The sequence below is a fragment of the Klebsiella sp. P1927 genome (assembly GCF_018204675.1).
Lineage (GTDB): Bacteria > Pseudomonadota > Gammaproteobacteria > Enterobacterales > Enterobacteriaceae > Klebsiella > Klebsiella pneumoniae.
Genome location: NZ_CP073377.1, coordinates 57672 through 947914 on the forward strand (window position 1 = coordinate 57672; position 890243 = coordinate 947914).

Here is an 890243-nt window from a genome sequence, read left to right on the forward strand (position 1 = left end):
CCCGCACGTTTGGCCTCGAGGATTACGGCATTGTCAGCGGCAACCCGGCTAACCTGATCATTCTCCCGGCGGAGAATGGCTTTGAGGCCGTCCGCTGCCAGGTGCCGGTGCGCTGGTCAATTCGCCAGGGAAGGGTGATCGCGACCACCCAGCCGGCGCAAAGCTGGATCCAAACTGACCGCGGTGGCGAGGAGCTTTCTTTTATGAGGAACAGCCCCCTTGCGGATGCAAAGGGGCCGAAGGCTTAGTGAGACGCCGCCTGAGCGTTGTTCTGGCGATGACGGGAGACGAAGCCGAGGATAAAGCACATTACGAATACCACGGCATAGAGGCCGTTAGCGGTGTGTAGCGCGGCCAGGGGACCGCTGGCCGCCACAATCGGGCCGGTGACCACGAAAGTGAGCATGGTGCCGATGGTGCCGCAGGTGAGGATAAAGTTCACCAGCTTCGGCGAAGCGACCCGCGTCTGCTGCGAACCGAGCGTAATGATCGAGGTGTAAATGGCGCTGGAGAAGAAGCCCAGGGTCAGAATAAACCACGGCATATGCTCCGGCGAACCATTGATAAACAGGTACATCAGCACCGTCGCGAGCCCGGCGAGGACGGTTAAGATACGCTGCAGGTCGAAGAAGCGCAGGATGAAGCTGAATGACCACATGCCGATCATGTAGGACATCCAGAAATCGCTCACCAGTTTACCGGCGTCGCCGAGGCTCATGCCCAGGCTCTTTGCATATTCCGGTACCCAGGAGATAAAGCCCAGCTGACCGAGGATGTAGCACAGCGCCGCAACGGAGAGGAACAGTACGCCAATGCCCCACTTCTCTTTCACCACCGGCTGGCTGTTTTCACTCTGGGCTTTTTTGCCCAGCACCGGGAAATCACAGCCGAAAGTCAGGACGAAAATAGCGACATACACCAGACCAATACAGGCGTAGACCCAGTACCACTCGATGCTGCGCGCCAGCAGGACGGCGGCGACCATCGGGAAAATCATGCCCGCCATGCTAAAGAAGGAGTCGGTAAACAGCAGACGCGCCCCGCGCTGACGGCCTTCATACATATGGGTGATCAGGAAGGTCCCGATCGACATGGTGATCCCGCTCACCAGGCCAAGAACGAACATTGACGCGGAGAACAGCGCCAGGCTGTGGCTGAGCATCAGGCCGGCCACCGCCAGCACCATCAAAATAAAGCCAAAGCGCAGCTGAGTTTTCAGCGGCACGATTTCCATCAGCCAGGCATTGAGGAAGATAGAGATAAGAATACCGGCGTTCAGAAAGGTAAAGGTGTTGCTCATACTGGAAACGGGCAGATGGAAATAATCCGCAATGTTACCCATCACCATCCCGGTGACGATCACCAACGCGCCGGTCAGGGCGTAGGAGAAGAAGCTGATCCATGTGAGCTTAATACGGTTGCTGTTAGTCATGACTGGCCTGTGAATAGAAAGGTAAAGCGCGTTGACGCTGCGCCGGGCGGACAGATTTTATTCATTCAGGTGATGTAATTAAATGTTTATTGTGAAATGGGTTATCTTTTGCATGTTTTAATGTGATCTGCATCACGCTTGTTCGCTACAAAGGAGATCGTTTGCGCGGTTACAATTATTACAGCTAAGTAAAATTTGGTAAAAGGCTGGCCCAGGATGCAAAGGCTCTTTAGAATCAAGGCACTCGCTTTTATTCTGCTCCGTTAAGGAATTTCCATGCTCAAATCAACACTGGCGGCGATGGCTGCCGTTTTCGCTATTTCAGCGTTCTCCCCGGCCATGGCGGCAAAGGGCGATCCGCATGTGCTGCTGACCACTTCGGCAGGTAACATTGAGCTTGAGTTAAACAGCCAGAAAGCCCCGATTTCCGTGGATAACTTCCTGAAGTACGTCAACAGCGGCTTCTACAACAACACCACCTTTCACCGCGTGATCCCGGGATTCATGGTGCAGGGCGGCGGCTTTAACGAACAGATGCAGCAGAAGCAGCCTAACCCGCCGATCAAGAATGAAGCAGACAACGGCCTGCGCAACACCCGCGGCACCATCGCGATGGCGCGTACCGCCGATCAGGATAGCGCCACCAGTCAGTTCTTCATCAACGTGGCGGATAACGCCTTCCTCGACCATGGCCAGCGCGACTTTGGCTATGCGGTATTCGGCAAAGTGGTGAAGGGGATGGATGTTGCGGATAAGATCTCTCAGGTCCAGACCCATAACGTTGGTCCGTACCAGAATGTGCCGACCAAACCGGTCGTTATCCTCTCTGCGAAAGTGCTGCCCTAATCCTCCCGCGGCGCGGTGGTCTATCGCCGCGCCCGGTCACCTCCCGGCATAACCTGAAATTGCTGCTTATACTTGTGGCACACAGGGGACGATAAGGGGGGCGACGATGCGTCCACTCACCGATAAGCAAAAATCCCGACTCTGGGAACAGACACGCAATACCAATTTTCAGGCCAGCCGTCGCCTTGAAGGCGTGACGGTGCCGCTGGTTACGCTGACTGCCGAAGAGGCGCTGGCGCGTCTGGCGACGTTGCGGAGGGAGTATGAGCGATAAATTCGGCGATGAACGCGATCCTTATCTCTATCCGGCGCTGAACGTGTTGCGCAACCGTCTCGGCATCCGCCAGGCTAAAAATCTGCAGCAGGCCGCCTTTGAGATGACAGCGCTGCGGGCGGCCACTCTGCCGCTGGGCCCGCGGGTACGCGGCTTACCCTATCTGTGCGCTATTCATCACCAGTTGTATCAGGATCTGTTTGACTGGGCGGGCCGCTTGCGTGAAGTGAACCTCTACCTGGGCGATACGCCATTCTGCCACTTTGCCCGGATCGAGGAGGAGGGGAATGCCCTGATGCAGGCCCTTGAGCAGGAGGATTATCTCAGTGGCCTGCCGCGCGATACCTTCATCGAACGCCTGAGCTGGTTCTATGGTGAAATTAATGTGCTGCACCCTTTTCGTCTTGGCAATGGCCTGACCCAGCGTATTTTCTTTGAACAGCTGGCGATACATGCCGGCTACCTTCTTAACTGGCGTGACGTTGACCCCGCCGGCTGGAGTGCGGCCTGCCAGCAGAGCGCGATGGGCGATCTGGCCCCGCTGGTGGCGATCTTTCGCAAAGTGGTAAGCGAAGCGCGGGAATCTGAGTAGAATAGCCCGGTTTTGATTGTTCCGGAGCCGCTATGATCCTGCTTATCGATAACTATGACTCTTTCACCTGGAATCTGTATCAGTACTTCTGCGAACTGGGGGCGGAAGTACTGGTCAGGCGCAACGATGCGTTGACGCTGGAGGAGATAGCGGCGCTGGCGCCGGAGAAAATCGTGATCTCGCCAGGCCCCTGCACGCCGGATGAGGCGGGGATTTCCCTCGCGGTTATCCGCCACTATGCCGGAAAAACGCCGCTGCTGGGCGTCTGTCTCGGGCATCAGGCGATCGCCCAGGCGTTTGGCGCGACTATCGTGCGGGCGGCCCAGGTGATGCATGGCAAAACCTCGCTTATCGAGCATAACGGCGAAGGGGTGTTTCAGGGGCTGAATAATCCCCTGACGGTGACCCGCTATCACTCGCTGGTGATTGACCCGCCGACGCTCCCGTCCGAGTTTAACGTCACTGCCCGCAGCGCCAGCGGTGAGATTATGGGGATCCGTCACCGCGAATGGGATCTCGAGGGCGTGCAGTTTCATCCGGAAAGCATCCTCAGCGAGCAGGGCCATCAATTGCTGGCCAACTTTTTGAAACGGTGATTTTCAGTTGCTATTGACTGATTTTTTATGCATATTTTGTGATTAGATTATCATAATCGCATCTGCGTAACGAAGAGGGATGGGCAAGACATGGCAACTGAACAACCGGCAATCACCCGCGCCACATTCGATGAAGTTATTTTGCCAATTTATGCACCGGCAGAATTCATCCCGGTGAAGGGGAAAGGCAGCCGCGTCTGGGATCAGCAGGGGAAAGAGTATATCGATTTCGCCGGCGGTATCGCGGTGACGGCGCTTGGCCATTGCCATCCGGCGCTGGTGGCGGCGCTGCATCAGCAGGGCGAAACGCTGTGGCACACCAGCAACGTCTTTACCAATGAGCCGGCGCTGCGTCTGGGACGTAAACTTGTCGAGGCTACCTTCGCCGAGCGCGTGGTGTTTATGAACTCCGGCACCGAAGCCAATGAAACGGCCTTTAAGCTGGCGCGTCACTATGCGGTGACCCGCCATAGCCCGTATAAAACCAAAATCATCGCCTTCCATAATGCCTTTCATGGCCGCTCCCTGTTTACCGTTTCCGTCGGCGGTCAGCCGAAGTATTCCGATGGTTTCGGCCCAAAACCGGCGGATATTGTCCATGTTCCCTTCAACGATCTGCAGGCGGTAAAAGCGGTGATGGATGACCACACCTGCGCGGTGGTGGTGGAGCCGATTCAGGGCGAAGGCGGCGTGACGGCGGCCACGCCGGCTTTCCTGCAGGGACTGCGCGAGCTGTGCGATCAGCACCAGGCGCTGCTCGTCTTTGATGAAGTACAGTGTGGTATGGGGCGTACCGGATCGCTGTTCGCCTATATGCACTACGGCGTGACCCCGGATATTCTGACCAGCGCCAAAGCGCTGGGCGGCGGCTTCCCGGTCAGCGCCATGCTGACCACCCACGAGATCGCCAGCGCCTTCCATGCGGGCTCCCATGGCTCAACCTACGGCGGCAACCCGCTGGCCTGCGCGGTCGCCAACGCCGCCTTCGATCTGATCAATACCCCGGCGGTGCTGGATGGCGTGAGCGCGAAGCGCGAACTGTTCGTCAAACACCTGCAGCGGCTGGATGCCGAGTTTGATCTGTTCAGTGATATACGCGGGATGGGCCTGCTGATCGGCGCGGAACTCAAGCCGCAGCACAAAGGCCGCGCGCGTGATTTCCTATATGCCGCGGCCGACGCCGGCGTCATGGTGCTCAACGCCGGGCCGGACGTGATGCGTTTTGTTCCCTCGCTGATCATCGACGAGCAGGATATTGCCGAGGGGATGGCGCGCTTTGCTCAGGCCGTGGCAAAGGTGATTAACGGCTGATCTTCCGCAGCCAGATGCCATGGTGCGGCCGCTGACGCCATGCCACTGATGAAATGGTGTGCATGGTATTCAGATGGCCCAGAATGCGTTGCAGATGCTGCTCCAGGGTGCTTAACGGACCGATCGGCGCCTCGCTTTCCGGCGACTCCATAATATTGGCATCCCCTGCGCTGCCGGGACCATCGCTGTCCAGCCGCTGCTGGCAGCGCTGCAGCGCAATCTCACAGGATTCGAGATAGCGCTGGGCAAGATCCGGGGTCAGCATCGTATGCTCCCGGGCCAGGGTGGTCATAGCGTTGATGTGTTCGACGATAAACTGGCTGTGCGTCACCCACAGCTTCATATCTTCCAGATAGTGGGTATTAAACCCGGGTTCCTGCATCGCCTGATTCAGGGAGTTGTAGAGCGCGTTGTGCGCCTGGTTGACGCGCATGCGTTGATAGGCCAGCGCGGGGGCTTTTGGATCGGCGCTGAGGATCAGGCGAATCGCCTGCTGGTCGGCCTCCAGCGCATCGTGGGCATTTTTTTTCAGCAGGCCGCTCTGCCACTGCGGCCACAGCCAGACCATCCCGCCGAAGGCGATCAGGCAGCCGATAAGGGTGTCGATCAGCCGGGCGATAATAAACTGTTCCCCGTTGAGCGTCAGCAGCTGCAGGGTATACACCGCCGTCACCGTAAAGCCTACCATCGCCCAGCCATAGTGTTTGCGAATGATCAGATAGCTGAGCAGGGTAATCAGCAGCATCCCGCTCAGGGTGTAGCTCTCCGGAACGTGAAAATGCAAGGTAAGCCCGGCGATCGTCAGGCCGGCGAGCGTTCCCGCCGCCCGGTGAACAATACGCACCCGGGTGGCGCCATAGCCGTTCTGGGTGACGAAAAGCACCGTCATCAGGATCCAGTAGGGCTTAGGCAAGTGCAGGGCGTTGCCCATCAGGCTGGCGACGCTCAGCATCACGCTGATGCGGGCGGCATTGCGCAGCGCGGGAGATTTTAGCGACAGGTAGTTCTTTAGCGCGGGAAATAGCGGTAAACGACGCTCTTTGTCGGCCATCAGGTCCCGGGCATACAGCGGGCGCTGGGTATGCAGCACCCGGGCGATGCGGCTGAAGTGCCAGGCGCAGAAGTGGCCGACCGGGTTATCCGGATGTTGTCTGGCGATCTTTTCCAGAGCCTCGATCTGTTTATCCATCTGAAAGCGCTTTGGAAAGCGATGATAGAGCATGTCATCCGCCAGCACGCGCAGGCGGGCGGCGACGGTCTGCGCGTTCCAGCGGATCACCGCTTCGGCATGGCTGCGTTCCACCAGCTTTTGCACCTCTTCCGGCTGATGCAGGCTGACCGAAATATGCTCCTGCAGATCCAGCCCCATCTGAAACGCCCGCAGCAGGCGCTTATGATCGTTGCGTTGGTTAGCGGCCAGCATATGCATCTGCTGATAGCACTGAGTAATCAGATCGACCACTTTCTGCTGGCGGGTGAGCAGCGGCGGCAGGGCGGTCGAGGGATCGGTATGCTGGGTCAGCAGGCTGTATTTGGCTTCACAGTAGTCCGCCAGCTCCCGGTAAAGCAGGCTAAGCGACTCCCGTAGCGGCTGTTCGCGCCACAGCCAGAACCAGAACCAGTTAAACACGCCGTACCACAGCGTGCCGAAGGCGTAGATCAGCAGCGGCTCCCAGATGGGCATATTGCCCGCCAGGCTCAGGGTAAAGATGGCGGCGATCAGCGACGCGGGCAGCAGCCGCGCGTGCAGCGAACTGATCTCCGCGGTAACGCCGAGCAAGAGCGCCAGGCCGCTGAGAATAAACGGCAGGGGTATCGCCTGGGCAAGCAGCAACTGCACCACCAGACTGCATCCGGCAAACAGGCAGCCGCCGATAATCAGGCGTTTGAAAAAGCGCTTATGCGGGGTATCAAGACCGGCAATGTTGCAGCAGGCGGGGACTAAGGAAAATAACAGCCCCTGCTGGAGATGGCCGAGCAGAAGACCGATGGCCACGGGCAGACACAGCACCAGCGTTTGCCGCAGTGCATAGTTGACTTCCGGGTGGTAAATCAGCCTGCGCCACATGAGGGAAAAACAAAAACGGCGTACTGCGGGAGCAATACGCCGCTTAGCAACTTAACGGGTGCCGTAGACGACGATGGTTTTACCGTGCGCGGAAATCAGGTTCTGATCTTCCAGCATTTTCAAAATACGACCAACGGTTTCACGAGAGCAGCCGACGATCTGACCAATTTCCTGGCGGGTAATTTTAATTTGCATACCGTCCGGGTGGGTCATGGCATCCGGTTGCTTCGCCAGGTTCAGCAGCGTCTGGGCGATACGGCCCGTCACGTCGAGGAAGGCCAGGTTGCCCACTTTCTCAGACGTGACCTGCAGACGGCGAGCCATTTGCGAAGAGAGACGCATCAGAATGTCCGGGTTCACCTGGATCAGCTGACGGAATTTCTTATAAGAGATTTCGGCCACTTCACATGCGGTTTTCGCCCGTACCCAGGCGCTACGTTCCTGACCCTCTTCAAACAGGCCTAATTCACCGATGAAATCGCCCTGGTTGAGGTAGGAGAGGATCATCTCTTTACCTTCTTCATCCTTGATGAGTACAGCCACGGAGCCTTTAACGATGTAGTACAGCGTTTCTGCTTTTTCACCCTGGTGGATCAGCGTGCTCTTTGATGGGTACTTATGAATGTGGCAATGAGACAAGAACCATTCAAGGGTAGGGTCTGTTTGCGGTTTGCCAAGCACCATGCGCGGTTATCCTCTGTTATAAGCTATCTCCGGGCGCCGACACTACACGGCGTCCGGGCATGCAATCGTATTGTTTCCCTATACCTGGGAAGCTGGCTGATGATTTTTCGACAGCCCGTAATGTGAACTCCTCTGCATACATGCAGTACATCAATGTATTACTGTAGCATCCAGACTGTTTTAGCATAGCTTTCGCCGCATGTCTCCTGGTGTCTCGCTTCAGCATGACGCAGGTCGCCTTCCGTTGCGAGAATTGTTATGTGCGCGTAATCTGACAGGAATATTGCGATACTGGAGTTAAATTTTATGCAAGCGCGTGTGAAATGGGTAGAAGGGTTAACCTTTATCGGGGAGTCCGCATCGGGACACCAGATTCTGATGGATGGCAACTCCGGGGATAAGGCTCCCAGCCCGATGGAGATGGTGCTGATGGCGGCGGGCGGTTGCAGTGCGATCGATGTGGTCTCCATTCTGCAAAAAGGTCGTCACGACGTGACCAATTGCGAAGTGAAGCTGACCTCCGAGCGTCGCGAAGAGGCTCCGCGTCTGTTCACGCATATTAATCTGCATTTTATCGTCACCGGCAAGGCGCTGAAAGATGCCGCGGTCTCCCGGGCGGTGGACCTGTCGGCAGAGAAATACTGCTCGGTGGCGCTGATGCTGGAAAAAGCGGTGAACATCACCCACTCCTATGAAGTGATCGAGGCGTAGTCTTCGCCTGCCGTTGTATCGAATCTCAACCCCGGCCAGGCCGGGGTTTTTTGGTTAGCCTATCTTACGGCCTTCCATCAGGCGCTCGACCAGCGGCGTCATGATAAGCTCCATCGCCAGCCCCATTTTACCGCCCGGCACCACCAGGGTGTTCATGTGCGAGATAAACGAGCCCTGCAGCATCGCCAACAGCCAGGGGAAATCGATATTCTGCAGATTGCGGAAATGGATCACTACAAAGCTCTCGTCCAGCGAGGGGATCGCTTTGGCGGCAAACGGGTTGGAGGTGTCCACCGTCGGCACGCGCTGAAAGTTGATATGGGTGCGGGAAAATTGCGGGGTAATGAAGTTGATGTAATCTTCCATCGAGCGGACGACCGAGTCCATCACCGCCTCCCGGGAGTGGCCGCGTTCGCTGGTGTCGCGAATAAGCTTTTGGATCCACTCGAGGTTAACGATAGGCACCACCCCGACCAGCAGGTCGACATGGCTGGCGACATCATGCTGCGGCGTGACAACCCCGCCGTGCAGCCCCTCATAGAACAGCACGTCTGTCGGCTCCGGCAGCGGCTGCCAGGGGGTAAAGGTCCCCGGCACCTGATTCCACGGCACGGCTTCGTCATAGGTGTGGAGATATTTCCGCGACTGACCTTTGCCGTGGCGACCATAGTCGACAAAGGTCTGCTCCAGCAGGCCGAAGTCGTTCGCCTCCGGGCCAAAGTAGCTGATATGTTTACCCTGATCCCGCGCCTTACGGATCGCCATGTCCATTTCCGGGCGGGTGTAGCGATGAAAGCTATCGCCTTCCACCTCCGCGGCGTGCAGGTTTAGCTGCGCGAAGATTTTGCGAAAGGCAAGGCTGGTGGTGGTAGTGCCCGCGCCGCTGGAGCCCGTGACGGCGATCACCGGATGTTTGGCAGACATAACAACTCCCTGGTTAAACGATGTAGTGGCGTCGCCTTAGCCGTTAAACAGCGCGCGCGGCATAATATTGACCGTCTCATGCAGTTCCGACCACACAAGGACCGCCTCTCCGCGTTTCAGCTGCTGTTTTACATCGGCGACTTTATCGGCAAGTGAACGTTCATGTTCACCATAATCGGTGCCTTCACGTAACACAAAGCTTTCAATCAGGTTATCCAGCGTTTCGGGATCCAGATCCTGCCAGGGAATAATCATGCGGGAACCTCCTGCCAGCGGTTTAACCAGTCGGGAATGCGTCTTTCCAGCCACATCTCCGGTTTACGCAGAGTGCCGCTGACAAAGCCAACGTGGCCGCCTTGCTCGGTCAATTGATACTCTACGTTCGCGGGCAGTTGCTCCTGCGGCGGAATAGAGTGGTGATCCATAAACGGATCGTCTTTCGCGTGAATGATGAGCGTCGGCTTAGTGATATCGCTGAGCCGCGGCATGGCGCTGCATTGCCGGTAATAATCCAGCGCATCGGCAAAGCCATGGATTTTGGCGGTGATCATATCGTCAAATTCCCGGATGCGGCGCATCCCTTTGAGCTGGCGTAAATCGACGGGCAGCGAGCCCGGGTACGCTTTCAGCTTGCGTGAAGCGTTGGCTTTTAACAGATTGAGCAGATAGCGCTGATAAACCCGCGAGAAGCCCTTATCCATATGATAGCTGCAGGCTTCGAGCATGAAAGGCGCGGAGACGATCACCGCCGCATCCAGCGGGCAGCGGTCGCCTTCCTCTGCCAGCAGGCAGCCCAGCATATTGCCGCCCAGCGAATAGCCGACGGCCGCGGTCGGCGCGGGACCAAACTCGCGCTTCAGCCAGTGCAAAAACCAGGTGCCATCTTCCGTTTCGCCGGAGTGATAGATGCGGTGATTGCGGTTAGGTTCGCCGCTGCAGCCGCGGAAATGCATCACCACGCCCAGCCAGCCGCGCTGCATCGCCGCGTGGATCAGACCATGGGCGTACGGGCTGTGCAGACTGCCTTCCAGGCCGTGAAAAACGACGAGGCGCGGCTTATGGCGCGCCTGGTGCGGGTCTTCGCTCCAGGCCAGATCGACAAAATCGCCGTCCGGCAGCTCAAGGCGCTGCCAGTGCGGGGTAAAGCGCAATTTACGGCGAATCAGCCGCGGCAGCATGGTTTGCAGATGACGATTGCCCACGCCGCGCATCGGATGGAACTCACGCGAATCGTTTTCGGGGGGCGTCATGTCTGTGGGGATGATTTCAACCATAGCACCAGAACAATTAATAAACGTGATGATGACTATACCGCGCAGGGCATGCAGGGGGTTAGCCAATATGTGGTCTTGCGGCCAGTGACGCCAGCTTACAGCAAAAACAAATCATTGATGTCGCTGATGGCCAGACCATGAAGAGGGCAGAAACCCACCCTGCCAGCGGCAGCGTACGCGCAGGCAGGATGAAGAGGAAGAGTTTAGCCTTCCTGAAGCATGCGCTCCAGCTGCTCCTGGGCCTCCAGCCAGGCCATCTCGCACTCCTCCAGCCCGGTCTTCGCGCTGGCCTGCTGCTGCAGGCATTCGGTCAGCTCGGCTTTACGTGAGGCGTCATAAAGCTCACTGTCGCCAAGTTTTTCTTCCGCACTGGCCAACTGCGCGTTGAGCTTGTCCATCTCTTTTTCCAGACGGGCGATCTCTTTGCGCAGCGGTTGGGTCTGGCTGCGCAGCTCCGCTTCCCGACGCTTCTGATCTTTGCGCGCCTGGGCGCTGTTGCCGCTCTCTTTTGGCGGCTCGCCGCTCTGGGACTCCTGTTTTTGCGAGTCGCTGAGCCACTGCTGATAATCTTCCAGATCGCCGTCGAACGGCTCGACTTTACCATCGTGGACGAGGTACAGATCGTCAGTGGTGGAACGGATCAGGTGCCGATCGTGCGATACGACCACCAGCGCCCCTTCAAAGTCGATCAGCGCTTCGGTTAAGGCCTGACGCATATCGAGGTCAAGGTGGTTGGTCGGTTCATCGAGCAGCAGCAGGTTAGGGCGCTGCCAGACGATCAGGGCCAGTACCAGGCGCGCCTTTTCTCCACCGGAGAAGCGGCGGGTTTCTTCGCTCACCTTATCGCCCTGGAAACCAAAGCCGCCGAGATAATCACGCAGCTTCTGCTCCAGCTCCTGCGGCGCCAGACGCGCCAGGTGCTGCAGCGGCGACTCATCGGCGCGCAGGAATTCCAGCTGATGCTGGGCGAAGTAGCCGAGCTTGATGCCTTTCGCGAGGCCGATCTCGCCGCTTACGGGCTGGAGCTCGCCTGCCAGGAGCTTAATCAGCGTCGACTTCCCGGCGCCGTTGCGGCCCAGCAGGCCGATACGCGAGCCCGGCACCAGGTTAAGCTTGATGGAGTCGAGAATAATACGCTCGCCGTAGCCGGCGCTGACTTTCTCCATCTTCAGCAGCGGGTTAGGCAAGCTCTCCGGCTGGCGGAAGCTGAAGTGGAACGGGTTATCCACGTGCGCCGGAGCGATAAGCTCCATCCGCTCCAGCATTTTGATCCGGCTTTGCGCCTGCTTGGCCTTGGTGGCTTTGGCACGGAAGCGATCGATATAGCTTTGCAGGTGCGCGACGCGCTGCTGCTGGCTTTCGTACATCGCCTGCTGCTGAGCGAGGCGGGTGGCGCGCTGCACTTCAAACGAACTGTAGTTGCCGGTGTACTCAAACATTGTCTGCTGTTCGATATGGATAATTTTGTCGACGATAGGATCGAGAAAATCGCGATCGTGGGAGATGAGGATCAGCGTTCCCGTATAGCCCTTCAGCCACTTCTCCAGCCAAATCACCGCATCGAGATCGAGGTGGTTAGTCGGTTCATCGAGCAGCAGCAGATCGGAGCGGCAGATCAGCGCCTGGGCGAGGTTAAGGCGCATACGCCAGCCGCCGGAAAAATCGCTGACCGGCCGCTCAAGCTGTTCATTGCTGAAACCCAGACCGTGCAGCAGGCTGGCGGCGCGCGAACGGATCGTCCAGGCGTCGATGGCGTCCAGCTTACCGTGGACGGTGGCGATAGCATGACCGTCGTTGCGTTCGTTAGCCTGCTGGAGCGCGGCCTCCAGCTGGCGATACTCTCGATCGCCGTCAATGACATAATCGATTGCCGGCTGCGGTAGCGCCGGGGTTTCCTGATTCACCCAAGCCAGCTGCCAGTTGCCGGGAAAGGTCATACTGCCGCCGTCAGCGCTTATCTCGTTTTTCAAAAGCGATAGCAGCGTCGATTTCCCGCAGCCGTTTTTCCCCACCAGACCGACCTTTTGGCCAGGATTGATGGTAGCGGTGGCGTTGTCCAGCAGGACGCGTACGCCGCGACGAATTTGTAACGAGGAGAAAACAATCATAAGGCGCCGTATGTTCAGACTATGTTAATTTGTCATTATGATAATGTAGTGTGGAAGCGAATCGCTTCACCGGGCCGCCATGGTAGCCCAAAACGAAGACGATACACAAAGTCATTCTGGCTGTGTCAAAACGCCGGGGCTGTGCAGGCCGCCAGAAGACCTACGGGAGGGGAATGATGTCTCAGACAGCGAAAGTGTTGCTGCTGTATGCCCACCCAGAATCTCAGGATTCCGTGGCCAACCGGGTTTTATTAGAGCCGGCCTTACAGTTGCCGAACGTCACCGTGCACGATCTCTACGCGCACTATCCGGATTTTTTTATCGATATTGCTTACGAACAGGACCTGCTGCGCCAGCATGAGGTGATTGTTTTCCAGCACCCTTTATATACCTGGAGCTGTCCGGCGCTGCTTAAGGAGTGGCTGGATCGTGTGTTAAGCCGCGGCTTCGCCAGCGGCGCCGGAGGGAACGAACTGGCGGGAAAGTACTGGCGCAGCGTGATCACTACCGGCGAGCCTGAGAGCGCCTACCGTCGCGATGCTAATCGCTATCCGATGAACGATATTTTACGTCCTTTTGAACTGACCGCCGGCATGTGCCGTATGCACTGGATGAGCCCCATTATCGTCTACTGGGCCCGGAGGCAGCAGCCAGAGGAGCTGCGCAGCCGCGCCCTGGCCTACCGGGACTGGTTGGCCAACCCCATCGCCGCCGGAGGTGTCCATGGCGGGATCTGATTTGCTGCTGGCGGGGGTGTTGTTTTTGTTCGCGGCCGTCATCGCCGTCCCTCTGGCTTCAAGACTGGGGATTGGCGCGGTGCTGGGCTATCTGCTGGCCGGGATCGCCATTGGTCCGTGGGGGCTCGGGTTTATCAGCGATGTGGATGAAATTCTCCATTTCTCTGAGCTCGGCGTAGTGTTTCTGATGTTTATCATCGGCCTGGAGCTCAATCCCGCCAAGCTATGGCGACTGCGGAGCTCCATCTTCGGCGTTGGCGCGGCGCAGGTGATGCTCAGCGCGGCGATCCTCGGTGGGTTGCTGATGACGACCGGGTTTTCATGGCAGGCGGCGGTGGTCGGCGGGATCGGCCTGGCGATGTCTTCCACCGCCATGGCGCTGCAGCTGATGCGTGAGAAGGGAATGAGCCGCAGCGAAGCGGGACAGCTAGGCTTTTCGGTGCTGCTGTTTCAGGATCTGGCGGTGATCCCGGCGCTGGCGCTGGTGCCCCTGCTGGCCGGTTCAGCGGATGAGCATGTGAACTGGTTGACGGTCGGCATGAAGGTCCTGGCCTTTGCCGGGATGCTGATTGGCGGACGCTATCTGCTGCGGCCGGTGTTCCGTTTTATCGCCAGCTCGGGGGTCAGGGAGGTGTTCACTGCCGCCACGCTGCTGTTGGTCCTCGGATCTGCCCTGTTTATGGAGGCGCTGGGGCTGTCGATGGCGCTGGGCACCTTTATTGCCGGCGTGCTGCTGGCGGAAAGTGAGTATCGCCACGAACTGGAGATCGCTATCGATCCGTTCAAGGGGCTGCTGCTCGGGTTGTTCTTTATTTCCGTCGGCATGGCGCTGAACCTTGGCGTACTGTATACCCATCTGCTGTGGGTGGCGGTGAGCGTGGCGGTGCTGGTGGCGGTAAAAATGCTGGTGCTCTATCTGCTGGCCCGTCTCTATGGCCTGCGAAGTTCCGAGCGGATGCAGTTCGCGGGCGTATTAAGCCAGGGCGGCGAGTTCGCGTTTGTCCTCTTTTCGCTGCCCGCCTCTCAGCGGTTGTTTCAGCACGACCAGATGGCGCTGCTGCTGGTGGCGGTAACGTTGTCGATGATGACGACGCCGCTGCTGATGAAGGGGATAGATAAGCTATTGTCGCGACGGCTGAACCCGGCGGACGATACCGGTGAGGCGCCGTGGGTGGAGGATGACAAGCCGCAGGTGATTATTGTCGGGTTTGGTCGCTTTGGTCAGGTCATTGGTCGCCTGCTGATGGCCAATAAGATGCGTATTACGGTACTGGAGCGGGACATCAGCGCGGTAAATCTGATGCGCAACTATGGCTATAAAGTCTATTTTGGCGATGCCACCCAGCTGGAGCTGCTGCGCTCGGCGGGAGCGGAAGAGGCGCAGTCGATCGTCATCACCTGTAATGAGCCAGAAGATACCATGCGGCTGGTGGAAATGTGTCAACAACACTTTCCACATCTGCATATTCTGGCCCGCGCTCGCGGGCGCGTTGAGGCGCATGAGCTGCTGCAGGCCGGCGTGACGCAGTTTTCTCGTGAAACTTTCTCCAGTGCGTTGGAGCTGGGGCGCAAAGCGCTCATCACCCTCGGGATGCATCCTCACCAGGCCCAGCGCGCGCAGCTGCACTTCCGACGCCTCGATATGCGAATGCTGCGCGAGCTAATGCCAGTGCATACTGATACGGTACAGATATCACGCGTGCGGGAGGCCCGGCGCGAACTGGAAGAGATTTTCCAGCGCGAAATGCAGAAAGAGAGCCGGCAGCTGGACGGCTGGGACGAGTTTGAATAAAGGTAAATCTTATGGCAGTGCGTAAACGTTTTATTGCCGGGGCGAAATGTCCGGCGTGCCAGGCGCAGGATTCGCTGGCAATGTGGCGTGAGAATAATGTCGATGTTGTTGAGTGCGTTAAGTGCGGTCATCAGATGCGTGAGGCAGATAAAGAGGCCCGTGAGCATGTACGCAAAGAGGAGCAGGTGATTGGCATTTTTCATCCCGACTAGCGTTATCCGTCGGCTTTTTTTAAGCTAAAGGGTACACGGCAGCAGAATTCCGCTACAATCTGCGCCACTATTCTTCCCATCTCAGGAGATATCATGAAAGTAGCAAAAGACCTGGTGGTCAGCCTGGCCTATCAGGTACGTACAGAAGACGGTGTGTTGGTTGATGAGTCTCCGGTAAGCGCGCCGCTGGATTACCTGCACGGTCACGGCTCCCTGATTTCCGGCCTGGAAAACGCGCTGGATGGCCACGAAGTGGGCGACAAATTTGACGTTGCCGTCGGCGCTAACGACGCTTACGGTCAGTATGACGAAAACCTGGTGCAGCGTGTACCGAAAGACGTCTTCATGGGCGTTGATGAACTGCAGGTTGGCATGCGCTTCCTGGCGGAAACCGATCAGGGTCCGGTACCAGTAGAAATTACTGAAGTTGAAGACGACCACGTTGTGGTTGATGGCAACCACATGCTGGCTGGCCAGAACCTGAAGTTTAATGTGGAAGTCGTCGCCATCCGCGAAGCGACTGCGGAAGAGCTGGAGCACGGTCACGTGCACGGCGCGCATGGCCACGATCACGATCATGACCATGGTCATGACGGTTGCTGCGGCGGCCACGGCCACGATCATGGTCACGACCATGGTAAAGGCGGCTGCGGCGGCCACGGTGGCTGCGGCTGCCACTAATCTTTGCGCTTCGGCACGAAGACGACAAAAAAGCGGGGAAACCCGCTTTTTTTACGCCTCAATAGTGCGGCGGTGGCGTTTCTTCCGCCTGGGAGGCGATATGGGAGGGTTGGGTCGCCTTCAGCTTCTCGATCATCAGACGCATATGCTCCCGCATCTTCGCCATCTCGATCTCGTGGGCGGTCACGGTTTTGTTGAGGTCTTCGATGGTGATTTCCTGAAACGCCAGCCGGCTTTCCAGCTCCGCAAGGCGCGTTTCTAATGTGCTATCGTGCATGGGTAACCTCTTTAGTCTGATCCTGCGGGCGGATTCTACTTAAGTTTCCCCTGGCGCGCAGCATCGCTGCGCCGTACAGGAAACTTATTCATACAAAAATAGTCCTAAAAGAGGCGATATTCAGGAACGTCCGTATGTAGATTTTAACGGCAACGTTCTATAGTACGTTTTTTGCTTTTTACGATAACCCTGGGGTGAGAGGCCCCGGCCCTGGAGAAATGGATGAAATCACTGTTTAAAGTAACGCTGCTGGCGGCCACAATGGCCGTCGCCCTGAATGCACCGTTGACCTTCGCTGCAGATACGGCAACGAAGGCAGCCCCGGCGGCTGAGAGTAAATCGGCATTTAAAAATGACGATCAGAAATCGGCCTATGCGCTGGGCGCGTCCCTGGGGCGTTACATGGAAAACTCCCTGAAAGAACAAGAGAAACTGGGCATTAAGCTGGATAAAGCCCAGCTGATCGCCGGCGTACAGGACGCGTTTGCCGATAAGAGCAAACTGTCCGACCAGGAGATCGAACAGACTCTGCAGGCCTTTGAAACGCGCGTGAAGACCGCGGCTCAGCAGAAAATGGAAAAAGACGCCACTGAGAACGAAGCCAAAGGCAAAGCGTTCCGTGACAGCTTTGCCAAAGAGAAGGGCGTGAAAACCTCAAAAACTGGCCTGCTGTATAAAGTCGAGAAAGAAGGCGCTGGCGATGCGCCGAAAGACAGCGATACCGTGGTGGTAAACTACAAAGGTACCCTGATCGACGGTAAAGAGTTTGATAACTCTTATACTCGCGGCGAGCCGCTCTCTTTCCGTCTCGACGGCGTGATCCCGGGCTGGACTGAAGGCCTGAAGAACATCAAGAAAGGCGGCAAAATCAAGCTGGTTATTCCGCCGGACCTGGCCTACGGTAAAACTGGCGTCCCGGGCATCCCGGCCAACTCTACGCTGGTCTTTGATGTAGAACTGCTGGATATCAAACCGGCGCCGAAGGCAGATGCACAGCCGGAAGCCGCAGGCGATGCGAAAGCCGCGGACGCGAAAGCTGACGCTAAGAAGTAATCAGGTTCAGGCCGCCGTCTCGTCAGAGGCGGCGGCTTTTTTATTGAGCGCAGATATAATTAAAACTGGAAAGATCCTCAGGCGCTGTATTACTTTAGATAGCTTAATAATGATGATGAGCCTGCCCTGACAATAACGACAGGCTCCTGAAAAGGAGTGCTTTTTTTCATGTCCAGGTCGCTTTTAACCAATGAAACCAGCGAGCTTGACCTGCTGGATCAACGTCCCTTTGACCAGACCGATTTCGATATTCTCAAATCTTATGAAGCGGTAGTGGACGGGTTGGCGATGCTCATCGGTTCGCACTGTGAAATCGTGCTGCATTCTTTGCAGGATCTGAAATGCTCTGCCATCCGTATCGCCAATGGTGAACATACCGGCCGCCAAATCGGTTCACCGATTACCGATCTTGCGCTGCGCATGCTGCACGATATGACGGGCGCCGATAGCAGCGTTTCCAAATGCTACTTTACCCGTGCTAAAAGCGGCGTACTGATGAAGTCGGTGACGATTGCCATTCGCAACCGCGATCACCGGGTGATTGGTCTGCTGTGTATCAACATGAATCTGGATGTGCCGTTTTCCCAGATCATGAGCACCTTTATTCCGCCAGAAACGCCTGAAGTGAACTCGCCGGTGAACTTTGCTTCTTCGGTAGACGATCTGGTCGCCCAGACGCTGGAGTTCACCATTGAAGAGGTGAATGCCGATCGCAGCGTGTCTAACAATGCGAAAAACCGTCAAATCGTGCTGAATCTCTACGAGAAAGGGATCTTCGATATTAAAGACGCTATTAACCAGGTAGCCGATCGTCTGAACATCTCCAAGCACACCGTCTACCTCTATATTCGCCAGTTCAAAAGCGGCGATTTCCAGGGGCTGGATAAGTAATGCGTTTTGCCCTCACGGTGACCGGCCCAGCCTATGGCACGCAGCAGGCGAGCAGCGCCTGGCAATTTGCCCAGGCCGTGCTGCAGGAAGGCCATGAGCTGGCGTGCGTTTTTTTCTATCGCGAAGGCGTGCTTAACGCTAACCAGTTGACGGCGCCCGCCAGCGATGAGTTCGATCTGGTGCGCGGGTGGCAATCCCTCCACGATGAGCACGGCGTCGCGCTGCATATCTGCGTGGCGGCCGCCCTGCGTCGTGGCGTAACGGACGAACGCGAAGCGCAACAGCTCGCTCTGCCTGGCCACAATTTGCAGCCGGGTTTTACCTTGAGCGGGCTCGGCGCGCTAGCGGAAGCGGCGCTTACTTGCGATCGGATGGTGCAGTTCTGATGAAACGTGTGGCTTTTGTACTTTCCTCTGCGCCGCACGGCAGCGCCGCCGGCAGGGAAGGCCTCGATGCCTTATTAGCAACCTCCGCGCTCACCGACGATATTGGCGTGTTTTTTGTGGGCGACGGCGTGTTTCAGCTGTTACCCGAACAGCGGCCTGGCGCTGTGCTGGCCCGCGACTACATCGCTACCTTTAAATTGCTGTCGCTATATGATATCGACCAGTGCTGGCTGTGCGCCGACTCAGCGCGAGAGCGCGGCCTGGATCCCGCGACCCCGTGGGTGGTGGATGTCGAATGCCTGGCGCCGGATGCCCTGCGCGCCCGTCTGCATGAATTTGATGTGATTTTGCGTTTCTGAGGCCCCCATGCTCCATACGCTCAGTGTTTCCCCCTGGCATGCCGACATCGCAGCGATGCTTCGTTTGATGGAGCACGGCGACGATCTGGTACTACTGTCTGACGGCGTCACCGCGGCCATCGCCGATGGTCGCTTCCTTGAGATCCTGCAATCCGCCCCCATAACCCTATACGTGCTGCAAGACGACGTTGACGCCCGCGGGCTGGCTGGTCAAATTGCGGACAGTGTCGGCAGGGTTAGCTATACTGATTTCGTCAGACTCACAGTCAAACATGCCGGTCAGTTGGCCTGGTGATGGCGGGATCGTTGTATATTTCTTGACACCTTTTCGGCACCGCCCTAAAATTCTGCGTCCTCATAATATATGAGGCGATTTATTACGTGTTTACGAAGCAAAAGCTAAAACCAGGAGCTATTTAATGGCAACAATTAACCAGCTGGTACGCAAACCACGCGCGCGCAAAGTTGCAAAGAGCAACGTGCCAGCGCTGGAAGCCTGCCCGCAGAAACGTGGCGTATGTACTCGCGTATATACCACCACTCCTAAGAAACCGAACTCCGCACTGCGTAAAGTTTGCCGTGTGCGTCTGACTAACGGTTTCGAAGTCACCTCCTACATCGGTGGTGAAGGTCACAACCTGCAGGAGCACTCCGTGATCCTGATCCGTGGCGGTCGTGTTAAAGACCTTCCGGGTGTTCGTTACCACACCGTTCGTGGTGCGCTTGACTGCTCCGGCGTTAAAGACCGTAAGCAGGCTCGCTCCAAGTACGGCGTGAAGCGTCCTAAGGCTTAATGGTTCTCCGTTAAGTAAGGCCAAACTGATTTATCTTAATGTCATACTAAACTCTTAGAGTTTTGGACAATCCTGAATTAACAACGGAGTATTTCCATGCCACGTCGTCGCGTCATTGGTCAGCGTAAAATTCTGCCGGATCCGAAGTTCGGATCAGAACTGCTGGCTAAATTTGTCAATATCCTGATGGTAGATGGTAAAAAATCTACTGCAGAAACTATCGTATACAGCGCGCTGGAGACCCTGGCTCAGCGTTCTGGTAAATCTGAACTGGAAGCCTTCGAAGTTGCGCTCGAAAACGTGCGCCCGACTGTCGAAGTTAAGTCCCGCCGCGTAGGTGGTTCTACTTATCAGGTTCCAGTTGAAGTTCGTCCGGTCCGTCGTAATGCCCTGGCAATGCGTTGGATCGTTGAAGCTGCTCGTAAACGCGGTGATAAATCCATGGCTCTGCGCCTGGCGAACGAACTCACTGATGCTGCAGACAACAAAGGTACTGCAGTTAAGAAACGTGAAGACGTTCACCGTATGGCCGAAGCCAACAAGGCGTTCGCTCACTACCGTTGGTAATCCCTTCGGAGTCATAGTCACCAGGCGGGCGCTTCAGATGAGTCGCCCGCTCTGGATAACTTAACTGAACGCCTAAAGAAATAAACGAGGAATCAAATGGCTCGTACAACACCCATCGCACGCTACCGTAACATCGGTATCAGTGCGCACATCGACGCCGGTAAAACCACTACTACCGAACGTATTCTGTTCTACACCGGTGTAAACCACAAAATCGGTGAAGTTCATGACGGCGCCGCTACCATGGACTGGATGGAGCAGGAGCAGGAACGTGGTATCACCATCACTTCCGCTGCGACTACTGCATTCTGGTCTGGTATGGCCAAACAGTATGAACCGCACCGCGTAAACATCATCGACACCCCGGGGCACGTTGACTTCACTATCGAAGTAGAACGTTCCATGCGTGTTCTTGATGGTGCGGTAATGGTTTACTGCGCAGTTGGTGGTGTTCAGCCGCAGTCTGAAACCGTATGGCGTCAGGCAAACAAATATAAAGTTCCGCGCATCGCGTTCGTTAACAAAATGGACCGCATGGGCGCTAACTTCCTGAAAGTTGTTGGTCAGATCAAAACCCGTCTGGGCGCGAACCCGGTTCCGCTGCAGCTGGCAATTGGTGCTGAAGAAGGTTTCACCGGCGTTGTTGACCTGGTGAAAATGAAAGCCATCAACTGGAACGATGCAGACCAGGGCGTAACCTTCGAATACGAAGATATCCCGGCTGACATGCAGGACCTGGCTGATGAATGGCACCAGAACCTGATCGAATCCGCAGCTGAAGCTTCTGAAGAGCTGATGGAAAAATACCTGGGTGGTGAAGAACTGACTGAAGAAGAGATCAAAAAAGCTCTGCGTCAGCGCGTTCTGAACAACGAAATCATCCTGGTAACCTGTGGTTCTGCGTTCAAGAACAAAGGCGTTCAGGCGATGCTGGATGCGGTAATTGATTACCTGCCATCCCCGGTTGACGTACCTGCGATCAACGGTATCCTGGACGACGGTAAAGATACCCCGGCTGAGCGTCACGCAAGCGACGACGAGCCGTTCTCTGCACTGGCGTTCAAAATCGCTACCGACCCGTTCGTGGGTAACCTGACCTTCTTCCGCGTGTACTCCGGTGTGGTTAACTCTGGTGATACCGTACTGAACTCCGTGAAAGCTGCACGTGAGCGTTTCGGTCGTATCGTTCAGATGCACGCTAACAAACGTGAAGAGATCAAAGAAGTTCGCGCGGGCGACATCGCTGCTGCTATCGGTCTGAAAGACGTAACTACTGGTGACACCCTGTGTGACCCGGATGCGCCGATCATTCTGGAGCGTATGGAATTCCCTGAGCCGGTAATCTCCATCGCCGTTGAGCCGAAAACCAAAGCTGACCAGGAAAAAATGGGTCTGGCTCTGGGTCGTCTGGCTAAAGAAGACCCGTCTTTCCGCGTATGGACTGACGAAGAGTCTAACCAGACCATTATCGCCGGTATGGGTGAGCTGCACCTCGACATCATCGTTGACCGTATGAAGCGTGAATTCAACGTTGAAGCGAACGTCGGTAAACCTCAGGTTGCTTACCGTGAAGCGATTCGCGCGAAAGTTACCGATATCGAAGGTAAACACGCCAAGCAGTCTGGTGGTCGTGGTCAGTACGGTCACGTTGTGATCGACATGTACCCGCTGGAGCCGGGCTCTAACCCGAAAGGTTACGAGTTCATCAACGACATCAAAGGTGGTGTAATTCCTGGCGAATACATCCCGGCCGTTGATAAAGGCATCCAGGAACAGCTGAAAGCTGGTCCGCTGGCAGGTTACCCGGTAGTTGATATGGGTATCCGTCTGCACTTCGGTTCTTACCACGACGTTGACTCCTCTGAGCTGGCGTTTAAACTGGCTGCGTCTATTGCCTTTAAAGAAGGCTTTAAGAAAGCAAAACCAGTTCTGCTTGAGCCGATCATGAAGGTTGAAGTAGAAACTCCGGAAGAGAACACTGGTGACGTTATCGGTGACTTGAGCCGTCGTCGCGGTATGCTGCGCGGTCAGGAATCCGAAGTAACCGGCGTTAAGATCCACGCTGAAGTACCGCTGTCCGAAATGTTCGGTTATGCAACTCAGCTGCGTTCTCTGACCAAAGGTCGTGCATCATACACCATGGAATTCCTGAAGTATGATGATGCGCCGAACAACGTTGCTCAGGCCGTTATTGAAGCCCGTGGTAAATAATCCACAGGATTAAAACCTAAGTCCCGTGCTCTCTCCGAAGGGGAGAGCACTATAGTAAGGAATATAGCCGTGTCTAAAGAAAAATTTGAACGTACAAAACCGCACGTCAACGTTGGTACTATCGGCCACGTTGACCATGGTAAAACTACCCTGACTGCTGCCATCACTACCGTTCTGGCTAAAACCTACGGTGGTTCTGCTCGCGCATTCGACCAGATCGATAACGCGCCGGAAGAAAAAGCTCGTGGTATCACCATCAACACCTCTCACGTTGAATATGACACCCCGACTCGCCACTACGCGCACGTAGACTGCCCGGGCCACGCCGACTATGTTAAAAACATGATCACCGGTGCTGCGCAGATGGACGGCGCGATCCTGGTTGTTGCTGCGACTGACGGCCCGATGCCGCAGACTCGTGAGCACATCCTGCTGGGTCGTCAGGTAGGCGTTCCGTACATCATCGTGTTCCTGAACAAATGCGACATGGTTGATGACGAAGAGCTGCTGGAACTGGTTGAGATGGAAGTTCGTGAACTGCTGTCTCAGTACGATTTCCCGGGCGACGACACCCCGATCGTTCGTGGTTCTGCTCTGAAAGCGCTGGAAGGCGACGCAGAGTGGGAAGCGAAAATCATCGAACTGGCTGGCCACCTGGATACCTATATCCCGGAACCAGAGCGTGCGATTGACAAGCCGTTCCTGCTGCCGATCGAAGACGTATTCTCCATCTCCGGTCGTGGTACCGTTGTTACCGGTCGTGTAGAGCGCGGTATCATCAAAGTAGGTGAAGAAGTTGAAATCGTTGGTATCAAAGAAACCGCGAAAACCACCTGTACTGGCGTTGAAATGTTCCGCAAACTGCTGGACGAAGGCCGTGCTGGTGAGAACGTAGGTGTTCTGCTGCGTGGTATCAAACGTGAAGAAATCGAACGTGGTCAGGTACTGGCTAAGCCGGGCACCATCAACCCGCACACCAAGTTCGAATCTGAAGTGTACATCCTGTCCAAAGATGAAGGCGGCCGTCACACTCCGTTCTTCAAAGGCTACCGTCCGCAGTTCTACTTCCGTACTACTGACGTGACTGGCACCATCGAACTGCCGGAAGGCGTAGAGATGGTAATGCCGGGCGACAACATCAAAATGGTTGTTACCCTGATCCACCCGATCGCGATGGACGACGGTCTGCGTTTCGCAATCCGTGAAGGCGGCCGTACCGTTGGCGCGGGCGTTGTAGCTAAAGTTCTGGGCTAATTCGTTAGCTTTGAATTAAAAAGGGCGCTTCGGCGCCCTTTTTGCTGTCTGTCATTCAGCGAAAAACGGATTTTTGCTGGCTATTCATATCGTGCGTTGCGGCGGATAATGAGCAAATGGTCTATTGTAATCATAACCATTCTCATTTAATATTTGTGCATAAATTGAACGGGAGTTTCTATGTACGTTTGTTTGTGCAATGGCGTCAGCGATAAAAAAATTCGTCAGGTTGTGCGCCAGTTTCAACCGCAATCTTTTCAGCAATTACGTAAGTTTGTTCCCGTGGGAAATCAATGCGGTAAGTGTGTTCGTGCCGCGCGTGAAGTGATGGAAGATGAATTAACCACCATGCCGGAATTCAAAGAAATCGCCTGAAGTCCACGCTTCTCTTTTGACATCCCTATAGGCCGGACTACGCTTCAATGAGTGGAAGCGGAGGGACTATATAATGAAAGGTGATGTCAAAATCATAAGTTATCTCAATAAATTATTGGGAAATGAGCTAGTCGCAATTAATCAGTACTTTCTTCATGCGAGAATGTTTAAAAATTGGGGCCTGATGCGCCTCAACGATATTGAGTACCACGAATCCATCGACGAAATGAAGCACGCCGATAAGTATATCGAGCGTATTCTTTTTCTCGAAGGTATCCCTAATCTGCAGGATCTCGGCAAACTTGGCATCGGTGAAGATGTGGAAGAGATGCTGCGGTCCGATTTGAGGCTGGAGCTGGAAGGGGCGCAAAATTTGCGTGAGGCTATTGCCTATGCCGACAGCGTCCATGACTACGTCAGCCGCGATATGATGATTGAGATCCTGGCGGATGAAGAAGGCCATATCGACTGGCTGGAAACCGAACTCGATTTGATTGGCAAAATCGGTCTGCAAAATTACCTGCAGTCGCAGATCAAAGTGTCAGACTAGCCAGCGTCTGCCACCCGCACCAAAAACCCGCGGCCGCCAGGAATGGCCCAAACGGCAGCGGGTTGCTTCTTCCCCATTTGCTCTTCCTGCCGCAACTGGCGTATAAACCTGCTCCTGCCCACGCTATGCCGGCGAGTAGCGAGGCAACCAGGACCAACTGCGGCAGCAATCGCCAGCCATGCCAGGCGCCGAGGGCGGCAAGATATTTTATATCTCCATAACCCAACCCTTCATAGCCGCGGATACCGCGGTATAGCCAGTAAATCGCAGCCAAAGAGAGATAGCCCGTTATCGCCCCCCAGACGGCATCATGCAGCTGGTGCGGCGCCAGACAGAGATAAAAAAGTAAACCACTCCACAGCAGGGGACAGGTGTAACGGTCGGGCAACAGACCGTGGCGCAGATCCTGGTGGCATAATGCCACGGTCAAACCGCTATAGCACAGCAAGAAGGGGAGGGCGGCGAGCATAGTTGACCCCGCAATGATCGATGAACATTGCGTCACTATGCTCATCCTCTCCCGTTCAGCACAAAAGGCATTTTCCGGGAATGGATCCCACAATCCGCACTCTTACTCCGCATTGCAGCCCCGTACAGCGCGCTAACGCGAAGGCGCGCAAATCCTGGTGATGATTTTCTAAACAGCACTTGCGTCGCGCCAGAATTTGCGTATAATGCGCGGGCCTGTCAAAGTTGACGGCCGGTTCAATATGAACCCTGGTAATCGCATTTGGGTTATCAAACAATGTCCCCAATCGGGGGACTATGTAAGAACGGTTACACTCTCCCATCAATCGTAATGGGTATGAGGAGTAATCATTTCGTCTATAAAATAATTGGAGCTCTGGTCTCATGCAGAACCAAAGAATCCGTATCCGCCTGAAAGCGTTTGATCATCGTCTGATCGATCAATCAACCGCGGAAATCGTCGAGACTGCTAAGCGCACTGGTGCGCAAGTCCGTGGTCCGATCCCGCTGCCGACCCGCAAAGAGCGCTTTACCGTTCTGATCTCCCCGCACGTCAACAAAGACGCGCGTGACCAGTACGAAATTCGCACTCACAAGCGTCTGGTTGACATCGTTGAGCCAACTGAAAAAACCGTTGATGCTCTGATGCGTCTGGATCTGGCTGCCGGTGTAGACGTGCAGATCAGCCTGGGTTAATCAGGTCATCGAGCGATTGAGAGGTTGAAACAATGATTGGTTTAGTCGGTAAAAAAGTGGGCATGACCCGCATCTTCACTGAAGATGGCGTTTCTATCCCAGTAACCGTAATCGAAGTTGAAGCAAACCGTGTTACTCAGGTTAAAGACCTGGCTAACGATGGCTACCGCGCAATCCAGGTTACCACCGGTGCTAAAAAAGCTAACCGTGTAACCAAGCCGGAAGCGGGTCACTTCGCTAAAGCTGGCGTTGAAGCTGGCCGTGGTCTGTGGGAATTCCGTCTGGCTGACGGCGAAGAATTCACCGTAGGTCAGAACATTAGCGTTGAACTGTTTGCTGACGTTAAAAAAGTTGACGTAACCGGTACCTCTAAAGGTAAAGGTTTTGCTGGTACCGTTAAGCGCTGGAACTTCCGTACCCAGGACGCTACTCACGGTAACTCCTTGTCCCACCGCGTTCCGGGTTCTATCGGTCAGAACCAGACTCCGGGCAAAGTGTTCAAAGGCAAGAAAATGGCAGGTCAGCTGGGTAATGAGCGTGTAACCGTTCAGAGCCTGGACGTAGTACGTGTTGACGCTGAGCGCAACCTGCTGCTGGTTAAAGGTGCTGTCCCGGGTGCGACCGGTAGCGACCTGATCGTTAAACCAGCTGTGAAGGCGTGAGGAGATAGCAATGGAATTAGTATTGAAAGACGCGCAGAGCGCGCTGACTGTTTCCGAAACTACCTTCGGTCGTGATTTCAACGAAGCGCTGGTTCACCAGGTTGTTGTTGCTTATGCAGCCGGTGCGCGTCAGGGCACTCGTGCTCAGAAGACTCGTGCTGAAATCACTGGCTCCGGTAAAAAACCGTGGCGCCAGAAAGGTACCGGCCGTGCGCGTTCTGGTTCTATCAAGAGCCCGATCTGGCGTTCCGGTGGCGTGACCTTCGCTGCTCGTCCGCAGGACCACAGTCAAAAAGTTAACAAGAAGATGTACCGCGGCGCGCTGAAAAGCATTCTGTCCGAACTGGTACGTCAGGATCGTCTGATCGTTGTCGAGAAGTTCTCTGTTGAAGCGCCGAAAACTAAGCTGCTGGCACAGAAACTGAAAGACATGGCTCTGGAAGATGTGCTGATCATCACCGGTGAGCTGGACGAGAACCTGTTCCTGGCCGCACGTAACCTGCATAAGGTTGACGTACGTGATGCGAACGGTATCGACCCGGTTAGCCTGATCGCCTTCGACAAAGTCGTAATGACTGCTGATGCTGTTAAGCAAGTTGAGGAGATGCTGGCATGATTCGTGAAGAACGTCTGCTGAAGGTGCTGCGCGCACCGCACGTTTCTGAAAAAGCGTCTACTGCGATGGAAAAAACAAACACCATCGTTCTCAAAGTTGCTAAAGACGCGACCAAAGCAGAAATCAAAGCTGCTGTGCAGAAACTGTTTGAAGTCGAAGTCGAAGTCGTTAACACCCTGGTTGTTAAAGGGAAAGTTAAACGTCACGGACAGCGTATCGGTCGTCGTAGCGACTGGAAAAAAGCTTACGTCACCCTGAAAGAAGGCCAGAATCTGGACTTCGTTGGCGGCGCTGAGTAAGTCGGAGGAGTAATACAATGGCAGTTGTTAAATGTAAACCGACATCTCCGGGTCGTCGCCACGTCGTTAAAGTGGTTAACCCAGAGCTGCACAAGGGCAAACCTTTTGCTCCGTTGCTGGAAAAAAACAGCAAATCCGGTGGTCGTAACAACAATGGCCGTATCACCACCCGTCATATCGGTGGTGGCCACAAGCAGGCTTACCGTATTGTTGACTTCAAACGCAACAAAGATGGTATCCCGGCAGTTGTTGAACGTCTTGAGTACGATCCGAACCGCTCCGCGAACATCGCGCTGGTTCTGTACAAAGACGGCGAGCGCCGTTACATCCTGGCCCCGAAAGGCCTGAAAGCTGGCGACCAGATTCAGTCTGGCGTTGATGCTGCAATCAAAGCAGGCAACACCCTGCCGATGCGCAATATCCCGGTTGGTTCTACCGTTCATAACGTAGAAATGAAACCAGGTAAAGGCGGTCAGCTGGCTCGTTCCGCTGGTACTTACGTTCAGATCGTTGCTCGTGACGGTGCTTATGTCACCCTGCGTCTGCGTTCTGGTGAAATGCGTAAAGTCGAAGCAGACTGCCGCGCGACTCTGGGCGAAGTTGGCAATGCTGAGCATATGCTGCGCGTTCTGGGTAAAGCAGGTGCTGCACGCTGGCGTGGTGTTCGTCCTACCGTTCGCGGTACTGCGATGAACCCAGTAGACCACCCACATGGTGGTGGTGAAGGTCGTAACTTTGGTAAGCACCCGGTATCCCCGTGGGGCCTGCAGACCAAAGGTAAGAAGACCCGCAGCAACAAGCGTACTGATAAATTCATCGTACGTCGCCGTAGCAAATAATTTTAGAGGATAAGCCATGCCACGTTCTCTCAAGAAAGGTCCTTTTATTGACCTGCACTTGCTGAAGAAGGTAGAGAAAGCGGTGGAAAGCGGAGACAAGAAGCCCCTGCGCACTTGGTCCCGTCGTTCAACGATCTTTCCTAACATGATCGGTTTGACCATCGCTGTCCATAATGGTCGTCAGCACGTTCCAGTATTTGTTTCCGACGAAATGGTCGGTCACAAACTGGGTGAATTCGCACCGACTCGTACTTATCGCGGCCACGCTGCTGATAAAAAAGCGAAGAAGAAATAAGGTAGGAGGAAGAGATGGAAACTTTAGCTCAACATCGCCATGCTCGTTCTTCTGCTCAGAAGGTTCGCCTTGTAGCTGACCTGATTCGCGGTAAGAAAGTGTCGCAGGCCCTGGATATTCTGACCTACACCAACAAAAAAGCTGCTGTACTGGTCAAGAAGGTACTGGAATCTGCCATTGCTAACGCTGAACACAACGATGGCGCTGACATTGATGATCTGAAAGTTGCGAAAATTTTCGTAGACGAAGGCCCGAGCATGAAGCGCATTATGCCGCGTGCTAAAGGTCGTGCAGATCGCATCCTGAAGCGCACCAGCCACATCACTGTGGTTGTGTCCGATCGCTGAGACTCTGGAGACTAGCAATGGGTCAGAAAGTACATCCTAATGGTATTCGCCTGGGTATTGTCAAACCATGGAACTCTACCTGGTTCGCGAACACCAAAGAATTCGCTGACAACCTGGACAGCGATTTTAAAGTACGTCAGTTCCTGACTAAAGAACTGGCTAAAGCGTCTGTATCTCGCATCGTTATCGAGCGTCCGGCTAAGAGCATCCGTGTGACCATTCACACCGCTCGCCCGGGTATCGTTATCGGTAAGAAAGGCGAAGACGTAGAAAAACTGCGCAAGGTCGTAGCGGATATCGCTGGCGTACCTGCACAGATCAATATCGCCGAAGTTCGTAAACCTGAACTGGACGCAAAACTGGTTGCTGACAGCATCACTTCTCAGCTGGAACGTCGCGTTATGTTCCGTCGTGCGATGAAGCGTGCTGTACAGAACGCAATGCGTCTGGGCGCTAAAGGTATCAAAGTTGAAGTTAGCGGCCGTCTGGGCGGCGCGGAAATCGCACGTACCGAATGGTACCGTGAAGGTCGCGTACCGCTGCACACTCTGCGTGCTGACATCGACTACAACACCTCTGAAGCGCACACCACTTACGGTGTAATCGGCGTTAAGGTATGGATCTTCAAAGGTGAGATCCTGGGTGGTATGGCTGCTGTTGAACAACCGGAACCGGCTGCTCAACCTAAAAAGCAGCAGCGTAAAGGCCGTAAATAAGGAGCGTCGCTGATGTTACAACCAAAGCGTACAAAATTCCGTAAAGTGCACAAAGGCCGCAACCGTGGTCTGGCGCAGGGTACGGATGTTAGCTTCGGCACTTTCGGTCTGAAAGCTGTTGGCCGTGGTCGTCTGACTGCACGTCAGATCGAAGCAGCACGTCGTGCTATGACCCGTGCAGTTAAGCGTCAAGGTAAGATCTGGATCCGTGTATTCCCGGACAAACCGATCACCGAGAAGCCGCTGGAAGTTCGTATGGGTAAAGGTAAAGGTAACGTGGAGTACTGGGTTGCCTTGATTCAGCCGGGTAAAGTCCTGTATGAAATGGACGGTGTACCGGAAGAGCTGGCCCGTGAAGCATTCGGCCTGGCAGCAGCGAAACTGCCGATCAAAACCACCTTTGTAACTAAGACGGTGATGTAATGAAAGCAAAAGAGCTGCGTGAAAAAAGCGTTGAAGAGCTGAACGCTGAGCTGCTGAACCTGCTGCGTGAGCAGTTCAACCTGCGCATGCAGGCTGCAAGTGGCCAGCTGCAACAGACTCATCTGCTGAAGCAAGTGCGTCGTGATGTTGCACGCGTTAAGACTTTACTGACTCAGAAGGCGGGTGCGTAATGACCGATAAAATCCGTACTCTGCAAGGTCGCGTAGTTAGCGACAAAATGGAGAAATCCATTGTTGTTGCTATCGAACGTATGGTGAAACACCCGGTTTACGGTAAATTCATCAAACGTACGACCAAACTGCACGTACATGACGAGAACAACGAATGCGGTATCGGCGACAAGGTTGAAATCCGCGAATGCCGTCCGCTGTCCAAGACTAAGTCCTGGACGCTGGTTCGCGTTGTAGAGAAAGCGGTTCTGTAATAGAGTACGCATTCTCGATACGGATAAACGGCTCAGCGATGAGCCGTTTATTTTTTCTACCCATATCTGGTTTGTGGTGTTATAATGCCGCGCCCTCGATATGGGGCTTTTTAACGACCCTAATTTTCGGGTCTCAGTAGTAGTTGACATTAGCGGAGCACTAAAATGATCCAAGAACAGACTATGCTGAACGTCGCCGACAACTCCGGTGCACGTCGCGTAATGTGTATCAAGGTTCTGGGTGGCTCGCACCGTCGCTACGCAGGCGTAGGCGACATCATCAAGATCACCATCAAAGAAGCAATTCCGCGTGGTAAGGTCAAAAAAGGTGATGTGCTGAAGGCGGTAGTGGTGCGCACCAAGAAGGGTGTTCGTCGCCCGGACGGTTCTGTCATTCGCTTCGATGGTAATGCATGCGTTATTCTGAACAATAACAGCGAGCAGCCTATCGGTACGCGTATTTTTGGGCCGGTAACTCGTGAACTTCGTACCGAGAAGTTCATGAAAATTATCTCTCTGGCACCAGAAGTACTCTAAGGAGCGAATCATGGCAGCGAAAATCCGTCGTGATGACGAAGTTATCGTGTTAACCGGTAAAGATAAAGGTAAGCGCGGTAAAGTTAAGAATGTCCTGTCTTCCGGCAAGGTCATTGTTGAAGGTATCAACCTGGTTAAGAAACACCAGAAGCCGGTTCCGGCTCTGAACCAACCAGGCGGCATCGTTGAAAAAGAAGCTGCAATTCAGGTTTCTAACGTTGCAATCTTCAATGCGGCAACCGGCAAGGCTGACCGTGTAGGCTTTAGATTCGAAGACGGTAAAAAAGTCCGTTTCTTCAAGTCTAACAGCGAAACTATCAAGTAATTTGGAGTAGTACGATGGCGAAACTGCATGATTACTACAAAGACGAAGTAGTTAAGAAACTCATGACTGAGTTTAACTACAATTCTGTCATGCAAGTCCCTCGGGTCGAGAAGATCACCCTGAACATGGGTGTTGGTGAAGCGATCGCTGACAAGAAACTGCTGGATAACGCAGCAGCTGACCTGGCAGCAATCTCCGGTCAAAAACCGCTGATCACCAAAGCACGCAAATCAGTTGCAGGCTTCAAAATCCGTCAGGGCTATCCGATCGGCTGTAAAGTAACTCTGCGTGGCGAACGCATGTGGGAGTTCTTTGAGCGCCTGATCACTATTGCTGTACCGCGTATTCGTGACTTCCGCGGCCTGTCCGCTAAGTCTTTCGACGGTCGTGGCAACTACAGCATGGGTGTCCGTGAGCAGATCATCTTCCCAGAAATCGACTACGATAAAGTCGACCGCGTTCGTGGTTTGGATATTACCATTACCACTACTGCGAAATCTGACGAAGAAGGCCGTGCTCTGCTGGCTGCCTTTGACTTCCCGTTCCGCAAGTAAGGTAGGGTTACTTAATGGCTAAGCAATCAATGAAAGCACGCGAAGTAAAGCGCGTGGCTTTAGCTGATAAATTCTTCGCTAAACGCGCTGAACTGAAAGCTATCATCTCTGATGTGAACGCAACCGACGAAGATCGTTGGAATGCCGTTCTCAAGCTGCAGACTCTGCCGCGTGATTCCAGCCCGTCTCGTCAGCGTAACCGCTGCCGTCAAACAGGTCGTCCGCATGGTTTCCTGCGGAAGTTCGGGTTGAGCCGTATTAAGGTCCGTGAAGCCGCTATGCGCGGTGAAATCCCGGGTCTGAAAAAGGCTAGCTGGTAATTGTCACCAATTGAATCACGGGAGTAAAGACAGATGAGCATGCAAGATCCGATCGCGGATATGCTGACCCGTATCCGTAACGGTCAGGCCGCGAACAAAGCTGCGGTCACCATGCCTTCCTCCAAGCTGAAAGTGGCAATCGCCAACGTGCTGAAGGAAGAAGGTTTTATCGAAGATTTTAAAGTTGAAGGCGACACCAAGCCTGAACTGGAACTTACTCTCAAGTATTTCCAGGGCAAAGCTGTTGTAGAAAGCATTCAGCGTGTCAGCCGCCCAGGTCTGCGCATCTATAAGAAAAAAGATGAGCTGCCGAAAGTTATGGCCGGTCTGGGTATCGCAGTTGTTTCTACCTCTAAAGGTGTTATGACTGATCGTGCAGCGCGCCAGGCTGGTCTTGGTGGCGAAATTATCTGCTACGTAGCCTAATCGGAGGAAAAAATGTCTCGTGTTGCTAAAGCACCGGTCGTTGTTCCTGCCGGCGTTGATGTAAAAATCAACGGTCAGGTTATTACGATCAAAGGTAAAAACGGCGAGCTGACTCGTACTCTCAACGATGCTGTTGAAGTTAAACATGCAGATAATGCACTGACCTTCGGTCCGCGTGATGGTTACGCAGACGGTTGGGCTCAGGCTGGTACCGCGCGTGCCCTGCTGAACTCAATGGTTATCGGTGTTACCGAAGGCTTCACTAAGAAGCTGCAGCTGGTTGGTGTAGGTTATCGTGCAGCGGTCAAAGGGAATGTAGTAAACCTGGCTTTAGGTTTCTCTCACCCGGTTGATCATCAGCTGCCTGCGGGTATCACTGCAGAATGTCCGACTCAGACTGAAATCGTGCTGAAAGGCGCTGATAAGCAGGTGATCGGCCAGGTTGCAGCAGATCTGCGCGCCTACCGTCGTCCTGAGCCTTACAAAGGCAAGGGTGTTCGTTACGCCGACGAAGTCGTGCGTACCAAAGAGGCTAAGAAGAAGTAAGGTAACACTATGGATAAGAAATCTGCTCGTATCCGTCGTGCGACCCGCGCACGCCGCAAGCTCCAGGAGCTGGGCGCAACTCGCCTGGTGGTACATCGTACCCCGCGTCACATTTACGCACAGGTAATTGCACCGAATGGTTCTGAAGTTCTGGTAGCTGCTTCTACTGTAGAAAAAGCTATCGCTGAACAACTGAAGTACACCGGTAACAAAGACGCTGCAGCAGCTGTGGGTAAAGCTGTCGCTGAACGCGCTCTGGAAAAAGGCATCAAAGATGTTTCCTTTGACCGTTCCGGGTTCCAATATCATGGTCGTGTCCAGGCACTGGCAGATGCTGCCCGTGAAGCTGGCCTTCAGTTCTAAGGTAGAGGTGTAAGATGGCTCACATCGAAAAACAAGCTGGCGAACTGCAGGAAAAGCTGATCGCGGTAAACCGCGTATCTAAAACCGTTAAAGGTGGTCGTATTTTCTCCTTCACAGCTCTGACTGTAGTAGGCGATGGTAACGGTCGCGTTGGTTTTGGTTACGGTAAAGCGCGTGAAGTTCCAGCAGCGATCCAGAAAGCGATGGAAAAAGCCCGTCGCAATATGATTAACGTCGCGCTGAACCACGGCACCCTGCAGCACCCGGTTAAGGGTACTCACACGGGTTCTCGTGTATTCATGCAGCCGGCTTCCGAAGGTACCGGTATCATCGCCGGTGGTGCAATGCGCGCCGTTCTGGAAGTCGCTGGGGTTCGTAACGTTCTGGCTAAAGCGTATGGTTCCACTAACCCGATTAACGTGGTTCGTGCAACTATCGACGGTCTGGAAAACATGAAGTCCCCGGATATGGTCGCTGCCAAGCGTGGTAAATCCGTTGAAGAAATTCTGGGGAAATAAACCATGGCAAAGACTATTAAAATTACTCAAACCCGCAGTGCAATCGGTCGTCTGCCGAAACACAAGGCAACGCTGCTTGGCCTGGGTCTGCGTCGTATTGGTCACACCGTAGAGCGCGAGGATACTCCTGCTGTTCGTGGTATGGTCAACGCGGTTTCCTTCATGGTTAAAGTTGAGGAGTAAGAGATGCGTTTAAATACTCTGTCTCCGGCCGAAGGCTCCAAAAAGGCGGGTAAACGCCTGGGTCGTGGTATCGGTTCTGGCCTCGGTAAAACCGGTGGTCGTGGTCACAAAGGTCAGAAATCTCGTTCTGGCGGTGGCGTACGTCGCGGTTTCGAGGGTGGTCAGATGCCTCTGTACCGTCGTCTGCCGAAATTCGGCTTCACTTCTCGTAAAGCGATGATCACCGCAGAGATCCGTCTCTCCGATCTGGCTCACGTAGAAGGCGATGTAGTAGACCTGAACGCGCTGAAAGCGGCTAACATTATCGGTGTCCAGATCGAGTTCGCGAAAGTGATCCTGTCTGGTGAGGTAACTCGTCCGGTAACTGTTCGTGGCCTGCGTGTGACTAAAGGTGCTCGTGCTGCTATCGAAGCTGCTGGCGGTAAAATTGAGGAATAAGTAGCAGATGGCTAAACAACCGGGATTAGATTTTCAAAGTGCCAAAGGTGGCCTTGGCGAACTGAAACGCAGACTTCTGTTTGTGGTCGGTGCGCTGATAGTGTTCCGTATTGGCTCTTTTATTCCGATCCCTGGTATTGATGCCGCTGTACTTGCCAAACTGCTTGAGCAACAGCGAGGCACCATCATTGAAATGTTCAACATGTTCTCTGGTGGTGCTCTCAGCCGTGCTTCTATCTTTGCGCTGGGGATTATGCCGTACATTTCGGCATCGATCATCGTGCAGCTGCTGACGGTGGTTTATCAACCGCTGGCGGAACTGAAGAAAGAAGGGGAGTCTGGTCGTCGTAAGATCAGCCAGTACACCCGCTACGGTACTCTGGTGCTGGCGATATTCCAGTCGATCGGTATTGCTACCGGTCTGCCGAATATGCCTGGTATGCAAGGCCTGGTGATTAATCCAGGCTTTGCATTCTATTTCACCGCTGTTGTCAGTCTGGTCACAGGGACTATGTTCCTGATGTGGCTCGGCGAACAGATCACTGAACGTGGTATCGGTAACGGTATCTCGATCATTATCTTCGCCGGTATCGTTGCGGGACTCCCGCCGGCCATCGCCCATACTATCGAGCAAGCGCGTCAAGGCGACCTGCACTTCCTCCTGTTGCTGTTGGTTGCAGTATTAGTATTTGCAGTGACCTTCTTTGTTGTATTCGTTGAGCGTGGTCAACGCCGCATTGTGGTAAACTACGCGAAACGTCAACAGGGTCGTCGTGTCTATGCTGCACAGAGCACACATTTACCGCTGAAAGTGAATATGGCGGGGGTAATCCCGGCAATCTTCGCTTCCAGTATTATACTGTTCCCGGCAACCATCACGTCATGGTTCGGGGGTGGTACTGGTTGGAACTGGCTGACAACAATTTCGCTGTATTTGCAGCCTGGGCAACCGCTTTATGTGTTACTCTATGCGTCTGCAATCATCTTCTTCTGTTTCTTCTACACGGCGTTGGTTTTCAACCCGCGTGAAACAGCAGATAACCTGAAGAAGTCCGGTGCATTTGTACCAGGAATTCGTCCGGGAGAGCAAACGGCGAAGTATATCGATAAAGTGATGACTCGCCTGACTCTGGTTGGTGCGTTGTACATTACTTTTATCTGCCTGATCCCGGAGTTCATGCGTGACGCGATGAAAGTGCCGTTCTACTTCGGTGGGACCTCGCTGCTTATCGTTGTTGTCGTGATTATGGACTTTATGGCTCAAGTGCAAACTCTGATGATGTCCAGTCAGTATGAGTCTGCATTGAAGAAGGCGAACCTGAAAGGCTACGGCCGTTAAAACTGGTCGCCCGAGAAGTTACGGAGAGTAAAAATGAAAGTTCGTGCTTCCGTCAAGAAATTATGCCGTAACTGCAAAATCGTTAAGCGTGATGGTGTCATCCGTGTGATTTGCAGTGCCGAGCCGAAGCATAAACAGCGCCAAGGCTGATTTTTTCGCATATTTTTCTTGCAAAGTTGGATTGAGCTGGCTAGATTAGCCAGCCAATCTTTTGTATGTCTGTACGTTTCCATTTGAGTATCCTGAAAACGGGCTTTTCAGCATGGTGCGTACATATTAAATAGTAGGAGTGCATAGTGGCCCGTATAGCAGGCATTAACATTCCTGATCACAAACATACCGTTATCGCTTTAACCGCTATTTTCGGTATCGGCAAAACCCGTTCTAAAGCCATCTGCGCTGAAACGGGCATCGCTGAAAATGTTAAGATCAGTGAGCTGTCTGAAGAACAAATTGATATTCTGCGTGAAGCAGTAGGTAAATTTGTCGTTGAAGGTGATCTGCGCCGTGAAATCACCCTGAGCATCAAGCGTCTGATGGACCTTGGTTGCTACCGTGGTTTGCGTCATCGTCGTGGTCTCCCGGTTCGCGGTCAGCGTACCAAGACCAACGCACGTACCCGTAAGGGTCCGCGTAAACCGATCAAGAAATAATCGGGGTGATTGAATAATGGCAAAGGCACCAATTCGTGCACGTAAGCGTGTAAGAAAACAAGTCTCTGACGGCGTGGCTCATATCCATGCTTCTTTTAACAACACCATCGTTACCATCACTGATCGTCAGGGTAACGCACTGGGTTGGGCAACAGCCGGTGGTTCCGGTTTCCGTGGTTCTCGCAAATCCACTCCGTTCGCAGCTCAGGTTGCAGCAGAGCGTTGCGCAGAAGCCGTAAAAGAATACGGCATCAAGAATCTGGAAGTTATGGTCAAAGGTCCGGGTCCGGGTCGCGAATCTACCATTCGTGCACTGAACGCCGCTGGTTTCCGCATCACTAATATTACTGATGTGACTCCGATCCCTCATAACGGTTGTCGTCCGCCGAAAAAACGTCGCGTATAACGCTGCGTTTTCCAGGTTAGTTGGAGAAAGAAAATGGCAAGATATTTGGGTCCTAAGCTCAAGCTGAGCCGTCGTGAGGGCACCGACTTATTCCTTAAGTCTGGCGTTCGCGCGATCGATACCAAGTGTAAAATTGAACAAGCTCCTGGCCAGCACGGTGCGCGTAAGCCGCGTCTGTCTGACTATGGTGTGCAGTTGCGTGAAAAGCAAAAAGTTCGCCGTATGTACGGTGTGCTGGAGCGTCAGTTCCGTAACTACTATAAAGAAGCAGCACGTCTGAAAGGCAACACCGGTGAAAACCTGTTGGCTCTGCTGGAAGGTCGTCTGGACAACGTTGTATACCGTATGGGCTTCGGCGCCACTCGTGCTGAAGCACGCCAGCTGGTTAGCCACAAAGCGATTATGGTAAACGGTCGTGTTGTTAACATCGCTTCTTATCAGGTTAAAGCGAATGACGTTGTCAGCATTCGTGAGAAAGCGAAAAAGCAATCTCGCGTGAAAGCCGCTCTGGAGCTGGCTGAGCAGCGTGAAAAGCCAACCTGGCTGGAAGTTGATGCTGGCAAGATGGAAGGTACGTTCAAGCGTCAGCCGGAGCGTTCTGATCTGTCTGCGGACATTAACGAACACCTGATCGTCGAGCTTTACTCCAAGTAAAGCTTAGTACCAAAGAGAGGACACAATGCAGGGTTCTGTGACAGAGTTTCTAAAACCGCGCCTGGTCGATATCGAGCAAGTGAGTTCGACGCACGCCAAGGTGACCCTTGAGCCTTTAGAGCGTGGCTTCGGCCATACTCTGGGTAACGCACTGCGCCGTATTCTGCTCTCATCGATGCCGGGTTGCGCGGTGACCGAGGTTGAGATTGATGGTGTACTGCACGAGTACAGCACCAAAGAAGGCGTTCAGGAAGACATCCTTGAAATCCTGCTCAACCTGAAAGGGCTGGCGGTGAGAGTTCAGGGTAAAGATGAAGTCATCCTTACTTTGAATAAATCTGGCATTGGCCCTGTGACCGCAGCCGACATTACCCACGACGGTGATGTCGAAATCGTCAAGCCGCAGCACGTGATTTGCCACCTGACTGATGAGAACGCTGCTATTAGCATGCGTATCAAAGTTCAGCGCGGTCGCGGTTATGTGCCGGCTTCTGCCCGAATTCATTCGGAAGAAGATGAGCGCCCAATCGGCCGTCTGCTGGTCGACGCCTGCTACAGCCCTGTAGAGCGTATTGCCTACAATGTTGAAGCTGCGCGTGTAGAACAGCGTACCGACCTGGACAAGCTGGTCATCGAAATGGAAACCAACGGCACAATCGATCCTGAAGAGGCGATTCGTCGTGCGGCAACCATCCTGGCTGAACAACTGGAAGCTTTTGTTGACCTACGTGATGTACGTCAGCCAGAAGTGAAAGAAGAGAAACCAGAATTCGATCCGATCCTGCTGCGCCCTGTTGACGATCTGGAATTGACTGTCCGCTCTGCTAACTGCCTCAAGGCAGAAGCTATCCACTATATCGGTGATCTGGTACAGCGTACCGAGGTTGAGTTGCTGAAAACGCCGAACCTGGGTAAAAAATCTCTTACTGAGATTAAAGACGTGCTGGCTTCCCGTGGACTGTCTCTGGGCATGCGCCTGGAAAACTGGCCACCAGCAAGCATTGCTGACGAGTAACCGGATCACAGGTTAAGGTTTTACTGAGAAGGATAAGGTCATGCGCCATCGTAAGAGTGGTCGTCAACTGAACCGCAACAGCAGCCATCGCCAGGCTATGTTCCGTAACATGGCAGGTTCGCTGGTTCGTCATGAAATCATCAAGACGACCCTGCCGAAAGCGAAAGAACTGCGTCGCGTAGTTGAGCCGCTGATTACTCTTGCCAAGACTGATAGCGTTGCTAATCGTCGTCTGGCATTCGCCCGCACTCGTGATAACGAGATCGTGGCAAAACTGTTTAACGAGCTGGGCCCGCGTTTCGCGAGCCGCGCCGGTGGTTACACTCGCATTCTGAAGTGTGGCTTCCGTGCAGGCGACAACGCGCCGATGGCATACATCGAGCTGGTTGATCGTGCTGAGCCGAAAGCAGAAGCTGCTGCAGAGTAATCTGTAGTAACGTAAAAAAACCCGCCCTGGCGGGTTTTTTTATATCTACCCCATCCCCATTTCACTACACTATCTGTACTCTTTTTGTTCATCCCCTGGAGCCGTAGAATGTGGTTGCTGGATCAGTGGGCGGAACGTCATATCCTCGATGCCCAAACCAAAGGTGAGTTCGATAATTTACCCGGCAGCGGAGAACCGCTGACTCTCGATGACGATTCACATGTGCCGGCGGAGTTGCGGGCAGGCTATCGCCTTCTGAAAAATGCAGGATGTCTTCCTCCGGAACTGGAGCAACGCAAAGAAGCGTTGGCTCTGGCAGACTTACTGAACGGCGTCCGTCAGGACGATCCGCGTCATGCCGAACTTAGCAAACGCCTTGCCCTGCTCGAGCTGAAGTTACGTCAGGCAGGTCTGAACACCGACTTTTTACGCGGTGAGTACGCCGATGCGTTGCTGCAAAAAATAAATCAGGAGTAAATATGTATCGTATTGGTGAACTGGCAAAACTGGCCGACGTGACGCCTGATACCATCCGCTACTATGAAAAGCAGCAGATGATGGATCATGACATACGCACCGAGGGAGGATTTCGTCTGTACTCGGATAACGATCTTCAACGGCTGCGCTTTATTCGTTATGCCCGACAACTGGGTTTCAGCCTGGAAGCGATCCGCGAATTATTGTCGATCCGCATCGATCCGGAGCATCATACCTGTCAGGAGTCGAAAGGGATCGTTCAGGCGCGATTAAGTGAAGTTGAGGCGCGGATTAAAGAGCTACAGACGATGCGCCGCTCTCTGCAGCGGCTCAACGATGCCTGTTGCGGCACTGCCCACAGCAGCGTTTACTGTTCTATCCTTGAGGCCCTTGAACAAGGGGCCAGCAACGGCAATGGCGGACGTTGATTTTTTAAACGCGCGGATCTACACTCGCGCCGAGTTTATACATATACCGGAGTAACTATGAGTCGCTATCAGCATACTAAAGGACAAATTAAAGATAACGCCATTGAGGCACTTCTCCACGATCCGTTATTCAGGCAGCGCGTAGAGAAAAACAAGAAAGGGAAAGGAAGCTATCAACGTAAAGATAAACATGCAGGAAGGATTGATCGGGAGGCCAGTGGCAAGCAAGCGAATCGCTTTTTTACCACTGGCCTTCTGCTTTCTCTGCTGATTAAGAACGGTTGTTTTGTTCTTTCAGCAGATCGCGAATTTCGCTCAGCAGAACTTCTTCTTTAGAGGGAGCTGGCGGTGCCGCCGGAGCCTCTTCTTTCTTACGATTTAACTTATTCATCAATTTAATCGCCATGAAGATGGCAAACGCGACGATGATGAAATCGAAAACGTTTTGAATGAATACCCCATAATGCATCACCACAGCCGGGACATCGCCTTGGGCATCACGTAGCGTGACGGCAAACTGTTTAAAATCGATCCCGCCAATCAACAGGCCGAGTGGCGGCATAATAATATCCGCGACCAGTGATGAAACAATTTTACCGAATGCTGCACCGATGATCACACCCACTGCCAAATCGACAACGTTCCCGCGCATCGCGAATTCGCGAAACTCTTTTAAAAAACTCATTTTATTCTCCTTGTGCCAGCTGACGTTGTAAGTTTAACAAATGTATTTTCATTTGCCATTCCCAGCAGATAGTTACTGCAAAATATTAACCTTTGAATAATAAGGGATAATAAAAAGGCGCCTGTTCGGCGCCCTGGGAATTACAGGAAGAAAGGACTTGGCTGGAACAGCCTTTCGACATCGGAAATAAACTTCTTATCGGTCAAAAACATGATCACATGGTCGCCCTGCTCGATCCGTAGATTATTATTGGCGATCATCACGTCATTGCCCCGCACGACGGCGCCGATGATCGTGCCCGGTGGAAGTTTGATCTCATCGATCGAACGCCCGACTACCCGGGAGGTGCTCTCATCGCCGTGCGCGACTGCCTCGATCGCTTCTGCAACGCCGCGGCGCAAGGAGGAGACGCCGACAATATCAGCTTTACGGACATGACTGAGGAGTGCGGAAATTGTGGCCTGCTGAGGCGAAATCGCAATATCGATGACGCTACCCTGGACCAGATCCACGTAGGCTCTGCGCTGGATTAGCACCATCACTTTTTTCGCGCCCATTCGCTTGGCCAACATAGCCGACATAATATTGGCTTCGTCGTCGTTAGTGACGGCAATAAACAGGTCCACCTGGTCAATATGCTCTTCAGCCAACAGCTCCTGGTCCGATGCATCCCCGTAGAAGACGATAGTATGCTGCAGCTTTTCCGCCAGCTCAGCGGCTCGCTGCTGATTACGTTCGATAAGCTTAACGCTGTAATCTTTTTCCAGCTTATGGGCCAGACCCGCGCCAATATTGCCCCCGCCGACCAGCATAATACGCTTATACGGCTTTTCCAGTCGCTGCAGTTCGCTCATGACCGCGCGAATATGCTGCGAGGCGGCAATAAAGAAGACTTCATCTCCGGCCTCGACAATCGTCGAACCCTGCGGGCGGATGGGGCGATCGTGGCGGAAAATGGCGGCCACGCGCGTATCGATATGCGGCATATGCTCCCGCATAGTGGATAAGGCATTCCCCACCAGCGGGCCACCATAATAGGCTTTTACTACCGCGAGACTGACTTTTCCTTCTGCGAAGTTCACGACCTGCAGCGCGCCGGGATATTCGATCAGACGGTGGATGTTGTCGATGACCAGTTGTTCCGGAGCGATTAAGTGATCGATGGGTACCGCTTCAGAGTTGAAGAGCTTTTCCGCATCACGAACGTAATCAGGCGCACGAATACGCGCTATGCGGTTTGGCGTATTGAACAATGAATAAGCGACCTGGCAGGCCACCATGTTGGTTTCGTCCGAACTAGTGACCGCTACCAGCATATCGGCATCATCGGCCCCCGCCTCACGCAGTACGCGAGGGTGAGAGCCATGCCCCTGGACGACACGCAGGTCGAACTTATCCTGCAGGCTGCGCAGACGGTCGCCATTGGTATCAACCAGCGTAATATCATTGTTCTCGCCGACGAGGTTTTCCGCCAGCGTGCCGCCGACCTGGCCGGCGCCCAGAATAATAATCTTCATCTGCAGTGACCCATTAGTTCCGACGTTTGATTAGCTTAGCGTAAAAGAAGCCATCACCTTCTTCCACGCCCGGCAGATTTTGCTGCCCGGGGCTCGCCGGCGTGCCGGTTGCGTGAAGTTCTGCATCCGGAGTTCGCGCGAGGAAGGCGGCAATTTGCTGACCGTTCTCTTCCGGCAGAATAGAACAGGTTGCGTAAACCAGCGTGCCGCCTGGCTTCAGGTGCGCCCAGGTGGCATTGAGGATCTCGGCCTGCAGCTGGGCTAACTCGGCGATATCCCGATCCCGGCGCAGCCATTTGATATCCGGATGGCGGCGAATAACGCCGGTTGCGGAGCAGGGGGCATCCAGCAGAATACGATCGAACTGCTCATTGCCACACCACTGCTCAGGGAAGCGGCCATCGCCCTGCTTGACTTCGGCTTTCATGCCCAGCCGTTTCAGGTTGTCATAGACGCGGGACAGACGCTGTTCATCAATATCCACCGCCATGACCTGAGACTGGGGGGCGACTTCCAGAATATGCGTCGTTTTCCCGCCCGGTGCCGCGCAGAGATCGAGGATGCGTTCGCCATTTTTCGGCTGCAGGTAGCGCATACAGCCCTGGGCCGAGGCGTCCTGAACGGTTACCCAACCTTCATCAAATCCTGGTAACGCGTGGACCGGGGCAGGGGTGGCCAGGCGTACGGCGTCCGGATAATCAGGGTGGGTAAAGCCCTCTAAACCGGCCTCGTTAAGCAGGGCAAGCCACTCATCCCGGGAATGATGGTTGCGGTTAACGCGCAGCCACATCGGCGGGCGCTGGTTGTTCGCCTCGACGATCTCCTGCCACTGCTCCGGCCAGGCCTGCTGCAGGCGTTTCAGCAGCCATTTGGGATGAAGATAGCGGTTTTCATGCTCAGCAAATTCGGCTAACAACGCTTCCTGCTGGCGCTGGAACTGGCGTAGCACGCCGTTGATTAGCCCTTTAAGCTGCGGGCGTTTAATGGCCACCGCGCCTTCTACCGTTTCCGCCAGCGCGGCATGCGGGGGAATGCGGGTGTAGAGTAACTGATAGAGACCAACCATGATCAGAAAGTGCACGGTGCGCTGTTTGCCGGTCATCGGACGCGCCATTAGCTTGCTGATGAGCCACTCCAGCTGGCTTAGAGTACGTAGTACACCAAAGCACAACTCCTGCAGTAGCGCTTTATCTTTATCGCTGACTTTCTGCTGTAGAGGGGGCAGTACGTTGCTTAAAGACTGCCCTTTTTCAACAACTTGTTCGATAGCCTGGGCGGCCAGGCTGCGTAAATTTATATTCTTTTTCATAAGCGCAAAAATAAAAATGCCCGGCGAACCCGGGCTTCAGAAGAGACGACCGTCAGGCGAGACGGGTGCCAGGGATAAACCACTCCCGGCGGGAATTGAGTAAGTCCTGGGCGCTCATCGCTTTTTTACCCGCAGGCTGTAGCGACTCCAGGCTGAGGATCCCATCCCCCGTGGCGACCTGAATACCCTGTTTGGTTGCTGCCACGATAGTACCCGGTTCGGCGTGAGCGGCTTCGGCGATGACCGATGCCCGCCACACTTTTACCGGTTGTCCGTCAATTTCCAGCCAGCTCATTGGCCACGGATTAAACGCGCGGATGCAGCGTTCCAACTGCGCAGCGGAAAGCGACCAATCGATACGAGCCTCTTCTTTACTCAGCTTTTCGGCATGGCACACCAGCGATTCATCTTGTACTTCAGGCCGTGCGGTGCCGTTGACCAGCTGGGCTAACGTTGCCAGCAGCCCCTGCGGGCCGAGCTCGGCCAGCTTATCGTACAGGCTGCCGCTGGTATCCTCTGCGGTAATGGGGCAGGAAAGCTTATACAGCATATCCCCCGTATCAAGGCCGACGTCCATCTGCATGATGGTTACGCCAGTTTCGCTATCCCCCGCCCACAGTGAACGCTGAATTGGCGCTGCGCCACGCCAGCGCGGTAGCAGCGAGCCGTGAACGTTGATACAGCCCAGACGGGGCATCTCCAGCACCGCTTTAGGCAGAATCAGACCGTACGCCACTACCACCATAATATCGGCGCCGAGATCGGCGACTAACCGCTGGTTATCCTGCGGACGCAGGGAGGATGGCTGGAACACAGGTAAGTTATGGGCTTCTGCCAGCACTTTTACCGGGCTTGGCATCAATTTTTTGCCGCGACCAGCAGGGCGATCAGGCTGAGTGAATACGCCAACAACCTGATGTTCAGACGACAGCAGCGCATCAAGATGACGCGCTGCAAAATCAGGGGTGCCGGCGAAAATGATACGTAGTGATTGTGACACGGTATTCCTTGTTATCAGGCACGGGAACGTAAACGATCCAGTTTCTCTACCTTCTGACGAATGCGCTGTTGTTTGAGTGGTGACAGATAGTCAATAAACAGTTTGCCGACCAGGTGATCCATCTCATGCTGGATACAGATAGCCAGCAGGCCATCGGCCTCCAGTTCAAACGGCTTACCATCGCGCTCCAGTGCCCGGATCTTCACTTTTTCCGCACGCGGGACCAGGGCGCGCTGTTCAGGAATAGACAAGCAGCCTTCTTCAATACCGGTTTCGCCATCTTTCTCCAGCATTTCCGGATTAATTAATACCAGCTGCTCTTCACGATTTTCCGACACATCAATAACGATAATGCGCTGATGGATATCGACCTGGGTTGCGGCCAGACCGATGCCTTCCTCGGCGTACATGGTGTCGAACATATCATCGACGATACGCTGAATTTCCGCATTCACTTCTTTGACCGGCTCGGCGACTTTGCGAAGGCGCTCGTCCGGAATATGTAACACTTGCAAAACTGCCATAAAGTTCCAGAGTCGTATTCAGGAGTTGATAAGATTATTAGCTCTATTCTAGACAAAACCCCCTGCAATTGACAGTCTCACTGTCCAATCGCAAAGATTGTCAATACCGCTTATGGCAGGGGGTAAGGATGACGCCCGACGAGATTTGGCTGCGGCTGATGAAGGTCAGTAGCTTGTATGGCGACAGGATGGTAGAGATCGCTCAGCGCTTATGCGCAGCCGCCAGCGTTGATCGTGAAGCGCTGCATGCCGTCGGGATGACCGCGGCGCAGGCAAAGTTATTTTTCCGGCTTGACGAGCATGAGCTTGACGAGACGCGGCGCTGGCTGGGACAACCGGATCATCATCTGTTACGGGGTGACGATCCGCGCTATCCATTGCGGTTAAAGGCTATCGCTGATTATCCCGGCGCGTTGCTGGTCAGCGGCGGCCTCGCCCTGCTTCACAGCGCGCAGCTTGCCGTTATTGGCAGTCGCTCGCACTCCTGGTATGGCGCCCGCTGGGGGAAACTGTTCAGCGAAACGCTGGCGCAGAAAGGGATTACCATCACCAGTGGGCTGGCGTTAGGCATTGACGGGGTCGCGCACCGCGGCGCGCTGGCGGCGGAGGGTAAAACTATCGCGGTACTGGGCAATGGGCTGAGTCAGGTTTATCCGCGGCGCCATGCAACCCTCGCCCGGCAGATCATCGACAATGGCGGTACGCTGGTATCTGAATTTCCACTCATTACGCCGCCGCTTCCCGCACATTTCCCCAGGCGCAACCGGATTATCAGCGGCTTAAGCCTGGGCGTGCTGGTGATTGAGGCGGCGTTGCGAAGCGGATCGCTGGTCACCGTCCGCTGCGCCCTGGAGCAGGGAAGGGATGTGTTCGCCCTGCCTGGCCCGATAGGCAATCCGGGATCGGAAGGCCCGCACTGGTTAATTAAGCAAGGCGCGGTGCCAGTGACCTCGCCAGAGGATATTGTGGAATACTGGCATAACGAGCTGGCCTGGCTGACTGATACGTCTGATTCGATAAATATTTGCGTCGATCAGCCGTCTGTAGCATTGCCATTTCCGGAGCTCCTGGCTAACGTAGGAGATGAGGTAACACCTGTTGACGTTGTCGCTGAACGTGCCGGCCAATCTGTGCCAGTAACCGTAGCTCAGCTACTTGAACTGGAGTTAGCAGGCTGGATCGCAGCTGTACCCGGCGGCTATGTCCGATTAAGGAGGGCAAGCCATGTTCGACGTACTCATGTATTTGTTTGAAACTTACATCCATAGCGAAGCAGAAATGCGCGTGGATCAGGACAAACTGACGCGGGATCTTACCGATGCGGGTTTTGAGCGGGAAGACATCTATAACGCGTTAATGTGGCTCGAGAAACTGGCTGATTATCAGGAGGGTCTCGTTGAACCCATGCAGCTCGCTTCCGACCCGCTCTCTCTTCGGGTATATACCGAAGAGGAGTGCCAGCGTCTGGATGCCAGTTGCCGGGGGTTTTTACTCTTCCTCGAGCAGATTCAGGTGTTGAACCTCGAAACGCGAGAAATGGTGATAGAGCGCGTACTGGCGCTGGATACGGCAGAATTTGAGCTGGAAGACCTGAAATGGGTCATCCTGATGGTACTGTTCAATATCCCGGGCTGTGAAAACGCCTATCAGCAAATGGAAGAATTACTCTTCGAAGTAAATGAAGGTATGCTGCATTAATCTTTTGCAGCAACATCGAGTTGTTATGACCAAATCAGCACTGTTTTCGGTGCGTAAAAATGAGCCCTGCCCGCAGTGCGGGGCCGAACTGGTGATCCGTTCCGGGAAACATGGCCCGTTTCTCGGCTGTTCGCATTATCCGGACTGTGACTATATTCGTCCCCTGAAAAGCCAGGCGGACGGGCATATCGTTAAGGTGCTGGAGGGGCAAGAGTGCCCATCGTGCGGTGCGGTTATGGTGTTACGCCAGGGGCGTTTTGGGATGTTCATTGGCTGTAGCCGCTATCCGGAATGTGAACATACCGAGCTGATTGATAAACCCGATGAGACGGCTATCGCTTGCCCGCAGTGCGGACAAGGCCATCTGGTCCAGCGTCGTTCCCGTTTCGGTAAAACCTTTCACTCCTGCGATCGCTATCCTGATTGCCAGTTCGTTATCAATTTTAAACCGGTGGCGGGCGAATGCCCTGAATGCCATTACCCGCTGTTAATAGAAAAGAAGACGGCGCAGGGGCTCAGACGCTTCTGTGCCAGTAAACAATGTGGAAAGCCGATCCCGGCGGAATAAATCAGTGAACAATAACCTGCCCTCAGAAGCCGTCGCCCATGCCGTGGCGGTCCTGAAAAATGAACATGTCATCGCCTATCCCACCGAAGCCGTGTTTGGCGTCGGCTGCGACCCTGACAGCGAAACGGCCGTTATGCGCCTGCTGGAGCTGAAGCAGCGTCCTGTTGAGAAAGGATTGATCCTTATCGCCGCCAGCTTTGAGCAACTGAAGCCCTATATTGATGATTCACGGTTAAGTGACTCACAGCGGGAAGCCATCTTCTCTTGCTGGCCGGGACCGGTGACGTTTGTATTCCCGGCGCGTCCTGAAACGCCGCGCTGGCTGACTGGACGTTTTGATTCACTGGCCGTACGCGTGACTAACCATCCGCTGGTAATCGAATTGTGCGAAGCCTACGGAAAACCACTGGTTTCGACCAGCGCCAATCTCACCGGGCAACCACCGTGCCGTACTACCGCAGAGGTCCATGCTCAGTTTGGCGACAGCTTCCCGGTGGTGGATGGCGCCACGGGCGGCCGGCAAAACCCATCTGAAATCCGTGATGCCCTGACGGGTGAACTGTTCCGCCAGGGGTGAACCATGGAAACCTATGCCGTTTTTGGTAATCCGATCGCGCACAGCAAGTCGCCTGCTATTCATCAGCTGTTTGCCCGCCAGTTAGGAATTACTCATCCTTATGGACGTGTACTGGCGCCGCTGGACGATTTTGTCTCTTCTCTGAATCAGTTCTTTGCAGAAGGAGGAAAGGGGGCCAACGTCACCGTTCCTTTTAAAGAGGAAGCCTTTGCGCGTGCCGACGAACTGACAGAACGCGCAGCGCTGGCGGGAGCAGTAAACACCCTGAAACGCCTGGAAGATGGCCGTTTACTGGGGGACAACACCGACGGTATTGGTCTTCTGAGCGATCTGGAACGCCTGGGATTCATTAAGCCACGCCAACGGATCCTGCTTGTTGGTGCTGGTGGGGCATCTCGCGGTGTTCTTTTGCCGCTTCTGTCGCTGGGATGCGCCGTCACGATCGTGAATCGCACCTATTCTCGTGCCCGTGAGTTAGCCACTCTCTTCGCCCATACCGGGAGCGTTAGCGCAAGGGAGATGGATACCTTATCCGGGGAAACATTCGATCTGATCGTCAATGCGACGTCCAGTGGAATAGACGGTGATGTACCAGCTATCCCGGCATCTATTGTCAACGCTGACGTATATTGCTATGACATGTTTTACCAGAAAGGGCCGACACCGTTTCTTCACTGGTGCCAGCAATATGGCGCAGTTCACTGTGCCGATGGGCTGGGAATGCTGGTGGCGCAAGCCGCCCATGCTGTTCTGCTATGGCACGGCGTTCTGCCGGCTATCGCTCCGGTCATTGAAACGCTGCAGCAGGAACTGAATGCATGAATCAGGCGATTCAGTTTCCTGACCGGGAATCATGGGATGCCGAACGGCAGGGCGTGGTTTTTCCCGCGCTGGTGAATGGGATGCAATTAACCTGCGCAATTTCAGGGCAAATCCTGCAGCAGCGTTTCGGTGCAGAGGGGCCAGCGCAGTGGCTGGCCGCCTTCCAGGAACATCGTTGGGATCTAGAGGAAGAGGCAGAAGCATTGATCCGCGATGGTCAGGAAGATGCTCAGGGCTGGATCTGGTTATCCTGATCCAGGTACTCATTTTTCCATTTCACATAGTTATTTGCTGAATACTTGAGTCCTTCCCGTTCCGCCTCTGTCAGGGGGCGGATCTGTTTGACCGGATTGCCAAAGTAAAGGTAGCCGCTTTCCAGCTGTTTGTTCTGCGGTACCAGACTTCCCGCACCTATCATGACGTCGTCGCCAACGACGACACCATCTAATAAGATCGAACCCATGCCAACCAGTACGCGGTTGCCGATAGTGCAGCCGTGCAGCATCACTTTATGACCAACAGTTACATCCTCACCAATGATCAGCGGATTTCCCTCCGGCTTATAAGAGGACTTATGGGTCACATGGAGAACGCTACCGTCCTGAATATTGCTGCGTTGACCTATCGATACATAGTTGACGTCGCCGCGAATGGCCACCAGAGGCCAGACGCTGACGTCATCGGCAATTCTGACATCGCCGATGACGACGCTGGATGCGTCAATCATGACGCGAAGACCGATTTGTGGGAAAAATGCTTTGTAGGGGCGCAGCTGAGCAGACATATAGACCTCAAAAATACGGGAGCATAAGAAGACTTTGGTGGCTTTTATCTCCCTGTGCAACCCCTGAAAACGGTGAAAATTGAGCAAATCGTGCAATTACACGGCGAAAAGGGTGAAAAATCACCATTCAGAAAAAAAGATCGAAAAAAGGCTTGTGCAAAAAAATGGGATCCCTATAATGCGCTCCCACTGACACGGCGGATGTGAATCACTTCACACAAACAGCCGGTTCGGTTGCAGAGAAAAATCCTGAAAAACGGGTTGACTCTGAAAGAGGAAAGCGTAATATACGCCACCTCGCGACAGAGCGCTAAAGCGCGTCGCAACTGCTCTTTAACAATTTATCAGACAATCTGTGTGGGCACTCAAAGTGACATGGATTCTTAACGTCCTCGGACGAAAAATGAATACCAAGTCTCAAGAGTGAACACGTAATTCATTACGAAGTTTAATTCTTTGAGCATCAAACTTAAATTGAAGAGTTTGATCATGGCTCAGATTGAACGCTGGCGGCAGGCCTAACACATGCAAGTCGAGCGGTAGCACAGAGAGCTTGCTCTCGGGTGACGAGCGGCGGACGGGTGAGTAATGTCTGGGAAACTGCCTGATGGAGGGGGATAACTACTGGAAACGGTAGCTAATACCGCATAATGTCGCAAGACCAAAGTGGGGGACCTTCGGGCCTCATGCCATCAGATGTGCCCAGATGGGATTAGCTAGTAGGTGGGGTAACGGCTCACCTAGGCGACGATCCCTAGCTGGTCTGAGAGGATGACCAGCCACACTGGAACTGAGACACGGTCCAGACTCCTACGGGAGGCAGCAGTGGGGAATATTGCACAATGGGCGCAAGCCTGATGCAGCCATGCCGCGTGTGTGAAGAAGGCCTTCGGGTTGTAAAGCACTTTCAGCGGGGAGGAAGGCGTTAAGGTTAATAACCTTGGCGATTGACGTTACCCGCAGAAGAAGCACCGGCTAACTCCGTGCCAGCAGCCGCGGTAATACGGAGGGTGCAAGCGTTAATCGGAATTACTGGGCGTAAAGCGCACGCAGGCGGTCTGTCAAGTCGGATGTGAAATCCCCGGGCTCAACCTGGGAACTGCATTCGAAACTGGCAGGCTAGAGTCTTGTAGAGGGGGGTAGAATTCCAGGTGTAGCGGTGAAATGCGTAGAGATCTGGAGGAATACCGGTGGCGAAGGCGGCCCCCTGGACAAAGACTGACGCTCAGGTGCGAAAGCGTGGGGAGCAAACAGGATTAGATACCCTGGTAGTCCACGCCGTAAACGATGTCGATTTGGAGGTTGTGCCCTTGAGGCGTGGCTTCCGGAGCTAACGCGTTAAATCGACCGCCTGGGGAGTACGGCCGCAAGGTTAAAACTCAAATGAATTGACGGGGGCCCGCACAAGCGGTGGAGCATGTGGTTTAATTCGATGCAACGCGAAGAACCTTACCTGGTCTTGACATCCACAGAACTTTCCAGAGATGGATTGGTGCCTTCGGGAACTGTGAGACAGGTGCTGCATGGCTGTCGTCAGCTCGTGTTGTGAAATGTTGGGTTAAGTCCCGCAACGAGCGCAACCCTTATCCTTTGTTGCCAGCGGTCCGGCCGGGAACTCAAAGGAGACTGCCAGTGATAAACTGGAGGAAGGTGGGGATGACGTCAAGTCATCATGGCCCTTACGACCAGGGCTACACACGTGCTACAATGGCATATACAAAGAGAAGCGACCTCGCGAGAGCAAGCGGACCTCATAAAGTATGTCGTAGTCCGGATTGGAGTCTGCAACTCGACTCCATGAAGTCGGAATCGCTAGTAATCGTAGATCAGAATGCTACGGTGAATACGTTCCCGGGCCTTGTACACACCGCCCGTCACACCATGGGAGTGGGTTGCAAAAGAAGTAGGTAGCTTAACCTTCGGGAGGGCGCTTACCACTTTGTGATTCATGACTGGGGTGAAGTCGTAACAAGGTAACCGTAGGGGAACCTGCGGTTGGATCACCTCCTTACCTTAAAGAACCTGCCTTTGTAGTGCTCACACAGATTGTTTGATAAATAATAAATTTCAAAATGTACTGCGAAGTGCATTGTGAAATTTTGCTCTTTAAAAATCTGGATCAAGCTGAAAATTGAAACGACACACAGTTAATGTGTGTTCGAGTCTCTCAAATTTTCGCAATCAGAAGTGAAACATCTTCGGGTTGTGAGGTTAAGCGACTAAGCGTACACGGTGGATGCCCTGGCAGTCAGAGGCGATGAAGGACGTGCTAATCTGCGAAAAGCGTCGGTAAGGTGATATGAACCGTTATAACCGGCGATGTCCGAATGGGGAAACCCAGTGCAATTCGTTGCACTATCGTTAACTGAATACATAGGTTAACGAGGCGAACCGGGGGAACTGAAACATCTAAGTACCCCGAGGAAAAGAAATCAACCGAGATTCCCCCAGTAGCGGCGAGCGAACGGGGAGCAGCCCAGAGTCTGAATCAGCTTGTGTGTTAGTGGAACGGTCTGGAAAGTCCGACGGTACAGGGTGATAGTCCCGTACACCAAAATGCACAGGTTGTGAACTCGAAGAGTAGGGCGGGACACGTGGTATCCTGTCTGAATATGGGGGGACCATCCTCCAAGGCTAAATACTCCTGACTGACCGATAGTGAACCAGTACCGTGAGGGAAAGGCGAAAAGAACCCCGGCGAGGGGAGTGAAAAAGAACCTGAAACCGTGTACGTACAAGCAGTGGGAGCACCTTCGGGTGTGACTGCGTACCTTTTGTATAATGGGTCAGCGACTTATATTCTGTAGCAAGGTTAACCGTATAGGGGAGCCGCAGGGAAACCGAGTCTTAACTGGGCGTTAAGTTGCAGGGTATAGACCCGAAACCCGGTGATCTAGCCATGGGCAGGTTGAAGGTTGGGTAACACTAACTGGAGGACCGAACCGACTAATGTTGAAAAATTAGCGGATGACTTGTGGCTGGGGGTGAAAGGCCAATCAAACCGGGAGATAGCTGGTTCTCCCCGAAAGCTATTTAGGTAGCGCCTCGTGAACTCATCTTCGGGGGTAGAGCACTGTTTCGGCTAGGGGGTCATCCCGACTTACCAACCCGATGCAAACTACGAATACCGAAGAATGTTATCACGGGAGACACACGGCGGGTGCTAACGTCCGTCGTGAAGAGGGAAACAACCCAGACCGCCAGCTAAGGTCCCAAAGTCATGGTTAAGTGGGAAACGATGTGGGAAGGCACAGACAGCCAGGATGTTGGCTTAGAAGCAGCCATCATTTAAAGAAAGCGTAATAGCTCACTGGTCGAGTCGGCCTGCGCGGAAGATGTAACGGGGCTAAACCATGCACCGAAGCTGCGGCAGCGACACTATGTGTTGTTGGGTAGGGGAGCGTTCTGTAAGCCTGCGAAGGTGTGCTGTGAGGCATGCTGGAGGTATCAGAAGTGCGAATGCTGACATAAGTAACGATAAAGCGGGTGAAAAGCCCGCTCGCCGGAAGACCAAGGGTTCCTGTCCAACGTTAATCGGGGCAGGGTGAGTCGACCCCTAAGGCGAGGCCGAAAGGCGTAGTCGATGGGAAACAGGTTAATATTCCTGTACTTGGTGTTACTGCGAAGGGGGGACGGAGAAGGCTATGTTAGCCGGGCGACGGTTGTCCCGGTTTAAGCATGTAGGCTGGTTATCCAGGCAAATCCGGATAATCAAGGCTGAGGTGTGATGACGAGGCACTACGGTGCTGAAGTAACAAATGCCCTGCTTCCAGGAAAAGCCTCTAAGCATCAGGTAACATCAAATCGTACCCCAAACCGACACAGGTGGTCAGGTAGAGAATACCAAGGCGCTTGAGAGAACTCGGGTGAAGGAACTAGGCAAAATGGTGCCGTAACTTCGGGAGAAGGCACGCTGGTGTGTAGGTGAAGTCCCTGCGGATGGAGCTGAGACCAGTCGAAGATACCAGCTGGCTGCAACTGTTTATTAAAAACACAGCACTGTGCAAACACGAAAGTGGACGTATACGGTGTGACGCCTGCCCGGTGCCGGAAGGTTAATTGATGGGGTTATCCGTAAGGAGAAGCTCTTGATCGAAGCCCCGGTAAACGGCGGCCGTAACTATAACGGTCCTAAGGTAGCGAAATTCCTTGTCGGGTAAGTTCCGACCTGCACGAATGGCGTAATGATGGCCAGGCTGTCTCCACCCGAGACTCAGTGAAATTGAACTCGCTGTGAAGATGCAGTGTACCCGCGGCAAGACGGAAAGACCCCGTGAACCTTTACTATAGCTTGACACTGAACATTGAGCCTTGATGTGTAGGATAGGTGGGAGGCTTTGAAGCGTGGACGCCAGTCTGCGTGGAGCCAACCTTGAAATACCACCCTTTAATGTTTGATGTTCTAACGTTGGCCCCTGACCGGGGTTGCGGACAGTGTCTGGTGGGTAGTTTGACTGGGGCGGTCTCCTCCCAAAGCGTAACGGAGGAGCACGAAGGTTAGCTAATCCTGGTCGGACATCAGGAGGTTAGTGCAATGGCATAAGCTAGCTTGACTGCGAGCGTGACGGCGCGAGCAGGTGCGAAAGCAGGTCATAGTGATCCGGTGGTTCTGAATGGAAGGGCCATCGCTCAACGGATAAAAGGTACTCCGGGGATAACAGGCTGATACCGCCCAAGAGTTCATATCGACGGCGGTGTTTGGCACCTCGATGTCGGCTCATCACATCCTGGGGCTGAAGTAGGTCCCAAGGGTATGGCTGTTCGCCATTTAAAGTGGTACGCGAGCTGGGTTTAGAACGTCGTGAGACAGTTCGGTCCCTATCTGCCGTGGGCGCTGGAGAATTGAGGGGGGCTGCTCCTAGTACGAGAGGACCGGAGTGGACGCATCACTGGTGTTCGGGTTGTCATGCCAATGGCACTGCCCGGTAGCTAAATGCGGAAGAGATAAGTGCTGAAAGCATCTAAGCACGAAACTTGCCCCGAGATGAGTTCTCCCTGAGACTATAAGTCTCCTGAAGGAACGTTAAAGACGATGACGTTGATAGGCCGGGTGTGTAAGCGCAGCGATGCGTTGAGCTAACCGGTACTAATGAACCGTGAGGCTTAACCTTACAACGCCGAAGATGTTTTGGCGGATTTGAGAGAATTTTCAGCTCTGATTCAGATTAATCGATACGTTGGTGAAACGTGTTGATAAAACAGAATTTGCCTGGCGGCACTAGCGCGGTGGTCCCACCTGACCCCATGCCGAACTCAGAAGTGAAACGCCGTAGCGCCGATGGTAGTGTGGGGTCTCCCCATGTGAGAGTAGGGAACTGCCAGGCATCAAATTTAGCGTGCTGATATGGCTCAGTTGGTAGAGCGCACCCTTGGTAAGGGTGAGGTCCCCAGTTCGACTCTGGGTATCAGCACCACTTTTTAGGTTAAAGTTCGGCACGTTGTAAAGAATTTGCCTGGCGACAATAGCGCGGCGGTCCCACCTGACCCCATGCCGAACTCAGAAGTGAAACGTCGTAGCGCCGATGGTAGTGTGGGGTCTCCCCATGTGAGAGTAGGGAATCGCCAGGCATCAAATAAAGCAGAAGGCCCAGTCGAAAGACTGGGCCTTCTGCTTTTGTGTTATCTGTTATCTGTTGATAAACAGTCCTGCCACCAGGGGGAAACCCGTCAAAGTCGATTTGCTCGTAATGCAGCAAGGGACAGAGAGTTTATTTGCCCGGTTGTCATGTGGATGATGCGCAGAAGAGCAGATACAGGTTCGACGCTAGCCCCAGTATCTGCTGGTCGGGGGTGAATTAGCGGGTCAGAGCAACGATCCCTAACGTGAGGCCGGCTACCGCGGCCGCACCCCCGGCGATTGCGCCTGCGGTTTCCCAGTTGTCTTCTGTTGTGCCTTTCATACAGGTATTGGTATGGACTAAGCGGCCTTGCGAGTCATAAACCGGTACGCAGGGAGAGTCATGGGCACAGCCTGCCAGTAGAGAGGCCAGCAGCGCCACGATTAAATACTTTTTCATGATATTACCTCTGGATAATCCGCAGGGTTGTACTGAGAGCCAGTGCAGAACGGAATGGCTTATTTTATCACCGCGGATTGTCCGGGCCGGAGGCCGAAATCATCTCAATATATGAGCCACGTAAATATCGTGAAGATAAGCAGGGGAATATGCAGAAAAGATGGAGAGAAAGATCGTCTCCCCGCGCTGCCGCATGCGATAGAGGTTGTCAGATAGCGGGAAGCTGAGCGGGTTGCTAATATGCCAGGCGAAAAAAAAGCGCCCGCAGGGGGCGCCTTTAAAACCAGGCCGCGTTATTCAGCGTGCCGGGTAAAACGTCGTCTGACGACCACAAAGAAGACCGGAACAAAGAAGATCGCCAGCAGCGTCGCGGTCAGCATCCCGCCCATCACGCCGGTGCCAACCGCATTCTGCGCCCCGCTGCCGGCACCATGGCTAATCACCAGCGGCATGACCCCGAGAATAAAGGCCAGAGAGGTCATCAGAATAGGCCGCAGGCGCATCCGCGATGCCTCCAGCGTGGCCTCAATGATCCCTTTCCCTTCTTTCTCCATCAGATCCTTGGCGAACTCGACGATCAGGATCGCATTCTTGGCCGACAAACCGATCGTGGTCAAGAGTCCGACCTGGAAGTAAACGTCATTATTCAGCCCACGCAGCGTGGCGGCTAACAGCGCGCCAATGACCCCCAGCGGAACCACTAACATGACTGAGAAGGGGATCGACCAGCTCTCATACAGCGCCGCCAGACACAGGAAGACGACGATCAGCGAGATGGCATAGAGCGCAGGCGCCTGGTTGCCGGAGAGCCGTTCCTGGTAAGACATCCCGGTCCAGTCATAACCGATGCCGCTCGGCAGTTTACTGGCCAGCGTTTCCATCAGCGCCATGGCTTCCCCGGTACTTTTGCCTGGCGAAGCTTCACCGAGGATCTCCATAGATGGCAACCCATTGTAGCGCTCCAGGCGCGGCGAGCCATATATCCAGCGTGAAGTGACAAAGGCGGAGAACGGCACCATTTCGCCGTTGGCGCTACGAACATACATGTTGTTAATGTCGCTCGGCAGCATACGGAAGTGGGCATCAGCCTGAACGTACACTTTTTTCACGCGGCCGCGGTCAATAAAGTCATTGACGTAGTATCCGCCCAGCGCGGCTGATATCGTTTCATTGATATCGGAGAGCGATACGCCCAGCGCCTGCGCTTTTTCCTGATCGACATCCAGTTTGAACTGAGGGGTATCTTCCAGCCCATTAGGGCGTACCCGAACCAGCTGATCCGGATGCTGTTTCACCATGCCCAGCAGTTGATTGCGCGCCTGGGTCAGAGCGGTATGACCGAGTCCGCCCTGGTCGATCAGTTCAAAGTCGAAGCCGGTGGCGGTACCCAGCTCAATAATGGCTGGCATGTTGAACGGGAAAACCATGGCGTCTTTGATCTGGCTAAAGGCTACGGTGGCCCGCTTGATGATGGACTCCACGCTGTTTTCATCGCCGCTGCGCGCTTCCCAGGGCTTCAGGCTGACAAACGCCATACCGGAGTTTTGTCCCTGGCCGCTGAAGCTGAAGCCGTTAACGGTAAAGACGCTTTCAACGTTGGCCTTCTCGTTATGCAGGTAGTAATCAGTCACCGTATCCAGGACCTTCTGCGTGCGCTCCTGGGTAGCACCGGACGGCAGCTGGATCATGGTCAGGAAGACGCCCTGGTCTTCGTCGGGCAGAAAGGACGTGTGCAAGCGCATGAACAGCACGGCCATCCCCACGACGATCAGCAGGTAGATCACCAGATAACGGCCAGTTCCACGTAAAATACCGCTGACGCTGTTGGTATAGTGGTTAACGCTCTGGTCGAAGCGGGCGTTAAACCAGCCGAAAAATCCTTTTTTCTCATGGTGTTCAGCTGAGGCTGGCTTCAACAACGTGGCGCAGAGCGCCGGCGTCAGTACCAGCGCAACCAGCACGGAGAGCGCCATGGCGGAGACGATGGTGATTGAAAACTGACGATAAATCGCGCCGGTTGAGCCGCCGAAAAAGGCCATCGGGACAAATACTGCGGAGAGCACCATGGCGATACCCACCAGCGCTCCCTGGATCTGAGACATAGATTTTTCCGTCGCTTCTTTTGGCGAGAGCTTCTCCTCAACCATCACACGTTCGACGTTTTCCACTACTACGATAGCGTCATCGACCAGCAGACCTATCGCCAACACCATGCCAAACATTGTCAGCGTGTTGATGGAGTAGCCAAACATCGACAATACCGCGAAGGTTCCCAACAGCACCACGGGTACGGCAATGGTTGGAATGAGTGTTGCGCGCATGTTCTGCAGGAACAGATACATGACAAGAAAGACGAGAATAATTGCTTCAAAAAGCGTTTTGACCACTTCGTGAATGGAGATTTTGACGAAAGGGGTCGTATCATACGGATAGACCACCTTCATCCCCTGAGGGAAGTAGGGCTGCAGCTCGGCCAGCTTCGCTTTAATCGCGGTGGCGGTATCCAGGGCGTTGGCGCCGGTCGCAAGCTTAATACCCAGACCAGAGGCAGGTTTACCGTTAATTCTGGCGACAACGTTATAGTTCTCTCCCCCCAGCTCAATGCGGGCGACGTCTTTCAGATGGACGACAGAGCCATCGGCATTGACCCGCAGCGTGACCTTGCCAAACTCCTGCGGATCTTTGAGCCGCGTCTGAGCGATGATTGACGCGTTCAACTGCTGGCCTTTCAGCGCTGGCGTGCCGCCGAGCTGACCCGCGGCGATCTGATCGTTCTGGACCTGCAGCGCATTGATGACGTCCACCGGCGTCAGGTTGTATTTATTCAGCAGGTTGCCATCCAGCCAGACGCGCATGGCGTATTGCGCGCCGAACAGCTGCACATCGCCCACGCCGTTGAGGCGGCTAATAGGATCTTTGACATTGGAGGCGACATAGTCAGAAATATCGTCCTGGGTGGTGGTCGGGTTATCAGAGATAAAGCCGGCGACCAACAGGAAGCTGCTACTGGATTTCTCGACGCTAATCCCCTGCTGCTGTACTTCCTGGGGCAGCAGCGGCGTGGCCAGCTGCAGTTTGTTTTGCACCTGTACCTGGGCAATATCGGGATCGGTACCCGATTTAAAGGTGAGCGTAATGGTTACCGAACCGGCAGAGTCGCTGGTCGACGACATATACATCAGATTGTCGATGCCGTTCATATTCTGCTCGATAACCTGAGTGACCGTATCCTGTACGGTCTGGGCATCTGCACCGGGGTAGGTGGCGGAGATCGCTACCGCAGGAGGGGCGATTGTCGGGTACTGAGCTATCGGCAGCTGCAGGATGGCCAGGCCGCCGGCAATCATCATAATGATAGCCAGCACCCAGGCGAAGACCGGTCGATGAATAAAAAACTTAGACATGGCTGGGTATCCTTATTGCACGGCCGGCGCCGCACGCTCCGCTTCCGCTTTGACAGTGACGCCTGGACGGACTTTCTGTAAGCCGCTGACAATCACTTTATCGCCCGGCTTCAGCCCACTGGTGATAAGCCACTTATCGCCAACGGCCTGAGTCGCGACCACTTCCCGGGTTTCAACCTGGTTTTTGTCATTCACCAGCATCACGGAGGCATCACCACGCGGCGTGCGGGTCACCCCTTGCTGCGGTACCAGGATAGCCTGCGGATCGACGCCTTCGTCTATGCGGGCGCGGACGAACATCCCTGGCAGCAGGACATGCTGCGGGTTAGGGAAGATAGCGCGCAGAGTAATTGAGCCCGTACTTTCATCAACAGTGACGTCAGAAAACTGCAGTGAACCTTTGAGCGGATAGGCCTGGCCGTTCTCCATGACCAGCTCAACGCTTTTGGTATCACCGCCGCGCTGCAGGCTTTCCTGCTTAAGGCGCATGAAGTCATTACTGGACTCCGTCACGTCAACATAGATGGGATCGAGCTGCTGGACGGTAGCCAGGGCATCCGACTGGCCGTTGGTGACCAGCGCCCCTTCGGTGACGCTCGATTTACCGATGCGCCCGCTAATGGGGGAGGTTACTTTGGTGTAGGCCAGGTTGATACGGGCCGTTTCTACGGCAGCTTTGGTGGCGATGACATCGGCATCGGCCTGGCGGGCGGTGGCCACTGCCTGATCGTATTCCTGCTGGCTGATATATTTAGTACCCAGCAGTGGAACGTAGCGTTTCACCGTCAAATGGGCGATAGCGGCCGCGGCTTCGGCTTTGGCCTCATCGCCTTTGGCGCTGTTCCACGCCGCCTGGTAGGTCGCCGGATCGATCTGATAGAGCGACTGGCCTGCTTCGACATCACTTCCTTCAACAAAGTTACGCTTCAGAATGATACCGCTCACCTGGGGGCGGACTTCCGCTACGCGAAAAGCAGAGGTTCGGCCCGGCAGTTCGGTGGTGACTGATAGCGGCGCGCTGTTCACGACATGGACCGTCACCTGCGGCGCCTGCGCATGGGGTTGCTGGTTGTCAGAATTATCGCAACCGGTTAGCAATAAGGCCGAGATAATTAAACCGGATAAAAGTGTCACTCTGGCGTGAGTCGTCATGGCGGTTCCTTATAGATTACGTACCCAATCAGGCGGCGAATCTGTGAAAGAAAGAGGGAATCAAAAAGCAGTTTGCCATCCTACAAATAAACGCCGTTGGATGTAAGAGATACTTATTTTTAAGCAATCAGCAAGGCACGCAAAAACAAAAAAATGGTCACTGTAGTATTGCGATTTATCGCAATTGTAAAAGTTGATAAATAGACATTATTTCAGTGAATGTATTTTCCGGTGATATTCACTTGAATAATTAATTCTCTTTTCGCATCAGGATTAACTTGTCTGCATTTTTGCTAAATAATACTTCATGGCAAATGCTAGATTAATTCTAATTAAGAATATCCTATATTATCTGCTTATCGGGAAGTGGGGCCTTGTATGGCAAGAAAAACAAAAGAAGAGGCGCAGCGCACGCGGCAGCTCCTGATTGAGTCCGCAATCCAGCAGTTCGCCCTGCGCGGAGTAACCAACACCACCCTGACGGATATCGCCGATGCGGCGGGAGTGACTCGCGGCGCGGTGTACTGGCATTTTGCCAGTAAGACGGAGCTGTTTAATGAAATGTGGCAGCAGCAGCCGCCGCTTAGAGATTTGATTCAGCCCAGTCAGGCCATAGAGTACGAACATGAGCCGCTAAATGCTTTACGCGAGCGGTTTATTGCAGGCCTGCGCTATATTGCTGCGAATCCTCGACAGCGCGCTCTGATGCAAATTCTTTATCAGCGCTGTGAGTTTTCCAGTGATATGCTTTCGGAATACGAAATTCGCCAACGTATTGGTTTTAATTATTCACTCATTGGCGGCATCCTGCAGTGCTGCGTGCGTAACAATATATTGCCAGCCGAAACAAACATTGAGATGATATTAATTGTTTTACACAGTGCTTTTTCCGGGCTGATTAAAAACTGGCTGCTCGATCCGCAACGCTTCGATCTTTATCAGCAGGCGCCTGCGCTGGTGGATAATATAATGGCGGTGGTCTGTGCTGCGCGTTTATCGGGAGGGCCTGCGCTACGGCTGGTGAATTAGTAATGAGTTCTGTTGGCGCAGATAATAAAAAAGGCGCTTCCCCATGCCGAAGAGCGCCTTTTATATCAAGCAAGCAACTGACTAGTATCAGTTCATGCCGTACTGTCAGATTAGCTGTTTTCATGCTTTGGAGTGGGTTTTGTATTTTATTTAAAATCAATTGGTTATGTGAAATTGTGACTGTATATTGTTCCAGTGCTTTTTGTTGTTTATGCTATTATGCAAGCAATTCTGTATAAACATTTGTATAAACACTTTGGGCTGGGTGGTGGTCTATGGCTGGCGAACTTAACAAACTGAGCGACAGGAAGTTAAAGGGATTACATGGCATCCCGGCCAGTAAGATTGAGTTTTATGCTGATGGTGCCGGGTTGAGCGCTAAGGTAACGAAAGCTGGTGGTATTAGCTGGGTGTTTACTTACCGGCTCGACGGGCAGAAGCTGCATCGGCTAACTCTGGGGCGATACCCTGATATGAGTCTCAAAGAGGCCCGTTCCTCGCGTGATAAATGTCGCCAGTGGCTGGCCTCAGGTAAAGACCCAAAGCACCAGTTGGCGCTAACTACTCAGGAAACGCTTAAACCGGTCACGGTGCAGGAAGCTATCGAATACTGGATACGCGAATATGCGGAAGAAAACCGTGCGAACGTTGAGCGGCATAAAGCGGAGCTACGCAAGCATATTTACCCTTACATTGGAAAAATGGCGCTCGCTGACTGCGAAACCCGATACTGGCTTGACTGCTTTGACAGGATGAAAAAGAAAACGCCAGTTGCTGCGGGTTATGTATTTCAGATGTGTAAGCAGGCTCTGAAATTCTGCCGCGTTCGCCGTTACGCCGTCAGTACCGCCCTTGAAGATTTGAGTATTCCCGATGTTGGTAAAAAGCAGGCGAAAAAAGATCGGGTACTGAAAGATAAAGAGGTTGGGGGATTATGGGCTGCTATATCGTCCGGCGATACTTTTCTGCCTTACTACACAAACTTGCTCAGGATCACCACTTTGTTTGGTTGCCGCACCCAGGAGGCCAGATTGTCAGAGTGGGCCGAATGGGATATGGAGGCATGGGTGTGGACAGTACCAAAAGCGCATAGTAAAGGCGGTGAAAAGATTGTGCGTCCAGTTCCAGAGGCGATGCGTTCATTTATTGAAATGCTCCACGATGAAACAAAATCATCCGGCTACCTTCTTGGGGTTGTGAAGAATAGCGAAGCGGTTAGCCAGTGGGGCCGTAGTGTTTATAAAAAACTGAGGCATTCTGAACCCTGGACATTGCATGATCTACGGCGAACGCTTGCAACGCATATGAATAATATGGGTATAGCTCCGCACGTTGTTGAACAGTTGCTGGGCCACTCAATGCCAGGGGTTATGGCGATTTATAACCGTAGTCTGTATCTGCCGGAGAAACTGGACGCGCTGAATAAGTGGTATGATCGCTTAGAACTTCTTGCGGGTAATCATCAAAATGTGGTTCTGTTAACTGTAGCGAATAGAGATTAAACTGGTCTTGCGAGTCTAGGTCGGCCAACCGAAAAGCGGGAAACCCTACCCGCCTGGCTCGCAAGTTAATTAGGGGCGTTGAGGGTAGCGTTATGGCAGAAAAAGAAATAAAGATTCCATTTTCATATTGTAGATTGTCCAGAGGTGCATCATTTCTGGGGGTTGAACCGTCAGATTTGATCAACCTTGCTATTGAAAATAAAATCGAAATAAGCATGATGCTGAAAAGGTTTCACTGCCGAATCCTTCTTCGTGAAGATTTTAGTGATGTAAAGGATTGGTATTCATCACTATATTTTCCTCGTACTTTTAATTCTATGTCAGGGCAAACCCGCGCGATAACGAATCACTCTTTTATTGAATTTACTAATGGCCGTTATTTTGAACCTGATAAACTATTATCTGGTTCAGACATCTTTACGGAACAAGAAAGTAAAGGGTTCCTTGTCGGATATGGCTTTGCATTAGGTCTGTGGCGGGTAATGCCCGATCAGTTTGAGTCATCTTTACCTGTGAAGGATTTTTTCCCCGGATTTTTCCCGTGCCTCACGGGCGGTGAAACTCCAGTAATTCAGATTCTGCCAGCCCAACCTTTTATCGATCAGGCTAATGGCAAGAGGTTTAATTTCGACCCTTATGAGTTTGAAGCCGGGTATGATGATTTATGGGTTACTAATTATGATATTAAACGGCTTATGGAAAGCGGCCTTGATTTCGATAAGCTGCCAATGCTCAATGATATTGAACGACCTGATTTAGACTCTGATTCAAAAAATAGTATTAATAAACGCTCAGAAAGTGCAAAAGAAAAACATGCACGAAATGAACTATTAATTTTAAGTGCTGCAATAAAATTCAAAGAAACAAGTTCTGATATTTTCAATGAAAAGTGCTTGAAAAAAGATGGGAGCTACAATTTCTCAGCATGGGCCAGAGAACTTTCCGACAGAGTGCACTTATTTCCTGACGGACAATGCCCGGTCAAGAGCGTTGACACAATTACCTCATACATTAGTAGGCACTTTAAGTTTTAATTGTAGTAGCTTCTAAACGTTAGAAAGGGTGTTCTAATCATTAGATTACCCTTTTTAGAATTAAACACGCCTTTTTAAATTTTAGAAGCCATTTTTATTAATTTACTTTAGACAAATACTTCCCCCACAACGCAAGAACAGACAGGAAAGGCTCCTTCTGATTGCGTTAAGTGGAGGAAGCATGTCAAATACTCGTTTTACCCCGCCAACACCAGAACAACGCCGCACCATTCTCGCAGAATATGGCATTAAGTTTGATCGCCGTATTCGTGAAAGTGAATGCTTCGAAATAACCAGCCTTTCCCGTTCCACCCGCTGGTATATGGAGAACGAAGGTAAATTCCCGCCACGCTGCCACTTTGGCCGTAATAGTTGCGCATGGCTTCTGTCAGATGTTCTTTGGTGGGTTCGCAATCCACCTGCTGTTGAGAACGTCAACACCCCTTACAACCGTAAATCCGCGTAAGGGGGGCGCTATGCAAAAATTAAATGAGTTGGTTCCGGTTAACCCCGGAAATATTGGCGGCGTGACGGTATCGCTGGTCAGTGCAAAAAAACTCCATGAGTTTCTCGGCGTTGGGCGTGATTTCACCACATGGATTAAGGGGCGTATCAGCCAGTATGGTTTTACTGCTGGTGTAGATTTTACGGTGGTTGAAAATTTGAGCGCCCCCGTTTCGGGGAGCGCAAAATATCGCCAACAAATTGCACATGATTACCTGATCACCATCGACATGGGTAAAGAGCTGGCAATGGTTGAGCGCAACGAAAAAGGGCGGGAGGTGCGCCGCTATTTCATCAACTGCGAACGCCAGGCAAAAGCCGCCGCTAATATCCCCCAGACGTTACCGGAAGCCCTGCGCCTTGCTGCTGATCTGGCCGAAAAGGCAAGCGAACTTGAAAACCGGCTGGTGGCCGCTGCGCCAAAAGTTGATTTCGCTGATCGCGTGGCGGAGATCAGTAAGGGGATTTCCATTCCAAACTATGCCAAAGCCGTAGGGCTTGGCCCCATCAAATTATTCGGCTGGATGAGGCAACAGGGGATTCTCATCAATGGTGGCCAGCGCCACAACCTGCCTATGCAGCGTTATATCGATAGCGGTTATTTTGCCGTTCGCCAGGGAACGTATGAAACGAATGGCGAGGTAAGAGCCTCATTCACAACGATGCTGACGGGGAAGGGTGAGCAGTGGTTAACGAAAAGACTGATCGCTGGTGGTGTATTGCCGGAGGTGCCGAATGCTGACGCTGAATAAAACAAAGGCAGCTTTGCAGAGCTGCCAATGTCACTACGAAAAACCGAAACAGATTAAGCATACCAGGGTTAATGCTGGTGGTCAAAGAATGAGCCAGCGCAATTCTGCGCCCGCTGATTTTATTCAGCCTTTTGGCTCAATACCTTTCTTTCGGAGGGCTTCCCGGCCTAATTCCTTCATCCAATTTGCGAGGCTAACACTCTCTGCTTGGGCTTCTTTTTCAAATTGCTCTTTAAGTTCGGGGGGGATTCGAATCTGGAACGCTGGTGCTTTCCCCGCTCCTTTTGGTTGCCGATCTCGTTTAATGGGTGTTGACATGTGCGTACCTATTGGCGTACTGTTTTCTTTAATAGGTACACACCTTAACACGGTGCTATCTAAAAAAACAACGCCCCGGACTGTTCGAGCAGTACCGAGGCGTCTCACCAAACCGTTAAGTGAGGTAACAGTTATGGCTGACAATCAGTCTACCCAAACTCGCCCGGAATTTACATGGTTATTCCTGGCAACCCCAGATCACACTCCTGAATGCACCCCAGTAGTGCTTCGCTTTGATGCTGACACGGAAGCTAAAGCCCGCGCCGCTTTCCCCGGCTGGGATTTAGTTTTTGCCGCCAAAATCCGCGCTCAGGCTCCTTGCCGCGTTGCGTTCTTCGATTACACCACCCGCCGCGGGTGGGAGTTCGACAGCGCCGCGATTCAGGAGGTGCGTCATGCGTAAGGTCAAATGGTCGGAAATTGACATTGAAGATGAACTGCGCCGCCTGGAAGCGTTGCTCTCAACATCGCTGTATATGAATTTTGATGATGAAACCGAGTACAGCGTTGCGATGGATCTGATCAGCATGTCGTTGTCCCGCGTTCGTGAACTAAAAGCGGCAAGTGAGGTGACCCATGCGTGATATTTACCATCAGCTTGTTAAGAGCACTCCTGATTTTAAAAACTTCACTGATGAGGCTTTGGCTGAATCCAGCGATTTATATTCTGCTGGCGCATTTGCCATCAATAGTGCGCTCACACTGATCGGCAATCTGGCGTTTGATGCAACCAATGCAGAGGACTATTCCGATGAAGATGCCCGGCGTGATTTGATCCTTGTAAGCCATGCATTGCGTCACCTTCCCAGAATGGCGCAAGCACTCAATCAGAGTAGTGATGCTGCGGATTATGTGCGTACCCAGCGTAATAACGCGGGGGAGCAATCATGATCAGTCTCTTGAAATTTAACGAGCTGGAAAACCGTGTCGATTTGCTGGTTAACCGCGTCCTGGAGTTAGAACAGCAGGTGCGCACACTCACCGAAAGCCAGGGGGGAGATATTCCTCCCGGTATGGCTCCGGTCGCCACGCTGGCGGCTGAGTTCGGCATATCGACGAAAAAAGCCGAAGAGCTGGCAAAAAACACGGGCGTGATGCTGGTCAGAATGAAAGCTGGTGGCTTTATCGCGCCGGATAACAAGTTCAGAGAGGTGGCGAGGCAGGTTCTGCGCAGCGCGAAGCGCAAATATGGATCGGCGTACTGGTATCACCCATTACTTGGCAAATTTCAGATGAGCGGAGGTATCCCGCAATGACCGATATTTTTGAAGTGATAGGCCCATTGTTCCGCAAACTGACCGAAACCTGTATTGCTCACCAGATAGCGGAAACCGGTTCGGCAACCTTGCTGGTGGAAAGCGATAAGTATATGGCCCGCTATCGCTTCACGCTGGAGCCGCGCGTAACTGAAAACGTATTGATGAAATATATGATTTTTGGCTGCTTTGAAGAATTCGGGCGCGATGAGGGGTTAAGGCGTTTGCGGGATATTCTGCTGACCTGCTTTACCGACGATGGCGATATTAACGAAATGGGGTTGCAGATAGTGAAAAGCTGCCACCTTGAGTACCTGCATGAAGACCTGGGCGCGGATATGTCCAATAAGGTGTTGCACTGATGAAGATGAAGAATGCCCCGAATATCAAATTTCTGCCGAAAGATAAATTTACTGAGGCGATTATCTTTGCGGGTGAAGATGCCTATTCACATGTGCAGCACTGGATCGAGAGCGAAGGTAAAAGGGCGTGGGATGATGTACCGCCTGTTTATCTGGGCAAAAGGCAACTGGCAGAACTGGAACGATTAAACATCGTTGATAACGGCCGTCGCAGTGTTCGTGTGATCCGAGCTGGCGAGCTTTCCGAAATGCAGATAAGCACTATCGCAACCAAATTGGCGCTGGCGGATGTGAAAGAGGCCCGGCTGTTTAATGGCATGTTTGAGCCTCAGCCGAAGGAGGACTGGACGGGCAGGCTTCCACGTCTCAAAGAAGAGGCCGAACGCGGGGAAAGTATTGTGGTGAACCTGCCTGTGAAAAAACGGGAGCCAAAGCCTGAACCGGGCGATGAACTCAAACCCCGCGTGGAAAGCCGCAGCGATGGCCTGTACTGGATCACGCCAAAGGTGGACAAGGATAGTGGCGAGATCATCAATAACGAAACGTGGCTGTGCTCGCCTCTTGAGGTGGTCGGCTCCGGTAGTGACGGGGCAGAGCGCTATCTTGTTTTGCGCTGGCGTTCGCCGCGTGGCCATGAAGATATTACCAGGGCGATCCCCTGTGCTGATATCGGTGAGCGCGACGGCTGGCGCTCACTTAAAGCTGGTGGGGTGAATGTGACCACTAAAAGCACCTTCCGGGCGATTCTGGCCGACTGGTTGCAGCAAAGCGGCACTGATCGGGAATGGATTATCACCCATACCACTGGCTGGCATCATGGCGCATATATCATGCCTGATGGTGAAGTGATTGGTGATCCAGAGACGCCCATTCTCTTTAACGGTCGCAGCGCTGCATCTTCCGGGTATGCCATTGCTGGTACTGCTGCTACCTGGCGGGATTCCGTCGCCCGTCTGGCCGGGGGCAATCCGTCCATGATGCTGGGCGTGGCAGCGGCATTATCCGCGCCGCTTATTGGCCTGGTGGGTGCTGATGGTTTCGGCGTCCATTTGTTCGAGCAGTCGAGCGCCGGTAAGACCACTACCGCCAATATTGCGAGCAGCCTGTGGGGTGAGCCTGATGCGTTGCGGCTTACCTGGTACGGTACTGCGCTTGGCATAGCAAACGAAGCGGAGGCGCATAACGACAGCCTGTTACCGCTTGATGAGGTAGGACAGGGCAGCAGTGCCAAAGATGTTGCCACGTCTGCTTACACCCTGTTTAACGGCGCCGGAAAGTTGCAGGGAGCCAAAGAGGGCGGCAATCGGGAGCTTAAACGCTGGCGCACTGTGGCGATCAGTACCGGGGAAATGGATATTGAAACCTTCCTGGCTGCTGGTGGGCTGAAAGTGAAAGCGGGCCAACTGGTGCGCTTGCTCAACATCCCTATGGAGAAATCGACGGCCTTTAACGGTCTGCCAAACGGCAAGGCTCATGCTGACGCATTGAAAGAAGCCTGGATTGATAACCACGGGGCGGCGGGGCGTGAGTGGGTTAAATGGCTGGCAGCTAACCAGCAGGAGGCTAAACAGGCGGTACGTGACGCGCAAACGCGCTGGCGCGGCCTCATCCCGGCGGATTACGGTGAGCAGGTACACCGCGTGGCCGAACGCTTTGCAATCCTCGAAGCCGCGCTGGTAACTGGTGCATCAATCACCGGATGGAGTGAACAGGCCAGCCGTGACGCTATCCAGCATAGCTTTAACGCCTGGGTGAAAGAGTTCGGCACTGGTAACAAAGAGCACCAGCAGATCATCGAGCAGTGCGAGGCGTTCCTGAATGCCTACGGTTTAAGCCGCTTTGCACCGTTGCCCTATGATCCCTCCAGTATGCCGATTCGCGATCTGGCCGGGTATCGAAAGCGCAAAAGCAGCCATGATGATGCGCCGCTGGTGTTCTATACGTTCCCCGCAACGTTTGAGAAGGAGATAGCTCAGGGCTTTAACGCCAGGCAGTTTGCCCGCGTGCTTGCCGCTGCTGGCTTGCTTTCTGAGCCGTCCAGCGGGCGTGGATACCAGCAGAAATCCCCGCGTATTGATGGGCGTCAAATCAACGTTTATGTGCTTCACCAGGTTGCGGAAGGTGGAGAAGAATAAATTACACATGTGAGGGTTGTTAATGTTGGTTCAGTTGGTTCAGTGTCTATTGGTTATGTTCATATGGCTGTTTTATATGGGTTTAATGTCAAAAAAATGAACCAACACTGAACCAACAAATAGCAGTTTTGAACCAACAAACGGGCAGTTTGAACCAACATTTTAGAACCTCATGGACTGAACCAACATGAAAATACCCAATGTTGGTTCAAATCGGGGCTTTGTTGGTTCACTCATCGAAAAATAATCCTTATAAAACAATAATCTTTACAAATTGAACCAACTGAACTGACTGAACCAACATAGTTTTGTATATATACGTGAAAAATAAAGAGGTCATTAATGAAACTGATTGGCAAAGATAACGGGCATATGAGCGATCTCAAGTTTCTCTACAGCGCCGTTGATGAGCTTTCAAATAAAGATGAGATTACGGTGACGGATTTTCTGGCTCTGAGCGCTTTTGTCACTTCTGAAAAACTTGATCTGGAATCGTACCAGTCTGGGCTGGAAGAAGGGGGGCAAGAGTTGTCGAAAGACGCCAGCGCTTACCTCGATCTTCTACAGAGGATTGCGGCTGATTTGTCGTACCCAACCTCTGGCCTTGAGAACGCTATCCATAGCGCACAATCAACAGCAAGCTGGGCTTTCTATCAGTGGGGGCTGGATAAAGAATAATCATCCAGCCATATAAGCTAAAGGCCTGGTTTTTTCCCAGGCCATATTTTAAAGCAGACCTAACAGCGCAGAAGCGCCAGCGCCAACGATACTGGCAACGGTGCTATTTTCCAGTAACTGTTTCAACATTGATTTAGCCTGTGGATCGCCAGATTTAGCTACTTTCTCGACAAGTTCAGTAATACTGATATTCACCAGCATATGATTACTTTCACCTATTTGAACTTGCTCACCACTGACGGAGCCAATATTAAAAGTATTCATGCTCTTTGCTGTCCTGTGTGCGTCGGAAGAAAGATTCTCTACGGATAACGTAAGTAAGTGAGGATGCGTTGTACCTGCGTTCAGCGTTCCGTTCTTTGATATTGAAAGATCGACAACTTTAAGACTTAACTCGCGGCTTCCAATCTTCTGAATCAGAATATCACCCAATTCAATTTGCGGTTCGTCAGTAAACGGGATATCTACCTGATTTTTTCCTGTGTTCCTGCTTCCTTTAAACTCCTCGCCGGAAATTAAAAAAATATCCGGGTATGCCATATCGTCAAAATCGAAGTCCATAAAATCCCCCAGAAGTGGTGTTTTTCCCGTTCATATTATCAAACCTTGTAAATTATTTGTTCTCCTGTTTTCGCTGCTGTTTGCGACAACATAGAGGTGTTTACTCATTGATTATTATGTATATCTTGAAGAGTGGCACTCAGACGTGAGCCGCCACTGTCCACCTGGTTTTTTTCCCGTTCTGCGACGGTTTCCTTTCCAGGTGGACATCCCTCCAAGCGCTGGTTTCACGTCTCAACGTTAATTGTTACGGAAACCACTCCATGAAGAAATTACTTGAATTACGCCAGCAGAAAGCCGCACTCAAAACCCAGATGCGTTCCATGCTGGAAAAAGCTGACAGCGAAAAGCGAAGCCTGAACGATGAAGAGGGCAAGCAGTTCGATGAACTCCGCGCCCAGGCTGATGCGCTTGAAGTTGAAATTACCCGCCTTGAGGCCGTCGCCGACGATCAGCGCAATCTGCCTGGTACTTCTGTTGAAGGTAAAGGTGTAAGCAACGATGAGCTGCGCCACTACATCATGACCGGCGATACCCGCTCTCTCTCCACGTTGGTGCAGGCTGACGGCGGCTATACCGTTATCCCTGAGCTGGACAAAGAGATCATGCGCCAGTTGCAGGATGACAGCGTGATGCGCTCCATCGCTACGGTGAAGACCACCAAAACCAACGAATACCAGAAGCTGGTATCAGTGGGTGGCACTACCGTTAAGCGCGGCACCGAAGGCGAAGCGCGTACCGAAACCAGCACACCTAAGATGGAGCGCGTTGATATCAAACTCAACCCGATCTACGCCTACCCGAAAACCACTCAGGAAATTCTCGACTTCTCCGAAGTTGATATTCTGGGTTGGCTGTCTTCCGAAATCACCGACACCTTCACTGCTACCGAAGAAACCGACTTTGTGAACGGCGACGGTGATAAAAAATCCAAAGGGTTCCTGTCCTATCCGCGTGCGGCCACCAGCGATAAAACCCGTCCGTTCGGAACGCTGGAGAAAATGGAAGCTGCTGCCGTTTCCTCTGATGGCTTGATCGACCTGCTGTATAAGCTGAAAGCCAAATACCGTAAAAATGCCGTATGGGTGATGAACTCCAATACTGCCGCTACGCTGCAAAAGCTGAAAAACGGCAACGGGGATTACATCTGGCGTGATCGTCTCGTCGCTGACTCTCCCGATACCCTCCTTGGCCGTCCGGTTCAATATCTGGAAACCATGCCTGATGCGGCTGCGGGTGAAGCGTTCCTGGCAGTCGGGGACTTTAAGCGCGGTTACTTTATCGTGGATCACACTACTGGCGTGCGTACCCGCCCCGACAACATCACCGAACCTGGTTTCTACAAGGTGCATACCGATAAATACCTGGGCGGTGGTGTGGTGGACTCCAACGCCATCAAGGTGCTTGAGCTTTCCGGTTCAGGTTCCTGATCTGACGTTTAAGGGGCTTCGGCCCCTTTTTGCCCTTTGTGGAGTCCAACAATGAAAACAATCGATTTTGAAATCCGTACCTCCGAACTGAGCGCCAGCAACAAAAAGCTGGTGGGCTATGCCGTGCGCTGGAACAGCCTGTCAGAGGTGATCTGGGATGAGTTCCGCGAGCAGTTTGCGCCGGGGGCGTTTAAAGACAGCCTGGCATCCGGTAGCGATGTGCGTGCACTGTACGAGCATAACTATACCCAACTGCTGGGGCGTACCAAATCCGGCACGCTGGTGTTGTCCGAAGATGATACCGGGCTGCGTTTCGAGCTGACCCCGCCAAACACCCAACTTGGCAATGATGTGCTGGAGCTGGTGGAGCGTGGAGACATTTCCGGCATGAGCTTCGGGTTCCGTGCGCTGAAAGAGTCCTGGGATATTACTCCTACACCGTATATTCGCACTGTTACCGCTGCCGAGCTGCGGGAGATCACCGTTACTTCTATGCCTGCTTACCCTGAGTCCGGCGTGGAAATTGCGCACCGTTCTCTGTTCTCCCAACATCCTGAACTGCGCCGTGCTGGTGATAACCGCCGACGCTGGGCTGACTTAGCGGGGCTGTGATATGTGGAATATCTGGCCTTTTGGCCGTAAATCTGAGCCATCCGAACAGCGCAGCATGACGATTGATGAGTTTCTGGCGATGGCAGGGATTCCAAATACCGGATCAGGCGAATATGTGTCTGCCGGTACTGCGGAATCCCTGCCGGCGGTGATGAATGCCGTGTCAGTTATCAGTGAGGCAGTGGCAACAATGCCCTGCTATCTCTACCGCGTGCACAACGATAACGGGCGAGAAGCGCGAGAGTGGTTGAGTAATCATCCGGTAGATTTTCTCCTGAATGAGCAACCTAACGATTGCCAGACGCCTTACCAGTTCAAGCGCACGATGATGCGCCATTGTCTGCTGAACGGTAACGCCTATGCGGTGATCCAGTGGGGCCGCGACGGTCAGCCGGAATCCCTGCATCCGTATGCGCCGGGGGAGGTTGTTCCTGAGCGTATCGGCCAGCATAAGTACAAATACACTGTTACTGAGCCGTTTACCGGGGCAGTGCGCACCTACTTGCAGGAAGAGATTCTGCACCTGCGTTACTCGACCGATGATGGTTTTCTGGGGCGCTCGCCGATCACCATCTGCCGTGAAGCGCTGGGGTTAGGTCTGGCCCAGCAGCGCCACGGTGCCAGCATTATGAAAGATGGCATGATGGCGGCGGGCGTAGTCACTACTGCTGAATGGCTCGATAGTGTGAAGGGTAAGCAGGCGCTGGACGCGCTTGAGCGCTACAAAGGTGCCAGAAATGCCGGTAAAACACCGATCCTTGAAGGTGGCATGGACTATAAGCAGCTTGGCATGAGCAATCAGGATGCTGAGTGGCTGGCCTCCCGGCGCTTCACCATCGAAGATATTGCCCGCATGTTTAACGTTTCTCCCATCTTCCTGCAGGAATACAGCAACAGCACCTACAGCAATTTTAGTGAGGCGAGCCGCGCCTTTCTTACCATGACAATGCGCCCGTGGCTGGCGAACTTTGAGCAGCAGATTAAATCCGCGTTGCTGGTGGCATCGCCTGTACCCGGAATTCGTTATCAGGTGGAGTTCGACTCTGCCGATCTTCTTCGAGCCACTCCAACCGAACGTTACGCAACTTATGAGCGCGGTATCAAGAACGGGATCATGAACCCGAACGAAGCCCGCGAACGCGAAGGGATGCCGCCGCGTGAAGGGGGCGACGAATACAGCCAGGCATGGAAGCAGGAAGTGAAGGTCAGTACCGGTTCTGAGAATAAGGAGGATGCGTCATGAGGCCGGGAGGATTAAGGCAACGCGTTACGATTCAGAATTTTACTACCAGCCGAACCCCTTCTGGTGGCGTCATTCAGGAATGGTACGACGTTGCGACAGTCTGGGCAGAAGTTAAGGGGATCAGTGGCCGTGAGCTGATTGCTGCGGGTGCTGAAATGTCCGAGGTTACATTTCGTATGTGGGTACGTTACCGCTCTGACGTAACCAGCGCCAGCCGGATCATCTGGAAACAGAAAGGACATGATGCAAAAGCATTTGATATTCAGTCGGCAATTCCTGATGAAAAGGCTACCAGGCTGGAGTTGCTTTGTAAGGGAGGGCTTAAGCCGTGAGTGAACTAATTGGGCTTGATGAGGCAAAACTTCACTGTCGCATCGATAACGATGATTCCTATGAAGATGCAATGATTCAGGCATACATCGAAGCGTCACTGGAAGTCTGCCAGAAGCATATCGGTAAACGGTTCGGTGCTGGCCTGGAATTTACTCCTGCCATCAAGATCGGATGCCTTATGTACGTTTCCCAACTGTACGAATACCGCACGATGATTAGTGATGTGGAGGCGAAAGAGATCCCCCTTGCTATCTCTGCATTGTGGTCTGTGTATCGCGATGTGGGGGTGTACTGATGCCGTGGCAACCAATGCGCCGGTGCACTGAGCCGGGATGCAATAAGCGGGTGAAGTCTGGTAAGTGCTATGAGCACAAGCGCGAAGCCTGGCGGGCGGAAGATGCCAGACGCGGCCACCGTCGCGCCCGTGGTTACTCAGCATCATGGGAGAAGTACCGCGCTCAGTATCTGAAACGTCAGCCGCTATGTGTCGAGTGCCAGAAGTTGGGCCTCTACGTTCCTGCAAAGATTGTCGATCACATCATCCCTATCGACGGCGGTGATGATGTTCTGTTCTGGCCTGAGTGGAATCACCAGCCGTTATGCCAGACGCATCATAACCAGAAGACCACACAGCAAGACCCTATCACCAAAGCCAACCGCAAAGCGGGGATGTACCACGAGCAGGAAGAGCGGGCAGCACAGCGCAATAACTGGATGTATGAGGTTGATCATGAATGAGAAAGACGTGGTGAATCTGTATCAGTCGCTGGCCCGATGCCGTGATGGCTTCATGCAGACCCGCACCAGACGCGATGAGCGCCAGCCTGTGCAGCGCATGAGTGAGCGTGACCGGGAGTTGCGGGAATGCTTCCGCAACCGCTGACAGGCCGCACCGATGGGGTGGGGGAGGTTTTCAGGACGAACACGAGGGCGCCAGGCACCACCCGCCCCCTCAAATTTTTACGCACGGTGATTTTTTTGAAAATAAAACGCGATGGAAACGAGAAATTTTTATGGCAAGACCACCAAAACCGCCAGCTTACCTTGATGAGTTAGCCGCGCAGCAGTGGAAAGCGAAAGCGAAGCAACTGGCCGAGCGTGGCGATCTGACACCCGCCGACTGGAACAACCTTGAGCTTTTTTGCGTCAACTATTCGATGTACCGCAAAGCCGTGGAAGACCTTGCCAGCCGTGGGTTCAGCATTGTTAACAGCCAGGGTGGCGAGAGCCGAAATCCGGCACTGAGTGCAAAGGCCGATGCTGAAAAAATCATGATTAAAATGTCGTCGCTGCTGGGCTTTGATCCGGTAAGCCGTCGCCGTAACCCGGTGGAAACGGAAGAGGAGGACGAGCTTGACCGTCTGGAATGAGTACGCAAATGCGATAAAAAAGGGCGAAATTCCGGCCTGTAAGCGCGTAAAACAGGCCGTGGAAAGGTACTTTTCCGACCTGAATGACCCTCGTTATGAGTTCGATACGGCGACCGTAGAGCGGTTTATTGCGTTCTCCCGGCTCTGTCCTCACGTCAAAGGCCCGCTTCGGGGCCAGCCAATTGATCTGGAACCGTGGCAGCAGTTCGCCTTTGCTAACCTGCTGGGCTTTAAAGTCAGAGAGACAGGCCGCCGTAAGTACAGCAGCGCTTTTATTGAGGTGCCGCGCAAGAACGCCAAATCCACCGTAGCCGCCATGCTGGCTAACTGGTTTCTGGTAATGGAGAAGGGCCAGCAGGATATCTACACGGCGGCGGTGAGCCGGGATCAGGCCCGAATCGTGTTCGACGATGCCCGCCAGATGTGCCTGCTGTCAAAACCGCTGAAAAAGCGCGTAAATATTCAGGCGCATAAAGTCATTTTCCCGAAGAGCAACAGCCTGCTAAAGCCGCTGGCGGCGAAAGCGGCCACCATTGAAGGGACTAACCCCAGCCTGGCGATTGTCGATGAATACCACCTTCACCCGGATAACGGCGTTTATTCCGCCCTTGAGCTGGGTATGGGCGCACGTCCTGAGGCGATTTTGTTCGCCATCACGACAGCCGGGAGTAACGTTGTCTCCGCCTGTAAACAGCATTATGACTACTGCTGTCAGATTCTGGCCGGGGAAGAGAGCAATGACTCGCTGTTTGTCCTGATCTACGAACTGGACGACGAAAGCGAGGTTGAGCAGCCGGAAATGTGGATCAAGGCTAACCCTAACCTGCATGTGTCCGTTGACGCGGCGAAACTGGAATCCACCATCCAGAAAGCGCGCGGCATTCCGTCGCAGTGGGTGGAGATGCTGACCAAGCGTTTCAATATCTGGTGCCAGGGCTCCACGCCGTGGATGGGGGCCGGCGCATGGGATGCCTGTGCGCTCGACTATACCGAAGACGATCTGGCCGGAATGGAGTGCTACGCCGGGTTTGACCTGTCCTCAACCAGCGATATTACCAGCGTGAGTTACGCTTTCCCGTTTGAACGCGAGATCAGGCTTCTTACCCGGCACTATCTGCCCGAAGCGCAGCTACTTAACGTTGCTAACAAAAACCGCGCCATCTATCGCCAGTGGGTAAAAGCGGGATGGATACGCACCACCCCCGGCGACTGTATCGACTATGACCGCATCCGTGACGATATCCTGCGCGACGCTGAAACATTCAATATCCGGCTGGTGGGCTTTGATACGTGGAACGCCACACACCTGCGCACCCAGCTACAGGGGGCGGGGCTTGATGTGGAGCCGTTCCCGCAAACCTATCTCAAGTTCAGTCCGGTAGCGAAATCCTTTGAGGTTTTTGTTAACCGCAAGGTGGTGCGCCATCGTGGCGATCCGGTTCTGGCCTGGGCGATTGGAAACGTGGTGATGGAGTCCGACGCCAACGCCAATATCAAGCCCAACAAAAAGAAATCCTCTAACAAGATAGACCCTGCGGTTTCTGCGCTTATGGCGTTCGGCACATTCCAGGCAGAGCACGAGGATTTTGCATTCGATATGAGCGATAGCCATAAGCAGCGACTTGCCGAATTTACCGGGATTTGAATATGCTCAAACACAAGAAAATTGAATCTGTGATCGACGAAATGGCACGTCAATTGGGCCATGAACTTAACGGGCAGGATAAGCTGGTAATCCGCACTAAAACAGCTATGGTTTTGGCCGCTAAACAGCGGCACCGCCAGCGGATGGAAGCGCCACCCTATCAGTGGAAAAAGCCCGATAAATTAAGGCGTTGAAAGAGGTTCATCCCCCATAAAGCACCAGTATTGTTCTGGTGCTTTTTTGTTTGTTCAGACAAAGCTGTATAAACATCTGTATAAACATTAATAAAAAAGGCGCTATCCCATGCCGAGTAGCGCCTTTTTATTCAATAACATAGCTGAAATGTATCAGTTCATGCCGTATTTTTTCAGTTTTTTACGCAGCGTACCGCGGTTGATGCCCATCATCAGAGCAGCGCGGGTCTGGTTACCACGGGTGTATTGCATCACCATGTCCAACAGGGGCTGTTCAACTTCAGCCAGTACCAGCTCATACAGGTCATTCACATCCTGACCGTTCAGTTGAGCAAAATAGTTCTTCAGTGCCTGTTTAACCGAGTCACGCAGGGGCTTTTGAGTTACCTGATCCTGAGAGTTAACGGTAGAAACGGTCAGTACGTCAGAATTTACGCGTTGTTCGAACATAGTTCTGTCAGCTCTTTATTTCTATTACGCAAAATTTTCGAAGTATGCCTCCAACGCCTCCAGCTGTTCGCTGGCATCCTCAATGGCGTTGAATGTGCGCCGAAACTGGTCATCTGGAGCATGTTCCTGAAGATACCAGGAGACGTGTTTACGCGCGATTCGGTACCCTTTTGCCTGACCATAAAAGTCATGCAACTCCCGAACGTGCGCACAAAGCAAGCGCTTCACCTCTGCCAGCGGCAGCGGGGGCAGCAGCTCTCCAGTGTCCAGATAATGCTGGATTTCCCGAAAGATCCAGGGTCTTCCCTGAGCTGCACGGCCTATCATCAGGGCATCAGCCCCTGTATAGTCGAGCACAGCTCTGGCTTTAAGCGGGTCAGTAATGTCGCCATTCGCGATAATCGGAATGGAAACTTTCTGCTTAACTGCCCGAATACTGTCGTACTCAGCGTCTCCGTTAAACAAACAGGCGCGGGTGCGTCCGTGAATAGTCAGAGCCTGAATGCCACACTCTTCGGCCAGTTGGGCAATCTCTACGCAGTTACGGTGTTCCGGTTCCCAACCGGTGCGAATCTTGAGAGTCACAGGAACGTCCACCGCGTTAACGACCGCCGTCAGGATCGACTTCACCTGGTCGGGGTACTGCAAGAGGGCTGAACCTGCAAGCTTGCGATTCACCTTTTTCGCCGGGCATCCCATATTGATATCAATAATCTGGGCGCCGCTTTCCACGTTAATCCGCGCGGCGGCAGCCATCTCTTCCGGCACGCTACCGGCGATTTGCACGGTACGAATACCGGGCTCATCGATATGCACCATCCGTAAACGGGACTTGTCGCTCTCCCACACCTGTGGGTTAGAAGACATCATCTCGGAAACGGTTAAACCCGCTCCCATCTCGTAGCACAGCGTCCGGAATGGTCTGTCAGTAATGCCAGCCATGGGCGCTGCGATCAGGCGATTTCTGAGCTGGTGGTGTCCGATGCGCATGAGTTAAGAAATGACCATACTGTGACTGCAAGGCGGCGTATATTACGCATTTTTTGCACGAGATGAAAGGCCAAACTTTGAGCAATCCTCTGTTGCAGATCAATGAATCCGGGACTAGCGTAAAAGGGATGAATAAATACTTATATTAATCATTGATTTAATGGATGATGGATAATTTGTGTCCATTTATAAAATCATAAAACTTCTCGATTTTTCTTGGATAAACTGGCCGCATGGCGATATAAAACGCTGTTTTTGTAGCCAAAAAAGTGCTCTGTAGTGCGATCTGCCTCTCATTTCCTGGCATTATTTGGTGGCTACTGGAAACAAAAATGCGGCCCGTAGGCCGCATCGCGCTTAGTTTTTCCGGCCGGTAATCCGGCACCACTCTTCCTTCTCGACCACCGGGTCAAGGGCGAAGAGATCGGCATAGGCTTCACAGACGCTCTCCGCCTGGCTGGCAAGGATGCCGGAAAGCCCCAGCAAACCGCCTGAAACGGGCAGGACGCTGATTAACGGCGCCAGCTCACGTAACGGGCCTGCCAGGATATTCGCGACCACCACGTCGGCTTTCATCGACTCCGGTTGGTCCTGAGGAAGATAGAGCTCCAGGCGTTCAGAAACGCCGTTACGCTGCGCGTTATCACGACTGGCCTGAATAGCCTGCGGGTCGATATCAATCCCGATTGCTTTTGCCGCCCCCAGCTTCAGTGCGGCAATCGCCAGGATGCCGGAGCCGCAGCCGAAATCAATCACCGTTTTTCCGTTGAGGTCGAGTCCATCCAGCCACTGCAGACACAAGGATGTCGTCGGATGCGTACCGGTGCCAAAGGCCAGACCCGGATCGAGCATCACGTTGACGGCATTTTCATCCGGAACATCGCGCCAGCTTGGGCAGATCCATAGCCGCTCCCCGAAGCGCATGGGGTGGAAGTTATCCATCCATTCCCGTTCCCAGTCTTTATCTTCCAGCTGCTCGATCTTATGCGCGAACCCGGCGCCCAGCAGCGGATGCTGCTCCAGTTGGGCAACGACCGCTTTCATATCGGTTTCAGCATCGAACAGGCCGATTACGTCGGTATCCCCCCACAGGCGGGTTTCCCCGGGCAATGGCTCAAATACCGGCGTATCGTGCGTATCCTGGAAGGTGATCGAGACCGATCCGGCCTCCATCAGCGCATCGCTAAGATCTTCAGCGTTCGCGCCGGTGGTATTTAGTTTCAGTTGGATCCATGGCATAGCAAAACTCTTTATTTATCAGTAGTCAAAATGGGGGACTGTGGGGCGGGACGACCGAAACTGTTCCCCGTCACAAACGCCAGCAAACTCAGCAGCAGCGCGGGAACGATCGGGTGAAAGCCCAGAAACTGCACTTTCAGCGTGGCCAGTACGGCATACAGGACGCCGCCTACGATCATCGCGCTCAGCGCGCCAGCCGCGTTGGCGCGTTCCCAGTAAAGGCCCAGCACCAGCGGCCACAGGAAGACGGCTTCCAGGCCGCCGAAGGCCAGCAGGTTCAGCCAGATTATCATCTCCGGCGGCCGCCAGGCCGCGAGCAGCAACAAGACCCCCAGCAGGAGCGTGATGCCGGCGGACATGCGTTTAAGCCGCTTTTCGTTAGTCGCCTGATCCGGCCGCCAGTTCAGGTACAGATCTTTGATGATCGTAGCGGAACTTTGCAGAAGTTGGGCATTGATCGTCGACATAATCGCCGCCATCGGCGCGGCAAGGAAGATCCCGGCGGCAAAGGGCGGAAGCACTTTAACCATCAGCGTCGGGATCACCAGATCCGGCACGGTTAAATCGGGGATCACCGCCCGGCCTAATGCCCCAGCCAGATGCATGCCAAACATCAGGATCGCCACCACGATGGTGCCGATAATGATGCCGCGATGCACGGCTTTGCTGTCTTTGTAGGAGATACAGCGCACTGCGGTATGTGGCAGACCAATAACGCCGAAGCAGACCAGCACCCAAAACGAGGCCATAAAGGTTGGCGAGAGGATATCCTCCGCGCCCTGCGGGGACACCAGCTTGACGTCGATCGACTGCAGCGTCTCTACCGCATGGCCAACCCCCCCGGCGGCGTGGATCACGCCCACCAGCAGCACGATCGTGCCGATCAGCATTACCATGCCCTGCATCGTGTCGTTGAGCACGCTGGCGCGAAAGCCGCCATAGGCGGTATACAGCGCGATGCTGACCCCGAAGATCAGCAGGCCGGTATCGTAAGGAATACCGGCAGCCGTCTCCAGCAGGCGGGCGCCGCCGATAAACTGGACGGTCATGGCGCCGACAAAGGCCACCAGCAGACTCAGGCTGGCCAGCCAGACCAGCAGGCGACTCTGATAGCGAGCAAACAGCATGTCATTGAGGGTGACAGCATTATAGCGACGCGCAAGGATGGCGAATTTTTTCCCCAGCACGCCCAGCGACAGCCAGATGGCGGGGAGCTGGATCATCGCCAGCAGCACCCAGCCCAGGCCGTATTTATAGGCGGCGCCGGGTCCGCCGATAAATGAGCTGGCGCTGATATAGGTGGCGGTTAGCGTCATGGCCAGCACGAAGCCGCCCATCGAGCGGCTGCCGAGAAAGTACTCATTAAGAAAGCTACCTGAGGCGCGTTTTCTCATGGCGTAGAGGGATAAACCGAACACCACCACCAGGTAGGCGATCAGGGGAATAATGACCTCAAACTGCATCATCGTCCTCCAGAGAAATATCGCGGAAAATCAGTTTGACCATCGCCCAGCACAGCAGAATGAACAGCAGCGGTACCAGCAGGCAGGCCATTTCAAACCAGTGTGGCAGGCCGGTAAAGCCAATAGCCACCCCCGGCAGATAGGCGGCGGCCAGCCAGGCGGCAAGGTAGAGAAGGGTCAGCCACAGCGCCCAGCGCGCTTCTTTGTGGGCCTGAACAAAGCGTTTGTCCATTTTTTGTCCCTTGAGGATGAAGAAAGCGGGGATTGTACCGCATGGTATAGATGAGGAGAGAGAAAAAGAAAAAAGGCCGGTTTACCCGGCCTTTTGCTGAGAGAGCAGAATTATTTTTCCTGCAAGCCGAGTTTTTTCTCCAGATAGTGGATATTGGTGCCACCATGCTGGAAATTCTCGTCGCTCATAATGCGCATCTGCAGATCGACGTTGGTTTTGATGCCATCGATGATCAGCTCCTGCAGCGCATTCTTCATGCGGGCAATCGCCACGTCACGGCTTTCGCCGTAGCAGATCAGTTTACCGATCATGGAGTCATAGTACGGCGGTACGGTGTAACCGGCGTAAATATGTGACTCCCAGCGCACGCCAAAGCCACCCGGCGCGTGGAAACGGGTGATTTTGCCCGGGCTCGGCAGGAAGGTGTTCGGGTCTTCGGCGTTGATACGGCATTCCACCGCATGGCCGCGAACTACCACTTCATCCTGCTTGATGGACAGCGGCTGGCCGGCTGCGATACGCAGCTGCTCTTTGATCAGGTCAACGCCGGTGATCATTTCAGTTACCGGATGCTCTACCTGGATACGGGTGTTCATTTCAATGAAGTAGAACTCGCCGTTTTCGAACAGGAACTCAAAGGTACCCGCCCCGCGGTAGCCGATATCCACACAGGCTTTCGCGCAACGCTCGCCGATGTAGCGACGCAGTTCCGGGGTGATGCCCGGCGCCGGCGCTTCTTCGACCACTTTCTGATGACGGCGCTGCATGGAGCAGTCGCGTTCAGCCAGATAGATCGCGTTACCCTGACCATCCGCCAGCACCTGAATTTCAATGTGGCGTGGGTTTTCCAGGTATTTCTCCATGTAGACCATGTCGTTGTTGAAAGCCGCTTTGGCTTCCGCTTTGGTCATGGAGATGGATTGCGCCAGTTCAGCGTCGCTACGTACAACGCGCATACCGCGACCGCCGCCGCCGCCGGAGGCTTTGATGATCACCGGATAGCCGATGCGTTTGGCATGGGCGCGGTTAGCGTCCATGTCGTCGCCCAGCGGGCCATCAGAACCTGGAACGGTCGGAACGCCAGCTTTCTTCATGGCGGTGATGGCGGACACTTTGTCGCCCATCAGGCGGATAGTGTCGGCTTTCGGGCCGATGAAGATGAAACCGGAACGCTCAACCTGCTCAGCAAAATTAGCGTTCTCAGAGAGGAAGCCATAACCCGGGTGAATCGCTACCGCGCCAGTGATCTCAGCGGCGCTGATAATGGCCGGAATGTTCAGATAGCTTTTTACGGACGGAGCCGGACCGATGCAGACCGTCTCATCCGCTAACAATACGTGTTTTAGATCGCGATCCGCAGTGGAGTGCACAGCGACAGTCTTGATGCCCAGTTCTTTACAGGCACGCAGGATGCGCAGTGCGATCTCGCCACGGTTAGCGATGACAATTTTATCCAGCATGTTCGCCTCGTTACTCGATAACTACCAGCGGCTCGTCGAATTCTACCGGTTGGCCGCTTTCGATCAGAATGGCTTTCACCACGCCGGCTTTGTCGGCTTCGATCTGGTTCATCATTTTCATCGCTTCGACGATGCACAGGGTGTCGCCCACGTTAACTTTCTGGCCAACTTCCACAAACGCTTTCGCGTCCGGGCTCGGCGTACGATAGAAAGTACCAACCATCGGGGAACGTACGATGTGACCACTGATTTCCGCTTTCGCCGGCGCTTCAGCCGCAGCAGCTGGTGCGGCAGTCGCGGCGGCAGGCGCCTGAGGCTGCATCATCGGCGCAGCATAAGCCTGCTGCATAACCGGATAGCTTGCGGCCGGTGCAGAGCGGCTGATGCGAACAGACTCTTCGCCTTCAGAAATTTCCAGTTCGGAGATACCTGATTCTTCAACCAGCTCGATCAGTTTTTTAATCTTACGAATATCCATGAGTGGGTTCCGTACTCTTTGTTTAGTGTGATTGTGACAGGCGTTTTACCGCCGTCTGTAAAGCGTATGAATAACCATCCGCCCCCAGCCCGCAAATGACGCCAGCGGCGACATCTGACAGATACGAGTGCTGGCGGAAGGGTTCGCGTGCATACACATTGCTCAGGTGAATCTCGATAAACGGGATGTTCACGGCGAGCAAAGCGTCACGGATTGCTACGCTGGTATGCGTGAACGCGGCCGGATTAATCAGGATATAGTCCACGTTGTCTTTAGCCTGATGAATTCGGTCGATTAACGCATGCTCCGCGTTGGACTGCAGGTGATCCAGACTCACATTCAGCGCCGCCGCTTCAGATGTTAAACGGTTAACAATTTCAGCCAGCGTGAGAGGGCCATACTTCTCAGGCTCGCGGGTACCGAGCATGTTAATGTTTGGACCATTCAAAAGCAAAATGTGAAACTTCACTGCCATTGTGTGGCGATCTCCTGCCATTTTCGGGTAAAAAACAACATATACCTTCAATGCGCCCTTGTCACCTTTTCAGGGTCAGAAAACCCCGTCAGGAAAACCAAAGTCGCACATTATAACGATTTCGTAGCAATTGGCAGCTAAATACTGGTCTTATCAGGGAAGATTATCAACCGCTATCTGAAAAAGAGTCGCGGTTGATAAAGGATCTGCGGGAAACTGCACATTACCGGATTGCGCGCCACCACTGGCGGAACTTCTTGTAACGCCATGTCAATAGCCCCGCTGCCAGCAGGGCATATATAACGGGCTGCGGCGAGACGATCTTCACTGACCACAGGTAGTGTATCGGCGCGAGGATCACCACCAGATAGACGAAGTTGTGTAAAAGTTGCCAGCGACGCCCCAGTTTTCGCTGCATCGCTTGCGTGGAGGTCACCGCCAGCGCCAGCAGAATCGCCCAGCTGATCATGCCCAATGTCAGATAGGGGCGGGTGATAATCTCCGAGCCCAGCAGCGCCAGATTGTTAATGCCCAGCTCCAGTAGGGTATAGCTGGTCAGGTGCAGCGTCGCCCAGGCAAAACACCATAAACCTAACAGCCGACGAACGCGAATCAATAATGGCTGCTTCGCATAGCGCGCCAGCGGAGAGACCAGCAGCGTCGCCAGCAGAAACTTAAGCGCCATTCTGCCGGTAAAGTGCTGGATATCCTTGGCTGGATCGGCGCTAAAGTAGCCCTGGTGCCCGGCCCAGAATAACCAGACCAGCGGCAAAAACCCCGCAAGGTGAAGTAAAACCTTCAGCCAGACGATCTGTTTGACGGTGAAACGCACTAGAAGTTCTCCCGCAGATTCATGCCGCGATACAGCGACGCCACTTCGTCGGCATAGCCATTAAACAGCAACGTCGGTTGACGCTTCACATCGAGCACGCCGCCGGCGCCGATAAACCGCTCGCTAGCCTGCGACCAGCGGGGGTGATCGACGTGCGGATTGACGTTGGCGAAGAAGCCGTATTCGTCCGGCGCCGCCAGGTTCCAGGTGGTTGGCGGCCGCTCGCGGGTCAGCTCGATACTAACAATGGATTTTATGCCTTTAAAACCGTACTTCCACGGCACGGTCAGGCGGACCGGCGCGCCGTTTTGCGGCGGCAGCGCTTTGCCATACACCCCGACGGTGAGTAGCGTCAGCGGGTGCATCGCTTCATCCAGCCGTAGCCCCTCCACGTAAGGGTAAGCGAGCCCCCCGCCGATAAACCGGTCTTTCTGGCCGGGCATTTGATCCGGAGCATAGAGGGTTTTGAAGGCCACATAGCGCGCGCTGCTGGTGGGCTCCACCAGCGCCAGCAGTTTATGCAGCGGGAAGCCGACCCAGGGGACCACCATCGACCAGGCTTCCACACAGCGCATACGATAAATGCGCTCTTCCAGCGGGAAGCGTTTGGTCAGATCGTCATGGTCAAGGGTCAGAGGTTTCGCCACTTCGCCACCGATGGTGAGCGTCCAGGGATCGGTGCGCAGGCTACCCGCGTTCGCCGCCGGATCGGCTTTATCGAGGCCGAATTCATAAAAATTATTGTAACCGGCGACCTTATCTTCCGGGGTAAGCGTCAAATTAGCCTGCCACTCGGCGGGTTTAGCAAACTCCAGGGCCTTGCCCGCTGGCGCTGGTGGGCGGTCGTGGCCTTTAAACCAGTCCAGCAGGTCGGCCTGCGCGGCGGCGGGAAGGGAAAGCGCGGTCGCGCTGATGCCCAGCATTTTCAGCATCTGGCGCCGCTTGAGCATAAAAACGGATTCGGCCGTGACGTCGGCTTCCGTCAGTTTTTTTCTTTTCATGGTGTCCTCCGTCATGCGTTTTCCTAAGCATGACGGAGACGGCGATGAATGGCGAATATGTCACGAAAAATTGCACATTAGGATGAGGAGCCGCCGCCGAAGCAGAGGCGCGGTCGTCCAGGAATCATCGGAAAGTGGCGCAAGGCGTTTCCTTTGCCGCGCATGACCCGGCATCTTTAGCAGGGAAAAGGGGGCGGTAAGCTGGCCAGACGGTATAGCGGTAATAATTTGCGTCGTTGGCGCGGGTTTGCCATCCTGCGTCTAAAATTAAAGCGCTTCTGGCGCAGGCCGCAGGCTGGCGACGATTGGCAAATTTTTTCTGCAAACTATACTCGCTATCGGCATACTTTTACCGATAATACGCATTCCATTGCCAGACTCGCCATCTTTGATAGTATGCGTCGCGCTTTAAAAGGTTAATGCTTGCGGCAAGGCGCGCGCCGGCACGGGAGCCTGATGGTTCATCGGGTAGTCATTCACTCGCGGAGTTAACACAGGGATGCGATTAACGACGAAGTTCTCAGCCTTTATTACGCTGCTAACTAGCCTGACCATCTTTGTCACGCTGATTGGCGCTTCGCTGAGTTTTTATAACGGCATTGAGAACAAGGTCGAAAACCGCGTTCAGGCGGTGGCGACCATGCTGGATAACCGGCTCATCACCACCTCTTTCGATAAGCTTGAACCGCAGTTGGATGAGCTGATGACGCCGATCGAGATCGTGCATATCGATTTCATGCTCAACGGCAAACCGCTCTACAGCCATTCCCGACCCGATAGCTATCGCCCGCTCGGCAGCCATGAGCAATTCCGTGAGATCACGGTTCAGTCGCTTAAACATCCTGGTATTACGCTGCATCTGGTCTACGTTGACCCGATGGTGAACTATTTCCGTTCGCTGTCGATCACTGCCCCGCTGTCGATCTCCATTGGCTTCATGGTGGTGATTATTTTCTTCGCCGTCCGCTGGATCCGCCGCCAGCTGGCCGGCCAGGAGCTGCTGGAGCTGCGTTCCACGCGTATCCTGAGCGGCGAGCGCGGGCCGCAGGTGCGCGGGTCGGTCTATGAATGGCCGGCCAGCACCAGTAGCGCGCTGGATATGCTGCTGTCGGAGCTGCAGTTCGCCAGCGATCAGCGCAGCCGGATGGATACGCTTATTCGCTCCTACGCGGCGCAGGATTCGAAAACCGGACTGAATAACCGCCTGTTTTTTGACAATCAGCTGGCCACGCTGCTGGAAGACCAGGAGAAGGTGGGAGCCTACGGCATCGTGATGATGATCCGTCTGCCGGAGTTTGATCTGCTACGGGACAACTGGGGACGGGCGGCGGCCGAAGAACATTACTTTACGCTTATCAACCTGCTCTCTACCTTTATTATGCGTTACCCCGGCGCGCTGTTAGCGCGCTATCACCGTAGCGACTTCGCCGTGCTGCTGCCGCACCGTACGTTGAAAGAGGCGGATAGTATCGCCGGCCTGTTGCTGAAGGCGATGGATGCGCTGCCTCCAACGCGTATCCTCGATCGCGACGATATGATGCATATCGGCATCTGTTCTTTCCGCAGCGGGCAATCGGCGGCGCAGGTGATGGAACATGCGGAAGCGGCGACGCGCAACGCGGTGCTGCAGGGCAGCAACAGCTGGTCGGTCTATGATGACACCCTTCCGGAGAAAGGTCGCGGCAACGTTCGCTGGCGAACGCTGATCGAACAGATGCTGAGCCGCGGCGGGCCGCGGTTGTACCAAAAACCTGCTGTCACCCGCGACGGGCGGGTACATCATCGTGAACTGATGTCGCGGATGTACGACGGTAAAGAAGAGGTGATTGCAGCGGAATACATGCCGATGGTGCTGCAGTTTGGCCTGGCGGAGGAGTATGACCGCCTGCAGGTAACGCGCCTGCTGCCGTTTTTAGGCTTCTGGCCCGAGGAGAATTTGGCGCTCCAGCTGTCGGTGGAGTCGCTGATCCGTCCGCGTTTCCAGCGCTGGCTGCGCGATGCCTTGATGCAGTGTGAAAAATCGCAGCGTCAGCGGATTATTTTTGAACTTGCAGAGGCAGATGTTTGTCAATATATCGGCCGTCTGCAGCCGGTTATGCGATTGGTTAACGCTCTGGGCGTTCGGGTGGCAGTGGTTCAGGCGGGGTTAACCCTGGTTGGAACCAGCTGGATCAAGCAGCTGGATGCGGAGCTGATCAAACTGCATCCGGGTCTGGCGCGCAACATCGAAAAGCGCAGCGAGAACCAACTGCTGGTGCAAAGCCTGGTGGAAGCCTGTAAAGGCATGCCTATGCAAGTTTTTGCGACGGGCGTACGCAGCCGCAGCGAGTGGTTGGTACTGTCCCAATGCGGTGTCACGGGCGGGCAGGGGGAATTTTTTGCCGCCTCACAGCCACTTGACACAAATGTGAAAAAATATTCGCAAAGATACTCGGTTTGATCTGCCGTTTAGCGTGATTTCACGTAGAATAACGCGCGCCATCGTGAAGGGGGTGTGCTTGTCTACCTGCCGGATCATCGCAATGTAAATGCCAGTGACCCTCCTTTGACAGGTTACAAATTCAGGCGTGGAGCGCTGCTGAAGATTTCAGCAATGAACGGAGTCGGGAAAATTTGTAACAAAGGAAATGAACTGCACTAATTTTCACCGCAGCAGGTGATTTTTGCGCCTTGTCGCTGCTGCGTGTGGTTGGTAAAGTAAGCGGATTTTGTTTTCCGCCCCAGCTTTCAGGATTATCCCTTAGTATGTTAAAAAAATTTCGTGGCATGTTTTCCAATGACCTGTCCATTGACCTGGGTACCGCGAATACCCTTATTTACGTAAAAGGACAAGGCATCGTATTGAATGAGCCTTCCGTGGTGGCCATTCGTCAGGATCGTGCCGGATCGCCGAAAAGCGTCGCCGCCGTGGGTCATGAAGCGAAGCAGATGCTCGGCCGTACCCCGGGTAATATCGCGGCGATTCGCCCGATGAAGGACGGCGTTATCGCTGACTTCTTCGTGACGGAAAAGATGCTGCAGCACTTTATCAAACAAGTGCACAGCAACAGCTTTATGCGCCCGAGCCCGCGCGTGCTGGTGTGTGTACCGGTTGGCGCAACCCAGGTCGAACGTCGCGCTATTCGTGAATCCGCGCAGGGCGCAGGCGCCCGTGAAGTCTTCCTGATCGAAGAGCCGATGGCGGCAGCGATTGGCGCAGGCTTACCGGTTTCTGAAGCGACCGGCTCCATGGTGGTGGATATCGGTGGCGGTACCACTGAGGTGGCGGTTATCTCCCTGAACGGCGTGGTCTATTCCTCTTCTGTACGTATCGGCGGTGACCGCTTCGACGAAGCCGTTATCAATTACGTGCGTCGTAACTACGGCTCCCTGATCGGTGAAGCGACCGCTGAACGTATCAAGCATGAAATCGGTTCGGCTTACCCGGGCGATGAAGTGCGCGAAATTGAAGTGCGCGGTCGTAACCTGGCGGAAGGCGTGCCACGCGGCTTCACCCTGAACTCAAACGAAATTCTTGAAGCGCTGCAGGAGCCTCTGACCGGCATCGTGAGCGCGGTCATGGTTGCCCTTGAGCAGTGCCCGCCGGAACTGGCGTCTGATATCTCTGAACGCGGGATGGTTCTCACCGGCGGTGGTGCGCTGCTGCGCAACCTGGACCGTCTGTTAATGGAAGAAACCGGTATTCCAGTCGTGGTTGCTGAAGATCCGCTGACCTGCGTAGCGCGTGGCGGCGGCAAGGCGCTGGAGATGATCGACATGCACGGCGGCGACCTGTTTAGCGAAGAGTAGTCAGCCTGAAGGTCCGGGGCGGCATACGAGCTGCCCCTGGTCTTTACTGACACGAGAATACGCATAGCCTATGAAGCCAATTTTTAGCCGTGGCCCCTCGCTACAGATTCGCCTTATTCTGGCGGTGCTGGTGGCGCTTGGCGTGATTATCGCCGACAGCCGCCTGGGTACGTTCAGTCAAATCAGAACGTACATGGATACAGCCGTCAGCCCTTTCTACTTTGTCTCTAATGGTCCCCGGGAACTGCTCGACAGCGTATCGCAGACGCTAGCTACCCGCGACCAGCTCGAACTGGAAAACCGCGCGCTGCGCCAGGAGCTGTTGCTGAAAAACAGCGATCTGCTGATGCTGGGCCAGTACAAGCAGGAGAACGCGCGCCTGCGTGAACTGCTTGGCTCGCCGCTGCGCCAGGACGAGCAAAAAATGGTGACGCAGGTCATCTCAACGGTCAACGACCCTTACAGCGATCAGGTGGTTATTGACAAAGGCAGCGTGAACGGCGTCTATGAAGGCCAGCCGGTTATCAGCGATAAAGGCGTCGTGGGGCAGGTCGTGGCCGTGGCGAAAATGACCAGCCGGGTGCTGCTGATCTGCGATGCCACTCATGCGCTGCCGATCCAGGTTCTGCGTAACGACATTCGCGTCATTGCCGCCGGTAACGGCTGCACGGACGATCTCCAGCTTGAGCATCTGCCGGCGAATACCGATATTCGCGTCGGCGACGTGCTGGTGACCTCCGGTCTCGGCGGTCGTTTCCCTGAAGGGTATCCGGTTGGGGTAGTCTCCTCGGTGAAACTGGACACCCAGCGCGCCTATACCGTGATTCAGGCGCGTCCGACGGCCGGGCTGCAGCGCTTGCGCTATCTGTTGCTGCTGTGGGGCGCCGATCGTAATGGCGCTAACCCGATGACCCCGGAAGAGGTTCATCGGGTGGCTAACGAACGTCTGATGCAGATGATGCCGCAGGTACTGCCTGCGCCGGATGCGATGGGGCCGCAGATGCCGGCGCCCGCCACCGGGTTGACGCCGCCTCAGCCGTCGCAGCCTGCAGGGGGGCAATAGTGGCAAGTTACCGTAGCCAGGGACGCTGGGTTATCTGGCTCTCGTTTCTTATCGCGCTATTGCTGCAAATTATGCCCTGGCCGGCGGACATCAGCGTTTTCCGGCCCAACTGGGTATTATTGATCCTGCTGTACTGGATCCTCGCGTTGCCGCACCGGGTAAACGTGGGGACGGGTTTCGTGATGGGGGCTATTCTTGATCTCATCAGCGGTTCAACGCTCGGCGTTCGCGCGCTGTCTTTAAGCATCGTCGCCTATCTGGTCGCGCTGAAGTATCAGCTGTTCCGTAACCTGGCGCTGTGGCAACAGGCGCTGGTGGTAATGCTGTTATCCCTGGCCGTGGATATCATTGTTTTCTGGGCAGAGTTTTTAGTGATCAACGTCTCTTTCCGTCCGGAAGTATTCTGGAGTAGTGTAGTAAACGGCATCCTCTGGCCATGGCTCTTCCTGCTGATGCGTAAAGTGCGTCAGCAATTTGCAGTGCAATAAGGTTGATATGACAACTCTGTATCTCGCTTCTGGTTCCCCGCGTCGGCAGGAACTGCTGACTCAGCTTGGTCTCGCTTTCGAGCGTCTGGTTCCTGGTATTGAGGAGCAGCGCCAGCCGCAGGAGAGCGCCCAGCACTATGTCGTCCGCCTGGCGCGCGAAAAAGCGCAGGCCGGGGTGGCGATGGCCACCCGCGATTTGCCGGTGCTGGGAGCGGATACGATTGTCATTTTGAACGGCGAAGTGCTGGAAAAACCGCGCGACGCCGAACACGCTGCAGCGATGCTGCGTTTGCTTTCCGGCCACACCCATCAGGTCATGACCGCGGTGGCGCTGGCGGATAAGCAGCAAACGCTGGACTGTCTGGTGGTCACGGAAGTGACCTTCCGGCGGCTCAGCGAGCAGGATATCGCCGATTATGTGGCCAGCGGCGAGCCTTTAGATAAAGCAGGTGCATACGGTATTCAAGGGTTGGGTGGTTGCTTCGTCAGGAAGATTAATGGCAGCTATCACGCCGTAGTCGGCTTACCGCTGGTGGAAACGTATGAGTTGCTCAGTAACTTTAACTCACTGCGTAAAGGAAAGGGATAAAGATGACGGCTGAATTATTAGTTAACGTAACGCCATCCGAAACGCGCGTTGCGTATATTGATGGCGGTATTCTGCAGGAAATCCATATTGAGCGTGAAGCGCGACGCGGAATAGTAGGCAATATCTACAAAGGTCGTGTTAGCCGAGTGCTGCCGGGAATGCAGGCGGCTTTTGTAGATATTGGTCTGGATAAGGCGGCGTTCCTTCACGCCTCCGATATCATGCCGCATACCGAGTGCGTCGCCGGTGAGGAGCAAAAGCAGTTTACCGTGCGCGATATTTCGGAGCTGGTGCGCCAGGGCCAGGACCTGATGGTCCAGGTGGTTAAAGATCCGCTGGGTACCAAAGGCGCGCGTCTGACCACCGATATTACCCTGCCTTCCCGCTATCTGGTCTTTATGCCAGGCGCCTCCCACGTGGGGGTCTCTCAGCGGATTGAAAGCGAAGCCGAGCGCGAGCGCCTAAAAAAGGTCGTCGCAGAATATTGCGATGAGCAGGGCGGGTTTATCATTCGCACCGCTGCGGAAGGCGTTCACGAGCAGGAGATGGCCGCCGATGCCGCTTATCTTAAGCGCGTATGGACCAAGGTGATGGAGCGCAAAAAGCGCAACCAGACCCGCTATCAGCTGTATGGCGAGCTGGCTCTGGCCCAGCGCGTGCTGCGTGATTTTGCCGATGCGCAACTGGATCGCATTCGCGTCGACTCGCGCCTGACCTATGAGGCGTTGCTCGAATTCACCGCCGAATATATCCCGGAAATGACCAGCAAGCTGGAACACTACAGCGGCCGTCAGCCGATATTCGATCTCTTTGACGTTGAGAACGAAATTCAGCGCGCGCTGGAGCGTAAAGTCGAGCTCAAATCCGGGGGCTATCTGATCATCGACCAGACCGAGGCGATGACCACCATCGATATCAACACCGGGGCCTTTGTCGGGCACCGCAATCTTGACGATACGATCTTCAATACCAACATCGAAGCCACCCAGGCGATAGCCCGCCAGCTACGTTTGCGTAATCTCGGCGGCATTATCATCATTGATTTCATAGACATGAACAATGAAGATCACCGTCGACGGGTGTTGCACTCTTTAGAGCAGGCGCTGAGTAAAGATCGGGTGAAGACCAGCATTAACGGCTTCTCCCAGCTGGGCCTGGTGGAGATGACCCGTAAACGCACCCGTGAAAGCGTGGAGCATGTGCTGTGCAACGAGTGCCCAACCTGCCACGGACGTGGAACGGTAAAGTCGGTGGAAACGGTGTGCTATGAGATTATGCGTGAGATCGTCCGCGTACATCATGCTTATGATTCCGATCGCTTCCTGGTCTATGCTTCCCCTGCGGTGGCGGAAACCCTGAAAGGGGAAGAGTCGCATGCGCTGGCGGAAGTGGAAATCTTTGTCGGCAAGCAGGTGAAGGTACAAATTGAGCCGCTCTATAATCAAGAGCAGTTCGATGTGGTTATGATGTAAGACACCGCGTCATTGTGCGGCTGACAAGGAGAGAGGCGTGAGGCGACTGCCCGGGATTTTATTGCTCACCGTGGCAACATTGATTGTTATCGTCGCGCTGCTGGTGAGTGGCTTGCGTCTCGTGTTGCCACAGCTCGACGCCTGGCGTCCGCAGCTGCTGGAGAAGATCTCCACCCTCACCGGTACGCCGGTGGACGCCTCGCAGATCACCGCCAGCTGGCAGACTTTTGGTCCGACGTTAGACGCCCGCGATATCCATGTCGGGCTGAAAGATGGCGGCACAATGGCGGTCAAGCGCGTAACCCTGGCGCTGGATGTCTGGCAGAGCCTGCTGCATATGCGCTGGCAGTTCCGCGACCTCACCTTCTGGCAGCTGCAGGCCCATACCAATACCCCTATTCAGACCAATGACGGTGGCGAAAGCCTGAAAACCGACCGCATCAGCGATCTCTTTTTACGTCAGTTCGATCACTTTACTCTGCGCGACAGCCATTTGAGCTTCCTGACCCTTTCCGGTCAGCGGGCGGAGCTGGCGGTTCCGCAGCTGACATGGCTTAACGGCAGGAACCGTCATCGCGCCGAGGGGCAGCTCAGCCTCTCCAGCCTCACCGGCCAGCATGGCGTCATGCAGGTGCGGATGGATCTTCGCGATGAGGATGGCCTGCTGAATAAAGGCCGGGTCTGGCTGCAGGCGGATGATATCGACGTCAAACCGTGGCTGGGACGCTGGATGCAGGACAATATCGCCCTGAAAAGCGCCCGCTTCAGCCTCGAAGGCTGGATGACCATTGAAAAAGGCGATGTGGCCAGCGGCGACGTATGGCTGAAAAAAGGGGGCGCCAGCTGGCAGGGCGATAACGAAGTCCATCATTTGTCGGTGGATAACCTGACGGCGCATCTCTCCCATGATAAGCAAAGCTGGGCCTTTTATATTCCCGATACGCGGATCGCTATCGATGATAAACCCTGGCCAAGCGGAGCCCTGGCGATGGCATGGATCCCGGCGCAGGACGTTGGTGGCGACGATCGTCAGCGTAGCGATGAGTTACGTATTCGCGCCAGCAATTTGGCCCTCAGCGGCCTGAGCGGGTTACAGCCGTTTGCTGATAAGCTGGCGCCTTCTCTGGGCGAACTCTGGCGTACCACGCAGCCTGGCGGCAAAATCAATTTGCTGGCTCTCGATATCCCCCTGCAGGCGACGGAGAAAACGCGTTTTCAGGCGCAGTGGAGCGATCTGGCGTGGAAGCAGTGGAAACTCCTGCCGGGGGCAGAGCACTTCTCCGGCAGTCTGAATGGCAGCGTTGAGCACGGGGAATTACGCGCCCATATGGCGAAGGCGCTGATGCCGTATGCCGGCGTCTTCCGCGCGCCGCTGGAGATAGCCGCTGGCGAAGCCACGCTCAGTTGGGTGAAAAACGACAAAGGGTTTATGCTTGATGGCCGCGATATAGACGTGCAGGCGACAGGCGTACGCGCCCGCGGCGGCTTCCGCTATCTGCAACCGCAGGGGGACGATCCCTGGCTGGGCATTCTGGCGGGCATCAGCACCAATGACGGTGGCCAGGCATGGCGTTATTTCCCGGAAAATCTGATGGGCAAAGCGCTGGTGGACTATCTCAGCGGCGCGATTAAAGCGGGGCAAGCCAGCGATGCGACGCTGGTGTATGGCGGCAATCCGCATCTATTTCCTTATCCGCATAATGAAGGCCAGTTCCAGGTTTATGTTCCGCTGAAGAACGCCACTTTTGCCTTCCAACCGGACTGGCCGGCGCTAACCGGGCTGAACATCGACCTCAATTTTATCAACAACGGCCTGTGGATGCGGGCGGATAAAGCGATGCTTGGCAACGTGACCGCCAGCAATCTCGATGCCGCAATCCCGGACTATGCGCAGGAAAAACTGCTGATTGATGCCGATATCAAAGGCCCGGGCAAAGAGGTTGGACCTTACTTTAATACTACGCCGCTGAAAGAGTCGCTCGGGGCGGCGCTGGATTCCCTGCAGCTGGATGGGGATGTGAGCGCTCGCTTACATCTGAATATCCCCCTCGACGGCGAGATGACCACCGCGAAAGGCGATGTGCGCCTGCAGAATAATAGCCTGTTTATCAAACCGTTAGATACTACGCTGCAGAACCTGAGCGGTAATTTCAGCTTTGTGAATGGCGATCTCAATAGTCAAACGTTGAGCGCGACCTGGTTTAATCAGCCGCTGAACCTCAATTTTTCCACCCGCGAAGGTGAAAAAGCGTTTCTGGTGGATGTCGGGATGAATGCCAACTGGCAGCCGTCGCGCACCGGGCTGCTGCCGAAAGCCGTGAGTGAGGCGTTGAGCGGTAGCGTCCCGTGGGATGGCAAGGTCGCCATCGAACTGCCGTACCATGGCAATGCCAGCTATAAGGTCGATATCAACGGCGATCTGAAGAATGTGAGCAGTCGCTTACCTTCGCCAGTCAGTAAGCCCGCCGGCGAACCCCTTCCGGTCAAAATTAACGTCGCCGGCGGCCTGAGCAGCTTCGACCTGACCGGCTCCGTCGGGGCGAAGAATCATATTAACAGCCGCTGGTTGCTCAATCATAAGCTGACGCTGGATAGAGCGATCCTTACCACTGACAGCAAAGGGCACTCTCCGCTGCCCGATCAGCCCGGTATCGAGCTTAATCTGCCGCCGATGGATGGCGCGCAGTGGCTGGCGCTCTTCGAGAACGGCGCGGCAAATGAAGTGAGCAGCAGCGTGCTCTTTCCACCGCGCATTGTGCTGCGTACGCCGTCGCTGGCCCTTGCGGGGCAACAGTGGAACAACGTCAGTCTGATGTCCCAGCCGGTCGCCGGCGGCTCGCAGGTTGAGGCGCAGGGGCGTGAGATCAATGCCACATTGACGATGCGCGACAATGCTCCGTGGCTGGCAAATGTGCGTTATCTCTATTTCAATCCGGCCAGCGCCAGCGGCCAGAACGCAACAGAGAATGTGGCCCCCCAGACGGCGACGCGGCTGGATTTCCATGGCTGGCCCGATCTGCAGCTACGCTGCGCGGAATGCTGGCTGTGGGGACAAAAATATGGCCGCATCGATGGGGATGTGGCGATCAAAGGGGATACCTTAACGCTCTCCAACGGCCTGGTGGATACCGGGTTTGGCCGGCTGACGACCAACGGCGTGTGGGTGAACGCCCCTTCAGGGGTTCGAACCTCGCTGAAAGGCAGACTGCACGGCAATAAGACGGATGCATTTGCGGATTTCTTTGGCGTCTCCACGCCGGTGAAGGATTCGCCGTTTGATATCGACTACGATCTGCACTGGCGCGCGCCGCCCTGGTCACCCGATGTCGCGTCGCTCAATGGCATCATTAAAAGCCACCTGGGCAAGGGGCAGTTTACCGACCTGAGTACCGGGCACGCTGGCCAGCTGCTGCGTCTGCTGAGTGTGGATGCCCTGCTGCGTAAACTGCGTTTCGATTTCAGCGATACCTTCAGCGAAGGCTTTTACTTCGATTCGATTAACAGTACGGCATGGATTAAGGATGGCGTACTGCATACCGATGATACGCTGGTAGATGGCCTTGAAGCGGATATTGCTATGAAAGGGTCGGTCGATCTGGTGCGTCGCCAGCTGGATCTGCAGGCGGTGGTGGCGCCGGAGATCTCCGCGACCGTCGGCGTGGCGGCGGCCTTTGCCGTCAACCCCATCGTCGGCGCGGCGGTATTTGCCGCCAGCAAAGTGCTGGGTCCGCTGTGGAATAAAGTTTCGATTCTGCGCTACCGCATCACCGGCCCGATTGACCAGCCGCAGATCAATGAAGTGCTGCGCCAGGCGCGCAGCAATAAAAAGCAATGATTTGACGATTGCCGGGAATTGCCGCAATCTCAATAGATAGCCTTCTGTATTTCCGCCTGTCAGGCGGCAACAAACGAGTAGCATAACGATGAGTCTGAACCTGGTAAGTGAACAATTACTGTCGGCAAATGGCCTGAATCATCAGGACCTGTTTGCCATTCTTGGTCAACTGACCGAGCGCCGCCTCGATTACGGCGATCTCTATTTTCAGTCGAGCTATCACGAATCCTGGGTTCTGGAAGACAGCATCATTAAAGATGGGTCGTACAATATCGATCAGGGCGTAGGCGTGCGCGCCGTCAGCGGCGAAAAAACGGGCTTTGCCTACGCCGATCAGATCAGCAAACTGGCGCTGGAGCAGAGCGCCCAGGCGGCGCGGACCATTGTGCGCGACACCGGCAATGGCAAAGTGCAGACCCTCGGCGCCGTAGAGCATCGTGCCCTGTACACCAGCATCGACCCGCTGCAGAGTATGACCCGGGAAGAGAAGCTGGATATTCTGCGCCGGGTAGACAAAGTCGCCCGGGCGGCGGACCAGCGGGTGCAGGAGGTTTCAGCCAGCCTGAGCGGGGTGTATGAGCTGATCCTGATCGCCGCCACCGATGGCACTCTGGCCGCCGACGTTCGTCCGCTGGTTCGTCTTTCCGTCAGCGTGCTGGTGGAAGAGGATGGCAAGCGTGAGCGCGGCAGCAGCGGCGGTGGCGGGCGTTTTGGTTATGACTATTTCCTCGCCTCCCAGGAGGGCGACGTGCGGGCCGATGCCTGGGCGAAAGAAGCGGTGCGCATGGCGCTGGTCAACCTCTCGGCGGTCGCCGCCCCTGCGGGGATGCTGCCGGTGGTGCTCGGCGCCGGCTGGCCTGGCGTCCTGCTGCATGAAGCGGTCGGCCATGGGCTGGAAGGCGATTTCAACCGGCGTGGCACCTCGGTCTTTAGCGGCCATATGGGGGAATTAGTCGCCTCTGAACTGTGCACCGTAGTGGATGACGGCACCATCGCCGATCGCCGTGGCTCGGTGGCCATTGATGACGAAGGGACGCCGGGGCAATACAACGTGCTAATCGAAAACGGCATTCTGAAAGGCTATATGCAGGATAAACTCAACGCGCGCCTGATGGGCGTCGCACCGACCGGCAATGGCCGACGTGAGTCGTATGCCCATCTGCCGATGCCGCGTATGACCAACACCTATATGCTGGCGGGCCAGTCGACGCCACAGGAGATTATCGAATCGGTCGACTACGGTATCTTTGCGCCTAACTTCGGCGGCGGGCAGGTGGATATCACCTCCGGTAAATTCGTCTTTTCCACTTCCGAGGCCTATCTGATCGAAAAAGGGAAGGTCACGAAGGCGGTGAAAGGGGCCACGCTGATTGGCTCCGGCATTGAGACCATGCAGCAGATTTCGATGGTGGGCAACGACCTGCGCCTGGATAACGGCGTCGGCGTCTGTGGCAAAGAGGGCCAGAGCGTGCCGGTGGGCGTCGGCCAGCCGACCCTGAAGGTCGATAACCTTACCGTCGGCGGCACCGCCTGATCCTGACCTGGTTCCCGGCGCTGCCGGGAACCGCTTCACCGGGCGATCCCGCGCCCGTGCATGCCCTGATAGATCTTCGCCACGTCGACAAAATACTCCGTCAGATAGTTGATACAGACCTGCACTTTCAGCGGCAGTTTATCCTTTTCCGTATACAGGGCGTAGACCGGTCGCGGATCGGACTGATAGCTGGGCAGCAGGATCTCAAGCTCACCGCGGTTGATCTCTTCGATCGCCCACATTAAGGGTACATAGGCGATACCCACCCCGGCGGTCAGCCAGCGCACCAGCGTCATAGGGTCGTTGGTCACGAAGCGCCCCTGCGGGGTCAGGCGGGTCGAGATCCCTTCCGGCGCGATAATGACAAACTCATTGTCCGGCCGCACGCTATATTCCAGCCAGGCATGTCCGGCAAGGTCGGCCGGTTTCTCTGGATTGCCAGCCTGCGCCAGATAGCTTTTAGCGGCGCATAATACCATCGGCATTGAGCCCAGGCGGCGGGAAAAAAGGCTGGAATCCTGCAGGGCGCCCACGCGGATCACCACGTCAAGGCCGTCGGCGATCAGGTCTGGCGCAGGTATGCCTGTGACCAGATTAACAGAGAGCCCGGGGTATTCTTTGAGCATTTTCGCCGTTATGCGCGCCAGAACATTCTGTGCCATAGTTGAAGAGCAGCCGATGCGCAGCGTCCCGATGGGGGTATTGTTAAATGCGTATAATTGCTCATGGACATCCTGCGCTTCAAACAGCATCCTACGGCAGCCCTGGTAATAGATTTTACCTGCTTCAGTTAAGCCAAGGCTGCGGGTGCTGCGGTTGAGTAGCTTTACCTGCAGTTCATCTTCCAGTTTGGCGACGGTCTGACTGATCGAGGAAACGCTCATCTGAAGCTGGCGGGCCGCTGCGGTGAATGAACCTAATTCGACCACTTTGGCGAAAACGGACATGCGTTTTAATCGTTCCATTATTCACTCTGGCTTAAAAGTGATTTAGATCACACATTGTAGATAATGCGGCAATCGTTACGTTAATATATTGTTAGCTACATAATAAACGCATCTGCTCACTACCTGTACGCTTCTTATTCAAGGTCATCATGAGTCTGTTTCCTGTCATCGTGATTTTCGGCTTATCGTTTCCGCCGATCTTCTTCGAGTTGCTTTTGTCGCTGGCTATCTTTTGGCTGGTGCACCGACTGCTGGTTCCGACCGGCATTTACGATTTTGTCTGGCACCCAGCACTGTTTAATACGGCGCTCTATTGCTGCCTTTTTTATTTGATATCGCGCTTGTTCGTTTGAGGTTGATGTGAAAACACTAACAAGAAATATCCTCCGTACTGCCATTACCGTGATACTGGTCATTCTGGCCTTCGTGGCGATTTTCCGCGCCTGGGTTTATTACACCGCCTCGCCGTGGACGCGTGATGCGCGCTTTAGCGCCGACATTGTGGCGATTGCCCCCGACGTCTCCGGGCTGATTTCTCAGGTAAACGTCAAGGATAACCAACTGGTTAAGAAAGACCAGGTATTGTTCGTTATTGACCAACCTCGTTACCAAAAAGCGCTGGCGCAGGCGGAAGCTGATGTCGCCTATTATCAGACGTTAGCTCAGGAAAAACGCGTCGAAGCCGGTCGGCGTAATAAGCTTGGCGTACAGGCGATGTCGCGGGAAGAGATTGATCAGGCGAACAACGTACTGCAAACCGTTGAACATCAGCTGGCGAAAGCGGTGGCTAGTCGCGACCTGGCCAGGCTAGATCTGGAGCGGACGGTCATTCGCGCCCCTGCGGATGGCTGGGTGACTAACCTTAACGTCTACACTGGGGAATTTATCACCCGTGGCTCCACGGCGGTGGCGCTGGTGAAAGAGAATACGTTTTACGTCATGGCCTATCTGGAAGAGACCAAACTGGAGGGCGTCCGTCCAGGCTATCGTGCGGAGATTACCCCGCTGGGCAGCAGCAAAACCATTAAAGGGACGGTGGACAGTATCGCTGCGGGGGTGACCAACGCCAGCAGCAGCAGCGACTCGAAAGGGATGGCCTCGGTCGACTCCAACCTTGAGTGGGTGCGTCTGGCGCAGCGTGTGCCGGTGCGTATTCGCCTCGATCACCAGCAGGGGAATCTGTGGCCATCGGGCACCACGGCGACGGTAGTGATCACCGGTCAAGAAGATCGTGATACCAGCCAGGCCAACTTCTTCCAGAAACTGGCTATGCGCCTGCGCGAATTTGGTTAATCGCTATGGGGACATATACCATTGCTCCCCGGCATCTCCGCTTTGCCATTAAGCTTGCATGCGCGGTGGTGCTGGCGCTGTTTGTCGGTTTCCATTTTCAGCTCGAAACGCCGCGCTGGGCGGTACTGACGGCAGCGATCGTCGCCGCCGGGCCGGCCTTTGCTGCTGGCGGCGAACCGTACTCCGGCGCGATCCGCTATCGCGGTATGTTGCGTATTGCCGGGACCTTTATTGGCTGTATTGCGGCGCTGGTTATCATCATCCTGATGATCCGCGCGCCTCTGTTGATGATGCTGGTCTGCTGTCTGTGGGCCGGGTTTTGTACCTGGGTTTCGTCGCTGGTCAAGGTCGAAAACTCCTATGCCTGGGGGCTGGCCGGGTACACCGCGCTGATTATCATTATTACCATCCATACCAATCCGATGCTGGCGCCGCAGTTTGCTGTCGAACGCTGCAGCGAAATTGTCATCGGTATTGTCAGCGCCATCGTCGCCGATCTCCTGTTTTCGCCGCGTTCGATTAAAAAAGAGATCGACCTCGAGCTCGATAATCTGCTAATTGCACAGTATAAGCTGATGCAGTTATGCGTCGCGCACGGTGAAAAAGAGGAAGTGGATCAAGCCTGGGGAGCGCTGGTACGCCGCACTACGGCGCTGGAAGGTATGCGTAGTAACCTGATTATGGAATCCTCACGCTGGGCAAAGGCCAATCAGCGCCTGAAGGCGATCAACACCCTTTCGCTAACCCTTATCACCCAGGCTTGCGAAACCTATCTGATTCAGAACTCACGCCCGGAAATGGTCACGGACGACTATCGCGAGCTGTTCGCCGAGCCGGTTGAGACGGTGCAGGATGTTCACCAGCAGCTGAAGCGCATGCGCCGCTTCCTGACCTGGAAAGGCGAGCATAATACCCCGGTCACGATTTATAGCTGGGTGGGCGCCGCCACGCGTTACCTGCTGCTTAAGCGCGGCGTGGTGGGGAATACTAAAATCAGCCGTATCGAGGATGGCGTGTTGCGCGGCGAAACGGTGGTTAAAGTGGAATCCGCCGAACGTCATCACGCGATGGTGAACTTCTGGCGCACCTCTGTCTCCTGTATTCTCGGAACGCTATTCTGGCTGTGGACGGGCTGGACCTCAGGCAGCGGCGCGATGGTAATGATCGCCGTGGTTACCGCGCTGGCGATGCGCCTGCCAAACCCGCGTATGGTGGCGATAGACTTCCTCTATGGCACCCTGGCGGCGTTACCGTTGGGCACCTTGTACTTCCTGGTGATCATGCCGGCGACGCAGCAGAGCATGCTGTTGCTCTGCATCAGCCTGGCGGCGATGGCGTTCTTTATCGGGATCGAAGTGCAGAAAAGGCGTCTCGGATCGCTGGGGGCGCTGGCGAGCACCATCAACATTCTTGTGCTGGATAACCCGATGCAGTTCCAGTTCAGCCAGTTCCTCGATAGCGCGCTGGGGCAGATCGTCGGCTGTTTCCTCGCTCTGATGGTTATTCTTATTGTCAGGGATAACTCCCGGGCCAGAACCGGTCGGGTGCTGCTGAACCAGTTTGTCTCCGCGGCGGTCTCTTCGCTGACCACCAACTCGGCGCGTCGCAAAGAGAATCATCTGCCCGCGCTCTATCAGCAGCTGTTTTTATTACTCAATAAATTCCCAGGTGACGTCGCCCGTTTCCGTCTGGCCTTGACGTTAATCATCGCCCATCAGCGCTTGCGCGATGCGCCCGTGCCGGTGAACGACGATCTCTCCGCCTTCCATCGTCAGCTGCGACGTACCGCGGACCATGTGATCTCCGCCGGCAGCGATGATAAGCGTCGGCGCTATTTTACCCAGCTGCTGGCGGAGCTTGATGTCTATCAGGAGAAGCTGCGGGTCTGGGAGGCCTCGCCGCAGGTCACCGAGCCGGTACGGCGACTGGTTGAGATGTTGCATAAGTACCAGCATGTGCTGACCAGCAGCTAACCCATAAACCGACGCCCAGGCGTCGGTTTTTTTATCGCTATACTTAACGGCGACAGAAAGAGAAGCGGGAGGGGCTGTCATGACCACCTATACGTTTGATTTTGACGAAATCGCCGAACAACAGGATTTCTACCGGGAGTTTTCCCGAACCTTCGAGCTGGCTCAGGATAAGGTCAACAACCTGGATTCGCTATGGGACGCAGTGACCGGTGGCCTGCTACCGCTGCCGCTGGATATTGAGTTCATCCATTTAAATGACAAGCAGCGCCGGCGCTTTGGCGCATTGATTTTATTGTTTGATGAAGCAGAGGAAGAGCTGGAGGGGGAGTTGCGTTTTAATGCCCGACAAGCATAAAAAAGCCCCCGGCAGGCGGGGGCAAGTCGTCGAAATAAGACGACGAGGGTTTATTTGTACAGCTCAGCGGTGGCGTGCCAGCTATCGCCGGTACGTGCTTCAATAATACGGTAGCTGCTGGCGCCTTCTTTCTCGGCTTTAGCCGCCAGTTCCTGACGCATGTCCATTGGCGCACTACCTACCTGGGATACGGAGATGGTGCCCATGGATTGCAGATTTTGGGCTTGTTCTGCGTTCACTTGCTGGACAGCCGCGCTGGCACCGAAAGAGAGAAGGGAAGCCAGGCCAAGGGATGCGATGATCATTGCGCGTTTCATAATCTTTACTCCAGTCTTTGTTTTGCCGCGGCGGGGCGATGTATGTCGCCGGGCCGCGGTAGAGAATTTTTGTCAGGTTAATCGTTGACGTCTAAAACTTATTTATACAGCTCAGCAGTGGCATGCCAGTGGTCGCCAGTGCGGGCTTCAATAATGCGGTAAGAAGAAGCCCCTTCTTCCTGCGCTTTTTTGTTCAGCATTTCATGCATATCCATCGGGGAAGATGCTACCGCGCCGACGGAAACCGTGCCGATGGCCTCGCGGCCCTGGGCCTGCTCGCTGTTGATAATATCAGCGGCGAAAGCGCCAAACGACACGACGGACAGGATGCTGATAGCAGCTACAGTGGTTTTGATTTTCATGATGTTCACCTCGTCGAATCTTTTTGTTGGGGGGCTTTGTTTCGTGACCCTCATCACAAAACCAAGTATACACTAATCACCAAAAATATTAATACCATGCTAATTGTTTTGTGCGTTAATAGTTACAATGGATTGCGCTTTTTATAACGGATAAGAATTAAAAATGACACGTTAGCGACAGCGATAAGATTTATTTCTAATAAATTCATAAAGGTATACGAATTTGATCTTTTGTGCGTTTTACGATTTTCGCGTTAGTAAAAGAACGTATAGACGGCGTAAATGACACTAAGTGTTAAATAGTTGTTGTGCCGGAAGGGGGGAGAGGCAAAAGAAAAGGGAGTCGCCCTCTGACGGTAGCCAGAGGGGAATTACTCAGAGTTCCTGCTCAAACAGAACCAGAATGGCGTCGTGCAGATCTTTCACCGTAAAACCGCGCGCAGGCGTGGTAAAGATGGTGTCATCCCCGGCGATACTGCCAAGAATGCCTTCCGCTTTGCCCAGCGAGTCGAGAAGACGGGCGATCAGCTGCGCGGCGCCGGGGCTGGTATGAATCACCACTACGGCATCGTTATAGTCGATATCCAGCACCAAATTCTTCAGCGGGCTGGAGGTGGTCGGTACCCCAAGCTCGGCAGGCAAGCAATAGACCATTTCCATTTTGGCGTTACGGGTACGCACCGCGCCAAATTTGGTGAGCATGCGGGAAACCTTCGATTGGTTGATATTCTCGAAGCCCTCTTCCTGCAGCGCCTGGACGATCTCTCCCTGCGAGCTGAATTTCTCTTCTTTAAGCAGCGCTTTAAACGCTTTAACCAGTTCTTCTTGTTTTGCCGAACTTCGCATAAGTCACCCAGATTATGGTGGTAAAATCAACATCATTATGCATAACCATGAATTTTTATGCAAATAATCCGCGAAAGGATAGGTCAATAATGTTATGAAGGGGGCATATTTTAGCAAAAAAACCGTATAAGGAACATGTTCTCATCACAACGCTTAAAGCCATGTAAAAGTAAATGAAATGTTATTGAGTTGGTGTTGTTTTGCGCAACTGGCTGGGTGTATTGTAACCAATAGTCGATCCGGTACTTCGCTTTGCTGGATGGTCAGTCAGGAAGCATAAAGTGCGCCGCTGTTCTATTGCTACGCACAATAATGCATTCTTCAGCCATAATCATTGTAATTGTTCATCTTGTGAATTAAGGTCCAGGCGACGGAATAACGAAAGACTAAATTAACCATAATAAGGAGTTTAGGATGAAAGTTGCAGTCCTTGGCGCTGCCGGTGGTATCGGCCAGGCGCTTGCCCTACTACTTAAGACCCAACTGCCTTCAGGTTCAGAGCTCTCGTTGTACGACATCGCTCCGGTTACGCCGGGCGTGGCGGTAGATCTAAGTCATATCCCCACAGATGTAAAAATTAAAGGATTTTCCGGTGAAGACGCTACTCCGGCGCTGGAAGGCGCGGATGTAGTGCTGATCTCCGCGGGCGTGGCGCGTAAGCCCGGCATGGATCGTTCCGACCTGTTTAATGTGAATGCGGGTATCGTGAAGAACCTCGTGCAGCAGATTGCCAAAACCTGCCCGCAGGCCTGCATCGGCATTATCACCAACCCGGTGAATACCACCGTGGCTATCGCCGCCGAAGTACTGAAAAAAGCCGGCGTGTACGATAAAAACAAACTGTTCGGCGTTACCACGCTGGACATCATCCGTTCCAATACCTTTGTGGCGGAGCTGAAAGGTAAATCGGCAACCGAGGTGGAAGTCCCGGTCATTGGTGGTCACTCCGGGGTCACCATTCTGCCTTTACTGTCGCAGATCCCCGGCGTCAGCTTTAGCGATCAGGAAATTGCCGACCTGACTAAACGTATTCAGAACGCCGGTACCGAAGTCGTGGAAGCGAAAGCGGGCGGCGGGTCGGCGACCTTGTCGATGGGCCAGGCGGCTGCCCGTTTTGGTCTCTCTCTGGTTCGCGCCATGCAGGGGGAAAAAGGCGTGGTGGAGTGCGCCTACGTGGAAGGCGACGGCCACTATGCGCGTTTCTTCTCCCAGCCGCTGCTGCTGGGGAAAAACGGCGTGGAAGAGCGACAGTCTATCGGCAAACTCAGCGCCTTTGAACAGCAGGCGCTGGAGGGCATGCTGGACACCCTGAAGAAAGATATCGCGCTCGGCGAAGACTTCGTCAACAAGTAATCTCGCCCTAACAGAAGAGCCGGAACCGCTGTTCCGGCTTTTTATTGTCCAGCATTCATGGAAACCGGGTTTCTGGTCAGATTCCCGGCCGGTCCGGTATTTAGCGATTAACGTGGCTCCCCAAACGGGGAGCCGTTTAGTTGGTGGCCGGGTATTCCTGGACGGCGATATGGAGCGTGATTTTCTTATCATCACGCATGATGACCACCGGAATTTCCGATCCCGGGCGGATCTCGGCCACCTGATCCATCGTCTCCAGTGCCGAGACGGCGGGTTTGTCATTCACGGAGATGATTACGTCGTTGGCGCGGATCCCGGCTTGCGCCGCTGGACCGTCCGGGGCGACATCGTTAACGACGATCCCCTGAATCTGATCGATCCCTCCGCCCTGCGCGTGCAGCGGGGCGATCTCCCGGCCGCTAATGCCGATATAGCCGCGGATCACCCGGCCATCGCGGATCAGTTTATCCATAATTTTGGTCGCTAACTGGAACGGGATCGCAAAGCCAATGCCTTCCGGCGTTTCGCCGTCATTGCTCTTGTCAAAGGAGAGGGTGTTAATCCCCATCAGCTCGCCGAGGGAGTTCACCAGCGCCCCGCCGGAGTTACCGTGGTTGATCGAGGCGTCAGTCTGCAGGAAGTTCTGGCGGCCGGTCGGATTGAGGCCAATGCGCCCTGTGGCGCTGATAATCCCCTGGGTGATGGTCTGCCCCAGGTTATAAGGGTTGCCAATCGCCAGCACCACGTCGCCGATGTGCGGCGTGCGTTTCGGATTGATCGGGATCACCGGCAGCCCGCCGGTAGCATTGATTTTGAGCACGGCGAGATCGGTGAGGGAATCGGATCCTACCAGCAGCGCTTCGAAGACGCGGCCGTCCTGCAGGGCGACGATAATCTGATCGGCATCGTTGATAACATGCTTGTTGGTCAGGATATAGCCGCGCTGATCCATAATCACCCCTGAGCCAAGCGTCAGCTGATTATGGCTGGTGCTGTTAAGGGCGCGGTTATAGACGTTCACCACGGCGGGCGCCGCGCGGCGCACCGCGGCGTTATAGCTCGCCGGGGAGTCGTCTGCCGTATCGTTCTGGGTAGTCGGCGCCAACTGCCACTGGCGCAGCGAGGGCATCAGGGCCAGCAGCAGACCCCCGACAAGCAAACCGATGAGTACTGAACGTAATAACTTTCCAGGCATGATGCAGATATCGTTAATGAATGGTCAGGCGCAGCATAGCACGAGTTGTCCGGACATCGCACATGGCGGCGATGCCCGGAGAGACAATCAGCGCAGCAGCAGATAGATGCTTTCGTTGCCGCGGATCACGTTCAGGGCGATGACCGGCGGTTTGCCTTCGAGCACTTTGCGCAGTTCGGCAATTGAGTGAATATGCTGCCGGTTAAGGCCAATGATAATGTCATCCTTATGCAGACCGACCTGGGCGGCGGCGCTGCCTTTATCCACATTACCGATCACCACTCCTTTGGTGCCATCTTTCATCTGGCCGTCGCTGAACGAGGCCCCCTGCAGCGCCGGGATAATCAGTTCCGCGCTGGCGGTTGAGGAGGTGCTCTTATCCAGGGTCACTTCGACATCGACCGGCTTTCCATCGCGCAGCAGGCCCAGTTTGACCTTGGTACCCGGCTCGGTGGTGGCGATCCGCGAACGCAGTTCGGCGAAACTGTTCAGCGGTTTGCCGTTCAGACTCACGATGACGTCCCCGGATTTAATCCCCGCTTTGGCGGAGCCGGAGTTTGGCAGGACTTCACTGACGAAGGCGCCGCGCTGAACGTTGAGATTCATCGCTTTGGCGATGTCGGCGCTCATTTCCATGCCTTTAATGCCCAACAGGCCGCGCTTGATTTCGCCAAACTGAATAAGCTGGTCGGCGAGGGTTTTCGCCATATTGCTTGGAATGGCAAAGCCGATGCCGATGCTGCCGCCGCCCGGCGCGAGGATCGCGGTGTTGATCCCGATAAGCTCGCCGTTGAGGTTCAGCAGCGCGCCGCCGGAATTGCCGCGGTTAATCGAGGCGTCGGTCTGAATGAAATTCTCCAGCCCTTCAAGGTTCAAGCCGCTGCGGCCAAGGGCAGAGATAATGCCGGATGTGGCGGTCTGGCCAAGGCCGAACGGGTTGCCGACGGCGACGGCGAAGTCGCCGACGCGAAGTTTATCAGAGTCAGCAATGGCGATTTGCGTCAGGTGGTCTGGCTTAATCAGCTGCAGCAGAGCGATATCGCTCTGTTCATCGCTCCCGACCAGTTTGGCATCGAACTCACGGCCATCGTTCAGCTGGACGCTGATCTTCTGCGCCTGATTGATGACGTGGTTATTGGTCAGCACATAGCCTTTCGCCGCGTCGATGATAACGCCGGAGCCGAGCCCTTCAAACGGCTGCGCCTGCTCCTGCGGGGCGTTATCGCCAAAATATTTTTTCAGCTCTTCCGGCATATTGAGCGTCGGCGAGGCAGTGCCTTCCACCTGTACGCTAACCACCGCCGGCAGAACCTTTTCCAGCATCGGCGCCAGGCTTGGTAACGCGCCCTGGCCGGGCACCTGAGTCGGTAAGGATGCCGCTGCCGGAGGCAGGACCGACAACGATAACCCAATGCTTAACGCTAACGCACTCAACAGCAAAGTCTGTTTCTTCATTAGATGCTGGCTCTCGTAACCTGAGGTGTATGGAAAAATGTCCTGAATAACCTGATGTTATTGAATTTTTGCACAGGTAACAACGTGGGGACTGGTTTAAATTGTAGCCGGGAAGTGGGGGAAGGAGCGGGCGCGACGGGCGCGCCCGGAGAATATTTTAATCGCAGCGAGGCTTAATCGCGTTTTGCGCCTCCGCGCAGTAAACCGGATGCGCCCTCGGAGTAGTCGCGCGGCATCTGGACCGGCGCCTGATCGTTACTGGCTTCAGACTCTTCCAGACGGTTGCGGAACGGGTTGGCGTCTGCCATCGAGTCCGGCAGCAGGTTGTTAGAGCTTTTCGCCATATGCTGATATAGCTGACGATAGTCGTGCGCCATGTTATCCAGCAGTTCGGCGCTACGCGCAAAGTGGCTCACCAGCTCTTCACGGTACTCTTCAAGCTCGGCTTTATTCTTTTCCAGTTCGTACTGCAGCGCCTGCTGTTGGCGCAGTTTGCGGTTGCCGAAACGCATGGCGACGGCACCAATGATGATACCGACGACTAACCCAATTAGCGCGTATTCCCAGGTCATGAACATCTCCCGTTGTATTGTGGTTCCGTAGGGTGGCTCTTAGGCTCTCCGCCTGCGCCCGATAGTGCCACTATAACCGCTAATTCCACAGAAGTGGAATCCTGGCGTATCATCGCGTAGTGTAGAACGGCCTTTTTTTCGTCAATCGTGAGCTTCGGCATTACGGTTTTCAAGGAATAACAATTAGATCATGCAAAGCCTGTCTCCAACATCGCGTTACCTTTTAGCCCTGAAAGAGGGCAGCCATCAACCCGACGACGTCCAGCAAGAAGCGGTGAGCCGCCTTGATACCATTTACCAGGAACTGCAGACGCAGCCCGCGCCGGTCGCGTCAGGCGGCGGTTTGCGCGCGAAATTCGGCAAACTGCTGGGTAAGCGCGAGCCGGCTGCCGGGACGGCACCTGTCCGCGGCCTGTATATGTGGGGCGGCGTGGGGCGAGGCAAAACCTGGCTGATGGACCTGTTTTACCAGAGCCTGCCGGGCGAGCGTAAACAGCGCCTGCATTTCCATCGTTTCATGCTGCGCGTACACGAAGAGCTGACCACCCTGCAGGGACATAGCGACCCGCTGGAGATCGTCGCCGACCGCTTTAAAGCGGAAACCGACGTGCTCTGTTTCGACGAGTTTTTTGTCTCCGATATTACCGACGCCATGCTGTTGGGCGGGCTGATGAAAGCCCTGTTCGCCCGCGGCATCACCCTGGTGGCGACCTCCAATATTCCGCCGGATGAACTCTATCGTAATGGCCTGCAGCGGGCCCGTTTTCTGCCGGCGATCGATGCCATCAAGCAGCATTGCGATATTATGAACGTCGATGCCGGCATCGATTATCGACTGCGTACCCTGACGCAGGCGCACCTGTGGCTGTCGCCGCTGAATAACGACACCCGCGAACAGATGGATAAATTGTGGCTCGCGCTGGCGGGTGCGCCGCGCGCTGCCGGGCCGACGCTGGAGATTAACCATCGCGAGCTGCCTACCCTCGGCGTAGAAAACCAGACGCTGGCGGCGTCATTCGCCACGCTATGCGTGGATGCGCGCAGCCAGCATGACTATATCGCGCTCTCCCGACTGTTCCATACGGTGATGCTGTTCGACGTGCCGGTGATGACCGCGCAGCTGGAGAGCGAGGCCCGCCGCTTTATCGCTCTGGTGGATGAGTTTTACGAGCGCCATGTAAAGCTGGTGGTCAGCGCGGCAGTACCGCTGTACGACATTTACCAGGGCGAGCGGCTGAAGTTTGAGTTCCAGCGCTGTCTCTCTCGTCTGCAGGAGATGCAGAGCGAAGAGTACCTCAAACGTCCGCATATGCCCTGACAGGGGACTTTTTCAGGCGGATTCAGGGCCGCAAGGCCGCCCCGGGCGCGGCCTGAAAAATCTCATAAAGGGGTCGATCTTTGACCCCGACTTCTCTATAATCTTGCGACCCCACGTTACGAGAAGGTTTTTTTCCCGAAACTTTCTATGCGCCGGCATAGGCTATTCGAAGGGGTAGGTTTGCTGGACAATGTCGTGTGAACCTCAACTGACTAAACGTTTGGGTGTTCACCAACGTGTAACTTATTATTTGGGTAAGCTTTTAATGAAAACTTTTACAGCTAAACCAGAAACCGTAAAACGCGACTGGTATGTTGTTGACGCGACCGGTAAAACTCTGGGCCGTCTGGCTACTGAACTGGCTCGTCGCCTGCGCGGTAAGCACAAAGCGGAATACACTCCGCACGTTGATACCGGTGATTACATCATCGTTCTGAACGCAGAAAAAGTTGCTGTTACCGGCAACAAGCGCGAAGACAAAATGTACTACCACCACACCGGCCACATCGGTGGTATCAAAGAAGCGACCTTTGAAGAGATGATTGCCCGCCGTCCTGAGCGTGTGATTGAAATCGCGGTTAAAGGCATGCTGCCAAAAGGCCCGCTGGGTCGTGCTATGTACCGTAAACTGAAAGTTTACGCGGGTAACGAGCACAACCACGCGGCACAGCAACCGCAAGTTCTTGACATCTAATCGGGATTATAGGCAATGGCTGAAAATCAATACTACGGCACTGGTCGCCGCAAAAGTTCCGCAGCTCGCGTTTTCATCAAACCGGGCAACGGTAAAATCGTTATCAACCAGCGTTCTCTGGAACAGTACTTCGGTCGTGAAACTGCCCGCATGGTAGTTCGTCAGCCGCTGGAACTGGTCGACATGGTTGAGAAACTGGATCTGTACATCACTGTTAAAGGTGGTGGTATCTCTGGTCAGGCTGGTGCGATCCGTCACGGTATCACCCGCGCTCTGATGGAGTACGACGAGTCCCTGCGTTCCGAACTGCGTAAAGCTGGCTTCGTTACTCGTGACGCTCGTCAGGTTGAACGTAAGAAAGTCGGTCTGCGTAAAGCACGTCGTCGTCCGCAGTTCTCCAAACGTTAATTGTTTTCTGCTCACGCAGAACAATTTGCGAAAAAACCCGCTTCGGCGGGTTTTTTTATGGATAAAACGGCTGTTATCCACAAGCATAGCGCCGGTTCTCGCCACTTTTTCAGCATTTCCAGAATCCCCTCACCACAACGTCTTCAAAATCTGGTAAACTATCATCCAATTTTCTGCCCAAATGCTGGTGATTGTTCATTTTTTGTTTTATTCGTGAACGAAGGTGACATCGCGCTAATGGGGTTTTTACATCTGGCTGGTCATGAGTGGCCGGCAGCAGTACAAAATTCTGAATATACCTGGAGGTTTTCATGGCTGTCGCTGCCAACAAACGTTCGGTAATGACGCTGTTTTCTGGTCCTACTGACATCTATAGCCATCAGGTCCGCATTGTGCTGGCCGAGAAGGGTGTCAGTTTTGAGATAGAGCACGTGGAGAAGGATAACCCGCCTCAGGATCTGATTGACCTCAACCCGAATCAAAGCGTACCGACGCTGGTGGATCGTGAGCTCACTCTGTGGGAATCCCGCATCATTATGGAGTATCTGGATGAGCGTTTCCCGCACCCGCCGTTAATGCCGGTTTATCCGGTGGCGCGTGGTGAAAGCCGCCTGTATATGCAACGTATCGAGAAGGACTGGTATTCGCTGATGAACACCATCCAGAGCGGTACCGCAGCGCAAGCTGATGCTGCGCGTAAGCAGCTGCGTGAAGAATTGCTGGCCATCGCGCCGGTCTTCACCCAGAAACCTTACTTCCTGAGCGATGAGTTCAGCCTGGTGGACTGCTACCTGGCGCCGCTGCTGTGGCGTCTGCCGGTTCTTGGTGTGGAGCTGGTTGGCGCTGGTGCGAAAGAGCTCAAAGGCTATATGACTCGCGTATTTGAGCGTGATTCCTTCCTCGCTTCTTTAACTGAAGCCGAGCGTGAAATGCGCCTCGGTCGGGGCTAAATAATGGATGTATCACAGCTGACGCCGCGTCGCCCGTATCTGTTACGGGCGTTTTATGACTGGCTGCTGGATAACCAGCTGACGCCGCACCTGGTGGTGGATGTGACGCTGCCGGGCGTGCTCGTGCCGATGGAGTACGCGCGCGATGGGCAAATCGTTCTCAATATTGCCCCGCGTGCGGTAGGCAATCTCGAGCTGGCGAACGACGAAGTGCGCTTCAACGCGCGCTTTGGCGGGGTACCACGCAACGTGTCTGTCCCGCTGGCTGCGGTACTCGCCATCTACGCCCGTGAGAACGGCGCTGGTACGATGTTCGAACCGGAAGCGGCCTATGACGAAGACGTCAGCAGCCTCAACGATGATGACGTCGCGCCGGAGAGTGAAAGCGAAACGGTGATGTCGGTGATCGATGGCGATAAGCCGGATAATCACGACGACGATCCTGACGACACGCCGCCGCCGCGCGGTGGTCGCCCGGCGCTGCGCGTGGTGAAGTGAATCCCTTCTCTGACAGGCCCTGCGGGGCCTGTTTTTTTGTCTGTCCGCTTTGTTAACTCTGCCACAAACGAGGCGTCCCATGGCTGGTATCGTCATCGCCACAGGTAGTTTTTAGGGAGCAGACATGTCTTTACTCGCACAACTGGACCAGCGTATCCGTCATCATGGCGGATTAATTGTCTCCTGCCAGCCGGTGCCGGGCAGTCCGCTGGATAATCCCGCTATCGTCGCGGCAATGGCGCTGGCGGCTGAGCAGGCGGGAGCGGTAGCGCTGCGCATCGAAGGCCTGGCCAACCTGCAGGCCGTTCGTCCGTTAGTGACGGTGCCCGTTATTGGGTTGATAAAACGCGATTTGCCCGATAGCCCGGTGCGTATTACGCCATGGCTGGAAGATATCGACGCGCTGGCGCAGGGCGGAGCGGATATTATTGCTATTGACGGCACCCAGCGTCAGCGTCCGGCGTCAGTGTCGGCGCTATTAGCAGAAATTCATCAGCTGGGAAAAGTGGCGATGGCCGATTGCTCATCTCTCGACGATGCTCTCGAGTGCTGGCAGTTGGGGGCTGAGATTGTCGGGACGACTCTCTCCGGCTATACCGCAGAGGAGACGCCGGATGAGCCGGATCTGGCGCTGGTGCAATGCCTGAGCGCGGCGGGCTGCAGAGTGATTGCCGAAGGGCGCTATAACACGCCTGCCCAGGCGGCGGAGGCGATGCGCTGCGGCGCGTGGGCGGTGACCGTCGGCTCGGCGATTACCCGCCTGGAGCATATCTGCGGCTGGTATAATACGGCGCTGAAAGCGGCGGTTTGCCCGGCGAATGAGCAATAAAAAAGCCCGATGACGTTAACCATCGGGCTTTTATGCGTGAGGCTCCGGACCTAATCAGACTTCAAGGTAGTTGAGGATCCCGTCCGCCGCTTTACGGCCTTCGGCAATCGCGGTGACCACCAGATCGGAACCGCGAACGATATCGCCACCGGCGAAGATTTTCGGGTTGCTGGTCTGGAAGGCGTTTTCGCTGCCTTCCGGGGCGATAATACGGCCCTGGGAGTCCAGCTCGACGCTGTGCTTCGCCAGCCACTCCATGCTGTGCGGACGGAAGCCAAACGCCATGACTACGGCGTCAGCCGGCACCACGTGCTCAGAGCCGGGGACGATCTCCGCGCGGCGGCGGCCCTTCGCATCCGGCTGGCCCATTTCGGTGCGCGCCATCTTCACGCCGCAAACCTTACCGTTGGCATTCACTTCCACGCCCAGCGGCTGGACGTTAAACTGGAACTCAACGCCTTCTTCGCGCGCGTTTTTCACTTCGCGTTTTGAGCCGGGCATGTTCTCTTCGTCACGGCGATAGGCGCAGATCACGTGCGCCGCATTCTGACGGACGGAGGTGCGTACGCAGTCCATCGCGGTGTCGCCACCGCCGAGCACCACCACGCGTTTGCCTTCCATGCTGACATAGGGCTCATCGGCGGTTTCACCAAAGCCCATGATCTGCTTAGTGTTAGCGATCAGGAACGGCAGCGCGTCGTAAACACCCGGGGCGTCTTCGTTGTCCAGTCCACCGCGCATCGACTGATAGGTCCCGACGCCGAGGAACACCGCATCGTACTCCTTCAGCAGGTCATCGAGCTGCACGTCGCGGCCCACTTCGGTATTGAGTTTGAACTCAATGCCCATGCCGGTGAAGATCTCCCGGCGGCGGGTCATCACCTCTTTTTCCAGCTTGAACGCCGGGATACCGAAGGTCAGCAGGCCGCCGATTTCCGGATGGCGGTCAAATACCACCGCCTTGACGCCGTTACGGGTCAGCACGTCGGCGCAGGCGAGGCCCGCCGGGCCAGCGCCGATGATCGCGACGGTTTTACCGGTCGGCTTCACGTCGGAGAGATCCGGACGCCAGCCCATCTCGAATGCCTTATCGTTGATATAGCGTTCGATGTTGCCGATGGTCACCGCGCCGAACTCATCGTTCAGCGTACAGGAGCCTTCACACAGGCGGTCCTGCGGGCAGACGCGCCCGCAGACTTCCGGCAGAGTGTTGGTTTGATGCGACAGCTCGGCCGCTTCAAAAATACGCCCCTCGTTGGCCAGCTTCAGCCAGTTCGGGATGTAGTTATGCACCGGGCACTTCCATTCGCAGTACGGGTTGCCACAGGAGAGGCAGCGATCCGCCTGCGCCTTGGCCTGGCCTTCTGAAAACGGCTCGTAAATTTCCACAAACTCAATTTTACGGATCTTCAGCGGTTTCTTTGGCGGATCAACGCGCTGCAGGTCGATAAATTGATAAACGTTCTGACTCATCTTAACCCCTTACTGCGCCTGCACCCGCAGCTCAGCTGCGGAACGACTACGGTGACCCAACAGTGCTTTAACATCGCTGGACTTTGGTTTAACCAGCGCAAACTTCGCGGAGAAGGCCGGCCAGTTGGCGAGGATCTCTTCGCCGCGTTGCGAACCGGTAAGCTGTACGTGCTCGGTGATTAAACCGCGCAGGTGCTCTTCATGGATGGCCAGAGAATCAACGTCCAGCACTTCCACCAGCTCCGGGTTCACGCGTTTGCGGAAGTCGCCATCTTCATCCAGGACATAGGCAAAGCCGCCGGTCATCCCTGCGCCAAAGTTGACGCCGGTTTTTCCGAGCACGCAGACGATGCCGCCGGTCATATATTCGCAGCCGTTGTCGCCGATGCCTTCCACCACGGTGATGGCGCCGGAGTTACGCACGGCGAAACGCTCGCCCGCGCGGCCTGCGGCGTACAGACGACCACCGGTCGCTCCGTACAGGCAGGTGTTGCCGATAATACTGGCTTCATGGCTGCGGAACGCAGAGCCCACCGGCGGACGAATGGCCAGCAGACCGCCCGCCATGCCTTTCCCGACGTAGTCGTTGGCGTCGCCAGTCAGATGCAGTTCCACGCCGCCGGCGTTCCACACGCCGAAGCTCTGGCCCGCGGTGCCGCTAAAGTGAGCGACGATCGGGTCGCCCGCCAGTCCCTGGTCGCCATGGGTCTGGGCGATATACCCGGACAGCGAGGCCCCCACGGAGCGGTCGGTGTTACGGATATCAAACCAGAACGTCTTGCTCTGCTTTTCATCCACGTACGGTTTCGCCTGCTGCAGCAGCTGGGCGTTGAGCACGCCGTTATCGAACGGTGGGTTGTTCTCGGTGCAGTACAGCGCTTTGCCCGGATGCGGCTCTGCGGTCTCCAGCAGTTTACCCAGATCTAGTTTCTGCTGCTTGGCGGTGAACCCATCCAGCTCTTTGAGCAGATCGGTGCGGCCAATCAGATCCACCAGACGCTTGACGCCCAGCTGGGCCATCAGCTCGCGGGTCTCACGGGCGATAAATTCAAAGTAGTTGGTCACTTTGAACGGCAGACCGTGATAGTGATTCTTACGCAGTTTGTCATCCTGGGTCGCCACGCCGGTAGCGCAGTTGTTCAGGTGGCAAATACGCAGGTATTTACAGCCCAGCGCGACCATCGGGCCGGTACCGAAACCGAAGCTCTCCGCGCCGAGGATCGCCGCTTTGATGATATCGAGGCCGGTTTTCAGGCCGCCATCCACCTGCAGACGGATCTTATGACGCAGACCGTTGGCAACCAGCGCCTGCTGGGTTTCCACCAGGCCGAGCTCCCACGGGCAGCCGGCATATTTCACCGAAGAGAGCGGGCTCGCCCCGGTGCCGCCGTCGTAGCCGGCGATGGTGATCAGGTCGGCATAGGCTTTGGCCACGCCGGTGGCGATGGTGCCAACGCCCGGCTCAGAAACCAGTTTGACCGAAATCATCGCTTTCGGATTGACCTGCTTGAGGTCGAAAATCAGCTGCGCCAGATCCTCGATAGAGTAGATATCGTGGTGCGGCGGCGGGGAAATCAGCGTGACGCCCGGTACCGAATAGCGCAGTTTGGCGATGTACGGGGTGACTTTATCACCCGGCAGCTGGCCACCTTCACCCGGTTTCGCCCCCTGGGCGACTTTGATCTGGATGACGTCGGCATTGACCAGGTAGGCTGGCGTGACGCCGAAGCGGCCGGAAGCGACCTGCTTGATGCGCGACACTTTATTAGTGCCGTAGCGCGCCGGGTCTTCACCGCCTTCACCGGAGTTGGAGAAGCCGCCGATGCTGTTCATCGCTTCCGCCAGCGACTCGTGCGCTTCCGGGCTCAGGGCGCCGATCGACATCGCCGCGGTATCGAAGCGTTTAAACAGCTCCTTCGCCGGCTCTACTTCGTCGATGCTGATAGCGTCTTCGCCTGGGTTGAGCGCCAGCAGGTCGCGCAGCGTGGCCGCTGGACGTTCGTTAACCAATTTCGCGTATTGTTGATAATCGCTGTATTCGCCGCTCTGCACGGCCTGCTGCAGGGTGCGCACCACGTCCGGGTTGTAGGCATGATATTCGCCGCCGTGCACATATTTCAGCAAACCGCCCTGGGCCAGTGGCTTACGCGCCAGCCAGGCGCGTTTCGACAGATTCAGCAGATCCTGCTGGAAGTCGTCGAAGCTGGCGCCGCCGATGCGGCTGACCACGCCCTGGAAGCAGAGCTCGGAGACATCGCGATGCAGACCGACCGCTTCGAACAGCTTCGAGCAGCGGTAGGAGGCGATGGTCGAGATCCCCATCTTGGACATGATCTTATACAGACCTTTATTGATACCGTTGCGATAGTTCAGCATCACCGCACGGTACGGTTTATCGATGGCTTTGCTGTCGACCAGCTTCGCCAGCGTTTCGTAGGCGAGGTATGGATAGATAGCCGTCGCCCCAAAGCCGAGCAGCACGGCGAAGTGGTGCGGATCGCGGGCGCTGGCGGTTTCAACGATGATGTTGGCATCGCAGCGCAGGCTTTTATCGACCAGACGGGTCTGGATCGCGCCAACGGCCATCGGCGCCGGTACCGGCAGACGGTCTTTGGCGATGTTGCGGTCAGAGAGCACCAGCAGCACGGTGCCGTCGCGCACCATTTGCTCCGCTTTATCGCACAGCGCTTTCACCGTCTCGCTGAGGGAGGCCTCTGCCGGGTTGAACGTGATATCGAGGACGTCGGCGCGATAGTGCTCTTCTTCCATCGTCGTCAGCTGTTTAAAATCGGAGTACAGCAGGATCGGCGATTTGAAGCTCAGACGATGCGCCTGGCCTTCCGCTTCGCAGAAGACGTTCATTTCGCGACCGATGCTGGTAGCCAGCGACATGACGTGCGCTTCGCGCAGCGGGTCGATCGGCGGGTTAGTCACCTGGGCGAACTGCTGACGGAAGTAATCGTAGATAATGCGCGGCTGGCTGGAGAGCACGGCGAAAGGCGTGTCATCGCCCATCGAACCGACTGCTTCCTGGCCATTTTCGCCGAGCACGCGCAGGACGGAGTCCAGCTCTTCCGCGCTGTAGTTAAACTGTTTCTGGTAGCTGGCGAGCGTGTCGTCATCCAGCTGGCGGCTGCCAACCTCTTCGTCCGGCAGATCTTCGAACGGCACCAGGCGACGAACGTTTTTCTCCATCCACTCTTTATACGGATGGCGGCTCTTCAGATCGTCATCGGTTTCCGCTGAGTGCAGAATGCGTCCGGCACGGGTATCGATAACCATCAGCTCGCCCGGGCCCACGCGGCCTTTCTCGACCACTTCGTCAGGCTGGTAATCCCAGATGCCGACTTCGGAGGCGCAGGTGATGAGCTTATCTTTGGTAATGACGTAGCGCGCCGGGCGCAGACCGTTACGGTCGAGGTTACAGGCCGCGTAGCGGCCATCGGACATGACGATGCCCGCCGGGCCGTCCCACGGCTCCATATGCATGGAGTTAAAGTCGAAGAACGAACGCAGCTCCGGATCCATATCCGGGTTGTTCTGCCAGGCTGGCGGCACCAGCAGACGCATGGCGCGCACGATGTCCATCCCGCCGGCCAGCAGCAGCTCCAGCATGTTGTCCATAGAACTGGAGTCGGAGCCGGTTTCGTTAACGAACGGCGCGGCGTCGTGCAGGTCTGGGATCAGCGGGGTCTGGAACTTATAGGTACGGGCGCGGGCCCACTGGCGGTTGCCGGTAATGGTGTTAATTTCACCGTTGTGCGCCAGGTAGCGGAACGGCTGCGCCAACGGCCAGCGTGGTACGGTGTTGGTGGAGAAGCGCTGGTGGAACAGGCAGATAGCCGACTCCAGGCGCAGGTCCGCGAGGTCCAGGTAGAAGCGCGGCAAATCCGCCGGCATACACAGACCTTTATAGATGTTGACCAGATTGGACAAGCTACAAACGTAGAAATCTTTGTCTTCCTGCAGACGTTTTTCAATGCGACGACGCGCAATAAACAGACGGCGCTCCATATCGCGCGGGCGCCAGCCAGCCGGGGCGTTGACAAAGATTTGCTCAATACGGGGCAGCGAGGAGAGGGCGATTTCACCGAGCACGCCTTCGTTGGTCGGCACATCGCGCCAGCCGACAATCGACAGGGTCTCAAGCTGAAGTTCTTCTTCAACGATGCGGCGCGCCGCTTTAGCCAGCTCAGGATCTTTATTCAGGAACAGCATCCCAACGGCGTAGTTTTTGGCTAAACGCCAGCCGCGCTCTTCGGCAACGATGCGGAAGAAACGATCGGGTTTTTGCAGCAGCAGACCGCAACCGTCGCCGGTTTTACCATCGGCAAGGATTGCGCCACGGTGCTGCATGCGGGCCAGTGCGTGTATTGCGGTTCGCACTACCTTGTGGCTAGGTTCGCCTTCTATGTGGGCGATCAGGCCGAAACCACAGTTATCCCTCTCAAGGGATTTGTCGTACAACATATCAGTGAACCTCCCCAGGCTCTACGGACACCCTCCGATACCGATTGCGCACAGGCACAGAAAGAGCATGGCGACGGGGTTTACACCTCGCATTCGCCCTCTTTAAATCCTTTTCGCATCGGTACACAAGTTTGAGGACTTGCTGTTAAGAGGGAATCTCAATTACTGCATAAATATGATGAGCAGAGTGCTCATCCAGAAAGCTTCCAGCGGATTCCCAACTTATCGGGAATCCACACTTACGTCAAATGGCAATCTTATTAATACAAAAATGTGCTATACCCAAGTTAACTAATTGTTATTAAAGAAAATAATGGCAATTTTTATGCTTTGAATACGCCTGCTGGTGGTGCGGCTAGTGTGATCTGTCTCACTGTGCACGCGGCTTTGCATTACCAATATGCGCTGAAATATATTTCATTATTAGCATATTTGACTGCAATATTTTTAACTACTGGACATTAATACCGTTTTTTACCAGAAAGCAGATTAGGGCAATGCGAAGATAAAATATAAGGAAAACTCATCACCTGGTGGTTGAATGAAATTGCAGTAATCTTGATTGTTTATGCAATAGGGTTGGTCGCCGCGCTGACGATTGATCCAGGTCATCGCCGTCGGTGACGAAAAGTGGCAGGCTTGGCCCCCTTTGTTGAGGGCGGTCTATCAGATTATGCAGTTACAGAAATTAGTCAATATGTTTGGTGGGGATCTTATGCGTCGCTATGGCGAAAAGGTCCATAAGCTAACGCTGCACGGCGGTTTTAGCTGCCCAAACCGCGACGGCACGCTGGGCCGCGGCGGTTGCACTTTCTGTAACGTGGCATCGTTTGCCGATGAGGCGCAGCAGCATCGCTCTATCGCCGAACAGCTCGCTCATCAGGCGCAGCTCGTCAACCGGGCGAAGCGCTATCTGGCCTATTTTCAGGCCTACACCAGCACCTTCGCTGAAGTGCAGGTGCTCCGTTCAATGTATCGTCAGGCCGTCAGTGCCGCAAATATCGTTGGCCTGTGCGTCGGCACCCGCCCGGACTGCGTTCCGCAGGCGGTCCTTGACCTGCTGAGTGAATACCATCAGCAAGGGTATGAGGTATGGCTGGAGCTGGGGCTGCAAACTGCTCATGACAAGACCCTGCATCGCATTAACCGTGGACACGATTTCGCCTGTTATCAGCGTACCGCGCGCCTGGCGCGAGAGCGGGGGCTGAAAGTCTGTGCGCATCTGATCGTCGGTCTGCCCGGAGAGAGCCAGGGGCATTGTCTGCAGACGCTGGAGCAGGTAGTGGCGACCGGCGTGGATGGGATCAAATTGCATCCACTGCATATTGTGAAAGGCAGCATTATGGCCAAAGCGTGGCAGGCCGGGCGTCTCGATGGCATTGAGCTGGAGGCGTATACCGTCACCGCTGGAGAGATGATCCGCCATACGCCGCCGGAGGTGATCTACCACCGTATTTCCGCCAGCGCCCGTCGGCCCACGCTGTTGGCGCCGCTGTGGTGTGAAAATCGCTGGACCGGCATGGTTGAACTGGATCGTTATCTGAATCAGCAGGGCGCTCAGGGCTCGGCGCTGGGCCGTAGCTGGGTTGCTCCCCAGGCTGAGTGAGAAGTACGAGCGCGATGTCGGGAACAATGCCGGACATCGCGCTCCTGCCATTTATGCCTGGCTGGCTTTCATCGTCACACGCGGAGTTTTGATCACGAACAGCACCAGCAGGGCGCCAAGCGCGGCGATAGTGCCGGCGAGAACGAAAGCGCTGTCAAATTTACCAGTAGACTGCACGATATAGCCGGTAACAATCGGCCCCACGATGCCGGAGACGCTGCCGATAAGATGGATAAAGCCGCTGGCGCCGCCGACGCGGGATTTATGCACCACGTCCTGGATAATCGCCCAGTAGATCGCCCCGGTTACATAGAGGAAAAAGATGGAGACCGACATCAGCAGAACGGCAGGCACGACGCTGCTGACGGTACCCGCCAGTCCCACGCAGATAGCGGCCATCAGCAGGCATACCACCAGCACAATTTTGCGCGACAGCAGCAGGCGCCCGGTGAGTTTAAAAATTTTATCGGAAATATAGCCCCCAAGCGCCAGACCGACAAAGCCGACTATCCATGGGATCATAGTGGTAAGGCTCATCTGTTTAATATCCAGATGGTGCTGTTGTACCAGATAGGACGGGAACCAGCTGAGAAAGAAAAACAGAATATAGTTGTAGCAGAAGAAGGCAAAGGCCGTTACCAGAATAATTGGCTGTTTCAAATAATAACCCAGCGAGTGAGCTGTTTGATTTTCTATTGTTTCCAGCGCGACTTCTTCTTCTTTCATTTTATTAATCAGCTTAAGTTCTTCCTGGCTGACTTTTTTGTGCTTTTCGGGCGAATTAGCGGCAATGAAAAACCACGCTATCATCCATACAATACCGATAGCGAAAATAATCATAAAAGCCGGGCGCCAGCCGAATGCCAGGGCCAGGTAACCGACGATGGGGCCGGCGACCGCGCCGCCCAGCGGAGAGCCTGCGCTGAGAAAGCCGACGGCGGTAGCCGCTTGCTTTTTAGGAAACCAGCCGTTGATCATCTTGTTCGCCGATGCGCAGATCGGGCCTTCCGCCATCCCGAAAAGCACCCGCAGCACCAGCATGGAATAAAAGCCGGTGGCTACCGCGGTTAAGCCGCAAAACAGCGACCACAGACCGACCGCCAGGCCCATTACCAGCGTTGCGCCAAACTTATCCACGGCCAAACCGCCAATAAAATTAAATACCGCGTAGCCGAAGAAAAAGCTGCCGAAAATAATGCCGAATTGTTCAGCGTTAAGTGCAAGGTCCTTTTCAATCATCGGGACCGTAATGGATAATGCCACCCGGTCCAGATAATTTATCATATATACTAAAAATAATAACAGGACGATAATCCAGCGGATATTTTTTCCCATGATAACACCATGCTCATTATATTATTTATATCAGGCGCGGCGGATATGCAGATATCCGTCGGCCGTTATTCTATACGATGCCGGTTTAACCCAGCTGCAGCAGCACTTTGCAGCAGGTCTTACGGTCGTTAGCAAAAATCTCCATGGCCTCTTTCACCTGCTCCAGCGGCATACAATGGGTGATTAACGCCTCCGGACGAATAAGGCCTTTCTCCATCCAGTCGATGACCAGCGGAAAACGCCCGCTGTTCAGCCGGGAGGAGAAAATAGAAATTTCTTTACTGGTGATGCTTTGCTGAGTGAGGGTCGAGGCCTCGCCGGAGAAACCGAGTATACCGATGCGGGCGGCGGGGGAGGCGAGGAGAATGGCTTCCTGCAGGATCGCCGGGTGGCAGGCGGCATCAATGACCAGCGTGGGGGCAAGCTGCCGCTGCGCCAGCTGTTCCGCGAGCGGCTGGTCAGTGTTATCGAGCGTCAGATCGGCGCCGTTTTCCCGGGCCATCTGCAGACGTTCGGCAATGCGATCCACGACGATCACCTGCTTAACGCCATATACCCCCTTTAGCGCCTGAATGATCGTCAGCCCCATCGGGCCAGCGCCGTAAACCAGGGCAATATCTTGCGCCGTGGGCTGCAGCTGGGCGGTAATATTTGCCGCGATGGTAAAAGGCTCAACCATCGTTGCCTGACGGTCGCTGATAGCCTCGGGGATGCGCCAGGCATTTTTCGCCGGCACGCAGGCATAGTCGCTAAATCCCCCGTCGCGGTGAACTCCTATGACCTGGAGCTGCGTACAGACATTCGGCCTTCCTACCGAGCAAGGATAACAATGGCCGCAGCTGACAACGGGGTCCACCGCGACACGCTCGCCGATGCGTGCCGGAGATACCTGCTCGCCGACGGCGTCGATGATGCCATAGAATTCATGGCCGATGACGCGGGGATATTTCGCGAAAGGGTTGTGGCCGTGATAGATGTGTACATCGGAACCACAGATCCCGGCAAAAGCAATTTTCACCCGTACTTCATGGGCGCCCGGAACTGGAACCGGACGTGATTCAATGTTCAGTTGGCCTGGCTCTTTGACGACGACGCTTCTCATTTTGATTCCTTCCATTGTCTTTTTTCTGAACAAATTACGCTACTTTTATTACCATACAAGTATGCAAAAGATCATAATCAGGCCTGGATCACATTTGAGAAAGCTCGGCAGAAAAAGCCATGGCATGATTAATCTATTGAAATAAATTGAAAAAAATTATGAATGCGCCGACGCATTCGCCGCTTGCGAGCCGGTCGGCAGGAATGTGATCGCTATCACGACAGCCAACGCTCAATCATCTATGATTACTGGTATGGTAGTAGGGTAAATTAAACTAAGTTGAGCAGGTGAAGACAATGCAGATGACAATGCGCTGGTTTGGACCAGAGGAAGACAAGATTTCATTAGAACATATTCGCCAGGTGCCTGGCGTTGAGGGGGTGGTCGGCGCGCTCTACGACGTCGCGGTGGGCGAAGTATGGCCGGTGGATAAAATTGAGCGTCTGGTCGGTCAGGCCCATGCCGCAGGCCTGAAAATGGAGGTGATAGAGAGCGTCAACATCCATGACGACATCAAAATCGGCCTACCTACCCGTGAGCGCTATATTGCCAACTACCAGCAGACCATCCGCAACCTTGCCCGCTTTGGCGTTAAAGTCATCTGCTATAACTTCATGCCGGTTTTCGACTGGATGAAGACGGATATGAACTACGTCCTGCCGGATGGCTCGCTGACGATGGCGTTTGAGAAGAAAGATATCGATAAGCGGCTGGAAGACGTGGTGAAGGAGGTGCTTGAGAATTCAAACGGCTTCGCCTTGCCGGGCTGGGAGCCGGAACGGCTGGCGGAGGTGCAGACCCTGTTTGCCAAATATAGCGCGGTGGATGATCAGAAGCTGCGGGAGAACCTGGTTTATTTTCTGCAGGCGGTGATCCCGGTTTGCGAAGAGGTTGGGGTGAAAATGGCGATCCACCCGGACGACCCGCCGTACTCCATTTTTGGCCTGCCGCGGGTGGTCAAAAACCGCGACGATCTGGACTGGATCTGCCGGGCCGTCGATTCACCCGCCAACGGCATTACGCTCTGCACCGGCTCGATTGCCGAAGATCCTGATAATGACGTGTACGCCATCCTGGCCGAATTTACGCGGCGTAAGCGAATTCATTTTGCCCACGTCCGCAATATAAAGCTGATGCAGGATAAAGACTTTTACGAGTGCGCCCATCCGTCAGAGTACGGCTCCCTGGATATGTACAAAGTGATGCAAGCGCTGTATGACAACGGATTCGACGGCTATATTCGCCCGGATCATGGTCGCTTTATCTGGGGAGAGACCGGACGGCCGGGCTATGGCCTGTTCGACCGCGCCCTTGGCGTGACCTACCTGAAAGGACTCTGGGAGGCGTTAAGCAAGCGTTAATCCCTCTCCTGATCCCCCTCTTTTGCGGCTGGTTCGCCTCAGCGGCCGGCCGCCGTATCGACTCCTGCCCGCATTTTTTGCACAACTTACAGCGCATTGCTCAGAATTGAGTATTATTGTGCGGAGTTGTCGTGAAGGAATCCCCTATGAAGCAAATTCGTATGCTGGCGCAGTATTATGTCGACCTGATGATGAAGCTGGGTCTGGTCCGCTTTTCGATGCTGTTGGCTCTTGCGCTGGTGGTGCTGGCCATCGTGGTACAGATGGCGGTTACCATGGTGCTGCATGGCCAGGTTGAAAGTATCGACGTTATCCGCTCTATCTTCTTTGGCCTGCTGATCACGCCTTGGGCGGTCTACTTTCTCTCGGTGGTGGTGGAGCAGCTCGAAGAGTCCCGTCAGCGTCTTTCGCGGCTGGTGGACAAGCTGGAGGAGATGCGTGAGCGCGATCTAAAGCTGAACGTCCAACTGAAAGATAACATCGCGCAGTTGAATCAGGAGATTGGCGAACGTGAAAAAGCGGAAGCCGAGCGCGAGACCACCCTCGAGCAGTTGAAGATTGAGATGAAAGAGCGTGAAGAGACGCAGATCCAGCTCGAACAGCAATCCTCCTTTCTGCGCTCTTTCCTTGATGCTTCCCCGGACCTGGTCTTCTATCGCAATGAGGATAAGGAGTTTTCAGGCTGTAACCGGGCGATGGAGCTGCTGACCGGCAAAAGCGAGAAACAGCTGATCCACCTCAAACCGCAGGACGTCTATAGCGAAGAGGCGGCGGAAAAGGTACTGGAGACCGACGAGAAGGTGTTCCGCCATAATGTATCGCTGACCTATGAGCAGTGGCTGGACTATCCCGATGGCCGCAAAGCGTGCTTTGAAATCCGCAAGGTCCCCTACTACGATCGCGTCGGTAAGCGTCGCGGCCTGATGGGCTTCGGCCGCGATATCACCGAACGTAAACGCTATCAGGACGCTCTTGAGCGCGCCAGCCGGGATAAAACCACCTTTATTTCCACCATCAGTCATGAGCTGCGTACCCCGCTAAACGGGATCGTCGGGCTGAGCCGAATTTTGCTGGATACCGAACTGACCAGCGAGCAGGAAAAATACCTGAAAACTATCCATGTCTCGGCGGTGACGCTGGGGAATATCTTCAATGATATTATCGACATGGACAAAATGGAGCGCCGCAAGGTGCAGCTCGATAACCAGCCGGTGGACTTCACCAGCTTCCTTGCCGACCTTGAAAACCTATCCGGCTTGCAGGCACAGCAGAAGGGGCTGCGCTTTGTGCTGGAGCCGAGCCTGCCGCTGCCGCATAAGGTAATCACGGATGGGACCCGCCTGCGGCAGATCCTGTGGAATCTTATCAGTAACGCCGTGAAGTTTACCCCGCAGGGCGGAGGGGTGAACGTCCGCGTGCGCTATGACGAAGGCGATATCCTGCACTTCGAAGTGGAAGACTCCGGAATTGGTATTCCTGAAGCGGAACAGGACAAAATTTTCGCCATGTATTACCAGGTCAAAGACAGCCACGGCGGCAAACCGGCCACCGGAACCGGGATTGGTCTCGCCGTCTCGCGTCGCCTGGCGCGTAATATGGGCGGTGATATCAGCGTTACCAGCCAGCCGGGTAAAGGGGCGACCTTTACGCTTACCGTCCATGCGCCTGCCATTGCGGAAGAAGTGGAAGATACGCTGGCGGAAGACGACATGCCATTACCGGCGCTCAACGTGCTGCTGGTTGAGGACATTGAGCTCAACGTTATTGTGGCCCGTTCAGTGCTGGAAAAACTGGGTAACAGCGTTGATGTGGCGATGACCGGGAAAGCCGCGCTGGAGATGTTTGAGCCAGGCGAATATGACCTTGTGCTGTTGGATATTCAGTTACCGGACATGACCGGACTGGATATTTCCCGGGAACTGAAACAGCGCTTTGCCGCTGACGAGCTACCGCCGCTGGTCGCCCTCACCGCCAACGTGCTGAAGAATAAAAAAGAGTATCTCGACGCCGGGATGGACGATGTGTTGAGTAAGCCGCTATCGGTGCCAGCGCTAACGGCCATGATCAAGAAATTCTGGGATGCACCGGATGAGGAAGCGCAGGAAGCGCCGGCGGCCGATCTGCATAAAGCCGACGCGGTGCTGGATACCGATATGCTGGAGCAATATATCGAGCTGGTGGGACCGAAGCTTATCAACGATGGTCTCGCGGTGTTTGAGAAGATGATGCCGGGCTACATGTCCGTTCTGGAGTCTAATCTGACCGCCCGCGACCAAAAAGGGATTGTCGAAGAGGGGCATAAGATCAAAGGGGCGGCCGGTTCTATCGGACTGCGCCACATCCAGCAGCTGGGCCAGCAGATCCAGACTCCGGATCTGCCTGCCTGGTCTGATAATGTCGCTGAATGGGTTGAAGAGATGAAATCCGAGTGGCAAAACGATGTAGCGGTACTGAAGGCGTGGGTGGCGAAAGCCAGCAAAAAATGACCCCGGACAGACCGGGGTGCGCGAATACTGCGCCAACACCAGGGAACTGGTGGTTGAGCCAGTGTTGTTTGAGTGATGTTGTTACGTGGCGCAACCGAAGAAGTGGATTGCTCGCTCATTAAGATAGCAAAGCTTAACTAATTTGTTACATGAATCAGTAAAATATGTGAAGCATAGCGAGTTAATCGACATTTTTGACTGGTTTCAGCGAGTTGCATGGAGGAGCGAAAGCGATGAAAAAAATTGGTGTGGTACTGGGCGGCTGCGGCGTGTACGACGGCAGTGAAATCCATGAGGCGGTGATTACCCTGCTGGCGATCGCGCGCAACGGCGCGCAGGCAGTGTGCTTTGCGCCCGATAAACCGCAGCGCGATGTCATCAACCATCTGACCGGGGAGGCGATGCCAGAGCAGCGCAATGTGCTGGTGGAAGCAGCGCGTATCGCCCGCGGCGACATCCTGCCGCTGGCGCAGGCGCGTGCGGAGACGCTGGACGCGCTGATCGTCCCTGGCGGCTTCGGCGCGGCGAAAAATCTAAGCAGCTTCGCCGCCGAGGGCAGCGAATGCCAGGTGGATCCCGATCTGCGGGCCCTGGCGCTGGCGATGCATCAGGCCGGCAAGCCGCTGGGCTTTATGTGCATTGCCCCGGCGATGCTGCCGAAGATCTTTGCGTTTCCGCTGCGGATGACCATTGGGACCGATCTTGATACCGCCGATGTGGTGGAAGAGATGGGGGCAGAGCACGTGCCTTGCCCGGTCGACGACATCGTGGTGGATGAAGACAACAAAGTGGTCACCACTCCGGCGTATATGCTGGCGGAGGACATTGCGCAAGCCGCCACCGGAATTGAGAAGCTGGTGGCCCGCGTGCTGGCGCTGAGCGCATGAGGCTCCGCGTTGCGCCCTTTGCGCTGCTGAAACGTCTGGCATTGCGTCTGCTGCTGATCGCCGCCGTCCTCTGGGGCGGGGGGATCGCGCTGTTTAGCGTGCTGCCGGTGCCGTTTTCGGCGGTGATGCTTGAGCGGCAGGTGAGCGCCTGGCTGTCCGGTGATTTCCATTATCTGGCGCATTCCGACTGGGTTGCCATGGATAAGATCTCCCCATGGATGGGGCTGGCGGTGATTGCCGCCGAAGATCAGAAGTTCCCGGAACACTGGGGGTTCGACGTGTCGGCGATTGAGAAAGCGCTGGCGCACAATGAGCGGCATGATACCCGGATTCGCGGCGCGTCAACGCTGTCGCAGCAGACGGCGAAAAACCTGTTTTTATGGGATGGCCGCAGCTGGCTGCGTAAGGGGCTGGAAGCCGGGCTGACTGTCGGGATCGAAACCGTGTGGAGTAAAAAGCGGATCCTGACCGTCTACCTGAATATTGCCGAGTTCGGCGATGGGATATTTGGTGTGGAAGCGGCCGCCCAGCGCTATTTTCATAAACCCGCCAGTCAGCTGACGCCGGGGGAAGCGGCTCTGCTGGCCGCGGTGCTGCCGAACCCGATCCGCTATCGCGCCGATGCGCCGTCAGGCTATGTGCGCAGTCGTCAGGCCTGGATCTTACGCCAGATGCGACAGCTGGGCGGGGAAGGGTTCATGCGCGAGCATAAGCTCTATTAGCGGGTTACTCCGGCGCCGGGGCTGGTACAATCGCCAGTCGTCCGTCGCCGGGAAGCGTCACGTTTAGTCTTCGTCAAAGCCAGCGTTAAACAGGGCAATCACCGCGGCGAGGGCTTCAACTTCCTGCGGACCGCTGGCCTCCACCTCTATCTGTCGCCCTTTCGCCGAGTCCAGCATCAGCAGGGCAATCACGCTGTTGGCTTCCGCCTCCGTGCCTTCATCGTTGCGCAGCAGTACTTCGGCATCGAAATTCTGCATCAGTTCGAACAGCTTCATCGCCGGGCGGGCGTGCATGCCCAGCTTATTGGTGATTTCAACGGTCTGCTTTACGGTCATGATTTACGTTTTTCCAGCGTCCGATGACGAGACTGCACGTTCTTGCCGCGCGAGCGGAAGTAGTCAGCCAGTTGTTCAGCAATATAAACCGAACGATGTTTACCGCCGGTACAGCCAATGGCCACCGTCAGATAGCTGCGATTGTTGGTCTCCAGCATCGGTAACCATAGCTCAAGATAGCTTCGGGTCTGATAAATAAAGTTGTGCACTTCAGTGTGCCGATCGAGGAAGGCGGCCACTGGTTTATCCAGACCGGTCATTGGACGCAGTTTCGGATCCCAGTGCGGGTTGGGCAGAAAGCGCACGTCAAAGACGTAATCGGCATCGATCGGAATACCGTGCTTGAAGCCGAAGGATTCGAAGACCATCGTCAGTTCACGCTCGCGTTTACCCAGCAGTCGGGTACGCAGCATCTCGGCCAGCTCATGCACCGACATTTCCGACGTATCGACGATCAGATCGGCGCGGGAGCGCAGGGGCTCCAGCAGATCGCTCTCTTCGTCGATGGCGCTTTCCAGCGACAGATTCTTGCTGGAGAGCGGGTGCAGGCGACGGGTATCGCTGTACCGGCGGATCAGGGTATTGCGGTCGGCATCAAGGAACAGCAGCTGCGGAGAAAAACATTCCGGCAGATTCTGCATCGCCTGCTCGAAGATCTCCGGGGATTCCGGCATGTTACGCACGTCGATGCTGACGGCCGCGGAGATATTACGGTCAGCCAGCGACCGCGCCAGGTCGGGCAGCAGCACGACCGGCAGGTTATCCACGCAGTAAAAGCCCATATCTTCCAGCGCTCGCAGAGCGACGGATTTCCCCGAGCCCGAGCGGCCGCTGACGATCATCAGTACCATGTACCGTTTCTCCTCAGTACGATAAAGGATAAGGTGCGACTGCCGTTATGCGTCATCGCTGCTTCCTGCTTCGGTGATGATCTCATACAACTCTTCATCGCTCTGCGCCGTGCGCAGGCGACGACAAATCGCTTTGTCCGCCAGCCGTTTGGCCACCAGGGAGAGCGTATGCAGGTGAGTTTTTGTCTGGTCGGCCGGCACCAGCAGCGCGAACAGCAGGTCGACAGGTTGATTGTCGATCGCGTCGAAGGCGATGGGGGTTTCCAGCTGGACAAAAACGCCGACAGCACGCAGCGTATCCTCTTCCAGTTTTCCGTGGGGAATGGCGATACCATTGCCGATCCCGGTACTGCCCATTTTTTCGCGGGTGAGGATCGCTTCGAACACCACCTGCGGCGGCAAACTTAACTGTTTGGCGGCCAGTTCGCTGATGATTTCCAGAGCACGCTTCTTGCTCTGGCAGTGCACCTGGCTACGGGTACATTCCTGGTTCAGGACGTTGCTCAGTTGTAGAGCCGAATCGTTGTTCATCATAATTTCACCTGAGCGCCCCCGCGCCCGTCGCCGATGATATCCAGCGGCGGGCGCAAGGGGGCCCGGACAATTAGTGTTGTTTTAGTTTATCTTTGTGCTTCGTTAACTGTCTTGCCAGCTTGTCGATAAGACCATCGACAGCCGCATACATATCCTGCCCTTCCGCACTGGCATGGATTTCGCCACCGTTGACATGCAGATTCGCGTCCGCAATTTGCGTCACTTTCTCTACTTTTAACACAATATAGACCTGATTGATCCGGTCGAAAAATTGCTCCAGCTTGCTGAACTTCGCCGTAACGAATTCGCGCATCGCAGGCGTAATTTCGACGTTGTGTCCTGTAATGTTGAGCTGCATAGTGTCTTCCTTATCGGTTATGTCAGACCAGTTGTTTACGCTGGTTTGACGGCGGGATGGATAAAGACTCTCTGTACTTCGCGACAGTGCGGCGCGCCACCATAATACCCTGCTCGGACAGCATGGAGGTGAGCTTACTGTCGCTCAACGGCTTCGCGGGGTTTTCCGCGGCGATGAGCTTCTTCACCAGCGCGCGAATCGCCGTCGACGAGGCTTCGCCTCCGCCTTCGGTATTCACATGGCTGGAGAAGAAATACTTCAGTTCAAAAATACCGCGCGGACTGTGCAGATATTTTTGCGTGGTGACACGGGAAATCGTCGATTCATGCATCTCGACGGCCTGGGCGATATCAGCCAGCACCATCGGCTTCATATACTCTTCACCCTGTTCGAAAAAAGCCTGCTGCTGCTCTACGATGCAGCGGCTGACGCGCAGCAGGGTATCGTTGCGGCTTTCCAGACTTTTAATCAGCCAGCGGGCTTCCTGCAGATTGCTGCGAATGAACTGGCCGTCGGCGTCATTGCGGGCGCTGTTGCCCATTGCCGCATACTGCTGATTTATTTTCAACCGTGGAATGCTGTCGGCGTTGAGCTCGACGGTCCAGCGGCCGCTCACCTTGCGCACCAGCACATCCGGGATGACATATTCCGGTTCGCTGGTCTGAATGGACTGGCCAGGGCGAGGATCCAGGGACTGGATTAGGTTGACCGCCTCTTTAAGCACCTCTTCTTTCAGGCGGGTGACTCGCATTAGAGTGCGGAAATCATGGTTGGCCAGCAGATCAAGATGGTCGCTGATAATCAGCCGCGCCTCTTCCAGCCACGGCGTCTCTTTAGCAAATTGCGACAGCTGGATCAGCAGGCAGTCGCGCAGATCTTTCGCTGCGACGCCAACCGGATCAAAACGCTGGATTCGCTTGAGGACCGCTTCCACCTCCTCCAGGCCGATCTCGTCATCGCCGATGCTGTCGACAATATCTTCAATCTGAATCGTGAGGTAGCCCGTATCGTCGACGGCGTCGACGATAGAGGTGGCAATAGCGCGGTCGGTGTCGGTGAAAGGCGTCAGCTCAACCTGCCACATCAGATAGTCCTGCAGCGTCTGGGTGGTCTCGCCTTGATAGACTGGAAGCTCGTCGTCCTGATAGTCGACGCCGTTACCCGACGGCGTGCCAGCGGTATAGATTTCATCCCAGCTGGCATCGAGAGGCAGTTCGTCGGGCATCTCTTTTTGCTCAAGCGCATCGACGGTATCGAGGGACTCGCGGTCCTCCACCTCTTTTGCCTCTACCTCGTCGTGAAGATCGGTTTGCTCAAGCAACGGGTTACTTTCCAGCGCTTGCTGGAGCTCTTGCTGGAGTTCTAACGTGGACAACTGCAGCAAACGAATCGCCTGCTGCAGCTGCGGCGTCATGGCAAGCTGTTGGCTAAGCCTTAATTGCAAACCTTGCTTCATGTTCAGGGTAAATATCTCCGGCTAAAACGTCTGTAACCTCTACCCTATCAGAGTCTGAAGTCTTCCCCAAGATACACGCGCTTAACCTGCTCATCTTCGAGGATCTGCTGCGGTGTACCATGAGCGATAAGGTGTCCCTGACTGACAATATACGCGCGTTCGCAGACCGCGAGGGTCTCACGGACGTTATGGTCGGTAATCAGAACGCCGAGACCGCTGTCGCGCAGGTGCTCAATGATGCGTTTAATATCGATAACGGAGATCGGATCCACGCCGGCAAAGGGTTCATCTAGAAGAATAAATTTCGGATTCGCCGCCAGCGCGCGGGCGATTTCGACGCGGCGGCGTTCACCACCGGAGAGCGCCTGACCGAGGCTGTCGCGCAGGTGCTCAATATGAAACTCTTCCATCAGCTCTTTAGCGCGATCTTCCCGTTGTTCGCTGGTTAGATCGTCACGGATCTGCAGGACCGCCATCAGGTTGTCATAGACGCTGAGGCGACGGAAAATCGACGCTTCCTGCGGCAGGTAGCCGATGCCCCGTCGCGCGCGCGCGTGCAGCGGTAGCAGGCTGATGTCTTCGTCATCGATGATGATATTGCCTGCGTCGCGGGGCACAATCCCGACCACCATGTAGAAGGTGGTCGTTTTACCGGCGCCGTTCGGGCCGAGCAAGCCGACAATCTCGCCCGAGTTAACGGTGAGACTGACATCTTCCACCACGCGGCGGCCTTTATACGCTTTAGCGAGATTCTTCGCAGTTAAGGTTGCCATAACGGATTAGTTACTCTTCTTTTGCTGGTTGCCGCTTTTGTCCTGCAGCTCGGACGGCACCAGAACGGTGGTGACGCGTCGACCTTTGTCGCTGAAGGCCTGCATTTTTTGCTCTTTCACCAGATAGGTGATCTTGTCGCCCTTGATGTTGCTGTCGAGCTGTTCCAGATAAGCGTTGCCCGTCAGCACGACGTAATCGTTCTGCAGCTCGTAGCGCATTTTCGACGCCCGGCCTTTTACCGGCTTGCCGTTATCCTGCATCTGATAGAAAGTAGCCGGGTTACCGAAACCTTCGATCACCTCTTTGCCTTTCTCGTTGCCCGGACGGGTGACCACCACTTTATCAGCGTTAATCTTGATCGTCCCCTGGGTCACGACCACGTTACCGGTGAAGGTGACGACATTGCCCTGCATGTCCAGCGACTGCTGATCGGACTCGATATGGATCGGCTGATCGGTATCGCCCGTCTTGGCGAGGGCCGGCAGGCTGGCGGCCAGTAACGCGCCGGCGAGCGCAATCTTAAGGCTGAGTTTGTTTGTTCTGAATTTCATAAGAGGTTCTCACCTTTTCAATCAGCTCGGCATTTTTGCTGCGAAGGTTTCCACGCATTTTCAGGCCGCTGGAATTAAATGTGGTGCCGTATAACGTCACCATGTCATCGGAGGTAACGTCCTGCGTTACCAGATTTATCTGGGCGTTATCCGTCGTAATTTTGCGCAGTTGAGAATCTGGAGCGAGCGCATTCACCTCAACGTGCCCGTAAAGATAGAGCATCCGGTCATTCGTCAGCTTCGCTTTGTCTGCTCTGACCGACCAGGTAGGCACCTTGTTAGTATCAAAGGTGGTCATCACCGGTTTGGTAAACCAGGAGACCTCCTGATCGGAAAAATATTCCACGTGCTCGGCAATCAGCCGATAGCTCAGGGCGCCTTCCGGACTGTATACCACGGTGTCGGTATGTTCGCTTTTATACGTAGGGTCGTTAGGATTGACCTCCGGCTGGGCCGTGTCGTCCGTATTCGCCAGATTCAGGCCGATAAGGATCAGCGCGAGCAGCGACAGTAAAATGATAACCCAACGTCTGGTTTTACTCATATTGATTGCCCTTTGGCCTCATCCAGCTTGCCCTGCGCCAATAGTAACAAATCGCAGACTTCGCGTACCGCGCCGCGTCCGCCGTTAATTCGCGTGACATAATTCGCCCGCGGTAGCAGCAGCGGATGCGCATCGGCGACGGCGACGCTAAGGCCCACTTCGGCCATCACCGGCCAGTCAATAAGATCGTCGCCGATGTAGGCGACTTCTTCCGGCCGCACGTGCAGTTTGTCCGTCAGATCGCGGAACGCCAGCAGCTTGTCCGACTGCCCCTGGTACAAATGCGTAATGCCCAGCGTCTGACAGCGATCTTCTACCAGTTTAGCTTTTCGCCCGGTAATAATCGCCACTTCAATACCCGAGGTCAGCGCGCAGCGGATACCATAGCCATCGCGGACGTTAAACGCTTTCAGCTCCTCGCCGTGATTACCCATATAGATAAGCCCGTCGGATAATACACCGTCGACATCAAGGATCAGTAGACGGATCTTCGCCGCGCGATCGACAAACGCCTGGCTTACCGGCCCGTAGCAGGTCGCTAACTGAGCATCAGCATTATTCATTATTTTTTCCTTACTTACACTACGCCCGCGCGCAGCAGATCGTGCATATGTACCACACCCAGCAGATGGTCGCCATCGGCAACCAGCACGCAGGTGATATGACGGGATTGCATCAGGTTTAACGCATCCACCGCCAGAGTGCCGGGGCGGATGCGGATACCTCCCCGGGTCATGACGTCGGCAATGCTGGCATCGCGCATATCAACGCCGGTATCGAAGACCCGGCGCAGGTCACCGTCGGTAAAAATACCGATGATGTTCATATCGTCATCGCAGATAGCGGTCATGCCTAAATTTTTACGCGTGATTTCCAGCAGCGCATCGCGCAGGGTCGCCTGCAGGCCGACGTGCGGGATTTCATCACCGGTATGCATAATATCATTGACCCGCAGCAACAGCTTACGGCCGAGTGCGCCGCCCGGATGCGACAGGGCGAAATCCTCAGCGGTAAAGCCGCGGGCTTCCAGCAGGGCGACGGCGAGGGCATCACCCATCACCAGCGCGGCGGTGGTGCTCGACGTGGGCGCCAGTCCTAACGGGCAGGCCTCCTTCGGCACTTTCACGCACAGATGGATATCCGCCGCGCGCGCCATGCTGCTCTCCGGCCGGCTGGTGATACAGATAAGCTTCACCTGCTGGCGCTTGAGGACCGGGATCAGCGCGAGGATTTCATTCGATTCGCCGGAGTTCGACAGCGCAATTACCACATCCTGCGGCGTGACCATACCTAAATCACCGTGCGCCGCTTCGCCGGGGTGGACAAAAAATGCCGAGGTGCCGGTACTGGCGAAGGTTGCCGCCATTTTGCGGCCGATGTGGCCGGATTTGCCCATCCCCATCACCACGACTTTCCCGCCGCAGCGGAAAATCGTTTCGCAGGCATGGGTAAAGTCTTCATTTATGTATTGATCGAGCTGGGCCAGACCTTCACGTTCAATTTCCAGCACCTGACGGCCTGCCTGTTGAAAGTCAAAATCCGTGGGCAAATCTATTTGCGACATGATGTTATCCCGAATCATTCAACGAAGAGCGGTGCTGTCCAAAACAGCATCGCCAACCAAACCACAAAGCCGCCGACCAGCAGCGCGCCAACCAGTCGTCCCGGCTGCTGCTGACGGCGCCAGCACAGCACTGCGAAGATCAGGCTGACCAGCAGCATCACGCCATAATCGCGAGTGAAGGCTTCGGTCGCAAAGCTCCCCGGCGCGATCAGCGCCGGTAAACCCAGCACCAGTGCGATATTAAGGATATTGGCGCCGATGATATTGCCGATGGCAATATCATCTTCCCCTTTCCGCGCCCCGGCGATGGCGGTGGCCAGCTCCGGCAGGCTGGTGCCTATCGCCACCACCGTCAGGCCGACGGTCAGTTCGCTGATGGCGAAATAGTTTGCCAGCACTGTACTGTTATCCACCACCATGCGGGTCGCCATCGGCATGACGATCATCGCTACCCCTAACCAGAGCAGGGCGACCGGCAGCGACCCTTCGCGTGGCAGCTCCGCCAGCTGTTCGCGGGTCAGGCTATCGCTTCCCTGGCGCTCCGCCAGGCGAGCGATTTTGATGGTGAACAGCAGCCACAGAAGCGCTAACGCCAGTAAAAATAGCCCGTCGAGACGGGTCAGTTGTCCATCGTAGAGCACCAGTCCCGCCAGCACGCTGACCAGCAACATTAGCGGTAATTCGCGGCGCAGAATATCAGAATGCACGGTAAATGGCCTGAGTAAGGCGGCGAGACCGAGGATCAATAAGATATTGGTGATATTAGATCCGAGCGCGGTGCCGACCGCCAGATCGGTCTGCCCGTGCAGCGAGGCCGCGGTGGCGACCATGATCTCAGGCAGGCTGGTGCCGATACTGACCACTGTCATGCCGATGATCAGCGGCGGGATCCCCAACATACGACACAGGATGGAGGCGGCATAGACCAGACGATCGGCGCTGTAGACAACCAGCAATAAACCAATAATTAACAGAGCCGTCGCTAAGAGCATCTAAAGTCCTTTCTTCAGGTATAATCGTCGCCTCGCTGGGTTATCCCTACGCAGCGTAACGAATTCTTAATTTTGACTTTATGTGTGCCAAAAGTAAAACAAATGCCAGCTTTCGCTAACCTGTGCAGGTAAGATTCTGTAAAAATGTTGTGATTGTGGCGCAAGAAAGGGCCATGCTTGCCCGTCAGGTGTTTAGTAAGGATGATTTTATGAGCCAAACTCAGGCGAATTTAGTTGAAGTGCGCGGTATCCGCTTTTCACGCGGCGATCGTGTGATCTTCGACGACATCTCGCTGTCGGTGCCGCGCGGTAAAATTACTGCGATCATGGGACCTTCGGGGATCGGCAAGACTACCCTGTTACGCCTGATCGGCGGCCAGATCCCGCCGGACAGGGGAGAGATCCTGTTTGATGGCGAGAACGTGCCGCAGATGACGCGTTCGCGTCTTTATACGGTGCGTAAGCGGATGAGCATGCTGTTCCAGTCCGGCGCGCTGTTCACCGATCTCAATGTCTTTGACAACGTTGCCTATCCGCTGCGCGAACATACGCATTTGCCGCCTGCGCTGCTGCATACGACGGTGATGATGAAGCTGGAAGCGGTGGGGCTACGCGGTGCGGCGAAGTTAATGCCTTCTGAGCTTTCCGGTGGGATGGCGCGCCGCGCCGCCCTGGCGAGAGCCATTGCCCTGGAGCCGGATCTGATTATGTTCGACGAACCGTTCGTCGGGCAGGATCCCATCACTATGGGCGTGCTGGTGAAGCTGATTTCTGAACTCAACAGCACGCTGGGTGTCACTTGCATCGTGGTTTCGCACGATGTGCCCGAGGTGCTTAGCATCGCGGACTACGCGTATATCGTGGCGGATAAAAAGATTGTCGCCCACGGTAGCGCCCAGTCGCTACGGGAGAATACCGATCCTCGGGTTCGTCAGTTCATTGATGGTATTGCCGACGGTCCGGTGCCGTTCCGTTATCCTGCTGGCGACTATCACCATGATTTATTAGGCATAGGGAGTTGAGCGACTCATGCTGTTTAATGCGCTGGCCGCGCTAGGTCATCGCGGTATTAAAACCACCGCGACGTTTGGACGCGCCGGATTAATGCTTTTCAACGCCGTTGTCGGCAAACCAGAGTTTCGCAAGCACGCGCCGCTGCTGGTTCGTCAACTCTATAACGTCGGCGTCCTGTCGATGCTGATTATCATTGTATCGGGCTTGTTTATCGGTATGGTGCTCGGGCTGCAGGGGTATCTGGTGTTAACCACCTACAGCGCAGAGACCAGTCTTGGCATGCTGGTGGCGCTGTCGCTGCTGCGTGAGCTGGGGCCGGTGGTCGCCGCGCTGCTGTTTGCCGGCCGCGCCGGGTCGGCGCTGACCGCCGAGATTGGCCTGATGCGGGCCACGGAACAGCTCTCCAGTATGGAGATGATGGCGGTGGATCCGCTGCGTCGCGTCATTTCCCCACGCTTCTGGGCCGGTGTCATTTCGCTGCCGCTGCTGACGATTATCTTCGTCGCGGTAGGGATCTGGGGCGGTGCGCTGGTGGGGGTGAGCTGGAAAGGCATTGACGGTGGTTTTTTCTGGACCGCGATGCAAAATGCCGTCGACTGGCGAATGGATCTGGTGAACTGCCTGATTAAGAGTCTGGTGTTCGCTATTACGGTAACCTGGATTGCGTTATTTAATGGTTATGACGCTATCCCCACTTCCGCCGGGATTAGCCGGGCGACAACGCGTACCGTGGTGCATGCGTCGCTGGCGGTTCTGGGGCTGGATTTTGTGCTGACTGCGCTGATGTTTGGGAATTGAGTTCATGCAAACGAAAAAAACTGAAATCTGGGTAGGGGTGTTCTTACTGGTGGCGCTGCTGGCGGCGCTGTTTGTCTGCCTGAAGGCGGCGAACGTCACCTCGCTACGCACCGAGCCGACTTATCGCCTTTATGCGACTTTCGATAACATCGGCGGCCTGAAGGCGCGCTCGCCGGTGCGCATCGGCGGCGTGGTAGTGGGGCGGGTAGCGGACATTACGCTCGATCCGAAAACCTATCTGCCACGCGTGGAGCTCGATATCGATGAGCGCTACAACCATATCCCGGATACCAGTTCGTTGGCGATCCGCACCTCTGGCCTGCTGGGCGAGCAGTACCTGGCGCTGAACGTCGGTTTTGAAGACCCGGACCTCGGGACGACTATCCTTAAAGACGGCGGCACTATCCAGGACACCAAGTCCGCCATGGTGCTGGAAGATCTGATTGGTCAGTTCCTTTATAACAGTAAGGGCGGCGACAATCAGAATTCTGGCAATGATAAGGCCGAGGCAGAAGGTCATACTGACGCGACGCCGGCAGCCGGCACGACGCATTAATTTCAGGAGAAATACGATATGTTTAAACGCTTACTCATGGTCGCCATGCTGGTGATTGCCCCGCTGACCGCCGTCCAGGCCGCAGATCAGTCCAATCCGTATAAGCTGATGAATGAAGCGGCGCAGAAAACCTTCGATCGCCTGAAGAATGAACAGCCGAAGATTAAAGCTAATCCTAACTATCTGCGCGACATCGTCGACCAGGAGTTATTGCCGTATGTACAGGTGAAATATGCCGGCGCGCTGGTGCTGGGCCGCTATTACAAAGAAGCGACCCCTGCGCAGCGTGAGGCCTATTTTGCCGCCTTCCGTGAATACCTGAAGCAGGCCTACGGTCAGGCGCTGGCGATGTACCATGGGCAGACTTACCAGATTGCTCCGGAGCAGCCGCTGGGCAGCGCAACCATCGTTCCGATCCGCGTCACTATCATCGACCCGAACGGTCGTCCGCCGGTACGTCTTGACTTCCAGTGGCGTAAAAATACCCAGACCGGCAACTGGCAGGCCTACGATATGATCGCGGAAGGGGTGAGCATGATCACCACCAAACAGAATGAGTGGAGCGATCTGCTGCGCACCAAGGGCGTTGATGGCCTGACCGCGCAGCTGAAAGCGATCTCTGCGCAGCCGATCACCCTGGAACAGAAAAAATAATGAGCGGGCAGCTGAGCTGGACTAGCGAGGGCGAGACGCTGGCGCTGCACGGGGAGCTGGATCAGGATCTGCTGGTCCCGCTCTGGGAGGCGCGCGCCCAGGCGACGGCGGGAACGGCGATCATCGATCTCAGTCAGACCACGCGCGTGGACACTGCGGGCCTGGCGCTGTTAGTGCATTTTGTGGCGCTGATTCGCCGTCAGGGCCGGGAAGCGCAGCTGGTCGGCAAGAGCGAAAACCTGCAAACGCTGATCGGTCTTTACAACCTGCCTGCCGATCTGATCTCATAATCTTTTCAGTGCCTTAGCACTGAAGCTATTCCGAAAGCCCTGGCAATCTTTTCGCCGGGGCTTTTTGCTTGTTTAAGACCGCGCCACTTTCCTCTAAGATGTTGGGCTGTTTTCACTATCAGATAAATTTGAGCCCATGGAAAATCATGAAATTCAGACCGTGCTGATGAACGCACTCCCCCTCCAGGAAGTCCACGTCTCTGGCGATGGCAGCCACTTTCAGGTTATTGCTGTGGGTGAGATGTTCGATGGCATGAGTCGGGTGAAAAAGCAGCAGAGCATCTACGCGCCGCTGATGGAATATATTGCCGACAACCGCATCCATGCGCTGTCGATCAAGGCCTTTACTCCGCAGGAGTGGGCGCGAGACCGCAAACTCAATGGCTTCTAAGCTGTGGGGGATCCCCTGCAGCGTATGTGAATTTTTAATAGAGAACAGAATCAATGGATAAATTCCGTGTTCAGGGGCCGACTCGCCTTCAGGGTGAAGTCACCATCTCCGGGGCAAAAAACGCCGCCCTGCCAATCCTCTTTTCCGCGCTGCTTGCCGAAGAGCCGGTAGAGATCCAAAACGTACCTAAGCTGAAAGACATCGATACCACCATGAAGCTGCTGAGCCAGCTGGGCGCGAAGGTCGAGCGCAATGGTTCGGTATGGATTGACGCCGGCCCGGTCGATGTATTCTGTGCTCCGTACGATCTGGTGAAAACCATGCGCGCCTCTATCTGGGCGCTGGGCCCGTTGGTGGCGCGTTTCGGTCAGGGTCAAGTTTCTCTGCCTGGCGGCTGCGCTATCGGCGCGCGTCCGGTCGATCTGCATATTAGTGGTCTGGAGCAGCTAGGCGCCGAGATCAAACTGGAAGAAGGTTATGTCAAAGCCTCGGTCAGCGGTCGCCTGAAAGGCGCGCATATTGTGATGGATAAGGTGAGCGTCGGCGCCACCGTAACCATCATGAGCGCAGCGACGCTTGCGGAGGGAACGACGATTATTGAAAACGCCGCTCGCGAGCCGGAGATTGTCGATACCGCCAACTTCCTGAACGCGCTGGGCGCAAAAATCACAGGCCAGGGTAGCGATCGCATTACCATCGAAGGCGTGCAGCGCCTGGGCGGCGGCGTCTACCGTGTGCTGCCTGACCGTATTGAAACCGGGACTTTCCTGGTGGCCGCGGCGATTTCCGGCGGCAAGATCCTCTGCCGTAACGCGCAGCCGGATACCCTGGATGCCGTACTGGCGAAGCTGCGCGACGCCGGGGCTGACATCGAAACGGGCGAAGACTGGATCAGCCTCGATATGCACGGCAACCGTCCGAAAGCGGTCAACGTGCGTACCGCGCCGCACCCGGGCTTCCCGACCGATATGCAGGCCCAGTTCACGCTGCTTAACCTGGTAGCGGAAGGGACCGGCGTGATCACCGAAACGATCTTTGAAAACCGCTTCATGCACATTCCGGAGCTGATCCGTATGGGCGCGCACGCGGAGATCGAGAGCAATACCGCTATCTGTCACGGCGTTAAGCAGCTTTCTGGCGCGCAGGTGATGGCGACCGATTTGCGCGCGTCGGCGAGCCTGGTGCTGGCCGGCTGTATCGCTGAAGGGACCACCATCGTCGATCGCATCTATCATATCGATCGCGGCTATGAGCGTATCGAAGATAAACTGCAGGCCCTGGGCGCCAATATTCAACGCGTGAAGGGCGAGTAACCGCGTCCTGACAGCGCCCCGGGACGTTGTTCCGGGGCGCTGTCGAGCAATCACATCACTTGTCGATCTTCTTCTGACGCATCATCTGCGTTCTGTCGATAAACTCATGAGTCACCGGGTCGTGGTAGCGTGACGGCCAGATGACCCACGGCTGCGTTTCCAGCGCTGTGGCGATAATCAATTCGCCTTTCGGCCAGGGGCGGGTCAGGGCGTTCGCCAGCGTTGAAGAACTTAGTCCGTGCCGTCGCGACTCTGCCGCCAGCGATGTTCCCCGTTTACGTAATCCCGCAACAATATCTGCGGGATGCCAGTCGATGAACTTATCCATAAATTCTCCTGGTGTTAAAGGTCCAGATCGTCCCACATGGGCGATAGAGACACTATACCCGCGTACTATGTAGGGTTCTAACAAGTTCTGTTAAAGCGCCGGAATATTCAGAATCTATCAAGATATTCGGAAGTTTAGGGAGAGAAATGGCATTTTACTGGAACTTTCCCGCGCGTCGCGCGGGAAAGGAGGGGGGATTAATGATCGCGCTGGACTGCAATATGCGCCAGCCCAATCAAGGCTTCGCGCCAGGGCGTGTCCGGGAGGATCTGCAGCGCGGCAATGGCTTTGTCAGCTTCGTCTTCGGCACGCTTCTGCGTCCATTCCAGCGAACCGCAGGTCGCCATCGTTTCCAGCACAGCATCCAGTAGATGGCGGCCGTTGCCTTGCTCGATCGCACCGCGGATCATCGCTGATTGATCGGGTGTGCCATGGTGCATGGCGTGCAGCAGCGGTAGCGTGGGTTTACCTTCGTTCAGGTCGTCACCGACGTTTTTACCGAGCCGCTCGCCGTCAGAGCTATAATCGAGTAAATCGTCGATTAGCTGGAAAGCGGTGCCGAGATAGCGGCCATAATCCTGCAACGCGCGCTCTTCTTCCGCAGTGCAGTCGGCCAGCAGTCCCGCACACTGCGAGGCAGCTTCAAACAGGCGCGCCGTCTTACTGTAGATAACGCGCATGTAGTTCTCTTCGGTGATATCCGGGTCATTGACGTTCATCAGCTGCAGCACTTCGCCTTCGGCAATGACGTTCACCGCTTCCGACATGACCTCAAGGATCTTCAGCGAGCCCAGCTGGGTCATCATCTGAAAGGCGCGGGTATAGATAAAATCGCCGACCAGCACGCTGGCGGCATTGCCAAACGCCGCATTGGCCGTGGCTTTGCCGCGACGCATATCAGACTCATCGACGACGTCGTCATGCAGCAGGGTGGCGGTATGAATAAATTCAATCAGCGCGGCAATGGTGACATGCGCGCTCCCCTGATAGCCCACCGCGCGTGCGGCGAGCACAGCAATCATCGGGCGAATGCGTTTGCCGCCGCCGCTGACGATGTAATAGCCTAACTGATTGATAAGCTGAACATCGGAGTTGAGTTGCTCAAGAATCGTCGCATTGACACCCGCCATATCTTGCGCGGTTAACTCATTGATTTTTTCTAAATTCATCGCAAAAGCCGGGCCAAATGTCCTGTTACCATGAATCCAGGTGGGATCACAGAAGGATTAAGACAGAATTAAAAGAAGATATGATTGTACTGAAAAATTGCCGTAGATAAACGTTGTCGTGAAAGTTGTGTTTTTTTTCTGCATTGATCGCTAATCGCTCTTGTCAAAGGCTCGCGTTTTGCGTAATATTCGCGCCCTATTGTGAATATTTATAGCGCACTCTGAATCACATAAAGAGGTGCGCGGAAGCGGAGTTTTATATGTACGCGGTTTTCCAAAGTGGTGGTAAACAACACCGAGTAAGCGAAGGTCAGACCGTTCGCCTGGAAAAGCTGGACATCGCAACTGGCGAAGCTGTTGAATTCGCTGAAGTGCTGATGATCGCAAACGGTGAAGAAATCAAGATCGGCGTTCCTTTCGTTGAGGGCGGCGTAATCAAAGCTGAAGTTGTTGCTCACGGTCGTGGCGAGAAAGTTAAAATCGTTAAGTTTCGTCGTCGTAAACACTATCGTAAGCAGCAGGGCCATCGTCAGTGGTTCACTGATGTGAAAATCACTGGCATCAGCGCCTAAGACCTGAGGAGTAGATTTAAATGGCACATAAAAAGGCTGGCGGCTCGACTCGTAACGGTCGCGATTCAGAAGCTAAACGTCTGGGCGTAAAACGTTTCGGCGGTGAAGCAGTTCTGGCAGGTAGCATCATCGTTCGTCAACGTGGTACTAAATTCCACGCTGGTACCAACGTTGGTTGCGGCCGTGACCACACTCTGTTCGCTTTGACTGACGGTAAAGTCAAGTTCGAAGTTAAAGGCCCGAAAAACCGTAAATTCATCAGCATCGTTGCTGAATAAGTTTTTCGCGTCCCGGTAACGGATGAAAGCCCCGCAACACGTTGCGGGGCTTTTTACATTCGTCTACCGGAAAATTTTTGCAGGGAAACAGGCATGAAGCAGCAGGCTGGGATTGGCATTATTCTGGCGCTTACCACCGCAATGTGTTGGGGAGCGTTGCCGATTGCAATGAAACAGGTTCTCGAGGTGATGGCGCCGCCTACGGTGGTCTTTTATCGCTTCCTGATGGCCAGCATTGGGCTTGGCGCGATCCTCGCGATCAAAGGCAAACTGCCGCCGATGCGAATTTTTCGCAAGCCGCGCTGGCTGGTGTTATTAGCGATTGCCACCGGCGGTCTGTTCGGTAACTTCATCCTGTTTAGTTCTTCCCTGCAATACCTCAGCCCCACGGCTTCTCAGGTCATCGGCCAGCTATCGCCGGTGGGGATGATGGTGGCTAGCGTCGTAATTCTGAAAGAGCGCATGCGCGGCACCCAGGTGGTGGGCGCGTTGATGCTGCTCTGCGGGCTGGTGATGTTCTTCAATACCAGTCTGATTGAAATCTTTACCCGCCTGACGGACTACACGTGGGGGGTAATTTTCGGCGTTGCTGCCGCTACGGTGTGGGTAAGCTACGGCGTCGCGCAAAAGGTGTTATTGCGCCGTCTGGCATCACAGCAGATACTATTTTTGCTGTACACTTTGTGTACGATTGCATTACTGCCGCTTGCTGAGCCCGGAGTGATTTCCCGGTTAAGCAGTTGGCAATTGGCATGCCTGATTTTTTGCGGGCTGAATACCCTGGTCGGCTACGGGGCGCTGGCGGAAGCCATGGCGCGCTGGCAGGCGGCGCAGGTCAGCGCGTTAATCACCTTGACGCCACTGTTTACGCTACTGTTTTCTGATTTATTATCAATGGCCTGGCCCGATGTTTTCGCCAGACCGATGTTAAACCTGATTGGTTATCTCGGTGCGTTTGTCGTGGTTGCGGGCGCGATGTATTCCGCCATCGGTCATCGTCTTTGGGGACGTTGGCGTAAGCGAGAGGCGGTAGTACCGCTGCCCCGCTCAGGCGAATGATTTACGGAGAGTAAAATGAAGTTTGTAGATGAAGCAACGATCCTGGTCGTAGCAGGTGACGGCGGCAATGGTTGCGTAAGCTTCCGCCGCGAAAAGTATATTCCGAAAGGCGGTCCGGACGGCGGCGATGGCGGTGATGGCGGCGATGTCTGGCTGGAAGCGGACGAGAACCTGAACACCCTGATCGACTACCGTTTTGAAAAATCGTTCCGCGCCGAACGTGGGCAGAATGGTCAAAGCCGCGACTGTACCGGTAAGCGCGGTAAAGACGTGACGGTAAAAGTGCCGGTCGGCACCCGGGTTATCGATCAGGGCACCGGCGAGACCATGGGCGATATGACCAAACACGGTCAGCGTCTGATGGTGGCGAAAGGCGGCTGGCACGGTTTGGGCAACACCCGTTTCAAATCGTCCGTTAACCGTACGCCGCGTCAGAAAACCATGGGTACCCCGGGTGATAAACGCGACCTGCAGCTGGAGCTGATGCTGTTGGCCGATGTCGGGATGCTGGGCATGCCGAACGCCGGCAAATCCACCTTCATCCGTGCGGTCTCCGCCGCCAAGCCGAAAGTGGCTGACTATCCGTTTACCACCCTGGTGCCAAGCCTGGGCGTGGTGCGTATGGACAATGAAAAGAGCTTCGTAGTTGCCGATATCCCGGGGCTGATTGAAGGCGCAGCGGAAGGGGCAGGCCTCGGTATCCGCTTCCTCAAGCACCTCGAGCGCTGCCGCGTACTGCTGCACCTCATCGATATCGATCCGATCGACGGCTCCGATCCGGTTGAGAATGCGCGCATTATCATCGGCGAGCTGGAGAAATACAGCGAGAAGCTAGCCTCCAAACCACGCTGGTTAGTTTTCAACAAGATTGACCTGATGGACAAGGCCGAAGCCGAAGCCAAAGCCAAAGCGATTGCCGAAGCGCTGGGTTGGGAAGAGAAATTCTACCTGATCTCCGCGGCCAGCCAGCAGGGCGTGAAAGAGCTATGCTGGGACGTGATGACCTTCATCATCGAAAACCCGATCGTGCAGGCGGAAGAAGAGCAGAAGCCGGAGAAAGTCGAGTTTATGTGGGACGACTATCACCGTCAGCAGCTTGAAGAGGCCGAAGCCGAAGCAGAAGATGACGAAGACTGGGATGACGACTGGGATGAGGACGACGAAGAAGGCGTCGAATTCATCTACAAACGCTAATCCTGACTTCTCTGGATCAAAAAGGGCCGCATCTGATGCGGCCCTTTTGTTTTAATTGTTCTGGTACAAATCTTTATACAAGCGGCTTTCAAAGCGGACCAGTGGGATGCGGCGATTGCGCTGATCAGCTGGCTCCACGGCGTATCCGGAGAGATATTGCACGAAGGCCATCTTTTGTCCGCTGGCGGTAGTGATGAAGCCTGCGAGGTTATAAACCCCCTGGAGCGACCCGGTTTTCGCCGAAACTTTACCATCGACGCCCGCCTGATGAAGACCGGCGCGATACTGCAGCGATCCGTCATGGCCCGCCAGCGGCAGCATGGAGATGAAGTTGAGCTCGGTATCGTGCTGGGCGATATACTGCAGCACCTGCATCATGGTCGCCGGGGCGATCAGGTTGTGGCGCGACAGGCCAGAGCCGTCGGCGATGATAGTGTTGCCGAGATCGACCCCAGCCTGTTGACGCAGGATCTGCCGTACGGCATCGGAGCCCGCCCGCCAGGTGCCAGGTACGCCGAACCGGGCGTGGCCGATGGTGCGAAAGACGGTGTCGGCAATCATGTTGTCTGACTTCTTCAGCATGATCCGCAGCAGATCGTGCAGCGGAGCCGACTGGCTGGTTGCCAGCACGGTGCCGGGCTCATTGGCCAGCGTCTGGCGGAGCAGCGTGCCGCTGTAGGTGATTCCCGCCTGGGCCAGCTCCGCTTTGAGGATCGCTCCGGCATAGCTGGCGCCATCCTGAATGGCGAAGGCCAGAGGCAGCGGCTCGCTACGCTGCGGCAGGCAGCCGGTGAGAGTATAGCGATTGAGATCGCCCGGCACCACGTCGAGCTCGCAATACTGGGCTTCCGATGAGCCACGCGCTAGCGTTCGCACCTGGCTGAACATGGTGACCGGATAATAGGATGCAACGCGAATGAAGGCGACATCGCCCGGTTTCTGCGCGCTATACAGCGAGACAGAGAAGCAGTTACGGTCGACAATCGCCGCCGCCGGCGGGGCGCTGAAGCACTGCGTCAGGTCGTTCCACGGCCAGCCGGGCGCTTTGTCATGGCTGGCGAAGACCGAGGTATCGATGAGCACATTGCCTTCGATACGCTGCACGCCGGCTTTTTTCAGCGTCGCCACCATATTGCGAATATCCTGCCGTTTAAGCGTCGGATCGCCGCCGAAGCGCGCAATCAGGTCGCCTTTCAGCACGCCGCCGTCAAGGGAACCTTTGGTTTCCAGCGTGGTGGTAAAGCGAAAATCGGGCCCCAGTTGCAGCAGTGCCGCCAGCGCGGTGATGACCTTTTGCGTACTGGCCGGGAGCGCCATTTGCTGGCTGTGATAGTCGATTTCCGGCGTCGATGCGCCGACCTTTTGCGCCATAAAGGCAAGGTTCGCACCGGCGGGAAGCTGGTTGATGTACTCGTCAATATTCGCCGCCTGAGCGCTAAGCGCTATACCGGCGGTCAATCCGATGATAAATCTGGGAAATCGCATAATCTCGCGCTAACAACCTGAAGCCAGGCCGTCATACTACGGTGCAACGCCCAGTAAAGTAAACGATGACCCATAATGAACTTCGGGGTAAAATACCCATCAAATGAAAAATTGCTGCTGACCTGGGGAGTGTTTCCCGGGTCGGTTTCTTTTTGCTCGTGTCCTGCCCGTGGGCAGGACAGGTGGCGGAGCGGAGCTATCCGTTCCCTGAAGGAATGATAAAGAGGTATAACTAATGCAAGCGATTCCGATGACCTTACGTGGCGCTGAAAAACTGCGCGAAGAACTGGATTATCTGAAGTCTGTGCGTCGTCCTGAAATCATTGCCGCTATTGCTGAGGCCCGTGAACACGGCGATCTGAAAGAGAATGCCGAGTATCACGCCGCGCGTGAGCAGCAGGGTTTCTGCGAAGGGCGTATCAAGGATATCGAAGCGAAGCTGTCTAATGCGCAGGTTATCGATATCACCAAAATGCCGAACAACGGCCGGGTGATTTTTGGTTCTACCGTCAGCGTGCTGAACCTCGATACCGACGAGGAACAGACCTACCGCATCGTGGGCGATGACGAAGCTGATTTTAAGCAGAATCTGATCTCCGTGAACTCGCCGATCGCCCGCGGTCTGATCGGCAAAGAGCAGGATGACGTCGTGACTATCCGTACCCCGGGTGGGGAAGTGGAATACGAAATTACCAAGGTTGAATACCTGTAAGGCGTATTTCCCGCTACGATGTTTATAGATTGTAAAGAAAGGAAAAAGGCCGCATAGCGGCCTTTTATCAACGTCAGGAGCATGGCATTTTGCTCGCCTGGCCGCAGAAATCCCTCGTTTTACACAAAGTTGTGTCGAGATTCAGGATATTCTTAGCGTGGCAGCGAGATTTTACGCTCTGGTGTTGGGCGGTACAGAACCAGCGTTTTACCGATGACCTGTACGTTACAGGCGCCGGTTTCGCGTACGATGGCTTCCACGATCAAGGCTTTTGTTTCGCGATCTTCTGAGGCGATCTTCACCTTGATGAGTTCATGGTGCCCTAACGCTTGTTCGATCTCGGCCAGTACCCCTTCGGTCAAACCATTGTTGCCAAGCATAACTACCGGCTTGAGCGGATGTGCCAGACCTTTCAGGTGCTGTTTTTGTTTAGTACTCAGATTCATCGTATTTTTTTGCTTACGTTGGGATTGAAAACGGGTCATTCTACCGCCATCTCCCATATATCGCCAAACTACCGCGTCGATTTTTACGCAGTAAAGTACGATGAACCCGAACGGGAATGTTAAATGACAGGTAAAAAGCGTTCTGCCAGCTCAAGCCGCTGGCTTCAGGAACACTTTAGCGATAAATATGTTCAACAGGCACAGAAAAAGGGGTTACGTTCCCGTGCCTGGTTTAAACTTGATGAAATACAGCAAAGTGACAAAATTTTTAAGCCGGGGATGACGGTAGTCGACCTCGGTGCTGCTCCCGGTGGCTGGTCGCAGTATGCGGTCACGCAGATCGGCAACAGCGGCCGCATCATCGCTTGCGATCTTTTACCAATGGATCCAATCGTTGGTGTGGACTTCCTTCAGGGCGATTTTCGTGATGAATTAGTCCTGAAAGCGTTACTTGAGCGAGTGGGCGACAGTAAAGTCCAAGTTGTCATGTCCGATATGGCGCCGAATATGTGCGGAACACCGGCGGTGGATATTCCCCGGGCTATGTATCTGGTAGAACTGGCGCTTGAAATGTCTCGTGATGTATTAGCGCCAGGTGGTAGTTTTGTAGTGAAGGTGTTCCAGGGCGAAGGCTTCGATGAGTATCTTCGAGAAATTCGCTCCCTGTTTACGAAGGTCAAAGTTCGTAAGCCGGACTCTTCCCGCGCTCGTTCGCGTGAAGTGTATATTGTAGCGACCGGGCGTAAACCATAACCGGCAGATTTCAAACGAAAGTTTGAAAGAAACTGGATATAGAGTATCCTGACGCTGTTTTTAACACAGTTGTAATAAGAGGTTAATCCCTTGAGTGACATGGCGAAAAACCTAATACTCTGGCTGGTCATTGCCGTTGTGCTGATGTCAGTATTCCAGAGCTTTGGGCCCAGCGAGTCGAATGGCCGCAAGGTGGATTATTCTACCTTCCTGCAAGAGGTCAATCAGGACCAGGTTCGCGAAGCGCGTATCAACGGACGTGAGATCAACGTTACCAAGAAAGATAGTAACCGTTACACGACTTACATTCCGGTTAACGATCCGAAGCTGCTCGATAACCTGTTGACTAAAAACGTCAAAGTTGTTGGCGAACCACCAGAAGAGCCGAGCCTGCTGGCTTCCATCTTCATCTCCTGGTTCCCAATGCTGCTGCTGATCGGCGTCTGGATCTTCTTTATGCGGCAAATGCAGGGCGGCGGCGGGAAGGGCGCGATGTCCTTCGGCAAAAGCAAAGCCCGTATGTTGACGGAAGACCAGATCAAAACCACTTTTGCAGACGTTGCCGGGTGTGACGAAGCGAAAGAGGAAGTCGGCGAGCTGGTAGAATACCTGCGTGAGCCGAGCCGCTTCCAGAAACTGGGCGGTAAAATCCCGAAAGGCGTCCTGATGGTCGGCCCTCCGGGTACCGGTAAAACGCTGCTGGCGAAAGCGATCGCTGGTGAAGCGAAGGTACCGTTCTTTACCATTTCCGGTTCTGACTTCGTCGAAATGTTCGTCGGTGTGGGCGCTTCTCGTGTGCGTGACATGTTCGAACAGGCTAAGAAAGCCGCGCCTTGCATCATCTTCATCGATGAAATCGACGCCGTCGGCCGCCAGCGTGGCGCAGGCCTGGGCGGTGGTCACGATGAACGTGAGCAGACCCTGAACCAGATGCTGGTTGAGATGGACGGCTTCGAAGGTAACGAAGGTATCATCGTTATCGCGGCGACTAACCGTCCGGACGTTCTTGACCCCGCGCTGTTGCGTCCGGGCCGTTTTGACCGCCAGGTGGTGGTTGGCCTGCCGGATGTTCGCGGTCGTGAGCAGATCCTGAAAGTGCATATGCGTCGCGTTCCGCTGGCGCCGGATATCGATGCGGCAATCATTGCGCGCGGTACCCCGGGCTTCTCCGGTGCGGATCTGGCCAACCTGGTCAACGAAGCGGCGCTGTTTGCTGCCCGCGGTAACAAACGCGTTGTGTCGATGGTTGAGTTCGAGAAAGCGAAAGACAAAATCATGATGGGTGCGGAACGTCGCTCCATGGTGATGACGGAAGCGCAGAAAGAGTCTACTGCTTATCATGAAGCGGGCCACGCGATTATTGGTCGCCTGGTGCCGGAGCACGATCCGGTGCACAAAGTGACGATTATCCCGCGCGGTCGTGCGCTGGGTGTGACCTTCTTCCTGCCGGAAGGCGATGCAATCAGCGCCAGCCGTCAGAAACTGGAAAGCCAGATCTCCACCCTGTACGGCGGTCGTCTGGCGGAAGAGATTATCTACGGTCCGGAACATGTTTCTACCGGTGCGTCCAACGATATTAAAGTGGCGACGAACCTGGCGCGTAACATGGTGACCCAGTGGGGCTTCTCCGACAAACTCGGTCCGCTGCTGTATGCGGAAGAAGAGGGTGAAGTCTTCCTCGGCCGTAGCGTCGCGAAAGCGAAGCATATGTCCGATGAAACCGCGCGTATCATCGACCAGGAAGTGAAATCGCTGATTGAGCGTAACTACGGTCGTGCTCGCCAGCTGCTGAACGACAACATGGACATTCTGCACGCGATGAAAGATGCGCTCATGAAGTATGAGACCATCGATGCGCCGCAGATTGACGACCTGATGGCTCGTCGCGAAGTTCGTCCGCCAGCGGGTTGGGAAGAACCAGGTTCTTCTAACAACTCTGACAACAATGGCACGCCTCGTGCGCCGCGTCCGGTTGATGAACCGCGTACGCCGAACCCGGGCAACACCATGTCAGAGCAGCTGGGCGACAAGTAAGCTACCGCTGTTGATGCTTGTTTAACCTTAAAACCCCGGGCGTCCGCTCCGGGGTTTTTCTTTTTTAACCTCTTCAGTCTCAGGGATTTTGTGATGAAACTTGTAGCCCAGGGCTCAACCCTCGATCTCTCTCACCCTCACGTGATGGGTATTCTAAATGTGACGCCTGACTCCTTCTCCGATGGCGGCGCCCATAATTCGCTGATTGAGGCGGTGAAGCATGCCAATCTGATGATCAACGCCGGCGCGACCATCATTGATATCGGCGGTGAATCGACGCGGCCAGGGGCGGCTGAGGTTAGTGTGGAAGAGGAGCTTGCGCGGGTGATACCGGTGGTTGAAGCCATTGCCCAGCGCTTTGAGGTATGGATCTCAGTGGATACCTCCAAGGCGGAGGTTATTCGCCAATCGGCCAGGGCCGGGGCGCATATCATCAACGATATTCGTTCGCTGACCGAGCCCGGCGCGCTGCAGGCCGCCGCGGAAACCGGACTGCCGGTGTGTCTGATGCATATGCAGGGACAACCAAAAACCATGCAGGAGGCGCCGAAGTATGAGGACGTCTTCGCCGATGTTGAGCGTTTTTTTAATGAGCACATTGTGCGCTGCGAACAGGCAGGGATCGCAAAAGAAAAATTGCTGCTCGACCCGGGATTCGGTTTCGGTAAAAATCTCTCCCACAATTACCAACTGTTGGCCAGGCTTGGGGAGTTTCATCACTTTGGTCTGCCGCTGCTGGTCGGTATGTCACGTAAGTCGATGGTAGGTCAGTTGCTGAACGTCGGGCCGTCGGAGCGGCTGAACGGCAGCCTGGCGTGTGCCGTCATTGCAGCAATGCAGGGCGCGCAGATTATCCGCGTCCATGATGTCAAAGAAACGGTAGAAGCGCTGCGCGTGGTGGAAGCCACCCTCGCCGCTAAGGGAAAAAAACGTTATGAGTAACCGCAAGTATTTTGGCACCGATGGTATTCGTGGCCGCGTCGGCGATGCGCCGATCACTCCGGAGTTTGTGCTCAAGCTGGGCTGGGCGGCGGGCAAAGTGTTAGCGCGTCACGGTTCGCGTAAAATTATCATCGGCAAGGATACCCGTATTTCGGGCTATATGCTGGAATCGGCGCTGGAAGCTGGACTGGCGGCAGCGGGGCTCTCTGCGTCGTTCACCGGGCCTATGCCGACACCGGCCATCGCCTACCTGACGCGCGCCTTCCGCGCCGAGGCGGGGATTGTTATCTCTGCTTCACATAACCCTTTCTACGACAACGGCATTAAATTCTTCTCCATTGAGGGCACCAAACTGCCGGATGATGTCGAAGAGGCGATTGAAGCCGAAATGGAGAAAGAGCTCACCTGCGTGGATTCGGCTGAGCTGGGCAAAGCCAGCCGTATCGTCGATGCGGCGGGGCGCTACATTGAATTTTGTAAGGGTACCTTTCCCAACGAACTGAGCCTGGGAACGCTGAAAGTGGTGGTGGATTGCGCGCACGGCGCGACCTATCACATCGCCCCTAATGTCTTCCGCGAGCTGGGAGCCCAGGTTATCGCGATGGGCTGCGAGCCAGACGGTCTCAACATCAACGAAGAGGTCGGCGCCACTGACGTGCGGGCGCTGCAGGCGCGCGTGCTGGCGGAAAAAGCCGATCTGGGTATTGCCTACGACGGCGATGGCGATCGGGTGATTATGGTTGACCACGAAGGCAATAAAGTCGATGGCGACCAGATCCTCTATATCATAGCCCGGGAAGGATTGCGTCAGGGGCAGCTGCGCGGCGGCGCCGTCGGCACGCTGATGAGTAATATGGGGCTGGAGCTGGCGCTCAAGCAGTTAGGCATCCCGTTTGCCCGCGCGAAGGTCGGTGACCGCTATGTACTGGAGATGCTCCAGGAAAAAGGCTGGCGCATCGGTGCGGAAAACTCCGGCCATGTGATCCTGCTGGATAAAACCACCACCGGCGATGGCATTGTCGCCAGCCTGCAGGTGGTCGCGGCGATGGTCCGCAACCACATGAGCCTGCATGACCTGTGCAGCGGGATGAAAATGTTCCCTCAGCTGCTGGTGAATGTCCGCTTTACCGAGGGCAGCGGTAACCCGCTGGAGAATGAGCATGTCAAAGCGGTGACCGCGGAAGTGGAGGCGGCGTTAGGAAAACGCGGCCGTGTCCTGCTGCGTAAATCGGGTACGGAGCCGCTGATCCGCGTGATGGTGGAAGGCGAGCATGAAGATCAGGTGCACGAGTTTGCGCACCGCATCGCTGAGGCGGTAAAAAGCGTTTAGCTTTGCCGGCTAAGTGGTTAAAAAGGCGGCGCTTGCCGCCTTTTTTATGATCGAAAATTGGCTTTTTGCTGTTTTTTTCTGCAGTTGATACAATGTGTCGAAATTGCCCTTGCGAAGGTCATTCGCTTTGGTTAGTATTCACACCCGCTTCAGTGGGAAACGTTAAAACGTCCCGCTTTATTGGTCGGAGCACTTGGTATGCGGCGAATCCGCAAGGAACAGGTTGATTATGTACGAAGCTCTTTTGGTTGTTTTCCTTATTGTAGCGATTGGCCTTGTAGGTCTGGTTATGCTGCAGCAAGGTAAAGGCGCTGATATGGGAGCCTCCTTCGGTGCAGGCGCTTCCGGCACACTGTTTGGGTCCAGCGGTTCTGGCAACTTTATGACCCGTATGACCGGCATCCTGGCTGCGCTGTTCTTCATCATCAGTCTGGCGCTGGGTAATATCAACAGCAACAAGACCAGTAAAGGAAGTGAGTGGGATAATCTGAGCGCGCCGAAAACGGAGCAAACTCAGCCAACTGCGCCGGCTCAGCCGACCAGCGATATCCCGCACTAAGTATTCTGTACCGAGGTGGTGGAATTGGTAGACACGCTACCTTGAGGTGGTAGTGCCCTAACGGGCTTGTGGGTTCGAGTCCCATCCTCGGTACCAATATTCCAGAAAAAAGACGCTGAAAAGCGTCTTTTTTTGTTTTTGTCCCCGCTGGACATTTATTTATAAACATCTCTTCGCTGGTTGCCTCCTTTTACTGTCGTTAAAGTCGCCTCGTCAAATTAACAGAGGTGAAGTGACACAATGAACAAGATCGGGTTGCTTATCGTCGCCGGCGTGCTCGGTTTAGCTGGGTGCAGTTCAACATCGCCCTCCCAAACGGTGGAGACGATTAATGCGCTAACCGTACCGGTATCGCCCAGTGAGTCTGGGACTACAGCGAATCATGCCCAGGCGGTGAGGCGCTATTTCCAGGACAATACGGCACTGATTAGTCGCCTTAACCATTCGTTGAAAAGTCATTATCTGCAGGACGTGGAGCGCCGCGATGTGTTCGACAGACACAGCGAGGCGTATAAGGTGTATGGCGCCCTGACCCGCCTGGAGCAGATGGCGTCCATGAATGAGGTTTACCGCAAAGAGAATAATATTGCAGGCCTACAAGAGATCAACCGCGTACTGAAAAGCGTGCCGCTGACCAGCTGAGAATGAAACAGGGACTGCCGACCGGCAATCCCTGTGAAGAGTTAAAAGCGGAAGTTAACCCCGGCGTAAGCGCCGTCGGCCAGCGTGTTATCGCGATTGCCATCTTTCCCTGCCATATCAATATAGCGATAGCCAGCTTCGATATTCAGAGAGGGGAGCACGTTAAGGCGTACCCCGGCATTGGCCTCCACATAATCCTCAACGCCGCTGGACATTGAGTCCGGTGAGTAATAGCCCTCGCCGAAAAGCGTGAAATACTGACCAAGGGGGAGTTCAGCGCCACCACCGGCGGCGATGGCGTAACCTTCATCACCATCTTTTGGGTTCAGATAGACCGCCTTACCGCCCAGGGTCATCAGAAAAGGGCCAAGGTTAAAGTTATAACCCATTCCCAGTCCTACACTATCTCCGTCGTTGTCGCTATGAGCCCACTGAGAACTGAACGTCATACCCGGTTCCCCGGCGCCAAAGCTGGCGGACAGATTGGTAAACTCGGCGCCAGCTTCTCCATGCAGGTTAACGGCTGCGCAGGCAGCGCTGCTGGCTCCCAAAGCGATCGTTACGGCAACCATTTTTGCAGCAATAGACTTCATTATTAAATTCCTTCAGATAAAAAAAAGCCCGATATGGGCGTTCGGGCATAATTAACGGGTTCGTGCATCTCATTGTTATGGTCGCGGCAGGCGAGGGGGCAACTCTCGCTACCGCCGCACACGTCTGGCCGATTTCCGCTGGCATATCCTGAGCCGGTGCAGGCCCGGCGGTTAACGCCGTTTGTGGTCGTCTGCTGGCGAACTCAGGAATAGATTGTCTTCCGGGAAACCCAGGCGCTTAGCATAAAATTTTTGTTCTTTTAGCGGTAACGGTTATTGGTTTAAATTTAAACATCTTCCCCGCTGCAGCAAATAACAATAAATGATAGGAGGAGTGCAGGTCAGAATTTTTCAGGAAGTGAGACGATATTTTGTAAATAACCGCCGCGGGCAAAGGCAATATAACCGCCTTTCTTTAATGCTGACAATACATTGAGAATACTGCTACGCGACAGAAGGGTCCTGTCCTGAATATACTCAAGAATAGATACTCGCTGTCGGGTCTCTTCGCTTAATAGCATCATCTCCAGCAGCTGGTTACGGATGACCGAATAGGTACGCTGCTGCAGGACCAGATCGTCACGATACACCATATACGAGGTATGATAAGCCAACAGGCTGGTCACCTCTTCCCACAGGTTATGCTGACGAAAAAGCGCCGAAGCCAGGTCGTGGTCGATCCGTAGCAGTTCGCATGATACCTCGGCTCGCAGGCTGTGGCTGCGGCTGGGCTGCAGCATTTCCGCCACGCCGAAAAGATGCGGCTCATAGACGGTCACCATCAGTAGCCTGTCGGAATTACGAATAATCGACAGCTCGCCTTTTTTAAAAATAAAGAGCTGGGTTTTGCCTTTATATTCCCATGTCAGTCTTTTTCTGGCGATCGCGTTAACGGGGGTCGCGTGTGGCTCAAGTACATCGATCAGCCGGTCAATGGTCTTTTGCGGCCTGATCGGCGGTTTAATATTCATGATGTGTATCACCAGATATGAATTAATCAATTGAGGCTATTATAGTCAACAGTTTTGCTGGTCTGGCGATAAGGAAAAAATGCGTCATGGCATTTTTTTTACGTTGGTGGGTCATTCAAAATAAAAAGCCGGCGGTGAGCCGCCGGCGGAAAGCAACATTGTCAGGCGATTATTTACCTTTGTTTTCCAGATTTTCAACCTGCGGTAAACCGGTTGCCGAGGAGGCGCTCAGCAGGCCAGACTGGGCATAGCCGAACAGCTTCTCGCGGGTATCGGTGATGTCCAGATTACGCATGGTCAGCTGGCCGATACGGTCTTCGGCAGTAAACATGGAATCGCCTTTTTCCATGGTCAGACGCTCCGCTTTATAGGTCAGGTTGTCTGATACCGTATTAAGGATCGAGTAGTCGTTACCGCGACGCAGTTCGAGGGTGACTTCGCCGGTGATCTGGCTGGCGACCCAGCGCTGCAGCGAATCACGCAGCATCAGCGCCTGGGAATCAAACCAGCGGCCCTGATACAGCAGGCGGCCCAACTGGCGACCGTGGGCGTGATATTGCTCAATCGTATCTTCGTTATGGATACCGGTCAGCAAACGCTCGTAGGCAATATGCAGCAGCGCCATCCCCGGAGCTTCATAAATGCCGCGGCTTTTCGCTTCGATAATCCGGTTTTCAATCTGGTCGCTCATGCCCAGGCCGTGACGACCGCCGATGCGGTTGGCTTCCAGCATCATCTCGACGTCATCGGCAAAGGTTTTACCATTCAGCGCCACCGGATGGCCCTGCTCAAAGCGTACGGTGACCTCTTCCGCAGGGATCTTCACGTTTTCGTCCCAGAACTTCACGCCCATAATCGGGTTGACGATCTTGACGCTGGAGTTCAGGAATTCGAGATCTTTCGCTTCATGGGTCGCGCCGAGCATATTGGAGTCGGTGGAGTAGGCTTTCTCGACCGACATCTTGTAATCAAAGCCGCAGGCGATCATAAATTCGGACATTTCGTGACGACCGCCGAGCTCATTGATAAAGTCGCTGTCCAGCCACGGTTTGTAAATCTGCAGTTCAGCGTTGGTCAGCAGGCCGTAACGATAGAAACGTTCAATATCGTTGCCTTTATAGGTGCTGCCATCGCCCCAAATGTTAACGCCGTCTTCTTTCATCGCCGCCACCAGCATGGTGCCGGTGACCGCGCGGCCTAGCGGCGTGGTGTTGAAGTAGGTCAACCCACCGGTGGTGTTATGGAAAGCGCCACACTGAATCGCGGCGATCCCTTCTGCGACCAGCTGTTTGCGGCAGTCGATCAGACGGGCGCCTTCAGCGCCGTACTCTTTCGCGCGGCGCGGGATAGCATCGTAGTCGTCTTCGTCCGGTTGACCCAGGTTAGCGGTATATGCATAAGGCACGGCGCCTTTTTTGCGCATCCATAACAGCGCGGCGCTGGTATCCAGTCCACCAGAGAAAGCGATACCAATACGTTGACCAACCGGGAGATGCTTGAGAATCGTCGTCATAAAATAAAACCCTGCTCGATAGACTGTGGTGAGTTCGACCCAACAACCTTAACTGCATTTTTATGCATTAATTGTGAGTATTCATTTAACCATCTTTTACTGGCGACAGGAAGTGCTTCATCATCTTTTTGCTAAAAAAGCCTGAAATACCAGCACAAACGGCAATCGGGGGCGCTAAAAAGCATGTTGACAAAATATACTAATCGCCGTTACAATTCATCCCGATTTTATGTCCCGTCTTCGGTACCAAATCCCAGCAGTATTTGCGTCTTTTGCTCAAAAAGAGTAAAATATGCCACGTTTCAGGCGCGGGGTGGAGCAGCCTGGTAGCTCGTCGGGCTCATAACCCGAAGGTCGTCGGTTCAAATCCGGCCCCCGCAACCACTTTCCCATTAAGTACTTTTTCAAATATACTGTGAGGACTAGGTGTCCTTCGTAGCCGAATTTGAAAGAATTCTTGCGGAAGGTGTTCCAGATCGCCATGGCGATCTCAGGGTTCAGTTATCTAAAGCCCCGATTTATCGGGGTTTTTTGTTATCTGACTTCAGAATAACTGGGCTATACGCCCTTTTTTTATGTCTTGGGGGTGGGTTTGTCCACATTAGAGCAAAAATTGACAGAGATGCTCACTGCGCCGGTTGAAGCGCTTGGCTTTGAGCTGGTCGGCATCGAATTTATTCGCGGTCGCACATCCACACTGCGCATCTATATTGATAGTGAAGATGGCATCAACGTTGATGATTGTGCTGATGTGAGCCACCAGGTAAGCGCCGTCATGGATGTCGAAGACCCGATCACTGTCGCTTACAACCTGGAAGTCTCTTCGCCTGGTCTTGACCGTCCGATGTTCACCGCCGAACACTATCAACGTTTCACCGGCGAAGAAGTTGCGCTGGTGCTGCGCATGGCGGTTCAGAACCGCCGCAAATGGCAGGGCATTATCAAAGCGGTAGACGGTGAGATGATCACGGTAACCGTCGAAGGCAAAGATGAAGTGTTCGCGCTGAGTAACATCCAGAAGGCGAACCTGGTTCCCCACTTTTAACAGTCTGGATTGAGGTGAAAGGCCCCGATGAACAAAGAAATTTTGGCTGTTGTTGAAGCCGTTTCCAACGAAAAAGCGCTGCCGCGTGAGAAAATTTTCGAAGCGCTGGAAAGCGCGCTGGCAACGGCCACCAAGAAAAAATACGAACAAGAGATCGACGTTCGCGTTGAAATCGACCGCAAGAGCGGCGATTTCGATACCTTCCGTCGTTGGCTGGTTGTAGAAGAAGTCACCCAGCCGACGCGCGAGATCACGCTGGAAGCAGCGCGTTTCGAAGATGAAAGCATGAACGTCGGCGACTATGTCGAAGATCAGATCGAATCTGTTACCTTCGACCGTATCACCACCCAGACCGCTAAGCAGGTTATCGTGCAGAAAGTCCGCGAAGCCGAGCGCGCGATGGTGGTCGATCAGTTCCGCGAGCACGAAGGTGAGATCATCACCGGCGTGGTGAAAAAAGTGAACCGCGACAATATCACACTGGATCTGGGTAACAACGCTGAAGCCGTGATCCTGCGTGAAGATATGCTGCCGCGTGAAAACTTCCGTCCGGGCGACCGCATTCGCGGCGTACTGTACGCTGTCCGTCCGGAAGCGCGTGGCGCCCAGCTGTTCGTCACCCGTTCCAAACCTGAGATGCTGATCGAACTGTTCCGCATCGAAGTGCCGGAAATCGGTGAAGAAGTGCTGGAGATCAAAGCGGCGGCTCGCGATCCGGGCTCTCGTGCCAAAATCGCGGTGAAAACCAACGACAAGCGCATCGACCCGGTTGGCGCTTGCGTCGGTATGCGCGGTGCGCGTGTGCAGGCCGTGTCGACTGAGCTGGGTGGTGAACGCATCGATATCGTCCTGTGGGATGATAACCCGGCGCAGTTCGTGATTAACGCTATGGCGCCGGCAGACGTCGCGTCCATCGTGGTGGATGAAGATAAACACACCATGGATATCGCGGTAGAAGCGGGCAACCTGGCGCAGGCGATCGGCCGTAACGGTCAGAACGTCCGCCTGGCTTCACAGCTCAGCGGCTGGGAACTCAACGTCATGACCGTTGACGATCTGCAGGCTAAGCACCAGGCGGAAGCGCATGCCGCTATCGATACCTTCACCAAATATCTTGATATTGATGAAGATTTCGCGACAGTGCTGGTTGAAGAAGGCTTCTCCTCGCTGGAAGAGCTGGCCTATGTGCCGATGAAAGAACTGCTGGAAATCGACGGTCTGGATGAAGCCACCGTTGAAGCACTTCGTGAGCGTGCGAAAAACGCACTGACTACGCTGGCGCTGGCTCAGGAAGAAAGCCTGGGAGATAACAAACCTGCCGATGATCTGTTGAATCTCGAAGGTCTGGATCGTGCCCTGGCATTCAAACTGGCTGCCCGTGGTGTTTGTACGCTGGAAGATCTCGCCGAGCAGGGCGTTGATGACCTGGCTGATATCGAAGGGATGACCGACGAGAAAGCTGGCGAGCTCATCATGGCCGCTCGCAACATTTGTTGGTTCGGCGACGAAGCGTAATAAACTGTAGCAGGAAGGAACAGCATGACAGATGTGACTATTAAAGCGCTGGCCTCAGAGATTCAGACCTCTGTGGATCGCCTGATACAGCAATTTGCTGACGCAGGCATCCGCAAATCGGCTGATGATTCTGTGACCTCGCAAGAGAAACAAACTTTGTTGACGCACCTGAACCGTGAACACGGCTCGGCGCCAGACAAGCTGACGTTACAGCGTAAGACGCGCAGTACGTTGAATATTCCAGGTACCGGTGGAAAGAGTAAATCGGTACAAATCGAAGTCCGCAAGAAACGCACCTTTGTGAAACGCGATCCGCAAGAGGCTGAACGCCTGGCCGCGGAAGAGCAGGCGCAGCGTGAAGCGGAAGAGCAGGCCCGTCGTGAAGCTGAAGAAGCAGCGAAACGCGAGGCGCAATTAAAAGCTGAACGTGAGGCCGCAGAACAAGCTAAACGTGAAGTCGCTGATAAAGCGAAACGTGAAGCTGCGGAAAAAGACAAAGTGAGCAATCAACATACCGACGAAATGACCAAAACCGCCCAGGCTGAAAAGATCCGTCGCGAGAACGAAGCCGCGGAATTGAAGCGCAAATCGGAAGAAGAAGCACGCCGCAAACTTGAAGAAGAAGCGCGCCGTGTAGCGGAAGAAGCACGCCGTATGGCTGAAGAAAACGAAAAAAATTGGTCTGAAACCTCAGACAGCCCGGAAGATAGCAGCGACTATCACGTCACCACATCACAGCATGCTCGTCAGGCTGAAGATGATAACGATCGTGAAGTCGAAGGCGGTCGCGGCCGTAGCCGTAGCAGCAAAGCGGCTCGTCCGGCGAAGAAAGGCAACAAACACGCTGAATCGAAAGCTGATCGTGAAGAAGCCCGCGCGGCCGTGCGCGGCGGTAAAGGCGGTAAGCACCGTAAAGGTTCCGCTCTGCAGCAGGGCTTCCAGAAGCCAGCGCAGGCCGTTAACCGTGACGTCGTAATCGGCGAAACCATCACCGTTGGCGAACTGGCTAACAAGATGGCGGTGAAAGGTTCTCAGGTCATCAAAGCGATGATGAAGCTGGGCGCCATGGCGACCATCAACCAGGTCATCGACCAGGAAACCGCACAGCTGGTTGCCGAAGAGATGGGCCACAAAGTTATCCTGCGTCGTGAAAACGAACTGGAAGAAGCCGTAATGAGCGACCGTGACACCGGCGCGGCGGCTGAACCGCGCGCACCGGTCGTGACCATTATGGGTCACGTTGACCACGGTAAAACCTCGCTGCTGGACTACATTCGTTCTACCAAGGTTGCCTCCGGCGAAGCGGGTGGTATTACCCAGCACATCGGTGCTTACCACGTCGAAACCGACAACGGCATGATCACCTTCCTGGATACCCCGGGCCACGCCGCGTTTACCTCCATGCGTGCTCGTGGCGCGCAGGCGACGGATATCGTGGTTCTGGTGGTGGCGGCAGACGACGGCGTGATGCCGCAGACTATCGAAGCTATCCAGCACGCTAAAGCGGCGCAGGTACCGGTGGTAGTGGCGGTGAACAAGATCGATAAGCCAGAAGCCGATCCGGATCGCGTGAAGAACGAACTGTCCCAGTACGGCATCCTGCCGGAAGAGTGGGGCGGCGAGAGCCAGTTTGTCCACGTTTCCGCGAAAGCGGGTACCGGCATCGACGACCTGCTGGACGCGATCCTGCTGCAGGCTGAAGTTCTTGAGCTGAAAGCGGTCCGCAACGGTATGGCGAGCGGCGCGGTCATCGAATCCTTCCTTGATAAAGGTCGTGGTCCGGTAGCTACCGTTCTGGTTCGCGAAGGTACTCTGCACAAGGGCGACATTGTTCTGTGCGGCTTCGAATATGGCCGTGTGCGCGCGATGCGTGACGAACTGGGTCGCGAAGTGCTGGAAGCGGGTCCGTCCATTCCGGTGGAAATCCTCGGCCTGTCCGGTGTGCCGGCTGCCGGTGATGAAGTGACCGTAGTGCGTGACGAGAAAAAAGCGCGTGAAGTGGCGCTGTATCGTCAGGGCAAATTCCGTGAAGTTAAGCTGGCGCGTCAGCAGAAATCTAAACTGGAAAACATGTTCGCTAACATGACCGAAGGCGAAGTTCACGAAGTGAACATCGTACTGAAGGCGGACGTACAGGGTTCTGTCGAAGCGATTTCCGATTCCTTACTGAAACTGTCTACCGACGAAGTGAAAGTGAAGATCATCGGTTCCGGCGTAGGTGGTATCACCGAAACCGACGCTACCCTGGCAGCAGCATCCAACGCGATTCTGGTTGGCTTCAACGTTCGTGCCGATGCCTCTGCGCGTAAAGTTATCGAAGCGGAAAGCCTGGATCTGCGTTACTACTCCGTCATCTATAACCTGATCGACGAAGTGAAAGCGGCGATGAGCGGCATGCTGTCTCCGGAACTGAAACAGCAGATCATCGGTCTGGCTGAAGTGCGTGATGTCTTCAAATCGCCGAAATTCGGCGCCATCGCGGGCTGTATGGTTACCGAAGGGACGATCAAACGTCACAACCCAATCCGCGTTCTGCGTGACAACGTGGTTATCTATGAAGGCGAGCTGGAATCCCTGCGCCGCTTCAAAGATGACGTTAACGAAGTCCGTAACGGCATGGAATGTGGTATCGGCGTGAAGAACTACAACGACGTTCGCGTTGGCGATATGATCGAAGTGTTCGAAATCATCGAAATCCAGCGTAGCATCGATTAATCATTTGATGGCTAAGCAGCCGGGGAAGCGAAGCGCCACCCGGCAATCATTTTAAAAAGGGGCTTTTGGCCCCTTTTTTGTCTTTATTCTGGAGAACTTATTATGGCGAAAGAATTTGGTCGCCCGCAGCGTGTGGCCCAGGAGATGCAAAAAGAGATTGCCATCATCCTGCAGCGTGAAATTAAAGATCCGCGTCTGGGCATGATGACCACCGTTTCCGGTGTGGAAATGTCCCGTGACCTGGCCTATGCCAAGGTGTATGTCACCTTCCTTAACGACAAAGATGAAGCCGCGGTGAAAGCGGGCATCAAAGCGCTGCAGGAAGCTTCTGGCTTTATCCGCTCTCTGCTGGGGAAAGCGATGCGTCTGCGCATCGTACCGGAACTGACTTTCTTCTACGACAACTCACTGGTCGAAGGGATGCGTATGTCCAACCTGGTCACCAGCGTGGTGAAACACGACGATGAGCGTCGTGTGAACCCGGACGACAGCAAGGAGGACTGATGAGTCGTCCTCGTCGTCGCGGCCGCGACGTGCATGGCGTATTGTTGCTGGACAAGCCTCAGGGCGCCTCCAGTAACGATGTGCTGCAAAAAGTAAAACGTATTTATAACGCCAACCGCGCCGGGCATACCGGCGCGCTGGATCCGCTGGCGACCGGTATGCTGCCGATCTGCCTTGGCGAAGCGACCAAGTTTTCCCAGTATCTGCTGGACTCCGATAAGCGTTACCGCGTGATCGCCAAACTTGGCCAGCGCACGGATACCTCCGATGCCGACGGTCAGGTGGTGGAAGAGCGCCCGCTGACTTTTTGCGACGAACAGCTGGCGGCGGCGCTGGACAGCTTCCGCGGCGAGACGCAGCAGGTGCCGTCGATGTATTCGGCGCTGAAATATCAGGGCAAGAAGCTATACGAATATGCTCGCCAGGGTATTGAAGTTCCGCGGGAAGCCCGGCCGATAACCGTCTATGAGCTGCTGTTTATTCGCCGCGAAGGCGATGAGCTGGAGCTGGAGATCCACTGCTCGAAAGGCACCTACATCCGGACGATTATCGATGATTTAGGTGAGAAGCTCGGCTGCGGCGCGCACGTGATTTTCCTGCGTCGCCTGGCGGTAAGCAAATACCCGGTCGAGCGGATGGTGACCCTCGAGCAGCTGCAGGCGCTGGTCGATGAGGCGGCGGCGCAGGATATTCCTGCCGCTCAGTTGCTTGATCCGCTGCTGATGCCGATGGACAGCCCGGCCTCGGATTACCCGCTGGTTAATATTCCAGAAACCTCCGCAGTCTACTTTAAGAACGGCAACCCGGTACGTCAGTCAGGCGCGCCGCTTAACGGGCTGGTGCGGGTGATGGAGAGCGAGTCCGGCAAGTTTCTCGGCATGGGCGAAATTGACGATGAAGGCCGCGTGGCCCCGCGTCGTCTGGTGGTGGAATACCCGGCGTAAGCGCTTTTCTTGCGATAAAAGCCTGCTACGAGTAGAATATCGCCGCTTAACGTCCGCTAACGTGTTTTAACATTTTCGGGCGTTGCATCAGGGGTCGCTGAATTAGAGATCGGCACCCTTTCTTTCTTTTAATTTTTGGAGTTATAAAATGTCTCTAAGCGTTGAAGCTAAAGCAAAAATCGTTTCTGAGTTTGGTCGTGGCGAAAACGACAGCGGTTCTACCGAAGTTCAGGTTGCACTGCTGACCGCACAGATCAACCACCTGCAGGGCCACTTTGCAGAGCACAAAAAAGATCACCACAGCCGTCGTGGTCTGCTGCGCATGGTTTCTCAGCGTCGTAAACTGCTCGACTACCTGAAACGTAAAGATGTTGCCCGTTACTCTGCGCTGATTGAGCGTCTGGGTCTGCGTCGCTAATTCTGCGAGTTTCAGAAAAAGGGGCCTGACGGCCCCTTTTTTCGACCGGGCGGCAGCAATTCATTCAAAACTCATGTATTGTTGCTAGTAATGATCTTCATGCAGAGGTTCGCGCGGCTAATGAGAGGCTTCATCCGCAGGGGCGGGTAAAGGTTGTCATTAGTCGCGAGGATGCAGAAGATCGGGTCAATAGACGCTATGTCGTGGATATGGCGTGATTTATAGATAAAAAGGATAGAATTTTGCTTAATCCGATCGTTCGTAAATTCCAGTACGGCCAGCATACCGTGACCCTGGAAACCGGCATGATGGCGCGCCAGGCAACGGCCGCTGTGATGGTTAGCATGGATGACACTGCGGTATTCGTTACCGTTGTGGGTCAGAAAAAAGCGAAGCCAGGCCAGGACTTTTTCCCGCTGACCGTTAACTACCAGGAGCGTACCTACGCTGCCGGTAAAATCCCGGGTGGTTTCTTCCGTCGTGAAGGCCGTCCAAGCGAAGGCGAAACCCTGATCGCGCGTCTGATTGACCGCCCGGTTCGCCCGCTGTTCCCGGAAGGCTTCGTTAACGAAGTTCAGGTTATCGCCACCGTCGTTTCCGTTAACCCGCAGGTTAACCCAGACATCGTCGCGATGATCGGTGCTTCCGCTGCGCTGTCGCTGTCTGGTATTCCGTTCAATGGCCCAATCGGCGCTGCGCGCGTGGGTTACATCAACGACCAGTACGTACTGAACCCAACCCAGGAAGAACTGAAGTCCAGCAAACTGGACCTGGTGGTTGCCGGTACCGAAGCGGCCGTGCTGATGGTGGAATCCGAAGCGGAACTGCTGAGCGAAGACCAGATGCTGGGCGCGGTGGTCTTCGGCCACGAGCAGCAGCAGATTGTTATTCAGAACATCAACGACCTGGTGAAAGAAGCCGGTAAACCGCGTTGGGACTGGCAGCCGGAAGCGGTCAACGAAGCGCTGAACGCGCGCGTGGCTGCGCTGGCTGAATCCCGTCTGAGCGATGCTTACCGTATCACCGACAAACAAGAGCGTTACGCTCAGGTTGACGTGATCAAATCTGAAACCATCGCCACGCTGGTTGCTGAAGATGAAACCCTGGACGCTAACGAGCTGGGTGAAATCCTGCACGCCATCGAGAAAAATGTGGTTCGTAGCCGCGTACTGGCCGGCGAGCCGCGTATCGATGGCCGTGAAAAAGATATGATCCGTGGTCTGGACGTTCGTACCGGCGTTCTGCCGCGTACTCACGGTTCCGCGCTGTTCACCCGTGGCGAAACGCAGGCGCTGGTTACCGCGACTCTGGGTACCGCACGCGATGCGCAGAACATCGACGAACTGATGGGCGAGCGCACCGACTCCTTCCTGTTCCACTACAACTTCCCTCCGTACTCCGTAGGCGAAACTGGCATGGTGGGGTCTCCGAAGCGTCGTGAAATCGGTCACGGTCGTCTGGCGAAGCGCGGCGTACTGGCCGTGATGCCGACTATTGAAGAATTCCCGTACACCGTGCGCGTGGTATCGGAAATCACCGAATCTAACGGTTCCTCTTCCATGGCTTCCGTCTGCGGCGCCTCTCTGGCGCTGATGGACGCCGGCGTGCCGGTAAAAGCCGCTGTGGCGGGTATCGCAATGGGTCTGGTGAAAGAAGGCGACAACTTCGTCGTGCTGTCTGACATCCTCGGTGACGAAGATCACCTCGGCGATATGGACTTCAAAGTTGCGGGTTCCCGCGACGGTATCTCTGCGCTGCAGATGGATATCAAAATTGAAGGTATCACCAAAGAAATCATGCAGGTTGCATTGAACCAGGCTAAAGGTGCGCGTCTGCACATCCTGGGCGTGATGGAGCAGGCGATTAACGCGCCGCGCGGCGATATCTCTGAATTCGCACCGCGTATCCACACCATCAAGATCAACCCGGACAAGATCAAAGACGTTATCGGTAAAGGCGGTTCTGTTATCCGTGCCCTGACCGAAGAGACCGGTACTACCATCGAGATCGAAGATGACGGTACCGTGAAGATCGCAGCGACCGACGGCGACAAAGCGCAGCATGCTATCCGTCGTATCGAAGAGATCACCGCTGAGATCGAAGTTGGCCGCATCTACAATGGTAAAGTGACCCGTATCGTTGACTTTGGCGCATTCGTTGCCATCGGCGGCGGTAAAGAAGGTCTGGTTCACATCTCGCAGATCGCTGACAAGCGCGTTGAGAAAGTGACTGACTACCTGCAGATGGGTCAGGAAGTACCGGTTAAGGTTCTGGAAGTTGACCGCCAGGGCCGTGTCCGTCTGAGCATTAAAGAAGCAACTGAACAGACTCCGTCTGCCGCAGCGCCGGAAGCTCCGGCTGCCGAGCAGGGCGAGTAAGGTTGCCGTTAGCCCTCCGCTTTTGCGGAGGGCGTTTTACGGGCAGGACGCCTCGTTTGCAGCCGGGGAACAGGACGTTCATCCAATCGTTGTCTTCGGGAGTGGGAAATGAAGCCTTTTTTGCGCTGGTGTTTCGTGGCGACAGCTCTCACGCTGGCAGGATGCAGTAGCACCGCCTGGCGTAAGGACGCCGTCCTCGCAGTACCATTGCAACCGACTTTACAGCAAGAAGTGATTCTGGCACGCATGGAACAAATTCTTGCCAGTCGGGCTTTATCCGATGACGAACGCGCACAGCTTTTATATGAGCGCGGAGTGTTGTATGATAGTCTCGGTCTGAGGGCACTTGCGCGAAATGATTTTTCACAAGCGCTGGCAATCCGACCCGATATGCCGGAAGTATTCAATTACTTAGGCATTTACTTAACGCAGGCAGGCAATTTTGATGCTGCCTATGAAGCGTTTGATTCTGTACTTGAGCTTGATCCAACTTACAACTACGCGCACTTGAACCGCGGTATCGCCCTGTATTACGGCGGCCGGGCTAAGTTAGCGCAAGATGATCTGCTGGCGTTTTATCAAGACGATCCCAATGATCCTTTCCGTAGCCTGTGGCTTTATATCGCCGAGCGTAAACTCGACGAGAAGCGGGCGCTTGAAGCACTCAGAGAGCGCTTAAACAAGTCGGATAAAGAGCAATGGGGATGGAACATTGTCGAGTTCTACCTTGGCGACATTAGCGAAAAAGAGCTGATGACTCGTCTGAAGGCAGACGCAACGGATAACACCTCGCTCGCTGAGCATCTCAGTGAAACCAACTTCTATTTAGGTAAGTACTACCTAAGTCTGGGGGACAAGGACAGCGCTACGGCACTGTTCAAACTGGCGGTCGCCAACAACGTACACAACTACGTTGAGCACCGATACGCATTGTTGGAATTATCGCTCTTGGGCCAGGAGCAAGATGACCTGGCAGAATCGGACCAGCAATAGCTGACGAACACATCAGCCCATAGTTTTTTGCTTGCCATCACCTTCGCGGGTGAGGGCGTTGTTGTTCGTTAATACACCTACTTTGAGCCGGTTCACACTTTTCAATGAAAATTACCGTAAATTTTCACGATGAGTTATGTAGACTGGCCGCCATTAATTTTGAGGCACACGTACTACATGGCTGAATTCGAAACCACTTTTGCAGATCTGGGCCTGAAGGCTCCTATCCTTGAAGCGCTCACCGATCTGGGTTACGAAAAACCATCTCCGATCCAGGCTGAGTGCATTCCGCATCTGCTGGACGGCCGCGACGTTCTGGGTATGGCCCAGACCGGTAGCGGTAAAACCGCAGCATTCTCTTTACCGCTGCTGAACAACATCGATCCTGAGCTGAGAGCACCGCAGATTCTGGTGCTGGCGCCGACCCGCGAGCTGGCGGTACAGGTTGCTGAAGCAATGACGGAATTCTCTAAACATATGCGCGGCGTGAACGTGGTTGCCCTGTACGGCGGCCAGCGTTATGACGTGCAGCTGCGCGCCCTGCGTCAGGGTCCGCAGATCGTCGTCGGTACCCCGGGTCGTCTGCTGGACCACCTGAAGCGCGGCACCCTGGACCTCTCCAAACTGAGCGGCCTGGTACTGGATGAAGCAGATGAAATGCTGCGCATGGGCTTTATCGAAGACGTAGAAACCATTATGGCGCAGATCCCTGAAGGGCATCAGACCGCGCTGTTCTCCGCCACCATGCCGGAAGCTATCCGTCGCATTACCCGTCGCTTTATGAAAGAGCCGCAGGAAGTGCGCATTCAGTCCAGCGTGACGACTCGCCCGGATATCAGCCAGAGCTACTGGACTGCCTACGGCATGCGTAAAAACGAAGCGCTGGTGCGTTTCCTGGAAGCGGAAGACTTTGATGCGGCGATTATCTTCGTCCGTACCAAAAACGCGACCCTGGAAGTAGCTGAAGCGCTGGAGCGTAATGGCTACAACAGCGCGGCGCTGAACGGCGACATGAACCAGGCGCTGCGTGAGCAGACTCTGGAACGCCTGAAAGATGGTCGTCTGGATATCCTGATTGCGACTGACGTTGCGGCCCGTGGCCTGGACGTTGAGCGTATCAGCCTGGTGGTGAACTACGACATCCCAATGGATTCTGAATCCTACGTTCACCGTATCGGCCGTACTGGTCGTGCCGGTCGTGCTGGCCGCGCGCTGCTGTTCGTTGAGAACCGCGAGCGTCGTCTGCTGCGCAACATCGAACGCACCATGAAGCTGACCATTCCTGAAGTGGAACTGCCTAACGCGGAGCTGCTGAGCAAGCGTCGTCTGGAAAAATTCGCCGCGAAAGTTCAGCAGCAGCTGGAAAGCAGCGATCTGGATCAGTACCGTGCACTGCTGGCGAAAATCCAGCCGACGGCGGAAGGTGAAGAGCTGGACGTGGAAACGCTGGCTGCTGCGCTGCTGAAGATGGCTCAGGGCGAACGTTCGCTGATCGTTCCGCCGGACGCGCCGATGCGTCCACGTCGTGAATTCCGCGATCGTGACGATCGTTTCGACCGTCGTGGCGACCGTAATGATCGCGGCCCGCGCGGCGATCGCGAAGATCGTCCGAAGCGTGAGCGTCGTGACGTGGGTGACATGGAGCTGTATCGCATTGAAGTGGGTCGCGATGACGGCGTTGAAGTGCGTCATATCGTTGGCGCGATCGCCAATGAAGGCGATATCAGCAGCCGTTACATCGGTAACATCAAGCTGTTCGCTTCTCACTCCACCATTGAGCTGCCGAAAGGGATGCCGGGCGAAGTGCTGCAGCACTTTACTCGTACCCGTATCCTGAACAAGCCGATGAACATGCAGCTGCTGGGCGATGCGCAGCCGCGCACCGAACGTCGTGGCGGCGGTGAGCGTCGCGAAGGCGGCCGTGGCTTTGGCGGCGAGCGTCGTGAAGGCGGCCGTGGCTTCGGTGGCGAACGTCGTGAAGGCGGTCGTGGTGAAGGACGTCGTTTCAGCGGCGAACGTCGTGAAGGCCGTGCGCCGCGTCGTGACGATGCATCCGCGCCGCGCCGCGATGACTCAGCCGGCCGCCGTCGCTTCGGTGGCGATGCGTAATCAACGCCGCCCGCTAGCGTAAACTAAATAATACAGCCCCGATCGTCATGATTGGGGCTTTTTTTATTCCCTTTGTACTCGTGTACTGGTACAGTGCGTCATGCTCAACGTGAGCGAAGTATTTTCGACTGGAGAAATCGGTAAATGGCGACACTAACCACTACGGCAACCCGTCCGTCTCTGTTTGGCGGCGTGGTGATTATCGGCGGCACGATTATCGGCGCGGGCATGTTCTCGCTGCCGGTGGTGATGTCCGGCGCGTGGTTTTTCTGGTCGCTGGCGGCGCTGGTCTTCACCTGGTTCTGCATGCTGCACTCCGGTTTGATGATCCTCGAGGCCAATCTTAACTACCGCATCGGCTCCAGCTTCGACACCATTACCAAAGACCTGCTCGGCAAGGGCTGGAACCTGGTGAACGGTGTATCAATCGCCTTTGTGCTCTATATCCTGACCTACGCCTATATTTCGGCGAGCGGTTCGATCCTCCACCACACCTTCAGTGAACTGTCGCTGAAGGTGCCGGCGCGCGCGGCGGGCTTCGGCTTTGCGCTGCTGGTGGCGTTTATCGTCTGGATGAGCACCAAAGCGGTGAGCCGCATGACGGCTATCGTACTGGGCGCTAAGGTGATCACCTTCTTCCTGACCTTCGGTAGCCTGCTCGGGCACGTCGAGCCGACGACGTTATTTAACGTTGCGGAGAAGAATGCCTCCTATGCGCCATACCTGCTGATGACGCTCCCGTTCTGCCTGGCCTCGTTTGGCTATCACGGCAACGTGCCGAGCCTGATGAAATACTACGGAAAAGATCCGCGCACCATCATCCGCTGCTTAACCTACGGTACGCTGCTGGCGCTGGGTCTGTATGTCGTTTGGCTGCTGGTGACGATGGGTAACATCCCTCGTCCGCAGTTTATCGACATCGCGCAGAAGGGCGGCAACATTGATGTGCTGGTGCAGGCGCTGAGCGGCGTGCTGAATAGTCGGAGTCTGGATCTGCTGCTGGTGGTGTTCTCGAACTTTGCTGTCGCCAGTTCGTTCCTCGGCGTAACGCTGGGGCTGTTCGACTACCTGGCGGATCTGTTTGGCTTTGACGATAGCGCGATGGGACGCTTTAAAACCGCGCTGCTGACCTTTATCCCGCCGATGATTGGCGGACTGGTCAAACCCGATGGTTTCCTCTACGCCATCGGCTATGCTGGCCTGGCGGCGACGATCTGGGCGGCGATTGTACCGGCGCTGCTGGCTCACGCCTCACGCAAACGCTTCGGCAGCCCACAGTTCCGCGTTTGGGGCGGAACGCCAATGATTGTGCTGATCCTGCTCTTTGGCCTCGGCAATGCGGTTGTACATATCCTGTCGAGCGTCAATCTGCTGCCGGTTTATCAGTAAAGCTATTGCCCGGTGGCGCGACGTCCACCGGGCTGACGTGTGTGTTACCCCAACAGCTCCTCTTTCACCTGCATCGCTAAATCGAAAGAATGCAGACGCGCCTGGTGGTCGAAGATCTGGCCATTGACCATGATTTCGTCCGCCTCGGTTTCACGCAGAATCGACTCTAGCCCATGGCGGACTTTAGTTTTATCGCCGACCAACGACATGCTCAGTGCCTGCTGCACACCATACTGCTCGGACGCTGACCACAGCTGATGCATATTTTCCACCGGCGGCGGCAACTGACCGGTCTCGCCGCGACGCAGCTTCACAAACGCCTGTTGCATGGAGGTGAAGAGAAACTCCGCATCGCGGTTGCTGTCGGCGGCGATGATATTGATACACACCATCGCGTACGGTTTTTCCAGCCGCGCCGAAGGTTTGAAATTGCTGCGATACAGATGCAGGGCCTGGAACAACATATCCGGCGCGAAGTGCGAGGCGAAGGCAAACGGCAGGCCGAGCTGCGCCGCCAGTTGCGCGCTATAGAGGCTTGAGCCCAGCAGCCATACTGGAATGCGCTCCCCGTAGCCGGGAACCGGGCGCACGTGCGGGTTCGGATCGCGGGCGTCAAACCAGTCCACCAGTTCCGCTACATCGCGCGGGAAATTATCGACATCGCCGCTCATATGGCGACGCAGGGCGCGCATGGTCGGCTGATCGCTGCCCGGCGCGCGGCCAAGGCCGAGGTCGATCCGCCCGGGGTAAAGGGTGTTCAGGGTGCCGAACTGCTCAGCTATCACCAGTGGAGAGTGGTTAGGCAGCATCACGCCGCCGGACCCGAGATGCAGGGTGGTGGTGTTGGCGGCGAGATAGCCAATCAGCACCGAGGTCGCTGCGCTGGCAATGCCGACCATATTATGATGCTCCGCCAGCCAGTAGCGATGATAGCCGCGCGATTCGGCCAGCCGGGCGAGATCCAGAGAGTGGGTAAAGGCTTCTTTGGCAGAAGATCCTTGCGGGATCGGCGCCAGATCGAGCACCGAGAATGGAACAGATTTGTCAGTCATAAAGGCTCACTTTGCTACAGCATCGTCATCAGATTGAAGGTCTTCTTCCAGCCTGGCGCATCCTGGACGCGCCAGCCAGAAAAGCTGCATCTTTAATAATGCATTAAAATCTGAGCACTGTTTTAACAAAGTGAGCGGTTTATCAGGCCTGAAGCACCAGTCCTGGCAATCGTTTCCAGTAGCCGTTGCAATCGCTATTGCTGGTGAGATCCAGCGGCGCAGCGCCGTTTTCGTTGGCGCGGAAGGCCTCGAGCATGGCGAAGGTCTCGTTGCCCATCGGCGACAGGCGCACCATATCCACCAGGCCGTGCATGGAGGTCAGCTCATTGCCCAGGTTATAGACGTAGCCGCTCATGGTCTGAATACCATTGAGCACGAACACCTGCTGGTTCTCCTGCGACAGCATGCTGCGCCCGGTTGGGTACTTGATGCAGCAGGTTTCGCACTCGTCCTTTGGCCGGTCTTCCGAGCGGGCGGTAAAGCAGCGCGCGGAATAAGCCAGCGGCAGATGGCCGTAGCTCAGCACTTCGACTTCAAACTGGTTGCGGATACCCAGCTCTTCGCACTGGGTCAGTAAATTAGCCAGCCAGTCGCGGGAGAGTTCCACCGGCATGCACCAGCGCACCATGCCCTGTTTCCGCAGCAGGCGCAGGGTGACGGCGTTGTAGCAGTTCAGCGCATGCCCGGCGACGAACGGTAGCTTGCGTTCGGCGCAGAGATTTACCACGCCCAAATCACTAGCCTCAATCAGAAATTCGCCGTTATCGACATAGCGCTTCAGCTCGCCCAGTTCAGAAGAGGCCTGCACCAGCGCGAGGGTGGAGAGCACCACCTGCTTGCCGCTAGCGGCCAGCGTTTTCGCCATTTCGATCCAGTCGCCAACTTTGGTGGCGCGGCGTTTGCTGCATACCGCTTCGCCGAGATAAATGGTGTCGGCGCTGCAGTTTGCCGCCTGCTGGTAAAAATCTTCCAGCGTCTCTTTTGGCCAGTAGTACAGCACCGGCCCTAATGAATATTTCATGTTTCTCACTGCCATTTACGGTGATAAGCGCCAAGGGTAGTTTGTGTCCCCTCGGACATGGCGCCCAGGGTCTCCATCCAGGCGGACTGCGGTACGAAATTCTGCGGATCGGCTTTGCAGCGATCGATCGCCTGGCGCCAGACTTTCGCCACCTGGGTCACGTAAGCCGGGCTGCGCTGACGGCCTTCGATTTTCACCGAGGCGATATTGGCGGCCATCAATTCCGGCAACAGTTCCAGGGTGTTGAGGCTGGTGGGCTCCTCCAGCGCGTGATAGCGCTCGCCATCAACCAGGTAGCGGCCTTTGCACAGCGTCGGATAACCGGCATTTTCGCCATCCTGATAACGGTCAATCAGCACTTCATTGAGACGCGATTCCAGCCCCTGCGGCGTTTGCTGCCAGCGTACGAAGCGGGCAGGCGAACAGGCGCCGACGGTGTTGGGCGATTCGCCGGTCAGGTAGGAAGAGAGATAGCAGCGGCCTTCCGCCATGATGCACAGGCTGCCGAAGGCGAAGACTTCCAGCGGCACCGGCGTGGCGCGGGCCAACTGTTTCACCTGATGAATAGACAACACGCGCGGCAGTACGACGCGCGCGACGTCGAAGTTGCGATGATAGAAGCGAATGGCCTCTTCATTGGTGGCGGAAGCCTGCACCGAAACGTGACGCTCAATGTGTGGGTAACGCTCCGCAGCGTACTCCAGCATGGCGATATCGGCCAGAATGAGCGCATCGGCGCCCAGTTGAGCGGCCATATCCACTGCTCGCTGCCAGCGGGCGTAGCCGTCGGGATGAGCGAAGGTATTGATGGCGATATGCAGCTTACGACGGTGCTGATGCACAAAGCTGACGGCTTCCTGCAGTTTCTTTTCGGTGAAATTAAGGCCGGCAAAGTGGCGGGCGTTGGTGTCATCTTTCAGCCCGATATAGACGGCATCGGCGCCGTTTTCGATGGCCGCCTTAAGCGCCGGAAGGTTACCGGCTGGGCAGAGCAGCTCCATAATTTTTCCTGAAAAATGCGGCCCGTCAGGGACGCTGAATGGTTAACGAGCAGGGATTTTAGTTAACCTTCTGGTGACAATTTTTGATTTGAGGCAGTTAAAAGTGTATTGGCGGCGCCAATAACTGGCGGCCGTCATCGCGTTTTTGTTGATTTACGCCGCTATGTTGTTTATGTGATATGGCACAATAGCGGAACTATTGCATTCATGGAGTAAAGCTTGTGTTGGATAAACTGCGTTCCCGGCTGGTCCACTTTGGCCCGTCTTTAATGAGCGTGCCGGTTAAGCTGGCGCCTTTTGCCCTCAAGCGCCAGGTGCTGGAGCAAGTGCTGAGCTGGCAGTTTCGCCAGGCGCTGGCGGAGGGGGAGCTGGAGTTTCTTGAGGGGCGTTGGTTAAGTATTCATGTGCGTGACATCGGTCTGCTGTGGTATACCTCGGTAGTCGATGGTCGACTGGTGGTCAGCCAGCAGGCCGACGCCGACGTCAGCTTCAGCGCCGACGCCAGCGATCTGTTAATGATCGCCGCGCGCAAGCAGGATCCGGATACGCTATTCTTCCAGCGTCGTCTGGTCATTGAAGGCGATACGGAGCTGGGGCTGTATGTAAAAAATTTGATGGACGCCATTGAGCTCGAGCAGATGCCAAAAGCGCTGCGCGTGATGTTGCTGCAACTGGCGGATTTTGTCGAAGCTGGACTGAAGAGCCCGCAGAAACCTGAACAGACATCGGTAGGTGAGGCATGCTGATTCGAGTGGAGATTGGGATTGATGCACCGGGAATCGACGCGCTGCTGCGTCGTACCTTCGGCCGCGATGCCGAAGCGCAGCTGGTGCACGATCTGCGTGAAGATGGACTGATCACGCTGGGGGTAGTGGCGACGGATGATGAAGGCCAGGTGATCGGCTACGTTGCCTTCAGCCCGGTGGCGGTGGAAGGTGAGGAGCTGCAGTGGGTCGGCCTGGCGCCGCTGGCGGTAGATGAACGCTACCGCGGACAGGGCATTGGCCGGCAGCTGGTTTATGAAGGGCTGGACTCGCTGAATGAGTTTGGCTACGCCGCGGTGGTGACGCTGGGCGACCCGGATTTATACCGTCGCTTCGGCTTTGAACCGGCCGCGCGCTTCGATCTCCGCTGCCGCTGGCCGGACAGCGCCGAGGCGTTCCAGGTTCACCGTCTGGCGGATGACGCCCTCGACGGCGTCCATGGCCAGGTAGAATACAGCGAGCACTTTAATCGTCTTTAAGCCTTGCCAGCAGGGTTTCGAAGGCATCCTCTCCGGCAACGAGGCGCTCTTTTTCGCGCTTCGTTAGCTGCTTGACGCGATATTCCAGTCGCAATGCAAGTGAGTGTTCACCAACTTCGTGGCTAAAGGCCAGCTGCAGGTCGCCTTTGCCGCGCAACGCCTTTGCGCCTTTTCCCGCCTGATGCTGGCGAAAGCGGCGTGGCACGTCGGTGGTGATGCCGGTATAAAGGCGATTATCCGCGGTTCGAATGAGATACAGAAACCAGCACACGGTCACAAAGTCACTATGGTAAGGTGTGTGCACCATAGCATAATGGAGAAGAAAGATGGATACGCTTGCCGCCATTGGTCGCTGGCTGAGTAAACAGCACGTCGTCACCTGGTGCGTCTCCCGTGAAGACGAGCTGTGGTGCGCGAATGCCTTTTACGTCTATGACCCGGATACCGTGGCCTTTTATCTGCTCAGCGAGGAGCACACCCGCCATGGCCAGATGACCGGACAGAGGGCGAAGGTGGCCGGCACGGTTAACGGCCAGCCAAAAACCGTGGCCCTGATCCGCGGCGTGCAGTTCAAAGGCGAGATCCGTCGTCTGAGCGGTGACGAAGAGGCGCGAATGCGCCAGCGCTACGTCAAGCGCTTCCCGGTGGCCCGCATGCTGTCGGCGCCGGTATGGGAGATTCGTCCGGACGAAATCAAATTTACCGACAACACGCTGGGTTTCGGGAAAAAATTACACTGGCGGCGTGATGCCGGCGCCGAGCAGGCGTAGCGCTTCGCGATTGAAGGCCGGCAGATCGTCCGGCGTTCTGCTGGTGACCAGCTGTTCGTTATCGACCACCACCTCCTGGTCGTAAAACTCGCCCCCGGCGTTTTTCACATCCACCACAATCGGTTTCACCGCCGTGAGCTTACGTCCGCGGATCACATCGGCGCTGATCAGCAGCTGCGGACCGTGGCAGATGGCAAACACCGGCTTACCGCCGTTGACAAAATCGCGGGTAAAGGTGACGAAGCGTTCATCACCACGCAGCTGGTCGGGAGAGTAGCCCCCGGGCAGCAATAAGGCATCAAATTCACCCGGTGTGACGTCATCGATGGCTCTGTCGATGGCGACCTCGGCTTCTCCCTGCTTACCCTTCACCGTTTTGCCAGCCTGCTTTTCGATCGTGATGACCTGATGCCCGGCGAGCTTAAAGGCTTCGGCGGGAGAGGTAAATTCAGAATCTTCAAAGTCGTCGGTAATGAGGACGGCTATCTTTTTACTCATGCTTCCTCCACTGTCTGGATGGTCAATGAGGTAATTCCATGATGATGGTGGATACTTACCTTGTAAGGTATTAAGCCTGGAACATGAGCCTGAAAGTGCAAGGCGGAGAATTCTGTAAAGGAGAACCAATGAGTCAGGTATTATTAACCGGCGCGACCGGGTTAGTTGGCGGTCACTTACTCCGGCTGCTGCAGAATGAGCCCCGTATAAGCACCATCGCCGCGCCGACGCGTCGCCCGCTGGCGCCAGCGGAAGGTGTCTTTAATCCTCACGATCCCCAGCTGACCGATGCCCTGGCGCAGGTGGTTGACCCGGTGGATATCGTCTTCTGTTGCCTGGGAACGACGCGCCGGGAGGCCGGGAGCAAAGAGGCCTTCGTCCATGCTGACTACACGCTGGTGGTTGATACCGCGCTGACCGGCAAACGACTGGGTGCGCAACATATGCTGGTGGTTAGCGCGATGGGCGCCAACGCCCACTCGCCGTTTTTCTACAATCGGGTGAAGGGAGAAATGGAGGCGGCGCTGATTGAGCAAGACTGGCCGCGGCTGACCATCGCCAGGCCGTCGATGCTGTCAGGCGAGCGGGAAAAAAAGCGGGCCAATGAGACCTTCCTCGCACCATTGTTCCGGCTCTTGCCGGGGAACTGGAAATCCATTGCGGCCCGCGATGTGGCGATCGCCCTGCTGGCGGAGGCGCTGTCGCCCACCCACGAAGGGGTGCGAATTCTGACATCATCGGAACTACGGGAGCGCGCCGCGCGGCAGGCTGAATAGCGGTTTGCAAACGCAGGCTTCCGGCGTAGTATTCACGGCTTCAATTCATATCCACATTTCTTGCTGGGGAATGCTATGGCTGGTCAGTCTTCATCTCAGGCGGCGTCACCATTTCAATGGTGGAAACCCGCGCTTTTCTTTCTCGTCGTGATTGTTGGTCTGTGGTACGTCAAATGGCAGCCGTACTACGGGAAAGCCTTCACCGCTGCGGAAACCCACAGTATCGGTAAATCTATTCTCGCCCAGGCCGACGCTAACCCGCTGATGGCGGCGTGGGACTATGCGATGGTTTACTTCCTTGCCGTCTGGAAAGCGGCGGTGCTCGGCGTGCTGCTCGGGTCATTGATTCAGGTTCTCATTCCGCGCGACTGGCTGCTACGCACCCTTGGACAATCGCGGTTTCAGGGCACGCTGCTGGGAGCGATTTTCTCGCTGCCCGGCATGATGTGCACCTGCTGCGCCGCGCCGGTCACGGCCGGGATGCGCAAACAGCAGGTGTCGATGGGGGGGGCGCTGGCGTTCTGGATGGGGAACCCGCTGCTCAATCCGGCGACGCTGGTGTTTATGGGTTTTGTTCTGGGCTGGCAGTTTGCGCTGGTTCGCCTGGTGGCGGGTCTGGCGACAGTATTAACTGTGGCGACGCTGGTGCAGAAATGGGTGAAAGAGGCGGCGACGCAGCCGGTAGCGGTGCCAGATGTACAGGCGGAGGCGAGCCAGGGCGGCTTCTTTAGTCGCTGGCTGCGGGCGCTGTGGACGCTGTTCTGGAACACGATCCCGGTTTATATCCTCGCGGTGCTGGTGCTGGGAGCGGCGCGCGTCTGGCTGTTCCCGCACGCCGATGGCGTGGTGGATAATACGTTGTTCTGGGTTATCGCGATGGCGATCGCCGGCTGCCTGTTTGTGATCCCTACCGCGGCGGAAATTCCGATTGTGCAGACAATGATGCTGGCGGGTATGGGGACGGCGCCCGCGCTGGCGCTGCTCATCACACTGCCGGCAGTGAGCGTGCCGTCGCTGATTATGCTGCGTAAAGCCTTCCCAGCCAAAGCGCTGTGGCTGACGGGCGGACTGGTGGCGCTGTGCGGGGCGATTGTCGGTGCGCTGGCGCTGGTGTAGTTTGCCGTAAACGTACGCATAGCCGGATTGGATGCCGGGTGGCGGCTACGCCTTACCCGGCACACAACGTACAGGGGGCGGTAGCCCGGCTAAGCGCAGCGCCAGCCGGGAAACTGCAGCTTTATTTAATGTAGGTAAAGGCGGTGGTCACCCGGGATACGCCGCTTACCCGGCTGGCAATATCCGCCGCCGCCCGGCCTTCGCGGTCGGTCACCAGCCCCATCAGGAAGACTTCGCTGTTTTCCGTGGTTACTTTCACGTTCGAGGATTTGACCTGATCGGTGCTCAGGAGCTGCGAACGCACCTTGGTGGTAATCCAGGTATCAGACGAGGCGGTGCCTAAACCAATCGGCTGGCCCTGGCGCACTTCATTAAACACTTCCGTGGTCCCTTCCACGCCCATGGCGATTTGCTTGGCGCGCGCGGAGAGGTCCGGCGTCGGCGACTGGCCGGTCAGCAGGACTTTGCCCTGATAAGCGGTGACGTTGATACGGGCCTGTTTCTTAATCTGTTCATCTTTCGACAAGGCGCTATTGACGCGCAGTTCCAGGGTACTGTCATCGACCTGGGTTCCCACCGTACGCGGGTCCGTTGCGGCTTTGGTGCCGACTGCTGCCGTTCCGACTACCGCGGCGGCAACGCAGCCCTGCAGCAGTAGTGCAGAAAGCAGGATGGCGAGGGGCGAGAGAGCCTTCATGTGTTCTCCTTAATCGTCCTGGTGTGGAAAAAGAGTGTTATCTATCAAATCGCACAGACAGTTGACGGTCAGCATGTGCATCTCCTGGATACGCGCGCTGCGATGGGAGGGGATGCGGATTTCGACATCCTGTTGACCTAACAGGCCCGCCAGCTCACCGCCGTCATAGCCGGTTAACGCGACGATGGTCATGTCGCGGGTCACGGCGGCTTCCACCGCCTTGACGATGTCCCGACTGTTTCCGCGCGTAGAGATCGCCAGCAGCACATCGCCGGCGTGTCCCAGGGCGCGCACCTGCTTGGCGTAGATCTCGTCATGCAAGCGATCGTTAGCGATGGCGGTTAAGACCACATTATCGGTATTTAGTGCAATGGCAGGTAAACCAGGGCGTTCCGTTTCAAAGCGATTAATCATGCTGGCAGCAAAATGCTGTGCGTTGGCGGCGGAGGTGCCATTACCACAACAGAGGATTTTGTTGCCGTTAAGCAGGGACTGGACGAGCGTCATCGCCGCCCGGGAGATGGCGTCCGGGAGTGCTTCCGCTGCGGCAATTTGGGTTTGAATGCTTTCGGTAAAGCAGGCTTTGATTCTGTCGAGCACGGGATCCCTTACTTCTGGTATTACGCTATTCGCCAAAGGCGTTTTTTAGCCATTGGATGTCGTTTCCGGTGAAGGCTACCACATCGAAACGGCAATCCACAGTCTCAAAGCTCCCATTCTGTCGGCAGAGCCACAAACGGGCGGCTTTAAGCAGTCGTTGTTGTTTTTGCGGAGTGACGCTGGCTGCCGCATCACCGTACCGGGCGCTACGGCGGTAGCGCACTTCGATAAAAACGGTGACCGTGCCGTCGCGCATGATAAGGTCAATTTCGCCGCCACGCTCGCGGGCATTGGCGGCGATAAAACGCAGGCCCTGGCCTTCCAGCCAGCGGCGAGCCTGGTTTTCCCAGGCATCACCGGTCTGTTTGCTTAGCTGGCCGGAACGATTTTTCCCTGCTGGTACTTGAGCCATGACAGTTTCCTGTTAATCACGCAATCCTGGTTGGCCGTCAGATCGCCGGTATTGCCGTTCAGCTCGAAGCCAGGCGTCTGGCTCATTTGCGTGAAGTGATTTGCCAGTGACCAGGCGTCAGCGCCCATGGCATACAGGCGCGCCAGCGAGTAGTCATTACGCACCGCGGACAGCGCTTGCTGCATTAGCGACGGATTGCTGCCGGCCAGCATTGGGATCTCACTATACTGCAAGCCTTCCATCTCCAGACGGAAATCCGGCCCCGCGGTGCCCTGGGCGCTGCGCGAGCTGGCGTACAGGGTGACATTGCTCTGGCTGCCGTTGCGCATGGCGATCATCGGTTTGATATAGGCAATCTGTTCCGGGGTGGCGAGGATATAGGCCGCATCGACGCTGCCGCCGCTGCTTACCGGCATCTCATCCGCACTGCCGAGGATGCTATTCTGCGCTGATGGCAGGGTGGAGACCGGGGTGCCGCTCAGCGCAATGCCCCCGCCGCCGTTCACACCGGCGCGCAGCTCGGCCGTGGATCCAAAACGCTGCTGCAGGACGCTGGCGCCGCCCAGCTTCAGCCACTCGTCGGCAAAAGCGCTAACCACACGATCGCCCAGCGCGCCGCGCGGAACCAGCAGCAGCGGGGTCTGTTTCCCCTGTTGGTGGATATGTCGGGCGGCGTCACGCGCTTCGTCTTCCGGAGAAAGCGCGAAATAGCAGAGGTTAGCGCGGCTTTCGACTTTTTCCGGCTGGTTGAGGGCCAGCACATTGAGCGGCGTGTTGCTCTTGATAACCTCTTCAACGTTTTCTTTCAGCAACGGCCCAACCACCAGGGTGGCGCCATCCTGCTGCGCCTGGGCGAGCAGCTGGCTTATCGGCTGGCTGGTGGTGTCGTAAATTTTCAGTTCCGCAGAAGGGTTGGCGGCGGTTGCGACCACGGGCTGCGGCTGTGCGGCCGGCGCGGTAACCGGCTGGGTGGCCGGGGAAGCGGTAGTCTGCGGCGTGGCGGATGTTGCCGGCGCCTGGGCTGCCGGTTCCGCAGCAGGCGCTGCCTGGTCCTGCGTCGGGGCCTGAACCGGATCAGCGCGGCTTCCGGCGGCGGTAAGATCGCTGATTTCTGCCTGCGACGGACTCACCACATCATCATTACCGGACACATTCGCCGCCTGGGCGACCTGGGCGACCTGGGCGGGAACCGCGCTGCCCGTCACCGACGGCGCGCCGTTTTTGGCGGCTTCAAAGCCCTGCTGGATAGTGCGGCCGAAGATCGACGCCTGACCGTTTAGCGGCAGAAAAAGCGCAATCTTGTTGATGGACGCGGGCTTATAGTTTTGCATATTCACAAGCGCCGTCGGCAGCATTTTAGCGCCCGGGTTTTGCGGATAGCGCGTCTGCCAGTCTTTAACGCCCGCTTTCAGTAGCGTCGGATCGTTGCGGTTGTCAAACCACATCCGCTGCAGATCCAGCCAGCCCTGGAGGATATTTTCATCGGCGTTGATCACCAGCGCATTGGCCTGGTCCTGGGGCATCGAGGTGAGCGCTTGCCAGGTCGCATCAATATTTTTCTGACGCTGTTTGGCGTCACTCAGCAGCGGCTGCTGGGCGATTAAGGCGCGCAGCAGGGTCAGCGATGGTTTACCCTGGCTGGCATCGATTTGCGCCTGCCAGTAGCGCGCCTGCTGAGGCTGCTCAAGGTTTGTCGGATCGATCTTAGCCAGCAGATTACGGGCGGCCTGATAATCGTTCTGCGCCAGCTTCACTTCCACCGCCAGCAGCGACTGTTCACGGGCCTGAGTGCTGTTCAGGTTCGCCGGCAGCTGGTTAAACAGGTCGATAGCCTGCTGCTTCTTCCCTTCCTGCAGTAGTGCACGAATGGCGAGTAATTGCCAGTTGGTCTTGCTATCATTCGTGCTTTGCTGCATCTGCTGTAAGTAGAAACTGGAGTTGGCCTGCGACGTACCCTGCATAAACGCCGCGCTTTGATCCTGCGTGTGGGTGCCGCAGCCAGCAAAAATAAGAGTCGCCAGCAATATGGGCAGGCAGCGCGCGGGCTTAGAACGAAGAAATGTTGACGGTACCATAAGTGTCCAGTGATATTTTTTTGGCTCAATGCTCAATATTAAATCGGCAATACGGACGAGACAATGAAACAACACGAATCAGCGGATAATTCTCAGGGGCAGCTCTATATTGTGCCCACTCCGATAGGAAATCTGTCTGATATCACGCAGCGTGCACTGGAAGTGCTGCAAGCTGTTGATTTAATTGCAGCGGAAGATACCCGTCATACCGGTTTGCTGCTGCAACATTTTGCGATAAACGCCCGTTTGTTTGCGCTTCACGACCATAATGAGCAGCAAAAGGCGGAAACCCTGCTTGCCAAACTGAAAGAAGGGCAAAACATCGCGCTGGTTTCCGATGCCGGCACGCCGCTGATTAACGATCCTGGTTACCATCTGGTGCGCACCTGTCGCGAAGCGAATATTCGCGTGGTGCCGCTGCCGGGCCCCTGTGCGGCTATCGCCGCCCTGAGCGCCGCCGGCCTGCCTTCCGACCGTTTCTGTTATGAAGGCTTCCTGCCGGCGAAATCGAAAGGCCGCCGCGATACCCTGAAAGCGCTGGAAGAAGAGCCGTGTTGTGGTCAAGTTTTTTTGGACACGCCGATCAGATGGTAGGGTTATGCACAGGCGGGCAACTGGGCGGCAGGGCTGGCCAGCGTTTCGTACTGTGCGGGTGATCGGTAGCCAAGTTTTGAATGCAATCGGGTACTGTTATAAAAGTTAACGATGTAGTCGGTGATGTCTTGTTTGGCTTCTGTATGGTTGGCATACCGAGTCTGCCAGACACGCTCCATTTTCAAATTCAGAAAGAACCGCTCCATCACGGCATTGTCCCAGCAATTACCCTTGCGGCTCATGCTGAGTACCAGACCATGGTTTTCAAGTAATTGCCGGTGTTCAGCACTGGCATATTGACTGCCCCGGTCCGAATGAACCAATAAACCCGGTGCCGGTTGGCGAACCGAAATAGCCATGCTCAACGCATCGCACACCAGCTGTGCAGGCATGGTCGGTGCCATGGACCAACCCACGATGCGACGTGAATACAGATCCAGCACAGCGGCCAGATATAGCCAACCGCTGTCGGTCCGAATGTACGTCACATCGCACACCCAGGCCGTATTGGGTGCTTCAGGCTCAAACTGACGGTTGAGCACGTTCTCTGCCACCGGCAAATGGTGTTTGCTATCGGTGGTATGAGCGAACTTGCGACGCCAACAGGCCTTGAGTCCACAGGCTTTCATCAAGGTACGACAGCGATGACGTCCAACATCATGGCCCTGGGCACGCAGGGCTGCACTCAAACGACGACTGCCATAGGTGCGACCACTGGCAAGAAAAACCGCCTGAGCATGCACGCTGTCCTGGCAAATAGGTTTGGGTGTATTGACTCTGCGACGCGCTGCGTAGTAACCAGAGCGACTGATGTCCAACGCCTGACAGACCTGCTTGATCGGGGCCTGCTTCGCTAACTCAGTGACAACATCGTGGATCACTTTATTTCCCGTGCGAAGAAGGCCGAAGCTTTTTTTAATAATTCATTGTCTGATTTTAGTCGCCTGACTTCGGCTTCCAGTTCTCGAATACGTTGCTGCTCAGCCGTTAACGGTTTACCAATCCCCGGCCTGCCGGCTGACTCGTCATCCAGTTGGTGTACCCAGCGTCGGACCACACTTTCGGTCAGCTTCATTTCGCGGCAGACTTGGCTGACGCTGACGCCTTGCTCGCGCACCATGCGCGCCACCTGTAACTTGAACGCTGGATCAAAGGTTCGGCGATTCTTGGTTGTGTCGGTTGTCTTGTCGGTCATCTCTTCATGTTCCTTGTCGGGGGGAAAACACCCGATCAAAGTGTCCATTTAAATTTGACCACAACACCGCGCACCCTTATCTTCTATGAGTCGACCCACCGTCTGGTGGAGAGTCTGGAGGATATCTGCGCGGTACTGGGAGAATCCCGCTATGTGGTGCTGGCTCGTGAGCTGACCAAAACCTGGGAGTCGATCCATGGCGCGCCGATTGGTGAGCTGGTGGCGTGGGTGAAGGAAGATGAAAACCGTCGTAAAGGCGAGATGGTGCTGATCGTCGAAGGTTTCAAGGCTCAGGAAGAGGCGCTGCCGGCGGCCGCGCTGCGTACTCTGGCGCTGCTGCAGGCGGAGCTGCCGCTGAAGAAAGCCGCCGCGCTGGCCGCGGAAATCCACGGCGTGAAGAAAAATGCGTTGTATAAGTACGCCCTGGAGCAGCAGGGGGAGTAAACGATGAGTCGTTACCAACCGCCGTTTAGCATCACACCCTCGGTCCTCAACCTTGTCGTTGAGATTGGGGAATTGCTTGGGCATTGGTCGGCGAAACGTGGAGAAGCATCGCCGTTGCTGCGTAAAGAAAACCGCATTCGTACTATTCAGGCGTCACTCGCGATTGAACATAATAGCCTGAGCATGGAACAGGTAACGGCGCTGCTGGAAGGCAAACGGGTTCTGGCGCCGGCTAAGGATATTCAGGAAGTGAGAAATGCCATTCGTGCTTATGAATTAATGCCCGGATGGCATGCGGCAAACATTAGCGATCTTCTGACGGCGCATAAAACGCTGATGACCGGGCTGGTTGATCGTCCAGGCGCTTTACGTGGCGGAAACGTCGGCATTTATCGCGGTACGCAGGTGATACATATGGCTCCGCCTGCTGCCCAGGTCCCAAGATTGATCGCTGATTTACTCAGTTGGCTGGAACACACCGAGCTACATCCTTTAATTGCCAGTTCAGTTTTTCACTACGAGTTTGAGTTCATTCACCCTTTCGCTGATGGCAATGGTCGGATGGGGCGTTTATGGCAGACGTTGATTCTAAGCCAGTGGCGTCAGGAATTGGCCTGGCTGCCGGTTGAAACGCTGATCCACCATCAGCAAGAACGTTATTACGACATTTTAGGTGCTTGTGATAAAACCAGTGATTGCACGCTATTCGTGACCTGGATGTTGCAAAATATCCTGGCGGCGCTGAAAGAAGGTCTGGAAACTTCATTCATCGTGTCGGAAGAAATGTCGGAAGAAATGTCGGAAGAAATCGACGTCAAATTAGCCCCACCGGAAAACGCAATTTTGCGTTTGCTAACCGAAAAGCCGGAATTAACGGCGAGAGCGCTGGCGGAGATCTTGGGGATATCAGCACGTACGGTTGAGCGTCATCTGCAAGGGCTACAGGCGAAAGGGAGATTGATTCGCATAGGCGCCAAAAAAGGTGGAAGCTGGCTGGTTAAGTAGAACCAGCCGCCATGATGTTCCACTCAGCGTGCAATTACACTATCTTCAGTTCCACCTTTTTGCTGCTTAACGCTGCACGGTCATTTTCACTAATGCCGTCGTCGGTGATCACGCAGTCTATCTTTTCCATCGGCAGTACCTGGTTAAAGCCCCGGCGATTGAATTTGCTGGCGTCGAGCACGGCGATCACCTGATGCGCGGCGGCGGCCATCACGCTGCTGATGGAGTAGCCTTCGTTAAAGGTGGTGATGCCATTGGTGGCGTCGATACCGTCGGCGCCGACAAACATCAAATCGGCGCAAATACCTTGCAGCGAACGTTCGGCAATCGTGCCGTGCATCGAATGCGTTTTGTGCCGCACGGTACCGCCGCACACCACCAGGGTGATATCTTTATTTTCTGCCAGAGTAAACGCGGCGGGCAGGCTGTTGGTGATGACGGTGATATTGGTCATCCGTACTAATGCTTCGGCGATAAGAAGAGTGGTGCTACCGCTATCGAGGATCACCGTCATACCTTCACGGATCATCGCTGCCGCGGCATGGGCGATGCGCTTTTTGGGATCGCTGGCAAGCTGATAGCGGTCTTCAAGCACCACTTCCTGATTCTCGGCGTCGGTCAGGTCGCTACCCGCACGGGCGGCGCCGCCGTGAAAACGGGTTAACAGTCCTTTTTCTTCCAGTAAGCGGAGATCGGCGCGGATCGTTACCTCAGAGATGCCAAAGAGATTCGAAAGGTCTAGAACCAATACGCTACCCTGCGTATTCACCATATCGACAATTTTGTTCCTTCGTTCAAATGAGTTCATCTTGATTTGCCTGATAATTAACTCATCTCAGTGTAATCGAAGGGTAACGAAAGGTGAACGATAATTTTCGAAAGGTTGGATGAGCCAGCGCTGATGGCTGGCTCGGGCGGTCAAGAGAGTTTGAGCAGGATTTTGCCTTGCATTGGCGCGCCGTTGAGCGCCTGCACTGCACGAGCGAAGCTTTCTGCGTCGCCACGATGGGCGATCAGCGGCGCCAGCTGCAGGCGTTTTTCAGTCAGCAGACGGGTGGCCGTTTGCCACTCTTCTCCCGGCCACGGGCCAGAGTAGTTCATCCAGCTACCCACAATATTCAACTCCTTACGCAGAATCTGCCCGAAGGTGGCTGCCAGGAGGGTTAAATCGTGATGAAGCGTGCCAACCAACGCCAGCTGCGCCCGCGGACCGGCGGCCTCAATCGCCAGCGCGACGGTCTGCGGCGTACCGGCGGTCTCGAGGACTAACTGGTCGAACTGAATGGATTCCAGCGCCTGCTGAATCGCCTGGCCGCTCATCTCGCGACTGTTGAACACATGGGTTGCGCCGAGGGTTTTGGCCAGCTCCAGCTTCTGCGGATTGATATCGATCGCCGTGACGCTGTTGGCGCCCAGTTCGCGGGCGCACTGTAGCGCCAGCAGGCCGATGGTGCCGGCGCCGATAATAATCACGTTTTTACCTTCACAGCCCTGCGCCAGATGAAAAGCGTGCAGGCCAACGGTTATCGGTTCGATAAACGCGCCATCATCAATTGGCATCTGGTCCGGCAGGCGGAACAGGTTGGCGCGCTTTACCACCACATATTCGGCGTTGCCGCCTTCGCTGCGTGAGCCGACGAACTGATACTGTTTACATAAAGAGAAATACTCGCGCTGGCATTGCGGGCACTGGAAGCAAGGCAGCAGCGGCACGCAGGCGACGGCATCGCCGGGCTGCAGGTCGGTTACCGCCGCGCCGTAGGATTCCACATAACCGCTGAATTCGTGCCCCAGCGTAATAGGGTAGTAATGCGCCCCTTTGGCGAAAATGCGCGGGATATCGGAGCCGCATAACCCGGAACTGACCACTTTGACCAGGACATCGTTTTCCGTTTGCAGCGTGGGGATAGGGCGTTCTTCAACGCAGACGTTCCCCTCAGCATGGATTACCACTGATTTCATAACATTCTCCAGCTATAAGATTCAGGGGAGCGAACGCTCCCCTTTTAGATCAAGACATGCCTGTACTTTGTTGCGGGGCAGCGCTTTTTTCTGCTTTTTCCGCGGCGATGAAGCCGCGAGCGCGACGCCAGGTCAGTAGAACGCCGGCCAGATAGATGATGCCGATGACCGCGAAGCCAACCACATTTTGCCAGGTAAAGAGCTGGATCAGCAGCCAGGTAATCGGCGAACCACCCTGGTCCATTGAGGCCACCATGCCGCCGGCTTTCAGGGCCCCGGCGTTTGCCGCCAGCTGGGTGTGCAGGCCAATGGTCTGGGTGGCGATCCACAGGGTGATTCCCATAATGATGACCCCGGAAATCAACGTGCGGAACAGATTGCCCTGATGTACAGCCACTGCCATCGCTACGAAGAAGCCGATGGTGGCCAGGTCACCAAATGGCAGAACCTGGTTGCCAGGGACCACGACGGCGATAAGAATGGTCAGCGGGATGAAAATCAGGCTGGCCGAGACTACCGAGGTATGACCGAGCAGCAGCGCCGGATCGAGACCAATCAGGAATTCCTGGCCGCCGAATTTAGCCTGCAGACGTTTACGCGCCTGTTTGGCTATCGGGGTGAGGCCATCCATAATCGGTTTGATCACCCGGGGCATCAGCAGCATCACCGCTGCGGTTTTCACCGCCAGCTGAAGAATGCCCTTCAGGTCGTAACCCGCCAGCGCGCCAATCACCAGCCCCATGACGAAGCCAACGGTAACCGGTTCACCGAAGGGGCCGAAGCGTTTCTGAATGTCATCGGCGCTAAAGTGAATACGGTTAAGACCGGGGATCTTGTCGATGATGGTATCCACGAGGACGGCAACCGGCCCTAAATACGCCGAACTGCCGTGCGGGATCGCAATACCCTCGAGGCCGAAGAAATCGCGGGTATCTTTGGCAAACCAATCGCCCAGCTTATACACAAAAGCAGCATGCACCACCACGCCGAGAATACCTATCCAGTACGACCCGGTCGCGATATGCAGCATTGCGCCGGTAAAGGTCATATGCCAGATGTTCCAGATATCAACATTCACCACGCGGGTCATACGGGTAACCAGCATCACGATATTGACCGCGATGGCCACCGGGATCGCCACCAGGGCGATTTGCGACGCCCAGGTCATCGGTGATGAACCCGGCCAACCAATGTCTATCACGTGAAGATTAATCTGGAAATGCTCCGCCATCGCCTTTGCCGCCGGGCCGATGGAGTCGAGCATCAGGCCAATGACCAGCCCGATGCCGACAAACCCGATCCCGATATGTAGACCTGATTTAAAACAATCCCCGAGCTTCATCCCCAGTAATTTGGAGAAGATAATGATCACGATCGGCAGCATCACCGTCGGACCGAGATCGAGGATATAACGCATGATTTCGCTAAACATGGCATTTACTCCGCGAGGATGCCGAGGATTTTCTGTTGTAAGGCTTCAATGCCGACGCCCGAGACGAATGGCATGCCGTGCACCACCGGAATGTCGCCGAAGGTCCGCTCCACGCGCGCGGTGGTGCAGATCAGGTCCGCCCCGTCCATGTAGGTTTCGATTTCATTGACCCGGCACTGCACCAAATCCAGTTCAATATTGTGGTCTGCACACAGCTCTTTAATCTCTTCTGCCGCCATCGTGGAGGTGGCGACGGCACCGCCGCAGGCGACGATAACTTTACGTTTCATAGGGTACCCCTTTTATTATCAGTATCTTATGAAGCCACGGCGCTAAGCTCGGGCTCAAGGATTAATTGCTGGAACCGCACCGGCAGCCGATCGTCGGAAGCGGCGAGCAGTGCCTCCAGCGTGTGCGGATTTTGTAGCTCACTAAATAACCGGCGCAGCAGCTTCAGCTGTGCCGCCGGGTTTTCAACAATCAGCGCGATGATGAGCGAAACGTCGATTTCGCCGTCGTCGTCAGCGCGCTGAAAAGAGACCGGCATGTCCGGACGTATCAGGTAAATGGCCGGTGATTTCGCGTGGATCGCTTCGCAGTGCGGGATAGCGACAGCATGCTTCTCCAGGGCGATGCCGGTGGGAAAAGTCGCTTCGCGTTCGAGCAGGGCGGCGGGATAGCTGTCATGTACGACGCCTCGCGCCAGCATCTCTGCGCCAATGTGTTCCAGTGCCTGCTGACTGGAACTGAAATGAATGCCGGTACGAACAAACAGTTGACTCATATATCCTCTTAACTTCACGCGGTTTCAGAAGAACAGCCGTAGCGATAGGCACGCAGGACATCCTGGATTTTGTCGAGGATCAGCGCGTGCGGCTCGGCGTTCAGTTCATTCAGCGACAGTCGTTCAAACTGCACCGGCATATACTGGCTGATAAGCCCCAGCGGTAGCTTAGCGTCGGTCAGATTAGCGATAAGTTTCTCAACGCTTTGGCGAATACGCGGATGCGGCCAGTAATAACGGATACGGTCGGAAAGGCTGAAGTGGATATCGACCATCGCCTGGCTCCAGGTGGGGCGATAGTATTTTTTCCAGTAGCCGGGTTCGTTAAGCATCACTTCGTCGATCACCTCCATCACGCGACTGCGAGACTCCGGGGCGATCAGCTCATTTTCCATTTGGGCGAGGGCAAAGATGGCTTCACGCAGGGCAAAGGTGAGCGCCGGGCCGACTTTCAGAATGGCGAAGTGGTCGCGGACCAGCGCACGATAAGCCTGGCGGGTTTGGTAGTCGGTAGAGTGCGCTTCGTAGACCATCGGGGTGCTTTCGATCCAGGCGGAGAGCGCTTTCGCTTCCTGCGGCTGGTAATGAATGATTTGCGTATGGTCGAACTCCACGCCGGGCTGCACGACGATGGCGATAACTCGCTCCAGCGCGGCGTCGAGCCCCAGCTTACGGAAGGCGGCTTCATGGGTTTCGAGCGTCGCGGCGGCATCCTGCGCCCGGGTGACATGTACGCTGCCGATGGTGCTGGCCTCGCCGCCGGGAACCGGAACTTCGGTCCCGATGACGTAGGTCAGGTGGCGCTTTTGCTCATCGCTGGCGGTCTCCTCGGCAGCCTGACACAGGCGAGCGGCGCGCTCAGCAACCACACCAGGATCCAGCGGCACCGGATCGTCAGCACAGGACATTGATGCATCGAGATGGATTTTACTAAAGCCGGCGGCGACGTAGGCTTTGATCAGGTCGATTGATTTTTCCATCGCCACGGCGGCCGGTTCGTCTTGCCAGCAGTTCGGTCCAAGATGGTCGCCGCCAAGAATAATGCGCTCCGCCGGAAAACCGACGGTACGCGCGATGTTGTAGACGAAGTCGCGGAAATCGGCCGGCTGCATGCCGGTGTAGCCACCAAACTGATTCACCTGGTTGGACGTCGCTTCGATCAGCACCTTATTGTTGGTCGACAGGTCGAAACGTAACGCCGCTTCGATAACCAGCGGATGCGCCGAACATACTGAACAGATGCCGATATGTTCGCCTGACTTATGGCGAGTGATAATGTCTTTCATTTACAACCTCCGTTTTCTTTCGAATATATTCGTTATGTTTTGTTTTGGTCGCAAATGGCTTTGTTTTGATTTGTGATCTGCATCGATAAATAGTGTTGTAACGCAGTGAAAGGTATCGTCTTTCGAGACAAAAACGCCCTGACCAGGAAGACAGGGCGTTTTTAATTGATTGAAAATTAACTAAATATTCGGGATAGCCAGCTGCGTTTCGTTTTGACGGCTTCCTGGGAGACCTGCTGCGGCTGGGCGGCAATTTCGCCGAGACCGGCGTTAAAAGCGTCACCAATGGCTTTTAACGCCTGCTGCGCATCGTTGCCGCTGGCCATAAAGTGCAGACGATGACCCTGTTTGGCGCCCAGCGATACGACGCGCATCAGATTCTTGGCATCAACAATGGCGGAGCGCGTATCAAGGTTTTCGACCCGGATTTGCGATCGCCACTGCTTGACGGCTTTCACCAGCACCGCGCTGGGACGGGCATGTAGCCCGTGCGGATTACGCAGGGTAAAGGTGGCCTCTTCGTCAAATTGCGGCGCGGGTTGTGGTTCTTCGCCTGCTGGCAGAGGAATGTCGCCGGCGAGAATTTCCAGCACCGCCTGGGGGGTATCAGCGCGCGTCAGCGCCTCAGGTACTCGATCATCGCCCAGAGCATGGGTGAGCTGGCGCAAAATATCGAGATGCTCATTGTCCTGAGCCGCGATACCGACAATCAGATAGGCGGTTTGCTCCTCACCCCAGTCAACCCCCTGCGGACAAGCCAGCACCTTAACGCCCGTTTTAAGCACTGCGTCGCGACTGTGCGGCGTACCGTGGGGAATGGCAATGCCGTTGCCCAGATAGGTGCTGATTTGCCCCTCGCGCTCGCGCATGCCTTGTAGATAGTCTGCCCGCGTATGTCCGGCATGGGTCAGGGCTGCAACGACACGCTGTAGCGCCTCGTCTTTCGTTTTGACCTGACGATCGAAACAAATATCGGCAGAAGTTAGTTGCATAGCTTGCTCCTTATTTCATGGCGCCAGCAAGAGCTGTCGCTTTGTCAGTGCGTTTTTGCCACAGCCGCCAGCATCCCAGCATAAGTGCCCCGCAGGCGGAACCGGCGAGAATGCACAGCACCCACATCAACGGTTTACTGACCAGCGGCAGGATTAAGAAGCCGCCGTGCGGTGCCGGAACCTGAATATGCAGGCTGTAGCTGAGTACCGCAGAAATTGAGGAGGCGATCATCATCATCGGGATCACCCGCAGCGGATCCTTGGCGGCAAAGGGAATCGCACCTTCGGTAATGTGCGTACAGCCGAGGATATAGTTGACCATCCCGGCGGCGCGTTCCTCCTCGCTAAAGCCTTTCGGAAAGAACGTGGTCGCCAGAGCGATGACCAGCGGCGGCGTGATGCAGGCGGCAGATACACCGGCCATAAAAAAGTAGTTACCTTGACCCAGCAGCAACGTACCGGTGACATAGGCCGCTTTGTTGACCGGCCCGCCGAAGTCGAAGGAGCACATTGCGCCTACCACGATCCCCAGCAGGATCGGGTTGGCTTCCTGTAAAGAGCTGAGCCAGTTCATCATGCCATTGTTGATCGCTGCCACCGGCTGGCCGAGCAGGACCATCATCACGCCGATCACCAGGACGCCTATCAGCGGCATAATAAAGATCGACTTCAGCCCTTCGTACTGGCGCGGCAGACCGTCGAGCAGATGACGGATCAGCAGCATAAAATACCCGGCGGCAAAACCGGCGATGATCCCACCGAGGAATCCGGCGCCGGTGGCGTTCGCCAGCAGACCGCCGACAAAACCGGCAACCATGCCAGGGCGGCCAGATATCGACCAGGCAATGTAGGCGGTAAACACCGGCACCATGATCGAGAACGCCTGCTGACCGACTTTCATCAGCGTGGCGGCAATCACGTTATACTGCGGTGAATTCGGGTCGGCGGAGTAGATGCCCCATAAGAAAGAAACAGCGATTAAGATCCCGCCGGCGACAACGAACGGTAGCATGTTGGAAACGCCGCTCATCAGATGTTTGTAAATCTGTCGGCCGAACGATTCTCGCTCATATTTCTCGTCTGGATCCGTTGCCGCGGAGAATCCCTGACGACGCGGCGCCTGACCGTTAACGACTTTATTAATTAATTCCGCCGGATGGTGAATGGCTTCTTTAACCGGCACCTCAATAACCGGTAAACCATTAAAACGTTCGGCATTAACATCTTTATCGGCAGCAATAATCACGCCATAAATATCCTTCAGGTCTTCCGGCGTAATGGCGTTTTCTACGCCGGAAGCGCCATTGGTTTCGACTTTTATTTCAACGTTTAATTTTTTCGCTGCGGTTTTTAAGGCCTCTTCAGCCATAAATGTATGAGCAATACCTGTAGGGCAGCCGGTCACGGCAATAATCTTTTTCATAATCGGACCTTTATAATTGGACGATCTGAAGTTGTTGTAATAATTCTTGCGTACGGTTTAATTTACCCAGCCCGGCGGAGGCGGCCACATCAGCGCCGGTGGCGCTGGCCAGCGCCAGGGCCTGGGGAATATCGTCTGTGTTAAGCCAATGGCTGAGGAATGCACCCAGCGCGGCATCGCCGGCGCAGGCCGAGCTGACCAGTTCGATTTTCGGTGCCGAGCAGAACCACAGTTGCGCGCCGTTCGAAAAATAGAGCCCTTGCGCGCCAAGGGTCAGCAGAACATTGCGAGCCCCGAGCTGGTGGAGCGTTTGCATTGCTTCGCGTACCCGCCGGGGGCTGCTGACATCCAGACCAAAGATCTCTTTCAGCTCGTCGTCATTGGGTTTAATCAATAGTGGACGCCACTCTAACAGCTGGCGCAGCACCGGGTGGCTGATATCTAAGATGACTTCACACCCTTTCTGCTGGCACAGCACCAGAATCTCGCTATAGAACCGGCTCTCTATTCCCGGTGGCAGACTGCCGCTGATAACTAAATAATCACCGGGCGCGACGCACTGTAAATGGTGAAGAATTTGTTCTTTTCCTTCATCGTCAATCCGCGCGCCGGGATTTACCAGTTTGTATTCATCGCTGCCGTCGTTAATAAATATATTTATACGGGTCGGTTCAGCGACCCATGCCGGTGTGACATTAATATGCTGTTTGCGTAGTTCCTCAACGATATAGCGGCCGGTAAAACCGCCGAATATGCCCATGACATGGGTTGGCTGCTGGTAATGATGTAATACCAGCGAGACGTTAACCCCTTTACCATTCGGGCAATATTCCGTTTGCCGGGTGCGGTTGACTGCCGCCGGCTGGAGCGGATCGCAAAAGATATTCATATCGATCGCGGTATTCAGTGTCAGGGTGTGGATCACAACAAGGCTCCTTCGATCCGCTGATTACAGTTGTCCTTCGCAGCCACAAACGTGAATGACTTTGCGAACGACCTCTTTCATTGCCGCTTTCGCCGGTTTCATATAGTGACGAGGATCGTTGGCGCCCGGATTTTCCAGGAAGTAGGCTTTCAGCGCATCCGAGAAAGCGATTTTTAGTTCGGTGGCGACGTTGACTTTGCATACGCCCAGAGAAATGGCGCGACGAATATCACTATCCGGCAGGCCGGAAGCACCATGCAGAACCAGCGGAACGTCAACGCAGTCGCGAATAGCCGCCAGGCGCTCAAAATCAAGCTTCGGTTCGGCGGTGTAAAGGCCGTGCGCGGTACCGATGGCGACGGCCAGCGAATCAATACCGGTACGAGCGACAAATTCGCGGGCCTGTTCGGGGTTGGTATAGAGCGCATCTTTAGCATCGACCACCAGATCGTCTTCAACTCCGCCCAGACGGCCTAGCTCGGCTTCAACGCTGGCATCATAGCGGTGGCTCAACTCCACCACGCTTTTTACCAGTGCCACATTCTCCTCGAACGGTGAGTGAGAGCCATCGATCATGACCGAGCGGATCCCTGCCTGCACTTTGCGCGTGATATCAGCCAGATCCTCGTGATGATCGAGGTGCAGGGCGAGCGGGAGATCCCACTTTTTTGCCAGATCGCGGGCGATCGCCACTACGTTGCCGGTGCCGGCATAGCTGTAGGTACCGGGGGTGCCGGCAAGGATCAAGGGGGAGCGCAACTCAGCCGCCGTTTCAACAACGACCTGCATGGTTTCGAGGTTATGGATATTGAAAGCCGGCACGGCATAACTCTGTCGCTGAGCTTTTAATAGCATGTTTTTACTGGAAATGATGTACATTTTAGTCCTCTGTTTTCATCTTGTAAGTTATTTCTGTTTAATAACCTTCAGTTTGAAAGTAATGTAACGATCGTCTCGCCTTTAGGTGTGATCCACCGCACACAATGATGAATTGCTTTTTAAAATGAAAGTTAATAGTATTTCTAAGGTTTCTTTTTTAAAGTTTAAGTTGGTAAGGTGCCAATTTGTAACTACATGATTAATATCGATTTGCTGATTGATGGCGGGATAGGGCTACAGCCGCGGTTTGACATTGCAAGAGGGAAATTTAAAAATGAAAGTTATTCCAGGAGAAAATAATAAGGCATAAACCGTGGCAAAACCGTCAACCAGCTTGCTGAAAAGGCGCTTGGACATCGCAGAGATCGTTCGTAAGAACGGCGAGATCAAAGTCGACGATCTGGCAGAAATGCTGGCTGTTTCCGGGGTGACAATCCGTAACGATCTCAACTACCTCGAGCAGCAGGGCTACTTGAAACGCTCTTTTGGCGGGGCGATTTATACCGCCCAGGCTGGCGCGCCGGTTGCGATGACCCGAGAAGCGCCTGCCGTCAGAGATAAAGCGCTGGAGACGGAAATGGCTCGCCAGGTGGCGGCGCAGATAGAAAATGGCGAAACGCTGTTTCTAGGCCAGGGTTCCATTTTGCGTAAAGTGATCCCCTTTCTGGCCAACAGAGAAGAGCTTTGCCTGCTATTAAATGATCTGGGCCACGTCGCGCTGGCGCAGGAGTTTTTAAATGGGGAAACCGTTCTGCTTGGCGGGGTGTTGTCCGGTCAGGGGCGGATTGTGGAGGGCGAACTGGCGCTGAAGGCGTTGGGTCATTACCGCCCTTCACGTGCGCTGATAGCGGTGGATCACATTGCTGAAGACGGCACGCTAAGCGTGCGTAACGAGGTTACGGCACATTTGTTAAGCGAAGCGGTGGCCCAGAGTAAACGAGTCATTGCGATTGTCGCTTCCCGGCCGGTATATGGCGAGAAACGTTATGCTGTGGGTGAATTACAGCAGATCAGCAGCGTCGTGACCCCTCAGGTCGTCGCGGCAGAGTACCATGCCTGCTTCCTCGCCGCGGGTTTGACCAACAGCTATACCAACAATGAATGCCTGACATGGCTCAACACGGCTTTGCATAAGACAAACCAGGAGCGGTGATGAACGTAACCATTTGCACCATCGGCGAGCTGCTGGTGGAGTTTCTCGCCAAGGAAGAGAATCAGGGGTTTTCCCGTCCCGGTGAATTTTGGGGGCCCTATCCCAGCGGGGCGCCGGCAATATTTGCCGATCAGGTGGCAAAGCTGGGTTTCGGCTCCGTGTTGTTTAGCTGTGTGGGCAACGACGCATTTGGCGAGATGAATATTGCGCGGCTGGAGAAAGACGGCGTCAACGTCAACGGCATCGCTATGCTGCAGAAAGCGACTACCGGTAGCGCCTTCGTCAGCTATCGTAGCCAGGCGCAGCGCGATTTTATTTTTAATATGCCTAACAGCGCCTGCGGTCTGCTGACTGCCGACCACATTGACGAAGCGTTGCTAAATCAGTGTCAGCATTTTCATATTATGGGGTCATCGCTATTCTCGTTCCGTATTATCGATGCGATGCGTAAAGCGATTGAAAACATTAAAGGCCGCAGCGGCACAGTATCGTTCGACCCAAATATTCGCAAAGAGATGCTGAACATCCCGGAGATGTCGCAGGCCTTTGAATATATTCTCGACTACACCGATATCTTCCTGCCGAGCGATGGCGAGCTGGATTACTTTGGTCTCAATCCGGAACGCAATGAGCAGGTCCTGGTTGATAAGCTACTGAAACGCGGCGTGAAGCATGTGGTGATTAAACGCGGGCCGCGTGGCGCAAGCTACTTTAGCGCCAACGAGACGCACCATGTCGCCGGCTTCAGCGTGCCGGTGGTGGATCCGACTGGTGCCGGGGATTGCTTTGGCGCCACCTTTGTTAGTCTGTTCCTCAATGGCGCCACGCCCCGGGAGGCGCTGAGATGGGCAAACGCCAGCGGCTCGCTGGCGATTAGCCAACGCGGCCCCATGGAAGGCACCTCGACGCAGGCGGAGATCAGCGCTTTTCTTGCCGCCCAGCATCCCTAACCAACAAGCCCGGATAGATCCGGGCTAAAAGTGGTTAAATCCTTACGCTCTCGATCAGGTTACCGGCGCCGGGTTAAATACCGCCAGCTGGTTGTGCAGGCCCCATTGATCGGAGAAGGTTTTTTTGCGTCCGCTGGCGACGTCGAGAATAAATTCGAACAGCTTCCGCCCGACATCCTCAATCGTCTCTTCGCCAGTGGCGATGGTCCCGGCGTTAATGTCCATTAAGTCATACCAGCGGTTGGCCAGCTCGGTACGGGTCGCCATTTTTATCACCGGTACCGCCATCAGTCCGTACGGCGTACCGCGACCGGTGGTGAATACCTGCACCGTGATGCCAGAGGCTACCTGCTGGGTGCCGCAGACAAAATCGCTGGCGGGGGTTGCGGCGTAAATGAGGCCGCGTTTGGTCGGACGCTGCCCCGGAGAGAGCACCTCAACGATGGCGCTTTTCCCTGATTTGGCAATCGACCCCAGCGCTTTTTCCACCACGTTGGCCAGACCGCCTTTCTTGTTGCCGGGGGAGGGGTTAGCGCTGCGGTCGGTTTTGCCCATATCAAGATAGTTATCGTACCAGGCCATCTCTTCCAGCAGACGTTTACCGACCTCTTCGTTAATCGCCCGCGGGGTCAACAGATGAATGGCGTCGCGTACTTCGGTCACTTCCGAGAACATCACCGTCGCCCCGCAGCGCACCAGCAGGTCGGACGCGTAACCTACCGCCGGGTTGGCGGTCACGCCTGAAAAGGCGTCGCTGCCGCCGCACTGCATCCCGACCACCAGCTCAGAGGCCGGGCAGGTTTCCCGCTGGCGCTGGTTCAGTTTCGCCAGGTGGCGCTCGGCGACCTGCAGAATGTCATCGACCATCGATTTAAAACCAACATGCTTTTCATCCTGCAGGCTGACGATGCTGGCGCTGTCCACCGGGATACTTTTGACGTCTTCCGTGCCCTGCAGCAGGCGTTCCGGCTGCAGCTTCTCACAGCCGAGGCCAATGACCATCACCTCGCCGCCGAAGTTTGGGTTGAGGGCGATATTATGAATGGTGCGAATCGGCACTACCGCCGCCGGCGCATTAATTGCCACGCCGCAGCCGTAGAGATGATTCAGGCCCACCACGCCATCGACGTTGGGATAGTTTGGCAGCAGGTCGCGTTCAATGATTTTCACCACGTAATCGACCACGCCAGCGACGCAGTGCACGCTGGTGGTAATACCCAGCAGATTCTTGGTACCCACGCTGCCGTCAGCATTGCGGTAGCCTTCGAAGGTGTAACCTTCCAGCGGCGGTAGCGGTTCAGGCACTTTAGTGGCCAGCGGCAGGGTATTCAGCGGCGGGGCGGTGGGCAGCTCCACCAGCGACTCGTCAATCCAGCTTCCCTGCGGGATATCGCGTACGGCATAGCCAATGACTTCGCCGTAGCGGATGATTTCACCATGGGCGGGGATATCCACCAGGGCAACTTTGTGACCCTGCGGGATATGCTCGACGAGCGTCAGGCCGTCCGGGAAACGCGTTCCGGCGGTTAAGCCGCGATCGTTGACAATAATCGCCACATTATCTGTCGGGTCAACTTTAATATAAAACGCGGTCGGCGATTGTTGTCGAATTGCAATGTCAGCCATTGTCCAGTCATCTCCAAACAGGTGCTAATAATAAAATAAAACGCTAATTCATTTGCTACGTATCAGTATGATGGAATAAAGGATGTCAGCTGAGTTGATTTTAAAATGTGATCGGCATCACTCCTTTTTATGACGCTAACCTCTGCAGGGCAGGCAATCGTAAGAAGTGTGGATTAGCGCCCATGACTTATGGCATAAGCACAATTATGGATTTAAATAATAACTTTATATTGTGGGTATGCATAGTGTCTGGCGGGGGCGTGCTGATTATACTGAGTCATGTTTTTGAGGTGATCGATATGCGAATAGACAATTTCAATATCGTCTTTTAAATAAATCAGAAACCACTTAAAACAATTATAAAAGGTGTTCTGTGCCCGAGGAATGTCTAAATGATTTTGGATTCTACATTAGATGAAAAAAAAGGAATACCGACCCGCTATTTAATTCTGTTGATGATATTTGTGGTGACGGCAGTGAACTATGGCGACCGCGCGACCTTGTCTATCGCCGGTACTGAAGTCGCGAAAGAGCTGGGGCTCAGCGCGGTGTCGATGGGATACATTTTTTCCGCCTTCGGCTGGGCTTATCTGCTGATGCAGATCCCTGGCGGCTGGCTGCTGGATAAATTTGGCTCGAAAAAGGTTTATTCATACAGTCTGTTTTTCTGGTCACTGTTTACCTTCCTGCAAGGCTTTATTGATGTGTTCCCGCTCGCCTGGGCCGGGGTCTCCATGTTCTTCATGCGTTTTATGCTGGGCTTTTCCGAAGCGCCCTCGTTTCCCGCCAACGCCCGCATTGTGGCGGCCTGGTTTCCGGCCAAAGAGCGGGGTACGGCTTCAGCTATCTTTAATGCCGCTCAGTACTTCTCGCTGGCTCTGTTCTCGCCGCTGCTCGGCTGGCTGACCTTCGCGCTGGGCTGGGAACATGTCTTTACCGTGATGGGGATAATAGGGTTTGTGCTCACCATCATCTGGGTGAAGTTTGTGCATAACCCCACCGATCATCCGCGAATGTCCGCCGCGGAGCTGAAATATATCTCAGAAGGCGGCGCAGTGGTCGATATGGACCATAAAAAAGAGGCCACCCCGGCGGCCGGGCCGAAGATGGACTATATCCGCCAGTTGCTGACTAACCGAATGATGTTAGGCGTATTTTTCGGTCAGTATTTCCTGAATACCATTACATGGTTCTTCCTGACGTGGTTTCCGATCTACCTCGTGCAGGACAAGGGAATGTCGATTCTGAAAGTGGGGTTTGTGGCTTCGATTCCGGCGCTGTTTGGCTTTGCTGGCGGCGTACTGGGCGGGCTGTTTTCGGATTATCTGATTGGCCGCGGCTGCACGCTGACTTTTGCGCGTAAGCTGCCCATTGTGCTGGGAATGCTGCTGGCGTCGTCCATCATCCTGTGTAACTACACGGCCAGCACGCCGCTGGTCATTACGCTGATGGCGCTGGCGTTCTTTGGCAAAGGCTTTGGCGCGCTGGGCTGGCCGGTTATCTCGGATGTCGCGCCGAAGGAGATTGTTGGCCTGTGCGGCGGGGTATTCAACGTCTTTGGCAATGTGGCCTCGATCGCCACGCCGCTGGTTATTGGCTATATCGTGAGCGAACTGCACTCATTTAATGGCGCACTGATTTTTGTTGGCGGCTCCGCGCTGATGATGATGGTCTGCTACCTGTTTGTGGTTGGCGATATCAAACGTATGGAATTGCAGAAGTAAGCAACGATTAACGCAAGGTAAAAATCATGGATAACGCAATTTTTCCGAACAAATTTAAGGCCGCGCTGGCGGCGCATCAGGTGCAGATTGGCTGCTGGTGCGCTTTGGCTAACCCGATTAGCACCGAGGTGCTGGGTCTGGCGGGGTTCGACTGGCTGGTGCTGGACGCGGAACACGCGCCAAACGACGTCACCACGCTCATTCCGCAGCTGATGGCCCTGAAAGGTAGCTCCAGCGCGCAGGTAGTCCGTGTGCCGACCAATGAACCCATCATCATCAAGCGCATGCTGGACATCGGCTTCTATAACTTCCTGGTGCCGTTTGTCGAGACGGCTGAACAGGCGGCGCAGGCGGTGGCTTCGACCCGTTATCCGCCGGAAGGGATCCGCGGGGTCTCCGTTTCCCACCGCGGCAATATGTTTGGCACCGTGCCGGACTACTTCGCCCAGTCCAACAAGAACATTTCCATTCTGGTGCAGATTGAGAGCCAGACCGGAGTGGACAACGTCGAGGCGATTGCCGCGACCGAGGGCGTGGACGGTGTGTTTGTCGGCCCGAGCGACCTGGCCGCCGCCTTAGGCCATTTGGGCAATGCCGCCCATCCTGAGGTGCAGCGCGCTATCCAGCATATCTTCGCCAGCGCGAAGAAGCACGGTAAGCCAAGCGGCATTCTGGCGCCAGTGGAAGCCGATGCGCGCCGCTATCTGGAATGGGGCGCGACCTTCGTCGCCGTTGGCAGCGATCTGGGCGTCTTCCGTTCTGCAACCCAGAAACTTGCCGACGCGTTTAAAAAATAATCACCAGGATGAAGAGAGAGAACATTATGACAATCAAAGTAGGTTTTATCGGTCTTGGCATTATGGGCAAACCGATGAGCAAAAATTTGCTGAAAGCGGGTTACTCGCTGGTGGTGTCTGACCGTAACCCGGAAGCGATTGCCGACGTGATCGCCGCTGGCGCTGAGACCGCGACGACGCCGAAAGCGATTGCCGAACAGTGCGAGGTGATCATCACCATGCTGCCGAACTCTCCGCATGTTAAAGAGGTGGCGCTGGGTGAAAACGGCATTATTGAAGGGGCGAAACCGGGCACCGTGGTGATCGATATGAGCTCCATTGCGCCGCTGGCGAGTCGGGAAATCAGCGAAGCGCTGAAAGCCAAAGGTATTGATATGCTGGATGCGCCGGTGAGCGGCGGCGAACCGAAAGCCATCGACGGCACGCTGTCGGTCATGGTCGGCGGCGATAAAGCGATCTTCGATAAATACTACGATCTGATGAAAGCGATGGCCGGCTCCGTAGTGCATACCGGCGATATTGGCGCGGGCAACGTCACCAAACTGGCTAACCAGGTAATTGTCGCGCTGAACATCGCGGCGATGTCTGAAGCGCTGACCCTGGCGACTAAAGCCGGCGTCAATCCGGATCTGGTTTATCAGGCTATTCGCGGCGGTCTGGCGGGCAGTACCGTGCTGGATGCGAAAGCCCCGATGGTGATGGACCGTAACTTCAAACCGGGTTTCCGTATCGACCTGCATATTAAAGATCTGGCCAATGCGTTGGATACCTCACACGGCGTGGGCGCCCAACTGCCGCTGACGGCGGCGGTGATGGAGATGATGCAGGCGCTGCGCGCGGACGGTCTCGGTACTGCAGACCATAGCGCGCTGGCGTGCTATTACGAAAAACTGGCGAAAGTGGAAGTCACTCGCTAACAAGAAGGGCGCCCTGCGCGCCCTGTTATGCTTGCCTTGCGCGGCGCTGTCAGGCTACAAAATTATGAAAATCGTCATTGCCCCAGACTCTTACAAAGAAAGCCTTTCTGCCAGCGAGGTAGCTCAGGCGATAGAAAAAGGATTTCGGGAAATTTTCCCTGATGCACAGTATGTTTCCCTGCCCGTCGCCGACGGCGGCGAGGGGACGGTGGAAGCCATGATTGCCGCCACGCAGGGAAAGGAACATTTCGCGTGGGTAACGGGTCCGCTGGGTGAGAGAGTGAAGGCCTGCTGGGGCATGTCCGGCGACGGCGTCACCGCGTTTATTGAGATGGCGGCAGCCAGCGGTCTGGGGCTCGTTCCGCCCGACAAACGTAACCCGCTCATCACCACTTCACGGGGTACCGGGGAGCTAATATTACAGGCGCTGGAGCATGGTGCGGAACGGATCATTATCGGCATCGGCGGTAGTGCGACCAACGACGGTGGGGCGGGTATGATGCAGGCGCTAGGCGCCCGCCTCTGTGACGCCGAGGGACAAGAGATCGGCCATGGCGGGGGCAACCTCGGCAGTCTGAGCCGGATCGATCTTTCCGCCATCGATCCGCGCTTACGTGACAGGATGATTCACGTGGCCTGCGATGTTACCAACCCGCTGGTGGGCGAGCGTGGGGCGTCGCGGATCTTTGGCCCACAGAAAGGGGCGACCGAGGCGATGATCGTCGAGCTGGATCGTAATCTGGCGCATTATGCCGACGTCATTAAGGCGTCGCTGCAGGTGGACGTGAAGTCGATCCCTGGCGCGGGAGCGGCCGGCGGCATGGGCGCGGCGCTGATGGCCTTTCTCAATGCGGAGCTGCGCAGCGGGATTGAGATCGTTACCGAGGCGCTGAAGCTGGAAGAACAAATCCATGACTGCTCACTGGTGGTCACCGGGGAAGGGCGGCTCGATAGCCAGTCTGTTCACGGTAAGGTGCCGGTGGGGGTGGCACGGGTGGCGAAGAAATACCGTAAGCCGGTGATCGGTATTGCTGGCAGCCTGACTCACGATGTCGGCGTGGTTCACCAGCACGGTATCGATGCCGTATTCAGCGTGTTAACTTCCGTTTCGACGCTGGAAGAGGCATTTCGCGGGGCGTTTGATAATATTTACCGCGCGTCGCGTAATATTGCTGCCACCCTGCAGGTTGGGATGACCACTGAGGGATGACAACGGGCGGTAAACCCTCTATACTGCGCGCCGAAGCTGACCAGACAGTCGCCGCTTCGTCGTCGTCCTCCTTCGGGGGGAGACGGGCGGAGGGGAGGAAAGTCCGGGCTCCATAGGGCAAGGTGCCAGGTAACGCCTGGGGGGTGTCACAGCCCACGACCAGTGCAACAGAGAGCAAACCGCCGATGGCCCGCGCAAGCGGGATCAGGTAAGGGTGAAAGGGTGCGGTAAGAGCGCACCGCGCGGCTGGTAACAGTCCGCGGCACGGTAAACTCCACCCGGAGCAAGGCCAAATAGGGGTTCATAAGGTACGGCCCGTACTGAACCCGGGTAGGCTGCTTGAGCCAGTGAGCGATTGCTGGCCTAGATGAATGACTGTCCACGACAGAACCCGGCTTATCGGTCAGTTTCACCTTTTTATGTCAAAACCCCGCTCCGGCGGGGTTTTTGCTATTCGAATAGCGGAGAAAGGATGAATGACTGTCCACGACGCTATACCAAAAGAACGCGGCTTATCGGTCAGTTTCACCTTTTTATGTCAAAACCCCGCTTCGGCGGGGTTTTTGCTATTCGAATAAGCGGGGACAGGATGAATGACTGTCCACGACGCTATACCAAAAGAAGGCGGCTTATCGGTCAGTTTCACCTTTTTATGTCAAAACCCCGCTCCGGCGGGGTCTTTGCTATTCGAATAGCGGGGACAGGATGAATGACTGTCCACGACGCTATACCAAAAGAACGCGGCTTATCGGTCAGCTACCGTTATTTAACCACCTTAGGATTCTGTAGCGTCGGGATCGTGGAATCTTGCACCTGATGAACCTGGCCGACGATCGTAGCGACGCTGCCGTTGCTTAAAGCCTCTACGTCTGCGCTGTTATGCGAGCCAAAATTAAAGGTAAGACGTTTATCCGTTTTATTCTGTTCATCTCGCATGGTCACGATAAAATAGTAGCTGCCGGCGATACCGCTCTTCCGACGAATGTCGACAATCACCCCGCGTACCTTGACCCATTTACCCAGATAATCGCTGCTGGCCTTCGCCGGGTTGAGAGTAAACGGCTGCAGGAACTGAGCCACTGAATACGTCTGCATCGAAGCGACGGCGTCATCTCCGGGTTGAAATAATTTGTCTCCCGCGGAATAAAAGGCTTTAGAAGCCAGGCCGCAGCCGCTTAACAGCGAGATGACAAAAACCAGCGGTAATACGCGAAAACGTAATAACATCTCAATCTCCTTATCTATTTTTAAATGATATCCTTGATGCGCTGGATAACGTAATATGCGCTAATTAAATTAAAGGAAAAGTCACCGCTGTCAAATATTTTGCCTGCTGTTGAAATTAAAATAAAAACTGGTGATGTTAGGGCGTCAAATATATAAATTAACACAGCATTCATATTTTATATGTTTTAGTGAAGTATATTAGTGCTGTGGATATATAATGTTTGGCTATCATTTTTTACATTTATTCACTGCGCCCTGGGAAATAATAATCCGCTATTTCTGCCACCTTTACTTCAGGAAAAAAAATGAAATTGATAACCCGTATTGCCTTTGCCACGCTGTTGACCACCGGTTTCTCTATCACGGCTCAGGCCGCAGACGTTAAGGCGGCGCCAGCACCGGCGCAGGATCCTATTGTTCAGCACTTAAAACTTACCAACGATCAGGTCGCGAAAATTAAAAGCCTGCATCAGCAGTTGGAGAGTAATGTCCAGCAGATTTCCCAACAGGAAATTAAAGACGGGGCTCTGATAAACGTAATTCATTCCGGTAAATGGGATGAAAAAGCGGTCAACGATCAGCTGGCGGCCTTCAGCAAGATTGATCAGCAGGTGCGTTATTACCGCGTGAAGTACTATTTTGAGGTGAATAAGGTACTGACGCCGGAGCAGCGCACGCAGGTGAAAAAAGATCTTGCCGACGCGCTGAGTGAATAATGCCATCGGCCCCTCGCGGGGCCGATATCTTCTTCAGGCCATTAATGAAAATCAACCCAGCCATTTTGCCGTTTCAGGCGAGACTTTCTTCATCCCGCAGGCGGATCTCCGCTTCGGCAACAATGGCTTCCAGTTCGCTAAGCATCTCATCATAACCAAAGCTGGCGGCCCCGGCGACTTGCGGTTGCACCGGGGCTAACGGCGTTGGTGACGCCTTTTTTCTGTTTTTCTTCTTACTCACTGACAGACTCCATCACTTCCGTTGTTACACCGGTAAATCTATCAGCAAAGCGCGCAGCGGCGTATCGGCGACGAGGGTAATGTTAGCTTCGTCACGAATAAATGCGCCGTCACCGCAGGTGAGAGCCTGCTTTTGCTGTTCCTGTGCGACGGCATGGACGGAGCCGTGAATCGACTGCAGGTAGGCGCGTGGACCATGTAATTGCACGTTGATCTGCTCACCTTTCTCCAGCGCGATATGGTAGACCCAGGCCTGTTGGCGAAGCTGGAGGCTGTTATCCCCGCCCTCCGGAGAGGCCAGCAGCTGCAGCGTCGCGTCTGCGACATTGATTTTCTGCTGCAGCGGGTTTTCCCGCTGCGGGCAGGCATCAAGCCAAAGTTGCATTCGCGTTAACGACTGCTCTTTACTCAGATTATGCTCGCTATAGCTCACGCCAGGCTGGGTGGCGATCAGCAGCGCTTCACCGGCTTTGGCCTGCACGTGGTTGCCGTCGCTGTCGCGATACTCCGCTTCGCCTTCCAGAATCAGGTTCAGGATATCGACTTTTGGGTACGTTCTGGCCTGGAAGGAAGCGCCGGGCGCCAGCACTTCCTGGTTGAGGACGCGCAAGGATGCGAAGCCCAGTAATTTCGGGTCGAAGTAGTGGCCAAAGGAGAAGGTGTAGCGGGCCTGCAGCCAGCCGAAGTCTGCTTGTCCGCATTGTTTGGCTGTTCGGGTAGTAATCATGTTCTTGACCTCTCTTTACACTAAATCAATGGTAAAGGTATGGACGCTGTATTGTTAGCCAGATATTCTGCCCGGTATGTTCAAATTTCCTGAATGAGAAAGCGATGGCCAAAGAGAGAGCATTAACGCTGGAAGCGTTACGCGTGATGGATGCGATCGACCGGCGCGGAAGCTTCGCTGCCGCAGCTGATGAGCTGGGACGCGTGCCTTCCGCCCTGAGCTACACCATGCAAAAACTGGAGGAGGAACTGGACGTGGTGCTGTTTGACCGCTCAGGTCATCGCACGAAGTTCACTAACGTTGGAAGAATGCTGCTGGAGCGCGGGCGCGTGCTGCTTGAAGCGGCGGATAAACTCACCACCGATGCTGAAGCCCTGTCGCGCGGTTGGGAAACCCACCTGACGATCGTTACCGAAGCGCTGGTGCCCACCCCGGATCTGTTTCCGCTAATTGAAAAACTGGCGACCAAATCTAATACGCAGTTATCGATTATCACCGAGGTGCTGGCCGGCGCCTGGGAGCGGCTGGAGCAGGGGCGGGCGGATATCGTTGTCGCGCCGGATATGCATTTTCGTTCCTCCTCGGAGATTAACTCGCGCAAACTCTATTCGGTGCTCAATGTGTACGTCGCGGCGCCGGATCACCCAATCCACCAGGAGCCGGAACCGCTCTCGGAAGTGACCCGCGTGAAATACCGCGGCGTCGCGGTGGCGGATACCGCGCGCGAGCGGCCCGTCCTCACCGTCCAGTTGTTGGATAAACAGCCGCGCTTAACGGTGAGCACCATTGAAGACAAGCGCCAGGCCCTGTTGGCCGGGCTAGGTGTGGCGACCATGCCCTATCCGCTGGTGGAGAAGGATATTGCCGAAGGACGTTTGCGGGTTGTCAGCCCGGAATACACCAATGAAATTGACATAATTATGGCCTGGCGACGGGACAGTATGGGCGAAGCGAAGTCTTGGTGTCTGCGTGAGATCCCCAAGCTGTTTGCCGGCAGATAGTGATGAAGACGCTCCTCCCGTTAACGGGAGGAGCGGGAAGATTAATAGGAGAAGGGTTTCGGATCGGGTCCGAAGCGATTGTTGCCTTCGGTGCCGCGCTGGCAGTTAAAGATCAGGATCACCAGCCAGCCGATGACCGGGATCAACAGCAGCAATAGCCACCAGGCCGAACGATCGGTGTCATGCAGACGGCGAAATTGCACCGCCCACCACGGTAAAAAGACCAGTACGCCATAGATAGTGGTCAGAATGCCTTCGCCGCCAGCCCGCTGCCAGCCCAGCATTTTATCGATGATGCTCAATACGCCGGTCAGGATGAGGTTGACCAGAATAAACATCCAGTACTCTTTGCGCCGCGCACGGCCGCCAAATCCTATATAGTTTTTTAATACCTTGAGATACCAGTCCATTTCTACGCCTCAATTAACCGTCAATCACTTGTTTTTTAAGCGATCGCAATAAGAATAGACGTGAATGAATGGTGGGTAAATATCTGTTTTCTGAATTATTGGGCGCCATCACTGGCGCCCGACAGATCAACGGAAGCGCTGATCGCGACCGTGCGGTTCGTTGAGATCCTGCTGCGGCCCAATGGAAATAATACCGGTAGGGTTAATGGTTTTATGGCTGCGGTAATAGTGGTGACGGATATGCGGAAAACTCACCGTCTCGGCGATACCCGGCATCTGGTAGATGTCGCGCAGGAAACCGTACAGATTGAGGTAATCACTGATGCGCCGTTTATCGCATTTAAAATGGGTCACATATACCGGGTCGAAGCGTACCAGAGTGGTCCAGAGGCGAATGTCGGCTTCCGTTAGCTGATTGCCCGTCAGATAGCGATGCTGGCCGAGGATCTGCTCCAGCCGCTCCAGCGAGGTAAAGACCGCATCCACCGCTTCGTCGTAAGCTTGCTGGCTGGTGGCAAAGCCGGCTTTATACACGCCGTTGTTGACGTTGTCATAGATCCAGCCGTTCAGCTCATCGATTTGTTCCCGCAGCGCTGGCGGGTAGTAATCCCCGGCCCGGGCGCCAAGGCCATCGAAGGCGGTATTGAACATGCGGATGATTTCTGCCGACTCATTGCTGACGATGGTCTGCTGTTTTTTATCCCACAGCACCGGCACGGTCACGCGTCCGGTGTAGTGCGGGTCGGCGTGCAGATACAGCTGATAGAGAAAGTCATGCTGGTAGAGAGTATCGCCGGTGGCTTCCGGGAAGCTATCGTCAAAGGTCCAGCCGTTTTCCAGCATCAGCGGATTGACCACGGATACGGGGAGAAAAGGCTCCAGACCTTTTAATTTACGCATAATTAACGTGCGATGCGCCCACGGGCAGGCGAGAGAAACATACAAATGATAGCGATCCTTTTCCGCTGCAAAACCGCCTTCACCGCTGGGGCCAGCCGCGCCGTCGGCGGTCAGCCAGTTACGGAAGGCGGAAACGGAACGTTTAAAACGCCCACCGGTGGATTTTGTGTCATACCAGGTATCCTGCCAGACGCCGTCGACTAATTGTCCCATCTTTGCTCCTCCTTCAGACTACAGATAGCAAAAGCGAGGAGTGGTCTCCTCGCTTTTTTCATTCATTCAGTATAGTGCGCTTACCATTTCTTATTCAGTACACGGTCAATACTGAAGGCGCCCGGTCCGGTAATGGCCAGCAGCAGGTAACCGCCCGCAATGGTCAGGTTTTTCATGAACATCAGGGAGTTCACGCCTTCCGCAAAGTTGCTATGGAACAGGAACGCGGTCAGCAGCGTAAAGCCCGCAGTGAACAGCGCGGTGGTCCGGGTCAGGAAACCGAACAGAATCGCCAGACCGCCGCCGAACTCAAGGAGGATGGTCAGCGGCAGCAGCGCGCCCGGGACGCCCATGGCTTCCATATACTGCTGGGTTCCCGCATAACCGGTGATTTTGCCCCATCCTGCAGTGATAAACAGAATCGGCATCAGAATACGCGCTACCAATACACCAACATCTTCTAATTTTTTCATTTGTTACTCCAGAAAACCCAAAGGGCGGCGGTTTTGTTTTTTAGTGCAATCCCGCGTAGTTACGCGGTGTTGCTGTCGATGGAGAGGATAGTAGCGAGGCGGAGAGGGAATTGTTAGCAAGGAAAACTGTAGATCTATTTCAAAGTTTCTGAGCAATCAGTACGCGGAGGCGAAAGAGTACCGAACGCGATGGGCCACCACCGGACCTGGTATGGCGTAAGGTAAAGGGCGTCGTAGAGAAGGGCGCGCTACGGAAAAGGCGCATGTTGCTGCGAACAGCGTGCAGTAAGGGACAGGGAAATGGCAGAGCGTGGGCGCCAGGGAAAGCGCCCACGCTCAGGGCCGTTAGCGAACTGCCGACTGGCGCAGGATCCCGCGCACCAGGCGCCAGGTGCTCCACAGTCCGAGTCCGCGTTTGGTCCAGCGCATTAAAAAATGCGGATGTCGTACGGACCATACGGCCATCAGACCGCTGCCAACCATCAGCCACGAACGTAAACTCAGCAGCGTATGCCAGCCGCGGTCGAGGGGCGCAGTCGCCTCGTGCCAGTGACGGCGGCAGGCGCTGAGCTCCAGCCGTTGCTGCTGGATCTGGCGCAGCAGCTGCGTCTTTTGCCGTTCACGCTCCTGTCGGCCATTCACGATTTATCCTCCTCCAGAAGGGCACGGTCGTTCTCCAGCTCTTTACGCGTTAGACGCAGCAGCGTGGAGCGGCGCGCCTTACGTAGGGTTAGGATACCCACGATCGCGGCGGCGAGGAGCAGCACAACGGTGGTGGCGATCATCACGTGCAGGCGGTACTGAGCGTCAACGGCCCAGATAACCAGCACCAGCAGACTCATGAGGCCAAACGCGGCAAACAGCAGCGTCAGTCCGGTCATGATCAGCAGCTGGAAGAGGTTGGCTTTCTCCTCCTCCAGCTCCACGACGACCAGACGCAGCCGCGTTTCCACCATTTCGACCAGCAGCGTGACGATGCGCTGACCAATGGAGAAAACGCGCTGACCCGGTCCCTGCGTGTGTTGAGTATTCGCCATAATCAGCGACGCGACAGCAGGACACCCAGCACCAGCCCGACGGCGGCGCCAATTCCTACCCCAGTCCACGGATTTTCGCGAACATAATCATCCGCTCGCGCGGCGGTCTCACGAGTTTGACGAAGAATCGCTTCGCTGGTTTCACCCAAACGAGCGCGGCTCTCTTTCAGCGCGCTCTCGGCTTTACTGCGCAGTTTACCCATCTCTTCTTTCGACTTGTCCGCCGAGGAATTTAGTACTTCCTCCAGGGTATCCGCCAGCGTTTTCAGTTCTGCACGAAGGTCGTCAGTCACATTCTCTTTAGCCATGTCGTTCTCCTGTAGCGTGGTCCGTGTTGCGAAAGTTAATGGTGATTAGTAATCCCGAGACTCCAGCGTTTTTAACTCCTGTTGCGCTTCATTGAGTTTATGCTGGCGTTTGTTAATTTTGTCCGCATCGCCTTTCTTCCGGGCTTCCTGCAGATCGCGCTGACGTTCAGCGATCTCTTCCCGCTGTTTGGCAATTTTTTGCTTATGATCGGCTTTGAGTTTACTGTCGCTACAGTTTTCCCGAACCTGACGTAGCGCGGTATTTAGCCCATCAATGCGACTTTGATTATGATGCTTTTCGGCGTAGCTGATCTCTCGTTGAATATCCTGCTCTTTTTCCTGGCAGGGAGAGGCGGCTAGGGCGCTGGCGCTAAGTGAAGTCAGGACCAGAAGCAGAGCGATGCGGTGTTTCATGGATAGTACCTTCCATTGTCTGAGGGGATACCCGGAGGATATACCCGTTCCCGTTGGTGAACGTGAATGCGTTGATTCCCGCAGGTTTAAGCATAGTAACAAATGCGGGAAACCACCAGACTGGGTTAAAAACGCAGTCTGGCGGCAGCTTACCCGAGGCGATGCGGCGCGTCGCGCAGGCGGGATAGCCAGGCGGTGGGCGAGTTATCGTCCTCCAGAAGGGCAATAATATAACCATGTGGCAGAGCGCGGCCGAGAACTTCTTTCGCCGCCGCGCCCTGGGCGGTGGAATCGAACTTAATCAGCAGACCATCCTTCTGTGGCGTGATGCTTTTAAAGCGGATGCCGTTGGCATCGAGATGATGCCAGACGGAGAAACCGTCCGGCATTCCGATACCCTGGCCAACCGGGCGTATCGCCAGCGTGGCCTCCTGCTGCTGCACCGCCAGCCAAAGCCAGAACAGGGCGCCGAGCAGAAGAGAACCACCCAGCAGCCAGCTGAACTGGCGCAGGGAAGGGCGTTTCATGACCATCATTAGCCCCGGCTTCTGTATTTTTTCTTCCACAGCACCACCAGCGAGCCGATCAGTCCGAAGACCAACAGGGCAACCGGCAGGAGCATCAGGCAGGACATCAGCTGATCTTCATACTTGAGGAATACCGGGGTTTTACCCAGCAGATAGCCAAGCGAGGTCAGGATGAGCACCCACAGCAGGCCGCTCATCCAGTTGAAAAACTGAAAACGGGCGTTATTAAGGCCGGAAAGCCCGGCGATGGTGGGCAGCAGCGTGCGTACGAAGGCGATAAAGCGGCCGATCAGCAGCGCGGAGAGCCCATGCTTATGAAACAAGTGATGCGCACGCTGGTGATAGTGCGAAGGCAGGTGTGACAGCCAGTTTTGCACGATCCGCGTATTACCCAGCCAACGCCCCTGAATATAGCTTAGCCAGCAGCCGAGGCTGGCGGCGGCGGTGAGCAGCAGCAAAGTTTCCGGAAAACCCATCGCCCCTTTGGCGATCAGCACGCCCACGAGCACGAGCAGACTATCCCCCGGTAAAAACGCGGCAGGCAATAACCCGTTCTCAAGGAACAAAATCATAAACAAGACAAAATACAGCATGCCTATCATGGAGGGATTCGCGAGCGTTTCGTAATCCTGAGCCCACAAGGCATTCAATAACTGGGTAAATAGTTCCATTCACGATTCCTGGTACATCGGTTAACGGCACGTCTGAGCGCGTGGCATATAGGGCGACAAGATTTTTATGAGATTATGGTCGCTGCTTAGGCGCTCTGAACGCTTCCCTGTATAAGACTGAAGTAAGTAAATACCTACCCCCCAGAACGACAAAATGCATCTAATTGTAACAAATCACCTGACTTTCCGTCAGAGAAATTGCAAGGTGTTGCTCGTTGATTTTGCTGATTGCGGAGATGGGAGGCGAGAGGATTTACACAGGCTGACACTATATATGACTTGCTTACTCCAGCCTCACTGTCAGACAGGCGCGCAGGGGGGCGCGCCGGAGGGATAAGGCCTTATTTCGCGCCGTTGACTGCGGTATCGAGATGAACGACTGGGTTTTCGGCAAATAAGTAGCGATCGGCATTAAATTCAAAGTCATCGCTGGTTTCGTTGAACAACATTTGCTTGGTATTTTCCAGATGCTGCCACATCGCCAGCTTGGCGGCGTTGGGATCTTTTCGCAGCAGAGCTTTCAGGATTTGATCGTGGTCGTCGCACCAGTTATCGACCGTACGCAGGTCGATATGCTCATGCAGCTTTTTCCAGTAGGGGTTATGCACGCGCTGGGTCCACATCTTTTCCACGATCGCCGCCAGCGCGCTGTTCTGCGTCGCCAGCGCCACCTGGACGTGAAACTGCAGGTCCCACTCGGAGTCGCGGAAACATTTCTCGTTACGCGCTTTCTCCTGAATCTCCATCAGCTTCATGATGTCCTGTTTGGTCACCTGAGTCGCCGCGAATTCGGCAATATTGCTTTCAATTAGCTGCCGCGCCTGCAGCAGTTCAAAGGGGCCATAGTTGGCGAACTCAAGGCTTTCATCGGCCACCTGCTGGTATTTCGGATGGTTGGAGATAACGTGGATACCCGACCCTTTGCGGACTTCGACATACCCTTCCACTTCCAGCATGATAATGGCTTCACGAACCACGGTGCGGCTGACGTTTTTTTCATCGGCGATGAAGCGCTCGGCGGGCAGCTTATCCCCTACAAGGTAGACACCTTGTTCGATGCGCGTCTTCAGCTCAGCGGCAAGCTGCTGATATAGACGGCGTGGTTCAATGATTTCCATATTCGCTCCCGGAAGATGGCGACAATATTCGATTTGTTATACCACTTTTACGCGCTTTCCACCACTGGCAGGCATGAAAAAGCCGCCTGAGAAGGCGGCTTGATCGGCGATTACCTTGCCATTCGATCTAACTCTGCGTGACCGGTTTGCGGCTGCTAAGCGGCGTCGAGTCATCGTCAGCCGGTTTGTTTTTCAGCACCGTCCAGATAACCAGCGCGCCCAGCAGGTCAAAGACGGCCAGTACCGCAAACAGCGGGCTAAAGCCGATGGTGTCAGCCAGCGCGCCGACGACCAGGGCGAACATGGTGCTCGCCAGCCAGGCGGCCATCCCGGTCAGACCGTTGGCGGTAGCGACTTCGTTACGGCCAAAGACATCGGAAGAGAGGGTAATCAGCGCCCCGGACAGCGCCTGGTGAGCGAACCCGCCGATGCACAGCAGGGCAATCGCCACGTACGGGCTGGTGAACAGGCCGATCATCCCCGGGCCAATCATCAGCAGGGCGCCCATGGTGACCACCATTTTACGCGACACGATCAGGTTGACGCCAAACCAGCGCTGGAACAGCGGCGGCAGATATCCGCCGACGATACAGCCGAGGTCGGCGAACAGCATCGGCATCCAGGCGAACATGGCGATCTCTTTCAGGTTAAAACCGTAAACTTTGAACATGAACAGCGGGATCCAGGCGTTAAAGGTCCCCCAGGCCGGCTCGGCGAGGAAGCGCGGCAGGGCGATACCCCAGAACTGACGGTTGCGCAGGATTTGCCACGGCGACATTTTCTTCGCGTTATTGGTCTGATGCTGAGACTCCTGACCGCCAATGATGTAGTCACGTTCTTCGTCAGATAATTTTTTCTGGTCGCGCGGGTGTTTGTAGAAGATAAGCCAGGCGATGGCCCAGGCGAAGCTCAATACCCCGGAGATGATGAACGCCATCTGCCAGCTGTGCATGACAATCGCCCACACCACCAACGGCGGCGCGATCATGGCGCCAATAGAGGAACCCACGTTGAAGTAGCCCACTGCGATAGAGCGCTCTTTTGCCGGGAACCACTCTGAGCTGGCCTTCAGGCCGGCGGGGATCATTGCGGCCTCCGCTGCGCCGACTGCGCCACGGGCCAGCGCCAGTCCACCCCAGCTGCCGGCCAGCGCCGTTGAGCCGCAGAATACCGCCCAGGCGATGGCGAAGAAGGCATAGCCAATTTTGGTCCCCAGAATATCAAGGACATACCCCGCGACGGGCTGCATAACGGTATAGGCAGCGGAATAGGCTGCAATGATATAGGAGTACTGTTGGGTCGAAATGTGTAACTCTTCCATCAGCGTCGGCGCGGCCGCCGCTACGGTGTTACGGGTCAGGTAGCCCAGCACGGTGCCCAGCGTCACCAGCGCGATCATGTACCAACGTAACCCTTTAATTTTACGCATGTAAACCTCATCGTCTGTTATCTTTCCGCATCAGGTGCGGCCTTTACCGAGCGCAATAAGCGGCCGGGAAAGCGAAACGGAGGATTCAGGAGGGTAGTCCCCTCTGGCCTGAACCTTACCATCAGTTGTTATGTTGAAAGTCGGTATCCATTCCGTATAAGCCGATGCCATAAGCACCGGTAATGCATTCCGTCGGTTTATATGTTGCGACGGCAGAAAGATAACTTGTCATACAACTTTAAAAGTTGAGAGCTGTCACAAAAGTGGGAAAGTTAGTGTGGTCTTTATCCCTTGCCTGGAAAGCCAGAGATGGCGCGCTCTGGCGAGGTGTTTTGCTCCAGGGCGGTCATTTTTTTATCGACGTTTATTGATCTAACTCACGAAAAACAGTTCGGTCTGTAGAAATTGGTGTGATAACTTTGTCAGCATTGTAGTCAATCATCTGAAAGGCTCCCGCACTGGAGCGAAGAGGACACGCGAATGACATCGTTTATGACTGAAGATTTTCTACTTGATACCGAGTTTGCCCGCCGTCTGTACCATGATTACGCCAAAGATCAGCCGATTTTCGACTACCACTGCCACCTTCCGCCGCAGCAGGTTGCCGAAAACTATCGCTTTAAAAACCTGTATGACATCTGGCTGAAAGGCGATCACTATAAATGGCGCGCAATGCGCACTAACGGCGTGCCGGAGCGTCTGTGTACCGGTGATGCGTCCGATCGCGAGAAATTTGACGCCTGGGCGGCCACGGTTCCACACACTATTGGCAACCCGTTATACCACTGGACCCATTTAGAGCTGCGTCGACCTTTTGGTATTACAGGTAAGCTGTTGTCGCCATCCACCGCCGATGAGATCTGGGACCAGTGTAATGATTTGCTGGCTCAGGATGCCTTCTCCGCCCGCGGAATCATGAAGCAGATGAATGTGAAGATGGTCGGTACCACCGACGATCCGATTGATTCTCTTGAGCACCACGCGGCTGTCGCCAAAGACAACTCCTTTGACATCAAAGTGCTGCCGAGCTGGCGCCCGGATAAAGCCTTCAACATCGAGTTGGCGACCTTCAATGATTATATGGCTAAGCTGGGCGAGGTATCCGATACCGATATTCGCCGCTTCGCTGACCTGCAAAGCGCCCTGACCAAACGTCTGGATCATTTTGCCGCACACGGCTGCAAAGTCTCCGATCATGCGCTGGACGTGGTGCTGTTTGCCGAAGCGACCGACGCCGAGCTGGATGACATTCTGGCGCGCCGCCTGGCTGGCGAGACCCTTAGCGAACACGAAGTGGCGCAGTTCAAAACCGCGGTGCTGGTGTTCCTCGGCGCAGAGTATGCCCGTCGCGGCTGGGTCCAGCAGTACCACATTGGCGCGCTGCGTAACAACAACCTCCGTCAGTTCAAACTGTTAGGGCCAGACGTCGGCTTCGACTCGATCAACGATCGTCCGATGGCGGAAGAGCTGTCTAAGCTGCTGAGCAAGCAGAACGAAGAAAACCTGCTGCCGAAAACGATTCTCTACTGCCTGAACCCGCGTGATAACGAAGTGCTGGGCACCATGATCGGTAACTTCCAGGGTGAAGGCATGCCAGGCAAGATGCAGTTCGGCTCCGGCTGGTGGTTCAACGATCAGAAAGACGGTATGGAGCGGCAGATGACCCAGCTGGCGCAGCTCGGGCTGCTGAGCCGCTTCGTCGGGATGTTGACCGACAGTCGCAGCTTCCTCTCCTACACGCGCCACGAATACTTCCGCCGCATTCTGTGCCAGATGATCGGCCGTTGGGTGGCTGCCGGCGAAGCGCCTGCGGATATCGCGCTGCTGGGCGAGATGGTGAAAAACATTTGCTTTAACAATGCGCGTGACTATTTCGCCATTGAACTGAACTAAGGCCAGAGGTCGGTTGATATGCAATACATCAAAATCCATTCGCAGGATAACGTCGCGGTCGCGCTGACGGATATCGCTGCCGGTAGCGTGGTGACGATTGATAATGACTCGGTCACCCTCGGCCAGGATATCGTTCGCGGCCACAAGTTTGCACTGCGCGCTATCGCGAAAGGGGAAAACGTCGTTAAGTACGGGTTGCCGATTGGCCATGCGCTGGCGGATATCGCGCCGGGCGAGCATGTTCATGCGCACAATACGCGCACCAATCTCAGCGACCTTGACGCGTATCGCTATCAACCGGACCTGGTTGCCCAACCGCCACAGCCTGCGGATCGCGAAGTACAGATTTATCGTCGCGCCAACGGTGACGTCGGCGTGCGCAATGAGCTGTGGATCCTGCCGACCGTCGGCTGCGTCAACGCGATGGCCAGACAAATGCAGAACCGTTTCCTGAAAGAGACGTATGGCGCTGAGGATATCGATGGGGTACATCTCTTCAGCCACACCTATGGCTGCTCGCAGCTTGGGGACGATCACATCAACACTCGCACCATGCTGCAAAATATGGTTCGTCACCCGAACGCCGGGGCGGTGCTGGTGGTTGGCCTTGGCTGTGAAAACAACCAGGTGGAGGCCTTTCGCGAGACGCTGGGCGAGTTTGACCCGCAGCGCGTGCACTTTATGGTTTGCCAGCATCAGGACGATGAAGTGGAGGCGGGGGTTGAGCATCTGCATCAGCTGTATGAAGTGATGCGTCAGGATAAACGCCAGCCGGGCAAGCTCAGCGAGCTGAAGTTTGGCCTCGAGTGCGGGGGATCGGACGGCCTGTCGGGCATTACCGCTAATCCGATGCTGGGCCGCTTCTCAGACTATGTGATCGCCAACGGCGGCACTACCGTGCTGACCGAAGTGCCGGAGATGTTCGGCGCTGAACAGTTGTTGATGAGCCACTGCCGCGACGAAGCGACCTTCGACAAGCTGGTGACCATGGTCAATGACTTTAAGCAGTACTTTATTGCTCACGACCAGCCTATTTACGAAAACCCCTCGCCGGGTAATAAGGCCGGAGGGATCACTACCCTCGAAGATAAGTCGCTGGGCTGTACTCAGAAAGCGGGCTCCAGCCAGGTGGTGGATGTTCTGCGCTACGGCGAGCGCCTGAAGGTTCATGGTCTGAATTTACTGAGCGCGCCGGGCAACGACGCGGTCGCCACCAGCGCGCTGGCCGGCGCCGGCTGCCATATGGTGCTGTTCAGCACCGGTCGCGGCACGCCGTACGGCGGCTTTGTGCCAACGGTGAAGATCGCCACCAACAGCGAGCTGGCGGCGAAGAAAAAGCACTGGATCGACTTTGATGCCGGGCAGCTGCTCCACGGCAAAACGATGCCGCAGCTGCTGGAAGAGTTTGTGGATGCCATTGTAGCCTTCGCCAACGGTAAACCGACCTGTAATGAGCAGAATGACTTCCGCGAGCTGGCCATCTTTAAAAGCGGTGTTACCCTGTAAAGGCGTATTTGCGTTGGCGCCCAGAGGCTTGGTTTGTGTATCGGCCTGATAGCGTAGCGCCATCGGGCTCGTAACAGCGGCGTTTCAGCCAGTGAAGCGCCGTTTGTTTTTTTCAGTCAGGGAGCTTACATGACCGCGTATTGGCTGGCCCAGGGGGTCGGCGTCATCGCCTTTCTTATCGGCATTACCACCTTTATCAACCGCGATGAACGCCGTTTCAGGCTACAGCTGGCGGTCTATAGCGCTATTATCGGCGTTCATTTTTTCCTGATGGGCGCCGGGCCGGCTGGAATGAGCGCCGGGCTCAATGCGCTTCGCACGGTCATTTCCTTACGCACCCGTAGCCTGTGGGTGATGACAGTCTTTATCCTCCTGACGTTGATTCTCGGCCTGGGTAAACTGCAGCATGCCATGGAGCTGCTGCCGATCATTGGCACCGTCGCCAGCACCTGGGCGCTGTTTCGCTGCAAAGGGCTAACCGTCCGCTGCGTGATGTGGTGCTCCACCGCCTGCTGGGTCACGCATAATCTGTGGTTGGGTTCCATTGGCGGGACGCTGATAGAAGGCAGTTTCCTGATCGTCAACGGGCTGAACATCATTCGCTTCCGCCGGATGCAAAAGCGCGGTATCGATCCGTTTAAGGTTGAAAACGCAGTACAGGAAGAGAGCCCCTCCGCCCGATAGCGGAGGGGAAAGGCGTTATCCGCGCAGGGCGTTTTTCGCCAGCTGGTCGTCTTCCGCCATGCAGGCCGCGGCGGTAAACAGGGCGTCGGTGGAGGAGTTCAGCGCGGTTTCGCAGGAGTCCTGCAGCACGCCGATAATAAAGCCAACGGCAACCACTTGCATCGCCACATCGTTCGGGATCCCAAACATATTACAGGCCAGCGGGATCAGCAGCAGCGAGCCGCCCGCCACGCCGGAGGCGCCGCAGGCGCACAGCGAAGCGACCACGCTCAGCAGCAGCGCCGTCGGCAGATCCACCGGAATATTCAGCGTATGCACCGCCGCCAGCGTCAGCACGGTGATGGTGATTGCCGCGCCTGCCATATTGATGGTCGCCCCCAGTGGAATAGAGACCGAATAGGTGTCGCGATCCAGATTCAGCTTCTCGCACAGCGCCATATTCACTGGAATGTTGGCGGCGGAACTGCGGGTGAAGAACGCGTAAACGCCGCTTTCGCGCAGGCAGGTGAGCACCAGCGGATAGGGGTTGCGGCGGATCTTCCAGAACACCAGCAGCGGGTTAATCACCAGCGCTACCAGCAGCATACAGCCCACCAGCACCAGCAGCAGCTGGGCATAGCCCCACAGGGTCTCGAAACCGGTGGTCGCCAGGGTGGAAGATACCAGGCCGAAGATCCCCAGCGGCGCAAAGCGGATCACCACTTTAACGATAAAGGTCACCGCGTGGGAGACGTCGTTGATCAGGTTTTTGGTGGTGTCGTTACCATGACGCAGGGCGAAGCCAAGCCCCACCGCCCACACCAGAATGCCGATATAGTTGGCGTTCAGCAGAGCGTCGATCGGGTTGGACACCATGCTCATCAGCAGGCCGCGCAGCACCTCAACAATCCCCGACGGCGGCGTGATGCTGTCGGCGGCGGTGGTTAAGTGCAGGGTCGAGGGAAAGAGAAAGCTGAACAACACCGCGGTCAGCGCCGCGCTAAAGGTGCCCAGCAGATAGAGAAACAGAATGGGGCGTATACTGGTTTTTTGTCCGTGCTGATGGTTGGCGATCGAGGCCATGACAAGCATCAATACCAGCACCGGCGCTACCGCTTTTAACGCGCCGACGAACAGGGTCCCCAGCAGACCGACGGCGATAGCCGCAGGCTTAGAGACCAGCGCCAACAGTACGCCAAGCACCAGGCCGATTAAAATTTGTTTCACCAGGCTGCCTTGCGCCAGGCGGGAGAGCCACCCTGATGAGGGAGTGCGTGTTGTCATAATTCATTCCTTCCAGTGATGTAGCAAGCCATCCCAGCCACGTATTATTTTTTACGTTTATGTCAGGATGTAAGTAGATGTTTGCATAGTCGAGTATACGGAAAGAAAGACTGGCGGGAAGCGTAAAATACTGTGATTTTAATATGGATCTTATTTTTTAACTGCGTAGTAACATAATTGTGACATGAGCAGGTATTCTCGTTACGAGAACGTCTGCTATAGCTGATTACCGCGCCGCCAGCGAGGGCCGACGGCGCGGTAGCAGATTACTCTGGCAGTTTGCGCTGCTTGTCGTGCTGCCTGTTGACCCAGGCGTTAATCAGCAGCGTGGCGGCCAGGATGCCGCCCACCACGCCCAGCGAGATGGCAACCGGGATATGGTAGAAGTCGACGATCAGCATCTTCACGCCAATAAACACCAGAATCACCGACAGACCGTATTTGAGCATCGAGAAGCGCTCAGCGACCCCCGCCAGCAGGAAGTACATGGCGCGCAGGCCGAGGATGGCGAACAGGTTCGAGGTCAGCACGATAAACGGATCGGTGGTGACCGCGAAGATTGCCGGGATACTGTCGACGGCGAAAATCACGTCGCTCAGTTCCACCAGAATCAGCACCAGCAGCAGCGGGGTGGCGAACAGCACCCCGTTTTTACGGGTGAAGAAGCGCTCGCTCTCGATTTTATCGGTCATCCGCAGATGGCTGCGGATCCAGCGCACCAGCGGTTTATCGCCGATGCCGGAGTCGTCCTCTTTCGCCAGCGCCATCTTCACGCCGGTAAACAGCAGGAAGGCGCCAAAGACGTACAGCAGCCAGTCGAACTGCGAAATCAGCCAGCTGCCGGCGAAGATCATAATGGTACGCAGAACGATCGCGCCCAGTACGCCATACACCAACACCCGGCGCTGCAGAGCAGGCGGTACGGCGAAATAGCTGAACAGCATCAACCAGACGAAGACGTTATCGACCGCCAGCGCTTTTTCAATCAGATAACCGGTGAGGAAGGCTAAGGCCTGCGGATCGGCGACGGCCCGGCCCTGGGTTTGCACCAGATACCACCAGAAGGCGGCGTTGAACAGCAGAGAAAGCGTGACCCAGAGGATTGACCAGCCAGCGGCCTGCTTCATGGTCATGCTATGCGAACCGCGTCGTCCCTGAAGCAGCAGGTCGATTGCCAACATGATCGCGACAACGACAGCGAATCCACCCCATAGCAACGGCGTGCCGACAGTATTCATTTGATATTCCTTACATAAAAACAAAACGGCTGACGTCGGAAGACGGCAGCCGCTGCGCTTTTATGCATAGACCTCGCCTTCCGGCAAGGTCTCACTTACAACAACCAAAGTACATCGCGATGGGCTTTGGTTATTGCCCGGCGACCGGATGCGGTATTGCACGCATCGTAATGACGATCAACCGGCAAGGAAGTTACTCCCCTTTGCACGTAACAAAATATGTCACAGGGCGGTTTTCGTCAATGGCGGCCGGTCAGGCCTTTACACTCTTTTACGCCAGCGGCTGCGTATCGGCCGGGAAGATCACCCCGGTCTGGCGACGAATTTCGCTGGACAGTTTGGCGGTGATCCGGCTCACCGCCAGGCCCGGGTGATCCACATCCTGTGTCTCCACCAGGCGCGCAAAGGTCTCCGCTTCATACAGCATGGTATTAATGTGCTGGGGCTGCGTCAGGTCCTGGGCTTTACCGCCGCGCGGCACAAACGCCAGCTTCTGACATTCGGAGATTTTTTCGATCACTAACGCGCCGTCTTCGCCCTGAATTTCACTGGGGATCGCGGAATCGCTAACTTTGGAGTGATGCAGCGTCACGTCGAAGTCGCCATAGCTCAGCACCACGGTGCCCTGGGCGTCTACGCCGCTGTCCAGCAGGCTGGCGGTGGCAAGAACGGCCCGCGGCTCGCCCCACAGCGCCACAGCGGACGCCAGGCAATAGAAGCCGATATCCATAATCGAACCGTTAGAGAACGCCGGGTTAAAGGTGTTGGGGTTTTCGCCGTCAAGGTAGCGCTGATAGCGTGAGGAGTACTGACAGTAGTTGATGAAGGCTTTGCGTAGTTTGCCCACTTTAGCGAGCGTTTCTTTCAGTAGGAGAAAGTTAGGCAGACTGGCGGTTTTAAAGGCTTCAAACAGCACCACGTTATTTTCTTTCGCCAGCGCTATCGCCGCCTCGACTTCCTGCAGGTTCGACGCCAGCGGCTTTTCGCAAATGACGTGCTTCTTATGGCTCAGGAACAGCCGGGTCTGCGGAAAGTGCAGCGAGTTCGGGCTGGCAATATAGACCGCGTCAACGTCAGGGCTCTGTGCCAGTTCATCGAGCGAGGTAAACAGATGCTCGACCGGATAGTCTTTGGCGAAGGCTTGCGCCTGTTCGAGGCTGCGGGAGTAGATGGCGGTAAGTTTATATTTGCCGGTTTCATGGGCGGCATCGACAAACTGCTTGGTGATCCAGTTTGTGCCAACAACTGCGAAACGTATCATAAACGTTGACGAACTCCGTTAAAGGGAACCTGCCGCCACTCTATCATGCCGTCATGACAAAACCAGTGCGTCACTACGCAGAACGATTTAACGAAAGGTGCGTCAGCCACAGGCGGGTGTCGAACTCCAGCTGGTGGTACTGCGGCTCCATATGGCAGCACAGCTGATAAAAAGCCTTGTTGTGATCCTTCTCTTTCAGATGCGCCAGTTCATGAACCACGATCATCCGCAGAAAGGCTTCCGGCGCGTCGCGAAATACCGTCGCCACGCGAATTTCCGCTTTAGCTTTCAGCTTACCGCCCTGCACGCGGGAAATGGCGGTATGCAGGCCGAGCGCATTGTTCAGCACGTGGATCTTACTGTCATACATCACTTTGTTGATCGGCGCCGCGCCGCGCAGAAAGCGGTTTTTCAAGTCCTGGGTGTACTGATACAGCGCTTTATCGCTGTTAACGTCGTGCCCTTGCGGATAGCGCTTTTGCAGCACCTCGCCGAGGCGGTCTTGCTCGATTAACGTGGTCACCTGCGCCAGCAGCGATTCAGGATAGCCCTGTAAATAAATGAGTTTTGTCATCGTCTTATCATTATGTCTGTCAGGAGGGCAGTTCAGCCACGGTCATGGTAAAGACCAGCGGCGCGGTACCCTCATTGCGGTAACCGTGCTCTATTTCGGTGCGGGCCACCGCCGATTCCCCGGCCGCCACCGTGCGGCAGGTCTCGCCAAGCGTCAGCGTCAGCGCGCCGGCTTCCACGTGCAGCAGCTCGAAGGTTGTTGCCGGGTGGCCAGGCGAGGCAAAGGCTTCGCCGGGCTGCATCTCCCAGCGCCACAGCTCAATCATATTCGGCCCGGCGGTGCCGGCGAGGAGCCTGGCGCTGCCCCCCAGCGGGCCTTGCCAGAGGGTGGGGATCTGCTCGGCGGGAATAATATGCAACGCGGGTTCGCTTGACACATTGACAATATCCGCCACCGAGACGCCCAGCGCGGCGGCGAGTTTGCAGAGGATCGCAATGCTGGGATTGGCGGCCTCTTTTTCCATCTCGACCAGCATACCTTTGCTGATGCTGGCCCGGCGCGACAGCTCGTCCAGCGACATTTTTTTCGCTTTACGGTAGGCCTTCAGCCGCGTGGCGACGGCGCGACTTACCTGGTCGACATCAGATCCTGAATCGGTCGTTATATTGACTTTTACGTTCATTGGTCACTATGATGAAACAAATTGGTCATTACAGGATTATCGAATGCGTAGCGTAACGCCGTCAATCGAATCTGCGGTCAGCCGCCTGGCGCCGGGCTTTCGGGCATTAAGTATTGTGGTGGAGAGCGCGCCGGTGGCCGATCCCGCCGTCGCGGAGCAGGCGCTGGCCGAGGCCTGCCTGGCGGTGCAGCAGGATGATGTGCCCTGGGCGCAAGCGCACCTGGCGGCATGGGATGAAGCGTTCAGCGCCTTCGGCGCGAAGGCGAAACGTACCCCCTGTTCGGCGCAGGCGCTGCGCAAGCGGGTGCTGAAAGAGGGGAGCCTGCCGGCCATCGATCCGGTGGTGGATATCTACAACGCGATCAGCATTCGCTATGCCGTCCCGGTCGGTGGGGAAAATCTGGCCGCCTACCGTGGCGAACCGCGGCTGGCCATTGCCCGCGGCGATGAGCCATTCGATACGCTAAAATCGGCAGAGCCGGTAGTGGAATATCCGGAGCCGGGCGAAGTCATCTGGCGGGATGATATAGGCGTAACCTGCCGACGCTGGAACTGGCGACAGGGCGTGCGCACCCGGCTGGACAGCGGCGCGCAGACGATGTGGTTTATTCTCGAAAGCCTGCCGGCGATGCCGTTGTCGGCCCTGCATGAGGCGGGAGAGCGGCTGGTAGGTTATCTGCAGCAGCTGATGCCCGGCGCTCGCGCGTCGATAACGCTGCTGCGAGCCGATGACGAGGGCGATCTACGCTGAGCGGCGATGATCAGCGATCTCTCTTCAACTGGACAGGATTTGCGTATAAACTCGCGGGTTTTACTATTCCGGAGGCGGAGAGGCGATGAGCCAGGCAGAGTTAAACGGTGAGTTATTCACATTAGAGCGGTTCCCACCTAACGCTGAAGAAGAAGCGCTTCAGGCATGGGAAGCGGCGGATGAATATCTGCTGCAACAGGTGAATGACGTCGACGGCCTGACGCTCATCTTCAACGACGGCTTCGGCGCGCTCGCCTGCGCGCTGGCGGAGCGCAACCCGGTCAGTATCAACGACTCCTTTATTTCCGAGCTGGCGACCCGCCACAACCTGCGGATGAACGGTATCGATGAAGAGAGCGTGCGCTTTCAGGATAGCCTGAGCCCGCTACCGGCCGCGCCGGCGCTGGTGCTGATTAAGGTGCCAAAACAGCTGGCGCTGCTGGAACAGCAGCTGCGCGCCCTGCGCGAAGTAGTTACGCCGGAAACCCGCATCATCGCCGCGGCGAAAGCCCGTGATGTGCACAACTCGACGCTGGCGCTGTTTGAAAAAATCCTCGGCACCACCACCACCTCGCTGGCGTGGAAAAAAGCGCGTCTGATCCACTGCGTTTTCACCGCTCCTGAGCTTGCCGATGCGCCGCAAACCTACAGCTGGAAGCTGGACGGCACGCCGTGGACCATCCATAACCACGCCAACGTTTTTGCCCGCAGCGGGCTGGATATCGGCGCGCGTTTCTTCCTGCAGCATTTACCGTCTGATCTAGAAGGCGAGATCGCCGATCTCGGCTGCGGCAATGGGGTGATTGGCCTGCAGGCGCTGGCGCAGAACCCGAACGCGCGGGTCATGTTTACCGATGAGTCGCACATGGCGGTGGCTTCCAGCCGGTTGAACGTCGAGCGCAATCTGCCGGACGATATCGCACGCTGTGAATTCATGGTCAACAACTCGCTCTCCGGCATTGAGCCTGACCGCTTTACGGCGATTCTGTGTAATCCGCCGTTCCATCAGCAACACGCTATTACCGACCATATCGCCTGGCAGATGTTTAACGATGCCCGCCGCAGCCTGAAATACGGCGGCGAGCTGTACGTCGTCGGCAACCGCCACCTCGATTACTTCCGTAAGCTGAAGCGCGCGTTTGGTAATTGCACGACGATTGCGACGAACAATAAGTTTGTCATTTTGAAAGCAACCAAGGTGCGTAAGCAGCGCTGATTCTTGTCGCGGTTTCCCCCGGCTCGCGGCTGTCGCCTTAGCCGGGCTAGCGTGCGGGATTATCGTGGTAGCCCGGGGAAGGCGCATCGCGCCGCCCCCGGGACAGGGCTAAATCGCCAGCGCCAGTTTAGTGCCCTGGGCAATCGCCCGACGCGCATCCAGCTCCGCCGCCACGTCGCAACCGCCGATGAGATGCACCGTTTTCCCCGCCGCGCGCAGCGGATCCGCCAGCTCGCGGCGCGGCTCCTGACCGGCGCAGATCACCACCTGATCGACCGCCAACAGCTGGCGCTCGCCGCCGATAGTGACATGTAACCCTTCATCATCGATCTTTTCATAGCTGACCGCCGGGATCATTTTCACCCCGCGCGCCAGCAGCGTCGCGCGGTGGATCCAGCCGGTGGTTTTGCCGAGCCCTTCGCCCGGTTTGCTGGCTTTGCGCTGCAGCATCACAATCTGTCGCGGGCTTTTACTCAGTTGCGGGCCTTCAGCACTCAGCCCTCCCGCCGTTTGCAGGCTGGTATCGATACCCCATTCGCGGCAGAACTCGCCGATATCCTGGCTGGTGGCCGCGCCCGACTGGCTTAAAAACATCGCGGTGTCGAAGCCGATGCCGCCGCAGCCGATAATCGCCACCTTCGCGCCAACCGGCGCTTTATCGCGCAAGACATCAAGGTAGCTCAGCACTTTTGGATGATCGATCCCATCGATCGCCGGCAGGCGCGGGGCGATACCGGTGGCGAGGATCGTCTCATCGAACGCCAGCAGATCGTCTGTCGTGACGCGGGTGTTCAGGCGTAGATCGACACCATGAAGATCGAGCATGGTGCGGTAGTAACGCAGCGTCTCGTGAAACTCCTCTTTGCCGGGGATCTGTTTGGCGATATTAAACTGACCGCCGATCTCCGGGAGCGCATCAAACAACGTGACGTGATGACCGCGGGCGGCAGCGTTTACGGCGAAGGCCAGACCGGCAGGCCCGGCGCCGACCACCGCCAGCCGTTTAGGCGCGTTGGCAGGCAGGACCGGCATCAGGGTTTCATGACACGCGCGCGGGTTGACCAGACAGGAGGTGACTTTGCCGACGAAGATCCGATCGAGACACGCCTGATTGCAGCCGATGCAGGTGTTGATCTGATCGGCGCGATCGTCCTGCGCTTTTGATATAAATTCGGCGTCGGCAAGGAACGGGCGGGCCATCGATACCATATCGGCATCGCCGCGGGCGAGAATATCCTCCGCGACCTGCGGATCGTTAATGCGGTTGGTGGTGATCAACGGGATCGACACCGCGCCCTTCAGCTTGCGGGTGACCCAGCTGAAAGCTCCGCGCGGTACCGGCGTGGCGATGGTCGGAATGCGCGCTTCGTGCCAGCCAATCCCGGTGTTGATGATGGTCGCTCCCGCCGCTTCAATCGCTTTGGCCAGTTCGGTGACTTCCGCCAGCGTGCTGCCGTCGTTGACCAGATCGAGCATCGACAGACGGTAAATGATAATGAAATCGTGGCCGGCGCGCTGGCGCACCGCCTTAACCACCTCTACGGCGAAACGCATGCGCCTGGCATAATCGCCGCCCCATTGGTCGTCGCGCTGGTTGGTGCGCGCGGCGAGAAATTCGTTAATCAGATAGCCCTCAGAGCCCATCACCTCGACGCCGTCATAGCCCGCTTCGCGCGCCAGCTGGGCGCAGTGGGCAAAATCATCGATCAGCGTCAGGATCTCATCGTGGCTCAGTTCATGGGGGGTAAAACGGTTGATCGGCGCCTGTAGCGCCGAGGGGGCCACCAGCGCGGGCTGGTAGCTGTAACGGCCGGTGTGCAGGATCTGCAGAGCGATTTTGCCGCCTTCCTGATGTACCGCGTCGGTAATATGGCGATGATGCGCCAGATGGCTGGCGTCGTTGAGTACCGCGCCGCCGGCCATGGTGACGCCAGAGGGCGCCGGAGCGATGCCGCCGGTGACGATCAGCGCCACGCCGTGACGGGCGCGCTCGGCGTAAAAGGCCGCCAGCCGCTGCGCGCCGTCCGGCAGCTCTTCCAGCCCGGTGTGCATTGAGCCCATCAACACGCGGTTTTTGAGCGTTGTGAAGCCCAGCTCAAGCGGGGCGAAAAGCGACGGATAGCGGCTCATAGTGGCTTCCAATGTAAAATTATTGTTATGTGGTCGGATGAGTTACTAATTTAGCCATCGTGGAGAAAAAGGGAAAAGGGGAGTGCGGTGATTGTGATGGGATTCAAAGAACGGCGAAGCGTTGCCCCACACCCCGGCCCTCTCCCAAAGGGAGAGGGGGGAAAGGCGGAGCGGCACCGGTAGTTAGGGTGAGGGGGAGGACACAACGCGCTGGCGGCGTTCCAGACCCGGCGCCTGCCACATCGACGTTGTCAGCCCGCTATCGACAAGGCCAAGCTGATCGGCGTACACCGTCTGCCACTTGCTCATCATCTCCTGATACAGCTCGCGATGCTGCGGATTTGGGGTGAACTCGCGGTGCCAGCTCACTAACCGTTCTCCGGTGCTGGCCATATCGCCATACAATCCGGCGCCGGTTCCGGCGGCGATGGCGCAGCCCAGAGCGGTGGCTTCGCGGACGACCGGCACCCGCACCGGCAGGCCGGTGACGTCGCTGAGGATCTGGCTCCACAGCGCGCCTTTAGAGCCGCCGCCGGCAAACACCAGGCTCTCGAATGTTACCCCGGAGAACTGCGAAATCTGGGCCAGGTTGCAGGCGGAGACAATCGCCGCGTTCTCCTCCAGCGCGCGGAACAGGGTCGCTTTGTTGCACTTCTCCGGATCGATGGAGAGGTTAATAAACGACGGCGCGGCGTGGTACCACTGCTTAAAGTGCATGGCGTCGGAAAAAATAGGCATCACGCCGTGGGAACCGGCGGGCACGCGGCTGGCCATCTCCTCCAGCAGCGAATAGGCATCGACGCCGAGACGCTCGGCAATCAGTTTTTCTTCAGCGCAGAAGGCGTCGCGAAACCAGCGCATGGTCAGGCCGGTAAAGAAGCTGATCGATTCCGCCTGCGCCATGCCGGGAATGACATGAGGATTAACGCGAATATTCATCTGCGGATCGGTACGCACCTGCGGCAGGTTGACCACCTGCTGCCAGAAAGTGCCGCCGAGTACCGCGGTTTGCCCGGCGTGCACCACCCCAAGGCCCAGGCAGCCGAGCTGGACGTCGCCGCCGCCCATCACCACCGGCGTCCCGGCGCGCAGGCCGCTCTGCTGCGCCGCCGCTTCGGTGACGGCGCCCAGCAGGGTGCCGGTCTCTTTGACCGGCGACAGCATATCGGCGCGCAGCCCGGCCATATCCAGCAGCGCCGGACGCCAGTCGCGGCTGAACAGATCGAGCATGCCGGTGGTGCCGGCGTTTGACGGGTCGACCGCCAGCTCGCCGGATAGCTTCGCCGCCAGCCAGTCGCTGATCATGGTGATGGTTGCCGCTTTGCGGTAGATATCGGGGCGGTGGTGCGCCAGCCACAGCAGGCGCGGCATGGCGCTAAGCGCCAGGGTTTGTCCCGAGACCTCGTACACCTCGGATTCAAAACGATAGTCGTGGATCTCCTTAAGCTCCGCCACTTCGCGGCTGGCGCGGGCATCGACGTTGGCGCAGGCCCAGATGGCTTCGCCGTCGCGGTCATAGAGGACGATCCCTTCGCGCATCGAACAGCAGGCGACGGACTGAATATCGGCGGCAGAGAGCCGGGCGGCATCGAGCGCCTGGCGAATGCACTGGCAGGCCAGCTGCCAGTTGGTGGTAAGGTCGAACTCCATCGAGCCGGGGACGTTATCAACGCTCAGGTGTTTCCATTCGGCCTGGCCTACCGCCAGCTGGCGGCCATTAAGATCGAAAATGACCGCCCGAATGCTGCCGGTCCCGGCATCTAACGCTAACAGGTAACTCATGACATGCGCCTCGCTGTGGTCGCGCGGCGCCTGGCCGTCAGGAGGCCAGCGCGAGTACCGCGCGTGCTGTTGTCTCTTCCGTTACCAGGCCATTAATGCGCTTGCCAATCAGAGCGGCATAAATCGCCTGCGCTTTTTCTTCTCCCCCGGCGACGCCAACGATGGTCGGCAGCTGCGCCAGCTCATCAAGGGTCACGCCGAGCAGTTCCCGATGGATCTCCAGTCCTTCTACCGGCCTGCCGTCGGCCTGCAGGAAATAACCTAAAATGTCGCCGACCGCGCCTTTGCGGGCGTACATCAGCTGTTCGCCCTCGCTGATATAGCCGGAGCGCAGAATGGTCGCGTCGCGCCGCTGATCGATGGCGCCAATGCCGACTACCGCCGCGTCCGCCGCCGTCGCCGCGAGGATCACGTCGCGCACGCTCGACTCGCGGCGCAGGATCTCGGCGACCTCCGCCGAAGAGACCCGCAGCGGCGCCGGGATAATGCTGACGCTGCAGGCGGCATCAAGCTGGCCGATACCGGTCATATACGGGCCGACGCCGCCGGAGAGGGTCACCAGCCGCACCTGCTGCGAGCCGATAAAGCCGCTGAGATGCTGCAGGCAGCTCATGGTGGCTTCGCCGAAGCCGACCGCCAGCAGCTGTCCCGGCTGCAGAATGCCCATCAGCGATTGCGCCGCGCCGATCCCCAGCCGGGTATTCATCGGCGGGGTGTTGAGCGCCGGCAGCACACGGGCAATCTTGAGGCCAAAGCGCTGCTGGAGTTCACTTTCCAGCGCCAGACAGCCCTCATAGCGCGAGTTGATCTGCACGCGGATCACCCCGGACTGGCGGCCTTTCTCCAGCAGACGGGAAATCTTCAGCCGCGGCAGCCCCAAACGCTCGCCGATGTCATTTTGCGTCAGGCCGTCGTGGTAGTAGCACCACGCCACCCGCGCCACCAGCTCTTCCTCGGCTAACGCCAGCCCGGCGTAGCGGTTCTCTTCCGTAATGCGTTTTTCGCTCATAAATTGAACTCTTATAAAAATTTAGATCATATGTTCGCTATTGCGCGGTCGGAAAGTGTGAGCCGACTGGCAAAACGGATCTTTCATCGCTGGCCTATTTTTTCCTGACGATCTAAAGCACCAAAGTGTGATCTTCGCACGGTTGTAAATATAGTTCACCGTCTACGCTTTTGAACATTATTAAATTTAAAAATCATTTGTTCAATCGAGGCGCGATGATGAAGCCACTGCTTGAAGCTCGCCAGATCCGCAAACAGTTCTCCGGCGTTGCCGTGCTGAAGGGCATCGACTTTACGCTATGCGCGGGCCAGGTGCATGCCCTGATGGGAGGCAATGGCGCGGGTAAATCGACGCTGATGAAGATCATCGCCGGCGTCGAAACCCCGGATAACGGTGAACTGACGATCGGCGACCGCGCGTTTGCGCGCCTCAATCCGGCGCTGGCTCATCAGTTAGGCATCTATCTGGTGCCGCAGGAGCCGATGCTGTTTCCCAACCTCAGCGTGCGCGAGAACATTCTCTTTCGTTTGCCGAAGCGGGCGGATACCGTCGCGCGGTTGCAGGACAAACTGCAGAAGTTGAACTGCCAGATCAACCTCGACGCCAGCGCCAGCACGCTCGAGGTAGCCGATCAACAGATGGTCGAGATCCTGCGCGGGCTGATGCGCGAGGCCAGGATCCTGATCCTGGATGAACCCACCGCCTCTTTAACGCCGGGTGAAACCGAGAGGCTCTTTAGCCAGATCCGTGCGTTACAGGCGCTGGACGTTGGGATCGTCTTTATCTCACACAAATTGCCCGAAATCCGCCAGCTTGCCAGCCATATTTCGGTGATGCGCGACGGCGCGGTGGTGCTGAGCGGCGAGACCGCGGCATACCGCGACGAACAACTGATTAACGCGATGACGCCGGTCAGCCGCGACCATGCGCTGAGCGACACGCAAAAGCTGTGGCTGTCGCTACCGGGCAACCGCCGTACGCAACCGCAGGACTTTCCCGTGCTGCGGGTGGAAGATCTTACCGGCGAAGGCTTTATCGATCTCAATCTGGAGATCCGCGCCGGAGAGATCGTCGGTCTGGCCGGGCTGGTGGGATCCGGGCGCACCGAATTTGCCGAAACCTTATACGGCCTGCGTCCACCGCGCGCCGGGCGAATCTGGCTGGAGAACCGCGAGATTAGCTGCGACAGCACCCGCGCCAGGTTGGCCAGCGGGCTGGTCTATCTGCCGGAAGACCGCCAGGTCTCGGGGCTGTTTCTCGATGCGCCGGTGCGCTGGAACACGGTGATGTTCAATCAGCCGTCGTGGTGGCAGCAGGGGAAACGGGAGGCGGCGGTGGTTGAACGCTATCACCGGGCACTGGGGATCAAGCTGGCCGATGGCGATCAGCCGGTGCGCACTCTCTCTGGCGGTAACCAGCAGAAGGTGCTGCTGGCGCGCTGTCTGGAAGCTAATCCGTTACTGCTGATTGTCGATGAGCCGACGCGCGGCGTGGATGTCTCCGCCCGCGCCGATATCTATCAGCTGCTGAAAAGCGTTGCCGCGCAAAACGTGGCGGTGCTGATGATCTCCAGCGATCTGGATGAGTTCGTTGGCCTTGCCGACCGGGTGCTGGTGATGCATCAGGGCCGCTACAGCGGCGAGCTGGCGCGGCAGGCGGTGACCGTCGATCGCATGATGACCCTGGCCTTTGGAGGGCAGGCATGAAAACGTTACTCAAGAATCGCGAACTGAGCGCCTTCTTTGCCATCGTGGCGCTCTTTGTTGTGCTGGTGGCGCTCAATCCAGCCTATTTCAGCCTGCAGACCCTGGCGATGATTTTCTCCAGCTCGCAAATCCTCTGCCTGCTGGCATTGGGCGCGACCCTGGTGATGCTGACCCGCAATATTGACGTGTCGGTAGGTTCGACCGTTGGGCTATGCGCCATCGCCGTCGGCGTGGCGCTGAACAACGGCTATGGGTTGGCGACGGCTATCGCCTTCGCGCTGGCGATTGGCGCGCTGGCCGGAGCTTTTAACGGCCTGCTGGTCGTGGGGCTGCGCATCCCGGCGATCGTCGCGACGCTCGGTACGCTGGGGTTGTATCGCGGGGTGATGTTGCTGTGGACCGGCGGGAAATGGATCGAAGGCTTGCCCGACAGCCTGAAATCGCTCTCGGAGCCCGCGTTTATCGGCGTGTCGCCGCTGGGCTGGCTGGTGCTGGCGCTGCTGCTGGCGGGCGGCTGGCTGCTGTCGCGCACCGCCTTTGGTCGTGATTTTTACGCCGCTGGCGATAACCTCGCCGCCGCGCGCCAACTGGGCGTGGCGGTCAACCGCACGCGGATGCTGGCCTTTACCCTCAACGGTATGCTGGCGGCCTGCGCCGGGATCGTCTTCGCCGCGCAGATTGGTTTTGTGCCTAATCAGACCGGCAGCGGCCTGGAGATGAAAGCCATCGCCGCCTGCGTGCTGGGCGGGATCTCGCTGCTCGGCGGTACCGGCACGCTGCTTGGCGCGTTTCTCGGCGCCTTTTTCCTCACCCAAATCGACACCGTACTGGTGCTGTTCCGCCTTCCCGCCTGGTGGAACGACTTTATCGCCGGCCTGGTGCTGCTCGGCGTGCTGGTGCTCGATGGCCGTCTGCGTCAGGCGCTGGCCCGCCATCAGCGGGCGCTAAAGTACAGCCGTTTCCAGCCCGGTAACAAAGGGGGGAAACAGGTTGCCCGCTTTCCCGAACGCAAAAGCAAAGAGGTGGCTTAAATGAAGCTGAAGCTTAACTGGGAAAGCGCGCTGCTGGCGTTGCTGATCGTGGAGATCCTGCTGTTCGGCGCGCTGAATCCGCGCATGCTGGATCTCAATATGCTGCTCTTTAGCACCAGCGACTTTATCTGCATCGGCATCGTCGCGCTGCCGCTGACGCTGGTGATCATCAGCGGCGGGATCGATATTTCGCTGGGCTCGACCATCGGCCTGTGCGCCATCGCCCTCGGGGTGATGACCCAGGCGGGCTGGCCGCTGTGGCTCGCGGTATCGCTGACGTTGCTCTTGGGACTGCTGTGCGGGTTATTCAACGCCGCGCTGATCCACTACACCGGCATCAGCCCGCTGGTGATCACGCTTGGTACGCTGTATCTGTACGGCGGCGGCGCGCTGCTGCTTTCCGGGATGGCCGGCGCGACCGGTTACGAGGGGATTGGCGGTTTTCCCGATAGCTTCACCGCCTTCGCCAATTTAACCCTCGCCGGACTGCCGCTGCCGCTGGTGCTGTTCGCGATTATCACCTTTTTCTTCTGGCTGCTGACCCATCGCGGGCGCTTTGGCCGCCACCTCTTTTTACTCGGGCAAAACCCGCGCGCCGCGCGCTATGCCGCGCTGTCGGTGAACGGCATCCCGTACGTGCTGTATGGCCTGGTGGGCGTCGCCTCGGCGGTCGCGGCGCTGGTGATGGTCTCCTATTTCGGCTCGGCACGTTCGGATTTAGGCCGCGACCTGCTGATGCCGGCGCTGACCGCGGCGGTGCTCGGCGGGGCCAATATTTACGGCGGCTCGGGATCGATACTGGGTACCGCGCTGGCGGCATTGCTGGTGGGGTATCTGCAACAGGGTTTACAGATGGTCGGCATCCCCAACCAGGTGTCGAGCGCGCTGTCAGGGGCGCTGTTGGTTGTGGTGGTGATGGGGCGTTCGCTGAGCCTGCACCGTGAATGGGTGCGCGCGACCTGGCGGCGTCTTTTCTCGCATAAAACAATCGGAGCATAAAATGAAATTAAAACTGATCGTGCTGGCGCTGGCGATGAGCGTGGTTACCGCGCAGGCGGCGGACCGCATCGCCTTTATTCCTAAGCTGGTCGGCGTCGGCTTCTTTACCAGCGGCGGCAACGGCGCGAAAGAGGCGGGGAAAGCGCTGGGCGTGGATGTCACCTATGACGGCCCCACCGAGCCCAGCGTCTCCGGCCAGGTGCAGCTTATCAACAACTTCGTCAACCAGGGCTACAACGCGATTATCGTTTCCGCCGTCTCGCCGGACGGCCTGTGTCCGGCGCTGAAGCGGGCGATGCAGCGCGGGGTGAAAGTCCTGACCTGGGATTCCGATACCAGGCCGGAGTGCCGCAGCATCTATATCAATCAGGGCACGCCGCAGCAGCTTGGCGGCCTGCTGGTCGAGATGGCGGAAAAGCAGGTGACGAAGCCTACTGCCAAGGTAGCGTTTTTCTACTCCAGCCCGACGGTGACCGACCAGAACCAGTGGGTGAAGGAAGCCAAAGCCAAAATCGAAAAAGAGCATCCGCAGTGGCAAATCGTCACCACTCAGTTCGGCTATAACGATGCCACCAAATCGCTGCAAACCGCCGAGGGGATCTTAAAAGCCTATCCGGATCTCGACGCCATTATCGCGCCGGATGCCAATGCGCTGCCGGCGGCGGCGCAGGCGGCGGAGAACCTCAAGCGTCAGGGCGTGGCGATCGTCGGCTTTAGTACGCCGAACGTGATGCGCCCGTACGTTGAGCGCGGCACGGTGAAAGCGTTCGGCCTGTGGGATGTGGTTCAGCAGGGCAAAATTGCGGTTAACGTCGCCGATCGATTGCTGAAAAAGGGCGATCTTAACGTAGGCGACAGCGTTGAGGTGAAAGATATCGGCTCGCTGAAGGTCGAACCGAATAGCGTGCAGGGCTACCAGTATGAGGCGAAGGGCAACGGTATCGTGCTGCTGCCGGAGCGCGTGGTGTTCAGCAAAGAGAACATCAACAACTACGACTTCTGACGGAGGATGAGATGGCAGATTTAGACGATATCAAAGAGGGGAAAGACTTCGGTATTGACCGCCCGCAGCAGAATACGCTGTATACCCTGAAAGGCTGCGGCTCGCTGGACTGGGGCATGCAGTCGCGGCTGGCGCGCATTTTTAATCCGCACAGCAACCGCACGGTGATGCTGGCCTTCGATCACGGTTACTTCCAGGGGCCAACCACCGGGCTGGAGCGTATCGACCTGTCGATTGCGCCGCTGTTTGCCGACACCGACGTGCTGATGTGTACCCGCGGCGTACTGCGCAGCCAGGTACCGGCGGCCACCAATAAGCCGGTGGTGCTCCGCGCCTCCGGCGGCAATTCGATTTTAAGCGAACTCTCCAACGAATGTGTGGCGGTGGCGATGGAAGACGCGCTGCGGCTCAACGTATGCGCGGTGGCGGCGCAGGTCTATATCGGCAGCGAATACGAACATCAGTCGATCAATAACATCATCAAACTGGTGGACGCCGGCAATCGCTACGGTATGCCGGTCCTGGCGGTTACCGGCGTCGGCAAAGAGATGACCCGCGACGCGCGCTACTTCTCGCTGGCCAGCCGGATTGCCGCCGAAATGGGGGCGCAGTTTGTGAAGACCTATTTCGTTGAGGAAGGCTTTGAAAAAGTGACCGCCAGCTGTCCGGTGCCGATCGTTATCGCCGGCGGTAAAAAACTGCCGGAGCATGAGGCGCTGGAGATGTGCTGGCGGGCGATCGACCAGGGCGCGTCCGGGGTGGATATGGGGCGCAACATCTTCCAGTCCAGCGCCCCGCGCGCGATGCTTAAGGCGGTGAAAAAGGTGGTGCATGAGAATCTGAACGCGCGCGAAGCGTATCAGTTCTGGCAGGAAGAAAAACAGGGAGAGCTGAAATGAACGTCACGCTAGTGGAGATCAATATTAAACCCGAGCGGGTGGATGAGTTTCTCGAGGTGTTTCGCGCCAACCACGAGGGCGCGCTGCAGGAGCCAGGCAACCTGCGCTTTGATGTCCTGCAGGATCCCGAGGTGAAAACCCGCTTTTTTATCTACGAAGCCTATAAAGACGATGAGGCGGTGCTGGCGCATAAGAAGACGCCGCACTATTTAGCCTGCGTCGAAAAGCTGGAGGAGATGATGTCGCAGCCGCGGCAGAAGCGCAGCTTTATCGGCCTGTTACCGCAGGTGTGAGGGTTATCCTTCACCCTCTCAGAGGGAGAGGGTGAAGGACACTTTATTACGCTTCTTCGACCGAAACGCGCAGGGCCGCCAGCGCCTTGCGCGCCGCCTTCAGCACCTGTTCGCACTGCTCAAGGGTGAGGGTCAGCGGCGGTTCAATGCGGATCGTCTTGGCGTTGTTTAACGTCCCGGCGACCAGCACCCGCTGTCTGAACATCTCGCTGGCAAAGTCGTAGCCAATCTCGTTATCAACAAACTCGATAGCCATCAGCATGCCTTTCCCGCGCACTTCATTCACCAGGTCCGGATACTCCTGCGCCAGCAGGCGGAAACCGTCCAGCAGCATATCGCCTTTCTGCGCCGCCTGCGCCGGCAGGTTTTGCGTCAGCAGCACGTTGATCGTCGCCAGCGCCGCCGCACAGGCCAACGGGTTGCCGCCGAAGGTGGTGGTGTGCAGGAACGGGTTATCGAAGAGCACCGAGAAGACCTCTTCCGTCGCCACCGTCGCGCCGATCGGCATCACACCGCCGCCGAGCGCTTTCGCCAGACACAGAATGTCCGGCTGGACGTTCTCATGCTCGCAGGCGAACATCTTGCCGGTGCGGCCCATGCCGGTCTGCACTTCGTCGAGGATCAGCAATGCGCCAAACTCGTCGCACAGTTTACGCACCGCCGGCAAATACCCCGTTGGCGGGAGGATCACGCCCCCTTCGCCCTGAATCGGCTCAAGGATCACCGCCGCGACGTCGTCGCCGGTTTTCTTGCACTCGCTCAGCATGGTGCGCATGGCGTTGATATCGCCGAACGGCACGTGGCGGAAGCCCGGCAGCAGCGGCATAAAGGGTTTGCGGAAGGTCGACTTGGCGGTGGCCGACAGCGCGCCCAGCGATTTACCGTGGAAGGCGCCGCTGGTGGCGATGAAGGTAAATTTACCGCGCGGCGACTGATAGGCTTTCGCCAGCTTGATGGCCGCCTCTACCGATTCGGTACCGCTGTTGCAGAAGAAACTGTACTTTAGTTTCCCGGGCGTTAAGGCTGCCAGCGTTTTCGCCAGCATCGCGCGTAGCGGGTCCAGCAGCTCCTGACTGTGAAGCGGTTGTTTCGCGAGTTGATTCTCGACGGCGGATACCACAACTGGATTACGGTGCCCTACATTGAAGATGCCAAACCCACCAAGGCAGTCGATAAACTCCTGTCCCTGGGTGTCGACAAGCGTATTTAACCCTCCCGCTTGCCACTCTACGGCTCCGTAATCCCCGCCGGCTGTGACCGATTTTCGATACTCTAAAAACCCCGGATTCACATGCTCTTTAAAGTATTCCCTGACCTCCTGGTTAAGTGCTTTCATTTCCTCATGATCAAGCGTGCGCTTTTCAATGAGATTCAGTGCGTGTGCGCTGCAGGCCAGAGCCGATGCGCTGGAAGGTAACCTGTTCAAAATGTGCTCCTGGGGCGGACGTATCACACGATACTGGATTAAGTATTGCAGGGATTACGCCAGTTCGGCAGAAGCGGTGAAAATCGGGATAAATGCAAAGCAAAAGACGAATTGTGTAAAATTTAATCTCATTGCGCCACTATTGGCACGTTTTATTCCTGAGCTGACGAGATTTTCTGCCTGGCGGCAATAGACGGGGCGATCCGCCGTGGTGCGGGCTGCCCCAGCGCGGGGCAGCCGGTGGTGAAAAAAGAGGCTTAGTCGAGCTGAGAGATCTCCATCGCCGCCCGGTCAATAATGCCGATGATCTGCTTGAGCTGGGCGGCACTGCTGGCCTGCTGGTTCACTTTCAGGTCGAGGACCGCTTTGAAGTTTTCCAGCGCGCGCTTCATCTGCGGATCCCGGCGCAGCTCGCAGCCGACCATCCGCGCCTGCAGGCGCTCCTGGATATGGGCCAGGTGCTCCTGGTTCTCGGCGTGCAGCTGTTTTCCTTCCTCGCTGATAAGGATTTTCTTGCGTCCGTTGTCGTCTTCCACGCTGATAAGGCCCTGGTCCTGGAGCAGATCCAGCGTCGGATAGATCACCCCCGGGCTGGGGCTGTAGTTCCCCTGGGTAAGCGTTTCGATCTCTTTGATCAGCTCATAGCCATGGCTGGCGCTGCGGCTGAGGATATCCAGAATGATCAGCCGCAGTTCGCCGTGGCCAAAGAAACGCTGGCGACGTCCGCCGCCGCGGCGGCCATGGTCGCCGTGTTCGCTGGGATCACCGTGGCGCCCGCGTGGCCCACGCCCTTCTTCATGATGATGTCGCATGGTTACCTCCTGCTGTTTTTGATATATCTAATTTATATCTAAAAAATGAATGTTCGCAATGCTGGTTGCTATTTATTTTTTAAGGTGTTGATATATATGTGATTGTTTTCTGGATGTGGATTTTGATGCGGTTTGTTTTGACTATATCAAAAAAAGACTTGCATTCTTTTTAGTTGGCAATCATTATCATTTGCATCAAGTTTAGATATATCTATTTACCGTTCACGAAGGCAATCGATGATGACAAAAACCAAAGCAGACAAGTACCCGCAGCGTGTCCGCAATGAGCTGCGTTTCCGTGAGCTGACGGTGCTGCGCGTGGAGCGCGCAGGCGCGGCGTTCCAGCGTATCGTGCTGGGAGGCGAGGCGCTGGAAGGCTTCGCCTCTCACGGCTTTGACGACCATACCAAGCTTTTTTTCCCCGAGCCGGGCGCGGCATTTACCCCGCCGCAGGTGACCGAGGAGGGGATTGACTGGGGGGAAGGCGTGCGGCCTGCCACCCGCGACTATACGCCGCTGTACGATGCCGAACGTCACGAGCTGGCTTACGATTTCTATATCCACGATGGCGGTATCGCCAGCCGTTGGGCGCTGGAAGCAAAAGTGGGCGATAAGCTGGTGATCGGCGGCCCGCGCGGCTCGCTGGTGGTGCCGGAAGATTATGCCTGGCAGCTGTATGTTTGCGATGAGTCCGGCATGCCGGCGCTGCGCCGTCGTCTGCTGGGATTACGCCAGCTGCCGGCGAGGCCGCAGGTGACGGCCATCGTTACTATCGCCGATGCGTCGTATAAAGATTATCTGGCGGATCTCGACGGCTTTAACATCGAGTGGGTGGTGGGCCACAATCCGGCCTTCGTCGCCGAGCGTCTGGCGCAGGTGAAGGTGCCGGCGGAGGATTATTTTATCTGGCTGACCGGCGAAGGCGCGGTGGTGAAATCGCTGCTGGCGCGCTTTGAAGACGAGAGCATCGATCAGCAGCTGGTGCGTTCCCAGGCGTACTGGCACAGCAAGTAAAAAGCCATCGTGGTAAAACCCGGATAGCGGCGCGTCGCGCCTTATCCGGGCTACCGGCGGTGCCGTTTTTTGTCGGGTGGCGGCTTACGCCTTACCCGACCTGCTATTCGGCGGTGTTACATCGCCCCGGTAAGCGCAGCGCCACCGGGGAAGGCTTAGCGTTCCGCCAGCGCCTTAAACACCATCGCCACCGCGTGGGCGCCGGGGTCCATGTTGCCGAGCAGGCTATCGCTGTTGAGATAGGACGCGCGTCCGGCGCCGGCTTTGCTTGACTGGCAGGTGCGATCCGCCCCGGCCTGCGCCGCGGCGAAAGCGGCCTGCAGATTCTCCGGTTCGGCCAGCAGCGCCGCCAGGGCCGGCTGCAGAGCGTCGATCATCGTCCGGTCTCCCTCATCGGCGCCGCCGTAAAACTTCATCTGTTCCAGACCGGCGTTCAGCGCCTCGGCCACGCTGGCGCCTTGCCCCAGCTTCTGCCCGGCAGCGGTGAAGAAGATAGACATCAATACCCCGCTGGAGCCGCCCATCACCACCGTCAGGCGTTCGCCGATCAGCGCGAAGAGCGTTGGCAGATCGTTCAGGGGCAGCTGCTGACGCTCGAGCCGCTCGGCAATTTCGCGCGCCCCGGCGGCGAAGGTGGAGCCGGTATCGCCGTCGCCTACTTTGGCATCCAGCGCGTTGAGATGTTCTTCAAGATCGATGAGGGCGCCGGTCACCTGCGCCACGTAATCGCCCACCTGTGGGTTGGCCGAGGGCGTAAAATCCACCCGGGCGCTGTCGAGGGTGGACGGCACGACGTTGATAGTCCGCGGCTGCACCGGCTTCTGCCAGCTGGCGGTTTCCACATCCGAAAGCAGCGCTTTCTCAATACTCTCCTCCAGCACGATGGTGGTCAGCGAGAAGCCTTTCATATCCAGCGCCGTCACCAGCGAGGCCGGGCCTATTAACCAGTCAATGCGCGCCTGCAGCGGGGTGTTGGCCAGCTCGCGGGTCAGAATCGCCATCTCAGCCACCGACACGCCGCCGAGGTTATTGAGCATCACCGCCAGGCGGCCGGTTTCCGGTAGGGCGGCGGTCAGTTTTTCCACCATCAGGTTAACGATTTCTGCACTGTTTTGCGTGGCGATCGTCGAGGCGCCCGGCTCACCGTGGATGCCCATTCCCAGCTCGGCGTGACCGGCCTGATGGCGCGGCGCGCTGTCGGCTTCCTGCGGCAGGTGGCAGCTGGCCAGCGCCACCCCGATGCTGGCGGTATGGCTGGCGGCGTATTGCGCTTCACGCAGGACGGTGGCGAGGTTGAAGCCGCGCTCGGCGAAATAGCCCGCCACTTTATGCACCAGAATGGTCCCGGCGATGCCGCGCGGCTGTTTGTTATCCGGCAGCGAAATATCGTCGCCGACGATCAGCATCTCCACGTTGTAGCCGAGTCGGCGCGCTTTCTCCGCCGCCAGACCGAAGTTAAGCCGATCGCCGGTGTAGTTTTTGACGATCAGCAGGCAGCCCGCCTCGCCGGTCACTGCCTGAATGGCGGTGAGCACCGCGTCGACGCTCGGCGAGGCGAACAGATCGCCGCAGACCGCGGCGGTCAGCATGCCTTTACCAATAAAGCCGACGTGCGCCGGTTCATGGCCGGCGCCGCCGCCGGAGATCACCGCCACGTTGTTTTTATTCAGATCGCGACGGACCACCACCCGGATCGCCGGGTCGCTCTCCAGACGGGCGAGGTTATTCCACGGGCTGGCGATAATGGTACCCTCAATCACATCGTTGACGAGGCTGGCGCGCTGGTTAAAAAAGAATTGAGACATAGTGGTTCCTGAAGAGTAAGCGAAAACTCACCCTCCGGAGGCAGGCCCCCGGAGCGGTAACGGTCAACGTGAATTTTAGTCACGGATAAGGCGCTGGTGGCGCATATCGAGCACGATAGTCTCGCCGGGCTGCACGCTGTTCAGCGCCTCGCCCTGCTGGCTCAGCCAGGCGATCCCCGCCGCGCGGGCGATAATCGCGCCGTGAGCCTGTTCGCTGCCATCGCGCAGGCACAGGCCTTTAACGAAGCTGGCATCCAGCTGTAAGACGGTTGAGGGATAAATGTTGTCGGCAATAATAATTGTTGGCTCGCCGGGCGTCGGCACTCTCTCCTGAACGCCCTGCAGATGGCGCAGGGTGCGCTGCAAAATATCTTCGATATCGATATAGCGCGCCTGCAGGTAGGGGTCATCCAGCTGGCGATACTGCTGGCTGAGCTCCATCAACACCTGATGCCATGCCCATTCCGCCGTGCATTGTTCGGTGAGCAGGCGATCGTTGGCGGCATCAAACAGATCGTCATCGTCGAGCAGGGTGTGGTGCCCGGCGAAGATCGCCGCGATATCGGCGTGAAATTTATTTTCCGCCAGCTCGGTCAGGGCGATAAGATCCGCCAGCGTCTGGTCAATGGCCTGGCGCAGGCGCTGCTGCTCGCGGGCGGCATCGGCGGCAGCCGGGCGGAGCGGCTGGATCAGGGCCAGCGGATAGCGCAGGGCAGCGCCTTCGACGCGCTCGGGCGTTGCCGGAGCCGCTGCCGGTTGCGCCGCAGGCGATTCACCGAAGTTATCGGCGGCCAGCGCCTGAAACGCCGCCAGCGCCGCGTCGGCATCCGGACCGCGGGCCAGCAGGCGCAGCTTATCGTTGCGGCGGACCTGCAATAGCGCGATTTGGTTGAGGCTGTCCGGTTTGACGCACTTCCCGTTTTTCTCCAGCAGCAGATCGGCGTTAAAGCCCGCCAGCGCGGCGACCAGCTTCGACGCCGGACGCACGTGCAGGCCGTTGTGATTGTTAATAATGACTGACACCGATTTTGTGTCGCCGTCGTCGGCAAGCATCGGCTCCGGCGCGGCGTCAGAAGTTGGCGAAGGTAAACCCAGCTGAACCCGCTTGGCCTCCAGGGCGCTCATGGCGTCGGCGATCACCTTGTCGATCCCGGCGCCGGAGGCAGCGCTGACGGTGGCCGCCAGCGTCCCTTCCACCAGCGGCGCGGCGCACAGTCGCACCTTCGCGGCAATCGCCGGATCGAGCAGATCGAGGGCGGTTTCGGCGCTGAGCAACGCGCTGCCGATATCCATCATCACCAGCACGTGATCGGTATCGGCCACGGATTCGATCGCCTCCATGACTTTAAGCGGATCGGTGCCGATCGGGCTGTCGGGATCGTCGATCCCGGCGGCGATCGCCAGTTTGCAGCCATCGTTGATTAACATCTGCCGGGCCAGTTCTCCGACACCTTCGCCCAGCCGGGCGCTATGAGAAACAATAACCAGGTTTACCATCGCGATTTCCTTACTCTTTGGCGGCGGCGGCCAGCATCTGAACCATAAACAGCACCGAGGTCGCGCCGGGATCCTGATGTCCGATGCTGCGCTCGCCGAGATAGCTGGCGCGGCCTTTACGCGCCTGCATAGTGATGGTGGCGTGGGCCGCACGCTCGGCCACTTCGCAGGCGGCATCCATCGCGGCGGCGATCGACAGGTGCTGCTCGCTGGACTGGCGCAGGGAGTCCACCACCGGCAGCCAGACGTCGCACATGGTTTTATCCCCTGGCTCCGCTTTGCCGCGATTGACGACACCGTCCGCACCTTCGCGGATCATCAGGTACAGCTCGTCGAGCGTCAGGCTCTGGTGGGCCTGGGTCACCTGCGCGGCGCGAATGAAGAAGGTGCCGAACAGCGGGCCGCTGGCGCCGCCGACGTTGGAGAGCAGCGTCATGCCGGTGTTTTTGAGGATAAAGCCAATATCTTTATCGGCAATCGACGGCAGCTTTTCGACCACTTTACTGAAACCGCGGTGCATATTGAGACCGTGGTCGGCGTCGCCAATCTCTTTATCGAGGCCGGTGAGAAAATCGCTCTCTTTGGTGAAAATATCGCCGCAGCGGTACAGCCAGTCGACGATTTGCGTTCTGTTCAGTGACATGTCGTGCTCCTTAGTTTCCCCAGTTCAGCGCCGGGGTGTGAACCGGGGCGTCCCATAGCGTCAGCGTCTCGTCATCCACTTTCAGCAGAGTGATGGAGAAGCCCGCCATATCCAGCGAAGTACAGTAGCTGCCGATGAGGTTGCGTTCGATGATGATGCCGGACGCTTCGCAGCGCTGGGCAAGGCGGTTATACACGCCATACAGTTCGGAAAGCGGAGTGGCGCCGAGGTTATTAACCAGCGCGATAACCCGGTCGCCGTTTTGCAGCGCGGTTTTGCTCTGCTGCACTTCCTGCCACGCGCCCTTGACGGTATCCCACTGGCGCAGCGTGCGGCTGTAAGCGCCGTTTTCCAGCAGGGTATCGAACATCTCATCGACGGTTTGGTCCAGCGAGCTGAAGCGGCGGCGGTCGATGCCCGGCTCGCCGTGAATGCCGACGCCGAACTCCATCTCGTCATCTTTCAGCGTAAAGGAGGGCTGCCCGGCAGCCGGTACGGTGCAGGCGCCGAGGGCGATACCAATCGAGTGGCCGAGATTGTTCAGGCGGCGGCCCAGTTCAGCGCAGGCTTCCAGCGAGTCGCCGCGCTCGGCGGCGGCGCCGACCAGTTTTTCGATCAGTACGGTGTTGGCGACGCCGCGACGACCGGCGGTATAGAGGCTGTCTTTCACCGCCACGTCGTCGTCGACCACCACGGTGGTGACTTTAATGCCGCTCTCATGCAGCAGCTCGGTGGCGGTCTCAAAATTCAGGATGTCGCCGGTATAGTTTTTGATAATTAGCAAGACGCCTTCGCCGCCGTCAATTTGCATCGCGCATTCAAACATTTTGTCCGGCGTCGGCGAGGTGAAGATTTCTCCCGGACAGGCGCCGGAGAGCATGCCCTGGCCGATATAGCCGCAGTGCATCGGTTCATGTCCGCTGCCGCCGCCGGAGAGCAGGGCCACCTTGCCAGCCACCGGCGCGTCGGTGCGGGTCACATACAGCGGGTCCTGATGCAGGGTCAGCTGCGGATGGGCTTTAGCCAGCCCCTGTAATTGTTCATTCAGTACATCTTCAACACGGTTAATCAGCTTTTTCATTATTCAGTGCTCCGTTGGAGAAGGTTCGATGCCGCCTCTCTGCTGGCGGAGGCAGTCATCGCGTAGGGGTATCGTCTGACGGTGGAGCGTGCCTGGCGATATGATGATTCTGGCTGAGCGGACGAAAAAAAGAATGCCCCGACGATCGGGTTTCATTACGAAACATTGCTTCCTGATTTTGTTTCTTTATGGAACGTTTTTGCCGAGGATATGGTGAAAATGCGAGCTGGCGCGCTTTTTTTCTTCTGCCATAAGCGGCGGTCAGGATAGCTGGCGAAGCGGGTGGGAAAAAATTTTTTGCTGATTTTCTGCCGACTGCGGGAGAAAAGGCGGTCAAACACGGAGGATTGCAAGGGCATTATGCGGCAAAGGAGCGGATCGGGATCGCAATCCTGACAGAGACTAGGGTTTTTTGTTCCAATATGGAACGTAAAAAATTAACCTGTGTTTCATATCAGAACAAAAAGGCGAAAGATTTTTTTGTTCCCTGCCGGCCCTACAGTGATCGCACTGCTCCGGTACGCTCCGTTCAGGCCGCGCTTCACTGGCCGGCGCGGATAACGCCAGGGCTCATCATGTCTACATGCGCACTTATTTGAGGGTGAAAGGAATGCTAAAAGTTATTCAATCTCCAGCCAAATATCTTCAGGGTCCTGATGCTGCTGTTCTGTTCGGTCAATATGCCAAAAACCTGGCGGAGAGCTTCTTCGTCATCGCCGACGATTTCGTAATGAAGCTGGCGGGAGAGAAAGTGGTGAATGGCCTGCAGAGCCACGATATTCGCTGCCATGCGGAACGGTTTAACGGTGAATGCAGCCATGCGGAAATCAACCGTCTGATGGCGATTTTGCAAAAACAGGGCTGCCGCGGCGTGGTCGGGATCGGCGGTGGTAAAACCCTCGATACCGCGAAGGCGATCGGTTACTACCAGAAGCTGCCGGTGGTGGTGATCCCGACCATCGCCTCGACCGATGCGCCGACCAGCGCGCTGTCGGTGATCTACACCGAAGCGGGCGAGTTTGAAGAGTATCTGATCTATCCGAAAAACCCGGATATGGTGGTGATGGACACGGCGATTATCGCCAAAGCGCCGGTACGCCTGCTGGTCTCCGGCATGGGCGATGCGCTCTCCACCTGGTTCGAGGCCAAAGCTTGCTACGATGCGCGCGCCACCAGCATGGCCGGAGGACAGTCCACCGAGGCGGCGCTGAGCCTCGCCCGCCTGTGCTATGATACGCTGCTGGCGGAGGGCGAAAAGGCCCGTCTGGCGGCGCAGGCCGGGGTAGTGACCGAAGCGCTGGAGCGCATCATCGAGGCGAACACTTACCTCAGCGGCATTGGCTTTGAAAGCAGTGGCCTGGCCGCTGCCCATGCAATCCACAACGGTTTCACCATTCTTGAAGAGTGCCATCACCTGTATCACGGTGAGAAAGTGGCCTTCGGTACCCTGGCGCAGCTGGTGCTGCAGAACAGCCCGATGGACGAGATTGAAACGGTGCTGGGCTTCTGCCAGCGCGTCGGCCTGCCGGTGACGCTCGCGCAGATGGGCGTCAAAGAGGGGATCGACGAGAAAATCGCCGCGGTGGCGAAAGCTACCTGCGCGGAAGGGGAAACCATCCATAATATGCCGTTTGCGGTGACCCCGGAGAGCGTCCATGCCGCTATCCTCACCGCCGATCTGTTAGGCCAGCAGTGGCTGGCGCGTTAATTCGCGGTGGCTAAACCGCTGGCCCAGGTCAGCGGTTTTTCTTTCTCCCCTCCGGCAGTCGCTGCCGGAGGGGTTCTCTATGGTACAACGCGGAAAAGGATATGACTGTTCAGACTCAGGATACCGGGAAGGCGGTCTCTTCCGTCATTGCCCAGTCATGGCACCGCTGCAGCAAGTTTATGCAGCGCGAAACCTGGCAAACGCCGCACCAGGCCCAGGGCCTGACCTTCGACTCCATCTGTCGGCGTAAAACCGCGCTGCTGACCATCGGCCAGGCGGCGCTGGAAGACGCCTGGGAGTTTATGGACGGTCGCCCCTGCGCGCTGTTTATTCTTGATGAGTCCGCCTGCATCCTGAGCCGTTGCGGCGAGCCGCAAACCCTGGCCCAGCTGGCTGCCCTGGGATTTCGCGACGGCAGCTATTGTGCGGAGAGCATTATCGGCACCTGCGCGCTGTCGCTGGCCGCGATGCAGGGCCAGCCGATCAACACCGCCGGCGATCGGCATTTTAAGCAGGCGCTACAGCCATGGAGTTTTTGCTCGACGCCGGTGTTTGATAACCACGGGCGGCTGTTCGGCTCTATCTCGCTTTGCTGTCTGGTCGAGCACCAGTCCAGCGCCGACCTCTCCCTGACGCTGGCCATCGCCCGCGAGGTGGGTAACTCCCTGCTTACCGACAGCCTGCTGGCGGAATCCAACCGCCACCTCAATCAGATGTACGGCCTGCTGGAGAGCATGGACGATGGGGTGATGGCGTGGAACGAACAGGGCGTGCTGCAGTTTCTCAATGTTCAGGCGGCGAGACTGCTGCATCTTGATGCTCAGGCCAGCCAGGGGAAAAATATCGCCGATCTGGTGACCCTCCCGGCGCTGCTGCGCCGCGCCATCAAACACGCCCGCGGCCTGAATCACGTCGAAGTCACCTTTGAAAGTCAGCATCAGTTTGTCGACGCGGTGATCACCTTAAAACCGATTGTCGAGGCGCAAGGCAACAGTTTTATTCTGCTGCTGCACCCGGTGGAGCAGATGCGGCAGCTGATGACCAGCCAGCTCGGTAAAGTTAGCCACACCTTTGAGCAGATGTCTGCCGACGATCCGGAAACCCGACGCCTGATCCACTTTGGCCGCCAGGCGGCGCGCGGCGGCTTCCCGGTGCTACTGTGCGGCGAAGAGGGGGTCGGGAAAGAGCTGCTGAGCCAGGCTATTCACAATGAAAGCGAACGGGCGGGCGGCCCCTACATCGCCGTCAACTGCCAGCTATATGCCGACAGCGTGCTTGGCCAGGACTTTATGGGCAGCGCCCCTACCGACGATGAAAATGGTCGCCTGAGCCGCCTTGAGCTGGCCAACGGCGGCACCCTGTTTCTGGAAAAGATCGAGTATCTGGCGCCGGAGCTGCAGTCGGCCCTGCTGCAGGTAATTAAGCAGGGCGTGCTCACCCGCCTCGACGCCCGGCGCCTGATCCCGGTGGATGTGAAGGTGATTGCCACCACCACCGTCGATCTGGCCAATCTGGTGGAACAGAACCGCTTTAGCCGCCAGCTGTACTATGCGCTGCACTCCTTTGAGATCGTCATCCCGCCGCTGCGCGCCCGACGCAACAGTATTCCGTCGCTGGTGCATAACCGGTTGAAGAGCCTGGAGAAGCGTTTCTCTTCGCGACTGAAAGTGGACGATGACGCGCTGGCGCAGCTGGTGGCCTACTCGTGGCCGGGGAATGATTTTGAGCTCAATAGCGTCATTGAGAATATCGCCATCAGCAGCGACAACGGCCACATTCGCCTGAGTAATCTGCCGGAATATCTCTTTTCCGAGCGGCCGGGCGGGGATAGCGCGTCATCGCTGCTGCCGGCCAGCCTGACCTTTAGCGCCATCGAAAAGGAAGCTATTATTCACGCCGCCCGGGTGACCAGCGGGCGGGTGCAGGAGATGTCGCAGCTGCTCAATATCGGCCGCACCACCCTGTGGCGCAAAATGAAGCAGTACGATATTGACGCCAGCCAGTTCAAGCGCAAGCATCAGGCCTAGTCTCTTCGATTCGCGCCATGGAGAACAGGGCATCCGACAGGCGATTGCTGTAGCGTTTGAGCGCGTCGCGCAGCGGATGCGCGCGGTCCATGGCCGTCAGCAGGCGTTCGAGCCGACGGGACTGGGTGCGCGCCACGTGCAGCTGGGCAGAGGCGAGATTCCTCCCCGGGATCACGAACTGTTTTAACGGGCCGCTCTCGGCCATATTGCGGTCGATAAGCCGCTCCAGGGCGGTGATCTCCTCTTCGCCGATCGTCTGGCTCAGGCGGGTCAGGCCCCGCGCATCGCTGGCCAGTTCAGCCCCCAGCACGAACAGCGTCTGCTGAATATGGTGCAGGCTTTCCCGCAGCCCGGCGTCGCGGGTCGTGGCGTAGCAGACGCCCAGCTGGGATATCAGTTCATCGACGGTGCCGTAGGCCTCGACGCGAATATGGTCTTTCTCGATGCGGCTGCCGCCGTACAGGGCGGTGGTGCCTTTATCCCCGGTGCGGGTATAGATACGATACATTCAGTTTCTCTCACTTAACGGCAGGACTTTAACCAGCTGCCCGGCGTTGGCGCCGAGCGTACGCAGATGATCGTCGCTATCGGTGACGTGTCCGGTAGCCAGCGGCGCGTCCGCCGGCAGCTGGGCATGAGTGAGGGCTATCTCGCCGGACGCGCTGAGCCCGATACCCACCCGCAGGGGCGAGCTTCTGGCCGCCAGGGCGCCCAGCGCAGCGGCGTCACCGCCTCCGTCATAGGTTATGGTCTGGCAGGGGACCCCCTGCTCCTCCAGCCCCCAGCACAGCTCATTGATGGCGCCGGCATGGTGCCCGCGCGGATCGTAAAACAGGCGTACGCCTGGCGGTGAAAGCGACATGACGGCCCCCTCGTTAACACTCAGAATGCCTGGCGGAAAATCGCGGCAATCTCCTGCTCGTTGCCTTTACGCGGGTTCGAGAACGCATTGCCGTCTTTCAGAGCCATCTCCGCCATGTAGGGGAAGTCGGCCTCTTTTACCCCCAGATCGCGCAGATGCTGCGGAATACCGATATCCATCGACAGACGCGTGATAGCGGCGATGGCTTTTTCCGCCGCGTCGAGAGTGGACAGTCCGGTGATATTTTCGCCCATCAGTTCAGCAATATCGGCGAATTTCTCCGGGTTGGCGATCAGGTTGTAGCGGGCCACATGCGGCAGCAGGACAGCGTTGGCCACGCCGTGCGGCATGTCGTACAGGCCGCCCAGCTGGTGCGCCATGGCGTGCACGTAGCCGAGGTTGGCGTTATTGAAAGCCATCCCGGCCAGCAGAGAAGCATAGGCCATGTTTTCCCGCGCCTGCAGATTGCTGCCGAGGGCCACGGCCTGGCGCAGGTTGCGGGCGATGAGGCGGATCGCCTGCATGGCGGCGGCGTCCGTCACCGGGTTAGCGTCTTTGGAGATATAGGCCTCTACGGCGTGGGTCAGGGCATCCATCCCGGTCGCCGCGGTCAGGGCGGCCGGTTTACCGATCATCAGCAGCGGATCGTTGATAGAGACCGACGGCAGGTTGCGCCAGCTGACGATCACAAACTTCACTTTGGTTTCGGTGTTGGTCAGGACGCAGTGGCGGGTGACCTCGCTGGCGGTGCCGGCGGTGGTGTTGACCGCGACGATAGGCGGCAGCGGGTTGGTCAGGGTCTCGATTCCGGCATACTGGTACAGATCGCCCTCATGGGTGGCGGCGATGCCGATGCCTTTGCCGCAATCGTGCGGGCTGCCGCCGCCCACGGTGACGATGATGTCGCACTGTTCGCGGCGAAACACGGCGAGGCCGTCGCGCACGTTGGTGTCTTTCGGGTTCGGCTCGACGCCGTCAAAGATCGCCACCTCGATCCCGGCCTCCCGCAGATAATGCAGGGTTTTGTCCACCGCGCCATCTTTAATTGCCCGCAGGCCTTTGTCGGTGACCAGCAGGGCTTTTTTCCCCCCCAGCAGCTGGCAGCGTTCGCCGACTACGGAAATGGCGTTGGGGCCAAAAAAGTTAACGTTTGGCACCAGATAATCAAACATACGATAGCTCATAATATACCTTCTCGCTTCAGGTTATAATGCGGAAAAACAATCCAGGGCGCACTGGGCTAATAATTGATCCTGCTCGACCGTACCGCCGCTAACGCCGACGGCGCCAATTACCTGCTCATTAAAAATAACTGGCAGGCCGCCGCCAAAAATAATAATTCGCTGTTGGTTGGTTAGCTGCAGACCGTACAGAGATTGTCCTGGCTGGACCGCTGAAGTAATTTCATGGGTACCTTGCTTCAGGCTGCAGGCGCTCCAGGCTTTATTCAGGGAAATATCGCAGCTGGAGACGAAGGCCTCGTCCATCCGCTGAATAAGCAGCGTGTTGCCTCCGTGGTCAACCACGGAAAACACCACCGCCACGTTGATCTCAGCGGCTTTTTTTTCCACCGCCGCCGCCATTTGCTGGGCGGCAGCCAGGGTGATTGTCTGAACTTGTTGGCTCTTGTTCATCATTCTCTCCCGCACCAGGATAACGCTGGCGCGAATAGTCAGTAGGGGGCGATAGTAAAAAACTATTACCATTCGGTTGGCTTGCTTTATTTTTGTCAGCGTTATTTTGTCGCCCGCCATGATTTAGTCAATAGGGTTAAAATAGCGTCGGCAAAACGTAATTAAGGGCGTTTTTTATTAATTGATTTATATCATTGCGGGCGATCACATTTTTTATTTTTGCCGGCGGAGTAAAGTTTCATAGTGAAACTGTCGGTAGATTTCGTGTGCCAAATTGAAACGAAATTAAATTTATTTTTTTCACCACTGGCTCATTTAAAGTTCCGCTATTGCCGGTAATGGCCGGGCGGCAACGACGCTGGCCCGGCGTATTCGCTACCGTCTGCGGATTTCACCTTTTGAGCCGATGAACAATGAAAAGATCAAAACGATTTGCAGTACTGGCCCAGCGCCCCGTCAATCAGGACGGGCTGATTGGCGAGTGGCCTGAAGAGGGGCTGATCGCCATGGACAGCCCCTTTGACCCGGTCTCTTCAGTAAAAGTGGACAACGGTCTGATCGTCGAACTGGACGGCAAACGCCGGGACCAGTTTGACATGATCGACCGGTTTATCGCCGATTACGCGATCAACGTTGAGCGCACAGAGCAGGCAATGCGCCTGGAGGCGGTGGAAATAGCCCGCATGCTGGTGGATATTCACGTCAGCCGGGAGGAGATCATTGCCATCACTACCGCCATCACGCCGGCCAAAGCGGTCGAGGTGATGGCGCAGATGAACGTGGTGGAGATGATGATGGCGCTGCAGAAGATGCGTGCCCGCCGGACCCCCTCCAACCAGTGCCACGTCACCAATCTCAAAGATAATCCGGTGCAGATTGCCGCTGACGCCGCCGAGGCCGGGATCCGCGGCTTCTCAGAACAGGAGACCACGGTCGGTATCGCGCGCTATGCGCCGTTTAACGCCCTGGCGCTGTTGGTCGGTTCGCAGTGCGGCCGTCCCGGCGTGTTGACGCAGTGCTCGGTGGAAGAGGCCACCGAGCTGGAGCTGGGCATGCGTGGCTTAACCAGCTACGCCGAGACGGTGTCGGTCTACGGCACGGAAGCGGTATTTACCGACGGCGATGATACTCCGTGGTCAAAGGCGTTCCTCGCTTCGGCCTACGCCTCCCGCGGGTTGAAAATGCGCTACACCTCCGGCACCGGATCCGAAGCGCTGATGGGCTATTCGGAGAGCAAGTCGATGCTCTACCTCGAATCGCGCTGCATCTTCATTACCAAAGGCGCCGGGGTTCAGGGGCTGCAAAACGGCGCGGTGAGCTGTATCGGCATGACCGGCGCTGTGCCGTCGGGCATTCGGGCGGTGCTGGCGGAAAACCTGATCGCCTCTATGCTCGACCTCGAAGTGGCGTCCGCCAACGACCAGACTTTCTCCCACTCGGATATTCGCCGCACCGCGCGCACCCTGATGCAGATGCTGCCGGGCACCGACTTTATTTTCTCCGGCTACAGCGCGGTGCCGAACTACGACAACATGTTCGCCGGCTCGAACTTCGATGCGGAAGATTTTGATGATTACAACATCCTGCAGCGTGACCTGATGGTTGACGGCGGCCTGCGTCCGGTGACCGAGGCGGAAACCATTGCCATTCGCCAGAAAGCGGCGCGGGCGATCCAGGCGGTTTTCCGCGAGCTGGGGCTGCCGCCAATCGCCGACGAGGAGGTGGAGGCCGCCACCTACGCGCACGGCAGCAACGAGATGCCGCCGCGTAACGTGGTGGAGGATCTGAGTGCGGTGGAAGAGATGATGAAGCGCAACATCACCGGCCTCGATATTGTCGGCGCGCTGAGCCGCAGCGGCTTTGAGGATATCGCCAGCAATATTCTCAATATGCTGCGCCAGCGGGTCACCGGCGATTACCTGCAGACCTCGGCCATTCTCGATCGGCAGTTCGAGGTGGTGAGTGCGGTCAACGACATCAATGACTATCAGGGGCCGGGCACCGGCTATCGCATCTCTGCCGAACGCTGGGCGGAGATCAAAAATATTCCGGGCGTGGTTCAGCCCGACACCATTGAATAAGGCGGTATTCCTGTGCAACAGACAACCCAAATTCAGCCCTCTTTTACCCTGAAAACCCGCGAGGGCGGGGTAGCTTCTGCCGATGAACGCGCCGATGAAGTGGTGATCGGCGTCGGCCCTGCCTTCGATAAACACCAGCATCACACTCTGATCGATATGCCCCATGGCGCGATCCTCAAAGAGCTGATTGCCGGGGTGGAAGAAGAGGGGCTTCACGCCCGGGTGGTGCGCATTCTGCGCACGTCCGACGTCTCCTTTATGGCCTGGGATGCGGCCAACCTGAGCGGCTCGGGGATCGGCATCGGTATCCAGTCGAAGGGGACCACGGTCATCCATCAGCGCGATCTGCTGCCGCTCAGCAACCTGGAGCTGTTCTCCCAGGCGCCGCTGCTGACGCTGGAGACCTACCGGCAGATTGGCAAAAACGCCGCGCGCTATGCGCGCAAAGAGTCACCTTCGCCGGTGCCGGTGGTGAACGATCAGATGGTGCGGCCGAAATTTATGGCCAAAGCCGCGCTATTTCATATCAAAGAGACCAAACATGTGGTGCAGGACGCCGAGCCCGTCACCCTGCACGTCGACTTAGTAAGGGAGTGACCATGAGCGAGAAAACCATGCGCGTGCAGGATTATCCGTTAGCCACCCGCTGCCCGGAGCATATCCTGACGCCTACCGGCAAACCATTGACCGATATTACCCTCGAGAAGGTGCTCTCTGGCGAGGTGGGCCCGCAGGATGTGCGGATCTCCCGTCAGACCCTTGAGTACCAGGCGCAGATTGCCGAGCAGATGCAGCGCCATGCGGTGGCGCGCAATTTCCGCCGCGCGGCGGAGCTTATCGCCATTCCTGACGAGCGCATTCTGGCTATCTATAACGCGCTGCGCCCGTTCCGCTCCTCGCAGGCGGAGCTGCTGGCGATCGCCGACGAGCTGGAGCACACCTGGCATGCGACAGTGAATGCCGCCTTTGTCCGGGAGTCGGCGGAAGTGTATCAGCAGCGGCATAAGCTGCGTAAAGGAAACTAAGCGGAGGTCAGCATGCCGTTAATAGCCGGGATTGATATCGGCAACGCCACCACCGAGGTGGCGCTGGCGTCCGACGACCCGCAGGCGAGGGCGTTTGTTGCCAGCGGGATCGTCGCGACGACGGGCATGAAAGGGACGCGGGACAATATCGCCGGGACCCTCGCCGCGCTGGAGCAGGCCCTGGCGAAAACACCGTGGTCGATGAGCGATGTCTCTCGCATCTATCTTAACGAAGCCGCGCCGGTGATTGGCGATGTGGCGATGGAGACCATCACCGAGACCATTATCACCGAATCGACCATGATCGGTCATAACCCGCAGACGCCGGGCGGGGTGGGCGTTGGCGTGGGGACGACTATCGCCCTCGGGCGGCTGGCGACGCTGCCGGCGGCGCAATATGCCGAGGGGTGGATCGTACTGATTGACGACGCCGTCGATTTCCTTGACGCCGTGTGGTGGCTCAATGAGGCGCTCGACCGGGGGATCAACGTGGTGGCGGCGATCCTCAAAAAGGACGACGGCGTGCTGGTGAACAACCGCCTGCGTAAAACCCTGCCGGTGGTAGATGAAGTGACGCTGCTGGAGCAGGTCCCCGAGGGGGTGATGGCGGCGGTGGAAGTGGCCGCGCCGGGCCAGGTGGTGCGGATCCTGTCGAATCCCTACGGGATCGCCACCTTCTTCGGGCTAAGCCCGGAAGAGACCCAGGCCATCGTCCCCATCGCCCGCGCCCTGATTGGCAACCGTTCAGCGGTGGTGCTCAAGACCCCGCAGGGGGACGTGCAGTCGCGGGTGATCCCGGCGGGCAACCTCTACATTAGCGGCGAAAAGCGCCGCGGAGAGGCCGATGTCGCCGAGGGCGCGGAAGCCATCATGCAGGCGATGAGCGCCTGCGCTCCGGTACGCGACATCCGCGGCGAACCGGGCACTCACGCCGGCGGCATGCTTGAGCGGGTGCGCAAGGTAATGGCGTCCCTGACCGGCCATGAGATGAGCGCGATATACATCCAGGATCTGCTGGCGGTGGATACGTTTATTCCGCGCAAGGTGCAGGGCGGGATGGCCGGCGAGTGCGCCATGGAGAATGCCGTCGGGATGGCGGCGATGGTGAAAGCGGACCGTCTGCAAATGCAGGTTATCGCCCGCGAACTGAGCGCCCGACTGCAGACCGAGGTGGTGGTGGGCGGCGTGGAGGCCAACATGGCCATCGCCGGGGCGTTAACCACTCCCGGCTGTGCGGCGCCGCTGGCGATCCTCGATCTCGGCGCCGGCTCGACGGATGCGGCGATCGTCAACGCGGAGGGGCAGATAACGGCGGTCCATCTCGCCGGGGCGGGGAATATGGTCAGCCTGTTGATTAAAACCGAGCTGGGTCTCGAGGATCTTTCGCTGGCGGAAGCGATAAAAAAGTACCCGCTGGCCAAAGTGGAAAGCCTGTTCAGTATTCGTCACGAGAATGGCGCGGTGGAGTTCTTTCGGGAAGCCCTCAGCCCGGCGGTGTTCGCCAAAGTGGTGTACATCAAGGAGGGCGAACTGGTGCCGATCGATAACGCCAGCCCGCTGGAAAAAATTCGTCTCGTGCGCCGGCAGGCGAAAGAGAAAGTGTTTGTCACCAACTGCCTGCGCGCGCTGCGCCAGGTCTCACCCGGCGGTTCCATTCGCGATATCGCCTTTGTGGTGCTGGTGGGCGGCTCATCGCTGGACTTTGAGATCCCGCAGCTTATCACGGAAGCCTTGTCGCACTATGGCGTGGTCGCCGGGCAGGGCAATATTCGGGGAACAGAAGGGCCGCGCAATGCGGTCGCCACCGGGCTGCTACTGGCCGGTCAGGCGAATTAAACGGGCGCTCGCGCCAGCCTCTCTCTTTAACGTGCTATTTCAGGATGCCGATAATGAACCAGACTTCTACCTTAACCGGGCAGTGCGTGGCCGAGTTTCTTGGCACCGGATTGCTCATTTTCTTCGGCGCGGGCTGCGTCGCTGCGCTGCGGGTCGCCGGGGCCAGCTTTGGTCAGTGGGAGATCAGTATTATCTGGGGCCTTGGCGTCGCCATGGCCATCTACCTGACGGCCGGTGTCTCCGGCGCGCACCTAAATCCGGCGGTGACCATTGCCCTGTGGCTGTTCGCCTGTTTTGAACGCCGCAAGGTGCTGCCGTTTATTGTTGCCCAGACGGCCGGGGCCTTCTGCGCCGCCGCGCTGGTGTATGGGCTCTATCGCCAGCTGTTTCTCGATCTTGAACAGAGTCAGCATATCGTGCGCGGCACTGCCGCCAGTCTTAACCTGGCCGGGGTCTTTTCCACGTACCCGCATCCACATATCACTTTTATACAAGCGTTTGCCGTGGAGACCACCATCACGGCAATCCTGATGGCGATGATCATGGCCCTGACCGACGACGGCAACGGAATTCCGCGCGGGCCGCTGGCGCCGTTGCTGATTGGCTTGCTGATCGCCGTGATCGGCGCGTCGATGGGGCCGCTAACCGGCTTTGCGCTGAATCCGGCGCGCGACTTCGGTCCAAAACTGTTTACCAGTCTGGCCGGGTGGGGCTCGATCGCCTTTACCGGTGGGCTGGCGATCCCTTACTTTCTGGTGCCGCTGCTGGCGCCGGTGGTGGGGGCGATTATCGGGGCGTTTTTGTATCGCAAGCTTATCGGCCGCCATCTGCCGTGCGAATGCGGTATCGATGAGTAAAGCGGGACCCGCCGCAGCGCGGCGGGTTTCCCCGGCCTGATGCCGGGGGGGTTATTTTTTGATGACCGCGCTGAGATCGCCAAGTTTAGCGGCGGGGTTCTTGTGGCACTCCTGCAGCATTTTCGGTACCGAAACGGTCTCGACTTCATGCCAGTCAACATAGTCGCCGCCGCTAAAGTCGGTGTTGCGATTCACTACCCAGAAGGCCACCGGGGTCATGCTTTTTGGGTTCATATCCATAAATTCCTGACAGGTCATATTCTGCGGCGTGGTTTCCTCAACCGCGAACGCCGGGCTGGTCATCAGACAGAATGTGGTAGCCGCCACGGTCAATACGAGTGCTTTAGGTAAATTCATTTTCTTCTCCAGTGACAAAATAGGGCTTAAGCCTGAGCGTGCTTCATTTTATTGCGCAGGACCAACAAGCCGATGGCGCTAAATATCATTTCAACGCCGATAAAGGCGGTAATAAATAACCAGCTTTGCTGCGGGTTCATGGCCAGCCACAGGCAGGCGATAAGTAAATCCAACAGGCCGATAAAAATATTCCAGCCAGCGCCGCTTTGTTTGCGGGTTTGACATCCGTTAACGATGCGGGAAATACCGCCGAGAACAAATAAAAAGCCAAATAAAATGGCCAGACTGCTCATACCGTTGAGAGGATTGACGACAAAGCTCAGGCCGAGCACGATCCAGGCGATGGCGAAGATCAGCGCCACCAGGCGTGATTTCCAGTGCTGCTGGCGGAAGACAATCAGGCTGTACAGCGAATAGAAGCCGCAGATCATCAATAACATGCCGGTTACTGTGGCGAGATACCAGCCGGCGACCAACGGCCAGGCCAGACAACAGGCTCCGCAGATAAACAGCAATACCGCCATCAGGCAGGCATGCCGTTTATATCGAATGAAGACGCGTGGGCTAAACGCATTTAAGGTGTAATGGCTAAACATAAACATAATTGCTCCGCAGATCCCGGTTGGCGGCCTGACGCTGAATAAAAAGCGTGAGGGTTTATTCAGCGGGCCAAAAGAAAGGTCTGAGGAAAATAGTAGGCCGCGCGATCGGCAGGCGTAAATAAGAGCGCCGAGGCCACTTTATACGCCTGGTCTGACAGCTGTCAGACCAGGCCCGCAATATTACTTCCGGGCTCTGATTCTCAATGCCCGCGATATTTTTTAAGCTGGCTGCGTTTGGTGATGCTTACCGATTTTAATCAGGAGTCAACGATGAAAAAAGTCATTCTGGCGAGCCTGCTGGCAACCATGATGAGTACCTCTCCGGTATGGGCAACAGATAGCGCGACGGCAGCGCCAGCCGCGCCAGCCGCGGCAGCCACGACGCAGGTACAGAAAGAAGCCGCCGATGTGCTGCAGGTGGCGGTGCAGGGCGCGAATGCGATGCGCGACATCCAGTTCGCCCGTCTGGCGCTGTTCCATGGCCAGCCGGATAGCGCCAAAAAACTGACAGACGACGCCGCCGCGCTGCTGGCCGCCGATGATGCCAGCTGGGCGAAGTTTGTGAAAACTGATGCTAAAGCCAAAATGATCGCCGATCGCTATGTGATCATTAACGCCTCTATCGCCCTGTCTGAAGACTATGTGGCCACGCCGGAAAAAGAGAGCGCTATCCAATCCGCCAACGAAAAGCTGGCGAAAGGCGATCAGAAAGGGGCTATCGATACCCTGCGTCTGGCCGGTATTGGCGTGATTGAGAACCAGTATCTGATGCCGCTTAACCAGACCCGTAAGGCGGTAGCGCAGGCGCAAGAACTGCTGAAAGCCGGTAAATATTACGAAGCGAATCTGGTGCTGAAGGGCGCTGAAGAGGGCATTGTGGTGGATAGCGAGATGCTGGTGGCAGGCAACTGATACTTGTTCCACCCTGAGAGAGCGCAGAGGAAAAAACTGACAAGGATGTCCCCTTAACGCTCGGGCAGGCGGACTGCCCGAGCGGAACGGCTAGCGGCCGATCAGGGCGTCGATTTCGCCATCGATCTCGCGCATGACGCCGGTGATGCGCTGTACCACCTCCAGACAGCTTGCCGGCGTCAGCGAATCAGGCCGCTTTGCCTCAAAAGGGGCGCACAGTTGTTGTAGCGCAGTAATCCCCAGAATTTGTGCTGAACCGTGCAGACGGTGCAGCGCCCGCAGAAAAATCTGCGGCTCATGCCGGGCGATTGCCTGTCCGGCAGCCTGTAAATCCGCGGCCGACGCATCGCGGAACGTCTCCAGCATCTCATTCATCAGCGCCTGGTCTCCCCCCGTATTCTCGCTCAGCACGCTGAGCTTCAGGTGCCGGGTAGCGTGAGGTGATGCGCGGCCCACCGCTAAACGGCTGAGCTCATGACTCAGCGTCTGGACCGACACCGGCTTAAACAGACACATATTCATGCCGCTGGCCAGACACGCCTCCCGCGACTGCGGCAGCGCGCTGGCAGTCACGCCCCAAATTACCAGGCCCGGATAGCGACGGCGTAGCGAGGCCGCCAGCGCCAGGCCATCTTTCTTCGGCATATTGAGGTCTGTTATCAGCAGATCGTAATGTTTGCTGGCGAGCTTATTCTCTGCCTCTTCACCGTCGCAGGCTTCATCGACGCTATAGCCGATAGTGCTGAGCTGGCGCTTGAGCAGTAGCCGGTTGGTGGGGTGATCGTCCGCTATCAGTATCGCCAGCCCGGGTAGAGCCTGCGGTCTGGCGGGCGACGCCTGCGGCGCGTGGATCGCGCAGCGGCTCGCCTTGACCGGCAGCGTGATGGTGAAAGTGGTCCCCACGCCCGGACGGCTGACCATCTCCAGGCGACCCTGCATCAGCGCAACCAGCTCTTTGCAAATGACCAGCCCCAGTCCGGAGCCGGTCTGCTGGCGTCCCTGGCGCGCCTGGGCATAGCGGTGGAAGAGGGTGGCCTGCTCTGCTTCACTGATCCCGCAGCCGCTGTCGCTAACCATGAGGGCCAACTCTCCCTGTGTCTCATTCGCCGGCGTCAGCCGGCAGGAGACCTGAATTGCGCCTTCGACGGTAAACTTCAGCGCATTGCCAATGAGATTATTGAGGATTTGCCGTAGCGCCTGCGGGTCGACCCACAGCATGGTCCCTTCCTGCAGCGCGTTATGGTAGTGCAGATCGATGCCCTTTTGCTGCGCCAGCGCGTCGAAGGTATGACACTGCTGCGACACTAACTGTGCGACATCGCTCCACTGCGGGGTAACCTGGTATTTTCCCGATTCAATCTTGTCGATATCAAGAATATTGCCGATAAGTCCCAGCAGGGTTTGCGCCGTCGACCCCGCCAGCTCGATCGCCTCTTTACGCTGGCCGCCGTTCAGCTCCGGTTTCGCCAGCAGCTCCAGAAAGCCGACGATGGCGCTCACCGGCGTGCGCAGCTCGTGGCTCATGCTGGCCAGAAAGCGGCTCTTGGCTTTTGTCGCCTGAATCGCTTTGTCTTTTTCGCGCTCCAGCGCACAGGAGAGGGCCTCCTTCTGCGCCAGCTCCTCCTCGAGCCGCTGCTGGGAGTCTTTACGTTTGCGCACTTCCCGACACAGGGAGAGTCCCCAGCCGAGGCTGATGGCGATCAGCACCAGCGCAAAGGCGATCAGCTGGTAAAACTGGCGGCTGTACTGGCTCCAGTTCTCTATTTGCTGACTGGAGATTTTCGACCACTTCTCGGTCATCTGCAGAATATCCCGTGGCGGAATAACCTGCAGCGCTTTGTTAAGAATGGCGGCCAGCACCGGTTCATCGCGCGGGATGGCCAGCCGAATGGCCGCGACGGGGAGTCCATCAATGCGGGTGTAGTGCAGACCCTGTGGATAGTAGTGGTCGATCATATAGCGGGCGGAAAGCTCCGAGGCTACGGCGGCATCCACTTCGCCTTCCTCTACCATCTTCATGGCGACGCCAACGTTATCCGTTTCCACCCAGTTAATCAGCGGAAAACGCGCTTTCAGATCATGGGCGGCGATAGGCCCGACCGGCAGGGCGATCCGTGCCGAGCGCGTCAGCAGATGCTGGTCGGGGGCGCTGCCGCGGGCGACCAGCACAAAGGCCACGTTAATAAGCGGATCGCTGAGGGTGACGTAGGCCTGCGGCTGTGGGGTCAGGGTGGCGGCGGGCATGATCGCCCAGTCCTCTTTTTCCATGCGCTTTGCCAGAGCCTGACGGTTGCGCACCAGAATAGGGTCAAACTGCAGGCCGGTCTGGAGTGAGACAATATTCAGCATATCGGCCATGATGCCGCGCAGTTCATCCTCGTTATCCACCAGGGTAAATGGCGGAAAATAGGGGTTCACCAGCAGGCGGACGCGACGATGCTTCTGCACCCAGCGCTGTTCTTCGGGGCTAAAGGTAAGCGGGGTATTGAGAAACGACAGATCGCCACGGTTGAGCCAGTTTTGCATGATCCGCATCGCGGTGTCGCTGTCGACGGCATGGATAAAACGGTCGAAGAGTTGATGCAGCTCTGGCCGATCGTCACGGGTGACAAAGCGGTTGTGTTGCTCCTGCTGACGAAAATAGTGCGCGATAACCAGCGATTGCGAGAAATATTTCGAGATGCAGTGGCCAGTGGTGATGTTGTTGCCGATAAAATACTGATTCTCGCCGCTGACCACCGAGGCGAGAGCCTGATAGTCGCTATCATAAAGGGTGATTTTGGCGTTGGGAAACGCCTGCTGAATAATATCGAAAAAAGCGCAATCGCGGGTGCAGGCCAGCGTGACGCGGCGGTCAGTGGTCAGCGGCGGCAGAGGGGATTTCAGCGAGGTGACCAGCGTCGGCCAGGTTTTAAGCAGCGGCGCGGATTGATCCAGGCCCGGGGCGAGCGCATCCCGGTGCGCCACCTGAGTGAGCAGGGTATCCACCTGGCGGTCGGCCAGGGCGGTGAGCGCCTGCTGCTCGGTGTCATACTGGCGGATAATCACCTTCAGTCCGAGGCTGTGCGCCATCAGCGCCAGATAGTCGGCGTTAATGCCCTGATAACTTTTCTCGTCGCCGTCATAGACGATGGGCGTCCTCTCGGGAAGCCAGGTCCCGACGGTCAGCGTCGGCTGCGCCGCCAGCCATGCTTTCTCCTTACCGCTAAGCGGGATATCGATCGCCGCGATATGAGAATGGCTCTTCAGCTCCAGCTGTTTCATGGCATACGCGGCAGGCGAGAGGCTCAGCGCCAGCCCGACAACGACGGATAAAATAAGACGAACCGCCATGCCATCACCCTATTTTATTGCGTTGCGCAAAGTCATATAGCTCAAGCAGGGTGCTGCAGCCTAATTTATCCATCAGACGGACCTTATAGGTACTTACCGTTTTATTGCTGATATTCATTTTGCTGCCGATGGTGGTGTAGTCGACGCCGCTGAGAATATAGCGGAACACCTTCATCTCCTGCGTTGACAGCGTATCCAGCCGGTTCTGATCGGTGATGCCGTGGGTGCAGAAGCGTTCCAGTGAAAAGGGGAAATAGCTGTAGCCATTATTGGCTGCGTCGATTGCGGCGAGGATATTATTCATTCCCTCTTTTTTACTCACAAAACCATTTGCTCCGCAGTCGGCGCTGCGTTTGCCGTAGAACAGTTCATTCTTAGCGGAAATGATGATGATTGTTCCCTGGTAGCGGCGTTTGCGCAGCTGCTCCAGCACCTCGATACCGCTGAGCTCTGGAATATCGACGTCGACGATGAGCAGGTCAGGCTGCATGCTTTCCGCGGTCTGCACGGCATGAGCGCCGCTGTCGAGCTCTGCCGCGACGGTAATACCGTTGCTGTCGAGAAGGTTGCGAATGGCGATACGTGCCAATGGATGATCGTCAATGATTATCGCATTCATGGGGGCGTAAATCCTGATATGAAAAAAGAAGGGCGATGCCTGGTGCAGGTGCGGCGGGGGTTATTTTTATCGATGCCGTTATAAGGCGTAATTGTAACACAAATCGTTTTGGGCCAGGGGAATATTGTGGAGCTGAGCCAGACGAATATATTTGCATAGCTGGATGACAGCTGTAGGAACGGGCGTTCACTTGCTTCAGCGCGGTCTGCTGTTAAAAAAAATGCAAACGATTAATCTGCTCTTATTAAGGTGAGTTCTCGGGAATATCGTCCGGCGACAACTGGCAGGTAAAATAATAACAATGGCGAAAGAAAAACGCGCCTTCTGGCGAAAATGGGTTTGGAAACATCTGATGGCAGGAATAACAGTACTGGCAATGAGTAGCGCCGCGGTGGGAAAGGATGTCGTCCCCGATGAGGCGCGGACCCGAGATATGATGCGCTGTCAGGATTATCTGCAACTGGATCCGCGCGCCTGGACGCCGATGGTGATTTGGCTGATGAACGATCCTTTTTCACTGGAGCCGCCGGAGTGGACCGACTTCCATGAAGCCGAGCTGGTGCTGACGCCGATCCTCACCGAAATCTGCCGTCAGGAGCCGGATGTCTGGCTCACCTCGCTGCGGGAACGGCTCAATTCTTATCAGCAGGTGCGGTCGCTGAACTAAGCGACCGCGGTAAAACGGCAGAAAAAGTGACTAAATGCGCAGTTAGCGGCCTTCTTCTGCGCAAAGGCTCAGCAGCGGCCCGCTTTTTGCGACAGGGCGTCGCAGGTTTTGCTCGCTAGCGTCGGGTTGGCGCCGGCGCAGATGGCATCCGAGACGGTGCTACCGCCGCCCAGCGGGATCAGCCTGTAAAGCTTCGGCTCGGCGGCCTTCGTCACATAGCAGCGATGGCTGGTTTTGCCGATGGTGACTACAAAGTTGGTTTTCACATCCTGCTGCCTCGCATCGGAAATTGACACCTGCGAAGCATCGACATTAAAAGCAAACGCGGCGGCCTCTTTCATTTTCCGTCGTCATGGGTGGTTTAGCTACGCAATTCATTAATAACAGTGCCAGACAGGTACTGATTGATATATCCCGTATTTTCATCATTTCATCCTTTTTGTAAGTCAGCGGGTTATATATAAGAGCGGGGGGAGGAACGCGTTGATTTCGATCAGCTGGCGCAGGCTATGGTTATTTTTCGGAAATTGACCTGTGTTGTTACATTTATCGTGAGTAGTATGAATTCCAGCATTGCAGGAATGAAAGATATTTCAAGACTACGTTGCGTAGTTAGACAGAAGTCAACAGGAGTGCGGCGGTTATGGGCTGCCCGAGATGCTCTGAGCAATATTTTGCTAAGGCAGAATGCTATCTGTTTTAGCGTAAGCGCAAATTTTCCCTGCGTTATAACGGACTTTTTATCCTCTTAATGGGATAGCGACAACACGCTAAGCCATGCGCGCTGCTCAGCGGTTTGTGGTGCCATTTTAAAATTCAGGAACAAAAAAGCCACTCTTTCGAGTGGCTTAATTATATGATTTTAAAGCTAAAATTTGGTGGCCCCTGTTGGGTTTGAACCAACGACCAAGCGATTATGAGTCGCCTGCTCTAACCACTGAGCTAAGGGGCCGTGGCGAGGGATTATAAAGTAACTGGCGATTGCAATCCAGCGTAAAGCGCGCAGCTGCTGTTTTTATAAACAATGCATTTTCAATCCTTTATAATCATGTTTTAGCCATACAGCCGGAGAAAACATGATTAGCGATATCCTTGCGCCGGGCCTGCGCGTTGTCTTTTGCGGTATCAACCCGGGGAAGTCCTCCGCCCATACCGGCTTTCATTTTGCCCATCCTGGCAATCGCTTCTGGAAGGTCATCCATCAGGCCGGGTTCACCGATCGGCAGCTCAGGCCGGAAGAGGAGCTGCAGCTGCTGGATACGCGCTGCGGCATCACCATGCTGGTAGAGCGTCCGACGGTGCAGGCCAGCGAGGTCGCCTTGCAGGAGCTGCGCAGCGGCGGCCGTGAGCTGGTGCGGAAAATTGAGGAGTATCAGCCGCAGGCCCTGGCGGTGCTCGGCAAGCAGGCCTTCGAGCTGGCCTTTAACCAGCGCGGCGCGAAGTGGGGGAAACAGGCCATGACCATCGGGACGACCCAGGTGTGGGTGCTGCCTAATCCCAGCGGCTTAAACCGGGCGACGCTCGATAAGCTGGTGGCGGCCTATCGTGAACTGGACGATGCCCTGGCAACCCGCGGCCAGTAGCGGAGAGAGGCGACTTTCCCCGGATGGCCACCTGAACGCCATAAAAAAAGCTCCCCGTAGGGAGCTTTTTAACAGGCTGTAGACGATGCCCCGCGACGATTAATCGTCGAGGAAGCTACGCAGCACTTCAGAACGGCTCGGGTGGCGCAGTTTACGCAGCGCCTTCGCTTCGATCTGACGGATACGTTCGCGGGTAACGTCGAACTGTTTACCCACTTCTTCCAGCGTGTGGTCGGTGTTCATGTCGATACCGAAACGCATACGCAGCACTTTCGCTTCACGAGCGGTGAGGCCGGCCAGCACGTCATGCGTTGCCGCGCGCAGGCTCTCGGTGGTCGCAGAATCCAGCGGCAGCTCGAGGGTGGTATCCTCGATGAAATCCCCCAGATGCGAATCTTCATCGTCGCCGATCGGCGTTTCCATGGAGATAGGCTCTTTGGCGATCTTCAGCACTTTACGGATTTTGTCTTCCGGCATCAGCATACGCTCAGCCAGCTCTTCCGGGGTCGGTTCACGGCCCATCTCCTGCAGCATCTGACGGGAGATACGGTTGAGCTTGTTAATGGTCTCAATCATATGCACCGGAATACGGATGGTGCGCGCCTGGTCCGCGATAGAGCGGGTGATGGCCTGACGGATCCACCAGGTGGCGTAGGTCGAGAACTTGTAGCCGCGACGGTATTCGAACTTATCGACCGCTTTCATCAGACCGATGTTGCCTTCCTGAATCAGGTCGAGGAACTGCAGACCGCGGTTGGTGTATTTCTTGGCGATAGAGATAACCAGACGCAGGTTCGCTTCAACCATCTCTTTCTTCGCACGACGGGCTTTCGCTTCGCCGATGGACATGCGACGGTTGATATCTTTAACCTGCTCGATGGTCAGGCCGGTCTCTTCTTCAATCTGCTGCAGCTTCTGCAGGCCGCGCTGCACATCTTCTTTCACTTCCAGCAGCTTCTCAGACCACGGCTTGTTCATTGCCACCGCGGCGTTGAACCAGGTTTCGCTGGTTTCGTTGCCGGTGAACAGGGTGATGAAGTTTTTCTTCGGCATTTTGCACTGCTCAACGCACAGCTTCATGATGATACGTTCCTGAGTACGAACGCGATCCATCATGCTGCGCATGCTGTTGACCAGGTAATCGAACTGCTTCGGCACCAGGCGGAACTGCTTGAAGACTTCAGACAGCTTCAGGATCTCTTCCTGGGCGGCGGCATGGCTACGACCTTTGGCTTTGATGGTGTCGCGCGTCAGCTCGTACTGGGTACGCAGCTCGGCGAATTTCTCACGGGCCAGCTCTGGGTCGATGCTGTTGTCGTCATCGCTGTTGTCGTCGGCGTCTTCATCTTCGTCTTCGTCTTCGTCGTCATCCATCTCTTCCTGAGACAGCTCGGAGCCAACGTGGGTGGCGGTTGGCGCCATATCTTCTTCGGCGTTCGGATCGACGAAACCGGTGATCAGATCGGACAGACGGGCTTCTTCCGCTTCAACGCGGTCGTACTGCTCAAGCAGGTAGGTGATCGCTTCCGGATATTCGGCAACGGAGCACTGCACCTGATTGATGCCGTCTTCGATGCGTTTGGCGATGTCAATTTCGCCTTCACGGGTCAGCAGCTCTACGGTACCCATTTCACGCATGTACATACGCACCGGGTCGGTCGTGCGCCCGATTTCGGATTCCACGCTGGAGAGCACCTGCGCGGCGGCTTCGGCAGCATCTTCATCCGCGGTGTTTTCGGCAAGCATCAGATCATCGGCATCCGGTGCTTCTTCCATCACCTGAATACCCATGTCGTTGATCATTTGGATGATGTCTTCGATCTGATCGGAATCGACGATATCTTCCGGCAGATGGTCATTGACCTCGGCATAGGTCAGATAGCCTTGCTCCTTACCACGTTGGACAAGAAGCTTCAGCTGTGACTGCGGGTTTTGCTCCATAAGACGGTATCCACACTTAATTCGTTTGATTGGTGTCGGCAGACGGGCTGTCGACATTTAAAGCGAGGGCGTACTTATATTATTGCCGCTGCGCCTCTGCGCGGCTGTCGGGGGCTTCCCGATCGATACTCGGCACTTAAGCCGTTAAATACTTTTCCTTCACGTTGTTCTGCGTTTTCTTACTGCTTTGATACAACGTGAAGGATATTGTCTGTCATTTATTTTTTCGCCAGCTCCTGGCTGATGGTCCAGAGCTCCCGGCGTTCTTCACTGCTTAAACCGTGTGTGCGATCGCGAGCTATCAACTCTTCCTGTCGCAGTTCCAGCAGTGAATCAAACATATGGTTGAGCGAGTCGGTGAAGGTTTGTTCAGCGATGTCTTTATCTGCTATATCGTCCCACATCGACAGTTTTTCAAGGGTTGCCGCCTCTTTTGTGCCGCGATATTGCTCTAAAAGTTGCCCGGTTGTCAGACCAGGCTGCGCCAGACAGCTCTTCACCAGTTCGTTGAACAGGCTCAGTCCCGGCATTTTGCGCGAGTCCAGTCCCTCCAGCGGCGGGACTAACGGCGCCAGATCCGGGTTTTGCACCAGCAGTCCTATCAGTATACGCATGGTCGTGCGTTTTAGCTGCGGTGCGGGACGCGGCGCGCCATTTTCCGCCTGTTTTGGCATTAATCGTTCAAGCTGCGCGTCATCTAAAATGCCCAGCTTATTGCCCAACTCCTGACGCAAATAGATGCGCAGCGTTTCGCCCGGGACCTGGGTTATCAGCGGCAGCGCCAGCGTGCTCAGCTGCGCGCGCCCGTCCGGAGTACTCAGATCGACCTGCGGCAGCAGGCTGTTAAACAAGAACGTGGAGAGCGGCTGAGCCTGCTCCATCCGCGCCTCGAACGCCGCTTTGCCCTCTTTACGCACCAGCGTATCCGGGTCTTCGCCGTCAGGCAGAAACATAAAGCGTAGCTGGCGACCATCGGTCATGTACGGCAGCGCCGTCTCCAGCGCGCGCCAGGCGGCATCGCGGCCGGCCCGGTCGCCGTCGTAGCAGCAGATGACGTTATTCGTCACCCGGAACAGCAGCTGGATATGGTCGGCCGTGGTCGAGGTACCCAGCGAGGCCACGGCATAATTAATGTCGTACTGCGCCAGCGCCACGACGTCCATATACCCTTCGACAACCAGCAAACGCGGTGGTTCGGGGTTATCCTGCTGCGCTTCATACAGGCCATACAGCTGGCGGCCTTTATGGAATATGTCGGTTTCCGGGGAGTTCAGATACTTCGGCAGGGCATCGCCCAGCACCCGTCCGCCAAACCCAATCACCCGGCCTCGCTTATCGCGGATGGGGAACATCACCCGTTCGCGGAAGCGGTCGTAACTGCGTCCCTGATCGTTGGTGACCAGCATGCCGGCATCAATAAGCGACTGGCGGTTTTCCTGATTGCCGCCAAACCGTTTTAAAACGTTATCCCAACCTGGGGGAGCATAGCCGATGGCAAAGCGCGTAATCACCTCGCTGCTTAACCCCCGTTTCGCCAGGTACTGGCGCGCAGGATCGGCGGCGGGCTGCATCAGAGACTGTTGATAAAACGCATTCAGACCATCCAGTAACTGGTAGAGGTTCTGCCGTTGATGGCGCTCTATCTGGCTGGGTCCGTTGCCTGCTTCATAAGGCACTTCGAGGTTGTGCATGGCGGCCAGCTCTTCGACCGTTTCCACGAACTCGAGCTTGTCGTAGTTCATCAGGAAGTCGATAGCATTGCCGTGCGCCCCGCAGCCGAAGCAGTGGTAAAACTGTTTTTCACCGTTGACGGTGAAAGAGGGGGTTTTTTCGTTATGGAACGGACAGCACGCGTGAAAATTTTTGCCCTGCTTTTTCAGCTTTACCCGCGCATCGATCAGATCGACGATGTCGGTTCTGGCAAGCAGATCGCTAATAAATACACGTGGAATTCGTCCAGCCATAAGCCCCGTTATTTCTGATGACTATAAACGAAAATAAGCCGCGCATTCCTTTCGGAAGCACGGCCTTACAACTACAACTCGGTCTGAATTGAGAGCGTCGCTCTCAACAGATTAGTACAGACGAGTACGGCGTGCGTTTTCGCGAGCCAGTTTCTTCGCGTGACGTTTCACTGCAGAAGCTTTAGCGCGCTTACGTTCGGTAGTCGGTTTTTCATAGAACTCACGACGACGAACTTCCGCCAGAACACCTGCTTTTTCGCAGGAACGCTTGAAGCGACGCAGAGCTACGTCGAACGGCTCGTTTTCACGTACTTTAATTACCGGCATGTGCCTCTCACCTTTGATTAATTCGGTTTGCCGCTGGCCGCAATGCCAGCTTATTTCAAAATGGTGCGGAATTTTACTGCAACTACTGCTGCTTTGTAAAGCACCGGCGCCTTTTTTGAAAGGGACTTTTATAAGGGTGAGGAGTATACACGAAGAGAGCACCAGGGGTGAGCAAAGTTTTACATCGCCGGTCATTGGACCTACACTGCGCGGTATTGAAGCGAGGTAAAACAACTCATGCGTGTACTGGGCATTGAAACATCCTGCGATGAAACCGGCATCGCGATTTATGACGACCAGCAAGGTCTGTTAGCCAACCAATTGTATAGTCAGGTGAAACTGCATGCGGATTACGGCGGCGTGGTGCCGGAGCTGGCATCGCGCGACCACGTGCGCAAAACGGTGCCGCTGATCCAGGCGGCGCTGAAAGAAGCCGGTCTGACGGCGAAAGATATCGACGCCGTCGCCTATACGGCGGGTCCAGGCCTGGTCGGCGCGCTGCTGGTCGGGGCGACCGTTGGCCGGTCGCTAGCCTTCGCCTGGAACGTGCCGGCGATCCCGGTACACCATATGGAAGGGCATCTGCTGGCGCCGATGTTGGAAGATAATCCGCCGGCGTTCCCGTTCGTCGCGCTGCTGGTTTCCGGCGGCCACACCCAGTTGATTAGCGTCACCGGTATTGGTCAGTATGAACTGTTGGGCGAGTCGATTGACGATGCGGCGGGCGAAGCCTTTGATAAGACGGCGAAGCTGCTGGGACTGGATTATCCCGGCGGGCCGATGCTGTCGAAAATGGCGTCCCAGGGCACCGAAGGCCGCTTTGTCTTCCCGCGGCCGATGACCGACCGTCCGGGGCTGGACTTCAGCTTCTCCGGCCTGAAGACCTTCGCCGCCAACACCATTCGCAGCAACGGCGACGATGAGCAAACCCGCGCCGACATCGCCCGGGCGTTTGAGGATGCGGTCGTCGATACACTAATGATTAAATGTCGCCGCGCGCTGGAGCAAACCGGCTTTAAGCGTCTGGTGATGGCGGGAGGCGTGAGCGCCAACCGTACCCTGCGGGCGAAGCTGGCGGAGATGATGCAAAAACGCGGCGGCGAGGTGTTCTACGCCCGCCCTGAGTTCTGTACTGACAACGGCGCGATGATCGCCTACGCCGGCATGGTGCGTCTGCAAACCGGCGCCAAAGCCGAGCTCGGCGTGACGGTTCGCCCGCGCTGGCCGCTGGCCGAGCTGCCTGCCGCCTAACGCATCCTGAAACAGGCCGACGTCACGTCGGCCTGCCTTCCTGACTACTCCATACTTTTACACAGCGAGCAGATGGCTCCCTGATGCTTGTGCGAGTGCATCACGTCCGGGCGCTCGTACTCTTCCTCACAGCTAACGCATTGATACACGGTGGTGGAGGCGTTCCCCGCCGCGTCATAGCGCGGCTCGGCGATGCCGTCATCCACCTGCTTAATATAGTAGCGCCCGCGGGTAAGGAGCCCCATCAGCGGGGTCATGACAAAGGCAACGACCAGCGCAATCAGCGGCGAGAACGGCGCCAGCGTCGCCCCCAGCAGACCGAAGAAGGCGCAGATCGACAGCCCGGCGGCCAGACCAAAGGAGACCACGCCCACCGGGTTAACGTTGTAGATCATGCCGCGGCGATACTCCGGCTGCGCCGGCGCCAGCTTGAGCAAGCCTTTATTAAAGGAGATGTCGGTCGCCACCACCACGACCCAGGCGATAGCGAAGTTGGAGTAAAAGCCGAGGATCCACGACAGGGCGCTGAACATATCGCCTTCCATCAGCGCCAGGGCAATCGCCAGGTTGACCACCACAAAAATAATCCGTCCCGGATAGCGTTTGGTGGTGCGGGTCCAGGCGCTGGTCCACGCCAGCGAGCCGGAGTAGGCATTGGTGACGTTAATTTTGATCTGCGAGATCACCACCAGCACCACCGCCAGCGTCAGGGCCAGCCAGCCGGGCACCAGGTTATCGAAGACGCTGACGAACTGCTGCACCGGTTCGGTATTGTGCACCGCCGGGAAACGGGTCAACAGATAGAAGCCGAGGAAGGCGCCGATGATCTGTTTGATCGCCCCTAACACCACCCAGCCCGGACCGGCGGAAAAGACCGCCAGCCACCAGCTTTTACGATTCTCCGCGGTCTTAGGCGGCATAAAGCGCAGGTAATCAATTTGCTCGCCAATCTGCATGATCAGCGACAGGCATACCCCAGCGCCGAGCATGATGGCGGTAATATCCACCGTCGACGCGCTGTTTTTACCGGCGAAATGCAGGAAGCCGTCCACCAGCTGCGGATCTTTGACAATCAGCCACACCACCGGCACCACCATCAGCACCAGCCACAGCGGCGTGGTCCACACCTGCAGGCGGGTCAGGGCTTTCATGCCATAGACCACCAGCGGGAGCACCATCAGGGTGGCGATCAGATATCCCATCCACAGCGGGATCCCGAGGCCCACCAGCAGGCCCTGGGCCATGATCGAGCCTTCGAGGGCGAAGAAGATAAAGGTGAAGCCGGCAAAAATAATGCTGGTGATCACCGAGCCGAAATAGCCGAAGCCAGCGCTGCGGGTGATCAGGTCAAGGTCAATGTTGTAGCGCGCGGCGGTGATCGCCAGCGGAATGCCGGTGAGGAAGATCACCAGCGCCGCCACCAGGATCGAATAGATGGCGTTGCTGGTGCCCCAGGCCATACCGATGCTGGCGCCGATGGAAAAGTCGGCCAGATAGGCGATGCCGCCCAGCGCGGTGACCGCGACGACGCCCGGACCCCAGCGGCGGAAGCTCAGCGGGGCGTAACGTAAGGTGTAATCTTCTAAGGTTTCCCGGGTACCGGAAGTCCGCGTTGTCGCGGGTAATTCAGGGTTAAGATCCAGTGATGACATAGTCATTCCTTAATGGTTAGGCATGACTTGAATTAGCAAACCTTATGCCATATTGCAGGGCAGGCGTGGCGCGGAGGTGGAGGCAGGATGATATAAAGAGAGAGCAGAGGCTGCACCATCCGGACGCGCTTGCGCCCGGCTGGTGCAACAGGCCTATTTGCCAAGCATGCCTTTGTCTTCGAGGAAGGCGATAATGGTGCTCAGGCCGTCGCCCTGCTTCAGATTGGTGAAGGTCCATGGGCGATCGCCGCGCATACGCTGGGTATCGCTCGCCATCACCTCCAGCGACGCGCCCACATAGGGGGCAAGGTCGGTTTTATTGATCACCAGGAAATCGGATTTGGTGATCCCCGGTCCGCCTTTGCGCGGGATCTTCTCCCCTTCGGCCACATCGATGACGTAGATGGTCAGATCCGCCAGCTCCGGGCTGAAGGTGGCGCTCAGGTTATCGCCGCCGCTTTCCACGAAGATAAGGTCGAGGTTACCGAACTTTTCACTCAGCGCTTCCACGGCGGCGAGGTTCATTGAGGCATCTTCGCGGATCGCCGTATGCGGGCAGCCGCCGGTTTCCACACCGACGATGCGTTCAGGCGCCAGCGCGCCCGCTTCGGTGAGGATGCGCTGATCTTCTTTGGTATAGATGTCGTTAGTGACCACCGCCAGCTGCCAGGTATCGCGCATCGCTTTACACAGCGCTTCCAGCAGAGCGGTTTTACCGGAGCCGACCGGGCCGCCGACGCCGACGCGCAGCGGGTGTTTATAAGAGTTCATGGCTTCTCCTAGGAACGGAATAATCGAGAGTATTGGGTTTCATGCCGGGCAGAGGCGATGGCGGCGAGCGGGGTGGCCGATCCGATATCGCCGTCCGGCGCGGCCAGCGCGCGGGGCATCTCGGCCGCGTAGTGGTCACAAAGACGTAAAATCAGCTGCTGGGCGGCCTGCTGGCCGAAGGGGACCAGCTTGACGCCGGCCATCACGGCGCTCTCAATCCAGCTATAGCCCAGGCTGAGGGCCATCTCGGGCAGGGCGATACGCCAGCGCACGCCGAGCCAGGCCATCCCGGCGAGCTGGCTTTGCTGGCACAGGGAGCGCCACGGCGGCGGACAGTCCGGCTGCCAGTCGCTCAGCAGACGGGCAAACGCCGCGCCGCGGTTGCGCTCTTCCTCCCGCAGTTCACGAGTTTCCCGGCAGGCCAGCAGATAGGCGGTCCAGCGCTGGGCCGCAGCGATATCGCCTTGTTCGCAGGCGCGGTACAGGCGGGCGAACAGCGGCAGGTCAACGGTAAAAAAGCCTTCCGTCATCTGGCGTCGCTGCCAGCGCTCGAAGGCCGCGACGTCCAGCACCCAGCCGGCTTCCACAGCCCACTCCAGCCCCTGGGACCAGCTGTAACCCCCTACCGGCAGGTTGCTGCTGGCCAGCTGCATCAGCCGCAGGCGTTGTTCCGCTGTCGACATGCTAGTGGCTGTGAGCGTGGTGGTCATGATGAGCATGATGATGACCGTGGCTCTCGCTGGCGTAAGCGCCGGCTTCCGGCTCGAACGGCAGCTGGCCAAAGGTCACCGTCAGGCCGAACTGGCGCAGCATATCGTCCAGCACGTGATCGTGATGGTAGCGCAGCTCGCCCGGCATAATCTGCAGCGGCACGTGACGGTTGCCGAGGTGGTAGCAGGCCTTCGCCAGCATAAAAGGATCGTCGCAGCGCACTACCGACACCCCTTCATCAGCGGCAATCACCTGCACAAACTCGGTGCCTTCTTCGTTGCTGAGCACATCGCCGCCGCGCAGCAGCAGGCCGCGGGGCAGCAGCAGGCCGGCTTCCCGGCCATCGTTGAGGGTGACCTTAACCCGGCTTTTGACGCGAACATCAATCGGCAGCGTAACGCTGGCGGTCGCGGCGGCGGGGATCTCCAGACGTTGAGTTAAATAAAGCATCCGCTCTCCTTAAAACAGAATCTATGGTCACTCCCGTTTTTGCAACACCGATTTTGACGACAAGTTGGCTTGCTTGAATCTATCCGGCGTCTGAATGGGATTTTATTCCCGCGCCTCGATGAGTTCCGCGCCTGATGAACCTCCAGAAAATATACGGCTTCAATGAGCCTTTCCGTTTTACAGGTTCCTCAACAGGCCGGTGGGCCGTTAGTATCATCAATATCAGTATTCGCAAAACCAGATGAATGATTGTTTAAACTGGTGTATTTCTGCCTTTATGCTTCGTAAGTTTGCTGTCGCGCCGTCAGTGCCCAGGCTATTCTGGCCAGCTTGTTTGCCAGAGCACAGGTGACGACAAAGTTGCTTTTCCGACACAACAACTCCCTGACCCAGTCGGCCAACTTGCCAGACTGGTGTTCCAGTTTTTGTATGAATACCCTGGCACACTGAACCAACAAAGTTCGGATCTTTTTGTTGCCCCGCTTGCTAATCCCTAACAATGTCGTCCGACCTCCCGTGCTGTACTGTCGGGGTACCAGCCCTGTTGCCGCCGCAAAGTCACGGCTGCTGGCGTACTGCTTCCCGTCGCCAATCTCAGTTGAAATAGTACTGGCAGTCAGCGTTCCAACGCAGGGAATACTCAGCAAGCGCTGTCCAACCTCATCTTCGTCCAACTTTCGTTTCAACTGAGATTCCAGATCTTTAATCTGCTCAACAAGATAGTGATAATGCTGTTGTAATTTCAGCAGTAACTGGCTGAGATAAAGAGGCAAACTACTGTCCTCAAGAAGGGTACTCAGTCGACTAATAACGGCAGCACCTCGCGGAACGCTGATACCAAATTCCAGCAGAAAAGCATGCATCTGATTAGTTGTTTTCACCTTATCCTGAACCAGGGATTCACGGACACGATGCAGAGCTCGCATTGCCTGCTGAGATTCGGTTCTGGGCTGCACGAAACGCATAGATGGACGTGATGCTGCTTCACAGATAGCTTCAGCATCAACGAAGTCATTTTTGTTGCTTTTAACGAATGGGCGGACAAATTGCGGTGATATCAGCTTTGGAAAATGCCCTAACTCTTCCAGCTTGCGTGCCATAAAGTGAGAACCGCCACAGGCTTCCATCGCGATGGTTGTTGCCGGGCATGTCGCCAGAAATTCGATTAGCTTTGGTCGGGTGAATTTTTTACGGTAAACGGCCTTCCCACGATGATCCTGACAATGAATATGGAAAGAGTTCTTACCCAGATCGATACCAATAAGCGCAATGTTTTCCATGATGGTTCTCCGAATGAAAGCCTGTCCTCAGCATAGTACTGGGAAGGAGGGAGTGACCATCTCATTAAATATCGTTGCGCCATCGGCAGAACGTCTGCCGGCTCGCTGGTGATAAGTTCGCCATCCACCCGCACCTCATAGGTCTGGGCGTCGACGGTGATGTTAGGCTGCAGGCTGTTGTGCACCATGTCGGCTTTCTGCACCGTACGGCAGCCTTTCACCACGGCGATCGCGCTGCGCAGGTTCAGCCGCTCGGCAACGCCATTGGCTGCCGCCGCCTGCGACAGGAAGGTGAGGCGGCAGTGATGGCGGGCGCTGCCCAGCGCGCCAAACATCGGGCGGTAGTGCACCGGCTGCGGGGTCGGAATAGAGGCATTGATATCGCCCATCGGCGCGATGGCGATCATGCCGCCTTTGATCACGGTGGCCGGTTTCACGCCGAAGAAGGCTGGTGACCAGACCACGAGGTCAGCCAGCTTACCCACCTCAATGGATCCGACTTCGTGTGCGATGCCGTGGGTCAGCGCCGGGTTGATGGTGTATTTGGCGATGTAGCGCTTCACGCGGAAGTTGTCGTTATCCCCGGTCTCCTCCGCCAGCGCTCCGCGCTGCACCTTCATGCGATGCGCCACCTGCCAGGTGCGGAGAATCACTTCCCCGACGCGGCCCATGGCCTGCGAATCGGAGGAGGTGAGCGAGAAGGCGCCGAGATCGTGCAGCACGTCTTCCGCAGCGATGGTTTCCCGGCGAATGCGCGACTCGGCAAAGGCCACGTCCTCAGCGATGTCCGGGTCCAGATGGTGGCAGACCATCAGCATATCGAGATGTTCATCGATGGTGTTGAGGGTGTAGGGCAGCGTTGGGTTGGTGGACGACGGCAAAATGTTCGGGTGGGCGCAGGCGGTGATGATGTCTGGCGCATGGCCGCCGCCGGCCCCTTCGGTATGGAAGGTGTGGATGGTGCGCCCGCCGATGGCGGCGAGGGTGTCTTCCACAAAACCGGATTCATTCAGGGTGTCGCTGTGCAGGGCGACCTGGATGTCCATTTCATCGGCGACGGTTAACGCACAATCGATCGCCGCCGGGGTGGCGCCCCAGTCCTCATGGATCTTCAGGCCAATAACGCCCGCCGCCACCTGCTCGCGCAGGGCATCCGGCTGAGAAACGTTGCCCTTGCCCAGCAGGCCGATATTGACCGGCAGGCTGTCGGCCGCCTGCAGCATGCGTGAGATATACCACGGGCCCGGGGTGCAGGTGGTGGCATGGGTGCCCGCGGCCGGGCCGGTGCCGCCGCCGACCATGGTGGTCACGCCGGAGACCAGCGCCTCTTCCGCCTGCTGCGGACAGATCCAGTGAATATGGGTATCGATCCCGCCGGCGGTGACAATTTTTCCTTCGGCGGCAATCACTTCCGTCGAGGCACCGATGGGGATGGTGACGTTGGGCTGGATGTCGGGGTTACCGGCTTTGCCGATGGCGAAGATCCGGCCGTCCTTCACGCCGATATCGGCCTTAACGATCCCCCAGTGATCGACGATCAACGCGTTGGTGAGCACCAGGTCGACACAGTCGGCGGCCAGCATCTGCCCCTGGCCCATGCCGTCGCGGATCACTTTGCCGCCGCCGAATTTGACCTCTTCCCCGTAGGTGGTCAGATCGTCCTCCACCTCGATCCACAGCTCGGTATCCGCCAGGCGCACCTTGTCGCCGACGGTGGGGCCGAACATATCGGCATAGGCCTGGCGTGAAATATTACTCATCGTTTACCTCCAGAGGGCCCATGACCTCGCCGCGGAAGCCGAAGACGGCGCGGTGACCGGCGAAGGCCACCAGCTCGACCTCGCGTTTCTGGCCGGGTTCAAAGCGTACCGCCGTGCCCGCCGGGATATTCAGGCGATAGCCGGCGGCCTGCTGACGGTCGAACTTCAGCGCCGGGTTAACCTCGGCGAAATGGTAGTGCGAACCGACCTGAATCGGCCGATCGCCGTGGTTCTCAACGACCACGCGACAGGTTGCCCGGCCGGTATTCAGGGCTATCTGACCGGGCTTAACGTGATATTCACCGGGGATCATGGCGCTACCTCAGATAATCGGGTTGTGAACGGTGACCAGCTTCGAGCCGTCCGGGAAGGTGGCTTCGACCTGGATATCCGGGATCATTTCCGGGACGCCCTCCATCACCTGCTCGCGGGTCAGGACATGACGGCCTTCCTCCATCAGCGAGGCCACGCTTTTGCCGTCCCGAGCGCCTTCCATAATAAAGGCGCTGATCAGGGCCACGGACTCCGGATAGTTGAGCTTCAGGCCGCGGGCCAGGCGACGCTCCGCCACCAGCGCGGCGGTAAACAGCAACAGCTTGTCTTTTTCTCGGGGGGTCAGTTCCATAACGTTCTCTTAAGTCAGCCAGATTCGGGGAAGTACGGGAGATTTACCGGTGAGATGAGGGCGCAGAAACTGCCATACGTCGCGCATCACCCGCTGGCAAATCAGATTATCGTCACTGAGGAAACGCACCGTCAGCAGGCGGTCGGTCAGGCTGGCGCCGGCGTAGAGGCCGAGCGGCGCCAGCGCGTCGCGCACCCCGTCGAGCAGGGCATCGGTAGCCGGATAGCACAGCAAAGTGCCGACCCAGGGACGTTCGGCGACGCTGGAGAGCTCTCCCTCCTGCAGCTGCAGGCGCTCGACCAGCAGCGGCTCATCGTCCACCCATACCTCCAGCCGGTTGCTGAGGGTGCCGTGGCTGAAGGTTTCGCCAATCACCGGGCGGCCAAGGCAGAGCAGATCCCAGGCCAGCAGCCTGCTGGAGGCGCAAAGATGAAAGGTAGTAAACAGCCGGGCATTCGCCCCGGGAAAGAAGATGGCATCCTGCGGGAGCCACTCCAGGGTCGCCTGCGGGGCAAGGGTCAACTGCTGGCGAACTAGCGCTTGCGCGCCGCTGCTGCGGTAAAACTTGCTGGCGCCAGGCATGGTTATCAGCGTATGGCAGCCGGGGGCAAGGTGCGCGCTAATTGTCAGCTCATCACCGCCGACGATGCCGCCGGGCGGGTGAAGCAGATAGAGGTGACAGGTCTCTTCTTCCGGGTAAAACGGGCGCTGGACGGTCAGCGGGCCGACGTGTTGGGCGCTGGCGAGAACGGTCTTGCCGCCGGCCTGGTGAAAGCGGAGATCCAGCGTAGCCTGCCAGCCTTTTTTGAGTGGTGGTAACACGGTGCCGTGCAATGTTGCGCCCCTGCAAAATCAAGATAAAACAGCAGCAATGAGTATTGATCGGCGGGAGTTTATCCCGGTCATACGAAACGCTTATGTCATCCGTAACCCGGAGCGTCGCGACGGGCGCGAGGGGAAAGCGGCATAACCGCTCCGGATTATTCACCCGGATAATCTTTGCCGTCAATATCCTGATCCGCAGCCTGGGCGCGGCGGAAAAGGCGGCGGATCGGGTTGCGCTGCGCCGCCAGCCGCCAGCGCAACTTTTGCCTTTCCATGCTGCTAACGTATTGTTACAAAAGGGGGAGGCGGCGATGATCGCCTTTGATGGCGAGGAGGCGTAAAAGGGCGGATGAAAGGCGCGATTAGCGCAGGGGAGTTCCCCGGCTGGCGGAGCCGGGAGGGGAGATTACTTCTGCTCTGGCGTTTTTTTCTTCTTCACGCGGGTCCAGATTTTGCTCTCCTGGCGGCGCCACAGACGCTGAATGTTGTCGTGATGGCGCAGGAGGATCAGGCAGGAGAGCATCGACACCGGAAAGGTGTACTGCGGTTTGAACCACCAGACGTAGAACGGGGCGATCAGCGCGCTGACGATAGCGCCCAGGGAAGAGTAACCGCTGAGCAGGATGGTCAGCAGCCAGGTCCCGGCCATCACCCCGGTCAGATCGAGCCCGATGGGGGCGATAGCGCCGAAGGCCGTGGCGACGCCTTTACCGCCGCGGAAATGAAAGAAGACTGGCCAGATATGGCCCACGCAGGCGGCAATCGCCACTAACCCCAGCCAGAACGACGTAAGGCCCAGCGCCCAGGCGCCCCACACCGGGAGCATGCCCTTCAGCACATCAAAAATAAGTACCGCTACGGCCGCCCCTTTTCCGCCAATTCGTAGTACGTTAGTGGCCCCGGGGTTGCCTGAGCCGCTGTCGCGTGGGTCGGGCAGGCCAGCAAGGCGACATACCAGAATGGCGCTGGAAATGGAGCCGCAGAGGTAGGCGAGGAGTACCAGTCCAGGCGCGATTGCACTCATAACGCTGTTCCGTTTTGAAAATGTCGTTGTATTCTCTGCATCTGTGGATAATACGCATAATTCGCCGGAAGTGGTATCCGGTTTAGCTAAAAAGCAGGCAGGGCGTGATGGATATTGTATTTATAGAGCAACTTTCGGTAATCACCACCATCGGTGTTTATGACTGGGAACAAACCATTGAGCAGAAGCTGGTGTTCGATATCGAAATTGCATGGGATAACCGCAAGGCGGCCGCCAGCGATGATGTCAGCGATTGCCTCAGCTATGCTGATATCAGCGAGCGCGTGATCGCGCATGTGGAGGGGGGGAAATTTGCGTTAGTGGAGCGGGTGGCGGAAGAGGTGGCCGACCTGCTGCTGGAAACATTCCAGTCGCCATGGGTGCGCATAAAAGTCAGCAAACCTGGCGCCGTGGCTCGCGCGGCAAACGTCGGGGTGATTATTGAACGTGGCCTTAATCTGAAACAAAACTTTTCAGGTCATACTTGTTAAACAAATTGCGTTTATACCGGTCATAGCATCCGGTCATCAGGCAATTTTACTGGCGATGTCCTTCCAGAACGGTGGACGAATCCGTGTGTACTTACTGTACGCTGCGGATTACGCGCGCTCTGGCAGCCGGGTTGTGCCTGTTGAACGATACCGTGTTCCTGGTTTTTTTCATTTTACTTTTTTAAAGGGTTTAATTGGATGAGCGATATACACTCGCTGCTGGTGGCGGCAATATTGGGTGTGGTTGAGGGTTTGACAGAGTTTTTACCTGTTTCCAGTACCGGTCATATGATTATTGTTGGTCACCTGCTGGGGTTTGAAGGTGATACCGCAAATACCTTTGAAGTGGTGATTCAGTTAGGTTCGATACTCGCCGTGGTGGTGATGTTCTGGCGTCGCCTGTTCGGCCTGATCGGCATCCATTTCGGGAAACCGCCGGCGCATGAAGGCCAGGGCAGCGGCCGTTTGTCGCTTATCCATATCCTTCTCGGCATGATCCCCGCGGTGGTGATGGGGCTGATTTTCCATGACACCATTAAATCCTTGTTTAACCCGGTGAACGTGATGTACGCCCTGATTGTCGGCGGCGTATTGCTGATTGCAGCGGAAGTGCTGAAGCCGAAACAGCCGCGCGCGGTCGGGATTGACGATATGACCTACCGTCAGGCGTTCGTCATCGGCTGCTTTCAGTGCCTGGCGCTGTGGCCAGGTTTCTCCCGCTCGGGGGCGACTATCTCCGGCGGCATGCTGATGGGCGTCAGCCGCTATGCGGCCTCGGAGTTCTCTTTCCTGCTGGCGGTACCGATGATGATGGGCGCCACCGTGCTGGACGTCTACAAGAGCATCGGCTTCCTGAACATGGGCGATGTCCCGATGTTCGCCGTCGGCTTCGTGATGGCGTTTATCGTGGCGCTGATTGCGATTAAAACCTTCCTGCAGCTGATCAAACGGATCTCGTTCATTCCGTTCGCTATCTACCGCTTTATCGTCGCGGCAGCGGTGTACGTGGTCTTCTTCTAAGGCCTGCGCCCTCAGCCTTGCGGCTGGGGGCAACGCTGTTCCTTCCACTGCGCTACCGCCGCAATTCTCCGCCGCGTCAGCTCCTCGCGAATTTCCGCCCCTTTAAAGCCCGCCGCCACGACCTCTTTAGTGGAGACCGACTGCGCCACTTCCCAGGCCTCCAGCAGCAGGCGCCCCTGCGGGTAATCGCTGGCCTCGAAACCGGTGCGTCCGCGGACGTCGGCTTCGCTGGTGAGCGCGATCTGCTGCACGCGCTGCGGTTTGCGCCACGCGTCAATGCTGTCGAAGAGTTTGACAAGGGTTTTCGGCTGCAGAATTGGCAGGGTGTGGATTAGGTCATGGTACTCCGCCACCAGTTTCGCGAGATCGCGGATATCGTTCGGCACCCGCAGACGCGCGCAGAGCTGCTCCACCAGCTTGACTCCCGCCGGACCATGGCCGTGGTGACGCGGCCAGAGCGCCTTCGGCGTCAGCCCTTTGCCGAGGTCATGGCACAGGGTGGCGAAACGTACGTCGACATCCGGCGACAGCATCGCGGCCATCGTGACGGTCATCAGGGTGTGCAGGCCGGTGTCGATTTCCGGATGCCATTTCGCCGGGGCCGGCACGCCGTACAGGGCGTCAATCTCCGGGAACAGCACCTTGAGGGCCTGACAGTCGCGCAGCGTCTGGAAAAAGACCTGCGGGTTGCGAGTAGTTAATGCGCTTTCCGTCTCTTTCCACACCCGCTCCGGCGTTAAATGCGCCAGCTCGCCGGCCTCAACCATCGCGGCCATCAGGGCCTGAGTCTCTTCGGCAATGCGAAAACCGAGGTGGGCGTAGCGGGCGGCAAAGCGCGCGACGCGCAGCACGCGCAGCGGATCTTCACTAAACGCGGGAGAGACATGGCGCAGCAGGCGCTGACGGAGATCGTTCTGTCCGCCGTAGGGGTCGATAATTGCGCCGTCGGCATCCTGGGCGAGGGCGTTGACCGTCAGGTCGCGGCGCAGCAGATCGGCTTCGAGGGTGACGTCCGGGGCGGCATAGCAGGTAAAACCGGTATAGCCCGCGCCGGATTTGCGCTCGGTGCGGGCCAGGGCATACTCTTCCCGGCTTTGCGGATGGAGGAACACGGGAAAATCGCGGCCTACCTGTTGATAGCCCGCGTCTAGCATCTGTTGCGGGGTGGCGCCCACCACCACCCAGTCTCGGTCTTTGACCGGCAGCCCTAGCAGCGCGTCACGCACCGCGCCACCGACCAGATAACTCTTCACGCCTGATTCTCCCGTATCCGTTTTTCGCAAGATGATACGTAAGTCTGGCAGAGAAGACGAATTAGTTCATCCACCGGTCTTTACGTTTGCGGCTTGGCACCAGATGCGGCAGCACCAGACCGAGCAGCAGACCGACGCCCAGCACACCGCCGCCGTACATAAACCACTGCATGATAATGGTGCGCTGTTTATCATCAAGCTGCAGATTTGCCGCATTCACCTTCTTCTGCGCGACAACCAGCTCGTTTTTCAACTTTTGGTTCTCGTCCTTCAACGCGTTAATCACGCTGTCGCTGCCGGCGACTTTCTTCTGCATATCCGCCGTGCGCTGGTTCCAGGTGGCATCGATGTTATTCAGCTTATCGGTCAGCGTCTTGACCTGGTTTTCCAGATCCGGGACGCGGGTGCGCAGGCTGGGCTCGTTGCTCAGCTCTTTCAGCGGGATCCAGGCGGTACGGCCGTTGCTATCGCGAATTTGCGCGTAACTGGTGCTGTCGTTCGTTTGCAGTACCGACACTTCTTCCCCGGCGTTGATGGTGCCGACCAGACGATAATTATCGCCCGGGCCGCTGCGAACCCAGGTGTTCAGCTCATCGGAAACGTAGCGCTTTTCTTCTGCGTGAACCGCCGTGGCGGCGCTAAGCGCGAGCAAAGTAAAAGTAATCAGGCGTAATTTTGGCATCAGGTCATCGTTTGGTCATAAAAAGTGGAACGATAGTAGAGGCATCGCCAGAGCGACGCAAAGTTTTCCGCCACAATCGGAATCATCCAAGAGGTGGCCCGGCAAAAAGCGCGTTGCATGGCGATTCACCGCAAAATACTATCTACTGACAAAAAATATCGTCGTAAGTTCGCCGCAATTTGTCGGCGCAGCACAGAAGCGGAAGAATTCAGTCATGGCTCAAGAAATCGAACTCAAGTTTATCGTCGCTCAGGATGGGGTAGAGACGCTGCGCGAGCAGCTCAATGCGCTCGAGGCGAAACATACGCCCGCGGGCCAGTTGCTGAACATTTATTACGAAACCGCCGATAACTGGCTGCGTCGTCACGATATGGGCCTGCGCATCCGCGGCGATCAGGGGCGTTATGAGATGACGCTGAAAATCGCCGGTCGGGTGGTCGGCGGCCTGCACCAGCGCCCGGAATATAATATTCCACTGGATAAACCGGAGCTGGCGCTTGAGCGCCTGCCGGCGGAGGTCTGGCCGCAAGGGGAACTTCCGGCCGCGCTGGCGGAGCATGTCCAGCCGCTGTTCAGCACCGATTTTGCCCGTGAACGCTGGGTGATCCAGGAAGGAAAGAGTGAGATTGAGATTGCCCTCGATCGCGGCGAAGTAAAGGCGGGCGAACATCAGGAGCCGATCTGCGAACTGGAGCTGGAGCTGCTCGCCGGGGAGACCGCCGATCTGCTGCGCCTCGCGCATCGTTTGCTGGAGAGCGGCGTCCTGCGTCAGGGGAGCCTGAGCAAAGCCGCGCGCGGGTATCATCTGGCGCAAGGTAACAATGAGCGTCCGGTGACCCGGCTGGCGGTGCTGCCGGTGGCAGCGAAGGCCAGCGTGGAGCAAGGGCTGGAGGCGGCGCTGGAGAGCGCCCTGGCGCATTGGCTGTATCACGACGAGATCTGGCTGCGCGGCAACGCAAAAGCCAAAGCGGAAATTCTGCTGGCGATAGCCCGCGTGCGCCATGCCCTCGTGCTGTTCGGCGGCATCGTGCCGCGTAAGGCGACCACCCACCTCCGCGCGTTGCTGAACGACGCCGACGCCGTTCTGCTGGCTGCGGACACCGCCGACGAAGCGTTATTCCGCACCGAGGTCGTTGGCGCCAAACTGGCCCTGACCGAATGGCTGGTCCAGCGCGGCTGGCGTCCGTTCCTCAACGAGGCGGGAGAGAAAAAAATAGCCGGCTCGTTCAAACGGTTTGCCGATATTCACCTCTCGCGGGTGGCGGCCGAGCTGCGCAGCGCCGTGCAGCATCTGGCGGTAGAAGATGCCGCTGACCAGTTGCCGAAGCTGTCCCGCGACATCGACAGCGTCCAGCTGCTGGCGGGCGCCTATGGCGACGCCGTCGCGCCGTGGCTGGAGAACTGGCAGGAACTTCAGCGTGCGATAGAGCATGACGACCGCAGCGTGTTTGAATATTTCCGTCGCCAGGCGCTGGCTGCCGAGCCGTTCTGGCTGCATAGTGGAAAACGATAATTACAGGCCAGGGAGCCCTTATGATGCCGCTTTCTCCGCAGTTACAGCAGCACTGGCAGACGGTCGCTGACCGTCTGCCAACGGATTTTCCCGTTGCCGAACTGAGCCCACAGGCCAGGTCGGTGATGGCATTCAGCGATTTTGTCGAACAGAGTGTGATCGCTCAGCCGGGCTGGCTGAATGAGCTTGCGGACTCCGCGCCGGCGGCGGAAGAGTGGCGGCATTACGAAGCCTGGCTGCAGGAGCGCCTGCAGGCCGTCACTGACGAAGCGGGGTTGATGCGAGAGCTGCGTCTCTTCCGCCGCCAGATGATGGTCCGCATCGCCTGGGCGCAGGCGCTGTCGCTGGTGCGCGAAGAAGAGACGCTGCAGCAGCTGAGCGTCCTGGCGGAGACCCTGATTGTCGCCGCCCGCGACTGGCTGTACGCCGCCTGCTGTAAAGAGTGGGGAACGCCATGCAACGCCGAGGGTCAGCCGCAGCCGCTGCTGATCCTCGGGATGGGAAAGCTGGGCGGCGGCGAGCTGAACTTCTCTTCCGATATCGATCTGATCTTTGCCTGGCCGGAGCATGGCGCCACCCGCGGCGGCCGCCGCGAGCTGGATAACGCCCAGTTCTTTACCCGCCTGGGGCAGCGGCTTATCAAGGCGCTCGACCAGCCGACGCAGGACGGCTTTGTTTATCGGGTGGACATGCGCCTGCGGCCGTTTGGCGACAGCGGGCCGCTGGTGCTCAGCTTTGCGGCGCTGGAAGATTATTACCAGGAGCAGGGGCGGGACTGGGAACGCTACGCGATGGTGAAAGCGCGGATCATGGGCGATAACGACGGCGCCTACGCCAGCGAACTGCGCGCGATGCTTCGCCCCTTCGTCTTCCGCCGCTATATCGACTTCAGCGTGATCCAGTCGCTGCGTAACATGAAAGGCATGATCGCCCGTGAAGTGCGGCGTCGCGGGCTGAAAGACAACATCAAGCTCGGCGCCGGCGGCATTCGTGAAATTGAATTTATCGTTCAGGTCTTTCAGCTGATCCGCGGCGGTCGCGAACCTGCGCTGCAGCAGCGCGCGCTATTGCCGACACTGGCGGCGATTGATGAGCTGCATCTGCTGCCGGAAGGCGACGCGACGCTGCTGCGCGCGGCCTATCTGTTCCTGCGCCGGCTGGAAAACCTGCTGCAAAGTATCAACGATGAACAGACCCAGACCCTGCCACAGGATGAACTGAACCGCGCCAGACTGGCGTGGGGGATGCATACCGATGACTGGGAGACGCTGAGCGCGCAGCTGGCGAACCATATGGCCAACGTACGGCGGGTGTTTAATGAACTGATCGGCGATGACGAGGCTCAGTCGCCAGATGAGCAGCTGGCCGAGTACTGGCGCGAGCTGTGGCAGGATGCGCTGGAAGAAGATGACGCCAGTCCGGCGCTGGCGCATTTAAACGACGCCGACCGCCGCAGCGTGCTGGCGCTGATTGCCGATTTCCGCAAAGAGCTGGATCGGCGCACCATCGGCCCGCGCGGCCGCCAGGTGCTGGATCAGCTGATGCCGCATCTGCTGAGCGAAATCTGCTCGCGCGCCGATGCGCCGCTGCCTCTGGCGCGGATCACGCCGCTGTTGACCGGCATCGTCACCCGCACCACCTATCTTGAACTGCTGAGCGAATTCCCCGGCGCGCTGAAACACCTGATTACGCTCTGCGCGGCATCGCCGATGGTCGCCAGCCAGCTGGCGCGCCACCCGCTGCTGCTGGATGAGCTGCTGGATCCCAACACCCTCTATCAGCCGACGGCGACCGATGCCTATCGCGACGAGCTGCGTCAGTATCTGCTGCGGGTGCCGGAAGAGGATGAAGAGCAGCAGCTGGAGGCGTTGCGCCAGTTCAAGCAGGCGCAGCAGCTGCATATCGCGGCGGCGGATATCGCCGGCACCCTGCCGGTGATGAAGGTCAGCGACCATTTAACCTGGCTTGCCGAAGCGATCCTCGATGCGGTGGTGCAGCAGGCATGGGGGCAGATGGTGGCTCGCTACGGCCTGCCGACCCACCTGCACGATCGCCAGGGGCGCGGCTTCGCCGTCGTCGGCTACGGTAAGCTCGGCGGTTGGGAGCTGGGCTACAGCTCCGATCTCGACCTGGTGTTCCTCCATGACTGCCCGGCGGAGGTGATGACCGACGGCGAGCGGGAGATTGACGGCCGTCAGTTCTACCTGCGGCTGGCCCAGCGGATCATGCATCTGTTCAGCACCCGCACCTCGTCCGGTATTCTCTACGAAGTGGACGCCCGGCTGCGCCCTTCCGGCGCGGCGGGGATGCTGGTTACCACCGCTGACGCGTTTGCCGACTATCAGCAGAACGAGGCCTGGACGTGGGAGCATCAGGCGCTGGTGCGCGCCCGCGTGGTCTATGGCGACCCGGCGTTGCAGGCGCGCTTTGACGCCATTCGTCGCGATATCCTGACCACCCCGCGGGAGGGCGCAACCCTGCAGACCGAGGTTCGCGAGATGCGCGAGAAGATGCGCGCCCACCTCGGCAACAAGCATCCCAATCGTTTTGATATCAAAGCCGATGCCGGCGGGATCACGGATATTGAATTTATTACCCAGTATCTGGTCCTACGCTATGCCAGCGACAAGCCGAAGCTGACCCGCTGGTCTGATAATGTGCGTATTCTCGAGCTGCTGGCGCAGAACGACATCATGGACGAAGAGGAAGCGCGCGCCTTAACGCACGCGTACACCACCTTGCGTGACGCGCTCCATCACCTGGCCCTGCAGGAGCTGCCGGGACACGTGGCGCCAGAGGCCTTCAGCCGGGAGCGCGAGCAGGTCAGCGCCAGCTGGCAGAAATGGCTGATGGCTTAACTATAAAATCGGGTGTGCTATTATCGCGCGCAAAGTTTGCGTCTCGCAGGAGAGAGTCATGAAAGTAACGCTGCCGGAGTTTGAACGTGCAGGAGTGTTGGTGGTGGGTGATGTGATGCTGGACCGCTACTGGTACGGCCCCACCAGTCGTATTTCCCCGGAAGCCCCGGTGCCGGTGGTGAAGGTGGAAAATATCGAAGAACGTCCTGGCGGCGCGGCAAACGTAGCGATGAACATTGCCTCGCTGGGGGCAACCTCGCGCCTGGTGGGATTGACCGGGATTGATGACGCCGCCCGCGCGCTGAGCCAGGCGCTGGCCAACGTCAATGTGAAGTGCGACTTCGTCTCCGTCCCGACTCACCCGACTATCACCAAGCTGCGGGTGCTGTCGCGCAATCAACAGCTGATCCGCCTCGACTTTGAAGAGGGCTTCTCCGGCGTCGATCCGCAGCCGATGCACGAGCGCATTCAGCAGGCGCTGGGCTCTATTGGCGCGCTGGTCCTTTCGGACTATGCCAAAGGGGCGCTGACCAGCGTCCAGACCATGATCCGACTCGCACGCGAAGCGGGCGTGCCGGTGCTGATCGATCCGAAAGGCACCGATTTCGAACGCTATCGCGGCGCGACGTTGCTCACCCCGAACCTCTCTGAGTTTGAAGCGGTGGTGGGCAAGTGCCAGGATGAAGCGCAGATCGTTGAGCGCGGCATGAAGCTCATCGCCGAATTCGAACTGTCGGCGCTGCTGGTGACGCGCTCTGAGCAGGGGATGACGCTGCTGCAGCCGGGGCGTCCGCCGCTGCATATGCCGACCCAGGCCCAGGAAGTGTACGACGTGACCGGCGCCGGCGACACGGTGATTGGCGTACTGGCGGCGACCCTGGCGTCCGGCAACACCCTGGAAGAGGCCTGCTATTTCGCTAACGCCGCGGCGGGCGTGGTGGTCGGTAAGCTGGGTACATCCACCGTTTCCCCTGTCGAGCTGGAAAACGCGGTCCGCGGCCGGGCTGAGACCGGCTTTGGCGTGATGAGCGAAGAGGAGCTCAAACAGGCGGTTGCGGCGGCGCGCAAGCGCGGCGAGAAAGTGGTGATGACCAACGGCGTCTTCGACATTCTGCATGCCGGTCATGTCTCCTATCTGGCGAATGCGCGCAAGCTGGGCGACCGTCTGATCGTGGCGGTCAACAGCGATGCCTCCACCAAACGTCTGAAAGGCGAAACCCGCCCGGTGAACCCGCTGGAACAGCGGATGATCGTGCTGGGGGCGCTGGAAGCCGTCGACTGGGTGGTCTCCTTCGAAGAAGATACTCCGCAGCGCCTGATCGCTGGCATCCTGCCGGATCTGCTGGTCAAGGGCGGCGACTACAAACCGGAGCAGATCGCCGGCAGTGAAGAGGTCTGGGCGAACGGTGGCGAAGTGCTGGTGCTCAACTTTGAAGATGGCTGCTCAACTACCAATATTATTAAGAAAATACAAAAAGATAGCGACAAATAAGCTTTTCGCTATTCACCGGTTTGTACGGTGAAGCATCACGGCCTGCGATAGACGTATCGCGGGCCGTTTTTATTTAATCATGTGGAAAATGATTTAGCGCAATAAATAATCATGTTAAGCGCATTTTTCGTACAAATCGCGTTAAGGTAAGCGTAAATACTGAAGTGAGTAAAAGGCATATGACTGATCAGAACATCCACCGCTGAAGGAGTATGCGCATGAACCATAACGATATGTATTCAATGAAGAATTTTGATTTTTTGGCGCGGAGTTTCGCCAGAATGCACGCCCAGGGCCAGCCAGTTGATCTTCAGGCCATTGTCGGCAATATGGATGAAGAACATCGTGAATGGTTTTGCCAGCGCTATGAACTGTACTGTCGCCAGGTGAGTAGTCAGGCGGAAGCCGCCCATTAAGCCAAACGCAAAACGGGCCCCAAGGGGCCCGTTTTTTACTGCTGCTCTTCGCTGCCCGGCGTCGCCGCCGGGCGGTTTTCGAGGTCATTCAGGCGCTGCTCCAGCAGCGCCAGTTTTTCCCGGGTCCGCAGCAGCACCTGAGTCTGCACGTCAAACTCTTCGCGGCTAACCAGATCCAGACGGGTCAGCTGCGACTGTAGCGCCTGGCGGATTTTCTTCTCAACATCCTCACCCAGATCGCGAAGTCCTTTTGGCATCGACTCATGGACCTGGCGGGCGATTTGTTCAATTTTTTTCGGGTCAATCATGGTGGTTTCCTGCTCGGGTCGGATGATTGATCATTGTAGTGCGAACCAGGCCGCCTATAAACCAGAAATGTTTGAAGCTTATGCATTGCCGAGGATAGTCAATAGCGTTATAGTTATCTCGCTTATTCTCAGGGCGGGGCGAAATTCCCCACCGGCGGTAAATCAACCATGGCGTTGAAAGCCCGCGAGCGCTTCCCGTGACTACGGGAAGGTCAGCAGATCCGGTGTAATTCCGGGGCCGACGGTTAAAGTCCGGATGGGAGAGAGTAACGGCACAGTCGGGCCCAGGCCCGCTCGCGTTGACTTTTGCCGCTAAACCGGCGCTCCTAAGACTGCCCTGATTCTGGTAACCATAATTTTAATGAGGTTTTTTTACCATGAATCAGACGCTCCTTTCTTCTTTTGGTACCGCTTTTGAACGTGTGGAACACGCTTTGAACGCCCTGCGCGAAGGCCGCGGCGTGATGGTGCTTGATGATGAAGACCGTGAAAACGAAGGCGATATGATCTTCGCCGCTGAAACCATGACCGTTGAGCAGATGGCGCTGACCATTCGTCACGGCAGCGGCATTGTGTGCCTGTGCCTGACCGAAGAACGCCGCAAACAGCTGGATCTGCCGATGATGGTAGAGAACAACACCAGCGCCTACGGCACTGGCTTCACCGTGACCATCGAAGCGGCCGAAGGTGTGACCACCGGCGTCTCCGCTGCCGACCGCGTGACCACCGTCCGCGCGGCCATCGCCGACGGCGCGAAACCTTCCGATCTTAACCGTCCAGGTCACGTCTTCCCGCTGCGTGCGCAGCCGGGCGGCGTACTGACCCGCGGCGGCCACACCGAAGCCACTATCGACCTCGTGACCCTGGCTGGCTTTAAACCAGCAGGCGTGCTGTGCGAGCTGACCAATGACGATGGCACCATGGCCCGCGCGCCGGAGTGCATCAAGTTCGCTCAGCAGCACAATATGGCGGTAGTCACGATTGAAGATCTGGTGGCCTATCGTCGCGAACATGAGCGTAAAGCCAGCTAAATAGCGGTTCGCTACGCCCGAGCACAGCCCACTTGTTAGTGGGCTGTGTTGTTTCTGCGCTTTAACCGATGCCCATCGTCTGGAGTACCACCAGGCTCAGCCCCATGACCGACATCCCGCACAGGACGCCGTAGCTTGGATTGCTTTGCGGATCGATCTCTTTCGCCAGCGGCATCAGTTCATCGACCGACAGCGCCACCATAATTCCGGCGACGGCAGCCATGATCGCGCCCATCACCAGCGGCGAGACCAGGCTCCCCAGAATCAACCACGCCAGCACGCCGCCCAAAATTTCCGCCATGCCGGAAAGCCCGGCCCAGAGCACCGCTTTGCTGCGCGAGCCGGTGGCGGCATACACCGGTCCGGCAACCGCCAGTCCTTCCGGAATATTGTGCAGGGCGACGGCAAGGGCGACGCCCATGCCAAGCTCGAGGTTGTTGCTGGCCGTGACATAGGTGGCGATCCCTTCCGGAAAGTTATGCAGGCTGATCCCCAGCGTCAGAAGAATAGCGGTGCGGCGTAAGTTGCGCGGGCGCGGCATGGCGGGAGTCATCAGATCCTGCGGGTGGGCGTGCGGCAGCAGGCGGTCAAGGCCAAAGTAGCCCAGCAGGCCGACAACAAACATTCCGTAGCCGAGCAGCGGCGACATGCCCTCGGCGGCCAGCGCGGCAGGCAGCATTTCCATCAACGAAATCAATAGCATAATCCCGGCGGCAAAGCCGAGGGAGAAGCCAAGCAGGCGGTTAGAGGGTTTCTGGCCAATCACGCCGAATATGGCGCCAATGAAGGTTGCGCTACCGGCTAACAGCGTCAATATTAAGGGTGATGACATCGCTTCTCTCCCTGTGAAAATAATTACATACGAGTATATTGCCTGAGGATGCGCGTACGGGACACGTCCCTTTACCGCGAATTACATTCAAATTTTCTGACGATCATCATCATGGTTATCTGAGTTTATCCTGGCGCAAAAGCGCGTAATGTGAGCACATCACATTGACACCCTAAGGATATCATCATGTCCCGTACCCGAATGCCCGCGTTGTTTCTCGGCCATGGCAGCCCAATGAACGTGCTGGAAGACAACCGTTATACCCGCGCCTGGGCTCAACTGGGCGAAACCCTGCCGCGTCCGAAAGCGATCGTGGTGGTCTCTGCGCACTGGTTTACGCGCGGTACGGGCGTAACGGCGATGGAGACGCCGAAGACCATTCATGACTTCGGCGGTTTTCCGCAGGCGCTGTATGACACGCATTATCCGGCGCCGGGCTCTCCGGCGCTGGCGCAACGGCTGGTGGAGCTGCTCTCGCCGGTGCCGGTCACCCTCGATACAGAAGCCTGGGGATTTGACCATGGATCGTGGGGCGTGCTGATTAAAATGTATCCGCAGGCGGATATCCCGATGGTTCAGTTGAGCATCGACAGCACCAAACCGCCGGCCTGGCATCTCGAAATGGGGCGGAAGCTGGCCTCGCTGCGTGATGAAGGCATTATGCTGGTGGCCAGCGGCAACGTGGTGCATAACCTGCGCACCGCCCGCTGGCATGGCGAGAACACGCCGTACCCTTGGGCAGAGTCCTTCAATAACTACGTGAAAGCGAATCTGCAATGGCAGGGGCTGGACGAGCAACACCCGCTGGTTAACTACCTGGCACACGAAGGGGGCTCGCTCTCCAATCCGACGGCGGAGCATTTCCTGCCGCTGCTGTATGTCCTGGGGACGTGGGATGGCGTTGAGGCGATGACGATCCCGGTCGATGGCATCGAGATGGGCTCGCTGAGCATGCTGTCGGTGTTGGTTGGCGCCTGATGATAGCGCGCTCCGGCGGCATTTACCGTCGCCGGAGCGCGGCATTATTCGACGAAAATGTGCGGATAGAAGCGCGACAGATCCTGGGTGATCAGCGCCCGGTCTTCGCGAATACCGATCCCTGCAGGCTGGTCGTTGATGAGCCAGCTGCCAATCAGCGTATAGCTATCGCCAAACTTCGGCAGCGGGTAAAACGCCTGCACGATGGTGCCTTCTTCCCCGTACGGGCCTTCTACTGCCTCCACCACTTTGCCATTTTCAACGATCGACACGTTAGCGCCTTCGCGGGAGAAGATTGGCTTAATGACGTACTTCTCCATCTCCGGGTGAGCATCTTCGCTGAAGTAGGCCGCCAGCAGATTAGGGTGATTGGGGAACATCTCCCACAGCATCGGCAGCAGCGCCTTGTTGGAGATAATGCTTTTCCACGCCGGCTCCAGCCAGCGTACGCCAGCGTCTTCCAGCTTGGTGGAGAACATCTCCCGCAGCATAAACTCCCACGGATAGAGCTTGAACAGATTGCCAATCACCTGATCCTGCAGATCGGTAAACTGGCCTTTTTCGCCCAGGCCGATATCTTCAACGTAGAGGAATTCCGTCGCCAGCCCCGCTTCAGCGGCGCAGTCCTGCAGATACTGCACGGTACCGCGATCTTCAACGGTATCGCGGCAGCAGGCCATATGCAGCAGCTGAAAGCCAAACTGCTCGCGCAGCTCGCCGAAGCGATCGATCAGCTTTTCCTGCAAACTGTTGAACTGGTCGCTGCCCGCCGGCAGCTTGCCGGCGTTGAGCTGATCTTCCAGCCAGATCCACTGGAAGAAGGCCGCTTCATACAGCGAGGTCGGGGTGTCGGCATTGTTCTCCAGCAGCTTCGGTTCGCCGATGCCATCCCAGGCCAGGTCGAGACGTGAGTAGAGCGACGGCTGGTTGGTTTTCCACGACTGGCGCACAAAACCCCAGGTGTGTTTAGGGATGCGGAATTTGGTCATCAGCTCATCGCTGGCGATCACTTTTTCCACCACCTGGAGGCACATCTGATGTAGCTCAGCGGTGACCGCTTCCAGCTTTTCCACCTGCGCGAGGGTCAGCTTGTAATACGCCTCTTCGCTCCAGTAGGGCTCGCCGTACATGGTATGGAAGTTGAAACCGTACTCGGTCGCTTTCTCGCGCCAGTCCGGGCGCTCGGTAATACTGACTCTTTCCATGTTGCTTAGCCGCCCATTGAGCGAGAAGAGGACGTTGAGCCTGCGGCGCTACGCTGCATGGTCGACTGTTTCGCTACCGACTCGCCAAAGCCGCCGCGGGTGACGGTGGTGGTTGTGGCTGGCTTCGGCGCCATCGCAGTTTTCGGCACGTTCATGGTGCGGCCCGGCTGGGCGGCACCATAGCTCTTGCCGCTGGCGTCAGTGTACTGACCGTAGGCCGGGCTGGCCGGATTTTTCGAGCTGAACAGCGGCTGCTGTTGCGCCATGCCGCCGCCCATCAGGCGGCCCATCATGTAGCCGGCCATCAGCGGCATCCAGAAGCTGCCGCTGCTTTGCGCCTGCGCCTGGTTTTCCGGGGCGACGCCCGCCTGGGCTGGCGTCTGCTGGCACTGGCCTTCGCCAAACTCGGCGACGCAGTCTTCGCGGGTGGCATACTTCGGCGCAGTGCGCTCTGCCTCTTTTACCGCGTTGGTGTAGGCCGTGGTGCATTCGGCTGCTTTGCCAGGGTTGGCGGCGGAGCAGTCATCGGCGTTCTGGTACAGCGACACCGTTTCGTCGCTTTTTTCACAACCGGCGAGCATAAAGACCGCGGTAACGGCCAGCGCGACCGGCGTCAGATGGCGTGCGCTCCAGCTTTTGCGGAACGACGAATGATTAATATTTTTTGTCCGTTTCATATTTGTCTTCCAGGACCCAGTGGTATGGCGTGTGTTAACGCTCAGGATAGAGGATGAGTGGTGGAAAATGAAGCGAAGAGGGGCGCTAAGCGGGGGATCTTTACGTTGCCTTACGTTTAACGCATCGCCTGTCCGACGGACAGGCGATGCGCATCACAGTATGAGAATTACTGACGGAACGGATTGCTGCCGCTGCTCTGGGTGGTCCGTGCGGACGCCGGCTTCACCGCCGCGGTAGTGTTGCCGTAGCCATCAGCGGTGGCATCCTGTTGCGGATTTTCCGGCGCGACGCTATCTGCGGAGGTGGAGATGGGTTTACCCAGCGTGTTGTTCAGGGCGACCAGATCCTGCTCGTTCAGGGTACCTAACGCCGACTTAATGTTCAGCTCGTTGATCAGGTAGTTGTAGCGCGCATTCGAGAGCTGCTGCTTAGCGTTATACAGCGTAGTGGTGGCGTCGAGGACGTCAACGATAGTACGCGTACCCACCGAGTAGCCAGCTTCCATGGCATCCAGGGAGCTTTGCGCAGAGACCACCGCCTGTTTGTAGGCGTTGATGCTGCTGATGGAGGCATTCACGTTGTTAAACGATGAACGCACAGTCTGCACGACGCTGCGGTGGGCGCTTTCCAGCTGCTCGCTGGCGCCAACGAAGTTGTATTGTGCCTGCTTGACCTGCGAGGTCACCGCGCCGCCCTGATACAGTGGCAGAGAGAAGTTCAGGCCGATTTGGTTCTGCCCGTTATCACTGTCGTTGTAGGCGAGCGGGGTATTGGTTTTCGAACCGTTGTAACGCGTATTCGAGACCCCGGTAGAGGCGGAAAGGTTCAGGGTCGGCAAATGGCCGTCCTGCGCCTGACGAATCTGCTCGCGGGCCAGGTCCTGGCTCAGACGCGCCTGCAGCAGTGACAGGTTGCGGTTCTCCGCTTCCTTCAGCAGGGCGTTGACCGCCTGCGGCTTGTTGGTTTTGAAGCCGTTCACGTTCAGGGAGGCCAGCTCCGGATAGTAATTACCGGTGACTTGACGCAGTCCTTCGACGGCGTTGTCGAGATCGTTACGCGCGGTGACTTCGTTCGCCAGCACGGCATCGTATTGTGAACGGGCGTTCTGTACGTCGGTGATCGCCACCAGGCCTACGTTAAAGCGCTGCGTGGTTTGATCCAACTGGCGGTAAATAGCCTGTTTCTGCGCTTCGGTATAGGAGAGCGTGTCGATGGCGGCCAGCACTTTAAAATAGGCCGTCGCGGTATTCAGAATCAGTGTTTGCTGATCGGTCTGATACGTGACATCCTGAATCCCTGCCGTTTTTTCCTGCAGCGTCAGGGCGCGCCATTTCGACATATCAAACAGAACCTGCGTTAACTGCAGCGAACCGCTGGTGACGTTAGAGTTGACGCCGTTGCTGTCGCGATAGCCATTGGTATAGGTATAATCCGCTCCCAGCCCAAGCTGAGGCAGTAATGGACTGCGCGCTTCGTTGATCTTTTCGAACGCGGCGTCACGATCGGCTGCCGATTTACGCAGATCGGGGTTGCTGATGCGTGCCTGCTGGTAAACCTGAAGCAGGTTTTCCGCCTGGCTCATGGCGCTGAACCCGGTCAGGCTCAGGCCGATAAGAATGGGGAGCAATTTCTTCATTTGCATTCCTTGTTGTGAAGCATTTAGCGCTGGTCTAATTCTAAGAAAAATTCCGCTGATTGTATCGATTCTGCCGCCGTAAAAAGTTGGCGTTACGTGCCATCCGGCGGTAATTTGCACCAATCTAACATACGGGCCGTAAAACGGTAGCCAAACGGTTTGGAAATCCCTAATTTCAGATTCGCAGGACATGACAATGAGCAAACCCACGCAGCAGGGAATTACCTTCTCCAAAAATGATGTAGAAATTATTGCACGCGAAACGCTATATCGTGGTTTTTTTTCGCTCGATTTATACCGTTTTCGCCACCGCCTGTTTAACGGCGGCATGAGTGGCGAAATCACCCGTGAAATTTTTGAGCGCGGGCACGCCGCCGTCTTGCTACCCTTTGACCCGGTGCGCGACGAAGTGGTGCTGGTCGAACAAATCCGTATCGCCGCCTATGATACCAGCGAGAGCCCGTGGCTGCTGGAGATGGTCGCCGGCATGATTGAAGCGGGTGAAACGGTGGAAGATGTTGCCCGTCGGGAAGCGCTGGAGGAGGCCGGGCTTGAAGTTGGGCGGACGAAACCAATATTAAGCTATCTGGCCAGTCCCGGCGGCACCAGCGAACGGTTATCGATCCTGGTGGGAGAAGTTGATGCATCGACGGCAAAAGGCATTCACGGCCTGGCCGAGGAAAACGAGGATATTCGGGTGCATGTGGTGAGTCGGGAGCAGGCTTACCAGTGGGTAGAAGAGGGGAAAATCGACAACGCAGCCTCTGTCATCGCCTTGCAATGGCTGCAATTGCATTATCACAATTTACGAAATGAGTGGACAAAATGAAGCGTTATACACCTGACTTCCCTGAGATGATGCGCCTGTGCGAGACCAACTTCGCGCAGTTGCGCCGCCTGTTGCCGCGAACGGATGCAGCGGGTGAGAAGGTAAGCTATCAGGTGGGAAGCGCGCAGTATCGGTTAACGATAGTTGAATCGACCCGCTACACTACTCTGGTGGCAATAGAGCAGACTCTGCCTGCAGTGAGCTACTGGAGCCTGCCATCGATGACCGTCCGCCTCTACCATGACGCCATGGTGGCCGAAGTGTGTTCGAGTCAGCAGATCTTTCGCTTCAAAGCGCGATATGATTATCCTAATAAAAAGTTGCATCAACGCGACGAAAAGCATCAAATTAACCAGTTTTTGGCCGACTGGCTGCGTTACTGTTTAGCACATGGAGCGATGGCGATTCCGGTTTGTTAGCGTCGTTAAACCTAAGGACACCATTTGGAAAGCCTGTTAAACCTACCTCTGGCTGGTGAGGCCAGAGTCAGGATATTACAAATTACTGATACTCACCTGTTTGCTGAAAAGCATGAAACGTTGTTAGGCATCAATACCTGGGATAGCTATCAGGCCGTACTGTCGGCCATTCATGCCTCACAGCGTCCATGCGATCTGATTGTCGCAACAGGCGATCTGGCGCAGGACCACTCCTCCGCGGCCTATCAGCATTTTGCTGAGGGCATCGCGAGTTTTGCTGCACCCTGCGTCTGGCTACCGGGCAACCATGATTTCCAGCCGGCGATGTACAGCACCCTGCAGGAGGCGGGCATTTCCCCTGCCAAGCGCGTGTTTCTCGGCGATCGCTGGCAGATCCTGCTGCTCGACAGCCAGGTGTTTGGCGTTCCCCATGGCGAGCTGAGCGACTTCCAGCTGGAGTGGCTCGAACATAAGCTGGCGGAGGCGCCGGAGCGCTATACCTTACTCCTGCTGCACCATCATCCGCTGCCGGCCGGCTGCAGCTGGCTGGATCAGCATAGTCTGCGCAATGCCGGCGCGCTGGACAGCGCGTTGAGCGCCTGGCCGCGGGTGAAGCATCTTTTGTGCGGCCATATTCATCAGGAACTGGATCTCGACTGGAATGGCCGGCGCATGATGGCGACGCCGTCGACCTGCGTCCAGTTTAAACCGCACTGTGCCAATTTCACTCTGGATACGGTGTCACCGGGCTGGCGCTGGCTGGAGCTTCACCCTGACGGGACGCTGACCACCGAAGTGTGCCGCCTGGAAGGCGCCGCGTTTCATCCGGATATTGCTTCAGAAGGCTACTGATGGCGACGCTCCTTTATCTGCATGGCTTTAACAGCTCTCCGCGCTCGGCGAAGGCGACGGCGTTAAAGACCTGGCTGGCGCAGCACTATCCTGAGATCACCATGGTGGTGCCGGAGTTGCCGCCTTACCCGGCGGAAACGGCGGAGCTGTTGGAGTCCATCGTGCTGGAGCACGGAGGCGAGCCGCTGGGGGTCGTAGGGTCGTCGCTGGGCGGCTACTACGCGACCTGGCTTTCGCAGTGCTTTATGCTGCCGGCGGTGGTGGTTAACCCGGCGGTGCGGCCGTTTGAACTACTAAACAATTTTCTCGGCCACAATGAGAATCCATACACCGGGCAGCAATATGTGCTAGAGTCTCGCCATATTTACGATCTCAAAGTCATGCAAATCGACCCGCTCGAAGCGCCGGATTTACTCTGGCTGCTGCAGCAGACCGGGGATGAAGTGCTTGATTACCGCCAGGCCGTTCATTACTACGCCTCTTGCCGGCAGACGGTAGAGGAGGGCGGTAATCACGCATTTGTCGGCTTTGACGATCATTTCACTCAGATTATCGAATTTCTCGGCCTGCGCTAAACGGCCCTGAACGACCTACGAATACACACCATGACGCAATCTTCATATAATGCTGATGCCATTGAGGTACTCACCGGGCTAGAGCCGGTGCGCCGCCGTCCGGGCATGTATACCGACACCACTCGTCCTAACCATCTTGGTCAGGAAGTTATTGATAACAGTGTGGATGAAGCGCTGGCAGGCCACGCCAAACGCGTGGAAGTTATCCTTCATGCCGACCAGTCCCTGGAGGTCATTGACGATGGTCGTGGGATGCCGGTCGACATCCACCCGGAAGAGGGCGTGCCAGCGGTTGAGCTGATCCTCTGCCGGCTGCATGCGGGCGGTAAGTTTTCCAATAAAAACTATCAGTTTTCCGGCGGCCTGCACGGGGTGGGGATCTCGGTAGTCAACGCCCTGTCAAAACGCGTGGAGGTCAACGTGCGTCGCGACGGTCAGGTCTACAGCATCGCCTTTGAAAATGGTGAAAAAGTGGAAGACCTGCACGTCACCGGCACCTGCGGCAAACGCAATACCGGGACCAGCGTCCATTTCTGGCCGGACGAAAGCTTCTTCGACAGCCCGCGCTTTTCCGTTTCACGTCTGACCCACCTGTTAAAAGCGAAAGCGGTGCTGTGCCCGGGCGTGGAAATTGTTTTCCGCGACCAGGTGAACAACAGCGAGCAGAGCTGGTGCTATGCCGATGGCCTGAACGATTACCTGAGCGAAGCGGTGAACGGCCTGCCGCTGCTGCCGGAAAAACCATTCGTCGGCGCCTTCTCCGGCGAGACGGAGGCGGTGGACTGGGCGCTGCTGTGGCTGCCGGAAGGCGGCGAACTGCTGACCGAGAGCTACGTGAACCTGATCCCGACTATGCAGGGCGGGACGCACGTTAACGGTCTGCGTCAGGGGCTGCTCGACGCGATGCGTGAGTTCTGCGAGTACCGTAATATCCTGCCGCGCGGCGTGAAGCTGTCAGCGGAAGATATCTGGGATCGCTGCGCGTACGTGCTGTCGGTGAAGATGCAGGATCCGCAGTTCGCCGGGCAAACCAAAGAGCGCCTGTCGTCGCGCCAGTGCGCGGCGTTCGTCTCCGGCGTGGTGAAGGACGCCTTCAGCCTGTGGCTGAATCAGAACGTGCAGGCCGCGGAGCTGCTGGCGGAGATGGCCATCTCCAGCGCCCAGCGCCGTCTGCGCGCGGCCAAAAAAGTGGTGCGCAAAAAGCTGACCAGCGGTCCGGCGCTGCCGGGTAAGCTAGCGGACTGTACCGCCCAGGATCTGAACCGTACCGAGCTGTTCCTCGTCGAAGGGGATTCGGCGGGCGGCTCAGCCAAGCAGGCGCGCGATCGCGAATATCAGGCGATCATGCCGCTGAAGGGCAAGATCCTTAATACCTGGGAAGTCTCTTCCGATGAAGTGTTAGCTTCGCAAGAAGTGCACGACATTTCGGTGGCGATTGGTATTGACCCGGATAGCGATGATTTAAGCCAGCTGCGCTACGGTAAAATTTGTATTCTGGCGGATGCGGACTCCGATGGTCTGCACATTGCCACCCTGCTGTGCGCGCTGTTCGTAAGACATTTCCGTACCCTCGTGAAAGAGGGGCACGTCTATGTGGCGCTACCGCCGCTGTACCGTATCGACCTCGGTAAAGAGGTTTACTACGCGCTGACGGAAGAAGAAAAAACCGGCGTGCTGGAGCAGCTAAAGCGCAAGAAGGGCAAGCCAAACGTCCAGCGCTTTAAAGGGCTCGGTGAGATGAACCCGATGCAGCTGCGCGAAACCACCCTTGACCCGAATACCCGCCGCCTGGTGCAGCTGGTGATAAGCGATGAGGACGAGCAGCAGACCACGGCGATAATGGATATGCTGCTGGCCAAAAAGCGTTCGGAAGATCGTCGCAACTGGCTGCAGGAGAAGGGCGATATGGCGGATCTGGAAGTGTAAGTCTGTACGCTGCGCCAGACGTAAAAGGGAGCCTCAGGCTCCCTTTTTCATGGCATTACTGAGTCGGCGGACTTAAACGCCAGCCTGCAGAATACGGATGCTGGTCTCCAGCACATCGCCTTTGACCGCTTCCGACCAGGCTTTCATGTGCGGGGTTTGCAGGTGTGCTTCAAGATGCGCGACGCTTTCCCACTGCTCGACCATGACGATAGAGTCGGGCGCTGTGGTCTGGAAGCTGACGCCGGCGGCATGATCCACCAGCGGGGCATAGCCGTGGCAGCCGGCCTCCTGCAAAACGGTCGGAATAATTTTCGCGAACTGATCGAGAACCGCCTGGCGGTGGTGCTGGCCCGGGCGGGTACGGATTTCTGCAATCACTGTTAACATGGTTAACTCAACTCCTTCTGTGTGGATCTCGTCATACTCCAGGTTCGAATAACTCGAAATATGTAGAGCTAGACCTCTAGTTAACCAAAAATTTCCGCCAGATGCTTGCGATATTCTGCGATATACCGTGGGACATCAGGCATTTTAATCACGTCGTTGGCGATAAAGGTTGGCAATGCCTCCATGCCGAGGAACTGATTGGCTTTATGGAACGGCAGGTAAACGCCGTCAACGCCGACGCCGTGGAAGAACTGGTCTTTGTCGGTGAAGGCTTCCATCGGCGCGTTCCAGGTCAGAGAAAGCATATATTTTTTCCCCTGCACCAGGCCGCCTGAGCCATATTTTTTGCTGGCGTCGGAGCGGGTACGGCCATCGCTGGCGTACAGCGAGCCGTGGCCTTCGGTAAAGACGTCATCCATATATTTTTTCACCGTCCACGGAGCGCCCATCCACCAGCCCGGCATCTGCCAGATCACCACATCGGCCCACAGGAAATTCTGTACTTCTTCTTTTACGTCGTACTCGCTTTCGGCGCGAACGCTTTTAACATCGTGCCCGGCGTCGCGCAGATAACTCTCCGCGACCTCGGTCAGGGTGTCGTTCAGTTGACCATTAGAGTGCGCGAACTTTTTCGCCCCATTGATAATCAGGATGTTGCTCATTTTTTACCCTCATATATGAAAATTTGCCGACGATCTTACCCCGCGAAGCGGGGCAGTAAAATGAGCAAAATGTGCAAAGTCTTTTGCCAAATGAGCAATAATCTCGCTACCAGTACACGCGGGCCTCGAAGCCGCCGTCGCGCGCGTTGGCAAAATCAACCTGCATGCCGTGCAGCGAGGCGATGCGCCGGACGATCGACAAGCCCAGGCCGCTGCCCGGCGCCTCCTGCCCCGGCGGGCGATAAAAACGCTCGCCAATGCGCGAGAGCGCCTGCGGGTTAATGCCTGGGCCGTTATCGCGCACCCGGAACTCGCGGGCGTTGAGCGTGATATCGACCTGGCTGCCGCACGGGCTATATCGTACGGCGTTATCCAGCAGATTGCGCACCAGCAGACTGAGCAGCAGCGGCTGGCCGGTGCGGACGATATGGCTGGCATTAAGATGCAGGCGCAGCTCAATCCCGGACTGCTGCGCCGGGTGATACATCTCCATCACTGCCGACTGCAGCAGATCGGCGATAGCGACCTGCTGCACATCATCCAGTTGGGCGAGCGAGTCCAGCCGCGACAGCGTCAGCAGCTGATCCACCAGTCGGGTGGCGCGATCGATCCCCTGGTGGAGCTGATCCAACGCTTTCTCACGCCCTTCGGGATCGTCCAGGGAGAGTTGGGCGACTTCGGTCTGCACCTTCAGCGCCGCCAGCGGGCTGCGTAGCTCATGGGCGGCATCAGAGGTAAACCGACGCTCGCGCAGCATGGCGTCGTGAGTGCGTCGGAACAGCTGATTCAGCGCTTCGACCAGCGGGCGAACTTCGGCGGGGATCTTCTCCACGCTGAGCGAATCCGCCGAGTCCGGCGCGCGCAGGCGCAGCGTGCGCGCCAGATTTTTCAATGGCGCCAGCTCGCGGCTTAACAGCACGATGAGCAGCACGAACATCAGCGGCAGGGCAACCATCCACGGGGTGAGCTGCGAGGTCACGATATCCATCGCCATTTCGCGCCGGTAATCCCACTCCTGGCCGACGGCGATGCGGTAGCGGCCGTCGGCGGTGGTTAACCACAGGAAACGCCACTCGTCATCGTCGTCACGCAGATAGCCATCGCTGAATCCCTCGCGCTGCGAATTCCACTGAATATCCTCTCCGTTCTCGCCGTCATTAAGCACCATTTTGCCGTCGCGGGTGAAGATGGCGAACGCCAGCGCGTCGTCGTCGATGTGCCCGTGGCGTACCTTTTTCTTTTCCCCGAGCAAGGCGGGCGGGGCGCGCAGTTCATCGAAATGCATGACGCTCAGGCGGCGAGCGAACAGCAGCTGCTGGGTATCGAACAGCTTATCCAGCTTTTTGCTGGTCTGCTGCCAGGCGATAACGCTGGCCATTCCCCAGGCGGCGGTGGTCAGTACGGCAAACAGCAGCGTCAGGCGCAGGCGCAGGCTCAGGCGGGCAAGTCGTTTCATGCGTCACCCAGGGTATAGCCGATGCCGTGGACGGTACGGATAAAGTCGCTGCCGAGCTTGCGGCGCAGATGATGGACGTGAACTTCCACGGCGTTGCTGGAGACCTCGTCGTCCCAGGTGTAGAGCTTTTCCTCGATAAGCTTACGCGGCAATACGCGCCCGGCGTTGCGCATAAGCAGTTCCAGCAGGGCGAACTCCTTCGGCTTCAGCGCCAGGCTTTCGCCGTCGAGGCTGGCGGTTAAGCGGTTCGGATCGAGGATCACCTTGCCGTGGCGCAGTTCGCTGCTGCTCTGGCCGTGCGCGCGGCGGATCAACGCTTCGAGGCGCGCTGCCACCTCAATCAGGGCGAAAGGTTTGCACAGGTAGTCATCGGCGCCCAGGCGCAGGCCCTCCACCCGCTGGCTGAGGGCATCGCGGGCGGTGAGGATCAGCACCGGCTCATGGCGGCCTTTATCGCGCCATTCGCGCAGAATATCGAGGCCATCGATGCCGGGTAGGGTGAGGTCAAGGATTGCGGCGTCGTAGGGGGCGCTGTATAAGGCATTTTTGCCCTCCAGCCCGGCGGTAAACCAGTCAATGCTAAAGCCCATTTTGCTCAGCCCGGCTTTGATGCCGTCGCCGATAAGCTTGTCATCTTCCACCAGTAATATGCGCATGTTTCCCTCCGACGATCCCGTTTCTTTGCGCAGTAAACCGCGTTGAAGCGGGTGATGTACAGCATTAAAATTTCTTTTTTCCGCTTAAGAAGTCGTTAAGTTTTGTCGGGCGTAATAGGAGCCATACCAACACAAAAGGGAGAATATAAGATGAAAAAAATTGCTGCGATGACCGCGATTATTGCTTTAGTTTCCATGCCGGTACTGGCCGCCGGGCAGGGAGGATTCACCGGACCGTCTACTACCACTACCACCCAGGCTGGCGGCTTCACCGGGCCGAGCGGCGCGGTGACCACCGTGGCGAACGCCAAGTCGCTGCGTGATGACACCTGGGTGACCCTGCGCGGTAAAATCGTCGAGCGCATCTCTGATGACCTGTATAAATTCCAGGATGCTTCCGGGGTGATCAATGTCGATATCGACCACAAGCGCTGGAACGGCGTGACCGTCGGCCCGCAGGACACAGTAGAAATTCAGGGGGAAGTCGATAAGGACTGGAACTCGGTAGAAATCGACGTTAAACAGATCCGTAAAATCGCGCCATAAGTCTCCGTCGGATAAGCGCAAGATCGGTCAGGAATCGCGATCCTCGCTCTGTCAGAGTATGTCGCGAGGAGGAGACGATGAACGATATTAAGGCCAGCCCGGCGTATGTCGGGCGCTTCCAGCGCGTCTGTAGGTACATTGCGCGCCATCTTGATGAGCCGCTGTCGCTGGAGACGCTGAGCGCGATAGCGCACAGTTCGCCTTACCATTTTCACCGGCAATTTAGCGCTTATACCGGCATTCCATTGTACCGGTATATTCAGTGGTTGCGTCTGCGACGCGCCTGTTGGCGCCTGGCGTTCAACCCCCGCGATAAAGTCATCGATATTGCCCTTGATGCCGGATTTCAGAATGCGGAGTCGTTCAGTCGTGCCTTCCGTACCGCGTTTGACCAAAGCCCGACCCAATTCCGTCAACAACCGGACTGGGCCGAGTGGCATCGACGCGTACCGAAACATACGCTACAGGAGCAAACGTCGATGGACGTCAACATTATTTCGTGCCCCTCCACCCGGATAGCCGTACTGCAACATCGCGGTAGCCCGGACCTTGTCAACGCCACCGCCGCGCGTTTTATCGCCTGGCGTAAGACGAGCGGACTATCGCCCGTCGCCACCAGCGATACCTGGGGGATCGCCTGGGACGATCCGCAGACCACCCCGCAGGAGGCATTTCGTTTTGATATCTGCGGTACGGTCGATCGGCCGGTTGGTGAAAACGCCTTTGGCGTGATTAACGGCGAAATCCCCGGCGGACGCTGCGCCGTCGTGCGCCATCACGGCTCGCTGGACACGCTGGCGAACAGCGTTTGGTTTCTCTATCGCGACTGGTTACCCGCTTCAGGCGAGACGTTACGGGATTTTCCGGTGTACTTCCGTTACCTCAATTTTGTCCATGAGGTGGCTGAGCATGAACTGCAAACCGATATTTATCTGCCGCTGGCCTGATTAAGCGTGACGGAATCCTCAGCCGATCTCACGGCCTGTGACTCAGGGCGTGAGATCGGGTATTATCGCGGGTAGTTTTGCCGTCCGAACGGTCGGTACCCAGATTGAGGATCCACGATTAATGAGCGATATGGCAGAGCGCCTTGCGCTGCATGAATTTACGGAAAATGCTTACCTGAACTACTCCATGTACGTGATCATGGACAGGGCATTACCGTTTATTGGCGATGGCTTAAAACCGGTCCAGCGTCGCATCGTCTATGCGATGTCCGAGCTGGGGCTGAACGCCAGCGCGAAATTCAAAAAGTCCGCCCGCACCGTCGGCGACGTGTTGGGTAAATATCACCCGCACGGCGACATCGCCTGCTATGAAGCGATGGTGCTGATGGCGCAGCCGTTCTCTTACCGCTATCCGCTGGTGGATGGTCAGGGAAACTGGGGGGCGCCGGACGATCCCAAATCTTTCGCCGCCATGCGTTACACCGAATCCCGCCTGTCGAAGTATGCCGAGCTGCTGCTCAGCGAGCTGGGGCAGGGGACGGTCGACTGGGTGCCAAACTTTGACGGCACGCTGCAGGAGCCGAAAATGCTGCCAGCGCGTCTGCCGAACATCCTGCTGAACGGCACCACCGGCATCGCGGTAGGCATGGCGACCGATATTCCTCCGCACAACCTGCGGGAAGTGGCCAAAGCGGCGATTACGCTGATTGAGCAGCCGAAAACCACCCTCGACGAACTGCTGGATATCGTACAGGGGCCGGATTTCCCGACCGAGGCGGAGATCATCACCTCGCGGGCGGAAATTCGCAAAATCTACCAGAACGGGCGCGGCTCAGTGCGCATGCGTGCGGTGTGGAGTAAAGAGGACGGCGCGGTGGTGATCAGTGCGCTGCCGCATCAGGTCTCCGGCGCCAAAGTGCTGGAGCAGATTGCGGCGCAGATGCGCAATAAAAAGCTGCCGATGGTTGACGATCTGCGCGACGAATCGGACCACGAAAACCCGACCCGTCTGGTGATTGTCCCGCGCTCCAACCGGGTGGATATGGAACAGGTGATGAACCACCTGTTCGCCACCACCGATCTGGAGAAGAGCTACCGCATCAACCTCAATATGATCGGCCTTGACGGCCGCCCGGCGGTGAAAAACCTGCTGGAGATCCTCAGCGAGTGGCTGGTGTTCCGTCGCGATACCGTGCGTCGCCGTCTAAACCATCGGTTAGAGAAAGTGCTGAAGCGCCTGCATATCCTCGAAGGTTTGCTGGTGGCGTTTCTTAATATCGATGAAGTGATTGAGATCATCCGCACTGAAGATGAACCGAAGCCGGCCCTGATGTCGCGCTTTGGCATCAGCGAAACCCAGGCGGAAGCGATTCTGGAATTAAAACTGCGCCACCTCGCCAAACTGGAAGAGATGAAGATCCGCGGCGAGCAGAGCGAGCTGGAAAAAGAGCGCGACCAGCTGCAGGCGATTCTGGCGTCTGAACGTAAGATGAACAACCTGCTGAAAAAAGAGCTGCAGGCCGATGCCGATGCCTTCGGCGACGACCGTCGCTCGCCGCTTCACGAGCGTGAAGAAGCGAAAGCGATGAGCGAGCATGACATGCTGCCGTCTGAGCCGGTGACTATCGTTCTGTCGCAGATGGGCTGGGTGCGCAGCGCCAAAGGACACGACATTGACGCCCAGGGCTTGAGCTATAAGGCGGGCGACAGCTGGAAAGCCTCGGCGAAGGGCAAGAGCAACCAGCCGGTGGTGTTTATCGATACCACCGGACGCAGCTATGCCATCGATCCGATTACTCTGCCTTCCGCGCGTGGCCAGGGTGAACCGCTTACCGGCAAACTGACCCTGCCGCCGGGCGCGACCGTGGAGCATATGCTAATGGAAAGCGACGATCAGAAACTGCTGATGGCTTCCGACGCGGGCTACGGTTTCGTCTGTACCTTCAACGATCTGGTGGCGCGCAACCGTGCCGGTAAAGCGCTAATCACCCTGCCTGACAACGCGCACGTGATGCCGCCGCTGGTGATTGAGGATGAGTCCGATATGCTGCTGGCCATCACCGCCGCCGGGCGGATGCTGATGTTCCCGGTCAGCGATCTGCCGCAGCTGTCGAAAGGCAAGGGCAACAAAATTATCAGCATTCCGGCGGCGGAAGCCGCAGCCGGCCAGGACGGTCTGGCACATCTGTTTGTTCTGCCGCCGCAGAGTACGCTGACCATTCACGTCGGCAAACGGAAGATCAAACTGCGTCCGGAAGAGCTGCAAAAAGTCACCGGCGAGCGCGGCCGCCGCGGTTCGCTGATGCGCGGGCTGCAGAAAATTGACCGCGTGGAAATTGACTCGCCGCGTCGTGCCGCGGCAGGCGATAGCGAAGAGTAAGCGCGTCTCCTCCCGTCTTTGACGGGAGGAGACGAAAAAATGCCGCAAAATCGTTGTTTATTCAGGCGTTGCGATTAACAATGTCCATCATCAGGGACCCAGGAAGAACGGTCCCGGCCTGCGCAGAACTTGTGAGCCTGCCTTCTGCCAGCAGCGAATAATTCTAAGCGGTTTGGGTTTTAGAGGTAGCTATGCTATTCATTTTTCGAGTAATTTTCGTGGTCATTTATTGCATCGTAGTGTGCGTACTTGGCTGTCTGTACTGCTTGTTCAGCCCACGTAATCCAAAACACGTTGCCACTTTCGGCCATCTGTTTGGCCGTTTATCTCCGGTATTTGGCCTCAAGGTAGAGCTACGCAAACCCGCCGACGCGGAAAGCTATGGCAACGCGATCTACATCGCTAACCACCAGAACAACTATGATATGGTGACGGCGTCGAATATCGTGCAGGCTCCGACGGTCACCGTAGGTAAAAAGAGCCTGCTATGGATCCCGTTCTTTGGCCAACTGTACTGGCTGACGGGCAATTTGCTGATTGACCGTAATAACCGAACCAAAGCGCACGGCACTATTGCCGAAGTCGTCAACGCTTTTAAAAAGCGTAAAATTTCGTTCTGGATGTTCCCGGAAGGGACCCGTAGCCGCGGCCGCGGCCTGCTGCCGTTTAAAACCGGGGCTTTTCACGCGGCTATTGCCGCTGGGGTGCCGATTATTCCGGTGTGTGTCTCGAATACATCGAATAAAATAAAGCTCAATCGCTGGAACAACGGTCTGGTGATTGTGGAAATGCTGCCGCCGGTAGATACCACTCAGTTTGGTAAAGACAACGTGCGCGCGCTGGCGACGCATTGCCGCGAGCTGATGGCCGCCAAAATCGCTGATCTGGACAACGAAGTGGCCGAGCGCGAAGCGGCTGGAAAGCAATAAGACAGGAAACGCCGCCAACGCGCGCGTATTGCTGGCGGGAAACGAATTCCCTTTTTCATTTGTCAGTATGTCATGGAGTTAATATGTCACTCAGTCGGCGTCAGTTTATTAAGGCTTCCGGCGTAGCGCTGTGCGCTGGCGCCGCGCCGCTGAAGGCCCATGCCGCCGGCCAGCAGCCTGCGCTGCCGGTTCCGCCGCTGCTGGAATCTCGTCGCGGCCAGCCGCTGTTTCTGACGCTGCAGCGTTCCCACTGGTCGTTTACCCCCGGCACCCGCGCCCCCGTCTGGGGGATCAATGGCCGCTATATGGGGCCGACGATCCGCGTCTGGAACGGAGACGACGTCAAGCTTATCTACAGCAACCGCCTGACGGAGAACGTGGCGATGACCATCCGCGGTCTGCAGGTGCCTGGCCCGCTGATTGGCGGCGCGGCGCGCATGATGTCGCCGAACGCCGACTGGGCGCCGGTGCTGCCTATCCGCCAGAGCGCGGCGACGCTGTGGTATCAGGCCAACACGCCGAACCGGATGGCGAAACAGGTTTACAACGGTCTGGCGGGCATGTGGCTGGTGGAAGACGAGGTCAGCAAGAACCTGCCGATCCCTAACCACTATGGCGTCGATGACTTCCCGGTGATTATTCAGGATAAACGGCTGGATAACTTCGGCACGCCGGAATATAGCGAACCGGGCAGCGGCGGCTTTGTGGGCGACACGCTGCTGGTTAACGGCGTGCAGAGCCCGTATGTTGAAGTGTCGCGCGGCTGGGTGCGCCTGCGCCTGCTGAACGCTTCCAACTCCCGGCGCTATCAGCTGCAGATGAGCGATGGCCGACTGCTGCATGTGATTTCCGGCGATCAGGGATTCTTGCCGGCGCCGGTTTCGCTCAAGCAGCTATCGCTGGCCCCGGGGGAGCGGCGTGAAATTCTGGTCGATATGACTAACGGCGATGAAGTATCCATTACCTGCGGCGAAGCGGCGAGCATCGTCGACCGTATCCGCGGTTTTTTTGAACCGTCAAGCATCCTGGTCTCCACGCTGGTGCTGACGCTGCGTCCGACCGGGCTGCTGCCGCTGGTGACCGACAGTCTGCCGGTGCGCCTGCTGCCGACCGAGCTGCTCTCCGGTACGCCGATCCGCAGCCGGGATATCACCCTTGGCGACGATCCGGGCATCAACGGCCAGCTGTGGGATCCGCAGCGTATCGATATCACGGCGCAGCAGGGGACCTGGGAGCGCTGGACGGTGCGCGCCGACCGCCCGCAGTCGTTCCATATTGAAGGGGTGATGTTCCAGATCCGTAATGTCAACGGCTCGTCTCCTTTCCCGGAAGATCGCGGCTGGAAGGACACCGTGTGGGTCGACGGGCAGGTTGAGCTGCTGGTCTATTACGCTCAACCGTCGTGGCCGCACTTCCCGTTCCAGTATCTGAGTCAGACGCTGGAGCTTGCCGATCGCGGCTCGATCGGCCAGATGCTGGTGAATCCCGCGCCGTAACCTCTTTGACCCTGGCCGGCGCACGGTCAGGGTTTGAGAAAATCCTCCTTCATTTCCACTATCATTCCGGCTTATAATCCACGCCCTTTTGGTTATTTTTTTATCATTTTCCCCGGAAGCAATATGAGCGCAATATCCCTGATCCAACCGGATCGTGACCTTTTTTCCTGGCCGCAATACTGGGCTGCCTGTTTTGGCCCTGCGCCTTTTTTACCGATGTCGCGTGAAGAGATGGATCAACTTGGCTGGGATAGCTGCGACATTATTCTGGTTACCGGCGACGCCTATGTCGACCACCCGAGCTTCGGGATGGCTATCTGCGGCCGCATGCTGGAAGCGCAGGGTTTCCGGGTTGGGATCATCTCCCAGCCTGACTGGAACAGCAAAGACGACTTTATGCGTCTGGGAAAACCGAACCTGTTCTTCGGCGTGACCGCCGGCAACATGGACTCAATGATCAACCGTTACACCGCCGACCGTAAACTACGTCATGACGATGCCTATACGGCGGGTAACGTGGCGGGCAAACGTCCGGACCGCGCTACCCTCGTCTATACCCAGCGCTGTAAAGAGGCGTGGAAAGATGTGCCGGTGATCCTCGGCGGCATCGAAGCCAGCCTGCGTCGTACCGCCCACTATGATTACTGGTCCGACACCGTGCGCCGCTCGGTGCTGGTGGACTCCAAGGCCGATATGCTAATGTTCGGCAACGGCGAGCGTCCGCTGGTGGAAGTGGCTCATCGCCTGGCGATGGGCGAAACCATCGACCAGATCCGCGATGTGCGCAATACCGCCATCATGGTGAAAGAGGCGCTGCCCGGCTGGAGCGGCGTGGACTCCACCCGTCTGGATACGCCCGGTAAAATTGACCCCATCCCGCATCCGTACGGTGAAGATCTGCCGTGCGCCGATAACAAACCGGTCGCGCCGAAAAAACAGGAAGCGAAAAGCATTACTGTGCAACCGCCGCGGCCCAAACCGTGGGAAAAAACCTATGTGCTGCTGCCTTCCTTCGAGAAGGTGAAAGGCGATAAGGTCCTGTACGCTCACGCCTCGCGCATTTTGCACCACGAAACCAACCCCGGCTGCGCCCGGGCGCTGATGCAAAAGCACGGCGAGCGCTACCTCTGGATCAACCCGCCGGCAATCCCGCTCTCCACCGAAGAGATGGACAGCGTCTTCGCGCTGCCGTACAAGCGGGTGCCGCATCCTTCCTATGGCGATGCGCGTATTCCGGCGTATGAGATGATCCGCTTCTCAATCAACATCATGCGCGGCTGCTTCGGCGGCTGTTCGTTCTGCTCGATCACCGAGCACGAAGGACGCATAATCCAGAGCCGTTCTGAGGATTCGATCATTAATGAGATCGAAGCCATTCGCGACACCGTGCCCGGCTTTACCGGGGTGATCTCCGATCTCGGCGGGCCAACGGCCAACATGTATATGCTGCGCTGTAAATCGCCGCGCGCTGAGCAGACCTGCCGCCGTCTCTCCTGCGTCTATCCGGATATTTGCCCGCACATGGATACCAACCATGAGCCGACGATCAATCTTTATCGCCGCGCTCGCGAACTGAAGGGCATCAAGAAGATCCTTATCGCCTCCGGGGTACGCTATGACATCGCGGTCGAAGATCCGCGCTATATCAAAGAGCTGGCGACCCACCACGTCGGCGGCTATCTGAAGATCGCCCCGGAGCATACCGAAGAGGGACCGCTGTCGAAGATGATGAAGCCGGGAATGGGCAGCTACGACCGCTTTAAAGAGCTGTTCGACACCTATTCGAAGCAGGCGGGTAAAGAGCAGTATCTGATCCCGTACTTTATCTCCGCTCATCCGGGGACCCGTGATGAAGATATGGTGAACCTGGCGCTGTGGCTGAAGAAGCATCGCTTCCGTCTCGACCAGGTGCAGAACTTCTATCCGTCGCCGCTGGCGAACTCGACCACCATGTATTACACCGGCAAGAACCCGCTGGGTAAAATTGGTTATAAGAGCGAAGAGGTGGTGGTGCCGAAGGGCGATAAACAGCGCCGTCTGCACAAAGCGCTGCTCCGCTACCACGATCCGGCAAACTGGCCGCTGATCCGTCAGGCGCTGGAGGCGATGGGCAAGAAGCACCTGATTGGCTCCCGTCGCGACTGCCTGGTGCCAGCGCCAACCCTGGACGAAATGCGTGAAGCGCGTCGCCAGAACCGCCATACTCGTCCGGCGCTGACCAAGCACACGCCGATCGCCCATCAGCGCCAGACGCCTGCCGCTGCGGGCGCGAAAAAACGCGTTAAGCCGAAGGCCGTATCACGCTAAGCGGCTGGCCCGGCGGGATCGCTCGCCGGGAACATCTGTGAAAAAAGGAGAGAGGTGATGACGCCGGTCATCCTGTCGCGACAACAACTGGACCAGCTCTGGGAGATAGACCGCAGCGAAATTATCGATACGCTCTACCGTCTCGATAACGGTCAGCTGCGGGCTTATCGGGAATATTATGACGTGCGTGGCTGGGACCCTCACGATCGTCAGGTTTATACTCCGATTCACGAGGCCTGTTACGATCGCGGCGGTATTTTTTTCGCCTTTTTTGACGATGAGCAGATGATTGCCGCAGCGGCGCTGGATACGCTGCCTCGCGGCATGAATGGCGAGCTGCGCCAGCTATTATTCTTTTATGTCGGGGCGGGAAAGCGCGGCCAGGGCTGGGGGCGGCGACTGTTTCAGTATGCCCTGCACCAGCTGCCAGAAATGGGGGCGTCCGGCCTCTATATCTCGTCGATCCCCAACAAAAACACCGTCGATTTTTATCTGGCTCAGGGATGTCGCTTAGCGGATAAGCCCGACCCGGCGCTGTTTGCGCTGGAGCCAGAGGATATTCATCTGGTCTGCCATCGCCTTTAACGCTGAGGCGCTAAAGGCGATGGCAAGAGAGAGCATTACCCGCCAAACTGATCCGGGTCAGGACCGAGACGTTTACCCTGGTCCAGCTTCGCGATCGCTCCCAGCTCATCTTTGTCGAGACGGAAGTCCCAGACGTCAAAGTTTTCCGCAATACGCGACGGCGTGACGGATTTCGGGATCACCACCAGACCGCTGTCGAGATGCCAGCGGATGACGATTTGCGCCGGCGTTTTGCCGTACTTATCGGCGAGCTGGTGGATGACTTTTTGATCGAAGACGCCTTCGCCGCCCTGGGCCAGCGGGCTCCAGGATTCGGTCTGGATCTTGTGGGTGGCGTTCCACGCGTGCAGCTGACGCTGCTGCATAAGTGGATGGAGTTCTATCTGATTGATCACCGGGGCGACGCCGGTTTCATCAATCAGCTTCTGCAGATGCGGTACCTGGAAATTACACACGCCAATGCTTTTGGTCAGCCCCTGCTGCTGCAGCTCGATCAACGCCTGCCAGGCCTCGACGTAATGGCCGATAGCCGGTACCGGCCAGTGGATTAAATAGAGATCCACATAGTCCAGCTTCAGTTTGCTGAGGCTCTCTTTCAGCGCCTCGTGCGGCCGTTTTTGATCGTCGTTCCACAGCTTAGTGGTGATGAAGAGCTCATCGCGGTTGACGCCAGCGCTGTGCAGCGCATTGCCGACGCCGGTCTCATTTTGGTACGCGGCGGCGGTGTCAAAAGAGCGATAACCGACTTCCAGCGCCTTATGAATGGCGGAGACGACTTCCTCGTTGCCAGCTTTCCACACGCCGAGACCCAGCTGCGGCATCAGGTTGCCGTCGTGCAGTTTTATAACGGTTGGATGTGTCATGCCTTCCTCCTGTTAATGAACTCGGCGAAGCAGGATCCGCCGAGGGGTAGCATTAAGTCTGGACGAAATAGCTAAAAACGGTAGTAAAAACACCTCTCCCCGGCGTTTGTTTAACGTAAGGAGAGGTGAATCAGGCGGGGAGCGCTTAGCGTGCAGCCTCGTAGATACGGCGGCTGACGTCCAGGGTGATATCCTGATGTTCGCCCAGTTTAGTCATGCCGTGCTCTTCCAGTTTCGCCAGCAGCGCCGGGATGGAGCTACCGTCGAGACCGTAATCGGAAAGGCGGGTCGGCACGCCCATCTGCTCGAAGAACTGACGCGTTGCGGCGATGGCGGCATCGATACGTTGGTCGTCAGAGCCTTCGGTAATATTCCACACGCGCTCGGCATACTGCAGCAGCTTCTCGCGCTTGGCATCGCGTTTCTCATTCCACAGCGCCGGCAGCACGATAGCCAGCGTCTGGGCGTGATCCAGGCCGTGCATCGCCGTCAGCTCGTGGCCGAGCATATGCGTCGCCCAGTCCTGTGGCACGCCTGCGCCGATCAGGCCGTTCAGCGCCTGCGTCGCCGCCCACATAATATTGGCGCGCACGTTATAGTTCTCCGGTTCCTGCAGGGCTTTCGGGCCATCCTCGATCAGGGTCAGGAGAATGCCTTCGGCGAAGCGGTCCTGGATTTTGCCGTCAACCGGGTAGGTCACGTACTGCTCGAGGGTATGGACGAAGGCGTCAACCACGCCGTTCGCGACCTGGCGCGGCGGCAGGGTATAGGTATAAACCGGATCGAGGATCGCGAACTGCGGCTGGACGTGCGAAGACATAAACGCGCGTTTGTCGCCGGTGGTTTTCCGCGATATGACCGCGCCTTTGTTGGATTCAGAACCGGTCGCCGGCAGAGTCAGTACCGAGCCCATTGGAATGGCGCTGGCAATTTTGCTGCCATAGGTTTCCAGAATTTCCCACGGATCGATATCCGCGTCGTAGTGGGCTGCTGCAGCGATAAACTTGGTGCCATCCAGCACCGAACCGCCGCCGACCGCCAGCAGGAAGGTCACTTTCTCTTCCCGGGCGAGTTTCACCGCATTCATCAGGGTTTCGTAAGACGGGTTCGGCTCGATGCCGCCAAATTCAAGGACATCCAGGCCATTCAGAGCGGTGAGGACCTGATCCAGGACGCCTGTTTTTTTGACGCTGCCGCCGCCGTAGGTGATCAGTACGCGGGCTTCCGCCGGGATCTGTTCACGCAGCTTTTCAATCGCGCCTTTGCCAAACAGAATGCGGGTTGGGGTATGCAGGTCGAAATTATTCATTGCTTAAGTCCTCCAAAGAGTAAAACCGTCGACAGGGACGATACCGCTGCCCGATGAAGGTTATTGTGGTCCTGGCGCCGTTGACCCTCAATGCACATTCCTGCCGATGTCTTGCCTATTTCTCCATATGGCTGGAGAATTTGTAGCGGCCTGCGCACAATGTACAGGTGAAGAAACATCGGGAGAGACGGTGGCAATGCAACACGCAGAGATATGTCGGACATTAACGGAGAAGATTAACCTGCTGAAAGATAAGCACGAAATGTTAAGTTCGTTGCTGCCTGACGTCCGTTTGCTGTACGGAACGCAACCGGGGCCCCGGACGCCGGTGATGTATCAGCCGGGGATCGTTTTTCTCTTTTCGGGCCATAAAATTGGTTATATCAATGAGCGGACTTTTCGCTACGATACAAACGAATATTTACTGCTGACCGTGCCGCTACCTTTCGAGTGCGAAACCTTTGCCACCCCGGAGGTGCCCCTCGCCGGGATGCGCCTGAACGTCGATATCCTGCAACTGCAAGAGCTGCTGATGGATATTGGCGAAGATCCGCTGTTTCAGCCCGCGGTCGCCTCCAGCGGGATAAACTCCGCGGTACTCTCGGAGGATATTCTGTGCGCTGCCGAACGGCTGCTTGACGTGATGGAGCGGCCGCTGGACGCACGGATCCTTGGCAAGCAAATCGTCCGCGAAATTCTGTATTATGTGCTGACGGGGCCCTGCGGCGGCGCGCTGTTGGCGCTGGTCAGCCGGCAGACCCACTTCAGCCTGATAAGTCGCGTGCTCAAGCATATCGAAAGCCAGTACACCGAAAACCTCAGCGTCGATCGGCTGGCGGCGGAAGCGAATATGAGTGTGTCAGCGTTTCACCATAATTTTAAAGCGGTGACCAGCACTTCTCCTTTGCAGTATCTGAAAAACTACCGTTTGCATAAAGCACGAATGCTGATGATCCATGACGGCATGAAGGCCAGCGCGGCGGCGATGCGCGTGGGATATGAAAGCCCTTCGCAGTTCAGCCGCGAGTTTAAGCGCTACTTCGGTTTGACGCCGGGAGAAGACGCCGCGCGTATTCGCACGATGCAGGGGATGTAATACCGGGAAAGGGCGGCCGGGCGGGCGCAGGCCCCCCCGGCAGGTAAGCGTCAGGCGCTGCAATATTTCTTTTTAATGACCACGAACAGCGTGCCGAGCAGGCCAGCCAGCAGCAGGGCAATCGGCAGGATCATCAGACAGGTCATCACCTGATCTTCATGGCGCTTCACAAACGGGATCATGCTCAGCGCATAGCCAAGACCCGTCACCACACAGACCCACAGCAGGGCGCTCAGCCAGTTGAAGAACTGGAAGCGGCGGTTCGGCAGGCCAGAAATCCCGGCCATGGTTGGCAGCAGGGTGCGGACAAACGCCAGAAAACGGCCCGCGAGCAGCGCCAGCAGGCCGTGGCGGTCAAACATGCAGGTGGCGCGCTGATGGTACTTATGCGGCAGATGCGCCAGCCAGCCTTTCACCGTTTGCGTATTGCCCAGCCAGCGCCCTTGCACATAGCTCAGCCAGCAGCCGAGGCTGGCGGCGGCGGTCAGAATGGCGATAGTGGGCACAAAGTCCATGACGCCTTTAGCAATCAGCGCGCCGGCGAGCAGCAGCAGGCTGTCTCCCGGTAAAAAGGAGGCGGGCAGCAGCCCGTTTTCCAGAAACAGGGTCGCGAACATAACCAGATATACAACGCCCACAACGTGAGGGTTCGCCAATGCGGCAAAATCATGTTGCCACAGCGCGGCGACAATCTCTTGAATGACAACCATGGACTTTCCTAAGTGGTACCGTATTGTTGACTAGTGTACTCCTGAAGAGGCCCGAGCACCTTGATCCCGGGCGCAACAAAAGCGGCCGCTTTGCTAAAAAGCGTCCGCTATTGTTGCCACTGACTGTCACTTTACACGATACGCGCGAAGCCCGCTGCTAAATCCGCCTGCAGATCGTCAACATTTTCGAGACCAATGTGCAGGCGGATCAGCGTGCCGCTGAAGTCGACTTCAGCATCCGGTCGAATGTGGGCGATTTGCTCCGGCTGGTTGGCGAGAATCAGCGACTCAAAGCCGCCCCACGAATAGGCCATACTGAACAGGCTGAAATTGTCGAGGTACTCCGCCAGTTCGGCATCATTGAGGCGCTTGCTGAGCACAAACGAGAATAGCCCGCTGCTGCCGGTGAAATCACGTTTCCAGAACTCATGACCTTTACTGCCGGGCAGGGCGGGGTGGTTTACCCGCGCCACCTGCGGGTGCTGCGCCAGCCACTCGGCGATGCGCAGGCTGCTTTCATGATGCTGACGCAGGCGCACGCCCAGGGTGCGCAGGCCGCGGCTGGTCATATAGGCAGTATCGGCGTCCAGCATTTGCCCCATCAGGTAGGCATTTTCACGCAGCTGCGGCCAGCAGCGCGCGTTCGCCACCGCGGTGCCCACCATGGCGTCGGAATGGCCGATCAGGTATTTGGTGCCTGCCTGAATGGAAATATCAATGCCAAAATCCAGGGCTTTAAACAGGATCCCCGCCGCCCAGGTGTTATCGATCATGATAATCGCTTCCGGGGCGACCTGACGCACGGCGGCGACTATCGCCGGCACATCGTGCACTTCCATGGTGATCGAGCCGGGCGATTCGAGGAACACCACGCGGGTCTCAGGGCGAACCAGACGGGCGATATCGGCGCCGATTAAGGGATCGAACCAGCTGGTGGTGACGCCGAGTTTGGCGAGAATTTTGGTACAAAAGTCCTGGCTTGGCTCATAGGCGGTATTGGTCATCAGCACATGGTCGCCTTGCTCGACAAACGCCAGGATAGTGTTAGCCACCGCCGCGGCGCCGCAGGGGAAGAGGGCGCAGCCGGCGCCGCCTTCCAGCTCGCACATCGCTTCCTGCAGCGAGAAATGGGTCAGGGTGCCGCGACGACCGTAGAACAGCTCGCCGTTGGCCCGATTGCGGGTGGCGTGCTTTTTGGCCTCGACGGTGTCGAAAACCAGCGATGACGCGCGCTGGATAACGCTGTTCACTGAGCCCTGGGTGTACTTTTTGCTCCGCCCGGCGTTGACCAGCGCGGTATCAAGATGTTTATCAGCCATGTTGACGAACCTGTTTTTATACGTCTGGACGTCTAAACTAACATGAATCTGCTTTTCTGTACCAGCGCACCGCCGATACAGGCGAAAATTTTACCAGGCCCGCGGTTAGCCGCTTTTTTACTGCGTAAGCGCAAGGAAAATAAACGTGATTTGCTGCACAGTGTAAATACTAATGAGAACCACTATCAATTCGATGTCGTTTTGATATTATTGTGGGCAGATTTTGTGATTATCGTCGTGGAGATAGAGCGTGGGTAATAATTTGATGCAGGCGGATCTCTCCGTTTGGGGTATGTATCATCATGCCGATATTGTCGTTAAGGTGGTGATGATTGGCCTGATTCTGGCGTCGGTCGTCACATGGGCCATCTTCTTCCGTAAAGGGGCGGAAATCCTCGCCAGCAAGCGTCGCCTCAAACGTGAACAGCAGCAGCTGGCGGAAGCCCGCTCTCTCGATCAGGCCAGCGATATCGCCAGCGCCTTTGAGGCGAAAAGCCTCACCACCCAGCTTATCAATGAAGCGCAGAACGAACTCGAACTCTCTGCCGGTGCCGAAGACAATGAAGGCATCAAGGAACGAACCGGTTTTCGCCTTGAGCGCCGCGTTGCGGCGGTTGGTCGCCATATGGGGCGCGGTAACGGCTATCTGGCGACCATCGGCGCCATTTCCCCGTTTGTGGGCCTGTTTGGTACCGTCTGGGGCATCATGAACAGCTTTATCGGCATCGCCCAGACCCAGACCACCAATCTTGCGGTGGTAGCGCCGGGCATCGCAGAAGCGCTGCTGGCGACGGCCATCGGCCTGTTCGCCGCCATCCCGGCGGTGGTCATCTATAACATCTTCGCCCGCATGATCGGCAGCTACAAGGCCTCGCTCGGCGACGTCGCCGCTCAGGTACTCCTGCTGCAAAGCCGCGATCTGGACCTCAGCGCCAGCGGCGTGAAGCCGGTGCGCAGCGCGCAGAAATTACGGGTAGGTTGATCGGCTATGGCGATGCGTCTTAATGAAAACCTGGACGATAACGGCGAAATGCATGAGATCAACGTGACGCCGTTTATCGACGTCATGCTGGTTCTGCTGATTATCTTTATGGTGGCCGCGCCGCTGGCGACGGTCGACGTGAAGGTCAATCTGCCTGCCTCCTCCAGCCAGCCGCAACCGCGACCGGAAAAACCCATCTACCTGTCGGTGAAGGCGGATAAGAGCATGTTCCTCGGCAACGACCCGGTTACCGAAGCGAATATGATTAACGCCCTGGATAGCCTGACCGCCGGCAAAAAAGATACCACCGTCTTCTTCCGCGCGGATAAAACCGTCGATTACGAGACGATGATGAAAGTGATGGATACCCTGCATCAGGCGGGCTATCTCAAGATCGGGCTGGTGGGCGAAGAGACCGTCAAAGCGAAGTAACCTCCCCCTTTCCACTTTTCTTCTCAGGCTGGCCTTGCGCCAGCTTTTTAATAGGTGACGCAATAACTTGTAAGACCAATCTTATAGATGTGTGACAACTTTCTCAGTTAACAGAAAACATAAACCCGATGCGAAAAATGACAATAGGATAGTTTTTATCCTGCCTCTACAGTGAATACCACTTCATCTGAGAGGGATTATATTGTGAATCACGATAATAAACTGTCATTTGCGGAGAAGCTGGGATATGGCATGGGGGATGCAGCCTGCGGTATCGTTTACTCTTCGGTAACCATGTTTCTGACATGGTTTTATACGGATATTTACGGGCTTTCTGCTGCCGCAGTCGGAGTGATGTTCCTGGTGACGCGGGTTCTGGATGCGATTACCGATCCGCTAACCGGCATTGTTGCAGACCGTGTAAAGACCCGCTGGGGCCATTTTCGCCCGTGGCTTATCTGGTTTGCCGTACCTTATGCCGTGCTGGCGGTAATGACCTTCACGACTCCGGAATTTGGCGCATCGGGTAAACTGGTTTATGCCTACCTGACCTACACCTTACTCATGCTGTGTTACACCTTTATCAATATTCCCTACTGCGCATTGGGCGGAGTCATTACGCGTGATGAGAAGGATCGCCTTTCAGCCCAGTCATATCGTTTTACGATCTCATCTCTGGCCGGTCTGATGGTTTCTGTCGCAACCCTGTTCCTGGTGGATTTTTTCGGTAAAGAAAATAAGCAGTTTGGTTTTCAGGCGACAATGGGAATCATGGGCGCGATCGCTATTGTAATGCTGGCTTTTTGCTTCTTCTCTACCAAAGAACGCGTGGCTCCAGCTGTTGAACAGCAGGGGAGCATACGCGAAGACCTCCGTCAGCTGCTGGCGAATGACCAGTGGCGTATTGTGGCGATAATTACTTTTTTCTCCAGTATGGCCGGGGTTATGCGCAGCGCCGCCACGCTCTATTATGCAACCTACCTGATGTTAGGCGGTGTGGAGTCAGCGGCGGGAACGGCCATGAAATCAGCATTTGTTTCCACCAGTGTCGTTGGCACGATTATCGGCAGCATCGCCGCCGGATGGCTGGCCAAGCGCTATCGCGCGGTATCGCTGTTTAAAAATATCAACCTCCTGCTGGTCCTGGTTGGCGTCGTAATGTTCTTTGTGCCGCCGACCTGGCTGCCGGTGGTGTTCCCTTTATACTTCCTGGTCGGCTTCTTCCATCAGATGTACCAGCCGTTTAAATGGAACATGATGGCCAACGCTGCCGATTATGGCGAATGGAAGTTTGGCCGTCGCATCACGGGATTATCCTATTCCGGTAATCTGTTTGCTTTGAAAATGGGCATGGCGGTTGCTGGCGCCGCCGTAGGTTTTTCGCTTGGGCTATTTGGCTATCAGGCGGGCGTAACGGCGCAGACTCCGCTGGCGACAATGGGAATTGTGGGGCTGTTAACCCTCGGTCCATCACTATCTTACCTGCTCCTGTGGTGGCTGGCGCGTTTCTATAAGCTGGATGACAAAATGATGCAGACAATTCAGCGCGAGCTGTCCATGCGTCAGCAGCAGGGGCATTCAGAGACGCATTTGCCGCTAAACGCCGTTCCGGAAAAGGCTTGAGGAGATGCGAAATATGACCCCTTCTGAATACCAGAATCCTATCTTATGCGCCGATTATTCCGACCCGGATATCGTGCGCGTAGGCGATGATTTCTTTATGGTCTCTTCCAGTTTTAACCATGTGCCCGCTTTACCGATCCTGCATTCAACGGACCTGGTTAATTGGACTATCATCAACCACGTTATGGATGAACTGCCGCTACCTGGTTATGACCGGTATCAGCCGGGTAAGGGCGTATGGGCGCCGTCGATTCGCTGGCACGATGGCAAGCTGTGGGTCTGCTTCAGCACGCCAGATGAAGGTATTTTTATCTGCCATACCGAGGATCCGTGGGGGGAATGGAGCGCTCCGCACTGCCTGCGCGAGGCCAGAGGTTGGATAGATCCCTGCCCGTTCTGGGACGACAATGGTCAGGCCTGGTTGGTACATGCCTTCGCCCATAGCCGCAGCGGCATCAAGCATAAACTGCAGTTGTTTGCGATGGCGCCGGACGCCAGCGAATTGCTGGGCGAAGGGCAGATTATCTATGACGGCTGCTGCGATTTACCTACCCTTGAGGGGCCAAAGGTTTATCAACGCGCCGGTTGGTACTACATCTTTGCTCCTGCGGGCGGGGTTGAAAATGGCTGGCAGACGGTACTGCGCGCGCGCCAGATGACGGGGCCCTGGGAAGCCAAAAACGTGCTTTTCCAGGGAAACACCTCGATAAATGGACCACATCAGGGCGGCTGGGTGGAGGGTGAGGAGGGCGAATGCTGGTTTGTTCATTTCCAGGACTTACACCTCTATGGCCGCGTGGTTCACCTCCAGCCGATGTCCTGGGGTAACGATGGCTGGCCGCGTATCGGTGAGCAGATTGGCAACTGCGGCGTCGGACAGCCGGTTTTACGTTGGCCGCGTCCTAAAGGGTTAACGCCTTCACCGGCATTGGCGCCGCAAACCAGCGACTATTTTGCGCAAGGCCAACCGGGAATACAGTGGCAGTGGCAGGCTAACCCCAGCCCTGAGTGGCTGCTGCCAGCGAAAGGCGAACTTCGATTACGCTGCGTCCCATTATCCGAAGTCGATGGACAGAGAGCGTTATACTGGGCGCCGCAGCTGTTGCTGCAGAAATTCCCGGCGCTAACTTTTAGCGCGAAAACAAGCGTAACGTTATATGCCGCTCAGGACGGTGATGCCGGAGGCCTGATCGTATACGGCGAACGCTACGCCGCTTTGCTGGTGGAGTTTGGGCAAGGGGGTTACCGGCTCGTGTGGCGACACGGTTGGATGAGCGATGCGGGCGTGGTGCGCGAAACTCGTCAGGTTCTTGCTGAGCTTAAGTGCGGCAAGTGTCAGCTGCAGGTGGCCGTAGGCGAAGGCGGCCTGTGTCAATTTTCCTGGCGAGCCGAGGAGGAGTGGCGGAAGGTTCCTCTTTGTTTTGCTGCCGGGAAGGGAAAATGGGTCGGCGCGAAATTTGGCCTGCTGGCTGCTTCAATGGTTGGCCTACAAAGCGAGGGCTACTCCGCTTTGCAGGACTTTGAGGTCATACTTTAAAGAAACCGTTTCTGGCCGCCTGTAGATGACGCTGGCGGCTGATGTTGCATAAGCGTAACCCTGTTGCGATATAATGGCGGCCGTTTATGTTAACTGACAGGATCTTATGGAACGCTTTCTGGAAAATGCTATGTACGCCTCGCGCTGGCTGCTGGCGCCGGTTTATTTTGGCCTCTCGCTCGGTCTGATTGCGCTGACCATCAAATTTTTTCAGGAGATCTTCCACATACTGCCGCATATTTTTAGCGTCAGTGAGTCGGATATGATTCTGACCCTGCTGTCGCTGGTGGATATGACCCTGGTGGGCGGTTTGCTGGTGATGGTGATGTTCTCCGGGTATGAAAATTTTGTCTCGCAGCTGGATATTAACGAGGGTAAAGAAAAACTCAGCTGGCTGGGCAAAATGGACGCGACTTCGCTGAAAAATAAGGTTGCCGCCTCCATCGTGGCGATCTCCTCTATTCACCTGCTGCGGGTGTTTATGGATGCGAAAAACGTCCCGGACAATAAGCTGATGTGGTACGTGATTATCCACCTGACCTTCGTGCTTTCGGCCTTTGTGATGGGCTACCTTGATCGTCTGACCAAAGTGAAACACTGATCCCTTCTCTCCCGGCGGTGTTAGCCGCTGGGCTGTTTCTCCCCGTTTCATGCTTTTCTGGGCTGGCGTATGTCCGGGCTTCTGCTTTGCTTAAAGAGCGCTTAACAACGGAGGCAGGGTAATGACGCGATTAACGGCCAAAGATTTCCCGCAGCAGTTGCTCGAATATTATGACTACTATGCCCACGGCAAAATCAGTAAACGCGAGTTTCTCCAGCTGGCGGGGAAATATACTGTCGGCGGGATGACCGCGCTGGCGCTGTTTAATCTGCTGAAGCCCGACTATGCCCTGGCAGAGCAGGTACCGTTCACCGACCCGGATATCCGCCCGGAGTATATTCATTATCCCTCTCCTGACGGTCACGGCGAAGTGCGGGCTTACCTGGTGACGCCGACAAAAATAGCCGACAAAGCGCCCGCTGTGGTGGTGGTGCATGAGAACCGCGGCCTGAACCCCTATATTGAAGATGTAGCCCGGCGGGTAGCGAAAGCGGGGTATATCGCGCTGGCGCCGGATGGCCTGAGCGCCGTCGGCGGCTATCCGGGGAATGATGATGAAGGCCGCGCCCTACAGCAGAAAGTCGATCCCGTGAAGCTGATGAATGATTTTTTTGCGGCGGTCGCGTTTATGGCGAACTATCCACAGGCGACGGGGAAGGTCGGTATCACCGGTTTTTGCTACGGCGGCGGCGTCAGCAACGCGGCAGCGGTGGCGATCCCCGAGCTGGCCTGTGCGGTGCCGTTTTACGGTCGCCAGCCGCCGCTGAAGGAGGTCGATAAAATTAAAGCACCGCTGCTGCTGCACTATGCCGGCCTCGATAGCGGCATTAATGAAGGCTGGCCTGCCTATGAACAGGCGTTGAAGGAACACCATAAAGTCTACGAGGCCTATTTCTATCAGGGCGTGAATCACGGCTTTCATAATGATTCCACGCCGCGCTACGATCGGGCTGCGGCTGATCTGGCCTGGCAACGCACGCTGGCATGGTTTGAGAAGTATTTACGCTAGCGCAACCGTCATAAATAGCGCTACCGCTCGCTCAAAAAAACGCTATATAATTTATTATATAACGATTGGGAGGGCGCGATGGAAAATCATTTTGGCAAAGGCTTAATGGCGGGGCTACAGGCATCCTATGCTGACACCGCCGCGCATGCGGCGAATTTTTGCGCCGACTATAAACGCGGGTTTGTGCTCGGCTACTCGCACCGCATGTTTGAAAAAACCGGCGACCGCCAGCTCAGCGCCTGGGAAGCGGGGATCCTCACCCGTCGCTATGGCCTTGACAGAGATATGGTGATGGATTTCTTCAAAGAAGGTGGGTCGGGTATGGCGATGCGCTATTTTCTGGCGGGCTATCGGCTGGAAAGCTAAACAGGACGGCTTCGCAGGCGGAACCGTCCTGTGGTGGGAACCCTTTCCCGTCAACGGGAAAGGGTGAAGACCTTACGCCTGGCGCTTATCTTCCGTTTGGGTGTCAAAGTCTCGGGCATCATGGCGCTCATGCAGCTGCTCATTGAGCGGGCCGTTGGTGCGGTTGACGATGCGTCCGCGCTTGACGGCCGGGCGGTTGCCGACATCCTGCGCCCAGCGCAGCACGTTTTTATAGCTCCCGGCGTCGAGGAACTCCGCCGCGTTATAGACATTGCCCAGCACTACGTTGCCATACCACGGCCAGACAGCCATATCGGCGATGGTGTACTCCTCGCCGGCCACATAGCGACCGCGGGCGAGCTGTTTGTCCAGCACGTCGAGCTGGCGTTTGGCTTCCATCGTAAAGCGGTCGATCGCGTACTCGATCTTCACTGGCGCATAGTTATAGAAGTGGCCGAAGCCGCCGCCGAGGAACGGCGCCGCGCCCTGCAGCCAGAACAGCCAGTTGAGGGTTTCGGTGCGACCGGCAGGATCTTTCGGCAGGAAGAAACCAAATTTTTCCGCCAGATAGAGAAGAATGTTGCCGGACTCAAATACCCGGGTCGGCGGCGTGGTGGAATGGTCGCTGAGGGCCGGGATCTTCGAGTTCGGGTTGATCTCGACAAAGCCGCTGGAAAACTGATCCCCTTCGCCAATGCGTATCAGCCAGGCGTCGTACTCCGCGCCGCTGACGCCCAGCGCCAGCAGCTCTTCAAGCATGATCGTCACCTTCTGGCCGTTGGGTGTACCGAGTGAGTATAGCTGGAGCGGATGGGTTCCTACCGGCAGGACGCGTTCATGAGTCGCGCCGGAAACGGGACGGTTGATGTTGGCGAACGCGCCGCCGCTGTTTTGCTTCCATTCCCACACTTTTGGTGGCTGGTAGTTTTGCTCTGACATGCTGGTTTGCCTTTTTCGTGGATGTACAAAAAGTGTAGCAGGTGACCTCAGGCCATAATCCGCGCGGCCCACACGCTGACATCATCGCCGCTGCCCAGATCCGGCTGCACCAGGCCGTTGACCATAAAGGTCGGCGAGACATGGATGCCGTTCTGACGGGCGTATTTACTGTGCCACTTGATCACGTCCTGCAGCTCCGGGCGGGCAAAGGCGGCCCCCAGCAGCACGTGACTGTAGCGTTCAATGCGCTCAATGATTTGCTGCGGCGTGGCGTTCATGTTCGGCCCGCTGCAGTGATCGGTAAACTCAAACTCTTCCCGATGGTCGGCCACGGCCTGCATCACCTTATGCGCCTGCTCTCTGCCGTGCGGCAGGGTGGACGCGGCGAGGATGCAGCGGACGATAACCCCGGAGAACAGATGCCACGGCTGCGACTGCAGGCGTATCTTGATGGTCACGTTATCGGCGCCGACCTCATCGAGCAGATCGTCGAGTTTATTAAACGCGCGGACAGAGTAGGGGCAGGTGGGCTCAAGGAACACCTCAAACGTCCGCGGGCCGTGTCCCCAGACCAGCGGTTGGGCATTCAGATGCGAGGGTGTGCTCATTGTCGACTCCTGATGTTGCGTTGTTTTTTTGTTATATCACCGATAACGATATCACTTTTGTTTCCGGCTGCAGGGTTATTTTCCTTAACGGCACGATTAGCGAAACGAATGAGTGGTATCATCGTTACACCTCTGTCTGGTAAGTGCCTGCGGCAGGATAAGAAGAGGGAGTTTTGTTTCGCCAACTGCCCGGGCTGCATTAATTTGAGGTCAGGCTAAATGAGCAAAGGATCGACAAGCAGTGACGCCCCGTTTGGGACATTGTTAGGCTATGCACCCGGTGGCGTAGCGATTTATTCATCGAATTACAGTAGCTTAAATCCGCAGGACTACCCGGATGACGCGACGTTTCGCAGCTACATCGGCAATGAGTATATGGGGCATAAATGGCAGTGCGTGGAGTTTGCGCGCCGCTTTCTGTTCCTGACCTATGGCTTTGTCTTCACCGATGTGGGGATGGCTTATGAAATCTTCTCCCTGCGTTTCCTGCGCGAAGTGGTCAATGACAATATTTTGCCGCTGCAGGCCTTCGCCAACGGCTCCCGCCGTCCGCCTATCGCTGGTTCGCTGCTGATCTGGCAGAAGGGGGGCGAGTTTAAGCACACCGGCCATGTGGCGGTGATCACCCAGCTTGTCGGCAATAAGGTGCGTATCGCCGAGCAGAACGTGATTCACTCGCCGCTGCCGCAGGGCCAGCAGTGGACCCGCGAGCTGACCCTCGAGGTCAACGACGGCCGGTACACCATCAAAGATACCTTTGCCGATACCGAAATTTTAGGCTGGATGATCCAGACCGCTGATACCGAACACAGCCTGCCGCAGCCGGTGCTGCCGGGCGAGGCGATGGCCATCAAAGGCGCGCGGCTGCCAAACAACGGCCAGTTTCGCGGTAAATGGCTGAACGAGAAAGACCCGTTGCAGAAAGCCTACGTGGCAGCCAACGGTCATTTCATCAACCAGGATCCCTATCAGTATTTCACCATCAGCGAAAGTGCCGAACAGGAGCTGATCAAAGCCACCAACGAGCTGCACCTGATGTATCTGCACGCCACCGATAAGGTGATGAAGGATGACAACCTGCTGGCGCTGTTCGATATTCCGAAAATTCTCTGGCCTCGTCTGCGCCTCTCGTGGCAGCGCCGCCGTCATCATATGATCACCGGGCGCATGGATTTTTGCATGGACGAGCGCGGGCTGAAGGTGTACGAGTACAATGCCGATTCCGCTTCCTGCCATACCGAAGGCGGGCTGATCCTCGAACAGTGGCTGAAGCAGGGCTACTACGGCACCGGCCACAATCCGGCGGAAGGTCTGCTCGATGAGCTGGCGGGGGCGTGGAAACACAGCCGGGCGCGGCCCTTCGTCCACATCATGCAGGACAAGGATCTGGAAGAGAACTACCACGCGCAGTTTATTCAGCGTTCGCTGACCCAGGCCGGTTTTGAGAGCAAAATTCTCTTTGGTCTTGATGAGCTGCGCTGGGACGCTGCCGGTCAGCTGATCGACGCCGACGGGCGGCTGGTCAACTGCGTCTGGAAAACCTGGGCATGGGAAACCGCCATTGAGCAGGTGCGCGAAGTCAGCGCCGAGGAGTACGCGGCGGTACCGATTCGAACCGGACATCCGCAGAATGAGGTGCGGCTGATTGACGTCCTGCTGCGTCCTGAAGTATTGGTATTCGAACCCCTGTGGACGGTGATCCCCGGCAACAAAGCCATTCTGCCGGTGCTGTGGTCGCTGTTCCCGCATCATCGCTATCTGCTGGATACCGATTTTGAGGTTAACGACGAGCTGGCGAAAACCGGCTATGCGGTGAAGCCTATTTCCGGGCGCTGCGGGAACAATATCGACCTGATCGGCCCTCAGGATGAACTTCTGGATAAGACCAGCGGCCAGTTTGTCGATCGCAAGAATATCTACCAGCAACTGTGGTGCCTGCCGAAAGTGGACGGTAAGTACATTCAGGTGTGCACATTTACCGTCGGCGGTAACTACGGCGGTACCTGCCTGCGCGGCGATTCGTCGCTGGTGGTGAAAAAAGAGAGCGATATCGAGCCGTTAATCGTTTTGAAAGACAAAGCATGACGTACGAAACCCGGGTAGCGGCATACCCCTGTCCGGGTGACAACGTACTGAAAAGGATAGCCCCGGCATGGTAAGCGCCGCCGGGGAGCACCTGCAACAAAGCCAAGATAATTAACACAACAACAAGACAGAAAAGGAAAATAGTATGCACGATCGGCGTCTCGCCGCCCGCGCGGGTGAACTCAAGCCCTCCGCCGTCCGCGAACTTCTCAAGCACAGTAAACTGCCCGGCGTGATTTCGCTTGGCGGCGGCATTCCGGCCCCGGAACTGTTTGATACCGAAGGCCTGGAGCTGGCGGTGCAGAAGGTGATGAGCGAGCGTTTTAATGACGCATTCCAGTACGGTCTGACGGAAGGCTACCCGCCGCTGCGCCAGGCGGTGAGTGAAATTTGCCACTCCCGTGGCGTCGCCTGTTCAGCCGCCCAGGTCTATATCACCTCCGGCTCCCAGCAATCGCTGGATATCGTTGCCCGTACGCTGCTCGATCCGGGCGATACTATCGTCGTTGAGCGTCCCACTTATCTGGCGGCGCTGCAGGTATTTCAGCTGGCGCAGGCCAATATTCTCAGCGTTGACACCGACGATGACGGGATGCTGGTGGAGCAGCTGGCCGACCTGCTGGAGACCACCCGCGTCAAAGCTGTTTACCTGGTGCCGACGTTCGGCAATCCCGGCGGCAAAACGCTGAGCGAGGCGCGTCGTCGCCGGTTGGTTGAGCTGGCGAAAAAATATGATTTCGTCATTCTGGAAGACGATCCCTACGGCGAAATTAGCTTTACAGACGCCGTTCGGCGCCCGCTCTATCAGCATGCTGTCGAGCTGAGCTGTGAAGATCAGGTGGTTTACACCTCGACTTTTTCGAAAATCCTCGCGCCAGGGATGCGCATCGGCTGGATCGTCATGCCGGACTGGCTGGCGCAGCAGACGGTGATTGTGAAGCAGGCGGCGGATCTGCATACCAATATGCTGTCGCAGGTGATCACTGCGGAATACCTCAGTCTGAACCGGCTGGATAACCAGATTGCGTTGATTCGCGAAGACTACCGCAAGAAGTGCGTGGCGCTGGCCGATGCGCTGGAAAGCCGCCTTGGCGAGCACCTGGAATTCAGCCGCCCGCAGGGGGGGATGTTCCTGTGGGCGCGTTTCCGCTATCCGTTCGATACCATGGAATGGATGAAGAAAACGCTGGAAAACGGCGTGGTGTACGTCCCGGGTGAAGCGTTCTATCACGATAAGCCGGATACCCGTACCCTGCGTCTTTCTTACTCCACGGTGTCAGAAGCCGGATTGCTGACGGCCGTTGAGCGGCTGGCGGCCTCCCTGTAACGTCTCTGCTGTGCGCCGCTTTTCGGCGGCGCGCAGCCCTGCGTGACGTTAACGTCCAGCGCAGGGTCAATCCGTTTCGGCGATCCGGTCATCGAGCCAGACCAGCATCAGCGCTGCGAGAAAAGCCAGCGCAAAGGTTCCAATAAACAACCACATAGACGTCCCTCGCGGGTTAATTATTTTGCTGATTCTACCGGAGAGCGATCGTTGCGGTCGGCGATGGAGATTTTAGTTCCGGCGGAATGGCTGGCGAGAGAGAAAAAGTCATCGGCATCAATATCGAAGTTAAGAATAATTTCCCTGTATTTTCCACCGTTAATTAACGCTTTGGCTTCTTTAACACTACTGGCAATAATGACAGGCATCAGTTTTATCTCATTTTGAAAACTGTGAAGCAAAATAAGAGTTAGTTCGTACCAGATCAACTACTTTTTATCGTATTCCGCCGCAGAAAAAACGTCGTACTGTGACGCGACGACGACCGGATATTTTGTGACAGCGATCCGGTCATCAACAGCACAATCTTATTCGACGCTGGCGATATGCTGCAATTTTGCCAACTCGTCAGGATGATTTCCCCTGTTGTTTTTCGCGCAATATCTCGCCGCAGCGCTGCTTGTCCTGACGCAGCACCTGCTGTTCCTGCGGGCTGAGCTGGCGCCAGGTATCCAGCATCCGCTGCCCCAGCGCCGGAAGGTAATGGGTTTTATGCAGCGCGTAGTCAGAATTTCCCCCCTCGACGATATTCTGCATATCGTGGAGGAACTGGCGGCTGTCGTCATGATCGATTATGCAAAATACCGCCCGGTAGTAAGCTTCATCTTCCTCGGTGTAATGCGGGGTGAACCACCAGACCAGCAGCGCGATAAGCGCCAGTAGCGGGATAATTAAGGATAATTTTTTCAACATCAGTTTTTCGGCCGGAGACAATCAGCCGTCAGTGTACCTGCAACGACGGCCTGATGTAAGCGCCGGCCCCGGCGGGCCGGCACAGGCTAGTAGCCGACCGGGTAGATGCGGCCGGTCTGAACGCCTTCAATGCTGCGGCGATAGGCCTGCGCCGCGGCGGCGGCGGGAACGCTGGGGAAGCCTGGGAAAAAGTCGCCGTAGGCCGCCAGCGACTCGCTGAGCACGGTGGGGCTGATGAGATTGATGCGGATCCCGCGCGGCAGCTCGCAGGCGGCGGCGCGAACAAAGCCTTCCAGACCGGCGTTGACCGTCGTGGCATTGACCCCCTGAGCAATGGGTTCCTGCGCGACAATACCGCTGACCAGGGTAATCGACCCCCCGTCGCGCAGAAAATGCTGGCCGACCAGCGCCAGGCGAATTTGCCCCAGCAGCTTGTCCTGCAGACCGAGGTTGAACTGGCTGTCGGTCATGGTGCTTAACGGCCCAAAGTGCAGATTGCCGGTGGTGGAGACGATGGCATCTACTTCACCCGTTTGGGCAAATAGCGCCTCGACGCTCTCCTGCGAGGTGATATCCACCTGATAATCTCCCCGGGTGCGGCCGACGCGGATAACGTCATGTCTCTGACTCAGTTCTTCGCTGACCGCGCGACCGATGGTGCCGCTGGCACCGATAACGATAATTTTCATGGCAGACTCCTGATGAGGTGAGAGGCTATTTTTTAATAAAAGTAATCTCGGATAAACTGGCTAAAAGTTAGAACATTACTAACCAGAGGTTAGCAATATGGACAAATTACGAGGGATGGAGACGTTTATTGCCGTGGTGGAGTGCGGCAGCTTTACCGGGGCGGCGTCGCGCCTGGGGCTGTCGGCGGTGATGGTTGGGAAATATATCGCCCAGTTGGAAAGCCAGCTGGCGACGCGTCTGCTGGAGCGTAACACCCGACGCCAGAGCCTCACCGACGCCGGGCGAGTCTATTTTGACGAAGCGAAACGGGTGATGGAGCAGGTCTCCATCGCCGAAAGCGCGGTCGAGCGGCTGCGGCTGGCGCCGGCCGGCACCCTGCGGGTGAGCGCTCCCACCTCGTTCGGCGCCAGCGTGATCGCGCCCCTGACCGCCACCTTCCTGCAGGTCTGGCCTGCGGTCCGGGTGGAACTGGATCTGACTAACCGGATGGTCGATCTGGTGGATGAGGGGTTCGATCTGGCGATCCGTATCGGCGAGATCCATCAGGAGGATCTGGTGGCTCGCTACCTGGCGCCGTATCGGATGGTGATCTGCGCCGCGCCGGCTTATCTGGCGCGTTACGGGACCCCCGGGACGCCAGAGGATCTCGCCGATCATCTCTGCCTGTCCCATACGGTCTGGACCGCCCGCAACGAGTGGCGGCTGCCGGGCGTAGAGGGAGAAGTGCGCTGGAAACGCGATGCGGTTTTGCGCTGCAACGATGGCTACGCGCTGCGCCAGGCGGCGATCGCCGGGGCCGGGCTGCTGATGCAGCCGGAGGTACTGCTGGCCGATGCGCTGGCCAGCGGCAGCCTGGTGCGCGTGCTGGAGGCGTGGACTCCGCAGCCGCGGCCTGTGCATCTGCTCTGGCGCCAGGATCGTCGGCCCCTGCCGAAGCTGACGCAGTTTATCGCCCACCTTCAGCAGGGAATGGCCGACGCGCTGACAACGACCCGCGCGTCGGAATAATCACTCCGCCCGCAGCGCCTGCTGCCAGTCGGCAATCAGATCGTGAGGATCTTCGATCCCCACCGACAGGCGGATCAGCTGCGGTGTGATACCGTTCGCCAGGCGTTTCTCCAGCGGGATCGAGGCATGGGTCATGCTGAAGGGCTGGCTCACCAGACTCTCCACGCCGCCCAGGCTCTCCGCAAGCGTAAACCAGCGCAGCTTGCTGATGATGCGCTCGGCGTAACCTTCATCGCCCTTCACCACCACCGAAATCATGCCGCCGGGCAGGGCCATTTGCTGGCGCGCCAGCTGATGATGCGGGTGCGAGGCCAGCCAGGGAAACCAGACTCGCTCCACTTCCGGCTGCTGTTCCAGCCATTCGGCGAGCTGCAGCGCGTTCGCGCTGTGGCGCTCCATCCGCAGCGCCAGGGTACGGATGCCGCGCAGCGTCAGGAAGCTGCTGAACGGGTCAAGCACGCCGCCTACCGCATTCTGCAGATAGCCAAGCTTTTCCGCGAGCCCGGAGTTATCGCCAACCACCGCCAGGCCGGCGACGACATCGGAATGGCCGTTGAGGTACTTGGTCGCGGAGTGCACCACAATATCAAACCCATGCTCCAGCGGGCGATGGATCGCCGGCGAAGCAAAGGTGTTATCGGCGACGCTGATCAGGTTATGGCGGCGCGCGATGGCGGCGATGGCGCTGAGATCCGCGAGCTTCAGCAGCGGGTTGGTGGGCGTTTCCACCCAGATCATGCGCGTATCGGGGCGGATCGCCGCTTCAATTCCCGCCAGGTCGTCGGGTTTCACCCAGCTCACCTGCAGACCAGCGCTACGGCGGCGAACGTTTTCCAGCAGGCGGTAAGTGCCGCCATACACATCATCGACCGCCACCAGATGACTGTCCTTATCCAGCAGCTCCAGCACGGTGGAGATGGCGGCCAGCCCGGAGGCGAACGCGTAGCCGCGCGTGCCGTTTTCCAGGTCGGCGATCGCCGTCTCCAGCGCGTGACGGGTGGGATTCCCGCTGCGGGAATATTCATAACCGGTATGCTGCCCCGGCGCTGGCTGAGCAAAAGTGGAGGTGGCATAAATCGGCGGCATCACTGCGCCATGGCTGTCGGTGAAGGTTCCGCTATGTACACTCAGGGTGTGGATAGATGACATAAAAAATTCCTTATTGTGCGACTCGGTTACGCCAGGCGGTCAATACATCGCTGCGGGTGACCAGGCCAAGAAAACGCGTGTTGTCAGCGATCACCGCCACCAGACCGCGATCGAGAATGGCCTGCAGTTCACTCTCTGGCGCACGCTTATCGAGAGTTTCAACATGGCGGCTCATCGCTTCGCTGACCGGCAGGGAGAAGCGTTGGCGATCGCCCTGTACGTGGCGGATCAAATCCCACTCATCGACGATGCCGACCACGCGGCCATCCTCCAGTACCGGCAGTTGGGAGATGTCATACAGCCGCATGCGGGTAAAGACCGCGGCCAGGGTGTCGTCCGGCGCGGCCGTGACGGTAGCGCCTTCGTCATGGCGCAGGGCGATAAAATCACTGAGATCGCCCTGTTCGGGGCGGGCGATCAGTCCTTGCTGGCGCATCCAGTCGTCGTTGAACATTTTGGACAGGTATTTATTGCCGCTGTCGCAGGCGAAGGTTACTACCCGTTTCGGACGGCTTTGTGCCCGGCAGTAGCGCAGCGCGGCGCTGAGCAGGGTGCCGGTGGAAGAGCCGGCCAGCACGCCCTCAACCTGCAGCAGCTGGCGCGCGGTGTGGAACGCTTCGCGGTCGCTGACGCGATACGCGGTATGTACCCCCTCCAGCCTGGCCAGCGGCGGGATAAAATCTTCGCCGATCCCTTCGACCAGCCAGGATCCCGTTTCGCCGTAGCGTCCGGTATCGACCTGATCGGCAAGGATCGAACCCGCCGGATCGGCGAGAATAAATTCCGTTTTCGGCGAGTGCTCAGCAAACCAGGCCTGAAGCCCACCCAGCGTGCCGCCGGAGCCGACGCCGACGACGATGGCGTCGATGTCGCCCTCCAGCTGCTGATAAAGCTCCGGCGCAGTGGAGGTGGCATGGGCCAGCGGATTGGCGTCGTTATTAAACTGGTCGATATAAAAGGCGCCCGGCGTTTCATCGGCAAGGCGGCGGGCATAATCCTGGTAGTAGGCCGGGTGGCCTTTATTGACGTCGGAGCGGGTGAGCAGCACCGTCGCGCCCAGCGCCCGCAGGTGAAAGATTTTCTCGCGGCTCATTTTGTCCGGCACCACCAGGATCAGGCGGTAATTTTTCTGCGCCGCAATCAGCGCCAGACCGAGGCCGGTATTGCCGGCGGTGGCTTCGATAATCGTTCCCCCGGGCGCCAGTTTTCCCTGGCGCTCGGCTTCATTAATCATCGACAGCGCAACCCGATCTTTAATTGACCCGCCGGGGTTCTGATTTTCCAGTTTTAAAAACAGACTGCAGGGCCCGGTATCCAGTTTGTGCAACTGGAGCAGGGGAGTATGACCGATCAGGTCGCTCACGGAATGAAACAGTGACATAACCATTTACCCACTCGTTTAAGATATTTTTGCATACTAGAACTGTGAAAACGGTTATTTAAAGAATATTTCTCTGTCATTTAGCGCAAAATGGAATATAAGATGCTATTTGGCCATCTGGAGGGAAAGCAGGGCAGCCACCTGGGCGGATCGATTTCCAGAAAAGGGCGTTTTTAGCCGCTTTTAGCGGGAAAATGGCGATTTTAATCAGTGTGTTATCTGATATCTGAAAATGTGTTTGCGAAAAGATTCTATGGAGAATAGGCCTGCGCTTGTCGTTAACTAGCAGCGGGCTGGCCAGGAGAAAAACGCAGCAGGGAAATCACGGGTTAACGCAGTTCGATGGAGAGTCCGGATGCAGAAAAGCAAAAACCCGCCTTGTGGGCGGGTTCTTTAAATAGTGGTGCCCGGACTCGGGAACATTCAGTACTCTATTAACTTGAAATTTATCATAAATCTGTTTTTGGTTGATTATCAAAACTCAGATTTAGACCCATAATTTTACTTTCAAATCAAAATACTAGATTTGAATATTTAAAGGCATGTCCGGTTCGATACTCCGATTCGATTCCTTATAAATTTATCGTAATGACATCTGCGTTACGCGTGTTGTATACTTAATATCCACAGAAACACAAGAGGACAAGACGATGCCAGCCGCAAACAGCATGTCCATAAAACGCGAAACGTTAAATCTGCGCATTAAACCTGCCGAACGCGATCTTATTGATCGGGCGGCGAAAGCCAGAGGGAAAAACCGCACAGACTTTGTGCTGGAGGCCGCCCGCGCTGCCGCTGAGGAAGCGCTGATTGAGCAACGCATCATTATGGCCGATCCGCAGGCTTATCAGGAATTTCTCGCTCGTCTGGATCAGGCTCCTGCACCTAATGCCGCACTGCGTAAAACTATGCAGACCCCTGCGCCGTGGGAACAGGAAGAATGATCTCGGCACCAGAACCGCTTCATGCCGGGCATATTCTTACCCCGTTTTGCTGCGGTATAGATTCCATGGATCACTGGCTGAAACAGCGGGCGATGAAAAATCAGGTTACTGGCGCATCCCGCACCTTTGTCTGCTGCGACGACGCGAAGGTGATGGCTTACTACTCACTGGCTTCCAGCGCTGTGACGACAAATACTGCGCCGGGTCGTTTTCGCCGCAATATGCCTGCCCCGATCCCGGTTGTGGTACTGGGTCGTCTGGCGGTGGATAAATCACTACATGGGAAAGGTGTCGGGCGGGCCCTGGTACGTGATGCCGGGCTGCGTGTGATTCAGGTGGCGGAGACTATCGGCATTCGCGGGATGCTGGTTCACGCCCTGTCGGATGAAGCACGGGATTTTTACCTGCGGGTGGGGTTTGAGCCGTCGCCGATGGATCCGATGATGTTGATGGTGACGTTGAGGGATTTGGTTAATGCCTGATGGGTATTATTTATAATTACAAGGGAATCTGAAGTGTTTGTTAAACCCGTAGCGATTCAGTCCCACATGTATCGTCGGTCAGATTATCAACCTGGGACCACGGTCCCATCTGCTCATTTTAGTACTATTTAGTCTGTGACTATGGTCCCAACTGACGGTCAGAAGGCTTCCAACTGTATGTCAAATTTATGCATAACAGTCTGAACCAAGTAATGCAGATTTGTCGTACCGTGACTGGCTATCAAGCTCTTTGAACGCGAATAGACGTGGATGCAGATCTAAGTAATAAGCTCCCCGCTGTAGCTGGGAAAATCCGACAAAGGATGTTCTATATGGACTCACAGGATGTATTGTATATCGTCCGATGTTACGGCGTCGTCAAGCGGTCCTTTACCGCTCCAGGTCACCAATTAGCATATGGAAGCTTAAAGGTCGCCGATGGCGAACTAGATAAGGTTGCCTGCAAAATTCACCGCACAGGTGAAAACAGCCCAGTTAGTCACGACAAGCCATAAAATTAAAATGAATTGACGACGCCGTGCAAATCACATTTTATCGCCGCTATGAACGCTGTGTTCCGGAAACGGCAAAACGGGGAGGGGATGAATAAACCTGCATGTTCTAAGTAATAATTTGTTGCTATGTTGAACGCGAAGGATGATAATTGCTAACAGGAAGCTAATATTACTAAAGGGAAATTTAGATGCCTTCAATTCTCGCAAGGTTGTCAGTTTGTATTATTCTGTCATTGTTTATGGTTTCTTGTTCGGGAAGTTTTGATAAAACTATTGATTATCAAGACGCTAAACAGATGCCCGGCTATGGGTATATAGTCATGGATTTCAGACTGGCAAATGAAATGGCGTATGGCAATGGCTATATTCCAGGAAAAACAAACTATACAATTTCTTATAAAAATAAAGGTGATATTTTTTTTGTTGATATTCAGCATGCTGATTTTCGTAATAGAATATTAAAGGCATACATACCATATATGAAAGGCTATACCTTAATAGGTATAGGGAGAAGTTATTGGTATCCTTTTTTTAGATGTGATAAATGTGACAATGAGCCACAGTTAAAATTTTTATATATAAACATTGTAAAATCAGTGGATGAAGCATGGTGTAGTGAAACAACTTATAAAAATTTACGATCATTTAATGCAATGGACGGTTGCTCCCAAATGGTAGGTGTAGAAGAATCTAGAAAAGTTACAGGAGATGTTCTTATCACCCCAGAATTAAAATCTGATTTCCAGGGGATGTTCACCCCTTATCTGAAGCCAGGACGTTAATCACGAGGCTCTTAAGTTGATCTCCTCCCAGAAAAGAGTGACAGGATAAACTGAAGTCTACGGTTTTTCTTCCATCTCACAGAGAGGCATATCGCCATGAAAAAGACCCGTTATACCGAAGAACAGATTGCATTTGCACTGAAGCAGGCCGAAACCGGCATCTGTGTCGGGGAAGTCTGCCGAAAGATGGGCATTTCTGAAGCCATTTTTATAATTAGAAGAGAAATTCGCTGCTCTGGGCGTAACTGAACTTGAATTGCGTCGTCTGCGGCAACTGGAGGATGAAAATCAGCGGCTGAAAAAGCTTGTGGCTATAAGACCTACCGGGGCGGAGTCAGCTCACCCTCAGTTGTACCCTCGCAATGGACATGATGCGGGTTGAAGTTGATTGAGTTGGGTGGAGTTAAGGGATTGAAGAGATGTTGATTTCTGCGGGCTTGGAATGCAAAAACGGACCTCCGTGGAGGTCCGTTGCTATGAATTTGGTGCCCGGACTCGGACTAACGCCGCAGGCGTTGAACAGCGCGCGTGCCGCGCTGGCCCCGAAGGGGTGAGCCGCTGTGCGGCGAATAATCGAACGCAGTTCGATGGAGAGTCCGGTCGTAGAAAAGCAAAAACCCGCCTTGTGGGCGGGTTCTTTAAATAGTGGTGCCCGGACTCGGACTAACGCCGCAGGCGTTGAACAGCGCGCGTGCCGCGCTGGCCCCGAAGGGGTGAGCCGCTGTGCGGCGAATAATCGAACGCAGTTCGATGGAGAGTCCGGCTACAGAAAAGCAAAAACCCGCCTTTTGGGCGGGTTCTTTAAATAGTGGTGCCGGACTCGGAATCGAACCAAGGACACGGGGATTTTCAATCCCTGAGTTTTGACGACAAGCTTATGAATGTCATTTGTAAAGCGAAACTGCAACAGGTGACATTATGCAAGTTATATCAATCATTTCAACTAAAGGCGGTGAGGGTAAATCTACTCACGCGGCTAACCTTTCTGGATTTTTGGCCGACGCTGGCCTAAAGACTTTGCTGATAGACGGCGACTACGCGCAGCCTACGGCATCAAGCTACTATTCTCTGCGCTATGAAGCGCCCTGTGGTCTGTATGAACTTCTCATGCAGACAGTCGATCTGAACGCCCCAGAGCAAATTATTTCCCATACCAGCGTGAGCAATCTGGACTTGATCGTCTCTAACGATCCCCACGAACAGCTTAAAACCTCAATGATGCACGCGCCGGATGGGCGGATCCGCTTACGTAATTTGCTCCAGCACCCGCTGTTTAATGCTTATGATGTCGTGGTGATCGATTCACAGGGCGCGCGCTCTATTATGCTGGAGCTGGTATTACTGGCGACCAACCATACGGCGTTAGCCATGATAAAGCCGGTGGTACCGGACGTTCGGGAGTTTCTGCGCGGCACGATCCCGTTGCTGGAAGGGTTACTGCCATATCGGGGATTCGGTATTGTATTGCCGCCGGTAAAGGTGTTGGTTAACTGTATGGACTACACCACCTTGGCAAAAGACGCGCTGGAGGCGCTCAGTAACATCATTGCCGAAGGATCTTATAGCAGCGCAGATATTTCCGTTAGCCTGCTCGATACCCATATTTACGATCTGGACGTCTACAAAACCGGGCACAGTCTGGGGCAGCCTGCTCATCGCCTTGAATACCACACCGATCGCAAGAGCCTGCCTGCCGCACGCACGATGCATGATTTAGCCTGCGAGCTTTTCCCTGAATGGGTGGAACGGTTTGCCTCAGTTCTTCAGGTTCAGCCAAAAGGGGATAAATGATGCGCCAGTCTTATCTCCCTCTTTTTCGTGCATGTTGTCAGTGTACCTATCCCGACCCTGCATTAAGGACAGACGAGATCATCGTGTTCTTTGAGGCTGAAGATCGCGTGCGGGCATCTAAAAAAATAGTTCGTCTGTTGGCGGATCTATGGGGATGCAGAGAGTCATTCGTCGAAGTCTGGAATCTTGAAGACGAGCATGAGCTGGTACTGTCGAGCGTTAACGTCAGTGTGTCAAGGTACTGGATGATGCTTGAAATTGGTTCCGGGCCATCCGGGCCAGTCTATATTGACGTGAAGCGCGATGGCTATCCGCTTTTGTTGGTATCTCCCCGCAAGTTACAACAGTTGTATCAGGCGTTGGGGGAGGTACCCCATGAATAATGCCCAGCGCCTTTTACCCCCTCATTCTATTGAGTCTGAACAATCCGTTCTTGGCGGCCTGATGCTGGATAACGATCGTTGGGATGACATCGCGACGATCGTTTCCGCCGATAATTTTTACGTCCGCCCGCATCAACTCATTTTTAACGCTATGCATGACCTGCTGATGCAGGGGAAGCCCGTCGATCTGATCACGCTTAGCGAACATCTCGAACAGCGGGGAGTTTTGGAACAGGTCGGCGGCTTCGCTTATCTGGCTGAAATGTCGAAGAACACACCTTCCGCAGCGAATATCGTTGCGTATGCGGAGTACGTCGCCAGTTATGGCCGTCAGCGCCAGCTTTTAGCGTTGGGGCACGATATTGTTGGTCAGGCCGGGGATGTGCGTACCGACGTGGCAATGCTGATTGATGATATCGAGCAGCGTCTGTTTGCGATAGCCGAGCAGCATGAACAGGGCGGCGTAGCCGATCTGCCGGAGGCTTACGGCCAGTTTCTCGATAAGCTGGAACAACGTTGTCAGAGCCAGACGTCAGTAACGGGAACGCCTACCGGATTTCAGGATCTTGATGAAGTAACCAGCGGTCTCCAGCCCGGGGATCTGGTTTTACTGGCAGGGCGTCCGTCAATGGGGAAAACCGCGCTTGGGTTAGCGCTATGCGAAGCCGCACTTAACGTAAACGCTGGGCCGGTGCAGGTTTTCAGTCTGGAAATGCCGGTCGATCAGCTTCTGGCGCGCTTTACCGCAATGCTGGGGCGTGTTCCGCTTCAGCATATTCGCAGTGGCGATCTGTCCGAAAATGAATGGGGACGTATAAGCAGTGCGGCAAGCTGCCTGCTGTCATGGAAAGATCGACTACTGATTGATGACAGTAGTTATTTAACGCCGACTATGCTGCGCTCCCGGGTTCGCAAGTCGGTACGCCAGTTCGGACACCCTGCGCTGATTCTGGTGGATTATCTTCAGCTTATGCGTAGTCCCGGGCAGGAAAATCGCACGCTTGAGATAGCCGAGATTTCCCGGGCGCTGAAGTCGCTGGCGAAAGAAATGCGTTGCCCGGTCGTGGCGCTGTCGCAGTTAAATCGCGACTTGGAAAAACGCGCCAACAAGCGGCCTAATAACGGCGACCTGCGTGATTCTGGCGCACTGGAGCAGGATGCCGACCTGATTATGTTTGTTTATCGGGACGAAGTGTATGACCCGCAAACGATGGATAAAGGTACTGCTGAAATCATCATCGGCAAGCAGCGCAATGGACCGGTAGACACGGTAAAAGTACGCTATCAGGCCGATATTACCCGTTTTGAAGACTTTCCTTCCGGTGCTTACAGCTTGGGTTACGGGAGGACTGCTGAATGAAAAGCAGCAATATGAAGGCGGCGTTACTGAAACGGGGGAGGGAACCGGCTGCGGTTGGGAACGTAGCCGTATTGCCGGTTGCTGAAATGCCAATGGTGCTGATGCTGGAGCAACTGCGCCCAAACCCGGATAACCCACGCACAACCCGCAATCCTAAATACGAAGAGATCAAGTCATCTATCCATGCCCGTGGTCTGGATTCGGTTCCGAAAGTGACCAAAAACCCTGACAGCGCCGAAGATGTTTATATATTCAGCGATGGCGGGAATACCCGCTACGCTATTTTGTCCGAGCTGTATCAGGAAACCGGCGACGAACGTTTTCGCCGCATTCAGTGCATATTCAAGCCATGGCCGGGACGTCTGAAATGCGTTATCGGCCATCTGGCGGAAAACGAGATGCGCGGCGATCTCTCGTTTATCGAAAAGGCGCTGGGCGTTGCTAAAGCACGCTCCATTTATGAAGAGCAATTTGAACGTAAAGTCACCCAGCAAGAACTTGCGGATCTCCTGACCGGAGAGGGCTACCGGGTTACGCAGTCTAATATCAGCCGTATGGAATATGCGGTCACGCACCTTTTCCCTCACTTATCTTCGCTGTTCTATATGGGGTTGAGTCGGACGCAAGTGCTCCCGTTAATCAATCTCTACAGCGCGGCGGAAAAGGGCTGGAAGGTGCTGTGTCAGGAAAGCGCTGTACTCCCGTTAGCCCCATCGTTTGAGGTGGTTTTTGCCAGTGCCTGTAGCAGGCTGGAGCTGACGGCTCTTACCGATTACTCGCTGGAGTACCTGAAAGATGAGTTAATGGGTGAGCTCGTGAAAGCGCTGCCGGATCCCACAATCACCTGGGACCGTTGGCTGATTGAGTTGGATCCGGCAGAGCAGCAGCGTCGGCAGCTTTTTGGCAGCCCTGAACAAACTTATGTGCCTGAGCCTGAGGGGCCGCCAGAGCACGCGCCGCCACCCTCACCATCAAAATCACGCGGGCCGCAGTCACCTCCCGCAACGGCGGAAAATAAGGCTCCCGCAACGCAGGAGGTACTGAATGAGAGAGGGGAAGGGTGTTTTCCCGATCTTCACCCTGCTGCTGGCGTCGAGTTGCAGCCGGACATGTTTGGCGGTGAGCCCGTTTTGTCCGGTGAAGCATTTGCCGAAGCATCACCGGGCGTGTCCGAGCCGTCAGGCGCATTTCAAACCAGTGTCAGCTCCATTGCTTTTGCCGCTGCCGGGCTGGAACCGGTAGCGGATATCTGGCATATCCCGTCATTGCAGGACGATATTGAACATCTACAGGATATGGCGTTTCGGCTGGCGTTCGAGCTTGCCGAAGCGCTGGAGATCGGCGAACTGGTGATTGAGGATAAATCGCCCCTGAGTTCCGGCTTTCGCATTATCGACGAGCCTATGTACAGCGCCCATTCGGGCAGGCAGCTTCTTTCCCTCTTTTCTTCCGACAGCACCGCGCTGGCGGCATCTGCATTCTCTATGTTGGTCGTGGGAGCGCCTGAAGTGGGGGGCGAACCTCTGCTGGACGATATCGCGGTAGTGAAATATTTCCGCCTGATACGGATCCTGCGCCGCCTGCATGAGTTACAGCGGCTGACCGGGGGAGGTGAATAATGACGTGGGAGGGGAAAACCATGATTGCAGGTATAGCGACCAACGCCCTGTTGACGCAACTGATAATGGAACTGAAGTCCGGCAGTATCCGCCGCTGCGAGGCGCTGGGTATGACCATGGAAGAGATTCAGGCGTTGAACCGGCTCAGCATCGAGGATTTGCATTACCTGATCAGCACGCCGGTATCCATTCTGACCGTGTGCATCAACCACGCCAATCTCAAAATGCTGATGGAACAGGCGCAGCGGGAACGGCAGCGCGCTCAGCGGATCGATCGTGCGCTGGCGCTGGGTGGTTCTATTGAACTGATGCAGCGCTACTTCGGTTTAACGCCTGCGGAAGTCAGCACCCGACGCCGTTTAAGCGGCATCGAAACCCGGCAGGGGCGTTGCCATAACCCTACGGAAGAAGAAGAGCTGGCCGTCTGGGAACAGTGGAAAGCCGCACAGATTAGCAATCTGGCTTCGCTGGAGGCGCTGGATGTGATGATGTTGATTGCAGAACAACATGACATTTCCCTCACGGTCATCTGGACGTTGGCGAAAAGCTGGATGGAACTCTCTCCGTCAATGGGGAGGGCATAGTGGCGTTTCCCGTAGACGGCGTTATCCAGTTCACGCTGAATAAGATGAATGAACGCATCCGGCAGCATGCGGAAGGTGCGCCGGTGAACGAGCAAAGTGGCTTAATCTTTATGGGGAACGTGCATGACGCCGTTCCCCGGCGGCTTTTTCTGGATAGCCGTCTTTCCGCATTGGATAAGATGGCATGGGTCATGATCCGTTTATATGCGCAAAGTAACGAAGGAGCCGTCTTTCCCACCTATGACGAGCTACAGCTTCAGCTTGCCTCTCCCCATGCGGGGAAGGCGTCGCGGGAAACGGTAAGCCGCGCGTTATTAATGCTGAGGCTTACTGGTTGGCTAAGCCTGTGTAAACGCGTGCGCGACGCTTCCGGACGCATTCGCGGCAATATCTACGCCCAGCACGATGAGCCGCTCAGCGCGCATGATGCCGAGGTTTTCGATCCGGGCTGGCTGGATGCTGTAGAAGAGGCCTGCCGACACGGCAATCGGACGGTTCGCCTGACGGCGCTAGCGGTTCTTCAGTCGCTAAAATCCGATAGTGCAATGCGTCACCGTCATTCGCGAGTCGCCATAATTGAAGTGCGCCTTTCGGGCTACCAGTCACCTCAGGCGATGGCAAACTCTCGCCGTGAGCAGGATGAACTGACGCATGCACAAAACCGAACTCAGTCAGAATCACCCGGTTCGGAAACCGAACTCAGTACCCAAATGGGAGAAAATAAGCCGGGTTCGGATCCCGAACTAAGCCGAAAAACAAGGGGTTGCGACCCAGTTCGGAAACCGAACCGTTACGTAATACGTACTTCTACACAGTGTGTAGAAAAAAATACGTATACCGCGCCTGCGCACGACCCGGAGCAGCGGCTGCGTTGGCCGACCGATCTCTTGGCGACGATCACTACCGCAGAGCGGGATGCTCTGGAGCCGCAGCTTCTGGCGCTACCCGAGCAACTGGGCCAAGAGTTGCTGAGCGATGTAGGAAAACGCCTGCAAAGCGGCGAAGTACGCAACGCGGCGGCCTACCTGATTGGCACGCTGAAGCGGGCGAAGCAGGGGCAGTTTAATCGCCTGCTAAAGGGGAATGAGGCTCCGATGGCCCCTGAGTCCACTGGAGCCGAGTCAGCTTCATCCTTCGCCGCTGAGCGAGCCGGAAGGGCCAGCCCTGACGCCGTCGCTGGCGTGATGGCGAAGCTGAGGGAGATGTATACTCAGTGATGATTGGTTAAAAAATAGGCTTTATGCGGGCCGCATAAAGTATGAAAAATAACCTCTTCTTTGATAAGGGTTACAATTTTGATGTCATTTACTGCGTGCTGACTCTTTGGCGAATTTATCTGACCAGACAACGGGTCTACCCCAGAAATTATCCCGATTCACCAGAGTATTATCCAGTTGGGTATCGTTGAAAGACATGTAACTGCAAACCCATACCCACTGTCGGTAAGGCGTTGCGCTGAGGCCATCTCCAGTAATGCTTAGCATGAACCTGTCTACTATCTGTGTGGTGCCGGGTGCACATACTACGCAGTAAATGCTGCGAGTAGTCTTATTCACGCCTTTAATACTGGTCATATAGTATGTTTCAACAGCTTGAATATCTTGCCAGTCAAAAACTTTTTCTACTGGGCGCGTAGGGAGGAAAAAAGGGAATTTAAATAGCGCGGTGAGCGTTTCCGCCAAATGCCAGACGTGCAGGTTAACGTAATCATAGACGTAAACCTTACCTGTTTTACGGTTGAAACGTAATGGATAATCTTTGGGGGCGAACAGGAAGTAGTTAAAGGCGGTAAGGCTAATAATGAGTAATGCGATAAAGGTAACGAGTGCCAATACTAAGATACCTCTCCCCTTGCGATCTGAATCGGTGTAGCCCTTAATAATTTCTCCGATATCTATGGTACACAGAAAAAAAATCACGAAGGACAGCACGGATAGAGCCATAAGACCAGTCAATACCTGGAATAACAGGTGGTGATATCGAGCATTGGGACGGCGGCGCGAGATTTCGCAATAATCATCATTCACAAATAGCAATGTTTCATTGTGCTTCAGCTTATCGCTATCACTATTCAGGGCTTGCATAACGGAAGCGCTGTTATTCCATTTGCTGAGATCTTGGCTCCAGTGAGGGAGCTGCGGCGTATATTTTGATGCATTGATTTTTGTACCGTTCATGCATTGCTTCCTTTCATCATAATCATCGGTTCGGAGGGTTTGAATGATAGTTTATAGTGTGTTCAACTATAGGGAAAATTCTGTTCTCTCACAATGATATGAGGGATGAATGATTCCGTTGCGGACGGTATTGTTGGGCTCTAAAATTTGCCAACAATTTTTTTAATTACAGGGGGAAGACATGTTAAAACATTCATTGGCAATAGCAACGTGCTTGGCTTTTTCCAGTTCAGTCATGGGTAATGAAGCAAATTTGTTATATACCAACACGATGCAATTCCCTTATAAGCATAATGCTGATGGATATATGGTCTTTGACATTCATGGAAAGTTAGTGGTTCCGCCTGAGGGGCATTTTGATACGCTAAACTATATGGCGGAGCGATGGCTGGCTTTTTCTGGGGAAAATTTATATATATATGATGAATCTGGCAAGCTAATTATTAAACGCACTGGTCAAGATCCCGTATATTTAGGAGGTGATCTTCTATCCATCCGTGTCGATACAGGTAAACGTATATTGATTAACAATAACGGTGTCAATCTTTCTGAAAATACGTTTGATGACATTCGTCCTTTTAATCCTGATATAGCTGTAGCTAAAATTGGCGTTTACGATAAACATAAAAAAATTGATTATCGTTACGGCTATATAAATACTCATGGAGAATGGGTGATTCCTGCAACATATACTGCTGCGAGTGATTTTAACAATGGTTTTGCTGTAGTATCTAGAGACGAAAAACAAATAATAATAAATGCATCAGGCGATATAACTACTATTGTACCCAATAAAATAAAAATGGAACCTTTGAATAATGGGTATTGGTTGAAAACATTTTTGAAAAATAGTAAAGGAAAACAAATATCTATTAGTAATGAAATTATAAAAAATAAAGATGAGGTTGTGGTTAAAAATGTCAATCCTGTACTTGTTGCCAAAGATTCTTTTTATCTCTCAGGTGCTTATAAGAATGAATATTATGGATTGCTAAATACTGATTCAGGAACAGTCATTCCCAAGCTTAAAACTAGTGATTTTGATAAGGCTAATGATACCATAAGCTATATAGCAAATATCAGCAATGGTGACCTGTTTTGGTTAAAAAGACGTTATTCCTATAGATTATATAATTCACAAGGCTTAATGCAATTAGAGGGATATTATAATGATGTCAAGCCTTTTTATGGTGACCATGCTTGGGTCGTACTTCCAAATGAAAGTAATTGGGTTTTAATTGATTATTTTGGTAATGTTGTTAGTGAAGCTTGGGGGAAGATTGAAACCATTGCTTATGGTAATAATATCATCACCTATGCATATAAAGATGATGATGATCGGACCATGTATATTTTAGATTCATCTGGAGATGTTGATTACATTGAAAGGAAGTATGATATTTGGCAGGAAAGAAAGTGTGATAAAACCATCTCTGTGTTATATGATGATAAAAATAGAGTTATTTGGCCAAAAGATCCTTTAATTGAATGTTTAAATGGGTTGGATTGAAAATATATTTATAAATAGAATCCATTTTATCAACGTGGTAATAAAGTATGCTTAATCATCCATTTTATTTCCACACATTTTGAGATTTCCGAATTGGCCTGAGTATCAGGGTAGTTTAATCGCTTGCTAAAAGGAAATGGTATTCTGATAGTATCTGAGCTCCTCAGGAGCCAAGCCCGCTTCATCCTTTTCCGTCGAGCAAGCGGGAAGGGCCAGCCCTGACGCTAGCGTGATGGCTAGGCTGCGGGAGATGTGTGCTCAACGATAATTGGTTAAAAAAATAGGCTTTATATCGGTCGCATAATTTATACAGGAATAATTTGTAACATAGGGTTGGTGATTGGCATACTACTCCCATAAGGATAACTGGTTTATAAGTAAGGGGTTCTCATGGGACATTATGATATACAACAGGTATGCTTGAATGGTCATCAGGTAACTGCCAACTATAGTAGCTCACCTGAATTCAGGAGAGATTTCTGCGCTACTTGTGGGGAAAAAACGATTACGCGATGCCCTTCATGTAATCACCATATTCCTGGTGAGTATCAGGTTAGTGGCGCTTTTTACGTAGGGACGACAGATACTCCGGAATATTGTGAGCATTGCGGAGCTGCTTTCCCTTGGACAGAAAAGAAGTCAAAACTAATTTCATCTTCATTGAAAGCATCCTCTGTCTCTAATGACTATTTTGGTCTGGTTAAAAAGATCTGTTCTCGGTTTCATCTGGTCGCTAACCAACTGAAGACTAGACATAGTAATCGAGAGTCTTTAGTTATTAGCGACGAATATGATGTTCAAGATTTACTTCATGCCCTTTTACATATTTACTTTGACGATATTCGACCAGAAGAATGGACGCCAAACTATGCGGGCGGTAGTTCGCGCGTCGATTTTTTATTGAAAAATGAAGGGATCATTATCGAGGTCAAGAAAACGCGCGCAACCTTAAAAGCAAAAGATATCGGGAGTGAGTTGTTGATTGATTCTCAGCGTTATCGTTCCCATCCTGACTGTAAAAAGCTGCTGTGTTTTGTGTACGATCCCGATGGTTGGATAGCTAACCCCAGAGGGTTGGAAAACGACCTTAACAAAAGTGAAGATGATTTTGAAATAGTGACGCTCATTGTGCCCAAAGGATATTGATGTATTTGTTGGCCTGCCATAGGGATCCTGGGCGAGCAATTTGATATCTGCCCGCCCGGTGGTTATATACCGTACCTAAGATCTTAAGTTAAGAGCACGTAACCAGAGATCTACCTGACCAAATGCATCTTGTTGCCACTGTTCGGGAGTTCTTTCCCCAAGTAGTTTCGTCTCTTCAACAAACTTTCTGACGCTGGTTGGACCATAACCTTCCACCTCGTCGAATTTTTGTGCAATGTATCCGTATCCGATGGCCCCACTTTCTTCAGCAAGTATAGGGAGGCACTCTTGAGCAAGCGCTTCCGGCCCATCCTCATAGTTACGAACGCAGTAATAAATATCATAAGAATCTTTTTGTTTATGCCGACCATTGAGGGCATATCCTTTCATGGCCAGCAGCGCCGGTATTGAGCACACTGCTATTTCCACTGTATTTTTGCCACCCTCTGGCATGGCACCACTAATGGCCACCATCTCATAGAATTTGAGCGCAAGATCGGCACCGTCTGCGCGCTGCACGGCGAAATTACTTATTAAGGGTGGGGCATTTTTAACGAGTTCAGCATCTCTGGGGCGGAGAAAATCGATGATAATATCAATGGCAGGGCCATCGTCAGACGCAGGAATAGTACGCACTAGCTGAAATGCTCTGGTGACGCCCTCTCGCTGTTCATACCCGCAACCCTGCAAACTTTCCACCAAAGTGGCGTATTCACCATCGCCCAGCGCTGTTGAATCCAGATCCAAATCAATATCAAGCGTGCCGACATGCGGCATATCGTCATTGTTAAGAAGCAGCCAAGGTACCGCTCCTCCAATAACAGTGAATTTTCCTTTGTAACTGCCCAGGATCTGTCCTATCTCTATCAGAACGGATTTAACGGCAGCCGTTGTCCGATCTTCATAGTCAGCAGCTGACTGAGGTTCTCTTGTTGTCATAATTACCATTCCATCCATTCATTTCGAAGGTGTTCAGCGGCTTCTTGTCCCCGTTCCCCCTGAACTGTGAGATCAAGGTAGGTCTGTATAACACCTGTAGTGACAATTCCCGGTGCTGGCTCGATAGCATCAAGGAATATACCTTCATCGTTGGGGACCGTTATAGTTACATTGGCGCCCTTTGATGTTGTGCTTAACTTAAGGCCTGATATCAGCCTCTCCATTCCTTTCTCGTCGGCAAAGAAAAAATGCATCCCGGTACGACCATAAGGGGACAGCCACTGGGCGGCAGAAAATGAGGCCAAAATTGCAGATCCTTGCACTTCATCACAACCCAGTAAGTTGCGTAATTGAGACTCCAGCGCGTTGCCGTGCAAAGGTGTATAAAAATTTTTCTTCTTTCCTTGAATTGGGCGATAGTTATCCCGCCACTCATTCACAAGTGCCCCCGGCTTGTTCAGGGTAAGTCCTTCGCTGCTAATGACAGCCCATTCCCTTTCCAACAAATTTTTACGCACATTACTGGCATGGCCAAGACTTACCTTTCCTTCTTCCGACAGTTCGGTGACTTTCCAGGTTCTCAGGGGGTCATTAAGCATCATACGCAACACTTGAGCTGACTTCGGGCTAAACATTGTACGAAGCCCACGTTTTTCAGGCACGGGTTTACCGGGCATACGATGATCGATATAAACTCCTCCAAACTGGAGTTGTGCATTACCCTCCATGTCCAGAAATGCGATATTATTTTCCTGACAAATCTGTCGGGAATCGGCGGACAAATAGGGAGCGAGGAGGACAGGAGTAAGAATCTCCTCTCTGCCATACATATAAGACCGAAGGGTTTTAATCGCTGAGCGCACAAATCTAGGCTGGCCATTGTTTTTTGTTTCGCAGGCAAGCACGTAAGTTGTTTTATCTATCCGGACCTGGATAAGGTAGTCAACACCCTCATCCATGCTGGGACCATCTCCTATTATTTTTACCTTTTCAATAATTGGGATTTGTTCCAGCAGTGACTGTAATCTCAAGATAAGGGGATAGCTGGGGTCTTCAGCTAGTTTCATTGTAACCTCGAATTTCAGCATTCGTTGAAACCATCAATATTGATGAAATCAGTACATTGCTGATTTCTAAGATCAAGCTGATCTAATGGTTTTTTTCACTAGAAATGATGTTTTCATCATATGTTGAAACTAGCACTTTTAGTGAAAGTCAGCAATGATGTCACAAGCATATTTACAAATAAATGTGGAGGAACAGGCGATTACTGAAGGCTCAATAGTGGAACGTCCTCACCTGAAGATGCGCTCATGCCACAAGCACAAAGGCGTTTTTTAGTCTCTGGGACACAAAAGTGGCAGCTCAGATCTGAGCCAATACATTCAATCTTTTTTGATCAAATGAGACTTTCTCATTGTTCACGTAACGACCCATCATTGACCATCCTGACACCCTAAACCAACCAATGGGTTATCACGATGTCGGAAAACTCAAAGCCTCAACACCCCACGCCGGGCGCGCTGCGCTCCGAACTGCGTATAGAACTTCATACCCGCTACGCTATCTCCCTATGGCAAGGCCGTCGCTCTTCAGAGGGCAAGTCGGCCATCATGGGGATGCCGCGCTTCTTCCAGCTTGCTGGCCGAATCAATCAGGACTCCCTGACGGATAACCCTTGGGCGGATGCGACGATGCTGCATCTGGAGAAGCTGATCGGCGCATCGCATCAGCAAATGCAGACATTGCTGGATGAAGTCGATGCGCTTTTTGCTGACATGCCCGGCTCCGTCAAGCTAACGGACTGTATCGCGGAAACGCCGCTCAACGTGGCAGTACACAGCCACACGCCGATTGGCTATCGCTGCGTCTATTTGCTGGTTGGATTCGATCAGCTGGCCCTGCGGGTGTTTCAGGCGCATTTTTTTGGGCTCATCAGCACCCAGACTAAGCAACAATATCTCTCCAGCGCCGGTTATGCGATCAGGCGAATTTACGGGGCGGCTCAGCGCTATCGCTCCGTCGCCGTCACGCGCGCCGACGTACTGGCGAATAACGATACGGCGCAGCAAGCCATTGCTGCGTTAGGCGAAGTGTCGGCATCCGTTGTCAGCGGTCAGGCTCGATCGGGCTTTTCTCCGGCCCTGAATTCACCCGCTTTAACTGTTGCGATCGGCGGTAAAAAGGGGAAAAGGCATGGTTAAAAAACAACCTTTATGCGGCCCGCATAAAGCTCAAAAAACGCACAATTCTGGACGCGCTGCGGGTAAAAATGTCATGCCGTTGAAATATAGTTTCCTCTGGCGTCCTCCCGCAGTGTTTGTTATTTTCTAAGGGTACTGTGTAGCACTCCGTCTCTACGGTTATAGTCGAAGGCGTATGTACTGTTGCAGGTATAGCCTTCAAGGCGCAAAACCTCCGTGAAAACTGCGCCGGGTTCTTCTACTCGCCCCGGAGTGAATATTAAAACCCTTGGTCCTTAGTGCAGATCATGGCGGGTACAGAGTCCTCTGTACCCGTTTAATTTTTTTGACGGTAAAACATTTTCCCCTTCAATTCCTTTCCCTCTTGCTGAAAAAATAAGCGTGCCTATCCGTTGTCTCTGACAACACCCGATGTTGCCGTGACCTGCAAGGCGGCGCTAAATACCTGTCATACTTCAAGTTTCAGGTGCGTTGGCTGCGCTCGCTCACCCCAGTCACTTACTGGAGTAAGCTCCTGGGGATCCCCTCCCTTGCTGCCTTCCTGCAACTCGAATTATTTAAGGTATAGCGGTCAAACCCAGGCCTGTTTAACCTTTTTAAACAGGCGTCGCTTCGGCGATAAGGTATGTATTCACACCCATTCACCCATGAGGGAAATAGCTTCCCTTTTCGGGCTGTTTCTCCCTCTGTCCCGCTTTTATTCAAGGAGAAACACGATGTCTAATGAAACTAATTACTTCAATCTGCACGTAACGGGTCTGGGTTATTTGAACAACGTCAGAGAAGTTCAAACCCGCAACGGCAGTATGCTGTGCTGCTCAATTAATGCGTTAACTGGCGCAACGGATAATCCGGGCTACACCCGTTTTGATATTATGGTCGTCGGCAAGGAGTCCTCTGAACTCATTCTGCGCTGCCAGAAGGCTATTGCAGAGGAAAAGAAGGTGTTGCTTGGCTTTCGGCTCAGCAATCTTTCTGCCGATGTTTTCACGCTGACAAAAGGTGAACACGCCGGTGAAGTTCGCCCCAGTCTTAAAGCCCGGTTAATTAAGGTTAACTGGATCAAGATTGGGTCTGAGATGGTTTATAAAGAAGAAAAACCGGAACCGAGCGTGCCCTCTGCACCGGACGTTCCTTCCCCGAAACAGTTTGGTGATAACCAGTTTTAATACCCCTCCTTTAAGCGCCTTTTCGGCGCTTCTTTTTTTCAGCACGGGAAAACAGTTGTTAATTGAACATGTAAAGAAAGATTCGCACATTGGCGTTTTTCCGCGTCGATAAGAGGATCTTTTATGAAATATCACCGGTATTTGCTCTGCGTGATAGGGGTTATTGTGATTGGCGGCTGCGCGCCAAAGCAAAAGTTACAACAACCAGCGTTATCCCTTTCCAGTACGCTAAACAGCAACGTTCAGTCTGCGGCTGATGATGTTTACCAGCGCGAAAACGCGCCGCAGGTGGTGCGCTACGATCGCTACCTGCTGGTTAGTACCGATCCCAGCGCCGCCCAGCGCGCGCCGCTGGAACAAATCATTGATATCCGCATTCCCGCATCGCTGACGCCGACCGTAGCTGATGCCATGCGCTACGCCTTAAAACAGTCGGGTTACAGCCTCTGCGCCGTCACTTCATCCAATGCCGTTCTGTATAACCAGTCTCTCCCGGCGGTGCATTACCAGCTCGGCCCTATGCGGCTGAACACGGCGCTACAGGTCATGGCGGGTAGCGCCTGGCAACTGGAAGCTGACGACGTACAGCGTATTGTCTGCCATAGCCTGAGGGACGGGTACCAGCTGCCAAAGGCTGAAACATCGCCCTCTCGTTTCCTCACCAAACCAACGTTGAAAGGGAACGCATCATAATGGAAGAAAAAGAACCCAAAAGGGCGGGTAAGCCGTTTCCTCTGCGCAAAGCGGGATGTCTGGCGATGGTGATCGTACTCGGTGCGTCGTCTGCCTTTTTGTGGACGCAGCAGCTGCGCCTGATGCAGTCCTCCGCTGCGTTGGAGCAGCAGTGGCAGACGTTAGCGCAGCAACAGGCCCAGTTTGAACAACGCATTGCTGGGGTAGAAACGCGTCAACAGCAGACAGAACCGCCGAAGCCGTTGGTTAGCGCGGTGACTCAGGAACAGTTAACGCAAGCGCTCGCGGAAAATCGGCAGGAAGTGAACCAGCAGCACGCCCAATTACAGCAGCAAATGACGTCGGTAACGCAGCGCGTTGAGGTGCTGGAGCAGCGCGACGGGGCGCTGTCCGGCCAGTGGCTGGAACTGAAGCAACAGATGGCCGATCTTCTCGCCGGGCGTAAGAGTGCGCTTGCTCCATCATCATCGTCAGCGGTAGCAAATCCCCTGAAAAAGCCGGTTAAGAAGACGGCTGCCAAAGTGATTTCATCCGCATCCGCACCGTTTGTTTTGAATGGCGTTGAGTATCGAGGCGGGGCGCGCTTTGTTTCCGTTACTCCCCGACAGGCCAGCAGTCTGGAACAGGTTCGCTTACTAACCCCCGGCGAGTCGTTTAGCGGCTGGATGTTGCTGACCATCGACTCCCGTCAGGCCACCTTTCGCACGGCGGGGCGCACGCTGACGCTCAGCGTTCATTAAGGAGCGATCGTGAAACGATACTTTTCCCTCTGCTGTTAATCGCCTCTTCTCTCCCTGCCAGCGCAGCGGAAACCGACGCTCAAGCCTGGGCGCATAGCCAGTCGGTAGATACTGTGGCCGGAAAGCTTGAGCAGGCGAACACCCGTAAAAGCGCTCAGACATGGGGACTGACCGACGAGGAGTGGCAACGCTATCAGGCGTTAATGAATGGACGGCGCGGCGTATTCTCTCCCGATCTGGACCCGATTACGGCGCTGGGCATTGAAGCCAGAACGGCGGAAGAGCGCCGCCGCTTTGCCGAACTGTCCGTCCAGCAGGACTTTAAGCGCGTGGAGGCCGAGCTGGCGTTTCAGCGGGAGGTCGACGCGGCGTGGAAACGGCTTTACCCCCATATTCTGCCGATTGGCGCAGGTATGGGCAGCGCGCCAGCTCAGCCCCGGAGTCATGGCCGTCTGGCGCTGTTTGTCAAAGCGGACTGCCCGCCCTGTGATAAAACGCTGACGAAGCTGCTCGCCAGCCAGAAGCCGTTTGATATTTATCTGGTCGGTAGCGAAGGCCAGGACGCGAAGGTACGTGAGTGGGCGAGCAGGCGGCATATTCCCGCTGAACGCGTAAAAACGCGGGCGATTACGCTCAACCATGACGCTGGTCGCTGGCTGAAGTTAGGCAAAGGCCAAATGCCCGTGGTGCTGGAACAGGGGGAAAACGGATGGTTGCCCGTCGCGTTCTGATGTTCCTGCTATTGTTTCCCCCGTTGGCCTGCGCACAGTCGATTCCATCCGGCTACCGTCAGATTGCGGAACAGGAAAACGTACCTGCCGAAGCGCTGTACTCGCTGGCGCTGACCGAATCGGCCAAAAAGCTGGCCCATGGCGTTCGTCCGTGGCCGTGGACCATCAACGTTGCCGGAATCGGGTATCGTTATGCCAGCCGTGATGAGGCCTATCAGGCGTTGCTGGGGTTTATCCGGCGCTATCCCCTGAAGCGAATCGATGTGGGTGTCGCTCAGGTTAATCTGGGCTGGAACGGCAGCCGGTTTTCATCGTATTGGCACGCCTTTGACCCCTACACCAATCTGCGCGTCGCGGCGCGGATCCTACGCGAATGCTACGACGCCCAACCGGGAAGCTGGATGCAGGCCGCCGGTTGTTACCATCATCCTGCGGGCGGCAAGCCGGCCCGCGTCTATAAAGCGGTTGTTCAACGCCATCTGAATACTCTGAACCCGGTAAAGCCCACGGCGGTGAGCTGGGTAGAGCCGAAGAGAAAAACACCATGAAGAGCATTTACCTTTTGGGACTCTGTTGCCTGTTTGGCAATGCGCACGCCGGGCTGAACGTTATTGCCGATTTGGGCGGGGAACCTGCCGCACCTTATTTTGACGGCATTAATAATCAGCCCAATGAATTTGAATCACCAAACCCGCCGGAGGCGGCTGTATTGCCCGCTGCACCCGCGTCACTGGCATCGGTATTGCCAATATCCACGCCTGAATTAACGCCCGGCAGCGTAGAGGCCCGCCGCCTCGGTTTACCAGGGATGCAGCCGATATTTTTGTTGGGTAACGATCCGCTGTCCCGCCGTTGGCTGGATGAACGAAAGGAATCGCTGCGGCAGCTGCGGGCCGTTGGGCTAGTGGTCAATATCGAGGACGAAGCGGCGTTTGGCGAGCTGCAAACGCTGGCCGGTGATATCGAGCTGCTGCCGGTATCCGGCAGCGATCTGGCGAAGCGGCTGGGGTTGCAACACTACCCGGTATTCATCAGCGAAAAGGGAATTGAACAATGAAGCTAATGACACGCCTTCCAATCCGGGAGGCAACCAGGTGAGCGATCGCTATGTGATTGAAGCCCTGCTGCGACCGGCGGTTGAACTGAATACCGCCGTGGTATCCGCCTGCGCCAGCTATGTTTGCGTTACCGCGCCGTGGGCGATTGCTTTAGCGCCCAGCGTTAGCTACGTGATGGCCGGAGCGCTGGGGATATTCGCGATTAAGCGCACCCGCGAAGGGCTGCGGGTACTTCGCTATCGCCGTAATATCCGGCGCTTACCCCGCTACGTGATGACCAGCCGTCAGGTGCCAGTGAGCCAGATGAAGCTGTTCCTGGGAAAAGGCTTTTTATGGGAGCAGCGGCACACGCAGCGCCTGCTGGATACGTTACGCCCGGAGGTCGCCAGATACGTAAACCCTTCCTGGGTTTATCAGGCGGCGCGGCGGGTTGAACAACGTCAGGAATATCGTTTTCCGACCCTGTGCCGGTTACTGGCAAGCGAGAGCGCGTTTAATCCGGTAAGGCCTCTGCCGCCTGTGGGCGGTTTACCGGCGCTGCACGGCATTGAGCTGGATGAAACCAATGTGCTGATGGACCTGCGCGAGCGGGTCGGGCATTTACTGGTGTTGGGCACCACCCGGGTAGGGAAGACGCGCCTGGCTGAGTTACTGATTACTCAGGATATTCGCCGGGGAGACGTGGTGATTGTGTTCGACCCCAAAGGGGATGCCGACCTGCTGAAAAGGATGTACGCGGAGTGCCAGCGCGCCGGGCGCGGCGATGAGTTTCACGTCTTTCATCTGGGCTGGCCGGATATCTCTGCGCGCTACAATGCTGTGGGAAGGTTCGGCAGAGTTTCGGAAGTAGCGAGTCGGGTCGCCGGGCAGCTCAGCGATGCGGGGAACTCCGCCGCGTTTAAAGAATTTGCCTGGCGCTTTGTCAATATCATCGCACGGGCGCTGGTCGCGCTGGGACAACGTCCGGACTTCGCGCTGATCCAGCGCTACGTTAACAACCCCGGCGATCTGTTTGAACACTATTGCGAAAGCTGGCTGAGCCAGCACCATCCCGACCTGTGGTTGACGATAGAAAACCTGACGGCGACGCTGACGGAGCGTGATGTTCCCCGTCATATGGAAGGGCGCTCCCTGCGTGTGGTGGCGATTGAACATGTGCTGGGTAGCGACGCCGGAAAGCGGGTGTATGACCCGGTTCTGGACGGGCTGCGTTCCTCGGTGCGCTATGACCAGAAGTACTACGACAAAATTGTGGCTTCGCTGCTGCCGCTGCTGGAAAAGCTGACCTCCGGGAAGACGGCGCAGCTCATCTCTCCGAACTACAGTGACCTGAACGACCCACGCCCGATCTTTGACTGGCAGCAGGTTATCCGCAAAAAGGGCGTGGTGTACGTCGGCCTGGATGCGCTCTCCGATCCTGAAGTGGCTGCGGCGGTAGGTAACAGCATGTTTGCTGATTTGGTGTCGGTGGCGGGCTATATCTATAAGTTCGGCATTAATGACGGCCTGCCGCAGCAGAGCGGCGGCAACACACCGATCAGCCTCCACTGTGACGAATTCAGTGAATTAATGGGGGACGAGTTCATTCCTCTGATTAATAAAGGGGGCGGCGCGGGGATCCAGATCACGGCCTACACCCAAACGCTGCCGGATATCGAGGCGAAAATCGGTAACTCCGCCAAAGCGGCGCAGGTGGTGGGTAACTTCAATAGTCTGGTTATGCTGCGGGTCCGCCATACGGAAACCGCTGAGCTACTGACCCGACAACTGCCGGAAGTGGAGGTGTATACCAAAACGCTGGTTTCCGGCGTGACTGACATTTCCAATCCCGATCAGGGCAGCGACTTCACCAGTAACGTTCAGGACAGGGTCAGCAGCGTGCGAACGCCGCTGATAACGCCCGCCAACGTTATTAATTTGCCAAAAGGGCAGGCGTTTGCGCTGCTTGAAGGCGGGCGGCTCTGGAAATTAAGGATGCCGCTTCCAGCAGCAGGCGATGATGCCTTTATGCCGGAGAGCATCAGCCAGATCGCCGGATATATGCAGAAAAACTACCGCACCGGGGATGAGTGGTGGTCAGGCGGCGCGATGCCGGGCGACCGCATGATTGAAGAGGCAGAAGGAGAGGAAGAATGAAACGTTACCAGATTTGCGCCGTGATGGTCTCCGCGCTAGGGCACCCGGCCCTGTTACCTGACGCGGCAAAGCAGATTTTAATGCACCACGTCTGCACCACGCCCAGAGCAGCCGAAATTATCGCAGCGTTAAATGACGCGGGAATAGACGCCTGCCGGGAAGAGGATATGTGCTCATCTAATAGCGTCGGGATTTGGATCACCGTTGACGCGCATACGGTATTGCTTCAGTGCCAGCTTGAAGTGCTGGAGGTGCATTGATGGCGCAGCCCGGGGCTTCAACCACTGCCCCACGCCAGCAGGAGGTTCCCCGGCGTCCGCCGGGGCTGCTATCGAACGTGTTCTGGCACTGGCCCTGGCAGCTAGTTGGCATGTTACTCGTGTCGCTGATTTTCAGCCTGATCGTTGAGTATGTCGGCATTGCCTTCTTCTGGCCTGAAGAAGGAGCCCTGCACAGCAAAGCGGTCATGGAGACGGAAAGCCGGTATTTCTCTGAAGAATTCACCCGCAGCCTGCTGCTGTCTGACCCGGTGGTGACGGTAGAGTGTTGGCTGACGCTGGCGTATCAGTGGCTGTTTGTGGACAGCGGTTTTCTGGGCTGGTTGAATGCCCCCCACGCAGATCAAGGCAACGACTTTACCCGGACGCTAAACGGCGGCGCGGCCTGGCTGCTGGTGAAGCTGCGGGAGTATCTGCTGGCGACGGTGTACGTGACGCTGGTTTTTCTTATTCGGGTCACAATTTTGGTGCTGTCTGTGCCGCTGTTTGTGATGGTGGCAGCGATCGGCATCGTGGACGGCCTGGTTCGGCGCGATTTGCGCCGCTACGGCGCGGCGTATGAGAGCAGCTTTATCTATCACCACGCCAAGCGCTGGATTAAACCGGCGACCTGTTTACCCTGCGTTATCTACCTGTCGATGCCGTTTGCGGTATATCCCAATATTCTTCTGCTGCCTGCGGCGCTGCTGCTGGGGTTGGTGATTTCGTTGACGACCGGGGCGTTTAAGAAGTATTTGTGATTGTATTATTTAACGCTAAGTTTAATGACGTCGGTATAACTTATTTATAAATGAGACACCTGCACCCTACACATGGCGCGAACACTGAGAGGAAATAACCTATGTCTGGCAAGTATACCCCTGAGACATTGCTGCCCGCATTGAGGCTTTTTATTGAGGCAAGAAACAAGGCTAATGCCGCTGGCTTCCCTGATAACGGCGGCGCTATTCATTCAGTGGAACGCATCATTGATGTTCTTTGTATCCGCGTTAAATATGGGCTTACCCATGTCAATAATTTAAAAAAAATGCCGACCGCAGAATGCAGTATCGGAGCATACGAAGCCCGCCAACGTGGCGATGCACATTTATTACGCATTGAACACGTCATGCCGCAACGCGCGTTTGCAAAAAAGATAATTGATATTGTTGAAGAGGGGGCTACCGATGAGGAAATCATTGCTTTCATCGAACAGAACTATCGACTGGTGCTTTTAAATACTGAAGAAACCAGTATGTTGAATCTTAAGAATAGATCTCGAATCTCGCCAGACCGGCTGGGTGAGGCAGGAATCGTCATGTATCAGGGCTCGGCCTGAGCCTCTTTGGTTTTAACCAAAAAACAAAGGGGAGAATTGATATTCTCCCCTTCGCCGGTACTCTTTACCTGTTACAACAACATCATATGATGTTGAGGGGTTAGCCGCTGCCTAACCGGCGGGTTACTTACTCTTTACGAGCTGACCACCGCCAGGGTGCCTACGCGGGCCTCATCGGGATTTAGAGAGCGGGGAGGCTCAAGCACACTCTTTACATCTGTTGTAAAGTATACGCGGATGCCGCGTGATATTCAACCAATCAGCCCCTGAACTTCCTTTTCTTGAGAGTACCGCGAGTCAGTCTACCCATCGAACTGAACAGACAGGCGGCCTGAACCGATGCGCCCGGGCAGAGCGTCCCCAGAAGACTAGCTGCGGTTTCCAGCGTTGTTCCGGTCGCCAGCAGATCATCCGTAATTAATATTCTGTGTGCGTTGAGATGCATCGTTAAAGCGGTATTGATCGTTATCGGCGGGAAAACGGCCCTGTGCTCCGTTGGGATACCTTTTAGTGAAAAAGCGCCCTGATAACCCACTTCATTTTTTTGTCTTCTTAGCTGGTACTGAAGCGACTTTACGTCAGTTACATCAATATTCGCACGATCGAGAAGAATAAAAGCCTCTTCAACCGTAATTTTCCGCAGCAGATCTTTAAAATGCGGCGCGTTGAAATAGCGTGAGAATCTTTTCCCTACAATGTGGCTAATGTTGTGGGCGGATGGCATAGAAACGATCAGGTCGTAACCATCAGGCTCTGCCTGAGCAATGGCTTCCAGTATGGCGTTAAAGCTCTGGCTTAATGCCTTTATGCTGGAAAAGTCCGTTGTCAGCCCCTCTTTTCCCTTCAAAGCATAAATCAAGGGACAATTATCGCCCAGCTTGCGTTGTTTACGGTCACGGTTAAGGCTGGCGGGCGCTTTTTGCCTTCTGAACATGGAATAAATAGTGAGGTTTCCCACCCGTTCACGGGTTGGGTTTCCTTCAGGCGTTGTAATGAGCCAATGGCGATGCGAGTGATCGATTGTAACGTGATATCCCTGAAGATTAAGCCCCACTATTTTCATCCCTGATTAATGTCAGCAGCTCTATCTATCTTATTACCCTGACGTTTTTACGACCATCTAATTTTGTTTTTGCGTAAATGATTAAACCAAGCTGCGCGAAGACGGCGGAATAGCACGTCTGCGCCTCTTTCTGCCGCCTTCGCGCAGCCTGCGGGGAGACTGGCTTGCCAGACCGGGGCGGCAAAGAGCCCCGTCGATGCCGCAGGCGTCGCTCAGTGACGTATTAATTTTTGAAATCCGGGTTTTGATTGTTTACAGCTTCCGGTAACGCTTTTCGCCAATCTCCTTTGCGCACGTTTATTCAACAAAAGGAGGTTATATGCGCATGACGAAAGTCCGGGCGCTTTGTCTGTCGGGGGCCTTATTCACCGTGCTTCCCTGTGCGCAGGGCAGTGAAAAGGATGAACTGGCGTTAGTCATGAAACAGCTAGACCAGCTTCAGGCCAGTCTGGAGCGGGCGAAGGTCGTCGCAGTACAGGAACACACATCACACCGCTTTTATTTTGACTACCCGCAGGCCACTGATGATATCGCGAAAATCAAACGCGGCATCTCAACCTATCTTGAGCCTTCCCGCGCTCAGCCGGTACTGCCGCAGGATATCAGCGGCCAGTACCAACGCGAGGGGGAGCAATGACCCACGAACAGGAGCAGGCGTTTCGCGCCTCGACCAACAACGCCGACCCGAATCTCCTCAATCTGCTGTTTATCGGCACGCTGGTCGCCGTGCTGTTTCTGTGGGCCGCGTTTGCCTTTGTCACCGTCTATCGCGGCTGGGAAGCAGGGAACGTGTCGGAAAAGACCGTCCTGTCGTTTGTCATTCGCGTCGTCGTCCTGTTGGTGGTCAGCCTGTTTTTATTTGCAAGTTAATGAGAAGGAATAACATGAACGCACTTTTTTTACGCGCCAGGAAGACGGTCTGTACCGCACTGGTTTTAGGACTCTCTTCCCCGGCGCTGGCCGATTTGCCGACGGTCGAAGGCCCGAAGTCGAAAACCGACGGCACGTTCTATGGAAAGATCGCCGGTTATATCAATGACGGTCTGGTGTTGGGCGGGTTAGTGGTCGCCGCCGTGGCCTTTATCGTGGTGGCGATGAGCTGCGTGTCCACGTTTGCCGAAGTCCGGGATGGCAAGGCGACTTGGGGCAAGTTTGGTGCCATGGTGGCCGTGGGTGTGGTACTGATTGTCGCCGTGATCTGGCTTGCCAACGAAGCCGCCACCATCGTGGCCGGATAAGGGGGCACGATGGCGACGATTCAGTTCATGCCTGACAGGCTCAACGCTGAACCGGTCGTTTTCCGGGGGTTCACCACCCCCGAATTAGGTTTGACCGCGTTGTTCAGCACGCTGGCAGGCATCGTTATCTCCCTGCCGTTCCTGTTTTTTTCCTGGGTCATGATCCCAACGATTGCCCTCATTTTGCCGCTACTGGTGATTGTCTTCGGCGGCAAAGTGCTGGCGCGGATCAAGCGCGGCAAGCCGGAAAACTACCTTTATCGTCGCCTTGAAGCGGCGCTCGTCCAGTGGGGGCTGGGCAATCCCCGGCTAATTCTGGTGTCGCGCCGCTGGTCGCTGCGGCGGAGCAGGGCGGTGATACAGCTGGAGGTGAACCTGTGAGCCGTTTCAAAAATGCCCTTAACGCCCGCGATGCGCATATCTGGACGCTGCGCGGAACCTGCGTTTTGCTGATTCTGGTGTGCCTGGTGCTGGCCCTGGGCTGGATGAACGCGCCGCGCAACCTCACTATCCATCAGCCGCCGGACCTGCGCAGCGGCAGCACCCGCCCCTGGTGGGAAGTGCCGCCCAGCACGGTATACGCGTTTGGCTTCTACGTATTTCAGCAGTTGAACAGTTGGCCGAAGGATGGTGAACAGGATTATCCGGCCAGAATTAAGTCTCTTTCCCCTTACCTGACCCCGGAATGCCAGACGTTACTGGAGGACGACGCGCGCAAGCGCAACTTCTCCGGCGAACTGCGCGAGCGGGTGCGCGGTATCTATGAAATCCCCGGACGAGGTTACCGCGGCGATCGGGTGGAGATTGTCGATCGCGACCATTGGGTTATCCGGCTCGACCTCACCGCCGATGAGTATTACCACAACGAACCGGTCAAACGCGCGTTAGTTCGCTATCCGCTGAAGGTGGTGCGCTGGGACGTCAATCCGGAACTGAACCCGTTTGGCCTGGCGCTGGACTGCTTTGCCGCGATGCCGCAGCGCCTGGAAGCCGCCCCGGTCGATGTGCCTGAGAAGAAGGGGATATTTTGATGAAGCGACTGTTATTAAGCCTCGCGCTGCTGGCTCCCTGCGCCGTTCAGGCCGTGGAGCTCATGAAATGGGAGCGCATTCCACTGCCTGTCCCGCTGAACGTCGGGCAGGAGCGGATTGTGTTTGTTGATAAGAACGTGCGGGTAGGCTTCCCCGCAACCCTGAACGGAAAGATGCGCATCCAGAGCAGCGGCGGCGCGGTCTACCTTCAGGCGGAGGAGGCATTCCCCGTGACCCGCTTGCAGTTGCAGGATCTGGAAAACGGCGAGCTGATCCTGCTGGACGTCAGCGCCCAGGACGGAAAAGCCGCGCTGGAGCCGGTCAGGCTGGTTTACTCCGGGGAAGTCGCGACGGCGAGCGCCAGCCATAAGGGAGCCGTGTCAGGGCGTGACGCCAGCGGTGAAAGGGAAAACGGCGCGGCTGGTCAAGGCGAAGTAAAGCTCTCCGCGCCTTTACCGGTACAGCTGACGCGCTACGCGGCGCAGCATCTGTATGCCCCGCTGCGCACGGTGGAGGCCGTGCCCGGTATTTCTCCTGTCTCCCTTAAGCCTGCCGTCATCACCTCTCTGCTGCCCTCGGAACCTGTCGAAACCAAAACGCTCGCCGCATGGGCCGCGAGCGGATACAGCGTGGTCGCCGTCCGGCTGAAGAACCAGAGCGATAAGCCAGTGGTGCTTGACCCTCGCCGCTTACAGGGGCGTTTTTACAGCGCCACATTTCAACACCGTTGGTTAGGTGCGCAGGGGACGCCGGAGGATACCACTCTGCTGTATCTGGTTTTCACAGGGCGGCCTGAAAACGCCTTCTTGCCCAGTGCGGTGATGGCGAAAAAGGGAGGTCGATGATGCAGGTGAAGTCAAACACGTTGTTAAAGATGGCGGTGCCCGCCTGTCTGTTTATCGCCATTGCCATTGGGGTGAAGTCCTGCGGTTCACGTTCACAGCCTGCGGCGACGCAGACAGGGGATAGCGTGGTCGCGGATCTGACGCAGGAAGAGCTGAAGGCGTTGGGTGTGGAAGGGGATACGCCTCAGGACACGTTGCGCACGCTGGTTGGCCGGATGCGGACGATCCAGAATAAGCAGGTCGAACTGGATCGAGACAATAAAGCGCTGGCGGAAGAGAACGCCAGACTGGCGCAGGGGGAAAGTGGTCTGGATAACCGCATCAGTGCGGCGGTGGCAAAGGCGCAAAAAGAGGCGGAACAAAAGGCCGAAGGGGTAAAGGAAGAGCAGCGCCAGTTGAGCAAAGCCCTCGATGAGCTGAAGGAAAGACTGCTGAACGGCGGCGCAGGCGGTTCGTCTGCCGGGGCGAACGGCGATTTACCCGTTGGCCTTGGGCTGGGAGCCGGAGATGAGCCGCCTGCACCGGCCAGTGGCGAGGGCATGGTCTGGATTGAGCCGCAGGATGCGATGCAGATGAGCCGTGACGGCAAAATGACGCTGGCCGACGTTTCCGCATCAGGAACCGGCGGCGCGCTTCAGTTCCCCAGCCGTTTCTCCAGTCTGGAGGATAACGAGATCACCCGCCAGAAGGCCGAACTGGCGCGTAACGCGAAAAATGAGCGCGGCATTGAGGACGCGGCGACGCCGGTGTATACGCTGCCGGAAAACTCAACGCTGGTAGGCAGCCAGGCCATGACGGCCTTGCTGGGGCGGGTACCGATTGACGGTAAAGTCACCGACCCTTACCCGTTCAAAGTGCTGATCGGCAAAGATAACCTGACGGCAAACGGCATCCAGTTGCCTGACGTGGAAGGGGCGATTGTCTCAGGAACGGCAACCGGCGACTGGACGCTCTCCTGCGTGCGGGGCGATGTGCAAAGCATCACCTTCGTTTTCAGCGACGGTACGGTTCGTACCGTTCCCAGCCCGGCTAAATCGACCGACGGCAGCGATAACAAAAACCGCAGCGGCGGCAGCATCGGCTGGCTGTCGGATGAGCATGGCGTTCCGTGTCTGGCCGGTGAGCGTAAATCCAATGCCTCCACCTATTTACCGACCCTGTTTGCCCTGTCCGGCGCGACGGCAGCGGCGGAAGCAATGGCGGAAGGGGAAATGACCTCCTCCACGGAGGGGACTGACGTAACCCGGACGTTAACGGGAGATGCCGGAACCTATGCGCTGGGTAAGGCGGTGTCCGGCGGGATGCAGGAAACCACCAACTGGGTACGCCAGCGCTACGGCCAGACGTTTGACGCTATCTATGTGCCACCCGGCCTGCGCGTGGCGGTACATATCACCCGCCAACTGCCGATTGACTATGAAGAGCAGGGCCGCAGGGTCAAATACGATGCGGCCGTCGGCCCGCAGCAGCATCTGGATTAAAGGAACGAGGTGAATGATGCCCAGAATATATTTACTGCTGGCCGCGCTATGGCTGGCCGGATGCAGTACGTCAAAAGAGCAATTACTTCCCCCGGGGGATTCCACCATGCTGGATCTGTGGCAGCAAAAAAGCGGCTCGCCGCAGATGACCGCAGAAGCGCGCGCCGTACTGCGCCGCGACCTGAATGACGTCGAGCGGAACGCGCAGCCGGCAGTGGCGGAAAGCTACAGCCGGGATGCTAACAGCGAGATCCAGCAGCAATTTCCTCGCTTGCCCAATCCCGATCTGGTGATGTATGTCTTCCCACATATGACGGTAGGCAACGTGCCGGTACCGGGCTACAGCACGGTATTTCCTTTCTACAGCCAGGTGCAGTATGCCCTGCCGGGTGAACGAGTGGGAGCGCTGTGATGTTTAGCCTGTTTACGCGTGAAAAGGCGGCGGCACCTGTGCCGCAGGCTGAAGAGAAGGCGGTACTCAAACCGTCGTTGAGGAAATCGGGCAAGCTGAAAATCTCGGATGAGCAAGCGCGCTACCATCGTGAACCGCCATTGATTGACTACTTGCCCTGGGTTGAATATCTGCCGTCCAGCCAGAGCATTTTGCTGGATGACGGCGTGTCGGTGGGCGCGGTGTTCGACGTGCTGCCGGTCGGTTCGGAAGGGCGTACGGCGGAGCGCCTGGAGGAGATCCGTGACGTCATTGAAGACGCCATTCAGGACAGCTTTGACGAGCGGGATACTTGCCCGTGGGTGATCCAGTTCTTCTGTCAGGATGAAACAGACGTCACCGCCTATCTGGACAGGCTGCGCGGTTACATCAAGCCCTGGGCGCAGGGGAGCGCCTTCACCGAGGACTACCTGCGGGAGATTGAAGGCCACATGCGCGGGATCGCCGTACCGCAAGGGCTGTTTATTGATAAGACCGTCACCGGCGCGCCGTGGCGTGGTCAGCAGCGGCGTACCCGCATGGTGGTCTATCGCTATGTCGACCCCGCCCAGCGCGATCCGTATTCACCCGAAACGGCGCTGAGTCAGGTGTGCGAGCGGCTGGTTTCCGCCCTGAACGGCGCGGGCGTGGTGGCGGAACGCCAGAGTGGGGAGCAGATCCACGCCTGGCTGCTGCGCTGGTTTAACCCCGACCCGCAGTGGGTGGAAAAGGAGGTGCTCTACCGCACCGCCCGCCATCACGACAACCCACATAACGCACTGCCGCTGATGACCGACTTCAGCGAATCCTTATGGTTTACGCCGCCGCGCTCGGATGCGGAAAACGGCGTCTGGTGGTTTGACGAACAGCCTCACCGGGCGGTAACTATCGATCGCCTGCGTCGCCCCCCTGCGGTGGGACATCTGACCGGGGAGACCCGCAAGGGTGACAACATCAATGCCCTGATGGACCTCATGCCGGAAGGCACCGTGATGTGCATGACCATTGTGGTGCAGGCACAGGACGTGCTGGAAGAGCGTTTTACCCATCTGGCAAAAAACGCGATTGGCGAAAACGTGGAATCGTCCCGGGTGCGGGAAGATGCGGCCATTGCCAAGTCGTTTCTGGGCGAGCGGCACAAGCTCTATCACGGCAGCATGACGTTTTTGCTAACGGCTCCGGATCTGCCGCAGCTCCAGTCGCGCCAGCGCGAGCTGAACGCAGTATTGCTGAACGCCGGTTTACAGCCCACCCGGGGCGAATACGAGGTTGCGCCGCTGAATGGGTACCTGCGCGCCATGCCGATGTGCTTTAACCCGGCCCGGGATAAGCACCATTGGTATACCCGCCTGACCTTTGTCCAGCATCTGGCGAACCTGTCACCGCTGTTCGGGCGGGATACCGGCACCGGCAACCCGGGATTCACCTTCTTTAATCGCGGCGGCGCGCCGCTCACGTTCGATCCGCTGAACAGCAATGACCGTACCAAGAACGCCCATATGGCGATTTTCGGGCCGACGGGCTCCGGCAAGTCGGCCACGCTCAACAGCCTGTTTTCCCAGTTAATGGCGATCCACCGGCCCCGGTTGTTCATCGCTGAAGCCGGGAACAGCTTTGGCCTGTTTGCCGATTACTGCGGTGAGCTGGGGCTGACGGTGAACAAAATCAGCATCAAGCCGGGCTGCGGGATTTCTCTGGCCCCGTTTGCTGATGCGCACAAGCTGATTGAGCAGCCGGTGGTCCCCGTCAGTGAAAGCGAGCTTAGCGACGGCATTGATATTGACGACGTTGACGGTGAAGAGGACGGCGACGAGGAGCGCGACATTCTGGGGGAGCTGGAGATCGCCGCCCGCCTGATGATCACCGGTGGGGAGGAGAAGGAAGAGGCCAGGCTGGAACGCGCCGATCGCGGCATGATGCGTGAGGCCATTCTGGCGGCGGCGCAACAGGCCTGGGACGAAGGCAGGCAGATGATCACCGGCGACCTTCAGTCGGCGTTTTATCAGTTTGCCCGCGATCCCGCCCGCCCCGCCGAACGGCAGGTACGCGCTCAGAATATGGGGGAGTCGCTCGGCGTGTTTATGCAGGGCTTTCTGGGTGAGCTGTTTAATCGCCCGGGCGAGAACTGGCCGGAAGCGGACGTGACGCTGATTGACCTCGGCACGCTGGCGCGTGAAGGCTATGAAGCGCCGCTGGCGGTAGCCTATATTTCGCTGGTGAACACCATCAATAATCTGGCGGAACGCGATCAGTTCGACGATCGGGAAATCGTGTTCGCCACCGATGAGGCCCATATGATCACCACCAACCCGTTGCTGGCTCCCTACGTGGTGAAGGTGGTCAAGATGTGGCGAAAGCTGGGAGCATGGCTTTGGCTGGCGACGCAGAACCTTGATGACTTCCCCAATGCGGCGAAAAAGATGCTCAACATGATCGAGTGGTGGCTGTGCCTGGTGATGCCGCCGGAAGAGGTGGAGCAGATAGCGCGCTTTAAAAAGCTGACGGAGGAGCAGAAGGCCATGCTGCTGTCGGCCAATAAAGCGAAGCACTGCTATACCGAGGGTGTGGTGCTCGCCAGCCGGATTGAGGCGCTGTTTCGCGCCGTGCCGCCCAGCCTGTATCTGGCGCTGGGGATGACGGAGAAAGAGGAGAAGGCGCAGCGCAGGGCGTTGATGAATGAATACGGTATTAGCGAGTTGGGGGCCGCGAAGCGGGTTGCCCGGCAGATGGATGAATTGCGGGGGATCCTTCGCTAGGGGAGGGAGTCGTGAGACGCTGTCTTCTGGTGTGGGCCGACGTAACGGTGGATTTAATGGCACACTGACACTCTTTGTAGCATCAGCTCGAGGTATTCTCTGGTTTCATCACTGGCTGTCTCGACTAATAACGTCGAGCGCAGACGGGATAAGAGTATTTCTTTTACGCAGCTGTCGCTTAATGCGATATCGATAATAAAGGCGGCCAGTTCGCTGTCTGATTGTTTGATCATTTTTTGGTTAGGTGTGTTTGTTTGTGGGGGGGGTATTAAATAAGGCGATGGGGGAGTTGCACAATATTGAGTTGGTGAATTTGGAAGATGTCTCGCAATTTATATGTAAATGGAGGAGATTATTATTGCTCATATTGGGGGCGGAGTTAAACGTCATCCAGTCGATTATGTTCTGCTATGAGATATGAGAAAAATAATTTTGACCATGAATGCATGAAACTGCTAACGATTAAAAGACTAAAGTTAGCCGGATTGTTATCTGAGTAGTTATTTAATGATGTTGATCTGGCGCTCACATTCATTTAATTTTTCCTCAAGTTCTGAAATTAAGGGTTTTATAGCCTTTACAACTTCCTCAGGAGATTTAAAAATTCGGGGGGTGTGTGGGAAGAGAAATTTCCCTGGATCTTCACATTCAAAGGGATATACACCTCTAAATGAACGAGAAAATAAATCTCTGCATAGCTCGACTACACGGGGGGCTGAATAGTTAATTGCTCCAACTTCAGGTCGAAGACCATACTTAATTCTCTCATCTTTAGGTATATTCCAATAACGTTCATTACAGATTTCAACTTGGTTATAGAGCTCGCGCAATCGCATGGAATATATATCTTTACTGGCAGATAAACTCAATTCTGCAAGTGATGTTATATGGACATTTGTTAGGTTGGCAGCCTCAATAGCTCCGCTTTGAAAACCTGATTCAGACAGTAATATTCCTCGATCTGCACCTATTTCAGTGACTATTTCACGCAAAGCTAGAACGTGAAGTTTCGAAACTGGGTTTTTCCAATGCTTACACTCTACAAGCCATATAATATCAAATCCTGCATGATGGGATTTAACCAAAACATCAATGTCATGGTGCGTCCTAATGCCGTTAACTCTAACATTAGTTGTTGCTTCAAGACCAAGAGATCTGAAGAATGATGCAGCTTCTTCTTGATAATCTTCCCAAGTAGTTGCCATAAACACCTATTAGGTTAGTTATATTGACATTGAACGCCCTGCAACCCATGATAGCCCATAGGAGAGTGGAATTAAATACCTTAAATAATAATATTTTTATGTGCTTTTTAACTCAATATCAACACGAATTGAATAAGAATTCGATATGGCATGTGCTATATGATTTCACCATAAAGCAACCCATTGCTGCTTTATGGTGATTGTGGGGGGGCGTCCGGTAACGGTTATTTATCAAAAAATCATGCCTCAATTTTCATATTTATTGTCATTGACGAATAAGGATGAAATTCAGGTAAGTGGCTGACAATTTGACCATTGTCATAGTAATGGTGAGCAATTGATGGAAATAGCGCTTCAGGTACGGGATGCTTAGCGTTAGGATTGTGAAACATAGATAATCCCTCACCCCATGTTTCGTTAGAATTAGTGGTAACTGTATAAGCAAATTGCTTGGGGAGAAATGCGTTAGGATCATGATCATGGCAAGTACCAAAGCGATGCATGATAATATTTTCAGGGCCATAGCCAGCCTGTCGACCAATGCGATTAAATTTTGATATTGTTCCACTTGATGAGAATAACACCGCACTGATGTTCTCAGCTTCATCCTGGAAAAAATAACCAGAGGGTATAGTTTTATTTCCTACTTGATGTTTTTCAATTTTCAAAGGTGAGATAATTAGCTGGCCATCTTTATCTCGGGTAAATTCATGCTTTACACCATAAAGATAACTTATCAAAGCATTTGAGCTCCATTGCATAGATTGATCATCATGGAAGTCAGCAATTGCGAATATAAGTGCATTTCCCTTTACATGGTCAAGCTTCCAGTATTCTTTTCTGAGCTTGCTAAATAGAGGGCTACCAAATTTAATAGGCATTTCATCTTTGAGCTTTTCCTTTATCTCTGATGGAGTTAAAAACTTTGGTTCATCTTGAAAAAAAGATATTGGATTACTTTCTTTTCTACCAACAATTACTGCTTCGATTGCTACTTTGATTCCATACTTTTGAACTAAGAAATCCGGGGCATGATATTCTCTATCTAAAAAAAGCTGCTCTTCATTGAGATATGTATTTAGGTATAACTCCCAGAGTCGGGCGTCAAAACCTGAGCTTTGAAACTGCTCAACAAAATTACCATCAATATCAGTATAATGGGGCATTAATTGATTTATTATTGCCTTGGCTGGTATAAAAGAATCTTCTTGGGCTAATTTGGCAAAGTATGGATGTTGCTTTGCTACTGGAACTACAGGAGTAAATAAATCTAAACCTTTGCTTTCATCGCCCTGAGGGAACGTTCTCTCCCCTTTTCCAGCATACCATTTGATACCACCATGTACCCAAACTCTTGCTTCTTCTTGGGTTGGTATTGATGCCTTAACATCGAAAGCGCGGAACCTGTCCCCCTCATCTCTCCCTAAAATAATTCCAACAAAATCGCTATCTATTGTGTCTCTGAGAACAATACCCAATACAATTTCGTCGGAATCTGCGTACCATTCAAGTTCCTCACTCATGTATGCTGCTGCAGGGCTTCTTGACTGTGCAGCTAATGCATTGAATCTTTTTATATCTAAGTTTTTTATTACTATTTTTTCCATAACAGCACTCCATTGATAAACTAACAACAATAAGAGATTTTTACTTACTTCTTTAATTTGGGGTTGACTTGAAGTTATTTATTAATAATTTTCCATCAAGGATATATATAGTTATCTCATCTTGATCCATAAGGTGTGTTAGTACGTTAAATCCATCAAGCTTGTTTTTTAATAGTGAAAATATTTTCTCATTAATTTCTTTAACGAAATTAATGTGTTCGGCTAGGTTTTTTTCTAATTCTTTTCGGTCATGGCCAGTTAAATTTAAATCTTCATCGATGATGTTTTTTTGTTCCATAGTGAAGCGTTCGAAAGCACATAACCGGTATTTCATAAGTTCTTCTAGCTTGGTTTGGATTCTATATATGAAATCTTTGTGTCTTTGAATATTGCTATCGGAAAAGTTACCGCTAATAACAATTTCACAAATTCTGCCAGCGACTAATCGTTCAAAGACTGCGAATACAGGATGTGTTAATACGTTATTTATAAAAAAACGATCAGGATAAAATCGTTGGCCGTTGTTGCTATTGTAATAATGGTTGTAACCGGTAGAATAGTATTCTGGCTCTGATTGCAAAAGCTTTGCGAATTGTATTCTTTGTGAAGCATACAGTTCAAAACAATCGTCATTGTTTTTAACGATTCGCGTTAAATAAACATCCCTCATCGAACGATCTAATGAAATATCAGGTATGCTTCTAAAACTATCTACTATTGTTTCAGAAATTCTTTCAAATCTGGCTTGTTCCTCGATAATTTGGTGGTTTCTTATATCAGTAAAGAGTTGAGATATATAGGATAGACTGGCTTGAATAGAACTATAAAGACTTATGCCTAACAATGTGGGCATAAGTTCATTTTTATTATCTATTTCTATTTTTTCTAAACCTGCCACATCACTAATTTTACCTTTCTCTATACAAGTAGTAGTGAGCAATCCCTTTAATTCGCCACTATTAATGGCCATTAAATCTCGAGATGAATCTTTCTTAAAGACAACTTTATAAATATCGTCTTTTTCAGAGTTTTTTGTGCTCAGTGCTAGTTTATCATTAAAAGCAACGATAAAAGATGATCCTGAGGCCAAAACTGGATTCGGGATTAGTTCCTTGAGCATTGGGTTGTTATCAAATATAACTTGGATATTCTTTGGTAAGTCTGACATACCCATTCCTTCTTGAGTTTTGGCGTTCATTGGGCCGAAAAATCCGTTTTTAAACATAGGGTTTCCGGACATTGATAATGTTCACGTAATGAACTTACTGTGCTTTTTACTAAGTTACAACAATTTATAGATAAAAATTGACGTTGTAGTTTGATATAGATACGAGAAAGCCTTTGTTATAAATCAATTTGTTTTTGTTAGCATATACCCGTAATTATCCCAGTTACTTGTATGTTGGCTTTCTTCTTACCATTCCTGTAACTTATTGACATTGAAACATTTCATTTCTGCGATCTTCCTTCAGATAAAACCTCTTGCCGCCCGTCAGCGATCGCAGTATCTTTCCCATGCATCTGCAAAATCAGATGACGGGATTGACCTCCTGAAACACTTCACTGACGACACAAGGCGCGTCTGCGCTTTTTTGTGCCGTGCGTTCTGCTACATCTCAATGGTGGGCCGGACGGGGGCGTCGCGAGACGCGCCGGTGTCAGTGAGGCCGGTAAGGTCAACCTCGTCCGGTTCCACCGCCAATGAGATTGACCTCTCTAGTGGTGGGAATAACTTGCTACTCACTGGAGGTTGCCTTATGGCTACGACCCCTATCCAAACTGACCTGTCATCCGAAAAACCTGTTAAAACCCAGCGGCGCTACACCGTCGGCTATCTTCCCGGTCGGGGCGATGCCAGCACACCTTCTCTACACCTGAGCGGAAAATGGCTTAAGGACGCCGGTTTTGAAACCGGAACCGGCGTTACTGTGAAGATTGCCGGAGACTGCATTGTGCTTATCCCTGATAACGACGAAATACATGAGCTGCGTAAGCAACTTCAGCAGATAAAGCAGGCCTTCATCGGGCTCAAAGGAGAGGTTGAGGGGTAACGCCCCACGAAATGCCGTGTTGACTGGAATCGTAACTGCTCGCCTATGGGCGGGCAGTTTTCCATGACGAACGATCGCGAAGAAAACACTTACTGGTTACTATAGATATCAGGTAGTTATTAGTGAATAAGTGGACGAATCTGCTTGCCATTACTCCGTGTGTGGTTTATTTTTGAACTGTACATAAATTGGCTAAGGAGTGCATATGGCAGAAAAGGCTATATATTTTTCTAGCTATAACGAGATAGAAAAGCGGGCATCTTTCAATTCTGAGCAAGAAATTAGTCCAGATAATTTTAAATCACTGGTAGGAATGTATCGTTTTGATGAGAATGTGATTTGTCAGGTTCGCACAAAAAAAGGAATTTGCCATCAAAAACACAAAAATGGCTGGCTTGGAATAACTAATGATGGAGTGGAAGCCCTTATAGGAGGGCATTGCGCTTCAGAATATTTTAAAGCAGATAATTCATTTAGGTTAGAGAAAAAAAGAGTTGAAAGTGAGATTGAACGGAGATTAGCTGTAGAAAAACTTCGCGGATATATTTTTGGTGAAAAAGATTACCCTAATGAAGTTGCATGTCTCAGGACTAATCTTATTTCTGCAAGAAAGATTCTTGATAGTTTTTATAAATCATTCCCTAATTCTGTTTTACGATTTATAGATGATGCCCAGAGAAATCAAAACTGGATTATTAATGTAGATGTTGGTACTGAAATACAAAGAACTATCAAAAAAGATGGTGAGGAAGAAGTTATCACTTTCTATGAATGGACTCCCGATACTATTGGTCGACTAAAACCCATTATTCCTACCAGAGATATAATCAGTTTAATTAATAAAGTCAAGGAATTAGCGGAATCATATGGTGAGGTTTGCGCCCAAAATATTGATGATATAAAAACACCAAAGCTAAAAAAATATGTTGAGAGGCTTTCTGAAAAAGAGGATTATGCAACTCTTTATGATAAATATAAAGCTTTGATAGAGGATTTTATCAAACCTGGAAATCTGGATTCATTAATATACGTATGTGATGATGAAGAGGAACAATTTTTGACAGTGAAAGCGATCATGTCAATGACTGGAGCAAAGGTATCTTCGGATGGTCATATAAAATTGCGTTTGCGTCGTATACATGATCGCTATAAACAACAGTTCAATGGTAAAAAAATTAGGAAAAATCAAAAATCTTCTCTGTATAAACATAGGTGATTTTTATTATATCGGTACTCTTTAATCGAGTGCCGATACATTGATTTAAATTGATTTATATTAGGTATTTTAAGTGTATAGGTAAGTGCAGTGTAGTGCGATTTTTGTCAATTTAAAATTTGGTTTTGAATGATGTTGAAATAACCTTAATTTTGAGTGATCGCACAAAAAAATCAATCATTATATTAATAAGGTAATAATACATGGCACTTAAAGCCTTCCCCAGAGTTAAAGTAAGAAAAGATTATAATGGTAAGGTTGTGGCAATAAAAAAGAAGCTATCAGGTTATGATGACGCTTCTTTTATAACGATGATGTACGATCATTTTCAAACCATTTTAAAACCAGAACTTGGGATTTCTTCTAATTTCCCATGGTGTTGCTTCTTAGCATTAAAATGGAAATTATCGGAACCGCTTAAACGAAATGTATCTCCAATGAATAAAAGAGATTTCATCGATATTGTTAATAGGATATATAATCTTCAGAATGAGGTTTCTGGTTTTTTTGATGATAAGAAGGTACTGCTTAGTCTCAGGCGTATGATCATTAATCAACAGCTGTATCAAGCTCCTATGAAACTAGAGTTAAATACACTAGCAAGACAATACTATTGGTATTGTAATTATGATGGTGGCTATTTTGATAAGGTTTTCCAGGAAACGCATGGAATAACATTGGAATCTTATTATAAAATAAGTGCTTATTTTGCAATGATGTCATGTATTGATAATGGTAAAGAGTCGGAATACATTCCAGTTAGGTTGTATTTAATACATTTAATTCCAATGTTTGGTACTGATATTGTGAAGAAATACCTAGACTTAGTTTCAGTGAAATGGAATGAACTGAGAGGGTTTATGTCAGGGTTCAAAGATATAAAACAACGAGAAAGTGAATACTACCTTGACCCGCCAATGATGATGAAACCTTTTATTTTGATAGATGAAGGATTAATCATATTAAGCAAACATCTCCTGAGAGCATCTCTGTCCTCTTTGGTTCCAACTTTATTAAAAGATAAACATGGTTCCAGTTATAAAGATAGATTTGCGAAAGTAATGGAGTCATATATTGGTTCGATATTAAACGAATTACCATCAAAAATTATTTCCGAAAAGGAAATTATCAGCATCTATAAACAAAATGAAGTACAGTCAAAAACTGTCGATTTTATTGTTAGAGAGGATGTAGGTACTGTTTATATTGATTCCAAAGCGATAGAGCCTGATAAAATAATAAAGCACTCCAATTCTGCTAAATCTATCAAGGAAAGGTTGGCAAATAGTTTCATTAAAGGTGTGATTCAAGGTATGGATTGTGCTTATAATATGAATGAAATAGATAAAAAAGAAAAATGTATAAAGGACTCTTTGATTATTATCACACACATGGATCATTATATTCCTACAGGTAAGATGATAGAGGATGTGCTGGATGGTTCATTTTTTGGTATGTTTGAAAATAAATATGGTGAATTACCTATCAACAAAAACAGAATATACTATATGACAATCGATGAGTTCGAGTTTATGATTGAGGTCTGTTGTAATAAAAATGTATCAATAACGTCGATTATTGATAGTTGTTCTGATAATGATGCGGCAACGAGTTCTCAAAAATTTAATGTTATGATGCATCTTCATCAATTATCTCCAGAAGGAATTTCTGACAGAAAAGTGATTGTTGAAAATAGAGATTACTTATTCGACGACTTGATTAATTCCATGCAAAAGTCTTCATCTTTGTGGGATGGTCGTGTAAAAGAGTACTTGGCAGTAAGAAAATATCTTCAAAGCTAATATAGTTAATATTTTAACCCCATGAGAGAAAAATCTTCAAAACCCAATTAACAGTTCTTTACTGCCTTTTATCCCACCCCAACGCACCCTGTCGCTTTCCCCACACAGGAGTGCGTTATGCAACGACTACTCATCATAATTGCATCACTGGTGCTGGCCGGGCAGGCCTGTGCCGACGTGGTTTTGTACACCGACCGCCATCACCCTCCGCTAGATAACGATCCGCAGGTCACGGTGGTCTGGCTGGATGCGCCGGACACGGCGCAGCAGCAGATTTTCGGCAATCTGGCGCTTGAGCCCGACAAAGCGGAGCGGCAGGCAAAGGTGTTGCCTCAGTCGCCGAACTGGGCACGTCAGCAGGCGCGGATCGTCGATGCCTGGCAGGGCGTACTGAAGGCCTGGCAACTGGACATTCGCAAGGTGCCCGCCGTGGTGTTTGACGATCGCGATGTGGTGTACGGCACCACGGATATTCAGCGTGCGGCGGCGCTGCGCGCAGGGAGCAGGCCATGAAGCATCGGTTTGCTTATCCACTGGCCGCGCTGCTGATGGCGGGAAGCGCCGTACCCGCATCCGCCTCGCTGACCACGCCCCAACTTGTCGCCAGCGCCGCGTGCCCGGACTGCATTGACTATCGGGTAGTGGGTGTTTGTTACTGGCTGCTGTGTACCCCGTTTGGTTGCAGCGTCAAGACGTCGGTAAAAGTACGTCACTTTATCCCGCAGGTGGTGGTGTCGGCCTATCGCCAGCCGGGCGATAACCCGTGGCGTGAGGTCGCGATGCTGAGCCGCAGCGCATTAGGCGGGCTGGCTGACGGTGGCGGTGAGAATCAGCAAAAGCGCGGCCAGCGTAAAGACAATGTGCGCTACCGCAGCGTGGACGCGATCGGCCATCCCGCCGCCAGCCTTATCGGTCAGCAGACCTCCGGCTATTCCTGCAAGGGAGCCGCCACCGCTTGGCAGCCGTATTTCCTGAGCAATCTGGATGCGCTGATGTGGCGCACCGGTTTGCCGGAAAGTGTTTACCCGGAGGCGCTCACCCCGGGGCGGCGGGAAATCGGCGCAACCACTGCCGGGAACATGTGGGGCAACGTCTATCCCCGTTCCGGCTTTGTCACACAGACGGACGACTATAAGGCCGCTGCCGTGACGGCTCAACGTGCGGCAGACATCATTACCCGCCCCGGGCAGATCCACGTTTATCGGACGCTGAAGGCCAACGCTTCCGCTGGCTACTGGCCGCCCGATCCGGTGACGGAAAACACCGGCACCCGCAACCATAAGTGGCAGCGCCTCGCTCCGAAGGTGTCCATGTCCTGCGCCGCGTTTCCCGACCGCGCGTTTTCCTATGCCGAAGACGGCAACTATGCTTGGGCGCTGTGGCAGCCCTTTGCCTGCTGCAAAAAGCGCGGCCAGACGTTTCTTTTCAGCACCGATATTGGTGGCTATTAACCTCAGGGAGTGACCATGATCAGAATGACGATGTTTCAACGCATGTTTCTCGCCAGCCTGGTGCTGTGCAGCGCTTCAGCCAGCGCGGTGGATTTACCGGCGTTTTCCATGAACAGCTCAGGCAATGACACCAGTCGTCAGGTGCAGGGCGGTATTAACGACGATCTCTATTACGCCATCGGCGGCGGGACGGTGGTGTCCAACCCGCCCAGCGGCAACCGGCTGAATAAAATTGGCATGGGCGTTGGCTGGAATGCCGACCTGATGTGTGGAAATTTTGACGTCAAAACCACGGTAAAAAATCAGCTCAACGGCCTGACCAGCGGCTTTAAAGACATGATGGGGGACGTGATCAGCAGTGCGACCGGCGCGGTCGCCAGCCTGCCCGCGATGGTTATCCAGCGCGCCAATCCCGGCCTGTACGAGCTGTTAACCAACGGCACGCTTCAGGCCAACGCTTACTTTGATAAGGCGCAGTTGAACTGTCAGGCCATGTCGAAGAAGCTGGCGGATCACACCCTGTCCGGGCCGTGGGTGCAGGCCGCCGTTGGGGAGGAGTATCAGAACGCCCTGAGTGGGACGAGCGACGCGGTGAAGGCCGATCAGCAACTGAGCAAATCAACGGGAACCGAGGGCGTCTCCTGGGTCGGCGGCAAAAAGCGTGGCGGTAAAGGGCAGGCCGCGATCCGGCCAACGCACGATATTGCCAGGGCCGGGTACAACATCCTCAATAAGCAGGCGGCGGACAGCAGCGCATCCATTAGTGAAAGCGCCTGTAACGGCGCGCTGTGCCGCAAATATAAAAACGGCGATGAAGCGGCTCAGGTGGTCGCCAGCGTGTTAGGCGATCGCTCTATTCGCACCTGTAAATCCGGCAATGAGTGCGCCAGCGGCGGGCTGGAGAACGAACCCGGCACCACGACGCCGGGAACCGGCTTCACGCCGATGCTCGATGAGACAACCCAGAAGAATTACGAGGTTCTGGTCGAGCTGGTGAACGGTTCATTGCCGGTCAATGCGGCTAATCTGGCGAAGCTGAAAACCGGCGACCTCACGGTGACGCGCGGCGTTGTTCAGGCGCTAAAGGATGACCCGGACAACACCGCTCTGGTGCAACGTCTGGCAAGCGAGCTGGCGATGGCGGATACGGTGGCGACCGCGTTCGGTATGCGCCGGATGCTGACCGCCGGGCAGTCGGAACCTCACGTTGCGGAGCAGCAGGAAGCGCTGACGGAAGCCGAGCGCCGGCTGGAGTTTCTGGACCGGGAAATTGTGGCGCTGAAGAACGAGATGGAGCTGCGCAAGCAGATCAGCAACAACACCATTGTTACAGCGCTGTCGCGACAGACCCAGCGCGGCCTTGAGAACAGCGCCCGCCAAAAAAATCCCGATGCCGATGAAGCCGTACAGCAGCTGGGGACGGAGGTGGCGCCATGATGGTTTCCGGAAGAAAGATACTCTGGCGCAGCATTCGCCTGAGCGGGAAAGTGTTACTGGCCATCGTCGGCTCGCTCGCTCTGGCGTTAGGGATCAGTTGGCTGGGCGTTCGCTATGCCGGAAGCCTGACGGCGTTTCGCGTCTGGCTGGATGACGCCGCCCCCTGGCTGCTGGTCTGGCGATTGGCGTTGTATGGGCTGATCGCCGGGCTGTGGTTTCAGCGGGTGCGCCTCTGGTTGCTTCAGCAAACCGGCAACCTTGCCGCCGTTCGCCGCATCGAGTGGTTGATGGCGGGGATGACGCTCATGGTTGAACTGAATATTTACGCGGGGAGCTGACGATGAGTGCCGACAGCTATCTGGAGTACTTCCTCATCCTACTGGGCTGGATCCTGAATAACGCCATCTGGAAAACGCTGCTTTCAACCGGCCTGTTTGCGTTGCCTATTGCGGGTAAAGTGGTGGCGACCTGGTTACGAACTCGCGAAGAGGGGGACGATGAGGGCAATAAGGGCACGCTGGCGCTGGTGCGCATCGAGCACGTTATTTACGTGGCCTTCGTTGTGCTGATGTTTTGCGTGACGCCGGTCGTTAATGTGGATGTCAACACCATCAAGTTCAATAAGGAACGCAGCGCCCAGTGCGGCGTGAACATCCCGCTCCCCCAGAAGTCGGGCTATGCCACGCTGATTAATGACTTTGACGGTAAAACGGCCATGGTACCGGTGTGGTGGTACATGATCCACAGCCTGTCAAAAGGCGTAACGCACGCGACGATCGCCGGTATTCCCTGCGGTGATAACCTGCGTCAGCTACGTTTCGACGTGCAGCACACGCAGATAAAGGATCCGATCCTGCTGGAAGAGGTGCAGGACTTCGCTAATCAGTGCTATGCCAAAGCCTATTTCCGGCTGAAGTCGACCAACGCCCAGCTTTCGGACGCGACCATTAATTCCGTCGGCTGGATTGGCTCTGACTACTTTCTTTCGACGTCAGGGTATTACGACTATTACACCTCCACCAAACCGCGTTCGCAGTGGCCCTACGATGCGAATCGGGATGATGGTTATCCCGACGTAGGGCGGGGCGGTTACCCTACCTGTAAGCAGTGGTGGAACACTCCGACCGTCGGTCTGAAGACGCGGGTGATGTCCAGCTACAATGACATCACGACTCGCGCGCTAAAGAAGAAGTTTGGCAACGAGTGGGAAGAGATCGCGTTGCGCTGGGTGGTCAGCCCGAAAAATGCCTCGCTCTCCGGCGACGGCGAAACCTATATGATGGGGAATAACGCCTCGGCGGGTACATTCAGCTTTGTGTCCAGCGCGCTGGGAAGCCTGGGCGTCGCTGCCGGGCAGGTGGTGGCGCTGCCCGGATTCGATATTCTCAAATATACCCTGCCGATGGTGCAGGCGCTGCTGGAGATGGCGCTGGTGATTGTCATTCCTCTGGTGCTGATGTTCAGCGTCTATTCGCCCAAGGCTGTGGTGACGGTGTCGTTCGCCATGTTTGCCCTGATGTTCCTGACGTTCTGGTGGGAGTTTGCGGGCTGGCTGGATGACCGCCTGATCGACATCGTCTACAGCGGGCTGGATAATGTCGACGGCGGGAACCCGGTGCCTTTTGCTGACTTTGCCGGTTCAACGACGGACGGCTGGGTGATGAACCTGGTGATGGGAACGATGTATCTGGTGTTTCCGGCGTTCTGGATTGGTGCGCTGAGTTGGGCGGGAATTAAGGTCGGTGGTGAAGTGGCGGGGTCGCTGCAAAAAGGCGCAGGTAAGGCGCAATCAGCAGGAGAAAAAGGGGGCGAGGTTGCGTCAGACGTCGCCGGAGCTGCGATGACAAAGGGAAAATCGATGATGAAATAACCGTCGGCCAGAAGTACCTGTTCATTATTCAGGGTGCTTCTGGTTATTTATCGTCTGATTGGCTGGGGTCAAAAGTACGATTCCTCAGACCTGTTTCATCATAATAGCCATATCCTTCCGAGCCATCCCGATAGCCTGCTTTTGTTATCGGGGTGTGCTTAGTGGAAATAGACAGCGCGCCGAACGCAAGAATCGGAAGCGCTTTGACGATTTCTATGGCCCCAATGCCGATGCTTTTGGCGATTTCGGGAATATCGCCTTTCTTGACTTTGTGGCTGTCGGAAGACGGCGGGCGAGAGAGGATCTCTTCAATATCCTGCGGGTTAAACTTTTCTTCACTCATCAAATCCATCCCTGATTTATGGCCGTGATATTGTCCGATGCTAACGCACGGGGTGCTATTGTTCAACAAGTCGCCACATTCACAGGCCGTCCGTTATCCACAAATCCACATGAGACTAAGCCAGCGAACCGGCCACCATCAAAGGGGCCGGTGAGTGGCAGCGGTCGTCGTTCGCCAGAACGACGATGGCGATTGTGGGGTTGTGGGTAACGGTGTAAGGATGGTCAGATTTTTGAACGCGTGTGGCGATGAACGGGATTTCCGACCTCATCAAAATAACGGCTGGGCCAGATTATTTCCGGTGAGATGCCCATCGCATCGGCAATAAGCTTCTCGCCTTTCGGCCACGGGCGGAGCAGCGCGTTTGCCAGCGTGGAGCTAGACAGGCCTGCACTTCGTGAAACGGCGGCAAGTGATGTTCCTTTCTTTTTGAGCCCGGCGATGATGTCCGCCGGATGCCAGTCTTGTAAGTCCATGTTCTTCGTTCCGTAACGTTATCGAGTTACTGATTATCCTGTTTTGGGATAATCATGTAAATGGCGGATATTCGATTTTGGGATATAACGCGGAATAGCTGCCATGTCATCAATATATTCATCTGAATATCAACTTGTTATAAAGAATCTTCGCGAGATAAGAATAAAGAAAGGCATTACTCAGGAAAGACTGGCGCAGGCGTTGAAACGCCCACAATCTTTTGTTGCCAAGGTGGAAAGTGGCGAAAGAAGGTTAGATGTGATTGAGTTTGCCTATATCGCGGGGCTGCTGGGGATTGAACCGGCTCCGCTGCTACAAAAGATTCTGGTAAAGGTCGCGCCGCTCTGATGGTGGAAGTGCTTTTACCTCTTTGACCACAAGCGGTGCGACCAGTTGCCATTAGTGGTGAAAGCGAACGGTTTAAGACTATTTTTTCTTACTTTTTTTGATCTCAATAACAATGGCCGTGGCGGTGTCGATAATGGCAACGGCAATGTTTCTTATCATTCCCCAGAATATATCGCCGAGATCATCCAGTATTGATGTGCCTGTAAAATCTTTTACGGTGCCGCCACAGAAAGGGCATAAGGACTTTTCCGATTCACCTTTGTAGGTGACTAAGCGAGGGATTATTTGGCGGGCGCAGTGGGGGCACTTGATTTTGTTATCCGGAGCGGTGTGCTCAGGCTGCGAAAGAATGGTGATTTCAATCGCTTTTGGCCCTTTGGGTCCGGTGGCCGGGGTAAATGTGACCTGAGAGCCAGTGGCGGGCAGAACAGCGCCGATAACATCTCTGACGCCAAAGAAATAATCCTGATTACCTTCTGCGGTAATAAAGCCATATCCCTTTTCCTGACTAAACCACTTCACCGTTCCTTTCATTCGAGCCATCCATGCTGTTCGTTTATAAACCAGCTGACATCTTATTCTGCGGTATCGTTTCGTTCAACGTCTGCATGTTGATGAACGGGGTAGATGCAGAGGAGGGCGGTGTACTGTGTTATTGGCTAATAATTCTTACGTTATTTGTTGGTTCTTCCACTCCTTATCTGGCGCGCGAGTAGTTTGCCTTCACTGTCAAAATAGCGGCTGGGCCAGATTATTTCCGGTGAGATGCTCAGCGCATCGGCAATAAGCTTTTCGCCTTTCGGCCACGGGCGGAGCAGCGCGTTTGCCAGTGTGGAACTCGACAGGCCTGCGCTGCGTGAAACTGCGGCAAGCGATGTTCCCTTCTTTCTTAGCCCGGCGATGATGTCTGCCGGATGCCAGTCGTTGTTTTCCATGGTTTTATCTCCAGTATGCGAATCCATCTTTAGTAACTCTAAAGATAATTAATCTTAAGGAATGCTAAAGATACTGTCAATATATTGATTGATGGTAACAATATGATTCCTAAACGTTTGAAGGATGCCAGATTACGCGCTGGGCTAACTCAGGAAAAGTTAGGTGTAATGGCTGGGATTGAAGAGGCTACGGCATATTCACGTTTGTCCCATTATGAAAGCGGAACGCACAAGCCTTCATTTGAGCTGGTTTGTAGTTTTGCAAAAGTGCTGGATGTGCCAGAGTGCTATTTTTATACCGTTGATGATGAGTTTGCTGAAGCGGTGTTGGCTCTTTATCAGGGTTTTAAAACTGAATCGTAGCCGAAAAAAGTAAAGCCAGAATAATAATTCTGGCTACAGGCAGACAATTCTTATCCTTTGTTTTGAACGTTATTTTCGAAAAAAGTATCCCATTGTTGTGCATTGTCGCTGTCTAAAACGACACAGATCTTGGTCATATCTTTTAGTTTTTTTGCGTTATCTTCATTATCAGAGGAAGTGATTAAATCATAGTTTGTTCCATTAATTTCCCTTTTGAAGGAACCAACGCTATCTGGACAAATCAAATTTTTATTCCCGGCGGAGAACATTCTTATCCCGTAGATAAAGAAGTCTGGTCCGATTTTATCGGTTGTCGACGTCTTCCATGTATTCTGTGGGAACATATCTGGCTTGTATTTTTCTCCATCTATTAGAAAATAATGATTTTTATTATCAATGACTCCGATAGAGTAAAGAGAGCTATTCATTAAGGTAGTCGTTACATTGGGGAACAGAAGGGACGTGATAGTTATCGTTATAATGACTGCTATAGATAAGTTTTTTGCTAATGGAATGATGCTTTTGCTTTCATTGTTTGATGATGTGTTTTTTATATTGCGATAATAAACTATTGCGGGAAGAAAAGATGATAGAGCAAATGCGATCATGAAAGCCAGTGCTATGAGTAGTGATGTGGTTTTTTCCCCAGTGCTGTCTTTTAATAAAAATGTAATGGGGATGGCAATTGATAATGTGGCGAATACTGTAGTAAATGTTTCTATTAGTGCTTTACCGACATTTTTAGCTATTTTAAATAAATCGTTGTTTTTGAAATCACCACTGTACCATGAAATAACCAAGAAAATGATAAATGATATTACTGCTATTATGATAAAGATTAATGATGCTGAAGGTGGTGATATTATTTTTGTTATAGATGGAATGTGTGGAAGAAATGTTAACATCAAGAATAAAGTAGAAAACCCCCAACCTAACCATGGTATAGATATTGGTTTGTTAATTATATTAGGGAAAGTGCGAATAAGCAGGTCATTTCTTCCCAAGCTGACTCGTTGATTAAAATTTCGCGGATCTGGGCCGATTTTTTTCCCGCAAACACATCGAATCAGCCTATTTAGGCTATTTTTTCCACCATTTCTGGCGTTATTTCCGGTTTTTACTGAGATCTCTCCCACTGACGTATCATTTGGTCCACCCGAAACAGGTTGGCCAGGGTGAATAACATCGCCAGTTGGTTATCGTTTTTCAGCAGCCCCTTGTATCTGGCTTTCACGAAGCCGAACTGCCGCTTGATGATGCGAAACGGGTGCTCCACCCTGGCACGGATGCTGGCTTTCATGTATTCGATGTTGATGGCCGTTTTGTTCTTGCGCGGATGCTGCTTCAAGGTTTTTACCTTGCCGGGACGCTCGGCGATCAGCCAGTCCACATCCACCTCGGCCAGCTCCTCGCGCTGTGGCGCTCCTTGGTAGCCGGCATCGGCTGAGACAAATTGCTCCTCTCCATGCAGCAGATTACCCAGCTGATTGAGGTCATGCTCGTTGGCCGCGGTGGTGACCAGGCTGTGGGTCAGGCCACTCTTGGCATCGACACCAATGTGGGCCTTCATGCCAAAGTGCCACTGATTGCCTTTCTTGGTCTGATGCATCTCCGGATCGCGTTGCTGCTCTTTGTTCTTGGTAGAGCTGGGTGCCTCAATGATGGTGGCATCCACCAAAGTGCCTTGGGTCATCATGACGCCTGCTTCGGCCAGCCAGCGATTGATGGTCTTGAACAATTGACGGGCCAGTTGATGCTGCTCGAGCAGGTGGCGGAAATTCATGATGGTGGTGCGATCCGGCAGGGCGCTATCCAGGGATAATCGGGCAAACAGGCGCATGGAGGCGATTTCGTACAGGGCATCTTCCATGGCACCGTCGCTCAGGTTGTACCAATGCTGCATGCAGTGAATACGCAGCATGGTCTCCAGCGGATAGGGCCGTCGGCCATTGCCCGCCTTGGGATAAAACGGCTCGATGACAGCGGTCATATTCTGCCATGGCAGAATCTGCTCCATGCGGGAGAGGAAAATCTCTTTTCGGGTCTGACGGCGCTTAGTGCTGAATTCACTATCGGCGAAGGTGAGTTGATGGCTCATGATGTCCCTCTGGGATGCGCTCCGGATGAATATGATGATCTCATATCAGGAACTTGTTCGCACCTTCCTTCATATCAGCGCCTCCACGGCGTTCTCTTTTTCGAGCTGAAAAGCTCATCCTCCAGGCAATGAGTGTTATTCATTTAGCCAGCTATCGTTGCCAACGTTTGCGTGTCGTCTGCTATGCCATTTGGAACATTTGGCATCTGCTACGGCAGGCATTTAGCGGCAGAAGGTTGCGCGGCGTCACTTGTGTCAGAGCGTTAGCGATACCAAGTGACGCGCGCAGCGCGCAACCCACGGGCCCAGACTATTCGGCCTTTAACAACATCCTCTACGCTCTGACCGACACGTAGTACCGGTTGGCGAATGTGCCTTAAGGGGAATAATCAGGATGTTTTTTCATCAATCGACGTTAAAAACGGGCCGAACCCGTTTGAAAACGTCCACCACTAAAAAAGGAGAAAGATCGACTCGGTATCGACGGCAGTGCCAGCAGAAACTGGCAATGGAGGCGGCCTGACAGTAGTCAGCATGGCGTTAGCCACGAGCAGCTCAGAGAGCTGGGGAGCCTCGTAAGAACTCAACATTTCGCCGCCCCGATGCACAGATACCAGTCGAGCCGCAGGATGCGCAAAATTAACCGTGTCGTCGGGGTTGAGATGCACAGCTTTAAAACGGTTGGGGCTTACCTTTGCTCACGCAAGGCAAAGGTAAGCCTGACAGGGAGTACGTGTTTATAACCAGAGGTCTTGATGTCTAAATTGAGTAAAAGCCTGTCGACGTTGGCCCGGCAGGCCGGGGGCAGTTTTAAAACCGTGGCTGACAGAATGAAAATCGCCGATCGCATGGCGGAGAGAATGCTGAATCTGAATATTCAGATCCGGGACGTCAGGCATATTAAAACTCATCACGTTGAGCTGTATATTCGCAGCCGTCTGGCGGAAAGCATTTCAAAGCGCACGTTGCAGAATGAAATGGCGGCGCTACGGGCGATATTTAACGTAGCCGGAAGGTCGAAACTGGCCGATCCCGCCCATGAGTGTTTAAGCAATAGCGCGCTTGGGTTGTCCGGGGCCAGTCGTGACGGAACGAAGGTGGCTATTTCCGACGAGCGTTATCAGGCCGTATTTTCTGTAATTAAGATCAAGGATGAAGGCGTCGCGGCTGCGGTGCAGCTTTCCCGCTGCCTGGGGTTAAGAACGGAAGAGGCCGTGCAGTCAGCCAAGTCATTGCGTACCTGGCAGCAGGCCTTATTACGCGGCGATGAGCGCGTACGAGTTGTTTTTGGCACCAAAGGCGGCAAGCCCAGAGATACGACGGTTGTCGATCGTGAGAAAACGCTTCAGGCCGTGAATCATGCGCTTAAAATAGCAATGAATAATAACGGCAAGCTGGTCGATAAACCCAATCTCCATTCCGCCATCGATCGCTATCGGAATATCGTTAAGGACGCAGGGCTAACGGGAAAGATTTCTCCGCATAGTTTGCGCTATGCCTATTCCCGCGAGGCGACGGAATATCATATGCAGAGAGGTTTTAGCAAAAAGGAAGCCGAAGCGTTGGTTTCTATGGATTTGGGGCACGGGGACGGGCGCGGGCATTATGTGGCGCGAGTTTATAACAAAGGAGAGCCTCATGACGATTAGCCTTTTATAAAATATACGAGTGTATTTCATTGAGTAATTTTGCTGCCTCTTCCTTGGTCGCTCCCGGGAATAATTTGGCACAAACGCTATGTAATCTTGGCTCTATTGCGCCATTTAATATTCTTTTTTGATGTCGAAATATAACATGTAAGTGTTCATGCAGTTCTATATACAACATATAAAATTCGAGTAATGCAGCGTCAGCACTACAGAATACAAAGCGATGTTTAAAATTTAGTGTTACAGAACTACCGTCTGGATGTTTTACCTTACCATTATTGGCATCAGCTTCTGCAATATATTTCTTCTCGCTGCTAATAGATATTAGAACTAATGTAATGATCATTAGGTCGCTGATAACATTATGAAGCTTTTGTTCTAAAGGTTCTTGCTTGTTAACTTTTAACAGTTTGTCTATGAAATGTCTTCCGCGTCCTTTGTATAAATGACAAAATACAAGCAATATCAGAAGCGGGTTCATCTTTGATGGGTGCTCTTTTGAAATGCTGTGCGTTAGTTCTATGATTTTCTCTGCTTTTTCAGTTAGGGTTTTATCTTTTAGAATCTCAATGGATTGCGCGAGGAATTTATATTCGGCATTAATGTGTGATTCATACTCGCCTTTCACTGCATAATAAAAAGATTCTATCTTTTCCCTGTCTACCCGATCCTCCCCGAATGCTAGTCCTATCTTCTCGGATGATTTTTGATATTCTTCAATATATTCTTCATGGGTCGGTAATCGCTTGTTCTTTCCTTCCATTGCCGAAAGAATGACAGAGAAACGGTAATGCTTTAATGATGAGAATTTGTCTTTTAAACTATTACTGGTTACAGGGCTCACGACGTTTCTGTCGAGAAATATGATGCCCATTCCATTCTTAAATTTACGTGTTTTAAGAAACGTATCTAAAGAAATAACGCCATCTCTTGCCATAAAGCTAATAGAATTTTCCATCTCACTTGTCCCTTTTTATAACTCACCACATAGCTGCTTGTTGTTTTTTTATACATGACTGGTTTAGAATCGTAACGCCTAATCGTTGTCTCTGACAACACCCAAAGCCTCCACGACCTGCAAGGTGGCGCTTACGGCGGTCAAACCCAAATCCATTTAGCCTTTGTAAACGGATGCCGCAAACTGCGGTGAAGGTACTCTTCTTAATACCTACGCCTTTTCAGGCTCATTCCTGCACTGAACGTCGCTTACGCAATGAATAAGCGTGGTTAGTGCATTCTACTCACCCAATGGGAACATTTTCCCGTTGGGGACGTGTTCCCTTTTTACTGTAAGGAACACAGATGAACACCTATGAAATGTTATCCATCTCGATTACGTCTCCCGCCTGGGAAGCTGCGGTCGACTTTTCCAGCTCTGTTGAAAGCGCTATCGCCAGCCAAAACCGGTTGGTTAAGGAAGCGCTGAACGTCTGGGAGCATCGGCAGAACAGTGAAACGGGGCAGGTGACGTTCCAGCTGATCGTTTTTACTCGTACTGGGGGAAGCGTCACTGCACACATCGAGAAATTTACGGTTAAGCGCGTTGGCTGCTGCCTTATGGTGTCATTAGCCACCGCCTGACACTAACTCTTTTCATCATCCCGGAGGGAAAACACCCTCCAGGCGTGTTCTCCCTCCGCTTTATTCAGGGAGATACCCATCAATGACAGATTTCACTATCACACAGGTCGATTTTGATCGCCTGCTCGATCAGAACGATGAAGAACAGGCGGTACGTCTGTTTTGTTTTGAACAATTACTTTACCGCTGGGCAGACCGGCTAAGCTGCGAGTATCAGGGCGGGCTTTGGCTGGGGATGAAGTTATCCAACGGCGGCTTTTATGCTTATCCGGCCACGTCTCAGAACTGGAGCATATCGGCGGAAAATTACTATCAGGGCACGATGGACTCCGACACGTTTGGTATTACGGCTTCGCTTTACGCTCTCTGCGAGCTGGCGAACCGTACTGAAGCCGATGAGGACATCGAAACCTATTATGCGTTGCGCAATTACGCCTTAATGCATTCATGTACTAACGCCATTATGGCGGCCATTGACTAAAGGTTATTACTGACCGTTAACGTAATAAACGCTGCCCGAAAGGAACCACTCCTTCGGGGGCGTTCTCCTTTCGGTATGACATCGCAAGGAGAACACCATGATCGCGTTATCGTTTGAGCCACAGCCTGTTGTTCAGGATCTTTATGACTTAGCCAATGCAGAGGGGGAGCTGTTATCCGTTGCCGCCAAAATGCGTTTAGGAATTGATGAGGAACGCGATGAGGACGGTTTTACCGATAACGAATATGTCCTTACCGACATTGCTTATCAGCTGGCGCAGGCTTTAGTTTTTGGCCGTTTTACTCATTCAGCCAGTGAACCGTTATTACATGACGTTCTGGCGCTTGGAGAGAAGGTGAACAGGGAAGCCTGGGCTCATTATTTCTATACCGGGAACGCAGATGCAAAGTGCTCTCTGGCACTGGAAGCGATAGGATATTTATAGCCTTCGCATAATCCGTTTCACTTCTTTTTACTGAACTTACTTCCCCGGAGGGAGCTTCTCTCCCCGGGGAAGCTGTCTCCGGCAATTATTGAGGAGATATCTATGCTGCGTTTTTATGGTTCTGACCTGAAGGCCATCGTGACGGAATCTATAACGACCGATAAATCTGTCGTTCTGGCTAAGGATCACGGCGTTTATTTGATGGTTGACGGCGGTGAACAACGCGATGATGGCCGGGTAAGGCATTTGGCCTATGCTGACGGCTGCCATCCCGATCTTGACCCGGAATGGGTCTCGATGGCCCGCATACTGGTCGGCGGCGATAGCTTTGAAGAAAGGATACCGCTGACGGAAGGCGGGATCGTGGACATCATCACCAAACCCTACCAGCTGTCCATTATGCTGAAGGCGCAGAGGCTGGCGATGTTCATTACCGGCTGGCAAAACTGTGTACCCGTCGCGGAGTACCGTCATCTGACGGACAGAATAAACGTTATGGCTCAGGCACACTTCACTGCCTGCCGAAGCCAGAAAGAGCTGAAAAGCTGGCGCATGATGGCGCAGCGGCTGCTTGTTGACGTTGCCGTTGTTGGCTGCAAACGGGCAAAAGCTGATGACCATCACTGTTTTCTTATCGCATGCAGGCAACTGCAAAAGCAGTTCGAGCGGGTAACGACCGAAGGCGTTATTCAGGCCGTCGCCATTTGAACTGACTGACATTCATCAATCCCTGTGGGGCGTATTTCTGCGCCCATAGGGAGTGGGATACGCCTTTTTAAAAGGAGTTTCCCATGAAGAAATCGACCTCTCGTTCTCAACGCGTTGAGCGTACAGACCTGTACCAACAGGTGACCGATCGCATTGTTGCCGCGCTGGAAAAAGGCGTACCGCCCTGGCGCAAGCCGTGGCGCTCGGTGGAGAAATATGCCTCCAGCCCGTTTCCGGTTAATGCCGCGACGGGGGGGCACTACAACGGCGTTAATATCATGCTGTTGTGGCTGGCAGCGGAAGAGAAGGGCTACCGTTCCAATCGCTGGCTCACCTATAAGCAGGCGCAGGCAGTCGGTGGGCAGGTTCGTAAAGGTGAAAGCAGCAGTCTCGGCGTTATCTTCAAACCGTTTGAAAAGCAGGCGGAAGATAAAAGCGGCAGTAAGCTGTTTGACGCCGATGGCAAACCGGTTATGGAATCCCGGGTTATGGCTAAATCGCTGTACCTGTTCAACGTTGAACAGTGCGATAGTTTACCAGAATCCGTCGTTGGGGTGACTGCCGTTCCTTTGTCGCAGGAGGATGTGGATACCGTCAGTACGCCGGTGTTTAATCGCATTCTTGATATGCTGAATGCCTCCGGCGTAAAGGCTACATCGTTTAGCCAGAACCGGGCATTTTACCGTCCATCCACCGATGAGATTGTATTACCAGCAGTCGGTCAGTTTTTTTCTGATGCTGATTATTGGGCGACATTGTTGCATGAGCTGGTTCACGCCAGCGGCCATGCCAAACGGCTAAACCGCGAGGGCATCACGTCTTCATTGAGTCGGTTTGGCGATCCGATTTATGCGTTTGAAGAGCTTATCGCAGAGCTGGGTAGCGCTTTTCTCTGTGCCGAACTGGGCGTTTATGGTGAGGTGCAACATGAAAGCTACTTTGCCTCATGGCTGAAGACGCTGAAAGAGGACAAACACGCTATTTTCCGGGCCAGCCGTCAGGCGCGCGAGGCCTGTGAATTTTTACTTAACCTTGCTCAGGATGTGCGCCGTTCAGTGGCCTGATGCGCTAAATGCTCCTTCGGGAGCATTTTTTATGGGATTTGGAAATTATTAGGAACCTAAACAGAGTTGTTTGTTGTTGTTTATGGGCGGAGAAATAGAGTGGCAGCTTTTCATTTCAGCCATCGGCGGTATTTATGCTCAATACTCTATTTTTCTGGCGTGACAAGGCGCATCCGCCGGAACCCTTATCCGATAACCGTTCACCTGTGCCTGCGGGTTATTTTGCTCCGGCCAGCGTAGAGGAGTTGTTGGGCACACCTCTACGTCAGCAATATCTGCAAACGCTGTGGGATTACTCTTCTCTGCCCAGAAACCTGTATCAGCAGTATTACCTGACTCCTCTGGAGCAGTGTGTACTACTAATGCAGCAGTTTCCGGTAGCGGAGCAGGGGGCGTATGCGTACCCCGGTGGGATGGTCGATTGTTTTCTTAAAACGCTGGCAAACGCGGTGAAACTGTCAAAAAGCTACATGTTGCCGCCGGGTGCTGACCCTGAAGATCAGGCGACGCAGGGGGCTGCGTGGTCTGCGGTTATTGTCTGGGCGACCATGTTTAGCGTGTTGGACAATTTGGCGCATCTCCACGTTGAACAGGAGAACGGGCAGGTCTGGTCGCCGGTTGCAGGCGTTCTGGATAAACCCTACCGCTTCCGCTTTGTGCCAGAAACTCAGCCGGAAAAGGTATATGGCCACAGCGCCATGCTGGCTTTCAGGCTGCTGCCGGAAGAGGGGCTGCGTTGGCTGATTCGATGGCCCGACGCGTTAAAGGCGCTTTCGATGTTTCTTGCCGGGTATCGGGCGCAATCAGGCGTAGTAGGGGCAATAGTTTTACAAGCCGGGGAGGGCAGCGATAAAACGCCGCCAGTCACACCATCCGCGTTGCCAGAAGCTTGTCCTGATTCAGCTTTTGACGATTACGCCACTTTCTTACAACAGGCACCGCCGCCCTGTGAATATGTTGAAAATATTCCCGATGATTTACCGTCTTTTATGGAGAATGTGGAAGGAGCCGATCTTTCTTCTGAACCGGCATTGTGCCGCTTTCATCCTGCTGGTGAGTTGTTTATTGACTGGCTCAGACAATCTATACAGCAGAAAAAAACGATAGCCAATGAGCCGGATGGTCACGTATATGTGATCGCGGGGGCTGTATTCCTGAAAACTCCGTCAATTTTTCATAGGTTTATGGCGGAACAGAGGGAGGCACTGCGACCATTAAAAATAGACAACTGGCGTGATGTTCAGCGCCAGTTTGAAAAAATAAATCTGCACAGGCGGCAGCGCGGGGGAGCAAATGTATACCAGTGCCGTAATAGGGAGAGCCAGAAGGTTTATCACGGCTATCTTGTACCTGCGAAAGAAATTTATGGCGCAGCAACAGTGCCAGCAGATACCCCGTTATTAGAAGTTAGCTCTTTGAACTAATGGGACGAAATTGACTATGGATGAATTGTTAACATTTGAAGTTCTTCTGGAGAAGTATTTTTACGCTAAAACATTACGGCCTGACACGCAGTGGAGTTATTGCAAGGTAGTAAGAACGTTTACGAAGTTTGCGAAAGTATTACCTGGGGAGGTCAGTGCCGATTTGGTGCTGAGGTGGAAAGAAGAAGTATTAAAAGTGCAGGGGCTGAAGGTTCGTACCTGGAATAACAAGGTTGCCCATATGCGTGCGTTGTTCAACTTTGCTATCAAGAAAAAACTATTCCAGGAAGAGAACCCGTTTAATGGCGTTGTGGCTTGCCCGGGCGTTAAACGTAAAAAAACACTTTCTGACAGTCAGCTTGAAACGGTCTATCGGGTTATGCAGCAGCAGAGGGGAAGGGAGCAATCCGGCGATCGTTATCGTAATGCATTGGCTCCAGCATGGTTCTGGACTGCCGTGCTGGATATCTTGCGCTATACGGCCATACGCCAGAATCAGTTCTTACATATCAGAATTAGCGATGTCGATTTTGATTCGCACTGCATTCACTTACGGCTTGAGGGGGCTAAAAATCACCGTGAACATCAGGTGCCGATTATCTCCGCCCTGCGTCCATCGCTTGAGGAGTTGGTCAGTCAGGTGACAAAAGCGGGGGCAATGCCACATGAGCAGCTATTTAACATCGCCTGGTTTGATTTCAGGAGAAAGGCAAATTATCAGGATGGTATGACGAAAGTTCCTCTACGGTCCTTTTTCCGTCGGTTGTCCCGGGAGTGTGGTTTTCTGGTTAGCCCTCATCGTTTCCGTCATACCATCGCGACAAAGCTGATGCGTACGCCGGAACGTAATCTGCAAACGGTGAAAACCTTGCTGGGGCACGTTAGTCTGGCGTCAACGCTGGAATATGTGGAGGTGAATATCGAAAGCCTGAAGGCGACGCTGGAGCAGGAGTTAAGATGGTGAAAAATGGCGCATATTGACAGTTTCACTAAAAACTGTAACATCGCCTAAAGCGAAAAACCCTATTCAGGTGGGCTGAATAGGGTTTCGCACAGAGTGGAACAATCAAGTTCAACAGGTGATGACATTCATCGCTGTCTAAACTCTGTCCTCACATCTGATTTCGCCCCGCTATTTCATGCCTTGTACACATGAAGCTAGCCGAACGGTACTGTGTAAGTGGTGCCCGGACTCGGAATCGAACCAAGGACACGGGGATTTTCAATCCCCTGCTCTACCGACTGAGCTATCCGGGCAACGGGGCGCATTAAACCGTAATCGCCGCGCCTCGTCAACGAAATTTATCTGTTTTGCAGCAGACTGAACAATCTATCACCACATTGCGCTAAAAGCACGCGTTTTCAGGCAAAAAACAGCGTCCAGGCCGCGGAAATCGGCATCGCCAGCACCAGCGCAGGCAGCATATTCACTACGGCAAACATTTTTATCCCGCAGATGCGCAGCCCGGTGGCCACCAGCAGCATGCCGCCGACGGCGCTGAAATCCGCCAGCATCATCGGCGTGGTAAGCGGCATAATGATCGCCGCGCAGGCTGCAAGAGTCAGCTGGATAAGCAGCATCGGTACGCTGATGGCGGCGACGGCAATGCCCAGGGTGCAGGCGAAGATGGTGGCGGTGAAAAAGTCGAGAAACGCTTTGGCAATCAGAATGCTGGCGTCGCCGGTCATCCCTTCGCGCATGGCGCCGAAGACGCCGGTGCCGCTGGCGCAGAACAGGACGATAATCGCCACATAGCTCTGAATATAAGACTCATGAGCCGAAGCCTTTTTCTTGCCTTTCGCTGACATCAACTGCTGGAGTTTACTGACCAGCGTATTGATGCCTTTTTCCATATTGCATATTTCGCCGAGCAGCGTCCCTACCAGGGTCGACAGCACCATCACCGGCAGATTGGCGCACTTAATGACCAGTAAAATGCCGATGCCCAATGACGCCAGGCCAAAAATAGAGGTCATTGCGGTGCGGATCCGTTCCGGCAACCGTTGGCTGAGTAAGGCGCCCAGCACACCGCCGACCAGCACCGCGCTGGCGTTAATAAAAGGTCCTGTAACCACGCTGACTCCTGTTAAAAATCCCTGATAACCGCATTATTATGGCGTTAACTTACCGGGAAAGCTTGTGTATCCGTGATATAAGTGCATACGGTTTTCATCTTGCGCCTGTTCGGGAAAGGTGCCATGATTGCGCGAATTTTCTCCTCCCTGATATGAGGCCGCCGATGACGACACAGCCATTATCTCGCCAGCGACGCCGCGCCCAGATGCGCGGGCTGCCTCATCTTGCTACGCTTACCCCTCTGTTCACCATGCGGTGAAGGACACGTATGCTCACTGTAGGGCAACAGTAAGATCGGACGCGTCTGCTTTTACTGATGTCCGGCGGTCGGAGCTGAATCCGTCAGACCCGGACACATCGTTGGGCAAGGTCTCCCTTGTCTGAGATTTTTACACTCCCGATACGGGCATTTGCGCTTATGAAATCCATGCACATTGCCGCCAGCTGCGAGCTGGTCACCCGCTTGTCCACCCACCGTCGCGTTGTGGCGCTGGACAGTACCGATTTTACCGATGTGGCGGCAGTCGTCATCTCCGTGGCCGACAGTCGCAGCGGCATCCTTACTCTCCTCAGGCGTAGCGGATTTAACCTGCCGGTCTACCTGCTGAGTGAGACGGCGGTCGACAAGCCGGAGGGGGTGCAGGCGGTGATCGCCGGTAAAGATCAGGAGTGGCTGGAGCTGGAGGCGGCGGCCTGTGATTATGAAGCGCGTCTACTGCCGCCGTTTTTCAATACCCTGACCCAGTACGTCGAGATGGATAACAGCACCTTTGCCTGTCCGGGGCATCAGCACGGGGCGTTTTTCAAAAAGCACCCTGCAGGCCGTCAGTTCTATGACTTTTTTGGCGAAAATGTCTTTCGCGCCGACATGTGCAACGCCGATGTGAAATTAGGCGATCTGCTGATCCACGAAGGATCGGCCAAGCACGCGCAGAAGTTCGCTGCGAAGGTGTTCAACGCGGATAAAACCTACTTCGTCCTCAACGGCACCTCGGCGGCCAACAAAGTCGTGACCAACGCGCTGTTGACCCGCGGCGATCTGGTGCTGTTCGATCGCAACAACCACAAGTCAAACCATCACGGGGCGCTGATCCAGGCGGGGGCGACGCCTGTTTACCTGGAAGCCGCGCGCAATCCGTTCGGCTTTATCGGCGGCATTGACGAGCGCTGCTTTGATGAGCATTACCTGCGGGATCTCATCCGCGAAGCGGCGCCTGAGAAAGCCAATGCCTCCCGCCCGTTTCGTCTGGCGGTGATCCAGCTGGGGACCTACGACGGCACGGTCTATAACGCCCGCCAGGTGGTGGATAAGATCGGCCACCTCTGCGATTACATCCTGTTCGACTCGGCGTGGGTGGGCTATGAGCAGTTTATCCCAATGATGGCCGACTGCTCGCCGCTGCTGCTGGAGCTGACCCCCGACGATCCGGGTATTTTTGTCACCCAGTCCGTGCACAAGCAGCAGGCCGGCTTCTCACAGACGTCGCAGATCCATAAAAAGGATAACCATCTGCGCGGCCAGGCGCGTTTCTGTCCGCACAAGCGGCTGAATAACGCCTTTATGCTGCATGCCTCCACCAGCCCGTTCTATCCGCTGTTTGCCGCGCTGGACGTCAACGCCAAAATTCATGAAGGTGAGAGCGGCCGCCGCCTGTGGGCCGAGTGTGTGGCGCTGGGCATCGAGGCGCGCAAAGCGATCATCGCTAACTGCAAGATGATCCAGCCCTTTATTCCGCCGACGGTGGCGGGGCGCCCGTGGCAGGATCACCCGACCGAGGCGATCGCCCGGGAGCGCCGCTTCTTCAGCTTCGAACCCGACGCGCGCTGGCATGGTTTTGAAGGCTACGCGGACGACCAGTATTTTGTCGACCCGTGCAAGCTGCTGCTGACCACCCCGGGCATCGACGCGGAGAGTGGGGAGTACAGTGAGTTCGGCATTCCGGCGACTATTCTGGCGCATTATCTGCGTGAAAACGGCATCGTGCCGGAGAAGTGCGATCTCAACTCGATTCTGTTCCTGCTGACGCCGGCGGAAAGTGCCGAAAAAATGGCGCAGCTGGTAGCGATGCTCGGGCAGTTTGAACAGCATATTGAAGCGGATACGCCGCTGGCCGATGTGTTGCCGACCATCTATAACAAATATCCGGTGCGTTATCGCGACTATACCCTGCGCGAGCTGTGCCAGGAGATGCACGATCTGTACGTTAGCTTTGACGTGAAGAGCCTGCAAAAAGAGATGTTCCGTAAACGGAGCTTCCCAAGGGTGGTGATGAATCCCCAGGATGCCAACCACGAGTTTATTCGCGGCAACGTTGAGCTGGTGCGTCTGAGCGAGGCGGAAGGCCGCGTCGCGGCGGAGGGGGCGCTGCCGTATCCGCCGGGCGTGCTGTGCGTGGTGCCCGGCGAGGTCTGGGGCGGCGCCGTGCTGCGCTATTTCCTCGCGCTGGAAGAGGGGGTCAATATGCTGCCTGGCTTCTCGCCGGAGCTGCAGGGGGTTTACAGCGAGACGGATCCGGACGGCATTAAGCGGCTGTATGGCTACGTGCTGAAGGGATAAAAAAACGCCCCGCCGAACAGGCGGGGCGTTTTACTTTTGCCGATCACACGCTCTGCTGGGCGGCGGTCGGTTGTCTGACGTGTTTGTATTTGAACAGCGCCACGAAGGCAAAGGCCAGCACCAGCGAATAGCCGGCGAAAATCAGCCACACGCTCTGCCAGTCAGTGATCCCCTCGACGGTAAAGTGTTCGACGACTTTGCCGCTCACCATCCCGCCGAGAATACAGCCGAAGCCGTTGGTCATCATCAGGAACATCCCCTGAGCGCTGGCGCGGATTTCCGGGCGCACCTCTTTCTCAACGAACACCGAACCGGAGATGTTAAAGAAGTCGAAGGCGCAGCCGTAGACGATCATCGACAGCACCAGCAGTACAGTGCCGAACGGCGTCGGGTCGCCAAAGGCGAACAGGCCGAAGCGCAGCATCCACGCCACAATACTGATAAGCATCACATTCTTAATGCCGTAGCGGCTAAGGAAGAATGGGATGGTCAGGATAAACAGCGTTTCGGAAATCTGCGAAATCGACATCAGCACTGACGCGTGCTCGACGATAAAGCTGCCGGCAAACAGCGGATCTTTATCGAAGCTGTGCAGGAAGGTGTTACCGAACATGTTAGTGATTTGCAGCTCGGCGCCGAGCATCATCGAGAAGATAAAGAAGATAGCCATACGCTTGTTTTTAAACAGCGCAAAAGCGTTCAGGCCGAGCATCTCCGCCCAGCTTTGATTGCGCTGGGCGTTGGCGACCGGAATATGCGGCAGCGTCAGGGTGAACAGAGTCAGCAGGACCGACAGCGTCGCGCCAATGTACAGCTGCATATGGCTCAGTTCAAAGCCGGAGAAGCTCACGCCCCACATGGCGAGGATAAAGCCGATGGTGCCCCAGATACGAATTGGCGGGAAATCGGTGACAATATCCAGCCCCGCCGACTGCAGGCGGTAGTAGGAGATGGTATTGATCAAGCCAAGCGTCGGCATGTAGGCCAGCGAGTTAAGCAGGATCACGAGGAACATCTCGCCCGGCGTGGTGACCTGCGCCGCGAGGTACAGCGTTAACGCGCCGACCAGGTGGCAGATGGCGTATACCCATTTGGCGCTGATCCACTTATCGGCGACGATGCCGAGCAGCGTCGGCATCAACACCGCGGCGATACCGAGCGAGCTATACACTGCGCCGATTGCCGCGCCGTCAAACTTCAGCGTGACAAACATGTACGAGCCAAGCGTGGTGAGCCAGCTCCCCCAAAGGCAGAACTGCAGGAACGACAGTATTTTGAGCTGCAGCTTAAGATTCATGTAGTTATCCTCACGAATGTGGGCTTGTTATGTTTTTAAAATAACATTAATCCCGTTATTTTGATGCGATTCTATCATTCACTAGCTTAATGCTTCTGTTAACTGCCGCAGAAAACCGAAAGATATTACAGAGTATGGCGGAGAATAAGCGCGGCCTCAGCGCGGGGCTGAGGCCGGAGTCGGGAGGAGGGCTATTTACGGCGGTAGCTTTTCTGCGCCGTATTAACTTTGTACAGATAGCGGCGCGATTCCGCCGACGGATGGCGGGTGGTCAGCGTCTGGTAGACGTCCCCTGGCGCCATGCTGTTGATAATATTGGCCGCCTGCACTTTATCGCTGGAGAAGACCCGCAGTACGCTGCCGGCGCCGCCGTTATAGGCAGTGATCACCGCGTAGCGACGCGAGGTGGGGTTATCGATGCCGGCGAGGTAAACATTGTTCAGCATCGCCAGGTAGGCGGTACCGGTGTCGATGTTATTCGCCGGGTCAAACAGATAGCTGCGGCTTGGCAGGCCGGATTTACCCTGGGAGCGGAAGACGTCTCTGCCGGCGCTGTGCTGGACCACCTGCATCAGCCCCATGGCGTCGGCATGGCTGACCGCATAGGGGTTAAAGGAGGATTCGGTCTGCATAATCGCGAGGATCAGCGACTCATCAACCCCATACTTACGCGAGGCCTGACGCACCATGCCGAGGTATTTATGCGCACGTTTGTCGAGGTGGTTCGGCACCAGGTTAATGGTGATGCTGTAGACCACGCGCAGGCCGTTGTTGCGGCTCTTCAGACGGGTTTGCAGCAGATAGTCGGCAAAGCGCGCGGCGCGCCACTCCCAGCGAATCGACGCCCCGGTGTTATCCACCACCTGGCCATAGAGGAACGGCTCTTTGGAGATCTGGATGTCATCGACATCGGAATAGAGGTCAATGGAGTTGGGGTCATCGCCCATCAACAGGGTTTTGACGATAGCCTGGCGCAGTCGTCCGCGAGGGTCGGTGCCGGCAATGGTCTCGACGGTGATCGTCCCTTCATCGAAGTTGATGTGGCTGCGGGTTTGATACTGGTCGGTGTACTTGACGTAGTCCTTTGGCCCGGCGAGCAGGACTTCGTTGTACCCCCAAATGTTCTCGATGTTGTGGGCGAACTGGCCCATCAAAATATCGAATCCGTTCGTGTCCTTGACCCAGGCCTCGTTGTATTCGGCGCCTTTTTTATTGGAGCTGGAACACGAAACGAGCAACGGCGCAATCAGCGCGAGCGCTAAGTATTTTTTCATCATTCCGGGCGTGCGTGTTGTGTTTGTTTTTTTAAAGGCCGCAGGGCCCTTACTGTTTTTCCGGCGGCGTGTAGCCTTCGATGTGCACGTCTTTCCCTTCAAACAGGAACTGCACCATCTCCTGCTCAAGCAGTTTGCGGTGCTCCGGGTTCATCATGCTGAGCTTTTTCTCGTTGATCAGCATGGTCTGCTTGTGCTGCCACTGCGCCCAGGCTTCTTTGGAGATTTCGTTGTAAATACGCTTTCCGAGCTCGCCCGGATACAGCTGGAAATCCTGGCCGTCCGCTTCACGCTGCAGGAAGGTACAAAAAATGGTTCTGCTCATAATTAATCCTCTTTGATAGCCGAAAAATTTATACCGGCGCTCCGGCTTTTAGCTGTTGCAACAAGCGCTCCACGGGGGCCGCCAGACCGACCGACGGCGGCTGCGCTAAGTTATACCAGAGTGCGTTGCCTTCATCCATGCATGCGCCAGATGAGTGCACTGTAAGCCACATCGGCACAATATCCAGGTGGAAATGGCTGAAAGTGTGGCGAAAAGCGGTTAATTGCGTCAGATTATCGGCCTTTATCTGGCGCTGCGCCAGCCACTCGCGTAGCTCCGCTTCGTCTGCAAACTGCGGAAAACAGAACAACCCGCCCCACAGACCCACCGGCGGACGCTGGGAAAGAAACACCTCGTCGCCGTGCTGCATCAGCAGGAAGTAGCCGGTGCGTTCCGGGAGGGTCTGCTTCGGTTTTTTGCCCGGATATTCCGCCCATGAATGGTTCGCGTAGGCCACGCAGCCGTTGCTCAGCGGACACAGCTCGCACTTCGGCTTCGAGCGGGTGCAAACCATTGCCCCGAGATCCATCATCGCCTGGTTGAAGCGCTCGACGCCCTCTGCCGGGGTGACCTCTTCGCTGATGTCCCACAGCCGTTTTTCCACCTCTTTTTTCCCCGGCCAGCCGCTGACAGCATAGCAGCGGGCGAGCACGCGCTTCACGTTGCCGTCGAGAATCGGATAATGCTGACCGAGCGAAAGGGATAAAATCGCCCCCGCCGTTGAGCGCCCGACGCCGGGCAGCGCCGCCACTTCGTCAAAGGTCCGGGGGAATTCGCCGCCGTGCAGTGTGGCGACTTGCTGCGCGGCTTTATGTAAGTTGCGCGCCCGGGCATAGTAGCCCAGACCGGTCCACAGATGCAGCACTTCATCCAGCGGCGCGTTGGCGAGATCCACCACCGTGGGGAAACGCGCCATAAAGCGTTCAAAATAGGGGATTACCGTGGTCACCTGGGTTTGTTGCAACATCACTTCGGAGAGCCATACTTTGTAGGGCGTCTTGGCGATTTGCCAGGGCAGGGTTTTACGCCCGTATTTGTCGTACCAGTCCAGAACCTGGGCTGAAAATTGCGTGGCGAGAAAAGTCAAAGCTACGGCTCCGGGATCGCGATTACAGGGGGGCAGATTGCAGCATAAGGGCGAGTGGCTGTAAACCCTTGCATCCGCCGGGTAACTTTGGATAATGCCCGTTTTCCGAACACATTCACAAGCAGACCAAACTTTTATGAAAAACGACGTCATCTCTCCGGAATTCGATGAAAACGGTCGCCCGCTGCGCCGGATTCGTAGCTTCGTCCGTCGCCAGGGCCGCCTGACGAAAGGGCAGCAGCATGCGCTGGATAACATTTGGCCGGTGATGGGCGTTGAATTCAACGATGCGCCGCTCGATTTCGCCGCCCTGTTTGGCCGTGACGCGCCGGTCACCTTAGAAATTGGCTTCGGGATGGGCGCCTCGCTGGTGGCGATGGCGAAAGCCAAACCGGAACAGAATTTCCTCGGCATTGAAGTACACTCCCCGGGCGTTGGCGCTTGTCTGGCTTCTGCGGAAGAAGAAGGCGTACAAAACCTGCGCGTAATGTGTCACGATGCGGTGGAAGTGCTGCATACCATGATCCCGGATAACTCGCTGAATATGGTGCAACTGTTTTTCCCTGATCCGTGGCATAAAGCGCGTCATAATAAACGTCGTATCGTGCAGCCGCCTTTCGCTGAGCTGGTGAAAAGCAAGTTGAAGCTCGGCGGCGTCTTCCATATGGCGACCGACTGGGAAGCCTATGCCGTGCATATGCTGGAAGTCATGTCCTCGCTGGAAGGCTATCGTAACCAGTCGGCAAGCAACGATTACGTACCGCGCCCGGAATCGCGCCCGGTAACCAAATTTGAACAGCGTGGCCATCGTCTCGGCCACGGCGTATGGGACTTAATGTTCGAGAGGGTGAAATAATGGCCAAGAATCGTAGCCGTCGTCTGCGTAAAAAAATGCATATCGATGAGTTTCAGGAGTTAGGCTTCTCCGTCGCCTGGCGTTTCCCGGAAGGGACCAGCGAAGAGCAGATCGACCAGACGGTCAACGATCTGATCGAAGAGGTGATAGAGCCGAACAAGCTGGCCTTCGACGGCAGCGGTTATCTCTCCTGGGAAGGGCTCATCTGCATGCAGGAGATTGGTAAGTGCACTGAAGAGCATCAGGCTATCGTACGCAAATGGCTGGAAGCGCGTAAGTTAGAGGATGTGCGCACCAGCGAACTTTTTGACGTCTGGTGGGACTAAGTTTGACAAGGGTCGGCAATTGCCGGCCCGTTTTGTCTTAAGGGAGTTTTATGATGCGTAAAACGCTGCTGGCGGTGGCGCTCTCCGTCACCGCTTTGTCTGCCCATGCGGACTACCAGTGTAGCGTCACGCCGCGTGACGATGTGATCCTCAGCCCGCAGCAGGTGCAGGTGAAAGGGGAAAACGGCGATCTGGTGATAAAGCCGGACGGCAATCTGACCTTTAACGGCAAGGCCTATGCGCTCAGCGCCGCCCAGCGCGAACAGGCGCAGGATTATCAGGCCAGCCTGCGCAGCAGCCTGCCGTGGATTGACGAAGGCGCGCGTTCGCGAGTCGAAAAAAGCCGCAAGGCGCTGGATAAAATCATTACCGAACAGGTTGGCGCCAACAGCAGCATGCACGGTCGCCTGACCAAACTGGACGCGCAGCTGAAAGAACAGATGAACCGCATAATTGAGCGCCGCAGCGATGGCCTGACCTTCCACTATAAAGCCATCGACCAGGTACGCGCCGATGGCCAGCAGCTGGTGAATCAGGCGATGGGCGGCATTCTGCAGGACAGCATTAACGAGATGGGCGCCAAAGCGGTGCTCAAAGGCGGCGGTAATCCGTTACAGGGCATTCTTGGCAGCCTCGGCGGCCTGCAAACGGCGATTCAGGAGGAATGGAAAAACCAGGAGGCCGATTTCCAGCAGTTTGGTAAGGACGTCTGCAGCCGGGTGGTATCGCTGGAGGACAGCCGCAAAGCGCTGGTTGGCTCGCTGAAATAATGCCATGGCGGTCCGCTTCCCGGCAGGACCGCCGCTGCGTTTACTCGTTCAGAAACAACTCAAGCAGGGAATTCAGGAACAGCTTACCGTGCTCGGTAATCTGCCAGTTCTGCTCGTCTTCCTGCAGGTAGCCCTGGGCTATCGCCGCGTCCAGCTGCGGGCGGATCGCCGCTTCCTCAAGTCCGGTATAGCGGCTAAATTCAGCGCGCGGCGCGGCCTCCAGCAGGCGAAAACGGTTCATAAAGAACTCAAACGGTTTATCCGCTTCTTCCACATCATGCTGACGCTCAAGGTAACGGCCTTCCATATACCCGCGCGGGTGGCGGGTTTTGGCGGTTCGCAGAATGCGTCCGTCAGGGAAGGTGATCTTGCCGTGCGCGCCGCAGCCGATGCCGAGGTAGTCGCCAAAGCGCCAGTAGTTGAGATTATGCTGACACTGGAAGCCTGGCTTAGCATAGGCGGACGTCTCGTACTGCTGATAGCCGGCGGCGCTCAGCAGCTGATGCCCCTGCTCGAAAATATCCCATAGCGCGTCGTCATCCGGCAGCACCGGCGGCCGGGAGCCGAACAAGGTGTTCGGCTCAATGGTCAGCTGGTACCACGACAGGTGCGGCGGGTTGAGGGCAATCGCCTGACGCAGATCGTCCAGCGCCTCCTCCAGCGACTGGTCCGGCAGACCGTGCATCAGGTCGAGGTTGAAGCTGCGCAAGCCGAGGCCGCTGGCGAGACGTGCTGCGCGCTTGGCCTCCTCCGGGCCGTGGATCCGCCCCAGGCGCTGCAGCTTCGGTTCGCTAAAGCTTTGTACGCCGATGGAGATGCGGTTCACCCCGGCGCGCTGATAATCAACGAAGCGATCGGCCTCCACGGTACCCGGGTTGGCTTCCATGGTGATTTCCGCCCCGGCGGCCAGCGGCAGGCAGGCGCGGACGCCATCCAGCAGGGTTTGCATGGCCGGGCCGGACAGCAGGCTCGGCGTTCCGCCGCCGATAAAAATAGTGCCTATTTCCCGTCCCTGGGCATATTGCGCATCAGCCTGCAGATCGTTCAGCAGATGCTGGACGTAGTCATCATGCGGCACCTCGCCTTTCAGCGCATGCGAATTAAAATCACAGTACGGGCATTTCTGCACGCACCAGGGAATATGGATATAGAGACTCAGCGGCGGCAAATTAGCCATTACGTAATGCTTCCAGTAACAGTTTCAGCGCCTGCCCGCGATGGGAAATGGCGCTCTTTTCTTCACGGCTCAGTTCGGCCGCGGTTTTCCCTTCTGACGGGACGAAGAAGATCGGGTCGTAACCGAAGCCGCCATGACCGGCGGCTTGTCGGGTGATTACCCCAGGCCAGCTGCCGTGGCACACCAGCGGCGTGGGATCCTCGGCATGGCGCAGATAGACCAGCACGCAGTGGAACTGGGCCTGACGCTGGTCGTCCGGCACGTCCTTTAACGCGTCGAGCAGCTTCTCAAGATTCTGCTGGTCGCTGGCATCGACGCCGGAATAGCGTGCGGAGTAAATACCCGGCGCGCCGCCAAGAGCATCGACGGCCAGACCGGAATCGTCGGCGATGGCCGGCAGGCCGGTGATCTGCGCCGCGTGGCGCGCTTTCAGAATCGCGTTTTCAATGAAGGTCAGGCCGGTCTCTTCCGCAGAGTCCACGCCCAGCTCGGTCTGAGCGACGATATCGAGACCAAAATCTTCCAGCAGCGAGGCCAGTTCGCGCACTTTGCCGGCGTTGCCGGTAGCGAGGACGACTTTTTGCATGATGAATCCTGTTTATTCAGTTAGCGCCGCGACCGCAGTCGGGATCTGTTGTGGGGCGATGATTTTAACTTGCTTATGGCGGCCCAGCTCGCCTTTTTCAATCAGTACCTGGCTTTTGGCGACGCGGAACTGTTTGGCGAGAAATTTCACCAGGTGGGCATTGGCCTGGCCATCAACGGGCGGGGCGGTAATGGCGACTTTAAGCTCGTCGCCATGTACGCCCACGATGCTATCGCGGCTGGCCTTAGGCTGAATGTACAGCCTCAACACCAGCCCGTCAGCGCAGGTTTCAACGGCACTCATAGCGCCATCCACAGCCCCGGCAGCAGTACATTACCGGTGGCCTGCAGCACTTCGGCGATGCCCATATTGATTACGTACAACAGCAGTACCAGCACCATCGGCGAGAAATCGATACCGCCCATCGACGGCAGCAGGTTGCGGATAGGGCGCAGCAGCGGGTCCGCCAGCTGCATCAGCACATACTCCACCGGGCTACGGCCCTGGCTGACCCAGCTCATGATCGCCATCAATAGCAGTACCCAGAAGATCAACGAGCCGATGGTTTTCAGCAGAATAAGCAGAGCGGAGATCCAGATGATCGGCTGGAAGGTGATCACCATAAACAGCACGATCGCTTTGATGACGCAGAGAATAAATGCCACCAGCAGCGAGGCGCTGTCAATCGGCCCCATTGCCGGGATAATCCGGCGCAGCGGTCCGACAATCGGCTGCGTGGCTTTCACCACAAACTGCGAAAACGGATTGTAAAAGTCGCAGCGCGCCCACTGCATCCAGACGCGTAACAACACGACCATCGTGTAAAGCTCAATGACCGTTGAAAGCAGGAAAGTCAACGTCTTCATGGCGTTCCTCAGATTCCTTATTATTTGCTGTAGTCGCGCGCACCAAAAATGGCTGTACCGATGCGCACCATCGTGCTTCCCGCCGCGATTGCGGCTTCCATATCGTCCGACATTCCCAGAGACAACGTATCGACCGTGGGGTACCGCGTTTTTAATCGCGCAAATGCTACCGCCATTTGCCGGGCGACGGCAAACTGCCTTACATATTCTGACTCAGGCGCGGGGATGGCCATCAGGCCGCGCAGTTCCAGATGAGGTAACTCAGCGATCTCCGCCGCTAAGCCGTCGAGCGCTTCCAGCGGGATGCCGGATTTGCTCTGCTCATCGCTGATGTTAATTTGAATCAGCACCTTCAGCGGCGGCAAATGCGCCGGGCGCTGCTCGTTCAGGCGGGTGGCGATTTTCAGCCGATCGACGGTGTGGCACCAGTCAAAATGCTCTGCCACCAACCGACTTTTGTTGGACTGCAGGGGGCCAATAAAGTGCCACTGCAGCCCGCTGACGCCAGCCTGCTGGAAATGGTTAATCTTCTCCACGCCCTCCTGGACGTAGTTTTCACCAAATGCCCGCTGGCCTGCCGCAATGGCTTCTTCGATCGCGCTCGCAGGTTTCGTTTTACTCACTGCAAGCAATGTCACTTCTTCTGGCGCACGCCCGCATAGGGCGGCAGCACCGGAGATTTTGTCCCGGACCTGTGCCAGGTTATGCGCAATATCGTTCATATTCCGAGGATGAGTTATGAAGCTGGAAGAAATCGTAGCCCTTAGTGTAAAGCATAATGTCTCCGATCTACACCTGTGCAATTCCGCCGCACCACGCTGGCGGCGGCAGGGCAGGCTGCAGCCCGCGCCCTTTCCCGCGCCGGATATTGCGAATTTACTCAACGACTGGCTCGATGCCGCACAGTTACTGCACTGGCAGGAACACGGCCAGATTGACTTTGCGCTGACCCTGGCCTGCGGTGCGCGGCTGCGCGCCAGCGCCTTCGCCCATACGCGTGGGATATCGCTGGTGCTGCGCCTCCTTCCTGAACAGTGCCCGCGTCTGGACACGCTCGGCGCCCCGCCTGCGCTGAGCGAACTGCTGGCGGAAGAGAGTGGTTTGCTGTTGGTCACCGGAGCGACGGGCAGCGGCAAGTCGACCACCCTGGCGGCAATGGTGGGGCACCTCAATCAGCATCTTGATGGCCATATTCTGACGCTTGAAGATCCGGTGGAATTTATTCATCACAGCGAGCGCTGTCTGATCCAGCAGCGGGAAGTTGGCCGTCACTGTCCTTCGTTCGCCGCGGCGCTCCGCGTGGCGCTGCGCCAGGATCCGGATGTGATCCTGCTCGGGGAGCTACGCGATAGCGAAACCATTCGCCTGGCGTTAACCGCGGCGGAGACCGGGCACCTGGTAATGGCGACATTACATACCCGCGGCGCGGCGCCGGCGGTGGAGAGATTAATCGATGTCTTTCCGGCGGAGGAGAAAGATCAGGTTCGTAGCCAGCTTGCCGGAAGCCTGTGCGCGGTACTGGCGCAAAAATTGTTACCTGCACGTCAGGGCGGGAGAGTTGCGCTATACGAGCTTCTGGTCAACACGCCAGCGGTGGCGAATTTGATCCGTGAAGGAAAAGTACATCAATTGCCTGGTGTGATGCAGACCGGGATGCAGGCCGGAATGTTGACCTTTACCCAGAGTTTTCAGCAATGTGTCGCTGCAGGCGCGCTATAAGATGAGAAAGAGATTGATATGACAGGTTAAATAATATGTTAGATGAATGTTTATTTGTTGTTTATTAATATTATTTGGTAATACAAATAACTTTTGATTATAAATTCAAATAACACATTCAGATTAGATATGTCGACAGTGAATACGCATTTCCAGGAAAAAAGTTTGATTATCTTTTGACAGCTTTGAGTCATTCGATTTATGCTGTTTGTGGGAATAGGATGATTCTCATGGAATAACGTTTCAGTTTGTAAATTACCTTGGTGATTTATAAATTCACGACTGTTTGTATCTTTTTTTATTCATTTAACCACCATGGCGGTGGGTAACAGCTAAGGAGAGTTTTAAGTGATTAATTTAAATGGAAATTCATCATCTTCTCGTCAGGTAACCTTTATTACCCACCCGTCTATTCAAAGCAAAGCCTTTGCCAGCTATCTGAGCGAAACCCTGATGGCACCGGTGGTTTTACAAAATATTAATAAACCGCTGGCGCAGCGTTTGGCAAAAGATTCTGTAATATTATTTGATATTGCAGTGTCAAATAAGAAATTAAACGGGGTGTGGCGGGATATTATTCGCCTGCAGGCAGATAATCCTCGTTTGTTGATTATTAATAGCGCACAAAAGTATGAGCTATACGAAATGGCGCAGTGGCCGGCTTTATATGGCGTGTTCCGTCATGACGATGATGAATCGCGCTTAATTGAGGGCGTTAAGGCCGTGCTGAACGGCGAGCAGACGGCTGAATTGAGCGTGATGCACCCGGCGATGTACGCTGCGGACCATGCATCGACTCCAGTAGAGAACTCGCCGCTGACCGAGCGGGAATGCGAGATCCTCAACGAACTGCGCTGCGGCGCGACGAACCTGGATATCGCCCGCGCGCTGTTTATCAGCGAGAACACGGTGCGGACGCACCTGTACAATGTGTTTCGTAAACTGAGCGTGAAAAATCGCACCCAGGCGGTGAGCTGGGCTAACGAACATCTGCGCCACTAAGCGGGTAAACGTGCGCCGTCAGCGGTCCGCCGGCGGCGCAGGAGGGCAGAGTTTAAAAGCTCTGCTCGAAGTAGCTTTCCAGTATGACTACGGCAGAGGCTGAATCGACGCTGCCTTTATTCAGCGCCCGGTAGCCGCCGTGTTCAAACAGGCCCGCGCGGGCCTCAACCGTACTCAGCCGTTCATCGTGGAGAAGGATCGCGACGCCAAAGCGGCCATGAATTTTATTGGCGAAATTACGCGCGCGCGCCGTCAGCGGTTGCTCGGTGCCGTCCATATTGAGCGGCAGGCCGACGATTACCGCCTCAGGCTGCCACTCTTTAAGCAGTTTTTCGATGACGTTCCAGTCCGGTTTACCATCCTGCGCCTTCAGCGCCGGTAATGGTCGTGCGGTCGCGGTGATGCGTTGTCCCACCGCCACGCCGATGCTTTTGGTGCCAAAGTCAAAGCCGAGAAAGGTTCCGCTCATCACGCATGCCCCGCGACGCCTGGCATCGTCACAATGTCGATACCAATCAGTTTAGCCGCCTCGCGCCAGCGATCGGCGATCGGCGTACGGAAAAGAATATTCTGATCCGCCGGGGCGGTGAGCCAGGCATTATCTAAAATCTCCTGCTCCAGCTGCCCTTTCTCCCACGAAGAGTAGCCCAACGCAACCAGCACGTTGCCCGGCTGCCGATCGGTTCCTAAGGTTTCAAGAACATCCCGCGAGGTGGTAATCACCGTGTTATCCGAGATGCGAATGCTCGAGGAAAAGTCAGAGGGCGGGGTATGCAAAATGAAGCCGCGGTCTTCCGCCAGCGGGCCTCCCAGCATCACCGGTTTATCCAGACGGATCTCTGGATTGCGCGGCTCCGGGACAATTTTGAGCTTCTCAAGGATCCCTTCCACCTGCAGATTTTCCAGCGGCTTATTGATAATAATGCCCATGGCACCCTCGTCGTTGTACTCGCAGATATAGACTACGGAGCGGCGGAAAATGGGGTCCTGAAGCGCGGGCATGGCAATCAGAAAGTGATGCTGTAAATTCATTGTCAGAGGTTCGTTCCTGGTTCAAAAAAGCAACACCCAGTATGCGGGCAAAGTAGAATGGTGTCGATGCACTTTATCTGGCTGGCGCCCGAGTGGCGTCAGGCTGGCAACGTTTCACGAGCGCGGTAATCCGCGCTCGCTGCGCCAAAAGCGGACGTTGGTCCGCCGTCGTGCTTATTTATCGATACGTCTTTCGATAGCGTCCATCAGCATACCGGTGATCGAAATATCCGGGAAGGCGGCTTCGATTTCGCGTACGCAGGTGGGGCTGGTGACGTTAATTTCCGTCAGACGGTCGCCGATGATATCCAGGCCGACGAAGATAAGGCCTTTGGCCTTCAGCGTCGGGCCGACGCGGCGGGCGATTTCCCAGTCGCTTTCGGTCAACGGGCGGGCTTCGCCGCGGCCGCCGGCGGCCAGATTGCCGCGGGTCTCGCCACCCTGCGGAATTCGCGCCAGGCAGTAAGGCACGGGCTCTCCATCCACTACCAACACGCGCTTGTCGCCATCTTTAATGGCCGGCAGATAGTTCTGCGCCATGCAGTAGCGGCTGCCCAGTTCGGTCAGCGTCTCGGCAATCACCCCAAGGTTTGGATCGCCGGCTTTAACCCGGAAAATAGAGGCGCCGCCCATGCCGTCGAGCGGTTTCATGATGATATCGCCGTGCTTTTCCCAGAAGGCTTTCAGCTGGGCTTTATTGCGGGTGACCAACGTTTCCGGAGTCAGTTCAGAGAACCAGGCGGTGAACAGCTTCTCGTTACAGTCGCGCAGACTCTGCGGCTTGTTGACGATAAGCGTGCCTTTCTCTTCCGCCCGCTCCAGGATGTAGGTGGCATAAATAAATTCGGTATCAAACGGCGGATCCTTACGCATCAGGATGACGTCAAGGTCCGCCAGCGGCAGATCCTGCTCGCCGGTGAAGTCATACCATTTATCGTAGTTCTGTTCGACGCTCAGCGTGCGCGTCCGGGCGCGGGCTTCGCCGTTGATCAAATAGAGGTCGTTCATCTCCATATAATGGAGTTCATAGCCGCGACGCTGCGCCTCCAGCAACATAGCGAAGCTGGTGTCTTTCTTGATGTTGATGGTTGCGATGGGATCCATCACGATGCCGAGCTTGATCATGGTTCTTCTCCGTTAACGCCTCAACCTAAGTCGCCAAAACGCACCTGTAGGGCGGTGATGGCGGTGAGCGCAGTAGTCTCTGTACGCAGAACGCGCGGTCCCAACAGGATATCAGTAAACTGGTATTGCGCGGTCATCGCTATCTCTTCAGCCGACAGCCCGCCTTCCGGGCCAATCAGCAGACGGACGCGTTCAACCGGCAGCGGCAGCGTGTTAATGCTGGCGCTGGCGCGCGGGTGCAGGTTGAGCTTCAGCCCGCTGTCCTGCTCGGCGCACCACGCCTCCAGCTGCATCGCCGGACGTATTTCCGGTACCACGTTACGACCGCTCTGTTCGCAGGCGGCAATAGCGATTTTCTGCCACTGCTGGATCTTTTTCTGCAAACGTTCGGCATCCAGTTTAACGCCGCAGCGCTCGGAAAACAGTGGCGTTATGAGGCTTACCCCGAGTTCGATCGATTTCTGGATGGTGAATTCCATTTTTTCGCCGCGGGACATCACCTGGCCTAAATGGATATGCAGCGGCGATTCCCGATCGTCAGGTTCGCCACTGAGCACCTCAACCGTAACGTTTTTCTTACCGGCCTCGGTGATGACCGCGTCAAACACCTGGTTACTGCCGTCAAAAAGCTGTAGGTGCTGACCGGCGGTCATGCGCAGGACGCGGCCGACGTGGTTGGCCGCGTCATCGCTCAGCGCGATCTGGCTGCCGACAATGAGGCGTTCTGGATGATGGATGCGAGGAATGCGCATGCTTGATATTCCGTTCGTTGCGCAGATGCCAGCTTCCCGCCATCGGGCGGGAAGCACAGGGCTGCAAATTAACAATTGCCGCTAGTGTAGGTTAGCTCTTTTGCGCCTGGCAAGCCTGCTGGACATACGGATTATGGTTGCCCTGCACTTTCGCGATGCGCTCATCACGTTCACATTCCCAGGCGGTGACCGGGTACTGTTTATTCCAGGCGGTAAACAGCTGAGTTTGCTGGCGGGAAAGATTCAGCTGATAGCGGTCGCGCATATAGAAGTAGGTGCGGGCGATGGCGCCGCGAGCGCGGGCAGGGGGCTCGGCGATTTTATCTTTAAAATCGACCTTCATTGTGCACTGGCCGTACTGGCCTTCACCGCCGTTCCACTGGCTGTACATAAAGTTGCCGCGATCGCCATTCACTTCTCCCACCGCCGGCTGCAGGTTGTGCATATCGCTTTCCATCTTGCGGTATTCCGGATCTTTGGCGCAGTTTTTACGTCCACCCTCCTGCCAGCACTGACGCTGATGGCCGAACTGCCATGCCGGCACTACGTGCTCCCATTCAACCCGGCTGGCGCGGTTCTCATTTTTACGCACTTTATAGCCGCAGGATTCCAAATCGATAACGCCTTTTTTCCCCTGCCAGTCGATTTTACAGCCGCAATAAAAATCGCCCGGAACGTCGGCATTCACTTTGACGCCAGCGGCTTTGGCCTGGGAAAAACTATTAATACCAGCGGCCGCAAGCGGACCACTGACTGCCGCGCTCAATACCGCTACGGCTAAAACATGCATACGGGACATCGTTAACTCCGTGTCAAAACGAGCCCGCAACGTAGCGAATGAGGGTGCCGGATGCAATCAGTCAGATCAGAAAGTTTCTAATTAATTCCGATGGTTATTTTTCAGCCACCAGCAGATCGCCGCAGCGAACGCAGCGGTAGGTGGCCTCGCCGCGAACCACCCGGTTATGGCGACGGACGGTGAGCTGGTGCTGCTGACAGCGACAGCGATAGGGGAAGGTGTTCTGGCGGACCGAAGCGAGTTCAAAGCGGTGGGTGCGACGCGCGGGAACGCCAAGGACGCTCTCCATCATCCATTTCCACTCTTTCCCGTGCGGCGCGACGCGGCCGAAATGCTGCCAGACCAGCAGGTGCGCCAGCTCATGCGGCACCACTTCATCGATAAACTCACGCTGATTTTCCAGCAGTAGCACCGGGTTTAAACGAATTTCGTTTTTCTCCAGCCAGGCGGTGCCGGCGGAAGTACCACGCTGCTGGTAGACCAGCGTCGGTTCCGCATAGCGGCGTTCCAGCTTGCGATTCGCATTGGCGAGATGCTCCCGCAGGCTGCGCATGACGGCCTGCTGAATAGCGATGGGAATACGGGGCGTTTTCATAGCGCCAGAGGATAGTGCGGCGGAGGGGGGAGAGCAAGAGGAAGCTTCCTCCCGGGATGGGAGGAAGCTCAGGAAGGTTAATCGCGGGCACCGATCTCGCGCAGTGGACGACCCTGCATCAGGTTACGTTCAATATGTTCCAGCGAGACGTTTTTGGTTTCCGGGATCAGCCACAGCGTCAGCAGGATAAACAGCACGTTCAGACCGCCGTACACCCAGAAGGTATTGGCGCTGCCCAGCGAGTTGAGCATGGTCAGGAAGGTGGCGCCGACAATCATGTTGGCAATCCAGTTGGTCGCTGTGGAGCAGGTGATACCGAAGTCGCGGCCTTTCAGCGGCTGGATTTCGGAGCACAGTACCCAAATCAGCGGGCCGGCGCTCATGGCGAAACCGACGATGAACATCAGCAGCATCAGGACGGCGATGTACTGCGCGGTAGAGGAGTGAATGCCGATGTGCATCATGGTACCCAAGACGCCCATACCCGCGGCCATCACGATAAAGCCAAGGATCAGCGTCGGTTTACGGCCCCAGCGGTCGACCAGACCGATGGCGATAAAGGTGGCCAGCACGTTAGTCAGACCGACGATCACTGTCCCCCACATTTGCTCAGTGGTGTTGGCATAACCCGCCAGCTCAAAAATCTTCGGCGCGTAGTACATGATGACGTTCATCCCGGTGAACTGTTGCATCACCTGCAGCAGGATGCCGAGGAACACCGCGCGGCGGAAGTTGCTGTTGTCTTTAAACAGCGACCAGCCGGACTGTTTTACCTTCAGGCTTTCACGGATTTCATCGAGCTCGCGTTTCGCTTCGGCGCTAGTATCGCGCAGGCGCAGCAGCACGCGTTCCGCATCGACAAAGCGACGTTTGGCGGCGAACCAGCGCGGGCTGTCCGGCAGGAAGATAACGCCGATCAGCAGCAATACCGCCGGAATGATGATAACCCCGAGCATCCAGCGCCATGCGCCGCTGTAGCTGAAAGCGGTGTCAGAGAGATAGGCGCCAAGGATCCCGATGGTGATCATCAGCTGGTACATGGAAATCATACTGCCGCGAATTTTTTCTGGGGCGATTTCCGACAGATACAGCGGAGCCGTATATGAGGCGACGCCCACCGCCAGGCCGAGCAGCACACGGGAAACCAGCAGGATCTCGACGTTTGGCGCGGCGGCAGAGAACAGCGAACCGGCGACGAAGAGGATTGCGCCGATCATCAGGCTCTTTTTCCGGCCCAGTTTGAAAGAGAGCCAGCCGCTGCCGACCGCGCCGACGGCAGCCCCGAACATCATGGAGCTGACCACCCACTCTTGGGTGTGGGCGGAAATCTGGAACTCATTGGCAATAAAGGGTAAGGCACCCGCAATAACACCGATATCAAGGCCGAACAGCAGGCCAGCCAGCGCGGCGAGGAAACAGACGAAGAACGTCATAGTCTTGTTCGAACGCCCTTGTTTTTTGTTGTCAGGCATAACGCCCTCCAGTTGAGTTATTGATTCTGTCGATGGTTAGGGTAGGACACTCGTCGGTAAAAAAACGTGACTATAATCACGGCTGTGTAATCGTTTCCACAAAGGTAAAGAAACGTAATTCATTAAATGCTTTTTAAATCAGCAATATAAACAAGGATAGACGACATTTTGAAAAACGGTAATCAGAGTTGACCGAAACAATATGTAACATTGTGAAAAATGGGTACAGGAGATAGCGTCTTTGGGCAGAAGGTGACAGTCTTTACTATGTAATCGCTTTCATTTTTTGGCGGCCGCGCGTTGAAATGGGGGCGCAGAAAAGGGGGGGGAGGCGTAAATAAAAAGGCCAGCGCGAGGCTGGCCTTGAAGAGAGGAAGCGCGGAGATTATTTCAGACCGGCCGCTTCCCGCAGCAGCGCCGCTTTGTCGGTTTTTTCCCATGGGAAATGTTCGCGACCAAAGTGACCGTAGGCTGCGGTTTCTTTGTAGATCGGGTGCAGCAGATCCAGCATCTGAATCAGGCCGTATGGACGCAGGTCGAAGAACTCGCGCACCAGCAGGGTCAGCTGTTCAGAAGGCACTTTCTCGGTGCCAAAGGTTTCCACCATGATGGACGTCGGTTCTGCAACGCCGATAGCGTAGGAAACCTGAATTTCGCAACGATCGGCCAGGCCTGCGGCAACGATGTTCTTCGCCACATAGCGCGCCGCGTAGGCTGCGGAACGGTCAACTTTAGATGGATCTTTACCGGAGAACGCGCCGCCGCCGTGGCGAGCCATGCCGCCGTAGGTATCAACGATGATCTTACGACCGGTCAGACCGCAGTCGCCCATCGGGCCGCCAATAACGAAACGGCCGGTCGGGTTGATGAAGAATTTGGTGGACGCGTTGAGCCATTCGGTCGGCAGAATCGGCTTGATGATCTCTTCCATCACTGCTTCCTGCAGGGATTTCTGATCGATATCTTCCGCGTGCTGAGTCGACAGAACGACCGCGTCGATGCCGACGATTTTGCCGTCGTCATACTGGAAGGTCACCTGGCTTTTCGCATCCGGGCGCAGCCACGGCAGGGTGCCGTTTTTACGCACTTCAGCCTGACGCTGCACCAGACGGTGAGCGTAAGTCACCGGCGCCGGCATCAGCACGTCGGTTTCGTTAGTGGCGTAGCCAAACATCAGCCCCTGGTCGCCGGCGCCCTGTTCCAGCGGATCGGCACGGTCAACGCCCTGGTTAATGTCCGGAGACTGTTTACCAATGGCGCTCAGTACGGCGCACGAGTTGGCGTCAAAGCCCATATCGGAATGCACGTAGCCAATTTCGCGGACGGTGTTGCGGGTGATCTCTTCGATATCAACCCATGCGCTGGTGGTGATTTCGCCGCCTACCAGCACCATGCCGGTTTTGACATAGGTTTCACATGCGACACGCGCTTTCGGATCCTGCTCGAGGATCGCATCCAGCACGGCATCGGAGATTTGGTCAGCAATTTTGTCAGGATGCCCTTCTGATACGGACTCAGACGTAAAAAGGTGTTTTGCCATATTTTATTTCACCTGTGGACGATTCGGATAGCTCATACTGTTGTGTAATGTGGCTTTGGTGGATAATCAGCGCAAAGCCGCGCAGGTAGCGACACGAGCAGTCTGAGTGTTAATCAGTATAGACGGATTAACTTCTGGACGGCCATTTTAGGTCAAATCTTGAGCCCATTTCCAGCCTTTTTTGATGGCGGTCGCATTTATGGGAAAACCCGCCTGGCAAAATTTCCTGACAACCGCGCAAACAGGCACATTTTTATTTTGCTTTTTACCCCGCTTCTCGGTATAAAACGCCGCGCGCGGCTCATTAAAAAAGCGCACGGGGCATGGCCCTGTGGTGCCACTTCCAGCCGGGTTAAGCAGTCTGTATTTACAGAATCTCGCAGCGGCGTAGCGCCTGTTGCCCGGTATGTATAGCTTTGGCTTGTCGCCGACCCTGTCGCAGGGCGGTGTGGAGGTGATACCAGATAATGAACCAATGTTTTTCGTTTGATTCGTCGCGTCGTTCTGTCGCGCGTCAGCACTCCGCAACCTGCATCTCTCTCATGCAAACCAGCCGATGTTCACCCCATCTCGGCGCTTCTCAGGATTCCAGGGCCGGTCGGCCGTCAGAAAACTGAACAAGGGCGCTCTTGCCTGGCAAGAGTTTTCTCGTGGTTTCTCCGGACTGTCATACTCTGTTCGGCTACGTGTTTTACGATGATATGAATAAGAAACCGGTCGCGCAGTCGCAAAACCAGCAGATAGTGCTGGGCTTTAGGACTGTTCATGGGTTGTTATCGCATCTTTGGACTGCGATAGTAGTTAACTGTCTTACACTTATTATTAAAAATTGAGGTTCGCTATGTCTGACGACATGTCTATGGTTTCGCCTTCGTCAGCAGGCGAACACGGTGTACTACGTTCCATGCAGGAGGTAGCGATGAGCTCCCAGGAAGCCAGCAAGATGCTGCGTACTTATAATATTGCCTGGTGGGGCAATAACTATTATGACGTCAACGAACTGGGCCACATCAGCGTTTGCCCGGATCCGGACGTCCCGGAAGCGCGCGTTGACCTCGCGGAATTAGTCAAAGCGCGTGAAGCGCAAGGGCAGCGCTTGCCGGCGCTGTTCTGCTTCCCGCAGATCCTGCAGCACCGCCTGCGCTCGATCAACGCCGCCTTCAAACGCGCGCGTGAATCGTATGGCTATAACGGCGATTACTTCCTCGTCTACCCGATCAAGGTTAACCAGCACCGTCGCGTGATTGAATCGCTGATCCATTCCGGCGAGCCGCTGGGCCTGGAAGCCGGTTCGAAAGCGGAACTGATGGCCGTGCTGGCGCACGCCGGGATGACCCGCAGCGTCATCGTCTGTAATGGTTATAAAGACCGCGAATATATCCGTCTGGCGCTGGTGGGCGAGAAGATGGGCCACAAGGTCTATCTGGTCATTGAGAAGATGTCCGAGATCGCTATCGTACTGGAAGAGGCCGAGCGCCTGAACGTGGTGCCGCGCCTTGGCGTACGTGCGCGTCTGGCCTCGCAGGGCTCCGGTAAATGGCAGTCCTCCGGCGGCGAGAAGTCCAAGTTCGGCCTCGCAGCGACCCAGGTGCTGCAACTGGTCGAAATTCTGCGCGAGGCAGGCCATCTTGAGAGCCTGCAACTGCTGCACTTCCACCTCGGTTCGCAGATGGCTAACATTCGCGATATCGCCACCGGCGTGCGTGAATCGGTGCGTTTCTACGTCGAACTACATAAGCTGGGTGTCAACATTCAGTGCTTCGACGTCGGCGGCGGCCTGGGCGTGGACTATGAAGGCACCCGCTCGCAGTCCGATTGCTCGGTGAACTACGGTCTGAACGAATACGCCAACAATATCATCTGGGCGATCGGCGATGCCTGCGAAGAGAATGGCCTGCCGCACCCGACGGTGATCACCGAGTCCGGCCGCGCGGTGACCGCGCACCATACCGTGCTGGTTTCCAACATCATCGGCGTTGAGCGTAACGAATACACCGAGGCGACCCCGCCGGCGGAAGACGCTGCGCGTCCGCTGCAGAGCATGTGGGAAACCTGGCTGGAGATGCACGAGACCGGCAACCGCCGCTCGCTGCGCGAATGGCTGCACGACAGCCAGATGGACCTGCACGATATCCACATCGGCTACTCCTCAGGCACCTTCAACCTGCAGGAGCGCGCGTGGGCGGAACAGCTGTATCTGAACATGTGCCATGAGGTGCAGAAGCAGCTCGACCCGAGCAACCGCGCCCATCGTCCCATCATCGATGAGCTGCAGGAGCGAATGGCGGATAAAATCTACGTCAACTTCTCGTTGTTCCAGTCGATGCCGGATGCCTGGGGGATCGATCAGCTGTTCCCGGTGATGCCGCTGGAAGGGCTGAACAAGTCGCCGGAGCGCCGCGCGGTGCTGCTGGACATCACCTGCGATTCCGATGGCGCCATCGATCACTACGTGGACGGCGACGGGATCGCCACCACCATGCCGATGCCGGAATACGACCCGGAGAACCCGCCGATGCTGGGCTTCTTCATGGTTGGCGCCTATCAGGAGATCCTCGGCAACATGCACAACCTGTTCGGCGATACCGAGGCGGTGGACGTGTTCGTCTTCCCTGACGGCAGCGTTGAGGTTGAGCTGTCCGACGAGGGCGATACCGTAGCGGATATGCTGCAGTATGTGCAGCTGGATCCGAACACGCTGCTGACCCAGTTCCGCGATCAGGTGAAAAATACCGGTCTGGACGACGCGCTGCAGCAGCAGTTCCTCGAGGAGTTCGAGGCGGGACTGTACGGCTATACTTATCTGGAAGACGAGTAGCTGCTGATGCCCGGTGGCGCTGCGCTGACCGGGCCTGCGTATGTCGGCCGGATAAGGCGAAGCCGTCATCCGGCAGCATGCGATACTCACTTGAACCCGTATGCATTACCGGCGATAATTCACGCCAATAAGCGATTTATCTATCAAACCCTTCCTCGTCGGGCCTAACGACGCGGAGGGGTTTTTTTATACTTATTTTTTACGTTCCACGACTGTCAAAAGAGGTCATATCCATGAGCACTTTAGGTCATCAATACGATAACTCCCTGGTATCCAATGCCTTTGGCTTTCTGCGTTTGCCAATGAACTTTATGCCGTATGAAAGCGATGCGGACTGGGTCATCACCGGCGTGCCGTTCGATATGGCGACCTCCGGGCGCGCGGGCGGCCGTCATGGCCCGGCGGCGATCCGTCAGGTTTCCACTAACCTTGCCTGGGAGCACAACCGTTTCCCGTGGAACTTCGATATGCGCGAGCGCCTGAACGTGGTGGACTGCGGGGATCTGGTGTACGCCTTCGGCGACGCGCGCGAAATGAGCGAGAAGCTGCAGGCTCACGCCGAGAAGCTGCTGGCGGCCGGCAAACGTATGCTCTCCTTTGGCGGCGACCACTTCGTTACCCTGCCGCTGCTGCGCGCCCATGCCAAGCACTTTGGTAAAATGGCGCTGGTGCACTTCGATGCTCACACCGATACCTACGCCAACGGCTGCGAGTTCGACCACGGCACCATGTTCTATACCGCGCCGAACGAAGGGCTTATCGATCCGAACCACTCCGTACAGATCGGGATCCGCACCGAGTTCGACAAAGACAATGGCTTTACGGTGCTCGACGCCGGCCAGGTTAACGACCGCAGCGTTGATGACGTGATTGCCCAGGTGAAGCAGATCGTCGGCGACATGCCGGTGTACCTGACCTTTGATATCGACTGTCTGGATCCGGCGTTTGCGCCAGGCACCGGTACCCCGGTTATCGGTGGGCTGACCTCCGACCGCGCGATCAAGCTGGTGCGCGGCCTGAAGGACCTGAACATCGTCGGGATGGACGTGGTGGAAGTCGCCCCGGCCTACGATCAGTCCGAAATTACCGCTCTGGCGGCGGCGACCCTGGCGCTGGAGATGCTGTACATCCAGGCGGCGAAAAAGGGCGAATAAATCTGTTCCCGTCATACTGCAAGTTGCATAGGCGTGGGCAATAAATCGGCCCATCCCTGGGCCTCGTCCTTACGGGGCCAGCGCAAGCGCTGTTCAAAACGACTAGCCGTTTTGTCCTGCAACTTATTTAGGGTATAGACGCGTTTACTGCTGCTGCGCGACGCATACGCAGCAGCAGTGCGCCGCCGGCGCACAGCGTAATCAGCTGCGATGCCACCAGAACGGAAAAACCTGAACTGACCGATCCCACCGATTTCATCACCACTCCCATCAGCAGCGGAATAAACGCCGCGCAAATATTGCCAATGCCGTTAATGATCCCATAGGCGCTGCCCACCGCTTCGCGCGGGGCGTGATGCTGAACCACCGCGGGGATCGCTGCCCCCTGTAATCCCCAGAAAACGTTCGCCGCCAGCATAAACAGCGCCAGCATCGCCGGCTGCTGGCTGAGCATCAGCGCCAGCACAGAACCGGCGGTGAGTAGGCCGCCGATAATAAACAGCAGCGGCGCCTGCTCCGGGCGCATTTTGTCGAGGAGCACGCCGCCAAGAAACTTTGAGCCGAGGCTTAACAGAAAGGGGACAGCCGCCAGCAGGCCGGTAGTCTGTAGCGAGAAGTGGTGCTCGTCGCGCAGCCAGGCGGGCAACCAGGCGCTACTCCCCCACAGATAGCTGAGCGTGGCGATTTCTACCAGCAGGATCCAGCCTAGCAGCGGTGTACGCCAGGCGAGGGCGAAAGTCTGCCTGAAACCCGGCTTCGCGCGCTGTGAGGTTACTTGTGGCGCGGGGAGAAACCGCCAGATTAATCCGCCGCCGAGCAGCAGGTTAAGCAGCGCCAGCGCGTAGAAGGAGCCGATCCAGCCAACGTGCACCATCAGCCAAGTGACCAGCGGGAAGCCTACCGCCAGCCCCAACGATACGCCAAGGGCGGTCAGCGCATTCGGCTTGCCTATTTCATCAGCGGCGAAGTTGTCGTTGATAAAGCGCGTTTTCAGAGAGAACAGCGGCCCCTCCGCCACGCCAAGAACGATGCGCGCGATCAACATTCCCAGCAGTGAGCCGAGTAGCGGGGAAATGGCGCACACCAGCGCCCATATAGCAATGCTGCTTAAGAGTCCCTGACGATAATGCCATCTACTTTCTATAACTGGGGTTAATAATAATGCCGAAAAACCATAACCCAGAAGAAAGCATGTCATTAGCATACCTTGTAACATTCTGTTTTCATTTAACTGAAAATGGGCAGCGAATTCCGGGTTAAGGATCATCACCGAGATATTTACCCGATCGACGTAGGAAATAATTATTAACAAAAGTAATGCTATTACCCCTTGCCATCTTGCCGCCATTCGTTGTCTCCACGCTTAATTTAATGATTGCCAGTTATTATTTTTTAACGCCAGAAATAGTTACATGAGTAAAATGGTTCACCTATGAAACTCATTGTTTTTAAATGATTAAATAAATAGCTGTTTCATGGGTGAAACACCATGGTTTCCGCTGTTGCCCATTTTTAATGATCGATTTGAAAAGAAGTCAATAGTCGTATGTGAAATTTAAATCGGCATTTTTATTTATAATGGATCACCGCTTTAAATATCATCATTTCATCTGAATGCAGTTTTTCGTGATCAATTGCACACTTAGCTAATTTAAAAGCCACTCATTAACAAATTCGTCACATTAATGCTTGACGAAACATTCACCGCTTTTATATTGACCGTATTAAATAAGAAACAGAGTTTCATATATGAAACAAAAGCCTGGAGGATTGCGATGAGCTGGATAGGCGTATGTGACGCGGAGCAAGTACAGGAAGATTTCCCATATAGCGGCAATATCGACGGTAAGGAAATCGGTATTTATCTGATTGATGGCGAATATTACGCGCTGGAAGACGTTTGCCCTCATGCCTATGCGCTCCTGAGCCAGGGCTTTGTCGAAGATGGCAAGGTGGAATGCCCGCTGCATGAGGCGGTATTCGACGTCAAAACCGGCCAGTGCCTGCATGGACCCGGCGGTCGCAACCTTAATCGTTACCCGGTGCGGGTATACGACAATCAGATCCAGATTACCTTTATCGAGGAGAACGTGGCATGAGCGAATCCCTGGACTTCAACCCGGCGCTACCGGAAAGCCGCCAGTTTACGCCACCGGCGGAAGGCGGAAACGGCAATATCCATAAGCCTGGCGACTATCACAATCTGATTTGGCAAACCCGCAGCCGGGTGCCGGAAAACTGGGAACTGCAGCTTATCGCCACCCTGGAAACGTTGTTCGAGCAGGGCGCGGAAAGTCTCGGTGAACTGGTGAACGGCCTCAATGGCGTCAGGATGCATGACCAACAGGGCGAACCGTGGAGCGAAAGCAGCTTCCAGGCATTTTTACAGGTTAACGGCTACTGAGGACACAGCGATGACGACAACGGTACAAAACTATCTTGATAAAGGACTGCGCGGCCTGTGGTATCCGGTGCTGGCGAGCTGGGAAGTGCAGTCTGCGCCGGTAGGCATTACCCGTCTCGGCGAGCAGATCGTGGTCTGGCGGAATAAAGATGGCCAGGTGCAGGCCCTGGAAGACCGCTGCCCGCATCGCGGCGCACGCCTGTCAATGGGCTGGAACTTAGGCGATCGTATCGCCTGCTGGTATCACGGCGTGGAAGTCGCCGGCAACGGCGAAGTCAAAGACGTCCCGGCGGTGGATCGCTGCCCGCTGGTCGGCCAGCAGTGCGTGCGCAGCTACAGCGTGCACGAAGCGCACGGGGCAATCTTCCTGTGGTTTGGCGTCACCGCCGATCAGCAGCCTGATGAATTGAGCTTCCCTGAGGAACTAGCCGATAGCGAAAAATACAGTAACTTCCTGTGCACCGCGGCGTGGAAATGCAACTACCAGTACGCGCTGGAAAACGTGATGGACCCGATGCACGGTACCTATCTGCACTCGTCATCGCACTCGATGGCGGAAGGCGATCGCAAAGCCGATATGGTCCTGCAGCCGACGAAAACCGGCTTTATCTTCGAGAAAAAAGGGCAGAGCGGCGTTAACTTTGACTGGGTTGAACTGGGCAACAGCGGCGCCTACTGGATGCGTCTGTCTATTCCGTACAAAAAGCGTTTCGGGCCGGGCGGCCACTTCTGGATCGTCGGCATGGTGGTTCCGGAAGATAACGATAACTGTCGCGTCTTCTTCTGGCGCATCCGCGGCGTTCAGGGCTGGCAGCGCGATCTGTGGCGCTTTATGTACCGCAACCGTCTGGAAAAACTGCACTGGGAAGTACTGGAACAGGATCGCGTGGTGCTGGAAAGTCTGGCGCCGAACGCCCGCGATCATGAATACCTTTATCAACATGACGTCGGTCTGTCCCGCCTGCGCCGCATGATGCAGAAAGCGGCGAAAGAGCAGTTAGCGCTCCGCGAAGCGCAGCAGGGTGCCGCCTGATGAACGGCCTGCTAAACGGTAAACGTATTGTCGTCACCGGTGCGGCGCGCGGTCTCGGGTACCACTTTGCCGAAGCCTGCGCCGCTCAGGGCGCGACGGTGGTGATGTGCGACATCCTGCAGGGAGAGCTGGCGGAAAGCGCTCATCGCCTGCAGCGGAAGGGCTATCAGGTCGAATCTCACGCCATCGATCTTGCCAGTCAAGCATCGATCGAGCAGGTCTTCAGCGCCATCGGCGCGCAGGGGTCTATCGATGGCTTAGTCAATAACGCAGCGATGGCCACCGGCGTCGGCGGAAAAAATATGATCGATTACGATCCGGATCTGTGGGATCGGGTAATGACGGTCAACGTTAAAGGCACCTGGTTGGTGACCCGCGCGGCGGTACCGCTGCTGCGCGAAGGGGCGGCGATCGTCAACGTCGCTTCGGATACCGCACTGTGGGGCGCGCCGCGGCTGATGGCCTATGTCGCCAGTAAGGGCGCGGTGATTGCGATGACCCGCTCTATGGCCCGCGAGCTGGGTGAAAAGCGGATCCGTATCAACGCCATCGCGCCGGGACTGACCCGCGTTGAGGCCACGGAATACGTTCCAGCCGAGCGTCATCAACTGTATGAGAACGGCCGCGCGCTCAGCGGCGCGCAGCAGCCGGAAGATGTCACCGGCAGCGTGGTCTGGCTGCTGAGCGATCTTTCGCGCTTTATCACCGGCCAGCTGATCCCGGTCAACGGCGGTTTTGTCTTTAACTAATAAGTGAGGCGGTATGGCGAACGATCAGGAAGTGAAGTATCTGGTGCCCGGTCTTGAGCGCGGTTTACAACTGCTGCTGGCGTTTGGCGAACAGCATCGCGATCTGACCTTTGCCGAGCTGCATCGGCTGGTGGATATGCCGAAAGCGACCGCCTATCGCGTGGTGCAGACGCTGGAATATATGGGCTTTCTTGAGCGCAACGCCCGCGCCAATACCTTTTCGCTGGGCATGAACGTACTGCGTCTGGGCTTTGAATATATCGCCTCACTGGATGTCGCTCAGGTGGGTCAGCCGGTCATCGAGCAACTACGCGATATCAGCAAGTGCAGCAGCCATCTGGCGATCCGCGACGGCCGCGACATCATCTACATCGCCCGCGTCAGCGCCGCCGGTTCGCGTATCAACCAGGTCAGCGTCGGAACGCGGCTACCGGTGCACTGCACCTCGCTTGGCCGCATGCTGCTGACCGATGTTTCCCGCAGCGAGTTTGAACAATTGTTCCCGAATGAACGTCTGCCGGGCAATACGCCGGGCCAGCTGTACGACCGCGAAGCGCTGTGGCAGATGGTGCAGCAGGATAAAGCCCGCGGCTACGTGATTGGCGAATCGTTCTATCGCCACGGCATCTCATCGATTGTCTATCCGGTCTTTGACCGCAGCGGCCGGGTGGCGGCGGTCGTCAGCATTCTGGTGCCGTCGGACGAGATCCCGCAAAGCGATCGCGAACGGTTGCAGAACGACGTCAGTATGGCAGCGGACAAAATTTCCGGCTTCCTCGGATATTTGCCACAGGCAAGTTAAATCAACAACTTAACAGCAGGCGCTTGATTGCGTCGGGCATGTTTTACGCCCAAATTCGGGCGACTGAACGGTAAAGAGGCGACGAATAATGAGTATTACCGGAATTGAAAAGCTGGAATTTGGCGTAGACGACCTGAACCACAGCGCTAAATTCATGCGCGATTTTGGCCTGACCGGCGACGCCAGCGGCCGCGCGTTTACCACCCTCAGCGGCGCGCGGGTCGAACTTAACCCGACCGATGCCGCCGACCTGCCGCCAGCCTTTGAGGCGGGCAACACTCTGCGTCGCATGACCTGGGGCGTGGCGGATCGGGCGGCGCTGGATGCGCTACGCCCGAAGCTGGAACGCCAGCCCGCTTTCCGTGAAATCGACGGTGCGCTGGAATGCCGCGATCCCAACGGTATGACGCTGCGGGTGCAGGTTAGCCAGCAAACGGCGGTTGAACTGAACGTTGAACCGATCAACCAGTGGGGCGATGTGCGTCGCATCGACACTCCGAGCCCGGTATACGACCGCGCGCAGCCCATTAACATCGGCCACGTCGTATTCTTTGTTGAAGAGCTGGCGGCGGTGGAAAGTTTCTATCGCGAAGTACTCGGCTTTCAGGTGTCAGACCGCTACATCAATCGCGCGGTGTTCCTGCGCTGCGGCGTGCGCGGCGGACACCATAACCTCTTCTTATTGCAGTTGCCCAACCGCAAGCGCGGGCTAAACCACGTCGCGTTTACCGTGCGGGATATTCATGAAGTGATCGGCGGCGGCATTGCGATGAATAAAAACGCGTGGAGCACGTTTATCGGTCCCGGCCGCCATCCGGTCTCCTCGGCCTACTTCTGGTATGTCAACAGCCCGACCGGCGGCGCTTTTGAGTACTACACCAACGATGACTATCTGACGGAAAACTGGCAGCCGCGCGAGCTTGAGCATTCACTCGTGTCCTTTACCGAATGGGCGGTGGAAGGCGGTATCGATCACGATACCCGTCGCCAGCAGAAAAAACCGGAGGCGGTATGACGGCGCGGATAGTCATTATCGGCGGTGGCCAGGCTGGCGGCTGGGCAGCGAAAACGCTGCGTGATGAAGGGTTTAGCGGCGAGATTTGCGTGGTTGCCGAAGAGCAATGGGATTTTTACGAACGTCCGCCGCTGTCGAAAGCGGCATTGCTGGAGGCCGAACCGGCGCTGCCGCGGTTATTCAGCGCCGAGGTGCAGCAGGCACTGGATTTGCGCTGGTACCGCCCGCTGCGCGCGAAATCGATCGACCGGCAAAATAAAACCCTGGCGCTGAGCAACGGCGAAACGCTGGCGTACGACCTACTGCTGATCGCCACCGGCGGCCGCGCGCGGCTGCCGTCCGAGGCCTGGGGGCAGCATCCTCAGGTATATACCCTGCGCCACTGGCAGGACGCGCAGCGTCTGAAGCAGCGGTTGGCATCGGCAACGCGGCTGGCGATCGTCGGCGGCGGCTGGATTGGCCTCGAAATCGCCGCCTCGGCGCGCAAAAGCGGCGTAGCCGTGACCCTTTATGAACAGCAGCCGGCGCTGTGCATGCGCTCGGTCAGTATGGAGGTCTCGCAGGCGCTGGATGAGTTGCATCGCGGGCAGGGCGTTGATATTCGCCGCGGCTGCGGCGCGCTGGAGCTGGAAGATGATAACGGCTTGCCGACGCTGCACTGCGACGGCCAGCGGGAAACCTTCGATGCGGTAGTGGTGGGGATCGGCGTCGATCTGAATCTCGAACTGGCGCGCGATGCCGGGCTCACTGTCGATCGCGGGATTGTCGTTAATGCCCAAGGGCGCAGTAACGATCCGGCGATTTTCGCCGCTGGCGATGTCGCCCAGCACCATCAGTACGGTCTGTGCATTCAGTCGTGGGCCTTTGCGCAAAATCAGGCCATCGCGACAGCGAAAGCGATGCTCGATCCACAGGCCAGCGGCTACGACGAGGCGCCGTGGCTGTGGTCAGATCAATACGATCGCAATGTCCAGATCCTCGGGATCCCGCAAGCGGGCAGCCGGACCATTGTGCGTGACGAGCCGCAGGGCGCGATCTACTTCTCCCTGAATGCCGATGGACGCTTAACTCAGCTGGTGGCCTTCAATAATGCACGTATCGTGAAGCTGGCGAAGCGCTGGATGGCGGCGGGAAGGGATCTCTCTAACGTCCCGCTCGCTGACCCGACTTTCTCGCTGATGTCATTGCGATAAGAAACGCGAACCCTTAAGGGGGAGAAATGACCACATTAGAGACCAACGCCGCGCCTGCAGAGGCGAGCGGCGAGGGCGTCCGCACGCCTGAAAAAGCAGTTCGTTGGGCCATTCCGCTGTCGCTGCTGGCCTGCGTGCTGCTGGCTTTTTTCGACAAAATCAGTATCGCCGCGCTGTTTTCCGATAGTCACTTCCAGCAGGCGATGGGCATCGATTTCGACACCACCCGGTTGGGCATTCTGATGAGTGCCTTTTTGCTGAGTTACGGCTTCTCGTCAGTGTTATTAAGCGGCCTTGGCGACCGGATTGCGCCGCTGCGTCTGCTGACTGGAATGATGGTGGTGTGGTGCATCCTGATGGTGATCATGGGCTTCACCCACAACTACGCGCTGATGGTGACGCTGCGCATCCTGTTGGGCATTGCTGAAGGGCCGCTGTTTCCGTTGGCGTTCGCCGTGGTGCGCCACACCTTCCCGCAGCGGCTACAGGCCCGCGCCACCATGCTGTGGCTGCTCGGCACGCCGGTTGGCGCGGCGCTGGGTTTCCCGCTGTCAATTTGGCTACTCAATACCTTCGGCTGGCAGAGCACATTTTTCGTGATGGCGATGCTGACGATACCGGTGCTGATTTTTGTACGCATCGGGCTGCGCGGCGTGCAACTGGAGGCGAGAGCGAGCAGCGATAAAACCTCGCAGGAAGCGCGCCGCAGCGCGCGTCGCGAGCTCTTTGTGAGTCCGCATTTTTGGATGATCTGCATCTTCAACATCGCCTTTCTCGCCTATCTGTGGGGGATCAACGGCTGGCTGCCGGGCTACCTGATTAAAGGCAAAGGCATTCATCTGGAACACGCCGGCTGGCTGTCGTCGATGCCATTTATCGCCATGTTGCTAGGCGAAATTATCGGCGCCTGGCTGTCCGACCACGTCGATAGGCGCGCCGCCGCCTGCTTTATTTCCCTGGCAGGCGCGGGTATTGGCCTGGCGGCAGTGATGCATTTCACCACGCCGCTGCCGGTAATCGCGGCGATGAGCTTTAGCACCTTTATGTGGGGCACCGGCGCGCCAAACATTTTCGCGCTGCTGGCTAAAGCGACCCATCCACGGGTCAGCGCCACGGCGGGTGGAATTTTCAACGGGCTGGGAAACTTTGCCGGGGCGCTATCGCCGGCGGTGATGGGCGCGCTTATCGCCTTCACCCATAGCATGGATTCCGGGCTGATTTTTCTGGCGGTGATGGCGGCGGTGGGCTGCGCCCTGTTACTGCCGCTGCTGAGACGCTACTGAGGATAAAACGATGACTGATTCAACCGTAACTGCAAAACAAAGTTTGAAACCTGACCATTTGACGATGGAAGAGTGGGTGGAGTCGCGTATCGCGCGCTTTGAAGGCCGCAAATATGACTGGAATGCGCTGAAATTCCAGGCCGATTTCGATCCGAAATATCGCCGCGCGCAGATGCGCTACATCGGCACCGGCGCCACCGGCGTCGCCAGTGATACCAACACCGTTCCGGCCGAGCACTTCACCTTTTCCACCATGGTGTTGCCGTCCAAATGTGAAGGCCCGCTGCACCTGCATGATGACGTAGAAGAGGTGTTCTTCATGCTCAAAGGGCAGATCACTCTGATGATTCAGGACGGCGACAACTATACCGAAACCGTGCTGCGCGAACGCGATCTGATCTCGGTGCCGCCTGGAATTTACCGCGGTTTGTTTAACCACGGCGAAGAAGAGGCGCTGATGTGCGTGATGCTCGGCACCCATAAGCCGCATATTCCGACCTACCCGGAAGATCATCCGCTGGCAAAAGTAAAACGTAACTAAGGGGCGATGATGACGGGGTTTCGTGAACAAGGAAGCGGTATTCCGCTGACGCTGCTGCACGGCATCAGTTCCGGCGCGGCCTCCTGGCATAAACAGATGGCGCTGCCCGGCTACCGCGTGCTGGCCTGGGATATGCCCGGTTATGGCGAAAGCCCGATGCTGGCGGCGACGCCGGCGGATGCCGGCGATTACGCCGACGCGCTGGCGCGAATGCTGGACCGCGCTGGAGTAGAGCAAACCATACTGGTCGGCCATTCGCTGGGCGCGCTGGTGGCGGCCGCCTTCGCCGCGAAATACCCGCAGAGGGTGCTTTACCTGGTGCTCGCCGACGTCGCGCAGGGCTACGGCCAGGCGGAAGCCGCACAGCGGGAAAAAGTCTGGCAGGGGCGTCAACAGCAGATAGCGCTGGGCGGCGAGGCGATGGCCCAGGGGCGGGCGGCAAAACTGCTGCGCCCTGGCGCGCGCGAAGCCGATGTGGCGACGGTGGCGGCGGGGATGCGCAGGCTACGCCGCGACGGTTATCTCGCCGCGGCCTGGATGCTGGCCCATGACGACATTCACCGTTGGCTCGCCGACTATCGCGGTCGTCTCTCCGTGTGGTGTGGCGAGCAGGATGCCATTACCCAACCGGAGTTAGTGCAGGGAGTGGCGCTGCGTTACGGCGCCCCTTACATCGCCATCCCTCAGGCTGGACATGCCAGCTATCTCGATAACGAAATCTTTTTTAATCAACAGCTTTTACGCATAGGGGAAGAGGTGCGCGATGAATGCACAAATTGAAGGACGCGTCGCGGTAGTCACCGGCGGTTCGTCAGGAATCGGCTTTGAAACGCTGCGCCTGCTGCTGGGCGAAGGGGCGAAAGTCGCCTTTTGCGGCCGCAACCCGGATCGGCTTGCCAGCGCCCATGCGGCGTTGCAAAACGAATATCCAGAAGGTGAGGTGTTCTCCTGGCGCTGTGACGTACTGAACGAAGCGGAAGTTGAGGCGTTCGCCGCCGCGGTCGCCGCGCGTTTCGGCGGCGTCGATATGCTGATTAATAACGCCGGCCAGGGCTATGTCGCCCACTTCGCCGATACGCCACGTGAGGCCTGGCTGCACGAAGCCGAACTGAAACTGTTCGGCGTGATTAACCCGGTAAAGGCCTTTCAGTCCCTGCTAGAGGCGTCGGATATCGCCTCGATTACCTGTGTGAACTCGCTGCTGGCTCTGCAGCCGGAAGAGCACATGATCGCCACCTCTGCCGCCCGCGCCGCGCTGCTCAATATGACGCTGACTCTGTCGAAAGAGCTGGTGGATAAAGGTATTCGTGTGAATTCCATTCTGCTGGGGATGGTGGAGTCCGGGCAGTGGCAGCGCCGTTTTGAGAGCCGAAGCGATAAGAGCCAGAGTTGGCAGCAGTGGACCGCCGATATCGCCCGTAAGCGGGGGATCCCGATGGCGCGTCTCGGTAAGCCGCAGGAGCCAGCGCAAGCGCTGCTATTCCTCGCTTCGCCGCTGGCCTCCTTTACCACCGGCGCGGCGCTGGACGTTTCCGGCGGTTTCTGTCGCCATCTGTAAGGAAAGATGATGAAAAAGGTCATGTTAATTGGCTATGGCGCGATGGCCCAGGCGGTGATTGAACGCCTGCCGCCGCAGGTGAGGGTGGAGTGGATCGTGGCGCGCGAATCGCATCACGCAGCGATCTGCCTGCAGTTTGGTCAAGCGGTGACGCCGCTTACCGATCCGCTGCAATGCGGTGGGACGCCGGATCTGGTGCTGGAATGCGCCAGTCAGCAGGCGGTCGCGCAATACGGCGAAGCGGTACTGGCGCGCGGCTGGCATCTGGCGGTGATCTCGACCGGTGCGTTGGCGGACAGCGAACTGGAACAGCGTTTACGTCAGGCGGGCGGCAAGTTGACGCTGCTGGCTGGCGCGGTGGCCGGAATAGATGGCCTGGCGGCGGCGAAAGAGGGGGGGCTTGAACGAGTGACCTATCGGTCGCGCAAAAGCCCGGCCAGCTGGCGCGGCAGCTATGCCGAACAGCTTATCGACCTCAGCGCGGTCAATGAAGCGAAAATTTTCTTCGAAGGCAGCGCCCGCGAGGCGGCGCGGCTATTCCCGGCAAATGCCAACGTGGCGGCAACCATCGCGCTGGGCGGTATCGGCCTTGACGCGACCCGAGTACAGCTGATGGTCGATCCGGCGACGCAACGCAACACCCATACGCTACACGCCGAAGGATTGTTCGGCGAGTTTCACCTGGAGCTGAGCGGCCTGCCGCTCGCCAGCAATCCGAAAACATCGACCCTCGCGGCACTGAGCGCGGTACGCGCCTGCCGTGAACTGGCATAACGCAGAGAGGCTGAGATGGACGAATTAGACATTTTTATCGGCGGTCAGTGGCGTCGCGGCGGCGGCAATTTGATGCACAGCCAGTTTCCGGCGGATGGCGCTATTAACGCGGCGCTGCATGCGGCAAGCCTCGATGATTTACAGGAGGCGATCGACTGTGCCGACCGCGCCTGGCGGGAGCCAACGTGGCGGGCGATGCTGCCGCATCAGCGGGCGAAGATCCTGCATAAAGTCGCCGATCTGATTGAAGCACAGCTTGATGAGCTCACCCAAAAGCAGAGCCGCGATAATGGTAAACCGCTGGCGGAAGCGCGAGGGCTGGTGATGAGCGCGGCGGGGACGGCACGCTATTTTGCCGCCGCCTGTGAACTGCTGGAAGGCGAGCTGCCGACGCCGCGGCAGGCAGATCTATTGACCCTGAGCCGCTATGAGCCGCTGGGCGTGGTGGCGGCGATCACCCCGTGGAACTCGCCGATCGCCAGCGAAATGCAGAAGGTGGCCCCGGCGATCGCCGCCGGAAATGCGGTGATCCTCAAACCGGCGGAAGCCACGCCGCTCATGGCGCTGGAGCTGGCGAAGATCTTTGAGCAGGCCGGTTTACCCGCCGGACTGCTGAGCGTGCTGCCGGGTAAAGGATCGATTATAGGCGATGCGCTGGCCCGCCATCCTAAGGTGCGCAAAATTTCCTTTACCGGCGGCACCACCACCGGACGTCACCTGGCGCATGTGGCGGCGGAAAAGCTGATCCCGGCGTCACTGGAGCTGGGCGGCAAATCACCGACCATCGTGCTGGAAGATGCCGATATCGAACAGGCGGCGCGGGGCATCTGCTACGGCATTTTCAGCTCCGGCGGCCAGGCCTGTATTGCCGGCTCGCGGCTGTTTGTTCATGACAAAGTGTATCCGCAATTAATGGCCCGCCTGCTGGAGTTAACCCAAGGGCTGCGGGTTGGCCATCCGTTCAGCGCTGGCACCCACGTCGGGCCGCTGATCAACGATAAACACCGGCAGAGCGTGCTGGAGTACGTCGAGCTGGCGAAACGCGAAGGCGGCAGCGTGCTATGCGGCGGCGAGATCCCGGCGGATCCGGCGCTGGCGGCAGGCAGCTATTTCCTGCCGACCATCATTGAAGGGCTGAACAATCAGGCCCGCGTTTGCCAGGAAGAGATCTTCGGACCGGTTCTGGTGGCGATGCGTTTTCACGATGAAGCGGCGCTGATCCGCGAGGCCAATGATTCGGTCTTCGGACTGGCGGCGGGGATCTGGACGCGCGATACCGGCCGCGCGCTGCGTCTGAGCGAACAACTGGAAGCCGGTACGGTGTGGATCAACACCTACAAAGTTTTCTCCATTTCGACCCCGTTTGGGGGCTTTAAAGAGAGCGGTCTGGGCCGCGAAAAAGGGATCCAGGGGCTGAAAGCCTGGATGCAACAAAAGAGCATTTATCTGGCGACGGGTAATAGCGTCAACCACTGGTGCGACTGAGAAAGGGTGAGCAATGAGCGAAATGATAACCGTCGGCGATGCCATCGCCAGAACGCTGGAGCAGTATCACGTTGAAGCCATTTATGGCGTCATTTCTATCCATAACCTGCCGATCGCCGATGCCGTCGGCCAGCGGGAAAAAATCCGCTTTGTTCCGGCGCGCGGTGAAGCGGGCTCGGTGACCATGGCTGACGCCCACGGCCGTTTTTCAGGGCTCGGCGTGGCGCTGACCAGTACCGGCGCGGGTGCGGGTAATGCGGTCGGCGCGCTGGTTGAGGCGATGAACGCCGGTACGCCGCTGCTGCACCTGACCGGACAGGTCGAAAAAGCCTGGCTGGACGCCGACACCGGTTTCATTCATGAAACCCGCGATCAGTTGACCTTCCTGAAAGCCAGTTCGAAGCGCGCTTACCGCATTAGCAACGCCAACCAGGCGGTGGCTATCCTGCATAAGGCGATTCAGGAGGCGCAGACGCCGCCGTGCGGCCCGGTCTCGGTGGAGATCCCAATCGACATTCAGAGCGCCAAAATTCCGCTTTCACTGCTGACCGCGCCGCTGAAACGCGCTCCGGCGGTTGAGCCGGAAGCGTCGCTGGTCGATGCGCTGTGGGCGCAGCTTAAGCAGGCGAAGCAGCCGCTGCTGTGGCTTGGCGGCGGCGCGTTAGAGAGCGGCGAGGCGGTGAAGACGCTGGCGGATGCCGGGGTGACGGTGATTTCCAGTACCCACGGCCGCGGCATTCTGGCGGACAGCCATCGCGCCAGCCTGCGCGCGTTTCATAATTCTCCCTCGGTTGAAGCGCTGATTTCACAATGTGATTTCACACTTGTTGCCGGTTCCCGGCTGCGCAGCAACGAAACGCGCTCGTGGACGCTGGAACTGCCCACGCCGCGGGTGCAGATTGATATTGACCCGGCGGCGGCCAGCCGTAACTACTTGATGGACAATACCCTGGTGGCGGATTGCCGGGCGCTATTAGCGGCGCTGGCAGAGCGGGTGCAGGGCCGGATATGGGGCGATGCGCGTTGGGATAGCCAACTTAAAGAGGCGGTAGAGGCGGCGGAGCAGGGGCTGCGCGACCAGTGCGGCGATTACGCTAAATTGAATGACGCGATTGCGCAGGCGCTGCCCGATGACGGCATCCTGGTGCGCGATATTACCGTTTCTGGCAGCCTGTGGGGCAGCCGTCTGTTCCGCGCTCACGGCCCGCTGATGAATATCCATTCTCTGGCCGGAGCCATCGGTATGGGGCTACCGATGGCGGTGGGTACCGCGATTGCCAATCCGCAACGTAAAGTGGTCGGCCTGGTCGGCGACGGCGGCCTGAGCCTCAACCTTGGCGAACTGGCGACCCTGGCGCAGGAGAAGGCCAATGTGACGCTGTTGATTATGAATGACGGCGGCTACGGCGTAATGCGTGGTATTCAGGATAAGTATTTTGGCGGCCGCCAGTATTACAACGAGCTGCACACGCCAGACTTTTCCCTGCTGGCGCAGGCGATGGGTCTGCAGGCGTGGAGCGTGGATCGGGCTGAGGATTTCCAGGCGGTGATGACCGAAGCGCTGGCGATGCCGGGGCCATCGGTGGTGGAAGTGAAGATGGGCCAGATTGGCGCGCTGCGCTTTGCCGGCCCGCCGCAGAAGACGCTGTATTAATGATAACCCAGTGACCCCAACCCTCTCCCTTCCGGGGAGAGGGTACCGCACGGCACAGGGGGTTAATCAAGGCGCCGGACGGTTGCTCCTGCGCGCCGGGAGAGGGCCGGCTCACTGGAGAGGGTTCATTATATGGTTAAAACACGTCAAACGGATATTCGACGTAGAACCGCACTTCATTCCCGCTGACGTTATAGTCGCTGGCGTTGCTGGAAACGCGCAGCACCGAATAGCGGAGTCTCAATTTCAAATCTTTCGCCATGCCGTTTTGCACCTGGTACTGCACCTGGTTGAACCATTCGTGTTCTTTACCGTTGCTGGTCTCGGCGGTTTTAATGTTATCCCCGCGAACGTAGGCGGTGGTCCAGCTCAGGCCCGGTACGCCCAGTCCGGCAAAATCCAGGCCATAGGAGGCCTGCCAGGAACGTTCATCCTCGCCGTTAAAAACTGACCAGTAGGAGTTAGCCAGCCAGATGGTGTTGCCGCCATCGCCGACGCCGCCCTGGTTCTGGTAGCCGCCATAATGGTAGCCGGTGCTGCCGCTGCTTTGCTGGTAAGCGACCTTAAAGGTGTGAATATCCCAGATATAGCTGGCGGCAAGGCTCCAGATGCTGTTGCTGCGCCCGGTGCCATTGGCGTCGGCATATTCTTGATTTAAGCGCGAGTTATAGCCGTTGAAGTCAACAATCAGCTGCTGGTCGGTGGCGAACGGCTGCTTGTAGTTCAGGCCGAGATACTGCTTATTCAGCACGTCTTCGACGTGCGAAGCGTAAAGCGCGCCGCTAAGCTGGTCGTTGAATTGATAGCTGGCGCCGCCAAAGGTCAGGCTCTTCAGGCCGCTATTGTGGCTGTCGTCGCTTTTGCGCTGCTGATCGGTGAGATAACCGGCGTTAATTTCCAGACCGTCGATTTCTCTTGAGGTCAGCATGGTACCGGTATAGCTCTCGTACAGCAGCCGCGAGTCATCGGCGTAGACGATAGGCAGCATCGGGCGCTGGCTACCGTAGCTGAGGACGGTATTCGAGAAGCGCATTTTAGCGGTAGCGCCAAATTTTGCTAAATCGGACTTTGCGCGGCCATCATCATCCTGGGCGAAAAAGTCGATACCGCCCGCGCCGCTGCGGCCGCGGCCGCCGTCGAGGCGCACGGCGTACTGCGCAATGCCGTCAACGCCGAAGCCGACCGGCCCTTGAGTAAAGCCGGACTCGAAGGTCGCGATGATACCCTGACCCCATTCGGCTTTATCCGGCAAACCATCGCGATAATCGCGTTTGATATAAGCGTTACGTAAAAAGAGATCCAGGTGGCTGTCTTCAATAAAGCCCTGACTGGTAGATTGTTGGCTGGCGAAAGCCGGCGCGGCGGCAATAATGCCAAGTGCGATTAATGGTAATTCTTTGGAAGGTGCGAATAAGCAGGTCATTTCTTCCCAAGCTGACTCGCTGATTAAAATTTCGCGGATCTGGGCCGATTTTTTTCCCGCAAACACATCGAATCAGCCTATTTAGGCTATTTTTTCCACCATTTCTGGCGTTATTTCCGGTTTTTACTGAGATCTCTCCCACTGACGTATCATTTGGTCCACCCGAAACAGGTTGGCCAGGGTGAATAACATCGCCAGTTGGTTATCGTTTTTCAGCAGCCCTTTGTATCTGGCTTTCACGAAGCCGAACTGCCGCTTGATGATGCGAAACGGGTGCTCCACCCTGGCACGGATGCTGGCTTTCATGTATTCGATGTTGATGGCCGTTTTGTTCTTGCGCGGATGCTGCTTCAAGGTTTTTACCTTGCCGGGACGCTCGGCGATCAGCCAGTCCACATCCACCTCGGCCAGCTCCTCGCGCTGTGGCGCTCCTTGGTAGCCGGCATCGGCTGAGACAAATTGCTCCTCTCCATGAAGCAGATTACCCAGCTGATTGAGGTCATGCTCGTTGGCCGCGGTGGTGACTAGGCTGTGGGTCAGGCCACTCTTGGCATCGACACCAATGTGGGCCTTCATGCCAAAGTGCCACTGATTGCCTTTCTTGGTCTGATGCATCTCCGGATCGCGTTGCTGCTCTTTGTTCTTGGTAGAGCTGGGTGCCTCAATGATGGTGGCATCCACCAAAGTGCCTTGGGTCATCATGACGCCTGCTTCGGCCAGCCAGCGATTGATGGTCTTGAACAATTGACGGGCCAGTTGATGCTGCTCGAGCAGGTGGCGGAAATTCATGATGGTGGTGCGATCCGGCAGGGCGCTATCCAGGGATAATCGGGCAAACAGGCGCATGGAGGCGATTTCGTACAGGGCATCTTCCATGGCACCGTCGCTCAGGTTGTACCAATGCTGCATGCAGTGAATACGCAGCATGGTCTCCAGCGGATAGGGCCGTCGGCCATTGCCCGCCTTGGGATAAAACGGCTCGATGACTTCCACCATGTTTTGCCATGGCAGAATCTGCTCCATGCGGGAGAGGAAAATCTCTTTTCGGGTCTGACGGCGCTTAGTGCTGAATTCACTATCGGCGAAGGTGAGTTGATGGCTCATGATGTCCCTCTGGGATGCGCTCCGGATGAATATGATGATCTCATATCAGGAACTTGTTCGCACCTTCCTTAACGGTTTGTGCGCTTAAATTATCAATTAATGCGGCTAAATATTTTTACGGATATATAAAAAAGGGAGGCAATAATGCCTCCCGCTGTCGCTTATTTAATGCCGTCGGCCTTCATGCGATCGCGAATATGCTGCGCGCGGGCTTCCGATGCCGGGTGATCGTCAAACATAGAGCTCTGACGGCCGGCTTCCAGCTTGGCCAGTTTCTCGAAGCTGGTGGCCAGTCCCGACGGATTGATACCGCGCTTACGCAGCAGGTCGTAAGAGTAGTCATCCGCTTCCGATTCCTGACGCTGGGAGAACTGCGAGTTCACCAGTTTTTCGCCCAGATCGCCCAACTGAGACTGCGACAGGCTACCGACGATACCGCCCGCGGAGGCCGCCGCCGCACGCACAGCGTTGGTACCCAGGGCGACCTGCATGCCTTTCTTCACGTGGCCCAGCGCGACGTGGCCCATTTCGTGGCCGATCACCGCCTCGACTTCATTATCGTTCATCAGATCCATCAGCCCGCTGTAGACGCGGATGCAGCCGTTGGCCATGGCGAAGGCGTTGACATCCTTGGTCTCATAGACCTTGTAGTTCACGGGCTGACCATTGATGTTATCGCCCAGCGCAGCCGCGATTTTGTTCAGCCGCTGGCTGTATTCACTGTTGGCCGGGGCGATTTTCGCTTTGGCGTCCATCTCTTTACAGGCCTGGTCGCTTAAGGTTTTCACCTGCGCGTCGCTGAGAGAGTATGCCTGGAAGGCTTCGGCGCCTGAGCTGAGCAGACCGTTGGAGTCCATGTTCTGACATCCGGTGAGGGTTGCTGCGATCCCAAGAGCAAGTACGGTTGAGCGAATTTTCATTTTTATCTTCCACAATCTTATGGTTGTTTATCCGAAAATACGGCGACGGCAGGGAACCGTATTCTGCGTAAATTATAAAGAGTATCGCAGGATGCGGGCGAGCGGATTCCGGCGTAGCACAACCTGTTCCAGAGATTTCTTAAAGGGCAAAAGGATGCTCCATGTACATGACTTGTCGCTTGGGTTACATTGTTCACACTTTTTTCCGGCGTAGCCCAAAACGCGCTCTCGTCAAGTCGTTAAGGGCATGGCCTTCAACAGTCCGAACTGGAGTCAAAATGTCCTCACGTAAAGAGCTTGCTAACGCTATTCGTGCGCTGAGCATGGACGCTGTACAGAAAGCCAAATCCGGCCACCCGGGGGCCCCGATGGGTATGGCTGACATTGCCGAAGTGCTGTGGCGTGATTTCCTGAACCATAACCCGAACAATCCGGCCTGGGCTGACCGTGACCGTTTTGTGTTGTCAAATGGCCATGGTTCGATGCTGATTTACAGCCTGCTGCACCTCACTGGCTACGATCTGCCGATTGAAGAGCTGAAAAACTTCCGCCAGCTGCACTCCAAAACCCCGGGTCACCCGGAAGTCGGCTACACCGCAGGCGTGGAAACCACCACCGGTCCGCTGGGCCAGGGTATCGCTAACGCGGTCGGGATGGCTATCGCCGAGAAAACCCTGGCGGCGCAGTTCAACCGTCCGGGACACGATATCGTCGACCACTACACCTACGCCTTCATGGGCGACGGCTGCATGATGGAAGGCATTTCTCACGAAGTGTGCTCCCTGGCCGGTACCCTGAAACTGGGTAAACTGGTGGCGTTCTATGATGACAACGGCATCTCTATCGACGGCCACGTTGAAGGCTGGTTCACCGATGACACCGCGAAACGCTTTGAAGCCTACGGCTGGCACGTGGTGCGCGGCGTGGACGGTCACGACGCTGACGCCATCAAACGCGCGGTAGAAGAAGCGCGGGCGGTCACCGACAAACCGTCCCTGCTGATGTGCAAGACCATCATCGGTTTCGGTTCGCCGAACAAAGCCGGCACCCACGACTCCCACGGCGCGCCGCTGGGCGACGCCGAAATCGCCCTGACCCGCGAAGCGCTGGGCTGGAAACACGCGCCGTTTGACATCCCGTCTGACATCTATGCCCAGTGGGATGCCAAAGAAGCCGGCCAGGCGAAAGAAGCCGCATGGAACGAGAAGTTTGCGGCTTACGCCAAAGCCTTCCCGCAGGAAGCAGCCGAATTCACCCGCCGTATGAAAGGCGAGATGCCGTCTGACTTCGACGCGAAAGCTAACGAGTTCATCGCGAAGCTGCAGGCCAACCCGGCGAAAATCGCCAGCCGTAAAGCCTCGCAGAACGCCATCGAAGCTTTCGGCCCGCTGCTGCCGGAATTCCTCGGCGGCTCCGCAGATCTCGCGCCGTCCAACCTGACCCTGTGGTCTGGCTCTAAGCCGATCAACGAAGACGCTGCCGGGAACTACATCCACTACGGCGTGCGCGAGTTCGGTATGACCGCTATCGCCAACGGTATCGCGCTGCACGGCGGCTTCCTGCCGTACACCTCCACCTTCCTGATGTTCGTGGAATACGCGCGTAACGCGGTACGTATGGCCGCGCTGATGAAACAGCGTCAGGTGATGGTCTACACCCACGACTCGATCGGTCTGGGCGAAGACGGCCCGACTCACCAGCCGGTAGAGCAGGTGGCTTCCCTGCGCGTGACCCCGAACATGTCCACCTGGCGTCCGTGTGACCAGGTTGAATCCGCGATTGCGTGGAAATATGGCGTGGAGCGTCAGGACGGCCCGACCGCGCTGATCCTCTCCCGTCAGAACCTGGCGCAGCAGGAGCGTACCGCAGAGCAGCTGGCGAACGTGGCCCGCGGCGGTTATGTGCTGAAAGATTGCGCCGGCCAGCCGGAGCTGATCTTCATCGCCACCGGTTCAGAAGTGGAGCTGGCGGTTGCCGCATGGGACAAACTGACTGCCGAAGGCGTGAAGGCGCGCGTGGTTTCCATGCCGTCCACCGACGCGTTCGACAAGCAGGATGCGGCTTATCGCGAATCCGTACTGCCGAAAGACGTGACCGCGCGCGTTGCCGTGGAAGCGGGTATCGCTGACTACTGGTTCAAATACGTTGGCCTGAACGGCGCTATCGTTGGCATGACCACCTTCGGTGAGTCTGCGCCGGCTGAGCAGCTGTTCGAGGAGTTCGGCTTCACCGTTGATAACGTGGTTGCTAAAGCGAAAGCGCTGCTGTAATCGCTGGTACGGTGCGGGCTGATGCCCTCACCCCAACCCTCTCCCACAGGAGAGGGTGCCAACACCAAAAACGGTAACCCCTGGGTTACCGTTTTGCTTTTATCTCGCCACCCGGCTTTTTTGTATCTGCTATTCCTGAACCATGTAATACGGTTGTAAATTATTCCAGCAAAAATGTGATGTGAGTCATATAGCTGGTTTATTGCGCTGGACAAACATTCCTTTTATTCCTCATTTCGCTTATTCTAGCTGAAGCGTTTCAGTCGTTTAAATGTTCGACAATTAATCAATCAGTCGCAGTTTGCAGCTGGTAAGGTTCCCCTCAGAGCGTTGCTGGATTACTCTGTCAGCCACCTCATAACAGGGACAGCCTTGCAGGAGATCTATGACCATTCGCATCGCGATTAATGGCTTCGGTCGCATTGGACGCAACGTGGTTCGTGCTCTATATGAATCCGGGCGTCGTGCGGAAATCACCGTGGTGGCAATCAATGAGCTGGCGGATGCCGCGGGCATCGCGCATTTATTGAAATATGACACCAGCCATGGCCGTTTCGCCTGGGATGTCCGTCAGGAGCGCGAGCAGCTGTTTGTTGGCGACGATGCCATCCGTCTGCTGCATGAGCCGACCATTGCGGCGTTGCCCTGGCGCGAACTGGCGGTGGACGTCGTGCTTGACTGTACCGGCGTATACGGGAGTCGTGAACACGGTGAAGCCCATCTTCAGGCGGGGGCGAAAAAAGTGCTCTTTTCCCACCCCGGCGGCAACGACCTCGACGCGACGGTGGTGTACGGCGTAAATCAGGATGAACTTCGCGCCGGGCATCGCATTGTCTCCAACGCCTCCTGCACCACCAACTGCATTATTCCGATCATTAAACTGCTCGATGACGCCTATGGCATTGAGTCCGGCACCGTCACCACCATTCACTCGGCGATGCATGACCAGCAGGTGATTGACGCTTATCATCCGGATCTGCGGCGTACCCGCGCGGCCAGCCAGTCGATCATTCCGGTGGATACCAAACTGGCGGCAGGGATCACCCGTATTTTTCCGCAATTTAACGACCGTTTTGAAGCGATTGCCGTGCGGGTGCCGACGATTAACGTGACGGCAATTGACCTGAGCGTGACGGTGAAAAAACCGGTAAAAGCATGTGAAGTCAACCAGTTGCTGCAAAAAGCAGCACAAGGTGCATTTCATGGTATAGTTGACTATACGGAATTACCGTTGGTCTCGACAGATTTTAACCACGATCCGCACAGCGCCATCGTCGATGGTACGCAAACCCGGGTCAGTGGCGCGCATCTGATCAAAACGCTGGTCTGGTGCGATAACGAATGGGGCTTTGCTAACCGAATGCTCGACACGACGTTAGCGATGGCGGCTATTGGTTTCAGGTTCGACGCGTAAACGTCGACAAAACTTTATGAATCAACGAGAGGATTCACCATGTCTGTAATTAAGATGACCGATCTGGATCTGGCTGGTAAACGCGTTTTTATCCGTGCGGATCTGAACGTACCAGTTAAAGACGGGAAAGTAACCAGCGACGCACGTATCCGTGCATCTCTGCCGACCATTGAACTGGCGCTGAAGCAGGGCGCGAAAGTCATGGTTACTTCTCACCTGGGTCGTCCGACCGAAGGCGAGTACAACGAAGAATTCTCTCTGCTGCCGGTTGTTAATTACCTGAAAGACAAACTGTCCAACCCGGTACGCCTGGTTAAAGACTACCTGGACGGCGTGGAAGTGGCTGCCGGTGAACTGGTGGTGCTGGAAAACGTTCGCTTCAACAAAGGCGAGAAAAAAGACGACGAAGAACTGTCTAAGAAATACGCTGCGCTGTGCGACGTGTTCGTGATGGACGCTTTCGGTACTGCGCACCGCGCGCAGGCTTCCACCCACGGCATCGGCAAATTTGCTGACGTGGCGTGCGCAGGCCCGCTGCTGGCCGCTGAACTGGACGCGCTGGGTAAAGCGCTGAAAGAGCCAGCTCGTCCGATGGTCGCTATCGTTGGTGGTTCTAAAGTGTCCACCAAACTGACCGTTCTGGATTCCCTGTCTAAAATCGCTGACCAGCTGATCGTGGGCGGCGGTATCGCTAACACCTTCGTTGCCGCTCAGGGCCACAACGTCGGTAAATCCCTGTACGAAGCAGATCTGGTTGATGAAGCCAAGCGCCTGCTGGGCACCTGCGATATCCCGGTTCCGACCGACGTTCGCGTAGCGACCGAGTTCTCCGAAACCGCAACGGCAACCCTGAAGTCTGTTAACGACATCAAAGATGACGAGCAGATTCTGGACCTTGGCGACGTTTCCGCACAGAAACTGGCTGAAATCCTGAAGAACGCCAAAACCATCCTGTGGAACGGCCCGGTTGGCGTATTCGAATTCCCTAACTTCCGTAAAGGGACTGAAATCGTGGCTAACGCTATCGCGGACAGCGAAGGTTTCTCCATCGCCGGCGGCGGTGACACCCTGGCAGCGATCGACCTGTTCGGCATCGCTGACAAAATTTCCTACATCTCCACTGGCGGCGGCGCATTCCTTGAATTCGTCGAAGGCAAAGTCCTGCCGGCAGTAGCGATGCTCGAAGAGCGCGCTAAGCAGTAATTCAGTTCAGGCGGGGAAACCCGCCTGTTTTTCAGCGCGCTTAAGGGCTCGCGAACCTTCTTCAACGGTCGAAGATACAGATACAGGACTAAGTAACATGTCTAAAATTTTTGATTTCGTAAAACCGGGCGTCATCACTGGCGACGACGTTCAGAAAGTGTTCCAGGTAGCGAAAGAAAACAACTTTGCACTGCCGGCGGTAAACTGCGTAGGTACTGATTCCATCAACGCCGTTCTGGAAGCTGCAGCGAAAGTTCGCTCTCCGGTTATCGTTCAGTTCTCTAACGGCGGCGCAGCGTTCATCGCAGGTAAAGGCGTGAAAACTGACGTTCCTCAGGGTGCTGCTATCCTCGGCGCTATCTCTGGCGCCCACCACGTGCACCAGATGGCTGAACACTACGGCGTGCCGGTTATCCTGCACACTGACCACTGCGCGAAGAAACTGCTGCCGTGGATCGACGGCCTGCTGGACGCCGGTGAAAAACACTTCGCCGCTACTGGCAAACCGCTGTTCTCTTCCCACATGATCGACCTGTCTGAAGAGTCCCTGCACGAAAACATCGAGATCTGCTCCAAGTACCTGGCTCGCATGTCCAAAATGGGCATGACCCTGGAAATCGAACTGGGCTGCACCGGCGGTGAAGAAGACGGCGTGGATAACAGCCACATGGACGCTTCCGCCCTGTACACCCAGCCGGAAGACGTGGATTACGCCTACACCGAGCTGAGCAAAATCAGCCCGCGTTTCACCATCGCCGCTTCCTTCGGTAACGTACACGGCGTGTACAAACCAGGTAACGTAGTTCTGACCCCGACCATCCTGCGCGACTCTCAGGAATATGTTTCCAAGAAACACAACCTGCCGCACAACAGCCTGAACTTCGTGTTCCACGGCGGTTCCGGTTCTTCCGCTCAGGAAATCAAAGACTCCGTCAGCTACGGCGTGGTGAAAATGAACATTGATACCGACACCCAATGGGCAACCTGGGACGGTATCCTGCAGTATTACAAAGCGAACGAAGCTTACCTGCAGGGCCAGCTGGGCAACCCGAAAGGCGAAGACCAGCCGAACAAGAAATACTACGACCCGCGCGTATGGCTGCGTGCTGCCCAGACTTCCATGGTGACTCGTCTGGAGCAGGCATTTAAAGAGCTGAACGCGATCGACGTTCTGTAAGAAAAATCTGTTTCTTACCTGGAAGCCCGCAGCAATGCGGGCTTTTTTATTATCTTAACAACAGGATAGCGTGGCAGAAAACTGTGATCCATTTGGCAAAACGTGCACTTATTGTTTACCCTATAACCTGACTGCCCTGTCGCAGGCTGAGTTATTTACTTTCCCCCAGGGGATTCATAAGGAATGTTAAATGGAAGATTTGAACGTTGTCGATAGCATCAACCACGCCGGGACGTGGCTGGCACGCAATCAGGAGCTGCTGCTGAGCTATGCCGTCAACATCGTCGCGGCTATCGCTATCCTGATCGTCGGGATGATCGTGGCGCGCGTCGTCTCTAATACCGTCAACCGCCTGATGCTGGCGCGTAAAATTGACGCTACCGTGGCCGATTTTCTCTCTGCGCTGGTGCGCTATGCGGTTATCGCCTTTACGCTGATTGCCGCCCTGGGGCGGGTAGGCGTGCAGACCGCCTCGGTGATTGCGGTGCTGGGTGCTGCCGGTTTGGCGGTGGGTTTAGCGCTGCAGGGATCGCTGTCGAACCTTGCCGCAGGCGTACTGCTGGTGATGTTCCGCCCGTTCCGCGCTGGCGAGTATGTCGACCTTGGCGGCGTGGCAGGTACGGTGTTGAACGTGCAGATTTTCTCCACCACCCTGCGTACCGCGGACGGTAAGGTAGTGGTGGTCCCGAACGGGAAAATCATCGCCGGCAATATCATTAACTTCTCCCGGGAGCCTGCGCGTCGCAATGAGTTTATTATCGGCGTCGCTTACGATGCTGATATCGACAAGGTAAAGCAGCTGCTGACCTCGATTATCGAATCTGACGATCGAATTCTGCGCGATCGGGAAATGACCGTTCGTCTGAACGAACTCGGCGCCTCGTCGGTGAACTTCGTGGTGCGCGTGTGGAGCAAAAGCAGCGATCTGCAAAACGTCTACTGGGATATCCTCGAGCGTATCAAGCGTGAATTTGACGCCAACGGCATCAGCTTCCCTTACCCGCAGATGGATGTTCATGTGGTGCGCCTGCCGGAAAAAGCAGAGTAAACCGCCTCTCAATAACTCAGGCCGGCCATGCCGGCCTTTTTCAATAGCTCATCATTAGTTGTTCTAATTAATGATTAATTATTTAAATTTCCGCTAATAATTCATTCACGCTATAGTCAGCGCCACTCTCGAACTCAGCGGATAAATCCTTATGTTTACTTATTACTTTCAGGGGCTTGCCCTGGGAGCGGCTATGATATTGCCGCTTGGCCCACAAAATGCCTTTGTGATAAATCAGGGGATCCGTCGTCAGTATCATCTGATGATTGCCCTGCTATGCGCGGTCAGCGACTTGCTGTTAATCTGCGCTGGCATTTTCGGCGGTAGCGCACTGCTGATGCAATCCCCGTGGCTGCTGGCGCTAGTGACCTGGGGCGGCGTGGCCTTTTTGCTGTGGTATGGCTTCGGCGCATTGAAAACGGCGTTCAGTCAGAGTCTTGAACTCGCCAATGCAGAGGTAATGCAGCAGGGGCGCTGGAAAATCATTATCACCATGCTGGCGGTGACCTGGCTTAACCCGCACGTTTATCTGGACACCTTTGTGGTGTTAGGCAGTCTGGGAGGTCAGCTGGCGGTGGAGCCGAAGCGCTGGTTTGCGCTAGGGACCATTAGCGCCTCTTTCCTGTGGTTCTTTGGCCTGGCGCTGTTAGCCGCCTGGCTGGCGCCGCGACTGCGTACCGCCAGAGCCCAGCGGATCATCAATATTGTGGTCGGCGCCGTCATGTGGTTTATTGCGTTTCAGCTGGCAAGAGAAGGCGTCAGCCATATCCAGGCGTTGCTTAACTAAGCGTTGTCCGATGGACTTTCCTGCTGTACGCGCTAAGCTTGCTGGCATGCGTCCCGTAAGGGCGATTTAAGTAACATGGAGAAACGACAGTGAAGTTAAAAGTCTTAGCCCTGGCGGCAACACTCGGATTGACCACGATGGCGGCACAGGCCAGCGAATTGCCGGATGGCCCGCACATTGTGACTTCAGGCACAGCAAGCGTTGCCGCGGTTCCGGACATCGCCACCCTGGCGATCGAAGTGAACGTGTCGGCAAAAGACGCCGCGTCGGCAAAAAAACAGGCTGACGATCGCGTTGCGCAATATCTCTCTTTCCTCGAAAAGAGCGGTATTGCTAAAAAGGACATCAACTCGGCGAATCTGCGTACCCAGCCTGATTACGACTATCAGAACGGGAAAAGCATTCTGAAAGGCTATCGCGCGGTGCGCACAGTGGAAGTGACCTTGCGCCAGCTGGATAAACTCAACGGTCTGCTGGATGGCGCCCTGAAAGCGGGTCTCAACGAGATTCGCTCCGTCTCGCTGGGCGTTGCGCAACCGGACGCCTACAAAGATAAAGCGCGTAAAGCGGCGATCGACGACGCCGTGCATCAGGCGCAGGAGCTGGCCGCAGGCTTCCACAGCAAGCTGGGTCCGGTGTACAGCGTGCGCTACCATGTCTCCAACTATCAGCCGAGCCCGATGGTTCGCATGATGAAGGCTGCTGACGCTGCGCCGGTTTCTGCCCAGGAAACCTACGAGCAGGCGACTATCCAGTTTGACGACCAGGTCGATGTAGTCTTTGAGCTGCAGCCGGCGCAAGCCGCTGCTCCAGCCACCCCGGCGAAACCGGCGGAAACGCCGAAACCGGCCCAGTAAGCGATAGAAACAAAAAAGCCACTTCAGCGAAGTGGCTTTTTTATGCCCGCGGTTTAATCCTGACGCAGCACCTTGTGTCCGTAGTCAATGAGCGCATCGGTCACCCGGCGCATCATGCGGCTTTCCGGGGCGAAGCGGTGCCAGTAGAGCATGCGGCGCTGGAACAGGCCCGGGGTGAGATCGATAAGTTCGCCGCTGTTGAGCTCTTTTTCGATCTGCAGATGCGGGATCATACAGCAGGTGGTGCCCTGGCGCGCCAGCTGCACGAAAGCTTCCGACGAGTTGACGATGTGGCAGGGGACGCTGCCCGGCGGCAGGTCGAAGTTTTGCTGCAGGAACGCCTGATGCATATCGTCCAGATGGTCGAAGGCGACGACTGGCGCCTTAAGCAGCGCCGAACGCGTCACGCCATTCGGGAAATAGCGTTGCGCAAACTCTTTTGATGCGACAAACAGGTAATCGAGCGCCCCCAGCTGATCCACCAGGCAGCTTGGCAGCGCCTGCGGCTGGATACTCACTGCGCCCACTACTTCGCCACGGCGCAGGCGCTCCTGGGTGCGGGTTTCATCTTCCACCTGCAGGTTGAGACGAATAGGGGAGTCTGACAGAACGTTGGCCAGCGCCGGCAGCAGCCAGGTCGCCAGACTGTCGGCGTTCACCGCCAGCGACAGCAGCAGCGGCGTCGAGCCGGTTTGTTCATCGCCCAGCCACTCTTCCTCCAGCAGTTCAACCTGGCGCAACAGAGCCAGCAGTTTCTGTCCTTGCTCGGTGGGGCGCGGCGGCACGGTACGCACCAGCAGCGGCTGGCCGAACATATTTTCCAGCTGCTTAATACGCTGTGAGACGGCGGACTGGGTAATACATAGCTTCTGCGCGGCGCGCTCAAATCCTCGTTCCCTAATCACCGCATCCAGCGCTTGTAGTGTCCTGTAGTCCGGTCGTTTCATTATTCTGGCGTGCCCCCATAACTAATCGTTATCTCGCACTATGACATAAATTTTTATTTGATACAGACGAAATTGGTCTGTTCAGTTGTGTGATCTGCATCGCAGGGACATTTCCACTATCGATGTTCTATAATGCGCCACAGGCATTCACATCTCGGACCAGAATTATGACGCAGGATGAACTGAAAAAAGCGGTAGGTTGGGCAGCACTGCAATATGTACAGCCAGGGACTATTGTCGGCGTAGGCACCGGCTCGACGGCGGCCCATTTTATTGACGCGCTGGGCACCATGAAGGGGCAGATCGAAGGGGCGGTTTCCAGCTCCGACGCCTCCACCGAGAAGCTGAAAAGCCTCGGGATCACCGTCTTCGATCTTAACAGCGTCGATCGCCTGGGGATCTATGTTGACGGCGCGGATGAGATCAACGGCCATATGCAGATGATCAAAGGCGGCGGCGCGGCGCTGACCCGTGAAAAGATCATCGCCTCGGTCGCGGATAAATTTATCTGCATCGCCGACGCCTCCAAGCAGGTCGATATTCTGGGCAAGTTCCCGCTGCCGGTGGAAGTCATTCCGATGGCGCGCAGCGCCGTGGCGCGTCAGCTGGTCAAGCTGGGCGGCCGTCCAGAGTACCGTCAGGGCGTGGTGACCGATAACGGCAACGTGATCCTTGACGTGCACGGCCTGGAAATTCTCGATGCGATCGCGCTGGAAAACGCGATCAACGGTATTCCTGGCGTTGTCACCGTGGGGCTGTTCGCCAACCGTGGCGCCGACGTGGCGCTGATTGGTACTGCCGACGGCGTGAAGACCATCGTAAAATAGTCTGTCCGCAGGGAGCCGACCGGCTCCCTCGCAAATATTTTTTCACCAGGTGCAATTTGGTGACTTCTGTCACATTTATGCAACCATTCTGATTTACACGCTACCATTTCTTCTCTTTCTGGTGTTTTGTCCTGCGATTTCCCTCTGGATGACATTTCTTCAGGACGGCGACGCAAACGTTCATATTGCCGCGATAGTTTTTTTTGATATGTTGCTGAGACGAACTTTCGTTCAGCACGACATCAGTTAAGACAAAACAGGACGGGGAAATGGCTAAGGTATCACTGGAAAAAGACAAGATTAAATTTCTGCTGGTTGAAGGTGTGCATCAAAAGGCAATCGATAGCCTTCGCGCAGCGGGTTACACCAACATTGAATTTCATAAAGGCGCGCTGGATTCAGAACAGCTGAAAGCGTCGATCCGTGATGCCCATTTCATCGGCCTGCGTTCCCGTACCCATCTGACTGAAGAGATTTTCGCCGCAGCGGAAAAACTGGTTGCCGTCGGTTGCTTCTGCATCGGGACCAACCAGGTCGATCTGAACGCCGCTGCGAAGCGCGGTATTCCGGTGTTTAACGCGCCGTTCTCTAACACCCGCTCGGTGGCCGAGTTGGTGATCGGCGAACTGCTGCTGATGCTGCGCGGCGTGCCGGAAGCCAACGCCAAAGCGCACCGCGGGGTGTGGAACAAGCAGGCGGTCGGCAGCTTCGAAGCGCGTGGTAAAAAGCTGGGCATCATCGGTTACGGCCACATCGGTACCCAGCTTGGCATTCTGGCGGAATCGCTGGGAATGCACGTCTTCTTCTATGATATTGAAAACAAACTGCCGCTCGGCAACGCCACTCAGGTACAGCATCTCTCCGACCTGCTGAACATGAGCGATGTGGTCAGCCTGCACGTGCCGGAAAACGCCTCTACCAAAAATATGATGGGCGCGGAAGAACTGGCGCTGATGAAGCCGGGCGCGCTGCTGATCAACGCCTCCCGCGGTACCGTGGTGGACATTCCGGCGCTATGCGATGCGCTGGCCAGTAAGCATCTGGCCGGGGCGGCTATCGACGTCTTCCCGACTGAACCTGCGACCAACAGCGACCCCTTCACTTCGCCGCTGTGCGAGTTTGATAACGTGATCCTCACACCGCATATCGGTGGCTCCACTCAGGAAGCGCAGGAGAACATCGGTCTGGAAGTAGCTGGCAAGCTGGCGAAATACTCTGACAACGGGTCAACCCTGTCGGCAGTTAACTTCCCGGAAGTTTCTCTACCGCTGCACGGCGGCCGCCGTCTGCTGCATATCCATGAGAACCGACCGGGCGTCCTGACCGCAATCAACCAAATCTTCGCCGCGCAGAGCATCAACATTGCTGCCCAGTATCTGCAAACGTCGCCGCAGATGGGCTACGTGGTGATTGATATTGAAGCGGAGGAAGATGTTGCCCAGCAGGCGCTGCAGGCAATGAAAGCGATCCCGGGGACTATCCGCGCCCGTCTGCTGTTCTAATCATTTTTGCCTCTCGGGCAGGTCGCGTACCTGCCCGTTTTTTTGTTAATACTTTCCAGGCTGAATTTCTCGTCCCCGCGTACCTACCAACACCAGGTTTTTCCCGGGGTGATGACCGCCGGCAGCGGGATATCCCACTCTTCGCTCGGCAGGCTATCCACCTGCTGGCAGTCGTGCGCGTAGCCCACCGGCTGCAGGCGATACTGCTGCCAGTTTTGCAGCGTCCGGTCGTAAAAACCGCCGCCCATTCCCAGCCGTTGGCCACTGACATCGAAGGCCACCAGCGGGGTCACCAGCACATCGAGTTCAGCCAGCGGCAGCACATCCCGCACATCGAGCTTCGGTTCGCGGATCTTCAGGCGATTCACGATCAGTTGGCTCTGCGGATGGTAGTGTAAAAACAGCAGATTGCCGGGGCTAAAGGGATGCAGCACCGGGAGATATACCCGCTTGCCGGCGCGCCAGAGCTGGTCGATCAGCGGCTGGGTGTCCAGCTCGCCGTCAAAGGAGAGAAACAGCGCCACGTTGTGGGCGAGAACTACCGGCGGCCAGGCCATCATCCGCTCGGCGGCCTGTTGGGCAAACAGGCGCTGTTGCTCCGGGCTGAGTGCGCGTCGACGATCGCGGATCTGCTGGCGAATATGCTGACGGGAGAGCAGGGTATCGGGCTGTATAGTCATGCAGGTCTCGTTACGAGCTGGCGAAACAATAGGAGCAAGTGTAATACAGGGCGGCTTCAGCCGAAAACACGTATGGGGGATGATGCGAAGTAAAGAAGGGAATCTCCGAGATGCCGCCGCAGGCTGTAACCCTTGAACCCTTGGTTCAAGGTGAATGTGTCGTCACGGTTTTAAGGCTTCTCGGACGAACCGAGCATGCTCACCAACCGTGGAGCGCCACATTCTTGTGGTATGAAATATCGGCTCAGGGGACTGGCCCGCTTGCAAACATCTCAGAGAAATTTTGTTCTTGCGATTACTCTAACACAGTTAACTGCAAAGTGTTATTCAAACTTCGACCCTGGCTTTTCGCTTATGCGACCTTGCTCAAGCAATGCTTGTTCGATGGTCTGCTGAAGCATGCGAATGCGCTGCTCCATGCTGGAAGCGTAGTCGCGGGTCTTCGCTTTTTCCTGAGTCAACTCATAGCTGATGTTCAACGCCGCGATGAAGACCAGCTGCTCAGTATTTGTGACTCTAGTGCGTTCTTTTAAATCTTGCAACCGCTGATTAAGGTCTTCAGCTGCCTGATTCAGGGCATCCCTTTGTTCAGGCGGGCAATTCACTCGCAGTGAACGGCCGAAAATTTGGAGATCTACGGGTTGTGCAGACATGCCACCTTCCTGCTGATTGACTGCGCTGCCTTCACACCCTGGCCCGGGTCTGCGAAGGGGCGACACTATAGCTACCCTGGTGCGAAGATACAAGCCCTATTCTGGTTCACCAGGGTCCAAAGTGGTAGCATACCATGAATATTCCTCCCAACGATGACGAATGCGCATGTCTATACAGAACGAAATGCCTGGTTACAACGATGTAGACCAGTTACTGAACCAACAAGGGGTAGGTCTCACCCCGGCCGAAATGCACGGTTTGATCAGCGGATTGCTGTGCGGCGGCAACACGGACAGCAGCTGGCAGCCGCTGGTGCACGACCTGACCAACGAAGGTCTCGCCTTTGGCCATGAACTGGCTCAGGCGCTGCGTAACATGCATTCCGCCATCAGCGATTCACTGGATGACGACGGTTTCCTCTTTCAACTGTATCTGCCGGAAGGCGATGCGGTGAGCGTCTTTGACCGTGCCGACGCCCTCGCCGGTTGGGTCAACCACTTCCTGCTTGGTCTTGGCGTTAGCCAGCCGAAGCTGGATAAAGTGAAGGATGAAACCGGGGAAGCGATTGACGATCTGCGTAATATTGCCCAGCTGGGCTACGATGAAGACGAAGATCAGGAAGAGCTGGAGATGTCTCTGGAGGAGATTATCGAGTATGTCCGCGTTGCCGCACTGCTGTGCCACGACACCTTTGCCCGTCAGCAGCCAACCGCACCGGAAGTCCGCAAACCGACATTACACTAACTAAAATTCGTTCAGGGGGCGTCATGACTCAGCAGGAATTTCTATCGCGTCGCCAGACGCTGTTGGCGCAGATGCAGCCAGGCAGCGCGGCGCTGATTTTCGCCGCACCGGAAGCGGTGCGCAGTGCAGATTCGGAATATCCCTACCGGCAGAACAGCGATTTCTGGTACTTCACCGGCTTTAACGAACCGGAAGCGCTGCTGGTGTTGATTAAAAGCGATGAAACCCACAACCATAGCGTGCTGTTCAACCGGGTTCGCGATCTGACCGCTGAGATCTGGTTTGGACGCCGTCTGGGCCAGGAGGCCGCGCCGGCGAAGCTTGGCGTCGACCGGGCGCTGGCGTTCAGCGAAATCAACCAGCAGCTGTATCAGCTGCTCAACGGTCTGGACGCGATCTACTTCGCCCAGGGTGAATATGCCTATGCCGATGAGATTGTGTTCAACGCCCTCGAAAAACTGCGCAAAGGCTCGCGCCAGAATCTGCAGGCGCCGAACTCGGTTATCGACTGGCGGCCCATTGTGCATGAGATGCGCCTGTTTAAATCCGCGGAAGAGCTTGCCGTGATGCGCCGCGCCGGGGAGATCACCGCGCTGGCCCATACCCGGGCGATGGAAAAATGCCGCCCTGGCATGTTCGAATATCAGCTGGAAGGTGAAATTCTCCATGAATTCAACCGCCACGGGGCACGTTTCCCCTCCTATAACACCATCGTTGGCGGCGGCGAAAACGGCTGTATTCTGCACTACACCGAAAACGAATCTGAACTGCGCGACGGCGATTTAGTCCTGATTGACGCCGGCTGCGAGTATCGCGGCTATGCCGGGGACATTACCCGCACCTTCCCGGTAAACGGTAAATTTACCCAGCCGCAGCGCGAGATCTACGACATTGTGCTCGAATCGCTGGAGACCGCGCTGAAACTCTATCGGCCGGGCACCTCGATCTGTCAGGTCAACCAGGAAGTGGTGCGCATTATGATTACCGGCCTGGTGCGGCTGGGGATCCTGAAAGGCGAGATTGACGAGCTTATCGCCAACAACGCCCACCGCCCGTACTTTATGCATGGCCTGAGCCACTGGCTGGGTCTGGATGTGCACGATGTCGGTAATTACGACACCGACCGTTCGCGCGTCCTGGAGCCGGGAATGGTGCTGACCGTCGAGCCAGGACTGTATATCGCCACCGATGCCGACGTGCCGGCGCAGTATCGCGGCATCGGCATCCGTATTGAAGATGACATCGTGATTACCGAAGACGGTAACGAAAATCTCACCGCCGGCGTGGTGAAGAAGGCGGATGAGATCGAGGCGCTGATGGCGGCGGCGCGCCAGTCATGAGCGTGCTGATCGTCGGGGGCGGGATGACCGGCGCGACGCTCGCGCTGGCCATCTCCCGTTTGACTGGCGGCGCGCTGCCGGTCCACCTCATTGAAGCGCAGGATCCGCATTCTTCACGCCACCCTGGCTTTGACGACCGGGCGATCGCCCTGGCTGCGGGCACCTGCCAGCAGCTGGCGCGTATCGGTATCTGGCAACGCCTCGCCGAACGCGCGACGCCCATCCAGCGAGTACACGTCAGCGACCGCGGTCATGCCGGGTTTGTGAATCTGGCGGCCGCGGATTATGGCCTGTCGGCGCTGGGCCAGGTGGTTGAACTCCACGATGTCGGCCAGCGGCTGTTTGGTCTGCTGCGCGAGGCGCCGGGCGTCACGCTGCACTGTCCGGCGAAAGTGGAAGCGGTCAGTCGCAGCCAGGAGAGCGTCAGCCTTACGCTTGAGGGCGGCGAAATCATTAACGGTAAGCTGCTGGTGGCGGCGGACGGTTCCCGTTCGGCACTGGGCGCCCGCTGCGGCATCAGCTGGCAGCAGCAGCCGTATGAGCAGATAGCGATCATTGCTAACGTCAGCACCGCGTTGCCCCACGAAGGTCGCGCCTTCGAGCGCTTTACCGAGCATGGCCCGCTGGCGATGCTGCCGATGTCGCAAGGGCGCTGCTCGCTGGTGTGGTGTCATCCGCAGTCGCGCCGCGATGAGGTGCAGAGCTGGTCTGACGAACGCTTTTGTCAGGAGCTGCAGCAGGCGTTCGGCTGGCGGCTGGGGCGTATTACCCACGCCGGGAAACGCAGCGTCTATCCGCTGGCCCTCACCACCGCCAGCCGCGCGGTGTCGCACCGCCTGGCGCTGGTCGGCAATGCGGCGCAGACGCTGCACCCGATCGCCGGGCAGGGCTTTAATCTCGGCCTGCGCGATGTGATGAGCCTGGCGGAATTACTCGCTGACGCCCATCTCAGCGGCGAAGATGTCGGTCATTATCCGCTGCTGTGCCGCTATCAGGCGCGCAGGGCAGGGGATAAAGCCGCCACCATCGGCGTGACCGATGGGCTGGTGCATCTGTTTGCCAACCGTTGGGCGCCGCTGGTGGCGGGGCGCAACGTCGGTCTGATGGCGATGGAATTATTTACCCCGGCGCGCGATGCGCTGGCGCAGCGTACCCTCGGTTGGGTTCCCCGTTAAGGAGTAGAACGTGCAAAGTGTTGATGTTGCCATTGTTGGCGGTGGAATGGTGGGGCTGGCGGTAGCCTGCGGTCTACAGGGTAGCGGCCTGCGCGTCGCAGTGCTGGAGAAAGCAGAGCCGCGACCGCTGGCCGCCGATGCGCCGCCGGCGCTGCGCGTTTCGGCAATTAATGCCGCCAGCGAAAAGCTGCTGACGAAGCTGGACGTCTGGCGCGAGATCGTCGCCCAGCGGGCCAGCTGCTATCACGGTATGGAAGTATGGGATAAAGACAGCTTTGGCCACATTAGCTTCGATGACCAGAGCATGGGCTTTAGCCACCTTGGCTATATTATCGAAAATGCCGTAGTGCATCATGCATTGTGGCAGAAGGCGCAGCGTTGCGCTGACGTTACCCTGCTGGCTCCGGCGGAACTTCAGCAGGTGGCGTGGGGCGAGAATGAAGCCTTTCTCAGCCTGCAGGACGGCAGCATGCTGACCGCGCGGCTGGTGATCGGCGCCGATGGTGCCAATTCATGGCTGCGCAATAAAGCCGATATTCCGCTGACCTTCTGGGATTACCATCATCATGCGCTGGTGGCGACCATCCGTACCGCTGAGCCGCATCAGGCGGTGGCCCGCCAGGCGTTCCATGGCGACGGGATCCTCGCCTTCCTGCCGCTCAGCGATCCGCACCTGTGCTCGATCGTCTGGTCGCTATCGCCGGGGGAAGCGCAGCGGATGCAGCAGGCTGATGAAACCACCTTCAACCAGGCGCTGAATATCGCGTTCGATAATCGCCTTGGCCTCTGCCAGCTGGCAAGTGAACGTGAAGTTTTCCCGCTGACCGGCCGCTATGCCCGTCAGTTTGCCGCCCACCGGCTGGCGCTGGTCGGCGATGCCGCGCATACCATCCATCCGCTGGCCGGGCAGGGGGTCAACCTCGGTTTTATGGATGCCGCCGAGCTTATTGACGAGCTGAAGCGCCTGCACGCTCAGGGCAAAGATATCGGCCAGCATCTTTATCTGCGCCGCTACGAGCGCAGCCGCAAGCACAGCGCGGCGCTGATGCTGGCGGGCATGCAGGGCTTCCGCGAAATGTTCTCCGGGAGCCATCCGGCGAAGAAATTTCTTCGCGATGTGGGACTCAAACTGGCCGATACGCTGCCTGGCGTGAAACCGCAGCTGATTCGCCAGGCGATGGGCCTCAACGATCTGCCTGCCTGGTTACGTTAACCGCGTCACACTTCTTTCACCCGGCCTGGGCGCCGGGTTTTCCCCCTCATTTGAAATATTCTAATTTCACCTCTTTTTTCGCATTAGATTTATTAATGCGTCCTTTTTTTTGTTAAAGAAATTAGAGCCGTAAAATCGCATAAAACACCATCATTACCTAATTGTCGCGCCGTTAATGTTAATTTTATGTGGCGTAAATCGCTTTTTTCCAGTCAATAACTCTGTAGGCTTTTCGGCGGATTTTAGCCATAAGCTAATGTGATGCCCTGAATGAGCTTATGGTTTAGCGCCGGGTTCGGTGGTAAGTTCAGGCCAAAGAGAACGTTTGCGTCGGCGTCCGTCAGCGATGCCGATGCCGAATTTCGTGGCGCAAAATCGCCGACAATTTCGTGGCTGGTTCCGTTTTATTCGATGAGGAAAAGATGGCTCAACAGACTCCGTTGTATGAACAACACACGCTGTGCGGCGCGCGCATGGTGGATTTCCATGGCTGGATGATGCCGCTGCATTACGGGTCCCAGATTGATGAGCACCATGCGGTGCGCGGCGATGCAGGGATGTTCGATGTGTCGCATATGACCATCGTCGATTTCCACGGCAGCCGGATCCGCGAGTTCTTGCGCTATTTGCTGGCCAACGATGTGGCGAAGCTCACCACCCCAGGCAAAGCGCTCTACACCGGCATGCTGACCGCCTCCGCCGGCGTCATCGACGACCTGATTGTCTATTTCCTTTCTGAAGATTATTTCCGCCTCGTTGTTAACTCCGCCACCCGCGAAAAAGACCTCGCCTGGATCTCCGAACAAGCTGAACCTTACGGCCTTGAAATTACCGTTCGCGACGATCTGTCGCTGATCGCGGTGCAGGGCCCCCAGGCGAAAGCGAAGGCGGCGACGCTGTTTACCGACGCTCAGCGTCAGGCCGTGGAAGGCATGAAGCCGTTCTTCGGCGTGCAGGCCGGCGACCTGTTTATCGCCACCACCGGCTATACCGGCGAAGCGGGTTATGAAATTGCGATGCCGAACGAGCAGGCGGCTGATTTCTGGCGCGGTCTGCTGGACGCTGGCGTTAAGCCGTGCGGTCTTGGGGCGCGCGACACCCTGCGCCTGGAGGCCGGGATGAACCTGTACGGCCAGGAGATGGACGAAGGCGTTTCCCCGCTGGCGGCGAACATGGGCTGGACTATCGCCTGGGAGCCCGCCGATCGTAACTTCATCGGCCGCGAAGCGCTGGAGATGCAGCGCGAAAAAGGCACCGAGCAGCTGGTTGGCCTGGTGATGACCGAGAAAGGCGTCCTGCGCGGTGGTCTGCCGGTCCGTTTTACCGATAGCGACGGTAATCAAAAAGAAGGCATTATCACCAGCGGCACCTTCTCGCCGACGCTGGGCTACAGCATCGCGCTGGCTCGCGTGCCGGCCGGGATTGGCGACACCGCGGTGGTGCAAATCCGTAACCGTGAAATGCCGGTAAAAGTGACTAAACCTGGTTTTGTACGCAATGGCAAAGCCATTGTGTGATTTCCCTTTTTTGGAGATGAATTGATGAGCAACGTACCAGCAGAACTGAAATACAGCAAAGAACACGAGTGGCTGCGTAAAGAAGCGGACGGCACCTATACCGTAGGGATCACCGAGCACGCGCAGGAGCTGCTTGGCGATATGGTTTTCGTTGACCTGCCGGAAGTGGGCGCCACCGTTGAAGCGGGCGCCGATTGCGCGGTTGCCGAATCCGTGAAGGCGGCCTCCGATATCTACGCGCCGATTAGCGGTGAAATCGTTGCCGTCAACGAAGAGCTGAACGACTCTCCGGAACTGGTCAACAGCGACCCGTATACTGACGGCTGGATCTTCAAGATCAAAGCCAGCGACGAAGCGCAGGTTGCCGCGCTGCTGGATGCCGCCGCGTATGAAGCTTTACTGGAAGACGAATAAATACGCTTCATCCTTCACGCTGCAGGGGCGTTGGCTTCCTGGCTCCCCCCGGTCACTTACTTTTGTAAGCTCCCGGGGAGTCGCTGTGTCGCCGCCTTCCTGCAACGCGAATGATTTTGCGTATTCTGGCCCGGTAAGCATCAGCGCTTGCCGGGCAAACCAGTCAGACAACCACGATTCACCGCACGTTTCAGGAACCATCGCTCATGACTCAGACTTTAAGTCAGCTTGAAAACCGCGACGCCTTTATTGAACGTCACATTGGCCCGGACGCTCAGCAACAGCAAGAGATGCTGAAGACCGTCGGCGCGGATTCGCTTAACGCCCTGATCGGCCAGATTGTGCCGCAGGATATCCAGCTGGCGACCCCACCGCAGGTGGGCGACGCGACTACCGAATTCGCCGCGCTGGCGGAGCTGAAGGCGATTGCCAGTCGCAACAAGCGCTTCAAGTCTTACATCGGCATGGGCTATACCGCCGTGCAGCTGCCGCCGGTCATTCAGCGCAACATGCTGGAAAACCCGGGCTGGTATACCGCCTATACCCCTTACCAGCCGGAAGTATCCCAGGGCCGTCTGGAGTCGCTGCTCAACTTCCAGCAGGTCACTCTGGATCTGACCGGGTTGGATATCGCTTCCGCTTCGCTGCTTGATGAAGCCACCGCCGCCGCCGAAGCGATGGCGATGGCCAAACGCGTCAGTAAACTGAAGAGCGCCAACCGCTTCTTCGTTGCCGCCGACGTCCATCCGCAAACCCTGGACGTGGTGCGCACCCGCGCGGAAACCTTCGGTTTCGACGTCATCGTCGATGACGCCGACAAAGTGCTCGATCACCAGGATGTCTTCGGCGTGCTGCTGCAGCAGGTGGGCACCACCGGCGAAATCCACGATTACAGCAAACTGATCGCCGAGCTGAAAGCGCGCAAAGTGATTGTCAGCGTCGCTGCCGACTTTATGGCGCTGGTGCTGCTGACGGCGCCGGGCAAGCAGGGCGCGGATATCGTCTTCGGTTCCGCCCAACGCTTCGGCGTGCCGATGGGCTACGGCGGCCCGCACGCAGCCTTCTTCGCGGCGAAAGATGAATTCAAACGCTCCATGCCGGGCCGGATTATCGGCGTATCGAAAGATGCGGCGGGGAATACCGCGCTGCGCATGGCGATGCAGACTCGCGAGCAGCACATCCGCCGTGAGAAAGCGAACTCCAACATTTGTACCTCGCAGGTTCTGCTGGCCAACATCGCCAGCCTGTACGCGGTATTCCACGGCCCGGCGGGTCTGAAACGTATCGCTGGCCGCATTCATCGTCTGACCGACATTCTGGCCGACGGCCTGCAGAAGAAAGGGCTGAAGCTGCGCCATGCCCACTACTTCGACACCCTGTGCGTCGAAGTGGCGGATAAAGCCGCGGTGCTGGCGCGTGCCGAAGCCCTGCAGATTAACCTGCGCAGCGATATTCACGGCGCGGTGGGCATTACGCTCGATGAAGCGACCACCCGCGAAGATGTGCTGAACCTGTTCCGCGCCATCGTCGGCGACGATCACGGTCTGGATATCGATACCCTGGATAAAGACGTGGCGCTGGATAGCCGTTCGATCCCGGCGGCGATGCTGCGCGACGATGCGATCCTCACCCATCCGGTGTTTAACCGCTACCATAGCGAAACCGAGATGATGCGCTACATGCACGCCCTGGAGCGTAAAGATCTGGCGCTGAACCAGGCGATGATCCCGCTGGGCTCCTGCACCATGAAACTGAACGCCGCGGCGGAGATGATCCCGATCACCTGGCCGGAATTCGCCGAGCTGCACCCGTTCTGCCCGGTCGAGCAGGCGGAAGGGTATCAGCAGATGATCGCCCAGCTTTCCGACTGGCTGGTGAAACTGACCGGCTATGACGCCGTCTGCATGCAGCCGAACTCCGGCGCGCAGGGTGAATATGCTGGTCTGCTGGCGATTCGCCATTATCACGAGAGCCGCAACGAAGGCCATCGCGATATCTGCCTGATCCCTAGCTCCGCGCACGGCACCAACCCGGCTTCCGCGCAGATGGCGGGTATGCAGGTAGTGGTCGTTGCCTGTGATAAAAACGGCAACATCGATCTCGCCGATCTGCGTGAAAAAGCAGAGCAGGCGGGGGCCAATCTCTCCTGCATCATGGTCACCTATCCGTCGACCCACGGCGTGTATGAAGAGACCATTCGCGAAGTGTGCGAGATCGTGCACCAGTTTGGCGGCCAGGTTTATCTCGACGGCGCCAACATGAACGCCCAGGTCGGGATCACCTCTCCGGGCTTTATCGGCGCCGACGTTTCGCACCTCAACCTGCATAAAACGTTCTGCATTCCGCACGGCGGCGGCGGCCCGGGCATGGGCCCAATCGGCGTGAAAGCGCACCTGGCGCCGTTCGTGCCGGGCCACAGCGTGGTACAGATTGAAGGTATGCTGACCCGCCAGGGCGCGGTTTCCGCCGCGCCGTTCGGCAGCGCGTCCATTTTGCCGATCAGCTGGATGTATATCCGCATGATGGGCGCGGAAGGGCTGAAGCAGGCGAGCCAGAACGCGATCCTTAACGCCAACTACATCGCTACCCGGCTGAAAGACGCCTACCCGGTGCTCTACACCGGTCGCGATGGTCGCGTAGCGCACGAATGTATTCTCGATATTCGTCCGCTGAAAGAAGAGACCGGCATTAGCGAGCTGGATATCGCCAAGCGCCTGATCGACTTTGGCTTCCATGCCCCGACCATGTCTTTCCCGGTAGCGGGGACGCTGATGGTTGAGCCGACGGAATCGGAAAGCAAGGTCGAGCTGGACCGCTTTATCGACGCGATGCTGGCGATCCGCGCGGAAATCGACCGCGTCAAAGCCGGCGAATGGCCGTTGGAGGATAACCCTCTGGTGAACGCGCCGCACACCCAGGGCGAGCTGGTGGGCGAGTGGAACCATCCGTACAGCCGCGAGCTGGCGGTATTCCCGGCTGGGTTGCACAACAAGTACTGGCCGACGGTGAAACGTCTGGATGATGTCTACGGCGACCGCAACCTGTTCTGCTCCTGCGTGCCGATGAGCGAATACCAGTAAGTTTGCGTTTTAGCTAAACTTTTAAAGGCGCTGCGGCGCCTTTATTTTTTTGGAGGGAAGGTATGGGAATAGCTCTTATTAGCGGCGCGAGCCGCGGCATAGGCCGGGCGACGGCGCTGCTGCTGGCGCAGGAAGGGTATACCGTGGCGGTCAATTACCATCACAACATTAACGCCGCCACCGAGGTGGTGAATACCATTGTGGCGTCTGGCGGCAAAGCCACGGCGCTGCGGGCGGACATCAGCGATGAAGCGCAGGTGATGGCGATGTTTGAGGCGATCGACCGCATGGGCGAGCCGCTGACGGCGCTGGTCAACAACGCCGGGATCCTGTTTACCCAGTGTACGGTGGAGAGCCTGAGCGCCGAGCGTATTAACCGCGTGCTGGCCACCAACGTCACCGGTTACTTCCTCTGCTGTCGTGAGGCGGTAAAGCGTATGTCACATCGGCATGGCGGCAAGGGCGGGGCGATAGTTAACGTGTCGTCGGCGGCCTCGCGCCTTGGCGCGCCGGGGGAGTACGTTGACTATGCCGCGTCGAAAGGGGCGGTAGATACCCTGACCACCGGGCTGGCGCTGGAGGTGGCGGCGCAGGGGATCCGGGTCAACGGCGTGCGTCCGGGGCTGATTTATACCGAGATGCACGCCTCCGGCGGTGAGCCGGGACGCGTGGATCGAGTGAAAGGTTCGCTACCGATGCAGCGCGGCGGCCTGCCGGAAGAGGTCGCTCAGGCCATTGCCTGGCTGCTGAGCGACAAAGCGTCGTATGTGACGGGTAGCTTCCTTGAACTGGCGGGCGGGAAATAACCCGTAGATGTCTATTGCCCGGCGGCGCTGCGCTTGCCGGCCCTACGGGGTCAAAGCCGAATGGTAGGCCGGGTGGCGGATACGCCTTACCCGGCATAAAAACCGCTAAAGCCCGGCGGCCTACCAGGAGGCCAGCCACAGCCGCAGGCGCATTCCCCAGCCGCTGGTCCAGCCGGTGGTAACCGACTTTACCTCGCCTTGAGAAATGACCACCAGCGTTGGCGTTACCTGGATATCCCACTGCCGCGCCAGCTGGCCGCTTGGATCATTCACCGTCGGCAGCGCCAGTTTCTTCCTGGTCAGCCACTTCTCCAGCGTGACGTTATCGCCGGAACGCAGGGCTACCGTCAGCACATTGCCGCTGTCCGCGGCAAGCGATGCCACCGACGGCGTGGTATAGCGACAAACTCCGCACCAGGTCGCCCAGACGTACAGCAGCAGCGGCTTTTGCTGGCTCATGGCATGCAGATCCAGCGTCCTGCCGTCGAGTGTCTGCAGCGATGTGGCGCTGACGTTTTGCGGCAGCGCGGGCTGGCGAAAATAATCCACCGCCAGGCTCACCGCCGCGCCAATCAGCAGCCACACCGCCAGCTCGCGCAGCCAGCGCCTGATTTTACTGGCCACGGGCTTTCGCCAGCTGCTCTTTCACCAGCCCCTCCAGCTCATCAGCAGGGATCGCGCCGGCCACCATCTGATCGCCGATGATGGTCGCCGGGGTGCCCTGAATATTCAGCACCTGCGACAAAATCAGGTTCATCTTCAGCGAATCCATGGTCTTGTCATCGATTTTTACACTATCGGTGGCGGTTTTCTTCTGCGCGGCGGCGATACTGGCGTCATCGTGATAGCCTTTTTTCGCCATCAGCCGCTGATGCAGCGCCCAGAATTTATCGGGCTGCTGACGCCAGGTGGAGAGCGCGGTTTTAGCGGCATTCACCGAACTCTGCCCTTTAAACGGCAGCAGCTTAACGATGAGCTGGATGTCCGGATTATCGTGGACGATTTTTTCCAGCAGCGGATCAAACTGTTTGCAGTAAGGGCAGTTGTAATCGGTAAACGAGACGATTGTGAGTTTTGGCTCTTTCGCGCCGGTGCGCGGGCTATTCGGATCGTTAAACAGCAGCTGGGCTAACTGGTCATTACCGTTCGATTGTGGTTCTTCCGCCGGGGCGGCGAAGCTGAAGGCCGATACGCACAGCAGTAATAAGGCGGTGATAGCTCTCATGTTATTTTCCTTTAGCGGCGGACAGGGTGGCGAGAAGGTGTTCGCGGTCTAACAGCGCAGGCAGAATCTGTCCCTGCGGCAATTCCGGTCCGTAAATCTGGTTAAACGGCACCGCGGCGCTGCCGCGAGCGGTTAAAAACTGGCTAATGTCAGCGGAGGGGCGGCTCCAGTCGCCGCGCAGGGCGACTACGTCTGGCGCTAACAGCGCCTGCTGGACGTCGTCGCGCAGCAGCACGTTGTATTTATTGGCTTTACAGGTCACGCACCAGTCGGCGGTGACATCAATAAATACCCGCTTATGCTCCGCCAGGGCGCTGGCGATAGCCTGCTCGCTGAGCGGCTGCCAGTTAACCCGGTCGCGGCGCGGGCCCTGGCCGTCCTGTTGGGCGACAAAGGCGACGGCGCCCGCCACCACGATGGCCAGAGCGCCCGCGCGTAGCGCCGTCCGCCAGCGGTAGCGCCAGGCGGTGGCCACTAGCAGGGCGATGGCCAGAATCACCAGCAGGGTAAGCACCGGCGTACGGCCGATGTGGATCGTCAGCAGGCTGACCAGCCATAGCGCTGAACCAAGCATCATTAGCCCCAGCACCACCCGCAGATGATTCATCCAGCGGCCCGGGCGTGGCAGTCGTTGCGCCAGACCCGGCCAGGCAACGATCAGCAGCCACGGCAGGCTCATGCCGATCCCCATGGCGAAGAAAATGCCCCACAGCAGCGGCAGGGGCGCCACCAGCGCCACCGACACGGCGGTACCGAGGAACGGCGCGGTACAGGGCGTCGCCAGCAGGGTGGCGAAGGCGCCCTGCCAGAAATGGCCCATTAAGCCGTTGCCGCCCCTGGTGGCGAGGAAAGTGCTGGCGCTGGAGGATAGGCGGATTTCGAACAGCCCCAATAAACTGGCGCCGAACAGCACCATCACCAGCGCCATCGCGCCGATAAACCACGGGTTCTGGAACTGGATGCCCCAGCCGAGCGCCTGATTCCCCAGGCGTAGCGCGGTCATCATCAGCGCCAGCGCCAGGAACGAGACGACGATCCCGCACACCGAGGCGAGGAACTGCCGCCGCACCGCGCCGCGTTCGCGACCTTCGGTTTGCACCAGCGAGCCGAGCTTCATCGCCAGCACCGGCAGCACGCAGGGCATGACGTTGAGAATAAGCCCGCCGGCCAGCGCCATCAGCAGCACCCAGCCTAACGCCAGCCCCGGCGCGGCGCTGCCGGCGGCGACGGCGATTTGGCTTTCCTGCGCCTGACCGCTATCGGCCAGCACCAGCGACAGCGTTTTGCCGCTCAGGTCCGGCGCCGCTTCGCCCCAGCTGTCGGTGACTGGTACGGTGGCGGTCAACGTAGCGCCGCGGCTGGTAAAGCTCGGCTTACCGAAATCGACATCCTCCATGCTGTCGATAAACAGCGCTGGCTGCTGCCAGCCGGCATCGCGGCGGGCGGTCACCGTCAGTTTGCCGCTGACGTAGCTGGCGGTCAGTTGCGAAGTCAGGCCATCGCGCAGCGGCAGTGTGCCCATCGCGCGGGTAAAATCATAATTAAATCGCTCCCCCGCCGGAGTCGTCATATCCAGCGAAAAGGGATAGTCAGTGAGAATACAGACATTGCTGCAGGTAGAGAGCGTCAGGACGCCGCTAAGCGTCGGCGGTATCTTCCCGCGCAGCGTCATCGGAAAGCTGACGTCGCCGTGATAGCCCTGAGTGGAAATGCCCGCGACGTCGAAGCGCTGCGGCGTCGGCCAGCGCCAGTTCACCTCCAGCGGCGTGTGCCAGGCGATAGCCGGCGCGATGCCGCCTTCCCCTGGCGAGCGCCAGTAGGTTTTCCAGCCCTTTTCCAGCGCTACGTCTAAAAGCAGGCGAGTGTCGCCATTGCTTTCGGTTTGCGCCCGCAGGCGGACGCTGGCGTGTTGATTGTCGGCGGCGCGCAGCCAGCCGCTGTCGGCGGCCTGGCTGACGGGCAGCCATAGCCAAAGCAGGCAGACCAGTAGTCGCCTGAATACCATATACATAAGTTTGCTCCGTAAGTGATGAATTAACCTGAACTGTCAGGAGAATCAATCACTCACGGAAGATGCATAATCGCAGATGCACCCGCAATCGGGGTGGGGAGATAACGCGGGGAGGCCACTGGCGTTCGATACGCGGCGGGATCGCCGCCAGCACCGCCAGCAGCAGGGTGATAGCCAACAGCGCCCCTTCAAACAGCATCGGCGGAACGGCCATCAGCGACTTGGCGCTGAGCTCGCACGGCGTGACCGGCGCCTCGACCTGATCCTGGTTTTGCTGTAGCGACGGGCTGTCGGCGGTGAGGTTCATGACCAGCGCGTGCATCCCGGCCATCCGCTGGGCGGTGCAGGTTAGCACTACCAGACAGGCCAGGAGGACAAAAAGAATGGCTTTGCGTTGTCGCTTAATCATGATTGCCTCAAATATTCACGAGGCTTATCTTAACGGGCGAACGGGTTTTGGCAATGGTAAAGCTGTAAAGAAGTGTCTGGCGGATAAGCAATTAGCCCTCCCCCGGCCGGGAGAGGGCGGTTAGTTACAGGTTCTCACCGTTGCTGGCGATGACCTCTTTGTACCAGTTAAAGCTCTTCTTGCGCGAGCGGGACATATCGCCGGTGCCATCGTCGTGTTTGTTGACGTAGATGAAGCCGTAGCGTTTGCTGTACTGCCCGGTGGTGAAGGAGACGCAGTCGATGCAGCCCCATGGGGTATAGCCCAGCAGATCGACGCCGTCATAAGTGACCGCTTTGATCATCTCTTCGATGTGGGCGCGCAGGTAGTCGATGCGGTAGTCATCGTTGATGCTGCCGTCGGCTTCTACTTTGTCGTAGGCGCCAAAGCCGTTTTCCACGATAAACAGCGGCTTCTGATAACGCTCATACAGTTCACACAGAGAATAGCGCAGGCCGACCGGGTCAATCTGCCAGCCCCAGTCGGAAGCTTTGACGTGCGGGTTCGGCACGCTGCCTTCGAAACCGGAAATGGCGTCGCCAGTGCCGCCCTCGGCTTTCACCGCGTTGGTCATGTAGTAGCTGAAGCCGAGATAGGCGCAGGTACCTTCGCGCAGGATCTGCGCGTCGCCGTCTTCCATCCTGATGTTGAAGCCGCGGCGTTCCCATTCATTCAACACATAGCTCGGGTAGTAACCGCGCAGCTGGACGTCGGTAAAGACGTAGCGCTCGCGCATCGACTCCTGGGCGAACATGACATCTTCCGGTTTGCAGGAGTAAGGGTAGAGGGCGACCATCGCCAGCATGCAGCCGACCTGCATGTCCGGGTTGATGCGCCGCGCCGCTTTCACCGCCAGCGCGCTGGCCACGAACTGGTGGTGCAGCACCTGGTACATGGTCTCTTCCGGATTGTCATGCTCGGTATAGACCACCCCGGAGCAGCAGTAGCCGAACAGCGGCGCGCGCCAGTTGCGCTGGTTGTTGATCTCGTTAAAGGTCATCCAGTATTTCACTTTGTGCTTATAGCGCTCGAAGACCACTTCGGCAAAGCGCACAAAGAAATCGACCACTTTGCGGTTGGTCCAGCCGCCATACTGCTGCACCAGGTGCAGGGGCATCTCGAAGTGGGAGAGAGTGATCACCGGCTCGATGTTGTATTTCAGCAGCTCGTCGAACATGTCGTCGTAGAACTTCAGTCCCTCTTCATTCGGCTGGGTTTCGTCACCCTGCGGGAAGATGCGGGTCCAGGCGATAGAGGTGCGGAAGCATTTGAAGCCCATCTCGGCGAACAGTTTGATGTCTTCTTTGTAGCGACCGTAGAAGTCGACGGCTTCGTGGTTCGGGTAGTATTTTCCCGCTTCGACCTGGTGGGTGATTTCGCGCGGCACGCCGTGCGCCCCGCCGGTCAACACATCGCAGATGCTGGGGCCTTTGCCGCCCTGATCCCAGCCGCCTTCAACCTGATGCGCGGCGACCGCGCCGCCCCATAAAAAATCTTTCGGAAGGGTTAATTTTTTCATCCTGGCTAATCTCTCTAATAACTATTGTTCTCGAGTCTAGCAAAGTGAAAGTGAATGTCACGATATAACAAATTCCGCCAAAGGTAATATGTTACATCAAAAAAACAGGCTGTTATTTTTAGCTGATTTTGCGCGCTAATTTACGTCCGAGGGATTCGAGAATATAGATCACTGGAATTTGCGTTGTAATATCGTAGACCCCGCCAATGCGCGTCTGCGGCACGTGCCAGGAGAGATTGAAATCAGCCAGTTTGGCCAGCCGCGAATGCTCATGGCTGGTAATCGACATTACCTTGCAATGATGCAGACTGAACTGGCTGGCAAAGCGCAGGATCTCTTCCGTCTCGCCAGAGACGGAAAGCACGATCGCCAGCGCGTTGCGGGCCATATCGTTGGTTACCGGAAAATAGGGGTCGTCAATATGGTTGCTGAATTTACCGACGTTGGAGAAGAAGCGTGCGCCATATTTCGCCAGCGCGCCGGAGGTGCCGGCGCCGACAAAAATAATACGTTCGGAGGCGAGAATAATATCGACGGCCTGCTCGAGTAATTCATCGAACTCGTCATTATTGACGCTTTTAAAAAAGCTCATTATTTCGCTGGCGCCGATATTTGCCTGTTGAGGCTCATTCTGCTCGAGATATAATTTAAAGCGCACGCGAAATTCAGAGTAGCCCTCGCACTGCAGTTTGCGGCAGAAGCGTAACACGGTGGTCGTGGAGACCCCGGCGGCCTCGGCCAGTTCGCGGATGGTCATGTACATCACTTTGTCACGATTTTTAATGACGTAGTGGTAGACCATCATCTCAAGATTATTGAGACTGGCGACAGCGGCGTGGGAGAACATACTCACAGGGCGAACTCACAATTCATAATGACCAGGACGGAATTATATCATGCAGGCCAATGACATTACCTTTTTTCAGCGTTTTCAGGACGACATCCTCGCCGGGCGCAAAACCATCACCATTCGCGATGCAGCGGAGTCGCACTTTAAGCCCGGCGATGTGCTGCGCGTTGGGCGCTATGAAGATGACGGCTATTTTTGCACCATTGCCGTGACCGCGACCTCGACGGTGACGCTCGATACGCTGACCGAACAGCATGCGCAACAGGAGAATATGACTCTCGGGCAGCTGCGGCAGGTCATCAGCGACATCTATCCTGGCGAGAGCCAGTTTTATGTCATTGAATTCAAAGCGCTTTAAGATAATCAGGAACAGCTGTGAGTTGAAATAAAAATGTAACTTTATGATTTTAAAGTATTTACAAATATACATCGTTTTATTTTAGCTAACAGGTGTTCACTGGAATCATTCTCAGTTACCCTAAGTGGGCAATGAAAGCGTTCTTGTTTTCACGGAGTCCAGTATGGTTCGCAAACCATTAATCACTCAGGGATATTCTCTGGCAGAGGAAGTTGCCAACAGCATCAGCCACGGGATCGGGCTGGTGTTCGGTATCGTCGGCCTTGTGTTGCTGCTGGTGCAGGCGGCAGATACAAACGCCAGCGCGACGGCGATCGCCAGCTACAGCCTGTACGGCGGCAGCATGATTATGCTGTTCCTCGCTTCCACGCTCTATCACGCGATCCCGCATCAGCGGGCGAAACAGTGGCTGAAGAAATTCGACCACTGCGCCATCTATTTGCTGATTGCCGGGACCTACACGCCGTTTTTGCTGGTGGGGTTGAATTCACCGCTGGCGAAGGGGCTGATGATCGTCATCTGGAGCCTGGCGCTGCTGGGGATCCTGTTTAAGCTGACCATCGCGCACCGCTTTAAAATTTTGTCGCTGGTGACCTATCTGACCATGGGGTGGCTGTCGCTTATCGTGGTCTATCAGCTGGCGGTGAAGCTGGCGGTGGGCGGGGTAACGCTGCTGGCGGTTGGCGGGGTGGTGTACTCGCTGGGGGTCATCTTCTACGTCTGCAAACGTATTCCTTATAACCACGCTATCTGGCACGGCTTCGTGCTCGGCGGCAGCGTGTGTCACTTCCTGGCGATTTATCTTTACATCGGCCAGTCCTGATAAACATCCCACGGTGGCGCTGCGCTTACCGTGGCTACAATACTCTACGGCCTGGAAATTCCACGGTGGCGCTACGCTTACCGTGGCTACGATATTCTGCGGCCGGGTAGCCCGGCTAAGGCGCAAGCGCCGCAAGCCGGGAACTTTTCCTTAATTTTCTTCCAGCGAATACGGCAATGGTTTGATGCTCAGGCTGCCGGCATCGTCGCGTACACGGAACACGCTGTCCGGTTCCATGTCGTTATTCATCACTACCTGGACCATCAGGCTTCCGTCATCCAGCTGTACGGCTGCCAGCACCGTACCGGTGCGGCGCCAGTTGTCGCCCATCTTCAGCTCCAGGTCTTCCCCGGCTTCCGGCACCCGGCTGGCGGTCCCTGACAGCGTCCACAGCGCGCGCTTATTGGCGCCGCGGAATTTCGCCCTCGCGACCATTTCCTGGCCGGTGTAGCAGCCTTTTTTGAAGCTGATGCCGCCCAGCGCCTGCAGGTTGGTGGCCTGCGGAATGAACTGCCCGCTGTTAGCGCTGTCGATAACCGGCAGGCCGGCTTCAATATTCAGCGCCAGCCACTGTTGGCTGTTGTTAAACTGCGCTTCGCCGCGCAACGCGTCGGTGACGCGGTTGGCGGTGTCGACATCGGTCACCAGCAGGAAGCGCTCGCCCGGGTGTTCAAACCACAGCAGGCTGGTGGCGCCTTCGCTGACCACCGGGGTGGCAGCGTCGGGCAAGGCGGCGAACAGCGGCGCCAGCGCGGCGCGCGCCTGGAAGCCGGCTACTCCCAGCAGAACCAGATCGTCGTTGGCGGCAATGGTGACTTTGGAGAAGACGGCATATTTTTTCAGCTCGGTCAGCTGCGCGTCGCGCAGGCTGCGGCGCTCAATCCACGCGAAGCCGCCCTCGCGACGGAATACGCGCAGGTTGCTCCACATCTTGCCTTTGGCATCACAGTGGGCGGCAAGCAGATGCTGGGCATCGGTGAGATGACTCACATCGGCGGTAATCTGCCCCTGCAGATATTTTTCGCTGTCCGGCCCGCTAATTGTCGCCAGCGCCCAGTCATCCAGGGTCATCAGCGTTAACGGCAGACGAGCGGAAGAGGAAGGCTGACGCGGAGGAAAAGGTGTAAAAGCCATAGTCATATCCTGAATCGCTTAACGCAGTGTGTGTGACCAATGGTAAAAGAGCTATAGTGCATTGCAAGTGCTTTCAACAGGCCATTTGTGCGCTGGCGTGAGACAGCCGCCTGACGCAGGGAATCAATAAACCCATCATTATTTTAAGGTTTTTATGGAAGGATGCTCGCATTCAGCGATATTCCTGTAAAGTTACGGCAGAAAACGGGTTAAACTAACCTATATTTTGCTGCTGGAAGGTCAACATGGACATTAACAATAAAGCACGTATCCACTGGGCATGCCGCCGCGGGATGCGCGAACTCGACATCTCCATCATGCCGTTCTTTGAGTATGAGTACGATACCCTCAGCGACGCTGACAAACAGCTGTTCATTCGCCTGCTGGAAAATGACGATCCGGATCTGTTCAACTGGCTGATGAACCACGGCAAACCGGCCGATGCGGAGCTGCAGCGGATGGTAACCTTAATTCAGACACGGAATCGGGAACGTGGTCCTGTGGCAATCTGATCTCCGTATCTCCTGGCGCGCGCAGTGGTTTTCCCTGCTGCTTCACGGCGTGGTGGCGGCCCTGGTGCTGTTGGTTCCCTGGCCGCTGAGCTATACCCCGATCTGGCTGCTGCTGTCGCTGGTGGTCTTCGACTGCGTGCGCAGCCAGCGGCGGATCCATGCCCGTCGCGGGGAGATAAAACTGCTCACCGATTCCCGTCTTCGCTGGCAAAACGCCGAATGGGAAATCCTCGGGACGCCGTGGGTTATCAATAGCGGTATGCTGCTGCGTTTGCGCCATGTCGATACCCGGCGCGGACAGCATCTTTGGCTGGCGGCGGACAGCATGGACGCCGGAGAGTGGCGCGATCTGCGCCGGCTGGTGCTGCAAAAACCGGCGCAGGAGTAAGCCGCGTCAGGAAAAGTGTTCGGCCATTTCGCCGAGGATCTGCTCGCACCAGCTCTGGATGCGCTCGTCGCTCAGGTCGTACTGGTTGGTTTCATCCAGCGCCAGGCCAACGAACAGTTGGCCATCGGCGATCACCGGTTTCGGGCTGGTGAACTCATAGCCTTCGGTTGGCCAGTAGCCGACAAACTTCACGCCCCTGGTCGCCAGCTTGTCATGCAGCATGCCGAGCGCGTCAAGGAACCATTCGCCGTAGCCCAGCTGATCGCCCATGCCGTACAGCGCGACGATCTTTCCCTCGAGGTTCAGGGTGTCCAGCTGATCCCAGACCGCTTCCCAGTCTTCCTGAATTTCGCCGAAATCCCAGGTCGGGATGCCAAGGATCAGTACGTCGTACTGGCTCATCAGCGCGGGGGAGTCATCTTTCAGATTGTGCAGCGTCACCAGTTCGGGGCCGATGATATCGCGGATTTTCTCCGCGGCCATTTCGGTGTAGCAGGTACTGGAGCCGTAAAACAGACCTATATTCATCGCGTAAACATCTCGATTCTTGCCGTGAATGGCGGGCAGTGTACCAGAAAGGCGTCCTCTTAAGGCATAATGAGAGCGTTTAACGAACAAAGAGGCCGATGTGAAACAGGATCTGGCACTAATCGAACAGTTTCTCGATGCCCTTTGGCTGGAGCGCAACCTGGCGGAGAATACGCTCAGCGCCTACCGTCGCGATTTGACGATGTTAGTTGAGTGGTTGCACCATCGCGGCCTGTCGCTGGCAAGCGTTGGCAGCGACGATCTGCAGGCGCTGCTGGCTGAGCGGCAGTCCGGCGGCTACAAAGCCACCAGCACCGCGCGCCTGCTGAGCGCCGTGCGCCGTTTTTTCCAGCATCTGTACCGGGAAAAAATTCGCCCGGACGATCCCAGCGCGCTGCTGGCCTCGCCGAAGCTACCGCAGCGGCTGCCAAAAGATCTCAGTGAGGCGCAGGTTGAGCGCCTGCTGCAGGCGCCGCTGGTGGAGCAGCCGCTGGAATTGCGCGATAAAGCGATGCTGGAGGTGCTGTATGCCACCGGCCTGCGCGTCTCGGAGCTGGTGGGGCTGACGATGAGCGACATCAGCCTGCGGCAGGGCGTGCTGCGGGTGGTGGGAAAAGGCAACAAAGAGCGGCTGGTGCCGCTGGGGGAAGAGGCGGTACTGTGGGTGGAAAATTACCTCGAGTATGGTCGCCCCTGGCTGCTGAACGGCGTGGCGTCGGATGTCTTATTTCCCAGCCAGCGCGCCCAGCAGATGACGCGCCAGACCTTCTGGCATCGGATTAAACACTATGCCGTACTGGCGGGGATCGACAGCGAAAAGCTTTCCCCGCACGTGTTACGCCATGCGTTCGCCACGCATTTGCTCAATCATGGCGCCGATCTGCGCGTGGTGCAGATGCTGTTAGGACACAGCGATCTCTCCACCACGCAGATATACACCCACGTGGCGACCGAGCGTCTGCGACAACTTCATCAACAGCACCACCCGCGGGCGTGAGTGCTGAACAAAAGGACTGAGTATGAAAAAAGGTTTATTGATGTTCACCCTGCTGGCGGCCTCCCTTTCAGGAGCGGCGCACGCCGATAGCGCGGCAATTAAACAGTCGCTGGCGAAGCTGGGTGTGCAGAGCACCGATATTCAACCATCGCCGGTTTCCGGGATGAGCACGGTGCTGACCGACAGCGGCGTGCTGTACGTGACCGACGACGGCAAACATATCATCCAGGGGCCGATGTACGACGTGAGCGGCGCGCAGCCGGTCAACGTCACCAACCAGCTGCTGCTGGGTAAGCTGAACGCGCTGAGCAATGAGATGATTGTCTACAAAGCGCCGAAGGAGCAGCACGTCATCACCGTCTTCACCGATATTACCTGCGGCTACTGTCATAAACTGCACGAGCAGATGAGCGACTACAACGCGCTGGGGATCACCGTGCGTTATCTGGCCTTCCCGCGCCAGGGGCTGCAAAGCCAGGCCGAGCAGGATATGAAAGCGATCTGGTGTGCGAAAGATCGCAACAAAGCGCTGGATGACGCCATGAATGGTAAAGGCGTGCAGCCGGCGAGCTGCAGCGTAGATATCGCCAAACATTACACCCTCGGCGTGCAGATGGGCGTCAACGGTACGCCGGCGATGGTCCTCAGTAACGGCATGGTGCTGCCGGGCTATCAGGGGCCGAAAGAGCTGAAGGCGTTCCTTGATGAGCACAAAAAACAGACAAGCGGTAACTGATTCGCGTGAAACAACAGATACAACTACGCCGCCGCGAGGCGATTGACGGCGTCGAACTCCCCGCCGACCTGCCGCCGCTGCTGCAGCGGCTATATGCCAGCCGCGGGGTGCGCAGCGCGCAGGAGCTGGAGCGCAGCGTCAAAGGCATGCTCCCCTGGACGCAGCTCACCGGCGTTGAAAAAGCGGTCGAGATGCTGCATGACGCGTTCCAGAAAGGGTTGCACATCGTGGTGGTCGGTGATTTTGACGCCGACGGCGCCACCAGCACCGCGCTCAGCGTGTTGGCCCTGCGCGCGCTGGGTTACGGCAACGTCTCCTATCTGGTGCCGAACCGCTTTGAAGACGGCTACGGTTTAAGCCCGGAAGTGGTCGATCAGGCCCATGCTCGCGGCGCGCAGATGATCATGACCGTCGACAACGGGATCTCGTCCCATGCCGGCGTCGATCATGCCCATGCGCTGGGGATCCCGGTGCTGGTGACCGATCACCATCTGCCGGGCGAGACGCTGCCGGCGGCGGAAGCTATCGTTAATCCCAACCTGCGCGATTGCGACTTCCCGTCAAAATCACTGGCCGGGGTGGGGGTGGCGTTTTATCTGATGCTGGCGCTGCGCACTTTTCTGCGCGATAAAGGCTGGTTCGACGCTCGCGGCATCCCCGCGCCGAACCTTGCCGAGCTGCTGGATCTGGTGGCGCTAGGCACCGTCGCGGACGTCGTGCCGCTGGATGCTAATAACCGTATCCTCACCTGGCAGGGGTTAAGCCGCATTCGCGCCGGCAAATGTCGGCCCGGTATTAAGGCGCTGCTGGAAATTGCCAACCGCGATCCGCAAAAGCTGGCGGCCAGCGACCTCGGTTTCGCCCTCGGGCCGCGCCTGAACGCGGCGGGACGGCTGGACGACATGTCGGTCGGCGTCGCGCTGCTGCTGTGCGACAACATCGGCGAAGCGCGGGTGCTGGCCAACGAGCTCGATGCGCTTAATCAGACGCGCAAAGAGATTGAGCAGGGGATGCAGGCGGAAGCGCTAACGCTCTGTCAGCAGCTGGAGCGCAGCGCCGATACCCTGCCCGGCGGGCTGGCGATGTACCATCCGCAATGGCATCAAGGGGTAGTCGGCATTCTCGCCTCGCGGATTAAGGAGCGCTTCCATCGCCCGGTTATCGCTTTTGCGCCTACCGGCGACGGCACGCTGAAAGGCTCCGGCCGTTCCATTCAGGGGTTGCATATGCGCGATGCGCTGGAGCGCCTTGATACGCTTTATCCCGGGCTAATCCTGAAGTTCGGCGGCCACGCGATGGCGGCGGGCTTATCGCTGGAGGAGGCGCGTTTTGAAGAGTTTCAACAGCGCTTCGGCGAGCTGGTGACCGAATGGCTGGATCCTGCGCTGTTGCAGGGCGAGGTGGTTTCCGATGGCCCGCTGGCGGCGGCGGAGATGAGCATGGAAGTGGCGCAGATGCTGCGCGACGCCGGGCCGTGGGGGCAGATGTTCCCGGAACCGCTGTTTGACGGTCGTTTTCGCCTGCTGCAGCAGCGGCTGGTGGGCGAGCGTCACCTGAAGGTGATGGTCGAACCGGTTGACGGCGGGCCGCTGCTGGACGGTATCGCCTTCAACGTGGATACTTCCATCTGGCCGGATAACGGCGTGCGTGAAGTCCAGTTAGCCTACAAGCTCGACATCAACGAGTTCCGCGGCAACCGTAGCCTGCAGCTGATCATCGATCACCTCTGGCCAAATTGACAACAGTGTAGGAATAAGGGCGCGAATCCGGTAGAATTCCGCTCTTATCACCGCATTTTGACAAATCCATTAAAAGAAACCGACCATGTTTGAAATAAATCCGGTAAAAAACCGCATTCAGGACCTCACGGAGCGCTCCGACGTTCTTAGGGGGTATCTTTGACTACGATGCCAAGAAAGAGCGTCTCGAAGAAGTAAACGCCGAGCTGGAACAGCCGGACGTGTGGAACGAACCCGAACGCGCCCAGGCGCTGGGTAAAGAGCGTTCTTCCCTGGAAGCCATCGTAGATACCCTGGATCAGATGTCCCAGGGGCTGGAAGACGTTGCCGGCCTGCTGGATCTGGCCGTGGAAGCGGATGACGAAGAGACCTTTAACGAAGCCGTCGCCGAGCTGGATACCCTGGAAGAGAAGCTGGCGCAGCTTGAGTTCCGCCGCATGTTCTCCGGCGAATACGACAGCGCCGATTGCTACCTTGACATTCAGGCCGGTTCCGGCGGCACCGAAGCCCAGGACTGGGCCAGCATGCTGATGCGCATGTACCTGCGCTGGGCGGAAGCGCGCGGCTTTAAGACCGAAATCATCGAAGAATCCGAAGGTGAAGTCGCGGGGATTAAATCCGTGACCATTAAGATCATTGGCGATTACGCCTACGGCTGGCTGCGTACGGAAACCGGCGTTCATCGTCTGGTGCGTAAGAGCCCGTTCGATTCCGGCGGCCGCCGTCATACCTCCTTCAGCTCCGCGTTCGTTTACCCGGAAGTGGAAGACGATATCGATATCGAAATTAACCCGGCCGACCTGCGCATTGACGTATACCGCGCCTCCGGCGCCGGTGGTCAGCACGTTAACCGTACGGAATCCGCGGTGCGTATTACCCATATCCCGACCGGATTGGTGACGCAGTGCCAGAACGACCGTTCGCAGCACAAAAATAAAGACCAGGCCATGAAGCAGATGAAAGCAAAGCTTTATGAACTGGAGATGCAGAAGAAAAATGCCGAGAAGCAGGCGATGGAAGACAACAAGTCCGATATCGGCTGGGGCAGCCAGATCCGCTCTTACGTGCTGGATGACTCGCGTATTAAAGATCTGCGTACCGGGGTGGAAACCCGCAACACTCAGGCGGTGCTCGATGGCAGCCTGGACCAATTTATCGAAGCAAGTTTGAAAGCAGGGTTATGAGGAACCAACATGTCTGAACAACAAGCACAGGGCGCTGACGCGGCAATTGACCTTAATAATGAACTGAAAACCCGTCGCGAGAAGCTGGCTGCGCTGCGTGAGCAGGGCGTCGCATTCCCGAACGATTTCCGTCGTGACCATACCTCTGACCAACTGCACGCTGACTTCGATGGCAAAGAAAACGAAGAGCTGGAAGCGCTGAACGTTGAAGTGGCCGTTGCTGGCCGCATGATGACCCGTCGTATCATGGGTAAAGCCTCCTTCGTGACCCTGCAGGACGTAGGCGGCCGCATCCAGCTGTACGTGGCGCGTGATGACCTGGCGGAAGGCGTTTATAACGACCAGTTCAAAAAGTGGGACCTCGGCGACATCATCGCCGCCCGCGGTAAGTTGTTCAAGACCAAAACCGGTGAGCTCTCTATCCACTGCACCGAGCTGCGTCTGTTGACTAAAGCTCTGCGCCCGCTGCCGGACAAATTCCACGGCCTGCAGGATCAGGAAGCGCGTTACCGTCAGCGTTACCTGGACCTGATTTCCAACGATGAATCTCGTAAGACCTTCAAAGTGCGTTCGCAGATCCTGGCGGGCATCCGTCAGTTCATGGTTGGCCGCGGCTTTATGGAAGTAGAAACCCCGATGATGCAGGTGATCCCGGGCGGCGCTTCCGCGCGTCCGTTCATCACCCATCATAACGCGCTGGATCTGGACATGTACCTGCGTATCGCGCCGGAACTGTACCTCAAGCGTCTGGTGGTTGGCGGCTTCGAACGCGTCTTCGAGATCAACCGTAACTTCCGTAACGAAGGGATCTCCGTTCGTCATAACCCAGAGTTCACCATGATGGAACTCTACATGGCTTATGCGGATTACAAAGATCTGATCGAGCTGACCGAATCTCTGTTCCGCACCCTGGCGCAGGACATCCTCGGCAATACCGAAGTGCCTTACGGCGACCAGGTGTTCGACTTCGGCAAGCCGTTTGAAAAACTGACCATGCGCGAAGCGATCAAGAAATACCGTCCGGAAACCGAGATGGCGGATCTGGATAACTTTGATTCCGCGAAAGCGATCGCTGAATCTATCGGCATCAAAGTGGAGAAGAGCTGGGGTCTGGGCCGTATCGTGACCGAGATCTTCGAAGAAGTGGCGGAAGCGCACCTGATCCAGCCGACCTTCATCACCGAATACCCGGCGGAAGTTTCTCCGCTGGCGCGCCGTAACGACGTCAACCCGGAAATCACCGACCGCTTTGAATTCTTCATTGGCGGCCGTGAGATCGGTAACGGCTTTAGCGAGCTGAACGACGCCGAAGACCAGGCGCAGCGCTTCCAGGATCAGGTTGATGCGAAAGCCGCAGGCGACGACGAAGCAATGTTCTATGACGAAGACTATGTCACCGCGCTGGAACACGGCCTGCCGCCGACCGCTGGTCTGGGTATCGGTATCGACCGTATGGTCATGCTGTTCACCAACAGCCACACCATCCGCGACGTTATTCTGTTCCCGGCGATGCGTCCGCAGAAATAATCGCCCTTCGCGAAAAGCAAAAAACCCGGCTTGCCGGGTTTTTTTATGTCTGATGTGAGGTCCTAAGGCTGGCGTAGCCTGGCTCAGCGCAGCGCAAGCCGGGGATCCCGGATGACGGCGTAAACGCCTTATCCGGGCTACGCAATGGCGCAGAACCGTAGGCCTGTGCAAGCGTAGCGCCGCCAGGCATTAATGACAGGCACAGGGCTGCGCCTGGCCTGGAGAATAGTTAGCTTACCCGCGCAGACGCGCAACAAAGTCGGTCAGCGCCTGGCGGGCGTCCCGATTTTCCGCTTCCAGCACCATCCACGGGCTGAACGCCCACGGCGTGGCGGCCAGCGCGCTTAACATGGTTGCCAGGTCAACCCACTGATAGTCCATGACTTCATCGTCGTTAGGCTGCACTTCGCTTACCACGCGCGCGGCATATACCGGGCACACTTCGTTCTCAACGATACCGTTTGGGGCGACCGCCCGGTAGCGGAAGGCCGGGTGAACCGGCGCGATATCAGAGATCTCCACACCGAGTTCGAAGCGACAGCGGCGCGTGACGGCCTGCTCGAAGGTCTCGCCCTGCTGGGGGTGTCCGCAGACCGAGTTGGTCCATACCCCGGGCCAGGCTTTTTTGCCCAACGAACGGCGAGTGACCAGTAACTGACCCTGCTGGTTAAACAGCCAGCAGGAAAACGCGAGATGTAAAGGGGTATCAAACGTATGGGCGGCATACTTCTCCAGCATACCGGCAGGCTGATCCTGCTCATCCAGCAAAATGACGTGTTCCCCGGCCATGACGACTCCTGAAAATAAAAAATGACCCGGCACAAACCCGCCGGGTCATGTACTCAGGCCACTAGGGTAGCCCATAAATGGGAGAAAGGCATTACCAAAACAAGCCCTGGAGGCAGCTCTGTGAACGGCAACGCGCAATAGTGAGGAGAGGCCGCCGCGCCGCGTGGCGCAAATATGAATTTCTGCCTGCCGCAGACCGCGCGCTAGGGACGGGGGATAATGGTTTCGCCATCAGGGATGACGCCCTGCGCCGCGGACTGGTATGATATTCGCCCTGATTGCGAGGTAAGTGGTTGTGTTAAGTGCAGGATGCCTGATGATGAAACGCTTTTATATGACACTGATGCTGGCGGCAAGCCTGGTGCTGGCCGGCTGCTCCAGCACCTCCGATTCCGGTGGCACCTACACCGTTAAACGCGGCGATACCCTGTACGGCATCTCCCGCACCACCGGCACCAGCGTTCGCGATCTGGCCCGCCTGAATAACATCTCCCCGCCTTACACCATTGAGGTGGGGCAGAAGCTGAAGCTTAACGGCAGCAGTTCAACGAAGACAACGAAGAAAAAATCTTCCTCTACGCGCACCGCGGCGGTCACGCCTTCGTCCGCGGTACCTCAGTCCTCCTGGCCGCCGGTGGGACAGCGCTGCTGGCGCTGGCCGACCAGCGGCAAAGTGGTCCTGCCTTATTCCACCGCCGATGGCGGCAATAAAGGCATTGATATCGCCGGAACCCGCGGCCAGCCGGTGTATGCCGCCGGGGCGGGCAAGGTGGTCTACGTCGGCAATCAGCTGCGCGGCTATGGCAACCTGATCATGATTAAGCACAGCGAGGATTACATCACCGCCTATGCCCACAACGATAAGCTAATGGTGAATAATGGCCAGAGCGTGAAGGCCGGCCAGCAAATTGCCACCATGGGCAGTACGGATGCCGACTCAGTGCGGCTGCATTTCCAGATCCGCTACCGGGCGACAGCCATCGATCCGCTGCGTTACCTGCCGCCGCAGGGAAGTAAACCTAAGTGCTAAAAGGTTATTTTATCGCCAGTCAGCATCCGGCAGGCTTGTCACAGGGTGCGTAAGGGCTATAATGCTTCTCGCACCTCTTCGCGGGCGTAGTTCAATGGTAGAACGAGAGCTTCCCAAGCTCTATACGAGGGTTCGATTCCCTTCGCCCGCTCCAAATTCAAGTCTCCTGAAGTCTACCCAACTCAATTTTCCCTTGATAAATCAGCGATTATAGCATTCTGTTAGTCTATTGAACTCCGGTAGAGGACTCCACTTTGGTTGCGGGATCGGCGTTTTGCGCTGCTGGCGCTGGAGTCGTAGCGTTTAGTGATATTTCCGCGCTTATCCTGTTTCCGCAGGATGAGTGATTTTACGCAACCGGCTCGCGCTGACGACGACCGATACCGCAGAGGCCGCGGCGGCGCTCCACAGCGCAACATGAATTGACCTTTCATCTGCTGCCAGCAGAACGGCTACGGCGGCGGCTCCCAGGCACTGCCCGAAAGTGCGCATAATGGATAAAACACCGGACGCATAACTCGCGTGCTCACGAATAACGTTTGAGAGCATTTCCCGGTTATTGGGACTCTGAAAGCAGCCAAACCCTATTCCGCATACCAGACTTCGCAGGCAGATATCCCACATTGAAGGTCTGGCGGGTAACGTCGCCAGCAGGATCAAACCGACGACAAATATCACCAGCCCCAGGGTGGATATCGCCGGGGCTGATATCGTGTCCGCCCAACGGCCTGCATGCGGCGCAATCAGCACGATCCCTAATGGCCACGGCGTAAACAGCAGGGCAGACACTACCGGACTGTAGCCGTATTCGCTCTGAAACAGGAAGGGTAGCGCAATAAAGGTGATCCCCTGGCTGACAAAAGCAACCATCGACGTGAAGGCCGCGAGGGTAAAACGTTCATTTTTAAACATGCTCGGCGGCAGTAAGGGATGACCCGTGCGGCGGATTTGCCAGATAAAAGCCATGCCGCTCAGCGCAGCGAGAGCCATCCAGCAAAGGCTGCCGAATTGAGAAGTAGCGTTCTGTAGGCTGTTCGCCGCCATGATCGTCGAACCCAACAGCAGCGCCGACAATATGGCGCCCACGGTGTCGAAGGGCGCCTGCATACGGATCGCATCCCGCGGCAGCGCTCTGACCGCCAGCAGTAAGGCGAGGGTGCCGGGAAGAATGTTTATCGCAAACAGCCATTGCCAGCTAAGAGTGTGAAGGATCGTACCGCCCAATACCGGGCCGATAGCGGAGCTCGAGGCAATGAGCAGGGCATGGAACCCCAGAATGCGGCCAAGTAAGCGTCCGGGAAATACGGACCTGAGTATTGCGGGGGCAATACTCAGCGTCGCCGCGCCGCCGATCCCCTGAAGTACGCGCATACCGATAAGCACTTCGGGCTTATTCGCCAGCGCACAACCCAGTGATGTCAGGGTAAAGGTCGTCAGGCCCGCCAGAAATACGGGGCGATAACCCAGACGGGCCGCAAGCGCCGCGAATATCGCCAGCGTCATCGCAGCCGCCAGCAGATACCCGTTGGCGAACCAGACGGCAATACTGGCAGGTACCTGCATCTCCTGAGCCATGGAGGGCAGGGCAATGTTGATCATGGTGCCATCAAACACGCCCATTAAGGTGGTGGTCATTATTGCGGCCATCACCCGTGCGCGCGCCGGGCCAGGCAGTCCTTCGTCGCCGGGTTGACTGGAAAAGAGCGTCATCATTTGTCCTCTGAGAAGAGTGTATGGATGACAAAACTATAAAGATGGCTTTTACCAGGCGGAAGGCGCACTATTTTCACTTTATTGTTGCATCAAACGCCTTATCTTAATGTGCTGGGAGGAAGGGTAATGTCTGATCCCGATTTTAATTTGCTGGTAGCTCTCGACGTATTGCTGAGTGAAGCGAGTGTCGCAGGTGCGGCTCGTCGTCTGAACCTCAGCACTTCGGCCATGAGCCGGACATTAAGCAGGTTACGCGATGTCACAGGAGACCCGATCCTGGTACGCGCCGGGCGTAACATGGTACTGACCCCGTGGGCCGAAGCGACCCGGGATCGCGCCAGGCGTGCAGTGCACGATGCCAGGGCGGTATTACAGCCCTCAACTGAAACGTTCAGCGCGCAAAATCTGGCGCGTCTTTTTACCATCAGGGCAAACGATGGTTTTGTGGTGGCGTTTGGGCCTGCGCTTATAGCAGCGGTTGCCGACGCAGCGCCGGACGTCTGTATACGCTTCGCGCCTAAGCCGGAAAAAACGTCGCGCTATCTTCGGGAAGGGCTGGTTGATCTGGAGATTGGCGTTCAGAGTAATATGGGGCCAGAAATACGGCTGCAACGACTGTTTGAGGATCGGTTTGTTGGCGTCGTCCGTAAAGGGCACCCGCTGGCTAAGCAGGCTGAAATAGGCGTGAGTGATTATGTCGCCTGGGGCCATGTGGTAGCGTCACCCGAGGGCGCGTTGCACGGATCCGTTGACGATGCGCTGGCCGAACTGGGGACAAAACGTAAAATTGCAAGCGTCGTACCGGGATTTCCGACAGCACTTTCCGTGGCGCTGGAATCGGATCTTATCGCCATGATACCCGCACTCTATTTACTCAATCAGCAGGTAACGGACCAGGTACACCTTTTCGAGCTGCCGTTCAAAAGCCGTCGTATTACGGTATCGCAGATGTGGCACCCAAGAATGGAACGCGACCCCGGTCACCGCTGGCTGAGAGAGCAAATTCTTGCGATATGCGGTGTGGCCCGGTCAGTCATGACTAAGGAGCCTGTATAGCGATTGCTATAACATCAATTTATATTAAATGTATAATTCAATTCATTGATATTTAATATAAAATACATCAATCGAAGTAGCGGTGTAGTAGCTAAATTGAGATGTCCATCTCTGGACCAAATAGACATGTCCGCGCTACCGTCTCGCCACAGCGATCGCTGCTTTCAAAGGATGAGACTCATGACGGCATACGGAACGGCAATTTTCTCAATGAGCGATGTGAACAGACTCACGATCGAAGTCTCCATACTTCGATAGACCGTTTATGTTCTTTCCGCGAGACCTAATCGAAAGCCCTCGTGGTACCTTTAAATTAACAATTAACGATAAATAAAGGACAGCTTCCCTGTCCTTTATTCTTTTTTATTCAGTTTTGCTCTCGCGCGATCGTAATACCTCACCGACCACCGGGGCGGCGGTAAACGCATTTGGCCATCCCGCGTAGAACGCCGCCTGGGCGACTACTTCTCCGGCCTCTTCAGCCGAAAGCCCATTATCCATAGCTCTGTTTAGGTGGTAGCCAATCTGCGCGCTCTGTCCGGCGGCGATTAACGCGCTGACCGTCACCAGACTTCTGTCGCGGGGCGTAAGCGCGGGCCGTTGCCAGAGGTCGAGAAACAGCGGGTCGGCGGTAAATTTAACCAGGCCAGGCGAAATGGGGCCGACATTTTTTTCCACGGTGTCTGCACGCTGTTTCTCTACCTGTTCATTGAGTGGCAGCAGCGTTGGCGAGGCGGCGGGCAGGGCCTCTGCCGTCACGCCCCTGGCTTCAAAGATGGTTTTAGCGACGCTGACGGCTGACATCGCATTGGGCCAGCCAGCGTAGAAGGCGAGGTGAGTAATGATCTCTGACACTTCCGCTGGCGTCACGCCGCTATCGAGCGCAACGGCAATATAGTGCTTCAGCTCGCCTGGCTGGTTGCGGGCAATCAGCATCGCTACGGTCACGATGCTACGGTCGCGGGCGGACAGGGCGTCACGTTGCCAGAGGTCGTTGCTGATGGCCTCGCGGCCGAAGCGCGCCAGCGCCGGGGAGACCGCTTGAATATCAGCGTCCGCAAGGGTGGAAGGGGTAATTTTCATCATAGCTTCATCTCTTTGTTCGTGGGCATAAGTAAAATCAGACAGCACAAGCGACAAGGCTGCCGCGGCAATCACGTTTTTCATGTTTTATTCTCCCTGCTGAACAGGACAGAGGGTTACCGCGTCCACACCTGATGATGGTCTTTGGCTTGCGGCGTGTTTTGCGCCATCACGCCTGTGAGAACGTGCGGCTGGTAGGCTTCTTCCAGATAACGGATGTCTTCCGGGCTCAGTTGAAGGGCTACAGCGTTGACCGCGCCGTCAACATGATGCTTTTGCGTGGCGCCGATCACCGGGGCGGTGACTTTAGTCAGCAGCCAGGCCAGCGAAATTTCGGTCATGGAGACCTGATGCCGTTCGGCAAGTTCGGCGACGCGGGCAATAATGATCCGGTCCTGCTCTGCCGTGCCGTCGTATTTGCCCCGGGCATAATCATCTTCCACCGCTCGCCGCGTGTGGCCTTCTAAGCGGGAGAGACGGCCGCTGGCCAGCGCGCTATAGGGAGTCATGGCGATACCCTCTTCCGCGCACAGCCCGAACAGCTCTCGTTCATCTTCACGCATAATCAGGTTGTAGTGGCTCTGCACAGAAACAAAGGATGTCAGCCCTTCGCGTTCGGCAAGGGCGTTCACCTTCGCCAACTGCCAGGCATAGCAATTGGAAATGCCAATCGCGCGCACCTTGCCGGCGGTCACTGCGGTGTGCAGCGCCTCCAGCACGTCGATAACCGGGGTGTTGTAATCCCAGATGTGGTAGATGTAGAGGTCGATGTAGTCCATCCCGAGGTTTCGCAGACTCTGGTCAAGCGAGCGGGCTATCGCCTGTTTTCCGCTGATCCCCTCGGCAATCTGGGCAGCGGTTCGTGGCAGAAACTTGGTGGCCAGCACCACCTCCTCGCGTTTTGCCATCTCCCGCAGCGCCCGGCCAACGTACCGTTCGCTGGAGCCGTTCTGATAGGCGATGGCGGTATCGTAAAAATTGATGCCCTGTTCCAGAGCGTGGCGGATGATGTCCCGGCTGGCTGTTTCGTCCAGCGTCCAGCGATGCTGACCCGTTGACGGATCGCCAAACCCCATACATCCCATGCAGATACGGGAGACCAGTAAGTCACTCTTCCCGAGCCGGGTATACTGCATCGTTATTTTCTCCCTTTGGGTTATTCCACCAGAGTTTTAAGCTGCGCGATCAGTCTGGCCGCGTGTTCCCGGGCAAGCGTTTTTTGCTGAGCGATTTTGTAGGCATCCCGGTCGGCGTAGCTAATACCGCAGGTATAAACCGGCGCCAGCAGCTCAAGATTGCACAGCCTGGCCGTGGTCTCGAAGGGAAGGAGATACTCCTCAATGGCATGGCCAAAGAAACCGTCAGCGGTATAGAGCGCCTGTGGCGCTCCCGTGGTGAAGGAGAGGATCAGCTTTTTACCACCCAGTTTCGCCGTTGAGCCATGGGCGAAGCCGTGGACAAATACCTCGTCCAGCCACTGTTTCATTAACCCGGGCAGCCCATACCAGCTAAAGGGAAACTGCCAGACAATCACATCCGCCTGCAGCAGGCTTTCCTGCTCAGCGGCGATGTTGAATTTGCCGTCCGGATAGAGCCAGTCCAGACGACGGATTTCCGCATCAGGCAGGGCGGTCGCCAGCTCATCGAGGATGGTGGCGTTGGCGATGGAATGGTTAAGATCCGGATGCCCGGAAACGACAAGAATATGAGCCATTCCCAACGTTACTCCTGATGTTTAAATTCAGCAGAGAAGAGATTTTCCCAGCTAATAAACGAGCCGAGTGGAATACACTCGAAGGTTAATAGACCCGCTTTTGCCAGCGGAAATTCGGCCATGACATTATTCGCCTCTTCCACGGTGTCGCACTCGAGGAAAATAGCGACGCCGGGTCGATCCTGACGGAAATAGATGTCGCGAATAAAGCCTGACTTGTACAGTCCCCAGGCGTGCAGGGCTTCTGCGGTAAGGTGCGGCGCATAGTGTTCCAGCGTCGCGCCGGGGGCAGGGATATCCAGACATAAAATTCGCATAGTTGTCTCCGGAAAGTCGTTATCAGCGGGAAGAGACAAAAGTATACGAGCCGCAGGGGGGGAAGATTAGGCGGTCATTGACTTAAGAATATTTAGCCTGTACTTAATAATCAGGCGAGGGTGTCTTAAGGAGATGCTATGAATAACGCGCTTTATAATCAGATACGCATCTTTCAGAGCATTGCGCGCGAGGGCAATATCTCGGCCGCCGCGCGCAAGCTCGAAATCACGCCGCCGTCGGTCAGCAATGCGCTCAGGCTGCTGGAGGAGCATATTGGCCACCCCCTTTTTGTGCGCACTACCCGGCGTATCGAGCTGACGGAAACCGGGCAACAGCTGCTGGAGCAGACCGCCGCGGCGGTGGAGACACTGGAAAAGTCGCTGGAAATCATCCGCGACCAGAATCAGGAGCCCTCCGGGGCAGTGAGAATAACCCTCTCGCGCTTTGCCTACCTGCTTATTCTCAAACCGGCGATGGCGGCATTTTGTCAGCAATATCCGGGGATCCAGCTGGAAATATCGGTCTATGACGGTACCGTCAATATTATTGAAGAACGTTTCGACCTTGGGATCCGCTTTGGCGATATTCTCGAAGGCGGCGTGGTCGCCCGCCCGTTAATGAAGCCGTTTCGTGAAGGGCTATACGCCTCCTCTGCCTATCTTGCCGAATATGGCGTGCCCGCGATGCCTGCCGATCTCCATCATCACCGGCTGATTGGCTATCGCTTTATTACCAACAACCGCATCCTGCCGCTGATCCTCAATGACCACGGCGAGCAGCTCACCGTCGAGATGCCCGGACAGTTAATCAGCAATGATATTGACGTCATGGCCGACGGTATTCGCCACGGACTGGGGATTGGCCGTTTATTTGAACCAATCCTGCAATTACAGCCCGATCGTGAGCAGTTTATTCCCGTGATGGAGGACTACTGGAAAACCTATCCGCCGGTTTATCTCTATTACCCAAAAAACGCGGGCAGAACGAAAAGGGTGAAAGCCCTGATTGATTTCCTGATAATGCATGCCGCGGATGATGCAGAGAAAGTCGGGTCTTCCCGCTAGCGTTCAGCTCAGATCGTGCAGCGCTTTGTCCAGCGGCGGGGAAAGCTGAATATCCTGAAACGCAACCGCCAGTCCGCCACGCTCCGGTGAGCAGCACATGACGCCCGCTTTCACCGGGCCTGGCGGAAAGTAGCCGAGCCGCAGCAGCGGCCAGCGCTCGCCGTCGGTTGAATACTGCAGCCTTAACGCGTCGCCCTTGCGGGTCAGCCGCAGCCAGAAGGTGCGCGGGTCGCCGGGGAAAAGCCCGGTGGCCCAGTCGGAGTGGGTTAGCGTCAGTACGCTGCCGATGGCCGGGGCATCGTCATTGAATTCAATTCCCGCCTTCAGCCAGGTCTGCTCGTCGGCCATCATCATCAGCCCGGCCTGGTCGTAAAGCGTGGTGAAATCCGCACAGATTTTTGCCTGCAGGGTAAAATCGCCCGCCACTTCTGCGGCATAGAGATGGCCAGAGAAGCGCTCGAAGCCATACCAGGTATGGCGCCAGAAGTCGGTATGCTTATTAGTGACCACCGTCAGGCCGTCGGAATCGCGGCGCCACTCGGCAGGTTCATTGATCCAGTGAAAGTACGGCTGCATTTTTCCTCCGGGATATGCTTTCAGACAGGGTTATAACAGCGACTGCAGCGCGGGTGACGCCATGCTGGCCTCAAAGGGAATAATCTCTGTACGGGCGAGACCCAGCTGCTGGAAGGGATCCTGGCTCAGACGCGCTTGCAGAGTTTCCCGGCTATCGCATTTTGCCAGAATGACGCCGCCGGTGCGGGGAATACGGCGGCCGGAGGCGAGAAAGAGGCCGTCGGCATAGCCTTTTTTGAGCCATTCGATGTGGGCGGGGATCGCACGGTCAACCTCTTCGAGCGGTTTTATATACGTTAAAACAACCACATAAATCGTACTCATCCTGAAAGCCCTGGCAATCCAATGGGATCTCCAGCCTGACATATTTCGATGATGGATAAAAGAAAACGCGGCATTTTTCCGTGCTATTTAGCAGGGATGGCGGGGCGCAACATCCCGGATGCTCATCGCAGACGTGAATTAATATATATGTTTTTGCGCATGTATATTGATCTTTCTTTGTGGCCCCGTATGCTGTCCGTCACGCTTGAGGAGAAATCATGTCTTTATTGCCCCTGCAACTGTTCAAAAACCTCGCCGATGAAACTCGGCTGGGGATCGTATTGCTGCTCAAGGCGCGTGGAGAGCTGTGCGTGTGCGATCTCTGTACGGCGCTCGCCCAGTCCCAGCCCAAGATCTCCCGCCATCTGGCGATGCTCCGTGAGAGCGGATTGCTGCTGGATCGTAAACAGGGTAAGTGGGTCCATTACCGCCTCTCTCCGCAGATGCCGGCCTGGGCGGCGCAGGTGATTGAGCAGGCCTGGCTCAGTCAGCAGGAGGATGTGCGGCTGATGATCAGCAGACTGGCTGGCGGGCCGGGTTGCCGGTAAAAAATTTATCTTAACATATATGATTTTTCGAATGTGATTGGCGGAGGAACGATGTTGCTGGCAGGTACGATTTTTATCCTGACCCTGGTGCTGGTGATCTGGCAGCCGCGGGGGTTAGGGATCGGCTGGAGCGCGGCATTTGGCGCGGCGCTGGCGCTGGCCACCGGTGGCGTACAGGTAGCCGATATCCCGGTGGTATGGCATATCGTCTGGAATGCGACCGCCACCTTTATCGCCGTTATCATTATCAGCCTGCTGCTTGATGAGTCTGGCTTTTTCGAATGGGCCGCGCTGCACGTTTCCCGCTGGGGAAGAGGCCGGGGTCGTCTGCTGTTTACCTGGATTATCCTGCTCGGCGCGGCTGTGGCGGCGCTGTTTGCCAACGATGGGGCGGCGCTGATCCTCACGCCAATCGTGATTGCCATGCTGCGAGCGCTGGGGTTCAGCAAGGGAACGATGCTGGCCTTTGTCATGGCCGCCGGATTTATTGCCGATACCGCCAGCCTGCCGCTGGTGGTGTCGAATCTGGTGAATATCGTTTCGGCAGATTTCTTTGCCATCGGCTTCAGGGAGTACGCTTCGGTGATGGTGCCGGTCGATCTCGCGGCGATCCTCACCACCCTGGCGATGCTGCACCTGTTCTTTCGCAAGGATATCCCGCCGGCCTGGGATATGGCGTTACTAAAAGCGCCGGCCACGGCGATAAAAGATCCAGCGACGTTCCGCACCGGCTGGGGCGTGCTGCTGCTGTTGCTGGCTGGCTTTTTCGTCCTTGAACCGCTGGGGATCCCGGTCAGCGCCATCGCGGCGCTCGGCGCCGGGATCCTGTTTGCTGTCGCGAAGCGCGGGCGGGTAATTAACACCGGCAAGGTGCTGCGCGGCGCCCCGTGGCAGATAGTGATCTTCTCGCTGGGAATGTATCTGGTGGTGTATGGTCTGCGAAACGCCGGGTTAACGGATTATCTGACCACGGTGCTGAACATGCTGGCGGAGCGCGGCCTCTGGGCCGCGACGCTGGGCACCGGTATCCTGTCGGCCTTCCTCTCTTCAATAATGAATAATATGCCCAGCGTACTGGTCGGCGCCCTGTCGATTGATGGCAGCACGGCAACAGGGACGATCAAAGAGGCCATGATTTATGCCAACGTCATCGGCTGCGATCTGGGGCCCAAGATCACGCCAATTGGTAGCCTGGCCACGCTGCTGTGGCTGCATGTGCTGGCGCAGAAGCACATCACCATCGGTTGGGGGTATTATTTCCGCTGCGGCATCACCATGACCCTGCCGGTGCTGCTTGTGACGCTGGCCGCGCTGGCGCTGCGTCTCTCCTTCAACCAGCCATGAGAACGTACTATGAGCATCACCATTTACCATAACCCTGACTGCGGCACCTCGCGTAATACGCTGGCGCTGATCCGTAACAGCGGCGCCGAGCCCACCGTTATCTATTATCTGGAGACGCCGCCGTCGGGTGATGAGCTGCGCCAGCTGCTCGCCGCGATGGGGATCCCGGTGCGCGCGCTGCTGCGGAAAAACGTCGAACCCTACGACGCGCTGGGCCTGGCGGAAGACCGGTTTACTGACGACCAGATAATCGACTTTATGCTTCAGCATCCGATCCTGATTAACCGTCCGATCGTAACGACGCCGCAGGGCACCCGACTCTGCCGCCCGTCAGAGGTGGTGCTGGAGATCCTGACGGCGCCACAAAAAGGCGCATTCGTGAAGGAGGACGGTGAGCCAGTCATTGATGCCGCAGGGCAGCGTGTGAAATAGCGCGCAGAATGGCGCCGGCTGTAGCAGCCGGCATGCCGTGTTAAACCTGCTGTATGGTAGGCTCTCCAGGTATGTAGCGCCTGGATTGCTGACAATATTCTCGCTTAGCGCTATTTCTCCACTATCCAGTCTGTTTCCCTTACTTTTCCTGCCGTTATACACCGCCTCTGCGCCGGTGGTTTATGTCTCTCGATAAATTATTAACTGTTTGTTTTTAATGGGTAAAATTTCGTTTTGTGCGTAATGATATAAAGTCAACGTCGTTTGCATTATTGCGAACATTAAATCTGTAAAACTAGATGTTTGTCGACTTTTCATCTAAAAAGGGAAGGTAAGGGGCTGGACAAAACCATTGCGTGGTTATCAAATGGTTAAAAATGCTCGTGTTTGATGTTAATGCAAACAAATTATAAATCGTCAGCCTGCTTTATACGGTTAACTTGCGCTGCGGCGCACCTTACCTGGAGAATTTATGCATTCCTCTGTTAATAAAAACGAAAGCCGTACCTTTTTCGGCCATCCTTATCCGCTGGGCTCCCTGTTCTTCACTGAAATGTGGGAGCGCTTCTCGTTTTACGGCATCCGTCCTTTACTGATCCTGTTTATGGCGGCGACAGTGTACGACGGCGGCATGGGCCTGGCGCGAGAGAACGCCTCGGCGATCGTTGGGATTTTTGCCGGCAGTATGTATCTGGCCGCGCTGCCTGGCGGCTGGCTGGCGGATAACTGGCTTGGCCAACAACGCGCCGTCTGGTACGGCTCTATCCTGATCGCCCTGGGGCACCTGTCGATCGCTCTGTCAGCATGGCTGGGCAACGATCTGTTCTTTATCGGTCTGATGTTTATCGTCCTGGGTTCCGGGTTGTTTAAAACCTGTATCTCGGTGATGGTCGGCACCCTGTATAAAAAGGGCGACGCGCGCCGCGACGGTGGTTTTTCGCTGTTTTACATGGGGATCAACATCGGCTCGTTTATCGCGCCATTGATCTCTGGCTGGCTTATCAAATCGCATGGCTGGCACTGGGGCTTCGGCATCGGGGGGATCGGGATGCTGGTGGCGCTGATCATTTTCCGTGTCTTTGCCGTACCGTCGATGAAGCGCTATGACGCGGAGGTTGGCCTCGATTCCACCTGGAACAGCCCGGTGGCGAAAAAGAATGGCGTTGGAGCGTGGCTGCTGGCGCTGGCTCTGGGAGTGGCGGTGCTGGTCACGCTTATCAGCCTGGGCACGATCGTGATTAACCCGGTGGCGGTGGCCAGCGTGCTGGTCTATGTAATTGCCGCCTCCGTGGCGCTCTATTTCATCTGGCTGTTCGTCTTCGCCGGACTCAACCGTAAAGAGCGGGCGCGCCTGCTGGTATGCTTTATTTTGCTGGTCTCGGCGGCCTTTTTCTGGTCCGCGTTTGAACAGAAACCGACCTCCTTCAACCTGTTTGCTAACGACTATACCAACCGGATGATCGGCGATTTTGAGATCCCCGCGGTCTGGTTCCAGTCGATTAACGCCTTGTTTATCATTCTCCTCGCGCCGGTATTCAGCTGGGCGTGGCCTGCGCTGGCGCGTAAAAACGTTCGTCCGGGCAGTATGACCAAATTCGTGATTGGCATCCTGTGCGCAGCGGCGGGCTTTGGCCTGATGATGCTGGCGGCGCAGAACGTTCTGAGCAACGGCGGGGCCGGTGTGTCGCCGCTGTGGCTGGTGGGCAGCATCCTGATGCTGACGCTCGGTGAACTGTGCCTCAGCCCGATTGGGCTGGCGACCATGACTCTGCTGGCGCCGGAGAGAATGCGCGGCCAGATGATGGGGCTGTGGTTTTGCGCCAGCGCGCTGGGTAACCTGGCGGCGGGCCTGATCGGCGGTCATGTGAAGGCCGATCAGCTGTCGTTGCTGCCGGACCTCTTCGCCCGCTGCTCCATCGCATTGCTGATCTGCGCCGCCGTGCTGGCCGTGCTGATTGTCCCGGTCCGCCGGATGCTGGAGAACAGTCGGTCCAGCGCCGCGCAAAAATCCCTCAGCAACGCCTGACGCGATCCTCAGGCCGGCCCTACGGGGCCGGCTTGTTTTTTGTCCAATCCCCGCCCCAGCAGAACAAAATCCCCTTTTCACAATGCGCGATGTCCCATAACGTGAGCGTGTTCTTTGAAATCACGTCGCTTTCCGGTCCATAGTGTAGTCAGGTTTACTATGTGGTTAATATAAGGACACACCTATGCCAGCAGTCATTGATAAAGCATTGGATTTCATCGGTGGTATGAATACGTCTGAGCCAGTACCACAGTCTATGGATGAAAGTACCGCGAAGGGAATTCTCAAATATTTAAAAGAACTGGGCGTACCCGCCACCCCGGCCGACGTCGCTGCGCGCGGCCAACAGCAGGGCTGGAGCGCTGGGTTTACCGACAAAGTGGCGGAGTGGGCTGAACGGGTCGCCGCCGGCGAACGGCTGGTGATTAAGCATCCGGAATTCTTTTCCACCTATATGCGGGAAGAGCTGCGCGCCCTGGTGTAATCGCCGCGCATCCACCCCGCCTCTTCAGCTTAATGCCTTCCCCTATTGGGAAGGCATTTTTGTTACTGCCCTCGATAGCCGCCGCCCAGGGCTTTGATCAGGGTAATGTCGGTGCTTAGCCGCTGGGCCTCAATGTCCAGCAGCAACAGCTGCTGGGCGAGGACCGCCCGGCGGGCTTCTTCGGCGGCGTAGCGGCTGAGGAGGCCGCGCTGATAATGAGCGCGAGCGCTATCGGTGGTGGTCTGCGCCGCGGTGACTTTTAGCTGCTGCAGCGCGCGCTGCTGATTCAGGTCGTTAAGCTGGCTGGAGCTGATGGCGACATCGCGAACCGCATCCAGCACCGCCTGGTTGTACTGTTTGATCAGGATGTTGCTGGCGGTGCGTACCGACTGCAGATTAGCGTTCAGACGGCCGCCGTCGAAGATCGGCAGATACAGCCCGGGCAGCAGGTTGATCTGCTGGAAAGAGGACTTAAACAGATCCCCGACGCTCAGGGCGTTATAGCCCCAGAACGCTTTGATATCAAAATGGGGGTAGAAGGCCGCTTTCGCCGCATCGACCTGGCTCAGGGAGGCGGTGACGTAGCCGCGCAGCGCCTGCAGGTCCGGACGGCGGGCCAGCAGCTCGAAAGAGAGCGACGGCGGCAGCGTCTCCTGGAGCGCCGGCAGCGCCACCGGATGGATGGCCGGCATGCTCTGCGCATCGGCGCCGATCAGCGCCCGCAGGGTTTCACGATACTGGGTCAGCATCCCCTCGGCGCTAATGATCTGCTGGCGAGCGGCGAGCTGTTCGGCCTGGGCGTTGGCCACATCCACACTGTCTTCCAGACCGCGCCGGGTCCGGTGCTCGTGGGCTTCCACCGAGAATCGGGCAATGCCCTCCAGCTCCTGCAGCAGCGCGATTTTCTGGAACGTCGCCTGCATGGCGAAATAGAGCTGCGCCACGCTGCTGGCGATGTCGAGCTCAATGCCGGCGGTCTCCGCCAGCCGGGCGTTTTTCTCGCCAATAGCGGCGGCGACCCGGGCGCGATCGGCCCCCCAGAGATCGATATTCAGCTGCGCCCCGACGCCAACGGTATTCAGCGTATACCAGGGGCCGTTTTTATCCACCGGCAGGGAGTATGAGTAGGGCCAGCTAAAGGATTTGTCGGTGATCCGCAGGCGGTTTTGCGCCGCGACGGCGGTAGCCTGCAGGCCCATCGCCGACCGGGCGAGTTCCACCGTGGACTGCGACTGGGAGATGCGCAGCCGGGCGGCCTGCATGGTCGGCGAGTTCTGCAGCGCCCGGTTGATCAGCATATTGAGCTGAGGATCATCATAGGCCTCCCACCAGCGGGCGGCCGGCCAGTCGCTGTTCGCCAGGTGGATCACCTGCGCCAGCTGGGCCTGCTGCGGATTGACGATGGCGACCTGGGCAGGCTCATCCTGGATCAGCGCGCAGCCGCTGAGCAACGTCAGCGTCAGGGTAAAAAGAGTGCCGCGCAGGCGCGCGGAGAAAGGAAGGATCATCATGACGTTTTAGCCTGTTGCTCAGTCGCTATCGGTGTCGGCCCCCAGTCGGGCAGGGCGGCCAGCGCCGGGCCAAAGGGGTTAGTCAGTTCGGCGGTCAGCTGTTCGCCAGGCGCCGTCGCCTCCTGTTCGATACGTTCAGCGTAGCGCCGCAGCTGTTCGGCGCAGCGGGCCAGGGTCGGGTCTCCCGGCGCGGCGTTGAGTCGGTAGCCTTCGCTGAGGCGGGCGATCTCCTCGGCCTGGGCGAGGGTGGCGCGCATCGGCCAGTCTTTCGCCTGGGGCCAGGGGTGAGCATACGTGCCCAGCGGTTCGGCGCGAACCCGGTGGATCAGCGCTTCGCTGTCGGTGAAGGCGACAAGCAGGGGAGCCAGCGGAACCGCCTCCTTCGGGGCGGCGAGGCAGTCCGCCAGCCGGCGATAGAGTGCCGCAAGGCGGGTTTTCAGCTGCGGCGCTTCGCTGTCCGGCCAGAGATACAAATGAACAATGGAGGAGACCAGCACCCCGAGCAGGATGCCCAGCACCCGATCCCGGAGCTCGGTGAGGTTCGTCAGCGGAGCAAACCAGCTGAGAAAGGCCAGCGCAAAGGTGAAACCAATCTGGATCCCGGCGTAGGCGATACGCTCCGAGCCGGCGGCAATCCACGCCGCCAGCGCCAGCACCGGCAGGGACATCGCCAGCAGGCCCGTCAGCGAATCGGTCCAGGGCTGGACAAAGACGATTAACAGCAGCGCCAGCAGGGAGGCGAGCAGCGCCCCGCCGATGCGCAGCCATGTCTTTTGCATCGTGGCGCCCAGCCCGGGCTGGGCGACGATCACGCAGCTCAGCATAATGGTATGTAGACCCTGCCAGTCGGCAGCGGTATAGAAGACATAGCAGATTAGGGTCGCCAGCAGGGTCTTGAGCGCAAAATGGAGATATGCCGGGTTGCGCCAGGCGTCCGGCGCCAGCAGGGGCGCCTTCTCCACCTCACCCTGCGGCAGGGCAACCGGCTCACCCTGCGCCAGCCGCTGCAGAGTGGTAGCCATCTCCTGCAGAACAGCGCGATTGACGCCGCGACCGCTGAGCGTCAGGGGAGGAATAGCGCCGTCAAACGGCTCCTCGCTAAGGGCGTTCTTCAGCTGAAGTACCGCCTGCGACAGCTGCTGGCGATCGTCACTATCCGCCTCGTCTGCTTGCAGCAGGGCCGCCAGCTGGTAGCAGCGCAAAGTGGCGGCCAGCCGCGAGCGCCAGGCCAGGGGATCGGCGGCGATCTCCGGTGTCGCCCGGCTGGCCTGGGCGAACAGCGACTGCAGCTGATTGAACTGCGCGGCGGTCTCGCCGAAGGTCGGTGGCGCTTCAGCGTCCGGGGCCGCCAGCCGCCGGGCGACCTCGTGCAGCATCCCGGCCAGGCGCGCCTTAAACTGGTTACCGGGAAAGGCCTGCTGAAAGCAGGCGTTGACCAGCAGGGTGACGAGGATCGCGGTGTTAATCGCCACCCACAGCCAAAGCAGCAGCCGCACCAGGATCTCGCTCTGGCTGGTCATCGACGGGAAGGTCTGAGCGTAAATCACCGCCAGCGCCACCACGAAAAAGGCCAGTCCCAGCTTGCCCAGCACCCGCATCAGATAGAGGGCGCAGAAAAAGAGCGCCACGGAGGCCGCCAGGCGGATCAGCGGGTAGTCATAGGTCCACTTGATGATCAGCAGCACGCCGCCGAGCGCCACGGTGACGGTGACAAAAAAGACCACGCTGACCAGCTTAATCATCAACACGTTAGGCTGGCTGACGTAGAACACGACGATCAGCGCAACGGCCAGGAAAGGGATCTGCAGGGTCATAAACAGGGTGATGAGCACCGCGCAGCTTAGCGTCAGGCGCAGCGTGTAGCTGGCGCGTCCCGGCGCGTCGCGCAGTTCCTGGCGTAAAAAATGGGCGAGAGGAAACATAGCGTCGCCCGGCTACGGCTGCAGCACGGCGCTGGCCGAGGCGCCCATGCGGAACAGTTCCGGGTCGGGATCGCTGACGGCGATTTTCACCGGGAAGCGCTGCGAGACGTGGACCCAGTTAATGCTTTTCTGGATCAGCGGCAGCCCTTCGATGACGCTCCCACCTTCGGGCAGGACCCCGGAGCCGACCGAATCCACCACCCCGTTAAAGGTCCGGTTGTGGTTGGTCATCACGGTGATCCGCGCCGCCACGCCGGGGCGCACGTTGTTCAGGTCGGTTTCGCGGAAGTTCGCGATCACATACCAGCGGTCGTCATCAAGCAGGGTGAAGACCGGCTTCAGCGCCGAGGCGTACTGGCCGACGGTGGTTTTCAGCGCCACCACCACGCCGTTGAACGGCGCGCGCACTTCGGTAAATTCCAGATGCAGTTCAGCGAGGGCGATTTGCGCCAGGACCCCGGCGCGTTGCGCCACCATGGCATCCACGCCGGTCACGGCCGCCGAGGCCTGTTTGGCCTGCAGCAGCGTGGCCTCCAGCTCCGCCCGCGCCGCTTTCTCAGCGGTGCGCGCCTGATCGAGATCTTCCTGGGAAGCGAACCCCTGCGGCACCAGCGGCTCAAGGCGGATACGCGTGGAGGTGGTCTGCTTAACCAGCGCTCTGGCGCGCTCGACGGCGGCCGCCACCGACTGGGCGTTATACTCCTGCGCTTTGATAGTGCGCTGGGTCAGCATGATCTGCGCGTCGAGGGTCGTCAGCCGGGCTTTCGCGTCATCGAGCATTGCCTGATAGGGGCGGGGGTCGATGCGGAACAACAGATCGCCTTTTCTCACCCGCTGGTTATCGCGAATGGGCATCTCCACGATGCGTCCGCTGACCTCGGGCACTACATCGATGGTATCGGCATAGACATAGGCGTCATTGGTCTCCGGCGAGGTTTGCAACTGCCAGATAACGAGGATCAGCGCCAGGATGGCGGCAAGGACCAGCGCCAGCAGAGGCCACTTTTTGCGTAACAGGGAAGTGCGGGAAGTTGTCATAAGCGATCAGTGAACAAAAAACAGAAACCACAGCAACGTGGCGAACAGGAACATCAGCGCGACGTAGCTGAAGACCAGGGGAGAAAAGCGCGGCTGCCAGCCTTTACGGGTAATCAGGATATGGCAGGGGATCAGTAAAAACGCACCGCCCAGTAAGCAGAAAAACCAGCCGGGAAAAGCAGCGCCCAATACCGGGATCTCTGGCGAAAGTGAGCAGCCGGAAAGCGGCAAGACGAGCAGTAACCGCGCCGGGCGGGCGATGGTGGCAATATGATTCAATGGAACATCCCTGAGTGATCATACCAGTGTGTCATGAGTGTAATCGCCTCGTTGCGGGAATGAAAGTCAACCGATCGTTGACTGCGGGATCCTTGTGCGATGGGAGAGCATGATGTGAGGCGTCAATTCCCGCGCTTGCGCATAGTCAGCCGCCACGGCGAGGGCTATGCTTAGCCTGAAAGATAAAAACGACCGAGGCAATGTCATGGATAAGGAATTACTGGAAGCCGGCTACCGGGCCTACACCGGGGAGAAAATCGACGTCTACTTTAATACGGCGATCTGTCAGCATTCCGGGAACTGCGTGCGCGGCAGCGCGAAGCTCTTCAACCTGAAGCGTAAGCCGTGGATTATCCCGGATGAAGTGGATGTCGCGACGGTGGTAAACGTGATTGATACCTGCCCGAGCGGCGCTCTGCAATATCGTCATAAATAAGCGAGGAGAAGATGGAAATACTGGAAGGGCATAACAAATTTTATGTTAACGACGCGCAGGGAAACCAGGTGGCGGAGATTGTTTTTGTTCCCACCGGCGAACACCTCAGCATTATCGAACATACCGATGTTGATCCCAGCCTGAAAGGCCAGGGCGTGGGGAAACAGCTGGTGGCGAAGGTAGTGGAAAAAATGCGCCAGGAGCAGCGGAAGATTATCCCTCTCTGCCCGTTTGCCAAACATGAATTCGATAACACCCGCGAATACGACGATATTCGCGCATGACGTACCGGCACCGGTGCTAACCGGTGCGCTTTTCTCGCACCCTCAACGATCCGCCGGATCGCGCTGGTGGGAAAAGCGGCGGATCAGATCCGGGAGATGTTCACGCCGCATCGGTGGTGAAAACAGATAGCCCTAGAAGCGATCAATCCCCAGCGATTTTAACTGCGTAAATTTCGCCAGTGAATCCACCCCTTCCGCCACACAGCGACTGTCGCTTAACTGGCAGTAGTAGGCCAGGCTTTTTATTAGCGCAAGCGCCTTCGGATCGTGCTGGGCGTCGTTGACGATGCTCATATCCAGTTTATACGCATTGAAGTGCAGTCGACGCGCCGGAAAGATAACGCTCCCCTGAGAAAAGCAGTCGTCCAGCATCACGCGCACGCCAGCACGTTGCAGCTGCGCCACGTGGGCGGCGGAGCGGCTCTGATGGCGAAAATCGATAGTTTCAGCATATTCCAGCACCAGCCTTGCCACGCCCTCTGGCTGCCGAAGCTGCTGGCGAGCGGCTTCCACCATCCGCAGCAGGCTGTCACTGTCGGCGAGTGAGGAGGGTATGTTGACCGAAAAATAGAAGGTGCCTGGATACTCATTAATATTCTGCACGGCCTCCTGCAGAACAAAGGCCGTAAGCAGTAGCCAGGTGTAGTCGGCGCGGAAGTGCGGTAGAAAGGTCTGGGGGTGAAGTACCTGGCCGCGGTGGCGCCAGCGGATCAGGATCTCCACCCCCTGTAGCTGTGAGCGACTATCGACGATAGGTTGAAAAACCGGGAAGACCTGGCGATCGTGAATCGCTTGTACCCATTCCTGTTCAAACGCCGTCAGTGCGTTTGCGGGTGAGCGCGGCAGCAGCGTGCGCGGAAAGCGGGGGGCCAGATGCGGATGACATTCCACCAGCTTTTTCACCCCAGCCAGCCGCTGGGTGTAGAGCGTTTTCTGGCTCAATCCGAGACGTTGGGCCTGCTCGCCTATCGTCTGCCCTTGCAGCAGGGCGAGGATCACCTTGAGCTCGGCGTGGGTCAACCCGACGACCCGTTTTCCGTGGATCAGGGCGGCTTCGCTGGCAAGCCGCTCAAGCCGCGGCGCATTCTCCAGCCGATGGGCCAGCTCCGCGCAGGACAGATCGGCGGGGGCAGTATGGACGTTGCGCAGACGATCCGGATGACTCACCTGATAGAGCAGCGTTTGCCACAGCCAGATGGCCGGGCTGCGGCTCAGAATCAACATCGGTAACGGCGGCAAGGCCTCGTCGAGTAGCCTTGCCGCCTGGCGCAGCGTGGTGAGCATCCACAGGGGATCGTCAGGGAGATACACTACGATCCGCTTCACGGCGGCCAGTTCGCGCAGGGACACGCCCTCGACCGGCAGCTCAACGGGCCGCTTCGCGGCGTTCAGCATCAGCTGGCTCAACCCGCGGGCGGCCAGCGAGCAGGGCGAGAGGATATAATCGGTCATCATTGATAGACAAAGGTGATGCCGATGATCGACTGCACGTTGCCGGCGGTAACCTGGCCTGTGGTCCGGGCATAGGTGGCCGTCAGGCCGAGGTTGACCGGCGAGGTGCCGACGGTGCCCAGCGAGACCGTGCTGTTCGCCGGGACGGCGCTGCCGTTGCGCGTCAGCTGAACGCCTATCCCCTGCGCCGGCGAGGCGGAGGCGGTATTGGTGAAGATCGCGTTGGCGCTGTCCGCGGTGGTGCCGGAGAGGTAATACCCCAGCTGCTGGCTTTGCGCGCAGTGGACGGTGAGCGGCACGGCCATCGATCCCGGGTAGTCGGGGAGGGTGACGGTGACATCGCGGGCGGAGACATCGCAGCCGCCGGTGGGGACCACCACGTCGTTGTTGGCGTAAATGTTCCAGATGAACTGGAAGGAGTCGCTATTGTAGTTGTTGGTCTGATGCAGGATCAGCACCGCGATTAACGATCCTGCGGTGATGGCCACTCCACCGGCAGTGCTCACCGGCGTCAGATACAGGACGGCCGGCCAGGGTTTATCGGTCCGTGAATCATAAATCACCCGCGCGGTTTCCGTGGTGGTCGGGAACGGGTAAGAGGTGCCGTTATATTTCACGGTGCCTGAAAAACTCGACAGCACACCGCCATAGGCGGATCCGCGCTGCAGGGTCACGTAGTCGGTGATCGTTTCCGGATAGTCGTTATGGCAAAAAATCTGCGTGGAGAGGTCGACCACCAGGTTTTGCCCGACGTTCACCGCCGGGGTCAGGTTAACGTAGACGTTGGCTGACCCGCCGCCGATGGGAATCGTCGCCCCGGTGGCCGTTTTGCAGGCAAAGGACCAGGCGTTCATCGACCAGCCCAGCAGCAGCAGGGTGGTGAACAGGGGGATTATTTTTTTCATCATGATGCTCTCCTGGCTCAGGCGTAGGTATAGGTGACGTTAATCACCGCCTGAATGGTGCCTTGCGTGGCGCCGCCGTTGACGGACAGCGCCCTGACCTGCAGCGGGAAGCGAGCGGACTGGCTGGCCTCATCCACCTGTACCGACTGGCTGCTGCCATTGTTCAGCGTGGTGCCGTCCTCGTTCTGCAGTTCGAGCTGAATATTGCCCGCCGTTCCCTGGTTTTTGTAATAGCCGGTGCTGTCCGCCGTTCCGCTGAAGGTGGCTTTCACCCGTGAAGTACCCACGGGGCAGTTGCTCAGATCCAGCGCCACGCTGTGCCAGGCCGATGCCGAGCCCGCACCGATCAGGCTAAAGGTATAGAGATCGCCCAGCTCGACGGTGGCATTGACGGTGGAAACCGTGCAGGGTCTGGCCACCACCTTGCCGTTGACGGTGAGAGTGACGTCGGCCGCCCGCAGGGAAGCGCTCGCGGTTAACAGGCCGGCCAGCAGCCAGCCCACATGAGTCCATTTCATTTCAGCCTCCGCTTACTGAAATTCCAGGGTGAATGTCGCTGTCGCATTGACATGCCCGGCGGTGACGGGCACCTGAGTGGCCATCAGCCGGGCGTAAAAGTTGAGAATATTGGTCTGGCCCGGGGTCAGCGTGGTCCAGGTCATGGTGGATGACGGCGCATTGACCGGCAGCCGGGACTGCTGCTGATCGAGAATTTCCACCCCCATTCCTGCCGCCGCCGAGGTCCCGGCATCGAGTTTTAACAGGCTGGTGTTGACGCTGTCCGCCACGCCGGTGAAACCGACCTTCACCGCGGTGACGGAAGTGCCGCAGGGCGACAGCACGATGCGGAACGGCACCGGCGGCGTCGTTGCCCCAACGGCATAAAACTGCTTCGCGGCGTTATCCTGTAAATCGACAGTAAAATCCTTCGATTCGCCGGCTACCGTGCAGGCGTTATCGCGGACATAGCCGCTGATGGCGATCGTGCTATCGGCGGCAAGCGCAGCCGGTGCGCCCAGGGTGAACAGGGCGCCCAGCAGATACTGCAGTGTTCTCATCATGATCTCCTTAGCGGCACGCGACCGAAAGCTGACTGAGCGCCTGCTGCTGGCTCTCCGGCGGCAGACGGTAATCGGCCACGCACTGAGCGTCCGGGCCATCGCCCCATTTCACCCGCACTTTGCCCGCCAGCGGCATCCCGCTCAGGTAGACCTGGCTGTTGTCCGCGACGATGCTGCCGCTCTGGTTGCTGTCGCCGGTGGCGAGGGCGCCAAACGGCACCGGTTTGCCGCGATGGGTCAGCGTCATCAGGATCTTCATCCCCACCTGGGCGTTAAAGTTGGCGCGGACAATCGCCCCATGGGTGGGCACCACGCTGACCACCGCATCGTCAAGGTCGACATTGTCCGCCAGGGTGTTGGTATCCAGCGCGATCCGGTTTTCACGATACTCAGTGGCATAAGGCAGGACGGCATACCCGCGCCAGTCGGTGCGTACCCCGGTCTGGTTTTCCACTTTCACGCCGCCGGCGCCGGGGGCTTTCACCAGCACCACGGTATCGTTTAACGGTTGGCTCAGGGTGATGCCGTTGGCGTGCGCCAGCACGCCGCCGCTGACCCCGTAATAGAGCTGTTTAAAGCCATCGCTGCGGCTGTAGCCGACGTTGGCGTTGCCGTAGCCGCCGCGGTAGTTGAGGGCGGTGTAGCCTGTGCTCCCGTTGTCGCCGTTGCCGCCGCCGGCATAGCCGGTCTGCATGCTATAGCTGAGGTTGTTGTCTTCCAGCAGGGTGCCGTACAGGCCCGCCAGATTGGTCATGCGGCCATTGAGATCGTGCGACAGGCTGTAGCTGGCGCTGGCGTGCCGCCAGACCGAGCGGCTGTCGGAACGCAGCCAGTGGCTGAAGGGGATATTGATATTGATCGCCAGCATTTGATCGCGCCCCTGCTGCCAGGCGTTTTTTGTCAGGCTGTAGCTTAGCGACCAGTTGATATCGTCCACGGCGGCGTTGAGGCCGGCCTGCAGCTGCTCATCGGCATCGTCGGTGCCCCAGTAGGTCTGGTGGCTACCGCTGAGATAGAGGGTGGCGGTGCGCCCCAACTGCTGAGTCACGCTCAGCTGCACCTTGCCGCGCTTGCTGTAAGCCAGATTGTAGTAGTCGGTAAATTTCGGTTTTACCTGGATAACGCCGTCCTGGGTTTCCACACTGTAGCCGCTCATCCGGCGGTAAGTGGTATCGGCAAAGTTATAATAGCCGCGGGTAGAGTAGCGGTAGCCCACCAGCTGCAGGTTGGTGCCGGTCTCATCCAGGGATTTGTTATAGAGAAAACGCACCGACTGCCCCTGATGTTCGCTGTCGTCAGCCAGGGTGGCGTTGGCCTGAGTGATATCCAGCGACAGGGCGCCGAAATAGCCCATGTTTTTCCCCACCCCAAGGTTAAAGGCGCGATAGCGGTCTGCCAGCTGGGTGCCGCCGTAGAGCGTCCAGCCTGCCGGCAGGCCATGCATGACCGTGCCCTGGAAAAAATCGGGCGTTTCCTGCTGACTGTTGCCGCTGCGGTACTCCCCGGCGGTGAGGGCGAAGCGGGTATGGCCTTCACGCTGGAGAACCGGCACCGTTGACCAGGGCACGCTGAAGACCTGGCGGGAGCCATCCGCTTCTTTGATCGTGACCTGCAGATCGCCGCCATTGCCCGCGGCGTAGAGATCGTCGATGGTAAATGGTCCCGGCGGCACTGTGCTCTGGTAGATTTCGTAGCCGTTTTGCCTGATTGACACCTGCGCCGTGCCGCGGGCGATCCCGTGGATCACCGGCGCAAAGCCTTTCTGGCTGTCCGGTAGCATATTGTCGTCGGAGGCCAGCTGGGCGCCGCGGAAGTTGATCCCGTCGAAGACATCGCCGTTGGTGTAGCTGTCCCCTAGGGTGAGTCGCGAACGCAGAGGCGTGATGTCCCGCTCAAGCCAGCTGTTAACGTGCTGCCAGCGATTCTCGTTGGATGAGGTGCTACCGCCGCTGCTGTAGCTCCAGGTGCTGTTATCGCGCAGACGCCAGGCGCCAATGTTCAGGCCGCTCTGTAGATTCAGATAGGCGTAACGGCTGCTGCCACCTGTGGTGTTATGGGCGTTATTGCCCGTGAAGTTATAGTTTATCAGCCCGGCGGTGATACCGTTATCCCACAGCTCCGGCGGAATATAGCCGCGCGCATGGTTACCCATAAATGCCTGGGGGACGGTGAGGTACAGGCGCTGCTGTCCGACGTCGAAGCGCGTGGTAGCTTCGCTGATAAGCGTGGTCAGCGGCACGCAGGCCGTGCTGTCCAGCGTCGCCATGCCCGGCACCCGACCGGTATCCACACCCATGCTCGCCAGCTGGCCGCGTGTCAGGCAGGGGGACAGACCGTGACCCTGGGCATCGGCCTGGAAGGTGACGTCCCTGGTGGTCATAAAACCATTGTTGAGATAAATATCGACGCGATAGGTGCCTGGCGGAACCTCCTGGCCTTTTTCAAATCCCGACAGGTCAGCCACCGCCGCCGGATCGTCAGCTAAAAAGCGGGGGTTAAAATAGAGGTCCGCCCGCGCGGCAAACGGCTGTGAGCAGAGCCACAGCGCCAGCGCCGGAGATACCAGGCGCCGGGCAGTTCGGCAACCTAAATGATCCAGTCCATATTTCCGATGTGACATTATCCCTCCGGTCCGACGTTGCCCGGCTGTCATTGCTTCTGGTCATGCGCAGCGTGTCCCGCGCGGCGGGGCGCTTCTGGGTTAGCGCAGCACGCCATTCATTTTCGGCGTCAGCGCGCCGTAATCATTAATCGTGCGATAGGTGATGGTGTTCCCGGCATCCGCGGGTAGCTTGACGCTGGTTTTGCCCATCGGCGGTACGAGGGCGTTCTCCAGAATGCGTGTCCCGGCGTTCAGTTCGGTCACCGTCAGGTAATAGGGGGTGGGGTTCGTCAGCGTCAGCGACGATCCGCTACGGCTAAAGGTCAGCTTTTCCGCCGCTTGATCCGGAGGCAGGGCCAGTTTTCCCGGACGGTAGTAGAGCTTGATGCGGCTGATAATCGCCAGCTGCAGGGTATTGTCGCTGAGCTTTGATTTATCCATCGAAGGGATCGCCTTCACGTTCATCCAGAACAGACTTTCCCGATCCTGCGGCAGCTGGTTATTGGTGGCGTCGATAATGCGCAGGGTGTTCTCTTTTTTACCCTGCATGGCAAACAGCGGAGGAGTGATGACAAACCGGCCGTCTCGCTGACCATCGGCATTTTCCACCCATGACTGAATAAGCCAGGTACTGTTGTCATCATTATTGGTCACCGCGAGCTGGACCTGCTTCTGTCCCGCCGGGTAGATAACCCGGGTCGCGCCAAGCGCAACGCCCGCCTGCGCGCTGGCGCTAAAGATACTGGCGGCGAAAAGCACACATCCTGCCAGTAAGCCATGCGCCATCGTTGCCGTTTTTCTCACATTATCTCCTTGTCTGCTCACCGTGTTGTCCTGTTTGTCTGCGGATTAATTACTGATAGGTCAATGAGAACCAGGCCTGGGCATTGGCTGCACCGCCGGTGACCTGGCGTCCGGTCGCCCGATATTTGGCGACGAAATTTAGCGTCGTCCGTCCGCGGTAGAGTGATATCCAGCGATCCGTTGGACGATTGAGCGGGAGCTGCTGGCCCTGGCTGTCGAATAGCGCAATACCGATCCCACTGGCGATCCCCGGACCTTCACCCACCGACAGCACGTCGGGGTTTTTTCCATCAGCCACGCCGTGAAAGGTCACACCCACATGCTGGCTGACCGCCGTACTGCAATCCTGTAAATGAATCGCGAAAGGGATTGGGTTGCTGTCTTCGCCGACAGCATGAAATCGATTACTGCTGATCTGCCCCAGATTGACCGTCATCTGCCGATCGCCGGCTTCGACGTGGCAGGAGCTCGCCATTATCAGGCCCTGAAAACGCATGCTGCCCCCCGGCAGCGTGACGTTCCAATGATTACCGGCCAGCGCCAGCGGAGGCAGTAGCAGCAGCAGACCAGATTTCATTCCCTGCATCGTTTCACTCCGGTTGAAAATAGAGAGCGGGCCCTCCTGGCCCGAATAGCTTCCCTGCCTGACTCGGGTCTTACTCGTACTGCACTTTGAACGTGGCATCCGCGTTCGCTATACCAGCCGTCGCTGCGCCGGTCGCGTAGTAACGTGCCTGGAACGGGATGATGTTGGGGCCGTCATTCAGCGTGGTCGCAGCACTGAAGGTGGCGCCGTCCAGTGCCAGTGGCGTACCGGTATTGTCGAGGATCTGCACGCCGACGTTGGTTGCGCTGCCAGCGGCAGAGTTTTGCAGGGCCAGAACGGTGGTATTGCTGCTGTCGATGGCCGTACCGGCGAAGGCGACGGACGCTTTGGTGGCTACCGTAGTGTCGCAATCATCCAGCTGGATGTTGAAACCGACGGCCGAACTGGTGCTCCCCGCCGTGGCCAGTTTCGCGGAACGCACCTGGCCTAACTGAACGGTTTGATCGATAGAGCCGGCATCCACCGCACAGGCCGCATTAACGACTTCTCCTTTAAAATGCACGGTCCCGCCGTTGACCGTGGTGGTATCGGCCAGAGCTGCCGTGGAGCTCAGTGACAGGGCTGACACAACAATCATTGCCAGTGTTTTGATTTTCATACTGTTTTCCTTTGAACGATGTCGAAATAACGAACCGGATTGGCAGCCGTTGTGCCTTCCAGGCATTTCAGATTTCAGCCGAGTGGTCCGGCTGCCGGCTCTGCACAGTTTTCGCCCAACCGATGAGACAATTGGGGCCTTTTGACTCGTTGGGATAAATGATCTGTATTTTGTGTCAACCTGGTATTCTGTGGTTTTAAATGCTGCCAAATTTGGTTTTTATGGTAATATAATCTGGTGTGGTGGGAGGGGGTGCGAAAGGAATAGCGATGGCGTTGGCGACGGATCGCCGGTGCAGCAGAGATATGGTTAGAGAAAAGTGAGTAATTGCAGGTTTAAAAATAGATAATAATCAATGAGATATGATTTTTTTTGCGGAAATATGGCGCAGTGAGTTGCAAAATATGTCAAAACATTTTTATGATATAAACAGTTTGGCCCCAATTGACCTGTTCGTTATTTTTTTAATTCTTTAAAATCAATCTGTTATTTCATTTTTCGTCTTCTGGTCTTTTTCCTCTAAAAGATTATTTCTTTCCCAGATGCCAGCGAAACGTGCCGCATTACTGGCGGTGTAACGTACTGTGTGACGAATATTACGATGTCCTAGATAATCCTGTATCAAACGCGTATCTGTCCCTCTTTCAGCCAGTTCATAGCCGCAGGCGTGACGCAGCATATGGGGGTGAGTGTGCGTGACGGTACCCGCATTTTCCCCGGCAGAGCGAATAATACGATACGCCTGCTGGCGGGAGAGCGCGGTGCCGCGGCGGGAGATAAACAGTGCGTCCGTTTTGTCCGCCGCTTTCCAGCCGGCACGGACCAGGCTCCAGCGCTCAATCGCCTCGCGCTCATCAAAACGCAGTGGATGAATCGTCGAAAAACCATTCTTTAATCGCCGCACATTAACCCGCCCTTCATGGAGATCCAGATCGTGATAATGCAGATCCAGCAGTTCGCTAATGCGCATACCATGGCGAAAGGCCAGCAGAATGAGGCAGTAGTCCCGTTCGCCGGTAGGGCCCTGACGAGCAGCCTGCATCATGGCCTGAACTTCTTTGGCGGTTAGAAAACGACGTCGGTTCACAATAGTTGCTCCTGAAAATAGGTATGAATGACCGTCACAGCGAAACCATACGCCATGACGAGAAAGGTTCTGTAATGCTAAAACGGTACAGGGTGAAGATGATTAATCACGAATTGATAACATATTACATTGCCAGACACTAAAAATATCGTCGGGTGATAATTCTTAATTTTAAAGATTTTAATCATCGGCTCAATAGTATCTGCGCGGGTTGCCGCCAGGTATATAAAATGAAAGGATATTTTTCATTACCAGCCGCTATTAAACACACAGCCGCGGAAATTTTTTCCCACCAATAAATACCCAGTCTTATTCCTGAGTAAACGCAGGGTTATATTAACTCTCAGTAATAAGGATTAAATAAGAACTTGTGGGAACAGTAATCCTAATTAACGCAGGGTTAATAATCATGAATATTTTAATTTGTCGACCGATCGCGATACAACGCCATCCGTGGCGTCAAGGCTATTGGATCAGCGACGATCGCTGTTTGTCACGGGGATTGTCCCAGATGCCATAGAAGCGTCCCGCATTGCTGGCGGTATACCAGACGGTGTGGCGGATATTGCGATGCCCGAGATAATCCTGTATCAAGCGGGTATCGATCCCCATATTCGCCAACGCAAAGCCACAGGAGTGCCGCAGCATGTGCGGGTGGATCTCCAGTGGCAGCCCTGCCAGTCCCCCTGAGGACGCGATAATCTGATAAAACTGTTGGCGGGAAAGGGGATTACCTTTGCGGGAGAGAAACAGCCATTCGCTGGCGGCCTGCGGCCAGCTGCTGCGAATGGCCAGCCAGCGCTTTAGGGCGTAGATCTCTTTATCCAGCAACGGGTGGGTAGTCGAAAACCCTTTTTTAAGCCGATGGATGTAAACACATCGGGCAGCAAGGTCGATATCCGATATTCGTAGACGACAGATCTCGCTGGCGCGCAGACCATGGATGAAGCACAGTAACGTCAGGCAATAATTACGTGCAGCATAAGGACCGGTATCGGCCGCTTTAAGTAAAGACTCAATTTCATTCTGAGTCAGGAAGTTCCTTTTTTTTATGTCGGCGTTATTCGTCATGGTTTTCCCTTTTATTGCAGGCATATTTTTGGTTTTCCGAGCCTGCGTCAGGTCATTGTTAAATTTGACTGCCTTTTTATTTTGAAACAGCGTGGTGATAACGTTTTAATTTGCTACGAGCGCGAGCGGTATCATGGGCTAGCTCCATTGCTAACGATAAGAGGCCGCGATCTGAAGGGTAAAGAAAGGGTGAGCTGGCTGAACTGATGAATCTTTCCTGGGGGTTTCCACGTCCTGTACATCCCTGATCCTCTTGATGATACCCGCATGATGATGAAGGCTTGGGCTTCCGGCCACGGCAAGGCGGCTATCAATGCCGTCATGATTGATTGCCTGTTTACTGGGCAATGTCACCCCTGTAAACCAGCCTCCCTCGCCGACAACCTTCGGGAATGGCATGAGAAATTTCTCAGACAAAATACAACCTTAAGTCGTCTGGATAGCATTCACTGCAAAACTACAACAGTGATTAAACCATACTGCAAAAAGCCTGGTGATAATAGCATTGTCTGTAATAGAGCACATTACGCCGTATTTCAACGGGTAAGCTTAATCTGGTACATGCGGTTGAATGAGATGAAAACTCGTCACGGTCAACGTATACAGGAAGATATCAATGGGAGGTAGTAGAGGACAGGTAAGTATTGCGACACGGTCTGGCGGCGGGTTGGAATACTCGCTTCGGCGCGGGAAGGACTCACATCCAGGATACGCCGAAGCCTGCCGGTTCACCACTTTTCGTCACGTGCCACCTGGCGCTTGTCGCTGCGCCAGGTGGCCTGTACGGAAAGCGATGGCAGCAGTAACCAGGGTAAGTAAGCCTCTTTTCATGGAAGTGATCCTGCTGAAGAGTACAATAAATAGCAGTTAAAGAATATTCTTGCCGGAAGCGCAGCATAATAACTGACAAAAAATGCTCGCCAAGAAATAAGTTATTTATTTTTATCTGTGATTTTTTGAGTAATTATTCCTGTTAAAAGGTATTGGTAACCAATAACGCATAAAAAGATATAGCTGTGGTATGCTCAAGATATTGAGGCATTCTGCGCTAATACGGTGTCGGGAAGATAGCGATCGGTAGATAATGCGGAGCCTGGTGACTACGAACAATCCCGTGAACAGCTTCGACAAATTCCTCACCCTTCAGCGCTGACGCCTTCGCTCGCCTGTCGTAAAGTTGCTGTCAGGCGGTTTACGTTTACTACAATGGTATAACGATGACGACTCCGATTGCGCTCCGCGACTGGCGCCTGCTGGCGGCCGGGTGCGGCGGCCTTCTACTGCTGGCCGCCGCTATCACCTTGCACAGCCACTGGGGTGACTTTCTCCAGTGGTGTCTCGCCACCCAAATTACCCTGCATCGCTATCTGGTGATGTACCTTCTGTTGCTGAATAACCATCAGTACAGCGGCGGTATCTGGCTGCTGGTGGGGGCCTTTCTCTATGGCGTGCTGCACGCCGTCGGACCGGGACACGGTAAATTTATCGTGACGACCTACCTGAGCACCAATCAGGAGAGCCTGACGGCGGCGCGGGTGGTGCCCTTTCTCGGCAGCCTGTTACAGGGCGTCACTGCGATACTCTTCGTCTTTATTCTTGCGGTGGGGCTGAATCTGGCCGCCGGCTATCTTAGCGCCAGCCGCTGGTACGTCGAGAAGATCAGCGCCCTGACCATCGGCGTCTTTGGGGCTTATGTTATCTTTCGCGCTCTGCAAAGCCTGTGGCCGACAAAACAGGTGATTCGCCGTCTGACGCCAGCGCATCAGCATGACGCCTCGTGCGGCTGCGGCCATCACGGCGTGGGGCAGGATCTGCAGGGCGCTGACTGGAAGACGCGCCTTGGCGTGGTGCTGGCTATCGGCGTTCGGCCCTGTAGCGGGGCGATCATGATTTTATTATTCGCCAATGCGTTGGGGATTGTTAGCTGGGGCATCGCCGCGGTGATGAGCATGGCGCTGGGCACCGCGCTCTCGATCCTCGGTCTGTCGCTACTGGTTCACTATGCGCGCCATCGGACGGTCAAACGATTGGCCACGAATCACCGCCCGCGGCCCTGGCTGGTACCGTTGGTGAAGATCCTCGGCGGTCTGGCGCTGATCCTCTTTGCCGTGGGATTGTTTTTCAGCGTGGTGCCGATCAGCGCCAACGGCGACTTTATCGCCGCTGGCTGTTAGCCCGTTTCCAGCAGTCGCATCAACACCCGCAGCGCCTGATCCAACTGCTGGCGTTCACCGTCACTGAGTCCTGCCAGCAGTTGCCGTTCGTTGTCGACGTGGGTTTCCACTGCGGCATCGATCCGTTCGCGTCCGGCGGAAGTCAGGGCGACCAGCATACTGCGGGCATCCTCCGGATTGGGCAGGCGGGTAATAAACCCGCGTTTCTCCAGCGCCTTCAGACGATGGGTCATGGTGCCGGAGGTAATCATCAGCGTGGAGAAGAGCTGGGTGGGCGAAAGTACGAAAGGCGCTCCGGCGCGCCGCAGCGTCGCCAGCATGTCAAACTCCCAGCGCACCAGATCGTGGCGCGTAAAGGCCACTTCCACCTGCGGCTCCAGCAGCATAGCGCATCGTTTCAGGCGACCTATCGGCCCCATGGGGCTGCAGTCGAGGTCTGGCCGCTCCCGCTGCCACTGGGCGAGGATGCGATCCACGGCGTCGATCGGCGGTGATTTGTCCATTAGTGCTCACTTGTCTTGATATCAAGATACTTGGCGGTACATACTTCACTCACTAATTTACCTTGAAGTGAAGATAAAATCATGGCTTTTCTCTCACGTAATCTGATTCTCGACCTGCTGCTCACCGCGCTGGCGCCCGCTATCTGGGGGACGACCTACATCGTCACCTCCCAGTTTCTTCCCCCTGACCGCCCATTTATTGCTGCGCTGCTGAGGGTGCTGCCGGCAGGTATCGCCCTGCTGATCTGGAGCCGTCGTTTTCCGCAACGCGGCGAATGGGCAAAGCTGATCGTTACCGGCATCTTAAATATCGGCGCGTTTCAGGCGCTGTTGTTTATCGCCGCCTATCGCTTACCCGGCGGGCTGGCGGCGGTGATCGGCGCGATCCAGCCGCTGCTGGTGATGCTCCTCGCCTGGTGTGTCGACCGGCAGCGCTCGCCCTGGCTGGCGGTGTTCTCCGCCATCGCCGGCATACTCGGTATGGCCATGCTGCTGCTGTCGCCGCACACCGTACTCGACCCGCTGGGCATCGGCGCGGCGTTTCTCGGGGCGATCAGTATGGCGCTGGGCACCTGGCTCTCCCGGCGCTGGGCGCTCTCCCTGCCGATCGTCGCGCTGACCGGCTGGCAGCTGACGATCGGTGGGGTGGTGCTGGCCCCGGTGGCGCTGATCGTTGACCCTCCTTTGCATCAGGTAACAGTGCTGCAGGCGGCCGGCTATCTGTGGCTGTGCCTGGCGGGCGCCATGCTGGCCTATGGCCTGTGGTTTCGGGGGATTGGCCGCCTCTCACCGGTGGCCGTGTCGGCGATGAGTCTGCTGAGCCCGGTGACCGCCGTGGTACTGGGATGGATATTCCTCGGACAAAAGATCCAGGGGATGGCGCTGATGGGATTGATCGTGGTGCTGGCGAGCGTGCTGTCTATCCAGCGCGCGCTGGCGCGTCAGGCGGCGGGAGCAAAAACGAAAAAAGCCCCGTAACGGGGCTCGACATTGCTGCGTGCGGGGTGGGCGGCGGGAGCCAGACCAGCCACCCGCAGGCGGCCTGTCCGGCAGCTCCCTCTGCAACCATTCGCTTATTTAGACAGCTCGGCGGTCATATGGACCTGGTTGCCGGTGTACGCTTCGGTAATGTGATAGGAAGCGCCTTGTTCTTTCGCAATGGTTGCGATTTTCGCTTCTGCGCTGTCCAGGGTGTCTGCTGTCACGCTCACCGGATGAGCGAAGCTAGCGAAAGAGACCAGGGAGAGCATACCGGCAGCGGCGAGTAATTTTACGTTTTTCATGGTGTTTGTCCTTTTAACTTTTATGGTGGAAAGCATGTTTGCTTTCGATGGACTTATAATAAGCCTGCTAACTATAACGCGCGTGGCAAAAAGTGCGATTTAGATCACATTTTTATGGCGGTTTGATGGCGTAAACATGATCGTTTATCTATTTTTTAGTTTAAAAACAATGGATTAATGATTTGTTTCTGAAAGGGGGGATCACATGGGCTGCCCTTGTTCAGGGAGAGGAATGCGCCTCATTCATGCTTTCACCATTCGTTGTGTGAATGGTTTGGTGCTGTTTTCACCACCGCAAAGGCAGATTCAGACTTATCGCGATGGCCTTCCGAGGGCTTTTTCTGCATGCTGTTGCGGTCACTTTCTCTCGCTCTGGCGTTAGGCTTGCTGCGCTGTAAACAACCACCCTCGCGTTTTCATCTATCAATGGCTGTTTATTAATAGTCGATGGTTATCTGTTATATAACTTAATGAAACGTGAACAAATGTATATTTGTCGGCGAATAAATAGCATTCTTTGACGCCGATAGCACCAGCGAACTTATATTTTTAGGTTCGTTACCTGACGCCTTAAATATTGCGGCTCCCGGTCAGTCGAAGATTCTATTAGCAGTGGCATAAATCAGCATCGCCTGATGTTTCTGGTTCTATGCGAATTCACAGTGTGCTCATTGATTCGTAATTCACTCTGACAAGGAAATGGCAATGAAAAAGGTTCTTCTCTCTGCAGCAATGGCAACCGCGTTTTTTGGCATGACTGCTGCCCATGCAGCTGATACCACTGTTGGCGGCGGCCAGGTTAATTTCTTCGGTAAAGTTACCGATGTATCCTGTACTGTTTCCGTTAACGGCCAGGGCAGCGATGCGAACGTTTACCTGTCTCCGGTAACCCTGACTGAAGTTAAAGCGGCAGCAGCGGATACTTACCTGAAACCGAAATCTTTCACCATTGACGTCTCTAACTGCCAGGCTGCTGATGGCACTAAACAGGATGACGTAAGCAAACTGGGCGTGAACTGGACCGGCGGTAACCTGCTGGCTGGCGCAACCAGCAAACAACAGGGCTACCTGGCGAACACCGAAGCTTCCGGTGCTCAGAACATCCAGCTGGTGCTGTCTACTGACAACGCTACCGCGCTGACCAACAAAATCATCCCGGGTGACAGCACTCAGCCGAAAGCGAAAGGCGACGCTTCCGCTGTAGCTGATGGCGCGCGTTTCACCTACTACGTAGGCTACGCCACCAGCGCGCCGACCACGGTAACCACCGGTGTGGTTAACAGCTACGCGACTTACGAAATTACTTACCAGTAATTCCGTCAGAAAATAAAACTGCCCCGCGATGGGGCAGTTAATAACAATAATAAAGCGGCAATGTCCGCCGCTTGTATTTTTATTCTGAGGTCAGCATGAAGCGTATTGCCCTTTTTTTCTGTTTCATTTTTAGTTTTGCGGCCCATGCCAACAATATTATTGTTAACGGTACCCGCTTTATTTATCCAGGAAATGAAAAAGAAATAACGGTACAGCTTTCAAATAACGCCGACCGTCCGGCGCTGGCGCAGGCCTGGCTGGATAACGGCGATGCCGATGCCACACCGGATACCATTACCACCCCGTTTATTATCACCCCGCCGATTTCGCGCGTTGACGCCAAGAGCGGCCAGACGCTGCGTATTAAGCTCGGCAGCAGCGCCGGTCTGGCGAAAGATAAAGAGACGCTGTGGTGGCTGAATCTGCTGGAAATTCCGCCGGTGGTGGCCAATCAGAAAAATGAAGGCCAGAACGTGCTGCAGCTGGCGATCCGTTCGCGCTTTAAATTTATTTATCGTCCTGCCGGACTGGGCAACCGCGATGCGGCGGCCGAGAAGCTGACCCTGACCGCCAGCGGCAGTAGTCTCGCCATCAACAACCCGACGCCGTTCTACATTACCGTCAGCCGTATTTCCCGCGACGGCGGTAAAGCCCTGAACAGCAAAACCGTGATGCTGGCGCCGCAGTCCAGCCAGACGGTGGCGCTCTCCTCCGCCGTCAACCGCGGCGAAACCCTGACCGTTAACAACATTAATGACTATGGCGCCGATGTCGCAGTGAAAGTGGCCGTTAAATAAGGGAAAAGCTAATGAAGCAGAGGTCATTCTGCCCGGGAAGATTAAGCACCGCGATCGCCATCGCGCTGTGCTGCTTTCCGCCATTTTCCAGCGGACAGGAAAACCCGGGAACGGTATATCAGTTTAACGACGGCTTTATTGTCGGCAGTCGCGAAAAGGTCGATCTGTCGCGCTTTTCGACCAGCGCGATTACCGAAGGCACTTACTCCCTTGACGTCTACACCAACGACGAGTGGAAAGGGCGCTACGATTTACGCATCGCGCGCGATAAAGATGGTCGGCTGGGCGTCTGCTACACCAAAGCGATGCTGGCCCAATATGGCATCGCGGCGGAAAAGCTCAATCCGCAGCTGAGCGAGCAGGAGGGCTACTGCGGTAGCCTCAAATCCTGGCGCAACGAAGAAAACGTCAAAGACAACCTGGTCCAGTCCTCCCTGCGGTTGAACATTTCGGTACCGCAGATCTATGAAGATCAACGCCTGAAAAACTATGTCAGCCCGGAGTTCTGGGACAAAGGTATTACCGCGCTCAATCTTGGCTGGATGGCGAACGCCTGGAACAGCCATACCTCTTCGGTAGGCGGGTCGGATAACAGCAGCGCCTATCTGGGCGTCAACGCCGGACTGTCGTGGGACGGCTGGCTGCTGAAGCACATCGGCAACCTGAACTGGCAGCAGCAGCAGGGTAAAGCGCACTGGAACAGCAACCAGACCTATCTCCAGCGCCCTATCCCACAGCTCAACTCCATCGTCAGCGGCGGGCAGATTTTCACCAATGGTGAATTTTTCGACACCATCGGTCTGCGCGGGGTTAATCTTTCCACCGATGACAATATGTTCCCGGACGGCATGCGCTCGTATGCTCCGGAAATTCGCGGCGTGGCGCAGAGCAACGCCCTCGTCACCGTGCGCCAGGGCAGCAATATTATCTATCAGACCACCGTTCCGCCCGGACCGTTTACCCTGCAGGATGTCTATCCTTCCGGCTATGGCAGCGATCTTGAGGTCTCGGTGAAAGAAGCGGATGGCTCGGTAGAAGTGTTTAGCGTGCCTTACGCCTCCGTCGCCCAGCTGCTGCGCCCGGGCATGACCCGCTACGCGCTCTCCGCCGGTAAAGTGGACGACAGCGCGCTGCGCAACAAGCCGATGCTCTATCAGGCGACCTGGCAGCACGGGATCAACAACCTGTTGACCGGCTACACCGGGGTCACCGGTTTTGACGACTATCAGGCCTTCCTGGTGGGGACCGGGATGAACACCGGCATCGGCGCGCTCTCTTTTGACGTCACCCATTCGCGGTTGAAGAGCGATGCCCATGATGACTCGGGTCAGAGCTATCGCGCGACCTTTAACCGCATGTTTACCGATACCCAGACCAGCATCGTGTTGGCGGCGTATCGCTACTCGACGAAAGGTTATTACAACCTCAACGACGCGCTGTACGCCGTCGATCAGGAAAAAAATAGTCGCAGCAACTACACCCTGTGGCGGCAAAAAAACGGCATGACCTTCACGGTGAACCAGAACCTGCCGGACGGCTGGGGCGGGTTTTATCTCAGCGGCCGTATCTCCGATTACTGGAACCGCTCCGGGACCGAGAAGCAGTATCAGGTCAGCTACAACAATTCATTTGGTCGTCTCTCCTGGTCGGCGAGCGCGCAGCGCGTCTATACGCCAGACAGCTCCGGTCATCGTCGCGACGATCGTATTTCACTCAACTTCAGCTACCCGCTGTGGTTTGGCGATAACCGCACCGCCAACCTGACGTCGAACACCTCGTTCAATAACTCGCGCTTTGCCAGCTCGCAGATTGGTATCAACGGTTCGCTGGACAGTGAAAACAACCTTAACTACGGCGTGTCGACCACCACCGCCACCGGCGGTCAGCATGATGTGGCGCTCAACGGCAGCTACCGTACGCCATGGACCACCCTCAACGGCAGCTACAGCCAGGGCGAAGGCTATCGTCAGAGCGGCATTGGCGCCAGCGGGACGATGATCGCCCACAGCGGCGGCGTGGTGCTCTCACCGGAAAGCGGCTCGACGATGGCCCTGATTGAAGCCAAAGACGCGGCCGGGGCGATGCTTCCGGGATCGCCGGGCACCCGTGTGGACAGCAATGGTTACGCCATCCTGCCGTATCTGCGCCCGTACCGGATTAACGCCGTGGAAATCGACCCGAAAGGCAGCCATGACGACGTGGCCTTCGATCGCACCGTGGCGCAGGTTGTGCCGTGGGAAGGCAGCGTGGTTAAGGTCGCGTTCGGCACTAAGGTGCAGAACAACCTCACCCTGCAGGCGCGCCAGGCGAACCACGAGCCGTTGCCGTTTGCGGCAAGTATTTTCTCCCCCGACGGCAAGGAGATCGGCGTTGTCGGCCAGGGCAGCATGATGTTTATCAGCGATGCGAACGCCAAACGCGCGATTGTGAAGTGGAGCGGCGGGCAGTGTTCGGTGGATCTGGGACAGCAAACAACAAAGGATAGCGTATGTCGCTGAGGAAATTACTAACGCTTTTTATCGTCTTAATGGCGCTGGGAACCACCTCGTCCTGGGCCTCCTGTACGCGTCTCTCATCGCCAACGGTGATGCTGGACATGGTGGTGGGCAGGGTGGTGGTGCCCCCGGATCTGCCGGTGGGCTCGGTGATCCTTACCCGCGACTGGACGATGAGCGCTCCCGGCGGGGCAAGCTATCGCTGTACTTCCGGCACCAACCGCTTTGCGGCGAAGATCGTGTCGCCAGGGGCCACGGACCTTGGAAATAAAATCTACTCCACCAACGTGCCGGGAATCGGCATGCGTTTCAGCCGCGGCGGCGCAACGGTAAATATCGTCTATCCCGACGTCTTTTCGTCCCGGGTATATAACACCACCAACTATTCCCTCGAAGGGTCGCGCTTTACGCTGCAGATTATCAAAACCGCGGCAACCACCGGCAGCGGCACCCTGGCGGCGGGTAAGTACACCTCCTACGACTGGGAGAGCGGCGGTAACCCGATCCTCGAAACCTATCTGAGCGCCAACGCCATCACCGTGGTCTCGCCCTCCTGTTCGGTGCTGAGCGGGAAAAATATGAATGTCGATGTGGGTTCCATCCGGCGCACCGACCTGAAAGGGGTCGGCACCACCGCCGGCGGGAAGGATTTTAATATCGACCTGCAGTGCAGCGGCGGCCTGAGTGAAACGGGATATGCCAACATTAGCACCTCGTTCTCCGGTACCCTGGCCACCAGCACTACCGCTACCATGGGCGCCTTGCTGAATGAAAAAGCCGGCAGCGGGATGGCGAAAGGCATTGGCATCCAGGTGCTGAAGGATGGCTCCCCGCTGCAGTTTAATAAGAAATACACCGTCGGCCGCTTGAATAATCAGGAGACCCGCTACATCACCATACCGCTGCACGCGCGTTTTTATCAGTATGGCCCGACGACCAGCACCGGCGAGGTGGAGTCGCATATGATCTTTAACCTGACGTACGATTAATACGGGAGGGGGAATGAAGGGATTGCCGAAAAACACTATCGCGTGGCTGCTATTTTGCGGCAGCCTCGCCGCCCCCTCGGCGTGGGGTTTTGAGACCAATTACGATCGCGGACGGGTCGATTTTGCCGGGCGGGTGACGGATATTTCCTGTAGCGTCGCGCTAAACGGCGGCCAGCATGCCGGCAGCGGTAATGTCTGGCTGGCGCCGGTCAGCCTGGCGGAAGTCCACGATCGCGGGGCCGGGGCGTTTATGAAACCGCAGCCGTTTACCCTGGCACTGTCAAACTGCCAGCTGCGCCATGATGGTGGGGCAGCCTCGCAGGATGAGGTGCGTCGGGTCAGCGTGCGCTGGGTCGATGGTTTTTTACTGACGGCGGTCGGTAACGAAAACGCCGGGTATCTGGCCAATACCTTGCCGGATGGAGCGCAGAATATTTATCTGGCCCTATCGACTAACGATAATAATACTCTGGATAAGAGTAATAAAATTGTCCCGGCGGACCCGCAGCAAAATCAGGTGCGTTTGCAGGAAAGCGCGGTCAGCGGCGGCCTGTTCACCTATTACGTTGGCTATGTTTCGCCAACGCCGAAAAGCGCCACCAGCGGGCCGATTACCAGCTGGGCAACGTGGGAATTAGTTTATAATTAAGTGACGTTAAAAAGCCGGGAATTCCCGGCTTTTTTTACATGGCAATATCATCGGCGACCAGTTGTTCAATACTGACTTCCCGCCAGTAATGTCCCTGGATAGCAAACCACTCCATTCCCTGCAGCCATTCTTTATGGGCTTCGCTTTCGACACCTTCAATAATCACATTATGATGGTTGCGCGATAAAAAGGTCACCAGCGCATCCATCAGCTGGCGGCCGGACTCTTTGCGCATCAGGTGCCAGAAAAAATCCTTATCAATTTTCACATAGTCAAAGTGATAACCGCGAATAGCGTTAATTCCCGCGTAGCCGGAGCCGAAGTCGTCGAGCCACAGTGAGGTATCCTGTGGGCTCTGCCAGGCGGCAAGAGAATTATGCAGCAGATTCTCGGCGTTTTCGGTTACCTCGAAATGGACGCAGGTCAGGGCGGCGACTTTGGCTTTTATATCCTTCTGGCGCAACAGGTTCAGGATATGGTCATCAACGTTAATTGTTGCGGAAATATGGTTACGTAAAAACCAGGCTTTATGCTTTTCAATCAGTGCCAGTTGTTCGAGGAAAATACGTTCACGAACGGCGGCGGTAGCATGGCGGAAAAAATCTTCGGGGGAAATAGAAAGATTATCAAAGCGGCTTAAGCATTCCACCGCGACCAGAGTACCTTGTGGGGAAAACATTTTCTGAAAGACGTAGCGTACAGCGATATCATTACGAGATAAAATGTTGTCTTCGAATATTTTAGTGTTCATTATCCCTCTTCACGAGGTTAGTCAGACAATAGGCAGAGGATACATTAATTATAGGCTACCTGATGATTAATGGGAATGGCGGGAAATGTAAATCAACAGCGAATAAGTACGCTTTATCCGCTACTGATTTACCGGGAGAACATTTAGCATTGATGGAGAGCGGCAATACGCTGATTCATAGTGCGGGAGTTATCAATACCCAGTTTTTGCATGATATGGATGCGGTGGCTATGAACCGTTTTATGAGCAATGCCGAGCAGGGCGGCAATACGCTTATTATTATTGTTGGCAATGAGCAGTTCGAGGATCTGACACTCCCGTGGTGAAAGCTGTTTGCGCAATCCTCGCGGCGGCAGTTCGCTGACGCCTTTGGCGCGCTGGACGATAGATGAAAAAAGAGTTAGCGGAGATTTCTCACTAATAATCATAGCGTTGTCAAAGTTTATCAACTCTCTGCACAGCCCGACAATGTCGCTTTTCACCATTAGCACCGGCTGCTGGCAGCGCAGCAGGGAAAGGCGGAGCGCATTCAGCAGATCGACGATTCTGATGGCAGAAATATCCTTATTAATTAAATTGAAAATAATCGTCTGGGCCAGTGGCAGATGTTTCTCATGGATGACATCGGCATAACTCAGTCGGGTGGCATTTTCATGGCTATCAATAAGGTAGTGATAGATTGAGTGACCAATGAGATTGTCATTGGTGTACAGCAATATACTGTCCAAGGTTGTCAGATTCTCTTTTTGCGCTTGGCTTCTAAGATCAGGTCCAGCAGTATCTTCTCTATTCTGCGCTGGTCATCGAGATGGCGGAACTTAAACTGGCAGGATATCTGATAGTAGCTCTCACTCTCTTCATTAGCGTTATCCAGGGTGATAACAATGACATTTTTGACCACCAGGTCGATGGTGATCTCGCCATATTCTGCAAGCATCAGTACGGCGTTTTTCAGTAAGGCGTTGTGGCTGAGGAATTTAAGATTCGGCGTTTTGGTCATCAATGCGCAACCGCCATCTGAAATGTCTTTGATATCGAAAAGATAGTTTTCGCCGTTTTTATGGCGGCCGCGGCAATAAAAGTCATGCTCATGGCGTAAACGAAAGCGGGGATCGCGGCGACGCTGCACTACCTGCAGGCATTCAGGCAATGAAAAAGCGTAGCGGATACCTTTATCGACACCGCTATTGTCATGTTTTGTCAGGGCCGCATTAAACTCTATTTTCCCTGAATCGCTATGCAGGAGAAAGCGAATTTTATGCCCGGACGGGATTTTGCGATGGGTCTGAATATGAAACTCGGCAAAGTCCACGCGCGTCAGTTGGGTTATGATACTGGTGTTGTTAAAAAATATTTCAATTTCAGTACGTTTGCGCAACTCCTCTCTGAAAATAGCAATAATTTCATACTTACTGGTCTTTATCGTTCCCTCTGTCATATGCATCCCTTGTAAATAGTTGTCGTGAGGCGTTTGATTTTTCTTATAGCAATAGCAACATTCTGATTGGGTTAATCAGATGTTTTTATGAGCGTTTGATGTTATTGACTATCTTTGCAGCCAGATTGATATGTATAAACTTGGAATTTGATATTGTATTTCCTGTAATCAAGAGTTTCGAATTTTGGTCATGACAAAAACGACAACGGCCTCCAAGCTGGAGACCGGTCGAAGGATAAAAACTTAAGTTTAATTAACGGGGATAATGAGAGAACGATCGTCGATCACGCCCCATTTGTAGGATCTATAGTGCCAGTAGCGGTGAGGTTTTTCCAGGCAAATATTGAGGAGGGATAGGGTTCCCTCCATTTTGTCTGGCAGGTCAGCGGCGCGCGGCGGTGGCGATATTATCGAGGGTGCGCAGCGCTTCCGCGGGCAGGACCAGCTCGGCAGCGGCAATATTTTCCGCGAGGTGCGTGCGGGAGGAGGTGCCGGGGATCAGCAGAATATTTGGCGCTCGCTGGAGCAGCCAGGCGAGGGCGACCTGCATCGGCGTCGCCTCAAGCGAAGCCGAGACCTCGTTCAACTCCTGCGCCTGCAACGGCGTAAAACCGCCCAGCGGGAAAAAGGGCACCCAGGCGATGTGCTGGGCGGCCAGCGCATCCACCAGCGCGTCGTCGGCGCGATGGGCAACGTTATAAAGATTTTGCACGCAGACGATGGGCGTCATTTTCTGCGCATCCGCGACCTGCTTTGCCGTCACGTTGCTGAGGCCGATATGGCGGATTAATCCTCGCTCTTTCAGTTCCAGCAGGGTGGCGAGTGGCGCCTCCAGCGAACCCTCCACCGGGCCGTGCGGGCTCAGCATACTGCGCAGATTAACCACTTCCAGTACCTCAAGCCCCAGGTGACGCAAATTGTCTTCAACGGCCTGGGTCAGTTCGGCGGGCGACATGGCCGGTAGCCAGTTGCCTTTCTCGTCACGGCGGGCGCTGACCTTGGTGACAATGCACAGATCGTCAGGGTAGGGGTGGAGCGCTTTGCGGATCAACTGATTGGTGACATGTGGACCGTAGAAATCAGAGGTATCGATATGGTTTATCCCGGCCTCGACGGCGGCCTGTAGTACGCGCACCGCTTCTTCAGGATCTTTGGGCGGGCCGAAGACACCGGGGCCGGCCAGCTGCATCGCGCCGTAACCTAAGCGATAGACCTGGCGATCGCCGAGCGTGCCGCGACCGGATAAGGTGACACTGGACATAAGAACTCTCCTCACGGTGGCTAAGCCGTAAGTGTAATCCGCTCACAAGGAAGGCAAGGGGGAGAATATTGTCAGAATGTGCGACAGCAGCTCAGGCAGCCGCTGTCGCCAGAGGGGATTAGCCGAAGAACATCACCGACACGCAGAGCAGGCCAACCACCAGCGTAATGGCGTTACCCACCGAGCGGTACGGCTTCAGCGCCGGAATGAGCCATGTCGACAGCGTGGGCATAATAAACAGGATCATGGCGATAAGCGGTCCGCTGATAGCGTAGATCATTGAGATCGCATTCGGGTTGATAAAGCACACCGCAAAAGTGAAGGCGGAGACCAGCAGGATCGACATCGCGCGGTTGAAAGCGCGGCTCTTACGCACGCCCAGCAGGCCCAGCGAGCTTTTGACGATTTCGCTGGCGCCCTCAATCACTCCGAAGTAGGTTCCGAGAAACGACTTCGACATAGCGACGACGGCGACGATGATGCCGGTCACCGCCAGCCATCCCGGCGCGCCTGGCACCATCGACAGGGCGGAGAGGATAGTCACCCCCTGATCGCGGGCGGTCTCTATATAGGTTGCCGGGATCGCCAGCAGACAACTGAAGACAAAAAACAGCACGCTGGCGCAGATGATGGTGTAGGCCACCTTCATGATTTTTTTGCATTTACCCATGGCCAGGTCGCCGTGTTTCTCCTGCTGATCGATAGCAAAAGTCGAGATGATCGGCGTATGGCTAAAAGCGAAAACCATCACGGGAATAGAGATCCAGACCTGGTGGAGCGTCTGCGGGCTGAACTGCATCTGGCTGGTGAGATGCTCCGGATGCCAGTCGCGGATTAAATAGAGGGAGAGAAACAGGAAACAGGCGATAAGCGGGAAGACCAGAAAGCCCATCACCTTGATGGTGACCTGCCGTCCCATGAGAAAGATCAGGTTGAGGACCAGCACGACCCCCAGACTCAGCAGCGCACGCAGCCCTGGGGTCATCGGCGTGCGATGCGCCACCTGTTCGGCCAGCGAGTTGGTGATGGCCACGGCGTAGATGAGCACCACCACAAAGAAGGCAAGGAAATAGAGGCCGGTGATCAGGTTGCCAATTTTCTTACCATAGTAGTGATTAACTGCGCCGGTGATCCCGGTTCCCGGCGCGATATTGGCCGAGAGAATAAACTGGCTCAGCGCTTTGTGGGGCCAGTAAGTGAGCGGCCAGGCGACCAGCGCGGTGATGAACAGCACAATCGCGCCAGCCGAACCCAGCTGGATCGGTAGAAATAGCGTCCCAGCGCCTACTGCAGTGCCATATAAGGCAAAACTCCATAGAGTTTCTTCTTTAGACCAAATTTTAGACATTATGCGACTTTATCAACCGTCAAACCAAAAAAAAGGAGTGCAATTTACCATATTTATGGTTCGTCTGTTGCGATAGTTTTCGGTGATAAAGTCGCGGCGGATCGTCGAAGATCCGCGCCGGGATTAACCGCGCGCCGTCTGGCGCGGGCGGCGGTGACGAATAACGCGCTCGCGCAGGGTGTCCCATACCCAGTTAAAGGCCATGGTGTAGGGCAGGAAGAAAAGCATAAAACCGATCTCCAGCATAAACGCCTGCAGCAGCGAGACGCCCAGCACGATCGCCACCATGGTGACGCCAATGATGACGAATCCGGTTTCGAAACCGAGCGCGTGCAGGGCGCGTACTTTCAGCTGGCGGGGGAAGCGGGAGACCGGCCACAGGCGATCGAACGCCGCGTTATAGATAATGTTCCATACCATCGCCAGGGTGGCGAGCAGAATGCTCAGTCCGCCCATCTCCACTACCGAGCGCTGCATCAGCCAGGCGGCGGTAGGGGCGAGGATCAGCGTCGCCAGTCCTTCGAAGGTGATGGCGTGGATAACGCGTTCGGTGAGCGTCTTGCGCTGATGTGGGGTCTGTTGCATGGCGAGCTACCTCCAGTTTTAGCCTGAACAGGAAATTACCCGGCAGTTTATGGAAAAATATGATAAACAAAAGATAGGAACCATCGATATTGTAGATACATCATGCGTTATTCACCGGAAGCCTTAACCGCCTTTGTCGAGGCGGTCGACAGCGGATCGTTCTCCGCCGCCGCCCGCCGCCTGCGGAAAAGTCAGTCGACGATCAGTACCGCCATCGCCAATCTGGAGGCCGATCTCGGCGTAATCCTCTTTGACAGGGCAACGCGGCAACCGACGCTGACCCCGCAGGGGGAGCAGGTGCTGAGCTATGTCAAAGCGATTCTTGCCGCCAGCGAGCGGCTGGACGAACTGGCTGTGTCGCTGTCCGGCGAGACGGAGCCGCGGCTGACCTTCGTGCTCTCCGATACTCTGCACCCGGACGTGCTGGAAGATCTGCTGGTGCAGTTTGACCGCCGCTTTCCTCATACCGAGTTTGAGTGTTTGATTGGCGAAGACGAGGATGTGATCGATCTCCTGCAAAAATCCCGCGCCCAGGTGGGGCTGATTGAGGCGAGGGAGCGCTACCCCACCGATATCGGCAGCACCCGCCTGCCGCTGCAGACGGCGATGGGCATTTATGTAGCCCCTGGCCATCCGCTGGCGGCGCAGGGTAAGGTCGCCTGGGATGAGCTGCGCAGCTGGCGCGAGCTGCGTTTGAGCACCTTTCTGGCCAGCGCCACCGAACCTGCCGCAGGCCAGGTCTGGTCGGCGCCAAACTACCTGCTGCTGCTCAGCATGGCGGCGCAGGGGTTCGGCTGGTGCATTCTGCCCAGCGCGCTGGTGGCGGAGTTTGCGCCGCAGGGCGGGCTGGTGGCGCTCGATATCCCCGGCTGGCCGCGGGCAATTTCAGTCGATCTGCTGTGGAATAAGAAAGCGCCGCCGGGAGCGGCCGGCAGCTGGCTGCGTCAGCATCTGCAGCGGCGTGAACGTTAACGAATAGCTATTTCTTTGTGATTGGCTTCACTTTTTTTAAACAATTACAAAGTTTTTTGATAACAATTATCTAGTATATCGCTGTTTCTTTGCGCAAATGCATGGGCAGGGGTAGAGGATGAAGGATGTCGTGATCGTCGGCGCGCTGCGAACGCCGATTGGCTGCTTTCAGGGCGCATTATCGCGCCATTCAGCCGTCGAGCTGGGGAGCGTGGTGGTGAAGGCGCTGGTGGAGAAAACGGGAATCGATCCGCACAGCGTGGATGAGGTGATCCTCGGCCAGGTGCTGACCGCGGGGACCGGACAAAATCCGGCGCGTCAGTCCGCTATTCGCGGTGGGCTGCCTAACACCGTATCGGCTATCACCATTAACGATGTCTGCGGTTCCGGCCTGAAGGCTCTGCACCTCGCTACCCAGGCGATCCAGTGCGGGGAAGCGGACGTGGTGATCGCTGGCGGCCAGGAGAATATGAGCCGCGCTCCGCATGTGCTTACCGACAGCCGCACCGGCGCCCAGCTGGGCAACAGCCAGCTGATTGACAGTCTGGTGCATGATGGGCTGTGGGATGCTTTCAACGATTATCATATGGGCGTCACGGCGGAAAACCTGGCCCGGGAATTTGGCATCAGTCGCGAGCTGCAGGACGCCTGGGCGCTCAGCTCACAGCATAAGGCGCGCAAGGCGATTGATTCCGGTCGCTTTCGCGATGAGATCGTCCCGGTTGTCACCGAGCATAACGGCGCGGCGCGCACCGTGGATACCGATGAACAACCGCGGGTGGATGCCAGCGCGGAAGGGCTGGCCAGCCTGCAGCCCACCTTCGATCGCCTTGGATCGGTAACCGCCGGCAACGCCTCAAGCATCAATGACGGCGCGGCGGCGGTAATGATGATGAGCGAGGCTAAAGCGCTGGAGCTGGGGCTGCCGATCCTTGCGCGGATCCGCGCCTTCGCCAGCGTCGGCGTCGATCCGGCGCTGATGGGCATTGCCCCGGTGCATGCCACCCGTCGCTGTCTGGAGCGGGCCGGCTGGCGGCTGGACGACGTCGATCTGATCGAAGCCAATGAGGCCTTTGCCGCTCAGGCGATCTCGGTTGGCCGGGTACTGGAGTGGGATGAGCGCCGGGTCAACGTCAACGGCGGCGCGATCGCCCTCGGCCACCCCATCGGCGCCTCCGGCTGCCGGATTCTGGTGTCGCTGGTGCATGAAATGATCAAGCGCGATGCCCGCAAAGGTCTGGCGACGCTGTGCATTGGCGGCGGTCAGGGCGTGGCGCTGGCGGTAGAACGCGCATAGCGCTATACCTCGATTTCCATGGCCTCCTGCGGGAGGCCTTTTTTATGCGCCGTGCTTTGCCGAACCCTTATTTTTCCCCTCCCTCTTTCACTCTCCCCGGCGAAATTATTGAGCTTCGTCACGTCTTGTTGTGCCACCTTTTTTGAAACAAATAACTACGATCCTGGTCACTAAAACTATGGTGTCTAAAAAATAAAATGATGTTTCATAAAAACGAAATGTCATTTTATTTATTGTAAGGGTACCCTATGTTAAAACGATCTCTGGTTCTCGCCGCCCTCTGCGGTATGTCTTTTGCGGCAACCGCGGTAACGATAGATTTACGTCATGAATTTATTGATGGCGGAAAGAGTGATAAAAGTAATGCTGACCGCGTCTCCGTTTCTCACCGCTTTGCCAACGGCTTAGGCTTTACCGTCGAGGCCAAATGGCGTTCGGGTGGCGACAACGGTTCGCAACCCTATTCGGACGTGGTGGGCAATGGTCATGAAGACACCATCAGCTGGCGCTGGAAAGCAACGTCGAACTTTTTCCTCACCCCCGGGTTTACCATTGAGAGCAACGACAGCCGCTCCATCTACAAGCCGCACCTGCACGCGCAGTACAGCTTCGACAACGGCTTCTATGTCGCCGCTCGCTATCGCTATGAATACACCCGCTATCCGAACAACGCCGGCAAAGATGATGACAAAGTTAACCGCGGCGACGCGTGGGCCGGATTTGTCCTCGGCGACTGGCGTACAGAGCTGAACTATGTCTATGCCCGCAGCTCGGAAGGGGTCAGCCGCAACGACAATAAACCCTACTCGCAGGAATATAACGTGAAGGTGGCCTATAAGCTGGATAATAACTGGTCGCCGTATGGCGAAATTGGCAACGTCGGGGTCAATGACCGCAGCGATCGCCAGACCCGCTTCCGCGTTGGGGTGGCTTACTCGTTCTGACCGACCATTCATCCCTCATCGTTTGTTTTCCCCGGCGCCGTCAGCCGGGGTTTTTTTATGGGGGAAAGAGAAGGGACAAAAAAAGCCCTCCATGAAGGAGGGCAAGGCCAGTTACAGAAAGAAGTGTGGCGTGGATCAGGCGCTCAGCATTGACGGGTGCGCGGGTAATTTCGCGATATAGATGGCCGGTTTACCGTCTTTATCGGAGCTGAACAGAATGGCGCTATCGTCCGGGGTAAATGAGGGGTGCGGGTGCGTTACCTGGCGGCTGTTGGCCACCGTCGCCCACGAGGTATCATGGCGCGCGACGCGGAAGTAGCGCTTTTCCGCCACGTTAAAGACATACAGCCAGGGATCGTTATCAATGGAGTAGCCGCCGGTATCCTTGACATCCACCGGTGTACCTGAGCCATCGCCTACCAGCAGCGTGCCATCGAAATTGCTCATCAGATGCGAGCAGGCCGGCATCGTCATCAGGGCCTCGTTGACGCCGCTTTCGGGATCAAAGCGATAGATCGTCCGTCCCTGCTGGCCTTTCAGATAGGAGACGTAGATCAGCGCCGAACCGTCCGGCACCCAAAATTCATGAGTACAGCTTTCGCCTGGAGCATGCGCTTTGACTTTGCGAACATGGCTGCCATCCTCGTTGACCAGCCACATGCGGGCGTCCACCAGATCGTGCGGCCCTTCATGGCAGAAGGCGACGGTATGGTCGTCGAAGGGACGATAGATCGGGTGTCCCAGCCAGATTTTTTCCTCATGGATCACCTGGCTCTCACCGCTGCGCAGGTCGACGCGCAGCAGGCGGCAGTGCGGTCCTTTATGGAAGAAATCATGGAAAATCTGCCAGTCGTTGAGTGGCGTCCAGTCGCTTTTGGCAATCTCAATGCCCACCAGTTTGCTGCAATCGCTGTTTGCCACCCAGGTGCCATACCCTACCCAGTCATCGCTAACGCGATAAACTTCGCGCTCGGCGAGGGTGGTCAGGTTGACTTCCAGCAGGATACGGTCATTTTTCACGTAATAAAGCGACTTATCGTCCGGGGAGAGGAAGCCGCCGAAGGTGTTATCCCCGGCGCCTTCGGTTAGCTGGACGGCCTCGGCGCTGGCGATATTCAGCAGATAGTAGTTCCAGTGGCCGTCAAACTCGCCGGCGAACAGTAAATGGCTGCCATCGTTAAAAAAGCACTTCTGATAGAAGTAGTTGCGATGACAGGTGACCTCCGGGGGGGTTAAGCGGGTGACTTCCGCCCCGGTATCCGGATCGTGGCTGACGTGATAATTCAGTTTGACCCGCATGCCTTTAGCCATGTAGTGCTCCTTTCTTTCCTGCGATGCCGCTGGACCAGAGGCGTGTCGCTGAGTGATATGTTTTAAAAGACGGGTATTAATTTATCAAAACATTGTTTCATTATTTGTGATGGCTCACGCAGTTCAGCGTAATTCCCGCGTTTTCAGCGGGCTGCTGGCTTCGCTTCGGCACCTCTGCAGACAATCGGTTGAATCTTCATCTTTTCAAAACCTTTTCCGGCCTGGCGCGTGCCGGGAGGCTCCTTCGCTTTTTCTTTTTTTGTAATCATCATCATAAAAAATGAAACATCGTTTTAAATAATATTGAAAATGGCTGGGGGCGGGGCTAAGATGGCACCCATCAGCAAAACGGAACTCTGTTTTATTTTCATTATGGTGGGCTATGCCCGAGAGTTCGCCCCACGCTCAGTCGCGCCGCCGGCGCGGACCGGGCCGAGAGAACCTTGCCTGCAAACAGCAGGCTCTGAACGACTAAGGAACATAATATGATTCTTGATGCATTCTCCCTGCAGGGAAAAGTGGCCGTCGTGAGCGGATGCGATACCGGTTTAGGTCAGGGGATGGCCCTCGGGCTGGCGGAAGCGGGCTGCGATATTGTCGGTATCAATATCGTCGAACCGGTGGAGACTATCGAGCGAGTAACCGCGCTGGGACGCCGTTTTCTTAGCCTGACCGCCGACCTGCGCCAGATCGACGGTATTCCTCAGCTTCTGGAGCGGGCGGTGGCGGAGTTCGGCCATATTGATATTCTGGTCAACAATGCCGGCCTGATTCGCCGCGAGGACGCGCTGGCGTTCAGCGAAAAAGACTGGGACGACGTGATGAACCTCAACATCAAGAGCGTATTTTTTATGTCCCAGGCGGCGGCGAAACACTTTATCGCCCAGGGCAGCGGCGGGAAGATCATTAACATCGCCTCCATGCTGTCGTTCCAGGGGGGGATCCGCGTGCCGTCGTATACCGCATCCAAAAGCGCGGTGATGGGCGTCACCCGCCTGCTGGCCAACGAGTGGGCCAAACACAACATCAACGTCAACGCCATCGCCCCGGGGTATATGGCGACCAACAACACCCAGCAGCTGCGCGCCGACGAGCAGCGTAGCAGCGAAATCCTCGATCGCATTCCCGCCGGGCGCTGGGGGCTACCGGCCGATCTGATGGGGCCAGTCGTGTTCCTTGCCTCCTCAGCCTCCGATTACATCAATGGCTACACGGTGGCGGTGGACGGCGGCTGGCTGGCGCGCTAACCGTCCGCGATGGCCGGGGTCTGTGGTATCGCTCCGGCCTTCTGAGCAATTATTGTCCATACGCAAAAGTGCGGATCGTCCATACTCCTGAACACGGGTATAATGTTACCGCTCTGTATAAACAGGGTTATTAACTATTGGAAACGCATTTTTTGTTACTTTGAAAGTTTAATGTCCATCACAAAACCCATCCTGCCAGCAATATAGTCCATATCTTTGGCTTATCCTGCCTGACCCATTCATCCACCAGTCACGTACTTTCGTCTTATGTCTTACTCTGTGTGGCAGGAAAAAAATGACTTCAATCAGTAACGACTCTACATTATCGCCGCGGACGCAACGTGATACCCGGCGGATGAACTGGTTTGTTTCCATCGCCGCGGCGGTGGCGGGCTTGCTCTTTGGCCTGGATATCGGCGTGATATCCGGAGCGTTGCCCTTTATAACCGACCATTTCACCTTATCCAGCCAGCTTCAGGAGTGGGTGGTTAGCAGCATGATGTTGGGGGCGGCGATAGGCGCGCTGTTTAACGGCTGGCTGTCGTTCCGCCTTGGTCGTAAATACAGCCTGATGGCGGGGGCCGTACTCTTTGTGGCCGGCTCTATCGGATCCGCTTTTGCCGCCAGCGTGGAGGTGCTGCTGGTGGCCCGCGTGGTGTTGGGCGTGGCAGTCGGGATTGCCTCTTATACCGCGCCGCTGTACCTCTCCGAGATGGCCAGCGAGAACGTGCGCGGGAAAATGATCAGTATGTATCAGCTGATGGTCACCCTTGGCATTGTGCTGGCGTTTCTTTCCGATACCGCCTTTAGCTACAGCGGTAACTGGCGCGCCATGCTGGGCGTGCTGGCGCTGCCGGCGGTGATCCTGATCATTCTGGTCGTCTTTTTGCCGAACAGCCCGCGCTGGCTGGCGGAGAAGGGACGCCATATCGAAGCGGAAGAAGTGCTGCGGATGCTGCGCGATACCTCGGAAAAGGCGCGCGACGAGCTTAACGAGATCCGTGAGAGCCTCAAGCTGAAGCAGGGCGGTTGGGCGTTGTTTAAGGTCAATCGTAACGTGCGCCGGGCGGTGTTCCTGGGCATGCTGCTGCAGGCGATGCAGCAATTCACCGGCATGAACATCATCATGTACTATGCGCCGCGTATCTTTAAAATGGCGGGCTTTACCACTACTGAACAGCAGATGATCGCCACCCTGGTGGTGGGCCTGACCTTTATGTTTGCCACCTTTATTGCGGTGTTCACAGTGGATAAAGCGGGCCGCAAGCCAGCGCTGAAAATCGGCTTTAGCGTGATGGCGCTGGGCACTCTGGTGCTGGGCTACTGCCTGATGCAGTTCGACAATGGCACCGCATCCAGCGGCCTCTCCTGGCTCTCCGTCGGCATGACCATGATGTGTATTGCCGGGTATGCGATGAGCGCGGCGCCGGTAGTGTGGATCCTCTGCTCCGAGATCCAGCCGCTAAAATGCCGCGACTTCGGTATCACCTGCTCGACCACCACCAACTGGGTGTCGAACATGATCATCGGCGCCACTTTCCTGACGCTGCTTGACGCGATTGGCGCCGCCGGCACCTTCTGGCTCTACACGGCGCTCAACGTGGCCTTTATCGGCATCACCTTCTGGCTGATCCCGGAAACCAAGAATGTCACCCTCGAGCACATTGAGCGCAACCTGATGGCGGGCGAGAAGCTGCGCAACATCGGTAATCGTTAATGTGAGGCGCGCGGCAACCACGGGCTGGCGACTTTGCGCGTCTCCCGATGGTTGTCGCCGTGAATGATATGCAGGGCGCTCAGGCGCCCGATGTCATAATGCGGCAGTTGCACTGTGGAGAGCGGCGGTAGAAACAGATCGCCAATGCCCACCATGTTGTCGTATCCCACTACCGCCACGTCCTGTGGAATGCGTAACCCCTGGCCCAGCAGCGTCTGATAGACCATAAACGCGATGCGATCGTTGCCGCAGATCACTGAGTCAAAGCCAGGTTTACCCTCGCGGATATGCGCCAGCACCACCGCCGGGATATCGTGGTAATGCTCATCGCCCTGGCCCATATACGAATGGCTCAGATGGTCCGGTTCGATACCGGCCTCCCGGCAGGCGCGCTCCAGCCCCCGGCGGCGGCGGATCGTCGCCGGCTGGCTGGCGGGTAAGTGCAGGCACAGCGGACGACGATAGCCAGCGGCAAGCAGGGCTTTCACCGCATCGTACTGCCCCTGTTCATCGTCCGGGATATAGCTGGCCACCGGCTGGCTGAGGCTTTCGCAGTTGGCCAGCACGCAGGGCAGAGTCAGCAGTTTTTCCGGCAGCGGTACCTGGCGCAGGCCCATGGTGGTAAAGATAATGCCGTCCGGACGATGGGAGAGGAGCAGGTCGACCACCGCTTCCGGACGATCGTCAGAAAACATATTGACCACAAAGCTGTTCCAGCCGTGGGCGCGGGCCGTCTCTTCGATCGATAAGGTGATCTCCACCGAAAAGGGCGTGGTCACGGTATCCAGCGCCAGCACGCCGATGGTGCTGGGGGTGGCGCGCGCCCCGCGGATCTTCTTCGCCGACAGGTCGGGGACGTAGTTGGTTTCGGCGATGGCGGCCTGCACGCGGGCCAGTGTCTCAGGCTTCAGCCGCTCCGGGGTGTTCAGCGCCCGTGAGACGGTCATCAGAGATACATTCGCCAGTTTTGCTACATCTTTCAGGGACGCCATTTTTTCCTCCGCCATTGCCGCAGAGTACAGGCTATACAACTAAGTCGCTGATGTAAAAGAGTGAAACGATTTTCTGCTATCGCCGTCGTGAGCTATGTTGCGGTTGATTTTTGATCGCGATCGCATCTTCATTATGTTAACGTTAACTTTTGTGATTAACATCATATATCGCAGCGAATCCACCTGCGTTTTGTTTTTTGTTAACGTTACCATAATTGCATTCCTCTAACACGAGAATGTCATGATGAAAGCGCCTCACTCACACAGCTACCCGTTGCTCAGTGCCTTACTGTTTTTCTTTTTCGTGACCTGGTCGTCATCCGGCTCCTTGCTCTCTATCTGGCTTCACCAGGAGGTTGGGCTGAAGGCAGGCGATACCGGTATTATCTATGCCGTACTGTCGGTTTCCGCGCTGTTTGCGCAAGTTTGCTATGGATTTATCCAGGACAAGCTGGGGCTGCGCAAACATCTGCTCTGGTATATCACCGCGCTGCTGATCCTCTCTGGTCCGGCGTATCTGCTGTTCGGCCACCTGCTGAAAATCAACGTCCTGTTGGGCAGCATTTTTGGCGGGATCTATATCGGTTTGACCTTTAACGGCGGCATCGGCGTGCTGGAATCTTACACCGAGAGGGTGGCGCGTCAGAGCCAGTTTGAATTCGGCAGGGCGCGGATGTGGGGCTCGCTGGGCTGGGCGGTGGCCACCTTCTTCGCCGGCCTGCTGTTTAACATCAATCCGCAGCTAAACTTCCTCGTCGCCAGCTGTTCCGGGCTGGTGTTCTTTATCCTGTTGGCGCGGCTGCGGGTCTCCTCGGCGCCGCATGCGATGCAGGAGGCGGTATCGGGCGGTAAGGTGACCCTCGAAGATGCGCTGCGCCTGCTGACGCTGCCGCGCTTTTGGGCGCTGGTCTTCTTCGTCATCGGCACCTGCATTTACGGCGTCTATGACCAGCAGTTCCCGGTCTATTTCTCATCGCAGTTCGCGACCCTGCAGGAAGGCAATGAGATGTATGGCTACCTCAACTCCTTCCAGGTGTTCCTCGAGGCGGCCGGCATGTTCTGCGCGCCGTGGCTGGTGAACCGCATCGGCGCCAAAAACGGTCTGATTTTCGCCGGCATGGTGATGGCGATGCGCATGGTGGCCTCCGGTCTGGTGGAGGGGCCGCTGCTGATCTCCATCACCAAACTGCTGCACGCGGTGGAGTTGCCGATACTGCTGGTGGCTATCTTTAAGTACAACAGCCTCAACTTCGATAAACGTCTCTCCTCCACCCTCTATCTGGTGGGCTTCGCCTGCACCAGCTCGATTATCGCCAGCGTATTGTCGCCGCTGGCGGGCTACAGCTATGAAAAATATGGCTTCGCCCAGTCCTACCTGATCATGGGCCTGCTGGTGTTCTGCACCACCTTTATTTCCATCTTCTTGTTGCGCTCCGGCAAATCCTCCGCCGATCCGCTGGTGTCGCAACCTACCGCTATCTGAATCAAAAAGAGTGAAAATGATGACTTACACAATCTCCCGGGCTGAACAGGTACTCCAGACACAACGCCAGGCGCTTAATCTGCGCTGGTATCCGCACTATCACCTGGCGGCCCGCGCCGGGTGGATCAACGACCCAAACGGTCTGGTGTGGTTTGACGGCTGGTACCATGCCTTTTATCAACATCACCCGTACTCCACCCAGTGGGGACCGATGCACTGGGGGCACGCGCGCAGTAAGGATCTGGTGCACTGGGAGCATTTGCCGGTAGCCCTGGCGCCGGAGGGCCCGGAGGATAAAGACGGCTGCTTTTCCGGCTCGGCGGTGGTCGATGGCGATACCCTGGCGCTGATTTACACCGGGCATAAGTTCCACGGCGATCCTGGCGACGAAGCCAATCTGTATCAGGTGCAGTGTCTGGCCACCAGCCGCGACGGGATCCACTTTGAGCGCCAGGGGATGGTGGTCGACACCCCGCCGGGTATGCACCACTTCCGTGACCCGAAGGTCTGGCGTGAAGGAGACTGCTGGTACATGATCGTCGGCGCGCGCGAAGGCGATACCGGCCAGGTGCGGCTGTACCGTTCAGCCGATCTGCGCCAGTGGCAGGACGCGGGGGTGCTGGATGAAGCGGAAAGCACCATGGGCTATATGTGGGAGTGCCCGGACTTCTTCACCCTCAACGGCAAACGCGTTCTGATGTTTTCCCCACAGGGGATGCAGGCCGCGGGGTTCAGCAACCGCAATCTGTTCCAGAGCGGCTATCTGATCGGCGAGTGGCAGCCAGGCCAGCGTTTTATTCGCCATGGCGAATTCCGGGAGATGGATAACGGCCACGATTTCTATGCCCCGCAAAGCTTCTCCACCCCCGATGGCCGGCGGATCGTGATTGGCTGGCTGGATATGTGGGAATCGCCGCTGCCGGAGCAGCAGGACGGCTGGGCGGGCATGCTCTCCCTGCCGCGCGAGCTGAGCCTGAGCGCGGATGACCGCCTGCAGATGCGCCCGGCGAAAGAAGTGGAGAGCCTGCGCGGCGCCTGGTTCCCGTGGCCGGTCAGCACCCTGAACAACCAGCAGACGACGATGGTCGACAACTGCGAGGCGATGGAGGTGAATCTGCGCTGGGACTGCGCCCGCAGCAGCGCCGAGCAGTATGGTCTGCGCTTTGGCGATGGCCTGCGCATCTACATGGATGCCCAACAGCAGCGTCTGGTGCTGGAACGGCATTATCCGCAGTATGGCCTGTGCGGGACGCGCAGCGTGCCGTTGACCGCCGGGGCGGATCTCAACCTGCGAATATTTTTCGATAGCTCTTCGGTGGAGGTTTTTGTCAATGACGGCGAAGCCTGCCTGAGCAGCCGTATCTATCCGCAGGCTCCCCGCCGTGAATTAGCGTTATTTGCCTGGAGCGGCGCGGCGGCATTAACCGAAGCCGGCGCCTGGCAGCTCGAATAATAATAAGGCTGTTGTCGTTAATAACCCGTCTTTGACGATGGGCGGGTTATTATTGCCTGCATCGTCGTGCGTTACCCATTAATAAAAAATTCAGTTCATTCCATAATAAAAGGGTTTACCGATGAATAAAATCTGGGTCGGGTGTTTTCTGACGTCTCTGTATCTGCCATCCGTTATGGCGCAGGCGCCGTTATCGCTGGAGGAGCGACTGGCGCAAATGGAGCAGCGGCTAAAGGCGACGGAGGCGCGCGCCGCCAGCGCAGAGGCGGAAATTAAGACGCTGAAAGGCCAGCAGCAGGCCGCGACGGTCGCCCGCGCGGCGCCTGCTTCGCCGCGTTTGCAGCTAAATGACAATGGCGAATTAAAATTTTATGGCGACGTCGAATTTAACCTCGATGGCGCCAGTCGCACCGGCAGCCTGACGTCGGTCAAAACCAGCGCGAATAAAAGCTGGGCGCCCGGCGATAAAGAGCGCTGGGATATTAACGGTCGTATTCTGCTGGGTTTCGATGGCAGACGGAATGGCGCCGACGGGCAATATGCCGGATTCAGCGTGCAGCCTCTGGCGGATATGGATGGCAAAATGAATCTTGATGATGCGGTATTTTTCTTCGGCCAGCAGGATGACTGGAAAATAAAAATAGGCCGCTTTGAAGCCTGGGATATGTTCCCGCTGAATCAGGATACCTTTATTGAATATTCAGGTAATACCGCCAACGATCTCTATTCCGATGGCTATGGCTATATTTACATGATGAAAGAGGGGCGCGGGCGCAGCAGCAGCGGCGGTAACCTTCTGTTTAGCAAAACGGTGGATAACTGGTATTTCGAAGTTAACACCCTGGTGGAGGACGGCAGTTCGCTGTTTGTCGATCAGAACTATCATGGTAACGCGCTGGAAAACCGCAAAAATGTGGTGTACGTGCGGCCGGTGGCGGCATGGCAGTCCGGCGTCTGGTCGGCGGCCGCGGCGATAGAGAGCAATCTCGTCAACAATGCTTACGGCTATCAGAGCCAGAGCGGACGCTGGGTCGACCAGTCAAACCGCACCGGCTACGGGCTGACCATGAGCTGGAACACCCTGAAAAGCGATCCGCAGGATGGGGCGGTGGTCAATCTGAGTACCGCCCTGCTGGACGCGGCGGACGAAACCGACTTCAGCGCCGGGATCAACGCCCTTTGGCATCGCGTGGAGCTGGGCTATATCTATGCGCACAATAAAATCGACCAGTTCAATATGGCCGGGGTGACCAGCGAATGCGATGGCGATTGCGCTATCCTGGCGCCGGGGCGCTATGACATCCATACCTTGCACACCTCCTGGCAGTTGCCGAATATCATGGCGATGCCGAACTTCAATATTTACCTTGGCGCCTATGCCTCGTGGCTCGATTCCACGGCAGCGAAGAGCGGGAATCCCGATGAACGCTACGGCGCCCGGGTGCGCTTTAAATATTTCTTCTGACAGGGCCGTCTGGCAGACCCTCCCGCGGCGTGCGCCGCGGGAGAGTTCAGACGGGCAGGTTAGCGCATCGCGCGGCGCAGAATGCGGTCGGTCTGGCGCTGGAAGTCCTCGGCCGCTTCTTCCACCGACTTTTTACCGTAGTCGATGTACTGCAGGGTGGTGCCGAACTGGGCGACGATCTGCGGATCGTCGAAGTACGGGGAGACCGGCAGAGCGGTGGGCAGGGATTGCGCCAGCTTCAGGCCGGACACCGCCGGATCGTCGGCTTTGATTACCCCATCCTCGGTCAGGTAGGTGACCGCCGCTTTACTCAGCGGCACGCCGCGCTCCAGTCCAAGAATATCCACCCCTTCTTTGCTGTTCAGCAGGAAGTTAATCACTTTCGCCGCCGCCTGCGGGTTTTTCGTCGATTTGCCAATCGATAACATTTGCGCGGGCTTGAAGAACAGTCCGGCATCGGTGGCGCCCGGCAGCATCGGGTATTCCCCCAGCACCAGCTTCGCCGGCGGCTTCAGGTTATCGGAATATTTGTTGATGGTGGAGTTCCACATGTAGGTCCCGCCCCATTCGCCCTGGATCCACGGCTTCATTTCGTACATGTTGCTCTTGCCGAAGGAGGCATAGTAGCGGGTGTCCGGCATCACATGGCTGTCGATAAGCTTCTTATACATACCGAAGAAATCCGCCCACTGCGCTTTGCTGTAGGAGAATTTTCGCCCTTTCTCATCGATGGCCGGCTGATTGTATTTTTGCACCATATAAGAGTTGAGCAGGGCCAGCACGTCCTGGTGTTCGAGCACCACCGGGTAGTACTGTTTCCCGAGCTTGCTTTCGAAAGTTTTTCCCGCCGCCATGAGTTCATCCCAGGTTTTCGGGAAGGGGATGCCCGCCTTTTTCCATGCTTCGTCGTTAAAGTAGAAGACGCGGGCGGTGACGGAAATTGGAATACCGTTAAGCTTGCCGTTGACCGTGGTGGACTGCAGTTCTTTGGCGTCGAACTGGCTGAGGTCGATCTCGTCTTTCAGGGTATTCAGATCGTAAAAGCCATCGCCATTTTTCGAAAAGATCGGCAGCCAGTTCCAGTTGGTCTGCATCACGTCAGGCTCGGTACCGCCGGCAATCTGGGTGGTCAGGCGTGAAAGATGGCCGTCCCAGCCGGTGTATTCTGCTTTGACGTTGATGTCTGGGTTTTGTTTGTGGAATTCCTCCAGCGCCTTGAGGGTGACCTGATGGCGGCCGTTGCCCCCCCACCAGGACATACGCAGGTCGACATCCTGCGCTAGCGAAGAGAAGGCGCTAAGGCCCAGGGTGGCGGAGAGGGTGGCGCTTATCAGCACGTTTTTCATTGTTATGCTCCAGGGTTCACAGAGAGAGGTTCTGTTCGGTTTTGGCGTCAAAGATGTGACACTTGTTGAGATCAAAGGTGAAATAGACTTTGCGATTCAGTCCCTTGGCAATCATCGGCTTCGCATCGTCCGACGGCACGCGGGCGGTCAGCTCATAATCAGCAACCCTGAGATAAACAAAGAATTCATGTCCCATGTTTTCTACGCGTACCATTTCACCCGCGCAGGAACCTTCGGCAAACGGTTCATCGGAGAGAGAGACAAACTCCGGGCGCACGCCAAAGAACACCTGCTGATTCTTATGGGTTTCAACTTTGCTTTGCAGCCGATCGTTGAGCGGCAGCCGCTGATCGCCCAGCGTCAAATACAGGCGACCACCGTGCTCAACCAGCTGGCTGGGACGAATATTCATCTCCGGCGCGCCGATAAACCCGGCGACAAACATATTTTTCGGCTGGTGGTAGAGATTGTCCGGGGTATCAACCTGCATAATGTGGCCGAGCTTCATCACGCAGATGCGGTCGCCCATGGTCATCGCTTCCGTCTGATCGTGGGTGACGTAGACGGTGGTCGCCGGTTTGCCAGATTTTTTCAACTGCTTATGCAGATCGGAAATGCGGATCCGCATCGAGGCGCGCAGCTTGGCGTCAAGGTTGGAGAGCGGTTCGTCGAACAGGAAGACGTCCGGTTTTTTGACGATCGCCCGGCCCACCGCCACGCGCTGCGCCTGGCCGCCGGAGAGCTGGCGCGGCAGGCGATCGAGCAGTTCTTCCAGTTCGAGAATTTTCGCCGCTTCTTCCACCTGTCTGTCGATTTGCGCCTTCGGCAGCTTGCTTAGTTTGAGGCCAAAGGCGAGGTTTTCGCGCACCGTCATATGCGGATAGAGGGCGTAGTTCTGGAACACCATCGCGATGCCACGGGATTTAGGCGCCAGGTTGTTGACGATTTTGTCCCCAATCCGCACCTCGCCGCCGCTGATGGTCTCCAGGCCCGCCAGCATGCGCAGGGTGGTCGATTTGGCGCAGCCGGAGGGGCCGACGATCACCATAAATTCGCCATCGGCAATCTTCAGGTCGATACCATGCACCGCTTTAAACCCGTTGGAGTAGACTTTTTCCAGTTTGTTGAAAATCACTTCAGCCATGATATTTCCCTCTTAACCTTTGATTCCGCTGCTGGTCACGCCCTGCACGAAGTAGCGTTGAGCCAGGAAGAAGACAATGATGGACGGCAGAATGGAGATGCTCGCCATTGCCAGAATTTCGTTCCACGGCGCGCCTTCCGTGACGTCGATAGACATTTTTAGCGCCAGCGCGATGGGATACTTATCGACGCTGTAGACGTAGATCAGCGGACCGATAAAGTCGTTCATCGACCACATAAACTGGAACAGCGCCACCGAGATAATGGCCGGCTTGAGGATCGGCACCACCACATACCACAGCACCTGGATGGAGTTGCAGCCGTCGATCTGCGCCGCCTCTTCCATATCGCGCGGCACGCCGCGCAGAAACTGGATCAGCATGAAGACGAAGAATCCCTGGGTGGCGAAGGCCAGCGGCAAGTACAGCGGCAGATAGCTGTTCAGCATCCCCATTTCGCGGAACATCAGGTACTGCGGGATCAGCAGGACGGTGCTCGGCAGCAACATGGTGGTGATAAGCGTTGCGAACCAGAACTTCTTCCACGGGATCTCAAAGCGTGCGAAGCCGTACGCCACGATGGTGGAGGAAATGATCGTTAACACCACTTTCGGGATCACATACTTAAAGGTGTTCAGCATATAGTGGCCGAAATGGTATTCGGTGCCGGTCTTCCAGCCGTTGATAAACCCGTCCCAGGTGGCGTGGGCAGGCCACAGCCCGAGGGTGGTGAAGATCTCATGGTTCGGCTTGAACGAGGCGGAGAACATCCACGCCAGCGGGTAGAGCATCAGCAGGCCGACGAATATCAGCACGACGTAGCGCACCACCCGGCTCACCTTTTCCCGGCGCAGCGTACGGGCGACCTCACGATCGGCGTCGCTCATCACCGGCGCCATCTGTTGAATATCAGCCATTTTTGCCTCCCTTATCGGCGGAGTAGAAGACCCAGTATTTCGATGACTTAAAGGCGATCGACGCAAAGACCGCCACGACGAGGAACAGCACCCACGCCAGCGCGGCGCCATAGCCCATGTCGAAGTACTTAAAGGCGGTATCGTAGATATAGAGTGAGAACAGGTAGGTGTAATAGGTCGGACCGCCGCCGGTTATCACGTACGGGCCGGTAAACTCCTGGAACGCCTGGGTGGTCTGCATAATAAAGTTGAAGAAAATCACCGGGGTGATCAGCGGCACGGTGACCTTCATGAACATCTGCCACTTTGAGGCGCCGTCAATCATTGCCGCCTCATACTGCGACTGCGGAACGTTCTGCAGCGCGGCGAGGAAGATGACCATCGCGGAGCCAAACTGCCAGACGCGCAGCAGGGTGACCGACATCAGCGCCAGGGAGGGTTCCCCCAGCCAGTTGATGGCATCGATGCCAAAGACGGCGAGAAAACTGTTCAGCAGGCCGTCAATGGCGAACAGGGCGCGCCACAGCACGGCAATCGCCACCGAGCTGCCGAGGATCGACGGGATGTAATAGGCGGTGCGGAAAAAGCCGATGCCGCGCAGTTTGAAATTGAGCACAAAAGCAATGCCGAGGGCGAAAGCCAGTTTTAAGGGGATGGTTAAAAAGACGTAGGCAAAGGTCACCCCCATCGATTTCCAGAACAGGCTATCCTCGGTCAACATATAGCGATAGTTTTCGATGCCGTTAAATACCGGCGGGCTCATCAAGTCGTACTCGGTAAAACTGAGAAAGAAAGATGAAACAAAGGGAAAAGCGGTAAAGACGATCAGCCCGATGATATAGGGCGATATCCATGCCAATCCCAGCAGCTTGTTTTCATTCATACATACCTACCTGGCTTACGAGTTGTAATACGGATCCGGTGACGCCGCGCTGTCGGCCTTTTACGCCTGACAACGCAAAAATGTCTGAACGCTTCCTCTGCTTAACATGTCATTGTTAATTAATGGGTTATTCTTTAACTGGTCTAGCAGGTAAGGGCTGTCAGCCCCTTTTTTTATGCTGAACTGTTTTTTATAAAACGCCGTTTTAATTTCATTTTATTGCGATTTGTTTCTGCGTCATGCAGATCAGGATGGAAATGTGATCAAAGTCGAAACGATGTTTCAAAAAGGTGAGGTGGTAAGCATTTTGGCCGTAAAGGGCGTCTGAAAGGAATGAAAAATTAGGCTTAACTGAGCGGGAAATATAATTACCAGGATAATGATTGTGACAGCATCTTTTTATTGAAGGGCGCCGGGCAGTAACCGGGGACGGCGAACGCCCCCGTTATGGATTAGCCTTCAAGAAAATCTTCGCGAATGGGAGTAAAGGTATCGAGCAGCGTGCCGGGCTGCAGGCAGACGCAACCGTGCATAATCCCCGGCCGCTTATACAACGTATCGCCGGCGCTGACGACGCGCGTCTCCTCGCCGATGGTGAACTCAAACTCGCCGGAAAGCACATAGGTGAGCTGTTCGTGAGGATGGTTATGCATCGGGCCGACGGCGCCGGCGGCAAAATTCACCTCCACGGCCATCATTTTGCCGTCGTGGGCCAGAATGCGGCGGGTTACGCCATTGCCGAGGTCTTCAAGGGTGGTGTCTTTATGAAAAATAAACATCGGGCGATCCTGTTGTTAAAGTGAAACATTGTTTCATTTAACTTATCCCACTCTTCATGAAAAAGAAATACGCGGCCAGAGAAGTGGAAAGTTGATCACAAGTTTGCTTCACTGGCAGAAACGACATAAGGAGCAGAAGATGAAAACCATTGGCCTGTTAGGCGGCATGAGCTGGGAGTCCACGATCCCCTATTATCGGTTGATCAATGAGGGCGTTAAGGCGCGACTGGGCGGCCTGCACTCTGCCAGCCTGGTGCTGCACAGCGTCGATTTTCACGACATCGAAGCCTGCCAGTCCGCCGGCGACTGGGATCGCGCCGGGGAGATCCTTGCTGAGGCCGCGGTCGGGCTGCAGCAGGCGGGGGCCGAAGGCATTGTCCTGTGCACCAACACCATGCATAAAGTCGCAGATGCCATCGCCGCCCGCTGCCAGGTTCCCTTCCTGCATATTGCCGATGCCACCGGACGGGCGATTGCCGCCAAAGGTCAGCGCCGGGTCGCGCTGCTGGGCACCCGCTATACCATGGAGCAGACCTTTTACCGCGGTCGTCTGCAGGAGCAGTTTGCCATCGAGACGCTGATCCCTGAGGCTGACGATCGGGCGCAGATCAATCAGATCATCTTCGACGAACTTTGTCTCGGCACCTTCAGCGAGGCGTCGCGGGATTATTATCTGCAGACGATCGCCGCCCTGGCGGAGCAGGGGGCGGAAGGGGTTATTTTCGGCTGTACGGAGATTGGCCTGCTGGTGCCTGCCGAGCTCAGCCCGCTGCCGGTCTTTGACACCGCGGCGATCCACGCGGAAGACGCGGTCAACTTTATGCTCTCTGCAGGACCGACGCCAGCGGCGTGAGGATCTGCGGCAGACTCTGCTGCAGGTGGGCAACAAAGGCGTCGACCAGCGCCGAGCGCGGGCGGTGGAGAGGGCGGATCAGGCTGACGGTAAACGGCACCTCGACGCTGAAGCGGCGCACCACCACGCCGCTATCGGCATAGTCCAGGGCGGTTAACGGATTCACCACCGAGATCCCGGCGCCGGCGCGCACCATGGCGCAGATCGAGGCCGCGCTGTGGGTTTCGACCACCATCCGCCGTTTAACCTGATGCTCAAGGAACAGGGCGTCGAGCAGCTGGCGATAGCTGTCGGTGCGCGACAGGCTGATGTAGTTTTCGCCCTGAAAATCGGCGGGGGTCAGCGTCGCCTGCGCCGCCAGCGGATGGCCGGCGGGCAGCACGCAGACTTCATTCAGCGTCAGCAGCGGGGTGCGTTCGGTGCCCGCGGGGGTATGCAGGGTCTCCGTCAGGCCAAGGTCATGGCGCTGGGCGGAGAGCCACTCCTCCAGCAGCGGCGACTCCTGGGGGACGATCTGCAGGCTGACCTCCGGGTAGCGAGCGAGAAACGGCGGCAACAGCAGCGGCAGAAAGGACTGGGAAAACACCGGCAGACAGGCGATCGACAGCTCGCCCTGGCGGAACTCGCGCAGGCTCTCGGCGGCGCTGACGATACGGTCCAGGCCATACCAGGAGCGCTGAACCTCCTCAAACAAACGCAGGCCCTGCACCGTCGGCTGCAGGCGACCGCGGGTCCGCTCAAACAGCTGCAGGCCGAGCACCTTCTCAAAGCGCGCCAGCTCGCGGCTGACCGTGGGTTGCGAGGTGTGCAGCATCCGCGCCGCTTCGGTCAGGTTGCCGGTGGTCATCACCGCGTGAAAGATTTCGATATGACGCAAATTGACGGCTGGCATGCGGTCTCCGTGAGGCTCGGCTGGAACCATATCATTTTTGCATAGAGTCGCGATAAAACGATATTTTTTATTCGTCCGCCACTGTGGCGTAATCGAAAAAAAACAGCGACCAACACACGCACTGCACCGGAGTTCTTATGCCACACTCGCTTTACGCCACCGATACTGACCTGACCGCAGACAACCTGCTGCGCCTGCCCGCGGAATTTGGCTGTCCGGTCTGGGTCTATGATGCGCAGATTATTCGCCGCCAGATTGCCCAGCTCAGCCAGTTCGACGTGGTGCGTTTTGCGCAAAAAGCCTGCTCTAACATTCATATTCTGCGTCTGATGCGTGAGCAGGGGGTGAAGGTGGACTCGGTGTCGCTGGGGGAGATCGAGCGGGCGCTGGCGGCAGGCTACGATCCGCAGCAGAATCCCGAGGATATCGTCTTCACCGCCGATCTGATCGACGACGCCACCCTCGATCGGGTGAAGGCGTTACAGATCCCGGTGAACGCCGGCTCGATCGACATGCTGAGCCAGCTGGGCGAGGTGTCGCCGGGCCATCGCGTCTGGCTGCGCGTCAACCCGGGCTTTGGCCACGGCCACAGCCAGAAAACCAATACCGGCGGTGAGAATAGCAAGCATGGCATCTGGTACAGCCACCTGCCGGCGGCGCTGGAAGTGATGCGTCGCTATCAGCTGCAGCTGGTCGGGATCCATATGCATATCGGCTCTGGCGTTGACTATGGTCACCTGGAGCAGGTGTGCGGCGCGATGGTGCGCCAGGTCGTCGACTTTGGCCAGGATCTGCAGGCCATCTCCGCCGGCGGCGGTCTGTCGATTCCTTACCGCGAAGGTGAAGAGGCCATCGACACCGCCCACTATTATGGCCTGTGGAACCGCGCCCGGGAGCAGATCGCGGCCCATCTGGGGCACCCGGTGAAACTGGAGATTGAGCCAGGACGCTTCCTGGTGGCCGAGTCCGGCGTGCTGGTGTCGCAGGTGCGCAGTGTGAAAGAGATGGGCAGCCGTCACTTCGTGCTGATTGACGCCGGCTTTAACGACCTGATGCGCCCGGCAATGTACGGTAGCTATCACCATATCACCGCTCTGGCGGGGGATGGCCGGGATCTCAGCGCCGCGCCGCAGGTCGAAACCGTGGTGGCCGGGCCGCTGTGCGAATCCGGGGATGTCTTTACCCAGCAGGAGGGGGGCAAAGTCGAGACCCGCCTGCTGCCGGCGGTGGCGCCTGGGGATTATCTGGTGCTCCATGACACCGGCGCCTACGGGGCTTCGATGTCGTCCAACTATAACAGCCGTCCGCTGCTGCCGGAGGTGCTGTTTGATGGCGGTAAGGCGCGGCTGATCCGCCGTCGCCAGACCATCCAGGAGCTGCTGGCCTTAGAGCTTATTTAAAAAAAGGTCCCGTCGTCACCGACTCGCGAAGCACCAGCGTGCCGGTAAACGGCGGGATCGTTTCTATCGGCTGCTGATTGGCAAGCTTGATCGCCTGGTCGATAGCCGTAGTGATCATGTTGTCGATCGGCAGATAAACCGTCGACAGCCCCGGCTCCAGCCATTTCGCGCTTGGCGCATCGTCGAAGCCAAACAGCGACACATCCTGTGGAATACGCAGCCCCGCCTGATGCAGCGCCTTTGACGCCCCCAGCGCCATATCATCGTTACAGGAAAACAGCGCGCTGAAGCGGGCTTTCTCGTCCAGCAGTTCCCGGCACAGTTCGTAGCCGCGAGTCATCGTCGAGTCCCCATACTTCACCCGGCTCGGATCCCACTCAATACCATGTTTTATCAGCGCGTTGCGGTAGCCCTGCAGGCGAGCCTGGCCGGTAGGGGTATGCATCGGGACGGTGATGCAGGCGATATCGCGGTGGCCCTGGGTAATCAGATACTCCACGGCCTGGAAGGCGGCTTCCTGCTGTTCGAAGAACACGCAGCGTTCGCGGGCCTGCGCCACATCGCGGTTAATCACCACCAGCGGCATGGCGATCGAGTTAATCAGCGACATGATCGCCTTCTCGCTCATGTGCCGGGTATAGAGGATGATCGCATCGCACTGCCGGTCGGCGAGCATCTGCACCGCTTCCTCTTCGCGCTCCGGCGTATCATGGCCGTCGGTGACGATAAGCTGCTTTCCCCAGGCTTCGGTCTGGCGTGACGCCTGCTGCAGCAGACGGCCAAAGTAAAAGCCGTCAAAGGTGGAGACGACCAGCCCGATACTATTGCTGGTCTGATTGGCCAGCGAGCGGGCAAGGAAATTGGGCCGGTAGCCCAGCTCTTCCATCGCTTTAAAGACCTGTTGGCGGGTGCTCTCTTTCACCTGACCTGTGCCGTTCAACACGCGGGAAACCGTCGCTTTCGAGACGCCTGCGCGAATTGAGACATCCAGCATTGTAGCCATTCATCGATTCCTGATTTCACGTGGTAAAGCGCAGTTTATCACAGACCGAAAAGGGACATATCGACGGGGCGGGGCGGAAAAACCATCGCGATCACGCTTTTGGCAGGAACTGACGAGCCGACAGACTCTGGTATGCCAATGCCGATTTTATCGGATATTTGGGATACCACTGTGCGCGTTGCGAGCGCTGTCACAGAACTATTTTTGCCTGGCGACTATGTTTTGGTATGCCAAAAGTCTCTGGCTGTTCACCTGGCCGCAATAAGCCCTTTACACTGAGGTACTCTTTTATGGCATTACAGGACAAACTGATCGACGCGCTGGGGCGTTTCGCGACGACATTCAACAGCTATCGCTACATTATGGCGATCAAATCGGCGTTTATTACCCTGATGCCGGTGATCATCGTCGGGGCCTTTTCGGTGCTGATCTCCAATATGGTGCTGGATCCGAAGAATGGGCTCGCCAGCTTTTCCTCGCTCTCCTTTCTTGCGGCGCTGAAGCCGATCACCAGCGCGCTTAACTACGCTACGCTCAACTTCCTCAATATCGGCGCCGTGTTTCTGATCGGTATTGAGCTGGGGCGGATCAACGGCATCAAAAGCCTGTTTCCCGGCCTGTTGGCGGTGATCTGCTTTATCTGCGTCACGCCGACCACGGTAGAGATGATGGTCGATGGCCAGATGCACGTGGTGAAAGATGTCCTGCTGCGCCAGTTTTCCGATACCCGCAGTCTGTTCCTTGGGATGTTCATCGCCATTCTGTCAGTGGAGATTTACTGCTGGCTGGAGGGGCGCAAGGGACTGAAGATCAAAATGCCGGATACCGTGCCGCCGAACGTCTCTGCCTCTTTTTCCGCGCTGATCCCGGCGATCATCACCACCACCGCGATCGCCACCTTTGGTTTTCTCTTTCACCAGCTGACGGGAATGTATCTCTACGATGCGGTCTACCAGGTGGTGCAGCAGCCGCTGGAGCGGGTGGTGCAGAGCCTGCCGGGGATCCTGCTGCTGATGTTCGTCGCCCAGCTGTTCTGGGTGATCGGCATTCACGGCAACCAGATGATCAAGCCGATCCGCGAGCCGCTGCTGCTGGGAGCGATCACCGTCAATATGAGCGCTTTTGAGCAGGGGAAAGAGGTACCGAACATCATCACGATGCCCTTCTGGGATGTCTACATGAGCATCGGCGGCTCGGGGCTGACCATCGGCCTGCTGATTGCGGTGATGATCGCCACCAGGCGCAAAGAGATGAAAGAGATCGCCAAGCTGTCGATAGGCCCGGGGCTGTTCAATATTAACGAGCCGGTGATCTTCGGGATGCCGATCATGCTTAACCCGATCCTCGCCATCCCGTTTATCATCACCCCGCTGGTGACCGGCAGCATCGGCTATTTCGCCACCCTGACCGGCTTCGCCGGCAAGGCGGTGGTGATGGTCCCCTGGACCACGCCGCCGCTGATCAACGCCTGGCTCTCCACCGCCGGCTCGATGGGGGCGGTGGTGACCCAGCTTATCTGCATCGTCGTCGCGGTGCTTATCTATCTGCCTTTCGTCAAAATCGTCTCCCGCCGTGCCGATGCCGCGCAGCGTCAGGTAGACAATCAACAAACCGCCAACCCTGTCTGAGGAGCCTATGACTACCGTACGGATGACCATTCCCGATGATTTTATCCTTGGCGCGGCGGCTTCCGCCTGGCAGACCGAAGGCTGGAGCGGGAAAAAACCAGGGCAGGACTCCTGGCCCGATCTCTGGTACAAAAACGATCGCCACGTCTGGCATAACGGCTATGGCCCGGCGGTGGCCACCGATTTTATCAACCGCTTTCAGGAAGATGTGCAGCTGATGAAGCTGGCTGGGCTGACCCACTACCGCACCTCAATCAACTGGTCGCGCTTTCTGACCGACTATGAAAACGTCACGGTGGATGAGGAGTATGCGGCCTATTATGACCAGCTGTTCGATGCGCTGCTGGCTAACGGCATCACGCCGATGATCTGCCTTGAGCATTATGAATTGCCCGGCTATCTGCTGGAAAAGTATGGCGGCTGGGGGTCGAAAACGGTGGTTGAGCTGTTTGTGCGCTACGCGGAGAAGGTGTTTGCCCGCTACCACCCGAAGGTGACGCGCTGGTTTACCTTTAATGAGCCAATTGTGGTGCAGACCCGGGTCTATCTGGATGCTCTGCGCTGGCCCTATGAGCAGAACACCAGCACCTGGATGCAGTGGAACTATCATAAGGTGCTGGCGACCGCCAGCGTCGTGAAGCGGTTTCGCGAGCTCGGCTATCCCGGGACCGTCGGCTGCATCCTCAATCCGGAGGTGACCTACCCACGCTCACGCGCCCCCCATGACCTGCGCGCGGCGGAGATCTACGATCTGTTCTACAACCGCATGTTCCTCGACCCGCTGGTGCACGGCGTCTGGCCGCCGGAGCTTCTCGCGCTGCTTGAGCAGCATCAGGTGACGTGGGAGACCAGCGAGGAGGATCTGGCGGTTATCCGCGAGCACACCGTCGATGAGCTGGGGATTAATCTTTACTACCCGCACCGGGTCAAAGCCCCGTCGCGGGCCTGGCATCCGCACACCCCGTTCCATCCGGCCTGGTATTATGAGCCGTTTGAGCTGCCCGGCCGGCGGATGAACGCCTCCCGCGGCTGGGAAATCTACCCGCAAATCATCTTTGATATGGCGATGCGGATAAAAAATGACTATAGCAACATCCCGTGGTTCGTGGCGGAGAGCGGGATGGGGGTGGAAAACGAAGGCCAGTTCCGTAACCGCGAAGGCGTCATCGATGACAGCTACCGCATTCGTTTTATCAGCGAACATCTGTGGCACACCCTGCGCGCCCGCGAGGCAGGGGCCAACTGCCAGGGCTATATGCTGTGGGCGTTTACCGACAACGTATCGCCGATGAACGCCTTTAAAAACCGCTACGGGCTTATCGAAATCGATCTGCAAAACCATCGCGCCCGGCGACCCAAAGCCTCGGCGCACTGGTTTCGTCAACTGGGCGAACGGCGTGAACTGGTGCTGGATATCGATGATGAATACCGCTAGCCGGGGGCAATATTTGCTAAGATAGCGGCGTATTTGACTCGCAGGCATGTAACGCACAGGTGATTTTGTGGAAAAAGCGATAGTTCCGCCGGAAAAGAAGCCCTATCAGGAGATTGGTGATGACCTGCGCGCCCAGATCGCGCAGGGGCGCTACCCGGTCGGGTCGCGTTTGCCGCCGGAACGCCATATTGCCGAAACCTATGGCGTCAGCCGGACCATCGTGCGCGAAGCGCTGCTGATGCTGGAGCTGCAGGGGACGGTGGATATTCGTCAGGGATCCGGGGTGTATGTCATGCGCATTCCCCACGAGAACGACAGCGAAGAGGAGCAGCTGCTCAGCAGCGACGTCGGCCCGTTTGAAATTCTCCAGGCGCGCCAGCTGCTGGAGAGCAACATCGCCGCCTTTGCCGCGAAAATGGCCACCCGCGCCGATATCGACAATCTAAAGCGGATTATTGAACAGGAGCAGCGGGCAATCGCTCTCAACGACACCGCGCAGGATAACGCTCGTCTGTTCCATCTGGTGCTCGCCGGGGCGACGCAGAACCAGATGCTGTTGGCGACGGTAGAGCGGATCTGGCTGCAGATGGACAGCAGCCCGCTGTGGCAGCAGTTCAATGTGCATATTGCCAGCCGCGCCTGGCGGCTGAAATGGCTCGGCGACCGGCAGACCCTGCTCGCCGCGCTGCGGCGTCGCGATGTGATGGGCGCCTGGCAGGCGATGTGGCAGCATCTGGAAAACGTCAAAAACAGCCTGCTGGAGCTGTCCGATGAGGACGCCCCCGACTTTGACGGCTATCTGTTCGACTCAGTGCCGATTTTTCAGGGGAAGCTGGTATGACGATCCTGCCGCTGTACGCTGCGCCGCAGTACGCCCCGCAGGTGACCGACTGGCTGTGGCAGGCCTTTGGCGGCGAGACGCTGCCGCGGCAATTCTTCGCCAGCATTGTGCAGCATAGCCAGACGGCGGAGGCGCTGCCGTTGACCTTTATTGCCGTGGAAGGCGAGCAGTTGCTCGGCACGATTGGCCTCTGGCGCTGCGATTTGATCAGCCGCCAGGATCTGTTTCCCTGGCTGGCGGCGCTGTACGTCGCGCCCGCCGCCCGCGGTCAGGGGCTGGCCGGAAAACTGCAGCGGCATGTGATCGATTATGCCCGCCGCGCGGGCTTTCGGGAGCTCTATCTCTACTCCGCCTGCCGGGATTTCTATGAACGCTTCGGCTGGCGCTACATCGGCGAGGGGCTGGATTACCCGGCCACCGCCGTGCACCTCTATCGCTATGACTTATCGCCTTCCTGCGGGGCGACCACCGAGTGACGACGGACCAGCGTCGGGCTGAACAGATGGGTGATCTCCGGCGCCGGCCGCTGCTCCGCCAGGGCTAAAGCCAGCTCGGCCGCCTGGGTCGCCATCGTGACGATCGGATAGCGGACGGTAGTCAACCGCGGGCGGACATAGCGCGAAATCAGGACATCGTCGAAGCCAATCAGCGAAATCTCCCGCGGAACGTCGATGCCATTGTCATTCAGCACCCCCATCGCGCCGGCGGCCATCGAGTCGTTATAGCAGGCGACGGCGCTAAAGTGGCGGCCGCGGCCAAGCAGTTCGGTCATCGCCTGTTCGCCGCCGCTTTCATCCGGCTCGGCAAACGTGACCAGCCGGTCGTTGCACGGCAGGCCGCTCTCCTCCAGCGCCGCGTAGTACCCCTGCAGCCGATCTTCCGCATCGGAGATATCATGGTTTGAGCACAGATAGCCGATACGCGTGTGCCCCTGCTGGATCAAATGGCGGGTCGCCAGCCAGGCGCCGTAGCGGTCGTCCAGCGCGACGCAGCGGGTTTCATATCCGGGCAGGATGCGGTTGATCAGCACCATGCCGGGGATCTGTTTCATTAACCCCGCCAATTCCTCATCTGGGATCATTTTGGCGTGCACCACCAGCGCCGCGCAGCGATGGCGGATCAGCTGCTCTATCGCCTGGCGCTCCTTCTGCACGTTGTGGTAGCCATTGCCAATCAGCAAAAAATTGCCGGTGCGGTAGGCCACCTGTTCGACGGCTTTGACCATCGCGCCGAAGAAGGGGTCGGAGACATCGCCCACCACCAGGCCGACGGTTTCCGTTGACTGCTGGGCCAGCGCCCGGGCGTTCGCGTTGGGGTGATAGTTCAGGGTTTCCATCGCCGCGCCCACGGACTGACGCGAAGCTTCGCTGGCTTTGGGAGAGTTGTTGATGACGCGGGAGACGGTAGCGACGGAGACTCCTGCGAGTCGGGCTACATCCTTAATAGTCGCCATACCATGCCTTTTCTAGGGTAAGCGTTTACATACTGCTATGTTACGGGAAAGAGCGGCAGATTCAAGGCGCGGCGGCGAAGGAATGGCGCAAATGTGATTCAGCGCGGGCTTATCGGTGACCTGTTTACATTGACGCGAGCGGTAATTGAAACCGGCGCAGGGAAATACAAACCTTTGCTTACACTTTGCGATGCGCTGTTGCGAATGTTCGCTGGTTTGTTCGCGGATCCGGTTGATATTCTGGCTATCCCAGAGGTATTGATAGGTGGAGTCAACGTCACGTTGACCACTTTACTTACACCAGCCTGCGCAGATGCGCAGGTTTTTTTTTGCCCGCTATCGGCGTTGTTACAGATAGCGAAAATCGTAATACCTCGTTGCACTTAGGCTCACTCCCTTGCGTTTTCCCGCTGGCCCGTTACGGCCAAAAAACGTGACAATCGAGATCCCAGAGGTATTGATAGGTGAGTTTCTCAGGTACGCTCTTCGTACTGAACGTCTTACACCGACCTGCGCGGATGCGCAGGTTTTTTTTATTCCGAAAATCCCCCCGCTGCACTGCTTTCCCATGCCTTCTCGTGTAACCTGCTTTGACTCATCAACCGGTCACATGGAGTTGTTATGCTTTTGGGATTTTTCAGACTGCTGTTCAAGGGGTTATACCGGGTCAGACTGACCGGCGACACGCAGGCTTTATACCAGCAAAAGGTCTTAATCACCCCGAACCACGTCTCTTTCCTCGACGGCATTCTGCTGGCGCTGTTTTTGCCGGTCCGACCGGTTTTTGCGGTCTATACCTCAATCAGCCAGCGCTGGTTTATGCGCGCGCTGACGCCGATTATCGATTTTGTGCCGCTGGACCCGACCAAGCCGATGTCGATCAAACATCTGGTGCGCCTGATTGAGCAGGGGCGGCCGGTGGTTATTTTCCCGGAAGGGCGAATTTCGGTCAGCGGCTCGCTGATGAAAATTTATGACGGCGCCGCCTTTGTCGCCGCCAAATCGCAGGCGACCATTGTGCCGCTGCGTATTGAAGGCGCCGAACTGACGCCCTTCAGCCGGCTGAAGGGGCTGGTGAAACGTCGCCTGTTCCCGCGTATTCAGCTGCATCTCCTGCCGCCCACCCATCTGCCGATGCCCGAGGCGCCGCGCGCCCGCGACCGGCGCAAAATCGCCGGGGAGATGCTGCATCAGATCATGATGGAAGCCCGGATGGCGGTGCGCCCGCGGGAAACCCTGTATGAGTCGCTGCTGGCGGCGCAGGACCGCTTCGGCGCGCGCAAACCCTGCGTGGAGGATATCAACTTCCAGCCGGATACCTATCGCAAGCTGCTAACCAAAACCCTGTTTGTCGCCCGCATTCTGGAAAAATACAGCCAGCCGGGCGAGAAGATCGGCCTGATGCTGCCTAACGCCGGCATCAGCGCGGCGGTGATTTTCGGCGCTATCGCCCGCGGGCGTATTCCGGCGATGATGAACTATACCGCCGGGGTGAAAGGGCTCAGCAGCGCGATAGCCGCCGCGGAGCTCAACACCATTTTCACCTCGCGCACCTTCCTCGATAAAGGCAAACTCTGGCACCTGCCGGAGCAGCTGACCCAGGTGCGCTGGGTATTCCTGGAAGATCTTAAAGGCGATATCACCCTCGCTGACAAACTGTGGATTTTTGCTCATCTGCTGGCGCCGCGTCTGGCGCAGGTTAAGCAGCAGCCGGAAGACGCGGCGATGATCCTCTTCACCTCCGGTTCCGAGGGCAATCCGAAAGGGGTGGTGCACAGCCATAAGAGTCTGCTGTCCAACGTCGAGCAGATCAAAACTATCGCCGACTTTACCGCCAATGACCGCTTTATGTCGGCGCTGCCGCTGTTCCACTCTTTTGGCCTCACCGTCGGCCTGCTGACGCCGCTGCTTACCGGGGCGGAAGTGTTTCTCTATCCCAGCCCGCTGCACTATCGCGTGGTGCCGGAGCTGGTCTACGATCGCAACTGTACGGTGCTGTTCGGCACTTCGACCTTCCTCGCCAACTATGCCCGTTTCGCCAATCCGTACGATTTCTACCGCCTGCGCTACGTGGTCGCCGGGGCGGAGAAGCTGCAGGAGAGCACCAAACAGCTGTGGCAGGATAAATTCGGCCTGCGCATTCTCGAAGGCTATGGCGTGACCGAGTGCGCGCCTGTGGTCTCGATTAACGTGCCGATGGCGGCGAAGGTCGGCACCGTGGGCCGCATCCTGCCGGGGATGGACGCCCGCCTGCTGGCGATGCCAGGCATTGATCAAGGGGGGCGGCTGCAGCTGAAAGGGCCGAACATCATGAAAGGCTACCTGCGGGTGGAAAACCCCGGCGTGCTGGAAGCGCCTGCGGCGGAAAACCAGCACGGCGAGATGGAAGCGGGCTGGTATGACACCGGGGATATCGTTACCTTCGACGAGCAGGGCTATGTCCGCATTCAGGGCCGCGCGAAGCGCTTCGCCAAAATCGCCGGCGAGATGATCTCCCTCGAGATGGTGGAGCAGGTGGCCCTCGGCGCGTCGCCGGACAAAATGCACGCCACGGCGATTAAACAGGACGCCAGCAAAGGCGAGGCGCTGGTGCTGTTTACCACCGATAATGAACTGACTCGTGAAGCCCTGCTGCGCTACGCCCGCCAGCACGGCGTACCGGAGCTGGCGGTGCCGCGAGATATACGCTGGCTGAAACAGCTACCGGTGCTCGGCAGCGGCAAGCCAGACTATGTCACCCTGAAAAATATGGTCGACGAGGCGGAAACAACCCATGAGTGAGTCAGTACATACTAACCCTTCGCTGTACTCGAAAGGGATGCTGGCGGTGATCTGCGCCCAGTTCCTGTCGGCCTTCGGCGACAATGCGCTTCTCTTCGCCACCCTGGCGCTGATGAAGCAGCTCTATTATCCGGAGTGGAGCCAGCCGGTCCTGCAGATGTTGTTTGTGGGCGCTTACATCCTCTTTGCCCCCTTTGTCGGTCAGTTCGCCGATAGCTTTGCCAAAGGCCGGGTGATGATGGTGGCCAACGGCCTGAAACTGCTCGGCGCCGGCTGCATCTGCTTCGGCGTCAATCCGTTTATCGGCTATACGCTGGTGGGGATTGGCGCCGCCGCCTATTCGCCGGCCAAGTATGGCATTCTCGGCGAACTCACCACCGGCGATAAGTTAGTGAAGGCTAACGGACTGATGGAGTCCTCGACCATCGCGGCGATCCTGCTGGGCTCCATGGCCGGCGGGATCCTCGCCGACTGGCACGTGCTGGCGGCGCTGATCGTCTGCGCGCTGGTCTACGGCGGGGCGGTAGTGGCTAACCTGTGGATACCCAGGCTGCCGGCAGCGCGTCCGGGGCAGTCGTGGCGTTTTAAGCCAATGACGCACAGCTTCTTCAGCGCCTGCCGGACGCTGTGGCGCAACGGCGAAACCCGCTTTTCGCTGATAGGCACCAGCCTGTTCTGGGGCGCTGGCGTGACCCTGCGTTTCCTGCTGGTGATCTGGGTGCCGGTGGCGCTGGGCATTACCAGCAACGCCATGCCCACCTATCTTAATGCGATGGTGGCGGTGGGGATTGTGCTGGGTGCCGGGGCGGCGGCGAAGCTGGTGACCCTGGAGACGGTGTCGCGCTGTATGCCGGCCGGGATTTTGATCGGTATCGCGGTGATAGCCTTTGCGGTGCAGCAGTCGCTGCTGCCGGCGTTCGGTCTGCTGCTGCTGCTCGGGGTGTTCGGCGGGTTCTTTATCGTACCGCTGAACGCGCTGCTGCAGGAGCGTGGGAAACATTCGGTCGGGGCAGGTAACGCCATTGCGGTACAGAACCTCGGTGAGAACGTGGCGATGCTGCTGATGCTGGGGCTCTATTCCCTGGCGGTGAGCGTGGGCGTTCCACCGGTCGCCGTGGGGATAGGCTTTGGCGCGGTATTCGCCGTGGCCATTGCCGCGCTGTGGGTCTGGGGGCGGCGTAAATAACCTCCCGGCTTGCGCTGCGCTTGACTGGGCGAGGGGGTCGCCAATATCTGCTCTTCAGTAGCCCGGGTAAGGCGTATAAGCCTTACCCGGGGCTTTGCTTTCTTACGGCGCCGGGTAGGTATAAACCTGATGCACCGCCTCAATCTCCGCTAATACCTCTTCGCTTAGCTCAAGCTGCAAACTTTCCACGTTGGCCTGCAGCTGCGTCATGGTCGTCGCCCCCAGCAGGGTGCTGGCGACAAACGGCTGCCGACGCACAAAGGCCAGCGCCATTTGCGCCGGATCGAGGCCGTGGCGTTTGGCGATATCCACATAGGCCGCTACCGCTTTCTGCGACTGCTCGCTGCTGTAGCGCGTAAAGCGGCTGAACAGCGTATTGCGCGCCCCTGCCGGCTTCGCACCGTTGAGATACTTGCCGGTCAGTGTGCCGAAAGCCAGACAAGAGTAGGCCAGCAGCTCCACGCCTTCGAACTGACTCACTTCCGCGAGGCCGACTTCAAAGCTGCGGTTCAGCAGGCTGTAAGGATTCTGAATAGTCACGATCCGCGGGAGGTCGTGCTTATCCGCCAGGTGCAGATAACGCATCACGCCGAAGGCGGTTTCGTTCGACACACCGATGTAGCGGATCTTCCCGGCGCGCTGGAACTCGGTCAGCGCTTCGAGGGTATCCAGCAGCGTCACGGCGGGCGCGGCGTCGGCCCAGGTATAGCCCAGCTTGCCAAAGCAGTTGGTTGGCCGCTGCGGCCAGTGAACCTGATATAAATCGAGATAATCGGTCTGCAGCCGCTTCAGGCTGGCGTGCAGCGCCTCGCGGATATTTTTGCGGTCCAGGACGTGATTGGGCCGAATGCTGCTGTCGTTATTGCGCGCGGGCCCGCTGACTTTCGAGGCGAGCACCAGCTTTTCGCGATTGCCGCGTTTCGCCAGCCAGTTGCCGACGTAGGTTTCAGTCAGCCCCTGGGTTTCCGGGCGCGGCGGGACCGGGTACATTTCAGCGACATCGATCAGGTTGATGCCGTTGGCAACCGCGTAATCGAGCTGCTGGTGGGCATCGGCCTCGCTATTCTGTTCGCCAAAAGTCATGGTTCCCAGCCCGAGGGTGCTGATTTCAAGAGAACTGTGTGGGATACGGTGATACTGCATAGCCAGCTTCCTTTTTATTTATAAGGTCAGGCATTCCCCGACAAAGGAGTATCAACATGGCAGAGGGTGAGAAAAAGAGGAAGTAAAAAATCAAAAAAGCCGGGTGACGAGGAGGGGCGGTGGGTGAAACCCGCGGCGTCCTGGTATATCCCGACTCTTCTCAAAAGACTGGTGGTCGGTAAGCGCAGCGTCAACAGAAGCTGGGGCCGACAGGGAAAGATTAACGCTTAATGATTTGCGAAACGTCGTCACGATTGATCTGCATTTTATTACCCTGCTGATCTTCGTAACTGATTAAACCGGTATCGTCATCCACGGTAGGTTTACCGTCGGTCAGGATCATTCGCCCATCTTTGGTCGCCATGACGTAATCGCTGCTGCAACCGGAAACCGAGAACGCCAGTCCTACGGCGGAAATCAATACTGCCCATTTCTTCATCGTCAACACCTCTTCAGTAGCTGCACCCCATACCCGTCTATTAATAGCCTGATTTGTGAGACATAAAAAGCAGTAAAGTCTGAAAAAGGGTTGCAGCCTGTGACCAGGCTGCAATTTTGTGGTTTACAGCGGGTTTTTCTTATTACGCAGCAGGTTAAGGCTCTCCACCGCGATAGAGAAGAACATGGCGAAATAGATGTATCCCTTCGGCACATGGACGTCGAAGCTTTCCAGCATCAGGGTAAAGCCGACGAGGATCAGAAACGACAGCGCCAGCATTTTCACCGAAGGATGACGGTCAACAAAATCGCCGATGGGTCGCGCGGCGAACATCATCACCCCCACCGCGATCACCACTGCCGCCATCATGATGAACAGATGATCCGACAGGCCGACGGCGGTGATCACTGAATCGAGGCTAAAGATGATATCCAGCAGCATGATCTGCACGATGGCGCCGAGGAAGGAGTGGACGTTGGTCTTCAGCCCCTCCTCTTCACCTTCGATAGATTCATGGATCTCTTTACTGGCTTTCCAGATAAGGAATAGCCCGCCGAGCAGCAAGATCAGATCGCGAAACGAGATCTCCTGACCGAAAACGGTAAAGAGCGGGTTGGTCAGCTTAACGACCCAGGCGATTGAGGCCAGCAGCGCCAGACGCATGACCATCGCGCCCATCAAACCGATCCGGCGCGCATGGGCGCGCTGGGCGGTGGGGAGCTTAGCCACGACCAGAGAGAGGAAAATAATATTGTCGATCCCGAGCACGATCTCCAGCAGCGTCAATGTGCCCAGCGCCAGCCAGGCGTTAGGATCGGTTATCCATGCAAATAACATTGTTCAAAGTCCTGCAAAATAGAAAGCAGCAATTATATGCAACCCCCAACGCAGAACAAAAAATTAATCGTGTTGTAACAAGAAATGGCGGGCAAGCAGAGCGGCGGTAAAATTCTTTTTCAGATAGAAACCGCGCGGCAGCGTGAGGATTGTCTCCCCGCGGGCGCCGATGGCTTCGGTCAGCGCCTTGCTGTTGGCGGCTTTCGGTCTTAACTGCAGCACCTCGCCGTGGCGGGCGGTAATGCGCTCGACCTCACCGAGAACAATGAGATCCATCAGCTCTTCCCAGTCCATGCGCAGCTGGCGCTCCTCGTCTTCGTCCGGGCTCCACAGCAGCGGTGCGCCGACGCGCCGCGCCGCCAGCGGGATGGTGCGTTCACCCTCCACCGGGATCCACAGGACGCGCTGCAGCTTATGCCGTACATGGCTGCTCTCCCAGGTGACGCCGCTATTGCCGGTTAACGGGGCGACGCAGACGAAGGTGGTCTCCAGCGGGCGTCCCCGGCTGTCGATGGGGATCGTTTTGAGCTCGACCCCCAGCGCGGCGAAATCCTGCTCGGGTTTACTGCCTGCGCTGGCGCCCAGCCACAGCTCCAGCAGAATGCCCGTCCAGCCTTTATCGCGCTTCAGATCGCGCGGAATGGGGATCCCCGCCAGCGCCGCCAGCTCGCCCAGCGAATAGCCGGCCAGCTGGCGGGCCTGGGCCAGCAGCTGTTCCTGACTTTGCGGCGGTGAGGCGAGCGGAGCGATAGCGGGCATAGGGTAATACCTTTGGTTAAAAAGTGAGCGCTAATTTTGCGCGTTGTGGATAGAGTTTACCGTTTTCTGAGTAACTATACCAATCTCATGATTTATATGGCTTTTTAAACTCATCATGCGGCTTATGAAAACGGTGTAAACGGGTTTTCCAGAACTGGTCACTGACAATAAACAGGATCTTACACCATGTTATCCACAGAAAAGTGGGATAACTGGGGAAAAGACTCACTACTGGTTCGATTTACAGCCTTGACGTGCGACGAAAATCGAATTTTTAGAGAAAATCTGCCGGTGGCCTGCGCGTAATCTGTGGATAAAATCGACATTGCTCGATCTTTCATCAGTCGGCGGATCGCATGTGTGATGATCGTCACGTTATGCTGTAATGTGTGAAAGGAATATATTCTAACTTTATGAATATGATACTATTATTTTCAGATGCTAGCGATGCGATGTTCGGATTACTCTGGGTTTTCCCGGGTTAATTCCGTACTTCTTCACAACTCTATCCACAGAAAAAGTGAATAAAATCGGCTGTCACGCGCTTTCATTGTTTATAACTCTGGCAATTACTGTGAGTTATTCAAATGTTATCCGTTCTCAGTGTGCGAACAGAGTGGTTTACCGTTTCCGGCGAGTGTGAAACAATCATTCACATTGAAGCTTATCTTGAGGTAGTCCGGTGATTGATGACGATGGCTACCGCCCAAATGTCGGTATTGTAATCTGTAATCGTCAGGGCCAGGTGATGTGGGCCCGGCGCTATGGTCAGCACTCGTGGCAGTTCCCGCAAGGGGGCATTAATCCAGGAGAATCCGCAGAGCAGGCGATGTATCGGGAATTGTTTGAAGAGGTCGGGTTAAGCCGTAAAGATGTGCGGATCCTGGCCTCAACCCGTAACTGGCTGCGTTACAAGTTGCCTAAACGTTTGGTGCGTTGGGACACAAAGCCGGTTTGTATCGGCCAGAAACAAAAGTGGTTTCTTTTGCAGTTGATCGGCAATGATGCGGACATCAATATGCAAACCAGCAGTACACCTGAATTTGATGGTTGGCGCTGGGTGAGTTACTGGTACCCGGTTCGCCAGGTGGTGTCGTTTAAGCGCGACGTCTACCGCCGGGTGATGAAAGAGTTCGCCAGCGTGACCATGTCGCTGGCGGAGAGCGCACCTAAGCCGCAAAACGCGCCTGCTTATCGACGTAAAAGAGGTTAAGCCACGCACATTATGCTCACTCGGTTGCGAGAAATAGTCGAGAAGGTCGCGAGCGCGCCGCGTTTAAACGAGGCGCTGGATATTCTGGTGACGGATGTCTGCCAGGCGATGGAGACGGAAGTCTGCTCGGTTTACCTGGCTGACAATGACCGACGCTGCTATTACCTGATGGCCACCCGCGGGTTAAAAAAACCTCGCGGGCGCACCGTTGCGCTGGCGTTCGATGAAGGCCTGGTGGGGCTGGTTGGCCGCCTGGCGGAACCCATCAACCTCGCCGATGCGCAAAAACACCCCAGCTTCAAATATATCCCCGCCGTCAAAGAGGACCGCTTCCGCGCCTTCCTTGGCGTGCCGATCATTCAGCGCCGCCAGCTGCTGGGCGTGCTGGTGGTCCAGCAGCGCGAGCTGCGTCAGTTTGATGAAAGCGAAGAGTCTTTCCTCGTCACCCTCGCCACCCAGATGGCGGCGATCCTCTCCCAGTCCCAGCTGAACGCCCTGTTCGGCCAGTATCGTCAAACGCGCATTCGCGCTCTGCCGGCCTCTTCCGGGGTGGCGATCGCCGAGGGCTGGATGGACGTCAGCCTGCCGCTGATGGAGCAGGTGTATGAAGCCTCGACGCTGGACACCGCCTCGGAACGCGAACGCCTGACCGGTGCGCTGGAAGAGGCGGCCAACGAGTTTCGTCGCTACAGCAAACGCTACGCTGCCGGGGCGCAAAAAGAGACGGCGGCGATCTTCGATCTCTACTCGCACCTGCTCTCTGACGCCCGCCTGCGTCGCGAGCTGTTTGCCGAAGTTGACAAAGGCGCCGTCGCCGAGTGGGCCGTCAAAAAGATCATTGAGAAGTTCGCCGAACAGTTTGCCGCGCTGAGCGACGGCTATTTGAAAGAGCGGGCCGGCGATCTGCGTACCCTGGGCCAGCGTCTGCTGTTCCATCTCGACGACAGTATTCAGGGGCCCAACACCTGGCCGGCGCGCATTATCCTCGTGGCGGACGAGCTGTCGGCCACCACCCTCGCCGAAGTGTCGCAGGATCGCCTGGCCGGCGTGGTGGTGCGCGATGGCGCCGCCAACTCCCATGCCGCTATTATGGTGCGGGCCCTCGGCATCCCAACGGTGATGGGCGCCGATATTCAGCCCTCGCTGCTGCATGGCCATACGCTGATTGTCGATGGCTATCGCGGTGAACTGCTGGTGGATCCTGAACCTGTCCTGTTGCAGGAGTATCAGCGCCTTATCAGCGAAGAGAACGAACTCAGCCGCCTGGCGGAGGACGATCTCCAGCGCGCGTCGGAGCTGAAAAGCGGCGAGCGGGTGAAAGTCATGCTCAACGCCGGCTTAAGCCCGGAGCACGAAGAGAAGCTCGGCAGCTTTGTTGACGGCATTGGCCTCTACCGCACCGAAATTCCCTTTATGCTGCAGAGCGGCTTCCCCTCAGAAGAGGAGCAGGTCGCCCAGTATCAGGGCATGCTGCAGATGTTTAACAGCAAACCGGTGACCCTGCGTACCCTGGACATCGGCGCGGATAAACAGCTGCCGTATATGCCGATCAGCGAAGAGAACCCGTGCCTCGGCTGGCGCGGGATCCGCATCACCCTCGATCAGCCGGAGATCTTTTTGATCCAGGTGCGGGCGATGCTGCGCGCCAACGCCGCCACCGGCAACCTCAGCATTTTGCTGCCGATGGTGACCAGTCTGGAGGAGGTGGATGAGGCCCGTCGGCTGATCGATCGCGCCAGCCGGGAAGTGGAAGAGATGATCGGCTACGCCATCCCACGTCCGCGCCTGGGGGTGATGCTGGAGGTCCCGTCGATGGTCTTTATGCTGCCGCAGCTGGCCAGCCGGATCGATTTTATCTCGGTAGGGACGAACGACCTGACCCAGTACCTGCTGGCCGTCGACCGCAACAATACCCGGGTCGCCAGCATGTATGACAGCCTGCATCCTGCGGTATTGCGTGCGCTGGCGATGATCGCCCATGACGCGGAGCGCTTTGGCATCGATCTGCGCCTGTGCGGCGAGATGGCGGGCGACCCGATGTGCGTGACGATCCTTATCGGCCTCGGTTACCGCCATCTGTCGATGAACGGCCGCTCGGTGGCGAGGGTGAAGTATCTGCTGCGCCGCATTGATATCGAAGAGGCGCAGGAGCTGTCGCGTCGCAGCCTCGATGCGCAGATGACCGCCGAGGTGCGCCATCAGGTGGCGGCCTTTATGGAGCGTCGCGGTCTCGGCGGCCTGATCCGCGGCGGGCGGTAGCGCCAGCCCGGGTGAGGCGTAAGCCGTAACCCGGGGATCCTCTGCTCGCACCCTCCGGCAAAGTAGGGGACCGCCGGGGAAACGGCATTCTGTTAGCATCCGTATACATATCTTTTACACGTTCGGCGCGGATCGCTCTTGTGGCTTATGCTATGATTCGCCTCCTTCGGCGTGCCCGTTTTGTTCGGGTATGGATCATCACCGCTGTCCACTTTCGGCGGAATAACAAGTCTTTATGGTGACAGATGAATAGTGGCTACCTGCATTTTCCGGAGTTCGATCCGGTCATTTTTTCTCTAGGCCCGGTCTCCCTCCACTGGTACGGTTTGATGTACCTGGTGGGCTTTGTCTTTGCGATGTGGCTGGCCACCCGTCGGGCGAATCGTCCGGGCAGCGGCTGGACGAAAAATGAAGTGGAAAACCTGCTCTACGCGGGCTTCCTCGGCGTCTTCCTGGGCGGCCGTATCGGCTACGTGCTGTTTTACAACCTGCCGGTATTTCTTGCCGATCCGCTGTATCTGTTCCGCGTCTGGGACGGCGGCATGTCGTTCCACGGCGGCCTGATCGGCGTGATCCTGGTGATGATTATCTTCGCCAGACGCACCAAACGCACCTTCTTCCAGGTCTCCGATTTTATCGCGCCGCTGATCCCGTTTGGTCTTGGCGCCGGGCGTCTGGGCAACTTTATCAACGGCGAGCTGTGGGGCCGCGTAGACCCGAGCTTCCACTACACGATGATTTTCCCGGGCTCCCGTGCCGAAGACCTGGCGCTGCTGCCGACGCATCCGGAATGGCAATCGCTGTTCGATACCTACGGCGCGCTGCCGCGTCACGCGTCGCAGCTGTACGAGCTGGCGCTGGAAGGCGTGGTACTGTTCCTGATCCTCAACCTGTTTATCCGTAAACCGCGCCCTACCGGCTCCGTTTCCGGTCTGTTCCTGATTGGCTACGGCCTGTTCCGCATCATCGTGGAATTCTTCCGCCAGCCCGACGCCCAGTTCACCGGCGGCTGGGTGCAGTACATCAGCATGGGGCAGATTCTTTCGATCCCGATGGTGCTTGCGGGTATCATTATGATGGTTTGGGCTTACCGCCACCGTCCGCAGCAACAGAATTCTTGAGGAACCATGAAACAGTATCTTGATTTGATGCAGAAAGTGCTCACCGAGGGCACGCCAAAAAATGACCGCACCGGCACTGGCACGATCTCCATTTTCGGCCATCAGATGCGTTTTAACCTGCAGGAAGGCTTCCCGCTGGTGACCACCAAGCGCTGTCATTTACGCTCCATCATCCATGAACTGCTGTGGTTCCTGCAGGGCGACACCAACATCGCCTATCTGCACGAGAACAACGTCACCATCTGGGACGAGTGGGCGGATGAGAATGGCGACCTGGGGCCGGTCTACGGCAAACAGTGGCGTTCCTGGCCTGCGCCGGACGGCCGCCATATCGACCAGATCAGCACGGTGATGAACCAGCTGAAAAACGACCCGGACTCCCGCCGGATCATCGTCTCGGCATGGAACGTCGGCGAGCTGGATAAAATGGCGCTGGCGCCGTGCCACGCCTTCTTCCAGTTCTACGTCGCCGACGGCAAGCTCTCCTGCCAGCTGTATCAGCGTTCCTGCGATGTGTTCCTCGGCCTGCCGTTCAATATCGCCAGCTATGCGCTGCTGGTGCATATGGTGGCGCAGCAGTGCGATCTGCAGGTCGGTGATTTCGTCTGGACCGGCGGAGACACCCATCTGTACAGCAACCATCTTGAGCAGACCAACCTGCAGCTAAGCCGCGAACCGCGTCCGCTGCCGAAGCTGGTCATCAAACGCAAGCCGGCGTCGATCTTCGACTACCGCTTTGAAGACTTCGAGATTGAAGGTTACGATCCGCACCCGGGCATTAAAGCGCCGGTGGCGATTTAACCCCCAGCAGAGTTGACTAACCGGCGCCCGATGGCGCCGGTTTTTTTATGCCCTTCGCACCACCCGATGGGAGCGCTTTCCGTTACCACCGGGAGAAGGTTGTTTTCTCCTGCCCCCCAGGCCACAGGTGGTTGCGGTGGGCGAAGTTGGGTAGACGCTCGCAAAAAAATGTCCTTCTGTCGAGTATGCAAAGCTTTTTTGCGTATCTGGCCGGGAAAGCTATTTTCCGTCGTCGCGCCAGAGCCAATCGCCGCGGCATACTCGACGCCATGAACAGAGAACATGGCTACACCCTGATGGAAACCCTGGTAACGCTGACACTGATGATGATCCTCAGCGTCGGCGGCCTGTACGGCTGGCAGCGCTGGCAGCAGCAGCAACGACTGTGGCAAACCGCCGTCCAGGTGCGGGATTTTCTGCTCTTTCTGCGCGATGACGCCAACGCCTACAACCGGGACCGCGTGCTTCGCGTCGGCCAGGACGAAGTGGGCTGGTGCCTGAGCGCGGAGGGGGAGGGGCCTGACTGCGCCTCGGGGACATCCTTCACGCTGCGCCCGCGCTGGCCGGGGATCACTCTGGCTGGCGTTACGCCTGGTCTGGGGTTTTATGGTCTGCGCAGCACCGCCTGGGCGGGGAATCTGCGGCTGCAGAGCGCGGCCGGCAGCTGGAGCATTGTGATCTCACACTGGGGGCGGATTCGTTTATGCCGCAGCGACAGCGCAGGAGGGTGTCAGTGAGCCGCCGCGGATTTTCCCTGGCGGAGGCGCTTATCGCCATGGCCATTGGCTCGCTGCTGCTGATGGGGGCCTGCCGCTTTCTGCCTGCCCTGCAGCGTCATATTCTGCGCCAGGGCGAACAGCTGGCCCTGGAGAACGAGCTGTGGCAGCGTGTGCATGCCGTGGGAAAACATCTGCAGCGCGCCGGGTACTGCCGGGGAGCGTGCGGCGGAGCCGGGCTGGAGCTAGCCGCTGGCGGGGAGTGTCTGATTGTGCGCTGGGATGCGAACAGCAACGGGAGATGGGAAACTTCCCCCGCGGCAGCGGCGGAGAGCACCGGCTTTCGCCTGCGCGACGGCGCGCTGGAGACCCTGCGCGGGGCCAGCGACTGCCGCGGCGGCGGATGGGAGAAAATCACCAACCCGGCCGCCATCGTGGTGACGCGCTTCTCGGTACAACGTCAGGTCACCCCGGGCTTCGCGCCGGAGCTGAGCGTGACGCTGGCGGCGCGCTCCGCGCAACAGACGGGCCTGACGAGCGAGGTTGAGCAGCGGGTGACGGGGTATAACCTGTGATCCGCCAGCGTGGAATGTCGTCGCTGCTGATGGTGCTCCTGTTGCTGACCCTCGGCAGCCTGTTACTCGAGGGGCTTAACCTGCAGCAGCGGGTGCTGCTGGCGCAAACCGCCAGCGAAACGCAGGCGATCCGCGATACGGCGATAGCCCATTCCGCGCTGCAGTGGGGAAAACAGCAGGTCTGGTCGGCGCAGGTGGCGCTGGCCTGCCGGGAGCAGGCGCCGCAGGGCTGGCGCGCCTGTCTGCGTATCTTCGGCGACGGTTCACTGGTGCTCAGCAGCGCCAGCGGCGAGGTGCAGGTCTGGCAGTCCGGCGAGGTGCGCGGCGGGCAGGTGCGTTTTTCCGCCCACGGCTGGAGCGATTTTTGCCCGCTCAGAGAGGCGAGCTTATGTCAAATGCCCTGAAGCGTCAGCGGGGGTTTAGCCTGCCGGAGACCGTGCTGGCGATGGCGCTGATGGTGCTGACGGTCACCGCGCTGGGCGGCTATCAGCGCGGAATGGCGCAAGGAATTGTCCAGTTGAACCAGACCCGTCAACTGTGGCGCGACGCGTGGCGCTATAGCCAGCTCTCCGCGCCGCCGTCGCCGGCACGCGGGCAGGTAAGCCGTATGCAGACATCGAGGCAAAGATGTGTCAGCATCACGGTAACGATCAGTAGACCCGTTGCAAAGCGGGTGCAGATGACCCGGCTGCATTGCCCGGTCAGCCAGTAGTCAGGAGCAATTATGTTAAGGGTATACCACTCAAACCGGCTGGATGTTCTCGAGGCGTTGATGGAGTTTATCGTCGAGCGCCAGCGGCTGGATGACCCTTTTCAGGCCGAAATGGTGCTGGTGCAGAGTACCGGCATGGCGCAGTGGCTGCAGATGACCCTGGCCGCGCGCTTTGGGATTGCCGCCAATATCGAGTTCCCGCTGCCGGCGAGCTTTATCTGGGATATGTTCGTGCGCGTCCTGAAAGATATTCCGGGCGAAAGCGCCTTCAGCAAGCAGAGCATGAGCTGGAAGCTGATGACCCTCCTGCCGCAGCACCTGGAGGAAGACGATTTTATCCTGCTGCGCCAGTATCTGAGTGATGACGGCGACAAGCGCAAGCTGTTTCAGCTGGCCGCCCGGGTGGCGGACCTCTATGACCAGTACCTCGTCTATCGCCCGGAGTGGCTGATGCGCTGGGAGGCCGGCCAGCGGGTGGAAGGTCTCGGCGATGCCCAGCAGTGGCAGGCGCCGCTGTGGCAGGCGCTGGTGAGCTACACCGCCGAGCTGGGGCAGCCGCAGTGGCACCGCGCCAATCTCTACCAGCGCTTTATCAGTACCCTGGAAAAAGCGGACGAACCGCCCGCCGGGCTGCCGTCGCGCGTCTTCATCTGCGGGATTTCCGCGCTGCCGCCGGTCTATCTTCAGGCGCTGCAGGCGCTGGGTAAGCATGTCGATGTCTACGTATTGTTTACCAACCCCTGCCGCTACTACTGGGGAGACATTAAGGATCCGGCGTTCCTGGCGAAGCTGCTGTCGCGCCAGCGGCGCCATCACCGCGAGGCGCGCGCGCTACCCCTGTTTCGCGACACCGAGCAGGCGCCGGGGTTGTTTAATGACGCCGGGGAACAGGATGTCGGCAACCCGTTGCTCGCCTCCTGGGGGAAACTGGGGCGCGACTATATCTACCTGCTGGCGGGGCTGGAGCGCTATGAGGAGCTGGACGCTTTTGTCGACATCGCCCCCGATAACCTGTTGCATAACCTGCAGTCGGATATCCTTGAACTACGCAACGCGGCGGTGGCCGGGCAGAGCGCAGAGGCATTCGCCCACAGTCGCGACAAACGTCCGCTGACGCTGGATGACCGCAGTCTGAGCATTCACGTCTGCCACAGTCCGCAGCGCGAAGTGGAGGTTCTGCACGATAGGCTACTGGCGATGCTGGAGGCGGATCCGACGCTCACGCCGCGGGATATCATCGTCATGGTGGCGGATATCGACAGCTACAGCCCCTATATACAGGCGGTGTTTGGCGCCGCCAGCGGCGATCGCTGGCTGCCGTGGGCGATCTCCGACCGTCGCGCCCGAGAGTCGCACCCGGTGCTGCAGGCGTTTATTACGCTGCTCTCACTGCCGGACAGCCGCTTCGCCAGTGAAGATGTGCTGGCGCTGCTGGACGTCCCGGTGCTGGCGGCGCGCTTTAATATCACGGAAGAAGGGCTGCGCTACCTGCGCCAGTGGGTGAACGAGTCCGGCGTCCGCTGGGGAATGGATGACGACAACGTCCGTGAGCTGGACCTGCCGGCGACCGGGCAGCATACCTGGCGGTTCGGCCTCACCCGCATGCTGTTGGGCTACGCGATGGACAGCCGCGAGGGAGAATGGCAGTCGGTGCTGCCGTATGACGAATCCAGCGGTTTGATCGCCGAGCTGGTGGGCAACCTCGCGTCGCTGCTGATGCAGCTTAATCTGTGGCGACGCGGCCTGGCCCAGCAGCGGCCGCTGGCGGAGTGGCTGCCGGTCTGTCGCGATCTGCTGAATGACTTTTTCCTGCCGGACAGTGAGACCGAAGCGGCGCTGGCGCTGATTGAGCAGCAGTGGCTGGCGGTTATTGATAGCGGTCTGGAGGCGCAGTATGGCGAGCAGGTGCCGCTGACGCTGCTGCGCGATGAGCTGGCCCAGCGCCTCGATCAGCAGCGGATCAGCCAGCGCTTTCTTGCCGGCCCGGTCAATATCTGTACCCTGATGCCGATGCGTTCGATCCCCTTTAAGGTGGTGTGCCTGCTGGGGATGAATGACGGGGTTTATCCGCGCACGCTACCGCCGCTGGGCTTTGATTTAATGAGCCAGAAGCCGCAGCGCGGCGACCGCAGCCGGCGCGATGATGACCGCTATCTGTTCCTCGAAGCGCTGATGTCCGCCGAGCAGACGCTGTATATCAGCTATATCGGCCGTTCGATCCAGGACAACAGCGAGCGTTTTCCTTCGGTGCTGGTGCAGGAGCTGGTGGATTATATCGGCCAGAGCCACTGTCTCGCCGGTGACGAAGAGCTTGACTGCGACGCCAGCGAAGCGCGGGTTAAAGCCCATATCACCCATCTGCATACGCGCATGCCGTTCGACGTTGCCAATTTCCAGGAAGACGAGAACAAGAGCTACGCTCGTGAATGGCTGGCGGCCGCCGGCCAGCAGGGAGAGGCGCATAGCGATTTTATACAGCCGCTCACCGCGCCGCCGATTGACAGCCTGCCGTTCGATCAGCTTCTGCGCTTCTGGCAGCACCCGGTACGCGCGTTCTTTCAGCAGCGTTTGCGGGTCAATTTCCGCGCCGAAGAGGACGATATTCCAGACGACGAGCCGTTCACTCTTGAAGGGCTGAGCCGTTATCAACTGAATCAGCAACTGCTCAATACGCTTATTGAGGAGCAGGACGTCTCGGCTATGTTCCGCCGCTTTCGCGCCGCCGGCGAGCTGCCGTATGGCGCCTTTGGCGAGCTGGTCTGGGAGACGCAGCGCCTGGAGATGCAGGCGCTGGCCGAGCGGGTGATGGCCGAGCACCAGCAGGCGCAGAGCATGGAGATCGATCTGCAGTGCGGCGGCGTGAACCTGACCGGCTGGCTGCAGCAGGTGCAGCCGGACGGTCTGCTGCGCTGGCGGCCTTCGCTGCTGAGCGTCTCCCAGGGGATGCAACTTTGGCTGGAACACCTTGTCTACTGCTCCAGCGGCGGCACCGGCGAGAGCCGGCTGTTTGTGCGGAAAGAGGGAGAGTGGCGCTTTCCGGCGCTGGCGCCCGCCGAGGCGCAGGCGTACCTTAACGAGCTGGTGGATGGCTATTTGCTGGGGATGTCGCAGCCGCTGCTGCTGCTGCCGGAAAGCGGTGGCGCCTGGCTGAAAGCCTGTTACGACGCCGAAAAGGATGTCATCTTAATGGACGAAGAGACGCAGCAGAAAGCGCGGAGCAAATTCCTGCAGACCTACGAAGGGAACATGGTGGTCAGCGGGGAGGGCGCCGATATCTGGTATCAACGCCTGTGGCGTTCGCTGGAGCCGGCGCATTACGAAGAAATCATTGCCCAGACGCAGCGTTATCTGTTACCGCTATATCGTTACCATCGGTCCACACAAATTTAAATAGTATAAAAATTGCGCAGTGAATGACGGTTCATTTAATATGCGCAACGTATCACGGACTGATGGACATAAAAGGCTGCACGCTGTGCAGCGCAAGTTTGTTAATGATGAGGTTCGTGAATGCCCCGCAGTTTATGGTTCAAGGTTTTTGTTGTGCTGGCCGCCCTCTGGGCGCCGTTTAGTCAGGCCGACACCGGATGGCAGCCGATTCAGGAGACGATCCGCAAAAGCGAAAAAGATACGCGTCAGTATCAGGCGATCCGCCTTGATAACGACATGGTCGTGCTGCTGGTTTCCGATCCGCAGGCGGTGAAATCGCTGTCGGCGCTGGTGGTGCCGGTGGGATCCCTGCAGGATCCGGCAGATCATCAGGGGCTGGCGCATTTTCTGGAACATATGACGCTGATGGGGTCGCAAAAATATCCCCAGCCTGACAGCCTTGCAGAGTTTCTTAAGCTGCACGGCGGCAGCCATAACGCCAGTACCGCGCCCTACCGCACCGCGTTTTATCTTGAAGTGGAAAATGATGCGCTGGACGGGGCCGTAGATCGCCTGGCCGACGCCATCGCCGCGCCGCTGCTGGATAAAAAATATGCCGACCGCGAACGTAACGCGGTCAACGCCGAGCTGACGATGGCCCGGACGCGAGACGGGATGCGCATGGCCCAGGTCAGCGCGGAGACCATCAACCCGGCTCACCCGGCGGCCCACTTCTCGGGTGGCAACCTCGAGACGCTCAGCGATAAGCCCGGCAGCCCGGTGCTTGATGCGCTGCACACCTTCCGCGATAGCTGGTACTCCGCCAATCTGATGAAAGCGGTGATCTACAGCAACAAGCCGTTGCCGGCGCTGGCGCGCATGGCTGCGGACACCTTTGGCCGCGTGCCGAATCGTCAGATCAGCAGGCCGGAAATTACCGTCCCGGTGGTCACGGATGCGCAAAAAGGCATCATTATTCACTATGTGCCGGCGATGCCGCGTAAAGTGCTGCGCGTCGAGTTTCGCATCGACAACAACAGCGATCGCTTCCGCAGCAAAACCGATGAGCTGGTCACCTATCTTATCGGCAACCGCAGCCCGGGCACGCTCTCTGACTGGTTGCAAAAACAGGGTCTGGCGGAAGGTATCCGCGCCGATTCCGATCCGGTGGTAAACGGCAACAGCGGCGTACTGGCGATCTCAGCCACCCTCACCGACAAAGGCCTGGCGCACCGCGATGAAGTGACGGCGGCCATTTTCAGCTACCTCGACCTCCTGCGTACTCAGGGCATCGACAAACGCTATTTCGACGAACTGGCGCATGTGCTGGCGCTGGATTTCCGCTATCCGTCGATCAACCGCGACATGGACTACGTGGAATGGCTGGCGGACACCATGATCCGGGTGCCGGTCGAGCATGCGCTGGACGTGGTGAATATTGCCGACCAGTACGACCCGCAGGCGATCAAAGACCGGCTGGCGATGATGACCCCGCAGAACGCCCGTATCTGGTATATCAGCCCCCAGGAGCCGCATAACAAGACGGCCTACTTTGTCGATGCGCCGTATCAGGTGGATAAGATTAGCGAGCAGACGTTCGCTGACTGGCAGCACAAATCGCAGGCCATCCAGCTGCGGCTGCCGGCGCTCAACCCCTATATTCCGGATGACTTCACCCTTATCAAAAGCGATAAAGCCTGGCCGCATCCGCAGCTGATCCTGGATGAACCGACGCTGCGGGTGGTGTATGCCCCGAGCCAGTATTTTGCCAGCGAGCCGAAGGCGGACATCTCCCTGGTGCTGCGTAACCCTCAGGCGATGGACAGCGCTCGCCGGCAGGTGATGTTTGCCCTCAACGATTATCTCGCCGGCATCGCCCTCGACCAGCTCAGTAACCAGGCGGCGGTCGGCGGCATTTCGTTCTCTACCGGCGCTAATAACGGATTAATGGTCAATGCCAACGGCTATACCCAGCATCTTCCGGCGCTGTTCAGCGATCTGTTGCAGGGATACTTCAGCTATACGCCGACCGAGGAGCAGCTGGAGCAGGCCAAATCCTGGTATGCGCAGATGATGGATTCCGCCGAGAAAGGCAAAGCCTACGATCAGGCGATTATGCCGATCCAGATGGTCTCGCAGGTGCCGTACTTCCAGCGCGAAGTGCGCCGGGCGCTGCTGCCCTCCATTACCCTTAAAGAGGTGCTCAACTACCGCGCCAACCTGAAAACCAGGGGGCGTCCTGAACTGATGGTGATAGGCAATATGACCGCCGATGCCGCCACGACGCTGGCCCGCCAGATCCAGCAGCAGCTGGGCGCTGACGGCAACGAATGGTGCCGCAATAAAGACGTGGTGGTGAATCGGCAGCAGCTGGCGATCTTCAATAAAGCGGGCAACAGCACCGACTCCGCGCTGGCCGCGGTGTTTGCGCCGCCCAACGTGGATGAGTTCAGTAGCACCGCCGCCAGCACCCTGCTGGGGCAGATCATTCAGCCGTGGTTCTACAACCAGCTGCGTACTGAAGAGCAGCTCGGCTACGCGGTCTTTGCCTTCCCGATGAACGTGGGGCGCCAGTGGGGCATGGGCTTCCTGCTGCAGAGTAGCGATAAGCAGCCGGCCTTCCTCTGGCAGCGGTTCCAGGCCTTCTTCCCCACCGCGGAGGCGAAGCTGCGGGCGATGAAGCCGGAAGAGTTTGCTCAGCTCCAGCAGGCGGTGATAAGCCAGATGCTGCAGGCGCCGCAGACGCTGGGCGATGAAGCCTCGAAACTGAGCAAAGATTTCGATCGCGGTAATATGCGTTTTGATTCACGTGATAAAGTAGTGGCTCAGATTAAACTGCTGACGCCGCAAAAACTTGCCGACTTCTTCCATCAGACGGTGGTGGATCCGCAGGGCATGACGATCTTGTCCCAGATTTCCGGTAGCCAGAATGGCAAAGCGGACTATGCCCAGCCGAAAGGCGGCAAAGTGTGGGAAAACGTCAGCGCATTGCAGCAATCCTTACCCCTGATGCGAGAGAATGAATGACCGACACCGCTGAGTCTTTGGATCCCCTGCGCTTGCCCCTGATCGGCGAGCGCCTGATAGAAGCCTCTGCGGGCACCGGAAAAACCTTTACCATCGCCGCGCTGTATCTGCGGCTGCTGTTGGGGCTGGGCGGTGAGGCCGCCTATCCCCGCGCCATCAGCGTTGAAGAACTGCTGGTGGTGACCTTTACCGAGGCGGCGACCGAAGAGCTGCGCGGCCGTATCCGCAGCAACATCCACGAACTGCGCATCGCCTGCCTGCGCGGCGAATCCGACAATCCGCTCTACAGCGCGTTGTTGGCGGAGATCGCCGATAAAGACGACGCCGCGAAGACGCTGCTGCTGGCTGAACGGCAGATGGACGAGGCGGCGGTATTCACCATCCACGGCTTTTGCCAACGGATGCTGAGCCTTAACGCCTTCGAGTCGGGCATGCTGTTCGAGCAACAGCTGATCGAGGATGAATCCCGCCTGCGCTATCAGGCCTGCGCCGATTTCTGGCGCCGCCACTGCTATCCCCTGACCCGCGATATCGCGGCGGTGATCCACGACGTCTGGAAAGGGCCGCGCGATCTGCTGAAGTCCCTTGACCGCTGGCTGCAGGGCGAAGCGCCGCAGCTTAAGTCGCCGCCAGCCCCTAACGAGACGCTGGCCGAACGCCATCAGCAGATCATCGCCCGCATTGACTCGCTCAAGCAGCAGTGGCGCGAGCAGGTGGGCGAGATCGAAGGCGTGCTGGAAAATTCCGGCCTTGACCGGCGGAAGTTTAATCGCGGCAACCAGGGCAAGTGGATGGAGAAAGTGAACGCCTGGGCGCAGGAAGAGACGTTAAGCTACCAACTGCCCGACGCGCTGGAGAAATTTGCCCAGTCGTTTCTGCTCGAGCGCACCAAAGCCGGTGGCGAACCGCCGGTGCATCCCCTGTTTAGCGCCGTAGAGTCGTTGCTGGCCTCCTCGCTGACGCTCACCGATCTGGTGCTGGCGAGAGCGATGGTCGAGATCCGCGATGCGGTCGCCCGCGAAAAGCGCCGCCGCGGCGAGCTGGGGTTTGACGATATGCTCAGCCGGCTTGACGAGGCGCTGCGCGGCGACAGCGGCGAGACGCTGGCCAGCGCCATTCGCCAGCGTTTTCCGGTGGCGATGATCGATGAATTTCAGGACACCGACCCTCAGCAGTACCGGATTTTTCGCCGCATCTGGCGCCGGCAGCCGGAGACGGCTCTGCTGCTGATCGGCGATCCCAAGCAGGCCATCTACGCCTTTCGCGGCGCCGATATCTTTACCTATATGAAAGCGCGCGGCGACGTTGCCGCGCACTACACCCTCGATACCAACTGGCGCTCCTCGCCGGGCATGGTGGGCAGCGTCAATCGGCTGTTCAGCCTCAGCGATAACCCCTTCATGTTCCACGAGATCCCGTTCCTGCCGGTGAAGGCGGCGGCGAAGAACAAGGGGCTGCGCTTTACCGTTGACGCGGCGGACGTACCGGCGATGAACGTCTGGCTGATGCCCGGCGACACTGTCGGGTCTGGCGATTATCAGACCTTTATGGCGCAGCTCTGCGCCACGCAGATCCGCGACTGGCTGAGCGCCGGTCAGCGGGGGCGCGCGCTGCTGTGGCGCGGGGAAACCTCGCGCCCGGTACAGGCTTCGGATATTACCGTGCTGGTGCGCAACCGGCTGGAGGCGGCGCAGGTGCGTGAAGCGCTGCAGACGCTGGGCATTCCCTCAGTCTACCTCTCCAACCGCGACAGCGTTTTTGAGACGCTTGAGGCCCAGGAGCTGCTCTGGCTATTGCAGGCGGTGCTGGCCCCGGAGCGGGAAAATACCCTGCGCAGCGCGCTGGCGACGTCGATGTTTGGCCTGACCGCGCTGGATATTGAAAACCTGAACCAGGATGAGCAGGCGTGGGACGCGCTGGTGGAAGAGTTTAGCGAATACCGCCAGATTTGGCGGCAGCGCGGAGTGATGCCGATGCTGCGGGCGTTGATGACAGCCCGACATATAGCCGAGAATCTACTGGCGACACGCGGCGGCGAGCGGCGCTTAACCGACATTCTGCACATCAGCGAACTGCTGCAGGAGGCGGCCAGCCAGCTGGAAAGCGAGCATGCCCTGGTGCGCTGGCTGGCGCAGCATATCGCCGAGCCGGACAGCAACGCCGCCAGCCAGCAGATGCGTCTCGAAAGCGATAAGCACCTGGTGCAAATTGTCACCATTCACAAGTCAAAAGGGCTGGAATACCCCCTGGTCTGGCTGCCGTTTATCGCCCGGTTTCGTAAACAGGACCAGGCGTTTTACCACGATCGCGAGACGTTCGCGGCGGTGCTGGATCTGGGCCAGGATGAGGCCAGCCTCGAGCTGGCGGAGGCGGAACGACTGGCGGAAGATCTGCGCCTGCTGTACGTGGCCCTGACCCGCGCGGTCTGGCACTGCAGCCTCGGCGTGGCGCCGCTCAGCAGCCGGAAATCCGGCAACAGCGATTTCCACCTCAGCGCGCTGGGACGGCTGCTGCAGGCGGGCGAAGCCATGGACGCCGCCGGGCTGGCTGCGCGGCTGGCGGACTTCTGTCATGGCGATATTGCATTACAGATTCCGGGCGAACTGGATCTCACCCCGTGGCAGGCGCCCGCGGCGACCATCCCGCGATTGTCGGCGCGCGAGCTGCAGCGCCGCATCGCCGACGACTGGCGGGTGACCAGTTACTCCGGACTGCAGCAGCATGGTTTCAGCGGCGGGCAGGATTTGCTGCCGCGTCTGGATGTTGATGCCGCCGGCGTCGGCGAAGTCGTGGAAGAGCCGCAGCTGACTCCGCACCAGTTCCCGCGCGGCGCCGCGCCGGGGACCTTCCTGCACAGCCTGTTTGAGGAGCTGGACTTCACCCAGCCGGTGCCGGAAGGGTGGATGGCGGAGAAGCTGCAGCTGAGCGGGTTTGACGCGCAGTGGGCGCCGGTGCTGACCGACTGGCTGGGGGGCGTGCTGAAGACCCGCCTGCCGGGGCCGGATATCGCGCTCAATCAGCTTGCGGCGCGGGATAAACAGGTGGAGATGGCATTTTACCTGCCCATCGCCCAGCTGCTGACGGCGGAGCGCCTTGACGCGCTTATCCGCCAGTACGATCCCCTCTCTGCCGACACGCCGCCGCTGGATTTCCGCCAGGTGCGCGGCATGCTGAAGGGCTTTATCGATCTGGTCTTCCGTCACGAAGGCCGTTATTACCTGCTGGATTACAAATCCAACTGGCTGGGGGAAGATCGCGAGGCCTACACCCGGCCGGCGATGGAGCAGGCGATGCGTGCCCACCGCTACGATCTACAGTATCAGCTGTATAGCCTGGCGCTGCACCGCTATCTGCGCCACCGGCTGGCCGATTATGACTATGACCGCCACTTCGGCGGCGTGATTTATCTTTTCCTGCGCGGCATGGACGGGCAGGAGGGGGGGCAGGGGATCTTCACCACCCGGCCGGTGCGACCGCTGATTGACGGTCTGGATCAGCTTTTTGCCGGAGAAACTCAGGAGGAGGCCTCATGACTTTCGAACAACTACTGCTGGCGGCGGTGGAGCAGCGTCTGCTGCGGCCGCTGGACGTCCAGTTTGCCCTGATGGTGGCGCAAAACGACCCGCCGGCGGTCAAGCTGGCGGCGGCCTTGCTGAGCCGGGATGCCGGCGAGGGGCACGTCTGTCTGCCGCTCTCGCGGTTGAGCGGCGACGAGGCGCTGAGCGGTAAAGCGGGGGAGATCCGCGATCGGCTGCTGGCCGAAGCCGGCGCGCCGGAGGACTGGCCCGGGCTACTGCTCGCTTCGTCGGCGGTGAGCTGCGGCGATGCTCCGGCGCCGATGATTTTGTGCGGCGACCGGCTCTATCTGAATCGGATGTGGCGCAACGAGCTGACCGTCGCCCGCTTCTTCAATGAAGCCAACCGGGTGCTGGAGATGGATGAGGCCCGGCTGGCGTCAACCCTGAATGCCCTGTTCCCTGCCACCGGCGAAACCGACTGGCAAAAAGTGGCCGCGGCGGTGGCGCTGACCCGCCGCATCTCAGTGATCTCCGGCGGTCCCGGGACCGGGAAGACCACCACCGTGGCGAAGCTTCTGGCGGCGCTGATCCAGATCGAAGACAGCCCGCGCTGTCGTATTCGCCTGGCGGCGCCAACCGGGAAAGCGGCGGCGCGTCTGACCGAATCGCTGGGCGCGGCGCTGAGAAAATTGCCGCTGACCGACGCGCAGAAAGCGTTGATTCCCACCGAGGCCAGCACGCTGCATCGTCTGCTGGGCGCCCAGCCAGGCAGCCAGCGGATGCGCTATCACGCCGGCAACCCGCTGCATCTGGACGTGCTGGTGGTGGATGAAGCCTCGATGATCGACCTGCCGATGATGTCGCGGCTTATCGACGCGCTGCCGGCCCACGGGCGGGTGATTTTCCTCGGCGATCGCGACCAGCTGGCCTCCGTAGAAGCGGGGGCGGTGCTGGGGGATATCTGCGCCTGGGCGAGTTCGGGCTATACCGCCGCGCGGGCGCAGGAGCTGACCCGGCTGACCGGTTCGCCGGTGCCGGCGGGCGAGGGGGCTATCGCGGGCGCGCTGAGAGACAGTTTGTGCCTGCTGCAAAAGAGCTATCGCTTCGGCAGTCACTCCGGCATCGGGAGCCTGGCGCGGGCGGTGAACGCTGGCGCGCGCGCGGAGGTGAAGGCCACGCTGCGCCAGCCGTTTGACGATATCGCGCTTCATCCCCTCAGCACGACCGAAGAGTACGAAGCCATGCTCGGCGCGGCTCAGCAGGGCTATGAGCGCTACCTGCAGCTGCGCCGCGAGCGGGCCGAACCGCAGGCCATGCTGGCCGCTTTCAGCGAATTCCAGCTGCTGTGCGCGCTGCGCGAGGGGCCGTACGGCGTGAGCGGCGTCAATGAGCGGCTGGAGCAGCGGCTCAACCGCCAGCGGGCGATCGCCCTGCCGCGCCACTCTCGCTGGTATGATGGCCGACCGATCATGATATCGCGCAACGACAGCGCGCTGGGGCTGTTTAACGGCGATATCGGCATCGCCCTGGAGCGCAACGGCGAGCTGCGGGTGTGGTTCCTGATGCCCGACGGCGCCATCAAGTCGGTGCAGCCGAGCCGTCTGCCGGAGCATGATACCGCCTGGGCGATGACCGTGCATAAATCGCAGGGCTCGGAGTTCGAACACGCGGCGCTGATCCTGCCGGCGCGCAGCGTCCCGCTGGTGACCCGCGAACTGGTCTACACGGCGATCACCCGCGCGAAACGGCGGTTGTCGCTCTATGCCGACGAGCAGGTGCTCTCCCAGGCCATTGTGACGCGCACCGAACGGCGCAGCGGCCTGGCGGAGATTTTCGCCGGGCGCGAAGCCCCCTGAGACGCCGGGTCCGGGCGATGGAAAATGCTGCAGCCGTTGCCCGGGCTGGCGGAAAAATCAGTAACTGAAGAACAGAGGGATAAGCCAGAGCGCCGAGATCGAGTTCATGGCGAAAAAGCGGACTGCTGCGCCGCCGGCCAGCGGTGGGGTGGAACAGCGGGCACAAAAAATCACCAGCGAGGAGATGAGAAGATTCATGCCGGACGTCAGGGCCAGCAGAAATAATATCGCGATGGCGGCGCCGAGCGCGGCATAGCCATGCTGATGATGGCGCTGGTTATCCCAGAGGAGCAGTATCATCAGCAACCACGGATAGAGGGCGACCGCGGTGGTAATGAGATTAATATGTCTGACCAGCCAGTTCGGTTTGGTTTCCATTCTTTAAGCGATCCTTGCTGGGCGGGTGGCGGCCGCGGCGCCAGTCGACGTCCTGTCGACAGCCAATAGCATATCGGTGAGCCAGCGAGAAAGAAATGGCCTGCGCGGAAACCAGGAATTTCGCCCGCGTGCGTACGCCAGGCTGGCGGGAAGAGGGGCGGGAGACCGGCCGGGGATAAAGCGATAAGCGTCGCGCTATCCCGGGCCGTTAGATAGAGAGGAGAAGGGCTTAAGCGAGGTCGGCCATCAGCACCTTCGACCGGCGCTGATAGTTATACATCTGCTTTTTACTCTCCGGCAGCAGGTCGATATCCACCGGCGTGAAGCCGCGCTCCTGGAACCAGTGGATGCTGCGGGTGGTTAACACGAACAGTTTGCTCAGTCCCATCTGCCTGGCCTGAGCGGCAATACGCTCCAGCAGCACCTCTCCCCGCGACGAGCTCCGGTAATCCGGATGCACCGCCACGCAGGCCATTTCGCCGATCTTCTCTTCCGGGAAAGGATAGAGGGCGGCGCAGGCGATGGTGGTGTTATCGCGCTGAATAATGGTGAATTTGTCGATCTCCATCTCCAGCTGTTCGCGGGAACGGCGTACCAGAATGCCCTGCTGCTCGAGCGGGCTTATCAGCTCAAGAATACCGCCGATATCATTGATGGTCGCCCGACGGATCTGCTCCGCGCTCTCCATGACGATCTGGGTGCCGATGCCGTCGCGTGAAAACAGCTCCTGCAGCAGCGCGCCATTTTCCTGATAGCTGATCAGGTGGCAGCGCCGTACGCCGCTGCGGCAGGCCTTCACCGCCCCGCGCAGGAAGCGCACGGTGCCGGAGTTATAGTCTTCGTCTGCTTCCAGCTCTTCGACGCGGGCTTGCGCCTCATTAGGGAACAGTTCGGAGACAATTTCCCCGGCCTGGTTGTAAACCCCTTGCGACGAACAGAAGCCGATCATTTTCTCCGCCTTCAGCTTGATGGCCAGCTGGGTAGCTATCTCTTCCGAAGTCAGGTTAAAGCTCTCGCCGGTGACCGACACCGCGACCGGCCCCATCAGCACAATGGCGCCGCTGTCGAGCTGACGATGAATCGCCTCTTCGTCAATGCGGCGAATGCGTCCGCTGTGGCAATAATCGACGCCGTCATCGACGCCCAGCGGCTGGGCAATGATAAAGTTGCCGCTGACAACGTTGATATGGGCCCCCTGCAGCGGGGTGTTGTTGAGGCTCATCGACAGACGGGCGGTGATCTCCAGCTGCAGCATCCCCGCCGCCTGCTTAACCAGCTCCAGCGTTTTGGCGTCAGTCACTCGCGTCTGCTTGTGATAGACCGGCTCGTGATGGTGCTCGGCGAGGTTAGCGTCAATCTGCGGGCGGGCGCCATAGACCACCACCAGGCGAATGCCCAGGCTATGCAATAATCCTATGTCATTGACAATATTTGAGAAATTTTCATGCTCAATGGCTTCGCCGCCCAGCATGATGACAAACGTTTTTCCCCGATGGGCATTAATATAGGGAACAGAATGGCGGAATCCTTCTACCAGTTCAGTGCGACGTTCCTTCACCATGACAAACCCTCAATGCATGATTGTTCGTAATTATTGTATTTTTATTCTGTTTTGCCGTTAAACGCAAGCCCCAATTTGAGGCTAAGCCGCGAAAAACATGTGACCCGGCGCAGGGTGTCAATGAATGTTTACCCTTTTATAGATGACAGGTTATATGCCTTTCGTTAAAGTTTCTGGTCAATCTGTTTGTTTTGGGTATAAATGCGTTTTTATTGCTTGGGAGTGGCATGTCGGGAAACAACTCAGGATTAAGCCGTCGCCGTCTGTTGCAGGGCGCGGGCGCCATGTGGTTAATGAGCGTGAGCCCTGTCGGGTTGGCCGCCGCCGCGCGGGTGGTCGCCGTTCGCGTCTGGCCAGCATCGACCTACACGCGTGTCACGGTAGAATCGAATCATGTGCTGAAATACCGGCAGTTTGCCCTCAGTAATCCGGAACGAGTGGTAGTGGATCTGGAAGGGGTTAACCTGAACTCTGTGCTGAAAGGCATGGGGGGCCAGATCCGCGCTGACGATCCCTTTATTAAGTCCGCCCGGGTGGGCCAGTTTGATCCGCAAACCGTGCGCATGGTCTTCGAACTCAAGCAGAACGTTAAGCCGCAGCTGTTTGCCCTCGCGCCGGTGGCCGGCTTTAAAGAGCGTCTGGTGATGGATCTCTACCCCGCCAACGCTACCGATGTTCAGGATCCGCTGCTGGCGCTGCTCGAGGATTACAACAAAGGCAATCTGGAGCGGCAGGTGCCGCCGGCGCAAAGCGGGCCGCAGCCGGGCAAAGCCGGGCGCGACCGGCCGATTGTCATCATGCTCGATCCCGGGCACGGCGGCGAAGACTCCGGCGCCGTGGGGAAGTATCGCACCCGCGAAAAAGACGTGGTGCTACAGATCGCCCGTCGCCTGCGGGCGCTGATCGACAAAGAAGGCAATATGAAGGCCTATATGACCCGCAACGAAGACGTGTTTATCCCGTTGAAAGTGCGTGTCGCCAAGGCGCAGAAGCAGCGCGCCGACCTGTTCGTGTCGATTCACGCCGACGCCTTTACCAGCCGCCAGCCCAGCGGCTCTTCGGTGTTTGCCCTCTCCACCAAGGGGGCCACCAGTACCGCGGCAAAATATCTCGCCCAGACGCAGAACGCCTCGGATCTGATCGGTGGGGTCAGCAAGAGCGGCGACCGCTATGTCGACCACACCATGTTCGATATGGTGCAGTCTCTCACCATCGCCGACAGCCTCAAATTCGGAAAGGCGGTGCTGGAGAAAATGGGCAATATCAATAATTTGCACAAGAATCGGGTAGAGCAGGCGGGCTTTGCGGTACTGAAGGCGCCTGATATCCCCTCCATTCTGGTGGAGACGGCGTTTATCAGTAACGTGGAAGAAGAGCGGAAACTGAAAACGGCCAAATTCCAGCAGGAGGTGGCCGAGTCGATCCTAGCCGGGATTAAAGCCTACTTCGCCGACGGCGCGACGCTGGCCCGCCGCGGATAACCACACAGGAAAGGGACATGGCCTTACTGAAAAGCGCCCATGGCGGCAATATCCGCGAGGCCGCCGCCCTGCTGGGCATAGCCCCCGGCGAGCTGCTGGATTTTAGCGCCAACATCAATCCGCTGGGGATGCCTGCCTCGCTCAGGCAGGCGATCGTTGACAACCCGGGCTGCGCCGAACGCTACCCTGACGTCGAGTATCAACAGCTGCATCAGGCGCTGGCTGCCCACCATCAGTTGCCGACGGCGCATATCCTCGCCGGCAACGGCGAAACTGAATCGATCTTCACCCTCGTCCACGGCCTTAAGCCGCGGCGGGCGATGATCGTCATTCCCGGTTTCGCGGAGTACCGGCGGGCGCTGCAGACGGTGGACTGCGAGGTGGTGGAGTATGCCCTGCGGGAGCGCGATGGCTGGCAGCTGACCGACGCGATCCTCGATGCCCTGACTCCGGCGCTGGACTGCCTGTTTCTCTGCACCCCGAACAACCCCACCGGCCTGCTGCCGGAGCGGGGCCTGCTGGAAGCCATTGCGCAGCGCTGCCGAGCGCTGAACATCAGCCTGATCCTCGATGAGGCCTTCCTCGACTTTATCCCCGACCAGCCGGGGTTTATTCCTCTGCTGGCGCAGCATCCGCACGTCTGGGTTTTGCGATCGCTGACCAAATTTTATGCCATTCCGGGGCTGCGTCTCGGCTACCTGCTGAACGCTGATGCCCAGGCGGTGGCCCGACTGCGCGCGCGACAAATGCCGTGGTCCATCAACGCCTATGCCGCCCTGGCCGGGGAAATTATTCTCCAGGATCGGGCGTATCAGCGGGCCACCTGGCAGTGGCTGCAGGAGGAGGGAGCGCGTTTCTATGCGCAGCTGCAGGAGATGGCCGGGCTGACCGTATGGCCCGGGCGTGCTAACTACCTGTTCTTGCGCTGCGACAGACCCGATTTTGACCTGCAATATGCCCTGCTGCGCCAGCATGTGCTGATCCGCAGCTGCGCCAACTACCCGGGGCTGGATAGCCGCTATTTCCGCGTGGCGATCCGCAGCGCCGAGGAAAACGACCAGCTGCTGGTGGCGTTGCGCCGGGTGCTGGCCTGAGGCCTACTGCAGGATGACGCCCCCGGGCACCATCGCCAACAGATGCTGCTGCGGCCAGTGGGCGGCGATGTCGCTGTCTGCCAGCCGCCATTGCAGAAATTCGACGTCATGCCGACGGCGGTCCAGCAGCAGGCCGACGACGCTGCCGCTGTGCGCCACGTTGAGACCATAGAGCCCTGCGCTTTCCACCAGGTCCAGCAGCGCGTCAAACCCCGGCTTAGGCAACAGCTGCTGGCTGGCAATGGCGCTGATGGTTGCTGCTTCGCCCAGCAGCTGCGGGCTGCCGCAGTGGCAGGCCTGTTGAACTTTCTCCCACGCCAGCTGCAGCCGGGAGGCGTTTGCCAACAGGCCCGGCTCGCGCGGCAGCTGGTGATAGTCGGTGGTGCGCAGTGTCAGCGGGCTCTCCAGCACTAACAGGTCGAGCGCCGGCGGAGGGGGACAGGCGATTTGCGTGGCGGCGGTATTATGGTCGAACAGCGTCAGCTGGCGAAACAGGGTGCTGTCGGTAGGCTCCAGCGCGACGCACAGGCGCGCCAGCGTCGGCTCATCCAGTAGATGGCCCAGATGATGGGCGGTGGCGACGGCGGTGGCAGCGATATCGGCGGTGCTGCTGGCCATCCCTTTGGCCACTGGGATCGTTGAGTGCAGGGTGATGCGGATCTGCTGGCTCAGCGCTGGGGGGTAGCCCCAGTGGGCCAGCAGCTGGTCGACCATCGCCCGCGACAGCGGCCGCTCGTCTTTTCGCGGTACTCCGGTCTCGACCTCGACGGTGCTGTACCAGTCCACCGGACAGGAGACCAGCTTTTCGCTGCCGAGGATCCAGCCCTGGATAAGTTCTCCGCACGAGGCGGGACATTGTGCAACAGCCACGTTTTCACCTTTCCGCTTACCTTCGCCAGGGCGCATAGTGGCATGGCGACCCGCCGGTTACCATGATTCTCCGCAAGAGGAGGCGCGTCGTTTATGCCGACACCGCCAGCTCGCGCGCCTGCGGCAATGCAAGACGCATGACGTCGCGGGCAATCATAAGCTCTTCATTGGTGTTGATCACCGCCACTTTGACCAGCGCATTATCCGCCTGAATAAAGGTCGCGCTCCGCTGGTTTTTCTCGTCGTCCAGCGCGAGGCCGAGAAAATGCAAATTGCGGCAGATCGCCGCCCGCGCCCGGGCGGAATTCTCGCCTATGCCGCCGGTAAAGATCAGCGCGTCCAGACCTCCCATCTGCATGATATAGCTGCCGATAGTCGCGCGAATGCGTTCGGCAAACAGCGACAGCGCCAGAGCCGCCCGTTCGTTGCCGGCGTCGGCTGCCTGTTCGACGTCGCGGTAATCAGAGGACACGCCGGAGACGCCCAGCAGCCCGGATTCATTATTCAGCAGCTGGCTGAGCTGCTGGGCGGATTTCCCTTCTTTCTCCACCAGCCAGGGAAGAATCGACGGGTCGATATCGCCGCTGCGGGTGCCCATCATCACCCCGGACTGGGGAGTAAAGCCCATTGAGGTATTCACCGATTGCCCGCCTTTGATGGCGCAGACGCTACAGCCATTGCCCAGATGGCAGCTTACTACCCGCAGGGCGCTCAGCGGTACGCCCAGCTTTTCCGCCAGCGCGCTGCTGACATAGTGATGGCTGGTACCGTGAAAACCGTAGCGGCGAATGCCCAGCTCGGCGTAATAGCGCCAGGGGAGGGGATAGAGCCAGGCCTCCGGCGCCAGGGTCTGGTGAAAGGCGGTATCAAAAACCGCCACCGCCGGTACCGCGGGTAACAGCTGGCGAAAGAGACGTATGCCCAGCGCATTGACCGGGTTATGCAACGGCGCCAGCTCCGCCAGGCGCTCGATCTCCCGCAGGGTATCGTCGCAGACCAGCGCGGCGTCTTTGAAGCGTTCGCCGCCGTGGGCGACGCGGTGGCCAACGCCGTCGATCTCCTGCAGGCTGCTCAGGATCCCGCGGCCGGTCAGCGCCTCCAGCAGCAGGGTCACTGCCTCATGGTGATCGGCGATGGGCAGCGTCTCCTGCCATTTCTGTGCCGACGTTTTCAGCGTGAAGCGGGCCTCGGGCAGGCCGATACGTTCGATCAACCCCTGACAGAGCAACGCCCCCTGCGGCATGTTAAGCAGCTGAAACTTCAGGGAGGAGCTGCCGGCGTTAATCGCCATGATTTTATAGGTCATTGATATTCCTCTGCATTCAGGCAGGCGAACAGGTCATCAAGCCCGTCGCCGGTTAACGCGCTGGTGATAAAGATATGTCCGGCGCCCGCCGTCTCGAGCCATGTCCGGACCTGTTGCAGACGGGGCGGGGCGGCCAAATCGGCTTTAGTGATCACCCCGATGACCGGGCGGTTCATCGGGGCGGTAAACCCCGGAGAAAAAGGTGACCAGGGCGCATCGGCATTTAGTACCAGCGCGATGACATCGGCCTCGCAGGCGCTGGTGAGCAGTGCACTGTACAGGCAGCGGTTTTCCAGATATTCCCCGGGGGTATCGATGGCGGCCGGCGTCCAGACGATGGCCTGGGTTTTCTGATAGCGCAGGGTTTCGCCACGCAATACCTGGGTCAGCGAGGTTTTGCCGCACTGGCTGGGTCCGATTAGCATCAGGCGTTTCATGGGCTCAGGTCCGGGTAATTGGGCAAGCGGTGAAGCGCATCAGCTCACCGAGGGTGCGGGTGACCTGCCTGAGCGCGTACTCCACGGCGGAGACATCGCCGGTCAACACCACCGCGCCGGTGAAGCGATCGAGAAAACCGATCTCCACCGCGCCGGACTTGGTAGCGATGTCGCAGGCGATAATCGATGCTTCACTGGGGGTAATGGTAAGAATGCCGATGGCGGAGACCGCGTCCGGCAGACCCAGCTTTTTGAACAGATCTTTGCCAGGATTGGCAATGAGATGCGCCAGAGTAACCTGTTTGCCCGGGACATACTCCTGGATCATGCGTTCGGTAGGGGTTTGCGGTTCCATTATCCCTCCATCAGCTGTTGCCACAGCGCATCGTGCGGTCGCGGGATCACTGCCCGGTGAACCAGTAATCCTTTCTCGCCTGCGCTGTCGCTGGCCACCGTGACGGCGTTGTCGACATCGGCGATATCACCCGCCACCACCATGTAGCATTTGCCGCCGATACCAAACGCCATATGGACCCGCACCAGGGTGACGTTGGCCGCTTTCACCGCGCGGTCGGCGGCGCTGATGCACGCCGCCACGCTCCAGGTTTCGACGATCCCCGCCGCCTGCCGCTGCCCGACCACGTTGAGACCGCTGATCGCCGGTAGTACGCTGGGGTGAATGTTGGCCAGCACCAGGCTGTCCACCAGCATCTCCCCGGCGCGCGCGGTGCCGGCGGCGATTGCCTGCTGCACGGCGCCGACGTCGCCGCCGAGCATCAGCAGGAATTTCCCGGGGCAAAGGGTTCTGCAGAGCAGGAGCTGTACGTTCGCGCTTTTCAGCATGACGTCGCCCAGCTCCATCCCCCTGGCGATGCTGGTCAGTTCTAAAATTCCGATAGCCTGGGTCATGATTAACCTCTTACAAGCGTAATGGCCTGCTCCGTGATGGTGGAGACCAGGCCGTCAATACTGGCGTGCACCGGCGCGCCGAGGGCGTCGGCGGGGATATCCGCCAGCACCTGGCCGCGCGTTACCCGCTCTCCCGGCGCGACGCAGGGCACGGCGCTGATGCCGATATGCTGGCGCAGGGGCAGGGTGACGCAGGCCACCTCCGGTTCCACCGCCGTCAGCGGCGCTTCCTGATACCAGGGATCAAGTCCCAGTTTGCTGATGAGCCGCTTGACCGGCACCAGGCGGTGCTTCGCCATCTCGTCCGCCGGACGCAGCGGTCCGTCGTAGCGCAGGTTTTTCGCCCTCAGCTCACGTTTCAGCAGACGGTTGATGCGCATGGGGGAAATACCCACCGGGCAGGCGACGCTCTCGCAAACGTTGCACTCCGAACAGGTCAGGGCGCTGAGCAGCAGCGACGGGGTGGCCGCCTGGCGATAGTTCACCGCCCGCACCAGCAGATGAGGGGAAAGCTCATGGCCGATCAGGTGCCGGGGGCATAAATCTGTGCATAAACGGCACTGTTCACAGACGGTGCGGGCGATGGCGAGCAGCGTTCGTTCATCCTGCCGCCGTCGCTGGATCAAAGGATGGTTGCCCGGGAGCACCAGCAGGCCGCCGGTGGTTTTGGTGACCGGTGTCTCGAGGGAGGTAATAAGCGAGCCCATCATCGGACCGCCGTTGATAAACCCCGGATCGTCAACCGTCGCGCCGCCGGCCAGATCCAGCACCTCGCGCAGCGATATACCCAGTGGTACGGCCAGCGTCAGTGGACGGGCGACGGCGCCATTGACGGTCAACGTCCGGCGAGTTACCGGATAGCCCTGTTCCACGGCTCTGGCGATATTGAGCACCGTCTGCACGTTATTGACCACCACGCCGACGCTGACCGGCAGCGCGGCAGGTGGTACGCGGCGTCCCGTCGCCAGCCAGATAGTGAGCACCTCATCCCCGGCCGGATAGACGTCAGGCAGAATATGCAGCCGGGCCCATTCCGGGAGTCGTGGGGTTAATGCCGCAATCGCCGGAGCATATTTCGCCTTCAGGGCAATGATCCCTTCCCGGGCGCCAGTGGCGGTCATCGCGTAACCCAGGCCGCGAATCAGTCGGTCAGCCTGCTGAGCCATCAGCTGTTGGTCAACCTTCAGCATCGGTTCGCATTCGGCGGCGTTCACCAGCACGGTGTCCACCCGGGCCTGCAGTTTGATGTGGGTCGGAAAGCCTGCGCCACCGGCTCCTACGACGCCAGCGGCCCGAACGCGTTCGCGGATCTCCGCTGCATCAATGCTTGATAGTGGCACTATCGCTTCACTCATTGCAGGCTCTCCAGCAGTTGCGCGATGGCCGCGCCATCGACCGGACGCGGGTTGGTGCGCAGGGTGGCGTCGGCCAGCGCGGCCGGCACCATGGCGGGAATTCGCGATAAGAAAAGGGGATACTTTTCCTGCAGCGCGCCCTTGAGGGTGGGAATGGCGCACTGCTGTTTCAGCGTTTCCACCGCGGTAAGCAGCGCCTGGAAAGCCTCCTGTTCGCCAGCTTCGGGCGGGCAGAAGCGGCAGGCCCTGGCCAGGCGTGCATAGCGCTTAGCCGCTCGTGGCTCGCCGGCATTGAAGCGGATCACCGCGGTCAGCAGCAGCGCATTGGCCAGGCCATGGGGGAGGTGAAACTGGCCGCCAAGCTGATGGGCGATCGCATGATTGAGCCCAAGGCCAGCCTGGCTAAAGGCCATACCGGCGAGGGTTGATGCATTGTGCATTTTGCTGCGGGTCGCAATGCAGTCGCCCTGACGAATCGCAACGGGCAGGGCGCGAAACACCAGCCTTACGGCCTTTTCCGCCAGCGCATCGGTAAAATCGGTGGCCTGCGGCGAGACCCATGCCTCCAGGGCGTGGGTCAGCGCGTCCAGCCCGGTATGGGCTGTGATGGTGGGCGGTACGCTAACCACCAGCGTCGGGTCGATGATCGCCATGTCGGGACAGAGCGCCTCATGGAACAGCGGGTACTTGATCCCTTTTTCCGGGTCGCTGATGACGCAGGCGCTGGTCACTTCCGAACCGGTACCGCTGGTGGTGGGGATCGCCACGCAGGTGTCGACAGGCAGACCGCCCTGCTGGCTGAACCAGACGATAGCCTTGGCGGCATCCATCGCCGAGCCGCCGCCGAAGCCGATCACCACCTGCGGACGCAGGGCCTGCATCTGCGCTATCCCTTTCGCCACGGTGTGAATGGTCGGATCCGGTGTAATATCGCTGAACACGCTGACGCGGTTGCTGGCGGGCAGCGCGGCGCGCAGTCGGTCAAGCAGCGGCGAGCGCGCCAGGAAGCCGTCGCAGACGATCCAGATGTGCTGATGGCTAAAGCGCTGCAGCGCGGCCAGGCTGCCCGGGCCGCTGTAGAGGCGCGTTTGCAGAGAAAAGGTATGCATGGCGCCCCCGGTTAGCGAATGGAAAAACCGTTGGTCAACACGCAGCGCCGCAGGCGGGCGAACGTCCGCGCGGAGGTGGTGCCTTCTCCGGTTGGCGTGGCGATGGTGAAGGTGGTAAACCCTTCGCCGCCGACGCCGATTCCCGCGTAAGACGGGCCATTTTTGACAAAAATGGAGGTCTGCAGGGTGCGTGCCGCCAGATTGAGCCGCGAGACATTCTGCGAGTGCATAATGGCGGTGTGGTGCAGACCCTCCTCTACGCGCAGGGCCAGCGCCAGGGCGCTGTCAAAGTCGGCGACCCTGACGATCGGCAGCACCGGCATCAGCTGCTCGCAGGTCACCCAGGGGTCGTTCGCCTCCACCTCGGCTATCAGCAGGCGAGGGGGGCGAGGCGGAACGGCGAGACCCGCCGCCGCCAGCAGCGCAGCCGGGCTTTTACCGACCAGTTTTTTATTCGCCGCGCCGTCGGGCAGGCAGACGGTACGCAGGGTATCGGCCTCCTGTCGGCTCAACAGCAGCGCGTCAAAATCCTGCATCTGCTGGATCAGGCGGTCAGCGACGGAGGCGACGACGATCAGGCTTTTTTCGGCGATACAGGGCAGGTTGTAATCGAAGGCGGCGCCGCTGATAATATCTTCGGCGGCTTTGACGAGATCGGCGGTTTCATCAACGATGCACGGCGGATTGCCGGCGCCAGCGCCGATCACTTTTTTACCGCTTTTCATGCCCATCGCCACAATGCCAGGGCCGCCGGTGATAGCCAGAACGGCAATCAGCGGGTGGGACATCATTTGCTGGGTGGCTTCAAAGGTCGGCTCGGCAACGGTCACCACCAGGTTACGGATCCCGCTGCAGCGGTAGGCGATCTCTTCGATCCTGGCGATAAGCTTCAACGAGACCTTTTTCGCGCCGGGATGGGGGCTGAAATAGACGCTGTTACCCGCCGCCAGCATGCTGATACTGTTGTTGATAATGGTTTCCGTTGGGTTGGTGCTGGGCGCCACGGCGCCAATAACCCCGAACGGCGAGTACTCAAACAGCACCATCCCGCCATCGCCGGTGAGGGCGCTGGTAGTGAGATCCTCTATGCCCGGCGTGTTTTCAAGAGCGGCTTTATTTTTCAGATATTTATCTTCTTTGTTGCCCATGCCGGTTTCCGTGGCGCTCTCTTCCGCCAGCGTCGCCAGCTCGGGGGCCAGCGTCTCCCGCAGGGCGCTGATAATGGCGCTGCGGGTTTTTAGCGGACACTGCTGATAGCGGAGAAAAGCCTGATGAGCGGCGTCGATGGCGCTGCCGACATCGCAGAAAATGCCCTGCTCTTGCTGAGGGGCAGGGGGCGTCGGCGCGAGCTTTTCACTGAGGATGGTGCGGATAAGGGTTTCCAGTTCTGCTGTATTCATTGATGAGTTCTCACGTTAATGGCCGCCATGGCAGCCTGTGCAATAGCCATATCCTGCTCGACGCTGCCGCCGCTAATGCCGAGGCCGGCTATTAGCTGGCCATCGCGCCACAGCGGATATCCGCCGCCAAAGGTGACGACTTTGCCCTGCAGATGGCTCTCCAGACCGTACAGCGCAGCGCCTGGCTGTACGGTCGTCGCGAGCTCGTGGGTGGCGGTTTTCATGGCGACGGCGGTCCAGGCTTTTTTCGGCGCCAGCTCGCTGCTGACCAGCAGCGCATCGGGCATTCGCCAGGTCACGGTTTCGGTGCCGTGTGCGTCAACGATGCTGACCACCACCGGCACCTGCAGCTGGCGGGCGTGTTCAATGGCCTGACGGATGAGCTGATGCAGCTCGTGAAAGGAGAGCGACCCGGCCTGGGCTTTGGGCGCGTCGGGCGCAGGCGACCCGCTGGCGGCCAGATAGCGGGCCGCGATCTCCGTCACAAGGCGGCGCTGGTGAGCGGCATGATCCTCGCTGCGCGCCAGGGCATACAGGCAGTCAGATAAGCGGTTCAGATAACGCAGCAGCATCTGACGGATAGTAACCTCTGCCCCCAGCTCGACCAGCCGGCGCTCCGCCCGTCTGGCAACGGTGCGGGCCAGGTGCAGACGGCTGGCGGCTTCACAGCGTCCGGGCAATACAAACTGGTGCAGCGCCGGCACGCGGGCCATCTCGCGATCGATGGTCTGCTCCAGCAGGGCAATCTCTTCGCTGCTGATATAGCGCTTACCCGGTGATGGCTGTTCGCTGTCGCTGGCGAGCTCCGCGCTGAACCAAAAAATGTGCTGCTGCAGGGCTTCGAGCAGGGTGCGCTGTTCCTCTTCAGCGACGGCGCAGACGCACAGGCTCAGCATGGCGTTCAGTTCATCCAGGGTGCCGTAGGCTTCGACGCGCGGATGCGTCTTGCTGACCCGCTGGCCGGTAAAGAGTGATGTACTGCCGGCATCGCCGGTTCGGGTATAGATAGCCACAGGCGCCCCCTTAGCGTGAAAGTGAGTCAACAATGCCCACGACGGCAAGATCGATGGCCTCATTCGGGCCGCTGAAAACGTGGCGTGCGCTCGAGCCGCTGCAGAGCAGCACCAGCTCGCCGACGCCAGCGCCAACCGAATCTACCGCCACTTCATCGCCGCTCGTGGGGAGAATCGGACGATCGTCGTCCGCGCTTACCCGGCGCACCAGCAGCAGTTTTTTGCCGTTCAGAGAGGGCGATTTTTGCGTCGAGACGACGGCGCCGGTCACGCGTGCCAGATGCATAGTTCACTCCTGCTTAATCAATTGAACATGCCGCGCGACGGCCGCTTCGCGGGCGAGGGCGGTGATAATGGGGCGGCGGCGCAGCACCAGATAGCCGCCACTGAAACGGGCTACGTCGGCATAGGTGAGCACCGACGCGGCGTGAAGCCTGACGGGCTGGCCAAGCGGGTCGCTGAACGTCAGCGGCAAGCGGGCGAGTTTTTTTACCGCCAGCGCGGGGAGCTGGGCGGGAAGCAGCGTTAGCTGTACCCGAACGCCCCAGGCCATCGCCTCATGCAGTGCGCAACCGGCTGCCGCCAGCGCACGCTGGCCGGCAAGCTGCTCCAGCAGCGGTAAATCCACCTGCACGATGCGCAGCGAAGCGTGCTGGCACAGCAGGCTGCGGATATCCGCTTCGCCGAGCTGGGCCACGCTGAGCGTGGCCGTGCTGAGGGCGCGATGGCGCAGACGGGCGGCGACCTCTTCGACGATACGCTGCAGCATCGCGTGGTTCATGGCTTCGTCACCAGCGTTGCCCAGGCTTGCGCAGCGTCAGCGCCTGCCGCATTGGCCTCGTCAGTATCGATGTGCATCTCAAGACGCATATCCGGGGCAACGCGGACCGCCACGTTGTCGAAGATAAGCCGCCTGTCGCTGCCTTCGATCGCCACCGCGACGCTATCGCCATGGGAGACGCGCAGGATCAACGCATCAAGTGGCGACATATGAATATGTCGCTGGGCAACAATCGTCCCGCCGCTCAACTCCAGTTCGGCAAAGGGGCTTATCAGGCGGATCCCCGGCGTGCCCTGCAGATTGCCGGACATGCGCAGCGGCGCGGCGATACCGAGGATCCGGGCGTCGGTGCGTGAGATTTCCACCTGGCTGGTCTGGCGCAAAGGGCCGAGCAGGCGCACGTTGTTTAATCGCCCTTTGGGGCCAACCAGGGTCACCGTCTGCTCTGCAGCATATTGTCCCGGCTGCAGCAGCGCTTTTTTCGGCTGGATGGGCTGCGCGGGAAAAAGCCTGGCATAGTCAGCCGCCGCTAAATGGATATGGCGACTGGAGATACCGATTGGAATGGGACGCTGGCGCATCTCATCCAGCACTTTGTTGACTGTCGAAGCCAGCTGTTGTTTATCCATTACGCGTCACCTCGTTTACCGGCGTGCAGGCACTGCGAGCGGGGATCGCCTTTTTGTCGTGGGCAGTGTGGGTCCAGGCACAGGTTGCAGGTCACCCGCTCCGTAGAGTGGGAGGGGGCGTCTGTGAGGGCCGTGTTCTCCTCCGTCACGGCGACGTCAGGCGCTGGTGAAGGCGCCTGGACGCGGGCCGGCAGCAGGCCTTCCCCGGGCCTGGCGATAACCTTCTGCGCTACCAGCCCCTGCTGCCGTTCGGCGAGTTCGGCCCCGGTCATCACCGCCGCCTGGACAGAGGCCACATCACCGGCGATCTTCACCACCATCCAGCCGGAACCGTTGGTCTTTTCCAGGGCGAGCAGCGTGATGGCGGCCGCTTTCGCCATAGCGTCGGCGCAGGTGATGGCCAGGGCCAGACCGCTGACCTCAAGTAATCCCAGTGATTGCTTCACGCGGTGCTCCTTTTTTGAGGGTCAGACGGATTTCGGCAGAATGGCCTCAACATCGCTATGCGGGCGCGGGATCACATGGCTGGACTTGACCTCGCCGACCACGCTGGCCGCCGCGCTGCCGGCGTCAACGGCGGCTTTGACCGCGCCGACGTCTCCGCGGACCATCACGGTAATCAGCCCGGAGCCAATTTTTTCGTAACCAATCAACTGCACGTTGGCGGATTTCACCATTGCATCAGCGGCTTCAATGGCGCCAACCAGGCCTTTCGTTTCAACCAGTCCTAGTGCGTTATTCATACTGCGTTCTCCTGTGGATTAAGCATGGCGATCCCGAAATGGGATCCCTTTGACGAGACGAGCCGCATTGTTGCCAGTGTTTCGCCGGGCCAGCCTGTTCTGGTGATACATCAGCGAAAACAACGGAGTTGATGCGGGTAAATTTTTGTAGTGCACGATGAGCCGTTCCCGGTCGCAGGCGATGCCTACCTGCAGCGGCGAACGCTGCGCCGCCTGCCAGGCGTGATGGATAAGATCGCCGCCGGTCTGCGGCTGCAGAACAAAAGGAATGCCTTCCTCTTCAATGCCCAGCAGGACATCGCGCCACTGTTCGCTGCATTCGTCAGTGACGGCAATGACGATGGCGGGGGCGACTACGCTACTCTCCATGTGTGCCTCCTTTTTGCCAGGAAAGGAGTAATCCGCTGGCGACCGCATTGCGTGGGCCTTCACAGCCGCGGATGTTGCCGCGCCCGGCAACCAGCCGGTAGTGCGCCAGCGCGTCGGTGACCAGCTGGGGGATCTCGAAATCGAGGGACGAGCCGCCCACCAGCACCACGAACGGGATGTCGCGAATGTTGCCGGTAGGGCTCACCTGGCGTAACGCTCGCAGGGCGTTGGTGATAAAGACGCGTGATTTGGCGCTACGGCGAATGGCGCGCACTTTCTCCAGCGGCAGATCGCCGGGCAGGGGAACCAGTTCATCCGGTTTCACCACGCAGACGCGGGCAAATACCGTCGGTGGTAAGGCCGACGGAAAAAACTGGACGCTGCCGTCTTCATGACGCAGATGAAACAGGCTTTCGACTTTAGCCAGCGGATATTTTTTGATCTCTTCCGCCAGGTAGCGGTCCTCAAGCCCCAGCTCGCGGGCGATGATCATCGTGACCATATCGCCGGCGCCGGCCAGGTGAGTGGCGCTGATCTCTCCCTGCGCATTGATAATGGAGGCGTCGGTCGACCCGGCGCCCAGATCGAGGATCGCCAGCGGGCGCGTGGTGCCGGGAGTGGTGAGCGCCCCAAGAATGGCCGCCTCCGCTTCGGCGCCGCCCACCTGAACCGCAATCTGCAGTTTGTGCTCAATTTCACGGGCGATGAGGGCCATCTGCAGGCGATCCGACTTGACCATCGAGGCGATACCCACCGCCTGCTCCAGCGAGAACTCTCCCGCAAGACCGCCGGTCACGCTGACTGGCACCGCCGTATCAACGGCCAGCAGATCCTGAATGCGGATCTCCTGAGCTGGCTTATTGGTAAGCTCCGCCATGGTCTGGCGCACGTGCTCAAGCATGCCGCCGATATTGGTGCCCGCTTCTCCCGCGACGTTGTCCAGTTTGCCGCAGCCGTCAACCGCTTTCATGATGGCTTCCGCCCCGGCGGCCACATCAACCTGTACGCTGCGCCCCTGAGCGATGAGCAGCAGATTACCTGCCGGAATAGCGCGGGCCTTGACGTCGCCGGAGGGGGTTTTCACCACCACGGCCGAGCGGTTGCCAATCAGCGCCCGCGCCATTGGCACGATATTTTGGGTCTCCTCGGCGTTGAGATCGAAAACGGTCGCAATACCGTAGGGGTTGGAGAGCGTTTCGATGATCTTACCGGGTAAAGCGACCTCGACGGCCGCCAGCATGCCAAGTGGAATCCGGTCGATATGCTGAACTTCGTCGATCACCGGTAGCGGTTGCTGTAGCCGGTTATTGACCAGCACGCCGTCATCCTGCTGCAAAATAATGCCGGTTATCTGATAGCCCGCTGCCGTTGCCGCATTGACCATCGCGGCGACATCGGCAAAGTCAAAGGCCGAGGAGACCACCAGAATATAGGGAGTGTCCGCGGAGCAGGACAGCAGCGCCTCTGGTGTGATGGTGATGCCGACCCCCAGTCCGACGCCGCCGGGTGTCTTCGGGTTATGGCCGATCATGGTGGACTCGGTGATGATGGTTTCCGTGATGGTTTCCATCGCCACATCGCCAATGACCGGCGTGGCTTCGTTAATGCGAATAAGCGAAATATCGCTGAGCTGAATGCCGGCCGCTTTTGCCGCCTGCGTTAGCGCCTCCTGGATACCGAACACATTTCGTAATGTGCCTTTTATACCCGTGGTTTCAGCCAACGCGCTGTGGCGAATGTTCAGCACACCTGCGTCATCGACCGTCGCCAGGGCGACTTCTGTCGAGGAGTTGCCAATATCAATGCCAGCGATATAGCGCATGCTTACCCCCTGTTAATCGTCGCCTTTGAGTTTCTTACGCTCGATGTACAGCCCGGCCGCTTCCCGAACAAAGGCGGCACAGAGTCGTGCCTGGTAGCGATGCTCGAGATCATCAGCGATCGCCAGTAGCTCCGCCTGGGTGGAACGGTATGGGCGCAGGGCGTTGTAGATCTCAAGGATTCGGTCGTCGGGAACCGCGGTGAGCTCTGCGGCCCGCTCAAAGTTCATCGCCAGCCGATCGCGTCCGGCATCCTGGGCGATCGCCGCCTGCATACGCAGCGTTTCCGGAGTGATGCGCATGTCCTGCGCCGTAACGCGATCGCTTAATACGTTCTCCAGCGTCAGGTCATCGAGCGTTTTATTGGTAGCGGTTTTGACCCACTCCGGATGGCGGGTCGCTAACGGGTAGTCGCTAACTTTTGGCTGGCGAACGGTGTCGTTTGTTGGCGCGGCTGGCGCGGGCGTTATCCCGTCCTGTAGGCTGTTCATCCGGCTCAGCACGTCGCGTACCATGGATTCAATTGCGTCGGTATTCATCGGGATATCCTTTGTTAAAGCGCCACGCGCAGTTCCTGCGGGTTTTTGCCCGTCACCACGTATTTGGTCTCTTTAATGTGCAAAATGGCCGACTTCGCCTGGTATTTGGGACGAGCCATCTGATCGTTAAGCGTCGGCACCGGCTGCGGCGACTCGCGTTTGGCGTAGCGCGCGGCGTTTTTGCCAATCTGACGGTAGGTTTCCAGCGTCAGCAGCGGCGCCTGCGGGAAGAGTTCCAGGTTGGAAAGCGGCGGCAGGCCGCGCTGGTGGATGACGGTGGTGCCTTTCGACTGAATACCGATCGAGATGCCGGAACCGCTCAGGCGGTTGCCTTCCACTGCCACGAAGGCGACGTCAGAAGACTTAAAGCAGCGGATCACCCGGGCTTTGATGCCTTCTTCCTCAATGCCGGCGATCACTTCGCGCAGAATATTTTTATGCGGAATGCCGACGATATTGGCGGTTTGCGCCAGACCAAACGCTGGCCCGACGGCAATAATGACTTCATCCTGCTGCGTGCCGGGTTTGGCTTCGCCGATTTCCGTCAGGAAGCTGTCGCCGGACACAGGCGCAACGGCGACCGGCGCGGCAGAGGCGACAGAAGCCGCAGGCGCGCTAAAGGAGACCGGCTTATCTGCGCCTGATTTCATCTCCACCAGCACCTCTTCGATAATCTGGCGCAGCAGCGTTTCGTTAATTTCCATTTTTCACCCCTTAGCCAAGTTCATTGGGATCGAGCGCGCCCGGGATATTTTTAATCTCTTCCCAGCGCTCGCCTTGCAGGCGGTAGCCTGTTGCCGGACCGGCATAATCGTTCACGTCGTTCACGGCCGAGAGCACCTGGCCCTCGCCAACAATGATGGCGGAGGTATGCAGGTAGTCGCCGGTGAGCTTGGCTTTCTGAATATTGAGCATGTCCTGGGCGACATCGGGGAAGCCGCCTTTCGCCAGGGCTTTCACCACCTCCAGGCCGTTGCGGTTCTTGTTGATGATCTCCTGAGCAAACTTGATGTCCTCGACGATATTGCGCTCAGGCATATCTTTTGAACCGTGGGCGTAGGTGGCGGCTTCTACTTCTTCATCCGTAATAGGCGGCAAACCCATGCCGGCAAATACCGCCTGCAGCGCGCGGGCGGCTTTGTTGCGAATGGCGATCACGTCCTCTTCACGCACCGGCCGCAGGCCGCCATCGACCTTCAGGTCGCGCTGGATCACGTTGTAGTCATCGAAGTCTTCGGCATCTTCGTTGGAACCGGCGAACATGTTGTCGTAGTTCGGCACCGCCGAGTAACCGGAGGAGATGAAGTCGGTGCCTGGCAGGAACTGCATCAGCAGACGCGCGGTACGCCGCATATCCGAGTGGGTAAAGGTTTGATCGTTGCTGGAGGCGCACTCCAGATCCAGCGCTGAGCAGATCAGGTTTTCCGCCAGTACGGCGCGGATCCCGGACGGCACGGCGGACGGTACGCCGATACAGCTGACGGAGCCATTCTGCAGGCCTTGCACCCCGGCGGCTTTGGTGATGTAGATGCAGCGCGCTTCGAGATAAAGCATCGATTTGCCTTCGGCATAGCCCATCTGTACTTCAGAACCGGAACCGGAGGTAAAGCGCATTTTCAGGCCGCGCGAGGCGTAGGAGGAGGCGAGGAAGCCTTTCGACCATGGAGTGTCATCGCCATCGGTAAACACCGGTTCCGTACCGTATACCGAAATGGTTTCGGCATAGCAGGTGTGGCCCAGCATGCCCAGTTTCAGCTCGGTGGCTTCTTCCAGCGAACACTGGGTGAGGACGCCGGGGCGGCCAACCTGTGAACCCACCAGCAGGGCGATGGCGTTGAACGGCGCGTAGCGCGCCACGGCGACGGTGGTCTCCTGTTCGTCAAAGCCGCGCCATGCGCCTTCAGCGGCGTCGGCGGCAATCTGTACCGGATTATCTTTGATATTAGTGACATGCGCCTGCTGGGACGGCGTGCGGCGGGCGCGCATTTTTTGCATCGCCATCATCATCTCGACCACGTTCATATGCGACACCACTTCCACGATTTTCGCCGGGGTCATCGCGGTAGTGAGCGGCACGATGTCGCTGCGTTTAACGTTCGGGTCGCAGAGCATGTTGGCGAGCTTAACCGAATCCATGGCCATCACTTCTTCGGCCCGGGCGAGATTAATGCCGTAGCGCGCGATAAAGTGGTCAATCAGGTCGAACTGCTCAACCGGTTTACCGTCGAGTTCGGTCACCGCGCCGTTGACGATGCGGATAGAAGGTTTGGGATCGTTAGGGCTTTCCATCGCGATAAAGCCCTCTTCAATCCACTCCTTAACGAAACCATCCTGATTCACAGGGCGTTTCGCCAGTGCTTCAAATCTTTTCGATCTCATGAATCAGCCTCGCGGGTATTAAATGTAGGAGGGGCGATCGTTTTTCGGTTCGGCGCCCAGCGTCGCCAGTACGGTTTTGCCGATTTCCCGGGCGGAGATCACCGCCTGGCGCACCGCGCCAGAGTCGCCGGAAATCACCAGAATGGCTTCGTTGCTGAAACTGGTGCCGTGGGCCGGTGAGCTGTAAGCCACCACCTCGACGTTGGCTGATTTCAGCGCGGTATCGGCCATCAGCACGCCAACGGACGCCGGGGCGCCGACGATAATGCCGCAGGCGCGGCCCAGTGGGGCGCCGAACGCTTTTTCCAGGGCATAACTGGCGCGCGCGGTATACTGCAGCTCAATATGACCCGCTTCGTTGCCGTAGACATCGCCGAAGGTACGGTCCAGCTCTTTCAGCGCGACCTCAATCCCGCGTTTGACGTCGGAAACATCATTCCCGCCCAGCACAATCAGCGAGCCATGGCCGGCGCCGCCTTTGGTGTCGCGAGGAAGCTCAATGCTGACCACTTCGGTGTTGGTGGCTTTGACCGCTTCATCGGCGGCCATGATGTGCGGCCCGGCGCCGGTGCGGGCGCCGAGGATGCCGATAGAGCGATAGCGTTTTTCGAGCTTCATCGCCTCCAGCAACGCGGCATCCACGTTGGCGATGACCAGCCCGAGGGTGTCGCCAATGGCGGTCCCGACAAATTCCGTTAAGCTGCAGCTTTTCTCTGCCATAGCCGTCTCTCCTGTGGGATGGGGGGTATCGGGAAGCGCCTGCTGCTCTGGCGTCGCTACACGGGCTATGACTTGCGCCATGATCTGTTCAACCAGCTCATTGCTGCTCATTGGCTATTCCCCTTCGGTAAGATTTTTTCAACATCGGTATGGGGGCGGGGAATGACGTGTACGGCTTTCACTTCGCCCACGTGGCGGGCTGCGGCGGCACCGGCGTCGGTGGCGGCTTTAACTGCCCCCACGTCGCCACGCACGATGACGGTCACCAGGCCTGAACCGATCCTTTCATAGCCAACTAATAAAACGTTGGCCGACTTAACCATTGCGTCAGCGGCCTCTATGGCTGCGGTTAAGCCTTTGGTTTCTACCATTCCTAATGCTTCTTGTTGCATAAAGACCTCGCAGGATATGTGCCAGTGAGGGAACTATATGGCGGAGCGGCGAAAAAGAATGGCTGAGTTGATGGTGGAGAGCGAAAAATAGTGGTTTTTATATAATATAAAATGGATTTATTTTATTTTATATCGTTGTTTTTATTTGATTTTATTGTTTATATAAATGTGATTATATTGCAATTCACGCTCCGTATTTACATTTTAAGAGGTGATTTTTTAAATTGTTTTTGCTATGCGATATTTTGCGTGATGTGATATTTGTTGGAAAATAAGCACTGCGCTTTCGCAATTTTTTATCATTTAGTTGGAAATTAAAATACCCCCTGAACGCCCGCCATTGCTGCATGGATTCGCGAACAAATAGCAATAAATTATTCTTCTTCGGCGACTTTACGCCGCCCGATTTCCGCAGGATGCCAACACTTTGCCGCTGCCGGTTTCTATAGTGGGCCTCGCCGTACCCAACGAGCCAGCGGATGGTTGGCTGGCCTGGACACGAACTTCGTCACGAGGTGTCACAATGAATGGTTCTTTACGCGCGCAATGTATCGCCGAGTTTTTAGGCACCGGGCTGTTTCTGTTTTTTGGTATCTGCTGCCTGAGCGCCCTGAAACTGACCGGCGCCAGCCTGGGGCTGTGGGAGATCTGTATTATCTGGGGACTGGGTATTTCTCTGGCGGTGTACCTGACGGCCGGCATTTCGGGGGGACATCTGAACCCTGCGGTCACCGTCGCCCTGTGGCTGTTTGCCTGCTTCCCGGGCAGAAAAGTGGTGCCCTATATCGTGGCTCAGGTCGCCGGCGCGTTTGGCGGCGCCGTGCTGGCCTGGATACTTTACAGCACCCTGTTTACGCAATTTGAAACGGTGCATCATATGGTGCGCGGCAGCCTGGAAAGCCTGCAGCTGGCCAGTATATTCAGCACTTACCCGGCGCCTGAGCTCAGCATCTGGCATGCGGCGCTGGTGGAGGTGGTGATCACCTCGATGCTGATGGGGATGATCATGGCGCTCACCGATGATGGCAACGGCGTACCCAAGGGCCCACTGGCGCCGCTGTTGATTGGCATTCTGGTGGCGGTGATCGGCGCCTCGACCGGGCCGCTTACCGGCTTCGCGATGAATCCGGCACGCGATTTTGGCCCGAAATTGTTCACCTGGTTCGCCGGGTGGGGCAATATCGCCATGACCGGGGGAAGAGATATTCCCTATTTTATCGTGCCCATTATCGCACCGTTGTTAGGGGCCTGCCTCGGCGCCGCAATTTATCGTTTTCTTATCGCCAATAATCTGCCCTGTCATACCTGCGTGGAGGAAGAAAATACGCGTTAGCGTCATAAGGGGAATGTATCTGTGAAATAGCCAGGCTAATTTCATGAACCGATATCACGAACCGCTCAAAAAGTCTCCCCGGGTTGGGAGACTTTTGTTATTGTCAATGCACTTTTTTATCGTCGATGGGATCTGATGCTAAAAAAGGTAAATATGAAAAATATGTTTTATTTATAACAAAAAATTAACTGAGGGGTTTTATCATGATTTCTGCGAGTACCTTGAACTCAGAACTCATCAATAAAATCGCACAGGATTTTGCGCAAGCCACCAGTCTGGCGGTTGTGGTCGTCAATATTCACGGTGATGAGATTTCTGAATTGTTTAATTTCACGCCGTTTTGCCAGCTGATGCGTCAGCACCCGGAGCACAGCGGACGCTGTCGCATGAGCGACCGCTGCGGCGGGCTGGAAGCCTCAAAAAAAGACCAGCTGTGTATCTACCGCTGTCATGCGGGGTTAACCGATTTTTCCATCCCGCTGGTGATCGCCGGCCACCTGGTCGGTTTCGTGCTGTGCGGGCAGGTGCGTCTGAGCAATGATGTTGAACTGGTTGATATCTTGAACGTCGATGACCGCTGGCAGGACGATCCGGCGCTGGTCCAGGCGTTTCGCGATGTGCCGGAGATGGACTATTCGCGGGTTATCGCTTCGGCGGATCTGCTGAAGCTGATCGTCGAGAATTGCCTGAAAAAACAGCTCAACTTTGTGGTTATCAAAGATAACCCGTCGCAGAACGATCCGGCGCAGGCCAGCCGGGCGCCCTCGCCGCACGATGGCAAAATGAAGAAGGCGCTGCGCTATATCGACGCGCATCTCTCCGATGAGCTGCGTCTGGAGGATGTGGCGGCGCATGTCTATCTCAGCCCGTACTACTTCAGCAAACTGTTTAAAAAGTATCAGGGGATCGGTTTTAACGCCTGGGTCAATCAGCAGCGGATGGCGAGCGCAAAAGAGCTGCTATGCCACAGCGACTGGAGCATCGCCAGCATCGCGCGGAATTTAGGTTTTTCGCAAACCAGCTATTTTTGCAAAGTGTTTCGCCAGACCTATCAGGTAACGCCGCAGGCATTTCGTCAGCAAATTAATGCTGGATCACAAACTGAGTCTTTTTAAATGACAATATTTTGCTATTGCCGATTTTTGATATCCCCGAGTATCTTCATCAATATAAAATGAAAAAAACGACAGTAGAGCAATAAATTGTCATAGCGCAACAAAATAGTGATATTCGAGGGATAAACTACACCAGTTTTTATTTTTGTGATGAGATAGAGTGTCCGTTAATACGAGACAGCTGATTATCACAACACCGCTTTCCTTCACTGACGTCATTGTGACGAGTGATGAAACGGTAAAAGAAAACATAAAGTAATACCCGTCGATGCAGGGCGCATCGGCGAAACAAACCGACAGGTTCGACACCAGTTTGGTGTCAGGGAAGGGGGTGTAAATCCCCCGCAGCCCCCGCTGCTGTGATGCTGACGACCCCGCAAAAACCACTGATCGAAAGATTGGGAAGGGCGGGCGAGAACGAGGCTAAGCCAGAAGACCTGCCTGCCGGTAACTGACCAACAACTTCGGTGGGAAGTGGGTGGCTTAGCGGTGCGTGGTCGCAGGACCAGGCATGCGCGTAGCTATACCCTGACCGCCAGAACAGGACAGGGTATGGCAACCAGGCGTGCGTTCATTCTTGCGGGTACCGGCAGCGGTTGTGGCAAAACCACCGTTACGCTCGGCCTGCTCAGCTTGCTCCAACAGCGCGGTATGCGGGTGCAACCCTGTAAAGTCGGGCCTGACTACCTGGATACCGCCTGGCACACCGCCATCAGCGGCATCGCTTCCCGCAATCTCGACAGCTTTATGCTTCCCGCCCCGATACTCAACGCGCTGTTTACCGAACAGCTACAGCAGGCCGATATCGCGGTTATCGAAGGGGTGATGGGCCTGTATGACGGCTACGGCACCGACCCTAACTACTGCAGCAGCGCGGCAATGGCTAAGCAGCTTGGCTGCCCGGTGATTTTGCTGGTCGATGGCAAAGCGGTGTCGACCTCCATCGCCGCCACGGTGATGGGTTTTCAACATTTTGATCCGGCTCTCGACATCGCTGGCGTTATCGTCAATCGGGTCAACAGCGACGCGCACTTCCAGCTGCTGAAAAGCGCCATTGAGCGCTACTGTCGGGTGCCAGTGCTCGGCTATGTGCCGCGCGTGGAAGGCGTGGCGCTGCCCGAACGACATCTGGGATTGGTGACCGCCCGCGAGTCGGTGGTCAATCAGCAGGCATGGCGGGATTTTGCCAGCCTGCTGGGGCGCACCCTCGACATAGACCGGCTGCTGGCCCTCAGCGAACTGGCCGCCATGCCGATCGGCGAGTGGGGAGAACAGCTTGCCGCCGATGCCGGCGAAGGACTGACGCTGGCCCTCGCCGACGATGAGGCCTTCAATTTTTATTACCTCGATAACCTGGCGCTGCTGGCGCGCTGCGGCGTGAAGATGGTGCGCTTTAGCCCGCTGCGCGATCGCCAGCTGCCGGCCTGCCAGATGATCTGGCTCGGCGGCGGCTATCCGGAGCTGCATGCGGCCGGGCTATCCGCTAACCACGAGATGCTGACACAGCTTCGCGCGGCGCACCGGCGCGGGGTGGCGATCTACGCCGAGTGCGGCGGCCTGATGTACCTGGGCACGACCCTGGAAGTCACCAGCGGCGAGCGCTACACGATGGCGGATATTATTCCCGGACACAGCCGAATGGGGACGCGTCTGACCCGGTTCGGCTACTGCGAAGCGCAGGCGCAGCAGCAGACGCTGCTGGCAGCCCCTGGCGAGTGGCTGCGCGGCCATGAATTTCATTACTCCGATTTTTCTCCCGCCACTCCCGCCGTACTGGCCTGCCGTAAACAGCGAGACGGTAAGACGCTCCAGCAGTGGCAGGGAGGATGGCAGTCCGGCAGCGCCTTTGCCAGCTATCTCCATGTCCATTTTGCCCAGCGCCCGACCATGCTCAACCACTGGCTGCAGGCAGCAAGGAGGGCGCTATGACCCTTCTCGCCTGGTGTGTAGCCTGGATACTTGATGTCGTCATTGGCGATCCGCCGCACTGGCCGCATCCGGTGCGCTGGATAGGTCGCCTGATCGCCGTCAGCCAGCGTGTAGTGCGACGCGTCTGCCATAGCGACCGGGCGCTGCGCATCGGCGGCGGGGTGATGTGGCTGGTGGTGATCGGCCTGACATGGGGCGTTGCCTGGGGCGTACTGGCGCTGGCGCACGGGATCCACCCCTGGCTTGGATGGCTGGTGGAAGTGTGGATGATCTTCACCGCGCTGGCGGGACGCTGTCTGGCACAGTCGGCGATGGCGGTGGCCCGGCCGCTGCAGGCCGGAGATCTCGCCGAAAGCCGGCATAAGCTCTCCTGGATTGTCGGGCGCGATACCTCTCAGCTCCAGCCAGCGCAGATCAACCGTGCGGTGGTGGAGACCGTGGCGGAGAACACGGTGGATGGTATTATCGCGCCGCTCTTTTTCCTGCTCCTCGGCGGCGCGCCGCTGGCCATGGCCTATAAAGCGGTCAACACCCTCGATTCCATGGTCGGCTATAAACACGAAAAATACCGGGCGATCGGCATGGTCAGCGCTCGTCTTGATGATGTAGCCAACTTCCTTCCCGCCCGGCTGAGCTGGCTGCTGCTCAGCCTTGCCGCGGTGCTATGCCGGGAAGATGGCGCCCGGGCGCTGCGTACGGGCTGGCGCGATCGCTATCAGCACAGCAGTCCTAACTGCGCCTGGCCGGAAGCGACCGTCGCCGGCGCGCTGGGGATCCGCCTTGGCGGCCCGAACGATTACTTCGGCCAGCGCGTTGAAAAGCCCTGGATAGGCGACGCCGTCCGCGACATCGCGGTGGACGATATTTCCCGAACCATTCGATTAATGTGGGTGGCGTCAAGCCTGGCGCTGGCGCTGTTTATCGGCGTGCGCTACTGGCTGGTCGGCGCGGCCTGAGGAGAACCTGATGCAGTACATCCAACAACCGCAGGCGATCGAGGCGAAAAGCTTCGACATCATCAGCGAGATCATCGCCGAAACGCGACCGGACTACCGTTTCGCCAGCCCGCTGCACGAGGCGATTATCAAGCGGGTGATCCACACCACCGCTGACTTCGACTGGCTGGATATTCTGTGGTTTTCTCCGGATGCCCTGATCGCGCTGAGTGAGGCCTTGAGCCGGCCCTGCACGCTGTATACCGATACCACCATGGCGCTGTCCGGGATCAACAAAACCCTGCTGGCCCGCTTTGGCGGCGAATGCCGCTGCTATATCAGCGACCCGCGGGTGGTGCGCGAGGCGCAAAGCCGGGGGATGACCCGCTCGATGGCGGCGGTGGATATTGCGGTGCAGGAGCCCGGGGAGAAAGTGTTCGTCTTCGGCAATGCGCCAACCGCGCTGTTTCGCCTGCTGGAACATCGCGAGACCGCCATCGGCGGCGTGGTGGGGGTGCCGGTCGGGTTCGTCGGCGCGGCGGAGTCGAAAGCGGCGCTCAGCGAGAGCGGCCTGCCGGCCATCGCCGCGCTCGGCCGCAAAGGGGGAAGCAACGTGGCGGCAGCGATTGTGAACGCTCTGCTTTACCACCTGCGGGAGGCGCAATGAGCGATCAGACCTTTGACGCCCCGGTGTGGCATCACGGCAAAGCGCTGCGCAAGGGCTACACCACCGGCTCCTGCGCCACAGCGGCGGCAAAAGTGGCGGCGCTGATGGTGATGCGCCAGCATCTGATTCATCAGGTCTCGATCGTCACCCCCTCCGGCGTCACCCTGTGCCTGAACGTTGAGTCCCCGCACGTCGAAGGGCAGCAGGCGGTCGCCGCGATCCGTAAAGACGGCGGCGATGATGTCGACGCCACCCACGGCATGCTGATTTTTGCCCGGGTCACCCTCAATGACAGCGGAGAGATTAGCCTGCAGGGCGGGGAGGGTATCGGCACGGTGACCCGCAAAGGGATCGGCCTGCCGACAGGCAGCCCGGCGATAAACCGCACTCCGCGGCACACCATCGAGACCGCCGTGCGCGAAGCGATAGGTCCTACCCGCGGCGCGCAGGTGGAGATTTTTGCTCCGGAAGGCGTACTTCGCGCGCAAAAAACCTATAACGCCCGGCTGGGGATCCTCGGCGGGATCTCGATTATCGGCACCACGGGGATCGTTACCCCGATGTCGGAAGAGAGCTGGAAGCGCTCGCTCTCCCTCGAGCTGGAGATAAAACGCGCCGCCGGGCTGGAGCGCGTGGTGCTGGTGCCGGGCAACCACGGTGAGCGCTTTGTCCGCGAGCAGATGGGCATCGACCCGCAGATGGTGGTCACCATGAGCAACTTCGTCGGCTACATGATTGAAGAGGCGGTTCGGCTCGGTTTCCGCCAGATTGTGCTCATTGGCCATCCCGGCAAACTGATCAAAATCGCCGCCGGGATCTTTCATACCCACAGCCATATCGCCGATGCGCGGATGGAAACTCTCGTCGCTCATCTGGCGCTGCTTGGCGCGCCGCTGCCGCTGCTGACGCTGGTCAGCGAGTGCGACACTACCGAAGCGGCAATGGAGCATATCGACGCCTGGGGATACCAGCGCCTCTATAACCATCTGGCTGAGCGAATCTGCCAGCGTGTTCTTGAGATGCTGCGCTTCACTCAGCAACCGCCCACCTGCGACGCGGTTCTGTTTTCTTTTGATAACCAGGTACTGGGCAGCAGCCGTCCGCTGGAGGCGATTGCCCGGGAGCTGACATGTTGACGGTCGTGGGAATGGGCCCGGCGGGGCTGCAGTGGCTGATCCCGGCCGCGCGCGAGGCAATCGCCGCCGCTGAGGCGCTGGTGGGCGGCAGCCGCCATCTCCAGCAGTTTCCCGACTTCGCCGGCGAGCGCTTCGCGCTGGGGGCCGATATGCCGGCGCTGCTGGCGTGGATTGAGGCCCATACCGGGCGCCGCGTCGTGGTGCTGGCCTCTGGCGACCCGCTGTTCTATGGCATTGGCACCCGGCTGATTGCCCATTTTGGCCGGGAACGAGTGCAGGTGATCCCCGGCATCAGCGCGGTGCAGTACCTCTGCGCCCGGGCGGGCATCGACATGAACGATATGTGGCTGACCAGCAGCCATGGCCGGGCGGTGAGCTTCGATGCTCTGGCCGCCCACCGGAAAGTCGCCATGGTGACCGACGGCCGCTGCGGACCGCGGGAGATAGCCGCCCAGCTGATGGCCCGCGGCAAAGGCCATCGCTGGATGGTGATAGGCGAGAATCTGGCGATGGAAAACGAGCGGATCCACTGGCTGCCGGTCAGCGCCGTGGAGGACGAATATGAGATGAATGCGGTGGTGATCCTCGATGAAAGATGAGCTGTTTTTGCGCGGCGCCCAGGTGCCGATGACCAAAGAGGCCGTGCGCGCGCTGGCGCTGGCGAAGCTGGAGCTGCACCGGGCGCGCCATCTGATTGATATCGGCGCGGGCACCGGCAGCGTCAGCATTGAGGCTGCTCTACAGAACCCGGCGCTGCGGGTGACGGCGATTGAGCGTCAGGCCGACGCGCTGCGCCTGCTGGCGGAGAACCGGCAGCGCTTTGGCTGCGACAACATCGCTATCGTGGCGGGCGTTGCGCCGCTGGCGGTCGCCGACAAAGCCGACGCGATCTTTATGGGGGGCAGCGGCGGCCACCTGACGGCGCTGATCGACTGGTCGCTGGCGCAGCTGCATCCTGGCGGCCGGCTGGTGATGACTTTTATTTTGCAGGAAAACCTTCATAGCGCCCTGGCGCACCTGCGGCAGAGCGGCATCCACGAGGTGGACTGCCAGCAGCTGGCGGTCTCCACCCTGGCTACCCTGGGCAGCGGCCACTACTTCAAACCCCATAATCCCGTTTTTGTCATCGCCTGTCAGAAGGAAGAAAACCATGGCTGAGACTTTTGATCCCCATTGCGTGTGGTTCGTCGGCGCCGGTCCGGGCGATCGCGAACTGATTACTCTCAAAGGCTACCGTCTGCTACAGCAGGCGCAGGTAGTGATCTACGCCGGGTCGCTGATCAACACCGAGCTACTGGCCTACTGTCCGCCACAGGCGGAGTGCCACGACAGCGCCGCGCTGCATCTGGAGCAGATCCTCGACCTGATGGAGGCGGGGGTGAAGGCGGGAAAAACGGTGGTGCGTCTGCAGACGGGCGACGTCTCGCTATATGGCTCGGTGCGCGAGCAGGGCGAAGAGCTGACCCGCCGCGGGATCCGCTGGCAGGTGGTGCCGGGCGTCAGCGCTTTCCTCGGCGCGGCGGCGGAGCTGGGGGTGGAGTACACGGTACCCGAAGTCTCGCAGAGTCTGATTATTACCCGTCTGGAAGGGCGCACGCCGGTTCCCGCGCGCGAACAGCTGGAAGCCTTTGCCAGCCATCAAACCTCGATGGCGATTTACCTGTCGGTGCAACGTATTCACCGGGTGGCGGAGCGGCTGGTGGAGGGCGGCTACCCCGCGACCACCCCGGTCGCGGTGATCTACAAGGCCACCTGGCCGGAAAGCCAGACCGTCCGCGGTACCCTCGCGGACATCGGCGACAAAGTACGCGACGCCGGGATCCGCAAAACGGCGCTGATCCTGGTCGGCCCCTTCCTCGGCGATGAGTATCACTACTCAAAACTGTACGCAGCGGATTTTAGCCATGAATACCGTAAAGCCTGAATCCATTGCCCTGTTTTGCCTGACGCCCGGCGGCGTGCGGCTGGCAAAACGGCTGGCGGCCATGCTGCCGCTTACCTGTTACACCAGCGAAGCGCTGCAGGAAGAGGGGTTTATCCCCTTCAACGGCGGCTTTGCCAGCGCTGCCCGCGAGGCGTTCAGCAGCTTCTCGGCGTTGATTTTTATCGGCGCCACCGGGATTGCCGTGCGGGTGCTGGCCCCACTGGTGAATGACAAGCTCAGCGACCCGGCGGTGGTGGTGATTGATGAGCGCGCCCGGCACGTCATCAGCTTGCTCTCCGGCCATGCCGGGGGGGCCAATGCGCTAACCCGCTATCTCGCCGGGATGCTCGACGCCGACCCGGTGATCACCACCGCCACCGACGTCAACGAGCTGGCCGCCCTCGACACGCTGGCCTTCCAGCTGAACGCCCGGATGACCGATTTTCGCGCGGCGGTGAAAACCGTTAACCAGATGCTGGTGAGCGGTAAGCGGGTGGGGCTGTGGTGCGACGGCGAATTCATCGGGGCGCTAAGCCGCTGCGACCGGCGCGGGTTTATCCCGGTAAGCGACCTGGCGAGCTTGCCGGCGCTCGACGCCCTGATCTGCGTCACCCTGCGCCGGTCGCTGCCGCCGCTGCCGGTGCCTCACTGGAAGCTGGTGCCCCAGCGGGTGGTGGCGGGGATCGGCTGTCGGCGCGACACCCCCTGCGCGCTGCTCTGTACGTTGCTGGATCGCCAGCTTGCCGCTCAGCGTCTTGACCCGCTGGCGCTGAAAGCGATCGGCAGCGTGAGCCTGAAGGCAAACGAGCCGGGGTTGCGCCAGCTGGCTCACCGCTGCCGGGTGCCGTTCGAAACCTTCAGCGCCGAGGCGCTGCGCGAGCACGAGCACCGCTTTCCGGCCTCGTCTTTTGTCCGGGAGACGGTCGGCGTCGGCAGCGTCTCCGGCCCGGTGGCCTGGCTGCTGAGTCAGGGAAACCTGTCCGGCGAAACCCTGCGTGAGCAGGGCGTGACCATTACTTTGGGAGTAACACACTGATGTTAAACGTAATCGGAATTGGCCCTGGCTCGCAGGCGATGATGACCATGGAAGCCGTGGAGGCCCTGCAGGCGGCAGAGATCGTGGTGGGCTACAAGACCTACACCCACCTGGTAAAAGCCTTTACCGGCGACAAGCAGGTGATCAAAACCGGCATGTGCAAAGAGATTGAGCGCTGCCAGGCGGCCATCGAGCTGGCGCAGGCCGGGCACAACGTTGCGCTGATCAGCAGCGGCGACGCCGGCATCTACGGCATGGCGGGGCTGGTGCTGGAGCTGGTTAATAAGCAGCAGCTGGACATTGAGGTCCGTCTGATCCCAGGGATGACGGCCAGTATCGCCGCCGCCTCGCTGCTCGGCGCGCCGCTGATGCATGATTTCTGCCATATCAGCCTTAGCGATCTGCTGACGCCCTGGCCGGTGATTGAAAAACGCATAGTCGCCGCCGGGGAAGCGGACTTCGTTATCTGTTTCTACAACCCCCGCAGCCGCGGCCGCGAAGGACATCTGGCGCGCGCCTTTACGCTGCTGGCGGCCAGTAAAAGCGCAGATACGCCGGTCGGCGTAGTCAAATCCGCCGGACGCAAAAAGCAGGAGAAATGGCTGACCACCCTCGGGGAGATGGATTTTGCCCCAGTGGATATGACCAGTCTGGTGATCGTTGGCAACAAAGCGACTTACATCGACAACGGCCTGATGATCACCCCGCGAGGCTACGCGCTGTGAATCACGGCGACGTGCTGGTTATCGGGGGCACCAGCGATGCGCGGGCGATCTGCCAGCAGCTGGACGCCGCCGACGTACGCTACACCCTGTCGGTGGCGACCCCTACCGGCGAGCGGCTGGCCGGCGATATCCGCGGGCAGATACGCTGCGGGCGTATGGAGTGGCAGCAGATGGCGGAGTGGCTCAGAGCGCAGCGCACCCGCTGGGTGATCGATGCCTCTCACCCCTACGCCGAGGTGGTCAGCCAGAATATTGTGCGCGCCTGCGCCAGCGTCGGGGTTCTGCTCAGCCGCTATCAAAGGCCGGAGCAGCTGAGCGATCTGCGCCATCCGCTACTTCACGTGGTCGGCGATCTGAACGAGGCCTGCGCGGTGGCTCGTCGCCTCGGCGAGCGGATCCTGCTGACCACCGGCAGCAAAGATCTGGCGGCCTGGCGGGCGGGACTGGCGGAGAAAACGCTGCTCGCCCGGGTGCTGCCGGTGCCGGAGGTGGTTCAGCACTGTAGCGATCTGGGGTTTGGCGTCGGGGAGATCTTCGCCCTCTGCGGGCCGTTCAGCGCCGAATTTAACGCCGCCTTTTATCGCCAGTGCCGGGCCGATGTTGTGGTGACGAAAGCCTCGGGGGCTGAAGGAGGCTATCAGGAAAAAGTACAACCCTGTCTTGATGCGGGGATCCCCTGCATCGTCATTACCCGTCCGGCGCCGCTGGTGACGGGCGATGAACTACTGCAAAGCCAGGCCGATTTCACTGCGCGGCTGACGCGCTGGCTGTCGGCGACTTGAGGAAGAGGATATGAAAAAAGCACTTCTGGTGGTGAGCTTTGGCACCAGCTATCACGACACCCGCGAGAAGAACATCGCCGCCTGCGAGCGCGATCTGGCCGCCAGCTGCCCGGACCGCACGCTGTTCCGCGCCTTCACCTCGGGGATGATTATTCGCAAACTGCAGCAGCGCGATGGTATTCATATCGATACTCCGCTGCAGGCTCTGCAAAAGCTGGCCGAGCAGGGATACCAGGATGTGGCTATCCAGTCCCTGCACATTATCAACGGCGACGAGTACGAGAAGATCGTTCGCGAAGTGCAGAGCATGCGCCCGCGCTTTCAGCGTCTGACGCTGGGCGCGCCGCTGTTGAGCGGTCATGGCGATTACGTGCAGCTGATGCAGGCCCTGCGCCAGCAGATGCCGCCGCTGGCGGCGACGGAGCGAGTGGTGTTTATGGGGCACGGCGCCAGCCACCACGCCTTCGCGGCCTACGCCTGTCTGGATCATATGATGGCGGTGCAGGGTTTTCCGGCGCGGGTGGGGGCGGTGGAAAGCTATCCCGAAGTGGACATCGTCATTAACGAACTCTCCCGCCAGGGCGTGACCGGCGTGCATCTGATGCCGCTGATGCTGGTGGCCGGCGATCATGCCATTAATGATATGGCCTCCGACGAAGACGATTCGTGGAAAACCCGCTTCAATGCCGCCGGTATCCCCGCCACGCCATGGCTTAACGGGTTAGGGGAGAATCCGGCGGTGCGGGCGATGTTTGTCGCCCATCTGCAGCTGGCGCTGAACGACACGATGGAGAAAGCAGCATGAGCGGCAAACTATACGCCCTGAGCAGCGGGCCGGGGGCGGCCGATCTGATCACCGTGCGTGCGGCGCGGATCCTCGGCCAGCTGGATGTGCTGTATGCGCCAGCCGGCCGCAAAGGCGGCGACAGCCTGGCGCTCTCCATCGTACGCGAGTACCTGGGCGCACACACGGAGGTCCGCTGCTGCCATTTTCCGATGAGCGCCGACAGCGCGGAAAAAGAGGCGGTGTGGAACGACGTTGCCGCGGCGCTGGCCCAGGAGGTGGCGGCGGGCAGGCAGGTCGGGTTTATCACCCTCGGCGACGCCATGTTGTTCAGCACCTGGGTCTTTCTGCTGCAGCGGATTGGCTGCCCGGAGTGGCTGGAGATTGTCCCTGGCGTTACCTCCTTCGCCGCCATTGCCGCGCGGGCGAAAACCCCGCTGGCCATGGAGCAGCAGTCGCTGGCGGTGATCTCCTGCACCGCGCCGGAAGCGGACATTGCCGCGGCGCTGCGCCAGCATGACAGTCTGGTGCTGATGAAAGTCTACGGCCGCTTCGCCCGCATTAAGGCGCTGCTGGCGCAGGCGGGGCTGCTGGATGCGGCGCTGATGATGTCAGAGGCCACCCTGCCGGGCGAGCAGTGCTGGCGCCGTCTGCGCGAGGTCAGCGATGACCAGCCGCTGCCCTATTTCTCGACCATTCTGGTTAACAAACAGTGGGAGGAGGCGTAATGAATCAGGTGAAATCGCTGAAGCAGCTTTCGTATGGGGGGCTGGCGGCCGCTGTTCTGCTGATCATCGTCCCGCAGGAGGCGTTCGCCATGCATATCATGGAGGGCTTTTTGCCGCCGATGTGGGCGCTGGCGTGGTGGCTGCTGTTTTTACCCTGCCTGTGGTACGGCCTGGTGCGCCTGCGGCGTATCGTTCAGGAAGAGAGCAATCAGAAGGTGCTGCTGGCCCTCTGCGGGGCGTTTATTTTTGTTCTTTCGGCGCTGAAGATCCCGTCGGTGACCGGTAGCTGCTCGCACCCGACCGGCGTCGGTCTGGCGGTGATCCTCTTCGGGCCGGGCGTGGTGGCGGTGCTGGGGGCGATCGTTCTGCTGTTCCAGGCGCTGCTGCTGGCGCATGGCGGCCTGACCACCCTTGGCGCCAACGGGATGTCGATGGCGGTGATCGGCCCGATGGTCGGCTATCTGGTGTGGAAGCTGGCCTGTCGGGCGGGGATCCGTCGCGATGTCGGGGTCTTTCTCTGCGCCATGCTGGCGGATCTGATGACCTACTTTGTCACCTCCGTCCAGCTCGGGGTGGCTTTTCCCGATCCGGCAACCGGGGCAGGCGGATCGATCGCCAAGTTTATGGGCATCTTCTGCCTGACGCAGATCCCGATCGCCATCGCGGAAGGCTTGCTCACCGTGATGATCTACGATCAGCTAACCAAACGGCGACTGATCGCCGCGGAGGCACATTAATATGAAAAAGACCCTGATCCTGTTGGCGATGGTGGCCGCCCTGATGATCCTGCCATTTTTTATTAACCACGGCGGCGAGTTTGGCGGCTCGGACGGCGAAGCGGAGAGCCAGATCCAGGTGGTGGCGCCGGATTATCAACCCTGGTTCCAGCCGCTATATGAACCGGCGAGCGGCGAGATTGAGAGTCTGCTGTTTACCCTGCAGGGCTCGCTGGGCGCGGCGGTGATTTTTTACATTCTCGGATATGCGAGGGGCAGACAGCGCCGTGATGACCGGGTTTGACCGACTCAGCTACCAGAGCCGCTGGTTGCAGGTGGCGCCAGAGCGTAAGTTTCTGCTCTGGCTGCTGCTGATGGCGCTGGCCTTTACGCTGCCGGCGTGGGGCCAGGCGCTGACGCTGGCGCTGACCGCCGCGCTGACCTGCTGGCTGCTGCGGGTCTCATTCTGGCGCTGGTGCCGCTGGATGGCGCTACCCTTTGGCTTTTTGCTGGTCGGCGTGCTGACCATTCTGTTCAGCGTTAGCCGCGACCCGCAGATGCTGTTAGCGAGCTTGCGGCTGGGCGCTTTCTCGATAGGGATTTCCGCTCCGGGGCTGGCCGTGGCCGGGGAGACCTTCTGGCGCAGCCTGGCAGCGATGGCGGCCACGCTCTGGCTGGTGCTTAATCTGCCTTTCCCCCAGCTGATTATCTTGCTCAAGCGCGGTCGCGTACCGCGGCTGTTGACGGAGCAGATCCTGCTGACCTGGCGCTTCATTTTTATTCTGTTGGACGAGGCGATGGCGATTCACCGCGCGCAAACCCTGCGTTTTGGCTATGGTAGCGTGCCGCAGGGCTATCGCTCGCTGGCGATGCTGGTGGGACTGCTGTTCACCCGCGTCCTCCTGCGCTATCAGCAGATGAGCACGGCGCTGGATATCAAATTGTACCAGGGTGATTTTCACCTCTAAGGATAAGTATGCTTGCCACAACCGATCTCTGGTTTCGCTATCAGGATGAGCCGGTACTTAAAGGGCTGACGCTGGATTTTTCCCGCCATGCGGTGACCGGCCTGGTGGGGGCCAACGGCTGCGGAAAGTCGACGCTGTTTATGAACCTGAGCGGCCTGCTGCGCCCGCAGCAGGGGGCGGTGCTGTGGCAGGGAGAGGCGCTGAATTACAGCAAGCGCGGTCTGCTGGCGCTGCGCCAGCAGGTGGCGACGGTGTTTCAGGATCCGGATCAGCAAATCTTCTATACCGATATCGACAGCGATATCGCTTTTAGTCTGCGTAACCTCGGGGTGGCGGAAGAGGAGATCGCCCGCCGGGTGGATGAGGCGTTGACCCTCGTCGATGCCCAGGGGTTTCGCCAGCAGCCGATCCAGTGCCTCAGCCATGGGCAGAAAAAACGGGTGGCAATCGCCGGGGCGCTGGTGCTGCAGGCGCGCTACCTGCTGCTTGACGAGCCCACCGCGGGCCTCGATCCACGCGGGCGGGCGCAGATGATCGCCATCATCCGCCGCATTGTCGGGCAGGGGCGGCGCGTGGTGATCTCCAGCCACGATATCGATCTGATCTATGAGGTGAGCGACGCCGTTTACGTGCTGCGTCACGGCGAAGTGCTGGCCGCGGGGGATCCCGGCGAGGTATTTGCCTGCGCGGAGACGATGGACAGGGCGGGATTGACGCAGCCGTGGCTGGTGAAACTTCATAGCGAACTGGGGCTGCCGCTGTGTAAAACCGAGGCGGAGTTTTTTCAGCGGATGCACAACAACGCGATAGGCGCGATAAAGGAGGCGTCATGACGCTGGCAGTGATGTTGCAGGGCACGGCTTCCGACGTGGGGAAAAGCGTGCTGGTGGCGGGACTGTGCCGCATTTTTCATCAGGATGGGCTGCGTACCGCGCCGTTTAAATCACAGAATATGGCGCTGAACTCCGGCATTACGCCGGATGGCAAAGAGATGGGCCGGGCGCAGATTTTCCAGGCCGAAGCGGCCGGGATTGCGCCGGATGTCCGCATGAATCCGATTTTGCTCAAGCCCACCAGCGACCGTCAGGCGCAGGTGGTGCTGATGGGGCAGGTGGCGACCAGCATGGATGCGGTGAGCTATCACCAGTACAAGCCGCGCCTGCGCGAGCAGATCCTCGCGGTCTACCAGAGCCTGGCCGGAGAGTATGAGGCGCTGGTGCTGGAAGGCGCCGGCAGTCCGGCGGAGATTAACCTGCGCGACCGCGATATCGTCAATATGGGCATGGCCGAGATGGCGCAATGCCCGGTGATCCTGGTGGCCGATATCGACCGCGGCGGGGTGTTTGCCGCGATTTACGGCACGCTGGCGCTGCTGCAGCCTCAGGAGCGGGCGCGGGTGAAAGGGGTGATCATCAATAAATTCCGCGGCGATGTGGCGCTCCTGCGCTCCGGGATAGAGCAGATCGAGGCGTTGACCGGGGTGCCGGTGCTGGGCGTTATGCCATGGCTTGACGTGGATCTCGAGGATGAGGACGGCGTCGCGCTGCAGGCCGGGAAATACCATCGCACCGACCGGCGCGATATCGACATCGCCGTGGTTCACCTGCCGCATATCGCCAATTTTACCGACTTTAACGCCCTGGCGGCACAGCCAGACGTCCGGGTGCGCTATGTCCGCGATCCGCAGGCGCTGGCCGACGCCGACCTGGTCATTCTTCCGGGCAGTAAAAATACCCTCGGCGATCTGTGCTGGCTGCGCGAGAGCGGCATGGCGCACGCGGTCGAGCAGGCCCGGCAGCGCAAGGTGCCGCTGCTGGGGATCTGCGGCGGCTATCAGATGCTGGGCGAAACCATTATCGATGAGGTGGAGTCTGGCCTTGGCGCCCAGCCCGGGCTGGGGGTGCTGAAGACCGTGACCCACTTCGCCCAGCACAAAACCACCACCCAGGTGCAGGCGACCCTGGGGTCTGCGCTCCCGGATTGGTTAGCCGACGCGGCGGGGCTGCGCGTCAGTGGCTATGAAATTCATATGGGCGAGACGCGCCGCGAGGCAGGCTGCCCGCCGCTGCTGCAGTTGCATAAAGCGGGGCAGGCAGTGGACGACGGGGCGATAAGCGACGACGGCCTGGCGTTCGGCACCTATCTCCATGGCCTGTTCGACAGCGATGCCTTTACCCGGGCGCTGCTCAACGGCCTGCGCCAGAGCAAAGGGCTGGCGCCGCTGGACAGCGCCCTGGAGTATGCCCGCTATAAAACCCGGCAGTTTGATCGGCTGGCCAAGGCCATGCGCGAACATATCGCCATCGATAAAATTTACGCCATCATGCGCCAACATCAGGAGCCCCTATGCTGACTCTGGTTACCGGCGGCGCGCGCAGCGGCAAAAGTCGCCATGCCGAGGCGCTGATTGCCGATGCGCCGCAGGTGTTATATATCGCCACCTCGCAAATCTTTGACGACGAGATGGCCGCAAGGATCCAGCATCATCGCGACGGCAGGCCCGCCCACTGGCGCACCGCCGAGCGCTGGCAGCAGCTTGATGAACTGATCACCCCGGCTATCGCCCCAGCGGAGGCGATTTTGCTGGAATGCATCACCACCATGGTCACCAACCTGCTGTTCGCGCTCGGCGGCGACAGCGACCCCGACGGCTGGGATTACGCCGCCATGGAACGGGCTATTGATGACGAAATTGGCGTGCTGATTGCCGCCTGTCAGCGCTGTCCGGCGCACGTCGTGCTGGTGACCAACGAGGTGGGGATGGGCATTGTGCCGGAGAACCGCCTGGCGCGGCATTTTCGCGATATTGCCGGGCGGGTTAATCAGCGCCTGGCGGCCGCGGCGGATGCGGTCTGGCTGGTGGTCTCCGGCATCGGCGTCAAAATCAAATAACTCAATCGCTGGCTGACCGGGCCAGCCCTGGCAGGGATTCTGTATGCAAAATTTAAACACGGTTCTGCGGGCGATCCCCGCGCCGGACGCCGACGCCATGGCGCGGGCACAGCAACACATCGACGGCTTACTCAAGCCCCCCGGCAGCCTCGGGCGTCTGGAGGCGCTGGCGGTGCAGCTGGCGGGAATGCCCGGCCTGGGCGGCCAGCCGCAGGTGGCGAAAAAGGCCTTGCTGGTGATGTGCGCCGACCATGGAGTGTGGGACGAAGGGGTGGCGATTTCGCCGAAGGCGGTCACCGCCATCCAGGCGGCAAATATGACCCGCGGCACCACCGGCGTCTGCGTGCTCGCCGCCCAGGCCGGGGCGAAAGTGCATGTAATTGATGTCGGTATCGATAGCGAACCGCTGCCCGGCGTGGTGAATATGCGGGTGGCGCGGGGCTGCGGCAATATTGCCCGCGGTCCGGCGATGAGCCGTGAGCAGGGGCAGGAGCTGTTGCTGGAGGTGATGCGCTACACCCGCGCGCTGGCCCAGGAGGGCGTTACCCTGTTTGGCGTCGGCGAACTGGGGATGGCCAATACCACGCCGGCGGCAGCGATCGTCAGCGTCCTGACCGGCAGCGATGCGCAGGAGGTGGTCGGGATTGGCGCCAATCTGCCGCTGGCGAAGGTTGGCAACAAGATGGAGGTGGTGCGGCGGGCTATCGCCGTCAATCAGCCCGACCCGAATGATGGCCTCGACGTACTGAGCAAAGTCGGTGGTTTCGATCTGCTGGGGATGACCGGTGTCATGCTGGGGGCGGCGTCCTGTGGGCTGCCGGTGGTGCTGGATGGCTTTCTCTCCTACGCGGCGGCGCTGGCGGCGTGTCAGATAGCGCCGGAGGTGAAACCGTATCTGATCCCGTCCCACTATTCGGCGGAGAAGGGGGCGCGTATCGCGTTGGCGCACCTGGGCCTCGAACCGTATCTCAATATGGGCATGCGTCTGGGAGAAGGCAGCGGCGCGGCGCTGGCGATGCCGATCGTCGAGGCGGCCTGCGCGATGTACCATCGCATGGGCATGCTGGCGGCAAGCAATATTGTGTTACCGAAGGGGTAAGCAGGAGATGGGGGCGGCAATGGCCGTTCCCGTTTTCGGCAGAGGTTTTGCCGGCGGCAGAAACAAAAAAACACCCTTGAGGGTGTTTGTAATGTTGGTTGCGGGGGCCGGATTTGAACCGACGACCTTCGGGTTATGAGCCCGACGAGCTACCAGGCTGCTCCACCCCGCGTCACCGTACTGCTTCACTTTGTCAAATTTGATTGGTTGCGGGGGCCGGATTTGAACCGACGACCTTCGGGTTATGAGCCCGACGAGCTACCAGGCTGCTCCACCCCGCGTCACCGTACTGCTTTACTTCATCAAATTTTAATTGGTTGCGGGGGCCGGATTTGAACCGACGACCTTCGGGTTATGAGCCCGACGAGCTACCAGGCTGCTCCACCCCGCGTCCGTGGAAGCGCACTATACTCCGCTAGCGAGATGATGCAACCTTTTTTCGACCAAATCGACATTTTTGTAAGAATTGGCTTATAAAACGCCATGTTGTGGTGTTTTTTTACACAAATCTGTGCCATCGATGAGATCGCGCATTTCAATAGCTCCGGCGCTTTGTTATCTTCAACACGCACTAAGGCTTCGCAGCAAAAGATGAGACACCATGAAAGGACGTTGGGCAAAATATGTAGCGACGGGGGCAATGCTGGCCATGCTCGCCGCCTGTTCCTCAAAACCGACCGACCGCGGTCAGCAATATAGCGATGGCAAGTTCACCCAGCCGTTTTCACTGGTAAACCAGCCGGATGCCGTCGGGGCGCCGATCAACGCCGGCGACTTCTCCGAGCAGGTTAATCAAATTCGTAACGCCTCGCCACGCCTCTATAATAGCCAGAGCAACGTCTATAACGCGCTGCAGGAGTGGCTGCGCGCCGGCGGCGACACCCGTACGCTGCGCCAGTTTGGCATCGACGCCTGGCAGATGCAGGGCGTCGACAACTATGGCAACGTCCAGTTTACCGGCTACTACACGCCGGTGGTGCAGGCGCGCCACACCCGTCAGGGCGAATTCCAGTACCCCATTTACCGTATGCCGCCAAAGCGCGGTAAGCTGCCGTCCCGCGCCAGCATCTATGCCGGCGCGCTGAGCGATAACTATGTGCTGGCGTATAGCAACTCGTTGATGGATAACTTCATCATGGACGTGCAGGGCAGCGGCTATATCGACTTTGGCGATGGTTCGCCGCTCAACTTCTTTAGCTATGCCGGGAAAAACGGCTGGCCCTATCGCAGCATCGGCAAAGTGCTAATCGACCGCGGGGAAGTGAAGAAAGAAGATATGTCGATGCAGGCGATCCGCGAGTGGGGTGAGAAGCACAGCGAAGCGGAAGTGCGTGAGCTGCTGGAGCAGAACCCGTCGTTCGTGTTCTTTAAACCGCAGTCTTTCGCGCCGGTGAAAGGGGCCAGCGCTGTGCCGCTGATCGGCCGCGCCTCGGTGGCCTCCGACCGGTCGATTATTCCGCCAGGAACCACCTTGCTGGCCGAGGTGCCTCTGCTGGATAATAACGGCAAGTTTAACGGCCAGTACGAACTGCGCCTGATGGTCGCCCTCGACGTCGGCGGGGCCATCAAAGGTCAGCATTTCGACATCTATCAGGGCATTGGGCCTGACGCGGGCCACCGTGCCGGCTGGTATAACCACTACGGCCGCGTATGGGTGCTGAAAAACGCCCCGGGCGCGGGGAATGTTTTTAGCGGCTAACCCCCCCCCGGCCGTGCCTGTTGACCAGGGCGCCCGGATGACGCCGCTTGCGGCGGCCTCCGGGCGCTGTCATTTTGTTCTGAGGTTCTATGTCTGTTGTAATCAGCGATGCCTGGCGCCAGCGTTTTGGCGGTACGGCACGTTTATATGGTGAAAAAGCGCTGCAATGTTTTGCCGACGCCCACGTCTGCGTGGTCGGGATCGGCGGGGTCGGCTCCTGGGCGGCGGAAGCGCTGGCGCGGACCGGCATCGGGGCGATCACCCTTATCGATATGGACGATGTCTGCGTCACCAACACCAATCGTCAGATCCACGCCCTCAGCGGCAACGTCGGGCTGGCGAAAGCGGAGGTGATGGCGGAGCGTATTCGCCTGATCAACCCGGAGTGTCGGGTGACGGTGGTGGATGATTTCGTGACCCCGGAAAACGTGGCGGAATATCTTGGCGTCGGCTTTAGCTATGTTATCGACGCCATCGATAGCGTCCGGCCGAAAGCGGCGCTTATCGCCTGGTGTCGCCGCTACAAGGTGCCGCTGGTTACTACCGGCGGGGCGGGTGGTCAGATTGACCCAACGCAGATCCAGGTCGCGGACCTGGCGAAGACCATCCAGGATCCGCTGGCGGCCAAACTGCGAGAGCGGCTGAAAAGCCAGTTTGGGGTGGTGAAAAACAGCAAAGGTAAGCTCGGTGTAGACTGCGTCTTCTCTACGGAAGCGCTGGTCTACCCGCAGGCGGACGGCAGCGTCTGCGCAATGAAGAGCACGGCGGAAGGGCCGAAGCGGATGGACTGCGCTTCCGGCTTTGGCGCGGCGACGATGGTGACCGCGACCTTCGGCTTCGTCGCGGTGTCGCATGCCCTGAAGAAGATGCTGGCGAAAGCGCAGCGTGACGCTGCGGCTTCCGGAAAATAGTTTCCCCACCGGGCGCGGCGGCGGGAAAGCGAAATCGGGAGATTAACTTTCGCGGGCGGCGGCGAGCACCGCCTCGCTCAGGGCGCTGAGGCCCTGGCTGCGCGAGGCGCTGAGCTGGCCGCGCAGCCCCAGCTCGTCGAACAGCGCCAGCGGATCCTGCGCCAGGATCCCGGCGCGGGTTTTTCCTTCCACGGCGGTTAAAAGTACCGCCAGCAGACCGCGCACAATCCTTCCTTCGCTGTCGCCAAAGAAGTGCAGCCTGCCCTCGGCGTCCTCCTCATAGCCCAGCCAGACGCGGTTCTCACAGCCGGCAATCTCATGGGCCTGCGCTTTGCGCTCGTCGGTCAGCGTCGGCAGCTTTTTGCCCAATAAAATCAGCTGACGGTATTTATCCTCCCACTGGTTCAGCGGGGCGAAGATCTGGCGCAGCGTAGCGTCGGTAATGGTTGTGCCGAAGGGGTGCAGAGTTGTCATTAATCCACCAGAATTTCCAGGGCGCGATCCACCGCGTGGACCAGCGCCGCAACATCGTCTTGGGTATTGTAGGGGGCGAAAGAGGCCCGCAGGGTGCCGCTGACCCCTAAGGCCGCCAGCAGCGGCTGGGCGCAGTGTTGCCCGGCGCGCAGGGCAATGCCGGACTCCGCCAGCAGCGTCACCAGATCGCTGTGATGAATATCCTCAAATTCAAAGGCCAGCAGGCTTGACTGCTGGCAGCGGAAAGAGCGGAAGCCCGGCCGTTTCGCCAGTTCCTCTTCCGCCAGGCTCGCCAGACTGCGGCTCCAGTTTTCCGCCTGGCCGATATCGCTCTGCGCCAGCCACTCCAGCGCGGCGCTGAGGCCGATAACCCCGGCGACATTCGGCGTACCGGCCTCGAGGCCATAGGGGGCCGGCTGCGGCGTAAAGCCGTCAAAGCTGACCTCGGCGATCATTTTCCCGCCGCCGAGCCAGGGCGACATCGCTGCCAGCAGCTCGCTTTTGCCGTACAGGGCGCCGATCCCGGTCGGGCCATACAGCTTATGGCCGGAAAAGGCGTAAAAATCGATATCCAGCGCCTGCACGTCAGCGGGGAAATGCACCGCTCCCTGGGCGCCATCGACCATCACCACCATCCCGGCGGCGTGAGCAAGGCGGATAGCCTGCGCCAGGTCCGGGCAGCCGCCGGTGACGTTGGACATCTGACCGATGGCCAGCACCCGGCTGCGCGGGGTAATCAGCGCGCTGAGGCTGGCGATATCCGGCAGGCGGTCGGCGCCAAGCGGCAGCTTGACCACTCTGGCGCCGGTCTGCCCGGCCACCATCAGCCAGGGCACGAGGTTGGCATGATGCTCGGCTTCGCTAACGATAATTTCATCGCCAGGCTGCAGGCGCGGCCGGACGTAGCTTTGCGCCACCATATTGATGGCCTCGGTGGTCCCCCGCGTCCAGACGATATCTTTGCCGGAAGGGGCGTTAAGCCACGCCGCCACGCGATCGCGGGCCGCCTCGTAGCGCTCGGTCAGCCGCTGGGCGGCGGCGAACTGGCTGCGATGGACATTGCCGGCGCTCAGGCGATAAAACTGGTCGCTGGCGTCGATCACCGCCAGCGGTTTGAGCGCTGTCGCGGCGCTGTCGAGATAGACGCCGGCATCGGCCAGAGCCGGAAACTGCGCGCGAAAGTGCGCCGGGTTGAATGCGTTCATGGAATTCCTCGTATCAATACCGCGATCGTCGCGCAATTTGCCGGGCGTGACAAGGTCTCTGCGTCCTGTGGAATTGTCCGAATGTGACTCCACGTCGGTCAAAGAGGGTTATGCTGAAAAGTGTTGGGTTTGTGTTTTAACCTATTACTTAACGAGTTACGAATAGTATAAATAGCCGTAAGGAGAGAAGAATGAAAATGACTAAGGCCGCTGCGATTATCTCTGCCTGTATGCTGACTTTAGGCCTGAGCGCCTGTTCCTCTAACTATGTGATGCATACCAACGATGGGCGGACCATCGTTACCGACGGGAAACCGCAAACCGATAATGACACTGGCATGATCTCGTATAAAGACGCGTGGGGCAACAAACAGCAGATCAATCGCTCTGACGTGAAACAACTGGGTGAACTGGACGAGTAAGGCAGTAAAAAGGCAAAAAAAAGCACCGCGCGTTGCGGTGCTACATTAAATCACTATGGACAGACAGGGTAAATGTACAGGAAGTGAAAAGGGGTAGCTTTGCTACCAGGGTCTGCAAAAACAGACCAATTGCAAACACAACAACACAACATCACAACCGTAAGCCAAAAGCTTGATGGAACACGCATTCCAAAAAAAGCTTCTCGTTCCGGCTCAGGAAGTGCCGCCACTATAGGTATTTGCTGGTAGAACCTCAACGGACAATTTATAATGGCTCAGATAAAAAAAACTAATAGGTTAATCATTGTTTCCTATTTGTTAAATTGAGTTAACATCTAAGCCAGAATAACCATGTCGAAGCGATTACCACCTCTGAATGCATTACGTGTTTTTGATGCAGCCGCACGTCATCTCAGCTTCACTCGGGCAGCCGATGAGCTTTTTGTGACGCAGGCCGCAGTCAGCCATCAAATCAAGTCTCTCGAGGATTTTCTGGGCCTTAAGCTGTTCCGTCGGCGCAATCGTTCGCTGCTGTTAACGGAAGAAGGGCAGAGCTATTTTCAGGATATTAAAGAGATTTTTTCGCAACTGACGGAAGCGACGCGTAAACTGCAGGCGCGCAGCGCCAAAGGGGCATTAACGGTCAGTTTATTGCCAAGTTTCGCCATTCAGTGGCTGGTGCCAAGACTCACAAGCTTTAACTCAGCTTATCCGGGAATCGACGTCAGGATCCAGGCGGTGGACCGTCAGGAGGATAAGCTGGCGGACGATGTCGATGTGGCGATTTTTTACGGCCGCGGCAACTGGCCGGGCCTGCGTGTGGAAAAATTGTACGCCGAGTATCTGCTGCCGGTCTGTTCCCCGCTCTTGCTCACCGGCGACAAAGCATTGAAAACGCCTGCCGATCTGGCGCAACATACCCTGCTTCACGATGCGTCCCGCCGCGACTGGCAAACTTATACCCGTCAGCTTGGTCTAAGCCATATTAATGTGCAGCAGGGGCCGATTTTCAGCCATAGCGCGATGGTGCTGCAGGCGGCCATTCACGGGCAGGGCGTGGCGCTGGCCAACAACGTCATGGCGCAGTCCGAAATTGAAGCCGGTCGTCTGGTGTGTCCGTTTAATGATGTTCTGGTCAGTAAGAATGCGTTTTACCTTGTTTGCCATGACAGTCAGGCAGAACTGGGTAAAATAGCCGCTTTCCGGCAGTGGATCCTGGCGAAAGCGGCAAGTGAACAAGAAAAATTCCGCTTTCGTTATGAACAATAATTACTTGTAGGGTAACAACATGACCAGCCGTTTTATGCTGATATTCGCCGCGATTAGCGGCTTTATCTTTGTGGCTCTGGGCGCCTTTGGCGCGCATGTCTTAAGTCAATCGCTCGGCGCGGCGGAGATGGCCTGGATCCATACCGGCCTGGAGTATCAGGCCTTCCATACCCTGGCGATTTTTGGTCTGGCGGTGGCGATGCAGCGTCGGATCAGTATCTGGTTCTACTGGAGCAGCGTATTTCTGGCGTTAGGGACCGTGCTGTTCAGCGGCAGCCTCTATTGTCTGGCGCTCTCTCATTTACGTCTGTGGGCGTTCGTGACCCCGGTGGGCGGCGTAAGCTTCCTCGCCGGTTGGGTTTTAATGTTAATTGGTGCAATTCGTCTGAAACGTAAGGGCGTTGTTCATGAATAAGGTTGTCCTCTATTGTCGCCCTGGGTTTGAGAAAGAGTGCGCAGCAGAAATTACCGATAAGGCAGCCCGCCTTGAGGTGTTTGGTTTTGCCCGGGTCAAAGAAGACTCTGGCTATGTAATTTTTGAAGGTTATCAGCAGGACGACGGCGAGAAGCTGGTGCGCGATCTGCCGTTCAGCTCGCTAATTTTCGCCCGACAGATGTTTGTGGTCGGCGAACTGCTGCGCGACCTGCCGCCGGAGGATCGCATAACCCCGATCGTCGGCATGCTGCAGGGCGTGGTGGAGAAGGGGGGCGAGCTGCGTGTGGAAGTGGCGGATACCAACGAAAGCAAAGAGCTGATGAAGTTCTGCCGCAAGTTTACGGTGCCGTTACGCGCGGCGCTGCGCGAGGCGGGCGTGCTGACCAACTATGAAACACCAAAGCGACCGGTGGTGCATGTGTTCTTTATCGCACCCGGCTGCTGCTATACCGGCTACTCATACAGCAACAACAACTCACCGTTCTATATGGGCATTCCGCGGCTGAAGTTTCCGTCCGACGCCCCGAGCCGTTCCACCCTCAAGCTGGAAGAGGCGTTCCACGTCTTTATTCCGGCGGACGAGTGGGACGAGCGTCTGGCGAACGGCATGTATGCCGTCGATCTCGGCGCCTGCCCGGGCGGCTGGACCTATCAGCTGGTGAAGCGCAACATGTGGGTCTCTTCGGTCGATAACGGCCCGATGGCCCAGAGCCTGATGGATACCGGCCAGGTGACCTGGCTGCGCGAAGACGGTTTCCGCTATCGTCCGAACCGCAACAACATCTCGTGGATGGTCTGCGATATGGTGGAGAAACCGGCGAAGGTGGCGGCGCTGATGGCGCAGTGGCTGGTCAACGGCTGGTGCCGGGAGACCATCTTCAACCTCAAGCTGCCGATGAAAAAGCGCTATGAAGAGGTGTCGCAGAATCTGGCCTATATTCAGGCCCAGCTGGACGAGCACGGCGTTAACGCCCAGATCCAGGCGCGTCAGCTGTATCACGATCGTGAAGAGGTGACCGTTCACGTGCGCCGCCTGTGGGCCGCCGTCGGCGGACGTCGCGACGAGCGTTAATCCTTCCCCCTCAGGCCGGAGACGCGTGCGCGTCCTCCGGCCTTCCCCTTAAGGCTGCGGCGCATTCGACACAATATGCGTCACGTCATCCAGATGACCAATCCTCGCCTCGCCGGAGCGGTTGAACTTGCTTTTGTCGATCAGCAGCAGCGACTGCGCCGCCCGCTTAAGCAGGATCGATTTGAAGTCGGCATTGAACGCATTGGAGTCCCACAGCGCGCCCTGCGGGTCGATGCCTTCGCAGGAAAAAATAAACAGATCGATCTCCAGCGATTTCAGCTGGGAAATCAGCGCCGGGTTCACGTAGCAGCCATATTTCCGCTGCAGAGTGCCGCCGGAGCAGGTGAGCGTGATCTGGTCGCGTTTGGCCAGCTCCTGGCAGATGGGCTGGCTGTTGGTAAAGACGTGCAGCGGGCGGTCCGGCAGCTGGCGGGCGAGATACCAGCAGGTGGAGCTGGCATCGAGGGCGATCACCATCCCTTCGTCAATCCAGGCCAGCGCTTCGCGGGCGATGTCGGCTTTATGCGCGTAATGGCTTTTCAGGCGCATGTGGAAAGGATCGCCGCTGTCCTGGCTGCGCTGGTGGATCACTTTGGCCCGGCCGTGGTTACGCAGCACTTTGCCCTGCGCCTGCAGCTCGCTCAGATCGCGGCGAATAGTTTCCCTGCTGACGTTGAGCTGTTTTGACAACGTTTCGGTGGTCAGGATGCTGTGGGTGATCAGGAGATCGACGATCGCCTGCTGGCGGGCTGCTTTCATTTATTCTCATCCCATCATTGATTGAGCGTCTGCATCAGGCAGACGCTCCGGCATGAGATTACGGCGTGACTCCTTTTTTTAAAAGGATATTTCCGTACTTAGCGCACTCTCCTGTGATAACGATCGCAAAGGCTTTTTGCGCCCGGTCGTAGAAGGCAAAGCGGTCAATCCGCACGATATCCGGGCAGGGGGCCTGCGCCGATAGCGCCTGCCGATAGCGCTGTTCCACCGTCGGGTCGAGCGCATCGCCTTCGACGGCGGCCATCATCACCACCGGCGGCGCATAGCTGTCTAATTCGAACAGCGGGATAATCGCCTGCAGCAGATCGCTGACTCGCAGGCCATCGGCGCGGATCACCTGCGGCCCCATGCTGTGCGCCGGGAAATGGGCATCGGAAAAAATGATTTCATCCCCATGGCCCATTTCGGCCAGCACTTTCAGCAGTTCCGGCGATATCAGCGGGGAAATGGTTTTGAGCATCTCAGGCTTCCTCTATCAGTTCAGGTTCAGTTTGCGGCCAGAAATAGCGGTAGCGGTACGCGACCTGCGCTCTGGCCTGTTCTGGCGAAGAGAACTCGCCCACGCCATACCAGCCAAACATCGCCGCGCCGGCCACGGTGGTTTCGGCATCGTCGAGGACTTTGATCGGTATCCCGAGTCGGTTGGCCTTGATCTGGTTCCATAGCGCGTTGCGGCTGCCGCCGCCCACCAGCAGCAGCTCTTTCGCCCTGAAGCCGCCGATTTTTTCCAGGGTTTGCAGATGCTGCGCCAGCTGATCGCTTAACCCCTCCAGCGCGGCGCGGTAAAAATGGCCGCGGGTGGTGTTGAGCGTGACGCCCTGCCAGCCGGCGTGCTGGCTGGCGAGCAGGTCGCACTGCATCCTGACGCCCTGGGCGCCGGGCGGGATCGCCTGCGCTTCGTCAATCAGCGTCTGCCATGGGGTGTCAGCGCTCCACAGCAGTTTGCGCACCCACTCGAGCACGCCGGAGGCCAGCCACTGCATCCCCGGGTTATAGCGGCCCGGCTGGCTGTCCAGCTCGCAGGTGGAGCCGCTGTAGTCACAGAGCAGCGAGGTGTCGACCTGCGCGCTGCGCACCATCAGGATCTCCCAGGTCCCGGAGGAGAGCACCGGCTCATCCTGCCCGGCGCCGGCGCCAAACAGAGCGAACTGGGTGTCATGCCCGGCCGAGATAACCGGGATCCCGACGGGGAGGCCCAGCAGCGCAGCGGCCTCCGGCAGCAGGGCGCCGATCGGCTGGCCTGCTTCAACCAGCCGCGGGAACAGGCGGCGCGGCAGGCCGGTCGCCTGCAGGATCGGCGCGCTGAAATCGCGCTGCCGGAGATCGAGCATCTGGCTGGTGCCCGCCATGGTGAGGTCGGTGGTGAACTCCCCGGTCAGCCGATGGTTGATCAGCGATGAAATAAACAGCCAGGCATGGGCCTGCGCCAGCAGCTGCGGGTGGTTCTCTTTCAGCCACACCAGCTTATACAGGGTGTTGAACGCAAACGCGCCGACGCCGGCTATCCGCTGCAGCTGGCGCGCGGGCATATACTGGCTGATTTTCTCCATCACCGCCGCGGTGCGCGGGCATTTCCAGCTGATGATCGGATACAGCAGGGCGCCCTGCTCATCCACCAACGCGCCATCGACGCCAAAGGTCGTGACGGTGATGCCGCGCACCGTGCAGGAGGCCAGCTGGTCATGGATCTGCCGACAGCAGTCGGCAAAGCGCTGCATAATGGCCTCCAGCGACCACTGGTGCCAGTCGCTTTTTTCCGCCGCGATGTCGCTGGCGTTCGCCGTTGCGGCGCGGGCGATAATGTTCCCTTGTCGATCCACGGCCATCGCCCGCACGTTCGTGGCGCCGCAGTCGAGGACCAGGATAACGTCTTGCTTCATAGTGACTCCCGAAACAACATTGCCGGATGGCGCAGCGCTTATCCGGCCTACAGACCGCGCGCGTCTTTAGGCCAGGTAAGCCTGCGCCTCCGGGCGAAACCAACCTGTTAACGCTTATACAGCGGCCCGTAGTTCTGGCAGGCGCGGTAGTCCTGGCCCTCGATATCCATGCCGTGCGCGGCCCAGGCGGAAGGGCGATAGATTTTCGCCTCTTCCACGTTGTGCATGCAGACCGGAATGCGCAGCATGGCGGCGAGGGTAATGAAATCTGCGCCAACGTGGCCGATGGTCAGCACGCCGTGGTTGGCGCCCCAGTTGGCCATCACCGAGTACACATCGCTGAACGGGCCCTTGCCGGTCAGGCGTGGGGCAAACCAGGTGGTGGGCCAGGTGGAGTTGGTGCGGGCGTCGAGCTGGTCGTGCATCGCTTTGGGCAGCGCTACGCTCCAGCCTTCGGCAATTTGCAGCACCGGCCCCAGACCTTTGATGATGTTCACCCGGGTCATGGTGAACGGCACGCCGCCTTCGGTCAGGAAGCGGGAAGAGAAGCCGCCGCCGCGGAAGTATTCGTGGATCGCCGGGCACCATTCGGTCGCCGCGAGGCAGGCATCCGCCTCGCTCTGCTCAATCTCCCAGTGGGGTTTCATCGTCGGATTGCCCTGCGCGTCGCGCTGCTGGCAGGAGCCGTCCAGCGCCGCAGAGCCGGAGTTAATCAGGTGAATGATGCCGTGCTCCGCCCGCCCGGTGAGCGGCTGCCCGGTGACCCGTTCAACGGCATCCGGCGACCAGTAGGTGCGTACGTCGGCAAACACCTGGGCGGTGCCGGTGAGCTGATGGCCCATCAGCATGGCCACGCCGTTGAGGCTGTCGTTTTCGGTAGCGACGACAAACGGTTCGCGCACCCCGTTCCAGTCAAAAGAGCTGTTGAGCAGCGCTTCGGCGGTATCGCCATTGGGGTATTGATCGGTCCAGTGGCGCTGACCCTGGAAACCGGCGGCGATGGCGTTGTAGCCCAGCGACTCCTCCACCAGCCCTTTTTCTGCGAGCTTCGGGTTGCCCTGCATCATGTCGCGGATGCACATCGCCATCAGCAGGCTCTCTTTCAGCACCGCGCGGCTCTGCGTTTCATTGCGCTTATACTGCTCAGCGTTCTGATCTTCGCCGTAGCGGAAGTGTTTATCCGCCCACGCCAGCGCCATCTCCAGCTCGGTTTCATCATAGATTTTTTGATCGATTCGCCGGCGCAGCTCCGTCATGTCGACAGCCTGCACCTTCATGCCGAGCCAGGACTCAAAAAAGTTGTGGTCGACGATAGATCCGGCGATGCCCATTGAGACGCCGCCCAGCGACAGATAGCTTTTCCCTTTCATACTGGCGACAGCCAGGCCGGCGCGAGCGAAGCGCAACAGCTTTTCTTCGACATCCGCTGGGATCGACGTGTCATCGGCATCCTGCACGTCATGTCCGTAGATGGAGAACGCCGGGATCCCTTTCTGGCTATGGGCCGCCAGCGCCGCGGCCAGATAGACCGCCCCCGGACGCTCGGTGCCGTTAAAGCCCCAGATGGCCTTCGGGCGCAGCGGATCCATGTCGATGGTTTCGCTGCCGTAGCACCAGCAGGGGGTGACGGTGATGGTGACGCCGACGTTCTGGCTGCTGAATTTCTCTTCACAGGCGGCCGACTCGGCCATGCCGGCGATGCAGGTATCGGCAATCACGCACTCCACCCGGGCGCCGCAGGCGTGGCGCAGTTTCTCGCTGATAAGCGCGGCGGTGGCTTTCGCCATGTTCATGGTTTGCGCTTCCAGTGACTCGCGGACCCCCATGCGACGACCATCGATTACCGGACGAATACCGATCTTCGGTAAGCTGATTTTTTTCATTACAGATCCCTCAGGTTATGCGGATAACAGGTTTAGTTCGTCGCCGCTTGTGAACGGAAACGGGCAAAAATAAAGATGATGGCGAAGCACAGCGCCGGGACCAGTTCGGCGGTCGGGATATTGCCGGCGGCGTCGCTGACAAAGCCCATCACCGGGGTAACGATCCCGCCGCCGATAATGGTCATGACGATAAATGACGAGCCATATTTGGTGTCCTGGCCCAGATGCTTAATCCCCAGCGAGAAGATGGTCGGGTACTGAATGGACATAAAGGCGCTGCACAGGGTCAGGGCCAGCAAACCGACGTGGCCGCCGCTGAAGGCGGAGAGCAAACAGAGCAGCATGGCGATAAACGCATAGATAGCGAGCACGTTGTGCGGCGCGAAGCGGCGGATAAGCCAGGTGCCGGTAAAACGGCCGATAAAGAAGCAGACCATGGTGGCGGTCAGGTAGTTGGCGGCGAAACCGGCCGTCATGCCCGGGATCTCTTCGATAGCGTAGCGAATCAGGTAGCTCCAGCAGGCGGTTTGCGCGCCGACGTAGCAGAACTGGGCCAGTACCGCCCAGCGCCAGTGGCGGATGCGCATCAGGCGCGTCAGCGAGGCGAAAAAAGTGCTCTGCGCGCTGTCGCTGTGGTCATCGCTTTGCAGGGAGGGGAAGCGGGTGCAGACGATCAGCAGGGCGACCAGCAGGACAATGGCCACGATAATCATATAGGGGGTTTGTACCGACAGGACCAGACTGTGCTTCCAGGCGCTGAGCTGTTCCGGCGTCATTTTATCCAGCACCTCCTGCGGCTGATGCGGGACGTTAGACAAAATAAGACTCTGGCCAAATACCACGGCAATAATGGCGCCGAATGAGTTAAAGGTCTGGGCCAGATTAAGGCGGAAGTGACCGCCGCTTTCCGGACCGAGGACGGTGACAAACGGGTTGGCCGCGGTTTCCAGACAGCCAAGCCCGGCAGCGATAATAAATAATCCAATCAGGAATAAAGTGTAGTTCATCACTTCGGCGGCAGGCCAGAACAGCGCGGCGCCGCAGGCATATAAAAACAGCCCCGTAAGGATGCCGGCTTTGTAGCTGAATTTTTTCATCAACATCCCGGCGGGGATGGGAATAATAAAATAGCCAAAGTAAAAGGCCGATTGAATTAATCCGGCCTGGAAGTTAGTCAGGGTAAAGGCCTGTTGAAATTGCGGTAATAAAATATCATTCAGATTATTTGCCACCGCCCACAGAAAAAAGAGGGAGCACAGCAGAGCGAAAGGAATAATGTAGCTCTTACTCTGCCCGCTCTCCATGGCGCGGTAACTTTGCGTTGGTATCGTTGTGTTTCCCATAGCGTCCTCATCAGTTCAGAAGCATTTACAACAGCATTCAGGGCGCAGTCTGGTGCTGCAGCAGACCGCAAAATTAAGTGAGCTCAGGTGACGCGCCGGTGAGTGAAATGAAAGTCACGGCGGAACTCATGGCTTCATTTTCAAATAAAAACCGCCTGTTAATATGATGATGGTCACACTTAACGTACTGTGGGCCATTTTATGTGATTGTTGTCACTTTAATTTTTCAAAAACGCTGACCGTTTGAGAAAAAAATTCACAAAACCACAACGCTTATGACCGAATGAATATATATTGTGGAAAACGGGCAATTGTTACAAAGAAATAAAATGCCCGCTTGATGAAATATTATTAAGAACGGGCATTTTAATCTCTCTCGTAATGGGTATGGTTGCTTTATTCATGGCGGAATAATTGACGCGGCTCACAAAAAATAATCATGAAAATTCCCCTTTGAATATTCAGGTTGATGATGAAGACCATTATTCACCCTATCCCACGGTAGCCGACGATATTTCTGTTGCCCTGCCGTTGATGGATGATGAGTCACCAAAAGAGGAACGCAATGGAAAGAAACAGACTGGCCCGGCAGATTATCGATACCTGCCTGGAAATGACCCGCCTGGGGTTAAATCAGGGGACCGCCGGCAATGTCAGCGTGCGCTATCAGGGAGGAATGCTGATCACCCCTACCGGTATCCCATATGAAAAGCTGACGGAAGACAAGATCGTCTTTATTGATGCCGACGGCCAGCATGAGCAGGGAAAACTGCCCTCCAGCGAATGGCGTTTTCATCAGGCGGCCTACCAGACGCGACCCGATGCCCAGGCGGTGGTCCACAATCACGCTGTCCATTGTACGGCGGTGTCGATCCTCAACCGGCCCATCCCGGCCATTCACTATATGATCGCCGCGGCCGGCGGGAATTCGATCCCCTGCGCGCCCTATGCCACCTTCGGCACCCGCGAACTGTCTGAGCATGTCGCGGTGGCGCTGAAGCACCGCAAAGCCACGCTGCTGCAGCATCACGGCCTGATCGCCTGCGAGGCCAGCCTGGAGAAAGCGCTCTGGCTGGCGCATGAAGTGGAGGTCCTGGCCCAGCTCTACCTCAGTACGCTGGCGATTACCGACCCGGTCCCGGTGCTGGATGACGAGGCGATCGCCATCGTGCTGGAGAAGTTCAAAACCTACGGATTACGCATTGAAGAGTGATGCCGCAACGCTAACAGGAGAGCCACGATGGCAAACAGAATGATCCTCAATGAAACGGCATGGTTTGGCCGGGGGGCGATAAACGCATTAACCGATGAAGCGGTGCGGCGCGGTTATCGTAAAGCATTGATCGTCACTGACAGCACTCTCGCCCGCTGCGGCGTGGCGGCGAAAGTCACCGACAAACTGGATGCCGCCGGGCTGGCATGGGATATATTCAGCGACGTGATCCCTAACCCGACCATCGCCGTGGTCCAGCAGGGGCGGCAGGCCTTTCAACGCAGCGGGGCGGATTACCTGATCGCCATCGGCGGCGGTTCGCCGCAGGATACCTGTAAGGCGATCGGTATTATTCAGCGTAACCCGGAATTCGCCGATGTCCGTAGCCTCGAGGGGCTGTCGCCCACCCGTCAGCCCAGCGTGCCGATCTTCGCGGTGCCGACCACCGCGGGTACCGCGGCGGAGGTGACGATTAACTATGTCATCACTGATGAAGAACAGCGGCGCAAATTCGTCTGTGTCGACCCGCACGATATTCCGCAGGTGGCCTTTATCGATGCCGATATGATGGACGCTATGCCGCCGGCGCTGAAGGCGGCTACCGGCGTGGACGCCCTGACGCATGCTATCGAAGGGTACCTCACTCGCGGCGCCTGGGCTTTGACCGATGCTCTGCACCTCAAGGCCATCGAGATCATCGCCGGCGCGCTGCGCGGCTCGGTTGCCGGCGACGCCGGCGCGGGGGAAGCTATGGCGCTCGGCCAGTATGTGGCGGGGATGGGATTTTCCAACGTCGGGCTCGGGCTGGTGCACGGCATGGCGCATCCGCTCGGCGCTTTTTACAACACGCCGCACGGCGTGGCGAATGCCATCCTGCTGCCGCACGTGATGCGCTTTAATGCTGAGGCGACCGGGGAAAAATATCGCGACATCGCCCGGGCGATGGGCGTCAGGGTGGAAGCGTTAAGCCTGACCGCCGCGCGCGAGGCGGCAGTAGAGGCGGTCTGCCAGCTTAACCGCGATGTCGGTATTCCCGGCCATCTGCGCGAGGTGGGCGTCAGGAAAGAGGATATTCCGGCGCTGGCCCAGGCGGCGCTGGCGGATGTGTGTACCGGCGGCAACCCGCGCGAGGCGAGCCTGGCGGATATCGTCGGGTTATATCAGGCTGCCTGGTGATTGCCTGGCCCGGGTAAAGCAGGCAGTGCCGGAGGCAGTCACCCTGCACCGGCGCACCTCTTAACGAAGGTCAGCGCGTCAGCCGCAGCTGCTGCAGATTGCCGTCCAGCTGGAGGTCGGTCTGCAGGCGGGCCACCTCCCGGCAGGTGAAGGCCATCTCCTGATGCGCGGCCAGCTTTTTGCGCCACTTCTCCGGGACCTCGGCCAGACGGGCGTACAGCCCCTCCAGGTCCTGAAACTCGTTCAGCAGCTGGGCGGCGCTTTTGGGTCCAATGCCCGCCACGCCCGGCACCTTCGAGCTGCTGATCCCCGCCAGCCCCCAGTAATCCGCCAGCTGCTCCGGGGTGACGCCGAACTCGCTGGCGATGAAGGGGGCGTCCAGCCAGCGCTTCTGAAAGTAGTCGCGGATGCGGATGGTGGGCGACAGCAGCTGGCAGTAGCCTTTGTCGGTGGAGACGATGGTGGCCTGATGGCCCGCCTGGGCCACCTTTACCGCTAGGGTGGCGGCGAGATCGTCCGCTTCGCTGCCCGGCGAGGCCCAGCAGCGGATCCCCCGCTGTTCGAAGGCGGCCCGCAGCGCCGGCATCTCGGCGACCAGCGTCTCCGGCATCGGCGCGCGGCCGGCTTTGTACTCCGGCAGGCGCTGGTGGCGCCAGCCGTGGGCGCGATCCTCATCATCGAACACCGCCACAGCGTGGGTGGGCTGACTGTGGACAATCAGCTGCTCCAGGGCATGCAGGCAGGTATCGACGCAGGGTGAACCCTGCACCGCGTGGATGCGGCGGATTAGATTTAACGCGTCGACGATTAACAGATGAACAGCCACAGATACCCCCTTATTCTCAGCGTCTTTAGGGTAACATCGCCATCAGATCGAGGCTATCTGCGCCTGAACAATCAGGAAGATAACGCGCAAATTTCGCTAACTGACCGCCATCAGCGGTCTGATGACGTCCGGCGCGGGTTCGCCGTACCACACCGCTTCGCGCACCGGGACCGGTTTGGCGATAAGCCCGAGGGCGTAAAAGCGATCGGCGATGGTCTGCTGGGCGCGGATCACCGACAGATCCATCGGCCGCGGGCGATGGCTGCGGCGGGCGAGGGCCATGCTCAGCGACCGGGCGTCGATCCCCAGCTCTGCCGAGAGTAAGCGGGCCGCTTCGCCGCGATGCGAGTCGATAAACTGCCCGGTGTGGGTCAGCTCCGTCAGCAGGCGGCGCATGATATCGCCATGCTGAGCGAGGTAGTCCCGTCGCGAAAGATAAAACTGATGGTTGTTGACCCGGCCTTCGCCGCTGGCGACCACCCGCAGCTCGCCGGTGTGTTCGGCGTCGCTGAGCAGCGGATCCCACATCATCCAGGCGTCAACCGCCAGATAGTCGCTGGCGGTCAGCGGATATTTCGGCGGGGTATAGACCACCCGCACATCGTTCAGACCCAGGCCGGCGTCCTCGAGGATCTGCAGCAGCAGCCAGTGGACATTCGACCCTTTATTGAGGGCGATGCGTTTACCGCGCAGATCGCTGAGCTGGCGAATGTCGCTCTCCTGCGGGACGACCATCGCCACGCTGCGCGGCGCCGGCGGCTCCCACGCCACGTACATCAGTTCGCTATTGCTGGCCTGGGCAAACACCGGCGGCGCTTCTCCGGTGGTGCCGAAGTCGATCTCGTTGCAGGCGAGGGCGTGGAGGAGCTGCGGTCCGGCAGGAAACTCACTCCACAGCACGTTGACGCCGAGGCTGGCGAAGGCGGTTTCCAGGCTCTGACGGGCTTTCAGGATCCCGAGGCTGCCGAAGCGCTGGTAGCCAATGCGCAGTTCGCGATCGGCCCCGGCTGCGTTGGCGAACGCCCGCGGCGGCGCAGGCGGGCGGCGGCGGCTTTTGATCAGCCCGAGGTTAGCGAGCTGGGTGCGCAAGGTATGCCGGCTGATCCCCAACAGCTCGGCCGCCTGGCTCTGGTTATCGTCGCAATGTGCCATGGCGTGGCGAATCAGGGCGCTGGTCACTCGCTGCCACAGCGGCTCGCCGGGAAGCGCCAGCTGGTGGCGAATAAAGTCGTCCAGCTCATGATCGCTCGCCGGCCCCGGGGCGTCGTTGAGCGTCGCCAGGCGCAGCTGGGCAGGACTGATCTCCTCTTCTTTACTGAGCAGCACCGCGTTGTGCAGGGTGTTTTCCAGCTCGCGAATATTGCCCGGCCACGAATAGTCCATCAGCCGGGCCAGTGATTCCGGCGCCAGACGCAGGGTTGGCCGCCCGAGGCGCCGGGCGTAGAGTGATAAAAAGTGGTGCGCCAGCAGCGGGATATCCTGCCGACGCTGGCGCAGCGGCGGCAGCGGCACCACCGCGATATTCAGTCGATAGTAGAGATCCTCGCGAAAGCGGCGCTCGCGGATCGCCTGGGCCAGGTCAACGTGGGTGGCGGCAATCACCCGGACATTCACTTTAATCGCTTTGCGTGAGCCGACGCGGGTAATTTCACGCTCCTGCAGCACTCGCAGCAGCTTGACCTGCAGCGGCAGGCTTAATTCGCCGATCTCGTCCAGCAGCAGCGTCCCCCCTTCCGCGGCTTCAAACCAGCCGGGCTGTCCCTGCTGCGCGCCGGTGAAGGCGCCTTTCTCATGGCCGAACAGTTCAGCTTCGGCGAGGCTCTCGGTCAGCGCGCCGCAGTTAACGGCCAGAAACGGCTGCTGGCGACGGGCGCTGTGATGATGGAGATAGCGGGCCACCACCTCCTTGCCGGTGCCGGTTTCGCCCACGATCAGCACGGTCGCCTCCGTTGGCGCGAGTTTGTCCAGCAGGCTCTGGAAGGCCTTCGACGCCGGGTCGATCAGCGCGGGAGCGGTGGAAGGGGATTCTGGGTTCAGCATAGCGGGCCTCCGATCGTTGACGCTCTGAACTTATCCTGCGGCGGCCGCAGAAACCAGAGGGGGAAGGCCCCCGGCTGTTGCAAATGCGCCAGCGGATGCGCGGTGGCTGCGCGATTTGCAACAGCGCGGCGCGGCGAAGCCGTTTTCAGTGCATTGATTTTAAAAGATTAATTTTTTATTCACCATTGGCATGATTATCGCTAACACCCATATAACCAAATTAAAACATCTCTTCGATAAATATCGGATATGGTTATATAGGAAATAGATAATGACGCAGCAAGCTCCCGACAAGATCAATGTCTTCTGGTTCTTACCTACCCACGGCGATGGCCGTTATCTGGGTACCACCGAGGGTGGACGCCCGGTCGATTTACCTTATCTGCAGCAGGTGGCGCTGGCAGCCGACAGCCTGGGCTACTACGGCGTGCTGATCCCCACCGGTAAAAGCTGTGAAGATTCGTGGCTGGTGGCCTCGGCGCTGGCGCCGTTGACCCGCCGTCTGCGCTATCTGGTGGCGGTCAGGCCGGGCCTGCAGCCGCCAACCCTGGCGGCGCGGATGGCGGCCACCCTCGACCGTTTATCGGAAGGTCGGCTGCTGATCAACGTCGTTACCGGCGGCGACCCGGTGGAAAACAAAGGCGACGGTATCTTCCTCAGCCACAGCGAGCGCTATCAGGTGACCCGCGAATTTCTTGATGTTTACACCCGCCTGCTGCGCGGGGAAAAAGTAGATTATCACGGCGAGCATATTCACGTGGAAGGCGCTGAGGTGTTGTTCCCGCCGGTGCAGGAGAATGGCCCGCCGCTCTATTTCGGCGGCTCTTCTGATGCGGCCATTGATGTGGCGGCCGAGCAGATCGACAGCTATCTGACGTGGGGCGAACCCCCGGAACTGGTGGCGGAGAAGCTGGCGGTGGTGCGCGAGCGCGCCGCGGCCCGCGGACGCACCCTGCAGTACGGCATTCGTCTGCACGTCATTGTGCGCGAAACGGAAGAAGAGGCATGGGCCGCCGCCGACCGGCTGATCGCCCATCTTGACGACGATACCATTGCCCAGGCGCAAAAGATCTTCGCCCGCATGGACTCGGCCGGCCAGGCGCGGATGAGCGCCCTGCATCAGGGATCGCGCGATAATCTGCGCATTGCGCCCAATCTGTGGGCCGGCGTCGGACTGGTGCGCGGCGGCGCGGGTACCGCGCTGGTAGGTAATCCGCAGCAGGTAGCGGAACGCATCCGCGAATATCAGGCGCTCGGCATCAGCAACTTTATCTTCTCCGGCTACCCACATCTGGAAGAAGCGCACCGCTTTGCTGAGCTGGTGATGCCTCTGTTGCCGCTGGAAAACGGGGCCTCGTCGAAGGCGCGTAGCGTGAACACCGGTCCGTTTGGCGAAACCATCGGCGGCGATAAGCGCCCGGTGCGCCAGGTCAGCGCCAGCTGATGGCCCGGAGCGCGACCATGAGACAGCATACCGGAGGAGGGCAGCGATGAGTGCAGAACCGCATATCGTGATTATCGGCGGCGGCTTTAGCGGCGCGGCGGTGGCGATTGAGCTGCTGCGCCTGGCGCCGAACGGGGTGCGCGTGACGCTGCTGGAGCCGCGCCAGTCCCCCGGGGCCGGGGTGGCCTACTCCACCGCGGAGCCGACGCACCGGATTAACGTTCCGGCCGCTCGCATGCAGCTGGCCGGCGACGAAGAGGGCGCCTTCGATCATTGGTACCGCCATCAGCCTGCCTTTACCGTCGATGTGCAGGCGCTGCGCCCGGACGGTTCCGTCTACCCTCAGCGCGGCCAGTTTGGTCGCTATGTGGCGCAGCGTTTTGCCGACGCCGCGGCGTCCAGCGGCGGACGGCTTCGCCACCTGCGCGATCGGGCGCTCGCTTTTCATCAGGGGATGGTGACCACCGACGGCGGCCTGCAGCTTAAGGCCGATCTGCTGGTGCTGGCGATCAGTCATCCACCGCCTTCGCTGCCGACGCAGGCCGAAGCCTGGCGTCATCATCCGGCGCTGATTGCCAACCCGTGGCAGCCCGGCGCGCTCGATGCCATCGCCCCGCACGCCCGGGTGGCGGTGATGGGCACCGGATTAACCATGGCCGATACGGTCGCGACGCTGGACCGGCTGGGCCACCGCGGCAGTATCGTCGCCTTTTCGCGCCATGGCCTGCTGTCGCGCGGCAACCTTAGCGGCGCAGGGGCAACCTGGCCTGGCGACTATCAGCAGGGCAGCCTGCGCCAGCGCCTGCGCCAGATCCGCCTCGACGTCGCGTATGCGGCGCAGCAGGGCCTGAGCTGGCAGGTGGTGCTGGATGCGGTTCGTCAGCAGGGGCAACGGATCTGGCAGGCGCTCAGCGTCGCCGATCGCCAGCGTTTTCTGCGCCATCTGCGCCATTACTGGGATGTCCACCGCTACCGCGTGGCGCCGCAGGTCGCCGAGGTGCTGGAGGCGCGCCAGCGCACGGGCAGTCTGCAGGTGCAGGCGGCCAGGCTACTGTCGATAAGCGGTGAAGGCGAAACGCTGCGTCTGACGCTGGCGCGGCGCGGCGGCGGCGTGCAGACGCTGAGCGTCGATCACCTGATCCTGACCACCGGACCCGCACACCGCGCCCTGACCGACAGCCAGCCATTTTTACAGGACCTCGCCCGCCGCGGCCTGATTCGCGCCGATGCCCTCGGCATGGGCCTGGAGGTGGACAGCCGTTCCCGGGCAGTGGCTGAGCCGCACGTTGAGGCGCTGCCGGTGCTGGTGGCCGGTCCGGCCGCCCGCGGGCGTTTTGGCGAACTGATGGGCCTGCCGCAGGTAGCCGACCATGCCGCTGACGTGGCGGCGCAAGCGTTACTCACGCTCGGGATCCCGCAGGACTCCCGATGTCCTGCGTACTGAATACCTCTCTTTCTTTTCCCTGATTCATTTTGCCGCGTGCGCCCCGGCGACGGGCCGCGCTATGGAGATTGCTATGTCATCACAACGTGAAATTCGTCTTAACGCTTTCGATATGAACTGCGTCGGCCATCAGTCGCCGGGCCTGTGGGCGCATCCCCGGGATCGCTCCTGGCAGTATAAAGATCTGGAGTACTGGGTGGATCTGGCGCGGCTGCTGGAGCGCGGCAAGTTCGACGGGCTGTTTATCGCCGACGTGCTGGGGATCTATGACGTGCTGAACGGCAGCGGCGATGCGGCGATCCGCCAGGCGACGCAGGTTCCGGTCAACGATCCGCTGGCTCTGATCACCCCAATGGCGCTGGTGACGGAGCATCTGGGCTTCGGCCTGACCGCCTCGCTGTCGTTTGAGCATCCTTACCCCTTCGCTCGTCGTCTGTCTACGCTCGATCATCTGACCAAAGGGCGGGTGGGCTGGAATATCGTCACCTCCTATCTGGAGAGCGGGGCGCGCAATATCGGCCAGCAGACCCAGACCGACCATGACACCCGCTATGACTATGCCGATGAGTATTTGCAGGTGATCTACAAACTGCTGGAGGGAAGCTGGGAGGACGGGGCAGTGCTGCGCGACAGAGAGCGGAAGATCTTCAGCGATCCGCGGAAAATCCATCCCATTAACCATCAGGGACAGTTCTTTTCCGTGCCGGGGATCCACCTCTGCGAGCCATCCCCGCAGCGCACGCCGGTGCTGTATCAGGCGGGGGCGTCCAGCCGCGGCAAACAGTTCGCCGCCGGCCATGCCGAATGCGTCTTCGTCGCAGCGCCGTCGAAGGTGCTGCTGAAGAAGACGGTGGCGGATATTCGCCGCCGGGCAGCTGAGGCGGGGCGCGATCCGCACAGCATCCTGATCTTCAACCTGCAGACGGTGATTGTCGGCGACACCGACCGCGAGGCACAGGCGAAGTGGCAGGAATATAAGCAGTACGTCAGCTATGAAGGCGCGCTGGCGCTGCTCTCCGGCTGGACGGGGATCGATTTCGGCCAGTATCAGCCGGATCAGGTGCTGAAGTATCTGCACACCAACGCCATTCAGTCGGCGGTGGAGGCCTTTTCGACCGCTGATCCGAACCGCCAGTGGACGGTGCAGGCCCTGGCCGATTGGGCGGGGATCGGCGGCTTCGGTCCGCTGGTGGTTGGCAGCGCGCAAACCGTGGCGGACGAACTGCAGTCCTGGGTCGAAGAGACGGACGTCGATGGCTTTAACCTCGCCTATGCCGTCACTCACGAAACCTTCCGCGATGTCGTCGAGCTGCTGGTGCCTGAGCTGCAAAAGCGCGGCGTCTTTAAGCAAGAGTACCGCGAGGGGACCCTGCGCGAAAAACTGTTCGGCGGCGGCCCGCGTCTGGCCGCGCCTCACCCGGGCGCCAGCTACCGCCGCGATGCGCGCACGGCGGCATCGGTAGAGGAGAAGGTGACATGATCGCTATTGATGACCTGCATAAAAGTTACCGCACGGCGGATGGCCGGCTCAGCGCGGTGCTGAAAGGGCTGTCGCTGCAGGTGCCTGAGCGCTCCATCACCGCGGTGGTGGGGCCGAGCGGCGCCGGTAAATCAACCCTGGCGCGCTGCATCAGCCTGCTGGAGCAACCGGACAGCGGCAGCATTCGTATCAATGGCAAGGATCTGTCGGCGCTGTCCGGCGAGGCGCTGCGCCGGGAACGGCGGGCGATTGGCACCGTTTTCCAGTCTTCGGCGCTGTTGAGCCGCAGGACCGCCTGGGAGAATGTCGCCCTGCCGCTGGCGTGGCTTGGTGTGGTGGAGCGCGATATCAAGGCGCGGGTTGGCGAGCTGCTGGAGAGCGTCGGCCTGAGCCACAAAGCGGATGCCTGGCCGGCCCAGCTCTCAGGCGGCCAGCGCCAGCGGATCGGCATTGCCCGCGCGCTGGCGCTGCGCCCGTCCGTTCTGCTGGCGGATGAAGCCACCTCCGGCCTCGATCCTCAGGCCACGGCCTCGGTGCTGGCTCTGCTCAAGCGGCTGCGTGATGAGTACCAGCTGGCGATCGTCCTGATTACCCATGAAATGGACGCGGTGCGCACGGCGGCGGATGCGGTGGCGGAGATCCGCGACGGGACGATCGTCCAGTACGGGCGGATCGAAGATCTGCTGGCGCGTCCCGATTCTCTGCTCGGCCAGCAGCTGTTGCCGCTGACGCCGGCGGCAGCTACCCACAGCGATCTGCTGCTGCGTCTGAGCTACCGCTGGGATGTGCCGGTGGCCACCGACTGGATCAGCCGCCTGAGCCAGCAGTGGGCGCTGCAGATCGATCTCCTTGGCGGTCACGTCGAGGTGATTAATGGTCGGCTGGCCGGTCGCCTGCAGGCCGGAGTGCGCTTTCAGGGCGAACGCCTGTCGCCCGCGCGACTGCAGGGCCTGCTGGCGCAGCTCGGCATAACGGCGGAGATCCTCGACAGCGCGCCGTTGCTCAGGGAGGCGGTATGAAACCGACAGTCATCAGTCAGGATACCCCCTGGGGCGAAATCCCTTCGCTGCTGCTCCCCGCCTATGGCGAAACCTGGCTGATGGTGGCCATTGTGATGCTGTTTGTCGTCACGCTGGGAGGACTGGTGGGGGTGGTGTTGTTTAACGCCTCGCCGCGGGGCTTATTTCCGCACGCACTGCTGTACCGGCTGCTGAACTGGGTGGTCAATATGGGACGTTCGCTGCCGTTTCTGGTGCTGATGGCCGCCATTATCCCGTTCACTTACTGGCTGACCGGCACCACGATTGGCATACCCGCCGCGGTCGTGCCGATGATCGCCGCCGGCGTCCCGTTCTTTGGCCGTCTGGTGGAGAACGCGCTGCGCGAGTTGCCGGCGGAGGTCACCGCGGTGGGGGTCGTCTGCGGCGGGTCGCGCTGGCAAATCATTGCCAGCGCGCAGCTCAGTGAAGCCATGCCCGCGCTGGTGGCGGCGGTGACGCTAAACCTGGTCTCGATGATCGAGTATTCGGCTATCGCCGGGACCATCGGCGCCGGCGGCATCGGCTACCTGGCCGTGGTGTACGGCTATCAGCGCTTCGACAACCACATCATGATCGCGACGATCGTTGCCCTGATCGCCACGATCCAGTTGATTCAATTTTTGGGTGACCGTCTGGTCAACCGTTTACGCCACACGCAGGGGAACCTTGTATGACAACAGAGCAATTTGAGTTACGTAAAGCGCGGCGCTGGCCCTGGCTGGCGGCGCTGGCGGTGATTATCCTGCTCGCCATCGCCTTCTGGTGGTGGCGGGGACATACCCAAAGCCAGCAGGTGGTCTTCGGCAGCACGTTAAAAATTCACTACGAGCCGGCGATGGCCGGCGAGCAGCGGATCATTGAGTATATTAATCAGCATATTGCGCCCGATTACGGTCTGAAACTGGAGGCGGTGGGGGTGCAGGATCCGGTCCAGGCTGACCGCGCGGTAGCGGAAGGTCAGTATGCCGGGACGATCTATCAGCATCAGTGGTGGCTTAAACAGGTGGTGGACGCTAACGGCTTTGCGCTGTCGACCACGGTGCCGGTGTTCCAGTGGGCGTTTGGCATCTATTCCGACCGCTACTCGTCGGTACAGGCGTTGCCCAACGGCGCGACCATTGTCGTGCCTGACGATGGCGCCAATCAGGGGCAGGCCCTGTGGCTGCTCCAGCGCATTGGGTTGATCTCGCTCGACCCGGCGGTGGAGCCGCGCACGGCGAAGCTGAAAAATATTGTCGGTAACCCGCATCAGTTTGTCTTTAAAGAGCTGGATCTGCTGACCATGCCGCGGGCGTTAAATTCGGTGGATGCCGCCATCGGCTATGTCTCGCAATTTGACGCCGGGAAAGTGCCGCGTGAGAAAGGCATATTATTCCCGCCGGCGCCGCGCACCTTTGCTTCGCAATTAGTGATTGGTACACCGTATTTATCGCAGGAAAATATCGTCAAATTAAAACAGGCTTTTTCTGATCCGCGGATCCAGACGTGGTTAAAAACCACCGATGACCCGCTGGTAAAAGACGTATTAGTTCCAGTGTCCGCGGAATAAGCGTCCTGCACGACGTCTATTTTCGTTGTTATTTATTTCCCTTGAGGATGCGTGAAAGCGCGTCCTTTTTGTGCTGGTGATATTTATTAACTTATTGATTATATTGATTATTATAGAATGATTTGTTGTTTTGATTCTCGTCGCGCGCGGTCTATAACCGCTGATGACCTGCACAAAATAATAAGGTGAAAAAATGAGTACATTACCAGTGGATAATCCCGGTATCGCTTCGGTACCGGTCAGTAGCGTCGGGGATGTGGCGCGGCTAATTAATTCCGGCAAGGAACAAGCGAAATATGCGCGGATGATTGTCTTCCTCGCGCTGGGGGGCGTTTTTCTCGACGCATATGACTTAACCACGCTCTCCTACGGTATTGATGACGTTGTACGTGAATTTCAGCTCTCACCGCTGCTGACCGGCCTGGTGACTTCGTCCATTATGGTCGGGACTATCGTCGGCAATATTATCGGCGGCTGGCTGACCGATAAATATGGTCGCTATTCGGTTTTTATGGCCGATATGTTCTTTTTCGTGATTTCGGCTATCGCCGCCGGGCTGGCGCCGAACGTCTGGGTGTTGATTGGCGCCCGCTTCCTGATGGGCATCGGCGTTGGCATCGACCTGCCGGTAGCGATGTCCTATCTGGCCGAGTTTTCCCGCTTTGCCGGCAAAGGCAACAAAGCGGCTCGCCTCGCGGCGTGGTGCCCGATGTGGTACGCCGCCTCAACCGTCTGCTTTCTCATTATCTTCGGCCTCTATTTCCTGCTGCCGCAGGAGCATCTTGACTGGCTGTGGCGCGCCTCCCTGCTGTTCGGCGCCGTGCCGGCACTGCTGATTATTGCCGTCCGCAGTCGATTTATGAATGAATCCCCGCTGTGGGCGGCGAACCAGGGCGATCTGACCTCTGCAGTGCGTATTTTACGCGACTCCTGGGGGATCCATGCCCATGAGGTCCCGGCGGCGAAGCCCGCGCCAGCGCCGAAAGTGAGCTTCCGCGTGCTGTTCGAAAAACCCTACCGCGAGCGGACTATCGTCGCCGGGGTGATGAATATCTGTATCTCCTTCGAGTACACGGCGATTGCCTTTTTCCTGCCGTCAATTCTTGCCCAGTTCCTCGGGGCTGGCGTCTTCGAAACTATTTCGGCATCGCTGGGGCTGAACGCCCTGTTTGCTTTTACCGGTGGGCTGCTCGGTATGCATCTGGCGTGGAAATATCCTTCGCGTCATGTGGCGATAGCCGGCTTCGCCCTGCAGTTTGTGGCGCTGATTGTGCTGGCGCTGGTGGGGCAACCGCACGCGACGGCAGGTATCGTGCTGGCTATCGCGATGCTGGGGCTGTGGCTGTTCGCCGAAGGGTTTGGCCCGGGGGCGCAGCTGATGATCTACCCGGCGCTCTCCTATCCTACTGCCATTCGCGCCACCGGGGTCGGTTTCAGCCGGGCACTCTCCGGGATCGGCAGCGCGCTGGCGTTGTTTATTCTGCCGCTGCTGCAGGCCTCCCTCGGCACGCAGATGTTCTGGGTGGTCTCGCTTGCCGCCATTATTCCCATTTTCTTCCTGCTGGCGGTCCGTCATGAACCGACGCGAGAAGATATCGACGCACTTCATGAATAAGGAACTGACAATGACCCTGCTTTCTACTGGCACCGATTATGACGCGCTGGCGGCCGCCTTCCGCCCGATATTCACCCGTATCGCCCAGGGCGCTGCGGAGCGCGAACAGCAGCGCATTCTGCCCGATGAGCCGATCCGCTGGCTGAAAGAAGCGGGCTTCGGCACGCTGCGTATCCCGCGCGAGAAGGGCGGCTGGGGCGCTTCGCTGCCGCAGCTCAGTGCGCTGCTGATCGAGCTGGCGCAAGCGGACTCTAACCTGCCGCAGGCCCTGCGCGCGCACTTTGCCTTTGTGGAAGATCAGCTGAATCAGCCGGATTCCGCCGGGCGCGACCGCTGGTTTCGTCGCTTCCTCGACGGTGAGCTGGTGGGCAGCGGCTGGACGGAGATCGGCGCGGTTAAGCTGGGAGAGGTGAACACCAGAGTGACGCCGACAGAGGGCGGCTGGCGACTCGACGGCGAGAAGTTTTACAGCACCGGCGCGCTGTACGCCGACTGGATCGATGTGTTTGCCCGGCGCAGTGATACCGCCAGCGATGTGATAGCCCTGGTCAGCACCCAGCAGACCGGCGTGGTGCGGGAAGATGACTGGGATGGCTTTGGCCAGCGGTTGACCGGCAGCGGGACCACCCGCTTTACCGGCGCTCGGGTGGAAACCGAACATGTCTATGATTTTGCCCAGCGCTTTCGCTATCAGACCGCCTTCTACCAGCATGTGCTGCTGGCGACCCTCGCGGGCATTGGCCTGGCGGTTGAGCGGGATGCCGCGCAGGGCGTCAAACATCGTTCCCGGATGTACAGCCACGGCAACGCCGCCGTGCCGCGCGATGACGCCCAGGTTCTGCAGGTCGTTGGGCAGATCAGCAGCTGGGCATGGGCGACCCGGGCCGCGGTCCTGCAGGCCGCGGAATCGCTGCAGCAGGCCTATGTGGCGCACGTCAGCGACGACGAAGCATTGATTGCCCGGCGTAACCAGCTGGCGGAAGTGGAAGCGGCGCAGGCGCAGGTGATCGCCAGCGACTGGATCCCGCGGGCGGCGACGGAGCTGTTTAATGCCCTCGGGGCGTCGGATACGCGAACTCGCCTTGCGCTGGATCGCCACTGGCGCAATGCGCGGACGGTTGCCTCGCATAATCCGGTGATTTATAAGGCACGTAATATCGGTAACTGGCTGGTGAACGGTGAAGCGCCCACCTTTATCTGGCAGATAGGCAATGGTGAGAAAACGGCGGGGTAAGCCTGTCGGCGACGGGAGGCGCAGAGCTTCCCGTCGTCAGGAAAATCAAGGTTTATCCAGCGACCAGGTGGCGCTGCGCACGTCGACTTTCACCGGCAGCAGGCCGATGCGCGTAAAGGTATCCGCCAGCGCCTGCTGTTCGTTATACACCGCCGGGGTCATGCGTTCGGCACCGTAGGGCAGGCGGGCCAGGGTCTTCAGCCAGATGGCTTTATCCAGTCCGGTTGAGGTCGACAGCAGCCCGGCGGCCTCGTCCTGATGGCTGTTCGCCCACGCGCTGAGTTTACCCAGCTCATCCACCACCTGCTTTGCTGTCTCCGGGTAGGTATCTGCAAACTTGCGGCTGGCGAGATAGAAGGTGTAGTGCGGCACCAGCCCCTCGGCATTGCGGATCTGTCGGGCTTTCGCGTTGGTTTCCACTTCTGCGAGGAACGGATCCCAGATCACCCACGCATCAATCGCCCCGCGCTGGAAAGCGGCGCGGGCGTCCGCCGGCGGCAGATAGACCGGGGTGATGTCTTTATAGCTGAGGCCCGCTTTTTCCAGTGCGGCAACCAGCAGGTAGTTGACGTCAGACCCCTTGTTCAACCCCACGCGCTTGCCCTTCAGGTCGGCCACGCTGTGGATTGCCGACTGTTCAGGCACCACAATCGCTTCCGTTTTCGGGTTAGCGGGGGAGTGGGCAAGGTAGACCAGATCGGCTTGCGCCGCCTGGGCAAAGGCCGGAGGCGCATCGCCGGTCGCGGCCAGATCGATACTACCGACGTTCAGCCCCTCCAGCATTTGCGGCCCGGCGGGGAATTCGACCCAGCGTACGGCAATGCCCTGTTTTTTCAGGCTCTCATCCAGCGTGCCGCGGTACTTCAGCAGCGCGAAGATATTCGCCTTTTGATAGCCGATGTTGACGGTTTCCGGCGCTTTGGCCAGCGCGGAGGTAGAGAGGGCGGCGAGGACCAGCAGCCAGGCGGGGCGGAATCGGTTGGACATTGTCTGTTCTCCTTAGCGGTTTTGCGTAAGGTAACAAACAGCGCTTATAACCATTAAATAACTAAAATTTTATTGATATAACAAAAAGAGTTATGCAGGACGATGGCCCGACACGCCGACGCGTGGCGGGCCAGCAGGTTAATCGCAGGCAACAATCTTCATCGCCAGACCACCGCGGGAGGTTTCCCGGTACTTGGCGTTCATGTCTTTGCCGGTTTCGTACATGGTCTCGATCACTTTATCGAGACACACGCGCGGCTCGCTGGTCCGGCGCAGCGCCATTCGCGCGGCGTTGACCGCTTTCACGGCAGCGATAGCGTTGCGTTCGATGCACGGCACCTGCACCTGGCCGGCGACCGGGTCGCAGGTCAGGCCGAGGTTATGCTCCATAGCGATCTCTGCCGCGATGCACACCTGACCCGGGCTGCCGCCCAGCAGTTCCGCCAGACCGGCCGCCGCCATCGAGCAGGCGACCCCCACTTCACCCTGGCAGCCGACTTCGGCGCCGGAGATGGAGGCGTTCATCTTATACAGCGAACCAATCGCGCTGGCGACCAGCATATAGCGGGCCAGGGAGTTGCTGTTCACCTTGCGGATAAACTTGTCATAGTAGGCCAGCACCGCCGGCACGATACCGCAGGCGCCGTTGGTTGGCGCGGTCACCACCCGGCCGCCGGCGGCGTTCTCTTCGTTCACCGCCAGGGCGAACATATTGATCCAGTCGACCACCGCCATCGGATCGCTGTTGGTGGTGTCCTGGCTCACCAGCATACGGCGCAGCGCGGCGGCGCGGCGCGGGACGCGCAGTTTGCCCGGCAGGACGCCTTCGGTGGTGATGCCGCGCTCGATACCGGCGCTCATCACTTCCCACACCGCGGCGAAGTGTTGCTCAAGGGCTTCTTTGCTGTGCAGCGCCAGTTCGTTCTGCATCATCAGGCCGGAGAGCGACAGCCCGGTTTCACGGCAGTGACGCTGCAGGTCGGCGGCGTTTTTGTAAGGGTAAGGAACGGCAACCGGCGCCTCGGTAGTCTGGCCGAAGTGCTCCTCATCAACGATAAAGCCGCCGCCGATAGAGTAATACGTCTGGCTGTAGAGCACCTTGTCGCCGGCCAGGGCGGTGATACGCATGCCGTTCTCATGCAGCGACAGGTTGTCGGCATGGAAATTCATGCACTGATCCACCGGGAAGTCCACTTCGTGCTGACCGTTGGCCAGCATCAGGCGGCCATGGGTATTAACATCCTGAATAAAGCCCGGAATGGCGTCGATGTCGACGGTGTCCGGCAGGTTGCCGGCGAGTCCCATGATAATCGCGATATCGGTATGGTGGCCTTTACCGGTCAGGGAGAGGGAGCCGTAGACGTCGACGACGACTTTGCTCACCTCGGCCAGCAGGCCGCGCGCGATCAGGTCGTCAGTGAATTGTTTGCCCGCTTTCATCGGTCCAACGGTATGGGAGCTGGAAGGGCCAATGCCGATTTTAAAGATATCGAATACGCTGATCATATGTATTCCCGTGCTGTCGGAAAGCGCGCCGCCGTAAAGCGGCGCGGGGGGAGGCGTTGAATGAATTAGCTGAACAGAGAGTAGAAGATCGCGGAGATGGCAATCAGGCCCATAATCACCACGAAGACGTTGCTGATATGGCCGCTGTATTTACGCATCGCCGGGACTTTCTGAATCGCATACATCGGCATCAGGAACAGGATCATCGCGATAATCGGGCCGCCAAGGGTCTCGATCATACCGAGGATGCTCGGGTTCAGGGTTGCCACAATCCAGGTGGTGATCAGCATGAACAGCGCGGTCAGCTTGTTCAGTTTGTTGATTTCAATCGATTTGCCTTTACTGCGCAGGGATTTAATCACCATGCCGTTAAAGCCTTCGCGAGCGCCCAGATAGTGGCCAAGGAAGGATTTGGTGATGGCGATCATCGCGATGATCGGTGCCATCCAGGCAATGATTGGCGCGTTAAAGTGGTTCGCCAGGTAAGACAGAATCGAGATGTTCTGCTCTTTCGCCGCCGCCAGGTCTGCCGGAGAGAGGCTCAGAACGCAGCTGAAGACGAAGAACATCACGGTCAGCACCATCATGATGTGGGCGCGAGCGAGGATACTGGAGCATTTCTTCTCAGCGCCTTCGCCGTACTCTTCACGTTTGGCTACCGCGAAGGAAGAGATGATCGGCGAGTGGTTGAAGGAGAAGACCATCACCGGGATCGCCAGCCACAGGGTCATCAGCAGGCCGTTGCCGGTAACGGAAGCGCCGCTCAGGGAGAGCGTCTCCAGCGCCGCGCCGTTCCACTGCGGGATCAGATACAGAGCCAGCACCATCAGCGCGATAACGAACGGGAACACCAGCACACTCATTGCCTTAACGATCATCTGCTCGCCGAAACGCACAATGGTCATCATGCCGACGATCAGGATCAGCGACAGAATGGCGCGCGGCGGCGGCGTCATGTGCAGCTGATGCGCCATGAAGGTTTCGACGGTGTTAGTGATCGCCACGCTGTAAACCAGCAGGATCGGGTAGATAGCGAAGAAATAAAGCAGGGTAATCAGCTTACCTGCGCCTACGCCGAAGTGTTCTTCCACTACTTCGGTGATGTCTTCGCCCGGGTTTTTCCCGGAGAGCACGAAGCGGGTCATGCCGCGGTGGGCGAAGAAAGTCATCGGGAAGGCCAGAATCGCCATGATGATCAGGGGGATCATGCCGCCAACGCCGGCGTTGATCGGCAGGAACAAGACGCCCGCGCCAATCGCTGTACCGTACAGGCCCAGCATCCACATGGTGTCGGTTTTACGCCATCCGCTGCGGGTTTCGCCCGAAACGATGGTGCTGGTTTGAGTGGTTTCCATCTGTATCTCCTGGAGGAATCAACAAAATCTAATGAATAAATACAATTGCGTAACATGAAATTCGTTTAATTACGGTTTTTTTAGAAATTTTCTCCGTAATAATTGGGCCGGAAAGATACATTTATATGGTTTATGCATCAGTGATCGCGATCTCAAATGCAATAATCCACTTTCAATGTGCGTATTTTTAGTCCAACAGCCTGTTTCTGGTGATCAGCCAGCGATTTGTGGCGCGAAGGCTACCATTTGCAGCATATGAGATAAAAGCGGAGCGGCGTAATAACGAGGGATTTACTGTAAAAAAGAGAACTAGTCGACGTTTTTGCGCTTAAAACCATTTTTTGCAGTGATAATTGTCGCAGTTTTTACCAACGCAAACGTTTGGCTATGTAGAAATAATTCAGGTGATTGATTAGTAACAGAAAGGTTTTTAGCGCGTTCTGGAAGTCAGAGGAAGAGAGCCCGCCGGGGGCAGGCGTCAGGCGATGCCCCGGCGGGAGAGTGGGAAATCAGGCGATGATTTCGTAGCAAGGAATATAGGCGGTGCCGCCCGGAAGCTTCATGCGGTGCTGGGCGACGAAGCCCTGCAGCAGATCGTCCATACGGCGCATCATCTCCGGATCGCCGTGCAGTTTGTAAGGGCCGTACTGCTCAATGGCCTGGATGCCCACCTCTTTGACGTTCCCCGCGACAATCCCGGAGAAGGCACGACGCAGGTCGGCGGCCAGCACTTCCACCGGCTGATCCGGGGAGAGTTTGAGGTTGGCCATGTTCTCGTGGGTCGGATCAAACGGCATCTGCAGGTCCGGCGAGATGCGAATCGACCAGTTAAAGCTATAGGCGTCATCGGTCTCGCGACGGCTCTCTTTCACCAGCGGCATCGCTTTTTTCATCTGCCGCGCCACTTCCGCGGGGTCGTCAATGATGATCCGGTAGTGGCGACGGGCCGATTCGCCCAGGGTATGGGTGATAAACTCGTCCAGTACACGGAAGTAGTCGGCGCTCTCCTTCGGCCCGGTGAGGATCAGCGGCAGCACCTGCGCTTTGTTGTCGGGATGCATCAGAATACCCAGCAGGTAGAGCAGCTCTTCGGCAGTGCCGACGCCGCCCGGGAAAATAATGATCCCGTGGGCGATACGTACGAAGGCCTCCAGACGCTTTTCGATATCCGGCATGATGATCAGTTCATTGACCAGCGGGTTCGGTGGTTCCGCAGCGATAATGGATGGTTCGGTCATGCCGATAAAGCGGCTGTCTTTGTAGCGCTGCTGCGCATGGCCGACAGCGGCGCCTTTCATCGGCGCCTCCATTGCGCCAGGCCCGCAGCCGGTGCAGATATTCAGTTCCCGCAGGCCCAGCTGCGTACCGACGCGGCGGGCGTAGAGATATTCGTTTTCGTTGATGGAGTGGCCGCCCCAGCAGACGATCATGTTCGGCGCCTCGCCGACGTGCAGCGCGCGGGCGTTGCGCAGGATCGAGAACACCAGGTTAGTGATATGAACCGAACTTTCGAGATCGAGGTTCGGGAAGCGAACGGTATTGTGGATCTGGCCGTAAACAAACAGGATATCGCGCAGCACGGCGAACAGGTTGGCCTGCAGGGAGCGGATAATCCGCCCGTCAACGAAGGCGTCTTCCGGCGGGTTGATCAGTTCCAGCTTCACGCCGCGTTCGCGCCGCAGCACGTTAATCTCGAAATTTTCGAAACGGGACAGGAGCTCCTTGCTGTTATCGGTCAGGCTCCCCGAATTGAGCACAGCAAGCGAGCAGTTGCGAAAGAGTTGGTACAGGTCGCTGCTGGCGGTGCGCTTAAGCATATCCACTTCCAGCTGCGACAGCATATCCATTGAACCAAGCGGGCTAACATGTGTAATCAAGTGAACTCCTTACAGGACGCTTATGGTCTTCCTGTGATTACAATAGCCCTGCGAACGGCGTTTCCACAACCTTGCGCGCGCCTAAACGCACGCAAATTGTGAAATTGTTTATTATTGACGGGCGAGGCGGCCGGTGGCGGGGGAAAAGTCGCCATTGCTGCGCCAGGGGTTGATATCCAGACCGCCGCGTCGCGTATAGCGGGCGTAAACGGAAAGCGATTCCGGCTGGCAGAAACGGAGAATATCGTTAAAGATACGTTCGACGCACTGCTCATGGAATTCGTTATGGTGGCGGAACGAAACCAGATAGCGCAGGAGCTGCTCGCGGTCGATTTTCGCCCCCCGATACTGGATCTGCACCGAGCCCCAGTCCGGCTGATGAGTGATAAGGCAATTAGACTTCAGCAGGTGGCTGACCAGCGTCTCCTCCACGATTTTGCCGCTGGCGGCGCCCTGCAGGTAATCGGCGCTGAACTGATAGTTATCGATCTCGATATCCTGATCGTCGATGCAGGTGCCGTGCAGGCGGGCAATCGGCTGGCCTTCCAGTTCATCCAGGCGGTAGAGCGATACCTTCACCTTCCCCTGCGCGCAGGCGCTGAGATCGCGAGTCAGGGTCTCTGCAACGTCCTGCCAGCTGGCGAAACGGGTCTGGTTAAAGCTGTTGAGATAGAGCTTAAAGCTTTTCGACTCCACCAGATTGAGGCTGGTATCGGGCAGCTCGACGTGGCCGACAGCTACCTGCGGCAGACCTTTGCCGTTCAGCCAGGAGAGTTCGTACAGCGTCCAGATATCGGCGCCGTGAAACGGCAGATTATCGGCATGCAGGCCCAGCGGGTCGCGGTTTAAACTGCGCGGCACGCCCTGCAGCAGCGAGGCGTCATAGGTATCGCGGTAATCGGTTGATTTACCGAGCGTCAGGCCGGCCAGCGCCTGCTTATTATCGTAAGAAGACATGTTTCACCATAGTAAAGCGGGTACACTATTGCTCCAGTGTATCCTGTCTAACGTGAAGAGAGAAACCGGTGGACCATCAGACAGCAGAAGCGCTACGCGCTTTTACCCAACGATATTGCGCCGTCTGGCAGCAGCAGCGCCACAGCCTGCCGCGCAGTGAAGAGCTTTACGGCGTCCCGTCGCCTTGCGTTGTCGACACCCAGGGCGAGGCCGTTTTCTGGCAGCCGCAGCCGTTTTCGCTGGCGCAAAATATCAGCGCGGTTGAACGCGCCCTCGACATTGTGGTACAACAGCCGCTTCATTCTTATTATACCACTCAGTTTGCCGGCGATATGTCCGGCCGGTTTGCCGGCGAAACCTTGACGCTGCTGCAGACCTGGAGTGAAGAGGATTTCCAGCGGGTGCAGGAAAATTTAATCGGGCACCTGGTGGTGCAGAAGCGGTTGAAGCTGTCGCCGACGCTGTTCATCGCCACCCTCGAGAGTGAACTGGATGTGATATCCGTCTGTAATCTCAGCGGCGAGGTAGTCAAAGAGACCCTCGGCACCGCCAAACGCATTACGCTTTCTCCCTCACTTGCGGGTTTCCTCAACCACCTTGAGCCAGTTCTGTAATCCAGTCTGCCAGATCGTTTGTGAGAGATCTCTTACAAAACCTGTAAGAGATCGTCATCATTTAAGGTAAATTTAATCCATACTTTTTTATATAAGTTGTTGGTATTAAATCAGATCTTAATTTTTTCGTCCTTTTGAGTGGGGACTAATCTTAAGAGATTGTCTCAAGAAGGGTTGTAAGAAGGGGCAGAATCAGTGATCCTATGTCTGTCGACAGGACGTCGCGAAATGAAGCGAACATCAGGATGATGGCGCTTCTGCAGGACCCGCCAGGACGGCGTTGCAGGGACAGGCTTCAGGATGAAGCAAGGATAACGCAGGATCGCGTAATGGACACCTCCAGGATGGAGAACGAGAGCCGCTCAGGATGAACGGTGGATCAGGAAGATCGGGACAAACTTATGGATAAGTCATTTCGCATCGGGGTGGTGTGAAAGCAGGATGCACGTGTTTATGGATGAACATGGTCAGGAGACCTCAGGAAAAGTTTTCAAGGACGAGCAGGGAGCACCAATGTAGCGGGACTGCTGCAAAACGAACCGGGAGCACTGTTTATACAGTGCTCCCTTTTTTTATTTCTCCTGCGGATTTGCTATCCTGCGCCCGGTTTTTAACTCATCGAGGTTTCCCCATGACTCTTCACGATAGCGTGCGCGATCGCCTGCGCGCCATTGAAGCCCTGCTGCGCGAAACGGAGCACTGGCAGGAGACGGCGCCGGACAGCAGCGCCTTCGCCAGCGATAAGCCGTTTTGCCTGGATACCCTGGAGCCGCTGGAGTGGCTGCAGTGGGTCCTGATCCCGCGTATGCACCAGCTGCTGGAGAGCGGCCAGCCGCTGCCGCAAAATTTTGCCGTTGCGCCTTATTACGAAATGGCTCTGGATCAGGCCCACCCGGTCCGCGAATCCATGCTGGCGGAACTTCTGCTGTTAGACGCGCTGTTTGCCGGTGAGCAGGCCTGATGCTGGAGATTATCTACCAGGACGACTGGCTGGTGGCGGTCAACAAACCCTCGGGCTGGCTGGTGCATCGCAGCTGGCTCGATCGCGACGAGAAAGTGGTGGTGATGCAGACCGTGCGCGACCAGATCGGTCAGCACGTTTTTACCGCTCATCGTCTCGACCGGCCCACCTCCGGCGTGCTGCTGATGGGATTGTCGAGCGAGGCGGGCCGGCTGCTGGCGCAACAGTTCGAGCAGCACCAGATCCGGAAGCGCTACCATGCGATCGTCCGCGGCTGGCTGATGGAAGAGGCGCTGCTGGATTACCCGCTGGTAGAGGAGCTGGATAGAATCGCCGATAAGTTCGCCCGCGAAGATAAAGGGCCGCAGCCAGCGGTAACCCACTACCGCGGTCTGGCGACAGTGGAGATGCCAGTGGCGACTGGGCGCTATCCCACCTCGCGCTATGGGCTGGTGGAACTGGAGCCGAAAACCGGCCGCAAGCACCAGCTGCGCCGTCATCTGGCCCACCTCCGTCATCCGATCCTCGGCGACAGCAAGCACGGCGATCTGCGGCAAAACCGCAGCGCCGCGGAACATTTCGGCTGTCACCGCCTGATGCTGCACGCCAGCGAGCTGTCGTTAACCCATCCTTTTACCGGCGAGCCGCTGACCCTGCGCGCCGGTTTTGACGACGTCTGGATGCGCGCGCTGTCGCAGTTTGGCTGGCGCGGGCTTCTCCCGCTAAATGAAAGGGTTGAGTTTGCCGACGACAGCGGTCAGGATGAAGAGAATAAGGTCAATCCAGGGAGATAATAGCATGGCGGAAGTCGGAATTTTTGTCGGCACCATGTACGGCAACTCGCTGCTGGTCGCGGAAGAAGCGGAAGCGATCCTCAGCGGACTGGGACACAAGGCTACCGTGTATGAGGATCCGCAGGTCAACGACTGGGAATCCTACACGGGTAAGTATGTGCTGGTGGTCACCTCCACCACCGGGCAGGGCGACCTGCCGGACAGCATCGTCCCGCTGTATGAGGGCATCAAAGATATGTATCAGCCTCACCTGCGGTACGGCATTATCGCGCTCGGCGACAGCACCTATGCCAACTTTTGCGGCGGCGGCCTGAAGTTCGATCAGCTGCTGCAGGAGCAGGGCGCGAAGCGCATCGGCGAGATGCTGAAGATTGACGCCAGCGAAGACCCGGAGCCGGAGAGCGTCTCCAATCCGTGGGTTGAGCAGTGGGCCACCCTGCTCGCATAAAAGCGCTGCCCTCTCCCTACGCAGAGGGCGCTCTTTCAATACGTCGCGGCCAGATACGCGGACGTCAAAATAGTAGCGCTTTCCAGGCGCCACGCCTTTAGGCAAACGCCACAATATCCTTAACAATATCATGGCTTAAGCCAGCCAGTTTCACCGGGTCAAGTGAGGTATTTCACACTCCGGCCCTTTTTGCTGCGCTATGCGGCGCCAGCGGCGCTGGCTTTTCATTTCCGTGAACTTCCCCCCATTCTTTCAGGCATTCGCCACAAACCACCTGCAATAGCGGCGTAAAAGCTGTGTGGATGCACGGTGAGCCGCGGTGTGCCTCTTCATATACTGCTCCAGCCAGTGATAAATGCAGTGCCAGATATAACGACAACTATCAAAACACGACCACGTCATTCTGATTACCCTACAGGTTGTGCTGTTCAGAATGAACGTAGCTAAACGCTATGATTCAGGAGTACAACAATGAGTTCATTAAGTCAGGCGGCGACGGCGGCTGAAAAGCGCACCAACGCCCGCTACTGGATAGTGGTGATGCTGTTTATCGTCACCTCTTTTAACTATGGCGACCGGGCGACGCTGTCGATCGCCGGTTCGGAAATGGCCAGGGATATCGGCCTTGATCCGGTGGGGATGGGGTATGTGTTCTCCGCCTTCTCATGGGCTTATGTCATCGGCCAGATCCCGGGCGGCTGGCTGCTCGACCGCTTCGGCTCGAAGCGCGTCTATTTCTGGTCGATCTTCATCTGGTCGATGTTTACCCTGCTGCAGGGCTTCGTCGATATCTTCAGCGGCTTTGGCATTATCGTTGCGCTGTTTACCCTGCGCTTCCTCGTCGGCCTTGCCGAGTCGCCGTCATTCCCCGGCAACAGCCGGATCGTCGCCGCCTGGTTCCCGGCGCAGGAGAGGGGGACAGCGGTATCGATTTTTAACTCCGCCCAGTACTTTGCCACCGTTATTTTCGCGCCGATCATGGGCTGGCTGACGCATGAGGTGGGTTGGTCGCATGTGTTCTTCTTTATGGGCGGGCTGGGGATTGTGATCAGCTTTGTGTGGCTGAAAGTGATCCACGATCCGAACAACCACCCGGGCGTGAACCAGAAAGAGCTGGACTATATCGCCGAAGGCGGGGCGCTGATCAACATGGATCAGAAGAGCAGCGCGCAGAAAGTGCCGTTTAGCGTCAAAATGGGGCAGATCAAGCAACTGATCGGCTCGCGGATGATGATCGGCATCTATATCGGTCAGTACTGCATCAACGCCTTAACCTACTTCTTTATCACCTGGTTCCCGGTTTATCTGGTGCAGGCGCGCGGCATGTCGATCCTCAAAGCCGGCTTTGTCGCCTCCATTCCGGCGGTGTGCGGCTTTGTCGGCGGGGTGCTGGGCGGGGTGATCTCCGACTGGTTAATGCGCCGCACCGGCTCGCTGAACATTGCGCGCAAAACGCCGATTGTGCTGGGGATGCTGCTCTCCATGACCATGCTGATGTGTAACTATGTCAACGTGGAGTGGATGGTGATCGGCTTTATGGCAATGGCCTTCTTCGGCAAAGGGATCGGCGCCCTCGGCTGGGCGGTGATGGCGGATACCGCGCCGAAAGAGATTAGCGGTCTCTCCGGCGGTCTGTTCAATATGTTCGGCAATATCTCCGGCATCGTCACCCCAATCGCCATCGGCTATATCGTCGGCACCACCGGCTCGTTCAACGGCGCGCTGATCTACGTCGGTATCCATGCCCTGGTGGCGGTGCTGAGCTATCTGGTGCTGGTGGGCGATATCAAACGTATCGAACTGAAACCTGTAGCGGGACGTTAATCATGACTACTCAATCCAGCCCGATTATCACAGAGATGAAGGTCATTCCGGTGGCCGGGCACGACAGCATGCTGCTGAACATCGGCGGAGCGCATAACGCCTGGTTTACCCGCAATATCGTGGTGTTAACCGATAACGCCGGCCATACCGGCGTCGGCGAAGCGCCCGGCGGAGAGGTCATCTACCAGACGCTGCTGGCGGCGATCCCGCAGGTGGTGGGCCAGGAGGTCGCCCGACTCAATCGCGTGGTGCAGCAGGTGCACAAAGGCAATCAGGCGGCGGATTTCGACACCTTCGGCAAAGGGGCGTGGACCTTCGAACTGAAGGTTAACGCGGTGGCGGCGCTGGAAGCGGCGCTGCTCGACCTGCTCGGCCAGGTGCTTAATGTGCCGGTCTGCGAGCTGCTGGGCCCGGGTAAGCAGCGTGATGCCGTCACCGTGCTGGGCTACCTGTTCTATATCGGCGATCGGCAGAAAACCGACCTTGGTTATCTGGACCATACGCCGGGCGATCACGAATGGTACCGCCTGCGCCACCAGCAGGCGTTGAGCAGCGAGGCGATAGTGCGTCTGGCGGAAGCCGCCCAGGATCGCTACGGTTTCAAAGACTTTAAGCTCAAAGGCGGCGTGCTGCCCGGCGAGCAGGAGATTGACACCGCGCGGGCGCTGAAAAAGCGTTTCCCGGATGCGCGCATCACCGTCGACCCTAACGGCGCCTGGCTGCTGGATGAGGCCATCGCGCTGTGTAAAGGGCTGCAGGATGTTCTGACCTACGCCGAAGATCCGTGCGGCGCCGAGCAGGGTTTCTCCGGCCGGGAGGTGATGGCCGAGTTCCGCCGCGCCACCGGGCTGCCGGTCGCCACCAATATGATAGCCACTAACTGGCGCGAAATGGGCCATGCGGTGATGCTCAACGCCGTCGATATCCCGCTGGCGGACCCGCACTTCTGGACGCTCTCCGGCGCGGTGCGGGTGGCGCAGCTGTGCGACGACTGGGGGCTCACCTGGGGCTGCCATTCCAACAACCACTTTGATATTTCCCTGGCGATGTTTACCCACGTCGGCGCCGCCGCGCCGGGCAACCCCACCGCCATCGATACCCACTGGATCTGGCAGGAGGGCGACGCGCGCCTGACCAAAAATCCGCTGCAGATTATTAACGGCAGCATTGCCGTGCCAGACGCGCCGGGACTCGGCGTGGAACTTGACTGGGAGCAGGTGCGCAGAGCCCATGAGGCCTATAAAGCGCTGCCGGGCGGCGCGCGCAACGACGCGGGCCCGATGCAGTACCTGATCCCCGGCTGGACATTCGACCGCAAACGTCCCGTTTTCGGCCGCCACTAATTAAAAAGGATGATGCTATGACGACTTTCTCTTCAACGCCCGTTGTCACCACCATGCAGGTGATCCCGGTTGCCGGCCATGACAGCATGCTGATGAACCTGAGCGGCGCGCACGCCCCGTACTTCACCCGCAATATCGTAATTATCAAAGATAACGCCGGCCATACCGGCGTCGGTGAAATCCCGGGCGGTGAAAAAATTCGCCAGACCCTGGAGGATGCCATTCCGCTGGTGGTGGGCAAAACGCTGGGCGAGTATAAAAACGTGCTGGGCGCGGTGCGCAATCAGTTTGCCGACCGCGACGCCGGGGGCCGCGGCCTGCAGACCTTTGACCTGCGCACCACCATTCACGTGGTGACCGGCATCGAAGCGGCACTGCTGGATCTGCTGGGCCAGCACCTTGGGGTCAACGTCGCCTCGCTGCTAGGCGATGGCCAGCAGCGCAGCGAAGTCGAAATGCTGGGCTATCTGTTCTTTGTCGGTAATCGCCATGCGACGCCGCTGGCCTATCAGAGCCAGCCGGATGAGCAGTGCGAGTGGTATCGCCTGCGCCATGAAGAGGCGATGACGCCGGATGCGGTGGTCCGCCTGGCGGAAGCGGCGTATGAAAAATATGGTTTCAACGACTTTAAGCTGAAGGGCGGCGTGCTGGCCGGTTTTGAAGAAGCCGAAGCGATCAGCGCCCTGGCGAAGCGCTTCCCGAATGCTCGCGTCACTCTCGACCCGAATGGCGCCTGGCTGCTTGAGGAGGCCATTCAGATTGGTAAACAGCTGAAGGGCGTGCTGGCCTATGCGGAAGATCCGTGCGGCGCCGAACAGGGCTTCTCCGGCCGCGAAGTGATGGCCGAGTTCCGCCGCGCGACGGGCCTGCCGACCGCCACCAATATGATCGCCACCGACTGGCGGCAGATGGGCCATACGCTGTCGCTACAATCGGTGGATATCCCGCTGGCGGACCCGCACTTCTGGACCATGCAGGGGTCGGTGCGTGTGGCGCAGATGTGCCATGAGTTCGGCCTGACCTGGGGTTCGCACTCTAATAATCACTTCGACGTGTCGCTGGCGATGTTCACCCACGTCGCGGCAGCGGCGCCGGGCAAGATCACCGCTATCGATACCCACTGGATCTGGCAGGAGGGCAACCAGCGTCTGACCAAACAACCTTTTGAAATCAAAGGCGGCATGGTGCAGGTACCGAGTACCCCGGGCCTGGGGGTTGAGCTGGATATGGACCGCGTGATGCAGGCAAATGAGCTATATAAGAAACATGGTCTTGGCGCCCGCGACGATGCGATGGCGATGCAGTATCTGATCCCGGGCTGGACCTTTGACAACAAGCGTCCATGCATGGTGCGCTAAAAGTCCGCCGGCCTCTGCGGGGGCCGGCATTGCGCGACAGCGCCAGGGGTTGGCTCAGAGTAAGGACAGCAGATGAAAATAGTGATCGCACCGGATTCCTGGAAGGAGAGCCTGAGCGCGCTGGAAGTGGCCAGTGCGATAGAGCAAGGCTTTCGCGAGATTTATCCTGACGCCGAGTACGTCAAGCTGCCGGTTGCCGATGGTGGGGAAGGGACGGTGGAAGCCATGGTGGCGGCGACCGGCGGGCTTCTGGTTCCGCTGACGGTCACCGGGCCGCTGGGCGAGCCGGTTGAGGCATTTTACGGGCTGTCCGGCGATCGCCAGTGCGCCTTTATCGAAATGGCGGCGGCCAGCGGCCTGGAGAGCGTCCCGCCGGCGCAGCGTAACCCGCTGCTGACCACTTCCTGGGGTACCGGGGAGCTTATCCGCCATGCGCTGGACGCCGGGGTAAGACAGATCATTATTGGTATTGGCGGCAGTGCGACCAATGACGGCGGCGCCGGGATGGCGCAGGCGCTGGGGGCGAAACTGCTGACCGCCGAGGGCCAGCAAATTGCCTCCGGGGGCGGCGCGCTGGAGACGCTGGCGCGAATCGATCTCAGCGAACTCGATTCGCGGCTGGCAGATTGCCGGATTGACGTTGCCTGCGACGTCACCAACCCGTTGACCGGCCCGCAGGGCGCCAGCGCGGTGTTCGGCCCGCAAAAAGGGGCGACGGCGCAGATGATCGACCGGCTCGATAGCGGCCTACGGCACTATGCCCGGATTATCGCCCGCGATTTAGATATCGACGTGCTGAGCCTTGAGGGCGGCGGCGCGGCGGGCGGCATGGGTGCGGCGCTGTATGCGTTCTGTGGTGCTCAGTTGCGTCCGGGCATTGAGATTGTCACCGATGCGCTACAGCTGGCTGAGCGGGTGGCGGATGCCGATTTAGTGATCACCGGCGAAGGGCGTATCGATAGCCAGACGATCCACGGCAAAGTGCCGGTGGGGGTGGCGAGGGTGGCGAAGCGTTTTAACGTCCCGGTGATCGGGATTGCCGGCAGTCTTACCGCCGATGTTGGCGTCGTGCATCAGCACGGGCTGGATGCGGTATTCAGCGTGTTGTATACCATCTGTACCCTTGATGAAGCGTTGGCCAATGCCGCCGCCAACCTGCGAATGACGGCGCGTAACGTAGCCGCGGTTTTGCAGATGGGCGACAGGCGGTAACCCGGCTGGCGCAGTGGTATTTGTAGTCCGGATAAGGTGCGTAGCACCGCGATCCGGGAACCATCCCCGGTGGCGCTTACGCTTACCGGGGCTACCAACCGAATACCGGACCGTAGGGCGTAGGCCGGATGAGGCGCGTAGCGCCGCTATCCGGGGTTTACACCCCCATCCGGCACGCTTCGCGGGCCACATTATCCATCTCATCTAACAGCTCAAGCAGCTCCGGCTCCAGATCCTCGGCGGCGGTGCCTGCCCGCAGCTGACTTTCCAGGGTATGGCACAGCTTTTTCAGCCGCGGCACGCCGCTATAGCTGCAGCTGCCGTGCAGTTTATGGATCAGATCCACCAGCCCTTCCGGCTGCTCGCCCACCAGCTGCTCCTCAACTTTGTTACGCACCTCCGGCATAAAGGCGATCAGCATTTGCAGCATCTCCCGCGCCAGGTCCGGCTTCATGGCCGCCTGGCGCAGCGCCAGTTGCCAGTCGAGCGTTTGATTATGATCGACGATCGGCTCTGCGGGCGGTAGCGACGCCGGAACGACGCTGTGCAGGCCGGGCTGATAGCGCAACAGCAGTGCGTGCAGTTTCTCTTCTTCGATTGGCTTCGCCAGATAGTCGTTCATGCCGGCGCTCAGTAATTTCTCACGCTGGCCCTCCAGGGCGTGCGCGGTGACCGCAATAACCGGGGTTTGCTGATGATGGGACAGGTGATGGATAAGCTCACAGGCGCGGATGCCGTCCATATCCGGCATCTGAATATCCATCAGGATCAGATCCATCTGCAGCTGCTTGGCCTTGTCCACCGCCTGCTGGCCGCTGTCGCAGAGGATCACCTGCTGCACAAGATCATCCAGCAGGGCGCCAATCAGCTTCAGGTTAGCCGGGTTGTCGTCGACGGCCATTACCGTCATTGGCAACTTATGACTGTCGATCTGCATCAGCGGCGCGGAGGCAAGCGCGTGGCTGGTAGCCACCAGCGCCGGTAGCAGACGGGTGGTGGTGAGCGGCTTTAACAGGCAGGCGGCAACGCCGTCGCGCTTCAGGGCTTCGGCGCTGACCTGGGCATGGCACGGCAGGGCCAGCAGTACGTTATCGGACATCGCGCAGGCTTTGGCTAATTTTTCCCGATGCGGCGACAAATCGCGCATTGAAACCGGGATACCGACCAGCAGAATGTCATACTGCGCTTCCGCCAGCGAGGAGAAGGTAGGGCTGTAGATAACCTCCAGCGGCGTAGCGGCCAGCATCTCCAGGGTACACTGCGCCGCCGTCGCGTTGGCTTCCACATAGGCCAGACGTTTGCCGACAAGCCCGTCGGTGTTCAGCGTATCCGGAATGGCGTTCGGGTTGAGATCGAGGCTGATATGGAACCAGAAGGTGGAGCCGCGGTTCGGCTGGCTGTGGAACGAAATATCCCCGCCCATCTCTTTGACCAGACGCTGAGTGATCACCAGCCCGAGCCCGGTGCCGCCGTGGCGGCGTGAAATACTGGCATCGGCCTGACGGAAGGCCTGGAATAGCCGGGACTGGTCGCGCTCGGGGATGCCGATGCCGGTATCGTGGATCTGAATTTCGATCTGTACCCGGGAATTACTGATGGCCCGCTGCTCCACCAGTACGTCGATATTGCCGTGCTCGGTAAATTTGATGGCGTTGCCCACGAGGTTGGTCACAATCTGCTGCAGACGCAGCGGGTCGCCGATAACGTTGTCCGGTACATTGTTCTTAATATTCAGCGTCAGCTCCAGCCCTTTATCGTGCGCGGAATGCGCCAGCAGGGTGACCACTTCATCAAGCGAAGTGCGCAGCAGGAACGGAATACTCTCCAGGATCAGCTTCCCGGCTTCCAGCTTGGAAAAGTCGAGCACGTCATTGATGATCGCCAGCAGATTGTTGGCCGAACGTTCGATGGTGGTCAGGTGGTCGCGCTGCGTAGCGTTGAGATCGGTTTTCAGCGTCAGGCGGGTAAAGCCGATCACCCCATTGAGCGGAGTGCGCAGCTCGTGAGACATATTGGCCAGGAACTCAGACTTAATGCGCGCCGCCTCCTGGGCGCGCTTTTTCGCCAGGTCCAGCTCGACGTTCTGGATCTCCATCTGCTCAAGCGTTTCCCGTAGATCGGAGGTCGCCTGGTCGACGTTGTGTTGCATCTCTTCGTGGTATGCCGCCAGCGACATGGCCATCGAGTTAATGCCATTTTTCAGCATATCCAGTTCGCCGAGCATAAAGCCTTCGACCCGGCTGTCCAGCTGTCCGCGGCGGATGCGGTCGACAGTGTTAACCATATTGCGGATTGGCCCGGTGACGTCGCGCATCAGCCTCCAGCCGAAGATTAACGCGATGCCGATACAGAACAGCATCATTACGCTGGAGATAAAAATCTCTTTGTACTGCTGGAGGCGAACCGATTTTAGATCCAGCTCCAGGGCGACGTAGCCCAGCATATTGCCCGGCATTTTAGCGTCAGATTCGGGTGATTCATCCGGAGAATAGCTTTCCGAGACAATAGGCGTGCGCAGGATCATCATGTCGCCATCGCGGATGACGCTGAGGTGACGGGGGAATGCCTCGCCTTTCGGGATCTGCAGTTCGCTGGGATTGAGCTGGTAATTGGAGGTGACAAATAAGCGGTTATGCGAATCGTACACCGAGATGGCCCGCACGATCTCCGAGTGGCGACGATGCAGAACGCTGATCAGCTGGCCGATGGATTCGCGGTTTTGCAAGTTCATGCCATATTCGCTGGAGACCGCCAGCGGTTCGATAATACTGGCGCCAGCGTCCTCCAGCTGGCGTTGCAGGTCGTTATAACGATGAGCGACAAAGAAAATACTGAGCAACAGTCCTATCAGGACGGTTGGCGCCAGAATCAGAATCATCATGCGAGCACGCAGGCTGTAGTTGGTCATGCGGTTCCATTATGGGAGAATATAGACATCATCGTTCTGTGCAGCGTCGCTGCGCCTCGCGGCGCTGCCGCTCTGAACGAGCTCGTTTTATTTGATTGAGACAACTCTCTACGATGGCGCAATTCTACTCTGCAAAACGGCGTGTGACGACGCGCCAGATCATAACCGTTACAGTCAACGACCTCGATCCCTTTGGTCAGGGTGTTGCCCGCCACCAGGGGAAGGCGCTGTTCGTGAGCGGCGTGCTGCCCCACGAGCAGGCCGAGGTGGCGCTGGTGGAAGATAAAAAACAGTACGCCCGCGCCGAGGTGAAACGCCGACTGACCGACAGCCCGCAGCGCCAGGCGCCGCGCTGCCCCCATTTTGGCGTCTGCGGCGGATGCCAACAACAACATGCCAGCGTTCCGCTTCAGCAGCAAAGTAAACGCGCCGCGCTGGGGCGACTGATGAAGCGCGAGGTAGATGACGTCATCGCCGGCGCGCCGTGGGGCTACCGCCGTCGCGCACGCTTGAGCTTGAATTATCAGCCGAAGACCCAACAATTGCAGATGGGTTTTCGCCAGGCCAACGCCAAAGCGATCGTCGATGTGGTGCAGTGCCCTGTTTTGGTGCCCCAACTTGAGGCATTGCTGCCCGCTGTGCGCGAGTGCTTAAGCGCGCTGAGCGCATTACGCCATCTCGGCCACGTCGAGCTGGTGCAGGCGGACAATGGCCCGCTGATGGTGCTGCGCCATACCGCAGCCCTGCCGGCGACAGACAGGGAAAAACTGGAACGCTTTTCGCAAACTCACGGTCTTTCCCTGTACCTCGCGCCACAAAGCGAGATACTGGAGCATATTCATGGCGAAGCGCCATGGTATACCTCAGACGGACTACGCTTAGTGTTCAGCCCGCGGGATTTTATCCAGGTCAACGACGGCGTAAATCAGCAGATGGTGCGTACCGCACTGGAGTGGCTGGATCTGCGGCCAGAGGACCGGGTGCTGGATCTATTCTGCGGGATGGGCAACTTTACCCTGCCGCTGGCGACACGCGCCGCCCATGTGGTGGGCGTGGAAGGGGTGCCGGCGCTGGTGGAGAAGGGGCGGGAAAACGCCGCCCGCAATGGTTTATCAAATGTCACTTTCTTCCATGAAAATCTGGAAGAAGACGTCACCCGTCAGGCCTGGGCGAAGCACGGCTTTGATAAAGTGCTGCTGGACCCGGCCCGCGCCGGCGCGCCGGGCGTGATGCCGCATATAATAAAACTGGCACCGCGGCGGGTGGTGTATGTTTCCTGCAACCCGGCGACGCTGGCGCGAGACAGCGAAACCCTGTTGCAGGCTGGATATCAGATTCAACGCCTGGCGATGCTGGATATGTTCCCGCATACCGGCCATCTGGAATCAATGGTGTTGTTTGAGCGCAGGCTTACATAAGGTCATTCACAACGTCGCAGAAGAGCCACCCTGGCCATGAATGCTGACGCGACCTGCAGGATGACATGTAGAAAGTTGAGGCTTGCCGACTTCGGCAGGCCGGTCCCTTAAGGAGAGGACAATGGTTGCGGTAAGAAGTGCACATCTTAATAAAGCTGGTGAATTTGACCCGAAGAAATGGATCGCGAGTCTGGGAATTTCCAGCCAGCAGTCGTGTGAGCGCTTAGCCGAAACCTGGGATTATTGTCGCGAAAAAACGCAAGGACACCCGCAGGCGGACCTGCTGCTGTGGCGGGGCGTCGAAATGGTGGAGATCCTCTCCACCCTAAGTATGGACATCGATACGCTGCGCGCGGCGCTGCTGTTCCCGCTGGCCGACGGCGAAGTTGTCAGCGAAGAGGTGATGCAGGAGAGCGTAGGTAAATCGGTCGTGACCCTGATTCACGGGGTGCGGGACATGGCCGCTATCCGCCAGCTGAAGGCTACCCATACCGACTCGGTCTCTTCCGAGCAGGTGGATAACATTCGCCGTATGCTGCTGGCGATGGTTGACGATTTCCGCTGCGTGGTCATCAAACTTGCTGAGCGGATCGCGCATCTGCGCGAGGTCAAGGACGCGCCGGAAGATGAGCGCGTTCTTGCGGCGAAAGAGTGCACCAATATCTATGCTCCCCTGGCGAACCGCTTAGGTATCGGCCAGCTGAAGTGGGAGCTGGAAGATTACTGCTTCCGCTATCTGCATCCGGCGGAATACAAGCGCATTGCCAAACTGCTCCACGAGCGCCGTATCGACCGCGAGCATTACATCGAAGAGTTTGTCGGCCACCTGCGCTCAGAGATGAAAGCCGAAGGCGTCAAGGCGGAAGTCTATGGCCGGCCGAAGCATATCTACAGTATCTGGCGCAAAATGCAGAAAAAACACCTCGCTTTCGACGAGCTGTTTGACGTTCGCGCGGTGCGTATTGTGGCTGAGCGTTTGCAGGATTGCTATGCCGCGCTGGGGATCGTCCATACTCACTACCGCCATCTGCCGGATGAATTCGACGACTACGTGGCCAACCCGAAACCCAACGGTTACCAGTCTATTCATACCGTGGTGCTGGGGCCGAGCGGCAAGACGGTGGAGATTCAGATCCGCACCCGGCAGATGCATGAAGACGCCGAGCTGGGCGTGGCCGCGCACTGGAAGTACAAAGAGGGCGCGGGAGCCGGCACCAGCGGCGGCCGCGGCTATGAAGACCGTATCGCCTGGCTGCGTAAGCTGATTGCCTGGCAGGAAGAGATGGCCGACTCCGGCGAGATGCTCGATGAAGTGCGCAGCCAGGTCTTCGACGACCGGGTGTATGTCTTTACGCCGAAAGGCGACGTGGTGGACCTGCCTGCGGGGTCGACGCCGCTCGACTTTGCCTATCATATTCACAGCGATGTCGGCCATCGCTGCATCGGCGCCAAAATTGGCGGCCGCATCGTGCCATTCACCTACCAGCTGCAGATGGGCGATCAGATCGAAATTATTACCCAGAAGCAGCCGAACCCGAGCCGTGACTGGCTGAACCCTAACCTCGGCTATGTGACCACCAGCCGCGGACGTTCGAAGATCCACGCCTGGTTCCGTAAGCAGGATCGCGACAAGAACATTCTCGCCGGTCGGCAGATCCTCGACGACGAGCTGGAGCATTTGGGCATCAGCCTGAAGGATGCGGAAAAGCACCTGCTGCCGCGCTATAACTTCAACGAGCTCGATGAACTGCTGGCCGCCATCGGCGGTGGCGATATCCGTCTCAACCAGATGGTCAACTTCCTGCAGGCGCAGTTCAATAAACCTAGCGCCGCCGAGCAGGATGCGGCCGCGCTGAAGCAACTGCAGCAGAAAACCTACACGCCGCAAAATCGCACCAAGGACAATGGCCGGGTAGTGGTGGAAGGGGTAGGCAACCTGATGCACCATATTGCCCGCTGCTGCCAGCCAATCCCGGGCGACGAGATCGTCGGCTTTATCACCCAGGGGCGCGGGATCTCCGTGCATCGCGCGGACTGCGATCAGCTGGCTGAACTGCAGTCGCATGCCCCGGAGCGCATCGTCGATGCGGTATGGGGCGAAAGCTACTCGGCGGGCTACTCGCTGGTGGTCAGAGTGGAGGCGAACGATCGCAGCGGTTTACTGCGCGATATCACTACCATCCTCGCCAATGAGAAGGTGAATGTGCTGGGCGTCGCCAGCCGCAGCGATACCCGTCAGCAGCTGGCAACCATCGATATGACCATCGAGATTTACAACCTGCAGGTGCTGGGCCGGGTGCTCGGTAAGCTCAACCAGGTGCCGGATGTGATCGACGCGCGCCGTCTACACGGCGGTTAATTCGTCTGTAGGCCGGATAAGGCGAAGCCGCCATCCGGCAATTTCGCAACGTCGGATAAGGTCTAAACGCCTTATCCGGCCGACTATTTTTTAAATTTCCAGGATTGTCACATGACTCAAATTGACCGCTTGCTCGGCATCATGCGCCGCCTGCGCGACCCGGAAAACGGCTGCCCATGGGATAAAGAGCAGACCTTTGCCACTATCGCCCCTTACACCCTTGAGGAGACCTACGAGGTCCTCGATGCTATCCAGCGGGAAGATTTTGACGATCTGCGCGGTGAACTGGGCGATCTGCTGTTCCAGGTGGTGTTCTATGCGCAAATGGCGCAGGAAGAGGGACGCTTTAACTTTGACGATATCTGCGCCGCCATCAGCGACAAGCTGGAGCGTCGCCACCCGCATATCTTCGGCGAGGCATCGGCGGGCAATAGCACGGAAGTCCTGGCCCGCTGGGAGCAAATCAAAAGCGCGGAGCGGGCGGAAAAAGCCCAGCATTCGGCACTGGACGATATTCCCCATAGCCTGCCGGCGCTGATGCGCGCGCATAAAATCCAGCGCCGCTGCTCGGCAGTGGGTTTCGACTGGACCTCGCTGGGCCCGGTGCTCGACAAAGTGCATGAAGAAATTGATGAAGTGATGCATGAAGCGCAGCAGGCGGTGGTGGATGAAGCAAAACTGGAAGAGGAAGTGGGCGATCTGCTGTTTGCCACGGTGAACTTATCCCGTCATTTGGGCGTCAAAGCCGAGGTGGCGCTGCAGAAAGCAAACCTCAAATTTGAGCGTCGCTTCCGCGAGGTCGAGCGTATTGTCGCCGCCCGAGGCCTGGAAATGACCGGCGTCGACCTCGATACCATGGAAGAAGTGTGGCAGGAAGTAAAACGCCAGGAAACTGATCTCTAACGGATTTTCGTGATCAAGCGCGATTTGTGTGATTTTATAAATAACAAGCGCTTGATTTACGTCAAAAACATTTCGCCAAAAGCGTCTATTTTCTCTTTCCGTTATGTCGTTGAAACACCATGTAGCCTGCCTCTTCGAGTTGTTCGAGTCGCAACACAGGTGCAACTTGAAGAACGAAGGGGAGGGGAAGAATGAAAGTTTGTGGCGTCACGCATGTTCGGGTATACTACTTTCCCGTCCTGGTTATTCCATCGTTTTACCCTAACTTCTCAGGTTCAGCATGACAACGAACTATATTTTTGTGACCGGCGGGGTCGTATCCTCTCTGGGTAAAGGCATTGCCGCAGCCTCCCTGGCAGCCATTCTTGAAGCCCGTGGTCTCAACGTGACCATCATGAAACTGGATCCGTATATCAACGTCGATCCGGGCACCATGAGCCCAATCCAGCATGGGGAAGTGTTCGTTACTGAAGACGGCGCAGAAACCGATCTGGACCTGGGCCACTATGAGCGTTTTATCCGCACCAAGATGACGCGCCGCAATAACTTCACCACCGGCCGTATCTACTCCGACGTGCTGCGCAAAGAGCGCCGTGGCGACTACCTGGGCGCGACCGTTCAGGTTATCCCGCACATCACCAACGCTATCAAAGAGCGCGTACTGGCGGGCGGCGAAGGCCATGACGTCGTGCTGGTGGAAATCGGCGGTACCGTAGGCGATATCGAATCCCTGCCGTTCCTCGAAGCGATTCGTCAGATGGCGGTAGAGATCGGCCGCGAGCATACCCTGTTCATGCACCTGACTCTGGTGCCGTACATGGCCGCCGCGGGCGAAGTCAAAACCAAGCCGACCCAGCACTCCGTGAAAGAGCTGCTCTCCATCGGTATTCAGCCTGATATTCTGATCTGCCGCTCCGATCGCGCGGTTCCGGCCAACGAACGAGCCAAAATTGCTTTGTTCTGTAACGTTCCGGAAAAGGCTGTGATTTCTCTGAAAGATGTCGATTCCATTTATAAAATTCCGGGCCTGTTGAAATCTCAGGGGCTGGACGATTATATTTGTAAACGATTCAGCTTAACTTGTCCGGAAGCAAACCTGGCCGAATGGGAACAGGTAATCTATGAAGAAGCTAATCCGGCAGGCGAAGTCACCATCGGTATGGTCGGTAAGTACATTGAACTGCCGGATGCCTACAAGTCGGTGATTGAAGCGCTGAAACACGGCGGTCTGAAAAATCGCGTTACCGTCAACATCAAGCTGATCGATTCGCAGGATGTGGAAACGCGCGGCGTCGAAATCCTCAAGGATTTAGACGCTATCCTGATCCCGGGCGGCTTCGGCTACCGCGGCGTTGAAGGCAAGATCGCCACCGCGCGCTATGCGCGTGAAAACAATATTCCTTATCTGGGCATCTGCCTGGGTATGCAGGTTGCGCTGATTGAGTTCGCGCGTAACGTAGCGGGTATGGAAAACGCCAACTCGACGGAATTTGTGCCAGACTGTAAATACCCGGTCGTGGCCCTGATTACCGAATGGCGTGACGAAGATGGCAACGTTGAAGTCCGCTCTGAGAAGAGCGATCTGGGCGGCACCATGCGCCTGGGCGCGCAGCAGTGCCAGCTGAGTGATGATTCTCTGGTACGCCAGCTTTACGGCGAGCCGACCATCACCGAGCGTCATCGTCACCGCTACGAAGTCAACAACATGTTGTTGAAATCGATTGAAGCTGCCGGTCTGCGCGTTGCGGGCCGTTCCGGGGATGATCAGTTGGTCGAGATCATCGAAGTGCCGAACCATCCGTGGTTTGTGGCCTGCCAGTTCCACCCGGAGTTTACTTCGACGCCGCGTGATGGACACCCGCTGTTTGCCGGCTTTGTGAAAGCCGCGAGCGAGTACCAGAAACGCCAGGCGAAGTAAAAAGAGTTTGAACGGCAATGCACCCATCCGGGTGCATTGTTTGTCTGGAGTTTTAGTTTAACTTGTACTGAGGAAAACCTAATGTCCAAAATCGTTAAAGTCATCGGTCGTGAAATCATCGACTCCCGTGGTAACCCGACTGTTGAAGCCGAAGTACACCTGGAAGGTGGTTTCGTCGGTATGGCAGCTGCTCCGTCAGGTGCTTCTACTGGTTCCCGCGAAGCGCTGGAACTGCGCGATGGCGACAAATCCCGTTTCCTGGGTAAAGGCGTAACCAAAGCTGTTGCTGCGGTAAACGGCCCGATCGCTCAGGCAATCCTGGGCAAAGATGCTAAAGATCAGGCTGGCATCGACAAGATCATGATCGACCTGGACGGTACTGAAAACAAATCTAACTTCGGTGCGAACGCTATCCTGGCCGTTTCTCTGGCGAACGCCAAAGCAGCTGCTGCGTCCAAAGGCCTGCCGCTGTACGCGCACATCGCTGAACTGAACGGCACTCCGGGCAAATACTCCATGCCGGTTCCGATGATGAACATCATCAACGGCGGTGAGCACGCTGACAACAACGTCGACATCCAGGAATTCATGATTCAGCCGGTTGGCGCGCCGACCCTGAAAGAAGCAGTACGCATGGGTTCTGAAGTGTTCCATCACCTGGCGAAAGTGCTGAAGTCCAAAGGCATGAACACTGCCGTTGGTGACGAAGGCGGCTACGCGCCGAACCTGGGTTCCAACGCCGAAGCGCTGGCTGTTATCGCTGAAGCGGTTAAAGCTGCAGGCTACGAGCTGGGCAAAGACATCACCCTGGCGATGGACTGCGCGGCGTCTGAATTCTACAAAGACGGTAAATACGTTCTGGCTGGCGAAGGCAACAAAGCATTCACCTCTGAAGAGTTCACTCACTTCCTGGAAGAGCTGACCAAACAGTACCCGATCGTCTCCATCGAAGATGGTCTGGACGAATCTGACTGGGAAGGTTTCGCTTACCAGACCAAAGTACTGGGCGACAAAATCCAGCTGGTTGGTGACGACCTGTTCGTAACCAACACCAAGATCCTGAAAGAAGGCATCGAAAAAGGCATCGCTAACTCCATCCTGATCAAGTTCAACCAGATCGGTTCTCTGACCGAAACTCTGGCTGCTATCAAGATGGCGAAAGACGCTGGCTACACCGCTGTTATCTCTCACCGTTCTGGCGAAACTGAAGACGCTACCATTGCCGACCTGGCTGTTGGTACCGCTGCAGGCCAGATCAAAACTGGTTCTATGAGCCGTTCTGACCGCGTTGCTAAATACAACCAGCTGATTCGTATCGAAGAAGCGCTGGGTGAGCAAGCGCCGTTCAACGGTCGTAAAGAGATCAAAGGTCAGGCTTAATCCTGTCCTTGTGAAATAATCATGCCAGCCTTCGGGCTGGCATTTTTTTTACGCCTGCGGCCATTATTTAAAGTCGACGGCCATTTGCTGAGGGATCGACAACCCGCGGGTGGTTTCCACGCAGCGGTCGATGTAATCGGTAAAGCGCGGCGGTTTTGGCATCCCCATGCTCAGCAGCTTGTCGTTACTAAAGCGCACGTTCAGTGTGGCGAATGCGCCGTATAAGCGCATGGCTTTCAGCATCAGCCGCTCATTGCATGGCCCAAATATCCCTTTCAGTTCGCGTCTCATTTTGACCAGCGTTTCATAGCTCACCTGGGCGTACTTATCCCCCACCGGCGCCTGCTCCAGGGCCTGAGCCATCGCCCGGTCGATTTCGGCAAACTTCACGCTGTTCTCTTCGCCAGCAGAGATATGCACCACCTCGCCGTGAGCCAGAGGCTGGTTAAGCAGCATTAGCAGGGCGTCGGCGCAGTAGTCCACCGGGATAACGTCAATTCGGTCCTCCATGGAGCACATGAATTTCTGCAGCATCAGCCCCATGCTGAACACCCAGAAAATACTGCTGGAAGGCCGGCAGCCGTGATGGGTATGACCCACCACGATAGAGGGGCGGGCAATTACCAGCGGTAGCGTAGGGCACTGCTGCTGCATCAGCTGCTCGATGGTCGACTTCGAGTGGGTATATTCCACCAGGTGCTCAGCGCGTTCCCGAAACTCCGCGCTTTCGGCGACCAGTGAATCCGGTTCAGGCGAACATGACATCGCCGTACCGACGTGCAGAAAGCGCTGCAGACCCGTCACCTGCGCCATACGTTGCGCCAGGCGCAGCGTGCCCTCAACGTTAACCTTCCAGATAAGCGGGTTGCTGCCAAATGAGGCGACAGCGGCGCAGTTGAGGACATGGGTGACCTGCTCAAGGCGCGGATCGTTAAGAAAATGCTCCGAAGAGGCGAGATCGCCCAGCAGGATATGCTGCTGGCGCAACATCGCCAGCTTCTCCTCGGCGATGTTGAACTTACGCATGTTCTCTTTAACCCGTTCGAGGCCAGCCTCGGGGCTATCAGCACGTACCAGCAGCAGCAGATCTAACCGGGTTTCCTGATGGAGTATTTTCTCTAACGCGGCACCGCCCAGAAACCCCGTAACGCCGGTAATTAATAATGTGGTCATAAACGCTATCTCATTATGGTTGGTCTGCGGGATTCTAGGCGGGCAAAAGTAAACGACAATTAAATAAAAAAGGGGCCCGGTCAGGGCTTTATTAAGACCAGTTTAAGGTTATTATTACCGGGGGATAGAATTGGACTCGCAGATCGGCCAGATAATTCACTCTTTCATGTATCAGTTTGTACGTTACTGTATTTTAAGGTTTTTTATTTTGGTTCTTGGACCTTTTATTTTATCCTGAATGACAGGAATAACATTTTTTGTTACATATTTCCCCCCGCGCGTCAGAATGCTATTTATTTTAATTCTTATCATGCTAATAAACTAAGCCAAAAGAAAAGATTGCCTTTTTAATCAATAATATTATTCCCGACACGGATATTGACGGAGGGGTAAAAAAGCGATCGCAGCGCAGGACAAGACCTGGGCAGCGAAATCTGCGATAATGAACGTTTATCACCCTAAACAGAGATGACTATGCAGTACCCGATTAACGAGATGTTCCAGACCCTGCAAGGCGAGGGTTACTTCACCGGCGTGCCTGCCATCTTTATTCGTCTGCAGGGATGCCCGGTAGGATGCGCGTGGTGTGACACCAAGCATACCTGGGACAAGCTGGCCGATCGGGAAGTGTCGTTGTTCAGCATCCTGGCGAAAACCAAAGAGAGCGACAAGTGGGGCCCGGCAAGCAGCGAGGATCTGCTGGCGATTATTGGGCGGCAGGGGTGGACTGCCCGCCACGTGGTCATTACCGGCGGTGAGCCCTGCATTCATGATTTAACGCCGTTAACCTCGCTTCTGGAACAAAACGGCTTTAGCTGTCAGATTGAAACCAGCGGCACCCATGAAGTACGCTGCAGCCCCAATACCTGGGTGACGGTTTCCCCGAAGGTCAACATGCGCGGTGGCTATGACGTGCTGTCTCAGGCCCTGCAGCGGGCGGATGAGATCAAGCATCCGGTAGGGCGCGTCCGCGACATAGAAGCGCTGGACGAACTGCTGGAAACGCTGAGCGATGACAAACCGCGGATCATCGCCCTGCAGCCGATCAGTCAGAAAGAAGATGCGACGCGCCTGTGTATCGACACCTGCATCGCCCGCAACTGGCGCCTGTCTATGCAGACGCACAAGTATCTGAATATTGCCTGATAAAAAAGCCCGGCAGCGTACTGACCGGGCTTTTTTTCGCTTACTCGCCGCGATAGACGCAGCCGGCGGTGCAGGTCTCTTTGACCATCACGGCGCTCAGCAGCGGCACCCGCGGTTTCATCTCATCCCAGATCCATTTGGCCAGCACTTCGCTGGTGGGGTTTTCCAGACCAGGAATATCGTTCAGATAATAGTGGTCGAGGCGATCGTATGTCGGCTTAAAGGCGGCCTTCAACTCGGCAAAATCCATGATCCACCCGGTATGGGGATCGACTTCACCGGTGATCTCCAGACGCACCATAAAGGAGTGGCCATGCAGGCGACCGCATTTGTGTCCTTCCGGGACGTGCGGCAGGTGGTGGGCGGCTTCGAAGGTGAAATCTTTAAACAGCGTGGTGGACATCATTGACTCTCAACAGGACGAAAAAAACCGCCGTAGGGTACCGGAAAGTACATTTTTTCGCATTAACTAAAACGGCCGTGAACAGAAAATGGACATGTTTATCTGCTTTATTTGATTTAATCTCTTATATTTCAATTGCTTATTTAATCGATTTTGTTGTTAATAACTACAACTAAAACAGGTTAGTCCATTTGGTTATTTATTATTTCCATCCCTTCTTTAATTGTTACTATGCCCGCCGTTAACCTTCTATTCTCTTCTGTTTTTGTCGCGCTGACAGGGTGCGAATAACAGCTTTGCTTACTGGAACAAACGACGCATGACGACACAGGCCCCACCTTCCAACTTGCTGCCGCTCAACCCGGAGCAACTGGCGCGCCTTCAGGCGGCCACCACTGACTTCACGCCCACTCAGCTCGCCTGGGTATCTGGCTATTTCTGGGGCGTGCTGAATCAGCAGTCCGGCGCGGCGGTAGCCGCCCCCGCCCCGGCCGCCGAGGTACCGACGATCACGCTGATTTCCGCCTCGCAAACCGGCAACGCCCGCCGCGTCGCCGAAGCGCTGCGTGACGATCTGCTGGCGGCGAAGCTGAACGTGAAGCTGGTGAATGCAGGCGATTATAAATTCAAACAAATTGCTGCGGAAAAACTGCTGGTGGTTGTAACGTCCACCCAGGGGGAAGGAGAGCCGCCGGAAGAAGCGGTCGCATTGCATAAGTTCCTGTTCTCTAAGAAAGCGCCGAAGCTGGACGGGACCGCGTTCGCCGTCTTTGGTCTCGGCGATACCTCTTATGAATTTTTCTGCCAGTCCGGCAAAGATTTCGACAACAAGCTGGCCGAGCTCGGCGCGGAACGTCTGCTCGATCGCGTCGATGCCGACGTTGAATATCAGGCCGCGGCCGCTGAATGGCGCGCGCGCGTGGTTGAGGCGCTGAAGGCCCGTGCGCCGGTCGCTGCGCCCGCTCAGCTGGCCACCAGCGGCGCGGTGAATGATATTCACACCAGCCCATATACCAAAGAAGCGCCCCTGACGGCGACCCTGTCGGTCAATCAGAAAATCACCGGCCGCAATTCAGAAAAAGATGTGCGCCATATCGAAATAGACCTCGGTGATTCCGGTCTGCGCTATCAGCCGGGCGACGCCCTGGGCGTCTGGTACCAGAACGATCCTCAGCTGGTGAAAGAGCTGGTGGAGCTGCTGTGGCTGAAAGGCGACGAGCCGGTGACCGTTGAGGGCAAAACTCTGCCGCTGTCGGAAGCCCTGCAGTGGCATTTTGAGCTGACGGTTAACACCGCGACTATCGTTGAAAACTACGCCACCCTGACGCGCAGCGAATCGCTGCTGCCGCTGGTGGGCGATAAAGCTCAGTTGCAGCAGTATGCCGCCGCGACGCCGATCGTCGATATGGTCCGTTTCTCTCCGGCGCAGCTGGACGCCGAGGCGTTAATCGGTCTGCTGCGTCCGCTGACGCCGCGCCTGTATTCTATTGCTTCCTCACAGGCGGAAGTGGAGAGCGAGGTGCATGTCACCGTAGGCGTGGTGCGCTATGAAATTGAAGGCCGCGCCCGGGCTGGCGGCGCCTCCAGCTTCCTCGCCGACCGCGTGGAAGAGGATGGCGAAGTCCGTGTCTTTATCGAACACAACGACAACTTTCGTCTGCCAGCCAACCCGGAGACCCCGGTGATCATGATTGGCCCGGGCACCGGTATTGCGCCGTTCCGCGCCTTTATGCAGCAGCGCGCTGCGGACGGAGCGCAAGGCAAGAACTGGTTGTTCTTCGGCAACCCGCACTTCACCGAAGATTTCCTCTATCAGGTGGAGTGGCAGAGCTATGTGAAGGAAGGTCTGCTGACCCGTATCGATCTGGCCTGGTCCCGCGATCAACAACAAAAAATCTATGTGCAGGACAAACTGCGCGAGCAGGGGGCCGAGCTGTGGCGCTGGATCAATGACGGCGCCCACATTTATGTCTGCGGCGACGCCAATCGTATGGCGAAGGACGTGGAAAACACCTTACTGGAAGTGATTGCCGAATACGGCGCGATGGACGCCGAAGCGGCGGACGAATTTTTAAGTGAGCTGCGCGTTGAGCGCCGTTATCAGCGAGATGTCTACTAATGAGCGAAAAACATCCGGGGCCTTTAGTGGTCGAAGGTAAACTGAGCGATGCCGAGCGCATGAAGCTTGAGAGCAACTACCTGCGCGGCACCATTGCGGAAGATTTAAACGACGGTCTGACCGGCGGTTTTAAAGGCGATAACTTCCTGCTGATCCGTTTCCACGGCATGTACCAGCAGGACGATCGCGATATCCGCGCGGAGCGCGCCGCCCAGAAGCTGGAGCCGCGTCATGCGATGCTGCTCCGCTGCCGTCTGCCGGGCGGGGTGATCACCACCACCCAGTGGAAGGCGATCGATAAGTTTGCCGCTGAGAACACCATTTACGGCAGTATTCGCCTGACCAACCGGCAGACCTTTCAGTTCCACGGCATTCTGAAAAAGAACGTCAAGCCGGTGCATCAGATGCTGCACTCGGTGGGGCTGGACGCGCTGGCCACCGCCAACGATATGAACCGTAACGTGCTGTGCACCTCCAACCCCTACGAGTCGCAGCTGCACGCTGAGGCCTACGAGTGGGCGAAAAAGATCTCTGAGCATCTGCTGCCGCGTACCCGCGCTTATGCCGAGATCTGGCTGGATCAGAAAAAGGTCGCCACTACCGACGAAGAGCCGATCCTCGGCCAGACCTATCTGCCGCGTAAGTTTAAAACCACGGTGGTGATCCCGCCGCAGAACGATATCGATCTGCACGCTAACGACATGAACTTCGTGGCGATTGCCGAAAATGGCAAGCTGGTAGGCTTTAACCTGCTGGTGGGCGGCGGTCTCTCTATCGAACATGGTAACAAAAAAACCTACGCCCGCACGGCGAGCGAATTCGGTTATCTGCCGCTGGAGCATACGCTGGCGGTGGCGGAAGCGGTTGTGACCACCCAGCGCGACTGGGGCAACCGTACCGACCGTAAGAATGCGAAAACCAAGTACACCCTTGAGCGCGTCGGTATCGAAACCTTCAAAGCGGAAGTGGAGCGCCGGGCAGGCATTAAGTTTGAGCCGATCCGCCCGTACGAATTTACCGGCCGCGGCGATCGCATCGGCTGGGTGAAGGGGATTGATGATAAGTGGCACCTGACGCTGTTTATTGAAAACGGCCGCATTCTCGATTATCCGGGTCGTCCGCTGAAGACTGGCCTGCTGGAGATTGCTAAGGTCCATCAAGGCGAATTCCGCATCACCGCTAACCAGAACCTGATTGTCGCCAGCGTACCGGAAGATCAGAAGGCGCGGATCGAGAAGCTCGCGCGGGATCATGGCCTGATGAATGCCGTCACCCCGCAGCGCGAAAACTCGATGGCCTGCGTCTCCTTCCCGACCTGTCCGCTGGCGATGGCGGAAGCCGAGCGTTTCCTGCCGTCGTTTATCGACAAGGTGGAAGGGGTGATGAGCAAGCACGGCGTGAGCGATGAGCATATCGTCACCCGCGTCACCGGCTGCCCGAACGGCTGCGGCCGCGCGATGCTGGCGGAAGTGGGACTGGTGGGCAAAGCGCCGGGCCGCTATAACCTGCACATCGGCGGTAACCGCAACGGCACCCGCATCCCGCGGATGTACCGTGAGAATATTACCGAGTCGGAAATTCTCGACTCGCTAGACGAACTGGTAGGGCGCTGGGCGAAAGAGCGCGAAGCGGGTGAAGGCTTCGGCGATTTTACGGTGCGTGCGGGCATCATTCGCCCGGTGCTCGACCCAGCCCGCGATTTCTGGGAATAACATCCTGGTGCCCGGTGGCGCGTAGCGATCCGGGCCAGCGAAACCCGTAGGCCGGACGAACGCAGTGTCGTCCGGCAAAACAGGCAAACGAGGTTCATATGTCCGTACTCGATCTAAACGCGCTTAATGCATTGCCGAAAGTGGAACGCATTCTGGCACTCGCGGAAACCAACGCCCAACTGGAAAAGCTTGACGCCGAAGGGCGTGTGGCGTGGGCGCTGGAAAATCTGCCGGGAAACTATGTGCTGTCGTCGAGCTTTGGCATTCAGGCGGCGGTCAGTTTGCATCTGGTGAATCAGATCCGCCCGGATATTCCGGTGATCCTCACCGATACCGGCTACCTGTTCCCGGAAACCTATCAGTTTATTGACGAGCTGACGGACAAGCTCAAGCTGAACCTGAAGGTCTACCGCGCGGCTGAAAGCGCGGCCTGGCAGGAGGCGCGCTACGGCAAGCTGTGGGAGCAGGGCGTTGAGGGCATTGAGAAATACAATGAGATCAACAAGGTTGAGCCGATGAACCGGGCGCTGAAAGAGCTCAACGCGCAGACGTGGTTTGCCGGTCTGCGCCGCGAGCAGTCGGGCAGCCGGGCTACGCTTCCGGTGCTGGCGGTTCAGCGCGGGGTGTTCAAGGTGCTACCGATTATCGACTGGGATAACCGCACGGTGTATCAGTACCTGCAAAAGCACGGGCTGAAGTACCACCCGCTGTGGGATCAGGGCTATCTGTCGGTAGGCGATACCCACACCACCCGCAAATGGGAGCCGGGCATGGCAGAAGAAGAGACCCGGTTCTTCGGGCTTAAACGCGAGTGCGGATTGCACGAGGGTTAAGCTGTTAGCTCTTCCTCTGAGTGATAATTCAAAAAGAACACGCGGGCGATACCGCGCGTTCTTTTGTGCGTATTAGCTTTTCTTCTCCACCTTCGCCAGCTCTTTCACCAGCGGCAGCATGACTTTCACTACCTCGCGTCCGCGGTGTTCGATGCGCCCGGGCAGCGCGTGGTCGATATACTGCTGATTATCCAGCTGGACGTCATGCCAACTGGTTCCCTGCGGGAAACTGGCCGATTTGCTCCGCTGCTGATAGCCATCTTTTTTGCCGAGTGACCAGTTAGTCGCCTCGACCGACAGCACCGGGATCCCGGCGTTGTCGAAGACGCTGGCGTCATTGCAGCAGCTGGTGCCTTTCGGATAAGCCGGGTTGAGTCCCGGGTTGGTGTAGGCGGCGATGCCCTTGCTGCGAGCGATAGCCAGCGCGCGATCGCGGGTCAGCTTGCGCACCGAGGCCGGCGTGCTGCGGCCGCTGTTGAAGTAAAGCTTATCGCCCACCACCAGATTATCGAGATTGATCACCAGCAGGGTATTTTTCTTTTCCGCTTCGCTCATCCGCTGCAGCAGGTTTTGCGCGCCGAGACGGCCTTCCTCTTCACCGCTGGTGGCGATAAAGCGGATGCCATAGCGGGTAGGGACGTTCTTTAAATGCTCCGCCAGCTCCAGCAATACGCCAAGTCCCATCGCGTTGTCGTCGATGCCCTGCAGCGTCAGGCCGCCGAGGTTGTTCTCCACGTCTTTATCGCTCTGCGGCGCATAGGTGTCGAGGTGTGCCATGATAATAATCTGCTGGCGCACTTTACCTTCATGGGCGGCGATCACCGTACTGCCGGTGGCGTTATGCCAGTTCTTGCGCTGATTGCTGTCGGTAAAGATATAGCGGGTATTGAAGCTTCGCACGTCGCTCTGATACCCCATCAGGGCGAACTGCTGGCGCAGATAGTCAGCTGAGAGCATTTCCGGCGGCGTTCCGGTCATTCGTCCCGGGAAGACGGTGGCGATATGGCGGGCCTGGCTACTGGCGGTGTCGCCCAGCGCGCTGAATGCGGGGGCGGCGGCAAAAACAAAACCGGTGCCGAGCGCCAGCGGAAGCAGACGGCGGCACAACGCGGAAAACATAAGGGGTCCTTACACGAACAAGACAATTTGACGCGTACAGTATGAAACTGTGACCGCGGTTAAACAATTTCAATTGCTCTTAAATAGCGGAAAAATAGCGCGTTAAGCACTTTTTGATATTTGTATTTCCGCCGCGTTATTCCTTTGCGTCACAACTCATTCCATTTCGTAATTTCATTTGCTCTAAGGCGCACCCTATAGTCGCAGTATCGCTGAATGTAAGAGAGTTGTTGCACCGTGGATTACTTGCCCCTTTTTGCCGAACTGAAACAAAGGCCCGTGCTGGTGATCGGCGGCGGCGAGATTGCTGAACGTAAGATCAAGTTCTTGCTGCGCGCCCAGGCGCAGGTGCAGGTGGTCGCTGAAACGCTGTCACCGGCGCTGGCCGATCTGGCTGCGCGCCAGGCACTCAGCTGGCGGGCGACGGAATTCAGCGACTCGCTGGTGGATGATGTCTTTCTGGTGATTGCGGCCACCGAGGATGAGGCGCTTAACCAGCGGGTATTTGCGGCAGCTAACGCGCGCTACCGGTTGGTCAACGTGGTGGATAACCAGGCGCTGTGCTCGTTTGTTTTCCCTTCTATCGTCGACCGTTCGCCGCTGCTGGTGGCGATCTCCTCCAGCGGTAAAGCGCCGGTGCTGTCGCGCATTCTGCGTGAAAAAATCGAAGCGCTGCTGCCGACGAATCTCGGTCGGCTGGCGGAATCAGCAAGCTACTGGCGCAACCATCTGAAAACCCGCCTGACGACTACCGAAGCGCGTCGCCGCTTCTGGGAGCGCGTCTTTACCGGCCGCTTCGCCAGCCTGATGGTGGCGGGCAACTCTGCGGAGGCGGAAAAGGCGCTGCAGGATGAGCTGGATAAGCCCGAACGTGAGACGGGAGAAATTATTCTGGTTGGCGCCGGGCCGGGCGATGCCGGGCTGCTGACCCTTCGCGGTCTGCAGGCGATCCAGCAGGCGGACGTGGTTTTCCACGATCATCTGGTGACTCAGCCGGTTCTCGAGCTGGTGCGCCGCGATGCCGAACTTATTTGCGTCGGCAAACGCGCCGGCGAGCACTCGGTGCCGCAGCATGAAACCAATCAGCTGCTGGTGGAGGCGGCGAAGGCGGGGAAAACCGTCGTGCGCCTGAAGGGCGGCGATCCGTTTATTTTTGGCCGCGGCGCAGAAGAGCTGCAGGCTGCCGCCGAGGCGGGGATCCCGTTCCAGGTGGTGCCGGGCGTCACCGCAGCCGCCGGGGCGACGGCCTACGCCGGTATTCCGCTGACCCATCGCGATTATGCGCAAAGCGCCGTCTTTGTCACCGGCCACTATAAGCCGGACAGCGCCCCCTTCGACTGGTCGCTGCTGGCGAAGAGCCAACAGACGCTGGCGATCTACATGGGCACCATGAAGGCAGCGGAAATCAGCGCGCAGCTGATCGCCCACGGTCGCGACAGCGACACGCCGGTGGCGGTAATTTCCCGTGGCACCCGTGACGATCAGCAGACGATAACCGGCACATTGCAACAACTCGAACACCTGGCGAAAGACGCCCCGATGCCCGCCCTGCTGGTGGTAGGCGAAGTGGTGCAGCTGCATCAGCAGCTCGCCTGGTTTCAACATACATCATCCGCCGAGGGGTTTAACGCTTCGGTGGTCAATCTGGCTTAAGGAACGGTTATGGACCAAAAACGACTCACTCACCTGCGGCAACTGGAGGCGGAAAGCATCCATATTATTCGTGAGGTGGCCGCCGAATTTTCTAACCCGGTAATGATGTACTCAATCGGGAAAGATTCCAGCGTAATGCTGCATCTGGCGCGCAAAGCGTTTTATCCGGGAACCCTGCCGTTCCCGCTGCTGCACGTCGATACCGGCTGGAAATTCCGTGAGATGTATGAGTTCCGCGACCGGACCGCCAAAGCCTACGGCTGTGAGCTGCTGGTGCATAAAAACCCGGAAGGGGTGGCGATGGGCATCAACCCGTTTGTCCACGGCAGCGCCAAGCATACCGATATCATGAAAACCGAAGGCCTGAAGCAGGCGCTGAACAAATACGGCTTTGACGCCGCGTTCGGCGGCGCGCGTCGCGACGAAGAGAAATCCCGCGCGAAAGAGCGCATCTACTCCTTCCGCGACCGTTTCCACCGCTGGGACCCGAAAAATCAGCGTCCGGAGCTGTGGCACAACTACAACGGCCAGATTAACAAAGGCGAAAGCATCCGCGTCTTCCCGCTCTCCAACTGGACCGAGCTGGATATCTGGCAGTACATCTATCTGGAAAATATTGAAATCGTGCCGCTGTATCTGGCCGCTGAGCGTCCGGTGCTGGAGCGCGACGGTATGCTGATGATGATCGATGACGACCGTATCGATCTGCAGCCGGGCGAGGTGATTGAAAAACGGATGGTGCGTTTCCGTACCCTCGGCTGCTGGCCGCTGACCGGCGCGGTGGAGTCTGAAGCGCAGACGCTGCCGGAAATTATTGAAGAGATGCTGGTATCGACCACCAGCGAACGTCAGGGGCGCGTCATTGACCGCGACCAGGCCGGCTCGATGGAGCTGAAGAAACGTCAGGGGTATTTCTAAGGAGCCGCCATGAACACGACCATTGCCCAACAAATTGCCAACGAAGGCGGCGTAGAAGCTTACCTGCACGCGCAACAGCACAAGAGCCTGCTGCGTTTTTTGACCTGCGGCAGCGTCGATGACGGCAAAAGCACCTTAATTGGCCGCCTGCTGCACGATACGCGCCAGATCTATGAAGACCAGCTCTCTTCGCTGCACAACGACAGCAAGCGTCACGGCACCCAGGGCGAAAAGCTGGACCTGGCGCTGCTGGTGGACGGCCTGCAGGCCGAGCGCGAGCAGGGCATCACCATCGACGTGGCCTATCGCTACTTCTCAACCGAAAAACGCAAATTTATCATCGCCGACACCCCGGGGCACGAGCAGTACACGCGCAATATGGCCACCGGCGCGTCCACCTGCGACCTGGCGATCCTGCTGATCGATGCGCGCAAGGGCGTGCTCGACCAGACCCGCCGTCACAGCTTCATCTCGACGCTGCTGGGCATTAAACACCTGGTAGTGGCGATCAACAAAATGGATCTCGTCGAGTTTAGCGAAGCGCGCTTCAACGAGATCCGGGAAGATTATCTGACCTTTGCCGAGCAGCTGCCGGGCAACCTTGATATCCGCTTTGTGCCGTTGTCGGCGCTGGAAGGCGATAATGTCGCCAGCCAGAGCGCGAATATGCCGTGGTACAGTGGCCCGACGCTGCTGGAAGTCCTCGAAACCGTAGAGATCCAGCGGGTGGTCGAGAGCCAGCCGCTGCGCTTCCCGGTGCAGTATGTTAACCGTCCGAACCTTGATTTCCGCGGCTTCTCCGGCACGGTCGCCTCCGGTACCGTGCAGGTTGGCCAGCGTCTGAAGGTGCTGCCGTCGGGCGTCGAATCGAGCGTGGCGCGTATCGTCACCTTCGACGGCGACCTGCAGGAAGCCGCCGCCGGCGAAGCCATTACCCTTGTGCTGAAAGATGAAATCGACATCAGTCGCGGCGACCTGCTGGTTGACGCGCAAGCCTCGCTGCCGGCGGTACAAAGCGCCAGCATCGACGTGGTGTGGATGGCCGAACAGCCGCTGACCCCGGGCCAGAGCTACGACATCAAAATCGCCGGCAAGAAGACCCGCGCTCGCGTCGACGCTATCCGCTACCAGGTCGATATTAACAACCTGACCCAGCGTGAAGTCGAGTCTCTGCCGCTGAACGGCATCGGCCTGGTGGAGCTGACCTTTGACGAACCTTTAGTGCTGGATCCGTATCAGCAAAACCCGGTGACCGGCGGGCTTATCTTTATCGATCGCCTGACCAACGTCACCGTCGGCGCCGGGATGGTCAACGAGCCGCACCTGCAGGCATCGACTTCGGCATCACAGTACAGCGCCTTCGAGCTGGAGCTGAACCAGCTGATCCGTAAACATTTCCCGCACTGGGACGCCCGCGACCTGCTGGGAGGCAAATAATGGCCCAGCATGACGAAAACGTCGTCTGGCATGCCCACCCTGTGACCCAACAGCAGCGGGAACAGCATCACGGCCATCGCGGCGTGGTGCTGTGGTTTACCGGCCTTTCGGGGTCGGGTAAATCCACCGTCGCCGGGGCGCTGGAGGAGGCCCTGCATGAGCGCGGCGTCAGCACCTATCTGCTGGACGGCGATAACGTGCGCCATGGCCTGTGCAGCGACCTGGGATTCAGCGATGAGGATCGCAAAGAGAACATTCGCCGCGTCGGGGAAGTGGCCAGGCTGATGGTCGATGCCGGGCTGGTGGTATTGACGGCATTTATATCTCCGCACCGTGCGGAACGGCAGATGGTGCGCGAGCGCCTCGGGGAAGGACGCTTTATCGAAGTGTTCGTCGATACCCCGCTGGCCATCTGCGAGGCGCGGGATCCGAAAGGATTGTATAAGAAAGCGCGGGCAGGGGAATTACGCAATTTCACCGGTATAGACTCGGTCTATGAGGCGCCGGAAAAGGCGGAAATTCATCTGGATGGTGAACAATTGGTAACAAATTTGGTGCACCAACTATTAGACCTGCTGCAACAGAGCGATATTATCAGATCCTGAAACGGCAGCGGCATCGAGGGGTGCCGGTTGCCCGGTCTACAGGATTCGATATGCGCAATACCCAGAACCTCAGTATTATTCGTTCAGAACCGCCTCCGGCGATCGGCGACGAGACCACCTGGTCTTTGTCGGGCGCTGCCGTGGGCTTTATTTCGTGGCTGCTGGCGCTGGGTATTCCCTTCCTTCTCTATGGCAGTAATACACTCTTCTTTCTCCTCTACACCTGGCCATTCTTCCTTGCGTTGATGCCGGTGGCGGTGGTGGTCGGTATTGCGCTGCACTCTCTGCTCAATGGCAAACTGCTCTATAGCGTCAGCGCGACCATCCTGACCGTTGGGCTGATGTTTGCGCTACTCTTCCTCTGGCTGTTGGGATAACCCGTTGCTGGTATGAATCAAGCATGGGTATCGACAGCAAAAATATGGTACAGTCCCCGCGTTACGCGGCATCGTCCGCGCGCCCCGGTAGCGTACCCGGGCGAGTTTTGGGATGATGATGCCGTTTTTCAGGGGGCAGGATGGGTAAACTAACGCTGCTATTATTAGCTTTGCTGGTCTGGCTACAGTATTCGCTGTGGTTCGGTAAAAACGGCCTGCATGACTACACGCGGGTTAACGACGACGTCACCGCCCAGCAGGCGACTAACGCCAAATTAAAAGCACGCAACGATCAGCTGTTTGCCGAAATTGACGACCTCAACGGCGGGCAGGAAGCGATTGAGGAGCGTGCGCGCAATGAACTCAGCATGACCCGCCCGGGCGAAACCTTCTATCGTCTGGTACCGGATGCGTCTAAACGCAATCAGGCATCGGGGCAACAGCAGAACAATCGATAACCAGGCCCAGGATTACAACATGGCAGCCACTTTTCCGGGCGTTTGCGCCGTGGTGCCGGCAGCCGGTTTCGGCCGCCGCATGCAAACGGAATGCCCGAAACAATATCTCTCAATCGGTAACAAAACGATTCTCGAACACGCGGTCGCCGCGCTGCTGGCGGATGCGCGCGTCCAGCGGGTGGTGATTGCCGTCAGCCCCGGCGATCGCCGCTTCAGCCAGCTGCCGCTGGCGCAGCATCCGCAGATTACCGTGGTGGATGGCGGCGCCGAGCGTGCCGATTCGGTGCTCGCCGGCCTGCAGGCGTTGCCGGAGGCGCAGTGGGTGCTGGTGCATGACGCCGCGCGCCCCTGCCTGCATCAGGACGACCTCAGCCGCCTGCTGTCGCTCTGCGAAACCAGCCGCGTCGGCGGGATCCTTGCGGCGCCAGTGCGCGACACCATGAAGCGCGCCGAGCCGGACAAAACCGCTATTGCCCATACCGTCGACCGCAATGACCTGTGGCATGCGCTCACCCCGCAATTTTTCCCTCGCGAGCTGCTGGTGGATTGCCTCACTCGCGCGCTAAACGAGGGAGCCACTATCACCGATGAAGCCTCGGCGCTGGAGTACTGCGGCTTCCATCCGCAGCTGGTCGCCGGACGCGCGGATAATATTAAAGTGACGCGCCCGGAAGACCTGGCGCTGGCTGAATTTTACCTCACCCGTTCCCGACACCAGGAGAAAGCTTAATGCGAATTGGACATGGTTTTGACGTACACGCTTTTGGCGGTGAAGGCCCAATCATCATTGGCGGGGTACGCATTCCTTATGAAAAAGGGCTGCTGGCCCACTCCGACGGCGACGTCGCGCTGCATGCGCTGACCGACGCGCTGCTTGGCGCCGCGGCGCTGGGCGATATCGGCAAGCTGTTCCCCGATACCGATCCGGCGTTTAAAGGCGCCGATAGCCGCGAACTGCTGCGCGAAGCATGGCGCCGCATTCAGGCCAGGGGCTATACGCTCGGCAACGTCGACGTCACGATTATTGCCCAGGCGCCGAAAATGCTGCCGCATATTCCGCAGATGCGCGTCTTTATCGCTGAGGATCTCGGCTGCCATATGGACGACGTCAACGTGAAAGCGACCACCACCGAGAAGCTCGGCTTCACCGGCCGCGGGGAAGGGATCGCCTGCGAAGCGGTTGCGCTGCTGCGTAAGGCCGACAAATGATCGCCTTTGACCAACTGACCTGGCTGCACGGCAAACCGCAGAGCAGTGGGCTACTGAAAGCCAATCCGGAAGATTTTCTGGTGGTGGAAGATCTGGGCTTTGCCCCGGACGGCGAAGGCGAACACGTGCTGGTGCGGATCCTGAAAAACGGCTGCAATACGCGCTTTGTCGCCGACGCGCTGGCGAAATTCCTTAAGATCCACGCCCGTGAAGTGAGCTTCGCCGGGCAAAAGGATAAGCACGCGGTCACCGAGCAGTGGCTGTGCGCCCGGGTGCCCGGCAAAGAGATGCCGGACCTGAGCAAATTTCAGCTCGAGGGCTGCCAGGTACTGGAATATGCTCGCCATAAGCGTAAGCTGCGTTTAGGCGCGCTGAAAGGCAACCAGTTTACCGTGATCCTGCGCGAGATTAGCGATCGCCAGGACGTGGAGACGCGTCTGCAGGCCATCGCTGAACGGGGAGTGCCGAACTATTTCGGCGCGCAGCGCTTTGGCATTGGCGGCAGTAACCTGCAGGGCGCCATGCGCTGGGCGGAGAGCGGCGCGCCAGTGCGCGATCGCAATAAGCGCAGTTTTTGGTTGTCGGCAGCCCGCAGCGCGTTGTTTAATCAGCAAGTGAGTATTAGATTAAAAAAAACGGAATTTAATCAGGTCGTTGATGGCGATGCGCTACAATTAGCGGGGCGCGGGAGCTGGTTTGTCGTCACACCGGAAGAACTCGAGGTTTCGCAGGCGCGGGTGCATAACCGCGAACTGATGATTACGGCCACGCTGCCGGGCAGCGGCGACTGGGGAAGCCAGCGCGACGCCCTGGCTTTCGAGCAGGCCGCGATCGCCGAGGAAACCGCGTTGCAGGCGCTGCTGGTACGGGAGAAAGTCGAGGCGGCGCGCCGGGCGATGCTTCTCTATCCACAGCAGCTCAGCTGGAACTGGTGGGATGACGTAACCGTTGAACTGCGTTTCTGGCTGCCGGCGGGCAGCTTCGCCACCAGCGTGGTCAGGGAGCTTATCAATACAACGGGTGACTATGCGAATATTGCTGAGTAACGATGACGGGATCCATGCGCCGGGGATACAGACCCTGGCGAAGGCCTTAAGGGAGTTTGCCGAGGTCCAGGTGGTTGCACCCGATCGTAACCGCAGCGGGGCCTCAAATTCGCTGACGCTGGAATCGTCCCTGCGTACGTTTACCTTTGAAAATGGCGACATCGCCGTCCAGATGGGCACCCCGACCGACTGTGTCTATCTCGGCGTGAACGCGCTGATGCGCCCGCGTCCGGACATCGTGGTTTCCGGCATTAATGCCGGCCCCAACCTGGGCGACGACGTCATCTATTCCGGCACCGTGGCCGCGGCGATGGAAGGCCGTCATCTGGGGTTCCCCGCGCTGGCCGTGTCGCTGAACGGCTATCAGCATTACGATACCGCCGCGGCGGTAACCTGCACCATTCTGCGCGCCTTAAGCCGCGAGCCGCTGCGTACCGGGCGGATCCTTAACATCAACGTACCGGATCTCCCGCTTGATCAAATCAAGGGCATTCGCGTGACCCGCTGCGGCAATCGCCATCCGGCCGACCAGGTGATCCCGCAAAAAGATCCGCGCGGCAACATCCTGTACTGGATTGGTCCGCCGGGCGATAAGCGCGATGCCGGGCCGGGCACCGATTTTGCGGCAGTGGATGAAGGCTATGTTTCCGTGACGCCATTGCACGTCGATTTAACCGCCCATCAGGCGCATGAGGTGGTCACCGATTGGCTGGAACGTGTCGGGGTTGACAGGCAATGGTAAGTAAACGTGTTGAAAGTTTGTTGAATCAACTGCGCACGCAGGGCATCGTCGATGAACGTGTCCTCGAGGCGATCGCGCTGGTCCCGCGCGAAAAGTTTGTTGATGAAGCCTTTGAACATAAAGCGTGGGAAAACACCGCGCTGCCGATTGGCCAGGGGCAGACCATCTCCCAGCCGTATATGGTGGCGCGGATGACCGAGCTGCTGACGCTGACGCCGGAGTCGCGGGTGCTGGAGATCGGCACCGGTTCCGGCTACCAGACGGCCATCCTGGCGCATCTGGTGCATCACGTATGCTCGGTAGAGCGAATTAAGAGTTTACAGTGGCAGGCGCGTCGTCGCCTGAAACAACTTGATTTACATAATGTTTCAACCCGTCATGGCGATGGGTGGCAAGGTTGGCAGGCGCGGGCGCCGTTTGATGCCATTATTGTGACGGCGGCGCCGCCGGAAATACCGACCGCGCTGCTGGCGCAGCTGGATGATGACGGCGTGCTGGTGCTGCCGGTCGGCGAAGAGCATCAGTTTCTCAAACGGATCCGTCGTCGGGGCAACGAATTTATCATTGATACCGTCGAGGCCGTTCGCTTTGTTCCCCTGGTGAAGGGGGAGCTGGCCTGAGACCCGGATTATTCCAGGTTTTTTTTGCCTGACTTTAGGCGTAGGGTGGACACATTTTTCAGTGTCCTGGCCGGGCGCCGCCCGGTAAGCAAGATATTGGCAGTTAACATATTCCTGGGGGATAAATGAGCGCGGGAAGCACCAAATTTACCGTCAGCCGTATTGCGGCTCTTTCACTGGTTTCACTCTGGCTGGCCGGGTGTACCAACACCAATAATCCGCCTGCGCCGGTTAGCTCTGCCGGCGGCGCCGCCTCTTCCAGCACCAACTCCGGCATGCTGATTACGCCGCCACCCTCCGGCGTCAAGTCCGCTCCTCAGGCGCAGCCGATTCAGCCGATGCAGACCCAGACCATTCAGCCGCAGCCGGCGCCGGTGGCGCAGGAGCCGGTACAGACGGTAAATGGCCGGATCGTTTACAACCGCAAATATGGCGATATTCCGAAAGGTAGCTATACCGGCGGCAGTACCTATACGGTAAAACGCGGCGACACGCTATTCTATATCGCCTGGGTCACCGGCAACGATTTCCGCGACCTGGCGCAACGCAACAATATCCCGGCCCCGTACGCGCTGAACGTGGGGCAGGTACTGCAGGTCGGTAACGCCTCAGGCCAGCCGATCACCGGCGAAAACGCCGTTTCTCAGGCCAGCGCAAGAGCGAGCGGCGGTGCGACGACCAGCACAACTTCTGCACAAAAATCGACCGCGGTGGTTGCTTCACAACCGACTATTACGTATTCTGAATCTTCAGGTGAACAGAGTGCTACCAAGATGTTGCCTAATAATAAACCAGCGACTACAACCACAACGGTTGTCGCGCCGGTGACGGCACCAACAACGGTGAGCACAACCCAGCCGACTGCAAGCAGTACGTCAACCAGTTCGCCGATCTCAACATGGCGCTGGCCGACTGATGGCAAGGTTATCGAGAACTTTAGCGGCGCGGAAGGCGGCAATAAAGGTATCGATATTGCAGGCAGTAAGGGACAGGCTATTGTCGCGACCGCCGATGGGCGCGTCGTCTATGCCGGTAACGCACTGCGCGGCTACGGTAATCTTATTATCATCAAACACAACGATGATTACCTGAGTGCCTACGCTCATAACGATACCATGCTGGTTCGGGAGCAACAGGAAGTCAAAGCGGGGCAGAAAATCGCTACCATGGGTAGCACCGGAACCAGCTCAACAAGATTACATTTTGAAATTCGTTACAAGGGGAAATCCGTCAACCCGCTGCAGTACTTACCGCAGCGATAATTTGGCAAAGTACGGATAAGCGAAGCATCAGCTAACAGGCGCCAGGGCGGTGTCTACGTTCCTCTCGCAGAGAGGGCAGGGGAAATCGTCCAGGCGTCGTTTGTTGATGTGCCGTGGAAGGTGCTTTGCTCAGGGATCACGGGTAGGAGCCACCTTTATGAGTCAGAATACGCTGAAAGTTCATGATTTAAATGAAGACGCGGAATTTGATGAGAACGGAATTGAGGTTTTCGACGAGAAAGCCTTAGTAGAAGAGGAACCCAGTGATAGCGATCTGGCTGAGGAAGAGCTGCTGTCGCAAGGCGCAACCCAGCGCGTACTTGACGCCACTCAGCTTTATCTTGGAGAGATTGGTTATTCCCCACTGCTGACCGCGGAAGAGGAAGTCTATTTCGCGCGTCGCGCACTGCGTGGTGATGTCGCTTCACGCCGTCGCATGATTGAAAGTAACTTGCGTCTGGTGGTGAAGATTGCCCGTCGTTACAGCAATCGTGGTCTGGCGTTGCTGGATCTGATTGAAGAAGGTAACCTCGGCCTGATCCGCGCCGTTGAGAAGTTTGACCCGGAACGTGGGTTCCGTTTTTCGACCTACGCGACCTGGTGGATCCGCCAGACTATTGAACGGGCGATCATGAACCAAACCCGTACGATCCGTTTGCCGATCCATATTGTTAAAGAGCTGAACGTCTATCTGCGTACCGCGCGCGAGTTGTCCCATAAGCTGGACCACGAGCCTAGCGCGGAAGAGATCGCCGAACAGCTGGACAAACCGGTCGATGACGTCAGCCGTATGCTGCGTCTGAACGAGCGCATCACCTCCGTGGATACTCCGCTGGGTGGCGATTCAGAAAAAGCGCTGCTGGATATTCTGGCCGATGAGAAAGAGAACGGCCCGGAAGACACCACGCAGGACGATGATATGAAGCAAAGTATCGTCAAATGGCTGTTCGAACTGAACGCCAAGCAGCGTGAAGTTCTGGCACGTCGTTTTGGTCTGCTGGGTTATGAAGCTGCCACGCTGGAGGATGTGGGCCGTGAAATTGGCCTGACCCGCGAACGCGTGCGGCAGATCCAGGTGGAAGGTCTGCGTCGCCTGCGGGAAATTCTGCAGGGACAGGGGCTGAATATCGAAGCGCTCTTCCGCGAATAAGACGTTTTCTGTCAAAAAGGCCCCCTCGAAAGTCGGGGCCTTTTTCTTTGGGCTAGCCGAGGCGGGTTTCCTGCAGATGGCGCCAGACAATTTTCCCTTCCGCTTGTTGAAAAATCGCCGTCGACCAGCGAACGTTCTGACTGCTATCCGCCAGCGTTTGGCTTTCACGATATAGCACTGCGGCGCCGTCGTGCCACTCGCTGATGATTTCCATCTGATCCACTACGATATCTAACCCCGGACGGCTGCCGCCGGCGTGGTGGAAAAAACGGCTCACCGTTGGGTAGTCCATCTTCTCACCGCTCAAGGGGATCATGGTAAAATCGGCGGCAAAACGCTTCATCAGCGCCTCAGCGCTTCCTTCGCCATGGCTTAACCAGCGTTCGATAAGGACATGGGCATCGAGGACTTCCTGCAGATAAGGATTCATGACTTCTCCAGAGTGGTGTGCAGGCGATGGATAATCGCCCGATTATTCAGCCGCAGGCAAAACAGCAGCGGCAACAGGGTAATGACGGCGGCGCTGATAAATACCCCCTGCCAGGCGTAGGCCGGCGGGAATACCCTCAGCAGCAGGGCGAGCAGGGCGCTGCCGGCAAAGAAGCTGAGCTGGCGGTTAAGATTCCATATCGCGCTGGCGTCAGGCATCTCTTCGGCAGGCGTATGCAGGAAAGCGCTGCTTTGCGCGGTGCTGCTGCATAAGCTGCCTCCGCCGCCCATCAGCGTAAAGGCCAGAATCAACAGCGCCAGCGGGCTGTCCGCATCGATCTTCAGCAGCAGCATGATCCCCATCGCCTGAAGCAGGCAGCCGATGATGACCAGCGGCCGGGGCCCGAAGCGGTTGAAATATCTGCCGGTAAAGGTGATGGCGGCAAACGAGGCCAGCGACCAGGGCACCATCAGGGCACCGATTGCCCCCGGCGCCATCCCGGTGACGCGTTGCAGGTAGTACATCCCCACCACGTTGACGCCAATAAACATCCCCGGCACGCAGAGGTAGATCAGCATCGCGAAGCGCAGCAGGGGATCGGCCAGCAGCGACAGTGGAAGAAAGCGAGTCGGGCGAACCGGACCGGGGGTGTCGTTCAGCCATCGCACCGCCAGCACAAAGGTTAGCAGAGCCACAGGCAGGCTGGCGAAAAAGACCCAGCGCCAGCTGAACGCCTCGACTAACAGGCCGCCGATCGCCGGCGAGCAGGCGGGGGCCAGCAGGCCGACCAGCATCACCGCCGCCGACAGCTTCGCCCGCTCATGCGGCTGAAACAGCGGCCACGTCAGCGCCTGGCCGAGGGGGATTAACAGCCCGCCGCCCATCCCCTGCAGCGTCCGCCATAAAATTAGTTCGCTCAGGCTGTTGGCAAGTCCTGCCGCCAGCGCGCCGAGGCTGAACAGCCCCAGCGAGAGTAAAAACAGCCGTTTCGCCCCCCAGCGCTCGCTGAGCCAGGCGCTGAACGGCACAACGACCGTCAGACCGAGAATATAGGCATTACTGACCCACGCCAGTTGCGAGACGGAAACCGCCAGCGCGCGGCTGATTGCCGGAAAGGCGATGCTGGCGATAAACATATTGATCAAATCGAGAAAAAAGCCGAACAGAAAAACGGTGGCAACGCGGTGGCGGTAGGTCATGGTTCACTCCCTCAGACAGGCGGCTACTGTAAACCTGCCGCAGCGAGGGATAAACGGGACTAATCGGGATATACTGTCTGAATATTTTTGACAATCATCCGGACGACGATGCTTAATCTTCAGCGCGTGACCATGTTTATCGCCGTGGTAGATGCCGGCAGTTTCACCCTGGCCGCAGCGGCGCTGGGGCAGACCAAGGCAGTGGTCAGCTTTAACGTACGGCAGCTGGAAAATGAGCTGGGGGTGACGCTGCTGCTGCGTTCGACGCGGCGTTTGCGGCTCACTGACGCCGGGGTGCTGTTCTATCAGCGCGGGGTGGCGCTCCTGAACGCGGCGGAAAATCTCCAGGATGAAGTGCGGGCCAGCCATAGCGGCTTAAGCGGGGAGCTACGGATCACCACCACGCCGGAGTATGGCGCGCAGGTTATCATTCCAGCGCTGGCCGCGTTCGCCCGTCGTCATCCGGCGCTGCGGGTGCGCCACGTCTCCTCCTCCCATCATGCCGACCTCATTTCAGAACGATTTGATGTGGCGATACGCCTCGGTACGCTGGCCGATTCCCGCTATCGGGCGACGCGGATAGCCAGTTTCGCGATCCTGCCCGTCGCCTCTCCGGCCTGGCTGGCAAGCCATCCGGTGCAGACGCTGTCAGATCTGGCGCAAGCTGAGTGGATTATTCACGAGCGCCTGCCGACGCCGCTGCGCTGGCAGCTGCGCACGGATCACCAGACAGAGGTGGATTTCTCGATAGCCAGCGCGCCGCGGTTTTCTGCTGATAGCGCTACGGCGCTGATGAGCTTTGCTCTGGCGGGATGCGGCGTCGCCTTGCTGCCCGCATGGCTGGTAGCCAAAAAGGTGGCGCAGCGGGAGCTGGTGCCGCTCCTGCCGGAATACCATTTCCCACAGCAGGGCGTGTATGCCCTTTATCCCGACTCGCAGCATTTGCCGACCCGGGTGCGGGCATTTATTGACTTCCTGCGCGAGAAGGTCGGTTAAGCGCCCGTTCAGGGCGCCATCATTTTGTGCACCAGCCGGGAGAACTGCTCGCGCTCGTCATCGCTCAGGCGGCCGAGAAACTCGTCATCGACCTCATTGCCCTGCGGAATGGAACGGTTAAGCAACGCCTCGCCTTCGTCGGTCAGATAGACAAAACGGCGGCGTTTATCGGCCGGATCGTGCTCCCGGCGCACCAGGCCGCGCGCTTCCATTCGGCTGAGCATCTCCGCCAGCGTAGCCTTGGTGCTGACCGCCGCTTCAATCAGCGCCACCTGTTCGATCCCGGGGTGCTCCGCTACCGAGCGCATCACCGCATACTGAGGTTTAGTCAGGTCCGGCAACGCCTGCTGCCAGCGGGCGGTATGCTGTTGAAAAAGCTGGCGCAGCAGGTGGAATGCTTCGTTTCGTAACTCCATGAATACTCCGTAACAAAACTGTCACCTCTATGATAGCCGTTCGTACGCCTTTTTATACCCTTTCTGCGTTTTGATTAAAAATGCGCACGTATACGAACGATCTTGCCAATAAGGGCTGGAGGGGGTAGTTTAAATATAAAGTTCGTACACGAACAAAAGTAATGAGGTCTGGAATGAAACTGATTATTGGGATGACGGGGGCCACCGGGGCACCGCTTGGGGTGGCATTGCTGCAGGCGCTGCGCGATATGCCGGAGGTGGAAACCCATCTGGTGATGTCGAAATGGGCCAAAACCACCATCGAGCTGGAAACGCCCTGGACGGCGCGCGAAGTGGCCGCGCTGGCGGACTTTTCCCACAGCCCGGCAGACCAGGCCGCCACCATCTCATCCGGTTCATTTCGTACCGACGGCATGATCGTTATTCCCTGCAGTATGAAAACGCTTGCAGGCATTCGCGCGGGTTATGCCGAAGGGCTGGTGGGCCGCGCGGCGGACGTGGTGCTCAAAGAGGGGCGCAAGCTGGTGTTGGTCCCGCGGGAAATGCCGCTCAGCACGATCCATCTGGAGAACATGCTGGCGCTGTCCCGCATGGGCGTGGCGATGGTCCCGCCCATGCCAGCTTACTACAACCACCCGGAGACGGTTGACGATATCACCAATCATATCGTCACCCGGGTGCTGGATCAGTTTGGCCTCGACTATCACAAAGCGCGCCGCTGGAACGGCTTACGCACGGCAGAACAATTTGCACAGGAGATCGAATAATGGCTTTTGATGATTTGCGCAGCTTTTTGCAGGCGCTGGATGACCAGGGACAACTGCTGAAAATCAGTGAAGAGGTGAACGCTGAGCCCGATCTGGCGGCGGCCGCCAATGCGACCGGACGCATCGGCGACGGTGCCCCGGCGCTGTGGTTCGATAATATTCGCGGCTTTAACGACGCTCGCGTGACGATGAACACCATCGGCTCGTGGCAGAACCATGCCATCTCGCTGGGCCTGCCGCCTAACACGCCGGTGAAAAAGCAGATTGATGAGTTCATTCGCCGCTGGGATAACTTCCCGGTGACGCCAGAGCGCCGCGCCAACCCGGCGTGGGCAGAAAATACTGTTGATGGCGATGATATCAACCTGTTCGATATTCTGCCGCTGTTCCGCCTCAATGATGGTGACGGCGGTTTCTACCTCGATAAAGCCTGTGTCGTTTCACGCGATCCGCTGGATAAAGATAACTTCGGTAAGCAAAACGTCGGTATCTACCGCATGGAAGTGAAAGGCAAGCGCAAGCTCGGCCTGCAGCCGGTACCGATGCACGATATCGCGCTGCATCTGCACAAAGCGGAAGAGCGTGGGGAAGATCTGCCGATCGCCATTACCCTCGGTAACGACCCGATTATTACCCTGATGGGCGCCACGCCGCTGAAATACGATCAGTCTGAATATGAGATGGCTGGCGCGCTGCGCGAGAGCCCGTATCCCATCGCTACCGCGCCGCTGACCGGCTTTGACGTGCCCTGGGGTTCGGAAGTGATCCTCGAAGGGGTCATTGAAGGGCGTAAGCGTGAGATCGAGGGGCCGTTCGGTGAATTTACCGGTCACTACTCCGGCGGTCGTAACATGACGGTAGTGCGTATCGACAAAGTCTCTTATCGCAGCAAACCGATTTTTGAATCGCTCTACCTCGGTATGCCGTGGACCGAGATTGACTATCTGATGGGCCCGGCGACCTGCGTACCGCTGTATCAGCAGCTGAAGGCCGAATTTCCGGAAGTGCAGGCGGTCAACGCCATGTACACCCATGGTCTGCTGGCGATCATCTCCACCAAAAAACGCTACGGCGGTTTTGCCCGCGCGGTGGGCCTGCGGGCGATGACCACTCCCCACGGCCTCGGCTATGTGAAGATGGTGATCATGGTTGATGAAGACGTCGACCCGTTCAACCTGCCGCAGGTGATGTGGGCGCTCTCCTCGAAGGTTAACCCGGCGGGAGACCTGGTGCAGTTGCCGAACATGTCGGTCCTTGAACTTGACCCAGGCTCCAGCCCGGCAGGCATTACCGACAAACTGATTATCGACGCCACCACCCCGGTTGCGCCGGACCTTCGCGGTCACTACAGCCAGCCGGTGCAGGATCTGCCGGAAACCAAAGCCTGGGCTGAAAAACTGACCGCTATGCTGGCCAACCGTAAATAAGGAGAAGAAGATGATTTGTCCACGTTGCGCCGATGAAAAGATTGAAGTCATGGCGACCTCGCCGGTGAAAGGGGTCTGGACCGTGTATCAGTGCCAGCACTGTCTTTACACCTGGCGAGATACCGAGCCGCTGCGCCGCACCAGCCGCGAACACTATCCGGAAGCGTTCCGCATGACGCAGAAAGATATCGATGAGGCGCCGCAGGTGCCGCACGTACCGCCGCTATTGCCGGAAGATAAGCGTTAATGAAAGGGGCCCGCTAAGTCGGGCCTTTTTTATATTTAGTACAATTATGGAAATTATTTTTTTTCATTAAATTAAAAAATTACGTGAAGGGTTAATATACCGGGATGACTTTGCGAGCCTGCATCCAGATTATTATAAAATTCGTCTGATTAATTCCTTGCAGATAAATTTCACGCCCTGACGAGTGTAGAATTGCGGCGGGTGCTTGAGGCTGTCTGGCCTTGAGCATTACCAGGCCCCCAGACAGACGAAAGCCCCAGGAGATATTTCTATCAACTGAGGCTAGCGAATGAACATAGACAATTCAGATGTTAGTCTCTTCTTTGCAGGGAGGCAAGATATGCTGACAAAATATGCCCTTGTGGCAATCATCGTACTCTGTATTACGGTACTGGGATTTACGCTGTTGGTGCACAGCTCACTATGCGAGCTGAGTATTAAAGAGCGTAATATTGAGTTTAAAGCTGTTCTCGCTTACGAATCGAAGAAGTAGCATCCGCGCGAGGGCAACCCCGCGTATGGGTTGTCAGGACGCATCCTCTAGCACCCATTTTTTTGTTTACTAAAACGGCAGCGCTTCACAGCGCTGCCGTTTTTCACCTTAATGGGGGGCTAGACCAGGCTTTTCAGACGGTAGATCCACTCCAGCGCCTGACGCGGGGTCAGGGAGTCCGGATCAAGATTCTCCAGCGCCTCAACCGCAGGCGAGGTCTCTTCCGGGGCGGCGAGTAGCGACATCTGCGTGCCGTCGACCTGGGTCGCCGCCGCGTTGGGCGAGATACTCTCCAGCTCGCGCAGTTTCTGCCGCGCGCGCTTGATCACCTCTTTCGGCACCCCCGCCAGCGCGGCGACCGCCAGGCCATAGCTCTTGCTGGCCGCGCCGTCCTGCACGCTGTGCATAAAGGCGATGGTATCGCCGTGCTCCAGCGCGTCGAGGTGGACGTTGGCGACGCCTTCCATTTTCTCCGGCAGCTGGGTGAGCTCGAAGTAGTGGGTGGCGAACAGGGTCAGCGCCTTGATTTTGTTGGCCAGATTTTCCGCACAGGCCCACGCCAGCGATAGCCCGTCGTAGGTGGACGTGCCGCGGCCAATCTCATCCATCAGCACCAGGCTGTGTTCGGTAGCGTTGTGCAGGATATTGGCGGTTTCAGTCATCTCCACCATAAAGGTCGAGCGGCCGCTGGCCAGGTCATCCGCCGCGCCGACGCGGGTAAAGATGCGATCGATGGGCCCGATCTCCACCTTCTGCGCCGGGACGTAACTGCCGATATAGGCCAGCAGCGCAATCAGCGCGGTCTGGCGCATATAGGTACTTTTACCGCCCATGTTCGGCCCGGTAATGATCAGCATCCGCCGCTGCGGCGCCAGCTGCAGCGGGTTAGCGATAAACGGCTCTTTCAGCACCTGCTCGACCACCGGATGGCGGCCTTCGCTGATGCGAATGCCTGGCTTATCGCTAAAGGTCGGGCAGCAGTAGTTCAGGGTTTCCGCGCGTTCCGCCAGGTTGACCAGCACGTCCAGCTCGGCCAGCGCGCTGGCGCTGGTTTGCAGATCGGCGAGATGCGGCAGCAGCAGGTCGAACAGTTCGTCATAAAGCTGTTTTTCCAGCGCCAGCGCTTTGCCCTTGGAGGTCAGCACCTTATCTTCGTATTCCTTCAGCTCAGGAATAATGTAGCGTTCGGCGTTTTTCAGCGTCTGGCGGCGCACGTAGTGGATCGGCGCGAGGTGGCTCTGGCCGCGGCTGATCTGGATGTAGTAGCCGTGGACGGCGTTGTAGCCGACTTTCAGGGTATCGAGGCCCAGCCGCTCGCGCTCGCGGATCTCCAGCTTATCGAGATAATCGGTGGCGCCATCGGCCAGCGCCCGCCACTCGTCCAGCTCTTCGCTATAGCCCGGGGCGATGACCCCGCCGTCGCGGACCAACACCGGCGGGGCGTCGATCACCGCGCGCTCCAGCAGTTCGCGCAGTTCGGTGAACTCGCCCATTTTCTCGCGCAATTTTTGCACCGGCTGACTGTCAACGTCGGCCAGCAGCTCACGCAGCAGAGGCAGTTGCTGCAGGGCATGACGCATGCGGGCAAGATCGCGCGGCCGGGCGGTACGCAGCGCCAGACGCGCCAGAATACGCTCCAGATCGCCGACCTGGCGCAGCACCGGCTGCAGCTCGGTATAGCGCTCCTGCAGCGCGCCGATGGTCTGCTGGCGCTCCACCAGCACGGCGGTATCGCGGACCGGCATATGCAGCCAGCGCTTGAGCATCCGGCTGCCCATCGGCGTCACCGTACAGTCGAGTACCGAGGCCAGGGTGTTGTCGGTGCCGCCGGCCAGATTCTGGGTGATCTCGAGGTTACGGCGGGTGGCGGCATCCATAATGATGCTGTCCTGCTGGCGTTCCATGGTGATGGAGCGGATGTGCGGCAGCGAGGTACGCTGGGTGTCTTTGACATACTGCAGCAGGCAGCCGGCGGCGCACAGGCCGCGCGGGGCGTTTTCGACGCCGAAGCCGACCAGATCGCGGGTGCCGAACTGCAGGTTTAGCTGCTGGCGCGCGGTGTCGATTTCAAATTCCCACAGCGGGCGACGGCGCAGACCGCGGCGGCCCTCGATCAGCGACGATTCGGCAAAATCTTCCGCATACAGCAGTTCCGCCGGGTTGGTGCGTTGCAGCTCTGCCGCCATGGTTTCGCGGTCGGCCGGTTCGCTCAGGCGAAAGCGCCCGGAGCTGATATCCAGCGTCGCGTAGCCGAAGCCCTTGCTGTCCTGCCAGATGGCGGCCAGCAGGTTGTCCTGGCGCTCCTGCAGCAGCGCTTCATCGCTAATGGTGCCTGGGGTGACGATACGCACCACTTTACGCTCGACCGGCCCCTTGGTGGTGGCCGGGTCGCCAATCTGCTCGCAAATGGCCACCGACTCGCCCTGATTGACCAGTTTGGCGAGGTAGTTCTCTACGGCGTGGTGGGGGATGCCGGCCATGGGTATCGGTTCGCCCGCGGAGGCGCCGCGCTTGGTCAGCGAGATATCGAGCAGCTGCGAGGCGCGTTTCGCATCGTCATAAAATAGCTCGTAAAAATCCCCCATCCGGTAAAACAGCAGAATGTCAGGATGTTGCGCCTTTAGCTTGAGATACTGCTGCATCATCGGCGTGTGGGCGTCGAGATTGTCAATTGTGCTCATGGGGTGTTATCCAGATCCCTGATTTTAAATGGCTGCGATTTTGTAGTTTTCGTCGTTATCACATGGATGAGACATAATAACGGAGATGGGCAGGTGAGGGAAACCGATGAAAGCACGCGGCGCGATCCGGATTCCAGTTGCAGAGGGGGCGGGGTACCGTCACAGTAATTGAACCGCCGCCACGCGATCGTCTTCATACATTACGTTCGCCGTCGATGTTGTTCTGCCTTCTGGCCGTAGACCTCGTTACGACAACGGCTTGTGGTTGCTAGTCGTAAAGCCATTTACCTGCTTTTGCTGATTCGGCAAACATTTTGATAGTTAAAGGTTTACGCGTTTTTTCTACATCTTCTCGTTTTACTTTAAACCACCGAGTTAGCATTGGAGTATTCTCCCAAGGGAAATAACACGACCATTTAACACTGGAAAGATCAACATTAAATTTTTGTTCAAATTTATTTAAAGCGTCAAGCAGATCGTCGCCGGGAGCATCAAATAAGTCATAATCAAGTTCCAATGGGATTTCTTTCCAATTTTTATCTAAACGGGTTGAGATCTCATCTTTAAACAAGTCTAAAACCTGATCTTGAATGCTTTTCATTAAAAGGATGTCCATTGTATACGGTCTTTGGGGCGAGCTATTAGGTTGTATTTTTCCTGAGTTTTTCTTGAAACTTGATAAATTGAGTTTACAAGTCCTATCCAACCTAACCACGGAACATAACGGGCGATAACAGCAGCAAGACTATTCGTTTTTCTCATTCTTACACCAACGGGTGTAGGAACCCTAATACCAAATGGAGTTTTTGCATTTCTCAGAAGCATCCTTCCATATTTAGAAACAACACTTGTTCCTTTTATTGCCTCTCCTGGCTTTGTTCTGGTTTTTAGCCAAGGTTGCCCGGCGAGGATAGCGGCACCAGATTCAATACCAATGCCAAGTTCGTCACAAAATTGTTCAAGAAAAATGACATCAAAAAGTTCACCAGCCGAAAGATTGGATTGTCCGTGATAGAAATAGGTTCCATTTAGTTCTTCTGTCGTATCCATTTGCTCATCTATTATGCTGTTTGTCTTTCATTCCAGGCATCGGTGAAAATTATATTTCCGTCACAATGTTTCCAGGTGATCTTCTCATATCTAAGTTCGACAGATTCAAGATGGTTGTTGTTCTTGTCTTCTGGGGAAGCCATTGTAGGAGATATTGATACGATTCGGACGCCTTCAAGTAGCATATTGAAGTATTCCACTTCTTGACCAGCATCGCTGATTTTATACCATTTGATTTCAGCAGATTTCAGGTTCTGACCAGTAGCTACTGCTTTGTAGAGGTATGGACTGGAATAGTCGAATTCTTTAACGATGATCATTGGTGAGTGCTGACGAGTGCCGGTAGGCTTGCCAGTGGCATTATCAGTGGGAATGGAGAGATTGTGATGAAACCCTTTAAATTCGATGCTGAACTCCCTGTCTGCAACATCACAACCACCTTTGATTAGTGCCCCACCGTCGTCATATATCCACATATTACCTGGAATAGCCATGCTTCTTCTTCCCTCTATTATCATTAGTAAGAAAACAGTGTATCGAGTTGATTAAGCGCAGTAAATAATCAATGTGTCGTTTTTGGATTAATACGGGAAATATCTTCTCTGTAATGATGGTTTATATTTAAAAATAGCTGTCGTAAATATTTCATTGGGTTATTACGCCATTGGTATAGATTTTAAATATAAATGACCCTCAATAATATAATGCAGGCAATTATTGCCAGAAAGCGTAAGCGCGGCGCGATCCGGATTCCAGTTGCGCCGCGCGGGGATTATGGCGCCAGATAAACCTGGGGGACCGCGTTGTCCGGGTGCTGGACGAGGCGGACATCCGCCCCGTACCAGCGATGGATAACCGGCTGCTGGATCACCTCCTGCGGCGTGCCCTGGGCGACCAGATGTCCCTGGTGAAGCAGCAGGATGCGGTCGGCCCACAGGGCGGCGAGGTTAAGGTCATGCAGCACCACGCAGACGTGCAGTTGCCCGCCGGCGGTGAGCCGTTTGAGCAAACGCAGCAGGTGCTGCTGATAGTAAAGGTCCAGCGCCGAGGTAGGCTCATCGAGAAACAGCCAGCCCTGCGGCGCGCCGTCGCGCCATAGCTGTGCCAGACAGCGGGCCAGCTGTACCCGCTGCTGCTCGCCGCCGGAGAGGCCGGGATAGCGGCGACCGGCAAGGCCATCGCAGCCGGTGACGGCCATCACCGCCGCCAGCACCGCCGGATCCGCCGTCGCGCCCCACGGTGAGCGTCCCATGGCAATGACCGTTTCCACCGTCCAGTCGGCCTGCAGGGCCGTTCGCTGCAGCATGACCGCCCGCCGGCGCGACAGCGCCTCGGGCGACCAGGCTTCCAGCGGCTTGCCTGCAAGATGGCGGGTGCCGCTGTCCGGAGTCAGATAGCCGGTCAACAGGCGCAGCAGAGTGGATTTCCCGGCGCCGTTCGGCCCGATAAGCGCCGTCATCTCGCCGCCGCGCAGCGCGACGGAGACGTTGTCGATAATCTGTCGTTTACCAAGGTGAAGTGACAGCCCCTGGGCGCTGTATTCATTAACCATGTCTGGAGTTCTCCCGACGAAAGACCAGCCACAGAAACCAGGGGGCGCCCAGCAGGCTGGTGAGCAGACCGACCGGTATCTCCGCCGGCGCCGCCACGGTGCGGGCCAGGGTGTCGGCCAGCAGAAGCAGGATCGCGCCGGCCAGCAGCGAGCCGGGGATCAGTCCGCGATGGTCAGGTCCCAGCCACAGGCGCATCAGGTGCGGCACCACCAGGCCGATAAAGCCGATGACTCCGCTGATGGCCACCGCGACGGCCACCAGCACCGCGCTGCACAGCAGCAGCCAGCGCTGCAGCGCCTGCACATTAACCCCGAGATAGTGCGCCTCTTCATCGCCAAGCTGCAGCAGATTGAGGCGGGACGCCATCCACCACACCGCCAGCGCCGCCGGGATAATCAAGGTCGCGGCCACCAGCAGCGTCGGCCATTCGGCCTGGCCCAGACTGCCCATTCCCCACAGCGACAGCTGGCGCAGCTGGGCGTCATTGCTCAGCCAGGACAGGACGCCGACCAGCGCGCCGCACAGCGCGTTGATGGCGATCCCCACCAGCAGCAGGCGCGACAGCGAACCCTCCTCCGCCCGACTGAGGATGAAAATCACCACCATCACCGCCAGGCTGCCAATAAACGCCGCCAGCATCGGCATATACAGAGCGATCAGCCCCGCAGCGGAGAACGGGAGCACCAGCCAGCTGGCCACCGCCAGCGCGGCGCCGCTGCTGATGCCCAGCAGGCCCGGGTCGGCAAGCGGGTTGCGAAACAGCCCCTGCATCACGCAGCCGGAGAGGGCCAGCGCCGCGCCCACCAGCAGGGCCAGCAGCACCCGCGGCAGACGGATGGTCAGCCAGATGTGGCGCAGCATGTCATCCCCGGAAGGCAGCAGGTTGACCAGCGGCAAGCGCATGGCGCCGAGGGTGGTGGCAAACAACGCCAGGGAGACCAGCAGCAGCGTCATCAGCAGCAAACGGCGAGTGAGGGCAGGGCGCATCAGGGCAACTGCTCCGCTTTGTTTCGCAGCGCGATTATCGCCTGCGGTGTGCGCGGCCCGAAGCCCAGCAGGGCCATATCGTCGATCGTCAGCAGCTGTTTATGACGCCCCGCCGGGGTCTGCGCCAGACCGGGCAGTTTCCACAGCCCGGCTTCGCCGCCCATCCCTTTGAGACCATCGGCGGAGATCACCACCAGATCCGCCTGGCTGGCGGCGACCCCTTCCTGCGACATGGCGCGATAGTGGTCGAAGCCCTGCATCGCGTTCTGCAATCCGGCGGCGCGAATGGCGCTATCGGCCGCGGTATGCTGTCCGGCCACCAGGGTATTCATTCCGCCGTGGCTGAGAATAAACAGCACCCGCTTAGCAACCGGCTGCGTTGGAATGGCGGCGATCTGCTGCTGAAGCTGCTGGCGCAGCGCGTCGCCTGCCGCCGTTTTGCCTAACGCTTCGGCAATGACAGCAACTTTGTTATCGATCGCGGACAGACTTTCGCCGCCCGGCACGTTAACCACCTTCACCCCGCTCGCCTGTACCTTGTGTAAGACCAGCGAGGGCTGCGCCTGGGCGCTCGCTAACACCAGCTGCGGGCGTAACGCGAGGATCCCCTCGGCGTTCAGCTGTCGCAGGTAGCCGACGTCCGGCAGCTTTTGCGCCGCCGGGGGCCAGCTGCTGGTGCTGTCCCGCGCCACCAGGCTCTCCTCCGCGTGAAGGGCATAAACGATCTCAGTGACATCTCCGCCGAGTGTGACGAGCCGCTCAACGGCGGCGTGACTCAGCAGCGGGAAAGCGATCAAGAGCAGTAACCAGCGCATCATGCGGGCTGCCCTTCACGGGTCAGGCGGTCTACCTGCTGGCGCCATTGCGTCTGCTCGGGGTGCCCCTCGCTGCGCTGGCCGTAGAGCTGGGCAATCTGGGTGCCGTCTTTAGCGAACAGTTCGACGCTGGTGACGTGTCCGTCCGAAGTCGGCTTGCGGGTCACCCACACTTCATCGACGCTCTCTTCGCGCAGATGCAGGGTAAAAGTAGTATTGAAGATATTCAGCCAGCCGCGCATGGGGGCCAGCTTTTCCAGGGCGCCGGTAAAGATCTGCACGCAGCCGCGATTGCCGACGAAAATCATGATTTCATTGCCCTCCTGGCGCACCGTCTCCAGCAGCGACGGCAGCGCATGGCGATCCACGCGGCAGGCGAGGTCGTCGCTCACCAGACGGAAGGCCTGCTGGCGGGAAAGCTGATATTTACGCAGCAGACCGAAGAACTGGTGAACGTCGGTCATCGCGCGCCAGTCGTTCTCCAGGGCGGCGCCGTCGGCGGTATCGGCATATTTCACCGGCTCCAGCGGGCGCAGGGTCAGCGGTGCCGGCGCCGCCACCCGATATTCCGCGATCAGGGTCTCCCAGGCCGCCATGTCGGTCTGCGTGGTCGCATAGACTTTCAGCAGGGCGTCGCCGTGGTGGTCGAAAAACTGGATGCTCTGACGGCCATTATCGTTCAGATGGAAGGCGCTGGCCCACTGGCTGAGGAACAGACGCAGGTCGAGCGCACGCGGGTTCAGCACCAGCCCGGCGTGGCCGCTGAGGTGATGGTGCGTGAACTGGCCCACCTGCTCATGCACGGCATACTCGTTGCGGCAGATGCATTTGGTTTCGCCGACGCGCTCCAGGGCGGCAATCAGCGCCCGGGCGTCATCGCTCAGGCGCACGGCATCATGGCCGAGGCGGGCGGCGGTCAGCTCGGCTTCGCTGATCCCCATTTCCGCGGCGATATCGCGGGCATATTTCGCGGTACTGGCCGCTTTGGTGGCCTGGTAGCGCTGCCACAGGTCAGGGTGTGCATTTGGCATAATCATATCCTTCTCGACGATGAATATCCCCGGCCGGCGGGCCGGGGGCAGGTGCGTTATTATTCGGGCAATCAGAAGTCGACGTTGACGCCCAGCTGCCAGGTGCGGCCCGGCATCACCGCCAGCGCTTTATCGTTGGCGTCCTGGTTGGTGCCGGTCTCGATATTGCGGCTGCTCAGGTAATCCCAGTATTTACGATCGGTGAGGTTGTAGACCCCGCCATTGAGGCGCACGTTTTTCGCCACCTGCCAGTACGCGGTCCAGTCCAGCATGCCGTAGCCCGGCACGCGCATATAGTCGCTGCTGGCATCGGTGATGGCGGATCCGCTGTTGCTGTAGCTTTCGCGGTTGGTGGCGGTCGCCTGTTTCCCTTTGACAAAGGTCGCCGTCAGGGCGGTGCCGTAGCGTTTCGCCGGATCGTCCCACGCCACGCCGACGATGGCTTTCATCGGCGCCACGCTGTCGAGGTCGACGTATTTATCGCCGCTGTAGCTGGATTTCGATTTCCCTTCGCTATAGCCGAGGGCGAGGGTGGCGCTCAGGCCGTCCACCTGCTCAAACCAGGTGCCAAAGTTAAATTTGGTGCTAATCTCACCGCCGTAGATATAGGCTTTATCGCGGTTTTCCGCCTGATAAATGGTGTAGATGTTCGACGGCACATTCGTGAACTGGCCCGGATTGTTGGCGCGGGTATAGCGGGTATAGGCGATAAAGTTCTTATAGCTGTTGTAGAACAGCGCCGTGCGCAGGGTGATGCCTTCGGTAACTTCCCCTTTCAGCCCCCACTCGAGATTATCGCTGGTTTCCGTCTTCAGATCGGTATTGCCGATCAGGGCATACTGCTGGCTGCCGGCGTAGCTGGAGCCGAGGTTCCAGGAGCCATACAGCTGGCTGGCGTTGGGGAACTGCGCCCCGCGCTGGTACTGCAGGTAGGTCATCAGGCGCGGGGTGAGGTCGTACTGGAAGGTCAACGACGGCAGAACCTGGGTATCGCTGTTTTTGCCGTACAGATTCGCCACCGACGATTCGCTCAGCACGCTGCTGTTGGCGGCGAGATCGGACAGATTTTCCGGCTTAGTCGATTGATGCACCACGCGCACGCCGGGAATAACGGCGAAGTTGTGGCTGTCGAGATCGAAGTTGATCTTATCCTGGACAAAGCCGCCGAGGGTGTAGCTGCGGCTGTCTGCCTCCGGCTGCATGATCTCGCTGTAAACGCTGGGGATCGGCGACTGGCTGAACGGCCGCTGGGTTTTGCTGGTGCTGGCGTTGAAACCGGCGCTCAGATCGTGGCGGCCCAGGGTTTTCGCCAGCGCGGCCTGCAGGCCCCAGGTGTCGGTATCGTAGTTAGAGTTCACCGTCTGCATTCTGCGGGTGACGCTGTCCGGCATATAAGTCCAGTCATGGGCTTCGGTATGCTGGTAGTAGATTTTTGTGGAGACGCTGTCGAGGTAGTCGTTCATCGGCGTCCAGTCATCCTTCAGGCTCAGGCCCCAGCGCCGGGTCTGGCTGGTCTGGTTGGCGGTGCCGATGGTGCTGTTGCCGCTGGAGTCCCAGGTATCGTAGTGGGTGTGGTTGGTTTTATGGTAATAGTCGAAGGTGCTGGTCAGCTTGTGCTCATCGTTAGGCTGCCAGATCCCGGAGGCCAGAAAAGCATCGGAGTGCCAGTTCGCCGGGTAGGCGTCGACGGTGCCGCTGTTGTTTTCGGTTTCCTGGCCGTCACGGCGGCTATAGACCAAAATCCCGCGCAGGAACTCATCGCCGCCGGCGACGGTCACCCCGTTGTGCCAGCTGCGATCCGCAGAGTCGTAACCGCTGCGGTAGCCGAAGGCGCTGGTCTTGCCCGGGCGCAGGTAATCATCCGCTGATTTCGGGCGGAAGGAGACATTCCCCCCGATAGCGCTGTTGGCCGTTTCCGTCGAGGTGGCGCCGGACTGGATATCCACGCTGCCGTACATATACGGGTCGATATAATCGCGGCCGATGCCGAAGGTGTTGAGCCCGGCGCGGCCGACGTAGCCGCGGCCGGTGGCGTTGGGTTGCGCGATACCGTCCACGTCGATACCGACGCGGTTGCTCTCCATACCGCGAATGTTGTAGCCGGTGTAACCTCCGCGGTCGAAGCCGCTTTTGCCGTTGCCGGAGCCGCCGCTGCCCCCGGTGGCGCTGATGAGCGGCTCATAGCGCATGATTGAGCCGAAATCGTTAGCGCCTTTATTCTCCAGCTCCCGGGCGCTGATGCTGTGTTCGCTACCGGCTTTCTGCACCGGCGCGGGGGCGGTGACGGTCATTTGTTCCGAGGTGTCATCCACCGCCTCGCCGCTAACGGCGGAAGTATCTGCTGCGATGGCAGAAGTCTGATAAATTGCTGCAAACAAAGAGGTCACCAGCAGGCGTTTTTTACACCATGCTGCTGACGGAGTCGATTTGTACATAGTCGCCACGCCTTGATCGTTATTAGTATCGGCTCACGCGTTACTTCCAGAGTTGCAGGTTGCTCCGTCTTTTCCGTTGCGGATAGGGTCTTACTCCATTTGTTGATTGCGAATGGTAATGATAGGTATTATCGTTTGCAACAAAATAATCATGTGTTCTTCATTTAAACTGCACTTTGTTTACAATTTGCCCTTTCAGACTTAGCGAGACGACGATGAACTCAAAAGCGGCCATCACCATCACCTACTGTTCCCAGTGCAACTGGATGCTGCGCGCCAGCTGGATGGCGCAGGAGCTGTTACATACCTTCAGCACCGACATCGCCTCGGTGACGCTGGTGCCGGGGACCGGCGGGATCTTCACGATCGATGTCGACGGTCAGCAGATCTGGGAGCGCAAGCAGGATGGCGGTTTTCCGGATGCGGCCGAGCTGAAACGCCGGGTGCGCGATGTCTGCTTCCCGGAGAAGCCGCTGGGCCATGTGGATAAAGGTGACCAGAAGGGGTGACAACCCCCTCCGGACGACAAGCGCCCGGAGGATAAACCGTTAGCGGGCTAACTGCACGTCAACCAGCACGCTTTGTCGGCGGGTGCGTATGAGGGATACCGCTTCTTCCAGCACGCCGGGGAGATCTTCGGCCCGGGAAACCGACAGGGCCGCCGCGCGGCTGGAGGCGGCGATCGCGGCGAAATCCGGCGAGGTGGTAAAGGCGGTGGCTGGAATGGTTTCCGCGCGGGCCGCGTAGCCATCCGGGTAGAGCGCTTTGGTGCCGCCCGCGACGGCGCCCCACCCGCCGTTATTTCCGACCACGACGAGGACAGGGAGCTTCATTACCTCCGCAATATGGTGGCAGACCGCAGGGTTGGCGAACAGGTACGACCCGTCGCCGACGGCGGCAATAATCAGTTCTTCCCGGCGCGCAAGCTGCAGCCCCAGCGCGATGGGCAGGGCTTCGCCCAGGCCGCCGGCCAGCGCTTCCTGGTAATAGCTCTCGGCTTGGGTCAGTCCGGCAAACTGCGGCAGCGTGGTCAGTTCAGAAACGATCCGGCCGCGGTGTTGATTAGCCAGATGGCCGAGGCAGTAGCTGAGCCAGGGTTTGGTAATGGCCCCGGTCTGGCTGGCATGGAGAAGCGCGTCGCGCTGGTTTTTCTGTTGCTGGATGCGGCTCTGCGTATATGCCGCCCGCTCCGCCACATGCTGCTGGCGGGCGGCCTGCAGCGGGCGCAGCGCCTCTTCCAGCAGGCTGAAGACTTCATCGGTCTCGCCCGCCAGGTTGATGTCCGCGCGATAGCCGCGCACCGGGTAGCGGGAGAAGAGCGGATCGGGCCCCATCTGGATCACGGTGCAGTCCTGGCGACAGTCGCCCTCGGCGATCATCCATGGTGCCTGCGAGTCGACCACCAGAATCACATCGGCGTCAGCGAGCCAGACGCTGGGATCAGCCCCGGCGAGCAGGGGATTATCGGCGCTCAGGGTAACCTCGGTGCCCCAGTATTCCACCAGAGGGATCGCCCATTCGCGCACCAGACTATCGAGGCGCGCAAAGCCTTCCGCCGTTCGGGCGCCGCGCTGGGCGAAGATGACCGGGTGTCTGGCGCAGGCGATTGCCTCGGCTGCGCGGGCGATATCTTCCCGGACTGGCGCATAGCGGACCGGCTGCTGCGAAGGGCCAGCCTGCAGCGCGGCCTCATCGACGGCAAAGGTTTCGCACAGTGGCTCACGCGGTAAGCTCAGGTAGACCGGCCCTTTCGGCAGGGAGCTGGCAATCGCCCAGGCCCGGTCAACATGCTCGCCGATCTGATCGGCCAGCCGCAGTTCAAAATCCCACTTCACGGATTCACGGATCAGCGCCGCCTGGTCGCGCATCTCCTGGCCGTAGCCAATCGGCGTATTGCGGCAGCCGAAGTGGGAATGTTCGCTTATCGGCGTGCGGCCGCCAAAAATCAGCACCGGGATATTGCTGTTCGCCAGATTGATGACGCCGCAGGCGGCGTTGGCTAGCCCGACGTTGGTGTGAACCATCACCGCCTGCACCTTGCCGGTGCCGAGGTAATAGCCATGGGCCATGCCGATGGCGGCGTTTTCATGCGGGCAGATCACTAACTCCGGTACCTTTTGCCCGGTCGCCCGGGCCTTTGCCCAGGCTTCAATGACTGGAGGATAATCGGTGCCCGAGTTGATAAAAATATACGCCACGTCCAGCGCCTGCAGCCGATGCAGTAACAATTCAGCAGCCGATAATGTGATAGAGGCCATATTCTCTCCGTATTCACGCGGTGTAATCGCGGTAATTAAAAGGTTAAGAAAATAAATCCGCCCATCGTAATGATGGAGGCAATAATACTCAGCGCCATCGTCGAGGCCATTTCCTGCTCGCCGGTTTTATACTGCATAGCAATAATTATCGCGATGGAGCCTACCGGGATAGCCATCGTCAATACGACTTCCTTTATTTGCTCCATGCTGAAGCCCATTTTTAATAAAATGAGATAGCAGGCGCCGGGGACCAGAATATTGCGGGCGATAACGGTGATAATGGTAGCGGTGGTGATAACAATGCTGCGCGTATAGAGCACGATCCCGGCGGCAAACAGCGCCAGCCCGCCAGAGGCTTTGCCCAGCAGACCCAGCGACATCGAGATAGTCTGCGGAATATGGATATCCGCCAGCACGATGATCAGGGCGATTACCGGCGACCAGACCACGGGTTGTTTAATGGCGTTCACCACCCGTGCGCCAAAGGAAATATGCTGGCTCTTATCGCCGGTGGCGACCGACATCAGTATCATCACCAGCGGCAGCTGGAAGACGTTTTGCGTGATGCTGGACACGGTGATCAGCGACGCGCTGACGGTGCCAAATAAAAAGGCCAGCACTGAGGTGCCGATAAACGGGACTGCCGGCGAGCCGATGGCCAACGCCTGCAGCGTACTGAGGGCGAGGTCGCGTCGAAACAGATAGCGGGCGACCAGTAAGGGAATGACGAAGCTGAGAATCAGCGCCAGGATGATAGCCACGGCGACCGGGCCCATGGTCATGACGATGTGTCGCGGCGTCATCACCATATTGCTGAAAATACTTAGCGGCAATGCGTAGAGCATCACAATTTTATTGATGTCTCCCGCCTGCTGCCAGTTAAAGTCTTTTCGTTTACCGCTAATATAGCCGATGATGACGGTAATGATGACCGGTAATATAGCGCCTGAAATTAATAGAATATTGTTCTGTGTCATGGTGATATATTCTCATTATAAATTATCTTCGGTTCAGAAATGTGTTTTGCCGTGGGTGGTGAGATAAATAAACCCTTTTGAAGTATGCGTTCCGGTGATTTTTGAGCGTATTGATAGCGATATTTATTCGCTAAAAAAGGGCGCAGGGGAAATGCAAAAACCGTTTATTCAATGAGTAAATATCATGCCAATGAAATTTAAGCAGATTCAGGCATTTATTACCGTCGCCCGCGAAGGCAATATGACCCTGGCCGCAGAGAAAATGGGGATCACCCAGTCGGGACTGAGCCGACTGCTATTGAGCCTGGAAGCGGACCTGAGCGCATCCTTATTCGAACGACATAAGCACGGCATGGCGTTGAGCGAATATGGCAGCGCCTTTTTACCCTACGCGCTGACGATGCTGAATACCGAACAAAAGGCGCGCGAGGAAATTGAGCTCATCCGTGGCGCCGGGAAAGGCATTCTGCGGATTGGCTGCGTTTCCAGTCTGCTGACCAGCCATTTCATCGATAAGCTGGCGGCTTTCCATCAGCGCCATCCCCAGATCCATCTGCGGATCGTCGACCGCATTGACTCCGAGCTGTATAAGCTGTTGCTGATGCACGACATCGATATCGCCCTCTGCGGTCCCTTACCGCATGATGAGAAAATCGTGGTGCGGGGCAAAATTAACTGGCAGGACCGGATCTGCATCGTCGCCAGGCAGCACCACCCGCTGCATCAGGCGGCGGACGTCACCCTGGAGGCGATGTTGGACTATCCGTGGATCATGCCGCCGCCGTCTAGTACGCCAATGAACATCCTGGCTGATATCTTTCGCGCCCGGCAGTTGCCCTGTCCGCAGCCGGTTATTGAGTGCGCCTCATCCTCGGCCATTAAGGCCTTTCTGTGCGAGAGCGATCTGTTAACGTCGATGCCGGCCCCGGTTTACCGACACGAAGAAGCGCTTGGCCTGCTGCGCCCGTTTGAGCTCGAGGGCAGCGTTTTTATCCGGGATTTCTATGCCTACAGCCATTTCGGGGTTCTGTCCGGGGCAGCCCTGCAGTTGATTCAGCATCTGAAGCAGTGAGTCTGGTCGGGTATGGATATTAAGGTGTATGATAAATGCACCTTAAGAGCAGACGAAAGGCGGGGAGATGGGGAAGCGTATCGAACGGGAAAAAATGACGATTCAGCGGATGATTGCCCTCTACCAGCGGCGCAGTCCCGAGGCGCAGGCCGATGATGCGCACTATCAGGCGCTGAACGCCTACGCTGACAAGCGCCTTGATAAGTGCGTGTTTGGCGAGAATAAACCGGCCTGCAAGCAGTGTCCGGTGCACTGCTACCAGCCGGCGAAGCGCGAGGAGATGAAGCAGATTATGCGCTGGGCCGGGCCGCGGATGCTCTGGCGCCACCCGATCCTCACTATTCGCCATCTGCTGGACGACAGGCGCCCGGTGCCGCCGCTGCCGGAAAAATATCGACCGAAAAAATAGCGGCTTTCCCTGGTCAGCGCTGCGCAGCCGGGCGACAAGTCGTGCTCTTGTAGCCCCGGCAAGGCGTTAGCCGCCACCGGGGATAATTGCTGAAGTTTTCTGTTTCTGACTATCGCGGATCGTGCTTGCGACAAAGGCGACCACAAACAGCGCGGTAAACAGCACCACGATAGTCGGCGCTGGCGCGCTGTCGAGATAAAACGCCAGCCACACCCCTCCCGCCGAGCAGCCGATGGCCACCGCTACCGCCAGCAGCAGGGCGTGGATAAAGCGTCTCACCAGCAGAAGCGCGATCGCCCCGGGGGCAATCAGCAGCGAAATCGACAGAATAATCCCCACCGACTGCAGCGTCGCGACGATGGTCAGGGCGATCATGCACAGCAGGCCGTAGTGCAGCAGTCCGCCGCGCAGGCCGCTGGCTTTAGCCTGCGTTGGATCGAAGGCGTGCAGCAAAAAATCCCGCCATTTGAGACCGATAATCAACGCAATCACCAGCGCGATCGCCGTCGTTTGCCCAATATCGCGGAGGGATATTCCCAGCATATCGCCGAACAGAATATGGTCGAGATGAACATCGGACTGGATCGCTACGTACAGCACCAGTCCGGCGCCAAACATGCCGGAGAAGACAATCCCCATGATGGTATCGCGCTTGAGTCGGCTGTTATCGTCGAGAAAACCGGTCGTCACGGCGCACAGCAGACCGGCGATAAACGCGCCGATGGCGAAGGGGATGCCGATAATGTAGGCCAGCACCACGCCCGGAAAGACCGCGTGGCTCATGGCGTCGCCCATCAGCGCCCAGCCTTTGAGCACCAGAAACACCGACAGCAGCGCGCAGGGAATGGCGACGACGATCGATATCGCTATCGCATTGACCATAAAAGGAAACTGGAACGGGGCCAGGAACAGGTTCAGCATGCGGCCTCCCTGGCGCGGCGGCGGCTGGCCAGCAGGCCGTGCTTCGGCGCGAAGATAAAGGTGATGAGGAACAGCAGCGTTTGCGCGACCACGATAATGCCGCCGGTGGCGCCGTCGAGATAGTAGCTGAGCCAGGCGCCGAAGAAACTGGTCAGGCTGCCGATAGCCACGGCGATGGCCAGCAGGCGCGGGAAGCGATCGGTTAACAGCCACGCGGTGGCCCCGGGAGTGACCACCAGGCAGATGACCAGAAAGGCGCCGACGGTCTGCAGCGCCGCCACGGTGCAGGCGGCCAGCAGGGTAAAGAACAGCAGCTTCAGGCCGCGGGTGTTCAGGCCAATCGAGCGGGCGTGGTGTTCATCAAAGAAGGTCACCATCAGGTCTTTCCACTTCAGCAGCAGAATCGCCATTGAGATAAAGCCGATCGCCGCCAGCTGGATAATATCCTCCGGGGCGATGGCCAGAATATTGCCGAGGATGATGGTCTGGATATTCACCGACGTCGGATTCAGCGACACCATAAACAGCCCGATCCCGAAGAAGGAGGAGAAGATCAGCCCGATAATGGCATCCTCTTTTAGCCGCGAGCGCTGTTGCAAAAACAGCATGCTGCCCGCCGCCAGGCCGCCGGAGAGAAACGCGCCGAGCGCGAAGGGCAGGCCGAGCATATAGGCCCCGGCGACGCCGGGTACAATCGAGTGGGAGAGGGCGTCGCCAATCAGCGACCAGCCTTTGAGCATCAGGTAGCAGGAGAGAAAGGCGCAGACGCCGCCCACCAGCGCCGACACCCACATCGCATTGAGCATATAGTAATAGCCAAACGGCTCCAGCAGCCAGCTCATCGTGGGCCTCCCGCCGCGCGCCGGCTGATAAACGGCCGCTCGTCATCGGTGATAATTTGCGCTTCCGCGCCGGTCAGCGCGACGTGGCGCAGCACGCCGCTGAAAGCCCGCTCCAGATTCTCGGCAGTGAAGGTGGTTTCTGTCGGGCCGCTGGCCAGCACGGTGCCTTTCACCATCACCGTATAATCACAAAATTCACTCACTGACCCGAGGTTATGGGTGGAGACCAGCATGGTACAGCCCTCATCGCGGAGCTCGCGCAGCAGGCTGATGATCCGCGCTTCGGTCTGCACATCGACGCCGGTGAAAGGTTCATCCAGCAGGATCACCTGACCCTGCTGAGCGATGGCGCGGGCCAGAAAGACGCGCTTTTTCTGCCCGCCGGAGAGCTCGCCAATCTGCCGATGGCGGAACTCGCTCATGCCCACGCGGGCCAGCGCGGCATCGACAATCTCGCGATCGCGCGGCTTTGCCCGCCGCAGCCAGCCCATATGGCCGTAGCGGCCCATCATCACCACATCCTCCACCAGCACCGGGAAGGACCAGTCCACCTCTTCCGACTGCGGGACATAGGCGACCAGGTTTTGGCGCAGTGCGCGGTTGACCGGCTGGCCGAGTATGGCGATCTCGCCGTGACCAACGCGGACAAAGCCCATCAGCGCTTTAAACAGCGTGGATTTACCCGAGCCGTTAACCCCCACCAGCGCGGCAATGGAGCCGCGCGGCACGCTGAACGAGGCGTCGCGCAGGGCAGTGTGGCCGTTGCGCCAGGTGACGGTGAGCTGGTCGACATACAGTCCCGCTTGCGCTGCATTCATGGCTGCTTCCTCATCCCGTCCTGGATACCGTTGACGATGGTTTCGGTGGTGACGCGCAGCAGGTCGAGCCAGGTCGGCACCGGGCCGTCGGCGGCGCTCAGCGAATCGACATACAGCACGCCGCCGTAGTGGGCCCCGGCTTCCCGCGCCACCTGACGCGCCGGTTTATCGGAGATGGTGCTTTCGCTGAAGATGGTCGGGATGCGTTCTTTCTTCATGGTGTCGATAACCTTGCGCACCTGTTGCGGGGTGCCCTGCTGGTCGGCATTGATCGGCCACAGATACAGTTCGCGCAGGCCATAGTCGCGGGCCAGATAGGAGAAGGCTCCCTCGCTGGTGACCAGCCAGCGCTTATCCGCCGGCAGCTGCGCCAGTCTGGCCTGCAGCGGCGCCATCGTCTGACGGATCTTCTCTTTGTAGGCCTCGGCGTTACGGCGATAGGTGTCGGCGTGAGGCGGATCGTACTTCACCAGCGCATCGCGAATGTTATCGACATAGATCAGGGCGTTATCTGCCGACATCCAGGCATGGGGATTGGGCTTCCCGCTATAGGGGCCCGCGCTGATGCCCATCGGCTGGATCCCCTCGCTGACCACCACCTCCGGAACGCCCTGTAAGTGCTGATAAAAACGGGCAAACCACCGTTCGAGATTAAGCCCATTGCTGAGGATCAGCTGCGCCCCCTGCGCGCGTTTGATATCGCCGGGCGTGGGCTGGTAATCATGGATCTCCGCGCCCGGTTTAGTAATGGAGCTGACGACGGCGGCGTCGCCGGCCACGTTCTGCGCCATATCGGCGATAACCGTGAAGGTGGTGATAACCCTGAATTTCTCCTGCGCCGAGGCCGGCGTCGCGGCCAGCAGAGCCAGCGCGCTGGCCAGCAGCAATGATTTCAGCGGTGTCAGGTGTAGCATAGGATCCCTCGCAATGGTGTGGTTAATTTCCCAGCGTTTATAGCCATTGCTATGTTATATAGCACAAGCTATTTATAAATGAAAATAATTCTTATTTACATGCGTGGGTAATAATGAGCCCGGAAACGAAAGCGCGAAAAGGGGAGGTAAGTCTGGCCCGGCGCCAACCGGGCGAAGATCAAGAGATATCGGCGACCGACTGGCGCGGGATCAGGCGGCCAGCCAGCGAGCGGCCCTCGGCGGTGAAGGTTGGCCGGTCGTCAATCAGGCTGCGAATACGCTGAATACAGTTATCCAGCAGCGCCTCCAGTGGCCAGGAGATGCAGGTCAGCGGCGGGTAGAGCAGCGAGGCGAGCGGGGAATCCTCAAGGCTCAGCAGGGAGACCTCCTGCGGGACGGCGATGGTGAATTCGCGCAGCAGACGCATCGCCTCAGCCGCGTAGCGGTCGCGTTTAACGATAATGACTGAGTATTTACTGAAGCTGTTAATTAAGGTCAGCAGCGCCTGCTCGACGTCATCGTTGGCCGTCAGCACCAGCTGACGGTTAAAAGGAATGGAGTAGTTCTGCAGGACGTTGCGGTAGCCTTCCAGCATCTGACGGCTGGCATCGTCGCTATCGCTGTCCACCAGCAGGGCGATGTTGCGGTGTCCCTTGCCAATCACATAGCGGCAGGCGCTTTCGGTGGCAAAGGCGAAGTCATAGCCCTGGCTGTTGCTCCCGGCGACGCCGAAGCGGTCAAAGGCGATAACGTTGCGCGGCGCGTCGGCGGCAACGGCGCCCAGCACCACCACCGCCACGCACTGGCGCTGCAGATCGTCGATTACCGCCGCCTGCTCTACCGGGTCGCTGACGTACTGGACCAGCAGGCTTTTATTCAGCCCTTTCAGCGCCTGAGAGAGCAGCGGCAGCAGACGTGCGCCGTGGCTTTCGTCCTGCGCGGAAATCACCAGACCAACGTGGCTGGATGTCTGACTGGCGAGGTTTTGCGCGGCAAAGCTCGGGCGATAGTTGAGTTCTTCAACGGCCCGCAGCACAGCTTCCCGGCTCTCTTCGCGCACGCCCCGGGTGCCGGTCAGCACGCGGGATACCGTCGCTCTTGAGACATTCGCTAATCTTGAAACATCATCAATCGTTGGCATGGCTTTTTCTGTCTGAACATTTTCGCCTAGCTTAACATACCTGCTGAAAAAAGTGTCTACCGCGGCCCTTGCGCGGCGCCGGGAAGCCGGGGCAGCCAGGCCGCGCCGCGCACGCCGCTGGCGTCGCCGAAACGGGCCGGTTTGATCTGCGTGCGGCAGGTGTCGGAGAAGATCCACGGCACGATGGCGGCAGGCAGATCGCGATAGATCTGGCTGACGTTGGACAGACCGCCGCCCAGCACAATCACCTGCGGGTCGAGAATATTGATCACCGACGCCAGGCTGCGGGCAAAGGCATCGATAAAGTGTCGCCAGTGGGCCAGCGCGCGCGGATCGCCGTTTTGCGCCGCGGCGACAATGGCTTCCGCACGGGCTTGTTCCCCATAGCGGCGGGCGAAGCCGGTACCGGAGAGAAAGCTTTCGATGCAGTTCGTTTTGCCGCAGTAGCAGGGCTGCGGCGGGCCATCGCGCTCAGGAGTATAGCCCGGCAGCGGATTATGCCCCCACTCCCCGGCGATAGCGTTGGGGCCGCTGAGCAGCTGTTGATGAACGGCGATCCCGCCGCCGCAGCCGGTACCGATAATCACCCCGAAGACGGTGGTAGCTCCGGCGCCGGCGCCATCCACCGCCTCCGAAAGGGTGAAGCAGTCGGCATCGTTTGCCATCCACACCGGCTGGCCAAGCTGCTGCATGATATCCCGGCGCAGATCGTGACCGTTGAGCACCAGGCAGTTGCAGTTTTTAATGCGTCCGCTTTGCGGATCGATAGCCCCTGGCAGGCCGATCCCCAGGGTGAACGGCTGCGGGCTGACCGCGCGAATATCGGCAATCAGGGTCAGCAGCTGACGCATAAAGGCGTCATAGCTCTCTTTGTGGGTCGGCCGGCGCAGGCGCTGGACGCATTCGCCCGCCGGGTCCAGCAGTACGGCTTCCATTTTGGTGCCGCCAATATCTATTCCAAGATGTAACATAGTGACCTCGGGGAATCAGGCCCGGCCAGCGCGTCTGGCCGGGCAAGGCGCTAGGCGTGAAGCGGCTGCGCGCGGTAAATCGCAATCAGTTCGGCAATCAGCTCTTTCGCCAGAATGGATGTCATCAGGTGATCCTGAGCATGGACCATTACCAGCGTCATTTTGGTTTTTCCCTCGCCTTCGTCAGCTTCGATAAGCTGGGTCTGTACAAGGTGAGCTTCGCGGGAATAGTGCGCCGCTTCCTGCATTTTGGCGTCGGCGGTGGCGAAATCACCCGCTTTAGCGGCGTGCAGCGCTTCGTAGCACAGGCTACGTGACTGGCCGGCATTGATGATAATCCCCATCACCTGTTCTTCTAATTCCATGATTATCCTCTGAATCGTTAGCGTTAAGCGGTCTGCGCCGCGTTGTCAGCCTGGCCGACGGCGTTTTCACGCTCCTGGGCCAGCAGCTGTTTTTCGTAAGCTTTGAGAAATGGCAGGTACATCACCATGGCGGTGGCCATACAAATGAGGCACAGGATCACCGGGCTAAAGCTCCAGTTCGCCGCCCACGAGGCGCCGATAGGCGCCGGCGTTGTCCATGGCGTCATCGACACTACGCGGCTGACCAGGTCCAGCTTCAGCGCGAAGTACGCCAGGGTCGCGTTCACCATCGGCACCAGCACGAACGGCAGGAAAAATAGCGGGTTCATGATGATTGGCGCGCCGAAGAGGATCGGTTCGTTGATGTTAAATACGCCCGGCACGACCCCCATCCGGCCGATCGTCCGCAGATGCACGGCCTTGCTGCGCAGCAGCATCAGCGCCAGCGGCAGGGTGGAGCCGACGCCGCCGATCAGCAGATAGTGATCCCAGAAGCCCTGGACATAGATGTGCGGGATAGCGGTGCCAGCGGCCATGGCCGCCTGATTGACCGACAGGTTGGCCATCCAGAACGGGTTCATGATCCCGGTGACGATCAGCGCGCCGTGGATCCCGGCGAACCACAGCACCTGACAGACCAGCACCGACAGCAGGATCGCCGGCAGCGTATCGGAAGCCGCGACCAGCGGCTTCACCAGCGACATGATCGCTTCCGGAATGATCATCCCCAGCTGGGCTTCGATAAACAGGTTCAGCGGATGCAGCGTCAGAATGATCGCCAGCACCGGGATCAGGATTTCAAACGAGCGCGCCACCCCGGCAGGCACTTCCGGCGGCAGGCGAATGGTGATGTTATGCCGTTTGAGGAAGGCGTACAGCTCGGTGGAATAGATGGCCACCAGAATGGCGGTAAAGATCCCCTGACCGGAGAAGTAGGCAGTAGAGATCTGGCCATCTTTCAGCGGCGCGGCTACCAGCAGAAACGACATCAGCGACAGCATCCCGGCGGTCAGCGAGTCCAGATGATGGTGTTTGGCGAGGCTGGCGGCGATCCCGACGGCGATAAACAGGGTCATCACCCCCATGCTGAAGTTGAACGGCAGCATCAGCGCATCGCGATGATCGAGCGAAAATTGCAGCCAGGCGCGGGCAAACCCCCACGTCGTATCCGGAGAAAACGGCGGGAAGATAAACACCAACAGGAACGAGCCGACGATCATAAAGGGCAGGGCAGTGATAAAGCCATCGCGGATCGAGGTGACATATTTTTGCTGGCCGATCGCGCCGGCCATAGGCGTGATCTGCCGTTCGATCACGTCGATCAGTTTAGCGTACAGAGAGCTCATGATCTTTCCTTAGTTCTTGTTTTCGATAAGGGAAAGGGCGAAATCAAGGACCGCGGCGCCTTTTTGCATGCCGTAGTCCATCATATTGATGGGTTCGACGCGGATACCGTATTTATCCGCCTGTTTTTGCAGGTCCTGCTGCATGTATTTCACCTGCGGCCCCAGCAGCACCACCTGATAATGGCCAACCTGTTCGGCGAACTCCGCTACGCCATAGGCGTTGATCTCTACCGGCAGGCCCCGCTGTTCGGCTTCCGCAATCATTTTTTTCATCAGCAGGCTGGTGGACATGCCTGCTGAACAACACAACATAATTTTTTTCATAATTACCGCTCCTGATGAGGTTGGATGAGCGGACTATAGTCAAAATGGATGCATTACGGAAAGCGCTTTCCGTTTGTGGATTTATTAATTGTGACCATGATCACCTATGGCAGGCTTTCACTTTCCGGTGTTGTGGGCGATCATCCCGGCGAGACAACCATTCGCAAAGGTAGGAGTATGAACATTCAGTTAATGAATGTGGCCGTGGACATCATCGAGCAGCGGCTGGCGCCGCTGGCGAACGTTCTGACGCGCAACAACCACATTACGGCGATGCGCGATAGCTTTGCGCTGGCTATGCCCTTTGTGATTGTTGGCAGCCTGTTAGTTCCCATTTTGTTTCCGCCCGTTTCCATCGACGGCGCCTCGCGTTTCGGCCAGGTCTATTTGCTGCTGCGGCCTATCCTGCTGCCGACCTTTCAGCTAACCATTGGCCTGGTGGCGCTGATTGTTGCCTTCGGCGCCAGCGCCAGTCTCGCCAAGCAGTACCGTCTGCCGGAACGGCTCTGCGGTTTAACCGGGTGTCTGGCTTTTCTGCTGTTTATCGGCTTTCGCGAGACTGCGGTGAGCAATGTTTATCTCGGCGGTATGGGGATATTTACCGCCCTGATATCCAGCACCTATTCCATTGAGATAATTCGCTTTTTTTACAAAAAAGGCTGGTGTATTCGCTTGCCTGATGAAGTGCCGCTGATGACCCGCAATGGCTTTCAACTGCTGATCCCGCTGCTGGTGGTGATGCTGTCGATAAGCGTGATGAATGCCATACTGCTGCAGACCACCGGACGCATCGTACCGGAGTTGATCAGCGAAGCGGTGCGGCCGCTGGTGCTGGCGTCCGACACGCTGATGGCGGTACTTATCTCTTTATTTATCTGTAACTTACTCTGGTTTATCGGTATCCACGGCGCGCTGATCATCACCGGGATCATGAACCCCTTCTGGATGACCTATCTGTTTGAAAATCAGCAGGCGCTGGCGGCGGGTTCGCCAACGCTGCCGCATATTTATCTGCAGGGGTTCTGGGATTTTTACCTGCTGATCGGCGGTATTGGCTCCACTTTGCCTCTGGTGCTGATGGCGATGCGCAGCCGCTCGCGGCAGCTGAAAAGCGTGGCCAAGATTGGCCTGCTGCCGTCGCTGTTTAATATCAACGAGCCGATACTGTTTGGTTTTCCGGTGATCATGAACCCGGTTTTTTTACTGCCGTTTCTCTTTGTTCCGCTGATAAATGCCTGTATCGCATGGTATTTAACTCAGCTGGGTATCCTCGACCGCGCGGTGGCGATGCTGCCATGGTCGATGCCTTCCCCGCTGGGGGCGGCATGGTCGGCGAACGGCAGCTGGAAAAATTTGTGCATGAGCCTGTTCGCGATGTTTAACGCCTGGATGCTCTATCGCCCCTTCTTCAAAGTGTACGAACGTCAGCTCGCGGAAACCGAACGCTGATCCTCTCGCCGTCGGCGGCTTATCCCCCGGCGGCACCTGCTCATCTCCTCCTCCTTCCGCTCCACTGCCAGCGCCCGGCGGCATTCTTGTCATTTTATGTGATCAGTCTCACGAATATATTCGCCGCAGAGCTAATTTTGTGAACCAGATAGGCAATTATGGAAAGCGCTTTCCGTAAGTGGATGTACATTTCCGTTTTTGATCCGTAAATTTCCCCTCCGTTATCGGTTCGTGTTAACAAACATAACGTGGGAAAAAAATAATGATAAAGCTGAAACACTCAATACCTCTGGCTCTCCTCTCGCTGGCAGGGGCCAGCAGCCCGGCCTGCGCCGATCCGAAGTATGATTTTGCGCTGCATGGCTATATCCGCTCCGGGATCCTGGCGAACTCCGATGGCAACCGCGCGGACTCCGTCGGCCTGATGCCGGACGGTAAGTGGCGACTGGGCAACGAAGAAGACACCAAGATCGAACTGATCCCCACCGTGACGCTGACGGCGGACAGCGGCGTGGTGGCGAAAGTGCAGGCCAACCTCACTCACCAGTCGAAATGCACCTCCGACTGGAACTGTCAGGATGACGATGGCCATGACGTACAGTTTCGTGAAGGGTTCGCCGAGCTGAGCAATCTGGATTTTGCGCCGGAGATGACCTTCTGGGCCGGTAAGCGCTACAGCAGCTCCAACACCTCCAGCCATCAGTTCGACTGGGAGTACATTCAGTACAACGGCACCGGCGGCGGCTTCGACAACATGGATCTCGGCTTCGCCCGCTTCGACGCCGGGGTGTACGCCTTTTCACCCACCGATGAAACCAAAGCCTACCCGGTGGATAAGGGAGATCAGGGCTACCCGGATGACTATTCTCTCAACCTGTGGCTGAAAAAGATCGCGGGGACAGGCTTCGATCTGGAGCTGATCGGCCACCACATGAACCGTAACGAAAACCATCCAACTTCCGCCGAGAAGGGCTATGGCGTGACCGGTATTTATAACTTTGACGGCTTCTATGGTCTGACCGGAGGATACTCCCGCCTCGCATTGCAGTACGGGAAAGGGCTGGCGGCGGGTGACTCGCTGGGTAAAAACGGCTGGGGCTGGGCCAACCTGGAAAACACCCAGTCCTGGCGAGTGGTGCTGGATAGCGTGGCCTCGATGGGCGACCTGGAGATCTCGACCTTCGCTTTCTGGCAGAAAGATAAAAACTACCGCTGGTGGACAGAAGATGAAAATGGCTGGGGACGCTCGATGTGGGTCGCTGGTATCCGCCCTTATCATCAGATCACCCGCAACTTTGCCATGCAGTACGAGCTGGGCTACGAATACCTGGATGACAAAAACTACAAAGGAGTAAACGGCAAAGGCAAAGGCGGCCTGACCAAAGTCACCGTTGCGCCAACGCTGACCTTTGACTCCGGTTTCTGGGCGCGTCCGCAGCTGCGCTTCTTCGTCACCTACGCGAAGTGGGATAAAGGTGTCTCCGATGCATTAGACGGTAACTACAACTGGGATACCAATACCATCACCGCCGGCGGGTATTCCCGCAGTGGCTCTACCGACACCGTTAACTTCGGCGTACAGGCCGAGGTCTGGTTCTAAGGAGAGAGAACGATGAAGCCGATGAAAAACCTGCTGCTGATGGGGCTGCTGTCCGCGCTGGCGGCCGGCGGGGCGCTGGCCGCCGAGCGCTCGCACTTTACGCACTTTATCACTCGCGACGGCGCCACCCTCAAGGACGGCGACAAGGTGTTTCGTTTCGCCGGGATCCACGCGCCGGAGCTGCACCGCATTGAAGACGACGCCCGCGGCCCCTGCAGGGCAGACCCGCGCGGCTGGGGGCAATACTTTAAATGGCCAACGGCCCAGGAGCAGCAAAACTGGATCCAGGCGATGGTGCAAACCGGGGCGAAAGCCCAGCGCGTCTACGTGCTGTCGGTGCAGCAGGAATTTGATAAGGCCTGCGGGCGCGAGACCCATATTCTGGCGCCGGAAACGGCGGACGGCATGCCGCGGCTGAATGAGAAAGCCATGCGGGTGTATGACAACATGATTGCCGAAGCGGATAAACAGGGATTGCGTCTGATCCTGCCGTTTATCGACCACTGGTGGTGGTGGGGCGGGCGCGAGCAGCTGGCGGCGTTCTATCATGAAAAAGCGGAAGACTTTTATCGGACCGATAGCAAGACCTTCAAAGCCTATCTGGATGTGATCCGCCAGGTCATCACCCGGACAAATACCGTCACCGGCCGCGCCTATTATGATGAAAAGGCGATCATGGCCTGGGAAACCGGTAACGAGCTGGAGGATACCAACGCCGATTTCCTGCATCAGACCGCGGCGTGGATTAAAAAGTGGGCCCCTCATCAGCTGGTGGTGGATGGCACCTATAAGAAAATTAATCCGTTTGCGTTGACCGACCCCAATGTGGATATCGTCAGCAATCACTATTACACCAATGCCGATAATAACCATCCCGGGCAGGTGACGCAGGATCTGCGCGCCGTCGGCGGACAAAAAGTCTATCTCGTCGGCGAGTTTGGCCTGCTGCCGGCGGATCAACTGAACGCCATTATGCAGTCGATTGTTCACAGCGAGGTCAACGGGGCGCAAGCCGCCGGCGGGCTTATCTGGGGCTTCCGCGGCCATCGTCACGACGGCGGCTTCTACTGGCATAAGGAGTCGACCGAGCACTATAGCTACCACCTGCCGGGGTTTGCCAAAGAAGGCGAAGCGAACCAGGAGCAGGCGGTGGTCGATCTGGTGCGCACCGCCGCGGCGCAGATGGCCGGGCAGCAGACGATGGCGCCGCTACCGAAGCCGGAGGCGCCTTTGCTGCGCGAAACCACCTCGCCCTTCGCGATCAACTGGATGGGCGCTGCGGTGGGACGCAGCTACGATGTCGAACGCGCCGCCTCACCGACCGGGCCGTGGACGGTGGTGGGCCGGGATATCTCCGATGGCGTTAACGAATGGAATCCGGAAACCATGGTTCTGTTCCGCGACGATTATCGTCAGCTTCAGCTCGGGCACACGTATTACTACCGGGTGACGGCGAAAAACGAGAGCGGTCGTTCGGCCCCTTCCAATGTGATTAGCGTGCAGCATAGCGAGGAGAATCAGCCGCCGGTTGTCACGCTGGAACCGGCCCTAACCACCACGCAGGACCAGGGCGTCGAGCTTACGGCCAACTGGCAGGACGATGGCCTGCCGTCGCGAGAGGTTAAGGTGGGCTGGCAGCACGCCGGCGATGGCCAGGTGCATTTCTGCCATGCCGATCGGGCTCAAACCCGGGCCTGGTTTACGGCGCCAGGCACCTATGCGCTGACGTTCACGGCGGACGATGGGCTGTTGAAAAGCAGCAAAACCGTGACCGTGACGGTGGGCGAGGCGACGGGGAAAGCGCCAGCGGATTTTTGTCGTTATCACGGCGAAGTTTATGGCGTGGCTGAGGGGCGGCTGACGGTGATGAAGAGTGATAAAGACGCGCTGACAGTTGGTGAGGACGGCTTCCTCGGCCCATTTGCCAACGAGGGGGATAAGGTCAGCTGGCAGGTGCAGGCGCCGTGGAGCGGTCAGTTCCTGCTCAATGTAACCTTCAACGGCAAATGGGGCGGTAAGCAGAACTCGTTTGTCGTCAACGGGGTCGCTCCGCAGGCGGTGGCCTTCCCGCAGACGGATGAGCAGGGCCAGCAGTTGCGGATACCGGTGACGCTTAAAGCCGGGAGCAATCAGATTGACTTCGGCCGCTTCGCCGGCGACTGGGGCTATATGTTCATTAAATCGATCGAAGTGGTCGCTGAGTAGTACGTTCAGGCTGCGCCAGACGGGCGCAGCCTTTTTTCGAAGGAGAGGTTATGCAGCAGTATCAGTTTCCGCAAGGGTTCCTGTGGGGGGCGGCGGCGTCCGGCCCGCAAACGGAAGGGGTCACCAATAAGCGCCATCGTTCCATTTGGGACAGTTGGTTTGCCGAACAGCCGGAGCGATTTTATCAGCAGGTAGGGCCGCAGACCGTGTGTGATACTTATCATCAGTATCCGCAGGACGTAGCGCTGATGAAACAGACCGGCTTCAACTCATTTCGTACCTCGATACAGTGGTCACGACTGATCGCTGATTTGGAAACCGGCGCGCCGGACCCGGACGCGGTGCGTTTTTATCACGCCTATCTGGATGAGATGATCGCTAACGGCATTGAGCCGATGATCAATCTCTACCACTTTGATATGCCGGAAGCGCTGCAGAAACAGTACGGCGGCTTTGAATCGGCGCACGTAGCCGAGCTGTTTGCCCGCTTTGCCCGCACCGCCTTTAGCCTGTTTGGCCATAAGGTTAAATACTGGATAACCTTCAACGAGCCGATTGTGCCGGTTGAGGGAGGCTACCTGTACGACTTCCACTATCCATGTAAGAAAGATGGCCGGCTGGCGGCGCAGGTGGCGTTTAACATTATGCTGGCGCACGCCAAAGCGGTAACGGCTTATCGTGAACTGGCGCTGGCGGGCGAGATCGGCGTGGTGCTCAACCTGACCCCGAGCTATACCCTCACCGACAGCGACGCGGATAAAAAAGCCGCCGGGTATGCCGACCTGTTTTTTAACCGCAGCTTCCTTGACCCGCTGGTAAAACATGAATTCCCCAAAGCGCTGTGCGAGATCCTTGCCGCCCACGACTGCCTGCCGACGACCAGCAAAGACGACGCGGCGTTGATCCTCAGCGCGGATATCGATTTTCTTGGGGTAAACTATTACGTGCCGCGGCGGGTAAAAGCGCGTGAGAGCGAATATGACCTCGATTATTTCACCCCGGAATACTATTTCGAAAACGCGGTGAACCCGCAGGGCCGCTTTAATCCTTATCGTGATAACAACGAGATCCTGCCGCAGGCGATCTATGACATTGCCGCCAATATTCGCGATAACTACGGCAATATTAAGTGGTATCTCGCGGAAATCGGCATCGCGATGGATCGACAATCAGAGGGCGAGCCCGGGGCGGACGGGGTGATAGACGATACTTTCCGCATCCAGCTGATGGAGGAGCATCTGGTGCAGTTGCATCGGGCGATAGCCGACGGCGCGAACTGCTTTGGCGTGCACCAGTGGACGTTTATCGACAACTGGTCGTGGATCAATGCCTTCAAACGGCGCTACGGCTTCTGGCGACTGGATCTGGAGACCGGCGAGCGACAGATAAAACGCAATGCGCTGTGGTTTGCCGAACTGGCGACCAGCAACGGTTTTACCAGCGATAAATAGCGCGCTGCGCCAGCGCTCCCTCTCACCGGCGCGGAAAGGGGGAGCGCGCGAGGTTACACCAGTTCGTCTTTATTAATACCCAGCCGCTTCATGCGTGACAGGAGCGTGGTGCGCTTGAGCCCCAGCCGCTGGGCGGCGCCTTTCGGCCCGGCCACCACGCCGTTGCTCTCCTTCAGCACCCGGACGATCAGCTGATATTCATCCTCACCTTCCTCAGGCAGGACCGCCGGCGTCCGCGGGGCTTCCACGATATCCCGCTCCGGCAGGGAGAGCTGCAGTACGTTGCCGCGGGTGAGCAATACCGCCCGTTCGATAACGTTTTCCAGCTCGCGCACGTTGCCCGGCCACTCCATACGCGTCAGAGTGCGCAGGGTTTCCGCCGGAATGCTGTCGATATTGCGCCCCATGCGGCGGGCGATTTTAAAGGTAAACGCCTTCACCAGCAGCGGGATATCGTCGGGACGTTCACGCAGCGGCGGCAGATGGATCGGGAACACGTTGAGCCGGTAGTAGAGATCGCTACGGAATTCCCTGTCGATAACCATCTGCTTGAGATCGCGGTTGGTGGCGGCGATCAATCGAACGTCGGTCTGAATCAGCTTATTGCTCCCCAGACGTTCGAACTCCTGCTCCTGGAGGACGCGCAGCAGTTTGGGCTGCAGTTCCAGCGGCATATCGCCCACTTCATCGAGGAACAGGGAGCTTTTGTCCGCCAGTTCGAAGCGGCCGATACGCTGGGCGCTGGCCCCGGTGAACGCGCCGCGTTCGTGGCCGAACAGATCGCTCTCCAGCAGCCCGGCGGGCATCGCCGCGCAGTTCATCTTCACCATCCGCCGACCGTTGCGTCCGCTGAGGTTGTGGATAGCGCGGGCGATAAGCTCTTTGCCGGTGCCGGTTTCGCCGAGGATCAGCACGGTGCTGTCGCTCTGCGCCACCATCTCTACCTGCTTGAGCACATTGTTCATCGCCTCGCTGCGGCCGATAATCTCCCCGAATTCGCTCTCGACATTATTGAGCTGCTCGGTGAGGGCGAGGTTCTCATCCACCAGCCGCTCTTTCAGGCGCTGAATTTCGCGGTAGGCGAGGGCGTTATCGATAGCGATCGACACCCGCTCGGCGATCTGCCGCAGCAGCTTGAGATTGGTGGTGGTGAAGACCTGTTCGTCGCACTGCGCCAGCTTAAGCACCCCGAGCAGGGTATTGCCGGACATCAGCGGCAGCAGGCACAGGGTCTGGATCTTATTGCCCCACATCTCGAAGAGCATTTTCTCATACGGCGCGAGAGTGTCATGTTCGTGCAGATTAAGCAGCAGCATCTCTTTGCTTTTGAACACGCGCTCGGTGAGGGTGCCGGCTTCATCCACCTCGCTCTGGTCGTGAACCGGGTGGCTGGCGTCAAGATAATGCGTGGAATAGATGTTGAGCTTCCCCTTGCGGTCGCTGCGCAGCACCACGCTGATGGCGTCGATCCGGAAGTAGCGATGGATCTCTTTCGCCACCTCGCTGACCAGCTCGTCGATATCCAGTCGCGAGAGCACCGCGTTGGTGATCGCCACCAGGATGCGAAAGTTGTCGCGCTCGTGGCACAGCAGATCGTAATCGACGTTATTGCTGACCCGGTTCTGAATCTGTTCGGTGACGACGGCGACGATCTGCGCGAAGGTATGCAGCCGCTGGAACTCTTTCTCGCTCCACGGCCGGTTGTCACGGCGGAGGAATTCGCAACCGCCGAAGATCCGCCCGTCCGCCGCCAGCGGCAGCAGCGAGTAGTAACCGAACGGATGATACAGTCCGCTGCGGATAAGCTGCGGCCAGGTATCGGCAAAGGTTTCATGATCGCAATGCAGGGCATCCGGCCGGGAGAGTAAGCGACGCACCGGACCGTGGGCCAGGACGGTTTCATCCTCGTAGCTTACCGGATGGCCGGCCTCATCGCAGGCGTACCTGGCCGCGCGGTGATTACCCGCGTTCCACAGGATGATGGCCGCCTCATCGGCCAGCGCGGACTGTTGCACCAGACGGGTCAGGGTTTCGCTTAGCGCGGCCAGGTCGGGCTGCTGTAATAAAAGCTGGGTGATATCGAACAGCCCCTGCTGGCCGAGATCGCTCATCGGTGTATACGACATTGCTTACGTCCAAAACGCGCCGACAACGCGGCGCATAAGAAAATGATGGTACAAATAATAGTATGTTAATAAAGCGGTTATTGCCGCTTTAACCCATCCATGGGCGCCCGCTGGTTTGGGCAAAATAATTACGCTGGCTTTTTCCCGGCTCGCGCTGCGCTTAGCCGGGCTACATGTGCGCGCAGTTTTGTAGCCCGGATAAGGCGCCAGCCGCTATCCGGGACCCGACGCCGTCGTTAACAAATTCTCGGCAGCGGTTCGGCGTGGGGAAGATCGAGCGTCCGCTTCACGCCGTACAGCCCAACGGAACGTACGCCCGGGCGGGCGACCACTTCGCCGATTATCGCCGCATCGCGTCCTAACGCGTGAGACCGCAAATGCGCCAGCACGTTTTCCGCCTCGTCGCGGGCGACGGCGAGCACCAGCTTGCCTTCATTGGCGAAGTTCAGGGCGTCCAGACCAAGCAGCTCGCAGACGCCGCGCACCGTGTCGTTGACCGGCAGCGTTGCCTCCTGCAGTTCGATGCCGCAGCCGCTGGCGGCGGCGAACTCATGGGCGACCGCGTTAACCCCGCCGCGGGTGGCGTCGCGCAGGGCTTTCACTCCGCTCAGCGGGCGCAGGGTCTGGATAAGCGGCGTCAGCACCGCGCAGTCGCTGGACAGCGCGCCGTCCAGCCCCATCTGCTCGCGCAGGTTAAGGATGGTGGCGCCATGATCCCCCAGCGTGCCGCTGACCAGCAGCACATCACCGGCGCTAATCTGCTGCGTCCCCCAGTGAACGTCCGCCGGGATGGCGCCGATGCCGGCGGTGTTAATAAACAGCTTATCCGCCGCGCCGCGCGGCACCACTTTAGTGTCGCCGGTGACGATGGCGATCCCTGCCGCCCGGGCGGTGTCGGCCATGCTGGCGACCACCGCTTCCAGGGTGGCCATCTCCAGCCCCTCTTCGAGAATAAAGCCGCAGGAAAGATAGCGCGGGATGGCGCCGCTGACCGCCACATCGTTGGCGGTACCGCAGACGGCCAGCTTGCCGATATTGCCGCCGGGAAAGAACAGCGGGTCAATCACGTAGCTGTCGGTGGAGAAGGCGAGGCGGTCCCCCTGGGCGGCGAGCGCCGCCAGATCGAGGCGCGCCTGATCCTCCTGCTCCGCCAGCCAGGGGTTGGCGAAGGCCTGCATAAACAGGTCGCCGATCAGCTGCTGCATTGCCTGTCCCCCGCTACCGTGGGCTAACTGGACGCTTTTCATACTTCATTTTCCTGACTGCGATATTGATACCAGGCGGCGCAGGCCCCTTCAGAGGAGACCATTAGCGCGCCAAAGGCGCTTTGCGGATTGCAGGTGCTGGCGAAGAGCGGGCACTGGTGCGGTTTACAGCGGCCGGTCAGCACCTCGCCGCAGCGGGCGCGCGGGTCGTCGCACACGCGCTGCGGCGCCGGGCGAAAATGCGCCTCGGCATCGAAGCGCTGATAGGCTGGCGTAAGCTGCACGCCGGAGTCGCTGATGACCCCCAGGCCGCGCCATTCGCTGTCGCCATCCAGGCGGAAGACGTCGGCCATCGCCGCCTGCGCCAGCGGGTTGCCCTCATCCGGCACCACGCGACGGTACTGATTTTCCACATCGCTGCGCTGCGCTATTGTCTGCTCAACCAGCATCACCGCGCCTTGCAGTAGATCAAGCGGTTCGAAACCGGCGACCACTAAAGGACGGTGATAGTCGCTGGCGATAAAGCCGTAGGCCTCGGTGCCGATCACCATACTGACGTGGCCCGGGGCGAGAAAGGCGTCGATTCCGTTCTCCGGCTGGTCCAGCAGGCTGCGCAGGGTCGGCAGCAGGGTGATGTGCTGGCAGAAAAAGTAGAAGTTATCGACGTTGCGCTCTCGCGCCTGACGCAGGGTCAGGGCGGTAGCGGGCATGGTGGTTTCGAAACCGAGACCAAAAAAGACCACCTCGCGCTGCGGATTTTGCTGCGCCAGCCGCAGAGCGTCCATCGGCGAGTAAACGATGCGGACATCGGCGCCGCGGGCTTTCGCCTGCAGAAGCGAGCCGTTTTTACCCGGCACGCGCATGGCGTCGCCGAAGGTGCAGAAGATCACTCCCGGGCGGCTGGCAATCTCAATGCAGGCATCGATGCGCCCCATCGGCAGGACGCACACCGGGCAGCCGGGACCATGAATAAATTCGATGTTCTCCGGCAACAGTTGGTCGAGCCCGAATTTAAAAATGGCATGGGTATGGCCGCCGCAGACCTCCATGATGCGCAGCGGTCGCGCGGCGGTGTGCGGCAGCAGACGAGCACGCTGCTGAAGATGGGCCACCAGCTGCATCACCTGTTCGGGGGCGCGGTATTCATCTACGTAACGCATTATCGCTCCTCGCCGTACAGCAGCGCGCCGACGTCCGGCTCCACGTCAAACATATTTTGCAGCGCCTCGAGGGTGTCGCGGGCTTCGGCTTCATTAATGACGCTCATGGCGAAGCCGACATGCACCAGCACCCACTGGCCGAGCCGCGGCTGGCCCTGCTCATCAACGGCGCCGACCAGCGTCAGGTCGACGTCGCGCTGAATACCGCAAACTTCCACCTTCGCCAGCACGCCGTCGATGGCGCAAATTTGTCCCGGAATGCCTATGCACATCGCTGCGTCTCCAGCCAGGTAAGCCACTGCTCCATGCCTTCGCCGCTGGTGGCGGAGACAAGAATAATTTCAATATGCGGATTGACCTCGCGGGCGCAGGCCAGGCACCGCTCAACGTCGAAATTGAGATACGGCAGCAGGTCGACTTTGTTGAGCAGCATCAGGCTGGCGGCGGCGAACATATGCGGATACTTCAGCGGTTTGTCTTCGCCTTCGGTGACCGACAGCACCGCCACCTTATGGCGCTCGCCGAGATCAAAGCTGGCCGGGCAGACCAGGTTGCCGACGTTTTCGATAAACAGAATGCCGCGGTCAGCCAGCGGCAGGCGCGGGGCGGCGTCGGCGATCATCTGGGCGTCGAGATGGCAGCCTTTCCCGGTATTGACCTGAATCGCCGGGGTGCCGGTGGCGCGAATGCGGGCGGCGTCATTGACCGTTTGCTGATCGCCTTCAATCACCGCGCAGTCGGCGCGTCCTTTCAGCCGGGTGAGGGTTTCGGTGAGCAGGGTGGTTTTGCCGGAGCCGGGGCTGGAAACCAGATTCAGCACCAGCTGCTGTTTTGCTGCGAAGCGTGCGCGGTTGCGTGCCGCCAGGCGGTTGTTTTTATCCAGCACGTCGATCTCCACTTCCAGCATCCGCCGCTGGCTCTGCCCCGGGGCGTGGGTACCCGCTTCGCCGTGGCCGTAATGCAGGTCGCCCTCTGGCGTGCGGGTGGGGGTGAAGTGGTCGATTTTGACACCGGTGATGGTCATCGTCTGGCGTGGGGCGGGCGCGAAGGGGGCGCTGCGGAACGCGGAATGCGGGTTTCGTTCGTCTCCTTCAATATAGAGGTTGCCTTCGCCACAGCCGCATGTTGTACACATAATTTACTCCAATTCTAAACGCTGAATCTGTAAGCCATCATCCGCCACGATCTGCAGCTGGTCGTTATTGCAGTGCGGGCAGCGGCGAACGTGCTGCGAGACAAGATGGACGTACTGCTGACAGCGATCGCACCAGCATTCAGCCTGTTGTTCGGCGATATGCAGTTCGCACCCCTCCGCCAGCGTGCCGCGGCAGACCAGCTCAAAGCAGAAGGTCAGGGCGCTGGCTTCCACGCAGGAAAATGCGCCGACCTTGAGCCACACGCCGGTAACCCGCCGCGCGCCGGCCTGCTGCGCCTGTTGTTCAATAATTTCCAGCGCCCGCTGGCTGAGGGTGATTTCGTGCATAGTCGCCTCCGTATCGCGATGCGCCTTCTATGCAATAACGATGCCAGAATGAAATCGTCGTGGCAGTCAATGTCGATGTCGACGCCCCGGGGCTGTCATCGACATGTCGTATCGGCAGAGGGCGATATAAAAACATAGTTAAATCAATTAAATAAAATCTGGCATGAAAAATGCTTAGAGGGTGCATCTCATGCTACGGAGAAACCGATATGACTATTTGGGAAATAAGTGAAAAGGCGGATTACATCGCCGACCGTCACCGGCAGCAGCAGGAGCAGTGGCACATCTACTGTAACTCGCTGGTTCAGGGGATCACCTTGTCGAAGGCCCGCCTGCATCACGCGATGAGCTGCGCGCCGGACAAAGAGCTGTGCTTCGTGCTGTTCGGCCATTTTCAGGTGTTCGTCGCCCTCGCGGAAGGCTTCAACAGCCACACCATCGAGTACTACGTCGAAAACAAAAACGGCGGTGATAAGTATCTGATTGCTCAGGCCACCCTCGCAATGGATGGCACGGTGGACGGCCGCATCAGCAACCGCTCCCGCGACCAGGTGCTGGAGCACTATCTGGCGATTATCGCCACCGTCTATGACCGTCTGTATGACGCCATGGAACAAGACCAACCGGTGGATTTAAGCCATCTGGCGCTGACCCACTGATCGTAAGGTGTCGACACGTGTCGAAAATGACACCTGCGCAACCTGATTTCGTCAAAAATGACTTTCACCCGAGGATGACCCGGTGAACCGTTTTGTAATTGCTGACTCCACTGTCTGTATCGGCTGCCGCACCTGCGAAGCCGCCTGCTCTGAGACGCATCGCCAGCACGGCCTGCAGGCTATGCCGCGGCTGCAGGTGATGCGTAATGAAAAAGAATCGGCACCGCAAATGTGCCACCACTGTGAAGATGCTCCCTGCGCCACCGTCTGCCCGGTTAACGCCATCCAGCGCGTCGATGGCGCGGTCCAGCTCAACGAGAGCCTGTGCGTAAGCTGCAAACTGTGCGGCATTGCCTGCCCGTTCGGCGCCATTGAATTTTCCGGCAGCCGCCCGCTGGATATCCCGGCGAATGCCAATACCCGGCTGGCGCCCCCCGCGCCGCCGGCGCCGGCGCGCGTCAGCTCGCTGCTCGACTGGGTACCGGGCGTGCGCGCTATTGCCGTGAAATGCGACCTCTGCCACTTCGATGACCAGGGCCCGGCCTGCGTGCGGACCTGTCCGACCAACGCGCTGATGCTGGTGGATAGCCGTGATATCGCCCAGGCCAGCAAGCGTAAACGCCAGCTGACCTTTAATACCGACCTTGGCGACTTGTCGCTGTTCCAGGCGCAACAGGGGGAGAGGGAATGAGTGTAATTGGATTAGTGAATCAGGCGGTGGCGTGGTATGCCGCCAGCGCCGTACTGGCCTTTCTGTTTGCCATGCGCAAACCGCTCAGCGGCGCCATTGCCGGGATCGGCGGCGCGGTGGCCAGCGCCATGCTGGTGGTCGCCGGCGGCGCCGCGCTGCTGATGCCGGAGCGGATCCACGGCGGCATGCTGCAGTTTCTCCACCTGACGATACGGGTGGGGGGCGTCAACGCGCTGTGGCTGCTGGCCATCGGCCTGTCGGCGCTGCCGGTGTCATTGTTCAATATTAGCTGGCATCGCCACCCGCAGGTGAAGGCCAACGGCCCGCTGGTCAACCTGCTGCTGGCCGCCGCGACCTGCGCGGTGGTGGTGACCAATATCGGTTCACTGGTGGTGATGGCGGAGATCATGGCGCTCTGCGCGGCGTTTCTCACCGGCTGCGCCGCCTCCGGTAAGCTGTGGTTTGCCCTGGGGCGTCTCGGTACTCTGCTGATGGCCTGGACCTGCTGGCTGGTGTGGTCAACCTACGGCACCCTCGAGCTGGCGCAGATCAACCTTCAGGCGGTGGATATGATGCAGAACCCGCTGCTCTGGCTGCCGGGTCTGGTGGGGTTCGCCCTGCTGGCCGGGGCGATCCCGCTGCACGGCTGGGCGCCGCAGGCTCACGCCGGGGCCAGCGCGCCGGCCGCCGCGCTGTTTTCCACGGTGGTAATGAAGGTTGGTCTGTACGGCATGCTGACCGTTTCGCTGGCCGGCGGCGTGCCGCCGCTGTGGTGGGGCGTGATGCTGCTGGCGCTGGGGATGATCACCGCCTTTATCGGCGGACTGTATGCGCTGATGGAGCATAACATTCAGCGCCTGCTGGCCTATCACACCCTGGAGAATATCGGCATTATCCTGCTGGGGCTGGGCGCCTTCGTCACCGGCGTGGCGACCCGCAACAGCACGCTGATGGTGCTGGGCTTTATCGGCGGCATGTATCACCTGATTAACCACAGCCTGTTCAAAACCACGCTGTTCCTCGGTGCCGGAGCGGTGTGGTTCCGCACCGGTCATCGCGATATCGAGAAGCTGGGCGGCATCGGTAAAAAAATGCCGCTGATCTCCCTCGCCATGCTGGTGGGGCTGATGGCAATGGCTGCCCTGCCGCCGCTGAACGGCTTCGCCGGCGAGTGGGTTATCTATCAATCCTTCTTCAAAATGAGCACTGGCGACCTGTTTATCGGCCGTTTGCTGGGGCCGCTACTGGCCGTTGGCCTGGCGATCACTGGCGCACTGGCGGTGATGTGTATGGCGAAAGTCTACGGCGTGACCTTCCTCGGCGCGCCGCGGACGAAAGAGGCGGAATACGCCACCTGCGCCCCCTGGCTGATGACCCTGAGCGTGGTGCTGGCGGCTGTGTTCTGCCTCGTTGGCGGCATCGCCGCGCCGTGGCTGCTGCCGCTGGTGAGCGGCGCCTTCCCGGTGCAGGCTCAGGTATCGAGCGTGGTGTCGCAGCCGATGATCGCGCTGCTGCTTATCGCCTGCCCGCTGCTGCCGTTCCTGCTGATGATCTTCTTTAAAGGCGATCGCCTGGCGGCGCGCTCGCGCGGCGCGGCGTGGGTCTGCGGTTACGACCACGAGCAGTCGATGGTGGTAACGGCCCACGGCTTTGCCATGCCGGTGAAAGAGGCCTTTGCGCCGTTGCTGAAGCTGCGTCACTGGCTGAACCCGGTGCGTCTGGTGCCGGGCTGGCAATCGGCCTCGGCGCCGGCGCTGCTGCGCGGGATCGCGCTGGTTGAGCTGGCGGTGCTGGTGGTGATTGTCATTTCGCGAGGAGCCTGAGAATGAGTCTGTTAATTGCATTGCTACAGGCGCTGGTGCTGTTTGCCGTCGCGCCGCTGTTGTCCGGAATCGTTCGCGTCGCCCGCGCGCGGCTGCATAACCGCCGTGGACCGGGGGTACTGCAGGAGTATCGCGATATCCTGAAACTGCTGGGCCGCCAGATCGTCGGTCCTGACGCCTCGGGCTGGGTGTTTCGCCTGACGCCGTACGTCATGGTGGGCGTGATGCTGACCATCGCCACCGCGCTGCCGGTGGTGACGGTAGACTCCCCGCTGCCGGTGCTGGGGGATCTCATCACCCTGATCTACCTGTTCGCCATCGCCCGTTTCTTCTTTGCCATTTCCGGTCTGGACACCGGCAGCCCGTTTACCGCGCTGGGCAGCAGTCGCGAAGCGATGCTCGGCGTGCTGGTGGAGCCGATCCTGCTGTTGGGCCTGTGGGTGGCGGCGCAGGTCGCCGGCTCGACCCATATCAGCGCCATCACCGATACCCTTTACCACTGGCCGGCGGCGCGCAGCATTCCACTGATTCTGGCGTTATGCGCCTGCGCCTTCGCCACCTTTATCGAGATGGGCAAACTGCCGTTCGATCTGGCGGAAGCGGAGCAGGAGCTGCAGGAAGGGCCGCTGTCGGAATACAGCGGCAGCGGCTTTGGCATCCTGAAGTGGGGCATCAGCCTCAAACAGCTGGTGGTGCTGCAGATGTTTGTCGGGGTCTTCTTTCCGTGGGGCCAGATGACCAGCTTCAGCGTCGGCGGCCTGCTGCTGGCGCTGGTGGTCGCCATCGTTAAGCTGGTGGTTGGGGTGCTAATTATCGCGCTGTTTGAAAACAGCATGGCGCGTCTGCGTTTTTGTGCCACCTCCCGCGTCACCTGGGCCGGGTTTGGTTTCGCCTTTTTAGCTTTCGTCTCCTTGCTGGTGGCGTGATTAAGAGAGTTTGAGCATGTCTGAAGAAAAAATAGGTCAACACTACCTTGCGGCGCTGCACCAGGCCTTTCCCGGCGTGGTGCTGGACGAAGCCTGGCAGACCAAAGACCAGTTAACCATCACCGTGAAGGTCAACTACCTGCCGGAAGTGGTGGAGTTTCTCTACTACCAGCAGGGCGGCTGGCTGTCGGTGCTGTTCGGCAACGATGAACGTAAGCTCAACGGCCACTACGCGGTCTATTACGTGCTGTCGATGGAGCAGGGCACCAAATGCTGGATCACCGTGCGCGTGGAAGTGGACGCCAACAAACCGGAATACCCGTCGGTGACGCCGCGCGTCCCGGCGGCGGTATGGGGCGAGCGCGAAGTGCGTGATATGTACGGCCTGGTGCCGGTCGGCCTGCCGGACGAACGCCGGCTGGTGCTGCCGGACGACTGGCCGGACGAACTCTATCCGCTGCGCAAAGACAGCATGGATTATCGCCAGCGTCCGGCGCCGACCACCGACGCCGAAACCTACGAGTTTATTAACGAGCTCGGCAGCAAGAAAAACAACGTGGTGCCGATTGGCCCGCTGCACGTCACCTCTGATGAACCTGGCCACTTCCGCCTGTTCGTTGACGGCGAGAACATTATCGACGCCGACTACCGCCTGTTCTACGTCCATCGCGGGATGGAAAAGCTGGCGGAAACCCGCATGGGTTATAACGAAGTGACCTTCCTGTCGGACCGGGTGTGCGGCATCTGCGGCTTCGCCCACAGCACCGCTTACACCACCTCGGTGGAGAACGCGATGGGCATCGTGGTGCCGGAGCGGGCGCAGATGATCCGCGCCATTCTGCTGGAGGTGGAACGCCTGCACTCGCACCTGCTGAACCTCGGTCTGGCCTGCCACTTTACCGGCTTTGACTCCGGCTTTATGCAGTTCTTCCGCGTGCGCGAAACCTCGATGAAGATGGCAGAGATCCTTACCGGCGCGCGTAAAACCTACGGCCTGAACCTGATCGGCGGGATCCGCCGCGACCTGCTGAAAGAGGACATGATCCAGACCCGTCAGCTGGCGCAGCAGATGCGTCGCGACGTGCAGGAGCTGGTGGATATGCTGCTCAGCACGCCGAATATGGAACAGCGTACCGTCGGTATTGGCCGTCTGGACCCGGAAATCGCCCGCGACTTCAGCAACGTAGGCCCGATGGTGCGCGCCAGCGGCCACGCCCGCGACACCCGCGCCGACCACCCGTTTGTCGGTTACGGCCTGCTGCCGATGGAAGTCCACAGCGAGCAGGGCTGCGACGTGATATCTCGCCTCAAGGTGCGGATCAACGAGGTTTACACCGCGCTGAATATGATTGATTTCGGTCTCGATAACCTGCCGGGCGGCCCGCTGATGGTGGAGGGGTTCACCTATATTCCGCACCGCTTCGCGCTGGGCTTCTCCGAGGCGCCGCGCGGCGACGATATCCACTGGAGCATGACCGGCGACAACCAGAAACTGTACCGCTGGCGCTGCCGGGCGGCGACTTACGCCAACTGGCCGACCCTGCGCTATATGCTGCGCGGCAACACCGTTTCCGATGCGCCGCTGATCATCGGCAGCCTCGACCCGTGCTACTCCTGTACTGACCGCATGACCGTGGTCGATGTACGCAAGAAGAAGAGCAAAGTGGTGCCATACAAAGAGCTGGAGCGCTACAGCATCGAGCGTAAAAACTCGCCGCTGAAATAAGGAATCGCCATGTTTACCTTTATTAAAAAAGTTATTAAGACCGGCACCGCGACGCACGCCTACCCGCTGGAGCCGATGCCGGTAGACAAAAACTTTCGCGGCAAGCCGGAGCATACGCCACAGCAGTGTATCGGCTGCGCGGCCTGCGTGAACGCCTGCCCGTCGAACGCCCTGACGGTCGAGATCGATCTGGCCACTAACCAGCTGGCGTGGCAGTTCAATCTCGGGCGCTGCATCTTCTGCGGTCGCTGTGAAGAGGTGTGCCCGACGGCGGCGATTAAGCTGTCGCCGGAGTATGAGCTGGCGGTGTGGAAGAAAGAGGATTTCCTCCAGCAGTCGCGCTTCGCTATCTGCCACTGCCGGGAGTGCCAGCGTCCGTTCGCGGTGCAGAAGGAGATCGACTACGCCATCGCGCTGCTCAAGCATAACGGCGATACCCGCGCCGAGCTGCACCGCGAAAGCTTCGAAACCTGCCCGGAATGCAAGCGCCAGAAATGCCTGGTGCCGTCCGATCGTATTGAACTGACCCGCCACATGAGGGAGGCCAGCTGATGAGCACTTTACTTGGCCCGCGCGATGAAAACGGCATTCCCGTGCCGATGACGGTGGATGAATCCATCGCCAGCATGAAGGCCTCGCTACTGAAGAAGATTAAACGTTCGGCCTACGTCTACCGCGTCGACTGTGGCGGCTGCAACGGCTGCGAAATCGAAATTTTCGCCACCCTTTCGCCGCTGTTCGACGCTGAACGCTTCGGGATTAAGGTGGTGCCTTCGCCGCGCCATGCCGATATTCTGTTGTTTACCGGGGCAGTGACTCGCGCGATGCGCTCCCCGGCGCTGCGCGCCTGGCAGTCGGCGCCGGATCCGAAGATCTGTATCTCCTACGGCGCCTGCGGCAACAGCGGCGGCATCTTCCACGACCTGTACTGCGTCTGGGGCGGTACCGATAAAATCGTACCGGTCGACGTCTATATTCCGGGCTGCCCGCCGACGCCAGCCGCCACGCTGTACGGCTTCGCCATGGCGCTTGGCCTGCTGGAGCAGAAAATTCATGCCCGTCTGCCGGGTGAGCTCGACGAACAGCCGACCGAGCTGCTGCATGCCGATATGGTGCAGCCTCTGCGGGTGCGCATCGATCGCGAAGCGCGGCGTCTGGCGGGCTATCGCTATGGACGGCAGATTGCCGATGACTATATGCGTCTGCTTGGCCAGGGCGACAGCCAGGTGCTGCGCTGGCTGGAGGCGGAGAAAGATCCGCGTCTGACCGAGATCGTCACCCATCTCAACCAGGTGGTCGAGGGGGCGCGTATCCGATGAGCGAGACGGTGGTGTTCAGTCAGCTGAGCCGTAAATTTATTGATGAGAACGACGCCACGCCGGATCAGGCGCAGCAGGTGGTCTATTACAGCCTGGCGATTGGCCACCACCTCGGCGTCATCGACTGTCTGGAGGCGGCGCTGAGCTGCCCGTGGGACGCGTATCTGGCATGGATCGCCACCCTTGAGGCCGGAAGCGCCGCGCGGCGCAAAATGGAGGGCGTGCCGAAGTATGGCGAAATCGTCATCGACAGCAGTCATGTGGCGATGCTGGCCAACGCCTTTGATAAAGCGCAGTCCGCGCAGACCCCGCAGCAGCAGGCGTGGAGCAAAACCCTGCTCAGCATGCTGCATGATATTCACCAGGAGAGCGCCATCTACCTGATGGTGAGGAGATTACGTGACTGACGTTTTACTCTGTGTCGGCAACAGCATGATGGGCGACGACGGCGCCGGCCCGCTGCTGGCGGAGATGTGCGCGGCGAACCCGGCCGGCCAGTGGGTGGTCATCGACGGCGGCAGCGCGCCGGAAAACGACATCGTGGCGATCCGCGAATTACGCCCCGAACGCCTGCTGATTGTCGATGCCACCGATATGGGCCTAAACCCCGGCGACATTCGCATCATCGATCCCGACGACATCGCCGAGATGTTTATGATGACCACCCATAACATGCCGCTCAACTATCTGGTCGATCAGCTGAAAGAAGACGTCGGCGAGGTGATTTTCCTCGGCATTCAGCCGGATATCGTCGGTTTTTATTATCCGATGACCCAGCCGGTGAAAGAGGCCGTTGCCCGGGTGTATCAGCAGTTGGCAGGCTGGAAGGGCAAGGGCGGCTTTACTCAGCTGGAGGCCGCGGACGACTAGCCCTGCGGCGAACCGGGCTCTCCGCCGGCGCACGACTGGCCGGAAGGGAGCCCCGTTCCCGGCGCTGCCAGCTCAAGATTCTCTATCACTAATTTACCGGGCGACACCGAGACTCTGACCTGCGTGCCGACCGGAAACCCCGCCTGCTCCAGCCAGTCGCCGTTTAAGCTTAATGCCGCGTGGCGGGTGTAGCGCCGCGTCTCCCGCGTTTTGCGGTCCTCATGGCGTTTTCTGACATATCCCACGGTTAACTGGCGAATGGCCCTGGCTATCCCTCTGGCTGCGGTAGGGTGCTGTGCGCTCATGATGTGCTCCTTGCTGAAGATACCCCGGTAAAAGTACTGGATAAAATACCAGTTATTGTAAACAGGTGGCAAACCAGAAACTGGAATCAGGCTCGAGAAAAAAGCATGTAATGGATGCAACAGATAGCCGACGCCCGTCCCCCGGCTATCGCGGGGAACGGGCGCGCGTGGGCGAGGGTGCTTAGTCGAGATCGGCGCCGTTACTGGCTATCACCTTCTGGTACCAGAAGAATGACTTTTTACGCTTACGCGCCAGGGTGCCGTTGCCGGCATCGTCGCGATCGACATAGACAAAGCCGTAGCGCTTGCTCATCTCGCCGGTGGACGCCGAGACCAGATCGATGCAGCCCCAGCTGGTGTAGCCCAGCACCGGAATGCCGTCGCCGATAGCGTCACGCATTGCCCTGATGTGCTCGCGCAGGTAGCTGATGCGATAGTCGTCATTGATGTCCCCATTGGCATCGATCTCATCGCGGGCGCCAAGCCCGTTTTCCACCAGGAACAGCGGTTTCTGATAGCGGTCGTACATCATGTTCATGGTGATGCGCAGGCCCAGCGGGTCGATGCCCCAGCCCCATTCGCTGGCCGGAATGTGCGGGTTCTTCAGCGACTTGACGATGTTGGCGGCATTGGTGTTGCTGGCGTTCATCTCCGCCGAGGCGCAGCGCGACGCGTAGTAGCTAAAGGAGACGAAATCGACGGTGTTTTTGAGGATCTCGTCATCGCCCGGCTGTTTCGCAATCGTGACCCCTTTTTCCCGGAACACCCGCGCGGCCCACACCGGATAGGCGCCGCGGGCCTGGACATCGATAAAGAACAGGTTTTCGCGGTCCTTCTCCAGCGCCATCCATACATCTTCCGGCTTGCAGGAGTAAGGGTAGAAATTACCGCCGGCCAGCATACAGCCGACCTGATTTTGCGGGTTAATCTCATGGGCGATTTTCGTCGCCAGCGCGCTGGCCACCAGCTCGTGATGCGCGGCCTGATACTTCACCTGCTCCTGGTTTTCACCCTCTTCAAACACCAGACCGGCGCCGGAGTAGGGGCTGTGCAGCATGATGTTGATTTCATTGAAGGTGAGCCAGTATTTCACCAGGCCGTCAAAAGCTTCAAAGCAGGTGCGGGCGTAGTGGCTGAAAAAATCCACCATTTTGCGGTTGCGCCAGGAGCCGTACTCCATCACCAGATGCATCGGCACGTCAAAATGGCACAGGGTGACCAGCGGCTCGATACCGTGCTTTTTGCACTCCTCGAACAGTGAGCGATAGAAGGCGATGCCCTGCGGATTCGGCTGCTGTTCGTCGCCGCGTGGGAACAGGCGGCTCCAGGCGATGGAGGTGCGAAAGACGCTGAACCCCATCTCGGCCATCAGGGCGATATCTTCTTTATAGCGATGGTAAAAATCGATCGCCTGGTGGCTGGGGTAAAATTCGTCTCCACGCAGCGTAAAGCGCTTCTCCAGGCCTAATTTTACCGGCAGGCGATGGGCGCCGTGGGGAAGGGTATCCACGGTGGTCAGCCCCTTACCGCCTTCAAGATAAGCGCCTTCAGACTGGTTGGCGGCCAGTGCGCCGCCCCATAAAAATCCCTGTGGGAAACTCGCCATGCATTACCTCATTATCAATAGTGTATTCAGGCGTGGGATGCCTGGGCCCTGGCCTGGCGCGCTCTGGCGTCGGCAGCGGCCTGCTCAACGGGAATGTCCTCAAAGCCAAGGATCAGCGTCAGGGCAAACGACAGCACCACCGACAGCGCCATCACGCCAAACACCCAGACGATGGTCATTGGATTGGCCGGATCGAAAAACTGCACGCTGGTAAACAGCCCCGGCGCCGCCATCGAATGGCTGGCCAGTCCGGCAATACCTGCCACCGCGCCGCAGATAAAGCCGCTGATTAAGCTGGCGATCAGCGGGCGCTTCAGGCGCACCGCCACGCCGTACAGCGCCGGTTCGGAAATCCCGGCCAGAATCGCCGATGCCGCGGCGGCCAGCGCCGTCTGGCGCAGCTCCGGGTTTTTGGTTTTCCACGCTACCGCCAGCGAAGAGCCGCCGAGCGACAGGTTGGCGCCGATCTCCGATGGCATCACCATACCCTCTTTGCCGGTTTCGGCGATGGTCTGAATGATGGTCGGCGTAAAGACGCGGTGCATACCGGTCATCACCAACAGCGGCCACAGCCCGCCCATGATCGCCACCGACAGCCAGCCGAGATAGCTGTGGATCGTATACACCAGCGCGGAAATGGCGCTGCCGATCCAGATGCCCAGCGGGCCAATCAGCAGGATCGCCAGCGGGGCGGCGATCAACACGATCAGCATCGGCTTCAGAAAGTTTTTCGTCACCGCCGGGGTAATGCGATCCACCCAGCGCTCGATATACGACAGGCACCAGGTCATCACCAGCGCCGGGATCACCGTGTAGGTGTATTTCACCGCGGTAACCGGAATAAAGGCGAATTCAACGTGTTCTCCCTGGGCGGCTTTGGCCATCAATTCGATAAACCCAGGATGCACCAGCACCCCGGCGATGGCGATAGCCAGCGACATATTAGTTTTGAATTTCACCGCCGCGGAGGCGGCCACCATCAGCGGCAGGAAGAAAAATGCGCCGTCGCCGATAAGCGCCAGCAGGGTCAGCGTCGGCGAGCCTTTCGGCAACGCGCCGCTCATCTCGAGGATCATCGCCAGCAGCTTGACCATCGATCCGCCGATAATCGCCGGGATCAGCGGCGACATGGTGCCGATCAGCGCGTCAAGGATCCCGGCGCCGATGCGTTTCAGGGTTAGCGGCGCTTTGCCCTGCGGCTCAGCCGGGCGCAGGTCGCCAGGCAGCAGATTCACCACCTCGCGGTAGGCCTGGGAGACAGTGTTGCCGATGATCACCTGGCACTGGTTATCGCTGCGCACAACGCCGAGCACCCCGGCCAGCCCTTTCAGGGTAGAGCTATCGACCTGTTCGTCGTCTTTAACCACGAAGCGCAGACGGGTCATGCAGTGGGTAACGGCGGCGACGTTGTCGACCCCGCCGATTGCCGCGACTATCTGTTGCGCCAGGGCTGCATAATTTTTCGACATCGGATTTTATCCTGTTTATCAATAGGGTACTGATCTGCCACCGCCCCGCATCGCCGGGCGATACCATGTTTTTATAGGAAACCGGTTCCACAAAATCATGGTGAGTTTCATTTAATTTCACAAGAAATAAAAAAATATGATCTCAATTTTGTGATTTTGATCGCTAAGCGTCGCCGTGAGCCGGATCGCGGTGATGAACAGGGGAGTGCTGTAAAAGCGGGAAACGTGCAGTACACTGCCTGCAACTTTTGCAACAGGAAGAATCACATGGCAACGATGCTGGAGGTCGCAAAGCGCGCGGGGGTATCGAAGGCGACCGTTTCGCGGGTGCTGTCGGGCAACGGCTATGTCAGCCAGGAGACCAAAGACCGGGTGTTTAAGGCGGTGGCGGAGAGCGGCTACCGGCCTAATCTGCTGGCGCGCAACCTGGCGACCAAAACCACGCAAACCCTCGGCCTGGTGGTGACCAATACCCTGTACCACGGCGTCTATTTTAGCGAACTGCTGTATCACGTGGCGCGGATGACGGAGGATAAAGGGCGGCAGCTGATCCTGGCCGACGGCAAGCACAGCGCGCAAGAGGAGCGGGAGGCGATCCAGTACCTGCTGGATCTGCGCTGCGATGCGATCATCATCTACCCGCGCTTTCTCACCGTCGATGAGATGGACGAGATCGTTGAGAACCACTCGCAGCCGATCATGGTGCTTAATCGCCGCCTGCGCCGCCACGCCAGCCACTGCGTCTGGTCCGATCAAAAAGCCTCGGCGATGCGGGTAGTGGAGCGGCTGATTGCGCTTGGCCATCGCAATATCGCCTTTATTACCGGCTCCCTTGACTCTCCCACCGGCGTCGAACGCCTCGCCGGCTACAAAGACGCGCTGGCTGGCCACGGCATCGCCCTGAACGAGGCGCTTATCGCCGAAGGGCGCTGGACGCCGGAAACCGGGGCGGCGGGGGTGGAGAGCCTGCGTAAGCGCGGGGTTACCTACAGCGCGCTGGTGGCGAGCAATGACGATATGGCCATCGGGGCGATGAAGCAGCTTCACCAGCTGGGCGTTAAGGTGCCAGAACAGGTCTCGGTGGTGGGGTTTGACGATATTGCTCTTGCGCCGTATATGGTGCCGTCGCTCGCCAGCGTCCGGGTGCCGGTGACGGAGATGATTAAAGAGAGCATCAATCGGCTGATCTTTATGCTGGATGGCGGGGAATTCAACTTTCAGCAAAGCTTTCCCGGAGCGCTGATTGAACGCGAGTCGCTGGTGGCGGGCCCCTGTGCCTGACGTCGTCAGCTGTCATCGTCACTACTGACGATGACAGCAAAGCCCAGCTATAATAGTCTTTATAATCAATATATTAAAAACTTGGAACGTATTATGCATACTCCGGCGCGTAACCTTCTTACTGCTGGAGAAATGGATGAACCGTTTCATTATCGCCGATGCGAGCAAATGTATCGGCTGTCGCACTTGCGAAGTGGCCTGCGTGGTATCCCATCAGGAACATCAGGACTGCGCCTCCCTGACGCCTCACACCTTTCAGCCGCGTATTCACGTGATCAAAGGGGTCAATGTTTCCACGGCGACCGCCTGCCGTCAGTGTGAAGACGCCCCCTGCGCCAACGTCTGCCCGAACGGCGCCATCAGCCGTGATAAAGGCTTTGTCCATGTGATGCAGGAGCGTTGCATCGGCTGCAAAACCTGCGTCGTCGCCTGCCCGTACGGGGCGATGGAGGTGGTGGTGCGCCCGGTGATCCGCCATAGCGGCGCCGGACTGAACGTCGTGGCGGAAAAAGCCGAAGCCAACAAGTGCGATCTCTGCTTCCACCGCGAGAGCGGTCCGGCCTGCATGGAAGTGTGCCCGACGCACGCCCTGGTGTGCGTTGACCGCAACAAACTTGAGCAGATGAATATCGAGAAACGTCGCCGTACGGCGCTGGCCTGGTAAGTCAAGGCATGAACGGGGTGCAAATCCGCATTCGCGGTAAAGTGCAGGGGGTGGGGTTCCGCCCCTTTGTCTGGCAGCTGGCCCGGGCGCAGGCCCGCTGCGGCGATGTCTGTAACGACGGCGACGGCGTACTGGTGCGGCTGGTCGGGGGCGACGACGGTTTTACTGCCGCTCTGGCTGACCACTGCCCGCCGCTGGCGCGGATCGACAGTACCGCCTGCATTCCCTATCGCTGGGCGGCCACGCCGCAGGATTTCACCATCCGCGAGAGCGGGGCGGGACGGATGCGGACTCAGATTGTGCCCGATGCCGCGACCTGCCCGGCGTGCCTCGCGGAGATGAACGATCCCCGGGCACGCCGCTACCGCTACCCCTTTATCAACTGCACCCACTGCGGCCCGCGGTTGACCATTATTCGCGCCATGCCCTACGACCGGCCCTTCACCGCAATGGCGCCGTTCCCGCTCTGTTCCCCTTGTGAGGCGGAATTCCGCGATCCTGCCGATCGCCGTTTTCACGCCCAGCCGGTGGCCTGCCCCGACTGCGGGCCGCGACTGGAATGGCGGGCAGAGGGGGAAACGCTGGACGGCGAGGCGGCGCTGCAGGCGGCTATCGCCCGGCTGGCGGCGGGCAAAATCGTGGCGATAAAAGGCATCGGCGGCTTTCATCTGGCCTGCGATGCCGGTAACCCCGCTGCCGTTGCCACGCTGCGGGCGCGAAAACACCGCCCGGCAAAACCGCTGGCGGTAATGCTGCCGACGGCAACGGGCTTACCCGCCGCCGCTGCGGCGCTGATGGGCTCCCCGGCGGCGCCCATCGTACTGATTGCCAAAGCGCAGGTCTCCGGCCTGTGCGACGAAATAGCGCCAGGGCTTGCGGAAGTTGGGGTGATGCTGCCGTCTAATCCGCTGCAGCATTTGCTTCTGCAGGGCCTGGCGCGCCCCATCGTAATGACCTCCGGCAACCTTAGCGGCCGTCCGCCGACGTTAAGTAATGCTCAGGCGCTCAATGAGTTAGCCGACATTGCCGACGGCTTTCTCTTGCATAATCGCGACATCGTACAGCGGATGGATGATTCACTGGTGCGCTCAAGCGGTGAAATGCTGCGCCGCGCCCGGGGCTACGTCCCGGACGCGCTGCCGCTGCCGCCAGGGCTAGGAGACATCCCGCCGCTGCTGGCTCTCGGCGCGGATATGAAAAATACCTTCTGCCTGGCGCGCGGCAGCGAAGCGGTGCTGAGCCAGCACTTTGGCGATCTTGGCGAGGAAGGTGTTGAACAGCAGTGGCGCAGCGCCCTGCAGCTGATGCAGAGCATTTACGCGTTTGTGCCGCAGCGGGTGGTGGTTGATGCCCATCCCGGCTATCGCTCAACGCAGTGGGCGGCCTCCCTGCCCCTGCCGCTGGAGACAGTGCTGCATCACCATGCCCACGCCGCGGCATGCCTGGCGGAGCACCGCTGGCCGCTTGACGGCGGGGACGTTATCGCCCTGACACTCGACGGTATTGGTATGGGGGAGAACGGCGCGCTGTGGGGCGGGGAGTGCCTGCGGGTCAACTATCGCGAATGCGAACATCTTGGCGGGCTGCCGGCCGTCGCGCTGCCAGGGGGGGACCTGGCGGCACGCCAGCCGTGGCGAAATTTGCTGGCCCACTGTCTGGCCTTTGTCCCTGACTGGCAGGATTATCCGCAGGCCGCCACCCTGCGCCAGCGCAACTGGCCGCTGCTGGCGCAGGCCATCGAGCGCGGGATTAACGCGCCGCGCGCCTCATCCTGCGGACGGCTGTTTGATGCCGTTGCCTGCGCCCTGGATTGCGCGCCGGAGAGTCTGAGCTATGAAGGCGAAGCGGCCTGTCGGCTGGAGGCGCTGGCCGCCAGCTGCCCCGGCGTCAGCCACCCGGTTACGCTGCCGTGGCGCGACGACGCGCTGGATTTAGCGACCTTCTGGCGGCAATGGCTGAGCTGGCAGGCGACTCCGGCGCAGAAAGCCTGGGCATTCCACGACGCCCTGGCCTGTGGGCTGGCGGCGATGGCCCGCGACTGCGCCACCGTCCGCGGCATCGACACGATGGTCTGCAGCGGCGGGGGGCTGCATAACCGCCTGCTGGCGGCGCGATTGACCTTTTATCTGGCGGATTTTACTCTGCTGTTTGCACAGCAGTTGCCGGCCGGCGACGGCGCAATCGCCTATGGTCAGGCGGTGATCGCCGCCGCCCGCTGGCAGGCTCAAGGAATACAACCATGATAATGACAGTTTTACGCCAGCAGCCGCGCGCCGCGGGTCTGGTGCTGGGGTTGATCGCGGCGAATTTACTGGCCTGGTGCTGGGCGCTGCAGGCCTTTGGCGACAGCGGCGCGCTGATGGCCGCCAGCCTGCTGGCCTGGGGCTACGGCCTGCGCCACGCGGTGGACGCCGACCATATTGCGGCGATTGATAACGTGACCCGCAAGATGATGCAGCAGGGGCGGCGGCCTTTCGCCGTCGGGGCGTGGTTTTCGCTGGGCCACTCATCGATTGTGGTGCTGGCCTCGGCGGCGATTGCCGCGACCGCCACCGCCTTCAGCACGCAGATGAGCTGGCTGCATGATACCGGCAGCGTTATCGGCACCGCCGTGTCGGCCCTGTTTTTACTGGCGATGGCCTTTATCAACCTGGTGATTTTACGCAGCGTGTGGCGCAGCTTCCAGGCATGGAAGCGCGGTGAAAAGGTCAGCGACGAAATCGTCAGCGGCGGCGGCATGATGAGCTGGCTGTTTGGCAAGACCTTCCGTCTGATAAGCCGCAGCTGGCAGATGTACCTGGTCGGTTTCCTGTTTGGCCTCGGTTTTGATACCGCCACCGAAATCGGCGTACTGGGTATCTCCGCCGCCGGCGCGTCGAGCGGGATTTCCGTCTGGTCGATTATGGTCTTCCCGGCGCTGTTCGCCAGTGGTATGGCGCTGGTGGATACCCTCGATAACGTGCTGATGGTCGGCGCCTACGGCTGGGCGTTCAGCAAACCGCAGCGCAAGCTCTATTACAACATGACCATCACCGGCACCTCGGTGGTGGTGGCGCTGTTTATCGGCGGCCTGGAAGCGCTGGGCCTGCTGATGGATAAGTTTGCGCTCAGCGGCGGAATATGGCGCTGGGTAGGGGCGTTAAACGACAACCTCGGCGACGCCGGATTTGTGGTGGTCGGGTTGTTTGTCGCCTGTTGGGCGCTATCGGTGCTTAACTATCGCTGGCGCGGCTACGACAATCTGGCGCGCTAGGCTGGATATGTTCCCGGCTTGCGCTGCGCTTAGCCGGGCTACCAGGACAATACCGTAGCCCGGCTAAGGCGTTTACGCCGCAAGCCGGGAAAACCATCAACTTACCAGTTGTTTGAGCAGCGCAAAGGCTTCCTTCATTTTGTCTTCGCTGACCACAAAGGCGCGCAGCTGGTTTTCGGCATCCACGCCTTTCGCCACCAGCCCCTCTTTGGCGGCCACGATGTTCCACGTCAGATCGTCGCGGCGGGTGTCGCCGGCCAGATGCAGCGGCAGATCCGGGGTTTTCACCTTCACCAGCATTGGCGGCAGCTTGAGTTCTCCCGCCTGCGCCAGCAGATTTTTACTCAGGCACATGGCGCTGAGTAAAATCGGCTGCAGGAACGGCAGTACCACGCCGTTGATTTCCGCACAGTCGCCGAGCGCATAAATCGCCGGGTCGCTGGTTTGCAGCTGGCTATTGACCACAATACCGCGGTTAATCTGCAGTCCGGCGTGGCGCGCCAGCGACGTTTCCGGGCGCAGGCCGGCGGCGGCCACCACCGCATCGACGGTTATCGCGCGCTGGCGATCGAGACTGACGCGAATGCCGTCGGCGGTTTGCTCCAGCCCCTCCAGCTGCGTTTTCAGCATCAGATGTACGCCCATCTCGGTGAGCCGATGCTGCAGGCGGCTGCTGGCCTCCGGCGGCATCAGCGCCGCCAGCACGCTGGCGGAGTTATCGACTACCGTTACCGCTTTACCGGCGCGGCAGAAATCCATCGCCAGTTCGCAGCCAATCAGGCCGCCGCCGACGATCAGCACGCGCTTCGCGTCGTGCAGCCGGCTCTGCGCCGCGCCATATTCGCGCTGGCTATTGAGCGTTAGCATCAGCTCGCGCCCCGGTACCGACGGGATAAACGGCGTCGCGCCGGTGGCCAGTACCAGTTTGTCGTAGCGCCACTGGTTATCGTGGCTCTTCACTAACCGGTTTTCGGCGTCGATATCGCTTACCCAGGTATGGGGAAACAGACGCAGAGTGTACTGCTCGGCGAACTCGCCGGCGCTTTGCAGGGTCAGATCGTCGGCCTTCTGTCCGCGGCTGATGACATGGCTGAGGTCCGGTTTGTTGTATTCATCCATGCTATCGGCGGCGATGAGGGTCAGCGGGATTTGCGCATCCTGCTTACGAATATTTTTCACCAGCTGGCGGGCCGCGAAGCCCGAGCCGATGATGACGATGCCATCACTCATTTTGCCTCCGTCGCCAGTACGTCAAAGACATCTTTGCCAAGAGAACACTCAGGGCAGAGGAAATTGTCCGGCACTTCGCTCCACGGCGTACCCGGCTGTACATCCTGATTAGGTTCGCCTTTCGCCGGGTCATAGACCCACTGGCACACGCTGCACTGCATCATGGGACCGAGATCGGCGGCCGCGGCCGCGGCACAGGCGCAGTCCTGTGGTTCCGGCGTTGTCGCTGCTTCAGCAACCGGCAGCGGCGAGAGGGCCCATTGGCGAGCGATGTCGCGACCGTGTTGGCGGCACAGCTCCAGCGCGTCGATATCCGGGCGCCATTTGGCTTTCAGGCTCAGCGACATCTCAAAGCCGGCATCCTGCAGGCGGGTGGACAGGCGGTCTACCGCGCCGCCGCTCCAGCCGTGCGAGCCAAAGGCGCTGGCGCGTTTATTGCGAAAACGCAGCCCGGTCATCTCTTCCACCAGCCCGGCGATTTTCGGCATCATCACGTTGTTCATGGTGGACGTGCCGACAAGTACGCCTTTCGAGCGGAAAACATTGGTGAGGATGTCGTTTTTGTCGCTGCGGGCGACGTTAAAGATTTTCACCGCTACCCGTGGGTCAACCTCGGTGATCCCCTGGGCAATGGCGTCCGCCATCATGCGGGTATTATTGGACATGGTGTCGTAAAAGATGGTGATGCGATCTTCCTGATAATCCGCCGCCCACTCGAGGTATTTCTCGACGATTTGCGTCGGGTTATCGCGCCAGACCACGCCGTGGGAGGTGGCAATCATCTCCACCGGCAGGTTGAAGCCGAGGATTTCAGTAATTTTCGGCGTCACCAGGCGGCTGAAGGGCGTCAGGATGTTGGCGTAGTAGCGCTGGCACTGTTCGTACAGTTCAGTCTGGTCCACTTCATCGTTGAACAGATGTTCGTCGCAATAGTGCTGGCCGAAGGCGTCGTTGCTGAACAGCACCGCGTCGCCGGTCAGGTAGGTCATCATGCTGTCCGGCCAGTGCAGCATCGGCGTTTCCACGAAGATCAGCTGTTTACCGTTACCGATGTCGAGAGTATCGCCGGTTTTCACCACGTGGAAGTTCCACTCCGGATGATGATGGTGGCCGTTGATCGAGTCGATGGCGTTGGCGGTGCAGTAGATCGGCGTATCCGGGATCTGCATCATCAGTTCGGTCAGCGCGCCGGCATGGTCCTCTTCGGCGTGGTTAATGACGATATAGTCGAGGTCGGCTAGGTCGATTTCGCGGCGCAGGTTCTGTACGAACTCGCGGCTGAATTTATGATCGACGGTATCGATCAGCACGTTTTTCTCTTCGCGGATGAGATAGCTGTTGTAGCTGCTGCCGCGCAGCGTTTTATATTCGGTGCCGTGGAAATCACGCACTTCCCAGTCACGTTGGCCAACCCAAAGAATGTTATTTTTCACCACAATAGACATAGCAACCTCAATCAATACAGTGTGTTTAAACTCAGTTGACTGGCTTATATCAAGTTGCGTGCCAACTTTTTAATTAATTGATAATTATCTGTTTTTAATTTTTTCTGATTTTGGTTGTTGTCAAAATGACAATGGTTAAAATAGTCGATATGACAATGCGTATTGTCAAAATGACAATGGAGCGGCAATGAGTTTTTCCGTCGACGAGCTGGCGAGAATCGCCATAGATTTACAAAGCGATATTGGTCACACCGACCGCTTTTCGCGCCTGATTACTACCCTGCGGCAAATTCTTGGCTGCGATGCCTCGGCGCTGCTGCGCTATGAGGCGCATCAGTTTGTGCCGCTGGCGATCGATGGCCTGGCGCAGGATGTGCTCGGTCGGCGCTTTGCCCTGGAAGGACACCCGCGGCTGGAGGCGATTGCGCGCGCCGGGGATGTGGTGCGCTTCCCGGCGGATAGCGACCTGCCCGACCCCTATGACGGGCTGATCCCCGGTCATGAGAGCCTCAAAGTCCATGCCTGCGTGGGACTGCCGCTGTTTGCCGGGCAGACGCTGATTGGCGCGCTGACCCTGGACGGCATGGATGCCGATCGTTTCGATAGCTTCAGCGATGAAGAGCTGCGGCTGATTGCCGCGCTGGTGGCCGGGGCGCTGAATAATGCGCTGCTTATCGCCCGCCTTGAAGCGCAAAACGTCCTGCCGGCGCAGGCGGTGAATTACCCGCTGCCGGAGCGCCAGGAGATCATCGGCCTGTCGGGGCCCATGCTGCAGCTGAAAAAAGAGATCGATATCGTCGCCGCCTCGGATTTAAACGTGCTGATCAGCGGCGAAACCGGCACCGGCAAAGAGCTGGTGGCGAAGGCAGTGCACCAGGGATCGCCGCGAGCCGCCAACCCTCTGGTGTACCTCAACTGCGCGGCGCTGCCGGAAAGCGTAGCGGAGAGCGAGCTGTTCGGCCATGTGAAAGGGGCATTTACCGGGGCTATCAGCAACCGCAGCGGTAAATTTGAGATGGCGGATAACGGCACCCTGTTTCTTGACGAAATCGGCGAACTGTCGCTGGCGCTGCAGGCCAAACTGCTGCGCGTGCTGCAGTATGGCGATATTCAGCGCGTCGGCGATGACCGCAGCCTGCGGGTCGATGTGCGGGTGCTGGCGGCGACGAACCGCGATCTGCGCCAGGAGGTGGTGGAAGGGCGCTTTCGCGCCGATCTGTACCATCGGCTGAGCGTCTTCCCGCTGTCGGTTCCGCCGCTACGCGAGCGGGAAAGTGACGTGGTGCTGCTGGCGGGCTATTTCTGCGAGCAGTGCCGCCTGCGGATGGGGCTGGCGCGGGTCATTTTGGCTGAGGCGGCGCGAAACCGGCTGCAGAAGTGGTCCTGGCCGGGCAACGTGCGCGAACTGGAGCATGCTATCCATCGGGCGGTGGTGCTGGCGCGGGCCACCCAGGCCGGTGATGAAGTGGTCCTGGAGCCGCAGCATTTCCAGTTTGCGGTGGCGGCGCCGATGTTGCCGACTGAGACGGCGGCAGCGGCGCCCGCGACGGGAAACATCAATCTGCGCGAGGCGACCGACTCTTTTCAGCGAGAAGCCATTAGCCGCGCGCTGGAGGCTAACCAGGGCAACTGGGCGGCGACCGCCCGAGCGCTGGAACTGGACGTCGCCAACCTGCATCGGCTGGCGAAACGTCTGGGTCTTAAAGGATCCCCGCCTGGTAAAAGTTCTGCAGGTTAATGGCGCCGACCAGTTGGCCGTTCTCATCCACTACCGGCGCGGCGCTGATTTTGTGTTTCATCAGTCGCTCTTTGGCTTCCACCGCGCGGCTATCCGCCTGCAGCGTTACGCCATTGCGGGTCATCGCCCGAGTGACGCCATCGTTGAGCGTACCGCCAGCAACCAGCCAGCGGCGCAGGTCGCCGTCGGTGAAAACGCCCTGCACGCGGTTGGCTTCATCGCAGACCGCCACCAGGCCGAGCCCGGTTCGGCTTAGTTCAAGCATGGCGTCCATGACGTTGGCCTCGGCATTGACCCGCGGCACTTCTTCGTCGCGGCGCATCAGGTGATGCACTTTGTTCAGCAGCCGCGCGCCGAGGGCGCCCGCCGGGTGGGAACGGGCGAAATCCTCTTCATTGAAACCGCGCGCCTGCATCACCGCCATCGCCAACGCGTCGCCCAGCATCAGCGTGTTGACGGTGCTGGAGGTTGGCGCCAGATGCATCGGGCAGGCCTCGCGCTCCACGGCGATATCCAGCACCGCTTTCGCCGCCAGCGCCAGCGGCGAGGTGGATTTGCCGGTCATCGCCAGCAGCGGAATGCCTTTTTCTTCCAGCCGCGGCACGATGAGATCCAGCTCTTTCGCGCTACCGGAGTAGGAGATAAACAGCATCACGTCGCGGCTATCGAGCATGCCGAGATCGCCGTGCAGGGCTTCCGCCGGATGGACGAAAAAGGCCGGGGTGCCGGTGCTGGCGAAGGTTGCCGCCAGCTTTTTACCGATGTGGCCGGATTTACCGATACCGGAGACAATCAGTTTGCCCTCGCAGTGGATAATGGTTTCCGCCGCGCGGATGAAGTCGTCGCCCAGGCGCTCCGGCAGGCGGCTCGCCTCCTGCAGCTCAAGCATCAGGGTCTGGCGTCCGGCCTCTAACAAAAAGTTACTCATGATGTTCTCCAGTAATAATGACTTCAATGCCTTTGGCTTCCAGCGCCCGCTGGAATTCCGGGTCAATATCGGCATCGGTAATCAATTTATCCACGCGTTCAAGGCCGCAGACAATATTGGGGCTTTTACGACCAAACTTGGATGAGTCGGCCATCAGGATCACTTCGCGGGCGGCGTTGCACATCGCTTTGCTGACGGTATAGACCTCATTAAAGGTAGTGACTCCGGCGTTCAGATCGATACCGTCGGTGCCCATAAACAGCTTGTCGAAGCTGAACTGTTCGAAGGCGTTTTCCGCCAGCTGGCCGTGAAAAGAGGCCGATTTTTTACGGAAGGTGCCGCCCGGCATCAGGATGGTCTGCTCGTTATCGAACTCTGATAGCGCGTTGACGATATGCAGGCTGTTGGTCATCACCGTGATGTTATTGAAGTGACTCAGCAATGGCACCATCTGCAGCACGGTGCTGCCGGCGTCGAGGATAATTGAATCGCCATCGTGGATGTATCGCACGGCAGCCTCGGCAATCTGCGCTTTTTTATGGGTGTTGATCAGCGTTTTATGGTCAATCGGCGGATCGGCTTCATCCTTGTTGAGTACCACGCCACCGTAGGTGCGAATGACGGTGCCGGCGTTTTCCAGCGTGACCAGATCCTTGCGGATGGTGGTGCCAGTGGTATCGAAGTGTTGCGCCAGCTCTTCGACCGAGCATTTTCCCTGCGACTGCAGGAACTCGAGAATGGCTGCCTGGCGCTGACGTGGTTTCATAGGCGTCTATCCTGCGTTTAAGTTTCGAGGTGATAATTTCGCAAGATATTTACTTTTACAACGAAATTATCCATGTTTCGGATTAAGCGCTAATGATAGTGCATTCTGACAGCGCGGATCATGGGGAAAGATCACATCAGGCTGCAATTCCGCAATATGTTTGCCTGCCAGAGCCGGGATCTTTTGCGGACTGGCGAAAATGGTGAAGCCTTTCATCAGCAGCGTGTCGCTAATGCGGTCGTTATCATCGACGGCGATGGCGACGATGGCGCGCGGTTGAAAGCGTCCGGCGGAGCGGCCGACGCCCACCCGCCCCTGCTGGCACAGGCTATCAAAGGCGCGATTGAAGCGGCGGATCTGCCAGCCGCCAAAGGCCAGCTGGGTAAGCCAGGCGATGGCGGCGACGATGATTAATGCAGTAACCATAGGTCTCTCCTTAAGGGGGGCGGGAACAGCCCAGGTCACGGCGCGAGCGCCTAACCCGAGCGACCCGCGGTGCCGTTTTTTTGTCGGGTGGCGGCTAACGCCTTACCCGACCTACAGTTTTGTAGCCCGGATAAGCGCAGCGCCATCCGGGAACCTGTTAAAACATCACCTGGCCGCCGGTGACGTTGATCGACTGCCCGGTGCAGTACGACGCCTGTGGGCTAGCGTAAAACATCAATACGTTCAGCACATCCTGATATTCGCAGCCGCGCTTCAGCGGCACCTTGTCGATGTAGTACTGCTCGACTTCGCTCTCATCGATACCGAGCTTGGTGGCATACTGCGGCAGCAGCGACTGGAACATCGGCGACTTCAGCAGATTGCCGAGCATCAGCGAATGCACGGTAATGCCATATTCCGCCAGATCCAGCGCCAGCGACTGGGTCAGCCCGACGCCGCCGAACTTCGCCGCGCTGTAGCCGGAGTTGTGCTTACTGCCGACTTTGCCGGATTTCGAGTTGATCTGAATGATCCGCCCCTTAATGCCGTCGCGGATCATCAACCGCGAGAACTCGCGGGCGCAGAGAAAATAGCCCACCAGATTGACCTGCAGCGAGCGGTCGAAATCCCCCAGCGCGAAGTCGCTAATAAACGCCGCCTTGGCGATCCCGGCGCTGTACACCAGCAGGTCGACGCGCGAAAAAATCTCATCCACCCCGTGGGCCAGGGCGGTGACGCTGGCCTCGCTGGTGGCGTCGGCGCCGAAGCCGTACGCCATACCTTCGCCATACTCAGCGTTAATCTCCTGGGCGACGCGGCTGGCTTTTTCGCTCTGAATATCGACCACCGCCACGCGGTAGCCCTCGGCGGCCAGCCCGCGGCACAGAAACTCTCCTAAGGTTTGTCCACCGCCAATGACAACAGCAACCTGATTCATCTCTCTCTCCTTTTAAGCAACAAACTTCAGTACGCAGCCGGGCGCGATGGCGTCCGGCACCGGGCCCGCCACATGGACGGTACCTGGGAACTCCGCTTCACGATGGCCGTCAAAGCGCAGGGTGATGTGGCCCAGCTCGCGCAGGTTTTGTTCAGCGACCTCGCCGACGGCGGTCACCGGGTAGCGCTGTTCGCCAAGCTGCAGCTCTGCCCCCGGCTGCAGCGTGCCAGCAAGCTTGCCGTGGTTGTGAATAAAGCAGTACTCTTCGATATCCGCCGGGGCGCCCTCGCGGAAGGTGATCAGCATTTGCTCTTCCAGCGCCATCGTCGCGCAGGCGCCGATGTGCGTAATGGTGGTCTGGTAAATCACAGTCATCTGCAGGAACCTCTTACTGGTAAATAAATCCGGAAACGAACCACGCGATCAGCACCGTTGGTGCGCCGGTCAGAAAGCGGCTGACCAGCACCGACGGCACGCCGACGCGCACGGTATCCTGGCGGGCTTCGGCTAGCGACAGGCCTACCGGAATAAAATCGCAGGCGGCCTGGGCGTTAATGGCGAATAGGGCGGGCAGGGCGAGGTGCGGCGGAATGTTGCCGAGGCCGATTTGAACGCCGATCAGCACGCCGATCACCTGGGCAATAACCGCGCCGGGGCCGAGAAACGGCGACAGCAGCGGGAAAGAGCAAATCAGCGCCAGGGTTACCAGCCCCAGCGGATGGCTGGCGAGCGGCGCCAGGCCGTGGGCGATCCAGTCGCCGATGCCGGAGGCCATGATGATGCCGATCAGCGCCGAGACGAAAGCCATAAACGGCAGAATGGTTTTCAGCACCGTATCAATGGTGTCGCGCCCGGCCTGGAACAGCACCGCCACCACCGAACCCATGCCCATCCCGACCTTCGCCAGCAGGCCATCGCTCTGTTCAGTAATCTTCTTGCTGGTGTCGTAATCGCGACCCGCGCTCTTGTTTTCCGCCGGCGGCTCGGAAACCCCTGCGCTGTCGGGAGCGATGCACTGGATGTTGTCCTCTTTGACGCCGGAGACATAAATATCTTCCGTGATGTACTGGGCCAGCGGCCCTGATTTGCCGGTGGCATGGATATTCACCGTCGGGATGCGGCGCTTAGGATAGAGCCCGCAGCGCAGGGTGCCCCCGCAGTCGATAATCGCCACGCCGATGTCGCTTTCCGCTGGTTCCCCCTCTTTAAACCCGTCCACCGGCTGCCAGCCGGTCAGGCTGGCGATGCGGTCAACGATCGCCGGGCGGGTGCCGGCGGTGATATAGACGATCTTTTTGCCTTCGACGGCGTCGAGCTCAAGCGGGCCGCCCCAGCCGCCGGTGCCTTTCTCTATACGAATACGGGTCATGATGTCGCTCCTGACAGATGCACTTTCTGGGAAAGCTGAATCGCCATTTTTCTCTCGAAAATCGAGGTGGTCAGGTCGGTGACCCAGCCGCGGAAGAAGTTAGTCACCAGCCCGACCAGCAGGTAGCTCACCGCCAGCGGACCGAGCGGTAGGCCGAGGGTAGTGAGGCCGTTGGCGATGCCGAGATAGACGAACAGCTCGCCGGGGTTGATATGTGGAAACAGTCCGTTCATTGAGTGGCAGCTATACGACGCCGCCGCGTAATAGCTGGGCTTGTACTTCTCTGGCATAAACCGACCGAGGCTTAACGTCATTGGGTTACAAAACACGAAGGTGCCGATGCAGGGTAGCAGCAGGTAACGGGAGATTGGGTTTCCGGCGCAGCGCTGCGCCAGCTTCTCGATCCGCTGCTGGCCGATAAAGTTGATCAGCGCGTTCATGATCACCAGCAGGCTGATCAGCAAGGGGAGGATCCCGGTCACCATGCCGGTAAATACCTCGCCGCCTTTCTGAAACAGGCCGATAAACCACTCCGCGCCGTGGGTCACGACGTCAATCATTGTTCTCTCCTTCAGCATGTTATTTTTCTTGCTAATCGCAGGCTGATTTTAATCATTTTGAAGGTTTAAAAGTGTTAAATGGATCGCAAAATGAAAGATAAATATTTTATTTTGAAAGATGATGCGGGCGAGATGAAATATTGCAGGGCATGAAAGCACGCAGGGGAGGAGCCGTTGAAGGACTATTTTGTCTACAAACAGATTGTCGCTTTCTTGTTGGTCGTCGCATGCTTTACCATAATTATCCCTTGCTGAATTTGTTAAACGGAATTCCCATGTTGAAGCGTCGCTATCTGGCTTTACTTCCCCTTTGTGTGCTCCTCGCTGCCTGCAGCAGCAAACCCAAGACCCCCGCGGAAACGGAGATGGCGAGTGGAACCGGCGGCTTTTTGCTGGAACCGCAGCATAACGTGATGCAGATGGGCGGCGACTTCGCCAACAACCCGGCGGCGGCGCAGTTTATCGATAAGATGGTGGCGAAGCACGGCTTCGACAGGCAGCAGCTGCAGGAGATCCTGTCGCAGGCAAAGCGCCTGGATTACGTCCTGCGGCTGATGGATCGTCAGGCGCCGACCGGCCTGCCGCCAACCGGGCCGACCGGCGCCTGGCTGCGCTACAAGAAACAGTTCATTACCCCGGATAATGTGCAGAACGGCGTGGTGTTCTGGAATCAGTATCAGGACGCGCTTAACCGCGCTTATCAGGTTTACGGCGTGCCGCCGGAAATCATCGTCGGCATTATCGGCGTGGAGACTCGCTGGGGCCGGGTGATGGGCAAAACCCGGATCCTCGACGCGCTGGCGACGCTGTCGTTTAGCTACCCGCGCCGCGCCGAATACTTCTCGTCGGAGCTGGAAACTTTCCTGCTAATGGCGCGCAGCGAAAGCGACGACCCGCTGGATCTGAAAGGCTCTTTCGCCGGGGCGATGGGCTACGGTCAGTTTATGCCGTCCTCCTATAAGCAGTATGCGGTCGATTTTAACGGTGACGGACATATCAACCTGTGGGACCCGGTGGATGCTATCGGCAGCGTGGCCAACTACTTCAAACAGCATGGCTGGGTGAGCGGCGATCTGGTGGCGGTGCAGGCGCTGGGGCAGGCCCCGGGGCTGGAGAATGGTTTCAAGACTAAATACAGCGTTTCGCAGCTGGCGGCCGCAGGGCTGACCCCGACCCAGCCGCTGGGTAACCATCAGCAGGCCAGCCTGCTGCGGCTGGACGTCGGCACCGGCTATGAGTACTGGTACGGGCTGCCGAACTTCTACACCATCACCCGCTACAACCACAGCACCCACTACGCGATGGCTGTCTGGCAGCTGGGCCTGGCGGTTGCGCAGGCCCGCGGCGGTTATTAATCCTTTCATCCGGCTGACAATTTCCCAGCCTCCCCGGATAGCGGCGCGTAGCGCCTTATCCGGGCTACGGTCTGGTATCCGGTTGCTAGCCCCGGTAAGCGCAGCGCGACCGGGGGATGACGCCGGGGAGGCCGCGCTTATCTTCCCGTTTTTTCCCGTCTCCATGCCTCTTGTTGACCTTTGTTACATTTCCGCTGAATGACGCTGATTTACATTCTTTCTTCGCTTCGTTATTGTTATGTTATAACATTAAATTGAGGCGGGGATATGTTCACATCGATTTTTATGGCATCCGGCGCGGTGCGCGCGGCTATCGCAGGCGTGCTGCTGGCGGCGCTATGGTTAGCAACCTGGTGGGCGGTGACGCTGCCATGATTGAACTGGAGCAGCTGGTCGCCGGCTATGACGGGGTAGCGATCACCCCTCCGCTGAGCGGGATGATATGCCCCGGCAGCCTGACGGCAATTGTTGGCCTCAATGGCTGCGGAAAATCAACGCTGCTGAAAACCCTCGCCGGGTTTCTTCCGCCGGTCAGTGGCCGCCTGCGCTGGCAGGGAACACGGCCGGTGATCGGCTGGCTGGCGCAGCGCCATGCCCTCGAGTCGCAGTTTCCTCTCAACGTGCAGGATGTGGTAAGCCAGGGCGCATGGCCCGGCGTGTCGCTGCTGCGCGGTCTGGGGGGCGGCACCCGGCGACGCATCGGCGCGGTGCTGGAGCGGGTCGGGCTGGCGGGCCTGGCGAAAACGCCGATCGAAGCGCTCTCCGGCGGCCAGTTTCAGCGCATGCTATTTGCCCGGGTGATGGTGCAGCAGGCGCCGCTGGTGATGCTCGACGAGCCCTTCACCGGTATCGACGAAGCGACCAGTCGCGAACTAATGGATTTGATCCTCGAGATGCACCGGCAGGGACAGACCATCCTGGCGGTGCTGCATGATAACCAGCGGGTGGCCGACTTTTTCCCCGAGACGCTGCTGCTGACTCCCCAGCGCGCCTGCTGGGGCGCTACCCGGGCGGTGCTCCCGGCCTTCAGTCATGTGAGGTCGGCATGATCTGGCACACCTTCTTTCAGCCTTTCATTGAATTCGGCTTTATGCGTCGGGCCCTCGTGGTGTGTCTGGCGCTGTCGCTGAGCACCACCATGCTGGGCGTCTTCCTGCTGCTGCGGCGCATGAGCCTGATGGGCGATGCGCTGTCGCACGCCATTCTCCCCGGCGTGGCGGTGGGGTATCTGCTGAGCGGCATGTCGCTGCTGGCCATGACCCTCGGCGGCTTCATCGCCGGCATCGTGGTTGCCCTGGTGGCCGGGTGGGTGAGCCGGCGGACACCGTTAAAAGAGGACGCCAGTTTTGCCGGATTTTATCTGGGCTCGCTGGCCCTGGGCGTCACCCTGGTGTCGCTGCGCGGCTCCAGCGTGGACCTCCTGCATCTGCTGTTTGGCTCCATTCTGGCGGTCGACCGCGATGCGGCGCTGTTTGTCAGCGGCGTCGCCAGCCTGACGCTATTGTGCATTGCGCTGTGCTACCGCGGTCTGGTCTGCGAGGCGTTCGACAGCGCCTGGCTGCAGGTGAATCACCGGCGGCTGCCTGCGCTGCTGCATGGGCTTTTTCTGGCGCTGCTGGTGCTTAATCTGGTGGCCGGGTTTCAGGTGCTCGGCACGCTGATGGCGGTAGGGGTAATGATGCTCCCGGCGGTCGCCGCACGCTGCTGGGCGCGCACGCTGCCGGGCATTCTGCTGCTGGCGGCGGGAATGGGCGCGCTCTGCGCCTGGCTGGGATTAAGCCTCTCCTGGGCGATTAGTCTTCCCGCCGGGCCCGCTATTGTGCTGACCGCCAGCGCACTGTTTTTTGTTTCGCTATTTTTTGGCACGCGCAGCCGGCTGCTGGTCGGTTGGCGCACATTGATGGGGTAAGGAAATGATGAAACGTAGTGCAATAGTGGTCGCGCTGGCCCTCGGCCTGATGGCGCAGGGGGCCATGGCGAAAACGCTGAATGTGGTAAGCAGTTTTTCGGTGTTGGGTGATATAGCGCAGCAGGTCGGCGGGGAGCATGTCCATGTGGATACCCTGGTCGGCCCGGACGGCGATCCGCACACCTTCGAACCGTCGCCGAAGGATAGCGCGCTGCTCAGCAAGGCCGACGTGGTGGTGGTTAACGGCCTGGGGCTGGAAGGGTGGCTGGATCGCCTGATTAAGGCCTCTGGTTTTAAGGGCGAGCTGGTGGTGGCATCGAAAGGCGTCAAGACCCATACCCTTGATGAAGAGGGTAAAACGGTGACCGATCCCCACGCCTGGAACAGCGCAGCGAACGGCGCATTGTATGCGCAGAATATCCTCGATGGTCTGGTGAAAGCCGACCCGGAAGATAAAGCGGCGTTGACCAGCAGCGGCAAGCGCTATATCGACCAGCTGACGTCTCTCGACGGCTGGGCGAAAGCGCAGTTCAGCGCCATTCCGCTGGCCAAGCGCAAGGTCCTGACCAGCCATGACGCTTTCGGCTATTTTGGCCGGGCTTACCACGTGACCTTCCTCGCGCCACAGGGGCTCTCTTCAGAGAGCGAGGCCAGCACGGCGCAGGTGGCGGCGCTGATTAAGCAAATCAAAGCGGATGGCGTCCATACCTGGTTTATGGAGAACCAGCTTGACCCGCGGCTGGTGAAGCAGATTGCCAGCGCCACCGGCGCGCAGCCGGGGGGCGAACTCTATCCGGAAGCGCTGTCTAAGCCGGGCGGCGTCGCCGATAGTTACGTCAAAATGATGCGTCACAACGTTGAGCTTATCGCTAAAAGCATGAAGTAACAGGTTGTCTGGTCGTCCTGGTTATCACAGGACGACCCATTTCTGGATCCCCCCTCGTAAAATCGCCACTTCATCCCCATATCTCTGTCGAAAGTGCTATCTTTGATGGCCTCTTTATCCAGAGCAAAGCGGGGCGATAATGACCGATTCAGAATTAATGCAGCTAAGCGAGAAGATTGGCCGGGCGCTGAAGGCGCGTGGGGCGACGGTGACCACGGCGGAATCCTGTACCGGCGGCTGGATTGCGAAAGCGATCACCGATATTGCCGGCAGCTCGGCGTGGTTTGAACGCGGCTTTGTCACCTACAGCAACGAAGCTAAATCGCAAATGATCGGCGTCAGCGAAGCGACGCTGCGCGACAACGGCGCGGTAAGCGAACCGGTGGTGGTGGAGATGGCGATTGGCGCGCTGCGCGCGGCGCGTGCGGATTATGCCATCTCCGTTAGCGGCGTCGCCGGGCCGGATGGCGGCAGCGTCGAAAAGCCGGTCGGCACGGTATGGTTCGGCGTCGCCAGCGTGAGCGGGCAAGGGGTGACGCGGCGGGAATGCTTTGCCGGAGACCGCGAAGCGGTGCGTCGTCAGGCGACGGCCTATGCGCTAAATCTGCTCTGGCAACAATTTCTACAAAACACTTGATACTGTATGACCATACAGTATAATTGCCTCAACTGAACAAATATTAACGGCGAAGCGAACACGCTTTACCCTGCATGATTAGGAGTAACAATGGCGATCGACGAAAACAAACAGAAAGCGTTGGCGGCTGCACTGGGCCAGATCGAAAAGCAATTCGGTAAAGGCTCCATCATGCGCCTGGGTGAAGACCGCACCATGGATGTGGAAACCATCTCCACCGGCTCGCTTTCTCTGGATATCGCGCTGGGCGCCGGCGGTCTGCCAATGGGCCGTATCGTCGAGATCTACGGTCCGGAATCCTCCGGTAAAACCACCCTGACGCTGCAGGTTATCGCCGCAGCGCAGCGCGAAGGTAAAACCTGTGCGTTCATCGATGCTGAACATGCGCTGGATCCGGTCTATGCACGCAAACTGGGCGTCGATATCGACAACCTGCTGTGTTCTCAGCCGGACACCGGCGAGCAGGCGCTGGAGATCTGTGACGCGCTGGCGCGCTCCGGCGCGGTTGATGTTATCGTCGTCGACTCCGTCGCGGCGTTGACGCCGAAAGCGGAAATCGAAGGCGAAATCGGCGACTCTCACATGGGCCTTGCGGCGCGTATGATGAGCCAGGCGATGCGTAAGCTGGCGGGTAACCTGAAGCAGTCCAACACGCTGCTGATCTTTATCAACCAGATCCGTATGAAAATTGGCGTGATGTTCGGTAACCCGGAAACCACTACCGGTGGTAACGCGCTGAAGTTCTACGCCTCTGTGCGTCTGGACATTCGCCGCATCGGCGCGGTGAAAGAGGGCGACAACGTCGTCGGCAGCGAAACCCGCGTCAAAGTGGTGAAAAACAAGATTGCCGCGCCGTTTAAACAGGCCGAATTCCAGATCCTCTACGGCGAAGGCATCAACTTCTACGGCGAGCTGGTAGACCTCGGCGTAAAAGAGAAGCTGATTGAGAAAGCGGGTGCCTGGTATAGCTACAACGGCGACAAAATCGGTCAGGGTAAAGCGAACGCGATCACCTGGCTGAAAGAGAACCCGGCGGCGGCGAAAGAGATTGAGAAGAAAGTGCGCGAACTGCTGCTCAACAATCAGGATGCGAAGCCAGACTTCGTTGTTGACGGCAACGACGCAGAAGAAACCGAACAGGATTTCTGATATCGTCTGCAAGACTGACAGGGCTGCTTAGGCAGCCCTTTTGCTTTGTGAGATTATCGAGGTGCCTGTGACTGAACCTTCATCACGCCGCTCCGGCTACGCCCGCCTGCTGGACCGTGCTATCCGCATTCTGGCGATGCGCGACCACAGCGAGCAGGAGCTGCGACGCAAGCTGGTCGCTCCGGTGATGAGCAAAAACGGTCCTGAGGCGCTGGACGCCACCCCCGACGAGCTGGAGCAGGTTGTCGCCTGGTGTATCGAAAACCGCTACCTTGACGACAACCGCTTCGTCGGCCAGTTCATCGCCAGCCGGAGTCGCAAGGGCTATGGTCCGGCGCGCATTCGCCAGGAGCTCAGCCAGAAAGGCATTGCGCGCCAGGTCGTTGACCAGGCGATGCGCGAATGCGATATCGACTGGGTGAGCCTTGCCAGGGAGCAGGCACAGCGTAAATACGGCGAACCGTTACCTTCCGCCTTTACTGAAAAAGTGAAAGTTCAGCGATTCCTGCTTTACCGCGGCTACCTGATGGAAGATATCCAGGAAATCTGGCGAAATTTTGCAGATTGACCCATCCGGGATTTTACTTCGCCGTAAAGAAAACTTATCTTATTCCCACTTTATTCCGTCGGGCCGCTGGTTGTGACTGTGCAGGCAGCGGCCTGGGCGATTATTCCTTTACACAAAATCATTCAAGCTGCATCAGGGCGGCAAGAGAGACTCTCTTTCGCAACGTACGTCAGTTCGGTGCCGGAAGAGCAAGCGCAGCCAGGACAGAGGCGACTTGAAGGATGACGTGTAGCTTGATTTCAGGATAATTATGAGCAAGAGCACCGCTGAGATCCGTCAGGCGTTTCTCGACTTTTTCCATAGCAAGGGACATCAGGTAGTTGCCAGCAGCTCCCTGGTGCCGCACAACGATCCGACCCTGCTGTTTACCAATGCAGGGATGAACCAGTTCAAGGATGTCTTCCTTGGTCTCGACAAACGTAATTATTCGCGTGCGACCACCGCACAGCGTTGCGTGCGTGCGGGTGGTAAACACAACGATCTGGAAAACGTCGGTTACACCGCGCGTCACCACACCTTTTTTGAAATGCTGGGCAACTTCAGCTTTGGCGATTACTTCAAGCAGGATGCCATCAAATACGCGTGGGAACTGCTGACCGGTGAGAACTGGTTCGCGCTGCCGAAAGAAAAACTGTGGGTTACCGTTTACGAGACCGATGACGAAGCTTTCGACATCTGGGCCAATGAAGTAGGCGTTCCGCGCGAGCGTATTATCCGCATCGGCGACAACAAAGGCGCGCCGTTTGCTTCTGACAACTTCTGGCAGATGGGCGACACCGGTCCGTGCGGCCCGTGCACCGAAATCTTCTTTGACCACGGCGATCACATCTGGGGCGGCCCTCCGGGAAGCCCGGAAGAAGATGGCGACCGTTACATTGAGATTTGGAACATCGTCTTCATGCAGTTCAACCGTCAGGCTGACGGTACCATGGAGCCGCTGCCGAAGCCGTCCGTCGACACCGGTATGGGTCTGGAGCGTATTGCCGCGGTGCTGCAGCACGTTAACTCCAACTATGACATCGACCTGTTCCGCGATCTGATCGCCAGCGTGGCGAAAGTCACCGGCGCGACCGATCTGACGAACAAGTCGCTGCGCGTTATCGCCGACCACATTCGCTCCTGCGCCTTCCTGGTTGCCGACGGCGTGATCCCGTCGAATGAAAACCGCGGCTACGTGCTGCGTCGTATCATTCGCCGCGCGATCCGTCACGGCAACATGCTGGGCGCGAAGGACACCTTCTTCTGGAAACTGGTTGCCCCGCTGATCGATGTGATGGGCTCCGCCGGCGACGAGCTGAAGCAGCAGCAGGCTCAGGTTGAGCAGGTGCTGAAAACCGAAGAAGAGCAGTTTGCCCGCACCCTCGAGCGCGGCCTGGCGCTGCTGGATGAGGAGCTGTCGAAGCTGAAAGGCGACACCCTGGACGGCGAAACCGCCTTCCGTCTGTACGACACCTACGGCTTCCCGGTCGACCTGACCGCCGATGTGTGCCGCGAGCGCAACATCAAGGTTGATGAAGCTGGTTTTGAAGCCGCGATGGAAGAGCAGCGCCGCCGCGCGCGCGAGTCCAGTGGTTTCGGCGCCGACTATAATGCGATGATCCGCGTTGACGGCGCCTCTGAATTTAAAGGCTACGATCATCTGGAGCTGAACGGCAAGGTTACCGCCCTGTTTATCGACGGCAAAGCGGTGGATAGCGTTAGCGCTGGCCAGGAAGCGGTGGTGATCCTTGATCAGACCCCGTTCTATGCGGAGTCCGGCGGCCAGGTGGGCGATAAAGGCGAATTAAAAGGCGCGGGCTTCTCCTTCGCAGTCAGCGACACGCAGAAGTACGGCCAGGCTATTGGTCATATCGGTAAAGTCGCCAGCGGCACACTGAAAGTGGGTGACGCGGTGCAGGCCGACGTAGATGAGGCTCGCCGTCAGCGTATCCGTCTCAACCACTCCGCGACGCACCTGATGCACGCGGCGCTGCGCCAGGTGCTCGGCACCCATGTGGCGCAGAAAGGTTCGCTGGTCAATGATAAAGCGCTGCGCTTTGACTTCTCGCATTTTGAAGCGATGAAGCCGGAAGAAATTCGTGCGGTGGAAGACCTGGTCAACGCGCAGATCCGTCGTAACCTGGCTATCGAAACCAACATTATGGATATCGATGCCGCGCGCGCATCCGGCGCCATGGCGCTGTTTGGCGAGAAATACGACGATCGCGTGCGCGTTCTGCGGATGGGCGACTTCTCCACGGAGCTGTGCGGCGGGACTCACGCGGCGCGTACCGGCGATATCGGCCTGTTCCGCATCACGTCAGAGTCCGGCACCGCTGCTGGCGTGCGCCGTATCGAAGCGGTGACTGGCGAAGGCGCGATGGCCATCCTGCATGCGCAGAGCGATCAGCTCAATGATATCGCTCAGCTGCTGAAGGGTGACAGCCACAATCTCGGCGAGAAGGTTCGCGCCGCGCTGGAGCGTACCCGTCAGCTGGAAAAAGAGCTGCAGCAGCTGAAAGAGCAGGCTGCGGCGCAGGAGAGCGCAAACCTCTCCAGCAAAGCGGAAGAGATTAACGGCGTTAAGCTGCTGGTCAGCGAACTGACCGGCGTTGAGCCGAAAATGCTGCGTACCATGGTTGACGATCTGAAGAACCAGCTCGGTTCGACGATCGTTGTATTAGCTACGGTAGCGGATGGTAAGGTTTCTCTGATTGCAGGTGTGTCTAAGGATGTGACAGACCGCGTGAAAGCAGGGGAGCTGGTTGGTATGGTCGCTCAGCAGGTGGGCGGTAAAGGGGGCGGTCGTCCGGATATGGCGCAGGCCGGTGGTACCGATGCGTCTGCTCTCCCTGCAGCGTTAGCCAGTGTGAAAGGCTGGGTCAGCGCAAAACTGTAATAACTATAAACGCATTTACCCTAAATAATTCGAGTTGCAGGAAGGCGGCGACGCAGCGAATCCCCAGGAGCTTACTCTAGTAAGTGACTGGGGTGAGCGAGGAAAGCCAACACGCATGCAACTTGAAGTATGACGGGTATAGGTGCCATAACCAGAGGGTTGCGGCACCTTGCGTCAGAAACACTGATAACGATAAAGTCGGGTTGAAATTGTGTATATCGGCTAAACTTAGGTTTAACAGAATGTGATGCCATGACTGCTTATACCCTAAGGTATTTGTCATCGCTTACTTTTTGGCGTTATATGATGGATAATGCCGGGATACGAGAGACCCGACTCTTTTAATCTTTCAAGGAGCAAAGAATGCTGATTCTGACTCGTCGAGTTGGTGAGACCCTCATGATTGGAGATGAGGTCACTGTGACAGTTTTAGGGGTGAAGGGTAACCAGGTTCGTATTGGCGTAAACGCCCCTAAAGAAGTGTCTGTTCACCGTGAAGAGATCTACCAGCGTATTCAGGCTGAAAAATCCCAGCAGTCCAGTTACTAAGGTTTCCGCGCCTCGCTGTGCAGTGAGGCGCATCACTTACCGCCGCTTTTTCCCTTTTTCTGTTTTTTCCCCCTGCGCCATACCGCTTTTCATTACCCTTTGCCGCTTTGGTCGTTTGGCGTTATGCCAGCGTCAGGGCTGATTTCCTGTTGATAAATTGCCCTTTTTGCCGTTTTTGCATGCGAATTGCGTGCGAAGTGTGCAAACGAAAAAAGGTCTCGAAAAAGTGTTTGACTTATAAGTACCAGAAAGTAATATGTGCGCCATCGCAGCGACGAAGAGCAGAAACAAGTTCTTCGAAGCACTCGAAAGAGGCGTGTGTGGTGAGGTGGCCGAGAGGCTGAAGGCGCTCCCCTGCTAAGGGAGTATGCGGTCAAAAGCTGCATCCGGGGTTCGAATCCCCGCCTCACCGCCATTTTGCATCCGTAGCTCAGCTGGATAGAGTACTCGGCTACGAACCGAGCGGTCGGAGGTTCGAATCCTCCCGGATGCACCATCTTCTTTCTGAATTAAGAGAGAAGAGCGCTGTGAAAGCAGCGGCCCGCAGTGCGAGGCATAATCGAGTCACTCTACCGATTAGGCCATCATACTCAGTGTGGCATGTGTTAGTTGTGACACTGACGCGTAGTAAAGCAAGTTTCCCGATGCATCCGTAGCTCAGCTGGATAGAGTACTCGGCTACGAACCGAGCGGTCGGAGGTTCGAATCCTCCCGGATGCACCATTCTTTAATAAGAATGGCAAATCGCGAAATTTGATATCAGAATTACAGCAGTAATCCCGATGCATCCGTAGCTCAGCTGGATAGAGTACTCGGCTACGAACCGAGCGGTCGGAGGTTCGAATCCTCCCGGATGCACCATATTCTCCTTGATAACAGCGACGATGTTGTTTTATGGTCTGCGAAATTATCGCCAGCACCAGGGAGGATAACGTTGCGTAAGCAACGGCCCTTAGGGCGAGGCGCAGCCGAGTAATCCTCCCGGATGCACCATATTCTCCTTAGTAACAGCAACATTGTTGTTATCTGGTTTGCGAAACCATCGTAAGTGCCAGGAGAGTAACCCCGCAGTAAAATAGCTTTCCCGATGCATCCGTAGCTCAGCTGGATAGAGTACTCGGCTACGAACCGAGCGGTCGGAGGTTCGAATCCTCCCGGATGCACCATATTCTCCTTAGTAACAGCGACGATGTTGTTTTATGGTCTGCGAAATCATCGCCAGCACCAGGGGGGATAACGTTGCGTAAGCAACGGCCCAAAGGGCGAGGCGTAGCCGAGTCATCCTCCCGGATGCACCATATTCTCCTCAGTAACAACGACGATGTTGTTGCGTAGGCTGCGAAATTATCGCAGCACCCGTTCTGAATGCATAATCTTCACTCTTCTCTCACCATCCCGATTACCTCGTTTTCCATCACTGGCTTCATCCTGACTTTTTTATTGGCAAGACGCGCTTTCCACTATAATTTATCCTTGTATATCAGCGTTATCAGGCTGAGATAAATGCAAGGAGAGAAATCCATGAAATGGTTCAAAGCAATACCTGCTTTTTGCGCGACGCTGCTGGTAACGACGGCCCTCGCTGGCTGTGCGGGATCGGCTACAAAGGAGAGTACGGGCGGCTATATTGACGATACCGTGGTGACCACCAAGGTGAAAACGGCGCTCTTTAACGATAAAGACATTAAGTCCTCAGAAATTAGCGTCCAGACCTTTAAAGGCCGCGTCCAGCTGAGCGGATTTGTCTCCTCCGCGGAGAGCGCTAAACGAGCCGTAGAAGTCACACGCCGAGTGCAGGGCGTGCGAATGGTCGAGAACGATCTGCGTATTAAATAAGGCTGGTTATCCGGCCTAATTTTTGGGGGCGCCTGAGGGCGCCTTTGTCGTCTGCGCCGCTGGCCGCGACAACGGCGGGCTTTTGCGTTACAGTAATCATTCCCAAACCGGTTGGTGAGAAGACAATGTACGAAGGTTACGCAGGACTGATCTTTGATATGGATGGCACCATTCTCGATACCGAGCCGACCCATCGGCAGGCATGGAACGAGGTGTTGGGCCGCTACGGTATGCGTTTCGACGAACAGGCGATGGTCGCGCTCAATGGCTCACCAACCTGGCGAATCGCCCAGGCGATTATCGAACTCAACCAGGCCGATCTCGATCCACATCGCCTGGCGCAGGAAAAAACCCAGGCCGTCAAAGCGATGCTGCTGGACAGCGTACGCCCGTTGCCGCTGATTGAGGTGGTTAAGGCATGGCACGGCCGTCGCCCGATGTCGGTGGGAACCGGCAGCGAGAGCTCCGTCGCCGAAGCGCTGCTGGCGCACCTGGGGCTGCGTCATTACTTCTCCGCGGTGGTGGCGGCCGATCATGTGGTCAACCATAAACCCGCGCCCGATACCTTCCTGCTGTGCGCCGAGCGCATGGGCGTCGCGCCGGAAAAATGCGTCGTCTTCGAAGATGCCGACTTTGGTCTGCAGGCGGCGAAGCGCGCGGGAATGGACGCAGTTGACGTGCGTTTGCTGTGAGCGACGCGCTGTCACTCACCTCGCTGTTTGCCAGTAGCTTTTTAAGCGCCACGCTGCTCCCCGGCAATTCGGAGGTTGTGCTGGTGGCTATGCTACTTGCGGGGGTCAGTCATCCGTGGTGGTTAGTATTAATAGCAACAATCGGCAATAGCCTTGGAGGGGTAACTAACGTTATTCTGGGGCGCTTGTTTCCGCTGCGCAAAACCTCGCGCTGGCAGGAGCGGGCGGCCGGCTGGCTTAAGCGCTACGGCGCGGTCACGCTCTTACTGAGCTGGGCGCCGGTTGTCGGCGATTTACTGTGTTTGCTGGCGGGATGGATGCGCATTTCCTGGGGACCGGTACTCTTTTTCTTATGCCTTGGTAAGGCGCTGCGCTATATCGCTATTGCGGCAGCGACGCTTCAGGGCATGACGTGGTGGCACTAATTGGACTGACAGTTCATCCATTACAATTATGCTTATTCAAACGATTTCGACAGGCGGGAGGTCAAATTGATCCCGGACGTATCACAGGCGCTGGCCTGGCTGGAAAAACATCCGCAGGCTCTGCAGGGTATTCAACGTGGTCTGGAGCGGGAAACGCTGCGCGTGAACGCAGACGGCACCCTTGCAACGACCGGTCACCCTCCGGCGTTAGGCTCAGCGCTAACGCATAAATGGATTACCACCGATTTTGCCGAAGCTTTACTTGAGTTCATTACGCCAGTAGATGGCGATATTGAGCATATGCTGACCTTTATGCGCGATGTCCATCGCTATACCGCGCGTCAGCTTGGCGACGAGCGGATGTGGCCGCTGAGCATGCCATGCTATATCGCCCCCGGTCAGGATATTGAGCTGGCGCAGTACGGCACCTCTAACGTGGGGCGCCTGAAAACGCTATATCGCGAGGGGCTGAAGAACCGCTATGGCGCGCTGATGCAGACTATCTCCGGCGTGCACTATAACTTCTCCCTACCGATGGCCTTCTGGCAGGCAAAATGTGGTGTGGAAGATGCCGAGAGTGGTAAAGAGGCCATTTCGGCGGGCTATTTCCGCTCAATTCGTAACTACTATCGCTTTGGCTGGGTGATCCCCTATCTGTTTGGCGCCTCGCCGGCGATTTGCTCCTCATTCCTGCAAGGCAAACCGACAACGCTGCCCTTTGAGGAAACGGGCAACGGCATGTATTACCTGCCGTATGCCACCTCGCTGCGCCTCAGCGACCTTGGTTATACCAATAAGTCGCAAAGCAATCTCGGAATTACGTTTAACGATCTGCACGAGTATGTGGCAGGATTGAAGCGGGCGATTAAAACGCCGTCGGAAGAGTACGCCAAAATCGGGCTGCAGAAAGACGGCAAGTATCTGCAGATCAACAGCAACATTCTGCAGATTGAAAATGAACTTTATGCGCCGATCCGCCCGAAACGCGTCACCCGTCGGGGCGAAACCCCGTCCGATGCGCTGTTGCGCGGTGGTATTGAGTATATCGAAGTGCGTTCGCTGGATATCAATCCGTTCTCGCCGATCGGCGTTGACGCCCAGCAGGTGCGTTTCCTCGACCTGTTTATGGTCTGGTGCGCGCTGGCCGACGCGCCGGAGATGAGCAGCGATGAGCTGCTGTGCACCCGCACCAACTGGAATCGGGTTATTCTGGAAGGGCGTAAGCCGGGCTTAACGCTGGGGATTGGCTGCGAAAGCGCGCAGTTCCCGCTGGCTCAGGTGGGCAAAGATCTGTTCCGCGATTTACGCCGCGTGGCGCAGACCCTGGACAGTATCCACGGTGGCCAGGCATATCAGCAGGTCTGCGACGAGCTGCTGGCCTGCTTGGACGATCCGGAATTAACCTTCTCAGCCCGCATTCTGCGTTCTATGATTGAAGAAGGCATTGGCGGTACCGGCCGTGCGCTTGCCGATCGTTACCGGACGCAGCTGCGCGAAGAGCCGCTGGAGATCCTGAGCGAAGACGATTTTATCGCCGAGCGCGACGCGTCGGTGGCGCGACAGAAGAAAGTGGAAGCTGAAGACAGCGAGCCGTTTGAGGCGCTGCTGGCGCGGCACGCGTAGCGCTGGAAAAGAAAAAGGCCACATCACTGTGGCCAAACTTTCATCTCTGATTCAGGGATGATGATGATAATAAATGCGCGTCTTTCATATACTGAGACTCGCGGCTGAACAAAGAGTTCATTTTATTTTAAAAAAATTCACTCCCGGAGGTGACGAATGCCGTTGTTAGATAGTTTCACAGTCGACCATACCCGAATGGAAGCCCCAGCGGTGCGTGTCGCGAAGAAAATGAACACGCCGCATGGCGATGAAATCACCGTTTTCGATCTGCGCTTCTGCGTACCGAACCAGGAAGTGATGCCGGAACGCGGTATCCACACCCTGGAGCATCTGTTCGCGGGCTTTATGCGCGATCATCTGAACGGGAATGGCGTGGAAATTATCGACATTTCGCCAATGGGCTGCCGCACCGGCTTCTATATGAGCCTGATTGGTACGCCGGACGAGCAGCGCGTCGCTGACGCCTGGAAAGCGGCGATGGCCGATGTGCTGAAGGTGAAAGATCAGAACCAGATCCCGGAGCTCAACGTCTACCAGTGCGGGACTTACACCATGCACTCGCTGGAAGAGGCCCAGGACATCGCTCGTCATATCATTGAGCGCGATGTGCGCATCAACAGCAACGACGAACTGGCGTTGCCGAAAGAAAAACTGCAGGAACTGCACATCTAGTGCTTCCGCCACGGCCCGACGCCTGTCGCCGGGCCGCTCTTCTGACGCCGCGATGACGACGACGCTTTCCTTCTCCTTTCAGCACCGCCCACTGGTGCCCTTTGCCCATGATTATGCCCACGGTGACCAGGAAGACTGGCATCAGCATGACTGCGCCCAGCTGCTGCATATACTAAGCGGCGTGGTGCGAGTCGCGACGCCGGTAGGCTACTGGGTGGTGCCGCCCGGGCGCGGCGTCTGGCTGCCGGCGGGAACGCCGCACGCGCTGCGCATGACCGGCAACGTGGCGGCGCGCACCCTGTTTATCGATCCGCTGGCGCGCGCCGATCTTCCGGCGGGCTGCCAGATCGTACAGATCACGCCGCTGCTGCGGGAACTGATCGTGTCATCCCTGGCGCTGGCGGAACGCTATGCCCCCGCCAGCCGCGACGAAAGAATTTATGAACTGATCCTCGATGAGATCCGCGGGATGGCGATCCTGCCGTTTGGCCTGCCGGAGCCGCAAAGCGAAACGCTGCGTCGGCTGTGCCAGCAGGTACGCGAGGCGCCGGGCGAGGCCTGGAGCAGCGGCCAGGCGGCGAAGGCGTGCAGCATGAGCGAGCGAACCCTAAACCGCCATTTTCAGCAGCAGACTAGCCTGACGTGGAGCGAGTGGGTGCGCCGGGCGAAGCTAATGGAAGCGCTGGTGCGCCTGGCGCAGGGCTACTCCGTGCTGCGGGTGGCGCTGGAGCTGGGCTACGGTAGCCACAGCGCCTTCAGCGCCATGTTTCGTCGGGTGATGGGCGTCGCCCCCAGCGACTATTTTCGTCCCCCGGCCTGATCGGCGGCGCTGAGCGCATTGCACAGCGCCTGCAGCGAGGCGCGCGCCACGTCATTATCGATACCCACGCCCCAGTAGCTTTCTCCTTGCGGAAAAACGCAGCGGATATAGGCCACCGACCGGCTGTCGCTGCGCGCGCCGAGCGTATGCTCATGATAGTCCTTGATCATAAACGGCTGCCGAAACAGCGCGCTGAGCCCGCTGGCTGCGGCGGAGAGCAGGCCGTTGCCCTGGCCCTGCAGGCGTCGGGTTTCGCCGTGGTGACGCAGCGTTGCCTGCAGGGAAAGCTGGCCATCCTGCTGGCTGGCGCTCTGATAATCGAGCAGCGTCAGCGCCGGCTGCGCCTGCAGCCCGTAGCGCGTGCGGAACAGCTGCCACAGCGCATGGTGGGTCATCTCTTTGCCGTCGCTATCGGTGGCCTGCTGAACGTGCTGGCTGAAGTCCTGCTGCAGCCCGCGGGGCAGTTTCAGACCATGATTTTGTTCGATAAGCCAGGCGCTGCCGCTCTTCCCCGACTGGCTGTTGACGCGGATCACCGCCTCATAGCTGCAGCCTATATCCTGCGGGTCAATGGGCAGGTAGGGCATCTGCCACGGATCGCCAGGCTGACGGGCATCAAACCCTTTTTTGATCGCATCCTGATGGGAGCCGGAGAAGGCGGTGTAAGCCAGACTTCCCGCCCACGGGTGGCGCGGGTGAACGGGGATCTGGTTGCAGTTTTCCACCACCTCCACCACCCGGTTCATCTGCTCGAAGCGAAGCTCAGGGTCGATGCCCTGGCTGTAGAGGTTCATCGCCAAAGTCACCAGACAGACGTTGCCGGTGCGTTCGCCGTTGCCAAACAGGCAGCCTTCTACCCGATCGGCGCCGGCCATCACCGCCAGCTCGGCGCTGGCGACGCCGGTGCCGCGATCGTTATGCGGGTGCACGCTGATGCAGACCTCGCTGCGGCGGGAGAAGTGGCGGCAAAAATACTCGATCTGATCGGCATAGACGTTGGGGGTGTTGACTTCCACCGTCGCCGGCAGATTGACGATCATCGGTCGCTCGGCGCAGGGCTGCCAGACATCCGCCACCGCTTCGCAAATCTCAAGCGCAAACTCGGGCTCGGTGAAGCAGAAGGTTTCAGGCGAATATTCATATTGCCAGCGGGTCTCCGGCTGCTGTTCGCACTGCTGACGGATAAGCCGGGTGGCGCGGGTCGCGAGGGCGATCACCTCGGCCTTGTCCATGCCGAAAACCAGCTCGCGGAACAGCGGCGCGGTGGCATTGTAGAGGTGGACGGTAGCCCGGCGGGCGCCGCGCAGCGCCTCAAAGGTGCGCAGGATCAGCGGGTCTCGCGCCTGGGTCAGCACCTGGATGGTGACATCCTCCGGGATGCGCTGTTCGTCAATCAGCTGGCGGACAAAGTTGAAATCGGTTTGTGAGGCGGAAGGGAAGGCGACTTCAATCTCTTTAAAGCCGCACTCCAGCAGCAGATCCCAGAACTGCAGTTTGCGGGCGCTGTCCATGGGCTCCGCCAGCGCCTGGTTGCCGTCGCGCAGGTCAGTCGAGAGCCAGCGCGGGGCGTGACTGATTTGCCGGTCTGGCCAGCGGCGGTCAGGCAGGGCGATCGGCGGATAGGGACGGTACTTTTCAGCAGGATGGCTCAGCATAGTGTTCTCCTTAATGGTCAGCCTTTATCCTGCCCGAGCGCAGGGTGACGGGCTTTCGCAAACGAGACAGAAACTAGCGAGAACTGGACAACCTGACGCCGTAAAAAAGGGACCCGGAGGTCCCTTTATGTGAGGCTTAGTGCGCGCCGCCGCCGCCTCCGCCGGCGCTGAACGGTGGTCTGGCGAACCACACCAGCCCCAACAGCAGGATGAAAATAGCCGCAGAAATCCAGAAGATTTCGTTGGCGGAGATAATCAGCCCCTGGTTGGTTATCTGCTGCGCTATCCAGCCGGACGCCTGCTGCTGCGTCATTCCCATGCCCTGCAGCTGATCGTATATCTGCTGCGCGTTGGGGTTAAAGGGGGTCACCGATTCGGTGAGCTGTGCATGATGCAGCGCCTCGCGGTTGGTCCACAGGGTGGTGGTGATCGAGGTCCCGATGGAGCCGGCAAGGGTACGGGTGAAGTTCGACAGGCTCGACGCCGCCGCCAGCCGCTCCGGCGGCAGGCCGGAGAGGGTGATGGTGGTCAACGGCATGAAGAAGCAGGCCACCGCGAAGCCCTGGATAAACTGTGGCCACGCCGAGGCGCCAAAGTCCATCCCCGGTTCGAAGGTCCAGGCGCGCCAGTAGAAGCAGACCGCGTACATAATAAAGCTGAAGGTGACCAGCCGCCGCATGTCGAGCTTATGCGCGAAGCGGCCGATAATCGGCGACAGAATGACCGGGATCACCCCCACCGGCGCCGACGCCAGGCCGGCCCAGGTCGCGGTGTAGCCGTAGACCTCCTGCAACAGCTGCGGCAGCAGTACGATGGCGCCGAAGTAGAGCATATAGGCCAGACTGATACAGAGGCAGCCGATGGTGAAGTTGCGCGACTTAAATAGCGACAGATCGACAATCGGGTTATCGTCGGTTAGCTCCCAGACGATCAGGAAGCTTATCGCCACCACCGCCACGATGGTCAGAATGATAATCTCATTGGAGGAGAACCAGTCCAGCTCTTTACCCCGGTCCAGCATCACCTGCAGGCTACCGATACCGATGATCAGCAGCGCCAGACCGACACCGTCGATCCGCCGCTGTTCGGTTTTGGTTTCCCGGTTGCGCAGGGTCTGCAGGGTCATCAGCACCACCGCCACGCCAATGGGCACGTTGATAAAGAAGATCCAGCCCCAGTGATAGTTATCGCTGATATAGCCGCCGAGGATCGGACCGCAGATGGGCGCGACAATCACCGTCATTGACCACAGCGCCAGAGCGATAGAGCGCTTCGCCGGGGGATAGTTGCTGAGCAGCAGACTTTGCGACAGCGGGATCAGCGGTCCGGCGACGATCCCCTGAATGACGCGGAAGAAAATCAGCATCGTCAGGCTGTTGGAGACGCCGCAGGCCCAGGAGGCAATGGCGAAAGCGGTGGTTGACCACAGGAACAGCTTCACCTCGCCGACGCGCTTGGCCAGCCAGCCGGTGATCGGGATGGAGATGGCGTTAGCGACCCCGAACGAGGTGATGACCCAGGTCCCCTGGCTCAGCGACGAGCCAAGGTTGCCGGCAATGGTCGGGATCGCCACGTTGGCGATAGTGGAATCCAGCACCTGCATGAACGTCGCGAGCGACAGCGCAATGGTCATAATGACCAGCTGCGCGCCTTCCAGCGGTTTTTGCTGTTGCATTACACTCACCCCGAATTATCCGGCGTTGGCCTGAATGATCTCGTCTATCAGCTTATTAACCGGATCGAGAGCGATTTCACGGGCATTGCTCTCGTAAACCGGGGAGCTCCGCACCTGGCTGGCCAGCATTTCACCATCGCGATCGGTGGTGTTGACTTCCACCAGCGTCGAGAGGCCGATGCGCAGCGGGTGTTCCGCTAGTTGTTTTTCATCCAGCTCGATACGAACCGGCAGACGCTGTACCACTTTGATCCAGTTGCCGGTAGCATTCTGCGCCGGCAGCAGAGAGAAGGCGCTGCCGGTGCCCATATCCAGACCGACCACTTTACCGGTGTATTTCACGTCATCGCCATAGATATCGCTGATCACGGTGGCCGGCTGGCCGATACGCATATGCGCCAGCTGAGTCTCTTTAAAGTTAGCATCGATCCACAGGTTGGTCGCCGGGACCACCGCCATCAGCGGCGTGGTGGTGCCGATCTGCGCGCCAGGCTGTACCGAGCGACGGGAAACGTAGCCGCTAATCGGGCTGACGATCTGCGTACGCTGCAGGGCCAGCCAGGCGTTACGCACTTCAGTGGCCGCCTGGAGCACCGCCGGCTGCTGTTCCAGCCTGGTGCCCAGCACGATCGCCTGGTTGGCGTTGTACTGCTGGATTGCCACGTCGAGTTCGGCCTGTGCGCTGGCGACGGTATCGCGGGCGTGCTGCAGCTCTTCGCGGCCAATGAGGTTCGCGGCGCCCAGCGGGATGCGGCGGTTCAGGTCAGCCTGCGCCTGGGCGAGGGCGGTTTTTTTGACGTCGATATTTGCCTGCAGCTGCTTGCTGTTGATCATCTGCTGGCGGGTCTGACGGACGCTGGCGGCCAGTTGGGTCTTAGCCTTTTCAAACGCCTGTTGGGCATCGGTCCGATCGAGAGTGACCAGCGGATCGCCTTTCTGCACGTAGTCCGTGTTGTCAGCCCAGACTTTGGTCACGCTGCCCGCGACCTGAGCCATAATTTGTACCTGATTCCCTGCCACGTAGGCATCGTCGGTCTCTTCGTAGTGACGCAGTACCAGAAACCAGTAAATCCCATATGCCACGGCAATAATAATGAAGAGCAATGTCAGCAACAGAAGGGCGCCTTTACGCTTTCCTTTTTTGCTGCCTGGTTGCTGCGGGGTTTGGCTCTCCGCATTTGCACTCATGTTATTCTCCACGATCTTATTATTTCACATCGGCTGAGCCGACCTGTTTATCAGAAAGGCCAGCAGAGATCTGCTGGCCTGGCTGTTTTCCTTGCAACGTAAAAATGGGCTGAGCGACGCCGCCCTTAGCGTAGAGAGTCCGCTAGCACGCCTTCTTCTTCCATCTGATCAAGGCGGCTCAGGAGTTTGCGGGTGATGTGTTCGAGCTGATCTTTTTCGCTGGTGCTAAGTGAAGACCACAGCTGATGCAGGCAGTTATGCTGCGGCGGCAGGACTTCACGCAAAAACTGATGGCCCTTTTCGGTCAGTTGCAGATGCAAACAGCGACGATCGTTATCGCTCTCGCGGCGCTCAATCCAGCCGCGTTTTTCCAGTTCATCAGCGATACGGGTGGCGTTGGTACGTGACGAGCCCAGCGCACAGCTCAGCTCGGACGGCTGGATGCTGTGGTTTTCCTGTGACTCCAGCGTAATCAGCGCCATAAATAATGTCTCGTTAATTCCCTGCGCTTTGAGCATTTTATTGCGATTTTCCAGCAGCTTACCTTGCATATGCATGCAAAGACGAGTTAACAGGATCTCCTGAAACGGGAAATCTTCATGGCGGCTGGCGCGGAACTTGAGCATTTGCTCAATGGGAGTAAACGAACTATCCATTTGGGTATGACCTCATTAATTACAGCCGATATAATAACTATTGTGACAAATAAATCAAATGAATTATTGACCAAAATTGATACGTAAAGCTTAGAGCCCGTTGGTGATTTTCCATGCCAGACCATAGGCAAACGCCGACAGCAGGGTCGGGACAATGATGCTGCGGGTTTTCCAGAAGGCGGCCCCCAGCACCAGGAAGCCGGTCAGCGTCGGCGCCAGGCGATGGGCATCGGCGAGGATCTCCGGCACGCTGGAGACCACCAACAGCGCGCAAATCGAGGCGATGCCAATGGTATCCAGCAGCACGCTGACCGGGCCGCGGCGGGCAGGACGGGCGTGGCCGACGCGCAAACGCAGAGGAAGATAGCGAAAGAGATAGTTGACGCCGCCGACTATCACCCCGAGCAGAAGGACTTCACTGTTCATCCGGCATCCCCTTGAGCATGGCCTGAAGCAGCGCCGTCAGACACCCGCAGACAATTCCGGCGAGGATCGCCGCCGGAATGGAAAATAACAGAATGCCGCCCAGCGCGCCCGCCAGCGCCGCCGTGACGCAGAGTGACTGCTGACGCTGGAAAGAGGCCAGCAGGAAGCTCATAAACAGCGCCGGCAGCATAAAGCCGAGGGCGGCTTCCACCGCTGGATAATCCACCAGCAGGCCGTTGCCGGACCAGGCGCCGGCCAGCGTGCCGCACACCCACGATGCCCACGAGGTAAAAGCGAGACCAAGCATCCAGTTTTCGCTCCAGCGGCGGTTATCGCGAACCAGCCTGGCGGTAGCGGCGGCGAAAACCTCATCGGTCAGGCCGAAGGCCCAGAGGGCGGTTTTCTTTTTATCCAGCGCTGAGCGAATGCGGCTGCGCAATGAGGGGCCATACAGCACGTGGCGGACATCCATCGCCATCACCGTCAGGGCGGCGACCCACAGCGAACTGCCGGCGGCCAACATGGCGGTGATCACAAACTGGCTGGCGCCGGCGTAAATAATGCAGGAGAAGAACAGGCTTTCCAGCGGGGTGAAGCCCAGCCGGGTGGCATTGAGTCCGAAGGCGAATGCCACCGGAAGGTAGCTGATGACGATGGGGAGACTGTCTTTGACGCCTTCGCCGACGGTGGCGACGCGTTCAGGTAAGGCACAGGTTAAGGGCGCGGGGTTTTCCATATGAATAACTTATCGCTGGATCCATGTGAAGGTGGCAATTTGACCGATGTCTCCACCTTAACAGAGCGCGATGCGCCTTAACACTATGGAAATTCCTGGAATCGCTTTTCTATGACCTGGCCAGGAGAAAGGGGCAAGGGGGCCGGATAAGGCGCTGGGCCTTATCCGTGAGCGGGTTTACTGCTGCGCGGCGAGGGCGGTTTTCACCCAGCTGTCGAACAGCGGCTGGTGGGCTTTGATCCAGCCATCAACGTGGCCGTTAATGTCGGCTTCGGAAGCATGGCCTTCGTGCATCATCGCATTCTCGGCGTTGATGTCGGCGATCGGCAGCTTCATGACGCTAAACAGAGTGGCGGCGGCCGGATTTTTCTCCGCCCAGGCTTTGTTAGCGACGATGTGCATGGTGTTCACCGGGAAGCCATAGTTGGCGCCGTTGGCCAGTTTGGTGTCGATGTTTTTCTGCTCGCCCGGCAGGGAGGAGAACGGCACCTGCAGCCAGACGACGTCCTTGCCAGGCTTCAGCACGTCGCTAACCCAGTACGGCGTCCAGGTATAGTAGAGCACCGGTTTACCTTCTTTATACCGGGCAATGGTGTCGGCCATCATCGCCGCGTAGTTGCCCTGGTTATGGGTGACGGTTTTGCTCAGGCCATAGGCGTCAATCTGATGGTTAATCACTGCTTCGCAGCCCCATCCTGGGGTACAGCCGGTGAGATCCGCTTTACCGTCATTGTTGGTATCAAACAGTTTGGCGATCTGCGGATCTTTGAGCTGATCGATGGAGGTGATGTGGTACTGCTCAGCGGTTTTTTTGTCGATCAAATAGCCCTGGGCAGCGCCTGAGACGTACACTCCTTTGCGATAGAATTTGTTATCACCGCCCGCCGCGGCGTACATGTCATCGTGCAGCGGTTGCCAGTTGGTGGCGATAAAGGTGGTATCTCCGGCGGCAATCGACGTATAGGCAACGTTATAGTCCACTTCGCTGGGTTTCTCGACGGTGTAGCCCAGCTTCTCCAGCGCGCGACTGACCAGCAGGGTCTGGAAGCTCTCTTCGGAGATAGTGCTCTGAGCGGGCTTCACCGTAATCCCTTTACCCGGCAGGTCGGCGGCGAAGGCGCTGGTGGCGAGCAGGGTGGCAAAGGCGGCGGTGGCCAACATCGTACTATGTCGCATGGTGGTTCCTCTTATTGTTTAACGGGAAGGGCCGCTCCCGGGCATCGGCTGGTGTCGGGGAGCGGCGCTGTTATCGACTTATCGACAGAAAGGGCGAGTGATAAGCCCCAGCGGGCCGGTGGTGTACCAGCGGCGGTTGCCGCGACTGCGGGCGTCGCGACCGACGGCCTGGGTGAGGCGGTCAAGAATAATCGCCAGGATCACGATCCCCACCCCGCCGACGGTCGCCAGGCCCATATCCAGGCGACCGATACCGCGCAGCACCATCTGGCCGAGGCCGCCGACGGCGATCATCGAGGCGATCACTACCATCGACAGGGCCAGCATCAGGGTCTGGTTAACCCCGGCCATAATGGTGGGCATGGCCAGCGGCAGCTGCACCTTAAACAGCAGCTGGCGCGGGCTGGCGCCAAATGAGCGCGACGCTTCGATCAGATCCGCAGGCACCTGGTTTATCCCGAGGATGGTCAGACGGACGATCGGCGGCAGGGCGAAGATAATCGTCACCACCACGCCCGGTACGTTGCCGATGCCGAACAGCATCACGATCGGCACCAGATAGACGAACGCCGGCGTGGTCTGCATGGCATCCAACAGCGGGCGGATGATTTTCGCCGCCCGCGGGCTGCGCGCTAGCCAGATCCCCAGCGGCAAGCCGATAACCATGCAGAACAGCAGGGCGGTGAGGACCAGCGCCAGAGTGACCATGGCTTGCGACCACGCGCCGATGGCGCCGATGGCAATCAGCGATACCAGAGTGGCGACCCCCATGCCGAGGCTGGAGATCTGCCAGGCGATTAGCGCGAAGACGATAATCGCCACCGGCGCCGGTATCCCCAACAGCAGCTGCTGGAAGGCGCTGAGGATGTAGTCGATCGGCACGCGGATCCCCTGGAACAGCGGACGGAAGTGCAGCACGATCCAGTCGATGGCGTGGGTCACCCAGCTGTCGAGCGGGATCAGGGTCTTATGGAACGGATCCATGATATTGAACTGTTCCGGCTGCGGCGCCGGGGCGCTGTGCAGCCAGTCGGCGCCGCCGCCATTAGCCGGCGCGGCAGTAGAGGCACCACCCCAGGCGTCGGCAGCCTGCGCGGCGCTGTCGGTTGACGGGGCGCTGCCCCATGGATTGGTCTGATCAGCCATGATTCACCCCCTCGCGATCTAAAGCCTGGAGCAACATCCGTTTGGAAATGATGCCAATATATTGTTGTTCTTCATCCACTACCGGCACGGCGCACGGAGCGTGGCCGACGTGGGAGAGCAGATCGCTGAGCGGGGTTTGCGCTTCCACCGCCAGCGGGGCGTCAATCAGCGCCGCCTCGATCCCCTGCCCGGCGCTGAGGGCTGTTTTCAGAGAATCAATCGAGACAATCCCGACAAAGCGATTACCGCGCTCTATGACATAGCCATATTCCCGGTCTTCATCCTGTAATAATTTCAGCGCCGAACGGGGGCCAAAACCAGGCGTTTTACGAATCAGGCCAACCGGGCTGCGGCGGGCAATATCTTTCGCGCTGAATACCTGGCTAATATCCACGCCGCGGAAGAAGGTGCGCACATAATCATTGGCCGGATTATTTAATATTTCATCCGGAGTGCCGACCTGGACCACTTCGCCATTTTGCATAATGGCGATACGATCGCCAATTCGCATGGCTTCATCAAGGTCATGGGAAATAAAGACGATAGTGCGTTGATGCTTCGCCTGTAATTTGATGAGCTCATCCTGCATTTCGGTACGAATGAGCGGATCGAGCGCAGAGAAGGCTTCATCCATTAACAGAATATCGGGATTAATCGCCAGGGCGCGAGCTAAACCGACGCGCTGGCGCATGCCGCCGGAGAGTTCATCCGGCCAGGCGTGGGCATAATTCTCCAGCCCCACCTGACGCAGCGCCTCCCGGGCTTTTTGCTCTCGTTCGGCGGCGGGAACGCCGGCAAGCGCCATGCCAAACGCCGTGTTGTCGAGCACGCTCATGTGCGGCATCAGCGCAAAGGACTGAAAAACCATCGCAATTTTCTTGCGACGCACCTCGCGCAGCTCGGCATCCGACATTTTGGCGATATCGACCCCGTCAATCAGCACCTGGCCGCGGGTGGGTTCAATCAGGCGATTGAGAAGGCGAACCATGGTGGATTTCCCCGAGCCGGAGAGCCCCATGATGACGAATATCTCGCCTTCTTCAATGGCCAGACTGGCGTCTTTGACGCCAAGCGACAGCCCCGTTTTTTCCAGTATTTGCGCTTTGTTGAGTCCTTTCTCAATATATTTGAAAGCACGGTGTGGATGCTCGCCAAATATCTTATAAAGATTTTTGATTTCTAATTTAATTGCCATGCAATAGAGAAGTTCCTGTTATTTGTTTATTGCGATATGATACCCGATGGTGATTATGATCTTTTTACACCCTAACATACTCAGATTCTGTGACAACCCTCAATGGCAAACTCTCGGCAAAATCAGATGGGGACAACTGTGGCTAAGCCCCCGTGATATAAGGGCTGGGCGGTAATTTGTTGTTGGTAATATTTTTTGATTATCTTTGGATAATTCGACTGAAATGGACCGGTTTTCTGCTAAATATGACGAAGTGATGACGGTTAGGTCATGGAGAGAATATTTGGTGGATTAAACGCTATTTTGTGAAATTAATCACCAGGAATCCGCCTGCGATATTCCTGGTGAAAGTACGGTTAAAAGTCCCAATCGTCGTCGGCGGTCTCTTCCATTTTTCCTATCACGTAGGAGGAGCCGGAACCGGAGAAAAAGTCATGGTTTTCGTCGGCGTTGGGCGACAGCGCTGCGAGGATTGCCGGATTGACCGCCGCCATCTCCGCCGGGAACAGCGCCTCGTAGCCGAGGTTCATCAGCGCTTTGTTGGCGTTGTAGCACAGGAAAGCGCTGACGTCGTCGAACCAGCCGCTCTCGCCGTACAGCTCCCGGCTGTAGGCCAGTTCGTTGTCGTAAAGATCCATCAGCAGATCGAGGGCGAAATTTTTCAATTCTTCGCGCTTGCCGGGGCTGACGATCTCCAGTCCTTTCTGGTACTTGTAGCCGATGTAATAGCCATGCACCGCTTCATCGCGAATGATCAGGCGGATCAGATCCGCAGTGTTGGTCAGCTTTCCCCGGCTGGAGAAGTACATCGGCAGCCAGAAGCCGGAGTAGAAGAGAAAGGATTCGAGGAACACGCTGGCGATTTTTTTCTTCAGCGGCTCGTCGGCCTGATAGTAACCCAGCATCAGCTGCGCCTTGCGCTGCAGGGGATCGCAGCTTTCGCTCCAGGCGAAGGCGGCATCCACCTCCTTGCTGTGGCACAGCGTGGAAAAGATGGAGCTGTAAGAGCGGGCATGAACCGCCTCCATAAAGCTGATGTTCGACAGCACCGCCTCCTCATGCGGGGTTAAGGCGTCCGCCATTAGCGCCGGGGCGCCGACGGTGTTCTGAATGGTGTCAAGCAGGGTCAATCCGGTAAAGACGCGAATGGTCAACTGCTGCTCCGCCGCGCTGAGGGTTTGCCAGGCGGGAATGTCGTTCGACAGCGGCACTTTCTCCGGCAGCCAGAAGTTGCTGGTGAGACGGTTCCAGACCTCAAGATCTTTATCGTCATCAATGCGGTTCCAGTTGATTGCGCTGACGCGCGTTAAATGGGTCATCCTGTTCTCCTTACAGCGCGCAGGACACGCAGCCTTCAATTTCAGTGCCTTCCAGCGCCAGCTGGCGCAGACGGATGTAGTAGAGCGTCTTGATGCCTTTCTTCCAGGCGTAAATTTGCGCCTTGTTGATATCGCGGGTGGTGGCGGTATCGGGGAAGAACAGGGTCAGCGACAGCCCCTGGTCGACGTGGCGCGTCGCCTCGGCGTAAGTGTCAATGATCTTCTCCGGCCCTATCTCATACGCATCCTGGTAGAGGGCCAGATTGTCGTTATTCATAAATGGCGCGGGGTAGTACACCCGCCCGGTTTTCCCCTCTTTGCGGATCTCAATCTTCGAGACGATCGGGTGAATGCTGGAGGTGGCATGGTTGATGTACGAGATCGAGCCGGTGGGCGGCACCGCCTGCAGATAGCGATTGTAGATGCCATAGCGCATGACATCGTCGCGCAGCTGGCGCCAGCTTTCCCGGTCGGGCAGAGAGATGCCGGCGCGGGCGAACAGCGTGCGCACCCGTTCGGTTTTCGGCTGCCACTCCTCCTGCAGATATTTGTCGAAGTACGCCCCGCTGGCGTAGCGCGACTGCTCGAAGCCGGCGAAGCGCTGGCCGCGCTCGCGGGCCAGCTGCATCGAGGTGTGCAGCGCGTGCCAGGTCACGGTGTAGAAGTAGATATTGGTGAAGTCCAGCCCCTCCGGGCTGCCGTAGGCAATGCCTTCCCGCGCCAGGTAACCGTGCAGATTCATCTGCCCCAGGCCGATGGCGTGGGAGGCCGCGTTGCCGGCCGCCACCGAGGGAACCGACTGAATGTCGCTCATGTCGGACACGGCGGTCAGGGCGCGCACCGCGGTGGCGATTGTGCGGCCGAAATCCGGCGAGTCCATGGTATGGGCGATGTTCAGCGAGCCGAGGTTGCAGGAGATATCTTCCCCGATATGCGCATAGCTGAGGTCTTCATTATAGGCGGACGGCGTACTGACCTGCAGGATCTCCGAACACAGATTGCTCATGGTGACCCGCCCGGCCACCGGACTGGCGCGGTTCACGGTGTCTTCAAACATGATGTACGGGTAGCCGGATTCAAACTGGATCTCCGCCAGGCGCTGGAACAGGTCGCGGGCGCGGATCCAGCGTTTGCGGACCCGCTCGTCGGCCACCAGCTGCGGATAGAGGTCGCCGATGGCGCAATCGGCGAAAGGTTTGCCGTACAGCCGTTCGACGTCATAAGGCGAGAACAGGGCCATCTGCGCATCTTCTTTCGCCAGCTGGAAGGTGATATCAGGGATCACCACCCCCAGCGACAAGGTTTTGATGCGGATTTTCTCATCGGCATTTTCACGCCGGGTATCAAGAAAGCGTAAAATATCGGGATGGTGAACATGCAGCCAGACCGCACCCGCCCCCTGGCGGGCGCCGAGCTGATTGGCATAGGAGAAGGCGTCCTCCAGCATCTTCATCACCGGCACCACCCCAGAAGACTGGTTTTCGATGCGCTTGATCGGCGCCCCGGCCTCGCGCAGGTTGGAGAGTAAAAAGGCCACCCCGCCGCCGCGCTTCGACAGCTGTAGCGCCGAGTTCACCGCCCGGCCGATGGACTCCATATTATCCTCAATACGCAGCAGGAAGCAGGAGATCAGCTCCCCGCGCTGCTGTTTGCCAGCGTTAAGGAAGGTCGGTGTGGCGGGCTGAAAGCGGCCGCTGAGTATCTCCTCCGTCAGCTGCCGCGCCTGCTGTTCATCGCCCCGGGCCAGCGTCAGGGCCACCATCACGCTGCGTTCGGCGAAATCCTCGAGGTAGTGCTTGCCGTCAAAGGTCTTCAGCGCATAGCTGGTATAGAACTTCCAGGCGCCGAGGAAGGTCTGAAAGCGAAACGGAGCGCGCCGGGCATGGGCGAACAACGCCAGCACAAACCCGCGGTCATAGCCGGCCAGCACCTGCGGATCGTAATAGCCCTCGCTGACGAGCCAGCTGAGCTTATCCTCCTGGCTGGGGAAGGTGAGGGCGTTGGGCTGAACCTGGGTCGCCATAAAGGCCTCAACCGCCTGGCGATCTTTTTCAAACGGGATGCGGCCCTCGCTGTCGTACAAATTCAGCATCGCGTTGAGGGCGTGAAAATCCACGGCGGCGGTTATACGTTCTGCGGTTGTCGTTGCCAAAATTCGCTGACTCCTTTACGCACGGTGTTGATATCGTCGGGGGTTCCCATCAGCTCGAAGCGGTAGAGATAGGGCACGGCGCATTTTTGCGCGATGACATCTCCGGCACGCCCCCAGCCGTCGCCAAAGTTGCGATTGCCGGCGGCAATCACTCCGCGGATCAGCTGGCGGTTATGCACGTCGTTTAAAAAGCGGATCGCCTGACGCGGTACCGCGCCGGCGGTGCCGCCGCCGCCATAGCTGGGAACGATGAGAATATAGGGCTCGTCTACCCGCAGATGTTCACGCTCGTTCAGCGGGATGCGCACCGCCGGCAGCCCCAGGCGCTGCACAAAGCGATGGGTATTCTCCGAACGGCTGGAGAAGTAGACGATGAGGCTCATGCGCTGGCCGCCGTAAAGGAGGGGCGCAGGCGATTGATCATATCCGGGCGGAAGCCGCTCCAGCGCAGCTCACCGGCGATCACCACCGGCAGCTGGCGAAATCCCTGCTCGCGCAGGGTGTCGGCGGCATCCGGCTGCTGGTCGACGTTGACCATTTCAAAGGCCAGTCCCCGGCTCTCCATGGCTCGCCGGGTGGCATGGCACTGCACGCAGTCATTTCGAGTGTAAATAATAATGCGCATGATTCGTATTTCCTTTTAAGATAACAGCACGGCGCTAAACATAGCGTCGAACGTAGTGGGCCATTCGATAAGGAAATACTAGATGTAGTTATTTAAAACTTCAACCACTCAATATATAGCGTTTTTGGCAAGCGAGTCCCCCGCCGGGATAGATCGGCGGAGGAGGGGGGAGGCTGTGCGGAACTACAGGCGCATGGCCACGGCGAGGCGGTTAAAGGCGTTCATCAGACTGACGGCGAAGGTCAGATCGCTTATCTGACGCGGGGTAAAATGTTCGCGCAGCGGCTGGTAAACCTCATCTTCCGCATGGCTGGCGGCAATGTCGGTGACCGACTCGGCCCAAGCCAGCGCCGCGCGTTCGGCCGGAGTAAAGTGGGCGCTTACCCGCCAGCCCGCAAGGGCATCCAGTTTGCTTTGCGCCATGCCGCCTTTGCGCAGCGCCTGGCTATGTTTCTCAAGACAGAAGGCGCAGCCGTTGATCTGCGAGACGCGTAAATAAACCAGCTCTACCAGGGCGTTGCCCAGCTCGCTTTTCTCCAGCGCGATGCTGGCCTGTACCAGCCCTTTATAGACTTCCGGGCTCAGTTCACTGAATGGCTGACGTAATTGGTTCATGGTGTTCTCCTCTCTAAGACGGCAGCCAAAATAGCACTATAATGGACTGCAAAAGATAGCCATATTCTGATGAAAAAAGCAGACCATAATGGAAGCAATTAACCTCCCGCTTTATCAGCGTATCGCCCGCCAGTTGAAATCGGCGATTGAACGTGGCGAACTGACCCCGGGCAGCCGTTTGCCCGCCAGCCGGGTGTACGCTCAGGAGCAGGGCGTCTCCCGGGCGACCATCGAAAACGCCTGGGGAGAGCTGGTCGCCCAGGGATGGCTCGAGCGGCGTGGGCAGGCGGGGACCTTTGTCAGCGAGCGGCTCAGCCCGCGCCAGCTGGCGCCGGTACCGCCAGTGCAACCGGCCGCGCCGACGGAGCCGCTGCCGTTTCAGATGGGGCTGCCGGCGCTGGATCTCTTTCCGCGCGGGCAGTGGGCGCGGGTGATGGGGCGTCGGCTGCGGACGCAGTCGCGGTTCGATCTTGCACCCGGCGATCCCGGCGGCGATCCGCTTCTGCGCCAGGCTATCGTCGATTATCTACGCCTGTCGCGTAGTATCGACTGTCAGCCGGATCAGGTGTTGATCACCGGCAGCTATGCCGCCTCCATGAACCTTATCCTGCGTACCCTGGCGCAGCCGGGACAGCATATGTGGATGGAAGATCCGGGGTATCCCTTTATCCGGCCGGTCGTCGAGGCTGGGCAGCTGGCGGTGGATGCGATTCCCGTGGACGACGAAGGGATGGACGTCGGCTGGGGCCAGCGTCATCACCCGCAGGCGCGATTTGCCCTGCTCACACCAGCCCATCAGAGTCCGCTGGGGGTCGCGCTGTCGCTTCCCCGACGCCGCCAGCTGCTGGCGTGGGCCGCGGAGCGCGACGCGTGGATCATTGAGGACGATTACGATAGCGAGTTTCGCTATCACGGCAAACCGCTGCCGCCGCTGAAAAGCCTTGATGCGCCGCAGAGGGTCATCTACGCGGGCACCTTCAGTAAGTCGATGTTCCCGGCGCTGCGCACCGCCTGGCTGGTGGTGCCGACCCCGCTGGTGGCGCGTTTTCACCAGACCGCGGAGCGCCAATCCTGCACCGTTCCCACCCTGTGGCAGCAGACGCTGGCGGATTTTATCCAGCAGGGACATTTTTGGCGTCATTTGAAGAAAATGCGCGCCAGCTATAGCCAGCGTAGACAGTGGCTGGAGTCGGCTCTGCAGGCGCAGGGCTTTCAGGTCACACCGCAGCTGGGGGGAATACAACTGGTTATGTCGGTCAGCGGCGACGATCGGCTGCTCGCGCGGCGGGCGGTTGTGGCCGGGCTGGCGGTGCAGGCGCTGAGCGACTGGCGGATTCGCCACGCGGGCGAGGGGGGATTATTGATGAGTTTTACCAATATACGTTCGCCGGCGATGGCTGACGGACTTGCCCGACGGCTGAGAGAGGCGATTGCGATTTGATGGCGCTTAAGTCGGGGAAGCAGAAAAACCCCTGCGGCCAGAGGCGCGCAGGGGCTGACGCGTATTTGTTATCTTCATTGCCTTCCGTAAAGCTCGCGGGCTACCGCGCGCCAATCGCGCGGCGGCAGCCGACGCTTAAGCTATTATCGACGTAAATTGAGCAATACGCCAATAAATACCCCGACGGCGGCGGCGGCGCCCACACTGTGCCACGGTTTATTGCGCACGTAGGTATCGGCACAGCCCAGCGCATCGCACGCTGCCTGGCGCGCATCCAGCGCCGCCTGCTGCACCCGGTTGTGGCCATTAAGGCGGGCACGAGTCTCTTTTAACAGCGACTGCGCTTTGACACGCGCCGCTTCCGCTTCCTCTTTGGCGTCACTGCCCCATGATTTCAGCACCTCTTCCAGCGTATCCGCTAATTGGCTGACATCGTTATGAATATCTTCGGCGTTCTCGTCAAAATTGTTGCGGTTCACATGGTTAGCCATCGTTATCTCCCTTAATTCCATCGAGTGAGTAAGTGTAGGACAAGATTTTGAATTATGCTTACTGTTGTGGTTTCTGGAATTTTCCGAAAGCACTGTCCTTAATGAATAAGGTAAGGTCAATGTGCGGTAAAAGATAACGAGGAATCAGTATGTATTTAAGACCCGATGAGGTGGCGCGTGTTCTTGAAAAAGCCGGCTTCACCATGGATGTTGTGACGCAAAAAGCGTACGGCTATCGCCGCGGCGATAATTATGTTTATGTGAACCGCGAAGCGCGCATGGGGCGAACAGCGTTAGTTATTCATCCGGCGTTAAAAGAGCGCAGCAATATGCTGGCCGAACCGGCTTCAGATATCAAAACCTGTGATCATTATGAACAGTTTCCGCTGTATTTAGCCGGGGATGCGCAACAACATTATGGTATTCCGCATGGATTTAGCTCACGCATGGCGCTTGAGCGTTTTCTGAATGGGCTATTTGGCGAAGCCCAGCCGGCAATGTCGACGAATTAATACGGCGATAGGCATTTAAGGATCCAGGCGAGGCGGGCTGGCGGGAAGAGGCGACTGGCAGAGCCAGTCGCTGCTAACGCGTTGGTCAGGCCTTCGCCTGCTGATAGGGCGCTACGCGGAACAGGCGGCGGCAATAGTCGAGGAAGTAGCCGTAGGCGGCGCCCATCATCATCGATACCGCCAGGTTCGAGCTCACCGCGGCGACAATCTGGTGCCAGTCAGCACCCACGCTCCACAGAATAGCGACATACACCGGCGACTGAAAGGTGACGTAGGCCAGCACGTCGGCCATATTTTTCATCCACCTGGCTGGGCTGATGCGCCGGGCCTGACGCATGGCGAAATCGCGATAAATCCCATAGGGTACGGCAATAATAATGTTGACCGGGATCGCCACCAGACGCGACGATAACGACTGCTCAAACGTCATACCAGAGAGAAAAATTTCGATCATCATGTTGACGACGGTGCAGTAAACCACCATCGCAAAGGTGTCTGCAACCGCATGCCGCAAGCGGGAGTGCGCAGAGAACATCGGAGTGCTCCTCGAAAATGAAGTCATTAACGCCGAAAAATGCGCGTTGGTATAGCGTTTTTGGGCTGCCTGTTTTGATGTGCGTAGAGTATATCTCTGCATTAAAAGTGGCAACTAGCTATAAATTTTTATTTATCGCCTTTTTGTCGATAAAATACTCTGCGCTGGTTTGTTTTTTGTTCGTTACGCTACTTTTATTCCTGTTTTTGCAAATATCAATATTTATCAATGTGTTACTCTTGATTGCGAAATCGAGACTGGCCGAGGGAACGGCGCCTGATAGCCAACCATGGCGCAACATCACGCGAGTGTGTGATTCCGCTCTCTTTTAGGATTTTTTATGCCGTAAGTCGCTTTTTTATGGTGAAAAATTCTGAATTGCGAATTGTTGTTTTATTCCCATTTTCTGATTAACTATTCACTGTGGCCAAAGGTATGTATCAGTGCGGCCACGTATGAACAGCAGGTAACCCGCTGACCATAAAGCTAATATTCCTGGCGAGAACGGTGGTTTTTCCCGTCATTCTGCCTTTTTTATTTATTCACTCTCTTTTTTGCCTGTGCTTATGAAAAAGGCTCAGGTATTTGCCAATATAGTTCCAGGGGATAACCGCTAATATCCACCTTATATATTTATCTGGACAACCGAAGGCTGGAAATAAATAAACGTTTCTATTACACTTGCCGCGTTGTATCTTTTAATTTGCTATTTGGAATTTTTTAATTTTATGTCTTCAATGTTACACAAACTGAATAATATCCGTTCACTGCGTGCCCTGTCCCGTGAATTCTCCATTGACGTGCTTGAAGAGATGCTGGAAAAGCTCAGGATCGTCACTGAAGAAAAACGTACGCAACAGCAGCAGGCAGCTCAGCAGCAGGCTGAATATCAGGAGAAAGTGAATACCTGGCTTGAACTGATGCGCGCCGACGGTATTTCTCCTGACGAGCTGGTGGCCGATATTCAGCCGCCAAAGGCGGGAGGCAAAAAGCGTCAACCGCGCCCGGCGAAATATCGTTATACCGATCATACTGGCGCAGAGAAAACCTGGACCGGACAGGGAAGAATGCCGAAGCCGATTGCCGAGGCTGTCGCCCAGGGTAAATCGCTGGATAGCTTTTTAATTTAACGCCTTCGGGCCAGCGCCAGGCCGGTGGTGAGAGACCCACCGGCCTGGCCTTATGACTTTAAGCGAGGGGCTTTAGCAGACGCCGAAGTCTCCCTCTTCCTGATACGGCGTGACCTCGTCCGACTTCAGCGAATAGCGCTCTCCCTGCTCCTGTGCGGCCTGAACCACCACCAGTTGCTCCCCTTGCACTTCCACCACTTTCAGTTTTGGTCCGCCCGCTCGGGGTTGTACCAGATCGCCGACAGCAAACATAATTCACTCCTCACTGTTAACACCATGGATAAACCTAAACCATAGCTCAACGCCCGCTCACTGAACACCGGGCGTGCTGTTTTTTGTTAAAACAATTTGGAGTTATATGTATTAACATTGTTAATGTTTTGCTGGCGCCATACCGCTGCTGAGAAAGGGGGACGGCGAGGGTAGGGTTACCACCAATCAGGTCAGGAAAGACACCATGAAGTATATCATTCTGTTGATCATTGTTATTGCTGTACTGTATGTCCATTACCGCGGACGGGTGCGCTATCGTTTCTGGCGGCAGCTCTCCGACCATTCCACATTTACCGCGCCGCTGAATGGATTTATGTATTTATTTTCCCGCGTGCCGAATACGCCTTATCTGCGGCCGGAGATGTTTCCCGAGCTGGCGATATTGCAGCAAAACTGGCAGGTTATTCGCGACGAAGGTCTCCACCTTCAGCAGCTGGAGCAGATTAAAGCGGCCGATAAATATAACGATGCCGGGTTTAACTCATTTTTCAAAACCGGCTGGAAACGCTTTTATCTGAAATGGTATGAGGATGCCCATCCTTCCGCCAGCCAGCTCTGTCCGCAAACTACCGCGCTGCTGCGCGATATCCCGTCGGTGAAAGCGGCCATGTTTGCCACTCTGCCGGACGGTAGCCGTCTGCCGCGCCATCGCGACCCCTACGCCGGCTCGCTACGCTTTCATCTGGGCCTGGCAACGCCGAACGATGACCGCTGCTTTATTGAGGTGGATGGCCAGCGTTACAGCTGGCGCGATGGAGAAGGCGTGCTGTTTGATGAGACCTATATCCACTATGCGGAAAATACCAGTGGTGAGAATCGCCTGATTCTGTTCTGCGATATTGAACGGCCGATGCGCTACCGCTGGGCGCAGAAAGTTAACCACTGGCTGGGACGTCATCTGATGAGCGCCGCTTCGGCGCCCAACGATATCGGCGATCGCACCGGCGGGATTAACCGGGCGTTTCGCTATATTTACCAGATCCGTATTGTTGGTAAACGGTTGAAAAAATGGAATAAGACGGTCTATTACATCGTCAAATGGCTGCTCTTCGGCGGCATTGCCTGGCTTATCTGGAGCGCGTTTTAACCCCCTGGCGCCGGTTCCACGGCATGGTCGCCAGCAGACGCGCCATGCCGCAAAAGCCGGTTACGCCGGCGAAGGTGAGCCCGGCGCCGACCGCGCCGCTGAGCAGGAAAAAGCCGCCGTTAACGGTATAGCCCAGCAGCACCCCCAGTAAAATCAGGACGCCAGCGGCAATTTGCACCTGGCGCATCAGCGGCAGCGGCTGCGATGAATCTTCCACTACCGGCAACCCCGCGGCTTTCCACGCCTGAATTCCTCCTGCCAGCAGGCAGGTCTGCGCCGGCGCGGCGGCCGCGGCCAGACGAATCGCATTATTCTGCGTCCGGGAACCCGCCTGGCAGTGAAAGATGACCGTCTCTCCGGCCCGGGCATTGAGGGGCGCACCGCTGGTCAGAGTGGCGAGCGGCACCAGCTCGGCATCGGGGATATGTTCGCGCGCATATTCATCCGCATCGCGGATATCAATCAGTCTGGCGCCCTGGGCAATCTGCGCCTGGGCCTCGGCGGGAGTTAAGGTGGCGATGGTCATAGGATCCTCACGGGCAATAGAGCGTTTTCAGCGTATTGATCACCTGCTGTACCGCAGGGTGAGTAATGAAATAGTGGATACGCTGGGCGTCGCGCTCGCTGTCGATCAGCCCCTCGTCACGCATCCGCGCGAGGTGTTGCGAGGTGGCGGAGGGGCTCAGCCCTGTAGCCCGGGCGAGTTCGCCGGCGCTGGCCCTGGGCGCATCGCACAGCATGCACAGGATCAGCAATCGGTGAGGATTGCTCATCGCTTTCATCAGCGCGGCGGCTTCTCCGGCGCGGGCCTGCAGGTCTTCAGGTGTGGTCATTTATTTTAGCTTTGTCTAAATTTAGATAACTCTAAAATAAAAAGGCCGCCAGCGCCAGCACAATTTCTCCACGACTCAGGCCTGAACGGCGAGCCGGGCAATCTGCGCCCGGGCGCTGGCGATCCCGGCGTCGCGACCATGCGGGCGATTGTCCAGCCCTTCGGCATAGATAAATTCCACCTCCTGGATCCCCATCAGCCCCAGTACCGCGCGCAGATAGGGCGTGACGGCGTCGGTAGTTTCTCCCTGGTGAATACCGCCGCGGCTGCTGACGACCACCGCCCGGACGCCCTCCACCAGCCCCTGCGGCCAGCTCTCGGTGTAGCGAAAGGTTTCCCGCGCCCGCGCCACGAGGTCGAACCATTTTTTTAGATCGGTCGGGACGTTGAGGTTATACATCGGCGCGCCGATCACCAGCAGGTCGCTGGCCTTTAACTCGGCGATAAGCTGGTCGGAGAGGGCGACCGCCTCGCGGATAGCAGGCTGCGGATCCACTGCCCCGCGCAGGGCGGCGAACAGGGGGCGATCCAGCGTTGGCAGCGCCATGGCGCTGAGATCGTGTTCGGTGAGCCGATCGCCGTGTCCCGCCGCCTGGCGCGCCGCGAGAAATTCGTTAATCAACTGATTTGTCAGGGATGTTTCGCCATTAATGCTGGATTTTAAAACCAGAACGTTAGCCATGATGAGTGCCTCAAATGAAAGATAGAAGCAAAGACTAACACTGTCTTTTTTGTCTCAGGAGTGACATTATTTTTCCCTATTGTATCCCGTAAGGAACCAATCTGTGCGCGACGATCTGAATGCGATCCCGGTATTTGTCACCGTGGTCGAGAGCGGCAACTTTGCCAGCGCGGCGGCGATCCTCCATGTGACGCGTTCGGCGGTGGGAAAAACCATTGCCCGGCTGGAAGCGCGTCTCGGCGTGGCGTTATTCCAGCGTACCACCCGACGGCAACTGCTGACGGAAGAGGGGGAGCAATTCTATCTCCAGTGCCGGGAAGCGCTGGAGCGCATCCGCGAGGCCGAAGAGACGCTGCAGCGCGGCAAAGATGAGGTGCAGGGGCGGCTGCGGGTGTCGCTGCCGGTGCTGTTTGGCCAGCGCTGCGTGGCACCGCTGCTGTTCCGCCTCAGCCAGCGCTATCCGTTACTGAAGCTCGAGCTCCACTACAGCGACCGGCAGGTCAATCTGCTGGAGGAGGGGTTTGATCTTGCGGTGCGTATCGGGAGCCTGGCCGATACCGGGTCGCTGCGGGCCCGGGCGCTGGGAGAGCACGGCATGGTGCTGTGCGCGGCGGCGGAGTACCTGCGCCAGCAGCCAGCGCCGCAGACTATTGCCGGGTTGAACGAGCACCGTACCCTCGGCTATCTGCACAACGGCCAGCTGCAAAAATGGCAACTGTATGACCCGCAGCAGGGCGAAGTGCGCTTCAGTCCGCAGACGTGGCTGATACAGGATGATTTTGCCGCCATCGCGGCGGCAGTGCAGCAGGGGATGGGCATCGCCTGGCTGCCGGACTGGCTGGTGGCGCAGGCGCTTGCCGATGGGACATTGCAGCAGGTGTTGGCGCCCAGCGCTCAGGTGCGTTTCGCCATCCACGCGGTATGGCCGGAGGGGCCGTGGCTGCCGCAAAAAACGCGGGCGGCGATCGATGCCCTGCGGGAAGGGCTACCTCTTACCGCAACACCTGGTTAGCGCAGAGAGAAATAACCGCCATCTATGGCGGCGGAGGTTTTCCGACAGCGTGCAAGCTACCGGCGCGCTTTACGCCATAGCCTCAGCGACGAGGCCGTCCGGCACGGGCGGCACGGCGGTACAACGTGCTGCGGGCGATACCCAGTATCTGCGCCGCCCGGCTGACGTTGCCGTTGACCCTGGCCAGGGTATCGACAATCAACTGCTCATCATGGGCCTGCAATCCCCCGCGCGGCAACGGCGCAGGCGCGGCGCGATACGCCTCCGGCAGCGCGTCGGGCGTCAGCGTGTCGCCCTCATCGGCGAGAGCCAGCATTACCTTCAGGACGCTCTGCAGCTGGCGTACGTTTCCCGGCCACGGCAGCTGGCTGAGGTGAACCAGCAGCGCGTTTGAAAGCGTCACCCGGCGTGAAGCACCGCCCAGGTCGTGCCACAGGGTGGCGATAAAGGTTTCCAGCGCCGGCCACTCGCGCAGCGGAGGCAGCGCCAGGGCGTATTCCCGGAGGCGCCACAGCAGATCTTCACGGAATTCTCCGGCGCTGACCCGCTGGGTCAGGTTGCGGTGGGTGGCGCAGATCAAGGCGAAATTCACCGGCACGCTGCGGCTGGCGCCCAGCGGAGCGACCTCTTTCTCCTGCAGGACGCGCAGGAGGCGGGTCTGCAGCGCCAGCGGCATATCGCCGATCTCATCAAGAAACAGCACCCCGCCGTCAGCCTCGCGGATTTTACCGATATAGCCATTTTTGCTGGCGCCGGTAAACGCCCCCGGCTGGTAGCCGAAGAGCTCGGATTCGATCAGCGATTCCGGAATGGCGGCGCAGTTAATGGCGACAAATTTACCGCTGCGCCAGCGGCTGTGCCGGTGCAACGTGCGGCTGACATACTCTTTGCCGCTGCCGGTTTCTCCTTCAATGCACAGGGCGATGCCGGCGTTGAGCAGCCGCAGCAGCTTTTCGCCTTCGCGCGGACTGGTAAAGGGGAGATGCATGGCCGGCGGGGCGCTTACCGCCACCCGGCGGCGGGTGGGCTCCCGCAGGCGATAGTGGTAGCGGCCCTGCGGCGTGGTCAGCGGCAGCGGGACGCTGACCGCCGTTTGCGTCAGCGTCGGAAAAAGCGAGGCAAAGGTGAGCTGGCCAAACTGCGCCGCGCTCAGGCCGAACTCGCGCATCGCCAGCCGGTTGCCGGCGGTGAGGACGTTGTCGGAAAAGACCAGCAGCAGCTCCTCGACGCTGTCGAGTTTGTCCACCTGCCGGTGCAGGCTCATCAGCCACTGCTCAGGATGCAGACTCTGTTTCACCCACAGATATTCAATTTGCTTTGCCGCCGCTTTTACCCAGCCAAAGGTGTGCTGGTGGGGAAAATTCGCCGGGCCGGAGATATCCAGCACCCCGGCGATGCTTCCGTCCGGTCGCTGGAGCGGCATCGCCGCGCAGTACAGATTCTGGTTGCGGGTAAGAAAGTGCTGACGGCCATCGATCTCGCAGCCATCGTCAATCGCCAGCGCGGTGCCGATGGCGTTGGTCCCGCGCCCGCTTTCACTCCACAGATTGCCGGGAGCCAGCGCCACGCGCTGGGCCTTTTGCAGCGCCTGGGTATCGCCGAGAGTATGCAGCACCAGGCCGTCGGGGTCGGAAAGGATCACCACCGACTGCAGGTCTGCGACCTGGCGCGACAGGGCTTCCACCACCGGCTGCGCCAGCTGCTGCAGGCCTCGGTGGCTGGCGAGCCGGTCCGCCAGCTCGCCGGCACCGAGGCGGGGAAAATCCTCGGTGGCGGGATCCAGCCCGTAGCGCTGGCAGCGAGACCACGAATCGCTCAGCAGGGGATTCGCATTAACCTCTGGTGCGAGAAGAAAGGGATTGCCTGCCACAGGGCACCTCTGGGTCGATGTTGCTGTGTTGCAATATTGTAGCTATTTGGTTTATTTGGTGTTGCGATTTGCAACACATAAGTGGAAACCCGTGCGACAGTGGCTGACCATCTGCTCGGTTAGTGAAGGCAACGTATTAATAAATAAAAATATTTAAAGAAAATAAAAAACTGGCATAACCCCTGCAAAGTGAGAAGCGTTCGGCGGCAAACTTAAAAAATCAATATGCCGCTGCGTCTCAACCCTACAGAAGGAGATTTGCGATGCGTTATGCACATCCTGGCCAGCCCGGCGCCGTGGTTTCATTTAAATCGGCTTACGGCAACTTTATTGACGGTAGATTTGTCGAGCCGCTGAGCGGTGAATTCTTTATGAATACTTCGCCGGTCGACGGCTGCAACATTGCGCAGTTTCCCCGCTCGGATGCCAGAGACATTGACTTCGCCCTCGACGCTGCCCATCGCGCGGCGCCGGCGTGGGGTAAAACCTCAGTGCAACAGCGCTCCAGGCTGCTGCTGCAGGTCGCCGATCGTATTGAACAGCATCTGGAATATCTGGCGGTGGCGGAGAGCTGGGACAATGGGAAACCGATCCGCGAAACCCTGAATGCTGACCTGCCGCTGGCGGTGGATCATTTTCGCTACTTCGCCGGCTGCCTGCGCGCTCAGGAGGGAAGCACCGCCGAGATTGACGAAACCACGGTGGCCTATCATTTCCATGAACCGCTGGGGGTGGTCGGGCAGATTATCCCGTGGAACTTCCCGCTGCTGATGGCCGCGTGGAAGCTGGCCCCGGCCCTGGCGGCGGGGAACTGCGTGGTGCTCAAGCCGGCGGAACAGACGCCGCTAAGCATTACCCTGCTGCTGGAGCTGATCGGCGATCTGTTCCCGGCCGGGGTGCTTAACGTGGTGCAGGGTTTCGGCAAAGAGGCGGGCGAGGCGCTGGCCACCAGCAAGCGTATCGCCAAGCTGGCGTTTACCGGCTCCACGCCGGTCGGGCGGCATATTCTCGCCTGCGCGGCGGAAAATATTATCCCCTGCACCGTCGAGCTGGGGGGGAAATCGCCCAACATCTACTTCGCCGACGTGATGGACGGAGAAGAGGAATTTATTGAGAAGGCGGTGGAGGGGCTGGTGCTCGGCTTCTTCAACCAGGGTGAGGTCTGTACCTGCCCGTCGCGGGCGCTGATCCATGAATCCATCTATGAGCCCTTTATGGCACGGGTCATGGAGAAGGTGGCGCAGATCCGCCGCGGCGATCCGTTAGATACCGACACCATGATCGGCGCTCAGGCTTCCCGCCAGCAGTTCGACAAGATCCTCTCCTATATTCAGATTGCCCGGGAAGAGGGTGGGCAAATTCTGACCGGAGGCGAGCGGGCGGCTATCGCGCCGGCGCTGGATAATGGCTTTTATATTCAGCCCACGCTGATTAAAGGTCGCAACGATATGCGTTCCTTCCAGGAGGAGATCTTTGGGCCGGTGATCGGGGTGACCACCTTTAAGGACGAAGCGGAAGCGCTGGCTATCGCCAATGAGACCCAGTTTGGTCTCGGCGCCGGGGTGTGGACGCGGGATACCAACCTCGCCTATCGCATGGGTCGCGGCATTAAAGCCGGTCGCGTGTGGACCAACTGCTATCATGTCTACCCGGCGCATGCGGCGTTCGGCGGCTATAAACAGTCCGGCGTCGGGCGGGAAACGCACAAGATGGCGCTGGATGCCTATCAGCAAACCAAAAACCTGCTGGTGAGCTACGGCACCGCGCCGCTGGGCCTGTTCTGAAGTCCATCTCATTTCTGACCGATCCTCAGTCCGCAATCCATTCGGGTTGCGGATTTTTTTTAACTTCAAAATAACCATTCGAAGAGGGTGGTTATTTTGCCGGCGGCAGCGCCCATGTATTTATGTCACTTATGTATTGGCTTTCACTTGAAAATAAAAACACTTCCATAATAAGGGATTAGCGGGTGGAGGTGGCGCACCCTGGCGCCGTTTGTGTAGAAATTATGAATATTAATACCAGGAAAATTCCTAATTTTTGTGTACGCTCTGACGAGCGCACAATAAAACAAGACGAATTTTTGAACAATTGTCTTTAAATTTGTTAATTGAATTGATCTGTTGTTGTTTAAAGGTATTTGAATTTCTTTTGTATAGATATGTAAATTAACATTGAAAAGCCATTTCAAAAATTAAATATATGGCGAACATAGTTATTAACTTATAGTTAACATCTCCCCGGGTTGCCTTTTGATACTTCGGGTAATATATTTATTTCGCACATCAAAATAACTCTTTTTTCTTCTGTTTGTTATTCATGGCCATCTATTGGCGAAATAAGGCAGAGTAGAGGGGGATGTGCCTAATATCCTGCGGAAGGAACGCAACGTACATTTACAGGGAGGAGCTGACGAGCCGTTTCGCGATAGCTTTGGGGCTATTGTCGATGATGGAAAATATGTTCGTTAACGATGAGATAAATAATGAAAAAACAACCTCGCTTTATAACCATCCTCATAGGAACGCTGCTTTCTGGCGTAGCCTTGCAGGCTACCGCGGCCAACACTATCAATCCTGACTCGGGCACCAGTTCGGAAGGCGCCGGCGGGCAGGTCATCTTCAATGGGTCAATCACCGACAGCTCTTGCAACGTCGATAGTAGTTCTAATGGCCAGAAGGTTGATCTGGGCAAATGGGCCAGCAACTATTTTACCGGCACTGGTTTTGAAACCACCAAAACCCCCTTCCATATCAAAGTGAAAGATTGCCCGGCCAGCGTGACTACGGTCGCCGTGCTGTTTGACGGCGCGCGCGATCAGTCTGATAACTCCCTGCTGGCCATCAACGGCGGCGCCAGCGGCGTAGCGATTAAGCTGTATGAGCACGATCGGTCGACGGCTGTCAGCCTCGGTAAAACGTCAGCCAAACAGACGGTCACTCCGGGTACCAGCGGCGGCACCGGCTCTGCCGACCTCGAGTTTTACGCCGACTATATCTCCACCGCGGCGACCGTGACGGCAGGTAAAGCCGACGGTACAGCTAATTTCAATATGATTTATAATTGATCTAATTGCGCGTTATTCAGAGTCAGCCCACTGCGTCTTGATTAATTACAGATAGCTAATGTGTTAATTGTCATGAAGTCACGAAATATATTCGTGACGGTATAGTTGTTTTTGCTAATTATCCCGTCGAGTACTGGCTCTGTTATTCACTGCTTTATTTTGTTGTCTGTTCAACTTTTACCTGATGGTAAGTCATGATGAAGAAAATAATTGCCGTTGCGGCTTTTCTGCTGTGCACCACGGCAGCGCAGGCCGGTATTGTCATGGGTGGAACCCGTGTGATTTATCAGGAAGGGAAGCGTGAAGCCGCTATTTCAGTCACCAATGCCGATACCCATACGCCCTATCTGGTGCAGTCGTGGGTGGAAAATTACGCGGAAAACGATAAGGCCAGGGTGCCCTTCATTGTAACGCCGCCCTTGTTCCGTCTCGATCCGGAGCAAAATAACGTTCTGCGGATTAACTTTATTGGCGCCTCGCTGCCCCGCGACCGTGAATCGGTCTTCTGGCTGAACGTCAAAAGTATCGCCCCGACGCCTCAGGGCGAGGTGAATAAGCTGCAGGTGAATATTAAATCGAAATTCAAAATCTTCTATCGCCCCAACGACCTGGCGGGCGACCCGGCAAAGGCCTGGCAGCAGCTGAAGTTTAGCCAGTCCGGCGGTCGGCTGACGGTGATAAATCCCACTCCCTACTTCGTCTCTTTTTACGCCGTCGAAGTGGGCGGGCAAAGCATCGACGATCCCGGCATGGTGGCTCCCTTCGGCGAGAAAACGTGGCCGGTGAGCGGGCACGGCACCGTCAAATGGCGGGCGATTAATGACTACGGCGGCGTCAGCGATTTCGCCCAGCAGTAATTCCCCTTTTTGATGAGCTTACCGGACGGCGCCAGCATGAAAAGAATAACAACAGCCAGGGTGCGGGAGTATGCCTTGTTGCCCGTTACCGCCGGGCGGGCGGTGGCGCTGGCGACGGTGCCGACGATGATGTTTTGTCTCAGTCCGTTGAGCCGGGCGCTGGCCGACGACTATTTTGACCCGGCGGCGCTGGAGTTTGCTGACCCGCAGCAGCAAACCTCCGATCTGCACTACTTCGCCAAACCCGGCGGCCAGCAGCCGGGGACTTATCCTGTCACCGTGGTGGTTAATGACCAGGAGCTGGATCAGGCTGATATCACGTTTGTTGACGATGGCGGGCAGCTGCGCCCGGTGCTGACGCCCGGTCAGCTGGCGGAGTATGGCGTCAACGTCAGCGCGTTTCCCGCCTTTCAAGCGCTGCATGAAGGCGAAACCTTCACCCGGATCGAGAAGTTTATTCCCGACGCCAGCAGTCGGTTCAGCTTCGCTAACCAGCGCCTGACGCTGAGTATTCCCCAGGCGGCGATGAACGTGCAAAGCCGCGGCTATGTCGATCCGTCGCGCTGGGACGATGGCGTGCCGGCCGCGTTTGTCGATTACTATTTTTCCGGCGCGCAAATAAAGAACGCCGACGAAGGGGAGAGCAGCCGCTCAAACTATCTCAATTTACGCAGCGGCCTCAACCTGGGCGCCTGGCGACTGCGCAACATCTCCTCAATGCAGTATGACCAGCAGCGCCGGCACTGGGATACCCAGAGCACCTGGCTGCAGCGCGATGTCCGCTCGCTGAAGAGCTTGCTGCGGATCGGCGATACCTATACCACCGGCGATGTGTTTGACAGCATACAGTTTCGCGGCGTCCAGCTGATGTCTGACGATGAAATGCTCCCGGACAGCCAGCGCGGCTTTGCCCCCACCATTCGTGGCGTGGCGCACAGCAATGCCAAAGTGACCGTCTCTCAGCACGGGTATGTGATCTACGAGACCTTTGTGTCGCCGGGGGCGTTCGCCATCAGCGATCTCTACCCCACCTCGCAGAGCGGCGATCTGGAGGTGAAGGTGACCGAGAGCAATGGCGCGGTGCGTACCTTTACCCAGCCCTATTCCGCGGTGCCATATATGCTGCGCGAAGGGCGCGGCAAATTCAGTCTCAGCGTCGGCCGCTACCACTCCGGGGGGGAGTCGGTGCGCTCGCCGGAATTTCTGCAGGGCACTTTGTTCTACGGTTTGACGGCGGGATTCACCCTCTATGGTGGTACGCAGCTGGCCCGGGACTATCAGGCGTGGGCGCTGGGCCTGGGCCGCGGTTTTGGCGAGTTCGGATCGCTGGGAGGGGATGTCACCCAGGCCGTCACCCGTACGCCGTCGGGCAAGCGCTATACGGGCCATTCGCTGCGCGCTCAGTATCAGAAAAATTTTGTCAGCTCGGGCACTGCGTTCAGCCTCGCCAGCTATCGCTACTCGTCAAGCGGCTATTACGATTTTGCCGAAGCCAGCGCCCTTGAAAGCGCCCAGGGGCAAGTAGACAACCGGCGTCGCCGGGAAGAGCTGTCGGTGTCGCAAAGCCTTGGTGGCCTGGGCAGTCTGGCGGTTTCCGCCTGGTCGCAGGAGTACTGGCATCGGCAGAGTCGGGATGAGACGGTGCACCTTGGGTTCTACAGCGCCTGGAAAGGGATCTCCTGGGGCGTGGGCTATTACTACACCCGCGCCAGCGGCCAGCAAAAAAATGACCGCTCCTGGTCATTCAATATCAATATTCCGCTGGGTGGTCCGCTGTCCGACAGCGCGGTGAGCTACAACACCACCTCGGACAGCAATGGCTATACCTCGCAGCAGATGTCGCTGTATGGCGCGGTGCCGACGCGGCCAAATCTGTTCTACTCGGTTCAGCAAGGTTATGGCAACCAGGGACGAGGCAGCAACAGCAGCGCCTCCCTGGACTACCACGGCGGCTTCGGCAACGCCCAGATCGGCTATCGCCATGACGCCGCCAGCAACCAGTTGACCTGGGGAGGCGCCGGCTCGGTGGTCGCGCATCCGCACGGCGTCACCTTCGGCCAGACGGTGGGTGAGAGCTTCGCCATCGTCCGGGCGCCGGGGGCCGCCGGCGTGGCGGTGCAAAACGGCAACAATGTGCACACCGACTGGCGCGGCTATGCCGTGGTGCCCTCCCTGACCGCCTACCGGAAAAATGTCATTACCCTCGATACGGAGTCGATGGCCGACGACACCGACGTCGACCAGCAGGGGCAGACCGTGATCCCCGGCGGCGGCGCGGTGGTGATGGCCAACTACCAGACCCACATTGGCAACCGGGTGCTGTTTACCCTGCGCAATGCCCAGGGGCCGCTACCGTTTGGCGCCAGTGCGCGGCTGGTCGAGGAGGAGGAGAGCGGCAATCCGCCGGGCGGCATGGTGGCCGACGGCGGCCAGGTGTATCTCAGCGGTGTGCCGCAGGAGGGAACCCTGGCGGTGAGTTGGATCGTCAACAACCAGTCGCAGAGCTGCACGCTGCATTTTCATCTTCCGGATAACCCACAGCAGAGTCTGAATACGGTGAAAACCGTCTCCGGACTGTGCCAGACACGCTGAGGCGGCTATGAAATCTGTTTTTCGTCTACTTCCTTTCCTCTTTCTGCTGGGGCTGAGCGCCTATCTTCCCGGCGTGCGGGCTGAAACCTGCCGCGCAAATATCGGCCAGACCACGGTCAATATTCCTAATATCAAGTATTTACCCACGCTGCCGATCAATACCCAGATGACCAGCGCGATGGCGGATAACGGCAGCGGGATCCCTTTTTCCTGCGACCTGCAGCTGCCGACGGCGAGCGCCAAACGCATCGTCTATAAGCAGCTGAAAACCGGCGGCTCGCCGATGGTGATTAACGGACAGCATGTCTACCCCAGCGCTATCGACGGCATTGGTTACGCCCTCAGCTTCCAGTGCGCCGGCGGCCCGATGCGTGCCATCGATGGCAGCCACTCCGCCGGCGGCGAGTCGGTGGTGGTATGCGACAGTGCGACGCTCCCGGCGCTGATGACGCAGCAGCAAACCACGGTGAGGATTGCGGTAACCTTCTATAAAACCGGAACGGTGCAACTGGCGGACGGGACGCATACCAACTCGCCGCCGCTGCCGCAGGTGGGGGAGATGACCATTGAACAGCAGACCAGCGCAAGCGCCAGCTTTGTCGCCAGCGCGCCGGTCAGCATCGATATCGCCGCCCTGAATGTGGACATTGGCAGCAGCGGCAGCTGCCAGGTAGCGACATCGACGATCCAGGTCAGTCTGGGTACGGTTAACCGGGGGGAGTTTCATGGCAAAGGGACTACCGGCGGCCAGGCGAAGCGCTTTTCGATTCCGGTCTTCTGTCCGACGCCGACCGACGTGCGCATCGGCTTTTTCGGCGTCAGCGTGGAGAGCGATACCCTGGCCCTGAGCCAGGCCAGCAACAGCGCCAGCGGCGTCGGCGTGAAGCTGACCTACGGCAATAACCCCGGTGCGGCAGTGCCCGACGGCACCAGCGTTAAGATCAATGAGGCCAGCAACTTGCCGATCCTGAAAAGGGTGACCGGCGCCAGCGCCGGTACCGCCGAGGCGATCAATTTCAACGCCCAGTATGTGCAGACTGACGCCACGGTGGGAGCCGGTACGGCCAACAGCATGGTGACTTTCGCCCTGGAGTATAACTAGCCTGGGGCGGCGTTATTCAAAGGTCACGGTGATTTTGGCGGTCGCGGAAAAAGGCCCCAGCTTCGGCGTTCTCGACAACCAGAGCAGCCCCGCCGTATAGGTGCTCGCGAGGGTCGCGCCCGTTGCCAGCGTAAAGTGAATCGGAGCATTCATCTCAATAAGGGGATGCATGCTGGCGTTTGGCGAGATGGCAATGCCGAAGCCGCTGTCGGGCTGCGGCAAAATAATGGCGCTCTCCTGTATCGTATTAGTGGTGCTAAACGTAGCAAGCATAGGTTCGGTCCCGCAATCACTGCCGTTACCCTGCTTGACCAGACCATAGGTGACGGTAAAGGGGCGTGTTTTTTCATAGTAGCCCGGTCGGGCGTTACCGGCAGGAATATCGCCAAAGTTAATTTCGCTTGGCGAAATAGATACCGTGGGGACGCAGGCCATTGTTCTGATACGGTTCAGGCCGGTAATGAAAAGATTATAGTTGGCGCCAGCGGTGCCGTTGCGTAGACCGCCTTGGCCATCTACCTGAAAAAGCGACAATTTTAGGTTATCGTCTATTTTACCTTCCCCGGTCACTCTGCGGCCCGTCGAGATGATATAGACCTGGTAAACCAGGCTGAATGTCTGCCCAATGGCCGGGGACTTACAGGTATTCCCGCTTTTATCACACAGCGTCGCCGGGCCAATCTCCACCGATTTTTTATTTTGTAGCAGATAGTCGATGCCGTTGTAAGTAATGCCTACCTGGATAAAGTCGGGCAAGCTGCTGGCTTTATTTTCCGGATCCAGCCAGAAATAGGCGCTTTCACCGTTCGGAAAATTATCGGTATCTTCGCAACTGAAGGTGGCGGTAATAGGGCTGGAGACCCATATCTTTTTATTGGCAATAAGCTCGCTGCTGGAGACTTTAATGATGCTCTCGATATTCACGACTTCGCTGATCGTGGACGAGGTGGTCTTGCAGGTCAGCGCCTGCGCCGGGAAGGCGCTCAGCATGAACAGAACGGAAAGCCATGTCAGAAATAACGTATCGCTAAGTCGGCGCATAATTACCTCGAGGGGGTTACTGTGCAGATTAAGGATAATTCACGCCAGGCCGTCGCCTGCTGAGGCTCCTGGCGCAGTTCGGGCAGGGTGATTTCGCAGCTTTGCTGGTGCGTTTCGCCCCATTTCATCTGCAGCTTTTCGCCTGAATCGACTCCGCTGACGTAAACTTCTCCTCCCGGGCCGACCAGACCATTGCTGATCCCACTGGCGCGATAGAGCTGTGCGCCCAATGGTGGATAGCTGCCGTCGGCGAGGGTGGTATGGATCAGCACGCTATATCCCCGGAACGTATCAAAGCGCACCCGGGTGATTGCCCCGCGGGTAGGCACGGTATCCGCTACCGCGTTAGGGACATCAAGAAAGGTATCGAAGTCCTGAGGGTTGAGCGCGACAGAATTGACCCGATAGGGAACGCTTTGTGGTACGACAGCGTAGCCGAAGGGATCGATGCGCACGCCGGTCTGATTCTCTATCCCTACCCCCTGAGCGTCTTTGGCCTCCACTAGCGCAAAGCTTGAGCCCAGCGGTTGCGAGAGGGTAACGCCGCCGCGGTGCGCCACCACGCCGCCGCTCAGATTCAGACTCGCCTGACGATGGCTTTTGCTGTAGGCGTAGCCGGTATACAGATTACCGTACTGGCCGAGATAACCCAGGCTGGCGCTGTTGGTGCTATGGCTGGTGTCATCATAGGCGCTGGTGACGGCCCAGCTCAGGCGACCATCATCGAGCAGCGTGCCGTTTACCCCAGCCTGCCCGGACGTGCCAGACGATTTACTGTGGGCGAGGGTAAATGCGGTATTGATCCGGCGGTTTTCTTGCAGAGTAAAAGGGATGGAAACGCGCAGTGTGATGCTATTGTCGTCATGGGTGAAGTGGCTGCGCGTATTCTGATAGTACAGACCATAGTTCACGTTATGGATAGTGCTGTTAAAGCCCGCCTGCAGCGAGATATCGCTTCCTGAGCTATTCCAGTAATTTTGCTGGCTGAAGTTAAGGAAGAAAGCGCTGTTCTTACCGAGAGTTTGCCGGGCAGAAATATCAAAGCGATGCTTTTTATTATAAAACCAGGACGTGTAATAGTGTTGGGGAGCGCTTGCCAGCCAGCTTTCGTCTTCGTCAGAGGGCCAGTAATCATTTTCGTACAGGCCATTGTGCCAGCGTCGACGCTCGTTAACCGCATCGCTGAGGCTATAATAACCTGCCGTTGAGTAACGGTAGCCCGCGATTTGAAAGTCGGTCTTGCTTGATAAAAAGGATTTAGCATACAGAAAACGCACGCTCCCTCCCTGCTTGCGCTGGCCATTCGCCAGCGTCGTTCCCGCCAGCGTATAGTCGGCTGAGAGGGCGCCAATCTCCCCCAGATTGCTACCGACGCCAAAGGCGCCGGCGCGATAGTTCTCCGCTGCAAGGGCGCCACCGTATAGTGTGAAGGTATTATTCAGGCCATAAGAGAGCGAGCTTTGCATCAGGGCGGGGGCATAGCCGTCAGCGCCGTCATGATACTTACCCGCCGACAGCTGATAATTCCATTGGCCTGCCCGCACCAGCTGTGGCAGGGTGGTGTAGGCGACAGTAAAGGTCGTCTGGCTACCGTCGGCTTCAATGACGGTCACGTAGAAATCACCGCTGCGGTTAACGGCGCTGATATCATTTAGCTCAAAGGGACCGGCTGGGACGTTCTCGCTGTAAATCAGATAGTTGTTCTGCCGAACTTCCACCCGGGCATTGCTGTTGGCCACACCGCGAATGACCGGCGCGAAGCCGGTCTGGCTGCTGGGGCGCATTTCGACATCGGTGCCAAGCTGTACGCCGCGAAACTGGACGCTATCGAAGACGCTGTTGTCGGTACTGGTCTGGCCGACGACAAGCCGGCTGCGCCAGGGAATGATGTTCGTTTCCGCCCAACTGGCGATGCTTTGCCACTTATCCGCCTGGCCGCTGAACTTATTCCAGTAGGCATTATTGCGCAATCGCCACGATGCAATATTGATCCCGCTGTTTAGCGAAAGATATTGGTACTGGTGGCTGCCCCCGTCGCCATTATTGGCATCGGTAGAATAGCTGTAGTTGACGAAAGCAGCGTTAATACCTTCATCAAAGCGCATGGGGGAAACATAGTCGCGAGGATAGTGCTCAATATATTGCTGAGGGATATGTATGATCAGCCGATGATTAGCGATATCCAGCTGTTGCTCTGCCTGGCGGATCGTCTGCGACAGCGCGAAACAGGGCTGGTGGTCATCGTCAATCTTGACGCCATAGCGGATATATTCCGCCGCGCTCAGGCAGGGGGCCAACCCGCCGTGTGCGCTATCCTCTGAGAAGCGAACGGGGCGGCTATCCACCAGCAGATCGTTAATGTAAATATTAACGTCATAGGTGCCCGGCATGACGTCGCCATCGCTGGCGACAAACTGATTAAAAGCCAGCGGGTCGATGCCGTTCACAAACTGGGCATTATAGCGTTCCGCGCTGTCTGCCGGTAACGTGATGGAGATTAACCATGCGCTGGCAAAATAGCGTAATTTACTATCGTCCATCACTCTATCTCCCTAAAGAGGTGCGACGTTTATTTTTTTATTGGAATATCAACAACGGCGCCGTAATCATTAATATATTTCATTTTATGCAAGCGCTGCATGCTGGCGATATTGACAGCGTGATGACTGTACGGCAGCAACATAAAGTTTTTCAGAGGATAGATTTTGCCTTTGTTGTCGATCGCCTCGGCATTAATAACCGTAATATGCAGTGGACTGTTGTTAGTAAAAGATAACGTGTTAGCGCTTTGCTGCCACTGCAGATTTTCAACGGCTTTGGGCAGCGATGTGGCAATTCCTTGCGGGCGATAAAATAGTTTTAATCGAGTGCGAATTGCGAACTGCAGGATGTTATTTTCCTCAGGCGCAGGAGGGACCTCCTGAATATTCACCCAAAACAGACTTTCCCTGTCGGCAGGAAGACCGGTTCCTGAGTAAATAAAGGGAAGGTGCGAATAAGCAGGTCATTTCTTCCCAAGCTGACTCGCTGATTAAAATTTCGCGGATCTGGGCCGATTTTTTTCCCGCAAACACATCGAATCAGCCTATTTAGGCTATTTTTTCCACCATTTCTGGCGTTATTTCCGGTTTTTACTGAGATCTCTCCCACTGACGTATCATTTGGTCCACCCGAAACAGGTTGGCCAGGGTGAATAACATCGCCAGTTGGTTATCGTTTTTCAGCAGCCCTTTGTATCTGGCTTTCACGAAGCCGAACTGCCGCTTGATGATGCGAAACGGGTGCTCCACCCTGGCACGGATGCTGGCTTTCATGTATTCGATGTTGATGGCCGTTTTGTTCTTGCGCGGATGCTGCTTCAAGGTTTTTACCTTGCCGGGACGCTCGGCGATCAGCCAGTCCACATCCACCTCGGCCAGCTCCTCGCGCTGTGGCGCTCCTTGGTAGCCGGCATCGGCTGAGACAAATTGCTCCTCTCCATGAAGCAGATTACCCAGCTGATTGAGGTCATGCTCGTTGGCCGCGGTGGTGACTAGGCTGTGGGTCAGGCCACTCTTGGCATCGACACCAATGTGGGCCTTCATGCCAAAGTGCCACTGATTGCCTTTCTTGGTCTGATGCATCTCCGGATCGCGTTGCTGCTCTTTGTTCTTGGTAGAGCTGGGTGCCTCAATGATGGTGGCATCCACCAAAGTGCCTTGGGTCATCATGACGCCTGCTTCGGCCAGCCAGCGATTGATGGTCTTGAACAATTGACGGGCCAGTTGATGCTGCTCGAGCAGGTGGCGGAAATTCATGATGGTGGTGCGATCCGGCAGGGCGCTATCCAGGGATAATCGGGCAAACAGGCGCATGGAGGCGATTTCGTACAGGGCATCTTCCATGGCACCGTCGCTCAGGTTGTACCAATGCTGCATGCAGTGAATACGCAGCATGGTCTCCAGCGGATAGGGCCGTCGGCCATTGCCCGCCTTGGGATAAAACGGCTCGATGACTTCCACCATGTTTTGCCATGGCAGAATCTGCTCCATGCGGGAGAGGAAAATCTCTTTTCGGGTCTGACGGCGCTTAGTGCTGAATTCACTATCGGCGAAGGTGAGTTGATGGCTCATGATGTCCCTCTGGGATGCGCTCCGGATGAATATGATGATCTCATATCAGGAACTTGTTCGCACCTTCCCTAGGTGATCTGGTGAAAAATGAGCATAAACCATTGTCATTTTAATGTCTGAATGCCCCAGAATATCTCGCAGTACCAGTATGTTTCCGCCATTCATCATAAAGTGACTGGCGAAAGTATGACGCAACACATGGGTGCATTGACCCTCTGGCAAGTCGATTCCTGCGCGTTTCACTGCACGCTCAAAGGCTTTTCTGCATGGCGTGAATAGCTTCCCTCTGATTTTGGGGAGTTCGTCATACAGATCCTGAGATATCGGTACGGTTCGGTTTTTCTTGCCTTTGGTTTTGGTATAGGTGATCCGGTATTTTGACAACTGATGGCCCTGAAGGTTTTCGGCCTCACTCCAGCGTGCGCCGGTGGCCAGGCATATTTTTGCAATCATCAGCAAGCTGGAGCTTTGAGAGTCAGCACAGGCATCAAGCAGGCGTTTAATTTCGTCCGGGGCCAGGAACGCTAGTTCTCCCTCTGCGATTTTGAATGTTGGCAGCCCTGCTAGTGGGTTAGGGGCTGACCAGTGGCCCAACTTTTTCAAGGTGCCAAAAACGGATGATAAGTTACGCTGTTCCAGGTTTACCGTGCGGGGCTTTACTGGCGACATTAGCGCACCGTCTTCGTTACGAACCTCACCTTTTAATCGTGCTTCACGATATTTTGTAAAGTCACTGGCGGTTAATTCAGAGGCGACGGGATCGCCCAGGCCATTGCAGATAATATTCAATTTCGCCATTAGGCGCTTAGGGTCTGCCAGCGTCTGGCCGTAAAGGGAGTGCCACTGCTCAATCAATTCTGACAAACGCCGCCGATCTTCCTTTTCACCCAGCCACGGTTTTTTGTTCACTTCATCCATGGTGAAATTTTCGAATGCTACAGCCTCGCCCTTTGTCGCAAATTGCTTGCGCACGCGCTTCCCGTCACGTCCGTTCGGATAACACTCGCATAACCACTTTCCGTTCGGCTGCTTTCTGATCGTCATAATTAAATGCTCTTAATGACTTTTACTGCACGGCCAATTACCTCAACGTCGTCGACAGAGCATTCAAAAGAGGTGTCATCTTGATGGACAATAATTTTATTCCCTGGGATGCGGGCAATCTTCACGATACTTTTCATTCCATCAATATCGATAAGCCAGATTCCGTTACTGAGCTGTTTTGTAGAGGTATCAATAACGTAATCCCCTTCAGTCGTTTTTACGTACAAACAGTCTTCTGCTTTACCTGAAATCAGCCCCTGATCAAGATAAATATCCTCCAGTTCATTAAAAGTACCGCCCTCTATCGTTACCTGTTTCACTGGCGGGACGACAATCTTAGAAAGGGGGCGTACTGTGGGCTGACTCTCGTTTTTGGACTTATTTTTTTCGTCTGCCTGAGGGTACATTTCGCCTTGCCCTGTTGTTAACCAGAGCAAAGAAATGCCTGTTTCAAGAGCGCATTGGATAACCCAGTCAGCAGGAAAGCTGTCACGTAACATCCTGTTTGCCATAGTACTTTTAGAAGCTTGAAGATGCTCAACTAAAGCAATCTGAGTATTGAAACCGTAGGCAGTCATTAGCCTTTTGATAGCTTCCCTTCCTCCCGTATTTGTACCGCTGTTGATCTTCAAGTTGAACTCTCCATTTGACAATCCAATATCGGGATCGTAAGTTATGTCCAACTTCTAAAGTGAGAGTTTGGAAGTTGGGGTTGAACATCATAAAACGCACTAAAACTAAAAGATACTGCACTATGAGCACAGATATTTCAATTCGAGTACCAAAAGAGATGGCTACGCCTGCAGAGTTCGCGGAGTGGGAAGGTATTTCCCGTGGCTCTGTATACCAAAAAATTCATCATGGTCATCTTGCTAAGTACATGGTTAAAAAAGAGAAAAATAAAGGTCGCGTAAGCCTGCGTTACTTAATGTACAAAACCGATCAGGTCCGTGAGTCTCTTGGTCATTCCAACTTCCGCGTCATTGTTGGTCAGTAAGTTCGATTATGAGAACTTTTTAAGGGGCCCACATGTTTGATTATAAGATTTCCAAACATCCGCATTTTGATGAAGCCTGCCGGGCTTTCGCACTGCGTCATAACATGGCGAAACTGGCAGGGCGTGCCGGGATGAATGTTCAGACTCTGCGCAATAAGCTTAACCCGGACCAGCCGCACCAACTTACCGCGCCGGAGATCTGGCTGCTTACTGATCTGACCGAGGATTCAGCGTTGGTTGATGGTTTCCTGGCTCAGATCCACTGCCTCCCGTGCGTGCCGTTAAACGAAGTCGCGCGCGAAAAGATGCCGGAATATGTTCTAAAAGCTACGGCAGAAATCGGCCGCGTGGCTGCCGGCGCTGTTTCCGGCGAAGCGCATACAACGGCAGGGCGCCGTCAGATTGTTGATAGCATTAATTCAGTTACTCGACTGATGGCATTAACCGCAGTGACGTTGCAGGCGCGCCTGCAGGCAAGCCCGGCAATGGCCAGCACCATTGATACAGTCACTGGCCTGGGTGCCTCGTTTGGTTTGATCTGAGGTGGCTATGTTGACTAAACAACCATCTATCGCATCGCTGCTCGTTAAGCAAAGCCCATCACCTCATTTCGGGCATGGCTGGATCATGGGGAAGGATGGCAAGCGCTGGCATCCGTGCCGCTCTCAGGATGCGCTGCTGGAAGGTTTAACCGGTAACAGGAAAAGAATGTCATGGCTTTCAAAGCTGAAGATATCACTATCAATATGAGCGCCGGGCAGCGTGCCAGTGCGTTAAATCATATATCTGTGCTACGCACCGCTCTATATGGCGACTGTGAAAAAGAACTTAATCGCTTTATTAACGAAATGCGTGATAAGCGTGATGAAAAGTACGAGCTGAATAATCGTGTGCTTGCTGCATTATTTTTTCTTGCAAATATTAGCAAGGAGCGTCACTGCGTTGAGTTTAGTGAGCTGACGAGTGACGAGGTAACCGCACTTATTGGTGTGATGAACCATCTTCGCGCAGTCGTGAGTTTATTTCCAAAACGGCTAGCCATGCCGAATTAAACGACAACAGAAATTAATGGCGTATACCCGCCGGGCATTTTTTTGCCCAAATTCAGGAGAAACAACAATGCGAAATATCGAAACCCGTTCCAACAAAATCGGCCCGGATGATGCAGGTCTTAACCAGATACTGACAGAGGCCCGTATGGAAGAACGCCGTGCACGTGCTGCGGCGATGGCTGCCCGTCTTGATAGCATGGCGTGTCACATCACATCGCGCCAGCTTAATCACGTTGAGGCGGCGGAGCTGCTGCGCGTTGCTGCGGAAAACATCCAGAACGAAGCGCAGGAGATCCACTGATGGCTGATTCTATGGACCTCGTACAGCAGCGCGTTGAAGAAGAACGCCAGCGGCACATCCACACCGCCCGCAATAAAGCGCCGGGCGTTTCCCGTGTCTTGTGCATTGACTGCGACGCACCAATACCGCCAGCCCGCCGCCGTGCTATTCCTGGTGTGCAGTGCTGCATCACCTGTCAGGAAATCGCAGAGCTGAAAGGCAAACACTACAATGGGGGTGCTGTATGAGCACCATCCTGAAATGGGCGGGCAATAAAACCGCCATCATGCATGAGCTGAAAAAGCACCTGCCTGCAGGCCCGCGACTGGTTGAACCTTTCGCGGGTTCCTGCGCTGTGATGATGGCGACAGAGTATCCTCATTATCTTGTCGCGGATATTAACCCTGACTTAATAAATCTATATCGGGAGATAGCTACAAACGCATCAGATTTTATTGAGCGTGCCAAACACCTGTTTAAAATTTTCAATAGTGCAGATGGTTATTATGATAGCCGGGATTCATTCAATCAGGATAAAGATCCTGAGTGGCAAGCGCCTCTCTTTTTATTCTTAAATCGTCATTGCTATCGTGGTCTTTGTCGTTATAACAAAAAGGGCGAATTTAACGCGCCTTACGGTCATTATAAAAAACCGTATTTTCCTGAAAATGAAATCCGCGCTTTTGCTGAAAAAGCTACCCGTGCCACGTTTATCTGCGCCAGCTATGACGAAACTTTGGCGTTATTGGTGCCTGGGGATGTTATTTATTGCGATCCGCCATATGACGGTACTTTCAGCAACTATCACACTGCCGGTTTTACTCAGGACGATCAGTATCAGCTGGCCTCTATTCTTGAGCGCCGGGCATCAGAAGGCCATCCGGTCATTGTTTCGAACAGCGACACTTCTCTGACTCGTTCCCTGTATCGAAATTTCACTCATGACCGCATTAACGTAAAGCGCAGCATCGGCGTTGCCGCGGGCGAAGGAAAAAGTGCTGACGAACTTATTGCTGTACTGAAGCCGGGAGTATGGGCTGGCTTTGATCTAGCTGGCGGCCCTGATCGCTCTGTCGTGCATGAGGTGCGCGCGTGAGTCATCACGAAGTTGAAAAGCACGGCGGAGCAGAAGATTCCGCCGCTGCTTTTGCCTGGAATTTACCTAAAAAGGCGATTAACCCCTATCTGGACCCGGCAGAAGTAGCGCCGGTTTCTGCGCTTTCAAACCTGATTACTCTCTATGCTGCGGATAACGAGCAGGAACAGCTGCGCCGCGAGGCTCTGAGTAATGAGGTCTGGGACCGCTATTTCTTCAATGAATCCCGTGATCCTGTTCAGCGGGAAATGGAGCAGGACCGGCTGATCAGCCGTGCCAAAATGGCCCGCGAGCAGCAGCGGTTTAATCCCGATCTGGTGATTCTGGCGGACGTAAGCGCTGAAACATCACATATCAGCAAGCCACTGCTTGAGCGCATTAAATATTTCGAGGGCCTGGGCAAGCCGAAGGCATATTCCCGCTATCTACGTGAAACCATCAGGCCGTGCCTTGAACGCCTGGAGCGCGTGCGTACCAGCCAGGTTTCTGCGTCATTCCGTTTTATGGCGAGCCACGACGGGCTGGAGGGCCTGCTGGTTCTGCCTGAAATGAACCAGGATCAGGTTAAGCGGTTATCTACCTTGGTGGCGGCACACATGAGCATGTGTCTGGATGCTGCCTGCGGTGAGCTGTTTTCGGATGAAGACGTTACGCCGGAAGAGATCCGCCGGTCATGGGAAAGGGTGGCGGCTGAGGCCATGCGCCTTGATGTTATCCCGCCTGCTTTCGAGCAGCTGCGCCGTAAAAAGCACCGCCGTAACCCGGTCCCATACGAACTTATTCCGGGTTCGCTTGCCCGTATGCTCTGTGCTGACTGGTGGTATCGCAAGCTGTGGCAGATGCGGTGTGAATGGCGGGAAGAACAGCTGCGCGCCGTCTGCCTGGTTAACAAAAAGGCGTCCCCGTATGTCAGCTATGAGGCCGTGATCCATAAACGCGAACAGCGCCGCAAATCGCTGGAGTTCTTCCGCTCGCATGAGCTGACCAATGAGCAGGGCGATACGCTGGATATGGAAGACGTGGTAAACGCCAGCAGCAGCAATCCGGCGCACCGGCGCAACGAAATGATGGCCTGCGTTAAAGGGCTGGAGCTGATCGCAGAAATGCGTGGTGAATGCGCCGTGTTCTATACCATCACCTGTCCGTCACGCTTTCACGCAACGCTCAATAACGGCAGGCCAAACCCAAAATGGACCAGTGCCACGGTCCGGCAGAGCAGCGATTATCTGGTGCATATGTTCGCCGCCTTCCGTAAGGCGATGCACAAAGCCGGGCTGCGCTGGTATGGCGTCCGCGTTGCTGAGCCACACCATGACGGCACCGTGCACTGGCACCTGCTTTGCTTCATGCGCAAAAAAGACCGCAAGTCCATCACTGCACTGCTGCGTAAATTTGCCATCCGTGAGGACCGCGAGGAGCTGGGCAACAATACCGGCCCGCGTTTTAAGTCTGAGCTGATCAACCCGCGCAAGGGTACGCCGACCAGCTACATCGCGAAGTACATCAGTAAGAACATCGACGGGCGTGGCCTGGCTAACGAAATCAGCAAAGAAACCGGCAGATCACTGCGGGACAATGCCGAACATGTCAATGCCTGGGCCTCGCTGCATCGCGTCCAGCAATTCCGCTTTTTTGGTATTCCGGGGCGTCAGGCATACCGTGAGCTGCGTTTGCTGGCAGGCCAGGCCGCGCGACAGCAGGCCGATAAAAAAGCCGGAGCGCCGGTACTGGATAACCCGCGTCTGGATGCCGTGCTGGCGGCAGCCGATGCCGGGTGTTTTGCCACCTACATCATGAAACAGGGCGGCGTACTGGTTCCGCGTAAACATCACCTGGTCCGCACGGCTTATGAACTCAATGACGAGCCATCAGCCTATGGCGATCACGGCATCCGTATTTATGGCATCTGGTCCCCGATTATTGAGGGACGGATTTGCACGCATGCGATGAAGTGGAAAATGGTTCGTAAGGCCGTTGACGTTCAGGAGGCGCCAGCCGACCAGGGCGCTTGCGCCCCTTGGACTCGTGGCAATAACTGTCCCCCTGTGGAAAAAATGAACTATTTTGAGTCGGATTTATCAGGTGAAAAACAGCTGGAACCGCTGCCGGACTTCAATAGTATGAGCCGAAAAGAGCTACGGGAGCTAAATGCGAGGCTGCGACAGGTAAGACCGAAGCGGCGGAAGGGTTACAAACAGGAAATTAACGATCGGCTGCGCCTGCAGCTTGAACATGAGTTGAAGTCCAGAGGGTTTGACGGCAGCGAGAATGAGATCGATCTACTGCTGCGTGGTGGCAGCATTCCATCGGGGGCCGGGCTGCGGCTTTTTTACCGCAATCAGCGGCTGCAGGAAGATGACAAATGGCGGCAGTGGTACTGATTACGCGTCTTTAGCAATTCTCGCTCTTCTTCGATCCCATCGGATACATCTGATTGAATGATAAAAACTATTTTACAACTGAAAAATCGTAATATACTGTATATAACAACAGTGTGCGCCGGGAGACCGGTTAGAGATCAAGGGGTGAAAGTCCCCGACCATTGAAGGACCAGCAATCCACAAGGTCCCCGAGTCATGCGTTGCATACCGCGAGGTATGGGGCGAAGCGTTGACAGGGGTGTTGACAGGCCAGCCATTGAGCCACGAAATGTATATTAAATTACCGGGTGCCGACGTTGTACTGTTAACGGAAGGCAACATCATAGGGTGCGATACTGCGAGTGCCACATGGACCCGGCGGGGTCTGAGACCCTGGCATGTCAATACGATCTCTACGCGGGAACCGGGAGATCTCCCCTCTGACCATCTGCCAGTGTCGGAGATGGCCCGCACCGGGAAGACGAGGAGTCATAGCCGGTGATGTACGGAGAGGAGAAGTCGGACTCGCTCATAGTAGCGGCGAAGCAGGCGAACAACCCGAAAGGAGCGGAGTCAGTGGAGCGAAGGAGCGGGGCCAAGGGGAACGCGGAACAGCCACACATGCGCCGGACACAGAGCCGGGAAAGCATGTCACAGAGGCTGTCACGCGTGCGGGAAGCTGCGAAGCAGCGGAAGAAAGAACGGTTTACAGCATTGTTCCACCTGCTGACAGTCGAAGCACTGGAAGCCGCATTCCTCTCCCTGAGCAGGAAAGCGGCCGCCGGAGTGGATGGCATCAGGTGGATGGACTACGCCGGAAACATGAAGAACAACATAACAGATCTGCACCGGAGGCTACATCAGGGCAGCTACAGGGCGCAGCCCGGCAGGCGTCACTACATCCCAAAAGCGGATGGAAAACAACGCCCGCTCGGCATCGCCTCGCTGGAGGACAAGATCGTCCAGTATGCGCTGGTGAAAATCCTGAACGCAGTCTATGAAAACGACTTTATGGGGTTCTCATACGGGTTCAGACCCGGGCGAAGCCAGCACGATGCACTGGACGCACTGGCCACAGGGCTGGTACGCACTAACGTAAACTGGGTACTGGATGCCGACATCAGTCAGTTCTTCGACAGGGTGAGCCACGAATGGCTGATCAGGTTCACAGAGCATCGGATCGGCGACCGGAGGGTAATCAGGCTCATACGTAAGTGGCTCACAGCCGGGACGTCGGAGGAGGGTCAATGGCGAGCAACGGAGGAAGGCACCCCACAGGGTGCGGTCATCTCACCGCTGCTGGCAAACATATACCTCCACTACGTCTTCGATCTGTGGGCGCATCAGTGGCGACGTCGCTATGCCACAGGCAATGTGGTAATGGTCAGATACGCCGATGACATCGTCATCGGGTTCGACAAACGATACGATGCCCGGCGCTTCCGTATAGCCATGCAGCGCAGACTGAGGGAGTTCGGACTCACGGTTCACCCGGAGAAAACCCGTCTGATGGAGTTCGGCCGCTTCGCTGCCGAAAACCGTGCCATCAGGGGAAAAGGCAAACCAGAAACGTTCAACTTCCTCGGGTTCACGCACATCAGCGGGAAAGATCGCAACGGCAGGTTCATGCTGATACGAAAGACCCGCCGGGATCGGATGACGGCAACTCTGAAAGCCATCAAAGACGGTCTGCGAAGGCGCTGGCATTACTCAATCCCCGAACAGGGAAAATGGCTCAGGAGAGTGGTTCAGGGATACCTGAACTATCACTCGGTACCGGGCAACTTCCCCACCATGCAGAAGTTCAGGACACACGTAACAAACCTCTGGCGCCGGGCGCTCAGGCGCAGGAGCCAGAAGGATGATACGACCTGGACGAAAGCAAACAAACTGGCAGCCGCATGGCTACCAAGGGTTCGGGTTCTTCATCCATGGCCTGTGGAGCGGTTCACCGCCAGACACCCGAGGCAGGAGCCCGGTGCGTAAATCGCGCACGCCGGGATCTGTGCGGGGGGTATCCGGTAACGGGTATCCCTACCGCGACGGTTATTTATACAGTTATGCTGTATCCCGTAGTAAGGTCAGGAGGGAAAATGCAGGATTACCTTTTGGAGTCGTTGAAACTCCAGCGTATTGATTTTTTTATCAAGCTTGTAGCGGATAGTGAGTGTAGCGATGAAGAAAAGAGGCTTGCCATTCAGTGGGTTTCAGAGCTGACAGACGAGCTCCTGGCAAAAATCCGCAGCCATGAATGCAACCGGTCAATGGACATTTCCAGTTAAGGGGAATCTCTATGCGAATTGAAATAATGATCGATAAAGAGCAGAAGATTAGCCAGGCAATACTGGACGCTCTGGAAGCTGAACTTTACCGAAATCTCCAGCCGATCTATCCAAAGACCGCGATCCGTATTCGAAAAGGTTCGGCAAACGGCGTTGAGCTAAGCGGCTTAAAGCTAGATGAAGACAAAAAACGAGTGATGGAAATCATGCAGCAGGTTTGGGAAGACGACAGCTGGCTGCATTAAGAAACGTTGTAGGCGTCAGAACTTGATTCTGACGCCTATGAGGTTGAACAACGAGTAAGGCGAGGCGTTAGGTGAAGTGACTCCTTATAAGCCATCTATGATTGAAGGGTGACTTTTTTTAACGTATCAAAAACGATTTTCGTAAACTCATTTTCATTTCTAACATCAATATAAGCAAGGCCGCTATTGGTGATCTTGAGCTTACCGGAATACTCTAATGAATTAACAGAGCAAACAAGTCTGTCAATTCGTATTTTTTTACCCTCTAACTCCTCTTTATAATATTTCCTAAGATCACTGCTGCCAATAATTTGCATTTTAGCCGTGGCATAATCAGAGACTCTAACTCTTGAAATATCAAGTTGTGTTAAATTGATATTTACACTTGAAGATATTTCATTAAGCCAGTTTATAGGGTTTATGTCTATTTCTTCCAAGCTAACACCTAAGCCAAGATTTTTTACCAAAGCCTGAGAAAAAGGCTTTAAAGTTCTGGGGGGGTTAGTGATCTGCATTACAGGAAGAGAGTCTACAGCCACGCTAAAATTTGTAGTGCGATACTCGATTCTTTCAACGGTAGTTTCACTTCCGTCAAAGCTTGATATTTTGTCATGGTAAACAATACGCTCGACAAAACGCCCACTTGCAAAATCATGGCGTATTTTATCAAAAATAAACCCTTTCCCTTTATCCTCTGTAAAAGAATCAAGAGAAAGACGTCTGACGGCTGTTTCAAACTCAAGCCGTATGTTTAACTTAAGCCATTTAACTTTTTTCATCTTCGTTCACCTCTGATCCTATTATTATATTATAGGCATTTTCAGCGGCGGACTCAATTAATTCACTAATATGTTTTTTCTCTTGTGCCGTTGCCGCGCGAATGGTTACATTGAAACCATCTTCTTTTTGATTGTTTATCCCTTTAATTTGATAGGCAAAGTCACAGCATTTCTCTGAGTCTTTAAAAAATGCTTCGACGTTGATTCTATCTCCAATTCCACTTGTTGGTTTTGAAGACCATGCAATACGCCCGATATAATAACCTTTCTCATGTAATTGAGAGAATATAGCTGAACTGTTTACCCCTTCACCATTCAGGACGGCTTTCTTAACAAATCCGGTATCAATAGTTTCTTCCTTGTCTTCATCCTCACTGGCATCAGTACTGCGATTTAATTCGACTTTTGTTACGTCATCAGTCTCATAACCACGTAGGCCATTCATTAATTCTTGAAAGAACTGACTTCTCAATGTAGGGTCAGTTATTGCTAGTAGTGAGATTTCGAAGCGCTCGATAGGCTCGGACTTGATTTTAGATAGCTCGTTTTGCAGGCTCTCAATAACTTTTTTTGCCTCGGGGTTTTGAGGCATACGTACTTCAACTTTGTCAGTATCAGGGCGAAGTTCTATTATAACATTCCGCTTGTCGATCTGACGTAATGCAGTTTTAGACAGGTCTATTTCTTCATAGTTGTATTCTACTGTAAGTGAGCCATCTTTTTTAGCTACAATATTCAGGCTTTGACCTTTACTAGGTGAGCATGTTTTCTTTAGTGCTTCAGCTGCACTTATTAATTCGGCCTGATTTGTTGAGGTTTGGAAGCTTACACTAGTAGTGCTTTCTCTTGGGTCATATGTTTTGACCAGTTTTTTTATGTGTTCTAATTCATTAAATCCGTGAGGAAGTTTGGATATTTCCTCAATTAGTATTTCCTTGTCGAGTTCTGGTGATAAAAACACACCTCTATTCAACAATAATTCATGCAATTTTGCAGCGGTTATCCTTTTATGATGCAATGCATCATAAATATTTTTGTCAGTTGCGAAATATAGTTTTTTAGCCATTATCGTTGCTCCATGCCGATTTTTTCAAGATTATATTCAACAACAATTTTGTCTGTCTTGTCGAAGTCGATTTTAAGAAAAAGTCTTTCATCCTCGCCTAAGAGCCAGTCTGTGCTGTATTTCTTTTTCGCTCTTTCAAAGTGATGAATGGCATTTTCATTTGGATGAATGTAACAATGGCGTAATACGATTGGTTTACCTTCGGTTAGTATCTGATAAGTTGATAACATATCAAAGAAGTAAACAAATTCGTCTACTGAATCCCCAGGTTGATTATAATAAACAACATATCCTTCAGGATTTTTATCCCTGAGCCAACTAAAAGCCTCATGCTTTATTATAATGTATGGTGATGTTAATAATTCAATTGTTGCGGGTGTTGCCTGATTAATAGGGTGTTTTATTCGTGTTAGTGAAAGATCTGGGTAATAATATGTGAACTTATCAGGTTGAGGAAGTTTTCCTGAACCAATTAATTTGGTTATGTCAGAAGATATGTTTATCAAATCTGATATTTTATAAGGGTCAAGTAAATGTAGTTTGATGTTTGGAGGGCAATTTATAGATGAGTGGTCTAACTTTTTCGTAATATTCTCATAAAAGTCCTTGTCATATAAGTTATCATGGTTATATAAGAATAATAACCCTCTTACGTTATAACCTAAAGAATCATCATGAACATATTTCAATCGCCATTCTTCACTCACATTTGCACATTCGGTAGCTAAAGCAAGCGATGTTAAAGCTCCCTCGACTATTTTTTTCCCAATAGTACCTTCTGCATAGCTTTTGAGGTCTGTGTTGAGATAGACCATTTCCTCCTCATATGGATCTATGTAGAAAAATACAACATCGCTTGGATGCGTTTTCTTAGAATGAGCCTCTTGGCAACAATCCCAATTCATATCCGCTCTAGCGGCACGATCCCATTTGAATACTGAGAAAATATCATCAGAAATCTTACCCGCGACTCGTTGTATAGCCGAAGTCTCTCCACCCATTTCAATCTCGCTCCTTTACAATTGCTGTGGCAATCTGCCTGAAAATCCATCTGACTTGATGAGTAATCTAACCATATGGTTCGTATGTGTTTGTTGCATGACTATAGCGCATGAAAATGAATGATCGCAAAAGGATCATTTCTGCTCGGGCCCGCCAGTTCTGGCGGGCTTTCGCCTGTGTCATGCAGGTGCATGAAAACCACTACACAAAGCGGGCAGGCGTGGCGGGGATACGAGCGCGCGCTAGCGGGGTTATGTAAGGTTTCTGGAGCCATGTCTCATTTTTGTTGCGGCTGATTAGTTACCCTACATTAAACACGTGTAATGGAGATGAACATGACATACCAAGTCGAAGCTGTCTGTCCTTGTTGTAGCGTCGTTGCAGGTGGTGATTTGAATAAAATTGAAGAAGTATTTGGTTTTAGAACGGTGGAAGGTGAGCGTCTGATCCCGCAATCGTATTGTCGTAGATGTCGTAGTCTAAAATGCTCCCCAAATGACAAAAAATGCGGAGCATGAAGATGGCTATTTATTGCGTTACCTATGATCTGAAGGCGCCGGGAAGAAACTACGATGAAGTTTTTGACTATCTAAAAAATTTTACATATTGTAAGCATCTTGAATCGTTTTGGTTAATAGATACAACTTTAACCGCAGCCCAACTGCGCGATGGACTTAAATCTAGGGTTGATAGTAACGATATTCTGTTTGTAGCTCGTTTACAAAGAGAATGGGCGTCAAGAAATTATCCATGCGCTGATTGGTTAAACTCCGAAAAAAGAAATTGGTAATGAATAAGGCCGCTAATTCTGCGGCCTATGATAATGATTATTATTTGTTAAGCGTTTTATTGATTTTCTTTTTGAATATCCAAGATATACGGTTCGAAACGTATCACTTCCTCACCCAGCCAGTCATTAAGCTCCTGCAGTCGCTTTTGCAACGGTATCAGCTCGTTGCGGACAAAGACACGACTGGCCTTTTCAACGTCACCAAAACCGCCGGTATTGTTGGGAATAATGCCCATCATCTGCGGGGGGACACGGTGCGCTGCCATCATGTCATCCCGGCTGACGTTTTTGATATTCAGAAACTCATCCTTTGCCGCTACTTCTGACAGTGGGATGATCTGGATGCCGTCCTTTTTTCCGTTGGGCGAGTACATAAACAGGTTGCGGAAGTTGCCCGGTCCTTTGGCGCTTTTCATCGCATGGCGGATGTTGTTCACGTCCTCCTGGTTCTGCGCCGCGTCGGTCATGTACATGATAAATCCTGCGTGGCTGCCGTTGAGATAATACTTCCGGCGGAACAGGGTTGCGGATTCGTTGAGCAGGGTTGACGGGATGGCCGAAAGATAGCCGGGCAGCCCGTAAATTTCCTGGTTAATGTCTGGCTCCAGCAGATGAAAAATGCTTCCCGGCGTAAATTCATAGGGCTGGGTGGTCATGCCGTATTGCAAGAACCAGTAGGTGTCGAGGTGAACTCCGCGCCGCGTGTATTTCGCCAGGGTCGGCTCCAGTGACAGTACGCCACCGAGCCGGTTAGTGCGCTTTTCCAGATAGGCATTACCAAATACCAGGTAATCCTGCACAAAACGGGTAAAAGCCTGCTGGCTAAGCAGGCGGTGCGGGATGTAGGTACTGCTGAGAATGTCACGCTTAACGGCAATCGGTGAGCTGTGATGTACAGCGGCGCGATAGGTCCGCGCCAGCCCGTCAAAGCTCACCGGCGGCTCATACCAGCGGTCCATTTGCACACATTCTACGTAGTCCAGAAGTTCGCGGCGGTCTAGAACCGGAATGGGATCGCCAAAGCTGAACGCCTGGGTAGTCGCTGCATCATTGGGTTGTACGTCAGGTGGCATCGCATCCTGTGCGGTATTCTCAGTCATCAAAAAATCTCCACAATGTTGCTGGTATTGGCGGCTTCGCCCTGCAGCGGTTCATTAAATAGTGCGTGCATCGTTGCCCAGGCCAGATCTGCGTGGCTGGCTTCTTCGCTGCGGCTGGCTTCATAGGTTGGACGGTTGCCGCTGGCGGTGGTGGCCCGGCGGATAGCCATGAATGACTGCGCGATGTCGGTATGACCGGCGTCAAACTCAATGCGGCGGTGGCTGATGATGTCGTATGCCTTGAGCACCAGGGCGTTTTTGACGTTGGGGTTATAGACAAACTCCCGGACGGCAGGGAAAAAGCCTTTGACGTTCTCATAAACGCCGTGACCGACGCCGGTGGAGTCAATGCCGATATAGGTCACGTTGTATTGCAGTGTTAGCTGGCGGATGGCTTCTGCCTGGGCGCGGAAGTCCATTCCCCGCCACTGGTGGCGCTCCAGTATGCGGAACTTGCCGCCGGGAACGGATGGTGGGGCGATAACGACGCACCCGGCGCTGTCACCGTTCTGGGTGCCTTTCGCAGGGTCATATCCGATCCACACCTCGCCCCAGCCAAACGGACGCAGCGCCAGTGCATGAAAATCTTCCCAGACCTCCCAGCTGTCCACCATGCAGGCCTGCAGGTCGGAAAGCGGGAACACGGACGCGAGATCGTCAATAAATTCACACATCAGCAGGTTCTGGTATTCGTCCGGGCTGTATTCCAGTCGCAGCTGGTCGAGGTCGAACAGGTTACAGCCCCCGCGCACGGCATCTTCCACCGTCACAATCTGCCGGAACTGACCATCAGCACAAAGCAGGCCAGCCGCCAGCGCCGAGTGGGTAAGGTCGATATCCACACGGTCCGTTTTTGAGCGACCACGGTTATACAGCGCGCCAGACCAGAAGGGATAGGCGCTGTGTGTCAGGCTGGACGGGGTGGAAAAATAGGTTTGCCGCCACTTTTTGTGCAGCGCCATACCCGAGGCGACTTTTCGCAGCTCCTGGAATTTCGGTATCCAGAAATATTCATCAAGGTACAGGTTGCCGTGGTAGCTCTGCGCGGTGCGGGCATTGGTCCCCAGAAAATAGAGCGTGGCACCGTTTGGCAGGACCATCGGATCGCCTTTAAGCTCTACATCGACCTCTTTGGCAAACTCAATGATGTACTGCTTAAACACGTGCGCCTGAGCTTTACTTGCTGACAGGAAAATTTGGTTGCGGCCAGTCACCAGCGCATCGATCAGTGCCTCACGCGCAAAGTAATACGTTGCCCCGATTTGGCGGGACTTCAGCACGTTGCGGATACGATGCTTTATCCCTGCTTCCCACCAGTGGCGCTGATATTCGAACATGCCAGCGCGGAAAATCTCTTCCAGCTTTTCGATCTGTTTGTCGCTGAACAGGTTTTTTTCAGGTGGTTTGCGGGGGCCGCGGTTGCGGTTTTCCACGTTCGGGTTTAAATCGGCCTCGTTGCCGCCGTTGTTAAATTTTCCGATGCGAGCGTGGCGCTCGGACTGGCGCGCCAGCAGGTCAATTTCCTTAAAATCCTTCCCTTCTTTTTGCTCCTTCATGATCAGCTGGCAGTACCGCGCGGCCGTGGTGAGCTGCATCTGGTCAAGCGGACCATAGCTGCCCCACTTATCGCGTTTTTTCCAGCTGTGAACGGTTGCGGCTTTCTCGCCCAGCATTTCTGCAATGCGGGCTATGCGGTATCCCTGAAAATACAGCAGTAGTGCCTGCCGACGGGGATCGAGCTCTGCGGGGGTCATCGTTTCCATGGGACAAACATACGGGCTTGCCCTGAGCCTTTCCCCGGCTGGCTTTTGTGTGGTTTACCGCACAAGGTCTGCGCGTTGTTTCGCCCCCTCCATCACAGCAACCATAAGGCCTCACTGAGTTATTTGATGGAGTCGCTCAAATGGCAGTTAAAGCAAAACGCTTCCGCATTGGTGTGGAAGGGGCAACAACCGACGGGCGCACCATTGAGCGCGCCTGGCTGGAGCAGATGGCGGCCAGTTATAACCCGCAGGTCTATACGGCGCTGATTAATCTGGAACATATCAAGGGCTACACCCCGGACAGTCCATTCCGCCGTTTCGGGACCGTGGATAAGCTGGAGGCTGAAGAAATTGCGGATGGCCCGCTGAAGGGGAAAATGGCCCTGTATGCGTGGATCACCCCGTCAGCTGATCTGGTGGCGTATACCCGCAAGCTGCAAAAGCTGTTCACCTCCATGGAGGTCAATACCAGTTTTGCTGATACCGGCAAAGCGTACCTGGTTGGCCTGGCAGCGACTGACGACCCGGCAAGCCTGGGTACAGAAATGCTGCAGTTTAGCGCCAGCGCCAAAAGCAACCCGCTGGCAGGACGCAAGCAGAGCCCGGAAAACCTCTTTACCGCCGCAGAAGAGACGCTGATCGAGTGGGAAGAGGTCCAGGGCGAAAAAACCTCCCTCTTTGCCCGCGTCACCGCGATGTTTACCAAAAAAGAGCAAACCGATGATGCGCGTTTTTCTGATGTGCATCGTGCCGTTGAGCTGGTCGCCACCGAGCAGCAGAACCTGAGCGAACGCACCGAGCAATCCCTGTCCGCGCAGGATAAGCGCCTTGCTGCGCTGGAAACATCCCTGCAGGAGCAGCAGACCGCTTTTGCGGAACTGGAGCAGCAACTGCAACAGGAAGACAGCCGCAAAGATTATCGCCAGCGCGCGCCGGGCGGTAACGCGCCGGCAGGCACCCTGACCAATTGCTGATGGAGCATAAGAACCAATGAAAAAGAAAACACGTTTTGCCTTTAACGCCTACCTGCAGCAGCTGGCGCGCCTGAATGGCGTAGAAGTTGAGGAGCTGTCCAGCAAGTTCACCGTGGAGCCGTCTGTGCAGCAGACGCTGGAAGACCAGATCCAGCAGTCCGCCGCATTCCTGACCATGATTAACATCATTGGGGTGACTGAGCAATCAGGCCAGCTGCTGGGTCTGGGCGTCGGTAGCACCATTGCCGGGACGACTGACACGACCACGAAGGAACGCGAACCAACCGATCCGACGGTCATGGTTGATGTTGAGTACAAGTGCGAGCAGACCAACTTTGATACAGTGCTGACCTACGCAAAACTTGACCTGTGGGCGAAATTCCAGGATTTCCAGGTGCGCATCCGTAACGCCATCGTCAAGCGCCAGGCGCTGGACCGCATCATGATCGGGTTCAACGGTGTGAAGCGTGCCAAAACCTCAAACCGTGTCGATAACCCGCTGCTGCAGGACGTTAATAAAGGCTGGCTGCAGAAAGTCCGCGAAGATGCGGCAGATTGCGTGATGGGCAGCACCACGGCAGAAGATGGCACTACCACCGCAGACCCGGTGAAGGTAGGCAAGGGCGGTAAATATGCCAACCTGGATGCACTGGTGATGGATGCCGTTAATGAGCTGATTGACCCGGTTTTCCAGGATGATGCTGATCTGGTCGTGATCTGTGGTCGTGAGCTGCTGTCTGACAAGTATTTCCCGCTGGTCAATAAGGAGCAGGAAAACAGTGAAAAGCTGGCCGCTGATCTGATTATCAGTCAGAAACGCATGGGTGGCCTGCAGGCTGTCCGCGCCCCGTCATTCCCGGCTAATGCCGTGCTGATCACCCGTCTGGATAACCTGTCCATCTACTGGCAGGAAGATACCCGCCGCCGTTCGGTCATTGATAACCCGAAACGCGATCGCATCGAAAACTTCGAATCCGTCAACGAGGCGTATGTGGTGGAGGATTACCGCTGCGTGGCACTGGTGGAAAACATCAGTATTGGCGATTTCAGCGCCGGAGAAGGGGAGTAACGCATGAGCCTGAGTCCCGCACGGCAGCACCGCCTGCGCGTTCAGGCTGAACAGGCCGCCCGTCAGGGCGGCAGTGTTCGCCATGCGTCGGGGTATGACCTGATGCTGCTGCAGCTGGCGGAGGACCGCCGCCGCCTCAAGGGGGTGCAGTCCACAGTGAAAAAGGCACAAATCAAGGTGGAGCTGTTACCCAAATATACCGCCTGGGCGGATGGTGTTCTGGCAGCCGGTGGAGCGCAGCAGGATGACGTGCTGATGTTTCTGATGGTCTGGCGTATCGATGCCGGTGATTTTGCCGGTGGCCTGCAGATTGCCGCGCACGCGCTTAAGCATGGTTGGGTGATGCCGCAGGCGCTGGGCCGCCGCAACGTGCAGACCGTTGTTGCTGAGGAGCTGGCAGATCAGGCGGAGGCCGCGCAGCGAATGAAAGCTGAATTCCCTGCTGACGTGCTGCTGCAGGCGCTTTCGCTGACGGATGCGCTGGACATGCCGGACCAGTCCCGCGCCCGGCTGCATAAAGCTATCGCCGCCGTGATCAGCGAGTCCCGCCCCGCCGCAGCCCTGAACCACTACACGTTTGCGCTGCAGCTCGATCCCCGCTGCGGTGTGAAAAAAGACAAAGAGCGGCTGGAGCGTCATTTGCGTAACAGCCACTAACGGAACGTGCCCCGCGCACGGGCGGCACGGGATGGCGACAGGCAGCGCCTTATCAAAATCCCGTTCACCGCCCACCTTTTCAGGAGAAAACCCGCATGAGATTTGTTGCGCCAGAACAGGCGCCGGAACAGGCGGAGGTCATCAAAAACACCCCATTCTGGCCCGATGTGGATTTGTCGGATTTTCGCAGCGTGATGCGAACGGATGGTACGGTGACGTCGCCGCGTCTCGGGCAGCTTATCCGGTCTGCTATGTCGGAGGTCAACGCGGAGCTGTACGAATTCCGCAAGCGCCAGCAGTCGTTGGGGTTTCAGACCCTGGCAGACGTACCGGCGGAAGCGCTGGACGGCAAAAGCGAGCGCATCCACCACTACCATAACGCCGTGTATTGCTGGGCGCGTGCGCAGGTGAATGAGCGGTACCAGGACTACGACGCCACGGCATCCGGCGTCAAGCGAGGCGATGAGCTGGCGGAGGCCAGCGGCGATCTGTGGCGTGATGCCCGCTGGGCAATCAGCCGGGTGCAGGATGCGCCCCACTGTACGGTGGAGCTGATCTGATGAAAGTGCGTGCGTACCAGGGTGACACGGTGGATGCGCTTTGCTGGCGTCATTACGGGCGCACGCAGGGCGTCACAGAGCAGGTACTGCAGGCAAATCCGGGGCTGGCTGAGCATGGCCCTTTTTTACCTCACGGGCTGCAGGTGGAGCTGCCGGATATTGCGACCACTACCACGGTGCAGACCGTCCAGTTATGGGACTGAATGATGACGCTTGAACGGATCAGCGCCTTTATTACGTACTGCATTGCTGTACTGCTGGCGTGGATGGGCGATTTATCGCTTAAAGATGCCTCTACGGTGGGCGGTGTGCTGATTGGTCTGCTGATGCTGGCGATCAACTGGTACTACAAACACAAAACCTATCAGCTGCTACGCGGCGGGAAGATAACCCAGGGGGAATATGAATCCTTCAATCGTTAAGCGCTGCCTTGTCGGGGCGGTGCTGGCTATCGCCGCCACGCTGCCCGGTTTCCAGCAGCTCCACACCTCCGTTGAGGGGCTAAAACTGATAGCCGATTACGAGGGATGCCGCCTGCAGCCGTACCAGTGCGACGCTGGCGTGTGGACCGACGGCATCGGTAACACGTCGGGCGTGGTGCCGGGGAAAACCATCACAGAGCGACAGGCGGCGGGGAACTTCATCACCAATGTATTACGAGTTGAAACCGCCCTGGCGCGGTGTGTCCTGGTGAACGTGCCGCAGTACGTTTATGACGCCCTGGTGTCGCTGGCGTTCAACGTCGGCACGGGCAATGCCTGCAGCTCAACCATGGTGAAGTTTATCAATCAGAAGCGCTGGCGCGATGCCTGCTATCAGCTGCCGCGCTGGGTATATGTCAAAGGCATATTTAATCAGGGGCTGGATAACCGCCGGGGGCGGGAGCTGGCCTGGTGCTTAAAAGGAGCGTAACGAAATGAAAAAGAAATTTATCAGTGGGTTGCTTTCGGTGCTGTACGCGGCGCTGATGATTTTAAGTCTCTTTGTCCCCAACGGCATGGCCTCGGCGCTGGTCACCGCATTGACCTGGGTCGCCTGTTTGTTGGTCTGGGTGGCGGTGCTGCTTTGCCTGGCCGGGTGGTATGCGGGCGGCACTCATCGGGAAGAGGCAAAGCAGGCGCTTACGCGCTTTTTCAGTACGCCAGGAAACAATGTGATCAGATGGGCCAGGCGTTCACTGCTTGTGATTTTTCTCGCCTTTACGGGCCACGTTGTCACCCTGGCATTTTATCTGCTGACGCTGGTCGCGCTTAAGGTTCTGCGTGCGCAGGTTGTTGATGCGCAGCCGGTGACGGTATGACGCGCGCGCTGGCGGTAATTCTTGCGCTCGTACTGGCGGCGCTGGGCTGGCAGTCATGGCGACTGAATGAGGCCAGCCGTACCATCGATCAGCAAGGCGGGGACCTGAAAACGGCGGGCGACAAACTGGCAAAAACGAACAGCCAGCTGATCGCCCTGTCCATCCTGACCGAAACCAACAACCGGGAACAGGCGCGGCTTTACGCGGCGGCAGAAAGTACAAACGCGCTGCTGCGAAGCCGTCAGCGCCGGATTGAGGAGCTAAAACGTGAAAACGAGGATTTGCGCCGCTGGGCTGGTACTCCTTTGCCTCCTGACATTATCAGGATGCGCGAACGTCCGGCCCTCGCCGGAGGTGCAGCTTACCGTGAATGGTTGTCCCAGGGTGACGCAGTGCCGCCTGGAAAAGTCAGCGGCACGCACTAACGGTGATTTACTGACGGCGCTGGATGAGGCGGAGGCTGCCTGGTCAGTCTGTGCTGACAAGGTGGACACGATAATTTCCTGCCAGGAGCGAAACAGTGAACAAACCTCAGTCCTTACGCCTCGCCCTGAATAAAACCGTGGCGTATGTCCGGGACAACCCGGACAAGTTGCATTTATTCGTGGATAACGGAGCGGTGGTGGCGACCGGCGCGGCGTCGTTGTCCTGGGAGTATCGCTATACCCTTAACGTGGTGATCGTGGATTTCAGCGGCGATCAGGGATTACTGATGGCTCCCGTGCTGGCCTGGCTGATGGAGAATCAGCCCGATGCTATCCATAACCCGGAACTGCGTGAAAAGCTGTTTACGTTTGAGGTCGATATCTTGCGCAATGATATCTGCGATATCAGCCTGAATCTACAGCTGACAGAGCGCGTTATCGTCAGTGCTGACGGTGACGTGTCCAGCGTCGAAGCGGTGCCGGAACCGGACGAAATGTGGGCGGTGCGCCGTGGCTGAGCTGCAGGAAGTTGACGCCTGGTTAGAGGCGCTGCTGGCGGGGCTGGAGCCTGCCGCACGTAAGCGCATGATGCGGGAGCTGGCGCAGCAGCTGCGCCGCAGCCAGCAGAAAAATATCAGGATGCAGCGCAACCCGGACGGTACGGCATACGAACCACGACGGGTAACGGCGCGCACGAAAACTGGCCGCATACGTCGGCAAATGTTTGCCAAACTCCGCACCGCAAAATACCTGAAAGCCGCTGCCAGCCCGGACTCTGCCAGTGTCGAATTTGAGGGCAGGGTACAGCGAATTGCCCGCGTTCATCATTACGGTCTGCGTGACCGTGTGAGCCGCAGAGGGCCGGAGGTGCAGTATTCACAGCGCCGGTTACTCGGCATCAATGATGAAGTGGAGGACATTACGCGCGAGACGTTGCTAGACTGGATTCAAAAATGAAAGCAGAACCATTATTGTTTTATTATTTTTTGCTAATGAATGGTTGCCTGTCAATCCATGAGTCCCAATTAATATAATTGTCATCAAATCCTATGTGTTTCATTATCAATAAAGAGAGAAGTAGGCTAATACAGGATGAGTAATCCTTCAAATATATAATGCTGTCAGGATTGTTATATTCGACGAGCGCAATGTAATCGCCTTTGTGAAACAATGCGTTGCGAAGTGCGCAATAGTGCATGATGTTTCTTTGTGGTACAGCGTTATCTTTTTTTGATACATTGAAACCATAGTTTTGTAGAGTCGTTGTAATTATTTGCGGAGCTCTGGAAGGTGCATAATCATTTTGTATATATCTACATAGGGATTCAAGTGCAGAGAACGATAGGTAATAGTTTACATCTACATAGCTTATATTCTCTCTAAAAGAAAGCATAGATTTGAAGAAGGCTGTTCTAAATGGGTTTTGATTGGTCTTATTGTTTTCACTGAGTTTGTTAATGGCAAGCTTAATGAATGCTGACCTTCCATCTTTAGAGAAACAGTCTTCCATTATTATTTGTCCTGGGCCACGTTTCCTTTTTATATCTAAAGTTATGGGGAAGTCATCACCGAATGTTAAAGGGCTTTCATTCTCTTTGAGTGAATGGGCTATGATTACATTTTTTTGTTCAATAAAGCTTAGAATTGCTGAAAGATCAAAGAGAGCTTGAGAGAGATTTTTATTTGCGCTTGAGTTAGGAGTGAAAAAACCTGTAAGTATATAAGACTCTCCGTTGCATTTTTCTTTCTTGATCTCGTGAAGATTGTTGAAGCGAGGAGTTAATATTCCTAAATCAAATGTCATTTCTTTAGTGAAAATATACCCATAAATTCCAAAAGGAGTCATTTCTAGTCCTTACATAAAAATTTGTCATTGTATCGTTAATCATACACTTCATCTCCTATGCCCCAAGATAAATGTTTATGTAAGTATCGTCTACATGAATGCTCAATTAACCGAAATCATGCGCCTTATCACCAATCTGATCCGCACCGGCATTGTGACCGAGGTGGACCGGGACGGCTGGCTTTGCCGGGTGAAAACTGGCGACCTCGAAACCAACTGGATTAACTGGCTGACCTACCGCGCCGGTAAATCCCGCACCTGGTGGTGTCCGTCGCCGGGGGAGCAGGTGGTGCTGTTCAGCCTGGGCGGCAATCTGGAGACGGCTTTTGCGCTTCCGGCCATTTACTCCAACGCCTGCCCGCCGCCGTCAGACTCTGAAAGCGCGGACGTGACCGAATACGAGGATGGCGGCTGGTTCGAATACGACCCTGCCACCGGGCACTGGATTATCCGGGGCGTTAAAGCCGTGCTGATTGAGTCGTCACAGCTGGTTTCCTGCAAAACAGGGGAGCTTGTGATCGAGGCCGACACGACCCGTATTAACAGCAACGTGATCATTAATGGCGATGTGACCCATGACGGCGGGGAAATGACCTCAAACGGTATCGTTGCCGATAAGCATAAACACCCTGGCGACAGCGGCGGAACAACGGGAGGTCCAATTTGACGCTCTATATCGGGATGAACCGCGATACCGGCAAGGCCATTACGGAAACGGATCACCTGCGCCAGTCCGTGCGGGACATTTTGCTGACGCCGCAGGGTAGCCGCCTTGCCCGTCGGGAGTATGGCTCCCTGCTGTCTGCGCTGATTGACCAGCCACAAAATCGGGCGCTGCGCCTGCAGATCATGTCTGCGGTGTACGTCGCGTTGCTGCGCTGGGAGCCGCGGTTGCAGCTCGACACCATCACGATTAACAGCAGCAACATGGAAGGCTCAATGGTGATTGAGCTGGCAGGCCAGCGTAATGACGGTGTGCCTGTGTCCCTTTCCGTATCGACAGGAGCAGACAATGGCCGTTATTGACCTTTCCCAGCTGCCGCCACCGCAAATCGTTGATGAGCCAGATTTTGAAACCCTGTTGACAGAGCGTAAAGCGGAGTTTGTCGCGCTCTATCCGGCAGAAGAGCAGGAAGCCGTGGCCCGTACTTTAACGCTTGAGTCAGAGCCGATTGTAAAAACGCTGCAGGAAAACGTGTACCGGGAGCTGCTGCTGCGCCAGCGGATTAACGAGGCGGCACGGGCTGTCATGGTGGCTTATTCCGGCAGTGATGACCTGGATAATTTAGGCGCTAACAATAACGTGCAGCGCCGGGTGATCACCCCCGCAGACGATACCACCACGCCACCCACTGAGGCGGAAATGGAATCGGACGCGGATTATCGGCAGCGCATCCCGGCGGCCTTTGAGGGGATGAGCGTTGCCGGGCCGGTTGGCGCGTATGAATTTCACGCGCTGAGCGCCGATGGCCGTGTGGCAGATGCATCAGCATTCAGCCCGGCACCGGCGGAAGTCGTGGTGACTATTCTGGCCCGCGACGGTGATGGCACTGCGCCGGATGACTTGCTGCAGGTAGTTGGTGTTGCACTGAATGATGAGGCCGTGCGGCCTGTAGCGGACCGGGTGAGCGTCCGCTCTGCTGAGATTGTCCGCTATGAAATCGATGCGGTTCTGTATGTCTATCCCGGCCCGGCAAAGGAACCCATCCTCGCTGCCGCGAAAGAGCAGGGCACTGCATACATCAATGAGCAGCGCCGCCTGGGGCGTGATGTGCGGCTGTCTGCGATTTATGCCGCTCTGCATGTTCAGGGCGTGCAGCGGGTTGAGCTGATGCAGCCCCTGGCTGACATGGTGATAGATAAAACGCAGGCGTCCTATTGCACCGATTTTAAAGCAGAAATTGGTGGCTCTGATGAATAGCCTGTTACCGCCGGGATCGTCATCACTGGAGCGCAGGCTGGTGCAGGCCTGTTCAGGTATCAGTGATTTAAGCGTGCCACTGCGTGACCTCTGGAACCCGTGGAAATGCCCGGTGAAATTCCTGCCGTATCTGGCGTGGGCGTTTTCCGTCGACCGCTGGGAGGAAACCTGGTCAGAGAGGGATAAGCGCCAGGCGGTCAGCGATGCGTTCTGGATCCACCAACGCAAGGGGACGGTGGCGGCGGTTCGCCGGGTGATTGAAAACCTCGGCTACAGCATGACGCTTCAGGAATGGTGGGAGGTGGCCGACCCCGCCGGGACATTCCGCCTTGAGATTGACCTGAATGATATCGGTATTACCGAGACGATGATTAAGGAGCTGGAGCGGATTATTGGCGATGCGCGGCCGGTCAGCCGCCACATTGCCCGCCTGTCACTGTCAGCGGGGACCACCGGTCCGGTGTATACCGGTGCCGCATCGTGCAGCGGGGAGGTCATCAGCGTGTATCCGCCGGAATATACGCCGGATGAGGCCGCCCGTTATGACGGCGGCGGGTTCCATTCCGGGTCGGTCACCTATACCGAAAACCAGCGGGGAGAAGACTCACATCGCTATGACGGGCGCACTTTTCACGATGGCCGTGGCGTTTACGCAGGAGAATAACATGAGTGCAATTAACGAACAGACAAAATGGGAAGATGAGGTTTACCTGCTGGCGCGCGAAGACCGGGTGGAGGGCGGCATTTATGGTCCGTCAAACAAACAGGCCCGGCAGCTGGCGAACCGTACCCGCTATTTAAAAACCGCCGTTGAGTCGCTGCAGGACTACCGGGATTACACCTTCTTCATGACCCCGGATGACCCGGACGGCACCCTTGCGGGGCTTGCCGGTACGCCGGAGGGGAAACTCTTTCGCGTGGTGGTGCCTGACAGCGAGGGGCAACTGCTGGCCTTTATCTATTACCAGAAGCGCAACGGCCAGGCGAACCGGCTGAATGCACTGGCAAGTCAGCAGGCGATTACGTCCCTGCGCCAGCAGCTGGAGCAGGACACCGGCTCAGCGCTGGATGGCCTGACCGCGTTGCAGTCCGGTCTCCAGTCGCTGACGGCCGCCCTGATGCAGCTCGGTCTTGATGAGATGGCCGCGCAGGTGACCAGCATGGCCGCTTCACAAAAAAGCCAGTCAGACCAGATTCAGGCGCTGATGCTGGCGTTTCAGTCCGGTATGCGGGCGCTGGCTCTGGTGGAGGCCACCCCCGAGGAGGTGGAAAGTCATCAGCTGAGTAACCTCTATGCCTTCCAGGTGCTGGCCCGTCAGCTTCTCCCGCTCGACGGCTTCGACCCCTCAGCGGCAGGCAGTGGCACGGGAAACCGGGAGGCGCAGGCGAAATATCCGGGCGTGTTTGCCTTTGGTGAGCCGCGCGGTCTGATTCGCCTGGACGTGACCTCCGACAGCGGCGCACCGACCAGCAAGGACAACCCGGTTAACGGCACCTTAAAGGTGGACGTCGACGGGGAGATGTTCACGGCATACGTGTCCTTCAAGGTTCAGGGGGCGTCGTCAGCGGGGTACCCGAAAAAGAACATGAAATTCGAGCTGTTTGCCGACGCGGCGCATACCGAAAATGTCAGCCTGAAAATCGGGGATGTGGTGCCGAAGGATAAATGGATTTTCAAGGCGAACTGGATTGACTCGACCCACCTGCGCAATGTGCTCTGCTACAACCTGTGGCAGAAGGTGATGGCGACCCGCAGCGGCTGGCCGCGCCGGGATATTGATAACAGCTACGTGGGGAAGCTGGGGGCCAGCGCCATTGATACCGGCGCCATCGGCTGCCCGAAGGGGTACGCCTGCGTGCTGTATATCAACGGTGAGTTTTACGGGATAGGGGATTTTCTCTACAACTCGTCGCGCAAGGATTACAACATCGCCAAAAACAGCCCGGAGCAAATCATGATTATCTGGGACGGGGCGATTAACATCCCGGCGCTCACGGATAACGGCACCTGGGTGATGGACTCACCTTCGAAACCCACGGCGGAAACGGCTGCCTGCCTCGACCGCTGGCGGGACTTCGCGCAGTCCGCGCAGGACGCGTTTACCGCCGCCGCCGGTACGCATCTGGATAAAAACAACGTGGTGGATTTCTACGTCTTCCTCAGCTTTATCTGCGCCCCGGACTGCGTGCAGAAGAACACCACGTTTATCACCTGGGACGGCACGAAATGGTTTTTCATGCCCTATGACCTGGATACCACCTTTGGTCTGCATTACGCCGGGACGTCCATTGCCTATCCGCCAGACCTGAATCTGTTTGATAACGGCCTCGCCATGCAGGTCAACCGCACCTTCTGGAAGAAAGTCCGTACCACCTTCCAGGCGGAAATGAATGCCCGCTATGCGGAACTGCGGGATAACGGTCTGTTTTCACAGTGCGGCGTGCTGGAGCTGGCCCGAGACCTGCTGGGACGCTACACCCCGGAACTGATGCAGGCTGAATATGAAAAATGGCCGAATGTGCCCTCCCTGAGCATCACCAGTCTGGACCAGATGATGGACTGGACCCGACAGCGTATTGCATACCTGGACACTTTTTTCAGCTACCAACAGTAAGGACCCACCATGACCACGATTTTAGTCAAAGATGCGCTGCGGGCCTCCGTTGAGGCGGCTTCGGGCGGAAAACAGACGGTGCTGTATACCCCGAAGGGACAGCCGACCTTTGTGAATATTATCCCGAAGGTGAGTATCGAAAGCATGAACCCGGCGCTGGGGATTTCCGGCGTACATCCGGCCTTTAAGCAGGGCGACAGGGAAATCCCGTATCTGTATGTCGGAACCTATCAGGGATGCGTGCTGAACGGCGAGGTCCTGAGTCTGCCCAACGTGGATGCGAATGCCTGTAACGCAACCAGCGCCACCCTTTTCCCGTTACTGAAAGCGATGGGTAGCACCTGGCACGGCATGACGTCGGTCGAGTGGGCGCTGATGCAGGCGATGGCCGTGAAAAGCCGGTACAGTCCCCTGGGGGCCGATGTGTACGGCAAGTCCGCGCTGGATGCGACCCAGACCGGACGCCGTATCGACGGCAAAGAGGCGGGCGATTTGTCCTCGCAGTCTCCGCGCATTTATACCGGCTCCGGTCCGGTCTCTTATCGCCAGGACAAAAAATACAACGGCATCAGCGACCTTGCCGGAAACGTCTGGGAGCGTACCTACGGCGCGCGTGTGGTGGGTGGCGAAATCCAGCTCTACGGGACCGGCAATGAGGCCGCGCTCGCCGCCTCCGCTGTATTCAGTGCGCACGGCGCTGATGTGCCGGGCTGGTACGCTATCCATGCGGTGACCGGGGCCTTTATCACCCCGACGCACACCGGGAACACCACCACGGCGGACTATGTGGCCACCACCCCCAACAGCGTGCGGGCGGTGACAAAAACCACCGGGCTGGCTGACAACGAGTTTTATCACCCGGCCTGGGGCGGGACCTTCGTTCAGCCGCAGAACACGCTGCCGGAAGCGGTAAAGAATCTTCTGGAGCTGTATGGCGTATGGCCGTCCCTGACCGGTAAGGCGATTGTCCCGGCGGGGTCCACGGTCAACTACAACGCGGGCGCGACAAGCTGCATGCATCCGGTGCGCGGTAAGAACGATATTTTCCAGTTTGGCTTTGCCAACAATATCGAGGTGCTGAATTCCGAGATGGGTCTGCGCCCGGTGTATTACGCGCCCCTGAGTTAATCACGAGGCTGCCCCGCTCCGGCGGGGAAGCCCGCTATTACGGACTGCCTTATGAGTAAAAAATTCAGCGCCATACTGACCGCGCAGGGGGCTGAACGCCTGGCCGCTGCGGCGGTGAAGGGTATCCCCCTGGGTATCACTCACATGGCTGTCGGCGACGGGGGCGGCGTCCTGCCGGTGCCGTCCCCGGACCAGACCGCCCTGATTAACGAGCAGTACCGCGCACCATTAAACCGGCTGGTCATCGCCGACCAGGCGGCAAATGTTATCCGCGCCGAAATGATAATGCCGCCACAGGCCGGGGGCTTCTGGATACGCGAGGCCGCACTCTTTGACGAGACCGGCATCTGCCTGGCGGTGGCGAACCTGCCCGAATCCTACAAGCCGCTTCTGGCGGAAGGGTCGGGACGTTTCCAGGTGATTAATATCTGGCTGATGGTGAGTCAGACCGCCGATGTGCAGATGATTGCGGACCCGTCAGTCATCCTGGCGACGGTGGAAGAGGTCCGCCGGGCGGGGAACAACGCCAAAGATTATGCCGATGACATTGTTTCCACGCTGGAGAATGAGACAAGGGAGGCCATCACCTCAGCGGTCAGCACCGCCATTCGTGATTTCTGGGAAGCGGAAAACCCCGTCGGCACGGTCCGGTTTTACAGCCAGCATGTTGATCCGAATGAGCGCTACCCGTGGTCAACGTGGACGTATACCGGTGAGAACAGAACCCTCCGGGTGGCAAAAGCGGACGGTTCGAACGTCGGCGCCACCGGTGGCAGCGATACGGTCACCCTTCAGCGGGCGAATCTTCCCGCCGTGCAGATTGATGTAAGCGGGGAAACCAGCGAGCAGCCTGAGCAGAAGCTGACGACCACGCGCGGTGGTATTCACCATCATGGTGGTGTGGCCGGTAAAAATGACCCGTGGGAAATCGGCGGGGATGTGCGGCAGCTCTTTAACCCGAAAGAGCCGGGTGTGACGGATGATGCCGGAGAGCACGACCACGAAGTCACAGTACCGCCGCACAAACACACGACCAGCGGCAAAACTGACAACCTCGGCGAGGGTAAATCGTTCAGCGTGGTGGAAGCTCACACCCTGCTGATGTGCTGGAGCCGCGTTGCCTGAATCGCCAGGCGAACTATGACAAAATCAGCCCCGTAACGGGGCTTTTTTTCTGCCTGCGGTTGTATCAACCACGGTACAACGGGCATCAACGGCTTGCGGTGAGTGATTTCCCTACCATGGGTGAACCCCTAAACAGGAGATTCATTCCATGGCGCAAGACTACCACCACGGCGTGCGCGTTGTAGAAGTTAACGACGGCACCCGCTCTATCACGACGGTGAGCACGGCGATTGTGGGCATGGTGTGCACCGGCGATGATGCCGATGCCTCCATGTTCCCGCTCAATAAGCCTGTACTGCTTACCGATGTACTGACCGCCAGCGGTAAAGCGGGCGAGTCCGGTACGCTGGCCCGCTCACTGGACGCGATCGCAGACCAGGCAAAACCCGTCACCGTAGTGGTGCGCGTTGCCCAGGGCGAAACCGAAGCGGAAACCACCTCAAATATTATCGGCGGCGTGACTGCCGACGGTAAGAAAACCGGCATGAAGGCGCTACTTTCCGCGCAGTCGCAGCTGGGCGTGAAACCGCGCATTCTCGGCGTGCCGGGGCATGATACGCAGGCCGTATCCACTGAGCTGCTGAGCGTGGCGCAGAGCCTGCGGGCCTTTGCGTATATGTCAGCTTACGGCTGTAAAACCGTGGCAGAGGCGATCACTTACCGCGACAACTTCAGCCAGCGTGAAGGAATGATTATCTGGCCTGACTTCATAAACTTTGACACGGTGCTGCAGGCGGATGCGACCGCCTACGCTACCGCCCGCGCCCTTGGCTTGCGCGCTAAAATCGACGAGCAAACCGGCTGGCACAAAACCCTGTCTAACGTGGGCGTCAACGGCGTAACCGGCTTGTCTGCGGATGTGTTCTGGGATCTGCAGGACCCGGCAACTGATGCCGGACTGCTGAACCAGAACGACGTCACCACCTTGATCAGGAAGGATGGTTTCCGCTTCTGGGGTTCCCGCTGCCTCAGTGATGATCCGCTGTTCCAGTTTGAAAACTACACCCGCACCGCGCAGGTACTGGCTGACACCATGGCAGAGGGCCATATGTGGGCGGTGGATATGCCGCTTAACCCGTCGCTGGCCCGCGATATTATCGAAGGTATCCGCGCCAAAATGCGCAGCCTGGTGAATCAGGGCTACCTCATCGGCGGTGATTGCTGGATTGATGACAGCGTTAACGACAAAGACAGCCTGAAAGCCGGGAAGCTCTGGATCGACTACGACTATACGCCAGTGCCGCCGCTGGAAAACCTGATGCTGCGCCAGCGCATCACTGACCGTTACCTGGTGGATTTCACCACCCGCGTAAGCGCATAAGGGGGACCCATGGCCTTACCACGCAAACTAAAACACCTGAACATCTTCAACGCCGGTAACAGCTGGATGGGCATTGCTGAATCCGTCACCCTGCCGAAATTTTCCCGCAAGCTTGAGAACTATCGCGGGGGCGGCATGCCCGGTTCAGTCGGTATCGATCTGGGGCTGGATGATGGCGCACTGGACACGGAAATGACCATCGGCGGCACTGAGGCACTGCTGTTTAAACAGATGGGCAAGGCCACGGTGGACGGGGTGCAGATGCGCTTCACCGGCTCTATCCAGCGCGATGACACCGGCGAGGTGCAGGCCGTTGAGCTGGTTGTACGCGGACGCCACAAAGAGGTGGATTCCGGCGAGTGGAAAACCGGCGAGAGCAATACCACCAAAGTCAGCAGCGTTAACAGCTATGCGAAGCTGACCATTAACGGCGAGGTGCTGTACGAGGTCGATGTGATCAACATGATTGAAATTGTTGATGGCGTTGACCTGATGGAAGAGCACCGCAACGCCATCGGCCTTTAATGCAGCACTGGCGCGGGATGCCGCGCCAGCCACCCCATAACAGGAAAAGAGCATGAGTGAGAAAACAGTAGCAACGGTGAAGCTGGATAGCCCTATCACGCGTGGTGATGCCACGATTACGGAAATTGTGCTGCGTAAACCGCAATCCGGCGCACTGCGCGGTACGCGGCTGCAGGCGGTGATGGAGATGGACGTGGCCTCAATGATGACCGTGATCCCCCGTATCTCCACGCCGACGCTGACCCCGCAGGAAATGGCGGACCTCGACCCGGCAGACCTGGCCGCGATGTCGATCGAGGTGGTCCTTTTTTTGTTGCCGAAGTCGGCGTTTGCCGATTTGCCGACAGCCTGACGGTAGATGACCTGGTGGCGGATATCGCCACGATCTTTCACTGGCCGCCGTCCGTCACTGACGTTATGCCGCTTACAGAAGTGCTGGAGTGGCGGCACAGAGCGATAATGCGAAGCGGGGCCAGCGATGAGTGATAAAAACCTGCGTCTGCAGGTGGTTCTGAATGCGGTTGATAAGCTCACCCGCCCTTTAAAAGTTGCGCAGGCTGGTTCTAAGGAGCTGGCCTCCGCTGTCCGGCAGACCCGCGAACAGCTTAAGAGGCTGAACGATGCAGGGGGCCAGTTAAAATCATTCGATCAGCTGTCACAGAGCCTGAGCCGGACCAGTAACGAACTGGACCAGGCGCGGCTGCGTGCCCAGATGATGACCCGCGAAATGTCAGCCCTTGAATCCCCCACGAAAAAGCAGACGGCGGCGCTTGAAACGCAATGGCGGGCCGTGTCACGTCTGGAGCAAAAGCAGGGGCAGGAAACGCGGCAGATGGCGGCGGCCAGGGCAGAGCTGTACCGCCTCGGCATCTCTGCGGGAGGCGGTGCCCGTGAAACAGCCCGCATTACCCGCGAAACGGATCGCTATAACAAGCAGCTGGCAGAACAGGAGCGACGCTTGTGGGACGTGGGCGAGCGCCAGCGCAAGCTGAATGCGGTCAGGGCGAAAGCTGACAAGATGCGCGACGTGCGTAACAGCCTCGCGGGGAACGGGGCCGGGATGATGGCCGCCGGGGTGACAACGGGCGCGACGCTGCTGGCCCCCATTCGCGCCTATTCGGAATCAGAGAACGCGGCTAACCAGCTGGCAGGCTCCATGATGGGGCCGGGCGGCAAGGTTGCGCCGGAGTTCCTGAAGCTGAACAAGCTGGCGATAGCACTGGGTGATCGGCTGCCAGGCACCACGGCAGACTTTCAAAACATGATGACCATGTTACGCCGTCAGGGTATGTCTGCGCAGGTCATTCTGGGCGGGCTGGGTGAGTCGGCGGCGTATCTCGGCGTGCAGCTGCAGATGGCACCGACGGATGCCGCAGAGTTCGCCGCAAAACTGCAGGACGCCACGCAGACCACCGAAAAAGACATGATGAGCCTGATGGACGTGATCCAGCGGGGTTATTACGCGGGCGTTGACCCTGGCAATATGCTGCAGGGTTTTTCAAAAATCAGCGCCGCGATGGACATTATCAAGCAGCAAGGCCTGGATGCCGCAAAAACATTCGCGCCGCTGCTGGTTATGGCTGATCAGGCTTCAATGGCGGGAGAGTCTGCAGGTAACGCCTATCGCAAGATTTTCCAGGCCACGCTGAACAATAAAAAAATCAGTAAGGCAAATGATGAGCTGGCTGGAACGGGGATAAAGCTAAGTTTTCAGAACAGTAAAGGCCAGTTTGCGGGGCTGGAAAACCTGTATAAGCAACTGGATAAGCTGAATAAAATCACTGACGATGGAAAAAAACAGGCTGTCAAAGCGGCTCTTTTTGGTGATGATGCAGAAACCCTGCAGGCGCTGAACATCATGATCACCAAAGGGATTGCGGGGTATCGTGAAACAGCCGCCAAACTGGATAATCAGGCAACCCTGCGCGAGCGCGTCGAGGCATCCCTTAATACCCTGGGCAACAAATGGGAAGCCGCTGGCGGCTCCTTTACCAACGCCATGGCGAGCATCGGTGAAACCGTCGCGCCGGTACTGAAAAATATTGCGGACTGGCTGGGAAATCTGGCGTCCGCGCTGGATGGTTTTGTTAAGCGGCATCCGCAATTGACGGCGGCGCTGTTTAAGATTGCGGCGGTGTTTGCCGTGGTAGCTACCGCAGCGGGCGTGTTGTCGCTGGCGCTGGCATCTATTCTGGGGCCAATGGCGATAGTACGTGTGAGCGCTGGGGTTCTGGGAATTAAGTTTGCCTCCGCTTTTGGTCTGATTAAGCAAGTCATCGGCGGTGCAGGCCAGGCGATCCTGTGGCTGGGCAGGTTGATGATGGCTAACCCCATCCTGGCGATAGTCGGCCTGATTGCGATGGGAGCCATTTATATCTGGCAGAACTGGGAAACGCTGGGGCCAAAATTCACCGCAATGTGGGACGCCATTTCGTCAGGGGTATCCAGGGTATGGACTGTAATTAAACGGACTATTAGCAGCAAATGGGATGAAATTCTAAGTGATGTTGCCGCGCTGCCCGCGAAGTTTAAAGCGGTGGGCGGTGCGATCATTGACGGCATCCTGAGCGGTATCAATGAGAAGTGGGAGATGCTCAAGAGCAAGCTGGCATCGGTGAAAAGCTACCTGCCGGACTGGATGACCGGCGGCGACAAATCGCCAGGTGCACTTCAGCAGAAAGGAGCAGGCGGATTCTTTGCGGGTATGTATGACAGCGGTGGATATATTCCACGCGGGCAGGTGGGCATTGCTGGCGAGAATGGCCCGGAACTGATTAACGGCCCGGCCTATGTGACCAGCCGCCGAAGGACGGCGGCGCTGGCGTCCGTTGTCGCCGGGATGATGGGGGGAGCGATTCCGGCAGAGGCTGCGCCACTTCATCCAATGAGCCTGCCGGCAACATCCTATCGGCCTGCAGCTGAGAAGCCGGCAGGGGGGCAGCCGATCATTCATATCGAATCGAAGCCGCAATTTATTATCCAGGCATTACCGGGGCAAAGTTCGCAGGATATTGCGAAAGAGGTTGCGCGAATGTTTGCGGAGCATGAGCGGCGTTTAATGGCGAAGGCACGCAGCAACTTCAGCGATCAAGGGGGGTATGATTCATGATGATGGTTCTGGGTTTGTTTGTGTTTCAGCTGCGCACGGTGCCCTATCAGCAACTGCAGTATCAGCGGAACTGGCGGCACGTCACCAACAACCGCGTTAATCGCCGTCCGACAACGCAGTTTCTGGGGCCAGATAATGATCAGCTCACGCTATCCGGCGTCCTCATGCCGGAAGTGACCGGAGGCCGGTTGTCGCTGCTGGCGCTGGAGCTGATGGCGGAGCAGGGGAAGGCCTGGCCGCTGATCGAGGGGGGCGGGACCATCTACGGTATGTACGTGATTGAAAATCTGAGCCAGACAAAAACGGAATTTTTCGCCAGCGGTGAAGCGAGAAAAATAGAGTTTTCGCTGGGGCTAAAGCGTGTTGATGAGTCGCTGTCCGAAATGTTCGGCAGCCTGAGTGACCAGCTTAGCAGCCTGCAGGATTCCGCAGCGGCAGCGGTAGGGAATATCAAAACCACGGTAGGAGGGTTGCTGCAGTGAGCGAGATGACTGATTTACTCAACCTCAGCAAGACCCCGGCCTTTCGCATCGTGATTGCAGGTAAGGATGCCACGCAGACACTGGATAAGCGCCTGCTGAGTATGACGTTGACCGACAACCGCGGATTTGAAGCCGACCAGCTCGATCTGGAGCTGGACGACGCGGACGGCCTGGTAATTATGCCGCGTCGGGGCGCGGTGATTTCTCTGGCGCTGGGATGGAAAGGCGAGCCGCTGTTTTCAAAAGGGAAGTTTACCGTTGATGAGATCGAGCATAGCGGCAGCCCGGACCGACTGACAATCCGTGCCCGTAGCGCAGACTTCAGGGAAACGCTGAATGTACGGCGTGAAAAGTCGTGGCATAAAACGACGGTGGGCGAGGTGGTGAAGGAGATTGCCGCGCGGCACAGCCTGAAGGTTGCCATCGGTAAAGATGTCGCGGAGCAGGCGCTGGATCACCTGGACCAGACCAACGAAAGCGACGCCAGCTTTTTGATGAAGCTGGCGCGTCAGTACGGCGCGATTGCATCGGTGAAGGATAGTAACCTGCTGTTTATCCGGCAGGGGCAGGGGAGAACAGCCAGCGGTAAAGCGCTGCCGGTCATCACTATTACCCGCCGGGACGGTGACAGTCACCGCTTCAGCATGGCGGACAGGGGAGCGTATACCGGGGTGATTGCTCACTGGTTGCATACGCGCGAACCGGAGAAAAAAGAAACCACCAAAGTGAAGCGTCGCCGGAAAACGACAAAACCAAAAGAGCCAGAAGCAAAGCAGGGGGATTACCTGATCGGGACGGATGAGAACGTGCTGGTTCTGAACCGGACCTATGCGAACCGCAGTAATGCGGAGCGTGCAGCAAAAATGAACTGGGAGCGGCTGCAGCGCGGTGTGGCGTCATTTTCCCTGCAGCTGGCAGAAGGCCGCGCAGATCTCTATACGGAAATGCCCGTGAAGGTCACCGGCTTTAAACAACCCATTGATGATGCCAGCTGGACCATCACCACGTTAACGCACACGGTCAACCCGGATAGTGGATTTACGACCAGCATCGAACTGGAAGTGAAAATAGATGATCTCAATATTGAATAGTTGGCTCTCAATATTGATGTTGTGTATTATTAACGCGACTTCAGAGGCGGCGGCGGAGAAACGGAAATGATGAATTGCCCAAAATGCGGACATGCGGCGCATACACGAAGTAGCTTTCGAGTAACAGACCAGACAAAAGAGCGGTATTGCCAGTGCCAGAATATTAATTGCGGTACTACATTTATTACTCACGAAACCGTCGTGAGGTTCATCATGACGCCAGGTGTAATTGATAATGCCCCGCCACATCCGGCAACAAGCGGGCAGGGGCATATGAATTTTTGAGCTTTTAACCTACAAATCAAAGAGGGTTTACGGAATAGGTTTGATAAAGCCTTGCCTGTAAGCCCGCGCTTCATCAAAAGTCATCTTACCCGTTTTTTTACATTCAGCACCGCCGGCATCTATCTCAAAACCTTGATCAAGTGAGACGTTGAGTAGCCTAATCTTCTTAATTGTTTCGGGTTTCCACTTATGCATTGATAGGTCAGTGCAAATGCCTTCAAACATTGCATCAGCCGCATCAATGTGCAATTTCTGTTTGCTGTATTTGATCGAGAGTACGCCGCTTTCTAGGCTATGCGTCCTGGTGTCGAACACAGCAATTAGATTCTCAATAGAGTTCGGGATTTTGTCGGCGAAAGCGTTGCATGAGGTCAAAAGTATCAGCATCAAAAGAGATTTTTTCATATCGGTAGTCCTTTGCATTGATAAATGTCTGCCGCCATTTTGCCGCCACAATCCAAAAAAAAGGGGTCACGCTTTCACGTAACCCCTTGTTTTATTTGGTGGAGCTGGCGGGAGTTGAACCCGCGTCCGAAATTCCTACATCCTCGGCACTACATGCTTAGTCAGTCTTTACATTCGCTTGCCAGCTGCGGACAGACACGCCACTAACAAACTAGCCTGATTAGATTTAACGCTTCAACCCCAGGCAGGGCATCCACGCGATCTCTTTTGGGTTTGACCTCTCTTTGATCCCCGTCTTAAGAGCGGAAGCTAGGGAGAGAGGGCTCAGAGCAGGTTATTAAGCTGCTAAAGCGTAGTTTTCGTCGTTTGCGACTATTTTTTGCGGCTTTTTACGAGGCCAACCGCCCCTCGGCATGCACCTTGGGTTTCGCAAATCCCGTCGAATCCAGAATCAGCCCCAATGTGTAGGTCAAGTATAACAGATTTGTGAATGTCGTTACCAGCCCCATCACGCAGGATTATTTCAGCAGGGTGGACGAAAAATCAGCATCAACAAGGATATAGCGTAAGGGCCAGCGAGAGCTGGCCTTCGGGGAGGGGAAATTAACGTCCGGCGTGCTTCATAATACGCGCCTTGTCCAGCGCCCATTCACGATCTTTCAGGTCGGTACGCTTGTCGTGCTGTTTCTTACCTTTGGCGACGCCGATTTTCACTTTGCACCAGGCGTTCTTCCAGTACAGCGACAGGGCGACGACGGTGTAACCTTCGCGGTTAATGCGGCCGTACAGCGTGTCCAGCTCACGCTGGTTGAGCAGCAGCTTACGGGTGCGCGTCGGGTCGCAGACATAGTGGGTGGAAGCCACGGCCATGGGCGTAAAGTTGGCGCCGAACAGGAAGGCTTCGCCATCCTTCAGGATGACATAGCTATCGCCGATGTTGGCTTTGCCTGCACGCAGGGATTTGACTTCCCAGCCCTGCAGGGCGAGACCAGCCTCGTATTCATCTTCGATAAAGTATTCGTGACGGGCGCGTTTATTCAGCGCAATGGTGGCTGATCCAGGTTTGTGGGCTTTTTTCTTAGTCATAATGTCCTGAAGTCATCGTCTTATACACAGTTACCTCGATCGCATCCTGCGAGGTATACTGCGCATCTTAGCACGAGTTGCGGCACAGCGTTTTTTTTAGCAGCAGATAAATGATATTATTTGCACTGTGTTTAAATGTGGAACCTGCTATGCCTCAGATTAGCCGTACTGCGCTGGTGCCTTTCAGCGCGGAACAGATGTATCAACTGGTAAACGATGTGAAGTCCTATCCTGATTTTCTGCCAGGCTGCACCGGTAGCCGCGTGCTGGAATTGGGGCCGACGCAAATGACGGCGGCGGTTGATGTGTCCAAAGCCGGCATCAGTAAGACCTTCACCACACGCAATACATTGACCAGCAACCAGAGCATTTTGATGAGCCTGGTGGATGGCCCGTTCAAGAAGCTGATTGGCGGCTGGAAGTTTATTCCGCTGAGCCCGGAGGCGTGCAAAATCGAGTTCCATCTCGATTTTGAGTTTACCAATAAGCTGATTGAGATGGCCTTTGGCCGGGTCTTTAAGGAACTGGCCGCCAACATGGTGCAGGCGTTTACTTCGCGCGCCAAAGAGGTCTACAGTGCCAGCTAATATTCGTGTTGAGGTCGCTTACGCGCTGCCTGAAAAGCAGTACCTGCAGCGGGTCACCTTGGACGAGGGGGCGACGGTCGAGCAGGCGATTGTCGCCAGCGGCCTGCTGGCGCTGCGTGATGACATCGATCTGGCGAAAAACAAGCTGGGTATCTACAGTCGTCCGGTAAAGCTGCATGACGAAGTTCACGACGGCGACCGGGTGGAAATCTATCGTCCGCTGATCGCAGACCCGAAAGAGCTGCGTCGCCAGCGGGCAGAGAAAAGCGCCGCAAAGTAACCTGCAGCAGACCGACTATCAGCCATAAAAAAAGCGCTCATCGAGCGCTTTTTGCTTTTCCGGGCCTTACTGACTGGTCAGCGCAGGCTTGTTATCAATGTTAGTCAACACACCGCCGCTGTTGAAGGTCAGGGTTAGGGTCTGCTGAGTCACTTTCTGGTGGCCCGGCTCCTGACGGAAGACATAGAACCAGGTATTGGTGCCGAACGGATCCGTCATCATTGGCGTCCCCAGAGCATAAGCTACCTGCTGTTGCGTCATACCGACACGAATTTTTGCTACATCGTTTGGTGCCAGATAGTTACCCTGGTTGATGTCAGGACGGTAAACCACTCGTTCCAGAGTGGAACAGCCTGCGGTCAACATAAGAAGAACCGCTGCGGCAGCAGTCAGCGTTTTACAGCGCATAGTGATTTGATTCCTTTTTGGGCCCGAGCAGTACGTGGCTCATCTGTAATATGCCGATAATAATAGACCTTCGCGCCGTTGGAAACCTCCGGCTGCAGGTCAGCAGGCAATTTGCTGTTCACTATGACCCTGTGAAAATCAAAAAGTTTACGCCGCAAGCAACTCTTTCGCGTTCGCCAGGGTGTTGCGCGTGACTTCGCTGCCGCCCAGCAGACGGGCCAGCTCCTGCAAGCGAGCACGTTTATCCAGCGGCTGCATATGGGTTTCGGTCATCTCGCCATCGGTCTCTTTGCAGACAAAGAAATGATGGTGGCCGCAGCCTGCGACCTGCGGCAGGTGGGTCACGCACATCACCTGCGTGGACTCGCCCAGCTGGCGCAGCAGCTTGCCGACCACGGCGGCGGTCGGGCCGCTGATGCCGACGTCCACTTCGTCGAAAATCAGCGCTGGGGTTTCCATTTTACGCGCGGTGATCACCTGAATCGCCAGCGCAATGCGCGACAGTTCGCCGCCGGAGGCCACTTTGGCGATTGGCTGCAGCGGCTGACCGGGGTTAGTGGTGACGCGGAACTCAATATGGTCGGCGCCGTCGGCGGTGAGATGGCGTTCATCGAACGCGACCTCAATCGCGAAGACCCCGTGCGGCATCGAAAGTGAGTGCATACTTTCGGTGATAAGCTGGGTCAGCTCGTCGGCGCTGGCCTGGCGCAGGGCATGCAGCTGGCGTGCGGTCTCCAGCGCCAGCTGATGATGTTCGACCACCTGCTGGCTGAGGGATTCCAGCGAGCCGGCGCTGTCGTCCAGCAGGCGCTGCTCTTCCAGCATCGCCTGATAAACCGCCGGCAGCTCTTCCGGCATCACCTGATGTTTACGCGCCAGCGCGATTTGTCGGGAAATCCGTTGCTCAAGTTCAAACAGACGGTTCGGATCGAGATCCAGACGGTCATGGTAGTGGCGCAACTCGTCGCTGGCCTCGCTGAGCTGAATGGCCGCCTCTTCCAGCATATCCAGGACGCCGGAAAGCTTGCTGTCCATGCCCACCAGCTCGCTAACCAGCTGCTTCGCGGTATAAAGCTGGCTCTGCAGATTGGCCTCTTCGCCGTCCGCCAGTACCGTAAGGGCGTGCTGGCAGGTGCTGAGCAGCTGGCCGCTGTTGGCCAGGCGCTTGTACTCTTCGTCAATCTGCTCGAATTCTCCCGGCAGCGGGTTAAATTCGTTCAGCTCTTTAAGCTGATACTGCAGCAGATCGGCGCGGGCGGCGCGCTCCTGGCTCTGATGCTGATGCTGGGCCAACTCGCGGCAGCTCTGGTGCCACTGGCGATAGTGCTCGGCCATACGCTGAGTAAGCGCATACTCACCGGTATAGCCGTCGAGCAGCGTTTTTTGGTGTTCGGGTTTGGTCAGCAGCTGGTGGGCATGCTGGCCGTGGATCTGGATCAGCAGCTGGCCCAGCTCGCGCAGCTGCGAGAGCGGGACGGCGGTGCCGTTGATGAAGCCGCGCGAGCGGCCGTCGGCGCTGATCACCCGGCGAAGTAAACACTCACGCCCGCTCTCCAGCTGATTCTCTTCCAGCCAGCGCTGGGCGGCAGGGGTATCTTTCAGCGCGAAGCGCGCGCACAGGTCGGCACGGGTGGCGCCGCGACGCACCATGTCGGCTTCCGCTCTGCCGCCGAGGCACAGCCCCAGCGCGTCGATGGCAATGGATTTCCCGGCGCCGGTTTCCCCGGTGATGGCGGTCATGCCGCTGTGGAAATCAATTTCCAGTTCACGAACGATAGCAAAATTACTGATGGTGAGTTGCGCCAACATAGCTGCCTTCCTGTATGAAAAACCAATACTGTGTTTTCGTACAGTATAGACTGGTTTTTTATCCAGTAAAGAGGCAGCCGTGAAAATCAGAACAATTTTTTCGACCAGCCGAGCTTGGTGCTTAATGTATTGAAATAGCTGTAATCTTTAGGGTGAATCAGATTGAGGTGATAATCACAGCGGCGAATGAGGACATCTTCGCCATCCTGGATCGGCAGGGCAATCTGGCTGTCGCAGCTGATCTCCAGATCGCTGCAGCGGTGAGAGAAGCGTAGGCGGATGGTGCTGTCGCCGTTGATCACCAGCGGTCGCGCTGAAAGGGTGTGCGGGAACATCGGCACCAGGGTGATGGCGTCCAGCGACGGCGTAAGGATTGGGCCGCCAGCCGACAGCGAGTAGGCGGTGGAGCCGGTCGGAGTGGAGATAATCAGGCCATCGGATCGCTGAGAGAACGCAAAGACTTCGTCGATATAGACTTCGAACTCAATCATATGCGCCACTTTGCCGGGGTGCAGCACCACTTCGTTGATGGCGGTGCTGATACGTTTCTGGCAATCCTGCTGACACACCTGGGCCTCCAGCAGAAAGCGTTTCTCGGCGATGTAGTGGCCTTCCAGCACGTCGGCGAGCTGCTGCAGGGCGTTGTCCGGGTCAAGGTCGGTGAGAAAGCCGAGGTTGCCGCGGTTAATGCCGATGACGTTAATGTCGTAACGGGCCAGGGTCCGCGCCGCGCCGAGCATATTGCCGTCGCCGCCCACCACCACCGCGAGATCGGCCTGTTGGCCAATCTCCGCCAGCGTGCCGGTTTTCACGTTGCTGAGCTGAAGTTCATGGGCGATCTGCTGTTCAACCAGCACTTCATACCCTTTGCTGCACAGCCAGCGCCAGAGCATTTCATGTGTGGTCAGGGCGGTGGGGTGACGAGGATGTCCCACAATGCCGATACACTTGAAATGGTTCTTCATGATCTGGATGTCCTTGCGTTAAATGAAATAGTGACAATCTGTCCGCTTCCCTTGAAACCCGGAAACTGATCCCCATAATAAGCGAAGTTAGCGAGATGAATGCGAAAAAAACGCGGAGAAATTCATGAGTAGTAAAGAACAGAAAACGCCTGAGGGGCAAGCCCCGGAAGAAATTATCACGGAGCAGCACGACGACGTTGAGGCGGTAGAGCCTGAAGTTTCGGCTGAGCAGGTGGATCCGCGCGATGAAAAAATTGCGAATCTGGAAGCCCAGCTGGCTGAAGCGCAGAAACGTGAACGTGAAGTGATGCTGCGTGCCAAAGCCGACGAAGATAACCTGCGTCGTCGTACCGAGCAGGATATCGAGAAAGCGCACAAATTCGCGCTGGAAAAATTCGTCAATGAACTGCTGCCGGTGATCGACAGCCTGGACCGCGCGCTGGAAGTGGCTGACAAGGCTAACCCGGAGCTGGCGCCGATGGTGGAGGGGATCGAACTGACCCTGAAATCTATGCTGGACGTAGTGCGTAAGTTCGGCGTGGAAGTGATCGCCGACACCAACGTTCCGCTGGATCCGAACGTCCACCAGGCCATTGCGATGGTCGAGTCTGAAGATGTGGCGGCGGGCAACGTGCTGTCCGTGATGCAGAAAGGTTATACCCTGAACGGCCGTACTATTCGCGCCGCGATGGTGACGGTAGCGAAAGCGAAATAACGCTTGCTGCCTTGCTCAACGGCTGCCTGCGGGTGGCCGTTTTTTGTGTCATCGCTCCCGGCGCGAGATAAAAAAACGGCGGGCCGCAGCCCACCGTGATATTAATTCCTTCGCTAGCGCTACTCCGCGACGCTCTCGCGTAATGATTTCACCGGCATCACTTTCACCTGTTTGATCATGTTGTCCTGCACGTCGAGGATATCTATATCGTACTGCTCAATGCGCACGCGGGTGCCCGGGACCGGGATCTCTTCCAGCGCTTCGAGGATAATACCGTTGACGGTGCGGGCTTCATCTTCCGGCAGGTGCCAGTTAAACGCTTTGTTGATTTCGCGAACGTTGGCGCTGCCGTCGATAATCACCGTGCCGTCGTTAAGCGGGGTCACTTCCTCCGCCAGGGTGGGTGACATGGAGGTGGTGAAGTCGCCGACAATCTCTTCAAGAATATCTTCGACGGTGACCAGCCCCTGAATATCGCCGTATTCATCGACCACCAGACCGACTTTCTTTTTATTGCGCTGAAATTTCACCAGCTGGGTGCTGAGCGGCGTGCCTTCCGGCACAAAGTAGATCTCATCTGCCGCCCGCAGCATGATCTCTTTTGTGAACTCTTTCTTCTCCGTCATCAGACGGTAGGCTTCGCGAACGCGCAGCATGCTGATGGCATCGTCCAGCGAATCGCGGTAGAGCACGATGCGGCCATGCGGGGAGTGGGTCAGCTGGCGGACGATAGATTTCCAGTCATCATTGATATCGATGCCGACAATCTCATTGCGCGGCACCATGATGTCGTTAACGCTGACCTTCTCCAGGTCCAGCACCGACAGCAGCATATCCTGATTGCGTCGTGAGATTTGTGAACGGGATTCATTCACAATCGTGCGCAGTTCATCTTTGCTCAGGGCGCTGCTGATGACGGTATCGGTGCGGATGCCCATCATGCGCATCAGTATGCGGGTGATGGTATTCAGCAGCCACACCAGCGGCATCATCAGCACCTGCAGGGGCGCCAACAGGAAGCTGCTGGGGTAGGCGACCTTTTCCGGATAGAGGGCGGCGATGGTCTTCGGCAGCACTTCGGCAAATACCAGCACCACAAAGGTAAGTACGCCGGTGGCGATCGCGACGCCGGCGTCGCCGTACAGGCGCATGCCGACGATGGTGCCCAGCGCCGAGGCGAGAATGTTGACAAGGTTATTGCCGATCAGCACAAGGCTAATCAGGCGGTCCGGCTTGCGCAGCAGCTTCTCCACGCGCTTGGCGGGGCGGTTGCCTTGTTTCGCCATGTGGCGCAACCGGTAGCGGTTCAGCGTCATCATGCCGGTTTCGGAACCGGAGAAATAGGCAGAGATAATCACCATGACGATCAGCGTTATGATCAGCGTGGTGGTGGAGATATGTTCCACGTAGGATTCCTTAAAAGACTTAGCTCACGAACTGCTGCAGCACGCGGCTACCAAAATAGGCCAGCGTCAGCAGACCGGCGCCAGCGACGCTGAACCAGACCACACGACGTCCGCGCCACCCTTCATGATAGTGCCCCCACAGCAGGACGATATAGACGAACCACGCAATAATCGACAGCACCGCTTTATCGATATTTTCGCTGCTGAACAGATTGTGCATGTAGAACAGGCCGCTGCACAGCGTCAGGGTCAGCAGCACCACGCCGACCTGGGTGATGTGGAACATTTTGCGCTCAATGCTCATCAGCGGCGGCATTTCGCTGCTGAAGGCCAGCTTTTTATTCTTGAGCTGGTAGTCGATCCACGCCAGCTGCAGCGCATACAGCGCGGCAATGATCAGCGTGGCGTACGAGAAGAGCGACAGGCCGATATGCACCAGCATCCCCGGGGTGGTTTCCAGGTGAGTGATATATTCGTTAGGCACGAATGTGGCGAAGGCCAGGTTGATCAGCGCGAAGGCATAGACGATAGGCAGCAGCAGCCAGCCGCGATTGCGCGAGGCCACGATAGTCATCACCGTACAGATCATCAGGCTGACCAGCGACCCGACGTTCAGTAAGCTGAGATTTTGCCCGCTCTCGCCGCCGGGGAATATCCGTGCTTCCAGCGCAAAAGCATGGCAGATCAAGGCGATAGTCGCAGATAAAATCGCCATTCGCCGCCAGCTGCTGTTTTTTTGCAGCAAGCCGGGGATAATCAGCGCGAGGCTGACGGAGTAGGCGACAAGGGCGAGTAGAGCAAAAACAGGCATAGGTGTCGGCTGTTGGCTAAATAAGAAAGAGAAGCAGTATAACGTTAGCAGGCCTCTGCTCCAACCGTTGCAGCACATTCAGATTGATGTCGTGTTATACTCCGCCACATTCGTTTTGTGTGTCGCTGCGGCGACCGACCGTTTCCACCTCAGGCGAGAGACAATGTTTGATAATTTAACCGATCGTTTGTCGCGTACGCTGCGCAACATTAGCGGCCGCGGACGCCTTACAGAAGACAATATTAAAGACACCCTGCGCGAAGTGCGCATGGCGCTGCTGGAAGCGGACGTTGCGCTTCCGGTGGTCCGTGATTTCATCAGCCGCGTCAAAGAGAGCGCGGTCGGCCATGAAGTCAATAAAAGCCTGACCCCGGGTCAGGAGTTCGTCAAAATCGTCCGCAACGAGCTGGTGGCGGCGATGGGCGAAGAGAACCAGACGCTCGACCTGGCGGCGCAGCCGCCGGCCGTGGTGCTGATGGCGGGCCTGCAAGGTGCTGGTAAAACCACCAGCGTCGGTAAGCTGGGGAAATTCCTGCGCGAGAAGCACAAGAAGAAAGTGCTAGTCGTTTCCGCGGACGTTTACCGCCCGGCGGCGATCAAACAGCTGGAAACCCTGGCCGAGCAGGTCGGCGTCGATTTCTTCCCGTCTGATGTTGGGCAGAAGCCGGTTGATATCGTCAACGCGGCGCTGAAAGAAGCGAAACTCAAATTCTACGACGTGCTGCTGGTGGATACCGCCGGTCGTCTGCACGTTGACGAAGCGATGATGGACGAAATCAAGCACGTCCACGCCGCCATTAACCCGGTTGAAACCCTGTTCGTCGTCGATGCGATGACCGGTCAGGATGCGGCGAATACCGCGAAGGCCTTTAACGAAGCGCTGCCGCTGACCGGCGTGGTGCTGACCAAAGTGGACGGCGACGCCCGCGGCGGCGCGGCGCTGTCGATTCGCCATATTACCGGCAAGCCGATTAAATTCCTCGGCGTCGGCGAGAAAACCGAAGCGCTGGAGCCGTTCCATCCGGACCGCGTCGCTTCCCGTATCCTCGGCATGGGCGACGTGCTGTCGCTGATCGAAGATATCGAGAGCAAGGTTGACCGCGCGCAGGCCGAGAAGCTGGCCTCCAAGCTGAAGAAAGGCGACGGTTTCGACCTCACCGACTTCCTTGAGCAGCTGCGCCAGATGAAAAACATGGGCGGCATGGCCAGCCTGATGGGCAAGCTGCCGGGCATGGGGCAGATCCCGGACAACGTGAAAGCGCAGATGGACGACAAAGTGCTGGTGCGTATGGAAGCGATCATCAACTCGATGACCCTGAAAGAGCGCGCTAAGCCGGAAATCATCAAAGGCTCGCGTAAGCGCCGTATCGCCGCCGGCTGCGGCATGCAGGTGCAGGATGTGAACCGTCTGCTCAAGCAGTTCGACGACATGCAGCGCATGATGAAGAAGATGAAGTCGAAAGGCGGCATGATGAAGATGATGCGCGGGATGAAAGGGATGATGCCGCCAGGCTTCCCGGGTCGTTAAAAACAAGGGCATAAGGTTATCTTGTTTGCCATTTTAGCGCCGGGGTGTGCTCGCCATCCTCACGTACTACCTGTACGTTACAGTGGTTGCGCACACGCTGGTACTAAACTGGCTGCACCGCCGACGGCCTTTTACAGCAGACTTATCAACTGCTGATTGCATTTTCCCCAGAAATCAGTAAAATTTTCGGGCTTTTAATATGACACCGGGCTCCGTTCCTCGATGGGGCCCGGTTGTTTTATTCACACAAGAGGATGTTATGGTAACTATTCGTTTAGCACGTCACGGCGCTAAAAAGCGTCCGTTCTACCAGGTTGTTGTCACCGACAGCCGTAATGCACGCAACGGTCGCTTCATCGAGCGCGTTGGTTTCTTCAACCCGATCGCTAACGGTGCGGAAGAAGAAACTCGCCTGGATCTGGATCGTATCGCTCACTGGGTTGGCCAGGGCGCTACTGTTTCCGATCGCGTTGCCGCGCTGATCAAAGCCGCTAACAAAGCAGCTTAATCTGTCACGGTGGTCATGATGAGCAAGCAACACACCGCGCAAGCACCTGTTGATCCGATCGTATTGGGGAAAATGGGTTCTTCCTACGGTATCCGTGGTTGGCTCAGAGTGTTTTCCTCCACCGAAGACGCCGAAAGCATTTTTGACTATCAGCCCTGGTTAATCCAGAAGGCGGGTCAGTGGCAGGTCGTTGAGCTGGAAAGCTGGCGCCACCACAATCAGGACATCATCATCAAGCTGAAAGGCGTTGACGATCGTGATGCCGCGAATCTACTGACTAATTGCGAAATTATCGTGGATTCATCGCAGTTGCCGGAGCTGGAAGAGGGTGACTACTACTGGAAAGACCTGATGGGCTGCCAGGTAGTTACGACGGAAGGCTATAGCCTCGGTAAAGTCATCGATATGATGGAAACCGGGTCGAATGACGTGCTCGTCATCAAGGCAAACCTGAAAGATGCATTTGGTATCAAGGAGCGGTTGGTTCCGTTCCTCGATGGGCAGGTTATCAAGAAAGTCGATCTCACTACGCGTACTATCGAAGTAGATTGGGATCCTGGTTTTTAAATTCTCCGGATAAACGGTAAAAGACGGCGCTATGTGGATTGGCATAATTAGCCTGTTTCCTGAAATGTTCCGCGCAATTACCGATTACGGGGTAACTGGCCGGGCAGTAAAAAATGGCCTGCTGAGCATCGAAAGCTGGAGTCCTCGCGACTTCACGCATGACCGGCACCGTACCGTGGACGATCGTCCTTACGGCGGCGGACCGGGGATGCTAATGATGGTGCAACCCTTACGGGATGCCATTCATGCAGCAAAAGCCGCGGCAGGTGAAGGCGCGAAGGTGATTTATCTGTCACCTCAGGGACGCAAGCTTGATCAAGCGGGCGTCAGCGAACTGGCAACGAATCAGAAACTGATTCTGGTGTGCGGTCGCTACGAAGGGATAGACGAGCGCGTAATCCAAACCGAAATTGACGAAGAATGGTCAATCGGCGATTACGTTCTCAGCGGTGGTGAGTTACCGGCAATGACGCTGATTGACTCCGTTTCCCGGTTCATTCCGGGAGTACTGGGCCATGAAGCATCGGCAACGGAAGATTCCTTTGCTGATGGGTTGCTGGATTGCCCCCACTATACCCGTCCTGAAGTGTTAGAGGAGATGGAAGTACCGCCAGTATTGCTGTCGGGAAACCATGCTGAGATACGTCGCTGGCGTCTGAAGCAGTCGCTGGGCCGCACCTGGCTTAGAAGACCTGAACTTCTGGAAAACCTGGCTCTGACTGAAGAGCAAGCAAAGCTGCTGGCGGAGTTCAAAACTGAACACGCGCAACAGCAGCATAAACATGATGGGCAGGCGTGAGCCCCCAATATCAGTTTACCCAGGATAAGAGATTAAATTATGAGCAACATTATTAAGCAACTTGAACAAGAACAGATGAAGCAGGACGTACCTTCCTTCCGTCCGGGTGATACCGTGGAAGTGAAAGTATGGGTTGTTGAAGGTTCCAAAAAACGTCTGCAGGCATTCGAGGGCGTGGTTATCGCTATTCGTAACCGCGGTCTGCACTCTGCATTCACTGTTCGCAAAATTTCCAACGGCGAAGGCGTTGAGCGTGTCTTCCAGACTCACTCTCCGGTAGTTGACAGCATTGCTGTTAAACGTCGTGGTGCTGTACGTAAAGCTAAACTGTACTACCTGCGTGAGCGCACTGGTAAGTCTGCTCGTATCAAAGAGCGTCTTAACTAAGATTCGCTTTCGCGACATCCTGATAGAAAGGGCTGGCCAGATGGCTGGCCCTTTTTTTATCTTTGTTGTAACCATCGTGATGTAAATCATTTACAATACGCCCTCTATACGGAGGGGCGGTGGTCAGCAACAGTTTTCAGCAAACGACACCTAAACGGCGAGCCGCCTGGCTGGCGCTGTTGGCGATCCTGCTGATCGTGGTGGCCCCGCTAATCTCCGTCTCCCTGCAAAAAGACCCCATGAGCGCCATGCCCGGCATGCACCACGCCATGATGATGGATAGCTCGTCCGCGAGCATGGCGCAGATGCCCGGGCACAAGATGGCGATGATGCACAGCACAGACGGCGCCACGCATACCGGACACGAAATGCCGCTGGACCATGCCGAAGCGTGTGGCTATTGCGTGCTGTTAGCCCATGTCCCGGGGCTCCTTTTCGCGCTGGCGCTGTTCGTCGCCATGCTTCTGCGGCGCATTCGCCTGCCGGTTTCTCGCCCGGTATTAAAGCACTGGCACTACTTTCCCTGGCTCTACCCCGAAACCCGCGCCCCGCCGCGGCTGTCTGCTTTTTCCCTTTAATAAAAATCAATCTGCGCACCGCGCAACGACCTCTTTTGCTTTAAAAAAGGAAAAGTATGACAACCTGCACCTCGCGCGCGGCATGGCTGAACCTGCTGCGTCGCCTCCATTTCTATATTGGTCTGTTTATCGGACCGTTTATCTTTGTCGCTGCCCTGACCGGTACGTTGTACGTGGCGACGCCGCAGCTGGAAAACTGGCTCTATCACGACGCGCTGCATGGCCTTGCCGAGGGGACTCCGCAGCCGCTCAGCGCCCAGATTGCGGTGGCCGAAGAAGCGACCCAGGGCAATCTGCGGCTGCTGGCGGTGCGTCCGGCGCCTGCGTTGGGCGAGACCACGCGCATTATGTTTGCCGATCCGGGTCTCGGAGAGTCGGAATCCCGGGCTATTTTTGTCGATCCGATCGCGCTGCGGGTGAAGGGCGATATGACGGTCTACGGCACCAGCGGCATCCTGCCGCTGCGCCAGTGGATTGATTATGCGCATCGCTCTCTGCTGCTGGGCGACAGCGGGAGGTTATACAGCGAACTGGCCGCCTCCTGGATGTGGGTGGCCGCGCTCGGAGGCATTGCCCTGTGGGCGATGACGCGTCCAAAACGGCGGCTGAATAACGCCCTGCAGAATCATCGTCGGCTGCACGTGACGCTGGGCTGGGGCTTACTGGTGGGTATGCTGCTCTTCTCCGCCACCGGCCTGACCTGGTCGCAATGGGCCGGCGGCAATGTGGACAAAATGCGGGCAGCGTTCGGCTGGCTGACGCCGCAGGTCAATACCCAGCTGCATGGCGAGATGCCGATGACGCACGATCCCCATGCCGGACATCATATGGATGCGATGGCCATGGCCCAGCATCAGCCGGCGCTGCAGTTGGCCCAGTTTGACCAGGCGCTGGCGGCGGCCCGTCAGGCGGGGCTGAACGCCAGCCGGCTGGAGATCCGTCCGCCAGTGTCAGACGACCGCGCCTGGACGGTGAATGAGATCGACCGTCGCTGGCCGACGCAGGTGGACGCGGTGGCGATCGATGGCGCCACGATGCAGGTGGTGGATCGCACGCGTTTTGCCGACTTTCCGCTGATGGCGAAGCTCACCCGCTGGGGCGTCGATTTCCATATGGGGATCCTCTTTGGTCTGGCGAATCAGCTGCTGCTGGTGGGATTTGGCTGCGCGCTGTGCGTTACCATCGGGGTGGGGTACCGATTATGGTGGATCCGCCGTCCGCCTCAGGCGGCCTGGGATCCGGCGCATTCGCTGCTGCAGGCGTGGCTGTCGCTCGCCTGGCCTGCCCGAAGCCTGGTGCTTGGGCTGGCGTTTGCCCTTGGATTGGCCATGCCGTTAATGGGAGCCAGCCTGCTGCTGTTCATTGCCGTTGACTACCTGCGCTGGCGCGCGGCAACGGCAATGAGGATGATGAAGTCCAGCGACTAAGTGAAGACTTACGGCGTGCTGATGACCACCGTTACCCGGCGGTTTTCGGCGCGCCCGGCCGCCGTGTCGTTGCTGGCGATCGGGTATTTTTTGCCAAGGCCGCGGGTGACTAAATTACTGCGTGGGACATGAGCGCCTTCCGCCCAGGCATCGGCCACGCTGTTGGCCCGCTTAAGCGACAGGGCTTCATTGTAGCTATCTTCACCATAATTATCGGTATGGCCTTCAAGGCGGCTATGGGTGATCCCGGTAGCCGCCAGCCGCGAGGCCATCGTGATGATCTGCTGGCGGCTGTCGGGACGTAGTCGGTAGTCATTCTTGTCAAACAGGATGCTATCGGATAAGCCCAGGGACCAATCGCCATTGCTTTCAGTGAAGCCGTAAGATTTCATCGCCGCCACCTGCTCCGGGGTAAATTTTCCCTGAGGAGCCTGGCAACCTGTCAAAAGCGCCGCCGCCATCAGGGCGGGGACGAAATATTTTCTGATCATAATGAGTCCTTTATTATTTCAGCGTCTGCTGGATACGTTGGTTTTTCATCCGATACATATTCTGATCGGCAAGTTCTTGCAGTGATTCCGCGGTGGCGTGCTCCCACGCCAGGGCATAACCGACGCTCAGCGAGAGCGTGGCGCTATGACCGTTGTGCAGGTTGAATGGCGGAAGAAATTGTTCCGTTAGCGCCTGGCACAGGGCCTGCACTTCTGCTTCCGAGCGCACCTCGCGCAGCAGAACGGCAAACTCATCGCCGCCAAGACGCCACGCCAGATGGCGTTTACCGGCAAAAGTCATCAGGCGGCTGGCGACCTCCATCAGCACTTTATCGCCCGCCGCATGCCCCCAGTTGTCGTTAATCAGTTTGAAATTATCGCCATCAAGAAACAGCAATGCCGAGGTTTGATGATCGACTTCATTCTGCATCAGCTCGGCGAGCGCGTTACGAAAGGCGGCGCGGTTAGCCAGGCCGGTCAACGGATCGTGTAACGAACTGCGCAACAGCTGCGCGTTTTTGGCCTGCAGCTGGCGCTGCCAGTCCTCCATTTCCCCCAGCAGGCTGTTAAAGTCCTGGGCGAAAAGATGGAACTCCTCGATACGCTCCTCCGGCACCCGCCGGGAGAAGTGGCGGTTTTCACGTATATCATGCACGACCTCAGTGATGCTCTGCAGGGCGGCGACGATCCCCCGGTGTAGGGAGTGGGTCAGCAGCAGGGCGATGAACGAGGCGAGCAGAATGCTGCCGGTCAGCACCAGAATCGAGATACCGAGAAAGTGGCTAATCAGTTCATCAAGCGCGGTCAATCTCAGCTCGCCGATTTGTTTGCCCTGGTGCCAGATGGGCTGCACCGTGGGCTCCGGAAACAGCCATTTACTGATAAGCCCGCTCACTTGCTCTTTATTGGCCAGCGGTTCATGGCGCCACGCGGCGAAGTGCTGCATCTGGCCGTTTAGCACGATTGCCTGGGAGATCTGCCCTTGCTTGCCCAACGACGCGAGGGTCTCCTCTGCCGCCGCGCTGTCGCCAAACACCAGGGCGGCTTCGAGGCTGCGCCCCATGGTCGCGGCAGTGAGCTCAAGATTTTTCTGCGCGTACTGCTTGAGCGTGAAGATTGAGGCTGTACTTAGCAGCAGCCAGACCAGCGTCATGGAGATCACCACGCTTATCACGCTAATGCGACGGAGCGCGCGTTTGAAAGTCGGGCGCGGAGTCTGTGAAAAGTCCTTATTCATGTGGTTTCTTCCGGGCAAGCATCAGAACGTCCGGGTTAACCCGAACCCCGCTGTGCGTCAGAACGTCCAGATTAACGGAGAAGCGGACCCGGTCGTCATTGATGATCAGGCAAAACGCGCTACCAATTGAACAATCCGTATTTTGTTCTGCGATGAGTAACAGCGGCCTCGGGCCATAGCGGCGAGTGAGTTCTGACTGTTCAGTCGGCGATTCGCTGCCAAAATAAAAACCATCGCAGGTCGTTTTTAACGCTTCTTCACGATTACGTACTATCACCGGTTGATAGGGTAATGCATCCGGATCTTCATGAGCCAGGCTATGGGTGAAGCGTGATGAGGCAAAAATGCACAGCTTTGGCGCTCCTGTTAATGACGGCCAACGGGTGTAGGTCACGATCCCGGAAACAATAGCGCGAACATGTTCTGAAGGTCCGGCAGCAAAAACAGGAGATACCGCGATGAGAAAAAATACAGTCAATAAAAGACGGTGTAATACTGTCATTAACGCTTCCGTCAAAGTCGCCATAGCGCGGGAAAAGCCGCTGCCGATGCCCGGCGAAGAATACCACTGTTAATAAAACCCGTCATTAGATGCGCCCTTTGCTTTGGGACAATTCTCACCAGGATTTTTCGTAGTACCGATACCGTGGGTGCGCAAGTTTGGCTTGTTTTTTCTATGTGTAAATATTGTTATACGCATCGCGCCATTGTGAGTGGCAATTAATTCGTTGGTGTAAATTAAAATTTACGGAATATGGATTGAATTCTTTACTTTGTGTGGTATCGTTACGTCATGCCCTCTGAGGCAACCCTTATCGCAAACGAGCTACACAGGATCGCAATCATGCAAAAAGACGCGCTGAACAACGTACATATTACCGACGAACATGTATTAATGACCCCGGAGCAACTGAAGGCGGAATTCCCGCTGAGCGTCGAGCAGGAAGCGCAGATCGCGCACGCCCGTCAGACCATTTCGGATATCATCGCCGGTCGCGATCCGCGCCTGCTGGTGGTATGTGGTCCTTGCTCCATTCACGATCCGGAAGCCGCGATTGAATATGCTCGTCGGTTTAAAGCCCTTGCCGCAGAGGTCAGCGATAGCCTCTACCTGGTGATGCGCGTCTATTTTGAAAAACCCCGTACCACCGTCGGCTGGAAGGGGCTGATTAACGATCCGCACATGGATGGTTCGTTTGATGTTGAAGGCGGCCTGAAGATTGCGCGTCGTCTGCTGGTCGAGCTCGTCAATATGGGACTGCCGCTGGCGACGGAAGCGCTGGATCCCAACAGCCCGCAGTACCTCGGGGATCTGTTCAGCTGGTCCGCTATCGGCGCGCGTACCACGGAATCACAAACGCACCGCGAAATGGCCTCTGGCCTGTCGATGCCGGTCGGCTTTAAAAACGGTACCGACGGTAGCCTGGCTACGGCCATCAACGCCATGCGCGCCGCGGCGATGCCGCACCGTTTCGTCGGCATCAACCAGGCCGGGCAGGTCTGCCTGCTGCAAACGCAGGGTAATCCGAACGGCCATGTGATCCTCCGCGGCGGCAAGGCGCCGAACTACGGTCCGGAAGATGTGGCGAAATGCGAAAAAGAGATGGCGCAGGCGGGACTGAAGCCGTCGCTGATGGTAGATTGCAGTCATGGGAACTCCAATAAAGATTTCCGCCGCCAGCCGGCCGTGGCTGAATCCGTGGTCGCGCAGATCAAAGATGGCAACCGCTCCATTATCGGCCTGATGATCGAAAGTAATATCCACGAAGGCAATCAGTCCTCTGAACAGCCGCGTGAGGCGATGAAATACGGCGTCTCGGTGACGGATGCCTGCATCAGCTGGGAGACTACCGAGGCGCTGCTGCGTGAACTGGATAAGGATCTCCGCGGCCACCTGGCGGCCCGTTTGGTTTAAGAGGAAAGTATGGTTGCTGAACTGACCGCGTTACGCGATCAAATTGATGAAGTGGATAAAGCGTTGCTTAGCCTGCTGGCTAAGCGTCTGGAGCTGGTGGCCGAAGTCGGCGAGGTGAAGAGCCAGTATGGCCTGCCGATTTACGTCCCGGAGCGCGAGTCGGCGATGCTCGCCTCCCGACGTGAAGAGGCGGCTGCGCTCGGCGTACCACCGGATCTGATCGAGGACGTTCTGCGTCGCGTGATGCGGGAATCCTATTCCAGCGAAAACGACAAAGGCTTCAAAACCCTGCAGCCGAATCTGCGGCCAGTGGTCATCGTCGGCGGCGGTGGGCAGATGGGGCGTCTGTTTGAGAAGATGTTAACGCTGTCCGGCTACCAGGTGCGTATTCTGGAAAAAAACGATTGGGCCCGGGCGGCGGATATCGTCGCCGATGCCGGCATGGTTATCGTCAGCGTACCGATTCACACCACCGTGGAGACGATCGGCAGGCTGCCGCCCCTTCCGGCGGATTGCATTCTGGTTGACCTTGCCTCGGTGAAAGCGGAGCCGCTGCAGGCGATGCTGGCGGCGCATCAGGGCCCGGTTCTTGGCCTGCACCCGATGTTCGGTCCGGACAGCGGCAGCCTGGCGAAGCAGGTGGTGGTCTATTGTGATGGCCGCCAGCCGGAGGCCTATCAGTGGTTCCTCGAACAAATCCAGGTTTGGGGCGCGCGGCTGCACCGCATCAGCGCCGTTGAGCACGATCAGAACATGGCCTTTATTCAGGCGCTGCGCCACTTTGCCACCTTCGCCTATGGCCTGCACCTGGCGGAAGAGAATGTACGTCTTGAGCAACTGCTGGCGCTCTCGTCACCCATTTACCGACTGGAGCTGGCGATGGTAGGCCGTCTGTTTGCCCAGGATCCGCAGCTGTACGCCGATATTATTATGTCATCGGAAAACAACCTGGCGCTGATTAAGCGCTACTACCAGCGTTTCGGCGAAGCGATCGGCCTGCTGGAGCAGGGCGATAAGCAGGCGTTTATCGACAGCTTCCGTAAAGTCGAACACTGGTTTGGCGATTACGCTCAGCGTTTCCAGAGCGAGAGCCGCACGCTGCTGCGTCAGGCGAACGATAATCGGCAGTAAAGCGAAAAAGATGTATACAATAAAGCCAGCGACCGCTGGCTTTTTTTATAGGGATGACAACGATGGCTGAACCACAACCGCTGTTTGACTACACCGGATACCTGCCGGAATGCCCGACCTGGAGCGAGGCAGAGCAGGCCCTCTACTGGGCTGATATCATGGAATGTGAAATTCACCGCTACGATATCCGCAGCGGAGAACACCAGGTGCTGCAGTTTCCAGAGGAGGTCGGCTGTTTTGCCCTGCGCGAGAAGGGCGGGTTTATCGTTGCATTGCGCAGCGGCATCTGGCTGACCGACGCCCACGGCCTGCTGCGGCGGAAAGTCTGCGATAACCCGAGCAACCCGGAGCTGGCGCGGTTTAACGACGGCGGGACCGATCGCGATGGGCGCTTTTATGCCGGTACCTTCTGGGGGCCTGGGGATTACAACGGCGCGCTGCTGATGCGAGTGGATAACGACCTGCAGCCGAAAGTGATCCAGTGTGACATCCATGGCGCCAATGGCCTGGCCTTTAGCGCCGACCGGCGCTGGATGTATACCTCTGATACGCCGAACGCCGTGATCTACCGTACGCCGCTGGATGAGCAGGGTGAGCCTGGCCGACGCGAAGTCTTTCGCCGTTTTCAGCCTGGCGAAGGGATCCCTGACGGGGCGGCGATCGACGTGGAGGGATGTTACTGGAGCGCAATGTTTGACGGCTGGCGGATCGCCCGTTTCTCGCCGCTGGGCGAGGAGCTGGAATCCTACCCGATGCCGGTTCGTTGCCCGACGATGGTCTGCTTCGGCGGGGCGGATATGAAAACGCTCTATATCACCACCACCCGGGAAAACATGGAGGACGATGAGCTGGCGCAGTATCCGCTGTCAGGCGCCATCTTCACCCTGCCGGTAGCGGTGGCAGGGATGAAGAAATTACCGTTCCGCGAATGTTAAACCGGATCCACCGGGACCACGTTTTCGCTAGGGTAGCAGCCGAGGACCTTCATGGAGCGGGTGATATCCGCCAGCTCCTTCAGCGCCTTGCGCATGGGCAGCGAATCCAGGTTGGCCTGAATATCGAGATAAAACATCTCTTCCCAGGGATTGCCGTGGATCGGGCGGGATTCCAGTTTGGTCATGATCAGATTGTGGTTGCGCAGCACCAGCAGGGCTTCCACCAGGGCGCCCGCCTGCTGACCGGTCGCCATTAACAGCGTGGTCTTGGCCGGCACCTGGTCGGAGACGTTCACCGCTTTGCGCGCCAGGACGAGGAAGCGCGTGATGTTCTGCGTCTGGTTGGCCTGGCAGTGCTCCAGCACCTGCAGACCATACAGAGCGCCGCCCGCTTCGCTACCCAGGGCCGCGACGGCCGGGGAGTTCGCCTGCGCCACTTTTTCCATTGCCGCCGAGGTGCTCTCGGTATACTCAATCTTCCAGTGCGGGTAGCGGCTCAGGTATTGGCTGCACTGCTGGAACGGCTGCGGATGGCTGTAAACGGTCTGAATTTTATCGGCATCCGTCGAGGTGCTCACCAGTACGCAATGATCGATAGGGATCGTCAGCTCGCCAACGATCGACAGGCTGGTGTGCTGCAGCAGATCGTAGACGTCGTTGATCCCGCCGGAGCTGGTGTTTTCAATCGGCACCACCGCGTAATCGGCCTGGCCGGTTTCTACCTGATTAAAAATATCGGCGAACTTCGCGCAGCCGCTCTCAATAAACTGCTCAAAGTGGCGAGCGGCGTACTGACGCGCCGCCAGATGCGAGTAAGAGCCCTTGGGACCGAGGAACGCCACGCGGGCCGAATGCGGGTTAATTTTATTCAGATGCTGCTGCAGCAGGGTTTGCTGGGTAAGAACAGAGTCTTCGATAATCAGCTGGAACAGGCGGGTGATATAGTGCGCATCCAGATTATGGCGCTTGCCGATAGTCATCAGGCGCTCCAGCAGATCGCGTTCGCGGTCAATATCACGCACCGGACGATGGGAGGCCAGTTTGGCTTTTCCAACCTCAACAGCCAGTCCGCGGCGCTCCGCCAGCAGAGCAAGCAGCTTCTCGTCCAGGGCGCTTATCTTATCGCGCAGCGCCAGTAATGGGTTTTCCTCGGTCATAGATGTTGCCTTTGTTGTTATCAAATAAAAAAGGCCTCCCGGGTGGGAGGCCTTATTGTTCGTCTTCGCATTCTTTCTTATACGACGAATTGCCTCCCGGTCAGGGGAAGGTAAAAAAGAATGCGAAGAAGAACGGGACAAGTTTCATGGTAAATTCCTTTAGGTAGTGGGGATTACAGTACCTGTACTGTTTTCACTCTGTCAATAAAAAACGCGCCCGAAGGCGCGTGGCATGACACAACTTAAGTTAAGGATTACTCTTCTTCTTCCACAAAGCCTGCCTCTTTCACCGACGTCGCGGCGCGGCGGGCTTCCCCTTTGTGTTGCACTTTATTGAGCTGCCGTTCCAGCTTGTTGATCAATTCGTTAATGGCGGCGTACATATCTTCATGACGCGCACTGGCAACCAGATGGCCGTTTGGCGTGTTGATGGTTGCATCAGCGATAAAACCCTGCGGCTCCTTAGACAGAATGATGTGCGGGTTGATTAAATGAGTTTGCCACTTATCCAGTTTGGCGAGACGGTCTGCGACATGCTGGCGGATTGCCGGAGTAATTTCCATTTGTTTACTGGTAATGTTCATTGTCATAAATTTTACCTCTTGTCTTTCCCGTCTTGGTGAATCCAGCATACCTTTCCCAATGTCAAAATGTGTGATCTAAATCACATTTTATTGTCACTTTTTGTCAACAAATTCATTTTGTGAGACAGGGCAGGAAGAAGTGAGATTTTACTTGTCGAACCCGATAAAGCAGGCCATATTTGATGAGTTAACCCGGCGCTAAACCGCTTCAGCTTGCCGGGAAACGTATAAAAAAACGGCAGCCAGTGGCTGCCGTTTGCGATCGATGAGTCAGGCTCAGGTGTTCTTGCTGTTCGCGGCGATAATCTTCGCGACTTTGTCCGCCTGAGCGTTCATTTGCATCTGACGATAGGCGTTTTCCATCTTCGGCAGGGCATCGCGGGTGGCCTGGGTATCCGGATAATTACGCATCATCCCTTCCACACGGTTAACCACGGCAACCCATGCGCCACGATCGGTGTAGTAATCCACGACCGACAGCTCATATTTGGCCAGACGATCTTTCAGGAACACCATGCGTTTATAGGCGTCAGTGGCGTACTGGCTGTTCGGATAACCACGCACCAGTTTGGAGAAGTCATTGAAGGCATCGCGCGCGTGCTGCGGATCGCGGTCGGAGCGATCAACGCCGAAGAAGCCCTGCAGGGCGCTGTCATCCAGGGCCATGTTGGTCAGGCCGCGCATATAGATGACATAGTCGATGTTCGGATGGGTGGGGTTCAAACGCATGAAGCGATCGATAGCCGCCTGAGCCAGAGGAAGATCGGCGTTTTTATAATACGCATAAATCAGATCCAGCTGTACCTGTTGGGAATAAGGGCCGAATGGATAACGATTATCCAACGCTTCCAGTTGCGTTATCGCCTGTTTCCAGTTACCGTCCTGCAGTTTTTGCTGGGCGGTCGCGTAGATTTCATTCGGCGGATTATCAGGCACCTCTTCCTTAGAGCCGGAGCAACCCACCAAAGCCAGGCTCAGTGTGGCGGCTGCCACCAGGTATTTCATGCGCGTCATGACGTTTTGACTTCCTCAAAATGTTTATGCGGGAGAATCTCTGTTCCTGCTCCCGATTAAGACCAGCTACAATAGCACACTATATTAAACGGCAAAGCCGTAAAACCCAACGTTAAACGAAGAAGCTGTATATGGCACAACGAGTACAACTCACCGCAACGGTGACCGAAAATCAACTCGGTCAACGCTTAGATCAGGCTTTGGCCGAATTGTTCCCTGATTATTCGCGATCGCGGATAAAAGAATGGATCCTCGACCAACGCGTATTAGTCAATGGCACCATTGGCGATAAACCGAAAGAAAAAGTGCTGGGGGGAGAACGCATCGCTATCGATGTGGAAATCGAAGAAGAGGCGCGCTTCCAGCCGCAGGATATTCCGCTCAATATCGTTTACGAAGATGATGACATCATCGTGATCAATAAACCGCGCGATCTGGTTGTACATCCTGGCGCGGGCAACCCTGACGGTACTGTGCTGAATGCGCTGCTGCACTACTATCCGCCTATTGCCGATGTGCCGCGCGCGGGTATTGTTCATCGTCTGGATAAAGACACCACCGGTCTGATGGTGGTGGCGAAAACCATTCCGGCGCAAACCCGGCTGGTGGAGTCGCTGCAGTTGCGCGAGATCACCCGTGAATACGAAGCGGTGGCGATCGGTCATATGACCGCCGGTGGCACAGTGGAAGAGCCGATCAGCCGTCACCCGACCAAGCGTACCCATATGGCGGTGCATCCGATGGGCAAACCGGCGGTGACCCACTACCGCATTATGGAACATTTCCGCATCCATACCCGCCTGCGTCTGCGTCTGGAAACCGGTCGTACACATCAGATCCGCGTGCATATGTCGCATATCACCCATCCGCTGGTGGGTGACCAGGTCTATGGCGGCCGGCCGCGTCCGCCGAAGGGCGCGTCGGAGGAGTTCATCACCGCGCTGCGTAAATTCGACCGCCAGGCGCTGCATGCCACCATGCTGCGCCTGTATCACCCGATCTCCGGCATTGAAATGGAGTGGCACGCGCCCATCCCGCAGGATATGGTCGAGCTCATCGAGGCGATGCGCGCCGATTTTGAAGCCCATAAGGACGATATTGACTGGTTATGACGAAACTGATTGTACCGCAGTGGCCAATGCCCGGCAGCGTGGCGGCCTGTAGTTCTACCCGCATCGGCGGCGTGAGTCTGCCGCCCTATGACTCGCTCAACCTGGGCGCCCATTGCGGCGACAATCTGCAGGATGTCGAAGAAAACCGGCGGCGGATGTTTGCCGCCGGCGGCTTGCCGTCTTACCCGGTTTGGCTGGAGCAGGTCCATGGCACCGAGGTTCTGACGCTGGACGGCGGACCCTATCCGTCGAAACGCGCGGATGCTTCTTATAGTCGTACGCCAGGGACCGTCTGCGCGGTGATGACCGCTGACTGCCTGCCGGTGCTGTTCTGTAACCGCGACGGCACCGAAGTCGCCGCGGCGCACGCGGGATGGCGCGGCTTATGCGAAGGGGTTCTGGAAGCGACGGTTGCTCGTTTCGCCGATAAAGCCGAAAATATTATGGCGTGGCTGGGGCCCGCCATCGGTCCGCAGGCGTTTGAGGTGGGACCGGAAGTCCGGGATGCCTTTATGGCGAAGGACAAGAATGCGCACCGGGCTTTTCGTCCGGCAGGCGAAAAATATTTTGCTGATATCTACCAACTGGCGCGGCAGCGTCTGGCAAACGTCGGCGTTGAGCTGATTTTCGGCGGCGATCGCTGCACGCTAAGCGAAAAGGATGATTTTTTCTCTTACCGGCGCGACAAGACCACCGGTCGTATGGCAAGTTTCATTTGGCTGATATAACCTAGAGAATCAAGACGATCCAGAAGGCAAACTTATTTTTCACATAGTTCGGGTCTTTAACCTTGAATAATTGAGGGATGACCTCATTTAATCTCCAGTAGCAAATTTGACCTGTTTATGGGAGGAGTTATGCGTCTGGATCGTCTTACCAATAAATTCCAGCTTGCTCTTGCCGATGCCCAGTCGCTCGCACTCGGGCACGACAACCAATTCATCGAACCTCTTCATTTAATGAGCGCCTTGCTGAATCAGGAAGGGGGATCGGTACGTCCTTTATTAACCTCGGCGGGCGTGAATGCCGGGAAACTGCGCACTGACATCGAACAGGCCTTGAGCCGTTTACCGCAGGTGGAAGGCACCGGCGGCGATGTGCAACCTTCTCAGGATTTAGTGCGGATCCTCAACCTTTGCGACAAGCTGGCGCAAAAGAAAAAGGACAACTTTATTTCGTCGGAACTGTTCGTTCTGGCGGCGCTTGAATCACGCGGTACGCTGACCGACCTTTTAAAATCCGCCGGAGCAACAACCGCCAACGTGACTCAGGCGATTGAACAAATGCGCGGAGGGGAAAGCGTGAACGATCAGGGTGCCGAAGACCAACGTCAGGCATTGAAGAAATTTACCGTCGATCTCACCGAGCGTGCCGAGCAGGGCAAGCTGGATCCGGTGATCGGCCGTGATGAAGAGATTCGCCGTACCATTCAGGTACTGCAGCGTCGTACCAAAAACAACCCGGTGCTGATCGGTGAACCCGGGGTGGGTAAAACGGCAATCGTCGAAGGCCTGGCGCAGCGTATCGTCAACGGCGAAGTACCAGAAGGGCTGAAAGGCCGTCGGGTATTGGCGCTGGATATGGGGGCGCTGGTGGCCGGGGCGAAATACCGCGGTGAGTTTGAAGAGCGTCTGAAAGGCGTGCTGACCGACCTGTCAAAACAGGAAGGCAACGTCATTCTGTTTATCGACGAACTGCATACCATGGTGGGCGCTGGTAAAGCCGACGGCGCGATGGATGCGGGTAATATGCTGAAGCCGGCGCTGGCGCGTGGTGAACTGCACTGCGTCGGGGCGACGACGCTTGATGAATACCGTCAGTACATCGAAAAAGACGCCGCGCTGGAACGTCGCTTCCAGAAAGTGTTCGTCGCCGAGCCTTCGGTAGAAGATACCATCGCGATTCTGCGCGGTCTGAAAGAACGTTATGAGCTGCACCACCACGTGCAGATCACTGACCCGGCTATCGTGGCGGCGGCGACCTTATCGCATCGCTATATTGCCGACCGTCAGCTGCCGGATAAAGCCATCGACCTCATCGATGAGGCGGCATCCAGCATCCGTATGCAGATTGACTCCAAACCGGAAGAGCTGGACCGCCTCGATCGGCGTATTATCCAGCTGAAACTGGAACAGCAGGCGCTGAAGAAAGAGTCTGATGAGGCGAGCCTGAAGCGTCTTGATATGCTCAACGAGGAGCTGGCGGATAAAGAACGGCAGTACTCGGTGCTGGAAGAAGAGTGGAAAGCGGAAAAAGCGTCGCTCTCCGGCACCCAGACCATCAAAGCTGAGCTGGAGCAGGCGAAAATCGCCATCGAACAGGCGCGCCGCGTCGGCGATCTGGCGCGGATGTCCGAGCTGCAGTACGGCAAAATTCCGGAACTGGAGAAACAGCTGGCGGCGGCCACTCAGTCCGAAGGGAAAACCATGCGTCTGCTGCGTAATAAAGTGACGGATGCTGAAATCGCCGAAGTGCTGGCCCGCTGGACCGGTATCCCGGTCTCCCGCATGATGGAAAGCGAGCGCGACAAACTGCTGCGTATGGAGCAGGAGCTGCATCATCGGGTGATTGGCCAGGATGAGGCGGTTGAAGCGGTATCCAACGCCATTCGCCGCAGCCGCGCCGGGCTGTCCGATCCGAACCGGCCGATTGGTTCGTTCCTGTTCCTCGGTCCAACCGGGGTCGGTAAAACCGAGCTGTGTAAAACGCTGGCTAACTTTATGTTCGACAGCGACGACGCGATGGTGCGTATCGATATGTCCGAGTTTATGGAGAAACACTCCGTCTCGCGTCTGGTCGGTGCGCCTCCGGGATACGTCGGCTATGAAGAGGGAGGTTACCTGACCGAGGCGGTGCGCCGTCGTCCTTATTCCGTCATCCTGCTGGATGAAGTGGAAAAAGCGCACCCGGATGTGTTCAACATTCTGCTGCAGGTACTCGACGACGGGCGTCTCACCGACGGGCAGGGGAGAACGGTCGACTTCCGTAATACGGTAGTCATCATGACCTCGAACCTCGGTTCCGATCTGATTCAGGAACGGTTCGGCGAGCTGGACTACGGACATATGAAGGACCTGGTGCTGGGGGTAGTCAGCCAGAACTTCCGTCCGGAGTTCATCAACCGTATCGACGAAGTGGTGGTCTTCCATCCGCTGGGCGAGAAACATATTGCCTCTATTGCCCAGATCCAGCTGCAGCGTCTGTATAAACGTCTGGAAGAGCGCGGATATGAAGTGCAGATGTCCGATGAGGCGCTGAAGCTGCTGAGCGCCAATGGTTACGATCCGGTATACGGCGCGCGGCCATTGAAACGTGCTATTCAGCAGCAGATTGAGAACCCGTTAGCCCAGCAGATCCTTTCCGGTGAGCTGGTTCCGGGTAAAACCATCGAGCTGGTAGTAAAAGACGACCGCATTGTGGCAGTGCAGTAAATCACAAAACGACAAAAACGGGCCCAGCGGGCTCGTTTTTGTTTAAAAACCAGGCAAGAATTAAAGCTCAATACCTGATTTGGTTGAAAAGTGAGCGGTTGAATTCTTTTTTTGAATTTATCCTTGTCACTTCAGAATTACCCCCTATAATGCGCCTCCACTGACACGGAACAACGGCAAACAAGCCGCCGGGCCAGGAGGATTCAACGACGGAAATCGACGTTGAAAGCCGACAGAGGAAAGCAAAATAAGCGCTTGACTCTGAATGAGGAAAACGTATTATACGGGACCTCGCGACAGAGCGCTAAAGCGCGTCGCAACTGCTCTTTAACAATTTATCAGACAATCTGTGTGGGCACTCAAAGTGACATGGATTCTTAACGTCCTCGGACGAAAAATGAATACCAAGTCTCAAGAGTGAACACGTAATTCATTACGAAGTTTAATTCTTTGAGCATCAAACTTAAATTGAAGAGTTTGATCATGGCTCAGATTGAACGCTGGCGGCAGGCCTAACACATGCAAGTCGAGCGGTAGCACAGAGAGCTTGCTCTCGGGTGACGAGCGGCGGACGGGTGAGTAATGTCTGGGAAACTGCCTGATGGAGGGGGATAACTACTGGAAACGGTAGCTAATACCGCATAACGTCGCAAGACCAAAGTGGGGGACCTTCGGGCCTCATGCCATCAGATGTGCCCAGATGGGATTAGCTAGTAGGTGGGGTAACGGCTCACCTAGGCGACGATCCCTAGCTGGTCTGAGAGGATGACCAGCCACACTGAAACTGAGACACGGTCCAGACTCCTACGGGAGGCAGCAGTGGGGAATATTGCACAATGGGCGCAAGCCTGATGCAGCCATGCCGCGTGTGTGAAGAAGGCCTTCGGGTTGTAAAGCACTTTCAGCGGGGAGGAAGGCGTTAAGGTTAATAACCTTGGCGATTGACGTTACCCGCAGAAGAAGCACCGGCTAACTCCGTGCCAGCAGCCGCGGTAATACGGAGGGTGCAAGCGTTAATCGGAATTACTGGGCGTAAAGCGCACGCAGGCGGTCTGTCAAGTCGGATGTGAAATCCCCGGGCTCAACCTGGGAACTGCATTCGAAACTGGCAGGCTAGAGTCTTGTAGAGGGGGGTAGAATTCCAGGTGTAGCGGTGAAATGCGTAGAGATCTGGAGGAATACCGGTGGCGAAGGCGGCCCCCTGGACAAAGACTGACGCTCAGGTGCGAAAGCGTGGGGAGCAAACAGGATTAGATACCCTGGTAGTCCACGCCGTAAACGATGTCGATTTGGAGGTTGTGCCCTTGAGGCGTGGCTTCCGGAGCTAACGCGTTAAATCGACCGCCTGGGGAGTACGGCCGCAAGGTTAAAACTCAAATGAATTGACGGGGGCCCGCACAAGCGGTGGAGCATGTGGTTTAATTCGATGCAACGCGAAGAACCTTACCTGGTCTTGACATCCACAGAACTTTCCAGAGATGGATTGGTGCCTTCGGGAACTGTGAGACAGGTGCTGCATGGCTGTCGTCAGCTCGTGTTGTGAAATGTTGGGTTAAGTCCCGCAACGAGCGCAACCCTTATCCTTTGTTGCCAGCGGTCCGGCCGGGAACTCAAAGGAGACTGCCAGTGATAAACTGGAGGAAGGTGGGGATGACGTCAAGTCATCATGGCCCTTACGACCAGGGCTACACACGTGCTACAATGGCATATACAAAGAGAAGCGACCTCGCGAGAGCAAGCGGACCTCATAAAGTATGTCGTAGTCCGGATTGGAGTCTGCAACTCGACTCCATGAAGTCGGAATCGCTAGTAATCGTAGATCAGAATGCTACGGTGAATACGTTCCCGGGCCTTGTACACACCGCCCGTCACACCATGGGAGTGGGTTGCAAAAGAAGTAGGTAGCTTAACCTTCGGGAGGGCGCTTACCACTTTGTGATTCATGACTGGGGTGAAGTCGTAACAAGGTAACCGTAGGGGAACCTGCGGTTGGATCACCTCCTTACCTTAAAGAACCTGCCTTTGTAGTGCTCACACAGATTGTCTGATGAACGTAAAGAAGCAAGGCGTCTTGCGATTGAGACTTCAGTGTCCCCTTCGTCTAGAGGCCCAGGACACCGCCCTTTCACGGCGGTAACAGGGGTTCGAATCCCCTAGGGGACGCCACTTGCTGGTTCGTGAGTGAAAGACGCGTGCCGAACTATCTCAAAACTCATCTTCGGGTGACGTTTGAGATATTTGCTCTTTAAAAATCTGGATCAAGCTGAAAATTGAAACGACACACAGTTAATGTGTGTTCGAGTCTCTCAAATTTTCGCAATCAGAAGTGAAACATCTTCGGGTTGTGAGGTTAAGCGACTAAGCGTACACGGTGGATGCCCTGGCAGTCAGAGGCGATGAAGGACGTGCTAATCTGCGAAAAGCGTCGGTAAGGTGATATGAACCGTTATAACCGGCGATGTCCGAATGGGGAAACCCAGTGTGATTCGTCACACTATCGTTAACTGAATACATAGGTTAACGAGGCGAACCGGGGGAACTGAAACATCTAAGTACCCCGAGGAAAAGAAATCAACCGAGATTCCCCCAGTAGCGGCGAGCGAACGGGGAGCAGCCCAGAGTCTGAATCAGCTTGTGTGTTAGTGGAACGGTCTGGAAAGTCCGACGGTACAGGGTGATAGTCCCGTACACCAAAATGCACAGGCTGTGAACTCGAAGAGTAGGGCGGGACACGTGGTATCCTGTCTGAATATGGGGGGACCATCCTCCAAGGCTAAATACTCCTGACTGACCGATAGTGAACCAGTACCGTGAGGGAAAGGCGAAAAGAACCCCGGCGAGGGGAGTGAAAAAGAACCTGAAACCGTGTACGTACAAGCAGTGGGAGCACCTTCGGGTGTGACTGCGTACCTTTTGTATAATGGGTCAGCGACTTATATTCTGTAGCAAGGTTAACCGTATAGGGGAGCCGCAGGGAAACCGAGTCTTAACTGGGCGTTAAGTTGCAGGGTATAGACCCGAAACCCGGTGATCTAGCCATGGGCAGGTTGAAGGTTGGGTAACACTAACTGGAGGACCGAACCGACTAATGTTGAAAAATTAGCGGATGACTTGTGGCTGGGGGTGAAAGGCCAATCAAACCGGGAGATAGCTGGTTCTCCCCGAAAGCTATTTAGGTAGCGCCTCGTGAACTCATCTTCGGGGGTAGAGCACTGTTTCGGCTAGGGGGTCATCCCGACTTACCAACCCGATGCAAACTACGAATACCGAAGAATGTTATCACGGGAGACACACGGCGGGTGCTAACGTCCGTCGTGAAGAGGGAAACAACCCAGACCGCCAGCTAAGGTCCCAAAGTCATGGTTAAGTGGGAAACGATGTGGGAAGGCACAGACAGCCAGGATGTTGGCTTAGAAGCAGCCATCATTTAAAGAAAGCGTAATAGCTCACTGGTCGAGTCGGCCTGCGCGGAAGATGTAACGGGGCTAAACCATGCACCGAAGCTGCGGCAGCGACACTATGTGTTGTTGGGTAGGGGAGCGTTCTGTAAGCCTGCGAAGGTGACCTGTGAGGGTTGCTGGAGGTATCAGAAGTGCGAATGCTGACATAAGTAACGATAAAGCGGGTGAAAAGCCCGCTCGCCGGAAGACCAAGGGTTCCTGTCCAACGTTAATCGGGGCAGGGTGAGTCGACCCCTAAGGCGAGGCCGAAAGGCGTAGTCGATGGGAAACAGGTTAATATTCCTGTACTTGGTGTTACTGCGAAGGGGGGACGGAGAAGGCTATGTTAGCCGGGCGACGGTTGTCCCGGTTTAAGCATGTAGGCTGGTTATCCAGGCAAATCCGGATAATCAAGGCTGAGGTGTGATGACGAGGCACTACGGTGCTGAAGTAACAAATGCCCTGCTTCCAGGAAAAGCCTCTAAGCATCAGGTAACATCAAATCGTACCCCAAACCGACACAGGTGGTCAGGTAGAGAATACCAAGGCGCTTGAGAGAACTCGGGTGAAGGAACTAGGCAAAATGGTGCCGTAACTTCGGGAGAAGGCACGCTGGTGTGTAGGTGAAGCCCCTGCGGGTGGAGCTGAGACCAGTCGAAGATACCAGCTGGCTGCAACTGTTTATTAAAAACACAGCACTGTGCAAACACGAAAGTGGACGTATACGGTGTGACGCCTGCCCGGTGCCGGAAGGTTAATTGATGGGGTTATCCGTAAGGAGAAGCTCTTGATCGAAGCCCCGGTAAACGGCGGCCGTAACTATAACGGTCCTAAGGTAGCGAAATTCCTTGTCGGGTAAGTTCCGACCTGCACGAATGGCGTAATGATGGCCAGGCTGTCTCCACCCGAGACTCAGTGAAATTGAACTCGCTGTGAAGATGCAGTGTACCCGCGGCAAGACGGAAAGACCCCGTGAACCTTTACTATAGCTTGACACTGAACATTGAGCCTTGATGTGTAGGATAGGTGGGAGGCTTTGAAGCGTGGACGCCAGTCTGCGTGGAGCCAACCTTGAAATACCACCCTTTAATGTTTGATGTTCTAACGTTGGCCCCTTACCGGGGTTGCGGACAGTGTCTGGTGGGTAGTTTGACTGGGGCGGTCTCCTCCCAAAGCGTAACGGAGGAGCACGAAGGTTAGCTAATCCTGGTCGGACATCAGGAGGTTAGTGCAATGGCATAAGCTAGCTTGACTGCGAGCGTGACGGCGCGAGCAGGTGCGAAAGCAGGTCATAGTGATCCGGTGGTTCTGAATGGAAGGGCCATCGCTCAACGGATAAAAGGTACTCCGGGGATAACAGGCTGATACCGCCCAAGAGTTCATATCGACGGCGGTGTTTGGCACCTCGATGTCGGCTCATCACATCCTGGGGCTGAAGTAGGTCCCAAGGGTATGGCTGTTCGCCATTTAAAGTGGTACGCGAGCTGGGTTTAGAACGTCGTGAGACAGTTCGGTCCCTATCTGCCGTGGGCGCTGGAGAATTGAGGGGGGCTGCTCCTAGTACGAGAGGACCGGAGTGGACGCATCACTGGTGTTCGGGTTGTCATGCCAATGGCACTGCCCGGTAGCTAAATGCGGAAGAGATAAGTGCTGAAAGCATCTAAGCACGAAACTTGCCCCGAGATGAGTTCTCCCTGAGACTTTAAGTCTCCTGAAGGAACGTTGAAGACGACGACGTTGATAGGCCGGGTGTGTAAGCGCAGCGATGCGTTGAGCTAACCGGTACTAATGAACCGTGAGGCTTAACCTTACAACGCCGAAGATGTTTTGGCGATTTGAGAGAATTTTCAGCTCTGATTCAGAGTCCGAAGGATTTTGCGCTGAGACAAGGCGGCAAACGACGCGATGGAAGGAGCATACATAAGTATGTGACTGACACTCGCGAGAGCAGCCAACGCAGTATGAGCGCAAAAGACACAGGACGAGCACAAAGAATTTGCCTGGCGGCACTAGCGCGGTGGTCCCACCTGACCCCATGCCGAACTCAGAAGTGAAACGCCGTAGCGCCGATGGTAGTGTGGGGTCTCCCCATGTGAGAGTAGGGAACTGCCAGGCATCAAACAAGTGAAGAGCCCATCCTGCCGGATGGGCTTTTTGCGTTTCTGTCGTCCGGCCAGCGTGCCGGTATGTCTCCCCGGTGGCGCTGCGCTTACCGGGGCTACAAAACCGTACCCCGGACAAAGTGCGCAGCACCGCCTCCGGCGAAAATTACGCCATGTTCGCTCCATTATCTCCTTTCAACGCAAAATAAAACCCCGTCATGGCAATCCCTTCGCCATAATCCACTTTTTCCCTGCCCCTGCGCTGGCGATGATCGCGAAAACCGTGCTTGCGAAAAAAAATGTGAATCCAATCACATATAAAAGTATAACAATTATATAACATTTAGTTTACTAATTAATTTGTCTGCGTGACGTGGTACGCCCGACAAGACAGATTGCAGTCTTTGCTGGAGCAATATAACAATGACAGAAAGTAGCATTACCGAACGGGGCGCGCCGGAACTGGCCGATACCCGTCGTCGTATTTGGGCAATTGTTGGCGCTTCCTCGGGGAATCTGGTTGAATGGTTTGATTTTTACGTTTACTCATTCTGCTCGCTCTATTTCGCGCACATCTTCTTTCCATCCGGAAATACCACCACCCAACTGCTGCAAACGGCAGGCGTATTTGCCGCCGGATTTCTGATGCGTCCTATCGGTGGATGGCTGTTTGGTCGGATCGCTGACCGCCGGGGACGTAAAACGTCCATGCTTATCTCGGTCTGCATGATGTGCTTTGGCTCACTGGTGATTGCCTGTCTGCCGGGTTATGCGGTGATCGGCACCTGGGCCCCGGCGCTGCTGCTGCTGGCGCGTCTGTTCCAGGGGCTGTCTGTTGGCGGAGAATACGGCACCAGTGCGACCTATATGAGTGAAGTCGCGGTGGAGGGAAAGAAAGGCTTCTATGCCTCCTTCCAGTACGTTACGCTGATTGGTGGTCAACTGCTGGCTGTATTAGTGGTTGTGGCGCTCCAGCAGGTGCTTAGCGATGAAGATCTCCATGCCTGGGGATGGCGTATTCCTTTTGCCCTCGGGGCGGTACTGGCTATCGTCGCGCTGTGGCTGCGTCGCCAGCTGGACGAAACCTCGAAGCAGGAGACCCGGGCGCTGAAAGAGGCTGGCTCATTAAAAGGGTTGTGGCGCAATCGCCGGGCCTTTGCGATGGTGTTAGGCTTTACCGCCGCCGGATCGCTGACCTTCTACACCTTCACCACCTATATGCAAAAGTATCTGGTCAACACGGCGGGCATGACGGCCAGCACCGCCAGCGTGATCATGACCGCGGCGCTGTTCGTTTATATGCTGGTTCAGCCGCTATTCGGCGCCTTCTCGGATAAAGTTGGCCGCCGGACCTCCATGCTGTGCTTTGGCGTGCTGGCGACGTTATTTACCGTGCCTATTCTCAGCGCCTTGCAAAAAGTGAGCTCACCCTATGCCGCCTTCGGCCTGGTGATCTGCGCCTTACTGATTGTCAGTTTCTATACCTCGATCAGCGGCATCCTGAAAGCAGAGATGTTCCCGGCTCAGGTTCGCGCGCTTGGGGTCGGGTTGTCCTATGCCGTCGCGAACGCATTGTTCGGCGGCTCTGCGGAGTACGTCGCGCTGTCGCTTAAGTCGGCAGGGATAGAGCACGCGTTCTACTGGTATGTGACGGTGATGGCCGCCATTGCCTTCCTTGTCTCCCTGATGTTGCATCGCAAAGGGAAGGGGTTGCGTCTGTAACGCTTACTGATGAGCCAACTGCCATACAGCGTAGCCGGTGGTCGCGCCGGCGACATCCCAGGCAAAATCCTTCCAGCTCCAGCCGCTCCCAGCCGGGCGGCTGTCCCAAAGCTCTTTTGAGGCGCCAAGGCTGACGGAAAACATCAGGCCGATAGCGGCGCTGCGGTCCCGGCTGTAACCCTGATGTTGCGCATATTCATTGCCAGCGGCAGAGAGCATCGCTGAGGCCAGAAAATGCTGGGCTTTGTCCTGACCGGACCATGCATCATTTGCCATGTGGCTACAGCCGGTTAACAGCAGCGAAGCAATCACTATTATCGTACGCATAGCGCTTCCAGAAAAAAGCCCCGTCGAGGCGGGGCTGATAGTCAGAGAATACGGCTGATCAGCCGGTCAATGCGGATCCGCCGCAGACGGCGGATCAGTTTTCGCACTTTCACCGGATAGTCGGCGATACTTTGCAGATCCCGATAATGTTTCACTACCGTGGTGTGGGTGCGGATGAGCTTCAGCTCTTTCTCCCGCATGGCCCCCAGCTGCCGCTTTGGATCGTGGATCAGAATGGCGTTTTCCAGATCGAGCCGCCAGGCGCGCGGGTTCAGGTTGTTGCCAGTGAGCAGCATCCACTCATCGTCAACCCACATGCCTTTCAGGTGGTAGCTGTTATCGTCATCCTTCCACAGGCGGACGATCAGCTGATCGGTATTGACATAATACTGCAGCCGGCTGAGGAAACGCCGCAGGTTGATCTCATACAGATAGGGAAGGGCGCCGATGATTTTAAACGGCTGATCTTCAGGAATGTAGAAATCGTTAGCCGTTTTATCGCCGACAATAATCTCCACCTGTTTTCCATCGCGCAGCAGCTGGATGATATTTCTTACCAGTACGGCAGGGAGGTTGAAGTAGGGGGTGCAGATCGTCAGCTTGTGTTCGGCACAGGGCATCAGGTGAAAGATGGTTTTATTCAGCAGGCTCGATTTACCCAGGCCTACCAGCGGGGTGACGGAGAGTTCTTCGTCACCAGCGGTGCCGACAAAATGGTAGCTGCGGTCGCGGAGCTCCTGACGGTACTGGCGAATGTCGTTTTTGATTTCCGGGCTTCTTGGCCGATCCGGTCTGTCGAGACGGTTAACGCCGCGCCCCTGAACCAGATTGTTGTCGACCCAGTCGAACATGATGTCCGCCATTTTGCCGTTACGGATGCACTGATAGCGATCATAGCGATACTTATCATGCTGATGCAGATAAACATCATTCAGGCTGGCGCCGCTGTAGAGGACGCAGTCATCAATAATAAAGCCTTTGAAATGGAGAACGCCGAGCGCCTCCCGGGTGTTAATCGGCACGCCGTAAACGGGGATATCTACCCCTGGATTTTCATTGGCCATCCGACAATACCAGTCGGCATTGGTATTAGAGGCGGCGGCGCCGATACGGCCACGCTGAGCGCGGTGCCAGTCCACCAGAACGCGGACATCCAGTTCCGGACGCTGGCGTTTGGCGTCATAAAGGGCCTGCAAAATTCCTTTTCCGCCATCATCTTGCTCCAGATAGAGCGCAATAATGCATATACGCTGAGTGGCGTGGGCAATCCGGGTCAGTAACGCTTCCCTGAATTCCGCAGGGGCGTAAAAGAACTCTACATCATCAACTGACTGAGAAAGCTTAGGGAGTTGGGCAAGGTGTTGTTGATGTTTATTACGCTTAAATTTTGACAACATCACAGTGCGTTTCTTCTCTGTTTATTGAAGGGTCTTCTGTACCATGCAGACGACGTAAGCGGGCAATAATACCATTACTACCCGCTAATGTGGTCAACAATTGCGGTCAGCGTCGCGCGATTATCCCTGATTCAGGGGCAGCGACAGGCTGACAATCCCATCTTCCAGCTGAATATCGACGGTGAATCCCAGCTTTCTGGCGAGGCCTATCATGCCTCGGTTATTTGGCATCGTAATACCATTAAGGCGCTGCAGGCCATGGCTTTGCGTATAGGCGATCAGCTTTTCCAGCAACCTTCGCCCCAGGCCTAACCCTTTTAAATCTGAACGGACCAGAACGGCAAACTCGGCGTCAATATTATCGGGATCGGAGATCGCCCGCGTCACGCCGAGGATCTCGCTCTTCTCTGCGCTGGTCCTGACGGCAACGAACGCCATTTCTCGATCGTAGTCGATCTGGGTCATATTGGCTAAGTCGTCATGGGTAAATTCGTTGATCTCACTAAAATAGCGATAATAGAGATCTTCTTTGGTGACCTGGGCGATAAATGCGAGCAACTGTGGCTCATCTTCCGGGAGGATCGGCCGGAACAGACAGCGATCGCCATTTTTCATCACCACCCACTCCTCCAGTTGGTGCGGATAGGGACGAATAGCGAGACGGCTTTCACTGTCGCCGCTGAAGGGAGCAAGCCCCAGGGTAACGTCCAGCGCCGTAAACTCGTTGCCGGAGGCGAGCAGGGGATGAATATCCAGGCGCTGGATCTCCGGGCAGTCGACGATCAGGTTCGAGACCTGAACCAGCAGCTGGCTTAAGCCAGCGATATCCAGCGGGCGCAAGGCGCTGCGGCCGCGGATCTTCTTATTTTTGATCGCCTGGATCACCAGATAACGCGCCAGGTTCATATTCAGCGGCGGCAGCGCCACGGCGGCCTGGTCCTCGGCCCGCCACTCCACGCCGCCCTCGCCCAGCATAATCAACGGGCCGAAGACGGGATCGTGCTCAACCACTACTCTTAGCTCCTGGGCGCCAGCGCGATTGGCCATGCTTTGCACCAGCAATCCATGAATGCGCGCCTGGGGCCAGGCCAGTTTGACGCGATCGATCATCGCATCTGCAGCCTGCTGCACCTCGGCGGCGGTACGCAAATAGAGCATGACCCCCTGTACTTCTGATTTGTGCGGGATATCCGGAGAACGCAGCTTCAGCGCAACCGGATAGCCTATCTGCTCAGCGATATGCACCGCTTCCGCGCTGTCAGCGGCAATCCAGGTTGGCAGCGTGTGGATGCCATAGGCCCGAAGCACCGGGCTGACCTCGTGAGTATCCAGCGTGGTGGCGCCGTCATCTATCGCTTGCTGCAGCAGAGCATGCGCCTCGCTGGTATTGGCGGTTAAGGAGTCTGGTAGCACCGGCGTCTCGCGCAGTTGTTTCTGGTTGCGACGGTATTCCACCATATGCATAAAAGCGGTGATCGTGCCCTCCGGCGTACGGTAGGTAGGGAGGCCGGCATCGCTGAATAAACGTCGCGCTTCCTGCGAGGAAAATTCGCCGCACCAGTTGGTCAGCACGGTGACATATTTACCGCGCGGGTGATGCTTCAGAGCGTCAATCAGGGCCAGGGCACTCTCGGTGCCCGGCGCGGCGGCGCTGGGAGAGTGGATCACCAGCAGCGCGTCATAATCCTGACTGTTGAGCAAAACATTCACCGCCCGCTGATAGTGTTCGCTACTGGCGTCATCGCGTAGATCCAGCGGGTTGGCGATCTCCACGCCAACCGGCAACGCCTGACGCAGGGCGTCGCGCGTCTCCTCGCTGAGAGTCGCCAGCTTACCGTTTCGCAACCAAAGCTCATCCAGCGCCAGCGCCGCCGGCGCCGCACCGTTGCTGACGATCATCAGTTTTTCACCGCGCAGCGGGCGCATGTGGCTGAGCGTTTCCACCGCAGAGAACAGCTCATGGGTATCCTGCACCCGCAGCAGACCAGCGCGCTGAATGGCCGCATCCCATGCCGGGTCCATCCCGGAATTGGCGTGCAATAGCTTCTGCGCCGCCGGACTACGGCCGCTTTTAATCACCAGGATAGGTTTGTTTCGCGAAGCGCTGCGCGCGGCGGAGACAAAGCGGCGCGCGTCGCTGAGATGCTCGAGGTACAGCAAAATGGCGCTGGTCTTGCTGTCGCGGGCCAGAAAGTCCAGCAGGTCATCGACATCAATATCCAGGCTATCGCCCAGGGCGATGAAGTAGGAAAAACCCATCTCGCGCTGTTGCGCCCAGTCAAGGATAGTATTGGAGACGGCGGCCGACTGCGAGATAAAGGCCAGTTTACCGCGATGGATCGGCACCGGTGAAAAGCTGGCGTTCAGCCCTTGCCATGGGGCCAGCAGTCCGAGACTGTTGGGGCCGAGCAGACGCATCTGATAGCGCGCGGCGCATTCGAGCAGCGCCGGGTACTGTTCCGGCTGCGAAGAGAGGATGATGCAGGTCTTGCAGCCTTTTTGCCCTAAGGCTTCGAGCAATTCGAGATTACGCCTGGCGTTAGTACAGAGCACCGCCAGATCCGGGGTAAACGGCAGGCTCTCGATGGTAGGCCATGCCAGTACCCCAAGAACCGCCTTCCAGGCGGGGGTGACCGGCATCACCGGGCCATTGAAGCCGCCGGCTAACAGGTTGCGCATCATGAGATAGCCAGCGCGCTGCGGCTTCATTGATGCGCCAATAACGGCGATGGACTTTGGTCGCAGCAGCGCTTCCAGGCCTCGTTGGCTCATACCGGTCTCCTTTCATCCCAGTGACCGAATGATTTTAAACGTTTTCCACCTGGCCCGCTGTGATACTGCCCTTATGCTGGGTTTTTCCCGCCAGAT

At 57.1% G+C, this 890243-nt stretch carries 910 protein-coding genes, 15 tRNA genes, 7 rRNA genes, 3 other RNA genes, 8 pseudogenes, 2 riboswitches and 1 other annotated feature (2 of these 946 cut by a window edge); of the genes and pseudogenes, 552 read left to right on the forward strand and 391 right to left on the reverse strand.

What is annotated here, in order from left to right; all coding sequences use genetic code 11:
* Positions 1–248, forward strand: the 3' end of a protein-coding gene (locus KB892_RS00240) for a cytosine deaminase (RefSeq protein WP_002920241.1). 1075 nt of this gene lie to the left of the window's left edge; the window shows 248 of its 1323 coding nt (coding positions 1076–1323); the start codon falls outside the window, past its left edge; it ends in the stop codon at positions 246–248.
* On the opposite strand, the gene tsgA is transcribed toward KB892_RS00240, so the two are convergent.
* Positions 245–1432, reverse strand: a complete 1188-nt coding sequence (tsgA, locus tag KB892_RS00245; RefSeq protein WP_002920240.1) for an MFS transporter TsgA — start codon at positions 1430–1432, stop codon at positions 245–247. The genes KB892_RS00240 and tsgA overlap by 4 nt on opposite strands.
* Positions 1433–1708: 276 nt before the next feature.
* On the opposite strand from tsgA, the gene ppiA reads away from it, so the two are divergent.
* The 5 genes from ppiA (at position 1709) to argD (ending at position 5051) form a co-directional block, all read left to right on the forward strand.
* Complete coding sequence (gene ppiA, locus KB892_RS00250; protein WP_002920238.1) at positions 1709–2278, forward strand: peptidylprolyl isomerase A; 570 nt, start codon at positions 1709–1711, stop codon at positions 2276–2278.
* A 106-nt stretch (positions 2279–2384) separates the two neighbouring features.
* Positions 2385–2552 (forward strand): YhfG family protein, encoded by a 168-nt coding sequence (locus tag KB892_RS00255; RefSeq protein WP_002920231.1) that lies wholly within the window; start codon positions 2385–2387, stop codon positions 2550–2552.
* Positions 2542–3144, forward strand: a complete 603-nt coding sequence (locus KB892_RS00260) for a putative adenosine monophosphate-protein transferase Fic (RefSeq protein ID WP_002920230.1) — start codon at positions 2542–2544, stop codon at positions 3142–3144. The genes KB892_RS00255 and KB892_RS00260 overlap by 11 nt, the downstream gene beginning before the upstream one ends.
* Positions 3145–3176: 32 nt before the next feature.
* The gene (pabA, locus tag KB892_RS00265; RefSeq protein ID WP_002920229.1) at positions 3177–3740 is read left to right on the forward strand and encodes an aminodeoxychorismate synthase component 2; all 564 of its coding nucleotides are present in this window, start codon (positions 3177–3179) and stop codon (positions 3738–3740) included.
* Between the two features lie 90 nt (positions 3741–3830).
* On the forward strand, positions 3831–5051 hold the full coding sequence (gene argD / locus KB892_RS00270) for a bifunctional acetylornithine/succinyldiaminopimelate transaminase (protein ID WP_002920226.1): 1221 nt from the start codon (positions 3831–3833) through the stop codon (positions 5049–5051).
* On the opposite strand, the gene KB892_RS00275 is transcribed toward argD, so the two are convergent.
* Positions 5041–7119 carry a YccS/YhfK family putative transporter gene (locus tag KB892_RS00275; protein ID WP_004151402.1) on the reverse strand — a complete coding sequence of 693 codons (2079 nt, stop codon included), beginning with the start codon at positions 7117–7119 and terminating at the stop codon, positions 5041–5043. The two genes, argD and KB892_RS00275, sit on opposite strands and share 11 nt — an antisense overlap.
* A 51-nt stretch (positions 7120–7170) precedes the next feature.
* Positions 7171–7803 carry a cAMP-activated global transcriptional regulator CRP gene (gene crp, locus KB892_RS00280; RefSeq protein ID WP_000242758.1) on the reverse strand — a complete coding sequence of 211 codons (633 nt, stop codon included), beginning with the start codon at positions 7801–7803 and terminating at the stop codon, positions 7171–7173.
* A 306-nt stretch (positions 7804–8109) separates the two neighbouring features.
* Here crp and KB892_RS00285 point away from each other — a divergent pair, with 306 nt between their 5' ends.
* Positions 8110–8514 (forward strand): OsmC family protein, encoded by a 405-nt coding sequence (locus tag KB892_RS00285; RefSeq protein WP_002920158.1) that lies wholly within the window; start codon positions 8110–8112, stop codon positions 8512–8514.
* Positions 8515–8568: 54 nt separating this feature from the next.
* Here KB892_RS00285 and KB892_RS00290 read toward each other — a convergent pair whose 3' ends face one another.
* The 4 genes from KB892_RS00290 to KB892_RS00305 form a co-directional block, all read right to left on the reverse strand.
* Positions 8569–9438: a phosphoribulokinase gene (locus tag KB892_RS00290; RefSeq protein ID WP_002920153.1), complete on the reverse strand. Its 870-nt coding sequence runs from the start codon at positions 9436–9438 to the stop codon at positions 8569–8571.
* Positions 9439–9474: 36 nt separating this feature from the next.
* Positions 9475–9693, reverse strand: a complete 219-nt coding sequence (locus KB892_RS00295; RefSeq protein WP_002920151.1) for a YheU family protein — start codon at positions 9691–9693, stop codon at positions 9475–9477.
* Positions 9690–10649, reverse strand: coding sequence for a hydrolase (locus tag KB892_RS00300; protein ID WP_228761490.1), 960 nt, complete (start codon positions 10647–10649; stop codon positions 9690–9692). Before KB892_RS00300 ends, KB892_RS00295 begins: the two co-directional genes overlap by 4 nt.
* A gap of 266 nt (positions 10650–10915) precedes the next feature.
* Positions 10916–12820 carry an ABC transporter ATP-binding protein gene (locus KB892_RS00305; protein ID WP_002920148.1) on the reverse strand — a complete coding sequence of 635 codons (1905 nt, stop codon included), beginning with the start codon at positions 12818–12820 and terminating at the stop codon, positions 10916–10918.
* Positions 12821–12993: 173 nt separating this feature from the next.
* Here KB892_RS00305 and kefG point away from each other — a divergent pair, with 173 nt between their 5' ends.
* The 4 genes from kefG to slyD all read left to right on the forward strand — a co-directional run bounded on the left by kefG (position 12994) and on the right by slyD (position 16242).
* A complete protein-coding gene (gene kefG, locus KB892_RS00310; RefSeq protein WP_004151401.1) occupies positions 12994–13557 on the forward strand; it encodes a glutathione-regulated potassium-efflux system ancillary protein KefG in 564 nt (187 codons plus the stop codon).
* Complete coding sequence (gene kefB / locus KB892_RS00315) at positions 13544–15349, forward strand: glutathione-regulated potassium-efflux system protein KefB (RefSeq protein ID WP_004150031.1); 1806 nt, start codon at positions 13544–13546, stop codon at positions 15347–15349. Before kefG ends, kefB begins: the two co-directional genes overlap by 14 nt.
* Positions 15350–15360: 11 nt before the next feature.
* Complete coding sequence (locus KB892_RS00320) at positions 15361–15561, forward strand: YheV family putative zinc ribbon protein (protein WP_002920143.1); 201 nt, start codon at positions 15361–15363, stop codon at positions 15559–15561.
* A 93-nt stretch (positions 15562–15654) separates the two neighbouring features.
* The gene (gene slyD / locus KB892_RS00325) at positions 15655–16242 is read left to right on the forward strand and encodes a peptidylprolyl isomerase (RefSeq protein WP_002920140.1); all 588 of its coding nucleotides are present in this window, start codon (positions 15655–15657) and stop codon (positions 16240–16242) included.
* A gap of 58 nt (positions 16243–16300) precedes the next feature.
* Here the strand turns inward: slyD and KB892_RS00330 are convergent, their stop codons facing one another.
* Positions 16301–16519, reverse strand: a complete 219-nt coding sequence (locus KB892_RS00330; protein WP_002920136.1) for a protein SlyX — start codon at positions 16517–16519, stop codon at positions 16301–16303.
* 222 nt (positions 16520–16741) lie between these two features.
* On the opposite strand from KB892_RS00330, the gene fkpA reads away from it, so the two are divergent.
* The 11 genes from fkpA to bfr all read left to right on the forward strand — a co-directional run bounded on the left by fkpA (position 16742) and on the right by bfr (position 24959).
* A complete protein-coding gene (gene fkpA / locus KB892_RS00335; RefSeq protein WP_002920132.1) occupies positions 16742–17572 on the forward strand; it encodes an FKBP-type peptidyl-prolyl cis-trans isomerase in 831 nt (276 codons plus the stop codon).
* Positions 17573–17740: 168 nt separating this feature from the next.
* Positions 17741–18463 (forward strand): helix-turn-helix transcriptional regulator, encoded by a 723-nt coding sequence (locus KB892_RS00340; RefSeq protein ID WP_002920130.1) that lies wholly within the window; start codon positions 17741–17743, stop codon positions 18461–18463.
* Positions 18463–18849, forward strand: a complete 387-nt coding sequence (gene tusD / locus KB892_RS00345) for a sulfurtransferase complex subunit TusD (protein WP_002920128.1) — start codon at positions 18463–18465, stop codon at positions 18847–18849. The genes KB892_RS00340 and tusD overlap by 1 nt, the downstream gene beginning before the upstream one ends.
* Positions 18849–19208: a sulfurtransferase complex subunit TusC gene (tusC, locus tag KB892_RS00350; protein ID WP_002920122.1), complete on the forward strand. Its 360-nt coding sequence runs from the start codon at positions 18849–18851 to the stop codon at positions 19206–19208. Before tusD ends, tusC begins: the two co-directional genes overlap by 1 nt.
* A 7-nt stretch (positions 19209–19215) precedes the next feature.
* A complete protein-coding gene (gene tusB, locus KB892_RS00355) occupies positions 19216–19503 on the forward strand; it encodes a sulfurtransferase complex subunit TusB (protein ID WP_002920119.1) in 288 nt (95 codons plus the stop codon).
* Positions 19504–19627: 124 nt separating this feature from the next.
* On the forward strand, positions 19628–20002 hold the full coding sequence (rpsL, locus tag KB892_RS00360; protein ID WP_002920115.1) for a 30S ribosomal protein S12: 375 nt from the start codon (positions 19628–19630) through the stop codon (positions 20000–20002).
* A gap of 96 nt (positions 20003–20098) precedes the next feature.
* Positions 20099–20569, forward strand: coding sequence for a 30S ribosomal protein S7 (rpsG, locus tag KB892_RS00365; RefSeq protein ID WP_002920113.1), 471 nt, complete (start codon positions 20099–20101; stop codon positions 20567–20569).
* Positions 20570–20665: 96 nt separating this feature from the next.
* A complete protein-coding gene (gene fusA, locus KB892_RS00370) occupies positions 20666–22780 on the forward strand; it encodes an elongation factor G (protein WP_002920103.1) in 2115 nt (704 codons plus the stop codon).
* A 69-nt stretch (positions 22781–22849) separates the two neighbouring features.
* The gene (tuf, locus tag KB892_RS00375; RefSeq protein WP_004174069.1) at positions 22850–24034 is read left to right on the forward strand and encodes an elongation factor Tu; all 1185 of its coding nucleotides are present in this window, start codon (positions 22850–22852) and stop codon (positions 24032–24034) included.
* A gap of 180 nt (positions 24035–24214) precedes the next feature.
* Positions 24215–24409, forward strand: a complete 195-nt coding sequence (gene bfd, locus KB892_RS00380) for a bacterioferritin-associated ferredoxin (protein ID WP_004152415.1) — start codon at positions 24215–24217, stop codon at positions 24407–24409.
* A gap of 73 nt (positions 24410–24482) precedes the next feature.
* Positions 24483–24959, forward strand: coding sequence for a bacterioferritin (gene bfr / locus KB892_RS00385; protein ID WP_002919971.1), 477 nt, complete (start codon positions 24483–24485; stop codon positions 24957–24959).
* On the opposite strand, the gene KB892_RS00390 is transcribed toward bfr, so the two are convergent.
* Positions 24943–25428: a prepilin peptidase gene (locus tag KB892_RS00390; protein ID WP_004199063.1), complete on the reverse strand. Its 486-nt coding sequence runs from the start codon at positions 25426–25428 to the stop codon at positions 24943–24945. The genes bfr and KB892_RS00390 overlap by 17 nt on opposite strands.
* A gap of 383 nt (positions 25429–25811) precedes the next feature.
* Here KB892_RS00390 and rpsJ point away from each other — a divergent pair, with 383 nt between their 5' ends.
* From rpsJ to KB892_RS00545, 31 genes are all read left to right on the forward strand, one after another.
* Complete coding sequence (gene rpsJ / locus KB892_RS00395; protein ID WP_001181005.1) at positions 25812–26123, forward strand: 30S ribosomal protein S10; 312 nt, start codon at positions 25812–25814, stop codon at positions 26121–26123.
* Positions 26124–26155: 32 nt separating this feature from the next.
* Entirely contained in the window at positions 26156–26785 is a 630-nt protein-coding gene (rplC, locus tag KB892_RS00400; protein WP_002919796.1) for a 50S ribosomal protein L3, read from the forward strand.
* Between the two features lie 10 nt (positions 26786–26795).
* Complete coding sequence (gene rplD, locus KB892_RS00405) at positions 26796–27401, forward strand: 50S ribosomal protein L4 (protein ID WP_002919794.1); 606 nt, start codon at positions 26796–26798, stop codon at positions 27399–27401.
* The gene (rplW, locus tag KB892_RS00410) at positions 27398–27700 is read left to right on the forward strand and encodes a 50S ribosomal protein L23 (RefSeq protein WP_000617546.1); all 303 of its coding nucleotides are present in this window, start codon (positions 27398–27400) and stop codon (positions 27698–27700) included. Before rplD ends, rplW begins: the two co-directional genes overlap by 4 nt.
* A gap of 17 nt (positions 27701–27717) precedes the next feature.
* The gene (rplB, locus tag KB892_RS00415; protein ID WP_002919786.1) at positions 27718–28539 is read left to right on the forward strand and encodes a 50S ribosomal protein L2; all 822 of its coding nucleotides are present in this window, start codon (positions 27718–27720) and stop codon (positions 28537–28539) included.
* Between the two features lie 16 nt (positions 28540–28555).
* On the forward strand, positions 28556–28834 hold the full coding sequence (gene rpsS, locus KB892_RS00420) for a 30S ribosomal protein S19 (protein WP_001138115.1): 279 nt from the start codon (positions 28556–28558) through the stop codon (positions 28832–28834).
* A gap of 14 nt (positions 28835–28848) precedes the next feature.
* Positions 28849–29181, forward strand: coding sequence for a 50S ribosomal protein L22 (rplV, locus tag KB892_RS00425; RefSeq protein ID WP_002919773.1), 333 nt, complete (start codon positions 28849–28851; stop codon positions 29179–29181).
* Positions 29182–29198: 17 nt separating this feature from the next.
* The gene (rpsC, locus tag KB892_RS00430) at positions 29199–29897 is read left to right on the forward strand and encodes a 30S ribosomal protein S3 (protein ID WP_002919766.1); all 699 of its coding nucleotides are present in this window, start codon (positions 29199–29201) and stop codon (positions 29895–29897) included.
* A gap of 12 nt (positions 29898–29909) precedes the next feature.
* Positions 29910–30320 carry a 50S ribosomal protein L16 gene (gene rplP, locus KB892_RS00435; RefSeq protein ID WP_002919759.1) on the forward strand — a complete coding sequence of 137 codons (411 nt, stop codon included), beginning with the start codon at positions 29910–29912 and terminating at the stop codon, positions 30318–30320.
* Positions 30320–30511, forward strand: coding sequence for a 50S ribosomal protein L29 (gene rpmC / locus KB892_RS00440; RefSeq protein ID WP_002919754.1), 192 nt, complete (start codon positions 30320–30322; stop codon positions 30509–30511). The genes rplP and rpmC overlap by 1 nt, the downstream gene beginning before the upstream one ends.
* Complete coding sequence (rpsQ, locus tag KB892_RS00445; RefSeq protein WP_002919751.1) at positions 30511–30765, forward strand: 30S ribosomal protein S17; 255 nt, start codon at positions 30511–30513, stop codon at positions 30763–30765. Before rpmC ends, rpsQ begins: the two co-directional genes overlap by 1 nt.
* Positions 30766–30930: 165 nt before the next feature.
* On the forward strand, positions 30931–31302 hold the full coding sequence (gene rplN / locus KB892_RS00450) for a 50S ribosomal protein L14 (protein ID WP_002919748.1): 372 nt from the start codon (positions 30931–30933) through the stop codon (positions 31300–31302).
* Positions 31303–31312: 10 nt separating this feature from the next.
* Entirely contained in the window at positions 31313–31627 is a 315-nt protein-coding gene (gene rplX, locus KB892_RS00455) for a 50S ribosomal protein L24 (RefSeq protein ID WP_000729185.1), read from the forward strand.
* A 14-nt stretch (positions 31628–31641) separates the two neighbouring features.
* Positions 31642–32181, forward strand: a complete 540-nt coding sequence (gene rplE, locus KB892_RS00460; RefSeq protein WP_001096200.1) for a 50S ribosomal protein L5 — start codon at positions 31642–31644, stop codon at positions 32179–32181.
* A 14-nt stretch (positions 32182–32195) separates the two neighbouring features.
* A complete protein-coding gene (gene rpsN / locus KB892_RS00465; RefSeq protein WP_002919667.1) occupies positions 32196–32501 on the forward strand; it encodes a 30S ribosomal protein S14 in 306 nt (101 codons plus the stop codon).
* A 33-nt stretch (positions 32502–32534) separates the two neighbouring features.
* Positions 32535–32927: a 30S ribosomal protein S8 gene (gene rpsH, locus KB892_RS00470; protein ID WP_002919665.1), complete on the forward strand. Its 393-nt coding sequence runs from the start codon at positions 32535–32537 to the stop codon at positions 32925–32927.
* 12 nt (positions 32928–32939) lie between these two features.
* Positions 32940–33473: a 50S ribosomal protein L6 gene (gene rplF / locus KB892_RS00475; protein ID WP_002919662.1), complete on the forward strand. Its 534-nt coding sequence runs from the start codon at positions 32940–32942 to the stop codon at positions 33471–33473.
* A 9-nt stretch (positions 33474–33482) separates the two neighbouring features.
* Complete coding sequence (rplR, locus tag KB892_RS00480) at positions 33483–33836, forward strand: 50S ribosomal protein L18 (RefSeq protein ID WP_000358960.1); 354 nt, start codon at positions 33483–33485, stop codon at positions 33834–33836.
* A gap of 14 nt (positions 33837–33850) precedes the next feature.
* Positions 33851–34354 carry a 30S ribosomal protein S5 gene (rpsE, locus tag KB892_RS00485; protein ID WP_002919545.1) on the forward strand — a complete coding sequence of 168 codons (504 nt, stop codon included), beginning with the start codon at positions 33851–33853 and terminating at the stop codon, positions 34352–34354.
* 3 nt (positions 34355–34357) lie between these two features.
* Positions 34358–34537 (forward strand): 50S ribosomal protein L30, encoded by a 180-nt coding sequence (rpmD, locus tag KB892_RS00490; protein ID WP_001140434.1) that lies wholly within the window; start codon positions 34358–34360, stop codon positions 34535–34537.
* A gap of 3 nt (positions 34538–34540) precedes the next feature.
* A complete protein-coding gene (gene rplO / locus KB892_RS00495; RefSeq protein ID WP_002919516.1) occupies positions 34541–34975 on the forward strand; it encodes a 50S ribosomal protein L15 in 435 nt (144 codons plus the stop codon).
* Between the two features lie 7 nt (positions 34976–34982).
* Entirely contained in the window at positions 34983–36314 is a 1332-nt protein-coding gene (gene secY, locus KB892_RS00500; protein WP_002919515.1) for a preprotein translocase subunit SecY, read from the forward strand.
* Between the two features lie 33 nt (positions 36315–36347).
* Entirely contained in the window at positions 36348–36464 is a 117-nt protein-coding gene (rpmJ, locus tag KB892_RS00505; RefSeq protein ID WP_000868187.1) for a 50S ribosomal protein L36, read from the forward strand.
* A 146-nt stretch (positions 36465–36610) separates the two neighbouring features.
* Entirely contained in the window at positions 36611–36967 is a 357-nt protein-coding gene (gene rpsM, locus KB892_RS00510; RefSeq protein ID WP_002919259.1) for a 30S ribosomal protein S13, read from the forward strand.
* Between the two features lie 16 nt (positions 36968–36983).
* A complete protein-coding gene (gene rpsK, locus KB892_RS00515; protein ID WP_002919257.1) occupies positions 36984–37373 on the forward strand; it encodes a 30S ribosomal protein S11 in 390 nt (129 codons plus the stop codon).
* A 33-nt stretch (positions 37374–37406) separates the two neighbouring features.
* Entirely contained in the window at positions 37407–38027 is a 621-nt protein-coding gene (rpsD, locus tag KB892_RS00520) for a 30S ribosomal protein S4 (RefSeq protein WP_002919224.1), read from the forward strand.
* A 25-nt stretch (positions 38028–38052) separates the two neighbouring features.
* On the forward strand, positions 38053–39042 hold the full coding sequence (locus KB892_RS00525; protein WP_002919219.1) for a DNA-directed RNA polymerase subunit alpha: 990 nt from the start codon (positions 38053–38055) through the stop codon (positions 39040–39042).
* Positions 39043–39082: 40 nt separating this feature from the next.
* A complete protein-coding gene (gene rplQ, locus KB892_RS00530) occupies positions 39083–39469 on the forward strand; it encodes a 50S ribosomal protein L17 (protein WP_002919206.1) in 387 nt (128 codons plus the stop codon).
* 108 nt (positions 39470–39577) lie between these two features.
* The gene (locus KB892_RS00535) at positions 39578–39946 is read left to right on the forward strand and encodes a DnaJ family domain-containing protein (protein WP_002919204.1); all 369 of its coding nucleotides are present in this window, start codon (positions 39578–39580) and stop codon (positions 39944–39946) included.
* Positions 39947–39948: 2 nt separating this feature from the next.
* Entirely contained in the window at positions 39949–40374 is a 426-nt protein-coding gene (gene zntR, locus KB892_RS00540) for a Zn(2+)-responsive transcriptional regulator (RefSeq protein ID WP_002919201.1), read from the forward strand.
* A 57-nt stretch (positions 40375–40431) separates the two neighbouring features.
* A complete protein-coding gene (locus KB892_RS00545) occupies positions 40432–40710 on the forward strand; it encodes an alternative ribosome-rescue factor A (RefSeq protein WP_004145324.1) in 279 nt (92 codons plus the stop codon).
* Here the strand turns inward: KB892_RS00545 and mscL are convergent.
* From mscL to def, 5 genes are all read right to left on the reverse strand, one after another.
* The gene (gene mscL / locus KB892_RS00550) at positions 40646–41059 is read right to left on the reverse strand and encodes a large-conductance mechanosensitive channel protein MscL (protein WP_004145325.1); all 414 of its coding nucleotides are present in this window, start codon (positions 41057–41059) and stop codon (positions 40646–40648) included. The two genes, KB892_RS00545 and mscL, sit on opposite strands and share 65 nt — an antisense overlap.
* Before the next feature lie 140 nt (positions 41060–41199).
* Positions 41200–42576: a Trk system potassium transporter TrkA gene (trkA, locus tag KB892_RS00555; protein WP_002919153.1), complete on the reverse strand. Its 1377-nt coding sequence runs from the start codon at positions 42574–42576 to the stop codon at positions 41200–41202.
* A gap of 13 nt (positions 42577–42589) precedes the next feature.
* Positions 42590–43885, reverse strand: coding sequence for a 16S rRNA (cytosine(967)-C(5))-methyltransferase RsmB (rsmB, locus tag KB892_RS00560; protein ID WP_002919150.1), 1296 nt, complete (start codon positions 43883–43885; stop codon positions 42590–42592).
* Positions 43886–43937: 52 nt separating this feature from the next.
* Positions 43938–44885: a methionyl-tRNA formyltransferase gene (gene fmt, locus KB892_RS00565; RefSeq protein ID WP_002919147.1), complete on the reverse strand. Its 948-nt coding sequence runs from the start codon at positions 44883–44885 to the stop codon at positions 43938–43940.
* Positions 44886–44899: 14 nt separating this feature from the next.
* Positions 44900–45409, reverse strand: a complete 510-nt coding sequence (gene def / locus KB892_RS00570; RefSeq protein WP_002919144.1) for a peptide deformylase — start codon at positions 45407–45409, stop codon at positions 44900–44902.
* A gap of 128 nt (positions 45410–45537) precedes the next feature.
* Between def and dprA the strand changes: the two genes are divergently transcribed.
* The 6 genes from dprA to KB892_RS00600 are packed head-to-tail and all read left to right on the forward strand — an operon-like array spanning position 45538 to position 49328.
* Complete coding sequence (gene dprA, locus KB892_RS00575; protein ID WP_002919139.1) at positions 45538–46662, forward strand: DNA-protecting protein DprA; 1125 nt, start codon at positions 45538–45540, stop codon at positions 46660–46662.
* A complete protein-coding gene (gene smg, locus KB892_RS00580) occupies positions 46634–47107 on the forward strand; it encodes a DUF494 family protein Smg (protein ID WP_002919137.1) in 474 nt (157 codons plus the stop codon). Before dprA ends, smg begins: the two co-directional genes overlap by 29 nt.
* A 25-nt stretch (positions 47108–47132) precedes the next feature.
* On the forward strand, positions 47133–47675 hold the full coding sequence (locus tag KB892_RS00585; RefSeq protein ID WP_004145330.1) for a DNA topoisomerase family protein: 543 nt from the start codon (positions 47133–47135) through the stop codon (positions 47673–47675).
* Positions 47676–47679: 4 nt separating this feature from the next.
* The gene (tsaC, locus tag KB892_RS00590) at positions 47680–48252 is read left to right on the forward strand and encodes an L-threonylcarbamoyladenylate synthase type 1 TsaC (protein WP_002919132.1); all 573 of its coding nucleotides are present in this window, start codon (positions 47680–47682) and stop codon (positions 48250–48252) included.
* A 3-nt stretch (positions 48253–48255) separates the two neighbouring features.
* Positions 48256–49074 (forward strand): shikimate dehydrogenase, encoded by an 819-nt coding sequence (aroE, locus tag KB892_RS00595; RefSeq protein WP_002919126.1) that lies wholly within the window; start codon positions 48256–48258, stop codon positions 49072–49074.
* Complete coding sequence (locus tag KB892_RS00600) at positions 49071–49328, forward strand: DUF1488 family protein (RefSeq protein WP_002919125.1); 258 nt, start codon at positions 49071–49073, stop codon at positions 49326–49328. Before aroE ends, KB892_RS00600 begins: the two co-directional genes overlap by 4 nt.
* Here KB892_RS00600 and KB892_RS00605 read toward each other — a convergent pair.
* Positions 49304–49858, reverse strand: a complete 555-nt coding sequence (locus tag KB892_RS00605) for a gamma carbonic anhydrase family protein (protein ID WP_002919123.1) — start codon at positions 49856–49858, stop codon at positions 49304–49306. The two genes, KB892_RS00600 and KB892_RS00605, sit on opposite strands and share 25 nt — an antisense overlap.
* A gap of 471 nt (positions 49859–50329) precedes the next feature.
* Between KB892_RS00605 and KB892_RS00610 the strand changes: the two genes are divergently transcribed.
* The 5 genes from KB892_RS00610 (at position 50330) to rrf (KB892_RS00630) (ending at position 55426) form a co-directional block, all read left to right on the forward strand.
* Positions 50330–51869, forward strand: a 16S ribosomal RNA gene (locus KB892_RS00610).
* 198 nt (positions 51870–52067) lie between these two features.
* Positions 52068–54969 (forward strand): 23S ribosomal RNA (locus KB892_RS00615).
* A gap of 97 nt (positions 54970–55066) precedes the next feature.
* A 5S ribosomal RNA gene (gene rrf, locus KB892_RS00620) occupies positions 55067–55182 on the forward strand.
* Between the two features lie 14 nt (positions 55183–55196).
* Positions 55197–55272, forward strand: a tRNA-Thr gene (locus KB892_RS00625).
* A 38-nt stretch (positions 55273–55310) separates the two neighbouring features.
* A 5S ribosomal RNA gene (gene rrf / locus KB892_RS00630) occupies positions 55311–55426 on the forward strand.
* Together the 16S, 23S and 5S rRNA genes with 1 tRNA gene alongside form the textbook arrangement of a ribosomal RNA operon.
* Before the next feature lie 227 nt (positions 55427–55653).
* Here rrf (KB892_RS00630) and KB892_RS00635 read toward each other — a convergent pair.
* The 3 genes from KB892_RS00635 to KB892_RS00645 all read right to left on the reverse strand — a co-directional run bounded on the left by KB892_RS00635 (position 55654) and on the right by KB892_RS00645 (position 60431).
* Entirely contained in the window at positions 55654–55875 is a 222-nt protein-coding gene (locus tag KB892_RS00635) for a putative periplasmic lipoprotein (RefSeq protein WP_002919103.1), read from the reverse strand.
* Between the two features lie 293 nt (positions 55876–56168).
* Positions 56169–59279, reverse strand: coding sequence for an efflux RND transporter permease subunit (locus tag KB892_RS00640; protein WP_002919102.1), 3111 nt, complete (start codon positions 59277–59279; stop codon positions 56169–56171).
* A gap of 12 nt (positions 59280–59291) precedes the next feature.
* The gene (locus KB892_RS00645) at positions 59292–60431 is read right to left on the reverse strand and encodes an efflux RND transporter periplasmic adaptor subunit (RefSeq protein WP_002919101.1); all 1140 of its coding nucleotides are present in this window, start codon (positions 60429–60431) and stop codon (positions 59292–59294) included.
* 378 nt (positions 60432–60809) lie between these two features.
* Between KB892_RS00645 and envR the strand changes: the two genes are divergently transcribed.
* The 5 genes from envR (at position 60810) to KB892_RS00670 (ending at position 65252) form a co-directional block, all read left to right on the forward strand.
* Positions 60810–61460 carry an acrEF/envCD operon transcriptional regulator gene (envR, locus tag KB892_RS00650; protein WP_004150972.1) on the forward strand — a complete coding sequence of 217 codons (651 nt, stop codon included), beginning with the start codon at positions 60810–60812 and terminating at the stop codon, positions 61458–61460.
* Between the two features lie 275 nt (positions 61461–61735).
* Positions 61736–62962: a tyrosine-type recombinase/integrase gene (locus KB892_RS00655; protein ID WP_004150971.1), complete on the forward strand. Its 1227-nt coding sequence runs from the start codon at positions 61736–61738 to the stop codon at positions 62960–62962.
* A 92-nt stretch (positions 62963–63054) separates the two neighbouring features.
* Positions 63055–63996, forward strand: a complete 942-nt coding sequence (locus tag KB892_RS00660) for a hypothetical protein (protein WP_004150970.1) — start codon at positions 63055–63057, stop codon at positions 63994–63996.
* Between the two features lie 181 nt (positions 63997–64177).
* A complete protein-coding gene (locus KB892_RS00665) occupies positions 64178–64462 on the forward strand; it encodes a helix-turn-helix transcriptional regulator (RefSeq protein ID WP_001547839.1) in 285 nt (94 codons plus the stop codon).
* Positions 64463–64472: 10 nt separating this feature from the next.
* Complete coding sequence (locus KB892_RS00670) at positions 64473–65252, forward strand: phage antirepressor KilAC domain-containing protein (RefSeq protein ID WP_004150969.1); 780 nt, start codon at positions 64473–64475, stop codon at positions 65250–65252.
* Between the two features lie 123 nt (positions 65253–65375).
* Here KB892_RS00670 and KB892_RS31035 read toward each other — a convergent pair whose 3' ends face one another.
* Positions 65376–65570, reverse strand: coding sequence for a hypothetical protein (locus KB892_RS31035; RefSeq protein WP_024194847.1), 195 nt, complete (start codon positions 65568–65570; stop codon positions 65376–65378).
* A gap of 133 nt (positions 65571–65703) precedes the next feature.
* Here KB892_RS31035 and KB892_RS00675 point away from each other — a divergent pair, with 133 nt between their 5' ends.
* The 7 genes from KB892_RS00675 to KB892_RS00705 all read left to right on the forward strand — a co-directional run bounded on the left by KB892_RS00675 (position 65704) and on the right by KB892_RS00705 (position 70001).
* A complete protein-coding gene (locus KB892_RS00675; protein ID WP_106918304.1) occupies positions 65704–65973 on the forward strand; it encodes a host cell division inhibitor Icd-like protein in 270 nt (89 codons plus the stop codon).
* Positions 65966–66154: a hypothetical protein gene (locus KB892_RS00680; protein ID WP_001549752.1), complete on the forward strand. Its 189-nt coding sequence runs from the start codon at positions 65966–65968 to the stop codon at positions 66152–66154. The genes KB892_RS00675 and KB892_RS00680 overlap by 8 nt, the downstream gene beginning before the upstream one ends.
* Positions 66147–66461 (forward strand): hypothetical protein, encoded by a 315-nt coding sequence (locus KB892_RS00685; protein ID WP_004150967.1) that lies wholly within the window; start codon positions 66147–66149, stop codon positions 66459–66461. The genes KB892_RS00680 and KB892_RS00685 overlap by 8 nt, the downstream gene beginning before the upstream one ends.
* Entirely contained in the window at positions 66458–66826 is a 369-nt protein-coding gene (locus tag KB892_RS00690; protein ID WP_004150966.1) for a hypothetical protein, read from the forward strand. Before KB892_RS00685 ends, KB892_RS00690 begins: the two co-directional genes overlap by 4 nt.
* Complete coding sequence (locus tag KB892_RS00695) at positions 66823–67188, forward strand: hypothetical protein (RefSeq protein WP_001549749.1); 366 nt, start codon at positions 66823–66825, stop codon at positions 67186–67188. Before KB892_RS00690 ends, KB892_RS00695 begins: the two co-directional genes overlap by 4 nt.
* On the forward strand, positions 67188–69323 hold the full coding sequence (locus KB892_RS00700; protein WP_004150965.1) for a DUF927 domain-containing protein: 2136 nt from the start codon (positions 67188–67190) through the stop codon (positions 69321–69323). The genes KB892_RS00695 and KB892_RS00700 overlap by 1 nt, the downstream gene beginning before the upstream one ends.
* 342 nt (positions 69324–69665) lie before the next feature.
* Positions 69666–70001 carry a hypothetical protein gene (locus KB892_RS00705; RefSeq protein WP_004150964.1) on the forward strand — a complete coding sequence of 112 codons (336 nt, stop codon included), beginning with the start codon at positions 69666–69668 and terminating at the stop codon, positions 69999–70001.
* A 48-nt stretch (positions 70002–70049) separates the two neighbouring features.
* Here the strand turns inward: KB892_RS00705 and KB892_RS00710 are convergent, their stop codons facing one another.
* Positions 70050–70562 carry a hypothetical protein gene (locus tag KB892_RS00710; protein WP_004150963.1) on the reverse strand — a complete coding sequence of 171 codons (513 nt, stop codon included), beginning with the start codon at positions 70560–70562 and terminating at the stop codon, positions 70050–70052.
* Between the two features lie 263 nt (positions 70563–70825).
* On the opposite strand from KB892_RS00710, the gene KB892_RS00715 reads away from it, so the two are divergent.
* The 10 genes from KB892_RS00715 (at position 70826) to KB892_RS00760 (ending at position 77389) form a co-directional block, all read left to right on the forward strand.
* Entirely contained in the window at positions 70826–71992 is a 1167-nt protein-coding gene (locus KB892_RS00715) for a phage major capsid protein (protein WP_001549743.1), read from the forward strand.
* Between the two features lie 51 nt (positions 71993–72043).
* Positions 72044–72604, forward strand: a complete 561-nt coding sequence (locus KB892_RS00720) for an HK97 family phage prohead protease (protein WP_001547826.1) — start codon at positions 72044–72046, stop codon at positions 72602–72604.
* Position 72605: 1 nt separating this feature from the next.
* Complete coding sequence (locus tag KB892_RS00725; protein WP_004150962.1) at positions 72606–73847, forward strand: phage portal protein; 1242 nt, start codon at positions 72606–72608, stop codon at positions 73845–73847.
* Positions 73844–74179, forward strand: a complete 336-nt coding sequence (locus KB892_RS00730) for a phage head closure protein (RefSeq protein WP_004150961.1) — start codon at positions 73844–73846, stop codon at positions 74177–74179. Before KB892_RS00725 ends, KB892_RS00730 begins: the two co-directional genes overlap by 4 nt.
* Complete coding sequence (locus KB892_RS00735; protein WP_001547824.1) at positions 74176–74475, forward strand: head-tail connector protein; 300 nt, start codon at positions 74176–74178, stop codon at positions 74473–74475. Before KB892_RS00730 ends, KB892_RS00735 begins: the two co-directional genes overlap by 4 nt.
* A complete protein-coding gene (locus tag KB892_RS00740) occupies positions 74475–74918 on the forward strand; it encodes an HNH endonuclease signature motif containing protein (RefSeq protein WP_004150959.1) in 444 nt (147 codons plus the stop codon). Before KB892_RS00735 ends, KB892_RS00740 begins: the two co-directional genes overlap by 1 nt.
* Positions 74911–75063, forward strand: a complete 153-nt coding sequence (locus tag KB892_RS00745; protein ID WP_004150957.1) for a hypothetical protein — start codon at positions 74911–74913, stop codon at positions 75061–75063. The genes KB892_RS00740 and KB892_RS00745 overlap by 8 nt, the downstream gene beginning before the upstream one ends.
* Before the next feature lie 130 nt (positions 75064–75193).
* Entirely contained in the window at positions 75194–75550 is a 357-nt protein-coding gene (locus KB892_RS00750) for a phage terminase small subunit P27 family (protein WP_000113647.1), read from the forward strand.
* Complete coding sequence (locus KB892_RS00755) at positions 75534–77195, forward strand: terminase large subunit (RefSeq protein WP_004150955.1); 1662 nt, start codon at positions 75534–75536, stop codon at positions 77193–77195. The genes KB892_RS00750 and KB892_RS00755 overlap by 17 nt, the downstream gene beginning before the upstream one ends.
* A 2-nt stretch (positions 77196–77197) precedes the next feature.
* A complete protein-coding gene (locus KB892_RS00760; RefSeq protein ID WP_004150954.1) occupies positions 77198–77389 on the forward strand; it encodes a hypothetical protein in 192 nt (63 codons plus the stop codon).
* Between the two features lie 153 nt (positions 77390–77542).
* Here KB892_RS00760 and fis read toward each other — a convergent pair whose 3' ends face one another.
* From fis to msrP, 10 genes are all read right to left on the reverse strand, one after another.
* Positions 77543–77839 carry a DNA-binding transcriptional regulator Fis gene (gene fis / locus KB892_RS00765; RefSeq protein ID WP_000462905.1) on the reverse strand — a complete coding sequence of 99 codons (297 nt, stop codon included), beginning with the start codon at positions 77837–77839 and terminating at the stop codon, positions 77543–77545.
* A 24-nt stretch (positions 77840–77863) separates the two neighbouring features.
* Entirely contained in the window at positions 77864–78829 is a 966-nt protein-coding gene (gene dusB / locus KB892_RS00770; RefSeq protein ID WP_004144972.1) for a tRNA dihydrouridine synthase DusB, read from the reverse strand.
* Positions 78830–79186: 357 nt separating this feature from the next.
* Positions 79187–80068: a 50S ribosomal protein L11 methyltransferase gene (prmA, locus tag KB892_RS00775; RefSeq protein WP_002918745.1), complete on the reverse strand. Its 882-nt coding sequence runs from the start codon at positions 80066–80068 to the stop codon at positions 79187–79189.
* A gap of 11 nt (positions 80069–80079) precedes the next feature.
* Positions 80080–81531 carry a sodium/pantothenate symporter gene (panF, locus tag KB892_RS00780; RefSeq protein WP_002918742.1) on the reverse strand — a complete coding sequence of 484 codons (1452 nt, stop codon included), beginning with the start codon at positions 81529–81531 and terminating at the stop codon, positions 80080–80082.
* Positions 81521–81763, reverse strand: coding sequence for a YhdT family protein (locus KB892_RS00785; RefSeq protein ID WP_002918740.1), 243 nt, complete (start codon positions 81761–81763; stop codon positions 81521–81523). The genes panF and KB892_RS00785 overlap by 11 nt, the downstream gene beginning before the upstream one ends.
* Before the next feature lie 110 nt (positions 81764–81873).
* Complete coding sequence (gene accC / locus KB892_RS00790) at positions 81874–83223, reverse strand: acetyl-CoA carboxylase biotin carboxylase subunit (RefSeq protein ID WP_002918738.1); 1350 nt, start codon at positions 83221–83223, stop codon at positions 81874–81876.
* 10 nt (positions 83224–83233) lie between these two features.
* Positions 83234–83701 carry an acetyl-CoA carboxylase biotin carboxyl carrier protein gene (gene accB / locus KB892_RS00795; RefSeq protein ID WP_002918736.1) on the reverse strand — a complete coding sequence of 156 codons (468 nt, stop codon included), beginning with the start codon at positions 83699–83701 and terminating at the stop codon, positions 83234–83236.
* Between the two features lie 22 nt (positions 83702–83723).
* The gene (gene aroQ, locus KB892_RS00800; RefSeq protein WP_002918732.1) at positions 83724–84176 is read right to left on the reverse strand and encodes a type II 3-dehydroquinate dehydratase; all 453 of its coding nucleotides are present in this window, start codon (positions 84174–84176) and stop codon (positions 83724–83726) included.
* Between the two features lie 223 nt (positions 84177–84399).
* The gene (gene msrQ, locus KB892_RS00805) at positions 84400–85008 is read right to left on the reverse strand and encodes a protein-methionine-sulfoxide reductase heme-binding subunit MsrQ (RefSeq protein ID WP_002918689.1); all 609 of its coding nucleotides are present in this window, start codon (positions 85006–85008) and stop codon (positions 84400–84402) included.
* Positions 85008–86009 (reverse strand): protein-methionine-sulfoxide reductase catalytic subunit MsrP, encoded by a 1002-nt coding sequence (gene msrP / locus KB892_RS00810; protein WP_002918688.1) that lies wholly within the window; start codon positions 86007–86009, stop codon positions 85008–85010. The genes msrQ and msrP overlap by 1 nt, the downstream gene beginning before the upstream one ends.
* A 228-nt stretch (positions 86010–86237) precedes the next feature.
* On the opposite strand from msrP, the gene KB892_RS00815 reads away from it, so the two are divergent.
* From KB892_RS00815 to tldD, 9 genes are all read left to right on the forward strand, one after another.
* Positions 86238–86429 (forward strand): hypothetical protein, encoded by a 192-nt coding sequence (locus KB892_RS00815; RefSeq protein WP_002918687.1) that lies wholly within the window; start codon positions 86238–86240, stop codon positions 86427–86429.
* A 79-nt stretch (positions 86430–86508) separates the two neighbouring features.
* Entirely contained in the window at positions 86509–88449 is a 1941-nt protein-coding gene (gene csrD / locus KB892_RS00820) for an RNase E specificity factor CsrD (protein WP_002918686.1), read from the forward strand.
* Positions 88450–88754: 305 nt separating this feature from the next.
* Positions 88755–89798: a rod shape-determining protein MreB gene (gene mreB, locus KB892_RS00825; protein WP_002918653.1), complete on the forward strand. Its 1044-nt coding sequence runs from the start codon at positions 88755–88757 to the stop codon at positions 89796–89798.
* A 70-nt stretch (positions 89799–89868) separates the two neighbouring features.
* Positions 89869–90861 carry a rod shape-determining protein MreC gene (gene mreC, locus KB892_RS00830; protein WP_004149974.1) on the forward strand — a complete coding sequence of 331 codons (993 nt, stop codon included), beginning with the start codon at positions 89869–89871 and terminating at the stop codon, positions 90859–90861.
* Positions 90861–91349 carry a rod shape-determining protein MreD gene (gene mreD / locus KB892_RS00835; protein WP_002918648.1) on the forward strand — a complete coding sequence of 163 codons (489 nt, stop codon included), beginning with the start codon at positions 90861–90863 and terminating at the stop codon, positions 91347–91349. Before mreC ends, mreD begins: the two co-directional genes overlap by 1 nt.
* 7 nt (positions 91350–91356) lie before the next feature.
* On the forward strand, positions 91357–91938 hold the full coding sequence (locus KB892_RS00840) for a Maf family protein (protein WP_002918646.1): 582 nt from the start codon (positions 91357–91359) through the stop codon (positions 91936–91938).
* 2 nt (positions 91939–91940) lie between these two features.
* Entirely contained in the window at positions 91941–93410 is a 1470-nt protein-coding gene (gene rng, locus KB892_RS00845) for a ribonuclease G (protein ID WP_002918644.1), read from the forward strand.
* A gap of 37 nt (positions 93411–93447) precedes the next feature.
* Positions 93448–97245 carry an AsmA2 domain-containing protein YhdP gene (gene yhdP / locus KB892_RS00850; RefSeq protein ID WP_004150952.1) on the forward strand — a complete coding sequence of 1266 codons (3798 nt, stop codon included), beginning with the start codon at positions 93448–93450 and terminating at the stop codon, positions 97243–97245.
* An 88-nt stretch (positions 97246–97333) separates the two neighbouring features.
* Positions 97334–98779, forward strand: coding sequence for a metalloprotease TldD (tldD, locus tag KB892_RS00855; RefSeq protein ID WP_002918642.1), 1446 nt, complete (start codon positions 97334–97336; stop codon positions 98777–98779).
* Between the two features lie 35 nt (positions 98780–98814).
* On the opposite strand, the gene aaeR is transcribed toward tldD, so the two are convergent.
* Complete coding sequence (gene aaeR / locus KB892_RS00860; RefSeq protein ID WP_002918641.1) at positions 98815–99744, reverse strand: HTH-type transcriptional activator AaeR; 930 nt, start codon at positions 99742–99744, stop codon at positions 98815–98817.
* 131 nt (positions 99745–99875) lie between these two features.
* Between aaeR and aaeX the strand changes: the two genes are divergently transcribed.
* From aaeX to KB892_RS00880, 4 genes are all read left to right on the forward strand, one after another.
* Positions 99876–100079 (forward strand): p-hydroxybenzoic acid efflux pump operon protein AaeX, encoded by a 204-nt coding sequence (gene aaeX / locus KB892_RS00865; RefSeq protein WP_002918640.1) that lies wholly within the window; start codon positions 99876–99878, stop codon positions 100077–100079.
* Between the two features lie 7 nt (positions 100080–100086).
* The gene (gene aaeA / locus KB892_RS00870; RefSeq protein WP_002918639.1) at positions 100087–101019 is read left to right on the forward strand and encodes a p-hydroxybenzoic acid efflux pump subunit AaeA; all 933 of its coding nucleotides are present in this window, start codon (positions 100087–100089) and stop codon (positions 101017–101019) included.
* 5 nt (positions 101020–101024) lie between these two features.
* A complete protein-coding gene (aaeB, locus tag KB892_RS00875) occupies positions 101025–102992 on the forward strand; it encodes a p-hydroxybenzoic acid efflux pump subunit AaeB (RefSeq protein WP_002918632.1) in 1968 nt (655 codons plus the stop codon).
* 79 nt (positions 102993–103071) lie between these two features.
* Positions 103072–103347 (forward strand): barstar family protein, encoded by a 276-nt coding sequence (locus KB892_RS00880; RefSeq protein WP_002918629.1) that lies wholly within the window; start codon positions 103072–103074, stop codon positions 103345–103347.
* Between the two features lie 50 nt (positions 103348–103397).
* Here KB892_RS00880 and yhcN-B read toward each other — a convergent pair whose 3' ends face one another.
* The 3 genes from yhcN-B to argR all read right to left on the reverse strand — a co-directional run bounded on the left by yhcN-B (position 103398) and on the right by argR (position 104872).
* On the reverse strand, positions 103398–103664 hold the full coding sequence (gene yhcN-B, locus KB892_RS00885) for a DUF1471 family stress response protein YhcN-B (protein WP_002918627.1): 267 nt from the start codon (positions 103662–103664) through the stop codon (positions 103398–103400).
* 98 nt (positions 103665–103762) lie between these two features.
* Entirely contained in the window at positions 103763–104026 is a 264-nt protein-coding gene (gene yhcN / locus KB892_RS00890) for a peroxide/acid stress response protein YhcN (RefSeq protein WP_002918626.1), read from the reverse strand.
* A gap of 375 nt (positions 104027–104401) precedes the next feature.
* A complete protein-coding gene (gene argR, locus KB892_RS00895) occupies positions 104402–104872 on the reverse strand; it encodes a transcriptional regulator ArgR (RefSeq protein WP_002918625.1) in 471 nt (156 codons plus the stop codon).
* A gap of 414 nt (positions 104873–105286) precedes the next feature.
* On the opposite strand from argR, the gene mdh reads away from it, so the two are divergent.
* A complete protein-coding gene (gene mdh, locus KB892_RS00900) occupies positions 105287–106225 on the forward strand; it encodes a malate dehydrogenase (RefSeq protein ID WP_002918570.1) in 939 nt (312 codons plus the stop codon).
* A gap of 136 nt (positions 106226–106361) precedes the next feature.
* Here mdh and degS read toward each other — a convergent pair whose 3' ends face one another.
* The 3 genes from degS to zapG form a co-directional block, all read right to left on the reverse strand.
* Entirely contained in the window at positions 106362–107420 is a 1059-nt protein-coding gene (degS, locus tag KB892_RS00905; protein ID WP_002918568.1) for an outer membrane-stress sensor serine endopeptidase DegS, read from the reverse strand.
* Positions 107421–107507: 87 nt separating this feature from the next.
* Positions 107508–108875, reverse strand: coding sequence for a serine endoprotease DegQ (gene degQ, locus KB892_RS00910; RefSeq protein ID WP_062954970.1), 1368 nt, complete (start codon positions 108873–108875; stop codon positions 107508–107510).
* 173 nt (positions 108876–109048) lie between these two features.
* Entirely contained in the window at positions 109049–109447 is a 399-nt protein-coding gene (gene zapG / locus KB892_RS00915; RefSeq protein ID WP_002918565.1) for a Z-ring associated protein ZapG, read from the reverse strand.
* 190 nt (positions 109448–109637) lie between these two features.
* Here zapG and zapE point away from each other — a divergent pair, with 190 nt between their 5' ends.
* The 7 genes from zapE to KB892_RS00950 all read left to right on the forward strand — a co-directional run bounded on the left by zapE (position 109638) and on the right by KB892_RS00950 (position 114144).
* A complete protein-coding gene (zapE, locus tag KB892_RS00920; protein ID WP_004144945.1) occupies positions 109638–110765 on the forward strand; it encodes a cell division protein ZapE in 1128 nt (375 codons plus the stop codon).
* Positions 110766–111030: 265 nt separating this feature from the next.
* Positions 111031–111459, forward strand: a complete 429-nt coding sequence (gene rplM / locus KB892_RS00925; RefSeq protein ID WP_002918559.1) for a 50S ribosomal protein L13 — start codon at positions 111031–111033, stop codon at positions 111457–111459.
* A 15-nt stretch (positions 111460–111474) separates the two neighbouring features.
* A complete protein-coding gene (rpsI, locus tag KB892_RS00930; RefSeq protein WP_000829818.1) occupies positions 111475–111867 on the forward strand; it encodes a 30S ribosomal protein S9 in 393 nt (130 codons plus the stop codon).
* Positions 111868–111924: 57 nt separating this feature from the next.
* Entirely contained in the window at positions 111925–112209 is a 285-nt protein-coding gene (locus KB892_RS00935; protein WP_135801240.1) for a hypothetical protein, read from the forward strand.
* Positions 112179–112817 carry a stringent starvation protein SspA gene (gene sspA, locus KB892_RS00940; RefSeq protein WP_002918467.1) on the forward strand — a complete coding sequence of 213 codons (639 nt, stop codon included), beginning with the start codon at positions 112179–112181 and terminating at the stop codon, positions 112815–112817. Before KB892_RS00935 ends, sspA begins: the two co-directional genes overlap by 31 nt.
* A gap of 3 nt (positions 112818–112820) precedes the next feature.
* Positions 112821–113315: a ClpXP protease specificity-enhancing factor gene (sspB, locus tag KB892_RS00945; protein WP_002918465.1), complete on the forward strand. Its 495-nt coding sequence runs from the start codon at positions 112821–112823 to the stop codon at positions 113313–113315.
* 124 nt (positions 113316–113439) lie between these two features.
* Positions 113440–114144 carry an N-acetylmannosamine-6-phosphate 2-epimerase gene (locus KB892_RS00950; protein WP_002918463.1) on the forward strand — a complete coding sequence of 235 codons (705 nt, stop codon included), beginning with the start codon at positions 113440–113442 and terminating at the stop codon, positions 114142–114144.
* A 54-nt stretch (positions 114145–114198) separates the two neighbouring features.
* Here KB892_RS00950 and KB892_RS00955 read toward each other — a convergent pair whose 3' ends face one another.
* On the reverse strand, positions 114199–115617 hold the full coding sequence (locus tag KB892_RS00955) for a glutamate synthase small subunit (protein WP_002918461.1): 1419 nt from the start codon (positions 115615–115617) through the stop codon (positions 114199–114201).
* 9 nt (positions 115618–115626) lie between these two features.
* Positions 115627–120087 (reverse strand): glutamate synthase large subunit, encoded by a 4461-nt coding sequence (gene gltB, locus KB892_RS00960; RefSeq protein WP_002918458.1) that lies wholly within the window; start codon positions 120085–120087, stop codon positions 115627–115629.
* Between the two features lie 673 nt (positions 120088–120760).
* Here gltB and KB892_RS00965 point away from each other — a divergent pair.
* Complete coding sequence (locus KB892_RS00965) at positions 120761–121693, forward strand: tRNA modification radical SAM protein MnmL/YtqA (RefSeq protein ID WP_002918455.1); 933 nt, start codon at positions 120761–120763, stop codon at positions 121691–121693.
* A gap of 51 nt (positions 121694–121744) precedes the next feature.
* Here the strand turns inward: KB892_RS00965 and KB892_RS00970 are convergent, their stop codons facing one another.
* Both KB892_RS00970 and KB892_RS00975 read right to left on the reverse strand, forming a co-directional pair.
* Positions 121745–123028, reverse strand: coding sequence for an MFS transporter (locus KB892_RS00970; RefSeq protein ID WP_002918453.1), 1284 nt, complete (start codon positions 123026–123028; stop codon positions 121745–121747).
* 85 nt (positions 123029–123113) lie between these two features.
* Positions 123114–124130: a Zn-dependent oxidoreductase gene (locus KB892_RS00975; protein WP_002918451.1), complete on the reverse strand. Its 1017-nt coding sequence runs from the start codon at positions 124128–124130 to the stop codon at positions 123114–123116.
* 296 nt (positions 124131–124426) lie between these two features.
* Between KB892_RS00975 and uxuA the strand changes: the two genes are divergently transcribed.
* The 4 genes from uxuA (at position 124427) to mtgA (ending at position 129586) form a co-directional block, all read left to right on the forward strand.
* Entirely contained in the window at positions 124427–125491 is a 1065-nt protein-coding gene (gene uxuA / locus KB892_RS00980; protein ID WP_002918448.1) for a mannonate dehydratase, read from the forward strand.
* 146 nt (positions 125492–125637) lie between these two features.
* Positions 125638–127977, forward strand: coding sequence for an aerobic respiration two-component sensor histidine kinase ArcB (gene arcB, locus KB892_RS00985; RefSeq protein WP_002918444.1), 2340 nt, complete (start codon positions 125638–125640; stop codon positions 127975–127977).
* Positions 127978–128210: 233 nt separating this feature from the next.
* On the forward strand, positions 128211–128864 hold the full coding sequence (elbB, locus tag KB892_RS00990) for an isoprenoid biosynthesis glyoxalase ElbB (protein ID WP_002918442.1): 654 nt from the start codon (positions 128211–128213) through the stop codon (positions 128862–128864).
* Complete coding sequence (gene mtgA / locus KB892_RS00995) at positions 128861–129586, forward strand: monofunctional biosynthetic peptidoglycan transglycosylase (protein WP_002918435.1); 726 nt, start codon at positions 128861–128863, stop codon at positions 129584–129586. The genes elbB and mtgA overlap by 4 nt, the downstream gene beginning before the upstream one ends.
* A gap of 63 nt (positions 129587–129649) precedes the next feature.
* Here the strand turns inward: mtgA and npr are convergent, their stop codons facing one another.
* The 11 genes from npr to KB892_RS01050 form a co-directional block, all read right to left on the reverse strand.
* Entirely contained in the window at positions 129650–129922 is a 273-nt protein-coding gene (npr, locus tag KB892_RS01000) for a PTS phosphocarrier protein NPr (protein WP_002918431.1), read from the reverse strand.
* Positions 129919–130773, reverse strand: coding sequence for an RNase adapter RapZ (gene rapZ / locus KB892_RS01005; protein ID WP_002918428.1), 855 nt, complete (start codon positions 130771–130773; stop codon positions 129919–129921). The genes npr and rapZ overlap by 4 nt, the downstream gene beginning before the upstream one ends.
* Before the next feature lie 45 nt (positions 130774–130818).
* A complete protein-coding gene (ptsN, locus tag KB892_RS01010) occupies positions 130819–131307 on the reverse strand; it encodes a PTS IIA-like nitrogen regulatory protein PtsN (protein ID WP_002918425.1) in 489 nt (162 codons plus the stop codon).
* A gap of 70 nt (positions 131308–131377) precedes the next feature.
* Positions 131378–131665, reverse strand: coding sequence for a ribosome hibernation promoting factor (gene hpf, locus KB892_RS01015; protein WP_002918423.1), 288 nt, complete (start codon positions 131663–131665; stop codon positions 131378–131380).
* A 22-nt stretch (positions 131666–131687) separates the two neighbouring features.
* The gene (rpoN, locus tag KB892_RS01020) at positions 131688–133121 is read right to left on the reverse strand and encodes an RNA polymerase factor sigma-54 (RefSeq protein WP_002918420.1); all 1434 of its coding nucleotides are present in this window, start codon (positions 133119–133121) and stop codon (positions 131688–131690) included.
* A gap of 47 nt (positions 133122–133168) precedes the next feature.
* A complete protein-coding gene (lptB, locus tag KB892_RS01025) occupies positions 133169–133894 on the reverse strand; it encodes an LPS export ABC transporter ATP-binding protein (RefSeq protein ID WP_002918417.1) in 726 nt (241 codons plus the stop codon).
* A 6-nt stretch (positions 133895–133900) separates the two neighbouring features.
* On the reverse strand, positions 133901–134446 hold the full coding sequence (gene lptA, locus KB892_RS01030; RefSeq protein WP_002918415.1) for a lipopolysaccharide ABC transporter substrate-binding protein LptA: 546 nt from the start codon (positions 134444–134446) through the stop codon (positions 133901–133903).
* Positions 134415–134990 (reverse strand): LPS export ABC transporter periplasmic protein LptC, encoded by a 576-nt coding sequence (gene lptC, locus KB892_RS01035; protein WP_002918413.1) that lies wholly within the window; start codon positions 134988–134990, stop codon positions 134415–134417. The genes lptA and lptC overlap by 32 nt, the downstream gene beginning before the upstream one ends.
* Complete coding sequence (gene kdsC / locus KB892_RS01040) at positions 134987–135553, reverse strand: 3-deoxy-manno-octulosonate-8-phosphatase KdsC (RefSeq protein ID WP_002918405.1); 567 nt, start codon at positions 135551–135553, stop codon at positions 134987–134989. The genes lptC and kdsC overlap by 4 nt, the downstream gene beginning before the upstream one ends.
* A gap of 14 nt (positions 135554–135567) precedes the next feature.
* Positions 135568–136572: an arabinose-5-phosphate isomerase KdsD gene (gene kdsD, locus KB892_RS01045; protein ID WP_004144922.1), complete on the reverse strand. Its 1005-nt coding sequence runs from the start codon at positions 136570–136572 to the stop codon at positions 135568–135570.
* A complete protein-coding gene (locus KB892_RS01050; RefSeq protein WP_002918397.1) occupies positions 136569–137546 on the reverse strand; it encodes a calcium/sodium antiporter in 978 nt (325 codons plus the stop codon). The genes kdsD and KB892_RS01050 overlap by 4 nt, the downstream gene beginning before the upstream one ends.
* Positions 137547–137755: 209 nt before the next feature.
* Here KB892_RS01050 and mlaF point away from each other — a divergent pair, with 209 nt between their 5' ends.
* The 7 genes from mlaF to murA all read left to right on the forward strand — a co-directional run bounded on the left by mlaF (position 137756) and on the right by murA (position 142562).
* Positions 137756–138568, forward strand: a complete 813-nt coding sequence (gene mlaF / locus KB892_RS01055) for a phospholipid ABC transporter ATP-binding protein MlaF (protein WP_004150950.1) — start codon at positions 137756–137758, stop codon at positions 138566–138568.
* Positions 138569–138575: 7 nt separating this feature from the next.
* Complete coding sequence (gene mlaE, locus KB892_RS01060) at positions 138576–139358, forward strand: lipid asymmetry maintenance ABC transporter permease subunit MlaE (RefSeq protein ID WP_004150949.1); 783 nt, start codon at positions 138576–138578, stop codon at positions 139356–139358.
* A gap of 4 nt (positions 139359–139362) precedes the next feature.
* A complete protein-coding gene (gene mlaD / locus KB892_RS01065; RefSeq protein ID WP_002918387.1) occupies positions 139363–139914 on the forward strand; it encodes an outer membrane lipid asymmetry maintenance protein MlaD in 552 nt (183 codons plus the stop codon).
* 18 nt (positions 139915–139932) lie between these two features.
* Entirely contained in the window at positions 139933–140568 is a 636-nt protein-coding gene (gene mlaC / locus KB892_RS01070; protein ID WP_002918386.1) for a phospholipid-binding protein MlaC, read from the forward strand.
* Complete coding sequence (gene mlaB, locus KB892_RS01075) at positions 140568–140858, forward strand: lipid asymmetry maintenance protein MlaB (protein ID WP_002918384.1); 291 nt, start codon at positions 140568–140570, stop codon at positions 140856–140858. Before mlaC ends, mlaB begins: the two co-directional genes overlap by 1 nt.
* A gap of 136 nt (positions 140859–140994) precedes the next feature.
* The gene (ibaG, locus tag KB892_RS01080) at positions 140995–141249 is read left to right on the forward strand and encodes a BolA family iron metabolism protein IbaG (RefSeq protein ID WP_002918383.1); all 255 of its coding nucleotides are present in this window, start codon (positions 140995–140997) and stop codon (positions 141247–141249) included.
* A 53-nt stretch (positions 141250–141302) separates the two neighbouring features.
* Positions 141303–142562, forward strand: coding sequence for a UDP-N-acetylglucosamine 1-carboxyvinyltransferase (gene murA, locus KB892_RS01085; RefSeq protein ID WP_002918382.1), 1260 nt, complete (start codon positions 141303–141305; stop codon positions 142560–142562).
* A gap of 55 nt (positions 142563–142617) precedes the next feature.
* On the opposite strand, the gene sfsB is transcribed toward murA, so the two are convergent.
* Both sfsB and ispB read right to left on the reverse strand, forming a co-directional pair.
* Positions 142618–142890, reverse strand: a complete 273-nt coding sequence (sfsB, locus tag KB892_RS01090) for a DNA-binding transcriptional regulator SfsB (RefSeq protein WP_002918381.1) — start codon at positions 142888–142890, stop codon at positions 142618–142620.
* A 197-nt stretch (positions 142891–143087) separates the two neighbouring features.
* Positions 143088–144059, reverse strand: coding sequence for an octaprenyl diphosphate synthase (gene ispB / locus KB892_RS01095; RefSeq protein WP_002918380.1), 972 nt, complete (start codon positions 144057–144059; stop codon positions 143088–143090).
* Positions 144060–144319: 260 nt separating this feature from the next.
* On the opposite strand from ispB, the gene rplU reads away from it, so the two are divergent.
* From rplU to cgtA, 4 genes are all read left to right on the forward strand, one after another.
* The gene (rplU, locus tag KB892_RS01100) at positions 144320–144631 is read left to right on the forward strand and encodes a 50S ribosomal protein L21 (RefSeq protein WP_002918379.1); all 312 of its coding nucleotides are present in this window, start codon (positions 144320–144322) and stop codon (positions 144629–144631) included.
* A gap of 20 nt (positions 144632–144651) precedes the next feature.
* The gene (gene rpmA, locus KB892_RS01105) at positions 144652–144909 is read left to right on the forward strand and encodes a 50S ribosomal protein L27 (RefSeq protein ID WP_002434222.1); all 258 of its coding nucleotides are present in this window, start codon (positions 144652–144654) and stop codon (positions 144907–144909) included.
* Positions 144910–145002: 93 nt separating this feature from the next.
* On the forward strand, positions 145003–145968 hold the full coding sequence (locus KB892_RS01110) for a DMT family transporter (protein WP_004150948.1): 966 nt from the start codon (positions 145003–145005) through the stop codon (positions 145966–145968).
* A 15-nt stretch (positions 145969–145983) separates the two neighbouring features.
* On the forward strand, positions 145984–147162 hold the full coding sequence (cgtA, locus tag KB892_RS01115; protein ID WP_002918377.1) for an Obg family GTPase CgtA: 1179 nt from the start codon (positions 145984–145986) through the stop codon (positions 147160–147162).
* 51 nt (positions 147163–147213) lie between these two features.
* Here the strand turns inward: cgtA and dacB are convergent, their stop codons facing one another.
* The gene (gene dacB, locus KB892_RS01120; RefSeq protein ID WP_002918376.1) at positions 147214–148647 is read right to left on the reverse strand and encodes a serine-type D-Ala-D-Ala carboxypeptidase; all 1434 of its coding nucleotides are present in this window, start codon (positions 148645–148647) and stop codon (positions 147214–147216) included.
* Positions 148648–148882: 235 nt separating this feature from the next.
* Between dacB and greA the strand changes: the two genes are divergently transcribed.
* A complete protein-coding gene (greA, locus tag KB892_RS01125; RefSeq protein WP_002918375.1) occupies positions 148883–149359 on the forward strand; it encodes a transcription elongation factor GreA in 477 nt (158 codons plus the stop codon).
* Positions 149360–149511: 152 nt separating this feature from the next.
* On the opposite strand, the gene yhbY is transcribed toward greA, so the two are convergent.
* The gene (yhbY, locus tag KB892_RS01130) at positions 149512–149805 is read right to left on the reverse strand and encodes a ribosome assembly RNA-binding protein YhbY (RefSeq protein WP_002918374.1); all 294 of its coding nucleotides are present in this window, start codon (positions 149803–149805) and stop codon (positions 149512–149514) included.
* A 123-nt stretch (positions 149806–149928) separates the two neighbouring features.
* On the opposite strand from yhbY, the gene rlmE reads away from it, so the two are divergent.
* From rlmE to KB892_RS01165, 7 genes are all read left to right on the forward strand, one after another.
* Complete coding sequence (gene rlmE / locus KB892_RS01135; protein WP_002918373.1) at positions 149929–150558, forward strand: 23S rRNA (uridine(2552)-2'-O)-methyltransferase RlmE; 630 nt, start codon at positions 149929–149931, stop codon at positions 150556–150558.
* Positions 150559–150657: 99 nt separating this feature from the next.
* Positions 150658–152592, forward strand: a complete 1935-nt coding sequence (gene ftsH / locus KB892_RS01140) for an ATP-dependent zinc metalloprotease FtsH (RefSeq protein WP_002918372.1) — start codon at positions 150658–150660, stop codon at positions 152590–152592.
* Positions 152593–152685: 93 nt separating this feature from the next.
* Positions 152686–153534, forward strand: coding sequence for a dihydropteroate synthase (folP, locus tag KB892_RS01145; protein WP_002918371.1), 849 nt, complete (start codon positions 152686–152688; stop codon positions 153532–153534).
* Complete coding sequence (gene glmM, locus KB892_RS01150) at positions 153527–154864, forward strand: phosphoglucosamine mutase (protein WP_002918370.1); 1338 nt, start codon at positions 153527–153529, stop codon at positions 154862–154864. The genes folP and glmM overlap by 8 nt, the downstream gene beginning before the upstream one ends.
* A gap of 229 nt (positions 154865–155093) precedes the next feature.
* A complete protein-coding gene (secG, locus tag KB892_RS01155) occupies positions 155094–155423 on the forward strand; it encodes a preprotein translocase subunit SecG (RefSeq protein ID WP_002918369.1) in 330 nt (109 codons plus the stop codon).
* Positions 155424–155432: 9 nt separating this feature from the next.
* A tRNA-Leu gene (locus KB892_RS01160) sits at positions 155433–155519 on the forward strand.
* Between the two features lie 297 nt (positions 155520–155816).
* Positions 155817–156065 (forward strand): hypothetical protein, encoded by a 249-nt coding sequence (locus KB892_RS01165; protein ID WP_002918368.1) that lies wholly within the window; start codon positions 155817–155819, stop codon positions 156063–156065.
* Positions 156066–156106: 41 nt separating this feature from the next.
* Here KB892_RS01165 and KB892_RS01170 read toward each other — a convergent pair whose 3' ends face one another.
* The 3 genes from KB892_RS01170 to argG all read right to left on the reverse strand — a co-directional run bounded on the left by KB892_RS01170 (position 156107) and on the right by argG (position 159142).
* Positions 156107–156658, reverse strand: coding sequence for a YfaZ family outer membrane protein (locus KB892_RS01170; protein ID WP_002918367.1), 552 nt, complete (start codon positions 156656–156658; stop codon positions 156107–156109).
* A 341-nt stretch (positions 156659–156999) separates the two neighbouring features.
* Positions 157000–157629, reverse strand: coding sequence for a winged helix-turn-helix transcriptional regulator (locus tag KB892_RS01175; RefSeq protein ID WP_002918366.1), 630 nt, complete (start codon positions 157627–157629; stop codon positions 157000–157002).
* A gap of 169 nt (positions 157630–157798) precedes the next feature.
* Positions 157799–159142 (reverse strand): argininosuccinate synthase, encoded by a 1344-nt coding sequence (argG, locus tag KB892_RS01180; protein WP_004144895.1) that lies wholly within the window; start codon positions 159140–159142, stop codon positions 157799–157801.
* 307 nt (positions 159143–159449) lie between these two features.
* On the opposite strand from argG, the gene KB892_RS01185 reads away from it, so the two are divergent.
* From KB892_RS01185 to mtr, 12 genes are all read left to right on the forward strand, one after another.
* A tRNA-Met gene (locus tag KB892_RS01185) sits at positions 159450–159526 on the forward strand.
* A 208-nt stretch (positions 159527–159734) separates the two neighbouring features.
* Positions 159735–160187: a ribosome maturation factor RimP gene (gene rimP / locus KB892_RS01190; protein WP_002918364.1), complete on the forward strand. Its 453-nt coding sequence runs from the start codon at positions 159735–159737 to the stop codon at positions 160185–160187.
* A gap of 27 nt (positions 160188–160214) precedes the next feature.
* On the forward strand, positions 160215–161702 hold the full coding sequence (gene nusA / locus KB892_RS01195) for a transcription termination factor NusA (protein ID WP_002918252.1): 1488 nt from the start codon (positions 160215–160217) through the stop codon (positions 161700–161702).
* A gap of 24 nt (positions 161703–161726) precedes the next feature.
* Complete coding sequence (infB, locus tag KB892_RS01200) at positions 161727–164417, forward strand: translation initiation factor IF-2 (RefSeq protein WP_002918250.1); 2691 nt, start codon at positions 161727–161729, stop codon at positions 164415–164417.
* Positions 164418–164519: 102 nt separating this feature from the next.
* Entirely contained in the window at positions 164520–164921 is a 402-nt protein-coding gene (gene rbfA / locus KB892_RS01205) for a 30S ribosome-binding factor RbfA (protein ID WP_002918248.1), read from the forward strand.
* On the forward strand, positions 164921–165865 hold the full coding sequence (truB, locus tag KB892_RS01210; protein WP_002918246.1) for a tRNA pseudouridine(55) synthase TruB: 945 nt from the start codon (positions 164921–164923) through the stop codon (positions 165863–165865). The genes rbfA and truB overlap by 1 nt, the downstream gene beginning before the upstream one ends.
* A 148-nt stretch (positions 165866–166013) precedes the next feature.
* Positions 166014–166283 (forward strand): 30S ribosomal protein S15, encoded by a 270-nt coding sequence (gene rpsO, locus KB892_RS01215; RefSeq protein WP_002918244.1) that lies wholly within the window; start codon positions 166014–166016, stop codon positions 166281–166283.
* 242 nt (positions 166284–166525) lie between these two features.
* Entirely contained in the window at positions 166526–168661 is a 2136-nt protein-coding gene (pnp, locus tag KB892_RS01220) for a polyribonucleotide nucleotidyltransferase (RefSeq protein WP_004150944.1), read from the forward strand.
* Between the two features lie 108 nt (positions 168662–168769).
* Entirely contained in the window at positions 168770–169654 is an 885-nt protein-coding gene (gene nlpI, locus KB892_RS01225; RefSeq protein WP_002918241.1) for a lipoprotein NlpI, read from the forward strand.
* 104 nt (positions 169655–169758) lie between these two features.
* Complete coding sequence (yrbN, locus tag KB892_RS01230; RefSeq protein ID WP_085903200.1) at positions 169759–169839, forward strand: protein YrbN; 81 nt, start codon at positions 169759–169761, stop codon at positions 169837–169839.
* The gene (gene deaD, locus KB892_RS01235) at positions 169832–171763 is read left to right on the forward strand and encodes an ATP-dependent RNA helicase DeaD (protein ID WP_004150943.1); all 1932 of its coding nucleotides are present in this window, start codon (positions 169832–169834) and stop codon (positions 171761–171763) included. Before yrbN ends, deaD begins: the two co-directional genes overlap by 8 nt.
* A 144-nt stretch (positions 171764–171907) precedes the next feature.
* The gene (mtr, locus tag KB892_RS01240) at positions 171908–173152 is read left to right on the forward strand and encodes a tryptophan permease (protein WP_002918235.1); all 1245 of its coding nucleotides are present in this window, start codon (positions 171908–171910) and stop codon (positions 173150–173152) included.
* A gap of 44 nt (positions 173153–173196) precedes the next feature.
* On the opposite strand, the gene KB892_RS01245 is transcribed toward mtr, so the two are convergent.
* The 3 genes from KB892_RS01245 to ubiU form a co-directional block, all read right to left on the reverse strand.
* Positions 173197–174204, reverse strand: coding sequence for a luciferase-like monooxygenase (locus tag KB892_RS01245; protein WP_002918234.1), 1008 nt, complete (start codon positions 174202–174204; stop codon positions 173197–173199).
* A 142-nt stretch (positions 174205–174346) separates the two neighbouring features.
* On the reverse strand, positions 174347–175225 hold the full coding sequence (locus KB892_RS01250; RefSeq protein ID WP_002918233.1) for a U32 family peptidase: 879 nt from the start codon (positions 175223–175225) through the stop codon (positions 174347–174349).
* A 5-nt stretch (positions 175226–175230) separates the two neighbouring features.
* Positions 175231–176226 (reverse strand): ubiquinone anaerobic biosynthesis protein UbiU, encoded by a 996-nt coding sequence (ubiU, locus tag KB892_RS01255; RefSeq protein ID WP_002918232.1) that lies wholly within the window; start codon positions 176224–176226, stop codon positions 175231–175233.
* A gap of 221 nt (positions 176227–176447) precedes the next feature.
* Here ubiU and ubiT point away from each other — a divergent pair, with 221 nt between their 5' ends.
* Together ubiT and KB892_RS01265 are read left to right on the forward strand one after the other, a co-directional pair.
* A complete protein-coding gene (gene ubiT / locus KB892_RS01260) occupies positions 176448–176972 on the forward strand; it encodes a ubiquinone anaerobic biosynthesis accessory factor UbiT (RefSeq protein ID WP_002918231.1) in 525 nt (174 codons plus the stop codon).
* Positions 176966–177469 carry a GNAT family N-acetyltransferase gene (locus KB892_RS01265; RefSeq protein ID WP_002918229.1) on the forward strand — a complete coding sequence of 168 codons (504 nt, stop codon included), beginning with the start codon at positions 176966–176968 and terminating at the stop codon, positions 177467–177469. The genes ubiT and KB892_RS01265 overlap by 7 nt, the downstream gene beginning before the upstream one ends.
* On the opposite strand, the gene KB892_RS01270 is transcribed toward KB892_RS01265, so the two are convergent.
* Positions 177456–177746 (reverse strand): GIY-YIG nuclease family protein, encoded by a 291-nt coding sequence (locus KB892_RS01270; RefSeq protein WP_002918226.1) that lies wholly within the window; start codon positions 177744–177746, stop codon positions 177456–177458. The two genes, KB892_RS01265 and KB892_RS01270, sit on opposite strands and share 14 nt — an antisense overlap.
* 49 nt (positions 177747–177795) lie before the next feature.
* Here KB892_RS01270 and KB892_RS01275 point away from each other — a divergent pair, with 49 nt between their 5' ends.
* Positions 177796–178239 (forward strand): YhbP family protein, encoded by a 444-nt coding sequence (locus KB892_RS01275; protein WP_002918223.1) that lies wholly within the window; start codon positions 177796–177798, stop codon positions 178237–178239.
* On the opposite strand, the gene KB892_RS01280 is transcribed toward KB892_RS01275, so the two are convergent.
* A complete protein-coding gene (locus KB892_RS01280) occupies positions 178201–178737 on the reverse strand; it encodes a type 1 glutamine amidotransferase domain-containing protein (protein WP_002918221.1) in 537 nt (178 codons plus the stop codon). The two genes, KB892_RS01275 and KB892_RS01280, sit on opposite strands and share 39 nt — an antisense overlap.
* A gap of 128 nt (positions 178738–178865) precedes the next feature.
* On the opposite strand from KB892_RS01280, the gene KB892_RS01285 reads away from it, so the two are divergent.
* Both KB892_RS01285 and KB892_RS01290 read left to right on the forward strand, forming a co-directional pair.
* A complete protein-coding gene (locus tag KB892_RS01285) occupies positions 178866–179513 on the forward strand; it encodes an NAD(P)H-binding protein (protein ID WP_002918218.1) in 648 nt (215 codons plus the stop codon).
* A gap of 75 nt (positions 179514–179588) precedes the next feature.
* Positions 179589–180629, forward strand: coding sequence for a permease (locus KB892_RS01290; RefSeq protein ID WP_002918216.1), 1041 nt, complete (start codon positions 179589–179591; stop codon positions 180627–180629).
* Between the two features lie 121 nt (positions 180630–180750).
* Here the strand turns inward: KB892_RS01290 and dolP are convergent, their stop codons facing one another.
* Genes dolP through KB892_RS01310 form a run of 4 tightly spaced genes read right to left on the reverse strand, consistent with a single transcriptional unit; the run spans position 180751 to position 184413 of the window.
* Positions 180751–181326, reverse strand: coding sequence for a division/outer membrane stress-associated lipid-binding lipoprotein (gene dolP / locus KB892_RS01295; protein ID WP_002918214.1), 576 nt, complete (start codon positions 181324–181326; stop codon positions 180751–180753).
* A gap of 9 nt (positions 181327–181335) precedes the next feature.
* On the reverse strand, positions 181336–181926 hold the full coding sequence (diaA, locus tag KB892_RS01300; RefSeq protein ID WP_002918211.1) for a DnaA initiator-associating protein DiaA: 591 nt from the start codon (positions 181924–181926) through the stop codon (positions 181336–181338).
* A 25-nt stretch (positions 181927–181951) separates the two neighbouring features.
* Positions 181952–182338, reverse strand: a complete 387-nt coding sequence (locus KB892_RS01305; protein ID WP_002918206.1) for a YraN family protein — start codon at positions 182336–182338, stop codon at positions 181952–181954.
* A complete protein-coding gene (locus KB892_RS01310; RefSeq protein ID WP_004160309.1) occupies positions 182296–184413 on the reverse strand; it encodes a penicillin-binding protein activator in 2118 nt (705 codons plus the stop codon). Before KB892_RS01310 ends, KB892_RS01305 begins: the two co-directional genes overlap by 43 nt.
* A gap of 63 nt (positions 184414–184476) precedes the next feature.
* On the opposite strand from KB892_RS01310, the pseudogene rsmI reads away from it, so the two are divergent.
* A pseudogene (rsmI, locus tag KB892_RS01315) lies at positions 184477–184965 on the forward strand (16S rRNA (cytidine(1402)-2'-O)-methyltransferase); the annotation flags it as partial.
* Positions 184966–185009: 44 nt separating this feature from the next.
* On the opposite strand, the gene KB892_RS01320 reads toward rsmI, so the two are convergent.
* Positions 185010–186202, reverse strand: a protein-coding gene (locus KB892_RS01320; protein WP_085955245.1) for an IS3-like element ISKpn18 family transposase whose coding sequence is annotated in 2 segments (ribosomal slippage) — positions 185010–185926 and positions 185926–186202 — 1194 coding nt in all. Because the reading frame shifts where the segments join, the coding sequence is not laid out codon by codon here.
* Positions 186203–186256: 54 nt separating this feature from the next.
* Here KB892_RS01320 and KB892_RS01325 point away from each other — a divergent pair.
* Positions 186257–186646, forward strand: a pseudogene (locus KB892_RS01325) (16S rRNA (cytidine(1402)-2'-O)-methyltransferase); the annotation flags it as partial.
* Between the two features lie 114 nt (positions 186647–186760).
* Positions 186761–187651 carry a Fic family protein gene (locus tag KB892_RS01330; protein WP_004150941.1) on the forward strand — a complete coding sequence of 297 codons (891 nt, stop codon included), beginning with the start codon at positions 186761–186763 and terminating at the stop codon, positions 187649–187651.
* Positions 187652–187685: 34 nt separating this feature from the next.
* Here KB892_RS01330 and KB892_RS01335 read toward each other — a convergent pair whose 3' ends face one another.
* From KB892_RS01335 to KB892_RS01380, 10 genes are all read right to left on the reverse strand, one after another.
* Entirely contained in the window at positions 187686–188459 is a 774-nt protein-coding gene (locus KB892_RS01335; RefSeq protein ID WP_002918124.1) for a DeoR/GlpR family DNA-binding transcription regulator, read from the reverse strand.
* 110 nt (positions 188460–188569) lie between these two features.
* Positions 188570–189613, reverse strand: coding sequence for a galactitol-1-phosphate 5-dehydrogenase (gene gatD / locus KB892_RS01340; protein WP_002918123.1), 1044 nt, complete (start codon positions 189611–189613; stop codon positions 188570–188572).
* A gap of 49 nt (positions 189614–189662) precedes the next feature.
* Positions 189663–191045 carry a galactitol-specific PTS transporter subunit IIC gene (locus tag KB892_RS01345; protein WP_002918121.1) on the reverse strand — a complete coding sequence of 461 codons (1383 nt, stop codon included), beginning with the start codon at positions 191043–191045 and terminating at the stop codon, positions 189663–189665.
* Positions 191046–191050: 5 nt separating this feature from the next.
* Positions 191051–191335: a PTS galactitol transporter subunit IIB gene (gene gatB / locus KB892_RS01350; RefSeq protein WP_002918119.1), complete on the reverse strand. Its 285-nt coding sequence runs from the start codon at positions 191333–191335 to the stop codon at positions 191051–191053.
* Positions 191336–191361: 26 nt separating this feature from the next.
* On the reverse strand, positions 191362–191829 hold the full coding sequence (gene gatA / locus KB892_RS01355; RefSeq protein ID WP_002918116.1) for a PTS galactitol transporter subunit IIA: 468 nt from the start codon (positions 191827–191829) through the stop codon (positions 191362–191364).
* A gap of 14 nt (positions 191830–191843) precedes the next feature.
* The gene (gene gatZ / locus KB892_RS01360) at positions 191844–193115 is read right to left on the reverse strand and encodes a tagatose-bisphosphate aldolase subunit GatZ (RefSeq protein WP_002918071.1); all 1272 of its coding nucleotides are present in this window, start codon (positions 193113–193115) and stop codon (positions 191844–191846) included.
* A gap of 176 nt (positions 193116–193291) precedes the next feature.
* Complete coding sequence (locus KB892_RS01365; RefSeq protein ID WP_002918068.1) at positions 193292–194107, reverse strand: HPr family phosphocarrier protein; 816 nt, start codon at positions 194105–194107, stop codon at positions 193292–193294.
* A 10-nt stretch (positions 194108–194117) separates the two neighbouring features.
* Positions 194118–195530: a PTS fructose transporter subunit IIC gene (locus KB892_RS01370; RefSeq protein ID WP_004149915.1), complete on the reverse strand. Its 1413-nt coding sequence runs from the start codon at positions 195528–195530 to the stop codon at positions 194118–194120.
* Between the two features lie 10 nt (positions 195531–195540).
* Positions 195541–196455: a 1-phosphofructokinase gene (gene pfkB / locus KB892_RS01375; protein ID WP_002917970.1), complete on the reverse strand. Its 915-nt coding sequence runs from the start codon at positions 196453–196455 to the stop codon at positions 195541–195543.
* A 24-nt stretch (positions 196456–196479) separates the two neighbouring features.
* Entirely contained in the window at positions 196480–197334 is an 855-nt protein-coding gene (locus tag KB892_RS01380; protein WP_002917968.1) for a tagatose bisphosphate family class II aldolase, read from the reverse strand.
* 349 nt (positions 197335–197683) lie between these two features.
* Here KB892_RS01380 and KB892_RS01385 point away from each other — a divergent pair, with 349 nt between their 5' ends.
* Both KB892_RS01385 and KB892_RS01390 read left to right on the forward strand, forming a co-directional pair.
* A complete protein-coding gene (locus tag KB892_RS01385; RefSeq protein WP_004218217.1) occupies positions 197684–198487 on the forward strand; it encodes a DeoR/GlpR family DNA-binding transcription regulator in 804 nt (267 codons plus the stop codon).
* Complete coding sequence (locus KB892_RS01390) at positions 198487–199437, forward strand: sugar kinase (RefSeq protein WP_002917963.1); 951 nt, start codon at positions 198487–198489, stop codon at positions 199435–199437. The genes KB892_RS01385 and KB892_RS01390 overlap by 1 nt, the downstream gene beginning before the upstream one ends.
* A gap of 54 nt (positions 199438–199491) precedes the next feature.
* Here the strand turns inward: KB892_RS01390 and garD are convergent, their stop codons facing one another.
* Positions 199492–201063, reverse strand: a complete 1572-nt coding sequence (gene garD / locus KB892_RS01395) for a galactarate dehydratase (RefSeq protein WP_002917960.1) — start codon at positions 201061–201063, stop codon at positions 199492–199494.
* Between the two features lie 392 nt (positions 201064–201455).
* On the opposite strand from garD, the gene KB892_RS01400 reads away from it, so the two are divergent.
* From KB892_RS01400 to rnpB, 5 genes are all read left to right on the forward strand, one after another.
* Positions 201456–202787, forward strand: coding sequence for an MFS transporter (locus KB892_RS01400; RefSeq protein WP_004149911.1), 1332 nt, complete (start codon positions 201456–201458; stop codon positions 202785–202787).
* Positions 202788–202813: 26 nt separating this feature from the next.
* On the forward strand, positions 202814–203584 hold the full coding sequence (gene garL / locus KB892_RS01405) for a 2-dehydro-3-deoxyglucarate aldolase (RefSeq protein ID WP_002917954.1): 771 nt from the start codon (positions 202814–202816) through the stop codon (positions 203582–203584).
* 26 nt (positions 203585–203610) lie between these two features.
* On the forward strand, positions 203611–204501 hold the full coding sequence (garR, locus tag KB892_RS01410) for a 2-hydroxy-3-oxopropionate reductase (protein WP_002917952.1): 891 nt from the start codon (positions 203611–203613) through the stop codon (positions 204499–204501).
* A 64-nt stretch (positions 204502–204565) separates the two neighbouring features.
* On the forward strand, positions 204566–205711 hold the full coding sequence (gene garK, locus KB892_RS01415; protein WP_002917950.1) for a glycerate 2-kinase: 1146 nt from the start codon (positions 204566–204568) through the stop codon (positions 205709–205711).
* 32 nt (positions 205712–205743) lie between these two features.
* Positions 205744–206126: RNase P RNA component class A (gene rnpB, locus KB892_RS01420), an RNA gene on the forward strand.
* 347 nt (positions 206127–206473) lie between these two features.
* Here rnpB and KB892_RS01425 read toward each other — a convergent pair.
* A complete protein-coding gene (locus KB892_RS01425) occupies positions 206474–206938 on the reverse strand; it encodes an OB-fold putative lipoprotein (RefSeq protein WP_004150939.1) in 465 nt (154 codons plus the stop codon).
* A 305-nt stretch (positions 206939–207243) separates the two neighbouring features.
* Between KB892_RS01425 and KB892_RS01430 the strand changes: the two genes are divergently transcribed.
* Positions 207244–207654, forward strand: coding sequence for a Spy/CpxP family protein refolding chaperone (locus KB892_RS01430; RefSeq protein ID WP_002917930.1), 411 nt, complete (start codon positions 207244–207246; stop codon positions 207652–207654).
* Between the two features lie 73 nt (positions 207655–207727).
* Here the strand turns inward: KB892_RS01430 and KB892_RS01435 are convergent, their stop codons facing one another.
* Both KB892_RS01435 and KB892_RS01440 read right to left on the reverse strand, forming a co-directional pair.
* Positions 207728–207895, reverse strand: coding sequence for a hypothetical protein (locus KB892_RS01435; protein ID WP_002917926.1), 168 nt, complete (start codon positions 207893–207895; stop codon positions 207728–207730).
* Positions 207896–207919: 24 nt separating this feature from the next.
* Positions 207920–208621 carry a pirin family protein gene (locus tag KB892_RS01440; protein ID WP_002917925.1) on the reverse strand — a complete coding sequence of 234 codons (702 nt, stop codon included), beginning with the start codon at positions 208619–208621 and terminating at the stop codon, positions 207920–207922.
* Between the two features lie 104 nt (positions 208622–208725).
* Here KB892_RS01440 and yhaJ point away from each other — a divergent pair, with 104 nt between their 5' ends.
* On the forward strand, positions 208726–209622 hold the full coding sequence (yhaJ, locus tag KB892_RS01445; protein WP_002917924.1) for a DNA-binding transcriptional regulator YhaJ: 897 nt from the start codon (positions 208726–208728) through the stop codon (positions 209620–209622).
* A gap of 41 nt (positions 209623–209663) precedes the next feature.
* Here the strand turns inward: yhaJ and KB892_RS01450 are convergent, their stop codons facing one another.
* The 11 genes from KB892_RS01450 to KB892_RS01500 form a co-directional block, all read right to left on the reverse strand.
* Positions 209664–210032: a DUF805 domain-containing protein gene (locus KB892_RS01450; RefSeq protein WP_002917923.1), complete on the reverse strand. Its 369-nt coding sequence runs from the start codon at positions 210030–210032 to the stop codon at positions 209664–209666.
* A gap of 126 nt (positions 210033–210158) precedes the next feature.
* Positions 210159–211145, reverse strand: a complete 987-nt coding sequence (locus tag KB892_RS01455) for a glutathione S-transferase family protein (protein WP_002917922.1) — start codon at positions 211143–211145, stop codon at positions 210159–210161.
* 80 nt (positions 211146–211225) lie between these two features.
* The gene (locus tag KB892_RS01460) at positions 211226–211618 is read right to left on the reverse strand and encodes a DoxX family protein (protein ID WP_002917920.1); all 393 of its coding nucleotides are present in this window, start codon (positions 211616–211618) and stop codon (positions 211226–211228) included.
* A 345-nt stretch (positions 211619–211963) separates the two neighbouring features.
* Positions 211964–212260 carry a YqjK-like family protein gene (locus KB892_RS01465; RefSeq protein ID WP_002917918.1) on the reverse strand — a complete coding sequence of 99 codons (297 nt, stop codon included), beginning with the start codon at positions 212258–212260 and terminating at the stop codon, positions 211964–211966.
* Complete coding sequence (locus KB892_RS01470; RefSeq protein WP_002917917.1) at positions 212257–212655, reverse strand: phage holin family protein; 399 nt, start codon at positions 212653–212655, stop codon at positions 212257–212259. Before KB892_RS01470 ends, KB892_RS01465 begins: the two co-directional genes overlap by 4 nt.
* Positions 212656–212657: 2 nt before the next feature.
* On the reverse strand, positions 212658–212963 hold the full coding sequence (locus tag KB892_RS01475; RefSeq protein WP_002917916.1) for an ElaB/YgaM/YqjD family protein: 306 nt from the start codon (positions 212961–212963) through the stop codon (positions 212658–212660).
* 45 nt (positions 212964–213008) lie between these two features.
* Positions 213009–213377: a DUF1090 domain-containing protein gene (locus KB892_RS01480; protein WP_002917914.1), complete on the reverse strand. Its 369-nt coding sequence runs from the start codon at positions 213375–213377 to the stop codon at positions 213009–213011.
* A gap of 149 nt (positions 213378–213526) precedes the next feature.
* Entirely contained in the window at positions 213527–213904 is a 378-nt protein-coding gene (mzrA, locus tag KB892_RS01485; RefSeq protein WP_004218213.1) for an EnvZ/OmpR regulon moderator MzrA, read from the reverse strand.
* 8 nt (positions 213905–213912) lie between these two features.
* Positions 213913–214575, reverse strand: coding sequence for a DedA family general envelope maintenance protein YqjA (gene yqjA, locus KB892_RS01490; protein WP_002917909.1), 663 nt, complete (start codon positions 214573–214575; stop codon positions 213913–213915).
* Positions 214576–214916: 341 nt separating this feature from the next.
* Positions 214917–215693, reverse strand: a complete 777-nt coding sequence (gene exuR / locus KB892_RS01495) for a transcriptional regulator ExuR (protein WP_002917907.1) — start codon at positions 215691–215693, stop codon at positions 214917–214919.
* Between the two features lie 127 nt (positions 215694–215820).
* Positions 215821–217122 carry an MFS transporter gene (locus KB892_RS01500; protein ID WP_002917905.1) on the reverse strand — a complete coding sequence of 434 codons (1302 nt, stop codon included), beginning with the start codon at positions 217120–217122 and terminating at the stop codon, positions 215821–215823.
* A gap of 480 nt (positions 217123–217602) precedes the next feature.
* Between KB892_RS01500 and uxaC the strand changes: the two genes are divergently transcribed.
* The 3 genes from uxaC (at position 217603) to KB892_RS01515 (ending at position 221205) form a co-directional block, all read left to right on the forward strand.
* Complete coding sequence (uxaC, locus tag KB892_RS01505; protein WP_002917899.1) at positions 217603–219015, forward strand: glucuronate isomerase; 1413 nt, start codon at positions 217603–217605, stop codon at positions 219013–219015.
* An 18-nt stretch (positions 219016–219033) separates the two neighbouring features.
* The gene (locus tag KB892_RS01510) at positions 219034–220521 is read left to right on the forward strand and encodes a UxaA family hydrolase (RefSeq protein WP_002917898.1); all 1488 of its coding nucleotides are present in this window, start codon (positions 219034–219036) and stop codon (positions 220519–220521) included.
* A gap of 129 nt (positions 220522–220650) precedes the next feature.
* Positions 220651–221205, forward strand: a complete 555-nt coding sequence (locus tag KB892_RS01515) for a YgjV family protein (protein ID WP_002917897.1) — start codon at positions 220651–220653, stop codon at positions 221203–221205.
* A 15-nt stretch (positions 221206–221220) separates the two neighbouring features.
* On the opposite strand, the gene sstT is transcribed toward KB892_RS01515, so the two are convergent.
* The 5 genes from sstT to KB892_RS01540 all read right to left on the reverse strand — a co-directional run bounded on the left by sstT (position 221221) and on the right by KB892_RS01540 (position 226163).
* On the reverse strand, positions 221221–222468 hold the full coding sequence (sstT, locus tag KB892_RS01520) for a serine/threonine transporter SstT (RefSeq protein WP_002917895.1): 1248 nt from the start codon (positions 222466–222468) through the stop codon (positions 221221–221223).
* A gap of 266 nt (positions 222469–222734) precedes the next feature.
* Positions 222735–223706: a TerC family protein gene (locus tag KB892_RS01525; protein WP_002917893.1), complete on the reverse strand. Its 972-nt coding sequence runs from the start codon at positions 223704–223706 to the stop codon at positions 222735–222737.
* Positions 223707–223977: 271 nt separating this feature from the next.
* On the reverse strand, positions 223978–224967 hold the full coding sequence (locus KB892_RS01530) for a Gfo/Idh/MocA family protein (protein ID WP_004149902.1): 990 nt from the start codon (positions 224965–224967) through the stop codon (positions 223978–223980).
* A 73-nt stretch (positions 224968–225040) separates the two neighbouring features.
* Positions 225041–225541 (reverse strand): M48 metallopeptidase family protein, encoded by a 501-nt coding sequence (locus KB892_RS01535; protein ID WP_002917891.1) that lies wholly within the window; start codon positions 225539–225541, stop codon positions 225041–225043.
* A gap of 19 nt (positions 225542–225560) precedes the next feature.
* Positions 225561–226163 carry a helix-turn-helix domain-containing protein gene (locus tag KB892_RS01540; RefSeq protein ID WP_004150936.1) on the reverse strand — a complete coding sequence of 201 codons (603 nt, stop codon included), beginning with the start codon at positions 226161–226163 and terminating at the stop codon, positions 225561–225563.
* 43 nt (positions 226164–226206) lie between these two features.
* Here KB892_RS01540 and KB892_RS01545 point away from each other — a divergent pair, with 43 nt between their 5' ends.
* Together KB892_RS01545 and rlmG are read left to right on the forward strand one after the other, a co-directional pair.
* On the forward strand, positions 226207–226914 hold the full coding sequence (locus KB892_RS01545) for a B3/B4 domain-containing protein (RefSeq protein WP_002917889.1): 708 nt from the start codon (positions 226207–226209) through the stop codon (positions 226912–226914).
* An 85-nt stretch (positions 226915–226999) separates the two neighbouring features.
* Positions 227000–228130 carry a 23S rRNA (guanine(1835)-N(2))-methyltransferase RlmG gene (rlmG, locus tag KB892_RS01550; protein WP_002917887.1) on the forward strand — a complete coding sequence of 377 codons (1131 nt, stop codon included), beginning with the start codon at positions 227000–227002 and terminating at the stop codon, positions 228128–228130.
* A gap of 108 nt (positions 228131–228238) precedes the next feature.
* Here the strand turns inward: rlmG and KB892_RS01555 are convergent, their stop codons facing one another.
* From KB892_RS01555 to lsrR, 3 genes are all read right to left on the reverse strand, one after another.
* Positions 228239–230260: an NADPH-dependent 2,4-dienoyl-CoA reductase gene (locus KB892_RS01555; RefSeq protein ID WP_004181395.1), complete on the reverse strand. Its 2022-nt coding sequence runs from the start codon at positions 230258–230260 to the stop codon at positions 228239–228241.
* A 183-nt stretch (positions 230261–230443) separates the two neighbouring features.
* Positions 230444–232042, reverse strand: coding sequence for an autoinducer-2 kinase (gene lsrK, locus KB892_RS01560; protein WP_004150934.1), 1599 nt, complete (start codon positions 232040–232042; stop codon positions 230444–230446).
* A 37-nt stretch (positions 232043–232079) separates the two neighbouring features.
* Positions 232080–233051 (reverse strand): transcriptional regulator LsrR, encoded by a 972-nt coding sequence (gene lsrR / locus KB892_RS01565; RefSeq protein ID WP_004150933.1) that lies wholly within the window; start codon positions 233049–233051, stop codon positions 232080–232082.
* A 218-nt stretch (positions 233052–233269) separates the two neighbouring features.
* Here lsrR and lsrA point away from each other — a divergent pair, with 218 nt between their 5' ends.
* The 6 genes from lsrA to lsrG are packed head-to-tail and all read left to right on the forward strand — an operon-like array spanning position 233270 to position 238982.
* Positions 233270–234757, forward strand: a complete 1488-nt coding sequence (gene lsrA / locus KB892_RS01570; protein ID WP_002917730.1) for an autoinducer 2 ABC transporter ATP-binding protein LsrA — start codon at positions 233270–233272, stop codon at positions 234755–234757.
* Positions 234754–235788 (forward strand): autoinducer 2 ABC transporter permease LsrC, encoded by a 1035-nt coding sequence (gene lsrC / locus KB892_RS01575; protein ID WP_002917729.1) that lies wholly within the window; start codon positions 234754–234756, stop codon positions 235786–235788. Before lsrA ends, lsrC begins: the two co-directional genes overlap by 4 nt.
* Positions 235789–236787 (forward strand): autoinducer 2 ABC transporter permease LsrD, encoded by a 999-nt coding sequence (gene lsrD / locus KB892_RS01580; protein WP_002917727.1) that lies wholly within the window; start codon positions 235789–235791, stop codon positions 236785–236787.
* 1 nt (position 236788) lies between these two features.
* Positions 236789–237790 carry an autoinducer 2 ABC transporter substrate-binding protein LsrB gene (lsrB, locus tag KB892_RS01585; RefSeq protein ID WP_002917725.1) on the forward strand — a complete coding sequence of 334 codons (1002 nt, stop codon included), beginning with the start codon at positions 236789–236791 and terminating at the stop codon, positions 237788–237790.
* Positions 237791–237801: 11 nt separating this feature from the next.
* Positions 237802–238689: a 3-hydroxy-5-phosphonooxypentane-2,4-dione thiolase gene (gene lsrF / locus KB892_RS01590; RefSeq protein ID WP_002917724.1), complete on the forward strand. Its 888-nt coding sequence runs from the start codon at positions 237802–237804 to the stop codon at positions 238687–238689.
* Positions 238686–238982 carry a (4S)-4-hydroxy-5-phosphonooxypentane-2,3-dione isomerase gene (gene lsrG / locus KB892_RS01595; protein ID WP_002917723.1) on the forward strand — a complete coding sequence of 99 codons (297 nt, stop codon included), beginning with the start codon at positions 238686–238688 and terminating at the stop codon, positions 238980–238982. The genes lsrF and lsrG overlap by 4 nt, the downstream gene beginning before the upstream one ends.
* Before the next feature lie 46 nt (positions 238983–239028).
* Here lsrG and ygjG read toward each other — a convergent pair whose 3' ends face one another.
* A complete protein-coding gene (ygjG, locus tag KB892_RS01600; RefSeq protein WP_004174227.1) occupies positions 239029–240408 on the reverse strand; it encodes a putrescine aminotransferase in 1380 nt (459 codons plus the stop codon).
* Positions 240409–240665: 257 nt separating this feature from the next.
* Positions 240666–241220: a PadR family transcriptional regulator gene (locus tag KB892_RS01605; RefSeq protein ID WP_002917718.1), complete on the reverse strand. Its 555-nt coding sequence runs from the start codon at positions 241218–241220 to the stop codon at positions 240666–240668.
* Positions 241221–241457: 237 nt separating this feature from the next.
* Between KB892_RS01605 and KB892_RS01610 the strand changes: the two genes are divergently transcribed.
* Complete coding sequence (locus KB892_RS01610; RefSeq protein WP_004144829.1) at positions 241458–242234, forward strand: siderophore-interacting protein; 777 nt, start codon at positions 241458–241460, stop codon at positions 242232–242234.
* Positions 242235–242389: 155 nt separating this feature from the next.
* On the opposite strand, the gene KB892_RS01615 is transcribed toward KB892_RS01610, so the two are convergent.
* From KB892_RS01615 to KB892_RS01635, 5 genes are all read right to left on the reverse strand, one after another.
* Positions 242390–244039 (reverse strand): glycerone kinase, encoded by a 1650-nt coding sequence (locus tag KB892_RS01615; RefSeq protein ID WP_004150929.1) that lies wholly within the window; start codon positions 244037–244039, stop codon positions 242390–242392.
* Between the two features lie 75 nt (positions 244040–244114).
* Positions 244115–245536: a dihydroxyacetone kinase phosphoryl donor subunit DhaM gene (dhaM, locus tag KB892_RS01620; protein WP_004150928.1), complete on the reverse strand. Its 1422-nt coding sequence runs from the start codon at positions 245534–245536 to the stop codon at positions 244115–244117.
* A gap of 10 nt (positions 245537–245546) precedes the next feature.
* Positions 245547–246179: a dihydroxyacetone kinase subunit DhaL gene (gene dhaL / locus KB892_RS01625; protein WP_002917683.1), complete on the reverse strand. Its 633-nt coding sequence runs from the start codon at positions 246177–246179 to the stop codon at positions 245547–245549.
* Between the two features lie 10 nt (positions 246180–246189).
* Positions 246190–247260, reverse strand: coding sequence for a dihydroxyacetone kinase subunit DhaK (gene dhaK / locus KB892_RS01630; protein ID WP_002917682.1), 1071 nt, complete (start codon positions 247258–247260; stop codon positions 246190–246192).
* 155 nt (positions 247261–247415) lie between these two features.
* Positions 247416–247601 carry a hypothetical protein gene (locus tag KB892_RS01635; RefSeq protein WP_004217179.1) on the reverse strand — a complete coding sequence of 62 codons (186 nt, stop codon included), beginning with the start codon at positions 247599–247601 and terminating at the stop codon, positions 247416–247418.
* Between the two features lie 269 nt (positions 247602–247870).
* Between KB892_RS01635 and KB892_RS01640 the strand changes: the two genes are divergently transcribed.
* Positions 247871–248968, forward strand: a complete 1098-nt coding sequence (locus KB892_RS01640) for a glycerol dehydrogenase (RefSeq protein ID WP_002917681.1) — start codon at positions 247871–247873, stop codon at positions 248966–248968.
* A 101-nt stretch (positions 248969–249069) separates the two neighbouring features.
* Positions 249070–250995, forward strand: a complete 1926-nt coding sequence (dhaR, locus tag KB892_RS01645; RefSeq protein WP_002917680.1) for a dihydroxyacetone kinase operon transcriptional regulator DhaR — start codon at positions 249070–249072, stop codon at positions 250993–250995.
* Here dhaR and KB892_RS01650 read toward each other — a convergent pair.
* From KB892_RS01650 to KB892_RS01665, 4 genes are read right to left on the reverse strand one after another with little or no spacing between them, the layout of a single operon-like run.
* Positions 250973–251503 carry a cob(I)yrinic acid a,c-diamide adenosyltransferase gene (locus KB892_RS01650; RefSeq protein WP_002917679.1) on the reverse strand — a complete coding sequence of 177 codons (531 nt, stop codon included), beginning with the start codon at positions 251501–251503 and terminating at the stop codon, positions 250973–250975. The genes dhaR and KB892_RS01650 overlap by 23 nt on opposite strands.
* Positions 251504–251857 (reverse strand): glycerol dehydratase reactivase beta/small subunit family protein, encoded by a 354-nt coding sequence (locus tag KB892_RS01655; RefSeq protein ID WP_002917678.1) that lies wholly within the window; start codon positions 251855–251857, stop codon positions 251504–251506.
* 20 nt (positions 251858–251877) lie between these two features.
* Positions 251878–253041 carry a 1,3-propanediol dehydrogenase gene (gene dhaT / locus KB892_RS01660; protein ID WP_004150927.1) on the reverse strand — a complete coding sequence of 388 codons (1164 nt, stop codon included), beginning with the start codon at positions 253039–253041 and terminating at the stop codon, positions 251878–251880.
* 21 nt (positions 253042–253062) lie between these two features.
* Complete coding sequence (locus KB892_RS01665; protein WP_002917677.1) at positions 253063–253491, reverse strand: GlcG/HbpS family heme-binding protein; 429 nt, start codon at positions 253489–253491, stop codon at positions 253063–253065.
* A 413-nt stretch (positions 253492–253904) separates the two neighbouring features.
* Here KB892_RS01665 and KB892_RS01670 point away from each other — a divergent pair, with 413 nt between their 5' ends.
* Genes KB892_RS01670 through KB892_RS01690 form a run of 5 tightly spaced genes read left to right on the forward strand, consistent with a single transcriptional unit; the run spans position 253905 to position 259290 of the window.
* On the forward strand, positions 253905–255572 hold the full coding sequence (locus KB892_RS01670; protein WP_002917676.1) for a propanediol/glycerol family dehydratase large subunit: 1668 nt from the start codon (positions 253905–253907) through the stop codon (positions 255570–255572).
* 12 nt (positions 255573–255584) lie between these two features.
* The gene (locus KB892_RS01675; RefSeq protein ID WP_002917672.1) at positions 255585–256169 is read left to right on the forward strand and encodes a propanediol/glycerol family dehydratase medium subunit; all 585 of its coding nucleotides are present in this window, start codon (positions 255585–255587) and stop codon (positions 256167–256169) included.
* Between the two features lie 2 nt (positions 256170–256171).
* Complete coding sequence (locus KB892_RS01680; RefSeq protein ID WP_062954969.1) at positions 256172–256597, forward strand: glycerol dehydratase small subunit DhaB3; 426 nt, start codon at positions 256172–256174, stop codon at positions 256595–256597.
* A 12-nt stretch (positions 256598–256609) separates the two neighbouring features.
* Positions 256610–258433, forward strand: a complete 1824-nt coding sequence (locus KB892_RS01685; protein WP_002917661.1) for a diol dehydratase reactivase subunit alpha — start codon at positions 256610–256612, stop codon at positions 258431–258433.
* Positions 258434–258486: 53 nt separating this feature from the next.
* Positions 258487–259290 (forward strand): MIP/aquaporin family protein, encoded by an 804-nt coding sequence (locus tag KB892_RS01690; RefSeq protein ID WP_002917658.1) that lies wholly within the window; start codon positions 258487–258489, stop codon positions 259288–259290.
* A gap of 51 nt (positions 259291–259341) precedes the next feature.
* On the opposite strand, the gene hdeB is transcribed toward KB892_RS01690, so the two are convergent.
* Positions 259342–259647: an acid-activated periplasmic chaperone HdeB gene (gene hdeB / locus KB892_RS01695; RefSeq protein WP_002917655.1), complete on the reverse strand. Its 306-nt coding sequence runs from the start codon at positions 259645–259647 to the stop codon at positions 259342–259344.
* Between the two features lie 26 nt (positions 259648–259673).
* The gene (locus KB892_RS01700) at positions 259674–260249 is read right to left on the reverse strand and encodes an HdeD family acid-resistance protein (RefSeq protein ID WP_002917651.1); all 576 of its coding nucleotides are present in this window, start codon (positions 260247–260249) and stop codon (positions 259674–259676) included.
* A 240-nt stretch (positions 260250–260489) separates the two neighbouring features.
* Between KB892_RS01700 and KB892_RS01705 the strand changes: the two genes are divergently transcribed.
* Positions 260490–261161, forward strand: coding sequence for a YfdX family protein (locus tag KB892_RS01705; protein ID WP_004188513.1), 672 nt, complete (start codon positions 260490–260492; stop codon positions 261159–261161).
* A gap of 90 nt (positions 261162–261251) precedes the next feature.
* On the opposite strand, the gene KB892_RS01710 is transcribed toward KB892_RS01705, so the two are convergent.
* On the reverse strand, positions 261252–264494 hold the full coding sequence (locus KB892_RS01710; RefSeq protein ID WP_004150925.1) for an ATP-binding protein: 3243 nt from the start codon (positions 264492–264494) through the stop codon (positions 261252–261254).
* 4 nt (positions 264495–264498) lie between these two features.
* Entirely contained in the window at positions 264499–265113 is a 615-nt protein-coding gene (gene evgA, locus KB892_RS01715) for an acid-sensing system DNA-binding response regulator EvgA (RefSeq protein WP_002917647.1), read from the reverse strand.
* Positions 265114–265414: 301 nt separating this feature from the next.
* On the opposite strand from evgA, the gene KB892_RS01720 reads away from it, so the two are divergent.
* Positions 265415–265780, forward strand: coding sequence for an HdeA/HdeB family chaperone (locus KB892_RS01720; protein WP_004144804.1), 366 nt, complete (start codon positions 265415–265417; stop codon positions 265778–265780).
* Between the two features lie 68 nt (positions 265781–265848).
* Here the strand turns inward: KB892_RS01720 and KB892_RS01725 are convergent, their stop codons facing one another.
* Both KB892_RS01725 and KB892_RS01730 read right to left on the reverse strand, forming a co-directional pair.
* Entirely contained in the window at positions 265849–266121 is a 273-nt protein-coding gene (locus tag KB892_RS01725) for a hypothetical protein (protein WP_002917638.1), read from the reverse strand.
* A gap of 535 nt (positions 266122–266656) precedes the next feature.
* Positions 266657–266732 (reverse strand) — tRNA-Ile (locus KB892_RS01730).
* A gap of 124 nt (positions 266733–266856) precedes the next feature.
* Here KB892_RS01730 and mug point away from each other — a divergent pair.
* The gene (mug, locus tag KB892_RS01735; RefSeq protein ID WP_002917636.1) at positions 266857–267363 is read left to right on the forward strand and encodes a G/U mismatch-specific DNA glycosylase; all 507 of its coding nucleotides are present in this window, start codon (positions 266857–266859) and stop codon (positions 267361–267363) included.
* 99 nt (positions 267364–267462) lie between these two features.
* On the opposite strand, the gene rpoD is transcribed toward mug, so the two are convergent.
* From rpoD to rpsU, 3 genes are all read right to left on the reverse strand, one after another.
* The gene (gene rpoD, locus KB892_RS01740) at positions 267463–269304 is read right to left on the reverse strand and encodes an RNA polymerase sigma factor RpoD (RefSeq protein ID WP_004174339.1); all 1842 of its coding nucleotides are present in this window, start codon (positions 269302–269304) and stop codon (positions 267463–267465) included.
* Positions 269305–269522: 218 nt separating this feature from the next.
* Complete coding sequence (gene dnaG / locus KB892_RS01745; RefSeq protein ID WP_002917631.1) at positions 269523–271268, reverse strand: DNA primase; 1746 nt, start codon at positions 271266–271268, stop codon at positions 269523–269525.
* A 111-nt stretch (positions 271269–271379) separates the two neighbouring features.
* Positions 271380–271595 (reverse strand): 30S ribosomal protein S21, encoded by a 216-nt coding sequence (gene rpsU, locus KB892_RS01750; protein ID WP_001144069.1) that lies wholly within the window; start codon positions 271593–271595, stop codon positions 271380–271382.
* 237 nt (positions 271596–271832) lie between these two features.
* Here rpsU and tsaD point away from each other — a divergent pair, with 237 nt between their 5' ends.
* On the forward strand, positions 271833–272846 hold the full coding sequence (tsaD, locus tag KB892_RS01755) for a tRNA (adenosine(37)-N6)-threonylcarbamoyltransferase complex transferase subunit TsaD (RefSeq protein ID WP_002916879.1): 1014 nt from the start codon (positions 271833–271835) through the stop codon (positions 272844–272846).
* A 44-nt stretch (positions 272847–272890) separates the two neighbouring features.
* On the opposite strand, the gene KB892_RS01760 is transcribed toward tsaD, so the two are convergent.
* The 9 genes and pseudogenes from KB892_RS01760 to KB892_RS01800 all read right to left on the reverse strand — a co-directional run bounded on the left by KB892_RS01760 (position 272891) and on the right by KB892_RS01800 (position 280929).
* Complete coding sequence (locus KB892_RS01760) at positions 272891–274498, reverse strand: purine-cytosine permease family protein (protein WP_002916878.1); 1608 nt, start codon at positions 274496–274498, stop codon at positions 272891–272893.
* A gap of 153 nt (positions 274499–274651) precedes the next feature.
* Positions 274652–275269 (reverse strand): urease accessory protein UreG, encoded by a 618-nt coding sequence (gene ureG, locus KB892_RS01765; RefSeq protein WP_002916877.1) that lies wholly within the window; start codon positions 275267–275269, stop codon positions 274652–274654.
* A gap of 8 nt (positions 275270–275277) precedes the next feature.
* Entirely contained in the window at positions 275278–275952 is a 675-nt protein-coding gene (locus tag KB892_RS01770; protein WP_004150924.1) for an urease accessory protein UreF, read from the reverse strand.
* A gap of 1 nt (position 275953) precedes the next feature.
* Positions 275954–276430, reverse strand: coding sequence for an urease accessory protein UreE (gene ureE / locus KB892_RS01775; protein ID WP_002916875.1), 477 nt, complete (start codon positions 276428–276430; stop codon positions 275954–275956).
* A 275-nt stretch (positions 276431–276705) separates the two neighbouring features.
* Positions 276706–277710 (reverse strand): IS110-like element IS5075 family transposase, encoded by a 1005-nt coding sequence (locus KB892_RS01780; RefSeq protein ID WP_000427619.1) that lies wholly within the window; start codon positions 277708–277710, stop codon positions 276706–276708.
* Between the two features lie 62 nt (positions 277711–277772).
* Positions 277773–279470, reverse strand: a pseudogene (ureC, locus tag KB892_RS01785) (urease subunit alpha); the annotation flags it as partial.
* Entirely contained in the window at positions 279463–279783 is a 321-nt protein-coding gene (locus tag KB892_RS01790) for an urease subunit beta (RefSeq protein ID WP_002916872.1), read from the reverse strand. The pseudogene ureC and the gene KB892_RS01790, both read right to left, overlap by 8 nt.
* 9 nt (positions 279784–279792) lie before the next feature.
* Positions 279793–280095 (reverse strand): urease subunit gamma, encoded by a 303-nt coding sequence (locus KB892_RS01795; protein ID WP_002916871.1) that lies wholly within the window; start codon positions 280093–280095, stop codon positions 279793–279795.
* Between the two features lie 9 nt (positions 280096–280104).
* The gene (locus tag KB892_RS01800; protein ID WP_002916869.1) at positions 280105–280929 is read right to left on the reverse strand and encodes an urease accessory protein UreD; all 825 of its coding nucleotides are present in this window, start codon (positions 280927–280929) and stop codon (positions 280105–280107) included.
* On the opposite strand from KB892_RS01800, the gene KB892_RS01805 reads away from it, so the two are divergent.
* A complete protein-coding gene (locus KB892_RS01805) occupies positions 280919–281065 on the forward strand; it encodes a short-chain dehydrogenase (protein ID WP_004144529.1) in 147 nt (48 codons plus the stop codon). The two genes, KB892_RS01800 and KB892_RS01805, sit on opposite strands and share 11 nt — an antisense overlap.
* Positions 281066–281075: 10 nt before the next feature.
* Here the strand turns inward: KB892_RS01805 and KB892_RS01810 are convergent, their stop codons facing one another.
* Both KB892_RS01810 and plsY read right to left on the reverse strand, forming a co-directional pair.
* Positions 281076–281195, reverse strand: coding sequence for a hypothetical protein (locus KB892_RS01810; RefSeq protein ID WP_004217172.1), 120 nt, complete (start codon positions 281193–281195; stop codon positions 281076–281078).
* Positions 281196–281326: 131 nt separating this feature from the next.
* A complete protein-coding gene (gene plsY, locus KB892_RS01815) occupies positions 281327–281944 on the reverse strand; it encodes a glycerol-3-phosphate 1-O-acyltransferase PlsY (RefSeq protein ID WP_002916866.1) in 618 nt (205 codons plus the stop codon).
* Between the two features lie 107 nt (positions 281945–282051).
* Here plsY and folB point away from each other — a divergent pair, with 107 nt between their 5' ends.
* On the forward strand, positions 282052–282435 hold the full coding sequence (gene folB, locus KB892_RS01820) for a bifunctional dihydroneopterin aldolase/7,8-dihydroneopterin epimerase (protein ID WP_004150923.1): 384 nt from the start codon (positions 282052–282054) through the stop codon (positions 282433–282435).
* Positions 282436–282633: 198 nt separating this feature from the next.
* Positions 282634–283455, forward strand: a complete 822-nt coding sequence (gene bacA, locus KB892_RS01825) for an undecaprenyl-diphosphate phosphatase (protein WP_004144532.1) — start codon at positions 282634–282636, stop codon at positions 283453–283455.
* A gap of 11 nt (positions 283456–283466) precedes the next feature.
* On the opposite strand, the gene KB892_RS01830 is transcribed toward bacA, so the two are convergent.
* Both KB892_RS01830 and KB892_RS01835 read right to left on the reverse strand, forming a co-directional pair.
* Complete coding sequence (locus tag KB892_RS01830) at positions 283467–284708, reverse strand: multifunctional CCA addition/repair protein (RefSeq protein WP_002916864.1); 1242 nt, start codon at positions 284706–284708, stop codon at positions 283467–283469.
* 61 nt (positions 284709–284769) lie between these two features.
* Positions 284770–285390: a TIGR04211 family SH3 domain-containing protein gene (locus tag KB892_RS01835; protein ID WP_002916862.1), complete on the reverse strand. Its 621-nt coding sequence runs from the start codon at positions 285388–285390 to the stop codon at positions 284770–284772.
* Between the two features lie 214 nt (positions 285391–285604).
* Here KB892_RS01835 and KB892_RS01840 point away from each other — a divergent pair, with 214 nt between their 5' ends.
* The 3 genes from KB892_RS01840 to hldE are packed head-to-tail and all read left to right on the forward strand — an operon-like array spanning position 285605 to position 291253.
* Entirely contained in the window at positions 285605–286903 is a 1299-nt protein-coding gene (locus KB892_RS01840; RefSeq protein WP_004150922.1) for a CYTH domain-containing protein, read from the forward strand.
* A 20-nt stretch (positions 286904–286923) separates the two neighbouring features.
* The gene (glnE, locus tag KB892_RS01845; protein WP_002916860.1) at positions 286924–289761 is read left to right on the forward strand and encodes a bifunctional [glutamate--ammonia ligase]-adenylyl-L-tyrosine phosphorylase/[glutamate--ammonia-ligase] adenylyltransferase; all 2838 of its coding nucleotides are present in this window, start codon (positions 286924–286926) and stop codon (positions 289759–289761) included.
* A 58-nt stretch (positions 289762–289819) separates the two neighbouring features.
* Positions 289820–291253, forward strand: a complete 1434-nt coding sequence (gene hldE / locus KB892_RS01850) for a bifunctional D-glycero-beta-D-manno-heptose-7-phosphate kinase/D-glycero-beta-D-manno-heptose 1-phosphate adenylyltransferase HldE (RefSeq protein ID WP_002916858.1) — start codon at positions 289820–289822, stop codon at positions 291251–291253.
* A gap of 77 nt (positions 291254–291330) precedes the next feature.
* Here the strand turns inward: hldE and KB892_RS01855 are convergent, their stop codons facing one another.
* Entirely contained in the window at positions 291331–291480 is a 150-nt protein-coding gene (locus KB892_RS01855) for a hypothetical protein (RefSeq protein ID WP_004144536.1), read from the reverse strand.
* Here KB892_RS01855 and glgS point away from each other — a divergent pair.
* Positions 291472–291669 (forward strand): cell surface composition regulator GlgS, encoded by a 198-nt coding sequence (gene glgS / locus KB892_RS01860; protein WP_002916857.1) that lies wholly within the window; start codon positions 291472–291474, stop codon positions 291667–291669. The two genes, KB892_RS01855 and glgS, sit on opposite strands and share 9 nt — an antisense overlap.
* Positions 291670–291704: 35 nt before the next feature.
* Here the strand turns inward: glgS and ubiK are convergent, their stop codons facing one another.
* A complete protein-coding gene (gene ubiK, locus KB892_RS01865) occupies positions 291705–291977 on the reverse strand; it encodes a ubiquinone biosynthesis accessory factor UbiK (protein WP_002916856.1) in 273 nt (90 codons plus the stop codon).
* 120 nt (positions 291978–292097) lie between these two features.
* A riboswitch (FMN riboswitch) is annotated at positions 292098–292249 on the forward strand.
* 105 nt (positions 292250–292354) lie between these two features.
* Here ubiK and ribB point away from each other — a divergent pair.
* Positions 292355–293008, forward strand: coding sequence for a 3,4-dihydroxy-2-butanone-4-phosphate synthase (ribB, locus tag KB892_RS01870; protein WP_002916855.1), 654 nt, complete (start codon positions 292355–292357; stop codon positions 293006–293008).
* A 61-nt stretch (positions 293009–293069) separates the two neighbouring features.
* Here ribB and zupT read toward each other — a convergent pair whose 3' ends face one another.
* Positions 293070–293840 (reverse strand): zinc transporter ZupT, encoded by a 771-nt coding sequence (gene zupT, locus KB892_RS01875; protein ID WP_002916852.1) that lies wholly within the window; start codon positions 293838–293840, stop codon positions 293070–293072.
* Positions 293841–294026: 186 nt separating this feature from the next.
* Between zupT and ygiD the strand changes: the two genes are divergently transcribed.
* Positions 294027–294818 carry a 4,5-DOPA-extradiol-dioxygenase gene (gene ygiD, locus KB892_RS01880; protein WP_002916851.1) on the forward strand — a complete coding sequence of 264 codons (792 nt, stop codon included), beginning with the start codon at positions 294027–294029 and terminating at the stop codon, positions 294816–294818.
* Between the two features lie 44 nt (positions 294819–294862).
* On the opposite strand, the gene KB892_RS01885 is transcribed toward ygiD, so the two are convergent.
* The 3 genes from KB892_RS01885 to tolC all read right to left on the reverse strand — a co-directional run bounded on the left by KB892_RS01885 (position 294863) and on the right by tolC (position 298337).
* Positions 294863–296023: a glutathionylspermidine synthase family protein gene (locus tag KB892_RS01885; RefSeq protein WP_002916850.1), complete on the reverse strand. Its 1161-nt coding sequence runs from the start codon at positions 296021–296023 to the stop codon at positions 294863–294865.
* A gap of 5 nt (positions 296024–296028) precedes the next feature.
* The gene (locus tag KB892_RS01890; RefSeq protein WP_002916849.1) at positions 296029–296700 is read right to left on the reverse strand and encodes a DUF1190 family protein; all 672 of its coding nucleotides are present in this window, start codon (positions 296698–296700) and stop codon (positions 296029–296031) included.
* 167 nt (positions 296701–296867) lie between these two features.
* Positions 296868–298337 carry an outer membrane channel protein TolC gene (gene tolC, locus KB892_RS01895; RefSeq protein WP_004150921.1) on the reverse strand — a complete coding sequence of 490 codons (1470 nt, stop codon included), beginning with the start codon at positions 298335–298337 and terminating at the stop codon, positions 296868–296870.
* A gap of 196 nt (positions 298338–298533) precedes the next feature.
* Here tolC and nudF point away from each other — a divergent pair, with 196 nt between their 5' ends.
* The 5 genes from nudF to parE are packed head-to-tail and all read left to right on the forward strand — an operon-like array spanning position 298534 to position 302938.
* Positions 298534–299166 carry an ADP-ribose diphosphatase gene (gene nudF, locus KB892_RS01900; protein ID WP_002916848.1) on the forward strand — a complete coding sequence of 211 codons (633 nt, stop codon included), beginning with the start codon at positions 298534–298536 and terminating at the stop codon, positions 299164–299166.
* Complete coding sequence (locus tag KB892_RS01905; protein WP_002916847.1) at positions 299163–299585, forward strand: DUF1249 family protein; 423 nt, start codon at positions 299163–299165, stop codon at positions 299583–299585. The genes nudF and KB892_RS01905 overlap by 4 nt, the downstream gene beginning before the upstream one ends.
* Positions 299586–299609: 24 nt before the next feature.
* Entirely contained in the window at positions 299610–300437 is an 828-nt protein-coding gene (cpdA, locus tag KB892_RS01910) for a 3',5'-cyclic-AMP phosphodiesterase (RefSeq protein WP_002916846.1), read from the forward strand.
* The gene (gene yqiA, locus KB892_RS01915) at positions 300437–301012 is read left to right on the forward strand and encodes an esterase YqiA (RefSeq protein WP_002916845.1); all 576 of its coding nucleotides are present in this window, start codon (positions 300437–300439) and stop codon (positions 301010–301012) included. The genes cpdA and yqiA overlap by 1 nt, the downstream gene beginning before the upstream one ends.
* A gap of 30 nt (positions 301013–301042) precedes the next feature.
* On the forward strand, positions 301043–302938 hold the full coding sequence (parE, locus tag KB892_RS01920; protein ID WP_002916844.1) for a DNA topoisomerase IV subunit B: 1896 nt from the start codon (positions 301043–301045) through the stop codon (positions 302936–302938).
* Between the two features lie 72 nt (positions 302939–303010).
* Here the strand turns inward: parE and KB892_RS01925 are convergent, their stop codons facing one another.
* The 4 genes from KB892_RS01925 to qseB form a co-directional block, all read right to left on the reverse strand.
* Complete coding sequence (locus KB892_RS01925; RefSeq protein WP_002916842.1) at positions 303011–303325, reverse strand: putative quinol monooxygenase; 315 nt, start codon at positions 303323–303325, stop codon at positions 303011–303013.
* A gap of 80 nt (positions 303326–303405) precedes the next feature.
* The gene (locus tag KB892_RS01930) at positions 303406–303987 is read right to left on the reverse strand and encodes an NAD(P)H-dependent oxidoreductase (RefSeq protein ID WP_002916840.1); all 582 of its coding nucleotides are present in this window, start codon (positions 303985–303987) and stop codon (positions 303406–303408) included.
* 106 nt (positions 303988–304093) lie between these two features.
* Positions 304094–305443, reverse strand: a complete 1350-nt coding sequence (gene qseC, locus KB892_RS01935; protein ID WP_002916838.1) for a quorum sensing histidine kinase QseC — start codon at positions 305441–305443, stop codon at positions 304094–304096.
* Positions 305440–306099 (reverse strand): quorum sensing response regulator transcription factor QseB, encoded by a 660-nt coding sequence (qseB, locus tag KB892_RS01940; protein WP_002916836.1) that lies wholly within the window; start codon positions 306097–306099, stop codon positions 305440–305442. Before qseB ends, qseC begins: the two co-directional genes overlap by 4 nt.
* Before the next feature lie 150 nt (positions 306100–306249).
* On the opposite strand from qseB, the gene KB892_RS01945 reads away from it, so the two are divergent.
* The 7 genes and pseudogenes from KB892_RS01945 (at position 306250) to KB892_RS01975 (ending at position 315289) form a co-directional block, all read left to right on the forward strand.
* Positions 306250–306645, forward strand: coding sequence for a YgiW/YdeI family stress tolerance OB fold protein (locus tag KB892_RS01945; protein ID WP_002916833.1), 396 nt, complete (start codon positions 306250–306252; stop codon positions 306643–306645).
* 77 nt (positions 306646–306722) lie between these two features.
* Positions 306723–307592 (forward strand): AraC family transcriptional regulator, encoded by an 870-nt coding sequence (locus KB892_RS01950; protein ID WP_002916831.1) that lies wholly within the window; start codon positions 306723–306725, stop codon positions 307590–307592.
* Between the two features lie 121 nt (positions 307593–307713).
* The gene (gene parC, locus KB892_RS01955) at positions 307714–309972 is read left to right on the forward strand and encodes a DNA topoisomerase IV subunit A (protein WP_002916828.1); all 2259 of its coding nucleotides are present in this window, start codon (positions 307714–307716) and stop codon (positions 309970–309972) included.
* 191 nt (positions 309973–310163) lie between these two features.
* Positions 310164–310901 (forward strand): 1-acylglycerol-3-phosphate O-acyltransferase, encoded by a 738-nt coding sequence (gene plsC, locus KB892_RS01960; RefSeq protein WP_002916826.1) that lies wholly within the window; start codon positions 310164–310166, stop codon positions 310899–310901.
* Positions 310902–310984: 83 nt separating this feature from the next.
* On the forward strand, positions 310985–312397 hold the full coding sequence (ftsP, locus tag KB892_RS01965; protein WP_004144547.1) for a cell division protein FtsP: 1413 nt from the start codon (positions 310985–310987) through the stop codon (positions 312395–312397).
* A 33-nt stretch (positions 312398–312430) separates the two neighbouring features.
* Positions 312431–314762 (forward strand): annotated as a pseudogene (locus KB892_RS01970) (YgiQ family radical SAM protein).
* Positions 314762–315289: a GNAT family N-acetyltransferase gene (locus KB892_RS01975; RefSeq protein ID WP_004150920.1), complete on the forward strand. Its 528-nt coding sequence runs from the start codon at positions 314762–314764 to the stop codon at positions 315287–315289. The pseudogene KB892_RS01970 and the gene KB892_RS01975 overlap by 1 nt, the downstream one beginning before the upstream one ends.
* Before the next feature lie 35 nt (positions 315290–315324).
* Here the strand turns inward: KB892_RS01975 and dkgA are convergent, their stop codons facing one another.
* On the reverse strand, positions 315325–316152 hold the full coding sequence (gene dkgA / locus KB892_RS01980; protein WP_002916796.1) for a 2,5-didehydrogluconate reductase DkgA: 828 nt from the start codon (positions 316150–316152) through the stop codon (positions 315325–315327).
* Positions 316153–316297: 145 nt separating this feature from the next.
* Positions 316298–317461 carry an alcohol dehydrogenase gene (gene yqhD / locus KB892_RS01985; RefSeq protein ID WP_002916794.1) on the reverse strand — a complete coding sequence of 388 codons (1164 nt, stop codon included), beginning with the start codon at positions 317459–317461 and terminating at the stop codon, positions 316298–316300.
* A gap of 196 nt (positions 317462–317657) precedes the next feature.
* Here yqhD and KB892_RS01990 point away from each other — a divergent pair, with 196 nt between their 5' ends.
* Positions 317658–318557 carry an AraC family transcriptional regulator gene (locus tag KB892_RS01990; RefSeq protein ID WP_004144552.1) on the forward strand — a complete coding sequence of 300 codons (900 nt, stop codon included), beginning with the start codon at positions 317658–317660 and terminating at the stop codon, positions 318555–318557.
* 50 nt (positions 318558–318607) lie between these two features.
* Here the strand turns inward: KB892_RS01990 and yghB are convergent, their stop codons facing one another.
* Complete coding sequence (yghB, locus tag KB892_RS01995; RefSeq protein ID WP_002916791.1) at positions 318608–319267, reverse strand: DedA family general envelope maintenance protein YghB; 660 nt, start codon at positions 319265–319267, stop codon at positions 318608–318610.
* 131 nt (positions 319268–319398) lie between these two features.
* Positions 319399–320586, reverse strand: coding sequence for a cystathionine beta-lyase (gene metC, locus KB892_RS02000; RefSeq protein WP_004149836.1), 1188 nt, complete (start codon positions 320584–320586; stop codon positions 319399–319401).
* A gap of 250 nt (positions 320587–320836) precedes the next feature.
* Here metC and exbB point away from each other — a divergent pair, with 250 nt between their 5' ends.
* The 7 genes from exbB (at position 320837) to KB892_RS02035 (ending at position 327136) form a co-directional block, all read left to right on the forward strand.
* Positions 320837–321568 carry a tol-pal system-associated acyl-CoA thioesterase gene (exbB, locus tag KB892_RS02005; RefSeq protein ID WP_002916787.1) on the forward strand — a complete coding sequence of 244 codons (732 nt, stop codon included), beginning with the start codon at positions 320837–320839 and terminating at the stop codon, positions 321566–321568.
* 6 nt (positions 321569–321574) lie between these two features.
* Positions 321575–322000 carry a TonB system transport protein ExbD gene (exbD, locus tag KB892_RS02010; RefSeq protein ID WP_002916785.1) on the forward strand — a complete coding sequence of 142 codons (426 nt, stop codon included), beginning with the start codon at positions 321575–321577 and terminating at the stop codon, positions 321998–322000.
* 204 nt (positions 322001–322204) lie between these two features.
* Entirely contained in the window at positions 322205–323623 is a 1419-nt protein-coding gene (locus tag KB892_RS02015; protein ID WP_002916782.1) for a glycoside-pentoside-hexuronide (GPH):cation symporter, read from the forward strand.
* Positions 323624–323636: 13 nt separating this feature from the next.
* Positions 323637–325160 (forward strand): glycoside hydrolase family 43 protein, encoded by a 1524-nt coding sequence (locus KB892_RS02020; protein ID WP_002916780.1) that lies wholly within the window; start codon positions 323637–323639, stop codon positions 325158–325160.
* 106 nt (positions 325161–325266) lie between these two features.
* Complete coding sequence (locus KB892_RS02025; protein ID WP_004105804.1) at positions 325267–325761, forward strand: TIGR00645 family protein; 495 nt, start codon at positions 325267–325269, stop codon at positions 325759–325761.
* A gap of 121 nt (positions 325762–325882) precedes the next feature.
* Positions 325883–326770 carry a YghX family hydrolase gene (yghX, locus tag KB892_RS02030; protein ID WP_004144560.1) on the forward strand — a complete coding sequence of 296 codons (888 nt, stop codon included), beginning with the start codon at positions 325883–325885 and terminating at the stop codon, positions 326768–326770.
* Positions 326771–326848: 78 nt separating this feature from the next.
* Entirely contained in the window at positions 326849–327136 is a 288-nt protein-coding gene (locus tag KB892_RS02035) for a DUF2623 domain-containing protein (RefSeq protein WP_002916743.1), read from the forward strand.
* Positions 327137–327208: 72 nt separating this feature from the next.
* On the opposite strand, the gene yghU is transcribed toward KB892_RS02035, so the two are convergent.
* Together yghU and KB892_RS02045 are read right to left on the reverse strand one after the other, a co-directional pair.
* Positions 327209–328075: a glutathione-dependent disulfide-bond oxidoreductase gene (yghU, locus tag KB892_RS02040; protein WP_002916742.1), complete on the reverse strand. Its 867-nt coding sequence runs from the start codon at positions 328073–328075 to the stop codon at positions 327209–327211.
* A gap of 47 nt (positions 328076–328122) precedes the next feature.
* Positions 328123–328683, reverse strand: a complete 561-nt coding sequence (locus KB892_RS02045; RefSeq protein ID WP_004150918.1) for a DsbA family protein — start codon at positions 328681–328683, stop codon at positions 328123–328125.
* A 20-nt stretch (positions 328684–328703) separates the two neighbouring features.
* Here KB892_RS02045 and KB892_RS02050 point away from each other — a divergent pair, with 20 nt between their 5' ends.
* The 3 genes from KB892_RS02050 (at position 328704) to KB892_RS02060 (ending at position 332095) form a co-directional block, all read left to right on the forward strand.
* On the forward strand, positions 328704–328826 hold the full coding sequence (locus tag KB892_RS02050; protein WP_004217169.1) for a hypothetical protein: 123 nt from the start codon (positions 328704–328706) through the stop codon (positions 328824–328826).
* 76 nt (positions 328827–328902) lie between these two features.
* Positions 328903–330768, forward strand: a complete 1866-nt coding sequence (gene gss, locus KB892_RS02055) for a bifunctional glutathionylspermidine amidase/synthase (protein WP_002916740.1) — start codon at positions 328903–328905, stop codon at positions 330766–330768.
* A 145-nt stretch (positions 330769–330913) separates the two neighbouring features.
* A complete protein-coding gene (locus tag KB892_RS02060; protein ID WP_002916739.1) occupies positions 330914–332095 on the forward strand; it encodes an aminotransferase-like domain-containing protein in 1182 nt (393 codons plus the stop codon).
* Positions 332096–332271: 176 nt separating this feature from the next.
* Here the strand turns inward: KB892_RS02060 and KB892_RS02065 are convergent, their stop codons facing one another.
* The 3 genes from KB892_RS02065 to KB892_RS02075 form a co-directional block, all read right to left on the reverse strand.
* Positions 332272–332460, reverse strand: coding sequence for a hypothetical protein (locus KB892_RS02065; RefSeq protein WP_002916738.1), 189 nt, complete (start codon positions 332458–332460; stop codon positions 332272–332274).
* A 199-nt stretch (positions 332461–332659) separates the two neighbouring features.
* Positions 332660–333004, reverse strand: a complete 345-nt coding sequence (locus tag KB892_RS02070; protein WP_004174409.1) for a hypothetical protein — start codon at positions 333002–333004, stop codon at positions 332660–332662.
* Positions 333005–333090: 86 nt separating this feature from the next.
* Positions 333091–333693, reverse strand: a complete 603-nt coding sequence (locus tag KB892_RS02075) for a short chain dehydrogenase (RefSeq protein WP_062954968.1) — start codon at positions 333691–333693, stop codon at positions 333091–333093.
* Between the two features lie 97 nt (positions 333694–333790).
* On the opposite strand from KB892_RS02075, the gene KB892_RS02080 reads away from it, so the two are divergent.
* Positions 333791–334702, forward strand: coding sequence for a LysR family transcriptional regulator (locus KB892_RS02080; protein ID WP_004188550.1), 912 nt, complete (start codon positions 333791–333793; stop codon positions 334700–334702).
* On the opposite strand, the gene KB892_RS02085 is transcribed toward KB892_RS02080, so the two are convergent.
* Positions 334703–335851 carry a trans-sulfuration enzyme family protein gene (locus tag KB892_RS02085; RefSeq protein ID WP_004150915.1) on the reverse strand — a complete coding sequence of 383 codons (1149 nt, stop codon included), beginning with the start codon at positions 335849–335851 and terminating at the stop codon, positions 334703–334705.
* Positions 335852–335861: 10 nt separating this feature from the next.
* The gene (locus KB892_RS02090) at positions 335862–337238 is read right to left on the reverse strand and encodes a pyridoxal-phosphate dependent enzyme (protein ID WP_004217775.1); all 1377 of its coding nucleotides are present in this window, start codon (positions 337236–337238) and stop codon (positions 335862–335864) included.
* A 644-nt stretch (positions 337239–337882) separates the two neighbouring features.
* Between KB892_RS02090 and KB892_RS02095 the strand changes: the two genes are divergently transcribed.
* The 10 genes and pseudogenes from KB892_RS02095 to KB892_RS02140 all read left to right on the forward strand — a co-directional run bounded on the left by KB892_RS02095 (position 337883) and on the right by KB892_RS02140 (position 346909).
* Complete coding sequence (locus tag KB892_RS02095; RefSeq protein WP_004150912.1) at positions 337883–338176, forward strand: type II toxin-antitoxin system TacA family antitoxin; 294 nt, start codon at positions 337883–337885, stop codon at positions 338174–338176.
* Positions 338173–338658 carry a GNAT family N-acetyltransferase gene (locus KB892_RS02100; protein WP_004150910.1) on the forward strand — a complete coding sequence of 162 codons (486 nt, stop codon included), beginning with the start codon at positions 338173–338175 and terminating at the stop codon, positions 338656–338658. The genes KB892_RS02095 and KB892_RS02100 overlap by 4 nt, the downstream gene beginning before the upstream one ends.
* A 703-nt stretch (positions 338659–339361) precedes the next feature.
* Entirely contained in the window at positions 339362–339955 is a 594-nt protein-coding gene (locus KB892_RS02105) for a hypothetical protein (RefSeq protein ID WP_004188553.1), read from the forward strand.
* A 96-nt stretch (positions 339956–340051) separates the two neighbouring features.
* Positions 340052–340268: pseudogene (locus tag KB892_RS02110) on the forward strand (transposase); the annotation flags it as partial.
* A gap of 605 nt (positions 340269–340873) precedes the next feature.
* Positions 340874–341746 carry a ParA family protein gene (locus KB892_RS02115; protein ID WP_004188557.1) on the forward strand — a complete coding sequence of 291 codons (873 nt, stop codon included), beginning with the start codon at positions 340874–340876 and terminating at the stop codon, positions 341744–341746.
* Complete coding sequence (locus tag KB892_RS02120; protein ID WP_004150906.1) at positions 341746–342129, forward strand: hypothetical protein; 384 nt, start codon at positions 341746–341748, stop codon at positions 342127–342129. The genes KB892_RS02115 and KB892_RS02120 overlap by 1 nt, the downstream gene beginning before the upstream one ends.
* Positions 342122–343489: an SPI-7-type island replicative DNA helicase gene (gene dnaB-PI, locus KB892_RS02125; protein WP_004150905.1), complete on the forward strand. Its 1368-nt coding sequence runs from the start codon at positions 342122–342124 to the stop codon at positions 343487–343489. The genes KB892_RS02120 and dnaB-PI overlap by 8 nt, the downstream gene beginning before the upstream one ends.
* Positions 343486–345108, forward strand: a complete 1623-nt coding sequence (locus tag KB892_RS02130) for a ParB family protein (RefSeq protein WP_004150904.1) — start codon at positions 343486–343488, stop codon at positions 345106–345108. Before dnaB-PI ends, KB892_RS02130 begins: the two co-directional genes overlap by 4 nt.
* The gene (locus tag KB892_RS02135) at positions 345108–345692 is read left to right on the forward strand and encodes a DUF2857 domain-containing protein (protein ID WP_004150903.1); all 585 of its coding nucleotides are present in this window, start codon (positions 345108–345110) and stop codon (positions 345690–345692) included. The genes KB892_RS02130 and KB892_RS02135 overlap by 1 nt, the downstream gene beginning before the upstream one ends.
* A complete protein-coding gene (locus KB892_RS02140) occupies positions 345692–346909 on the forward strand; it encodes an STY4528 family pathogenicity island replication protein (RefSeq protein WP_004150902.1) in 1218 nt (405 codons plus the stop codon). The genes KB892_RS02135 and KB892_RS02140 overlap by 1 nt, the downstream gene beginning before the upstream one ends.
* An 84-nt stretch (positions 346910–346993) precedes the next feature.
* Here the strand turns inward: KB892_RS02140 and KB892_RS31040 are convergent, their stop codons facing one another.
* Complete coding sequence (locus KB892_RS31040) at positions 346994–347869, reverse strand: DUF6708 domain-containing protein (protein WP_004150901.1); 876 nt, start codon at positions 347867–347869, stop codon at positions 346994–346996.
* Between the two features lie 181 nt (positions 347870–348050).
* Between KB892_RS31040 and KB892_RS02150 the strand changes: the two genes are divergently transcribed.
* The 3 genes and pseudogenes from KB892_RS02150 (at position 348051) to KB892_RS31050 (ending at position 350525) form a co-directional block, all read left to right on the forward strand.
* A complete protein-coding gene (locus KB892_RS02150) occupies positions 348051–349379 on the forward strand; it encodes a WG repeat-containing protein (protein ID WP_004150900.1) in 1329 nt (442 codons plus the stop codon).
* 390 nt (positions 349380–349769) lie between these two features.
* Positions 349770–349961 (forward strand): annotated as a pseudogene (locus KB892_RS31045) (DUF2321 domain-containing protein); the annotation flags it as partial.
* Between the two features lie 78 nt (positions 349962–350039).
* The gene (locus KB892_RS31050; protein WP_004150899.1) at positions 350040–350525 is read left to right on the forward strand and encodes a PD-(D/E)XK nuclease domain-containing protein; all 486 of its coding nucleotides are present in this window, start codon (positions 350040–350042) and stop codon (positions 350523–350525) included.
* Between the two features lie 75 nt (positions 350526–350600).
* Here KB892_RS31050 and KB892_RS02160 read toward each other — a convergent pair whose 3' ends face one another.
* Positions 350601–351302, reverse strand: coding sequence for a nucleotidyl transferase AbiEii/AbiGii toxin family protein (locus KB892_RS02160; RefSeq protein ID WP_004227625.1), 702 nt, complete (start codon positions 351300–351302; stop codon positions 350601–350603).
* A 164-nt stretch (positions 351303–351466) separates the two neighbouring features.
* Positions 351467–352552 (reverse strand): type IV toxin-antitoxin system AbiEi family antitoxin, encoded by a 1086-nt coding sequence (locus KB892_RS02165; protein WP_004150897.1) that lies wholly within the window; start codon positions 352550–352552, stop codon positions 351467–351469.
* 393 nt (positions 352553–352945) lie between these two features.
* Here KB892_RS02165 and KB892_RS02170 point away from each other — a divergent pair, with 393 nt between their 5' ends.
* From KB892_RS02170 to KB892_RS02225, 12 genes are all read left to right on the forward strand, one after another.
* Positions 352946–353668, forward strand: a complete 723-nt coding sequence (locus KB892_RS02170; protein ID WP_004150896.1) for a PFL_4669 family integrating conjugative element protein — start codon at positions 352946–352948, stop codon at positions 353666–353668.
* The gene (locus KB892_RS02175) at positions 353661–353798 is read left to right on the forward strand and encodes a hypothetical protein (RefSeq protein ID WP_014343427.1); all 138 of its coding nucleotides are present in this window, start codon (positions 353661–353663) and stop codon (positions 353796–353798) included. The genes KB892_RS02170 and KB892_RS02175 overlap by 8 nt, the downstream gene beginning before the upstream one ends.
* Positions 353799–354384: 586 nt before the next feature.
* A complete protein-coding gene (locus KB892_RS02180; RefSeq protein ID WP_004150895.1) occupies positions 354385–354837 on the forward strand; it encodes an STY4534 family ICE replication protein in 453 nt (150 codons plus the stop codon).
* Between the two features lie 123 nt (positions 354838–354960).
* A complete protein-coding gene (locus KB892_RS02185; protein ID WP_004150894.1) occupies positions 354961–355530 on the forward strand; it encodes a PFGI-1 class ICE element type IV pilus protein PilL2 in 570 nt (189 codons plus the stop codon).
* A complete protein-coding gene (locus tag KB892_RS02190) occupies positions 355530–356270 on the forward strand; it encodes a hypothetical protein (protein WP_004150893.1) in 741 nt (246 codons plus the stop codon). Before KB892_RS02185 ends, KB892_RS02190 begins: the two co-directional genes overlap by 1 nt.
* A 113-nt stretch (positions 356271–356383) precedes the next feature.
* Positions 356384–357001 (forward strand): TIGR03759 family integrating conjugative element protein, encoded by a 618-nt coding sequence (locus KB892_RS02195; protein WP_004153005.1) that lies wholly within the window; start codon positions 356384–356386, stop codon positions 356999–357001.
* Positions 356980–357549 carry a transglycosylase SLT domain-containing protein gene (locus tag KB892_RS02200; RefSeq protein ID WP_004150891.1) on the forward strand — a complete coding sequence of 190 codons (570 nt, stop codon included), beginning with the start codon at positions 356980–356982 and terminating at the stop codon, positions 357547–357549. The genes KB892_RS02195 and KB892_RS02200 overlap by 22 nt, the downstream gene beginning before the upstream one ends.
* Positions 357546–358058, forward strand: coding sequence for an integrating conjugative element protein (locus KB892_RS02205; RefSeq protein ID WP_004153655.1), 513 nt, complete (start codon positions 357546–357548; stop codon positions 358056–358058). The genes KB892_RS02200 and KB892_RS02205 overlap by 4 nt, the downstream gene beginning before the upstream one ends.
* Positions 358059–358095: 37 nt before the next feature.
* A complete protein-coding gene (gene traD / locus KB892_RS02210; protein WP_004150889.1) occupies positions 358096–360195 on the forward strand; it encodes a type IV conjugative transfer system coupling protein TraD in 2100 nt (699 codons plus the stop codon).
* Positions 360192–360455, forward strand: a complete 264-nt coding sequence (locus KB892_RS02215; RefSeq protein ID WP_004150888.1) for a hypothetical protein — start codon at positions 360192–360194, stop codon at positions 360453–360455. The genes traD and KB892_RS02215 overlap by 4 nt, the downstream gene beginning before the upstream one ends.
* Positions 360455–361213: a TIGR03747 family integrating conjugative element membrane protein gene (locus KB892_RS02220; RefSeq protein WP_004150887.1), complete on the forward strand. Its 759-nt coding sequence runs from the start codon at positions 360455–360457 to the stop codon at positions 361211–361213. Before KB892_RS02215 ends, KB892_RS02220 begins: the two co-directional genes overlap by 1 nt.
* Positions 361214–361314: 101 nt before the next feature.
* Entirely contained in the window at positions 361315–361791 is a 477-nt protein-coding gene (locus KB892_RS02225) for a hypothetical protein (protein WP_004150886.1), read from the forward strand.
* 259 nt (positions 361792–362050) lie between these two features.
* Here the strand turns inward: KB892_RS02225 and KB892_RS02230 are convergent, their stop codons facing one another.
* Positions 362051–362725 carry a type I phosphoribosyltransferase gene (locus KB892_RS02230; protein WP_004217767.1) on the reverse strand — a complete coding sequence of 225 codons (675 nt, stop codon included), beginning with the start codon at positions 362723–362725 and terminating at the stop codon, positions 362051–362053.
* Between the two features lie 448 nt (positions 362726–363173).
* Between KB892_RS02230 and KB892_RS02235 the strand changes: the two genes are divergently transcribed.
* The 9 genes from KB892_RS02235 to KB892_RS02275 are packed head-to-tail and all read left to right on the forward strand — an operon-like array spanning position 363174 to position 370635.
* Entirely contained in the window at positions 363174–363491 is a 318-nt protein-coding gene (locus KB892_RS02235; protein ID WP_004150884.1) for an integrative conjugative element protein, RAQPRD family, read from the forward strand.
* Positions 363488–363724, forward strand: coding sequence for a TIGR03758 family integrating conjugative element protein (locus tag KB892_RS02240; RefSeq protein WP_004150883.1), 237 nt, complete (start codon positions 363488–363490; stop codon positions 363722–363724). Before KB892_RS02235 ends, KB892_RS02240 begins: the two co-directional genes overlap by 4 nt.
* A gap of 14 nt (positions 363725–363738) precedes the next feature.
* Entirely contained in the window at positions 363739–364092 is a 354-nt protein-coding gene (locus KB892_RS02245) for a TIGR03745 family integrating conjugative element membrane protein (RefSeq protein ID WP_004150882.1), read from the forward strand.
* Between the two features lie 9 nt (positions 364093–364101).
* Positions 364102–364473, forward strand: coding sequence for a TIGR03750 family conjugal transfer protein (locus tag KB892_RS02250; protein WP_004150881.1), 372 nt, complete (start codon positions 364102–364104; stop codon positions 364471–364473).
* Positions 364470–365123 carry a PFL_4703 family integrating conjugative element protein gene (locus KB892_RS02255; protein ID WP_004150880.1) on the forward strand — a complete coding sequence of 218 codons (654 nt, stop codon included), beginning with the start codon at positions 364470–364472 and terminating at the stop codon, positions 365121–365123. The genes KB892_RS02250 and KB892_RS02255 overlap by 4 nt, the downstream gene beginning before the upstream one ends.
* Positions 365123–365968, forward strand: coding sequence for a TIGR03749 family integrating conjugative element protein (locus KB892_RS02260; RefSeq protein ID WP_004150879.1), 846 nt, complete (start codon positions 365123–365125; stop codon positions 365966–365968). Before KB892_RS02255 ends, KB892_RS02260 begins: the two co-directional genes overlap by 1 nt.
* Positions 365965–367449 carry a TIGR03752 family integrating conjugative element protein gene (locus KB892_RS02265; RefSeq protein ID WP_004217763.1) on the forward strand — a complete coding sequence of 495 codons (1485 nt, stop codon included), beginning with the start codon at positions 365965–365967 and terminating at the stop codon, positions 367447–367449. The genes KB892_RS02260 and KB892_RS02265 overlap by 4 nt, the downstream gene beginning before the upstream one ends.
* A 13-nt stretch (positions 367450–367462) precedes the next feature.
* Positions 367463–367861: a TIGR03751 family conjugal transfer lipoprotein gene (locus KB892_RS02270; RefSeq protein ID WP_004150877.1), complete on the forward strand. Its 399-nt coding sequence runs from the start codon at positions 367463–367465 to the stop codon at positions 367859–367861.
* A complete protein-coding gene (locus KB892_RS02275; RefSeq protein WP_004188577.1) occupies positions 367858–370635 on the forward strand; it encodes a conjugative transfer ATPase in 2778 nt (925 codons plus the stop codon). Before KB892_RS02270 ends, KB892_RS02275 begins: the two co-directional genes overlap by 4 nt.
* 500 nt (positions 370636–371135) lie before the next feature.
* Here the strand turns inward: KB892_RS02275 and KB892_RS02280 are convergent, their stop codons facing one another.
* The 3 genes from KB892_RS02280 to KB892_RS31055 form a co-directional block, all read right to left on the reverse strand.
* The gene (locus KB892_RS02280) at positions 371136–371840 is read right to left on the reverse strand and encodes a restriction endonuclease (protein ID WP_004150874.1); all 705 of its coding nucleotides are present in this window, start codon (positions 371838–371840) and stop codon (positions 371136–371138) included.
* Positions 371841–372079: 239 nt separating this feature from the next.
* A complete protein-coding gene (locus KB892_RS02285; protein ID WP_004150873.1) occupies positions 372080–373447 on the reverse strand; it encodes a hypothetical protein in 1368 nt (455 codons plus the stop codon).
* A gap of 52 nt (positions 373448–373499) precedes the next feature.
* Positions 373500–374672 carry a hypothetical protein gene (locus KB892_RS31055; RefSeq protein WP_004150872.1) on the reverse strand — a complete coding sequence of 391 codons (1173 nt, stop codon included), beginning with the start codon at positions 374670–374672 and terminating at the stop codon, positions 373500–373502.
* Positions 374673–374886: 214 nt separating this feature from the next.
* Here KB892_RS31055 and KB892_RS31615 point away from each other — a divergent pair.
* The 9 genes and pseudogenes from KB892_RS31615 to KB892_RS02330 form a co-directional block, all read left to right on the forward strand.
* A pseudogene (locus KB892_RS31615) lies at positions 374887–375168 on the forward strand (hypothetical protein); the annotation flags it as partial.
* Positions 375169–375204: 36 nt separating this feature from the next.
* Positions 375205–375498 (forward strand): SymE family type I addiction module toxin, encoded by a 294-nt coding sequence (locus KB892_RS31405; protein WP_004150871.1) that lies wholly within the window; start codon positions 375205–375207, stop codon positions 375496–375498.
* A gap of 205 nt (positions 375499–375703) precedes the next feature.
* Positions 375704–376714, forward strand: coding sequence for a hypothetical protein (locus tag KB892_RS02300; RefSeq protein WP_004150870.1), 1011 nt, complete (start codon positions 375704–375706; stop codon positions 376712–376714).
* Positions 376715–376917: 203 nt separating this feature from the next.
* Positions 376918–378516 carry a GapS1 family protein gene (locus KB892_RS02305; protein ID WP_004154311.1) on the forward strand — a complete coding sequence of 533 codons (1599 nt, stop codon included), beginning with the start codon at positions 376918–376920 and terminating at the stop codon, positions 378514–378516.
* 117 nt (positions 378517–378633) lie between these two features.
* Positions 378634–379029 (forward strand): TIGR03757 family integrating conjugative element protein, encoded by a 396-nt coding sequence (locus KB892_RS02310; RefSeq protein WP_004152606.1) that lies wholly within the window; start codon positions 378634–378636, stop codon positions 379027–379029.
* A complete protein-coding gene (locus tag KB892_RS02315; protein ID WP_004152607.1) occupies positions 379026–379967 on the forward strand; it encodes a TIGR03756 family integrating conjugative element protein in 942 nt (313 codons plus the stop codon). Before KB892_RS02310 ends, KB892_RS02315 begins: the two co-directional genes overlap by 4 nt.
* Before the next feature lie 15 nt (positions 379968–379982).
* Entirely contained in the window at positions 379983–381404 is a 1422-nt protein-coding gene (locus KB892_RS02320) for an integrating conjugative element protein (RefSeq protein ID WP_004153700.1), read from the forward strand.
* Positions 381401–381742: a hypothetical protein gene (locus KB892_RS02325; RefSeq protein ID WP_004152609.1), complete on the forward strand. Its 342-nt coding sequence runs from the start codon at positions 381401–381403 to the stop codon at positions 381740–381742. The genes KB892_RS02320 and KB892_RS02325 overlap by 4 nt, the downstream gene beginning before the upstream one ends.
* 2 nt (positions 381743–381744) lie before the next feature.
* On the forward strand, positions 381745–383274 hold the full coding sequence (locus tag KB892_RS02330) for a conjugal transfer protein TraG N-terminal domain-containing protein (protein WP_004152610.1): 1530 nt from the start codon (positions 381745–381747) through the stop codon (positions 383272–383274).
* 43 nt (positions 383275–383317) lie between these two features.
* Here the strand turns inward: KB892_RS02330 and KB892_RS02335 are convergent, their stop codons facing one another.
* Positions 383318–383617, reverse strand: coding sequence for a hypothetical protein (locus tag KB892_RS02335; RefSeq protein ID WP_004152611.1), 300 nt, complete (start codon positions 383615–383617; stop codon positions 383318–383320).
* Between the two features lie 224 nt (positions 383618–383841).
* Entirely contained in the window at positions 383842–384093 is a 252-nt protein-coding gene (locus tag KB892_RS02340; protein ID WP_004152612.1) for a helix-turn-helix domain-containing protein, read from the reverse strand.
* 103 nt (positions 384094–384196) lie between these two features.
* On the opposite strand from KB892_RS02340, the gene KB892_RS02345 reads away from it, so the two are divergent.
* Entirely contained in the window at positions 384197–384442 is a 246-nt protein-coding gene (locus KB892_RS02345; protein WP_004155677.1) for a helix-turn-helix domain-containing protein, read from the forward strand.
* Positions 384443–384520: 78 nt separating this feature from the next.
* Here KB892_RS02345 and KB892_RS02350 read toward each other — a convergent pair whose 3' ends face one another.
* The gene (locus tag KB892_RS02350; RefSeq protein WP_004152613.1) at positions 384521–384976 is read right to left on the reverse strand and encodes a cold shock domain-containing protein; all 456 of its coding nucleotides are present in this window, start codon (positions 384974–384976) and stop codon (positions 384521–384523) included.
* Between the two features lie 140 nt (positions 384977–385116).
* Entirely contained in the window at positions 385117–385377 is a 261-nt protein-coding gene (locus KB892_RS02355) for a helix-turn-helix domain-containing protein (protein WP_004152614.1), read from the reverse strand.
* 102 nt (positions 385378–385479) lie between these two features.
* Between KB892_RS02355 and KB892_RS02360 the strand changes: the two genes are divergently transcribed.
* Positions 385480–385740 carry a helix-turn-helix domain-containing protein gene (locus KB892_RS02360; protein ID WP_004152615.1) on the forward strand — a complete coding sequence of 87 codons (261 nt, stop codon included), beginning with the start codon at positions 385480–385482 and terminating at the stop codon, positions 385738–385740.
* A gap of 50 nt (positions 385741–385790) precedes the next feature.
* Here KB892_RS02360 and KB892_RS02365 read toward each other — a convergent pair whose 3' ends face one another.
* The gene (locus tag KB892_RS02365) at positions 385791–386168 is read right to left on the reverse strand and encodes a hypothetical protein (RefSeq protein WP_004154982.1); all 378 of its coding nucleotides are present in this window, start codon (positions 386166–386168) and stop codon (positions 385791–385793) included.
* Positions 386169–386346: 178 nt separating this feature from the next.
* Between KB892_RS02365 and KB892_RS31060 the strand changes: the two genes are divergently transcribed.
* Entirely contained in the window at positions 386347–386757 is a 411-nt protein-coding gene (locus tag KB892_RS31060; RefSeq protein ID WP_065896064.1) for a hypothetical protein, read from the forward strand.
* Positions 386758–386857: 100 nt separating this feature from the next.
* On the opposite strand, the gene KB892_RS02370 is transcribed toward KB892_RS31060, so the two are convergent.
* Positions 386858–387838, reverse strand: a complete 981-nt coding sequence (locus KB892_RS02370) for an IS5-like element ISKpn26 family transposase (RefSeq protein WP_000019445.1) — start codon at positions 387836–387838, stop codon at positions 386858–386860.
* Between the two features lie 755 nt (positions 387839–388593).
* Here KB892_RS02370 and KB892_RS02375 point away from each other — a divergent pair.
* Positions 388594–389487, forward strand: a complete 894-nt coding sequence (locus tag KB892_RS02375) for an integrase domain-containing protein (RefSeq protein WP_004151758.1) — start codon at positions 388594–388596, stop codon at positions 389485–389487.
* A 4-nt stretch (positions 389488–389491) separates the two neighbouring features.
* On the opposite strand, the gene KB892_RS02380 is transcribed toward KB892_RS02375, so the two are convergent.
* Positions 389492–390445 (reverse strand): 14-3-3 family protein, encoded by a 954-nt coding sequence (locus KB892_RS02380; protein ID WP_004151759.1) that lies wholly within the window; start codon positions 390443–390445, stop codon positions 389492–389494.
* 344 nt (positions 390446–390789) lie between these two features.
* Here KB892_RS02380 and KB892_RS02385 point away from each other — a divergent pair, with 344 nt between their 5' ends.
* The 7 genes from KB892_RS02385 to KB892_RS02415 all read left to right on the forward strand — a co-directional run bounded on the left by KB892_RS02385 (position 390790) and on the right by KB892_RS02415 (position 396154).
* Positions 390790–391068: a hypothetical protein gene (locus KB892_RS02385; RefSeq protein WP_004151760.1), complete on the forward strand. Its 279-nt coding sequence runs from the start codon at positions 390790–390792 to the stop codon at positions 391066–391068.
* Between the two features lie 82 nt (positions 391069–391150).
* Positions 391151–391549 (forward strand): antirestriction protein, encoded by a 399-nt coding sequence (locus KB892_RS02390; RefSeq protein WP_004151761.1) that lies wholly within the window; start codon positions 391151–391153, stop codon positions 391547–391549.
* A 97-nt stretch (positions 391550–391646) separates the two neighbouring features.
* The gene (locus KB892_RS02395; RefSeq protein WP_004151762.1) at positions 391647–391994 is read left to right on the forward strand and encodes a hypothetical protein; all 348 of its coding nucleotides are present in this window, start codon (positions 391647–391649) and stop codon (positions 391992–391994) included.
* A 102-nt stretch (positions 391995–392096) separates the two neighbouring features.
* Positions 392097–392702, forward strand: coding sequence for a DUF3085 domain-containing protein (locus KB892_RS02400; RefSeq protein ID WP_004151763.1), 606 nt, complete (start codon positions 392097–392099; stop codon positions 392700–392702).
* Positions 392703–392785: 83 nt separating this feature from the next.
* Positions 392786–393766: an ArdC family protein gene (locus KB892_RS02405; protein WP_004151764.1), complete on the forward strand. Its 981-nt coding sequence runs from the start codon at positions 392786–392788 to the stop codon at positions 393764–393766.
* A 134-nt stretch (positions 393767–393900) separates the two neighbouring features.
* The gene (locus KB892_RS02410) at positions 393901–395190 is read left to right on the forward strand and encodes a TraI domain-containing protein (RefSeq protein WP_004188585.1); all 1290 of its coding nucleotides are present in this window, start codon (positions 393901–393903) and stop codon (positions 395188–395190) included.
* A 163-nt stretch (positions 395191–395353) separates the two neighbouring features.
* Positions 395354–396154, forward strand: a complete 801-nt coding sequence (locus KB892_RS02415) for a tyrosine-type recombinase/integrase (protein ID WP_004217751.1) — start codon at positions 395354–395356, stop codon at positions 396152–396154.
* Positions 396155–396371: 217 nt separating this feature from the next.
* Here KB892_RS02415 and KB892_RS02420 read toward each other — a convergent pair.
* Both KB892_RS02420 and KB892_RS02425 read right to left on the reverse strand, forming a co-directional pair.
* Positions 396372–396447 (reverse strand) — tRNA-Phe (locus KB892_RS02420).
* 105 nt (positions 396448–396552) lie between these two features.
* Entirely contained in the window at positions 396553–397266 is a 714-nt protein-coding gene (locus tag KB892_RS02425; protein WP_002916694.1) for a DUF554 domain-containing protein, read from the reverse strand.
* Between the two features lie 419 nt (positions 397267–397685).
* On the opposite strand from KB892_RS02425, the gene KB892_RS02430 reads away from it, so the two are divergent.
* The gene (locus KB892_RS02430; protein ID WP_004151766.1) at positions 397686–399824 is read left to right on the forward strand and encodes an ornithine decarboxylase; all 2139 of its coding nucleotides are present in this window, start codon (positions 397686–397688) and stop codon (positions 399822–399824) included.
* A gap of 43 nt (positions 399825–399867) precedes the next feature.
* Here the strand turns inward: KB892_RS02430 and KB892_RS02435 are convergent, their stop codons facing one another.
* The 4 genes from KB892_RS02435 to mutY form a co-directional block, all read right to left on the reverse strand.
* A complete protein-coding gene (locus KB892_RS02435; protein ID WP_004151767.1) occupies positions 399868–401121 on the reverse strand; it encodes a nucleoside permease in 1254 nt (417 codons plus the stop codon).
* 191 nt (positions 401122–401312) lie between these two features.
* Positions 401313–402395 carry a membrane-bound lytic murein transglycosylase MltC gene (gene mltC, locus KB892_RS02440; protein ID WP_002916629.1) on the reverse strand — a complete coding sequence of 361 codons (1083 nt, stop codon included), beginning with the start codon at positions 402393–402395 and terminating at the stop codon, positions 401313–401315.
* 49 nt (positions 402396–402444) lie between these two features.
* Positions 402445–402720 carry an oxidative damage protection protein gene (locus KB892_RS02445; RefSeq protein WP_004105744.1) on the reverse strand — a complete coding sequence of 92 codons (276 nt, stop codon included), beginning with the start codon at positions 402718–402720 and terminating at the stop codon, positions 402445–402447.
* 28 nt (positions 402721–402748) lie between these two features.
* Positions 402749–403807 carry an A/G-specific adenine glycosylase gene (gene mutY, locus KB892_RS02450; RefSeq protein WP_002916628.1) on the reverse strand — a complete coding sequence of 353 codons (1059 nt, stop codon included), beginning with the start codon at positions 403805–403807 and terminating at the stop codon, positions 402749–402751.
* A gap of 136 nt (positions 403808–403943) precedes the next feature.
* Between mutY and trmB the strand changes: the two genes are divergently transcribed.
* Genes trmB through KB892_RS02465 form a run of 3 tightly spaced genes read left to right on the forward strand, consistent with a single transcriptional unit; the run spans position 403944 to position 405759 of the window.
* The gene (trmB, locus tag KB892_RS02455) at positions 403944–404663 is read left to right on the forward strand and encodes a tRNA (guanosine(46)-N7)-methyltransferase TrmB (protein ID WP_002916627.1); all 720 of its coding nucleotides are present in this window, start codon (positions 403944–403946) and stop codon (positions 404661–404663) included.
* Positions 404663–404989, forward strand: coding sequence for a YggL family protein (locus tag KB892_RS02460; protein WP_002916620.1), 327 nt, complete (start codon positions 404663–404665; stop codon positions 404987–404989). Before trmB ends, KB892_RS02460 begins: the two co-directional genes overlap by 1 nt.
* A gap of 50 nt (positions 404990–405039) precedes the next feature.
* Complete coding sequence (locus KB892_RS02465) at positions 405040–405759, forward strand: YggN family protein (protein WP_002916619.1); 720 nt, start codon at positions 405040–405042, stop codon at positions 405757–405759.
* Between the two features lie 40 nt (positions 405760–405799).
* Here KB892_RS02465 and hemW read toward each other — a convergent pair whose 3' ends face one another.
* The 5 genes from hemW to KB892_RS02490 are packed head-to-tail and all read right to left on the reverse strand — an operon-like array spanning position 405800 to position 409110.
* The gene (gene hemW, locus KB892_RS02470) at positions 405800–406936 is read right to left on the reverse strand and encodes a radical SAM family heme chaperone HemW (RefSeq protein ID WP_002916617.1); all 1137 of its coding nucleotides are present in this window, start codon (positions 406934–406936) and stop codon (positions 405800–405802) included.
* A complete protein-coding gene (locus KB892_RS02475; RefSeq protein ID WP_002916615.1) occupies positions 406929–407522 on the reverse strand; it encodes an XTP/dITP diphosphatase in 594 nt (197 codons plus the stop codon). Before KB892_RS02475 ends, hemW begins: the two co-directional genes overlap by 8 nt.
* A gap of 12 nt (positions 407523–407534) precedes the next feature.
* The gene (gene yggU / locus KB892_RS02480) at positions 407535–407825 is read right to left on the reverse strand and encodes a DUF167 family protein YggU (RefSeq protein ID WP_002916614.1); all 291 of its coding nucleotides are present in this window, start codon (positions 407823–407825) and stop codon (positions 407535–407537) included.
* Complete coding sequence (locus KB892_RS02485) at positions 407822–408388, reverse strand: YggT family protein (RefSeq protein WP_002916613.1); 567 nt, start codon at positions 408386–408388, stop codon at positions 407822–407824. Before KB892_RS02485 ends, yggU begins: the two co-directional genes overlap by 4 nt.
* A gap of 20 nt (positions 408389–408408) precedes the next feature.
* Positions 408409–409110, reverse strand: coding sequence for a YggS family pyridoxal phosphate-dependent enzyme (locus KB892_RS02490; RefSeq protein WP_002916611.1), 702 nt, complete (start codon positions 409108–409110; stop codon positions 408409–408411).
* Positions 409111–409126: 16 nt separating this feature from the next.
* Between KB892_RS02490 and KB892_RS02495 the strand changes: the two genes are divergently transcribed.
* Together KB892_RS02495 and KB892_RS02500 are read left to right on the forward strand one after the other, a co-directional pair.
* Positions 409127–410107 (forward strand): type IV pilus twitching motility protein PilT, encoded by a 981-nt coding sequence (locus tag KB892_RS02495; RefSeq protein WP_002916609.1) that lies wholly within the window; start codon positions 409127–409129, stop codon positions 410105–410107.
* A gap of 348 nt (positions 410108–410455) precedes the next feature.
* Positions 410456–411109, forward strand: coding sequence for a LuxR family transcriptional regulator (locus KB892_RS02500; protein WP_002916607.1), 654 nt, complete (start codon positions 410456–410458; stop codon positions 411107–411109).
* 52 nt (positions 411110–411161) lie between these two features.
* Here KB892_RS02500 and ruvX read toward each other — a convergent pair whose 3' ends face one another.
* The 8 genes from ruvX to metK all read right to left on the reverse strand — a co-directional run bounded on the left by ruvX (position 411162) and on the right by metK (position 418424).
* A complete protein-coding gene (gene ruvX, locus KB892_RS02505; RefSeq protein ID WP_002916605.1) occupies positions 411162–411578 on the reverse strand; it encodes a Holliday junction resolvase RuvX in 417 nt (138 codons plus the stop codon).
* A complete protein-coding gene (locus KB892_RS02510; RefSeq protein WP_002916603.1) occupies positions 411578–412141 on the reverse strand; it encodes a YqgE/AlgH family protein in 564 nt (187 codons plus the stop codon). The genes ruvX and KB892_RS02510 overlap by 1 nt, the downstream gene beginning before the upstream one ends.
* A 174-nt stretch (positions 412142–412315) precedes the next feature.
* A complete protein-coding gene (gshB, locus tag KB892_RS02515; protein WP_002916600.1) occupies positions 412316–413266 on the reverse strand; it encodes a glutathione synthase in 951 nt (316 codons plus the stop codon).
* 20 nt (positions 413267–413286) lie between these two features.
* On the reverse strand, positions 413287–414018 hold the full coding sequence (rsmE, locus tag KB892_RS02520; RefSeq protein ID WP_002916597.1) for a 16S rRNA (uracil(1498)-N(3))-methyltransferase: 732 nt from the start codon (positions 414016–414018) through the stop codon (positions 413287–413289).
* A gap of 91 nt (positions 414019–414109) precedes the next feature.
* Positions 414110–414817, reverse strand: a complete 708-nt coding sequence (gene endA, locus KB892_RS02525) for a deoxyribonuclease I (RefSeq protein WP_002916589.1) — start codon at positions 414815–414817, stop codon at positions 414110–414112.
* A 94-nt stretch (positions 414818–414911) separates the two neighbouring features.
* Complete coding sequence (locus KB892_RS02530) at positions 414912–415412, reverse strand: SprT family zinc-dependent metalloprotease (RefSeq protein ID WP_002916588.1); 501 nt, start codon at positions 415410–415412, stop codon at positions 414912–414914.
* A 77-nt stretch (positions 415413–415489) separates the two neighbouring features.
* On the reverse strand, positions 415490–416884 hold the full coding sequence (locus tag KB892_RS02535) for a sugar porter family MFS transporter (protein WP_002916587.1): 1395 nt from the start codon (positions 416882–416884) through the stop codon (positions 415490–415492).
* A gap of 385 nt (positions 416885–417269) precedes the next feature.
* On the reverse strand, positions 417270–418424 hold the full coding sequence (metK, locus tag KB892_RS02540) for a methionine adenosyltransferase (protein WP_004149807.1): 1155 nt from the start codon (positions 418422–418424) through the stop codon (positions 417270–417272).
* A 701-nt stretch (positions 418425–419125) separates the two neighbouring features.
* Here metK and yqgB point away from each other — a divergent pair.
* The 3 genes from yqgB (at position 419126) to speB (ending at position 422396) form a co-directional block, all read left to right on the forward strand.
* Positions 419126–419257 (forward strand): acid stress response protein YqgB, encoded by a 132-nt coding sequence (gene yqgB / locus KB892_RS02550; protein WP_002916578.1) that lies wholly within the window; start codon positions 419126–419128, stop codon positions 419255–419257.
* 8 nt (positions 419258–419265) lie between these two features.
* Positions 419266–421242: a biosynthetic arginine decarboxylase gene (gene speA / locus KB892_RS02555; protein ID WP_002916576.1), complete on the forward strand. Its 1977-nt coding sequence runs from the start codon at positions 419266–419268 to the stop codon at positions 421240–421242.
* Between the two features lie 233 nt (positions 421243–421475).
* Entirely contained in the window at positions 421476–422396 is a 921-nt protein-coding gene (speB, locus tag KB892_RS02560; RefSeq protein WP_002916572.1) for an agmatinase, read from the forward strand.
* Positions 422397–422523: 127 nt separating this feature from the next.
* On the opposite strand, the gene KB892_RS02565 is transcribed toward speB, so the two are convergent.
* On the reverse strand, positions 422524–423744 hold the full coding sequence (locus KB892_RS02565; RefSeq protein ID WP_004188600.1) for an MFS transporter: 1221 nt from the start codon (positions 423742–423744) through the stop codon (positions 422524–422526).
* A 427-nt stretch (positions 423745–424171) separates the two neighbouring features.
* Here KB892_RS02565 and KB892_RS02570 point away from each other — a divergent pair, with 427 nt between their 5' ends.
* The 14 genes from KB892_RS02570 to KB892_RS02635 all read left to right on the forward strand — a co-directional run bounded on the left by KB892_RS02570 (position 424172) and on the right by KB892_RS02635 (position 436887).
* The gene (locus KB892_RS02570; RefSeq protein WP_004151769.1) at positions 424172–424495 is read left to right on the forward strand and encodes a Rieske (2Fe-2S) protein; all 324 of its coding nucleotides are present in this window, start codon (positions 424172–424174) and stop codon (positions 424493–424495) included.
* A complete protein-coding gene (locus tag KB892_RS02575; RefSeq protein ID WP_004144765.1) occupies positions 424492–424800 on the forward strand; it encodes a recombinase-like helix-turn-helix domain-containing protein in 309 nt (102 codons plus the stop codon). Before KB892_RS02570 ends, KB892_RS02575 begins: the two co-directional genes overlap by 4 nt.
* 10 nt (positions 424801–424810) lie before the next feature.
* On the forward strand, positions 424811–425833 hold the full coding sequence (locus tag KB892_RS02580; protein ID WP_004151770.1) for an aromatic ring-hydroxylating oxygenase subunit alpha: 1023 nt from the start codon (positions 424811–424813) through the stop codon (positions 425831–425833).
* Positions 425833–426582 (forward strand): SDR family oxidoreductase, encoded by a 750-nt coding sequence (locus KB892_RS02585; protein WP_004151771.1) that lies wholly within the window; start codon positions 425833–425835, stop codon positions 426580–426582. The genes KB892_RS02580 and KB892_RS02585 overlap by 1 nt, the downstream gene beginning before the upstream one ends.
* 13 nt (positions 426583–426595) lie before the next feature.
* On the forward strand, positions 426596–427384 hold the full coding sequence (locus tag KB892_RS02590) for an IclR family transcriptional regulator (protein WP_004151772.1): 789 nt from the start codon (positions 426596–426598) through the stop codon (positions 427382–427384).
* Positions 427385–427472: 88 nt separating this feature from the next.
* A complete protein-coding gene (locus KB892_RS02595) occupies positions 427473–428399 on the forward strand; it encodes a VOC family protein (protein WP_004151773.1) in 927 nt (308 codons plus the stop codon).
* Entirely contained in the window at positions 428396–429592 is a 1197-nt protein-coding gene (locus KB892_RS02600) for an NAD(P)/FAD-dependent oxidoreductase (protein ID WP_004151774.1), read from the forward strand. The genes KB892_RS02595 and KB892_RS02600 overlap by 4 nt, the downstream gene beginning before the upstream one ends.
* 26 nt (positions 429593–429618) lie before the next feature.
* Positions 429619–430875, forward strand: coding sequence for an MFS transporter (locus KB892_RS02605; protein ID WP_004151775.1), 1257 nt, complete (start codon positions 429619–429621; stop codon positions 430873–430875).
* Between the two features lie 10 nt (positions 430876–430885).
* Entirely contained in the window at positions 430886–431416 is a 531-nt protein-coding gene (locus KB892_RS02610) for a cupin domain-containing protein (protein WP_004152888.1), read from the forward strand.
* Between the two features lie 9 nt (positions 431417–431425).
* A complete protein-coding gene (locus KB892_RS02615) occupies positions 431426–432196 on the forward strand; it encodes an alpha/beta fold hydrolase (protein WP_004151777.1) in 771 nt (256 codons plus the stop codon).
* Positions 432180–432974, forward strand: a complete 795-nt coding sequence (locus KB892_RS02620; RefSeq protein WP_002916526.1) for an SDR family oxidoreductase — start codon at positions 432180–432182, stop codon at positions 432972–432974. Before KB892_RS02615 ends, KB892_RS02620 begins: the two co-directional genes overlap by 17 nt.
* A gap of 9 nt (positions 432975–432983) precedes the next feature.
* Positions 432984–433748 (forward strand): aspartate dehydrogenase, encoded by a 765-nt coding sequence (locus KB892_RS02625; protein WP_004151778.1) that lies wholly within the window; start codon positions 432984–432986, stop codon positions 433746–433748.
* Between the two features lie 15 nt (positions 433749–433763).
* Complete coding sequence (locus KB892_RS02630) at positions 433764–435233, forward strand: aldehyde dehydrogenase (protein ID WP_004151779.1); 1470 nt, start codon at positions 433764–433766, stop codon at positions 435231–435233.
* Between the two features lie 13 nt (positions 435234–435246).
* A complete protein-coding gene (locus tag KB892_RS02635) occupies positions 435247–436887 on the forward strand; it encodes a thiamine pyrophosphate-binding protein (RefSeq protein ID WP_002916517.1) in 1641 nt (546 codons plus the stop codon).
* Between the two features lie 136 nt (positions 436888–437023).
* On the opposite strand, the gene KB892_RS02640 is transcribed toward KB892_RS02635, so the two are convergent.
* The 4 genes from KB892_RS02640 to KB892_RS02650 form a co-directional block, all read right to left on the reverse strand.
* Positions 437024–438310 carry an OprD family outer membrane porin gene (locus KB892_RS02640; protein WP_211778026.1) on the reverse strand — a complete coding sequence of 429 codons (1287 nt, stop codon included), beginning with the start codon at positions 438308–438310 and terminating at the stop codon, positions 437024–437026.
* Entirely contained in the window at positions 438201–438452 is a 252-nt protein-coding gene (locus tag KB892_RS31475; protein WP_129028107.1) for a hypothetical protein, read from the reverse strand. Before KB892_RS31475 ends, KB892_RS02640 begins: the two co-directional genes overlap by 110 nt.
* On the reverse strand, positions 438434–439414 hold the full coding sequence (locus tag KB892_RS02645) for an IS5-like element ISKpn26 family transposase (RefSeq protein WP_000019473.1): 981 nt from the start codon (positions 439412–439414) through the stop codon (positions 438434–438436). Before KB892_RS02645 ends, KB892_RS31475 begins: the two co-directional genes overlap by 19 nt.
* A gap of 161 nt (positions 439415–439575) precedes the next feature.
* Positions 439576–440334 (reverse strand): metalloprotease LoiP, encoded by a 759-nt coding sequence (locus KB892_RS02650; RefSeq protein ID WP_004151780.1) that lies wholly within the window; start codon positions 440332–440334, stop codon positions 439576–439578.
* Between the two features lie 278 nt (positions 440335–440612).
* Here KB892_RS02650 and tkt point away from each other — a divergent pair, with 278 nt between their 5' ends.
* The 7 genes from tkt to KB892_RS02685 all read left to right on the forward strand — a co-directional run bounded on the left by tkt (position 440613) and on the right by KB892_RS02685 (position 449090).
* Positions 440613–442604 carry a transketolase gene (tkt, locus tag KB892_RS02655; protein WP_002916513.1) on the forward strand — a complete coding sequence of 664 codons (1992 nt, stop codon included), beginning with the start codon at positions 440613–440615 and terminating at the stop codon, positions 442602–442604.
* Positions 442605–442989: 385 nt separating this feature from the next.
* Positions 442990–444018, forward strand: coding sequence for an erythrose-4-phosphate dehydrogenase (epd, locus tag KB892_RS02660; protein WP_002916512.1), 1029 nt, complete (start codon positions 442990–442992; stop codon positions 444016–444018).
* Between the two features lie 39 nt (positions 444019–444057).
* Positions 444058–445221: a phosphoglycerate kinase gene (gene pgk, locus KB892_RS02665; RefSeq protein WP_002916508.1), complete on the forward strand. Its 1164-nt coding sequence runs from the start codon at positions 444058–444060 to the stop codon at positions 445219–445221.
* 97 nt (positions 445222–445318) lie between these two features.
* A complete protein-coding gene (gene fbaA / locus KB892_RS02670) occupies positions 445319–446398 on the forward strand; it encodes a class II fructose-bisphosphate aldolase (RefSeq protein ID WP_002916505.1) in 1080 nt (359 codons plus the stop codon).
* 190 nt (positions 446399–446588) lie between these two features.
* Positions 446589–447446: a small-conductance mechanosensitive channel MscS gene (locus tag KB892_RS02675; RefSeq protein WP_002916504.1), complete on the forward strand. Its 858-nt coding sequence runs from the start codon at positions 446589–446591 to the stop codon at positions 447444–447446.
* Between the two features lie 151 nt (positions 447447–447597).
* Positions 447598–448233, forward strand: a complete 636-nt coding sequence (argO, locus tag KB892_RS02680; RefSeq protein WP_002916502.1) for an arginine exporter ArgO — start codon at positions 447598–447600, stop codon at positions 448231–448233.
* A gap of 89 nt (positions 448234–448322) precedes the next feature.
* Entirely contained in the window at positions 448323–449090 is a 768-nt protein-coding gene (locus KB892_RS02685) for an oxidative stress defense protein (RefSeq protein WP_002916499.1), read from the forward strand.
* Positions 449091–449143: 53 nt separating this feature from the next.
* On the opposite strand, the gene argP is transcribed toward KB892_RS02685, so the two are convergent.
* Entirely contained in the window at positions 449144–450037 is an 894-nt protein-coding gene (gene argP / locus KB892_RS02690) for a DNA-binding transcriptional regulator ArgP (RefSeq protein ID WP_002916497.1), read from the reverse strand.
* 167 nt (positions 450038–450204) lie between these two features.
* Between argP and rpiA the strand changes: the two genes are divergently transcribed.
* Both rpiA and serA read left to right on the forward strand, forming a co-directional pair.
* On the forward strand, positions 450205–450864 hold the full coding sequence (gene rpiA / locus KB892_RS02695; RefSeq protein ID WP_002916495.1) for a ribose-5-phosphate isomerase RpiA: 660 nt from the start codon (positions 450205–450207) through the stop codon (positions 450862–450864).
* Between the two features lie 269 nt (positions 450865–451133).
* Complete coding sequence (serA, locus tag KB892_RS02700) at positions 451134–452366, forward strand: phosphoglycerate dehydrogenase (RefSeq protein WP_002916493.1); 1233 nt, start codon at positions 451134–451136, stop codon at positions 452364–452366.
* Positions 452367–452449: 83 nt separating this feature from the next.
* Here the strand turns inward: serA and KB892_RS02705 are convergent, their stop codons facing one another.
* The 3 genes from KB892_RS02705 to zapA all read right to left on the reverse strand — a co-directional run bounded on the left by KB892_RS02705 (position 452450) and on the right by zapA (position 453699).
* Entirely contained in the window at positions 452450–453046 is a 597-nt protein-coding gene (locus KB892_RS02705) for a 5-formyltetrahydrofolate cyclo-ligase (protein ID WP_002916490.1), read from the reverse strand.
* A gap of 98 nt (positions 453047–453144) precedes the next feature.
* A non-coding RNA gene (gene ssrS / locus KB892_RS02710) (6S RNA) lies at positions 453145–453328 on the reverse strand.
* A gap of 41 nt (positions 453329–453369) precedes the next feature.
* Positions 453370–453699 carry a cell division protein ZapA gene (gene zapA, locus KB892_RS02715; RefSeq protein WP_002916488.1) on the reverse strand — a complete coding sequence of 110 codons (330 nt, stop codon included), beginning with the start codon at positions 453697–453699 and terminating at the stop codon, positions 453370–453372.
* 166 nt (positions 453700–453865) lie between these two features.
* On the opposite strand from zapA, the gene KB892_RS02720 reads away from it, so the two are divergent.
* From KB892_RS02720 to KB892_RS02755, 8 genes are all read left to right on the forward strand, one after another.
* Positions 453866–454444, forward strand: coding sequence for a YecA/YgfB family protein (locus KB892_RS02720; RefSeq protein WP_002916486.1), 579 nt, complete (start codon positions 453866–453868; stop codon positions 454442–454444).
* Positions 454445–454467: 23 nt separating this feature from the next.
* On the forward strand, positions 454468–455784 hold the full coding sequence (gene pepP, locus KB892_RS02725; RefSeq protein ID WP_002916483.1) for a Xaa-Pro aminopeptidase: 1317 nt from the start codon (positions 454468–454470) through the stop codon (positions 455782–455784).
* Complete coding sequence (gene ubiH, locus KB892_RS02730) at positions 455781–456959, forward strand: 2-octaprenyl-6-methoxyphenyl hydroxylase (protein WP_002916482.1); 1179 nt, start codon at positions 455781–455783, stop codon at positions 456957–456959. The genes pepP and ubiH overlap by 4 nt, the downstream gene beginning before the upstream one ends.
* Before the next feature lie 10 nt (positions 456960–456969).
* On the forward strand, positions 456970–458172 hold the full coding sequence (gene ubiI / locus KB892_RS02735) for an FAD-dependent 2-octaprenylphenol hydroxylase (protein WP_002916481.1): 1203 nt from the start codon (positions 456970–456972) through the stop codon (positions 458170–458172).
* 422 nt (positions 458173–458594) lie between these two features.
* Positions 458595–459689 (forward strand): glycine cleavage system aminomethyltransferase GcvT, encoded by a 1095-nt coding sequence (gcvT, locus tag KB892_RS02740; protein WP_002916480.1) that lies wholly within the window; start codon positions 458595–458597, stop codon positions 459687–459689.
* Positions 459690–459713: 24 nt separating this feature from the next.
* Positions 459714–460103, forward strand: a complete 390-nt coding sequence (gene gcvH, locus KB892_RS02745; protein ID WP_002916479.1) for a glycine cleavage system protein GcvH — start codon at positions 459714–459716, stop codon at positions 460101–460103.
* A gap of 206 nt (positions 460104–460309) precedes the next feature.
* Positions 460310–463183 (forward strand): aminomethyl-transferring glycine dehydrogenase, encoded by a 2874-nt coding sequence (gcvP, locus tag KB892_RS02750; protein WP_002916478.1) that lies wholly within the window; start codon positions 460310–460312, stop codon positions 463181–463183.
* 62 nt (positions 463184–463245) lie between these two features.
* The gene (locus KB892_RS02755) at positions 463246–463989 is read left to right on the forward strand and encodes an SDR family oxidoreductase (RefSeq protein WP_004151781.1); all 744 of its coding nucleotides are present in this window, start codon (positions 463246–463248) and stop codon (positions 463987–463989) included.
* Between the two features lie 120 nt (positions 463990–464109).
* On the opposite strand, the gene KB892_RS02760 is transcribed toward KB892_RS02755, so the two are convergent.
* From KB892_RS02760 to KB892_RS02785, 6 genes are all read right to left on the reverse strand, one after another.
* The gene (locus KB892_RS02760; RefSeq protein WP_002916475.1) at positions 464110–464613 is read right to left on the reverse strand and encodes a protein disulfide oxidoreductase; all 504 of its coding nucleotides are present in this window, start codon (positions 464611–464613) and stop codon (positions 464110–464112) included.
* Positions 464603–465214 (reverse strand): DsbA family protein, encoded by a 612-nt coding sequence (locus tag KB892_RS02765; protein WP_002916474.1) that lies wholly within the window; start codon positions 465212–465214, stop codon positions 464603–464605. Before KB892_RS02765 ends, KB892_RS02760 begins: the two co-directional genes overlap by 11 nt.
* A 1-nt stretch (position 465215) precedes the next feature.
* On the reverse strand, positions 465216–467225 hold the full coding sequence (locus KB892_RS02770) for a protein-disulfide reductase DsbD family protein (RefSeq protein WP_004151782.1): 2010 nt from the start codon (positions 467223–467225) through the stop codon (positions 465216–465218).
* A 49-nt stretch (positions 467226–467274) separates the two neighbouring features.
* Complete coding sequence (locus KB892_RS02775; protein WP_002916323.1) at positions 467275–467634, reverse strand: copper resistance protein; 360 nt, start codon at positions 467632–467634, stop codon at positions 467275–467277.
* A gap of 124 nt (positions 467635–467758) precedes the next feature.
* Entirely contained in the window at positions 467759–469192 is a 1434-nt protein-coding gene (gene bglA, locus KB892_RS02780) for a 6-phospho-beta-glucosidase BglA (protein ID WP_002916322.1), read from the reverse strand.
* 118 nt (positions 469193–469310) lie between these two features.
* Complete coding sequence (locus KB892_RS02785) at positions 469311–470039, reverse strand: MurR/RpiR family transcriptional regulator (protein WP_002916321.1); 729 nt, start codon at positions 470037–470039, stop codon at positions 469311–469313.
* 49 nt (positions 470040–470088) lie between these two features.
* On the opposite strand from KB892_RS02785, the gene yqfB reads away from it, so the two are divergent.
* Both yqfB and trhA read left to right on the forward strand, forming a co-directional pair.
* Positions 470089–470400: a N(4)-acetylcytidine aminohydrolase gene (yqfB, locus tag KB892_RS02790; protein ID WP_002916319.1), complete on the forward strand. Its 312-nt coding sequence runs from the start codon at positions 470089–470091 to the stop codon at positions 470398–470400.
* A gap of 163 nt (positions 470401–470563) precedes the next feature.
* On the forward strand, positions 470564–471223 hold the full coding sequence (gene trhA, locus KB892_RS02795) for a PAQR family membrane homeostasis protein TrhA (RefSeq protein WP_002916317.1): 660 nt from the start codon (positions 470564–470566) through the stop codon (positions 471221–471223).
* A 150-nt stretch (positions 471224–471373) separates the two neighbouring features.
* Here the strand turns inward: trhA and ygfZ are convergent, their stop codons facing one another.
* A complete protein-coding gene (ygfZ, locus tag KB892_RS02800; RefSeq protein ID WP_002916313.1) occupies positions 471374–472357 on the reverse strand; it encodes a tRNA-modifying protein YgfZ in 984 nt (327 codons plus the stop codon).
* 245 nt (positions 472358–472602) lie between these two features.
* On the opposite strand from ygfZ, the gene sdhE reads away from it, so the two are divergent.
* Both sdhE and KB892_RS02810 read left to right on the forward strand, forming a co-directional pair.
* A complete protein-coding gene (sdhE, locus tag KB892_RS02805) occupies positions 472603–472869 on the forward strand; it encodes an FAD assembly factor SdhE (protein ID WP_002916312.1) in 267 nt (88 codons plus the stop codon).
* Positions 472850–473257 (forward strand): protein YgfX, encoded by a 408-nt coding sequence (locus KB892_RS02810; RefSeq protein ID WP_004144731.1) that lies wholly within the window; start codon positions 472850–472852, stop codon positions 473255–473257. Before sdhE ends, KB892_RS02810 begins: the two co-directional genes overlap by 20 nt.
* 6 nt (positions 473258–473263) lie before the next feature.
* Here the strand turns inward: KB892_RS02810 and fldB are convergent, their stop codons facing one another.
* Complete coding sequence (gene fldB, locus KB892_RS02815) at positions 473264–473785, reverse strand: flavodoxin FldB (protein ID WP_002916308.1); 522 nt, start codon at positions 473783–473785, stop codon at positions 473264–473266.
* A gap of 100 nt (positions 473786–473885) precedes the next feature.
* Here fldB and xerD point away from each other — a divergent pair, with 100 nt between their 5' ends.
* The 5 genes from xerD to lysS all read left to right on the forward strand — a co-directional run bounded on the left by xerD (position 473886) and on the right by lysS (position 479968).
* Positions 473886–474782 (forward strand): site-specific tyrosine recombinase XerD, encoded by an 897-nt coding sequence (gene xerD / locus KB892_RS02820; protein ID WP_004144729.1) that lies wholly within the window; start codon positions 473886–473888, stop codon positions 474780–474782.
* Between the two features lie 22 nt (positions 474783–474804).
* Positions 474805–475518, forward strand: a complete 714-nt coding sequence (gene dsbC / locus KB892_RS02825) for a bifunctional protein-disulfide isomerase/oxidoreductase DsbC (protein ID WP_002916301.1) — start codon at positions 474805–474807, stop codon at positions 475516–475518.
* A 5-nt stretch (positions 475519–475523) separates the two neighbouring features.
* The gene (recJ, locus tag KB892_RS02830) at positions 475524–477257 is read left to right on the forward strand and encodes a single-stranded-DNA-specific exonuclease RecJ (RefSeq protein ID WP_004151783.1); all 1734 of its coding nucleotides are present in this window, start codon (positions 475524–475526) and stop codon (positions 477255–477257) included.
* Positions 477258–477342: 85 nt separating this feature from the next.
* A protein-coding gene (gene prfB, locus KB892_RS02835) for a peptide chain release factor 2 (protein ID WP_095858446.1) occupies positions 477343–478441 on the forward strand; the annotation gives its coding sequence in 2 pieces (ribosomal slippage) (positions 477343–477417 and positions 477419–478441; 1098 coding nt in all).
* A gap of 9 nt (positions 478442–478450) precedes the next feature.
* Positions 478451–479968, forward strand: a complete 1518-nt coding sequence (gene lysS, locus KB892_RS02840) for a lysine--tRNA ligase (protein WP_002916299.1) — start codon at positions 478451–478453, stop codon at positions 479966–479968.
* Between the two features lie 234 nt (positions 479969–480202).
* Here the strand turns inward: lysS and idi are convergent, their stop codons facing one another.
* Positions 480203–480757, reverse strand: coding sequence for an isopentenyl-diphosphate Delta-isomerase (gene idi, locus KB892_RS02845; RefSeq protein WP_002916298.1), 555 nt, complete (start codon positions 480755–480757; stop codon positions 480203–480205).
* A gap of 316 nt (positions 480758–481073) precedes the next feature.
* Between idi and actS the strand changes: the two genes are divergently transcribed.
* Positions 481074–481787, forward strand: coding sequence for an amidase activator ActS (actS, locus tag KB892_RS02850; protein ID WP_004157874.1), 714 nt, complete (start codon positions 481074–481076; stop codon positions 481785–481787).
* Positions 481788–481867: 80 nt separating this feature from the next.
* Positions 481868–481941 (forward strand) — tRNA-Gly (locus KB892_RS02855).
* Between the two features lie 167 nt (positions 481942–482108).
* Here KB892_RS02855 and KB892_RS02860 read toward each other — a convergent pair.
* Entirely contained in the window at positions 482109–483497 is a 1389-nt protein-coding gene (locus KB892_RS02860) for an MFS transporter (RefSeq protein ID WP_004151784.1), read from the reverse strand.
* A gap of 129 nt (positions 483498–483626) precedes the next feature.
* Between KB892_RS02860 and KB892_RS02865 the strand changes: the two genes are divergently transcribed.
* Entirely contained in the window at positions 483627–484556 is a 930-nt protein-coding gene (locus KB892_RS02865) for a LysR family transcriptional regulator (RefSeq protein ID WP_002916293.1), read from the forward strand.
* Between the two features lie 363 nt (positions 484557–484919).
* On the opposite strand, the gene KB892_RS02870 is transcribed toward KB892_RS02865, so the two are convergent.
* Genes KB892_RS02870 through KB892_RS02885 form a run of 4 tightly spaced genes read right to left on the reverse strand, consistent with a single transcriptional unit; the run spans position 484920 to position 487670 of the window.
* On the reverse strand, positions 484920–485723 hold the full coding sequence (locus tag KB892_RS02870; protein WP_002916291.1) for a carboxymuconolactone decarboxylase family protein: 804 nt from the start codon (positions 485721–485723) through the stop codon (positions 484920–484922).
* A gap of 32 nt (positions 485724–485755) precedes the next feature.
* Positions 485756–486775 carry an aldo/keto reductase gene (locus KB892_RS02875; RefSeq protein ID WP_002916289.1) on the reverse strand — a complete coding sequence of 340 codons (1020 nt, stop codon included), beginning with the start codon at positions 486773–486775 and terminating at the stop codon, positions 485756–485758.
* A gap of 20 nt (positions 486776–486795) precedes the next feature.
* A complete protein-coding gene (locus KB892_RS02880; RefSeq protein WP_002916288.1) occupies positions 486796–487353 on the reverse strand; it encodes an NAD(P)H-dependent oxidoreductase in 558 nt (185 codons plus the stop codon).
* Positions 487354–487361: 8 nt separating this feature from the next.
* Positions 487362–487670, reverse strand: coding sequence for a superoxide dismutase (locus KB892_RS02885; protein ID WP_004151785.1), 309 nt, complete (start codon positions 487668–487670; stop codon positions 487362–487364).
* 138 nt (positions 487671–487808) lie between these two features.
* Here KB892_RS02885 and KB892_RS02890 point away from each other — a divergent pair, with 138 nt between their 5' ends.
* Complete coding sequence (locus KB892_RS02890) at positions 487809–488735, forward strand: LysR family transcriptional regulator (RefSeq protein ID WP_002916285.1); 927 nt, start codon at positions 487809–487811, stop codon at positions 488733–488735.
* Between the two features lie 3 nt (positions 488736–488738).
* Here KB892_RS02890 and KB892_RS02895 read toward each other — a convergent pair whose 3' ends face one another.
* Together KB892_RS02895 and KB892_RS02900 are read right to left on the reverse strand one after the other, a co-directional pair.
* Complete coding sequence (locus KB892_RS02895) at positions 488739–489311, reverse strand: DUF1349 domain-containing protein (RefSeq protein ID WP_002916283.1); 573 nt, start codon at positions 489309–489311, stop codon at positions 488739–488741.
* 30 nt (positions 489312–489341) lie between these two features.
* Positions 489342–489635 carry a YciI family protein gene (locus tag KB892_RS02900; RefSeq protein ID WP_002916282.1) on the reverse strand — a complete coding sequence of 98 codons (294 nt, stop codon included), beginning with the start codon at positions 489633–489635 and terminating at the stop codon, positions 489342–489344.
* Positions 489636–489853: 218 nt separating this feature from the next.
* Here KB892_RS02900 and KB892_RS02905 point away from each other — a divergent pair, with 218 nt between their 5' ends.
* From KB892_RS02905 to KB892_RS02925, 5 genes are all read left to right on the forward strand, one after another.
* On the forward strand, positions 489854–490183 hold the full coding sequence (locus tag KB892_RS02905; RefSeq protein WP_002916281.1) for a metalloregulator ArsR/SmtB family transcription factor: 330 nt from the start codon (positions 489854–489856) through the stop codon (positions 490181–490183).
* 51 nt (positions 490184–490234) lie between these two features.
* Positions 490235–491527 carry an arsenical efflux pump membrane protein ArsB gene (gene arsB, locus KB892_RS02910; RefSeq protein ID WP_002916279.1) on the forward strand — a complete coding sequence of 431 codons (1293 nt, stop codon included), beginning with the start codon at positions 490235–490237 and terminating at the stop codon, positions 491525–491527.
* Positions 491528–491536: 9 nt separating this feature from the next.
* On the forward strand, positions 491537–491959 hold the full coding sequence (arsC, locus tag KB892_RS02915; protein WP_002916278.1) for a glutaredoxin-dependent arsenate reductase: 423 nt from the start codon (positions 491537–491539) through the stop codon (positions 491957–491959).
* A 472-nt stretch (positions 491960–492431) separates the two neighbouring features.
* Positions 492432–493985, forward strand: a complete 1554-nt coding sequence (locus KB892_RS02920) for a peptide MFS transporter (RefSeq protein ID WP_002916277.1) — start codon at positions 492432–492434, stop codon at positions 493983–493985.
* Between the two features lie 184 nt (positions 493986–494169).
* The gene (locus tag KB892_RS02925) at positions 494170–494469 is read left to right on the forward strand and encodes a DUF1889 family protein (protein WP_002916274.1); all 300 of its coding nucleotides are present in this window, start codon (positions 494170–494172) and stop codon (positions 494467–494469) included.
* 62 nt (positions 494470–494531) lie between these two features.
* On the opposite strand, the gene KB892_RS02930 is transcribed toward KB892_RS02925, so the two are convergent.
* From KB892_RS02930 to KB892_RS02945, 4 genes are read right to left on the reverse strand one after another with little or no spacing between them, the layout of a single operon-like run.
* Positions 494532–495980, reverse strand: coding sequence for an MdtP family multidrug efflux transporter outer membrane subunit (locus tag KB892_RS02930; RefSeq protein ID WP_002916272.1), 1449 nt, complete (start codon positions 495978–495980; stop codon positions 494532–494534).
* Positions 495977–497902, reverse strand: coding sequence for a multidrug efflux transporter permease subunit MdtO (mdtO, locus tag KB892_RS02935; protein WP_062954966.1), 1926 nt, complete (start codon positions 497900–497902; stop codon positions 495977–495979). The genes KB892_RS02930 and mdtO overlap by 4 nt, the downstream gene beginning before the upstream one ends.
* 12 nt (positions 497903–497914) lie before the next feature.
* On the reverse strand, positions 497915–498940 hold the full coding sequence (gene mdtN, locus KB892_RS02940) for a multidrug transporter subunit MdtN (RefSeq protein WP_002916205.1): 1026 nt from the start codon (positions 498938–498940) through the stop codon (positions 497915–497917).
* Positions 498941–498946: 6 nt separating this feature from the next.
* The gene (locus tag KB892_RS02945; protein WP_002916204.1) at positions 498947–499219 is read right to left on the reverse strand and encodes a YtcA family lipoprotein; all 273 of its coding nucleotides are present in this window, start codon (positions 499217–499219) and stop codon (positions 498947–498949) included.
* Positions 499220–499424: 205 nt separating this feature from the next.
* On the opposite strand from KB892_RS02945, the gene yjdI reads away from it, so the two are divergent.
* Together yjdI and KB892_RS02955 are read left to right on the forward strand one after the other, a co-directional pair.
* Complete coding sequence (gene yjdI / locus KB892_RS02950; protein WP_002916202.1) at positions 499425–499655, forward strand: 4Fe-4S mono-cluster protein YjdI; 231 nt, start codon at positions 499425–499427, stop codon at positions 499653–499655.
* A gap of 11 nt (positions 499656–499666) precedes the next feature.
* Positions 499667–499939 carry a GNAT family N-acetyltransferase gene (locus tag KB892_RS02955; protein ID WP_002916201.1) on the forward strand — a complete coding sequence of 91 codons (273 nt, stop codon included), beginning with the start codon at positions 499667–499669 and terminating at the stop codon, positions 499937–499939.
* Positions 499940–500071: 132 nt separating this feature from the next.
* On the opposite strand, the gene KB892_RS02960 is transcribed toward KB892_RS02955, so the two are convergent.
* The 11 genes from KB892_RS02960 to KB892_RS31480 form a co-directional block, all read right to left on the reverse strand.
* Complete coding sequence (locus KB892_RS02960; protein WP_004151787.1) at positions 500072–501394, reverse strand: EAL domain-containing protein; 1323 nt, start codon at positions 501392–501394, stop codon at positions 500072–500074.
* Positions 501391–502296 (reverse strand): fimbrial protein, encoded by a 906-nt coding sequence (locus KB892_RS02965; RefSeq protein WP_004151788.1) that lies wholly within the window; start codon positions 502294–502296, stop codon positions 501391–501393. Before KB892_RS02965 ends, KB892_RS02960 begins: the two co-directional genes overlap by 4 nt.
* 17 nt (positions 502297–502313) lie before the next feature.
* A complete protein-coding gene (locus KB892_RS02970) occupies positions 502314–502799 on the reverse strand; it encodes a type 1 fimbrial minor subunit FimG (protein WP_004229447.1) in 486 nt (161 codons plus the stop codon).
* A gap of 27 nt (positions 502800–502826) precedes the next feature.
* The gene (locus KB892_RS02975) at positions 502827–503354 is read right to left on the reverse strand and encodes a type 1 fimbrial adaptor subunit FimF (RefSeq protein WP_002916194.1); all 528 of its coding nucleotides are present in this window, start codon (positions 503352–503354) and stop codon (positions 502827–502829) included.
* Positions 503355–503364: 10 nt separating this feature from the next.
* Entirely contained in the window at positions 503365–505977 is a 2613-nt protein-coding gene (locus KB892_RS02980) for a fimbrial biogenesis usher protein (RefSeq protein WP_062954965.1), read from the reverse strand.
* Positions 505978–506058: 81 nt separating this feature from the next.
* Complete coding sequence (locus tag KB892_RS02985; RefSeq protein WP_004144024.1) at positions 506059–506745, reverse strand: fimbria/pilus periplasmic chaperone; 687 nt, start codon at positions 506743–506745, stop codon at positions 506059–506061.
* Between the two features lie 67 nt (positions 506746–506812).
* Positions 506813–507349: a type 1 fimbrial minor subunit FimI gene (locus KB892_RS02990; RefSeq protein ID WP_002916191.1), complete on the reverse strand. Its 537-nt coding sequence runs from the start codon at positions 507347–507349 to the stop codon at positions 506813–506815.
* Between the two features lie 70 nt (positions 507350–507419).
* Positions 507420–507968, reverse strand: coding sequence for a type 1 fimbrial major subunit FimA (gene fimA, locus KB892_RS02995; RefSeq protein ID WP_002916190.1), 549 nt, complete (start codon positions 507966–507968; stop codon positions 507420–507422).
* 478 nt (positions 507969–508446) lie between these two features.
* Positions 508447–509055: a type 1 fimbria switch DNA invertase FimE gene (gene fimE / locus KB892_RS03000; protein WP_002916189.1), complete on the reverse strand. Its 609-nt coding sequence runs from the start codon at positions 509053–509055 to the stop codon at positions 508447–508449.
* Between the two features lie 465 nt (positions 509056–509520).
* Positions 509521–510126, reverse strand: coding sequence for a type 1 fimbria switch DNA invertase FimB (gene fimB / locus KB892_RS03005; protein WP_004151951.1), 606 nt, complete (start codon positions 510124–510126; stop codon positions 509521–509523).
* Positions 510127–510276: 150 nt separating this feature from the next.
* Positions 510277–510525 (reverse strand): hypothetical protein, encoded by a 249-nt coding sequence (locus KB892_RS31480; RefSeq protein WP_002916186.1) that lies wholly within the window; start codon positions 510523–510525, stop codon positions 510277–510279.
* A gap of 818 nt (positions 510526–511343) precedes the next feature.
* Here KB892_RS31480 and KB892_RS03010 point away from each other — a divergent pair.
* Positions 511344–512300, forward strand: a complete 957-nt coding sequence (locus tag KB892_RS03010) for a nickel/cobalt transporter (protein ID WP_002916185.1) — start codon at positions 511344–511346, stop codon at positions 512298–512300.
* Here the strand turns inward: KB892_RS03010 and KB892_RS03015 are convergent.
* The gene (locus tag KB892_RS03015; protein ID WP_002916184.1) at positions 512297–512803 is read right to left on the reverse strand and encodes a MarR family winged helix-turn-helix transcriptional regulator; all 507 of its coding nucleotides are present in this window, start codon (positions 512801–512803) and stop codon (positions 512297–512299) included. The genes KB892_RS03010 and KB892_RS03015 overlap by 4 nt on opposite strands.
* An 81-nt stretch (positions 512804–512884) precedes the next feature.
* Here KB892_RS03015 and KB892_RS03020 point away from each other — a divergent pair, with 81 nt between their 5' ends.
* Complete coding sequence (locus KB892_RS03020) at positions 512885–513781, forward strand: EamA family transporter (protein ID WP_004151952.1); 897 nt, start codon at positions 512885–512887, stop codon at positions 513779–513781.
* 95 nt (positions 513782–513876) lie between these two features.
* Here the strand turns inward: KB892_RS03020 and KB892_RS03025 are convergent, their stop codons facing one another.
* Positions 513877–514086, reverse strand: a complete 210-nt coding sequence (locus KB892_RS03025; RefSeq protein ID WP_002916131.1) for a YdgH/BhsA/McbA family protein — start codon at positions 514084–514086, stop codon at positions 513877–513879.
* Between the two features lie 705 nt (positions 514087–514791).
* Here KB892_RS03025 and mrkA point away from each other — a divergent pair.
* The 5 genes from mrkA (at position 514792) to mrkF (ending at position 520330) form a co-directional block, all read left to right on the forward strand.
* Complete coding sequence (gene mrkA, locus KB892_RS03030; protein WP_002916128.1) at positions 514792–515400, forward strand: type 3 fimbria major subunit MrkA; 609 nt, start codon at positions 514792–514794, stop codon at positions 515398–515400.
* Between the two features lie 95 nt (positions 515401–515495).
* Positions 515496–516197 carry a type 3 fimbria chaperone MrkB gene (gene mrkB / locus KB892_RS03035; protein ID WP_000820818.1) on the forward strand — a complete coding sequence of 234 codons (702 nt, stop codon included), beginning with the start codon at positions 515496–515498 and terminating at the stop codon, positions 516195–516197.
* Between the two features lie 11 nt (positions 516198–516208).
* Positions 516209–518695: a type 3 fimbria usher protein MrkC gene (gene mrkC, locus KB892_RS03040; protein WP_000813718.1), complete on the forward strand. Its 2487-nt coding sequence runs from the start codon at positions 516209–516211 to the stop codon at positions 518693–518695.
* Positions 518686–519681 (forward strand): type 3 fimbria adhesin subunit MrkD, encoded by a 996-nt coding sequence (gene mrkD, locus KB892_RS03045; protein ID WP_002916123.1) that lies wholly within the window; start codon positions 518686–518688, stop codon positions 519679–519681. The genes mrkC and mrkD overlap by 10 nt, the downstream gene beginning before the upstream one ends.
* 13 nt (positions 519682–519694) lie before the next feature.
* Positions 519695–520330, forward strand: a complete 636-nt coding sequence (gene mrkF / locus KB892_RS03050; RefSeq protein ID WP_002916122.1) for a type 3 fimbria minor subunit MrkF — start codon at positions 519695–519697, stop codon at positions 520328–520330.
* A gap of 34 nt (positions 520331–520364) precedes the next feature.
* Here mrkF and mkrJ read toward each other — a convergent pair whose 3' ends face one another.
* The 6 genes from mkrJ to KB892_RS03080 form a co-directional block, all read right to left on the reverse strand.
* The gene (mkrJ, locus tag KB892_RS03055) at positions 520365–521081 is read right to left on the reverse strand and encodes a cyclic-di-GMP phosphodiesterase MrkJ (protein ID WP_004144002.1); all 717 of its coding nucleotides are present in this window, start codon (positions 521079–521081) and stop codon (positions 520365–520367) included.
* Between the two features lie 143 nt (positions 521082–521224).
* Positions 521225–521797 carry a transcriptional regulator MrkI gene (gene mrkI, locus KB892_RS03060; protein WP_002916079.1) on the reverse strand — a complete coding sequence of 191 codons (573 nt, stop codon included), beginning with the start codon at positions 521795–521797 and terminating at the stop codon, positions 521225–521227.
* 17 nt (positions 521798–521814) lie between these two features.
* A complete protein-coding gene (gene mrkH / locus KB892_RS03065; RefSeq protein WP_004152886.1) occupies positions 521815–522519 on the reverse strand; it encodes a transcriptional activator MrkH in 705 nt (234 codons plus the stop codon).
* Positions 522520–522901: 382 nt separating this feature from the next.
* Positions 522902–523780 (reverse strand): aldo/keto reductase family oxidoreductase, encoded by an 879-nt coding sequence (locus tag KB892_RS03070; protein ID WP_211778020.1) that lies wholly within the window; start codon positions 523778–523780, stop codon positions 522902–522904.
* A gap of 118 nt (positions 523781–523898) precedes the next feature.
* Positions 523899–525128, reverse strand: a complete 1230-nt coding sequence (locus KB892_RS03075) for an amino acid permease (protein WP_002916058.1) — start codon at positions 525126–525128, stop codon at positions 523899–523901.
* 123 nt (positions 525129–525251) lie between these two features.
* Entirely contained in the window at positions 525252–525713 is a 462-nt protein-coding gene (locus KB892_RS03080; RefSeq protein WP_002916056.1) for a multidrug/biocide efflux PACE transporter, read from the reverse strand.
* 102 nt (positions 525714–525815) lie between these two features.
* On the opposite strand from KB892_RS03080, the gene KB892_RS03085 reads away from it, so the two are divergent.
* The 3 genes from KB892_RS03085 (at position 525816) to ompK26 (ending at position 528926) form a co-directional block, all read left to right on the forward strand.
* Entirely contained in the window at positions 525816–526685 is an 870-nt protein-coding gene (locus KB892_RS03085; RefSeq protein ID WP_002916055.1) for a LysR family transcriptional regulator, read from the forward strand.
* A 118-nt stretch (positions 526686–526803) separates the two neighbouring features.
* Positions 526804–527982 (forward strand): acetyl-CoA C-acetyltransferase, encoded by a 1179-nt coding sequence (locus tag KB892_RS03090; protein WP_002916052.1) that lies wholly within the window; start codon positions 526804–526806, stop codon positions 527980–527982.
* A gap of 248 nt (positions 527983–528230) precedes the next feature.
* Complete coding sequence (gene ompK26, locus KB892_RS03095; RefSeq protein WP_002916050.1) at positions 528231–528926, forward strand: KdgM family porin OmpK26; 696 nt, start codon at positions 528231–528233, stop codon at positions 528924–528926.
* 135 nt (positions 528927–529061) lie between these two features.
* Here ompK26 and KB892_RS03100 read toward each other — a convergent pair whose 3' ends face one another.
* On the reverse strand, positions 529062–530237 hold the full coding sequence (locus tag KB892_RS03100; protein ID WP_002916048.1) for an oligogalacturonate lyase family protein: 1176 nt from the start codon (positions 530235–530237) through the stop codon (positions 529062–529064).
* 143 nt (positions 530238–530380) lie between these two features.
* Positions 530381–530512, reverse strand: a complete 132-nt coding sequence (locus tag KB892_RS31410) for a hypothetical protein (protein WP_004154563.1) — start codon at positions 530510–530512, stop codon at positions 530381–530383.
* 210 nt (positions 530513–530722) lie between these two features.
* On the opposite strand from KB892_RS31410, the gene kduD reads away from it, so the two are divergent.
* A complete protein-coding gene (kduD, locus tag KB892_RS03105) occupies positions 530723–531484 on the forward strand; it encodes a 2-dehydro-3-deoxy-D-gluconate 5-dehydrogenase KduD (RefSeq protein ID WP_002916003.1) in 762 nt (253 codons plus the stop codon).
* A 295-nt stretch (positions 531485–531779) separates the two neighbouring features.
* A complete protein-coding gene (locus KB892_RS03110) occupies positions 531780–533201 on the forward strand; it encodes an arabinose-proton symporter AraE (protein WP_002916001.1) in 1422 nt (473 codons plus the stop codon).
* On the opposite strand, the gene KB892_RS03115 is transcribed toward KB892_RS03110, so the two are convergent.
* The gene (locus KB892_RS03115; protein WP_004149647.1) at positions 533198–534193 is read right to left on the reverse strand and encodes a LacI family DNA-binding transcriptional regulator; all 996 of its coding nucleotides are present in this window, start codon (positions 534191–534193) and stop codon (positions 533198–533200) included. The two genes, KB892_RS03110 and KB892_RS03115, sit on opposite strands and share 4 nt — an antisense overlap.
* Positions 534194–534287: 94 nt before the next feature.
* Here KB892_RS03115 and KB892_RS03120 point away from each other — a divergent pair, with 94 nt between their 5' ends.
* The 4 genes from KB892_RS03120 (at position 534288) to KB892_RS03135 (ending at position 538594) form a co-directional block, all read left to right on the forward strand.
* Positions 534288–534422: a hypothetical protein gene (locus KB892_RS03120; protein WP_004143987.1), complete on the forward strand. Its 135-nt coding sequence runs from the start codon at positions 534288–534290 to the stop codon at positions 534420–534422.
* A 12-nt stretch (positions 534423–534434) separates the two neighbouring features.
* A complete protein-coding gene (locus KB892_RS03125; protein ID WP_002916000.1) occupies positions 534435–535676 on the forward strand; it encodes an MFS transporter in 1242 nt (413 codons plus the stop codon).
* 19 nt (positions 535677–535695) lie between these two features.
* A complete protein-coding gene (locus KB892_RS03130; RefSeq protein WP_002915999.1) occupies positions 535696–537129 on the forward strand; it encodes a glycoside hydrolase family 32 protein in 1434 nt (477 codons plus the stop codon).
* Between the two features lie 121 nt (positions 537130–537250).
* Entirely contained in the window at positions 537251–538594 is a 1344-nt protein-coding gene (locus KB892_RS03135; protein ID WP_004151959.1) for a carbohydrate porin, read from the forward strand.
* 59 nt (positions 538595–538653) lie between these two features.
* Here the strand turns inward: KB892_RS03135 and KB892_RS03140 are convergent, their stop codons facing one another.
* The 5 genes from KB892_RS03140 to KB892_RS03160 all read right to left on the reverse strand — a co-directional run bounded on the left by KB892_RS03140 (position 538654) and on the right by KB892_RS03160 (position 543661).
* Positions 538654–539940: an ABC transporter substrate-binding protein gene (locus tag KB892_RS03140; protein ID WP_002915998.1), complete on the reverse strand. Its 1287-nt coding sequence runs from the start codon at positions 539938–539940 to the stop codon at positions 538654–538656.
* Positions 539941–539956: 16 nt separating this feature from the next.
* A complete protein-coding gene (locus tag KB892_RS03145; RefSeq protein ID WP_002915997.1) occupies positions 539957–541084 on the reverse strand; it encodes an ABC transporter ATP-binding protein in 1128 nt (375 codons plus the stop codon).
* Positions 541085–541096: 12 nt separating this feature from the next.
* Positions 541097–541999, reverse strand: a complete 903-nt coding sequence (locus KB892_RS03150) for a carbohydrate ABC transporter permease (protein ID WP_002915996.1) — start codon at positions 541997–541999, stop codon at positions 541097–541099.
* Complete coding sequence (locus KB892_RS03155; protein WP_002915995.1) at positions 541992–542882, reverse strand: carbohydrate ABC transporter permease; 891 nt, start codon at positions 542880–542882, stop codon at positions 541992–541994. The genes KB892_RS03150 and KB892_RS03155 overlap by 8 nt, the downstream gene beginning before the upstream one ends.
* A gap of 452 nt (positions 542883–543334) precedes the next feature.
* The gene (locus KB892_RS03160; RefSeq protein ID WP_002915993.1) at positions 543335–543661 is read right to left on the reverse strand and encodes a cupin domain-containing protein; all 327 of its coding nucleotides are present in this window, start codon (positions 543659–543661) and stop codon (positions 543335–543337) included.
* 139 nt (positions 543662–543800) lie between these two features.
* Here KB892_RS03160 and KB892_RS03165 point away from each other — a divergent pair, with 139 nt between their 5' ends.
* Positions 543801–544514, forward strand: a complete 714-nt coding sequence (locus tag KB892_RS03165; protein WP_002915992.1) for an aspartate/glutamate racemase — start codon at positions 543801–543803, stop codon at positions 544512–544514.
* On the opposite strand, the gene KB892_RS03170 is transcribed toward KB892_RS03165, so the two are convergent.
* Positions 544480–545406, reverse strand: coding sequence for a LysR family transcriptional regulator (locus KB892_RS03170; protein WP_002915991.1), 927 nt, complete (start codon positions 545404–545406; stop codon positions 544480–544482). The two genes, KB892_RS03165 and KB892_RS03170, sit on opposite strands and share 35 nt — an antisense overlap.
* Before the next feature lie 137 nt (positions 545407–545543).
* Here KB892_RS03170 and lysA point away from each other — a divergent pair, with 137 nt between their 5' ends.
* A complete protein-coding gene (gene lysA / locus KB892_RS03175; protein WP_002915990.1) occupies positions 545544–546806 on the forward strand; it encodes a diaminopimelate decarboxylase in 1263 nt (420 codons plus the stop codon).
* On the opposite strand, the gene KB892_RS03180 is transcribed toward lysA, so the two are convergent.
* Positions 546799–547800, reverse strand: coding sequence for a LacI family DNA-binding transcriptional regulator (locus KB892_RS03180; RefSeq protein WP_004229436.1), 1002 nt, complete (start codon positions 547798–547800; stop codon positions 546799–546801). The two genes, lysA and KB892_RS03180, sit on opposite strands and share 8 nt — an antisense overlap.
* Before the next feature lie 299 nt (positions 547801–548099).
* On the opposite strand from KB892_RS03180, the gene KB892_RS03185 reads away from it, so the two are divergent.
* The 4 genes from KB892_RS03185 (at position 548100) to KB892_RS03200 (ending at position 552189) form a co-directional block, all read left to right on the forward strand.
* Positions 548100–549437, forward strand: coding sequence for a PTS sugar transporter subunit IIC (locus tag KB892_RS03185; protein WP_002915986.1), 1338 nt, complete (start codon positions 548100–548102; stop codon positions 549435–549437).
* 7 nt (positions 549438–549444) lie between these two features.
* Positions 549445–550872 carry a glycoside hydrolase family 1 protein gene (locus tag KB892_RS03190; protein ID WP_004151964.1) on the forward strand — a complete coding sequence of 476 codons (1428 nt, stop codon included), beginning with the start codon at positions 549445–549447 and terminating at the stop codon, positions 550870–550872.
* A gap of 67 nt (positions 550873–550939) precedes the next feature.
* A complete protein-coding gene (locus tag KB892_RS03195; protein ID WP_002915985.1) occupies positions 550940–551713 on the forward strand; it encodes a GntR family transcriptional regulator in 774 nt (257 codons plus the stop codon).
* Positions 551710–552189: a GNAT family N-acetyltransferase gene (locus KB892_RS03200; RefSeq protein WP_002915983.1), complete on the forward strand. Its 480-nt coding sequence runs from the start codon at positions 551710–551712 to the stop codon at positions 552187–552189. Before KB892_RS03195 ends, KB892_RS03200 begins: the two co-directional genes overlap by 4 nt.
* Here KB892_RS03200 and galR read toward each other — a convergent pair.
* Positions 552150–553166 carry an HTH-type transcriptional regulator GalR gene (gene galR / locus KB892_RS03205; RefSeq protein ID WP_002915981.1) on the reverse strand — a complete coding sequence of 339 codons (1017 nt, stop codon included), beginning with the start codon at positions 553164–553166 and terminating at the stop codon, positions 552150–552152. The genes KB892_RS03200 and galR overlap by 40 nt on opposite strands.
* A 621-nt stretch (positions 553167–553787) precedes the next feature.
* Here galR and aas point away from each other — a divergent pair.
* Both aas and lplT read left to right on the forward strand, forming a co-directional pair.
* Positions 553788–555947 carry a bifunctional acyl-ACP--phospholipid O-acyltransferase/long-chain-fatty-acid--ACP ligase gene (gene aas, locus KB892_RS03215; RefSeq protein WP_002915977.1) on the forward strand — a complete coding sequence of 720 codons (2160 nt, stop codon included), beginning with the start codon at positions 553788–553790 and terminating at the stop codon, positions 555945–555947.
* Positions 555940–557133, forward strand: coding sequence for a lysophospholipid transporter LplT (lplT, locus tag KB892_RS03220; protein WP_062954964.1), 1194 nt, complete (start codon positions 555940–555942; stop codon positions 557131–557133). Before aas ends, lplT begins: the two co-directional genes overlap by 8 nt.
* Before the next feature lie 102 nt (positions 557134–557235).
* On the opposite strand, the gene KB892_RS03225 is transcribed toward lplT, so the two are convergent.
* The 5 genes from KB892_RS03225 to KB892_RS03245 form a co-directional block, all read right to left on the reverse strand.
* Positions 557236–558276: an NADP(H)-dependent aldo-keto reductase gene (locus KB892_RS03225; protein WP_002915975.1), complete on the reverse strand. Its 1041-nt coding sequence runs from the start codon at positions 558274–558276 to the stop codon at positions 557236–557238.
* A 220-nt stretch (positions 558277–558496) separates the two neighbouring features.
* Positions 558497–558715: a YgdI/YgdR family lipoprotein gene (locus KB892_RS03230; protein ID WP_002915974.1), complete on the reverse strand. Its 219-nt coding sequence runs from the start codon at positions 558713–558715 to the stop codon at positions 558497–558499.
* A gap of 123 nt (positions 558716–558838) precedes the next feature.
* The gene (locus KB892_RS03235; RefSeq protein WP_002915973.1) at positions 558839–559552 is read right to left on the reverse strand and encodes a TerC family protein; all 714 of its coding nucleotides are present in this window, start codon (positions 559550–559552) and stop codon (positions 558839–558841) included.
* A gap of 63 nt (positions 559553–559615) precedes the next feature.
* The gene (mutH, locus tag KB892_RS03240) at positions 559616–560311 is read right to left on the reverse strand and encodes a DNA mismatch repair endonuclease MutH (protein ID WP_004143967.1); all 696 of its coding nucleotides are present in this window, start codon (positions 560309–560311) and stop codon (positions 559616–559618) included.
* An 85-nt stretch (positions 560312–560396) separates the two neighbouring features.
* Positions 560397–560540, reverse strand: a complete 144-nt coding sequence (locus tag KB892_RS03245) for a hypothetical protein (RefSeq protein WP_004218186.1) — start codon at positions 560538–560540, stop codon at positions 560397–560399.
* Positions 560541–560993: 453 nt separating this feature from the next.
* Here KB892_RS03245 and rppH point away from each other — a divergent pair, with 453 nt between their 5' ends.
* The 12 genes from rppH to recD all read left to right on the forward strand — a co-directional run bounded on the left by rppH (position 560994) and on the right by recD (position 579478).
* Complete coding sequence (gene rppH / locus KB892_RS03250; protein ID WP_002915936.1) at positions 560994–561524, forward strand: RNA pyrophosphohydrolase; 531 nt, start codon at positions 560994–560996, stop codon at positions 561522–561524.
* Positions 561525–561536: 12 nt separating this feature from the next.
* The gene (gene ptsP / locus KB892_RS03255; RefSeq protein WP_062954963.1) at positions 561537–563783 is read left to right on the forward strand and encodes a phosphoenolpyruvate--protein phosphotransferase; all 2247 of its coding nucleotides are present in this window, start codon (positions 561537–561539) and stop codon (positions 563781–563783) included.
* A 245-nt stretch (positions 563784–564028) separates the two neighbouring features.
* Positions 564029–564904, forward strand: coding sequence for a prolipoprotein diacylglyceryl transferase (lgt, locus tag KB892_RS03260; protein WP_002915934.1), 876 nt, complete (start codon positions 564029–564031; stop codon positions 564902–564904).
* A gap of 6 nt (positions 564905–564910) precedes the next feature.
* Positions 564911–565705 carry a thymidylate synthase gene (gene thyA / locus KB892_RS03265; protein ID WP_002915933.1) on the forward strand — a complete coding sequence of 265 codons (795 nt, stop codon included), beginning with the start codon at positions 564911–564913 and terminating at the stop codon, positions 565703–565705.
* 185 nt (positions 565706–565890) lie between these two features.
* Positions 565891–566442, forward strand: a complete 552-nt coding sequence (locus tag KB892_RS03270; RefSeq protein ID WP_002915932.1) for a prepilin peptidase-dependent protein — start codon at positions 565891–565893, stop codon at positions 566440–566442.
* Positions 566439–566996 (forward strand): prepilin peptidase-dependent protein, encoded by a 558-nt coding sequence (locus KB892_RS03275; RefSeq protein WP_004143963.1) that lies wholly within the window; start codon positions 566439–566441, stop codon positions 566994–566996. The genes KB892_RS03270 and KB892_RS03275 overlap by 4 nt, the downstream gene beginning before the upstream one ends.
* Positions 566993–567400, forward strand: coding sequence for a DUF2509 family protein (locus tag KB892_RS03280; RefSeq protein WP_002915889.1), 408 nt, complete (start codon positions 566993–566995; stop codon positions 567398–567400). Before KB892_RS03275 ends, KB892_RS03280 begins: the two co-directional genes overlap by 4 nt.
* Positions 567385–567708: a prepilin-type N-terminal cleavage/methylation domain-containing protein gene (locus KB892_RS03285; RefSeq protein ID WP_002915888.1), complete on the forward strand. Its 324-nt coding sequence runs from the start codon at positions 567385–567387 to the stop codon at positions 567706–567708. The genes KB892_RS03280 and KB892_RS03285 overlap by 16 nt, the downstream gene beginning before the upstream one ends.
* A gap of 12 nt (positions 567709–567720) precedes the next feature.
* Positions 567721–571098 carry an exodeoxyribonuclease V subunit gamma gene (recC, locus tag KB892_RS03290; RefSeq protein WP_072353972.1) on the forward strand — a complete coding sequence of 1126 codons (3378 nt, stop codon included), beginning with the start codon at positions 567721–567723 and terminating at the stop codon, positions 571096–571098.
* A 120-nt stretch (positions 571099–571218) separates the two neighbouring features.
* On the forward strand, positions 571219–574104 hold the full coding sequence (ptrA, locus tag KB892_RS03295; RefSeq protein WP_002915886.1) for a pitrilysin: 2886 nt from the start codon (positions 571219–571221) through the stop codon (positions 574102–574104).
* Positions 574101–577637 carry an exodeoxyribonuclease V subunit beta gene (gene recB / locus KB892_RS03300; RefSeq protein WP_004151968.1) on the forward strand — a complete coding sequence of 1179 codons (3537 nt, stop codon included), beginning with the start codon at positions 574101–574103 and terminating at the stop codon, positions 577635–577637. The genes ptrA and recB overlap by 4 nt, the downstream gene beginning before the upstream one ends.
* Positions 577634–579478, forward strand: a complete 1845-nt coding sequence (recD, locus tag KB892_RS03305; protein ID WP_004188670.1) for an exodeoxyribonuclease V subunit alpha — start codon at positions 577634–577636, stop codon at positions 579476–579478. Before recB ends, recD begins: the two co-directional genes overlap by 4 nt.
* Before the next feature lie 57 nt (positions 579479–579535).
* On the opposite strand, the gene KB892_RS03310 is transcribed toward recD, so the two are convergent.
* Complete coding sequence (locus KB892_RS03310; RefSeq protein WP_002915873.1) at positions 579536–579856, reverse strand: hypothetical protein; 321 nt, start codon at positions 579854–579856, stop codon at positions 579536–579538.
* Between the two features lie 229 nt (positions 579857–580085).
* Positions 580086–581417 (reverse strand): amino-acid N-acetyltransferase, encoded by a 1332-nt coding sequence (gene argA, locus KB892_RS03315; RefSeq protein WP_004149616.1) that lies wholly within the window; start codon positions 581415–581417, stop codon positions 580086–580088.
* Positions 581418–581644: 227 nt separating this feature from the next.
* Here argA and amiC point away from each other — a divergent pair, with 227 nt between their 5' ends.
* Together amiC and cobD are read left to right on the forward strand one after the other, a co-directional pair.
* Positions 581645–582898, forward strand: coding sequence for an N-acetylmuramoyl-L-alanine amidase AmiC (amiC, locus tag KB892_RS03320; protein ID WP_002915870.1), 1254 nt, complete (start codon positions 581645–581647; stop codon positions 582896–582898).
* A 17-nt stretch (positions 582899–582915) separates the two neighbouring features.
* Positions 582916–583992, forward strand: coding sequence for a threonine-phosphate decarboxylase CobD (cobD, locus tag KB892_RS03325; RefSeq protein WP_002915869.1), 1077 nt, complete (start codon positions 582916–582918; stop codon positions 583990–583992).
* Positions 583993–583995: 3 nt separating this feature from the next.
* Here cobD and KB892_RS03330 read toward each other — a convergent pair whose 3' ends face one another.
* From KB892_RS03330 to pduA, 21 genes are all read right to left on the reverse strand, one after another.
* Positions 583996–584862 (reverse strand): GHMP family kinase ATP-binding protein, encoded by an 867-nt coding sequence (locus tag KB892_RS03330; protein WP_004197943.1) that lies wholly within the window; start codon positions 584860–584862, stop codon positions 583996–583998.
* A 91-nt stretch (positions 584863–584953) separates the two neighbouring features.
* Positions 584954–586168, reverse strand: a complete 1215-nt coding sequence (locus tag KB892_RS03335; protein WP_002915859.1) for an acetate/propionate family kinase — start codon at positions 586166–586168, stop codon at positions 584954–584956.
* On the reverse strand, positions 586165–586605 hold the full coding sequence (gene pduV, locus KB892_RS03340; protein WP_002915858.1) for a propanediol utilization protein PduV: 441 nt from the start codon (positions 586603–586605) through the stop codon (positions 586165–586167). The genes KB892_RS03335 and pduV overlap by 4 nt, the downstream gene beginning before the upstream one ends.
* A gap of 4 nt (positions 586606–586609) precedes the next feature.
* Positions 586610–586960 carry a propanediol utilization microcompartment protein PduU gene (gene pduU, locus KB892_RS03345; RefSeq protein ID WP_002915850.1) on the reverse strand — a complete coding sequence of 117 codons (351 nt, stop codon included), beginning with the start codon at positions 586958–586960 and terminating at the stop codon, positions 586610–586612.
* On the reverse strand, positions 586960–587514 hold the full coding sequence (pduT, locus tag KB892_RS03350; RefSeq protein ID WP_004151971.1) for a propanediol utilization microcompartment protein PduT: 555 nt from the start codon (positions 587512–587514) through the stop codon (positions 586960–586962). The genes pduU and pduT overlap by 1 nt, the downstream gene beginning before the upstream one ends.
* A 2-nt stretch (positions 587515–587516) precedes the next feature.
* Positions 587517–588869, reverse strand: a complete 1353-nt coding sequence (locus KB892_RS03355; protein WP_004151972.1) for a 4Fe-4S dicluster domain-containing protein — start codon at positions 588867–588869, stop codon at positions 587517–587519.
* Positions 588866–589978 carry a 1-propanol dehydrogenase PduQ gene (pduQ, locus tag KB892_RS03360; RefSeq protein ID WP_004151973.1) on the reverse strand — a complete coding sequence of 371 codons (1113 nt, stop codon included), beginning with the start codon at positions 589976–589978 and terminating at the stop codon, positions 588866–588868. Before pduQ ends, KB892_RS03355 begins: the two co-directional genes overlap by 4 nt.
* Positions 589979–589989: 11 nt before the next feature.
* Positions 589990–591378, reverse strand: coding sequence for a CoA-acylating propionaldehyde dehydrogenase PduP (gene pduP, locus KB892_RS03365; protein WP_002915818.1), 1389 nt, complete (start codon positions 591376–591378; stop codon positions 589990–589992).
* Positions 591375–592391 carry a two-domain cob(I)yrinic acid a,c-diamide adenosyltransferase PduO gene (gene pduO, locus KB892_RS03370; RefSeq protein ID WP_002915816.1) on the reverse strand — a complete coding sequence of 339 codons (1017 nt, stop codon included), beginning with the start codon at positions 592389–592391 and terminating at the stop codon, positions 591375–591377. The genes pduP and pduO overlap by 4 nt, the downstream gene beginning before the upstream one ends.
* Before the next feature lie 10 nt (positions 592392–592401).
* The gene (locus tag KB892_RS03375; RefSeq protein ID WP_002915814.1) at positions 592402–592677 is read right to left on the reverse strand and encodes a EutN/CcmL family microcompartment protein; all 276 of its coding nucleotides are present in this window, start codon (positions 592675–592677) and stop codon (positions 592402–592404) included.
* Between the two features lie 3 nt (positions 592678–592680).
* A complete protein-coding gene (gene pduM / locus KB892_RS03380) occupies positions 592681–593172 on the reverse strand; it encodes a microcompartment protein PduM (protein WP_002915812.1) in 492 nt (163 codons plus the stop codon).
* Positions 593169–593801 carry a phosphate propanoyltransferase gene (locus tag KB892_RS03385; protein ID WP_002915810.1) on the reverse strand — a complete coding sequence of 211 codons (633 nt, stop codon included), beginning with the start codon at positions 593799–593801 and terminating at the stop codon, positions 593169–593171. The genes pduM and KB892_RS03385 overlap by 4 nt, the downstream gene beginning before the upstream one ends.
* The gene (locus KB892_RS03390; RefSeq protein ID WP_002915808.1) at positions 593801–594247 is read right to left on the reverse strand and encodes a BMC domain-containing protein; all 447 of its coding nucleotides are present in this window, start codon (positions 594245–594247) and stop codon (positions 593801–593803) included. Before KB892_RS03390 ends, KB892_RS03385 begins: the two co-directional genes overlap by 1 nt.
* Positions 594248–594268: 21 nt before the next feature.
* Positions 594269–594544 (reverse strand): propanediol utilization microcompartment protein PduJ, encoded by a 276-nt coding sequence (gene pduJ / locus KB892_RS03395; protein ID WP_002915806.1) that lies wholly within the window; start codon positions 594542–594544, stop codon positions 594269–594271.
* An 18-nt stretch (positions 594545–594562) separates the two neighbouring features.
* Positions 594563–594913, reverse strand: coding sequence for a glycerol dehydratase reactivase beta/small subunit family protein (locus KB892_RS03400; protein ID WP_002915803.1), 351 nt, complete (start codon positions 594911–594913; stop codon positions 594563–594565).
* The gene (locus KB892_RS03405; RefSeq protein ID WP_004151974.1) at positions 594903–596735 is read right to left on the reverse strand and encodes a diol dehydratase reactivase subunit alpha; all 1833 of its coding nucleotides are present in this window, start codon (positions 596733–596735) and stop codon (positions 594903–594905) included. The genes KB892_RS03400 and KB892_RS03405 overlap by 11 nt, the downstream gene beginning before the upstream one ends.
* A 12-nt stretch (positions 596736–596747) precedes the next feature.
* Entirely contained in the window at positions 596748–597272 is a 525-nt protein-coding gene (gene pduE / locus KB892_RS03410; protein ID WP_002915750.1) for a propanediol dehydratase small subunit PduE, read from the reverse strand.
* A 14-nt stretch (positions 597273–597286) separates the two neighbouring features.
* Positions 597287–597976: a propanediol dehydratase medium subunit PduD gene (gene pduD, locus KB892_RS03415; protein WP_002915746.1), complete on the reverse strand. Its 690-nt coding sequence runs from the start codon at positions 597974–597976 to the stop codon at positions 597287–597289.
* Positions 597977–597986: 10 nt separating this feature from the next.
* Positions 597987–599651 carry a propanediol dehydratase large subunit PduC gene (pduC, locus tag KB892_RS03420; RefSeq protein ID WP_002915744.1) on the reverse strand — a complete coding sequence of 555 codons (1665 nt, stop codon included), beginning with the start codon at positions 599649–599651 and terminating at the stop codon, positions 597987–597989.
* 18 nt (positions 599652–599669) lie between these two features.
* Positions 599670–600482 (reverse strand): propanediol utilization microcompartment protein PduB, encoded by an 813-nt coding sequence (pduB, locus tag KB892_RS03425; RefSeq protein ID WP_002915739.1) that lies wholly within the window; start codon positions 600480–600482, stop codon positions 599670–599672.
* The gene (pduA, locus tag KB892_RS03430) at positions 600479–600763 is read right to left on the reverse strand and encodes a propanediol utilization microcompartment protein PduA (RefSeq protein WP_002915737.1); all 285 of its coding nucleotides are present in this window, start codon (positions 600761–600763) and stop codon (positions 600479–600481) included. The genes pduB and pduA overlap by 4 nt, the downstream gene beginning before the upstream one ends.
* A 523-nt stretch (positions 600764–601286) precedes the next feature.
* On the opposite strand from pduA, the gene pduF reads away from it, so the two are divergent.
* The 21 genes from pduF (at position 601287) to cobT (ending at position 619532) form a co-directional block, all read left to right on the forward strand.
* Positions 601287–602096, forward strand: coding sequence for a propanediol diffusion facilitator PduF (gene pduF, locus KB892_RS03435; RefSeq protein WP_002915732.1), 810 nt, complete (start codon positions 601287–601289; stop codon positions 602094–602096).
* Positions 602097–602299: 203 nt separating this feature from the next.
* Positions 602300–603211 (forward strand): transcriptional regulator PocR, encoded by a 912-nt coding sequence (pocR, locus tag KB892_RS03440; protein WP_004181164.1) that lies wholly within the window; start codon positions 602300–602302, stop codon positions 603209–603211.
* A gap of 281 nt (positions 603212–603492) precedes the next feature.
* A riboswitch (cobalamin riboswitch) is annotated at positions 603493–603671 on the forward strand.
* Positions 603672–603763: 92 nt separating this feature from the next.
* Positions 603764–605140, forward strand: coding sequence for a cobyrinate a,c-diamide synthase (locus KB892_RS03445; protein WP_002915727.1), 1377 nt, complete (start codon positions 603764–603766; stop codon positions 605138–605140).
* Positions 605137–606096, forward strand: a complete 960-nt coding sequence (gene cbiB, locus KB892_RS03450) for an adenosylcobinamide-phosphate synthase CbiB (RefSeq protein ID WP_002915724.1) — start codon at positions 605137–605139, stop codon at positions 606094–606096. The genes KB892_RS03445 and cbiB overlap by 4 nt, the downstream gene beginning before the upstream one ends.
* A 10-nt stretch (positions 606097–606106) precedes the next feature.
* Complete coding sequence (locus tag KB892_RS03455; RefSeq protein WP_002915711.1) at positions 606107–606742, forward strand: cobalt-precorrin-8 methylmutase; 636 nt, start codon at positions 606107–606109, stop codon at positions 606740–606742.
* Positions 606739–607878 carry a cobalt-precorrin-5B (C(1))-methyltransferase CbiD gene (gene cbiD / locus KB892_RS03460; RefSeq protein WP_002915708.1) on the forward strand — a complete coding sequence of 380 codons (1140 nt, stop codon included), beginning with the start codon at positions 606739–606741 and terminating at the stop codon, positions 607876–607878. Before KB892_RS03455 ends, cbiD begins: the two co-directional genes overlap by 4 nt.
* The gene (locus KB892_RS03465; protein ID WP_004151092.1) at positions 607872–608477 is read left to right on the forward strand and encodes a cobalt-precorrin-7 (C(5))-methyltransferase; all 606 of its coding nucleotides are present in this window, start codon (positions 607872–607874) and stop codon (positions 608475–608477) included. Before cbiD ends, KB892_RS03465 begins: the two co-directional genes overlap by 7 nt.
* Complete coding sequence (locus KB892_RS03470) at positions 608467–609036, forward strand: decarboxylating cobalt-precorrin-6B (C(15))-methyltransferase (RefSeq protein ID WP_002915684.1); 570 nt, start codon at positions 608467–608469, stop codon at positions 609034–609036. Before KB892_RS03465 ends, KB892_RS03470 begins: the two co-directional genes overlap by 11 nt.
* Entirely contained in the window at positions 609029–609802 is a 774-nt protein-coding gene (locus tag KB892_RS03475; RefSeq protein ID WP_004149602.1) for a cobalt-precorrin-4 methyltransferase, read from the forward strand. The genes KB892_RS03470 and KB892_RS03475 overlap by 8 nt, the downstream gene beginning before the upstream one ends.
* Positions 609783–610838 carry a cobalt-precorrin 5A hydrolase gene (gene cbiG, locus KB892_RS03480; RefSeq protein ID WP_004151091.1) on the forward strand — a complete coding sequence of 352 codons (1056 nt, stop codon included), beginning with the start codon at positions 609783–609785 and terminating at the stop codon, positions 610836–610838. The genes KB892_RS03475 and cbiG overlap by 20 nt, the downstream gene beginning before the upstream one ends.
* Positions 610838–611563 carry a precorrin-3B C(17)-methyltransferase gene (locus tag KB892_RS03485; RefSeq protein WP_002915629.1) on the forward strand — a complete coding sequence of 242 codons (726 nt, stop codon included), beginning with the start codon at positions 610838–610840 and terminating at the stop codon, positions 611561–611563. The genes cbiG and KB892_RS03485 overlap by 1 nt, the downstream gene beginning before the upstream one ends.
* Complete coding sequence (locus KB892_RS03490) at positions 611560–612345, forward strand: cobalt-precorrin-6A reductase (protein WP_002915627.1); 786 nt, start codon at positions 611560–611562, stop codon at positions 612343–612345. The genes KB892_RS03485 and KB892_RS03490 overlap by 4 nt, the downstream gene beginning before the upstream one ends.
* Positions 612346–612355: 10 nt before the next feature.
* The gene (cbiK, locus tag KB892_RS03495) at positions 612356–613150 is read left to right on the forward strand and encodes a sirohydrochlorin cobaltochelatase (RefSeq protein ID WP_002915626.1); all 795 of its coding nucleotides are present in this window, start codon (positions 612356–612358) and stop codon (positions 613148–613150) included.
* Positions 613147–613857 carry a cobalt-factor II C(20)-methyltransferase gene (locus KB892_RS03500; protein WP_002915624.1) on the forward strand — a complete coding sequence of 237 codons (711 nt, stop codon included), beginning with the start codon at positions 613147–613149 and terminating at the stop codon, positions 613855–613857. Before cbiK ends, KB892_RS03500 begins: the two co-directional genes overlap by 4 nt.
* Entirely contained in the window at positions 613857–614594 is a 738-nt protein-coding gene (gene cbiM / locus KB892_RS03505; RefSeq protein WP_002915621.1) for a cobalt ECF transporter S component CbiM, read from the forward strand. The genes KB892_RS03500 and cbiM overlap by 1 nt, the downstream gene beginning before the upstream one ends.
* A 1-nt stretch (position 614595) precedes the next feature.
* Positions 614596–614877: an energy-coupling factor ABC transporter substrate-binding protein gene (locus KB892_RS03510; protein WP_002915619.1), complete on the forward strand. Its 282-nt coding sequence runs from the start codon at positions 614596–614598 to the stop codon at positions 614875–614877.
* Complete coding sequence (locus KB892_RS03515; RefSeq protein ID WP_002915616.1) at positions 614864–615541, forward strand: energy-coupling factor ABC transporter transmembrane protein; 678 nt, start codon at positions 614864–614866, stop codon at positions 615539–615541. Before KB892_RS03510 ends, KB892_RS03515 begins: the two co-directional genes overlap by 14 nt.
* A gap of 8 nt (positions 615542–615549) precedes the next feature.
* Entirely contained in the window at positions 615550–616374 is an 825-nt protein-coding gene (locus KB892_RS03520) for an energy-coupling factor ABC transporter ATP-binding protein (RefSeq protein ID WP_002915614.1), read from the forward strand.
* The gene (locus KB892_RS03525) at positions 616371–617894 is read left to right on the forward strand and encodes a cobyric acid synthase (RefSeq protein WP_002915613.1); all 1524 of its coding nucleotides are present in this window, start codon (positions 616371–616373) and stop codon (positions 617892–617894) included. Before KB892_RS03520 ends, KB892_RS03525 begins: the two co-directional genes overlap by 4 nt.
* A complete protein-coding gene (gene cobU, locus KB892_RS03530; protein ID WP_002915611.1) occupies positions 617888–618433 on the forward strand; it encodes a bifunctional adenosylcobinamide kinase/adenosylcobinamide-phosphate guanylyltransferase in 546 nt (181 codons plus the stop codon). The genes KB892_RS03525 and cobU overlap by 7 nt, the downstream gene beginning before the upstream one ends.
* A gap of 43 nt (positions 618434–618476) precedes the next feature.
* Positions 618477–619532, forward strand: a complete 1056-nt coding sequence (gene cobT, locus KB892_RS03535) for a nicotinate-nucleotide--dimethylbenzimidazole phosphoribosyltransferase (RefSeq protein ID WP_004151088.1) — start codon at positions 618477–618479, stop codon at positions 619530–619532.
* Positions 619533–619627: 95 nt separating this feature from the next.
* On the opposite strand, the gene KB892_RS03540 is transcribed toward cobT, so the two are convergent.
* The 3 genes from KB892_RS03540 to KB892_RS03550 form a co-directional block, all read right to left on the reverse strand.
* Positions 619628–619704, reverse strand: a tRNA-Met gene (locus KB892_RS03540).
* 32 nt (positions 619705–619736) lie between these two features.
* Positions 619737–619813: transfer RNA gene (locus tag KB892_RS03545), tRNA-Met, on the reverse strand.
* Positions 619814–619846: 33 nt separating this feature from the next.
* A tRNA-Met gene (locus KB892_RS03550) sits at positions 619847–619923 on the reverse strand.
* A gap of 210 nt (positions 619924–620133) precedes the next feature.
* Here KB892_RS03550 and mltA point away from each other — a divergent pair.
* Together mltA and tcdA are read left to right on the forward strand one after the other, a co-directional pair.
* Positions 620134–621231, forward strand: coding sequence for a murein transglycosylase A (mltA, locus tag KB892_RS03555; protein ID WP_002915579.1), 1098 nt, complete (start codon positions 620134–620136; stop codon positions 621229–621231).
* A gap of 89 nt (positions 621232–621320) precedes the next feature.
* Positions 621321–622142 (forward strand): tRNA cyclic N6-threonylcarbamoyladenosine(37) synthase TcdA, encoded by an 822-nt coding sequence (tcdA, locus tag KB892_RS03560; RefSeq protein WP_002915577.1) that lies wholly within the window; start codon positions 621321–621323, stop codon positions 622140–622142.
* Between the two features lie 42 nt (positions 622143–622184).
* Here tcdA and csdE read toward each other — a convergent pair whose 3' ends face one another.
* Both csdE and csdA read right to left on the reverse strand, forming a co-directional pair.
* A complete protein-coding gene (csdE, locus tag KB892_RS03565; protein WP_004151086.1) occupies positions 622185–622616 on the reverse strand; it encodes a cysteine desulfurase sulfur acceptor subunit CsdE in 432 nt (143 codons plus the stop codon).
* Complete coding sequence (csdA, locus tag KB892_RS03570) at positions 622616–623821, reverse strand: cysteine desulfurase CsdA (RefSeq protein WP_002915551.1); 1206 nt, start codon at positions 623819–623821, stop codon at positions 622616–622618. Before csdA ends, csdE begins: the two co-directional genes overlap by 1 nt.
* A 197-nt stretch (positions 623822–624018) precedes the next feature.
* Here csdA and KB892_RS03575 point away from each other — a divergent pair, with 197 nt between their 5' ends.
* The 4 genes from KB892_RS03575 (at position 624019) to rlmM (ending at position 627020) form a co-directional block, all read left to right on the forward strand.
* Positions 624019–624243 (forward strand): YgdI/YgdR family lipoprotein, encoded by a 225-nt coding sequence (locus tag KB892_RS03575; RefSeq protein ID WP_002915549.1) that lies wholly within the window; start codon positions 624019–624021, stop codon positions 624241–624243.
* Positions 624244–624594: 351 nt separating this feature from the next.
* Positions 624595–625512 carry a glycine cleavage system transcriptional regulator GcvA gene (gcvA, locus tag KB892_RS03580; protein ID WP_002915545.1) on the forward strand — a complete coding sequence of 306 codons (918 nt, stop codon included), beginning with the start codon at positions 624595–624597 and terminating at the stop codon, positions 625510–625512.
* A 19-nt stretch (positions 625513–625531) separates the two neighbouring features.
* Positions 625532–625927, forward strand: a complete 396-nt coding sequence (locus KB892_RS03585; RefSeq protein ID WP_002915543.1) for a DUF423 domain-containing protein — start codon at positions 625532–625534, stop codon at positions 625925–625927.
* On the forward strand, positions 625920–627020 hold the full coding sequence (rlmM, locus tag KB892_RS03590) for a 23S rRNA (cytidine(2498)-2'-O)-methyltransferase RlmM (protein ID WP_002915541.1): 1101 nt from the start codon (positions 625920–625922) through the stop codon (positions 627018–627020). Before KB892_RS03585 ends, rlmM begins: the two co-directional genes overlap by 8 nt.
* 48 nt (positions 627021–627068) lie before the next feature.
* On the opposite strand, the gene fucR is transcribed toward rlmM, so the two are convergent.
* The 5 genes from fucR to fucP all read right to left on the reverse strand — a co-directional run bounded on the left by fucR (position 627069) and on the right by fucP (position 632906).
* Complete coding sequence (gene fucR, locus KB892_RS03595; protein ID WP_062954962.1) at positions 627069–627779, reverse strand: L-fucose operon activator; 711 nt, start codon at positions 627777–627779, stop codon at positions 627069–627071.
* A 58-nt stretch (positions 627780–627837) separates the two neighbouring features.
* A complete protein-coding gene (gene fucU / locus KB892_RS03600) occupies positions 627838–628260 on the reverse strand; it encodes an L-fucose mutarotase (protein ID WP_002915538.1) in 423 nt (140 codons plus the stop codon).
* Between the two features lies 1 nt (position 628261).
* Positions 628262–629680, reverse strand: coding sequence for an L-fuculokinase (gene fucK, locus KB892_RS03605; protein ID WP_004151082.1), 1419 nt, complete (start codon positions 629678–629680; stop codon positions 628262–628264).
* A 107-nt stretch (positions 629681–629787) separates the two neighbouring features.
* Positions 629788–631563 carry an L-fucose isomerase gene (gene fucI / locus KB892_RS03610; RefSeq protein WP_002915510.1) on the reverse strand — a complete coding sequence of 592 codons (1776 nt, stop codon included), beginning with the start codon at positions 631561–631563 and terminating at the stop codon, positions 629788–629790.
* 32 nt (positions 631564–631595) lie between these two features.
* Positions 631596–632906, reverse strand: a complete 1311-nt coding sequence (fucP, locus tag KB892_RS03615; protein ID WP_004151076.1) for an L-fucose:H+ symporter permease — start codon at positions 632904–632906, stop codon at positions 631596–631598.
* Between the two features lie 565 nt (positions 632907–633471).
* Between fucP and fucA the strand changes: the two genes are divergently transcribed.
* Complete coding sequence (gene fucA, locus KB892_RS03620) at positions 633472–634119, forward strand: L-fuculose-phosphate aldolase (RefSeq protein WP_002915470.1); 648 nt, start codon at positions 633472–633474, stop codon at positions 634117–634119.
* Positions 634120–634146: 27 nt separating this feature from the next.
* Complete coding sequence (gene fucO / locus KB892_RS03625; RefSeq protein WP_004151075.1) at positions 634147–635295, forward strand: lactaldehyde reductase; 1149 nt, start codon at positions 634147–634149, stop codon at positions 635293–635295.
* Positions 635296–635365: 70 nt separating this feature from the next.
* Here fucO and xni read toward each other — a convergent pair whose 3' ends face one another.
* A complete protein-coding gene (gene xni, locus KB892_RS03630) occupies positions 635366–636121 on the reverse strand; it encodes a flap endonuclease Xni (protein WP_004142871.1) in 756 nt (251 codons plus the stop codon).
* A 96-nt stretch (positions 636122–636217) separates the two neighbouring features.
* Complete coding sequence (locus KB892_RS03635; protein ID WP_004151074.1) at positions 636218–638161, reverse strand: sigma-54-dependent Fis family transcriptional regulator; 1944 nt, start codon at positions 638159–638161, stop codon at positions 636218–636220.
* 77 nt (positions 638162–638238) lie between these two features.
* Between KB892_RS03635 and KB892_RS03640 the strand changes: the two genes are divergently transcribed.
* The 9 genes from KB892_RS03640 (at position 638239) to KB892_RS03680 (ending at position 647967) form a co-directional block, all read left to right on the forward strand.
* Entirely contained in the window at positions 638239–638355 is a 117-nt protein-coding gene (locus KB892_RS03640; RefSeq protein WP_004219275.1) for a hypothetical protein, read from the forward strand.
* Between the two features lie 77 nt (positions 638356–638432).
* The gene (gene ssuD, locus KB892_RS03645) at positions 638433–639605 is read left to right on the forward strand and encodes an FMNH2-dependent alkanesulfonate monooxygenase (RefSeq protein ID WP_002915347.1); all 1173 of its coding nucleotides are present in this window, start codon (positions 638433–638435) and stop codon (positions 639603–639605) included.
* A 46-nt stretch (positions 639606–639651) separates the two neighbouring features.
* Positions 639652–641049, forward strand: a complete 1398-nt coding sequence (locus KB892_RS03650; protein ID WP_004151073.1) for an FAD/NAD(P)-binding protein — start codon at positions 639652–639654, stop codon at positions 641047–641049.
* 73 nt (positions 641050–641122) lie between these two features.
* Positions 641123–642529, forward strand: a complete 1407-nt coding sequence (locus tag KB892_RS03655; protein WP_002915313.1) for an LLM class flavin-dependent oxidoreductase — start codon at positions 641123–641125, stop codon at positions 642527–642529.
* Positions 642526–643548: a methionine ABC transporter ATP-binding protein gene (locus KB892_RS03660; RefSeq protein WP_004151072.1), complete on the forward strand. Its 1023-nt coding sequence runs from the start codon at positions 642526–642528 to the stop codon at positions 643546–643548. Before KB892_RS03655 ends, KB892_RS03660 begins: the two co-directional genes overlap by 4 nt.
* The gene (locus KB892_RS03665) at positions 643545–644243 is read left to right on the forward strand and encodes a methionine ABC transporter permease (RefSeq protein ID WP_002915267.1); all 699 of its coding nucleotides are present in this window, start codon (positions 643545–643547) and stop codon (positions 644241–644243) included. The genes KB892_RS03660 and KB892_RS03665 overlap by 4 nt, the downstream gene beginning before the upstream one ends.
* Positions 644240–645118 (forward strand): MetQ/NlpA family ABC transporter substrate-binding protein, encoded by an 879-nt coding sequence (locus KB892_RS03670; protein ID WP_002915265.1) that lies wholly within the window; start codon positions 644240–644242, stop codon positions 645116–645118. The genes KB892_RS03665 and KB892_RS03670 overlap by 4 nt, the downstream gene beginning before the upstream one ends.
* Before the next feature lie 193 nt (positions 645119–645311).
* Complete coding sequence (locus KB892_RS03675; RefSeq protein WP_004151071.1) at positions 645312–646733, forward strand: MFS transporter; 1422 nt, start codon at positions 645312–645314, stop codon at positions 646731–646733.
* A gap of 10 nt (positions 646734–646743) precedes the next feature.
* Entirely contained in the window at positions 646744–647967 is a 1224-nt protein-coding gene (locus KB892_RS03680; RefSeq protein WP_002915263.1) for an acyl-CoA dehydrogenase family protein, read from the forward strand.
* 45 nt (positions 647968–648012) lie between these two features.
* On the opposite strand, the gene KB892_RS03685 is transcribed toward KB892_RS03680, so the two are convergent.
* From KB892_RS03685 to queF, 5 genes are all read right to left on the reverse strand, one after another.
* Complete coding sequence (locus KB892_RS03685) at positions 648013–648954, reverse strand: aliphatic sulfonate ABC transporter substrate-binding protein (protein ID WP_002915261.1); 942 nt, start codon at positions 648952–648954, stop codon at positions 648013–648015.
* Positions 648955–649092: 138 nt separating this feature from the next.
* Positions 649093–650460, reverse strand: coding sequence for an L-serine ammonia-lyase (locus tag KB892_RS03690; protein ID WP_002915259.1), 1368 nt, complete (start codon positions 650458–650460; stop codon positions 649093–649095).
* A gap of 65 nt (positions 650461–650525) precedes the next feature.
* Positions 650526–651815, reverse strand: a complete 1290-nt coding sequence (locus KB892_RS03695; protein WP_004151070.1) for an HAAAP family serine/threonine permease — start codon at positions 651813–651815, stop codon at positions 650526–650528.
* A gap of 509 nt (positions 651816–652324) precedes the next feature.
* Positions 652325–653692: a nucleotide 5'-monophosphate nucleosidase PpnN gene (gene ppnN, locus KB892_RS03700; RefSeq protein WP_002915258.1), complete on the reverse strand. Its 1368-nt coding sequence runs from the start codon at positions 653690–653692 to the stop codon at positions 652325–652327.
* A 111-nt stretch (positions 653693–653803) separates the two neighbouring features.
* Complete coding sequence (gene queF, locus KB892_RS03705; RefSeq protein ID WP_002915255.1) at positions 653804–654649, reverse strand: NADPH-dependent 7-cyano-7-deazaguanine reductase QueF; 846 nt, start codon at positions 654647–654649, stop codon at positions 653804–653806.
* A 68-nt stretch (positions 654650–654717) separates the two neighbouring features.
* Here queF and syd point away from each other — a divergent pair, with 68 nt between their 5' ends.
* The 8 genes from syd (at position 654718) to KB892_RS03745 (ending at position 663203) form a co-directional block, all read left to right on the forward strand.
* The gene (gene syd, locus KB892_RS03710; RefSeq protein WP_002915253.1) at positions 654718–655263 is read left to right on the forward strand and encodes a SecY-interacting protein; all 546 of its coding nucleotides are present in this window, start codon (positions 654718–654720) and stop codon (positions 655261–655263) included.
* A gap of 631 nt (positions 655264–655894) precedes the next feature.
* Positions 655895–656224, forward strand: coding sequence for a YqcC family protein (locus tag KB892_RS03715; protein WP_002915249.1), 330 nt, complete (start codon positions 655895–655897; stop codon positions 656222–656224).
* Positions 656224–657018 carry a tRNA pseudouridine(65) synthase TruC gene (gene truC / locus KB892_RS03720; RefSeq protein WP_002915236.1) on the forward strand — a complete coding sequence of 265 codons (795 nt, stop codon included), beginning with the start codon at positions 656224–656226 and terminating at the stop codon, positions 657016–657018. The genes KB892_RS03715 and truC overlap by 1 nt, the downstream gene beginning before the upstream one ends.
* Positions 657019–657022: 4 nt before the next feature.
* A complete protein-coding gene (locus KB892_RS03725) occupies positions 657023–657466 on the forward strand; it encodes a flavodoxin (RefSeq protein WP_002915235.1) in 444 nt (147 codons plus the stop codon).
* A gap of 471 nt (positions 657467–657937) precedes the next feature.
* Positions 657938–659290: an MFS transporter gene (locus KB892_RS03730; protein WP_002915225.1), complete on the forward strand. Its 1353-nt coding sequence runs from the start codon at positions 657938–657940 to the stop codon at positions 659288–659290.
* 2 nt (positions 659291–659292) lie between these two features.
* Positions 659293–660633: an enolase C-terminal domain-like protein gene (locus KB892_RS03735; protein ID WP_002915224.1), complete on the forward strand. Its 1341-nt coding sequence runs from the start codon at positions 659293–659295 to the stop codon at positions 660631–660633.
* 17 nt (positions 660634–660650) lie between these two features.
* On the forward strand, positions 660651–661991 hold the full coding sequence (gene gudD / locus KB892_RS03740; RefSeq protein WP_002915223.1) for a glucarate dehydratase: 1341 nt from the start codon (positions 660651–660653) through the stop codon (positions 661989–661991).
* Positions 661992–662063: 72 nt separating this feature from the next.
* The gene (locus KB892_RS03745) at positions 662064–663203 is read left to right on the forward strand and encodes a glycerate kinase (protein WP_002915222.1); all 1140 of its coding nucleotides are present in this window, start codon (positions 662064–662066) and stop codon (positions 663201–663203) included.
* A 157-nt stretch (positions 663204–663360) separates the two neighbouring features.
* Here KB892_RS03745 and barA read toward each other — a convergent pair whose 3' ends face one another.
* Positions 663361–666111 (reverse strand): two-component sensor histidine kinase BarA, encoded by a 2751-nt coding sequence (barA, locus tag KB892_RS03750; RefSeq protein WP_004151066.1) that lies wholly within the window; start codon positions 666109–666111, stop codon positions 663361–663363.
* 113 nt (positions 666112–666224) lie between these two features.
* On the opposite strand from barA, the gene rlmD reads away from it, so the two are divergent.
* From rlmD to eno, 5 genes are all read left to right on the forward strand, one after another.
* Positions 666225–667529, forward strand: coding sequence for a 23S rRNA (uracil(1939)-C(5))-methyltransferase RlmD (rlmD, locus tag KB892_RS03755; protein WP_002915220.1), 1305 nt, complete (start codon positions 666225–666227; stop codon positions 667527–667529).
* A 121-nt stretch (positions 667530–667650) separates the two neighbouring features.
* The gene (gene relA / locus KB892_RS03760) at positions 667651–669888 is read left to right on the forward strand and encodes a GTP diphosphokinase (protein WP_002915217.1); all 2238 of its coding nucleotides are present in this window, start codon (positions 667651–667653) and stop codon (positions 669886–669888) included.
* Positions 669889–669999: 111 nt separating this feature from the next.
* Entirely contained in the window at positions 670000–670791 is a 792-nt protein-coding gene (gene mazG, locus KB892_RS03765; RefSeq protein ID WP_002915215.1) for a nucleoside triphosphate pyrophosphohydrolase, read from the forward strand.
* 280 nt (positions 670792–671071) lie between these two features.
* Complete coding sequence (gene pyrG, locus KB892_RS03770) at positions 671072–672709, forward strand: glutamine hydrolyzing CTP synthase (RefSeq protein WP_002915214.1); 1638 nt, start codon at positions 671072–671074, stop codon at positions 672707–672709.
* A gap of 81 nt (positions 672710–672790) precedes the next feature.
* A complete protein-coding gene (eno, locus tag KB892_RS03775) occupies positions 672791–674089 on the forward strand; it encodes a phosphopyruvate hydratase (RefSeq protein ID WP_002915213.1) in 1299 nt (432 codons plus the stop codon).
* 63 nt (positions 674090–674152) lie between these two features.
* Here eno and KB892_RS03780 read toward each other — a convergent pair whose 3' ends face one another.
* Entirely contained in the window at positions 674153–675262 is a 1110-nt protein-coding gene (locus tag KB892_RS03780) for an SDR family oxidoreductase (protein WP_002915212.1), read from the reverse strand.
* Between the two features lie 474 nt (positions 675263–675736).
* On the opposite strand from KB892_RS03780, the gene queE reads away from it, so the two are divergent.
* Complete coding sequence (gene queE, locus KB892_RS03785; protein ID WP_002915210.1) at positions 675737–676408, forward strand: 7-carboxy-7-deazaguanine synthase QueE; 672 nt, start codon at positions 675737–675739, stop codon at positions 676406–676408.
* Positions 676409–676448: 40 nt separating this feature from the next.
* On the opposite strand, the gene queD is transcribed toward queE, so the two are convergent.
* Complete coding sequence (gene queD, locus KB892_RS03790; protein WP_004174641.1) at positions 676449–676814, reverse strand: 6-carboxytetrahydropterin synthase QueD; 366 nt, start codon at positions 676812–676814, stop codon at positions 676449–676451.
* A 316-nt stretch (positions 676815–677130) separates the two neighbouring features.
* Here queD and cysJ point away from each other — a divergent pair, with 316 nt between their 5' ends.
* The 3 genes from cysJ to cysH all read left to right on the forward strand — a co-directional run bounded on the left by cysJ (position 677131) and on the right by cysH (position 681475).
* Positions 677131–678930, forward strand: coding sequence for an NADPH-dependent assimilatory sulfite reductase flavoprotein subunit (gene cysJ, locus KB892_RS03795; protein WP_004151065.1), 1800 nt, complete (start codon positions 677131–677133; stop codon positions 678928–678930).
* The gene (gene cysI / locus KB892_RS03800) at positions 678930–680642 is read left to right on the forward strand and encodes an assimilatory sulfite reductase (NADPH) hemoprotein subunit (RefSeq protein WP_002915181.1); all 1713 of its coding nucleotides are present in this window, start codon (positions 678930–678932) and stop codon (positions 680640–680642) included. The genes cysJ and cysI overlap by 1 nt, the downstream gene beginning before the upstream one ends.
* Before the next feature lie 98 nt (positions 680643–680740).
* Positions 680741–681475, forward strand: coding sequence for a phosphoadenosine phosphosulfate reductase (cysH, locus tag KB892_RS03805; protein ID WP_002915177.1), 735 nt, complete (start codon positions 680741–680743; stop codon positions 681473–681475).
* A gap of 72 nt (positions 681476–681547) precedes the next feature.
* On the opposite strand, the gene KB892_RS03810 is transcribed toward cysH, so the two are convergent.
* Positions 681548–682594 (reverse strand): aminopeptidase, encoded by a 1047-nt coding sequence (locus tag KB892_RS03810; protein WP_002915169.1) that lies wholly within the window; start codon positions 682592–682594, stop codon positions 681548–681550.
* Between the two features lie 246 nt (positions 682595–682840).
* Between KB892_RS03810 and cysG the strand changes: the two genes are divergently transcribed.
* From cysG to rpoS, 13 genes are all read left to right on the forward strand, one after another.
* The gene (cysG, locus tag KB892_RS03815; RefSeq protein ID WP_004217556.1) at positions 682841–684247 is read left to right on the forward strand and encodes a siroheme synthase CysG; all 1407 of its coding nucleotides are present in this window, start codon (positions 682841–682843) and stop codon (positions 684245–684247) included.
* Positions 684248–684256: 9 nt separating this feature from the next.
* Entirely contained in the window at positions 684257–685165 is a 909-nt protein-coding gene (gene cysD / locus KB892_RS03820) for a sulfate adenylyltransferase subunit CysD (RefSeq protein WP_002915160.1), read from the forward strand.
* A 9-nt stretch (positions 685166–685174) separates the two neighbouring features.
* The gene (gene cysN / locus KB892_RS03825) at positions 685175–686602 is read left to right on the forward strand and encodes a sulfate adenylyltransferase subunit CysN (protein ID WP_002915159.1); all 1428 of its coding nucleotides are present in this window, start codon (positions 685175–685177) and stop codon (positions 686600–686602) included.
* A complete protein-coding gene (gene cysC, locus KB892_RS03830) occupies positions 686602–687207 on the forward strand; it encodes an adenylyl-sulfate kinase (RefSeq protein ID WP_002915158.1) in 606 nt (201 codons plus the stop codon). The genes cysN and cysC overlap by 1 nt, the downstream gene beginning before the upstream one ends.
* 50 nt (positions 687208–687257) lie before the next feature.
* The gene (locus tag KB892_RS03835; RefSeq protein ID WP_002915157.1) at positions 687258–687584 is read left to right on the forward strand and encodes a DUF3561 family protein; all 327 of its coding nucleotides are present in this window, start codon (positions 687258–687260) and stop codon (positions 687582–687584) included.
* Positions 687585–687724: 140 nt separating this feature from the next.
* Positions 687725–688042: a cell division protein FtsB gene (gene ftsB, locus KB892_RS03840; RefSeq protein ID WP_002915156.1), complete on the forward strand. Its 318-nt coding sequence runs from the start codon at positions 687725–687727 to the stop codon at positions 688040–688042.
* A gap of 19 nt (positions 688043–688061) precedes the next feature.
* Complete coding sequence (gene ispD, locus KB892_RS03845) at positions 688062–688772, forward strand: 2-C-methyl-D-erythritol 4-phosphate cytidylyltransferase (protein ID WP_004151063.1); 711 nt, start codon at positions 688062–688064, stop codon at positions 688770–688772.
* Positions 688772–689251 carry a 2-C-methyl-D-erythritol 2,4-cyclodiphosphate synthase gene (ispF, locus tag KB892_RS03850; protein WP_002915113.1) on the forward strand — a complete coding sequence of 160 codons (480 nt, stop codon included), beginning with the start codon at positions 688772–688774 and terminating at the stop codon, positions 689249–689251. Before ispD ends, ispF begins: the two co-directional genes overlap by 1 nt.
* Positions 689248–690297 carry a tRNA pseudouridine(13) synthase TruD gene (truD, locus tag KB892_RS03855; protein ID WP_002915111.1) on the forward strand — a complete coding sequence of 350 codons (1050 nt, stop codon included), beginning with the start codon at positions 689248–689250 and terminating at the stop codon, positions 690295–690297. The genes ispF and truD overlap by 4 nt, the downstream gene beginning before the upstream one ends.
* Complete coding sequence (surE, locus tag KB892_RS03860; protein WP_002915109.1) at positions 690278–691039, forward strand: 5'/3'-nucleotidase SurE; 762 nt, start codon at positions 690278–690280, stop codon at positions 691037–691039. The genes truD and surE overlap by 20 nt, the downstream gene beginning before the upstream one ends.
* Positions 691033–691659, forward strand: coding sequence for a protein-L-isoaspartate(D-aspartate) O-methyltransferase (locus KB892_RS03865; RefSeq protein ID WP_002915108.1), 627 nt, complete (start codon positions 691033–691035; stop codon positions 691657–691659). The genes surE and KB892_RS03865 overlap by 7 nt, the downstream gene beginning before the upstream one ends.
* Positions 691660–691784: 125 nt before the next feature.
* Positions 691785–692921 carry a murein hydrolase activator NlpD gene (gene nlpD, locus KB892_RS03870; protein ID WP_002915107.1) on the forward strand — a complete coding sequence of 379 codons (1137 nt, stop codon included), beginning with the start codon at positions 691785–691787 and terminating at the stop codon, positions 692919–692921.
* A 157-nt stretch (positions 692922–693078) separates the two neighbouring features.
* The gene (gene rpoS / locus KB892_RS03875; RefSeq protein ID WP_002915106.1) at positions 693079–694071 is read left to right on the forward strand and encodes an RNA polymerase sigma factor RpoS; all 993 of its coding nucleotides are present in this window, start codon (positions 693079–693081) and stop codon (positions 694069–694071) included.
* A 52-nt stretch (positions 694072–694123) separates the two neighbouring features.
* Here rpoS and KB892_RS03880 read toward each other — a convergent pair whose 3' ends face one another.
* Both KB892_RS03880 and KB892_RS03885 read right to left on the reverse strand, forming a co-directional pair.
* A complete protein-coding gene (locus KB892_RS03880) occupies positions 694124–694501 on the reverse strand; it encodes a hypothetical protein (RefSeq protein WP_002915104.1) in 378 nt (125 codons plus the stop codon).
* Positions 694498–695700 (reverse strand): MFS transporter, encoded by a 1203-nt coding sequence (locus KB892_RS03885; protein ID WP_004151062.1) that lies wholly within the window; start codon positions 695698–695700, stop codon positions 694498–694500. The genes KB892_RS03880 and KB892_RS03885 overlap by 4 nt, the downstream gene beginning before the upstream one ends.
* A 108-nt stretch (positions 695701–695808) precedes the next feature.
* Here KB892_RS03885 and KB892_RS03890 point away from each other — a divergent pair, with 108 nt between their 5' ends.
* A complete protein-coding gene (locus KB892_RS03890; RefSeq protein ID WP_004151061.1) occupies positions 695809–696696 on the forward strand; it encodes a LysR family transcriptional regulator in 888 nt (295 codons plus the stop codon).
* An 8-nt stretch (positions 696697–696704) separates the two neighbouring features.
* Here KB892_RS03890 and KB892_RS03895 read toward each other — a convergent pair whose 3' ends face one another.
* Positions 696705–697112, reverse strand: a complete 408-nt coding sequence (locus tag KB892_RS03895; RefSeq protein ID WP_002915102.1) for a MarR family winged helix-turn-helix transcriptional regulator — start codon at positions 697110–697112, stop codon at positions 696705–696707.
* A gap of 173 nt (positions 697113–697285) precedes the next feature.
* Here KB892_RS03895 and KB892_RS03900 point away from each other — a divergent pair, with 173 nt between their 5' ends.
* The 4 genes from KB892_RS03900 to KB892_RS03915 all read left to right on the forward strand — a co-directional run bounded on the left by KB892_RS03900 (position 697286) and on the right by KB892_RS03915 (position 700046).
* Positions 697286–697879 (forward strand): non-oxidative hydroxyarylic acid decarboxylases subunit B, encoded by a 594-nt coding sequence (locus tag KB892_RS03900; protein ID WP_002915099.1) that lies wholly within the window; start codon positions 697286–697288, stop codon positions 697877–697879.
* Positions 697879–699306 (forward strand): non-oxidative hydroxyarylic acid decarboxylases subunit C, encoded by a 1428-nt coding sequence (locus KB892_RS03905; RefSeq protein ID WP_004151060.1) that lies wholly within the window; start codon positions 697879–697881, stop codon positions 699304–699306. The genes KB892_RS03900 and KB892_RS03905 overlap by 1 nt, the downstream gene beginning before the upstream one ends.
* Positions 699307–699316: 10 nt before the next feature.
* Positions 699317–699553, forward strand: coding sequence for a non-oxidative hydroxyarylic acid decarboxylases subunit D (locus KB892_RS03910; protein WP_002915098.1), 237 nt, complete (start codon positions 699317–699319; stop codon positions 699551–699553).
* Between the two features lie 340 nt (positions 699554–699893).
* Positions 699894–700046 carry a Hok/Gef family protein gene (locus KB892_RS03915; protein ID WP_002915097.1) on the forward strand — a complete coding sequence of 51 codons (153 nt, stop codon included), beginning with the start codon at positions 699894–699896 and terminating at the stop codon, positions 700044–700046.
* Positions 700047–700165: 119 nt separating this feature from the next.
* Here KB892_RS03915 and mutS read toward each other — a convergent pair whose 3' ends face one another.
* From mutS to KB892_RS03960, 9 genes are all read right to left on the reverse strand, one after another.
* Positions 700166–702727, reverse strand: a complete 2562-nt coding sequence (gene mutS / locus KB892_RS03920; RefSeq protein ID WP_004151059.1) for a DNA mismatch repair protein MutS — start codon at positions 702725–702727, stop codon at positions 700166–700168.
* A 268-nt stretch (positions 702728–702995) separates the two neighbouring features.
* Entirely contained in the window at positions 702996–703343 is a 348-nt protein-coding gene (locus tag KB892_RS03925; protein WP_002915096.1) for a DUF1493 family protein, read from the reverse strand.
* Entirely contained in the window at positions 703328–703777 is a 450-nt protein-coding gene (locus tag KB892_RS03930) for an STM2901 family protein (protein WP_004188736.1), read from the reverse strand. Before KB892_RS03930 ends, KB892_RS03925 begins: the two co-directional genes overlap by 16 nt.
* Positions 703778–703788: 11 nt before the next feature.
* A complete protein-coding gene (locus KB892_RS03935) occupies positions 703789–704271 on the reverse strand; it encodes an Hcp family type VI secretion system effector (RefSeq protein ID WP_002915094.1) in 483 nt (160 codons plus the stop codon).
* A gap of 278 nt (positions 704272–704549) precedes the next feature.
* A complete protein-coding gene (locus KB892_RS03940) occupies positions 704550–705329 on the reverse strand; it encodes a heme ABC transporter ATP-binding protein (protein ID WP_004151058.1) in 780 nt (259 codons plus the stop codon).
* A complete protein-coding gene (locus KB892_RS03945; protein ID WP_004151057.1) occupies positions 705322–706317 on the reverse strand; it encodes a FecCD family ABC transporter permease in 996 nt (331 codons plus the stop codon). Before KB892_RS03945 ends, KB892_RS03940 begins: the two co-directional genes overlap by 8 nt.
* Positions 706317–707135 carry a heme/hemin ABC transporter substrate-binding protein gene (locus tag KB892_RS03950; protein ID WP_002915052.1) on the reverse strand — a complete coding sequence of 273 codons (819 nt, stop codon included), beginning with the start codon at positions 707133–707135 and terminating at the stop codon, positions 706317–706319. Before KB892_RS03950 ends, KB892_RS03945 begins: the two co-directional genes overlap by 1 nt.
* Entirely contained in the window at positions 707132–708163 is a 1032-nt protein-coding gene (locus KB892_RS03955; RefSeq protein ID WP_002915049.1) for a hemin-degrading factor, read from the reverse strand. Before KB892_RS03955 ends, KB892_RS03950 begins: the two co-directional genes overlap by 4 nt.
* A 71-nt stretch (positions 708164–708234) precedes the next feature.
* Complete coding sequence (locus tag KB892_RS03960) at positions 708235–710598, reverse strand: TonB-dependent receptor domain-containing protein (RefSeq protein ID WP_002915047.1); 2364 nt, start codon at positions 710596–710598, stop codon at positions 708235–708237.
* A 215-nt stretch (positions 710599–710813) separates the two neighbouring features.
* On the opposite strand from KB892_RS03960, the gene KB892_RS03965 reads away from it, so the two are divergent.
* Positions 710814–711107 carry an Rdx family protein gene (locus tag KB892_RS03965; protein WP_002915045.1) on the forward strand — a complete coding sequence of 98 codons (294 nt, stop codon included), beginning with the start codon at positions 710814–710816 and terminating at the stop codon, positions 711105–711107.
* A 39-nt stretch (positions 711108–711146) separates the two neighbouring features.
* Here the strand turns inward: KB892_RS03965 and KB892_RS03970 are convergent, their stop codons facing one another.
* Together KB892_RS03970 and KB892_RS03975 are read right to left on the reverse strand one after the other, a co-directional pair.
* The gene (locus KB892_RS03970; protein WP_002915043.1) at positions 711147–712856 is read right to left on the reverse strand and encodes a thiamine pyrophosphate-requiring protein; all 1710 of its coding nucleotides are present in this window, start codon (positions 712854–712856) and stop codon (positions 711147–711149) included.
* Positions 712857–712891: 35 nt separating this feature from the next.
* On the reverse strand, positions 712892–713833 hold the full coding sequence (locus tag KB892_RS03975) for an AEC family transporter (protein ID WP_002915041.1): 942 nt from the start codon (positions 713831–713833) through the stop codon (positions 712892–712894).
* A gap of 184 nt (positions 713834–714017) precedes the next feature.
* Between KB892_RS03975 and KB892_RS03980 the strand changes: the two genes are divergently transcribed.
* Positions 714018–714905: a LysR family transcriptional regulator gene (locus KB892_RS03980; protein WP_004151056.1), complete on the forward strand. Its 888-nt coding sequence runs from the start codon at positions 714018–714020 to the stop codon at positions 714903–714905.
* Positions 714906–714972: 67 nt separating this feature from the next.
* Positions 714973–715314 carry a nitrous oxide-stimulated promoter family protein gene (locus tag KB892_RS03985; protein ID WP_002915037.1) on the forward strand — a complete coding sequence of 114 codons (342 nt, stop codon included), beginning with the start codon at positions 714973–714975 and terminating at the stop codon, positions 715312–715314.
* Between the two features lie 66 nt (positions 715315–715380).
* Here KB892_RS03985 and KB892_RS03990 read toward each other — a convergent pair whose 3' ends face one another.
* The 9 genes from KB892_RS03990 to KB892_RS04030 form a co-directional block, all read right to left on the reverse strand.
* Positions 715381–716235 carry a metal ABC transporter permease gene (locus KB892_RS03990; RefSeq protein WP_002915035.1) on the reverse strand — a complete coding sequence of 285 codons (855 nt, stop codon included), beginning with the start codon at positions 716233–716235 and terminating at the stop codon, positions 715381–715383.
* The gene (gene sitC / locus KB892_RS03995) at positions 716229–717077 is read right to left on the reverse strand and encodes an iron/manganese ABC transporter permease subunit SitC (RefSeq protein WP_004151054.1); all 849 of its coding nucleotides are present in this window, start codon (positions 717075–717077) and stop codon (positions 716229–716231) included. The genes KB892_RS03990 and sitC overlap by 7 nt, the downstream gene beginning before the upstream one ends.
* A complete protein-coding gene (locus KB892_RS04000; protein ID WP_002915033.1) occupies positions 717074–717895 on the reverse strand; it encodes a manganese/iron ABC transporter ATP-binding protein in 822 nt (273 codons plus the stop codon). The genes sitC and KB892_RS04000 overlap by 4 nt, the downstream gene beginning before the upstream one ends.
* Positions 717892–718809 (reverse strand): metal ABC transporter substrate-binding protein, encoded by a 918-nt coding sequence (locus KB892_RS04005; protein WP_002915032.1) that lies wholly within the window; start codon positions 718807–718809, stop codon positions 717892–717894. The genes KB892_RS04000 and KB892_RS04005 overlap by 4 nt, the downstream gene beginning before the upstream one ends.
* A gap of 178 nt (positions 718810–718987) precedes the next feature.
* On the reverse strand, positions 718988–719950 hold the full coding sequence (locus tag KB892_RS04010; RefSeq protein ID WP_002915031.1) for a LacI family DNA-binding transcriptional regulator: 963 nt from the start codon (positions 719948–719950) through the stop codon (positions 718988–718990).
* A gap of 56 nt (positions 719951–720006) precedes the next feature.
* On the reverse strand, positions 720007–720921 hold the full coding sequence (locus tag KB892_RS04015; RefSeq protein WP_004151053.1) for an ROK family protein: 915 nt from the start codon (positions 720919–720921) through the stop codon (positions 720007–720009).
* Between the two features lie 50 nt (positions 720922–720971).
* Positions 720972–721286: a PTS lactose/cellobiose transporter subunit IIA gene (locus KB892_RS04020; RefSeq protein WP_002914983.1), complete on the reverse strand. Its 315-nt coding sequence runs from the start codon at positions 721284–721286 to the stop codon at positions 720972–720974.
* A 23-nt stretch (positions 721287–721309) separates the two neighbouring features.
* Positions 721310–722632 (reverse strand): PTS cellobiose transporter subunit IIC, encoded by a 1323-nt coding sequence (locus KB892_RS04025; protein ID WP_002914981.1) that lies wholly within the window; start codon positions 722630–722632, stop codon positions 721310–721312.
* 9 nt (positions 722633–722641) lie between these two features.
* Entirely contained in the window at positions 722642–722956 is a 315-nt protein-coding gene (locus KB892_RS04030; RefSeq protein WP_002914979.1) for a PTS sugar transporter subunit IIB, read from the reverse strand.
* 177 nt (positions 722957–723133) lie between these two features.
* Between KB892_RS04030 and KB892_RS04035 the strand changes: the two genes are divergently transcribed.
* From KB892_RS04035 to KB892_RS04050, 4 genes are all read left to right on the forward strand, one after another.
* On the forward strand, positions 723134–724405 hold the full coding sequence (locus KB892_RS04035; RefSeq protein WP_004151052.1) for a PTS sugar transporter subunit IIC: 1272 nt from the start codon (positions 723134–723136) through the stop codon (positions 724403–724405).
* 262 nt (positions 724406–724667) lie between these two features.
* On the forward strand, positions 724668–726005 hold the full coding sequence (locus KB892_RS04040; RefSeq protein WP_002914972.1) for a maltoporin: 1338 nt from the start codon (positions 724668–724670) through the stop codon (positions 726003–726005).
* A gap of 12 nt (positions 726006–726017) precedes the next feature.
* The gene (locus tag KB892_RS04045; protein ID WP_004151051.1) at positions 726018–728210 is read left to right on the forward strand and encodes a CBM35 domain-containing protein; all 2193 of its coding nucleotides are present in this window, start codon (positions 726018–726020) and stop codon (positions 728208–728210) included.
* Positions 728211–728260: 50 nt separating this feature from the next.
* Positions 728261–729661, forward strand: a complete 1401-nt coding sequence (locus KB892_RS04050; RefSeq protein WP_002914970.1) for a glycoside hydrolase family 1 protein — start codon at positions 728261–728263, stop codon at positions 729659–729661.
* 53 nt (positions 729662–729714) lie between these two features.
* Here the strand turns inward: KB892_RS04050 and flhA are convergent, their stop codons facing one another.
* The 6 genes from flhA to hypA form a co-directional block, all read right to left on the reverse strand.
* Complete coding sequence (gene flhA, locus KB892_RS04055) at positions 729715–731787, reverse strand: formate hydrogenlyase transcriptional activator FlhA (RefSeq protein WP_062954960.1); 2073 nt, start codon at positions 731785–731787, stop codon at positions 729715–729717.
* A gap of 236 nt (positions 731788–732023) precedes the next feature.
* Complete coding sequence (hypE, locus tag KB892_RS04060; RefSeq protein ID WP_004151049.1) at positions 732024–733034, reverse strand: hydrogenase expression/formation protein HypE; 1011 nt, start codon at positions 733032–733034, stop codon at positions 732024–732026.
* Positions 733031–734152, reverse strand: coding sequence for a hydrogenase formation protein HypD (hypD, locus tag KB892_RS04065; protein WP_004151048.1), 1122 nt, complete (start codon positions 734150–734152; stop codon positions 733031–733033). The genes hypE and hypD overlap by 4 nt, the downstream gene beginning before the upstream one ends.
* On the reverse strand, positions 734152–734424 hold the full coding sequence (locus KB892_RS04070; protein WP_002914934.1) for a HypC/HybG/HupF family hydrogenase formation chaperone: 273 nt from the start codon (positions 734422–734424) through the stop codon (positions 734152–734154). Before KB892_RS04070 ends, hypD begins: the two co-directional genes overlap by 1 nt.
* Entirely contained in the window at positions 734415–735287 is an 873-nt protein-coding gene (hypB, locus tag KB892_RS04075) for a hydrogenase nickel incorporation protein HypB (protein WP_002914931.1), read from the reverse strand. The genes KB892_RS04070 and hypB overlap by 10 nt, the downstream gene beginning before the upstream one ends.
* A gap of 3 nt (positions 735288–735290) precedes the next feature.
* A complete protein-coding gene (gene hypA / locus KB892_RS04080) occupies positions 735291–735635 on the reverse strand; it encodes a hydrogenase maturation nickel metallochaperone HypA (protein ID WP_002914928.1) in 345 nt (114 codons plus the stop codon).
* Positions 735636–735844: 209 nt separating this feature from the next.
* On the opposite strand from hypA, the gene hycA reads away from it, so the two are divergent.
* The 9 genes from hycA (at position 735845) to hycI (ending at position 743649) form a co-directional block, all read left to right on the forward strand.
* The gene (gene hycA / locus KB892_RS04085) at positions 735845–736294 is read left to right on the forward strand and encodes a formate hydrogenlyase regulator HycA (RefSeq protein ID WP_002914925.1); all 450 of its coding nucleotides are present in this window, start codon (positions 735845–735847) and stop codon (positions 736292–736294) included.
* 82 nt (positions 736295–736376) lie between these two features.
* A complete protein-coding gene (locus KB892_RS04090) occupies positions 736377–736985 on the forward strand; it encodes a 4Fe-4S dicluster domain-containing protein (protein ID WP_004151047.1) in 609 nt (202 codons plus the stop codon).
* The gene (hycC, locus tag KB892_RS04095) at positions 736982–738808 is read left to right on the forward strand and encodes a formate hydrogenlyase subunit 3 (protein WP_004151046.1); all 1827 of its coding nucleotides are present in this window, start codon (positions 736982–736984) and stop codon (positions 738806–738808) included. Before KB892_RS04090 ends, hycC begins: the two co-directional genes overlap by 4 nt.
* A 2-nt stretch (positions 738809–738810) precedes the next feature.
* Complete coding sequence (locus tag KB892_RS04100; protein ID WP_004151045.1) at positions 738811–739734, forward strand: respiratory chain complex I subunit 1 family protein; 924 nt, start codon at positions 738811–738813, stop codon at positions 739732–739734.
* A gap of 16 nt (positions 739735–739750) precedes the next feature.
* The gene (gene hycE / locus KB892_RS04105) at positions 739751–741460 is read left to right on the forward strand and encodes a formate hydrogenlyase subunit HycE (RefSeq protein WP_004151044.1); all 1710 of its coding nucleotides are present in this window, start codon (positions 739751–739753) and stop codon (positions 741458–741460) included.
* Positions 741461–741469: 9 nt separating this feature from the next.
* Complete coding sequence (locus KB892_RS04110) at positions 741470–742012, forward strand: formate hydrogenlyase complex iron-sulfur subunit (RefSeq protein ID WP_002914893.1); 543 nt, start codon at positions 741470–741472, stop codon at positions 742010–742012.
* Positions 742012–742779: an NADH-quinone oxidoreductase subunit B family protein gene (locus KB892_RS04115; RefSeq protein ID WP_002914891.1), complete on the forward strand. Its 768-nt coding sequence runs from the start codon at positions 742012–742014 to the stop codon at positions 742777–742779. Before KB892_RS04110 ends, KB892_RS04115 begins: the two co-directional genes overlap by 1 nt.
* The gene (locus KB892_RS04120) at positions 742776–743186 is read left to right on the forward strand and encodes a formate hydrogenlyase maturation HycH family protein (protein WP_002914887.1); all 411 of its coding nucleotides are present in this window, start codon (positions 742776–742778) and stop codon (positions 743184–743186) included. The genes KB892_RS04115 and KB892_RS04120 overlap by 4 nt, the downstream gene beginning before the upstream one ends.
* Positions 743179–743649 (forward strand): hydrogenase maturation peptidase HycI, encoded by a 471-nt coding sequence (hycI, locus tag KB892_RS04125; RefSeq protein WP_002914885.1) that lies wholly within the window; start codon positions 743179–743181, stop codon positions 743647–743649. The genes KB892_RS04120 and hycI overlap by 8 nt, the downstream gene beginning before the upstream one ends.
* Here hycI and KB892_RS04130 read toward each other — a convergent pair.
* From KB892_RS04130 to ascF, 3 genes are all read right to left on the reverse strand, one after another.
* Positions 743646–743954: a SymE family type I addiction module toxin gene (locus KB892_RS04130; RefSeq protein ID WP_002914883.1), complete on the reverse strand. Its 309-nt coding sequence runs from the start codon at positions 743952–743954 to the stop codon at positions 743646–743648. The two genes, hycI and KB892_RS04130, sit on opposite strands and share 4 nt — an antisense overlap.
* 181 nt (positions 743955–744135) lie before the next feature.
* Positions 744136–745560 carry a 6-phospho-beta-glucosidase gene (locus KB892_RS04135; RefSeq protein WP_002914881.1) on the reverse strand — a complete coding sequence of 475 codons (1425 nt, stop codon included), beginning with the start codon at positions 745558–745560 and terminating at the stop codon, positions 744136–744138.
* A gap of 26 nt (positions 745561–745586) precedes the next feature.
* Positions 745587–747029, reverse strand: a complete 1443-nt coding sequence (ascF, locus tag KB892_RS04140; RefSeq protein WP_002914879.1) for a PTS cellobiose/arbutin/salicin transporter subunit IIBC — start codon at positions 747027–747029, stop codon at positions 745587–745589.
* 267 nt (positions 747030–747296) lie between these two features.
* On the opposite strand from ascF, the gene KB892_RS04145 reads away from it, so the two are divergent.
* From KB892_RS04145 to KB892_RS04160, 4 genes are all read left to right on the forward strand, one after another.
* On the forward strand, positions 747297–748310 hold the full coding sequence (locus tag KB892_RS04145; protein WP_002914876.1) for a LacI family DNA-binding transcriptional regulator: 1014 nt from the start codon (positions 747297–747299) through the stop codon (positions 748308–748310).
* 136 nt (positions 748311–748446) lie between these two features.
* Complete coding sequence (gene hydN / locus KB892_RS04150; protein ID WP_002914875.1) at positions 748447–748974, forward strand: electron transport protein HydN; 528 nt, start codon at positions 748447–748449, stop codon at positions 748972–748974.
* Positions 748975–748982: 8 nt separating this feature from the next.
* Entirely contained in the window at positions 748983–751217 is a 2235-nt protein-coding gene (gene hypF / locus KB892_RS04155; RefSeq protein WP_004188759.1) for a carbamoyltransferase HypF, read from the forward strand.
* Positions 751214–752227, forward strand: coding sequence for a HoxN/HupN/NixA family nickel/cobalt transporter (locus tag KB892_RS04160; RefSeq protein WP_004151041.1), 1014 nt, complete (start codon positions 751214–751216; stop codon positions 752225–752227). Before hypF ends, KB892_RS04160 begins: the two co-directional genes overlap by 4 nt.
* A gap of 96 nt (positions 752228–752323) precedes the next feature.
* Here the strand turns inward: KB892_RS04160 and norW are convergent, their stop codons facing one another.
* The gene (norW, locus tag KB892_RS04165) at positions 752324–753457 is read right to left on the reverse strand and encodes an NADH:flavorubredoxin reductase NorW (RefSeq protein ID WP_002914823.1); all 1134 of its coding nucleotides are present in this window, start codon (positions 753455–753457) and stop codon (positions 752324–752326) included.
* Positions 753454–754902 carry an anaerobic nitric oxide reductase flavorubredoxin gene (gene norV, locus KB892_RS04170; RefSeq protein ID WP_004145759.1) on the reverse strand — a complete coding sequence of 483 codons (1449 nt, stop codon included), beginning with the start codon at positions 754900–754902 and terminating at the stop codon, positions 753454–753456. The genes norW and norV overlap by 4 nt, the downstream gene beginning before the upstream one ends.
* Positions 754903–755089: 187 nt before the next feature.
* Between norV and norR the strand changes: the two genes are divergently transcribed.
* Positions 755090–756640 carry a nitric oxide reductase transcriptional regulator NorR gene (gene norR, locus KB892_RS04175; protein WP_002914820.1) on the forward strand — a complete coding sequence of 517 codons (1551 nt, stop codon included), beginning with the start codon at positions 755090–755092 and terminating at the stop codon, positions 756638–756640.
* Here norR and gutQ read toward each other — a convergent pair.
* The 7 genes from gutQ to KB892_RS04210 all read right to left on the reverse strand — a co-directional run bounded on the left by gutQ (position 756603) and on the right by KB892_RS04210 (position 761626).
* Positions 756603–757568, reverse strand: coding sequence for an arabinose-5-phosphate isomerase GutQ (gene gutQ / locus KB892_RS04180; protein ID WP_002914818.1), 966 nt, complete (start codon positions 757566–757568; stop codon positions 756603–756605). The two genes, norR and gutQ, sit on opposite strands and share 38 nt — an antisense overlap.
* Positions 757561–758334, reverse strand: coding sequence for a glucitol operon DNA-binding transcriptional repressor SrlR (gene srlR / locus KB892_RS04185; protein ID WP_002914817.1), 774 nt, complete (start codon positions 758332–758334; stop codon positions 757561–757563). Before srlR ends, gutQ begins: the two co-directional genes overlap by 8 nt.
* A gap of 66 nt (positions 758335–758400) precedes the next feature.
* Positions 758401–758760: a transcriptional regulator GutM gene (gene gutM, locus KB892_RS04190; RefSeq protein ID WP_004145754.1), complete on the reverse strand. Its 360-nt coding sequence runs from the start codon at positions 758758–758760 to the stop codon at positions 758401–758403.
* A gap of 157 nt (positions 758761–758917) precedes the next feature.
* Entirely contained in the window at positions 758918–759697 is a 780-nt protein-coding gene (gene srlD / locus KB892_RS04195; protein WP_002914815.1) for a sorbitol-6-phosphate dehydrogenase, read from the reverse strand.
* Between the two features lie 12 nt (positions 759698–759709).
* Complete coding sequence (gene srlB / locus KB892_RS04200; protein ID WP_002914814.1) at positions 759710–760072, reverse strand: PTS glucitol/sorbitol transporter subunit IIA; 363 nt, start codon at positions 760070–760072, stop codon at positions 759710–759712.
* 13 nt (positions 760073–760085) lie between these two features.
* Complete coding sequence (locus KB892_RS04205; protein WP_004149462.1) at positions 760086–761066, reverse strand: PTS glucitol/sorbitol transporter subunit IIB; 981 nt, start codon at positions 761064–761066, stop codon at positions 760086–760088.
* Positions 761063–761626: a PTS glucitol/sorbitol transporter subunit IIC gene (locus KB892_RS04210; protein WP_002914812.1), complete on the reverse strand. Its 564-nt coding sequence runs from the start codon at positions 761624–761626 to the stop codon at positions 761063–761065. The genes KB892_RS04205 and KB892_RS04210 overlap by 4 nt, the downstream gene beginning before the upstream one ends.
* A gap of 275 nt (positions 761627–761901) precedes the next feature.
* Here KB892_RS04210 and mltB point away from each other — a divergent pair, with 275 nt between their 5' ends.
* The 20 genes from mltB to KB892_RS04310 all read left to right on the forward strand — a co-directional run bounded on the left by mltB (position 761902) and on the right by KB892_RS04310 (position 777625).
* Entirely contained in the window at positions 761902–762981 is a 1080-nt protein-coding gene (gene mltB, locus KB892_RS04215) for a lytic murein transglycosylase B (protein ID WP_004174694.1), read from the forward strand.
* A gap of 338 nt (positions 762982–763319) precedes the next feature.
* Positions 763320–764030, forward strand: coding sequence for a metal ABC transporter ATP-binding protein (locus tag KB892_RS04220; protein ID WP_004217109.1), 711 nt, complete (start codon positions 763320–763322; stop codon positions 764028–764030).
* Positions 764027–764890: a metal ABC transporter permease gene (locus tag KB892_RS04225; RefSeq protein ID WP_002914775.1), complete on the forward strand. Its 864-nt coding sequence runs from the start codon at positions 764027–764029 to the stop codon at positions 764888–764890. Before KB892_RS04220 ends, KB892_RS04225 begins: the two co-directional genes overlap by 4 nt.
* 7 nt (positions 764891–764897) lie before the next feature.
* Positions 764898–765776 carry a metal ABC transporter substrate-binding protein gene (locus KB892_RS04230; protein ID WP_002914773.1) on the forward strand — a complete coding sequence of 293 codons (879 nt, stop codon included), beginning with the start codon at positions 764898–764900 and terminating at the stop codon, positions 765774–765776.
* Between the two features lie 139 nt (positions 765777–765915).
* Complete coding sequence (pncC, locus tag KB892_RS04235; protein WP_002914771.1) at positions 765916–766413, forward strand: nicotinamide-nucleotide amidase; 498 nt, start codon at positions 765916–765918, stop codon at positions 766411–766413.
* Positions 766414–766503: 90 nt separating this feature from the next.
* Entirely contained in the window at positions 766504–767562 is a 1059-nt protein-coding gene (recA, locus tag KB892_RS04240; RefSeq protein WP_002914769.1) for a recombinase RecA, read from the forward strand.
* A gap of 67 nt (positions 767563–767629) precedes the next feature.
* Positions 767630–768130, forward strand: coding sequence for a recombination regulator RecX (gene recX, locus KB892_RS04245; protein WP_002914767.1), 501 nt, complete (start codon positions 767630–767632; stop codon positions 768128–768130).
* 250 nt (positions 768131–768380) lie between these two features.
* A complete protein-coding gene (alaS, locus tag KB892_RS04250) occupies positions 768381–771008 on the forward strand; it encodes an alanine--tRNA ligase (protein WP_002914765.1) in 2628 nt (875 codons plus the stop codon).
* Positions 771009–771371: 363 nt separating this feature from the next.
* Positions 771372–771557 (forward strand): carbon storage regulator CsrA, encoded by a 186-nt coding sequence (gene csrA / locus KB892_RS04255; RefSeq protein WP_000906486.1) that lies wholly within the window; start codon positions 771372–771374, stop codon positions 771555–771557.
* Positions 771558–771879: 322 nt separating this feature from the next.
* Positions 771880–771972, forward strand: a tRNA-Ser gene (locus tag KB892_RS04260).
* A 4-nt stretch (positions 771973–771976) separates the two neighbouring features.
* Positions 771977–772053 (forward strand) — tRNA-Arg (locus KB892_RS04265).
* Positions 772054–772203: 150 nt separating this feature from the next.
* A tRNA-Arg gene (locus tag KB892_RS04270) sits at positions 772204–772280 on the forward strand.
* A gap of 61 nt (positions 772281–772341) precedes the next feature.
* Positions 772342–772418: transfer RNA gene (locus tag KB892_RS04275), tRNA-Arg, on the forward strand.
* Between the two features lie 228 nt (positions 772419–772646).
* A tRNA-Arg gene (locus tag KB892_RS04280) sits at positions 772647–772723 on the forward strand.
* A 355-nt stretch (positions 772724–773078) separates the two neighbouring features.
* Positions 773079–773393: a BON domain-containing protein gene (locus KB892_RS04285; protein ID WP_002914359.1), complete on the forward strand. Its 315-nt coding sequence runs from the start codon at positions 773079–773081 to the stop codon at positions 773391–773393.
* A gap of 125 nt (positions 773394–773518) precedes the next feature.
* On the forward strand, positions 773519–774085 hold the full coding sequence (yqaB, locus tag KB892_RS04290; RefSeq protein WP_002914357.1) for a fructose-1-phosphate/6-phosphogluconate phosphatase: 567 nt from the start codon (positions 773519–773521) through the stop codon (positions 774083–774085).
* Positions 774082–774510, forward strand: coding sequence for a YqaA family protein (locus KB892_RS04295; RefSeq protein WP_002914355.1), 429 nt, complete (start codon positions 774082–774084; stop codon positions 774508–774510). The genes yqaB and KB892_RS04295 overlap by 4 nt, the downstream gene beginning before the upstream one ends.
* A gap of 66 nt (positions 774511–774576) precedes the next feature.
* Positions 774577–776133, forward strand: coding sequence for a glutamate--cysteine ligase (gene gshA, locus KB892_RS04300; protein ID WP_211778021.1), 1557 nt, complete (start codon positions 774577–774579; stop codon positions 776131–776133).
* A gap of 156 nt (positions 776134–776289) precedes the next feature.
* Entirely contained in the window at positions 776290–776805 is a 516-nt protein-coding gene (luxS, locus tag KB892_RS04305) for an S-ribosylhomocysteine lyase (protein WP_002914351.1), read from the forward strand.
* Positions 776806–776857: 52 nt separating this feature from the next.
* Positions 776858–777625 carry an AraC family transcriptional regulator gene (locus KB892_RS04310; protein WP_002914345.1) on the forward strand — a complete coding sequence of 256 codons (768 nt, stop codon included), beginning with the start codon at positions 776858–776860 and terminating at the stop codon, positions 777623–777625.
* Here KB892_RS04310 and leuA read toward each other — a convergent pair.
* From leuA to KB892_RS04380, 14 genes are all read right to left on the reverse strand, one after another.
* Positions 777604–779280: a 2-isopropylmalate synthase gene (gene leuA, locus KB892_RS04315; protein WP_002914344.1), complete on the reverse strand. Its 1677-nt coding sequence runs from the start codon at positions 779278–779280 to the stop codon at positions 777604–777606. The two genes, KB892_RS04310 and leuA, sit on opposite strands and share 22 nt — an antisense overlap.
* Before the next feature lie 136 nt (positions 779281–779416).
* Positions 779417–780955, reverse strand: coding sequence for a multidrug efflux MFS transporter permease subunit EmrB (emrB, locus tag KB892_RS04320; protein ID WP_002914342.1), 1539 nt, complete (start codon positions 780953–780955; stop codon positions 779417–779419).
* A gap of 15 nt (positions 780956–780970) precedes the next feature.
* Positions 780971–782143, reverse strand: a complete 1173-nt coding sequence (emrA, locus tag KB892_RS04325) for a multidrug efflux MFS transporter periplasmic adaptor subunit EmrA (protein WP_002914339.1) — start codon at positions 782141–782143, stop codon at positions 780971–780973.
* Positions 782144–782268: 125 nt separating this feature from the next.
* A complete protein-coding gene (mprA, locus tag KB892_RS04330; protein ID WP_002914337.1) occupies positions 782269–782799 on the reverse strand; it encodes a transcriptional repressor MprA in 531 nt (176 codons plus the stop codon).
* Between the two features lie 90 nt (positions 782800–782889).
* Entirely contained in the window at positions 782890–783225 is a 336-nt protein-coding gene (gene ygaH, locus KB892_RS04335; protein WP_002914335.1) for an L-valine transporter subunit YgaH, read from the reverse strand.
* A complete protein-coding gene (locus tag KB892_RS04340; protein WP_002914333.1) occupies positions 783215–783961 on the reverse strand; it encodes an AzlC family ABC transporter permease in 747 nt (248 codons plus the stop codon). Before KB892_RS04340 ends, ygaH begins: the two co-directional genes overlap by 11 nt.
* Positions 783962–784138: 177 nt before the next feature.
* The gene (proX, locus tag KB892_RS04345; RefSeq protein WP_002914330.1) at positions 784139–785137 is read right to left on the reverse strand and encodes a glycine betaine/L-proline ABC transporter substrate-binding protein ProX; all 999 of its coding nucleotides are present in this window, start codon (positions 785135–785137) and stop codon (positions 784139–784141) included.
* Positions 785138–785215: 78 nt separating this feature from the next.
* Complete coding sequence (gene proW / locus KB892_RS04350) at positions 785216–786283, reverse strand: glycine betaine/L-proline ABC transporter permease ProW (protein WP_004151038.1); 1068 nt, start codon at positions 786281–786283, stop codon at positions 785216–785218.
* Positions 786276–787478 carry a glycine betaine/L-proline ABC transporter ATP-binding protein ProV gene (proV, locus tag KB892_RS04355; protein WP_002914328.1) on the reverse strand — a complete coding sequence of 401 codons (1203 nt, stop codon included), beginning with the start codon at positions 787476–787478 and terminating at the stop codon, positions 786276–786278. Before proV ends, proW begins: the two co-directional genes overlap by 8 nt.
* Before the next feature lie 356 nt (positions 787479–787834).
* Complete coding sequence (gene nrdF, locus KB892_RS04360) at positions 787835–788797, reverse strand: class 1b ribonucleoside-diphosphate reductase subunit beta (RefSeq protein WP_002914327.1); 963 nt, start codon at positions 788795–788797, stop codon at positions 787835–787837.
* A gap of 10 nt (positions 788798–788807) precedes the next feature.
* Positions 788808–790949 carry a class 1b ribonucleoside-diphosphate reductase subunit alpha gene (nrdE, locus tag KB892_RS04365; protein ID WP_002914325.1) on the reverse strand — a complete coding sequence of 714 codons (2142 nt, stop codon included), beginning with the start codon at positions 790947–790949 and terminating at the stop codon, positions 788808–788810.
* Positions 790922–791332 carry a class Ib ribonucleoside-diphosphate reductase assembly flavoprotein NrdI gene (gene nrdI, locus KB892_RS04370; protein ID WP_002914321.1) on the reverse strand — a complete coding sequence of 137 codons (411 nt, stop codon included), beginning with the start codon at positions 791330–791332 and terminating at the stop codon, positions 790922–790924. The genes nrdE and nrdI overlap by 28 nt, the downstream gene beginning before the upstream one ends.
* The gene (nrdH, locus tag KB892_RS04375; protein ID WP_002914320.1) at positions 791329–791574 is read right to left on the reverse strand and encodes a glutaredoxin-like protein NrdH; all 246 of its coding nucleotides are present in this window, start codon (positions 791572–791574) and stop codon (positions 791329–791331) included. Before nrdH ends, nrdI begins: the two co-directional genes overlap by 4 nt.
* 183 nt (positions 791575–791757) lie before the next feature.
* The gene (locus KB892_RS04380; RefSeq protein ID WP_004151037.1) at positions 791758–792189 is read right to left on the reverse strand and encodes a carboxymuconolactone decarboxylase family protein; all 432 of its coding nucleotides are present in this window, start codon (positions 792187–792189) and stop codon (positions 791758–791760) included.
* Between the two features lie 88 nt (positions 792190–792277).
* Between KB892_RS04380 and KB892_RS04385 the strand changes: the two genes are divergently transcribed.
* On the forward strand, positions 792278–793630 hold the full coding sequence (locus KB892_RS04385) for a MocR-like pyridoxine biosynthesis transcription factor PdxR (RefSeq protein WP_004149442.1): 1353 nt from the start codon (positions 792278–792280) through the stop codon (positions 793628–793630).
* Between the two features lie 143 nt (positions 793631–793773).
* On the opposite strand, the gene KB892_RS04390 is transcribed toward KB892_RS04385, so the two are convergent.
* Positions 793774–794121, reverse strand: a complete 348-nt coding sequence (locus KB892_RS04390; RefSeq protein WP_002914293.1) for an ElaB/YgaM/YqjD family protein — start codon at positions 794119–794121, stop codon at positions 793774–793776.
* Positions 794122–794270: 149 nt separating this feature from the next.
* Here KB892_RS04390 and KB892_RS04395 point away from each other — a divergent pair, with 149 nt between their 5' ends.
* Positions 794271–794633, forward strand: coding sequence for a DUF2002 family protein (locus KB892_RS04395; protein WP_002914291.1), 363 nt, complete (start codon positions 794271–794273; stop codon positions 794631–794633).
* An 85-nt stretch (positions 794634–794718) separates the two neighbouring features.
* Here the strand turns inward: KB892_RS04395 and alaE are convergent, their stop codons facing one another.
* On the reverse strand, positions 794719–795168 hold the full coding sequence (gene alaE, locus KB892_RS04400; RefSeq protein WP_002914289.1) for an L-alanine exporter AlaE: 450 nt from the start codon (positions 795166–795168) through the stop codon (positions 794719–794721).
* 728 nt (positions 795169–795896) lie between these two features.
* Here alaE and stpA point away from each other — a divergent pair.
* Positions 795897–796298, forward strand: a complete 402-nt coding sequence (stpA, locus tag KB892_RS04405; protein WP_002914287.1) for a DNA-binding protein StpA — start codon at positions 795897–795899, stop codon at positions 796296–796298.
* Between the two features lie 72 nt (positions 796299–796370).
* On the opposite strand, the gene KB892_RS04410 is transcribed toward stpA, so the two are convergent.
* Positions 796371–796550, reverse strand: coding sequence for a hypothetical protein (locus KB892_RS04410; RefSeq protein WP_002914284.1), 180 nt, complete (start codon positions 796548–796550; stop codon positions 796371–796373).
* 205 nt (positions 796551–796755) lie between these two features.
* On the opposite strand from KB892_RS04410, the gene lpxO reads away from it, so the two are divergent.
* Positions 796756–797658 carry a lipid A hydroxylase LpxO gene (lpxO, locus tag KB892_RS04415; RefSeq protein ID WP_002914281.1) on the forward strand — a complete coding sequence of 301 codons (903 nt, stop codon included), beginning with the start codon at positions 796756–796758 and terminating at the stop codon, positions 797656–797658.
* Here lpxO and KB892_RS04420 read toward each other — a convergent pair.
* From KB892_RS04420 to KB892_RS04430, 3 genes are all read right to left on the reverse strand, one after another.
* The gene (locus KB892_RS04420; RefSeq protein WP_002914279.1) at positions 797639–798184 is read right to left on the reverse strand and encodes a rhodanese family protein; all 546 of its coding nucleotides are present in this window, start codon (positions 798182–798184) and stop codon (positions 797639–797641) included. The two genes, lpxO and KB892_RS04420, sit on opposite strands and share 20 nt — an antisense overlap.
* Before the next feature lie 7 nt (positions 798185–798191).
* Entirely contained in the window at positions 798192–798491 is a 300-nt protein-coding gene (locus KB892_RS04425; RefSeq protein WP_002914277.1) for an ArsR/SmtB family transcription factor, read from the reverse strand.
* Between the two features lie 75 nt (positions 798492–798566).
* The gene (locus KB892_RS04430) at positions 798567–799172 is read right to left on the reverse strand and encodes an FMN-dependent NADH-azoreductase (RefSeq protein ID WP_002914274.1); all 606 of its coding nucleotides are present in this window, start codon (positions 799170–799172) and stop codon (positions 798567–798569) included.
* 103 nt (positions 799173–799275) lie between these two features.
* On the opposite strand from KB892_RS04430, the gene KB892_RS04435 reads away from it, so the two are divergent.
* Positions 799276–800184, forward strand: a complete 909-nt coding sequence (locus KB892_RS04435; RefSeq protein ID WP_004145715.1) for a LysR family transcriptional regulator — start codon at positions 799276–799278, stop codon at positions 800182–800184.
* 82 nt (positions 800185–800266) lie between these two features.
* On the opposite strand, the gene KB892_RS04440 is transcribed toward KB892_RS04435, so the two are convergent.
* Complete coding sequence (locus tag KB892_RS04440; protein WP_004151036.1) at positions 800267–802054, reverse strand: sigma-54-dependent Fis family transcriptional regulator; 1788 nt, start codon at positions 802052–802054, stop codon at positions 800267–800269.
* A gap of 263 nt (positions 802055–802317) precedes the next feature.
* Between KB892_RS04440 and KB892_RS04445 the strand changes: the two genes are divergently transcribed.
* The 5 genes from KB892_RS04445 (at position 802318) to KB892_RS04465 (ending at position 809672) form a co-directional block, all read left to right on the forward strand.
* A complete protein-coding gene (locus tag KB892_RS04445; RefSeq protein WP_004151035.1) occupies positions 802318–803838 on the forward strand; it encodes an acetaldehyde dehydrogenase ExaC in 1521 nt (506 codons plus the stop codon).
* Positions 803839–804539: 701 nt separating this feature from the next.
* Positions 804540–805121 carry a fimbrial protein gene (locus tag KB892_RS04450; RefSeq protein WP_002914266.1) on the forward strand — a complete coding sequence of 194 codons (582 nt, stop codon included), beginning with the start codon at positions 804540–804542 and terminating at the stop codon, positions 805119–805121.
* Positions 805122–805315: 194 nt separating this feature from the next.
* Positions 805316–805978 carry a fimbrial biogenesis chaperone gene (locus tag KB892_RS04455; protein WP_004185341.1) on the forward strand — a complete coding sequence of 221 codons (663 nt, stop codon included), beginning with the start codon at positions 805316–805318 and terminating at the stop codon, positions 805976–805978.
* A 36-nt stretch (positions 805979–806014) separates the two neighbouring features.
* On the forward strand, positions 806015–808570 hold the full coding sequence (locus KB892_RS04460) for a fimbria/pilus outer membrane usher protein (protein ID WP_004197944.1): 2556 nt from the start codon (positions 806015–806017) through the stop codon (positions 808568–808570).
* Between the two features lie 7 nt (positions 808571–808577).
* Positions 808578–809672 (forward strand): fimbrial protein, encoded by a 1095-nt coding sequence (locus KB892_RS04465; RefSeq protein ID WP_002914264.1) that lies wholly within the window; start codon positions 808578–808580, stop codon positions 809670–809672.
* 12 nt (positions 809673–809684) lie between these two features.
* On the opposite strand, the gene KB892_RS04470 is transcribed toward KB892_RS04465, so the two are convergent.
* The 7 genes and pseudogenes from KB892_RS04470 to KB892_RS04495 all read right to left on the reverse strand — a co-directional run bounded on the left by KB892_RS04470 (position 809685) and on the right by KB892_RS04495 (position 816501).
* On the reverse strand, positions 809685–810713 hold the full coding sequence (locus KB892_RS04470; protein ID WP_002914263.1) for a fimbrial protein: 1029 nt from the start codon (positions 810711–810713) through the stop codon (positions 809685–809687).
* 2 nt (positions 810714–810715) lie between these two features.
* The gene (locus tag KB892_RS04475) at positions 810716–813253 is read right to left on the reverse strand and encodes a fimbria/pilus outer membrane usher protein (protein WP_004151033.1); all 2538 of its coding nucleotides are present in this window, start codon (positions 813251–813253) and stop codon (positions 810716–810718) included.
* Between the two features lie 29 nt (positions 813254–813282).
* Positions 813283–813708: pseudogene (locus KB892_RS04480) on the reverse strand (molecular chaperone); the annotation flags it as partial.
* A complete protein-coding gene (locus tag KB892_RS31485) occupies positions 813642–813863 on the reverse strand; it encodes a hypothetical protein (RefSeq protein ID WP_323129907.1) in 222 nt (73 codons plus the stop codon). The pseudogene KB892_RS04480 and the gene KB892_RS31485, both read right to left, overlap by 67 nt.
* Complete coding sequence (locus KB892_RS04485; protein ID WP_000019473.1) at positions 813845–814825, reverse strand: IS5-like element ISKpn26 family transposase; 981 nt, start codon at positions 814823–814825, stop codon at positions 813845–813847. Before KB892_RS04485 ends, KB892_RS31485 begins: the two co-directional genes overlap by 19 nt.
* Positions 814826–814870: 45 nt before the next feature.
* Positions 814871–815869, reverse strand: a complete 999-nt coding sequence (locus KB892_RS04490; protein WP_062955148.1) for a site-specific integrase — start codon at positions 815867–815869, stop codon at positions 814871–814873.
* Between the two features lie 2 nt (positions 815870–815871).
* Complete coding sequence (locus tag KB892_RS04495; RefSeq protein ID WP_004151019.1) at positions 815872–816501, reverse strand: phage repressor protein CI; 630 nt, start codon at positions 816499–816501, stop codon at positions 815872–815874.
* A 122-nt stretch (positions 816502–816623) separates the two neighbouring features.
* Between KB892_RS04495 and KB892_RS04500 the strand changes: the two genes are divergently transcribed.
* The 11 genes from KB892_RS04500 (at position 816624) to KB892_RS04550 (ending at position 824181) form a co-directional block, all read left to right on the forward strand.
* Positions 816624–816866 (forward strand): hypothetical protein, encoded by a 243-nt coding sequence (locus KB892_RS04500; protein ID WP_001397669.1) that lies wholly within the window; start codon positions 816624–816626, stop codon positions 816864–816866.
* Positions 816867–816898: 32 nt separating this feature from the next.
* Positions 816899–817408 (forward strand): phage regulatory CII family protein, encoded by a 510-nt coding sequence (locus KB892_RS04505; RefSeq protein ID WP_004151018.1) that lies wholly within the window; start codon positions 816899–816901, stop codon positions 817406–817408.
* Positions 817409–817415: 7 nt separating this feature from the next.
* Entirely contained in the window at positions 817416–817616 is a 201-nt protein-coding gene (locus tag KB892_RS04510) for a phage filamentation protein Fil family protein (RefSeq protein WP_004151017.1), read from the forward strand.
* Positions 817580–817918, forward strand: a complete 339-nt coding sequence (locus KB892_RS04515) for a DUF5347 family protein (RefSeq protein ID WP_004144796.1) — start codon at positions 817580–817582, stop codon at positions 817916–817918. Before KB892_RS04510 ends, KB892_RS04515 begins: the two co-directional genes overlap by 37 nt.
* Before the next feature lie 67 nt (positions 817919–817985).
* Entirely contained in the window at positions 817986–818219 is a 234-nt protein-coding gene (locus KB892_RS04520) for a DUF2732 family protein (RefSeq protein WP_004151016.1), read from the forward strand.
* A complete protein-coding gene (locus tag KB892_RS04525) occupies positions 818219–818446 on the forward strand; it encodes a TraR/DksA family transcriptional regulator (RefSeq protein ID WP_004151014.1) in 228 nt (75 codons plus the stop codon). Before KB892_RS04520 ends, KB892_RS04525 begins: the two co-directional genes overlap by 1 nt.
* A complete protein-coding gene (locus tag KB892_RS04530; RefSeq protein ID WP_004151013.1) occupies positions 818443–819294 on the forward strand; it encodes a DNA adenine methylase in 852 nt (283 codons plus the stop codon). Before KB892_RS04525 ends, KB892_RS04530 begins: the two co-directional genes overlap by 4 nt.
* Positions 819291–821675, forward strand: a complete 2385-nt coding sequence (locus tag KB892_RS04535) for a replication endonuclease (RefSeq protein WP_004151012.1) — start codon at positions 819291–819293, stop codon at positions 821673–821675. The genes KB892_RS04530 and KB892_RS04535 overlap by 4 nt, the downstream gene beginning before the upstream one ends.
* 477 nt (positions 821676–822152) lie before the next feature.
* On the forward strand, positions 822153–823640 hold the full coding sequence (ltrA, locus tag KB892_RS04540; protein ID WP_004178082.1) for a group II intron reverse transcriptase/maturase: 1488 nt from the start codon (positions 822153–822155) through the stop codon (positions 823638–823640).
* Positions 823641–823747: 107 nt separating this feature from the next.
* The gene (locus KB892_RS04545; RefSeq protein WP_004151011.1) at positions 823748–823936 is read left to right on the forward strand and encodes a hypothetical protein; all 189 of its coding nucleotides are present in this window, start codon (positions 823748–823750) and stop codon (positions 823934–823936) included.
* A gap of 11 nt (positions 823937–823947) precedes the next feature.
* Positions 823948–824181: a DinI family protein gene (locus tag KB892_RS04550; RefSeq protein ID WP_004151010.1), complete on the forward strand. Its 234-nt coding sequence runs from the start codon at positions 823948–823950 to the stop codon at positions 824179–824181.
* Between the two features lie 95 nt (positions 824182–824276).
* On the opposite strand, the gene KB892_RS04555 is transcribed toward KB892_RS04550, so the two are convergent.
* From KB892_RS04555 to KB892_RS04565, 3 genes are read right to left on the reverse strand one after another with little or no spacing between them, the layout of a single operon-like run.
* Positions 824277–824960: a hypothetical protein gene (locus KB892_RS04555; RefSeq protein WP_004151009.1), complete on the reverse strand. Its 684-nt coding sequence runs from the start codon at positions 824958–824960 to the stop codon at positions 824277–824279.
* The gene (locus KB892_RS04560; RefSeq protein ID WP_004151008.1) at positions 824947–826026 is read right to left on the reverse strand and encodes a hypothetical protein; all 1080 of its coding nucleotides are present in this window, start codon (positions 826024–826026) and stop codon (positions 824947–824949) included. Before KB892_RS04560 ends, KB892_RS04555 begins: the two co-directional genes overlap by 14 nt.
* Positions 826026–827027 (reverse strand): hypothetical protein, encoded by a 1002-nt coding sequence (locus KB892_RS04565; protein WP_004151007.1) that lies wholly within the window; start codon positions 827025–827027, stop codon positions 826026–826028. Before KB892_RS04565 ends, KB892_RS04560 begins: the two co-directional genes overlap by 1 nt.
* A 521-nt stretch (positions 827028–827548) precedes the next feature.
* On the opposite strand from KB892_RS04565, the gene KB892_RS04570 reads away from it, so the two are divergent.
* The gene (locus KB892_RS04570) at positions 827549–827818 is read left to right on the forward strand and encodes a hypothetical protein (RefSeq protein WP_024940854.1); all 270 of its coding nucleotides are present in this window, start codon (positions 827549–827551) and stop codon (positions 827816–827818) included.
* Positions 827819–827874: 56 nt separating this feature from the next.
* Here the strand turns inward: KB892_RS04570 and KB892_RS04575 are convergent, their stop codons facing one another.
* Positions 827875–828891, reverse strand: a complete 1017-nt coding sequence (locus KB892_RS04575; protein ID WP_085955120.1) for a phage portal protein — start codon at positions 828889–828891, stop codon at positions 827875–827877.
* A 26-nt stretch (positions 828892–828917) separates the two neighbouring features.
* Positions 828918–830681, reverse strand: coding sequence for a terminase ATPase subunit family protein (locus KB892_RS04580; RefSeq protein ID WP_019405037.1), 1764 nt, complete (start codon positions 830679–830681; stop codon positions 828918–828920).
* Positions 830682–830821: 140 nt separating this feature from the next.
* On the opposite strand from KB892_RS04580, the gene KB892_RS04585 reads away from it, so the two are divergent.
* The 12 genes from KB892_RS04585 to KB892_RS04640 all read left to right on the forward strand — a co-directional run bounded on the left by KB892_RS04585 (position 830822) and on the right by KB892_RS04640 (position 836623).
* Entirely contained in the window at positions 830822–831655 is an 834-nt protein-coding gene (locus KB892_RS04585) for a GPO family capsid scaffolding protein (RefSeq protein WP_004151004.1), read from the forward strand.
* Between the two features lie 16 nt (positions 831656–831671).
* A complete protein-coding gene (locus tag KB892_RS04590) occupies positions 831672–832724 on the forward strand; it encodes a phage major capsid protein, P2 family (protein WP_004151003.1) in 1053 nt (350 codons plus the stop codon).
* A 3-nt stretch (positions 832725–832727) separates the two neighbouring features.
* Positions 832728–833381, forward strand: a complete 654-nt coding sequence (gene gpM, locus KB892_RS04595) for a phage terminase small subunit (protein ID WP_004134644.1) — start codon at positions 832728–832730, stop codon at positions 833379–833381.
* Positions 833382–833476: 95 nt separating this feature from the next.
* Positions 833477–833941: a head completion/stabilization protein gene (locus KB892_RS04600; protein WP_004151002.1), complete on the forward strand. Its 465-nt coding sequence runs from the start codon at positions 833477–833479 to the stop codon at positions 833939–833941.
* Positions 833941–834144 (forward strand): tail protein X, encoded by a 204-nt coding sequence (locus tag KB892_RS04605; protein ID WP_004151001.1) that lies wholly within the window; start codon positions 833941–833943, stop codon positions 834142–834144. The genes KB892_RS04600 and KB892_RS04605 overlap by 1 nt, the downstream gene beginning before the upstream one ends.
* A gap of 3 nt (positions 834145–834147) precedes the next feature.
* Positions 834148–834363 (forward strand): HP1 family phage holin, encoded by a 216-nt coding sequence (locus KB892_RS04610; RefSeq protein ID WP_004134639.1) that lies wholly within the window; start codon positions 834148–834150, stop codon positions 834361–834363.
* The gene (locus KB892_RS04615; RefSeq protein WP_004151000.1) at positions 834344–834853 is read left to right on the forward strand and encodes a lysozyme; all 510 of its coding nucleotides are present in this window, start codon (positions 834344–834346) and stop codon (positions 834851–834853) included. The genes KB892_RS04610 and KB892_RS04615 overlap by 20 nt, the downstream gene beginning before the upstream one ends.
* A 4-nt stretch (positions 834854–834857) precedes the next feature.
* On the forward strand, positions 834858–835241 hold the full coding sequence (locus KB892_RS04620) for a DNZ54_00345 family protein (RefSeq protein WP_004150999.1): 384 nt from the start codon (positions 834858–834860) through the stop codon (positions 835239–835241).
* Positions 835238–835666, forward strand: a complete 429-nt coding sequence (lysB, locus tag KB892_RS04625; RefSeq protein ID WP_004150998.1) for an Rz-like lysis system protein LysB — start codon at positions 835238–835240, stop codon at positions 835664–835666. Before KB892_RS04620 ends, lysB begins: the two co-directional genes overlap by 4 nt.
* Positions 835554–835799, forward strand: a complete 246-nt coding sequence (gene lysC / locus KB892_RS31065) for an Rz1-like lysis system protein LysC (protein WP_223174610.1) — start codon at positions 835554–835556, stop codon at positions 835797–835799. The genes lysB and lysC overlap by 113 nt, the downstream gene beginning before the upstream one ends.
* Positions 835762–836184 (forward strand): phage tail protein, encoded by a 423-nt coding sequence (locus KB892_RS04635; protein WP_004150997.1) that lies wholly within the window; start codon positions 835762–835764, stop codon positions 836182–836184. Before lysC ends, KB892_RS04635 begins: the two co-directional genes overlap by 38 nt.
* Positions 836177–836623: a phage virion morphogenesis protein gene (locus tag KB892_RS04640; RefSeq protein WP_004150996.1), complete on the forward strand. Its 447-nt coding sequence runs from the start codon at positions 836177–836179 to the stop codon at positions 836621–836623. The genes KB892_RS04635 and KB892_RS04640 overlap by 8 nt, the downstream gene beginning before the upstream one ends.
* Positions 836624–836645: 22 nt before the next feature.
* Here KB892_RS04640 and KB892_RS04645 read toward each other — a convergent pair whose 3' ends face one another.
* Positions 836646–837512, reverse strand: a complete 867-nt coding sequence (locus tag KB892_RS04645) for a hypothetical protein (protein WP_004150995.1) — start codon at positions 837510–837512, stop codon at positions 836646–836648.
* A 94-nt stretch (positions 837513–837606) separates the two neighbouring features.
* Here KB892_RS04645 and KB892_RS04650 point away from each other — a divergent pair, with 94 nt between their 5' ends.
* From KB892_RS04650 to KB892_RS04720, 15 genes are all read left to right on the forward strand, one after another.
* Positions 837607–838179, forward strand: coding sequence for a phage baseplate assembly protein V (locus tag KB892_RS04650; protein WP_004150994.1), 573 nt, complete (start codon positions 837607–837609; stop codon positions 838177–838179).
* Positions 838176–838538 carry a GPW/gp25 family protein gene (locus tag KB892_RS04655; RefSeq protein ID WP_004150993.1) on the forward strand — a complete coding sequence of 121 codons (363 nt, stop codon included), beginning with the start codon at positions 838176–838178 and terminating at the stop codon, positions 838536–838538. Before KB892_RS04650 ends, KB892_RS04655 begins: the two co-directional genes overlap by 4 nt.
* Complete coding sequence (locus KB892_RS04660) at positions 838525–839433, forward strand: baseplate assembly protein (protein WP_004150992.1); 909 nt, start codon at positions 838525–838527, stop codon at positions 839431–839433. The genes KB892_RS04655 and KB892_RS04660 overlap by 14 nt, the downstream gene beginning before the upstream one ends.
* Positions 839426–840097: a phage tail protein I gene (locus KB892_RS04665; protein WP_004152935.1), complete on the forward strand. Its 672-nt coding sequence runs from the start codon at positions 839426–839428 to the stop codon at positions 840095–840097. The genes KB892_RS04660 and KB892_RS04665 overlap by 8 nt, the downstream gene beginning before the upstream one ends.
* A gap of 1 nt (position 840098) precedes the next feature.
* Positions 840099–842048 carry a CotH kinase family protein gene (locus KB892_RS04670; RefSeq protein WP_004150990.1) on the forward strand — a complete coding sequence of 650 codons (1950 nt, stop codon included), beginning with the start codon at positions 840099–840101 and terminating at the stop codon, positions 842046–842048.
* Positions 842049–842057: 9 nt separating this feature from the next.
* Positions 842058–843176, forward strand: a complete 1119-nt coding sequence (locus KB892_RS04675) for a hypothetical protein (protein ID WP_004200602.1) — start codon at positions 842058–842060, stop codon at positions 843174–843176.
* Between the two features lie 51 nt (positions 843177–843227).
* Complete coding sequence (locus KB892_RS04680; RefSeq protein ID WP_004150988.1) at positions 843228–844301, forward strand: phage tail protein; 1074 nt, start codon at positions 843228–843230, stop codon at positions 844299–844301.
* Between the two features lie 148 nt (positions 844302–844449).
* Positions 844450–845622 (forward strand): phage tail sheath protein, encoded by a 1173-nt coding sequence (locus KB892_RS04685; protein ID WP_004150987.1) that lies wholly within the window; start codon positions 844450–844452, stop codon positions 845620–845622.
* Between the two features lie 9 nt (positions 845623–845631).
* Entirely contained in the window at positions 845632–846147 is a 516-nt protein-coding gene (locus KB892_RS04690) for a phage major tail tube protein (protein WP_004150986.1), read from the forward strand.
* A gap of 52 nt (positions 846148–846199) precedes the next feature.
* Positions 846200–846499 (forward strand): phage tail assembly protein, encoded by a 300-nt coding sequence (locus tag KB892_RS04695; RefSeq protein WP_004150985.1) that lies wholly within the window; start codon positions 846200–846202, stop codon positions 846497–846499.
* Positions 846500–846513: 14 nt separating this feature from the next.
* Positions 846514–846633 (forward strand): GpE family phage tail protein, encoded by a 120-nt coding sequence (locus tag KB892_RS04700; protein ID WP_002896220.1) that lies wholly within the window; start codon positions 846514–846516, stop codon positions 846631–846633.
* Positions 846626–849256, forward strand: coding sequence for a phage tail tape measure protein (locus KB892_RS04705; protein WP_004150984.1), 2631 nt, complete (start codon positions 846626–846628; stop codon positions 849254–849256). The genes KB892_RS04700 and KB892_RS04705 overlap by 8 nt, the downstream gene beginning before the upstream one ends.
* Entirely contained in the window at positions 849253–849738 is a 486-nt protein-coding gene (locus KB892_RS04710; protein WP_004150983.1) for a phage tail protein, read from the forward strand. The genes KB892_RS04705 and KB892_RS04710 overlap by 4 nt, the downstream gene beginning before the upstream one ends.
* Before the next feature lie 5 nt (positions 849739–849743).
* Positions 849744–850829 carry a phage late control D family protein gene (locus KB892_RS04715; RefSeq protein WP_004154143.1) on the forward strand — a complete coding sequence of 362 codons (1086 nt, stop codon included), beginning with the start codon at positions 849744–849746 and terminating at the stop codon, positions 850827–850829.
* Between the two features lie 66 nt (positions 850830–850895).
* Positions 850896–851114, forward strand: a complete 219-nt coding sequence (locus tag KB892_RS04720; RefSeq protein ID WP_004150981.1) for an ogr/Delta-like zinc finger family protein — start codon at positions 850896–850898, stop codon at positions 851112–851114.
* Positions 851115–851141: 27 nt separating this feature from the next.
* Here the strand turns inward: KB892_RS04720 and KB892_RS04725 are convergent, their stop codons facing one another.
* From KB892_RS04725 to smpB, 3 genes are all read right to left on the reverse strand, one after another.
* Positions 851142–851519, reverse strand: a complete 378-nt coding sequence (locus KB892_RS04725; RefSeq protein WP_004150980.1) for a hypothetical protein — start codon at positions 851517–851519, stop codon at positions 851142–851144.
* Positions 851520–851615: 96 nt separating this feature from the next.
* Positions 851616–851978, reverse strand: a transfer-messenger RNA (tmRNA) gene (gene ssrA / locus KB892_RS04730).
* Between the two features lie 144 nt (positions 851979–852122).
* Positions 852123–852605: an SsrA-binding protein SmpB gene (smpB, locus tag KB892_RS04735; RefSeq protein ID WP_002914164.1), complete on the reverse strand. Its 483-nt coding sequence runs from the start codon at positions 852603–852605 to the stop codon at positions 852123–852125.
* A gap of 149 nt (positions 852606–852754) precedes the next feature.
* On the opposite strand from smpB, the gene KB892_RS04740 reads away from it, so the two are divergent.
* Both KB892_RS04740 and KB892_RS04745 read left to right on the forward strand, forming a co-directional pair.
* Entirely contained in the window at positions 852755–853192 is a 438-nt protein-coding gene (locus KB892_RS04740) for a type II toxin-antitoxin system RatA family toxin (protein WP_002914163.1), read from the forward strand.
* Positions 853182–853472, forward strand: a complete 291-nt coding sequence (locus KB892_RS04745) for an RnfH family protein (protein WP_002914161.1) — start codon at positions 853182–853184, stop codon at positions 853470–853472. The genes KB892_RS04740 and KB892_RS04745 overlap by 11 nt, the downstream gene beginning before the upstream one ends.
* A 66-nt stretch (positions 853473–853538) precedes the next feature.
* Here the strand turns inward: KB892_RS04745 and bamE are convergent, their stop codons facing one another.
* The 3 genes from bamE to nadK form a co-directional block, all read right to left on the reverse strand.
* Positions 853539–853880, reverse strand: coding sequence for an outer membrane protein assembly factor BamE (gene bamE, locus KB892_RS04750; RefSeq protein ID WP_002914160.1), 342 nt, complete (start codon positions 853878–853880; stop codon positions 853539–853541).
* Between the two features lie 147 nt (positions 853881–854027).
* Complete coding sequence (gene recN / locus KB892_RS04755) at positions 854028–855689, reverse strand: DNA repair protein RecN (RefSeq protein WP_002914159.1); 1662 nt, start codon at positions 855687–855689, stop codon at positions 854028–854030.
* 86 nt (positions 855690–855775) lie between these two features.
* The gene (gene nadK / locus KB892_RS04760) at positions 855776–856654 is read right to left on the reverse strand and encodes an NAD(+) kinase (protein ID WP_002914158.1); all 879 of its coding nucleotides are present in this window, start codon (positions 856652–856654) and stop codon (positions 855776–855778) included.
* A 124-nt stretch (positions 856655–856778) separates the two neighbouring features.
* Between nadK and grpE the strand changes: the two genes are divergently transcribed.
* Entirely contained in the window at positions 856779–857369 is a 591-nt protein-coding gene (gene grpE / locus KB892_RS04765; protein ID WP_002914155.1) for a nucleotide exchange factor GrpE, read from the forward strand.
* A gap of 119 nt (positions 857370–857488) precedes the next feature.
* Here the strand turns inward: grpE and KB892_RS04770 are convergent, their stop codons facing one another.
* Positions 857489–858775, reverse strand: coding sequence for an HlyC/CorC family transporter (locus KB892_RS04770; RefSeq protein ID WP_004149392.1), 1287 nt, complete (start codon positions 858773–858775; stop codon positions 857489–857491).
* Between the two features lie 19 nt (positions 858776–858794).
* Positions 858795–859586: a cytochrome C assembly family protein gene (locus tag KB892_RS04775; protein WP_002914153.1), complete on the reverse strand. Its 792-nt coding sequence runs from the start codon at positions 859584–859586 to the stop codon at positions 858795–858797.
* Positions 859587–859749: 163 nt separating this feature from the next.
* Here KB892_RS04775 and ffh point away from each other — a divergent pair, with 163 nt between their 5' ends.
* From ffh to KB892_RS04810, 7 genes are all read left to right on the forward strand, one after another.
* The gene (ffh, locus tag KB892_RS04780; protein WP_002914152.1) at positions 859750–861114 is read left to right on the forward strand and encodes a signal recognition particle protein; all 1365 of its coding nucleotides are present in this window, start codon (positions 859750–859752) and stop codon (positions 861112–861114) included.
* 259 nt (positions 861115–861373) lie between these two features.
* Entirely contained in the window at positions 861374–861622 is a 249-nt protein-coding gene (rpsP, locus tag KB892_RS04785; RefSeq protein ID WP_002914149.1) for a 30S ribosomal protein S16, read from the forward strand.
* Between the two features lie 18 nt (positions 861623–861640).
* Positions 861641–862189, forward strand: a complete 549-nt coding sequence (gene rimM / locus KB892_RS04790; protein WP_004150977.1) for a ribosome maturation factor RimM — start codon at positions 861641–861643, stop codon at positions 862187–862189.
* 31 nt (positions 862190–862220) lie between these two features.
* A complete protein-coding gene (gene trmD / locus KB892_RS04795; protein ID WP_002914147.1) occupies positions 862221–862988 on the forward strand; it encodes a tRNA (guanosine(37)-N1)-methyltransferase TrmD in 768 nt (255 codons plus the stop codon).
* A gap of 39 nt (positions 862989–863027) precedes the next feature.
* Entirely contained in the window at positions 863028–863375 is a 348-nt protein-coding gene (gene rplS / locus KB892_RS04800; protein ID WP_002914145.1) for a 50S ribosomal protein L19, read from the forward strand.
* Between the two features lie 119 nt (positions 863376–863494).
* Positions 863495–863953, forward strand: a complete 459-nt coding sequence (locus tag KB892_RS04805; protein WP_002914119.1) for a DUF2946 domain-containing protein — start codon at positions 863495–863497, stop codon at positions 863951–863953.
* A 56-nt stretch (positions 863954–864009) separates the two neighbouring features.
* Positions 864010–865380: a PepSY-associated TM helix domain-containing protein gene (locus KB892_RS04810; RefSeq protein WP_002914118.1), complete on the forward strand. Its 1371-nt coding sequence runs from the start codon at positions 864010–864012 to the stop codon at positions 865378–865380.
* Between the two features lie 8 nt (positions 865381–865388).
* Here KB892_RS04810 and KB892_RS04815 read toward each other — a convergent pair whose 3' ends face one another.
* From KB892_RS04815 to KB892_RS04825, 3 genes are read right to left on the reverse strand one after another with little or no spacing between them, the layout of a single operon-like run.
* Positions 865389–865871, reverse strand: coding sequence for an OmpA family protein (locus tag KB892_RS04815; RefSeq protein ID WP_002914117.1), 483 nt, complete (start codon positions 865869–865871; stop codon positions 865389–865391).
* A gap of 13 nt (positions 865872–865884) precedes the next feature.
* Entirely contained in the window at positions 865885–867108 is a 1224-nt protein-coding gene (gene dgcN, locus KB892_RS04820; RefSeq protein WP_002914116.1) for a diguanylate cyclase DgcN/YfiN, read from the reverse strand.
* On the reverse strand, positions 867101–867610 hold the full coding sequence (locus tag KB892_RS04825; protein ID WP_004174804.1) for a regulatory sequestration protein YfiR: 510 nt from the start codon (positions 867608–867610) through the stop codon (positions 867101–867103). The genes dgcN and KB892_RS04825 overlap by 8 nt, the downstream gene beginning before the upstream one ends.
* Positions 867611–867952: 342 nt before the next feature.
* On the opposite strand from KB892_RS04825, the gene aroF reads away from it, so the two are divergent.
* The 3 genes from aroF to KB892_RS04840 all read left to right on the forward strand — a co-directional run bounded on the left by aroF (position 867953) and on the right by KB892_RS04840 (position 871089).
* Positions 867953–869023, forward strand: coding sequence for a 3-deoxy-7-phosphoheptulonate synthase AroF (aroF, locus tag KB892_RS04830; RefSeq protein ID WP_002914114.1), 1071 nt, complete (start codon positions 867953–867955; stop codon positions 869021–869023).
* 9 nt (positions 869024–869032) lie between these two features.
* Complete coding sequence (gene tyrA / locus KB892_RS04835) at positions 869033–870154, forward strand: bifunctional chorismate mutase/prephenate dehydrogenase (protein WP_002914113.1); 1122 nt, start codon at positions 869033–869035, stop codon at positions 870152–870154.
* A gap of 62 nt (positions 870155–870216) precedes the next feature.
* Positions 870217–871089: an SMP-30/gluconolactonase/LRE family protein gene (locus KB892_RS04840; RefSeq protein ID WP_002914112.1), complete on the forward strand. Its 873-nt coding sequence runs from the start codon at positions 870217–870219 to the stop codon at positions 871087–871089.
* On the opposite strand, the gene pheA is transcribed toward KB892_RS04840, so the two are convergent.
* The 4 genes from pheA to bamD all read right to left on the reverse strand — a co-directional run bounded on the left by pheA (position 871086) and on the right by bamD (position 873844).
* Positions 871086–872246, reverse strand: coding sequence for a bifunctional chorismate mutase/prephenate dehydratase (gene pheA, locus KB892_RS04845; protein ID WP_004150975.1), 1161 nt, complete (start codon positions 872244–872246; stop codon positions 871086–871088). The two genes, KB892_RS04840 and pheA, sit on opposite strands and share 4 nt — an antisense overlap.
* A 24-nt stretch (positions 872247–872270) precedes the next feature.
* Positions 872271–872395: a sequence feature (Phe leader region), on the reverse strand.
* Positions 872347–872394, reverse strand: coding sequence for a pheA operon leader peptide PheL (pheL, locus tag KB892_RS04850; RefSeq protein WP_100250063.1), 48 nt, complete (start codon positions 872392–872394; stop codon positions 872347–872349). (Overlaps the previous feature by 48 nt.)
* A 105-nt stretch (positions 872396–872500) precedes the next feature.
* Positions 872501–872836 (reverse strand): ribosome-associated translation inhibitor RaiA, encoded by a 336-nt coding sequence (gene raiA / locus KB892_RS04855; RefSeq protein WP_002914111.1) that lies wholly within the window; start codon positions 872834–872836, stop codon positions 872501–872503.
* A 270-nt stretch (positions 872837–873106) separates the two neighbouring features.
* A complete protein-coding gene (gene bamD / locus KB892_RS04860; RefSeq protein WP_004145664.1) occupies positions 873107–873844 on the reverse strand; it encodes an outer membrane protein assembly factor BamD in 738 nt (245 codons plus the stop codon).
* A gap of 131 nt (positions 873845–873975) precedes the next feature.
* Here bamD and rluD point away from each other — a divergent pair, with 131 nt between their 5' ends.
* The 8 genes from rluD (at position 873976) to KB892_RS04900 (ending at position 885651) form a co-directional block, all read left to right on the forward strand.
* Entirely contained in the window at positions 873976–874956 is a 981-nt protein-coding gene (gene rluD / locus KB892_RS04865) for a 23S rRNA pseudouridine(1911/1915/1917) synthase RluD (protein ID WP_002914110.1), read from the forward strand.
* The gene (yfiH, locus tag KB892_RS04870; protein ID WP_002914109.1) at positions 874953–875684 is read left to right on the forward strand and encodes a purine nucleoside phosphorylase YfiH; all 732 of its coding nucleotides are present in this window, start codon (positions 874953–874955) and stop codon (positions 875682–875684) included. The genes rluD and yfiH overlap by 4 nt, the downstream gene beginning before the upstream one ends.
* A gap of 129 nt (positions 875685–875813) precedes the next feature.
* Positions 875814–878387, forward strand: coding sequence for an ATP-dependent chaperone ClpB (gene clpB, locus KB892_RS04875; protein WP_004150973.1), 2574 nt, complete (start codon positions 875814–875816; stop codon positions 878385–878387).
* 465 nt (positions 878388–878852) lie between these two features.
* Positions 878853–880392 (forward strand): 16S ribosomal RNA (locus tag KB892_RS04880).
* Between the two features lie 85 nt (positions 880393–880477).
* Positions 880478–880553, forward strand: a tRNA-Glu gene (locus KB892_RS04885).
* A 182-nt stretch (positions 880554–880735) separates the two neighbouring features.
* A 23S ribosomal RNA gene (locus KB892_RS04890) occupies positions 880736–883637 on the forward strand.
* A 189-nt stretch (positions 883638–883826) separates the two neighbouring features.
* Positions 883827–883942: ribosomal RNA gene (gene rrf, locus KB892_RS04895) — 5S ribosomal RNA — on the forward strand.
* A 410-nt stretch (positions 883943–884352) separates the two neighbouring features.
* Positions 884353–885651: an MFS transporter gene (locus KB892_RS04900; RefSeq protein ID WP_002914097.1), complete on the forward strand. Its 1299-nt coding sequence runs from the start codon at positions 884353–884355 to the stop codon at positions 885649–885651.
* Between the two features lie 3 nt (positions 885652–885654).
* Here KB892_RS04900 and KB892_RS04905 read toward each other — a convergent pair whose 3' ends face one another.
* From KB892_RS04905 to tapT, 4 genes are all read right to left on the reverse strand, one after another.
* Entirely contained in the window at positions 885655–885978 is a 324-nt protein-coding gene (locus KB892_RS04905; RefSeq protein WP_002914095.1) for a YfiM family lipoprotein, read from the reverse strand.
* A gap of 41 nt (positions 885979–886019) precedes the next feature.
* Positions 886020–887375: a CDP-diacylglycerol--serine O-phosphatidyltransferase gene (gene pssA / locus KB892_RS04910; RefSeq protein WP_002914094.1), complete on the reverse strand. Its 1356-nt coding sequence runs from the start codon at positions 887373–887375 to the stop codon at positions 886020–886022.
* Between the two features lie 120 nt (positions 887376–887495).
* Positions 887496–890147, reverse strand: a complete 2652-nt coding sequence (locus KB892_RS04915; protein ID WP_004188841.1) for a bifunctional acetate--CoA ligase family protein/GNAT family N-acetyltransferase — start codon at positions 890145–890147, stop codon at positions 887496–887498.
* A gap of 34 nt (positions 890148–890181) precedes the next feature.
* Positions 890182–890243, reverse strand: partial view of a tRNA-uridine aminocarboxypropyltransferase gene (tapT, locus tag KB892_RS04920; protein ID WP_002914092.1) — the 3' end only. 637 nt of this gene lie beyond the right edge of the window; only the last 62 of its 699 coding nucleotides appear in the window; its start codon lies beyond the right edge, outside the window — the gene reads right to left on this strand; the stop codon is at positions 890182–890184.

What these genes read in the sequence shown, in the direction of transcription:
- tsgA (WP_002920240.1), bottom strand. Translation starts at nt 1,432, where the DNA reads ATGACTAACAGCAACCGTATTAAGCTCACATGGATCAGCTTCTTCTCC.
- ppiA (WP_002920238.1), top strand. Translation starts at nt 1,709, where the DNA reads ATGCTCAAATCAACACTGGCGGCGATGGCTGCCGTTTTCGCTATTTCA.
- KB892_RS00255 (WP_002920231.1), top strand. Translation starts at nt 2,385, where the DNA reads ATGCGTCCACTCACCGATAAGCAAAAATCCCGACTCTGGGAACAGACA.
- KB892_RS00260 (WP_002920230.1), top strand. Translation starts at nt 2,542, where the DNA reads ATGAGCGATAAATTCGGCGATGAACGCGATCCTTATCTCTATCCGGCG.
- pabA (WP_002920229.1), top strand. Translation starts at nt 3,177, where the DNA reads ATGATCCTGCTTATCGATAACTATGACTCTTTCACCTGGAATCTGTAT.
- argD (WP_002920226.1), top strand. Translation starts at nt 3,831, where the DNA reads ATGGCAACTGAACAACCGGCAATCACCCGCGCCACATTCGATGAAGTT.
- KB892_RS00275 (WP_004151402.1), bottom strand. Translation starts at nt 7,119, where the DNA reads ATGTGGCGCAGGCTGATTTACCACCCGGAAGTCAACTATGCACTGCGG.
- crp (WP_000242758.1), bottom strand. Translation starts at nt 7,803, where the DNA reads ATGGTGCTTGGCAAACCGCAAACAGACCCTACCCTTGAATGGTTCTTG.
- KB892_RS00285 (WP_002920158.1), top strand. Translation starts at nt 8,110, where the DNA reads ATGCAAGCGCGTGTGAAATGGGTAGAAGGGTTAACCTTTATCGGGGAG.
- KB892_RS00290 (WP_002920153.1), bottom strand. Translation starts at nt 9,438, where the DNA reads ATGTCTGCCAAACATCCGGTGATCGCCGTCACGGGCTCCAGCGGCGCG.
- KB892_RS00295 (WP_002920151.1), bottom strand. Translation starts at nt 9,693, where the DNA reads ATGATTATTCCCTGGCAGGATCTGGATCCCGAAACGCTGGATAACCTG.
- KB892_RS00300 (WP_228761490.1), bottom strand. Translation starts at nt 10,649, where the DNA reads ATGCGCGGCGTGGGCAATCGTCATCTGCAAACCATGCTGCCGCGGCTG.
- KB892_RS00305 (WP_002920148.1), bottom strand. Translation starts at nt 12,820, where the DNA reads ATGATTGTTTTCTCCTCGTTACAAATTCGTCGCGGCGTACGCGTCCTG.
- kefG (WP_004151401.1), top strand. Translation starts at nt 12,994, where the DNA reads ATGATGTCTCAGACAGCGAAAGTGTTGCTGCTGTATGCCCACCCAGAA.
- kefB (WP_004150031.1), top strand. Translation starts at nt 13,544, where the DNA reads ATGGCGGGATCTGATTTGCTGCTGGCGGGGGTGTTGTTTTTGTTCGCG.
- KB892_RS00320 (WP_002920143.1), top strand. Translation starts at nt 15,361, where the DNA reads ATGGCAGTGCGTAAACGTTTTATTGCCGGGGCGAAATGTCCGGCGTGC.
- slyD (WP_002920140.1), top strand. Translation starts at nt 15,655, where the DNA reads ATGAAAGTAGCAAAAGACCTGGTGGTCAGCCTGGCCTATCAGGTACGT.
- KB892_RS00330 (WP_002920136.1), bottom strand. Translation starts at nt 16,519, where the DNA reads ATGCACGATAGCACATTAGAAACGCGCCTTGCGGAGCTGGAAAGCCGG.
- fkpA (WP_002920132.1), top strand. Translation starts at nt 16,742, where the DNA reads ATGAAATCACTGTTTAAAGTAACGCTGCTGGCGGCCACAATGGCCGTC.
- KB892_RS00340 (WP_002920130.1), top strand. Translation starts at nt 17,741, where the DNA reads ATGTCCAGGTCGCTTTTAACCAATGAAACCAGCGAGCTTGACCTGCTG.
- tusD (WP_002920128.1), top strand. Translation starts at nt 18,463, where the DNA reads ATGCGTTTTGCCCTCACGGTGACCGGCCCAGCCTATGGCACGCAGCAG.
- tusC (WP_002920122.1), top strand. Translation starts at nt 18,849, where the DNA reads ATGAAACGTGTGGCTTTTGTACTTTCCTCTGCGCCGCACGGCAGCGCC.
- tusB (WP_002920119.1), top strand. Translation starts at nt 19,216, where the DNA reads ATGCTCCATACGCTCAGTGTTTCCCCCTGGCATGCCGACATCGCAGCG.
- rpsL (WP_002920115.1), top strand. Translation starts at nt 19,628, where the DNA reads ATGGCAACAATTAACCAGCTGGTACGCAAACCACGCGCGCGCAAAGTT.
- rpsG (WP_002920113.1), top strand. Translation starts at nt 20,099, where the DNA reads ATGCCACGTCGTCGCGTCATTGGTCAGCGTAAAATTCTGCCGGATCCG.
- fusA (WP_002920103.1), top strand. Translation starts at nt 20,666, where the DNA reads ATGGCTCGTACAACACCCATCGCACGCTACCGTAACATCGGTATCAGT.
- bfd (WP_004152415.1), top strand. Translation starts at nt 24,215, where the DNA reads ATGTACGTTTGTTTGTGCAATGGCGTCAGCGATAAAAAAATTCGTCAG.
- bfr (WP_002919971.1), top strand. Translation starts at nt 24,483, where the DNA reads ATGAAAGGTGATGTCAAAATCATAAGTTATCTCAATAAATTATTGGGA.
- KB892_RS00390 (WP_004199063.1), bottom strand. Translation starts at nt 25,428, where the DNA reads ATGCTCGCCGCCCTCCCCTTCTTGCTGTGCTATAGCGGTTTGACCGTG.
- rpsJ (WP_001181005.1), top strand. Translation starts at nt 25,812, where the DNA reads ATGCAGAACCAAAGAATCCGTATCCGCCTGAAAGCGTTTGATCATCGT.
- rplC (WP_002919796.1), top strand. Translation starts at nt 26,156, where the DNA reads ATGATTGGTTTAGTCGGTAAAAAAGTGGGCATGACCCGCATCTTCACT.
- rplD (WP_002919794.1), top strand. Translation starts at nt 26,796, where the DNA reads ATGGAATTAGTATTGAAAGACGCGCAGAGCGCGCTGACTGTTTCCGAA.
- rplW (WP_000617546.1), top strand. Translation starts at nt 27,398, where the DNA reads ATGATTCGTGAAGAACGTCTGCTGAAGGTGCTGCGCGCACCGCACGTT.
- rplB (WP_002919786.1), top strand. Translation starts at nt 27,718, where the DNA reads ATGGCAGTTGTTAAATGTAAACCGACATCTCCGGGTCGTCGCCACGTC.
- rpsS (WP_001138115.1), top strand. Translation starts at nt 28,556, where the DNA reads ATGCCACGTTCTCTCAAGAAAGGTCCTTTTATTGACCTGCACTTGCTG.
- rplV (WP_002919773.1), top strand. Translation starts at nt 28,849, where the DNA reads ATGGAAACTTTAGCTCAACATCGCCATGCTCGTTCTTCTGCTCAGAAG.
- rpsC (WP_002919766.1), top strand. Translation starts at nt 29,199, where the DNA reads ATGGGTCAGAAAGTACATCCTAATGGTATTCGCCTGGGTATTGTCAAA.
- rplP (WP_002919759.1), top strand. Translation starts at nt 29,910, where the DNA reads ATGTTACAACCAAAGCGTACAAAATTCCGTAAAGTGCACAAAGGCCGC.
- rpmC (WP_002919754.1), top strand. Translation starts at nt 30,320, where the DNA reads ATGAAAGCAAAAGAGCTGCGTGAAAAAAGCGTTGAAGAGCTGAACGCT.
- rpsQ (WP_002919751.1), top strand. Translation starts at nt 30,511, where the DNA reads ATGACCGATAAAATCCGTACTCTGCAAGGTCGCGTAGTTAGCGACAAA.
- rplN (WP_002919748.1), top strand. Translation starts at nt 30,931, where the DNA reads ATGATCCAAGAACAGACTATGCTGAACGTCGCCGACAACTCCGGTGCA.
- rplX (WP_000729185.1), top strand. Translation starts at nt 31,313, where the DNA reads ATGGCAGCGAAAATCCGTCGTGATGACGAAGTTATCGTGTTAACCGGT.
- rplE (WP_001096200.1), top strand. Translation starts at nt 31,642, where the DNA reads ATGGCGAAACTGCATGATTACTACAAAGACGAAGTAGTTAAGAAACTC.
- rpsN (WP_002919667.1), top strand. Translation starts at nt 32,196, where the DNA reads ATGGCTAAGCAATCAATGAAAGCACGCGAAGTAAAGCGCGTGGCTTTA.
- rpsH (WP_002919665.1), top strand. Translation starts at nt 32,535, where the DNA reads ATGAGCATGCAAGATCCGATCGCGGATATGCTGACCCGTATCCGTAAC.
- rplF (WP_002919662.1), top strand. Translation starts at nt 32,940, where the DNA reads ATGTCTCGTGTTGCTAAAGCACCGGTCGTTGTTCCTGCCGGCGTTGAT.
- rplR (WP_000358960.1), top strand. Translation starts at nt 33,483, where the DNA reads ATGGATAAGAAATCTGCTCGTATCCGTCGTGCGACCCGCGCACGCCGC.
- rpsE (WP_002919545.1), top strand. Translation starts at nt 33,851, where the DNA reads ATGGCTCACATCGAAAAACAAGCTGGCGAACTGCAGGAAAAGCTGATC.
- rpmD (WP_001140434.1), top strand. Translation starts at nt 34,358, where the DNA reads ATGGCAAAGACTATTAAAATTACTCAAACCCGCAGTGCAATCGGTCGT.
- rplO (WP_002919516.1), top strand. Translation starts at nt 34,541, where the DNA reads ATGCGTTTAAATACTCTGTCTCCGGCCGAAGGCTCCAAAAAGGCGGGT.
- secY (WP_002919515.1), top strand. Translation starts at nt 34,983, where the DNA reads ATGGCTAAACAACCGGGATTAGATTTTCAAAGTGCCAAAGGTGGCCTT.
- rpmJ (WP_000868187.1), top strand. Translation starts at nt 36,348, where the DNA reads ATGAAAGTTCGTGCTTCCGTCAAGAAATTATGCCGTAACTGCAAAATC.
- rpsK (WP_002919257.1), top strand. Translation starts at nt 36,984, where the DNA reads ATGGCAAAGGCACCAATTCGTGCACGTAAGCGTGTAAGAAAACAAGTC.
- rpsD (WP_002919224.1), top strand. Translation starts at nt 37,407, where the DNA reads ATGGCAAGATATTTGGGTCCTAAGCTCAAGCTGAGCCGTCGTGAGGGC.
- KB892_RS00525 (WP_002919219.1), top strand. Translation starts at nt 38,053, where the DNA reads ATGCAGGGTTCTGTGACAGAGTTTCTAAAACCGCGCCTGGTCGATATC.
- rplQ (WP_002919206.1), top strand. Translation starts at nt 39,083, where the DNA reads ATGCGCCATCGTAAGAGTGGTCGTCAACTGAACCGCAACAGCAGCCAT.
- KB892_RS00535 (WP_002919204.1), top strand. Translation starts at nt 39,578, where the DNA reads ATGTGGTTGCTGGATCAGTGGGCGGAACGTCATATCCTCGATGCCCAA.
- zntR (WP_002919201.1), top strand. Translation starts at nt 39,949, where the DNA reads ATGTATCGTATTGGTGAACTGGCAAAACTGGCCGACGTGACGCCTGAT.
- KB892_RS00545 (WP_004145324.1), top strand. Translation starts at nt 40,432, where the DNA reads ATGAGTCGCTATCAGCATACTAAAGGACAAATTAAAGATAACGCCATT.
- mscL (WP_004145325.1), bottom strand. Translation starts at nt 41,059, where the DNA reads ATGAGTTTTTTAAAAGAGTTTCGCGAATTCGCGATGCGCGGGAACGTT.
- trkA (WP_002919153.1), bottom strand. Translation starts at nt 42,576, where the DNA reads ATGAAGATTATTATTCTGGGCGCCGGCCAGGTCGGCGGCACGCTGGCG.
- rsmB (WP_002919150.1), bottom strand. Translation starts at nt 43,885, where the DNA reads ATGAAAAAGAATATAAATTTACGCAGCCTGGCCGCCCAGGCTATCGAA.
- def (WP_002919144.1), bottom strand. Translation starts at nt 45,409, where the DNA reads ATGGCAGTTTTGCAAGTGTTACATATTCCGGACGAGCGCCTTCGCAAA.
- dprA (WP_002919139.1), top strand. Translation starts at nt 45,538, where the DNA reads ATGACGCCCGACGAGATTTGGCTGCGGCTGATGAAGGTCAGTAGCTTG.
- smg (WP_002919137.1), top strand. Translation starts at nt 46,634, where the DNA reads ATGTTCGACGTACTCATGTATTTGTTTGAAACTTACATCCATAGCGAA.
- KB892_RS00585 (WP_004145330.1), top strand. Translation starts at nt 47,133, where the DNA reads ATGACCAAATCAGCACTGTTTTCGGTGCGTAAAAATGAGCCCTGCCCG.
- aroE (WP_002919126.1), top strand. Translation starts at nt 48,256, where the DNA reads ATGGAAACCTATGCCGTTTTTGGTAATCCGATCGCGCACAGCAAGTCG.
- KB892_RS00600 (WP_002919125.1), top strand. Translation starts at nt 49,071, where the DNA reads ATGAATCAGGCGATTCAGTTTCCTGACCGGGAATCATGGGATGCCGAA.
- KB892_RS00605 (WP_002919123.1), bottom strand. Translation starts at nt 49,858, where the DNA reads ATGTCTGCTCAGCTGCGCCCCTACAAAGCATTTTTCCCACAAATCGGT.
- KB892_RS00635 (WP_002919103.1), bottom strand. Translation starts at nt 55,875, where the DNA reads ATGAAAAAGTATTTAATCGTGGCGCTGCTGGCCTCTCTACTGGCAGGC.
- KB892_RS00640 (WP_002919102.1), bottom strand. Translation starts at nt 59,279, where the DNA reads ATGTCTAAGTTTTTTATTCATCGACCGGTCTTCGCCTGGGTGCTGGCT.
- KB892_RS00645 (WP_002919101.1), bottom strand. Translation starts at nt 60,431, where the DNA reads ATGACGACTCACGCCAGAGTGACACTTTTATCCGGTTTAATTATCTCG.
- envR (WP_004150972.1), top strand. Translation starts at nt 60,810, where the DNA reads ATGGCAAGAAAAACAAAAGAAGAGGCGCAGCGCACGCGGCAGCTCCTG.
- KB892_RS00655 (WP_004150971.1), top strand. Translation starts at nt 61,736, where the DNA reads ATGGCTGGCGAACTTAACAAACTGAGCGACAGGAAGTTAAAGGGATTA.
- KB892_RS00660 (WP_004150970.1), top strand. Translation starts at nt 63,055, where the DNA reads ATGGCAGAAAAAGAAATAAAGATTCCATTTTCATATTGTAGATTGTCC.
- KB892_RS00665 (WP_001547839.1), top strand. Translation starts at nt 64,178, where the DNA reads ATGTCAAATACTCGTTTTACCCCGCCAACACCAGAACAACGCCGCACC.
- KB892_RS00670 (WP_004150969.1), top strand. Translation starts at nt 64,473, where the DNA reads ATGCAAAAATTAAATGAGTTGGTTCCGGTTAACCCCGGAAATATTGGC.
- KB892_RS31035 (WP_024194847.1), bottom strand. Translation starts at nt 65,570, where the DNA reads ATGTCAACACCCATTAAACGAGATCGGCAACCAAAAGGAGCGGGGAAA.
- KB892_RS00675 (WP_106918304.1), top strand. Translation starts at nt 65,704, where the DNA reads ATGGCTGACAATCAGTCTACCCAAACTCGCCCGGAATTTACATGGTTA.
- KB892_RS00680 (WP_001549752.1), top strand. Translation starts at nt 65,966, where the DNA reads ATGCGTAAGGTCAAATGGTCGGAAATTGACATTGAAGATGAACTGCGC.
- KB892_RS00685 (WP_004150967.1), top strand. Translation starts at nt 66,147, where the DNA reads ATGCGTGATATTTACCATCAGCTTGTTAAGAGCACTCCTGATTTTAAA.
- KB892_RS00690 (WP_004150966.1), top strand. Translation starts at nt 66,458, where the DNA reads ATGATCAGTCTCTTGAAATTTAACGAGCTGGAAAACCGTGTCGATTTG.
- KB892_RS00695 (WP_001549749.1), top strand. Translation starts at nt 66,823, where the DNA reads ATGACCGATATTTTTGAAGTGATAGGCCCATTGTTCCGCAAACTGACC.
- KB892_RS00700 (WP_004150965.1), top strand. Translation starts at nt 67,188, where the DNA reads ATGAAGATGAAGAATGCCCCGAATATCAAATTTCTGCCGAAAGATAAA.
- KB892_RS00705 (WP_004150964.1), top strand. Translation starts at nt 69,666, where the DNA reads ATGAAACTGATTGGCAAAGATAACGGGCATATGAGCGATCTCAAGTTT.
- KB892_RS00710 (WP_004150963.1), bottom strand. Translation starts at nt 70,562, where the DNA reads ATGGACTTCGATTTTGACGATATGGCATACCCGGATATTTTTTTAATT.
- KB892_RS00715 (WP_001549743.1), top strand. Translation starts at nt 70,826, where the DNA reads ATGAAGAAATTACTTGAATTACGCCAGCAGAAAGCCGCACTCAAAACC.
- KB892_RS00720 (WP_001547826.1), top strand. Translation starts at nt 72,044, where the DNA reads ATGAAAACAATCGATTTTGAAATCCGTACCTCCGAACTGAGCGCCAGC.
- KB892_RS00725 (WP_004150962.1), top strand. Translation starts at nt 72,606, where the DNA reads ATGTGGAATATCTGGCCTTTTGGCCGTAAATCTGAGCCATCCGAACAG.
- KB892_RS00730 (WP_004150961.1), top strand. Translation starts at nt 73,844, where the DNA reads ATGAGGCCGGGAGGATTAAGGCAACGCGTTACGATTCAGAATTTTACT.
- KB892_RS00740 (WP_004150959.1), top strand. Translation starts at nt 74,475, where the DNA reads ATGCCGTGGCAACCAATGCGCCGGTGCACTGAGCCGGGATGCAATAAG.
- KB892_RS00745 (WP_004150957.1), top strand. Translation starts at nt 74,911, where the DNA reads ATGAATGAGAAAGACGTGGTGAATCTGTATCAGTCGCTGGCCCGATGC.
- KB892_RS00750 (WP_000113647.1), top strand. Translation starts at nt 75,194, where the DNA reads ATGGCAAGACCACCAAAACCGCCAGCTTACCTTGATGAGTTAGCCGCG.
- KB892_RS00760 (WP_004150954.1), top strand. Translation starts at nt 77,198, where the DNA reads ATGCTCAAACACAAGAAAATTGAATCTGTGATCGACGAAATGGCACGT.
- fis (WP_000462905.1), bottom strand. Translation starts at nt 77,839, where the DNA reads ATGTTCGAACAACGCGTAAATTCTGACGTACTGACCGTTTCTACCGTT.
- dusB (WP_004144972.1), bottom strand. Translation starts at nt 78,829, where the DNA reads ATGCGCATCGGACACCACCAGCTCAGAAATCGCCTGATCGCAGCGCCC.
- prmA (WP_002918745.1), bottom strand. Translation starts at nt 80,068, where the DNA reads ATGCCATGGATCCAACTGAAACTAAATACCACCGGCGCGAACGCTGAA.
- panF (WP_002918742.1), bottom strand. Translation starts at nt 81,531, where the DNA reads ATGCAGTTTGAGGTCATTATTCCCCTGATCGCCTACCTGGTGGTGGTG.
- KB892_RS00785 (WP_002918740.1), bottom strand. Translation starts at nt 81,763, where the DNA reads ATGGACAAACGCTTTGTTCAGGCCCACAAAGAAGCGCGCTGGGCGCTG.
- accC (WP_002918738.1), bottom strand. Translation starts at nt 83,223, where the DNA reads ATGCTGGATAAAATTGTCATCGCTAACCGTGGCGAGATCGCACTGCGC.
- accB (WP_002918736.1), bottom strand. Translation starts at nt 83,701, where the DNA reads ATGGATATTCGTAAGATTAAAAAACTGATCGAGCTGGTTGAAGAATCA.
- aroQ (WP_002918732.1), bottom strand. Translation starts at nt 84,176, where the DNA reads ATGGCAGTGAAGTTTCACATTTTGCTTTTGAATGGTCCAAACATTAAC.
- msrP (WP_002918688.1), bottom strand. Translation starts at nt 86,009, where the DNA reads ATGAAAAGAAAAAAACTGACGGAAGCCGACGTCACGGCCGAATCCGTT.
- csrD (WP_002918686.1), top strand. Translation starts at nt 86,509, where the DNA reads ATGCGATTAACGACGAAGTTCTCAGCCTTTATTACGCTGCTAACTAGC.
- mreB (WP_002918653.1), top strand. Translation starts at nt 88,755, where the DNA reads ATGTTAAAAAAATTTCGTGGCATGTTTTCCAATGACCTGTCCATTGAC.
- mreC (WP_004149974.1), top strand. Translation starts at nt 89,869, where the DNA reads ATGAAGCCAATTTTTAGCCGTGGCCCCTCGCTACAGATTCGCCTTATT.
- KB892_RS00840 (WP_002918646.1), top strand. Translation starts at nt 91,357, where the DNA reads ATGACAACTCTGTATCTCGCTTCTGGTTCCCCGCGTCGGCAGGAACTG.
- rng (WP_002918644.1), top strand. Translation starts at nt 91,941, where the DNA reads ATGACGGCTGAATTATTAGTTAACGTAACGCCATCCGAAACGCGCGTT.
- tldD (WP_002918642.1), top strand. Translation starts at nt 97,334, where the DNA reads ATGAGTCTGAACCTGGTAAGTGAACAATTACTGTCGGCAAATGGCCTG.
- aaeR (WP_002918641.1), bottom strand. Translation starts at nt 99,744, where the DNA reads ATGGAACGATTAAAACGCATGTCCGTTTTCGCCAAAGTGGTCGAATTA.
- aaeX (WP_002918640.1), top strand. Translation starts at nt 99,876, where the DNA reads ATGAGTCTGTTTCCTGTCATCGTGATTTTCGGCTTATCGTTTCCGCCG.
- aaeB (WP_002918632.1), top strand. Translation starts at nt 101,025, where the DNA reads ATGGGGACATATACCATTGCTCCCCGGCATCTCCGCTTTGCCATTAAG.
- KB892_RS00880 (WP_002918629.1), top strand. Translation starts at nt 103,072, where the DNA reads ATGACCACCTATACGTTTGATTTTGACGAAATCGCCGAACAACAGGAT.
- yhcN-B (WP_002918627.1), bottom strand. Translation starts at nt 103,664, where the DNA reads ATGAAACGCGCAATGATCATCGCATCCCTTGGCCTGGCTTCCCTTCTC.
- yhcN (WP_002918626.1), bottom strand. Translation starts at nt 104,026, where the DNA reads ATGAAAATCAAAACCACTGTAGCTGCTATCAGCATCCTGTCCGTCGTG.
- argR (WP_002918625.1), bottom strand. Translation starts at nt 104,872, where the DNA reads ATGCGAAGTTCGGCAAAACAAGAAGAACTGGTTAAAGCGTTTAAAGCG.
- mdh (WP_002918570.1), top strand. Translation starts at nt 105,287, where the DNA reads ATGAAAGTTGCAGTCCTTGGCGCTGCCGGTGGTATCGGCCAGGCGCTT.
- degS (WP_002918568.1), bottom strand. Translation starts at nt 107,420, where the DNA reads ATGCCTGGAAAGTTATTACGTTCAGTACTCATCGGTTTGCTTGTCGGG.
- degQ (WP_062954970.1), bottom strand. Translation starts at nt 108,875, where the DNA reads ATGAAGAAACAGACTTTGCTGTTGAGTGCGTTAGCGTTAAGCATTGGG.
- zapG (WP_002918565.1), bottom strand. Translation starts at nt 109,447, where the DNA reads ATGACCTGGGAATACGCGCTAATTGGGTTAGTCGTCGGTATCATCATT.
- zapE (WP_004144945.1), top strand. Translation starts at nt 109,638, where the DNA reads ATGCAAAGCCTGTCTCCAACATCGCGTTACCTTTTAGCCCTGAAAGAG.
- rplM (WP_002918559.1), top strand. Translation starts at nt 111,031, where the DNA reads ATGAAAACTTTTACAGCTAAACCAGAAACCGTAAAACGCGACTGGTAT.
- rpsI (WP_000829818.1), top strand. Translation starts at nt 111,475, where the DNA reads ATGGCTGAAAATCAATACTACGGCACTGGTCGCCGCAAAAGTTCCGCA.
- KB892_RS00935 (WP_135801240.1), top strand. Translation starts at nt 111,925, where the DNA reads ATGGATAAAACGGCTGTTATCCACAAGCATAGCGCCGGTTCTCGCCAC.
- sspA (WP_002918467.1), top strand. Translation starts at nt 112,179, where the DNA reads ATGGCTGTCGCTGCCAACAAACGTTCGGTAATGACGCTGTTTTCTGGT.
- sspB (WP_002918465.1), top strand. Translation starts at nt 112,821, where the DNA reads ATGGATGTATCACAGCTGACGCCGCGTCGCCCGTATCTGTTACGGGCG.
- KB892_RS00950 (WP_002918463.1), top strand. Translation starts at nt 113,440, where the DNA reads ATGTCTTTACTCGCACAACTGGACCAGCGTATCCGTCATCATGGCGGA.
- KB892_RS00955 (WP_002918461.1), bottom strand. Translation starts at nt 115,617, where the DNA reads ATGAGTCAGAACGTTTATCAATTTATCGACCTGCAGCGCGTTGATCCG.
- gltB (WP_002918458.1), bottom strand. Translation starts at nt 120,087, where the DNA reads ATGTTGTACGACAAATCCCTTGAGAGGGATAACTGTGGTTTCGGCCTG.
- KB892_RS00965 (WP_002918455.1), top strand. Translation starts at nt 120,761, where the DNA reads ATGCAGTTACAGAAATTAGTCAATATGTTTGGTGGGGATCTTATGCGT.
- KB892_RS00970 (WP_002918453.1), bottom strand. Translation starts at nt 123,028, where the DNA reads ATGGGAAAAAATATCCGCTGGATTATCGTCCTGTTATTATTTTTAGTA.
- KB892_RS00975 (WP_002918451.1), bottom strand. Translation starts at nt 124,130, where the DNA reads ATGAGAAGCGTCGTCGTCAAAGAGCCAGGCCAACTGAACATTGAATCA.
- uxuA (WP_002918448.1), top strand. Translation starts at nt 124,427, where the DNA reads ATGCAGATGACAATGCGCTGGTTTGGACCAGAGGAAGACAAGATTTCA.
- arcB (WP_002918444.1), top strand. Translation starts at nt 125,638, where the DNA reads ATGAAGCAAATTCGTATGCTGGCGCAGTATTATGTCGACCTGATGATG.
- elbB (WP_002918442.1), top strand. Translation starts at nt 128,211, where the DNA reads ATGAAAAAAATTGGTGTGGTACTGGGCGGCTGCGGCGTGTACGACGGC.
- mtgA (WP_002918435.1), top strand. Translation starts at nt 128,861, where the DNA reads ATGAGGCTCCGCGTTGCGCCCTTTGCGCTGCTGAAACGTCTGGCATTG.
- npr (WP_002918431.1), bottom strand. Translation starts at nt 129,922, where the DNA reads ATGACCGTAAAGCAGACCGTTGAAATCACCAATAAGCTGGGCATGCAC.
- rapZ (WP_002918428.1), bottom strand. Translation starts at nt 130,773, where the DNA reads ATGGTACTGATGATCGTCAGCGGCCGCTCGGGCTCGGGGAAATCCGTC.
- ptsN (WP_002918425.1), bottom strand. Translation starts at nt 131,307, where the DNA reads ATGATGAACAACGATTCGGCTCTACAACTGAGCAACGTCCTGAACCAG.
- hpf (WP_002918423.1), bottom strand. Translation starts at nt 131,665, where the DNA reads ATGCAGCTCAACATTACAGGACACAACGTCGAAATTACGCCTGCGATG.
- rpoN (WP_002918420.1), bottom strand. Translation starts at nt 133,121, where the DNA reads ATGAAGCAAGGTTTGCAATTAAGGCTTAGCCAACAGCTTGCCATGACG.
- lptB (WP_002918417.1), bottom strand. Translation starts at nt 133,894, where the DNA reads ATGGCAACCTTAACTGCGAAGAATCTCGCTAAAGCGTATAAAGGCCGC.
- lptA (WP_002918415.1), bottom strand. Translation starts at nt 134,446, where the DNA reads ATGAAATTCAGAACAAACAAACTCAGCCTTAAGATTGCGCTCGCCGGC.
- lptC (WP_002918413.1), bottom strand. Translation starts at nt 134,990, where the DNA reads ATGAGTAAAACCAGACGTTGGGTTATCATTTTACTGTCGCTGCTCGCG.
- kdsC (WP_002918405.1), bottom strand. Translation starts at nt 135,553, where the DNA reads ATGAATAATGCTGATGCTCAGTTAGCGACCTGCTACGGGCCGGTAAGC.
- kdsD (WP_004144922.1), bottom strand. Translation starts at nt 136,572, where the DNA reads ATGATTCGGGATAACATCATGTCGCAAATAGATTTGCCCACGGATTTT.
- KB892_RS01050 (WP_002918397.1), bottom strand. Translation starts at nt 137,546, where the DNA reads ATGCTCTTAGCGACGGCTCTGTTAATTATTGGTTTATTGCTGGTTGTC.
- mlaF (WP_004150950.1), top strand. Translation starts at nt 137,756, where the DNA reads ATGAGCCAAACTCAGGCGAATTTAGTTGAAGTGCGCGGTATCCGCTTT.
- mlaE (WP_004150949.1), top strand. Translation starts at nt 138,576, where the DNA reads ATGCTGTTTAATGCGCTGGCCGCGCTAGGTCATCGCGGTATTAAAACC.
- mlaD (WP_002918387.1), top strand. Translation starts at nt 139,363, where the DNA reads ATGCAAACGAAAAAAACTGAAATCTGGGTAGGGGTGTTCTTACTGGTG.
- mlaC (WP_002918386.1), top strand. Translation starts at nt 139,933, where the DNA reads ATGTTTAAACGCTTACTCATGGTCGCCATGCTGGTGATTGCCCCGCTG.
- mlaB (WP_002918384.1), top strand. Translation starts at nt 140,568, where the DNA reads ATGAGCGGGCAGCTGAGCTGGACTAGCGAGGGCGAGACGCTGGCGCTG.
- ibaG (WP_002918383.1), top strand. Translation starts at nt 140,995, where the DNA reads ATGGAAAATCATGAAATTCAGACCGTGCTGATGAACGCACTCCCCCTC.
- murA (WP_002918382.1), top strand. Translation starts at nt 141,303, where the DNA reads ATGGATAAATTCCGTGTTCAGGGGCCGACTCGCCTTCAGGGTGAAGTC.
- sfsB (WP_002918381.1), bottom strand. Translation starts at nt 142,890, where the DNA reads ATGGATAAGTTCATCGACTGGCATCCCGCAGATATTGTTGCGGGATTA.
- ispB (WP_002918380.1), bottom strand. Translation starts at nt 144,059, where the DNA reads ATGAATTTAGAAAAAATCAATGAGTTAACCGCGCAAGATATGGCGGGT.
- rplU (WP_002918379.1), top strand. Translation starts at nt 144,320, where the DNA reads ATGTACGCGGTTTTCCAAAGTGGTGGTAAACAACACCGAGTAAGCGAA.
- rpmA (WP_002434222.1), top strand. Translation starts at nt 144,652, where the DNA reads ATGGCACATAAAAAGGCTGGCGGCTCGACTCGTAACGGTCGCGATTCA.
- KB892_RS01110 (WP_004150948.1), top strand. Translation starts at nt 145,003, where the DNA reads ATGAAGCAGCAGGCTGGGATTGGCATTATTCTGGCGCTTACCACCGCA.
- cgtA (WP_002918377.1), top strand. Translation starts at nt 145,984, where the DNA reads ATGAAGTTTGTAGATGAAGCAACGATCCTGGTCGTAGCAGGTGACGGC.
- dacB (WP_002918376.1), bottom strand. Translation starts at nt 148,647, where the DNA reads ATGCGATTTCCCAGATTTATCATCGGATTGACCGCCGGTATAGCGCTT.
- greA (WP_002918375.1), top strand. Translation starts at nt 148,883, where the DNA reads ATGCAAGCGATTCCGATGACCTTACGTGGCGCTGAAAAACTGCGCGAA.
- yhbY (WP_002918374.1), bottom strand. Translation starts at nt 149,805, where the DNA reads ATGAATCTGAGTACTAAACAAAAACAGCACCTGAAAGGTCTGGCACAT.
- rlmE (WP_002918373.1), top strand. Translation starts at nt 149,929, where the DNA reads ATGACAGGTAAAAAGCGTTCTGCCAGCTCAAGCCGCTGGCTTCAGGAA.
- ftsH (WP_002918372.1), top strand. Translation starts at nt 150,658, where the DNA reads ATGGCGAAAAACCTAATACTCTGGCTGGTCATTGCCGTTGTGCTGATG.
- folP (WP_002918371.1), top strand. Translation starts at nt 152,686, where the DNA reads ATGAAACTTGTAGCCCAGGGCTCAACCCTCGATCTCTCTCACCCTCAC.
- glmM (WP_002918370.1), top strand. Translation starts at nt 153,527, where the DNA reads ATGAGTAACCGCAAGTATTTTGGCACCGATGGTATTCGTGGCCGCGTC.
- secG (WP_002918369.1), top strand. Translation starts at nt 155,094, where the DNA reads ATGTACGAAGCTCTTTTGGTTGTTTTCCTTATTGTAGCGATTGGCCTT.
- KB892_RS01170 (WP_002918367.1), bottom strand. Translation starts at nt 156,658, where the DNA reads ATGAAGTCTATTGCTGCAAAAATGGTTGCCGTAACGATCGCTTTGGGA.
- KB892_RS01175 (WP_002918366.1), bottom strand. Translation starts at nt 157,629, where the DNA reads ATGAATATTAAACCGCCGATCAGGCCGCAAAAGACCATTGACCGGCTG.
- argG (WP_004144895.1), bottom strand. Translation starts at nt 159,142, where the DNA reads ATGACGACGATTCTCAAGCATCTCCCGGTTGGTCAACGTATTGGTATC.
- nusA (WP_002918252.1), top strand. Translation starts at nt 160,215, where the DNA reads ATGAACAAAGAAATTTTGGCTGTTGTTGAAGCCGTTTCCAACGAAAAA.
- infB (WP_002918250.1), top strand. Translation starts at nt 161,727, where the DNA reads ATGACAGATGTGACTATTAAAGCGCTGGCCTCAGAGATTCAGACCTCT.
- rbfA (WP_002918248.1), top strand. Translation starts at nt 164,520, where the DNA reads ATGGCGAAAGAATTTGGTCGCCCGCAGCGTGTGGCCCAGGAGATGCAA.
- truB (WP_002918246.1), top strand. Translation starts at nt 164,921, where the DNA reads ATGAGTCGTCCTCGTCGTCGCGGCCGCGACGTGCATGGCGTATTGTTG.
- rpsO (WP_002918244.1), top strand. Translation starts at nt 166,014, where the DNA reads ATGTCTCTAAGCGTTGAAGCTAAAGCAAAAATCGTTTCTGAGTTTGGT.
- nlpI (WP_002918241.1), top strand. Translation starts at nt 168,770, where the DNA reads ATGAAGCCTTTTTTGCGCTGGTGTTTCGTGGCGACAGCTCTCACGCTG.
- yrbN (WP_085903200.1), top strand. Translation starts at nt 169,759, where the DNA reads ATGAAAATTACCGTAAATTTTCACGATGAGTTATGTAGACTGGCCGCC.
- deaD (WP_004150943.1), top strand. Translation starts at nt 169,832, where the DNA reads ATGGCTGAATTCGAAACCACTTTTGCAGATCTGGGCCTGAAGGCTCCT.
- mtr (WP_002918235.1), top strand. Translation starts at nt 171,908, where the DNA reads ATGGCGACACTAACCACTACGGCAACCCGTCCGTCTCTGTTTGGCGGC.
- KB892_RS01245 (WP_002918234.1), bottom strand. Translation starts at nt 174,204, where the DNA reads ATGACTGACAAATCTGTTCCATTCTCGGTGCTCGATCTGGCGCCGATC.
- KB892_RS01250 (WP_002918233.1), bottom strand. Translation starts at nt 175,225, where the DNA reads ATGAAATATTCATTAGGGCCGGTGCTGTACTACTGGCCAAAAGAGACG.
- ubiU (WP_002918232.1), bottom strand. Translation starts at nt 176,226, where the DNA reads ATGGAGCTGCTCTGCCCAGCCGGTAACCTTCCGGCGCTTAAGGCGGCC.
- KB892_RS01265 (WP_002918229.1), top strand. Translation starts at nt 176,966, where the DNA reads ATGCTGATTCGAGTGGAGATTGGGATTGATGCACCGGGAATCGACGCG.
- KB892_RS01275 (WP_002918223.1), top strand. Translation starts at nt 177,796, where the DNA reads ATGGATACGCTTGCCGCCATTGGTCGCTGGCTGAGTAAACAGCACGTC.
- KB892_RS01280 (WP_002918221.1), bottom strand. Translation starts at nt 178,737, where the DNA reads ATGAGTAAAAAGATAGCCGTCCTCATTACCGACGACTTTGAAGATTCT.
- KB892_RS01285 (WP_002918218.1), top strand. Translation starts at nt 178,866, where the DNA reads ATGAGTCAGGTATTATTAACCGGCGCGACCGGGTTAGTTGGCGGTCAC.
- KB892_RS01290 (WP_002918216.1), top strand. Translation starts at nt 179,589, where the DNA reads ATGGCTGGTCAGTCTTCATCTCAGGCGGCGTCACCATTTCAATGGTGG.
- dolP (WP_002918214.1), bottom strand. Translation starts at nt 181,326, where the DNA reads ATGAAGGCTCTCTCGCCCCTCGCCATCCTGCTTTCTGCACTACTGCTG.
- KB892_RS01305 (WP_002918206.1), bottom strand. Translation starts at nt 182,338, where the DNA reads ATGGCTCAAGTACCAGCAGGGAAAAATCGTTCCGGCCAGCTAAGCAAA.
- KB892_RS01310 (WP_004160309.1), bottom strand. Translation starts at nt 184,413, where the DNA reads ATGGTACCGTCAACATTTCTTCGTTCTAAGCCCGCGCGCTGCCTGCCC.
- KB892_RS01335 (WP_002918124.1), bottom strand. Translation starts at nt 188,459, where the DNA reads ATGAACTCATTTGAACGAAGGAACAAAATTGTCGATATGGTGAATACG.
- gatD (WP_002918123.1), bottom strand. Translation starts at nt 189,613, where the DNA reads ATGAAATCAGTGGTAATCCATGCTGAGGGGAACGTCTGCGTTGAAGAA.
- KB892_RS01345 (WP_002918121.1), bottom strand. Translation starts at nt 191,045, where the DNA reads ATGTTTAGCGAAATCATGCGTTATATCCTCGATCTCGGTCCGACGGTG.
- gatB (WP_002918119.1), bottom strand. Translation starts at nt 191,335, where the DNA reads ATGAAACGTAAAGTTATCGTCGCCTGCGGCGGTGCCGTCGCCACCTCC.
- gatA (WP_002918116.1), bottom strand. Translation starts at nt 191,829, where the DNA reads ATGAGTCAACTGTTTGTTCGTACCGGCATTCATTTCAGTTCCAGTCAG.
- gatZ (WP_002918071.1), bottom strand. Translation starts at nt 193,115, where the DNA reads ATGAAAGACATTATCACTCGCCATAAGTCAGGCGAACATATCGGCATC.
- KB892_RS01365 (WP_002918068.1), bottom strand. Translation starts at nt 194,107, where the DNA reads ATGCAACTAACTTCTGCCGATATTTGTTTCGATCGTCAGGTCAAAACG.
- KB892_RS01370 (WP_004149915.1), bottom strand. Translation starts at nt 195,530, where the DNA reads ATGAAAAAGATTATTGCCGTGACCGGCTGCCCTACAGGTATTGCTCAT.
- KB892_RS01380 (WP_002917968.1), bottom strand. Translation starts at nt 197,334, where the DNA reads ATGTACATCATTTCCAGTAAAAACATGCTATTAAAAGCTCAGCGACAG.
- KB892_RS01390 (WP_002917963.1), top strand. Translation starts at nt 198,487, where the DNA reads ATGAACGTAACCATTTGCACCATCGGCGAGCTGCTGGTGGAGTTTCTC.
- garD (WP_002917960.1), bottom strand. Translation starts at nt 201,063, where the DNA reads ATGGCTGACATTGCAATTCGACAACAATCGCCGACCGCGTTTTATATT.
- KB892_RS01400 (WP_004149911.1), top strand. Translation starts at nt 201,456, where the DNA reads ATGATTTTGGATTCTACATTAGATGAAAAAAAAGGAATACCGACCCGC.
- garL (WP_002917954.1), top strand. Translation starts at nt 202,814, where the DNA reads ATGGATAACGCAATTTTTCCGAACAAATTTAAGGCCGCGCTGGCGGCG.
- garR (WP_002917952.1), top strand. Translation starts at nt 203,611, where the DNA reads ATGACAATCAAAGTAGGTTTTATCGGTCTTGGCATTATGGGCAAACCG.
- garK (WP_002917950.1), top strand. Translation starts at nt 204,566, where the DNA reads ATGAAAATCGTCATTGCCCCAGACTCTTACAAAGAAAGCCTTTCTGCC.
- KB892_RS01425 (WP_004150939.1), bottom strand. Translation starts at nt 206,938, where the DNA reads ATGTTATTACGTTTTCGCGTATTACCGCTGGTTTTTGTCATCTCGCTG.
- KB892_RS01430 (WP_002917930.1), top strand. Translation starts at nt 207,244, where the DNA reads ATGAAATTGATAACCCGTATTGCCTTTGCCACGCTGTTGACCACCGGT.
- KB892_RS01440 (WP_002917925.1), bottom strand. Translation starts at nt 208,621, where the DNA reads ATGATTACTACCCGAACAGCCAAACAATGCGGACAAGCAGACTTCGGC.
- yhaJ (WP_002917924.1), top strand. Translation starts at nt 208,726, where the DNA reads ATGGCCAAAGAGAGAGCATTAACGCTGGAAGCGTTACGCGTGATGGAT.
- KB892_RS01450 (WP_002917923.1), bottom strand. Translation starts at nt 210,032, where the DNA reads ATGGACTGGTATCTCAAGGTATTAAAAAACTATATAGGATTTGGCGGC.
- KB892_RS01455 (WP_002917922.1), bottom strand. Translation starts at nt 211,145, where the DNA reads ATGGGACAATTAGTCGACGGCGTCTGGCAGGATACCTGGTATGACACA.
- KB892_RS01460 (WP_002917920.1), bottom strand. Translation starts at nt 211,618, where the DNA reads ATGAAAAAATTAGAAGATGTTGGTGTATTGGTAGCGCGTATTCTGATG.
- KB892_RS01470 (WP_002917917.1), bottom strand. Translation starts at nt 212,655, where the DNA reads ATGGCGAATACTCAACACACGCAGGGACCGGGTCAGCGCGTTTTCTCC.
- KB892_RS01475 (WP_002917916.1), bottom strand. Translation starts at nt 212,963, where the DNA reads ATGGCTAAAGAGAATGTGACTGACGACCTTCGTGCAGAACTGAAAACG.
- KB892_RS01480 (WP_002917914.1), bottom strand. Translation starts at nt 213,377, where the DNA reads ATGAAACACCGCATCGCTCTGCTTCTGGTCCTGACTTCACTTAGCGCC.
- mzrA (WP_004218213.1), bottom strand. Translation starts at nt 213,904, where the DNA reads ATGAAACGCCCTTCCCTGCGCCAGTTCAGCTGGCTGCTGGGTGGTTCT.
- yqjA (WP_002917909.1), bottom strand. Translation starts at nt 214,575, where the DNA reads ATGGAACTATTTACCCAGTTATTGAATGCCTTGTGGGCTCAGGATTAC.
- exuR (WP_002917907.1), bottom strand. Translation starts at nt 215,693, where the DNA reads ATGGAAATCATTGAACCACGCCGTCTATATCAGCAGCTTGCCGCTGAG.
- KB892_RS01500 (WP_002917905.1), bottom strand. Translation starts at nt 217,122, where the DNA reads ATGCGTAAAATTAAAGGGTTACGTTGGTACATGATCGCGCTGGTGACG.
- uxaC (WP_002917899.1), top strand. Translation starts at nt 217,603, where the DNA reads ATGACATCGTTTATGACTGAAGATTTTCTACTTGATACCGAGTTTGCC.
- KB892_RS01510 (WP_002917898.1), top strand. Translation starts at nt 219,034, where the DNA reads ATGCAATACATCAAAATCCATTCGCAGGATAACGTCGCGGTCGCGCTG.
- KB892_RS01515 (WP_002917897.1), top strand. Translation starts at nt 220,651, where the DNA reads ATGACCGCGTATTGGCTGGCCCAGGGGGTCGGCGTCATCGCCTTTCTT.
- sstT (WP_002917895.1), bottom strand. Translation starts at nt 222,468, where the DNA reads ATGACAACACGCACTCCCTCATCAGGGTGGCTCTCCCGCCTGGCGCAA.
- KB892_RS01525 (WP_002917893.1), bottom strand. Translation starts at nt 223,706, where the DNA reads ATGAATACTGTCGGCACGCCGTTGCTATGGGGTGGATTCGCTGTCGTT.
- KB892_RS01530 (WP_004149902.1), bottom strand. Translation starts at nt 224,967, where the DNA reads ATGATACGTTTCGCAGTTGTTGGCACAAACTGGATCACCAAGCAGTTT.
- KB892_RS01535 (WP_002917891.1), bottom strand. Translation starts at nt 225,541, where the DNA reads ATGACAAAACTCATTTATTTACAGGGCTATCCTGAATCGCTGCTGGCG.
- KB892_RS01540 (WP_004150936.1), bottom strand. Translation starts at nt 226,163, where the DNA reads ATGAACGTAAAAGTCAATATAACGACCGATTCAGGATCTGATGTCGAC.
- KB892_RS01545 (WP_002917889.1), top strand. Translation starts at nt 226,207, where the DNA reads ATGCGTAGCGTAACGCCGTCAATCGAATCTGCGGTCAGCCGCCTGGCG.
- rlmG (WP_002917887.1), top strand. Translation starts at nt 227,000, where the DNA reads ATGAGCCAGGCAGAGTTAAACGGTGAGTTATTCACATTAGAGCGGTTC.
- KB892_RS01555 (WP_004181395.1), bottom strand. Translation starts at nt 230,260, where the DNA reads ATGAGCCGCTATCCGTCGCTTTTCGCCCCGCTTGAGCTGGGCTTCACA.
- lsrK (WP_004150934.1), bottom strand. Translation starts at nt 232,042, where the DNA reads ATGAGTTACCTGTTAGCGTTAGATGCCGGGACCGGCAGCATTCGGGCG.
- lsrR (WP_004150933.1), bottom strand. Translation starts at nt 233,051, where the DNA reads ATGAGCGAAAAACGCATTACGGAAGAGAACCGCTACGCCGGGCTGGCG.
- lsrA (WP_002917730.1), top strand. Translation starts at nt 233,270, where the DNA reads ATGAAGCCACTGCTTGAAGCTCGCCAGATCCGCAAACAGTTCTCCGGC.
- lsrC (WP_002917729.1), top strand. Translation starts at nt 234,754, where the DNA reads ATGAAAACGTTACTCAAGAATCGCGAACTGAGCGCCTTCTTTGCCATC.
- lsrD (WP_002917727.1), top strand. Translation starts at nt 235,789, where the DNA reads ATGAAGCTGAAGCTTAACTGGGAAAGCGCGCTGCTGGCGTTGCTGATC.
- lsrB (WP_002917725.1), top strand. Translation starts at nt 236,789, where the DNA reads ATGAAATTAAAACTGATCGTGCTGGCGCTGGCGATGAGCGTGGTTACC.
- lsrF (WP_002917724.1), top strand. Translation starts at nt 237,802, where the DNA reads ATGGCAGATTTAGACGATATCAAAGAGGGGAAAGACTTCGGTATTGAC.
- lsrG (WP_002917723.1), top strand. Translation starts at nt 238,686, where the DNA reads ATGAACGTCACGCTAGTGGAGATCAATATTAAACCCGAGCGGGTGGAT.
- KB892_RS01605 (WP_002917718.1), bottom strand. Translation starts at nt 241,220, where the DNA reads ATGCGACATCATCATGAAGAAGGGCGTGGGCCACGCGGGCGCCACGGT.
- KB892_RS01610 (WP_004144829.1), top strand. Translation starts at nt 241,458, where the DNA reads ATGATGACAAAAACCAAAGCAGACAAGTACCCGCAGCGTGTCCGCAAT.
- KB892_RS01615 (WP_004150929.1), bottom strand. Translation starts at nt 244,039, where the DNA reads ATGTCTCAATTCTTTTTTAACCAGCGCGCCAGCCTCGTCAACGATGTG.
- dhaM (WP_004150928.1), bottom strand. Translation starts at nt 245,536, where the DNA reads ATGGTAAACCTGGTTATTGTTTCTCATAGCGCCCGGCTGGGCGAAGGT.
- dhaL (WP_002917683.1), bottom strand. Translation starts at nt 246,179, where the DNA reads ATGTCACTGAACAGAACGCAAATCGTCGACTGGCTGTACCGCTGCGGC.
- dhaK (WP_002917682.1), bottom strand. Translation starts at nt 247,260, where the DNA reads ATGAAAAAGCTGATTAACCGTGTTGAAGATGTACTGAATGAACAATTA.
- KB892_RS01640 (WP_002917681.1), top strand. Translation starts at nt 247,871, where the DNA reads ATGCTAAAAGTTATTCAATCTCCAGCCAAATATCTTCAGGGTCCTGAT.
- dhaR (WP_002917680.1), top strand. Translation starts at nt 249,070, where the DNA reads ATGACTGTTCAGACTCAGGATACCGGGAAGGCGGTCTCTTCCGTCATT.
- KB892_RS01650 (WP_002917679.1), bottom strand. Translation starts at nt 251,503, where the DNA reads ATGTATCGTATCTATACCCGCACCGGGGATAAAGGCACCACCGCCCTG.
- KB892_RS01655 (WP_002917678.1), bottom strand. Translation starts at nt 251,857, where the DNA reads ATGTCGCTTTCACCGCCAGGCGTACGCCTGTTTTACGATCCGCGCGGG.
- dhaT (WP_004150927.1), bottom strand. Translation starts at nt 253,041, where the DNA reads ATGAGCTATCGTATGTTTGATTATCTGGTGCCAAACGTTAACTTTTTT.
- KB892_RS01665 (WP_002917677.1), bottom strand. Translation starts at nt 253,491, where the DNA reads ATGAACAAGAGCCAACAAGTTCAGACAATCACCCTGGCTGCCGCCCAG.
- KB892_RS01670 (WP_002917676.1), top strand. Translation starts at nt 253,905, where the DNA reads ATGAAAAGATCAAAACGATTTGCAGTACTGGCCCAGCGCCCCGTCAAT.
- KB892_RS01680 (WP_062954969.1), top strand. Translation starts at nt 256,172, where the DNA reads ATGAGCGAGAAAACCATGCGCGTGCAGGATTATCCGTTAGCCACCCGC.
- KB892_RS01685 (WP_002917661.1), top strand. Translation starts at nt 256,610, where the DNA reads ATGCCGTTAATAGCCGGGATTGATATCGGCAACGCCACCACCGAGGTG.
- KB892_RS01690 (WP_002917658.1), top strand. Translation starts at nt 258,487, where the DNA reads ATGAACCAGACTTCTACCTTAACCGGGCAGTGCGTGGCCGAGTTTCTT.
- hdeB (WP_002917655.1), bottom strand. Translation starts at nt 259,647, where the DNA reads ATGAATTTACCTAAAGCACTCGTATTGACCGTGGCGGCTACCACATTC.
- KB892_RS01700 (WP_002917651.1), bottom strand. Translation starts at nt 260,249, where the DNA reads ATGTTTATGTTTAGCCATTACACCTTAAATGCGTTTAGCCCACGCGTC.
- KB892_RS01705 (WP_004188513.1), top strand. Translation starts at nt 260,490, where the DNA reads ATGCTTACCGATTTTAATCAGGAGTCAACGATGAAAAAAGTCATTCTG.
- KB892_RS01710 (WP_004150925.1), bottom strand. Translation starts at nt 264,494, where the DNA reads ATGGCGGTTCGTCTTATTTTATCCGTCGTTGTCGGGCTGGCGCTGAGC.
- evgA (WP_002917647.1), bottom strand. Translation starts at nt 265,113, where the DNA reads ATGAATGCGATAATCATTGACGATCATCCATTGGCACGTATCGCCATT.
- KB892_RS01720 (WP_004144804.1), top strand. Translation starts at nt 265,415, where the DNA reads ATGGCGAAAGAAAAACGCGCCTTCTGGCGAAAATGGGTTTGGAAACAT.
- KB892_RS01725 (WP_002917638.1), bottom strand. Translation starts at nt 266,121, where the DNA reads ATGAAAGAGGCCGCCGCGTTTGCTTTTAATGTCGATGCTTCGCAGGTG.
- mug (WP_002917636.1), top strand. Translation starts at nt 266,857, where the DNA reads ATGATTAGCGATATCCTTGCGCCGGGCCTGCGCGTTGTCTTTTGCGGT.
- rpoD (WP_004174339.1), bottom strand. Translation starts at nt 269,304, where the DNA reads ATGGAGCAAAACCCGCAGTCACAGCTGAAGCTTCTTGTCCAACGTGGT.
- dnaG (WP_002917631.1), bottom strand. Translation starts at nt 271,268, where the DNA reads ATGGCTGGACGAATTCCACGTGTATTTATTAGCGATCTGCTTGCCAGA.
- rpsU (WP_001144069.1), bottom strand. Translation starts at nt 271,595, where the DNA reads ATGCCGGTAATTAAAGTACGTGAAAACGAGCCGTTCGACGTAGCTCTG.
- tsaD (WP_002916879.1), top strand. Translation starts at nt 271,833, where the DNA reads ATGCGTGTACTGGGCATTGAAACATCCTGCGATGAAACCGGCATCGCG.
- KB892_RS01760 (WP_002916878.1), bottom strand. Translation starts at nt 274,498, where the DNA reads ATGTCATCACTGGATCTTAACCCTGAATTACCCGCGACAACGCGGACT.
- ureG (WP_002916877.1), bottom strand. Translation starts at nt 275,269, where the DNA reads ATGAACTCTTATAAACACCCGCTGCGCGTCGGCGTCGGCGGCCCGGTC.
- KB892_RS01770 (WP_004150924.1), bottom strand. Translation starts at nt 275,952, where the DNA reads ATGTCGACAGCGGAACAACGCCTGCGGCTGATGCAGCTGGCCAGCAGC.
- ureE (WP_002916875.1), bottom strand. Translation starts at nt 276,430, where the DNA reads ATGCTTTATTTAACTCAACGTCTGGAGATCCCCGCCGCCGCGACCGCC.
- KB892_RS01780 (WP_000427619.1), bottom strand. Translation starts at nt 277,710, where the DNA reads ATGGAAAACATTGCGCTTATTGGTATCGATCTGGGTAAGAACTCTTTC.
- KB892_RS01790 (WP_002916872.1), bottom strand. Translation starts at nt 279,783, where the DNA reads ATGATCCCCGGTGAATATCACGTTAAGCCCGGTCAGATAGCCCTGAAT.
- KB892_RS01795 (WP_002916871.1), bottom strand. Translation starts at nt 280,095, where the DNA reads ATGGAACTGACCCCCCGAGAAAAAGACAAGCTGTTGCTGTTTACCGCC.
- KB892_RS01810 (WP_004217172.1), bottom strand. Translation starts at nt 281,195, where the DNA reads ATGGAAAGGCAAAAGTTGCGCTGGCGGCTGGCGGCGCAGCGCAACCCG.
- plsY (WP_002916866.1), bottom strand. Translation starts at nt 281,944, where the DNA reads ATGAGTGCAATCGCGCCTGGACTGGTACTCCTCGCCTACCTCTGCGGC.
- folB (WP_004150923.1), top strand. Translation starts at nt 282,052, where the DNA reads ATGGATATTGTATTTATAGAGCAACTTTCGGTAATCACCACCATCGGT.
- bacA (WP_004144532.1), top strand. Translation starts at nt 282,634, where the DNA reads ATGAGCGATATACACTCGCTGCTGGTGGCGGCAATATTGGGTGTGGTT.
- KB892_RS01835 (WP_002916862.1), bottom strand. Translation starts at nt 285,390, where the DNA reads ATGCCAAAATTACGCCTGATTACTTTTACTTTGCTCGCGCTTAGCGCC.
- KB892_RS01840 (WP_004150922.1), top strand. Translation starts at nt 285,605, where the DNA reads ATGGCTCAAGAAATCGAACTCAAGTTTATCGTCGCTCAGGATGGGGTA.
- glnE (WP_002916860.1), top strand. Translation starts at nt 286,924, where the DNA reads ATGATGCCGCTTTCTCCGCAGTTACAGCAGCACTGGCAGACGGTCGCT.
- hldE (WP_002916858.1), top strand. Translation starts at nt 289,820, where the DNA reads ATGAAAGTAACGCTGCCGGAGTTTGAACGTGCAGGAGTGTTGGTGGTG.
- glgS (WP_002916857.1), top strand. Translation starts at nt 291,472, where the DNA reads ATGAACCATAACGATATGTATTCAATGAAGAATTTTGATTTTTTGGCG.
- KB892_RS01855 (WP_004144536.1), bottom strand. Translation starts at nt 291,480, where the DNA reads ATGGTTCATGCGCATACTCCTTCAGCGGTGGATGTTCTGATCAGTCAT.
- ubiK (WP_002916856.1), bottom strand. Translation starts at nt 291,977, where the DNA reads ATGATTGACCCGAAAAAAATTGAACAAATCGCCCGCCAGGTCCATGAG.
- ribB (WP_002916855.1), top strand. Translation starts at nt 292,355, where the DNA reads ATGAATCAGACGCTCCTTTCTTCTTTTGGTACCGCTTTTGAACGTGTG.
- zupT (WP_002916852.1), bottom strand. Translation starts at nt 293,840, where the DNA reads ATGTCATCACCCTTAATATTGACGCTGTTAGCCGGTAGCGCAACCTTC.
- ygiD (WP_002916851.1), top strand. Translation starts at nt 294,027, where the DNA reads ATGTCCCGTACCCGAATGCCCGCGTTGTTTCTCGGCCATGGCAGCCCA.
- KB892_RS01885 (WP_002916850.1), bottom strand. Translation starts at nt 296,023, where the DNA reads ATGGAAAGAGTCAGTATTACCGAGCGCCCGGACTGGCGCGAGAAAGCG.
- KB892_RS01890 (WP_002916849.1), bottom strand. Translation starts at nt 296,700, where the DNA reads ATGAAACGGACAAAAAATATTAATCATTCGTCGTTCCGCAAAAGCTGG.
- tolC (WP_004150921.1), bottom strand. Translation starts at nt 298,337, where the DNA reads ATGAAGAAATTGCTCCCCATTCTTATCGGCCTGAGCCTGACCGGGTTC.
- nudF (WP_002916848.1), top strand. Translation starts at nt 298,534, where the DNA reads ATGAGCAAACCCACGCAGCAGGGAATTACCTTCTCCAAAAATGATGTA.
- KB892_RS01905 (WP_002916847.1), top strand. Translation starts at nt 299,163, where the DNA reads ATGAAGCGTTATACACCTGACTTCCCTGAGATGATGCGCCTGTGCGAG.
- yqiA (WP_002916845.1), top strand. Translation starts at nt 300,437, where the DNA reads ATGGCGACGCTCCTTTATCTGCATGGCTTTAACAGCTCTCCGCGCTCG.
- parE (WP_002916844.1), top strand. Translation starts at nt 301,043, where the DNA reads ATGACGCAATCTTCATATAATGCTGATGCCATTGAGGTACTCACCGGG.
- KB892_RS01925 (WP_002916842.1), bottom strand. Translation starts at nt 303,325, where the DNA reads ATGTTAACAGTGATTGCAGAAATCCGTACCCGCCCGGGCCAGCACCAC.
- KB892_RS01930 (WP_002916840.1), bottom strand. Translation starts at nt 303,987, where the DNA reads ATGAGCAACATCCTGATTATCAATGGGGCGAAAAAGTTCGCGCACTCT.
- qseC (WP_002916838.1), bottom strand. Translation starts at nt 305,443, where the DNA reads ATGAAACGACTTGCCCGCCTGAGCCTGCGCCTGCGCCTGACGCTGCTG.
- qseB (WP_002916836.1), bottom strand. Translation starts at nt 306,099, where the DNA reads ATGCGCATATTACTGGTGGAAGATGACAAGCTTATCGGCGACGGCATC.
- KB892_RS01945 (WP_002916833.1), top strand. Translation starts at nt 306,250, where the DNA reads ATGAAAAAAATTGCTGCGATGACCGCGATTATTGCTTTAGTTTCCATG.
- KB892_RS01950 (WP_002916831.1), top strand. Translation starts at nt 306,723, where the DNA reads ATGAACGATATTAAGGCCAGCCCGGCGTATGTCGGGCGCTTCCAGCGC.
- parC (WP_002916828.1), top strand. Translation starts at nt 307,714, where the DNA reads ATGAGCGATATGGCAGAGCGCCTTGCGCTGCATGAATTTACGGAAAAT.
- plsC (WP_002916826.1), top strand. Translation starts at nt 310,164, where the DNA reads ATGCTATTCATTTTTCGAGTAATTTTCGTGGTCATTTATTGCATCGTA.
- ftsP (WP_004144547.1), top strand. Translation starts at nt 310,985, where the DNA reads ATGTCACTCAGTCGGCGTCAGTTTATTAAGGCTTCCGGCGTAGCGCTG.
- KB892_RS01975 (WP_004150920.1), top strand. Translation starts at nt 314,762, where the DNA reads ATGACGCCGGTCATCCTGTCGCGACAACAACTGGACCAGCTCTGGGAG.
- dkgA (WP_002916796.1), bottom strand. Translation starts at nt 316,152, where the DNA reads ATGACACATCCAACCGTTATAAAACTGCACGACGGCAACCTGATGCCG.
- yqhD (WP_002916794.1), bottom strand. Translation starts at nt 317,461, where the DNA reads ATGAATAATTTCGACCTGCATACCCCAACCCGCATTCTGTTTGGCAAA.
- KB892_RS01990 (WP_004144552.1), top strand. Translation starts at nt 317,658, where the DNA reads ATGCAACACGCAGAGATATGTCGGACATTAACGGAGAAGATTAACCTG.
- yghB (WP_002916791.1), bottom strand. Translation starts at nt 319,267, where the DNA reads ATGGTTGTCATTCAAGAGATTGTCGCCGCGCTGTGGCAACATGATTTT.
- metC (WP_004149836.1), bottom strand. Translation starts at nt 320,586, where the DNA reads ATGGCTGATAAACATCTTGATACCGCGCTGGTCAACGCCGGGCGGAGC.
- exbD (WP_002916785.1), top strand. Translation starts at nt 321,575, where the DNA reads ATGGCGATGCGTCTTAATGAAAACCTGGACGATAACGGCGAAATGCAT.
- KB892_RS02020 (WP_002916780.1), top strand. Translation starts at nt 323,637, where the DNA reads ATGACCCCTTCTGAATACCAGAATCCTATCTTATGCGCCGATTATTCC.
- KB892_RS02025 (WP_004105804.1), top strand. Translation starts at nt 325,267, where the DNA reads ATGGAACGCTTTCTGGAAAATGCTATGTACGCCTCGCGCTGGCTGCTG.
- yghX (WP_004144560.1), top strand. Translation starts at nt 325,883, where the DNA reads ATGACGCGATTAACGGCCAAAGATTTCCCGCAGCAGTTGCTCGAATAT.
- KB892_RS02035 (WP_002916743.1), top strand. Translation starts at nt 326,849, where the DNA reads ATGGAAAATCATTTTGGCAAAGGCTTAATGGCGGGGCTACAGGCATCC.
- yghU (WP_002916742.1), bottom strand. Translation starts at nt 328,075, where the DNA reads ATGTCAGAGCAAAACTACCAGCCACCAAAAGTGTGGGAATGGAAGCAA.
- KB892_RS02045 (WP_004150918.1), bottom strand. Translation starts at nt 328,683, where the DNA reads ATGAGCACACCCTCGCATCTGAATGCCCAACCGCTGGTCTGGGGACAC.
- gss (WP_002916740.1), top strand. Translation starts at nt 328,903, where the DNA reads ATGAGCAAAGGATCGACAAGCAGTGACGCCCCGTTTGGGACATTGTTA.
- KB892_RS02060 (WP_002916739.1), top strand. Translation starts at nt 330,914, where the DNA reads ATGCACGATCGGCGTCTCGCCGCCCGCGCGGGTGAACTCAAGCCCTCC.
- KB892_RS02065 (WP_002916738.1), bottom strand. Translation starts at nt 332,460, where the DNA reads ATGCCTGTCATTATTGCCAGTAGTGTTAAAGAAGCCAAAGCGTTAATT.
- KB892_RS02070 (WP_004174409.1), bottom strand. Translation starts at nt 333,004, where the DNA reads ATGTTGAAAAAATTATCCTTAATTATCCCGCTACTGGCGCTTATCGCG.
- KB892_RS02075 (WP_062954968.1), bottom strand. Translation starts at nt 333,693, where the DNA reads ATGAAAATTATCGTTATCGGTGCCAGCGGCACCATCGGTCGCGCGGTC.
- KB892_RS02080 (WP_004188550.1), top strand. Translation starts at nt 333,791, where the DNA reads ATGGACAAATTACGAGGGATGGAGACGTTTATTGCCGTGGTGGAGTGC.
- KB892_RS02085 (WP_004150915.1), bottom strand. Translation starts at nt 335,851, where the DNA reads ATGTCATCTATCCACACCCTGAGTGTACATAGCGGAACCTTCACCGAC.
- KB892_RS02090 (WP_004217775.1), bottom strand. Translation starts at nt 337,238, where the DNA reads ATGGTTATGTCACTGTTTCATTCCGTGAGCGACCTGATCGGTCATACT.
- KB892_RS02095 (WP_004150912.1), top strand. Translation starts at nt 337,883, where the DNA reads ATGCCAGCCGCAAACAGCATGTCCATAAAACGCGAAACGTTAAATCTG.
- KB892_RS02100 (WP_004150910.1), top strand. Translation starts at nt 338,173, where the DNA reads ATGATCTCGGCACCAGAACCGCTTCATGCCGGGCATATTCTTACCCCG.
- KB892_RS02105 (WP_004188553.1), top strand. Translation starts at nt 339,362, where the DNA reads ATGCCTTCAATTCTCGCAAGGTTGTCAGTTTGTATTATTCTGTCATTG.
- KB892_RS02115 (WP_004188557.1), top strand. Translation starts at nt 340,874, where the DNA reads ATGCAAGTTATATCAATCATTTCAACTAAAGGCGGTGAGGGTAAATCT.
- KB892_RS02120 (WP_004150906.1), top strand. Translation starts at nt 341,746, where the DNA reads ATGCGCCAGTCTTATCTCCCTCTTTTTCGTGCATGTTGTCAGTGTACC.
- dnaB-PI (WP_004150905.1), top strand. Translation starts at nt 342,122, where the DNA reads ATGAATAATGCCCAGCGCCTTTTACCCCCTCATTCTATTGAGTCTGAA.
- KB892_RS02130 (WP_004150904.1), top strand. Translation starts at nt 343,486, where the DNA reads ATGAAAAGCAGCAATATGAAGGCGGCGTTACTGAAACGGGGGAGGGAA.
- KB892_RS02135 (WP_004150903.1), top strand. Translation starts at nt 345,108, where the DNA reads ATGACGTGGGAGGGGAAAACCATGATTGCAGGTATAGCGACCAACGCC.
- KB892_RS31040 (WP_004150901.1), bottom strand. Translation starts at nt 347,869, where the DNA reads ATGAACGGTACAAAAATCAATGCATCAAAATATACGCCGCAGCTCCCT.
- KB892_RS02150 (WP_004150900.1), top strand. Translation starts at nt 348,051, where the DNA reads ATGTTAAAACATTCATTGGCAATAGCAACGTGCTTGGCTTTTTCCAGT.
- KB892_RS02160 (WP_004227625.1), bottom strand. Translation starts at nt 351,302, where the DNA reads ATGCCGCATGTCGGCACGCTTGATATTGATTTGGATCTGGATTCAACA.
- KB892_RS02165 (WP_004150897.1), bottom strand. Translation starts at nt 352,552, where the DNA reads ATGCTGAAATTCGAGGTTACAATGAAACTAGCTGAAGACCCCAGCTAT.
- KB892_RS02170 (WP_004150896.1), top strand. Translation starts at nt 352,946, where the DNA reads ATGTCGGAAAACTCAAAGCCTCAACACCCCACGCCGGGCGCGCTGCGC.
- KB892_RS02175 (WP_014343427.1), top strand. Translation starts at nt 353,661, where the DNA reads ATGGTTAAAAAACAACCTTTATGCGGCCCGCATAAAGCTCAAAAAACG.
- KB892_RS02180 (WP_004150895.1), top strand. Translation starts at nt 354,385, where the DNA reads ATGTCTAATGAAACTAATTACTTCAATCTGCACGTAACGGGTCTGGGT.
- KB892_RS02185 (WP_004150894.1), top strand. Translation starts at nt 354,961, where the DNA reads ATGAAATATCACCGGTATTTGCTCTGCGTGATAGGGGTTATTGTGATT.
- KB892_RS02190 (WP_004150893.1), top strand. Translation starts at nt 355,530, where the DNA reads ATGGAAGAAAAAGAACCCAAAAGGGCGGGTAAGCCGTTTCCTCTGCGC.
- KB892_RS02200 (WP_004150891.1), top strand. Translation starts at nt 356,980, where the DNA reads ATGGTTGCCCGTCGCGTTCTGATGTTCCTGCTATTGTTTCCCCCGTTG.
- KB892_RS02205 (WP_004153655.1), top strand. Translation starts at nt 357,546, where the DNA reads ATGAAGAGCATTTACCTTTTGGGACTCTGTTGCCTGTTTGGCAATGCG.
- KB892_RS02215 (WP_004150888.1), top strand. Translation starts at nt 360,192, where the DNA reads ATGAAACGTTACCAGATTTGCGCCGTGATGGTCTCCGCGCTAGGGCAC.
- KB892_RS02220 (WP_004150887.1), top strand. Translation starts at nt 360,455, where the DNA reads ATGGCGCAGCCCGGGGCTTCAACCACTGCCCCACGCCAGCAGGAGGTT.
- KB892_RS02225 (WP_004150886.1), top strand. Translation starts at nt 361,315, where the DNA reads ATGTCTGGCAAGTATACCCCTGAGACATTGCTGCCCGCATTGAGGCTT.
- KB892_RS02230 (WP_004217767.1), bottom strand. Translation starts at nt 362,725, where the DNA reads ATGTTCAGAAGGCAAAAAGCGCCCGCCAGCCTTAACCGTGACCGTAAA.
- KB892_RS02235 (WP_004150884.1), top strand. Translation starts at nt 363,174, where the DNA reads ATGCGCATGACGAAAGTCCGGGCGCTTTGTCTGTCGGGGGCCTTATTC.
- KB892_RS02240 (WP_004150883.1), top strand. Translation starts at nt 363,488, where the DNA reads ATGACCCACGAACAGGAGCAGGCGTTTCGCGCCTCGACCAACAACGCC.
- KB892_RS02245 (WP_004150882.1), top strand. Translation starts at nt 363,739, where the DNA reads ATGAACGCACTTTTTTTACGCGCCAGGAAGACGGTCTGTACCGCACTG.
- KB892_RS02250 (WP_004150881.1), top strand. Translation starts at nt 364,102, where the DNA reads ATGGCGACGATTCAGTTCATGCCTGACAGGCTCAACGCTGAACCGGTC.
- KB892_RS02260 (WP_004150879.1), top strand. Translation starts at nt 365,123, where the DNA reads ATGAAGCGACTGTTATTAAGCCTCGCGCTGCTGGCTCCCTGCGCCGTT.
- KB892_RS02265 (WP_004217763.1), top strand. Translation starts at nt 365,965, where the DNA reads ATGATGCAGGTGAAGTCAAACACGTTGTTAAAGATGGCGGTGCCCGCC.
- KB892_RS02270 (WP_004150877.1), top strand. Translation starts at nt 367,463, where the DNA reads ATGATGCCCAGAATATATTTACTGCTGGCCGCGCTATGGCTGGCCGGA.
- KB892_RS02280 (WP_004150874.1), bottom strand. Translation starts at nt 371,840, where the DNA reads ATGGCAACTACTTGGGAAGATTATCAAGAAGAAGCTGCATCATTCTTC.
- KB892_RS02285 (WP_004150873.1), bottom strand. Translation starts at nt 373,447, where the DNA reads ATGGAAAAAATAGTAATAAAAAACTTAGATATAAAAAGATTCAATGCA.
- KB892_RS31055 (WP_004150872.1), bottom strand. Translation starts at nt 374,672, where the DNA reads ATGTTTAAAAACGGATTTTTCGGCCCAATGAACGCCAAAACTCAAGAA.
- KB892_RS31405 (WP_004150871.1), top strand. Translation starts at nt 375,205, where the DNA reads ATGGCTACGACCCCTATCCAAACTGACCTGTCATCCGAAAAACCTGTT.
- KB892_RS02300 (WP_004150870.1), top strand. Translation starts at nt 375,704, where the DNA reads ATGGCAGAAAAGGCTATATATTTTTCTAGCTATAACGAGATAGAAAAG.
- KB892_RS02305 (WP_004154311.1), top strand. Translation starts at nt 376,918, where the DNA reads ATGGCACTTAAAGCCTTCCCCAGAGTTAAAGTAAGAAAAGATTATAAT.
- KB892_RS02310 (WP_004152606.1), top strand. Translation starts at nt 378,634, where the DNA reads ATGCAACGACTACTCATCATAATTGCATCACTGGTGCTGGCCGGGCAG.
- KB892_RS02315 (WP_004152607.1), top strand. Translation starts at nt 379,026, where the DNA reads ATGAAGCATCGGTTTGCTTATCCACTGGCCGCGCTGCTGATGGCGGGA.
- KB892_RS02320 (WP_004153700.1), top strand. Translation starts at nt 379,983, where the DNA reads ATGATCAGAATGACGATGTTTCAACGCATGTTTCTCGCCAGCCTGGTG.
- KB892_RS02325 (WP_004152609.1), top strand. Translation starts at nt 381,401, where the DNA reads ATGATGGTTTCCGGAAGAAAGATACTCTGGCGCAGCATTCGCCTGAGC.
- KB892_RS02330 (WP_004152610.1), top strand. Translation starts at nt 381,745, where the DNA reads ATGAGTGCCGACAGCTATCTGGAGTACTTCCTCATCCTACTGGGCTGG.
- KB892_RS02335 (WP_004152611.1), bottom strand. Translation starts at nt 383,617, where the DNA reads ATGAGTGAAGAAAAGTTTAACCCGCAGGATATTGAAGAGATCCTCTCT.
- KB892_RS02340 (WP_004152612.1), bottom strand. Translation starts at nt 384,093, where the DNA reads ATGGACTTACAAGACTGGCATCCGGCGGACATCATCGCCGGGCTCAAA.
- KB892_RS02345 (WP_004155677.1), top strand. Translation starts at nt 384,197, where the DNA reads ATGTCATCAATATATTCATCTGAATATCAACTTGTTATAAAGAATCTT.
- KB892_RS02350 (WP_004152613.1), bottom strand. Translation starts at nt 384,976, where the DNA reads ATGAAAGGAACGGTGAAGTGGTTTAGTCAGGAAAAGGGATATGGCTTT.
- KB892_RS02355 (WP_004152614.1), bottom strand. Translation starts at nt 385,377, where the DNA reads ATGGAAAACAACGACTGGCATCCGGCAGACATCATCGCCGGGCTAAGA.
- KB892_RS02360 (WP_004152615.1), top strand. Translation starts at nt 385,480, where the DNA reads ATGATTCCTAAACGTTTGAAGGATGCCAGATTACGCGCTGGGCTAACT.
- KB892_RS02365 (WP_004154982.1), bottom strand. Translation starts at nt 386,168, where the DNA reads ATGAATAGCTCTCTTTACTCTATCGGAGTCATTGATAATAAAAATCAT.
- KB892_RS31060 (WP_065896064.1), top strand. Translation starts at nt 386,347, where the DNA reads ATGAAAGCCAGTGCTATGAGTAGTGATGTGGTTTTTTCCCCAGTGCTG.
- KB892_RS02370 (WP_000019445.1), bottom strand. Translation starts at nt 387,838, where the DNA reads ATGAGCCATCAACTCACCTTCGCCGATAGTGAATTCAGCACTAAGCGC.
- KB892_RS02375 (WP_004151758.1), top strand. Translation starts at nt 388,594, where the DNA reads ATGTCTAAATTGAGTAAAAGCCTGTCGACGTTGGCCCGGCAGGCCGGG.
- KB892_RS02380 (WP_004151759.1), bottom strand. Translation starts at nt 390,445, where the DNA reads ATGGAAAATTCTATTAGCTTTATGGCAAGAGATGGCGTTATTTCTTTA.
- KB892_RS02385 (WP_004151760.1), top strand. Translation starts at nt 390,790, where the DNA reads ATGAACACCTATGAAATGTTATCCATCTCGATTACGTCTCCCGCCTGG.
- KB892_RS02390 (WP_004151761.1), top strand. Translation starts at nt 391,151, where the DNA reads ATGACAGATTTCACTATCACACAGGTCGATTTTGATCGCCTGCTCGAT.
- KB892_RS02395 (WP_004151762.1), top strand. Translation starts at nt 391,647, where the DNA reads ATGATCGCGTTATCGTTTGAGCCACAGCCTGTTGTTCAGGATCTTTAT.
- KB892_RS02400 (WP_004151763.1), top strand. Translation starts at nt 392,097, where the DNA reads ATGCTGCGTTTTTATGGTTCTGACCTGAAGGCCATCGTGACGGAATCT.
- KB892_RS02405 (WP_004151764.1), top strand. Translation starts at nt 392,786, where the DNA reads ATGAAGAAATCGACCTCTCGTTCTCAACGCGTTGAGCGTACAGACCTG.
- KB892_RS02410 (WP_004188585.1), top strand. Translation starts at nt 393,901, where the DNA reads ATGCTCAATACTCTATTTTTCTGGCGTGACAAGGCGCATCCGCCGGAA.
- KB892_RS02430 (WP_004151766.1), top strand. Translation starts at nt 397,686, where the DNA reads ATGAAATCCATGCACATTGCCGCCAGCTGCGAGCTGGTCACCCGCTTG.
- KB892_RS02435 (WP_004151767.1), bottom strand. Translation starts at nt 401,121, where the DNA reads ATGAATCTTAAGCTGCAGCTCAAAATACTGTCGTTCCTGCAGTTCTGC.
- mltC (WP_002916629.1), bottom strand. Translation starts at nt 402,395, where the DNA reads ATGAAAAAATACTTAGCGCTCGCGCTGATTGCGCCGTTGCTCGTTTCG.
- KB892_RS02445 (WP_004105744.1), bottom strand. Translation starts at nt 402,720, where the DNA reads ATGAGCAGAACCATTTTTTGTACCTTCCTGCAGCGTGAAGCGGACGGC.
- trmB (WP_002916627.1), top strand. Translation starts at nt 403,944, where the DNA reads ATGAAAAACGACGTCATCTCTCCGGAATTCGATGAAAACGGTCGCCCG.
- KB892_RS02460 (WP_002916620.1), top strand. Translation starts at nt 404,663, where the DNA reads ATGGCCAAGAATCGTAGCCGTCGTCTGCGTAAAAAAATGCATATCGAT.
- KB892_RS02465 (WP_002916619.1), top strand. Translation starts at nt 405,040, where the DNA reads ATGATGCGTAAAACGCTGCTGGCGGTGGCGCTCTCCGTCACCGCTTTG.
- hemW (WP_002916617.1), bottom strand. Translation starts at nt 406,936, where the DNA reads ATGGCTAATTTGCCGCCGCTGAGTCTCTATATCCATATTCCCTGGTGC.
- KB892_RS02475 (WP_002916615.1), bottom strand. Translation starts at nt 407,522, where the DNA reads ATGCAAAAAGTCGTCCTCGCTACCGGCAACGCCGGCAAAGTGCGCGAA.
- yggU (WP_002916614.1), bottom strand. Translation starts at nt 407,825, where the DNA reads ATGAGTGCCGTTGAAACCTGCGCTGACGGGCTGGTGTTGAGGCTGTAC.
- KB892_RS02485 (WP_002916613.1), bottom strand. Translation starts at nt 408,388, where the DNA reads ATGAAGACGTTGACTTTCCTGCTTTCAACGGTCATTGAGCTTTACACG.
- KB892_RS02490 (WP_002916611.1), bottom strand. Translation starts at nt 409,110, where the DNA reads ATGAACGATATTGCGCATAACCTGGCACAGGTCCGGGACAAAATCTCC.
- KB892_RS02495 (WP_002916609.1), top strand. Translation starts at nt 409,127, where the DNA reads ATGAAGCTGGAAGAAATCGTAGCCCTTAGTGTAAAGCATAATGTCTCC.
- ruvX (WP_002916605.1), bottom strand. Translation starts at nt 411,578, where the DNA reads ATGAGCGGAACCTTTCTCGGCTTTGACTTTGGCACCAAAAGCATCGGC.
- KB892_RS02510 (WP_002916603.1), bottom strand. Translation starts at nt 412,141, where the DNA reads ATGAATTTACAGCATCACTTTCTGATTGCCATGCCCGCGCTTCAGGAC.
- gshB (WP_002916600.1), bottom strand. Translation starts at nt 413,266, where the DNA reads ATGATCAAGCTCGGCATCGTGATGGATCCCATCGCAACCATCAACATC.
- rsmE (WP_002916597.1), bottom strand. Translation starts at nt 414,018, where the DNA reads ATGCGCATTCCTCGCATCCATCATCCAGAACGCCTCATTGTCGGCAGC.
- endA (WP_002916589.1), bottom strand. Translation starts at nt 414,817, where the DNA reads ATGTCCCGTATGCATGTTTTAGCCGTAGCGGTATTGAGCGCGGCAGTC.
- KB892_RS02530 (WP_002916588.1), bottom strand. Translation starts at nt 415,412, where the DNA reads ATGAAAACGCCCCGTATTCCCATCGCTATTCAGCAGGCCGTCATGCGC.
- KB892_RS02535 (WP_002916587.1), bottom strand. Translation starts at nt 416,884, where the DNA reads ATGCCTGACAACAAAAAACAAGGGCGTTCGAACAAGACTATGACGTTC.
- metK (WP_004149807.1), bottom strand. Translation starts at nt 418,424, where the DNA reads ATGGCAAAACACCTTTTTACGTCTGAGTCCGTATCAGAAGGGCATCCT.
- yqgB (WP_002916578.1), top strand. Translation starts at nt 419,126, where the DNA reads ATGAATAAGAAACCGGTCGCGCAGTCGCAAAACCAGCAGATAGTGCTG.
- speA (WP_002916576.1), top strand. Translation starts at nt 419,266, where the DNA reads ATGTCTGACGACATGTCTATGGTTTCGCCTTCGTCAGCAGGCGAACAC.
- speB (WP_002916572.1), top strand. Translation starts at nt 421,476, where the DNA reads ATGAGCACTTTAGGTCATCAATACGATAACTCCCTGGTATCCAATGCC.
- KB892_RS02565 (WP_004188600.1), bottom strand. Translation starts at nt 423,744, where the DNA reads ATGGCGGCAAGATGGCAAGGGGTAATAGCATTACTTTTGTTAATAATT.
- KB892_RS02570 (WP_004151769.1), top strand. Translation starts at nt 424,172, where the DNA reads ATGAGCTGGATAGGCGTATGTGACGCGGAGCAAGTACAGGAAGATTTC.
- KB892_RS02575 (WP_004144765.1), top strand. Translation starts at nt 424,492, where the DNA reads ATGAGCGAATCCCTGGACTTCAACCCGGCGCTACCGGAAAGCCGCCAG.
- KB892_RS02580 (WP_004151770.1), top strand. Translation starts at nt 424,811, where the DNA reads ATGACGACAACGGTACAAAACTATCTTGATAAAGGACTGCGCGGCCTG.
- KB892_RS02585 (WP_004151771.1), top strand. Translation starts at nt 425,833, where the DNA reads ATGAACGGCCTGCTAAACGGTAAACGTATTGTCGTCACCGGTGCGGCG.
- KB892_RS02590 (WP_004151772.1), top strand. Translation starts at nt 426,596, where the DNA reads ATGGCGAACGATCAGGAAGTGAAGTATCTGGTGCCCGGTCTTGAGCGC.
- KB892_RS02595 (WP_004151773.1), top strand. Translation starts at nt 427,473, where the DNA reads ATGAGTATTACCGGAATTGAAAAGCTGGAATTTGGCGTAGACGACCTG.
- KB892_RS02600 (WP_004151774.1), top strand. Translation starts at nt 428,396, where the DNA reads ATGACGGCGCGGATAGTCATTATCGGCGGTGGCCAGGCTGGCGGCTGG.
- KB892_RS02605 (WP_004151775.1), top strand. Translation starts at nt 429,619, where the DNA reads ATGACCACATTAGAGACCAACGCCGCGCCTGCAGAGGCGAGCGGCGAG.
- KB892_RS02610 (WP_004152888.1), top strand. Translation starts at nt 430,886, where the DNA reads ATGACTGATTCAACCGTAACTGCAAAACAAAGTTTGAAACCTGACCAT.
- KB892_RS02615 (WP_004151777.1), top strand. Translation starts at nt 431,426, where the DNA reads ATGACGGGGTTTCGTGAACAAGGAAGCGGTATTCCGCTGACGCTGCTG.
- KB892_RS02620 (WP_002916526.1), top strand. Translation starts at nt 432,180, where the DNA reads ATGAATGCACAAATTGAAGGACGCGTCGCGGTAGTCACCGGCGGTTCG.
- KB892_RS02625 (WP_004151778.1), top strand. Translation starts at nt 432,984, where the DNA reads ATGAAAAAGGTCATGTTAATTGGCTATGGCGCGATGGCCCAGGCGGTG.
- KB892_RS02630 (WP_004151779.1), top strand. Translation starts at nt 433,764, where the DNA reads ATGGACGAATTAGACATTTTTATCGGCGGTCAGTGGCGTCGCGGCGGC.
- KB892_RS02635 (WP_002916517.1), top strand. Translation starts at nt 435,247, where the DNA reads ATGAGCGAAATGATAACCGTCGGCGATGCCATCGCCAGAACGCTGGAG.
- KB892_RS02640 (WP_211778026.1), bottom strand. Translation starts at nt 438,310, where the DNA reads ATGACCTGCTTATTCGCACCTTCCAAAGAATTACCATTAATCGCACTT.
- KB892_RS02645 (WP_000019473.1), bottom strand. Translation starts at nt 439,414, where the DNA reads ATGAGCCATCAACTCACCTTCGCCGATAGTGAATTCAGCACTAAGCGC.
- KB892_RS02650 (WP_004151780.1), bottom strand. Translation starts at nt 440,334, where the DNA reads ATGAAAATTCGCTCAACCGTACTTGCTCTTGGGATCGCAGCAACCCTC.
- tkt (WP_002916513.1), top strand. Translation starts at nt 440,613, where the DNA reads ATGTCCTCACGTAAAGAGCTTGCTAACGCTATTCGTGCGCTGAGCATG.
- epd (WP_002916512.1), top strand. Translation starts at nt 442,990, where the DNA reads ATGACCATTCGCATCGCGATTAATGGCTTCGGTCGCATTGGACGCAAC.
- pgk (WP_002916508.1), top strand. Translation starts at nt 444,058, where the DNA reads ATGTCTGTAATTAAGATGACCGATCTGGATCTGGCTGGTAAACGCGTT.
- fbaA (WP_002916505.1), top strand. Translation starts at nt 445,319, where the DNA reads ATGTCTAAAATTTTTGATTTCGTAAAACCGGGCGTCATCACTGGCGAC.
- KB892_RS02675 (WP_002916504.1), top strand. Translation starts at nt 446,589, where the DNA reads ATGGAAGATTTGAACGTTGTCGATAGCATCAACCACGCCGGGACGTGG.
- argO (WP_002916502.1), top strand. Translation starts at nt 447,598, where the DNA reads ATGTTTACTTATTACTTTCAGGGGCTTGCCCTGGGAGCGGCTATGATA.
- argP (WP_002916497.1), bottom strand. Translation starts at nt 450,037, where the DNA reads ATGAAACGACCGGACTACAGGACACTACAAGCGCTGGATGCGGTGATT.
- rpiA (WP_002916495.1), top strand. Translation starts at nt 450,205, where the DNA reads ATGACGCAGGATGAACTGAAAAAAGCGGTAGGTTGGGCAGCACTGCAA.
- serA (WP_002916493.1), top strand. Translation starts at nt 451,134, where the DNA reads ATGGCTAAGGTATCACTGGAAAAAGACAAGATTAAATTTCTGCTGGTT.
- KB892_RS02705 (WP_002916490.1), bottom strand. Translation starts at nt 453,046, where the DNA reads ATGACTATACAGCCCGATACCCTGCTCTCCCGTCAGCATATTCGCCAG.
- zapA (WP_002916488.1), bottom strand. Translation starts at nt 453,699, where the DNA reads ATGTCTGCACAACCCGTAGATCTCCAAATTTTCGGCCGTTCACTGCGA.
- KB892_RS02720 (WP_002916486.1), top strand. Translation starts at nt 453,866, where the DNA reads ATGTCTATACAGAACGAAATGCCTGGTTACAACGATGTAGACCAGTTA.
- pepP (WP_002916483.1), top strand. Translation starts at nt 454,468, where the DNA reads ATGACTCAGCAGGAATTTCTATCGCGTCGCCAGACGCTGTTGGCGCAG.
- ubiH (WP_002916482.1), top strand. Translation starts at nt 455,781, where the DNA reads ATGAGCGTGCTGATCGTCGGGGGCGGGATGACCGGCGCGACGCTCGCG.
- gcvT (WP_002916480.1), top strand. Translation starts at nt 458,595, where the DNA reads ATGGCTCAACAGACTCCGTTGTATGAACAACACACGCTGTGCGGCGCG.
- gcvH (WP_002916479.1), top strand. Translation starts at nt 459,714, where the DNA reads ATGAGCAACGTACCAGCAGAACTGAAATACAGCAAAGAACACGAGTGG.
- gcvP (WP_002916478.1), top strand. Translation starts at nt 460,310, where the DNA reads ATGACTCAGACTTTAAGTCAGCTTGAAAACCGCGACGCCTTTATTGAA.
- KB892_RS02755 (WP_004151781.1), top strand. Translation starts at nt 463,246, where the DNA reads ATGGGAATAGCTCTTATTAGCGGCGCGAGCCGCGGCATAGGCCGGGCG.
- KB892_RS02765 (WP_002916474.1), bottom strand. Translation starts at nt 465,214, where the DNA reads ATGAGAGCTATCACCGCCTTATTACTGCTGTGCGTATCGGCCTTCAGC.
- KB892_RS02770 (WP_004151782.1), bottom strand. Translation starts at nt 467,225, where the DNA reads ATGTATATGGTATTCAGGCGACTACTGGTCTGCCTGCTTTGGCTATGG.
- KB892_RS02775 (WP_002916323.1), bottom strand. Translation starts at nt 467,634, where the DNA reads ATGATTAAGCGACAACGCAAAGCCATTCTTTTTGTCCTCCTGGCCTGT.
- bglA (WP_002916322.1), bottom strand. Translation starts at nt 469,192, where the DNA reads ATGAAAAAATTAACCCTTCCGAAAGATTTTTTATGGGGCGGCGCGGTC.
- KB892_RS02785 (WP_002916321.1), bottom strand. Translation starts at nt 470,039, where the DNA reads ATGTTCTCCCACGCCGCTGTCGCCAGTCTCAATAATCTTGAGATGATG.
- yqfB (WP_002916319.1), top strand. Translation starts at nt 470,089, where the DNA reads ATGCAGGCCAATGACATTACCTTTTTTCAGCGTTTTCAGGACGACATC.
- trhA (WP_002916317.1), top strand. Translation starts at nt 470,564, where the DNA reads ATGGTTCGCAAACCATTAATCACTCAGGGATATTCTCTGGCAGAGGAA.
- ygfZ (WP_002916313.1), bottom strand. Translation starts at nt 472,357, where the DNA reads ATGGCTTTTACACCTTTTCCTCCGCGTCAGCCTTCCTCTTCCGCTCGT.
- sdhE (WP_002916312.1), top strand. Translation starts at nt 472,603, where the DNA reads ATGGACATTAACAATAAAGCACGTATCCACTGGGCATGCCGCCGCGGG.
- fldB (WP_002916308.1), bottom strand. Translation starts at nt 473,785, where the DNA reads ATGAATATAGGTCTGTTTTACGGCTCCAGTACCTGCTACACCGAAATG.
- dsbC (WP_002916301.1), top strand. Translation starts at nt 474,805, where the DNA reads ATGAAAAAAGGTTTATTGATGTTCACCCTGCTGGCGGCCTCCCTTTCA.
- lysS (WP_002916299.1), top strand. Translation starts at nt 478,451, where the DNA reads ATGTCTGAACAACAAGCACAGGGCGCTGACGCGGCAATTGACCTTAAT.
- idi (WP_002916298.1), bottom strand. Translation starts at nt 480,757, where the DNA reads ATGGCCGGGGAACACGTCATTTTGCTGGATGAGCAGGATCAGCCTGCC.
- actS (WP_004157874.1), top strand. Translation starts at nt 481,074, where the DNA reads ATGATGAAACGCTTTTATATGACACTGATGCTGGCGGCAAGCCTGGTG.
- KB892_RS02860 (WP_004151784.1), bottom strand. Translation starts at nt 483,497, where the DNA reads ATGACGCTCTTTTCCAGTCAACCCGGCGACGAAGGACTGCCTGGCCCG.
- KB892_RS02865 (WP_002916293.1), top strand. Translation starts at nt 483,627, where the DNA reads ATGTCTGATCCCGATTTTAATTTGCTGGTAGCTCTCGACGTATTGCTG.
- KB892_RS02870 (WP_002916291.1), bottom strand. Translation starts at nt 485,723, where the DNA reads ATGAAAAACGTGATTGCCGCGGCAGCCTTGTCGCTTGTGCTGTCTGAT.
- KB892_RS02875 (WP_002916289.1), bottom strand. Translation starts at nt 486,775, where the DNA reads ATGCAGTATACCCGGCTCGGGAAGAGTGACTTACTGGTCTCCCGTATC.
- KB892_RS02880 (WP_002916288.1), bottom strand. Translation starts at nt 487,353, where the DNA reads ATGGCTCATATTCTTGTCGTTTCCGGGCATCCGGATCTTAACCATTCC.
- KB892_RS02885 (WP_004151785.1), bottom strand. Translation starts at nt 487,670, where the DNA reads ATGCGAATTTTATGTCTGGATATCCCTGCCCCCGGCGCGACGCTGGAA.
- KB892_RS02890 (WP_002916285.1), top strand. Translation starts at nt 487,809, where the DNA reads ATGAATAACGCGCTTTATAATCAGATACGCATCTTTCAGAGCATTGCG.
- KB892_RS02895 (WP_002916283.1), bottom strand. Translation starts at nt 489,311, where the DNA reads ATGCAGCCGTACTTTCACTGGATCAATGAACCTGCCGAGTGGCGCCGC.
- KB892_RS02900 (WP_002916282.1), bottom strand. Translation starts at nt 489,635, where the DNA reads ATGAGTACGATTTATGTGGTTGTTTTAACGTATATAAAACCGCTCGAA.
- KB892_RS02905 (WP_002916281.1), top strand. Translation starts at nt 489,854, where the DNA reads ATGTCTTTATTGCCCCTGCAACTGTTCAAAAACCTCGCCGATGAAACT.
- arsB (WP_002916279.1), top strand. Translation starts at nt 490,235, where the DNA reads ATGTTGCTGGCAGGTACGATTTTTATCCTGACCCTGGTGCTGGTGATC.
- arsC (WP_002916278.1), top strand. Translation starts at nt 491,537, where the DNA reads ATGAGCATCACCATTTACCATAACCCTGACTGCGGCACCTCGCGTAAT.
- KB892_RS02920 (WP_002916277.1), top strand. Translation starts at nt 492,432, where the DNA reads ATGCATTCCTCTGTTAATAAAAACGAAAGCCGTACCTTTTTCGGCCAT.
- KB892_RS02925 (WP_002916274.1), top strand. Translation starts at nt 494,170, where the DNA reads ATGCCAGCAGTCATTGATAAAGCATTGGATTTCATCGGTGGTATGAAT.
- KB892_RS02930 (WP_002916272.1), bottom strand. Translation starts at nt 495,980, where the DNA reads ATGATGATCCTTCCTTTCTCCGCGCGCCTGCGCGGCACTCTTTTTACC.
- mdtO (WP_062954966.1), bottom strand. Translation starts at nt 497,902, where the DNA reads ATGTTTCCTCTCGCCCATTTTTTACGCCAGGAACTGCGCGACGCGCCG.
- mdtN (WP_002916205.1), bottom strand. Translation starts at nt 498,940, where the DNA reads ATGACAACTTCCCGCACTTCCCTGTTACGCAAAAAGTGGCCTCTGCTG.
- yjdI (WP_002916202.1), top strand. Translation starts at nt 499,425, where the DNA reads ATGGATAAGGAATTACTGGAAGCCGGCTACCGGGCCTACACCGGGGAG.
- KB892_RS02955 (WP_002916201.1), top strand. Translation starts at nt 499,667, where the DNA reads ATGGAAATACTGGAAGGGCATAACAAATTTTATGTTAACGACGCGCAG.
- KB892_RS02960 (WP_004151787.1), bottom strand. Translation starts at nt 501,394, where the DNA reads ATGATGACCGATTATATCCTCTCGCCCTGCTCGCTGGCCGCCCGCGGG.
- KB892_RS02965 (WP_004151788.1), bottom strand. Translation starts at nt 502,296, where the DNA reads ATGAAAAAAATAATCCCCCTGTTCACCACCCTGCTGCTGCTGGGCTGG.
- KB892_RS02975 (WP_002916194.1), bottom strand. Translation starts at nt 503,354, where the DNA reads ATGAGAACACTGCAGTATCTGCTGGGCGCCCTGTTCACCCTGGGCGCA.
- KB892_RS02980 (WP_062954965.1), bottom strand. Translation starts at nt 505,977, where the DNA reads ATGTCACATCGGAAATATGGACTGGATCATTTAGGTTGCCGAACTGCC.
- KB892_RS02985 (WP_004144024.1), bottom strand. Translation starts at nt 506,745, where the DNA reads ATGGCGCATGGCTTACTGGCAGGATGTGTGCTTTTCGCCGCCAGTATC.
- KB892_RS02990 (WP_002916191.1), bottom strand. Translation starts at nt 507,349, where the DNA reads ATGCAGGGAATGAAATCTGGTCTGCTGCTGCTACTGCCTCCGCTGGCG.
- fimA (WP_002916190.1), bottom strand. Translation starts at nt 507,968, where the DNA reads ATGAAAATCAAAACACTGGCAATGATTGTTGTGTCAGCCCTGTCACTG.
- fimB (WP_004151951.1), bottom strand. Translation starts at nt 510,126, where the DNA reads ATGACGAATAACGCCGACATAAAAAAAAGGAACTTCCTGACTCAGAAT.
- KB892_RS31480 (WP_002916186.1), bottom strand. Translation starts at nt 510,525, where the DNA reads ATGCCATTCCCGAAGGTTGTCGGCGAGGGAGGCTGGTTTACAGGGGTG.
- KB892_RS03010 (WP_002916185.1), top strand. Translation starts at nt 511,344, where the DNA reads ATGACGACTCCGATTGCGCTCCGCGACTGGCGCCTGCTGGCGGCCGGG.
- KB892_RS03015 (WP_002916184.1), bottom strand. Translation starts at nt 512,803, where the DNA reads ATGGACAAATCACCGCCGATCGACGCCGTGGATCGCATCCTCGCCCAG.
- KB892_RS03020 (WP_004151952.1), top strand. Translation starts at nt 512,885, where the DNA reads ATGGCTTTTCTCTCACGTAATCTGATTCTCGACCTGCTGCTCACCGCG.
- KB892_RS03025 (WP_002916131.1), bottom strand. Translation starts at nt 514,086, where the DNA reads ATGAAAAACGTAAAATTACTCGCCGCTGCCGGTATGCTCTCCCTGGTC.
- mrkA (WP_002916128.1), top strand. Translation starts at nt 514,792, where the DNA reads ATGAAAAAGGTTCTTCTCTCTGCAGCAATGGCAACCGCGTTTTTTGGC.
- mrkB (WP_000820818.1), top strand. Translation starts at nt 515,496, where the DNA reads ATGAAGCGTATTGCCCTTTTTTTCTGTTTCATTTTTAGTTTTGCGGCC.
- mrkC (WP_000813718.1), top strand. Translation starts at nt 516,209, where the DNA reads ATGAAGCAGAGGTCATTCTGCCCGGGAAGATTAAGCACCGCGATCGCC.
- mrkD (WP_002916123.1), top strand. Translation starts at nt 518,686, where the DNA reads ATGTCGCTGAGGAAATTACTAACGCTTTTTATCGTCTTAATGGCGCTG.
- mrkF (WP_002916122.1), top strand. Translation starts at nt 519,695, where the DNA reads ATGAAGGGATTGCCGAAAAACACTATCGCGTGGCTGCTATTTTGCGGC.
- mkrJ (WP_004144002.1), bottom strand. Translation starts at nt 521,081, where the DNA reads ATGAACACTAAAATATTCGAAGACAACATTTTATCTCGTAATGATATC.
- mrkH (WP_004152886.1), bottom strand. Translation starts at nt 522,519, where the DNA reads ATGACAGAGGGAACGATAAAGACCAGTAAGTATGAAATTATTGCTATT.
- KB892_RS03070 (WP_211778020.1), bottom strand. Translation starts at nt 523,780, where the DNA reads ATGTCCAGTGTCACCTTATCCGGTCGCGGCACGCTCGGCGATCGCCAG.
- KB892_RS03075 (WP_002916058.1), bottom strand. Translation starts at nt 525,128, where the DNA reads ATGTCTAAAATTTGGTCTAAAGAAGAAACTCTATGGAGTTTTGCCTTA.
- KB892_RS03080 (WP_002916056.1), bottom strand. Translation starts at nt 525,713, where the DNA reads ATGCAACAGACCCCACATCAGCGCAAGACGCTCACCGAACGCGTTATC.
- KB892_RS03085 (WP_002916055.1), top strand. Translation starts at nt 525,816, where the DNA reads ATGCGTTATTCACCGGAAGCCTTAACCGCCTTTGTCGAGGCGGTCGAC.
- KB892_RS03090 (WP_002916052.1), top strand. Translation starts at nt 526,804, where the DNA reads ATGAAGGATGTCGTGATCGTCGGCGCGCTGCGAACGCCGATTGGCTGC.
- ompK26 (WP_002916050.1), top strand. Translation starts at nt 528,231, where the DNA reads ATGTTAAAACGATCTCTGGTTCTCGCCGCCCTCTGCGGTATGTCTTTT.
- KB892_RS03100 (WP_002916048.1), bottom strand. Translation starts at nt 530,237, where the DNA reads ATGGCTAAAGGCATGCGGGTCAAACTGAATTATCACGTCAGCCACGAT.
- KB892_RS31410 (WP_004154563.1), bottom strand. Translation starts at nt 530,512, where the DNA reads ATGATGATGATTACAAAAAAAGAAAAAGCGAAGGAGCCTCCCGGCACG.
- kduD (WP_002916003.1), top strand. Translation starts at nt 530,723, where the DNA reads ATGATTCTTGATGCATTCTCCCTGCAGGGAAAAGTGGCCGTCGTGAGC.
- KB892_RS03110 (WP_002916001.1), top strand. Translation starts at nt 531,780, where the DNA reads ATGACTTCAATCAGTAACGACTCTACATTATCGCCGCGGACGCAACGT.
- KB892_RS03115 (WP_004149647.1), bottom strand. Translation starts at nt 534,193, where the DNA reads ATGGCGTCCCTGAAAGATGTAGCAAAACTGGCGAATGTATCTCTGATG.
- KB892_RS03120 (WP_004143987.1), top strand. Translation starts at nt 534,288, where the DNA reads ATGTTGCGGTTGATTTTTGATCGCGATCGCATCTTCATTATGTTAACG.
- KB892_RS03125 (WP_002916000.1), top strand. Translation starts at nt 534,435, where the DNA reads ATGATGAAAGCGCCTCACTCACACAGCTACCCGTTGCTCAGTGCCTTA.
- KB892_RS03130 (WP_002915999.1), top strand. Translation starts at nt 535,696, where the DNA reads ATGACTTACACAATCTCCCGGGCTGAACAGGTACTCCAGACACAACGC.
- KB892_RS03135 (WP_004151959.1), top strand. Translation starts at nt 537,251, where the DNA reads ATGAATAAAATCTGGGTCGGGTGTTTTCTGACGTCTCTGTATCTGCCA.
- KB892_RS03140 (WP_002915998.1), bottom strand. Translation starts at nt 539,940, where the DNA reads ATGAAAAACGTGCTGATAAGCGCCACCCTCTCCGCCACCCTGGGCCTT.
- KB892_RS03145 (WP_002915997.1), bottom strand. Translation starts at nt 541,084, where the DNA reads ATGGCTGAAGTGATTTTCAACAAACTGGAAAAAGTCTACTCCAACGGG.
- KB892_RS03150 (WP_002915996.1), bottom strand. Translation starts at nt 541,999, where the DNA reads ATGGCTGATATTCAACAGATGGCGCCGGTGATGAGCGACGCCGATCGT.
- KB892_RS03155 (WP_002915995.1), bottom strand. Translation starts at nt 542,882, where the DNA reads ATGAATGAAAACAAGCTGCTGGGATTGGCATGGATATCGCCCTATATC.
- KB892_RS03160 (WP_002915993.1), bottom strand. Translation starts at nt 543,661, where the DNA reads ATGTTTATTTTTCATAAAGACACCACCCTTGAAGACCTCGGCAATGGC.
- KB892_RS03165 (WP_002915992.1), top strand. Translation starts at nt 543,801, where the DNA reads ATGAAAACCATTGGCCTGTTAGGCGGCATGAGCTGGGAGTCCACGATC.
- KB892_RS03170 (WP_002915991.1), bottom strand. Translation starts at nt 545,406, where the DNA reads ATGCCAGCCGTCAATTTGCGTCATATCGAAATCTTTCACGCGGTGATG.
- lysA (WP_002915990.1), top strand. Translation starts at nt 545,544, where the DNA reads ATGCCACACTCGCTTTACGCCACCGATACTGACCTGACCGCAGACAAC.
- KB892_RS03180 (WP_004229436.1), bottom strand. Translation starts at nt 547,800, where the DNA reads ATGCTGGATGTCTCAATTCGCGCAGGCGTCTCGAAAGCGACGGTTTCC.
- KB892_RS03185 (WP_002915986.1), top strand. Translation starts at nt 548,100, where the DNA reads ATGGCATTACAGGACAAACTGATCGACGCGCTGGGGCGTTTCGCGACG.
- KB892_RS03190 (WP_004151964.1), top strand. Translation starts at nt 549,445, where the DNA reads ATGACTACCGTACGGATGACCATTCCCGATGATTTTATCCTTGGCGCG.
- KB892_RS03200 (WP_002915983.1), top strand. Translation starts at nt 551,710, where the DNA reads ATGACGATCCTGCCGCTGTACGCTGCGCCGCAGTACGCCCCGCAGGTG.
- galR (WP_002915981.1), bottom strand. Translation starts at nt 553,166, where the DNA reads ATGGCGACTATTAAGGATGTAGCCCGACTCGCAGGAGTCTCCGTCGCT.
- aas (WP_002915977.1), top strand. Translation starts at nt 553,788, where the DNA reads ATGCTTTTGGGATTTTTCAGACTGCTGTTCAAGGGGTTATACCGGGTC.
- lplT (WP_062954964.1), top strand. Translation starts at nt 555,940, where the DNA reads ATGAGTGAGTCAGTACATACTAACCCTTCGCTGTACTCGAAAGGGATG.
- KB892_RS03225 (WP_002915975.1), bottom strand. Translation starts at nt 558,276, where the DNA reads ATGCAGTATCACCGTATCCCACACAGTTCTCTTGAAATCAGCACCCTC.
- KB892_RS03230 (WP_002915974.1), bottom strand. Translation starts at nt 558,715, where the DNA reads ATGAAGAAATGGGCAGTATTGATTTCCGCCGTAGGACTGGCGTTCTCG.
- KB892_RS03235 (WP_002915973.1), bottom strand. Translation starts at nt 559,552, where the DNA reads ATGTTATTTGCATGGATAACCGATCCTAACGCCTGGCTGGCGCTGGGC.
- mutH (WP_004143967.1), bottom strand. Translation starts at nt 560,311, where the DNA reads ATGCCCGCTATCGCTCCGCTCGCCTCACCGCCGCAAAGTCAGGAACAG.
- ptsP (WP_062954963.1), top strand. Translation starts at nt 561,537, where the DNA reads ATGCTCACTCGGTTGCGAGAAATAGTCGAGAAGGTCGCGAGCGCGCCG.
- lgt (WP_002915934.1), top strand. Translation starts at nt 564,029, where the DNA reads ATGAATAGTGGCTACCTGCATTTTCCGGAGTTCGATCCGGTCATTTTT.
- thyA (WP_002915933.1), top strand. Translation starts at nt 564,911, where the DNA reads ATGAAACAGTATCTTGATTTGATGCAGAAAGTGCTCACCGAGGGCACG.
- KB892_RS03270 (WP_002915932.1), top strand. Translation starts at nt 565,891, where the DNA reads ATGCAAAGCTTTTTTGCGTATCTGGCCGGGAAAGCTATTTTCCGTCGT.
- KB892_RS03285 (WP_002915888.1), top strand. Translation starts at nt 567,385, where the DNA reads ATGTCAAATGCCCTGAAGCGTCAGCGGGGGTTTAGCCTGCCGGAGACC.
- recC (WP_072353972.1), top strand. Translation starts at nt 567,721, where the DNA reads ATGTTAAGGGTATACCACTCAAACCGGCTGGATGTTCTCGAGGCGTTG.
- ptrA (WP_002915886.1), top strand. Translation starts at nt 571,219, where the DNA reads ATGCCCCGCAGTTTATGGTTCAAGGTTTTTGTTGTGCTGGCCGCCCTC.
- recB (WP_004151968.1), top strand. Translation starts at nt 574,101, where the DNA reads ATGACCGACACCGCTGAGTCTTTGGATCCCCTGCGCTTGCCCCTGATC.
- recD (WP_004188670.1), top strand. Translation starts at nt 577,634, where the DNA reads ATGACTTTCGAACAACTACTGCTGGCGGCGGTGGAGCAGCGTCTGCTG.
- KB892_RS03310 (WP_002915873.1), bottom strand. Translation starts at nt 579,856, where the DNA reads ATGGAAACCAAACCGAACTGGCTGGTCAGACATATTAATCTCATTACC.
- argA (WP_004149616.1), bottom strand. Translation starts at nt 581,417, where the DNA reads ATGGTGAAGGAACGTCGCACTGAACTGGTAGAAGGATTCCGCCATTCT.
- amiC (WP_002915870.1), top strand. Translation starts at nt 581,645, where the DNA reads ATGTCGGGAAACAACTCAGGATTAAGCCGTCGCCGTCTGTTGCAGGGC.
- cobD (WP_002915869.1), top strand. Translation starts at nt 582,916, where the DNA reads ATGGCCTTACTGAAAAGCGCCCATGGCGGCAATATCCGCGAGGCCGCC.
- KB892_RS03335 (WP_002915859.1), bottom strand. Translation starts at nt 586,168, where the DNA reads ATGACCTATAAAATCATGGCGATTAACGCCGGCAGCTCCTCCCTGAAG.
- pduV (WP_002915858.1), bottom strand. Translation starts at nt 586,605, where the DNA reads ATGAAACGCCTGATGCTAATCGGACCCAGCCAGTGCGGCAAAACCTCG.
- pduU (WP_002915850.1), bottom strand. Translation starts at nt 586,960, where the DNA reads ATGGAACCGCAAACCCCTACCGAACGCATGATCCAGGAGTATGTCCCG.
- pduT (WP_004151971.1), bottom strand. Translation starts at nt 587,514, where the DNA reads ATGACCCAGGCTATCGGAATTTTAGAACTGACCAGCATCGCCAGGGGG.
- KB892_RS03355 (WP_004151972.1), bottom strand. Translation starts at nt 588,869, where the DNA reads ATGAGTGAAGCGATAGTGCCACTATCAAGCATTGATGCAGCGGAGATC.
- pduQ (WP_004151973.1), bottom strand. Translation starts at nt 589,978, where the DNA reads ATGCATACCTTTTCTCTGCAAACGCGCCTCTACAGCGGCCCGGGCAGC.
- pduP (WP_002915818.1), bottom strand. Translation starts at nt 591,378, where the DNA reads ATGAATACAGCAGAACTGGAAACCCTTATCCGCACCATCCTCAGTGAA.
- KB892_RS03375 (WP_002915814.1), bottom strand. Translation starts at nt 592,677, where the DNA reads ATGCATCTGGCACGCGTGACCGGCGCCGTCGTCTCGACGCAAAAATCG.
- pduM (WP_002915812.1), bottom strand. Translation starts at nt 593,172, where the DNA reads ATGAACCACGCGATGCTGCAGCGTATCGTCGAAGAGGTCGCCGCCCGT.
- KB892_RS03385 (WP_002915810.1), bottom strand. Translation starts at nt 593,801, where the DNA reads ATGGATAAACAACAGCTGGCTTCGACAGTCAACAAAGTGCTGGATGAG.
- pduJ (WP_002915806.1), bottom strand. Translation starts at nt 594,544, where the DNA reads ATGAATAACGCACTAGGACTGGTTGAAACGAAAGGCCTGGTTGGCGCC.
- KB892_RS03400 (WP_002915803.1), bottom strand. Translation starts at nt 594,913, where the DNA reads ATGGAGAGTAGCGTAGTCGCCCCCGCCATCGTCATTGCCGTCACTGAC.
- KB892_RS03405 (WP_004151974.1), bottom strand. Translation starts at nt 596,735, where the DNA reads ATGCGCTATATCGCTGGCATTGATATTGGCAACTCCTCGACAGAAGTC.
- pduE (WP_002915750.1), bottom strand. Translation starts at nt 597,272, where the DNA reads ATGAATACCGACGCAATTGAATCCATGGTACGCGACGTGCTGAGCCGG.
- pduD (WP_002915746.1), bottom strand. Translation starts at nt 597,976, where the DNA reads ATGGAAATTAACGAAACGCTGCTGCGCCAGATTATCGAAGAGGTGCTG.
- pduC (WP_002915744.1), bottom strand. Translation starts at nt 599,651, where the DNA reads ATGAGATCGAAAAGATTTGAAGCACTGGCGAAACGCCCTGTGAATCAG.
- pduB (WP_002915739.1), bottom strand. Translation starts at nt 600,482, where the DNA reads ATGAGCAGCAATGAGCTGGTTGAACAGATCATGGCGCAAGTCATAGCC.
- pduA (WP_002915737.1), bottom strand. Translation starts at nt 600,763, where the DNA reads ATGCAACAAGAAGCATTAGGAATGGTAGAAACCAAAGGCTTAACCGCA.
- pduF (WP_002915732.1), top strand. Translation starts at nt 601,287, where the DNA reads ATGAATGGTTCTTTACGCGCGCAATGTATCGCCGAGTTTTTAGGCACC.
- pocR (WP_004181164.1), top strand. Translation starts at nt 602,300, where the DNA reads ATGATTTCTGCGAGTACCTTGAACTCAGAACTCATCAATAAAATCGCA.
- KB892_RS03445 (WP_002915727.1), top strand. Translation starts at nt 603,764, where the DNA reads ATGGCAACCAGGCGTGCGTTCATTCTTGCGGGTACCGGCAGCGGTTGT.
- cbiB (WP_002915724.1), top strand. Translation starts at nt 605,137, where the DNA reads ATGACCCTTCTCGCCTGGTGTGTAGCCTGGATACTTGATGTCGTCATT.
- KB892_RS03455 (WP_002915711.1), top strand. Translation starts at nt 606,107, where the DNA reads ATGCAGTACATCCAACAACCGCAGGCGATCGAGGCGAAAAGCTTCGAC.
- cbiD (WP_002915708.1), top strand. Translation starts at nt 606,739, where the DNA reads ATGAGCGATCAGACCTTTGACGCCCCGGTGTGGCATCACGGCAAAGCG.
- KB892_RS03465 (WP_004151092.1), top strand. Translation starts at nt 607,872, where the DNA reads ATGTTGACGGTCGTGGGAATGGGCCCGGCGGGGCTGCAGTGGCTGATC.
- KB892_RS03470 (WP_002915684.1), top strand. Translation starts at nt 608,467, where the DNA reads ATGAAAGATGAGCTGTTTTTGCGCGGCGCCCAGGTGCCGATGACCAAA.
- KB892_RS03475 (WP_004149602.1), top strand. Translation starts at nt 609,029, where the DNA reads ATGGCTGAGACTTTTGATCCCCATTGCGTGTGGTTCGTCGGCGCCGGT.
- cbiG (WP_004151091.1), top strand. Translation starts at nt 609,783, where the DNA reads ATGAATACCGTAAAGCCTGAATCCATTGCCCTGTTTTGCCTGACGCCC.
- KB892_RS03485 (WP_002915629.1), top strand. Translation starts at nt 610,838, where the DNA reads ATGTTAAACGTAATCGGAATTGGCCCTGGCTCGCAGGCGATGATGACC.
- cbiK (WP_002915626.1), top strand. Translation starts at nt 612,356, where the DNA reads ATGAAAAAAGCACTTCTGGTGGTGAGCTTTGGCACCAGCTATCACGAC.
- KB892_RS03500 (WP_002915624.1), top strand. Translation starts at nt 613,147, where the DNA reads ATGAGCGGCAAACTATACGCCCTGAGCAGCGGGCCGGGGGCGGCCGAT.
- cbiM (WP_002915621.1), top strand. Translation starts at nt 613,857, where the DNA reads ATGAATCAGGTGAAATCGCTGAAGCAGCTTTCGTATGGGGGGCTGGCG.
- KB892_RS03510 (WP_002915619.1), top strand. Translation starts at nt 614,596, where the DNA reads ATGAAAAAGACCCTGATCCTGTTGGCGATGGTGGCCGCCCTGATGATC.
- KB892_RS03515 (WP_002915616.1), top strand. Translation starts at nt 614,864, where the DNA reads ATGACCGGGTTTGACCGACTCAGCTACCAGAGCCGCTGGTTGCAGGTG.
- KB892_RS03520 (WP_002915614.1), top strand. Translation starts at nt 615,550, where the DNA reads ATGCTTGCCACAACCGATCTCTGGTTTCGCTATCAGGATGAGCCGGTA.
- KB892_RS03525 (WP_002915613.1), top strand. Translation starts at nt 616,371, where the DNA reads ATGACGCTGGCAGTGATGTTGCAGGGCACGGCTTCCGACGTGGGGAAA.
- cobU (WP_002915611.1), top strand. Translation starts at nt 617,888, where the DNA reads ATGCTGACTCTGGTTACCGGCGGCGCGCGCAGCGGCAAAAGTCGCCAT.
- cobT (WP_004151088.1), top strand. Translation starts at nt 618,477, where the DNA reads ATGCAAAATTTAAACACGGTTCTGCGGGCGATCCCCGCGCCGGACGCC.
- mltA (WP_002915579.1), top strand. Translation starts at nt 620,134, where the DNA reads ATGAAAGGACGTTGGGCAAAATATGTAGCGACGGGGGCAATGCTGGCC.
- tcdA (WP_002915577.1), top strand. Translation starts at nt 621,321, where the DNA reads ATGTCTGTTGTAATCAGCGATGCCTGGCGCCAGCGTTTTGGCGGTACG.
- csdE (WP_004151086.1), bottom strand. Translation starts at nt 622,616, where the DNA reads ATGACAACTCTGCACCCCTTCGGCACAACCATTACCGACGCTACGCTG.
- csdA (WP_002915551.1), bottom strand. Translation starts at nt 623,821, where the DNA reads ATGAACGCATTCAACCCGGCGCACTTTCGCGCGCAGTTTCCGGCTCTG.
- KB892_RS03575 (WP_002915549.1), top strand. Translation starts at nt 624,019, where the DNA reads ATGACTAAGGCCGCTGCGATTATCTCTGCCTGTATGCTGACTTTAGGC.
- gcvA (WP_002915545.1), top strand. Translation starts at nt 624,595, where the DNA reads ATGTCGAAGCGATTACCACCTCTGAATGCATTACGTGTTTTTGATGCA.
- KB892_RS03585 (WP_002915543.1), top strand. Translation starts at nt 625,532, where the DNA reads ATGACCAGCCGTTTTATGCTGATATTCGCCGCGATTAGCGGCTTTATC.
- rlmM (WP_002915541.1), top strand. Translation starts at nt 625,920, where the DNA reads ATGAATAAGGTTGTCCTCTATTGTCGCCCTGGGTTTGAGAAAGAGTGC.
- fucR (WP_062954962.1), bottom strand. Translation starts at nt 627,779, where the DNA reads ATGAAAGCAGCCCGCCAGCAGGCGATCGTCGATCTCCTGATCACCCAC.
- fucU (WP_002915538.1), bottom strand. Translation starts at nt 628,260, where the DNA reads ATGCTCAAAACCATTTCCCCGCTGATATCGCCGGAACTGCTGAAAGTG.
- fucK (WP_004151082.1), bottom strand. Translation starts at nt 629,680, where the DNA reads ATGAAGCAAGACGTTATCCTGGTCCTCGACTGCGGCGCCACGAACGTG.
- fucI (WP_002915510.1), bottom strand. Translation starts at nt 631,563, where the DNA reads ATGAAAAAAATCAGCTTACCGAAGATCGGTATTCGTCCGGTAATCGAT.
- fucP (WP_004151076.1), bottom strand. Translation starts at nt 632,906, where the DNA reads ATGGGAAACACAACGATACCAACGCAAAGTTACCGCGCCATGGAGAGC.
- fucA (WP_002915470.1), top strand. Translation starts at nt 633,472, where the DNA reads ATGGAAAGAAACAGACTGGCCCGGCAGATTATCGATACCTGCCTGGAA.
- fucO (WP_004151075.1), top strand. Translation starts at nt 634,147, where the DNA reads ATGGCAAACAGAATGATCCTCAATGAAACGGCATGGTTTGGCCGGGGG.
- KB892_RS03635 (WP_004151074.1), bottom strand. Translation starts at nt 638,161, where the DNA reads ATGCTGAACCCAGAATCCCCTTCCACCGCTCCCGCGCTGATCGACCCG.
- ssuD (WP_002915347.1), top strand. Translation starts at nt 638,433, where the DNA reads ATGACGCAGCAAGCTCCCGACAAGATCAATGTCTTCTGGTTCTTACCT.
- KB892_RS03650 (WP_004151073.1), top strand. Translation starts at nt 639,652, where the DNA reads ATGAGTGCAGAACCGCATATCGTGATTATCGGCGGCGGCTTTAGCGGC.
- KB892_RS03655 (WP_002915313.1), top strand. Translation starts at nt 641,123, where the DNA reads ATGTCATCACAACGTGAAATTCGTCTTAACGCTTTCGATATGAACTGC.
- KB892_RS03660 (WP_004151072.1), top strand. Translation starts at nt 642,526, where the DNA reads ATGATCGCTATTGATGACCTGCATAAAAGTTACCGCACGGCGGATGGC.
- KB892_RS03665 (WP_002915267.1), top strand. Translation starts at nt 643,545, where the DNA reads ATGAAACCGACAGTCATCAGTCAGGATACCCCCTGGGGCGAAATCCCT.
- KB892_RS03670 (WP_002915265.1), top strand. Translation starts at nt 644,240, where the DNA reads ATGACAACAGAGCAATTTGAGTTACGTAAAGCGCGGCGCTGGCCCTGG.
- KB892_RS03675 (WP_004151071.1), top strand. Translation starts at nt 645,312, where the DNA reads ATGAGTACATTACCAGTGGATAATCCCGGTATCGCTTCGGTACCGGTC.
- KB892_RS03680 (WP_002915263.1), top strand. Translation starts at nt 646,744, where the DNA reads ATGACCCTGCTTTCTACTGGCACCGATTATGACGCGCTGGCGGCCGCC.
- KB892_RS03685 (WP_002915261.1), bottom strand. Translation starts at nt 648,954, where the DNA reads ATGTCCAACCGATTCCGCCCCGCCTGGCTGCTGGTCCTCGCCGCCCTC.
- KB892_RS03690 (WP_002915259.1), bottom strand. Translation starts at nt 650,460, where the DNA reads ATGATCAGCGTATTCGATATCTTTAAAATCGGCATTGGCCCTTCCAGC.
- KB892_RS03695 (WP_004151070.1), bottom strand. Translation starts at nt 651,815, where the DNA reads ATGGAAACCACTCAAACCAGCACCATCGTTTCGGGCGAAACCCGCAGC.
- queF (WP_002915255.1), bottom strand. Translation starts at nt 654,649, where the DNA reads ATGTCTTCTTACGATAATAAGCAGGCGCTGGCCGGCCTGACGCTCGGT.
- KB892_RS03715 (WP_002915249.1), top strand. Translation starts at nt 655,895, where the DNA reads ATGACTCTTCACGATAGCGTGCGCGATCGCCTGCGCGCCATTGAAGCC.
- truC (WP_002915236.1), top strand. Translation starts at nt 656,224, where the DNA reads ATGCTGGAGATTATCTACCAGGACGACTGGCTGGTGGCGGTCAACAAA.
- KB892_RS03725 (WP_002915235.1), top strand. Translation starts at nt 657,023, where the DNA reads ATGGCGGAAGTCGGAATTTTTGTCGGCACCATGTACGGCAACTCGCTG.
- KB892_RS03730 (WP_002915225.1), top strand. Translation starts at nt 657,938, where the DNA reads ATGAGTTCATTAAGTCAGGCGGCGACGGCGGCTGAAAAGCGCACCAAC.
- KB892_RS03735 (WP_002915224.1), top strand. Translation starts at nt 659,293, where the DNA reads ATGACTACTCAATCCAGCCCGATTATCACAGAGATGAAGGTCATTCCG.
- gudD (WP_002915223.1), top strand. Translation starts at nt 660,651, where the DNA reads ATGACGACTTTCTCTTCAACGCCCGTTGTCACCACCATGCAGGTGATC.
- KB892_RS03745 (WP_002915222.1), top strand. Translation starts at nt 662,064, where the DNA reads ATGAAAATAGTGATCGCACCGGATTCCTGGAAGGAGAGCCTGAGCGCG.
- barA (WP_004151066.1), bottom strand. Translation starts at nt 666,111, where the DNA reads ATGACCAACTACAGCCTGCGTGCTCGCATGATGATTCTGATTCTGGCG.
- rlmD (WP_002915220.1), top strand. Translation starts at nt 666,225, where the DNA reads ATGGCGCAATTCTACTCTGCAAAACGGCGTGTGACGACGCGCCAGATC.
- relA (WP_002915217.1), top strand. Translation starts at nt 667,651, where the DNA reads ATGGTTGCGGTAAGAAGTGCACATCTTAATAAAGCTGGTGAATTTGAC.
- mazG (WP_002915215.1), top strand. Translation starts at nt 670,000, where the DNA reads ATGACTCAAATTGACCGCTTGCTCGGCATCATGCGCCGCCTGCGCGAC.
- pyrG (WP_002915214.1), top strand. Translation starts at nt 671,072, where the DNA reads ATGACAACGAACTATATTTTTGTGACCGGCGGGGTCGTATCCTCTCTG.
- eno (WP_002915213.1), top strand. Translation starts at nt 672,791, where the DNA reads ATGTCCAAAATCGTTAAAGTCATCGGTCGTGAAATCATCGACTCCCGT.
- KB892_RS03780 (WP_002915212.1), bottom strand. Translation starts at nt 675,262, where the DNA reads ATGACCACATTATTAATTACCGGCGTTACGGGGTTTCTGGGCGGTGCC.
- queE (WP_002915210.1), top strand. Translation starts at nt 675,737, where the DNA reads ATGCAGTACCCGATTAACGAGATGTTCCAGACCCTGCAAGGCGAGGGT.
- queD (WP_004174641.1), bottom strand. Translation starts at nt 676,814, where the DNA reads ATGATGTCCACCACGCTGTTTAAAGATTTCACCTTCGAAGCCGCCCAC.
- cysJ (WP_004151065.1), top strand. Translation starts at nt 677,131, where the DNA reads ATGACGACACAGGCCCCACCTTCCAACTTGCTGCCGCTCAACCCGGAG.
- cysI (WP_002915181.1), top strand. Translation starts at nt 678,930, where the DNA reads ATGAGCGAAAAACATCCGGGGCCTTTAGTGGTCGAAGGTAAACTGAGC.
- cysH (WP_002915177.1), top strand. Translation starts at nt 680,741, where the DNA reads ATGTCCGTACTCGATCTAAACGCGCTTAATGCATTGCCGAAAGTGGAA.
- KB892_RS03810 (WP_002915169.1), bottom strand. Translation starts at nt 682,594, where the DNA reads ATGTTTTCCGCGTTGTGCCGCCGTCTGCTTCCGCTGGCGCTCGGCACC.
- cysD (WP_002915160.1), top strand. Translation starts at nt 684,257, where the DNA reads ATGGACCAAAAACGACTCACTCACCTGCGGCAACTGGAGGCGGAAAGC.
- cysN (WP_002915159.1), top strand. Translation starts at nt 685,175, where the DNA reads ATGAACACGACCATTGCCCAACAAATTGCCAACGAAGGCGGCGTAGAA.
- cysC (WP_002915158.1), top strand. Translation starts at nt 686,602, where the DNA reads ATGGCCCAGCATGACGAAAACGTCGTCTGGCATGCCCACCCTGTGACC.
- KB892_RS03835 (WP_002915157.1), top strand. Translation starts at nt 687,258, where the DNA reads ATGCGCAATACCCAGAACCTCAGTATTATTCGTTCAGAACCGCCTCCG.
- ftsB (WP_002915156.1), top strand. Translation starts at nt 687,725, where the DNA reads ATGGGTAAACTAACGCTGCTATTATTAGCTTTGCTGGTCTGGCTACAG.
- ispD (WP_004151063.1), top strand. Translation starts at nt 688,062, where the DNA reads ATGGCAGCCACTTTTCCGGGCGTTTGCGCCGTGGTGCCGGCAGCCGGT.
- ispF (WP_002915113.1), top strand. Translation starts at nt 688,772, where the DNA reads ATGCGAATTGGACATGGTTTTGACGTACACGCTTTTGGCGGTGAAGGC.
- truD (WP_002915111.1), top strand. Translation starts at nt 689,248, where the DNA reads ATGATCGCCTTTGACCAACTGACCTGGCTGCACGGCAAACCGCAGAGC.
- surE (WP_002915109.1), top strand. Translation starts at nt 690,278, where the DNA reads ATGCGAATATTGCTGAGTAACGATGACGGGATCCATGCGCCGGGGATA.
- KB892_RS03865 (WP_002915108.1), top strand. Translation starts at nt 691,033, where the DNA reads ATGGTAAGTAAACGTGTTGAAAGTTTGTTGAATCAACTGCGCACGCAG.
- nlpD (WP_002915107.1), top strand. Translation starts at nt 691,785, where the DNA reads ATGAGCGCGGGAAGCACCAAATTTACCGTCAGCCGTATTGCGGCTCTT.
- rpoS (WP_002915106.1), top strand. Translation starts at nt 693,079, where the DNA reads ATGAGTCAGAATACGCTGAAAGTTCATGATTTAAATGAAGACGCGGAA.
- KB892_RS03880 (WP_002915104.1), bottom strand. Translation starts at nt 694,501, where the DNA reads ATGAATCCTTATCTGCAGGAAGTCCTCGATGCCCATGTCCTTATCGAA.
- KB892_RS03885 (WP_004151062.1), bottom strand. Translation starts at nt 695,700, where the DNA reads ATGACCTACCGCCACCGCGTTGCCACCGTTTTTCTGTTCGGCTTTTTT.
- KB892_RS03890 (WP_004151061.1), top strand. Translation starts at nt 695,809, where the DNA reads ATGCTTAATCTTCAGCGCGTGACCATGTTTATCGCCGTGGTAGATGCC.
- KB892_RS03895 (WP_002915102.1), bottom strand. Translation starts at nt 697,112, where the DNA reads ATGGAGTTACGAAACGAAGCATTCCACCTGCTGCGCCAGCTTTTTCAA.
- KB892_RS03900 (WP_002915099.1), top strand. Translation starts at nt 697,286, where the DNA reads ATGAAACTGATTATTGGGATGACGGGGGCCACCGGGGCACCGCTTGGG.
- KB892_RS03905 (WP_004151060.1), top strand. Translation starts at nt 697,879, where the DNA reads ATGGCTTTTGATGATTTGCGCAGCTTTTTGCAGGCGCTGGATGACCAG.
- KB892_RS03910 (WP_002915098.1), top strand. Translation starts at nt 699,317, where the DNA reads ATGATTTGTCCACGTTGCGCCGATGAAAAGATTGAAGTCATGGCGACC.
- KB892_RS03915 (WP_002915097.1), top strand. Translation starts at nt 699,894, where the DNA reads ATGCTGACAAAATATGCCCTTGTGGCAATCATCGTACTCTGTATTACG.
- mutS (WP_004151059.1), bottom strand. Translation starts at nt 702,727, where the DNA reads ATGAGCACAATTGACAATCTCGACGCCCACACGCCGATGATGCAGCAG.
- KB892_RS03925 (WP_002915096.1), bottom strand. Translation starts at nt 703,343, where the DNA reads ATGGACATCCTTTTAATGAAAAGCATTCAAGATCAGGTTTTAGACTTG.
- KB892_RS03930 (WP_004188736.1), bottom strand. Translation starts at nt 703,777, where the DNA reads ATGGATACGACAGAAGAACTAAATGGAACCTATTTCTATCACGGACAA.
- KB892_RS03935 (WP_002915094.1), bottom strand. Translation starts at nt 704,271, where the DNA reads ATGGCTATTCCAGGTAATATGTGGATATATGACGACGGTGGGGCACTA.
- KB892_RS03940 (WP_004151058.1), bottom strand. Translation starts at nt 705,329, where the DNA reads ATGGTTAATGAATACAGCGCCCAGGGGCTGTCACTTCACCTTGGTAAA.
- KB892_RS03945 (WP_004151057.1), bottom strand. Translation starts at nt 706,317, where the DNA reads ATGCGCCCTGCCCTCACTCGCCGTTTGCTGCTGATGACGCTGCTGCTG.
- KB892_RS03950 (WP_002915052.1), bottom strand. Translation starts at nt 707,135, where the DNA reads ATGATGCGCTGGTTACTGCTCTTGATCGCTTTCCCGCTGCTGAGTCAC.
- KB892_RS03955 (WP_002915049.1), bottom strand. Translation starts at nt 708,163, where the DNA reads ATGCCAAATGCACACCCTGACCTGTGGCAGCGCTACCAGGCCACCAAA.
- KB892_RS03960 (WP_002915047.1), bottom strand. Translation starts at nt 710,598, where the DNA reads ATGTACAAATCGACTCCGTCAGCAGCATGGTGTAAAAAACGCCTGCTG.
- KB892_RS03965 (WP_002915045.1), top strand. Translation starts at nt 710,814, where the DNA reads ATGAACTCAAAAGCGGCCATCACCATCACCTACTGTTCCCAGTGCAAC.
- KB892_RS03970 (WP_002915043.1), bottom strand. Translation starts at nt 712,856, where the DNA reads ATGGCCTCTATCACATTATCGGCTGCTGAATTGTTACTGCATCGGCTG.
- KB892_RS03975 (WP_002915041.1), bottom strand. Translation starts at nt 713,833, where the DNA reads ATGACACAGAACAATATTCTATTAATTTCAGGCGCTATATTACCGGTC.
- KB892_RS03980 (WP_004151056.1), top strand. Translation starts at nt 714,018, where the DNA reads ATGCCAATGAAATTTAAGCAGATTCAGGCATTTATTACCGTCGCCCGC.
- KB892_RS03985 (WP_002915037.1), top strand. Translation starts at nt 714,973, where the DNA reads ATGGGGAAGCGTATCGAACGGGAAAAAATGACGATTCAGCGGATGATT.
- KB892_RS03990 (WP_002915035.1), bottom strand. Translation starts at nt 716,235, where the DNA reads ATGCTGAACCTGTTCCTGGCCCCGTTCCAGTTTCCTTTTATGGTCAAT.
- sitC (WP_004151054.1), bottom strand. Translation starts at nt 717,077, where the DNA reads ATGAGCTGGCTGCTGGAGCCGTTTGGCTATTACTATATGCTCAATGCG.
- KB892_RS04000 (WP_002915033.1), bottom strand. Translation starts at nt 717,895, where the DNA reads ATGAATGCAGCGCAAGCGGGACTGTATGTCGACCAGCTCACCGTCACC.
- KB892_RS04005 (WP_002915032.1), bottom strand. Translation starts at nt 718,809, where the DNA reads ATGCTACACCTGACACCGCTGAAATCATTGCTGCTGGCCAGCGCGCTG.
- KB892_RS04010 (WP_002915031.1), bottom strand. Translation starts at nt 719,950, where the DNA reads ATGCCAACGATTGATGATGTTTCAAGATTAGCGAATGTCTCAAGAGCG.
- KB892_RS04015 (WP_004151053.1), bottom strand. Translation starts at nt 720,921, where the DNA reads ATGTTACATCTTGGAATAGATATTGGCGGCACCAAAATGGAAGCCGTA.
- KB892_RS04020 (WP_002914983.1), bottom strand. Translation starts at nt 721,286, where the DNA reads ATGGAATTAGAAGAACAGGTGATGGGGATTATCATCAATGCCGGCCAG.
- KB892_RS04025 (WP_002914981.1), bottom strand. Translation starts at nt 722,632, where the DNA reads ATGAGCTCTCTGTACGCTAAACTGATCGACGTGATCGAACGGCAGATC.
- KB892_RS04030 (WP_002914979.1), bottom strand. Translation starts at nt 722,956, where the DNA reads ATGAAAAAAATTATGTTGTGTTGTTCAGCAGGCATGTCCACCAGCCTG.
- KB892_RS04035 (WP_004151052.1), top strand. Translation starts at nt 723,134, where the DNA reads ATGAACATTCAGTTAATGAATGTGGCCGTGGACATCATCGAGCAGCGG.
- KB892_RS04040 (WP_002914972.1), top strand. Translation starts at nt 724,668, where the DNA reads ATGATAAAGCTGAAACACTCAATACCTCTGGCTCTCCTCTCGCTGGCA.
- KB892_RS04045 (WP_004151051.1), top strand. Translation starts at nt 726,018, where the DNA reads ATGAAGCCGATGAAAAACCTGCTGCTGATGGGGCTGCTGTCCGCGCTG.
- KB892_RS04050 (WP_002914970.1), top strand. Translation starts at nt 728,261, where the DNA reads ATGCAGCAGTATCAGTTTCCGCAAGGGTTCCTGTGGGGGGCGGCGGCG.
- flhA (WP_062954960.1), bottom strand. Translation starts at nt 731,787, where the DNA reads ATGTCGTATACACCGATGAGCGATCTCGGCCAGCAGGGGCTGTTCGAT.
- hypE (WP_004151049.1), bottom strand. Translation starts at nt 733,034, where the DNA reads ATGAAAAGCGTCCAGTTAGCCCACGGTAGCGGGGGACAGGCAATGCAG.
- hypD (WP_004151048.1), bottom strand. Translation starts at nt 734,152, where the DNA reads ATGCGTTACGTAGATGAATACCGCGCCCCCGAACAGGTGATGCAGCTG.
- KB892_RS04070 (WP_002914934.1), bottom strand. Translation starts at nt 734,424, where the DNA reads ATGTGCATAGGCATTCCGGGACAAATTTGCGCCATCGACGGCGTGCTG.
- hypB (WP_002914931.1), bottom strand. Translation starts at nt 735,287, where the DNA reads ATGTGTACAACATGCGGCTGTGGCGAAGGCAACCTCTATATTGAAGGA.
- hypA (WP_002914928.1), bottom strand. Translation starts at nt 735,635, where the DNA reads ATGCACGAAATCACCCTCAGCCAGCGGGCGCTGGAAATTATTGAACAA.
- hycA (WP_002914925.1), top strand. Translation starts at nt 735,845, where the DNA reads ATGACTATTTGGGAAATAAGTGAAAAGGCGGATTACATCGCCGACCGT.
- hycC (WP_004151046.1), top strand. Translation starts at nt 736,982, where the DNA reads ATGAGTGTAATTGGATTAGTGAATCAGGCGGTGGCGTGGTATGCCGCC.
- KB892_RS04100 (WP_004151045.1), top strand. Translation starts at nt 738,811, where the DNA reads ATGAGTCTGTTAATTGCATTGCTACAGGCGCTGGTGCTGTTTGCCGTC.
- hycE (WP_004151044.1), top strand. Translation starts at nt 739,751, where the DNA reads ATGTCTGAAGAAAAAATAGGTCAACACTACCTTGCGGCGCTGCACCAG.
- KB892_RS04110 (WP_002914893.1), top strand. Translation starts at nt 741,470, where the DNA reads ATGTTTACCTTTATTAAAAAAGTTATTAAGACCGGCACCGCGACGCAC.
- KB892_RS04115 (WP_002914891.1), top strand. Translation starts at nt 742,012, where the DNA reads ATGAGCACTTTACTTGGCCCGCGCGATGAAAACGGCATTCCCGTGCCG.
- KB892_RS04120 (WP_002914887.1), top strand. Translation starts at nt 742,776, where the DNA reads ATGAGCGAGACGGTGGTGTTCAGTCAGCTGAGCCGTAAATTTATTGAT.
- KB892_RS04130 (WP_002914883.1), bottom strand. Translation starts at nt 743,954, where the DNA reads ATGAGCGCACAGCACCCTACCGCAGCCAGAGGGATAGCCAGGGCCATT.
- KB892_RS04135 (WP_002914881.1), bottom strand. Translation starts at nt 745,560, where the DNA reads ATGGCGAGTTTCCCACAGGGATTTTTATGGGGCGGCGCACTGGCCGCC.
- ascF (WP_002914879.1), bottom strand. Translation starts at nt 747,029, where the DNA reads ATGTCGAAAAATTATGCAGCCCTGGCGCAACAGATAGTCGCGGCAATC.
- KB892_RS04145 (WP_002914876.1), top strand. Translation starts at nt 747,297, where the DNA reads ATGGCAACGATGCTGGAGGTCGCAAAGCGCGCGGGGGTATCGAAGGCG.
- hydN (WP_002914875.1), top strand. Translation starts at nt 748,447, where the DNA reads ATGAACCGTTTCATTATCGCCGATGCGAGCAAATGTATCGGCTGTCGC.
- hypF (WP_004188759.1), top strand. Translation starts at nt 748,983, where the DNA reads ATGAACGGGGTGCAAATCCGCATTCGCGGTAAAGTGCAGGGGGTGGGG.
- KB892_RS04160 (WP_004151041.1), top strand. Translation starts at nt 751,214, where the DNA reads ATGATAATGACAGTTTTACGCCAGCAGCCGCGCGCCGCGGGTCTGGTG.
- norW (WP_002914823.1), bottom strand. Translation starts at nt 753,457, where the DNA reads ATGAGTGATGGCATCGTCATCATCGGCTCGGGCTTCGCGGCCCGCCAG.
- norV (WP_004145759.1), bottom strand. Translation starts at nt 754,902, where the DNA reads ATGTCTATTGTGGTGAAAAATAACATTCTTTGGGTTGGCCAACGTGAC.
- norR (WP_002914820.1), top strand. Translation starts at nt 755,090, where the DNA reads ATGAGTTTTTCCGTCGACGAGCTGGCGAGAATCGCCATAGATTTACAA.
- gutQ (WP_002914818.1), bottom strand. Translation starts at nt 757,568, where the DNA reads ATGAGTAACTTTTTGTTAGAGGCCGGACGCCAGACCCTGATGCTTGAG.
- srlR (WP_002914817.1), bottom strand. Translation starts at nt 758,334, where the DNA reads ATGAAACCACGTCAGCGCCAGGCAGCCATTCTCGAGTTCCTGCAGTCG.
- gutM (WP_004145754.1), bottom strand. Translation starts at nt 758,760, where the DNA reads ATGGTTACTGCATTAATCATCGTCGCCGCCATCGCCTGGCTTACCCAG.
- srlD (WP_002914815.1), bottom strand. Translation starts at nt 759,697, where the DNA reads ATGAATCAGGTTGCTGTTGTCATTGGCGGTGGACAAACCTTAGGAGAG.
- srlB (WP_002914814.1), bottom strand. Translation starts at nt 760,072, where the DNA reads ATGACTGTGATTTACCAGACCACCATTACGCACATCGGCGCCTGCGCG.
- KB892_RS04205 (WP_004149462.1), bottom strand. Translation starts at nt 761,066, where the DNA reads ATGACCCGTATTCGTATAGAGAAAGGCACCGGCGGCTGGGGCGGCCCG.
- KB892_RS04210 (WP_002914812.1), bottom strand. Translation starts at nt 761,626, where the DNA reads ATGATTGACGTCGTGACCCACGGCGCGGAGTGGTTTATCGGCCTGTTT.
- mltB (WP_004174694.1), top strand. Translation starts at nt 761,902, where the DNA reads ATGTTGAAGCGTCGCTATCTGGCTTTACTTCCCCTTTGTGTGCTCCTC.
- KB892_RS04220 (WP_004217109.1), top strand. Translation starts at nt 763,320, where the DNA reads ATGGTTAGCAACCTGGTGGGCGGTGACGCTGCCATGATTGAACTGGAG.
- KB892_RS04225 (WP_002914775.1), top strand. Translation starts at nt 764,027, where the DNA reads ATGATCTGGCACACCTTCTTTCAGCCTTTCATTGAATTCGGCTTTATG.
- KB892_RS04230 (WP_002914773.1), top strand. Translation starts at nt 764,898, where the DNA reads ATGAAACGTAGTGCAATAGTGGTCGCGCTGGCCCTCGGCCTGATGGCG.
- pncC (WP_002914771.1), top strand. Translation starts at nt 765,916, where the DNA reads ATGACCGATTCAGAATTAATGCAGCTAAGCGAGAAGATTGGCCGGGCG.
- recA (WP_002914769.1), top strand. Translation starts at nt 766,504, where the DNA reads ATGGCGATCGACGAAAACAAACAGAAAGCGTTGGCGGCTGCACTGGGC.
- alaS (WP_002914765.1), top strand. Translation starts at nt 768,381, where the DNA reads ATGAGCAAGAGCACCGCTGAGATCCGTCAGGCGTTTCTCGACTTTTTC.
- csrA (WP_000906486.1), top strand. Translation starts at nt 771,372, where the DNA reads ATGCTGATTCTGACTCGTCGAGTTGGTGAGACCCTCATGATTGGAGAT.
- KB892_RS04285 (WP_002914359.1), top strand. Translation starts at nt 773,079, where the DNA reads ATGAAATGGTTCAAAGCAATACCTGCTTTTTGCGCGACGCTGCTGGTA.
- yqaB (WP_002914357.1), top strand. Translation starts at nt 773,519, where the DNA reads ATGTACGAAGGTTACGCAGGACTGATCTTTGATATGGATGGCACCATT.
- luxS (WP_002914351.1), top strand. Translation starts at nt 776,290, where the DNA reads ATGCCGTTGTTAGATAGTTTCACAGTCGACCATACCCGAATGGAAGCC.
- KB892_RS04310 (WP_002914345.1), top strand. Translation starts at nt 776,858, where the DNA reads ATGACGACGACGCTTTCCTTCTCCTTTCAGCACCGCCCACTGGTGCCC.
- leuA (WP_002914344.1), bottom strand. Translation starts at nt 779,280, where the DNA reads ATGCTGAGCCATCCTGCTGAAAAGTACCGTCCCTATCCGCCGATCGCC.
- emrB (WP_002914342.1), bottom strand. Translation starts at nt 780,955, where the DNA reads ATGCAACAGCAAAAACCGCTGGAAGGCGCGCAGCTGGTCATTATGACC.
- emrA (WP_002914339.1), bottom strand. Translation starts at nt 782,143, where the DNA reads ATGAGTGCAAATGCGGAGAGCCAAACCCCGCAGCAACCAGGCAGCAAA.
- mprA (WP_002914337.1), bottom strand. Translation starts at nt 782,799, where the DNA reads ATGGATAGTTCGTTTACTCCCATTGAGCAAATGCTCAAGTTCCGCGCC.
- ygaH (WP_002914335.1), bottom strand. Translation starts at nt 783,225, where the DNA reads ATGAACAGTGAAGTCCTTCTGCTCGGGGTGATAGTCGGCGGCGTCAAC.
- KB892_RS04340 (WP_002914333.1), bottom strand. Translation starts at nt 783,961, where the DNA reads ATGGAAAACCCCGCGCCCTTAACCTGTGCCTTACCTGAACGCGTCGCC.
- proX (WP_002914330.1), bottom strand. Translation starts at nt 785,137, where the DNA reads ATGCGACATAGTACGATGTTGGCCACCGCCGCCTTTGCCACCCTGCTC.
- proW (WP_004151038.1), bottom strand. Translation starts at nt 786,283, where the DNA reads ATGGCTGATCAGACCAATCCATGGGGCAGCGCCCCGTCAACCGACAGC.
- proV (WP_002914328.1), bottom strand. Translation starts at nt 787,478, where the DNA reads ATGGCAATTAAATTAGAAATCAAAAATCTTTATAAGATATTTGGCGAG.
- nrdF (WP_002914327.1), bottom strand. Translation starts at nt 788,797, where the DNA reads ATGACCCATTTAACGCGCGTCAGCGCAATCAACTGGAACCGCATTGAT.
- nrdI (WP_002914321.1), bottom strand. Translation starts at nt 791,332, where the DNA reads ATGAGCCTCATCGTCTACTTCTCCAGCCGTTCGGAGAATACCCATCGC.
- nrdH (WP_002914320.1), bottom strand. Translation starts at nt 791,574, where the DNA reads ATGCGCATTATTATTTACACTCGAAATGACTGCGTGCAGTGCCATGCC.
- KB892_RS04380 (WP_004151037.1), bottom strand. Translation starts at nt 792,189, where the DNA reads ATGAACCAATTACGTCAGCCATTCAGTGAACTGAGCCCGGAAGTCTAT.
- KB892_RS04385 (WP_004149442.1), top strand. Translation starts at nt 792,278, where the DNA reads ATGGAAGCAATTAACCTCCCGCTTTATCAGCGTATCGCCCGCCAGTTG.
- KB892_RS04390 (WP_002914293.1), bottom strand. Translation starts at nt 794,121, where the DNA reads ATGGCTAACCATGTGAACCGCAACAATTTTGACGAGAACGCCGAAGAT.
- KB892_RS04395 (WP_002914291.1), top strand. Translation starts at nt 794,271, where the DNA reads ATGTATTTAAGACCCGATGAGGTGGCGCGTGTTCTTGAAAAAGCCGGC.
- alaE (WP_002914289.1), bottom strand. Translation starts at nt 795,168, where the DNA reads ATGTTCTCTGCGCACTCCCGCTTGCGGCATGCGGTTGCAGACACCTTT.
- stpA (WP_002914287.1), top strand. Translation starts at nt 795,897, where the DNA reads ATGTCTTCAATGTTACACAAACTGAATAATATCCGTTCACTGCGTGCC.
- KB892_RS04410 (WP_002914284.1), bottom strand. Translation starts at nt 796,550, where the DNA reads ATGTTTGCTGTCGGCGATCTGGTACAACCCCGAGCGGGCGGACCAAAA.
- lpxO (WP_002914281.1), top strand. Translation starts at nt 796,756, where the DNA reads ATGAAGTATATCATTCTGTTGATCATTGTTATTGCTGTACTGTATGTC.
- KB892_RS04420 (WP_002914279.1), bottom strand. Translation starts at nt 798,184, where the DNA reads ATGACCATCGCCACCTTAACTCCCGCCGAGGCCCAGGCGCAGATTGCC.
- KB892_RS04425 (WP_002914277.1), bottom strand. Translation starts at nt 798,491, where the DNA reads ATGACCACACCTGAAGACCTGCAGGCCCGCGCCGGAGAAGCCGCCGCG.
- KB892_RS04430 (WP_002914274.1), bottom strand. Translation starts at nt 799,172, where the DNA reads ATGGCTAACGTTCTGGTTTTAAAATCCAGCATTAATGGCGAAACATCC.
- KB892_RS04445 (WP_004151035.1), top strand. Translation starts at nt 802,318, where the DNA reads ATGCGTTATGCACATCCTGGCCAGCCCGGCGCCGTGGTTTCATTTAAA.
- KB892_RS04450 (WP_002914266.1), top strand. Translation starts at nt 804,540, where the DNA reads ATGAAAAAACAACCTCGCTTTATAACCATCCTCATAGGAACGCTGCTT.
- KB892_RS04455 (WP_004185341.1), top strand. Translation starts at nt 805,316, where the DNA reads ATGATGAAGAAAATAATTGCCGTTGCGGCTTTTCTGCTGTGCACCACG.
- KB892_RS04460 (WP_004197944.1), top strand. Translation starts at nt 806,015, where the DNA reads ATGAAAAGAATAACAACAGCCAGGGTGCGGGAGTATGCCTTGTTGCCC.
- KB892_RS04465 (WP_002914264.1), top strand. Translation starts at nt 808,578, where the DNA reads ATGAAATCTGTTTTTCGTCTACTTCCTTTCCTCTTTCTGCTGGGGCTG.
- KB892_RS04470 (WP_002914263.1), bottom strand. Translation starts at nt 810,713, where the DNA reads ATGCGCCGACTTAGCGATACGTTATTTCTGACATGGCTTTCCGTTCTG.
- KB892_RS04475 (WP_004151033.1), bottom strand. Translation starts at nt 813,253, where the DNA reads ATGGACGATAGTAAATTACGCTATTTTGCCAGCGCATGGTTAATCTCC.
- KB892_RS04485 (WP_000019473.1), bottom strand. Translation starts at nt 814,825, where the DNA reads ATGAGCCATCAACTCACCTTCGCCGATAGTGAATTCAGCACTAAGCGC.
- KB892_RS04490 (WP_062955148.1), bottom strand. Translation starts at nt 815,869, where the DNA reads ATGACGATCAGAAAGCAGCCGAACGGAAAGTGGTTATGCGAGTGTTAT.
- KB892_RS04500 (WP_001397669.1), top strand. Translation starts at nt 816,624, where the DNA reads ATGAGCACAGATATTTCAATTCGAGTACCAAAAGAGATGGCTACGCCT.
- KB892_RS04505 (WP_004151018.1), top strand. Translation starts at nt 816,899, where the DNA reads ATGTTTGATTATAAGATTTCCAAACATCCGCATTTTGATGAAGCCTGC.
- KB892_RS04510 (WP_004151017.1), top strand. Translation starts at nt 817,416, where the DNA reads ATGTTGACTAAACAACCATCTATCGCATCGCTGCTCGTTAAGCAAAGC.
- KB892_RS04515 (WP_004144796.1), top strand. Translation starts at nt 817,580, where the DNA reads ATGGCTTTCAAAGCTGAAGATATCACTATCAATATGAGCGCCGGGCAG.
- KB892_RS04520 (WP_004151016.1), top strand. Translation starts at nt 817,986, where the DNA reads ATGCGAAATATCGAAACCCGTTCCAACAAAATCGGCCCGGATGATGCA.
- KB892_RS04525 (WP_004151014.1), top strand. Translation starts at nt 818,219, where the DNA reads ATGGCTGATTCTATGGACCTCGTACAGCAGCGCGTTGAAGAAGAACGC.
- KB892_RS04530 (WP_004151013.1), top strand. Translation starts at nt 818,443, where the DNA reads ATGAGCACCATCCTGAAATGGGCGGGCAATAAAACCGCCATCATGCAT.
- KB892_RS04545 (WP_004151011.1), top strand. Translation starts at nt 823,748, where the DNA reads ATGCAGGATTACCTTTTGGAGTCGTTGAAACTCCAGCGTATTGATTTT.
- KB892_RS04550 (WP_004151010.1), top strand. Translation starts at nt 823,948, where the DNA reads ATGCGAATTGAAATAATGATCGATAAAGAGCAGAAGATTAGCCAGGCA.
- KB892_RS04555 (WP_004151009.1), bottom strand. Translation starts at nt 824,960, where the DNA reads ATGAAAAAAGTTAAATGGCTTAAGTTAAACATACGGCTTGAGTTTGAA.
- KB892_RS04560 (WP_004151008.1), bottom strand. Translation starts at nt 826,026, where the DNA reads ATGGCTAAAAAACTATATTTCGCAACTGACAAAAATATTTATGATGCA.
- KB892_RS04565 (WP_004151007.1), bottom strand. Translation starts at nt 827,027, where the DNA reads ATGGGTGGAGAGACTTCGGCTATACAACGAGTCGCGGGTAAGATTTCT.
- KB892_RS04570 (WP_024940854.1), top strand. Translation starts at nt 827,549, where the DNA reads ATGGCTATTTATTGCGTTACCTATGATCTGAAGGCGCCGGGAAGAAAC.
- KB892_RS04575 (WP_085955120.1), bottom strand. Translation starts at nt 828,891, where the DNA reads ATGCCACCTGACGTACAACCCAATGATGCAGCGACTACCCAGGCGTTC.
- KB892_RS04580 (WP_019405037.1), bottom strand. Translation starts at nt 830,681, where the DNA reads ATGGAAACGATGACCCCCGCAGAGCTCGATCCCCGTCGGCAGGCACTA.
- KB892_RS04585 (WP_004151004.1), top strand. Translation starts at nt 830,822, where the DNA reads ATGGCAGTTAAAGCAAAACGCTTCCGCATTGGTGTGGAAGGGGCAACA.
- KB892_RS04590 (WP_004151003.1), top strand. Translation starts at nt 831,672, where the DNA reads ATGAAAAAGAAAACACGTTTTGCCTTTAACGCCTACCTGCAGCAGCTG.
- gpM (WP_004134644.1), top strand. Translation starts at nt 832,728, where the DNA reads ATGAGCCTGAGTCCCGCACGGCAGCACCGCCTGCGCGTTCAGGCTGAA.
- KB892_RS04600 (WP_004151002.1), top strand. Translation starts at nt 833,477, where the DNA reads ATGAGATTTGTTGCGCCAGAACAGGCGCCGGAACAGGCGGAGGTCATC.
- KB892_RS04605 (WP_004151001.1), top strand. Translation starts at nt 833,941, where the DNA reads ATGAAAGTGCGTGCGTACCAGGGTGACACGGTGGATGCGCTTTGCTGG.
- KB892_RS04610 (WP_004134639.1), top strand. Translation starts at nt 834,148, where the DNA reads ATGACGCTTGAACGGATCAGCGCCTTTATTACGTACTGCATTGCTGTA.
- KB892_RS04615 (WP_004151000.1), top strand. Translation starts at nt 834,344, where the DNA reads ATGAATCCTTCAATCGTTAAGCGCTGCCTTGTCGGGGCGGTGCTGGCT.
- KB892_RS04620 (WP_004150999.1), top strand. Translation starts at nt 834,858, where the DNA reads ATGAAAAAGAAATTTATCAGTGGGTTGCTTTCGGTGCTGTACGCGGCG.
- lysB (WP_004150998.1), top strand. Translation starts at nt 835,238, where the DNA reads ATGACGCGCGCGCTGGCGGTAATTCTTGCGCTCGTACTGGCGGCGCTG.
- KB892_RS04645 (WP_004150995.1), bottom strand. Translation starts at nt 837,512, where the DNA reads ATGACTCCTTTTGGAATTTATGGGTATATTTTCACTAAAGAAATGACA.
- KB892_RS04650 (WP_004150994.1), top strand. Translation starts at nt 837,607, where the DNA reads ATGAATGCTCAATTAACCGAAATCATGCGCCTTATCACCAATCTGATC.
- KB892_RS04660 (WP_004150992.1), top strand. Translation starts at nt 838,525, where the DNA reads ATGGCCGTTATTGACCTTTCCCAGCTGCCGCCACCGCAAATCGTTGAT.
- KB892_RS04665 (WP_004152935.1), top strand. Translation starts at nt 839,426, where the DNA reads ATGAATAGCCTGTTACCGCCGGGATCGTCATCACTGGAGCGCAGGCTG.
- KB892_RS04670 (WP_004150990.1), top strand. Translation starts at nt 840,099, where the DNA reads ATGAGTGCAATTAACGAACAGACAAAATGGGAAGATGAGGTTTACCTG.
- KB892_RS04675 (WP_004200602.1), top strand. Translation starts at nt 842,058, where the DNA reads ATGACCACGATTTTAGTCAAAGATGCGCTGCGGGCCTCCGTTGAGGCG.
- KB892_RS04680 (WP_004150988.1), top strand. Translation starts at nt 843,228, where the DNA reads ATGAGTAAAAAATTCAGCGCCATACTGACCGCGCAGGGGGCTGAACGC.
- KB892_RS04685 (WP_004150987.1), top strand. Translation starts at nt 844,450, where the DNA reads ATGGCGCAAGACTACCACCACGGCGTGCGCGTTGTAGAAGTTAACGAC.
- KB892_RS04690 (WP_004150986.1), top strand. Translation starts at nt 845,632, where the DNA reads ATGGCCTTACCACGCAAACTAAAACACCTGAACATCTTCAACGCCGGT.
- KB892_RS04695 (WP_004150985.1), top strand. Translation starts at nt 846,200, where the DNA reads ATGAGTGAGAAAACAGTAGCAACGGTGAAGCTGGATAGCCCTATCACG.
- KB892_RS04705 (WP_004150984.1), top strand. Translation starts at nt 846,626, where the DNA reads ATGAGTGATAAAAACCTGCGTCTGCAGGTGGTTCTGAATGCGGTTGAT.
- KB892_RS04710 (WP_004150983.1), top strand. Translation starts at nt 849,253, where the DNA reads ATGATGATGGTTCTGGGTTTGTTTGTGTTTCAGCTGCGCACGGTGCCC.
- KB892_RS04715 (WP_004154143.1), top strand. Translation starts at nt 849,744, where the DNA reads ATGACTGATTTACTCAACCTCAGCAAGACCCCGGCCTTTCGCATCGTG.
- KB892_RS04720 (WP_004150981.1), top strand. Translation starts at nt 850,896, where the DNA reads ATGATGAATTGCCCAAAATGCGGACATGCGGCGCATACACGAAGTAGC.
- KB892_RS04725 (WP_004150980.1), bottom strand. Translation starts at nt 851,519, where the DNA reads ATGAAAAAATCTCTTTTGATGCTGATACTTTTGACCTCATGCAACGCT.
- smpB (WP_002914164.1), bottom strand. Translation starts at nt 852,605, where the DNA reads ATGACTAAGAAAAAAGCCCACAAACCTGGATCAGCCACCATTGCGCTG.
- KB892_RS04740 (WP_002914163.1), top strand. Translation starts at nt 852,755, where the DNA reads ATGCCTCAGATTAGCCGTACTGCGCTGGTGCCTTTCAGCGCGGAACAG.
- bamE (WP_002914160.1), bottom strand. Translation starts at nt 853,880, where the DNA reads ATGCGCTGTAAAACGCTGACTGCTGCCGCAGCGGTTCTTCTTATGTTG.
- recN (WP_002914159.1), bottom strand. Translation starts at nt 855,689, where the DNA reads ATGTTGGCGCAACTCACCATCAGTAATTTTGCTATCGTTCGTGAACTG.
- nadK (WP_002914158.1), bottom strand. Translation starts at nt 856,654, where the DNA reads ATGAAGAACCATTTCAAGTGTATCGGCATTGTGGGACATCCTCGTCAC.
- grpE (WP_002914155.1), top strand. Translation starts at nt 856,779, where the DNA reads ATGAGTAGTAAAGAACAGAAAACGCCTGAGGGGCAAGCCCCGGAAGAA.
- KB892_RS04775 (WP_002914153.1), bottom strand. Translation starts at nt 859,586, where the DNA reads ATGCCTGTTTTTGCTCTACTCGCCCTTGTCGCCTACTCCGTCAGCCTC.
- ffh (WP_002914152.1), top strand. Translation starts at nt 859,750, where the DNA reads ATGTTTGATAATTTAACCGATCGTTTGTCGCGTACGCTGCGCAACATT.
- rpsP (WP_002914149.1), top strand. Translation starts at nt 861,374, where the DNA reads ATGGTAACTATTCGTTTAGCACGTCACGGCGCTAAAAAGCGTCCGTTC.
- rimM (WP_004150977.1), top strand. Translation starts at nt 861,641, where the DNA reads ATGAGCAAGCAACACACCGCGCAAGCACCTGTTGATCCGATCGTATTG.
- trmD (WP_002914147.1), top strand. Translation starts at nt 862,221, where the DNA reads ATGTGGATTGGCATAATTAGCCTGTTTCCTGAAATGTTCCGCGCAATT.
- rplS (WP_002914145.1), top strand. Translation starts at nt 863,028, where the DNA reads ATGAGCAACATTATTAAGCAACTTGAACAAGAACAGATGAAGCAGGAC.
- KB892_RS04810 (WP_002914118.1), top strand. Translation starts at nt 864,010, where the DNA reads ATGACAACCTGCACCTCGCGCGCGGCATGGCTGAACCTGCTGCGTCGC.
- KB892_RS04815 (WP_002914117.1), bottom strand. Translation starts at nt 865,871, where the DNA reads ATGATCAGAAAATATTTCGTCCCCGCCCTGATGGCGGCGGCGCTTTTG.
- dgcN (WP_002914116.1), bottom strand. Translation starts at nt 867,108, where the DNA reads ATGAATAAGGACTTTTCACAGACTCCGCGCCCGACTTTCAAACGCGCG.
- KB892_RS04825 (WP_004174804.1), bottom strand. Translation starts at nt 867,610, where the DNA reads ATGACAGTATTACACCGTCTTTTATTGACTGTATTTTTTCTCATCGCG.
- aroF (WP_002914114.1), top strand. Translation starts at nt 867,953, where the DNA reads ATGCAAAAAGACGCGCTGAACAACGTACATATTACCGACGAACATGTA.
- tyrA (WP_002914113.1), top strand. Translation starts at nt 869,033, where the DNA reads ATGGTTGCTGAACTGACCGCGTTACGCGATCAAATTGATGAAGTGGAT.
- KB892_RS04840 (WP_002914112.1), top strand. Translation starts at nt 870,217, where the DNA reads ATGGCTGAACCACAACCGCTGTTTGACTACACCGGATACCTGCCGGAA.
- pheA (WP_004150975.1), bottom strand. Translation starts at nt 872,246, where the DNA reads ATGACCGAGGAAAACCCATTACTGGCGCTGCGCGATAAGATAAGCGCC.
- raiA (WP_002914111.1), bottom strand. Translation starts at nt 872,836, where the DNA reads ATGACAATGAACATTACCAGTAAACAAATGGAAATTACTCCGGCAATC.
- bamD (WP_004145664.1), bottom strand. Translation starts at nt 873,844, where the DNA reads ATGACGCGCATGAAATACCTGGTGGCAGCCGCCACACTGAGCCTGGCT.
- rluD (WP_002914110.1), top strand. Translation starts at nt 873,976, where the DNA reads ATGGCACAACGAGTACAACTCACCGCAACGGTGACCGAAAATCAACTC.
- yfiH (WP_002914109.1), top strand. Translation starts at nt 874,953, where the DNA reads ATGACGAAACTGATTGTACCGCAGTGGCCAATGCCCGGCAGCGTGGCG.
- clpB (WP_004150973.1), top strand. Translation starts at nt 875,814, where the DNA reads ATGCGTCTGGATCGTCTTACCAATAAATTCCAGCTTGCTCTTGCCGAT.
- KB892_RS04900 (WP_002914097.1), top strand. Translation starts at nt 884,353, where the DNA reads ATGACAGAAAGTAGCATTACCGAACGGGGCGCGCCGGAACTGGCCGAT.
- KB892_RS04905 (WP_002914095.1), bottom strand. Translation starts at nt 885,978, where the DNA reads ATGCGTACGATAATAGTGATTGCTTCGCTGCTGTTAACCGGCTGTAGC.
- pssA (WP_002914094.1), bottom strand. Translation starts at nt 887,375, where the DNA reads ATGTTGTCAAAATTTAAGCGTAATAAACATCAACAACACCTTGCCCAA.
- KB892_RS04915 (WP_004188841.1), bottom strand. Translation starts at nt 890,147, where the DNA reads ATGAGCCAACGAGGCCTGGAAGCGCTGCTGCGACCAAAGTCCATCGCC.